Annotated in this window: 766 protein-coding genes, 12 tRNA genes, 3 other RNA genes, 15 pseudogenes, 1 riboswitch and 1 other annotated feature (2 of these 798 only partly in view); of the genes and pseudogenes, 343 read left to right on the forward strand and 453 right to left on the reverse strand. The window is 53.4% G+C overall.

All coding sequences use genetic code 11. From position 1 onward, the window contains the following. A protein-coding gene (locus tag ACN28R_RS12885) for a carbon starvation CstA family protein (protein ID WP_095834610.1) crosses the window boundary here: on the reverse strand, positions 1–466 show its 5' end (the start). Its footprint begins 1688 nt before the window's first position; the window shows 466 of its 2154 coding nt (coding positions 1–466); it begins with the start codon at positions 464–466; its stop codon lies beyond the left edge, outside the window. Positions 467–855: 389 nt separating this feature from the next. Next, positions 856–1770 (reverse strand): LysR family transcriptional regulator, encoded by a 915-nt coding sequence (locus tag ACN28R_RS12890; RefSeq protein ID WP_095834611.1) that lies wholly within the window; start codon positions 1768–1770, stop codon positions 856–858. Between the two features lie 127 nt (positions 1771–1897). Here ACN28R_RS12890 and ACN28R_RS12895 point away from each other — a divergent pair, with 127 nt between their 5' ends. The 6 genes from ACN28R_RS12895 to ACN28R_RS12920 all read left to right on the forward strand — a co-directional run bounded on the left by ACN28R_RS12895 (position 1898) and on the right by ACN28R_RS12920 (position 7696). After that, positions 1898–2683, forward strand: coding sequence for a 5-oxoprolinase subunit PxpA (locus ACN28R_RS12895; RefSeq protein ID WP_095834612.1), 786 nt, complete (start codon positions 1898–1900; stop codon positions 2681–2683). Between the two features lie 21 nt (positions 2684–2704). After that, complete coding sequence (locus ACN28R_RS12900) at positions 2705–2953, forward strand: acetyl-CoA carboxylase (protein WP_048635770.1); 249 nt, start codon at positions 2705–2707, stop codon at positions 2951–2953. Positions 2954–2976: 23 nt separating this feature from the next. After that, entirely contained in the window at positions 2977–4365 is a 1389-nt protein-coding gene (locus tag ACN28R_RS12905) for an acetyl-CoA carboxylase biotin carboxylase subunit (RefSeq protein ID WP_048635771.1), read from the forward strand. Between the two features lies 1 nt (position 4366). Next, positions 4367–5248, forward strand: a complete 882-nt coding sequence (locus ACN28R_RS12910; protein ID WP_095834613.1) for a 5-oxoprolinase subunit B family protein — start codon at positions 4367–4369, stop codon at positions 5246–5248. Next, a complete protein-coding gene (locus tag ACN28R_RS12915; protein ID WP_095834614.1) occupies positions 5238–6215 on the forward strand; it encodes a 5-oxoprolinase subunit C family protein in 978 nt (325 codons plus the stop codon). Before ACN28R_RS12910 ends, ACN28R_RS12915 begins: the two co-directional genes overlap by 11 nt. A 155-nt stretch (positions 6216–6370) precedes the next feature. Then, positions 6371–7696 (forward strand): purine-cytosine permease family protein, encoded by a 1326-nt coding sequence (locus ACN28R_RS12920; protein WP_095834615.1) that lies wholly within the window; start codon positions 6371–6373, stop codon positions 7694–7696. A 138-nt stretch (positions 7697–7834) separates the two neighbouring features. On the opposite strand, the gene ACN28R_RS12925 is transcribed toward ACN28R_RS12920, so the two are convergent. Next, positions 7835–9766, reverse strand: coding sequence for a choice-of-anchor I family protein (locus ACN28R_RS12925; protein WP_095834616.1), 1932 nt, complete (start codon positions 9764–9766; stop codon positions 7835–7837). A gap of 265 nt (positions 9767–10031) precedes the next feature. Continuing rightward, a complete protein-coding gene (ushA, locus tag ACN28R_RS12930; protein WP_048635777.1) occupies positions 10032–11684 on the reverse strand; it encodes a bifunctional UDP-sugar hydrolase/5'-nucleotidase UshA in 1653 nt (550 codons plus the stop codon). Between the two features lie 699 nt (positions 11685–12383). Here ushA and ybaL point away from each other — a divergent pair. Beyond that, entirely contained in the window at positions 12384–14069 is a 1686-nt protein-coding gene (ybaL, locus tag ACN28R_RS12935; protein ID WP_048635779.1) for a YbaL family putative K(+) efflux transporter, read from the forward strand. Positions 14070–14244: 175 nt separating this feature from the next. On the opposite strand, the gene ACN28R_RS12940 is transcribed toward ybaL, so the two are convergent. From ACN28R_RS12940 to ACN28R_RS13010, 15 genes are all read right to left on the reverse strand, one after another. After that, entirely contained in the window at positions 14245–15252 is a 1008-nt protein-coding gene (locus ACN28R_RS12940; protein WP_095834617.1) for a family 8 glycosyl hydrolase, read from the reverse strand. A gap of 18 nt (positions 15253–15270) precedes the next feature. Continuing rightward, positions 15271–15765, reverse strand: coding sequence for a cellulose biosynthesis protein BcsD (gene bcsD / locus ACN28R_RS12945; protein ID WP_095834618.1), 495 nt, complete (start codon positions 15763–15765; stop codon positions 15271–15273). A gap of 2 nt (positions 15766–15767) precedes the next feature. Beyond that, positions 15768–19751 carry a cellulose biosynthesis protein BcsC gene (locus ACN28R_RS12950; protein WP_095835799.1) on the reverse strand — a complete coding sequence of 1328 codons (3984 nt, stop codon included), beginning with the start codon at positions 19749–19751 and terminating at the stop codon, positions 15768–15770. A gap of 45 nt (positions 19752–19796) precedes the next feature. Continuing rightward, complete coding sequence (bcsB, locus tag ACN28R_RS12955) at positions 19797–22217, reverse strand: cellulose biosynthesis cyclic di-GMP-binding regulatory protein BcsB (protein WP_095834619.1); 2421 nt, start codon at positions 22215–22217, stop codon at positions 19797–19799. Next, positions 22214–24325, reverse strand: a complete 2112-nt coding sequence (gene bcsA / locus ACN28R_RS12960) for a UDP-forming cellulose synthase catalytic subunit (protein WP_053085498.1) — start codon at positions 24323–24325, stop codon at positions 22214–22216. The genes bcsB and bcsA overlap by 4 nt, the downstream gene beginning before the upstream one ends. 24 nt (positions 24326–24349) lie before the next feature. Beyond that, positions 24350–25153 (reverse strand): cellulose biosynthesis protein BcsQ, encoded by an 804-nt coding sequence (bcsQ, locus tag ACN28R_RS12965; protein ID WP_048635782.1) that lies wholly within the window; start codon positions 25151–25153, stop codon positions 24350–24352. Continuing rightward, positions 25144–25656 carry a cellulose biosynthesis protein BcsO gene (locus tag ACN28R_RS12970; RefSeq protein ID WP_183096756.1) on the reverse strand — a complete coding sequence of 171 codons (513 nt, stop codon included), beginning with the start codon at positions 25654–25656 and terminating at the stop codon, positions 25144–25146. Before ACN28R_RS12970 ends, bcsQ begins: the two co-directional genes overlap by 10 nt. 397 nt (positions 25657–26053) lie before the next feature. Continuing rightward, positions 26054–27016, reverse strand: a complete 963-nt coding sequence (gene hemH, locus ACN28R_RS12975; RefSeq protein ID WP_048635784.1) for a ferrochelatase — start codon at positions 27014–27016, stop codon at positions 26054–26056. A 285-nt stretch (positions 27017–27301) separates the two neighbouring features. Further along, on the reverse strand, positions 27302–27946 hold the full coding sequence (gene adk, locus ACN28R_RS12980) for an adenylate kinase (RefSeq protein WP_048635785.1): 645 nt from the start codon (positions 27944–27946) through the stop codon (positions 27302–27304). Positions 27947–28276: 330 nt separating this feature from the next. Then, complete coding sequence (gene htpG / locus ACN28R_RS12985; protein WP_183096757.1) at positions 28277–30160, reverse strand: molecular chaperone HtpG; 1884 nt, start codon at positions 30158–30160, stop codon at positions 28277–28279. A 175-nt stretch (positions 30161–30335) separates the two neighbouring features. Continuing rightward, positions 30336–30941 (reverse strand): recombination mediator RecR, encoded by a 606-nt coding sequence (gene recR / locus ACN28R_RS12990; protein ID WP_048635787.1) that lies wholly within the window; start codon positions 30939–30941, stop codon positions 30336–30338. Further along, the gene (locus tag ACN28R_RS12995; RefSeq protein ID WP_048635788.1) at positions 30941–31270 is read right to left on the reverse strand and encodes a YbaB/EbfC family nucleoid-associated protein; all 330 of its coding nucleotides are present in this window, start codon (positions 31268–31270) and stop codon (positions 30941–30943) included. The genes recR and ACN28R_RS12995 overlap by 1 nt, the downstream gene beginning before the upstream one ends. 40 nt (positions 31271–31310) lie before the next feature. After that, complete coding sequence (gene dnaX, locus ACN28R_RS13000) at positions 31311–33365, reverse strand: DNA polymerase III subunit gamma/tau (protein WP_095834622.1); 2055 nt, start codon at positions 33363–33365, stop codon at positions 31311–31313. Next, positions 31920–31984, reverse strand: a sequence feature (DnaX frameshifting element). It overlaps the preceding gene by 65 nt. A gap of 74 nt (positions 33366–33439) precedes the next feature. Further along, a complete protein-coding gene (apt, locus tag ACN28R_RS13005; RefSeq protein WP_095835800.1) occupies positions 33440–33991 on the reverse strand; it encodes an adenine phosphoribosyltransferase in 552 nt (183 codons plus the stop codon). Between the two features lie 264 nt (positions 33992–34255). Next, entirely contained in the window at positions 34256–34645 is a 390-nt protein-coding gene (locus ACN28R_RS13010; RefSeq protein WP_048635790.1) for a DUF454 family protein, read from the reverse strand. A 244-nt stretch (positions 34646–34889) separates the two neighbouring features. On the opposite strand from ACN28R_RS13010, the gene priC reads away from it, so the two are divergent. Both priC and rsmS read left to right on the forward strand, forming a co-directional pair. Continuing rightward, positions 34890–35426, forward strand: a complete 537-nt coding sequence (gene priC, locus ACN28R_RS13015; RefSeq protein ID WP_095834623.1) for a primosomal replication protein PriC — start codon at positions 34890–34892, stop codon at positions 35424–35426. A gap of 70 nt (positions 35427–35496) precedes the next feature. Continuing rightward, on the forward strand, positions 35497–35664 hold the full coding sequence (gene rsmS, locus ACN28R_RS13020) for a pleiotropic regulatory protein RsmS (protein ID WP_072065795.1): 168 nt from the start codon (positions 35497–35499) through the stop codon (positions 35662–35664). A gap of 122 nt (positions 35665–35786) precedes the next feature. Here the strand turns inward: rsmS and acrR are convergent, their stop codons facing one another. Continuing rightward, positions 35787–36425, reverse strand: a complete 639-nt coding sequence (gene acrR / locus ACN28R_RS13025; protein ID WP_048635792.1) for a multidrug efflux transporter transcriptional repressor AcrR — start codon at positions 36423–36425, stop codon at positions 35787–35789. 142 nt (positions 36426–36567) lie between these two features. Here acrR and ACN28R_RS13030 point away from each other — a divergent pair, with 142 nt between their 5' ends. The 6 genes from ACN28R_RS13030 to ACN28R_RS13055 all read left to right on the forward strand — a co-directional run bounded on the left by ACN28R_RS13030 (position 36568) and on the right by ACN28R_RS13055 (position 42907). Continuing rightward, a complete protein-coding gene (locus ACN28R_RS13030; RefSeq protein WP_048639618.1) occupies positions 36568–37755 on the forward strand; it encodes an efflux RND transporter periplasmic adaptor subunit in 1188 nt (395 codons plus the stop codon). 16 nt (positions 37756–37771) lie between these two features. After that, positions 37772–40906 carry an efflux RND transporter permease subunit gene (locus ACN28R_RS13035; protein ID WP_048635793.1) on the forward strand — a complete coding sequence of 1045 codons (3135 nt, stop codon included), beginning with the start codon at positions 37772–37774 and terminating at the stop codon, positions 40904–40906. A gap of 194 nt (positions 40907–41100) precedes the next feature. Continuing rightward, positions 41101–41349 carry a type B 50S ribosomal protein L31 gene (locus ACN28R_RS13040; protein ID WP_048635794.1) on the forward strand — a complete coding sequence of 83 codons (249 nt, stop codon included), beginning with the start codon at positions 41101–41103 and terminating at the stop codon, positions 41347–41349. Between the two features lie 200 nt (positions 41350–41549). Then, on the forward strand, positions 41550–41693 hold the full coding sequence (ykgO, locus tag ACN28R_RS13045) for a type B 50S ribosomal protein L36 (protein WP_072065916.1): 144 nt from the start codon (positions 41550–41552) through the stop codon (positions 41691–41693). A 585-nt stretch (positions 41694–42278) separates the two neighbouring features. Next, a complete protein-coding gene (gene tomB, locus ACN28R_RS13050) occupies positions 42279–42647 on the forward strand; it encodes an Hha toxicity modulator TomB (protein WP_048635795.1) in 369 nt (122 codons plus the stop codon). Positions 42648–42703: 56 nt separating this feature from the next. Beyond that, a complete protein-coding gene (locus ACN28R_RS13055) occupies positions 42704–42907 on the forward strand; it encodes an HHA domain-containing protein (protein ID WP_009114000.1) in 204 nt (67 codons plus the stop codon). Between the two features lie 524 nt (positions 42908–43431). Here ACN28R_RS13055 and ffs read toward each other — a convergent pair. Then, positions 43432–43528, reverse strand: an RNA gene (gene ffs, locus ACN28R_RS13060) — signal recognition particle sRNA small type. 168 nt (positions 43529–43696) lie between these two features. Here ffs and ACN28R_RS13065 point away from each other — a divergent pair. Then, entirely contained in the window at positions 43697–44017 is a 321-nt protein-coding gene (locus ACN28R_RS13065; protein WP_048635796.1) for an MGMT family protein, read from the forward strand. 29 nt (positions 44018–44046) lie between these two features. Here ACN28R_RS13065 and ACN28R_RS13070 read toward each other — a convergent pair whose 3' ends face one another. After that, the gene (locus ACN28R_RS13070; RefSeq protein WP_048635797.1) at positions 44047–44622 is read right to left on the reverse strand and encodes a YbaY family lipoprotein; all 576 of its coding nucleotides are present in this window, start codon (positions 44620–44622) and stop codon (positions 44047–44049) included. A gap of 255 nt (positions 44623–44877) precedes the next feature. Here ACN28R_RS13070 and tesB point away from each other — a divergent pair, with 255 nt between their 5' ends. Continuing rightward, positions 44878–45741, forward strand: a complete 864-nt coding sequence (gene tesB / locus ACN28R_RS13075; RefSeq protein ID WP_048635798.1) for an acyl-CoA thioesterase II — start codon at positions 44878–44880, stop codon at positions 45739–45741. Between the two features lie 91 nt (positions 45742–45832). Here tesB and amtB read toward each other — a convergent pair whose 3' ends face one another. The 5 genes from amtB to ACN28R_RS13100 form a co-directional block, all read right to left on the reverse strand. Next, on the reverse strand, positions 45833–47119 hold the full coding sequence (gene amtB / locus ACN28R_RS13080; RefSeq protein ID WP_048635799.1) for an ammonium transporter AmtB: 1287 nt from the start codon (positions 47117–47119) through the stop codon (positions 45833–45835). 36 nt (positions 47120–47155) lie between these two features. Next, the gene (glnK, locus tag ACN28R_RS13085) at positions 47156–47494 is read right to left on the reverse strand and encodes a P-II family nitrogen regulator (RefSeq protein WP_002208627.1); all 339 of its coding nucleotides are present in this window, start codon (positions 47492–47494) and stop codon (positions 47156–47158) included. A gap of 340 nt (positions 47495–47834) precedes the next feature. Then, a complete protein-coding gene (locus ACN28R_RS13090) occupies positions 47835–49616 on the reverse strand; it encodes a SmdB family multidrug efflux ABC transporter permease/ATP-binding protein (RefSeq protein ID WP_095834625.1) in 1782 nt (593 codons plus the stop codon). Then, positions 49609–51378 (reverse strand): SmdA family multidrug ABC transporter permease/ATP-binding protein, encoded by a 1770-nt coding sequence (locus ACN28R_RS13095; RefSeq protein ID WP_095834626.1) that lies wholly within the window; start codon positions 51376–51378, stop codon positions 49609–49611. The genes ACN28R_RS13090 and ACN28R_RS13095 overlap by 8 nt, the downstream gene beginning before the upstream one ends. 78 nt (positions 51379–51456) lie before the next feature. Continuing rightward, entirely contained in the window at positions 51457–51918 is a 462-nt protein-coding gene (locus ACN28R_RS13100; protein WP_048635802.1) for an Lrp/AsnC family transcriptional regulator, read from the reverse strand. A gap of 256 nt (positions 51919–52174) precedes the next feature. Here ACN28R_RS13100 and queC point away from each other — a divergent pair, with 256 nt between their 5' ends. Continuing rightward, entirely contained in the window at positions 52175–52873 is a 699-nt protein-coding gene (gene queC / locus ACN28R_RS13105; RefSeq protein ID WP_048635803.1) for a 7-cyano-7-deazaguanine synthase QueC, read from the forward strand. Between the two features lie 153 nt (positions 52874–53026). On the opposite strand, the gene ACN28R_RS13110 is transcribed toward queC, so the two are convergent. From ACN28R_RS13110 to bolA, 8 genes are all read right to left on the reverse strand, one after another. Beyond that, the gene (locus tag ACN28R_RS13110; RefSeq protein ID WP_048635804.1) at positions 53027–53389 is read right to left on the reverse strand and encodes a ComEA family DNA-binding protein; all 363 of its coding nucleotides are present in this window, start codon (positions 53387–53389) and stop codon (positions 53027–53029) included. A gap of 138 nt (positions 53390–53527) precedes the next feature. Then, positions 53528–55408, reverse strand: a complete 1881-nt coding sequence (gene ppiD, locus ACN28R_RS13115; RefSeq protein WP_095834627.1) for a peptidylprolyl isomerase — start codon at positions 55406–55408, stop codon at positions 53528–53530. Between the two features lie 394 nt (positions 55409–55802). Then, complete coding sequence (hupB, locus tag ACN28R_RS13120; protein WP_048635806.1) at positions 55803–56075, reverse strand: nucleoid-associated protein HU-beta; 273 nt, start codon at positions 56073–56075, stop codon at positions 55803–55805. Between the two features lie 196 nt (positions 56076–56271). Beyond that, positions 56272–58638, reverse strand: coding sequence for an endopeptidase La (gene lon, locus ACN28R_RS13125; protein WP_048635807.1), 2367 nt, complete (start codon positions 58636–58638; stop codon positions 56272–56274). A 190-nt stretch (positions 58639–58828) separates the two neighbouring features. Continuing rightward, the gene (gene clpX / locus ACN28R_RS13130; protein WP_048635808.1) at positions 58829–60103 is read right to left on the reverse strand and encodes an ATP-dependent protease ATP-binding subunit ClpX; all 1275 of its coding nucleotides are present in this window, start codon (positions 60101–60103) and stop codon (positions 58829–58831) included. Between the two features lie 162 nt (positions 60104–60265). Next, complete coding sequence (clpP, locus tag ACN28R_RS13135; RefSeq protein WP_048635809.1) at positions 60266–60889, reverse strand: ATP-dependent Clp endopeptidase proteolytic subunit ClpP; 624 nt, start codon at positions 60887–60889, stop codon at positions 60266–60268. A 403-nt stretch (positions 60890–61292) separates the two neighbouring features. Then, the gene (gene tig / locus ACN28R_RS13140; protein ID WP_048635810.1) at positions 61293–62597 is read right to left on the reverse strand and encodes a trigger factor; all 1305 of its coding nucleotides are present in this window, start codon (positions 62595–62597) and stop codon (positions 61293–61295) included. Positions 62598–62902: 305 nt separating this feature from the next. Further along, positions 62903–63217, reverse strand: coding sequence for a transcriptional regulator BolA (gene bolA / locus ACN28R_RS13145; protein WP_048635811.1), 315 nt, complete (start codon positions 63215–63217; stop codon positions 62903–62905). Positions 63218–63544: 327 nt separating this feature from the next. Here bolA and ACN28R_RS13150 point away from each other — a divergent pair, with 327 nt between their 5' ends. From ACN28R_RS13150 to ACN28R_RS13185, 8 genes are all read left to right on the forward strand, one after another. Next, on the forward strand, positions 63545–64123 hold the full coding sequence (locus tag ACN28R_RS13150; RefSeq protein WP_048635812.1) for a lipoprotein: 579 nt from the start codon (positions 63545–63547) through the stop codon (positions 64121–64123). A gap of 62 nt (positions 64124–64185) precedes the next feature. Then, on the forward strand, positions 64186–65670 hold the full coding sequence (ampG, locus tag ACN28R_RS13155; protein WP_095834628.1) for a muropeptide MFS transporter AmpG: 1485 nt from the start codon (positions 64186–64188) through the stop codon (positions 65668–65670). 413 nt (positions 65671–66083) lie between these two features. Continuing rightward, positions 66084–67046, forward strand: coding sequence for a cytochrome o ubiquinol oxidase subunit II (cyoA, locus tag ACN28R_RS13160; RefSeq protein WP_048635814.1), 963 nt, complete (start codon positions 66084–66086; stop codon positions 67044–67046). A 4-nt stretch (positions 67047–67050) separates the two neighbouring features. Continuing rightward, positions 67051–69042 carry a cytochrome o ubiquinol oxidase subunit I gene (gene cyoB / locus ACN28R_RS13165; protein WP_095834629.1) on the forward strand — a complete coding sequence of 664 codons (1992 nt, stop codon included), beginning with the start codon at positions 67051–67053 and terminating at the stop codon, positions 69040–69042. Continuing rightward, positions 69032–69643: a cytochrome o ubiquinol oxidase subunit III gene (locus tag ACN28R_RS13170; RefSeq protein WP_048635816.1), complete on the forward strand. Its 612-nt coding sequence runs from the start codon at positions 69032–69034 to the stop codon at positions 69641–69643. Before cyoB ends, ACN28R_RS13170 begins: the two co-directional genes overlap by 11 nt. Then, positions 69643–69975 (forward strand): cytochrome o ubiquinol oxidase subunit IV, encoded by a 333-nt coding sequence (locus ACN28R_RS13175; RefSeq protein WP_048635817.1) that lies wholly within the window; start codon positions 69643–69645, stop codon positions 69973–69975. The genes ACN28R_RS13170 and ACN28R_RS13175 overlap by 1 nt, the downstream gene beginning before the upstream one ends. A 14-nt stretch (positions 69976–69989) precedes the next feature. Beyond that, positions 69990–70877 carry a heme o synthase gene (gene cyoE, locus ACN28R_RS13180; protein ID WP_095834630.1) on the forward strand — a complete coding sequence of 296 codons (888 nt, stop codon included), beginning with the start codon at positions 69990–69992 and terminating at the stop codon, positions 70875–70877. Positions 70878–71034: 157 nt separating this feature from the next. Further along, a complete protein-coding gene (locus tag ACN28R_RS13185; RefSeq protein WP_095834631.1) occupies positions 71035–72399 on the forward strand; it encodes an MFS transporter in 1365 nt (454 codons plus the stop codon). A 144-nt stretch (positions 72400–72543) separates the two neighbouring features. On the opposite strand, the gene ACN28R_RS13190 is transcribed toward ACN28R_RS13185, so the two are convergent. Next, positions 72544–73035 carry a YajQ family cyclic di-GMP-binding protein gene (locus ACN28R_RS13190; protein ID WP_048635820.1) on the reverse strand — a complete coding sequence of 164 codons (492 nt, stop codon included), beginning with the start codon at positions 73033–73035 and terminating at the stop codon, positions 72544–72546. A gap of 239 nt (positions 73036–73274) precedes the next feature. Here ACN28R_RS13190 and panE point away from each other — a divergent pair, with 239 nt between their 5' ends. Together panE and yajL are read left to right on the forward strand one after the other, a co-directional pair. After that, positions 73275–74183, forward strand: a complete 909-nt coding sequence (panE, locus tag ACN28R_RS13195; RefSeq protein WP_048635821.1) for a 2-dehydropantoate 2-reductase — start codon at positions 73275–73277, stop codon at positions 74181–74183. Next, positions 74146–74736 carry a protein deglycase YajL gene (gene yajL / locus ACN28R_RS13200; protein ID WP_048635822.1) on the forward strand — a complete coding sequence of 197 codons (591 nt, stop codon included), beginning with the start codon at positions 74146–74148 and terminating at the stop codon, positions 74734–74736. Before panE ends, yajL begins: the two co-directional genes overlap by 38 nt. A 31-nt stretch (positions 74737–74767) precedes the next feature. On the opposite strand, the gene thiI is transcribed toward yajL, so the two are convergent. Then, a complete protein-coding gene (gene thiI / locus ACN28R_RS13205) occupies positions 74768–76216 on the reverse strand; it encodes a tRNA uracil 4-sulfurtransferase ThiI (RefSeq protein WP_048639619.1) in 1449 nt (482 codons plus the stop codon). 312 nt (positions 76217–76528) lie between these two features. Between thiI and xseB the strand changes: the two genes are divergently transcribed. The 6 genes from xseB (at position 76529) to ACN28R_RS13235 (ending at position 82238) form a co-directional block, all read left to right on the forward strand. Further along, positions 76529–76777: an exodeoxyribonuclease VII small subunit gene (gene xseB / locus ACN28R_RS13210; protein WP_048635823.1), complete on the forward strand. Its 249-nt coding sequence runs from the start codon at positions 76529–76531 to the stop codon at positions 76775–76777. Further along, positions 76774–77685 carry a (2E,6E)-farnesyl diphosphate synthase gene (gene ispA / locus ACN28R_RS13215; protein ID WP_095834632.1) on the forward strand — a complete coding sequence of 304 codons (912 nt, stop codon included), beginning with the start codon at positions 76774–76776 and terminating at the stop codon, positions 77683–77685. The genes xseB and ispA overlap by 4 nt, the downstream gene beginning before the upstream one ends. A 20-nt stretch (positions 77686–77705) precedes the next feature. Beyond that, the gene (dxs, locus tag ACN28R_RS13220; protein WP_095834633.1) at positions 77706–79568 is read left to right on the forward strand and encodes a 1-deoxy-D-xylulose-5-phosphate synthase; all 1863 of its coding nucleotides are present in this window, start codon (positions 77706–77708) and stop codon (positions 79566–79568) included. 120 nt (positions 79569–79688) lie between these two features. Then, positions 79689–80123, forward strand: coding sequence for a CesT family type III secretion system chaperone (locus ACN28R_RS13225; protein ID WP_183096754.1), 435 nt, complete (start codon positions 79689–79691; stop codon positions 80121–80123). A 147-nt stretch (positions 80124–80270) separates the two neighbouring features. Further along, positions 80271–81182: a hypothetical protein gene (locus ACN28R_RS13230; RefSeq protein WP_048635827.1), complete on the forward strand. Its 912-nt coding sequence runs from the start codon at positions 80271–80273 to the stop codon at positions 81180–81182. 153 nt (positions 81183–81335) lie between these two features. Continuing rightward, positions 81336–82238 (forward strand): type III effector, encoded by a 903-nt coding sequence (locus ACN28R_RS13235; protein ID WP_095834635.1) that lies wholly within the window; start codon positions 81336–81338, stop codon positions 82236–82238. A gap of 55 nt (positions 82239–82293) precedes the next feature. On the opposite strand, the gene pgpA is transcribed toward ACN28R_RS13235, so the two are convergent. The 6 genes from pgpA to nrdR form a co-directional block, all read right to left on the reverse strand. Next, a complete protein-coding gene (gene pgpA, locus ACN28R_RS13240; protein WP_048635829.1) occupies positions 82294–82806 on the reverse strand; it encodes a phosphatidylglycerophosphatase A in 513 nt (170 codons plus the stop codon). Next, the gene (gene thiL / locus ACN28R_RS13245; RefSeq protein WP_095835801.1) at positions 82787–83761 is read right to left on the reverse strand and encodes a thiamine-phosphate kinase; all 975 of its coding nucleotides are present in this window, start codon (positions 83759–83761) and stop codon (positions 82787–82789) included. The genes pgpA and thiL overlap by 20 nt, the downstream gene beginning before the upstream one ends. Before the next feature lie 60 nt (positions 83762–83821). Beyond that, positions 83822–84241, reverse strand: a complete 420-nt coding sequence (gene nusB, locus ACN28R_RS13250; RefSeq protein ID WP_048635830.1) for a transcription antitermination factor NusB — start codon at positions 84239–84241, stop codon at positions 83822–83824. 24 nt (positions 84242–84265) lie between these two features. Beyond that, positions 84266–84742, reverse strand: a complete 477-nt coding sequence (gene ribH, locus ACN28R_RS13255; RefSeq protein WP_095834636.1) for a 6,7-dimethyl-8-ribityllumazine synthase — start codon at positions 84740–84742, stop codon at positions 84266–84268. Between the two features lie 61 nt (positions 84743–84803). Beyond that, on the reverse strand, positions 84804–85940 hold the full coding sequence (gene ribD, locus ACN28R_RS13260; protein WP_095834637.1) for a bifunctional diaminohydroxyphosphoribosylaminopyrimidine deaminase/5-amino-6-(5-phosphoribosylamino)uracil reductase RibD: 1137 nt from the start codon (positions 85938–85940) through the stop codon (positions 84804–84806). Positions 85941–85977: 37 nt separating this feature from the next. Continuing rightward, positions 85978–86433: a transcriptional regulator NrdR gene (gene nrdR, locus ACN28R_RS13265; protein WP_048635833.1), complete on the reverse strand. Its 456-nt coding sequence runs from the start codon at positions 86431–86433 to the stop codon at positions 85978–85980. A 246-nt stretch (positions 86434–86679) separates the two neighbouring features. On the opposite strand from nrdR, the gene ACN28R_RS13270 reads away from it, so the two are divergent. Beyond that, positions 86680–87252, forward strand: a complete 573-nt coding sequence (locus ACN28R_RS13270) for a SadB/YajI family lipoprotein (RefSeq protein ID WP_095834638.1) — start codon at positions 86680–86682, stop codon at positions 87250–87252. A gap of 298 nt (positions 87253–87550) precedes the next feature. Here ACN28R_RS13270 and secF read toward each other — a convergent pair whose 3' ends face one another. The 5 genes from secF to queA all read right to left on the reverse strand — a co-directional run bounded on the left by secF (position 87551) and on the right by queA (position 93140). Further along, a complete protein-coding gene (secF, locus tag ACN28R_RS13275; RefSeq protein WP_095834639.1) occupies positions 87551–88519 on the reverse strand; it encodes a protein translocase subunit SecF in 969 nt (322 codons plus the stop codon). 10 nt (positions 88520–88529) lie between these two features. Next, positions 88530–90377, reverse strand: coding sequence for a protein translocase subunit SecD (gene secD / locus ACN28R_RS13280; RefSeq protein WP_095834640.1), 1848 nt, complete (start codon positions 90375–90377; stop codon positions 88530–88532). A gap of 27 nt (positions 90378–90404) precedes the next feature. After that, a complete protein-coding gene (gene yajC, locus ACN28R_RS13285; protein ID WP_048635837.1) occupies positions 90405–90737 on the reverse strand; it encodes a preprotein translocase subunit YajC in 333 nt (110 codons plus the stop codon). A gap of 83 nt (positions 90738–90820) precedes the next feature. Continuing rightward, entirely contained in the window at positions 90821–91966 is a 1146-nt protein-coding gene (tgt, locus tag ACN28R_RS13290) for a tRNA guanosine(34) transglycosylase Tgt (protein WP_095834641.1), read from the reverse strand. Positions 91967–92072: 106 nt separating this feature from the next. After that, positions 92073–93140 (reverse strand): tRNA preQ1(34) S-adenosylmethionine ribosyltransferase-isomerase QueA, encoded by a 1068-nt coding sequence (gene queA, locus ACN28R_RS13295; RefSeq protein ID WP_095834642.1) that lies wholly within the window; start codon positions 93138–93140, stop codon positions 92073–92075. Positions 93141–93253: 113 nt separating this feature from the next. Between queA and ACN28R_RS13300 the strand changes: the two genes are divergently transcribed. The 3 genes from ACN28R_RS13300 (at position 93254) to ACN28R_RS13310 (ending at position 96106) form a co-directional block, all read left to right on the forward strand. Beyond that, positions 93254–93835, forward strand: a complete 582-nt coding sequence (locus ACN28R_RS13300) for an acyl carrier protein phosphodiesterase (RefSeq protein WP_048635840.1) — start codon at positions 93254–93256, stop codon at positions 93833–93835. 171 nt (positions 93836–94006) lie between these two features. Beyond that, positions 94007–94609 (forward strand): peroxiredoxin C, encoded by a 603-nt coding sequence (locus ACN28R_RS13305; RefSeq protein ID WP_048635841.1) that lies wholly within the window; start codon positions 94007–94009, stop codon positions 94607–94609. A gap of 231 nt (positions 94610–94840) precedes the next feature. Further along, entirely contained in the window at positions 94841–96106 is a 1266-nt protein-coding gene (locus tag ACN28R_RS13310) for a mechanosensitive ion channel family protein (protein ID WP_095834643.1), read from the forward strand. Between the two features lie 67 nt (positions 96107–96173). Here the strand turns inward: ACN28R_RS13310 and proY are convergent, their stop codons facing one another. The 5 genes from proY to phoB form a co-directional block, all read right to left on the reverse strand. Further along, positions 96174–97535 (reverse strand): proline-specific permease ProY, encoded by a 1362-nt coding sequence (gene proY, locus ACN28R_RS13315; protein ID WP_095834644.1) that lies wholly within the window; start codon positions 97533–97535, stop codon positions 96174–96176. Between the two features lie 70 nt (positions 97536–97605). After that, the gene (gene brnQ, locus ACN28R_RS13320; protein WP_095834645.1) at positions 97606–98925 is read right to left on the reverse strand and encodes a branched-chain amino acid transport system II carrier protein; all 1320 of its coding nucleotides are present in this window, start codon (positions 98923–98925) and stop codon (positions 97606–97608) included. A 465-nt stretch (positions 98926–99390) separates the two neighbouring features. After that, positions 99391–100353 (reverse strand): PstS family phosphate ABC transporter substrate-binding protein, encoded by a 963-nt coding sequence (locus ACN28R_RS13325; RefSeq protein WP_095834646.1) that lies wholly within the window; start codon positions 100351–100353, stop codon positions 99391–99393. 20 nt (positions 100354–100373) lie between these two features. Further along, positions 100374–101690: a phosphate regulon sensor histidine kinase PhoR gene (gene phoR / locus ACN28R_RS13330; protein ID WP_048635846.1), complete on the reverse strand. Its 1317-nt coding sequence runs from the start codon at positions 101688–101690 to the stop codon at positions 100374–100376. A 27-nt stretch (positions 101691–101717) separates the two neighbouring features. After that, positions 101718–102407 carry a phosphate response regulator transcription factor PhoB gene (phoB, locus tag ACN28R_RS13335; protein WP_009114067.1) on the reverse strand — a complete coding sequence of 230 codons (690 nt, stop codon included), beginning with the start codon at positions 102405–102407 and terminating at the stop codon, positions 101718–101720. A gap of 245 nt (positions 102408–102652) precedes the next feature. On the opposite strand from phoB, the gene sbcD reads away from it, so the two are divergent. The 3 genes from sbcD (at position 102653) to rdgC (ending at position 108593) form a co-directional block, all read left to right on the forward strand. Then, positions 102653–103879 (forward strand): exonuclease subunit SbcD, encoded by a 1227-nt coding sequence (gene sbcD, locus ACN28R_RS13340; protein WP_095834647.1) that lies wholly within the window; start codon positions 102653–102655, stop codon positions 103877–103879. Further along, on the forward strand, positions 103876–107559 hold the full coding sequence (locus ACN28R_RS13345) for an AAA family ATPase (protein ID WP_095834648.1): 3684 nt from the start codon (positions 103876–103878) through the stop codon (positions 107557–107559). Before sbcD ends, ACN28R_RS13345 begins: the two co-directional genes overlap by 4 nt. A gap of 122 nt (positions 107560–107681) precedes the next feature. After that, positions 107682–108593 carry a recombination-associated protein RdgC gene (gene rdgC, locus ACN28R_RS13350; protein ID WP_095834649.1) on the forward strand — a complete coding sequence of 304 codons (912 nt, stop codon included), beginning with the start codon at positions 107682–107684 and terminating at the stop codon, positions 108591–108593. A 64-nt stretch (positions 108594–108657) separates the two neighbouring features. On the opposite strand, the gene ACN28R_RS13355 is transcribed toward rdgC, so the two are convergent. From ACN28R_RS13355 to uxuA, 5 genes are all read right to left on the reverse strand, one after another. Next, positions 108658–110448 (reverse strand): methyl-accepting chemotaxis protein, encoded by a 1791-nt coding sequence (locus ACN28R_RS13355; protein ID WP_095834650.1) that lies wholly within the window; start codon positions 110446–110448, stop codon positions 108658–108660. 446 nt (positions 110449–110894) lie between these two features. Then, positions 110895–111179, reverse strand: a complete 285-nt coding sequence (gene ppnP, locus ACN28R_RS13360; RefSeq protein ID WP_095834651.1) for a pyrimidine/purine nucleoside phosphorylase — start codon at positions 111177–111179, stop codon at positions 110895–110897. 135 nt (positions 111180–111314) lie between these two features. Next, entirely contained in the window at positions 111315–111836 is a 522-nt protein-coding gene (gene aroL / locus ACN28R_RS13365; protein ID WP_095834652.1) for a shikimate kinase AroL, read from the reverse strand. Positions 111837–112114: 278 nt separating this feature from the next. Next, the gene (locus ACN28R_RS13370; protein WP_048635853.1) at positions 112115–113164 is read right to left on the reverse strand and encodes a type II asparaginase; all 1050 of its coding nucleotides are present in this window, start codon (positions 113162–113164) and stop codon (positions 112115–112117) included. Positions 113165–113580: 416 nt separating this feature from the next. Then, positions 113581–114777, reverse strand: a complete 1197-nt coding sequence (uxuA, locus tag ACN28R_RS13375; RefSeq protein WP_095834653.1) for a mannonate dehydratase — start codon at positions 114775–114777, stop codon at positions 113581–113583. Positions 114778–115097: 320 nt separating this feature from the next. On the opposite strand from uxuA, the gene ACN28R_RS13380 reads away from it, so the two are divergent. Further along, positions 115098–116618, forward strand: a complete 1521-nt coding sequence (locus ACN28R_RS13380) for a mannitol dehydrogenase family protein (RefSeq protein ID WP_095834654.1) — start codon at positions 115098–115100, stop codon at positions 116616–116618. A gap of 192 nt (positions 116619–116810) precedes the next feature. Here the strand turns inward: ACN28R_RS13380 and ACN28R_RS13385 are convergent, their stop codons facing one another. Next, positions 116811–117545 carry an FCD domain-containing protein gene (locus ACN28R_RS13385; RefSeq protein ID WP_048635856.1) on the reverse strand — a complete coding sequence of 245 codons (735 nt, stop codon included), beginning with the start codon at positions 117543–117545 and terminating at the stop codon, positions 116811–116813. Positions 117546–117931: 386 nt separating this feature from the next. Here ACN28R_RS13385 and ACN28R_RS13390 point away from each other — a divergent pair, with 386 nt between their 5' ends. The 5 genes from ACN28R_RS13390 (at position 117932) to ACN28R_RS13410 (ending at position 122146) form a co-directional block, all read left to right on the forward strand. Then, complete coding sequence (locus ACN28R_RS13390; protein ID WP_220701747.1) at positions 117932–119086, forward strand: alpha/beta hydrolase; 1155 nt, start codon at positions 117932–117934, stop codon at positions 119084–119086. Positions 119087–119188: 102 nt separating this feature from the next. Next, positions 119189–120433 (forward strand): SpoIIE family protein phosphatase, encoded by a 1245-nt coding sequence (locus ACN28R_RS13395; RefSeq protein ID WP_048635858.1) that lies wholly within the window; start codon positions 119189–119191, stop codon positions 120431–120433. Between the two features lie 14 nt (positions 120434–120447). Continuing rightward, positions 120448–121002 (forward strand): SiaB family protein kinase, encoded by a 555-nt coding sequence (locus ACN28R_RS13400; protein WP_053085499.1) that lies wholly within the window; start codon positions 120448–120450, stop codon positions 121000–121002. A gap of 1 nt (position 121003) precedes the next feature. Continuing rightward, the gene (locus ACN28R_RS13405; protein ID WP_095834656.1) at positions 121004–121432 is read left to right on the forward strand and encodes a DUF1987 domain-containing protein; all 429 of its coding nucleotides are present in this window, start codon (positions 121004–121006) and stop codon (positions 121430–121432) included. 6 nt (positions 121433–121438) lie between these two features. Continuing rightward, positions 121439–122146 (forward strand): GGDEF domain-containing protein, encoded by a 708-nt coding sequence (locus ACN28R_RS13410; protein ID WP_048635860.1) that lies wholly within the window; start codon positions 121439–121441, stop codon positions 122144–122146. Here the strand turns inward: ACN28R_RS13410 and mltB are convergent. The 19 genes from mltB to ACN28R_RS13505 form a co-directional block, all read right to left on the reverse strand. Continuing rightward, positions 122140–123231 (reverse strand): lytic murein transglycosylase B, encoded by a 1092-nt coding sequence (mltB, locus tag ACN28R_RS13415; RefSeq protein ID WP_095834657.1) that lies wholly within the window; start codon positions 123229–123231, stop codon positions 122140–122142. The two genes, ACN28R_RS13410 and mltB, sit on opposite strands and share 7 nt — an antisense overlap. A 116-nt stretch (positions 123232–123347) precedes the next feature. Beyond that, positions 123348–123689, reverse strand: a complete 342-nt coding sequence (locus ACN28R_RS13420; RefSeq protein ID WP_048635862.1) for a zinc ribbon domain-containing protein YjdM — start codon at positions 123687–123689, stop codon at positions 123348–123350. A gap of 127 nt (positions 123690–123816) precedes the next feature. Then, a complete protein-coding gene (locus ACN28R_RS13425; protein ID WP_048635863.1) occupies positions 123817–124467 on the reverse strand; it encodes a DUF421 domain-containing protein in 651 nt (216 codons plus the stop codon). Positions 124468–124753: 286 nt separating this feature from the next. Then, entirely contained in the window at positions 124754–130258 is a 5505-nt protein-coding gene (locus tag ACN28R_RS13430; RefSeq protein WP_095834658.1) for an AvrE-family type 3 secretion system effector, read from the reverse strand. A 208-nt stretch (positions 130259–130466) separates the two neighbouring features. Then, positions 130467–130889: a type III secretion system chaperone gene (locus tag ACN28R_RS13435; protein ID WP_048635865.1), complete on the reverse strand. Its 423-nt coding sequence runs from the start codon at positions 130887–130889 to the stop codon at positions 130467–130469. Positions 130890–130918: 29 nt separating this feature from the next. Then, positions 130919–136612, reverse strand: coding sequence for an AvrE-family type 3 secretion system effector (locus tag ACN28R_RS13440; RefSeq protein ID WP_183096755.1), 5694 nt, complete (start codon positions 136610–136612; stop codon positions 130919–130921). 132 nt (positions 136613–136744) lie between these two features. Further along, positions 136745–138055, reverse strand: a complete 1311-nt coding sequence (locus tag ACN28R_RS13445; protein WP_095834660.1) for an MmgE/PrpD family protein — start codon at positions 138053–138055, stop codon at positions 136745–136747. A 100-nt stretch (positions 138056–138155) separates the two neighbouring features. Beyond that, on the reverse strand, positions 138156–138917 hold the full coding sequence (locus ACN28R_RS13450; protein WP_095834661.1) for an ABC transporter ATP-binding protein: 762 nt from the start codon (positions 138915–138917) through the stop codon (positions 138156–138158). After that, on the reverse strand, positions 138914–139780 hold the full coding sequence (locus ACN28R_RS13455) for an ABC transporter ATP-binding protein (protein WP_048635869.1): 867 nt from the start codon (positions 139778–139780) through the stop codon (positions 138914–138916). The genes ACN28R_RS13450 and ACN28R_RS13455 overlap by 4 nt, the downstream gene beginning before the upstream one ends. Beyond that, positions 139773–140708 (reverse strand): ABC transporter permease, encoded by a 936-nt coding sequence (locus tag ACN28R_RS13460; protein WP_048635870.1) that lies wholly within the window; start codon positions 140706–140708, stop codon positions 139773–139775. Before ACN28R_RS13460 ends, ACN28R_RS13455 begins: the two co-directional genes overlap by 8 nt. Next, entirely contained in the window at positions 140705–141751 is a 1047-nt protein-coding gene (locus ACN28R_RS13465) for an ABC transporter permease (protein ID WP_048639622.1), read from the reverse strand. The genes ACN28R_RS13460 and ACN28R_RS13465 overlap by 4 nt, the downstream gene beginning before the upstream one ends. A gap of 39 nt (positions 141752–141790) precedes the next feature. Further along, complete coding sequence (locus ACN28R_RS13470) at positions 141791–143386, reverse strand: ABC transporter substrate-binding protein (protein WP_095834662.1); 1596 nt, start codon at positions 143384–143386, stop codon at positions 141791–141793. A gap of 33 nt (positions 143387–143419) precedes the next feature. Next, positions 143420–144847, reverse strand: a complete 1428-nt coding sequence (locus tag ACN28R_RS13475; protein WP_095834663.1) for a M20 family metallopeptidase — start codon at positions 144845–144847, stop codon at positions 143420–143422. A gap of 321 nt (positions 144848–145168) precedes the next feature. After that, positions 145169–146089, reverse strand: a complete 921-nt coding sequence (locus ACN28R_RS13480) for a LysR family transcriptional regulator (RefSeq protein WP_095834664.1) — start codon at positions 146087–146089, stop codon at positions 145169–145171. Positions 146090–146513: 424 nt separating this feature from the next. Further along, positions 146514–146846, reverse strand: coding sequence for a hypothetical protein (locus ACN28R_RS13485; protein ID WP_095834665.1), 333 nt, complete (start codon positions 146844–146846; stop codon positions 146514–146516). A 38-nt stretch (positions 146847–146884) separates the two neighbouring features. Continuing rightward, a protein-coding gene (locus ACN28R_RS13490; protein ID WP_375153882.1) for an IS3 family transposase occupies positions 146885–148416 on the reverse strand; the annotation gives its coding sequence in 2 pieces (ribosomal slippage) (positions 146885–147966 and positions 147966–148416; 1533 coding nt in all). 29 nt (positions 148417–148445) lie between these two features. Then, positions 148446–148916, reverse strand: a complete 471-nt coding sequence (locus ACN28R_RS13495) for a hypothetical protein (RefSeq protein ID WP_095834666.1) — start codon at positions 148914–148916, stop codon at positions 148446–148448. A 1033-nt stretch (positions 148917–149949) separates the two neighbouring features. Continuing rightward, positions 149950–150897: a DUF4435 domain-containing protein gene (locus tag ACN28R_RS13500; RefSeq protein ID WP_095834667.1), complete on the reverse strand. Its 948-nt coding sequence runs from the start codon at positions 150895–150897 to the stop codon at positions 149950–149952. Continuing rightward, the gene (locus ACN28R_RS13505) at positions 150894–152318 is read right to left on the reverse strand and encodes an AAA family ATPase (RefSeq protein ID WP_095834668.1); all 1425 of its coding nucleotides are present in this window, start codon (positions 152316–152318) and stop codon (positions 150894–150896) included. The genes ACN28R_RS13500 and ACN28R_RS13505 overlap by 4 nt, the downstream gene beginning before the upstream one ends. Before the next feature lie 388 nt (positions 152319–152706). On the opposite strand from ACN28R_RS13505, the gene ACN28R_RS13510 reads away from it, so the two are divergent. The 5 genes from ACN28R_RS13510 to ACN28R_RS13530 all read left to right on the forward strand — a co-directional run bounded on the left by ACN28R_RS13510 (position 152707) and on the right by ACN28R_RS13530 (position 157506). Continuing rightward, positions 152707–153465: an ABC-three component system protein gene (locus ACN28R_RS13510; protein WP_095834669.1), complete on the forward strand. Its 759-nt coding sequence runs from the start codon at positions 152707–152709 to the stop codon at positions 153463–153465. After that, positions 153462–153683, forward strand: coding sequence for an ABC-three component system middle component 7 (locus ACN28R_RS13515; RefSeq protein WP_000632589.1), 222 nt, complete (start codon positions 153462–153464; stop codon positions 153681–153683). Before ACN28R_RS13510 ends, ACN28R_RS13515 begins: the two co-directional genes overlap by 4 nt. Further along, positions 153677–155293 carry a DUF2326 domain-containing protein gene (locus ACN28R_RS13520; protein WP_095834670.1) on the forward strand — a complete coding sequence of 539 codons (1617 nt, stop codon included), beginning with the start codon at positions 153677–153679 and terminating at the stop codon, positions 155291–155293. Before ACN28R_RS13515 ends, ACN28R_RS13520 begins: the two co-directional genes overlap by 7 nt. 151 nt (positions 155294–155444) lie before the next feature. Next, entirely contained in the window at positions 155445–155810 is a 366-nt protein-coding gene (locus tag ACN28R_RS13525) for a hypothetical protein (protein ID WP_095834671.1), read from the forward strand. A 164-nt stretch (positions 155811–155974) separates the two neighbouring features. Continuing rightward, positions 155975–157506 (forward strand): IS3 family transposase gene (locus ACN28R_RS13530; protein ID WP_095833363.1). Its coding sequence is split into 2 segments (ribosomal slippage): positions 155975–156416 and positions 156416–157506, totalling 1533 coding nucleotides; the frame shifts between segments, so codons are not numbered across the junction. A 271-nt stretch (positions 157507–157777) separates the two neighbouring features. Here ACN28R_RS13530 and ACN28R_RS13535 read toward each other — a convergent pair. From ACN28R_RS13535 to ACN28R_RS13550, 4 genes are all read right to left on the reverse strand, one after another. Continuing rightward, positions 157778–158218 (reverse strand): hypothetical protein, encoded by a 441-nt coding sequence (locus ACN28R_RS13535; RefSeq protein WP_095834672.1) that lies wholly within the window; start codon positions 158216–158218, stop codon positions 157778–157780. A gap of 113 nt (positions 158219–158331) precedes the next feature. Further along, positions 158332–159294 (reverse strand): hypothetical protein, encoded by a 963-nt coding sequence (locus ACN28R_RS13540; RefSeq protein ID WP_095834673.1) that lies wholly within the window; start codon positions 159292–159294, stop codon positions 158332–158334. Positions 159295–159356: 62 nt separating this feature from the next. Then, entirely contained in the window at positions 159357–159956 is a 600-nt protein-coding gene (locus ACN28R_RS13545) for a hypothetical protein (RefSeq protein WP_095834674.1), read from the reverse strand. Between the two features lie 15 nt (positions 159957–159971). After that, complete coding sequence (locus tag ACN28R_RS13550) at positions 159972–161420, reverse strand: tyrosine-type recombinase/integrase (RefSeq protein ID WP_095834675.1); 1449 nt, start codon at positions 161418–161420, stop codon at positions 159972–159974. A gap of 159 nt (positions 161421–161579) precedes the next feature. On the opposite strand from ACN28R_RS13550, the gene mutS reads away from it, so the two are divergent. Further along, a complete protein-coding gene (gene mutS / locus ACN28R_RS13555) occupies positions 161580–164144 on the forward strand; it encodes a DNA mismatch repair protein MutS (protein ID WP_095834676.1) in 2565 nt (854 codons plus the stop codon). A 69-nt stretch (positions 164145–164213) separates the two neighbouring features. Here the strand turns inward: mutS and nlpE are convergent, their stop codons facing one another. Together nlpE and ACN28R_RS13565 are read right to left on the reverse strand one after the other, a co-directional pair. Next, a complete protein-coding gene (gene nlpE, locus ACN28R_RS13560) occupies positions 164214–164906 on the reverse strand; it encodes an envelope stress response activation lipoprotein NlpE (RefSeq protein ID WP_375153874.1) in 693 nt (230 codons plus the stop codon). A gap of 92 nt (positions 164907–164998) precedes the next feature. After that, positions 164999–165547, reverse strand: coding sequence for a YaeQ family protein (locus ACN28R_RS13565; protein ID WP_095834678.1), 549 nt, complete (start codon positions 165545–165547; stop codon positions 164999–165001). A 230-nt stretch (positions 165548–165777) separates the two neighbouring features. Between ACN28R_RS13565 and ACN28R_RS13570 the strand changes: the two genes are divergently transcribed. Continuing rightward, complete coding sequence (locus ACN28R_RS13570; protein WP_048635885.1) at positions 165778–165978, forward strand: YaeP family protein; 201 nt, start codon at positions 165778–165780, stop codon at positions 165976–165978. Continuing rightward, complete coding sequence (gene rof / locus ACN28R_RS13575) at positions 165965–166225, forward strand: Rho-binding antiterminator (protein WP_048635886.1); 261 nt, start codon at positions 165965–165967, stop codon at positions 166223–166225. Before ACN28R_RS13570 ends, rof begins: the two co-directional genes overlap by 14 nt. A 48-nt stretch (positions 166226–166273) precedes the next feature. On the opposite strand, the gene tilS is transcribed toward rof, so the two are convergent. The 19 genes from tilS to rpsB all read right to left on the reverse strand — a co-directional run bounded on the left by tilS (position 166274) and on the right by rpsB (position 188215). Beyond that, positions 166274–167620 carry a tRNA lysidine(34) synthetase TilS gene (gene tilS / locus ACN28R_RS13580; RefSeq protein ID WP_095834679.1) on the reverse strand — a complete coding sequence of 449 codons (1347 nt, stop codon included), beginning with the start codon at positions 167618–167620 and terminating at the stop codon, positions 166274–166276. Continuing rightward, positions 167610–167999 (reverse strand): VOC family protein, encoded by a 390-nt coding sequence (locus ACN28R_RS13585; protein WP_048635888.1) that lies wholly within the window; start codon positions 167997–167999, stop codon positions 167610–167612. The genes tilS and ACN28R_RS13585 overlap by 11 nt, the downstream gene beginning before the upstream one ends. 166 nt (positions 168000–168165) lie before the next feature. Next, the gene (gene accA, locus ACN28R_RS13590) at positions 168166–169125 is read right to left on the reverse strand and encodes an acetyl-CoA carboxylase carboxyl transferase subunit alpha (protein ID WP_048635889.1); all 960 of its coding nucleotides are present in this window, start codon (positions 169123–169125) and stop codon (positions 168166–168168) included. Between the two features lie 12 nt (positions 169126–169137). After that, positions 169138–172620: a DNA polymerase III subunit alpha gene (gene dnaE, locus ACN28R_RS13595; protein ID WP_095834680.1), complete on the reverse strand. Its 3483-nt coding sequence runs from the start codon at positions 172618–172620 to the stop codon at positions 169138–169140. A 332-nt stretch (positions 172621–172952) separates the two neighbouring features. Further along, entirely contained in the window at positions 172953–173552 is a 600-nt protein-coding gene (gene rnhB, locus ACN28R_RS13600; protein ID WP_095834681.1) for a ribonuclease HII, read from the reverse strand. After that, positions 173549–174697, reverse strand: coding sequence for a lipid-A-disaccharide synthase (gene lpxB / locus ACN28R_RS13605; protein ID WP_095834682.1), 1149 nt, complete (start codon positions 174695–174697; stop codon positions 173549–173551). Before lpxB ends, rnhB begins: the two co-directional genes overlap by 4 nt. A gap of 3 nt (positions 174698–174700) precedes the next feature. After that, entirely contained in the window at positions 174701–175489 is a 789-nt protein-coding gene (gene lpxA / locus ACN28R_RS13610; RefSeq protein WP_095834683.1) for an acyl-ACP--UDP-N-acetylglucosamine O-acyltransferase, read from the reverse strand. Positions 175490–175493: 4 nt separating this feature from the next. Beyond that, on the reverse strand, positions 175494–175967 hold the full coding sequence (gene fabZ / locus ACN28R_RS13615; RefSeq protein WP_183092042.1) for a 3-hydroxyacyl-ACP dehydratase FabZ: 474 nt from the start codon (positions 175965–175967) through the stop codon (positions 175494–175496). Positions 175968–176199: 232 nt separating this feature from the next. After that, on the reverse strand, positions 176200–177222 hold the full coding sequence (gene lpxD, locus ACN28R_RS13620) for a UDP-3-O-(3-hydroxymyristoyl)glucosamine N-acyltransferase (RefSeq protein WP_048635895.1): 1023 nt from the start codon (positions 177220–177222) through the stop codon (positions 176200–176202). 3 nt (positions 177223–177225) lie between these two features. Next, positions 177226–177723 (reverse strand): molecular chaperone Skp, encoded by a 498-nt coding sequence (skp, locus tag ACN28R_RS13625; RefSeq protein ID WP_048635896.1) that lies wholly within the window; start codon positions 177721–177723, stop codon positions 177226–177228. A gap of 138 nt (positions 177724–177861) precedes the next feature. Continuing rightward, complete coding sequence (gene bamA / locus ACN28R_RS13630) at positions 177862–180285, reverse strand: outer membrane protein assembly factor BamA (RefSeq protein WP_048635897.1); 2424 nt, start codon at positions 180283–180285, stop codon at positions 177862–177864. Positions 180286–180320: 35 nt separating this feature from the next. Further along, positions 180321–181676, reverse strand: coding sequence for a sigma E protease regulator RseP (gene rseP / locus ACN28R_RS13635; protein ID WP_048635898.1), 1356 nt, complete (start codon positions 181674–181676; stop codon positions 180321–180323). A gap of 22 nt (positions 181677–181698) precedes the next feature. Next, positions 181699–182556, reverse strand: a complete 858-nt coding sequence (gene cdsA / locus ACN28R_RS13640) for a phosphatidate cytidylyltransferase (protein ID WP_048635899.1) — start codon at positions 182554–182556, stop codon at positions 181699–181701. Between the two features lie 9 nt (positions 182557–182565). Continuing rightward, a complete protein-coding gene (ispU, locus tag ACN28R_RS13645) occupies positions 182566–183327 on the reverse strand; it encodes a (2E,6E)-farnesyl-diphosphate-specific ditrans,polycis-undecaprenyl-diphosphate synthase (protein ID WP_048635900.1) in 762 nt (253 codons plus the stop codon). Between the two features lie 199 nt (positions 183328–183526). Further along, entirely contained in the window at positions 183527–184723 is a 1197-nt protein-coding gene (ispC, locus tag ACN28R_RS13650) for a 1-deoxy-D-xylulose-5-phosphate reductoisomerase (RefSeq protein WP_095834684.1), read from the reverse strand. A gap of 218 nt (positions 184724–184941) precedes the next feature. Next, complete coding sequence (frr, locus tag ACN28R_RS13655; protein WP_048635902.1) at positions 184942–185499, reverse strand: ribosome recycling factor; 558 nt, start codon at positions 185497–185499, stop codon at positions 184942–184944. 137 nt (positions 185500–185636) lie between these two features. After that, positions 185637–186368, reverse strand: a complete 732-nt coding sequence (pyrH, locus tag ACN28R_RS13660; protein WP_048635903.1) for a UMP kinase — start codon at positions 186366–186368, stop codon at positions 185637–185639. Between the two features lie 148 nt (positions 186369–186516). Beyond that, on the reverse strand, positions 186517–187374 hold the full coding sequence (gene tsf, locus ACN28R_RS13665; RefSeq protein ID WP_095834685.1) for a translation elongation factor Ts: 858 nt from the start codon (positions 187372–187374) through the stop codon (positions 186517–186519). Between the two features lie 115 nt (positions 187375–187489). Continuing rightward, positions 187490–188215, reverse strand: coding sequence for a 30S ribosomal protein S2 (gene rpsB, locus ACN28R_RS13670; protein ID WP_048635905.1), 726 nt, complete (start codon positions 188213–188215; stop codon positions 187490–187492). Positions 188216–188557: 342 nt separating this feature from the next. Between rpsB and map the strand changes: the two genes are divergently transcribed. From map to ACN28R_RS13690, 4 genes are all read left to right on the forward strand, one after another. Next, on the forward strand, positions 188558–189352 hold the full coding sequence (gene map / locus ACN28R_RS13675; RefSeq protein WP_095834686.1) for a type I methionyl aminopeptidase: 795 nt from the start codon (positions 188558–188560) through the stop codon (positions 189350–189352). Positions 189353–189533: 181 nt separating this feature from the next. Beyond that, on the forward strand, positions 189534–192218 hold the full coding sequence (gene glnD / locus ACN28R_RS13680; RefSeq protein WP_048635907.1) for a bifunctional uridylyltransferase/uridylyl-removing protein GlnD: 2685 nt from the start codon (positions 189534–189536) through the stop codon (positions 192216–192218). 28 nt (positions 192219–192246) lie between these two features. Next, positions 192247–193074 carry a 2,3,4,5-tetrahydropyridine-2,6-dicarboxylate N-succinyltransferase gene (gene dapD, locus ACN28R_RS13685; RefSeq protein ID WP_048635908.1) on the forward strand — a complete coding sequence of 276 codons (828 nt, stop codon included), beginning with the start codon at positions 192247–192249 and terminating at the stop codon, positions 193072–193074. A 228-nt stretch (positions 193075–193302) separates the two neighbouring features. Continuing rightward, positions 193303–193692, forward strand: a complete 390-nt coding sequence (locus tag ACN28R_RS13690; RefSeq protein WP_048635909.1) for a DUF3461 family protein — start codon at positions 193303–193305, stop codon at positions 193690–193692. Positions 193693–193743: 51 nt separating this feature from the next. On the opposite strand, the gene ACN28R_RS13695 is transcribed toward ACN28R_RS13690, so the two are convergent. From ACN28R_RS13695 to syd, 4 genes are all read right to left on the reverse strand, one after another. Continuing rightward, entirely contained in the window at positions 193744–194202 is a 459-nt protein-coding gene (locus ACN28R_RS13695) for a flavodoxin (protein ID WP_048635910.1), read from the reverse strand. Positions 194203–194242: 40 nt separating this feature from the next. Further along, positions 194243–195016 carry a tRNA pseudouridine(65) synthase TruC gene (gene truC / locus ACN28R_RS13700; protein ID WP_095834687.1) on the reverse strand — a complete coding sequence of 258 codons (774 nt, stop codon included), beginning with the start codon at positions 195014–195016 and terminating at the stop codon, positions 194243–194245. Next, positions 195009–195362, reverse strand: a complete 354-nt coding sequence (locus tag ACN28R_RS13705; RefSeq protein WP_048635912.1) for a YqcC family protein — start codon at positions 195360–195362, stop codon at positions 195009–195011. Before ACN28R_RS13705 ends, truC begins: the two co-directional genes overlap by 8 nt. A 638-nt stretch (positions 195363–196000) precedes the next feature. Continuing rightward, positions 196001–196549 carry a SecY-interacting protein gene (syd, locus tag ACN28R_RS13710; RefSeq protein WP_048635913.1) on the reverse strand — a complete coding sequence of 183 codons (549 nt, stop codon included), beginning with the start codon at positions 196547–196549 and terminating at the stop codon, positions 196001–196003. Positions 196550–196620: 71 nt separating this feature from the next. Here syd and queF point away from each other — a divergent pair, with 71 nt between their 5' ends. The 3 genes from queF to xni all read left to right on the forward strand — a co-directional run bounded on the left by queF (position 196621) and on the right by xni (position 199893). Continuing rightward, complete coding sequence (gene queF, locus ACN28R_RS13715; protein ID WP_048635914.1) at positions 196621–197469, forward strand: NADPH-dependent 7-cyano-7-deazaguanine reductase QueF; 849 nt, start codon at positions 196621–196623, stop codon at positions 197467–197469. Positions 197470–197645: 176 nt separating this feature from the next. Beyond that, entirely contained in the window at positions 197646–199010 is a 1365-nt protein-coding gene (ppnN, locus tag ACN28R_RS13720; RefSeq protein WP_048639625.1) for a nucleotide 5'-monophosphate nucleosidase PpnN, read from the forward strand. A gap of 103 nt (positions 199011–199113) precedes the next feature. After that, positions 199114–199893: a flap endonuclease Xni gene (gene xni, locus ACN28R_RS13725; RefSeq protein ID WP_095834688.1), complete on the forward strand. Its 780-nt coding sequence runs from the start codon at positions 199114–199116 to the stop codon at positions 199891–199893. Between the two features lie 130 nt (positions 199894–200023). Here xni and rlmM read toward each other — a convergent pair whose 3' ends face one another. The 4 genes from rlmM to ACN28R_RS13745 form a co-directional block, all read right to left on the reverse strand. After that, positions 200024–201124 carry a 23S rRNA (cytidine(2498)-2'-O)-methyltransferase RlmM gene (gene rlmM / locus ACN28R_RS13730; protein WP_048635916.1) on the reverse strand — a complete coding sequence of 367 codons (1101 nt, stop codon included), beginning with the start codon at positions 201122–201124 and terminating at the stop codon, positions 200024–200026. Further along, on the reverse strand, positions 201117–201512 hold the full coding sequence (locus ACN28R_RS13735; protein WP_048635917.1) for a DUF423 domain-containing protein: 396 nt from the start codon (positions 201510–201512) through the stop codon (positions 201117–201119). Before ACN28R_RS13735 ends, rlmM begins: the two co-directional genes overlap by 8 nt. A 104-nt stretch (positions 201513–201616) precedes the next feature. Beyond that, complete coding sequence (locus tag ACN28R_RS13740) at positions 201617–202540, reverse strand: transcriptional regulator GcvA (protein ID WP_095834689.1); 924 nt, start codon at positions 202538–202540, stop codon at positions 201617–201619. Positions 202541–202880: 340 nt separating this feature from the next. Further along, positions 202881–203102: a YgdI/YgdR family lipoprotein gene (locus ACN28R_RS13745; RefSeq protein ID WP_048635920.1), complete on the reverse strand. Its 222-nt coding sequence runs from the start codon at positions 203100–203102 to the stop codon at positions 202881–202883. 184 nt (positions 203103–203286) lie between these two features. On the opposite strand from ACN28R_RS13745, the gene csdA reads away from it, so the two are divergent. Then, entirely contained in the window at positions 203287–204492 is a 1206-nt protein-coding gene (gene csdA, locus ACN28R_RS13750) for a cysteine desulfurase CsdA (protein WP_095835802.1), read from the forward strand. Between the two features lie 11 nt (positions 204493–204503). Further along, complete coding sequence (gene csdE, locus ACN28R_RS13755; RefSeq protein ID WP_095834690.1) at positions 204504–204950, forward strand: cysteine desulfurase sulfur acceptor subunit CsdE; 447 nt, start codon at positions 204504–204506, stop codon at positions 204948–204950. A 44-nt stretch (positions 204951–204994) separates the two neighbouring features. Here csdE and tcdA read toward each other — a convergent pair whose 3' ends face one another. From tcdA to mltA, 3 genes are all read right to left on the reverse strand, one after another. After that, the gene (gene tcdA / locus ACN28R_RS13760) at positions 204995–205816 is read right to left on the reverse strand and encodes a tRNA cyclic N6-threonylcarbamoyladenosine(37) synthase TcdA (RefSeq protein ID WP_095834691.1); all 822 of its coding nucleotides are present in this window, start codon (positions 205814–205816) and stop codon (positions 204995–204997) included. A 245-nt stretch (positions 205817–206061) separates the two neighbouring features. Then, complete coding sequence (locus tag ACN28R_RS13765) at positions 206062–208320, reverse strand: molybdopterin-dependent oxidoreductase (protein WP_095834692.1); 2259 nt, start codon at positions 208318–208320, stop codon at positions 206062–206064. 426 nt (positions 208321–208746) lie between these two features. Further along, positions 208747–209919: a murein transglycosylase A gene (gene mltA / locus ACN28R_RS13770; protein WP_048639627.1), complete on the reverse strand. Its 1173-nt coding sequence runs from the start codon at positions 209917–209919 to the stop codon at positions 208747–208749. A gap of 307 nt (positions 209920–210226) precedes the next feature. Here mltA and ACN28R_RS13775 point away from each other — a divergent pair. Together ACN28R_RS13775 and ACN28R_RS13780 are read left to right on the forward strand one after the other, a co-directional pair. Then, a tRNA-Met gene (locus ACN28R_RS13775) sits at positions 210227–210303 on the forward strand. 48 nt (positions 210304–210351) lie between these two features. Continuing rightward, positions 210352–210428 (forward strand) — tRNA-Met (locus ACN28R_RS13780). A gap of 150 nt (positions 210429–210578) precedes the next feature. On the opposite strand, the gene amiC is transcribed toward ACN28R_RS13780, so the two are convergent. Next, the gene (gene amiC, locus ACN28R_RS13785; RefSeq protein WP_095834693.1) at positions 210579–211820 is read right to left on the reverse strand and encodes an N-acetylmuramoyl-L-alanine amidase AmiC; all 1242 of its coding nucleotides are present in this window, start codon (positions 211818–211820) and stop codon (positions 210579–210581) included. A 237-nt stretch (positions 211821–212057) separates the two neighbouring features. On the opposite strand from amiC, the gene argA reads away from it, so the two are divergent. Continuing rightward, a complete protein-coding gene (gene argA, locus ACN28R_RS13790; RefSeq protein WP_095834694.1) occupies positions 212058–213383 on the forward strand; it encodes an amino-acid N-acetyltransferase in 1326 nt (441 codons plus the stop codon). 77 nt (positions 213384–213460) lie between these two features. Here the strand turns inward: argA and recD are convergent, their stop codons facing one another. From recD to rppH, 12 genes are all read right to left on the reverse strand, one after another. Then, a complete protein-coding gene (gene recD / locus ACN28R_RS13795) occupies positions 213461–215335 on the reverse strand; it encodes an exodeoxyribonuclease V subunit alpha (RefSeq protein ID WP_095834695.1) in 1875 nt (624 codons plus the stop codon). After that, entirely contained in the window at positions 215328–218876 is a 3549-nt protein-coding gene (recB, locus tag ACN28R_RS13800) for an exodeoxyribonuclease V subunit beta (RefSeq protein WP_095834696.1), read from the reverse strand. The genes recD and recB overlap by 8 nt, the downstream gene beginning before the upstream one ends. Beyond that, entirely contained in the window at positions 218873–221821 is a 2949-nt protein-coding gene (gene ptrA, locus ACN28R_RS13805; protein ID WP_095834697.1) for a pitrilysin, read from the reverse strand. Before ptrA ends, recB begins: the two co-directional genes overlap by 4 nt. A 101-nt stretch (positions 221822–221922) precedes the next feature. Continuing rightward, positions 221923–225315 carry an exodeoxyribonuclease V subunit gamma gene (gene recC, locus ACN28R_RS13810; RefSeq protein ID WP_095834698.1) on the reverse strand — a complete coding sequence of 1131 codons (3393 nt, stop codon included), beginning with the start codon at positions 225313–225315 and terminating at the stop codon, positions 221923–221925. Between the two features lie 97 nt (positions 225316–225412). Then, complete coding sequence (locus ACN28R_RS13815; protein ID WP_095834699.1) at positions 225413–225814, reverse strand: prepilin-type N-terminal cleavage/methylation domain-containing protein; 402 nt, start codon at positions 225812–225814, stop codon at positions 225413–225415. Next, positions 225786–226241 carry a YgdB family protein gene (locus tag ACN28R_RS13820; protein WP_236840137.1) on the reverse strand — a complete coding sequence of 152 codons (456 nt, stop codon included), beginning with the start codon at positions 226239–226241 and terminating at the stop codon, positions 225786–225788. Before ACN28R_RS13820 ends, ACN28R_RS13815 begins: the two co-directional genes overlap by 29 nt. Continuing rightward, positions 226238–226825: a prepilin peptidase-dependent protein gene (locus ACN28R_RS13825; RefSeq protein ID WP_095834700.1), complete on the reverse strand. Its 588-nt coding sequence runs from the start codon at positions 226823–226825 to the stop codon at positions 226238–226240. The genes ACN28R_RS13820 and ACN28R_RS13825 overlap by 4 nt, the downstream gene beginning before the upstream one ends. Further along, the gene (locus tag ACN28R_RS13830) at positions 226819–227331 is read right to left on the reverse strand and encodes a prepilin peptidase-dependent protein (RefSeq protein ID WP_095834701.1); all 513 of its coding nucleotides are present in this window, start codon (positions 227329–227331) and stop codon (positions 226819–226821) included. Before ACN28R_RS13830 ends, ACN28R_RS13825 begins: the two co-directional genes overlap by 7 nt. A gap of 255 nt (positions 227332–227586) precedes the next feature. Next, positions 227587–228381 (reverse strand): thymidylate synthase, encoded by a 795-nt coding sequence (thyA, locus tag ACN28R_RS13835; protein ID WP_048635933.1) that lies wholly within the window; start codon positions 228379–228381, stop codon positions 227587–227589. A gap of 36 nt (positions 228382–228417) precedes the next feature. Beyond that, positions 228418–229284: a prolipoprotein diacylglyceryl transferase gene (gene lgt, locus ACN28R_RS13840; protein WP_048635934.1), complete on the reverse strand. Its 867-nt coding sequence runs from the start codon at positions 229282–229284 to the stop codon at positions 228418–228420. A 166-nt stretch (positions 229285–229450) separates the two neighbouring features. Further along, entirely contained in the window at positions 229451–231697 is a 2247-nt protein-coding gene (ptsP, locus tag ACN28R_RS13845; RefSeq protein ID WP_095834702.1) for a phosphoenolpyruvate--protein phosphotransferase, read from the reverse strand. 12 nt (positions 231698–231709) lie between these two features. Then, positions 231710–232243 carry an RNA pyrophosphohydrolase gene (rppH, locus tag ACN28R_RS13850; protein ID WP_048635936.1) on the reverse strand — a complete coding sequence of 178 codons (534 nt, stop codon included), beginning with the start codon at positions 232241–232243 and terminating at the stop codon, positions 231710–231712. Between the two features lie 325 nt (positions 232244–232568). Between rppH and ACN28R_RS13855 the strand changes: the two genes are divergently transcribed. The 5 genes from ACN28R_RS13855 (at position 232569) to ACN28R_RS13875 (ending at position 236115) form a co-directional block, all read left to right on the forward strand. Next, complete coding sequence (locus ACN28R_RS13855) at positions 232569–232751, forward strand: hypothetical protein (RefSeq protein ID WP_156186710.1); 183 nt, start codon at positions 232569–232571, stop codon at positions 232749–232751. A 189-nt stretch (positions 232752–232940) separates the two neighbouring features. After that, positions 232941–233627 carry a DNA mismatch repair endonuclease MutH gene (mutH, locus tag ACN28R_RS13860; RefSeq protein ID WP_048635937.1) on the forward strand — a complete coding sequence of 229 codons (687 nt, stop codon included), beginning with the start codon at positions 232941–232943 and terminating at the stop codon, positions 233625–233627. Between the two features lie 81 nt (positions 233628–233708). Then, a complete protein-coding gene (locus ACN28R_RS13865) occupies positions 233709–234425 on the forward strand; it encodes a TerC family protein (protein WP_048635938.1) in 717 nt (238 codons plus the stop codon). 233 nt (positions 234426–234658) lie between these two features. Then, positions 234659–234865, forward strand: coding sequence for a YgdI/YgdR family lipoprotein (locus ACN28R_RS13870; RefSeq protein WP_082153110.1), 207 nt, complete (start codon positions 234659–234661; stop codon positions 234863–234865). A gap of 209 nt (positions 234866–235074) precedes the next feature. Continuing rightward, positions 235075–236115: an NADP(H)-dependent aldo-keto reductase gene (locus ACN28R_RS13875; RefSeq protein ID WP_048635940.1), complete on the forward strand. Its 1041-nt coding sequence runs from the start codon at positions 235075–235077 to the stop codon at positions 236113–236115. 146 nt (positions 236116–236261) lie between these two features. Here ACN28R_RS13875 and ACN28R_RS13880 read toward each other — a convergent pair whose 3' ends face one another. The 4 genes from ACN28R_RS13880 to galB form a co-directional block, all read right to left on the reverse strand. Further along, complete coding sequence (locus ACN28R_RS13880) at positions 236262–237689, reverse strand: anion permease (RefSeq protein ID WP_048635941.1); 1428 nt, start codon at positions 237687–237689, stop codon at positions 236262–236264. A 165-nt stretch (positions 237690–237854) separates the two neighbouring features. Beyond that, positions 237855–238946 carry a 4-oxalomesaconate tautomerase gene (locus ACN28R_RS13885; RefSeq protein ID WP_048635942.1) on the reverse strand — a complete coding sequence of 364 codons (1092 nt, stop codon included), beginning with the start codon at positions 238944–238946 and terminating at the stop codon, positions 237855–237857. 5 nt (positions 238947–238951) lie between these two features. Further along, the gene (locus tag ACN28R_RS13890; protein ID WP_095834703.1) at positions 238952–239665 is read right to left on the reverse strand and encodes a 4-carboxy-4-hydroxy-2-oxoadipate aldolase/oxaloacetate decarboxylase; all 714 of its coding nucleotides are present in this window, start codon (positions 239663–239665) and stop codon (positions 238952–238954) included. Continuing rightward, positions 239662–240399, reverse strand: a complete 738-nt coding sequence (galB, locus tag ACN28R_RS13895) for a 4-oxalmesaconate hydratase (RefSeq protein WP_048635944.1) — start codon at positions 240397–240399, stop codon at positions 239662–239664. The genes ACN28R_RS13890 and galB overlap by 4 nt, the downstream gene beginning before the upstream one ends. A 139-nt stretch (positions 240400–240538) precedes the next feature. On the opposite strand from galB, the gene ACN28R_RS13900 reads away from it, so the two are divergent. Then, a complete protein-coding gene (locus tag ACN28R_RS13900; RefSeq protein WP_095834704.1) occupies positions 240539–241780 on the forward strand; it encodes a LysR family transcriptional regulator in 1242 nt (413 codons plus the stop codon). Between the two features lie 53 nt (positions 241781–241833). Here ACN28R_RS13900 and ACN28R_RS13905 read toward each other — a convergent pair whose 3' ends face one another. From ACN28R_RS13905 to trmB, 3 genes are all read right to left on the reverse strand, one after another. Beyond that, positions 241834–242547, reverse strand: coding sequence for a YggN family protein (locus ACN28R_RS13905; protein WP_048635946.1), 714 nt, complete (start codon positions 242545–242547; stop codon positions 241834–241836). A 101-nt stretch (positions 242548–242648) separates the two neighbouring features. Continuing rightward, entirely contained in the window at positions 242649–242993 is a 345-nt protein-coding gene (locus tag ACN28R_RS13910; RefSeq protein ID WP_095834705.1) for a YggL family protein, read from the reverse strand. Next, positions 242994–243713 (reverse strand): tRNA (guanosine(46)-N7)-methyltransferase TrmB, encoded by a 720-nt coding sequence (gene trmB / locus ACN28R_RS13915; protein ID WP_048635948.1) that lies wholly within the window; start codon positions 243711–243713, stop codon positions 242994–242996. Between the two features lie 164 nt (positions 243714–243877). Here trmB and mutY point away from each other — a divergent pair, with 164 nt between their 5' ends. From mutY to ACN28R_RS13935, 4 genes are all read left to right on the forward strand, one after another. After that, positions 243878–244984 (forward strand): A/G-specific adenine glycosylase, encoded by a 1107-nt coding sequence (gene mutY / locus ACN28R_RS13920; RefSeq protein WP_095834706.1) that lies wholly within the window; start codon positions 243878–243880, stop codon positions 244982–244984. Then, the gene (locus ACN28R_RS13925) at positions 244981–245253 is read left to right on the forward strand and encodes an oxidative damage protection protein (protein ID WP_048635950.1); all 273 of its coding nucleotides are present in this window, start codon (positions 244981–244983) and stop codon (positions 245251–245253) included. Before mutY ends, ACN28R_RS13925 begins: the two co-directional genes overlap by 4 nt. A 51-nt stretch (positions 245254–245304) precedes the next feature. Then, positions 245305–246378, forward strand: a complete 1074-nt coding sequence (gene mltC / locus ACN28R_RS13930) for a membrane-bound lytic murein transglycosylase MltC (protein ID WP_095834707.1) — start codon at positions 245305–245307, stop codon at positions 246376–246378. Between the two features lie 100 nt (positions 246379–246478). Beyond that, positions 246479–247540 carry a helix-turn-helix domain-containing protein gene (locus ACN28R_RS13935; protein WP_183096786.1) on the forward strand — a complete coding sequence of 354 codons (1062 nt, stop codon included), beginning with the start codon at positions 246479–246481 and terminating at the stop codon, positions 247538–247540. On the opposite strand, the gene ACN28R_RS13940 is transcribed toward ACN28R_RS13935, so the two are convergent. From ACN28R_RS13940 to ACN28R_RS13950, 3 genes are all read right to left on the reverse strand, one after another. Continuing rightward, the gene (locus ACN28R_RS13940) at positions 247503–248543 is read right to left on the reverse strand and encodes an alpha/beta hydrolase family protein (protein ID WP_095834709.1); all 1041 of its coding nucleotides are present in this window, start codon (positions 248541–248543) and stop codon (positions 247503–247505) included. The genes ACN28R_RS13935 and ACN28R_RS13940 overlap by 38 nt on opposite strands. Positions 248544–248915: 372 nt before the next feature. Beyond that, entirely contained in the window at positions 248916–249746 is an 831-nt protein-coding gene (locus ACN28R_RS13945; RefSeq protein ID WP_095834710.1) for a phosphoenolpyruvate hydrolase family protein, read from the reverse strand. A gap of 12 nt (positions 249747–249758) precedes the next feature. After that, the gene (locus tag ACN28R_RS13950; protein ID WP_095834711.1) at positions 249759–250970 is read right to left on the reverse strand and encodes a Tm-1-like ATP-binding domain-containing protein; all 1212 of its coding nucleotides are present in this window, start codon (positions 250968–250970) and stop codon (positions 249759–249761) included. A gap of 291 nt (positions 250971–251261) precedes the next feature. Here ACN28R_RS13950 and ACN28R_RS13955 point away from each other — a divergent pair, with 291 nt between their 5' ends. The 5 genes from ACN28R_RS13955 to ansP all read left to right on the forward strand — a co-directional run bounded on the left by ACN28R_RS13955 (position 251262) and on the right by ansP (position 256733). Beyond that, positions 251262–251882 carry a TetR/AcrR family transcriptional regulator gene (locus ACN28R_RS13955; protein WP_048635955.1) on the forward strand — a complete coding sequence of 207 codons (621 nt, stop codon included), beginning with the start codon at positions 251262–251264 and terminating at the stop codon, positions 251880–251882. A 184-nt stretch (positions 251883–252066) separates the two neighbouring features. Beyond that, positions 252067–252681: a TetR/AcrR family transcriptional regulator gene (locus ACN28R_RS13960; protein ID WP_095834712.1), complete on the forward strand. Its 615-nt coding sequence runs from the start codon at positions 252067–252069 to the stop codon at positions 252679–252681. A gap of 49 nt (positions 252682–252730) precedes the next feature. Continuing rightward, positions 252731–253408, forward strand: a complete 678-nt coding sequence (locus ACN28R_RS13965) for a type 1 glutamine amidotransferase domain-containing protein (RefSeq protein ID WP_095834713.1) — start codon at positions 252731–252733, stop codon at positions 253406–253408. Positions 253409–253446: 38 nt separating this feature from the next. Beyond that, on the forward strand, positions 253447–254865 hold the full coding sequence (locus ACN28R_RS13970; RefSeq protein WP_095834714.1) for a coniferyl aldehyde dehydrogenase: 1419 nt from the start codon (positions 253447–253449) through the stop codon (positions 254863–254865). Between the two features lie 401 nt (positions 254866–255266). Then, positions 255267–256733: an L-asparagine permease gene (ansP, locus tag ACN28R_RS13975; protein ID WP_095834715.1), complete on the forward strand. Its 1467-nt coding sequence runs from the start codon at positions 255267–255269 to the stop codon at positions 256731–256733. Between the two features lie 44 nt (positions 256734–256777). Here ansP and ACN28R_RS13980 read toward each other — a convergent pair whose 3' ends face one another. Then, the gene (locus ACN28R_RS13980; RefSeq protein WP_095834716.1) at positions 256778–258931 is read right to left on the reverse strand and encodes an ornithine decarboxylase; all 2154 of its coding nucleotides are present in this window, start codon (positions 258929–258931) and stop codon (positions 256778–256780) included. A gap of 658 nt (positions 258932–259589) precedes the next feature. Here ACN28R_RS13980 and ACN28R_RS13985 point away from each other — a divergent pair. The 4 genes and pseudogenes from ACN28R_RS13985 (at position 259590) to ccdB (ending at position 261055) form a co-directional block, all read left to right on the forward strand. Continuing rightward, positions 259590–259665, forward strand: a tRNA-Phe gene (locus ACN28R_RS13985). A gap of 331 nt (positions 259666–259996) precedes the next feature. Then, positions 259997–260449: pseudogene (locus ACN28R_RS13990) on the forward strand (tyrosine-type recombinase/integrase); the annotation flags it as partial. Between the two features lie 79 nt (positions 260450–260528). Further along, positions 260529–260747: a type II toxin-antitoxin system antitoxin CcdA gene (gene ccdA / locus ACN28R_RS13995; protein WP_015855076.1), complete on the forward strand. Its 219-nt coding sequence runs from the start codon at positions 260529–260531 to the stop codon at positions 260745–260747. 2 nt (positions 260748–260749) lie between these two features. Further along, positions 260750–261055 (forward strand): type II toxin-antitoxin system toxin CcdB, encoded by a 306-nt coding sequence (ccdB, locus tag ACN28R_RS14000; protein ID WP_095834717.1) that lies wholly within the window; start codon positions 260750–260752, stop codon positions 261053–261055. Positions 261056–261193: 138 nt separating this feature from the next. Here ccdB and ACN28R_RS14005 read toward each other — a convergent pair whose 3' ends face one another. The 9 genes from ACN28R_RS14005 to ACN28R_RS14045 form a co-directional block, all read right to left on the reverse strand. Beyond that, a complete protein-coding gene (locus ACN28R_RS14005) occupies positions 261194–262237 on the reverse strand; it encodes a methyltransferase (protein WP_095834718.1) in 1044 nt (347 codons plus the stop codon). 51 nt (positions 262238–262288) lie between these two features. Continuing rightward, positions 262289–263344 carry an HlyD family secretion protein gene (locus ACN28R_RS14010; RefSeq protein WP_236840138.1) on the reverse strand — a complete coding sequence of 352 codons (1056 nt, stop codon included), beginning with the start codon at positions 263342–263344 and terminating at the stop codon, positions 262289–262291. A 45-nt stretch (positions 263345–263389) separates the two neighbouring features. Further along, complete coding sequence (locus tag ACN28R_RS14015) at positions 263390–264409, reverse strand: NADP-dependent oxidoreductase (RefSeq protein ID WP_048635980.1); 1020 nt, start codon at positions 264407–264409, stop codon at positions 263390–263392. Positions 264410–264479: 70 nt separating this feature from the next. Further along, positions 264480–265103: a hypothetical protein gene (locus ACN28R_RS14020; RefSeq protein ID WP_095834720.1), complete on the reverse strand. Its 624-nt coding sequence runs from the start codon at positions 265101–265103 to the stop codon at positions 264480–264482. Then, positions 265100–266695 carry an MDR family MFS transporter gene (locus ACN28R_RS14025; RefSeq protein WP_095834721.1) on the reverse strand — a complete coding sequence of 532 codons (1596 nt, stop codon included), beginning with the start codon at positions 266693–266695 and terminating at the stop codon, positions 265100–265102. The genes ACN28R_RS14020 and ACN28R_RS14025 overlap by 4 nt, the downstream gene beginning before the upstream one ends. After that, entirely contained in the window at positions 266692–270762 is a 4071-nt protein-coding gene (locus ACN28R_RS14030; protein ID WP_095834722.1) for a non-ribosomal peptide synthetase, read from the reverse strand. Before ACN28R_RS14030 ends, ACN28R_RS14025 begins: the two co-directional genes overlap by 4 nt. An 83-nt stretch (positions 270763–270845) precedes the next feature. After that, positions 270846–276335, reverse strand: a complete 5490-nt coding sequence (locus tag ACN28R_RS14035; protein ID WP_095834723.1) for a type I polyketide synthase — start codon at positions 276333–276335, stop codon at positions 270846–270848. Between the two features lie 35 nt (positions 276336–276370). After that, on the reverse strand, positions 276371–278170 hold the full coding sequence (locus tag ACN28R_RS14040; RefSeq protein ID WP_048635985.1) for a non-ribosomal peptide synthetase: 1800 nt from the start codon (positions 278168–278170) through the stop codon (positions 276371–276373). A gap of 188 nt (positions 278171–278358) precedes the next feature. Continuing rightward, on the reverse strand, positions 278359–281460 hold the full coding sequence (locus tag ACN28R_RS14045) for an AMP-binding protein (RefSeq protein ID WP_236840139.1): 3102 nt from the start codon (positions 281458–281460) through the stop codon (positions 278359–278361). A 450-nt stretch (positions 281461–281910) separates the two neighbouring features. Here ACN28R_RS14045 and ACN28R_RS14050 point away from each other — a divergent pair. Continuing rightward, positions 281911–282057 (forward strand): annotated as a pseudogene (locus ACN28R_RS14050) (nucleotidyl transferase AbiEii/AbiGii toxin family protein); the annotation flags it as partial. A 707-nt stretch (positions 282058–282764) separates the two neighbouring features. Here the strand turns inward: ACN28R_RS14050 and ACN28R_RS14055 are convergent. The 12 genes and pseudogenes from ACN28R_RS14055 to ACN28R_RS14110 form a co-directional block, all read right to left on the reverse strand. Next, positions 282765–282860: pseudogene (locus ACN28R_RS14055) on the reverse strand (GNAT family N-acetyltransferase); the annotation flags it as partial. A gap of 44 nt (positions 282861–282904) precedes the next feature. Then, entirely contained in the window at positions 282905–284071 is a 1167-nt protein-coding gene (locus ACN28R_RS14060) for a nucleotide sugar dehydrogenase (protein WP_095834725.1), read from the reverse strand. A gap of 81 nt (positions 284072–284152) precedes the next feature. Continuing rightward, positions 284153–284533 carry a 4-amino-4-deoxy-L-arabinose-phosphoundecaprenol flippase subunit ArnF gene (arnF, locus tag ACN28R_RS14065; protein WP_095834726.1) on the reverse strand — a complete coding sequence of 127 codons (381 nt, stop codon included), beginning with the start codon at positions 284531–284533 and terminating at the stop codon, positions 284153–284155. Next, positions 284530–284856, reverse strand: a complete 327-nt coding sequence (arnE, locus tag ACN28R_RS14070) for a 4-amino-4-deoxy-L-arabinose-phosphoundecaprenol flippase subunit ArnE (protein WP_095835805.1) — start codon at positions 284854–284856, stop codon at positions 284530–284532. Before arnE ends, arnF begins: the two co-directional genes overlap by 4 nt. A gap of 2 nt (positions 284857–284858) precedes the next feature. After that, the gene (gene arnT / locus ACN28R_RS14075; RefSeq protein WP_095834727.1) at positions 284859–286517 is read right to left on the reverse strand and encodes a lipid IV(A) 4-amino-4-deoxy-L-arabinosyltransferase; all 1659 of its coding nucleotides are present in this window, start codon (positions 286515–286517) and stop codon (positions 284859–284861) included. Then, positions 286514–287416, reverse strand: coding sequence for a 4-deoxy-4-formamido-L-arabinose-phosphoundecaprenol deformylase (arnD, locus tag ACN28R_RS14080; protein WP_095834728.1), 903 nt, complete (start codon positions 287414–287416; stop codon positions 286514–286516). Before arnD ends, arnT begins: the two co-directional genes overlap by 4 nt. Continuing rightward, positions 287416–289395 carry a bifunctional UDP-4-amino-4-deoxy-L-arabinose formyltransferase/UDP-glucuronic acid oxidase ArnA gene (gene arnA, locus ACN28R_RS14085; RefSeq protein WP_095834729.1) on the reverse strand — a complete coding sequence of 660 codons (1980 nt, stop codon included), beginning with the start codon at positions 289393–289395 and terminating at the stop codon, positions 287416–287418. The genes arnD and arnA overlap by 1 nt, the downstream gene beginning before the upstream one ends. Then, complete coding sequence (gene arnC, locus ACN28R_RS14090) at positions 289392–290375, reverse strand: undecaprenyl-phosphate 4-deoxy-4-formamido-L-arabinose transferase (protein WP_048636000.1); 984 nt, start codon at positions 290373–290375, stop codon at positions 289392–289394. Before arnC ends, arnA begins: the two co-directional genes overlap by 4 nt. Next, positions 290376–291512: a UDP-4-amino-4-deoxy-L-arabinose aminotransferase gene (arnB, locus tag ACN28R_RS14095; protein WP_095834730.1), complete on the reverse strand. Its 1137-nt coding sequence runs from the start codon at positions 291510–291512 to the stop codon at positions 290376–290378. Between the two features lie 47 nt (positions 291513–291559). Then, positions 291560–292387: a MipA/OmpV family protein gene (locus tag ACN28R_RS14100; RefSeq protein WP_095834731.1), complete on the reverse strand. Its 828-nt coding sequence runs from the start codon at positions 292385–292387 to the stop codon at positions 291560–291562. A gap of 255 nt (positions 292388–292642) precedes the next feature. After that, positions 292643–293833, reverse strand: coding sequence for a sensor histidine kinase (locus tag ACN28R_RS14105; RefSeq protein ID WP_095834733.1), 1191 nt, complete (start codon positions 293831–293833; stop codon positions 292643–292645). 12 nt (positions 293834–293845) lie between these two features. After that, on the reverse strand, positions 293846–294544 hold the full coding sequence (locus tag ACN28R_RS14110; RefSeq protein ID WP_048636003.1) for a response regulator: 699 nt from the start codon (positions 294542–294544) through the stop codon (positions 293846–293848). Positions 294545–294842: 298 nt separating this feature from the next. On the opposite strand from ACN28R_RS14110, the gene ACN28R_RS14115 reads away from it, so the two are divergent. The 3 genes from ACN28R_RS14115 (at position 294843) to ACN28R_RS14125 (ending at position 300349) form a co-directional block, all read left to right on the forward strand. Beyond that, a complete protein-coding gene (locus ACN28R_RS14115; RefSeq protein WP_048636004.1) occupies positions 294843–296021 on the forward strand; it encodes a sensor histidine kinase in 1179 nt (392 codons plus the stop codon). Between the two features lie 99 nt (positions 296022–296120). Further along, positions 296121–297263 (forward strand): efflux RND transporter periplasmic adaptor subunit, encoded by a 1143-nt coding sequence (locus ACN28R_RS14120; protein WP_095834734.1) that lies wholly within the window; start codon positions 296121–296123, stop codon positions 297261–297263. Beyond that, positions 297260–300349: an efflux RND transporter permease subunit gene (locus ACN28R_RS14125; protein WP_095834735.1), complete on the forward strand. Its 3090-nt coding sequence runs from the start codon at positions 297260–297262 to the stop codon at positions 300347–300349. Before ACN28R_RS14120 ends, ACN28R_RS14125 begins: the two co-directional genes overlap by 4 nt. 116 nt (positions 300350–300465) lie before the next feature. Here the strand turns inward: ACN28R_RS14125 and ACN28R_RS14130 are convergent, their stop codons facing one another. Then, entirely contained in the window at positions 300466–300684 is a 219-nt protein-coding gene (locus ACN28R_RS14130) for a hypothetical protein (protein ID WP_095834736.1), read from the reverse strand. A gap of 459 nt (positions 300685–301143) precedes the next feature. Here ACN28R_RS14130 and ACN28R_RS14135 point away from each other — a divergent pair, with 459 nt between their 5' ends. Both ACN28R_RS14135 and ACN28R_RS14140 read left to right on the forward strand, forming a co-directional pair. Beyond that, the gene (locus tag ACN28R_RS14135) at positions 301144–302520 is read left to right on the forward strand and encodes a PTS transporter subunit EIIC (protein ID WP_048636008.1); all 1377 of its coding nucleotides are present in this window, start codon (positions 301144–301146) and stop codon (positions 302518–302520) included. Further along, the gene (locus ACN28R_RS14140) at positions 302517–303947 is read left to right on the forward strand and encodes a glycoside hydrolase family 32 protein (protein WP_095834737.1); all 1431 of its coding nucleotides are present in this window, start codon (positions 302517–302519) and stop codon (positions 303945–303947) included. The genes ACN28R_RS14135 and ACN28R_RS14140 overlap by 4 nt, the downstream gene beginning before the upstream one ends. A gap of 265 nt (positions 303948–304212) precedes the next feature. On the opposite strand, the gene gss is transcribed toward ACN28R_RS14140, so the two are convergent. Then, complete coding sequence (gene gss / locus ACN28R_RS14145) at positions 304213–306084, reverse strand: bifunctional glutathionylspermidine amidase/synthase (protein ID WP_095834738.1); 1872 nt, start codon at positions 306082–306084, stop codon at positions 304213–304215. Positions 306085–306373: 289 nt separating this feature from the next. Here gss and yghU point away from each other — a divergent pair, with 289 nt between their 5' ends. Further along, positions 306374–307240, forward strand: a complete 867-nt coding sequence (yghU, locus tag ACN28R_RS14150; protein WP_095834739.1) for a glutathione-dependent disulfide-bond oxidoreductase — start codon at positions 306374–306376, stop codon at positions 307238–307240. Between the two features lie 853 nt (positions 307241–308093). Here yghU and ACN28R_RS14155 read toward each other — a convergent pair. Genes ACN28R_RS14155 through ACN28R_RS14170 form a run of 4 tightly spaced genes read right to left on the reverse strand, consistent with a single transcriptional unit; the run spans position 308094 to position 317013 of the window. Beyond that, a complete protein-coding gene (locus ACN28R_RS14155) occupies positions 308094–309512 on the reverse strand; it encodes an efflux transporter outer membrane subunit (RefSeq protein WP_183096781.1) in 1419 nt (472 codons plus the stop codon). A gap of 5 nt (positions 309513–309517) precedes the next feature. Further along, positions 309518–312610 carry an efflux RND transporter permease subunit gene (locus tag ACN28R_RS14160; protein WP_095834740.1) on the reverse strand — a complete coding sequence of 1031 codons (3093 nt, stop codon included), beginning with the start codon at positions 312608–312610 and terminating at the stop codon, positions 309518–309520. Between the two features lie 3 nt (positions 312611–312613). Further along, positions 312614–315802: a multidrug efflux RND transporter permease subunit gene (locus ACN28R_RS14165; RefSeq protein ID WP_095834741.1), complete on the reverse strand. Its 3189-nt coding sequence runs from the start codon at positions 315800–315802 to the stop codon at positions 312614–312616. Then, complete coding sequence (locus tag ACN28R_RS14170) at positions 315799–317013, reverse strand: MdtA/MuxA family multidrug efflux RND transporter periplasmic adaptor subunit (protein WP_095834742.1); 1215 nt, start codon at positions 317011–317013, stop codon at positions 315799–315801. Before ACN28R_RS14170 ends, ACN28R_RS14165 begins: the two co-directional genes overlap by 4 nt. 478 nt (positions 317014–317491) lie before the next feature. Between ACN28R_RS14170 and ACN28R_RS14175 the strand changes: the two genes are divergently transcribed. After that, complete coding sequence (locus ACN28R_RS14175) at positions 317492–317974, forward strand: hypothetical protein (protein ID WP_220701759.1); 483 nt, start codon at positions 317492–317494, stop codon at positions 317972–317974. 42 nt (positions 317975–318016) lie between these two features. On the opposite strand, the gene ACN28R_RS14180 is transcribed toward ACN28R_RS14175, so the two are convergent. Beyond that, positions 318017–318451, reverse strand: a complete 435-nt coding sequence (locus ACN28R_RS14180) for a GNAT family N-acetyltransferase (protein WP_236840140.1) — start codon at positions 318449–318451, stop codon at positions 318017–318019. An 88-nt stretch (positions 318452–318539) separates the two neighbouring features. Here ACN28R_RS14180 and ACN28R_RS14185 point away from each other — a divergent pair, with 88 nt between their 5' ends. Beyond that, the gene (locus ACN28R_RS14185) at positions 318540–319178 is read left to right on the forward strand and encodes a glutathione S-transferase family protein (protein ID WP_095834744.1); all 639 of its coding nucleotides are present in this window, start codon (positions 318540–318542) and stop codon (positions 319176–319178) included. Positions 319179–319268: 90 nt separating this feature from the next. Here the strand turns inward: ACN28R_RS14185 and ACN28R_RS14190 are convergent, their stop codons facing one another. From ACN28R_RS14190 to ACN28R_RS14215, 6 genes are all read right to left on the reverse strand, one after another. Beyond that, complete coding sequence (locus tag ACN28R_RS14190) at positions 319269–320531, reverse strand: MFS transporter (RefSeq protein WP_095834745.1); 1263 nt, start codon at positions 320529–320531, stop codon at positions 319269–319271. 72 nt (positions 320532–320603) lie between these two features. Beyond that, the gene (locus ACN28R_RS14195; RefSeq protein WP_095835808.1) at positions 320604–323699 is read right to left on the reverse strand and encodes a beta-galactosidase; all 3096 of its coding nucleotides are present in this window, start codon (positions 323697–323699) and stop codon (positions 320604–320606) included. A gap of 429 nt (positions 323700–324128) precedes the next feature. After that, positions 324129–325217 carry a LacI family DNA-binding transcriptional regulator gene (locus tag ACN28R_RS14200; protein ID WP_095834746.1) on the reverse strand — a complete coding sequence of 363 codons (1089 nt, stop codon included), beginning with the start codon at positions 325215–325217 and terminating at the stop codon, positions 324129–324131. A 279-nt stretch (positions 325218–325496) separates the two neighbouring features. Then, entirely contained in the window at positions 325497–326297 is an 801-nt protein-coding gene (locus tag ACN28R_RS14205; protein WP_095834747.1) for a pyrroline-5-carboxylate reductase family protein, read from the reverse strand. Positions 326298–326315: 18 nt separating this feature from the next. Then, positions 326316–327218, reverse strand: coding sequence for a VOC family protein (locus ACN28R_RS14210; RefSeq protein WP_095834748.1), 903 nt, complete (start codon positions 327216–327218; stop codon positions 326316–326318). A gap of 197 nt (positions 327219–327415) precedes the next feature. Then, complete coding sequence (locus tag ACN28R_RS14215; RefSeq protein WP_231604052.1) at positions 327416–328117, reverse strand: GntR family transcriptional regulator; 702 nt, start codon at positions 328115–328117, stop codon at positions 327416–327418. 639 nt (positions 328118–328756) lie between these two features. Between ACN28R_RS14215 and ACN28R_RS14220 the strand changes: the two genes are divergently transcribed. Genes ACN28R_RS14220 through ACN28R_RS14240 form a run of 5 tightly spaced genes read left to right on the forward strand, consistent with a single transcriptional unit; the run spans position 328757 to position 333191 of the window. Beyond that, positions 328757–329869 carry an ABC transporter substrate-binding protein gene (locus ACN28R_RS14220; protein ID WP_095834749.1) on the forward strand — a complete coding sequence of 371 codons (1113 nt, stop codon included), beginning with the start codon at positions 328757–328759 and terminating at the stop codon, positions 329867–329869. Positions 329870–329919: 50 nt separating this feature from the next. Then, positions 329920–330813: a branched-chain amino acid ABC transporter permease gene (locus ACN28R_RS14225; protein WP_095834750.1), complete on the forward strand. Its 894-nt coding sequence runs from the start codon at positions 329920–329922 to the stop codon at positions 330811–330813. Further along, entirely contained in the window at positions 330806–331696 is an 891-nt protein-coding gene (locus ACN28R_RS14230) for a branched-chain amino acid ABC transporter permease (RefSeq protein WP_095834751.1), read from the forward strand. The genes ACN28R_RS14225 and ACN28R_RS14230 overlap by 8 nt, the downstream gene beginning before the upstream one ends. Continuing rightward, on the forward strand, positions 331693–332475 hold the full coding sequence (locus ACN28R_RS14235; RefSeq protein WP_095834752.1) for an ABC transporter ATP-binding protein: 783 nt from the start codon (positions 331693–331695) through the stop codon (positions 332473–332475). Before ACN28R_RS14230 ends, ACN28R_RS14235 begins: the two co-directional genes overlap by 4 nt. Next, entirely contained in the window at positions 332472–333191 is a 720-nt protein-coding gene (locus ACN28R_RS14240; RefSeq protein ID WP_048636025.1) for an ABC transporter ATP-binding protein, read from the forward strand. The genes ACN28R_RS14235 and ACN28R_RS14240 overlap by 4 nt, the downstream gene beginning before the upstream one ends. A 96-nt stretch (positions 333192–333287) precedes the next feature. Here the strand turns inward: ACN28R_RS14240 and azuC are convergent, their stop codons facing one another. Further along, entirely contained in the window at positions 333288–333365 is a 78-nt protein-coding gene (azuC, locus tag ACN28R_RS14245) for a stress response protein AzuC (RefSeq protein WP_121514203.1), read from the reverse strand. Positions 333366–333742: 377 nt separating this feature from the next. On the opposite strand from azuC, the gene ACN28R_RS14250 reads away from it, so the two are divergent. The 3 genes from ACN28R_RS14250 (at position 333743) to ydfZ (ending at position 337018) form a co-directional block, all read left to right on the forward strand. Continuing rightward, entirely contained in the window at positions 333743–334936 is a 1194-nt protein-coding gene (locus tag ACN28R_RS14250) for a multidrug efflux MFS transporter (RefSeq protein ID WP_095834753.1), read from the forward strand. Positions 334937–335283: 347 nt separating this feature from the next. Next, positions 335284–336645 (forward strand): esterase-like activity of phytase family protein, encoded by a 1362-nt coding sequence (locus ACN28R_RS14255; RefSeq protein WP_048636027.1) that lies wholly within the window; start codon positions 335284–335286, stop codon positions 336643–336645. Positions 336646–336811: 166 nt separating this feature from the next. Beyond that, complete coding sequence (gene ydfZ, locus ACN28R_RS14260; RefSeq protein WP_095835809.1) at positions 336812–337018, forward strand: putative selenium delivery protein YdfZ; 207 nt, start codon at positions 336812–336814, stop codon at positions 337016–337018. 132 nt (positions 337019–337150) lie between these two features. On the opposite strand, the gene ACN28R_RS14265 is transcribed toward ydfZ, so the two are convergent. The 5 genes from ACN28R_RS14265 to manD all read right to left on the reverse strand — a co-directional run bounded on the left by ACN28R_RS14265 (position 337151) and on the right by manD (position 343424). Then, positions 337151–337837 (reverse strand): GntR family transcriptional regulator, encoded by a 687-nt coding sequence (locus ACN28R_RS14265; RefSeq protein WP_048636029.1) that lies wholly within the window; start codon positions 337835–337837, stop codon positions 337151–337153. 182 nt (positions 337838–338019) lie between these two features. Continuing rightward, a complete protein-coding gene (locus ACN28R_RS14270) occupies positions 338020–339504 on the reverse strand; it encodes a mannitol dehydrogenase family protein (protein ID WP_095834754.1) in 1485 nt (494 codons plus the stop codon). Positions 339505–339600: 96 nt separating this feature from the next. Continuing rightward, on the reverse strand, positions 339601–340962 hold the full coding sequence (locus tag ACN28R_RS14275; protein WP_048636031.1) for an MFS transporter: 1362 nt from the start codon (positions 340960–340962) through the stop codon (positions 339601–339603). A 214-nt stretch (positions 340963–341176) separates the two neighbouring features. Beyond that, on the reverse strand, positions 341177–342196 hold the full coding sequence (locus tag ACN28R_RS14280) for a Zn-dependent oxidoreductase (RefSeq protein ID WP_095834755.1): 1020 nt from the start codon (positions 342194–342196) through the stop codon (positions 341177–341179). Positions 342197–342209: 13 nt separating this feature from the next. Beyond that, positions 342210–343424 (reverse strand): D-mannonate dehydratase ManD, encoded by a 1215-nt coding sequence (gene manD, locus ACN28R_RS14285; RefSeq protein ID WP_048636033.1) that lies wholly within the window; start codon positions 343422–343424, stop codon positions 342210–342212. Between the two features lie 1144 nt (positions 343425–344568). On the opposite strand from manD, the gene ACN28R_RS14290 reads away from it, so the two are divergent. Genes ACN28R_RS14290 through ACN28R_RS14300 form a run of 3 tightly spaced genes read left to right on the forward strand, consistent with a single transcriptional unit; the run spans position 344569 to position 347609 of the window. Beyond that, positions 344569–345273, forward strand: coding sequence for a 4Fe-4S dicluster domain-containing protein (locus ACN28R_RS14290; protein WP_048636034.1), 705 nt, complete (start codon positions 344569–344571; stop codon positions 345271–345273). Then, on the forward strand, positions 345266–346228 hold the full coding sequence (gene nrfD, locus ACN28R_RS14295) for a cytochrome c nitrite reductase subunit NrfD (protein WP_048636035.1): 963 nt from the start codon (positions 345266–345268) through the stop codon (positions 346226–346228). The genes ACN28R_RS14290 and nrfD overlap by 8 nt, the downstream gene beginning before the upstream one ends. Before the next feature lie 4 nt (positions 346229–346232). After that, on the forward strand, positions 346233–347609 hold the full coding sequence (locus ACN28R_RS14300) for an MFS transporter (protein ID WP_048636036.1): 1377 nt from the start codon (positions 346233–346235) through the stop codon (positions 347607–347609). Position 347610: 1 nt separating this feature from the next. Here ACN28R_RS14300 and alkB read toward each other — a convergent pair whose 3' ends face one another. Both alkB and ada read right to left on the reverse strand, forming a co-directional pair. Further along, positions 347611–348270: a DNA oxidative demethylase AlkB gene (alkB, locus tag ACN28R_RS14305; RefSeq protein WP_048636037.1), complete on the reverse strand. Its 660-nt coding sequence runs from the start codon at positions 348268–348270 to the stop codon at positions 347611–347613. Further along, positions 348260–349342 (reverse strand): bifunctional DNA-binding transcriptional regulator/O6-methylguanine-DNA methyltransferase Ada, encoded by a 1083-nt coding sequence (gene ada / locus ACN28R_RS14310; RefSeq protein WP_095834756.1) that lies wholly within the window; start codon positions 349340–349342, stop codon positions 348260–348262. Before ada ends, alkB begins: the two co-directional genes overlap by 11 nt. A 180-nt stretch (positions 349343–349522) precedes the next feature. On the opposite strand from ada, the gene ACN28R_RS14315 reads away from it, so the two are divergent. After that, positions 349523–350203 carry a DNA-3-methyladenine glycosylase family protein gene (locus tag ACN28R_RS14315; RefSeq protein WP_095834757.1) on the forward strand — a complete coding sequence of 227 codons (681 nt, stop codon included), beginning with the start codon at positions 349523–349525 and terminating at the stop codon, positions 350201–350203. Between the two features lie 20 nt (positions 350204–350223). Here the strand turns inward: ACN28R_RS14315 and ACN28R_RS14320 are convergent, their stop codons facing one another. Beyond that, positions 350224–350688 (reverse strand): multidrug/biocide efflux PACE transporter, encoded by a 465-nt coding sequence (locus tag ACN28R_RS14320; RefSeq protein ID WP_121514202.1) that lies wholly within the window; start codon positions 350686–350688, stop codon positions 350224–350226. Positions 350689–350828: 140 nt separating this feature from the next. Between ACN28R_RS14320 and ACN28R_RS14325 the strand changes: the two genes are divergently transcribed. The 3 genes from ACN28R_RS14325 (at position 350829) to tehB (ending at position 355706) form a co-directional block, all read left to right on the forward strand. Further along, entirely contained in the window at positions 350829–351734 is a 906-nt protein-coding gene (locus ACN28R_RS14325; RefSeq protein ID WP_048636041.1) for a LysR family transcriptional regulator, read from the forward strand. A 722-nt stretch (positions 351735–352456) separates the two neighbouring features. Next, a complete protein-coding gene (fumA, locus tag ACN28R_RS14330) occupies positions 352457–354100 on the forward strand; it encodes a class I fumarate hydratase FumA (RefSeq protein WP_095834759.1) in 1644 nt (547 codons plus the stop codon). A 745-nt stretch (positions 354101–354845) separates the two neighbouring features. Next, on the forward strand, positions 354846–355706 hold the full coding sequence (gene tehB, locus ACN28R_RS14335; RefSeq protein ID WP_095834760.1) for an SAM-dependent methyltransferase TehB: 861 nt from the start codon (positions 354846–354848) through the stop codon (positions 355704–355706). A gap of 41 nt (positions 355707–355747) precedes the next feature. Here tehB and ACN28R_RS14340 read toward each other — a convergent pair whose 3' ends face one another. After that, positions 355748–356518 (reverse strand): GntR family transcriptional regulator, encoded by a 771-nt coding sequence (locus tag ACN28R_RS14340; RefSeq protein WP_048636044.1) that lies wholly within the window; start codon positions 356516–356518, stop codon positions 355748–355750. A gap of 216 nt (positions 356519–356734) precedes the next feature. Here ACN28R_RS14340 and ACN28R_RS14345 point away from each other — a divergent pair, with 216 nt between their 5' ends. From ACN28R_RS14345 to ACN28R_RS14375, 7 genes are read left to right on the forward strand one after another with little or no spacing between them, the layout of a single operon-like run. Continuing rightward, a complete protein-coding gene (locus ACN28R_RS14345) occupies positions 356735–357964 on the forward strand; it encodes a M20 family metallopeptidase (RefSeq protein WP_082153111.1) in 1230 nt (409 codons plus the stop codon). Next, positions 357961–359562: an ABC transporter substrate-binding protein gene (locus ACN28R_RS14350; protein WP_048636045.1), complete on the forward strand. Its 1602-nt coding sequence runs from the start codon at positions 357961–357963 to the stop codon at positions 359560–359562. The genes ACN28R_RS14345 and ACN28R_RS14350 overlap by 4 nt, the downstream gene beginning before the upstream one ends. Positions 359563–359574: 12 nt before the next feature. Then, entirely contained in the window at positions 359575–360522 is a 948-nt protein-coding gene (locus ACN28R_RS14355; RefSeq protein WP_095834761.1) for an ABC transporter permease, read from the forward strand. Next, complete coding sequence (locus ACN28R_RS14360; RefSeq protein WP_095834762.1) at positions 360515–361348, forward strand: ABC transporter permease; 834 nt, start codon at positions 360515–360517, stop codon at positions 361346–361348. Before ACN28R_RS14355 ends, ACN28R_RS14360 begins: the two co-directional genes overlap by 8 nt. Beyond that, positions 361345–362991: a nickel ABC transporter ATP-binding protein NikE gene (nikE, locus tag ACN28R_RS14365; protein ID WP_095834763.1), complete on the forward strand. Its 1647-nt coding sequence runs from the start codon at positions 361345–361347 to the stop codon at positions 362989–362991. Before ACN28R_RS14360 ends, nikE begins: the two co-directional genes overlap by 4 nt. Before the next feature lie 27 nt (positions 362992–363018). Next, complete coding sequence (locus tag ACN28R_RS14370) at positions 363019–364242, forward strand: M20 family metallopeptidase (RefSeq protein WP_048636049.1); 1224 nt, start codon at positions 363019–363021, stop codon at positions 364240–364242. Next, positions 364242–365360, forward strand: coding sequence for a M24 family metallopeptidase (locus tag ACN28R_RS14375; protein ID WP_183096782.1), 1119 nt, complete (start codon positions 364242–364244; stop codon positions 365358–365360). Before ACN28R_RS14370 ends, ACN28R_RS14375 begins: the two co-directional genes overlap by 1 nt. A gap of 30 nt (positions 365361–365390) precedes the next feature. Here the strand turns inward: ACN28R_RS14375 and ribB are convergent, their stop codons facing one another. After that, a complete protein-coding gene (gene ribB / locus ACN28R_RS14380) occupies positions 365391–366044 on the reverse strand; it encodes a 3,4-dihydroxy-2-butanone-4-phosphate synthase (RefSeq protein WP_048636051.1) in 654 nt (217 codons plus the stop codon). Positions 366045–366186: 142 nt separating this feature from the next. Continuing rightward, positions 366187–366381, reverse strand: a riboswitch (FMN riboswitch). Positions 366382–366595: 214 nt separating this feature from the next. On the opposite strand from ribB, the gene ubiK reads away from it, so the two are divergent. Beyond that, positions 366596–366883, forward strand: coding sequence for a ubiquinone biosynthesis accessory factor UbiK (gene ubiK, locus ACN28R_RS14385; RefSeq protein ID WP_048636052.1), 288 nt, complete (start codon positions 366596–366598; stop codon positions 366881–366883). 46 nt (positions 366884–366929) lie between these two features. Here the strand turns inward: ubiK and yjeH are convergent, their stop codons facing one another. Together yjeH and zipA are read right to left on the reverse strand one after the other, a co-directional pair. After that, positions 366930–368183, reverse strand: a complete 1254-nt coding sequence (gene yjeH / locus ACN28R_RS14390; protein ID WP_095834764.1) for an L-methionine/branched-chain amino acid transporter — start codon at positions 368181–368183, stop codon at positions 366930–366932. Positions 368184–368290: 107 nt separating this feature from the next. Beyond that, positions 368291–369253: a cell division protein ZipA gene (gene zipA / locus ACN28R_RS14395; protein ID WP_183096783.1), complete on the reverse strand. Its 963-nt coding sequence runs from the start codon at positions 369251–369253 to the stop codon at positions 368291–368293. A 224-nt stretch (positions 369254–369477) separates the two neighbouring features. Here zipA and cysZ point away from each other — a divergent pair, with 224 nt between their 5' ends. From cysZ to crr, 5 genes are all read left to right on the forward strand, one after another. Further along, positions 369478–370248, forward strand: coding sequence for a sulfate transporter CysZ (gene cysZ / locus ACN28R_RS14400; protein WP_048636054.1), 771 nt, complete (start codon positions 369478–369480; stop codon positions 370246–370248). A 154-nt stretch (positions 370249–370402) separates the two neighbouring features. Continuing rightward, on the forward strand, positions 370403–371371 hold the full coding sequence (cysK, locus tag ACN28R_RS14405) for a cysteine synthase A (protein ID WP_048636055.1): 969 nt from the start codon (positions 370403–370405) through the stop codon (positions 371369–371371). A 443-nt stretch (positions 371372–371814) separates the two neighbouring features. Next, positions 371815–372072: a phosphocarrier protein Hpr gene (ptsH, locus tag ACN28R_RS14410; RefSeq protein ID WP_005971891.1), complete on the forward strand. Its 258-nt coding sequence runs from the start codon at positions 371815–371817 to the stop codon at positions 372070–372072. A 59-nt stretch (positions 372073–372131) separates the two neighbouring features. Then, positions 372132–373859: a phosphoenolpyruvate-protein phosphotransferase PtsI gene (ptsI, locus tag ACN28R_RS14415; protein WP_095834765.1), complete on the forward strand. Its 1728-nt coding sequence runs from the start codon at positions 372132–372134 to the stop codon at positions 373857–373859. Positions 373860–373906: 47 nt separating this feature from the next. Further along, complete coding sequence (gene crr / locus ACN28R_RS14420) at positions 373907–374416, forward strand: PTS glucose transporter subunit IIA (protein ID WP_048636057.1); 510 nt, start codon at positions 373907–373909, stop codon at positions 374414–374416. Between the two features lie 162 nt (positions 374417–374578). Here crr and ACN28R_RS14425 read toward each other — a convergent pair whose 3' ends face one another. The 5 genes from ACN28R_RS14425 to ACN28R_RS14445 all read right to left on the reverse strand — a co-directional run bounded on the left by ACN28R_RS14425 (position 374579) and on the right by ACN28R_RS14445 (position 379973). Continuing rightward, entirely contained in the window at positions 374579–375967 is a 1389-nt protein-coding gene (locus ACN28R_RS14425; RefSeq protein WP_095834766.1) for an ATP-binding protein, read from the reverse strand. Beyond that, the gene (locus tag ACN28R_RS14430) at positions 375967–376647 is read right to left on the reverse strand and encodes a response regulator transcription factor (RefSeq protein ID WP_048636059.1); all 681 of its coding nucleotides are present in this window, start codon (positions 376645–376647) and stop codon (positions 375967–375969) included. The genes ACN28R_RS14425 and ACN28R_RS14430 overlap by 1 nt, the downstream gene beginning before the upstream one ends. Positions 376648–377135: 488 nt before the next feature. Continuing rightward, positions 377136–377852, reverse strand: a complete 717-nt coding sequence (locus tag ACN28R_RS14435) for a DUF554 domain-containing protein (RefSeq protein ID WP_048636060.1) — start codon at positions 377850–377852, stop codon at positions 377136–377138. Between the two features lie 37 nt (positions 377853–377889). After that, positions 377890–378474 carry a UbiX family flavin prenyltransferase gene (locus ACN28R_RS14440; RefSeq protein WP_095834767.1) on the reverse strand — a complete coding sequence of 195 codons (585 nt, stop codon included), beginning with the start codon at positions 378472–378474 and terminating at the stop codon, positions 377890–377892. Positions 378475–378485: 11 nt separating this feature from the next. Next, on the reverse strand, positions 378486–379973 hold the full coding sequence (locus tag ACN28R_RS14445; RefSeq protein WP_095834768.1) for a UbiD family decarboxylase: 1488 nt from the start codon (positions 379971–379973) through the stop codon (positions 378486–378488). Positions 379974–380394: 421 nt separating this feature from the next. Between ACN28R_RS14445 and ACN28R_RS14450 the strand changes: the two genes are divergently transcribed. After that, entirely contained in the window at positions 380395–381279 is an 885-nt protein-coding gene (locus ACN28R_RS14450) for a LysR family transcriptional regulator (protein ID WP_095835811.1), read from the forward strand. A 187-nt stretch (positions 381280–381466) separates the two neighbouring features. Here the strand turns inward: ACN28R_RS14450 and ACN28R_RS14455 are convergent, their stop codons facing one another. Beyond that, entirely contained in the window at positions 381467–382375 is a 909-nt protein-coding gene (locus ACN28R_RS14455; RefSeq protein WP_048636063.1) for a LysR family transcriptional regulator, read from the reverse strand. Positions 382376–382523: 148 nt separating this feature from the next. Between ACN28R_RS14455 and ACN28R_RS14460 the strand changes: the two genes are divergently transcribed. The 6 genes from ACN28R_RS14460 (at position 382524) to ACN28R_RS14485 (ending at position 387993) form a co-directional block, all read left to right on the forward strand. Further along, positions 382524–383195, forward strand: a complete 672-nt coding sequence (locus ACN28R_RS14460) for an RraA family protein (RefSeq protein ID WP_095834769.1) — start codon at positions 382524–382526, stop codon at positions 383193–383195. Beyond that, positions 383189–384400 (forward strand): aminotransferase class I/II-fold pyridoxal phosphate-dependent enzyme, encoded by a 1212-nt coding sequence (locus ACN28R_RS14465; protein WP_095834770.1) that lies wholly within the window; start codon positions 383189–383191, stop codon positions 384398–384400. Before ACN28R_RS14460 ends, ACN28R_RS14465 begins: the two co-directional genes overlap by 7 nt. 506 nt (positions 384401–384906) lie before the next feature. Next, positions 384907–385728, forward strand: coding sequence for an ABC transporter substrate-binding protein (locus ACN28R_RS14470; RefSeq protein ID WP_048636066.1), 822 nt, complete (start codon positions 384907–384909; stop codon positions 385726–385728). A gap of 30 nt (positions 385729–385758) precedes the next feature. Next, positions 385759–386457 (forward strand): amino acid ABC transporter permease, encoded by a 699-nt coding sequence (locus ACN28R_RS14475; protein WP_095834771.1) that lies wholly within the window; start codon positions 385759–385761, stop codon positions 386455–386457. A gap of 2 nt (positions 386458–386459) precedes the next feature. Beyond that, positions 386460–387200, forward strand: coding sequence for an amino acid ABC transporter permease (locus ACN28R_RS14480; RefSeq protein WP_048636068.1), 741 nt, complete (start codon positions 386460–386462; stop codon positions 387198–387200). 34 nt (positions 387201–387234) lie between these two features. Beyond that, positions 387235–387993 (forward strand): amino acid ABC transporter ATP-binding protein, encoded by a 759-nt coding sequence (locus ACN28R_RS14485; RefSeq protein WP_269430050.1) that lies wholly within the window; start codon positions 387235–387237, stop codon positions 387991–387993. Between the two features lie 220 nt (positions 387994–388213). Here the strand turns inward: ACN28R_RS14485 and ACN28R_RS14490 are convergent, their stop codons facing one another. From ACN28R_RS14490 to ACN28R_RS14505, 4 genes are all read right to left on the reverse strand, one after another. Further along, complete coding sequence (locus tag ACN28R_RS14490) at positions 388214–389506, reverse strand: TRAP transporter large permease subunit (protein ID WP_095834772.1); 1293 nt, start codon at positions 389504–389506, stop codon at positions 388214–388216. A gap of 57 nt (positions 389507–389563) precedes the next feature. Further along, positions 389564–390100, reverse strand: a complete 537-nt coding sequence (locus ACN28R_RS14495) for a TRAP transporter small permease (protein ID WP_095834773.1) — start codon at positions 390098–390100, stop codon at positions 389564–389566. A gap of 109 nt (positions 390101–390209) precedes the next feature. Further along, positions 390210–391247, reverse strand: a complete 1038-nt coding sequence (locus ACN28R_RS14500) for a DctP family TRAP transporter solute-binding subunit (protein WP_236840141.1) — start codon at positions 391245–391247, stop codon at positions 390210–390212. Between the two features lie 100 nt (positions 391248–391347). Further along, a complete protein-coding gene (locus tag ACN28R_RS14505) occupies positions 391348–392115 on the reverse strand; it encodes an SDR family oxidoreductase (RefSeq protein ID WP_048636071.1) in 768 nt (255 codons plus the stop codon). 400 nt (positions 392116–392515) lie between these two features. Between ACN28R_RS14505 and ACN28R_RS14510 the strand changes: the two genes are divergently transcribed. Then, the gene (locus ACN28R_RS14510; protein WP_048636072.1) at positions 392516–393769 is read left to right on the forward strand and encodes an enolase C-terminal domain-like protein; all 1254 of its coding nucleotides are present in this window, start codon (positions 392516–392518) and stop codon (positions 393767–393769) included. Positions 393770–393809: 40 nt separating this feature from the next. Here ACN28R_RS14510 and ACN28R_RS14515 read toward each other — a convergent pair whose 3' ends face one another. From ACN28R_RS14515 to ACN28R_RS14560, 10 genes are all read right to left on the reverse strand, one after another. Further along, the gene (locus ACN28R_RS14515; RefSeq protein WP_048636073.1) at positions 393810–394529 is read right to left on the reverse strand and encodes a FadR/GntR family transcriptional regulator; all 720 of its coding nucleotides are present in this window, start codon (positions 394527–394529) and stop codon (positions 393810–393812) included. 171 nt (positions 394530–394700) lie between these two features. Beyond that, on the reverse strand, positions 394701–395588 hold the full coding sequence (cysM, locus tag ACN28R_RS14520; RefSeq protein WP_048639646.1) for a cysteine synthase CysM: 888 nt from the start codon (positions 395586–395588) through the stop codon (positions 394701–394703). 198 nt (positions 395589–395786) lie between these two features. Further along, positions 395787–396686 (reverse strand): Dyp-type peroxidase, encoded by a 900-nt coding sequence (locus ACN28R_RS14525; protein WP_048636074.1) that lies wholly within the window; start codon positions 396684–396686, stop codon positions 395787–395789. 189 nt (positions 396687–396875) lie between these two features. Next, the gene (locus ACN28R_RS14530; RefSeq protein ID WP_048636075.1) at positions 396876–397391 is read right to left on the reverse strand and encodes a hypothetical protein; all 516 of its coding nucleotides are present in this window, start codon (positions 397389–397391) and stop codon (positions 396876–396878) included. A gap of 46 nt (positions 397392–397437) precedes the next feature. Continuing rightward, positions 397438–398025, reverse strand: coding sequence for an RpoE-regulated lipoprotein (locus ACN28R_RS14535; protein ID WP_048636076.1), 588 nt, complete (start codon positions 398023–398025; stop codon positions 397438–397440). A 196-nt stretch (positions 398026–398221) separates the two neighbouring features. Then, positions 398222–399889 carry an ABC transporter ATP-binding protein/permease gene (locus ACN28R_RS14540; protein ID WP_048636077.1) on the reverse strand — a complete coding sequence of 556 codons (1668 nt, stop codon included), beginning with the start codon at positions 399887–399889 and terminating at the stop codon, positions 398222–398224. After that, positions 399886–402657, reverse strand: coding sequence for a M16 family metallopeptidase (locus ACN28R_RS14545; RefSeq protein ID WP_095834774.1), 2772 nt, complete (start codon positions 402655–402657; stop codon positions 399886–399888). The genes ACN28R_RS14540 and ACN28R_RS14545 overlap by 4 nt, the downstream gene beginning before the upstream one ends. A 101-nt stretch (positions 402658–402758) precedes the next feature. Then, on the reverse strand, positions 402759–405371 hold the full coding sequence (locus tag ACN28R_RS14550) for a TonB-dependent receptor plug domain-containing protein (RefSeq protein ID WP_095834775.1): 2613 nt from the start codon (positions 405369–405371) through the stop codon (positions 402759–402761). Positions 405372–405441: 70 nt separating this feature from the next. After that, positions 405442–406383 carry a TonB family protein gene (locus ACN28R_RS14555; RefSeq protein ID WP_236840142.1) on the reverse strand — a complete coding sequence of 314 codons (942 nt, stop codon included), beginning with the start codon at positions 406381–406383 and terminating at the stop codon, positions 405442–405444. A gap of 376 nt (positions 406384–406759) precedes the next feature. Beyond that, complete coding sequence (locus tag ACN28R_RS14560) at positions 406760–407185, reverse strand: GNAT family acetyltransferase (protein ID WP_095834777.1); 426 nt, start codon at positions 407183–407185, stop codon at positions 406760–406762. Between the two features lie 188 nt (positions 407186–407373). On the opposite strand from ACN28R_RS14560, the gene hemF reads away from it, so the two are divergent. Together hemF and ACN28R_RS14570 are read left to right on the forward strand one after the other, a co-directional pair. After that, complete coding sequence (gene hemF, locus ACN28R_RS14565; protein WP_095834778.1) at positions 407374–408318, forward strand: oxygen-dependent coproporphyrinogen oxidase; 945 nt, start codon at positions 407374–407376, stop codon at positions 408316–408318. Next, positions 408318–408764 (forward strand): YaiI/YqxD family protein, encoded by a 447-nt coding sequence (locus tag ACN28R_RS14570; protein WP_048636083.1) that lies wholly within the window; start codon positions 408318–408320, stop codon positions 408762–408764. Before hemF ends, ACN28R_RS14570 begins: the two co-directional genes overlap by 1 nt. 194 nt (positions 408765–408958) lie before the next feature. Here ACN28R_RS14570 and maeB read toward each other — a convergent pair whose 3' ends face one another. The 3 genes from maeB to ACN28R_RS14585 all read right to left on the reverse strand — a co-directional run bounded on the left by maeB (position 408959) and on the right by ACN28R_RS14585 (position 412994). Beyond that, the gene (maeB, locus tag ACN28R_RS14575) at positions 408959–411238 is read right to left on the reverse strand and encodes an NADP-dependent oxaloacetate-decarboxylating malate dehydrogenase (RefSeq protein ID WP_048636084.1); all 2280 of its coding nucleotides are present in this window, start codon (positions 411236–411238) and stop codon (positions 408959–408961) included. Between the two features lie 267 nt (positions 411239–411505). Continuing rightward, positions 411506–412081 carry a GDP-mannose pyrophosphatase NudK gene (nudK, locus tag ACN28R_RS14580; protein ID WP_048636085.1) on the reverse strand — a complete coding sequence of 192 codons (576 nt, stop codon included), beginning with the start codon at positions 412079–412081 and terminating at the stop codon, positions 411506–411508. Positions 412082–412124: 43 nt separating this feature from the next. Further along, a complete protein-coding gene (locus ACN28R_RS14585; protein WP_095834779.1) occupies positions 412125–412994 on the reverse strand; it encodes a LysR substrate-binding domain-containing protein in 870 nt (289 codons plus the stop codon). A 492-nt stretch (positions 412995–413486) separates the two neighbouring features. Between ACN28R_RS14585 and ACN28R_RS14590 the strand changes: the two genes are divergently transcribed. Beyond that, positions 413487–415352 carry an FAD/NAD(P)-binding protein gene (locus tag ACN28R_RS14590; RefSeq protein ID WP_095834781.1) on the forward strand — a complete coding sequence of 622 codons (1866 nt, stop codon included), beginning with the start codon at positions 413487–413489 and terminating at the stop codon, positions 415350–415352. 112 nt (positions 415353–415464) lie between these two features. After that, positions 415465–415668 carry a 2-hydroxymuconate tautomerase family protein gene (locus tag ACN28R_RS14595; protein ID WP_048636089.1) on the forward strand — a complete coding sequence of 68 codons (204 nt, stop codon included), beginning with the start codon at positions 415465–415467 and terminating at the stop codon, positions 415666–415668. A gap of 42 nt (positions 415669–415710) precedes the next feature. Here ACN28R_RS14595 and ACN28R_RS14600 read toward each other — a convergent pair whose 3' ends face one another. Further along, the gene (locus ACN28R_RS14600; protein WP_048636090.1) at positions 415711–416949 is read right to left on the reverse strand and encodes an Nramp family divalent metal transporter; all 1239 of its coding nucleotides are present in this window, start codon (positions 416947–416949) and stop codon (positions 415711–415713) included. Positions 416950–417430: 481 nt separating this feature from the next. Continuing rightward, positions 417431–418012 carry a nucleotide exchange factor GrpE gene (gene grpE / locus ACN28R_RS14605; RefSeq protein ID WP_095834782.1) on the reverse strand — a complete coding sequence of 194 codons (582 nt, stop codon included), beginning with the start codon at positions 418010–418012 and terminating at the stop codon, positions 417431–417433. Positions 418013–418144: 132 nt separating this feature from the next. On the opposite strand from grpE, the gene nadK reads away from it, so the two are divergent. The 3 genes from nadK (at position 418145) to bamE (ending at position 421440) form a co-directional block, all read left to right on the forward strand. Further along, on the forward strand, positions 418145–419023 hold the full coding sequence (nadK, locus tag ACN28R_RS14610; protein WP_048636092.1) for an NAD(+) kinase: 879 nt from the start codon (positions 418145–418147) through the stop codon (positions 419021–419023). Between the two features lie 85 nt (positions 419024–419108). Then, positions 419109–420770, forward strand: a complete 1662-nt coding sequence (gene recN, locus ACN28R_RS14615; protein WP_095834783.1) for a DNA repair protein RecN — start codon at positions 419109–419111, stop codon at positions 420768–420770. A 334-nt stretch (positions 420771–421104) separates the two neighbouring features. After that, positions 421105–421440 (forward strand): outer membrane protein assembly factor BamE, encoded by a 336-nt coding sequence (gene bamE, locus ACN28R_RS14620; protein WP_095834784.1) that lies wholly within the window; start codon positions 421105–421107, stop codon positions 421438–421440. A gap of 113 nt (positions 421441–421553) precedes the next feature. Here the strand turns inward: bamE and ACN28R_RS14625 are convergent, their stop codons facing one another. Beyond that, complete coding sequence (locus tag ACN28R_RS14625) at positions 421554–421838, reverse strand: RnfH family protein (protein ID WP_048636095.1); 285 nt, start codon at positions 421836–421838, stop codon at positions 421554–421556. Beyond that, positions 421831–422265, reverse strand: a complete 435-nt coding sequence (locus ACN28R_RS14630) for a type II toxin-antitoxin system RatA family toxin (protein WP_048636096.1) — start codon at positions 422263–422265, stop codon at positions 421831–421833. The genes ACN28R_RS14625 and ACN28R_RS14630 overlap by 8 nt, the downstream gene beginning before the upstream one ends. A 155-nt stretch (positions 422266–422420) precedes the next feature. Here ACN28R_RS14630 and smpB point away from each other — a divergent pair, with 155 nt between their 5' ends. From smpB to ACN28R_RS14680, 10 genes and pseudogenes are all read left to right on the forward strand, one after another. Further along, positions 422421–422903, forward strand: coding sequence for an SsrA-binding protein SmpB (gene smpB / locus ACN28R_RS14635; RefSeq protein WP_048639647.1), 483 nt, complete (start codon positions 422421–422423; stop codon positions 422901–422903). A gap of 174 nt (positions 422904–423077) precedes the next feature. Then, positions 423078–423441: a transfer-messenger RNA gene (ssrA, locus tag ACN28R_RS14640) on the forward strand. Positions 423442–423621: 180 nt separating this feature from the next. After that, positions 423622–424863 carry an integrase domain-containing protein gene (locus tag ACN28R_RS14645; RefSeq protein WP_095834785.1) on the forward strand — a complete coding sequence of 414 codons (1242 nt, stop codon included), beginning with the start codon at positions 423622–423624 and terminating at the stop codon, positions 424861–424863. A 235-nt stretch (positions 424864–425098) separates the two neighbouring features. Beyond that, positions 425099–425344: a helix-turn-helix domain-containing protein gene (locus tag ACN28R_RS14650; RefSeq protein ID WP_095834786.1), complete on the forward strand. Its 246-nt coding sequence runs from the start codon at positions 425099–425101 to the stop codon at positions 425342–425344. A 791-nt stretch (positions 425345–426135) separates the two neighbouring features. Then, on the forward strand, positions 426136–427011 hold the full coding sequence (locus ACN28R_RS14655; RefSeq protein ID WP_095834787.1) for an integrase domain-containing protein: 876 nt from the start codon (positions 426136–426138) through the stop codon (positions 427009–427011). Between the two features lie 294 nt (positions 427012–427305). Then, positions 427306–428910, forward strand: coding sequence for an AAA family ATPase (locus ACN28R_RS14660; protein WP_095834788.1), 1605 nt, complete (start codon positions 427306–427308; stop codon positions 428908–428910). A gap of 441 nt (positions 428911–429351) precedes the next feature. Further along, positions 429352–429666: a winged helix-turn-helix domain-containing protein gene (locus ACN28R_RS14665; protein WP_375153886.1), complete on the forward strand. Its 315-nt coding sequence runs from the start codon at positions 429352–429354 to the stop codon at positions 429664–429666. A 250-nt stretch (positions 429667–429916) separates the two neighbouring features. Then, positions 429917–430168, forward strand: coding sequence for a type II toxin-antitoxin system Phd/YefM family antitoxin (locus ACN28R_RS14670; protein WP_005973616.1), 252 nt, complete (start codon positions 429917–429919; stop codon positions 430166–430168). Further along, on the forward strand, positions 430158–430442 hold the full coding sequence (locus ACN28R_RS14675) for a type II toxin-antitoxin system RelE family toxin (protein ID WP_048636106.1): 285 nt from the start codon (positions 430158–430160) through the stop codon (positions 430440–430442). The genes ACN28R_RS14670 and ACN28R_RS14675 overlap by 11 nt, the downstream gene beginning before the upstream one ends. Before the next feature lie 443 nt (positions 430443–430885). Next, positions 430886–431065: pseudogene (locus ACN28R_RS14680) on the forward strand (integrase); the annotation flags it as partial. Positions 431066–431089: 24 nt separating this feature from the next. Here ACN28R_RS14680 and ACN28R_RS14685 read toward each other — a convergent pair. Further along, positions 431090–432355 carry an alpha-hydroxy-acid oxidizing protein gene (locus tag ACN28R_RS14685; protein ID WP_095834789.1) on the reverse strand — a complete coding sequence of 422 codons (1266 nt, stop codon included), beginning with the start codon at positions 432353–432355 and terminating at the stop codon, positions 431090–431092. A 410-nt stretch (positions 432356–432765) separates the two neighbouring features. Here ACN28R_RS14685 and ACN28R_RS14690 point away from each other — a divergent pair, with 410 nt between their 5' ends. Then, complete coding sequence (locus ACN28R_RS14690; protein WP_048636108.1) at positions 432766–434730, forward strand: ATP-binding protein; 1965 nt, start codon at positions 432766–432768, stop codon at positions 434728–434730. After that, complete coding sequence (locus tag ACN28R_RS14695; protein ID WP_095834790.1) at positions 434720–436108, forward strand: sigma-54-dependent transcriptional regulator; 1389 nt, start codon at positions 434720–434722, stop codon at positions 436106–436108. Before ACN28R_RS14690 ends, ACN28R_RS14695 begins: the two co-directional genes overlap by 11 nt. 169 nt (positions 436109–436277) lie before the next feature. On the opposite strand, the gene ACN28R_RS14700 is transcribed toward ACN28R_RS14695, so the two are convergent. Together ACN28R_RS14700 and ACN28R_RS14705 are read right to left on the reverse strand one after the other, a co-directional pair. Further along, positions 436278–436757: a GNAT family N-acetyltransferase gene (locus tag ACN28R_RS14700; protein ID WP_095834791.1), complete on the reverse strand. Its 480-nt coding sequence runs from the start codon at positions 436755–436757 to the stop codon at positions 436278–436280. Beyond that, positions 436748–437020 carry a type II toxin-antitoxin system TacA family antitoxin gene (locus tag ACN28R_RS14705; RefSeq protein ID WP_095834792.1) on the reverse strand — a complete coding sequence of 91 codons (273 nt, stop codon included), beginning with the start codon at positions 437018–437020 and terminating at the stop codon, positions 436748–436750. The genes ACN28R_RS14700 and ACN28R_RS14705 overlap by 10 nt, the downstream gene beginning before the upstream one ends. A 578-nt stretch (positions 437021–437598) precedes the next feature. Here ACN28R_RS14705 and ACN28R_RS14710 point away from each other — a divergent pair. The 9 genes and pseudogenes from ACN28R_RS14710 to ACN28R_RS14750 all read left to right on the forward strand — a co-directional run. Continuing rightward, positions 437599–437726, forward strand: a pseudogene (locus tag ACN28R_RS14710) (transposase); the annotation flags it as partial. 275 nt (positions 437727–438001) lie between these two features. Then, the gene (locus ACN28R_RS14715) at positions 438002–438847 is read left to right on the forward strand and encodes a class I SAM-dependent methyltransferase (protein WP_095834793.1); all 846 of its coding nucleotides are present in this window, start codon (positions 438002–438004) and stop codon (positions 438845–438847) included. Positions 438848–439227: 380 nt separating this feature from the next. Then, a pseudogene (locus ACN28R_RS14720) lies at positions 439228–439515 on the forward strand (SDR family NAD(P)-dependent oxidoreductase); the annotation flags it as partial. A 15-nt stretch (positions 439516–439530) separates the two neighbouring features. Next, positions 439531–439927, forward strand: a pseudogene (locus ACN28R_RS14725) (VOC family protein). Positions 439928–439930: 3 nt separating this feature from the next. Continuing rightward, positions 439931–440299 (forward strand): saccharopine dehydrogenase NADP-binding domain-containing protein, encoded by a 369-nt coding sequence (locus ACN28R_RS14730; RefSeq protein WP_095834794.1) that lies wholly within the window; start codon positions 439931–439933, stop codon positions 440297–440299. Positions 440300–440759: 460 nt separating this feature from the next. Next, a complete protein-coding gene (codB, locus tag ACN28R_RS14735) occupies positions 440760–442025 on the forward strand; it encodes a cytosine permease (protein ID WP_095834796.1) in 1266 nt (421 codons plus the stop codon). 27 nt (positions 442026–442052) lie between these two features. Next, positions 442053–443258, forward strand: a complete 1206-nt coding sequence (locus ACN28R_RS14740) for a PucR family transcriptional regulator (RefSeq protein WP_048636125.1) — start codon at positions 442053–442055, stop codon at positions 443256–443258. Between the two features lie 46 nt (positions 443259–443304). After that, the gene (gene codA, locus ACN28R_RS14745; protein ID WP_095834797.1) at positions 443305–444558 is read left to right on the forward strand and encodes a cytosine deaminase; all 1254 of its coding nucleotides are present in this window, start codon (positions 443305–443307) and stop codon (positions 444556–444558) included. An 87-nt stretch (positions 444559–444645) separates the two neighbouring features. After that, on the forward strand, positions 444646–445272 hold the full coding sequence (locus ACN28R_RS14750) for a LysE family translocator (RefSeq protein WP_095834798.1): 627 nt from the start codon (positions 444646–444648) through the stop codon (positions 445270–445272). A gap of 134 nt (positions 445273–445406) precedes the next feature. On the opposite strand, the gene ACN28R_RS14755 is transcribed toward ACN28R_RS14750, so the two are convergent. Next, positions 445407–445889, reverse strand: a complete 483-nt coding sequence (locus ACN28R_RS14755; protein WP_095834799.1) for a GNAT family N-acetyltransferase — start codon at positions 445887–445889, stop codon at positions 445407–445409. Positions 445890–445977: 88 nt separating this feature from the next. On the opposite strand from ACN28R_RS14755, the gene ACN28R_RS14760 reads away from it, so the two are divergent. After that, positions 445978–446898, forward strand: coding sequence for a LysR family transcriptional regulator (locus tag ACN28R_RS14760; RefSeq protein ID WP_048636129.1), 921 nt, complete (start codon positions 445978–445980; stop codon positions 446896–446898). Positions 446899–446910: 12 nt separating this feature from the next. Here ACN28R_RS14760 and ACN28R_RS14765 read toward each other — a convergent pair whose 3' ends face one another. Next, a complete protein-coding gene (locus ACN28R_RS14765) occupies positions 446911–447555 on the reverse strand; it encodes a metallophosphoesterase (RefSeq protein WP_095834800.1) in 645 nt (214 codons plus the stop codon). Positions 447556–447733: 178 nt separating this feature from the next. Further along, complete coding sequence (locus ACN28R_RS14770; protein ID WP_053085503.1) at positions 447734–448048, reverse strand: hypothetical protein; 315 nt, start codon at positions 448046–448048, stop codon at positions 447734–447736. 342 nt (positions 448049–448390) lie between these two features. Between ACN28R_RS14770 and ACN28R_RS14775 the strand changes: the two genes are divergently transcribed. The 7 genes from ACN28R_RS14775 (at position 448391) to ACN28R_RS14805 (ending at position 459067) form a co-directional block, all read left to right on the forward strand. Further along, the gene (locus tag ACN28R_RS14775; protein ID WP_095834801.1) at positions 448391–449935 is read left to right on the forward strand and encodes an FAD-dependent oxidoreductase; all 1545 of its coding nucleotides are present in this window, start codon (positions 448391–448393) and stop codon (positions 449933–449935) included. A gap of 63 nt (positions 449936–449998) precedes the next feature. Continuing rightward, positions 449999–450964: a SphA family protein gene (locus ACN28R_RS14780; protein ID WP_183096823.1), complete on the forward strand. Its 966-nt coding sequence runs from the start codon at positions 449999–450001 to the stop codon at positions 450962–450964. Positions 450965–451156: 192 nt separating this feature from the next. Then, the gene (locus ACN28R_RS14785) at positions 451157–452110 is read left to right on the forward strand and encodes a LysR family transcriptional regulator (RefSeq protein WP_095834803.1); all 954 of its coding nucleotides are present in this window, start codon (positions 451157–451159) and stop codon (positions 452108–452110) included. 190 nt (positions 452111–452300) lie between these two features. Further along, entirely contained in the window at positions 452301–455834 is a 3534-nt protein-coding gene (nifJ, locus tag ACN28R_RS14790; protein ID WP_095834804.1) for a pyruvate:ferredoxin (flavodoxin) oxidoreductase, read from the forward strand. Between the two features lie 331 nt (positions 455835–456165). Beyond that, the gene (locus ACN28R_RS14795; protein ID WP_095834805.1) at positions 456166–456351 is read left to right on the forward strand and encodes a hypothetical protein; all 186 of its coding nucleotides are present in this window, start codon (positions 456166–456168) and stop codon (positions 456349–456351) included. After that, complete coding sequence (locus tag ACN28R_RS14800; protein WP_095834806.1) at positions 456351–457961, forward strand: esterase/lipase family protein; 1611 nt, start codon at positions 456351–456353, stop codon at positions 457959–457961. The genes ACN28R_RS14795 and ACN28R_RS14800 overlap by 1 nt, the downstream gene beginning before the upstream one ends. Continuing rightward, on the forward strand, positions 457958–459067 hold the full coding sequence (locus ACN28R_RS14805; RefSeq protein WP_095834807.1) for a T6SS immunity protein Tli4 family protein: 1110 nt from the start codon (positions 457958–457960) through the stop codon (positions 459065–459067). Before ACN28R_RS14800 ends, ACN28R_RS14805 begins: the two co-directional genes overlap by 4 nt. Positions 459068–459336: 269 nt before the next feature. Here the strand turns inward: ACN28R_RS14805 and ACN28R_RS14810 are convergent, their stop codons facing one another. Next, positions 459337–460668 (reverse strand): aminotransferase class I/II-fold pyridoxal phosphate-dependent enzyme, encoded by a 1332-nt coding sequence (locus ACN28R_RS14810; RefSeq protein WP_095834808.1) that lies wholly within the window; start codon positions 460666–460668, stop codon positions 459337–459339. A gap of 144 nt (positions 460669–460812) precedes the next feature. On the opposite strand from ACN28R_RS14810, the gene ACN28R_RS14815 reads away from it, so the two are divergent. From ACN28R_RS14815 to ACN28R_RS14835, 5 genes are all read left to right on the forward strand, one after another. After that, the gene (locus ACN28R_RS14815) at positions 460813–461793 is read left to right on the forward strand and encodes a substrate-binding domain-containing protein (protein WP_095834809.1); all 981 of its coding nucleotides are present in this window, start codon (positions 460813–460815) and stop codon (positions 461791–461793) included. Position 461794: 1 nt separating this feature from the next. Continuing rightward, positions 461795–462592 carry a deaminated glutathione amidase gene (locus ACN28R_RS14820; RefSeq protein ID WP_095834810.1) on the forward strand — a complete coding sequence of 266 codons (798 nt, stop codon included), beginning with the start codon at positions 461795–461797 and terminating at the stop codon, positions 462590–462592. A 66-nt stretch (positions 462593–462658) separates the two neighbouring features. Further along, entirely contained in the window at positions 462659–463549 is an 891-nt protein-coding gene (locus ACN28R_RS14825; protein ID WP_183092064.1) for an ABC transporter substrate-binding protein, read from the forward strand. 320 nt (positions 463550–463869) lie between these two features. Beyond that, positions 463870–464829, forward strand: a complete 960-nt coding sequence (locus ACN28R_RS14830; protein ID WP_048639652.1) for an amino acid ABC transporter permease — start codon at positions 463870–463872, stop codon at positions 464827–464829. Further along, on the forward strand, positions 464822–465631 hold the full coding sequence (locus ACN28R_RS14835) for an amino acid ABC transporter ATP-binding protein (protein ID WP_269467065.1): 810 nt from the start codon (positions 464822–464824) through the stop codon (positions 465629–465631). Before ACN28R_RS14830 ends, ACN28R_RS14835 begins: the two co-directional genes overlap by 8 nt. A gap of 32 nt (positions 465632–465663) precedes the next feature. On the opposite strand, the gene qhpR is transcribed toward ACN28R_RS14835, so the two are convergent. From qhpR to ACN28R_RS14865, 6 genes are all read right to left on the reverse strand, one after another. Then, entirely contained in the window at positions 465664–466704 is a 1041-nt protein-coding gene (gene qhpR, locus ACN28R_RS14840; protein WP_095834811.1) for an AraC-like transcriptional regulator QhpR, read from the reverse strand. Between the two features lie 42 nt (positions 466705–466746). After that, the gene (locus ACN28R_RS14845; protein ID WP_095834812.1) at positions 466747–468144 is read right to left on the reverse strand and encodes an MmgE/PrpD family protein; all 1398 of its coding nucleotides are present in this window, start codon (positions 468142–468144) and stop codon (positions 466747–466749) included. Between the two features lie 12 nt (positions 468145–468156). Beyond that, entirely contained in the window at positions 468157–468885 is a 729-nt protein-coding gene (locus ACN28R_RS14850) for an amino acid ABC transporter permease (RefSeq protein WP_095834813.1), read from the reverse strand. A 3-nt stretch (positions 468886–468888) separates the two neighbouring features. After that, on the reverse strand, positions 468889–469563 hold the full coding sequence (locus tag ACN28R_RS14855) for an amino acid ABC transporter permease (protein ID WP_048636144.1): 675 nt from the start codon (positions 469561–469563) through the stop codon (positions 468889–468891). Positions 469564–469643: 80 nt separating this feature from the next. Next, positions 469644–470516, reverse strand: coding sequence for a transporter substrate-binding domain-containing protein (locus ACN28R_RS14860; RefSeq protein WP_095834814.1), 873 nt, complete (start codon positions 470514–470516; stop codon positions 469644–469646). Positions 470517–470633: 117 nt separating this feature from the next. Then, positions 470634–471392, reverse strand: coding sequence for an amino acid ABC transporter ATP-binding protein (locus ACN28R_RS14865; RefSeq protein WP_048636146.1), 759 nt, complete (start codon positions 471390–471392; stop codon positions 470634–470636). 607 nt (positions 471393–471999) lie between these two features. Between ACN28R_RS14865 and ACN28R_RS14870 the strand changes: the two genes are divergently transcribed. Genes ACN28R_RS14870 through ACN28R_RS14880 form a run of 3 tightly spaced genes read left to right on the forward strand, consistent with a single transcriptional unit; the run spans position 472000 to position 475146 of the window. Next, the gene (locus tag ACN28R_RS14870; RefSeq protein ID WP_048636147.1) at positions 472000–472992 is read left to right on the forward strand and encodes a phosphotransferase enzyme family protein; all 993 of its coding nucleotides are present in this window, start codon (positions 472000–472002) and stop codon (positions 472990–472992) included. 5 nt (positions 472993–472997) lie between these two features. Further along, positions 472998–474341 (forward strand): aspartate aminotransferase family protein, encoded by a 1344-nt coding sequence (locus ACN28R_RS14875; RefSeq protein ID WP_183096841.1) that lies wholly within the window; start codon positions 472998–473000, stop codon positions 474339–474341. A 40-nt stretch (positions 474342–474381) separates the two neighbouring features. After that, positions 474382–475146, forward strand: a complete 765-nt coding sequence (locus ACN28R_RS14880; protein ID WP_048636148.1) for a DeoR/GlpR family DNA-binding transcription regulator — start codon at positions 474382–474384, stop codon at positions 475144–475146. Between the two features lie 119 nt (positions 475147–475265). Here the strand turns inward: ACN28R_RS14880 and argH are convergent, their stop codons facing one another. Next, positions 475266–476771: an argininosuccinate lyase gene (argH, locus tag ACN28R_RS14885; protein WP_095834816.1), complete on the reverse strand. Its 1506-nt coding sequence runs from the start codon at positions 476769–476771 to the stop codon at positions 475266–475268. 683 nt (positions 476772–477454) lie between these two features. Between argH and ACN28R_RS14890 the strand changes: the two genes are divergently transcribed. The 5 genes from ACN28R_RS14890 to ACN28R_RS14910 all read left to right on the forward strand — a co-directional run bounded on the left by ACN28R_RS14890 (position 477455) and on the right by ACN28R_RS14910 (position 483816). Continuing rightward, on the forward strand, positions 477455–479110 hold the full coding sequence (locus tag ACN28R_RS14890; RefSeq protein WP_095834817.1) for a methyl-accepting chemotaxis protein: 1656 nt from the start codon (positions 477455–477457) through the stop codon (positions 479108–479110). 279 nt (positions 479111–479389) lie between these two features. Beyond that, on the forward strand, positions 479390–480532 hold the full coding sequence (locus ACN28R_RS14895; protein WP_236840143.1) for a L,D-transpeptidase family protein: 1143 nt from the start codon (positions 479390–479392) through the stop codon (positions 480530–480532). Between the two features lie 203 nt (positions 480533–480735). Then, complete coding sequence (locus tag ACN28R_RS14900; protein ID WP_231604056.1) at positions 480736–481134, forward strand: MarR family winged helix-turn-helix transcriptional regulator; 399 nt, start codon at positions 480736–480738, stop codon at positions 481132–481134. Beyond that, the gene (locus ACN28R_RS14905) at positions 481131–482246 is read left to right on the forward strand and encodes an HlyD family secretion protein (RefSeq protein WP_095834818.1); all 1116 of its coding nucleotides are present in this window, start codon (positions 481131–481133) and stop codon (positions 482244–482246) included. Before ACN28R_RS14900 ends, ACN28R_RS14905 begins: the two co-directional genes overlap by 4 nt. Beyond that, entirely contained in the window at positions 482233–483816 is a 1584-nt protein-coding gene (locus ACN28R_RS14910) for a DHA2 family efflux MFS transporter permease subunit (protein ID WP_095834819.1), read from the forward strand. The genes ACN28R_RS14905 and ACN28R_RS14910 overlap by 14 nt, the downstream gene beginning before the upstream one ends. A gap of 37 nt (positions 483817–483853) precedes the next feature. On the opposite strand, the gene ACN28R_RS14915 is transcribed toward ACN28R_RS14910, so the two are convergent. Both ACN28R_RS14915 and ACN28R_RS14920 read right to left on the reverse strand, forming a co-directional pair. Continuing rightward, positions 483854–484864 carry an AI-2E family transporter gene (locus tag ACN28R_RS14915; protein WP_048636156.1) on the reverse strand — a complete coding sequence of 337 codons (1011 nt, stop codon included), beginning with the start codon at positions 484862–484864 and terminating at the stop codon, positions 483854–483856. Between the two features lie 1172 nt (positions 484865–486036). Continuing rightward, a complete protein-coding gene (locus ACN28R_RS14920) occupies positions 486037–486429 on the reverse strand; it encodes a hypothetical protein (protein WP_048636157.1) in 393 nt (130 codons plus the stop codon). 715 nt (positions 486430–487144) lie between these two features. On the opposite strand from ACN28R_RS14920, the gene acs reads away from it, so the two are divergent. The 4 genes from acs to ACN28R_RS14940 all read left to right on the forward strand — a co-directional run bounded on the left by acs (position 487145) and on the right by ACN28R_RS14940 (position 492266). Next, positions 487145–489106, forward strand: a complete 1962-nt coding sequence (gene acs, locus ACN28R_RS14925; protein WP_095834820.1) for an acetate--CoA ligase — start codon at positions 487145–487147, stop codon at positions 489104–489106. 109 nt (positions 489107–489215) lie between these two features. Further along, positions 489216–489527 carry a DUF485 domain-containing protein gene (locus ACN28R_RS14930; RefSeq protein ID WP_048636160.1) on the forward strand — a complete coding sequence of 104 codons (312 nt, stop codon included), beginning with the start codon at positions 489216–489218 and terminating at the stop codon, positions 489525–489527. Beyond that, on the forward strand, positions 489524–491182 hold the full coding sequence (actP, locus tag ACN28R_RS14935) for a cation/acetate symporter ActP (protein ID WP_048636161.1): 1659 nt from the start codon (positions 489524–489526) through the stop codon (positions 491180–491182). The genes ACN28R_RS14930 and actP overlap by 4 nt, the downstream gene beginning before the upstream one ends. Positions 491183–491369: 187 nt before the next feature. Next, a complete protein-coding gene (locus ACN28R_RS14940) occupies positions 491370–492266 on the forward strand; it encodes an Rpn family recombination-promoting nuclease/putative transposase (RefSeq protein WP_095834821.1) in 897 nt (298 codons plus the stop codon). A 105-nt stretch (positions 492267–492371) separates the two neighbouring features. On the opposite strand, the pseudogene ACN28R_RS14945 reads toward ACN28R_RS14940, so the two are convergent. The 23 genes and pseudogenes from ACN28R_RS14945 to ACN28R_RS15055 form a co-directional block, all read right to left on the reverse strand. Further along, a pseudogene (locus ACN28R_RS14945) lies at positions 492372–492554 on the reverse strand (helix-turn-helix domain-containing protein); the annotation flags it as partial. A gap of 11 nt (positions 492555–492565) precedes the next feature. After that, positions 492566–494713 carry an HlyD family efflux transporter periplasmic adaptor subunit gene (locus ACN28R_RS14950; RefSeq protein WP_095835816.1) on the reverse strand — a complete coding sequence of 716 codons (2148 nt, stop codon included), beginning with the start codon at positions 494711–494713 and terminating at the stop codon, positions 492566–492568. A 5-nt stretch (positions 494714–494718) separates the two neighbouring features. Next, positions 494719–496059: an efflux RND transporter periplasmic adaptor subunit gene (locus tag ACN28R_RS14955; RefSeq protein WP_095834822.1), complete on the reverse strand. Its 1341-nt coding sequence runs from the start codon at positions 496057–496059 to the stop codon at positions 494719–494721. 28 nt (positions 496060–496087) lie between these two features. Further along, entirely contained in the window at positions 496088–496834 is a 747-nt protein-coding gene (locus tag ACN28R_RS14960; RefSeq protein WP_095834823.1) for an efflux RND transporter periplasmic adaptor subunit, read from the reverse strand. Next, complete coding sequence (locus ACN28R_RS14965; protein ID WP_095834824.1) at positions 496834–498546, reverse strand: TolC family protein; 1713 nt, start codon at positions 498544–498546, stop codon at positions 496834–496836. The genes ACN28R_RS14960 and ACN28R_RS14965 overlap by 1 nt, the downstream gene beginning before the upstream one ends. Positions 498547–498715: 169 nt before the next feature. Next, on the reverse strand, positions 498716–507472 hold the full coding sequence (locus tag ACN28R_RS14970) for a putative Ig domain-containing protein (protein ID WP_095834825.1): 8757 nt from the start codon (positions 507470–507472) through the stop codon (positions 498716–498718). A 59-nt stretch (positions 507473–507531) separates the two neighbouring features. Beyond that, entirely contained in the window at positions 507532–509070 is a 1539-nt protein-coding gene (locus ACN28R_RS14975; RefSeq protein ID WP_375153857.1) for a Tad domain-containing protein, read from the reverse strand. A 354-nt stretch (positions 509071–509424) separates the two neighbouring features. Then, positions 509425–510048, reverse strand: coding sequence for a hypothetical protein (locus tag ACN28R_RS14980; protein WP_048636166.1), 624 nt, complete (start codon positions 510046–510048; stop codon positions 509425–509427). Next, on the reverse strand, positions 510014–510514 hold the full coding sequence (locus ACN28R_RS14985; RefSeq protein ID WP_095835817.1) for a TadE/TadG family type IV pilus assembly protein: 501 nt from the start codon (positions 510512–510514) through the stop codon (positions 510014–510016). Before ACN28R_RS14985 ends, ACN28R_RS14980 begins: the two co-directional genes overlap by 35 nt. A gap of 5 nt (positions 510515–510519) precedes the next feature. Continuing rightward, entirely contained in the window at positions 510520–511365 is an 846-nt protein-coding gene (locus tag ACN28R_RS14990) for a tetratricopeptide repeat protein (RefSeq protein ID WP_095835818.1), read from the reverse strand. Positions 511366–511514: 149 nt separating this feature from the next. Beyond that, on the reverse strand, positions 511515–512474 hold the full coding sequence (locus tag ACN28R_RS14995) for a type II secretion system F family protein (protein WP_095834827.1): 960 nt from the start codon (positions 512472–512474) through the stop codon (positions 511515–511517). 19 nt (positions 512475–512493) lie between these two features. Next, on the reverse strand, positions 512494–513474 hold the full coding sequence (locus tag ACN28R_RS15000) for a type II secretion system F family protein (protein ID WP_048636170.1): 981 nt from the start codon (positions 513472–513474) through the stop codon (positions 512494–512496). An 18-nt stretch (positions 513475–513492) separates the two neighbouring features. Then, complete coding sequence (locus ACN28R_RS15005; RefSeq protein WP_048636171.1) at positions 513493–514896, reverse strand: CpaF family protein; 1404 nt, start codon at positions 514894–514896, stop codon at positions 513493–513495. 43 nt (positions 514897–514939) lie between these two features. Next, positions 514940–516139, reverse strand: a complete 1200-nt coding sequence (locus ACN28R_RS15010) for a CpaE/TadZ family protein (protein ID WP_095834828.1) — start codon at positions 516137–516139, stop codon at positions 514940–514942. A 14-nt stretch (positions 516140–516153) separates the two neighbouring features. Further along, on the reverse strand, positions 516154–516834 hold the full coding sequence (locus ACN28R_RS15015; RefSeq protein ID WP_095834829.1) for a CpaD family pilus assembly lipoprotein: 681 nt from the start codon (positions 516832–516834) through the stop codon (positions 516154–516156). A gap of 24 nt (positions 516835–516858) precedes the next feature. Then, the gene (locus tag ACN28R_RS15020) at positions 516859–518379 is read right to left on the reverse strand and encodes a type II and III secretion system protein family protein (RefSeq protein WP_048636173.1); all 1521 of its coding nucleotides are present in this window, start codon (positions 518377–518379) and stop codon (positions 516859–516861) included. An 82-nt stretch (positions 518380–518461) separates the two neighbouring features. Beyond that, complete coding sequence (gene cpaB / locus ACN28R_RS15025) at positions 518462–519409, reverse strand: Flp pilus assembly protein CpaB (RefSeq protein ID WP_095834830.1); 948 nt, start codon at positions 519407–519409, stop codon at positions 518462–518464. Between the two features lie 46 nt (positions 519410–519455). Further along, complete coding sequence (locus ACN28R_RS15030; protein ID WP_095835819.1) at positions 519456–520007, reverse strand: A24 family peptidase; 552 nt, start codon at positions 520005–520007, stop codon at positions 519456–519458. An 8-nt stretch (positions 520008–520015) separates the two neighbouring features. Then, positions 520016–520240, reverse strand: a complete 225-nt coding sequence (locus ACN28R_RS15035; RefSeq protein ID WP_082152972.1) for a Flp family type IVb pilin — start codon at positions 520238–520240, stop codon at positions 520016–520018. A 231-nt stretch (positions 520241–520471) separates the two neighbouring features. Continuing rightward, a complete protein-coding gene (locus ACN28R_RS15040; RefSeq protein WP_095834831.1) occupies positions 520472–521935 on the reverse strand; it encodes a sensor histidine kinase in 1464 nt (487 codons plus the stop codon). Further along, a complete protein-coding gene (locus tag ACN28R_RS15045; protein ID WP_048636177.1) occupies positions 521913–522623 on the reverse strand; it encodes a response regulator transcription factor in 711 nt (236 codons plus the stop codon). Before ACN28R_RS15045 ends, ACN28R_RS15040 begins: the two co-directional genes overlap by 23 nt. Positions 522624–523092: 469 nt before the next feature. Continuing rightward, complete coding sequence (locus ACN28R_RS15050) at positions 523093–524739, reverse strand: Na+/H+ antiporter (RefSeq protein ID WP_048636178.1); 1647 nt, start codon at positions 524737–524739, stop codon at positions 523093–523095. Between the two features lie 349 nt (positions 524740–525088). After that, positions 525089–526456 (reverse strand): NCS2 family permease, encoded by a 1368-nt coding sequence (locus ACN28R_RS15055; RefSeq protein ID WP_048636179.1) that lies wholly within the window; start codon positions 526454–526456, stop codon positions 525089–525091. On the opposite strand from ACN28R_RS15055, the gene ACN28R_RS15060 reads away from it, so the two are divergent. Then, positions 526455–526847 (forward strand): hypothetical protein, encoded by a 393-nt coding sequence (locus ACN28R_RS15060; protein ID WP_236840146.1) that lies wholly within the window; start codon positions 526455–526457, stop codon positions 526845–526847. The genes ACN28R_RS15055 and ACN28R_RS15060 overlap by 2 nt on opposite strands. A 424-nt stretch (positions 526848–527271) precedes the next feature. Here the strand turns inward: ACN28R_RS15060 and lpxP are convergent, their stop codons facing one another. Next, complete coding sequence (gene lpxP, locus ACN28R_RS15065) at positions 527272–528195, reverse strand: kdo(2)-lipid IV(A) palmitoleoyltransferase (protein WP_048636180.1); 924 nt, start codon at positions 528193–528195, stop codon at positions 527272–527274. A 372-nt stretch (positions 528196–528567) separates the two neighbouring features. Beyond that, a complete protein-coding gene (gene cspA / locus ACN28R_RS15070) occupies positions 528568–528786 on the reverse strand; it encodes an RNA chaperone/antiterminator CspA (protein ID WP_009114380.1) in 219 nt (72 codons plus the stop codon). A 448-nt stretch (positions 528787–529234) separates the two neighbouring features. On the opposite strand from cspA, the gene ACN28R_RS15075 reads away from it, so the two are divergent. Next, positions 529235–529465, forward strand: coding sequence for a hypothetical protein (locus ACN28R_RS15075; RefSeq protein ID WP_048636181.1), 231 nt, complete (start codon positions 529235–529237; stop codon positions 529463–529465). A gap of 119 nt (positions 529466–529584) precedes the next feature. Here the strand turns inward: ACN28R_RS15075 and ACN28R_RS15080 are convergent, their stop codons facing one another. Further along, positions 529585–530013 (reverse strand): TOBE domain-containing protein, encoded by a 429-nt coding sequence (locus ACN28R_RS15080; RefSeq protein WP_095834832.1) that lies wholly within the window; start codon positions 530011–530013, stop codon positions 529585–529587. Positions 530014–530644: 631 nt separating this feature from the next. Here ACN28R_RS15080 and ACN28R_RS15085 point away from each other — a divergent pair. The 3 genes from ACN28R_RS15085 to pfkB all read left to right on the forward strand — a co-directional run bounded on the left by ACN28R_RS15085 (position 530645) and on the right by pfkB (position 534148). Further along, positions 530645–531340 carry an EAL domain-containing protein gene (locus ACN28R_RS15085; RefSeq protein ID WP_095834833.1) on the forward strand — a complete coding sequence of 232 codons (696 nt, stop codon included), beginning with the start codon at positions 530645–530647 and terminating at the stop codon, positions 531338–531340. Positions 531341–532118: 778 nt separating this feature from the next. Further along, entirely contained in the window at positions 532119–532826 is a 708-nt protein-coding gene (locus ACN28R_RS15090) for an EAL domain-containing protein (RefSeq protein ID WP_231604062.1), read from the forward strand. A 374-nt stretch (positions 532827–533200) separates the two neighbouring features. Then, positions 533201–534148 carry a 6-phosphofructokinase II gene (gene pfkB / locus ACN28R_RS15095; RefSeq protein ID WP_095834834.1) on the forward strand — a complete coding sequence of 316 codons (948 nt, stop codon included), beginning with the start codon at positions 533201–533203 and terminating at the stop codon, positions 534146–534148. A 111-nt stretch (positions 534149–534259) separates the two neighbouring features. Here pfkB and ACN28R_RS15100 read toward each other — a convergent pair whose 3' ends face one another. The 3 genes from ACN28R_RS15100 to ACN28R_RS15110 all read right to left on the reverse strand — a co-directional run bounded on the left by ACN28R_RS15100 (position 534260) and on the right by ACN28R_RS15110 (position 536410). Beyond that, positions 534260–534565 (reverse strand): chaperone modulator CbpM, encoded by a 306-nt coding sequence (locus ACN28R_RS15100; protein WP_095834835.1) that lies wholly within the window; start codon positions 534563–534565, stop codon positions 534260–534262. After that, the gene (cbpA, locus tag ACN28R_RS15105) at positions 534562–535518 is read right to left on the reverse strand and encodes a curved DNA-binding protein (protein WP_095834836.1); all 957 of its coding nucleotides are present in this window, start codon (positions 535516–535518) and stop codon (positions 534562–534564) included. Before cbpA ends, ACN28R_RS15100 begins: the two co-directional genes overlap by 4 nt. Positions 535519–535678: 160 nt before the next feature. Continuing rightward, positions 535679–536410, reverse strand: a complete 732-nt coding sequence (locus tag ACN28R_RS15110) for a UTRA domain-containing protein (protein ID WP_048636187.1) — start codon at positions 536408–536410, stop codon at positions 535679–535681. A 216-nt stretch (positions 536411–536626) separates the two neighbouring features. On the opposite strand from ACN28R_RS15110, the gene ACN28R_RS15115 reads away from it, so the two are divergent. From ACN28R_RS15115 to yghX, 6 genes are all read left to right on the forward strand, one after another. Continuing rightward, positions 536627–537688, forward strand: a complete 1062-nt coding sequence (locus ACN28R_RS15115) for an ABC transporter substrate-binding protein (protein ID WP_095834837.1) — start codon at positions 536627–536629, stop codon at positions 537686–537688. A 19-nt stretch (positions 537689–537707) separates the two neighbouring features. Further along, positions 537708–538532 carry an alkaline phosphatase family protein gene (locus ACN28R_RS15120; RefSeq protein ID WP_095834838.1) on the forward strand — a complete coding sequence of 275 codons (825 nt, stop codon included), beginning with the start codon at positions 537708–537710 and terminating at the stop codon, positions 538530–538532. Next, on the forward strand, positions 538529–539371 hold the full coding sequence (locus ACN28R_RS15125) for an ABC transporter permease (protein ID WP_095834839.1): 843 nt from the start codon (positions 538529–538531) through the stop codon (positions 539369–539371). Before ACN28R_RS15120 ends, ACN28R_RS15125 begins: the two co-directional genes overlap by 4 nt. Before the next feature lie 77 nt (positions 539372–539448). Then, the gene (locus ACN28R_RS15130; RefSeq protein WP_095834840.1) at positions 539449–540234 is read left to right on the forward strand and encodes an ABC transporter permease; all 786 of its coding nucleotides are present in this window, start codon (positions 539449–539451) and stop codon (positions 540232–540234) included. 2 nt (positions 540235–540236) lie between these two features. Beyond that, positions 540237–541229, forward strand: a complete 993-nt coding sequence (locus tag ACN28R_RS15135) for an ABC transporter ATP-binding protein (protein ID WP_095834841.1) — start codon at positions 540237–540239, stop codon at positions 541227–541229. Positions 541230–541593: 364 nt separating this feature from the next. Next, positions 541594–542481 carry a YghX family hydrolase gene (gene yghX / locus ACN28R_RS15140; RefSeq protein ID WP_095834842.1) on the forward strand — a complete coding sequence of 296 codons (888 nt, stop codon included), beginning with the start codon at positions 541594–541596 and terminating at the stop codon, positions 542479–542481. Between the two features lie 84 nt (positions 542482–542565). Here the strand turns inward: yghX and ACN28R_RS15145 are convergent, their stop codons facing one another. The 6 genes from ACN28R_RS15145 to ACN28R_RS15170 all read right to left on the reverse strand — a co-directional run bounded on the left by ACN28R_RS15145 (position 542566) and on the right by ACN28R_RS15170 (position 549342). Continuing rightward, the gene (locus ACN28R_RS15145) at positions 542566–544746 is read right to left on the reverse strand and encodes a TonB-dependent siderophore receptor (protein ID WP_095834843.1); all 2181 of its coding nucleotides are present in this window, start codon (positions 544744–544746) and stop codon (positions 542566–542568) included. A 305-nt stretch (positions 544747–545051) separates the two neighbouring features. Further along, on the reverse strand, positions 545052–546005 hold the full coding sequence (locus ACN28R_RS15150; RefSeq protein ID WP_095834844.1) for a DMT family transporter: 954 nt from the start codon (positions 546003–546005) through the stop codon (positions 545052–545054). A gap of 193 nt (positions 546006–546198) precedes the next feature. Then, entirely contained in the window at positions 546199–546522 is a 324-nt protein-coding gene (locus ACN28R_RS15155) for a Dabb family protein (RefSeq protein WP_095834845.1), read from the reverse strand. A gap of 257 nt (positions 546523–546779) precedes the next feature. Next, positions 546780–547964, reverse strand: a complete 1185-nt coding sequence (locus ACN28R_RS15160) for a winged helix-turn-helix domain-containing protein (RefSeq protein WP_095834846.1) — start codon at positions 547962–547964, stop codon at positions 546780–546782. After that, the gene (locus tag ACN28R_RS15165; protein WP_186364034.1) at positions 547961–548122 is read right to left on the reverse strand and encodes a hypothetical protein; all 162 of its coding nucleotides are present in this window, start codon (positions 548120–548122) and stop codon (positions 547961–547963) included. Before ACN28R_RS15165 ends, ACN28R_RS15160 begins: the two co-directional genes overlap by 4 nt. Positions 548123–548358: 236 nt before the next feature. Beyond that, on the reverse strand, positions 548359–549342 hold the full coding sequence (locus tag ACN28R_RS15170) for a helix-turn-helix transcriptional regulator (protein ID WP_048636198.1): 984 nt from the start codon (positions 549340–549342) through the stop codon (positions 548359–548361). A gap of 207 nt (positions 549343–549549) precedes the next feature. Between ACN28R_RS15170 and ACN28R_RS15175 the strand changes: the two genes are divergently transcribed. Both ACN28R_RS15175 and ACN28R_RS15180 read left to right on the forward strand, forming a co-directional pair. Then, the gene (locus ACN28R_RS15175) at positions 549550–551838 is read left to right on the forward strand and encodes a TonB-dependent siderophore receptor (RefSeq protein ID WP_145957998.1); all 2289 of its coding nucleotides are present in this window, start codon (positions 549550–549552) and stop codon (positions 551836–551838) included. Positions 551839–551989: 151 nt separating this feature from the next. Next, on the forward strand, positions 551990–552844 hold the full coding sequence (locus tag ACN28R_RS15180; RefSeq protein ID WP_095834848.1) for an alpha/beta hydrolase: 855 nt from the start codon (positions 551990–551992) through the stop codon (positions 552842–552844). Between the two features lie 116 nt (positions 552845–552960). Here the strand turns inward: ACN28R_RS15180 and ACN28R_RS15185 are convergent, their stop codons facing one another. The 15 genes from ACN28R_RS15185 to ACN28R_RS15255 form a co-directional block, all read right to left on the reverse strand. After that, the gene (locus ACN28R_RS15185) at positions 552961–553344 is read right to left on the reverse strand and encodes a RidA family protein (protein WP_048636200.1); all 384 of its coding nucleotides are present in this window, start codon (positions 553342–553344) and stop codon (positions 552961–552963) included. 17 nt (positions 553345–553361) lie between these two features. After that, entirely contained in the window at positions 553362–554579 is a 1218-nt protein-coding gene (locus ACN28R_RS15190) for a pyridoxal phosphate-dependent aminotransferase (protein WP_095834849.1), read from the reverse strand. A gap of 48 nt (positions 554580–554627) precedes the next feature. Continuing rightward, positions 554628–556016, reverse strand: a complete 1389-nt coding sequence (gene accC, locus ACN28R_RS15195; RefSeq protein WP_095834850.1) for an acetyl-CoA carboxylase biotin carboxylase subunit — start codon at positions 556014–556016, stop codon at positions 554628–554630. A 3-nt stretch (positions 556017–556019) separates the two neighbouring features. Beyond that, on the reverse strand, positions 556020–556436 hold the full coding sequence (locus tag ACN28R_RS15200) for an acetyl-CoA carboxylase biotin carboxyl carrier protein (RefSeq protein WP_053085504.1): 417 nt from the start codon (positions 556434–556436) through the stop codon (positions 556020–556022). A 2-nt stretch (positions 556437–556438) separates the two neighbouring features. Further along, positions 556439–557626 carry an N-formylglutamate deformylase gene (gene hutG / locus ACN28R_RS15205; RefSeq protein WP_095834851.1) on the reverse strand — a complete coding sequence of 396 codons (1188 nt, stop codon included), beginning with the start codon at positions 557624–557626 and terminating at the stop codon, positions 556439–556441. A gap of 4 nt (positions 557627–557630) precedes the next feature. Continuing rightward, the gene (locus ACN28R_RS15210; protein WP_048636203.1) at positions 557631–558623 is read right to left on the reverse strand and encodes a hydroxyacid dehydrogenase; all 993 of its coding nucleotides are present in this window, start codon (positions 558621–558623) and stop codon (positions 557631–557633) included. Further along, complete coding sequence (locus ACN28R_RS15215) at positions 558623–559924, reverse strand: Zn-dependent hydrolase (RefSeq protein WP_220701103.1); 1302 nt, start codon at positions 559922–559924, stop codon at positions 558623–558625. The genes ACN28R_RS15210 and ACN28R_RS15215 overlap by 1 nt, the downstream gene beginning before the upstream one ends. Positions 559925–559926: 2 nt before the next feature. Continuing rightward, entirely contained in the window at positions 559927–561594 is a 1668-nt protein-coding gene (locus ACN28R_RS15220) for an ABC transporter ATP-binding protein (RefSeq protein WP_095834852.1), read from the reverse strand. 15 nt (positions 561595–561609) lie between these two features. Further along, complete coding sequence (locus ACN28R_RS15225; RefSeq protein ID WP_048636205.1) at positions 561610–562449, reverse strand: ABC transporter permease; 840 nt, start codon at positions 562447–562449, stop codon at positions 561610–561612. A 10-nt stretch (positions 562450–562459) separates the two neighbouring features. Beyond that, positions 562460–563440, reverse strand: a complete 981-nt coding sequence (locus ACN28R_RS15230; protein ID WP_048636206.1) for an ABC transporter permease — start codon at positions 563438–563440, stop codon at positions 562460–562462. Positions 563441–563536: 96 nt separating this feature from the next. Beyond that, positions 563537–565135: an ABC transporter substrate-binding protein gene (locus ACN28R_RS15235; protein ID WP_053085505.1), complete on the reverse strand. Its 1599-nt coding sequence runs from the start codon at positions 565133–565135 to the stop codon at positions 563537–563539. Between the two features lie 63 nt (positions 565136–565198). Beyond that, positions 565199–565951 (reverse strand): LamB/YcsF family protein, encoded by a 753-nt coding sequence (locus ACN28R_RS15240; RefSeq protein WP_095834853.1) that lies wholly within the window; start codon positions 565949–565951, stop codon positions 565199–565201. Between the two features lie 83 nt (positions 565952–566034). Continuing rightward, on the reverse strand, positions 566035–567027 hold the full coding sequence (locus ACN28R_RS15245; RefSeq protein ID WP_048636208.1) for a 5-oxoprolinase subunit C family protein: 993 nt from the start codon (positions 567025–567027) through the stop codon (positions 566035–566037). Then, on the reverse strand, positions 567024–567746 hold the full coding sequence (gene pxpB / locus ACN28R_RS15250; protein ID WP_048636209.1) for a 5-oxoprolinase subunit PxpB: 723 nt from the start codon (positions 567744–567746) through the stop codon (positions 567024–567026). Before pxpB ends, ACN28R_RS15245 begins: the two co-directional genes overlap by 4 nt. Positions 567747–567755: 9 nt before the next feature. Further along, positions 567756–568991: a pyridoxal phosphate-dependent aminotransferase gene (locus tag ACN28R_RS15255; protein ID WP_236840147.1), complete on the reverse strand. Its 1236-nt coding sequence runs from the start codon at positions 568989–568991 to the stop codon at positions 567756–567758. Between the two features lie 134 nt (positions 568992–569125). Here ACN28R_RS15255 and ACN28R_RS15260 point away from each other — a divergent pair, with 134 nt between their 5' ends. Beyond that, positions 569126–569815 carry a GntR family transcriptional regulator gene (locus ACN28R_RS15260; protein ID WP_095834854.1) on the forward strand — a complete coding sequence of 230 codons (690 nt, stop codon included), beginning with the start codon at positions 569126–569128 and terminating at the stop codon, positions 569813–569815. 472 nt (positions 569816–570287) lie between these two features. On the opposite strand, the gene ACN28R_RS15265 is transcribed toward ACN28R_RS15260, so the two are convergent. Next, positions 570288–570361: transfer RNA gene (locus ACN28R_RS15265), tRNA-Gly, on the reverse strand. Between the two features lie 311 nt (positions 570362–570672). On the opposite strand from ACN28R_RS15265, the gene ACN28R_RS15270 reads away from it, so the two are divergent. Next, positions 570673–571686: a Ppx/GppA phosphatase family protein gene (locus ACN28R_RS15270; protein ID WP_048636212.1), complete on the forward strand. Its 1014-nt coding sequence runs from the start codon at positions 570673–570675 to the stop codon at positions 571684–571686. A 95-nt stretch (positions 571687–571781) separates the two neighbouring features. Here ACN28R_RS15270 and lysS read toward each other — a convergent pair whose 3' ends face one another. The 5 genes from lysS to xerD form a co-directional block, all read right to left on the reverse strand. Continuing rightward, positions 571782–573299 (reverse strand): lysine--tRNA ligase, encoded by a 1518-nt coding sequence (lysS, locus tag ACN28R_RS15275; RefSeq protein ID WP_095834855.1) that lies wholly within the window; start codon positions 573297–573299, stop codon positions 571782–571784. Between the two features lie 9 nt (positions 573300–573308). After that, positions 573309–574407 (reverse strand): peptide chain release factor 2 gene (prfB, locus tag ACN28R_RS15280; RefSeq protein ID WP_121514186.1). Its coding sequence is split into 2 segments (ribosomal slippage): positions 573309–574331 and positions 574333–574407, totalling 1098 coding nucleotides; the frame shifts between segments, so codons are not numbered across the junction. A gap of 101 nt (positions 574408–574508) precedes the next feature. After that, complete coding sequence (recJ, locus tag ACN28R_RS15285) at positions 574509–576242, reverse strand: single-stranded-DNA-specific exonuclease RecJ (protein ID WP_095835822.1); 1734 nt, start codon at positions 576240–576242, stop codon at positions 574509–574511. Between the two features lie 7 nt (positions 576243–576249). Further along, a complete protein-coding gene (dsbC, locus tag ACN28R_RS15290; protein WP_095834856.1) occupies positions 576250–576966 on the reverse strand; it encodes a bifunctional protein-disulfide isomerase/oxidoreductase DsbC in 717 nt (238 codons plus the stop codon). 83 nt (positions 576967–577049) lie between these two features. Continuing rightward, positions 577050–577949, reverse strand: coding sequence for a site-specific tyrosine recombinase XerD (gene xerD / locus ACN28R_RS15295; RefSeq protein ID WP_095834857.1), 900 nt, complete (start codon positions 577947–577949; stop codon positions 577050–577052). 381 nt (positions 577950–578330) lie between these two features. On the opposite strand from xerD, the gene ACN28R_RS15300 reads away from it, so the two are divergent. Next, positions 578331–579656 carry an MFS transporter gene (locus ACN28R_RS15300; protein WP_048636216.1) on the forward strand — a complete coding sequence of 442 codons (1326 nt, stop codon included), beginning with the start codon at positions 578331–578333 and terminating at the stop codon, positions 579654–579656. Positions 579657–579843: 187 nt separating this feature from the next. Continuing rightward, positions 579844–580362 carry a flavodoxin FldB gene (gene fldB / locus ACN28R_RS15305; RefSeq protein WP_048636217.1) on the forward strand — a complete coding sequence of 173 codons (519 nt, stop codon included), beginning with the start codon at positions 579844–579846 and terminating at the stop codon, positions 580360–580362. 94 nt (positions 580363–580456) lie between these two features. Here fldB and rlmF read toward each other — a convergent pair whose 3' ends face one another. The 3 genes from rlmF to sdhE all read right to left on the reverse strand — a co-directional run bounded on the left by rlmF (position 580457) and on the right by sdhE (position 582297). Next, entirely contained in the window at positions 580457–581410 is a 954-nt protein-coding gene (gene rlmF, locus ACN28R_RS15310) for a 23S rRNA (adenine(1618)-N(6))-methyltransferase RlmF (RefSeq protein WP_095834858.1), read from the reverse strand. 226 nt (positions 581411–581636) lie between these two features. Next, positions 581637–582050, reverse strand: coding sequence for a protein YgfX (locus ACN28R_RS15315; protein WP_048636219.1), 414 nt, complete (start codon positions 582048–582050; stop codon positions 581637–581639). Continuing rightward, positions 582031–582297 carry an FAD assembly factor SdhE gene (gene sdhE, locus ACN28R_RS15320; protein WP_048639667.1) on the reverse strand — a complete coding sequence of 89 codons (267 nt, stop codon included), beginning with the start codon at positions 582295–582297 and terminating at the stop codon, positions 582031–582033. Before sdhE ends, ACN28R_RS15315 begins: the two co-directional genes overlap by 20 nt. Positions 582298–582517: 220 nt before the next feature. Between sdhE and ygfZ the strand changes: the two genes are divergently transcribed. Further along, positions 582518–583504, forward strand: a complete 987-nt coding sequence (gene ygfZ, locus ACN28R_RS15325) for a tRNA-modifying protein YgfZ (RefSeq protein ID WP_095834859.1) — start codon at positions 582518–582520, stop codon at positions 583502–583504. 45 nt (positions 583505–583549) lie between these two features. Here ygfZ and trhA read toward each other — a convergent pair whose 3' ends face one another. Continuing rightward, a complete protein-coding gene (gene trhA, locus ACN28R_RS15330) occupies positions 583550–584197 on the reverse strand; it encodes a PAQR family membrane homeostasis protein TrhA (protein ID WP_048636221.1) in 648 nt (215 codons plus the stop codon). Between the two features lie 693 nt (positions 584198–584890). Here trhA and ACN28R_RS15335 point away from each other — a divergent pair. After that, positions 584891–585499, forward strand: coding sequence for an HD domain-containing protein (locus tag ACN28R_RS15335; protein WP_095834860.1), 609 nt, complete (start codon positions 584891–584893; stop codon positions 585497–585499). Positions 585500–585560: 61 nt separating this feature from the next. Here ACN28R_RS15335 and ACN28R_RS15340 read toward each other — a convergent pair whose 3' ends face one another. The 11 genes from ACN28R_RS15340 to budA all read right to left on the reverse strand — a co-directional run bounded on the left by ACN28R_RS15340 (position 585561) and on the right by budA (position 600036). Next, positions 585561–586868, reverse strand: a complete 1308-nt coding sequence (locus ACN28R_RS15340) for an ABC transporter substrate-binding protein (protein WP_095834861.1) — start codon at positions 586866–586868, stop codon at positions 585561–585563. Continuing rightward, positions 586861–587949, reverse strand: coding sequence for an ABC transporter ATP-binding protein (locus ACN28R_RS15345; RefSeq protein WP_095834862.1), 1089 nt, complete (start codon positions 587947–587949; stop codon positions 586861–586863). Before ACN28R_RS15345 ends, ACN28R_RS15340 begins: the two co-directional genes overlap by 8 nt. Continuing rightward, positions 587940–588773, reverse strand: a complete 834-nt coding sequence (locus tag ACN28R_RS15350; RefSeq protein WP_095834863.1) for a phosphodiesterase — start codon at positions 588771–588773, stop codon at positions 587940–587942. The genes ACN28R_RS15345 and ACN28R_RS15350 overlap by 10 nt, the downstream gene beginning before the upstream one ends. 11 nt (positions 588774–588784) lie before the next feature. Next, positions 588785–589630: a carbohydrate ABC transporter permease gene (locus ACN28R_RS15355; RefSeq protein ID WP_048636226.1), complete on the reverse strand. Its 846-nt coding sequence runs from the start codon at positions 589628–589630 to the stop codon at positions 588785–588787. Further along, a complete protein-coding gene (locus ACN28R_RS15360; protein WP_048636227.1) occupies positions 589620–590492 on the reverse strand; it encodes a carbohydrate ABC transporter permease in 873 nt (290 codons plus the stop codon). The genes ACN28R_RS15355 and ACN28R_RS15360 overlap by 11 nt, the downstream gene beginning before the upstream one ends. Before the next feature lie 268 nt (positions 590493–590760). After that, the gene (gcvP, locus tag ACN28R_RS15365; RefSeq protein ID WP_095834864.1) at positions 590761–593634 is read right to left on the reverse strand and encodes an aminomethyl-transferring glycine dehydrogenase; all 2874 of its coding nucleotides are present in this window, start codon (positions 593632–593634) and stop codon (positions 590761–590763) included. Between the two features lie 109 nt (positions 593635–593743). Beyond that, positions 593744–594136 carry a glycine cleavage system protein GcvH gene (gene gcvH, locus ACN28R_RS15370; protein WP_048636229.1) on the reverse strand — a complete coding sequence of 131 codons (393 nt, stop codon included), beginning with the start codon at positions 594134–594136 and terminating at the stop codon, positions 593744–593746. 101 nt (positions 594137–594237) lie between these two features. After that, positions 594238–595338 (reverse strand): glycine cleavage system aminomethyltransferase GcvT, encoded by a 1101-nt coding sequence (gcvT, locus tag ACN28R_RS15375; protein ID WP_048636230.1) that lies wholly within the window; start codon positions 595336–595338, stop codon positions 594238–594240. A 410-nt stretch (positions 595339–595748) separates the two neighbouring features. After that, positions 595749–597215, reverse strand: a complete 1467-nt coding sequence (locus ACN28R_RS15380; protein ID WP_183096760.1) for an alpha/beta hydrolase — start codon at positions 597213–597215, stop codon at positions 595749–595751. A gap of 319 nt (positions 597216–597534) precedes the next feature. After that, complete coding sequence (gene alsS, locus ACN28R_RS15385; RefSeq protein ID WP_095834865.1) at positions 597535–599214, reverse strand: acetolactate synthase AlsS; 1680 nt, start codon at positions 599212–599214, stop codon at positions 597535–597537. 39 nt (positions 599215–599253) lie between these two features. Continuing rightward, positions 599254–600036 (reverse strand): acetolactate decarboxylase, encoded by a 783-nt coding sequence (budA, locus tag ACN28R_RS15390; RefSeq protein ID WP_048636233.1) that lies wholly within the window; start codon positions 600034–600036, stop codon positions 599254–599256. Positions 600037–600166: 130 nt separating this feature from the next. Here budA and ACN28R_RS15395 point away from each other — a divergent pair, with 130 nt between their 5' ends. Then, entirely contained in the window at positions 600167–601051 is an 885-nt protein-coding gene (locus ACN28R_RS15395; protein WP_048636234.1) for a LysR family transcriptional regulator, read from the forward strand. Between the two features lie 117 nt (positions 601052–601168). Then, a complete protein-coding gene (locus ACN28R_RS15400; protein ID WP_048639668.1) occupies positions 601169–601459 on the forward strand; it encodes a DUF1435 domain-containing protein in 291 nt (96 codons plus the stop codon). Between the two features lie 46 nt (positions 601460–601505). Here the strand turns inward: ACN28R_RS15400 and ACN28R_RS15405 are convergent. The 4 genes from ACN28R_RS15405 to ACN28R_RS15420 all read right to left on the reverse strand — a co-directional run bounded on the left by ACN28R_RS15405 (position 601506) and on the right by ACN28R_RS15420 (position 602884). Further along, positions 601506–601592, reverse strand: a tRNA-Leu gene (locus tag ACN28R_RS15405). Between the two features lie 46 nt (positions 601593–601638). Next, positions 601639–601725: transfer RNA gene (locus ACN28R_RS15410), tRNA-Leu, on the reverse strand. Positions 601726–601777: 52 nt separating this feature from the next. Beyond that, positions 601778–601864: transfer RNA gene (locus ACN28R_RS15415), tRNA-Leu, on the reverse strand. Between the two features lie 111 nt (positions 601865–601975). Further along, positions 601976–602884, reverse strand: coding sequence for a LysR family transcriptional regulator (locus ACN28R_RS15420; RefSeq protein WP_095834866.1), 909 nt, complete (start codon positions 602882–602884; stop codon positions 601976–601978). Positions 602885–602998: 114 nt separating this feature from the next. On the opposite strand from ACN28R_RS15420, the gene ACN28R_RS15425 reads away from it, so the two are divergent. After that, a complete protein-coding gene (locus ACN28R_RS15425; RefSeq protein WP_048636236.1) occupies positions 602999–603991 on the forward strand; it encodes an aldo/keto reductase in 993 nt (330 codons plus the stop codon). Between the two features lie 94 nt (positions 603992–604085). Here ACN28R_RS15425 and rsmC read toward each other — a convergent pair whose 3' ends face one another. Beyond that, positions 604086–605132 carry a 16S rRNA (guanine(1207)-N(2))-methyltransferase RsmC gene (rsmC, locus tag ACN28R_RS15430; RefSeq protein ID WP_095834867.1) on the reverse strand — a complete coding sequence of 349 codons (1047 nt, stop codon included), beginning with the start codon at positions 605130–605132 and terminating at the stop codon, positions 604086–604088. A gap of 110 nt (positions 605133–605242) precedes the next feature. Between rsmC and ACN28R_RS15435 the strand changes: the two genes are divergently transcribed. The 6 genes from ACN28R_RS15435 to ACN28R_RS15460 all read left to right on the forward strand — a co-directional run bounded on the left by ACN28R_RS15435 (position 605243) and on the right by ACN28R_RS15460 (position 612561). Further along, positions 605243–605680 carry a DNA polymerase III subunit psi gene (locus tag ACN28R_RS15435; RefSeq protein WP_095834868.1) on the forward strand — a complete coding sequence of 146 codons (438 nt, stop codon included), beginning with the start codon at positions 605243–605245 and terminating at the stop codon, positions 605678–605680. Next, positions 605625–606068: a ribosomal protein S18-alanine N-acetyltransferase gene (rimI, locus tag ACN28R_RS15440; RefSeq protein ID WP_048636239.1), complete on the forward strand. Its 444-nt coding sequence runs from the start codon at positions 605625–605627 to the stop codon at positions 606066–606068. The genes ACN28R_RS15435 and rimI overlap by 56 nt, the downstream gene beginning before the upstream one ends. A 118-nt stretch (positions 606069–606186) precedes the next feature. Continuing rightward, positions 606187–606741, forward strand: a complete 555-nt coding sequence (locus ACN28R_RS15445) for a sigma-70 family RNA polymerase sigma factor (RefSeq protein WP_095834869.1) — start codon at positions 606187–606189, stop codon at positions 606739–606741. Next, positions 606734–607696 (forward strand): FecR domain-containing protein, encoded by a 963-nt coding sequence (locus tag ACN28R_RS15450; RefSeq protein ID WP_095835824.1) that lies wholly within the window; start codon positions 606734–606736, stop codon positions 607694–607696. Before ACN28R_RS15445 ends, ACN28R_RS15450 begins: the two co-directional genes overlap by 8 nt. A 606-nt stretch (positions 607697–608302) precedes the next feature. After that, entirely contained in the window at positions 608303–610798 is a 2496-nt protein-coding gene (locus ACN28R_RS15455; protein ID WP_095834870.1) for a TonB-dependent siderophore receptor, read from the forward strand. Positions 610799–610863: 65 nt separating this feature from the next. Next, positions 610864–612561, forward strand: coding sequence for an ABC transporter ATP-binding protein/permease (locus ACN28R_RS15460; protein ID WP_095834871.1), 1698 nt, complete (start codon positions 610864–610866; stop codon positions 612559–612561). Between the two features lie 228 nt (positions 612562–612789). Here the strand turns inward: ACN28R_RS15460 and deoD are convergent, their stop codons facing one another. From deoD to ACN28R_RS15490, 6 genes are all read right to left on the reverse strand, one after another. Then, positions 612790–613509 (reverse strand): purine-nucleoside phosphorylase, encoded by a 720-nt coding sequence (gene deoD / locus ACN28R_RS15465; protein ID WP_048636244.1) that lies wholly within the window; start codon positions 613507–613509, stop codon positions 612790–612792. 59 nt (positions 613510–613568) lie between these two features. After that, complete coding sequence (deoB, locus tag ACN28R_RS15470; protein ID WP_048636245.1) at positions 613569–614792, reverse strand: phosphopentomutase; 1224 nt, start codon at positions 614790–614792, stop codon at positions 613569–613571. A 57-nt stretch (positions 614793–614849) separates the two neighbouring features. Continuing rightward, positions 614850–616178 (reverse strand): thymidine phosphorylase, encoded by a 1329-nt coding sequence (deoA, locus tag ACN28R_RS15475; protein WP_095834872.1) that lies wholly within the window; start codon positions 616176–616178, stop codon positions 614850–614852. A gap of 88 nt (positions 616179–616266) precedes the next feature. After that, positions 616267–617046, reverse strand: a complete 780-nt coding sequence (deoC, locus tag ACN28R_RS15480; protein WP_095834873.1) for a deoxyribose-phosphate aldolase — start codon at positions 617044–617046, stop codon at positions 616267–616269. A gap of 448 nt (positions 617047–617494) precedes the next feature. Further along, a complete protein-coding gene (dmeF, locus tag ACN28R_RS15485; protein ID WP_048636248.1) occupies positions 617495–618457 on the reverse strand; it encodes a CDF family Co(II)/Ni(II) efflux transporter DmeF in 963 nt (320 codons plus the stop codon). Positions 618458–618617: 160 nt separating this feature from the next. After that, positions 618618–618893 carry a metal/formaldehyde-sensitive transcriptional repressor gene (locus ACN28R_RS15490; protein ID WP_048636249.1) on the reverse strand — a complete coding sequence of 92 codons (276 nt, stop codon included), beginning with the start codon at positions 618891–618893 and terminating at the stop codon, positions 618618–618620. Positions 618894–619076: 183 nt separating this feature from the next. On the opposite strand from ACN28R_RS15490, the gene ACN28R_RS15495 reads away from it, so the two are divergent. Beyond that, complete coding sequence (locus tag ACN28R_RS15495) at positions 619077–619379, forward strand: GIY-YIG nuclease family protein (RefSeq protein WP_048639669.1); 303 nt, start codon at positions 619077–619079, stop codon at positions 619377–619379. Here ACN28R_RS15495 and ACN28R_RS15500 read toward each other — a convergent pair. Further along, positions 619366–619869 carry a GNAT family N-acetyltransferase gene (locus ACN28R_RS15500; protein WP_095834874.1) on the reverse strand — a complete coding sequence of 168 codons (504 nt, stop codon included), beginning with the start codon at positions 619867–619869 and terminating at the stop codon, positions 619366–619368. The genes ACN28R_RS15495 and ACN28R_RS15500 overlap by 14 nt on opposite strands. Next, a complete protein-coding gene (gene ubiT, locus ACN28R_RS15505) occupies positions 619863–620390 on the reverse strand; it encodes a ubiquinone anaerobic biosynthesis accessory factor UbiT (protein WP_048636251.1) in 528 nt (175 codons plus the stop codon). Before ubiT ends, ACN28R_RS15500 begins: the two co-directional genes overlap by 7 nt. A 494-nt stretch (positions 620391–620884) precedes the next feature. Here ubiT and ubiU point away from each other — a divergent pair, with 494 nt between their 5' ends. Beyond that, a complete protein-coding gene (gene ubiU / locus ACN28R_RS15510) occupies positions 620885–621880 on the forward strand; it encodes a ubiquinone anaerobic biosynthesis protein UbiU (RefSeq protein WP_095834875.1) in 996 nt (331 codons plus the stop codon). Between the two features lie 11 nt (positions 621881–621891). Further along, positions 621892–622770, forward strand: a complete 879-nt coding sequence (locus tag ACN28R_RS15515; RefSeq protein WP_095834876.1) for a U32 family peptidase — start codon at positions 621892–621894, stop codon at positions 622768–622770. A 93-nt stretch (positions 622771–622863) separates the two neighbouring features. On the opposite strand, the gene ACN28R_RS15520 is transcribed toward ACN28R_RS15515, so the two are convergent. Genes ACN28R_RS15520 through ACN28R_RS15530 form a run of 3 tightly spaced genes read right to left on the reverse strand, consistent with a single transcriptional unit; the run spans position 622864 to position 626116 of the window. Next, positions 622864–624012 (reverse strand): ABC transporter permease, encoded by a 1149-nt coding sequence (locus tag ACN28R_RS15520; protein WP_095834877.1) that lies wholly within the window; start codon positions 624010–624012, stop codon positions 622864–622866. Next, complete coding sequence (locus ACN28R_RS15525) at positions 624009–625163, reverse strand: ABC transporter permease (protein WP_095834878.1); 1155 nt, start codon at positions 625161–625163, stop codon at positions 624009–624011. Before ACN28R_RS15525 ends, ACN28R_RS15520 begins: the two co-directional genes overlap by 4 nt. Continuing rightward, positions 625145–626116 carry an HlyD family secretion protein gene (locus ACN28R_RS15530; protein ID WP_095834879.1) on the reverse strand — a complete coding sequence of 324 codons (972 nt, stop codon included), beginning with the start codon at positions 626114–626116 and terminating at the stop codon, positions 625145–625147. The genes ACN28R_RS15525 and ACN28R_RS15530 overlap by 19 nt, the downstream gene beginning before the upstream one ends. A 330-nt stretch (positions 626117–626446) precedes the next feature. Here ACN28R_RS15530 and ACN28R_RS15535 point away from each other — a divergent pair, with 330 nt between their 5' ends. Further along, a complete protein-coding gene (locus ACN28R_RS15535) occupies positions 626447–627463 on the forward strand; it encodes a luciferase-like monooxygenase (RefSeq protein ID WP_095834880.1) in 1017 nt (338 codons plus the stop codon). 199 nt (positions 627464–627662) lie between these two features. On the opposite strand, the gene ACN28R_RS15540 is transcribed toward ACN28R_RS15535, so the two are convergent. Continuing rightward, complete coding sequence (locus ACN28R_RS15540) at positions 627663–628688, reverse strand: LacI family DNA-binding transcriptional regulator (RefSeq protein ID WP_048636258.1); 1026 nt, start codon at positions 628686–628688, stop codon at positions 627663–627665. A 170-nt stretch (positions 628689–628858) separates the two neighbouring features. On the opposite strand from ACN28R_RS15540, the gene ACN28R_RS15545 reads away from it, so the two are divergent. Genes ACN28R_RS15545 through ACN28R_RS15565 form a run of 5 tightly spaced genes read left to right on the forward strand, consistent with a single transcriptional unit; the run spans position 628859 to position 633243 of the window. Continuing rightward, positions 628859–629479 carry a PTS sugar transporter subunit IIB gene (locus tag ACN28R_RS15545; protein ID WP_220701796.1) on the forward strand — a complete coding sequence of 207 codons (621 nt, stop codon included), beginning with the start codon at positions 628859–628861 and terminating at the stop codon, positions 629477–629479. Positions 629480–629489: 10 nt separating this feature from the next. Next, positions 629490–630293, forward strand: coding sequence for a PTS mannose/fructose/sorbose/N-acetylgalactosamine transporter subunit IIC (locus ACN28R_RS15550; RefSeq protein WP_048636260.1), 804 nt, complete (start codon positions 629490–629492; stop codon positions 630291–630293). Beyond that, the gene (locus ACN28R_RS15555) at positions 630286–631128 is read left to right on the forward strand and encodes a PTS system mannose/fructose/sorbose family transporter subunit IID (RefSeq protein ID WP_095834882.1); all 843 of its coding nucleotides are present in this window, start codon (positions 630286–630288) and stop codon (positions 631126–631128) included. Before ACN28R_RS15550 ends, ACN28R_RS15555 begins: the two co-directional genes overlap by 8 nt. Before the next feature lie 10 nt (positions 631129–631138). Beyond that, positions 631139–631564, forward strand: coding sequence for a PTS sugar transporter subunit IIA (locus tag ACN28R_RS15560; protein ID WP_095834883.1), 426 nt, complete (start codon positions 631139–631141; stop codon positions 631562–631564). Beyond that, positions 631564–633243: an alpha-glucosidase gene (locus tag ACN28R_RS15565; protein ID WP_095834884.1), complete on the forward strand. Its 1680-nt coding sequence runs from the start codon at positions 631564–631566 to the stop codon at positions 633241–633243. The genes ACN28R_RS15560 and ACN28R_RS15565 overlap by 1 nt, the downstream gene beginning before the upstream one ends. Positions 633244–633308: 65 nt before the next feature. Here ACN28R_RS15565 and cptA read toward each other — a convergent pair whose 3' ends face one another. The 17 genes from cptA to ACN28R_RS15650 form a co-directional block, all read right to left on the reverse strand. Continuing rightward, on the reverse strand, positions 633309–635024 hold the full coding sequence (gene cptA / locus ACN28R_RS15570) for a phosphoethanolamine transferase CptA (RefSeq protein WP_095834885.1): 1716 nt from the start codon (positions 635022–635024) through the stop codon (positions 633309–633311). 294 nt (positions 635025–635318) lie between these two features. Next, positions 635319–637178 carry a DEAD/DEAH family ATP-dependent RNA helicase gene (locus ACN28R_RS15575; protein ID WP_095834886.1) on the reverse strand — a complete coding sequence of 620 codons (1860 nt, stop codon included), beginning with the start codon at positions 637176–637178 and terminating at the stop codon, positions 635319–635321. Further along, entirely contained in the window at positions 637168–637245 is a 78-nt protein-coding gene (yrbN, locus tag ACN28R_RS15580; RefSeq protein ID WP_121514196.1) for a protein YrbN, read from the reverse strand. Before yrbN ends, ACN28R_RS15575 begins: the two co-directional genes overlap by 11 nt. A 103-nt stretch (positions 637246–637348) precedes the next feature. Beyond that, a complete protein-coding gene (gene nlpI, locus ACN28R_RS15585) occupies positions 637349–638233 on the reverse strand; it encodes a lipoprotein NlpI (RefSeq protein WP_048636266.1) in 885 nt (294 codons plus the stop codon). 126 nt (positions 638234–638359) lie between these two features. Then, complete coding sequence (gene pnp, locus ACN28R_RS15590) at positions 638360–640483, reverse strand: polyribonucleotide nucleotidyltransferase (RefSeq protein WP_095834887.1); 2124 nt, start codon at positions 640481–640483, stop codon at positions 638360–638362. Between the two features lie 255 nt (positions 640484–640738). After that, complete coding sequence (gene rpsO / locus ACN28R_RS15595) at positions 640739–641008, reverse strand: 30S ribosomal protein S15 (RefSeq protein WP_048636268.1); 270 nt, start codon at positions 641006–641008, stop codon at positions 640739–640741. 123 nt (positions 641009–641131) lie between these two features. Continuing rightward, positions 641132–642076, reverse strand: a complete 945-nt coding sequence (gene truB, locus ACN28R_RS15600) for a tRNA pseudouridine(55) synthase TruB (protein ID WP_048636269.1) — start codon at positions 642074–642076, stop codon at positions 641132–641134. Next, the gene (gene rbfA, locus ACN28R_RS15605) at positions 642076–642477 is read right to left on the reverse strand and encodes a 30S ribosome-binding factor RbfA (protein WP_048636270.1); all 402 of its coding nucleotides are present in this window, start codon (positions 642475–642477) and stop codon (positions 642076–642078) included. The genes truB and rbfA overlap by 1 nt, the downstream gene beginning before the upstream one ends. Positions 642478–642550: 73 nt before the next feature. Further along, a complete protein-coding gene (gene infB / locus ACN28R_RS15610) occupies positions 642551–645259 on the reverse strand; it encodes a translation initiation factor IF-2 (protein ID WP_048636271.1) in 2709 nt (902 codons plus the stop codon). A 25-nt stretch (positions 645260–645284) separates the two neighbouring features. Beyond that, on the reverse strand, positions 645285–646796 hold the full coding sequence (nusA, locus tag ACN28R_RS15615; RefSeq protein WP_048636272.1) for a transcription termination factor NusA: 1512 nt from the start codon (positions 646794–646796) through the stop codon (positions 645285–645287). 21 nt (positions 646797–646817) lie between these two features. Continuing rightward, on the reverse strand, positions 646818–647270 hold the full coding sequence (rimP, locus tag ACN28R_RS15620; RefSeq protein WP_048636273.1) for a ribosome maturation factor RimP: 453 nt from the start codon (positions 647268–647270) through the stop codon (positions 646818–646820). A gap of 218 nt (positions 647271–647488) precedes the next feature. Further along, positions 647489–647565: transfer RNA gene (locus tag ACN28R_RS15625), tRNA-Met, on the reverse strand. Between the two features lie 432 nt (positions 647566–647997). Next, entirely contained in the window at positions 647998–648783 is a 786-nt protein-coding gene (locus ACN28R_RS15630) for an energy transducer TonB (protein WP_095834888.1), read from the reverse strand. Continuing rightward, positions 648780–649229 carry a protein TolR gene (gene tolR, locus ACN28R_RS15635; RefSeq protein ID WP_095834889.1) on the reverse strand — a complete coding sequence of 150 codons (450 nt, stop codon included), beginning with the start codon at positions 649227–649229 and terminating at the stop codon, positions 648780–648782. The genes ACN28R_RS15630 and tolR overlap by 4 nt, the downstream gene beginning before the upstream one ends. Before the next feature lie 14 nt (positions 649230–649243). Then, complete coding sequence (gene tolQ / locus ACN28R_RS15640; RefSeq protein WP_095834890.1) at positions 649244–649954, reverse strand: protein TolQ; 711 nt, start codon at positions 649952–649954, stop codon at positions 649244–649246. A gap of 63 nt (positions 649955–650017) precedes the next feature. Then, the gene (locus ACN28R_RS15645) at positions 650018–651958 is read right to left on the reverse strand and encodes a phytase (RefSeq protein WP_095834891.1); all 1941 of its coding nucleotides are present in this window, start codon (positions 651956–651958) and stop codon (positions 650018–650020) included. A 13-nt stretch (positions 651959–651971) separates the two neighbouring features. Further along, the gene (locus tag ACN28R_RS15650; RefSeq protein WP_220701752.1) at positions 651972–654485 is read right to left on the reverse strand and encodes a TonB-dependent receptor; all 2514 of its coding nucleotides are present in this window, start codon (positions 654483–654485) and stop codon (positions 651972–651974) included. Positions 654486–654832: 347 nt separating this feature from the next. Between ACN28R_RS15650 and ACN28R_RS15655 the strand changes: the two genes are divergently transcribed. Continuing rightward, a complete protein-coding gene (locus tag ACN28R_RS15655) occupies positions 654833–655759 on the forward strand; it encodes a GGDEF domain-containing protein (RefSeq protein WP_095834892.1) in 927 nt (308 codons plus the stop codon). Beyond that, the gene (locus ACN28R_RS15660) at positions 655756–656793 is read left to right on the forward strand and encodes an AraC family transcriptional regulator ligand-binding domain-containing protein (RefSeq protein WP_095834893.1); all 1038 of its coding nucleotides are present in this window, start codon (positions 655756–655758) and stop codon (positions 656791–656793) included. Before ACN28R_RS15655 ends, ACN28R_RS15660 begins: the two co-directional genes overlap by 4 nt. Positions 656794–656965: 172 nt before the next feature. On the opposite strand, the gene ACN28R_RS15665 is transcribed toward ACN28R_RS15660, so the two are convergent. From ACN28R_RS15665 to rlmE, 6 genes are all read right to left on the reverse strand, one after another. Then, positions 656966–657052: transfer RNA gene (locus ACN28R_RS15665), tRNA-Leu, on the reverse strand. A gap of 63 nt (positions 657053–657115) precedes the next feature. Beyond that, a complete protein-coding gene (gene secG, locus ACN28R_RS15670) occupies positions 657116–657451 on the reverse strand; it encodes a preprotein translocase subunit SecG (RefSeq protein ID WP_095834894.1) in 336 nt (111 codons plus the stop codon). A 330-nt stretch (positions 657452–657781) separates the two neighbouring features. After that, positions 657782–659116, reverse strand: coding sequence for a phosphoglucosamine mutase (gene glmM / locus ACN28R_RS15675; RefSeq protein WP_048636281.1), 1335 nt, complete (start codon positions 659114–659116; stop codon positions 657782–657784). An 8-nt stretch (positions 659117–659124) separates the two neighbouring features. Continuing rightward, positions 659125–659958 (reverse strand): dihydropteroate synthase, encoded by an 834-nt coding sequence (gene folP / locus ACN28R_RS15680; RefSeq protein ID WP_048636282.1) that lies wholly within the window; start codon positions 659956–659958, stop codon positions 659125–659127. A gap of 119 nt (positions 659959–660077) precedes the next feature. Next, entirely contained in the window at positions 660078–662021 is a 1944-nt protein-coding gene (gene ftsH, locus ACN28R_RS15685; RefSeq protein ID WP_048636283.1) for an ATP-dependent zinc metalloprotease FtsH, read from the reverse strand. A 47-nt stretch (positions 662022–662068) separates the two neighbouring features. Beyond that, positions 662069–662698, reverse strand: a complete 630-nt coding sequence (gene rlmE / locus ACN28R_RS15690; protein ID WP_048636284.1) for a 23S rRNA (uridine(2552)-2'-O)-methyltransferase RlmE — start codon at positions 662696–662698, stop codon at positions 662069–662071. A gap of 247 nt (positions 662699–662945) precedes the next feature. Between rlmE and yhbY the strand changes: the two genes are divergently transcribed. Then, a complete protein-coding gene (yhbY, locus tag ACN28R_RS15695) occupies positions 662946–663239 on the forward strand; it encodes a ribosome assembly RNA-binding protein YhbY (RefSeq protein ID WP_048636285.1) in 294 nt (97 codons plus the stop codon). A gap of 128 nt (positions 663240–663367) precedes the next feature. On the opposite strand, the gene greA is transcribed toward yhbY, so the two are convergent. Next, a complete protein-coding gene (greA, locus tag ACN28R_RS15700; RefSeq protein WP_048636286.1) occupies positions 663368–663844 on the reverse strand; it encodes a transcription elongation factor GreA in 477 nt (158 codons plus the stop codon). Between the two features lie 269 nt (positions 663845–664113). On the opposite strand from greA, the gene dacB reads away from it, so the two are divergent. Beyond that, complete coding sequence (gene dacB, locus ACN28R_RS15705; protein ID WP_095834896.1) at positions 664114–665547, forward strand: serine-type D-Ala-D-Ala carboxypeptidase; 1434 nt, start codon at positions 664114–664116, stop codon at positions 665545–665547. A gap of 177 nt (positions 665548–665724) precedes the next feature. Here dacB and cgtA read toward each other — a convergent pair whose 3' ends face one another. From cgtA to rplU, 4 genes are all read right to left on the reverse strand, one after another. After that, the gene (gene cgtA, locus ACN28R_RS15710) at positions 665725–666897 is read right to left on the reverse strand and encodes an Obg family GTPase CgtA (RefSeq protein WP_048636288.1); all 1173 of its coding nucleotides are present in this window, start codon (positions 666895–666897) and stop codon (positions 665725–665727) included. A gap of 470 nt (positions 666898–667367) precedes the next feature. Then, positions 667368–668327, reverse strand: coding sequence for a DMT family transporter (locus ACN28R_RS15715; RefSeq protein WP_048636289.1), 960 nt, complete (start codon positions 668325–668327; stop codon positions 667368–667370). Positions 668328–668415: 88 nt separating this feature from the next. Next, a complete protein-coding gene (gene rpmA, locus ACN28R_RS15720) occupies positions 668416–668673 on the reverse strand; it encodes a 50S ribosomal protein L27 (RefSeq protein WP_048636290.1) in 258 nt (85 codons plus the stop codon). A 19-nt stretch (positions 668674–668692) separates the two neighbouring features. After that, positions 668693–669004 (reverse strand): 50S ribosomal protein L21, encoded by a 312-nt coding sequence (gene rplU / locus ACN28R_RS15725; protein WP_048636291.1) that lies wholly within the window; start codon positions 669002–669004, stop codon positions 668693–668695. Positions 669005–669264: 260 nt separating this feature from the next. Between rplU and ispB the strand changes: the two genes are divergently transcribed. Next, complete coding sequence (gene ispB, locus ACN28R_RS15730; RefSeq protein WP_095834897.1) at positions 669265–670236, forward strand: octaprenyl diphosphate synthase; 972 nt, start codon at positions 669265–669267, stop codon at positions 670234–670236. A gap of 26 nt (positions 670237–670262) precedes the next feature. Here the strand turns inward: ispB and ACN28R_RS15735 are convergent, their stop codons facing one another. Further along, positions 670263–670637 carry a DNA-binding protein gene (locus ACN28R_RS15735; RefSeq protein ID WP_095834898.1) on the reverse strand — a complete coding sequence of 125 codons (375 nt, stop codon included), beginning with the start codon at positions 670635–670637 and terminating at the stop codon, positions 670263–670265. Between the two features lie 263 nt (positions 670638–670900). Beyond that, entirely contained in the window at positions 670901–671287 is a 387-nt protein-coding gene (locus tag ACN28R_RS15740) for a DNA-binding protein (RefSeq protein ID WP_095834899.1), read from the reverse strand. Positions 671288–671473: 186 nt separating this feature from the next. Here ACN28R_RS15740 and ACN28R_RS15745 point away from each other — a divergent pair, with 186 nt between their 5' ends. After that, positions 671474–671737 (forward strand): helix-turn-helix domain-containing protein, encoded by a 264-nt coding sequence (locus ACN28R_RS15745; RefSeq protein WP_072065806.1) that lies wholly within the window; start codon positions 671474–671476, stop codon positions 671735–671737. A 56-nt stretch (positions 671738–671793) separates the two neighbouring features. Here the strand turns inward: ACN28R_RS15745 and mdh are convergent, their stop codons facing one another. After that, positions 671794–672735, reverse strand: coding sequence for a malate dehydrogenase (gene mdh, locus ACN28R_RS15750; protein WP_048636295.1), 942 nt, complete (start codon positions 672733–672735; stop codon positions 671794–671796). Positions 672736–673195: 460 nt separating this feature from the next. Between mdh and argR the strand changes: the two genes are divergently transcribed. Next, positions 673196–673666: a transcriptional regulator ArgR gene (gene argR, locus ACN28R_RS15755; RefSeq protein WP_048636296.1), complete on the forward strand. Its 471-nt coding sequence runs from the start codon at positions 673196–673198 to the stop codon at positions 673664–673666. Between the two features lie 93 nt (positions 673667–673759). Here the strand turns inward: argR and tsaD are convergent, their stop codons facing one another. After that, positions 673760–674773: a tRNA (adenosine(37)-N6)-threonylcarbamoyltransferase complex transferase subunit TsaD gene (gene tsaD / locus ACN28R_RS15760; RefSeq protein WP_095834900.1), complete on the reverse strand. Its 1014-nt coding sequence runs from the start codon at positions 674771–674773 to the stop codon at positions 673760–673762. A gap of 226 nt (positions 674774–674999) precedes the next feature. On the opposite strand from tsaD, the gene rpsU reads away from it, so the two are divergent. The 3 genes from rpsU (at position 675000) to rpoD (ending at position 679106) form a co-directional block, all read left to right on the forward strand. Continuing rightward, positions 675000–675215, forward strand: coding sequence for a 30S ribosomal protein S21 (gene rpsU / locus ACN28R_RS15765; protein WP_001144069.1), 216 nt, complete (start codon positions 675000–675002; stop codon positions 675213–675215). Positions 675216–675351: 136 nt separating this feature from the next. Beyond that, positions 675352–677106 carry a DNA primase gene (dnaG, locus tag ACN28R_RS15770; protein WP_048636299.1) on the forward strand — a complete coding sequence of 585 codons (1755 nt, stop codon included), beginning with the start codon at positions 675352–675354 and terminating at the stop codon, positions 677104–677106. Between the two features lie 161 nt (positions 677107–677267). Next, positions 677268–679106 carry an RNA polymerase sigma factor RpoD gene (gene rpoD, locus ACN28R_RS15775; RefSeq protein ID WP_048636300.1) on the forward strand — a complete coding sequence of 613 codons (1839 nt, stop codon included), beginning with the start codon at positions 677268–677270 and terminating at the stop codon, positions 679104–679106. 80 nt (positions 679107–679186) lie between these two features. Here the strand turns inward: rpoD and mug are convergent, their stop codons facing one another. After that, positions 679187–679690, reverse strand: coding sequence for a G/U mismatch-specific DNA glycosylase (gene mug / locus ACN28R_RS15780; protein WP_095834901.1), 504 nt, complete (start codon positions 679688–679690; stop codon positions 679187–679189). Between the two features lie 143 nt (positions 679691–679833). Between mug and ACN28R_RS15785 the strand changes: the two genes are divergently transcribed. Then, positions 679834–679909: transfer RNA gene (locus ACN28R_RS15785), tRNA-Ile, on the forward strand. A gap of 143 nt (positions 679910–680052) precedes the next feature. Here ACN28R_RS15785 and ACN28R_RS15790 read toward each other — a convergent pair. Then, entirely contained in the window at positions 680053–681012 is a 960-nt protein-coding gene (locus ACN28R_RS15790; RefSeq protein WP_095834902.1) for a YopT-type cysteine protease domain-containing protein, read from the reverse strand. 547 nt (positions 681013–681559) lie between these two features. On the opposite strand from ACN28R_RS15790, the gene ACN28R_RS15795 reads away from it, so the two are divergent. Continuing rightward, complete coding sequence (locus ACN28R_RS15795; protein ID WP_095834903.1) at positions 681560–682948, forward strand: glycoside hydrolase family 1 protein; 1389 nt, start codon at positions 681560–681562, stop codon at positions 682946–682948. Positions 682949–683063: 115 nt separating this feature from the next. Here the strand turns inward: ACN28R_RS15795 and ACN28R_RS15800 are convergent, their stop codons facing one another. From ACN28R_RS15800 to rlmG, 7 genes are all read right to left on the reverse strand, one after another. Then, positions 683064–684527, reverse strand: coding sequence for a DUF1593 domain-containing protein (locus ACN28R_RS15800; protein WP_048636304.1), 1464 nt, complete (start codon positions 684525–684527; stop codon positions 683064–683066). Between the two features lie 12 nt (positions 684528–684539). Next, on the reverse strand, positions 684540–686090 hold the full coding sequence (locus ACN28R_RS15805; protein WP_236840148.1) for a carbohydrate porin: 1551 nt from the start codon (positions 686088–686090) through the stop codon (positions 684540–684542). Positions 686091–686542: 452 nt separating this feature from the next. Further along, positions 686543–688468 carry a beta-glucoside-specific PTS transporter subunit IIABC gene (locus tag ACN28R_RS15810; protein ID WP_095835826.1) on the reverse strand — a complete coding sequence of 642 codons (1926 nt, stop codon included), beginning with the start codon at positions 688466–688468 and terminating at the stop codon, positions 686543–686545. Positions 688469–688879: 411 nt separating this feature from the next. After that, positions 688880–689239, reverse strand: coding sequence for a CopM family metallochaperone (gene copM, locus ACN28R_RS15815; RefSeq protein ID WP_048636306.1), 360 nt, complete (start codon positions 689237–689239; stop codon positions 688880–688882). A 174-nt stretch (positions 689240–689413) separates the two neighbouring features. Then, the gene (gene spy / locus ACN28R_RS15820) at positions 689414–689896 is read right to left on the reverse strand and encodes an ATP-independent periplasmic protein-refolding chaperone Spy (RefSeq protein ID WP_048636307.1); all 483 of its coding nucleotides are present in this window, start codon (positions 689894–689896) and stop codon (positions 689414–689416) included. Between the two features lie 225 nt (positions 689897–690121). Continuing rightward, on the reverse strand, positions 690122–690418 hold the full coding sequence (locus ACN28R_RS15825) for an MbeD/MobD family mobilization/exclusion family protein (protein ID WP_095834905.1): 297 nt from the start codon (positions 690416–690418) through the stop codon (positions 690122–690124). Between the two features lie 150 nt (positions 690419–690568). After that, positions 690569–691708, reverse strand: a complete 1140-nt coding sequence (rlmG, locus tag ACN28R_RS15830; RefSeq protein ID WP_095834906.1) for a 23S rRNA (guanine(1835)-N(2))-methyltransferase RlmG — start codon at positions 691706–691708, stop codon at positions 690569–690571. 181 nt (positions 691709–691889) lie between these two features. Here rlmG and ACN28R_RS15835 point away from each other — a divergent pair, with 181 nt between their 5' ends. The 3 genes from ACN28R_RS15835 to sstT all read left to right on the forward strand — a co-directional run bounded on the left by ACN28R_RS15835 (position 691890) and on the right by sstT (position 695654). Beyond that, on the forward strand, positions 691890–692888 hold the full coding sequence (locus ACN28R_RS15835) for a Gfo/Idh/MocA family protein (RefSeq protein ID WP_095834907.1): 999 nt from the start codon (positions 691890–691892) through the stop codon (positions 692886–692888). 330 nt (positions 692889–693218) lie between these two features. Then, positions 693219–694172: a TerC family protein gene (locus tag ACN28R_RS15840; RefSeq protein ID WP_048636311.1), complete on the forward strand. Its 954-nt coding sequence runs from the start codon at positions 693219–693221 to the stop codon at positions 694170–694172. Between the two features lie 234 nt (positions 694173–694406). Next, positions 694407–695654, forward strand: coding sequence for a serine/threonine transporter SstT (sstT, locus tag ACN28R_RS15845; RefSeq protein WP_095834908.1), 1248 nt, complete (start codon positions 694407–694409; stop codon positions 695652–695654). Between the two features lie 106 nt (positions 695655–695760). Here the strand turns inward: sstT and ACN28R_RS15850 are convergent, their stop codons facing one another. From ACN28R_RS15850 to uxaC, 4 genes are all read right to left on the reverse strand, one after another. Beyond that, the gene (locus ACN28R_RS15850) at positions 695761–696303 is read right to left on the reverse strand and encodes a YgjV family protein (protein ID WP_048636313.1); all 543 of its coding nucleotides are present in this window, start codon (positions 696301–696303) and stop codon (positions 695761–695763) included. An 89-nt stretch (positions 696304–696392) separates the two neighbouring features. Then, positions 696393–697883 carry a UxaA family hydrolase gene (locus ACN28R_RS15855; protein ID WP_095834909.1) on the reverse strand — a complete coding sequence of 497 codons (1491 nt, stop codon included), beginning with the start codon at positions 697881–697883 and terminating at the stop codon, positions 696393–696395. A 17-nt stretch (positions 697884–697900) separates the two neighbouring features. Then, positions 697901–699352: a tagaturonate reductase gene (locus tag ACN28R_RS15860; protein WP_095834910.1), complete on the reverse strand. Its 1452-nt coding sequence runs from the start codon at positions 699350–699352 to the stop codon at positions 697901–697903. A 121-nt stretch (positions 699353–699473) separates the two neighbouring features. Further along, on the reverse strand, positions 699474–700883 hold the full coding sequence (uxaC, locus tag ACN28R_RS15865; protein ID WP_095834911.1) for a glucuronate isomerase: 1410 nt from the start codon (positions 700881–700883) through the stop codon (positions 699474–699476). Between the two features lie 404 nt (positions 700884–701287). Here uxaC and ACN28R_RS15870 point away from each other — a divergent pair, with 404 nt between their 5' ends. From ACN28R_RS15870 to ACN28R_RS15915, 10 genes are all read left to right on the forward strand, one after another. Next, positions 701288–702589: an MFS transporter gene (locus ACN28R_RS15870; protein ID WP_048636317.1), complete on the forward strand. Its 1302-nt coding sequence runs from the start codon at positions 701288–701290 to the stop codon at positions 702587–702589. A gap of 209 nt (positions 702590–702798) precedes the next feature. Next, positions 702799–703575, forward strand: coding sequence for a transcriptional regulator ExuR (exuR, locus tag ACN28R_RS15875; protein WP_048636318.1), 777 nt, complete (start codon positions 702799–702801; stop codon positions 703573–703575). Between the two features lie 455 nt (positions 703576–704030). Beyond that, positions 704031–704705, forward strand: a complete 675-nt coding sequence (locus ACN28R_RS15880; protein ID WP_048636319.1) for a DedA family protein — start codon at positions 704031–704033, stop codon at positions 704703–704705. Positions 704706–704707: 2 nt separating this feature from the next. Then, the gene (gene mzrA / locus ACN28R_RS15885) at positions 704708–705088 is read left to right on the forward strand and encodes an EnvZ/OmpR regulon moderator MzrA (RefSeq protein WP_048636320.1); all 381 of its coding nucleotides are present in this window, start codon (positions 704708–704710) and stop codon (positions 705086–705088) included. 4 nt (positions 705089–705092) lie between these two features. After that, entirely contained in the window at positions 705093–705470 is a 378-nt protein-coding gene (locus ACN28R_RS15890) for a DUF1090 domain-containing protein (RefSeq protein WP_095834912.1), read from the forward strand. A gap of 136 nt (positions 705471–705606) precedes the next feature. Beyond that, a complete protein-coding gene (locus ACN28R_RS15895) occupies positions 705607–705912 on the forward strand; it encodes an ElaB/YgaM/YqjD family protein (protein WP_048636322.1) in 306 nt (101 codons plus the stop codon). A gap of 15 nt (positions 705913–705927) precedes the next feature. Beyond that, a complete protein-coding gene (locus ACN28R_RS15900) occupies positions 705928–706323 on the forward strand; it encodes a phage holin family protein (protein ID WP_095834913.1) in 396 nt (131 codons plus the stop codon). Next, positions 706320–706604 carry a YqjK-like family protein gene (locus tag ACN28R_RS15905; RefSeq protein WP_048636324.1) on the forward strand — a complete coding sequence of 95 codons (285 nt, stop codon included), beginning with the start codon at positions 706320–706322 and terminating at the stop codon, positions 706602–706604. Before ACN28R_RS15900 ends, ACN28R_RS15905 begins: the two co-directional genes overlap by 4 nt. A 261-nt stretch (positions 706605–706865) precedes the next feature. After that, positions 706866–707261 (forward strand): DoxX family protein, encoded by a 396-nt coding sequence (locus ACN28R_RS15910; RefSeq protein ID WP_048636325.1) that lies wholly within the window; start codon positions 706866–706868, stop codon positions 707259–707261. Positions 707262–707359: 98 nt separating this feature from the next. Beyond that, positions 707360–708352: a glutathione S-transferase family protein gene (locus tag ACN28R_RS15915; RefSeq protein WP_095834914.1), complete on the forward strand. Its 993-nt coding sequence runs from the start codon at positions 707360–707362 to the stop codon at positions 708350–708352. Positions 708353–708411: 59 nt separating this feature from the next. Here ACN28R_RS15915 and ACN28R_RS15920 read toward each other — a convergent pair whose 3' ends face one another. Beyond that, positions 708412–709308, reverse strand: a complete 897-nt coding sequence (locus ACN28R_RS15920) for a LysR family transcriptional regulator (RefSeq protein ID WP_048636327.1) — start codon at positions 709306–709308, stop codon at positions 708412–708414. Between the two features lie 122 nt (positions 709309–709430). Here ACN28R_RS15920 and ACN28R_RS15925 point away from each other — a divergent pair, with 122 nt between their 5' ends. Next, positions 709431–710147, forward strand: a complete 717-nt coding sequence (locus tag ACN28R_RS15925; RefSeq protein WP_095834915.1) for a pirin family protein — start codon at positions 709431–709433, stop codon at positions 710145–710147. A gap of 102 nt (positions 710148–710249) precedes the next feature. After that, complete coding sequence (gene zur / locus ACN28R_RS15930) at positions 710250–710759, forward strand: zinc uptake transcriptional repressor Zur (protein WP_048636329.1); 510 nt, start codon at positions 710250–710252, stop codon at positions 710757–710759. An 844-nt stretch (positions 710760–711603) separates the two neighbouring features. Here the strand turns inward: zur and lexA are convergent. Beyond that, positions 711604–712212 carry a transcriptional repressor LexA gene (lexA, locus tag ACN28R_RS15935; RefSeq protein WP_048636330.1) on the reverse strand — a complete coding sequence of 203 codons (609 nt, stop codon included), beginning with the start codon at positions 712210–712212 and terminating at the stop codon, positions 711604–711606. A 108-nt stretch (positions 712213–712320) separates the two neighbouring features. Continuing rightward, on the reverse strand, positions 712321–712686 hold the full coding sequence (locus ACN28R_RS15940; RefSeq protein ID WP_095834916.1) for a diacylglycerol kinase: 366 nt from the start codon (positions 712684–712686) through the stop codon (positions 712321–712323). A 127-nt stretch (positions 712687–712813) separates the two neighbouring features. Here ACN28R_RS15940 and plsB point away from each other — a divergent pair, with 127 nt between their 5' ends. Beyond that, on the forward strand, positions 712814–715282 hold the full coding sequence (plsB, locus tag ACN28R_RS15945; protein WP_095834917.1) for a glycerol-3-phosphate 1-O-acyltransferase PlsB: 2469 nt from the start codon (positions 712814–712816) through the stop codon (positions 715280–715282). Between the two features lie 203 nt (positions 715283–715485). Here plsB and ubiA read toward each other — a convergent pair whose 3' ends face one another. From ubiA to ACN28R_RS15970, 5 genes are all read right to left on the reverse strand, one after another. Beyond that, positions 715486–716358, reverse strand: a complete 873-nt coding sequence (gene ubiA, locus ACN28R_RS15950; RefSeq protein ID WP_372490527.1) for a 4-hydroxybenzoate octaprenyltransferase — start codon at positions 716356–716358, stop codon at positions 715486–715488. A gap of 15 nt (positions 716359–716373) precedes the next feature. Then, entirely contained in the window at positions 716374–716895 is a 522-nt protein-coding gene (gene ubiC / locus ACN28R_RS15955; RefSeq protein WP_095834918.1) for a chorismate lyase, read from the reverse strand. 334 nt (positions 716896–717229) lie between these two features. Further along, complete coding sequence (gene groL, locus ACN28R_RS15960; protein WP_048636334.1) at positions 717230–718882, reverse strand: chaperonin GroEL; 1653 nt, start codon at positions 718880–718882, stop codon at positions 717230–717232. Positions 718883–718928: 46 nt separating this feature from the next. After that, complete coding sequence (locus ACN28R_RS15965; protein WP_048636335.1) at positions 718929–719222, reverse strand: co-chaperone GroES; 294 nt, start codon at positions 719220–719222, stop codon at positions 718929–718931. A gap of 219 nt (positions 719223–719441) precedes the next feature. Continuing rightward, entirely contained in the window at positions 719442–719912 is a 471-nt protein-coding gene (locus ACN28R_RS15970) for an FxsA family protein (RefSeq protein ID WP_048636336.1), read from the reverse strand. Positions 719913–720295: 383 nt separating this feature from the next. Here ACN28R_RS15970 and aspA (ACN28R_RS15975) point away from each other — a divergent pair, with 383 nt between their 5' ends. The 6 genes from aspA (ACN28R_RS15975) (at position 720296) to ACN28R_RS16000 (ending at position 726211) form a co-directional block, all read left to right on the forward strand. Continuing rightward, positions 720296–721735 (forward strand): aspartate ammonia-lyase, encoded by a 1440-nt coding sequence (gene aspA, locus ACN28R_RS15975; RefSeq protein WP_048636337.1) that lies wholly within the window; start codon positions 720296–720298, stop codon positions 721733–721735. A 183-nt stretch (positions 721736–721918) separates the two neighbouring features. Next, entirely contained in the window at positions 721919–722251 is a 333-nt protein-coding gene (gene cutA / locus ACN28R_RS15980; protein WP_048636338.1) for a divalent cation tolerance protein CutA, read from the forward strand. Next, complete coding sequence (locus ACN28R_RS15985) at positions 722227–723948, forward strand: protein-disulfide reductase DsbD (RefSeq protein ID WP_048636339.1); 1722 nt, start codon at positions 722227–722229, stop codon at positions 723946–723948. Before cutA ends, ACN28R_RS15985 begins: the two co-directional genes overlap by 25 nt. A 44-nt stretch (positions 723949–723992) precedes the next feature. Next, positions 723993–724568, forward strand: coding sequence for a transcriptional regulator (locus tag ACN28R_RS15990; protein ID WP_095834919.1), 576 nt, complete (start codon positions 723993–723995; stop codon positions 724566–724568). 128 nt (positions 724569–724696) lie between these two features. After that, positions 724697–724772 (forward strand) — tRNA-Phe (locus ACN28R_RS15995). 179 nt (positions 724773–724951) lie between these two features. Next, a complete protein-coding gene (locus tag ACN28R_RS16000; RefSeq protein WP_095834920.1) occupies positions 724952–726211 on the forward strand; it encodes a tyrosine-type recombinase/integrase in 1260 nt (419 codons plus the stop codon). A 31-nt stretch (positions 726212–726242) separates the two neighbouring features. On the opposite strand, the gene ACN28R_RS16005 is transcribed toward ACN28R_RS16000, so the two are convergent. From ACN28R_RS16005 to ACN28R_RS16020, 4 genes are all read right to left on the reverse strand, one after another. Beyond that, positions 726243–727187: a restriction endonuclease subunit S gene (locus tag ACN28R_RS16005; protein WP_095834921.1), complete on the reverse strand. Its 945-nt coding sequence runs from the start codon at positions 727185–727187 to the stop codon at positions 726243–726245. Continuing rightward, positions 727177–728682 (reverse strand): HsdM family class I SAM-dependent methyltransferase, encoded by a 1506-nt coding sequence (locus ACN28R_RS16010; protein ID WP_222103759.1) that lies wholly within the window; start codon positions 728680–728682, stop codon positions 727177–727179. The genes ACN28R_RS16005 and ACN28R_RS16010 overlap by 11 nt, the downstream gene beginning before the upstream one ends. After that, entirely contained in the window at positions 728603–729094 is a 492-nt protein-coding gene (locus ACN28R_RS16015; RefSeq protein ID WP_121514241.1) for a hypothetical protein, read from the reverse strand. The genes ACN28R_RS16010 and ACN28R_RS16015 overlap by 80 nt, the downstream gene beginning before the upstream one ends. Before the next feature lie 234 nt (positions 729095–729328). Next, complete coding sequence (locus tag ACN28R_RS16020) at positions 729329–729640, reverse strand: conjugal transfer protein TraD (RefSeq protein ID WP_095834922.1); 312 nt, start codon at positions 729638–729640, stop codon at positions 729329–729331. 817 nt (positions 729641–730457) lie between these two features. Between ACN28R_RS16020 and mobQ the strand changes: the two are divergent. Further along, positions 730458–731944 (forward strand): annotated as a pseudogene (gene mobQ, locus ACN28R_RS16025) (MobQ family relaxase). A gap of 149 nt (positions 731945–732093) precedes the next feature. Further along, positions 732094–733571, forward strand: a pseudogene (locus tag ACN28R_RS16030) (IS1182 family transposase). A 190-nt stretch (positions 733572–733761) separates the two neighbouring features. Here ACN28R_RS16030 and ACN28R_RS16035 read toward each other — a convergent pair. Further along, a complete protein-coding gene (locus ACN28R_RS16035) occupies positions 733762–734223 on the reverse strand; it encodes a hypothetical protein (protein WP_095834924.1) in 462 nt (153 codons plus the stop codon). A 515-nt stretch (positions 734224–734738) separates the two neighbouring features. Here ACN28R_RS16035 and ACN28R_RS16040 point away from each other — a divergent pair. The 4 genes and pseudogenes from ACN28R_RS16040 to ACN28R_RS16055 form a co-directional block, all read left to right on the forward strand. Further along, positions 734739–735671 carry a COG2958 family protein gene (locus tag ACN28R_RS16040; RefSeq protein WP_095834926.1) on the forward strand — a complete coding sequence of 311 codons (933 nt, stop codon included), beginning with the start codon at positions 734739–734741 and terminating at the stop codon, positions 735669–735671. A gap of 342 nt (positions 735672–736013) precedes the next feature. Then, positions 736014–736796, forward strand: a complete 783-nt coding sequence (locus ACN28R_RS16045; RefSeq protein WP_095834927.1) for a type IV toxin-antitoxin system AbiEi family antitoxin domain-containing protein — start codon at positions 736014–736016, stop codon at positions 736794–736796. Further along, positions 736783–737712 (forward strand): nucleotidyl transferase AbiEii/AbiGii toxin family protein, encoded by a 930-nt coding sequence (locus ACN28R_RS16050; protein WP_095834928.1) that lies wholly within the window; start codon positions 736783–736785, stop codon positions 737710–737712. The genes ACN28R_RS16045 and ACN28R_RS16050 overlap by 14 nt, the downstream gene beginning before the upstream one ends. Positions 737713–738256: 544 nt before the next feature. Continuing rightward, positions 738257–738472: pseudogene (locus ACN28R_RS16055) on the forward strand (Arm DNA-binding domain-containing protein); the annotation flags it as partial. Positions 738473–738627: 155 nt separating this feature from the next. On the opposite strand, the gene ACN28R_RS16060 reads toward ACN28R_RS16055, so the two are convergent. The 3 genes from ACN28R_RS16060 to ACN28R_RS16070 all read right to left on the reverse strand — a co-directional run bounded on the left by ACN28R_RS16060 (position 738628) and on the right by ACN28R_RS16070 (position 740330). After that, positions 738628–738813, reverse strand: a complete 186-nt coding sequence (locus ACN28R_RS16060) for a hypothetical protein (RefSeq protein WP_183096835.1) — start codon at positions 738811–738813, stop codon at positions 738628–738630. Positions 738814–738906: 93 nt separating this feature from the next. Continuing rightward, a complete protein-coding gene (locus ACN28R_RS16065) occupies positions 738907–739707 on the reverse strand; it encodes a hypothetical protein (RefSeq protein WP_231604067.1) in 801 nt (266 codons plus the stop codon). Positions 739708–740192: 485 nt separating this feature from the next. Beyond that, positions 740193–740330: an IS3 family transposase gene (locus tag ACN28R_RS16070; protein ID WP_082152978.1), complete on the reverse strand. Its 138-nt coding sequence runs from the start codon at positions 740328–740330 to the stop codon at positions 740193–740195. A 419-nt stretch (positions 740331–740749) separates the two neighbouring features. Here ACN28R_RS16070 and ACN28R_RS16075 point away from each other — a divergent pair. After that, positions 740750–740947, forward strand: a pseudogene (locus tag ACN28R_RS16075) (CcdB family protein); the annotation flags it as partial. Between the two features lie 244 nt (positions 740948–741191). Next, the gene (locus ACN28R_RS16080) at positions 741192–742814 is read left to right on the forward strand and encodes a carboxylesterase/lipase family protein (protein ID WP_145957976.1); all 1623 of its coding nucleotides are present in this window, start codon (positions 741192–741194) and stop codon (positions 742812–742814) included. A 309-nt stretch (positions 742815–743123) separates the two neighbouring features. On the opposite strand, the pseudogene ACN28R_RS16085 reads toward ACN28R_RS16080, so the two are convergent. Beyond that, positions 743124–743261, reverse strand: a pseudogene (locus tag ACN28R_RS16085) (thiolase family protein); the annotation flags it as partial. A 197-nt stretch (positions 743262–743458) separates the two neighbouring features. On the opposite strand from ACN28R_RS16085, the gene ACN28R_RS16090 reads away from it, so the two are divergent. Genes ACN28R_RS16090 through emrB form a run of 3 tightly spaced genes read left to right on the forward strand, consistent with a single transcriptional unit; the run spans position 743459 to position 747661 of the window. Then, positions 743459–744913 carry an efflux transporter outer membrane subunit gene (locus ACN28R_RS16090; RefSeq protein ID WP_095834932.1) on the forward strand — a complete coding sequence of 485 codons (1455 nt, stop codon included), beginning with the start codon at positions 743459–743461 and terminating at the stop codon, positions 744911–744913. A 25-nt stretch (positions 744914–744938) separates the two neighbouring features. Next, positions 744939–746114 carry a multidrug efflux MFS transporter periplasmic adaptor subunit EmrA gene (gene emrA / locus ACN28R_RS16095; RefSeq protein ID WP_095834933.1) on the forward strand — a complete coding sequence of 392 codons (1176 nt, stop codon included), beginning with the start codon at positions 744939–744941 and terminating at the stop codon, positions 746112–746114. A gap of 17 nt (positions 746115–746131) precedes the next feature. Then, on the forward strand, positions 746132–747661 hold the full coding sequence (emrB, locus tag ACN28R_RS16100; RefSeq protein ID WP_072065809.1) for a multidrug efflux MFS transporter permease subunit EmrB: 1530 nt from the start codon (positions 746132–746134) through the stop codon (positions 747659–747661). A 77-nt stretch (positions 747662–747738) separates the two neighbouring features. Here the strand turns inward: emrB and ACN28R_RS16105 are convergent, their stop codons facing one another. The 4 genes and pseudogenes from ACN28R_RS16105 to ACN28R_RS16120 form a co-directional block, all read right to left on the reverse strand. Continuing rightward, the gene (locus tag ACN28R_RS16105; protein ID WP_183096833.1) at positions 747739–747900 is read right to left on the reverse strand and encodes a hypothetical protein; all 162 of its coding nucleotides are present in this window, start codon (positions 747898–747900) and stop codon (positions 747739–747741) included. Further along, complete coding sequence (locus ACN28R_RS16110; RefSeq protein WP_048636354.1) at positions 747890–748165, reverse strand: hypothetical protein; 276 nt, start codon at positions 748163–748165, stop codon at positions 747890–747892. The genes ACN28R_RS16105 and ACN28R_RS16110 overlap by 11 nt, the downstream gene beginning before the upstream one ends. Before the next feature lie 28 nt (positions 748166–748193). Beyond that, the gene (locus ACN28R_RS16115; protein WP_048636355.1) at positions 748194–748475 is read right to left on the reverse strand and encodes a DUF4282 domain-containing protein; all 282 of its coding nucleotides are present in this window, start codon (positions 748473–748475) and stop codon (positions 748194–748196) included. A 282-nt stretch (positions 748476–748757) separates the two neighbouring features. Then, positions 748758–748906 (reverse strand): annotated as a pseudogene (locus tag ACN28R_RS16120) (IS3 family transposase); the annotation flags it as partial. A 131-nt stretch (positions 748907–749037) separates the two neighbouring features. Between ACN28R_RS16120 and ACN28R_RS16125 the strand changes: the two are divergent. The 6 genes from ACN28R_RS16125 to ACN28R_RS16150 all read left to right on the forward strand — a co-directional run bounded on the left by ACN28R_RS16125 (position 749038) and on the right by ACN28R_RS16150 (position 758144). Beyond that, the gene (locus tag ACN28R_RS16125; RefSeq protein WP_197088961.1) at positions 749038–749823 is read left to right on the forward strand and encodes a response regulator transcription factor; all 786 of its coding nucleotides are present in this window, start codon (positions 749038–749040) and stop codon (positions 749821–749823) included. 13 nt (positions 749824–749836) lie between these two features. Beyond that, complete coding sequence (locus tag ACN28R_RS16130; RefSeq protein WP_048636356.1) at positions 749837–751222, forward strand: HAMP domain-containing sensor histidine kinase; 1386 nt, start codon at positions 749837–749839, stop codon at positions 751220–751222. Positions 751223–751570: 348 nt separating this feature from the next. Further along, positions 751571–752302 carry a transferrin-binding protein-like solute binding protein gene (locus ACN28R_RS16135; protein ID WP_095834935.1) on the forward strand — a complete coding sequence of 244 codons (732 nt, stop codon included), beginning with the start codon at positions 751571–751573 and terminating at the stop codon, positions 752300–752302. 194 nt (positions 752303–752496) lie between these two features. Continuing rightward, positions 752497–754260, forward strand: a complete 1764-nt coding sequence (locus ACN28R_RS16140; protein ID WP_183096826.1) for a transferrin-binding protein-like solute binding protein — start codon at positions 752497–752499, stop codon at positions 754258–754260. A gap of 121 nt (positions 754261–754381) precedes the next feature. After that, complete coding sequence (locus ACN28R_RS16145; protein WP_186364035.1) at positions 754382–755830, forward strand: surface lipoprotein assembly modifier; 1449 nt, start codon at positions 754382–754384, stop codon at positions 755828–755830. Between the two features lie 130 nt (positions 755831–755960). After that, positions 755961–758144: a FepA family TonB-dependent siderophore receptor gene (locus tag ACN28R_RS16150; protein WP_048636360.1), complete on the forward strand. Its 2184-nt coding sequence runs from the start codon at positions 755961–755963 to the stop codon at positions 758142–758144. A gap of 121 nt (positions 758145–758265) precedes the next feature. Here ACN28R_RS16150 and ACN28R_RS16155 read toward each other — a convergent pair whose 3' ends face one another. The 3 genes from ACN28R_RS16155 to ACN28R_RS16165 all read right to left on the reverse strand — a co-directional run bounded on the left by ACN28R_RS16155 (position 758266) and on the right by ACN28R_RS16165 (position 762020). Further along, positions 758266–759921 (reverse strand): ABC transporter permease, encoded by a 1656-nt coding sequence (locus tag ACN28R_RS16155; protein ID WP_095834938.1) that lies wholly within the window; start codon positions 759919–759921, stop codon positions 758266–758268. Between the two features lie 407 nt (positions 759922–760328). Further along, positions 760329–761309 (reverse strand): ABC transporter substrate-binding protein, encoded by a 981-nt coding sequence (locus tag ACN28R_RS16160; RefSeq protein ID WP_095834939.1) that lies wholly within the window; start codon positions 761307–761309, stop codon positions 760329–760331. An 18-nt stretch (positions 761310–761327) separates the two neighbouring features. Further along, complete coding sequence (locus tag ACN28R_RS16165) at positions 761328–762020, reverse strand: ABC transporter ATP-binding protein (RefSeq protein ID WP_048636363.1); 693 nt, start codon at positions 762018–762020, stop codon at positions 761328–761330. 450 nt (positions 762021–762470) lie between these two features. On the opposite strand from ACN28R_RS16165, the gene ACN28R_RS16170 reads away from it, so the two are divergent. Both ACN28R_RS16170 and ACN28R_RS16175 read left to right on the forward strand, forming a co-directional pair. Continuing rightward, entirely contained in the window at positions 762471–762767 is a 297-nt protein-coding gene (locus ACN28R_RS16170) for a polymorphic toxin type 44 domain-containing protein (protein WP_236840149.1), read from the forward strand. 73 nt (positions 762768–762840) lie between these two features. Further along, positions 762841–763284: a hypothetical protein gene (locus ACN28R_RS16175; RefSeq protein WP_048636364.1), complete on the forward strand. Its 444-nt coding sequence runs from the start codon at positions 762841–762843 to the stop codon at positions 763282–763284. 93 nt (positions 763285–763377) lie between these two features. Here the strand turns inward: ACN28R_RS16175 and ACN28R_RS16180 are convergent, their stop codons facing one another. From ACN28R_RS16180 to ACN28R_RS16200, 5 genes are read right to left on the reverse strand one after another with little or no spacing between them, the layout of a single operon-like run. Beyond that, a complete protein-coding gene (locus tag ACN28R_RS16180) occupies positions 763378–763935 on the reverse strand; it encodes a histidine phosphatase family protein (protein WP_095834940.1) in 558 nt (185 codons plus the stop codon). After that, positions 763935–764990, reverse strand: a complete 1056-nt coding sequence (locus ACN28R_RS16185) for an MBL fold metallo-hydrolase (RefSeq protein WP_095834941.1) — start codon at positions 764988–764990, stop codon at positions 763935–763937. Before ACN28R_RS16185 ends, ACN28R_RS16180 begins: the two co-directional genes overlap by 1 nt. Next, positions 764987–766018, reverse strand: a complete 1032-nt coding sequence (locus tag ACN28R_RS16190; protein ID WP_095834942.1) for an ABC transporter ATP-binding protein — start codon at positions 766016–766018, stop codon at positions 764987–764989. Before ACN28R_RS16190 ends, ACN28R_RS16185 begins: the two co-directional genes overlap by 4 nt. Continuing rightward, complete coding sequence (locus tag ACN28R_RS16195; RefSeq protein WP_095834943.1) at positions 766006–767718, reverse strand: ABC transporter permease; 1713 nt, start codon at positions 767716–767718, stop codon at positions 766006–766008. Before ACN28R_RS16195 ends, ACN28R_RS16190 begins: the two co-directional genes overlap by 13 nt. A gap of 3 nt (positions 767719–767721) precedes the next feature. Next, positions 767722–768699, reverse strand: coding sequence for an ABC transporter substrate-binding protein (locus ACN28R_RS16200; RefSeq protein WP_095834944.1), 978 nt, complete (start codon positions 768697–768699; stop codon positions 767722–767724). Positions 768700–768834: 135 nt separating this feature from the next. Here ACN28R_RS16200 and ACN28R_RS16205 point away from each other — a divergent pair, with 135 nt between their 5' ends. Further along, entirely contained in the window at positions 768835–769605 is a 771-nt protein-coding gene (locus ACN28R_RS16205) for a DeoR/GlpR family DNA-binding transcription regulator (protein ID WP_095834945.1), read from the forward strand. A 21-nt stretch (positions 769606–769626) separates the two neighbouring features. Here the strand turns inward: ACN28R_RS16205 and ACN28R_RS16210 are convergent, their stop codons facing one another. Genes ACN28R_RS16210 through ACN28R_RS16225 form a run of 4 tightly spaced genes read right to left on the reverse strand, consistent with a single transcriptional unit; the run spans position 769627 to position 773666 of the window. Continuing rightward, positions 769627–770700 carry an ABC transporter ATP-binding protein gene (locus ACN28R_RS16210; RefSeq protein ID WP_095834946.1) on the reverse strand — a complete coding sequence of 358 codons (1074 nt, stop codon included), beginning with the start codon at positions 770698–770700 and terminating at the stop codon, positions 769627–769629. A gap of 2 nt (positions 770701–770702) precedes the next feature. Continuing rightward, the gene (locus ACN28R_RS16215; protein WP_095834947.1) at positions 770703–771590 is read right to left on the reverse strand and encodes a carbohydrate ABC transporter permease; all 888 of its coding nucleotides are present in this window, start codon (positions 771588–771590) and stop codon (positions 770703–770705) included. Continuing rightward, positions 771590–772471, reverse strand: coding sequence for a carbohydrate ABC transporter permease (locus tag ACN28R_RS16220; protein WP_048636372.1), 882 nt, complete (start codon positions 772469–772471; stop codon positions 771590–771592). The genes ACN28R_RS16215 and ACN28R_RS16220 overlap by 1 nt, the downstream gene beginning before the upstream one ends. Position 772472: 1 nt before the next feature. After that, positions 772473–773666: an ABC transporter substrate-binding protein gene (locus ACN28R_RS16225; protein WP_183096827.1), complete on the reverse strand. Its 1194-nt coding sequence runs from the start codon at positions 773664–773666 to the stop codon at positions 772473–772475. 462 nt (positions 773667–774128) lie between these two features. On the opposite strand from ACN28R_RS16225, the gene ACN28R_RS16230 reads away from it, so the two are divergent. Then, positions 774129–776330 carry a glycoside hydrolase family 3 C-terminal domain-containing protein gene (locus tag ACN28R_RS16230; protein WP_095834948.1) on the forward strand — a complete coding sequence of 734 codons (2202 nt, stop codon included), beginning with the start codon at positions 774129–774131 and terminating at the stop codon, positions 776328–776330. A 54-nt stretch (positions 776331–776384) separates the two neighbouring features. On the opposite strand, the gene ACN28R_RS16235 is transcribed toward ACN28R_RS16230, so the two are convergent. The 3 genes from ACN28R_RS16235 to ACN28R_RS16245 all read right to left on the reverse strand — a co-directional run bounded on the left by ACN28R_RS16235 (position 776385) and on the right by ACN28R_RS16245 (position 779275). Beyond that, entirely contained in the window at positions 776385–777701 is a 1317-nt protein-coding gene (locus ACN28R_RS16235) for a glycoside hydrolase family 68 protein (protein WP_236840150.1), read from the reverse strand. A gap of 282 nt (positions 777702–777983) precedes the next feature. Beyond that, positions 777984–778322, reverse strand: a complete 339-nt coding sequence (locus ACN28R_RS16240) for a phage holin, lambda family (protein ID WP_048636375.1) — start codon at positions 778320–778322, stop codon at positions 777984–777986. A gap of 254 nt (positions 778323–778576) precedes the next feature. Then, entirely contained in the window at positions 778577–779275 is a 699-nt protein-coding gene (locus ACN28R_RS16245; RefSeq protein ID WP_048636376.1) for an antitermination protein Q, read from the reverse strand. A 422-nt stretch (positions 779276–779697) separates the two neighbouring features. Here ACN28R_RS16245 and ACN28R_RS16250 point away from each other — a divergent pair, with 422 nt between their 5' ends. Then, positions 779698–780396, forward strand: a complete 699-nt coding sequence (locus ACN28R_RS16250) for a LexA family transcriptional regulator (RefSeq protein ID WP_072065928.1) — start codon at positions 779698–779700, stop codon at positions 780394–780396. 213 nt (positions 780397–780609) lie between these two features. Here ACN28R_RS16250 and ACN28R_RS16255 read toward each other — a convergent pair whose 3' ends face one another. The 7 genes from ACN28R_RS16255 to prfC form a co-directional block, all read right to left on the reverse strand. Further along, entirely contained in the window at positions 780610–781329 is a 720-nt protein-coding gene (locus tag ACN28R_RS16255) for a 4'-phosphopantetheinyl transferase family protein (RefSeq protein WP_048636378.1), read from the reverse strand. 97 nt (positions 781330–781426) lie between these two features. Then, positions 781427–782704 (reverse strand): NupC/NupG family nucleoside CNT transporter, encoded by a 1278-nt coding sequence (locus ACN28R_RS16260; RefSeq protein WP_048636379.1) that lies wholly within the window; start codon positions 782702–782704, stop codon positions 781427–781429. 301 nt (positions 782705–783005) lie between these two features. Beyond that, positions 783006–783842 carry a TatD family hydrolase gene (locus ACN28R_RS16265; protein WP_095835829.1) on the reverse strand — a complete coding sequence of 279 codons (837 nt, stop codon included), beginning with the start codon at positions 783840–783842 and terminating at the stop codon, positions 783006–783008. A 79-nt stretch (positions 783843–783921) separates the two neighbouring features. Continuing rightward, positions 783922–784110 (reverse strand): CsbD family protein, encoded by a 189-nt coding sequence (locus ACN28R_RS16270; RefSeq protein ID WP_048636380.1) that lies wholly within the window; start codon positions 784108–784110, stop codon positions 783922–783924. A gap of 245 nt (positions 784111–784355) precedes the next feature. After that, positions 784356–784517, reverse strand: a complete 162-nt coding sequence (locus ACN28R_RS16275) for a DUF1328 domain-containing protein (RefSeq protein ID WP_072065811.1) — start codon at positions 784515–784517, stop codon at positions 784356–784358. Between the two features lie 148 nt (positions 784518–784665). After that, positions 784666–785280: a molecular chaperone OsmY gene (gene osmY, locus ACN28R_RS16280; protein ID WP_048636381.1), complete on the reverse strand. Its 615-nt coding sequence runs from the start codon at positions 785278–785280 to the stop codon at positions 784666–784668. 908 nt (positions 785281–786188) lie between these two features. After that, positions 786189–787778, reverse strand: coding sequence for a peptide chain release factor 3 (gene prfC, locus ACN28R_RS16285; protein ID WP_095834949.1), 1590 nt, complete (start codon positions 787776–787778; stop codon positions 786189–786191). A 239-nt stretch (positions 787779–788017) separates the two neighbouring features. Here prfC and tam point away from each other — a divergent pair, with 239 nt between their 5' ends. After that, on the forward strand, positions 788018–788794 hold the full coding sequence (gene tam / locus ACN28R_RS16290; RefSeq protein WP_095835830.1) for a trans-aconitate 2-methyltransferase: 777 nt from the start codon (positions 788018–788020) through the stop codon (positions 788792–788794). Positions 788795–788815: 21 nt separating this feature from the next. On the opposite strand, the gene ACN28R_RS16295 is transcribed toward tam, so the two are convergent. Then, positions 788816–789502, reverse strand: a complete 687-nt coding sequence (locus tag ACN28R_RS16295) for a YtjB family periplasmic protein (protein ID WP_095834950.1) — start codon at positions 789500–789502, stop codon at positions 788816–788818. Positions 789503–789661: 159 nt separating this feature from the next. Here ACN28R_RS16295 and serB point away from each other — a divergent pair, with 159 nt between their 5' ends. The 3 genes from serB (at position 789662) to nadR (ending at position 793477) form a co-directional block, all read left to right on the forward strand. Beyond that, positions 789662–790639, forward strand: coding sequence for a phosphoserine phosphatase (serB, locus tag ACN28R_RS16300; protein WP_048636384.1), 978 nt, complete (start codon positions 789662–789664; stop codon positions 790637–790639). Positions 790640–790656: 17 nt separating this feature from the next. Next, complete coding sequence (gene radA, locus ACN28R_RS16305) at positions 790657–792042, forward strand: DNA repair protein RadA (RefSeq protein WP_048636385.1); 1386 nt, start codon at positions 790657–790659, stop codon at positions 792040–792042. A 202-nt stretch (positions 792043–792244) separates the two neighbouring features. Next, positions 792245–793477, forward strand: a complete 1233-nt coding sequence (gene nadR / locus ACN28R_RS16310; protein WP_048636386.1) for a multifunctional transcriptional regulator/nicotinamide-nucleotide adenylyltransferase/ribosylnicotinamide kinase NadR — start codon at positions 792245–792247, stop codon at positions 793475–793477. Between the two features lie 128 nt (positions 793478–793605). Here the strand turns inward: nadR and ACN28R_RS16315 are convergent, their stop codons facing one another. From ACN28R_RS16315 to zapA, 3 genes are all read right to left on the reverse strand, one after another. Then, positions 793606–794220 carry a 5-formyltetrahydrofolate cyclo-ligase gene (locus tag ACN28R_RS16315; RefSeq protein WP_095834951.1) on the reverse strand — a complete coding sequence of 205 codons (615 nt, stop codon included), beginning with the start codon at positions 794218–794220 and terminating at the stop codon, positions 793606–793608. A gap of 45 nt (positions 794221–794265) precedes the next feature. Then, a non-coding RNA gene (gene ssrS / locus ACN28R_RS16320) (6S RNA) lies at positions 794266–794449 on the reverse strand. Positions 794450–794523: 74 nt separating this feature from the next. Then, positions 794524–794853 carry a cell division protein ZapA gene (gene zapA / locus ACN28R_RS16325; RefSeq protein WP_048639681.1) on the reverse strand — a complete coding sequence of 110 codons (330 nt, stop codon included), beginning with the start codon at positions 794851–794853 and terminating at the stop codon, positions 794524–794526. A 313-nt stretch (positions 794854–795166) separates the two neighbouring features. Between zapA and ACN28R_RS16330 the strand changes: the two genes are divergently transcribed. From ACN28R_RS16330 to ACN28R_RS16355, 6 genes are all read left to right on the forward strand, one after another. Continuing rightward, complete coding sequence (locus tag ACN28R_RS16330; RefSeq protein ID WP_048639682.1) at positions 795167–795751, forward strand: YecA/YgfB family protein; 585 nt, start codon at positions 795167–795169, stop codon at positions 795749–795751. 23 nt (positions 795752–795774) lie between these two features. Continuing rightward, entirely contained in the window at positions 795775–797091 is a 1317-nt protein-coding gene (gene pepP, locus ACN28R_RS16335; RefSeq protein WP_095834952.1) for a Xaa-Pro aminopeptidase, read from the forward strand. A 47-nt stretch (positions 797092–797138) separates the two neighbouring features. After that, positions 797139–798317 (forward strand): 2-octaprenyl-6-methoxyphenyl hydroxylase, encoded by a 1179-nt coding sequence (gene ubiH / locus ACN28R_RS16340; protein ID WP_095834953.1) that lies wholly within the window; start codon positions 797139–797141, stop codon positions 798315–798317. Between the two features lie 16 nt (positions 798318–798333). Continuing rightward, a complete protein-coding gene (gene ubiI, locus ACN28R_RS16345; protein WP_095834954.1) occupies positions 798334–799545 on the forward strand; it encodes an FAD-dependent 2-octaprenylphenol hydroxylase in 1212 nt (403 codons plus the stop codon). 264 nt (positions 799546–799809) lie between these two features. Beyond that, positions 799810–800118, forward strand: coding sequence for an isochorismate lyase (locus ACN28R_RS16350; RefSeq protein WP_048636391.1), 309 nt, complete (start codon positions 799810–799812; stop codon positions 800116–800118). A gap of 135 nt (positions 800119–800253) precedes the next feature. Beyond that, positions 800254–801381, forward strand: a complete 1128-nt coding sequence (locus ACN28R_RS16355; protein ID WP_095834955.1) for an isochorismate synthase — start codon at positions 800254–800256, stop codon at positions 801379–801381. 107 nt (positions 801382–801488) lie between these two features. Here ACN28R_RS16355 and ACN28R_RS16360 read toward each other — a convergent pair whose 3' ends face one another. After that, positions 801489–802526: an NADP-dependent oxidoreductase gene (locus ACN28R_RS16360; protein ID WP_095834956.1), complete on the reverse strand. Its 1038-nt coding sequence runs from the start codon at positions 802524–802526 to the stop codon at positions 801489–801491. Between the two features lie 557 nt (positions 802527–803083). Here ACN28R_RS16360 and ACN28R_RS16365 point away from each other — a divergent pair. From ACN28R_RS16365 to ACN28R_RS16390, 6 genes are all read left to right on the forward strand, one after another. Continuing rightward, positions 803084–804409: an APC family permease gene (locus ACN28R_RS16365; protein WP_095834957.1), complete on the forward strand. Its 1326-nt coding sequence runs from the start codon at positions 803084–803086 to the stop codon at positions 804407–804409. Positions 804410–805286: 877 nt separating this feature from the next. Beyond that, positions 805287–805829 (forward strand): YagU family protein, encoded by a 543-nt coding sequence (locus ACN28R_RS16370; RefSeq protein ID WP_048636395.1) that lies wholly within the window; start codon positions 805287–805289, stop codon positions 805827–805829. 219 nt (positions 805830–806048) lie between these two features. Beyond that, positions 806049–807677 (forward strand): ABC transporter substrate-binding protein, encoded by a 1629-nt coding sequence (locus ACN28R_RS16375; protein WP_183092089.1) that lies wholly within the window; start codon positions 806049–806051, stop codon positions 807675–807677. Next, positions 807658–808617 (forward strand): ABC transporter permease, encoded by a 960-nt coding sequence (locus tag ACN28R_RS16380; RefSeq protein WP_048636396.1) that lies wholly within the window; start codon positions 807658–807660, stop codon positions 808615–808617. Before ACN28R_RS16375 ends, ACN28R_RS16380 begins: the two co-directional genes overlap by 20 nt. Next, complete coding sequence (locus ACN28R_RS16385; protein WP_095834958.1) at positions 808607–809473, forward strand: ABC transporter permease; 867 nt, start codon at positions 808607–808609, stop codon at positions 809471–809473. The genes ACN28R_RS16380 and ACN28R_RS16385 overlap by 11 nt, the downstream gene beginning before the upstream one ends. After that, complete coding sequence (locus tag ACN28R_RS16390) at positions 809470–811164, forward strand: dipeptide ABC transporter ATP-binding protein (RefSeq protein ID WP_095834959.1); 1695 nt, start codon at positions 809470–809472, stop codon at positions 811162–811164. Before ACN28R_RS16385 ends, ACN28R_RS16390 begins: the two co-directional genes overlap by 4 nt. A 63-nt stretch (positions 811165–811227) precedes the next feature. On the opposite strand, the gene ACN28R_RS16395 is transcribed toward ACN28R_RS16390, so the two are convergent. The 6 genes from ACN28R_RS16395 to ACN28R_RS16420 form a co-directional block, all read right to left on the reverse strand. Continuing rightward, complete coding sequence (locus tag ACN28R_RS16395) at positions 811228–812007, reverse strand: ABC transporter ATP-binding protein (protein WP_095834960.1); 780 nt, start codon at positions 812005–812007, stop codon at positions 811228–811230. Continuing rightward, positions 811991–812851 (reverse strand): ABC transporter ATP-binding protein, encoded by an 861-nt coding sequence (locus ACN28R_RS16400; protein ID WP_095834961.1) that lies wholly within the window; start codon positions 812849–812851, stop codon positions 811991–811993. The genes ACN28R_RS16395 and ACN28R_RS16400 overlap by 17 nt, the downstream gene beginning before the upstream one ends. Then, on the reverse strand, positions 812851–813678 hold the full coding sequence (opp1C, locus tag ACN28R_RS16405; protein ID WP_048636401.1) for a nickel/cobalt ABC transporter permease: 828 nt from the start codon (positions 813676–813678) through the stop codon (positions 812851–812853). The genes ACN28R_RS16400 and opp1C overlap by 1 nt, the downstream gene beginning before the upstream one ends. Before the next feature lies 1 nt (position 813679). Beyond that, entirely contained in the window at positions 813680–814612 is a 933-nt protein-coding gene (gene opp1B, locus ACN28R_RS16410; protein WP_048636402.1) for a nickel/cobalt ABC transporter permease, read from the reverse strand. Between the two features lie 253 nt (positions 814613–814865). Continuing rightward, the gene (gene nikA / locus ACN28R_RS16415; RefSeq protein WP_053085508.1) at positions 814866–816467 is read right to left on the reverse strand and encodes a nickel ABC transporter substrate-binding protein; all 1602 of its coding nucleotides are present in this window, start codon (positions 816465–816467) and stop codon (positions 814866–814868) included. A 268-nt stretch (positions 816468–816735) separates the two neighbouring features. Next, positions 816736–817083 carry a hypothetical protein gene (locus ACN28R_RS16420; protein ID WP_095834962.1) on the reverse strand — a complete coding sequence of 116 codons (348 nt, stop codon included), beginning with the start codon at positions 817081–817083 and terminating at the stop codon, positions 816736–816738. 197 nt (positions 817084–817280) lie between these two features. Here ACN28R_RS16420 and mgtA point away from each other — a divergent pair, with 197 nt between their 5' ends. Further along, entirely contained in the window at positions 817281–819989 is a 2709-nt protein-coding gene (mgtA, locus tag ACN28R_RS16425) for a magnesium-translocating P-type ATPase (protein ID WP_048639685.1), read from the forward strand. Positions 819990–820102: 113 nt separating this feature from the next. Here mgtA and ACN28R_RS16430 read toward each other — a convergent pair whose 3' ends face one another. The 9 genes from ACN28R_RS16430 to ACN28R_RS16470 form a co-directional block, all read right to left on the reverse strand. Then, on the reverse strand, positions 820103–820915 hold the full coding sequence (locus ACN28R_RS16430; protein WP_095834963.1) for a hypothetical protein: 813 nt from the start codon (positions 820913–820915) through the stop codon (positions 820103–820105). Between the two features lie 336 nt (positions 820916–821251). Continuing rightward, complete coding sequence (locus tag ACN28R_RS16435) at positions 821252–821731, reverse strand: hypothetical protein (protein ID WP_145957977.1); 480 nt, start codon at positions 821729–821731, stop codon at positions 821252–821254. A gap of 320 nt (positions 821732–822051) precedes the next feature. Then, complete coding sequence (locus tag ACN28R_RS16440; RefSeq protein ID WP_145957978.1) at positions 822052–822282, reverse strand: hypothetical protein; 231 nt, start codon at positions 822280–822282, stop codon at positions 822052–822054. Between the two features lie 402 nt (positions 822283–822684). Then, a complete protein-coding gene (locus ACN28R_RS16445; protein WP_095834966.1) occupies positions 822685–822939 on the reverse strand; it encodes a DUF3021 family protein in 255 nt (84 codons plus the stop codon). Continuing rightward, positions 822936–831731 (reverse strand): hemagglutinin repeat-containing protein, encoded by an 8796-nt coding sequence (locus ACN28R_RS16450; protein ID WP_095834967.1) that lies wholly within the window; start codon positions 831729–831731, stop codon positions 822936–822938. Before ACN28R_RS16450 ends, ACN28R_RS16445 begins: the two co-directional genes overlap by 4 nt. Beyond that, positions 831728–832276 carry a toxin-activating lysine-acyltransferase gene (locus ACN28R_RS16455; protein ID WP_095834968.1) on the reverse strand — a complete coding sequence of 183 codons (549 nt, stop codon included), beginning with the start codon at positions 832274–832276 and terminating at the stop codon, positions 831728–831730. The genes ACN28R_RS16450 and ACN28R_RS16455 overlap by 4 nt, the downstream gene beginning before the upstream one ends. After that, positions 832276–833931 (reverse strand): ShlB/FhaC/HecB family hemolysin secretion/activation protein, encoded by a 1656-nt coding sequence (locus ACN28R_RS16460; RefSeq protein WP_095835832.1) that lies wholly within the window; start codon positions 833929–833931, stop codon positions 832276–832278. Before ACN28R_RS16460 ends, ACN28R_RS16455 begins: the two co-directional genes overlap by 1 nt. A gap of 373 nt (positions 833932–834304) precedes the next feature. Next, a complete protein-coding gene (locus ACN28R_RS16465; RefSeq protein WP_095834969.1) occupies positions 834305–835918 on the reverse strand; it encodes a methyl-accepting chemotaxis protein in 1614 nt (537 codons plus the stop codon). Between the two features lie 171 nt (positions 835919–836089). Continuing rightward, complete coding sequence (locus tag ACN28R_RS16470) at positions 836090–837157, reverse strand: alpha/beta fold hydrolase (RefSeq protein WP_048636405.1); 1068 nt, start codon at positions 837155–837157, stop codon at positions 836090–836092. A 417-nt stretch (positions 837158–837574) separates the two neighbouring features. Here ACN28R_RS16470 and ACN28R_RS16475 point away from each other — a divergent pair, with 417 nt between their 5' ends. Beyond that, positions 837575–838078: a GNAT family N-acetyltransferase gene (locus tag ACN28R_RS16475; RefSeq protein ID WP_048636406.1), complete on the forward strand. Its 504-nt coding sequence runs from the start codon at positions 837575–837577 to the stop codon at positions 838076–838078. A gap of 143 nt (positions 838079–838221) precedes the next feature. On the opposite strand, the gene rraB is transcribed toward ACN28R_RS16475, so the two are convergent. Further along, positions 838222–838647 carry a ribonuclease E inhibitor RraB gene (gene rraB / locus ACN28R_RS16480; protein ID WP_048636407.1) on the reverse strand — a complete coding sequence of 142 codons (426 nt, stop codon included), beginning with the start codon at positions 838645–838647 and terminating at the stop codon, positions 838222–838224. Positions 838648–838809: 162 nt separating this feature from the next. Here rraB and argF point away from each other — a divergent pair, with 162 nt between their 5' ends. Continuing rightward, complete coding sequence (gene argF, locus ACN28R_RS16485; RefSeq protein WP_095834970.1) at positions 838810–839817, forward strand: ornithine carbamoyltransferase; 1008 nt, start codon at positions 838810–838812, stop codon at positions 839815–839817. A 161-nt stretch (positions 839818–839978) separates the two neighbouring features. Here the strand turns inward: argF and ACN28R_RS16490 are convergent, their stop codons facing one another. Then, positions 839979–840446, reverse strand: coding sequence for a NanQ anomerase/TabA/YiaL family protein (locus ACN28R_RS16490; RefSeq protein WP_095834971.1), 468 nt, complete (start codon positions 840444–840446; stop codon positions 839979–839981). A gap of 518 nt (positions 840447–840964) precedes the next feature. Between ACN28R_RS16490 and pyrB the strand changes: the two genes are divergently transcribed. From pyrB to ACN28R_RS16525, 7 genes are all read left to right on the forward strand, one after another. Next, positions 840965–841900, forward strand: a complete 936-nt coding sequence (pyrB, locus tag ACN28R_RS16495) for an aspartate carbamoyltransferase (protein ID WP_048636410.1) — start codon at positions 840965–840967, stop codon at positions 841898–841900. A gap of 16 nt (positions 841901–841916) precedes the next feature. Further along, complete coding sequence (gene pyrI / locus ACN28R_RS16500; protein ID WP_095834972.1) at positions 841917–842381, forward strand: aspartate carbamoyltransferase regulatory subunit; 465 nt, start codon at positions 841917–841919, stop codon at positions 842379–842381. Positions 842382–842510: 129 nt separating this feature from the next. Next, on the forward strand, positions 842511–842897 hold the full coding sequence (gene ridA, locus ACN28R_RS16505; RefSeq protein WP_048636412.1) for a 2-iminobutanoate/2-iminopropanoate deaminase: 387 nt from the start codon (positions 842511–842513) through the stop codon (positions 842895–842897). 310 nt (positions 842898–843207) lie between these two features. After that, a complete protein-coding gene (locus ACN28R_RS16510) occupies positions 843208–844641 on the forward strand; it encodes a circularly permuted type 2 ATP-grasp protein (RefSeq protein WP_048636413.1) in 1434 nt (477 codons plus the stop codon). Then, complete coding sequence (locus tag ACN28R_RS16515; RefSeq protein WP_048636414.1) at positions 844641–845570, forward strand: alpha-E domain-containing protein; 930 nt, start codon at positions 844641–844643, stop codon at positions 845568–845570. Before ACN28R_RS16510 ends, ACN28R_RS16515 begins: the two co-directional genes overlap by 1 nt. Beyond that, on the forward strand, positions 845567–846391 hold the full coding sequence (locus ACN28R_RS16520) for a transglutaminase family protein (protein ID WP_095834973.1): 825 nt from the start codon (positions 845567–845569) through the stop codon (positions 846389–846391). The genes ACN28R_RS16515 and ACN28R_RS16520 overlap by 4 nt, the downstream gene beginning before the upstream one ends. A 21-nt stretch (positions 846392–846412) precedes the next feature. Then, positions 846413–847138, forward strand: coding sequence for a proteasome-type protease (locus ACN28R_RS16525; protein WP_048636416.1), 726 nt, complete (start codon positions 846413–846415; stop codon positions 847136–847138). Positions 847139–847160: 22 nt separating this feature from the next. On the opposite strand, the gene ACN28R_RS16530 is transcribed toward ACN28R_RS16525, so the two are convergent. From ACN28R_RS16530 to ACN28R_RS16545, 4 genes are all read right to left on the reverse strand, one after another. Next, complete coding sequence (locus tag ACN28R_RS16530) at positions 847161–848744, reverse strand: ABC transporter ATP-binding protein (RefSeq protein WP_095834974.1); 1584 nt, start codon at positions 848742–848744, stop codon at positions 847161–847163. Further along, positions 848737–849558, reverse strand: coding sequence for an ABC transporter permease (locus ACN28R_RS16535; RefSeq protein WP_048636418.1), 822 nt, complete (start codon positions 849556–849558; stop codon positions 848737–848739). The genes ACN28R_RS16530 and ACN28R_RS16535 overlap by 8 nt, the downstream gene beginning before the upstream one ends. A gap of 67 nt (positions 849559–849625) precedes the next feature. Beyond that, a complete protein-coding gene (locus tag ACN28R_RS16540; RefSeq protein ID WP_048636419.1) occupies positions 849626–850564 on the reverse strand; it encodes an ABC transporter permease in 939 nt (312 codons plus the stop codon). Positions 850565–850644: 80 nt separating this feature from the next. Continuing rightward, a complete protein-coding gene (locus tag ACN28R_RS16545; RefSeq protein WP_095834975.1) occupies positions 850645–852186 on the reverse strand; it encodes an ABC transporter substrate-binding protein in 1542 nt (513 codons plus the stop codon). 547 nt (positions 852187–852733) lie between these two features. Here ACN28R_RS16545 and nrdD point away from each other — a divergent pair. Together nrdD and nrdG are read left to right on the forward strand one after the other, a co-directional pair. Then, positions 852734–854872: an anaerobic ribonucleoside-triphosphate reductase gene (gene nrdD, locus ACN28R_RS16550; RefSeq protein WP_048636421.1), complete on the forward strand. Its 2139-nt coding sequence runs from the start codon at positions 852734–852736 to the stop codon at positions 854870–854872. Positions 854873–854982: 110 nt separating this feature from the next. Continuing rightward, the gene (nrdG, locus tag ACN28R_RS16555; RefSeq protein WP_095835833.1) at positions 854983–855447 is read left to right on the forward strand and encodes an anaerobic ribonucleoside-triphosphate reductase-activating protein; all 465 of its coding nucleotides are present in this window, start codon (positions 854983–854985) and stop codon (positions 855445–855447) included. A gap of 33 nt (positions 855448–855480) precedes the next feature. On the opposite strand, the gene ACN28R_RS16560 is transcribed toward nrdG, so the two are convergent. The 4 genes from ACN28R_RS16560 to ACN28R_RS16575 form a co-directional block, all read right to left on the reverse strand. Next, entirely contained in the window at positions 855481–856119 is a 639-nt protein-coding gene (locus ACN28R_RS16560; protein ID WP_095834976.1) for an NAD(P)H-binding protein, read from the reverse strand. A 23-nt stretch (positions 856120–856142) separates the two neighbouring features. Then, positions 856143–856574, reverse strand: coding sequence for a YhbP family protein (locus tag ACN28R_RS16565; protein ID WP_048636424.1), 432 nt, complete (start codon positions 856572–856574; stop codon positions 856143–856145). Between the two features lie 96 nt (positions 856575–856670). Next, a complete protein-coding gene (locus tag ACN28R_RS16570) occupies positions 856671–858956 on the reverse strand; it encodes a YgiQ family radical SAM protein (protein WP_095834977.1) in 2286 nt (761 codons plus the stop codon). A gap of 210 nt (positions 858957–859166) precedes the next feature. Next, on the reverse strand, positions 859167–859862 hold the full coding sequence (locus tag ACN28R_RS16575) for a bactofilin family protein (protein ID WP_231604075.1): 696 nt from the start codon (positions 859860–859862) through the stop codon (positions 859167–859169). A 405-nt stretch (positions 859863–860267) separates the two neighbouring features. Here ACN28R_RS16575 and ACN28R_RS16580 point away from each other — a divergent pair, with 405 nt between their 5' ends. The 5 genes from ACN28R_RS16580 (at position 860268) to ACN28R_RS16600 (ending at position 866875) form a co-directional block, all read left to right on the forward strand. Next, complete coding sequence (locus tag ACN28R_RS16580) at positions 860268–861203, forward strand: aminoimidazole riboside kinase (protein ID WP_048636426.1); 936 nt, start codon at positions 860268–860270, stop codon at positions 861201–861203. Between the two features lie 191 nt (positions 861204–861394). Then, positions 861395–862954, forward strand: a complete 1560-nt coding sequence (locus ACN28R_RS16585; protein ID WP_095834978.1) for a carbohydrate porin — start codon at positions 861395–861397, stop codon at positions 862952–862954. Between the two features lie 87 nt (positions 862955–863041). Then, complete coding sequence (locus ACN28R_RS16590; protein WP_095834979.1) at positions 863042–864412, forward strand: sucrose-specific PTS transporter subunit IIBC; 1371 nt, start codon at positions 863042–863044, stop codon at positions 864410–864412. Beyond that, positions 864412–865821, forward strand: coding sequence for a glycoside hydrolase family 32 protein (locus ACN28R_RS16595; RefSeq protein WP_095834980.1), 1410 nt, complete (start codon positions 864412–864414; stop codon positions 865819–865821). Before ACN28R_RS16590 ends, ACN28R_RS16595 begins: the two co-directional genes overlap by 1 nt. A 34-nt stretch (positions 865822–865855) precedes the next feature. Beyond that, positions 865856–866875, forward strand: coding sequence for a substrate-binding domain-containing protein (locus tag ACN28R_RS16600; RefSeq protein ID WP_095834981.1), 1020 nt, complete (start codon positions 865856–865858; stop codon positions 866873–866875). A gap of 139 nt (positions 866876–867014) precedes the next feature. Here the strand turns inward: ACN28R_RS16600 and exbD are convergent, their stop codons facing one another. Both exbD and exbB read right to left on the reverse strand, forming a co-directional pair. Further along, on the reverse strand, positions 867015–867437 hold the full coding sequence (exbD, locus tag ACN28R_RS16605; RefSeq protein WP_048636431.1) for a TonB system transport protein ExbD: 423 nt from the start codon (positions 867435–867437) through the stop codon (positions 867015–867017). A gap of 3 nt (positions 867438–867440) precedes the next feature. Continuing rightward, positions 867441–868502: a tol-pal system-associated acyl-CoA thioesterase gene (gene exbB, locus ACN28R_RS16610; RefSeq protein WP_095834982.1), complete on the reverse strand. Its 1062-nt coding sequence runs from the start codon at positions 868500–868502 to the stop codon at positions 867441–867443. 833 nt (positions 868503–869335) lie between these two features. Between exbB and ACN28R_RS16615 the strand changes: the two genes are divergently transcribed. The 3 genes from ACN28R_RS16615 to ACN28R_RS16625 all read left to right on the forward strand — a co-directional run bounded on the left by ACN28R_RS16615 (position 869336) and on the right by ACN28R_RS16625 (position 872198). Continuing rightward, complete coding sequence (locus ACN28R_RS16615) at positions 869336–870316, forward strand: TRAP transporter substrate-binding protein (protein ID WP_095834983.1); 981 nt, start codon at positions 869336–869338, stop codon at positions 870314–870316. A 69-nt stretch (positions 870317–870385) separates the two neighbouring features. Next, on the forward strand, positions 870386–870892 hold the full coding sequence (locus ACN28R_RS16620) for a TRAP transporter small permease (protein WP_095834984.1): 507 nt from the start codon (positions 870386–870388) through the stop codon (positions 870890–870892). Between the two features lie 13 nt (positions 870893–870905). Further along, positions 870906–872198: a TRAP transporter large permease gene (locus tag ACN28R_RS16625; protein WP_048636435.1), complete on the forward strand. Its 1293-nt coding sequence runs from the start codon at positions 870906–870908 to the stop codon at positions 872196–872198. Positions 872199–872340: 142 nt separating this feature from the next. On the opposite strand, the gene ACN28R_RS16630 is transcribed toward ACN28R_RS16625, so the two are convergent. From ACN28R_RS16630 to pepA, 3 genes are all read right to left on the reverse strand, one after another. Beyond that, entirely contained in the window at positions 872341–875196 is a 2856-nt protein-coding gene (locus ACN28R_RS16630; protein ID WP_095834985.1) for a valine--tRNA ligase, read from the reverse strand. A 12-nt stretch (positions 875197–875208) separates the two neighbouring features. Next, positions 875209–875658 carry a DNA polymerase III subunit chi gene (locus ACN28R_RS16635; protein ID WP_048636437.1) on the reverse strand — a complete coding sequence of 150 codons (450 nt, stop codon included), beginning with the start codon at positions 875656–875658 and terminating at the stop codon, positions 875209–875211. A gap of 76 nt (positions 875659–875734) precedes the next feature. After that, complete coding sequence (pepA, locus tag ACN28R_RS16640) at positions 875735–877246, reverse strand: leucyl aminopeptidase (protein ID WP_048636438.1); 1512 nt, start codon at positions 877244–877246, stop codon at positions 875735–875737. Positions 877247–877528: 282 nt separating this feature from the next. Here pepA and lptF point away from each other — a divergent pair, with 282 nt between their 5' ends. From lptF to ACN28R_RS16675, 7 genes are all read left to right on the forward strand, one after another. Next, positions 877529–878629, forward strand: coding sequence for an LPS export ABC transporter permease LptF (gene lptF / locus ACN28R_RS16645; protein ID WP_095834986.1), 1101 nt, complete (start codon positions 877529–877531; stop codon positions 878627–878629). Beyond that, complete coding sequence (gene lptG / locus ACN28R_RS16650) at positions 878629–879699, forward strand: LPS export ABC transporter permease LptG (RefSeq protein WP_048636440.1); 1071 nt, start codon at positions 878629–878631, stop codon at positions 879697–879699. The genes lptF and lptG overlap by 1 nt, the downstream gene beginning before the upstream one ends. Before the next feature lie 211 nt (positions 879700–879910). Further along, positions 879911–879995 (forward strand) — tRNA-Leu (locus ACN28R_RS16655). Between the two features lie 220 nt (positions 879996–880215). Beyond that, a complete protein-coding gene (locus tag ACN28R_RS16660; RefSeq protein ID WP_095834988.1) occupies positions 880216–881472 on the forward strand; it encodes a tyrosine-type recombinase/integrase in 1257 nt (418 codons plus the stop codon). 18 nt (positions 881473–881490) lie between these two features. Then, on the forward strand, positions 881491–881652 hold the full coding sequence (locus ACN28R_RS16665; RefSeq protein WP_095834989.1) for a CopG family transcriptional regulator: 162 nt from the start codon (positions 881491–881493) through the stop codon (positions 881650–881652). Between the two features lie 308 nt (positions 881653–881960). Next, a complete protein-coding gene (locus ACN28R_RS16670; protein WP_095834990.1) occupies positions 881961–882266 on the forward strand; it encodes a helix-turn-helix transcriptional regulator in 306 nt (101 codons plus the stop codon). A 4-nt stretch (positions 882267–882270) separates the two neighbouring features. Then, the gene (locus tag ACN28R_RS16675) at positions 882271–883605 is read left to right on the forward strand and encodes a type II toxin-antitoxin system HipA family toxin (protein ID WP_095834991.1); all 1335 of its coding nucleotides are present in this window, start codon (positions 882271–882273) and stop codon (positions 883603–883605) included. An 83-nt stretch (positions 883606–883688) separates the two neighbouring features. Here the strand turns inward: ACN28R_RS16675 and ACN28R_RS16680 are convergent. Continuing rightward, a pseudogene (locus tag ACN28R_RS16680) lies at positions 883689–884561 on the reverse strand (IS3 family transposase); the annotation flags it as partial. 143 nt (positions 884562–884704) lie between these two features. After that, the gene (locus ACN28R_RS16685) at positions 884705–884830 is read right to left on the reverse strand and encodes a transposase (protein ID WP_095834993.1); all 126 of its coding nucleotides are present in this window, start codon (positions 884828–884830) and stop codon (positions 884705–884707) included. A 192-nt stretch (positions 884831–885022) separates the two neighbouring features. Here ACN28R_RS16685 and ACN28R_RS16690 point away from each other — a divergent pair, with 192 nt between their 5' ends. From ACN28R_RS16690 to ACN28R_RS16720, 7 genes are all read left to right on the forward strand, one after another. Continuing rightward, on the forward strand, positions 885023–885382 hold the full coding sequence (locus tag ACN28R_RS16690) for a type II toxin-antitoxin system RelE/ParE family toxin (RefSeq protein ID WP_095834994.1): 360 nt from the start codon (positions 885023–885025) through the stop codon (positions 885380–885382). Beyond that, the gene (locus ACN28R_RS16695) at positions 885366–885689 is read left to right on the forward strand and encodes a helix-turn-helix domain-containing protein (protein ID WP_095834995.1); all 324 of its coding nucleotides are present in this window, start codon (positions 885366–885368) and stop codon (positions 885687–885689) included. Before ACN28R_RS16690 ends, ACN28R_RS16695 begins: the two co-directional genes overlap by 17 nt. Positions 885690–885808: 119 nt before the next feature. Further along, the gene (locus ACN28R_RS16700; RefSeq protein WP_145957979.1) at positions 885809–887230 is read left to right on the forward strand and encodes a ParB N-terminal domain-containing protein; all 1422 of its coding nucleotides are present in this window, start codon (positions 885809–885811) and stop codon (positions 887228–887230) included. A gap of 65 nt (positions 887231–887295) precedes the next feature. Beyond that, positions 887296–888165 carry a DNA adenine methylase gene (locus ACN28R_RS16705; RefSeq protein WP_095834997.1) on the forward strand — a complete coding sequence of 290 codons (870 nt, stop codon included), beginning with the start codon at positions 887296–887298 and terminating at the stop codon, positions 888163–888165. An 834-nt stretch (positions 888166–888999) separates the two neighbouring features. Then, positions 889000–889458, forward strand: a complete 459-nt coding sequence (locus ACN28R_RS16710) for an STM2901 family protein (RefSeq protein WP_095834998.1) — start codon at positions 889000–889002, stop codon at positions 889456–889458. Continuing rightward, the gene (locus ACN28R_RS16715) at positions 889452–889772 is read left to right on the forward strand and encodes a DUF1493 family protein (RefSeq protein WP_095834999.1); all 321 of its coding nucleotides are present in this window, start codon (positions 889452–889454) and stop codon (positions 889770–889772) included. Before ACN28R_RS16710 ends, ACN28R_RS16715 begins: the two co-directional genes overlap by 7 nt. A gap of 130 nt (positions 889773–889902) precedes the next feature. Then, on the forward strand, positions 889903–890157 hold the full coding sequence (locus ACN28R_RS16720) for a DNA N-6-adenine-methyltransferase (RefSeq protein WP_390225046.1): 255 nt from the start codon (positions 889903–889905) through the stop codon (positions 890155–890157). Between the two features lie 111 nt (positions 890158–890268). On the opposite strand, the gene ACN28R_RS16725 is transcribed toward ACN28R_RS16720, so the two are convergent. From ACN28R_RS16725 to ACN28R_RS16735, 3 genes are read right to left on the reverse strand one after another with little or no spacing between them, the layout of a single operon-like run. After that, complete coding sequence (locus tag ACN28R_RS16725; RefSeq protein WP_095835834.1) at positions 890269–891015, reverse strand: SAM-dependent methyltransferase; 747 nt, start codon at positions 891013–891015, stop codon at positions 890269–890271. Between the two features lie 55 nt (positions 891016–891070). Beyond that, the gene (locus tag ACN28R_RS16730; protein WP_095835001.1) at positions 891071–891910 is read right to left on the reverse strand and encodes a class I SAM-dependent methyltransferase; all 840 of its coding nucleotides are present in this window, start codon (positions 891908–891910) and stop codon (positions 891071–891073) included. Positions 891911–891920: 10 nt separating this feature from the next. Next, a complete protein-coding gene (locus ACN28R_RS16735; protein ID WP_095835002.1) occupies positions 891921–892178 on the reverse strand; it encodes a YjhX family toxin in 258 nt (85 codons plus the stop codon). A gap of 676 nt (positions 892179–892854) precedes the next feature. Between ACN28R_RS16735 and ACN28R_RS16740 the strand changes: the two genes are divergently transcribed. From ACN28R_RS16740 to ACN28R_RS16750, 3 genes are read left to right on the forward strand one after another with little or no spacing between them, the layout of a single operon-like run. Next, on the forward strand, positions 892855–893268 hold the full coding sequence (locus ACN28R_RS16740; protein ID WP_048636453.1) for a CidA/LrgA family protein: 414 nt from the start codon (positions 892855–892857) through the stop codon (positions 893266–893268). Then, on the forward strand, positions 893261–893953 hold the full coding sequence (locus ACN28R_RS16745; RefSeq protein ID WP_048636454.1) for a CidB/LrgB family autolysis modulator: 693 nt from the start codon (positions 893261–893263) through the stop codon (positions 893951–893953). The genes ACN28R_RS16740 and ACN28R_RS16745 overlap by 8 nt, the downstream gene beginning before the upstream one ends. Positions 893954–893996: 43 nt before the next feature. Continuing rightward, on the forward strand, positions 893997–894356 hold the full coding sequence (locus ACN28R_RS16750) for a hypothetical protein (RefSeq protein ID WP_095835003.1): 360 nt from the start codon (positions 893997–893999) through the stop codon (positions 894354–894356). A gap of 42 nt (positions 894357–894398) precedes the next feature. Here ACN28R_RS16750 and ACN28R_RS16755 read toward each other — a convergent pair whose 3' ends face one another. Further along, the gene (locus ACN28R_RS16755; protein ID WP_048636456.1) at positions 894399–895163 is read right to left on the reverse strand and encodes a helix-turn-helix domain-containing protein; all 765 of its coding nucleotides are present in this window, start codon (positions 895161–895163) and stop codon (positions 894399–894401) included. A 156-nt stretch (positions 895164–895319) separates the two neighbouring features. On the opposite strand from ACN28R_RS16755, the gene cfa reads away from it, so the two are divergent. Next, complete coding sequence (gene cfa, locus ACN28R_RS16760; protein ID WP_095835004.1) at positions 895320–896468, forward strand: cyclopropane fatty acyl phospholipid synthase; 1149 nt, start codon at positions 895320–895322, stop codon at positions 896466–896468. A 26-nt stretch (positions 896469–896494) separates the two neighbouring features. On the opposite strand, the gene ACN28R_RS16765 is transcribed toward cfa, so the two are convergent. Further along, positions 896495–897595, reverse strand: coding sequence for a DUF1615 domain-containing protein (locus ACN28R_RS16765; protein WP_095835005.1), 1101 nt, complete (start codon positions 897593–897595; stop codon positions 896495–896497). A gap of 859 nt (positions 897596–898454) precedes the next feature. Between ACN28R_RS16765 and ACN28R_RS16770 the strand changes: the two genes are divergently transcribed. Beyond that, positions 898455–898790, forward strand: coding sequence for a hypothetical protein (locus ACN28R_RS16770; protein ID WP_095835007.1), 336 nt, complete (start codon positions 898455–898457; stop codon positions 898788–898790). A 240-nt stretch (positions 898791–899030) separates the two neighbouring features. Here the strand turns inward: ACN28R_RS16770 and fos are convergent, their stop codons facing one another. Then, on the reverse strand, positions 899031–899453 hold the full coding sequence (gene fos, locus ACN28R_RS16775) for a fosfomycin resistance glutathione transferase (RefSeq protein WP_095835008.1): 423 nt from the start codon (positions 899451–899453) through the stop codon (positions 899031–899033). A 190-nt stretch (positions 899454–899643) separates the two neighbouring features. Here fos and ACN28R_RS16780 point away from each other — a divergent pair, with 190 nt between their 5' ends. The 7 genes from ACN28R_RS16780 (at position 899644) to dkgA (ending at position 908779) form a co-directional block, all read left to right on the forward strand. Then, the gene (locus tag ACN28R_RS16780; RefSeq protein ID WP_095835009.1) at positions 899644–900894 is read left to right on the forward strand and encodes a hypothetical protein; all 1251 of its coding nucleotides are present in this window, start codon (positions 899644–899646) and stop codon (positions 900892–900894) included. 242 nt (positions 900895–901136) lie between these two features. Next, a complete protein-coding gene (locus tag ACN28R_RS16785) occupies positions 901137–902132 on the forward strand; it encodes a LysR family transcriptional regulator (RefSeq protein WP_048636464.1) in 996 nt (331 codons plus the stop codon). Positions 902133–902356: 224 nt separating this feature from the next. Next, the gene (gene aspA, locus ACN28R_RS16790; RefSeq protein WP_095835010.1) at positions 902357–903796 is read left to right on the forward strand and encodes an aspartate ammonia-lyase; all 1440 of its coding nucleotides are present in this window, start codon (positions 902357–902359) and stop codon (positions 903794–903796) included. 226 nt (positions 903797–904022) lie between these two features. Next, positions 904023–905324 (forward strand): anaerobic C4-dicarboxylate transporter, encoded by a 1302-nt coding sequence (locus ACN28R_RS16795; RefSeq protein WP_048636466.1) that lies wholly within the window; start codon positions 904023–904025, stop codon positions 905322–905324. A gap of 342 nt (positions 905325–905666) precedes the next feature. After that, on the forward strand, positions 905667–906860 hold the full coding sequence (gene metC / locus ACN28R_RS16800; protein WP_048636467.1) for a cystathionine beta-lyase: 1194 nt from the start codon (positions 905667–905669) through the stop codon (positions 906858–906860). A gap of 241 nt (positions 906861–907101) precedes the next feature. Then, complete coding sequence (locus tag ACN28R_RS16805; protein WP_048636468.1) at positions 907102–907761, forward strand: DedA family protein; 660 nt, start codon at positions 907102–907104, stop codon at positions 907759–907761. A 190-nt stretch (positions 907762–907951) separates the two neighbouring features. Next, positions 907952–908779 carry a 2,5-didehydrogluconate reductase DkgA gene (gene dkgA / locus ACN28R_RS16810; RefSeq protein WP_048636469.1) on the forward strand — a complete coding sequence of 276 codons (828 nt, stop codon included), beginning with the start codon at positions 907952–907954 and terminating at the stop codon, positions 908777–908779. A 45-nt stretch (positions 908780–908824) separates the two neighbouring features. Here the strand turns inward: dkgA and ACN28R_RS16815 are convergent, their stop codons facing one another. Next, entirely contained in the window at positions 908825–909562 is a 738-nt protein-coding gene (locus tag ACN28R_RS16815) for a GntR family transcriptional regulator (protein WP_095835011.1), read from the reverse strand. A gap of 712 nt (positions 909563–910274) precedes the next feature. Between ACN28R_RS16815 and ACN28R_RS16820 the strand changes: the two genes are divergently transcribed. Beyond that, a complete protein-coding gene (locus ACN28R_RS16820; protein WP_095835835.1) occupies positions 910275–911705 on the forward strand; it encodes a purine-cytosine permease family protein in 1431 nt (476 codons plus the stop codon). Further along, positions 911702–912637: a PfkB family carbohydrate kinase gene (locus ACN28R_RS16825; RefSeq protein ID WP_095835012.1), complete on the forward strand. Its 936-nt coding sequence runs from the start codon at positions 911702–911704 to the stop codon at positions 912635–912637. Before ACN28R_RS16820 ends, ACN28R_RS16825 begins: the two co-directional genes overlap by 4 nt. Before the next feature lie 36 nt (positions 912638–912673). Here the strand turns inward: ACN28R_RS16825 and ftsP are convergent, their stop codons facing one another. The 3 genes from ftsP to parC form a co-directional block, all read right to left on the reverse strand. Then, complete coding sequence (gene ftsP, locus ACN28R_RS16830; RefSeq protein ID WP_095835013.1) at positions 912674–914092, reverse strand: cell division protein FtsP; 1419 nt, start codon at positions 914090–914092, stop codon at positions 912674–912676. A 312-nt stretch (positions 914093–914404) separates the two neighbouring features. Next, positions 914405–915142, reverse strand: a complete 738-nt coding sequence (locus ACN28R_RS16835; protein WP_048636473.1) for a 1-acylglycerol-3-phosphate O-acyltransferase — start codon at positions 915140–915142, stop codon at positions 914405–914407. Between the two features lie 207 nt (positions 915143–915349). Further along, positions 915350–917623 (reverse strand): DNA topoisomerase IV subunit A, encoded by a 2274-nt coding sequence (gene parC, locus ACN28R_RS16840; protein WP_048636474.1) that lies wholly within the window; start codon positions 917621–917623, stop codon positions 915350–915352. A gap of 474 nt (positions 917624–918097) precedes the next feature. Between parC and ACN28R_RS16845 the strand changes: the two genes are divergently transcribed. Further along, positions 918098–920467 carry a TonB-dependent hemoglobin/transferrin/lactoferrin family receptor gene (locus ACN28R_RS16845; RefSeq protein WP_095835014.1) on the forward strand — a complete coding sequence of 790 codons (2370 nt, stop codon included), beginning with the start codon at positions 918098–918100 and terminating at the stop codon, positions 920465–920467. A 266-nt stretch (positions 920468–920733) separates the two neighbouring features. Beyond that, a complete protein-coding gene (locus ACN28R_RS16850; RefSeq protein WP_048636476.1) occupies positions 920734–921315 on the forward strand; it encodes an NAD(P)H-dependent oxidoreductase in 582 nt (193 codons plus the stop codon). A gap of 37 nt (positions 921316–921352) precedes the next feature. On the opposite strand, the gene ACN28R_RS16855 is transcribed toward ACN28R_RS16850, so the two are convergent. Next, positions 921353–922249, reverse strand: coding sequence for a LysR family transcriptional regulator (locus ACN28R_RS16855; protein WP_095835015.1), 897 nt, complete (start codon positions 922247–922249; stop codon positions 921353–921355). A gap of 102 nt (positions 922250–922351) precedes the next feature. Further along, positions 922352–922746, reverse strand: partial view of a DNA topoisomerase IV subunit B gene (parE, locus tag ACN28R_RS16860; protein ID WP_048636478.1) — the final stretch only. It continues 1501 nt past the right edge of the window; only the last 395 of its 1896 coding nucleotides appear in the window; its start codon lies beyond the right edge, outside the window — the gene reads right to left on this strand; it ends in the stop codon at positions 922352–922354.

A 922746-nucleotide genomic window follows, 5' to 3' on the forward strand; every position in this document is an offset into this window, starting at 1 on the left:
CTTTCTTGACGATTTCACCCAGCGAGGCGCCGTTGCGGCGCGTGGAGAGGAACAGCACCATGAAGTCCTGCACCGCACCGGCCAGCACGACGCCGCCCAACAGCCACAGCGTGCCCGGCAGGTAACCGATCTGCGCGGCCAGCACCGGTCCGACCAGCGGCCCCGCACCGGCGATGGCGGCAAAATGGTGACCGAAAAGCACATTGCGATTGGTTGGAACATAGTTCAACCCATCATTATTCACCACGGCCGGCGTCGCCCTGGTAGGGTCCAGCTTCATGACCTTCTGCGCGATATACAAACTGTAGTATCGATAGGCCACCAGATATACGGCGACAGAGGCGACAATAATCCATAAGGCGCTGACATGCTCGCCGCGGCGTAGTGCGACCACGCCCAGACAAGCAGCCCCGATGATCCCCAGGATCATCCAGGGGATGTGTTTAAGAATGGTACTGCTCTTCATAAGACATCCTTCATAAAAGTCATAATTATTTGATTTTGATGTTTATTAAATAAATCAACGTGATGACTATATTCATCACGCAGTGGGTCTGGATAAAAGGGAACGAGGTGGATGCAGCAATGGAGGCAGTACGGAGAACGACAACAGGCCGGCTTGGCGCGCCAACCGGTCTACCGGATTGAAAACAGGATTACGGATAAGTGAAAATACCAATGAAGTCGTCATCATGTTCCGCCGAAACACTGCTGGTGGCAGGACATTACGTCAGCGCCGACAGACGAACTATCGCTATTTTGCTAGCCGGTAGTATAGCGAGCTAAGCGGTTAGAATCGTCGGGTGAACGGTTGACGGGAGAATGCCGCTTACCGCTCCGTCACGATAAGCGGCGTCAACGCCGGGAAAAATTAAGCTGCGGCGTCAGAAAGGCGTGACGGAAATATTGGCGGATAGCCTGCATCGCCGGGGTAAACTTGGCGTCGCGATGCCAGGCCAATCCGACGCTCATCGGATGAACGGTATCTTTCAAAGAACGGGTTTCAATGCGCCGCCCTTCCAGCGACCAGGGCCGATAAACCAGATCGGATAAAATCGCCACGCCTGACCCATTGGCCACCATACTGCGCACCGCTTCCACCGAGCTGGTGCGCAGCATGATGCGCGGGCGATATCCGCTCTGGTCCCAATAGCGCATGGCGCTGTGATCCGCTTCATCAACCGTCAGCATGATGAACGGTTCTTTCGCCACATCGGCCAGACTCACTTCCGGCTTATCGCACAGCGGATGACGGCTAGGCAACCATAAACGCCGCTCGGAGTTGAATAACTTTTCCGAGGTGATTTCCGGGTGAGTAAGATTCGCGGTCAACACCAGCGAAATATCAAAAGAGCGATTGATCAGCCCCTGCTCAATGTCGCTACGCTCCCGTTCATTCAGGTTGATGGTGATATGCGGGAAACCGTAGGCCAGGCGTTGCAGATGAAACGGCAGAAAGTACCCCATTACCGTATAGCTGGCCGCCATATTCAGCGCGCCCTGAGTGCGATTATCCGTAAGCGGCACCATCATCGCGTCATCGACGCTGCGCAGAATGGAATAGGCGTGATTAAGAAAATAACTGCCGTTTTCAGTCAGCGTCATCCCATGAACCGAACGCAGAAACAGCTGTTTCCCCAGCATGCTTTCCAGCTCTTGAATCGCCGTGGTCACGGCCGACTGTGAAATATTTAAATGAATAGCGGCTTGAGATATTTGCCCTATCTCAGCGGTCGCGACGAAATAACGGATTTGGCGAAGTGTGATCATACTTTTCTCTTATTGTTGAAGCGTTCTGTTTTTCAGATATCAAGTTATCTAAAAATACGTCTTCCCGAATGGAAAAAATTCACTCTATATTATTTTTAAACAAAGCCATCACAAATAAGAAATAATTATGAAATATGAAATCGATCTGAATTCCGATATGGGTGAAAACTTCGGTCCATGGGCCATCGGCGATAACGTCGATAAAGAAATTATGCCTTATATAAGTTCCGCCAATATTGCCGCCGGATTTCATGCCGGCGATCCCAATACGATTAACCAGACAATTGAATTAGCGAAATATTATGACATTGCTATTGGCGCGCATCCTGGCTTTCGCGACCTGGTGGGTTTCGGACGGCGGAATATTAATATGCCGCCACAGGAATTAACCAATGACATTATCTATCAATTAGGCGCATTACGCGAATTTGCTACGCTACATCGATTACCGTTACAACATATAAAACCGCACGGCGCACTGTATATGCATTTATCGCGGGATCAGGCCGCCGCGCAATTTTTTGTGGAAACGCTGCACAGGTTGGCGCCCGATTTATTGTTGTACTGCATGCATAACTCGGCGGTATGGCAGGCGGCCAAAAAACTACAACACCCTGTTATTTGTGAATTTTATGCCGACAGGGATTATGACCGCAGCGGGTCGATCGTGTTCACCAGACGGGTGGGTCGACTCGATCCTGAGCAAGTGGCGCAGAAAGTATTACGCGCCTGCCGGGAAGGAAAAGTCCGCACCATTGAAGGAGACGACATCCCGGTCGTATTCGATTCGGTCTGTATTCACAGCGATACGCCGGGCGCGCTGGCATTAATAAAAGCCATCCGCGAACAGCTTCATGCCGCTGATATTAATGTTAAATCGCCAGCCAGAATAATTTCTTATCCAACAGAGTAAAAATTTTAAGGGAATCCAGAGATGAAAGAATATGAAGTACGTTCCCCTTTACCCGGTATTTTTTACCGTCGTCCCGCGCCGGATGCCGCCGTTTTTATTGCAGAAGAAGATGTTGTTAATGAAAACACCGTCATTGGTTTAATTGAGGTCATGAAACAATTCAGCGAAGTTTATGCGGAACAGGCCGGTCAATTAATCTCGTTTAACATCAATAACGGCGACGCTGTCGAACCAGGGCAGGTAATAGCCATCATAAAAACGAATAGATAAAGTCAGCAATACAGGAGACGGAGATGGAAACACCAATAAAAAAACTACTTATCGCCAATCGTGGCGAAATAGCCGTCAGAATTATCCACGCGGCCAAAAGCCTGGGCATCCCCACGGTGGCGGCATGCAGTGACGCGGATGCCGATGCTCTGCCGGCCCGTCTTGCCGATGAAGTCTATATTCTTGGTCCGGCGCGCGCCGATCAAAGTTATCTGAATGTGGATGCGCTGCTTCAGGGCGCCCGTCTCTGCGGCGCAGACGCCATTCATCCGGGGTATGGTTTTCTGTCTGAAAACGCCGACTTTGCTCAAGCGGTGGAACAAGCCGGATTGCGGTTTATCGGCCCTACCCCGCAAACCATCCGCATGATGGGAGACAAAGCCGTCGCCCGGCGCACCGCGCAGGAGGCCGGCGTGCCAGTGGTGCCCGGCTCCACCGCCGCATTGGGCAATATTGACGCAGCGCTGCAATGCGCCGAAGAGATTGGTTATCCGCTGCTGATTAAAGCGGCGGCCGGCGGCGGCGGCCGCGGCATTCGCGTTGTCGCCAACGCGGCGGAACTGGCTCGTGATTTTCCCATCGCTCAGAACGAATCCAACGCCGCATTCGGCTGTGGCGATGTCTATCTGGAACGCTTTATCCAGCATGCCCGGCACATTGAGGTGCAAATACTCGGTGACGGAGAACGGGTCATCCATCTCTATGAGCGGGAGTGTTCATTGCAACGGCGGCGGCAGAAGATATTTGAAGAAGCCCCGTCGCCGGCGCTTTCCCCGGTTCAGCGCGAAGCCATTTGCCATAGCGCGCTGCAACTGGCGCAACAGTTGCGTTACCGAGGGGCGGGAACGTTGGAATACCTGTTCGATGAAGATAGCGGTGAATTCTATTTTATTGAAATGAACACCCGCATTCAGGTGGAACACCCGGTGACGGAGATGGTTACCGGCGTCGATCTGGTGCAATGGATGCTGCGTATCGCCCAGGGCGAAAAACTCAGCCTGCGTCAGCAGGATATCGCCCTCAGCGGCAACGCCTGCGAAATGCGAATTAATGCCGAAGACCCGGACCGCAACTTTTTCCCCTGCCCCGGCGTGGTGGAAAAGCTGCTATGGCCGCAGGGAGACGGCATCCGTATTGATAGCCATCTGTTCAGCGGTTACCGTATCCCGCCCTATTACGATTCCCTGTTGGCCAAACTGGTGGTGCATGGCCCCGATCGTCGGCAAATGCTGGCGCGCGCGGAGCTGGCGCTGCGCCAATTGCGCCTGACGGGGATCGTCACCACACAATCTCTCCATCAATGGCTGATAGCCGATCCGCGCCTGCGCGCCGGGCAATTTGATACCACCGCGCTGGAAGAGTGGCTGAAAGCGCGCGCGCAGGCCAAGACGCCGATTTCCCGGGGGGCTTGATATGGAAAATACCGCAATCCGTTACAGCTTTGGCGGCGATGAACATCTTTTCGCCGAAATTGATGAAGCGATGTCGCTATCCGCCTTCTTTCGCGGTCTGGCGATCACCCGTACCGTCGAACAATGGGCGATCCCCGGCGTTCTGGATATTTGTCTGGCGAATGCCTCTTTTCAGATTCGCTTCAACCCGGATATTGTCGCTCCCCAGGCGCTGCTGGATACCGTCCAAAAGGCGGAAAACCAGGCGCAGACGGTGAATAGGCTTGAGACGCGTATCATTGAAATCCCGGTGCTGTACAACGATCCCTGGACGCGCGAAACGCTGATGCGCTTTCGCGATCGCCATCAGGATCCCGGCGTCACCGATCTGGAGTACGCCGCCAGTATCAATGGTTATCAGGATATCAATGCTTTTATCGACGCCCACAGCGGAACGCCGTGGTTTGTGTCGATGGTCGGATTCGTCGCCGGTCTGCCGTTTATGTTCCAGATGGTCGAGCAGGAAAAACAGATTCAGGTGCCCAAATATCTGCGTCCCCGTACCGATACGCCGCGCCTGTCGCTGGGACACGGCGGATGTTTCGGTTGTATCTATTCGGTGCGCGGCGCCGGTGGTTATCAGCTATTTGGCGTCACCCCCGCCCCCATTTATGATCCGCAGCAAAGTTTGGACTATTTCCGCGAATCGCTGGTGTTTTTCCGCGCCGGGGACATCGTGCAGTTCAAGCCTATCGACCCGCAACGCTATGACGAGGCGATACAGGCGGTTGAGGCCGGAACCTTTAATCTGCGTATCCGGCCCGTAACCTTCGAGCTGGATAAATTTGTCGCCGATCCCGCTGGCTATAAACACTATCTCCAGGAGGTGCTGCATGCAGATTAATGTCCTCAAACCCGGACTGGCGACCTCGGTACAGGATACGGGGCGTGAAGGCTATTACCATCTCGGTATCCCGCCTTCCGGCGCTCTGGATCAGTATTCTCTGCGCATGGCGAACCTGCTGGTGGGAAACCCGGTATCGGCCGCCGTACTCGAAATCACGTTGCTGGGGCCGGAGCTGGAGTTTACCGGTGAAGGATTATTGGCCCTGTGCGGGGCGAGTATGAAACCGCAATTGGACGGCGTGGAAATGCCTATGCATACCGTCTTTAGCGTCAAGGCCGGGCAGGTTCTGCGCTTTGGCTACGCCGCCACGGGTTGCCGCAGCTATCTGGCCGTGGCGGGCGGAATTGACGTACCAGACGCCTTGGGAAGCCGTTCGACTTATACATTGGGCGCGTTGGGCGGGCATCAGGGGCGCCGTCTGGCGGCGAACGATGTGCTTCCCGTCGGCGCGCCGGCGACAAAAGCCAAACCGGGAACCACCGTACCTGAAGATTGTCTGCCGGCGTTCAGCAAGGATGTCCTGCTGCGCATGGTGCCCGGTCTGTATATCCACCGCCTCACCCCGGAAGCGACGGAGCAGTTTTTTGCCGATAGCTGGTCGGTATCGACCGAGGCGGACCGTATCGGCTATCGCCTGAAAGGCGGCAGCCCGCTGGCCTTCCAGCCGCGCACGCCGCCGTTTGGCGCCGGATCCGACCCATCCAATATCGTCGATGCCTGTTATCCGATTGGCTCGGTGCAGGTGCCCGGCGGATTGGAACCGATTGTTCTATTACGTGATGCGGTATCCGGCGGCGGTTATATGACGCTGGGAACGGTGATCGGCGCCGATCTGGATATTATCGGCCAATTACAGCCCAATTATCGCGCGCGTTTTGTACCGATCTCGCTAGAAGAAGCAATGGAGGCGCGACGGCAATATCGTCAGCGTCTGGATCGGCTTGAGCATCTATTGGTGAACTAGAGCTACACACGCCGGGCGTCTCTCTCATTGGTTTTGGTCTGCGCCAAAACGGTATGCGCCAAAACCAAGGGTTTGCTCGTCCCTGATACCGACAATCCCAGTCAGGCTTACCCTTGCCATCCGGCAAGGTACGGCCTGATTTCTGGAGGTGTACAATGGCTGATTTATCTCAAATTGAAGGTACGCATACCGCCACATCCGCCGAGACGGTCACCGATACGGAGCGAATGGGGAAACTGTCCCTGACGATGGCCTGGTGGGCCGTATGCAGCGCCATTTTTTATATCGTGGTCGGGGCGTCGCTGGCGCAGAGCTATGGCGCCAAAAACGCCATTATCGGCATGGTGCTGTCGGTGATTAGCTATGGTTTGGTGAATGCGGCGATTAGCCGTTTCGCCATTCGCAGCGGTTTATCGGTTGCGCTGTTTTCCAATCTGCTGTTCGGCCGCCTCGGCTCGGCGCTGGCCACGCTGATTTTCTTTTCTACCGCCATCTACTACGCGGTGTTTGAAGGGGCGGTGATCGCCTATGCCATCAATCATCTCTTCCCCCAAATCTCCTACTACTGGACCGCGCTGGTCGTGGTGTTATACAGCGTGCCGCTGATTTTCGGCAGCGTACAGCACTGGCTGGATAAATTTAACGGCTTTTTGCTGCCCTTTTACTTGATTGGCCTGCTGCTCACCGTATTGGTCGCCATTAATCACTATGGCTATCAGCCGCAATGGCTGAACTTTGGGCCGGAATCGCCACCGGCTTACGGCTGGTGGAACTGCTTCACCTACTATATGGGGGTGTGGATCCTGATGATGTATACCTTCGATTACGCCCGCTTCGGTAAACAGAAAGACAGCGACTATCATGCGCAGTTTAACTTCGGCATGCCATTCTACCTGATCACGTTTCTACTCAACGGCGTGGCCGGTATTTATCTGGTCAGCAACTTTGAGCAGCAAGGCGGCGTGAGCGAGGTCGCCGTGGTGGTGGCGATATTGAATTTACTGGGATTATGGGGATTGCTGTTTGTTTGGATCACGCAGACCCGCATAAACACCGCTAATTATTATCTGGCGACGGTGAATATGCAGGTATTTTTCGACCGATTGTTGCGTATCCGTTGTCGTAAGATCGTCTGGGCCTGTATTGTCGGCGCAGTGGTGTATGTATTGATGCTGGCGGATATTTTCGCCTATATCCTGCAAGCATTGGCTTATCAGGGCGTGTTTGTCGTGGCATGGGTCGGCGTGGCGCTGGGACATATTTTTTCCGGCGCACAGACGTCGCTTCAGCATAGCGAACGGACATTCAGCGTGCCTGGGCTTAGCGCCTGGTTTTGCAGCGTGGCGGTAGGTATCGCGCTGATGCATGGCGACGCCGTACTGCAATCATTTTCCGCGCCGGCCACATTCGCGATCGCCCTGTTGCTGTACAGCTTCTGGCCGCGTCAGAAAGACATGACGGAAATTGGCGACACACGGTAATGCTAAGGGTTACTCCCAACCTGCCGCGGACTGCGCAAACGAACGACAGTCCGCGGACAGCGGAATCGACGAACCCCCAGCGACCCGCCGCGGCAAAAACAAGCAACGGGCGCAGGGGAAAAGGCATGGTTGAGCGCATCAATAATTCAGCTTCAGGCGATATACCGCCGTTGTGCCGCTGACCTCATATCCCACCAGCAGCAACGGTTCGCCATTGGGCGACTGTTCGGCCGGCACGAACGCCAAACCTTCCGGCCCCAAATCACCCACAGCCGCGCCCTGCGTCTTCCAGTCGAGCGATTTTAGTTCCTTCGTAGTCCAGTCGGTGCGGGTATTGATGTAATCCTCAAGCACGGGCGCCCGCGGATTGGTCACGTCATAGACCAACACGCCGCCGAAACGCTCCAAACCGACAAAAGCATAGGTCTTCCCGCCGATGCTGCCGAGAACCACGCCCTCCGGTTCCGGTCCTTTATCATCGCTGCGGTTGTCCAGACTGGCGCCTGCCTCATGATTGGCGTTAAAAAATGCTTTGCATGGCACGCTGTTGCCGGCGGAACTGAGTGCGCACGCCTTGCCGCTGCGCGTGTTGATCTGGTTGGCGAAGAATTTTTCGAAATCGGCCCCTGAATCCCAGACCAATATACCGTTAGCGTCCCGAATCGACACCGAACGTCCGCCATACGTGTACAGCGCGTCATACATCAGGCGATCGCCGTGCGCATCCTGTTCCCCGCGCGTATTGAACAACACCGGTTTCCCCTGGGCATCCCGGCGGTAACCTTCCGTCCAGGTGACTTTCAGGCGTCCCAGTTTGTCATCCGCGCGGCAATCGCCGGCATCCCCGGCTTTGGCGCCGCAATAGCCGAATATTTGCGGATTGAGCAGCGCGCCGGCGGCAAACTGACGCAATTGCGGCGGCAAGTCGTCACCCGCGCGGCGGTCGAATCCTTTCTGATGCACCAGATGCTTGACGCGAAACTCCTCCACGAACCCCTTGCTGGCGTCGCCCGCCCAGTAGGCATCGTTATCTTCGCCCCACGCCCGCGCATCGCCTTCATTGGCGGTCACCAAATACGTGTTGCCGTCCGCCGGGGCGGTATAGGCGGCAATGCTATCCGGCAGGTATAAACCGCGCAGGCCGGGCCAGGTGCGGATATCCACGCCGACCAGCTTGGGATCGCCATCGCCGTCGGAAACATCGATTTCATTGCCGGTCTTGCCATGATCTTTGAATCCCAGCGGCAGAATATCTATGACGCTAGCCTTGGCGATATCGATTTTCGCCAAGGCGTTGTTTTCCTGCAACGTCGCCCAGGCGGTTTTCCCATCGTCCGCCACCGCGATATATTCCGGCTCCAGATCCTGCGCTACGCTGGCATTGGGGCCGTAGATACGTACGCCTTTACCGCGCAGTTCGTCGGCGCGATCGTTGAACGCGCCGAAAGCCGCCGTGCGCACTTCCGGACTGGCGGGATTGGCGACATTGATAATGCTGACGGAACCCTCGGGATCCTTGCTGTAATCATCATTCGGCTCGCCTTCGTTGGCGACCAGCAGCGTTTTGCCATCCGGGGTAAACACCAGGTTATCCGGCAGCGCGCCGACTGCCACATGGCCGATCAGTTGCAGATCGGCAGCGTTATAAAGCGCCACCCGCCCCGGCTCGGTCTTGTCGCCGGCTTCGATGGCCAGCGCCACCAGCCCGTTTCGCACGGCCACGCTGTTAACCTCGGAACCGGGCAGGATATTTTCGGTTTTCAGCGTCTGCAGCAGTTTGGGGTGGGCCGGATCGGACAGGTCGAGAACGTCCAGCGCTCCCGCCAGCGCGTTGACGACGAAAGCGCGTTGGGAACCGGCATCGTAATTGACGATTTCAGCCGCACTCTTTCCGAAGACGCCCGCCGCGTAGCCGCCGATTTTTTCCAGCGCGATACCGGTTGGCGACGCCTCTGATGCGGGTTTGCCGACGGCGGTTTCGGCATGGGCGGAGGCCGCCATGACAGCGGCCAGGATGGCGCCTAGCGCCGAGAGCCTGAAACGGCGCGGTGGTGTAGGTAAGTCATTCATGAGTGCGTTTCCCTAGAGTGTATTAATTTATTTAAGCTATCAATTATCGGAGCAAGACTCGTTTTTAACCGGGAAAGGCTACAGTTTTATGACACTCATACATTGAATAGATAACGACCGATATAACGATGGCGGAGGCAATGCGCGGATAACCGTGGCTGATTGATTGGACGATTTTCGCACGGTTTTGCAAAAGCGTTTCAGCAGGTAAAAAAACGGCGACCGTCATCTTCATGATGAAGACAAAAACCGCCGTATGTGTCATTTATTTATAAACAATCTCGCCCTTTGGTTGATAGGCGGCCGCATCCAGCGGCGAGTTTTTCTCGATATATTGTTTCAGCACATCCGCATCGATAAATCCGGTATTCACATAACCAGGGAGATTATCAATGCGTGGATACGCATCCCCGCCCATAGCGTTAAAGTTCAGCGTGGACATCCGGTAGACTTTATCCGCCTGCAATGGCTCGCCTTTAATTTTCACATCCTGTACGCCTTTACCGTCCGCCGTCAGACTGACGTTAAGGAACTGCGCATAGGCGCCGGAATCCACAACCTTATTCGCCACCACGGCCAGATACTTCTCAACATCACTGCCCTTCATATCCACATAGACCAGCGTGTTGGCGAACGGCTGCACTTTCAGCACATCTTTATAGGCAATATCACCGGACTCAATGGAATCACGTATGCCGCCGCCGCTCATTACGGCAAAATCGGCATTGGCGCGTTCAAGCTGAGCGGTCAACACTACCCGGGCCAAATTCGTTTGGTGAAAACGAACCTGATTGCGATCGCCTTCCAGTTTGCCTTTGACGCTTCCCACTTTAACGCCAAGCTGCTCGTGGCCTTTTTCCTGGAACGGCGTCAACATTTTCAGCATTGACGAATCCTGCTGAATTTCATGCGTATAGAAAACCCGTTCGCTTTTGCCGTCTGCCGTTTCGACGTTTTTCTTCAGGTTGACCGGGATCAGCTGATAGTGTTCCAGCTTCAGTTCGCCATTACGGAAGGTGAAATCCGCACGGCCGACATATTTGCCCCACTCGTGAGCCTGAACGATCCAGACGCCATTCTGCCGGTCAGGCGCACAAGGCGTACCCGGCACATAATCCACCTGTTTTTTATTCTCGCTGGCCATACAGACCGGATCCTGCGAATGGCCGCCGACAATCATATCCAGATAGCCCGCGGGTATGCTGCGGGCCATTTCGACATCGCCAGGCGCATTGGAACCGTGATTACCGTCGTCATAGTGGCCCATGTGCGTCGCGGCGATGATAACGTCGGGTTTCTCGTTTTGACGCAACGCTTCGACGACCTGCTTCACTTCCACGGCGGGCTTACGAAATTCCATGTCGGTAAAATATTCAGGATTGCCTAATTTGGCCGTGTCGTCGGTAGTCAGGCCGATAACCGCGATTTTAACCCCTTGCTTGTCAAATAAGGCATACGGCTTAAATAACCGTTGATTGGTGCTTTTTTGATAAATATTGGCGGAAAGCAGCGGGAAAGTCGCCCATTTCTCCTGCTGTCGCAGGACAGAAAGCGGATTATCAAACTCATGGTTGCCCAGCGCCATGGCATCGTAACCGACCATACTCATGCCGCGAAAATCGGGTTCGGCGTCCTGTAAGTCCGATTCTGGAACGCCCGTATTGATATCCCCGCCGGAAAGCAACAGTACGCTGCCGCCTTTACTGGCGACCTCCTGACGAATCTGGTCCACCAGTGTTTTTTGCGCCGCCAACCCGTATTCGCCATAATCGTTGTGCCAAAAATGCCCGTGGTGATCGTTGGTATGAAGAATGGTGATGGAATAACTTTTATCTTTTTCCCAAGCCATTGCGCCATACGGCGCCAACACCAGGGATATCGCCAAAGCGCATCCCAGTGTTTTTATTGAAAAACGCATTAAAATCTCCGTGTCTTAAAAATACCCATGTAGAAAAACTTTACCTGAGCAAACGCGCAAAGCGCAATGACGAGTCATGGGCGGAATCGCCATCGTTCGGGCGCTAACAACTCATCATAGACGCAGATTATAAAGAACACATCGCGGGCTGTTCTCCGCCTGTCTTCAGGTTGTCACGAATTTTTCATAATATAGATTGTTCGTCCAAATAATTGGTCGTCAGGCCTTTTATTCCCTATTTTCTATGGTTCCCGATTGGCTGATAGCATTTTTTTATTGAACGGCCGGATAAATCGTAAGGTATCCTCATTAAGAAGCAAGCTTCCTATTGATAATTACGCATGTTTATCAATGCTTATCTGAGGAAACTATGTTTAAATCTGTGTTATCATGAGAATATGCTGATAAGCTAACATTTTTAGCAAAATACCAGTTTTTCCCAAGCAACATTTCTCCATATACAATAGAATTTATGTGTACCCAATAGATTTCAAAGTGTGGAAAGGCGGCAACAGAGCGACAAATTGGTCGGGAACGAATTTGCCGGTGAGAGACAGGATGTCTTTCATTAATCCCGATGAACTTACACCCGTAAGCGCGTTGAGGAAGTAAAAGAAAGCCAACATACCTACAGTTTGAAAGTTGAAAGGGATAAGAAGTCCGCTCATTCACGTTTCATACATGGTAAAAGGAGTCGGGATGCATGCTGCAACACCTCTAATTTCAACGATTGCCGGAGGGCTTGTTCTTGCCTTCCTTCTCGGTATTCTGGCGAACCGCCTGCGCATCTCCCCTCTTGTCGGCTATCTTGCCGCCGGTGTGCTCGTCGGTCCCTTTACCCCAGGATTTGTCGCTGATACCTCACTGGCGCCGGAGCTGGCCGAACTCGGCGTCATCTTGTTGATGTTTGGTGTTGGTTTGCACTTTTCTCTGAAAGATCTTATGGCGGTAAAATCGATCGCCATTCCCGGCGCGATTGCCCAGATCGCGGTAGCGACGCTGCTTGGGATTGGGCTTTCCTCCCTGCTGGGCTGGAGCCTGCCGAACGGCCTGGTATTCGGTCTCTGTCTTTCCACCGCCAGTACCGTTGTCCTATTGCGCGCGCTGGAAGAACGTCAGCTTATTGATAGCCAACGCGGTCAAATCGCCATCGGCTGGCTGATTGTAGAAGATCTGGCGATGGTTCTGACGCTGGTTCTGCTGCCCGCCTTCGGCGACATGATCAGCTCGGAACATGCCGATACCAGTAAGCTACTGCGCGATCTGGCGTGGACCATCGGTAAAGTTATCGCTTTCATCACATTGATGATTGTCGTGGGCCGCCGCCTGGTTCCCTGGGTGCTGGCCAAAAGCGCCAGTACCGGTTCCCGCGAACTATTCACGCTGGCGGTGCTGGCTATGGCGCTGGGGATCGCCTTCGGCGCGGTAAAACTGTTTGACGTCTCCTTCGCCCTGGGCGCGTTCTTCGCTGGCGTCGTGTTGAATGAGTCGGAACTCAGCCAACGAGCGGCGCACGATACGCTGCCGCTGCGCGATGCCTTTGCGGTACTGTTCTTTGTTTCCGTCGGAATGCTGTTCGACCCGATGATTCTGATTAACGAGCCGGTGGGAGTACTGATTACGCTGGCTATCATCATCTTTGGTAAATCAGCCGCCGCCTTTATGTTGGTCCGACTCTTCGGTCACTCCAAGCGGACGGCATTAACCATCTCGGCCAGCCTGGCGCAAATTGGCGAGTTCGCCTTTATTCTTGCCGGGCTGGGCATTGCGCTGGGGTTGCTGTCCGAAGAGGGGCGCAGCCTGGTATTAGCCGGCGCGATCCTCTCCATCATGATCAACCCGGTCCTCTTTACCCTGCTCGAACGTTATCTGGCTAAAAATGAAACCATCGAAGAACAGATAGTGGAAGAAGCCATTGAGGAAGAAAAACAGATCCCTGTCGATTTGTGTAATCACGCCCTGTTGGTCGGTTACGGACGGGTTGGCAGTCTGATCGGCGCCAGACTTCATCAGGAAGGTATTCCGGTCGTGGTAATAGAAAATTCACGCGCGCGCGTCGACGCACTGCGTGAACAAGGCATCAAGGCGGTGCTCGGTAATGCGGCCAAGCCGGAGATTATGGAAATCGCCCGGCTGGATTGCGCGCGGTGGTTGCTGCTGACGATTCCAAACGGCTATGAGGCCGGGGAAATCGTCGCGGCCGCGCGTGAAAAACGCAGCGATTTAGAAATTATCGCCCGCGCCCATTATGATGATGAAGTCAGCTACATTACAGAACACGGCGCCAACCAGGTGGTAATGGGCGAGCGGGAAATTGCCAATAGCATGATTACGCTGCTCAAGCTCGAAGACGTACCGGCAACGCCGCAGGAATGCCCCATCTGAGGTTAGACAGGCGGGTGGGAACCCCGCCTATCTATATACCAATAGATTTCGAGTCGCAGACAAAGCGTTGTCGTTTTGAACAATGCGAAGCGTTGCCCCTTTACCGGCGAGGCCCAGGAAAGGGCCAAGTAATTAGGCAGCCAACGCACCTGTAACTTGAAAGATGAAGGGCATACTAGCGGATTGCCCACCACGCCAGCAGATGCAGGCTGGCCGAATAATAATCCTCTTCCACCAGCAGCCGATCGCTGACCAGCTTATCCTGCCCCAATGTGATATCGCGAATCGCCATCATTCCGCCGGTGAGCGGGTATTCCGCCTGTTCGCCGGTGGTAACATTGACCCATGCCGGCGTCTTTTCGCGCATAAAGCGCTGCCAATAAAGACGAAACGGCGCCATTGCGCGCCCGTCTATCCGCGCCCAACGCAGATAGAGCGGAATGCGCACCGCATCGAAACTAAAACGGGGCGGCCAGCCGTCGGCCGGCGTCATCTTTCCATCGGTGTTCAGCGTCACCCAGTCGGCAGGCAACGGCGGCTGACCGAAATTCATCCGGCTCAGCAGGCGCAATGCGTCCTGCTGCAGGTCAGACCACACTTTCAGGCGGCTGTCGCGATAGAAAGCCTGCCAGGCCGGAAACAGGAAATAGGACGGATTGAGGTTGACAGAGTCGGTGTGATTAAAGCCGTTCATGCCGGGCAGCATGACCTGGTAGCCGGCAAAAGCGACTACCGTATGCTTGATCAGCGCCGCCTGGATCTGACGCGATTCGACGCGATATTCCGGCGTCTGCCATTTATCCGCGGCCAGCAGCAACGCCCACGCAATAAGCGTATCGCCGTCGGAGGCGTTGTTTTTATCGGTGACTTTCTCCTTTGCGGCCGGATCGTAACGCCAGCAGAACAAACCGCTTTCCGGCTGATACAGCGTGTTTTTGGTCCAGCGCCACAGGCGGTCGAAGGTGGTCCGGTCATCATTGAACACCGCCAGCAGCAGCGTGAACCCCTGCCCTTCAGTATGACTAATATTGTTATTGCCGGTATCCACTACCCGGCCTTCCGGCAAAACATAGCGCTGCTTAAACTGGCTCCAGCCGTTGTCCTGCTCCTGAGCCAGCGCCATCCCGGACAGCACCCCCCATAGCAGCAATAACGAAATGCCTTTCATCCATCGTATGGGCATGTCAGTCGCTCCCTGGCCTTACAAGCCGCCTTTATAGAGGAAAATTAGCGTGCGCTCTGAAACGTTAGCCGATTGCCCGCGCACGGCGACATGCGGATGACCGCCCTGGGCCTGCAGCCATTCGCTGTAGACGCCTTCCAGCACGCAGGAGAAAGCCCGACGCCAGCTCCGCTCTTCGTTATGCGGTGCTTCGGACGACAGCAGCATCGGCCACGCCTGATGCAGTAGGGTCAATGCCTGCTCCGCCGGTTCGAGCCTGACGAATCCCCAGTCGAATTCGGCCAGCCGCTGGTTGATGCGATCTTCCAATTCGCCCAGCGTCAAACTGGCGGCCAGGGGATAGCGACGGGCAAAATGTTTACCGGCCAGCCGCAGAAAGGCGCTGGCGTCGGCTTCATCCGCATCGGAAAAAATGCCGGCGAACAGAACCTGTAACAGATCCTGCCAGCCTGGCTTTTGCTGTTTGTACTGATAATACTCAAGCTGCTGCGCCACGGGGTCATACGCTTGCATAGTTATTTCCCATCCAGTAAATACCTGAAATAGACCAATGCCGTGCTCTCGGAATAATCACCGAAGGTATCGTAGCCGGCCTGTCCGCCTATTATCATGTTTTTATTGAGTTTATAGCTTCCCTCGGCTTTCAGATTATAGCCAATGCCGCTCTGACTCTGGCCGGAATACCAGGCTTCCGTGCCATAGCCGGCGGCCACCAGCCCTTCCAGTTCAGACTGCAGCGCCGGATCATTCGGGAAATACGCACTCTCTTTCTGAGAGTATGATTGATAACCGACGGCTCCGCTGAGTTTATAGTTCCAGTTGTCGTATTGCTGGCTGTATTCCACCGGGAACGACACGCTGACGTAATCCTGCGGGCTGAAGTAGCCGCCCTGGCCGTAGCTGAAATAGCTCAGATTTTTGGAGAAATTCATATAGCTGACGTTGACGCCCAGTTTCAGTTCCCGATCGTCATAGCGGTAAGGGCGAATATACATGCCCGATGAAGTGGTCAGCCCCTTATTGCTGGCGACGTTATCGCCGAGGTAGCTGTAATAGCCCAGGCCGGTATAGAAACCAGCGTCGCCGTTGTCATAGCCAAGATTGACGCTGCCGCCGTTGCGCGTGACGGCGCCCCATTTTTTCCCGCTGAACCTGTCGCGCACGCCGACATACGACAGCAGGCTATCGGTCACCGGCCGCCGCTCGGCGTTCAGGGTCAGCGTGGTGTAGTCGCTCAGTTTCGGCGACCACTGCGCCCCCCCCACCAGCGTGTTCGTATCCTGGCCCAGCGGCGTGGTGCCGATATCCGTTTTATAGCTGTCGCCGGCCAGCGCCAGATTTAGCTCAACGCCGTTGGCCTTTTGCGCGCCGGGCGAGGCGGCGTTGAAATCGTTGGGGCCGAATGTTTGCGCCGTGGTGACGTTACTGTCGGCCAGCTGTTTAGCTATATAGGCTTCGCTCGCCGCGCTTGTCGCCGCCAGACATTCCGAGGAGGTGGAACTGACCGCGCAAGTCGTATCCTGGTTGCTCTTTAGCGTCTGGTAGTTGGTATCCGCGGCTACGGCGGCCTGAGCGGACTCCGTCGCCGCCTGCGCAGAGGCGGCGGTTGACGCTTGCGCCAGCTGTGCTTGCTGCAACGCGCCGGTGCCGAAACGGTTGCTGGTGGTGCCGGTCGGCGTGCCGGCATTCAGCGTTAACGGCGTGACGGTAAAACTCAGGCGCGAGGTATCGAACGGCACGCCGGACAGGCTAAGCGGCGCTTTGGCCTCGGTCAGCTTGCTCAGGCCGTTTTCCCCGTCGCGCCCGCGCACGCTGACGTTGCCCTGCGCCCAACTGGCCTCTCGTCCCTGCACTTCGTCCAGCAGGCGATCCACCTCGCGCAGCGTCGCATTCTCCGTATTGGCCGCTGCGGTCTGCGTCGCGCCGCTGGTCAGATCGTAGCGGTTTTCCGCCTGACGCGGCGACAGCTGCCAGGGTAGAATCTGACCGTAAGCCGACGAACTGCGGCTGGTGCGGGTCTGCTGGTTGATAAACGGGTTGTCGGTTATCGGCAAACCGGCGATGGTTGCGTTGCTGTCGGCGCCCTGCAGGCCAATCATCTGCCCTTTGGCCGAACGCAGCAACGCCAGCGCCTGTTGACGATCGCCTTCCGCCTGCGCCACCCGCGCCGCCAGCAGCAGGCGTTCCGGCGTGCGCGGTCCGCTCATACCGGCCATCAGCGTTTTCGCCCGCGCCACGTCGCCATTGGCCAGCGCGACGTTCACCGCGCCTTCGCGCGCCTGCTGATTTTGCCCATCGCGCCGCAACAGGTAGTCGTAGACCTGACCGGCTTCCCGATTCATTTTGCCGGACTGATACAGACGGCCCATCGCCAGCATCAGATCATCGTTCTGGGGATCCTGCTGCAGGGCGACAATCAGTTTGTCGTATGCCGAGGCGTATTGCCCCTGCTCGCGCAGTCTGTCCGCCTCGTTGATGATCGAGCCGGTGCGCAACCGGCTGATATCCACCGGCGAACTGCGGCTCTGGATGGCGGGATTATTCAGCCAGGCGTCGGCCTCTTCCGTCAGACCAGCCTGATTCAGTACGTTAAGCTGAGCGGCATAATCGCCGGCGTTGCCCTGCACGCCGCTCTGCATATTTTGCCGCACCAGGCGCACCGCGTTTGCGTTGTCGCCGGCCTGCTGCAACGCCAGCGCCAGGTTGCCGAGATCCGCCGGCGCGCCGGGCGGCGTTCTGGTCAGTTCATGCAGAAGCGCGGCCGCCGCCGGCTGATTGCCCTGCTGTAAGTAAAGGCGAGCCTGCGCCATCCGCTGATTGAATTCCACCCTCCGGGCCAACGCCGCCATTTCTCTGGAGCGCCGGCTCGGCGCGATGCGCGCCATCAGCGCGCTGGCCTCCGCCCAGCGTTCATTATCAGCGGCGAACAGGGCGGCCACGTACAGGCTTTCACCGGAGACGCCCGGCTGCGCGAGCGGCGCCACCATCGACTGAGCCTGCGCGTCGTTGCCCTGCTGTTGCAGAATGCGGGCGATATCCAGCCGCACCCAGGGATTGGCCGGTTGCCTTTGCTGCGCCTGTCGCAGTAGCGTCAACGCGCGTTCGGCGTTGCCGGCCTGCAGCGCCAGCGCGGCATCGCGGCGCAAAGGCTCGACGCTGGCGACGCCTGAAGAACTCTGCGGCCGCAAACTGACGGGCAGACTTTGCAGCACCTGCTGCGCTTCCGCCGTTTTCTGCTGCTGTTGCAGGCTGTAGTACAGACCGAGGCGCGCATCATTGTTCTCCGATGCGCCGGCAAGAATGTTGCGGTAAGCCTGTTCGGCCGCCGCCGCATCGCCTTTTCGCCGCAGCAGGTCGGCCCGAAACAGTTGGGCGGCGATGCCGCGTTCGCCGCTTTGCTGGCTGAGCGGCGCGCTGAGGGCCAGCGCTTCATCCAACGCGCCGCTGGCCGCGGTCTGTTTCGCCTTGTTGAGCTCGCCATAAAAACGTGCGTCCTGCGCCAGCGCCACCCAGCGCTCGCGGTTCGGCCCGCCGATGTTTATCGCCTGGTTAAGGTAATTCTCCGCGCCGACGAAATCTTCATTGCGCAGCGCGATAAAACCCAGCCCGGCCAGCGCATCGGCATCCTGCGGCTTCTGCGCCAGCAGCGCCTCGAACTGGCTCTTCGCCGTGCTCAGATCGCCGCTTTGCAGCGCGGCGTACCCCTGACCAAGACCGATACCCGCCAGATTGCGTTCATAGTGCGCCAGGACGTCCCGATCCCCAGGGTTACGCTGCTGGTAGTCACGATAGAGCGATTCATCACCGGCCTGCGGCGTCATCCACAGCAGAGCCTGCTTCAGAGCGGGATCGGCCCCGTCGACGTTCTGCGCCGCCAGCGCGGCCAAACGGTTGACCCCGTCGCGCCGGGTCGTTTCGTCGTAGGTCAGAATACGCGCCAGCGCGAGCTGGGCCGTACTGTCGTCAGGGTGCGCGGCCAACCAGCGCTGCAGACCGCTGATAGCCTCCGGCCGCGAAGCGGGGAGACCGGCCATCGTCTGATAATATTCGACCGCCAGACTATCCAGCGGCTGCGCCCCTTTAAACAGGGCGCGATAGCTTTCAATGGCGCGAGCAAAATCGCCCTGGGCCGCTAACTGACGGGCTCTGGCCAGTTGCGCGGGAGGTATCGACGTCAGGGCGCGCGCGTTATCCAACCTATCCAGCCTGCTGTCGCCCGGCGACAAGGCGGCGAGTTTCTGGCGCCAGGACTGCGCCGCCGCGTTGTCGCCGTTTTGCTGAGCGTACAGCGCCAGCAGGTACAGCGCATCGACGTTATTCGGTTCTACTTCCAGAATCTTATTTAAGGACTCATTGGCCAGATCGCTATGCGCCCTTTCGTGCCAGTACGCCGCCTGATCCAGCAACGCCTTAATCGCCGGACTGTTCTGTGCGGCCACCGCCATGACTGGCAGCATCAGCATGCTCACCATCGTCAGATAGCGCGTTTTCCGCCTCATTTTTTGTTTCGCTTTTATCATTACTGGTACCTGCGCTTAGGCTGATTAAACAGGCCCGTCGGGCGTATTGCTTCGATTCGTCCGGGCTAAGCGCTGTTGCGCATGGCGGCTCAGCAGCCGGTACAGCGGAATGCCGATCAACACGGAGATCAGTACGGCGAGGAACGACAGCACCGCCACATGCTGATTGGCGTACCAGATAACCATCAGATACCAGGGCATTTGCCCGTCAGGATACTGCGGGCTAACGTTGAAACTCCTTACGCTGCCATCGGGCGTGATCACCGCCATATCGCCGCGGATGCCGGCGTTAATCTTCGTCGAACTCAGATCGCCATCGATCTGCTCAATCTGTCCATCGTTGCTGCCGGTGGCGACCACCACCAGGCGATTCGCCGCCCAGGGCGACGGAAAGCTGAGAAAACCGCGCCAGGCGCCGATCGAGGAGAGATAACGGTCAGCGGCCAGATATTGCTGCGACCACTGGCCGGATAAATAACGCCTGAGTTTGTCCCAGATAGACGGCGTTTTCAGGGAGAGTCGCGCGTTATCAATATCATAGGGGGAATTGTGCAACAGCTGGCGCATCAGCGCCGTCTGGGTGAGAGAGGCGACAATCAGCACATCGCTGTCGGCCAGCGCGGCGACATTGGACAGCCCCAGTCTTATCTTCACATGGCCGATCGCCACGCCGGTCGCCTTGCCCGCGCGCGCGGCGAGATTGAGCAGCGTACCGATTTCCGCCGCGTCGGGCTTCTCGGCCAGCACGATCCAGGTGTGGGAAAAGTCGGCCATTTTGCTGAACGGGAAAGCCGCCCCGACGTAGTAAGACAGATTGGGCAGCATGGAAAAGTGGTGGGAGCCGCTCAGATCTATCGAAGAGTTGCCGTCTATGGTGCTTTTAATGTTGTCGCTGAGCAGCATTTCGCATGGCGTGCCGGGTCTTGGCTTGATGTTATGGTACAGATCCATCTGGTTGTCGCCATAAATCAGGTATGGCGCCAGCTCCAGCCGATAACTTTCCTGACGGGTATCACCGCCCAGCCGACGCCAGGCCGACTCCAACAAACCGATTTTATTAACCGGCAGATTGCGTAAAAAGGTGCCGTTCAGCGAAACGTTCAGTAGCGAGGCGTCTTCGTCGATCCAGCTTCCGGTCGGGAAGCGGTAATTGATGCGCACCGGAATATTTTGCCCATCCCACATAAACAGATCGGGCGCGGCGCGGAAATTGATGTGGATACTGTCATGGTATACCCCCTCGGCGATCAGGTCATCAGGTTGGCTGACCAGTTCGCGAAAGGTAACCGGCCGCTCGGTATTGATCCAGCGCGGCGCGTCGTAGGGCTGGCGCAGCGGGATGGGCTGACTCGGCACCAGCAGGCGATCCTGCCCGGCGGGGAGCGGCGCGCTGGCCAGCCGGTAAGCCGCCTGCCGCAGCTCGTCCTCGTTGCGTCCGGTGACCAGCAGGAGCTTATAAAGCGGATTGATCGGGTTATCGATTATCTGGATCGCCGGGCCATCGTTGTCCGGGATGCTCAGACCGGCGATATTTTCCCCCGGCATGGCGAAGATGATGGCGTTATTTTCCGGCAACGTATTCTGATAAACCGGGAACTCAATATCGCGATAGTTGGCGTGCAGGCCGAGAATCGACGCCACGATCGTGGCGGCGGTAATGCTCTGCGAGGAAGGGGTGCTGCCGAACACCATCGGAATAGCGCTTTTGCCCATCACCATCGGGTCAAAGAAGGGGCGCGGGAAATAACCCAGATCTTTATCGATATTCAGCAGTTGGTTAGCCATCTCGATGCGGGTTTCCGGCAGGATGCTGACCTGGTGGCGATTATCGTCGCTGGTTTCACATAGCAAACTGTTCTGATTATGAATGCTGAAGCTGAGATTGTTATTGCTGACCACCAGCGCCGCCGGAATATCCAGTTCATAGGTATTCGGCGCGGACGAAGATTCGGCCAGCGGGATGTCGCCCAGCGGCTGGCCGTTGAGCATCAGGGACAGCTGATTGCCCTCCTCCGCCAGCGTGGAGGTGGTTCTGAACACCAGATAGAGTTTCGCCTGGGTCACCACCTGGCCGTGAGGCAAAGTGAAACGAATCCCGGACTGCATCTGCCCGCCGCTCAGGGTGAGTCCATCTCGCTGTCCCATATCGGCAACGCTAATCGTATAGCTATCTATCTGGCTTAGCCGCTGCACGCCTGCGCCGTCGTTGCCCGGCGATGCCGCCGGGGCCGGCAGGGTCAGCGGCGCGGCCGGATCGGCATTCTGCGGCTGAGCCGGCGTTTGCGGGCTGGTCGGGGAGCTATTAAACGGCGGCAACGGTGGAAAATCAGGCGGCAGAGTGGGCGCTGCCGCCGACGTCAACACCGGCAACAGCGCAGTGGCGAGCAGCGCGCGGCGCAGCAGTCGCCGGTGAAGTACGGTGAACGGCAGCCGATACCCCGTCATACCGCATCACCCTGTACGTCGTTTTTCTCCGCCTGACCAGCCACCGTCCTGGGGTGTTTGTTGCCGCGGATAGCGTACCAAAACAGCTCCAGCACGCAGCGAATGATCCCCAACAGCGCGTTAAGCGGTTTATCCTGCGGATAAGGAGGATTAATCCAGGCATCGGCACGGGTCAGCACCACGCGTACCAGTTCCCGCCGTTTCGACAGCGGCATATCCTCAAACTCCAGCCGCAGGATTTCATCAGTGGCGTCGATAACCTGCACAGGAATACAGACGGCGCCGGACTGCAGCAGCAGTTCAACCTCTTCGATGACGTCGTTCTTATAGCGTTCGTCTGGCGTAACCAACTGCACGCCGCCCATGGAAAGGTTCAGCGTGCGCGTGCGCAGCGAGATGCCGCTGGCGAAATGAATAATGGCCGGGATTTCGACATCGATGCGGATAGTCTGCCGCACCTGACGGGTTTCGCGCGCAACGGCGATAGCGGCCAGCAGGATCAGGATATTGAAGCTAGCCCAGAATACGTTGAGAAAAATAACCTGCGGATTCATACCAATATAGTGATCCATCAGGGTACGCGTACTCCCCCAGATAATCCCCAGAATCAACAAGACGGTGACAATAATGTGCGGTCGCACGATATTGAAGTCGAAGTAGCCCTCTTCCAGCAGCCGGCCTTTATCGGTAACGTTGAATTTGCCGCGTTTGGGGGAAAATAGCGTGACCAGCGTCGGGATAATGATATGGAACATGATCACCGTGTCGTAGATTTCACCCCAGAACGAGTAGCGGTGGCGCCCGTTGATGCGCGAGTTGGCATAGATCGACAGCACCAGATGCGGCAGAACATAGGCGAAAATCATCGACGCGGATGAGGCGATAATATTCTGGTTAAACAGCAGGTAGGCCAGCGGGGCGGTGACGAACACCAGGCGCGGCAAACCGTACTGGAAATAGAGCATGGAGTTGAGGTAACAGATACGCTGCTGCCACTTCAGCCCGCGGCCCAGCAACGGATTATCTATCCGGAAGATCTGCGTCATGCCGCGCGCCCAGCGGGTGCGCTGAATGATATGCAGCGCCAGGCGCTCCGTCGCCAGCCCGGCGGCGAGCGGAATGGCCAGGAACGCGGCGTGCCAGCCGCGCCGCTGCAGCTTGAGCGAGGTATGGGCGTCTTCGGTAACCGTTTCGACCGCGAACCCGCCGATCTCCTCCAGCGCACTGCGGCGAATGACCGCGCACGAGCCGCTGAATGAGGTGGCGTCCCAATTATCGTTGCCCTGCTGAATCGGACCGTAGAACAGGTCGTTTTCGCCGGGGATGTGGCGGGCGACGGACAGATTGCGCTCAAACGGATCCAGAGAGTAGAAGTAGTGCGGCGTCTGAATCAGCGCCAGCTTCGGATCGGTCAGAAAGCCGCCCACCGTGGCCTGTAGAAACGCGCGCGTGGCAACGTGGTCGCAGTCGAAAATGCAGATCAGCTCGCCCTGAGTCAGCGTCATGGCGTGATTCAGGTTCCCCGCCTTGGCGTGTTTATTATCGTTACGAGTAATGTAGCCAACGCCCGCGTCGGCGGCGAACACGGCGAACTCGCTGCGTTTGCCGTCGTCCAGCAGATAGACCTTGATTTTATCCCTTGGATAATCAATACATTGTGCGGCAAGCACCGTATCGCGCACCACGCTCAGGCTTTCGTTATAGGTGGGAATATAGACGTCGACCGTCGGCCACTGGCTGGTGTCCGCCGGCAGCGGCTGGATGCCGCGCTGCAGGGGCCAGCTGGTTTGCACATAGCTGAAGATCATCATGGTCCAGGCGTACAGTTCGGCAAGAAATAACCCAATGCCCAGCACCGTTTCGATCACCGAATTAAAATGAAGCGTTTCGGTCGCGCGCCAGTAAATATAGCGCGAGGACATTAAAAAACACATCACCATGATAATGATATTGGTTTTTCGGCTGCGCGCGCGACCGAGCAAAAAAACGGTAACGATTGACACCAATCCGAAAAAAAGCTGCTTATCGCTATCCATCGGCGTGATGATGATAACCAGGATAAGCGGCGACAGCAGCAGTATCAGCAATGAAAAAAGGAATTTATTCATTTTTTTGCTTGCCAGATAAAATAATTAGTAAGGGCTATGTTTCGGCGCAGAATAAAATTCCCCACCCCCGACATTAACTTCCAAAATGGCCGCGACCTTTTTGCTAATCAAATCGATATCAAAGGCGGCGGCGGACACCGGGCTAAATTGGTGAATGGATTGTTGCGACGCATTGGCTTCCGGAACGCACTCATCACGGTGAATGGTGCCGAGCAGCTTGTCGCCCAGCCGTTGTTCGAAAAACAGAGTGACGTCGCGATTGAGCGGGCGACGCATGTCGCTCTGATTCACAACGTAATATTCCCGCTTTTTGCTATTGAGGGGCGAGCCGAGGAACCTGTTGTTCTCCATCTGCGGCAGCAACGAGAGCGAGGCGGTATCCGCCAGCATGACGACGATGTGCATATCGGCAAGTTGGCGGGTCGCTCTCAGCGCCGGCGCCGGGCCGGGAGGGAAATCGGCGATCACCACCATATCGGGATAGCTTAGTACGCTGTTTAACCCGCGCTGGATAAAATGTTCGTCGCTGACGATCGCCTGCTCAAAGGCCGTCCTCTGCTCTTGCGTGGTTTCGCCGTAGGGCAGAACAAATAAATTGGAGTGCGCTTTAAGGATAAACTGCCCCCAGTCGGAAGCGGCGGTAGCCTGCGCCACGTATCCGCGCCCATCCGACATCGGCACGCCGAAATGTAAACGCAAGGCGTTCTGTACGTCGAAATCGACAGCCAGCACTTTAAGCCCGCTGCTGGCCAGCGTCCATGCCAGATTGGCTGCGACTGTGGTTTTCCCTACGCCCCCTTTGGGAGAGCACACACACACTAACGGCATAAGGCAATGGTCTCTAACAGTGGTTTCAGCGGCGTATTGCGGCGTTTGTCATTTTCATCGACTGAAGCGTTTTTTTGCCTGAACAGGCTCTGGAAACGCGGCTTGTCATCGGCGCGACCGGGGGCATCGTCGCCGGTTCTCGCCGATGTTGATACCGGCTCGGGCTGCGGCGAAGCAGCCGGAACCGTTGCTCGTTCGATGGAAACGGCGGGCTGGTCGGCTACGGCTGAATCCCGGCTGGCTGGTAGCTGCTGACTGACCGCCTGTAGCAGAGACGCCGAACCAAACTCTTCTTTACTCGCCAGAATCGGGCTCGCCGGCAGCCCGCCGATTCTCTGCAGCGCCGCATGATCATCGGCGCCGCCGTTGGCAACGGCGACCTGCCTTAGAATCGCCCACTCTTGCGATGGCATATGCACATCGTTTTCCGATGTATCTTTATAGTCAATATGTTCCAGATTCAGCTTTTCTTTGAACTGCTTAATATCGTCATATTTATTCATACACCATCCAGATAAGCATACGTAGATTATCATTAATGCCATATATAAGGAGGGGATATGCCGGGCCTTTATATTTACCTAAAGTTTTATTTTCTCAATCCTTACAGAAAGACATAATTTTATATAAATCAAAAGGCCGCCCGTCATCCATCCGCGTCTGAAACCCAACGAGTATAAGCATAGTCAATCGTCCGTTATTTTGATCATCAAAATTGATTTTTACTTAATACCGATCAATGAAATGAAAAGAAGGGAAACAGGATACCAGACTTCCCGGTGATGACATCATCACCGAGCTTCCCCGCATAAAACGCCGCCGGTGACGACCTTCAGGTCGCCCCAGAATAGAGAGAATAAATTTAGGTTTGAGTAAATAGGATAATTCTTTTCTTTCCGCTTATTTCGCTTTCGCGACTAATTGTTCCAGCAAATTAATATGCAACGGATCATCATTTAACGCCGGAATATAGGTATATCGTTCTCCTCCCGCGTGCAGAAAAATCTCTCTATTTTGCTCCTGAATTTCCTCCAGCGTTTCCAAGCAGTCTGCGGCAAAACCAGGGCACATAATCTGAATATGCTTCACGCCCTGCTCCGGCAAGTCTTTCAACGTTTCATCCGTATAGGGCGTCAGCCAGGGTTCACGGCCAAAACGCGACTGGAAAGTCACCAATACTTTCTCTTTCGGTAACCCCAATGCGGCAACCAGCGCTCTTGCCGTCGCCATACAGCGCAGCGGGTAGTCATCCCCTTCGCTGGCATAGCGAACCGGGATGCCGTGAAACGAGAGCACCAGACGGTCCGGCTCGCCATGTTCGGCAAATGACTGTTCAACCTGGGATTGCAACGCCGCGATATAAGCCGGATGCTCAGCATAATCACGGATAAAGCGAATTTCAGGTAACCGGCGGTAATGGCCCAAGGCCTTGGCCAGCCCATCCCAGACGGATGCGGTAGTCGAGCAGGAATACTGCGGATACATCGGCAACACGACTAACGTGGTCACCCCCTGAGCCAGCAGCTTATCCAGGGCTGAAGCCAGACTGGGCGAACCGTAGCTCATTCCCAACTCAACCGGAATGCCCGACAGGCGATCCGCCAGCGCCTGTTGCTGCCGGCGGCTAATCACCAACAACGGTGAACCGCCGTCCATCCAGATAGACTGATAAAGTTTCGCCACTCGCGGCGCACGACGAGGCAGAATCACGCCCCGCAACAGCGGCCACCATAGCAAGCGAGAGGTATCAACCACACGCCGGTCGCTCAGAAACTCAGCCAGATAGCGTTTCACCGCTCGCGGGGTCGGTGCGTCGGGCGTACCTAAATTCACCATCAGCACACCATACTTCTCTTGCGTCATCACAGCGTTCCTTTTATGGACGGGTCGGTTATCCCGAGCCTGTCTGTACAGTTAGGCTATCTATTGTAGCGAAAAACACCGGATAAAAATTGAAAGATAACAACGTTGAAATCGATGTTATTGATAGGGGAAAGCACCGGCTATGACAAACAGAGCGTGAGGGATAATAGACGTTGACTGATTGAGGGGGTATGGATAGCGACTGTCTCTGCGTTACGCGATCGTCATCAGCGAGTGTCGCCGCGCAAGGCGCAGACAACACTCGCGATCACGCACAGCGGGAGATTACCCCAGAATCGATTCCAGTTCGGCACGAACTTCCGCGACTTTGCGCGTCCCTTCTACTTTAAAGTAGCGGGTATTGCCAGCATCGGCTTCCTTCTGATAATAGGATACCAGCGGCGCTGTCTGCTGATGGTATTCCACCAGGCGTTTGCGAACGGTCTCTTCCTGATCGTCCTTACGGGTTACCAGGTCTTCACCGGTCACATCGTCTTTGCCTTCTACCTGCGGCGGATTAAATTTCACATGGTAGACGCGGCCAGACGCCGGATGCACGCGGCGTCCAACGATGCGATCGACGATCAGCTCATCAGGAACCGCAAACTCGATAACATAATCCACACTGATGCCAGCCTCTTTCATCGCATCAGCCTGGGGAATCGTACGCGGAAAGCCATCCAGCAGGAAACCGTTACGGCAATCTTCCTGGGCGATACGTTCTTTTACCAGGGCAATAACCAGTTCATCCGTGACCAGTTTTCCTGCATCCATAATTTCTTTAGCCTTTTTTCCCAATTCGGAGCCGGCTTTTACCGCTGCACGCAGCATGTCGCCCGTAGAAATCTGCGGGATACCGTATTTTTCCATGATGAATTGAGCTTGAGTCCCCTTGCCTGCGCCCGGAGCGCCCAGCAGAATAATACGCATTGCGTAAATCCCCTTGCTTATGTATATAACCCGTCATTTTTCGAGCCGCGGAATCTGTTGGTCGCTTTTCCGCATTCCGAAATCTATTGGGTGGAGTATTTATAAAATAAATTTGAAAGCGCTAAACCATACCATTCCAGGCGGTTATCCTCAAGAAACGGGCTCGTTTCAGCTTGCCGACAATAGATGAAAAAGTGGTTTACGGGCGTGATGCAGCGGCACGAACGTTCAATATAGACGAATAATTGAGCATCGGGGTGATGGGGAGAAGGAAAGCGCAAAGGGAAAATCCGCCCCGGCAACACGCCGGGGCGGCACATCAGATCAGGCTCAGGCGCTCAGCAACTGATTCATGCGACGGATAAACTGGTTGGGATCGTCCAGCGTACCGCGTTCGGCCAGTAAGGCCTGATCCAGCAGCAGCTCAACCCACTCGGCAAACTGCGCATCGTCACTCACGTCAGACGCACGTTTAACCAACGCATGTTCCGGGTTCAGTTCGAAAATATATTTCACCTCCGGCGCCTGTTGCCCGGCCGCGGCAAACAATTTCGCCATCTGGGTGCTCATTTCGTTGGTGTCGGTGGTCACGATCGCCGGCGTATCGGTCAAACGGTGGGTCAAACGAACTTCCTTCACCCGATCGCCCAGCAGGGTTTTGACGCGCTCAACAAAAGGCTCCAGCGCTTTTTCCGCTTCTTTCTGAGCGTCGTTTTCTTCATCAACCAGCTTGTCCAGCGATTCATCCGCTTTGCTGACGGACTGGAATGACTTACCGTCAAACTCGGTCAGGTAGCTCATCATCCATTCGTCAATGCGATCGGACAGCAGCAGCACTTCAATACCTTTCTTGCGGAACAGCTCCAGGTGCGGGCTGCTCTTCGCGGCGGCATAGCTGTCGGCGGTGATATAATAGATTTTCTCCTGCCCTTCCACCATTCGGCTGACATAGTCCTCCAGCGATACGGTCTGTGCGGAGCTGTCATTGTGGGTACTGGCAAAACGCAGCAGCTTGGCGATCGCTTCACGGTTAGCGCCATCCTCGGCCGGGCCTTCTTTCAGCACCAAACCGAACTGCTGCCAGAATGTCTGATATTTTTCCGTGTCGTCTTTCGCCAGTTTTTCCAGCATCTGCAATACGCGTTTGGTCAGCGCGTTACGCAGATTCTGAGTGACGCGGCTGTCTTGCAGAATTTCACGGGAGACGTTCAGCGGAAGATCGTTGGAATCGATCAGGCCGCGGACAAAGCGCAGATAGTTCGGCATAAACTGTTCCGCGTCATCCATGATGAACACACGCTGAACATATAGCTTCAGGCCATGTTTATGGTCGCGGTTCCACATATCCCACGGCGCCTGGGAAGGAATGTACAGCAGGCTGGTGTATTCCTGTTTCCCTTCAACCCGGTTGTGGCTCCAGCACAGAGGATCGGTAAAGTCATGGGCGATGTGCTTGTAGAACTCGGTATATTCTTCATCGCTGATGTCGGATTTACTGCGCGTCCAGAGCGCCTGGGCCTTATTGATTTTCTCCCAGCTTACCGTGGCTTCGCCGCCTTCCTCTTCGCTTTCATGCCGCGTTTCGATCTCTACCGGCAAGGCAATATGATCGGAGTATTTGCTGATGATGGAGCGAACCCGCCAGTCATCAAGGAATTCATCTTCGCCTTCACGCAGGTGCAGAGTGATTTCAGTGCCGCGATCTTCTTTGGTGATATCCGCAATGGTGTAATCGCCTTCACCGGCAGACTCCCAGAATACTCCTTGATCGGGTTCCGCTCCCGCAGCACGGGTACGTACGGTGACTTTATCGGCAACGATAAACGCCGAGTAGAACCCGACGCCGAACTGACCGATCAGTTGGCTGTCTTTTACCTGATCGGAACCCATTGACTCCAGAAAGGCTTTCGTCCCGGACTTGGCGATAGTACCGAGGTTATCGATCACCTCATCGCGGGTCATACCGATACCGTTGTCGGAAATTGTCAGAGTCCGTTTTTCTTTATCGGTGGATACCCGCACGCGCAGTTCGCCATCTCCGGCATACAGTTCGGGAGCGGACAGCGCGCGAAAACGTAATTTATCTGCCGCATCGGAAGCATTGGAGATCAGTTCACGCAGGAAGATTTCTTTATTGGAATACAGTGAATGGATCATCAAATGCAGCAGTTGCTTTACTTCAGACTGGAATCCGCGGGTTTCTTGGCCTTTCATACTCATTGTTGCTTACCTCAATCCTAATATTATTCAGGCTGATTAAACTGACGATGAGCTTGAAGTGGGGATAGACAACAATGATTTCAAGGGGGAAAAAATTCTGACCGGAGAAAAGGCGCAAAGAAATGAATCGATAAACCGCTGTCGGGCGCGAAGCCCGACAGCGGGGTGATTAATATTTGAAAGGCTGACGCCCCGCCAGCGAATGAGACAAGGTGGTGCCGTCAACCATTTCCAGTTCGCCGCCGACAGGCACGCCGTGAGCGATTCGGCTGGCCATGACGCCGTACTGGGCGCACAGCTCGGCAATGTAGTTGGCCGTTGCCTCCCCCTCTACCGTCGGATTGGTAGCCAGAATGACTTCGCTGATAGACTCGCTTTCCAGGCGCTCTTCCAGCCGCCCCAGGCCGATATCATCCGGACCGATGCCATCCAACGGCGACAGATGCCCCATCAGCACAAAATAGCGCCCGGCAAACTGCCCGGTTTGCTCTATGGCATGAATATCCGCGGGGCTTTCCACCACGCAGATTTGGCCGTTTTGCTGACGCCTGGGATTCGCACAAATCGAACACACGTCCTGTTCGGTAAAGGTGCGGCAGTCCGCGCAGTGGCCGATTTCAGACATCGCGCGGGTCAACGCCTGCGCCAGACGCATTCCCCCGCTGCGATCGCGCTGCAATAGATGGAACGCCATGCGCTGGGCCGACTTCGGCCCGACACCGGGTAAACAGCGCAGGGTCTCCATCAGCGATTCAAGAAGCGGACTGGTTTGCATCAGAACGGCATCTTAAAGCCCGGCGGTAACTGCATACCGCTGGAAACCGACGCCATTTTTTCTTTCTGCGTTTCAGCAATACGACGGGCGGCATCGTTGAATGCGGCGGCAATCAGATCTTCCAGCATTTCTTTGTCGTCTTCCAACAGGCTGGGATCGATCTCCACCCGGCGGCAGTTATGCGCGCCATTAATGGTGATTTTGACCAGCCCCGCGCCCGATTCTCCAGTGACTTCCAGATTTGCAATCTCTTCCTGCATCTGCTGCATTTTTTCCTGCATCTGCTGGGCTTGTTTCATCAGATTGCCAATTCCACCTTTACCAAACATAGTTTTCTCTCTATCGCGTCGGGCTGCGCACTCGCAGCGGTTAAACAGGGCGGATACTTTCTTCGTCCAGTTCCGCATCAAAGAAACGCCGCAGCGTTTGAATAGTATTATCGGTCATAATCGACTGGCGTGCCTGCGCCAGCTTTTCTTCATAAATAGCCTGACGCCACTCCAGCGGGGTCAGCACCGCCGGATTGTCGTCTTCGGTCACCAGCAGTTCGACAGGATGACCATAGTGGGCCGCTAACGCATCAGCCAGCGTTTTCTGCGCCGCCGGCGAATTGAGGTGGCGCTGGGAAGAACGCAGGTGCAAATGTATTTTGCCGGGCTCCGGACACGCCTTGAATGCATTTAACGCCAGCTGTTGTACCAGTTTTGGTAACGACAGGCGATTAATTTCCGCCGCCCACTCATCGCGCGCCAACGACTCTTCCGCTAAGCGGGCCGCCAGTTCGGGGGTTTTTTCATGTTCCAACGCCGAACGCAGCGCCTTTGGCGTGGCGACATCAGCTTTGACCTCCTCCACCGTATTCTGCGCCCGCCAGCGATAGGCTTCCGGTTTCTTTTTGGCCGCCGCCGAAGCGCCGTCTTGCGCGTTCCTCCGTTGCAAACTGCGCTCAGTCACCGAGGCTAACCGTTCAAGTGCTGAGTTTGCCGGCCGCGCGCTATTCGACGCTGCCGGTTCAGCTTTTTTTGGCGGGGTTGCCCCCTGCTTTCGCAATAGCTGACTACGCGCCTGTAAAAGCTGCGACGTGGTATCAGAAAGCCCCCCCTCTTCCGCCGTCTGCTCTGAAGATTCGGGTTCAATAACTGGAGCGCCGTCTGATGGGGCCGGCTGCTCGTTCGGGTAAGAGGATTCTCCCACGCTTTCTTGCCGTATTGCCGGCGATGACGGCGCGGTGTTTGACGGAGGCATCGCTCTTGACGGCGACGGCGCGGATTGCGGCGCGCTATCAGCCGGGGCCTGAGACAGGCCGGATACGGGCGACACCGGCGCTTCAATAATCTGTTTCGGATGGAAGGCCAGCGCGCGCAGCAGCGTCATTTCGACCCCCATCCGGCGATCCGGCGCGTAAGACAGCTCTTTACGGCCAATCAGCAATGTCTGATAGTAAAGCTGCACATCCGCAGGCGGCAACACCCGAGCCAGATCCCGTAAACGGGCTTCCACTGCCGCATAGTCATTACTCAGCGCCGTGGGCAATAGCTGAACCATCGCAATGCGGTGCAATAACGTCAGGGTTTCCACCAGCAGAGATTCCCAGTCAACGCCACGCGCCGCCGCTTGATCGAGCAAGGACATGACTCGCGCGCCGTCGGCTTTCACCAATGCTTCAATGATCGCCAGCGGTTGTTCGTCATCCAGCGTTCCCAGCATCTGACTGACCGACTCCGTCGTCACCTGCCCTTGCCCCATGGCAATCGCCTGATCAGCGAGGCTTAGCGCATCTCGCAGGCTGCCGTCGGCGGCGCGGGCCAGCAGTTGCAGCGCTCTTGGCTCACTCGCCAGATGTTCCGCCTGCAACACCTTCTCTAAGTGCGCCCGGATCTGCTCGACGTCCAGCGCCTTGAGATGGAATTGCAGGCAGCGTGACAGAATCGTCACCGGCAATTTTTGCGGATCGGTGGTTGCCAGCAGGAATTTTACGTGCGGCGGCGGCTCTTCCAACGTTTTCAGCAGGGCATTGAAACTGTGGCGCGACAGCATATGTACCTCATCGATCAGGTACACCTTAAAACGCCCGCGCGCCGGAGCGTACTGAACGTTATCCAGCAGGTCGCGGGTATCCTCGACCTTGGTACGCGAAGCCGCATCAATTTCGATCAAGTCAACAAAACGGCCCTGCTCAATTTCACGACAGTTATCACACTGTCCGCAAGGCGTTGCCGTCACGCCCTGTTCGCAGTTGAGTCCTTTTGCCAACAAACGGGCAATGGTGGTTTTCCCGACGCCGCGCGTACCGGAAAACAAATAGGCATGATGGATCCTGCCTAGGGAAAGGCCATTGGCTAATGCGGTCAGGACATGCTCCTGACCGACGACATCAGCAAAGGTTTGGGGACGCCACTTACGGGCAAGAACCTGATAGCTCATCAATACCGCAACAGTCGAGTTATTGAGGAGGTCATGCTAACACAGCCGCGCGGGTATCCGCGAGACTGTTATGATCAATGTCCGGGGAAGTCGACCAGGCTATAGCAGGTCACGCCCATGGCTTCCAGACGCTGAGCGCCGCCCAGATCGAACAGATTGATCACAAATGCGGCATCGGTTACCGTTCCGCCTAAACGACGAATCAGTTTTACCGTGGCTTCAACCGTTCCGCCGGTCGCCAGCAGATCGTCAATCACCAGAACGTTATCATCCGCGCCGATCGCATCCGCGTGAATTTCCAGAGAATCCGTGCCATATTCCAGTTCATAGCTTTCACTGATGGTCGGACGCGGCAATTTCCCCGGCTTACGCACCGGCACAAATCCAACGCCCAACGCCAAAGCAACCGGCGCGCCGAACAGAAAACCACGAGCTTCAGTCCCTACGACCTTGTTAATACCGCGATTACGATAACGGTTTGCCAGCATCTCAATGCTGGCGGCATAAGCTGTCGGGTTTTCCAGCAGGCTTGTTACGTCACGGAACAGTATGCCCGGCTTCGGATAGTCGGGAATGCTTTTGATACTGTTTTTAATCAATTCTGACTGCTGCGCAGTTGAGGTCATCATATCTGTGCCTGATAAAACGTTCTGATAATACCAATGCTGGCCGCTACCGCCCTGCTATCCAACATTACCTTGATGAAATGCTGACTTTTGATACAGGAAAGCGGCGGTCCGCGCACGAAAACGCTCAAATCTAGTCAAACTGGGCAATAAATGCAACAGTCCCCGCGATCTCAGCGTGTTTTTTGCCGTGGACTCGCCATATACGCCTAATAGGCCAACGCGATGCGTTGAAACAGCGGGCCGCACGGAGGCGATGCGTCATCAATTTCTTTTGGAAATCTTTTGCTGCTCCGAATCAACGACCGGCAGACGAAGCATAAAGGTCAGTAAAATCGCCATAATCACCAACAAGAGAACCCTTACCCAACCAATCTTAACCAGCCAAAGAGAAAGCGTAAACGTCAGCAAAATAACGACAACCGCTTTCCATTTCGCGCCCGGAGGCAAAGCCCGATGTTGCTGCCAGTGGCGTAAATATCCCCCGAACCAGGAACGATATAACAACCAGTAATGAAAACGCGGCGACGAACGGGCGAAACACCAGGCCGCCAACAATAAAAACGGCGTGGTCGGCAACAAAGGCAACACAACACCTAACGTTGCCAAAACGACAGCCACCCACCCCATGACAATCAGCAACGCGCGATACATATTCACCTTTATTCAATCCAGCGTTAATGGGTAAGTAAAGCGCAACCCGGCGCAGATACTTTATCATCAACATTGAACGCTTGTTAATGGTAGTCATCATTACATTATGGAAATCAATATTTCCGTAAGCAGGCCGTATCAGATGCTATATTCGCAAGTGGGAAGACAGAGAATAATGTTTTGACATGAAGAGCGTTTCAGCCCCAAAGATAAATCTGCTGCATTCATCGGTATAAGGAACAGTGTGAATACTCACAAATTGCTGCTCGCGCTTGAACAACAAATTGATTCGCTGGCAAAAGAGATCGAACCGTTGGCGGATAAATCCGTTCCGCAATCGCGTTTCGATCGGCAACTGTTTAGCAGCTATGGCACGCGGCTAAAAGATTATTTCCATGAAGTGACTCTGAATTTCCAGTCCATCAGGCAGCTAGTTACCGAGCAACGCACTGAGCGTGTGGCGTTCATGGCTGAAAGACTGGTGAGGCAAATTACGGCGCTGCAGCGTGAGTTAGCGACCCAATCTTTACGGCGCCAGGAACAAACGGCCCAAAAGCAGCCCCAGGATCTTTATCATAAACTGGCCGAGCACCAGGATTATGAAAGGCGCCTGCTGTCGATGATCCATGACAGAGAAAGCCTGCTGGACACGCAAACTCAATTCAGCGAGCAGCAACGCCTGCAAAAAGAATTGGCGGCCCTTGAAGGACGATTGACCCGCTGCCGTCAGGCGCTAACGAGACTGGAACGATTGATCGAACGCAGGGAACAGGGTCTGTAAATTCTGGAGACACGCCTGGATTTTCTGCTATATGTGAAAAATCTATGACAGATGAAAAAGGTAAAGAGAAATGTCACTGGAAAATGCGGCGCCTGAAATCAAACTGGCGATCGATCTCATTATGTTGCTGGAAGATAACCAGATAGAACCGCAGGTTGCGTTGGCCGCGCTGGAAATTGTACGCCGGGATTTGCAGAAAAAAGCGCGGGAAGAAAACCACGCCGAAGAGACGAAGTAACATCCGCCAGTCTAAAAAGATGGATAGCGCAAGGCGCATCCGCGACCTGAGACCTGCGCTGTTGAAGAGATAAACGAGGTCATTCGTTATCAGGGCGGCGCATGGCCCCTGAATTTCCGGCATCAGTCCGGCTGGCGTAACGTGTTGCTAAAACGCAGCATATCAATGAAGGAGTCAACCAGTTCTGGAGCATCCCGATTAAGATCGAAACTTTCCGGCATAAACAGCCAGTTCTCCATCAGGCCGGAGAAATACGCGCGCAGCGCAATGGCGGCCCGACGGGGCTGAATATCTTCCGGCAGCAATCCCATATGAATACAGCGTATTAAATAGCCTTCAATATCAGAGTAACAATCGAGGTAACACGCTTTACGGGCATTAAGCGATGGCAACATTTCACCCACAAACTCACATTTATGAAAGATGATTTCCATCATCGATCGCCACTGACAGTCACTCACCGTTAAACGAAGCATATAAATCAATATTTCCCGCATAACATAGAGTGGATTATCAGGAAATTTTGTCTGATACTCTATTTCAAACTGATTGAGCTTTAACTCAGCCTGAATCCATATTTCGTTAAACAGTTCAGCTTTGTTTTTAAAATGCCAGTAAATAGCGCCACGGGTCACACCTGCGGTCATGGCAATATCAGCCAGCGATGTTGCAGACACGCCATGCTCTGAGAAGACTCTCAATGCTGCATCCAGTATCTGTTGTCGGGTTTCTTGAGCTTGTTGTTTGGTTTTTCGTGCCATATCGCTGTATTTGAAAGAAAGTATGATTTACATACATTCGAGTATGTATGTAACATAGCACGTACATAAAATTATCGCAGCAATGGGTTTTAAAGCGCGTGATCCATTGGTCAATTTCAAATCGGATACTTGGGGTTTATCTATGAACAAAAACAGAGGGCTAACGCCTCTGGCGGCAGTTCTGATGCTTTCTGGCGGCTTAATTCTCACGGGATGTGATAATACACAACAGGCTGGAGCACAGCAATCAGCACCTGAAGTCGGCATTGTAACGTTGAAAACCCAGGAGCTTAATGTAACGACAGACTTGCCAGGCCGCACCAATGCCTATCGCATTGCGGAAGTCCGTCCTCAGGTCGGCGGGATTATCCTGAAGCGCAACTTTGTTGAAGGCAGCGATATTCAGGCTGGTTCATCGCTGTATCAAATTGATCCCGCGCCCTATCAGGCTGCCTACAATAGCGCTAAAGGTTCACTGGCCCAAGCCGAGGCAAGCGCTGAAATCGCCCGTCTGACGGTTAACCGCTACAAACCATTGTTGGGCACCAACTACATCAGCAAACAGGATTACGATCAGGCGGTCTCGACATCCCGTCAGGCTGACGCCAGTGTACAGGCCGCCAAGGCCTCGGTAGATAATGCCCAAATCAACCTTGCTTACACCAAAGTCATTGCGCCGATATCAGGACGGGTGGGTAAATCAACGGTGACGGAAGGCGCGCTGGTTTCCTCCGGTCAAACCGTTGCATTAACCACCGTACAACAGCTCGATCCGATGTATGTCGATGTCACGCAATCAAGTAATGATTTTCTGCGACTGAAAAAAGATCTGGAAAACGGCACGCTGAAACAAAGCGAAGGCAAAGCGAATGTCCGCCTGCTGCTGGAAAATGGTACTGAGTATTCACATCCCGGCACGCTGGAGTTTTCTGACGTGACCGTAGATGAAACCACCGGTTCCATCACCCTACGGGCCATTTTCCCTAACCCGGATCACGACCTTTTACCTGGAATGTTCGTTCGCGCACGTCTGGATGCCGGTGTACAAAACAACGCGGTGCTGGTTCCCCAGATGGGCATTACCCGTACCCCCAGAGGTGAAGCGACAGCCATGGTCGTGGGAGAAGGTGACAAAGTTGAAATCCGCAGCGTGACCACATCCAAGGCGATTGGCAATAAATGGCTGGTTACCGACGGTTTAAAAGAGGGTGATCGCGTCATTTTGACAGGCCTGCAAAAAATCCAACCCGGCATACAGGTGACAGTAAAAGAAGTCGCTCAAGAGAACGAACAGCCGCAGCAGTCGCCGGCTGAATCCGCGAAGTCTTAACAGGAGCCGGTAATTCATGGCTAAGTTTTTTATAGATCGACCCATTTTTGCATGGGTAATCGCCATCGTTGTGATGTTGGCTGGGGCGCTGGCGATCGTGAGGTTGCCTATCGCGCAATACCCGACGATTGCGCCCCCGGCAATTGAGATTACAGCGACCTATCCGGGAGCGGATGCCTCAACGCTGCAAGACTCCGTAACGCAGGTTATCGAACAGAATATGAACGGTATCGATAACCTGATGTATATGGCCTCCAGCAGCGACTCATCAGGTACGGTGCAGATTACGCTGACCTTTGATGCGAGCACCGACCCTGACATCGCGCAGGTTCAGGTACAGAACAAACTTCAGTTGGCAATGCCTTTGCTGCCGCAAGAGGTTCAGCAACAAGGGGTTAGCGTTCAGAAATCAAGCAGCAGCTTCCTGATGGTCGCCGCTTTCATCAGCAATGACGGCAAAATGACGCAGCAGGATATCGCTGACTACGTGGCCGCCAATGTGCAGGATCCCATCAGTCGTACCAACGGCGTCGGTGATGTGCAGTTGTTCGGCTCGCAGTATGCCATGCGTATCTGGCTTGATCCGAATAAGCTGAATAACTATCAGCTGACGACCGGCGACGTTACGGCGGCCATTACGGTGCAAAATAACCAGATCGCCGCGGGTCAGCTTGGTGGGACGCCGCCGGTGGCAGGCCAAGAGTTGAATGCCTCGATCATCGCGCAAACGCGGCTGAAATCGCCCGAAGAATTTTCCAACATTTTACTGAAGGTTAATACAGACGGCTCACAAGTACGCCTGAAAGACGTGGCGCGTGTTGAGCTCGGCGCGGAAGGTTATGACATCATCGCCCGCTACAACGGCCAGCCCGCCGCCGGTATCGGGATTAAACTCGCCACCGGCGCCAACGCATTGGATACGGCTTCTTCGGTAAAAAACGAATTATCCCGACTGCAAGAGTTCTTCCCGACCGGGTTAAACGTGGTTTATCCGTACGACACGACACCGTTCGTTAAGATTTCCATTAACGAAGTGGTGAAAACGCTGGTGGAAGCCATCGTGTTGGTATTCCTGGTGATGTATCTGTTTTTGCAGAACTTCCGTGCGACATTGATCCCAACCATCGCCGTACCCGTTGTACTGTTGGGCACATTCGCCATTATTTCGGCGTTCGGCTACTCCATCAACACCCTCACCATGTTTGGGATGGTGCTCGCCATCGGCTTGCTGGTGGATGATGCCATCGTGGTAGTGGAAAACGTTGAACGCGTGATGGCGGAAGAAGGATTGCCGCCGAAAGAGGCCACCAAAAAATCGATGGAGCAGATACAAGGCGCCCTGGTCGGGATAGCGCTGGTGCTCTCTGCGGTATTTGTTCCGATGGCCTTTACCGGCGGATCAACCGGCGCCATCTACCGCCAGTTTTCCATCACGATTGTTTCCGCGATGGTGCTCTCTGTTCTTGTCGCATTGATTTTAACTCCGGCACTCTGCGCCACGTTGTTAAAACCCATCGCTAAAGGCGACCACGGCGAGAAAACAGGTTTCTTCGGCTGGTTTAACAGACTGTTCGAAAAAAGTACGCACCACTACACCGACAGCATTGCCAATATTCTGCGCAGCACGGGTCGATATCTGGTGGTTTATCTGCTGATTGTCGTGGGTCTGGCGCTTTTATTCTTGCGCTTGCCAAGCTCTTTCCTGCCCGAAGAAGATCAGGGGGTGCTGCTGAACATCGTGCAACTTCCGGCCGGGGCGACACAGGAAAACACCCAAAAAGTGATGGACCGGTTGGCCAATTACTATCTGGAGAACGAGAAAGATACCGTAAGATCGGTCTTTACGGTCAGCGGTTTCGGTTTCTCAGGCCGCGGTCAGAACGCGGGTCTGGCATTTGCCAGCCTGAAAGACTGGAGCGAGCGTGACGGCGCGGAGCATAAGGTTGCGGCTATCGCCGCCCGGGCCAACGCCGCATTCAGCCAAATCAAAGAAGGGATTGTGATCGCGACCAACGTTCCCGCGATCGTCGAACTGGGAACGGCGACCGGGTTTGACTTCCAGTTGATCGATCAGGCCAACCTGGGGCATGAACAGCTCACGCAGGCACGTAACCAGCTGTTAGGTATGGCCGCGCAACGACCGGATATGCTGGTTCAGGTTCGTCCGAATGGCATGGAGGATACACCGCAGTTCCGGCTTGATGTCGATCATGAGAAAGCTCAGGCGCTGGGCGTTGCTCTGTCGGATGTCAACGCTACGCTGGCGACGGCGTTGGGCGGAAGTTATGTGAATGACTTTATCGACCGCGGCCGGGTGAAGAAAGTGTATGTGCAGGGCGACGCGCCTTTCCGTATGCTGCCGGATGATATTAAAAACTGGTATGTACGCGGCAGTAATGGCCAGATGGTCCCCTTCTCCGCTTTCTCGCAAAGCCATTGGGAATATGGTTCTCCACGTCTGGAGCGCTATAACGGTCAGCCTTCCATGCAAATACAGGGTGAAGCGGCGCCAGGTAAAAGTACCGGTGAAGCAATGGCTCTGATGGAAGAGTTCGTCACCAAGCTGCCAAACGGCGTGGGATACGAATGGACGGGCATGTCCTATCAGGAACTCTTGTCCGGCAGTCAGGCGCCGGCGCTGTATACCATATCCCTGATAGTGGTCTTCCTGTGTCTGGCGGCCCTGTACGAAAGTTGGTCGATTCCATTCTCGGTTATGCTGGTAGTGCCTCTGGGTATTCTGGGAGCTGTGATAGCCGCATCCATGCGCGGTCTTGAAAACGACGTCTACTTTAAGGTGGGCCTGCTGACAACCATTGGGCTATCGGCGAAAAACGCCATCCTGATCGTCGAATTTGCTAAGGATCTGATGGAAAAAGAAGGTAAAGGTTTGATTGAGGCAACGCTGGATGCGGTACGTATGCGTTTACGCCCGATCCTGATGACCTCCCTCGCCTTTATCCTCGGGGTTGTACCGCTGGTTATCAGCTCTGGCGCAGGTTCCGGCGCTCAGAACGCCGTAGGGACGGGTGTAATGGGCGGGATGATTACCGCAACCGTATTGGCTATCTTCTTCGTTCCAGTGTTCTTTGTGGTGGTCCGCCGCCGCTTTAGTAAGAAAAATGAAGAGATAGAGTCCCAACATCGGTAATTAGAACGCCAACGTTCCCATTCTGCAAAGGCCGCGATTCGCGGCCTTTTTTATTCCCCCTTTTCACTTTTTCACCACGGGATACGTCGCGCATTCCCTACATGACCACCATAACCTTACAAACACCATGGTTGAACCGCGCAATGAAAAAGCGCAATATATAGTTATGTTATAACATAACAATGAGAGGAATGATGAAGAAAGGCATCCATCCAGACTATCGGACCGTGGTATTTCATGATACCAGCGCCGATATGTATTACAGAATCGGTTCAACCATTAAAACTGAACGCACCATCGAGTTGGATGGCGACAGCTACCCTTACGTCACCATTGATGTTTCCTCCGCCTCCCATCCTTACTATACCGGGAAGCAGAAAGAATATGCCAAAGAAGGCAGCACAGCTCGATTCCAACAGCGCTTCGGCAACTTTTTCAAATAATTCGTTCAGGTCAATCAGGCAGAAACCGCCAAAGTCAGTGCGCTTAACTAACTCCGTGAAGGATACATTTTCCTGAGGCCGATTCTAACGTTACAGGAATCATCCTAAAAATGGTGAAATCCCAAGGAAAGCGTTGAGTCATTTAGGAAAGCCATACGGTCATAGCCTGAAAGATGGTGGGGATAAAGAGGAATATTCAAATGCAGGTGCTTAGCTCTCTACATTCGGCGAAAAAACGTCATAAAGACTGCATAGTAGTACGCCGTCGCGGGCGTATCTATGTGATATGTAAAACCAACCCTCGCTTTAAAGCCGTGCAGGGCAGAAAGAAGAAGAAAAGCTGATTCTATTTCCGTAACAACTCTCTACAGCTCTGTTATCAATGTAACAGGGCTTTTTTATGCAATAAATAAAAACAATAAAAACAACAGGATAAAAAACAGCTTATTGATACATATCTTTACACTAAGCGAACAGCGGTTATCTTCCGTCTGTTATGGCATCGTGCTCGATACACAAATTAAATTAATAGTCTGATATTATGGTTATTCACAAACTATTCCATCATTGGAAAGTTCTGTGATTTAATCCTGATAAATAGCATTAAAAACCTTATCTAATGCCCGCGAATCTTACTGACTCTTTTGCTATAGTTATATACAGAACGACCCGATATGTATCAAAATGGCGCAGCGTGAGCGTCTCTTGTTTTCATTAAAATGAAAAGATACTCTGTCGGTATCGGGAGGTGTAAAACCATTGTGGGCTAAATTGTGGTTGTCTAAATCCCAGACGTTGAACTCTTGCACGTAGGCATCATGATTGTAGAAACATGGTTAAGGCTATTCTCTTATGAGTTTTGTCAGTCTGCCTGTTTACCAGGTGTTAACTGAAGTAACACTGAATAACGGCTTAACGGAGGGATTGATATGGATGAGTACACACCCAAAAATTATGATATTGCCCAACTCAGATTCTTATGTGAGAATCTATGCGACGAAAGCATTGCTACGTTAGGCGATAGCAGCCACGGCTGGGTCAATGACCCGACATCTGCGATCAATCTCCAATTAAATGAACTTATTGAGCATATCGCTACATTTATTCTCACATTTAAAATAAAATATCCTGACGAAAACGAGCTTTCTCAGCGGGTTGAAAAGTATTTGGATGACACTTATGTCCTGTTTAGCAACTATGGCATCAATGATGCTGAATTGCGCGGATGGAAGAAATCTAAAGAAAGATTATTCGGAATGTTCTCAGAAGGGGACATCTGTACGCCTGCTAAAACTTAAGCAATAATTTATCTTATATTTATTAACCACCAGGTACTGTTAGCATAAAGGCCAACATGAAAAAAATCGATTATTTGATGCGTTTACGTAAATGCACAACCATAGACACATTGGAACGTGTTATTGAGAAAAACAAGTATGAGCTCTCCAACGATGAACTGGAGATGTTCTATTCTGCGGCGGATCATCGTCTGGCAGAACTGACGATGAACAAGCTATACGACAAAGTTCCCACCGCGGTATGGAAATATGTCCGTTAATTCCCCCGACGCAAAAGTATACTGACACCGTGATAAATTAATGCATTGCGCCGATGTCATTATCGGCCTTTGTTTTCTATTGTTTTTTTACATCTAGATAGAATCTGGAGTTGTAACAAAGTGTATTTTATATAGCAAAAATAATTAGAATACTGAGTTTTATAGCGATGCTCGGGCCACGATAACCGATACTTTCCTCACAATACAATTGATAAACTCATTACAATAATTCTGATTATTCTATATCAGTCTCAACAGGTATATTGCGCCCAATAAATCGTCATCAAACGTTTGCCTACAAGCTATGCGCGAAGGTGAAACGCCTGTACCCGAATTCATTGGAATCCGGTAATGAAAAAAACCAAATAGCGGAATAAGTCAGAGGGGCAACAATGGCCGCATACGTATAAAGATTAAACCCATACAGGCAATCAGCGATAGCATATAAACCGGTTAACAAAATTAACTTAAGATTCTTTAAGTTTTTTACAAGAGAATGGATACAAAGAGGAAATTGGTGGAGGCCCTGCCAGCTACATCCCGGCACACACGTCTCCTGCTGCGGCTGCTTCCTTCCGGACCTGACCGAGTCCACAGGTTGGTGTTGCGGGAGAACCGACAGGGCCTCCATTGACAGCTCTAACTAAATATTCATTACTATAGAGCGGTGGGCATTATGGGTGATGGGCAGTTCAATTGCAAGCTGACGCATGCCAATCGTTGTTTTCTTACCCAAAGTGCTACGCCACGCTATGTCCTTTTACCGATTGAAAAAGCAAGGTTCTGTTGATGGCAGAAGAAATGGATACGTTCCAGCAACGTGTTTTTCAAATTGTGGCCGCGATCCCATACGGGAAAATAGCCACCTATGGCGATGTCGCCCTGATGGCCGGTTCGCCGCGAGCCTCCAGGCAAGTTGGCGGCGTACTGAAGCGCTTACCCAAAGACAGTAAACTCCCCTGGCACCGAGTGATAAACCGAAAAGGCGAGATATCGCTTATCGGCGACGATCGCCAACGCCAAAAATTAGCGTTACAGGCCGAGGGAGTTATCTTTAACCGGCAGGGAAAAATCGATCTCGCTACGTTCCGTTGGCTATGCGCGCCATAACCTCATGGCACGCACGGATTTAGCTATCGTTACCAAACAGATTGAACGGGTTGAGATGATGGCAGCATTTTTGCTGGCGCTGGCGGCGTCAACGGTTCAGTGCTTTGTCCTTGACCTTGTCCTTGCACCGGCAAAGGCACTGACGTGACAGGAACCATAACCAGATCGGCGCTATTTACGCCATTGGTGATAACCGGTACGACATTTTCCGTCACCATCACCACCCTGTGGTTTATCGCGATGGCCGAGCTGAGTAAAATACGGGCATTAGGTTGAATATCAGCCGGATTATACGGTAACGCGAAGGTGAAAGGAGCCTGTTTCCCCTCAGTGCGGCTCACACGCTGGCTGATCACTTTTGAAGGCGCATCTGGCACGGAGGCATCAGATACCGTAACCGTCAATACCGCATCAGCCGGTAAGGCAATACGCTGACGAATATTCACCGTCCCGGTGACAGCAGGCATTGATAGTGTTTGATGTTGAGCTGAAGCGGCGCTCACAGGCGCCCCAGTTTCAGGAGAAGTGCCATAATCACTTCTGTCAGCGCAGGCGGTTAAAACCATCGATAACGTGATACTGCCAAAGATATGCCATAATTTCATTTCGGTCAGTCTCCTTTATTATTGTCAGACTGCCGGCATTAGAAAAACCGGCGTTCATTTATCACGATAGATTCTAAAGAGCGGAAAACCAATGCCAGCAACTTTAAAGTTGAAGGATATAAGTAGTATGGTTCACCAAATAGAATAATTGATAGTGCAAAATTCTGATATTTCCCTGATAAATAATTTAAATTACTAAATTCAACCCGTTAGCCCTCTTAATCTAAATAACCTTCGACCAATGAGGCCAACACCATGAGCCAGGCACTACAAAACCTTCTCGATCTTCTCAATTTGGAAAAAATCGAGGAAGGATTATTTCGGGGAAACAGTGATGATTTAGGGTTGCGCCGGGTGTTTGGCGGCCAAGTAGTGGGTCAGGCTATGTCGGCAGCCAAGCAGACCGTGCCAACAGACCGTAAAATCCATTCGCTCCACAGCTACTTCCTGCTACCCGGAGATAGTCAGAAACCCATTATTTATGATGTGGAAAACCTGCGTGATGGCAATAGCTTCAGCGCTCGCCGGGTCAACGCCATTCAGAATGGTAAACCGATATTTTATATGATGGCATCGTTTCAAAGCCACGAGGCTGGATTTGAACATCAGAATGTAATGCCCGCCGTTACGCCCCCGGAAGCGCTCAAGTCAGAGCAGGAGATCGCGCAAAGTTTCGCGCATTTACTGCCGCTACAATTCCGTGAAAAATTTACCAGACCCAGGCCCATTGAATTTCGCCCGGTAAAGTTTCACAACCCATTAAAAGGAAAAGTGGAAGCGCCGGTACGACATGTCTGGTGTCGTGCTAACGGCCCACTGCCCGATGATGAAAGGATTCATCAGTATCTGCTTGGCTACACATCCGACTGCAATTTTCTGTTAACCGCATTACAACCGCACGGCATTGGCTTTCTGGAACCAGGTATGCAAGTCGCCACCATCGATCATTCGATGTGGTTCCATCGTGATTTCCGTTTGGATGACTGGTTGTTATATTCCGTGGAAAGCACCTCTGCCTCAGGTGCCAGAGGGTTTGTGCGCGGACAATTTTATACCAGAGAAGGCGTACTGGTCGCATCCAGCGCACAAGAGGGCGTTATACGCTACCACCAGCATTAAAAATACGATTGGGATAGTCCCCTGAGCAGAATAAAAAAAAAGGGCGTGGAGATTATCCGACGCCCTGCTTATTAATGGCTGTTCACATTACTTACTGGTTGTAAGCATTCTCGCCATGGCTGTTGACGTCCAGACCTTCGCGTTCCTGTTCTTCAGGTACACGCAGGCCAACGACCATATCGGCCACTTTGAAAGCGATAAAGGAAACAACGCCAGTCCATACGAAGCAGACAATAACACTGAACAACTGAACCCAAACCTGATGAGCCATGGTTACGCCTTCGGCATAACCTACCCCGCCCAGAGAAGCGGAGGTGAATACGCCTGTCAGGATACAACCGACGATGCCACAGACGCCATGAACGCCGAACACATCACACGGGTCATCAACGCGCAGCCATCTTTTCAGTACGGTTACGCCCCACAGACCGGCGATACCCGCGGCGACGCCAATAATCAGGCCGCCACCGACGCCAACGGTACCCGCTGCTGGAGTAATCGCCACCAGACCGGCGATACAACCCGAACATGCGCCCAGCAAAGAAGGCTTACCGCGAGCCATCCACTCACCGATAACCCATGCCAGGATTGCTGCGGCAGTAGCAACCACCGTATTGAGGAACGCCAGACCGGCAATTTCGTTAGCAGCCCCGGCGGAACCGGCGTTAAAGCCAAACCAGCCGATATACAGAACCGCCGTACCAATAAACACCATCGGCAAATTGTGCGGTTTAAGCGCTTCTTTACCGAAGCCGGCACGTTTGCCCAACAGATAAGCGCCGACCAAACCAGCAACGGCAGCGTTAATATGCACCACCGTACCACCGGCGAAATCCAGAGCGCCGTCAGCAGCCAGGTAACCACCGCCCCAGACCATGTGAGTCATTGGCAGGTAAGAGAACGTCAGCCATATTGCGACGAAAATCAGCACGGCAGAAAAACGAACACGTTCAGCAATGGCGCCCACAATCAGCCCCACGGTGATGCAAGCGAATGAGGCTTGATAAGCGATGTGGATGTACTGGTAGAACGTACCGGTAATCGAATCAATGGAGATGCCCTTCAGCATAAAGTTGGAAAAACCGCCGAAGAACGCGTTGCCTTCACTGAAGGCCAGGCTGTAGCCATACACAACCCATAAAATACAAACCAGCGCAAAAGAAACAATAACCTGTGACAGCATGGAAAGTACGTTCTTAGAACGAATCAAGCCACCATAAAACAATGCAATCCCAGGTATGGTCATAAAAAGTACCAAAGCGGTACAAATCATAATAAAGGCATTATCTGCTTTATCGATCGTTGGTGCCGCGGCCATAGCCCAGGACGGGAGCAAAGCAGCCACACCAAGACCCAATGAGGAGACAAGTTTTTTCATTTTCATCCATCCCTATTAACAAATCTAAGTCAGGCGTTAGAGTGCGGCTTCGTCAGTTTCGCCAGTACGAATACGAATAACCCTTTGTAATTCAGCGACAAAAATCTTGCCGTCACCAATTTTTCCGGTATAGGCCGCTTTACTAATTACATCAATAACTTCATCCAGCTGATCATCAGCTATTGCGATGTCAATTTTCACTTTTGGCAAAAAGTTAACGCTGTACTCTGCACCGCGATACAGTTCAGCGTGTCCTTTCTGGCGCCCGAATCCTTTCACTTCAGTGACCGTTAGTCCCTGAATGCCAACGGAAGATAATGCTTCACGCACATCTTCCAGCTTGAATGGTTTTATCACCACAGTAACCAGTTTCATTCATCATCCCCCTAACCGTTAAGTTCAGACTTGCGCCCGCTGCTATCTCGGATTTCCATCATTTCGAATTATCTTCACGCAATGATAAAGCAAAGGATGTGCCATAAATGATTTATCTGGCAGATATCAGCCAGGAGAACGCGGTTAAGGTCTGTTAACGGTAGAAAACATACCGCCGGAAAAAGAAAACGCCAATAAAGCGGAGCATGCAATGCACCATGTCAGTGCATTGCGGGTAATTTTAGTGCATTGAGGCTAAAAACAGAATGAATATGCTTAGTGATGGTGCGAAGCAAACAATAGCCATCCTCTAGCGGCTGTATTTGGAAGTGCAGCCAATTTACGACACGGTAGCGGACTCATGAGTCACGGTAGCCGCCAGTTCTTCTCCTGCCAGCTGCAACTGATACATCTGATAATAGCGTCCCTGCTGGCGCAGCAACTGCTCATGCGTTCCCTGTTCGACGGCTTGTCCATGATGGAGCACCATAATTGAGTCGGCATCAACAATTGTCGATAAGCGGTGGGCAATCACAATCAGCGTTGTCTGAGCCCGGATAATATTCAGCGCCTTTTGCACCGCCTGCTCGGTGCCGGAATCAATGTTCGCCGTCGCTTCATCCAATATCAGGATTTTGGGTGTTTGCACCAATACCCGGGCGATCGCCAACAGCTGTTTCTGCCCTGTCGATAGGTTGTTCCCCTGTTCCCCAATCAGGGTATGTATTCCATCAGGGAACGAGCGCACCAACTCGGATAGCTGCACAATCTCAAGCACGCGCCATACTTCGTTTTCGCTGATATCACGCCCCAGCGTAATGTTCATATACATAGATTCAGCCAGCACCACGGGATCCTGCTGCACCATTGCCACATTATGGCGTAATACCTGATGCGATAACGTTTGTAGCGGACGGCCATCCAAACGGATCTCGCCTTCATCGGGAAGATAATACCCCATCAACAGATTAGCCAATGTACTCTTACCGCTGCCGGTATGGCCTACCAGCGCCACAAATCCCCGCTCAGGAATAGTCAGAGAGATATGTTGCAAAACCTTTTTGCCCGAGCCATAAGAGAAGGAAACATCATCGATCTCGACACGTCCGTGGGAAAGCGCCCGCGCATCGTCGCCATAGCCTTGCTTCGCGCCGTCCATCAGCTCGAAGATTCGTTCACCGGCAACCACGGCCTGCTGCAACATCGACTGCTGAGTCGTCAGTTCAATCAGCGGCTCATTCAGGCGTCCAAGATAATTAATAAACGCGTACAGAACACCAACGCCGACCGAGCCGACGGCGCTGAAACCAAACTGCATCAACAACCCGCACAATACCATTGCGGAAAACAGGCTAAGCAACGGGCGCAGCAGGAAGCCATCAAGGCGCAACGTCTGCATGCGCGCTTTATAATGCTCCCAACTGTAATCGCTCAGCCGCGCCCCAAACCGGGCCTGCTGGCGGAATTGCTGAATAACGCCCATGCCGTTGATAATTTCATTAAAGCCATCGTTAATATCCGCCAGATAACTGCGTACCCGACGCACAATCGGCGTACTGTAACGCTGATAAATCAGCATGACGGTTAATACGGCCGGGAAGATGGTCAACGCCACCAGCGCCATTCGCCAATTCAGGCTGAACATCGCCACCAGCATAGTGCCAATCAGCGCGGCACTGCGTAGTGCGGTTGACACCACCATCACATACAGATCCTTTACAACCTCCGTGTCATTCGTTACACGGGATATCAGCTGTCCTACCGGCTGGGTATCAAAAGTGCTAAGAGGCTGACGCAGCGCCGCATCCATAACATCAATACGCAATTGCTGCACCACCCCGACCGCTATCCGATTAAATAGCAGCGCCTGGAAATATTGCAGCGTCGCGGCCAAAATCTGCAACAAAAGATAAGCGCTGGCCAATCCGGCGGCCAATGCGAGCGGAAACTCGCCTTTAGCAACCAGATTATCAATGAAATAGCTCACCAGAACCGGCCCGGAAACCTCGGCGGCGGCGGCCACCCATAGCATCAGTATCGCCAGCGCCAATGGCCTGCGCCACGGCGAACCATAAGCCAGCAGCCGCTTTAAGGTGGGCCAAAGCTGTTTAGGGCTATTCATTGGCATCCCCTTCCACCAGCGGCACATCATCCAACGCGGCTTCCAATTGTTGATAGCGATACATATCCCGATACCAGCCGGATTGAGCAACAAGCTGGCGATGGCTACCCCGTTGGACCGCCTGCCCATGCTGCAATACCAGAATTTCATTTGCTTCCGTCAAAGCAGAAAGACGGTGGGCGCTGATAATCAATGTCCGCTGCTCGCCCCATTGTTTGAGATTCTGTAAGATCTGATGTTCCGTTCGCCCGTCAACGGCGGATAATGCATCATCCAGAATCAGAATTTCAGCTTCCAGCAATAAGGCGCGTGCAATGGCAATCCGTTGTTTCTGACCGCCGGACAGCATCACGCCACGTTCCCCTACTTCGGTATCATATCCCTGAGGAAGCCGCATAATGTCATCATGTACGCTCGCCAGGAGAGCCGCTCGCTCAATCTGCTGCGCGGTTGCATCCGGCCGTCCCAGAGAGATATTGTTCGCAACCGTGTCAGAAAACAGAAAGGGCATTTGCCCCACAACGGCAAAACGATGCCGCAATTCATCCAGACGGATGTCTGATAAAGAAAGGTTGTGGTAGCGAATATCGCCCGACTGAATATCAAAATGGTGTAGGATAAGCGCCAACAGCGTGCTTTTACCCGCTCCCGTCGGGCCGCATAACCCCAGCGCCTGACCTGGCTTCAGCGTAAAGCCGATCTTATTCAGCACACAACGAGAGCTGTGCGGATAGTGAAACTCATGAATATTCACATCCAGCGTGCCGCGCCCATCGGGCAGGGATTGCGTACCGTCCGTAACGACAGGCTCTTCCGACAGGAGTTGGCGAATCCGACTATATGCCGCACTTCCGCGCTCAACGATATTGAACATCCATGCCAATGCCAGCATCGGCCATATCATCAGACCGAGATACATGACAAAGCTGGTCAATAGGCCCAACGTCAGCGACCCTTGAACCACCATCCAACTGCCGCCGCCGATGGCCAGCAGATGCGATAACCCAATAGCGATATAAATGGTGGGATTAAACCGCGCATCGACCCGCGCCACATACATGTTTTTGGCGCCGGCATCCGCGGCAACCTGAGCAAAGCGCGCGGACTGATAGTCTTCCAACCCAAACGATTTAATCATTCGAATGCTGGTCAAACTTTCCTGGGCCTGATCGTTAAGTGAGGAAAACGCCGCCTGCGCCGATTTAAAACGATGATGTAATTGCGAACCGTAATGTTTGATAATCAGCGCCATGATCGGCATCGGCAGCAGCGCCAGCAGCGTCAGTTGCCAGCTAATCTGGGTACACATAATAAACAGGACCGCGCATCCCATTACCATGGAATCAACCAGCGTCAGTACCCCTTCGCCGGCGGCGAAGACCACGCGGTCAACATCATTGGTGGCAAGCGCCATCAAATCACCGGTACGGTGGCGTAAATAAAAAGCGGGATGCTGCCGACTGAGTTGACGGTAAAAATCCTCACGCAGCTCAACCGCCAGCTGATAAGACGCCCCAAACAGCAACACACGCCAGACACACCGCAACAGATAAACCATCACGGCAGTAATCAGCATGAGGCCGATCCACCGCATGACCTCGATAGTCGTCATATTGTGTTGCGTAACGCCATCAACCACCACCCCAACCAGCTTGGGAGGCAATAATTGCAGGATGGCGATAACGATCAACAATACCACCGCGCCTACATAGCGCCGCCATTCTCGGCGAAAGTACCAACTTAGTTGAGCAAACAGTCCCACGCAGTTTTGATTCCAATATCCAGAGGAGCGGGCATCAACCCGGTAAAATAATTATACAGAAAGCTTATGACCGGTGAATTATAGCGATAACGGCAAGGCCGTTGTGTACTTGATGCGCTCCATGGCGAAGCTGGATGTCACGTCAACCAGCCCGGGAATGCCATTCACCAATCGCTTATAAAAATCATCATAGCTTTTCATATCAGCGACCTGTACCTGCATCAGATAATCATACTCTCCGGCCATCCGATAGAAAGACAATACTTCAGGCATTTCCGATACAACGCGGGTAAACGTTTGGTACCAGACGCTATTGTGTTGCTGGGTTTTCAGCAACACAAACGCCGTCAGCCCAAGGCCCAACCGTTCATTATCCAGCAACGCGACCCGCGCCCGGATATAACCGTCTTCCTCCAAGCGCTTCAGCCTTTTCCAACAGGGCGTCGACGTCAGATTCACCGACTCAGCCAGCGTTTGTAGTGAAAGCGTGCAGTCCTGTTGCAGCAAGCTTAACAAAGTACGATCTGTTTTATCTAACATGGTGCTATTCCGTAGGAAAATTTTCTTCAATCTCGCCATTCAAAGATAAAAAATCAACTTTTTCCTAAAAAATTCACGCCGAGGCTATCATTACAGCCTGAACGGGCTGCGTAATTGAAGCAAGCCCGATACCTCTGCGGCTAACAAGATAACGGGCGCCGCTGAACGACGGCTATTTTTCAGGTAACATACCGGTTTTATGCCTCGACGCGTGCTGTCTGCGTTGAGGCCCCACTTGCAGCAAGGTGAATGAAAAATGAAGCGCGCGGTTGTCGTTTTTAGCGGTGGACAAGATTCCACGACCTGCCTGATTCAGGCTCTAAAACACTATGATGAAGTTCACTGTATCACCTTCGATTACGGCCAACGTCACCGGGCGGAAATCGATATAGCCAGAGAACTCGCTCTGCAACTCGGGGCTACTGCGCATAAAGTTCTGGATGTCGGCTTACTGAATGAACTCGCCATCAGCAGCCTGACGCGAGAAAACATTCCCGTTCCTGACTATGATGATGGTGAGACACAAGGACTTCCCAGTACCTTTGTCCCGGGCCGGAATATCCTTTTCCTGACGCTGGCGTCCATCTATGCCTATCAGGTTGGCGCTGAAACCGTTATCACCGGCGTATGCGAAACTGATTTTTCCGGTTATCCCGATTGTCGCGATGAGTTCGTCAAAGCGTTGAATCAAGCCATCGTACTGGGCATGGCGCGCGACATTCGCTTTGTCACGCCGCTCATGTGGCTCAATAAAGCGGAAACCTGGGCGCTGGCGGACTACTATCAGCAGTTGGATACCGTCCGCTATCACACGTTAACCTGCTATAACGGCATTAAAGGCGATGGATGCGGTCATTGTGCCGCCTGTCATCTGCGGGCTAACGGATTGCAGGAGTATCAGCGCGACCCGGCCGCGGTGATGGCGACATTGAAGCAAAAAACCGGCCTGCAATAACGGCCGGTAATAAAAACCAGGCAAGAGACAATACCCGCCACATCCTTGCCTGTCATACGGTTTAATTACTCACGCCGCTCCTGTCGCTTTCCCTGGTTGGCCGCCATGGGACGGTTCGCAACCGGCAATCAATCCTGCCGGTTGCGAAACCCATCACAGTTTTAAACGCGACAGATTGCGCTCAACCAACGCAGCGCCGATCCCCGGAACTTCCTGCAATTGTTCTATCTGCGTAAAAGGGCCATTTTGCTCACGATAATTAACGATCGCCTCTGCCTTTTTAAGGCCGACGCCACTCATTATCTGTGCCAGATCTTCCGCTGTTCCGGTGTTAATGCTTACTTCATCTTCATCGGCGGCGGGAAGCAATACCTTTTCCGTCTTTTGAGCGGCGGGGTCAGACTTCATCGCGCTTCCGGCGCTTTCAGTCTTCGGCGCCGCCTGAACCAATAATGGCAACCCAGACAAACTCATTCCAACAATCAGACAAAGAGCCTTTATTCCTGACTTTTTCATGCTGTTTCCTCCATGTGTTTGACAGCATGGCTACCTTGCCGCAGCGCCCATTGCATCGCAAATAGCTTTGCCTGAATGTGGAAAAGGCCGCGAAAGCGGCCTTTTGTTATTGCAACAGTTTGCAAATTTATGCGGGGCTTATTGCTGCTCCTGAGCCGCTGCGCCCAGTTTAATTTTGGCTTCGCTACGCAAGCTGATCAGCAAGGCATCGAATAGCGATCCCATCGTGCTTTGCTGTATCTGACCGGCGAACTGCTCTTTCTGCTGGTCGTTCAATTGATGCGGGGTCACGCTATCAAGCGCCACCAACACCACATTACCGGACTGATCCTGCGTAATGCCATAAGACGGCTTATCGTTGGCTGGATGCGGTAGAGCGAAAATAGCTTCGGCCATGACATCCCCTTGCGAAAGGGAAGACAGGGTTTTTGGCTTGCCAAAGCTCAGATTCGCCGCTTTTAGCGCTTCATCCTTACCCTGTTTCAACTCAGCCAGAATTTTTTCAGCATCTACCCGAGCTTGTTGGTCGGCTTTCTGACGCTTAACTGTCTGGGCCACCTGTTCACGCACCTGATCCAACGGGCGCGTACTTTCCGCTTTGTGTTCGGTGATGCGTATGACGAAAGCGCGATCGCCATCAACATTAATGACATCGGAATTACTTCCCTGACTACCGTTCTCACCAAGCAATGCGCCATCAAAAATCGCCTGAGTAACAGGCTGGAAATTCAAGGCGGCGGGAACCTGCTCACGGGTAAACCAGTCGGTTTGCGTTGCTTTCACCCCGGCCGCTTCTTCAGCGGAGGCTAAAGACTCGTTATCGTTACTGGCGGCCTCGCTGACTTTCTGCTGCAAAGCAAAATACTCATCAAGCGCTTTTTCGTGCTTAACTTTGGCCGCAATCTCATCGCGAACTTCGCTCAGCGGTTTAACCTGCGGCGGCTGGATATCATCAAGACGGGCAATCAAATACCCTACGGAGGATTTGATTGCCGAAGAGACCTGCCCTTTTTCCGTCAGATTAGCCTGCTTAAGTTCATCGACGGTAGAGTTATCATCCATCCACCCCAAATCGCCGCCATTGCGGCGAGAGATTAAATCTGTCGATTTTTCTTTCGCCAGCGCGGCAAAATCGGCCCCTTGTTTGAGGGCATCAAGCACAGACTGCGCATCAGCGTCGGTTTTTACCTGGATAACGCTGAATTTCTTGCGCTCAGGTTGTGTATAGTCATTCTTATTTTTTTCATAGAAATCGGCGATAGCTGCGTCGTCGACCACGATTTTATCCATCAGACTCACGGCATCCAGCGTGATATAGCTGACTTTGAACGCCTCTGGCGCAATGAAATGGCTTTTATTCTGATCGTAATAGCTTTGGATTTCTTCATCAGAAGCGGTTTGAGTCTTTGCGATGGCATCAATATCAATGGTCGCCGAACGGATAATCCGATCCTGAGCGGCAAACTTAACCAGATTGTCGATTTCCTGCGGCAGAATAAACGCCGTATCGCCAAGCCCGCGAATGAGCTGCTGAGAGGTCAATTGCTTACGCAGCAGTTCGGCGTACCTATCAGGCGTTAAGCCGAGACGGCGAACCTGAGCCAGGTATTTATCATTATCAAAGCGATTGTTGGTCTGAAACGCCGGAACCTCAAAGATCGCCTGTTTTATTTGTTCATCACTGATGTTCAATCCCAACTTATCGGCATATTGGTCCAGCAGAACTTCATCAATCAGCTGAGAGAGAGCCTGCCTGCGCAGCTGCTGCATATAGCCCTCATTACCCGCCAGAAGGGAGAAGTTTTCACCCAATGCGCTCTGCTGACGGTTACGTTCGTTCTGTACGGCCTGCTCAAGTTGAGCACTGGAAATCTCCTGCCCATTCACCTTCGCGGCGTAGTTCCCAGAACCACCGATAAGATAATCGCCGACACCGGTTAAAACGAACGATGCAATGATCAAGGCAAGAATAATTTTGAGCACGACGTTATTAGCGGCCGCGCGTAAATTGTCCATCATAATGTGACAACACTCCGCTGTAGAATGAATAACACGCCCGGCTCTGGCAAAACCATCCATCATCCGCCAACAAGTCCAGGACGCGTGTAATCTTTGTCTGACAATAGTAACCTGAATTACCCGTTAAAAAACATCAGGAATGTTCTTTAACGTTGCACAGTAATGGTCCGTAAGGCCGAACGGGCAAAGATAGCCCGACATAAAAAACCGCCGGGAGCGATTTTCAACGCCGCTTGCGACGTCCAAATGGGCAACGGGCAAAAACGCTCATCAAAGCCATAATAAAAGGCACATCATAAAAATGATGCGCCTCGCATTTTACCCTACCAATATCTCTGCGTCAGGTAATGTTTGGCAACACAACGTATTGCATGCCAAACCTGTGACGCAATAATCAGTTAACGGCGTCTTTCAAGGATTTACCGGCACGGAAGCCAGGCACTCTTGCTGCGGGAATACTGATTTCTTTACCTGTTTGCGGGTTACGGCCGGTACGAGCTGCGCGTTCACGCACAGAGAAAGTACCAAAACCAACCAGAGCAACATCATCCCCGTCTTTCAGAGACTCGGTTACGGAACCAATAATCGCATCTAACGCACGCCCTGCCGCTGCTTTGGAAATGTCAGCATCTGCAGCAATTTTATCGATCAATTGTGACTTGTTCACTCTCTCATCCCCTTTGGAATTCTATGGTCGCGCTGAAATTCCCAAAACACGACACCAAATTTATATCAATCCTGTCAGACCTTAGCAAGTTACAGCTAAAACCAACAGTGCTCTAACTTAGCGGCACAAAAAAAAGCTGGCAAGCACGATTTCACTTACCAGCTCTGATTTTCTCAAGGGTTTTTGCGATATGTCACTATTTAGCCTTGGCCGTAGAGGTAACAACCTGCATACCGTAAGGCGCATTCTGCAATGCCAGCGACAATACTTCCTCGATTCGCTTCACCGGATGGATATCCAGGTCGGCAATCACGTTTTGTGGAATGTCTTCAAGATCACGCTTGTTATCATCCGGGATCAATACCGTTTTGATGCCGCCACGGTGAGCGGCCAGCAGTTTCTCTTTCAGGCCGCCGATCGGCAGCACCAAACCACGCAAGGTGATTTCTCCCGTCATCGCAACGTCGGCACGAACAGGATTCCCCGTCAGACAGGACACCAGCGCGGTGCACATCGCGATCCCGGCGCTTGGCCCATCTTTGGGCGTCGCACCTTCGGGGACGTGCACGTGGATATCGCGTTTTTCATAGAAATCCGCATTAATACCCAGTTTCTCGGCTCTGGCCCGCACGACGGTAAGCGCGGCCTGGATCGACTCCTGCATGACCTCGCCCAATGACCCGGTGTAAGTCAGCTTGCCTTTGCCAGGGACACAGGCGGTTTCAATGGTCAGCAGATCGCCGCCCACTTCCGTCCACGCCAGCCCAGTTACCTGGCCGACACGGTTTTCATCATCCGCCCGGCCATAGTCGAAGCGCTGTACGCCAAGGAAATCCTTGAGGTTATCGCCCGTGATCTGAATATGCTTGACCGATTTGTCCATCAACAGCGTCTTCACCGCCTTCCGGCATAGCTTGGAAATTTCACGTTCCAGACTACGCACCCCGGCTTCTCGCGTGTAGTAGCGGATAATGCCGACAATCGCGCTATCCTCAACCGAGAGTTCACCTTTTTTCAACGCATTGCGTTCAATCTGCTTCGGCAGAAGGTGCTGTTTGGCAATGTTTAGCTTCTCGTCTTCGGTATAGCCGGAAAGACGGATCACTTCCATACGATCGAGCAACGGCGCGGGGATGTTCATTGAGTTAGACGTAGCAACAAACATCACATCCGACAGATCGTAATCCACTTCCAGATAGTGGTCGTTAAACGCCACGTTCTGTTCCGGATCCAGCACTTCCAGCAATGCAGAGGCGGGATCGCCACGCATGTCGGAAGACATTTTGTCGATCTCATCCAACAGGAACAGCGGGTTTTTCACCCCGACTTTCGCCATCTTCTGGATCAGTTTACCCGGCATGGAACCGATATAGGTGCGGCGGTGACCGCGAATTTCCGCTTCATCACGCACCCCGCCCAACGCCATACGAACATACTGACGCCCGGTTGCCTTGGCGATAGACTGCCCCAGAGAGGTTTTACCCACCCCCGGAGGCCCGACCAGGCACAGGATCGGTCCTTTGATCTTGCTGACGCGACTCTGAACCGCCAGGTATTCCAGAATGCGCTCTTTGACGCGTTCAAGGCCATAATGGTCGGTATCCAGCATTTCCTGCGCCTTGCGCAAATCTTTCTTCACTTTGCTGCGGGCATTCCAGGGAACCTGCACCATCCAGTCGATGTAGCCGCGTACGACAGTCGCTTCAGCAGACATCGGAGACATCATCTTCAGCTTCTGCAGTTCAGCTTCGGTTTTCTCGCGCGCTTCTTTCGGCATCTTCGCCGCTTCAATCTTGCGCTTCAGCGCTTCATGTTCGTCCGGCGCATCATCCATTTCACCGAGCTCTTTCTGAATGGCCTTCATTTGCTCGTTCAGATAATACTCGCGCTGGCTCTTCTCCATCTGTTTTTTAACGCGACTGCGAATCCGCTTTTCAACCTGCAACAGGTCGATTTCGGACTCCATCATCGCCATCAGATACTCCAAACGTTCCGTGATATCGGACATTTCAAGTACCGACTGCTTATCCGCCAATTTCAGCGGCATATGCGCAGCGATGGTGTCGGCCAGACGTGCGGCATCATCAATACTGTTCAGTGATGTCAGCACTTCCGGCGGGATCTTTTTATTCAGCTTGATATATCCCTCAAACTGATTGATCGCCGTGCGCATCAACACTTCCTGCTCACGCTCATCAATCGCCGGGGAATCAAGATATTCTGCCTGCGCGGTGAAATGTTCACCGCTGTCAGACAGCGTCGTAATGCGCGCACGCTGCAACCCTTCAACCAGCACTTTAACCGTGCCGTCCGGCAGTTTCAGCATTTGAAGAATTGAGGCTACCGTCCCTACCGAGAAAAGATCGTTAATACTTGGCTCATCCGTTGAAGCCTCTTTCTGTGCCACCAGCATGATCTTTTTATCGTGATCCATTGCAGCTTCAAGGCACCGAATTGACTTTTCCCGACCAACAAACAACGGAATCACCATGTGCGGATAAACCACCACATCGCGCAACGGCAATACGGGGATTTCTATGCGTTCGGAACGCTCAGGGTTCATAGAGCTCTCTCTTAGTTTCGTTTCCGCCAGGTTAAGGGAATCTCGTGAAACACGATCTTCACGGGTTTCACCAAATAGGTAATTGAGTATATGGGGATAAATATCTTACATTCAACGGTCAGAATGCGCGTAAAAGCGAATGGGGGATAAAATCCCCCATTTTTGTCTTTCACTGCGTTTTTTTGGTTAACTATTCGCCAGATGCCTGCTGAGCTTCGTGTTTACCATAGATCAGCAAAGGTTCAGACTGGCCAGCGATAACGGACTCATCAATCACCACCTTATCAACACTTTCCAGTGATGGCAGATCGTACATCGTGTCCAACAACGCCGCTTCTACAATCGAGCGTAAACCACGGGCGCCGGTCTTGCGAGCCATCGCTTTCTTGGCGATCGCCGTCAGCGCTTCATCACGGAATTCCAGTTCAACGCCTTCCAGATTGAACAACGCCTGATACTGTTTGGTCAGCGCGTTTTTCGGTTCACGCAGAATCTGAATCAGCGCATCTTCGCTCAGTTCCTTCAACGTGGCGACCACCGGCAAACGACCGATAAACTCAGGAATCAAACCGAACTTGATTAAATCACCCGGTTCAACCTGACCTAACAGCTCGCCTTCCGTCGATTTTTCCTTCGTGCCTTTTACCGTCGCGCCAAAACCGATACCGCGGCCGGTGTCGGTACGCTGTTCGATAACCTTATCCAGGCCGGCGAAAGCGCCGCCGCAAATAAAGAGAATTTTAGAGGTATCCACCTGTAAAAACTCTTGCTGAGGATGCTTGCGCCCGCCCTGCGGCGGAACGGCGGCGATAGTCCCTTCGATCAGCTTCAGCAGCGCCTGCTGAACCCCTTCGCCGGACACGTCGCGCGTAATTGACGGATTGTCCGATTTACGTGAAATTTTGTCGATTTCATCAATATAGACAATGCCGCGCTGCGCTTTCTGCACATCGTAGTCGCATTTTTGCAGCAGCTTCTGGATGATGTTCTCCACGTCTTCGCCCACGTAACCCGCTTCGGTCAATGTGGTTGCATCAGCCATGGTGAACGGCACATCAAGAAAACGCGCCAGGGTTTCAGCCAGCAGCGTTTTACCGCTGCCGGTCGGACCGATCAGCAAAATATTACTTTTGCCCAGCTCGATACCGTTATTACTGTCGCCGTTGCGTAACCGCTTATAGTGGTTATATACCGCGACAGCCAGCACCTTCTTGGCCTGTTCCTGACCGATAACGTAGTCGTCAAGATGGCGGCGAATTTCATGCGGAGTCGGTAGCGCACTGCGCTCACGATGCGGAGACACTTCTTTAATTTCTTCGCGAATAATGTCGTTACACAAGTCAACACATTCATCGCAGATATACACTGACGGCCCGGCAATCAGCTTGCGTACTTCATGCTGGCTTTTGCCGCAGAAAGAGCAGTACAGCAACTTTCCTGAACCGTCTTTGCGCTTATCTGTCATCAGTAAACCTCTTCTTAGTCTTTTGCCCGCAGGCCAACCACAGCGATATCGCTACAGCGAACGCCGACATTTACAGCCAATACGCGCGAGCATACACCGCACTACAGACCATCGGTCGAACACTGACTTTCAGCCACTATAAACTGCTTACTTCGCAGAATATTATTGACGATTAGTGAATACAGAATCTACCAGACCGTAGTCTACTGCCTCACTGGCTGAGAGGAAACGGTCACGTTCAGTGTCTCTCTCTATCACTTCAAGAGGCTGACCCGTATGTTTAGCCATCAGTTCATTCATTCTGGCTTTTACTTTCAATATTTCTTTGGCGTGGATTTCGATATCCGTCGCCTGCCCCTGGAATCCGCCCAGCGGCTGGTGAATCATGACCCGTGAATTAGGCAGGCAGATACGTTTGCCTTTTGCGCCTGCGGCCAACAGGAAGGATCCCATGGAACAAGCCTGCCCCATACAGATCGTACTGACGTCCGGCTTGATGAACTGCATGGTATCGTAGATAGACATACCCGCGGTAATAACGCCCCCAGGGGAGTTAATATACAGGAAGATATCCTTTTCCGGATTTTCAGCTTCCAGAAACAGCATCTGGGCGACAATCAGGTTCGCCATATGATCTTCAACCTGACCGGTCAGGAAGATGATCCTTTCTTTAAGCAGACGGGAATAGATATCGTAAGAGCGTTCCCCACGAGAGGTTTGCTCAACCACCATTGGCACTAAAGCCATATGAGGTGCTTGTCTTTCTTGTTCGCCACTGTATGACATTCACGTCTCCTAGATAAAATACGTCCGGCACCATTATTGCCCGATTCTACTTTAGATAAATGGTGATGACCATGCCGATGCATGCGGTTCACTCATCCTGGGGGCAACTCTCAATTAGCCGGAGATCCCTAACGGTGCCCTCTTCCCTTTCGAATATTTGGGGTATCCACACCGCTTTTCAAGCTTACACCACCAATTGTTTTACATTAAAGCGTTATCGGTAATAACTTCCCAATCTGCCAGCACGATATCTTCTTTATATAGTAGTGCAATTTAGCGCATCTCGTTTAAGAACAAACCGATAATTAGCGCGATCATTTAAATAGAAAAAAACCCGCGCCAGAAGGCTACGGGCTTTTTTGACAGGGGGAAAACCGCCCTGACGCAGCAACAGAAATGATGCTTACGCAGCCGTGGTTTGATTCATCAGCTCGTTAAAGCTAACGGCTTTTTCAACCACTTTAGCCTTGGCAAGCAGCGTTTCAACCGCTTGTTCTTCCAGAGCAACATTACGCATGTTGTTCATCAGTTCTTTGTTTTTGCTGTAGAACTCAACCACTTCCTGCGGATCTTCATAGGCAGAAGCCATTTCGTCGATCAGCGCTTTAACACGATCTTCGTCTGCCTTCAGCTCATTGGCGCTGATGACTTCACCCAGCAGCAGACCAACGACTACGCGGCGTTTAGCTTGCTCTTCGAACAGTTCGCGCGGCAGTTCCAGCGCCTGTTTTTCGTTTCCGCCAAAGCGCTGTGCGGCCTGACGACGCAGAACGTCGATTTCGCCGTCAATCAACGCTGCGGGAACTTCAATTTCGTTCGCCTTAATCAGACCATCCAGAACCTGAGTTTTCACACGGTTGCGTACCGCGCCTTTCAACTCACGTTCCATGTTTTTGCGAACTTCAGCACGCAGACCTTCCTGAGAACCCTCTTCCACGCCGAAACGTTTGATGAATTCTTCAGTCAATTCAGGCAATTCGCGCTCTTCAACTTTCTTCAGAACGATAGCGAATTTAGCGGCTTTACCTTTCAGGTTTTCCGCGTGGTAATCTTCCGGGAAGTTCACATCAATAGTGAATTCCTCGCCGGCTTTGTGACCGACAACGCCATCTTCAAAACCTGGGATCATGCGGCCTTGACCCATAGCCAGTACGAAATCGGAAGCTTTGCCGCCTTCAAATTCTTCACCATCGATAGAACCGTTGAAATCGATAGTAACGCGATCTTCGGCAGTCGCCGCGCCATCGGTTTCTTTCCAGGTTGCCTGCTGTTTACGCAGCGTTTCCAGCATCGTATCGATGTCGGCGTCAGTCACTTCAACGACCGGTTTTTCGACTTCGATTGATTCCAGATCTTTCAATTCCACTTCTGGATACACTTCGAACTCAACGGAGTAAGTGAAGTCGCCACCCACTTGATATTCGCCCGGAACATAGTTCGGCGCGCCAACCGGGTTAATCTTTTCTTTGATGATGGCATCGACGAAATTACGCTGCATCAAATCGCCCAGCACGTCCTGACGCACGGATGCACCATAACGCTGAGCAACAATATTCATCGGCACTTTGCCTTTGCGAAAGCCGTCAATACGTACTTTTTTGGCCACGTTGACCAGCTCGCTCTTAACTGCACTCTCAATGCTGTCAGCAGCAACGGTAATCGTTACACGGCGCCCAAGGCCTTGAGTGGTTTCAACAGAAACTTGCATCTTGTTACCTCAAAAAATCACAGTGCTCGGTCAACCCCAAAACTATTCTCACAACAGCAAAGCATAATTTCGAGCAAGCGCCAGCAGGCGCTTAACAGAAAAAAGCCTTACAGAACCGGGACGGCCACCATGTTGTTACCAGACCCTGTTCCCTGTAGTCAGAAGCGTCCCGAATACATTCCGGAAAAATAGACGCGGCATTATAGCGATATAGATAGGATGAGTCGAGGACGGCGGACAGACTATTCGACAGGAGGGGCATGCTTTTATCAATAACCCGTCCGGAAACGGGTTATCCGCGGGATCTACGACATGATGCCCGCGCCGCCGCAGGGCGGCGATGACGGAACGGCGTTTTGCAGGCTATCCCACTCTTTGAGAGTATAAGTGTGCAGCGCCAATGCATGCACCGAACCCGCCAATTCCTCCGCCAGCACCGCATAAACAGCCCGATGGCGTCCTAATACGCGTTCCCCCGCAAAACGATCGCTGACTATCACGACTTTAAAATGACTTTCAGATCCGGCTGGTACGTTATGACGATAGCTTTCATCAATTACTTCCAGGTGCAGCGGCTCGAATTCCACACGCAATTTTTCTTCTATTGCTTTACGCATCATACGGCTACCCCTTCGACTTTGGAAAAGTTCGGTATCAGCTCGGCACTTCCGTCATAGACAGACTGCCCGTTCACTTCAATCTTAGCTGTTTTTCAAGCCGTTATGATCTTTGCAACCTCTCTGCGGACAGAGAATGAATAGCAACTTAATGGCGTATCTTCATCAGCATTGATGTGATAAAAACGATTCTGCCTGGATGAGGGGGAAGAAAAAGATAAATTTCAGAAAATTTTCCCCGTACTCTGCTCTTTCCCCCATCAGCTGCGATGATATGATACCAATAATTTTTGTCAGCTAACCACTCTAATCATTACCGAGAAAATACGAATGTTAAAAAAATTATTTTTCCCGCTTTTGGCTGTACTGATGCTTGCCGGCTGTGCAAGCAAAAGCAACACGCTCAACGTCATGCCTAAAATCAGTCTGCCTTCGCAGGATCCGACGCTGATGGGCGTTACGATCAGTATCAACGGCGCCGATCAACGATCCGATCAGGCGCTGGCAAAAGTAAACCGCGACGGGCAATTGATCACCCTGACGCCATCCCGCGATCTGCGTTTCCTGTTGCAGGAAGCGCTGGAGAAACAGATGGCGGCTCGCGGTTATATGATCGGCACCGGTGGTCCGGTGGCGTTGCAGATTGTGGTTAATAATCTGTATGCCGATGTTTCCGAAGGCAACCTTCGCTACAACATCACCACGAAAGCCGATATTTCCATCCTCTCCCAGGCCGCCAACGGCAACAAACAGGTTAAGAACTATCGTTCAACCTATAATGTGCAGGGCGCATTCACGGCAACCAACGATAAAATTACCAATGCGGTCAATACGGTGTTGGGCGATGTCATCAACGACATGGCGCAAGACACCAGCGTTAGTACCTTTATTAAAGAAAACGCCCGTTAATCTTTTCATTCCGCTTCCTTTGCTCTGCAACTTCCCCTGCGGAGCAAGGGAAAGGACTTTTCATGCTTAGTCGTATCATCAATCTCTTAAGCCAGCGTAATTCGCTTTTCCTGCTGTTATTGGGTTTTGCCTCCGGTTTACCCCTGGCTTTAACGTCCGGCACGCTGCAGGCCTGGATGACCGTAGAAAATGTTGATTTGAAAACCATCGGTTTTTTTTCTTTGGTCGGTCAGGCGTATGTATTTAAGTTTCTGTGGTCTCCCCTGATGGATCGCTACACCCCGCCGTTTCTTGGTCGGCGTCGGGGCTGGTTACTGCTCAGTCAGCTTTTATTGGTTGCCGCGATTGTCTGTATGGGGTTCATGAACCCGGCCCGCGACCTCTGGTGGCTGGCCGCTCTGGCCGTATTGGTCGCGTTTTGCTCGGCCTCGCAGGATATCGTTTTCGACGCCTACAAAACGGATTTGCTCAAGCCGGAAGAACGCGGAACCGGAGCGGCAATATCGGTATTAGGCTATCGCTTGGCCATGCTGGTTTCCGGCGGACTGGCGCTATGGATTGCCGACCGGTTGCTGGGCTGGCAGGCGACTTACTGGCTGATGGCCGGTTTAATGCTTATCGGCGTACTCTCCACCCTGCTGGCGCCCGAGCCGAATAACAGTCAACCCGCGCCGCGGACAATAGAGCAGGCCATCGTTCTCCCATTGCGTGATTTTTTCGGACGGAACAATGCCTGGCTGATTTTGCTGTTAATCGTGCTTTACAAATTGGGCGATGCCTTCGCTATCAGCCTGACCACCACGTTTCTTATTCGCGGCGTCGGCTTCAATGCCGGTGATGTCGGCCTGATAAACAAAACGCTGGGGCTATTTGCCACCATTGTCGGCGCGGTCTACGGCGGACTGCTGATGCAGCGGCTCACCCTGTTCAGGGCGCTGATGCTATTTGGCATCCTGCAGGCGGTTTCCAACGCCGGTTACTGGCTGTTAGCCGTCACCGATAAAAACATCATTACCATGGCCGGCGCCGTTTTTCTGGAGAACCTGTGCGGCGGTATGGGCACCTCCGCGTTTGTTGCGTTATTGATGACGCTGTGCCACAAGTCGTTCTCCGCTACGCAGTTTGCCCTGCTTTCAGCGCTTTCGGCCGTGGGCCGAGTCTATGTCGGCCCCATCGCCGGCTGGTTTGTCGAAGCGCATGGCTGGGCGTGGTTTTACCTGTTTTCGATCGCGGCGGCCTTGCCGGGGCTGTTTCTTTTGTTGGCATGCCGCAGCACATTGGAATATACGCAGAAAACCGGCGATTTCCTGCCGCGTAACACCTTTCCTCGCTATTACGCCGGGGCATTGCACGCGCTCATGACCGGTTCCTGCCTGCTGGGGTTATGGTTAATATTGCTGATAACCGATGTGCTAGGGTGGAGCGCCCATCACGAACTGGCCGATTACTTACTGATGGCCGGCGCTGGACTGGCGTTGCTGGGTATTGCGCTAGGTAGCGCGCTGGATTATTTGTCACTGCGCGCGTCAGTGAATCATTCCAGCTAAGCAAGGTTGAGGGGAGAAAAACGCGTTATTCTACGGTTTTCTCCCTTTATTTAATTATTTTTCTCAATTATTTTGCCAAGGGAAAAATTTATTCCGCAGGGGTACCATTTGGTCTGAACTAATTTCGTTTTCTGACGATAAACATCTGTGAATCCAAAATATCCGCCAGCTTAAAAATAAAAGTCACTATTAGTTGTATTTTTGTATTATCAATCCATACTTTTGGCTAGGTGGCGTGTTAATTGCCTGTTTTTAAAAATCATTTTTTTGATCGCTGTCTTTGTGACAATCCGTGCAAAAAGCAGCAACAATTGGATGACATAACCTTAATCATGTTTACAGTAAAGTAACCTTCCCGTAAAATGCCCGCTCGCGTAAAATGACAATAGAGCCCTTGTAATTGAGGTCGCTAGATGAGACTCAGGAAATACAATAAAATTTTTGGGATGTTGTCTTTATTTGCAGCCACAGCAGTGCTCAGCGGCTGCGATATGGCGCTGATGAATCCCAAAGGACAGGTCGGGTTAGAACAAAGATCGCTAATACTGACGGCCATCGGGCTGATGTTGATCGTTGTTGTTCCCGTCATCATTATGGCAATCGCCTTTGCCTGGAAGTTCAGAGCATCCAATGAAAAGGCAAAGTACACGCCAAACTGGTCGCACTCCAACAAGATTGAGGCCGTTGTCTGGACCGTGCCAATTATCATTGTCGCTATCCTTGCCACCATCACCTGGAAAACGACCCACTCGCTTGATCCTTATAAGCCTTTGGAATCAGATGTTAAGCCAATTAACGTCGAAGTGGTTTCCCTTGACTGGAAATGGCTGTTTGTTTATCCGGATCTGGGCATTGCCAGCGTTAATGAGTTGGCGTTCCCGGCAAATGTACCCGTCGCATTCAAAATCACCTCTGACTCTGTAATGAACTCGTTCTTCATTCCGCATCTCGGAGGTCAAATCTATGCCATGGCCGGTATGCAAACCCAGCTCCATCTGATAGCCAATGAGCCGGGCAAATATGACGGTATTTCTGGCGCTTACAGCGGAAAGGGGTTCTCCGGCATGAAGTTCACGGCCATCGCTACCCCCACGCAGCAGGAATTTGATCAATGGGTTGCCAACGTTCGCGCGTCTTCCAAGACGCTCAACAGCATGGACGAGTTCAATAAGCTGGCCCAGCCAAGTGAATATCATCCGGTGGAATACTTTTCCAGCGTTCAACCGGATTTGTTCAGGAATATTATTCTCAAATTCACAGGCAACGACATGAACATGCAACATCATGGTGAAGGCATGAAACACGATGAAAACATGCAGCACGATGAGGGTATGAACATGGGCGAGCATGCCTCGCACCAAGGAGCCGAGGGATAACAAGATGTTCGGAAAACTTACACTCGATGCAATTCCGTATCATGAACCCATTATCATGGTCACCGTGGCGGGGATCATCGTCGGCGGTCTGGCGCTGCTGGCGGCAATAACCTATTTCGGCAAGTGGAAATGGTTATGGACGGAATGGTTCACCTCCGTCGACCATAAAAAGATCGGTATCATGTACGTCATCGTCGCGCTGGTGATGATGTTGCGTGGTTTTGCCGATGCCATCATGATGCGTGGTCAACAGGTACTGGCCTCCGCCGGTGAAGCGGGTTTCCTTAATCCGCACCACTACGATCAAATCTTCACCGCTCACGGCGTTATCATGATTTTCTTCGTAGCGACGCCCTTTGTCGTGGGTTTGATGAACCTGGCGGTGCCGTTGCAAATCGGCGCTCGCGACGTGGCCTTCCCTTTCCTGAACTCGCTGAGTTTCTGGATGTTCGTGGCCGGGGTGATTCTGGTCAACATCTCTCTCGGCGTTGGCGAGTTTGCCCAGACGGGCTGGGTGGCCTATCCGCCGCTATCCGGTAAGGAGTACAGTCCCGGCGTCGGGGTCGATTACTGGATATGGAGTCTACAGATATCCGGCTTAGGCACCACGCTGACCGGCGTTAACTTCTTTGCCACCATTATGAAGATGCGCGCGCCGGGCATGTCGCTGATGAAAATGCCGGTATTTACCTGGACGGCGCTGTGCACCAACGTCCTGATTATCGCCGCATTCCCGATACTGACCGTCACTATCGCGCTGTTGACGCTGGACCGTTACCTCGGCACCCATTTCTTCACCAATGATATGGGTGGCAACATGATGATGTACATCAACCTGATTTGGGCATGGGGTCATCCTGAGGTTTACATTCTGGTTCTGCCGGTATTCGGCATCTACTCCGAAGTGGTGGCCACGTTCTGTAAAAAACGGCTGTTTGGCTATACCTCGCTGGTGTGGGCGACCATCGCGATAACCATATTGTCGTTCATCGTCTGGCTGCACCACTTCTTCACCATGGGGTCTGGCGCCAACGTCAACGCCTTCTTCGGTATCGCCACGATGATTATTTCGATTCCGACCGGGGTGAAAATATTCAACTGGCTGTTCACCATGTACCAGGGCCGCATTCAGTCTCACTCCGCCATGCTGTGGACGATCGGCTTCATCATCACCTTCTCCATCGGCGGGATGACGGGCGTACTGCTGGCGGTTCCCGGCGCCAACTTCGTGCTGCATAACAGCCTGTTCCTGATCGCTCACTTCCACAACGTGATCATCGGCGGCGTGGTGTTCGGTTGCTTTGCCGGTATTACTTACTGGTTCCCGAAAGCATTTGGCTTCACCCTGAACGAAACCTGGGGCAAACGCGCCTTCTGGTTCTGGATCATCGGTTTCTTCGTTGCCTTCATGCCGCTGTACGCGCTGGGCTTTATGGGGATGACCCGTCGGTTAAGTCAGCAAATCAACCCGGAATTTCACCCGCTGCTGGTCGTGGCTTCCCTCGGCGTGGTGCTGATCGGTCTCGGCGTGCTGTGCCAGGTGATGCAGTTCTACGTCAGTATCCGCGATCGTCACCAGAATCGCGACCTGACAGGCGACCCATGGGATGGCCGTACGCTGGAATGGTCGACCTCTTCTCCGGCGCCCTTCTATAACTTTGCCACCGTACCGCACGTTCACGATCGCGACGCCTTCTGGGACGCCAAAGAAAAAGGCGAAGCCTACAAGAAACCTGCTGGTTATGAAGCGATTCATATGCCGAAAAATACCGGGGCGGGCGTTATCATTTCAGCGTTCAGTCTGGTGTTCGGTTTTGCCATGATCTGGCATATCTGGTGGCTGGCGATTATCGGCTTTGCCGGAATGATCGTGACCTGGATCGTGCATAGCTTTAACCAGGATGTGGACTATTACGTTCCGGTTAAAGAAATCGAGCAGATTGAGAATCAGAATTTTGAGCAAATCAGCAAAGCAGGTCTGAAACATGTCAACTGAAACTCTGACTAACCATACAGCCCATGCCGAGCATGGGCACCATGATGCAGGAGCCACCAAAGTATTCGGCTTCTGGATCTACCTGATGAGCGACTGCATTCTGTTTGCGTCCCTGTTCGCAACCTATGCGGTACTGGTTAACGGCACCGCCGGCGGTCCGACGGGGAAGGACATTTTCGAACTGCCCTTCGTTCTGGTAGAGACCTTCGCCCTGCTGTTCAGCAGTATTACCTACGGCATGGCGATGATCGCCATGAACAAAGGCAATAAATCACAGGTTAACGTCTGGCTGGGATTGACGTTCCTGTTCGGCCTGGCGTTTATCGCGATGGAAATCTATGAATTCCATCACCTGATTGCGGAAGGTTTTGGCCCGGATCGCAGCGCTTTTCTGTCGGCATTCTTTGCGCTGGTCGGCACCCACGGTATTCACGTGACCTCCGGCCTGATCTGGATCATCATCATGATGGTGCTGGTTTCCAGCCGCGGTCTGACCGCCGTCAATAAAACGCGGCTGATGTGCCTAAGCCTGTTCTGGCACTTCCTTGACGTAGTCTGGATTTGTGTCTTCACCGTTGTTTATCTGATGGGGGCGATGTAATGAGTCATTCAACAACCGATCATGCAGGCGCCAGCCACGGCAGCGTCAAATCCTATCTGATTGGCTTTGTACTGTCCGTTATCCTGACCGTCATTCCTTTTGCGATGGTCATGTCCGGTTCAGCCTCACAGCACGCCATCATTCTGACCGTAGTGGGATGCGCCGTTGTCCAGATTCTGGTTCATCTGATCTATTTCTTGCATCTGAGTTCAGCCTCGGAAGAGCGCTGGAACGTGGTGGCCCTTGCGTTTACCGTCCTGATTATCGCTATTGTCGTTGCCGGTTCCATATGGATTATGTGGAATACGCACGCCAACATGATGATTCAGTAACCGAGCCGTAAAAGATGATTAAATACCTGCAAGTCACTAAACCAGGCATTATTTTCGGTAATCTGATTTCCGTTATCGGCGGATTTCTTCTTGCCGCTCAAGGCAGCATCGATTATGCCCTGTTTCTTTCCACCCTGTTTGGCGTATCGCTGGTCGTGGCATCAGGCTGCGTGTTTAACAACGTTATCGACCGCGATATCGATAAAAAAATGGAGAGAACCAAAAATCGGGTTTTGGTAAAAGGCCTGATATCACTGAAGGTAACCCTGGTTTACGCTTCTCTGTTGGGTATTGCCGGTTTTGCATTGCTATATCTCGCCGCCAATCCGCTGGCCATGTGGCTGGCGGTGATGGGCTTCGTGGTTTATGTCGGTGTTTACAGCCTGTATATGAAGCGCCATTCGGTTTACGGCACGCTGATTGGCAGCCTGTCCGGCGCCGCGCCGCCGGTAATCGGTTATTGCGCCGTCAGCAACCAGTTCGATGCCGGCGCGCTGATTTTACTGCTGATTTTCAGCCTGTGGCAGATGCCGCACTCCTATGCGATCGCCATCTTTCGTTTTAAAGATTACCAGGCCGCCAATATTCCGGTATTGCCGGTGGTGAAAGGCATTTCCGTCGCCAAAAACCACATCACGCTCTATATCCTGGCGTTTATGATCGCCACGCTGATGCTGTCGCTGGGCGGCTATGCGGGTTACAAATATCTGGTGGTGGCCGCCGCCGTCAGCATATGGTGGCTGGGCATGGCGCTGTCAGGCTATAAAAACGCCAATGACGATCGGCTATGGGCCAAAAAACTATTCATATTCTCGATTGTCGCCATCACATCGCTGAGCGTGATGATGTCCGTTGATTCCATCGCACCCGCGCAGGAAGCGTTGTTAACCTATTTGCGTTAATCACCAGCGCACCGATGCATCAAACAGGCGGCGCATCCGCCTGTTTTCCTTTTCTCTTCGCCCTCTGCCCTGCCCCGCCAAATCACGTAACAAAGCTATCGTTTACGCGCTGACAGATAACGAACTAGAATAGCGCCGACTGACTTCAGAGGTACGAATGAACGACAATAAAATGACCCCGGGCGAGCTACGCGCAACCTGGGGCTTAGGGACGGTATTTTCGCTGCGCATGCTTGGCATGTTTATGGTACTCCCCGTTCTCACCACCTACGGCATGGCGCTACAGGGCGCCAGCGAATCGCTTATCGGCATTGCCATCGGTATTTACGGCCTGATGCAGGCGGTTTTTCAGATCCCCTTCGGGCTGATGTCAGACCGTGTCGGCCGCAAGCCGTTGATCGTCGGCGGCCTGCTGATCTTCACCTTAGGCAGCGTGATTGCCGCCCTCAGCGACTCTATCTGGGGAATTATTCTTGGCCGGGCGCTACAGGGTTCCGGCGCGATTTCCGCCGCCGTGATGGCGCTGCTGTCCGATCTTACCCGCGAACAGAATCGTACCAAAGCGATGGCGTTTATTGGCGTCAGCTTCGGCGTCACCTTCGCCATCGCCATGGTAGTCGGCCCCATTGTTACCCATGCTTTTGGCCTGCAGGCTTTATTCTGGGGCATCGCCGCTCTGGCGCTGGTGGGCATCGTGATTACCTTAACCATGATTCCGGCGGCGCCGTCTCATGTATTGAACCGGGAGTCGGCGATTGTGCGCGGCGGCTTTCGCAAGGTTTTAGCCAATAGCCGCCTGTTGAAGCTAAACTTCGGCATCATGAGTTTGCATATTCTGTTGATGTCGAGCTTCGTGGCGTTGCCAAGAGTCATGGAACAGGCCGGGCTGGCGCCGCAGGACCACTGGAAAGTCTATCTGGTCACCATGCTGGTTTCATTCGCCGGCGTGGTTCCGTTCATTATTTATGCTGAATTGAAACGACGGATGATCCGGGTATTCATCGCCTGTATCCTGATCCTGATCGTCGCAGAACTGGTGTTGTGGTCGGCCGAAAACCAACTCTGGCGCATTATCTTCGGCATTCAGCTGTTCTTTCTCGCCTTTAATGTGATGGAAGCGCTTTTGCCGTCGTTAATCAGTAAAGAGTCTCCCGCCGGATACAAAGGAACCGCCATGGGCGTTTATTCCACGACGCAGTTTCTCGGTGTCGCTATCGGCGGCAGTCTGGGCGGCGGCCTGTTCGATCTGTACGGTACGGCGGCGGTCTTCGCCGTTGGCGCGGGAATCGCCGCGCTGTGGCTGCTTGTCGGCTTCACGATGCAGGAACCGCCATACCTCAGCAGCCTGAGAATCACGCTTTCCGATTTAGCCTTAAAGAACGGCGATCTCGAACAAAAGATGCGTGCCCAGCCGGGCGTTGCCGAAGTCATCATCGTGCCGGATGAGTACAGCGCCTACGTCAAGATCGATAACCAGCAAATCAGCCGGCAGCAGTTAGAATTGTTGGTCAGTCAGGCATAAAAGCGACAACGCCGGCCTCAGACTGTTAACGACGTCGCCTTCGTAAGACCGAATCCAAATCCGTCATTCCTGCCTACGCAGGAATGACGATGGAAGCGGAAGATTTGTCGTAATCACAGGGCGGCAGCGCCGGTCTGTGAAATCTTAATCGCGAAAATTGGTGAACTGGAACGGTTGCCCCAGGTCTGCGCCGCGCACTAACGCCATAACGCTTTGCAAATCGTCGCGCGATTTCCCGGTCACCCGCACCTGCTCGCCCTGAATCTGAGCCTGCACCTTCAGCTTGCTGTCTTTAATCAGCTTAACGATTTTTTTCGCCAGCGCGCTCTCTATGCCCTGCTTCAGCTTGGCGTCAACGCTATAGGTTTTACCGCTGTGCTCCATCTCTTCCGGAACATCCAGCGCGCCGCCTTCAATACCACGCTTCATCAGTTTTTCACGCAAAATATCCACCAGTTGCTGAACCTGAAAATCAGACTCGCTGGCGGCTTTAATACTTTGTGATTTTTCATTCAGTTCAAAGCTGGCCGGCACATTGCGAAAATCCCAACGCGTGCTCAGCTCTCGCGTGGCATTATCCACCGCATTGCGGACTTCCTGCATATCAATTTCCGAAACAATATCGAAAGATGGCATAATCAATCTCCTGACAATTTTGACCGGCGAGCATAATAACCGCTCATTTTCTATATACCCAATAGATTTCATGATGCAAGACGGCGTCACATGAACGACTCCCGCATGCAAAGCATTTAGGGAGCAATGCCCATCTGTAATTTGAATGATAATGGGTATAAACGAATAGTGATGCGAATAGTAACCTATGATTGGTCTATTAAGAACGACTGTTCCCGCGTCAATAAAGGGAGAATCAAATGAAAATAACCGTTCTTGGTTGTGGTGCGATCGGACAGCTATGGCTAGCGGCCCTGCATCGCCAGGGTCACGATGTTCAAGGATGGCTGCGGATTCCACAACCTTTTTGCCCGGTTAATGTCGTTCAGCTCAATGGACAACACTGTAATCTGAATCTGACCGCAAACGATCCCGACCATCTGGCGCATAGCGAATTGCTATTGGTCACGTTAAAGGCCTGGCAGGTTTCTGATGCCGTTATCGCTTTACTGCCGCAGCTAAACCCGCATTGCACTATTTTGTTATTACACAATGGAATGGGCACATACGAGGAGTTGCCGCCGCTCAGTCAACCGCTGATTTTGGGGGTGACGACGCATGCCGCTCGCCGTGATGCCACCACCGTGGTTCATGTCGCCGCCGGCACAACACACATCGGTTCAATCAATAATGCAGATACGCAAAGTCATTTTGCAGAGATTCTGCACCAGGCTTTACCCGATGTTGCCTGGCATAACAATATTACCGTGACCTGCTGGTTAAAACTGGCGGCCAACTGCGTCATCAACCCGTTAACGGCCGCATATCAATGTCAAAACGGGGATTTGCGGGATCATCCGCAACAGTTGGAATCGCTGTGCCAGGAAATCGCGACGGTAATGGATCGGGAAGGCTTTCATACCTCAGCGGAGAGCCTGCTAATCTACATTAACCAAATTATTCAGAACACAGCGGCTAATATCTCTTCCATGCGGCAAGACATCATGGCGCAACGGCATACCGAGATCGACTATATCACCGGTTACCTGCTGCGGCGGGCGCGTATCCACGGCCTGACGCTGCCCGAGAATAGCCGGCTGTTTGAAACCATCAAACGTAAGGAGAATGAATATGAACGCATCGGTACTGGTGTGTCTGGCTCCTGGTAGTGAAGAAACCGAAGCGGTCACAACAATAGATCTGCTGGTCAGAGCGGGTATCCAGGTCACGATCGCCAGCGTCGCCAGCGATGGCGACCTTGAAATAACCTGTTCCCGGGGCGTAAAACTTTTGGCCGACGCGCCACTGGTCGCGGTTGCCGATCGGCACTTTGATGCGCTGATTTTACCCGGCGGGCTGCAAGGCGCCGAATGTTTTCGCGATAGCCCGCTGCTGGTGGAGTGTATTCGCCAGACTCATCAGGAAGGGAAAATCGTCGCGGCGATGTGCGCCTCGCCGGCCGTGGTGCTGGAACACCATCAGTTATTCCCCGTCGGAAATATGACCGGTTACCCGGCGTTAAAAGACAAAATCGCGCCGGAGAAATGGATGGAAAAGCGGGTAGTTTACGATCCTCGCGTCAATTTACTGACAACCCAAGGTCCGGGCACCAGCATGGATTTCGCGCTGAAGCTGATTGACCTGCTGCTGGGTAAAGCCAAAGCGGCTGAGGTGGCGGCTCAGTTGATTCTGCCGCCCGGGATTTATAACTATGCGGATTAACCATAAGGGCGCAGTCCGGCGCCCTTATGGCTTACGGACGGTAGACCTTCACGTTGCTGAACCCTTGTTCGCGCAGATAAAGCGCCTGTAAACGGCTCATCACTCCACGTTCGCAATAGAGTAAATAGCTTTTACTCTGGTCCAGATCGCCAAATTGGGTGCTCAACTTATAGAACGGCAACAATTTAATCTCGGCGCCGTCCAGCACCAGCGGTTTATCTTCCTGCTCGTCCGGCGCGCGGATATCCAGTAAAACATCCGTCGGCGAAAACGCCGCCACGGTTTCCACTTCAACCACTTCCTGAGTAGTTTGCTCGGCGATATCACGGATATCAATGTTACGCGCTTCGCTGACCACACGATCCAGAATCGAAAAATCGAACAGGCTTTCCTCATGTTCAATTTTAGATTTTACCGCTTTTACCGTCGGGCTCTTGGAAATCACCCCACAGTATTCCGGCATCGTTTTGGCAAAATCCTCGGTTCCCAGCTCACGCGCCTGTTTGATGATGTGCTCTTTGTCATGAGAGATCAGCGGGCGTAAAATCAAGGTGTCGGAGGCATTATCAATCAGGCGCAGGTTTGTCAGCGTCTGACTGGAAACCTGTCCTAACGCTTCGCCCGTCACCAGCGCCTGCACGCCATAGCGTTCCGCCATGCGGGAAGCCGCGCGCACCATCATGCGCTTGAGCACCACGCCCATTTGACCGTCATCGATTTTTTCAAGGATCTCGCCGACGACCGGCTCAAAATCAATGGCGATGAAACGCACCCGATGTGAACTGCCAAAACGGCTCCACAGATAATGCGCGACCTGCTTGACGCCGATCTCATGCGCCGCGCCGCCCAGATTAAAGAAACAGTAATGTACCCGGCAGCCGCGACGCATCAGCATATAGCTGGACACGCCGGAATCGAAACCGCCGGATATCAGTGACAAAACGTCTTCCTGCGTGCCGATGGGGAAACCGCCAATCCCTTCATAGCGGCCATTAATCAGTAGCAGCCGCTCCTGATCGATTTCCAGATGGACGGTAACCTGCGGCGAGGTGAGGTTTACCTTGGCGGTTTCAATGTGCTGATTCAGACCGCCGCCGACATAGCGTTCTACGTCCTGAGAGCTAAACTCATGCTTACCCCGGCGTTTAACGCGCACGCAGAATGTTTTCCCTTCCAGTTGCGCGCGGTACAGCGCCAGCGTTTGTTCAAAGATGTCATGAACACTGGTATAGGTACTCTCTTCGACATCAAGAATGTGGTGAATGCCGGGAATACGCGTCAGCGCATCGCGAATAGCCTCGTGCTGGCTTTCGTCTTTTGCGCGCACTTCGATATGATCCCAGTGACGGACAACCGCCAGCGTCTCATCATAATTTTTTAATACGTTGCGAATGTTCCCAGTCAGAATCTTGATAAAGCGCAACCGCACAGATTGGCTCTTGATGGTGATTTCCGGGAACAATTTAATGATAAACTTCATGGTGGCTGTCGTTACTTGATCAGATGAGGTGTAAATAAATTTACCCTGAGCGCTTAAAATCACGTTATCGGTAAAATCAGCCTGACAGCGATGATTTTACCGATAGCATCCAGGGCGCGGAGTATATCATTATCTATACCCAAAGTAATTGGCGTTGCAGCCAATCGCAGCGCGGCGTCAAATAATCGGCGTATAGCGCTTAGCCTAATGCTTTAGCCGTATAATTGCATCGGCATTGGTTGATGTTCGCATGTAAAATAGCGCTATGCAGTAATCACGCAACAGCGTATAAACCAGGATTCTGAAAATACTATGCCCAAGAAAACCGAGCAGCCAGTAAGTTTTGAAAACGCGCTGAACGAGCTGGAAAAAATCGTGACCCGTCTTGAATCTGGCGAATTGCCATTGGAAGAGGCTCTGAATGAATTTGAGCATGGAATACAGCTTGCGCGTCAAGGGCAGCAAAAGCTGCAACAGGCGGAGCAGCGGGTACAGATTCTACTGAGTGATGAGCCGGATGCGGCATTGTCGCCTTTTACCCCTGACAGTGAGCCGCTATGACAGACTTCTCTGAACAATTGAATGCTCACTGCCAGCGGACTAACCGTATTCTGAGTCATTTTATCTCCGAGTTGCCCTTTCAGAGTAGTCCACTGGTTAACGCCATGGGTTATGGTTCATTGTTAGGCGGTAAGCGGCTGCGGCCATTTCTGGTTTATACTACTGGTGAACTGTTTGGCATGCCGCTGGAAAGTCTGGATGCGCCCGCCGCGGCGGTAGAATGCATTCATGCTTATTCATTAATCCATGACGATCTCCCGGCAATGGACAATGATGATCTGCGTCGTGGTCAGCCGACCTGTCATATCAAGTTTGGCGAAGCCAGCGCCGTATTGGCCGGAGATGCCCTGCAAACGTTAGCATTCTCAATTTTAGCCGATGCCCCGATGCCGCAAGTTACGGTGGAAAATCGCCTGGCGATGCTGTCCGAGCTGGCGCAGGCCAGCGGCGTTGCCGGCATGTGCGGCGGCCAGGCGCTGGATTTGGCGGCGGAAGGACATCAGGTGGATTTGGCGGCGCTGGAGCAGATCCATCGGCATAAAACAGGCGCGCTAATCCGCGCCGCGGTAAGACTGGGCGCGCTGGCGGCCGGTAAGCCGGGCCGGGCGGCATTGCCTTACCTCGATCGTTATGCCAACGCTATCGGTCTGGCCTTTCAAGTACAGGACGATATTTTAGATGTGGTCGGAGATAGCGCCACGACGGGTAAACGCCAGGGCGCCGATCAACAGCTGGGTAAGAGTACCTACCCCGGCCTGCTGGGTTTGCAAGGCGCGCGGGAAAAAGCCCGGGAGCTTTATCGGGAATCACTGGCCTCGCTGGATGATCTGGCCGCGTCCAGCCAAGAACCATTGAATATTGAGCCATTACAAGCGCTGGCGAATTTCATCGTTGAGCGTAATAAATAAAATCTCTAAACGAGTCTCTAATGAGTTTTGATATAGCGAAATACCCTACATTATCGTTAGTGGAAACACCCGATGAGCTACGTCTGCTACCGAAAGAGAGCCTGCCGAAGCTGTGTGATGAACTTCGCCAATATTTATTGGACAGCGTCAGCCGTTCAAGCGGTCATTTCGCCTCAGGATTAGGGACAGTCGAACTTACGGTTGCGCTGCATTACGTCTACAACACCCCTTTCGATCACCTGGTCTGGGATGTCGGACATCAGGCTTATCCGCACAAAATTCTGACGGGCCGCCGCGACCGCATTGCCACCATTCGCCAAAAAGGCGGTTTACATCCTTTCCCGTGGCGTGAGGAAAGTGAATACGACGTAATAAGCGTCGGTCACTCGTCAACCTCAATCAGCGCCGGACTGGGTATGGCCGTGGCCGCGGAGCGGGAAGGAAAAGGCCGCCGTACCGTTTGCGTGATTGGCGATGGCGCCATTACCGCGGGAATGGCCTTTGAAGCCATGAACCACGCCGGCGACATTAACGCCGATCTGCTGGTGGTGCTGAACGACAACGAGATGTCGATTTCAGAAAACGTCGGCGCCCTGAACAACCACCTGGCACAGTTGCTGTCCGGCAAGCTCTACGCCAGTTTGCGTGAAGGCGGCAAAAAAGTGTTATCCGGACTGCCGCCGATCAAGGAACTGGTCAAGCGGACGGAAGAACACCTTAAAGGCATGGTGGTTCCGGGCACTATGTTTGAAGAACTGGGTTTTAACTATATCGGTCCGGTGGACGGTCACGACGTGCAGGCGCTGGCGCAAACACTGAAAAATATGCGTAGCCTGAAAGGCCCGCAGCTGCTGCACATTATGACCAAAAAAGGTAAGGGCTATGCCCCGGCAGAACAGGATCCCATTAGCTGGCACGCGGTGCCCAGGTTCGATCCCGCCAGCGGCATGCTGCCGAAAAGCAAAGACGACCTGCCGACCTACTCAAAAATCTTCGGTCAGTGGCTGCTGGATACCGCGGCTAAAGACAGCAAGCTGATGGCCATCACGCCCGCCATGCGCGAAGGTTCCGGTATGGTGCCGTTTTCACGGGAATATCCGCAGCAATATTTTGATGTCGCGATTGCCGAACAGCACGCGGTTACCTTTGCCGCCGGCCTGGCGATTGGAGGATACAACCCGGTAGTGGCGATTTACTCCACCTTTTTGCAACGCGCCTACGACCAGGTTATCCATGACGTCGCCATTCAAAATCTACCGGTGCTGTTCGCCATCGATCGCGGCGGTATCGTCGGAGCCGATGGTCAGACTCATCAGGGCGCTTTCGATCTGTCGTTTTTGCGCTGTATCCCGAACATGGTCATTATGACGCCAAGCGACGAAAACGAATGCCGTCAGATGCTGCACACCGGTTATCACTATAAGAAAGGGCCGACGGCGGTGCGCTATCCCCGAGGAAGCGGCACCGGCGCGGATTTAGCGCCGCTGGCTGAATTACCGATTGGCAAAGGCGTCGTCCGGCGTCAGGGCGAAGGGATCGCAATTCTCAACTTCGGCACGCTATTGCCGGAAGCGCAAAAAGTCGCGGACAAACTGAACGCCACGCTGGTTGATATGCGTTTCGTTAAACCGTTGGATGACGCGCTGATTATGGAAATGGCAAACACCCATCACACGCTGGTGACGCTGGAAGAAAATGCCATTATGGGCGGTGCGGGCAGCGGCGTGAACGAACTGCTGATGGCAAAACGCGTGGTGCTGCCGGTACTGAATATCGGCCTGCCGGACGCTTTCGTTCCTCAAGGCTCGCAGGAAGAAATCCGCGCCGATCTCGGCCTGGATGCCGCAGGCATTGCGCGCCGCATTGAGGCCTGGCTAGCCTAACATTTCCCTATGCGGAATACCGCTTTCACCGGCGTGATTCCGCCCTTCGTTATTTTTTCATTTCATATGGAACCTAAGCCGCTCTCCAGCCACTCAGAAAAATCGAAAAGGAGAAATGGCATGAGCGGCACGCGAGGTTTCCACATCGTTATGTCCAAGCTGATGAAACGGTATCAGGTTGATGCGCAGAAAGCGGCGGAAAGCGGACACGATGTCTATATCATCACGCTGGAAGACGAAATGCAGATCCTACTGCTGGGGAACCAGCGGGATTACCTGAACATCATGAGCCCGGTTACCTCACTGGCGCCGCATGTCGGTGCGCGCGCCGACGTCCTGTTATCATTGCTTTCCATGAATATGTGGAACACCAAACATCCGGTTTTCAACATCGGTCTTGATGTTCGCAACATGCAAGTCGTGCTTTCATGCCGGCAAGCGCTGGCCGAGTTGGATGAAACGGAAACCTATAAATTGGTCGGTTCGTTTATTGACACGGCGTCAAAGTTAAAAGCCTGGATAAACAAGCTGGTGGATTCTTCCGCCGGGAAATAGTTCGTCCTCGTCTGCCTGCCATCCCCTTTTCATCAATCAGTGATGACCACGGTACATGCATTACGCCTGCGCCGGACTAAAGCGAACATTTATCCTACGCCGGCACATCACGCTCAATACGTTAAAAAGGTTAAGGACAGGAAAACCATGCTAAACGCCACGCACAACAGATATTTCCCCGGCGGGGTTACGGTAAACCCGCTGGAAAATTTCAGCCGCGAGCACACGGTCAAACTCCATAACGCGGTCAGCGCGCAAGAGTTGGGCATAGGCGATTATGAAGGGAAACGCGTCAGCGTCAGCGCGTCCACGATGGAACACTTACAACTGGCGCAGGAAACGCTGCGCAAAGTGAAGATGCTGCTGCCCTACGGGGCGGGCAACCAAAAAGTGGAAATGGTTTACACCAACGGAGAAAGTTCGGCGCGCTCGCTAATGCACAGGGAGAGGTCTTCCGCTAACGCGCCTATCCCTAACGCCAGTCAGGCTGCCCGCTACCAGGCGGGTAACTGCGAAGAACACGCAGATATAGCTTATGCGCTACTGGCGCAGAATCGTATTAACGCACCGGTATTGCATGTGGGTGACAGTGATTGGGAACATAAATATATACTCATTGGCGATCCGCGCGATCAAACCTGGGGAGAGAAAAATACCGTGGTCGTAGACCCTTGGGTCAGGTATCCCGCGGCGGTCACATTGGAACAAGCCAGCCGGCGTAATCCTTATCCGGAGCCGGAATATCAGAGAGCCCGCAATGCGTCCCCTCTGACCGGCGCCCAGGCATTAAACAGCATACGCCACGTGACCACCGGCGAAGTAAGCCACTATCTCGCCGAGATTGAACTCCCTTCCCTCGGTGACGATTTTCTGGAATGGTTTTCCCAAAGCGAAGTGGCATCTGAAACATTTGATGAGAAAACCGCCGCCAAAGATCCCAGCACGCGTTATTCAAGCAACCTCTTTAACGCCAGATCAATGGACGATATCGCACAGGCTACGGTATCCCGGCAACGCGCGGCGCAGCAGGCCTGGAATAATTCGCCATATCGATGGTAATGCTCTCCCCGGACCATGGATTGCTTATTTACCCGCAGGGAATGCTTCACGCTATTGAGGATGACTGCGGTATATGCATTACGCCATTGCCGTACTACAGCGAAAATGGCTCATCACGCTCAATACGTTAAAAAGGGTAAGGACGAAAAAACCATGCTAAACGCCACGCACAACAGATATTTCCCCGGAAGAGTTACGGTAAACCCGCTGGAAAATTTCAGCCGCGAACCCACGGTCAAACTCCATGACGCGGCCAGTACGCAAGAGCTGGGCATCGGCGTTTATGAAGGGAAACGCGTCAGCGTCAGCGCATCCACGATGGAACACTTGCAACTGGCGCAGGAAACGCTGCGCAAGGTGAAGATGCTGCTGCCCTACGGCGCGGGCAATCAAACGGCAGAGGTTTTATATACCGGTGGCGAGAGCATGGCTCGTACCAATATGGTAAGAAGAACGCCGTTCTGCTCTCCGATCCAGGCGGCGTGGGACGCCGCGCGCCACCAGTCCGGTAATTGTCAGGAATTCGCCAGCGTAAGCTATACGCTATTGGCGCAACAATCGATTAATGCCCCGGTATCCTTCGTGAAGGACCAGAACTGGTGTCATGCCTATGTTTTGATCGGCGATCCGCGCGATCAAACCTGGGGAGAGAAAAATACTGTCGTGGTCGATCCCTGGGTCAGATACCCTTCCGCCGCCACATTACAGGAGTCGCAAAATCGCACCCCGGCCCTGGCGGCCCTTTATCAACGCTCCCGTAATGCGGCGCCGATTCCAGCAGCGCTAACGCTCAATCATATAAAACACGTTACCAGCGGCGAAGTGGCAAGCTACCTGCGGCAGAACCAATATCCGCCGATCGGCCGAGGATATATCCAGTTGAATGATTACTACGGCATACTCAGTAGTACGTTGGATGAGCGGCTTGTCGCCAAAGATCCCAGCACACGCTATTTCAGCGACGGTTTAAGCGCCAGGTCAATGGACGACATCGCCCAGGCCACGGTGTCCCGGCAACGCGCGGCGCAACAAGTCTGGGATGATTCGCCCTACTAGGCGGGTCAACACGCCTTCCAAAAGCATCTGTGGATATAGGCAAACACATTTAACATTACGGCCAGTAGACGCCAATCCCGTAAATCACGCCGGCGGCGATCACCCCGGCGATAATGTCGTCGATCATAATGCCCATTCCGCCGTGCACATTGCGATCAAACCAGCGGATGGGCCAAGGTTTCCAGATATCCAGGCAACGAAACGCCACAAAGCCCGCCGCGACCCACTGCCAGTCATTTACCGGAATGGCCATCAGGGTAATCCACATACCGACAAACTCGTCCCAGACGATGCAACCGTGATCGTGAACCCCCATATCTTTTGCCGTCCGATGACACAGATAAACGCCGATGCAGATGCTGAACATCACCACCAGCGAATAAAGTTCAGTGGGAAGAAACGACATCACATACCACAGCGGGATCGCCGCCAACGATCCGAACGTGCCAGGCATCCAGGGCGCCAAACCGCTACCGAATCCCGTAGCCAGCAAGTGCCACGGGTTGCTTAAATGCAGTCGGCTTTTCGCCGTTTGCGACCCTTTGGTGTTACCGGCTAAAATGGTCATATCCCTTCCAGTTCAATTCAATTTCTTTCTCACCCCGGAAGAAACGCAACCCTTCGGATGAAGGCGATATTTGCCCGATACAGGTATAGTCGGCGCCCAGATGGTCTAAAGCCATGTCCAGTGCGCCACGGTTAATTTCAGGCACGGTGAAGCACAGTTCATAATCTTCGCCGCCTGACAGCGCCCAGTTCAGAGCCTGTTCGGCCTCAACGTGATCGCGCAGCCAATGCGAGTAGGGAATGGCGTCCAGGTTAATCCGCGCCCCACATTCACTGCATTTCAGCACGTGCCGTAAATCGGAAATCAGGCCGTCGGAAATATCAATAGCCGAACTGGCCAAATCACGCAGCGCCTGCCCTTGCAATATTCTGGGCTGCGGACGCAGATGGCGCTGAATCAGCGCCTGACGGGCATGATCATCAGCGACAGACAGTTTATCCTGCAGGATTGCCAGCCCGGCGGCGCTATCCCCCAACGAGCCCGTAACATAAACCCAGTCGCCTATCCGGGCGCCTTTGCGGGTCAATGCGCGTCCCGTGGGAACTAAACCATAAATCGTCAGCGTCAGACTCAGAGGGCCTCGGGTGGTATCGCCGCCGATTAATTGCATGCCGTAATAGTCGAGGAGCTCAAACAGACTATCGCTATATCTTGACAGCCAGTCGCTGTTTATTTCAGGCAGGGTAATCGCCAGTGACAACCAAGCGGGATCGGCGCCCATGGCTGCCAAATCGCTTAAATTGACCGCCAATGATTTGTAACCCAAATCGGCAGGATCGATATCGGGTAAAAAATGAATCCCGGATACCAATGTATCGGTACTCACCGCCAGCAATTGTTTCTCGGCAATCGACAGTAACGCGCAATCGTCACCGATACCCAACGCGACATCTCGGCGTGAACTGCCAACCCGATTGAAATAGCGGGCAATAAGGTCAAACTCACCTTCAACCATAACCTTTCCAACCAGCATTTAATTCAAAAGACCAGGGCCGGATATCCGGCCCTGACTCATTTATTTTTTGCCTTTCCGTACGGAAGGCGCAGCCTTATCGAGCACGCCATTCACAAACTTATGACTGTCCTCGGCGCCAAACACCTTGGCTAGTTCTATGGCTTCATTGATCGCCACTTTGTAAGGAACATCGTCACGCTTGCTGAGTTCAAACATGGCCAAACGCAGAATGGCTCTTTCAACCTGCCCCAGTTCATCAAGCTGACGAGACAGGAAAGGCGCCATCAGTTGATCCAATTTTTCGGCCTGAGTGGCAACACCCGCCAGCAGCTCTCGGAAATAGGTGATGTCGACATCTTTGACATCCTGCTCGCTCAGGAATTGTAGTTCAATATCAGCAATATCGTTTTTAGACAATTGCCAGGAATAAAGCGCTTGAACCGCACATTCACGGGCGCGGCGACGAGCAGCAGGTTTCACGGAATTCCCCTTACTTAATCAGGCTTACTTAATAGCTTTCAATACATTAATCATTTCTAGCGCGGTCAGGGCAGCTTCTGCGCCTTTGTTACCCGCCTTTGTGCCAGCACGCTCAATGGCCTGCTCAATGTTTTCTGTGGTCAGTACCCCGAAGGCAACCGGGACATCGCTGGTCATAGCGACTTGAGACAAACCAGAGCTGCATTCGCCAGCAACAAATTCAAAATGGGCTGTTCCACCACGGATAACCGTTCCCAGCGCAACCACCGCATCGAATCCACCGTTTTGAGTGCTTTTGGTCAGCGCGCGAACGGCTAACGGCAGCTCATAGGCTCCAGGAACCCAAACAACGGTGATATTCTCGTCTTTAACCTGACCGATGCGCTTTAACGCATCGATCGCGCCTTCCAACAGGCTGTCATTAATAAAATGGTTAAAACGCGCAATCGCAATCGCCACGCGGGCATCAGGAGTAGCAACAACACCTTCAATAACGTTCATAGCTTTCCTTTATCTGGTCTTTATACCCCGCAGGGGGGCGGATTCTATCATATTCTTCCGGTCACGTATTCGGTTTTAACCGCAGCCGCAAATCTGGCCCTATCTGGCGAACATCGCTTATCTCAAACTCAGGCGCCTGCGACAGTTGGCTTAATCCGGGCAGAACGCAAAGTCCACGAGCATTATCCCCCAAAAGCTTCGGCGCCAGGTAAACAATAAGCTCATCCACCACGCCAGCTTTCAACAAGGCTCCCGCCAGATTTGCGCCGGCTTCTACCCATACAGAATTAATCTGCCGCTTACCCAGCACCATCATCAGCGCAACCAGATCGATACCGCCATTGTGCTGCGGTAATCTGAGTTGCTCAACGTTTTCAGGCCACGCCTGTTCATCCGTCTGCACACGCGCCAGCCAGGTTTGTCCCGGCTGCGAAATGATGCGATGTTGCGGGACAACACGGCGCCGGCTATCAACAATGACCCGCACGGGCTGGCGTACATTCTCGACCGGGTAAATCCGCTGCGTTTCGGCATCCAGTTCCGACCAACGCACCGTTAACGACGGGTCATCCGCCAATACTGTCGCACTGCTGCTCAGAATAGCCGCGCTTTCTGCCCGAAAACGCTGCACATCCTGCCGGGCCTGCGGTGAGGTGATCCACTGGCTTTCTCCAGAAGACATGGCGGTGCGGCCATCCAGCGAGGCGGCCATTTTAAGTTGAACATAGGGAAAACCGGTACGCATGCGCTTTAGAAAGCCCAGATTGACCTTCTCTGCTTCAGACAGCATCAAACCATGACTGACATCGACGCCGGCCTGTTGCAAACGGTGCAACCCACGCCCCGCCACCTGGGGATTGGGATCCTGCATGGCGGCGACAACACGGGCGATACCGGCCGCGATCAACGCGTCGGCGCAAGGCGGAGTGCGGCCATGATGGCTGCACGGCTCCAGCGTGACGTAGGCTGTCGCGCCGCGAGCCTGCTCCCCGGCCATCCGTAACGCATGGACTTCCGCGTGAGGTTCGCCGGCACGTAAGTGATATCCTTCCCCGACAATCTCGCCGTCTTTTACTATCACGCAACCGACATTAGGATTAGGCGCGGTAGTAAAGCGCCCACGGCGCGCCAGCTCCAGCGCCCGCGCCATATACCGTTCATCCTGCGGTAGTACTAATTCGTCCTGTGGACTAACCATCCTCTGCGCCTCTTTTCTCTGGCTGGCCTCCCCCCCATCATGCCTTATCTTGCAGACGGGCGATCTCTTCACCGAACTCGCGGATATCCTCAAAGCTGCGATACACCGATGCAAACCGGACATAGGCAACCTTATCCAGTTTCTTCAGCGCATCCATCACCAGGTTGCCGATCATCTTGGCCGTGACTTCACGTTCGCCGGTGGCACGCAACTGGGATTTAATATGGTTAATCGCCATTTCAACATCATCAGAACTGACCGGCCTTTTCTCCAAGGCCTTGAGCATGCCGCTGCGCAATTTGTCTTCATTGAATGGTTCGCGCACATCGTTGCTTTTTATAACCCGCGGCAACACCAACTCCGCCACTTCAAATGTGGTAAAGCGTTCATTGCAAACCAGGCACTGCCGACGACGACGAACCTGAGAACCTTCGCCAACCAGGCGGGAATCGATAACTTTGGTATCCACAGCGGAACAAAATGGACAATGCATAATGCTTCCTGACCAGTAATCCTTAACATAGAGACAGTTTACCCTGAATTAACAGACTAACCAAAGTTCCCGAATATTGTTGCGAACAGGCTCGCATGCCACGGAAATCACATAAGAATATCGAGGTGATGAGGGAAATCGCTACCGCGGCAATCAGGGTATGTGACTTACCCGCAATCGCGTCTACACTGTCATCAAAGAGAGCTGAAGGATTTGTAAATAAAATTACGCAGGGGAAAAGTAGAAATGACAACCCGATATCGCATGCTGGCTATTTTACCGGCTTTGGTTTTACTGGCGGGCTGTGCGCAACAACGCCAGGTGCCGCAGTTGCAAAATCAATTGAGCCAGTTGAACCACCAGTTAAAAACGCTGACCGACCAGGCGACTGCGCTAGAACAACAAAATGCGCTGAATGAGCGCTCAAACTCCGGCGTTTATTTATTACCGGCGGCGCAAAGCAACGCGATATTGCAAAGCGATATCGGTCAACTTCGCGTATTGCTCAGTCATATCGAACCCGAAGCTAACGGCACCCGTGCGTTGCTGACTATTCGAACGCTTGATACGGCCCGGTTGCCCGCGTTCAGCGCGCATGTAGACTGGGGACAAATCGACCCGGTGAGTGGAAAACCGTTAATCACCGATACGCAGACGCAGTCCTTCAGGTTCTTGCCTCCGCTGTTACCAAAAACCGAGGCCATGATTGAACTGAGACTCAGCGGGCTATCCCCGGAGCAACTGGGGTTTGTTCGGTTGTACCACATCATAGGCGAAGAACAGACGCCGCCGCCCGTTGCCAGCACGGATGCGCCTTAACCGGCATCCGCGACCTGACGGCCCGCAGGATGGCGGACAGGGATAATCAGGCATAAAAAACTGCGCCTGACTCAGTTGGATCTCCAACTTTTAGGGCGCAGTTAACAATGGGTTTCAGACTAATGACCAAGCTGCCTTCGTAATACCGAACCCAAATCCGTCATTGCCGCATAGGTAGGAGTTTGCATGATAGCAACGCACCGCCTGAAAGCAGATCCCCGCCTGCGCGGGGATGACGAAAAGGGATTGACAGGAATTACACCCCCCGAAAATGTTTTTTCCGGGGCGCACTGCAAACTTACGGCAGCAGAGAGGGTTGATCGGCCCCTTCTTTCTCTACCTTCTGAACCAGTAAATGCTCGCGTTTCATCCCCAGCTTCAAAGCCAGCGCGGAAGCGACATAGATAGAAGACACCGTACCAATCGATACGCCGATCAACATTGCCAGCGAAAAACCTTCCAGCATCGCGCCGCCGAAAATGTACAACATCAGCACCACCACCAGCGTAGTGGCCGACGTCATGATGGTACGGCTCAGCGTTTGCGTCAGAGAGACGTTCATTATCTCATAAGGCGTACCGCGGCGAATTTTGCGGAAATTCTCACGGATACGGTCGGAGACCACGATACTGTCGTTCAGCGAGTAACCGATGACCGACATCAACGACGCGACGATAGTCAGATCGACCTCTATCCGGAAAAGGGAGAGCACACCCATGGTAATAATCACATCATGCGCCAGCGCGATAACCGCCCCCAATGCCAGCCGCCATTCGAAACGGAAACCGACGTAAATCAGGATACAGATCAACGCGCTCAGCAAGGCCATCCCCCCCGCCTGAGCCAAATCGCTCCCGACGCTGGGGCCGACAAACTCAATGCGTTTTACCGTCGCATGCTGTTCAGTGCCCTGATTAATCACGCTCACTACGCGATTACCCAATTCCTGACCGGATGTCCCAACGCTCGGCGGCATACGCACCATCACGTCGCGGCTGCTGCCAAAGTTCTGGATCAGCGGATCGTGGAATCCGGCCTGCTGCAATGAATCACGGATCAGATCCAGATCGGCAGGTTTTTCGAGATTGATTTCAATCACCGTACCGCCGGTGAAATCCAATCCCCAGTTAAAACCCCGTACGCCCATAACGATCAGCGAGAGAATCAGCAACGTTCCTGAAATCAAAAACGCGACGTTATCCCAACGCATAAAGTCATAGACCCGGCGTCCATAGTTCAGTTGTTCAACAGTATAATCCTGTGCCACAACGCACTCCTCAGATAGACAGCTTGTTAATGCGTTTGCCGCCGTAAAGCAGGTTAACGATGGCACGAGTACCGACGATCGCCGTAAACATCGAGGTTGCCACCCCGATAGCCGTGGTGATGGCAAAGCCTTTAATCGAACCAGTACCGACAGCGTAAAGGATAATGGCGGTAATCAGAGTGGTCAGGTTGGCATCCACGATACTGGAGAATGCGCCTTTATACCCTTCATGAATCGCCTGCTGGACGCTACGCCCATTTTTAAGCTCTTCCTTAATACGCTCGTTAATCAACACGTTGGCATCGACAGCCACCGCCAGCGTCAACACGATACCGGCAATACCCGGCATGGTTAGCGTGGCGCCCGGCAACAATGACATCACGCCGACGATCAGCACCAGGTTAGCCACCAACGCCGTTGTGGCAATCACGCCGAACTTACGATAGTAAACCACCATAAAGACGATTGACGCGACCAACCCCCACAGACAGGCTTCCAGCCCTTGGGTGATGTTCTGCATACCCAATGTCGGCCCGATGGTACGCTCTTCCACAATCTGGATCGGCGCGATCAGCGCGCCGGCGCGCAGCAGCAGGGAAAGCTGGCGGGCCTCGTTCGGGTTATCAATACCGGTGATGCGGAAGCTGTTACCCAACCGCGACTGGATCGTCGCCACGTTGATCACTTCTTCCTGTTTCTCCAGGATCGCACGGCCGTTGGCGTCTTTCTTGCCGCTGTCTTTATATTCGACAAACAGCGTCGCCATCAGTTTGCCGATGCTGTCCTTGGTGAAATTGGACATGGTGTTACCACCAGCGCTATCCAGCGATATATTCACCTGCGGACGGTTGTATTCATCATTGCTCGACGTAGAGTCAGTAATGTGATCGCCGGTTAAAATAACGCGTTTAAACAGCACTACCGGCGCGCCGTCACGCATATTCTTCACTTCGGAGTCGCCCGGCACGCGGCCATTGGCGGCGGCGGTAGCGTCGGCATCGCTATTGACCAGACGGAATTCCAGCGTGGCGGTCGCGCCCAGAATTTCCTTGGCTCGCGCGGTATCCTGAATACCCGGCAGCTCAACCACGATTCTGTCGGCGCCCTGACGTTGAACCAACGGTTCGGCGACGCCAAGCTGGTTAACACGGTTACGCAGGATATTGATGTTTTGCTGCACCGCATATTCACGCGCCTCACGCAGGCGTTCATCGCTCATGACCGCACGCAGCAGGTTGCTGCCGCTGGCGCTGATGACCAGATCGCGGTGACGGGAGGTCAAATAGCTCACTCCGCCGTCACGCGTTTGCGCATCGCGGAAACGGATTTCAACACCGTAGTTGTCGATTTTACGCACCGCAGCATAAGGAATGTTTTTCTCACGCAAATCGCTGCGCAGAGAATCCATTGACTGTTCTTGCAACTTGCCCAGCGCGGTATCCATATCCACTTCCATCAGGAAGTGAACGCCGCCGCGCAGATCAAGCCCCAGTTTCATCGGCTCGGCACCCAGGACGCGTAACCACGTCGGCGTTGCGGGGGCGAGGTTAAGCGCCACAACAAATTTGTCGCCCAGCTCATTCAGAAGGGCTTCACGGGCACGGATTTGTATATCCGGGTTGGAGAAGCGAGCCAGAATCGCACCATTTTCCAATGCAATCGACTTACTGGTGATATTTTGCTCTTTTAATACATTTTGGACTTGGATCAGCGTCGTTTCGCTGGCGGCGGTTCCCCGCGCGCCAGTAACTTGTACCGCCGGATCCTCACCATACAGGTTAGGAAGCGCATAGACCAGACCGATGACCAAAGCCACGATCAGCATCAGGTACTTCCACAAAGGATAACGGTTTAACACGGCAATTCCCTTCGGGAAAATCGAAAATTACAGGGCCTTGATTGTGCCCTTCGGCAGCACGGCAGCCACGAAATCACGTTTGATAACAACTTCATTGGTGTCATTCAACGCAATGGCGATATAGCCGGTTTCAGACACTTTAGTCACACGCCCGACCAGACCGCCGGTGGTTAAGACTTCATCACCCTTGCTGATGGAATCCATTAGCTTTTTATGTTCCTTGGCGCGTTTTTGCTGTGGGCGCAGGATCATAAAGTAGAAAATCAGACCAAAAACGGCCAGCATAATAACCAGAGAGTACGGGCTTCCCTGAGCCGGAGCGCCAGTCGCTGCTACAGCATCGGAGATAAAAAGACTCATTTAAATTTCCTCTTTGTTATCAAAAATATAAGTTATCAGTGTGACAAAAGTGAATAAGATGAAAATCACAATAACGCCGGCTGTCAGTTGCTGTCAGCAACGTTTTTTTCAGCAAGCGGCGGAACCGGTTTGCCCATCCGTTGGTAAAAATCCACCACAAAGTGATCTAATTTACCCTCTTCAATGGCCTGACGTAAACCCGCCATCAAACGTTGATAATAACGCAAATTGTGGATGGTATTGAGTCGCGCCCCGAGTATTTCGTTGCAACGGTCAAGATGATGCAAGTATGCGCGGCTATAATTGCGACACGTATAGCAATCACAGTGCTCGTCAAGCGGGCGGACATCATCCCTATGCTTCGCATTGCGGATTTTAACCACGCCATCCGTAACAAATAGATGACCGTTACGCGCATTACGCGTCGGCATAACGCAGTCAAACATATCAATACCGCGACGTACGCCTTCCACCAAATCTTCCGGCTTGCCGACCCCCATCAGATAGCGGGGTTTATCCGCCGGGATCTGAGGACAGACATGCTCCAGAATACGGTGCATATCCTCTTTAGGCTCGCCGACCGCCAAACCGCCCACAGCGTACCCATCAAAGCCAATGTCTACCAGTTCTTTTACCGATACATCACGTAAATCTTCGTAAACACTTCCTTGAATAATACCGAACAACGCGTTCTTGTTATTCAGCTCGTCAAAGCGCTGGCGGCAGCGTTTCGCCCAGCGCAGGGACATTTCCATTGAGCGTTTAGCGTAGTCCCATTCAGCCGGATATGGAGTGCATTCATCAAAAATCATGACCACATCGGATCCCAGGTCGTACTGAATCTCCATCGATTTTTCCGGGCTAAGGAAGATGGCGTCGCCGTTGATGGGGTTGCGGAAATGAACGCCTTCTTCGGTGATCTTGCGGATATCGCCAAGGCTGAAGACCTGAAAACCGCCTGAATCGGTCAGGATCGGACCGTGCCACTGCATGAAATCATGTAAATCGCCATGCAATTTCATAATTTCCTGACCGGGGCGCAGCCACAGGTGAAAGGTGTTTCCCAACAGGATCTGCGCGCCGGTGTCTTTTACTTCTTCCGGCGTCATGCCCTTCACCGTGCCGTAGGTGCCGACGGGCATAAACGCCGGGGTCTCCACCACGCCGCGTTCAAAAATCAATCTGCCGCGCCGGGCGCGGCCATCGGTTTTTTGTAATTCGTACTTCACTTAGCCTCCAGCATCAGAAAAACAGTCTGATGTTGATATTGATAATGCCAGATAAACGCCCGACAGAGCCTGGCCTGCGGCGTACATAAAAGGTTCAGACGGATAACTACCCGATCTGCTCCTGCTCGGCCAGCGGATTGCGCGTGATAAACATGGCGTCTCCGTAGCTGAAAAAACGATACTGTTCAGCGACCGCCTGCCGATAGGCCGACATGGTATGTTGGTAGCCGGCGAAGGCCGACACCAGCATGATCAGCGTTGACTCCGGCAGATGAAAGTTGGTCACCAGCGCATCGATAATCCGATAGTGATAACCCGGATAAATAAAGATACGGGTATCGCCGAAAAACGGCGCGATCAACGCCTCCTTGCTGGCTTGCGCCGCGCTTTCCAGCGAGCGGACGGAGGTGGTGCCGACCGCCACGACCTTATTGCCGCGCGCTTTACAGGCCAGCACCGCGTCGACCACCTCCTGCGGCACTTCGGCATATTCGGCGTGCATCACATGATCTTCGATGGTTTCTACGCGTACCGGCTGAAATGTCCCCGCCCCGACGTGCAGGGTGACAAACGCCATCTCCACGCCCTTCTCGCGTAACGCCGCCAGCATCGGCTCATCAAAGTGCAACCCCGCCGTCGGCGCTGCCACCGCGCCCGGACGCCGGCTGTAGACCGTCTGATAGAGTTCGCGGTCGGATTCTTCGTCCGGCCGATCGATATAAGGCGGCAGCGGGATATGGCCGATATCGTTCAGAATCGACAACACGTCGCGGGAATCATCAAAATGCAGTTCAAACAACGCGTCATGGCGGGCGACCATCGTTGCCCTGACGCTGTCATCATCGCCAAGCAACAGTTCCGCGCCGGGTTTTGGCGCTTTTGACGCGCGCACATGCGCAATCACGCGCCGCTCATCCAGCACCCGTTCCACCAGCACTTCCAATTTGCCGCCGCTGGCCTTGCGCCCGAACAGACGCGCCGGAATAACGCGCGTATTGTTAAACACCAGCAGATCGCCGGCATCCAGCTTATTCAGCAAATCGGTAAACACGCCGTGCGTCAGATTTCCCGTCGGCCCATCCAGCGACAGCAGACGACACCCGCTACGCTGAGCCTGCGGATAATGGGCGATCAATGATTCAGGGAGTTCAAACGAAAAATCGGCAACACGCATGACAATTCACTTAGCTATTTAATACATTAAAAAATGGGCGGCCTAGTCTAGAGCCGCAAGCGCATGGCTGCAAGAAATAAGCACGCGCAAACGGAATGCATTATACTGCCGCCATGAATTTTCTTGCTCACCTCCATCTGGCCACACTGGCCGACAGTTCGCTGTTAGGCAATCTGATGGCTGATTTCGTCCGCGGCAATCCTCAGGAAAACTACTCTGAGGATATCGTCGCGGGTATCCGTTTACATCGCCGGGTCGATTCGCTGACCGACAGCCTGCCGGAGGTGAAGCAGGCGCGCCAGTATTTCAGCGCCGATTACCGTCGTGTCGCGCCCATTACGCTGGATGTGCTGTGGGATCACTTTCTGGCCCGCCACTGGCTACAGCTGGAGCCGCAAATATCGCTGCCTGCGTTTGTCGGTCTGGCGCAAGCGCAAATCACGCCGCATCTGGCGCAAACGCCCGATCGTTTTCAAAACTTGAATCGCTACCTATGGCCGGAACGCTGGCTGGAACGCTACGCTGAATTGCCGTTCATTGCCGATGTGCTGCATAGAATGTCGATTCGTCGTCCCAAGCTGGCGGCGCTTTCCGGCTCATTCAGCGATATTGAACAGAACTATCCTCAATTTGAAACACTCTTCTGGCAGTTTTACCCAAGGATGATGAACCTGGCGAAAATGCGGCGGCTATGAATTCGGGTACGCTTAACACAAGGCCATGATATAAATCATCTATTAGATCGATAGATGAAAGCTATCTCATCGATTGGTCTCTTTGCCTGTCTTCCCTCCGGCAAAGTCCATATACTTATTAATGTTTTTCACATTAATCCATTCATTAATAATAAATTACAGGAGTAATTAATGGTCCTGGTAACTCGTCAAGCCCCTGACTTCACCGCGGCTGCCGTTCTCGGCAGTGGCGAAATCGTTGAAAATTTCAACTTTAAAAAACACATCAGCGGTAAACCGGCCGTGATTTTCTTCTGGCCAATGGACTTTACCTTCGTTTGCCCGTCGGAACTGATCGCGTTCGATCACCGCTATGAAGAGTTCCAACAGCGTGGCGTTGAAGTGGTCGGCGTTTCTTTCGACTCTGAGTTCGTGCATAACGCATGGCGTCAAACCCCTGTCGACAAAGGCGGTATCGGCGAAGTGAAATATGCCATGGTTGCCGACGTTAAGCGTGAGATTCAGAAAGCCTACGGTATCGAACACCCGGACGCCGGCGTGGCGTTGCGCGGCTCCTTCCTGATCGACAAAGAAGGCATCGTGCGCCATCAGGTGGTCAACGATCTGCCTTTGGGCCGCAACATTGATGAAATGCTGCGTATGGTCGACGCGCTGCAGTTCCATGAAGAGCACGGCGAAGTTTGTCCCGCCCAGTGGGAAAAAGGGAAATCCGGTATGGGCGCCTCTCCAGACGGCGTCGCGAAATACCTGTCTGAAAACGCCGACAAACTGTAATCGCCCCGCACGTCATTCCGCCGAAGCCAGTTGCCCGCAGCAGCTGGCTTCTTTGCTTTCCGACAACGTTCTTACCGCCCCGTTAAGTCAGCCCGCAGCGCAAACCCGGCTATTTCCGTCTTGACCCGCGTCGTCAAAACAAAAAGTTGACTGAGTGCGCCAAATCCTTAGCCTTAAACGAGATCTATCGTTAATACCTGGCCGGTTTGCTGGCATATCAAAGAGGGACGCATGCAACAAAATCTTGCTCTGTGGCTGGAAAACGCGGGAATGCAACACACTGGCATCATTGCGCTACTGATTGTTCTGGGGCTGATATTGCTGATTTCAGCCGTTATTCATCTGATTCTCCATCAGGTGGTGCTAAAAAGGATGGTATTGCGTTCGTCAAACCAAACGAACAGTGCCGACGTCCCTGGTTGGAAACAGGCTTTAACGCAGCATAACCTGTTTAATCGCCTGGCCTTTCTGTTCCAGGGCATCATTCTCAATATTCAGGTGGTACTGTGGCTGCCGTCCCAAAGTGAAACCCGTGAAGCGCTGGTGATCTGTTCTCAGGTCTGGATCATGATTTTCGCTTTGCTGGTGCTGTTTTCGCTGCTTGATATCCTGCTGACCGTTTCCGCGCGTTCAAAAGTCGCCACCCAGTTGCCGCTACGGGGGATCTTTCAAAGCCTGAAGCTGATCGCCACCATCGTGATCGGCATTATGGTGGTGTCGCTGCTGATTGGAAAATCGCCGTTGATTCTGATCAGCGGTCTGGGGGCGATGACCGCCGTCCTGATGCTGGTGTTTAAAGATCCGATTATGGGGCTGGTGGCGGGAATTCAGCTCTCGGCCAACAATATGCTGTTGCTGGGAGACTGGCTGGAAATGCCGAAATACGGCGCGGATGGCGCGGTAATCGATATCGGCTTGACCACGGTTAAGGTCAAAAACTGGGACAATACCATCACCACCATCCCCACTTACGCCCTGATATCGGACTCATTCAAAAACTGGCGCGCCATGTCGGAATCGGGCGGCCGCCGCATCAAGCGCAGCGTCAATATCGATACCACCAGCGTGCATTTTATGACCGAAGACGAACAGCAGCGGCTGCTACGCAGCAGACTGCTCTCGCCGTATATCGCCCACAAGACCAGTGAATTGCAACAACATAATGCGCAGGCCGACCTCTCCTCGCCGCTCAACGGACGCCGGCTGACCAATCTGGGGACGTTCCGCGCCTATCTTCAGGCTTATCTGCACGCGCATCCGGGAATTCATAACGGCATGACGTTGATGGTGCGCCAGTTGGCGCCGACGCCGGAAGGCTTACCGCTGGAAATTTACGCCTTCACCAATACCACTGCCTGGGTGGAATATGAAAGCATACAGGCGGACATCTTCGACCATATCTTCGCCGTGATGCCGGAGTTCGATTTGCGCGTGCATCAGACGCCGACCGGTTATGATATGCAGGCGCTGGCTCGGCAGGTGGTTGCAACCCGTTAACTCACGCCCGCACAAAGTAAAACGGGGATGAAACCTTCATCCCCGTATGCTCGCCCGCTTGTTCAGCCTAGCGCCGCTGATATCTCTGCTTGATCGCATAACCCGCCAGCAGCAATACAATCCAGACAATGCCGACATAAAGCGACACGCGGGTATCGGGGAAATAACCAATCAAGCCGATGATAAAAAACAGGAAGATAATGGCGAACATCGACATCGCCACGCCGCCCCGTAACGGGAACGCCAGCGCTTTCACCTGCTCGCGGCTTAAGCCGCGGCGAAAAGCGATCTGCGAACATAGGATCATGATCCACACCCAAACGGTGGCAAAGGTTGCCAGCGAGGCGATAACCAGGAAGACCTTACCCGGCATAATATAGTTCAGATATACCGCAATCAGCAGAGCCAGCATCATCACCACGACAGTGACCCACGGTATGCCGCGTTTAGAAATCTGGGTAAAGACTTTTGGCGCATGGCCCTGTTCAGCCATACCGTGCAACATACGCCCGACGCCAAACACATCGCTGTTAATGGCCGAGAGCGAGGCGGTAATCACCACAAAGTTCAGGATGCCGGCAGCGGCGGTGATCCCCAGATGCTGGAATGTCAGAACAAACGGACTCCCATTGGTGCCAACCTGATTCCATGGGTAAATCGACATGATGACAAACAACGTGCCCACATAGAACACCAGAATACGCCAGGGAACGGAGTTGATGGCGCGCGGGATCGATTTTTTCGGATCCTGAGCTTCGCCGGCGGTAATACCGATAATTTCCACCCCGCCATAAGCAAACATCACCAATTGCAACGAGAGGATCATCCCCATCACGCCATTACTGAAGAATCCGCCGTTGGTCCACAGATTATGAATGCCGGTAGGTTCACCGCCGTTGCCGATGCCCCAGACAATAATGCCGATCCCGGCCACGATCATGATGATAATGGTGGCGACCTTAAAGAAAGACAGCCAGAATTCCAACTCGCCGAAGACTTTTACATTCATCAGGTTAATCGCCCCGATGATCAGTACGACGCTAAGCACCCACACCCAGTGAGGTACGGCCGGAAACCAGACTCCCATGTAAATACCAAACGCGGTTACATCGGCAATGGCGACAATCAGCATCTCAAAACAGTAGGTCCAGCCGGTAATATAACCGGCCAGCGGCCCGAGGTAATCTTGTGCATAGCGGGAAAAGGAGCTGGCCTGCGGGTTATTCACTGACATTTCGCCCAGCGCCCGCATGATAATATAAGCGACAATGCCGCCAAGCAGGTAAGCCAGCAGGACGCTAGGCCCCGCCATCTGGATGGCGCTGGCCGATCCATAAAACAGCCCGGTACCGATCGCCGAACCCAAGGCGATAAAACGGATATGCCGCGTACTTAACCCACGCTTGAGCTTAGTGGATTGTTGTTCCATAAATAAGCAACCCTGTTACAAAAGAAAAACCACAGACAATGCCTGTGGTATATAAATCAAATTCATCGCGCTATTGATGAACCACGACTTTATGACGGCCGCACAGCCGATCGTAGATAGCCGCCGCCAGTAAAACCAACAATGATGGCGGCAACCAGGCAAGATCCTGTTCGCTTAACGGCAGATGCAGACTCCACTCAGGCAACAGCGATCTAAAGTTCGATGATTTTATCCCATCAATAACGCCGAACAACAGGCTGATTAACATGACAGGAGCCACAATACGCGAACTGTTATTCCACCAGAGGCGCGTAAAACTCAGTAAAACCAGAACGATACAAGGCGGATAGATCGCCGTCAGTACCGGGATCGACAGTTGAATCAGATGGCTTAACCCAAGGTTTGACACCACCATGGAGAAACAGCCCAGCACAAACACCAGCGTGCGATATGAGAACGGCAGATACTGGGAGAAAAATTCCGCACACGCGCAGGTCAGGCCAACCGCCGTTACCATACAGGCAATAAAAATCAGCAATGCCAAAAAGCTGCTGCCCATGTTGCCAAAAGTATGTTGAACGTAAGCATGCAGAATTTCGGCGCCATTCAGAGCCTCCGGCGCCAACATGCCGCTGACGGAACCCAGTTGGAATAAACTCAGGTAGACCAGCATCAGGCCGACGCCGGCAATAAGACCGGCCCAGATGGTGTAACGCGTCAACAGCTTTGCGTTGTCAACGCCGCGCGAACGGGCTGCATTCACGATAACGATGCCGAACACCATCGCGCCCAACGTATCCATGGTGAGATAACCATTCACAAAACCGCTGGAGAACGGCACATGCTGATAGGATTCAATCGCCGGGATAGGCGAACCGGCGGGCAACAGCACCGCGGCGATACCCAGCACCGCCAAGGCGGCGATTTTCAGCGGCGCCAGAACGTGTCCTACGGTATCCAGCAAGCGCCCCGGATACAGCGAAATGCCGATGACAATCGCAAAGTAGATCAGGCTATAAATCAATAACGGGGAAGCGCCGTTCCCTACCAGCGGCGCAAGCCCGACTTCAAACGATACCGTGGCGGTACGCGGCGTGGCGAATAGCGGGCCGACCGCCAGATAACAAACCGTCGCCAATACCACACCCGCTTTTTTACCGATTGGAGAGCTTAATGCATCGATACCGCCACCGGCGCGCGCCAGCGCGATAACGGTGAGTACCGGCAAGCCCACGGCAGTCAGTAAAAAACCGGCCGCGGCCATCCAGACGTGTTCCCCCGCCTGTAAACCTACCATGGGTGGGAAAATAATATTGCCCGCGCCGACGAACAGGGCAAAGGTCATAAAACCTAACGCCATGATATCTTTGGAAGTTAAACGATGACTCATAATTATGTCGTATTGCCTGTATAAACCGAGAATTAAGAGGAGAAAACTGTGCTGCCAATCGCCGTCCATCGATTACGACATGAGCGGCCGGCAGATTTATAAGAATTATATTCTGCCGCACAGCCATATTGCGGGCTAAGTAAACCGTTTATAGCGATAAAAGACAACCCTTAGGCTAAAAAGCAGAGTTTTTAACTGAATTAATGAATATATCCGGCAGATACAATTAATAATGCAGAATTAGCCAATACATGATTTGTGCATTCATAGGCGTTACATTGCAATAAAACTAACAAAAAACGCCTAAATCGCGCAAATTATAACCATTCAATTATCTTATGGCAAAAAATAAGGCGCCATCACACGGCTCTCCGGTTCAATTGGCTCAATTTGCAGACAATGGCGATCGGATAACTGAGTGATGGCGAGAGGATAACGTAGCGTAATAAAAATCGCCCGGTCGGCCTAATGCTGAAAAGAGGGGGCCGTCGCGGTCAAGCCTAGCTGAAGACGCGCCGACCGGCGCACCTCTTCCGGCAACGGTAAATAACCATCCTGACCAACCAATGCCTGACCGGCGTCCGATAATGCCAATTCCAAAAATGCGGAAGTCAGCGCTTCCAGCGGCTGGTGCGGATCTTTATTAACATAGATATAAAGATAGCGAGTGTAAGGATAAAGCCCGTCACGGATATTCTTGGTGGAAGGATAAACGTAATCCGTACCCTGGGCCGCCAACGGCACCATTCTTACCCCGCTGGTAAGAAATCCGACGCTGGCATAGCCAATCGCCTCGGTCGAGGCCGAGATAGCCTGAACGACAGACGCGGAACCGGGTAATTCACTAACCTGCGGCAGAAAATCACCGCCGCACAGCGCCCGCTGCTTAAAAAAACCGTAAGTTCCCGAGGCGGAATTACGGCCGTAACGTACCAACGAGCGCTTTTCCCAACTGCCGCTCAGCCCGAGATCGCGCCAGTTTTTTACCGGTTGATGATCGCCACAAAGACGGGTGATGGAAAAAATCGCATCCAACTGCGATAAATTCAGTCCCGGCAAGGGATTATCCTGATTAACCATCACCGCCAGCGCATCCATTGCGACCGGTACGGCCAGCGGCGGATAGCCATAACGTTGAACAAAGGCATCGATCTCGCTGGCTTTCATGGCCCGGCTCATGGGCCCTAGCTGTACGGAGCCCGACGCCAGCGCAGTGGGGGCGGAAGAAGAGCCTGCCGCCTGAATCTGTATATTCACGCCGGGGTGATGCCTGCTGAAATCCGCCGCCCAACGCGACATCAGATTAGCCAAGGTATCCGATCCCGCGCTGGAGAGATTGCCGGCCAGCATTTGATGGGGTTGCGCCACGCAGAAAAAACCGACCAGCAATAAAGCGGCGCCCGCGATGATATTAACGGCGGATTTCATGAATACATTTTCCGTCAGGCTCAGAGTTTCGCCGTATTCTCGGCCAGAGAGGCGGGTACAATCAACCGATTCGGCAGAGTAAACAGAAAACGGGAGCCTAAGCCAAATTCGCTCACCACTTCCAAACGGGAATCATGGTGACTCAGGGCATGTTTGACGATCGCCAGACCTAACCCGCTGCCGCCGGTCTGCCGCGAGCGCGCTTTATCAACACGATAAAATCGCTCCGTCAAACGCGGCAAGTGCTCCGCCGCGATCCCCGGTCCGTTATCGCTAACCTGAAATTGCGCGCCATGGGGCGTTTTCTGCCAGCAAACCTCAATACGAGTGCCGGCCGGCGTATGGTTAATGGCATTGTAGACCAGATTGGATACGGCGCTGCGCAGCTGTTCTTCGTTGCCGAAAACCTGAAGATCTTCATTCACCCGGAACACGATCTCATGGCGATCCTGGCTTAGCGTCTGAGCCTCGCGCTGTAATACGCGCAACATCATAGGCATATCGACTTTTTCGCTTAGATCGATAGTGGCGGCGGCTTCAATACGCGACAGGGTTAACAGCTGTTTGACCAATCCATCCATCCGCCGCGTCTGTTCCTGCATGGTATTCAGAGCCTTACTGCGCAGAGAGTCATCCAGCGCATTATCCTGCATCATCTCCAAATATCCCTGCAACACGGTTAAAGGGGTGCGCAGTTCATGACTTACATTGGCAAAGAAGTTACGTCTGGCCCCTTCCAATTGATGCATCTGGGTAATGTCGCGCACCATCATCAGCAACTGCCCCTCGGAATAAGGCATAATACGGAATTCAACGTGATGCGAGTTGTTCAGTTGCAACGTTAGCGGACGGCTGAAATCCTGCCCTTTCATATAGCTGGCGAATTCAGGATAACGCAGCAGGTTGAGGATATTCTGCCCGCTGTCTTCCGGCCAACGGAAATTGAGCAGGTGCTGGGCCAAGCGATTACACCAGAAAATAGTGCCATCTTCGGTGGTGATCACCACCGCATCCGGTAACGATTCGGCGCCGCTACGAAAACGCTTAATCAATAGCGCCAATTCGCGCCGCCGCCGCCGGTTGCGCAATTGCATTTGATAAAGGCCGTAGAACAGCGGTTCCCAGCTCCAGCGGCCCGGCGGCGGCGTCATACTGCGATCGACCCACAGCCAGTAGGAGAGTTTAAGCTGATTGTAAAAATGCCAGCAAAGCACAATTAAAACAGCAGCTAAAAGGAACCAGGGCAGATAACCGAATACCAGCCCCAGCAAAAGCGCGGGCAGACAAAAAAAAGCCAGCTCCAGCGCCAGCCTCTTCCATGATAGACGTTCTAGCACGTTGATGTTTCTCCGGTACGACAACCTTCAATAACGCGTTGAAAAACGGTATCCCGTTCCCCGAACGGTTTGCACCATTTTATCATGCCCGCTGGTTTCCAGCGCCTTACGCAGTCGGCGGATATGAACATCAACAGTGCGATCTTCAACATAAACGTTAGTGCCCCAAACATGATTGAGCAACTGTTCACGACTGTAAACCCGTTCAGGATGGGTCATAAAGAAGTGCAACAACTTAAACTCCGTTGGCCCCATGTCCAGTGCCAGTTCTTCCGTCGTTACCCGGTGCGAGGAAGGATCCAGACTCAACCCGCGCATTTCAATCACTTCTTCAACGGCCATCGGCGAAATACGGCGCATCACTGCTTTGATACGCGCCACCAACTCTTTAGGGGAAAAAGGTTTGGTAATGTAATCATCCGCGCCGACTTCAAGCCCGCGCACCCGATCTTCTTCTTCGCCCCGGGCGGTTAGCATCATGACGGGTATGTCGCGGGTCAGCGCTTCACGTTTCATATGCTTGATGAATTGCAACCCCGAGCCGCCTGGCAGCATCCAGTCCAGTAACACCAGTTCAGGAAAAGGTTCTGACAGTTGTGTTACCGCACTGTCATAATCTTCAGCTTCAACAGGCTGATAACCATTCTGCTCCAGAACAAAACATACCATTTCACGAATCGGTGCTTCATCTTCCACGACCAATATGCGTCTTGCCATTGTTAATCCTGCCGTTAATCATCGTCGCTGTTAGCATGCGCTGTGCATTATGCGTCAGTTTTGTGACAGATTTATGAAAAAAACGCCGGGGCATTTTTCAACCTCGATGCCCAGCCGATCGGCATTCCCCTTGTTACATCGTTTTTTTCGCGCCGCTTTCCAAACTTATGTTTTCGCAACGACAGCTCGCGCACAGGCTGTTTATAATCAGAGACATTGCGATTACACACCGCTCAGGGAGTTCCATGCGTATTATTCACACCGCCGACTGGCATCTGGGGCAGTATTTTTATACCAAGAGCCGTGCGGCCGAACATCAAGCCTTCCTGCACTGGCTTATTGCTCAGGTCGAACAGCATCAGGTGGATGCTGTAATAGTAGCAGGAGATATCTTTGATAACGGTTCGCCGCCAAGCTATGCGCGGGAAATGTATTACCGTTTTGTTGTCGATCTACAGCGTAAAGGCTGCCAGTTAGTCATATTGGCGGGCAACCATGACTCCGTCGCCACGCTGAACGAATCGCGGGATCTGCTGGCCTTTATGAATACGCGGGTGATCGCCAGCGTCGATGGCGATGTCGAAAAACAGGTGATCGTACTGGAAAACCGTCAGGGGCGGCCCGGCGCCGTACTGTGCGCAATCCCCTTTTTGCGTCCGCGCGATCTGATAACCAGCCAGGCCGGACAATCCGGCGATGAAAAGCAGCAGGCATTGCAGGATGCCATCACCGAGCATTACCAGCGGTGTTACCAGTTGGCCTGTCAGAAACGTGAAATACTGGGGCTGCCGCTGCCCATCATCGCCACCGGCCATCTGACGACCGTCGGCGTTACCGCTTCCGACTCCGTGCGCGATATCTACATCGGTACGCTAGATGCCTTCCCGGCGCAGGCGTTTCCGCCGGCGGACTACATCGCGCTCGGACACATTCACCGCCCGCAGCGCGTGACGAAAAGCGAACATATTCGTTACAGCGGCTCCCCTATTCCGCTGAGTTTTGATGAGCTAGGCAGTGAAAAGTCCGTCTGTCTGGTCAGCTTCGAACCGGATGCCCCGCCAACGATAGAGACGCTGCCTATCCCGATGGCGCAACCGATGCGGCTCATCAAAGGCGACCTGGCCGATATCGAGCGCCAACTATCCCTCTTTAATGATTATCAGGGGGAAAAAACGGTGTGGCTGGATATCGAAATCACCACCCAGGATTATCTGAACGATATGCAAAAACGCATTCAGGCGCTGACCGACGGGTTGCCCGTCGAAGTGCTGCTATTGCGCCGCGCCCGCGAACAGCGCCTGCAGGCGATTGTGCGGCAGGAAAAGGAAACGCTGAATGAGCTGACGGTACATGATGTTTTTGAACGGCGGCTGGCGGCGGCCGGAGACCTGGAGGAAAATCGGCAACAGCGCGTGCGCACGCTGTTCGATCGGGTTATTGAAGAATTGGAACAGGATGAGCGCGCCGAATGAAAATACTCAGTTTGCGGTTAAAAAACCTTAACGCCCTGAAAGGCGAATGGAAAATCGACTTCACCCAGGAACCCTTTTCCAGCAACGGACTATTTGCCATTACCGGTCCGACCGGCGCGGGGAAAACCACGCTGCTCGATGCGATTTGCCTGGCGCTGTATCACGAAACGCCAAGACTAAAAAATATCACCGCCAGCCAGAACGAACTGATGACCCGCAACACCGCCGAATGCCTTGCCGAAGTGGAATTTGAAGTCAAAGGCATCGGTTATCGCGCATTCTGGAGCCAGCGCCGGGCCCGGAACGCGCCCGACGGCAATCTGCAAACGCCGAAAGCGGAGCTGGCGCGCATTGATGACGGCAGGATACTGTGTGAAAAACTCAGCGAAAAGCTGAGCATGACCGCCGAGATTACCGGGCTGGACTTCAATCGCTTCACCCGGTCGATGATGCTGTCGCAAGGGCAGTTCGCCGCCTTTCTGAATGCGGATGCCAACGAACGCGCCGAACTGCTGGAGGAACTGACCGGCACCGATATTTACGGGCTGATTTCCGAACGCGTATTCGATCGGCATAAACAGGCCAGAATGGCGTTAGAGACGTTACAGGCGCGAGCGTCAGGAATTGAGTTACTGAATGACGAACAGCGCCAGTCGCTGGAAACACAGCTGTCATTATTAACTCAACAGGAGCAGGCGCTGATTGCCGAGCGAGAGCAAGCACTAACTTATCAGCGCTGGTTTGAACAACAGGAGCGGTATCGGCATTCGCTGGCTGCCAGCGAAACCCAGCGCGACGCAGCGCAAACCGCTATTCAGCAGGCGCAGCCGCGGCTTGAGCGTCTGGCGCAAAACGAACCGGCGGAAAAACTCAGGCCTTTCCAGCAGGACAGAGATCGTTACCAACAGGAGTCCGCTTCGCTGGCACAGCGCATCGCTAGCCTGACGGAGCAGCAAAAAACGCAGCAGTCCGCCGTGGGCGCGTTACGCCAGCAGGAGGAAAAAGCGCTGCAGGACTGGCGTCAGCACGTTGATTACCGCCAGCAACAAGAGGTGCTGATCCGTGAACGCGTTATACCGCTGGATCACCAGATAGACAGCCTGCAACAGCAGAGCCAAAAACAGCGGCAAGAACTGGATCAGACGCAAAAACGTCAACAGGATGATCAACTCCGGCTAGCGAAAACCACGCAGCAGCATCAGCTTGCCGAACAACGGATCGAGCGGCTTCGTACCTATCGCCAGCAGTACCCGCATCATCAACACTGGGGGGAAAACCTTTCTCTGTGGCGGACTCAGTTTCAGCGCCAACAACAGTTTGAACTCGAACTGGCGAATTTGCGGCAAAAGCAGGAAAACTATACGCAGCAGTCGGCACAACTGCGCCATCAGGCAACCCGGTTAGCCGAGCAGCGCGCCAAACAGCAGCATGAAGTCGATCGGGCGCAGCAGCAGTTCGCTCAACATCAGCAAAAGTTGCAAGAACAGGAAGCGCGGCAGCCAATCACGGCCCTGCATCAGCAGCTTAGCCAATCCATTGCGCAACGCCCCAATCGTCAACAGCTGGCTACGCTCGGCGCCTTATTTCAGCGGCTGGGCGACAACCGCCGACGACTGGAAACCCAACAGGGCCAGCTACAGACGCAAATCGGCCAGTTGGAAGAACGGCGTAAGCAACAAAGCAACGAATATGCCCAGCGCCATCAGCATTTAACCGATCTGGATAACCGCCACCAGTTGGAAAAACGCATCGTCCAGTTGGAAGAGGAGAGGAAACGGCTACAGCCTGGCGATGAGTGTCCGCTATGCGGCTCAACGCACCATCCGGCCATTGACCGCTATCAGGCATTGCAACCATCAGAAACGGAACAACGCTTGCAGCGGTTACGTCAGGAAGTCAGCGAACTGGAAAGCGCGCTGGCGCATACCGAAGCGCAGCTGGTTTCACGGCAACAGCAGATTCAGCAGCAACAGCTTGAACTCACGCGTATGGATGAAGAGCACCGGCGTTTGCTGCAACAGTGGCAGGACGTCAGTAAGCGCTTACAAGGGGATTTGGCTCCCGATCAATCCGCAGCAATAACCGCGTGGCTGGAACAGAGCGAAACGCGGGAACAGCACATTCAACAGCAAATCTCGCACAGTGAGCAGATACAACGGCAATGGCAGGAAAGTAAGGATTCACTGACCCATGCCGCTGCCCTACTGCAACAGACCTTGCAGCAGATAGAACTGAATAGCCAGCAGCAGCAAACGCTGCACAATGCCCAGACCGAACTGGAACAATCTCTGCAACAAACTCAGGATCAGCAGACGCAGCATCGGTTGGCGCTGGAACAAACGCTGACCCGCTTTGGTCTGAGCGTGCCGGAGACGGCGGAGCAATCCGTCTGGCTGACGCAACGCGCTGAAGAATGGCAAAGATGGAAAGACGTTGAGCAGGAACAGCAACAGCTGTCGAACCAGTTGACGGCGCTGGAAACCGAGCGCCGGCACCTGACGAAATCGCTTGAGGAGCTTGGGCAGCATCTGCTGGTATTACAGCAACAGCAGGCGTCGCATATAACAACGCTGGAAGCCGCGCAGCAGCAGAGGCGACAGCTTTTCGGCGAGCAACAGACCGCAGATGTCAGCAACCAGCTTCGTCTGAGCAGCCAGCAATATGAGCAAGCCAGCCGACAGGCGCAGGAACAGCGCCAACAGGCGGAATCATCGCTGAACCGATTAACCGGAGAACTGACCGGTTTTCAACAGCAACAAACCCGCGTTAGCGCTTTATACCAACAGGCCGCGCAAGCGTTCAGGCAGGCGTTACAGCACAGTATTTTCGCTGACGAAGACGCATTTCAACGCGCATTGCTTAATGAGCAGGAACGCAACGAACTGCGCGATTGGAAAGAAAAACTGTACCAGCAGTTGCAGCAGGCCAGCGCGCTGCATCAGCAGGCAGAACAGTTGCTGGCCGCGCACCAGCAGCAACGCCCGGCGACATTGGCGGCTGAAGCCACCCCGGCATCGGTACAACAAGCGCTGTCCGAATTTGGTGAGATGCTGAAAACCCATCTGCAACAGCAAGGGGAAATCAATCAGCAGTTGGCGACCGATCGGCGTTACCGTCAGAATCAACAGAAACTGTTGGCCGAAATCGCACAAAGTCAGCAGCACTACGACGACTGGAGCTGCCTGAACGAACTTATTGGTTCGCAAAAAGGCGATAAATTCCGCAAGTTTGCCCAGGGACTGACGCTCGATCATCTGGTGTATCTGGCTAACCTGCAGCTTGCCCGTCTGCATGGGCGTTATCTGTTGCAACGTCAGGCCGATGACGAATTAAAGCTGCAGATTGTGGATACCTGGCAGGCCGACGCCGTCAGAGATACCCGCACGCTTTCGGGGGGAGAAAGTTTTCTGGTTAGTCTGGCGCTAGCGCTGGCGCTTTCCGATCTGGTGAGTAATAAAACCAGTATTGATTCGCTGTTTCTGGACGAGGGCTTCGGCACGCTGGACGCCGAAACGCTGGACGCCGCGCTGGACGCCCTTGACAACCTCAATGCTTCCGGCAAAACCATTGGCGTCATCAGTCACGTTGAAGCCATGAAGGAACGCATCCCGGTACAGATCAAGGTCGCCAGAATTAATGGACTAGGCATCAGCCGCCTGGCGCCGGAGTTCGCGGTCTAGGTTTAGGTTGGGTCGATGAATAATCTTATTTTTATGCAACATAAGCCGGCCGAATTCGCTATCATGCCCGCTGCATTAATGAACCTGCACGCAAATTTGCGCGCTCAGTCTGAGATAACACCATGCTGTGGTTTAAAAATTTAATGATTTACCGCTTAAGCCGGGAAAGCGCTTTTTCTGCGGATGAGATGGAAAAACAGTTAAGTACTTTTGCTTTCACGCCATGCGGCAGTCAGGACATGATGAAAACGGGTTGGGTGTCGCCAATGGGCTCCCACAGCGATGCGTTGACGCATGTCGTTAACGGTCAGATCATCATCTGTGCGCGTAAAGAAGAAAAGATCCTGCCCTCGCCGGTCATCAAGCAAACGCTGCTGGCCAAAATCGAACGGCTGGAAGCGGAACAACACCGCAAGCTGAAAAAAACCGAAAAAGACGCGCTGAAAGACGAAGTGCTGCACAGTCTGCTGCCGCGCGCCTTCAGCCGCTTCAGCCAAACCTGGCTATGGCTCGATACCGTTAATGGCCTGATCATGGTCGACGCCGCCAGCGCCAAGAAAGCGGAAGATACGCTGGCGCTATTGCGTAAAACGCTGGGATCGCTGCCGGTGGTTCCGCTGACGATGGAAAACCCGATAGAACTGACGCTGACCGAATGGGTGCGATCCGGCGATACGCCGGCGGGGTTCGCCTTACAGGATGAAGCCGAACTGAAAGCGATTCTGGAAGATGGCGGCGTCATCCGCTGCAAGAAGCAGAATCTGGTTTGTGATGAAATCGCCGTCCATATCGAAGCCGGCAAACTGGTCACCAAACTGGCGCTGGACTGGCAGGAGCGGGTACAGTTGGTGCTATCGGATGACGGTTCGCTGAAACGATTGAAGTTTTCCGATACCTTGCGTGAACAAAATGATGATATCGATCGGGATGATTTCGCTCAGCGTTTCGATGCCGATTTTATTCTGATGACCAGCGAACTGGCCGCGCTAATCAGCAACCTGATTGACGCATTGGGCGGAGAAGCGCAACGCTAACCTCGCCGTTGACTGTTCTGTGCTTAAAAGATGCCCGCCGCCACGCTAACGGCGGGCATGATACTTACACCTTGAAGTGTCCGATAGCCGCCGTCAGATCGTCGGCCTGAGACTGCAACGCCGCGGATGCCGCCGCAGACTCCTGAACCAACGCCGCATTCTGTTGCACCATTGAATCCAACTGCGTCACCGCCTGATTGATTTCATGGATACCGCGCATCTGTTCATCCGCCGCATGGGTAATCTCGGACATCACCGTCGTTACCGTCGATACCCCGCCAACAATGCCGTTCATGGTATTACTGGCCTGGCGCACCTGCGACGAACCGGATGATACGCTGGACACGGTCGACTCAATCAGCTCTTTGATCTCTTTTGCCGCCTGCGCACTGCGCTGCGCCAGACTACGAACCTCGCCCGCGACCACCGCGAATCCACGGCCCTGCTCGCCGGCTCGCGCCGCCTCCACCGCGGCATTCAGCGCCAGAATATTGGTCTGGAAGGCAATACCGTCAATCACGCCGATAATATCGCCGATTTTGCCGGACGCGGCCACGATCTCTTCCATCGTCACAATCACATCAGACACCACTTTCCCGCCGACCTCCGCGTCTTTCGCCAGCGCCAGCGCTTTCTCATTCACCTGCCGGGCGGAACCGGCGGACTGGGTGACCGTGGCGGAAATTTGCTCTAATGCCGCCGCCGTCTGCTGAATACTGGAAGCCGCAGACTCCGTACGCGAAGATAGATCGTTATTCCCGGAAGAGATTTCATCTGCGGCGGCCTGCAGCAAGGCGCTGATATCACGGATCTGAATCATCACCAGGCTGAGCTTATCGATAAAGGTATTGAAGGAGCGCGCGATCTGCGCCACTTCATCATGCCCGTCGTCAGGCAAACGCTGCGTCAGATCGTTGTTGCCGTGGCTGATATCGTCCATCGCATCGCGAATCAACAGCAGACGCTTCAACGTGGACGCGATCATGACCCCGACGACCAGCGAACCGAGCAACGCAATAATCAGCAGCGTACCGATCGAGGTCACCAGCAAAAAGCGCATACCCTCCGTCGCTTCCGTCTTGTCCAGAGCCACCAGCATCTGCCAGTTGGTGCCGCGAATCGGCTGAGCAAGAACCAGCTTGGTTACGCCATCAAAATCAACGGCGAGCGGATGCGTGGCCGTCATCAACGCATTCAGATCGATGCCAGGCGCAATATCGGCGATATTCTTCAGCGTGAGCTTCTCATCAGGGTGCGCGATAATCGTGCCATCCTGGGCAATTAGCACGCCAAAACTGGAAGGCGTCGGGTTAATCGACTTCACGTTTTCAATCACGCTGCCCATCGTTACGTCGCTGCCCAGCACTCCCTGAACCGCACTCTCCTCCATTACCGGAACGGCGAAAGAAACAATCAGCGCTTTGGTTGATACATCGACATAAGGCGCGGTGACGACCGGTTTTCCTTCCCTTACGGCCTGCTGATACCAGGGCCGGATAGTGGGATCGTAGTCGGCGGGGATCCCGTTGGCATCGGAAAATTTCGCCGTTTTGTCCTCATACCCCATGTACACATTCAGAAAACCGCCGGCAGCGGCGATCTGCTGGAACATCGGCACCGGATTCGCATCAATCAGCACGCGGTCGTGGAGCGACGTCATCATCAACGTTTTAGACGCGACCCAATCGCCGATCGCCATGCTATGACTGGCGGCGACTGAATTCAGCATATTGTCGATGGATTCCTCATTGGCATTATTGGCGATGGTGTAATTGAGAAACGTATTAACGGTGAGCGAGAGTACGACAATCATCGTACAAGCCGCCAAAATTCGGGCTCGTGTCGTTTTTAGCATAGGACGTTCTTCACATAGAAAGGTGATAAAAATCTTAACGGCACAATTAAATAAAACTTGAGATACCCCAAATAACAGCCGATTGATTTATAAAGGAAATTAACAGGGAGGGCGTGATACGTTATCACGTATTTATAACCCAAAGGAGTTATTAAATACATCCAGGAGTAAAAACTTGGTTTAATTTACCAAAAAAATAAACATTATCAGTAGATAAAAACTATTTATTACATAAAAGATAACCTGCGGTGAGAAAGCAGGTTAACGCTGTATTTTCGTACAGATTCACCGCACAAAAATGTTCTTGCCATAACAATTAATTATTACTGATAGGTTTTTAGGATTCTGATTTATATAAATAATAAAAAGTAATAAATAAAAAGGCCGCTTTGCGTTAATTACGGCAAGCAGCCCTGTATTAATAGATTAAAACCAGACTGGGCGGACTACAAATACTTACACAAATAAGAAGAGGTTTCCGCCACCTCTAAATTGAATTCGCTTTGCCCTGGAACAGAGAACGAGTCACCCGGCGTAAATACCCGCCACTCAATCTCACCCGGCAATAATACCTTCAGCGCGCCGCTAATCACCGTCATTTCTTCAGGCTGCCCCGTTCCAAACGTATATTCTCCGGCTTCCATGACCCCGACACTGGCACGGCCAATGCTGTCGCTTTCAAAGCCGATAGACTTCACTTTCCCGGTAAAATACTCATTTACATTCAGCATAGCTGCGGCACCTGTCATCGAAAAAAATCAAGAAAATTCATCATAAAAGGAGAATAGCGCCGCTGTCACTATCTATTCGGAGAAAAATAGCCAACCGACGATGGCACAGCGATTATTTTATTAGCGCAAGAAACGCTAGGCCGCCGATAAACGCAGAATCCGCATGACATTGGCGACAATGGCGAGCGGCTCCTGCGTCGCATCAATAATATGATGGGCCGCACCGCGATAAAATGCCTCACGAGAAGCCAATACATCGGCCATCTCTTCCGCGATAGGCCGTCCGGTCAGCGTTGGCCGCTGATGCGCCTGCGGGCTGTTTTCCAAGCGTCGGGCCAGCAATTCCGCGGGCGCCCGGAGATAAATAACCGTGCCGTTGTCATACATAAACCGCCGGTTTGACTCCGACAGCACCATGCCGCCTCCGGTGGCAATCACGCGATGATGCGTCGTCACCTCCAGCAATGCCTGACTTTCCCGCCGGCGGAAGCCGTGCCATCCTTCCTGCTCGACCACCTCAGCAACCGTCATATTACTGCTTTGCTGCATAAAAAGATCGGTATCGACAAAGTCATACCCTAACGCCTGTGCCAGTTGTCCTCCCACCGTGGTTTTACCACAGCCTCTGGCACCAACCATAAAAATGGGTTGTGTCATCTAATGATGTATCCTTATTTTCTCACCAGGCTCGTACTGAACATCATAGTTCTGCTATCGGGTCGTCTATTATACCCTAAATAATGCGAATTGCGGGAAGGCGGCAAGTGAAGGCATACCGATAGCCCCCAACAATATAAACGCCGCCTTTTTAAAGAAGAAAGCCCCGCCAATGGATAACGGGGCCGTCATCTTTTTACTACCGATTTTTTATGACGGGCGTCCTGCCCGTCCCCCTTCGGGCCGTCGCAAGCGACGATTTTTTATCTGAGCGAATATCAGTAGGTATGGAAATATTCCTGAATTATCGCCGGATTCGTGGTTTTCGTCAGCGCCAGCATCAGCAGAATGCGGGCTTTGGCCGGGTTCAGCGAATCGGAGACCAATCCGGGCTGAGAAGCATCCGGCGGCACAATACCGCTGCCGGTACGGCTGGCGCGAACCACCACAATGCCTTTGCTTTCAGCTTTACGAATACCGGCATCACTGCGTTTGGAGACGCTGCCTGCGCCCATACCGGCATAAACGATACCTTTCACGCCATGTGCAATGGCCGCGTCATACATATATTCCGGATCGTCCTGATAGCCATAAATAATATCGACTGCCGGCAATTTTTCCAGTTTGGCGATATCGAATACGGAACGCGTGGTATGAATTTTATCCAAACGATTCTGGAAATAGACTTTGCCGCCGATAATTACGCCCAGATAACCCTCTTCCGGCGCCTTGAAGGTGTCCAGCGTAGAAGCGTTGGTCTTGGTGATAAAACGGGCGGAGCCGATACGGTCGTTCAGCACCACCATCACGCCACGGCCGCGCGCATTTTTATCCGCCGCCACTTTAACCGCATCGTATAGGTTCATCGGACCGTCGGCGCTGATCGATGTCGCCGGACGCATGGCCGCCGCGAAAACAACCGGCTTGTCGCTTTTCACCGTCAGGTTCAGGAAATAAGGGGATTCGTCCAGCGTATCCGTACCGTGCGTGATAACGACGCCGTCCACATCGCTGCGCGCCAGTAGCTCATTGACTCTTTTGCTCAATTTCAGCAAAACGTCGCTGGTCATATTCTCGCTGCCGATATTGGCGATCTGCTCGCCGGAAATATTCGCTAGCGTTTTCAACTCCGGCACAGCCTGGATCAGCGTATCCACGCCTAATGCGCCGGCTTTATAACCCGTGGTTTGCGTGTTGGCCGCCGCGGAGCCCGCGATTGTTCCTCCGGTCGCCAGAATGACCACGTTAGGCAGATTTTCCGCCGCGCCCGCCACGGAGGAAAAACAAATAAAAACCACTAAAAACAGAGAATTAAATATCCTTTTCATATCTGTACCAACCAATATGTTTAAACGCGAAGGGCTTTCTGAAAGCGAGTTATCGCATCAGAACGCCGCCTGTGAGTGATATACCCAATGAACGTCAAAATACGGGTATATACCCGTCATACTGCAACCCGAATTATTTCGGGTCTAGATTCCTATCCGCCAGCCACATAGCCGACGTCGGCGTTTATGATGCCCCAGCGCCGGTTGACTGTATAGCTTTTGCTGCAAAATCACCGGCATAGCTCATCAGAACATCAGAGCATCATTTAAGCAAACAGGCGTAGTCATCCGTGCAGATTAGTGATCCACGCAGATTAAGAAAGCGATATTCCAGGAGGAAGGATGGGGGAATTTACGGAAAGGGATTGGCGGCGCTTGCCGAGGGTACTGGGCCTCATCCATAAGGCCCATTGACGTTATCCCTGTTTCAGTTCAGGAAAAAGTAAACGTTTTAACGCCAGTTCAACGCCGCGCACTTCGGCCAGTCCTTTCAGACGGCCAATCGCCGAATAACCGGGGTTGGTTTTCTTTTTCAGATCGTCCAGCATTTGGTGACCGTGATCCGGCCGCATCGGCAGCGGACGCAGATCGCCGGCTTTCTGACGACGCAGCTCTTCCGTCAGGATCGCTTTCACTACGGCGACCATGTCCACATCGCCATGCAGGTGAGCGCCTTCGTGGAAGCTTTTCGGGTTCCGCTCGCGGCACGTGGCGCGCAAATGGACAAAATGAATGCGATCGCCGAAGGTCTCGATCATCTTAACCAGATCGTTATCCGCCCGCACGCCGTAAGAACCGGTACACATGGTAAAGCCGTTATTGATGCTATCGACGGTCTGTTTCAGCCAGTGCATATCATCAATGGTCGACACTACCCGCGGCAGGCCAAGAATCGGACGCGGCGGATCGTCCGGATGAATAGCCAGGCGAATCCCCACCTCTTCCGCAACCGGCACAATCTGCTGTAAAAAATAACCCAGATGGGTACGCAGCCTGGCATGATCGATGCCGTCATATTCCGCCAGGCGCGCGCGGAACTGATCCAGCGTGTAGCCTTCTTCCGCCCCCGGCAGCCCGGCAATGATATTCCCCGTCAGACGGGCGATATCTTCCTCGCTCATGGCCTTGAAATATTCAGCGGCCTGCGCCTGTTCTTCCGCCGTGTAATCCCGATCCGCGCCGGCGCGTTTCAGAATATGCAGTTCAAACGCGGCAAAGGCTATCTGATCGAAACGCAGCGCTTTGGCGCCGTTCGGCAGTTGATACTCCAGATCGGTTCTGGTCCAGTCCAGAACGGGCATAAAGTTATAGCAAACGGTATCAATACCGCACTGCGCCAGATTGCGCAGCGACTGCTGATAATTCGCGATATGCTGTTGATAATCGCCGGTTTGTGTTTTGATCTCTTCGTGTACCGGGATACTTTCCACCACCGACCACACCAACCCTTTGGCTTTTAATTCCGCCTTACGCTTTTCAATTTCTTCAATCGACCAGATTTCCCCATTGGGAATGTGATGCAGCGCCGTCACCACGCCTGTGGCCCCGGCTTGCCGGATATCATCAAGTGATACCGGATCTTTCGGGCCGAACCAACGCCAGGTTTGTTCCATACAGAGTTACCTTCTCGCTATAGCCATTATTTACATCAGACCAGGTTTATGTCAGACCAATTACCATAAAAATATAACCAAAGCCTACATCAACAGGTTTTGGTGTCAAATGAAAAGCCAAATTGGTTGATCCATTACACAAAAACAACCTAATTTGGACAAACAAATTTTATTTTAAGCCGTTAAGTCTTACATTATTGCTAGCAACACGGCACTATAATGTCTGTTTTTTGTCCAAACAAACATTTTGGTCTGACAAGTTACCCGTTTTCCGTCTGTAAAAAACGCTTATGGCAAGGGAAAGAACTCAGAGAACCCGTATGAAAACGACTATCGCTGGAAAAAACACATCGAATGAATCATCGGCTGATGTTGAGAACAACATCGCCAATACCCCTTTACCCGCTGAAGTTCAACAACCGCACTACGATCGGATGGCCCTGAAAAGCCGCATCGTACATATTGGCTTCGGCGCGTTCCACCGTGCTCATCAGGCACTATTGACCGACCGCGTGCTCAATCATCAGGGGGGCGATTGGGGAATTTGCGAAGTCAGCCTGTTCGGTAATGAAAACCTGTTTAAAAGCCTTCGTCAGCAGGCTCATCGCTATAGCGTGTTGGAAAAAGGCGCCAATGCCAATCGGGCCATTATTGTCGGCTCGGTCAATGAATCGCTGCACGCCCGTCTGGAAGGCATCACCGCCATAATAGAAAAACTGGCCGAACCGCAGGTCGCCATCGTTTCGATAACCATTACGGAAAAGGGCTACTGCATTGATCGAAGTACAGGCAAGTTGGATCGCGAAAACGCGCTAATCAAAATGGATCTGGAAATGCCGGACGCGCCGGCTTCCGCGCCGGGCGTGCTGGTGGAAGCGCTACGCGTGCGGCGGGAACGCGGCCTCGCCCCTTTTACCGTGCTTTCCTGCGACAACATGCCGGAAAACGGGGATGTGGTGAAAAGCGCCGTGCTGGAGCTGGCGGCCCTCAGAGACCAGGAATTGGCGCAGTGGATTGAAACCCACAGCGCGTTCCCGAACACCATGGTCGACCGCATCGTGCCGGCGGCGACGCCGGAAACCTTGCAGCAGATTGCCGACACGCTGGGCGTCTACGATCCCTGCGGGATAGCCTGCGAACCCTTTATTCAGTGGGTGGTGGAAGACAAATTCGTCGCCGGCCGCCCCGACTGGGATATCGCCGGCGTACAGTTGGTCGACGATGTATTGCCGTTTGAAGAGATGAAGCTGCGTATGCTCAATGGCAGCCATTCGTTCCTTGCCTATCTGGGCTATCTGGCTGGCTATCAGCATATCAATGACTGCATGACCGACAACCACTACCGGCGTGCGGCCCATCATCTGATGCTCAAGGAACAAGCGCCGACGCTGCGGGTTACCGGCGTCGATCTGGCGGACTATGCCAGCCAGTTGATTACCCGCTACGAAAACCCGTCGCTGAAACATCGCACCTGGCAAATTGCGATGGATGGTACGCAAAAGTTGCCGCAACGTATGCTGGACTCCATTCGCTGGCACATCAGCCACGGCAGTGACTATCGTTGCCTGCTGCTGGGCATCGCGGGCTGGATGCGTTACATCGGCGGCGTAGACGATGCCGGACAGGCGATTGACGTTCGCGATCCCATGGCCGAGCAACTTCAGCAGATCGTAAACGCCACGGCGGACGGCGAACCCCGCGTGCGGGCGTTGTTAGCCCTAACGGCGGTGTTCGGTGAGGAACTGCCGCAAAACGAGGCGTTCGTTAACCAACTGATTAAGGCCTACGCGTCACTGCAACAGCACGGCGCAAAGGCCGCGGTTGCGGCGTTGTTATCATAAATTGTTGTCATAAATTGTTGTAACAGCGGACTCGCAGTACCGCGCGCACTCAAGCGTATTGAAGGGAAAACAAGGGTAGGCTTCCGCAGGAATGCCTTTCCCCTTGCTTCCCGCGGCTGGCTCGATCGGCATGGCGACCGCGTCAGGCTGACGCGTAACAGAAAATAGGGTGAAACCGGGAAAGAAAACCGCTCAATATTCCAAACGGGAAGGAACGGATTCGAACAGATAACCGTCAAATGCCGGATCGTCCATGTTCGAGATCTCCAGCAGCTTGTTTTTCACGTTTTCCAAATGCAGCCACATTTCCTGGCGCGCCATTTTCGAATCTCGCCGCGACACGGCCCGCAGGATTTTCTGGTGGTCGTCCAGCCACTGCCGTTGATAGCTGAAATCATCGGTATGGGAATGAATCCCCTGCCACATCGGGCTTCGCTTACGGGCCTGCCACACTTCATACACCATATTGGCCAGCACGCTGTTTTGGGTAGATTGCGCCAACAGGCAATGAAATTGCTCGTCCGCGCTTTCATCTACGCTGCCGTTCTCCAGAGAGAGCGTCTCCTGCTCAATGGCCTGGCGCATTTTAATGATGTCGCTCTTGGTTGCCTGCATCGCCGCAAACGCCGCCACCTCGCTTTCCAGTAGTTGGCGCGCCTGCAGCAGTTCAAACGGGCCATAGCCGCTGTCCGCGGCCTCCCCTTTTTCCGGGCCTTCAGGGATCTGAATCACATAAACGCCGGAGCCTTTGCGCACTTCGATCAGCTTTTCCAGCTCTAGCATAATCAGCGCTTCGCGCACCACGCTACGGCTAACGCCATAGGCATCGGCGATATCACGCTCAGGAGAAAGGCGATCGCCGATCTGATATTTTCCATTCAGAATTTCTGCGCGGATGTTACCGCCTATTTGCTGATATAACCGCATATCACCCAGTTCCTTCATCCATTTAACTGCCGCGCCCACAATTGGCAGGACCAATAACGCGACAAGTCACCCAATTTGTCCGAAGTATAACACGAAGCCCGAAGACGTTTTCTATCGGAAGTACCTATATAACCCCAAAAACATTGGCATTACAGAGGGGCAGATCCCAGGAATGTTCAGGCGTAACCCAAAACGGCCGGACCGCAGACGCCGAACGAAGGTAAATTGCCGCGCAAATAGGGTTTATATACTATAGGTGAAGGGTTTCTCTGCTGTTTTCTATCAGAAACTTTTTACTGCGCGGTTGATGCAGACAAATATTATCGGATGCGGCAAGGATCATATAAATGGGAAAGCGCGTCTTTTTGCCAGCCATTGCAGCGACGATGGCGAAAAGGATAGTCTGCGCAACTGTCGCCGTCTGCCTGCTTGTTATTGCGGGCTGTGGCGGCAAACCGCGCAATGTTACGCCGCTTGGGCAAACGTCGTTTGTTCAATATCAGCGGGACACCACGCAATGGGTAGAGCGGCATCGCGCTTTCCAGAGTACCGATAAGCGTGTCGAACTGCTCTGGAATACACCGCGGGAAATGCGTCCGGCCGCTAAGCCGACCAAAGGGATATTACTGGTTCACGGTCTGGGCGATTCCCCAGGTTCATTTAACGACATTATGCCGCGTTTGGCGCAACAGGGCTTTCTGGTCAGAACCGTACTGCTGCCGGGACACGGCACCCGCCCGGCGGACATGCTGCCTGTCACCGTCGATGACTGGCGCAGAGTCGTCAATGAACAGACCGAAATTCTTCGCCATGACGTAAACGAGGTTTATCTGGGCGGTTTTTCCACCGGCGCTAATCTGGTTTTGGAATATGCGCTGAATCACCCGGAAATCAAAGGATTGTTGCTGTTTTCACCGGCGATCAAGTCTAACGAACGATACGATTTCCTGACGCCGCTGCTGGCCGTTTTTACCGACTGGATACTGAAGCCCCGCCCTGGTTATCCGCAGCAGTTGGCAACGCGTTACATGGTGGTGCCGACCAACGGTTTCGCCCAGTTTTACCACTCCAGCCGCGCGGTGCGATCGCGGCTGGCCAAAACGACTTACGACAAACCCGTGTTAATGGTGCTTACCGAGCATGACTCGGTGCTGGATACGCCCTATCTGCTTGCACGCTTCGATCGGAAATTTACCCACCCACGCAGCAGGCTGATTTGGTACGGCAGTCAACCGGCGGAACCGCACTCCTCGCGCGTGCTGGTTCGCAGCGACTACTTGCCCGAACGGCGGATAAGCCAGTTCTCCCATATGTCGATGCTGTTTTCGCCGGATAATAAAGAGTACGGCGAGACGGGCGCCACCATTATTTGCGCTAACGGACAATCCCATGTCAGTCAATCTCAATGCCAGGACAGAAGCAAACTGTGGTATTCCGACTGGGGCTATCAGGAAGCGGGAAAAACGCATGTTCGCTTAACGTTCAACCCCTATTTCAATTGGCAAACCCAGGTGATGAATGAAGTTCTGAAAAACGAATGACTTATCGGTCAAATTCCCCTGGCGAGAGGGCGTATTGTCATTATTCGTTCATAAACATCGGCTATGTTAGCCCCAAGGATGATCAGCTTGTAAAAAAGGGCCATGACTTCTCTCTCTGTTTCACGCGATCAACAATATCTTTGGGGGCCAGCCACGGCGCTGGATCTCTGTATTCCCGCCCCGCACGTGTCTCCCGATACCGATAACGCCACCGTGTTACAGCTTTTTAGTAAAAACAAGGAGTTGGTCAGTTTGCCGGTGGTAGAAGACGGCCGACCTTTCGGGCTAATTAGCCGCCACATCTTTATGTCGCAAATGTCCCGCCCTTTTTATCATGAGCTGTACGATAAAAAGAGCTGCATCGCTTTTATGGACAAAAACCCGCTGATTATTGACGCCGCCTCTCCGCTAAGCGACGTGGCGGACCAAACGGTAATCACCGGGGATAAATCGCTGACGGATGGCTTCATCATTATGGAAAACGAGCGGTATATCGGGATCGGGCTCGGCATCGATCTGATCAAAGCGGTTTCCGAGATGCATTCGCAACAGCATCAGCAGATCATGCAAAGCATCGAATATGCCAGAGTACTTCAGGAGGCCATGCTGACCACCTCGCGGCAGTCGATGTCCGGCTCGCTGACGGACTGGTGCATGGTATGGGAGCCAAGAGACTGCGTCGGCGGCGACTGTTATTACTTCAAAGCGTATAAAAATGGCTGGCTCGCCGTTGTCGCGGACTGCACCGGACATGGCGTTCCCGGCGCCTTTATGACCCTGATTTTCGCCTCCGCATTGGAACAGGCGCTAACGCAACATGGGCCGGAAATGCCCGATCTATTGCTACAGGCGATCAACCGTCATATCAAGAATACCCTCGGTCAACGTAGCGAGAGACGTCAACAACCCTCTTCCAACGATGGCTGCGATGCCATTCTGATCTTTTGCGATACCACAAAAAATACGCTCGTCTGGGCCAGCGCCCACATGTGCGCATTTCTGGTCAAACAACAAGCGGCACAGGTGGAGATTCTCGCCGCTGACCGCATGGGCGTCGGCTATACCGACACGCCTTACGATTACTGCTGGCCCTGTCATCAGTTAACGCTGGACAGCAACGATCTCTTTTTTACCACCACCGACGGGCTGACCGATCAAATCGGCGGCGAGCGGAAAACGATGTTCGGCAAACGTCGGCTACAGAAGATTCTTCTGCATTATCAGGATCAGCCAATGCCGGCATTCGCCAATCACTTACTAAAAAAACATATGGATTATCAAGGCGATCAGGTAAGAAGGGATGACCTGACTTTTTGGGGTTTTCGACATTGTTCGACATTGACTTAATCAGGTGAATCGGGATTATGCCAGATACTAAATACACCGAACTTTTCGACTCGACGCATCAAAGGGATATTACGTTGTATTACGTCGGGTATTTCTCACAGAACATCATCAGTTCTCTGGCTGAGACGGTACGGTTACAACTCGAAAAAAAGCAGGTTCCCGCCGGAATACGCCGGAAGCTATTTTCCGCTTTCGTCGAAATGGTACAGAACATCACCCGCTATTCGGCTACCCACCTGACCGAACTCGACCAGCTTAATGAGGTTCGTCACGGATCGGTATGTGTCGGTCTTGAAAACGGGAAATATTTTTTACTTTGCGCAAACCAGGTCCGCCCTGACGACATTGAAAAATTGCGCATTCGTCTTGAGCCCTTGCGTTATATGACGCTTGATGAAATCAAGCTCGCCTATAAAGCCTCCCTGCGCGATGAAACGCCGCCCTGGAGCAAGGGGGCGGACATGGGATTACTGACCGTCGCCCGCGATGCCAGCGAGCCGCTGCAGTTCACCTTTCGAGCGGATACTTCAACGGGGCTGTCTATGTTTTATCTAAAGGCGATCATCTGAAATGGCGAATATTATCAATATGGAAAATCTTCACATCACAGGGACGCCCTGTACACCAGCCGTAGATTTTGACTTTGATACTCATCGGCTTTCTCTAGCCGGCGAGTCTTATCCTGAAAATGCGGCGGCGTTTTATCGCCCGCTGATTGAGCAGGTTCAGGACTATCTCAGCGAGCTCACCACAGAAGGCGATGCCAGAGAAGCGCCGCCGCCGGCCATCGAATTCCACGTATCGCTGGTTTACTTCAACAGTTCCAGCACCAAAATGCTGTTCAGCCTGTTCAACATACTGAATCAGGCGGCGGAACAGACACTGCCCATTACTTTGCATTGGTATTACGACCAAGATGATGATATTGCGGAAGAGTTCGGTGAAGAATTACACATCGATTTTCCAGCACTCGACTTCTACAGCCATATTCTGGAGTAACCAACAATGAGTACTTTTGAGCTGTTCACGCCGGAATACGATATTCTCATCGCCGCACGCAATGTCGCCAACCAACAGGATATGCCCGCGGAGGTCTACCGGGACACGCTGCTGGCATTGACCGAACACTACCAGCGTCTGGTTCGGGAATCGCATCGCCTGATTTCCCGTAGCGATCGTGCAGAAAAAGAGTTGAATCGCCTGAATGGTCAACTGCACAAGTTGGCGATTCAACTGGAATACAAAGCCAGTCACGATCCGCTGACCAACGTTTATAACCGCGGCGCGATCATTGAGCGCATAAATCAAACGCTGGAACGTAACCAGGCCGCGCTTATTGTATTGGATATCGACCATTTCAAACGGGTAAACGACGCCTACGGCCACCCCACCGGGGATGCCGTAATATGCGCGCTGATGTCGCGGGTACGGGAAGTGCTTAAGGGAGAAGGCAGCATCGGCCGGGTGGGCGGCGAGGAGTTCACCATCCTGCTGGATAACTTTACCCTTGAGCTGGCCGTAGAAATCGCCGGGCGTATCCATTTCAGCCTGAATGACATGCCGCTGCCCGTGTTACCCCAGCAAGCGGTAACAGCCAGCTTCGGCGTGAGCTGGGCGCCGTCCGACACCTGCTTTGATACGCTCTACGGTTCGGCGGATGCCGCGCTCTATAAAGCCAAGCAGCGGGGCAGGAACTGCGTTGAGTATCAGTAGGCGCCGCCAAGGCGGGCGCGGCCAACCGCTTCCCCTAGCTGCCATACCGCCATCGCATAATGGGTGCTGTGGTTATAACGGGTAATGGTGTAAAAATTGGGCAGACCGTACCAATATTGATAGCCGCTGCCGATATCGAGACGCAACAAACTGGCCTCTTCATTGCCGCCCAACGTGCTCAACGGTTTTAGCCCCGCCGCCTGCAATGTGGCGATAGAGTAGCGCGTATTGAAACCATTTTTCAGCGACGAAGCCTGACCCAGCGCGGGAACAGCCACCAAACCATCCTTGACCCAACCGTGAGCCTTAAAGTAATTGGCGACGCTGCCGATGGCATCCACCGGATCCCACAGATTGACATGACCATTGCCGTCAAAATCGATGGCATATTGCTTGAACGACGACGGCATAAATTGGCCGTAGCCCATAGCGCCGGCGTAGGATCCGCGTAGGCTGAGGGGATCGTTGCCTTCATTACGGGCCATCAGCAGAAACGTTTCCAATTCGCCGGTAAAATATTCGGCACGACGCGGGTAATCGAAAGCCAGCGTCGCCAGCGCATCAATGATTCGGGTCTTGCCCATCACCCGGCCCCAGCGGGTTTCAACGCCGATAATGCCGACAATAATCTCCGGAGGAACGCCGTATAATTTCCAGGCGCGTTGCAGCGCATCCTGATACTGATTCCAGAAAGCCACGCCGTTTTGTACGTTATCCGGCGTAATAAATTGGTTACGGTAACGGAGCCAGGCGCCATTGGGAACAGACGGCCCCGTAGCCGCGGGCGTGGGAGCCTGCTTGTCCATCAGCCGCAGCACCCAGTCCAACCGCTGCGCCTGGGCCAGAACATCATGCAACTGCTGACGGTCGAACCCGTGTTCATTGACCATTTTATCGACAAAACGGGTCGTCGCCGGATTGAAAGCAAAATCGCCGCTCAGCAGATGGCCGCTATGCGCGGGCTCCAGCAAAAAGCCGCCGCCTTTAAAAGGATTGCCTTTAGGCGCTTCGGGAGGCGGTGTCGGCTTACTGCTACAAGCGGAGAGAAACACAATCAGTGGAAGAAAAGTGGCCAAATGACGCATCAGATTTCCGTGTAACCGAGTCAGGGGAAAGTAACCGCAATGGTAAATCATTGCCCGATACGAAAAAACTGAAATATGCGCGCCGAACCGCTTAAGACCCGGCGCGCAGTAGATTGTCAGTTTTTCTTAACAAACTCAGATTTCAGCTTCATTGCGCCAAAACCATCGATTTTGCAATCAATGTTATGATCGCCTTCGACAAGGCGAATGCCTTTAACGCGCGTACCGATTTTCAGAGTTGATGAACTTCCTTTAACTTTCAAATCCTTAACTACCGTTACGGAGTCACCGTCCGCCAGCAGATTACCATTGGCGTCTCTGACGACCAGCCCTTCTTCTTCGGCGGCCGCATCACCGTTCATTGCCCAGACATGCCCACACTCCGGGCAGTTCAATAATTCATTATCCTGCCAGGTATATTCAGAATTGCATTTAGGACAATTAGGTAGCTGTTGCATGATAAAATTCCTGAAAATTTAAAAAATGATATAAAAAGCCAATAAAATCAAAGATAGTGTTACCAGCTACGGATATTTTAACTTTTTATTCGCCCGGAGAGTAGCCATCTCTTTGGCAGGCGCGGAATCACTTCACAATTTTGCCGTCCTGTAGGATGAACATGACTTTCCCATCCCAAAACTCGGCGATAAAGATATCCTCTTCCTCAAGGGCATGCTTCTCCAGCTCACCTTTCAGCCAATCTTCATCCTTTTCTATTTGCTCCAGCTCGTCATGTCTGATCTTGCCGTCCTTCATAATAATGACCGAGGGCATCTTGGCATCATCGCAAACCACGGTGAGTTGACCGCTGGGCTCTATTTGAGCGTAAGTTACCTGCTGAAAAGAGTTGATCCCCTGGGAATGAAGTTGAGAGGCGACGTTCAAGATATCGATCTTATTTTTCTTGCGTAGAATATTATCCATCAGAAATCTTCCTTTCTTAACGATAGGAAGCGGATTACCGATAGCGATAGAACGAAAAAGACTAATGTGCTTGGTGATGGCATTCAGCAACGAGATCAACCCGACGCCGATAAATAGCACGATAATATATTGTTGCAGAGGAATACTGTCGCTATAGATTACCCCGCCGATGATGCCGCCAAGAACAAAGTTGCCAATAAAATCAACCGGCGTCATTTGAGACAGCTGCGTTTTTCCTGACAAATTGAGATGCATTATCACAATACAGAACCCAATGATGAATTTTATTAGTACAAAACTGTAATATTCCATATATTTTCTAACCTGCGTATTACGCTATTTCAAATAAATTACCGCTTCTAAAGCAAAAGCAAACCGCCACAAAAATGAACAAGCCGCGAAAAAGACCGTTACTTATTGTGTATGTGCGTTAACCCATTACTTATCAGTGTGTCACAACACTAATTTATATAGATGAAAATCGGCGTCCATGCCGATTTTTTGCATAAAATAGGCGGAATTAATTAAATCGTGGCTAAACATACCTGTATTTCCAAGCCAATTCGTCACTGCGCGGATTCATTGTTAAACAAATGTATTAACTTTTCATTTCCATACCTTCGCTTTTCAACTGCTGCATCGCGTCGGCCACGCCGGCGTCGGCTTTGGCAATATCGCCCTCCAATACAAATCCGATTGGCGTATCCTGATCTCTGCCATATTTCAGGCCGATGGTACCGGTGTTTTTGGTCATGGATACGGTGGCGCTGCTGTTCCCGCCTAAGATCAACGCCGGCGTATTCAATCCCTCTTTTTTACTCAGCGTCTGGTAAAACATAATGCTGCCCAGCCGCAGAGTAGTTCTATCGCTGAACAGCCGGACGATATCCTGCTGATCCAGCTTTTTATCATGTAGCCCATCAAGGACTTGCTGTTTAACATCCTCTTTTAATTCCAGCTTAACTATCATCAGTATGGGCGCATCTTTCCTCAGTTTATCCAGAACCGATTTCACTTCCGGCGTAGAGTCCATCAGCGTTTTTATGCGTTGGGCATTATCCGGCGCCAAGGCGGAATCCAACTGCCGATGCAGATAGTGAGATACCCCCTCGTGCTTCAAGCTCGGCACCCAGTTGTAATACGACCTTAATCTTGCATTCGACAATATTTTTTCGCCCTGAAGCGCGGCGTGGTGCTCAAACAACGAGGCTTTGATTTTATTGACCGCTTCATAGCGTTCGTCGCTGTTAATCTCCTGCCCGCTGAAATGCTTATGCAAAATAGTCAGTTTCTCCCCAATATCCGACACATCCTTCAGCGCGGCTAAAACCTGGCGGCTGGTACCGTCTTTAAAATGTTTGCCCAGCGATTTGACCAGATCGTCGACGTTATCCTCAGTCAGCGGCTCGGCGTTTTTCATGGTGACATCCACACGTTTATGGGCGTTTTTGTCCACGCTGGCGCTGGCGGATGCGGAAACCGCGCTAAAGAACGGCAGCGTTCCCGGCGGATTCTCGCTGGCGGCGCGCATGACGCCAGCGCTGGCGGAAACATGCGCATCCACGTTGGCCTGGTTGAAAAAGCGTACCTTGCTGTCTCTATGACTGATGGTGGTCAATGCGCTCCCCTCTTCGGAGGCGCGCTCGCGGTTAACCGACACCAGCTTTGCCCCGCCGCCCACGCCCACGGCCAAACGCGCCACGGCGGATGTCGGCGCCGCGCCGGTATCGGTGATATTGACGCCGGCGCGCGCCTCCAGCGCGCCATTGACATCCAGGCTGAAACCAAGTTTATTCCCTTCCATCACCCGATGCCGAACCCCTTTGGTCATCACATCCACCGGGTTCAACGTTCCCTGGGTTAATCCTTTGATAAAATCCGGTAATTCGTCATTCGTTAAGTAAAAATAGAGGCCGCTTTTCGGCCCGCCGGTCACGGTTCCGCTCACGGTTCCGCTGGCCCGCAGATCCGGTAAGAGATCGTGTTCTTTAGTCATCGCGACGGCGCGCGCTTTTTCCTTGAGGTTATCCGGCAGCAGTTCCGGTATCAAATTAAAGCCGGTGGCGACGGATAAGCTGCCGTTAGTGTTGCCCTTTTTGTCGAATTCGACCAAGAAATCGTTGCCGACACGCGTCAGGCTGAGTGCGTAAGTTCGGTTAAACCCCACGCTCGCGCCCGGTATTAGCGGAATCGGCAGCGATTTCGGCGACAAGATATAGGATGAAGTGGCCGCCGCGCCGTAATGACGCTCAAAAGTAAGAAATTCCTCTTCTTCCAGCGACTGTAATGTATCGACAAGTTTTGACTCCAGTTGCGTCTGGCTTTCCGCCTCCAGCACGGTGCGCGATGTCATATTGATCCCGTGGTGCTCTTTACGGAACGCGTTCAAAAACGCTTTAACGGTGTCATAATCGGCTTCCAGCGCCCGGTCGCTGACAAATCCCATATCCGTAAATTGCTTGACCGGATTATCGCCGTACTGGTGATTTCGCAACTGTGAAAGCGCATGTTGCAGTTGCGTTATCTGCTCCTCATCGGGCGATTTTCCCGACAGCAGTTCCGCCTTATTCACCAATTGATGCAGATCTTTCAGCGTCAAGGTATCCAGAATCAAACGGGATTTAAGCAGCGACCCGCGATCGTTGGGATCGCGCTGGCGCGCCATATCCGTTTTCTGGTGGCTGATATCGGCCTGCTTGTCGACAAAACCGGCCAGCAGTTTTTCCACTTTGCTTTCCCTGGCTATCGGAACGGTGCGCCAGGCGTCCAGCAGCGTGCGGATAAGATCTTGCCCGGAGCGATGCGGATTCAGGGATTGCGCTGCCGGTTTCAGTATGGAAGGTTTGAATTTGTCGTTCAGTTCGCCATTCAGCGTGACGACCCCTTGTTGCCGCCCCAGACGGATAGCGCTATGCAGCGCGCTATCCTCCAGCTCATGACGGAAATGTTGTAGCTGTGCGACCACGCTTTTTCCCTGTTCGCCCAGATCCAATTTTTCCAACCGCAGGTGCAAATCCGCCACGCTATTCCCCCCATCGGGCGATACGGCGGTAGCGGACTTATGGATGTTTCCGGCTTCCAACTGTTTAAATAAAGCGCTTTGCATCTGGTACAACGGCTTGAGTCCATCACGCCCTTGCCACTGGTGCTGAACGGCATAAGCCAGATTTTTAAGCGGTCTGGGCGTTGTCATCGTAGGGGAGAACAGATGGGCGCTGAGACGCTCGGAAAACTTGCTCTTTATCTTTTTACTTTCTTCGCCGGTGAAGCCGCCAAGATTCACCGCGCGCTGTACCGTAACGCCGGTTTTAGGTATGCGGTGACGCTTCATCGCCTTCCCTAACCGCTCATATACGGTTTGTTTCAACATCTCTTCCGACGCCGACGTTTTCGCCGGCTCGGTGTTGTTCAATGGCCGCCAGCTATCGCCATCGCGCCGGTAGCTGTCCGAATCCCGCGTAACGACAAAATTTCCGGCGGCGTCATTCTGAATATAGCTAATATGACCGGCGCTTTCGCCTGGTAACGATAACGCCTGCCAGACGGCGTGGGCCTGAACGCCGGAGGGCTGCTGCCACTGCGCTTTCTTCAGGATAAAGACCTCGCCCTGGTTCGTTAAGGCGTACAAATTCTGACGGTGGTCGAGCGCGATGTCCTTAACCTCGCCGCGGAGGCCGGTTTTCGGCAACGTTTGCGCCGGATGCAGCGACTGTCTGGAGTCCGGCTTGGCCTGGTGAAAGCGAATGTCGCCTTTGTCCGACACGACCAGAAACTTATAAGGATTAATAACCGCCATTGCCGTGGCCTTATCGGACTTGGCGTCCGGCAACAGTCCGCCGCCGGAAGACGGTTTATTGCGCACTTGCGCAAGTGAGAAAACGTTATCTTCTCCCTGCCTGAAACCGCCGCTGTTCACGCTGACGCTGATTTTTCTGACTTCGCCGTCTTTCAGCACGTAAGCCTGACCGTCCAGGCCCTTCTTTAGCTGGTCGCACCCGCCTTCCGCTTTGGCCCAGGATTGGGTCAGTTTATCGAGATAATATAGCGCCCCCTCTTGCTGCGTCAGCTTGCCCAGATGTTTTAAATCAACGGTTTCCAACTCGGTGGGATAAACGTGCGTCAGACCCAACTGGTTATCGAGCACCAGCGTATCGCTCAGATTCCAGCCGGGCCGGAAGCGGCCCTCTTCGCCCAGCGGGCAAATATGCATTTGCTTGAGCGGGTCTTTGATCAACGCGTTCAACCTACCATGCTCATCGCTGGCGAAGCCTTCGATCTGATAATCTGTTGAAAAAGCCCGCTCCAGTTCCGGTTGCGGCGCCGGCTTCAGCGCAGCTTCCCGTTGACCGGGACGCGGATAGTCCCCGACAAACAGTTTGCCGTCGCTATCGGTAACATAGAATTGGTCATCCGCTACGCCGAGGGTTTGCGCTTCAAGATGTTCGCTGCCGCGCTCAAGCGCCAATGCCGAATTAGCCAGCGTCAGCGTCACCGGCTCACGCGGGCCCGCCGCTTCCAGCGACGGCATAAAATGCACCCTGGCGTTTTCACCGTTATCCGTCAGTACCGCCGCCTGGCCGCGCTGATTCACCGCAAAGGCGGCGATGTCATCGTCGAACGATGCGCAATGTACGTTGTCGGTCAGGTTGGTCAGCGTGCGTTTATCCTGCACCGCATAGAGTTTATTATCCGCCTGCGCCGACAGCTTGCTGAAAGAGGTGTCGCTTTTCTTTTGCCACACCTCCAGCGTTTCGTTTAACGCATAGAGTTTTCCGTCGTGCAGGCGAATCTGCTCTCCCAACTGATTCGCCGCCGTGGCTGGCTGGCTGTAGATACCGGTCAGCAACGACTCATGCAGTTGCCCCGGCAATGGCAGCGGCGATGGCGCTACGCCGCCGGTATGCTGTTTATCACTCGTCCGCACGCTGACGCCGTCGCCATCCGCCGCCACGTGCAGGCTATAGGCGGTCTTCCCTTTCGCCGCCTGTTCCAGCATTTTTTTCTCCGCGCCTGACTCGCTGGAGTGCAGGGCGATGCTGGCGTGTTGCGAACTTTTCAACGCGAACAGTTTGCCCTCGCCGCCCAGCAGCAGATGGCGCCGTTCGCCGCCGTCTGTCTCATAGGTCGTGTGGGCGAGAAACCGCTGGTTGTCTTTTCCCAACGTTTCGTTCAGCAGCGTCCGCAGCGCGGGGGAAACCGTTTCATCCACCTTAAGACGGCCTTTGCCGTCCAGCTTCAAACTCAGCCCCGGCGATGAGGCTCCCTCGCCTGACGATCGCTGCGCCGCACCGTGCTGACTGAACGGCTCCGCCTGCGTGGCGTCGTCATTAAACCGCGCGCCGTCAAGCTCTGGCATCGACGTCGCGGCGGGATCCGACGCCATGCCATAAAACTCCACCGGATCAAAGACTTTCCCCGGCTTGCCTGCCTGACGTTCCATCATTTCACGATACAGGCGATCCACCCCGCCATCATCGTCAAACGACGCATCGTCGGCCGTTTCCGGCGGCGGCAAATCGAACGTTTCGGCGGACAGATAGCCAGACGACGACGGCGACAACAGCGGCGTATGGTAGTGGGAGGAAACGGAATCCGCATTGCTGCTTTCCGCCGCGTAGGCGTGCGATGCGATCTTGTTGAGAATATTTTGTCGCACCTGATTGAAGTTTTGCTGATAGTGCCGCGCTTCTTCTCTGGTCGGGCGCTCGGCATACTCCCGCAGTAAATCCGATGGCCGTTCGGCCATCATTTTATCCAGTAATCTATTGCCGCCCGGCTTCTGCGCGCTGTCCGCCCTGACGGTCTGCTCCGGCGCGGCAGTTTTTTTCCTAAAGAGCGGCAAACTATGCAGCAGACCGTCCAGCTTGCCGCTGCGGCCTCGCTGACGCGCCGGCATGCCGTCCTGCGCGGAAGCGCCGGCCTGACGAACATCGGTTCGGCCGGCGTGACGTTTTCCCTCTTCAATCAGAGAACCCGCCGCAGCCTTCGCGAGATGCTGCGTTGCCTTTTGCCGTAGCCTTGCCTTACCTGCACGCTCCATGCCTACTGCGTTTTGCGCAATAGTTTGCGGCGCAGAAGTAATCCGCCCTCTGTTGTTGAGCATCGCCCCTCCCTATTTTCATTTTTGCAATAACGACTTATTTTTTAAGGAATAAATATTGTTTTTTATAAAATAGAGTCGGCGCTGTTCCTGTGGCGAAAACATGGATCGTTATCGTCATGTCGGCGCCGCCAGCCGCTGGAATCGCGGTTAGCGCCCAATCACTATCCGTCTATCCGTCAGCCGCGTCTGGCGTAATCGGTTGGCGGCCTCACGCGGCGGCTATCCGCGTGAGCGCATCGCGTAAAAACGCGCCCACCTCGTCAACCTGTTGTATAAAGCCCTCAACCAGCGCAGTAAATGTCTGCTCATTCAACGTATTGACGGTATGTTGCGTACACAGGCGTAGCGTCTGGTACTCATCCATCGCCAACCAGCAGCCGCGCATGGCGTTCATTTCGAAATTCAATTGCAGACAAAACCGCGAAATGCCTTCGGTAATCTCTTCCGGCAGTACCGGTAACTGGCAATGCAGCAGCAAGCTGTCGCTTTGCGCCGGGACTTCAATAATCGCCGCTTCCCCGCCTTTCTCGTCGCATAGCGCGCACACGCCGTCCCGCAGCGTCAAAGCAATCCGATAGCGTTGAGCAAGATGTTGCAACCAACGTTCAACCTGCTGTTGATACTGAGTCATGTTCTCTCTTCCTTATTTCTGCCCGTGGATTAACTCTTCATTTCCATGCCTTCGTTTTTCAACTGATACATGGCGTTAGCGAGGGTCGGGTTCGCCTTGGCGATATCGCCGTCCAGCGTGAACCCGCGCGGTACGTTCTGATCCTGCCCATATTTGAACGCGATCATGCCGATGTTCTTCGACATGGAGACACTGGCGCTGCTGCTCCCGCCAAAGACCAGCGTCGGGGTATCAAACCCCTCTCTCTTTTTGGCGGTTTGATAAAAGGCGATGTAACTCAACCGCAAGTTATTACGATCGTTAAACAGGTTCGCAATATCCTGATGTTCAACCTTCTTCTGTTGAATACCTTCGATGAGCTTTTGTTTCAGCGGTTCTTTTAATTCCAATCCCACCGTTGCGTTCGTGCCGGGCAACTGTTTTATGCTCTCAATGGCCCCGCTTAGCTCAGGCGTGGAGTCCATGAGCGCTTTAAGGCGATCCGAGTTGGTGGGCGGCAACGACGCGTCCAGGAATTTATGCACGGCATGGATGATGCCGTTGTTATCCAGCCGCGACAGATTGTTATAAGTGGTGTTGAGCGTGATCCACGCCGCCATCATGCCGCCATCCTGCGCGATCTGGTGCTGAAAAAAGGTGGATTTAACATTATTCAGCGCCTCATAACGTTCGTCGCTGTTGATTTCCTGGCCGCTGAAATGATTATTCAGAATGCGCAATTTTTCCCCGACATCCTTCACGTCAGGCAGCGCCGCAAGTACCTGACGGCTGGCGCTGTCTTTAAAATGTTTACTCAGTTGAACGGTCAATTCAGTAACGTCATCATCAATAACCGGCTCGGCCCGCTTCATCATCATATCCACCATTTTGTTGACCGAACTGTCTATGGTGAGATTCGCCGACGCCCCGGTGCCGACGAATATCGGCACGATGTCATTCGGATTGTCGGCATTGCCGTCTTCAAGAGGGATAACCGCCCCCGCGTTGATACCGGCATGCGCATCCATGTCCACCCGGTTAAAGAAGCGCGCCCGGTTGTCGGTGTACGTTCTGTTCATGGCGGTTTCGCCTTCGGCCAACGTCCGTTCGCGGGTGGCGGACAGCACATTTAATCCGGCGCCGACGCCCAATGCCGCGCGCGTCAAGGTTTCCGGGAACGGCGCTCTTGATTGCGACGTCGCCGGATCGACAATATTCGCCCCCAGGTTCACCGCGGCGCGCGCTTCCAGCGAGCTGCTGATATCCAAGCTAAAGCTGATTTTTTCGCCGCTCCTCACCAGATGCTGGACGCCTTTTTGCATCAACTCCGCCGGGTTCAGCGTTCCCTGGGTCAGGCCTTTAACAAAATCAGGCAACTCATCATCCGTCAGCGTGAAGGCCAGCCCTTTTTGACTGCCTTTGGTTAACGCGCCGGCCATTGAACCGTTGATGCGCAAATCCGGCATCAGGTTGTAATGGTCGTTGATGCTTATCGCGCTCACTTTTTCTTTAATCGATTTAGGCAGTAAGTCCGGCAAGAGGTTAAAGCCGGTTGCCATGGAAACATTGCCGACGGTGTCTCCCCGCCGATTAAATTCGACATATAAACTGTTATCAAGGCGCGTCATGGTGAGCCCGTACATGCGGTTAAACGTCATACCGCCGCCCGGTACGACGGGAAGCGGCGAGTTCTTCAGCAAGAAGACATAAGCCGCGCTGGCGCCGCCGCCGTAGCTACGCTCAAAGTTGATGACGTCGCCTTCGCCCAGGGATTTCAGCGTATCGACCAGTTTCGACTCCAGCTCAGCCTGATGCGATGCATCCAATACCGTTTTCGCCGTGACGTTTAAGCCGTGATTTTCCTTACGGAAAGCATTAAGAAACGCTTTTACCGCGTCATAGTCCGCCTCCAGCATGCTGTCGCCGGAAAATCCCATATCGGTAAATTGTTTAATCGGGTTCTGACCATATTGACGGTCGCGCAGCTGCGTCACTTCCCGTTGCAGTTGGCCAATCTGTTGCTCATCCGGCGATTTACCGGACAACAGTTCCGCCTTGCCGACCAGTTGGTGGAGATCTTTGAGCGTCAGCGTATCCAGAATCAGACGGGATTTGAGCAATGAATTTTGATCGTTGGGATCGCGCTGGCGGCCCAGCGCGATATCCGCCTTCTGGTGACTGATGTTGACCTTTTTATCCACGAATGCGGACAACAGCGTTTCCACCTTACTGTCTTTCGCCGCGGGCGCCGAACGCCAGGCATCCAGCAAGGACTTGCTGAGATCGCGGCCGGAACGGTTGGGATTCAGCGACTGCGCGACGTTTTTCAGCGACGACGGCTTGAACCGTTCGTTCAGTTCGCCGCTGTCTTTCACAATGCCTTTATGCTGCCCCAGCCGGGTCACCGACAGCGTCGCGCTCTCTTCCAGTTCGGAACGAAAACGCTGCAACATCGTGGTTAATTCTTTCCCATTTTCCCCTAAATCAAGGCGATCCAAGCGGGTGCGCAAATCCCCCTCGGGGGCCGAATGAGGAGTAACCGGGGTAATCGCCGCCGACTTGCGACTGTTTTCCCCTTCCAACTGTTTGAGCAAGGCGCTCTGCATCTGATAGAGGGATTTTAAGCCTTCACGTCCCTGCCACTGGTGTTGAACGGCGTAGGCCAGATTCTTAACCGGCCTCGGCACCGACAGGGTCGGCGAAAAGACGTGCGCGCTGAGACGCTCGCTGAACTTGCTTTTCACCGCGCCGCCTTCCGTACCGGTAAAACCGCCTTTCATGATCGTCCCCTGCGCCGTTAACCCGGAACCCGGCAGGCGTGCGCGCTTGTTCACGTTATTCAGACGGTTATAGACGGTTTCCGACGAACGTGACTCTATCGGCGGCGGCTCCGCGTGGCGCACCGTATCCACTGACTGCCAGCCGTTCTCGGTTAACCGGTGATGAATGTCATCCTGAGAAACAACCAGATTGCCCGCATCGTCATTCTGGATATGGCTAATCTCACCGGCGCCGCCGTTCGGCGGCGATACGGCTTCCCAGGCTGTCTGTCTCTGTTCGCCTGCCGGTTGCCGCCACTGAGATGGCGGTAAAGTGAATACGTCCCCCTGTCGGGTCAACGCGTACAGATTTTGATGACGATCCAGCGAAATGTCCTTTATGTCGCCGTTAATGCCGGTTTTAGGCACGGCCTGCGCCGGATGCAGCGACTGCTTGGTGCCGGGTTTTACCTGATGGAAATGGATATCGCCCTGTTCCGACACCACCAGAAACTGCTGCGAGTTGAGCACCGCCATGGCGGTCGCCTTGTCGTTCTTCGCTTCGGGCAACAGCGCTTTACCTAATTCGGGCTTGTTGCGCACATGCGGCAGCGAAAAAATATTGTCCGTTCCCTGCCGTAGCGTACTGCTCCGGTGGTTTATGCTGAGTTTTTTGACCTCGCCGTCTTTCAGAATATAGGCTTGATCGTCACTCCCTTTTTTCAATTGCGCGCAGCCGTCCTCCGCTTTTGTCCAGGCGTGCGTCAGGCTGTCGTGGTAATACAGCGCCCCTTCCTGCAACGTCAGCTTGCCCTGATATTTAAGGCCGACGGTTTCCAATTCCGTGGGCTGAATATGCGTCAGGCCCAGTTGATTATCGAGCACCAGCGCATCGGTCAGGTTCCAGCCGGGCGTAAACTGATTATCTTTGCCTAACGGACAGGCGTGCGTTTGTTTAAGGTTGTCTTTAACCAGCGCGTTCAACTGGCCGTATTCATCGCTGGCAAAGCCTTCGATGTGATAATTCTTTGAAAAAGCCTGTTCCAGCTTCGGCTGCGGGGCCGGCTTAAGCGTAAGTTCATTCTGTCCGAGCCGCGGATAGTCGCCGACGAACAGCTTGCCTTCACTGTCGGAGACATAGAACTGGTTGTCCGCCATGCCAATGGTTTGCGCTTCGATATGTTCGCTGCCGCGCACCAGCGCCAATGCCGGATCGGCCAGCTTGAGGATAACCGGTACGCGGTGTTCCGGCGCGGCGTCCAGCGACGGCATAAAACACACTCTGGCGCGATCGTCCGTATCCACCAGCACCGCCGCCTGACCGCGTTTATTGACCGCAAACGCGGCAATGTCATTCACGAATTTCTCAGAATGCGTGCCATCCGTTAAATTGCTCAGCGTATGCTTATTCTGTACCGCATAAAGTTTGTTATCCGCCTGAGCAGACAACTTATCGAAAGCGATATCGCTGTTCTTTTGCCAAACGTCCAGCGCCTCGTTCAGTTCATACAGTTTTCCCCCATGCAGACGCACTTGCGCCCCTTGCGCATCGGTTGCCGTTGAGGGATGACGATAAATACCGGTCAACAGCGACTCATGCAGACGGCCGGGCAAAGGAAGAGACGATGGCGGACTGCCGCCGGACCGGTATTTACTCTCGGCGCGCAGGGTCACCGTGCCGTTATCCGCGTCCGCATGCAGGGTGTAACTTGCTTTACCTTTCCCCGCCAGTTCCAGCGTTTTCTTCTCCGCGCCGGGTTCGCTGGAATGAATGGCGGTATACGCGTTGGATGAACGATTCAGGGCAAACAGCTTGCCCTCTTTGCTCAACAGCAGATGTTGCTGATCGCCCTCGTCCGAGACACGCGTCATATGCGACAAAAAGCGCTGATCATCTTTCCCCAACGTTTGCTGCAACAGACTTTGGATCGCCGGTGACGCCGTTTCATGCACCGCAAGGCGCCCTTTGCCGTCCAGGCTCAAATTCAGCGGCTGCGTGGCCGGCCCCGCCCCCAGTTGCTGTCCCGGCACCTCGCGCTGACGGGACAGCGCCTCTTCGCCGCCCTCATACGGTTTCTCTTTTATTGGGGATAACGACGGCTGAAACGGCTCGCGTTTGGGCGAGGAAATCGTCGGTTCGAACACCTTCGGCGGCTTGCCCGCCTGGCGCTCCGTCATCTGGCGATGCAACCGCTCCTGCATACCGTCATCGTCAAACTGCGCGTCGTCAGCCGCCTCCGTGGATGTTGATGCCTCCGGTTGCGGGGCCAGGCCATAAAACGCCACCGGATCAAATACCTTGGGCGCCTGGCCCGCCTGCCTATCCAGCATGTCGCGGTACAGCTGGTCCACCGTGCCGTCATCGTCAAACATGTCGGCGGGCAAAGAATCCACAGACTCAGAGGAGAGATAACCGGAAGAGGTCATCGACGAAGGCGGGGTGTAATAGTGGGACGAACCGCTGACAAAACCGCCGTCCGCGGAAGTTTGCCCAATCTTTTTCAGGATATTCTGCCTGACCTGGCTGAAATTATGCTGATAATGCCGCACCTCATCCGCGGGCGGTTTCTCATCGGCAGCAATCGTCTGGCCCTGAGTCAACGACGATGACCGCTCCTCCGCCATTTTCGCCAACAACGAGTTGGGCGGGTACGCCGCGGTCGATTTTTGCGCTTCGGGTTTGGCCGGTTGCCCCTCCGCATTCTTTTTCTTAAAAGGCGAAAACCCATGCAGAAAGTTGCCGAGTTTGGAACCGCGTCCGCGTTGACGCGCGGGCATTTCATCTTGGGCGGCGGGCGGCGCCTGGCGAAGATTCGGCCGGGAGGGGAGATTTCGCCTTTCGTTAATCAAGGATCCCGCCGCAGATGTCGACGCGTGCGACTTCGTCGCCTGATGCAGCTTTTTATTTCCCGCGTTTTCCGCACCCGCTGACTTGCTCGCGTTGACCCATTGTGTCGACGAAACATTGACTTTGCCGATGGCCATGCTGTTGCTCCTGCCCATAATTATTTCGATTTTCCTTGAGTGGAAAAAAATATGAGGCAGTTCCCGCCGACAACATCAATACGCGGCATTTTCTACATGAATTCGCTCATTTTTTCATGCGGTCACATCAGCTTACGCCAGCAACATCACGCGTAAAAACGCCAACGAACTTTCCTGCTCAAGCCGGGTTAAACGCTGATACAGCGCGTCGGCATCCGCCAGCCCGGCGCAGCAGTCGGCAAATTTGCGCTGACGATCGGTATCGCTGAAGGGATCGCTGATGTCGCCTTTCGCATTTAACCGCTGGGCGTTCAGCTTACGGCCATCTTTTAGCGTAATCGCCACGGCGTGCGGCAGATTGTCATTCTCTTCTTCTTCCGTTTCACTCCAGCTTGTCATACTGACCCGGTTCAGTTTGTCCGCCGCCGACTGCCTGGCGACCTGTTGCGGCGTAAAGTCCGCGACGCTTAACCTCCCCTTTTCCAGCATGACGCTGACGCAATAGGGCATCGAGAAACGCGCCTGCATTTCATTTTCCGGTTGCGGATAGGCCAGATTACGCCGGTTGGCGATCCCGACTTTGGTGTCAACCTTTACCACATCGTCTGCGCTGAATGCATGCAGCGCCTGTAAATCGCTGATGGCGTCCAGAATTCGGTGCGTCGAACCGCAACAGGGATGTTTTTTCGGCAGGACGCCAACGCTTTCGATCACGTGCCGCGACGGGGTTAGCCAGCACTCGATATCCGCGGGCTGAAAGTGCTTGCCGGCAAATAACTGATAAAAGCCCTGCTCGCCTTCGATAATATCCAGACGGCCGGTCATGCCGGTGGCGGCGAGTTCCGCCGCATCCACCGCGTTGCGCGCCGCCATACCGGCGTGAAACGGCTTCAGCGGCGTACCAAACTGGCCTTTGACGCCGCCGGCAAGGCTGACGGCGATACTCAGCGTCCGGGCGATGCCCTGTTCGTCCAGTCCTTTCAGCCAGGCGACGCCGGCGGCGGTGCCGATACAGCCGACGGTAGAGGTGCCGTGCCATCCCGCGGTGTAATGTGATGCACCGACCACCGAGCCGACAAACGCCTGCGCCTGCAATCCTATCAGGTAGGCATCGATAAGATCGCCGCCGTCGCGTTTTTCCGCCAGCGCCACCGCCAGCAATGCCGGCACCAGCACCGCCGATGCGTGGCTCATTCCCGGCGCAAAGTTATCGTCATAATCGATGGCGTGCGCCGCGGTGCCGTTAATCAACGCGCATATGGCCGGCGGCGGCGGCTGGTACGCCGCCCACGCCTGCCGCACCGCCCGGCTGGAAAAGTCATGCCGCCCGGCATACAAACATGCCAGCGTATCGATAATGGCTTCACGCGCGCCCTGTCTGGCTGCCTGGCTGAACGGCGCTTTACGCACGCACCAGGCGGCAATCGTCTCAACCACCGTCATTGTGTTCTCCTTGGGAAAGTTCATTAAGCACTAGCTGCCGCAGGTTACCGATTTGAAAGCGATTCACTCGGCCTCCCGTCCGTCGCCTGATGCTGCCTTTTCATGCCTCGCTGGCGGCGAGAAAATGCCGGGTATACGCTTCGCGGGCGTCTCCCCGCCGCAGAGCGTCCGCGCTCAGTTCTTCCAAGAGTTTGCCCTGATGCATAATCGCCACGCGCTGGCACAGGTGAGTCACCACCGCCAAATCGTGCGTCACCATCAGGTAGGTCAATTTGCGCTGCCGGCGCATGCCGGCAAGCAGATTAAGAATTTCCGCCTGCACCGACACATCCAGCGCGGAAGTGGGTTCGTCCAGCAACAGAACGGAGGGTTCCATAATCAGCGCCCTGGCAATAGCCACGCGCTGACGCTGGCCGCCGGATAACTGGTGCGGGTAGCGGTAGCGGAAAGCATCCGACAAACCGACGGCGTTCAACGCCTCGCTGATCCGCCCCTCGTGGCGATCCAGCCCATGCAATTGCAGCGGTTCGCGCAGCGTGCTGTACACCATCTTGCGCGGATGGAGCGAGGCATAGGGATCCTGAAACACCATCTGTACCTGACGATAAAAGGCTTTATCGCGTACCGGATGCTGCTCGCGATTAGCAAACAGAATCGCCCCTTGATAATCGCTGTTCAGACCGGCAAGGGCGCGCAGAATGGTCGATTTGCCGCAGCCGGATTCGCCAATCAGCCCGTAGCTTTCGCCTTCCGCCAGCGTGAAACTGACGTCGCTGACCACCTGGCGCCGCATGATGCCCTCGCCAAAAGCGATATTGAGATCGATGACTTCCACGCTGCGTTGCGAGGCAGGAATGATCATAGGGCGACTCCATTGCGGTAGCTGGGGCCATTCAGCCAGTCGGGATCGCGCGTCGGCACGCTGAGCGTGTCCACCGGATGATGTAAGCGCGGCTGGCTGGACAGCAGGGCTTGAGTATAAGGGTGGCGGGCCTGGTGCAGGCGGCTGGCGGCGATCTCTTCGACGACGCGTCCGGCGTACATCACCAGCACCCGATCGCAAAAGCGCGACACCAGATTCAGATCGTGGGTGATAAACAATAAGCCGGTATTACGCCGCGCCAGCTGTTCGTCGAGGATCGACAGCACCTGCTGACGCACGGTGACATCCAGCGCGGAAGTCGGCTCATCGGCGATGATCAGATCGGGTTCCGGGATCAGCATCATGGCGATCATCACGCGCTGCCCCATGCCGCCGGAGATCTCATGAGGATAGCGCGCAAACACATTTTCGCAGTCGCGGATATGCACCGACTCCAGCATCGCCAGCGCTTTTTCGCGGGCAATTTTCTGGCTGACGCGCGTGTGCAGACGATACGCTTCGGTAATCTGGTAGCCGATGCGCATCAGCGGATTCAGCGAGAATTTAGGATCCTGTAAAATCATCGAAATGCGGTTGCCGCGGATGGTGCGCATCTGTTTTTCGCTGGCGTTCAGCAGATCGAACTCGCCAAAGCGGATCGCTTTGGCGCTGATGCGGCCGATTTTCGGCGTCAGCTTGAGCAGCGCGCGGCAGGTCTGCGATTTGCCGGATCCCGACTCGCCGACTATCGCCACTTTCTCCCGTCCCACCTGAAAGGAAACATCCCGCACCGCGTGGTTGTCCTCGTGGGCGCCTTTAAACACAATATTCAGATCCTGTACATCAAGCAGAATGTCACTCATGGCGAAGATCCATTACGTCGCGCAGGCCGTCGCCGAGCAGGTTAAAGGCCAGACTGGTGAAAAGGATGGCTAAACCGGGGATAGCGGCGATCCAACCGTTATTGAGCATAAACTCGCGCCCGGACGCCAGCATCGCCCCCCACTCCGGGCTGGGCGCCTGCGCGCCCAAACCGAGGAAACCAAGGCCTGCGGCGGTGAGGATGATGGCCGCCATATTCAGCGTCACCCGCACCACCACCGACGGCAGGCACATGGGAATAACGTGGAACAGGATGATGTGCCAGGATGACGCCCCTTGCAGGCGTACCGCCGCGATATAATCCATCTTGCGGATCGACAGCGTCTCCGCCCGCGCCAGACGCGCGATAGGCGGCCACGACGACAGGGAAATGGCGATGATCGCGTTCTCTATGCCGGGGCCGAGCGCGGCGACGAACGCCAGCGCCAGAATCAGGCTGGGGAAAGCCAGAAAGATATCCACCAGGCGCATCAGCACCGTATCCACCCAGCCGCCGAGATAGCCTGCCGTAGTGCCGATCACCAACCCAAGCGGCGTAATGATAATGGCGGTCAATCCGGCGATATACAGCGTGATGCGCGCGCCATACAGCAGCCGGCTGTAGATATCCCGCCCCAGTTCATCGGTGCCCAGCCAGTTTTCCAGGCTCGGCGTTTGCAGGCGGTTGGCCAGATCCTGCGCATAGATATCGTGACTGGCCAGCCACGGGGCAAACAGCGCCGCGAAAACAATCACCAGCAACACAATCAGGCCGAATAGCGCCGAATGATTGGCGCAAAAACGATGCCACTGAATCCACATCTGCTGCATCCGCGCCTGCAACGGCGTGGTCGGCACCGGCGCATTCAGCCAGTTGCGCAGAGATGAACGCGAGCGGGCGCCAGAGGATTTGTTGGTCAAATCGGTCATTTATCCTCCTGACGGGTTCGGGGATCAAACAGGCGATAGAGCAAATCGCAAATCAGATTGAGCACGACGAATATCGCGCCGGTCAGCAGCGCGCAGCCGACCACCGCATTCATGTCGCCCGCCAGCAGCGCGTTGGTAAGATAGCGGCCAAAGCCCGGCCAGGCGAAGACGGTTTCGGTCAGCACCGCCCCTTCCAACAGCCAGGCCCAGGAGAGCGCCACCACCGTCAGCGTGGGAACGGCAATGTTGCGCAGCGCATGCACCCAGACGCAGCGCGCCCAGGACAAGCCTTTCACCCGCGCGGTGATGATGTATTCCTGCGAGAGCTGTTCGATCATAAAGCTGCGGGTCATGCGGCTGATGTAGGCCAGCGAACTTAAGCCCAGAATCGATGCCGGCAGAACAATATGGCTGAAGACGTTTTTGAATACCGCCCAGTTGTTGGCCAGCGCGCTGTCGATCAACCAGAACCCGGTGACCGGCTGCAGATCGAATTCGTAGATAAAATCGATACGGCCGGGGCCGCCGATCCAGCCCAGCGAGGCGTAGAACAACAACAGCCCCATCAGACCGAGCCAGAAATGCGGCGTCGAATAGCTCAGCAGGCCGATAAAACGGATCAGATGATCGAACCAGGAGTTTCGGTACATGGCCGACAGCACCCCGGCGGGGATCCCCAGCCCGGTGCCGATAATCGCCGCCAGCGTCGCCAGTTCCAATGTGGCGGGAAAAACGCGGGCGATATCCTGCGCGACCGGGTGACTGGTCGTCAGGGCGATGCCGAAATCAAGGTGCGCCAACTGCCAGATATAATCGGCAAACTGTTTCCACAGCGGCTGATCGAGCCCTAGCTGACGATACATAGTGTCATAGGCCTCCTGACTGGCATTATCGCCAATCACGGCGACGACCGGATCGATCGGCAGCAGCCGGCCAATGAAGAAGGTCAAGGCCGCCAGCCCCAACAGCGTGCAGAAAATGGAGATCGCGCCTTTTATCAGCCTCATCAGACGGCGATAACGCAGCGACCATGCCAGATTCATGGGGTGTTGCGAGAATACCTGCGACATTGGCGCCCCCGGTTATTTGCTTGCGGTGTCGTACCAGACGCGGAAACCATTCCAGGTCCAGTTCTTAATCACCGGACTGATGCCCGCGGTGTTATACATCTGGAACATAATCGCCATCGGCCCTTGCTCCATCACTTCGCGCTGCAGCTCGGCATACTTTTCAATTCGCTTGGCTTCATCCGCTTCCAGCAGCGCCGCCTCAACCTGCTTATTCAGATCCTCGTTATAAAACGCGGCCCGCCAGCTCGGATATTGCGTGGCGCGGGCTTCCTTACGGTTATCGGGGTTGAAGACCAGACGGGAGGCGTTGCCATGGGCGTCCGGCACCGAGGTCTGCCAGGCCATCATGGCGCTGGAGAACTCACGCCCGCGCGCGCGGCTGAACAGTTGCGCGTTCGCCATGCGTTCCAGTTTCAGCGTGACGCCAATCTTGGCGGCGTTCTGCTGAATGCTTTGCGCGATGGGCGCGGAGTGCGGCAAAGTGCCGAAAATGACGCTGGAGGAGAAGCCGTTGGGATAACCCGCTTCGCTCAGCAACTGCTTGGCTTTTTCCAGATCCAGTTTGAAGGGCTGTCCCTGCGTTTCATCCAGCGCGCCGAACGCGCCGATCTGGGCAAAGCTGGCGCGGGGAACGCCCAGGTACGGCATCACATTTTTCGCCAGACCGTCGTAGTCGATCAGATAGCGCATCGCCAGCCGGACTTTCTCATTTTGGAAAATCGGATCTTCGCTATTAAAGGTCCAGAAGAAGAGCTGAGGCTTCAGCACTTTTTCCACTCTCACCTTACCGCCTTCATCAAGCGTTTTCAGATCGTCGGCGGAAAGGTCGCGCGCCACGTCCACATCGCCCTGCGTCAACAGCAGACGCTGGGTGCCGGTTTCCGCCACGTGACGAATCAACACGCGTTTCAGCGCCGGCGGCGTCGACCAGTAGTGATCCGTCGCCTGCAACACCACGCCTTCGCCGGCATTCCAGCGCACCAGTTGATAAGGGCCGACGCAGGCGGTGCGGGTGGAAAGATATTTATGGCCGAAGTCGCCGTTTACCGCTTCTTTCTCCAGCAGTTTGCGATTCTGCAGTGTGGACACCACATTTGCGGCGATGGCCTGTAACACCAGATTGGTGGGGTAAGGTTTATCCAGCTTCATCACCAGCGTTTTATCGTCCGGCGCGGTGATCGTCTGGTCGACGTTTTCCTTATTGAATCCATAATCGGTGATGGCGGCGGCGTTGCCGTATCCCAATTTAACGATACGCTGCATCGACCAGGCGAGATCGCCCGCCGTGGCAGGCGATCCGTCGGGGAATTTCAGGTTATCCTGCAAATGAAAGGTGATCTGCTGATGATCCGGCGACACATCCCAGCTTTTCGCCAGATTGGGCACGACCGCTTTTTCGTCTTTGGCGTCAAAATTAACCAGCGAATCGCAGGTATTCAGCACAATCTCATTAGTCACCACTTCGCCAATCTGCGCCGGATCCCAGGTGCTGATGGCATCAATATTCCATGCCATCACCAGCGAGTCAGGCGGCGTGGCGGCATGGGCGGTCGCGCCGATCGCGCCAGAAAAAACGAGTGCTGCCGTAATCGTATTGAGTTTTATCATTGAACGGACTCCAGCATATTGAAAAAGAAAGGATTAAAGGTTCTCCGGGCGCGGCTGAATCGGCGGTTTGACCTCGGCCGGGATGGGACAGCGATAAGGCGTTTCCTGAATCTGTTCGGCGTGCGCTTTCTTCACCTGCGCCAGCAGCGCGTCATCGGTCAGCGCGTCGATCGCCGTGGCCGCCATGATTTTGGCGACATGGGCCAGTCCTTTATGCGCGGCCGGCATTTTGCCCTGCGCGGTAAGCTGCCATGAGTGGCCGGGCGTACCGATAGCCATGGTGGGAACATGCGCCTGGACGGTGGGGATCACCCAACTGACGTCGCCGACGTCGGTGGAGCCGATCATGATTTCGCCATGAACATCCAGCGGAATGATGTAATCACTGAGCGGTTTTAATTCGGCGGGTTTCATGCCGACGCGGCGATAATCGCTGGCGATCTCTTCCGGGCTTAATGTGGCCTGAATTTCCGCGGCGAAGGTCATATCCGCGCCGTCGAAAGACACCGGCCCCAGCGCCGCGAAATTACGCTGCATCGCCTCTTCCAGCGGACGGTTGCCCAGCAGATTGGAAACGGCGCTCATAATGCTGATCTCCACCTGGGTATCCGTCATCATGGCGGCGCCGTTGGCCACGCGTTTTACCCGCTCGTTGAGATCAAACATGGTATGCACATCGCGCGCGCGAATGGCATAACGGACGGCGGCCTTGGCCTGCACCACATTGGGCGCGATACCGCCGGAATCGAGCATCGCATAGTGAATACGGCAGTCCTGCGGCACATGTTCGCGCAGGAACTGAACGCCGACGTTCATCAGTTCGACCGCATCCAGCGCGCTGCGGCCCAGATGGGGAGAGGCGGCGGCATGCGAAGAGCGGCCGGTAAAGCGGAAATCCATGCGGGTGTTGGCAAGAGAGAGCGGTTTCGCCACTTCATGGTGCGGACTGGGATGCCAGGTAATGGCGACATCCACCCCGTCAAACGCGCCGGCGCGCACCATAAATGATTTGGCCGCCCCGCCCTCTTCGGCCGGACAGCCGTAATAACGCACCCGCCCCGGCAGACCGGTTTTCTCCAGCCACGCTTTTATCGCCGTCGCGGCCAGCATCGCCGCCGATCCCAACAGATTATGCCCGCAGCCGTGGCCGTTGCCGTTGCCCGGCAGCGGACACGGCCTGGCGACGCCGGATGCCTGGCTGAGTCCCGGCAAGGCGTCATATTCGCCCAGAATGGCGATGATCGGGCCGCCTTCTCCGGCTTCCCCCATCACCGCCGTCGGAATATCGGCCACGTTTTCGGTTACGCGAAAACCTTGCTTTTTCAGCATCGCCGTATGCTCGGCCACGGAACGATACTCGGTGTAACAAATTTCCGGCATGCCCCAGACGCGATCGCTCAAATCACAAAATTCAGCCTTGCTTTCATCCACCAAGTTCCAGACTAACTCTTTATTTTGCATGACAATCCCCAGAATTTACCGTTGGATGGGACGACGGGCGTATCAGGCCCCGGAGATGTTCAGAATGCGACAAAAATAAGCGGCAATGCCAATGAGCAATTCACACCACCTATTCCAAAAATTCATAGTTTGGCGTCAGAATTTTTATGGCGGGCGTCGCTTGCCCGCAGGCTCCCGCTTGCGCAAGGAGGGCTATCAAGCAAGACCAAGCGCCGGGTTACTCGCCGGCCGATGGAAGACGTGAGAGAGAAAAAGCAAGCCGCGGAGACGCGCTCGCCGCGAAGCGGAGACAAGATAGACGGCGGGAGCAAAGTAGAGGCATTAACACACCGCCAGTTCCGGCAGGACGGAAGCCGCCGCCAGTTGCCAAAACTCTTCACCCTGACGGTTGCGCAGCGTGGGTTGCCGGTACAGGCGGATATCCAACGGCACATCCCAGTGGCTATCGCCCGCGCGAGCCAATTCACCGCTGGCAAGCTCATCTTTCACCAGACTCTCCGGCAGCCAGGCAACCCCGCTGCCGGACAGCGCCATCGCTTTCAGGTTTATCGACATGCTGTTTTCATAAATCGGCTCCAAAGGCAGCGGTTTGACGCTCAGCATCTGCGCCAGCGCATGGGCAAAAAACGAATGCTTGCCATAACTCAACCAGGGAACCGCATCGCGTGAAAAACCGATGGGATAAAGCGGGCGTCCTTGGCTATCCGGACGACACACCGCAATCGCGCGTTCGGCGCCCAGCGTCAGCATGGGGTAAGCGGAAAGCTGCTTGATTAACGATACCGAATCATGCGCATACGTCAGCAGGAAATCCGTCTCGCCGCTGTGCAACAAAGAAATATGTTCAACAAAAGTCGGCTTTTGATCGCACAGACGAATGTAACCCATGCGCTGCTGGCTATTAACATGCTTGAACCACTCAGGGAAAAAGGTCAGCGACAAGGTATTCAACATGGCGAAGCGCAGAACGGCGGTGCGTTTCTCATAGCGCTGATGCATATTGCTGCGCAAATGCGCCATGGCAAACACGGTTTCATTCGCGGTAGCGAGAAACTCCTGGCCTTCCGGCGTTAAGGTGACGGGATAGGTTTTACGATCGAATAACGGCACGCCAAGCCACTCTTCCAACTGGCGGATGCGGCGACTGAGGGCTGATTGTGTGATATGGCGCTCATTGGCAGCACGAGTGAAGCTATAGCAACGTGAGACACTGAGGAAATCTTCAAACCATTTCAATTCCATTGCAGGAAACCTCTGTCTGGACGAAAGGGAACAAAGTATTTTCAACTAGTGATTAATTTATAAGCAAGAAACGCGCCACATTTCAAGACGTATTAAATCAGCGCGTTATCATTATTTTTAACAGAAACCACGACATTGATAGAACAAAAAATCAACGTTGATGCACAATAAAAGTGCGGCCCGGCAGTGTGCAGGTACAAGATGCACGGGCGACATCATCATTCCCCCGTTCTCGCCGAACAGAATATGCGCTTCACCGGCTTTCATTTCAAAATCGCCCAGTCAATACGCGCACGCCGGGATTTCGTTTTTGAATAGCTAGCGCCTGTAGCGGCATAACCTTCTCCAGGATTCCTGCGCAAAAACGGCCGACATCGCGGCGTACGTCCGGCGAATAAGCACAATCTACTTTTATATCAGCCGATTAGCGATGAATTTCCAGATAGTAGTCGTCCGACAGCAATTCATAGCTCGACGAACGAGGCACGGGCGCGTAGTTTTTCCAATCGTAGATATACTCATTGTCTCCGTTTCTTTCAAACACAACCGAGTGGGCTTCACTGACTTCACCTTGCACCGACACAATAGCCAAATCAGGCAGGTCACTCCAGTCGACATCCTGATCGTGCCTGGTGGCTTCAACCCCCATGGATTCAAGAATGTCCTTCGCCTCGATAAAGGTTAATCCTCTTTCACCGTCGAAATCCGCCACCGACGCCGCCTGATCACGCGCTTCCTTATAAGGTACGCCCGCCACCGGTAGCTGTCAACGAAGTTGTCACCCTTAATGCGTTTTCAGGCTGCTTTTTCTGATGCGTTTTGTGGCTTATCCGGATTCAACATCACCACGCCTTCTCGCTGCCATTGACGACATTGCCTTGACCATCGACCCGGTCTGGCTTTCCTCGCCGCTTCATACACCGCTTTCCTGTTTGCCAGCAGACTTATATCTTGCCCCTGGTGGCGCTGTTCCGGTGTGACATAACCGATGCCACTATGTCGATGCGCTTCGTTATACCAGCGGCTAAAGCGTTCAACCCATCGTCTGGCTTCATCAAGTCCCGTGAAGCCCGCTGACGGCCAGCCCGGCACATATTTTAACGTTCTGAACAATGACTCCACGAACGGATTGTCGTTACTGACCCGAGGCCGACTGTGCGAACCCGTGATATTCAGCTCTTCCAGTTTTGCCTTTAACGTTTGGGACTTCATCGGCCCACCGTTGTCGGCATGCAGCACCAGCGGTTGCCGGTAGCATCGTTCTCGCAGCACGGCACGGTGCAGCAACGCGGCAGCGTGCTCACCGCTCTCCTCTTCATGAACCTCATAACCAACGATTTTCCGGCTAAAAATATCTTCTATCAGGTACAGATAAAAATAACGGCCTCGTACCCGTGACGCGCACCACGTCACATCCCAGGTCCAGACCTGACGGGGCGCAGTGGCATGGTAGCTGGTCGGCTTACTGAGGGTTACCGGCGCCCGGCTACGACCGCGATGATGAACCTGACCATGGCGCCGGAGTATCCGGTAAAACGTTGATTCGCTTGCCAGATAGATGCCATTGTCCGCCAGACGCGGTACGATCTGCGCAGGGGGCAGGCTGGCGTATTCCGGCTGGTTACACACGGCCAGTACCTGCTGTTCCTCCGCCAGCGTCAGTTTATTGCCCGGGGTCGGACGTACTGCGATGGGACGCCGATCTTCGGCCTGCCTGTGCCATCTCTTCCAGGTTCTCAGGCTGATATTCACTTCCCGGCAGGCCGGAACCAGACGGGCCCCCTGGTTCATCGCCTCCCGTATCCACTGGATAAATTGCACGCGTTCAAGGACGGGCGTCAGTCGTCCTCGTCTTCCATCCCGTAGTAACGGTTGAGCTTTTTTCGCAGTACCAGCAAGGCGGCAGCCTCCGCCAGCGCTTTTTCTTTTCGCGCCAGTTCACGTTTAAGTTGTTTGTTTTCTTTAGCCTGTTGCTTTAACTGCGCTTTATCCGCAGGGCTATCGTTATTCTGTTCGATAAAAGCCTGCTTCCACTGTGCTATTTGCTGTGGGTAGAGTCCTTTGCGACGACAGTATTCCCCTAATTCCGCCTCACTGAGCGTGGCGGTTTCAACAATGACGGCAAAACGGGCTTCGCTCGACCATTGCTCAGTAGTTTTATTGGCTCCGGGCACCGGTTTCCCCTCCAGTCTGGCCTGATTACGCCAATTATACAGGGTTGCGTCAGAAATCCCCTCCTGCTGAGCCAGCAAGGAGACGGTCATGTTGTAAGGCGGCAATAATTTTGCCAATACCGCGGCTTTACGTTCCGGTGAATAACGTTTCATATCAGGCTCCATTGTCCCCATTTAGATTTTCAACAGGGGGTGACAACTATCCTGACAGAGGGGGCCACCATCGCAATACAGGCCACCACGCATCCCGGCTCACTCCATCCTTCTGCGCGATCAAAACGTAATGTCGGCCCATGTGATGAAGCGCTGCTGGTCGGATAAGAGACCTCATGCGACGGCATCAGTGCCGAATAGCCTTGAGCAAGATGACTTAAATTGCCATAGCCGGGCATGGCGGCAAAACCGGCGGGGAAATACGGCGCTTCCGGCGGCGCATACTGGTAACTATTGGCATTATGATAAGCGTCAGCGTTGTCATACCCATGGTTTACGGCATGCGTATGGACGTATCGGGAACTATCGGCATTATGATAAGCATTGGAAGACTCACCGCTTGCAGACTGCGTATCGTCTGAAACCGCAGTATTGTTAACCGCGTCTCTCAATCGCTGATATGCATCTATGTCATAAAAACAGGGATTTATATTAAACATTTGATTCCTCCTGAAAAATGGTTTTCCTAAACAGCCACAATGTTTGAACGTGTCATTGATAACGACCGCACAAAAATCTCAGCTTGTTAAGTGGTTCAAACCGCGTTTAGTTCCATCTGATATGACATCGTCATGTGCAAAGCAGTACGTGTCGCCGTCGTGCGCCGGAAGGTTGATGAAATAACGTTGATGAAATGAAGTCTGTTGACGCGGCTGTAGCGTGAAAGCATGTTGCCGCAAGGCCGCTATATCTGGTCCGGCATTCCTGATTTGCCTCTGCCCCTGCAACGCCATCCGCGTTATTACCCTCAAAGTTTGCGAAGCGTTTTCAGTTTTTACCGGTGTCAGTTTATAGGCCGCTGGGCTAGTATAGCGGTAGAAAAAAGCCTTAATATCTAACGCGTCGCGAACGACGAACCGGCTGTCGGCTTATCGACAATCATTTGATTTATTTGCACTGATTTTCATTTTCAGCAGAAGCGTGTAGGTTATTTGCACCAAAAACATCCGTGCATTATAACCGGTGCCTTAAAACACCCAGTCAGTGAGACACTGTGATACCCGATGAAAACAATAAAAATCACAATTAACTTTAAATTCAATGGACTAAAAAACATAATCGCATGAAAACCACCGATAACATCGATAACCACACGCCAATGATGCAGCAGTATCATTTGACATGACATAACAAACTAATAAATAACAGTTTATTATCTATCACCATGTCTTTGATATACTGATGGGCTACATTTCATAAAAGAAAGGGACTATTTGATTCGTTTCTGTAGGCAGAAGAAATATTATGAGTAAAACCACTTAACGCATTCAAAACTCAAGGGCTTTCTTCAATCTTACTTTGAATATCCTTTTCGCTCATTCAATCATTCAAATCCATTAAGAATATTTTATTCTAATAAGTTATACACGATCACCATTCGCTATAAAAACGACTGTTTCAAATACCATTTTGAAAGGCATCATAGACTTCGCCAGATACTATTGCCGTTGTTACAATGCCTATTTGAAAAACCTAATTATTTTTAATAAAATCTGCTGCATTATTAGTTATGAAATCATTTATACTTGCAGGTATGGTTATCCTCGGACCGGAAAAAAGGAATATACTCTCATCATTTATTTGAAATTTTTGCTTATACGGTAATATATCACCTACTGCCTTTTGAAGTGATAGCAAAAAAGCACAAAACATTTCCAAATGATATTTACCTCTGATATAGAAACGTTCATCAATAGTGTTAATCATTGATTCAATTTCATCATATTGATGCAAATATGCAGATATATCACATTTTGTTTTATCCATAAAATATTCTACCAAATTTTGATAATTACCTTTTAATTCAAAATGGATATTACATTTATCATCAAAATAAAATAAATCGCTGAATTTCATATTATTTAACACTGGCCTACTAATATTCCTCCTGGCTATAAAGGCAAAAATCATAATATCCTTTACAACTTGGTAAAATGTTTTCTCCGCCTCCTTATATGACTCTAATAACTTCATATAAAGCTCATTATTACTGTTCTCTAAATTTGTCATATCGAAACACTCACGACAAATTGAAATGAGGACTTGTTCACAGGAAACATAGTTTTCTATTGAATAATATAAAGACTGATGCATATCCTCTGTAAGAACATAACTATGATCATCAAAAAAATCATCAATATCTTTGTCAACAAAAAATATTATCCTATTTTTGTCATTGCCCCTTTCAATTAGTTCATTTCTAAAACTAAATACTTTTTTCTTGTTTCCACAGACAACGGTCCTTATGTTAACTGAATCTGCTACCAATCGCCTAATCATTCCATAATACAATTTATTGTCGCATTTCCCTTCATAATAAACATGCAATGTGTTGATTGTATTATTCATTTTAGTTAATAACATATGTAAAGCTGTTTGAGGAGACTCTAAGGCACTATCCATTAAATCTAAAAAACTCATAACTCCTCCATCAATGTGCCAATACCTTTTGCATATTTTTTGAGGCTGTTATGATAAATGAATGGTGAATGTGTTACTGCAAATATTCCTTCACATAACCCCGTGTTTTTAACATCTTCAAGGAAAGTACTTTGCCATTCTAAAGAGAGAGACAACTCAGGTTCATCTATTATCATTATAAAATCCTTCCCATCACCCAAATATAACTTTGAGAAAAGTGAAATTATTTGTTTCTCTCCTGATGATAGAGTCTCCCACTTTATAGTTTTTGTTTTATCATCATTGTTTTTTGTAGGTGTAATACTTATTGCAAATTTTACTCGATCAAAATACAATTCTTTATTGACCAGATACTTATTGCAAACACCTATAAATTTAATAAGATTACCCTCATTTTCTGACTGTAATCTATGCAACTCAAGAAGTTTACCTATGAAATAGAAAATAACTTTATCTGGTTTTTTCTCCCCTTTGCCCCTTCCGTAGTGCCTAGTATTTTTCCTGATTTCTTCTTTGACCTGTGATGACAATGTTTCACTATCTACACGAGCCAATATTTCTTCAAATTCCTTTTCTGAAACAGAAGATAAATGTTCATTCGGAACAAAATCCTCATAACGATTACCTAAAATATCTTGAAGGGATTGGGCGATAAGTTCACGTAATTTGTTTCTAAAATCAGAACTAAGTTTATGCATAGCATGATTTAATAAGCTCTCAACATCCTTCATACCAAACTGGACGATACCATCAGCATCGACATTCTCCTCAAGGTAGCTCGGCAGTTTGGTGGAATTAGGGAATATCATTTCAAGGTCTTGTTCTATTCTACGATATGTAGGCAAATACATAAGAGAACAGTTGACTTTTTCATTAATAAATGAAATGGCCTTCATTAAACTTGAAAGCTCCATATCTGTCTCATCGTCAAAAATCACATTACTATCTAACCAATAATCATTTATATAGTCTGCGATGAGTTCTATAGGGGGTATTGGATTACCCATGCTTTTAAAATCATTTCGTATTTTATACATTACATCCTTATCATGAGCTTTACTTATATCATTTCCTAATGTGTTTTTTATAAAGTCATGAACATACATTTTAAGTTTGTAGGAAAGACCACTTTTAGTTTTACTTACATTCCTATTTCTTCTGCTACTTTTTTTATCCAAATATTCAATAATAGATATTTTAGGAAATGAACATCTTTCACCATCTATAGTGATTGTGATATTCTCATAATCATATTCAGAGAGCTTTACCCAATCAGCTTTTAACAAGTAGTATGTCATTGACAGGATTGTGCTTTTACCTGTACCATTCTCGCCAACAATAATGAAGCTATTATCCTCGATATCTATCGAGTAATTGTTTTCTCCATTTAATTTACTTATTTGTATACTATCAATATTCATTTTTACCGCACCTTATTTATACTAAATTAGTTAACTCTAAACATTATAACTCTTACATAATAAAAAAACCATACGTTCAATAATAGGTTATAGGAGCAAGGGCTAACTTATCGAAGCTACGCTTCTCAAGTTGACCTTGCTTTTCTTCCCTTCGGTTGAAAAGGAAAACAAATTCGTTCTTTAGATGTTCACATAGCTACTTCCCAGCTTCACATCTTGAAAACGAAGACTGAAGAACACTGACTTCCAGAAGGAAGTTGGCCACAGGTTGTAAACCCCACCATAAATGTGATATCCATCACACTTTCAATAATTAAAGCTAAATCCTATTGATGTTATAATAATAAAATGCACATAGAAAGTCATTTCCCTTCGCAAGGAGTCATTAGTGGGTGAAGAACGCAAGAACATCAATCATAATACGCATATAGTTTTATATGATGAGGTAAGTGGTCTTTGCCCAAAATGCTTTAAACCTTTAATGGTTCAGAATGGCAAACGAAAAATAAAGCTCTATGAAGTAGCACACATATATCCTTTTTCCCCACGTGAAGAGGAAAAGGATTTACTTAAAGATGAGCAACTTCTTTGCGATGATGTTGATAGCGAAGATAATTTAATTGCCTTGTGCAGAGACTGTCATAAGTTGTTCGACAACCCAAGAACGATTGCGGGTTATCGGGAAATGTACGCTATCAAAAAGCAGTTGAGACAAGCAGCACAAATCAAAAACAGCCAATTTAATTTTAAGATTGAAGAAGAGATCAAAGAGATAATTGATATACTATCAACTCTTGAACCAAGTGAGGGTTCTCAATTATCGTACAAAGCTATGAGAGTTGATGATAAAATTCTTCCCGACTCTGGCCCTGCATTCAAGATAAAGGTCAAAGCTCAAGTTGCTTATTTTTACACTGAAATAAAAAAATTATTCCAACAACTCGACCAACGAGTTCCAAACACATCAGAGATAATATTCAACGAAGTTAAAACATACTATTTGATTTTAAAAAGAGAGAATTTATCTCAATCCGAAATATATAACCATTTGATTAATTGGATAAAAACAAACACAAAGGAAACTAATAGTGTAGCCGCCGAAGTTTTGGTGTGTTTTTTCATCCAAAATTGCGAGGTTTACTCATGATTACACCAAGTAAATCTATCTCAATCCAAGATTCAATATTATACAAGATGACAATCATCTTAGAAACTGAGTTTAACGAAATTAAGATTACTGATTTATACGAAAAAACATCAAGCAACTTTTCATCTCTGGACGAATTTGTTTACTCACTCGATTTTTTGTTTATTTTAGAGAAAATCATACTAAACCCAGCTAATGGGACGGTAATAAAATGCTAAAGAACATATACTGTGAAAAATTAATTAGAAAAGAACTGATTTTCAAAAATGGTTTGAATGCCATATTGGGACCTAAAAATGGTGCCAACTCTATCGGTAAATCATCAGTTCTAATGTTAATTGATTATGTTTTTGGTGGTGATGATTTTATCACCCTATGCAAAGACGTTATTTCTCAAGTTGGTCATCTAAACATCGAATTTACTTTTGAATTTGATGGAAAATCCTATCACTTTATAAGAAATACCGAAACCAATAATAGTGTGTTTTTTAGAAAAAACGAAGAAAAATTCGAGTGGTCAATTGAAGATTTTAGAATCTTCTTAGCTCATAAATATGGTTTTTCATCAAACGATCCTTCATTAAGAAATTTAGTTTCCAGATTCACGAGAATTTGGGGAAAAGATAATTACAATCCAAATAAACCTCTTCTACGTTATACCGGTGAAGGATATGCATCTATCAAAGAATTTCTCATTAAGTCCTTCGGCTATTATAACTTAATTGAAGAAATTGAAAAAAAGAAAGCCGAAAACGAAGTAAACAGAAAGAATATTGATATAGCGTTCAAGCAGGGTTTTGTCAAAAAAGTAAATTTAAAAGAATATAGGCAAGCAAAACAAGATTTAAATGTTATCGAAAATAAAATTGACACTATAAAAAAAGATCTAGACCTTTTTGCAGCCAACATAAAAGCTATCCTTGATGAAAAAAGCCTAAGTTTAGCCATCGAAAAAGATAAATATCTCAAACAAAAATACTCTCTCGAAAGTAAGTTATTTAGAATTGAAGAAAATATTTCTGATACAAAGCCTATTCCAAAAAGATATTTCAGCAAAGTTGTCGATTTTTTCCCAACTGTTAACATTGATAAACTAAATGAAGTCGAGGGTTTCCATTTATCAATTTCAAAAATCTTGAGTGATGAGTTAAAAAAAGAAAAAGAACGTCTTATATTCCAATTAAATGAGATTGATGCTGAAATTTGTATAATTGATCTCAAAATCAAAGAAATAGCTGCATCAGTCGATAGACCAGACGAGATTATTGATGAAGTTTTGTCATTATCTATAAAGAAAAAAGAAGTTGAAGATACGGTTAATTACAGAGAGCGCCAAGATGCTCTTAAACAAGCATCAAGCACTATAAAGGTAGAATTAAAAGAAAAGACAGAAGAAATTCTGTCAAAAATATCTAAACTATTAAACGAGAAACTCAAATTATACAACACAAAATTCTATGGTTCCGACAGAATACCACCACAGATCATTTTCAGTGATACAAATTATATTTTCGAACATCACTCTGACTCTGGGACAGGTAAATCTTATGCGAATATGCTGGCTTTGGATGTGAGCTTTTTACATACAACAAAATTACCCATAGCAATTGAAGATTCAATTGTTTTCAAAAACGTTGAAGTCGCAGCTATAGAAAAAATAGTTAATACATTAAACACTATTGATAAACAAGTTTTTATATCACTCGATCAATTAAATATTTATAGTGAAAAAACAAGATCAACTTTGAGAAAGGCAAGCTTTATGCGTATAAGCAGAAAATACCCTGCATTCAAAGTTTCATGGAACATTCAATCCAACAACAAATAATTATTTATAATGGCTTCCATGTACTAATGTGGTGGCCATTATTATATTGTTTATTACAAAATAACACCTTCACATTGACATCCCTCTCGAATTAAATATAAATAAGAACATAAGGAATATTTTTCTGATAGAAAAAACGAAAGGAATTCGTATGGGAAATAGTTTTAATAAAATATATGATAAAGAATCACCTGAAAGCTTGTTAAGAACACATTGCATCAGTGTTAGGTTGAACCATGAAGAACTACAACTTCTCAATGCAAGGCGTGGCGACAAAAGTAAAGGTGAATGGTTTCGCTTGGCTTTTCTCGATAAACTTCCAGTAGCTGTGCCGCCTATCAACATAGAAGCCTGGAAATCCCTCAGCGAAATTTCACAAAAGCTGAACAAGCTACTTATCCATCTCGAAAGTAAAAGCACTGGTGGTGAGCTTACCAAGACAGAAATCTTCGCAGTCAAGCGCCAAATTTCTGAGCTTCGCTCATGCCTTACAGCTACAAGCACATCTGTTAGGTAGCTTGAATGAAAGGAATGCAAAAAATCAAAAGAGGGAAAATCTTCAACGGATTAATTTCTTATTTATTAAAACCTGCTTCGCACCATAAGTCAGAACCGTACCCCCTCTGTCAGGATAGTTGTCACCCCCTGTTGAAAATCTAAATGGGGACAATGGAGCCTGATATGAAACGTTATTCACCGGAACGTAAAGCCGCGGTATTGGCAAAATTATTGCCGCCTTACAACATGACCGTCTCCTTGCTGGCTCAGCAGGAGGGGATTTCTGACGCAACCCTGTATAATTGGCGTAATCAGGCCAGACTGGAGGGGAAACCGGTGCCCGGAGCCAATAAAACTACTGAGCAATGGTCGAGCGAAGCCCGTTTTGCCGTCATTGTTGAAACCGCCACGCTCAGTGAGGCGGAATTAGGGGAATACTGTCGTCGCAAAGGACTCTACCCACAGCAAATAGCACAGTGGAAGCAGGCTTTTATCGAACAGAATAACGATAGCCCTGCGGATAAAGCGCAGTTAAAGCAACAGGCTAAAGAAAACAAACAACTTAAACGTGAACTGGCGCGAAAAGAAAAAGCGCTGGCGGAGGCTGCCGCCTTGCTGGTACTGCGAAAAAAGCTCAACCGTTACTACGGGATGGAAGACGAGGACGACTGACGCCCGTCCTTGAACGCGTGCAATTTATCCAGTGGATACGGGAGGCGATGAACCAGGGGGCCCGTCTGGTTCCGGCCTGCCGGGAAGTGAATATCAGCCTGAGAACCTGGAAGAGATGGCACAGGCAGGCCGAAGATCGGCGTCCCATCGCAGTACGTCCGACCCCGGGCAATAAACTGACGCTGGCGGAGGAACAGCAGGTACTGGCCGTGTGTAACCAGCCGGAATACGCCAGCCTGCCCCCTGCGCAGATCGTACCGCGTCTGGCGGACAATGGCATCTATCTGGCAAGCGAATCAACGTTTTACCGGATACTCCGGCGCCATGGTCAGGTTCATCATCGCGGTCGTAGCCGGGCGCCGGTAACCCTCAGTAAGCCGACCAGCTACCATGCCACTGCGCCCCGTCAGGTCTGGACCTGGGATGTGACGTGGTGCGCGTCACGGGTACGAGGCCGTTATTTTTATCTGTACCTGATAGAAGATATTTTTAGCCGGAAAATCGTTGGTTATGAGGTTCATGAAGAGGAGAGCGGTGAGCACGCTGCCGCGTTGCTGCACCGTGCCGTGCTGCGAGAACGATGCTACCGGCAACCGCTGGTGCTGCATGCCGACAACGGTGGGCCGATGAAGTCCCAAACGTTAAAGGCAAAACTGGAAGAGCTGAATATCACGGGTTCGCACAGTCGGCCTCGGGTCAGTAACGACAATCCGTTCGTGGAGTCATTGTTCAGAACGTTAAAATATGTGCCGGGCTGGCCGTCAGCGGGCTTCACGGGACTTGATGAAGCCAGACGATGGGTTGAACGCTTTAGCCGCTGGTATAACGAAGCGCATCGACATAGTGGCATCGGTTATGTCACACCGGAACAGCGCCACCAGGGGCAAGATATAAGTCTGCTGGCAAACAGGAAAGCGGTGTATGAAGCGGCGAGGAAAGCCAGACCGGGTCGATGGTCAAGGCAATGTCGTCAATGGCAGCGAGAAGGCGTGGTGATGTTGAATCCGGATAAGCCACAAAACGCATCAGAAAAAGCAGCCTGAAAACGCATTAAGGGTGACAACTTCGTTGACAGCTACCGCAAGATAGAAAAAAGAATCAAGTACGCGACAGATGGAACAATCATCTCAACGGTATGGGATATCTACTATGAAGACGGGAAGATTGCTCGTACAGGGCTGGATACAGAAGAAATGGCACAAGAGATTATGGAATATCTTGAAATGACAGATAAATTCGAAGCAAAGCAGCATCACCGGAATGAGCCAAATTAATAGATGATTACTTGAATAGCAAGGACGCTACCTAACTTAACTAATTCCATACACCATATAAAGGGAGTTCACGCCCATTATCTTTCACCAAATATCGGTCGAATTGGTATAATCCAGATATGGCACATCGTAGCCTTCGGATGTATTCATCATAATCAGAATTCCCATTATCGACCAAAGACTGACATATAGACCATATTATATCCTGTCTTTCCTGGAACGGAAAAGGTATATCATTGTCTTGATACATTTCGTAAAGACATACGATAGCGAAAGCAAAATCATCAAGATTAAATCTTGAAACAATATCACTGTATGTCTTTAGTTTATTAGCGTTTATCTTATCTTCAACAAAAGCCAGAGCTGACAATGCTGCTATATGTTTGTAATCTAAATAAGAAAGCTCTTTCTCAAAAAAGCTATCCACTGATACTTCATTGTTAAATACTTTTTTCAGATCAAGGTAGAACTTATTACTCATCTCATCTGTTCCTTTTTATTCTCCTATCCGATGTAGATAACATATCAGTGATAAATGTCAAAAGGATTCAATGAAGAAGTATTTCATACATATTTCCCTTCCCTATCTACCTTTCAAGCAATTCTATCTGGATGTTCAATGGCCAATGGTTCTTTATCAAGCTTAACGCCAAATAATGTGAAATCATGCTCAGTAAAAGGAAGATCCCTAATCAAATTAAAATAGTAAAAAAACAATATTCGGTTTGTATTCATTGATAGTTTGAATATTGCGCCAGAATGTACCCCACCCAGAGTCTTCTCTGTAATACTTGTTCTGTAGGCTTTTCTTTTTTCATTTTTTCTATCCCACCCATGCTTTACAGACCAATTATTCATAACAGAGATCAACTTTTTGCGTTCTTTTTTTGAGTGCATAAGGCTATGACCACAATAGACATTCCTAATCTCCGTGATAACATCAATTTCTTGCTCAATATATTTTAACCATCTTTTTACTTCTTCACCATGCTTCTTGCTTTTCTTTAACCTCATAAATCTTGCATTGATAAGCTTCTTATATGGATTACTACCTAATGTTTTATAATTAGAGCGGTCATTCCAATATGCATTAGAGAGTCCTTCTATTGAATTAGCAAAGTATCCAACCGTAATGGGCATATCATCAATAGATATTCTAACCCCCATGCAATATATCGCTAGAGATTTCCTTAAAAGTTCATTCCTCCATTGTGGATATGATGAAAAAGGAAATTTAGAGACCTTAGCCATAAATTTTAAAAAGACTTTTCCATCAAAAACCTGATAACCTCGTTCAAAAAAATAAGTGTTATTTCGAACAGCATAAGGATCATCAGCACTTTCTCCGAAATACAAAGTGAGCCATTGTAATAAACTCCATTCCACGACATTTCCATCTATGCTTTTTAGACAATAACCATAACCTTTTTCAATTCTGCCATCTTCAAAGTTAATGAGATACTCCCTATCTTTGAAAACAAAATTAATAGTGCTAATGCCGTTAGTTTTAATTCTACTTGTTTTAAAGTGAGATAAATGTTCATTTCGCAGTAGCATACTTATTCCATTAAAAATTACTTATATTAGATATCTAAGTTTGAGAAAATCCCAACCATGAATTAAGTATTCAAAGCATCATTCAGCATATTTTTTTCCTCTTCAGCATTCGTTGAAAGAATAATGTTTTTTAACGCCGAAGAAAATACTAAGTGCCAGATAGTTCGTCCATTTTTACTATCCCATTCCATAAAGAGAGCTTTCTCAACAGAGATCCAGACAACTTCGGCATTAGGCTCTAAAAGAAGTTGTCTGAAATCATCATCAGGGATAGTAAGCGCATGGGATATGATTTTACTTTCAGAACCACTATCGCTGGTGATTCGCCAGAATGGTTGAGGTTCAATGAAATCTGAAAGGCAGGTAAAAGCTAATCCCCGGACTTGTGCAGCGTGCATAGTGCTGCTTACTCTGTGGTTATCTCGCCAGGAACGAAGATCTCTTAAGAGATAATTTACCCGTTGATTCCGGGCTTTGCTATCCTCAGTTTGGTATTGAATATATTGAGGGCCGCCACCGTTCTGTCGATATCTCGCTAACGTTTTGACACTTATGCCAAGGTAAAGAGCTGCCAAATCTACGCTCAAAGTAGCGTCATCAGGTATTTCGCTGAACAGTTTCCAAACTTCGGACAGTTCTCTCAATGTTTCAATAACACTCATCCATTACTCCTTGTTTTAAGACAATGGCGGGTATTTGGAAGAAGCCAGTAGTGCATTGTATAACGTAGGCGCAGTCATCAACATATGCAATTCAATACGTTGTAGAGCCTCGTAAACCCTATCTTCGTCAGGAACAGCATAACGCTCTGTTGGATCTGTCGTGTTGCGGTGGTTAAGCAATCTTTTGACCACCGCATACGATGTTAGCTCCTCTGCAACGCGGCCAAAGGTCCTACGGAGGTCATGCATACCAAGTTTGGCAATATCTGCATCCTGACAAAGATATTCTCGCAAACTTTTACTGTCCGAATAGTGTCCTACTTTGCTCTTTGGCGAACGTGCGGGAAAAACCCATTTTCGCCTATCTAGACGAGTTTCGGAATCAAACACAATATCCCGTCTGTCTTCTAGAATACGCTTTGATGCATCACAGATCGGAAGCTCATGATCATTACGGTTTTTAGTGTCGTAAAAGCGAATGATTCTGTTATCAAGATCAACATAGCTCGTCGTTTTAGCTTCTTCCTTTGTAAGAGACTCTCGCCAGCACAGAGAAGCTGTTTCTTCTTTCCTGGCACCTATGAGAACCGTCAACAGCAGGTAATCACAGCCTAAACGATTGAAACTTCTTTTGTTATGTAATGCTGTTAAAAATCGTCCAAGAGTATCTTTTGGCGAAAGCGGATTTCTGACACCTTTTGCTTTGTAGCTGTCTTCCAGTTCTGATCGAGTCCTGAACTTCTTCTGAACTTTCAAGATAGAGAATGGATTGTAGGACAAAGAGGGTTGTCGTTGCTGGGTCTGAGCATTCCCTGCTTCAATCTCGATTGCGTGTTTTACAGCAACGTTAGCCCAGCGGAATGTTTGCTCTGCGGCCGTCCTTGCTCTACTTGCGATTTCATCAAACTTGCGAAGAATTTCATTGCCTGTTAAATCCTTCACTCGAAGCCCTGACCATTCAGAAAGCCTGTTTTCTGCTTTGCTCAGCACATTAAGTGTGTTGGGTTTCGCTGGTTTAGATCTACCCATCAAATGATTTCTGTATTGAGCAAAGACTTCGCTGATAGTGAGTTCAGAAGCCTCTGTTTCTCGCTTGATTCTATTGGGATTCCTCTTTGTTGCGATCATGGTCTGAACCAACTGTCGGGCTACTTCACGAGCTTGATCGATATTCGGAAAATCAGAAACATTGCCAACTTTTACTTTGAGCACAGAACTAGGTTTCTTACCTTCACTCACACTACGATCACCGGAAGACACTCTTCTCTGGATTACATACGTTTTTTTCGTCAAACTTACCTTCACACCAAAACCTACTGGCGAATCACGGTGATCGTCAAAAACGATGTATGGCTTCTGTTGTAGGTTAACTTCGAAAACGACTTTTCCAGAGCTACTGAGTGCAGGCTTAACATTGATACTTAACTTGTTGATAATGAAAGACTGGCTGAGAGTTGTTTTCAAAGTATCACCACTGTTTGTAGCCCAAGAATGATTAGAAGGTAACCTATCACGTTTTAGGCTACAAGTGAGCTACAAATTTATGGGTTTATGTGCGTTTAAAAGGGTTTTACCTGGGGCCACATGAGCACTTGAAAGACTTAAAAAACGAGTAAAATCAATATGAATGAGTCTATTGACAAGGATCTATCAGACCACACCCCAATGATGCAGCAGTACTTCAAGCTGAAGGCGCAGCATCCGGAAATTCTGCTGTTTTACCGTATGGGCGACTTTTATGAGTTGTTCTATGACGATGCCAAGCGGGCATCGCAGCTTTTGGATATCTCGCTGACCAAGCGAGGCGCCTCTGCCGGTGAGCCCATACCGATGGCCGGCGTTCCCCACCATTCCGTCGAGAACTATCTGGCAAAGCTGGTGCAGTTAGGCGAATCGGTCGCTATCTGCGAACAGATCGGCGACCCCGCCACCAGTAAAGGACCGGTCGAGCGCAAGGTGGTGCGCATCGTCACGCCAGGCACCATCAGCGATGAAGCCTTGTTGCAAGAAAAGCAGGACAATCTGTTAGCCGCCATCTGGCAGGATGGCCGTGGATTTGGCTATGCCACGCTGGATATCAGCTCCGGCCGTTTCCGCGTGACCGAACCTGCCGATCGGGAAACGATGGTGGCGGAGCTGCAACGAACCAATCCGGCGGAATTGCTTTACCCTGAATCATTTGAATCCATGTCGTTGATTGAACATCGCCATGGGTTACGCCGTCGTCCGCTGTGGGAATTCGAACTGGATACCGCCCGTCAGCAGTTAAATCTGCAGTTCGGCACGCGCGACCTCATCGGGTTCGGCGTGGAACAGGCCAAACTCGCGCTGCGGGCCGCCGGCTGCCTGCTGCAATACGCCAAGGATACGCAGCGCACTTCGCTGCCCCATATTCGCGGCATTACCATGGAGCGCCAGCAGGACGGCATCATTATGGACGCCGCCACGCGACGGAATCTGGAACTGACGCAAAATCTCTCCGGCGGTACGGAGAATACGCTGGCCGCGGTGCTGGACTGCACGGTAACGCCGATGGGCAGCCGGATGCTAAAACGCTGGCTGCATATGCCCAGCCGGGACATCGATATTCTGACCAACCGCCAACAGGCTATCAGCGCACTGCAGGATCTCGGCGCCGAATTACAGCCCTATCTGCGGCAGGTCGGTGATTTAGAACGTATTCTGGCGCGTCTGGCGCTCCGCTCCGCCCGCCCGCGCGATTTAGCGCGCATGCGTCATGCTTTCCAGCAACTTCCCGACATTCGGGCGCTGCTGGCGCCAGTGGAAACCGCGTATGTCCATACGCTGGTCAGCCAGATTGGGCAGTTTGACGAACTGCGCGACCTGCTTGAACGCGCAGTAGTGGAGGCGCCGCCGGTGCTGGTGCGCGACGGCGGCGTGATCGCGACCGGCTACAACGTTGAACTGGATGAGTGGCGAGCGCTGGCGGATGGCGCCAGCGATTATCTGGACCGGCTTGAGATCCGCGAACGTGAAAAACTGGGGATTGATACGCTCAAGGTCGGCTTCAATGGCGTACATGGTTATTACATCCAGGTCAGCCGCGGTCAAAGCCATCTGGTGCCGATACACTATGTTCGCCGGCAAACGCTGAAAAACGCCGAGCGCTATATCATCCCGGAGTTAAAAGAATACGAAGACAAAGTCCTGACTTCCAAAGGCAAGGCGCTGGCGCTGGAAAAAGCCCTTTATGACGAATTGTTCGATCTGTTGCTGCCGCATCTGGCGGAACTGCAACAGAGCGCGGCGGCATTAGCCGAACTGGATGTGCTGGCGAATCTGGCTGAGCGCGCCTATACGTTAAACTATGTATGCCCGACGCTCAGCGATAAGCCCGGCATCAAAATCCTTGGCGGCCGCCATCCGGTGGTGGAGCAGGTTCTCAGCGAACCCTTTATCTCAAACCCGCTGTCGCTTTCGCCCCAGCGTCGTATGCTGATTATCACCGGCCCCAACATGGGGGGGAAAAGCACCTATATGCGTCAGGCGGCGTTGATCGTACTGATGGCGCACATTGGCTGTTTCGTTCCGGCGGATCAGGCGGTTATCGGCCCGGTGGACCGTATTTTCACGCGCGTCGGCGCGGCTGACGATCTGGCCTCCGGCCGTTCTACTTTCATGGTGGAGATGACCGAGACCGCCAATATCCTGCATAACGCGACAGAAAACAGCCTGGTGTTGATGGATGAAATTGGCCGCGGCACCTCGACCTATGACGGCTTGTCCCTGGCCTGGGCCTGTGCGGAAAATCTGGCTAACCAAATCAAAGCCATGACGCTGTTCGCCACCCACTATTTTGAACTGACCAATTTGCCGGAAAAAATGGAAGGCGTGGCGAACGTTCATCTGGATGCGCTGGAGCATGGCGATACCATTGCGTTCATGCACAGCGTGCAGGACGGCGCGGCCAGCAAAAGCTATGGACTAGCCGTAGCCGCGCTGGCGGGCGTACCGAAAGATGTGATTAAGCGGGCGCGGAAAAAGCTCAAAGAGTTGGAAACCTTGTCCAACAACGCATCGGCAAGCCATATTGACGGCGCGCAGCTTACGTTGCTAGATAGCGAAGAGCCGTCGCCGGCGGTGGAAGCCCTGGAATCGATCGATCCAGACACCTTGACGCCCCGCCAGGCGCTGGATTGGCTATACCGTCTGAAAAATATGCTGTAATAACCGGCGATATTGCTTACCGAAACAAGAAAGGCGCTGATCGCTCAGCGCCTTTTTTATCACTCAGCGTTATTCCGTCACGGGATCGCAATGCCGCCGCGCATCCATCCGAGCGCTACTATCGTCGTCCGCCACTAACGCCTTCGTCGTTCTTCCCTCTTCCATTGAAGGCCGCTTGGCGAAATGCGCCGAAAATTCCATAAATACCGGCGCGCCCTCAGAACTGATCTTCAGGTAATTCCGTTCCAACATGACATTCTCCGCCACCACAAAGGTTTTCCCGGTGACGCAATCGGCGAACGTCGCGGCATCCGCCATATAGCGATACATCCCTGTCATTGCCATTGGCGTGTCCGGCAGGGTCAAATCTGTTGCCTTCAGGCGATAGGAATAGGATGAATTGATAGGCACACCCTGTTGATCAAGCATTTCCAAATCATTATCCGACGGGCGGAAATAGCGTTTTTCACCACGGCTATTGGTTAACACCAGTTTATCCGCCGTGCGCCGCCATTGACCATACTCGGCAAAGGTGTTCGTTCCCTCACGCGTCGTCTGATAATGCTCCCGCAGAATAAACGTACCGTCCTTTTCCAAAAATAGTGACGTATCAATACCTTCACAATCAGCACAGGGCAATATTCCACGATAGCTCTGCGCCATCGGTTTTAATGGTTCCTCTTGCGCCTGTGAACGTGTATGGCACCCAATCAGTACAGATATGACTGCAACCAACAGCGCGCCAATCGCCAGTTTTTTCACCATTATTCTCCTACTGGGGTCGGCCTGTTATTATAACCGGCTATTTTACCGATGATTTCTTCTACTGTTTATCAACCAGCGCATAATAATCCTTATTGCCGCGCGGTTTGCCAGTCGGCAAATGTGATTTCCAGACTATTCTCACTGTCGGACAGCCAGATAGTTCCTTCCTGTAAGGTAGCCTGCAGCGTCATATTTCTCTTTGCCAAAGCGGCGAGTTGCGCCAGTTGACGATCGTCGAGAAAATAGATTGCCAGGTTGCTATAACCCGATACTTTACCTGCAATATTTTGCCGCCACACCTGCGCGGCACGTTCGCCATAGGCGTACAGTACGACCGAACGAGACAGGCTACAGGCTTTTTTCAGCCGCTTTTCATCCGGCAACCCCAATTCGATCCATTTTTCCAGTTCCAGCGTATCATTCCGCAACCAGATTTCCGGCTCGTCGTCGGCGCTCAGGCCTTTGGTAAAGCGTAAATTCTCATCCGCATGGCAGATCCAGGCCAGCAAACGCAACATCATCCGCTGTTCCGTTTCTGAAGGATGCTGGGCGATTGTCAGGTTAGCATCATGGAAAAAATGGCGATCCATGTCCGCAATATTAATCGCTGCCTTATACACCGTTGCTTTTAATGCCATCTGTTACCTCATCTTTATCCGCAGACAGTGTACTTGAGTTGGGACTATCCTCACAGTAAAGGTGATTGCTGTTATGAAACAGACAGATTGGAATACTGATATCCTAATACAGCCTATGCTATAGTCGATTTGATAAATAGAGTTTATCTTCGTAGGCTTACAACATCCGCCGCAGTGAGCACGAGGATGCATTGAATGCCTACCGGGTTAGGCTTTCAGGGGAGGATATAGTGCAAGAATACTGTGAATTAGTACGCCGCGTGTACGCGGAGATCGCCAGCGGCGATCTGGGCTATATACCCGACTCGCTGGGTTGTGTATTGAAGACCCTGGATGACATTGCTGCCAACAGCGAATTGCCATCCTCTGTCAGGGAACAGGCGGCTTATGCCGCCGCCAACTTATTGGTGAGCGATTATGTCAATGAGTAACGAATATCAACCCATCAACTGTGATGATTACGACAATCTGGAGGCCACCTGCCAGCAGAATTTGATATTGACGCTGGAACTGCGTAGTGGTGAAACCGTTATCGGTAAAGCCAGCGACATGATCTCACGTAAACATGTTGAATATTTAGTGATCGAAGAGTCTGGTTCGACGCGCGAACTTCGTCTCGATCACATCGTCAGCTTTAGCCACCCGGAAATAGGGAAAGTGGTGGTCAGCGAATCCTGAGCCGTATCGGCTCTTCCAAACGGACAACCAACGTTGTCCGTTTTTATTTCAGCGGTTGTCCTTCAGCCAGCCAATACGCCAACACGGATTGCCTTCTTTCGCCTGGCCTTCCAGGGTCACAAACCAACCGAGCGCGGCGATCAACTGGTCATTATAGAAAACCAAGGGCGTACGATCGCGCAACCACGGCGGCACGCCCAGTTCCTGCCACAGTTTTTTCATCGATCGCCCGCCTGCCCGTCCCGCCATATGCACCCGCCCGCCGGCACAGAAACGGATACTGACCTGTTCTTCCGCATTCGGCCGGCGTACCCGCATGCCATCATCCGTCAATGACAGCACGCCTGCGCCATCGGGCAGCGTGAGCGGCGCGAACGGCGGCGTCCATGTCAATACACAGGCTTTCAGCGATTGCATCAGCGGCAGCACATAAAGATGCTGCCGGAAGCGTCGAATCTGCCGCTGATTAAGCCGTAGCACCGGATCGGCATCCTGACGGCTAACGGCGACCTCATGCCATAACCGTTGCAGTTGATCGCGAGCAGGCATCTGCGCCCCCCGTTCCGCCAGCCAACGGCGCAGCAATGCAAATCGCCGCACCGGGTTGAACGGCAGTAAACCTTCTATGCTCAAAGAACCATCCGGCTGACACAGATCCTGCAATGAGTCGGCCAAAAGCTCATCAAGCAATTGTTCCTGCTCGGCGCAGAGCTGCGCGCTGCGCGCAACCGCCGTAGGGAAATGCGGCCAGCGTTCGGTTAACTGGGGAAGTATCTTCCGGCGCAGAAAGTTACGATCGAAGCGTTCATCCTGATTGCTGTCATCCTCGATCCAACTCAGCCGGTGGCATCGCGCATACTTATCCAACTGTTGGCGAGAAAAGCCTAATAAGGGGCGCAGCAGCGTATGGTTGCCCAGTGTCGTTCTGGCGGCCATCGCTGAAAGCCCGGCGGGACCACTGCCCCGCTTGAGCGCCAGTAAAAACGTTTCACTCTGATCGTCAAGATGCTGCGCCGTCAGCAGAATCTCATCGTCCAGTAAATGAGTATTCAGCGCCCGGTAGCGCGCCTCCCTTGCCGCCGCCTCAACCCCGCCGTTTTGCGCATCGACAGTCACGGTAAGCTCGGCAAACGGCACCTGCCATTGGCGACACTGCCGACGACAGTGCTCCGCCCAGCTATCCGCCAGCGGGCTTAATCCGTGATGAACGTAAGCCGCGCGCAGCTCAATATTGTCGCGTTGACGTAACGTCACCATCAAATGCAACAACACGCTGGAATCCAACCCGCCGCTGTAAGCCACCAGCATCTGCCGATATTCAGCCGTCTGCGCGCTAAGGGAAGCCAGCAAAAGGTCGTCGAGCGGAGTACCGTTATTCACCGGGTCAAATCTCATACAGTTCTAAAGGCAATCCATCCGGATCGCTAAAGAAGGTAAAGCGTCGCTGCGTGTCAGGATCGATGCGCACCGGCTCACAAACCACGCCCGCCTGAGCGAGCGCGGCGCTAGCCTGTTCCACGCTCTCCACTGAGAAAGCCAGATGGCGCAGACCGCAGGCTTCTGGCCGGCTAACGCGAGCCGGCGGTTTCGGGAATGAAAACAGCTCAATGGTGTAGCGCCCATTGAGCGCCAGATCCCCTTTCCAGGAATCCCGCGCGGCGCGATACACCTCGCTCATCAGCGTAAAACCCAGCACGTCGCAATAGAAAGCCTTACTGCGCTCATAGTCAGAGGAAATAATTGCAATATGATGCATATCAATGAGTTTTAGCATAGCTTCCCACGTTGATTGACGATGTTCGGGTCAGGTTATCTGAAACAGCTTGATGGGTATCTCAGTGGATTATTATTTTTCAAACCGTACCGGAAGAGAAGAATAATAGCAAAAGGTCCGCTCTCATTACTGACAGCGGACCTTTGGATAATTACCCGATGAATAATCAGCAGTAGCCGTAATTCATCAGACGCTGATAGCGACGGTTAAGCAGCTCTTCTTCATCCAGCGCATCGAGATCCTGAAGATCGGTCAGCAGCTGAGTTTTCAGCGATTCAGCCATGGTCGCCACGTCGCGATGCGCGGATCCCAGCGGTTCAGGGATGACGCTATCAATCAACTTCAGCTCTTTCAAACGCGGCGCCGTAATGCCCATGGCCTCTGCCGCCAGCGGCGCTTTATCCGCGCTCTTCCACAAAATGGATGCGCAGCCCTCCGGTGAAATCACCGAGTAGGTGCTGTATTGCAGCATGTTGACCTTATCGCCCACGCCAATAGCCAGCGCGCCGCCGGATCCGCCTTCGCCGATAACGGTGCAGACAATCGGCACGCGCAGGCAGGACATTTCCCGCAGGTTGCGCGCAATGGCTTCCGACTGACCGCGCTCTTCCGCGCCTACGCCGGGATAAGCCCCCGGGGTGTCGATAAACGTAATGATTGGCAATTTAAAGCGTTCCGCCATTTCCATCAAACGCAGAGCCTTGCGATAGCCTTCCGGCGCAGGCATACCAAAATTACGCCGAATTTTTTCTTTGGTTTCACGTCCTTTCTGATGACCGATAATCATCACCGGACGCCCGTCCAAACGCGCAATACCGCCGACAATCGCTTTGTCATCCGCATAGGCGCGATCGCCCGCCAGCTCATCAAAATCGGTAAAGATATGCTTGATGTAATCCAGCGTATAAGGACGCATTGGATGACGCGCCAATTGGGCGATTTGCCAGGACCCCAGATCGGAGAATATTTTACGTGTCAGTTCAACACTCTTCTCACGCAGGCGCTGGACTTCTTCATCCAGATTAATATCTAATTTTTCGTCTTGACGGCTGACTGCGGTCAGCGAGTCAATTTTCGCTTCCAACTCTGCAATCGGCTGCTCAAAATCAAGAAAATTCAGACTCATAGTATTCCTATATTAGTCAAATTCCAGTTCCACCTGCTCATTACCCACTAATGTGCGCAGATCGTTCAGCAGCGCATCGGTCGGCGTTATCCGCCATGCTGCCCCGAAGCGTAACCGGGCGCGCGCATCTTCCCGCTGATAATAGAGATGCACTGGGATCGTCCCCGATCGATGAGGTTCCAACGATGCGCGGAGACGGTTTAATAGCTGGTCATCAATTTGCCTGTCAGTCAGAGAGATAGCAAGCCCGCGCGCATATTTTTCCCGCGCTTCGCTGATATCCATTAACTCGCGGACGGTCATTTTAAGCCCGCCGCTAAAGTCATCAAAGCTGACCTGTCCAGTGGCGATCAGAATACGGTCTTTTTCCAATAAATGCTGATATTTTTCCAACGCATCGGTAAACAGCATTATCTCAAGACGACCGGAACGATCGTCCAGCGTACAAATGCCGATACGGTTTCCGCGCTTGGTCACCATGACCCGGGCAGCCAGCACCAGGCCGACGGCCGTGGTCATTTTGCCCCGTTCCGTCGGGTGCATATCTTTTAAACGTACACCGCCGGCATAACGTTCTATTTCCTTAATATATTGGGTGATCGGGTGGCCGGTCAGATACAGCCCCAGCGTTTCCCGTTCACCATCCAACACCACCTGTTCCGGCCATGGCGGAACCGTGCTGTAGGACTGTTCAACCTGCTCAGGCGCGTCCGCCAGTACGCCAAACATATCCACCTGGCCGATGGCCTCTGCCTTGGCATGCTGATCGGCCGCCTTGAGCGCATCCCCCAGCGAATTCATCAGCGCGGCGCGATGCGGCCCCAGACGATCGAACGCCCCGGACATGATTAGCTTTTCCAGCACCCGGCGGTTCAGTTTCTTGATATCGGTACGGGCGCAGAGATCGAACAGTTCTTTAAAGTAACCGTCCTGATTACGCGCTTCGATGATCGCTTCAATCGGCCCTTCGCCCACGCCTTTAATCGCCCCGATACCGTAAACGATCTCGCCGTCGTCATTGACGTGGAAATGATAAAGCCCGCTGTTGATATCCGGCGGCAGAATTTTCAGCCCCATGCGCCAGCATTCGTCCACCAGCCCCACCACTTTATCGGTGTTGTCCATATCGGCGGTCATCACCGCCGCCATGAATTCCGCCGGATAATGCGCTTTTAACCACAAGGTCTGATAAGACACCAGCGCGTAGGCCGCCGAGTGGGATTTGTTAAACCCGTAACCGGCGAATTTTTCCACCAGGTCAAAGATTTTCATCGACAGTTCACCGTCGACGCCGATCCTTTCCGAGCCCTCTTTAAACACCGAGCGCTGCTTCGCCATCTCTTCCGGCTTTTTCTTACCCATGGCGCGGCGCAACATATCCGCGCCGCCCAGCGTATATCCCGCCAGAACCTGGGCAATCTGCATCACCTGTTCCTGATACAGGATAATACCATAGGTCGGTTCCAGCACCGGTTTCAGCGACTCATGCTGCCACTCGATATCGGGATAGGAAATCGCCTCCCGGCCGTGCTTACGGTCGATAAAGTTATCCACCATGCCGGACTGCAGCGGGCCGGGACGGAACAGGGCCACTAACGCTATCATATCTTCAAAGCAGTCGGGCTTCAGGCGCTTGATCAAATCCTTCATGCCGCGCGATTCAAGCTGGAATACCGCCGTGGTTTCCGAGCGTTGCAGCATGTCGAAGCTCTTTTTATCATCCAGCGGAATGGCGGCGATGTCGATCGGCTCAAGCCCTTGTTTGGCGCGCCGCGCGTTAATCATCTCCAGCGCCCAGTCGATGATGGTCAGCGTACGCAGGCCGAGGAAGTCGAATTTCACCAGCCCGGCGTATTCAACGTCGCTCTTATCGAACTGGGTAACCGGATGGTTGCCTTCCGCATCGCAGTACAAAGGCGCGAAATCCGTGATTTTGGTCGGGGAGATAACCACCCCGCCGGCATGTTTCCCCGCATTACGCGTAACGCCTTCCAGCTTACGCGCCATGTCGATGAGCGCTTTGACTTCCTCATCGGCTTCATAAATTTCGGGTAACTGCGGTTCAGCGGCGAACGCTTTTTCCAACGTCATTCCCGGATCGGGCGGCACCAGCTTGGAAATACGGTCGACAAAACCGTAGGGATGTCCCAGCACCCGCCCCACGTCGCGGATTACCGCTTTGGCCGCCATGGTGCCGAAGGTGATGATCTGCGATACCGCGTCACGACCGTACATATCGGCAACGTGGTCGATCACGCGGTCGCGTTTTTCCATACAGAAGTCGACGTCGAAGTCGGGCATGGAAACACGTTCGGGGTTCAGGAAACGTTCGAACAGCAGGTCAAATTCCAGCGGATCCAGATCGGTAATTTTCAACGAGTAGGCCACCAGCGAGCCGGCCCCCGACCCCCGCCCCGGGCCAACCGGAACATCGTTGTCTTTAGACCACTGGATAAACTCCATCACGATCAGGAAGTAACCGGGGAAGCCCATCTGGTTGATAACCTGCAGTTCCGTCTCCAGACGCTCGTCATATTCAGGGCGCTTAGCCGCCCGATCCTCCGGATCGGGGAACAGAAACTCCAGGCGCTCTTCCAGCCCTTCCCTGGCCCGCTTGACCAGATAATCCTCCGTGGACATATCCCCGGTCGGAAACTGCGGCAGGAAATATTCGCCCAACCGAATGGTCACGTTACAACGCTTGGCTATTTCGACGCTGTTAGCCAACGCTTCGGGAATATCGGCAAACAGTGCGCACATCTCATCTTCGGTGCGCATGTATTGCTGCGGGCTATAATTTCGTGGCCGTTTGGGATCGTCTAACGTATAGCCGTCATGGATTGCGACGCGGATCTCATGCGCGTCGAAATCATCTGCGCTGATAAAACGAACGTCATTGGTCGCGACAACCGGCAGTTCGTGTTTAATGGCCAGTTCCACCGCCGCGTGCAAATAGCTTTCTTCATCCTGACGCCCGGTGCGGATCAGTTCCAGATAATAACGATTAGGGAAATGCTGCCGATAGAAGGCCAGACATTGTTCAACCTGAACCTGATTTCCGCGCAGCAGAAATTTGCCGGTATCGCCGTGACGGGCGCCGGATAACAACAGTAATCCTGTGTTGTATTCAATCAGCCAATCGCGATCGATGGTCGGACCTTCAGCCCCGTAACCGCGTTGATAGGCGTGGGATATCAGTAGCGTTAAGTTCTGGTAGCCTTCATTATCCATCGCCAGTATCGTGAGCTGCGCGAGTTCATCGCCCAGTTCTTCACTCGCGACATAAAAGTCCGCGCCGATAATAGGCTTGATACCGGCGCCGTGCGCACCGCCATAAAACTTTACCAGCCCGCATAAGTTAGTGAAGTCGGTAATCGCCAGCGCCGGCATACCCAGCGCCGCCGCTTTTTTTACCAACGGGCCGACTTTTGCTAGTCCATCGATCATGGAATAGTCACTGTGAACACGCAGGTGAACAAAACGTGGTTCGGCCATCTCCAGATCCCAGAATTTATCGATTCGTCAGCGCTGCAATAGTGATATCACAGCATTGAAAGTTAATAGTCGTTTACCGACAAGCCATCACGTTAGCGTTATCTCAACAACGCCAAGCCGTAAGAAGGAGCGGACCGGATACGGTGTTACATATCCGCTATCAAGACGCTCACCCCCGACATTCCCGCCCTGGAGGGAATCTCTCACCGAACCGCCAGCAGGAGCAGCCCCTTATTTACGCGGGGATGAAATGTCCGTCGGCATATAACGGCGTTGAAAACGGCAATATATTGACTTGCTTGTCAGCAACCTGAGTTAATGATGAATGTATTTTACGCCAATCCTAACGCTCGTTTAACCGGAGCAAAGCTCCGGCGATGAAACGCGGTCGCGCCCAGTGCCGCCAGTTTCTCCAGGTGGAAAGCGGTCGGATAGCCTTTGTGCTGCGCAAAACCATAATCCGGAAACAGCTTATCCAGTTCGACCATCTCACGATCGCGCGTCACCTTCGCCATAATCGACGCCGCGCTAATCTCTTTAACAAGGCTGTCGCCTTTCACCACGGCCTGCGACGGCATTGGCAAGGCCGGACAGCGATTACCATCAATCAGCACAAAATCCGGCGTCAGCGACAGCCCGGCTACCGCTCGTTGCATCGCCAGCATGGTGGCATGCAAAATATTCAACCGGTCAATCTCTTCCGGTTCAGCGCGTCCCAGGCTCCAGGAGAGCGCTTTCTCGTTAATTTCATCATACAGAGCCAGCCGGCGTTTTTCGCTTAACTGTTTCGAGTCCGCCAGCCCGACGATCGGCCGGGAAGGATCGAGAATAACGGCGGCGGTGACGACCGCGCCTACCAACGGCCCGCGCCCGACTTCATCAACCCCCGCGATACAGCAATATGCCTGCGGGTAGATAAACGCATCACTCATGATTTTACTAATTCCAATACGGCTTGCGCCGCCTGTTCATCGGCATTACAGCGAATCTGCTGGTGTAAATCCAGAAACGTTGCCCGCAAGGCGGCGATTTTATGTTCATCCGCCAGCCAGGGCATCAGTGCCGCCGCCAGTTTATCCGGCGTGCAGTCCGTTTGCAGCAGTTCGGTCACCAGTTCGCGACCGGCCAGCAAATTGGGCAGGGAAACCCAGGGCGTTTTTACCAGTTTCTGCGCCAACCAGAAGGTGAAGGGCTTCATACGATACCCCACCACCATCGGACATTTCGCCAGCATGCACTCCAGCGCGGCGGTGCCCGAAGCCAGCAGGGCCGCATCACTGGCGACCATCGCTTCGCGCGCCTGCCCATCCAACAGATGAACCGGTAAATCAGGCGCAACGCTGGCCTTTATCCGCTCAAACTGCTCACGGCGCTTGCTGTTAACCAGCGGCACCACAATTTCCAGTTCGGGAAAACGCTGACGCAGCAGTTTCGCGGTATTCAGAAAGACTTCGCCAAGCATCTCGACTTCGGCGCCCCGGCTGCCGGGCAACAGCGCCAAACAACGCGCATCGGCGGGAAGCCCTAACGTCGCTCTGGCGCTCTGTTTATCCGGGTGCAGCGGCATGGCGTCAGCCATTGTATGACCGATAAAGCGACAGGGAACGTTAAAACGATCGTAAAACGCTTTTTCAAAAGGAAGAAACGCCAAAACCAGGTTAGTCGATTTACCTATTTTGAAAACACGTTTTTGACGCCAGGCCCAAACGGACGGGCTGACATAATGAATGGTGTTGATACCCCGCCGTTTCAGGTTGCCTTCCAGCGTAATATTAAAATCCGGAGCATCGATACCGACGAAAACATCGGGCTTCAGTTCGGTAAAACGCCGAGTCAAATCCCGGCGAATTTTCAGCAATCGCGGCAACCGCTCAAGCACTTCAACGATGCCCATAACGGCCAGCTCTTCCATCTCGTACCAGGCTTCGCAACCTTCAGCCTGCATACGCGGCCCGGCGACGCCAACGAAACGGGCATCGGGAACCTTCTCTTTAAGCGCGCGGATCAATCCCGCGCCAAGAATATCGCCGGAGGTTTCTCCGGCAACCAATCCGATAACCAAAGGACGCGGCGACATAAGTTAACGGATGATACCGCGGGTAGAACGCGCGAAGAAATCGACGAATGTCTGCACCGCCGGATGTTGCTGCGCCAGCGCTTCAATTTCCGGCTTCACCTCGTCCAGCGTTTTACCGCTGCGGTAAATCAGCTTGTAAACATTGCGGATTGCATGCTGGGTATCTTTTTCAAAACCGCGACGCTTCAATCCTTCAATATTCAGGCCAAACGGCGTGGCATGATTGCCCTGCGCAATAACGTAAGGAGGGACATCCTGCGCCACGCCGGAACATCCGCCGACCATGACGTGAGCGCCGATGATGCAGAACTGGTGCACCGCCGTCATACCGCCGATGATAGCGAAATCATCTACGGACACGTGTCCGCCCAGCGTCGCATTATTGGCAAAGATACAGCGATTGCCAACCACACAATCGTGTGCGATATGCGTGTTGATCATCAGCAGATTATCGCTGCCGACTTTGGTCAACCCACCACCTTGTTCCGTGCCACGGTGTACGGTGACACTTTCCCGGATACGGTTACGATCGCCGATCTCGACGCGAGTCGGCTCTCCTGCATACTTCAGATCCTGATTCACTTCGCCGATTGAGGCGAACTGATAGATTTCGTTATCGCGGCCAATCTTGGTTATACCATTAACCACAACGTGCGACTTCAACACAGTACCTGCACCGATCTCAACCTGAGAGCCGATATAGCAGAATGGGCCAATATGTACGCCGGCACCAACGATAGCGCCGTCTTCAACAATGGAACTGGGATGAACAAAGGCGGTTTGATCAATCACGATATCAGGCCTCCCGACGACGAGCACACATCATTGACGCTTCACAGGCGATCTCACCATCAACTTTAGCAACGCCTTTAAAACGTGCAACGCCGCGACGCTCTTTAATGAATTCAACCTCAAGGATCATCTGATCCCCTGGTTCTACTGGGCGTTTAAAACGCGCTTCATCAATTGCCGCAAAATAATAAAGTTCACCTGGCTCAAGTTTGCCGACGCTTTTAAACGCCAGAATACCCGTTGCCTGAGCCATCGCTTCCAGAATCAACACGCCAGGGAAGATAGGTTTACCCGGAAAGTGGCCCTGAAAGAAAGGTTCGTTAAAAGAGACGTTTTTCACCGCCCGCAAAAATTTTCCTTCTTCAAAATCCAGTACACGGTCAACCAGTAAAAACGGGAAGCGGTGCGGTAATAATTCTAAAATCTCTTCAATATGCAGAGTATGAGTGTCAGTAGTCAAAATACTCTTCCTGTCCATAAAACTGATGCCATCAACAACACGGCCTGCTCAGACCCTAATCGGGGATCTTCAGGCAGGCCGCAAATAAGGATTGGTACACAAGTGGAGGAATTCTGTGACTCACACCCGGTCCTTTCGTTTACATCCAGACTATGCGTTTATACCCTTCCGTCTTTCAAGTTGCAGGTATGTTGGCTGTATTACTCGGCTCCGCTGCAAGCAGCGTTCAAATCAGACAAAATGCCGGTAACTAACTGTTATCAACTTTTCGCTCAACGGCTTTTAACCGCTTGCTCATGTCATCAATATTCATCACCAACGCGGCGGTCTTACGCCAAACTTTATTGGGTTGCAAAGGGATGCCTGAAGAGTATACCCCAGGTTCGGTGATTGGCCTCATCACCATGCCCATTCCCGTTACCGTTACCTTATCGCAGATTTCCATGTGCCCATTAATCACGCTGGCTCCGCCAATCATGCAATAGCGGCCGATTTTCAGGCTTCCGGCCATAATGACGCCGCCTGCGACCGCTGTATTGTCACCAATCACAACGTTGTGCGCAATCTGACATTGGTTATCAATGATCACGCCGTTACCAATAATCGTATCGTCCAGTGCGCCGCGATCGATCGTCGTGCTGGCGCCGATTTCAACCCGATCGCCAATTCTGACCGAACCTAACTGCGGGATCTTTATCCAGTTACCCCGATCGTTAGCATAACCAAAACCATCGGAACCGATAATCGCCCCCGACTGAATCAGGCACTGTTCACCCATTTCGACGCTGTGGTAAATCGTTACGTTTGCCCACAACCGGGTTCCGGCGCCAATACGTGCATTTTTACCGATAAAGCAACCCGGGCCGATACAAACGTTGTCACCCAGCCGTACGCCCGACTCAATAACGGCGTTCGCCCCAATCGAGACGTTCTGCCCTAACGTTGCATCCGCTGCGATGACCGCGCTGGGAGCAATGTCCGTAGCCGGCGCAGGCGTGGTATCCATCAATTGCGCCATACGCGCATATGTCAGGTAAGGGTTTTTAACCACCAACGCCGCAACCTGACAGTAAGGTAAATCCGCTTCAGTCAGCACAACCGCAGAGGCCTTGGACTCTGCCAATTGTCCACGATAGCGACTGTCAGATAAAAAGGTAATCTGTCCAGGCTTTGCTGAATGCGTAGAAGCAATGCCGGTGATGACAAGACTGCCATCACCGTGTAATTGCGCATCCAACTGTTGTGCCAAAGCATCCAGTCGAATTGAATACATGAATTATTTAACCTGTTTCAGCACATCGGCAGTAATGTCTTTTGCATTAGCCGCGTAAGCGACGGCATTGGCATCAATCACAACATCATAGCCTTCTTTACTCGCAACGGTTTTTACCGCGTCCTGAATACGGCTCAGAATCTTGTTACGTTCTTCCATCTGACGACGACGATTGTCCTGATCAAAGGCCTGCGCTTTGGTGGAGAATTGCTCGCGCTGAGCCATCACGTCTTTCTCCATTTTGTTACGATCGCTGGCTTTCATGGTAGAACCATCGCGCTGCAACCTTTGCATCTTGGTTTGCAGATCTTTTTCCATGGACTGCAATTCAGTTGCACGGCCTTTGAATTCATTTTCCAACTGACGGGCTACCGTTTCACGCTGCGGCAACTGTTGGAAAATGCTGGATACATTCACAACGGCAATTTTGTCGGCAGCCTGAACGCCGGCTGAAGCCGCCAATGCCAGGCCGAGACCTGCAGCACACAACCACTTTTTCACTATAAACTCCTTAACCTAACCTGTTTGTGCCTAAACACATATTGATGTGCATGGCGTAATCACGCTGGCAAAACCATCAGCCTCTAAACATGACGTACGTCGATGCAATCTGCTTATATACGATCTGCCGACGTTACATTACCAGGTTTTGCCAATATTAAACTGGAACTGTTCCGACTTGTCTCCATCGTACTTTTTAACCGGCTGAGCATAGGAAAAGACCAATGGCCCAAGCGGAGACATCCATTGCAAGGCAATCCCGCTTGAAACGCGGAAATTACCCGGCTTGCTGTAATCGGGAATACCCGCGGCAGCGGTTGCCGCGGTATTTTCCCAGTTGGTATCCCAGACCGTACCACCATCAATAAACAGCGAGGTACGCACTGAACTGGAATATTTTTCACTGATAAACGGCGTCGGCACAATCAGCTCGCCGCTCAGCACCGCCATCGCGTTACCCCCCACGGCGTCATCCGATTTTTCAACCGGACAAGATGAATAGGCGCTCTCACTGCCGTTACATCTGTAATATGCCGCCTTCGGCCCGATGGTATTCGATTGGAAGCCGCGAACCGAACTTGAGCCGCCCGCATAGAAGTTATCGTAGAACGGCACTTCCTTACTGCCCAAACCATCGGCGTAGCCTGCGCGGGCGCGTCCCAGCAATACCCAATTCCGACTGTCGCTCAGCGGGTAGTACGACGCTGAATCAAACGTCAGTTTGTAGTATTCGTTATCCGATCCCGGGATTGCCACTTTCGCATTCAACGACGCTCGCGTCCCTTCGGTCGGGAAGTAACCGCGGTCCAGCTTGTTGTAGACCCAGCCGGTATTCAGGAAGAAATCATTCGCCTTATAACTGGCCTTGGAATGCGCATTCGTGCTAACGATCTCCGGACTGACGCCGACTTTATCCAGATAGCGCCACATGGCGACCTGCGGCGACATATCGGAGACATCGTTATGAACGTAGTCCACCCCCAGACGCAACGAGTTATTCTCGTTTATCGGGAACCCGAGCGTGCTGCCGATACCATAACTGGAGTTGGTATAATCAGACAGATCGGCATCATAGGCTTCAAATTTGTTATAGAAGACACGCCCGCCGAGGCTGACGCCATCCACCGTGAAATACGGATCGGTTAAAGAGAGTTCGACATAGGTTTGATAGTCGTTTTTCGTCCCGCTGATACCGACGGAGTTCCCGGTGCCCAGCCAGTTGTCCTGCTGAACGCCGGCCTGGAAACTCACGCCGCTTTCCGTACCGAAGCCCACGCCGAAGTTGAATGTCCCGGTGTTACGCTCCTTGACCTTATAAGTCACATCAACCTGATCGGCCGTACCGGGAACGCGCTGGGTTTCAACATCAACGCTTTCAAAGTAACCCAATCGGTTCAGGCGTTCTTTACCCTGTTCGACTAAATCATTACCTAACCAGCCGCCTTCCATTTGACGCATTTCACGGCGCAGAACAGAGTCTTTGGAGGTGTCGTTACCTTCAAAACGGATACGGCGGACGGAGAAACGGTTACCGGCATCGACATTGATATTCAGCTTAACCGTCTTATCGGCATCATTGATTTCAGGCTGAGTCACCACGCGCGGATAGGCGTAACCATAACGGCCTAACAGCTTCTTGATATCCTCTTCCATGCGGGTGACTTTGGTGCCGTTGTACAGCTCGCCCGGCTCAATTTTCGTCAGGTCTTCAATTTCAGCCGAGTGGCCGGCCAGATTACCGTTAACGGCGACGCCGGAAAGTTTGTACTGATCGCCTTCCGTCAGGTTAATCGTAATATAGATGCCTTTTTTATCGGGCGTCAGGCTGACCTGCGTGGAATCGATATTAAACCGGGCATAACCGCGATCCAGATAAAAACTGCGCAGCGTTTCGAGGTCGCCGGAAAGTTTCTGTTTCTGATAATTACGATCGCCGACCACGTTCCACCAAGGCACTTCATCGCGCAATTGGAAATGGGAAATCAGCTCATCGGTGCCGAACGCTTTGTTCCCAACGATGTTGATCTGCTGAATCTTGGCCGAGACCCCTTCCGTAAACACCAGTTTTAAATCCACACGGTTGCGGGGCAACGGCGTGACAACGGCTTTTACCGAAGCGCTATATTTACCCACGCTGTAATAGAAATCTTCCAGCCCTTTTTCGATAGTGGAAAGCGCCGTGCGGTCCAGTGCTTCACCAACCCGCACACCCGTCGCATCCAGATTCTGCTTCAGCATATCGTCTTTTACCGACTTGTTGCCGGAAAACGTCAGGCTGGCAATTGTCGGACGTTCCTTAACCTGCACAATCAGCGTTTCGCCGTCGCGCAAGACACGAACATCTTCAAAATTTCCGGTAGCGAACAAAGCACGGATGGTATTACCGATATCATCATCGCTGACGGTATCGCCAACGCGGACTGGCATACTGAGTAATGCCGCTCCGACGGCAACCCGTTGCAGGCCCTCGAAATGAATGTCTTTCACTACGAACCCGTCTGCACCGTATACGGTGGCGCTGCTAAACAGCAGCGACGCTATGAGCAACTTTTTCATCGCCATCGTTGTTATGCGTTTTTCCTAACCTAATCCCACGCCTAAAGGCGAGAGAAATCATTGAAAAGTGCGAGTCCCATTAACAACATCAGCAACACAGTACCAATGCGGTAACTAAAGTCCTGCACACGCTCAGAAACCGGCCTGCCCTTCAATTTTTCAACTGCGAGAAAGAGCAGGTGTCCACCATCCAATACCGGCAACGGAAACAGGTTGATGACCCCCAGATTGACGCTGATTAAGGCCAAAAACATCAGGTAATAAATCAGCCCGTAATCTGCTGACATTCCTGCGCCCTGAGCAATCGAAATCGGACCGCTCAAGTTGTTCAGCTTAACATCGCCCGTAACCAGTTTCCCCAACATACTGACGGTCAACTTCATCAATTGCCAGGTTTTATCTGTTGCCTGATAGATAGCGCTAAACGGCCCATACTGGCGAACCGTTCGATATTCCTCGGGAAGCGGCGTTACGCTCGGCATCACGCCGGCGAACCCTTCCACTTTGCCATTACCGATTGACTTGCTATCGGGCGTCAACGTTAACGGCAATGTTATTCCACCGCGTTCTACGTCCAACGCGATAAGTTGACCGGGGTTATCGCGAACCGCGTTCACGAACGATTGCCAGTCCGTTAAAACCTGCCCGCCGACTTTAACGATCCTATCCCCCACTTGTAAACCCGCTTTTTCTGCCGCGGACCCCGGCTGCACCTGGGTTAACACAGCTTCAATCTGCGGCCCTTTGGGAACCATCCCCAATGAGGTGGCGGGGTCTTGCTTATCTGGCTCAAACTGCCAATTACGCAGATCCAACGTTTTCAACACGACCTGATTCGAGCCTAAAGGCGCCGTACCGATCACAACATCGTTGTCGCCGATTTTACCGATCAATGCCAAACGCGCCGTATCCCAATCAGGCGTTTCGATACCGTCAACCGACTTTAGTTCAATTCCGGCGGACATTTCCGCCTGCGAAGCGACGGAGTTGGGTAATATTTCACCAACCACGGGGCGAACGCCGGGAACCCCGATAATAAACACCAGCCAATACGCCACGACGGCAAAAATGAAATTGGCGATAGGCCCCGCGCTGACTATCGCCGCCCGTTGCCACACCGTTTTATGGTTGAAGGATTGATGGCGGAATTCCGGCGCTACGGTGTCAACACGCTCATCAAGCATTTTGACATAGCCGCCCAACGGAATCAGCGCGATAACATACTCGGTGCCAAGCCGATCGCGGCGGCGCCATAAAGCGCGGCCGAACCCAACGGAAAAACGTTCTACTTTGACGCCGCAACGACGAGCTACCCAGAAGTGACCAAACTCATGCACGGTGATCAACACACCCAGTGCAATGATAAATGCGGCCAAACTCCAGAGGAAATTCATCATAAATAATCTCTAATGTCTCATCTTAAACAGCTTTAAACATCAACAGCATCAGGCAGGAAAATACCGGTACGGCAGCGGTTAGGCTATCAATACGATCGAGTACGCCGCCATGACCCGGAATCAAATGGCTACTGTCTTTTATGCCCGCCTCACGCTTGAACATACTTTCAGTCAAGTCGCCCAATACAGAAGCCAATGCCGCAACAATGGAACAGATCAACAGCGTTGACTGAGAAACAACCAAAGGCGCATAGCGGCTGAACAGCAACGAGATCACGGCTGAAGTGATCAGCCCGCCGATAAGACCTTCCCAGGTTTTTCCCGGCGAAACTTTCGGCGCCAGCTTTCGTTTGCCAAACAACCGGCCAAACATATAAGCGCCGCTGTCCGCTCCCCATACCAACAGCATGACATACAGTAGCCACCACGCGCCACTAAAGGGATTCACATCATAGTTGTACTGGCGAAGCGCGACCATCCCCCAGAAAAAAGGCACGATAGTCACCACCCCGAACACCAATCGCAGGATACGAGAATGGCGCCATAACGATGCGGAAGCAGGATAGAACAGGACCAGGAACAGAGCAACAACCCACCAGACAAGCGAGATCCAGAGTGCTGCGCTGATTTGCGGTACATGTATCGAATAGTGATACGCCGGAAGCGTCAGCAGCATCAGCGCCAACAGAAAACCGCACAGAATCGCCAGCCACAGCCGTTGACCATATGAGGCAAACCCTGAAAGCTGTCCCCATTCCCAGGCGGCCAACATGCAAACGGCCAGCGTCACCAGGGTAAAACCCAAAGGGGGCAATAAAAATAGTGCTGCAATAACGATCGGAATTAAAATTAAAGCAGTAATCAGGCGATACTTCAGCAAAAGTTCCCCCTAGGATGCATCCGCATCGATAGGTGTTGTTCTCCCGAAGCGGCGCTCGCGTTGTGCAAATGCATTCAGCGCACCTTCAAAAACTTGTTCATCAAAATCAGGCCAGAGAACATCGGTGAAATAAAGCTCGGCATAAGCAATTTGCCATAGCAAAAAATTACTTATGCGATGCTCTCCGCCGGTTCGGATCACTAAATCAACCGGGGCCAGGTCATTCAGGCAAACATATTGGCATAATGAATCTTCACTGATACTGTCGGGACGCAAAGTTCCTTCCTGTACCTGTTCTGCTAGTTGCCGCACTCCCTGAATGATATCCCAACGGCCGCCATAATTCGCAGCAATATTCAGCGTCAGGCCCGGATTATTTTTTGTCAATTCTTCAGAGCGGCGAATACGCTCTTGTAAACGCAGGCTAAAACGGCTGATATCGCCGATGATACGTAAACGGACTTTATGCTTATGCAGGCTTTTCACTTCACTGTCCAGCGCCCGGACGAACAGCTCCATCAAGGCGGTCACTTCCTGCGCGGGGCGGTTCCAGTTTTCACTGCTGAATGCATAAAGCGTCAGCGCTTCAAGCCCATGGCTGGCGGCAAAGCTCACTGCCCTGCGTACGGATTTAACACCAGCCTGGTGGCCAAAAATCCGCAATTTCCCCCGGCTCTTAGCCCAGCGGCCATTTCCATCCATAATGATGGCAACATGCCGCGGTACGGCGAATGGCAGATTATTAGCGCTTTTTTGATTATCGGACGGCATAACGAGTACTTATATCCTCAAGCAAGAAATAAAACAGTCATTCCATAACATCAGACCCTGTCAGCGCAAAAAAGCCGTGAACGATCACGGCTTAACTTCACCGCCGGCATGAGAACGTCGCTTAGCCAGCTGTCGAGTGGCGCAGACTATACCACCTCAATCACACATGAACAAATTGTGCTATGTGAAATAAACATGCCTAATGCTCATAATGCGTCAGTATCTGCGTCGCGGCTTGCCTGGCCCAGCGATCGATGAAAAGAACGTCATCGACACTGGCAGGCTCTGACAATGTGAGTTGCTCAACAACTCGCTGATTAACAACAGCAATGTCTGTGAAACGAATACGTGACTGTAAAAATGCGGCAACCGCGATTTCATTGGCTGCGTTTAAAGCCGTGGTCGCCGCCTGACCATGATTACAAGCATCAATAGCCAATCGTAAACAAGGGTACCGCTCATAGTCTGGCGCTGAAAACGTCAAGGCGCCCAACCGACAGAAATCCAGCGCTTTCACTCCCGATCTCACACGATCGGGATAGGCCATGGCATGAGCAATCGGCGTACACATATCCGGCGATCCCAACTGAGCCAGCACGCTGCCATCAACATAGCGCACCATCGAATGGATCACTGATTGAGGATGGATAATCACTTCCATCTGCTCAGCGGATGCATTAAACAGCCAGCGGGCTTCAATGTATTCCAATCCCTTATTCATCATAGTCGCGGAATCCACTGAAATCTTGCGTCCCATCGACCAGTTCGGATGAGCGCAAGCCTGATCGGGCGTCATATCGGCGAGCGTTCCGATCGGCGATTCGCGAAACGGCCCGCCGGAGCCGGTGAGAATAATGCGCTCAACGCCATACTGCTCTAAAGAAGAGTAACCTAACTGCCGTTGAATTGGCTCAGGCAAACTCTGAAAAATCGCATTATGTTCGCTGTCGATGGGCAATAGCTGAGCGCTGCTCTGGACGACCGCATCCATAAACAGACGCCCGCAGGTCACTAATGACTCTTTATTCGCCAGCAATACCTGTTTACCCGCGCGAATAGCGCTCAGCGTCGGCAGCAAACCGGCCACACCGACGATTGCCGCTATCACCAGGTCGACATCATCCAGCGCCGCCAATTCACCGGCGGCATGCTCGCCGGATAACACTTCGGTTCGACATCCGTGTTGTGATAAGCGCTGACGTAATAGTTTGGCGGCGGTTTCATCCGCCATGGATGCGTAATCCGGACGAAAAGCCAAGCACTGCTCCAGCATCTTTTCGACATTTCGGCCTGCCGATAACGCTTTCACTGCAAATTTATCTGGGTTTTTATTAATGACCGCCAGCGAGCTGATGCCGACAGAACCAGTCGAGCCAAGAATTGTCAGTTGCTTCATTTGCTTCATTAAAATGCTCTGAATAACTGGATTTGATTACAGGAAGGTTTAAGTCTGAGACGATTACCATGAAGTGTCCATGCTATTTATCGCAAAACCCATAGCAAATGACACACCGTCCGAAGAGGCTGGCCTGAATCAAAAAACAAAGCGCCGCCAGCAAGGTTGATGCAACACGCACCATCACTTTCCCGCGGCGCCATATCAAAATGAATGGATTAAAACTCCATCAGCTCGCTTTCTTTCTCCGCCAGGGCGGTATCTACTTTTTTGATGTAGAGATCGGTCAGTTTCTGCACTTCTTCCTGCGCACGACGCTCTTCATCTTCGCTGATCGCTTTATCTTTCAATTGCGCTTTCAGCTTATCGTTGGCATCACGACGCACGTTACGTACGGATACGCGGCCCTGCTCCGCTTCACCACGCACGACCTTAATCAGATCCTTACGGCGTTCTTCAGTCAGCGGAGGCAGCGGGACACGGATAACCGAACTGGCGGAAGACGGATTCAACCCGAGATCGGAAGACATGATGGCTTTTTCAACCGCCGGGCCGAGCGTACGGTCGAATACCGTGATCGCCAGCGTGCGGGAATCTTCCACCACGATGTTGGCCAATTGGCGCAGCGGAGTCGCGCTGCCGTAATATTCGACCTGAATACCGTCAAGAATGCTGGGTGATGCGCGGCCAGTACGAATTTTGCTGATTTGGTTTTTGAAAACCTCTACGCATTTTTCCATGCGTGTTTCAGCATCTTTTCTGATTTCATTAATCACGTTGTGAACCCTTGAAAACTGGTTGCCTGGCAGGCCATGTCATCACATGACCCGGTGAATAATTAATACCAGCATTAGCTGGCGGTATATGGCAATATCTTTGGTTACCAGAACCGGATATTACCCTATTTTTAGGGTTATCCGTTATTACTGATCAACGTACCTTCCTTCTCTCCCATGACGACGCGACGCAGCGCGCCGGGCTTGTTCATGTTGAAAACGCGGATAGGCAGATTGTGATCGCGCGCCAGCGTGAAGGCGGCCAGGTCCATCACTTTTAATTCACGCTCCAGCACGTCCTGATAACTCAGTGTTTCATGCAATATCGCGGTGGGATCCTGTACCGGATCGGCGGAATAGACGCCATCCACTTTCGTCGCTTTCAGAACAACATCAGCTTCAATTTCGATACCACGCAGGCAGGCGGCCGAATCAGTGGTAAAGAAGGGATTGCCGGTGCCCGCAGAGAAAATCACCACGCGGTTATTGCGCAACAGGCTGATGGCTTCCGCCCAACTGTAGTTGTCGCACACGCCGTTTAGCGGGATAGCGGACATCAGCCGGGCGTTGACATAGGCGCGATGCAACGCATCACGCATCGCCAGCCCATTCATTACCGTCGCCAGCATCCCCATGTGGTCGCCCACAACGCGGTTCATACCTGCTTTCGCCAGACCTGCGCCACGGAACAGGTTACCGCCGCCGATGACCACGCCGACCTGAATGCCCAACTCAACCAGTTCTTTCACTTCCTGAGCCATGCGATCCAGAATGCTCGCATCGATACCAAAACCTTCGGTTCCCTGCAGAGCTTCGCCGCTGAGCTTAAGCAGGATTCGTTGATATACGGGTTTTGCATTGGTTGCCATGGTGTTTTGTCCTACAGGCTGTCATCGTATTGGGAGTTATTACTGTCACACTTACCGCTGTTTACCAGAATGTAAACCTCAAATAAATGCACTGAAATTATTTTGGCTGGATAAAAAGGAACCGCCAACCGGCGGCCCTTTTTTATTATTAAGACTGCTTACTCATTGCTGCGACTTCAGCCGCGAAATCAACTTCGGCCTTCTCAATACCTTCACCCACTTCAAAACGAATGAAGCTGATTACGTCAGCTTTATGCTCTTTCAGCAGATCGCCAACGGTTTTGCTCGGTTCCATAACGAAATGCTGGCCGGCCAGAGAAATTTCGCCGGTGAATTTACGCATACGGCCTTCAACCATTTTTTCCGCGATTTCACGCGGCTTGCCGGATTGCATGGCGATATCCAGCTGGATCTGGTGCTCGCGGGCGACAACGTCGGCCGGAACATCTTCAGCTTTAACATATTCCGGTTTGCTGGCGGCGATGTGCATGGCAATGTGCTTGATCAGTTCTTCATCAGCGCCCGTTGCCGCAACCAGAACGCCAATGCGCGCGCCGTGCAGGTATGAACCCAGAATATCGCCTTCCAGAACAGCAATGCGACGGATATTGATGTTTTCACCGATTTTCGCAACCAGAGCGGTACGTTGTTCTTCGAATTTTGCTTTCAGCGCTTCAACATCAGAGATGCGATCGTTCAGAGCAGCCGCGGCGACTTCTTCACCAAACGCCTTGAAGCCGGAGTCTTTGGCCACGAAGTCGGTTTCACAGTTCAGCTCAACGATGACGCCGTATTTTCCGTCAGCGGAAATTTTGGTCAGAATGATACCTTCAGCAGCAACGCGGCCTGCTTTCTTGGCAGCTTTAGCCTGGCCAGATTTACGCATGTTGTCGATAGCCAGCTCGATGTCGCCATTCGCTTCAACCAGCGCTTTCTTACATTCCATCATGCCTGCGCCAGTACGCTCACGCAGTTCTTTTACCAGGGCAGCGGTAATTTCAGCCATTATCTTTTCCTCGGTTATCTCGTGGGGGAGATAAGTAAAAAAGGGGGCCTTAGCAGGCCCCCTAACCAACATATGTCAATACCTGGTTAATAAGGGCTCGTTGGAGCCAGTCTTATTATTCAGCTTCAACTAAGCCTTCTTCCGCTTGCTCGGCCAGATCTTGAGAACGGCCTTCGCGAACGGCGGTAGCAACAGTGCTCAGGTACAGGCTAACTGCACGAATAGCGTCATCGTTACCAGGGATAATGAAGTCAACGCCATCAGGATCGGAGTTGGTATCAACAATAGCGAATACCGGGATACCCAGGTTGTTGGCTTCTTTAATTGCAATGTGTTCGTGATCGGCATCAACAACGAACAACGCATCCGGCAAACCGCCCATATCCTTGATACCGCCCAGGCTGTTTTCCAGCTTGTCCAGTTCACGGGTGCGCATCAGCGCTTCTTTCTTGGTCAGTTTGTCGAAAGTACCGTCCTGGGACTGAGTTTCCAGATCTTTCAAACGTTTGATGGACTGACGAACGGTTTTCCAGTTAGTCAGCATGCCGCCCAACCAGCGATGGTTCACGAAGAACTGATCGCAGCTGTTGGCAGCTTCTTTTACCGCTTCGCTTGCTGCACGTTTAGTACCAACGAACAGGATTTTACCCTTGCGAGAAGCAATTTTGCTCAGCTCAGCCAGAGCATCGTTGAACATCGGTACGGTTTTCTCAAGGTTGATGATGTGCACTTTATTACGAGCGCCGAAGATGAACGGCTTCATTTTCGGGTTCCAGTAACGGGTCTGGTGACCAAAGTGTGCGCCAGCCTTGAGCATATCGCGCATGGAAACAGTTGCCATGATTACCTCTATTAATTAAGTATGGGGTTATGCCTCCACGTGTCCCATTGCGCCGACCCCGCAGGTAAAAACCGTTGGAGCACCCCGGCGAATGTGCCGACACGTGTGTGTTATATACACAAAGTGAGTTTAGCTGATTCAGCCGAATAGTATTCAAAATACGCCAGCCGGATCACCGGCGCGCTTTATACCATAATTCCCATCGGGACACCAACTTTTGTTGCCTGCCATTGACTTGTCAAATGATAATTTGGCAAGTCAATGGCAGGGCTGATAACATACGTTATTAATTACCGACCTTAATTCCTCGTCGTTTAATTCGACACCTGCGGACAATATTTAATGGCAATATCAATCAAAACCCCTGAAGACATCGAAAAAATGCGCGTAGTCGGCCGCCTGGCGGCTGAAGTATTGGAAATCATCGAACCCTATGTCGTGCCTGGCGTCAGTACCGCTGAACTGGATAGGATCTGCCACGATCACATCACCAATAAACAACATGCGGTTTCAGCCTGCCTGGGATATCACGGCTTCCCGAAATCGGTATGTATTTCCGCCAATGAAGTGGTTTGTCACGGCATCCCCTGTGAAGAAAAAATTCTGAAAGACGGCGACATCATTAATATTGACGTCACCGTTATTAAAGATGGCTTTCATGGCGATACCTCCAAAATGTTCATCGTTGGCAAACCGACGATCCTCGGCGAACGCCTGTGCCGTATTACGCAAGAAAGCCTGTATCTGGCGTTAAAGATGGTGAAACCCGGTATTCGTCTGCGTTCGCTGGGCAAAGCAATCCAGAAGTTCGTTGAAGCCAACGACTTTTCCGTCGTTCGTGAATACTGTGGTCACGGTATCGGCAGAGGGTTCCATGAAGAGCCGCAGGTATTGCACTATGATGCCGATGACGGCGGCGTCGTTTTGCAGACGGGCATGGCGTTAACCATTGAACCGATGGTCAACGCCGGCGACTTCCGCATCCGGACCATGAAAGACGGCTGGACGGTAAAAACCAAAGATCGTAGCCTGTCGGCGCAGTACGAGCATACTATTGTGGTAACCGAGAACGGCTGTGAAATAATGACATTGCGGAAAGACGACACCATTCCCAATATCATCACGCATCAAGCATAATGAATATTGAGCCTGTTGAGGCTACTGACAAAAACTGATTATCCCGTCGTCCCTGCGGCAATATGCAGGGACCAGCTTCTGATGGCGACTCGACGTACAAGAGATTTCCGCTATGCGGGAAAGGCGTTTTTGTCGGTTCGGGCGTTGTCATCACTCACAGCGATTTTTATGGGCTGCGCATATGATCGACAAACATCTTTCGCAAGATATTTCTGCTCAATCCCCTGCCGTTTCACAGCTCCCTGAATCGCCGCTGGAGTACGGTGACGACATGCTGAACTGCCAGACGCTGAAACAGCGGTTGGAACAATTCCAGATCTGGCAGGGAACCGAGTTTAAAGCGGGCGTCAGTGCGGAAACGCTGATCGACGCCAGAACACAGTTTATCGATCAACTGTTGCAACGGCTGTGGCTCTTCTACGGTTTTGAAAACATTGCCCAAACGGCGTTATTGGCCGTCGGCGGCTACGGGCGCGGCGAACTGCATCCGCTGTCCGATATCGATGTTCTGGTACTCAGTCAGGAAAAACTCAGCGAACAACACTCACAGCGCGCCGGTCAGCTTATTACTCTGCTATGGGATCTCAAGCTTGAAGTCGGTCACAGCGTCAGAACGCTGGAAGAGTGCTTACAAGAAGGCCGAGCGGATATTTCCATTGCCACCAACCTGATTGAATCGCGCATGATATGTGGTGATGTCGCGCTGTTTCTCAATCTGCAAAAGCAGGTATTCAGCGATGAATTTTGGCCCTCGTCGAAATTTTTTCCGGCAAAAATCGCCGAGCAGAACGAACGCCATCGGCATTATCACAGCACCAGCTACAATCTTGAGCCCGATATCAAAAGCAGCCCCGGTGGATTACGGGACATTCACACCCTGCTGTGGGTCGCCCACCGCCATTTTGGCGCCACCTCGCTCGATGAAATGGTCGGTTTTGGTTTTCTGACGGAAGCGGAGCGGAAAGAGCTGAATGATTGCCAGAGTTTTCTGTGGCGCATCCGATTTGCACTGCATCTGATACTGACGCGCTACGACAACCGCCTGCTATTCGACCGTCAGCTTAACGTTGCGCAACTTCTGCAATACCAGGGGGAAGGCAATGCCCCGGTCGAGCGCATGATGAAAGACTTCTACCGCGTAACAGGCCGCGTCAGCGAACTGAATCAAATGCTGCTGCAACTGTTTGATGAAGCGATCCTCGCGCTGGAAGCCAATGAAAAGCCCCGGGCGATCGATGACGAATTTCAATTGCGCGGCAATCTGATCGATCTGCGTGATGAAACGCTTTTCGAGCGCAAACCTGAATCTATCATGCGCATGTTTTACCAGATGGTGCGCAATCCGGAAATTACGGGGATCTATTCCACCACGCTGCGCCACCTACGCCATGCGCGCCGGCACCTGGCCAGCCCGCTGTGCACCATCCCGGAAGCCCGGCATCTATTCATGAACATACTGCGCCATCCGCATGCGGTAAAACGCGCCCTGCTTCCGATGCATCGCCACAGCGTGCTATGGGCCTATATGCCGCAATGGGGCAACATCGTCGGGCAAATGCAGTTTGATTTATTTCATGCCTATACCGTTGATGAACATACGCTTCGGGTATTGCTGAAGCTGGAAAGTTTCGCTGATGAGAGAAACCGCACGCGCCATCCGCTGTGTGTGGAACTCTATCCGCGCATCCCCCAGCCGGAACTGCTGCTGCTGGCCGCGTTGTTTCACGATATCGCCAAAGGCCGCGGCGGCGATCACTCCGAGCTCGGCGCACAAGACGCGCTGGAGTTCGCGACGCTGCATGGTCTGAATTCACGAGAAGCGCAGTTGGTTTCCTGGCTGGTGCGGCGCCATTTGCTGATGTCCGTCACCGCGCAGCGCCGCGACATTCAGGATCCGACGGTTATTCAGCAATTCGCCATAGAAATGCAGAGCGAAACTCGTCTGCGCTACCTGGTTTGTCTGACCGTCGCGGATATCTGCGCCACCAACGAAACGCTATGGAACAGTTGGAAACAGAGCCTGTTGCGCGAACTCTATTTCGCGACAGAAAAACAACTTCGCCGGGGAATGCAAAATACCCCGGATTTACGCGAACACGTGCGCCATCATCGTTTACAGGCGTTGGCGCTGCTGCGTATGGATAATGTCGATGAAGACGCGTTGCGTGACATCTGGAGCCGCTGCCGCGCCGACTATTTCCTACGTCATTCGCCGAGCCAGTTAGCCTGGCATGCGCGCCATTTGCTGGAGCACGACATCAGTAAGCCGCTGGTGTTAATCAGCCATCAGGCCAGCCGGGGCGGTACGGAAATCTTTATCTGCAGTCCGGACCGGCCTTATCTGTTTGCCGCGGTGGCGGGTGAGCTGGATCGCCGTAATCTCAGCGTCCACGATGCGCAAATCTTCACCAGCCGTGACGGTATGGCGATGGATACCTTTATCGTGCTGGAGCCGGATGGCAGTCCGCTGGCGCAGGATCGCCATGAAATGACGCGCTATGCGCTCGAACAAGCGCTGACGCAGCGTCACTATCAGCCCCCGCACGTGCGCCGATCTTCACCGAAATTACGCCACTTCAGCGTACCGACCGAGGTCAGTTTCCTGCCGACCCACACGGACAGGCGCAGCTATATGGAGCTCATCGCCCTCGACCAGCCGGGATTACTGGCTCGCGTCGGCGAAATCTTCGCCGACCTTAATCTATCGTTGCATGGCGCCAGAATTTCCACCATTGGCGAACGGGTGGAGGATTTATTCATTCTGGCCGATAGCGACAGACGCGCCCTGAAACCGGAATTACGCGCTAAACTGCGAGAACGGTTGACAGAGGCCCTAAACCCAAACGATAAAGTACCATTGAGTTAACTTTCACAATCAGGAAAGAGAAAACAGGATGCATCAACAACTACAAAACGTTATCGAAAGCGCTTTCGAGCGCCGAGCTGAAATTACGCCGGCAAACGTAGACGCCGCCACCCGTGAGGCGATTAATCAGGTTATCAGCCTGCTGGACAGCGGCGCGCTGCGTGTCGCAGAAAAAATCAACGGCCAGTGGGTCACGCACCAATGGCTGAAAAAAGCCGTGCTGCTCTCTTTCCGCATCAACGATAACCAGGTAATGGAAGGTGCGGAAACGCGCTATTACGATAAAGTGCCGATGAAATTCGCTGATTATGATGCGGAACGTTTCCAACGCGAAGGTTTCCGCGTGGTGCCGCCGGCCAGCGTACGTCAGGGGGCGTTTATTGCTCGCAACACCGTTCTGATGCCTTCCTATGTCAACATCGGCGCTTATGTCGACGAAGGCTCCATGGTTGATACCTGGGCTACGGTGGGTTCCTGCGCGCAGATCGGTAAAAACGTCCACCTGTCAGGCGGCGTCGGCATCGGCGGCGTTCTGGAGCCATTACAGGCAAACCCGACCATCATCGAAGACAACTGCTTTATCGGCGCGCGTTCCGAAGTCGTTGAAGGGGTGATCGTCGAGGAAGGTTCCGTTATTTCCATGGGCGTCTTCATCGGCCAGAGCACCAAGATTTACGATCGCGAAACCGGTGAAGTTCATTATGGCCGCGTGCCGGCGGGTTCCGTCGTTGTTTCCGGCAACCTGCCGTCCAAAGATGGCAGCTACAGCCTATATTGTGCCGTTATCGTTAAGAAAGTGGATGCGAAGACCCGCGGTAAAGTGGGCATCAATGAGTTGTTGCGCACCATCGACTAAACTGAATCGGCGGGTTGTGACTAACCCGCCATTTTTATATCCGGCCGCCGCAGGTGACGTTCGAAATCGCTTCTGGCGTATTTATCGGGTGTGGGCTATCCCTGCCCCCAATGGACGTCATGGCGGCTATTTTGGATGCGACCCTGAAAAATCGTGGGCTATCACAGATGAACCCGGCCGTTTACCCGTATGCTAATTGAGCTATTTTAAAATCAAAAAGGTCGCACTATGTATGACAATCTGAAAAGCCTCGGTATTACCAATCCAGATGATATTGATCGCTATAGCCTGCGTCAGGAAGCCAGTAATGACATCCTGAAGATTTATTTTCACAAGGATAAGGGCGAGTTCTTCGCCAAGAGTGTGAAATTCAAATATCCGCGTCAGCGTAAGACCATCATGGCGGACAATTCGGGCCAGGGTTATAAAGAGATTAATGAAATCAGCCCTAATTTACGTTATGTCATCGATGAACTTGATCAAATTTGTCAGACTGAGCAGTCAGAAGTTGATCTGAAACGTAAAATTCTTGATGATCTGCGCCATCTGGATAGCGTGGTATCGAATAAGATCGCCGAGATCGAAGCCGATCTGGAAAAGCTGACTAAAAATCGCTAATAGCAGCTGAAAAAATTATGACAACGGGAGCATCCCGCTCCCGTTTCGCATTCAGGCGTCGTGACGCGCTTCGACTAACGCCAGCCACTGTTCCACCCACGGACAGGAAACGACCTCCGGCTCCGGGTGTTCGACCGCATCAATCTCCAGCATATCGCCGATGCGTTTGGCGCCGATTTCCTGCAACAGCGCGTCGAACCGACGGCCGCCGCCGCAGAAATTCTCATAGCTGCTGTCGCCAAGGGCAATCAATCCATAGTGCAGTTCCGGCTGATAGCCGCCCTGCTCACGTAGAGCGGCGTACAACGGCGCGATAGAATCGGGGAGATCGCCCTGCCCCGTCGTTGATGTCACGACCAACACATCGCGATAGTTGAGCAATGACTCCAGCGACGCATCCTCATAAACCTTGACCTCGTGCCCGCGCTCTCTAAGGATATTTTCCGCTTCTTCGGCCACCAGCAGCGCGTTCCCGTAGACCGTGCCAACAAAAATACCAATCTGCGCCATGATTCCCGACTCCCTTTTTTATTTAATACCTAATGAAATGCTAGCCGATATCCTGACCCGGCGCGGCCGGAAACTCAACCCTTTCGAAATCAGGGAGAATGCCCTGCCAGCCAAAGCGCGCCATTACCCCTTGCCATGGAGAATCCCAACGCGCCTGCAACGAGAGTTCCTTACCGTTCACCGGATGCGTCAGGCATAGCCGGCTCGCGTGCAGCATCAGCCTGCTGCAGGAGAAGTGCGTTCCCATGCCTCGATTCTGCCGCAGATCGCCATGCGCGCTATCGCCGATAATTGGATGGCGAATATGTGACATATGACGGCGTAGCTGATGTTTACGCCCGGTTTGCGGCGCCAATTCCAGCAGGCTATAACGCGATGTCGGGTAGCGGCCGATGGCTACCGGCATCTCAGCCTGGGCCAGCGTTCGGTAATGACTCACGGCGGGCTGCGGGGCTTTATCCGGACTGGAATATTTATCGGCGATTTTATCCAGCTCTTCCGTCAGCGCGTAATCAATCACACCATCATCCATCACATAGCCGCGGACGACCGCGTGGTAGGTTTTCTGCATCTGATGCTGCTCAAACTGCTGCGACAATGAACGCGCCACATCACGGGATAAGGCTAACAACAGTACGCCGGATGTCGGCCTATCCAGACGGTGAACGGTGTAAACGCGCTGACCGATCTGATCGCGTACCGTCTGCATCACCACCACTTTTTCTTTGCGGTCCAGCCAACTGCGATGGACCAGCCAACCGGCAGGTTTATTTACCGCGACCAAATGTTGATCCTGATAGATGATCTCAAGCATCGTTGTCGTCGTCAGCGGCGTTCGGGTTATTGCCAAATAGCGCATCCAGTTGGCCAATCCGCATCAACAGCGGTTCGATATCGGACGGAGCCCCTTCCAACGCTTCTTCAAAATAAGGCAATAGCGAAAATTCCGCCGGTAACGGCGCGCCGCTGTCGAGCAATGCATGCATACGCGGCAGCAAAACCCACTGCAACCATTGCTCGGCACGCATGGTGTCAATGCAGAAAGGCTCATTGCTGGTGAAAGCCGCAGCTTCCGGCGGCGACTGCTGCCAGAAAGGGCCGTCTCTTAACACGCGTTCGACGTCAAACAAAGACTGCCGGACCTGATCCTCTAAACTCATGCGTTTTCTCACCATTAAAGCCTGTTGCCATAGGCGGCAGAGCATAGCATTGATAGTAGTCTCGTCCAAAATTCACATTCTGGTGAACTTTCGCGGCAAAAAAATGGGGGTACTGATTGCTCAGTACCCCCGATTCGTTTCATAGCCATCCCGCTACACCTTTGCGTCCCTGCTCATCCTTGAAAACTTTTCCTTAATGGCCTTCCTGACCGACAATCCTTGCTGGCGTCCAACTTTCGTCCTGACTTATCCATCCTGTATCATCCATGACTCATTCCCTTTAGGCTCCTGCCCCACCAAGACTCTCCGCTCGGTTCTCAATCTCCTTCCTGGAGGTGTCCCTGATTTCATCCTGAAAACGTTTTATTCCTTAAAACGAAATCTGGTAACCGGCTTTAAACCTCACGCAACCGTTTACCAACTTAAGTAATAAGATGTATTAATTGTTTGGATTCAGCAAGAGGCAAGTAACAATGTTTATCGGCTGTCTTTGGCAAAAAAAGATAAAATAATCTTAATTGACTAATTAATAATGAAAAAATAATGGCGGCATCTGACATAGGCATGAAAGACGAGAGATGTCTCACAGCAAATGTAAGAGATCTCTCACAACACCGAAAGTGAAACGCGATTAATGATTAAATGAATACCGGGCTGAGCTGAGAAAGAAAATCCGCCAACGTCGCTGCCAGCACCCGATGTTTCTTCGTGCCGAACTCCTCCAGAAGCACTTGGCCGGAAACGTTGCATAGCGAAATCATCGTCATTTCGGAGTCGGTTGTCGCCAGAAACAGCGTCGGAGGCAACTTTAAACGTTTTTGCGTCAGCAGATGGCCGATCAGGTTCTCCTGCATGCGGGAAAAATCGTCTTCGCTCCAAGTCTGTAATAGCACGCACGAAACCGATTCAAATTGAGCGGCCATATCACCAGCATACTGCGTTGTATAAAACGCATGAATATCCGGATGCAGGCTGATATCCAGCGCACGTTCGACCCCGTCCAGCGCGGCGGCAGGCAAAAACGGCTGCGGCAACCAGAAAACCTCACCGGACTGACTTTGCGTAATACACGGGGATGGAACGCCGTATAACGCCTCGCTGGCGGGCGGATGCCCCGTTTCCCGCCGCCATAATTCAACATAACGCTGGGTGAAGGCCGCTAATGCCTGAGGAACCTCATAAGCCATAATTTTTCTCATCATTCTGTTAGTCGGGTTACACTACGCACCATCAGTTCTTCTTACATCAAGGTAATCGTATGTCCGCTTACGACAAACATCAGTCCCTTAGCGAACTGACGCTGGGAAAACCAACAGCTTATCATGATCGCTACGATGCCGGCTTATTACAACCTGTTCCCCGTAGTCTTAATCGTGAACCGCTCGGCATCTTCCCGCAGGCTCTGCCGTTTCACGGCGAAGATATCTGGACGCTTTATGAACTGTCCTGGCTGAATAAAAACGGCGTTCCCCAGGTTGCGGTGGGCGAAATGCATCTGGATGCCGCCAGCCAGAATCTGGTCGAATCCAAGAGTTTCAAACTTTACCTAAATAGCTTCAACCAGACCGTGTTTGATAGCTGGGACAGCGTACGCGCCACGTTAATAAACGATCTGAGCCGATGCGCGCAGGGCCGGGTCGACATGACGTTATTTAAACTCGGTGAGTTGGAAGGCCAGCCCATTGCCGCTTTCCATGGCGAGTGCATCGACGATCAGGATATTCACATCGACAATTATGCGTTCAACGCGGACTATCTGGCATCAAGCGCTGATAACGATATCCACGTGGAAGAAACCCTGGTCAGCCATCTGCTAAAGTCCAACTGCCTGATTACCCATCAGCCCGACTGGGGGTCGGTCCAGATTCATTACCGGGGGAAACGCATTAACCGGGAATCGCTGCTGCGTTACATCGTGTCATTCCGCCACCACAATGAGTTTCACGAACAGTGCGTCGAACGGATTTTCAACGATCTGATGCGTTACTGCCAGCCGGAACAGCTTAGCGTTTACGCCCGCTATACCCGCCGCGGCGGATTGGATATCAATCCGTGGCGCAGTAACGTTCCTTTTACCGCGCCCGTAGGACGTCTGCCGCGTCAATAAATGCGTAACGTTACGCAACTACTGTTGCCAGCGGCCATCATTATTGGAAAAAATGATGGCCGCACGCTAAGGTGAAGCCCGGAGAAAGAATTAGGGTCCGCTATTGCCGAATGACGCCGATGCCGCCCAATAGGCACCTGGAAGATGACGGGTATACTGCATTTAAAGGAGCAAAATTGATTACACATATCAGCCCGCTGGGATCGATGGATTTACTCTCGCAGTTGGAAGTGGACATGCTGAAAAGTACCGCCAGCAGCGACCTCTACCGACTGTTTCGTAACTGTTCCCTGGCCGTATTGAATTCCGGCAGTCAGACGGACAACAGCAAAGAGCTGCTTTCCCGTTACGAAGACTTTGACATTAACGTGTTGCGCCGTGAGCGCGGCGTTAAGCTGGAGCTGGTTAATCCGCCGGAAGACGCCTTTGTCGACGGCCATATTATCCGCTCGCTTCAGGCCAATCTGTTTGCCGTACTGCGCGACATTCTGTTCGTTAACGGGCAGATAGTCCACGCCGGCCGTTACCATAACCTGAATCTGGAAAACTCCACGCATATCACCAATCTGGTTTTCTCTATTTTGCGTAACGCCAAAGCGCTGCACGTTGGCGAAGAGCCCAACATGGTAGTGTGCTGGGGGGGCCATTCCATTAATGAAACCGAATATCTCTATGCCCGCAAAGTGGGCAGCCAGCTTGGCTTGCGCGAACTGAATATCTGCACGGGCTGCGGCCCCGGCGCCATGGAAGCGCCAATGAAGGGCGCTGCCGTTGGACACGCGCAGCAACGCTACAGAGACGGACGTTTTATCGGTATGACCGAACCGTCCATTATCGCCGCCGAACCGCCTAACCCGCTGGTGAATGAGCTGATCATCATGCCGGACATTGAAAAGCGCCTGGAATCATTTGTCCGTATCGGCCATGGCATCATTATCTTCCCGGGCGGCGTGGGTACGGCGGAAGAGTTTCTGTACCTGCTGGGCATTATGATGAACCCGGAAAACAGCGAGCAGGTATTGCCGATCGTGCTTACCGGTCCGGAAGAAAGCGCCGATTACTTTCGCGTGCTGGACGAGTTTATTGTCGGTACATTGGGTCGCCAGGCTCGCCGTCACTACTCCATCATCATTAATGACGCCGCGGAAGTCGCCCGTCAGATAAAAAAATCGATGCCGTTGGTGCAGGAAAGCCGCCGGCATACGGGTGATGCCTATAGCTTTAACTGGTCGTTGCGTATCGCTCCCGACCTGCAGATGCCGTTCGAGCCCAGCCATGAAAATATGGCCAACCTCAATCTGCATTTCGATCAACCCGCGGAAGAGCTGGCTGCCGCCCTGCGTCGCGCATTCTCCGGGATTGTCGCCGGTAATGTGAAAGAAATGGGAATTCAGGCCATCGAGCAGCTGGGGCCTTATAAGCTCCATGGCGATCCGCAGATCATGAAAAGCATGGACCGGTTGCTGCAGGGTTTCGTTGCCCAACAGCGGATGAAACTCCCCGGTAGCGCCTATATTCCCTGCTACGAGATCTGCGCTTAACGCCAAGGGAGCGCTTTGCCGGTATACGCCGATCGGCAAAACACTAACGTGGGGAAGTCAATCTTCCCCACACGACACGGATGACACCTTCAGGAACCCGCTTATGCCTGTACATTTGCTGATTGTCGATGCGCTGAACTTAATACGTCGGATTCATGCGGTACAAGGTTCCCCTTGCATCACGGCCTGCCAGCATGCGCTAAACCAGTTGCTGCAGCACAGTCAACCCACTCATGCCGTCGCGGTATTTGATGATGAAGATCGCAGCGCCAGTTGGCGTCATCAGATTTTACCGGACTACAAGGCCGGGCGTTCCCCGATGCCGGATAACCTTAAACAGGAGCTCGCGCAGATTAAAGCCGCATTTGCGGCGATGGGAGTAACGAGCTGGCACTCCCCCGGTAATGAAGCGGATGATTTGGCGGCGACGCTGGCGACCAAAGTGGCGGATTCGGGGCATCAGGCAACCATCGTTTCCACCGACAAAGGCTATTGCCAACTGCTGGCGCCGACGATCCAAATCAGGGATTACTTTCAAAAGCGCTGGCTGGATCTGCCTTTTGTACAACGGGAGTTCGGCGTATTGCCGCAACAGCTCCCCGACTATTGGGGGTTGGCGGGGATCGGCAGCAGTAAAATTCCGGGCGTCAGCGGCATCGGTCCCAAAAGCGCGCTGCAGTTGCTGCAACAGGCCGGCAGCCTGGATGGGCTTTACCAACGGTTGGACGATGTGCCGGAGAAATGGCGTACCAAGCTGGAACAGCAGAAGGAAATAGCATTTATCAGCCGCCGAGTCGCGACGCTCAACAAGGCGCTGACGCTGCATGGCAACCTGCAGCAGTTAAGGTTGCCGCCGGCGCCAAGAACCCAATCTGATGGCTAAATTGTGCCGCTTCGCGGTCCGTGCGGCGCTCGTTGCCCTATCCATACCGCTCATTTGGCGGCAACGTTCACCGCAGCACAATGTTTTACGCCGTAAGGCAGCCCCATGAGAGATGCCAGCCCATCATATTTTATCGCTCATCGCGCCGGCCCGGCACCGCAGCCCAGAAACGGCGAACATGGACGGTGACCTCTTCGCGGTCATGGTAAAGCTGTTTGGCATGCACTTCCGCATTAATGCCATTTTCCTCCAGCCGCTCGCGGAGTAACGCCAGGTTCTGCGAAACTTCCTCATAGCGTTTCTTCATCGGCAGTTTGAGGTTAAAGATCGCCTCTCTGCACCAGCCTTTTACCAGCCAATCGGCAATCAGACTGGTGACTTTGGCCGGTTTTTCCACCATGTCGCACACCAGCCAATACACGTTATTACGCGGTGGTTCGAAACGAAAACCATCGGCCTGATGATGTATAACCTGCCCGGTATCCATCAAGCTGGACGCCATCGGGCCGTTATCCACGGCATGAACCATCATGCTGCGTTTTACCAGTTGATAAGTCCAACCGCCGGGACAGGCGCCCAGATCGACGGCGTACATACCGCTGGCAAGGCGCTCATCCCATTCATCGGCCGGAACGAAAACGTGAAAAGCCTCTTCGAGCTTTAACGTCGAACGGCTGGGCGCCTCCGAGGGGAACTTCAGGCGGGGAATCCCCATATAAAACGGCGAATTGTTGTTGCTGTAGGAGTACCCCACGTAACAACAGCCCGGCGCGATAAACAGCACATGCAGCACCGGCCGATCGGCTTTCTCATAGCCCAGCAGAATTTTATTTTCACGCAGGGCGGCGCGTAAAGGCACGGTAAACTTGCGGCAGAACTTCATCAGTTCCTTGCTTTCGTTGGTATCAGGGACTTCGACCCGTAGGTCGCCCGCCCGCTCAACCGCGCCCGTCAGCATGCCGACAATGGGAGTGATGCGATCTTCCGGCGGCAGGTCGCGCAACAGTTCGCCGCCGACGAACATCTGCCGGGCAAAAATCAACTCATGAAACGGCAGATCTTTGAGCAGCCGATCGGCGTCTTCATGCTGGTAGCACTCGAAGATCACATAACCGCTGTTATCCTTCACCCGGACAAAACCATAGACGTTATGCTGCGCGGTCTTCTCGGTTATTTCCGCCGCGCACTCTTTTTCAAATCCCGGACGGCAGTACAAAATAACTTTATTCATGGCGTTCCGCCTTTCTTTTCAGACGCAATGCGCCAACCAACATCAACAACCACCCAATCAGAAAACAGAATCCACCAATCGGCGTGACATAAACCCAGAGCTTCAAATGAGAAAGCGCCAGACAATACAGGCTGCCGCTGAACAGCACCGTGCCTAATGCCAGAAAAACGCTGCTCCAGTAGAACCACAGATTGGTGCGCTGATTCATGGAAACAGACAGCGCCAGGATAGCCAGCGTGTGAAATGCCTGATATTCCAGCCCGATACGCAACCAGGAGAGTTCTTCCGGTCCCATAGTTTTACTTAACACATGGGAAGCGAACGCCCCCAAAGCAACAAAAACAAAACCGCTGATGGCGGAAAAAATCAGCATGAAACGACTATTCATTGTTGATACCCAATTTAGTGCCTACTCCGCAGGCGTCATTGTCGTCGGACAGCGCACAGAATCATACTCCCCGTTCGTGAAGCGCTTTCGCTATCCATATTCCTCTAGCGCGTGCTGTTATCGTAACGGAAGCGGAACTTTTCTTGTTCGCTGGCTGCCCGGGCCAGAATCCAGTGCCGAAAGGCGGCTATTTTACCCAGTTCTGCCTGGCTGTCATGACATACCAGATAAAAAGCATTTTTACTGACCAAAACATCATTAAACGGACAGACCAATCTGCCCGCTTCCAGTTCGCTCTGCGCTATCACGTTATTCGCCAGCGCCACCCCCTGCCCGTGAATTGCCGCCTGCAGGACCATCGCGCTGTGGCTGAAGATCGGCCCTTGCTGCACGTTTATCTGTACGCCGAGCTGGCGTGTATAAGCGAGCCAGTCACGGCGCGAAGCATCATGCAACAGCGTATGCGCAACCAGATCGGCCGGGGTTTTCAGAGGGTGAGCCCCAGTTAACAACGCCGGCGCGCAAACCGGCAAGAGATACTCGGCATACAGTTTTTCTACCCGCAGCCCCGGCCAATTGCCCCGGCCATAAAAAATGGCGACGTCTACATCATCCGACATGCGATCTTCATCGCGATCCACCGCCTGAATTCGTACATCAATGCCCGGATATTCCGTATTAAAACTTGATAAGCGGGGAACCAGCCAGTGAATGGCAAAGCTGGGCAACAGGCTAACGGTCAATGCGCCTTTGGCGCTGCGGGACTGCAACTTACGGGTAGCTTCATTCAGCGAAGAGAAAATTTCTTTTATATCAAGATAATAACTCTGCCCTTCTTCCGTCAGCAGCAGGGAACGATTACGACGACGAAACAATTTCAGCCCCAGGAAATCCTCCAGAGACTTAATCTGATGACTGACCGCTGCCTGCGTAACGAATAACTCTTCCGCCGCTTTGGTAAAGCTCAGATGGCGGGCCGCCGCATCAAATACACGCAAGGAGTTCAGTGGGGGGAGACGTTTTGACATGAATGAAATTCTTTTATTTCCCGATAAATAACATACACATCATGTTCATTTATCTATTAGTTTTTATAATGCGAAACATTATAAATTGTCCATTGAGGATGTACCAGCAAATACCTATATTAGCGCGACTTCCCAGGCCGGAACGAAAAGTGCGGAGGAGCGATCTGAAGGGCTTTTGGCTTGTGGTTGTGATGTTGTGTTTGCTATTTGTTTTTCTGCCTTTGCAGATAAGGTAGCCAGACTACCTTTTCATTACATTTACCTTGTCTGTCCTGATTTAATATAGCACCGCCAACGCGGTGCTTTTTTTATCTCATGGCCGAAAATTATTCACAGAAGATTACTTCGCTTCCGTCATTCCCTGCACAAGATCGCGGCTGATCTGCTGATTCTGGCCGTACGCATCGGTATAGCTAATCATACCGGTTTCAGTGTCGACCTGGGGTTTACCATCGGCAATGATAGTGCGCCCATCATTGGTATGAATGACATAATTGCTGGAACACGCTGCCAGAGAGAACGCCATCACAATAGCGGCGAAAATGGAAATTTTATTCTTCATAGTTAACTCCCGTTGAATAAAAACACTTTACAAGTGACTTTATACGCCAATAAATTCTAAAAATTTAACAATATAAAGTGTAGTATGAATTATCCGCTTTTCCAGAAAATAGCGTTAAGCATCCTCCTAAACTTGTGTCCCCGATGAAAATGGGACAGGATCTGACTCCCAAAAGAGGATGATCATGACACCATTTAACGCCACATCTTTCCGTCGGCAGTTTCCTGCGCTTACGCACCCAGGGGTATACCTTGATAGTGCGGCCACGGCACTAAAACCCCAGACCGTCGTCGATGCCGTTCAGCAGTTTTACAGCCAGGAGAATGGTACGGTTCATCGTAGCCAACATCGTGCGGCGCAGCGGCTGACGCAGCGTTTTGAACAGACGCGGGAACAGATCGCGGCGCTGATACATGCCAACGATCCGCGATCCATTATCTGGACCAAAGGCACGACGGAAGCCATTAATCTGGTGGCGCAGAGCTATGCCAGACCGCGCCTGCGTCCGAACGATGAGATCGTGGTCAGTGAAGCGGAACACCACGCCAACCTGATCCCCTGGCTAATGGTGGCGGAGCAAACCGGCGCGCGCGTGATAAAACTGCCCATCGGCGCTGATTTATTGCCTGATATCAAGCAGCTTCCTCATTTGCTGAATAGCAGAACGCGTATGCTGGCACTGGGACACATGTCTAACGTTACCGGCGGCATACCCGATCTGGCGGCGGCTATTCAGCTCGCGCATCATTATGGCGCGCGGGTGATGATCGACGGCGCTCAAGGCATGGTGCATTGTCCGCCGGATGTGCAGGCGCTGGATATCGATTTCTACGCATTCTCCGGGCACAAACTGTATGCGCCGACCGGCCTCGGCGTGCTATATGGCAAAACGGCGTTACTGGAAAGCATGGCGCCATGGCAGGGCGGCGGCAAGATGATGACCCAGGTCTCTTTTGACGGTTTTACGCCTCAGGCGATCCCTCACCGGTTTGAAGCGGGTACGCCCCATATCGCCGGCGTTATCGGCCTGTCCGCGGCGGTGGATTGGCTATCCCGGCAGGACTGGCGGGCAGCGGAGCTATACAGTCAAGCGCTGGCCGGCCAAGCGGAAACCCGCCTGGCGCGGTTGCCCGGCTTTCGCAGTTTCCGCTGCGCGGATTCCAGCGTACTGTCTTTCGAATTTGCCGGTATTCACCATAGCGACCTGATCACGCTCCTGACCGAAAGCGGTATTGCGCTGCGCGCCGGGCATCATTGCGCGCAACCGTTAATGACCGCGCTCGGAATCAACGGCACGCTGCGCGTCTCATTTGCCCCCTATAATAATGAGCAGGACGTTGACTCGCTGATTACCGCCGTTGGCGCGGCGCTTGAACTACTTACCGACTAACGAAGATAACCATGACAGACATGACACATACGGCCCACCCGTTCGGCCGCCAGATTAGCGCTATTGACCTGAAAACGCGTTTCGACGCCTGCCATTCCTGGGAAGAACGCTACCGGCAGCTTATTTTATTAGCCAAGCAACTCCCTTCCCTGCCGGAAACATTAAAAAGCGAGGCGATCGCGCTGTCCGGCTGTGAAAATCGGGTCTGGCTGGGTTATCAGCGGCAGGAAAACGGGACGCTGCACTTTTATGGCGACAGTGACGGACGCATCGTGCGTGGGTTGCTGGCGGTGCTGTTAACCGCGGTAGAAGGGCAAACGGCGGACACATTACTGCGGGAAGATCCGCTGGCGCTGTTTGATACGCTGGGGCTGCGCGCGCAGCTTAGCGCATCGCGTTCGAGCGGCCTGGCCGCGCTGGCCGCCCGAATCCAGGCCATTGCGGCGGAATGCGCCTGACAATTATCGGCGCTGGAGCCGCGTCGTTAATGCGCTTGGGCTATTTAATCGCCTGATTCAGCCGACTGGCGCGCGGCTTTCGCCATCATTTTCTTCAGCGCATGGGAAACGGCGACAAAACCGAACGTTGCCGTTACCATCGTGGCGGCGCCAAAGCCGGATGCGCAATCCATCCGTTTGACGCCCTCGGCGGTGCTGCGTGAAGCACACACCGAACCATCAGGTTGCGGATAAACCAGCGGTTCGCTGGAAAACACGCAATCGATCCCCAGCTTTCCTTTACTGTTTTTCACCACGTTGAAATCATGTTTCAACCGTTCACGCAGTTTGGCCGCCAGCGGATCCTGAATGGTTTTCGCCAGATCGGCCACTTCAATGCGCGTCGGATCGATTTGCCCGCCCGCGCCGCCGATGGTCACCACCGGTATTTTGTAACGCCGGCAGTAAGAGAGCAGCGCCGCTTTGGGGCGCACGCTGTCTATCGCATCAATGACGTAATTGAAATTGCGATCGAGTAACTCAGCGACATTCTCGGCACTGATGAAATCATCCACACAGGTCACGTTGCATTCCGGGTTAATCGCCAGAATGCGTTCAGCCATGACTTCCGTTTTCGCCTGCCCGGTATGCTGACGCAGCGCATGAATCTGCCGGTTGGTATTACTGACGCACACATCATCCATATCAATCAGGGTGATCGCGCCAATGCCGGTACGGGCCAGCGCCTCTGCCGCCCATGATCCCACGCCGCCAATGCCGATCACGCAGACGTGAGCGTCGGAAAACAGCTTCAGCGCCTGCTGACCATATAAACGTGCGGTACCGCCGAAGCGCTGCAGATAGGCTTCGGATAATTGCGTACTCATTACAACCAACCTTTACATAAGGAAAACAAGGGAATTAACGGTGATATTTGAAATCAGCAATACGTGAGCTACCCCACCCCAGCCCTCCCCTTCACAGGGGAGGGAGTTTGGCGCCTCCCCCTGACAAGGAGTGCAGTATGAGCCCTGCGACCAAAAAACCGAGCCAATCATAAAGGATTGGCTCGGTTGATGACAAACCTATATCTCAATACGCGTTCTACCACAGAGCGAAATATCCCCGCGACCTAAACCGGCACCACCTCCACCAGGCAGCTCATGGCGTTCGGGCCTTGCGTCAATGGCGAAGTGCCGATATCCAACGTCAATACGTTGGCGTTCCCCGATTGCTCAACCGGGTGCCACTCTTTGCGCCCGAAACCGGGTTCAAACCAGGCGCCGGTAGACATGATCACCACTCCCGGCATAACGCCGTCGGTGATCTGAACGCCGGCGAAGATGCGCCCGCGCGCATTCCTGACCTCAACCTGGGAGCGATCGCGGATATCACGCGCCGCCGCATCCTGCGGATGCATATAGAGCGTTTCCTTGCCGGCGGTTTTATTCGCCTCGACCTGCGGCGTCGTCGCCAGCTGGCTGTGCAGCCGATCGGCGGGCTGAATGGAAATAAAGTGCAGCGGCCAGGTTTTCGTGGCGGGCGCCCCCAGCCATTCGACCGGCGGTCGCCATTGCGGATGCGGAGCAAAATCGGGATAGCCGTAATCCGCAATGGTCGAACTAAACAGCTCGATTTTACCGCTTGGCGTTTGCAGCGCATGCTGCTGCGGGTCGCGACGAAAATCCTCAAAGAAGACAAACGGCTTGTCATCCATCGGGATCTCAACGTGGCCTTGCTGCCAGAACGCCTCAAACGACGGCCAGGATAGCCCGGCTTCCCGCTGTCTTGCGCGGCAGTCATCATAAAGCGTGGTCAGCCACTCCCGCTCACTGCGGTTCTGGGTGAACTCGCCCCAATAACCGAGCCGCTCCGCCAGCTCGCTGAAGATATCAAAATCATGCCGCGCCTGATGCTGCGGCGCAATCGCCTGATGCATGGCGAAAATAAAACGATCGCGTGAAGAGCCGCCGATATCGTTGCGCTCCAGCGTGGTGGTGACCGGCAGCACGATATCCGCCATCTGCGCCGCGGGCGTCCAGACGATATCCTGCACAATCACCGTATCCGGCCTGCGCCACCCTTCCGCCAGCCGGTTCAACTGCTGGTGATGATGGAAAGGATTGCCCCCGGCCCAGTGGATCAAATGAATATCGGGATAGGAATGCGTCTCTCCCTGAAAGGTGTACGGCTGACCGGGGTTAAGCAACATGTCGGCGATACGCGCCACAGGAATGGCTTGCCCGGCATTGGCGCTGGAGGGGGAAGCCGGCGCGGGCGTTGCAATACGCTCATTGCCGACGCTGTTCATGGAGCCATGACCGAACGAGAAGCCGCCGCCCGGCAACCCGACTTGCCCCAGCATCGACGACAAGGCAATCATCATCCAGTAAGGCTGTTCGCCGCGGTGCGCCCGCTGAACGGAATAAGAACAGGTGATAAAGCTGCGCACGCCGATTAATTGTTTCGCCAGGCGTTCGATGCGCCCAGCCGGAATACCAGTGATATCGCTGGCCCAGGCCGGCGTTTTCGCCACCCCATCGCTACGGCCGAGGAGGTAATCCGTTAATTGCTCATAGCCGACGCAGTAACGTTGCAGGAAATCCTTGTCGTCGGCCCCCAGACGCTGAATTTCGTATCCTAATGCCAGCATCAGGGCGACATCGGTATTCGGGCGGATAGGGACCCATTCCGCATTGACGAATTCCGGGCAATCGTCGCGCATCGGGCTGATATTAATCACCGGAATGCCTTTCGCCACCAGCATTTCCAGTGCGGGCTTGAGCGTATGATGCCCCGCGCCGCCGGAAGCCACTTGCGCATTTTTCAGCGCCAGACCGCCAAAGGCGAGGAAGATGTCACAATGCTCGGCCACGCTGCGCCACTCCGTCACCTTACCGGTCAACGGATGAAAGGTGCCGATCACATACGGCAGGAAGAACTGCGCCGCCCCCCAGCTGTAGTTGCCCTGCTGATCCACCGCCCCGCCGCCGGAAAAATAGAAACGGCGCACCTGAGAACGGGCATGATGAAAACGCCCGGCGGAAGACCAGCCATAAGATCCGGCGAATATTCCGTCAGCGCCATAGCGATCGCGGATACGGCGGTTCTCTTCGGCGACCAGATGCAGCGCGACATCCCAATCGACTTCAACAAAATCCTCTTTACCGCGCAGCGAGCCGTCGCTGTTTTCACGTTTTTGCAGCCAGGAACGGCGCACGGCGGGCCGCCGGATGCGGCGTTCCGAATAGACCAACGGAACAATAGAGTCGAGCATGGCGGAAGGCGCGGGATCGTCCGCAAATGGCTCGCAACGAATCAGTTTCCCGTCTTCAACAACGGCGGTAAACGCGCCCCAGTGAGCAAGATGTGGATAACGCTTAATCGTCATGACGACCTCATGGCAAGTAGTTAGCAGGGTATAGAATATACCTGAACTCACACCTTACCCAACCGCCGAAACAGTAAATAGCCTTATATAAATAGCAATAAATCAGATAACAAAAGTTAATTAGCGATAATCAATCGCTTGCCGACACAAATAACCATAAGGAAATTGATGATATAAGGCGAGTCAATAACATCGCCCGGATATATAAAATTCAGCGCTTCACAAGGCAAAGCTATCCCTCTATAAATAAAAGGTTATTTTTAACGTTATATAAAATATAGGAATATTGGAACGATCCCATTCCGGCCGCCAAAATAAACGGCTACGGCGGATAGTCTATTTCAGACCCGGGATAAAAGAAAAAGGCGTAAATAAAGTATTACCCGCAGCGCCATCGGCCTGCTGCGGGTAAGCGATCAAAACGTGTTAATTCTGCGGATTGCTGACCAGTAGCGATCCCGAACTATTGCTATTCATTGACGGAGCGCTTTGCGAAGCGCTGAACAAGGTTCCGTTACTCTGCGTATTTTTCAATACCCATACCCGGCCATAGTGGTTATAGAAACCCGCCGCATGGCCTGCCTCATGCCCGATCCCCTGATAAATATCGAAGTGTTGGCCTTTAATTGCCCCACCGACATCCAGCGCCACCATCAAACGCATTTCATATTTACCGGTAAACTTCCCTTCATTATTCAATAAGGGAACCTCCGCCAGCAGCGCCGTTCCGGCCGGAATCAAAGAACGGTCGGACGCCACCGAGGCTTTCGCCACCAGCGGCACCGCGCTCGCGCCCTTGACCGGCGACGTCATCATCGGTTTAAAGAACACAAAGGAGGGATTCTGCTCCAACAGTTCGCGGACCTCATACTCCGAGTGCTGTTCGGCCCATTTGCGGATAGCCTGCATGGACATATCTTCGCGCGCCACTTCACCGCGGTCGATCAGTACCTTGCCGATGCTGCGGTAGGCATGGCCGTTTTTGCCGGCATAGCCGAAGAACGTCAGCGGACGGCCATCGCCAAAATCAATATAGGCGCTGCCCTGCACCTCCATCATAAAGTTATCCACCAGCGAATTGGTCCAGGCCAGGGCCAAACGATCGTCTAAAGCGCCGGAGTAAATTGATGCTCTATCCGGCAGTCGGCGATTTTTCTTGCCCCGAGCAGGCATGGCGTAAAGCGGATAGCGGAATTCGCCCTGACGGGTATAACGGGCCTGCAGAACCGGCGTGTAGTAGCCGGTAAACTGAACGTTGCCGAAGTTGTCCACGCCCTCCATCTGCCAGGCGCTGAGGCCGAATTTGCTCAGTTCGCGGGTATCGGCTCCCGACATCATCCAGTTTTCTATCGCCTGGAAGGTACTATTATTGCTGGTATACAGGTTCGGCGATGCATTCCTGATTTCAACGACCTGATCGACAAAGTCTCTGGCATTCACGGGTTTGCCGGCGGCATTCGGCTCATTAACCAGTTCCAAAGGCTGATTGAGGTGTCCATCCTTATATTGCTGCCCTCGATCGGTGGGTTTGGATTGACACCCTGCCAGAATGGCAATCACCACGCCGGCCAGCAAATATTTTCCCCAACATCCTCTCATCTTCTTTGCGCTCTCTTTTGACATTGACGGATTCACCGCCGAACGATAACAAACACCTATAGAGAAAGAAACGACGTCCGATAAAAAATCGCCGGGAGCGATTTTTAACGTCGCACCGCGACGGACCGCAGTGCGAGTCATCAAGCCATATTGTAGATACAAATAGCCAGCGATATAAAACCGGCGTCGTAACGTTTAAAAAGTAGCCCATTAGGTTGCAAATTCAGCACCCGTGCGGGCTATCAGGCATTTTTTGCAGAAATAGGTTGCATAGAAACTCATGGGGAGTATATTGCGCATCCACGGACGCGGGGTGGAGCAGCCTGGTAGCTCGTCGGGCTCATAACCCGAAGGTCGTCGGTTCAAATCCGGCCCCCGCAACCAATTGATGTGAATAGACCATCAAAAGTAAAAAGACAGTATCAAGACGGACGCGGGGTGGAGCAGCCTGGTAGCTCGTCGGGCTCATAACCCGAAGGTCGTCGGTTCAAATCCGGCCCCCGCAACCAATTGATTACTCATAGAAAAGCACCCTTAACGGGTGTTTTTTGCTTTCTGGCATCCCCATTCTTGCAAACACGTCATTTATACCGCGCAACAGCTGAACCAACCGCAACTCGGCAGCGTTAATGCGCCACCGAGCGTTTGCCGGTATGGCGCTAGCGCCCGGCCTGGCTGGCGAAATAGGCTTTAATCCCAGCAAGGATCGATTGGGCTATCTGCTGTTGAAACTGGCTGGTGCGCAATTTGCGTTCTTCTTCAATATTACTGATGAATGCGGTTTCAACCAGCACGGAAGGAATATCCGGCGCTTTCAGCACCGCAAACCCGGCCTGATCGACGCTGTTTTTATGCAGACGGTTGACCTTACTCAAACGGGTTAGTATTTCCTTACCGAACTTCAGGCTGTCATTAATCGTTACGGTCTGCACCAGGTCAAGCATGGTGTGATCCAGATAGCGGTCGCCGCTCATGCTAACCCCGCCGATTAAATCCGCTTCGTTCTGCGTCTGCGCCAAAAAGCTCGCGGCGGTGCTGGTCGCCCCCTTCTTGGACAGCGCAAATACCGACGAACCCCTTGCCGCGCGGTTGGTGAATGCATCCGCATGAATCGAAATAAACAGATCGGCCCGCTGCTTACGCGCTTTGGCAACCCGCACGCGCAATGGAATAAATACGTCCTCATTGCGCGTCATATAGGCTTTCATATTGGACTCGCGATCGATCAGCGCGCGAAGACGGCGGGCGATTTGCAGCACGACATCTTTTTCGCGGGTTTTATTTTTACCAATCGCCCCCGGATCTTCACCGCCGTGGCCGGGATCCAGCATGATAACCAGAGGGCGGTCGCGCCCGGCCTTCCCTGCCTGCGGCGCCTCCGCCGGTAATGTCCGCTCCAGATCGCCCTTGTTGTAATCCTCCAACAGCGCCAGCAGCGGATCCTCTTCGTTATCATAACGGCCAACCTGCGGGTAAAGATCCATCACCAGGCGATGCTTGAATTCGGCGACCGGATTGAGCGTAAAGAGCTTGGCATCAACCCCTTGTTTTAGCTCAAGAACCAACCGTACCGTATTCTTGTCGAACTGGCCGATTCTGGCATTTTTAATCAACGGATCGTTTTGATGAAACTGACTGGGAATATTCTTCAGGACGCTGTTGAGATGAATATTTTCAATATCCACCACCAGGCGATCCGGATTGCCGAGGATGAACTGCTTATATTTAAGCGAAAGATTCGACTCCAGCGTTACCCGGGTATAGGAAGAAGAAGGCCATACGCGTACGGCGATGACCTGCGCCGCGGCGGCCAAGCCAACGCCGCTTACACTTAACAGCCAGGTTGCCGCAGCGCTTTGCAGCAGACGCCGCCGAGTCGGATTGTGATTCGAGTAAGACATGCAACTCCGGTCTGATTACAGTGCCACTGCCAACTACGGGAAGCAGAAATCGCAAAATTGTCAAAAACTTTAACTAATCTCTACTCCGGTGTCATGCAAAAATCATTCTTACGCTTTTTCTTCCCGCTTCTTGCAAATTGCGGCGGCATTGACTTTGCTTATTACATACCCCTTGCCTTTTACCTCGCAAAGAATAAAAATACAAAAATTACGAATAAAAATTCAAAAGGAGTCGCAGTGAAGGAGCGTAGTACAGAACTGGTGGAGGGCTTTCGCCACACCGTTCCCTATATCAATGCCCACCGTGGCAAAACTTTTGTCATCATGCTGGGTGGAGAAGCCATCGAGCATGAAAACTTCGCCAACATCGTCAATGATATCGGGCTACTGCATAGCCTGGGCATTAAGCTGGTGGTGGTTTATGGCGCCCGTCCGCAGATCGATAGCAATCTGACCACGCATCATTACGAGCCGGTTTACCATAAAAACATCCGTATCACAGACAGCACGACGCTGGAGCTGGTTAAGCAGGCCGCCGGGATGCTGCAGTTGGATATTACCGCCCGTCTGTCCATGAGCCTGAATAATACGCCGCTGCAGGGCGCGCACATCAACGTCGTCAGCGGGAACTTTATTATCGCCCAGCCCCTCGGCGTGGATGACGGCGTTGACTACTGCCACAGCGGCCGTATTCGCCGCATTGACGAAGATGCCCTGCACCGTCAGCTAGACAGCGGCGCGATTGTGCTGCTGGGCCCCGTAGCGGTTTCCGTCACCGGAGAGAGTTTTAATCTGACGTCCGAAGAGGTCGCCACCCAATTGGCGATCAAACTCCGGGCGGAAAAAATGATTGGCTTCTGTTCTTCACAGGGTGTGACGGATGAAAACGGCAAAATCATTTCCGAACTATTTCCGGATGAGGCCCAAAAACGGATTGAAGCGTTGGAACAGGAAGGCGATTACCAGTCCGGTACGGTCAGATTCCTGCGCGGCGCGGTTAAAGCCTGCCGCAGCGGCGTGCGCCGCAGCCACCTGATGAGTTATCAGGTCGATGGCGCCTTGCTGCAGGAACTGTTTTCCCGTGACGGCATCGGTACGCAGATCGTTATGGAAAGCGCCGAACAGGTTCGCCGCGCGACGATTAACGATATCGGCGGCATTCTGGAACTGATTCGCCCACTGGAACAACAAGGCATTCTGGTCAGACGTTCCCGCGAGCAATTGGAAATGGAGATCGATAAATTCACCGTCATCGTACGCGATAACCTGACCATAGCCTGCGCCGCACTTTACCCGTTTACGGAAGAGAGCATCGGTGAAATGGCGTGTGTGGCGGTGCACCCGGACTATCGCAGCTCGTCACGCGGCGACATGTTGCTGCAAAGGATCGCCGCGCAGGCCCGCCTGCAGGGGCTGAAAAAGCTTTTTGTCCTGACCACTCACAGCATCCACTGGTTTCAGGAACGCGGATTCCTGCTCGCTGAAGTGGAAATGCTGCCGAGGAAAAAACAGGAGCTGTATAACTACCAGCGCCGTTCCAAAATTCTGGTGCTGGATCTCTGATCCCGCCGGTTCTCCCCCCGCGGCAACGCTACGGGGGGAGGATAAATCACGCATCCTTTCCAGCGACAAAGCGGTATTCAGACATTCCCGTCATTTTCCGCCGACATTAGCGCCATGATTCGCTCAACCAGCCCGCTATGACGCTGGGTCGGCGTTTTCACCGCCCGACACAAAATGTTTATGTCCGCGTACAGCGACAAGCGCTGACGCGCGCGGGTAATGGCGGTATAAACCAGTTCGCGTGTTAATACCGGCAGATAATGATTCGGCAATATCAGCGAGGTATGTTCGAATTCCGACCCCTGCGATTTATGCACCGTCATCGCATAGGCCGTATCGTGCGGCGGTAAACGGCTCGGGGCCACGGCCTTGGTTTTGCCGCTGGGCAGTTGGAAATAGACCCGCGGTTCCCCCTTTTCACCCGGCATGGTAATACCGATATCGCCATTAAAGAGCCCCAGCACCGCATCATTACGCTCGATCATCACCGGACGGCCGATATACCAGCGATTAAGCGGATTACGGCTGCGTTGGATCAGCCCGGCCTGATGTAATGCCTGCTCAATCCGCTGGTTAAGCCCCGCCACGCCAAACGGCCCTTCACGCAGAGCACACAGTTGGCGATAGCGTTGAAAAGCCAGCAAAACCGCCTCCGGCCCCGCATCGGCGGCAATAAGCCGTAAATAATCCCGGTAACCTTCAATGCACTGCGCCAGCATCTGCTGGTAATCTTCCGTCGTATCCAGCGGACGACAGGCGATATCCGTAAACGCACCGTTCAACACCGCCGTCACTCGCCTGTCATCGCCATTATTCACCGCCAGGGCCAATTGCCCGATGCCGGAATGCCGATCAAAACGATAGCTTTTGCGCAACAGACAAATGCTATCCCCCACGGTTACCCGGTTTTCGGCCCCGTCATCATCAAGCCGACAGCCGGTCAAGCGCTGTAGCTGCTGCGCCCTTGTCCGGCTGTAGCCCGCCTCGGCAAAGCGGCAGATATCCCCCAGCACCGCGCCCGCCTCCACCGAGGCCAGCTGATCGCGATCGCCCAGAAAGATGACTTTTGCCTGTTCGGGCAACGCGGCAATCAGATTCGCCATCATCGGCAGATCAACCATTGAGGCTTCGTCCACCACCAGGACATCAAGGTGTAACGGATTCCCGCGATGATGGCGCAAACGTTGACTATCAGGCACCGCGCCCAATAAACGGTGCAGCGTCGTCGCCTCCTGCGGAAAGCGGTCGCGATGGGCCTGGCTTAGCGATAGGTTATTCAACGCCGCGCCCAGCGACTCGGTTAACCGAGCCGCTGCTTTCCCCGTCGGCGCCGCCAGTTGAATACGCAACGCCGCTCCCGCATTAAGCTGAATCAACGCGGCCAATAGTTTGGCGACCGTGGTGGTCTTACCGGTGCCGGGTCCACCGGAAATCACGGTGATGCGCCGGGTCAACGCCACGGCGGCGGCGATTTTCTGCCAGTCGGTTTCACCGCCGGCCGGCGGGAACAGGCTATCAAGCACCGTGCGGATATGCGGTTCATCGACCGAAGGCGCGTGATATTCACCGGCAATAAACCGCGCGACCTGCCCTTCGCTCTGCCAGCTGCGCTGCAAATAGAGATTTTGTTGCTGCAATACCAGCGGCGTCGGGCTATTGCCGTCACTGACCGCCGGGGAAGCCGACAAGCACTGCCGCCAGCCGGCGGCGTCCATCTGACCGGCCGCCTCCCATACCGACTGCGCCAATTCACGATCGCGGCCATCAAACAGCAGCTCGGGCTGTAATACCGGCAACGGCAGGCAAACGTGCCCGGCGCCGGACTGCGCGCTCAAACAGGCGGCGGCCAGCAGTAATTGAGGGTTGTCATCATCCGCCAGCATTCTGGCAAACTGGATATCCAGCGGACGCAGAAGCCGACGCTGCAATGCCGTTTCGAGTAACTCAATCATGACGGGCATCCTCTATCAGCGTTCCGGCGAAGAGCCGATCCAACCCGGTGATAAAGGCTTGCGGCGGACGAAAATAAAACACGCCGTTACCGGGAGCGTTTTCATCAACGCCGCGCAAAAACAGGTAAAACACGCCGCCAAAGTGACGGTCATAGTCATAACCGGCAATGCGGTGGCGTAAATAGCGGTGCAGCGCCAGACTATAAAGCTGATATTGCAAATCATAACGATGTTCCGCCATGGCCTGCCTCATGGCTGACTGCGTGTAAGCGCTCGCATCCGCGCCCAGCCAGTTGGATTTATAATCCAGCAGGTAATAGCGCCCTTGCCAGCGGAACACCAGATCGATAAACCCTTTCAGCATCCCCTTAACCTGTTGAAACGACAGAGGCGGGCACTGAGCGGATAAGGGATCATATTGCTTTGCCAGGCGATCGAACCGCGCCGCCTGCATCGGCGCCTGAATCGGCAGATAAAACTGGAGCTCCGCCTGCTTATGCCGGGGATCGAGCGCAGACAGCGTGATCCCCTCGTCATTCAGGGGCGTGGTCAACACCCGGTCTATCCACTGTTGCAATACGGGCAGCCAGACCTCCTCCAACCCTTGCAACTGCAGTTGTTCTGCCAGCCAGCCTTCATCAACCGGCTGCGTGAAATCCAGCGTCTCAAACAAACTATGTAAAAACGTGCCGGGGCTCGCGCCGCGCGGGAAGGTGTGCGGCGTAAACTGCGTTTCCGGCTCTTGCTGCCGCTCGCCCATCGCTTCAATATCCAGACGCGGTATCAGCTCCTGAACGGCGGAAGAACCGTGCTGCTGCAAGCCGGTATAACTGGTCACCCGCCAGCCATCACTTAGCGTCCGTTCGCTGCGGCGCGCCAGCAATTCAGGTTTGTCCGGCTCGCTCGGCCGCCAGGGGCGTTCATCGTCGGTCTGTACCGGCGTCAATACCACGCCGTCGCCCACCATCCCTTCAAGTTCGGCGATCAACGCGGCTACATCCGCTTCTTCTCCGCGCTGGAGCAGATATCCCAGCGCGCTGTGGTGCATATCGCTGCCCGCCGTTTTCTTACGTGAACGCTGCAGCGGGGCGACGCCAACGCTACAGTGATAAATGGAGCGGGTCAGCGCCACATACAGCAGGCGCAAATCTTCCGCCAGGCGCTCCTCTTCCGCCAGCGCCCGGCTTTCTTCGCTGTTGTCCAGATCCAATAACGCCTGATAGGTATTTCTGTCGTGATAAATCCCTTGCGACTGCTCGCGGAAATTACTGATAAACGGCAGCCAGACCAGCGGATATTCCAATCCTTTGGATTTATGAATCGTCACGATCTGCACCAGATGGCGATCGCTTTCCAGACGAAGCTGCTGATTATCCGCCTGTGGATTCGGCTGGATGATCTGTTGCGACAGCCAGCGCACTAACGCGTGCTCGCTGTCCAATGCCGATGAGGCGTCCTGCAATAATTCGCCGATATGCAGAATATCCGTCAACCGGCGTTCGCCATCGGCGCTGGCCAGCAGATTTTCCGCCAACTGGTGACGGCTGATCAACGCGCGCAGCATCGGCAATACCCCTCGCTGCTGCCAAAGCGTGCGATAACCGGCGAATTCATCAACCAGGGCATCCCACACGACTTCGCTGCGGCTTAACGTATCCACCGCCTGCGCGTCCAGGCCCATTAGGGATGTGGCCATAGCGCTGCGTAATGTTCTCTCCTGCTCCGGCGTCAGCACGGCTTGCAGCAGCCACAAAATGTCGCGGGCTTCCGGCGTAGTAAAAACGCTGTCGCGATTGGAAAGATAAACCGACGGAATCGACAGTCTGCTGAGCGCGTCTCGCACCAGCGCGGCTTCATGGCGGCTGCGCACCAGAACGCTCATATCCGAAGCCTGAACCGGACGCCGCGTTTTAACGCTCTCTAACCAGGCTTCATTGCGCTGGCTGGCCGCCAGCCAGTCTCTGATTTGCGCGGCGCATTGCCGGGCCATCAGTTGCTGATAGTCACCCACGCCGATAGACTCGCTTCCCGTCAGCCATAGCTGAAGCGCCGGTTGAGCTTTTCCGCCCAGGTTGAAAACCAGATCGCGTTTCGGTTCCGCGGGGGAAACGGCAAGAAAAGGAATATCTTTAAAGATAAAGGGATGCTCAAGACGCTGAAATAAATGGTTAACGCCGCGCACCATCTGGTGTGATGAACGCCAGTTGGTATCCAGCGTGTAATGCGCGCTCACTTCAGAGCGGGCGCGCATGTAGGTGAAAATATCCGCGCCGCGGAATGCATAGATCGCCTGTTTCGGATCGCCGATCAACAGCAGACCGCACTGCGGCTGCCCGATATACAGTGTACGGAAAATACGGTATTGCTGGGGGTCGGTATCCTGAAACTCGTCGATCATCGCCACCGGATAACGCTCCCGAATCGAGCCAGCGAGTTGTTCTCCGCCCGGCTGCTGCAACGCCTCATCCAACCGGCTCAGCAAATCATCGAATCCCAGTTCCGCCCGCTGGCGTTTTTCCTCCCGCACGGAACGGCGGATTTCACTCAGCGCCCGCACAATCACCAAATCACGCAGAGAAAGCGAAGTAGCCAGCAACGTATCCGTCGCCGCAAACACTGCGTGTACCGGCGGCTCCCCTTTTTTGGTTTTTTCTATCAGCGCCTGCTGACTAAACCTGTCCAGCTCTTTCGGTAACTGATAATCCTGCGTTGGTTGTTCCGCCCACAGGGTCACTTTCTGTACCCAGTTGGGCAAATGCTTGCTGCTGTAACTGCGTTTGTCCACGCCGGAAGCGCTAATCAGCGATTCCAGATCCGCCGAGGCGGCCAGCCATTGCTGCTTAAAGGCATCAATCGCCGCAACGATTTTCTGATGGCGGCTCAGCAGCGTTTCATCATCCTGCGGCGAACTGCGCAAAACCGGCGTTTCGCCATGCAGATAGGGCATCAGATCGGCCAATAAACTCTCGGGCCCGTTCCACTCCTGCCCCACGACGCGCGCCACATCTACCGGTAAAGGATAGCAATAGCGGCGCCAGAAATCGGCGCAGGCCTGACGGCGCAGCGGCTGCTCATCTTCAATCAATTCCTGTTCAAACAGCACGCCGGATTCAAAGGCGTTGGTGCTCAACATCCGCTGACAAAAACCATGAATGGTATGGATAGCGGCCTCATCCATTTGCCGTTCAGCGGCAAGCAAGACATCCGCCGCATCGACAGGATCCGGGATCTCGGCCAGCAGCATGGACAGCAGCGGATCCCGGCTTTCCCCACGAATACAGGCTATCCGCAGGGCGTGGATCTTCTCGCGGATACGTTCACGCAGCTCTTCCGTGGCGGCCTCGGTGAAGGTCACCACCAGAATTTCCTCTACCAGCAACGGCCGTGGATAAGCCGACTGCCCGCCCAATCCCAACAGCAGGCGTAAATAAAGCGCGGCAAGCGTGTACGTTTTCCCTGTCCCGGCCGACGCCTCAATCAGCCGCTCCCCAAGGAGCGGCAACGTCAGGACGTTTAATGATTGCGGCGCGGCGGGCTTCATTTTTGCCCGCCCGCGTTCGTGGCTTCCACCGCGGCTTCACGCTTCTCAGCCGCGCTCTCCTGTGACGGCGCTTGTTGCAACGGCAGCGTTTTTTGCAGCGAAGACATATTCGGATAGGTATGCCATCCCTGTGGCGCGGCATATTCCGCCTTGCCATGATGGCTGCCGGAGATTTGCGATAATACCGCCAGCCCTTCCGGCTGCAGCGCCCGCTGGAAGAAATCGGCCAGTTGATCCACCGTGAGCGGTTTTATTTCCGCGATGATCTTCTCACGGGTATCAAAGGCGAAGTTTTCCCGGTTCAGATCGTTACGCAGGCGGCTTATCTCTTCGTCCAGCGTCTGCGGACGCTGGCTCAGCTCGTTGATGATGCCTTGCTTGTACTGGGCGAAATCTTCCGCACTCATCGCACGCAGCCGTTTTTCCGCTTTCTGATAGAAGTCCTGATAACGTTGGTACAGATAGGCCGGCTGTTTGCTGTTGCTTTGCAGCAGGAAACCAATCCCCCACTGCCGCCCAACCGATATCGGGAAAGCAAACACCGCATAGCCGAGCTGCTCTTCCGTTCTCAACTGGCTGTAGAACCAGGGCTGAATAATCTGTCCCAGCGTAGAGCTATAGGCCATGCTTTGCGTTTCGCTATATCCGGTCGGGATATAGACCGCCGCCAAAGCCGAATCGGTGCTGCTCCCCGCTTTTTGCAAATTAGCCCGCTGCGGTTTACTGATGTTAACCTCGTCGCTGCGCTGCAGGTTTTCCCCGCGGCTCTTTATATGAGCTTTCAAGGTCTGCGCCAATTCAACCACTTTCTCCGGCAGTAAATTCCCCACCACCAGCATTTCCGGCGTGGCTTTTTGCAATAACGCGTTCCGGTAATCAACAATCTCCTGCAGACGAATAGTCTTTAACAGTTCGCGCCGCTCGGCGCGTTCGGTATACGGCACCTGCGACAGCAGTTGTATTGGCTGAATGGCCTGTTCGAACGCTTTCGCCTTTTCCGCCGCGTCCAACTGTTCCATATACCAGGATTTCGCCTGCTGCAGTTGTTCCTCGGTTGGAATGAAAGAGGCGTAGCCATCCACCAGCGCCAGCAGCAACTGAGGCAATCGTTGGGTGTAGCCGTTGGCGTTGATCGCCAGGCCGTCATTGTTTGTGGTGGAGAAGCTGATACCGCCGATTGACGCCTGATAACTCAACTCATCCAGCGCCAGGCCGGCCAGATAATCATTCAGCGCGAACAGTACCTGATTGCGCGCCGTACTTCTGGCTTCGTTGTTGCGCAAAAGCAAGGTGATCTGCGCCTTGGGTTCATCGGCAAAATAGCGGCTGGGCATATACAACACGCGCAAGCCCGGCTGTTGCAGCAGCATTTGCGGATGCGTGATGCTGGTATCCGCTTTGATCAGGGAGAAATCATCCGGGATATAGGGATTGATGGCGGGTAAGGTCAATGAAATATTCTGTCCCAACTGCCGCCACTTGGCAAACGTCGCGTCAGGAATGCTATCGACCTCATAAGGCGCATCAACAAAATACGCGACTTTGTTATGGGGCTCGTTCGGGCTGATCAACCAGATACGCGCGTTCTGCGGGGTCATATAATCCAACCGCTCGGCAATCGCCTTGGGATCGTATTGGTCGGCCAGATACATGGCGTCCAGCGTATGCTCCACCGGCACCCGCAACATGGTATCCACCAGCCACTCGATATAATCCATATCGCGGCTGATGGAGGGATAGCGGAAATCCAGATCCAGCACCCGGGCTATCTCATCAAAATAGCGCTGTTGGATCCCTTCCCGGCGCACCTGCTGCAGGTAATTGAATATTGCCGCGATAACCTCATCGCGCTGTGCCAGGCCTTTATCCGTTAAAGAGACCGAAATGGCGAAAACACCGCCATTGCGATCGATAACCGGATCGGAACCTGCGCCGATCGATTCAATCAACCCTTCCTTCTGCAGCCAGTCTGACAGCGTATTCTGGCTGCGGTTGCCGATCAGATAGCTGATATAGGTATCCGTTTTACTGCGAAACGCCTGGCTGTTGTTATCCACCCGGAACTCAATGCGCAACTGCTTGCGTGGCTGAGCCGGAACATAGTGGATCATGATGCCGCGCTGCTTCTCCGTGGCCGCCGGTACGGTGATTGGCGGCACGACGGCATTGTGATTGGCAATACGGCCAAAGGTTTCCGTCGCCAGTTTTGCCAGAGACGGTAAAGGCTGATTACTGTAAATCACCCCTTTCATCAGGTTGGCTGAATAATAACGCTGGTAAAACTTCACCAGTTCGTCATGCAATTTGCTGCCGGGCTTATCGCTCAGGGTTTCAAGATTACCGCCGGAGAAGCGTGAACTGGGGTGTGCCGGATTTAACGTCTCCGACCCTACCTGCGCCATACGATGACCGTCACGGGAACGCGCCATGGTCAATTCCGCATTAACCGCATGACGTTCGCGATCGGCGTTGACCGGATCGAGCAAAGGTTCGGCAATGGCGTCAGCCAGGCGATCGACCGCCGGTTGCAACGCATCGTTTTCAACTTCCAGATAAAACGCCGTCCGATAAGATGCCGTGCTGGCATTGTGGCTGCCGCCGTGTTTCTTTAGGAATTCGGCAAGGGCTTCCGGTTGGGGATAGCGTTTGGATCCCATCAGAACCATATGTTCAAGATAGTGGGCCAGGCCGAGCTGACTATCCGGATCCTCCAGCGATCCTACCGGTAACGCCAAGGATGCCAGAGACTTCGTGGCCTGCGGATCGGAAACCAACAGCACGGTCATGCCGTTATCCAGTTTTATCGCCTGATACTGACGCGGGTCTTTTTCACTTTTTCGGATGGTTTGAGCCAGAGGTTGCCAACCGGTCTCAGCCCAACTCAACGGAAGCCAGAAAGTAAATAAAAAAAACAATCCGGTAATCCAGACAAACTGCTTACGCATGCATCTCTCCAATAGCCTTCACGTCAATCACTCGATATCCCCTCAATCTTTCAAACCGCGGAAGCGTCGGCTCCCGCCTCCTGAAATATATCAGGTATAAATCAAACCAGATTAGAACGGATTGGCGGCAGTAACCAGGTTTGCGCCGCTTCAATAATTTCTTCCATACGCTTTTCATCCAACTCACGGACGATCCGCTGCAGGTAGTAATCTTCGCCCTCGCCCGGCATGCCCATATTGCCTTGCCAAGCCTGTAAAAACTTGGCGCGTGCCTTACTTTGTGTTTCTTCATCCCATTGAATACTATCACTTTCACGGTCATAGCATTGAGCCAGCCAGGCGCTGCCCGACTTGTTCAGCAGCAATAACGGTTTGTTCATCCCTTGCTGGTAGCCCGCCAGCATCAGCTGCAGATATTCCCGCGCCTGTTCGGCGGACATGGGGGCAAAACGCCAGGCGGTGTTATCACGCCCGAACATCCGGCTTTCTCCCTGCCCGCCGGCCAGACAGTAGGCCAGATGCTCCAGCCAGAGGGTAATGCCGTCCGTCATCGACAATTTTCCCGGCCGCCAGCGCAATAGACCATCATGCTGCACCTGAGACAGCCAGCCGCTGACGCGCACGTCATCAAGCTGGATATCGACTTCCAGGCTCTCCGCCGTTTTGCCCGACGCCAGCTCTTCGCGTATTCGTTCCGCCAGCGCCGACATTTCCTGCTGCTGAGTCTGCCAGTATAGTTCGCCAAATGCGCCGTACGGCAACCCGCCCGCCGCACGGATTCGCCGGTATAACCGCTCGGGATCGCCTTGCTCTATCAGGGTGTTAAGCAACTCGGTATTCAGTTGATAGCGGCTCAAGTTATCCACGATAAACGGCTCTTCATCAAGCAGTTCATCATTTTGCAGCATGAAGTTCACGCCGAGCCGAAGTTGGAAGAAAGCCCGAACCGGATGACGATAAAAACGTCTCAGATCGTCCAGACTGACATCGGTATAGCGTTCCAATGGCAATTCCCGATCGAATTCAGGCTGCGACTGCCCCTGCCGGTTCGCCGCTGCCAGCCACTCCGCCGCAAAGCTCTGCGGCACGGGAGGAAGAAAGTTTTTCTCATCAAACGGCATACGGCTATGTTCTTGACACAAATGTTGTGCGACACGTTCCGCGCTGGTATCAATATCCCACTCCCGGTCTTGCGGCAGGCAGTGGCTTTGCGCAATATACTCAACCAGCTCGCTAACCAATACGGAAGGATAACGGCGGGTATTATCCTGTATCGAGCGGCCGATATAGCTGATATAGAGCTTGCGCTGCGCCGAAAGCAGCGCTTCCAGAAACAGGTAGCGATCGTCATCGCGCCGGCTGCGATCGCCGCGCTGAATTTTGCGACCCATCAGATCAAACCCCTGCGGAGGCAACGTCCGTGGGTATACGCCGTCATTCATTCCCAGCAGGCAGACGACTTTGAATGGAATGGAACGCATGGGCATCAGGGTACAAAAGTTGATGGATCCCGCCAGAAAACGCTGGCTGAGCCGTTCCTGATCGAGCCGGCGGGAAAGTTCATCCCGCAGTAGCGAAACGGGAACCAGCTGCGGATAACGGGCCGCGGTTCCCGTGCCGATGATATGCTGCCACTGCTTTTCGATCAGCGCCAACGCCGCTTCGGTGTCGCTGTCCGCATCAAAAAAGGTATCAATCAACTGACGGCATAGAGGCAGCCATTCGGTCAGGGTGCGGGATTGCCGCAAACGATGACGCCATTGGCTAAGCTGCATCAGCAACTCCGCCAGTTGGCCGGCAAGCTCGGCGACCAGACCGCTGGATTCGTCATAGGGCAGCACGCCTTGCCAATCACCGGCATTGCTGTCCATGGCGTAGCCCAACAGCATTCTCGTCAAGCCAAAACGCCAGGTATGCTGCCCGGTGGCCGGCAGCATTAACTCGCGCACATTGTCGTCATCCAGTCCCCAGCGGATACCGGACTCCACCACCCACAGGCGCAAACGCCGCAGCCCCTCTTCCTGAATGCCGAAACGGGCGGCCAGCGCCGGCACTTCCAGCAGGGCCAGAACCTGTTCGGCGGTAAATCGGCTATTGGGTAAATCAAGCAGGCTAATCACCGCCTGTAACGCAGGATGGGCATGGCGTGCCCGCTGATCGGAAATGGCGAAAGGCAGATAGCGCTCTTCAGCCGCGTTGCCAAACACCGCCTGAATAAAGGGCGTATAGCTGTCGATATCCGCCATCATCACGATAATATCGCGGGGGGTAAGCTCTTCGTCGTCGGCCATCATGGCCAGCAATTGGTCGTGCAGCACTTCAACTTCGCGCTGCGGGCTGTGACAGGCGTGCAAATCAATAGAGCGATCGTCCGGCGTCAGCGGACGTTTCCGGCGGCTGGTTTCCAAAGCGGCTTTACTGAGCGCCACCACGCTGTGATCTTCCAACTCCAGGATATCGCGCTGTACCGTTTGCAGCAGGTTGCCGCTATCCACATCGACAAACGCATCCACCTCCTGCACATCGTCAAGCTCGGCAAGCAGATAAAGGTGATCGCGGCCTAACTTACCCCAGGATGCCAATAGCGGGTTATTGACCTGCTGCAGACCTTCCGTATCAAACAGTGAATCAGCCTGCTGCGGATCGCGGAATAGCGGACGATAATCCTCCGCGGGTATGTTGTCCCAGCGATGCAGCCGACGTTGGCGGGATTTCAGCTTGGCCAGAAACTTATAATCCTGAATATCGCTCCAGTAATCGCGGCAGGGATTGGTAAACAGCAGATGAACGTCAATATGTCGAGCCAGCGCGCGCAAGGCCTGCAAATAGACGGGCGGCAAGGCGGAAATACCGCAGATAAATACGCGTGGCGGCAATCCCGGCGGACAAGCGGCCGCCTGATCCAGCCTTTTAATAAAGCGCTGGTACAAATTGGCGTGGTTCCACTCCGGCTGCCCCAGCTCACGGGTATAATTCAACAGCGCGCGCCAGGATGCCGACTGCCACTGTTGGTTGGCCCCCAAATCGTCAATCTGCCATCCCTGTTGCCACTGTTCGATCCACGTTGGACGATAGATCAGATATTGATCGAAGAGATCGGCGATGCGCCCGGCAAGCTGGTGCAGCTTACGCCGATCGTCATCATCCTGTAGATAGTGATGCAAAGAAGCGAAATCCGGTTGCGCCAATTGCTCAGGCAGCAGGTGCATCAATTTCCAGGTCATGGAATCTTTGCTGAAAGCGCTTTCTTTGGGGATATCAGGCAAAACATGGCGACACATTTCCCACAGAAAAACGCCGGGCAGCGGAAAATGGATGTTGGCGGCGATGCCGAAATGTTCAGCCAGCTCAATCTGCAACCACTGCGCCATACCAGGACTTTGCACCAGGACAACTTCCTGCTGAAAGGGGTCTTCCAGCGGCTGACGTTTAATCAACTCGACCATCAGCCGTTTTAAAATATCCAGCTGATTTGAATGATAAACCGTAAACATTCAGGCTCCTGTCCTGCTGATTTTTGATCCCCTTCATCTTTCAGCGCGCAACGCCGTCGGCGGCGGTCTGAAATTGATGGGACTGATTGCTCATCCGCTACGGACGAGGCGGCATAGCTGAAGGCTGACAGAACCAACGGGTGAGCCGCGCCTGATACTGCCGTGGCGTAATCGCCGTTGCCGTCACCCTGCGGCACTCGGCGTTTTGCGGCTGCTCTGCCAGAGTGAAACGCCATCCGTCTCCCGGCATCGTCGCGATTGCATCGAATGTCATACCCGCTTCATAGGCTTCCAACTGCTGAGAAGCCAGACGCCATGCCTGCCGTTGTTGCCACTGATGCAAGAACGACTGTTGCAAAACGCCATGGTATTGCAACAGTCCGAGCAGCGATACCGCAAACAGCAGTGCCGCCGCCAACGTTTCCGGCAGACTAAAACCGCGTTGCGGAAACGCGCGCGTCCGGCCTGTTTCATTCAGCGTCAGCACAGAGCGCGTCATCCTTATCCGGGCAAAAATCCAGCCAGCCATGCGGCACGGGTTGCAGCGTAACATGCTGCGATACCGGCGTTAAGGAGACGACTCGCCGATACAACACCAGCGGACGCGGCGAGGACGGCAGTCGCCCTTCGCCGCGCAATAACCATTGCGCGCCGTCGGAAGCCTTTCTTAGACAGGCTTTCAGCTCTTCGGTTGCAAGCGTCTGGCATTGCCAACGGGGTTCCGCATCGCGCCAGCGCAGGCTCATCGCCCAATTCAGGGATGATAGCGCCTGGTTAAAGGCCCGCAGATAGTGACGTTCATCATTCCCCATATGTATTGCGGCATCAAGCTGACGTTGCAGACCGGACATTAACAGTAACCCGACTATTGATATCAGCATAACCATCGCCAGCGTACTGCCGCCAGACTGGGAGCATTTTTTCACTGGTTGCGCCCCATAATCAAACGGGAGATCTTCTGCCGAATAAGCGGCCGTTTAGTCCAGTACCCCGCTAACTGTAGCTGATACAACATGGCGCCGGGGCGCGCATGCAAACGTTGCAAACGAAATTGCGTGAGCGTCACCTCCTGCGGATCAAAAAGCTTTTCCCAGCGATCCCCCTGCCCCTGGCAGCTGTGCTCTCCGCTTTGGATCTCTAACGCGCCGGCCCGCAGGCGATAACCAAAAGATTCGCCCTCCTGTTGCCCGCCGCCATCCCATCTGCCGTTGCAATTCAGATCATACGATACATTGAGGCAGCTTTGCGCCATTTCCCCCGCATAGTTGCCGATGCTGATGGCTTTCCCCTGACACTCGCCGGCGCAAAATCCCGCCCGGCGAAGATCCTTCTCAATGCCAAAGGCAACCTGGCTGAACAACTGCTCCAGCCTGAAATATTGGGCGCTGTTCTGACTTTGCGTGCGCAGTAGCGGATAGAGTTGTGCCGCAGACAGCATAATCAGACTTCCCAGACTGAGCGCCAGCAGAATTTCCGGCAAGGTAAATCCCCGCTGTTTTATGGTTAACATAGCGGAATAGCCAGAATCTGCGGCGCTTCGCTGCACAAACGCATACGCCCGCGTACCGAGATGACCAGGCGCACCCTCCCCGCCGCATTGGTCAGCGTAATATGTCCGGCCCGCGCCGCATTGCGCAGGCCGTAGAAGGTGAAGGCATCGCCGGTGGACTGCGTTACGGCAAGATCTTTGGCCGCGCGCGTAAATTGTTGCCCATGATCGTCACAGCACCCGGAGCAACCGCTCACATGACGTTCACCCTCCGTATCGCTATCCATGCACCAATACTCCCCTTGTTGTATAAGCCGAACCGTATGGGTTTCATTGCGCCAGTACGCCCTGGCCTGAACCCGGTTTAAAAAATCCAGCAGTTGCCGCGCGCCCTGCTCCAGACGCAACGCCTGTTGATAACCGACCCAGGCATGCAGGCCGCCGCCGGCCAGTAGCGCCACAATGCTCATGACCACTAATAATTCCAGCAAGGTAAATCCCCGCGATTGTCGTCTGATGATTTTCATGCCGTCAGTGTGGATTTTTTAGCGAATAAAAACAGGGCGTTAATCTTTTTATACGTAGCGATACGCAATATTTTATTGCAACGATGCAACGGCAGGGAAAAGATGCGGGAAGGCCGGGTTCGACTTTCAGCTAGTGCGTTGATATCAGGAAGATTCCTGCCTGCGCAGGAATAACGGATTGGGATTCGCCAGCGCCGAGGCTATTTTCGTCGACAGTCTAAAGACCGCGCAAGCGGCCTTTCAAACTTAACCACATCAAATCGCCACCGGCGCTTTAATCGCCGGATACGGATCGTAGCCTTCGATTTCAAAATCTTCAAAGCGGTAATCAAACAGCGTATCGGGACGGCGTTTAATCACCAGCTTCGGCAAGGCGCGCGGTTCGCGGCTCAGTTGCAGATGGGTTTGTTCCATATGGTTGTTGTAAAGATGGGTATCGCCGCCCGTCCAGACAAAATCCCCGACTTCCAGATCGCACTGCTGCGCGACCATATGCACCAGTAACGCATAGCTGGCGATATTGAAAGGCAGACCCAGGAAGACATCGCACGAACGCTGGTAAAGCTGGCAGGACAATTTACCGTCGGCAACGTAGAACTGGAAAAACGCATGGCACGGCGCCAGCGCCATCTTGTCCAACTCGCCGACATTCCAGGCTGAAACAATAATACGGCGGGAATCGGGATCCTGTTTTAGCTGAGTCAGCACGTTTTTCAACTGATCGATCTGACGTCCGTCGGCCGCGCCCCAGGCGCGCCACTGTTTGCCGTAAACCGGCCCGAGATCGCCGTTCTCATCCGCCCATTCGTCCCAAATACTCACTTTGTTATCATGCAGATAGGCGACATTGGTATCGCCATTCAGGAACCACAGCAGTTCGTGAATAATGGAACGTAAATGGCAACGCTTGGTCGTTACCAGCGGAAAACCTTCCTGTAAATTGAAACGCATCTGATGACCGAAAATCGATACGGTTCCGGTGCCCGTACGATCGGCTTTCGGCGTTCCTTCCTCAAGCACTTTTTTCATCAGATCCAGATACTGTTTCATACTACCTCACCACGAATATTGAAAAATTACGGTCGACTATTGCTGCGCAGGCTGGCGGCGATAGGCCCAGACCATCATCAGGATACCTACTATTACCATAGGCAACGACAGGAGCTGCCCCATACTGAGGATATTGCTGAACAGCCCCAGTTGGGCATCCGGCTCACGGAAGAACTCCACAATGATGCGGAAAATGCCATAGCCAATCAGGAATAGCCCCGAAACGCTCCCCATTGGGCGGGGTTTGCGGATAAACAGGTTCAGGATGATGAACAGAACGACCCCTTCAAGCAGCATTTCATAAAGCTGAGAGGGGTGACGCGGCAGAAGACCGTACTGGTTAAAAATCGCCTGCCACTGAGGATTGCTGGCCGCCAACGCCAAATCTTCGCTGCGGGAACCAGGAAAGAGCATGGCCCACGGCGTATCGGTGGTCACGCGTCCCCACAGTTCGCCATTGATAAAGTTGCCCATTCGCCCGGCGCCCAGACCGAATGGGATAAGCGGCGCGATGAAATCGGCCACCTGGAAAAAGTGCCGTTTGGTCCGGTGGGCAAACCACAGCATGACGCCGATCACGCCGAGCAAACCGCCATGGAACGACATACCGCCGTCCCAGACTTTGAATAAATAGAGCGGATTATCCAGAAATGACGGAAGCGCATAGAACAGGACATAGCCCAGACGGCCACCGACAAACACCCCAAGGAATCCGATGTACAGCAGGTTTTCAACTTCGTCTTTAGTCCAGCCGCTACCCGGTTTGTTGGCACGGCGCGTAGCCAGCCACATGGCAAACACAAACCCAACCAAATACATCAGTCCATACCAGTGCAGCGCCACCGGTCCAATCGAAAAAATCACTGGATCAAACTGGGGAAACGCCAGATAGCTCGTCGTCATCGTTCACCACATATTTTATTGTGTTACCCCGGTTACGGGGCCATCGATATAAAGCCGGATCATTATCCTTCCCGCAAGTCGCGGTTGCGCATCATAGCATAGCGCACCCGCTCCATTGGTTATTCAGATAGGGAAAGTTCTGTAAAACATTTTCAGTATCTATAAATCAGCGGCCGCCCCGGATCAGTCCGCCCAACCCACGCTCTTCGATGAAAAGGGATGCCCATTGACGTACTTCGCCGGCGCTTTCGGCTTTCAGCAATTGTTGCGCCAGCGTCTGCACCTCGGTTGAATCAATCTGGCGCAGCAGGTATTTAATGCGCGCCACGCTGCGCCCATTCATGCTGAGAGAGCGATACCCCAGCCCCATCAGCATTAATGCGCCCAGGGGTTCTCCCGCCATCTCGCCGCACACGGAAACGGGGATATCGTAACGCCGGCACTCGGTTGCAACGATATTCAGCACCTGTAGCATCGATGGATGCAGACTGTCGTACAAAGAAGCGACGTGGGTGTTATTACGATCCACCGCCAGTAAATACTGGGTAAGATCGTTGGAGCCAACGGAAACGAAGTCGACGCGTGAAGCCAGATGCGACAACAGAAAAATCATGGATGGCACTTCGATCATAATGCCGATACGGGGTTTAGGCAGAGGGAACCCCATCAGATCTTCAACCTCGCCCGCCGCCTGGTCGATCAAACGGCGCGCCTCGTCAATCTCATCCAGACTGCTTACCATCGGCAGCAGAATGTTCAGATTGCCCGTACGCGCATTGGCGCGCAGCATGGCCCGAATCTGAATTAAAAATATTTCCGGCTGATCGAGGGTAATACGGATGCCGCGCCAGCCAAGACACGGATTCTCTTCACTGATGGGCAGGTAAGGCAATGGCTTGTCGGCGCCGATATCCAACGTGCGCAATATCACCGGCCGTGAAGGATAGAGTTCCAGCATGCTTTGATATTGGGCCATCTGCTCATCTTCAGACGGGAAGCCGCTCTGAAGCATAAAGGGGATTTCGGTGCGATAGAGCCCTACGCCATCAACCTGATTAATAAAAAATTTCTCATGTTCCGCGCTTAGCCCGGCATTCAGCATCACCTGAATACGCTCGCCGCTTTTCAATACGGCGGGGCGATCCATGTCGTCTTCCGCTAAACGGGTAAGCTCATGTTCTTCAAGTAACAGCCGTTGATATTCCTGCTCCAGCACCGGTTCAGGATCCACCAACAGTTCGCCACGATAGCCATCGATAATCAGCTGCCGCCGATCGAGCAGTTCAGGCTCGATATCCGCGCCGATCAGGGTTGGGATCCCCATGGCCCGCACCAGAATAGCGGCATGCGAATTCGCTGCGCCATCGAGCACCACCACGCCCGCCAGGCGTTCCTGCGGCAATTCCGCCAGCAGCGTGGCCGTCAGTTCATCGGCAACCAGAATGAAGCGTTCAGGCCACTGCCCGATGCTTTGCGCATTATCGTCAAGATGAAACAGCAGCCGTTGGCCCAAGGCGCGCAAATCGCCGGCCCGCTCGCGCAGATAAGTATCCTGCAAGTTGGAAAACTGTGCGGCAAAGCGTTCTATCACCAGCTTGACGGCCCATTCCGCCGCATTACCGGCATCCACCTCCTGAAACAGTTCGCGCTTCAGGCGAGCATCATTCAGCAGGTGGGAATACAAATCGAATATGGCGGCGCTCTCTTTTTGCGCGCCGGCGCTGAAACGCTTACTAAAACGCCGAAACTCAGCGGTGGCGTCTTCCAAAGCCTGCGTCAGCCTGGCGCGTTCCCGCTTGCTGTCCAGGCTTGACGCCGGGAAAACCATATCCAGCGAAGGCTGGGAGCTATCGCGCCAGCCAGGCGCAATCGCTACGCCGGGCGATGCCGCCAGCGCCTTGATGCGCGACAGACGATATTGGCCAAACAACGTTTTAATCTGCGACTGGGAAAGAATGGCGGCCATCTGCGTCGCCAGCGTGACCATAAACGACTCTTCGTTTTTATCAAACTGCCGATGTTCACGCTGCTGCACCACCAACACGCCCAGCAACTGGCGGCGATGGATGACCGGCACCCCCAGAAAAGAGCGGAAATGCTGTTCTTGTACGGCGGGAATATATTTGAAACTGGGATGGGTGCGGGCATCCGCCAGGTTAATCGGCTCGGCGCGCTGCCCCACCAGACCGACCACGCCTTGCCCAAACGCCAGCGTAACGGCGCGTCCGCGTGGCTTTTTCAAGCCGCGCGTCGCCATCAGGTAGTAACATTGATGATCGTGATCGGCCAGATAAATTGAACAGACCTCCGTGTCCATTGCCTGGCAGGTTTCGTTAACCAGAATTTCCAGCGCATCATGAAGGCGGGCCGCCGCCGCTACTTTTTCGACAATTTCTCGCAAGCGCGTGAGCATGATGTGCCTGTATTACCCTCTTTTTCGCCGGAAGCCAGACGACTGAGCCGTCCGAGCCGCGGTATTCTCCTGGAGTTGTATCACCGAGCTGATGAACTCTTTCATTACCCGGCGATAAACATCGCGTTTGAAAGAAACGACCTGACGCACCGGGTACCAGTAACTGACCCAGCGCCAACCATCAAACTCAGGCGTACCACTGCTTTGCATATTGATATCAGACTCATTACACATCAACTGTAGCAGAAACCATTTTTGCTTTTGGCCAATACATACCGGTTTTGTATCCCAACGCACCAAACGCTTCGGTAATTTATAACGTAACCAGCTGCGGGTAGATGCCAGAATACGAACATCTTTTTTCCTTAACCCCACTTCTTCATACAGTTCACGGTACATCGCCTGTTCTGCGCTTTCTCCGGGGTTAATCCCCCCTTGGGGAAACTGCCAGGAGTGCTGACCGTAACGACGGGCCCATAAGACCTGTCCCTGCCGATTACAAATTACAATACCAACATTCGGGCGGTAGCCATCATCATCGATCACCGGACTACCTCGATAGACTTTAATGCAAAGATGACCTGATTGTTTCACACTCCCGGCAGACGGTAAACCACTGCTTGGCACAGTTATCCTTCTAATAAGATTTAGATAACCCACAGACATAACCAAAGTTATAAACATGTAAAGTCCGACATTGCCGTCTTATTCACTATTTCTGTGGACATCTTTGTGCAGAACCCATGAAAAAGTGAGTAAAACTTATTTCTCAGTTGGAAAGCGCGCCGCAGAAAACAAAAAAATAGTTATTATTTTTCATAAAATTAGGCATATTCTTAACAGCTAAATCACTGTGGGAACCGCTGATTGAATGGCTATCGCCGAAACAGTGGCGAAAGATCGCACTATGTCGATTTTATCCACAGATACAGTTACCTCATTAGGTAAAAAACAGGCGAAAACAGCAAAATCACCGTGCGTCAAGGCTGTAAATCAAACCAGTAATCCCTCTTTATGCGGGTTATCCAAGAAATCTGTGGATAAGATGGTGTAAGATCCTGTTTATTGTCGGTGTCTACAGGTGCACAGTTTATGAAAACAGATTCAAAGGGCATGGTCACACTGAAAAAAAACACTATGAATCATGCTATTATTAACTTTTTCCCTCAGCTAACCGTCTGTGCATGAATGCGCTGTAAACGCTGTGTTTTTTTTGAACAGAAAAAATCAGGTTATAGACTTTATGAACTCACCTTCCGTGTCCACTACGCCGCCGCAGAATGAGCAGGATCTATTGCAGCGAGCCCGATCGCTTGCGGGTTACAACCTGGCTGAACTGGCGGACATCGCGCGGTTGCCGCTGCCGGCGAATCTGAAACGGGATAAAGGATGGATTGGCATACTGCTGGAACTTTTCCTGGGCGCCAGCGCCGGCAGTAAACCGGAGCAGGACTTCCCCGACATCGGTATTGAACTGAAGACCATTCCCATCGACGAGCAGGGCCGGCCGCTGGAAACCACCTTCGTATGCGTTGCGCCGTTAACCGGCAATAGCGGCGTTACCTGGGAAAGCAGCCACGTTCGGCATAAACTGGCGCGGGTATTATGGATCCCGGTCGAAGGCTCCCGGCGCATTCCTCTGGGCGAACGCCGGATTGGCTCGCCGCTTATCTGGAGCCCCAGTCAGGAAGAGGAAGAGCAGTTGCGCCGCGATTGGGAGGAGTTGATGGACCTGATCGTACTTGGCCGGGTGGAAAGTATCACCGCCCGCCACGGCGAAATGCTACAATTACGCCCCAAGGCGGCAAATAGCCACGTTTTAACAGAAGCGATTGGTGAGTTTGGACAACCGATTCTGACCTTACCCCGTGGATTCTACTTAAAGAAAACGTTCACCGCTCCCTTGTTGGCGCGCCATTTTCTGCTGTAACCCGCGATATTTTAGCTTGCCTGCTCACCAAGTTAGCAGAGTATAATATCGTTTACATTTCGTTTAAGGTACTTTGATATAATGTTCGATTGGATTGTTGATCCGAATGCCTGGTTAGCACTGGGTACGCTAACTATTCTGGAAATCGTTCTTGGCATCGACAACATTATTTTTCTGTCGTTAGTTGTCGCCAAACTTCCCAAAGCTCAACAAAATAAAGCACGTCGTTTAGGGCTTATGGGCGCCATGCTCATGCGTCTGGGATTACTGGCGTCTATCGCCTGGGTTATCCGTCTGACAAACCCTTTGTTCACCATATTAGACAATGATATTTCCATTCGCGACCTGATCCTGTTTTTCGGCGGATTATTCCTGATTTGGAAGTCGAGCAAGGAAATTCACGAAATGGTGGAGGGAAGCTCGGAAGATCATGCCTCCCAGGTGCATTCATTTTGGGGCGCGATCATACAGATCATGCTGCTGGATATCATCTTCAGCCTGGATTCGGTTATCACCGCGGTCGGCCTTTCCGACCATCTGTTTATCATGATGGCGGCGGTGGTCATTGCGGTCGGCGTGATGATGTTCTCCGCCCGGGTCATCGGCGAATTTGTGGATCGTCATCCGTCGGTCAAAATGCTGGCGCTGGCATTCCTGATTCTGGTGGGCTTCACCTTGATTCTGGAAAGTCTTGATATCCATGTACCGAAAGGCTACATCTATTTCGCCATGTTCTTCTCTATGGCGGTGGAAGCGCTGAATCTGCTGCGCGGCAAAAAAACCAAAGCAACGGATTGAATAATCACCAGCGGGTTAGCGTCCGTCGGTGAACGTTGACTATCAACGTCCCGGCGGGCGTGTTTCCTCCCGCTGACACCGGGCAACAGTTCCCCAACTGCCTGAAAGCCCGGCATTAACCGTCTTATCAATTTTTCCCATTATTCTTACTCAACCTTAATAATCTATTTGTTAGACTCGCCCCATAACCTCCTATTTACTGTCGATAACAGGTAATGAAGATGAAAATCCGGATGAAAATAGCGGTAACTCTCGCATTATTATTCACCCTATGTAGCTGCTCCAGTAACTACGTGATCGCCACGAAAGAGGGGCAGATGCTGCTGACGCACAGCAAGCCGGTCCTGGATAAAAACACCGGTTTGCTCAGCTACATCGATGAAGAAGGAAACGAGAAACAAATTAACGGGGATCGGGTTTCCCAGATCATTGAACGTTGACGGTCGAATTTATGCCGCCGGCAGAGTCGTTACCCGATTTTAAACCATAAAGATACTTCCCCACATGGCACGGCTTCGTTATAGTCAAACTCAGGTGTTTTTATACTCGATAGGTTTCAAGGTTCGGGGTTCCAATCCCCGGCAACTTGAAAATGAGGGGTATATATAGGTACGCACCTGCCGTTCTCAGATATCAAAGGAAGCTGGCAATGCTATATCACCGTATTCCCCATAGTGCTTTAGAAGTGAGTGTGCTGAGCCTTGGCACAATGACATTTGGCGAACAAAACAGTGAAGCCGAAGCTCATGCCCAATTGGATCACGCCATCGCCGCCGGCGTTAACCTGATTGACACCGCAGAAATGTATCCGGTGCCTCCACGTGCGGAAACACAGGGATTAACCGAAAGTTATATTGGTTCCTGGCTGAAATCCCGGGGCGGGCGTGAAAAACTGATTCTGGCAAGCAAAGTGGCCGGCCCGGTGCGCGGTAATGATAGCGGTATCCGTCCGCAACAGGCGCTGGATCGTAAAAACATCCGCGACGCGCTGGACGCAAGCCTGACGCGTCTGAACACCGATTACCTCGACTTATACCAATTGCACTGGCCGCAGCGGCAAACCAACTGCTTCGGTAAGCTGAACTACCAATATACTGACGAAAAGCCGGCGGTAACATTGTTGGAAACGCTGGAAGCGCTGAATGAGCAGGTTCGCGCAGGTAAAATCCGCTACATCGGCGTTTCCAACGAAACGCCTTGGGGCGTGATGCGTTATCTGCATCTGGCGGAGAAACACGATCTGCCGCGCATCGTGTCGATTCAGAACCCTTACAGTCTGCTGAATCGCAGTTTTGAAGTGGGGTTGGCGGAAATCAGCCAGCATGAGGGCGTTGAACTACTGGCCTATTCCGCTCTGGCATTTGGCACGCTGACCGGTAAATATCTCAACGGCGCGAAGCCCGCCGGCGCGCGAAATACGCTATTCAGCCGCTTTGTCCGTTACAGCGCCCCGCATACCGAACAGGCTATCGCCGAGTATGTGGCGTTGGCGCAGAGACACGGGTTGGATCCGGCGCAAATGGCTTTGGCTTTCGTGCGCCAGCAGCCGTTTGTCGCCACCACCCTGCTGGGGGCGACGTCGGTCGGGCAACTTCAAACCAATCTTGCCAGTCTGGATCTCACGTTGGATAGAGAAATACTGGACGAACTGGAAGCTATCCACCGTCGTTTTACCATTCCTGCGCCATAGATAGCCGAGGATTCCGGCTACATTGAACCGGAAGCCTTGGGCGATCGTGACTGTACCCGGAAACCGCGCATAACAGACTAATCAACGGGAGCAGGTCAAATGCGACCGGCTCCCTGGCCCGATTCCTTACGCCCCTGGCATTGTCATTATTCCACCAGGCCTAATAACTGCCACCACCCGTAACCAACCGTCATCGTCACGATAAAGCAGACAAACGCGACTACGGCGCCAGAACTCCACCACGTTTTTACATCGCTATAGCCGGCACCAAAGATGATGGGAGCCGCACCGCCGCCATAGTGAGTCAATGCACCGCCGTAAGAATTGGTGGCAGCCAATACGAGCGCCAGCGCCATAGGGTCGGCGCCGGCCACTTTACCGACGGTAAGCAACACCGGAAGCATCGCGACCGCATACGAACTGGCCGAAGCAAAAAAATAACGCACGATGATACTGATAAACCCAATGATAGATAACGTGATATAGGGGTTATTGCCGAAGTCGACATTGTTTTGTATGGTCTCAGCCAACCAGTCGAACAGTTTTGCCTTATTCAGAGCAGTCGCCAGGCCGATGATTCCACCGAACCAAAGCAATGTATTCCAGGCGCCTTTATTGTTGAGAAGGTCATCCCATTTGATGATACCGCACAGTAAACACATGACCGTAGCAACCATGGCGACAGCAGTGGCATCGATTTTGAGCGTTATGCCAAATATCTGTCCAAGGATGGAAGGCAGCGCCCAGCCAAGCAAAGCGAAGATGAATATCACCACTAAGCCTTTTTCACTCCTCGTCATAGGGCCGAGTTCAGCCAGCCCCTCTTCCGCAATCTTTTTGTTATCAATTATCGTCAGTTCGGGCCTGTCCATGTAATAACCGACGGCGGGTACAATCAGCAGCAGCAATAGACCAGGGACGATCATCCCCAACGCCCAAATGCCCCAGTCGAGATGTACACCCAAAATTTTATCGGCGAAATCCGCGGTAAGAAGATTCGGAGCCATCGCCGTAATGAAGATGAAGCTACTGACCTTCATGACAAAGTAAATGTTAGACATCAAATAGGAACCCGCTTTCTTGGATGTTTCACCGGGTTCCGAGCCCAGGGCTTTCACCACCGAAAGAATAATCGGGAACACTATCCCCCCGCTCCGCGCCGTGTTGGACGGCGTGACAGGAGAAATGATGAATTCTAAAAATGCGGTAATATATCCAAGCCGAAGCGTCGTGCCGCCAAAAACCCTGATCATAATAAAAGCAATGCGCCGCCCCAACCCTGTTCTGACAAAAGCGACGCTTATACCGAACGCGGCAAACACCAGCCATACGGTTGATGTCGCATACCCGACGAGAATTTGACTGGTGTTATTAAGGAAAAGGCCCGCAAAGCCTACGGCGCCCAGCAAAACCACGGCTTCCGGCAACGGTTTCAAAATAAGGCCGAAAATAGCCGCCAGATAGAACCCAAATAGACGCCATGAGTCCACAGTCAGTCCGGTTGGCGGCGGGATAAACCATATCGCAAGCGGTATACCCGCCAGGATACACAACTTCCAGATTCTATTTTTCATGTTGTAGATTCTCTTTTTAATATGTAGGGATATCAGAACCTGCTAGTAATCGGTAAATGTCAGTATTGTTGTCCCCCGTTGGTTTAAACCGACCGTTTTCCCATTCCGGATGGTTACGTGCGCCGCCTAAGGTAACCATCCGCATTCATCAATTTCTGGGCATTCTCAGCACAGCGTTTTCCCTGCCCAAATCGAACCTGGAACAGCGACATGGCCGTCGAACAGCAGACGCGCGGTACGTATCAATCCGCTGCTATCCACTTCACCTGCCGGATTACGGCTCAGCAAAACGCTGAATTCTCCGCTGGGATGTTCTACGGAAATATGCTGCCGCCGCGCGTCACCCACGACGGCTACGCCTTCCGCAACGCTACCGGGGAGCAGGCAGGCCGTCGCTACGCTTACCGCGCCAAGCACGCCAATCGAGGCATGACAGCGATGGGGAATGAAAGTACGGGTGGCAATGGCCCCCCCTTCTCTGGGAGGGGCAATCAGCGTCATTTTTGGTACTGTCCGCTGACTGACGTCGCCCAGACACATCATTTCACCGGCTCGCAAACGAATAGCTTCCAGTTGCGCCTTCAACGTCGAGTCCTGATCTAACTGCTCACGACTTTCGTAGCCAGTACGCTGGAGGTCGGCGGCGCGCATTACCACCACCGGCATACCGTTGTCGATACAGGTCACATCGATACCGTTAATGCGGTCTAGCACCCGGCCGGTGGGCAGTAATGCGCCGCAGCTGGAGCCCGCGATATCGCGAAAATTGAGCACCAGCTCAGCGCCGCGGCCGGGTACGCCATCAATGCGCACATTGCCTTCATATTCCACGCCGCCTTCCGGCGTCTGCACGACCGCTTCGGCGATCTGGCCGGTATTTTCCATATAGATACGTACGAGGGTTTGCGCGCCCGAAACCGCCACCAGTCCCTTTTCAATGGCGAACGGACCCACAGCGGCCAGAATATTGCCGCAGTTCTGGCCGTAATCCACCAACGCCTTATCTACGCCGACCTGGGCAAAGAGGTAGTCAACATCCGCGTCGTCACGCCCGGAAGGCTTGATGATCGCGACTTTACTGGTTAGCGGTTCTGCACCGCCAAGTCCGTCGATTTGTCGGGGATCGGGCGATCCCATTACCGCCAGCAGAACGAGGTCCCGTAATGCCGGTTCAGCGGGCAGATCGGCAGCCAGAAAGCAGGCGGCTTTTGAGGTTCCGCCACGCATCAGTACGCAAGGAATATATGTCTGTTTCATGATGGTTATGACTTCAGATCGTCAATAGAATCGACATAGCGCAACCCTTTTGCCGCCAGTTGCGCCCGCATTTGGTAGATATCCAGACCCAGCTCGCCCTCCGCCAGACGCTGACGCTTACCTATTTCAAGGTCCACACGCTTCTGGGCCGCATCAGCAACCTCGGCGGCCTGCCGCCGCGGCACGATCGCCACGCCGTCGTCGTCCGCGACCACGATATCGCCCGGCGTCACCAACTGACCGGCGCAGATCAGCGGAACATTGACCGAACCGATCGTCTCTTTCACGGTGCCCTGCGCCCATACCGTACGCGACCAGACCGGGAACCCCATCTCACGCAGCGTCTGGCTGTCGCGGATACCGATGTCTCCCACCAGCGCCACCACACCGCGCGCCTGCAACGAGGTGGCCAATAGATCACCGAAAAAACCGTCGTGACACTCAGAGGTCGACGCCACCAGCAGCACATCCCCTGGCTGACACTGCTCAACTGCCACATGAAACATCCAGTTATCACCGGGCGTCACCAGCACCGTTACCGCATTACCGGCAATACTGCGCCCTTGCTGGATCGGCCGGATACGCTCGTCCAGAAGTCCCTGACGTCGCTGCGCCTCATGCACTGTCGCCACGCCGTATTCGGCGAAACGCGGCAGCAGAGCAGGTTCCACTCGTTCGATGTGCCGCACCACAACCCCTTTCATACCGACGATGCTCATGACAGGTTCTCCGTTACACGAGGGAAGATACTTTGATAGCCTTCGCCATGGATGATCACGCGGGAACTGGCGATACCGACATTACGTTTCGCCTGTACTCCTCGCTGCAGCGCTACACGCGTGTAGTATTCCCATAGGTGCTCCTGCCCCGCCATGCATTGGATGGCGGCATATTTTTTCTCCCACACCGGCGTGATATCCAGCAGCACGTCAGGTTTCCAACCGCACTGCTCCGGCTGATGCGGCTCAAAGCAGTAGACCGGCGGCGCGCCAATAATGCTTTCACCGGGACGATACCCTTCCGCTTGGGCGATGATGCGCGCCTCTTGCGTCAGGCTGGCGGCCAGCGGATGGTCGTAGTTGTAGGGATCGGCCAGAGAATGCGTGAGCACGAAGTGAGGTTGTACCTGACGAAATACATCAGCCAGACGGAATAACGTCTCTTGGTCCGCGCGCAACGGGTAGTCGCCCATGTCAAAAAATTCAATGCTGGCGCCGAGAAGACTCGCCGCGGCTTCCGCTTCTTCACGGCGTTTTTGTTTGACGATGGTTTCGGTCATATTGCCTTTGCGCCACAATTTGGCGGATTCACCGCGCTCACCGTAGGAGAGGCAGACAACATGCACCTGATAACCCTGTTCGACATGCAGTGCGATAGCGCCGCCAGCGCGCCAGACGAAATCTGCCGAGTGGGCGCTAACCACCAAGGCGCTTTTTTGCCGGGTATTTGCCATGTTCGTTTCCTGTTTTTGCTGTTGTTGACTGTCTGGCATTCTGGCATGGCGTAATCGGCGGGAAGTAGTGCGTTTCATTGCGTCAGCTATGAATTTTATTTATGTTGTCAAAAAATAACCAACGAGAACTTGGTGAGAAATGAAAAAGAAAAATAAAAATAACATGATAAAAATCATGCAAATAAGATCTTTTTGTATGATTGTGGAACAGGGTTCGGCGTCCAAAGCGTCGCACAATTTATTTCGGACTCAATCCGCCATTACCCGTTCAATCCGTGATCTTGAACACACTTTAGCCACACCGTTGTTTGAACGTCATACCGGTGGCATGTTATTGACAGATATAGGGAAAAGCATACTACCACGCGCTCAACGCGCTATTGCCGAACTAAAAGGGATCCCGAGGCTACTCGGCAGACTGAAACAACGCGACAGTGAAAGACGCGAAGAAGCCGAGCCTATCTGGCTATTCAACGTACGCCGGTTGCAAATTTTTCTTGCTCTTTACCGTCTTCATCACACCCAGAGCGTGGCTAAAGAACTTGATATCACCCAACCGGCCGTGAGCGCAGCGCTAAAAGTACTGGAGAAAGGCGCCGGGATGGCGCTGTTCCAGCGTACGCCGAAAGGAATGATGCCGACCCCCGCGGGCCGTGAGATAGCGCCGGGAATCAGCCGTGCGCTAAATGAACTCCGCCATATTCCGGAGGATATCGCCGCCCGTCAGGGAGCGCTGATTGGCGCTATCCATGTCGGCGCCCTGCCGCTGAGCCGCGCACGCCTGTTGCCCCAGGCGATAATCAGACTCGTTTCCCGCCATCCCGGCATCAAAGTCGTCACCTACGAGAGCATGTTCGCCACGCTAATCACCGAACTGCGCGCTGGCGATATCGATTTCATCATTGGCGCATTACGCAAGGAAGAAACCGTGCCAGAAATCCATAATGAGGTGTTGTTTGAAGAGGAGTTGATTCTGCTGGCGCGCCCTCGTCATCCGCTGGCCGGTCGGGCGCTGAAAAAATCGGATCTGCGCGGCATCCAGTGGGTTCTGCCGCGCGATCACGCACCGTCGCGCTACCTTCTGGAACACGCATTCCATTGCATGGGCATCGCGCCTCCGCAGCCAGTGGTGGAAAGCGGCGATCCAGCGGTGGTACGCGCGCTGCTACTGGGCTCAGACATGGTGGCGGCGGTTTCCTCACACCAGTTGGATTACGAAGTTTCAGAAGGGATACTCACGCCGCTGCGCATTAGTCTTGCGGACACCCGCCGGAAAATCGGCCTGACGTTTCGCCAGGGCGTCCTACACTCCCCCGCCGCCGATGCGCTGATCCGCTGCATACGTGAAGAGATACACGGGAACAGGACGACGATGAAGTGAATAGACGGCGGATACGCCGTCATCGAAATGCGGAAATGAAACCAACGTCAAAATTAGTTCAGCGTTTGCAGTAGGCCTTTACGCTGATTTTCCAGTGAGGTGACCCGATCGCACACGTCACGGCCGAAACGTTGAAATTCCTGTTCCTGGTTGCTCCACTCGGTCTGAATGGCTTTCTGCAAGCCGCCGAGGTTCCCCATCATCGCCTGTAGCGGGTTACCGCCGTTCGACATCTGCTTCACGCCCATTTCGTTCAGGCTGTCCTGCAACACGCCGCCCATGCTTTGCTCGACGATTTGCCGGCCATCCTGCTCAACCTGCTTGACCGCCTGATGATGGAAGGTCAGGCCATCGCTGCGGTGTTCAATAATGCGGTTCATCTGCTGTTTAAGCTGACCATTCAGCGTCGTCAGCCGGTTACGCACATTACTGCCGCTGCCCAGCTCCTGAACAATTACGTTGTCCAGCGCCACGCGCGCTTTTTCCAGATGCTGATACGCGCCCTGATCGATCCACGGAAGCTGCTGACGTAAATCCGCCTGGTACGCTTTAGCCTGTTGACGCTGCCCGGCGTTGAGCGTCAGCGGCGTACCGTTTCGGACGATATCACCCTGCGGAGAGATCCGAAGATCCCCGCTGGCGCCGATTACCTGCACCTGTTGCGGGCTGATGACGATATCATCCTGAGGGTTAACGCTACACTGGTATGCAGCCTGAGCCTGCCAGGACAACAACATGAGTAAACCCAGAGTCATTTTACGCAGCATATTTTCTCCTGAGGGAAACCGCGGGGAGTGGTGAACCGCCCACCCGTTGGCCGGGTGGGAAACGGCTGAATAACGCCCTTGTTACCCAGCCGGAGCAAAACTTAAAGCAAATCCTCTGGTAAATCCCACCAGATATCGAACAGTTCACTGACATTAACATCCACCAGGCTCTGTCCTTCCAGCCAATGACCGATTAACAGACGGTGTTCATCCGTGCAGTGACCGATCTTCTGCAGGCAGACAAGCCCCTGCCATTGCAGATAGCCGCTGCCTTCAAACGCCAGACCGTTAGGTTCAATCACATCATCAACGAACTTATCCAGCGTCCGATCGATATCTTCAACGCTGGTCCCTTCAGAGAAACGCCAGCTAACGGAAAAGCCCAGTTCCTGAAACTCATCAATGTGTAGTTTTTTACGTAAACGACGGCTACGAGCTTGTGCCATTTATCTCATCCTCTCAAACATCAGATCCCAAACACCATGCCCTAAACGCTGGCCGCGAGCTTCAAATTTTGTCAGCGGACGTGATTCCGGCCGCGCAACGTAGTCATTATTATCGGAAAGATTGCGATATCCTGCGACAGCGTTCATCACTTCGAGCATATGCTGCGCATAAGGTTCCCAATCCGTCGCCATATGGAATACCCCGCCGGTCTTTAGTTTGCTCAGCACCAGTTCGACAAAAGGCGCCTGCACAATACGGCGTTTATTATGCCGGGCTTTGTGCCACGGGTCAGGGAAGAAAAGCTGCACCATTGACAGAGAACCGTCGGGGATCATGGTTTCCAGCACTTCCACCGCGTCATGGCACATTACGCGCAGGTTGCCGACGCCGGCCTCGTGCGCCGAAGAAAGGCAGGCGCCGACGCCCGGCAGATGGACCTCGATCCCCAGAAAATTCTGTTCCGGGTGCTGGGCCGCCATGGTAACCAATGAAGCGCCCATTCCGAAGCCGATTTCCAGCACCACCGGCGCCTCTCGGCCGAATAGCGGCGTAAACGCCAGCGGCTCAGACTGAAACTCCACGCCCATCACCGGCCAATAGTTATCCAGCGCCAGCTGTTGTCCTTTGGTCAAACGCCCCTGACGGCGAACAAAACTGCGAATGCGACGCAGCGGGCGTCCGTTTTCATCAAATTCCGGTGAGATGACGTTGTTAATCATAAAAAGTGCTTACTGTCAGTCCGATTTCATAAAGGAAACGCGCATTATGCAAGGATACTGTGGTTTAGCAAGAGCGCCGCCTCGGAAAGTTCCGGTTTACAGCACATTCACTCTGTGCTGGAATCGCTGTCAGACTTTTTACCTGCCGGATAGTGATCCCTTTTATGATGCAAGCGCAACAGTTCGCGCAACAGGTGCTGAACTGGTACCAACGCTATGGCCGAAAAACCCTGCCGTGGCAGCTTGAGAAAACGCCTTATAAAGTATGGCTGTCCGAAGTGATGTTGCAACAAACGCAGGTCGCCACGGTCATTCCCTATTTTCAACGTTTTATCGCGCGTTTTCCTGAGGTGAAAGCGCTGGCCGCCGCGCCGCTGGACGAAGTGCTGCACCTGTGGACCGGGCTGGGTTATTACGCCCGCGCCCGTAATCTGCATAAAGCCGCGCAGGCTATCGTTGACCGGCACGGCGGCGAATTTCCGCTTACCTTTGACGAAGTGGCCGATTTGCCGGGCGTCGGGCGTTCGACCGCCGGCGCCATACTCTCGCTGTCGCTGGGGCAGCACTATCCCATTCTCGACGGCAACGTAAAGCGGGTGCTGGCGCGCTGCTATGCGGTCGGCGGCTGGCCGGGCAAAAAAGAGGTGGAAAAGAAGCTGTGGACCTTAAGCGAAGCGGTAACGCCGGCCGAAGGCGTCAGCCAGTTTAACCAGGCGATGATGGATCTGGGGGCCATGGTTTGCACCCGCAGCCGCCCCAAGTGCGAGCTTTGCCCGTTGAATACCGGCTGCGTGGCCTACGCCGACCACAGTTGGCCGCAGTATCCCGGCAAGAAACCCAAACAGACGCTGCCGGAAAAAACCGGCTGGTTCCTGCTGCTGCAACAGGGGTCGAAAATATGGTTACAGCAGCGCCCCGCCGTTGGGCTATGGGGCGGATTGTTTTGCTTTCCCCAGTTCAACGAACGCAGCGAATTGGAACTCTGGCTGCAACAACGTGGTCTGAACGCTGACGGATTGCAACAGCTCGTTGCTTTCCGCCATACGTTCAGCCATTTCCATTTGGATATCGTGCCGTTATGGCTGACGCTTTCATCGCAGGATATCTCACAACAAGGGGCTTGCATGGATGATGGCCCGGGTCTCTGGTATAACTTAGCGCAGCCGCCGTCCGTCGGATTGGCGGCGCCGGTTGAACGTCTGCTGCGCGAGCTAGCCCAGCCGCAGCCAACGTTATTGAATTCCTGCGCAATTGATGAGGAAGAAGCATGAGCAGAACTATTTTTTGTACTTTTCTACAACGTGAAGCCGAAGGGCAGGACTTTCAGCTCTATCCGGGCGATTTAGGCAAACGCATCTATAACGAGATATCAAAAGAAGCCTGGGCGCAGTGGCAAACCAAGCAAACCATGCTGATCAACGAAAAGAAACTGAGCATGATGAACGTTGAGGATCGCAAACTGCTGGAACAGGAGATGATCAAGTTTCTGTTTGAAGGTAAGGATGTGCATATCGAAGGTTACACGCCTCCTAGTCATTGATATTGCGGGGCCGGTGGCCCTTTTGCGTCCTATTCCGACACGGCTTTTTATATGAAGAAAATTTTAGCTTTGCTGGTTATCGCACCATTGCTGGTTTCCTGTTCGGGAAATAAAAGTGGCACAGACAATGAACAATTCATCAAGGATACTAATGCGTTCGATATTTTGATGGGGCAGTTCGCCCATAACATCGAGAATATCTGGGGCATAAATGAAGTGCTGATTGCCGGGCCGAAAGACTACGTAAAATATACCGATCAATATCAAACCCGCAGCCACATCAACTTTGATGCCGGTACCATCACTATTGAGACGATTTCGGCGACCGATTCCATCGCCAGCCTGCGTCAGGCCATCATCACCACCCTGCTGATGGGCGACGACGCCAGCAACACCGACCTGTATTCGGACGCCAACGACATTCAGATCAGCCGCGAGCCCATGCTGTACGGTCAGGTGCTGGATAACACCGGCCAGCCGGTCCGCTGGGAAGGGCGCGCCGCCAACTTTGCCGACTATCTGCTTCAGAACCGATTGCAAAAACGGACCTCGGGTCTGCATGTCATCTGGTCGATCACCATCCAGTTGGTGCCTAACCATCTGGATAAGCGCGCGCACAAATACCTGCCGCTAGTGCGTAAAGCCGCCGAACGCTATGGCATTGAGGAATCGCTGATCCTCGCCATCATGCAGACGGAGTCCAGCTTCAACCCTTATGCCGTCAGCCATGCGGACGCGCTGGGATTGATGCAGGTTGTCCAGCACAGCGCGGGGCGCGACGTATTCAAGCTGAAAGGGAAATGGGGACAGCCGAGCCGCAGTTACCTGTTCGATCCGGAAAACAACATCGACGCGGGTACCGCCTATCTGTCGATCCTAAAGAACAGCTATCTGGCCGGCATCCAGAACCCGACTTCGCGGCGCTACGCCGTTATCACCGCCTATAACGGCGGCGCGGGCAGCGTGCTGCGGGTATTCTCCAGCGACAGAGATCGCGCGGTGAGTATCATCAACAACATGTCGCCGGGCGAGGTGTATGACACGCTGACCACCAAACACCCGTCCTCGGAGTCGCGGCGTTATCTGTACAAGGTCAATACCGCGCAGAAGAATTATCGCCGATAATTATTATTTCAATGATATGGACTGAGCCTCTGGTATGGATGACCAGAGGTTCAGTATCATAAGCCCCCCTTTCCCCACCCGACCGCATAAAGGAACTGGCATGCCTGCGATACCGCTACCTTTTATCACCGCGTTCCTGCTGGTCGTCCTTTTCCTGCGAATTCGGCACGTTAAGGGGAAAAATCGTACGACGAAAACAGAAACGGCGTTTATTGCCGCCAGTTGTCTCGCTATCACCTTGTGCGGTTTGCACTGGGGAACATCGCTTCCGCTAGCCGCCTTTTTTCAGCCGATTGTCGCCGCCGCCGTGCCGCCGCTGTTTTGGCTTTGCGCCAAACCAGGCAACAACGGCGGTAAACCGCGCCGCGTACGCTACTTTTGGCATCTGTTTCCCATGGTCATTGTGACCCTCTTGGCGGCGCTGAAAACCGATATCAGCTTGCCGCTACTCGATTTTTCCTTGCTGATGATTTACGCCGGCTACGGCATCGCGCTAGTTCACTCGGCGCGCGATAGGCCATCTGAACTCGCCAACGGTTCCCCTTGGTGGAAAAACATGTCCTTTCTGGCCGGCGTTTATTTCATTTTCTCAGGCATGGCTGATATCGCCATCGCGCTGGATCTGGGCATTTTTGGCGGCAAGCGGGCGCCGGGCATGATTGCCGTCGCCCACATCGCCACGCTGATTGTTCTAACGTTTCTTATTGTGACGAAGCACGCTTCACCCGCGGCAACAACGGAAAAAAATAAGGGCGCAGCCGAAATACAGCCCGCCAGCCCTGAAGATCAGGAACTGGCGGATAAATTGGATCAGTTGATGCGTAAAGATAATCTCTATACCGATCCCAATATGACGATCCAACGCCTTGCCCGGCGGCTGGGCATTCCCACGCGGCAACTCTCGGAAGCCATTAATCGCGTTTACGGACGCAATATCTCGCAGATCGTAAATGGCTATCGCATTGACGAAGCCCGCCGGTTACTCAGCCAGACGGATTCGCGTATCACCGAGATCATGTTGGCTTGCGGTTTCCAGACCAAATCAAACTTCAATCGCGAATTTTTAAAATCCACGGGGATGAGTCCCAGCCACTGGCGGCGCGCCAATGCCTCATCGGAATCCGCTACTTCCGTCGCCATGTCTGCGTCAGAAAACCGCTGATCTTCTCGAACAGCGCAGTATGAATCGCCTCGCGGGAACCCGTTGCGCCATCCATGCAGATAATGCCTTCACCCGGCTCCGACGCATTGATGAGATCTACCGCTCCCGGCTTGCAAAGCTGCATAAAACTAAAGTGCGTAGCATTGGCGATTTCCCAATATTGGGACGTTTTTCCCGGCAGAAACTTCATCAGATACTGTGACTCAAGCGAAGCCGGAAGCGCGGGATCGGGAACGCCGGCGGCGACAACCAGTACGGGTATCGTCACGGCGGCAAGGCTCTCGGGGGTGAATCCTCTAGCCAGCCCGAGATCGAGCGAGACGACCGCGCTGACCCGCTCGTCCCGCGCCGATTGATTAAGCCGCGCCCGCGATGCATCATCTTTGCCGGCGCCAATCGCCTGATAAGTCTTACAGGATGCGAGTTGCTTTTGCGTCAGGCAATCCGTTTCAAACCGATCGACATCAAAACGCGCGCCGGCAATAGCCAGGGCCGTCCACCCGCCCAGCGAGTGCCCGATAACCGCAATCCGATCGGATGCGGTATTCCCCGCGATCGCCGAATCCGCCTGTAAGGCGGTAATCACCCGGCTGACGTCGTCGGGCCGCAGCCAAAGTTTCGCCGCTGTCGCCGGTTGCATATCGTTGGAGGTGGTGCCGGGATGATTAGGGGCGGCAACCACATACCCTTTTTGCGCCAGCTCGTATGCCAACCAGAGTTGATTACGCCAGTTTCCGCCATAGCCGTGGGAAAGAATCACCAAAGGATGTACGCCGTCCTGTGGTCGAGCCTGCTTAATTACCGGCACGCCGAAGAAAGCGGGATTCTCGCCAAGGGATGCGGTTTCTCCCGCTGCCGGAGTCGGATATAACACCGCGACGCTGAGCGGCCGCCCGTTTTTTTCGTCGGCCACATCCAGATGCCGGTATCCCACGGACGAAAAAGCCAGCAGCGGGAAACAGACCAGGCAGCCCCACATAAAAATGCCGAATGCAGATTTCATTACCAGACGCTCCATATTGATTAAACGTAAACAAGCAGCGTCCTTGTACTGAGAATCCGCGCCGCGCGCGACCTAAAACGCTATTCAGTACCTTTTAATCTGAGAATAAGCGCCGCCTTGCCCAACGAGAAGCCGGTTATCAGTAATCGCTAATCGGTCACACTGTTTGGATGAGGATAAAAACCGGACATGATCGCAACGCGGGGAATGCCGATGGAGCTCTCGCCGTCGAATCTTCCGTCGACCCCGGAATAACGTTGACCTCACGCAGGAGGTTCAACCACAGACAGGAATATATGCCTGACAAAAATAGACGGCCAGCGAGTCCGCCGGCCGTGTTTCCCTGGTATTGACGCCAATAGATAACAAAAGTTAACGCTTAATATTTTTGAATTGCTTAGTCGTTGCGGTTAATGCAATTTCCGTTGGCAACCGTTCCATTGAGCTAGCGCCATAAAAACCATCGCAGTGCGGACAGTTATCCATAATGTACTGGGCATCTTCCGGAGTTGAAATCGGGCCGCCATGACACAATACAATCGCATCGCGACGAACTTTCTTCGCGGCTTCCGCCCATTGATTGATTAACGGTACGCAATCGGCCAGTTCAAGCGCGGTTTCCGCACCGATGTTGCCGCCGGTGGTCAGCCCCATATGGGGAACGATGATATCCGCGCCGGCCTGGGTCATCGCTATCGCGTCTTCGACGCTGAATACGTAAGGCGTGGTTAGCATATCTTTCTCATGCGCCAGGCGGATCATATCGACTTCCAGCGCGTAGCCCATGCCCGTTTCTTCCAGATTGGCGCGGAAATTACCATCAATCAATCCGACGGTCGGGAAGTTCTGTACGCCGGAAAATCCTAACGCTTTCAGATCGTCTAGAAATTTATCGAACTGACAGAATGGATCCGTACCGTTAACCCCGGCAAGAACCGGCGTATGCCTTACCACCGGCAACACCTCTTTCGCCATATCGACCACAATCTCGTTGGCATTGCCGTAAGCCAGCAGTCCCGCCAGCGAACCTCTCCCTGCCATGCGATACCGGCCCGAGTTGTAAATCACGATTAAATCAATCCCGCCGGCTTCTTCACACTTTGCGGAAAGTCCGGTTCCAGCCCCGCCGCCGATAATGGGTTCCCGGCGGGCGATCATATTGCGAAATTTCACTAACAACTGCTGACGACTAATAGCTGACATAATTTTCCCCTTTTATTTAAAAATCGCCTTGAACGCATCAACGGCGGCACAAGCGAATAAAGGATCGTTGATATGGCATGGCAAACGGATAATCCGTCGTTTTTCAGTCTGCCGAACCACACTTTCCAGCGTCTGAATAAAGGCCTCTCGCGCCTGTGGGTGCCAGAAAGGTTGGCCCGGCGCATCCAGCGCAGAAAATCCTTGTTCGGGAATGAGAAATCGCACCTCGCCTTCGCAGCGATTGAACTTTTCACCGATCCACTGCGCCATCGCCACATTTTCTTCAATCGTCGTACGCATCAGCGTGACCTGCGCGTTATGGTTATAGAACAGACGGTCGGCATACTTTTCCGGCACGCTGGCCGGCGCGCCAAAATTCACCATATCCAGCGCCCCGCAGGAAACCACGCAGGGAATCCGCGTTTTGGCTATCACGTCGAAACGCTCGGGAGCACAGGCCAATACGCCATCAAATAACAGATCGCACACTTCGGTGGTGGTCAGATCGAGGACGCCGGCAAGCAAACCGCTGTCCACCAACTTTTCCATGGCTTTACCGCCGCTGCCCGTGGCATGAAATACCAGACAGTCGAACGCATTCTCCAGCGCGTTACTGACCGACTGAATACAAGGCGTGGTAACGCCAAACATGGTCAAGCCAATTGTCGGCTTATCATCATGCTGATTTTCCCGGATCTTGAATTTCACCGCCCCGGCAATCTGATGCGCCGCATTGCCCAACACCTGTCGGGAAATAGGGTTCAGGCCGGCGACATCGGTAACGGAATACATCATATTGATATCGCTGGCGCCGATGTAACCGGAAATATCGCCCGATGCCATAGTGGAAACCATCAGCTTCGGTAAGCCGATCGGCAGCGCCTGCATCGCGGGCGTAACTAGCGCCGTTCCGCCGGATCCCCCCAGTCCTAGCAGGGCGGCAACGTCATTACGCGATAACATAAAGCGCTTAAACGCCTCGGACATCGCATTCATCGCCTGCCCTCTGTCGCCGCAAAATACCGCCTTGGCCCCCAGCGGATGATAAGCCGCAACGGCTTCGGCGCGGATATCCGCCGTGCTTGCCGCCGTCGGTTTGGTTGACAGATCCACGGTGACGGTTTTCAAACCGGTTGCCGCGATCAGATCGCGGACATAAGTTTGTTCATTTCCCTTGGTGTCTGATGTTGTTGCAATATAAATGCTGCCGACTTCCATTCCCATAAGGTATACCCCTCACTATTAATAGAGACGACTAACTAATTGATATAAAAATAAATTATTAAAATAAGGCGTGAATGTAGATTAATTTGCAATCATATTGAGACTGCAGTATCAATAATGCAATCCACCCGATCGAAATATGAGACTGGAGTCTCATAATGAGGCCAACCGCACTATTCGCAATCGAAGAAACGTGGCGTAACACATGAACCGTCCATTTTGTTATAGTGCGAGCAACGGTAATGAGGTCTGGAACGTTTCAGCTCGAAAATGCAATAAAATGAGGTCTATGTGATTGAAAGGAATAATCAACTGACATCGACGCGGGCACGAACCCGTCGCCTGCTGCTCGATACTGCCGTGAGGATGTTTAACCAGGGCATATTTCCCTCAATTACCGACGTCGCCACCACGGCACAGGTTTCACGCGCCACAGCCTATCGCTATTTCCCGACGCAAAGCGCCCTGGTTTCCGCGGTTATCGACGAGAGCCTTGGCCCGGTTCTCGCCTGGAATCCAACGCAGCCAGATGCCAAACAACGGGTTGCCGAACTATTGCAATTCGCCTATCCGCGAATGCTGGAACATGAAGGCGCTTTACGTGCGGCGCTATTGCTTTCTCTCCAGCAATGGGCAGATCGTCGATCCAATCGCCCTCACAACGAAAAGCTGGAACGCGGTAATCGTAAACGCCTGCTAAAAATAGCCACTGAACCATTGGAAGGGAAAATCCCGGCGGAATCCCGCCAGCGTGTTATTCATGCTCTGTCTCTGGTTTATGGTTCGGAAGTTTTTCTGGTTTTAAAAGATATCTGGGATCTGGATGACGATGCCATCCAGGACGTAACCCAATGGGTCGCCAAAGCCATTCTGCGTCAGGCGGAAGAAGAGGCGTCAATAAGCGGAAATTAACGCCCCAAAGAGAAACAAGCAGCGTCCTTAATAGTAGGAACCCGCGCGACCTGAAACGCCATTCAGTACCTTTTATTTTCAACAATCGCCGCTCTGCTGCACACCGGTGGCCAAGATACGTCGTGTAACAAACCGCTCTCGCAATTTTGTAGACGACCGGTCTATTATTATATATGATGCGCACATGAACAAAACACATAAAGCGGAACTCACCCGCCAGCACATCCTCGATACCGGTAGGAACCTGGTGCTGAGCAAGGGTTTTATCGGCGTGGGTCTGAAGGAAATACTCGACACCTGCGAGGTGCCCAAAGGCTCCTTCTATCACTATTTCTCGTCTAAGGAGCAGTTCGGCTGCGTGCTGCTGGAGCAGTATGTCAGCGATTACCAACGGCGGCTGGATGTCCTGTTCGCGCCCGGCGCCGGCAGCGGGCGCGAACGCCTGATGCGCTACTGGACGGCGTGGATCGACGATCCGGAACTGGGCGGCTGGGCCGAACAGTGCCTGGTCGTCAAGCTGGCGGCCGAAATCGCCGATCTGTCCGAGGACATGCGCCAAATCCTGTGCGATGGCGTAACGCGACTGGTATCGCGCATTGGCGAAACGGTGGCGGACGGCCAGCGCGACGGCTCGCTACGCCTGGCGCTGACGTCGGAAGCCACGGCGCAAACGTTGTACCAGCTGTGGTTGGGCGCGGCTCTGCTGTCTAAGCTGAATAAAGACAAGGCGCCGCTGCGACAAGCATTAGCGACGACCGAATTGCTGCTCGTTCCGACAGGAAATAGCGCCGGCATTTGATGGCGCCGGTACGTGCAGCTCACTGAAACTAAATTTAGGAATCCTTGATATGAACATATTGATCGTTCTCACCTCACATGACCGCCTTGGCGACACCGGCAAGAAAACCGGTTTCTGGCTGGAAGAATTTGCCGCGCCTTATTACGTATTCAAAGACGCCGGCGCAAAACTGACGCTGGTTTCGCCGTTGGGCGGTCAGCCGCCGTTGGATCCCAAGAGCGACGAACCGGAAGCGCAAACGGCCGCAACCGAACGTTTCCGTAACGATCCGCAGGCGCAAGCGGCGCTAGCCAACACCGGCAAGCTGTCCGATGTGCGCGAGTCTGATTTTGACGCCGTGTTCTATCCCGGCGGTCACGGCCCGCTGTGGGATCTGGCCGAAAACGCCGCGTCGATCGCGCTGATTGAAGCCTTCGATCGCGCCGGTAAACCATTTGGACTGGTCTGCCATGCGCCGGGCGCACTGCGCCGCGTTCGCGCCGCCGACGGTCAACCTTTGGTCAAAGGACGCAAGGTCACCGGCTTCTCCAACAGTGAGGAAGAGGCGGTGCAGTTAAGCAAGGTGGTTCCGTTCCTGATTGAAGACGAATTCAAGCGTCAGGGCGGTCTGTATGAGAAAGGCGCCGACTGGCAGCCGCACATCGTCACCGACGGTCATTTGATTACCGGGCAGAATCCCGCCAGCTCTGCAGCGGTGGCCGAAGCCATCATCAAGCAGCTGTCTTGAGCGATTATTTCCCCTTTCAACGCTTTTCGGAGTCGATGATGAATTCCCCCGTTACCGCCGCAACACTGGCCGCCACCGTGGCCGCGATGAAACAGGCCCACATTCAGGATGGCCCGGCCAGTGTCGAACTGCGCCGCGACCGCCTGAACCGCGCCGTAAAACTGCTCACCCGCCACCACAAGGAACTGGTGGCGGCGATCGATGCCGACTATGGTCATCGCAGCCCTTATCAGACCCTGTTGGCCGACGTGCTGTCTTCCGTCGCGACGTTGCAGAACGCGGCGGAAAATCTGGAGCAATGGATGCAGGCTGAAGAACAGCCGGCGCCGGGCCCCGGTATGCAGGCTCGCATTCAGTACCAGCCGCTGGGCGTGGTCGGCATCATCAGCCCGTGGAACTTCCCGCTCAACCTGGCCTTCAGCCCGCTGGCGGGCGTATTTGCCGCCGGCAACCGCGCGTTGCTCAAACCGTCCGAGCTGACCCCGCGCACCGCTGAGTTGCTGGCCGACCTGATCGCCCGCTATTTCGATCCGCTGGAACTGACCACGGTGCTGGGCGATGCCGACGTCGGCGCCGCCTTCAGCGCGCAGGCGTTCGACCACCTGGTATTCACCGGCAGCACCGGCGTCGGCCGTCATGTGATGCGCGCCGCCGCTGAGAACCTGGTGCCGGTGACGCTGGAACTGGGAGGCAAGTCGCCGGTGGTTCTCGATACCGATGCCGATGTGCGGGTGGCCGCCGAGCGCGTGCTGACGATCAAAACCTTCAACGCCGGTCAGATTTGCATTTCCCCCGACTATGTCATGCTGCCTGCAAGCGCCCGTGACGCCTTCGTCGAACACGCCCGGCATTTCATCGCCCGGACGTTCCCGACGCTACAGGATAACCCTGACTATACCGCTATCGTCAGCGATCGCCATTTCCAGCGCCTGCAGGGTCTGCTGGACGATGCGCGCGCCAAAGGCGCCACGGTCATCGGGCTGGAGCCGGAAAACGAAACGCATGCCGATGCGGCGACCCGCAAATTAGCGCCGACGCTGGTGCTTGACGCCACCGACGAGATGCTGGTGATGCAAGAGGAGATCTTCGGGCCGATCCTGCCGCTCAAAACTTATCGTAACGTTGACGAGGCGCTGGCTTACATAAACGCCCATCCGCGTCCGCTGGCCGCCTACTATTTCAGTCAGGATCCGCAGCGTCAGCAGCGGTTTAGCGTGCAGACCACTTCCGGCGCGCTGGTGATCAACGATGTGATGACCCACGCCACGGTCGAGAGCGTACCATTCGGCGGTGTGGGCGCCTCGGGAATCGGCGCTTATCACGGCATCCATGGTTTCCGCCGTTTCAGCCATGCCAAAGCGGTCGTGGTACAGAGTCCGGGGGGTGAATACAATCTGCGCATGCGCGCGCCCTATGCCGACGGCCTGGCGGAAATCGAAAAACTGCTGGCGAACTAAATCAGGATCGACGGGCTGTGGTGCGTCACAGCCTACAAAATGCCCCGTGGCAACGTCGAAGCACATTTGCATGCGACGATTGCCCGGCGCAATCCATTCCCGCCGAATTTCCCGCTTCCCTATCAGGTTATAAACGCATTTTTTGCTACCTTTGCCAATAAAAGGTAGCATCACCGCCGTTCTTTAACGCTATGTAGACACATTTATAAGAAACCACGGATGCGGTATAGCCTATTCGGGTGCAAAAATACTCATTGCTATACCCTTCATTTTTCAAGCTGCATCGATAGTTGGCTTCTTTTATTACCCGGCTCATCCCTGAGCCTTGATGCAACGCGAAATCTATTGGGTAGATACGTCATTCATCGCAAATGAATGATTGACAGGAATACAGGTAAGTAATGACTCAGAGCAAAAAAACCGGCAGTGGAAATGATATAAACCAAAGACGTTGGCTGGACTCGCATGAAACAGGCTATCACAAGGGATTAGGCAATCGTCACGTGCAGATGATCGCCATTGGCGGCTCTATTGGTACCGGTCTTTTCCTTGGCGCAGGCGCGCGGTTACAGATGGCGGGGCCGGCGCTGGCGCTGGTCTATCTGACCTGCGGCATCTTCGCTTTTTTCATACTGCGCGCGTTGGGCGAACTGATCGTCCATCGCCCGACCAGCGGCAGCTTCGTCTCTTACGCCCGTGAATTTTTCGGCGAAAAAGCCTCTTATGTGGCGGGCTGGATGTACTTTCTCAACTGGGCGATGGCCGGTATCGTCGATATCACCGCGGTGGCGCTTTATATGCATTACTGGGGCACCTTCGCCGATGTGCCGCAGTGGGTATTTGCCTTGAGTGCTTTATCGCTCGTCACCTTGATGAACCTGATCGGCGTAAAGTGGTTTGCCGAAATGGAATTCTGGTTCGCGCTGATCAAGGTCGCCGCCATTTCGCTGTTTCTCATCGTCGGGACGGTCTATCTCGGCATCGGCGCGCCGCTGGACGGCAACCAGACCGGTATGCATCTGATTACCGATAACGGCGGAATTTTTCCGCACGGTCTTCTGCCGGCGCTGGTGCTGATTCAGGGCGTGATCTTCGCCTTCGCCGGCGTTGAAATGATCGGCATCACCGCCGGGGAGTGTAAGAATCCGGAGACCGTGTTGCCTAAAGCCGTCAATAGCGTTATCTGGCGTATCGGTCTGTTTTACGTCGGTTCGATTATTCTGTTGGTATGCCTGCTGCCGTGGAACGCCTATCAGGCCGGACAGAGCCCTTTCGTCACCTTTTTCAGCAAGCTGGGCATACCTTATATCGGTACGATAATGAACATCGTCGTGCTGTCCGCCGCCCTTTCCAGCCTGAATTCCGGCCTGTACTCCACCGGACGGATTCTGCGCTCTCTCTCGCTAGGCGGCTCCGCGCCCGCGTTTTTGTCGAAAATGAGCTCGCAGGCAGTGCCTTACGCCGGAATATTGATGACCGTAAGCATCCATATTGTCGGGGTGTTCCTCAACTACATCGTGCCGTCGCAGGTATTTGAGATCATGTTGAACGTTTCCTCGCTGGGCATTCTCTCCTCCTGGGGATTTATCATCGTCTGCCAGATGAAATTGCGCAAAGCGATCCGCCAGGGCAAGGCCGCTCCCGTGACCTTTAAAATGCCCGGCGCGCCGGTCACCTCCTGGCTGACGCTGGCCTTTCTGCTGGGGGTGCTGGTGCTGATGGCGTTCGATTACCCGAACGGCACCTGGACTATCGCCGCCACGCCCATTTTGGGGTTGATGCTGGTCGCGGGGTGGCTGAGACTGAGGAAGCAGAAGGCGACACCTCGTCCAGCCGAAGCGCGGGAACAGGAATCGGCCGCCATCTGACGGCCTATTTGATATAAACAGGCCCGCAACCGGGCCTGATGTTTTTAACGCTCAATCACGTAGCCATAAAGACGTTTACTGCCGTCTTCCTCAGCCACGCTGTAAACGCCCTGAAGCTCAGGCGAAAATCCCGGCAGCAGATTGATCCCGGCTTCCAGCGCCAGAAAATAGCGCTGCACCGCCCCGCCCCATACTTCACCCGGCACCACGCACAGCACGCCCGGCGGGTAAGGCAACGCGCCTTCCGCCGCGATACGCCCTGCGATTTGCGCTATCGGCGCCAGCTCAATGTTGCCGCGCACAAACTCACGGTTGGCATCTTGCGGCAACATCACCGCCGCAGGGAAATCCGCTTTGCGGAACATCGCTTTTTGCAGATCCTTCACGTTATGGCCGGCATAAAAATCATGCATTTCCTGACACAGACGACGCAGCGTGTAACCGCGATAACGCTGCACATATTTCTGATACAGGCTGGGCAACACGTCACTCAACGGCGCATCCCTGGCGACCAGCCGTTCAAAATGGACGATAGCCTCCACCAGGCGCTGCATCTTGACGCTGTCTTCCGCCGGCGTCAGCAGGAACAGAATCGAGTTCAGGTCGCACTTTTCAGGAATAATGCCATGTTCGCGCAGGTAATTGGCCAGGATGGTCGCCGGAATGCCGAAATCGGTGTATTCACCGCTGACGGCGTCAATTCCCGGCGTGGTTAACAATAGTTTGCAGGGATCGATAAAATATTGGTCCTGCGCGTAACCGTCGAACGAGTGCCATTTTTCGCCCGGCTCAAAATTGAAGAATCGCACATCATGGGCAATGATGTCCGTGTCGTGATCCTGCCACGGGATCCCCGCCACCGTCGGCGGCACGAACGGCTGAATCAAATCACAACGCGCCAGCAGCTGTTTACGCGCTTCGATGCCGGTTTTCACACACTCCAGCCACAGCCGGCGCCCGCTGGTGCCCTCATGCATTTTGGCATTCACATCCAGCGCGGCGAACAGCGGATAAAACGGGCTGGTAGACGCATGCAACATAAAGGCGTTGTTAAAGCGCTTATGATTACAGAAACGCCGCTGCCCCTTGATGTGGGTATCTTTTTTATGTATCTGCGACGTCTGGGAGAAGCCCGCCTGCTGCTTATGCACCGATTGCGTGACAAAAATCCCCGGATCGTTTTCGTTCAGATCCAGCAACAGCGGCGAGCATTGCTCCATCATCGGGATAAACTGTTCATATCCCACCCAGGCGGAATCAAACAGAATGTAATCGCACAGATGGCCGATACTGTCGACCACCTGACGCGCGTTATAAATCGTCCCGTCGTAGGTGCCAAGCTGGATCACCGCCAAACGGAACGGACGCGGTTCATCGGCCCGTTCCGGCGCGACTTCGCTCACCAGATTACGCAGATAGGCTTCATCAAAACAGTGCGCGTCTACCCCGCCGATAAAGCCAAATGGATTGCGCACGGTTTCCATATAGACCGGCGTCGCCCCGGCCTGGATCAACGCGCCATGATGGTTGGACTTATGATTGTTGCGGTCAAACAGCACCAAATCGCCGCGCGTCAGCAGGGCGTTGGTCACTACCTTATTGGCTGCCGACGTGCCATTCAGCACAAAATAGGTTTTATCCGCATTAAACACGCGCGCGGCGAATTTCTGCGCTTTCTTGGCGGCGCCCTCATGAATCAGCAGATCGCCCAGCTTCACATCGGCATTGCAAATATCCGAACGGAAAATATTTTCGCCGTAAAAATCAAAAAACTGTCTTCCAGCCGGATGCTTGCGAAAAAACTGACCGCCCTGATGCCCCGGACAGGCAAAAGTGGTGTTTTCCATTTCGACATACTTGACCAGCGTATCGAAAAATGGCGGCAACAACGTGTCTTGATAACGCCGCGCCGCGCGTTCCAACACCTCGGCATGGTCGCCTTCGTCGTCCAGCAGCAACCAGTCGCTGCCTGTCGGCAACATTTCGGATAGTGAATCGGTATTATCCTGAGCCACAAAAGCCGGAATGGTAAAACCGGTATGGTGTAATATCGACAAGATCCCGCTGCGCGCCTCCTCAAGGGAGACCACGACCGCAGCCACATCGGTAAAATCAGTCTGACTGAGCGCAACAATTTCACGTGCAGTGATTAAACGGGCGGCAACCGCAGAATTAGCCGCAATTTTTAACTGTTTCATTTAACCAAACCCAAACGGTTAAGGATGAGTGTACGTGCCCGGAAGACACAGCGCAGGGATAACAATCCCGACCAATCACAATGCCAATCAGCAACGGCAAGCGCATGATCCCTACAGTTACTACTGTAGGTTAAGAATGGATAAACTGGGGTCAGCACCATCCGATAGACATCAGTAAAATCAGAGCGACACTCTATTTTTAATCATGCCTAACAGCGAGCGTACGAACGCCTCACCGCATGGTGGCGAAGGATAATCGAAGAGACGGCAAAAGGCGGCTGGAACGAGAAACGTGCGACGCCATCATCAAAGATCCGGCGCAGTCATTTTGCACCAAGAACCATGAATCCGACATATCAGCAGCCCTCTTTAGCCACGGGTGAATAGGGAGTTCAAGCGAACAGGAAGTTAAAAACCGCGCAATATTGGCATTATTTTCCACCGAATTCAAGAAATGGACGGCCTTCATTTTGTCTCCAATCGTGACATTTCGGCGCAAGACAGCGCTACGGAGAGAAACTAGCGCAGGCTGATTGCCCAACTGCGTAATAGAACCCGGCATACAGCACGGCGATTGCCTGAAAATAGAGCAAGCACGCGCGTTTGTGACAGAAACACGTTGACGACACGCGGCCAATACGGTTTAATGCGCCCCGTTGCCCGGATAGCTCAGTCGGTAGAGCAGAGGATTGAAAATCCTCGTGTCCTTGGTTCGATTCCGAGTCCGGGCACCACTTATTTAAAGAAACCAGTCTGGCGGCTGGTTTTTTGCTTTCTGGAATGCGGACTCGTCGTCGAACTGCGTTCGATTACTCGCCTCATCCATGAGGCTCGCCCCGTTGGGGCTGGCGCTTACGCGCCATGCAAAAACGCTCCCGGCGTTTTTGTCCGAGTCCGGGCACCACTTCTTCTTTTTTATGCCTTCCTATGAATTCCTATGTTGTTGCAATTCAACAGGTTGGGGTAGAAAGTCTTTCTGATACATTTTGATTTATCCCTTCGTATCCGGAAAATTTGGGGTCAGATTGCGGGTCGTTCAGTTCGATGAACGAAGGAGACCCTCACATGGCCCTGAATGACAGTAAAATCCGCTCAGCCAAATCCCGCGCAAAATCCTACAAACTTTCCGATTCGCAAGGTCTGTACCTGACGGTATCCGCCAGCGGCGCTAAGCTATGGTATTTCCGCTATCGCCTCGGCGGTAAAGAAAGCCGTCTGGCCTTTGGCCCCTACCCTCAAACTTCACTGGCGGAAGCCCGCGAAAAGCGCGATGCGGCTCGGAAGCTTCTGGCGTCCGGTACCAGCCCTTCTCAGCTTCGCAAGACGGATAACACCGCCGTTGATGAATCCCGCACCTTTCAGTATGTCACTCTGGCATGGCACACCAGCAGCCTTAAGCTCTGGTCGGACGCGCACGCCGAGAAAATCCTCATCTGCCTGAAACGCTACGTTTTCCCCGCGATCGGCGCGATGGATATCGCTCTGATTGAGACCCGGCATCTGGCGCAGTTGGTTAGGTTGGAGTTCAATCTTGGCTAATTGCTGAACAACCATGCTGAGTATATACTCAGAGTATACATAGAAGAGGAGCACTATCATGAAACACCGCGTCAGCGTTACCGTGGACAAAGACAATTATCAGGTTCTGAGTGCTGCCGGAGTCAATATTTCCGGTCTGGTGAACGATGCCATTGGCAAAGAAGCCCGCCGTATCAAGGCTGAAGAGTGGAAGAAGGAAAACCGTGAAGGAATGGAGGAAGTCGCCCGATTTATCGCGCAGAATGGCTCCTTTGCGGATGAAAACAGGAACTGGTGATCATGCAATTCATTGTTTATAAATACAAAAGAGCCAGTCACTACAAAATGTTTGTCGATGTGCAAAGTGATATTATTGAGACGCCTGGGCGGCGAATGGTCATTCCGTTCATAGAGTCACATCACCTGTCTGAGAAAGTGAATAAAGCGCTGTTCCCCCCGATCCGCATCAACGGCGAAAATTATCGGCTGATGACCACTGAATTATCGAGCGTTCCCGTTGAGGTCATTGGTGAAACTATCGCGGACCTCAGCAACTGCGCGGATGAGATCAAAAATGCGATTAACCTTATGCTTTGGGGGATTTGAAAGGTATTCAGTGTATTCGAGTCGAGCCTTATATAGCCGTCTCCCTCAGGTGGACACATCCGTATGTCGAAATAGCGCTAAAGGCTAGCGGCTCGTTTTACCGGGATACTGACAAACTCACCGACAGTGAGTTGCCGTTTATTGATGGTTCGGCAGAACCAGCTCAACGACCGTATGGTTAGTGGCTATTTTCCTAAAGCCGGCCATATGTAAACCACTCATAGCCGCCAACTCATTTATTTTTTCTAAAGTTCTATGCCTGGTGCCATCCTGGCAAATAACTGACTGGAAAAGCGCATTAAAAAGCAATTTTGGCGACAATTCATTTTCATCAAGCAAGGGTTCAATGACTAAAACAGTGGATTTATTTTCGCTTTCACTAATGGCTCGCTTGACTTCTTTTAAAATAGAAAGACAAGATTCATCATTCCAGTTATGAAGAATATTTTTAATCAAATAAACATCATAACCAGCAGGAATATCATCAAAAAAACTACCTGCGGTAACTTTTAATCTACTTTTAACGTCAGTAGGCAAACTCTTCCAGCTATTTTCACTTCTTGTACAAACATCTTCCCGATCAAACAAGCACCCGATCACATGACTATTTCTTTTGATTATTTCCGTAAGGATAATTCCGCTCCCACCACCGATATCAATAACTTTATTCACTGTGTTAAATAACCCCTCATACTCCTTTGCTAACAGAGCGCCTACGGGACGCGATAAATCGCGCATAGCAAGATCATAGACCTCAGAGCGTTGATTAGATTTACTCAGATAGCTATATAGATTTTCACCAAATACATGAAGAAATCCAGAGTCTCCGGTCATACAAGTATGCATTAATCCATCGAACCCCCGATAATACTCATTGCCAAACAGTCGACAGTAATTACGCATGGATTGTTCTTGGTCAGAAAGCAGTAGCTGTGACATCTCGGTATTCATGATTGCCCCATTACTTTCAATTTTGAAAAAACCAAAAATCGTAAGCACTTTAATCAGGTCAAACAGGTTTTTTTCATTACAATCACACTGCTTAGCCAGGCTGGATATATCCGTTCCCGATGGCGAGATTTTATCAGCAATTCCTATTTCCGCTGCCACATATAAGGCTTTCGCTGCCAGCGGCATTATCATAATCTCCATCACTTTTTTAATTCCAGAATTATTAACCATCATTACTCTCTATGAATATCAGTCTAATTAAGAGGTTTGTATACATATACATTATCCTCGCGTATCTACAGTTACGGTGGCGGACAGGCCGCTATCTATCTGCTCCGGGTGATCAAAAATAATTTTTACCGGAACTCGCTGAACAACCTTGGTGAAATTCCCGGTGGCATTATCTGGCGGCAATAAAGCAAAAGTTGCCCCTGTGGCTGGTGAAAAGCTGTCGATCCTCCCGTGAAAGGTTTTCCCTGGGTATGCGTCAATCGTCACCTCCACAGGTAATCCTTTTCGCATCAGCGCTTTCTGAGTTTCCTTGAAATTGGCGCTGATCCACGGGGCATTGCCGGAAACAATGCTGGCGATAGACTGTCCCGCCTGCACCATCATCCCCACTTGCAGGCTACGATTGCTAATGACGCCGTCGATCGGTGCGGTAATTCGGGTATAGCTTAAGATTAACTTTGCCTGTTCAAAATTTGCCTGCGCTTGCTCCACGTTGGCTTTATTCTGTTCTATCTCGCTTTGCTGAACCTTAAGCTTATCGCTTTGGGTTTTCAGACTGGCTTGCGCCTGGTTATATTTCGCCTCGGCAACTTTGTAACCAGACAGCGCATTATCCATATCACCCTGTGAAACATAATTTTTTTTCTGCAAAATTTGGAAGCGAAGATATTGTTGACGCGCATACTGCAAGCTGGCGGCAGCGGAAGCTACGTCGCTGCGAAACTCATCGATGGTGCTTATCTGCATTTGATAAGTCGCCTGAGCATTGGTTAATGCCGCACGGCTTTGTGCCAGCGTCGCCGCCGCTTTTTGCAACGCGACGACAAATTCCCTGTCATCCAATTGCGCCAGCAGATCTCCTTTTTGAACCGGGTGATTATCCTGGATCATGGAATTGACCACCACCGCGCTGACGCGAGCGCTAATATTCGTAATATCGGCCTGTACATAGGCATTATCTGTGCTTTGAAAATAACGCCAATAAAATAGCCAATATAAAAACCCAGCCAAAATTAGTATCAGGACCAGTAAAAGAACTATTTTCCTTGTGTGCTTCATCGCTAATTCCAATGGTCTGAATGACAACATGGCAAGACGTAAAACCATTCAGACTAAAAACAGTTTATATTATGTGCAACAGTGGATGACTGGTTAGCACATCCGTATTAATTGTTTGCCTAAATGTTTTCCGTCTAATAAATCAATAAATGACTGTGGTGCATTTTCCAGTCCATCAGTTATCGTTTCCCGATATTTCAACACCCCCTTCTCTACCAAATCCAATAGGAACGCATCCGATTCGGCATAATCCTTGAACCATTCGGTTACCAGGAAAAAACGATTTAATGGGGCATCGGGCAGAGAAGAAAAAAAGTTCGCAGGACCGGAGGTATCAACGTCAGTACCTTTATTGTAATTGGCGGCATTACCACAAATTGGCACTCTGGCCCCTTCATTCAGCAATTTGGCGACAAAAAGTGAAACGCGCCCGCCAACGTTCTCAAAATAGATATCGATCCCGTGTGGACATGCATCGCGCAGATCCTGGTTAAGATCGGCAGTCTTATAGTTAAGGCAAGCATCAAAACCTAACTCCTCGACAACATATCGGCATTTCTCATCACTGCCGGCCAATCCCACGACGTGACAACCAGCCAGTTTTCCGAGTTGCCCAACCACTGAACCGACCGATCCAGAAGCGGCGGAGACTACCAAGGTTTCCCCCGCTTTAGGTTTTGCGATTTTGTTTAAACCGAAATAGGCCGAACGTCCCGGCGTGCCGACCACACCAAGAAAAATGGAGGGCGGCAATGACGTAACCGGCAAACGATTAACGATGAAATTTTGCTTATCACCGACATAATATTTTTGCCAACCGGAGATAGTGAAGACAAGATCGCCGACATTAAAGAGGGGATTTTGCGATTCAACAATTTCACCAATGGTCTCTGCCGGGATCACTTCCCCGAGTTTGATCGAGCTCACATACATCGTGCTTTTATTGAGCCGCGGACGAATATAAGGATCTATGGATAACCATCTGTTTTTGACAAGAAACTCCCCGGGACGCAATGGTTTTAATACGCTGGACTCCAGCCTGAAGTTTTCCAGCGTTGCAGCACCATCCGGGTGGCTGTTCAATACGATTGATGCATTCTCTAACTGACTCATGTCGTTCCCCATTTTAACCGCGTATGAAAGTATTTCCTGTGCTGGCGACCGTTAGACCAGCTAGCCTGGCTCAACGGCCATTTTTGCGTAAATGCGACGTCCAGCGATATTTCGGCCAGTAAAAGCTAAACAGCACCATCAGCAAGGTCAGCGGCCAACCACCCATAAAAATCATCGAATCAACAGATAAATCTTTTCGCGTTGATAGTGCATATACCCCTATGGCTTTCAGAAGGAAAACCAGGATCCACGTCACAGACACTTCATGCCAAACCCTGACGTACTGCGCAGTGCCGTAGACAGGGATGTTTTTCAACCCCGGCATCGCCTGCTCTGCCAGTGTTCGGATCAAGGGTCTCCCCGCCAGGGAGTAGCAGCTGAAGACCACAACCACGGAAAGCGCGCCGCTCACCGAAAGAAACACATTTTCTTTTTTGATGGCGAACGGGGCGTAGCCATGTAAATACAGGTAGTGGCAAAATCCTGATACCAGAATCAATGCGATCACCGACAACGAACCACTGCCTTTATTCATCACCTCGGCCGCAGCGGAATAAAGAACAGTGGCCAATAACGCAAGGCCGGCCCCGTTTCGCCAGAAAACAATGTTATAAAGCAGGATCGGAACAATGATGGTGATGAACGCATCGCGCGATAACAGGTAGTGCCAGATGGTCATAGGACGTTGATTCATAGCTTTTCTTCTTTTTTTTCCAGCAAACGAAAGTCGCGAGAAGAAAACATAACAAGCAACGCTGTTGCCAACATCATTCCGCCCATAATCAGAAATAGATCGTTAAATGCCATGATCTCCGACTGGCGAGTGATCTTCTTGGCTAGCAGCGCGAAAGCCGTGCTTTTGACGCTCATGCTATCAGCAGCCAAGCCGGCCCCGATAAGCAGCGCCTTGATATCACTGAGATATGCAGTAAAAGCATTGCTGCCGGAAACCAGCGAGGTCTTGATGATATCGACATGCGTATAAATTCGTGTGATGAAGAACGTACTCAGGATCGCGGTGCCGCAAGAACCGCCCAGACAGCGAAAAATATTGATCAGCACCGCCGAGGAAGCGCTGTCCTGTTGTTGGACATTGCGAGTGGCCAGCAAGGAGAGCGGCACCATGATAAATGGCTGCCCTAAGGCACGGATCAGCATGGACCAGGCCATTTGCGGGCCGGCAAAATTACTGTCCATCGCGCAATCCATAAAAGCGCTGACGGCTAACCCAATAAACCCGATGAAGATCAGGTACTTTGGGTTATAGCGCTGAATAAGAAACGGAATAAACGGCAGAATGACCAGTTGAGGAAACCCCATCCAGATCACCACCGTACCGATTTCAGAGGCGTTGTAATCATGCACCACCGCCAAGTAATACGGCACCAGAAATAACGTGCCGTAGATAGCGACGCCCAACATGGCGAAAATCACGATAGCACACGAAAAATTGTAATCGCGGAAAAGCCGGAGATTGATAAGCGGCTGAGGATGCGTCAATTGGGCATACATAAATATGATGAAGCTAATGGTCGAAATGACCGCCAACACACATATCATGTTTGATTCCAGCCAGTGTTCTTCCCCGCCTTTTTCCAGAATAACTTCAAGTGTGCCCAAACACAGCATGACGGAAAAAATGCCGACAAAATCCCCGCGACGAATGATGTCCCAATTGATGGCTGGGTATTTTAAGGCATAGTGAATCGCGCCCCAGGACAGCACAGCGGGAATAGCGTTGATATAAAATATGGCGTGCCAAGAGAAATTATCGGTCAACCAGCCCCCCAACGCCGGGCCTACCGCAGGGGCGAAAGTGCCGATAATGCTAAACAGCGACATGCCCAGAGGCCGTTTTTCCAATGGCAGAATTTCGATAATCAGACGAAATGAAATGGGAATTAACGCTCCCCCGCTAAACCCCTGCAACGACCGAAACACAATCATGGAGCTCAAATTCCATGCGACAGAACAGAGCAGCGATGCCCCCAGGAATCCGGCGATACACCATAATGCATAGCGGCCCGTTCCCAGGGCTTGGCAAAGCCAACCGCAAAGCGGAATCGCCACGATCTCAGCAGTGAAATAAGAGGTCATCAGCCACGAACTATCATTCATCGTCGCCGAAAGCGCGCCCTGGATTACTTTCATCGATGAATTGGCGATCTGGATATCCAGAATCGCCATAAAACCGCCGATCAATCCTCCAATGATGGCGCACCATTGACGACCGGAGACCTCGGTTTTGACGATAGACTCGGCAGTCGTCGTCAGAACGGTACTCATAGGAGTACCTTACGTAACTGACTGGCTGTATGGCTGATCAGCGGCATACTCATCATCGAAATGTGATTGCCGGGCGTTGGTATTACCGTCAGCGACCCGCCAGCTAAACGCGCCCAGCCGAGTGCGGGAGCATCTGGCCGGATACGATCCGGCAGAATTTCCTCCGCTTCCACAACCACGATATTGCCGGCGTATTCTTTTCCCTGATAGCGATCGGTAGCAGAAATATGCGCCTGCAGAATCGTCAGAAAATGTTGAAAATGTGCGATATCGATATTGTCCGGAACCAGTTTCGCCCGTTTGAACTCCTGTAGGAACAGCGCTGAGCGCTGTGCTGGGGTCATCTCGGCCAGCGCCGGAGCGGCAATGGCGAATGACGTTCCGGTAAAGCGTTCCACCTTACGCGCGAAATAGGCCAGCCGCTGGTATTCATCCATCTCAGCCGCGTGGTCAACTTGTACCAGAGGCGCCGGTTGATCCAATATCAATACCGTCGGCGCTCTCCCGCCGGCCCGTTGTAGCTGTTGGGCCATTTCGAACGCGATGGTGGCGCCCAAAGACCAGCCGCCCAGCACCAGATTCTGCCGTTGTGCGATCTCCGGTACCTGCCGCAGATAAAATGCGGCCAACGTTTCGATATGGTGGTTGTAGTCCTGATCTTCACTGAAATTTGCCACCTGAAGACCGTAAACCGGATATTCAGCGCCCAGCTCATTCGTCAGCGGGTAATAACACAAGATGTTGCCACCTGCCGGATGAATCATCAGCAAAGTCGGCTTGCTCTGCGCCAAACCGGGATTAAGCATCACCAGCGACAATGATTTTTGCGGTTCTGCCTGAGCCAATACCGTCGCCAACTGACTAACGCTGCTGTGCTCAAACAGTTGACCTATTGACAACGACGTGCCGAATTGTTGGTTTATCTCAATAACCAACTTCAACGCGGTGATTGAATTTCCCCCCAGATTGAAAAAGTCATCCCGCGTATCCACCTGCTCGCGTTGCAGTACACGGCAATAAATATCATGTAAGCGTCGTTCCATGTCGCCTTCCGGCTGCTGAATCGCTTGAAGCGTGGTGTCGTCAGTGAACGGCAAAGCGGCATAGTCAACTTTACCACTGGCCGTCAGCGGCAAAGACGCCAGCCAGACCCATTGATCCGGCTGCATGTAGTGCGGAAGTTTGCTTTTCAGGAACGCTTGCACTTCCCCTTCGCACGCCTTTTCCTGGCCGCAACAATAAGCCACCAGCCGGTTTTCGCCCTCACCGAGCTGCCATTGCTTTACAGCCGCTTGCACGATCGCCGGCTGCTGCTGCAATACGTTTTCTATCTCAGCCAGTTCCACACGGTAGCCGCGCACTTTCACCTGGCGATCCAGCCGCCCCAGAAACTCAAGATTTCCATCCGGCAACCAGCGCCCCTTGTCCCCGGTGCGATAAATTCGCTCGCCGGCCAAATAAGGATGGGGGATAAAATGGGCGCGGTTCTGTTCCGCCAAACCAATATAGCCTGCAGCCAGATGCCCCCCGCCCAGACAGATTTCACCAGGCTGGCCAATCGGGACTAATTGCTGGTACGCATCCAAAATCAGAACGTGGCTGTCCGCCAGCGGCTTGCCTACAGGTAAATAATCGCTCGCATCGATTAGGCTATCGGGCACCGTATAGGTCGCAACGCCGACGGTACATTCCGTCGGGCCATAGTGATTAACCACCCGGCAAGTGGCCCCTAATTGGCGTATGCGTTTAATCAACGATACCGGCGCTCGCTCGCCCCCCAGCACCAGAAGATTGCGCGGCAATAATGCGCCGGCCTGTGGCGAAATCAGCAGTGCGGCCAGATGCGTCGGCGTTATTTTCATACAATCCAACGGATTATCCTCCAGATAGGAGAATAATGTCTGAGGGTCATTAAGTTGCTGAGTGCTTATCACTTCCAGTTGCCCCCGGTTAATCAACGCCGGGAACAGCATGGTGTGCGCCAGATCGGTGGTAAAGGCAGAAAACATGCCGTATCGCGCGCCAGCCGGCTGATCGAGCACGGGTGCGATCGCCTGACAATAGCGGCTTAGCTGCTCATGGTTTACCCTGACGCCTTTCGGCCTGCCGGTGCTGCCGGAGGTGTAAATAATGTAGGCGGGCGCGTCCGCGGCCATTGTCGATAATTGCGGATCATCGCCAGACAGCGAACCGTCGAGTTGATCGACCGAAATAGTGGTTCTCGAAATTTCGGGCGAGTCAGAATCGACCAGGACAAGACGTACCGCGGCATCCTGCAAAATAAAATCGACCTGTTCCGCTGGCAGCGCGATATCAATAGGGACATAGCATCCCCCGGCTTTCAGTACGGCCAGCAATGCAACAACGCAGAGTTCGCTTTTGGCCATGTAGAGAGCGACGGACTGTCCCGGCAACAAGCCATTTTCCAGCAAACGGTTCGCTAAACAATTAGCCTGTTCGTTAAGTTGCTGATAGCTCAGAGCGCGTCCAGCGCAACGCACCGCCAGCGCCCCTGGAGCCGACGCCTCAACCTGACGTTCAAATTGTCGGTGCACCGCCATGGGTGCGGTGTCGGGCGTCCGCCGGCATCCGTTCAATAATTGAAGACGCTCGGCGCGACTCACCAAAGAGAAGTCCCGTACCGCTAACTGCGGCTGTTCGACGAACGCGTCCAGCGCCGAACAAAAATCACTCAGCATTCGCGTTATCGTGCTGCGGTTAAACAAGTCGGAGTTATAGTTCATCGTCAACATCAGGCCGCTGTCGGTTTCCTCTACCCACAGGTTCAGATCCAGTTTCGATACGCCATAGTCGACTTTCAGCAGCTGATAAGTGAACAGCCTGTTGTTATGAAAATGTGGAAACACCTGATAGGTCAGCGCCGCCTGAAAAAGCGGATTGATTTGCGGATTGCGGATATAGGTAATTTTTTCGAGAATATCATTGAGTGGAATAGCCTGATAATGCTGAGCCTGTTCGCTCTCCTCACGGGCGCTATCGACAATTTCCCGCAACGTCGCTTGCGGGCTGACCTCAAATCTCAGGGGCAAGGTATTCATAAACAACCCCATGAGATTCTGTGTCTCGGGCTGATTACGATTAGCGAAAGGCGCGCCAATAATAATCTGCTGTTGGCCGCTGTATTTATGTAATAAAAGCGTATAGGCCGCCATTATCATATGGAACGGCGTGGCGCCCAGCTGTGCGGCGCCCATTTGCAAGCGTTGGGTGAGATTATGGTCGTAATGCCGGCTGACCATGCCGCCCCGGGTGCTCATTTTAGGCGGCCGCGGACGATCGGTCTCGATCTCAAGCACGCCTTGCACGCCATCGAGTTTTTTAGCCCAATGCGCCAACCCTTGCTGATATTCGTCTGTGGCGTACCACTGCTCCTGCGCTAACGCATAATCGGAGAATTGCAGGAAACCCTCGGTCTGCAGCGTCTCGCCGTGAAGCAGACGGAAATACGTCTCCATAAATTCTTTAAAGAATAAGCTGACCGTCCAGCCATCAGAAATAATGTGATGGAATGTCAGTAGCAACACGTATTCATGGTGATGGGTTTTAATCATCCGCCAATAGAACAGCGGCCCACGGGTCAAATCGAAATGACGAAGCCCCTCCTCACGCGCCACCGTTTCTACCCATTCGTCCCGTTCATCTTCCGGCAGAGACGACATGTCGTCATATTGGAAATTGAACAGCGGTTCATCGCTCACGCATTGGCATACCTCGCCCTCCACCACGTTGAATGAAGTACGGAGAATGCTATGTTTTTTGGTCAGATGGCGTAGCGTTTTTTTGACCACCTCCGTGTCGATATCATTTTCAAAGCGGCAGGTGATGGCATAAGGATTGTTGTACGCTTTACCATCATCAAGGTACTGATCAAGCACCCAAATGCTTTTTTGGGAACCGGTCACCGGGAAATTTCTCCTGGCGGACTCGGCGCTTTGTTTTATGATCGCTCCGGGAGCGGCAACCGTTGGCTTTTTTTTCTCCCTGGCAATTTTTTTCAACTCAGCCAGGCTCAATGATTTAAGCTCGGCGCTATTGGTTTTAGTCATCATCCAATCCCTTTCATGTTTTGATTAAACATGTTTGCCCTTGATGGTTTCCCTCAGGCATATGCCTGAGGGTTGCGGGGCGATTAGTCCTGAAGCAATACTTCAAGCTCAGCGAGGATCAGCGTCGACAAACCCTTAACGGTTTGATCCTGATAAAACAGATCGACGCGAATATCGATTTCGAAAATACTCGATACCGTCGACACCACCTGCACCGCCAGCAGCGAGTTACCGCCAAGCTCGGTGAAGTTGTCGTTTACGCCAATGCCTGAAATGCCGAGAGTCGATTGCCACACCTTGACGATTTCTTTCTCAATATCATTTTCCGGCGCCACATATTCCACAGACAGTGCCGGCCGAATGTGGCCATCAGCGGCTTGTTCATCGATGTTGTCCAGAACGGCGATATCTTGATCCGGGATTGCCTCATAGATCAGCTGGCTAAGATCGCTGGTCACTATCACCAATTGTTCAAATTCCAGATGCGAGAGTTGACGTTTCAAAGCATCAAGCCCCTCATTGAACAAGATATCCTTGTCGGACAGATCGACCTTCACCGCGGCGGCGGCCGCATTGAAGGTCTGTTTGGCCACTTGGTTATCCTCGGTCATTTTGATCAACGTGTAATTTTCGAGGGTCAATAGCGGCATGCCAGTGGACGAGAAGAAGACAATATCCATCGTAATGGCGTTGTCCTGCGGCTGGTAAGGACGTTTCAGTTTGATGTGGGCATAGCAATCCGCGCTCAGCGGCGCATGGTAGGTTATCTTGCCATAGCTGATCGGCAGGAAGTTTTCCTTGGATATATCGTTAAGACAACTGATCGACGTGGCGTCGACAAGCGCTGGATGAAATGGATAACGCGCGAAATCATCAAGATAGGCATTATCCATCACCTTATGCAGCAGCCATTCATTTTTTCCTTTGAGAATGGATTGGCTATTATTCCAGCGAGAACTCAATGATAAGAAAACCTCTCCCGTAATCGCGTTGATAAAATCACGATCCAGAGATTCGCATGCTAAATCCACCGTACAGCGTTGGCGAATGGCATTTATCTCAATCGGTGTGCCGGCCAGGGTATTCTCTGCTTGTCCAACAGTACCCAGCGCATGCTCATCCCAACCTAAATCCAAAACCCCTCGACTTCTTAAGCTGAATTTATAACCGTTGCTCTCCGAAGTAACACGCAATTGCAGCATCCGCGGCCAGCCATTTCGGTAAATAACAGGTTTAGACAGCAAAAGGTTTTTTATCTGAAGATGTTCCTGCGATTTGAAAGTACTCAACCATTCATACAAGATTGATAAAATCGTTGTCCCCACTAGCGTAGGTTGTTGCGACAAGCGGTGTTCATCAATAACCCAGTCTTTCCGCACCGCCAGATTGACCTGATAAATTTCTTGCATTCCCTCCTGACTGACCAGTGTTAACATATCGTCGGCAACGTCTTTAAATGCCGAAGATTTCTTATTATTCTTCTCTTCTAATTGTTTTGCCCAGCGAACAGCCATACCGATGTCGCCCCATTTACCCCAGTTGAGGGAAACCGTGCGGCCTGAGCGGCGCTGGTTACGATAATGGGCGAAAGCGTCCATAAACGCATTGCCTGAACAGTAATCAATGCGCGCCTCATCGCCGACGATTGAAGTAATTGAAGAGAAAAGGATAAAGAAATCCGGCTGCTTATCTTGAAGCAGCTCATCCAATATCAAGCTACCGATAATTTTCGGATCCATTACTGCGGCGCAATCAGCATCATTTTTCAGCGGGATAATGCCGCCACCGGCAATCCCCGCGGTATGGAAGACGCCATCAATGCGAGCGAATCCAGACAGAACATCGCGCATGCCGTCATAGTCGCAGACATCAACCTGAGCAAGGTGTACGGTGTTGCCGCGCTCTTCCAGCCGCAAAATCCCGGCAATTTTTTCGCTGACCGGATCGTCCACCGGATGCTGTTGCCCCCAGGTGAGCCACTCGTCGCGCGGCGGCAGTGCAGAACGATAGGTCAGGATCAGCGTCGCGTTGCTGACCTCTGACAAATGGCCCGCCACCAGCATGCCCAGCCCACCTAAACCGCCGGTAATCAGATAGACGCCGTCATCCTTAAACTCCGCCGCCAGACCCGTATCGTCTTGTTTCAGGTGAACAGACTGATAATCTTCCTCCCAACGGTTATGCCCGCGATAGGCCACCAGATTGCCATGTGTATCAATATGGCTTTCGGCAATCAGCTGTTGGGCGATATCATGAGGCTCGGCGTGAGCGAATAAATCCACATCCACCACATGACACTGCACTTCATGGTACTCGTGATAAAAGACGCGCGCAGGCCCAATCACCAGCGCTTTCTGCGGCGAATACAGCTGTTCCTCCGTTACGCTGAAAATATTGTTTGTCACAAACAAGAGGCGCAGGCCTTCCAACAGATTCTCGCTCACCAATGCCTGCTGTAAATAAAGCGGGCTGTAAAAGGCATCGATCTGCAACACGCGGCGATCGTCGGTAAACTGTGGTTCCGTTTTGTCGGCAGACAGGTTCCACAGATTGATAATGCGGGTTGGGCGCAATTCTCTATTTTTTATGTCTTTCAACAAGCGGAGATGGTCTTCACGACTGGCGGGATCGATCACATAACTGCCGCCGGCCAAATCTTCCTGATAGTGAGTGCCGCGCCGAACCGTCAAAACCTGCTGTCCAGTTGCTACCAACTGCCTTTGAATATGCTCGGAGATAGCCATGTCATCGACGAACAGCAGCCAGCATTCAGAATTGGGATCGACACGCCCACCCACCATAAACCGGGCCGGAATGGTGCACTTCCAGGCGGGCATGTAAAACCAATCGCCGATATCCGCTTTTTTACGTTTGCGGGCGCTGAGGGATTTAGCGTCTTGCCCTTCGCCGCTCTGCTGTAGAGCCGGCAATTTAAACTCTTTGCGTTCGAAGGGATAACCAGGCAACGGTAACCGGCGGCGATGTTCACCGCTGTAAAAATGCGTCCACGAGACTTCAACGCCATTCGCCCACAGACAGCCTAACGAGGTCAGCAAATATTCCGCCGTGTGCTCCACATCTTTCGCGCCGGGCAACGAGGAGTAAATCAACGCGTTCTCGCCCGCCTTGAAATGCTGCTTGGCGGAGGACTCCAGAGAGCGCCCTGGCCCGACTTCCAGGAAGATATAATTCTGGCGCGCTTCGGACATTAATGTTTTGAACGCATGAGAGAACAGCACTGGATTGCGTACATGTTTCACCCAATAATCGCTGCTCATGGCCAGATCATCGGTGATCCAATCCCCACTCACCGTTGACACGAATGGGATCTGCGGAGCATGCAATTCAATGCCTTCAATGACCTTTTCGAAAGCCGGCAGAACAGGCTCCATCATGTATGAATGGAACCCATGAGACGTATCCAGGTGCTTGCAGAAAATATTGTTATCTTCCAACTCCCGCTGGAATACCTCAACTTCAGCCAAATCGCCGGCCACTACGCACAGCCCCGGATAATTCACCGTGGCGATTTCCAGTTTCCCGCCCTGCAATTTATGGCGCAGCGATTCCTCGTCCATCAGTACCGCCAGCATGGCTCCGGCCGGCAACGCTTGCACCAGTTTTCCGCGCAAGGCCACCGCCCGCAGCGCGTCCTCCAGGGAGAATACGCCGGCAATGCAGGCCGCGACATATTCGCCGACGCTGTGCCCAATCATCGCATCAGGTTTAATGCCCCACGACATCCATAACTGAGCCAGACTGTATTCCACAACAAATAACGCGGGTTGCGTAAATTGCGTTTCATTAATAAGGGCGGTTGTTGAGCTATCATCATCCTGAAAAATAATCGTCAGCAAATCCACGCCCAGGATCGGCTCCAGATAACGACAGCAGCGATCCATCGTTTCGCGAAACACCCGATAGTCGGCGTACAGCTCACGGGACATATTGATGTATTGGTTGCCCTGACCCGGGAACATGAACACCACGCTCTTACGGTCTTTGCCGGTGGTTGAAATAACGGCGGATGGCTGTTCCAGTTTTTCCAGTAAGGTTTCCCGATCTTTCCCCACGACTACCGTACTGTGAGAAAACTGCTGACGGCCGACCTGTAGCGTGTAGGCGACATCGGCCAGGTTGGCGTCCCCATTCTTCAGCAGAAAGTCATGCATGCGTTGCTTCATGGCATCCAGCGCGGTTCGGCTCTTGGCAGAAAACGGCAGCATAATCGGGCCATTGTGCGCATCGCCAGGCTGCGTTTTCGGCGGTTCTTCAAGAATAACGCAGGCGTTAGTGCCGCCTACGCCAAACGAGTTCACCAATGCACGATGTGGTTGGTCTGAAGCCTCAAGCTTGCACAATGTGGTATTCATAACAAACGGGCTGGTTTCAAACTCGATATGAGGATTTGGCGAAATATAATTCAGCGAAGCAGGAAGCATCCCTGTCTCCAGAGCCAACGATGCCTTGATGAAGCTAGCCATGCCGGAAGCGGCATCCGTGTGCCCAATATTGGTCTTTACCGAGCCGAGGCGGCAATATTGCTTTTTGTCGGTAAATTTTTTGAACGTTTGGTCCAGCGAAGTGAACTCAATAGGATCTCCCAGCGCGGTAGCAGTACCGTGCGCTTCGACAAAACTGATGGTTTCCGGGCTGACTTTCGCGTTGTCGAATACCTCGGTGGCTACCGCAATCTGTCCTTCAACACCCGGCGCGGTATAGCCCGCTTTCAGGCTGCCGTCATTATTAATCGCCGAGCCTTTCACGACGGCGTAGATATGGTCACCATCGCGCAACGCGTCGTTCAAACGTTTCAATATCACGACGCCCGCACCGCGACTGAATATCGTGCCATTGGCTCGGGAATCAAAAGCGTAGCAATGCCCGTCGGCAGACTCCATCCCACCTTGCATGTACTGATACCCGCGACGTTCCGGCGTATCGACCGAGACGCCCCCGGCAACAATGAGATCGCTTTCACCGCTCAACAAACTATTGATGCCTAACACAACAGCGACCGTAGCGGTGGAACAAGCGCTTTGCACATTAACGCTGGGCCCTTTTAAGTTCAGCTTGTAGGAAACCCGCGTAGTGACATAGTCCTTATCGTTGTTAGTCACCACAGAAGTGCCGCTGACGTATTTGTGTACTTCCGGATGTGAGTTGACTTTGCTGAGATGCCACGCGGTGCCGGTACCGCCGAATACGCCGACTTTTCCTGGATAGGTGGCTGGCACATAGCCGGCATCCTCAAAGGCATGCCAACTGCACTCCAGGAAAACCCGGTGCTGCGGATCCATGATCTCCGCATCGCGCGGCGTGATGTCAAAGAAGTTGGCATCAAAATATTGCGCGTTGCCCAAAATTCCCCGCCGGGGAATATAGTTTGGCGAGGAGATCATTTCCTCTTCAATACCGCTGGCTCGCAGTTCTTCTTCAGTAAACGTGCTGATCGTTTCCACGCCATCCAGCAGGTTTTTCCAGAACATTGCTTTGTCTTCTGCACCAGGGAAACGAGCAGATATCCCCACAACGGCGATATCCCTATCATTGAATGTTGCTTGATCTTTCATCTATACCTCACCATATGTAATACAATTAAAATGAATTATTTCTTTTTACCTGAGATCTCAGCGTGTTTTTCAACAATACGTTGACTCAGCATCTGTACCGTCGGGTATTGGAATAAATCCATAATTGATACAGGTGTAGAAAACTTGTTTTTTATTTCCCTATGTACCTTTGCCATCAACAGTGAATTACCGCCGGCATCAAAGAAATTATCCTTCGTAGATAGCTCTTTATTATTTAATACGGACTTCCAGACTGAAATTATTTTCTCTTCGACGTCTGCATTAATGTTGTTTTTTATTTCCTCCAAGACTCGCTCCTTTTTATTTTCGTATGAATGAAGGTTAGATTTATCTATCTTGCCATTAGGATGAACAGGCATTTTATCCAGTCGAATAAACCGGGTCGGCAGCATATAAAAGGGTAAGGACTTCGCCAGAGAGGTCTTAATTTCTTGGACATTCACAGACGACGGATGACGAGCGACATAAAATGCCGATAACGTCGGCATTTTATTTTGCGGATGCAGCTCCACAATAACCGCAGCATGCGATATCTGTGGTAATGCCTGTAAATGCGTTTCAATTTCCGCCAATTCAATTCGGTGACCGCGCACTTTTACCTGATCGTCAACCCGACCGATAAAAACCAGCACATCGTCATCAAGCCGCTTAACCAAATCACCCGTTCGGTACATTTTATCGCCGTTCCCATGGGAGAAGGGATCATGGACAAAACGCTCATTAGTCATCACCTCGGCATGCAAATATCCTTTGGCCAAAATATCCCCGCCCAGATAAAGCTCACCACAGGCGCCTGCCGGAACGGGTTCAAGCGCTTCATTCAATACATAGGCGCGGGCGTGTGGGATCGGTCGACCGATGGGAACAATCCCTTCCCCTTGCCCGGCTAGACACGGCCAGTAACAGGCAAAAATCGTCGCTTCGGTTGGCCCGTAAAGGTTATGAATCTTTCCGGAAAACTGCCGGCTCAGATCGTCCACCAGGGTCTGCGGCAACGCTTCACCGCCGGAGAAAAGATGCCTTAAAGTCCGGCAATCTCCCACAACGTTCGCATCGGCGATGACACGTAACGCCGTGGGAACGAACTGCGCCACAGTGACCTGGTGGCGGCGGATAAAGTTTGCCATTAACTGGGGATCGTATTTCATTTCTTCATCGCTGAGCGCGCAGCTTGCGCCCACCACCAACGGCCAAAATATTTCCCAGACCGAGACGTCAAAACTGAAGCTGGATTGGCTCAGGACTACGTCGTGCTGACGCAGATTGAATGCGGTCTGCATCCATTCCAGGTACAGGACAACGGTGCGATGACTAACCATTACCCCTTTCGGCTTGCCGGTAGACCCAGAGGTATACATGACGTAGCAAAGGCGATTGTCACTAACTTGCGGCAATTTCGGCGCGACGGGCTGAGTGAGATCCAGCCGCGTAATATCCAACCACTCGCAATCGGGCGATGCCGCATTCAACGTCTGTTCCGGTACGCTGTCCGTAATAACCCATTTCGCGCCGGCATGGCTTATCATGTACGCAAGGCGTTTCACCGGATAATAAGGATCCAATGGTAAATAGCAGGCGCCAGCCTTTAATATCCCCAATAGGCTAATAACAAGATCTACACCTTTATTAAGGTAGACGCCAACAATATCCCCAGGACTGACCCCACGACTAATTAACTCCCCTGCTAATGCATCAGTATATTGATCTAGCTGTTTATAGGTCAGTACATTTTTTTCACACCTTAACGCGACCAAATTTGGCGTGCTATTACTTTGCTGCTTAAATTTAGCATGAAGAATTTTTTCAGATGCCACGATCTGGCCCTCTAATTTACATTAAAAGATGTATTTACGATTTTTATTAAATACTCTAGATAATTCGAATTTGCAGAAAGGCCGCGAGCAAGAGAATCCCGACGAACTTACACAGGTAAGTAATTAGGATGAGTGAGCGCGCCAACGCATTAGCAACTTGAAGTATGACGAGTATAAATTAATTATTTTTACTGAGTCATTTTAGTAATTAACATAATATACTCGTCAGAAAGGCATTTAATTTCTTCTGCGCTAAATGCTTTTTTATGATAATTGAAGCAGATTTTCAGACTATCTCCCTCATTGACAGATAATGTCAAATCCACTTTGGCTAGAGAAGACTCAATCGGGTTAACTTGAATCTCAATCTCATCAATCTTAACCATTGCAGGCATCGCGGCTAAATAATTAAAACAGACCGGCGCGTAAAGTATTTCGTCCCAGCCATAAGTACGAATATCGCTATGCAGAACGTCATAAGGAAGCGTCTGATTATCCAAAATTCCGTACATTCTGTTTCGACAATGCGCAAGCAAAGTATCAATATCATCGTCAGGATCGATCTTGTCGTAATACGTCACGCGATTAACAAAACAACCCAGCAACGCCGTTTCTTCGTAAAGCATGCGATTGGATACTGGAATACCAATAGGTACATGTCGATAGCGCGTGCAAGTATTCAGCAACAGATTAAATGCCGTCAGCATGCAAACAAACACCGTGGTTTGATGATTTTTAGCAAAGACCCTGAGCGAGTGCGTCAATTCTTCTGGCACGGCGCACCACAGATTTTCACCTTCCTGATCGTCCCGGAGAGCAAACAGAGCAGCATCGGCGCCGTTATGCACGTATTCTGCTAAAGTGTGCAGCCAAAACTGTCTTTCCTGCGGGTAGCGCACCGGCTCAATGAATTGCTGCTGCCAGTGGCGATACTGCTGATAGCTTTTTCCTTGACCGAGCTTAAAATGACGATCGCCCGCGCGATAGGCTCGTACGTAATGAATAAACTGCTGGAAAAATAACTCGATAGAGTCATGATCGAACACGGTATGATGCACCTGCACCAATAGAATATGCTGATGATCCGTTGGGGAAAATAACCTGATAAAAATTAATGGATTGCGTTCCACATCCATCTCTGGCGACCCGGCCGTTTCCAGTAGCGTCTCATCGTTCACCTCGCCAGAGACGAACACGTTGGCATGACATTGCTGACGTATAATGTTTAAAGCAGAAGTGGGATATGCACCCTCACGGCAACTGATGCTATCAAGATCAAATCGGCTACGCAGCACCGGATTATTTTCCAAAATTTGCTGAATACACCATTCCAACTCCGCAATATGTAACGGCCCACGCAGCGTTAAACGAAATGCAATCTGATAGGTTCTTGGATCAGGGCTGATTTGATCCAAGGTCAAAAAATAACGTTGTTCACTCGAAAGGGACGCCGTTTCTGTGCCGTCATCAGAGAAAGCCGGCGCTTCATCGTTGGCGTAGTAAGGCACGATAAATGATAAGAGATGAGGTGTGGCATTATGGAAAAACAAAGAATAATCGATATCACTGAACAACCTGCGCCGAATTATCTGCCTGGCCTGAATAACCTGCAACGAACTACCACCGAGATCAAAGAAATTATCATCGGCGCCTAAATCGCGAAATCCCAGTACATCCTGAAATATATCAATCAATTCCTGCTCAAGTTCATTAGCTGGCTGACGAGGAGCATAACTCAGCGCCGGCCGCACAGGACAAGGTAAGGGCAGGCGCTTAAGATCCAATTTTCCATTGGGCAGCTTTGGTAATGTTTCAATGAAGATAAAGTGCGAAGGGATCATCGTCGCAGGTAGCTGCGGCTGCAAAAAATTCCTGATTTCATTGGCTGAAATAAATGAATCCGAGGAGACCAGGTAAGCACTCAATCGTGTAGAGCCGGTATCTTCATTAATCGGCCGAACCAAGGCCTGACTAATTCTGGCGTCCTCACGCAAGGCGATTTCAATCTCTTCTGGATTAATACGCACCCCATTTATCTTGATCTGGCGATCAAGACGCCCCTGATAGACAATCTCACCGCATGAATTGAATTTTCCCAGATCGCCCGTACGGTGGCCGCGATAGCATACATTTTCGCTTTCATATGTGAAAAAACGTTGCTGAGTCAAAACATCACGATTGATGTAACCTCGAGCGACCCCCTCCCCTACAATGCAGATTTCCCCGCTTTGTCCAGCGCTGACCGGTATCAAATTCTCATCAACAATGAGTATTTTGCTGCCTCGCAAAGCTTTCCCCAAGGTAACCGCTTTCTGTTTTTCCATGCGGGCAAAAGAACCGTTAGCCGTCGCTTCTGTAGGACCGTAAAGGTTATACACCTTCGCATCCGGGCATTGTTCAAAAGTCCGTTCCTTGAGATCAAAAGGGACAGGCTCACCGGAAAGAAATACGGTTCCAGGCAGGCGTAAGGCGCCGCCGCTCTCACGATGATAACGCAGCAATTCATCCCATACGGTCGGAACACAATAGAGCGCTCCCGACGGATGTTTCCCATACCACGCCAGTAATTTCTCAGGTTCATGCAAACTGTTAGCCGGCAAAATATGTAACGTATCGCCACGCAGCAGAGGAGCATAAAGCTGTGTAACCGCCGCGGCAAAACTCAAGGTGGAAGTCAACGGCAATACGGCCTGGGTTTCTGGCCAAAGATCTTGATTGAACCAATCCAGGTAATAACTCAGATTGCGGTGTTCTATAGCAACCCCTTTCGGCGTCCCGGTTGAACCCGAAGTGTACAAAACATAAGCAAGATCGCTTGCTTGCACCGCGGGCAGAGTGACGGTTGGCGCCTCATCCGGATAATGGATGTCTTCCAAAGCCAACGTAGAGGGAAATAGTTTTTCGATCCCCGTCTTGTTGATGACAGAATGCGTGGTGAGCAGTAAAAAGGCGGCAGCATCATCAAGGATTTTGGCTATCCTCTCATTCGGCATAAAGTGAGATAAGGGGATGTAGGTGTAGCCCGCCTTGAGAATGGCCAGCAGCACGACAGGCATCATCAGGCCAGGCTCCAGATAGACGGCTACTTTTCCTCGAGAATATTCAGGATAGGAAGCTAACAGATAGCCCGCCAATAGGTTAGATTGATGCTCTAATTGACCATAACTCAACGTTTGTCCACAAAAAATAGCGGCGGTTTTATCCGGTTGTTGAATTGACCATGCTGAAATAATCTCAAAAATAGGTTCTCGATAGTTGTTACTATTAGCAATCATATCTATATTTTTCATCCATGTTTTTCATCCATATTTTCATCAGTCCTCTGTCGTTATAAAAACCGCAGAAAACCAAGAAAACAAAACAGAAAACACATTTATTAGAAATAATAATCACAGCTAAAACTCAGTTCACAAAATAGCCGCTTAATAAATTAATTTTGATTATAAAAATAATGAGAGGCTAATAACAAAAGAGCAAAAATCAAAATGATTCCAAATGTAAATCATAGATAATTCTCTAAAAAAACCTTGTCCAAAAAAAACACAAAATAAAAAATAACCAAATGATTTATTTACAGAAAAATCAAAAAAATCACCAATACAAAATCCGTTACAAATAATCATTTAATATGATCATTTAAAGGGGAGTGAATTGTAAAATAAAAAGGACTTACTACAGGATTTAAATAACTATTATGAAGAGATAATTATGAGCCAGATCATAGTCGGTAAGTTTCAATATTGCAGGATTTCCCTCGCCTATCGGTAGATATCGATCTGGTTTATAAGACCTTCATGGACCGTGATACCGATCTCGCTGCCATCGACGATGCATTGATGCGTATTACTGAATCGCTGAACAGCAGACCGGGGATCACCGCTATCCGGGACATGTAGACTGGAGGTTCCGCTGGCAGTCGGAATGGCAAAGGCAGCGCCCACTCTCTGACGGTATTTCTCAGCGAACTCTTTCACCACGGCTTCCGGAGATTGCTGTACCGAAATCATCATCTGGAATAGATCTTCCTTCGTGATGTTCGGAAAAATAGTTTTGCGATTAGCTTGGGGAATGACTGGCGATGATCCATCCACTGCCAATTTATGGTTAACTACGCTACCATCTGGCATAGCCAACGGTGTCATGATGAAGTCTGTCTTCATTTATTTAACCCCATGTTAATAAGCGCCATTTTGATGCATGCGCCAACAAGTGGACTTAAGCGGAAGTTAAACTGCAATCTGGGTTGAATTTCTCTCTCTGTTTCTTGTTGAGTCCACATAGTGCGTAAGTCAAAAGCACCGAATATTTATAATCGCTCAGCCTTTTTGTAAACAGTCTCATTATTAGTCAATAACACCGCACAAGGACCAAACCCCATAGCGGTGAAATCTACCAGCGTTACAATCTCATCATTACGAGCGACAGTTTTCAGGTCGGCCAAATTTTCCCAACGAGTATTGTGTAATAAAAAACTGATAGGGCAATCATCCGTCCCCAATGCTGACGAGACAATTCGCCAAGCACCGATGCGGAACTGAACCGTAACGTATGGTTATTCCGGGTGGTATTCAGTGGTCTTCGTCAGACACTCCCATCAAATCTCCAACGTCACCATCAACATCAACGGCTCCATCGGCGAAGGCTCGCCTCCCACCCGCAGATAAAATTCCCGCGCCGCATCAGACAGCGCTCACGCCAACATTCCGCGTACCGACCGTTATGCCAAAAACAAGATCAATCGGCGCCAAACAGATCGCGGGTATAGACTCTGTCGGCCACATCGGACAATTCTTCCGCCATGCGGTTAGAGATAATCATGTCCGCCACTTGCTTAAATTCCGCCAGATCATTGATCACTCGCGAACGGAAAAAGCGATCTTCCTGCAGCACCGGCTCATAAACGACAACTTCGACGCCTTTCTCTTTGATCCGTTTCATTACCCCCTGAATCGCTGAAGCCCTGAAATTATCCGAGCCGCTTTTCATTACCAGACGATAAACGCCGACAACTTTAGGGTTACGTTTGAGAACAGATTCGGCGATAAAATCTTTCCTTGTGCGATTGGCATCAACAATAGCGCTGATTAATTTATTGGGAACATTGGTATAATTGGCCAGCAACTGTTTCGTGTCTTTAGGCAGGCAATAACCGCCATAGCCAAACGATGGGTTATTGTAATGTTTACCGATGCGCGGATCTAATCCAACGCCTTCGATAATCTGTTTGCTATTCAGGCAATGAATCTGCGCATAACTATCCAGCTCATTAAAATAGGCCACACGCATCGCCAAATAGGTATTGGCAAATAATTTAATGGCCTCGGCCTCCGTTGAGTGGGTAAAGAGCACCGGCACCTCTTTTTTTATCGCGCCCTGCAATAATAATGAAGCAAATTGAGATGCGCGGGCGGAGCATTCCCCGATAACGATACGCGACGGATAAAGATTATCGTATAAGGCTTTTCCTTCACGTAAAAATTCAGGAGAGAAAATAATATTGCTGAAATGATACTTATCACGCAACTGGTTAGTATAACCAACCGGTACGGTTGATTTTATCACGATTACCGCATCTGGATTAATCTTCATGATATCCTGGATAACCGACTCGACCGACTGCGTATTAAAATAATTCGTTTGGGGATCGTAGTCGGTCGGCGTAGCGACAATAATAAATTTTGCATCGCTATAAGCGAACGCTTTATCTGTCGTGGCCTGAAAGTTTAGCTTTTTATTTAATAAAAAATCCTCAATCTCCTTATCAACGATAGGCGATAATTTATCGTTGAGAAGATGCACTTTTTTTTCATCGATATCCAAAGCCACGACATCGTTATGTTGCGCCAGTAAAACGGCATTGGACAGACCAACGTATCCCGTTCCTGCAATTGCTATTTTCATTTTTTAACCATCAAGATTGTATTTTAGCGCTGAGTCAGACGTCCGCCGCTAGCGGGTAACATCGCGTTTTACCGCGTGCCGTCACGAATCAGGTTTACCTGGCCGAACGCACATGCACAGCAGGCCCAGCAAGATCAGCACGACGCCGGCCAGCGCCCCCGGATGAAAGGGTTCGGCAAATGCGGGCAACAGAATGGCCAGCATCCACACCAGCACATAACTCAGGCTGAGCACCGGGTAGGCGCGGCTAAGCGGCAGCCGCCGTAAAGCGAGCAGCCAGCACAGCATGGAAAGCCCGTAGGCGATTAATCCCCCGCACAGAACCAGAGCAGGCCGCAGCGAAATGCTCCGCCACTCGGCGATGGCATCCACGCCCGGCAGTTGCACCATGGCCCAGCGCAGCATCAATTGGGCCGCCGTAACCAACATGACGCTGCACAGCGCCTGCCCATATCCCTTCATGCGTAACTCCCGATCACCGCCACGCCCGCCACAATCAGCAATGTGCCAAGCCACTGCAGACGAGACATTTTTTCACGCCAGAAGAGTCTGGCCGCCAGGGCCACCAGAATAAAGTTGATGCTCAGCATCGGATACGCCAGGCTTACCGGCAGACGCTGCAGCACCAGCAGCCATGTCGCCATGCCGCAGCCCAGAAAAGCCAGGCTGACCAGCAGCCAGCCGGTCAACGACGCGCGCTTCGCCTGGCGCGCCGCCTGTTTCTGGCACATCTGACCGGCGCAGCTCAACAGGCTGGTTAGCAGCAGCACAAGGAGCAGACTCAGCTTCATGGCGCGGCCCGGTATTGCAGAAACAGCATCTGATCGGCGCGATAAATAATATCGGCAAGAGGCAGATCGGCAGGCGCCGGCTCGCCGCGATCCAGTCGCAACACCAGCGAAACCGCGCCCTGTTTACGATGAGCGGCCAGCCAGCGGCGAAAATCGGCGTTAGTAATGTAACGTGACTGCGCATCGGGGTAACTCAGCCCGTACTGAAGCTCGCCCTGCTTATCGTAGAAAATAATATCGCCGCGCTGGAGCGTCCATGCGATCGCCGACGCAACGCCGGAATTGTCGCTCAGGATGTAGCGGCTGTCGGCGAGCGGGTCGGCGATGCTGCGAACAAAGGTCTGAGGCTGTTTGCTGTTTCGCACGCTTTGCGGTATCGCCGCGCCGACGCACAGCGCCAGCGCCAGCGGGCAAAGCGCGGCGGCCAACCAACGTCCCCTTTGCGGCTTCAGGCTTAGCGCGCCGGCTAACGCCCAGCCGGCGAATGACGCGACCGCCAACGCCAGCGGGATCATCTCATGCTGCCGGTAAAGAGCATGACCACCGACGCCCCAGGGCGCCAGCACCAGCAGCAGGGCCGCCATGCCTGCGCAGCCGAACAGGACATTAATCCAGGCGTTCAGTTTCAGGGTATTACCGGCCTGCCCGGCGAGCATGCGCCCATGCCGGGCCATCAGAATCGCCAGGGGCGCAAAGCACGGCAGGATATAGGTCGGCAGTTTGCCCTTGGCGATGCTGAAGAACAGAAACGCAACGATCGCCCAGCAGAGCAAATACCGCCCGCCGGGCGCGTCGGCGCGTTGCCGCCAGCCCTGATAAAGCGCGCCCGGCAGCAGCGCCAGCCAGGGAAGCGCCCCGACCAGCAGCACCGGCAGGTAATACCAGAACGGCGCTTTGTGCTGGGCGTCTGACTCCGCGAAGCGCTGGATGTGTTCAACCCAAAAAAAGTAGCGCCAGAAATCCGGCTGTTGCTGATGAACGGCCAGCGCCCAGGGAGCGCTCAGCAGCGCGGCGCTTAACACGGCAAGCGGGCCGTAAACCAGCAGTTCCCAGAAACGGCGCTGCCAGATGGCCCAGGGGACAATAGCCAGCACCGGTACCGCCAGCGCCAAAAATCCTTTGGTCATAAACCCCATGCCACAGGCCAAACCCAGCAGCAAATAGCCAGCCACGCGCTGTTTTACGCCAACGGCCCCGGCCGCCAACCAGTAGCTGCACATCGCGGCGACCAGCCACAGCGACAGCATGGGATCGAGCACCGAGTAAGTCCCCACGCCGTAAACCAGCAGCGCGGTCAGAAAGATGACGCTGGCGGTCAGCGCAAGCGCGCGATCGGCATAGATGCGCCGTCCCAGCCAGTACACCAGCAGCGCGCTCAGCAGCGTTGAAAATACAGAACCGATGCGCACCGCAAAATTATTGTGACCAAACAGCCACTGGCCGACAGTGTTGAACCAGTAACCCGCCGCCGGCTTCTCGAAATAACGCAGGCCGAAGAAATGCGGCGTCACCCAATTGCCGTTTTGCAACATTTCCCGGCTGATTTCCGCATAGCGCGTTTCATCGGGTTGCCAGAGATCTCTGAACTCAAGCGGAACCAGGTAATACAAAATCAACAGCGCAAACAGGAGAAAACCTTTACCAGCGGCCGTCATTCCATTTTCTCCATCAGTTTTTCACAACCCAGCCACCCTTCACGGCCCGGAATATGTCGGCGTACCACCGTTCCCGTCGGCAGTTGAGTCAAATCCTGCGGCAGCAGATCGCCGAGAGGACAAAACTGTAGCCCCTGCGCTTTGCCGCGCTGAAGCAAGTCGTCGAATGCGCTGAACTGACTGATGCCTTCCACTTCGGCGTGAATGGTGTATACCGGCGTACCGCTATCCGCCTGCATACGCGCGAGGATGAAGTCGTTATAACCATCGGCGCCGACGGCCTGGCCCACCGCTTCGTCCCACGTCGGTAACGTGACCGGAACCTGTACGGCGCCTAACTGACCACCGCTGAGGAGCGGCCGGAAAGGCGCGGTTCCGCGGCAGTCGCTGTTATAACGAAAGCCAAACGCTTGTTTGACCTCCGTGACCCGGCCGTCGGCGCGCCAGCCGGCTACCGCGGAGCAGGTCACCGGTTGTTCAACGATCTTTTCCAGCGCCGCTAAACCGTAGGCAATCTGCTGCCAGAGTTGCTCTTTTGACCAGCCGCCGGCCCAGGTTTGCCAGGCAAAATGGTCCCAGGCGTGTAACCCTACTTCATGGCGATCGGCCGCGGCGCGGATCACGTCCCCCAGCCCATCGCCGATGACTCTGCCCGGCCAGGCCGTGCCTGCCAGCAGAATATCCCAGCCATACAGCGAGGCCGCGCGTGAGCGCAGCATTTTCCATAAAAACCGGGGTTTCATCAGGCGCCACAGGTGACGCCCCATGTTATCCGGGCCGACGCTGAAGAAAAACGTCGCCCGGATATCATGCCTGTCGAACAGCGCCAGCAGCGCCGGAACGCCCAGTTGCGTACCGCGCCAGGTATCGACGTCGACCCGCAAACCGACCTTCTTCATCAAGGCTCCTCCGGCAGATCAACGGTGCGCAGGAAGAAATCAAGCGTGTTTTCAATGGTGGTGTTCATCTCAACCGTCGGGGTCCATTCCAGCAGGCGGCGGGCGTTGCGAATGGAAGGCTTACGGTGTTCGACATCCTGATAGCCTTTTCCGTAGTAGCTGCCGCTTTCCACCTCCTGGATGCCGGCAAACGGCGGGAAACTTGCGCGCAGCGGATGACGCTCAAAGCTGGCAAGCAGCCGCTCCGCCAGCTCCTTGATGCTGGCTTCGTTATCCGGATTGCCGATATTGATGATCTGTCCGTCGCAGTTCCGATGCTTGTTTTCGATGATGCGGAACAGCGCTTCGATGCCGTCGCTGATATCGGTGAAGCAGCGTTTCTGCCTGCCGCCGTCAACCAGCTTGATGGGCGAACCTTCCACCAGATTCAGAATTAACTGGGTAATCACGCGCGAACTGCCGATGCGGGCGGCGTTCAGGCTATCAAGACGCGGCCCCATCCAGTTGAATGGGCGGAACAGGGTAAAACGCAGTCCTTCTTTCTCGCCGTAAGCCCAGATGATGCGGTCCAGCAGCTGTTTGGATACCGAGTAAATCCAGCGCGGCTTGTTAATGGGGCCGACCACCAATTTTGAATGGTCCTCATCAAAACTGTCGTCGGTACACATGCCGTACACTTCCGAGGTGGACGGAAAGATGATGCGCTTACCGTATTTCACACAGCCGCGGATGATCTTCAGGTTTTCTTCAAAGTCGAGCTCAAACACGCGCAACGTATTACGGGTGTATTCGATCGGCGTGGCGATCGCCACCAGCGGCAGGATGACGTCACATTTTTTAATGTGGTATTCGATCCATTCGGAATGAATGCTGACATCCCCCTCAACAAACTGAAAGCGCGGGTGGCCCACAAAACGGCTGATGGCGTCAGAGCTAATGTCCAGACCAAAGACCTCGAAGTTTTCCTCTTTGAGTAAGCGCTCGGTCAGGTGGTTGCCGATAAAGCCGTTCACCCCCAGGATCAGTACGCGCGTGCGGCGTTTAACGGCGGCCGCGGGCTGGGAACATAGCCGCGCGCCGGGCACCACGCCCAGGCTTTGCGCCAATTGGCAACCATTCATGCAGACGCCGTTGTCCGTCTGACCGGTCAGCACTTCCAGCGCGCCGTCTTTGCAGGCGATGACGAAGGGATCGGCGGACAGCACGGTGCCGGGATTGGCCTGAGTATGGTCCGATAAGATCCGGCTTTTCCAGATGACGAATTTTGACGATCCCGCCCAGGTAAAGGCGCCCGGCCAGGGATCGGTGACCGCACGCACCAGATTATGAATGTCCCGGGCGGGCAGCGACCAGTTGATACGCCCGTCCTCCGGCGTGCGGCGGCGGACGACCGTCGCCTCGACCTCGTTCTGGCTGCGCCCCTCAAGCCGTCCCTGTTTGATGGCCGGCAGGCTGTCCGCCAGTAAATGACGCGCGCACCGCACCAGTTTATGGTGCAGCGTCAGCGCATCGTCCTCATCGGCAATATTCACGGCCTGCTGCGCGATAATGTCGCCGGCATCGGCGCGCATGATCATACGATGCAGCGTTATGCCAGTCTCGCGCTCTCCGTTGGCGATAGCCCAGTTGAGGGGCGCCCGGCCGCGGTATTTCGGCAACAGGGAGCCGTGTAAGTTAAAAGCGCCGATCTTTGCGCAGTTTAAAATGCTGTCGCTCAGCAGCACGCGGTAATAAAACGAGAACAGAATGTCCGGCTCCATCGCGTTAATGCGCTCGATCCACAATGGGTGGTTAACGTCGTCAGGGGCATAGACCGGAATGCCTTTCTCGGCGGCGATGCGCGCCACCGAGCCAAAAAAGTGATTTTCAGCGGCCGAATCGGCATGGGTAAAAATGGCGCGGATGGTATAGCCTGCCTCAAGCAGCGCGTTGATGCCCGCACAGCCCATATCGTGGTAAGCGAAGACGATGGTTTTCATTGTTCGGTTTCCTGTACTGAAGCGTCTTTCTGATGATGGATAACGCGTTGGATAAAATAGCGGGGCCGCGCCCGTACATCGTTGTAGATACGGCCGATATATTCGCCAAGCAGGCCCATACCGATGAACTGGGCGCCGACGAACATAAACAACACCGCGAAAAGCATGAATACGCCGTCCCCTGCCCACTCCGCGCCCAGAAACAGACGCAGCGCGACCAGCAGGACGGAGAACGCGAATCCGGCCAGGGCGATCAGGCTGCCCAGCACGCTTAACATGCGCAGCGGCGTGGTGGTCAGGCAGGTCACCAGGTCATACATCAGGTTGATGAGCCGCATAAAGCTATACTTGGAATTGCCGAATTCACGTTCGGCATGCGTCACCGGCAGCTCCGTTGCGCGGCGCGCGAAGGTGTTGGCGAGAATAGGAATAAAGGTGCTGCGTTCATGGCAGTTCAGCATGGCGTCAACGATGTGACGACGGTAGGCGCGCAGCATACAGCCGTAATCCCCCATCGCTTTGCCGGTTACGCGTTGAATCAGGTGGTTGATGGCGCGTGACGCACGGCGGCGGAACCAACTGTCCTGCCGGTTCTGCCGCACCGTTCCCACCACGTCATAGCCTTCCTGGGCCGCCGCCGCCAGCCGGGGGATCTCTTCGGGCGGGTTCTGCAAATCGGCATCCAGCGTAATGATAAGGTCGCCGCTGACGTAGCTGAATCCGGCCATGATGGCTGAATGCTGCCCATAGTTGCGGTTAAGCAGGATCGCCACGATATGGCTGCCGGGCCGGTCGGCCGCCGCGGAAATCATGTCGGCGGAAAGATCCTGACTGCCGTCGTCAACCAGTAAAATTTCATATTCCAGGCCCAGACCGCGACAGGCGCCGTCCGTACGTCGAATCAGTTCCGGTAAACTTTCCTGTTCGTTAAACACAGGAATGACCACCGACACTTTATTAATCGTTTTTTCTTCAGTCATTTAAACCCCGGCTAGCCTGCGAAGCGCGCTAATGACGCGCTCGACGTCACCGTCCGTCATAGCGGGAAAAAGGGGGATGGAGCAGATACGTTGGCTGTTCCACTCCGTTGCCGGCAGCGACACGTCGGGGTAGCGTTCGCGATAATATTTATGCGTATGCGCGGCGCGAAAATGCAGTCCGGTGCCAATGCCCTGCTCTTTGAGCGACTGCATCAGGGCATCGCGCGTGATGCCGCAGGTTGCTTCATCAACGCGGATGATAAACAGGTGCCAGGCATGCCGGTGCGGCCAGGCCGGCGCCTCGAGCGGGGAAAAAGGCGTCTCTTTTAACGCTTGAAGATAACGCTGCGCGATGGCCGTTCTTCGCGCATTGATGTGCGGCAGCCTTTCAAGCTGAACCAGCGCGATGGCCGCGCTGATATCCGGCAGATTGTATTTAAAGCCGGGCGTGATGACTTCCGCCTGCGGCTGACGGCCATGCGTCTGGCGATCGAACGCGTCCACGCCCAGCCCATGAAATTTCAGCATGCGGATACGCTCGGCCAGATCGGCGTCGTCGGTGACAACCAGTCCGCCTTCCGCGCATGACATGTTTTTGATGGCGTGGAAAGAGAAAATCGCCGTACCGCGATCGCCCACGTGATGCCCTTTATAAAAGGCGCCCGCCGCATGCGCGGCATCTTCGATAACGGCAATACCGTAGCGTTCGCCCACCGCTCGGATGGCATCCAGATCGGCCGGGGCGCCCGCGTAATGCACCGGAACGATCGCCCGGGTACGCGGGGTGATGGCGGCCTCAATGGCTTCGGGCGTCACCATCAGCGTGTCGCGGTCGACATCGATCATTACCGGCGTGGCGCCAAGTAACGAGATGATATTGATGGTGGACACCCAGGTCAGCGAGGGGGTGATCACCTCCTCGCCGGGTTGCAGGCCGAGAGCCGTCAGGGTAACGTGCATACCGGCCGTGGCGGAGCTCACGGCGATGGCATGTTGATTTCCCGTGAGCCGGCAAAATGCGCGTTCAAGTTCGGCGCATTTCGGTCCTGTGGTAATCCAACCGGATTCAAACACCGCCTTTACCGCCGCCAACTCCCGCTCACCCAGCGAAGGTCGGGAAAAAGGAAGGAATGCCATGGAGTAAATTCCTTAAAGTCTATTGCCTACTACCGCCGTCCGTGGTCTCAGAACGTGTAATTCACCATCGCGAAGCCCGTCACGCCGGTATTGCCTTCCACCAGCGGGCTATGGTGCGCCCGGTCGCTGAATTCCATCAGGTTCACCCCCATGAACAGCGTCCAGTTCCGATCGAAATCGTGCTGCCAGTCGATCGACGCCGAATAGGCATAAACCCCGGATCGCGCGTTGAAACGGGAAAAACGCGAATTGCGTTGCTGCTGCTCGCTCACGCCGAAGTAAGTACGGTTGTAGCGGCCGTCGCCCGCATGCATATTGACGCCCAGGGTGACGGTATCGCCGCCGTCGCGCAGGACGGTGCCTTCCAGCCCCAGCCGATAACGATTCCCGCGCTCGTAGCCCGCCACGCGAAACTCGGCTTCGCCATTGATCGCCAGCCAGGAGGTGATTCGCTGCGATACCAGCAAGTCGGCGGTGGTCGCCCCTTTGACTTCCCCCATGCCGCGCAGTCGTTTGGAACCCGGCCGCCAGGTACTCTCTTTCTCTTTACGTCCGGGGTCGTAAGACAGCGCGCCGCTGACATAAAACCCGCTGTCGGTGAGATACTCCGCGCCGATGCCGCGCAGCGTATCGGCAAAAAAGATGCCGCGCGAAATGCTTAACTCCAGTTCGGGAGACACCCGCGTCTGACGCGCGCCCAGGTAACGCGGGCTGAAAGTCGCGCCGAGTCCCAAATTGACGTCAGTTTCATCGCCGAATAGGCTGGCAGGCGCCTGCGGTTCGGTTTGTTGCGCCTGCCCCACCAGCGGCAAGACCGCCAGAGCGCAGGCCAGACAGAGATATCGACGCATCGGGAAACTGTTTGCATTGCTCATTCGTACTCATCCTCAAGCTGAATAGAAACCGCAAGCAGTACACCAGCGTTCAGACAAGTTCCGACCGAGAAATGGTGAAGATTCTATGAAGAGAGGGAAAAAATTCCCTTAGCGCCTATCCCAGTAGGCGTTATTGGCGCAGCCAGTTTGGACACGGACAGCGCGCAGAACCCGGAGCGTACACGTAGTACGTGAGGATTTCGAGCACTGCCCAGGGCCAAAATGGCAAGTGAAATAGCCCTAATGGGTAGGCTCTTAGTCAGGCAGGTAAATAGTGACGCGCGCGCCGCCGCCGTCGCGGTTATGCACGGAAAGCAGGCCGTCGTGCGCCTGACAGATCGCCACGGCGACCGCTAATCCCAATCCGCTGCCGCCGGCGTGACGCGAACGAGAGCTTTCGGCGCGCCAGAAACGATCGCAGACGTGATCAAGGTGTTCCGGCGCGAAACCGGGGCCGTCGTCTTCCACCTCTATGTGCACGCCCTCGCCCTGCCGCCGGGCGCTCAGCCCGATCCAACTCCCTGACGCGGCATAGCGGATGGCGTTGTCGAGCAGGATCGACAGCACCTGTCCCACGCGATCGCGATCCGCCCGCACGCGCAGTTCCTGCGCCGCGTCCAGAGTAGCCCGCATCCGTAATGCCTGCAGACGCGGCGCGGCCCAGGCAATACGCTCTTCCAGCAGGGGACGCAGCGCAAATTCAGCGGGCGACAGCGCCAGTTGTCCGGCGGAGACCAGCGACAGCAGGTACAAGTCATCGATCAATCGGTTCAATTGATCCAGTTGGCCCATAATGAGTTGGAAATTCTGCGGCGTCGGTTCAAACACGCCGTCAAGCAGCGCTTGCAGACGCCCTTTGGCCGCCGTTAACGGCGTGCGCAACTCATGTGCGGTGGCCGCGCTGGACGCCTGCAATTCCCGCTCACGGCGCTCCAGCCGCTCGGCCATGCGGTTAAAATCGCTCGTCAGGCTACGGAGCGCCTCTGGCGTATGAGCCACCAGCGCCGCGCGCGCAGTAAAATCGCCTTGCGCGATTTGGTCCGCGGAGATCGCCACGGCGCTGAGCTGGCGCGACAAATGCAACGATACCCATACGCCGCCGCCCACGATCAGCGGAATCGACATCAGCACGAACACGCCGAAAAACAGCATGTCTTCGTGCTCGGCTTCATTGGTGAAGTATTCGCCGTACATATACTCGCCATAGATCTGCAGCAGGCGCTGCCGGTGCTCGGCCGGCTGGGCCTCCAACAGTTGCAGTTCCTGGCGTACCGGTTCGGGGATCGCCGCGCGCAGATGCGCCTCCCACCAGGAAAAACGCAGCCACATGCCGCCGCCCACCACCAGAATAGCCGCCATCGCCAAACCGATCATGCGCAGACTTATCCAGCGCCACAGCGGTTCAGCGGCGCGGCGTTCACTTTTATCTATGGCGCTTTTGTTCATAACACAATTTGTTCATAACGCATTGCTGAAACGATAGCCCAACCCGCGCACCGTCAGCAGAACATCGCGAATGCCGACCCGTTCCAGTTTGCGGCGCAAATTATAGATGTGCGCGTCGACCACGCGCTCCAGCGCATCGCTTTCCGGCAGACAGCCGGCAAGCAATTCCGCGCGTGAAAACATGCGCGTCGGACAGGCCATCAGCATCGCCAGCAGATTGAACTCGGTGCGCGTCAGATCGAGCGGTTGCCGAACGCCGTCGACGTCGACCGACGCCTGCACCGCATCGACATCCACAATTAAGTTGCCGTGATGCAGGCTGCGGGAGCGCGCCTGGGCGTTGTTGCCCCAGCGCCGCAGCACGGCATGGACGCGGGCGACCACTTCGCCGGGATTATAGGGTTTGACCACATAATCGTCGGCGCCATACAGCAATGAATTGATGCGATTGGATTCGCTGCCGACCGCCGTCACCATAATCACCGGCGTGGAAGCATGCTGGCGAATCGCCGCCAGCACATCGTTGCCGCTTAACCCCGGCAGCATGATATCCAGCAACACCAAGTCCGGCCGCCATTGCGCATGTTGTTCCAACGCCAGACGGCCATCGGCGACATGACGAGTCTGAAATCCCTCCCGGCTCAGGTAAGCGCTCAATACTTCAGCGCCGTCGAAATCATCTTCAACGATCAACACTCTTCGCTGGCTCATAGATTCTGTCCCTTCATGAAATCTTGATAATTCATTCAGCATCACTTGATTTTGTAATGCGAAGATCGATCTGCTGGCATCTATCAAAACGGCGGCGAACAATTATAGAAAATCATGCGGTTATTTCAATTTCAATTATTTTTACGGGTGGTTAGTGAAAAACCTAGCATAACCCCGAGATCATACCGGGTAAATGCAGCGACATATTATGGATCATTTTCTTTGTGAAGATCGCCGGCATCACCAACACCCATGCTCCGCGCAATGTGCGAGGCGTCGGTTATAGGCTCCGTCATCCATGAAAAATACTGAATATCATTCCCTCTGGCGCTGGATATGCGTCCGTATACTGGCGTTGGCTATCGGCACGGTGATTGTCATCGCGCTGTGTATGTGGCTGCGCTTCGCCATCCAGAATATCTGGGTGCTGCATCACATGCCGCCGGCGCTGCGGGAAGAATTCGAGGTGCTGCGCCAGCACCCTGAAACGAACCTGGCCCGCTTTCACCAGATTGTCGATACCTGGTGGGGAGTGAGCTATTCCGAACCGTCCATCGTCTCCGCGGACTGGCTGATGGTGGGCGTGCTGGTGGTGGTCATGATCCCATTTATCGTCGTTATGGGGTTAAAGAGCGCGCGCCCGCTTTCGGTCCAGTTCAGCCGCCTGGCCGCGGCCTCCGAAGCCGTCACCCGGGGGAAATTCGGCACGCAAGCCGAGCTGGTTGAAAAGGCGCCGACGGAGATGGCCCGCTTCGCCCGCGATTTCAACGCCATGACGCATCAGCTTGCCCGTTATGAGCATGAAATGCGGGCGTCGCATGTGGCGCTGGCGCATGAACTGCGTTCGCCGCTAACGGCGGCAATCGGGCGGCTTCAGGGCGTGATTGACGGGGTATTCCGCGCCGACGGGCAACAGTTGGGGATGGTGATGAAGCAACTCCAGCATCTGAATCGCCTTATTGACGAACTTCACCTGCTTTCTCTGGCCGAAGCGGGCAGACTCGAACTCGATCGCCGCATACTGAATCTGGCGGAACTGCTGCGGGAACGCGCCGCCTGGCTCAAGCCCCAGTTAGAAAAAGCCGGTATGTCGATCCGTGTCATTGCCGACATGCCTTGTACCTACGTGGGAGACGCGTTTCGCCTGGGGCAGGCCTTTACCGTTCTGATGGAAAACGCGCTGCGCTATGCCAGCGAAGGCAAGCGGCTGACCATCAAAGTGCGGCCTGCCGGTAAGGGCTGCCAGATCGCCTTTCGCGACTATGGCCCCGGCGTGGATGCGGAATTTTTATCCGGCATGTTCGAACGCTTTACCCGCGCGGACTCATCCAGAGCCCGCCACTCCGGCGGCAGCGGCCTTGGCCTGTCGATAGCCCGCGCCATCTGCGCGGCGCACGGCGGCAGTATTCACGCCGCGCTGCCGGCGGACAAGGGGTTGCTCATCACCATCCATCTGCCGGAAACCGGCGACATATAACGACAAACTCATCCCCCTTGATGAATCCTTGATGAAACATAAACGGAATTTCGGCACAGGGTTGATTGAATGGCGCCATCTTGATTCAGGGGAAGCATCATGTCAAAACACCTTGCCACTTATGCACGCTATGCGCTGCACAGGATTATCACCCCTATCCGCCGCCTGCGGCTACCGTCGGCCCGGCCTCTGCTCTATCTGGCGCCGCTGCTGATTGTCGGTTGCGGGGACCCTGATACGCCTAAAAACGTAGCGCCCCGCCCGGTGCGCTACATCGCCGCGCCGCAGCCCTCTAGCTCGACGCCGCTTAACCGCACCAGCGAGATCCGCGCCCACGATGAAATCTCCTTGAGTTTCCGGCTTGACGGACGGCTCCTCACCCGCGTGGCCGACGTAGGCGACCGCGTAGACAAAGGCCAACTGTTGGCCACGCTGGAGAGCGATACCGGCCGCAATCAACTCAGCAGCGCACAGGCCGAACTGGACAGCGCGCGCGCCGCCGAGCGCGTGGCGGCGGCGAACCTGCATCGCTTGCAGTCGCTGATGCCGTCCGGCGCCATTGCTCGGGCGCAGTTGGACACGGCGACATCGGACTGGCAGGCGGCGGTATCCCGCCGTCAGAGCGATGAAGCGGCGCTGAAAAACGCGCAGGACAATCTGGCGTGGACCCGGCTGACCGCTCCGCAGGCAGGGGTGATTACCAGCGTCAGCGCCTCCGCCGGTCAGGTGGTCAGCGCCGGGCAGGCTATTTTCACCTTTGCCGCCGGCAACGGACGCGATGCCGTATTAGACGTTGCCGATCCGCAGGCGATCGCCCGCGTCAAAGACGGCGCGTTCACCGTCTCTCTGCTGACGGATCCCAGCGTCAATACCACCGGCCGCCTGCGCGATATCAGTCCGCAGGCCGATCCCCAGACCCGAACCTGGCGCGTGCGGATTGCGCTGGATAATCCGCCGGACGCCATGGCGATGGGCGCCAGCGCGCAGGTGCAAATGCCGCTATCCGGACCGGGAATGATTGCCCTCCCCGCGTCGGCGCTGACCCGCACCGGCGACAAACCGGCGGTATTCGTCGTGGATGATGCCATGCGGCTTCATCTGCGTCCGATTGCGCCGGCAAGCTACAGCGCCGCATCGGTATTCATCGCCAGCGGCATTCAGCCGGGCGAAAAAGTGGTCACGGCGGGCGTCAGCAAGCTATGGGACGGTGAAACGGTCAGCCTTGGAGAGGAAATGCAATGAATGCCGCTGATTTGAAAAAATCATTTAACCTCTCGGCCTGGGCGCTGAAAAATCAGCAGTTGGTGAGCTTTTTTATGCTGCTGATCATGGTCGCCGGCATCATCAGCTACGACCAACTGCCGCGTAATGAGGATCCGGCCTTCACGATTAAAGCCGCCGTGGTCACCACGCTGTGGCCGGGCGCCACCATTGCGGACACCACCAATCTGGTGACGGACACGTTGGAAAAGAAGCTGCAGGAAACGCCTTATCTCGATTATGTGGAAAGCGAAACCCGGGCCGGTCAGTCGGTCATCTTTGTGAACCTGCGCGACGATACGCCGCCGGCCAAGGTGTCGGATATCTGGCATCAGGTGCGCAATAAAATGCAGGATATCGCCCCCTCGCTGCCGCAGGGCGTGCAGGGGCCCGCGGTGAACGACGAGTTCGACAATACCTTCGGCACGATTTACGGTTTTACCGCCGAGGGCTTTACATCGCGCGAGCTGCGTGACCGGGTAGAAGACGTCCGGCGCAGTCTGATGTCGGTGCCGGACATCGGCAAAATCAGTCTGGTGGGCGAGCAGGAAGAGCAAATCGTTATTGCATTTTCTCCGCGCAAACTGGCCGGTATGGGGCTGGATCTGCAACAGGTGACCGACGCGCTGAAGGCGCAGAACGAGGTCGTGCCGACCGGCGAACTGCGAACGGCAAAAGAGAATATCGCGCTGCGGGTCAGCGGCGCGCTGAGTTCGGAGGAGAGCCTGCGCGCCGTCACCCTGCGTATCGACGGACGTTACCTTCCCCTGACGGATATCGCCGCCATCAGCCGCCAGCCGGTGGAACCGCCGGCGCCGGCGTTCCAGGTCAACGGCAAGCCCGCCATCGGCCTGGCCATTTCGATGGCGTCGACCGGCAACATGCTGCGTTTTGGGCAGGCGATCAACGAACGGATGGCGGATATACAGGCGCAGTTGCCTCACGGCATCGAGATGACCACCGTTGCCGATCAGTCGACCGTGGTGAAACAGGCGGTCAGCGGCTTCGTCAGAGTGCTGATCGAAGCGGTGGTGATTGTGCTGGCCGTCTCATTCGTCTCGCTGGGACTGCGGGCCGGGCTGGTGGTGGCCGCCGCCATTCCGCTGGTGCTGGCCATGACCTTCGCCGTTATGATGCTGTGCGGTATCGGGCTACAGCGTATCTCGCTGGGGGCGCTGATTATCGCGCTTGGGTTGCTGGTGGACGACGCCATGATAACCGTCGAAACCATGGTGGCCTGCCTGGAAAAGGGCGATGACCGCTGGCGCGCCGCCACCTACGCGTTTGAAACTACGGCATTTCCGATGCTCACCGGTACGCTGGTGATGATCGCCGGTTTTATTCCGGTCGGTTTTGCCGCCTCCAGCGCCGGCGAATACTGCTTTTCCCTGTTCGCCGTCGTGCTGATCGCCCTGCTTTGCTCATGGATCGTCGCCATCCTCTTCTCGCCGCTGACCGGGGTCTGGATTTTACCGCGTACCCTCAACGGTCAGGCGGGGGAAAAAGCGCGCCGGCCAGGGCGCCTGATGCGTTTTTACAGCGGCCTGCTGGCGCGGGTGCTGCGCCATCGCGTGGCGACGCTGGCTATCGCGCTGGCCGTTTTCGCGCTCTCGGTATTCGGCACCGCCTTCATGGAGGGGGAATTCTTCCCGGCCTCCGATCGGCCCGAATTGCTGGTCAGCCTTTCCCTGCCGGCCAACGCCTCGCAGACGGAAACGACGCGGCAGGTAACCCGGCTCGAACGGCTGCTGGAGGGGAACGACGATATCGACCACTACTCGACCTATATCGGCACCGGCGCGATACGTTTTTATCTGCCGATGGACGTACTGCTGGATAATGAAAATACCTCTCAGTTGGTGATCGTCGCCAACAGTCTGGAAGCGCGCGATCGCCTAAGCCGGCAGTTGAACAAGATACTGGCCGAGCAGTTCGACAATATCACCACGCGCGTTTCGCCGCTGGAGCTGGGGCCGCCGGTCGGCTGGCCGGTAAAATACCGCATCAGCGGCCCGGATTACGCCAGAGTGCACGATTTCGCCCAGCAACTGGCGGGCATCATCGGACAGAATCCCGCCGCGCGCGAGGTAAACCTGACGGCGGGAGAGCCGGAACGGGTCATCACGCTCAAAGTGAATCAGACGGAAGCGCGGGCGGCGGGCGTTTCGTCCAGCAGCGTGGCTGAAACGCTGCATACCGTGTGGGCCGGCAGCGCGATCACCACCGTGCGCGATCGCAACCGGCTGATCGACGTAGTGCTGCGCGGCGACGATGCCGAACGGCTGGATACCGGCAGTCTCCAATCCCTGATGATTACCGCCTCGACAGGGCAGAAAGTGCCGCTGAGCCGGGTCGCCACACCAGTATGGGGCGTGGAGGATCCGGTGATATGGCGACGCCAGCGGCTGCCGTTTATCACCGTTCAGACCGATCTGGCGCCGGGGATGAATGCCGTCGCGGTCTCTCAGGCGCTGCTGCCCGACGTCAATGCGCTGCGCGACGCCCTGCCGTCAGGCTATAGCATTGAGGAAGGCGGCACGGTAGCCGAATCCGATAAAGGCAACAGTTCGGTCTATGCCGTATTGCCGGTCACGCTGTTCGCCATGCTGGTGCTGCTGATGATCCAACTGCAGAAATTTACCCGCATGCTGCTGGCCGTGCTGATGGCGCCGTTCGGCTTACCTGGGATCGTCGCGGCGATGCTGCCCACGGGTACGCCGATGGGCTTTGTCGCCTTGCTTGGCATCATCGCTCTGGCCGGCATGATCATTCGTAACGCCGTCATTCTGATCAGCGAAGTGGACAGCAATACGAGTCAGGGGCTGGACCGGGAAGAGGCGATTATCAAAGCATCAAAACACCGCGCGCGTCCGATACTGTTAACCGCCTGCGCCGCCGTGCTGGGGATGATCCCGATTTCGCATCAGGTCTTCTGGGGGCCGATGGCCTATGCCATCATCGGCGGGTTGCTGGTCGCCACGCTGGTTACGCTGACCGTGTTGCCGGCATCGCTCAGCCTGGTCATGCAGGCCGAAGAAAAAAGCGCCCGCGCGCCGCAAGGAGAATAAATGGCGCACCGGCTTCCGGCAGTTCCTTTTTCGCGGGGCTGCCGGGCCATGTCGCCCGGTTGCATATATTCCCGATAAACATCCCGCCGCATCGTCGTGTGACCGCGTACTCACCGCTAGTTCACAATTTCAATACGAATCAACCGGCTGTCGGCGCGTCCGCGATCGTCCACCGCGCGGATGCGATACTGCCCGTTATCGATCGGCCGCCAGTCGATATGCCCGACGATCGGTTTAATGACGCGGCCAAACAAGCCGAGAACCAAACCGAGCGCGCGAAAAAGGCCTTTTATCAGGGTAAAAGGTAGACGAAGTAAGAATTTGAGTAAATCCATTTGTCGCTTACACCTAGTCTCTGTGCTCCATGAGCGGAAATTGTATTTTTATTGAATACAAAATATTGCGCGAGATATCCGCCGGTAAAAACCGGCATGATTGCGTAAAAGTGTAATAACCATCTGACTAAAAAACCATTGTGCGCTACGAACAATCGTCTGTTTTTACATAACGGCATGGCTATTTTTCGCGGGCTGAAAAACCTGCCTGAGCGCCGGATTAAGCCGCCCATCATCCACGGCAAACCGTCGGTATCGCGAACTTCAGATGCGACGGACGATCACCGTTTCTTCCTTTCGATAACGCCGTCAAAGCGGCGAATCCGCGCCTTACCAAACTGTACCGGAAAGCGATTATGTGTTTACATACATTAGTTTAAGATGTTATTTGTGACCTATTTCACTATTTTACAAATTTAAAGTTCACTTTTTTTAAAGCTAAAGTTTCCGAGGGAGTTCATGGATTATAAGCAGGTAGCCCGGCAGCTCGTTCCGTTGATGGGCGGCAAGGATAACATTGCTTCGGCCATCCACTGCGCCACACGACTTAGGGTAGTACTGGAAGACGAATCAAAACTGGATCTTAACGCGATTGATGCGATAAAGGGAGTAAAGGCAAGTTTTCGTAAGGCGGGGCAAGTACAGGTTGTATTCGACAGCAGTGTGATTAACGATGTTTACGACGCATTCGCTCACGCAGCCATGATCGATGACTCGACGCAAAAAGAAGAAGCCTCGCAAAATGCCGTAAAAAATCTCAGCTACTTTCAACGCATAGCCAGCACCTTGTCCAACGTTTTCATCCCCATTATTCCTGCGATTATCGCCTCCGGCCTGTTGATGGGACTGATGAGCCTGATTAGAACCTACGGCTGGCTGGATTCGAAAAACGCCATTTACGTTTTGCTGGAAATGTTCAGTTCCTCCGCCTTTATCATCCTGCCGGTGCTGATTGGATTTACCGCCGCCCGCGTATTCGGCGGAAACCCGTTTCTCGGCGCCACCATCGGCGGGATCCTGACGCACCCGACGCTGGCGAACGTCTGGGGCGGATTAGGCAGTTACCATACGTTGGACTTCTACGGGCTGCAAATCGCCATGATCGGCTATCAGGGAACGGTGTTTCCGGTGCTGCTGACCGTCTGGTTTATGAGTTTTATCGAGAAGCGCCTGCGCCGTATCGTTCCCGATCTCGTCGAGATCGTTTTCGTGCCATTCCTCACGTTGATCATTTCCGGTTTTGTCGCGCTGCTGATTATCGGCCCGGCGGGCCGCATGCTCGGCGACGGCATCGCCTATGTGCTGACCACGCTGATTGCCCAGACCGGCTGGATTGCCGGGGTGATTTTCGGCGGCCTCTATTCGGTGGTGGCGATGACCGGCATCCAGAACAGCTTCCACGCCATTGAAGCCGGGCTGCTGATTAATCCGAATATCGGCGTCAACTACCTGCTGCCGATTTGGTCAATGTCCAATGTCGCCCAGGGCGGCGCCTGTCTGGCCGTCTGGTTCCGCACCCGCGACAGCAAAATACGCAAGATCGCCATTCCGGCCGCCTTCTCGGCAATCATTGGTTCAGTTGAGGCTGCGGTATTCGGCGTCAATCTGCGTTTTGTGAAACCGTTTATCGCCGCCATGGCCGGCGGCGCGATCGGCGGCGCCTGGGTGGTCTACAACAAGGTTTACGCCACCGGCGTGGGTCTGACCGGCCTGCCGGGGCTGGCTATTATTCAGGCCAGTTCGTTAGTCAATCACTTGATTGGTCTGGCCATGGCTTTCGGCCTGCCATTTTTTATTACTTTACTGTTCAGCTATAACGAAAAGGGCGACCAATGAGAGAAAAACACCTCCTCAAGCAAACGCTGCTCGCGGTGATGAAAGGTCATCAGCGTACCCCATCCGACCACCACCGCCCGCTGTGGCACCTGTCCCCGGTGGTGGGATTAATGAACGACCCGAACGGCTTTATTCAGTTCCAGCAACGTTACCATCTGTTCTATCAATGGAATCCGCTGGCCTGCAACCATAACACTAAATTCTGGGGCCACTGGAGCTCTGCCGATCTGGTTAACTGGCAACATGAGCCGGTCGCCCTCCTGCCGAGCGAAGAGTTCGATATCGACGGCTGTTTCTCCGGCTCCGCGGTGGATGACAACGGGCAACTGGTGCTGATCTATACCGGCAACGTGATGCTTGCCGACGACGACCGTACCGCCTGGCAGTGCATCGCCCGGCAGAATGCGCAGGGTGAGTTCGAGAAGCAGCCGGTGCTGGGTCAGCCGGAGGGCTACACCGGCCACGTGCGCGATCCGAAAGTCTGGCGTCATAACGACAGCTGGTACATGGTGCTGGCGGCGCAGGATCCGCAGTTGCAGGGTAAGGTGCTGCTGCTGAAATCGCCCGATCTGGTGAAATGGACGTTGATGGGCGAGATTGCCGGCAGCAAGGTGCGCGACAACGGCGAATTCGGCTATATGTGGGAGTGCCCGGATCTGTTCCACCTTGATGGTCACGACGTGCTGATTACTTGCCCGCAGGGCGTCGCAGCTGAAGAGCGGCGTTACCTGAACCAGTACCAGTGCGGCTATCTGCTCGGCAAGCTGGATTACGCCACGGGCGACTATCCGCACGGGCCGTTTCACGAACTGGACAGCGGTCACGAATTTTATGCGCCGCAAACCACCCTTACCGACGACGGCCGCCGTCTGCTGATAGGCTGGATGGGCGTGCCTGACCAGGATGAGTTTGAGCAGCCCACCCTGCAACACGGCTGGGTGCATATGATGACCTGTCCGCGCGAGCTGAGCGTGCGCGCAGGCCGCCTCTGCCAGAAACCGGCGCGCGAACTGCAGGCGCTGCGCGCTGCGCACCGGCAGGCCGGCGGACGCGCCGACTCGCTGCCGACCCTTGACGCCCATAGCGCCGAGATAGCCTTACAGGTCAGCGGCAACTTTCAGGCGAACTTTGGCGCTACGATGTGGCTGACCTGCGATGAACAGGGCATTACGTTGAGCCGTCAGGGACTGCGTAACGGCGAGGAAGAGAAGCGTTACTGGCAAGGCAAGGTGGAGAAACTACAAATCCTCTGCGACAGCTCCAGCCTGGAGATCTTTATTAATGACGGGGTCGGCGTTATGTCCTCACGCTATTTCCCAACCGCGCGCGCCGAGGTGACGTTTAGCGGCAGCGCCGAGATCGCTCTCAACCACTGGCAATTAAAGGAAAGCCAGACGGGCGCCCCGCTGGCCGACCTTGACCGGTAAAACCGCCTGCCCGTAACGGGCCGAAGACTAACGGCCTAATCAACCCGGTGATGGTGGGAGCCATCCCACCATCACCGGCGTCTCAGACTGTTGACAAACCTATCTGCGGAACCAGAACGGTGAGAATGGGATAGAAGAGTAAAGCGTCCGCGCCAGGGATGGCGCGGCCCGAGCTTACAGGGACGTATTTGCGGCGTCTTTACGATCTCCCCATTCTCACTGCTCGACGCACTTTGTCATCAACCTCTGACGCCGTTCGGCGTCTCTACTGCGGGTTGTCTTTCAGCACAATCAGCGGCTCAATATCGCTCTCTTTTTTGATCACCAGCGAATCATCGCCGCGCAGGCAGGTTCCGCCATAATTGCCGCCGACGGTAAAGGTACATACCTGAATGTATTTCCCGGCGACATTGGGCAGGCACCACAGCTGCTGGTAGATATTTTTCCGATCGACGAACTTGCCGGACGTCTTATCGAGCACTTCATCATGGTGGCTGACCAGGTCAATGTTGCTGCCGCAGCGCCCGGAAATCGGCTTGACCGCATACCCGGTTTTCGCCAGTTCTTCATTCACCTCAAAATCGGTATCCAGCAGATAGCGATGATGCGGGAACAACGACCAAAGCACCGGCAGAATCGCTTTATTGCCGGGGATCACCGTCCACAGCGGCTCAAAAACCATCACTTCAGGACGCATCAGCACGTCAATCAGGCGAACCTCGTTATCCGGTCCGCCGGTACGGATCGGCACCGCCGCAAATTCGGTTTCGCTGACCTCGCGCACCTGTTCAATGACGGTTTCCCAGGCCCATGTTTTCCAGACGCAGTTCACCAGCCGGCCGTCGCCATCAATAAGCCGCCCGGCGGCATCCCAGCGCAGCTCATCAAGCCCGTAAAGGATTTTGCTCTCGAAACCGGCCTGCGTCAGCGCGCGTTGCATAAACCCGGCGTGGTAATTCTCCTCCAGATCCTTGTCCTGCATGATGTGGACGAAGGGTCTCGCCAGGCTGTGTTTCCACGCGCCGGTCAGTTCGCCGAGCAACTCTTCCGCCGGATTATGTCCTTTGCCGGGGTATCCCTGACGAACCCACTGTTCGAGGATCAGCCCGCCTTCGGTATGGCAGGAAGCGGAATCCGCATTGTATTCATAGACTTTCAGGCCGCGCTCGTCCATGCAGAAATCCATGCGGCCGGTAATCATATCGTGCCGGCGCTGCTGCCAGGAGAGGCGTAAACGCGGCCAGAGAATTTTGGGAATATCAAACAGCGCCAGCAAATTGTCGTCTTTCATCACCTTATCGGTCGCGTGCAGGTACATCAGATGCAGCTCATTGGTCGCCTTGATCAGCTCCTGCTCGGCGTATTCGGTGATAGTGAAATATTGATAGGGATCCTTGTTGATAATGTGGCCGCCATTCGCCTGCACATAGGCCATCTGCAAGGGATCCTGCTCGTTCAGCCACTTGCCGGCGAACTGGCCCCGCTTATCCAGCCGCGCGCCGTGAATGGCTAACGCCGCTCCGGAGATAGTCGGCTGCGGCTGGCTGTGCGCCGTATCGTCGGTCTGAATCATCCAGCCGAGGATGGTGGTGTCATCAAAGGTGTCGTGAATGGTGTAATGGCCGTCGCGCACTTCCAGCGTCAGTTCGCGGGTCCACTGCTGCCCCTGCGGCAGCAGCGTGTGGGTCACGTTCTGCTCGGCGATGCGAACTTTATTGCCCACGAGCTGGGTAATCACCGCCACGTGGCCGGTCTCGTAAAACTCGCCGCCTTTGTGCCAGATAAGCAGCGAACCGGCTACCGGCGAACGGAGAGAACCATTGGCAAAGGCCTGTAAAGGCAGGATATTGTCATTAACAACCTGGCGCAAAAAGCGCAGAGAGAAGATTTCATACGCCATGCCGACGTCGGTAAAAACCACGCCGTAGTTCAAAAACAGAAAACGGCGGGCGAACTCGACGCATTGCCACTTATGCCCCATATATTCGTTGTCGATATAGCTGCGAAACGAGGCGTCGCCCGGCATGCTTTTCGGATCAAGGCTTCTGTAATTTGATGAATAAATCGCTACGCCGCCTGGCGCGTACCCCAACAGCGTTCCAAACGGGGCGTCACTACCTGTTGTTCCTTTGCTCATTGCCTGACCTCAAATTAATGCAGCCCGGACAGTTGACTGTGAAACCCTCTATTATCCCGTCCAGGCAATATCCGACAGAGGTGGATTTATGATAGCACTCATTCAATCTGATAATGACGCGAGGCCGGAAATTTCGCTTCTGGCGCCAGGCTCGCCCCGCCAGCCCGTAATGCTTAACACCTCTCATTATGCTTTGCGATGTTAAAGATTATGCTTTGTATTGTTAAACGCATTCGCCAGCGCCTGCTAAACTGCCTGAATACATCAACAACCAACAAGGCAGGGCATCATGTCAGAGAGCAGCTATCAACCGCCGAAAGTATGGGAGTGGAAGCAAAATAACGAAGGCGCGTTCGCCAACATCAACCGCCCGATTTCAGGCCCGACGCATGAGAAAGCGCTTCCTGTCGGTACGCACCCGCTCCAGCTCTACTCGCTGGGCACGCCCAACGGCCAGAAAGTGACGATAATGCTCGAAGAGTTGCTGGCGCTTGGCATCACCGGCGCGGAGTACGATGCCTGGCTGATTCGCATTGGCGAAGGCGATCAGTTCTCCAGCGGTTTTGTCGACGTTAACCCTAATTCAAAAATTCCGGCGCTGCGCGACCACTCCAGCACGCCGCCGATCCGCGTGTTTGAATCCGGCAATATCCTGCTCTATCTGGCGGAGAAGTTCGGCCGCTTCCTGCCGAAAGATCCCGCCGGGCGCACCGAAACGCTGAACTGGCTGTTCTGGTTGCAGGGTTCCGCACCGTACCTTGGCGGCGGTTTCGGCCATTTTTATAACTACGCGCCGGTAAAAATCGAGTACGCCATCAACCGCTTCGCCATGGAGGCCAAACGCCAACTGGATGTGCTGGATAAACAACTGGCGCGCGGCAGATACGTGGCGGGCGACGAGTACACCATTGCGGATATGGCTATCTGGCCGTGGTACGGCAACCTGGTTTTGGGCAACGCCTACAACGCGGCGGAATTCCTTGATGCCGGCAGCTATAAAAACGTGCTGCGCTGGGCGAACGAGATCGGCAGCCGTCCGGCGGTCAAACGCGGACGCATCGTTAATCGCACCCATGGCCCGCTCAATGAGCAATTACATGAGCGCCACGCCGCCAGCGACTTCGATACCAACACCGAAGATAAACGTCAGGCGTGAGCGCCGTCAGCAAAGCAACCCCCACCCGCCTCCCCCTTGTCAGGGGAAGGAGATACCGCCGGATTTGCCCCCTCCCCTGAGACTGTCTCTTAGTCACAAATGTAGGGGCTATGACGGGGTTTGCCGTTATCCGGCGTAAGAAATTATGCTGAGGATATAGCAGGCTTAGGATGAGCCGCACGGACGCGGCGAAAGCTTGCGCCACGTATGGAACGTGTCCAAGCGGTCCGTTAAGCCTGATACCGACGAAGGCATCGCGCAGCGACATAATTTAGCCGCAAGCCGGGGTTCATAGGGGGCTGGCGTTTGAGCCCCCTATGTCGGGCGCGTGCTACGACATGGCATAGAAATGGCAGCATTGTGGCGCACGAAACGGTCTCTGCGCCCGCATAAAAATGTGACTAAGAGACAGCCCTTGACAAGGGGGAGCCGGGGTGGGGTTAGAACCAGAAGATTTATCAACAGCCTAAACCGGGCGCTTATCGCTTGGTTCGCTCATTTCCAAACGGATCCGTGAAAGACCCAACGCGCGACGGCGGCGGAAGCGGATCCCCGCCTACTGCCGCAGATAGGGTGATAATCATTTGCAGTCAAGACGCTTTTATCCACCCGGTTATCCACTGTCATGCCCGCGCAGGCGGGCATCAATCAATGGCTATTCACGGTTTCAGCGGCAGATTCCCGCCTACTACCGCGGGAATGACGGGGTGGAGACCACAGGGAATGACAAGGGTTGGGGCCGCAGGGAATGACAGGGTTGGGGCCACAGGGAATGGCAGGAAGGGAGTGATGCCCGCAGGCGGGAGAGTGCCGGCGAGCCGCCGGCAGTCGTCGTCGCTACTCGGAAAAACCGCTACGGCGCCAGCGTGTCGGCGTCCCAGCCGCCGCCCAGCGCGGCGATCAGTTCGACGCTGGCCACCCACTGCGTGCTTTGCAGCGACAGCAGGCTTTGCTGCTGGCTCAGGCTGGCGTTTTCAGTGGTGGCGACATCAAGGTAGTCGATCATCCCCGCTTCATACTGGTTGCGCGTCACGCGGGCCGAATCCTGCGCGGCGGCGGCGGCGCGCTGCTGCGCGGCCAGCTCATCCTGCAGGGTATTCAGTTGAACCAGATAGTTTTCCACCTCGGTAAAGCCCTGCAGCACCGCCTGACGATAGCTGGCGACGCTGGCGTCATAGGCGGCGCGCGCCTGCTCCACCTGCGCCGAGGTGGCGCCGAAATCCAGCAGCGTGCCGCTCAGTTCCGGGCCGAGCGACCAGACGCGATTCGGCAGCGAAATAAGATTATGCAGCGCGGAACTGGTGAAGCCGCCGCTGGCGCTCAGCGTCAGATCGGGATAGTAACCGGCGATCGCCACCCCCACCGCCGCATTCGCCGCCGCCACATTGCGTTCGGCATAGGCGATATCCGGCCGGCGCTGTAGTAGTTCGGAAGGCAGCGCGTTTGGGATCGCCGGCATAGTTGCGGCCAGCGGCGCGGCGGCCAAACTGAACTCCGCCGGCGTTTTGCCGAGCAGCAGCGCAATCGCGTGTTCCAGTTGCGCGCGCTGCCAGACATAATCCAACGCCGAGGCTCTGGCGCTCTCCAACTGCAGTTGCGCCTGCGCCAGCGTGCTGCGCGACTCCGCCCCCGCCTGATATTTGTTGTCGATCACCTGCAGATAACGTTCATAAGCCTGCACGCTCTGCTGATACAGGGCGATCTGCTGATCCATGATGCGCAGTTGGAAATAGTCTTGCGCCAGCTCCGACTGAGCGCTCAGCGTGATGTTCGCCAGTTCCGCCTGGCTGGCCTGCGCGTTGGCTTTGTTCTCTTCCAGCGTACGGCGCAACTTGCCCCACAGATCCAACTCCCAACTGGCGCTGGCCTGCGCCGAGAAACTGTTGCCGACGGTGCGCTGGCTGGCGCCGCTGCTGCTATTGCTGCCGCTGCGGGTGCCGGAACCGGTGGCGCCGACCGTCGGGAACAGATCAGAACGCGATTCCGCCGCCAGCGCTTTGGCCTGACGGTATTGCGCTTCATACTGCGCCACGTTTTGGTTCGAGATACTGACCTGGCTGAGCAGCGACGACAGCGTGTCGTCATGGTAAACCGCCCACCATTCGCCTTTTCCGGCTTGATCCTGCGGCGCGGCCTGCCGCCAACCGCTCGCTTCCTTATACTGCAACGGCACGCTGGTCGGGGCCGGGCGCTGATAGTCTGGCCCTACGGCGCAGCCGCAGAGCAACAGTGCGAGGAAAAGCGGACTCAATGCGATAGTTTTCAGTTTCATAGGGATCATTCAACATGGCGCAAACGCTGCCACTGACGACGAGTGGCGCGGCTGGCGCGATCAAGATAGAGGTACACCACCGGCGTGGTGAACAGCGTAAGCAGCTGGCTAAGCGCCAAGCCGCCGGCAATCGCCAGGCCGAGCGGGCTGCGCAGGTCGGCATCGCCGCCGCTGCCTAATGCCAACGGCAACGCGCCGAAAAAGGCCGCCAGCGTGGTCATCATAATCGGGCGAAAGCGCATCAGACAGGCTTGCGTGATCGCCTGCTGCGGCGACATGCCCTGCTGGCGTTCGGCCATCAGCGCAAAGTCGATCATCATAATGGCGTTCTTTTTCACGATGCCGATCAGCAGCAGGATGCCAATCAGCGCGATCACCGTCAGTTGCGTGTTGGTCAGCAGCAGCAACAGCAGCGCCCCGACGCCGGCCGACGGCAACGTCGACAAAATGGTCAACGGATGGATATAGCTTTCATACAGCATCCCCAGCACGATGTAGACCGCCGCCAGCGCCGCCAGAATCAGCCACGGCATGGAGGCGGTCAGTTCGCCGAATTCGCGGGCGGTGCCGCTGTATCCGCCCTGCACGTCGGTCGGCAGGCCGATCTGCGCCATGGCGTTTTTAATCAGCGCCTGCGCCTGCTCCAGCGAAACGCCGTCCTGTAGATTGAAGGCGACGGTGCTGGCGGCGGACTGCCCCTGATGCGCCACCGACAGCGGCGCGGTGTCGCTGCTGAAGGTGACGAAGGCGGAGAGCGGCACTTGCTCGCCGTCGTCGTTGACCACCAACAGATCTTTGAGCGTGTCCGGGTTGCTGGTAAAGCTGTCGTCCAGCGACATCACCACATGATACTGGTTGAGCGTGTGGTACAGGGTGGCTATCTTGCGCTGGCTGAACGCGTTGTTCAACAGGGTATCAAGCATATTGACGTTCACCCCCATCCGCGTGGCCTTGTCGCGGTCGATATTGATCATCACTTCCTGCCCGCCGCTCTGCGCGTCGGAATCCACGCTGGTCAACTGCGGGATCTGCGCCAGCGCCGCCTGCACCTTCGGCGTCCAGATGCGCAGGGTATCGAGATCGTCCGCCTGCAGGGTGTACTGGTAGCTGGCGTTGGCGCTGCGTCCGCCGACGCGCAAATCCTGCGCCGCCATCAGGAACAGCTGCATGCCGGCGAGGCGTTGCGCCTTGGCGGTCAGGCGGTTGGCGATTTCGCTCGCCGTCGCGCTGCGCTCATTAAAGTCTTTCAGTTGCACGAAAAAGTTGGCGCTGTTGCGCGAGCCGAACGCGCCGCTGCCCATCGACGCCATCACCCCGGCCACGTCCGGATCCGCGGAGATCAGTTTGGCGGCCTGCTCCATCTTGGGCTTCATCGCCTGGAATGAGATGTTCTGGTCGGCGCGCACCATGCCCATCAGCAGCCCGGTATCCTGCGTGGGGAAGAACCCCTTCTGCACCACGGTATAAAGGAAGATGTTGAGCGCCACGGTGAGCAGCAGGCTGAACAGCGTCAGGCGCTGATGCTGCATCACCCACGCCAGCCCGCGGGCGTAGGCCGCCAGCAGTGCGCTGAGCTGATTTTCGATCCACTGGTAAAACGGATGCGGACGCCGCGTCACCGCCGGTTTGCGTTTCAGCAGCCGCGAACAGAGCATCGGCGTCAGGGTCAGCGACACCAGCATCGAGATCAGAAGCGACACCGTCAGCGTCACCGCAAATTCGCGGAACAACCGCCCCACCACGCTGCCCATCAGCAGGATCGGGATAAATACCGCCACCAGCGACAAGGTCATGGACAGCACGGTGGAACTGACCTCGCGCGCCCCTTTCAGCGACGCCCGCACCGGGCTAAGCCCCGCTTCGATATAGCGGGTGATGTTTTCCAGCACCACGATGGCGTCATCCACCACGAAACCGGTGGCGATGATCAGCGCCATCAGCGACAGGTTGTCGAGGCTATAGTCCAGCAGGTACATCACCGCGCAGGTACCGATCAGCGATACCGGCAGCGCCAACGCCGGAATAATCACCGCCTGCACGTTGCGCAGGAACACAAACACCACGGCGATCACCAACAGCACGGCGATCAGCAGCGTCTCTTCGGTATCGTACAGCGAGGCGCGTACGGTAGTGGAGCGGTCCACCACCAGCTTCAACTGCGTATCCGCCGGCAGATCCTTCTGCAGTTCCGGCAGCAGCGCCTTGACCGCATCAATGGTCTGCAGCATGTTGGCGCCCGCCTGGCGCGTCACGCCAATCATCACCGCCGGCACCTGGTTGTAGTAACCGGCCTTGTATTTGTCTTCGATCGCGTCGTACACCGTCGCCACGTCGCTCAAGCGAATCGCGCGCCCGTCCTGATAGCTGACGATCAGATTGCGGTACTGCGCCGCCTTGCCCAACTGGCCGTTGCCGTCCACCATCCACGACTGGCTGACGCCGTTCAGGATGCCTTTCGGCAGATTGGTGGTGTTATCGGCGATGGCCGCGCGCACCGTATCCAGCGATATGCCGAAATGGGTCAGCTTTTGCGGCTGGAGATCGATACGCACCGCCGGCAGCGCGCTGCCCATAAGCGACACTTCCCCGACTCCCTGCACCTGGGCGATCTTCTGGTCGATCTTGCTGTCCGCCAGGTCATAGAGTTCGCCGGGCGGACGCGTCGCGGAGGTGAGCGCCAGCATAACGATCGGCGCGTCGGAAGGGTTGGCCTTGCGGTAGGTGGGCAGCGTCGTCATGCTGCTGGGCAGCATGCTGCGGGCGGCATTGATCGCCGCCTGAACGTCGCGCGCCGCGCCGTTGATATCGCGGTTCAATTCAAACTGTAAAATGATGTTGGTGCTGCCGGACGAACTGCTGGAGGTCATTTCGGTAATACCGGCGATCTGCCCCAGCGCCCGCTCCAGCGGCGTCGCCACCGTGGCAGCCATGGTTTCCGGGCTGGCGCCGGCCAGCGAGCCGGTCACCATAATGGTGGGGAAATCCACCTGCGGCAGCGGCGCCACCGGCAGTAAACGATACCCCAGCATGCCAAGCAGCAGGATCGACAGCGTCAGCAGCAGTGTGGCGACCGGACGGAAGATAAACAGCCGTACCATGGCTTATTCTCCGCCCCGGGACTGCTGCCGGGCGTTATGCATGTAGCGTTTGCCGCGCTGCGCCAGACCGTCGAACCACAGGTAAATCACCGGCGTGGAGAACAGCGTCAGCACCTGGCTGACAATCAGGCCGCCGACGATCACCAGCCCGAGCGGCTGGCGCAGTTCCGCGCCGGAGCCGGACGCCAGCATCAGCGGCAACGCGCCGAGCAGCGCCGCCATGGTGGTCATCAGGATCGGCCTGAAACGCAGCAAACAGGCCTGATGGATCGATTCGCGCGGGCTAAGATGTTGCCGGTTCTCGGCCTCAAGCGCAAAGTCGATCATCATAATGGCGTTCTTCTTGACGATGCCGATCAGCAGAATCACCCCAATCAGCGCAATCAGGCTGAATTCAGTGCCCGCCAGCAGCAGAATCAACAGCGCGCCTACCGCCGCCGACGGCAACGTCGACAGGATGGTGACCGGATGAATAAAACTTTCGTACAGGATGCCGAGCACCACATACATGGTGAGCAGCGCCGCCAGAATCAGCCACAGCGTATTGCTGTTGGCGCTCTGGAACGCCGATGCTTCCCCCTGGTAACGCAGCGTAATGCTCGACGGCAGCGCCAGTTGCTGACTGACGTCGGCGATCGCCTGCTGCGCGTCTTCCAGCGAATAGCCGTCATTCAGGTTGAACGACACCGTTACCGCCGGGAACTGGTTCAGCCGCATATGCATCAGCGAGCCGGTGCGCTGATGAATGGTGGCGATTGACGTCAGTTTCACCATGCCGGCCGTCGCGGCGGTCGAAGACGATGAGGATGACGATGAAGATGAAGATGACGCCGATGACGAAGAAGTGCCGCTGTCGGACGATGTGGTGCTGGTCAGCCAGACATCATCGAACGACGCCGGCGATTGCTGATAACTCGGCGCCACTTCCAGCACCACGCGATATTGGTTCGACTGGGTGAAAATGGTCGACACCAGGCGTTGGCCGAAGGCGTTGTACAGCGCGGTATCGATATCTGACGCGGTGATGCCGTAGCGCGCGGCCTTGTCGCGATCCATCTCCACATAGGAGACCTGCCCCTGATCCTGCAGGTTACTGACCACTTCGCTGAATTCAGGCCGTTTTGCCAACGCCGATACCAGGGCCGGCGACCACTTCACCAGATTTTCGCTGTCGGAGTCATCCAGCGTGAACTGATACTGGCTTGGCGTAACCTGATCGTTCACCGTCAGATCCTGCGCGGACTGCATATAAAGCTCAATGCCCGGCACGCTGCGCACCGCCTGTTTCAGTTCGGCGATCACGGCGTCGGCGCGCACGTCTCGCTCATCGAAGGATTTGAGATTAATTTGCAGACGGCCGCTGTTCAGGCTGGTGTTGTTGCCATCGATGCCGATGGTGGAGGAAACGCTCTCTACCGCCGGGTTCTGCAAAATCACGTCCGCCAGCGCCTGCTGCCGCTTGGCCATTTCACCAAAAGAGACATCCTGCGACGCCACGCTGATGCCCTGGATCAAGCCGGTATCCTGGGTGGGGAAAAAGCCTTTGGGGATTACCAGATAGAGCAGCGCCGTCAGCACGAATGTCCCCAACGCCACCAGCAGCGTCAATTTCTGATGGTTAAGCACCACCGTCAGCAGGCGATCGTAGCCATGAACCAGCTTGTCGAAAAACTCGCCGCCCTTGCGCGCAAAGCGCGACTGCTTTTCCACCGGTATGTGGCGCAGCAGATAGGCGCACAGCATCGGCGTCAGGGTTAGCGACACCAGCATCGACACCAAAATCGCCACCGCCAGCGTAATGGCGAATTCACGGAACAACCGGCCGACCACATCGCCCATAAACAACAGCGGGATCAGCACGGCGATCAGCGAGAAGGTCAGCGAGATGATGGTGAAACCGATCTGCTGCGAACCTTTCAGCGCCGCCTGCATCGGCGTTTCGCCCTCTTCCAGCCGCCGGGAAATATTCTCCACCACCACGATGGCGTCATCGATAACAAAGCCGGTGGCGATGGTCAGCGCCATCAGCGATAGGTTGTTGAGGCTGAAATCGGCCAGATACATCACGCCGAAGGTGCCCACCAGCGACAGGGGGACGGCGACGCTTGGGATCAGCGTGGCGGCGATATTGCGCAGGAACAGGAAGGTGACCATTATCACCAGCGCAATCGACAGCATCAGTTCGAACTGTACATCGCTGATTGAGGCGCGGATGGTCTGCGTGCGATCGGACAATATCTCCATTTTCACGCCTTCCGGCAGCGCCGCCTGCAACGTCGGCAGTTGGGCCTTGATGTTGTCAACCACCGAGATAACGTTGGCGCCGGGCTGACGCTGCACGCTGATGACAATCGCCGGACTGCGGTTGGCCCAGGCCGACTGATAGCTGTTTTCCGACGCCTCTTCGATATGGGCGATATCATGCAAACGCAGCGCCGCGCCGTTCTGATAGGTCAGAATCAGATTGCCGTACTCCTGCGCGGTGCGCAGCTGATCGTTGGCATCAATGGTGACCGAATGGTATTTGCCGTCAAAACCGCCCTTCGAGCCATTAACGTTGCTGTTGCTAATCAACGTATTGACATCTTCCAACGTCAATCCCCGCGCCGCCAGCGCTTTCGGATCCACCTGCACGCGGATCGCCGGCTGATGACCGCCCGCCAACGTGACCATGCCGACGCCGGAAATCTGCGACAGCTTGAGCGCGATACGGGTATTCACCAAATCCTGCACTTTGATCAGCGGCAGCGTATCCGAACTGGCGGCCAGGGTGATCACCGCGCTATCCGCCGGATTGACCTTCTTATAGGTCGGTGGATTGGGCAAATCGCTGGGCAGCAGGCTGTCGGCGGCATTGATCGCCGCCTGAACTTCCTGCTCCGCCACGTCGAGCGACAGATCGAGCGAAAATTTGAGGGTAATCAGCGACGAACCGCTGGAACTGTTGGAGGTCATCTGGCTTAGCCCCGCCATCTGACCGAGCTGCCGCTCCAGCGGCCCGGTCACGGATGACGCCATCACGTCCGGGCTGGCGCCGGGATACAGAGTGGTGACCTGAATGGTGGGATAATCGACCTGCGGCAGCGCCGAGGTCGAAAGCGCGCGATAGGCGAAGATCCCGGAGATCAGCACCCCCACCATCAGTAAGATGGTGGCGACCGGGCGCTCAATAAAGATTCGTGACGGATTCATTGAGCCTGCGCGCTCCCACCGGCGGCGGCGGTCTGCGCCGGCTCCGCCGTCACGATGCTGATTTTACTGCCGTTGGTCAGGCGATCGATGCCTTCCGTCACCACGCGATCCCCCGGTTCTACGCCGGAAAGAATAGACTGCCGATCGTCGCCGAAGCTCGGTCCGGTTTTCACCACTTTGCGCGTCACGGTATCGTCTTTATTAATCACGAAAACAAAGCTGCCGTCGCTGCTAAGCTGCAACGCCTGAGACGGGATCACCGTCGCCTGGGACAACGTGCCGATTTGCAGACGAACGTTGACGAACTGATTGGCATACAGCGCCTCATCCTCATTATCGAACAGGGCTTTTAACTGCACGGTGCCGGTGCTGGTATCAATGCTGTTGCTGATGAATTGCGCTTTGCCTTCCGCCAACACCGTTTTGTTATCCTGATCAAAGGCGGTTACCGGCATGCTCTGCCCGTTATGCAGCGCTTTCAGCAATACCGGGATATTGCTTTGCGGCACGCTGAAGGTCACCGCAACGGGTTGGGTCTGCGTGATGGTGACGATGCCGGTGGTATCGCTGCTGGTCACCATATTGCCCGCATCCACCAGCCGCAGGCCGACGCGGCCGCTAATCGGCGCGGTGATGCGCGCATATTCGATATTCAGCTTCGCGGCGGCGATCTGCGCCTCATCGGCTTTGATCGCTCCGCTGTACTGCCCGACGGTGGCGATCTGCGTATCCAGATCCTGGCGGGAGAGCGAATCCTGGGCGAAGAGTTTTTTATAACGATCCAGGGTCAGCTGCGCGCTTTTCAGCAGCGCCTGATTTTCACTGAGTTCAGCCTGATACTGCGCCAGCGTCGCCTGATAGCTGCGCGGATCGATCTGCGCCAGCAACTGGCCGGCTTCGACCTTCTGCCCTTCGGTGAAATAGACTTTCATTAACTGGCCATCGACACGACTGGTCACCGTTACCGTGGCGTTCGGCGTCACCGTACCCAGCGCGTTGAGATAGACCGGCACATCAGCCTGGGTGGCGCTTCCGGCGTGAACCAGCGTGCTTGCGCCGCCCATCATCATCCCCGGACGGCCTGGTCCGCCCGCCCGCCCCATCTCGCTCTGTCCGTGCGGCCACAGGCGCCAGACCACACCGGCGATAATCAACACTAATACGACAAGTAACAGGAGTTTCAACACTCGGGAACGCGATGGCTTTGTCATGAAAATCTTAATTGTAGTTAAAGGCGGATGCCTCTCCCGCAAGGCGGGAAAGAAAAGTGACTGGAGCTATTATCGTCAACTATGTTGGCGACTTCCATGTTTTAACCGTAATAGTTTCGTTAAGATTGTTCAGGATTTTAAGCTGCGGGAACCTTTAAAAAGGGAACTTACTCCACTTGGCTCTTACTTACTGCATACATAACAGAGACGTATATTATGGAAAAAATTTAATATGGATAAGATACCCGGCTATTCAGCAAACGCCTCATGGGCGTATTCCTATGGAAATTCCCCATCCGCCACCGGTTCATCTTCGAATATACGAGCAACGGCCTCCGGTTCTCAATGTTTGGGGTTATCCGAGCAAATCAGTGAACTAACACAGCAAATAGCTAATAGAACCCGGTTATCGACCACCGGCTACCAAACTGCGATGGATCGAATAAACCATGCCCACCGACTGGATGCCAACACTCTGATGACAATGCGCAGAGCCGAGCAATATACACAGGCGGCCAAGCGGGCTTACCCGACAGAAACGCTAAAACAACTGGCGACGTTGCAACAACAATATATCTACCGCACCGCCAGCGATGAACTGCGCGGCGCAATTGAAATGTCGCCGGAACAGCTCACGGATTGTCTGCAAAAATGCCGCGAACAGGGATTTTCCAATTGTGATATGCAGGCTCTCGAAGTCGGGCTGCACTTACGATATGGTTTAGGTTTGACTGATTTCAGCATCGTCAGCAACCATAAACTCAGTCATAACTATGTGGTTTTCCCCGCAAACGATACTTTCCCCAAAGGGGCGATCGTCGATTCCTGGACCGGACAAGGCGTTGTGGAATTAAATATGAAAAATAAACTGAAGTTTATGCATCATGAGGGAAACTATCATGTTAATGAAAATATGCATAACTGGATAGAAAATGACGGCTCCCTATATGTGCTTTCGTAATGAATTTCGTTTAATAACGGTATTTTTAGTCAGTTTGCCAGCTTAATCGGCAAGATAGCCAACGCCTCTGAGCCGTTCTATTTCCTGCGGGTTGGCATAGACCATGCCGGTCGCCAGAATATGATAGCCATACTTTTTATAGAAGCCGATTTTATCCGGCACCGAATAGATAAAGGTTTTCCCATATTGGGATAACGTCGCCATAATCTCGTTCATTAATAGATTGCCATACCCCCGGCCCTGATATTCGGGCGATATCGCCACGTCCGCCAGGTAGGATGCGTAGGTAAAATCGCTGATGGCGCGCGCCGTGGCGATTATTTGGTTATCGGCATAGCCAAGCCAATAAAATTGGCTGTTTTGATACGCCTGTTTTAATTTAACCGCGTCTCTGTCACCCAACCTGGCGCGGCGTAACAGGGCAGCCAGCGCCTGCCAGTCAATGTCGGGCGCATCACTTTTTTTAACGATTAGCATACTCATGTTCCACGTTATCCCCGATTATATTATCTTTAATTAGAATACAATCATCGTGTTAATACCAACACATTCACTGGAGGGCGGTATGTTAACGGTTTGGGGAAGACGTTCTTCGTCAAATGTTCAGGCACTAATGTGGTGTATCGGCGAGCTAGGTCTGCCCTATCATCGTCATGATGCCGGTCATATTTACGGCGGCACCAATACGCCGGAGTTTCTGGCGATGAATCCGAATGGTACGATCCCGGTACTGAAAGATGGGGACGAAGAAGCGCTATGGGAAACCGGCGCGATTCTCCGCTACCTGGCAAATCGTTATGGACCAGAGGCATTCTGGCCAAAGGATTTGTCTGCACGCACTAACGTCGACAAATGGGCCGAGTGGTCCAAGCTCAATATCGCGTTGATGTTTACCGCGCCGATTTTCTGGCGTGTCGTGCGTACGCCGGAAAACGAACGCGATGATGATGCGATCGAAAAAGCGCTGGCGGCATTCTGCACCAAACTTAAAATCGCAGAAGAGAGACTGTCGATGCATGACTATCTGGCCGGCCCGGATTTCACTCTGGCGGATATCCAGTTCGGCCACGTCCTCTACCGTTATTACGATATGGCTATTCAACGCCCCGCGTTTCCAGCCGTCAGAAGCTACTACCAACGGCTGACGAAGCGCCCCGCATTCAAAGAGCATGTGATGGTTTCCTATGACGAGCTGCGGGCCTGATCAATGCCGGCGGTAAAACCCAACGCGCGCTGATGGCTATAACAGCGCGCGTTTTTTTCAGTATCGGAATACGGTTATTACATTTCGCAATCAGGCGATTTTTGCTTTTCCTTTGCCAAACGAACGCCAGGCGGCAATCGGCCCCATACCGCTCAGCGTGAAAGCGGAAAGCAGCGTAAAGCCGAGCGCCACCAGCCCCAGCACCAGATAGGCGCCGTGGAAACCGATGCCGTCGTACATGTATCCGGCGAATACCGACATAAACATCATCGCCAACTGTTTGAAGAAGCAGAAACAAACCAGATAAATGGTGGCGGAAAAGCGCACCTCGAACTGGGTGGTAATGTATTTGAAGCAGCCGACAATCAGGAACGGCACTTCAAACATATGCAGGGTTTTCAGGATGATCACTTCCACATAGGAACTGGCGAAAGACGAGCCGATGATGCGTATGGACATGATCGCCCCGGCCAGCAGCAGCGCGTTTTTACCGCCGATGCGGTTAACGATTAGCGGCGCGAAGAACATAATGCAGGCATTCAGCAACTCCCCCAAGGTGGTGACGTAGCCAAATACGCGCGTGCCCTGATCGTTCGAGCTGAAAAACGAAGTAAAGAAGTTGGCGAACTGCTGGTCAAACACGTCATAGGTACAGGAAACCCCGACCACATAAAGCGACAGGAACCACAGCTTGGGATTTTTGAACAGCTCCATCGCCAGACGGAAGCTGAATGCGTGCTGATTCGCGCCGAGCGAGTTCGCCACTTCCGCCGAAGATGACGTCTGCGGTTTAGCGATGAACAGCAGGATCGCGAGGATCACCGCGCAGCCCGAACCCAGCCAGAAGACAAATTCGTTGTTGATGGTAAACATGATGCCGACAATCGAGGCGCATAGCGCCCAGCCGATACAGCCGAACAGCCGCGCGCGGCCAAACTCAAACTGGCTGCGGCGACTGACTTTTTCGATATAGGCCTCTATCGCCGGCGCGCCGCCGTTATAGATAAAACCGAGATAGATGCCGCCGACAATCGACCCCAGCAGAATATTGGTTTTCAGCAATGGGCCGAACACATAGATAAAGAACGGCGCAAACAGCACCAGCATGCCGGTGATGATCCACAGCAGATGTTTTTTTAGTCCCAGCTTATCGGACAGCAGGCCGAATATCGGTTGAAACAACAGAGAAAAGAATGAGATACAGGCAAATATGATACCGGTGTCGCTTTTACTGATTTGGTTGATATCGTGCAGCCAGATGGGAAAGAACGGGAAATAGGCCCCCATGATGAAAAAGTAGAAGAAAAAGAACAGCCCGAACATCCAGAAATTGGTATTTTTTAAATAATACATATTCTTATCCTTAGGCTAGCCGTTGGGCAGACGGTTCGGTCTGCCCGCTGGGAAACGCTTATCCGATCCGGGTTAACAACGATGCCAGCGCACGGCATAGTGATAATGACTGTCCTGCAACAGATATTCCGGCGCTACGCTGGGGCTCCAGGAATCATCGCCGCCGATCCCCATATGAAAACCATCCAGATTCACCCAGGTGCCTTCTTCCGGCGTTAACAGATGGCGGTGCGAGGTTTCACGCAGTTGCCGCTGACTGTAACGACTGATATTGAAATGGAAATGACCATCCCAGCGGTTGGCGCCATATTCCAACCGTTGCGTATCGCAGCGCAGACCGTTTTCCGTTGGGAAGACATAAGGTGTGTAGAGTTCGTCGAGCGGACGCCGCCACCGGTCGTAACAGGCGGCCTGTTTACGGTCCGGGTAGTTCTCATGCGGGCCAAGACCCAGCCAGGCCACATGGTCGTTCACCTCCGCCAACTGGCAGGTCAGGCCAATGCGCGCCGGGGCCGGCGCGCCCGAGGCGATCTCCACATCCACGCCGATATGCAGCTCGCCCAAGCTATCGACGCGGTAGGTTTTGCGGCTGATAAACAGCGTTTTGCCCTGATACGTCCAGCGATGAACGGTGTGCAGCGCTACCGACTGCGTTAACGCCTCGGCTTCGCAGCGCACCACTTCGGGCGCCAGTTGGTAATATCCGGCCGCTTTCCAGCGTTCCACCCAGGCATTGGGATCAATGCGTGTGGCTTCGCTGACGCCGATATCATTGTCCAGCGGCGCGCGGGTAAACTGATCTTGCAGCGGACGCAGCAGCGTCGGCTGCCCATCCTGCCACCACTGCGTCAGCAGGCCGCTTTGACGGCTGAACTGCCAGCGCTGCGCGCCAAGGCTGATGTCATAGTATTGTTCGCTCACCGCCAGCTGCGGCGCCGCGCCCTTAACCGGATCCGGGTCGGCGGCCAGAACATCCGCCAAACGCCACTGCTGCCAGGCGCAAACGTGTCCGGCGTCGCTCCAGTCCGTGGCGTTGATCTGTAGCGCTTTGACCGTCAGCCACACCTGTCCGGGCGCGGCGATGTCCGGCAAATCGTTAAAGACTATCGACTGCCGGCCCTGCGGGGCGATATTCAGCGTCACCTCGCCGCTTGCCAGCGTTTTGCCTTCCTGCGCCAGCGTCCAGATCAGGCATTCGTTGTCGCTGCGGCGGAACAGGTATTCGCTGGAAACCTCCAGCCGCAGCGGACTTTCACGATGCAAGGTAAACTGGAAAAACTGCTGTGCGTGCTGCGCTTCGTATAGCGACGGGTGCGGCGTGCGATCGGCAAAAACCAGACCGTTCATACAGAACTGGCGATCGTTCGGCTTATCGCCGAAGTCGCCGCCGTAGGCCTGATGAGGCACGCCGTTGCCATCGTATTGCGTCAGCGACTGATCCACCCAATCCCACACAAAACCGCCCTGTAATCTCGGGTACTGACGGAACGCGGCCCAGTACTTGTGGAAACCGCCCAGGCTATTGCCCATGGCGTGCGCATATTCACACAGGATCAGCGGGCGCTGCTCGTCCGGCATGCCGATCCATTTCTTAATCGACCACTTCGGCACCTGCGGGAACGGCTGATCCTGATCGACGCGGGCGTACATCGGGCACAGAATATCGGTCGCCGGACTATTGGCCCCGCCGCCTTCGTACTGCACCGGGCGCGTGGGATCGCTGGCTTTGATCCAGTGATAAAGCGCGTCGTGGTTGCAGCCATGTCCGGATTCGTTACCCAGCGACCAGATAATGATCGACGGATGGTTACGATCGCGCTGCACCATGCGCGTCACGCGTTCGCTCATGGCCGGTAACCACGCCGGATCGTCGGTCAACCGGTTCATCGGCTCCATACCGTGGGTTTCAATATTGGCTTCGTCCACCACATACAGGCCATAACGGTCGCACAGGCGATACCAGAGGGGATGGTTAGGATAGTGGGAGCAACGCACCGCGTTAAAATTATGCTGTTTCATCAATAGGATATCTTTACGCATGGTAGCGATATCCATCACCTGGCCGTGTTCCGGATGATGCTCGTGCCGGTTTGTGCCGCGGATAAGCAGCGGCTTGCCGTTCAGTTTCAACAGGCCGTTGCTAATCTCGACTTTACGGAAACCCGCATCACAGGCTTCCGCTTCAATAAACGCGCCGTTGTTATCCTGCAGTATCACCACCACCCGATAGAGATGCGGGATCTCGGCGCTCCACAGCGCCGGCCGGCTAACCGGCAGGCGCACCGTGGCGCGGTCGCGATAGATGCCGCGTTCATCAATGATGTCGCTTCCGACAGGCTGCCGGCGCTCGCCGACCAGTTGGTCGCCGTCCCATAATTGCAGCGTGATTTGCGCGCTCTCACGTTGCGGACCGCTGACCACCGCCAGGACTTGCAGCTCGGCATGGCTGAAATCGTCGTTCAGATGGGTCTGGATACGCAGATCGCTGAGATGGGTTTGCGGCTTATGCAACAGGGAGACATCGCGGAAAATGCCGCTCATGCGCCACATATCCTGATCTTCCAGATAGCTGCCGTCGCTCCAGCGCAGCACCATCACCGCCAGCCGGTTTTCCCCCGCCTGCAACAGCGCGCTCAAGTCGAACTCCGAAGGCAAACGGCTGTCCTGCGCATAGCCGACCCAACGTCCGTTACACCAGAGATGAAACGCCGAGTTCACGCCGTCGAAGATAATGCGCGTCTGGCCGGATGCGAGCCAGTCGTCGTCCACGTCAAATGTGAGCGAGTAACATCCAGTCGGATTTTCCGCGGGAACAAACGGCGGATTGACCGGAATGGGATAGGTCACGTTGGTGTAGATCGGCGCATCATAGCCCAGCATCTGCCAGTTAGATGGAACCGCGATTTCATCGGCGCAGGGATCATCCTGATACAGCCAGCTTTCCGGCACCGCCTCAGGACGACTAAAATAGCTGAATTTCCAAATGCCGTTCAAACTACGGATACTGGGCGATCGCGCATCCTCTTTGGCCTCTGACGGCGAGCGCCAACTGGCGAAAACGGGATGCGCGGCGAGCTGATTCAGTTGCGTAACCGCCGGGTTTTCCCAGTCGCGGTGTGCAAGTACCGCAGCGAGAGTGGCGGCGACTGCGCCTGTTTGAAGAGTCATCATATCGGGTCCTTTATCTAATTGTGATTCGCTCACAATTTAAAGGAAATATCCGTTCTGCCTCTCAGGATGTAAAGCGCCTGGATAGTATTCGGTGACAGGCTTCACAAATAAATTAACGGCGAAGAACAAAAAGAGAGACGAGGTTGATGACGCATCCCGGCCCGCCCCACGGAGAGCGCGAGCCACCAGACAGCATGAAAATGACGGCATCGCGGCGCACGAAACGGTCTCGGCGTCTGCATAAAAAGGTGACTAAGAGCCTGCCCCAGTAGGCGTTATTGGCGCAGACAGTTTGGACACGGACAGCGCGCAGAAACCGGAGCGTACACGTAGTACGTGAGGATTTCGAGCACTGCCCAGGGCCAAAATGGCAAGTGAAATAGCCCTAATGGGATAGGCTCTAAGAGACAACTACGGTAGACGAGTTTAGCGCGTTTCCAGCCGGGCGACCTGGTGCGCCAGCGCGCTCAGCGCATCGGCCAATGCCTGTGGGGAAGCGTAGCTTTCTCCCGGCGCGGCGGTGGTTTTGCGTTTAACCAGGGTTATCGGCAATAGCTGCGGCGATAGGGCGGCGTCCGGCGTGTGGATCAGTTCAACCAGACGATGGACGCTGGTTTCACCCAACACTTTGAAATCCTGCTTGATGGTTGTCAGCGGCGGAATAAAACAGGCGCTGTCTTCCGTGTCGTCGTAGCCGACAACCGAAACCTGCCCCGGAACCGGAAGCCCGGACTCAGACAGCGCGCGCAACGCGCCAAGGGCCATCTGGTCATTGGCCACCAGCAGCGCGGTGGGAAGCGCCCCCTCCGCCAGCATCCGCACCGTTTGCTCATAGCCGGATAGCGAACTCCAGTCGCCATGCAGCACCGCGATCGGTTGCAACCGGTGCTGCGCCAGCGTCTGCCGCCAGCCCTCAAAACGTAAGCGCGCGGAGACCGAAGTCAACGGTCCGGTCAGCAACGCAATGCGCTGATGCCCCAAACTCACCAGATGTTCCACCCCCAGCCGCGCCCCTTCATGGGGATCGAAGAGAACGGTATTGGCCACCAGAGAGGGGGAAACGTCCAGAAACAGCACCGGAACCTTACCGCAGGCGCGGAGCACCAACTGCGCATCGTCATTTTCCAGCGGAATATTGACGATCAGCCCGTCCACCCGCTGGGAAAGCAGGCTGTTTATCGCCGCCTTGCACGCCGCCACCCCCGGTTGTTCAATCATGGAGATCACCACGTTGAACTGCATTTTTCCGGCTTTGGATTTGATTGCGGCAACAATTTGCGAGGGCGCATGCAGGGATAAGTTGGTGGTGGCAAGGCCTATGGTATGGCTAAGTTTTCCCGCCAGCTGCTGCGCTACGCGGTTCGGCACGTAATTTAGCGCCGCCATCGCGCTTTCCACTTTCAGACGGGTTTTTTCTGAAACGTGGCTGGCCTGATTAATCACTCGCGACACGGTCTGATAGGAGACACCGGCATGTTCAGCCACGTCATAAAGCGTAATCGATTTGGGTTTCATGCCGGTTATCCTTTATCGCTCAACTTATCCGCCCGTTATTCTACACATAAATTCACCGCAAACAGGCGACGCTGACGATATTTCCGAGCTGCGGCAGGTCAGAACCGCCACCAGACCGCCGGTCCGTCACGTCCACTCAAAACCGGCGTATTGATGATAGGCGGTAGCGGCAACGCACTTTCAACTCAATTTGCAAACACGTCCGGGCCTTTTGCCGCAAGGGTGTTGAGGATACGCAGCGCCGGGCAAAGACGCAGCATTATTATCCGGCTGAAATTTTTATTTACCCGCCAGCTCGGTGGTTCGTTTCACCGCCGCCAGCACGCTGCGCTGCAGACCGGCGGCAAAATCGCTGTTGTTCAACGCATACAGCCCGTTCATGCCCACCCCGGCGGGCGAGTTGTTGATATCCATCAACTGACGCGGATGCTTGCCGCTGATATTGAGCATCGCCACCGCGCCCACCAGATTTTCATAGGCGATCTGAGTCGCCTGCGGACGGGGCATCCCGGCCAGCACGCCGGCGTCAATCAGCGATTCGAGGAAGTAGTACACGTAATTCGGGCCGGCCACGCCGTAACCGGTGAAAATATCCAGCAGCCGCTCTTCCACCAGCATCACTTTCCCGAAGCTTTCCAGAAACGCCCGCAGCGGCGCTTCCTCAACATAGGCGTTCAACGCCGCGCCGCTGTAGCCATAGCCGGTATCGGTCAGCGTATTCGGGATCACCCGGGCGATAGGGCGCGTGTCGCCCAGTTGTTCGGTCAACGTGGCGATCGTCACGCCGGCGATAATGGAAATCACCGTCGCCTGAGGCGACGCATGCTGGCGAATGCGGGCGGACACCGACGCGATATCGTCCTGCGGCCGCACGCCCATTACAATGTAATCGGCCGCCGCCAGCGCCTCCTCGCCGCGCTGGCGGGACGTCAGCTGGTAACGCTCTTCCAGCGTGGCGATCCTGGCGGCATCAATATCATCCAGGGTAACGGCGTCACGCGATAGTTTACCGCTGTTCAGCGCCGCCCGAATAATGGCTTCCGCCATCTGCCCCGCCCCAATAAAGTGAATCTGACTCATGATCTGGCCTCCGGATACTCAGCGTTCGACGTCAACAAATTCAAGGATAATGTTACCTGCCGTTTCTGGCGCCACGCGCACTCGTCCGGCGGCATCATAATGGCTGACCTGATTGGTCGTCAGGATATCGCGCAGCGCGCGGCCGTCCCGCGTACCCAGCGTCAGGGCGATGGCATGGGGTTTGGTGTTAACCGAAACCGGCAGCGCCACGCCGGCGAAACGTTCCGCGGCCTGCGCCGGCGTCATCGCCCGCAGCAGACCGGAGCCGGTATCCGCAGTCAGCACGCCGTCCCGCCACGTCGCCCGCTCGCCGTAAGCGTTGCGCCAGCGTGATTCCAGCACGTTCATTTCACCTTCCTGCGCCATGTAGGTCACCGCTTCAATGCCGGTCGCGCCATTCGGGTGATGACGCCACGCGTCCACCCAGATCAGGTCGGGACGGAACTGTTGGCAGATAAAGCTGGACGCTTCCGGATAGCGGGGATCGATCAGTAAGCCGATAGAAACCACCACCTCATCCAACTGGCCGTTATCCATGATGATTTCACGGCGAAAATCGATCACGCCCTGATGCTGTTCAAAGCGTTTAATCAACTCCGCGTAATCCCCGCGCGCATCTTTGCTGTGCAGCGCAATCAGGGAGATACCATCCTCGCCGCGCTCCAGAAATGACCCCATCTGGCGGCCGAAGCAGAAGCCGTTAACCGCATTGGCGCCGAATTTACTGGCGTCATTCACCCCGATGAGCTCGATGAAATTATCTTCAAACATCATAAAGCTGGTGACGGTTCCCCACGGATGATAGCTAATGGGCGATGGCGAAAATCCCATCCGGCGGTAATTCTCAAAGGACTGCTCATAATGATTGACCGTCACCAATACATGATCGAGACTTAACGTCGCTTTCTGATTAATATTCATTTTCGTATTCCTTTTCCTGAAAAGAAGTCAGGGAATAAAACCTGAAAAAATGCATACCCGGAATAATGCGAGCCGCAGAGAAACGGCCACGAAAAATTATCGGATATAAATAAGACAATACGATAAAATAGCCGAGTAACGGCAACCATCCCGGCGGCGATATTATTTACGGCGCTGATGATTACCGGTTATTTCGCTCAAGTTAATTTACCGAAATAAATACGCGCCAGGCCTTCTTTCGTCACCGCTACCGCATGCTCCGCGCTCAGCGAAACATGCTTTTCCATTAATAAAACCCCTCTTTCCACGTCACGCTGGCGCAATGCCTCAATAATACCGATATGTTCGTCATAGGCATTGTTACGACGGCTGGGCGTTTCCAAATCGATGCGGCGGAAAAAACGGATAAGGGAATTCAGGCTGCCTAGCGTGTCATACAGGCGTCCATTACGGGCGATACGGGCGATCGACATATGAAAGGCCTCATCATCCTCCGCGACTTTGGTCCAGTCCGTGATGGTCTCCGGATCGGGCAAATCGCGGCAGCTCTGCTCCCAGATTTCCGCCGTCTGATTGATATCTTCATCGCTGGCGCGCAGACAGGCAAAGCGGAATGCCGCTTGTTCAATCACCGCCCGCATTTCATAAAGCTCATGCACGCCTTCAGGCGTGATATCTCTGGAGTAAAAACCGCGGTTGGGGACAAAATTCATGAAGCCATCCTGAGCCAGACGATTCAGCGCCTCGCGAACCGGCGTGCGAGATACCCCCAGCCGGCTGGCCAGTTCAACCTCGTTAATGCGCTCGCCGGGTCTGAAGTGATAATCTACCGCCAGCGATTTCACCACTTCATAAACCTTTTCCACGCTATCCGCGCTGCGCACTGTTTTCTGACTCACCGGCACGTTATTTCCTCTTGATGGCTGAAATCGTTTAACAACCGGAGTTTTCCCCGGAAAACACGTTAATTAAATTCATAGCATGCCTGCATGCATAACACAATCACGATGTGCATACACTTCGATCTACACTTTATTTTCACGGTAATCAAATAATAAATCAGCCCTGCTGCGCCAGCTGAATATATTATTTAATTATATTTTTATAATAAAAAATTATTGCACTGAAATAACACTTTCTCTGCACCAAACAAAAGCAACTCACCCCTGAAATTTTATAATTTATTCCATCCATTCATTAGATATGCCTTTTCCGTATAAACCGTCACCCCATGTTTTATCAATCGCTCATTTTTATGTGACTCGTTGTTATTTATAGAGATATCACCCCTCGGTGAAATAACGGCCCCGGTATTTTCGTGCATTCGCATCACTTTTTCCCCTGGCTGGCATAGCAATTGCTGAATACTTTCGGCAAAGTGTATTCACTTAAGCATTCACTATGTTATTCACTTGTAGATAAACAAGGACAGCAAGACTTAACGTCCTGCCGGTCACAAACCATTACGCAGCAATGCCGTCGGGGAAAATAGGTTCACCGCCGCTCCGCCCGCATTTACTCTGACCAGGAGACACAGTATGACTTTACGTATTCGTCATGTTTTATTTGCTTCGGCGTTGTTTGGCGGCACGCTTTTGGGCGCCTCCCAGCCGGTAAAAGCGGATGTCACGGTAGGTGCGATTCTGCCGTTGACCGGCGTCAGCGCCACCATCGGCGAAGACATGCGCCGGGGAATGGAATTGGCCGTGGAACAGGTCAACGCGCACGGCGGCGTGAACGGCCAGAAGCTGGCGGTAACGATCGAAGACTCCGCGGGCAGCCCGGTCATCGCCCTGGACGCGGTGCGTAAACTCACCCAGGTTAACCGCGTACCGCTGGTCATCGGCGAGTTTTCATCCAGCGTCACCATTCCCGTCGGACAATATCTGGTGAAAAACCAACTGGTGCACATCAACATTACCTCTTCCAGCACCGATATGCGTAAAGTCGGCAAATACTCCTACAGCGTAATCGGGCTGGCCGATCTGGCGACCAAGTTCTCCGCTCAGGATGTCTATGACATGGGATACCGCAAGGTTGCCTTTATCGCGCCGAACGGCGCCTACGGCCAGAGCATGCTGGATCAGTTCAGTAAAGATTTTCAGAGCCTGGGCGGTAAAGTCGTCGCCAAAATGCTGTACACCGGCGGTCAGCCCTCTTACCGCCGCGAACTGGGCCAACTCGCGCGCATCAAGCCCGATGCCTATGTCTACACCACCTACGGCCAGGATGCGGTGGTACTCAACCGCGAATCCTATGAAATGGGTCTGAATCAAACCCCCTGGTACGGTATGTACCTGACCATGTGTACGGCCAATACCCCGGCGCAGTACATCGAGGGAAGAATGGGCATGGAAGTGGCTAGCACGGGCGATGAAGGCCAGGGCTACATCGACATGTTCCACAAACGCTATGGCGCCGCTCCGCAATCCGCTTACAGCAGCTATGCCTATGACAGCATCACGCTGGCCGCCGCGGCGATCAATAAAGCCGGATCGGCCGATCCCGCCGCGCTGCAGGCGGCGATGCAAAGCGTCGCGCCGCACTTCGACGGCGTAACCGGCCCGCTGAATCTGGATGCCGACAACCTGCGTCAGACCCAGCCTTATAAAAAGGTCAAAGTGGTCAACGGCGCGCAGGAACTTCGCTAAGCGCCGAATGATTCGCCCACAAGAAATTCGTTTCCTTGCAGGAAGGCATTATGTTTCAGTTCATCCTTGATACGTTACTGCGCACCGCCGATCTGTCGCTGATCGCCGTGGGGCTTAGCCTGGTTTATGGGCTGGTGCGGTTCGCCAACGTCGCGCATGTGCAGTACGCCATGGTGGGGTCGTTTATGACATTCGCCCTGCTACAGCTCGGATTTCCGTTTCTGTTGGCGATTCTGGCGGCCAGCGTGCTATGCGGCATCATGGCGACCTTATTGCATCACTGGATTTTCCGCCGGCTGGCCCAGGCCGGCCCGGCGAACGCCATGATCGGATCGCTGGCGCTGTCGATGATCCTGATCGCGCTGATTCTCGGCGTCGTCGGATCGTCGCCGCAGGGCTATAACCTGCCGCTCAGCCCGATGCTGTCGCTGGCCGGCAGCCACGTTTCACGCAATCAGCTATGGTCCGTCGCGGTGACGTTTCTACTGCTGATCGGTTTTTGCGCCCTGCTGTTCTACTCCTCGCTGGGGCGCTCGATTCGGGCGCTGGCCAGCAATCGCGATTTGGCCGCCGCCTCCGGGCTGAATGCCGATGCGCTGGTGCACATCGTCAATTTCATCGCCGGTACGCTGGCCGGATTGGGCGGCTCCATGCTGGCGATGAATGCCAGCGCTTATTTCAATCAGGGGAACGATTTACTGCTGCCGGTGCTGGCCGCCGCCATTCTGGGCGGATTGGGCAACCCAATGGGCGCGGTGCTGGGGGCTTTACTGATCGCCGCCACCGAAACGCTGGTCACCAACCTCGATTTCGGCTGGCTGTTCGGCAGCGAACTGGTCTTTATTCCGGTGACCTATATTAACGCCGCCTCGTTCCTGATCCTGCTACTGGCGCTGCTGCTGCGCCCTTACGGCCTGTTTAACCGGGAGGTGCGCCGTGTCTGATTTTCTGCTCCATCTCATCTGCATCACCGGTATCTATGCCCTGATCGCGCTGGCGTTGAATATTCAGGCCGGCTATGCCGGGCTGCTGAACTTCGGCCATATCGCCTTTGTCGGTATCGGCGCTTACTCCGCCGGCATCGGCGCCCAGTTAGGGCTCTCTTTTATCGAAGCCTCCGCGATCGGTATGGCGCTGTCGATGCTGATCGGCGCGGGCATGGCGACGCTTGGCCGCCAACTGGCGGCCGACTATTGGGGGATCGCCACGCTGGCGGTGGCCGAAATCATCCGCACGATAGCGATCAATGAAGACCAATTGACCGGCGGCGCCCAGGGACTCGGCAACATTGTTCCGGCCTGGACGACCGACTCCCAGCAGCAGGACGGCGTTATTTTCGCCATCGTGATCCTACTGGCCGTGGCCTTAATCACCCTGGCCTCGCTGCAACTGGGCAAAAGCCGCTTCGGCCGGGCGCTGCGGCTGATGCGGGAACAGCCCCAACTGGCCACCTGCATGGGCTACCACCTGCAATGGCTCAAATGCCGCACATTAATGTGCAGCGCCGCGATCGCCACCGGCGCGGGCATCATGCTGGCGTATTACACCAGCTACGTTAGCCCCGACTACCTGCTGTCTTCGGAAACCTTTCTGATCTGGAGTATGGTGATGATCGGCGGCATCGGCAACGTGGCCGGCGTATTGCTGGGCGTGCTGCTGGTGGAGTGCCTCTACACCTTTATTCCCTTCGCCAAAGACATTTTCAATATCAGTTCCGATATTACCGGCGCGCTGCGTCTGGGCGCCGTGGGCGTCATTCTGCTGGCCTGCCTGCTGGGCCGCGCCGGCGGTCTGTTGCCTGAACGACTAAGGAGAATACCGTCATGACACCACTGATGCAGGCCGACGCCGTCAGCAAGGCTTTCGGCGGCAACCGGGTACTGGAAGGCGTGACCTTCACTCTGCAGCGGGGGGAGATCCTCGGTTTGCTGGGGCCCAACGGATCGGGTAAAAGCACGTTGCTCAACGCGATCTCCGGTTTTACCCCCATCGACGGCGGCGCCATCCGGGTGGATGGACGGCGCATCGACCGGCTTCCCACCTACCGCATTATCAACGCCGGCGTAGCCAGAACCTTTCAACTTCCGGCGATGCCGGAAAAAATGACCGTCATGGAAGTGGTGATGGCCGCCGGAACCCGGCACCATGGCTTCTGGAGCAGTCTGCTGTCTCTGCCCGCCGCCCGGCGGGCCGAACGGGAAGACAAACAGAAAGCCCGGGCGCTGCTTGACGAACTGTTGCTGACCAAGGTTCGCGATCTGCCCGCCGCCGCGCTGTCGGGCGGACAAAAGAAACTGTTGGGCATCGCCTGCGCGCTGATGGGCGAACCGCAGATCCTGATGCTGGATGAGCCGATGGCGGGCGTGCATCCCAATCTGCGGCGCGACATTGTGGAAACGCTGCTGCGGCTGCAACGGGACGGGCTATCGCTGATGATTATCGAGCACGATATGCATTTCATTCGCGAACTCTGCCAACGCTGCATCGTATTGGACCGGGGCAAGATTGTCGCCGACTGCCGCCCCAATGAGCTGGCCGATAACCAACAGGTGCTGGATGCCTATCTTGGCCGCAGCACGCCGCTTTCATTACAGGAGGCCGTATGATCAGACTGCATGAGGTGTTCGCCGGCTACACGCCCGGCATCGATATCCTGCAAGGGATTTCCCTGCGGGTTGATAATGCGGAAATCGTCACGTTGCTGGGTCCGAACGGCTGCGGCAAATCCACCCTGCTTAAATGCATCGCCGGTTATCTGCGCCCGCGCAGCGGACAGATCGTGCTGGACGATCGGGACGTCGGCCAGATCCCCATTCACCGGAAGGTGCGTGAGTGCTCGCTGGGGTTTGTGCCGCAAACCGATAACGTCTTTAACAACTTGACCATCAAGGAAAATCTGCAGATCGGCGGGCAATTTTTGCCGGACGGTCAACGCCGCCAGCGCATGGAAGAGCTGTGTGAGCGTTACCCGCTATTGCGCAAAAAGTGGCGCGCCATGGCCTCGGCGCTCTCCGGCGGGGAACGGCAGATACTGGCGCTGACCCGCGCCCTGATGCCGAAACCGTCGACGCTGCTGCTGGACGAGCCTTCCGCCGGGCTGTCGCCGAAAATGCTCTCAGACGTGTTCGCGGCGATCCAGGATATCCGGCGACAGGAGAAGGTGGCGATCCTGATGGTGGAACAGAACGCCATGGAAGCGCTGCACATTTCAGACCGCGCTTACGTGCTAGCGCTGGGCAAGGTGGCGCTTACCGGCAACGCCGGCGAGCTGCTGGACGATCCGCGCATGCGCGAACTGTACCTGGGCGGCCGGGCGGCCTGACAATCGCCGATAATGGCCCCCCTCAAGTCCCTATATTTGTGTATAAGAGACAACCCCTGTGAAGGGGAAGATCGGGGCGGGGTCAGAATCAAAAAATTAGTGGATTGCTCCCGGCGGGACATCTTTATATGCATTGACGTAGGCATTAAAGATTTTCTTCAATAGATTACGCATTCTGTTCACCTTGACTCATTACGTTGTAAGATTGTTACTCCAAGGTGAATAATTGTACGATTTGCCATCATCGCACGCAAGTTTTTTGTGACGCGCATCACAAAAAATACAGATTTTACGACAAGGCGCCATCCCACATGCCAATAGCGGCAAACCGGTATCCTCACGCCATTGATTGTTGAATGTTTTTGTTGCGAATAGTTACCGGAGTGTTGAACAACAAATTAGCACACTATGTTATGCTCGTAGCACGAGATGAATTACCCGTAATCTTACGGTGTTTGTTGATATTCATACGCGATGAATTTCATCAAATTACTTTCTGACGCTTAATTTCACCATTGGCAACCCGCTTACAAAGGCTCGCCCCGCACACCATGGAAACCTGGAAACTTAATCTATTCTCGGCCTGGCTGGGATGTTTTTTTACCGGCTTGGCCATGAGTCAGATATTGCCCTTTCTGCCGCTGTACATCGAGCAACTTGGCGTACATTCACATGAGTCATTAAGTCTCTGGTCTGGCGTTATCTTCAGTTCCTCATTTCTGGTTTCTGCGATTGTCGCACCGTTATGGGGAAGTCTGGCCGACCGAAAAGGGCGCAAACTGATGCTGCTGCGCGCGGCGCTTGGCATGTCCATCGTCATGGCGCTGCAAGGCTTTGCCACCAACGTATGGCAGCTATTTTTTCTACGTTCCATGATGGGGCTGACGTCAGGTTTTATCCCTAACGCCATGGCGCTGATCGCCTCGCAGGTACCGCGCGAAAAGAGCGGCTGGGCGCTGGGAACCTTGTCTACCGGACAGATTTCCGGGGTGATTCTCGGCCCGCTGTTGGGCGGATTTATGGCCGACTATATCGGCCTGCGCATCGTCTTTTTCGTGACGGCCGGCATGTTGTTCACCAGCTTTTTGATTACGCTTTTTGCGATAAAAGAAAGCGTCGTCAAAGTCAGTAAAGCGGATCGCCTGAGCGGTAAAGCGGTGTTTACCACCCTGCCCTACCCGATGTTGATCGTGGGGCTGTTTATCACCACCATGATGATCCAACTGGCAAACGGCTCCATCAACCCGATTCTGACGCTGTTCATCCGCGACCTTGCACCCGACAGTAATAATATCGCCTTTATCAGCGGCGTTATCGCCTCCGTTCCCGGCGTATCGGCCCTGTTGGCCGCCCCTCGCCTCGGCCGACTGGGCGATCGCATCGGCGCGCACCGCATACTGATCGCCGCCCTGGCGTTCAGCGTGGTGTTATTCTGTTTGATGTCGGTAATCCAAACGCCAACCCAGCTTGGCATACTGCGCTTTATGCTGGGATTTGCCGATGGCGCGCTGATGCCCGCGGTACAGTCGCTGCTGGTAAAATACAGCAGCCAACAGGTAACCGGCCGCATCTTTGGCTATAATCAGTCATTCATGTATTTGGGCAACGTCGCCGGTCCGTTAATCGGCTCAAGCGTTTCAGCCATGGCGGGCTTCCGCTGGGTCTTTCTGACAACCGCGTTTCTGGTGTTGTGCAACGCCATACAAATCGCATTAAATTTCCGTCAGATCGCCAAAAAACCTTGAACAGACCCGTCATACCGCTCGCTTAAGCCCGGTATGACTCATCTCTTCGCGTCGCGCCCCGGCCAACCATCACCGGCGCTTAAAACGTTTGCGCATTTATTGGGGAAACGCGCTGATGAGCTGCCCCCTCATCCTGTCCGCCCCTCGCCTCCCGCCCTTGAAACAGGCGGCGGCATTATCAAAAACGCTGGAATTTCATAAAGATCGGGCTGAATCCCCGTACTGTGGCGGCCTAGCGATCGTCACGTAAATGACACACCCGTTATTTAAGCTCCAGTGATTTTCATAATCAAAAGCGCCCGCGCCCAATAGATGCTGGACGACGGGTACACACAAGAGTGAATAAGATGAAACATAATGTATTACCGCTATTGCTAGCCGGACTGGTTCCGTTAAACGCCCTGGCCGATGGTGAAAAAGTCACCCGCTATGTCGTTACTTTTCCCTCTGGAGAGCGTGTCGTTTATCAGGGGAAATTTGCCGGTAATTTTCCCAACGGTTTACCGATAGGGATTGGTTCCGGTCTCCATTTTGCGGGTAAACAGGGCGACGACCTGCTGTTTACCACGCTGACCGATCGCGGCCCCAACACCGATGCGCCGCTGGTGGGAAATAAAGAAGCCAAGATCTTCGCCAACCCGGATTTCACCCCGTTGGTGATGGATATCAAAGTCAGCGCCACGCAAGCGCAGGCTATCAATCCGCGCCCGTTGCATGACGAACATGGGCCGGTGAATGGTCTGCCGTTACCGGGCGATTTAATCGGTACAACCAACGAAGTGGCGTTAAATGACGCGCTGCTTCCCCTTAACACCAGTAAACGCGGTCTGGATACCGAAGGGATCACGCCGGATGGCAAAGGCGGTTTCTGGCTGTGCGATGAATACGGTCCGTTCCTGATCCATATTGATGCGCAAGGGAAAATTCTGAAAAAATTCGGCCCGACGCCGGCTGGCGGCGAACAGTCCGTCGCCACCGGTCTGCCCAATATCATCAAATGGCGTCAGCCCAACCGTGGCTTTGAGGGATTGACCCGGCTACCGAACGGCACTCTGGTTATGGCGCTGCAAAGCACGCTGGATATTAATGAAAAAAGTAAGAACAAAGCACGCTTCACCCGTCTGGTGATGTTCAACCCGGAAACCGGCGCCAGCCGCATGGTGGGCTACCCCATCAATTTCGACAGTTATAAGAAAGCCAAAGATGCCAAAATCGGCGATATTGTCGCGCTAGATAATCAACGCATCCTGTTGGTCGAACAGGGCGAAGATAAAGACCAGCAAATACAAAACCGCATTTATCTGGTGGATTTAAGCCACGCCACCGATCTGACGCCGTTTGACGCGGACGGCAAATCGCCGGAATTCGACGATCGCGAACGGTTGGAAAAACGCGGCATTCGCCTGGCGCAAAAACAGGAACTGGTCGATCTGCGCAAACTGGGTTGGCGGCAGGAAAAGGTTGAAGGTTTGGCTATTGTCGATGGACAAACGCTGGCCATCATCAACGATAACGATTTCGGCCTGCACGCCGTGCTGAAATCTCCGCTGAAAGCAAAAGACAAAGCCGACGATTATCAGGTCAGCAAGGACGGCAAACTCACTAGGGATGGCAAAGCCACCGACGCCACGCTGGAGATCGTTCCGTTGCAAAAGCCGGCGTCTGACAATGAACTGTGGCTGATTAAACTGGATCGTCCTTTGCCGTAACAGAATGACAACAGGTGCTGCCACAAGCAGCGATTTTTATGCCCCTCACTAATAACCTGATGGTTTATATACAAATGTTGTATAAAAACCTCAATCCGCTGGTGATGACCTTACGGCAGCAGTAGGATCAATGCGATTTTTCTATCGTCAAACGAAGGAGGTTAAGGTGTACAAGGCGTATGACAGATACAGGAATCCACTCGATGCCGGTTACCGCGTGATGCAAAGCGATTCTCGACTGGTGGGAACCATTGCGGCTATTCATACAGAAAATCTGAAACGTGAAGAAGTCCGCCGTTCAAAATGTGTCGAGTTGAAAGGGGTTAAAGGGTATTTCGCCCCGCAAGAACTGATGTGTCTTAGCCGAGCCTGATTCTTAGGATGCGTGGTTTTGTAACGCGCGGTTTTATGATGCAGTGTTTTTGTATATTCGGGCGTCGTCTTGTCGCCCGATATTGTGTTTCTGACCTGGCCTTTCTTATGCCGCCCCAGCCAATCTCTTCATTCAGGTGCGTTCAAACCAATCGCTGTTCTGTTCCGCAATCGGCGTAATCGAGTAAATCATCTCCTGCAGATGCTCGCGCATGGCTTTTTCAGCCGCATCGGGATCGCGGTTTTTCAATCCGTCAAAAATAAGATAATGCTGCTGAATCAGATTCTGTGGCGGGGAAACCTGACCCAGGCTGAGGAAACGCACCCTGTCCATTGTCGCCTTAATTGACTCGATGGTTTCCCAGGCCAGCGAACACTTTGCAATCTGGGTCAAAAACTGATGAAAACTGTCATCAAGACTCAGAAACTCGCGTATCTGTTCATTCTGTGCGGCCAGCTCCTGACGGCGCAGATTATGTTCCAGCGACAGCAGTTGCTCATCGGTGACCTGCTTGGCGGCGCGGCGCACAATCGCACACTCCAGCGCCTGACGGATGAAGCGCGCATCCGCCACCCGCTGTTCGGAAATTTTCATCACAAAGGTGCCGCGCTGCGGCAATATCTGCACCAGTCCGGACTCAGCCAGCTTGATAAACGCCTCCCTGACCGGCTGGCGGGACACCTCGAAACGCGTTGATATTTCTTTTTCAGACAGCAGCTTACCCGGAGGAATATTGCATTCCACGATGTCTTTACGCAGTACGCGATAAATTTGCTGATTTACAGGCTCATTGTTGTTGATTTGAAAAGAGTTATCCATTCAGCCGTTTTCTACCCGAGATATTTGCCGATTATGATACATGTTTCACGCTTATCGCCCTAGGTGTAATTGTTGCAAAAATACGGATGTCCAGATACATCCGACGGATAAAAATAGGATAGAAACAGGATAAAAAGCACGGTCAGTTAATAACTCGTGCTTTTCCAGAATTGCGGTGTGGATTAGCGAGGTATCGCATTTAACGTCGCGCGAGTTCCCTTTTCCACCAAGGCCAGATAAAACGGCGTAACGGTTTGAATAAAAGTCTGATTATTAGGCAGATCCTGACCAAAAATCGCAGACAAAGAGAGCAATGCCGTCACGCGGTCTTCCCCTTCATTGCTTCGTTGCACCGTTTCGGCTATCAACGCCTGCAACGGATCGCTGATTTCAATCGGTTGCCCTTGTTCATCAACCCCGCCGACATAGCGCATCCAACCCGCCACGCCTAACGCCAGCATGTCAAAGCGGCTGTCATGAGCCAGATGCCAGCGAATGGAATCCAGCATACGCTGCGGCAATTTCTGCGAACCGTCCATCGCTATCTGCCAGGTACGGTGTTTTAAGGCCCGATTACGGTAACGCGCCAGTAAGGCATCCGCATAAGCGGCAAGATCAACGCCCTGAACACGCAGCGTAGGCGCCTGCTCCTGTAGCATTAAGCGATGCGCCGCCGCCACCAGGTCATCATCCTGCATACACTCACTGATGTATTGATAGCCGGACAGATAACCCAGATAGGCCAGAAATGAGTGGCTGCCATTGAGCATTCTCAGCTTCATCTCTTCAAACGGCAGCACATCCTGTACCAGTTCGGCCCCGGCTTTTTCCCACTCAGGACGGCCATTCACAAAGTTATCTTCAATAACCCATTGAAAAAACGGTTCACAGGCAACGCCGGCCGGGTCGACGACACCCAGTTGATTATGAATAGTCTCCAGCGTCTCTGGCGTGATAGCCGGAACGATCCGATCAACCATCGTCGACGGGAAAGTGATGTTCTGTTCAATCCAGCGCGCTAACTCGATATCCTGCTGCTCAGCCAATTGCACAATCACGTTGCGGGTAACGTGACCATTTTCCGGCATGTTGTCGCAGGACATCACGCTGAACGGACGCAACTGATGTTCCCGCCTGCGTTTAATGGCAGCCAGAATCACGCCGGGCAGGGAACGCGGCTGGTCAGGAGACGATAAGTCATGGCTAATCAGCGGATGTTCGGTATTTAACTGCCCGCTTGCAGGATGATGGCAATAGCCCTTTTCAGTCACGGTAATTGACACGATGGCAATATCTGGCGCGCTCAAGGCTTCCAGCACCGCATCAATGCCGTCGACTTCAGCATGCAGCGCGGATGTCGCCACTCCCACAATCCGGCTCTGCCATCCGCTATCGGCCATTTCCGATACCGACCAGAGAAGATCTTGCTGGCGAATATCGTTGATTTGCTGCTCGCCGCCGACCAGATTGATCTCGCAATAGCCCCAGTCGCTATTATATTCCGACGCCAGCTTATCGGCGCAAACCGCCTGATGCGCCCGGTGAAACGCGCCGAAACCAATATGGGCGATACGTGTTTTCAAAGCGCCGCGGTTATATTTTGGGCCGCGGTTATATTTTGGAATGATAACCTGTGGTTTCAGCAGGCTAAATTCAGTAATGTTCATTTTTCCGACCTTGATTTTAAAGATATTGAGGTAGTGACCCTCTATCAAATAAATTCAGAGAGATAGCTGTCCGTTCTCTCTCTCTCTGAATATTTATTATGCGGCATCCTCCAGATCGCCCAAATCGCGATCTTTTACTTCCGGCATGCAAATGGCTGCGAATAAACCGACCAGTGAATAGACGATTAACATAACCGCGATTGGCCACCAGGATCCTGTCATATTACAGAAGATACCGGCCAATACCGGACCGAATCCGACGGCAACCAAGCCGCCGGCTTCTTTGGCGATGGCCATTTGCGTGAAACGATCCCGTGCGCCGAAAATTTCCGCCATGGTAATATTTTCGAGCGCAAACAAACCTAATACGGCAACGTTGTGAATAACAATAATGCAGAGGATTATCGTGCTGACCGCGACATTTTTATCCACAATGATCGACAGCATTGGGTAAGCCAGAATTATCGCGGAAATGTTGATAATAATATAAGGAATCCGCCGCCCAACCTTATCAGAGAGCCACCCCAGTAACGGTATGGTAATAAAACCGATGACGGAACTGATCATTAGCGCATCCGTCGGAATCGCTTTTTCAAACAATAACGTCTGGACTAAATAACCGGCCAGGAATGTTTGAATAAGACCTGAATTGCCGGCTTGACCAAACCGTAGCCCGGTAGCCAGCCAGAAAGACTTACCCTTGAACATGCTTAATATTGATTTACTGGCAATAACAGGCGCTTGAGTCGACGACGCGTCATCACCGGTTTCATTAACTTCTTCAAAGACAGGGCTTTCTTTAAGGTTCATCCTTAACCATATGGCAAAGAACATGACGACCACGCTACACAGGAAAGGCACGCGCCAGCCCCATGCGAGTAATTGTTCTTTGTCGAGCAGGAAAAACATAATCGCCCAGATCGCCGTCGCACTAAGCGTTCCGCAATTGGTGCCCATGGCAACCAGAGAGGAAATAATCCCGCGTTTTCCTTTCGGCGAATATTCCGCCAGCATGGTGCCCGCGCCGGATATTTCAGCCCCTGCGCCCAATCCCTGAACGATGCGTAACGTCACCAACAAGATGGGGGCAAAAATGCCAATCTGGGCATAAGTGGGTAAAACGCCGATTAGCGTCGTACAAATCCCCATCATCGTAATAGTAATAAAGAGGACTTTCTTCCTTCCTACTTTGTCCCCCATTCTGCCGAAAATAAATGCGCCGACAATACGCGCGATATATCCCGCGCCATAGGTTCCCATTGCCAGAATCAAGGCCATGGCCGCGGATTGTTCCGGGAAAAATATTTCATGAAAAACTAATGCTGCTCCTAGCGAGTACAACTGAAAGTCCATAAATTCCAAAGCGGTTCCTAACCATCCGGATACAGCCGCTTTTACTAAATCAGTGGTGCTCCGCTCAGGTTTATTCGGCCTGGACTCTACTTGTTTATTGTTCATATTTATACTCTCTACGATTTGTAGTTAGCGTATAGCACCGTACCAGATAACGGTTTATAAGTGTGCTATACCTTTATCCAGGTCTTAAAAATAAGACCTGGATAAATACAGAAGAAGATAGTTGTTATAAAAACACCCGGTGTTGTTTAAATTAGTCGGCATCCCCCTTTAAATAAATCGCATCAACATGATAAACCGCTATTTATTAAAAAATTCACTCATCAAATTCCAGTAACACCTTACAACAGCTTTTTTGATCCTTTTCGAATACCTCAATTGCGCTAACGACCTGCTCATAATCAAATTGATGAGTGATTAATTTTGCCGGATCGATCTTTTTCTGTTGCAGCCATTCAATAACCATCGGAAATTTATTTGCATTGAGCCTTGAAGAGAAAATAGAAAGTTCTTTACTGGTAATACCCTGTTGGCTTATATGGCAAGGCTCGTTGGAAAACCCCATAATCGCGATGCGGGCCGCTGGCGAGGCGATGGTGATCGCTTCTTGTAAGATTGCCGGATGACAGGCTGCGTCAATAATCAGCGTGGGCTTAATATTCAGCTTGTCTAATTCATCCTTCAATGACAGAGACGCGTTATTAATCACCTTGGTTGCGCCACAATGCTGCGCCATCGTTAAACGTTCGGGAATGCGGTCAACGACAATCACCTCTTTAACCTGATATACCCCTTTCAGCACCTGAACGGATGTCAATCCCATCGGTCCGGCGCCATAAATCAGGGCAACATCTTGTTCAGTTGGTTTGATTTGGGCCGTCACATTTGCTGAGATAGTAAAAGGCTCCACCATCACCGCAAATTCATCAGGGATCTCATCCGGAATCAGATAGGCGTTTTTAGCCGGCACCGCGGCATAATCGCTAAATCCGCCATCACGATGCACGCCTAATACGACCAGAGAGCTACATACGTTCGGTCTGCCAATAGAACAGGGATAGCAGTGCCCGCAACTGACAACCGGATCAACCGACACCCTTTCACCGATACGTGAACCATCAACGCCCTCGCCGACGGCATCAATAATGCCGAAGAATTCGTGACCAATGACGCGAGGGTATCTGGCAAAAGGATTATGCCCCCGATAAATATGGCTATCCGACCCGCAAATTCCGGCTAATTTCACCTTGACTCTGACTTCGCCGCTGGCTGGCTGAGGAATATCTCGATCCTCAATCACTAAATCATTCGGCTGTTTTATCACAATGCTTTTCATATTTTTACCTCTGTCACCAATTCCACAGCGTGCCGTCTTCCAGACGCGCCACCGGCAAATAGGCGGGTTCATAGGGATATTTGGCCGCCAGCTTTTCATCAAACTCAATGCCCAGTCCGGGCTTATCGCCGGGATGCATATAGCCGTCGTCAAACACCCAGTTATGCGGGAACACTTCCAGCATTTGTTCGGAATAGCCCATATATTCCTGTACGCCGAAGTTAGGCACCCAGAGATCGAAGTGCAGCGCCGCCGCCATACAGATGGGCGACAAATCGGAAGGACCGTGAGAACCGGTGCGAACCTGGTATAACGATGCAAAATCGGCAATTCGCCGCATCCCGGTGATGCCGCCGGTATGAGTGATGGTGGTACGGATATAGTCGATCAACTGCTCTTCGATTAGCTGCTTGCAATCCCAGATGCTGTTGAATACCTCGCCGACGGCAATCGGCGTTACGGTGTGTTGGCGGATTAAGCGGAAACATTCCTGATTCTCGGCCGGCGTGGGATCTTCCATCCAGAACAAACGGTAATCCTCAATACTCTTGCCAAAACGGGCGGCCTCTATCGGCGTCAACCGGTGATGCATGTCGTGCAGCAGATGTTCCGAGAAACCGAACTTTTCGCGTACGGCTTCGAACAATTTCGGCGTGAAGTCGAGATACTTTTCCGTTGACCACAGTTGCTCTTCGGGCCAGTCGCCCTTGGTTGCCGGCTCATAAGCCAGTCCTTTGCCTTTCGCCATCCCATAGGTGGTTTTCATGCCGGGTACGCCGCACTGCACGCGAATGGCTTTGAAGCCCATATCGCGATGTTTGGCGTAATCATCCAGCACTTCATCGATAGTATGGCCGGTGGTGTGGCAATAGACCATTACGCCGGTGCGCGATGCGCCGCCCAGTAATTGATAGAGCGGCAGGTTGGCGACTTTGCCCTTGATATCCCACAGCGCCATATCCACGGCTGAAATGGCCGACATCGTCACCGGGCCGCGACGCCAATAGGCGCCTTTATAAAAAAACTGCCAAATATCTTCAATCCGCTGAGCATCGCGGCCAATCAGTTGCGGGCAAAGATGATCTTTGAGGTAAGAGGCAACCGACAGTTCACGGCCGTTGAGCGTCGCATCACCAATTCCGGTCACTCCGCTGTCCGTGGTGATTTTCAGGGTGACGAAATTACGCCCCGGACAGGTAACAAACACTTCTGCGCTGACAATTTTCACTTTGCTTATCCTTCTCGACTTATCGCTGTTACGCTTTCTATGCTGACTACCATACAAGTATATTCACAGAGAGAACATGAATCACCTCACATTTATGCATTTACGATTTCACAAGTGCAGGCAGATATGCGGATAAACTAATAGCGGCATCTTCAGGTAAAGCCCGCCGGAACGGCGGTCTCTTAGTCACAAATGTAGGGGCTAGGGGTTGGCCGTTACCCGGCGTAAAAAATTATGCTGAGGAGATAGCAGGCTTAGGATGAGCCGCAAGGACGCGGCGAAAGCTTGCGCCACGTCGGGAACGTGTCGCAAGCGGTCCGTTAAAAGCCTGATACCGACGAAGGCACCGCGCAGCGGCATAATTTAGCCGCAAGCCTGGGGTCACGGGGCGGCGGCGATTGAGCCGTCCCGTGTCGGGCGCCTGCTACGAGGTAGCATGAAAATAGCGGCCTCCTGGCGCACGAAACCGTCTTCAAGTCCGCATAAAAATGTGATTAAGGGAGAGTTTCATGATGAACAATTGGCATCGTGCCATTATTTCTCATTATCAAATGATAATGATGGAATCGCATACGTAGCCAAAAAACATTAAGTTCATTGCATTATTACCGCCGGAGAATAGTTTTTGAAAAAAAACAATTGTCGATCACAAATCTACTATTTCTATTACAACCGAATTAACAATATGCAAATAAAAGCGCCGATGAAAATGTAAATTATTTGCAAAGCGGCAATTCGTTATGCCGCAGATTATTTATCGCCTATCGAATTGAATAATTGAGGGACTTATCTAAATAACAGACAGTTATGATAGGTTAAGATTGGTTTCATATGGATATACAAAGAAATAAATGTGACTGAGAGCACAACCATCATTTCGTCGCTATGGTCAAATAAAAACGAATAAAAAGAATATGGATTATGGGTAAGTTAGCCGTCTGATCCGGAATGTTTTAAATCATAAAAATTACCTCTGATGCCAGATTGGTACCATTTTCCCGCTTAGGTTTTTTGTTGCATCGCGCAACGGATTGTTTCGTTGATCGTCAGGATGGCTGCATTCAACAAAACCCCTATCACGATGATCTGCTGATATCGGTACCACTTTTCAGCGTGGCTGTAGTTTCAATGTGAAGGTTATGTTATGGAAGAATTCTCTCGTCGTCGTTTTATCGCTTACCTGGGAAGCGCTATTGTTGTTACCGGGAATTCCAGCCTCGCGCTTGCGCAGACTGAAGAAGAACCCTCGAAAACCACCAAACCCAAGGGCGTCAAATACGGTCTGTTGCACAATGAGCAACGCTGCATTGGCTGCAACGCCTGTATCGGCGCCTGCAAAACCACAAACAATGTTCCTGATGGCGTGACTCGGCTGGAAATACTGAAAACGGTCGATATTCCCGCCGAAGGGAAAACGCGGGCTTTCAAGCAATATTTCCGCAAATCCTGCCAGCACTGCGAGAATCCGCCTTGTGTTTCGGTATGTCCGACCGGCGCGTCATTTAAGGATGCGTTAACCGGCATTGTCGACGTCAACGATAAACGCTGTGTCGGTTGCCGCTACTGCATCGCCGCCTGCCCGTACCATGTCCGTTTCATTAATCCGGTCAGCAAAACGGCGGATAAATGCAACTTTTGCCGGGAAACCAATCTGGCGGCAGGCAAACAGCCCGCCTGTGTTGAAATATGCCCGACCAAGGCGCTGGTCTTCGGCGATCTGAACGATCCCGAAAGCGAGATTTCAAAAATGATTCAAGGCAATACGACCTATCGGTCGAAAGTTTATCTTGGCACCGAACCGCAGGTTTATCGCGTGCCTGGCAGACGGGGAGAAATAGACAATGCTTGATGCCTTCCACTTTGACTCCCTTGTATGGGACTGGCCCATCGCCATTTATCTGTTGCTGGTGGGGATTTCCGCGGGCATGGTGTCGCTGTCAATCTTGATTAAATACTATGTGCCGGCCGAGTATCACGGCGGCAATAATATTATTAAATCGACCGCCATCATCGCGCCGCTGGCGGTTATCGTCGGGCTGGTGATCCTTATTTTCCACCTGACCCGGCCGATGACATTCTGGTATCTGATGGTGTTCTATAGCCCCACATCCATCATGTCGCTTGGGGTGATGTTATTTCAGGTCTATTTCGTGGTGATCGCCTTATGGATCATCAATCTCTACCGTGAAGGATTACTCCACCTGATAGAAACCAGAATCCATCGTCCGCGGCTGACCGCGCTGGCGCAAAAGATCACCGCCGTCATCGCCAATCAAGCCGGCGTGATTGAAAAAGTGTTGCTGGTATTAGCCATTCTGCTTGGCTGCTACACCGGTTTCCTGCTGTCTGCGCTGAAATCGTTCCCGCTATTGAACAACCCCGTATTGCCGGTGTTGTTCCTGGCGTCCGGCACCACTTCCGGGATTGCGGTCGCGATGCTGGCCAATGCCATGAGCCGTAATCGTTCCGGCAATAGCGCGACTATCCACTTTATTCATAAAATAGAGAACCCGGTCGTCTACGCCGAACTGTTCCTGCTGTTCGCCTTCTTTGTCGGCCTTCTGCTCGGCGGCGGACAAAAAACGGTGGCGGCGCATACCGCGCTCAGCGGCTTCTGGGGCGGCGTATTCTGGATCGGTATTATCGGCATTGGCATCACCGTACCGTTAATCGCCAGTTTTATCCGCGATAAACATCATCAACCCAGCCGGGGCAACCTCGCCTTCATGGCAGTATTAAGCCTGTTCGGGGTGTTCCTATTACGGCTGTTTGTGCTTTATGCCGGGCAAATGACGGTGGCCTAACCCGATGAATACCTCATGGGTCTTATTCTGGATTGCATCAATCACATTTTTCATGCAATCCCTGGATACCACCATGTTGTATATCGCCATTCCAGCCATTGCCGATTCGCTGCATCAACCGGTGTTGCATATGGAAATGATCGTCATTTCCTATGTCATCACCGTGGTGGCGTTTACTCCCGTCAATGGCTGGCTGGCCGAACGTTTCGGCGAAAAGAAAACCTATCTGCTGGCAATCGGCATATTTATGCTGGGTTCGCTGTTATGCATCACGGCGAACTCGGTTATCAGTCTGAGCGCTTTCCGTTTTATTCAGGGGATTGGCGGCGCGCTGATGTTGCCTATCATCAGAACCGTGATATTACGCACCACGCCGCAGGCCATGAAGTTGATATTCCTCAACCGGATTACCCTGCTCGGTTTACTGGGAACGATGGTCGGCCCGCTGCTGGGCAGCGTTCTGGTCAACCTGTTTTCATGGCGGATTATCTTTATCGCCAATATTCCGCTGTCGCTGGTCTGTCTGCTGCTGGCGGCGAAACATATTCCCAACGAAACCCTTAGCATCGAGCGGCGGGCCGACCCTTACGGGCTGGTCTTGATGGTATTAATGCTGTTTATGACCGCCTTCACGCTCACCGCAATGCCCAAAAACATCATTTCCACGCCGGTCGCTTTACTGCTTTGTTTATCCGGGACAGGTTTGGCGTTTCTGTACTTCAAACGGGATATCACCCGAAGAGAGGCGCTATTCCCCGCCGAACTGTTTGAAATAAAGACCTTCTCCATCGGTATTCTCGGCGGCATTCTAACTCGGGTGCTGCTGTCGTCCACGCCCGTCGTGCTGTCATTAATGTTGCAAACGACGTTGGACTGCAAACCCGTTGAAACCAGTATTATCCTGCTGCTTTTCTCCACCGGCGCGCTGCTGTCGAAAGTGATTTTTGAACCGATGATTAAGCGCGCGGGCTACCGTAAGCTATTAATGGTTACGACCGGATTTACGTCGCTGTTTATTCTTGCCATGAGTTTCGCCGTGCAGGAAAAATCCATGATGCAGATCGGTATTATCGCCGCCATCCTCGGAATATTGATCTCAACGCTGCACTCGGCGGAAAGTACGCTGGCGTTCAGCAACCTGAGCAATTCCACGTACAATAGCGGCAATAATGTGCTGACCATAACGCAGTTAATCTCCGTTATGGTTAGCATGGCGCTGACCTTTCCGGTGCTGCGATTCCTGTCACACTATGAAGTCGTCTTTAAGCTAAACAGCTTCAGCCTGCTGTTTCTGTTGCTGGGTATTGGATTACCGATTTGCTGCCTGGTGTTCAAGCATTTAAATGAAGAGGACGGCCACCATTTCATTCACGGGCGTTAATTCAGGTTCCCGCTTTACGGAACGTCAGGTTAAAGCGGTACATTTCCGGCAGATACGCCGGCACCGACCCCGGCTTCAACGGCAACACGCCATGATAACGCAACCGGGATGCGCCGCCCCAAACGACCACATCGCCGTGCGCCAGCGGCAAACGCTGCGCCCGCTCGCTGCGCGTCATACCGCCAAAGAGGAACACCGCGTTTAAGCCCAGAGAAAAAGAGACGATCGGCTGCCGAAGATCATGTTCATCTTTATCCTGATGCAAAGATAAGCGGGCGCCGACATCGTAACGGTTAATCAGGCAGGCATCCGGGGTGAAATCGGCAAAACCGGCCTCGCGGGCGGCATCTTTCGCCAGTTTCTCAAAGAGCGCCGGCATCGCCGGCCAGCGCTGTCCGCTGAGCGGATCAAACGGAGAATAACGATAGCCCGTTTCATCCGTTACCCAACCCAGCGGGCCACAGTTGCTCATGGCTACCGACATGGTATAGCCGCCCGGCGTTACCATGTGGCGAAACGGCGCCCGCGCGGCGACCGCATTAATCGCCGACATCAATGCCGGCGCCCGATCATAAGCAAACCCGCGCAGAATGACCGCGCCTGGAGCCAGTTGTTCCGTGCGGCGTTGCGGTTCGTCCTGCTCAAACAGATCAAGATTCATGGTGTTGCGATCCCCCCGCTTCTTTTGCCAATAGCGTTCTCTTGCGTTCCACGCCCCAGCGATAACCCGACAACGTTCCATCCTGACGCACCACCCGATGGCAGGGGATGGCCACCGCCAGCCGATTGGCCGCGCAGGCGCCCGCCACCGCACGAACCGCGGCAGGAGAACCAATTCTGGCGGCAATGTCGCTATAGCTGGCCGTCTCTCCGGTTGGGATATCCCGCAACGCCTGCCATACCCGCTGCTGAAAAAGCGTGCCGCGGATATCCAGCGGCAGCGCCAGCCCGATTTCCGGCGCATCGACAAACCCCACCACCTGCGCCATCCGTTGTTCAAAGCCGGTATCGCCGCCCACCAGTTGGGCATTGGCGAACATATCCTGCAACTCTTTCACCAGTTGCCCAGGGTCGTCACCCAATAGAATAGCGCAGATCCCCCGCTCGCTTTCCGCCACCAGAATATCCCCCAACGAACAGACGCCGACGGCAAAATAGATCGTCATCCCTTTCCCTTTATGTTGAAACGTTTTCGGCGTCATCCCCAATTGCGCATTGGATTGCGCATAAAAGCGCCCGTTGGCGCTGTAACCGGCATCCAGTATCACGTCGGTAACCGGGCTGTTTTTCAGCAGTTGCTTACGAAGCTGCTGCTGGCGATGGGCTTTGGCATACTGTTTGGGCGTAACGCCGGTGATGGCTTTAAATAAACGGTGGAAGTGGAAGGGGCTTAATCCCACGCCTTTCGCCAATGCCTTCAATTCAGGCGCTTTTTCCGCCTGTTCGATAATCCGGCAGGCCTGAGCAATTTGCCTGGCATGCTGTTCTTCGCGCGATATCCGCCCCTGGCGGCAACGCTTGCAAGGCCGAAATCCGGCGGCCTGCGCCTCTTCCGCCGAGGCAAAGAACAGCACATTTTCGCGTTTTGGCTGGCGTGATGCGCAGGAAGGCGAGCAATATATTCCCGTCGTTTTTACCGCATAAATAAAACTGCCGTCCGCCGCTTTATCACGCGTGCGCACCGCCAGCCAGCGCGGGTCGTCATTCTGATGGGTGTTATCGACAGGTTTCATGCTCTTCTCCCACATGATAGATTGCGTCATTCTTACCCAAACCATAAGATGCCTACGTCCCCCGAACACGCCCAACTCTTGCTTTTTAATTCCGTGGTCACTGCACGAGACACAGCGGATCAATTTATACTCAGACTCCCGACGCATCATGTTATCACCCCGGCCCATGGAAAAACCTTTATGACATTCGATAGCCAACTGGATTTTAACCGCCAAGCCAAAGAACATCTCTGCGCGCTTAACGATCGTTGGGCTCATCTGATAGCGCATATTGGCGACTGCCGTCATCAAACGGCGCCGCACAGGGAACCCTACGAAGCCTTAATCCGCGCCGTGTCTCACCAGCAGCTTACCGCTCGCGCGGGCGATGCGATGGTGGCTAAACTGCAGCGGCTTCATGACGAGACGGGAAAAACCTTTCCCAGCGCAGAACAAATCGCGGCCTGCTCCAGCGAGACGCTGAGGCAGTGCGGCTTCTCCGCACGCAAAGCCGAAACGCTGCTCGCCATTGCGCAAGGCGCGCTCAGCGGGCTGGTTCCCTCCCTCGAACAAGCGGCGACCATGGACGATGAAACGTTGATCGAACAACTCAGCTCGTTAAAAGGCATTGGGCGCTGGACGGTGGAAATATTTCTGATTTACTCGCTTGAGCGAACGGACATTATGCCGCTGGACGATTTCGGTATTAAGCAGGGGCTACGCTATGTTTACGATCTACAGGCGACGCCGACCCGCCATACGCTGCGCGAACTGAGCCGCGCCTGCCAGCCTTACCGCACCATCGCCTCCTGGTATTTGTGGCGGGCGCCGTCATTACCCGCATACCAGAAATTCAAAGGGACGCTGCGGCAACCCTGCTGACGCTTACCCCTAAAGGCCTATCAGCGCGGACGGGAATTCGCAGACATGCCTCGCGTATCCTTATCCCGCCGGTGAAGAACACGCCCCCGCAGGCTATCGTAGAGCCAGTTGTATGCCACGGTATAAGGCAGGAAAAACAGGAAAAAGCCGATCTCAACCGTCAACGCCTGCCACAGCGTCATATTCAGCATCCACGCCGCCAGCGGCAGGCCGATTAACATGAATCCGCCTTCAAATCCCAATGCGTGGCTTATGCGCACCGGCAAACGCCGTTTAAACCGCTCGGCGGGCCAGAGCCGGTCAAATACCGCGTTATAAATAATGTTCCAGATCATCGCTATGCTGGATAACATGATCGCCAGCGCCCCCATATCAAATAGGGGTTTATCCAGTATCCAGGCTCCCGCCGGCGCACAAATTAACAGCGCGATAAGTTCAAAACCCAGCGCATGGATAATACGTTCGCCTACTGTTTTCTTTTGCATAGCACATTCACTTTTTATCTCGATCATTTGTGACAACTACCTTATTGCGGCGGCTGTTGTTAGCCGCGCCAACCTTATTTTCATCGTAATAACTGATAGAATAAAATTAGAAACCATCGAAAAAAGCGATAAGGTGAGCTATGCGTTATTCCCCGGAATCCTTACTGGCGTTCATCGCGACCGTCAACACCGGATCATTTTCGGCCGCCGCCCGGCATTTGCGTAAAAGCCAGTCCACCATCAGCAGCGCTATCGCCAATCTGGAAGCGGATTTAGGGTTGAGACTGTTCGATCGCGCCGGACATCAACCGATTTTGACGCCGGCAGGCAAAAAGATACTGGCTCATGTGCAAGCTATCCTTTCCGCCAGCGAGGCCCTCGATGAACTGGCGATCCGGCTGGCCGACAATATTGAGCCTCGGTTGACGTTCGTGCTGTCTGATACCTGGAAAACCATGCATTACGAACCGGTGCTGCAACGCTTCGCACAGCGTTTTCCTGATATTGAGTTTGAATGTTTGATTGCAGAAGACGACGATGTCATTGATTTGCTGCAATCTCAGCGCGCCCATGTCGGGCTGGTGCGGGCACAATCCACTTACCCGCCGGATATCGCGGTCGCCCGATCGCAGATAAAAACAGAAATGGCGGTATTCGTTGCGGCGACTCACCCGCTAGCCACCGAAAAAAAGGTGACCCGCAGCCGGCTAGCCACCGTGCGCCAGCTTTATCTGAACACTTATAAACGCAACAATAGGTTGCAGGCCGAAGGCGTGGTCTGGTCTGCGCCATCCTACCTTATGCTGCTGGAGATGGCGGAACAGGGTTTCGGATGGAGCATCCTGCCTCGCTGGCTGGTATCACAATTCGGCCACCAAAACCTGGTAGAACTGGCCGTCGCAGGCTGGCCGCAACTCATTGATGTGGATATCGCCTGGTCTAAGCGCTATCCTCCCGGCCCGGCGGGTTTATGGATGATTGATAATCTGTTGGCTCAACAGGAAAACGGCGCGGCGTCACCGGCAAAACCGGGATCCATGCAATAGCGGGCGGCTAAAACGCTTCGTTTATATATACCCGTCATACTTCAAGTTGCCTGTGCGTTGGCTTTGTTACTCGGCCCATTCATAGACCTCGCCCCGTTGGGGCCGCCGCTCGCGGCGTTCAAAACGACAACGTTTTGTCCTGCAACTCGCATTATTTCGGGTATATTATTTAGTCCTTAACGTAATAAATTTAAAAAATAAGGACGCTAATAAAATTATTATTACTTGCAATCACTCTGATTATTTTAATTAAATAATTTAATTAACTGATTTAATATGCCTGATATTAATAATTCATTCTCTTTGATTACAACTATTTTACTTTCTCCCCTGGCTGAAAATAAAAGATATTTACGGAATTTTTTACCAATTATGTGATGTGGCAAAGTAGTTCGGCACGGTATAAAACCCTACTATTATAGGGATTATTACTTTTGTATTCGTGCCTAATGAGTATGCAGCAATGATATACCCGACCTTTCAAGTTGCCGGTGCGTCGGTTTCCCTGAATGACTCGGCCGCCGCCCTCCCGCATCTTGGAAAAATCGCCGGGAGCGTTTTTTAACCACGCGGAGCATTGGCCCACCGGAGGCGGGCAAGAGAGCCCGCCAGAAATCGATTGGGTATAACGCCTGATACAAAGGTCATTGTCATTAATAATGAAACTTGAATCATATCGGATGCAAGCCTACTAATATAATGCGAACGCAAGTGAGAAAAAAATGTCGACTAAACCCTTTTATTACCAAGATCCTTTTCCGCTAAGTAAGGATGACACCGAATATCGCCTTCTCAGCAGCGACTTTGTTTCTGTTACTCAGTTTGAAGGCCAGGACATCCTGAAAATCGAACCGGAAGCGCTTACCCTCCTCGCCCAGCAAGCCTTCCATGACGCCGCCTTCTTTCTTCGCCCTTCTCATCAGCAGCAGGTCGCCAGCATTCTTCACGACCCGGAAGCCAGCGAAAACGATAAATATGTCGCACTGCAATTTCTGCGCAACTCTGAAATCGCCGCCAAAGGTATTCTGCCGACCTGTCAGGATACGGGCACCGCGATTATTGTCGGCAAGAAAGGCCAGCGGGTCTGGACCGGCATCAATGACGCCGAAGCGCTGTCCCGCGGTGTTTACAACACCTTCACCGAAGATAACCTGCGCTACTCGCAGAACGCCCCGCTGGATATGTATAAAGAGGTGAATACCGGCACCAACCTGCCGGCGCAGATCGACCTCTACAGCACCGAAGGCGAAGAGTATAAATTCCTGTTTGTCAGCAAAGGCGGCGGCTCCGCCAACAAAACCTATCTGTATCAGGAAACCAAAGCGCTGTTGACCCCGGAGAAACTGAAAAACTTCCTGCTGGACAAAATGCGCTCGCTGGGCACGGCCGCCTGCCCGCCGTACCATATCGCCTTTGTCGTCGGCGGCACCTCCGCCGAAACCACGCTCAAAACCGTGAAGCTGGCCTCCACCAAATATTATGATGAACTGCCGACCGAGGGTAACGAACACGGCCAGGCTTTCCGGGATCTCGCGCTTGAACAGGAATTGCTGCAAGCGGCGCGCGATCTGGGGCTGGGCGCGCAGTTCGGCGGTAAATATTTCGCCCACGACGTGCGCGTTATCCGTCTGCCGCGCCACGGCGCTTCATGCCCGGTCGGCATGGGCGTATCCTGCTCGGCTGACCGTAATATCAAGGGGAAAATCAACAGCAAAGGGGTCTGGCTGGAACAGCTGGAACACAATCCGGGCAAATATATCCCCGAAGAGTTACGTCAGGCGGGCGAAGGCGAAGCGGTCAAGATTAACCTTAACCGCCCGATGCCGGAAATCCTGAAAGAACTGTCGCAATACCCGGTTTCCACCCGCCTTTCCCTGACCGGCACCATCATCGTAGGCCGTGACATCGCGCACGCCAAAATGAAAGAACGGCTGGACAACGGCGAAGGTCTGCCGCAATACATTAAAGATCACCCGATCTACTACGCCGGCCCGGCGAAAACCCCCGCAGGCTATGCTTCCGGTTCATTAGGCCCGACAACCGCCGGACGCATGGACTCGTACGTGGATTTACTGCAGGCCAACGGCGGCAGCATGATCATGCTGGCGAAAGGCAACCGCAGCCAGCAGGTGACCGATGCCTGTCACAAACACGGCGGTTTCTACCTCGGCAGCATCGGCGGACCGGCGGCCATTCTGGCGCAGAACAGTATCAAGAGCCTGACCTGCGTGGAATACCCGGAACTGGGCATGGAAGCGGTGTGGAAAATTGAAGTGGAAGACTTCCCGGCCTTTATTCTGGTTGATGATAAAGGCAATGACTTCTACCAGATGATCCAGAGCGCCAAATGCACGAAATGCGCTTAAGCGCTCATCGCTGATACGCAATAGTTAGCATGTTAATACCCCGGCATTCATTGCCGGGGTATTAGATTGCTGACAACCTGCGAAACAGTGCCATTGATTACCCCCACCCAGCCGCCCCCTTGCCAGGGGGTGGCGCTAATCCATTAAAAAACCGGATTTTCCCCCGCCCCTGGGACTGTCTCTTAGTCACATTTTTATGCGGACTTGGAGATAGTTTCGTGCGCCACAATGCCGCTATTTTCATGCTGCCTCGCAGCACGCGCCCGACATAGGGGGCTCAAACGCCAGCCCCCTATGAACCCCGGCTTCCGGCTAAATTATGTCGCTGCGCGATGCCTTCGTCGGTATCAGGCTTAACGGACCGCTTGCGACACGTTCCATACGTGGCGCAAGCTTTCGCCGCGTCCGTGCGGCTCATCCTAAGCCTGCTATCTCCTCAGCATAATTTCTTACGCCGGATAACGGCAAACCCCTCATAGCCCCTATATTTGTGTATAAGAAACAGCCCTTGGGAAGGGGAGGAGCGGGGTGAGGTTAGAACCAAATGGTTGGTCATCCAACTCGGTATTTTTACCTTATGCCCTTCATTAACCAGGCTAAAACCAACCCGTCGACTGCCGTCATGAGAACGATTTTCCTTTATTCCCGGTCGCCCACGTAAATAATGTATTTTAAATACCTATTTCTGGTCAGCCTGTTCGCCGGTTTGTAGAATACGGCAATCAGTTGATACCAAGGGGTGAAGATGCAAGATCTCATTTGTTATAAAAAAATGCCGCCGTGGAACAGTGCTACCCTCCCCGCCGCCTTTCAGGAAAAACACCAGACCAAAGAAGGAACCTGGGCTAAGCTCGTCATCCTGCAGGGAGAAATGACCTTTTCTCTGTTACACGAAAACGGGGAAGCCAAAGAGACATTTCACTTCTCGCAACACAATCAGCCGCCATTTATCGAACCGCAAGCATGGCACCGCATCGTTTCCTTTTCTGACGATCTGGAATGCCAGTTGAGCTTTTTCTGCACGCCGGAAGATTTCTACCCGAAGAAATACGAACTCTCCCGCACGCATTCCGAGGTCATCAACGCCATGCAATTCATCCAGCCCGGCAAAGCGCTGGATTTAGGCTGCGGCGGCGGACGTAACGCGCTGTATTTAAATCTGCGCGGTTTTGATGTCACCGCCTGTGACAAAAACGCTCACAGCATTGAGGCGCTAAATGAGATCGTCAAAAACGAAGCGTTAGAGCACATTCAGGCCCACGTATACAATATCAACCTAGCGGAAATCAAAACGCGGTACGATTTTATTCTCTCGACCGTGGTCTTTATGTTCCTGGAACGCGACCGCATTCCGTACATTATTCGCAATATGCAGGCGCAGACGACGCAGGGCGGATATAACCTGATCGTCGCCGCCATGTCGACCGATGACTACCCTTGTCCTATCCCGTTTTCCTTCACGTTTAAAGCGGGCGAACTAAAGAACTATTATGCCGATTGGCAGATCGTCAAATACAACGAAGACCCCGGCGAGCTGCACAAAACCGACGAGAACGGCAACCGGATAAAGCTGCGCTTCGCCACGCTGCTGGCGAAAAAACCTTAAGCACCGCAATCCGCTTGCCCAAAGGCGAAATTTTACCCGCCTCACCGCATCTCATTGAGATAAATAAAATGGTCGGTGCTGAAACGGTGATGCGCCAGGATCACCGGCACCGCGCTCTGATCGAAAGAGATTTCGTCAATCACCATAATGGCATGGGGTTCGGAGAGTTCAAGCAGCGTCAGATCCTCCGGCGTCGCCAGCGCGGCCGTTAACTGTTCCCGCACCGCGGCCACCCGCACCCCGTAATGCTCCAGCAGAAAGCGATACAGTAATTCCGGCACCTGATCCGCCGCCGGGAAGTCAGGGAAGTGCAACGCCGGCAGCACCATGACTTCATGCATGGCGGCAATGCCCTGCACCCGCCGCAAACGCTTCAGGCGGATAACCTGCTCCGACGGTGAAATTTGCAGCCTGGCGGCTTCCTCCGCGCTGGCGGTAGCCACCTGATAATCCAGCAATCGGGTTTCCGAATGAACCAAAGCGCCGTCTTTGCCATGCAGGCGAAAATATTGAAAGAAATGGCTGAGATTGTGCAGCGGCGCCCAGCCGGTCACCACCGTTCCGGTCTTACGCCGGCGCATCAGCATGCCTTCGTCGGTCAACGCCGCCAGCGCCTTGCGCACCGTTCCCACCGAAACGCCGAAATCCGCCGCCAGCGCCTGTTCTCCCGGCAACACCGAGCCCGGCGCCAGCTGCCCCATCAGGATGGCTTCACTGATATGACGTTTCACCACTTCATATAAACGCGCGCCTTCATATTCATTTAATCGGCTAAAGCGGCTGACTTCCTGTTCATGTTTTTGCTGCACCATTACTGATTACCTCTTGACCAAAGGCACTAACTGAATTATCTATAAACTATATAGAAATAAAAAATCGAGTCTAGCATGTCGTATAAGAAAAAAATATCGACGTTGTCCAACGCGACGCGACAGCCATCCGCACAAGCCGCCGACGATAAAAAACTGGACGCGGCCCTGGCGTCATTGCCGCAGGACGAACAAGCCATACTACACGATCTCCAGCGCATGCTGGCGGTCGATACCTGCTTTCCCCCCGGGCAGGGTTACCCGGCCTTTGCCGATTTGATGGAAGAAATACTCGCCCCTCTGGGGTTCGCCTGCTCCCGCGTCGACGTTCCTGAAGCGCTATGGCAAGTTCCCGACGGCAGTGCACAGGGCGCACGAACCAACCTGATAGCCGCGTTGCCGTCAAATGCGGCGGAAAATTGCAATCTCTACTTTCATGTCGATACCGTTCCCCCCGGCGACGGCTGGCATTTTCCGCCTCTGGCCTTAACGCAACAGGATGGCAAGTTATTTGGCCGCGGCAGCGCGGATATGAAAGGCACCATCGTCGCCACCTTAGCCGCCCTGCGCGCCGCACAGCGCTTCGATCTGCCTTTACATTTCAACCCGGTATTGCTGCTGTGCACCGATGAAGAAGGGGGGCTGTATCCCGGCATCCGCTATCTGGCGGAACAACGGCTTTTCCACGGTCACATGCTGAGCTTCAACGGCGGCGCGGTGCCCCGGATCTGGGCCGGATGCTTCGGCAGTTTCGATCTTGCCATTCAGGTGACGGGGCGCGCGGCCCATTCCGGCGATCCGCTCGGCGGCATTAACGCCATCGAAGAGAGTCTGCCGTTATTGAACGCGCTGTATGCATTGAAACAGAAGGTAGAGCAAAGAACCTCGGCCATGCCTGCGCCGCCGCACTATCAGGGCGCGCCGCTCACCTCCCGCCTCACGATCGCGCTCGCCAAAGGAGGAAGCAAAGGCTCCACCATTCCGGCGCGCTTCGAACTGTTGATCAACCGTCGCTACTCGCCGGAAGAGACCTTCGACCAGGCGCTGGCAGAGATCGTCGACTGCATCGAACAGGCGATGTCCGGTTCACGGGCGCTCGCGGTTGAGCATCACCTCATCGGCCATCTTGCCCCGGTCGACGACCCGACCGGCCCGCATTGGCCGCGCTGGTTGTCCGCGCTGAGCGTGGGATTTGGTTTCCATGCCGATGAGTTCCGCGCCTGGGGATCGTCCACCAGTTCCGATATGGGATGGGTACAACAGGCTGGCGTGCAGGAAATCCTATTGGGCGGGCTGGCGCGCCCGGATAACCACATCCATGCCGCCGATGAATATACCACCATGCCGGATCTTATCGCCCTGTCACGCGCGATCCTGGCTTATCTGGCCCGCGACTTCGAGCCAAACCCGACCTTTGATATCTCCCCACCAGAGAGGAAAACACCATGACCACCGGGAAAACCACTTTCAACCGTCGTCAGTTCATCATCGGTTCATCATGTTTAGCCAGCGCGGCCATGTTGCCATGGTCGATGTCGGCGGCGGCGGCCGATGCGGTCAGTTCCACGCCGGCCAATGGCACGCCGCGCCGGGGCGGCGTACTGCGGTTCAGCGTCGATCAGGGCGCCAACGTCATCCATCCTCACCGGGTACGGGTAAACCCGGAATATCTGCTGGCGGAACTGTTATATAGCGGGCTGACCCGCCTGACGCAAAATATGCAGGCGGAAGGCGATCTGGCCGAATCCTGGCAATCCAACCCGGAACTGACGCAGTGGACTTTCAAGCTGCGCGACAACCTCAAATTTCATGACGGTTCCGCCTGCACCGCACAGGACGTGGTGGCGAGTTTCAACGCCATTCTTAATCCCGATAACGCCTCGCCCGCGCTGCATAATGTCGGCCCCATCGATAGCGTGACCGCCAGCGACGACCATACCGTCATTATCACCACCACGGGCGCGTATGCCGATTTACCCGTCGCGCTGGCCTATCCCGACGCCAAAATTATCCCGGCGGCCATCGCGCAGGGCGATCTTGAACGTCTCAGCAAGGAAGCGATCGGTACCGGTCCATTTAAGCTGCTCTCTTTCGAACCTGCCCGCCTGATCGTCGTGGAGCGCAACCCCGATTATTACGATCCCGCCCGTCCCTATCTGGATCGGATAGAAATCGTGGTCTATCCGGATCCGATTGCGGAAAGCTCCGCCCTGCGCTCAGGTGATATCGACCTGATGATGGCGGCCCAGACAACCGAATTTACCCGGCTGTCCCGCACGCCGGGCATCATTCCGCTGCGCATCGCCTCCGGCCAGTTTTTGAACGTCAACATGGGATGCGATCAAAAGCCTTTCAATGACGTACGCGTCCGTCAGGCGCTGGCCCTGTGCGTCGATCGTCAGGCGATGGTCGATTTTGTCGCCGAAGGATACGGCGCGCCCGGTAATGACAATCCCTTAAGCCCGGCCTATCCATTTTATAAAGCGATCCCGCTTAAGCAGGCCGACTATGCCAAAGCCAAAGCGCTGCTGACCGAAGCCGGTTATCCCAACGGTTTGGATCTCACGCTGATTGCCTCCGACAGGCCCGCTACCCGTACCCAGTTGGGGATCGCTTTGCGCGAGATGTGCAAACCGGCGGGGATCCGTATCGAGGTCAAAACCATGGCCAACAGCACCTATCTTGATCAGGTCTGGAAGAAAAATAATTTCTATGTCGGTTTCTATAATATGCAACCCACGCCCGACGCGGTGTTTTCCCTGCTTTACACCTCGGAGGCGGCCTGGAATGAAACCCGCTGGAACAACCAGGAGTTCGACCAGCAGATCAGGCAGGCCAGAGAAACCGCCGATCCCGCGCAACGCGGCGCGTTCTATGCCAGGGCGCAGGAGTTGATGAATGAGCAGGTTCCCTCATTGATTCCGACCTTCTTCGATCTGCTGTCCGCCAGCCGCGACTACGTCGCGGGCTATCAGTTGAATCCGCGCGGCGCGGTGTTCCGCCTTGATCACGTCTGGCTGACCGCCAACGCGCCGGCGCGTCGGTAACGGGGAGGCAGTGTGACCGCAAGCTATCTGCTAAAACGATTTTTACTGGTGATCTATACCTTGCTGGTGGTTTCACTGCTGGTGTTCGGCATTACCCAACTGCTTCCCGCCGATGCCGCCGTCACCCTGCTGGGGCAAAACGCCACGCCGCAGGCATTGGCGGCGGTGCGGGAACGGCTAGGGCTGGACGCACCGGCCTGGTGGCAATATTGGCAATGGCTCAAAGGTATCGTCCAGGGCGACTGGGGCATTTCCATGCGCAGCGGACTGCCCGTCGCGCCGACTCTGCTTACCGCCCTCTCCCGTTCGCTGCTGCTGGCGGCCTGTGCGCTGACGCTGATGCTGATTATCGCTATTCCACTTGGGATCTGGGCGGCAATACGACAGGGGAAAATGGCGGATATGCTGGTCGGCGTGCTGTCGTATGTCGGGGTGTCTTTTCCCGAGTTCGTGACCGCCACCCTGCTCCTGCTGCTCTTTGCCGATATCTGGCAGTGGTTGCCCGCCACCGGTTATGTCCCCCTGACGGAAGATCTGCTCGGCGGCATTCGCCATCTGATCCTGCCTTCGGTCACCGTGGCGCTGATTCTGGTTGCTCACGTTTCGCGCATGGTGCGCTCCGAAATGGTCGACGTGCTGCAAACCGACTATATCCGGGCCGCCTATCTGAAGGGATTATCGCGCCGCCGCATCCTATGGCGTCATGCGCTGCGTAACGGACTGATGCCCACGATCACCATCGTCGCGCTGGATGTCGGCTATCTGCTGGGCGGTATCGTCGTAGTGGAAGAGATCTTCGCGATCCCCGGTATCGGCAGAGAATTGATCGTCGCCGTGCAATCACGGGATCTGCCGACCATTCAGGCTGGCGTCATGATTCTGGCGGCCACCTATTCCATCGTTAATTTCCTGGCCGACCTGGCATATATCACTCTGGATAAACGGATCCACTATGCCTGATCTCATTAAACAGCTGCTTCGATCTCCGCAGGGCGCCACCGGCAGCCTGATTCTGTTGCTGGCGCTGGTGATGGTATGCGGCGGCAAACACCTTGCCCCCTACGACCCGGAAAGCCTGTCGCTGCTGGCGCGCTATCAGGCGCCCAGCCTGCAACACTGGTTCGGCACCGATCAGCTTGGGCGCGATATTTTCAGCCGCGTCATGTCCGGCGCCAGAGCCACTATCCTGCTCTCTTTGCTGGCGACGTCGCTAGCCATGCTTATCGGCTCCGCCATCGGCACCACCAGCGCCTATCTGGGCGGGCGCATTGATGAAGCCATCATGCGCACCATGGACGCCATTATGTCCATTCCCAGTTTGCTGTTCGCCCTGCTGATCGTCAGTACGCTCGGTCAGAGTAGCCTGAATGCCGTACTGGCTATCACCATCGCCTTTATTCCCGGCATGGTGCGCATCGCCCGCAGCGTCTCCCTCTCCGTGCGCCAGCAGGATTACATCAACGCCGCCATCGCCAGAGGCGAAAATACCGGCTACATCATTGTGCGGGAAATGCTGCCCAATATCATCGCCCCCATCATCGTCGAGGCCACCATCCGCGTCGCCTTCGCCATTATGCTGTTCGCTACGCTGAGCTTCCTCGGCCTTGGCGCGCAGCCGCCGGAGCCGGAATGGGGGCTGATGGTGTCCGAAGCCCGCGCCTATTTCTTCAACGCCCCGTGGATGATGCTAATCCCCGGACTCGCCATCGCCATCGTCGCCATCGGTTTCAACCTGCTGGGCGACGGCCTGCGCGACGTACTCAATCCAAGGAGCCGCCGATCATGACGCCGGATATCGACCACGCGGCAAATACGCCGGTTCTGTCAGTGGAAAACTACAGCCTCGACTACCTGCTGCCCCGGGGGGATGTGCTGCATGTGTTGGATAATATCAATCTGTACGTTCGGCATGGCGAAGTCGTCGGGTTGGTTGGGGAATCAGGCTCGGGGAAAACCACGCTGGGCTGGTCCATCATGCGCTATCTGGCCGCCAACGCCAGAGAGCAAAGCGGCGCGATCCGCCTGCTTGGCGACGATCTGCGGCAAATGCCGCAAACGCAAATTGAATCGCTGCGCGGCGGCCGGCTGGGAATGATTTTCCAGGATCCCAGCGCCGCGCTGAACCCAACGCTGTCATTGGGCGAACAGATCACCGAAGTGTTAATTCGCCACCGCCGGTTGGATCAGCGTCAGGCTAACGAGCTGGCGATCCAGCTAATGCAAGACGTTGAGCTCAAGCAACCGCGGGAAATGATGAAGCGCTATCCGCATCAGGTTTCCGGGGGGGAAAAGCAGCGCATTCTGATCGCCGCCGCGTTTGCCTGCCGGCCGGCGTGTCTCATCTTTGATGAACCGACCACCGCGCTTGATGCGATCAGCGCGTCGCAAATCCTCCAGCTATTTGAACGCCTGCGCGAAGAAACCGGCGTCGCGGCGCTGTATATTTCTCACGATCTGGCGCTGGTGTCGAAAGTCGCCGACCAGGTCTGCGTGCTGGAAAAGGGCCGCATTATCGAACAGGCGCCGGCCCGGCAACTCTTCCGCCATCCCCAGCATGACTACACGAGGAGTCTGGTGCGCGCGGCGCCCGATCCCCATTGCCGTCTGCTGACGCATGAGGACATGGCAACCAAGCGCGAACCGCTGTTGAGTCTGGAGAAACTGACCATTTCCTATGGCCGCCACGGCCTGCTGGACAAGCTATTGCAGCGTTCATCCGGGCAGACCAAAGCCGCGGACGATATCAACCTGACCATTCACCGTGGAGAGATCGTCGGCGTCGTCGGCGAGTCCGGTTCGGGAAAATCATCGTTGGCTAAGGCGCTCACCGGGCTGGTGCCGTTCAACGGCAAGCTGGATTTTCGCGGGTATAACCTGTTCGGCGCGGCCGAAATGGATAAAGATTATCGCCGTCGGGTACAGATGATTTTTCAGCATCCCGATGCCTCGCTTAACCCGCGCCAGCGCATTGGCGAAATCATCGCCCGCCCGCTGCGGCTATACGGCCTTCCCAAAGGGGAAACCGAGCCGCAGGCGGTTGCCCGGCTGCTGGCAGAGGTCCGTTTGCCTGCCGATGTGGCGCAGCGTTTTCCCCATGAGTTGTCCGGCGGGCAGAAACAGCGGGTCGCCATCGCCAGAGCCTTTGCCTATCCGCCGGAGCTGGTGATCTGTGATGAGATTACGGCCGCGCTGGATGTCTCGGTACAGGCCACCATTATTGAACTGTTGCTTAACCTGCGCCGCCGCTACGGTACGGCCTACCTATTTATTACCCATGACCTCAACCTGATCCGCCAGATTGCCCATCGGGTTGCCGTGATGTATCGCAGCGAGTTGCTGGAGATCCTGCCCGGAGAGGACATGGCCGACAGCGCCAAACACCCCTATACGCAAGCATTACTGGCCGCCGTTCATGTGCCGGAACATTGATAACCTCATGATAAATAAGAGTACATTATGACATCAGAACAACTATTGACATCCATCGACACACAATATTGCCTGAATTTTTTGGCTAGCATGGTGCAACATAAAAGCTATAGCGCCACCGAGGGAGAACGCAGGCTGGCCGACTATATGGTGGAACAAATGCGGGCTCTGGGATTAAGCGCAGAGCTGCAACCCGTTCCCGGCGAGCGTTACAATGCCATCGGTACGCTGCACGGCGCCGGCGGCGGCAACAGCCTGCTATTCAACGGCCACCTGGACACCAACCCCGTCACCGAAGGCTGGACCGTCGACCCTTGGGGCGGCAAGATTGACGATACCTTTATTTATGGTATCGGCGTCTCCAATATGAAGGCCGGCGACGCCGCCTATTTCTGTGCGCTGAAAACCCTGATTGACGCCGGCGTCAAACTGAAAGGCGATGTTGTCCTGACCTACGTGGTGGGCGAGCTTCAGGGAGGCATCGGCACGATTGCCGCCATCGAACAGGGGATCAAGGCGGATTACTTTATTAATGCCGAACCGACCGATTTGCAGGCGCTGTCCATGCACGCGGGCTCGCTGATGTTTACCATCGAACTGGTGGGAGATACCCGCCATCTGTCCAAACGGGAAGAGGCGGTTGACGCCATCATGGCGGCGGTCGAGCTGATTCCGCAGATCAATACCATGACCTTTTCCGGCGCGAAAAGCCCCGAACATCTGAAAATCAACCGTGCCCATATCGGTACGGTGCATGGCGCGCTGGGGCGCGATCTGGAAGAGTGGCGTCCGCCCCAGGTGGCCGATTTTGTTCGTATGAAAGGCTCCGCCCGTTTTGCGCCCGGCCAAACCGTGGCAAGCGTGCTGGACGATCTGCAAAGCAAGCTGGATCGGCTGACCGAGAAGTACCCTGGTTTACAGGCGACGCTATTCGATGACGGCAAGCGGGATCGCCCCACCATGCTGCCGTTTGAAGTCTCGCCCTCTTCACGCATCGTGCAGGCGGTCAATCGGGCCTATCAAACCATTCGCGCAGAAAAACAGCCCACCGGCGCAATTACGCCGCCGGCCTTCTACGGTACCGACGCCGCCCACTTTTACCAGATGTTGGGCATGGAAGGCATCGTTTGCGGACCGGGAGGAAAATTCAATACCATGCCGGACGAGCGGGTGCATATCACGGATTTCCTCGACATGATTCGCATCTATATGTTGGCGATCCTGGATATCTGCCAACCCGTGGAGGCCTGATGAGCGACGTAAATCATGCCGCCCTGGCCCGCATTCGGGCGGCGATGAACTCGGCGCAAGCCGAGCTCCTGATCGTCGACCAGGGGGAACTCCTGGCCTGGCTGACCGGCTATAGCGTATCTGAAACCCTGTACCGCGCCTGCCTGGTTCCGCTGCAAGGCGAACCCTGGATGGTGCTGCGCCAGTTGGATGAAGCGCCCTGCCGCCAAAGCAGCTGGCTGCGGGAGATCGTGACCTTCGACGACCACCAGTCTCCCTGGCAATGCGTGGCGGACAGCATAGAGGCAAAAGGATACGGACGCGGCAGGCTCGCCGCAGACTTCAACTCTTACGGTATGACCGTACACAACTGGCGGCAGTTGCAGAAGTCTCTGCCCGCTGCGCACTGGGTTGATATGACCGGCGTCAGCGACCAATTACGACAGGTCAAATTTCCGCAGGAATTGGCCTGCCTGCAGCAGGCGGCCGATATCGCCGATCGCGCCATGTCGGCGCTGACCGAACAGGTCAGAAGCGGCTGGCGGGTACGGGATGCGGCGGCGCTGGCTGCCGCCTGCTTCTTGCGGGACGGCGCGGACACCGGCGAAACCGGGCCTATCGTCTGCGCGTGCAGCGACAACGGCTTTCTGCATAACAGCAATCACGATCATCGTCTGGCGGCCGGCGACATTCTGCATGTCGAACTGATCCCGAAAGTCAGCCATTACAGCGCCCGCATCATGCGGCCGATATTTATCGGCCAGCCAACGGCGCGGCAGCAGCAGGTGGCGCATCAGCTGATTGAACTGCAGGATCGGCAGCTAGCGATGATGACCCCGGACACGCCGGCCAATGAAGTGGATGCGTTACTGCGCGAGGGCGTTCTGGCCGCGGGCTTACGCCGCGCCTACGGCAACGTCACCGGCTATGCGTTAGGATTGTATACCCGCACGCCCAGACCCAGCGATTTTTCATACTGCTTTACGCCGGCGGCAAACTGGCGGCTGGAAGAGAATATGGTTTTCCATATGTATGCGTCGGCTCAGGGGATCGCCTTTAGCGAAACGGTACAGGTGACGTCTCAGGGAGGAAAACGCCTGAGCCGATTGCCCAGGCAGGCGTTTATTGCGCCATATTGATATATGGCGCGTTATCTTGAAGCAAGAAAATTAGCTGGCTTTGCGTTCCGTGGCCTGGCGATAAGCCATGATGTCTTCAATCGTCAATACCGGCATATTATGCTGTTTGGCAAAGGCGATCACTTCCGGCGCGCGCGCCATCGAGCCGTCATCGTTAGTCAGCTCACACAGTACGCCAGCCGGTTTCAGCCCCGCCAGCGTAGCCAAATCGACCGACGCTTCCGTGTGTCCGCCACGGGTTAATACGCCGCCCGGCTGAGCGCGCAACGGGAAAACATGCCCGGGATGACTCAAGTCGCTCGGTTTGGCATCGTCGGCAATCGCCGCACGGATGGTAGTGATACGGTCTGCGGCGGAAACCCCGGTGGTGACTCCATTTGCCGCTTCAATCGTGATGGTGAATGCGGTTTGATAGTGGCTGGAGTTATGCTCCACCATCATCGGCAATTCCAGTTGCTGGCGGCGTTCTTCCGTCAGGCACAGGCAAACAATGCCGCTGCCGTGGCGGATCGTCAGCGCCATCTGTTCCACAGTCATGTTTTCAGCCGCAAAAACCATGTCACCTTCGTTTTCACGATTTTCATCGTCCAGCACCAACACACCACGGCCTTGACGCAGGGCATCAAGCGCACGTTCTACACGTTCAAGCGGATTGCCGAATTCAGAAAGTAATGTCTGATTCATGGTAAAAAACCTCAATGTTAATATGGATTACCAGAACCAGGGCGAGATTAAGGAGTCGCCATCGCAACAAATTGCGTTGCAATGACTAAAAAATAACGCGAGTGGATATAATTATATAAAAATATAACTACCCGACAGGTACCGTTACTCTCTCCCGTCCGGACTCTAACCGTCGGCTCCGGAATTACACCGGATCTGCTGACCTCACGCTGGGAAACCAAACTATTCGCCGGTAAACCAAACGGTGAGCGCTCGCGGGCTTCCAACGCGTATATAACAATATACATACGGCTGGTTTACCGCCGGTGGGGAATTACACCCCGCCCTGAGAATAAGCGCAATAACTATAACGCTAATGAAGTAGCAGGGCAATTGATTAGCAACAAGAAATGTGACGCGACGCCACGGAATAATCGCCAGGCGCATCCAGCCAGTATCAGGCGGAAACGTGAAAGATGGCGGGGATAAATGTGAGTTTTAGTTTATCCGGCAACCAACTAGCATTACACTGAACATATGATCATCCGACATAGCATAATCAGGAAAGCGCCATGATTGACACGAAAAAGATTGAACAGATCGCCCGTCAGGTGCATGAGTCCATGCCGAAAGGTATCCGGGAGTTGGGCGACGACGTAGAAAAGAAAATTCGTCAGGTATTACAGGCGCAGTTTAGCCGGCTTGATTTAGTCAATCGCGAAGAGTTTGACGTCCAGACTCAGGTACTGCTGCGCACCCGCGAGAAAATCGCCCGGCTGGAGCAGCGTCTGACCGAGTTGGAAGCAAAGCTCTCCGCCGAAGAGAAACCGGCGCCCGCCGCGACGCCAGACGACGAATAATCTCGTCGTCATTAACGCCTCCGCCCGCCTGGCCGGAGGCGTCGTCTTAATGGAGAGCGAGCTCTCTTTGTTTATGCGGTAGGAAAATCCAAAGTAACGCCAGCACAATAAGCGCATAGAGCGATTTCCAACCGATCATCAATAACAGCGCGCAGCAAAGCAGGCTGCCGATCATCGCCATGACTCTGGCCCGCCCTTTCAGCAATCGCCATCCAGACAGCATGCACAGCAGATAGATCAAAACAAAAATCCCATTCGCATACACGATAAGCTGATCCAGCGGCAATTTCAGCCAGTAAATCAATAAACAACTTATCACACAGCACGACACCACCGCAGACAGCGCATTGGCTGGCGTCTGTCCGGCGGAGAGTTTAGCCAACGAACTGCCCGCCGGCGCCTGCGACCATACCAGGCGGGCAAAGCCTTGCGTATAGATATTCACACCGGCAAAGCAGGCCAGATAGCCGACGATACAGGCAAACCATAGCGCCTGCTCACCAAACAACTGCACGACAATCCGCGGCAATGACGAGGTCGCCACCCATCCTGCGCCATAAGCATGAAAGTGCAACACGGCGACGGTGCATCCCCAGTAAACCGCGCCGGCCACCAACATGCCGATCAGCAACGCCCGGGGAAAATCGCGTTCCGGCACGCGGAACTCCGTCGCCATATGGGCAAAAGCCTCCATGCCGACAAAACACCAAAACATCACAGCCAACGCATCAAAAGTATTCGGCCAGGAAAACTTACTGACTGTCGGCCAATGGATATGGGCCGGCGTAATATTTCCCTGCCACCAGATGGCTACCACCAATCCGACGACCAACAGCGCGATAATGACCTGAATATTGCCGCTCGATCTGGCACTACGCCTCCCCAGCAGCCATATTCCGCCAAGCGTCAGCAACTGCACCAGCAGCAACTCATTCGTGCTCCAGCCAAATGCGGCTTGCCAGAAACCGGCGGCAATTTGTAACGCGGCCGGCAAACCAAGCGGAATAACCGACAAAAATAGCCAGCCGCTAACCCGCGCCAGACGCGGGCCAAAAGCCATGGTGACAAAATGGGCTGTTCCTCCGGCATTGGGAAAATGCTGACCCAGCGCCGCGAATCCAATTGCAATCGGAAAAACAAAAAGAATCAGCAGCGGCCAGGCCCACAGGCTATCCTGCTGGGCAATCTGCGCGACCAGCGCCGGCACCGCGAAAACGCCCGTCCCCAGCAGAGAAGTGGAAAGCAGTCCGACGCCTTGCATCATGCTCAGATCCTGTTTTAATCCTGTTGTTTCACTCACAGCCACTCACCTTATTTTTTCATTGTTTTTCCAAGCCACGCGCCATCAATCCATGCCAATAAAAAAGCCCCCAAAACGGAGGCTTCGTCACGACTCATTGTCTCGCGTCAGGTATTGGCTTTCAATACATCCCGAATTCGCGCTTTGTAAGATTCGACTTTTTGCGGCGTCATCATTCTGCGCTCGTCATCAAGAACCACGCCGCCGACATCATCAGCAATACGCTGCGCCGACTGGAGCATCAGCTTAAAGTTCTGACCGGCATCGCCATAAGAAGGCACCATCATAAACATGGATACGCCGGGAGTGGAAAACTCGGACATTTCATCCGGATTGAATGAACCGGGTTTCACCATGTTAGCCAGACTGAATAATACGGGTCCGCCGCCGGCCGGGTTGACATGACGATGGAAAATATTCATTTCCCCGAACTGGAATCCTGACTGCAACACGCTTTGCAGCAACAGTTCGCCACCGATAACGCCCCCCTGATGCGCGGCGACATGCAGGACCAAAACGGCTTCTTTCGGTTGTTCATCCTGGACGGGTTCGGCGGAATGCAACGGAGAGTGAACCGCCGCGGACTCTTTTTCCTCTTGCTCATGCGTATCGTCCGCAGACAAGGGATCTTCTGAGAATACGGACGGCTCGTGCGACGGCATATCCAGTTTAGGCTCGACGCCCTTGGCGCGGCCATCGCTATGAACCTGCTGCGCGCGCGCGGGATCGACAGGCGTGGTTTCACCTAGCAGCGGATCGTATGACGACTCTGATTGAACAGGCGTCTTGCCAAACGCTGATTTGGCGGCGGGACGCGTGTCCTCATCCGCATGATAACTACCCAGCGAAGGCTCATTCTGCGGCCGCCCGCTCTTCACGCGAACCTCGCCGACGCCCTCATCAAGTTCCTCAAGCGGGGTTTCATCACGCTCATTTTTCAAGCGTTTAACTGGGCGGTCGCGGAAAAGGGACGAGCGCTCTTTACGGCTGGTCCACAAGCCGTGCAGCAACAGCGCTATTATCGCGATCGCGCCAACGACGATTAATATCAGACGCAAGTCCTGCATCATTGCTATCCCAATTGTTTCAATACATTGCCACCGCGGCAAAGACTTATATACCACTAACTCTATTTGCCTGCGTACACAAGTGCAAGTCTGCACGGTACATTATGACAATAAAGATAGATACAACGCATTTTTTTGCTGTTTTTTCATCCAAGTGCCGTCTGGTCAGTATAAAATCATCCCATTATGATGCAGCCATATATAGACAAACAGAGAGCAATGACGCTATGCCTTATTTAAAACCGGTTGATAAACCACGCAGCGGTATCCACTATTTTGTTGAAGGGTGGCGCTTGATTTCGCTGCCCGGTATCCGCCGCTTCGTCATTCTGCCTTTATTAGTGAATATTCTGCTGATGGGCGGCGCGTTTTGGTGGCTCTTCACCCGCCTTGGCGATTGGATCCCGCAGGTCATGAACCACATTCCGACGTGGCTCCAGTGGCTGAGCTACCTCATCTGGCCGATTGCCGTGCTATCCATTTTGTTGGTGTTCGGCTATCTGTTCAGCACGATCGCCAATTTCATCGCGGCTCCGTTCAATGGCCTGCTGGCCGAACAACTGGAAGCGCGCCTAACCGGCCAGCCGCTGCCTGACAGCGGCATTCTGGGGATAGCCAAAGATGTTCCGCGCATTATGAAACGGGAAGTGCAGAAACTGGCTTATTACCTGCCGCGCGCCGTCGTTCTGCTTTTACTCTATTTCATTCCCGGAGTCGGGCAAACCGTCGCTCCCGTGTTGTGGTTCCTGTTCAGCGCCTGGATGCTGGCCATCCAGTATTGTGACTACCCGTTCGATAACCACAAAGTCAGCTTTCCCACCATGCGTCAGGCATTGCGCCGGCATAAGGTCACCAATATGCAGTTTGGGGCGCTGATCAGCCTGTTTACGCTGATTCCTTTTTTAAATTTGGTCATTATGCCGGTGGCGGTTTGCGGCGCGACGGTGCTGTGGGCCGAGTGCTACCGTAGCCTTTCCGCCGTACAGTCAAAACCGTAATGAGAGACGGCGCAACTTGGCTGATGTTTCATGTTGTAATGAAAACATATTTCCTAAGAACATAACGATATAGCAATTCTTTACTTCACTGACGGGTACGAACGAGTATTCTCTCTATGTTCGCAAAAATTTCATACAGTTATAAGGACGGGCTATGAGCAAGATCTACGAAGACAATTCTTTTACAATCGGCCATACGCCGCTGGTTCGCCTGAACCGTATCGGCAACGGACGCATTCTGGCTAAGGTTGAGTCGCGCAATCCCAGTTTCAGCGTTAAATGCCGTATCGGTTCCAATCTGATCTGGGATGCGGAAAAACGCGGAGTGCTGAAAAAAGGCATCGAACTGGTTGAGCCTACCAGCGGTAATACCGGTATCGCGTTAGCCTATGTGGCCGCCGCTCGTGGTTATAAGCTGACGCTGACCATGCCGGAAACCATGAGTATCGAACGACGTAAACTGCTTAAGGCGCTGGGCGCGAAGCTGGTGCTTACCGAAGGCGCAAAAGGCATGAAAGGCGCCATCGCCAAAGCAGAAGAGATTGTCGCCAGCGATCCTGACCGTTTCATATTACTGCAGCAGTTCAGCAACCCCGCCAACCCGGAAATTCACGAAAAGACCACCGGGCCGGAAATCTGGGAAGATACCGACGGCGCAGTTGACGTATTTATCGCCGGTGTCGGTACTGGCGGCACCCTGACCGGGGTAAGCCGTTACATCAAGAATACCAAAGGCAAGGCAATCACCAGCGTGGCGGTGGAGCCGTCTGACTCTCCGGTCATCAGTCAGGCGTTGGCGGGTGAAGAGATAAAACCAGGCCCACACAAGATCCAGGGGATCGGCGCAGGCTTCATTCCGGATAACCTCGACCTCAAATTGGTTGATCGGGTGGAAAAAATCACTAACGAAGAAGCGATCAGCACCGCTCGTCGTTTAATGGAAGAAGAAGGCATTCTGGCGGGTATCTCTTCAGGCGCCGCGGTCGCTGCCGCGTTGAACCTGCTCAAAGAGAAAGAGTTTGAAGATAAAACCATCGTGGTGATCCTGCCGTCTTCCGGTGAGCGCTACCTGAGCACAGCGCTCTTCGCAGACCTGTTTACCGAACAAGAATTGCAGCAATAAATTCACTGAATGTCTCACAACGGCAAGTAAATGAAATGTTAAAAAAGCACCTGCACAGGTGCTTTTTTTAGTGCATTTTTGTGGCGCAGTTCAAACTTTCCATCATATGTGGATTGCTTTTCTGACTTAGGTCTAGTATTTAACCGAACAATTATTTCGATGCGTAAAATTAATATCACTCCAAAAATCACTATTCGCTGAATCGATTTAACTGAGGCAGAGATGGTTGTATCATCGCTCTACATGCCCGGTTCAAACAATGATTCAAGAATCTGGTGGTGTTTGGTGGTATTTTATTCAGGAAATACTTTTACGTTTCCTTGCCGCATCCCGGCCTGCCCCTGTAACATAATCAGGTGCTAACCACACAGGCTAAAGTTCGGCGCATGCGCTAAACTTTAGCTCCACAACATCAATCTAATCCATAAGTTGGGGAATACAGAATGTTCCAGCAAGAAGTGACTATTACAGCACCGAACGGCCTGCACACTCGTCCTGCTGCTCAGTTTGTCAAAGAAGCCAAAGGCTTTACTTCAGAAATCACCGTAACATCCAACGGTAAAAGCGCCAGTGCCAAAAGCCTATTCAAGTTACAAACGCTTGGTTTAACCCAGGGTACTGTGGTTACCATTGCGGCAGAAGGTGAAGACGAACAGAAAGCTGTGGAACATCTGGTTAAGCTAATGGCTGAGCTTGAGTAATAGACAAGCCTTACAGACAAGCCTTTTTAGTGAACATCAGAATCGAGTAAGGTAGGGTTATGATTTCAGGCATATTAGTATCACCGGGTATCGCTTTTGGTAAGGCTCTCTTGCTGAAAGAAGATGAAATAGTCATCAACCGGAAAAAAATCTCTGCGGATCAAGTAGAGCAAGAAGTTGAACGTTTTCTGACTGGCAGGGCCAAGGCCGCTAAACAGCTGGAAGCCATCAAGATTAAAGCGGGCGAAACGCTTGGCGCAGAGAAGGAAGCCATCTTCGAAGGCCACATCATGTTGCTGGAAGATGAAGAGTTCGAGCAGGAAATCATAGCCCTGATTAAAGAAGAGCATGCTTCTGCCGACGCGGCCGCGTTTTCTGTAATTGAAAACCAGGCGAAAGCGCTCGAAGAACTTGACGATGAATATTTGAAAGAACGTGCGGCGGACATGCGTGACATCGGCAAACGTCTGCTGAAAAACATTCTTGGCATGACGATTATCGATCTGGGCGATATCGAAAACGAAGTTATTCTGGTCGCCACCGACCTGACGCCGTCAGAAACCGCACAGCTTAATCTGGATAAAGTACTTGGCTTCATTACCGACTTGGGCGGCCGTACTTCCCACACCTCCATCATGGCCCGCTCGCTGGAATTACCGGCGATTGTCGGCACCACCGATGCGACCAAACAGGTTAAAAACGGCGACTTCCTGATTTTGGATGCGGTTAACAACAAAATTTATCAGAATCCGTCACCCGAAGTGATTGAAGAATTAAAAGCCGTTCAACAGCAGTACAACACCGAAAAGTATGAACTCGCCAAACTGAAAGATCTGCCCGCGGTCACGCTGGACGGCCATCAGGTTGAAGTGTGCGCCAATATCGGCACCGTGCGCGATGTTGCCGGCGCTGAACGTAATGGCGCGGAAGGCGTAGGCCTGTATCGTACCGAATTCCTGTTTATGGATCGCGACGCCCTGCCGACCGAAGAAGAACAGTTCCAGGCTTATAAAGCCGTCGCGGAAGCCGTTGGCGCTCAGGCCGTTATCGTTCGTACCATGGACATCGGCGGCGACAAAGATCTCCCGTATATGAACCTGCCGAAGGAAGAGAACCCGTTCCTTGGCTGGCGTGCCATTCGTATCTGCCTGGACCGCAAAGAAATTCTGCATGCCCAGCTACGCGCCATCCTGCGCGCCTCCGTATTTGGCAAGCTGCGCATCATGTTCCCGATGATCATCTCTGTTGAAGAAGTACAAACGCTTAAGGCGGAACTGGAGATGTTGAAGGGGCAGTTGAGAGAAGAAGGTAAGGCATTCGACGAATCCATTGAAGTGGGTGTGATGGTTGAAACGCCGGCGGCGGCGACCATCGCCCATCATTTAGCGAAGGAAGTTGACTTCTTTAGTATTGGGACAAACGACTTAACCCAGTATACTCTGGCAGTTGATCGGGGTAATGAGCTGATTTCTCATCTCTATAACCCGATGTCTCCAGCAGTATTGACCCTGATTAAGCAGGTGATTGACGCATCCCATGCCGAAGGTAAGTGGACAGGAATGTGTGGTGAGCTCGCTGGCGACGAACGTGCTACACTACTGTTATTGGGAATGGGTCTGGACGAATTCAGCATGAGTGCAATCTCTATCCCACGCATCAAGAAAATTATCCGTAATGCGAATTACGAAGATGCGAAGGCGCTGGCGGAACAGGCGCTGTCTCAACCGACAGCACAAGAGTTGAGCAACCTGGTGAGCCGCTTCATTAAGGAAAAAACGCTCTGCTGAGTCCGCTATACTGACGCTGACCCAATATTAACGCTTAGGAGAAGATCATGGGTTTGTTCGATAAATTAAAATCTCTGGTTTCTGACGATAAGAAAGACACCGGCAGCATTGAAATCATTGCTCCGCTGTCTGGCGAAATCGTCAATATTGAAGATGTTCCTGATGTCGTGTTTGCTGAAAAGATCGTGGGTGACGGTATCGCCATTAAACCTACGGGTAACAAAATCGTCGCTCCGGTAGATGGCACTATCGGCAAAATTTTTGAAACTAACCATGCTTTTTCTATCGAGTCTGATAGCGGTATTGAGTTGTTCGTTCACTTCGGTATCGATACTGTCGAACTGAAAGGTGAAGGTTTCAAGCGTATTGCTGAAGAAGGCCAGCGAGTGAAGAAAGGCGACGTCGTCATTGAGTTTGACCTGCCTTTGTTGGAAGAAAAAGCCAAGTCGACTCTGACCCCTGTGGTTATCTCCAATATGGATGAAATCAAGGAATTGATTAAGCTGAGCGGTACCGTTGTTGTGGGTGAAACGCCGGTTATCCGTATTAAGAAATAAATCACATCGTTATCGACGATCGAAAAGCGGCACCTTCCAGGTGCCGTTTTTTATGGCGTGCTCCCACTCTCCGGGCCGTCGCCAGCGGCGATTTTTATTTCCCGCCGTCAGAGAGAATCATCTGGCATCCAACGCGGCTGCCGCGCGTGAGACAACGACCATTTACTGCCAACGGGGAATGCACAGGCAGATAACCAACCCGCCCTGTTCGCCATTCTCGGCCTCGATGTGTCCGCCATGCGCCAACACCACTTTACGGGCAATAGCCAATCCCAGGCCGTACCCTTTACCAGAAAGCGGCGATTCAATACGGATAAAGGGATCAAAGATGCTGGACAGCTTACTTTTCTCTACGCCGGGTCCCTGATCGGCCACTCGTATCGTCCATTCACGCTCATCGCCCTTCAGCGAGACATCCACTTTCTGCGCCCGTGAAGAAAAACGCAGCGCGTTACGCACGATATTATCAATCGCCCTGCGCATCAGTTCCGCATTTCCCTTAACCGTATGATCCAGGTTCTCATCCGCCTCAAAAAGGATGTCAACGCCGGGAATCTGCGCCTCGTAACGCGCATCATTGACTACCGCTTTTACCAATCCCAGCAAATCAAAATACTCTTCGTCAACACCGGAACTTTGGGTACGTGACAGCGCCAGCAACTCGCCAATCATCTTATCCATACGGGCGGCTTCACGCTCGATTCTCTGCAGTGAGCTTTCCGTATTTTCGGTATTCTGATGAGCCAGCCCGATCGCCAGTTGTAAACGGGCCAAAGGAGAACGCAATTCGTGGGAAACATCATGCAGCAGTTGTTCTCGGGTACTGACGAGTATATCCAGCCTTTCGACCATGGAATCAAAGTCTCGCGCTACCTCACTGATTTCATCATGTCGCTTGCGCATCAGCGGCAGCAGACGCACGGCGAGATCGCCTTGCGCGACCCGCCCCAAACCCGCGCGCAGCTGATCGAGCGGCCGGGCCAGATTCCATGCCAATAACCAACTGAAAAGTAATCCGCAAAAACCGCCGATCAAGAACAAAGGCGTGGGGATATTGAGAATTTCCCGCGGTCGGGTACGCGGACGAAACTCTTCACGCAGTTGCGTGGTATCGAAGCGCACCTGATACCATTCGCCTTGCGGCCCCTGAACCTGCCTTAACGTATTGACCGTAGCAAACTCATTAAACCCGGGGGCGGGCCTGGGTGGACGATCGGCATCCGGCTCTGGTTGCGCGCCTGGAACGGGTTCGCCCCCGATTTCCTGCTCGGGCAACGGCTGCGGCGATGTGGTTACCGAGATATAATTCCACTCCTTTTCAGGCCAATGGTCCGTCACGGAATGCCATTCAGCTATCCCCCCATGCTGCAACACGGCTAAAGCGATGTTTGACTGCATGGTGACGATACGCGTGACCGCCGTCTCCTCCATTGAGGATCTATGCGGTTCGCCATATAAAGAAAACGCGAGCCATAAAAGCTGCGAGATGATGATAAACGTCAGCCAGAATCCCAGTAATATTTTCCAAAAAAGCCGTCCGCGTATCATCATCAACGAATCCGGTATCCCACGCTGCGCACGGTTTCAATAGTCATCGTATTGCCTTCCAGCGCGCTGAGTTTCTGACGGATATTGCTGATGTGCACATCAACGCTGCGATCGTATGCCTCACGCCGCCGCCCCAGGCATTTTTCCGATAGCTCATCTTTTGAAACCACCCGTTCCGGAGCCCGCAACAGCAATTCCAGCAAATTAAATTCGGATGCGGTGAGATCAAAAGCCTGTCCCCGCCACTCGCTGCTGCGCGTCGCCGGATTGAGCACCAGCTCGCCATACGAAGCGACGCTGTCATCTTGTTTTTTACTCGGCTGATCGTCATAGCGACGCAGAACCGCCCTGAGCCGCGCAACCAGTTCCCGCGGATAACAAGGCTTCGGCATGTAGTCATCGGCGCCCATTTCCAGGCCGATCACGCGATCGATATTGTCGCCTTTCGCCGTCAGCATAATCACCGGCAACTGCTGATTCTTTCTGATCTGACGCAACACATCGATACCGCTCATGTCGGGGAGCATGATATCCAGGATAATCGCGGTGTATTCCCCTGACATCGCCCCTTCAATTCCTTCTTTGCCGGTCAATACCCTTGATGTAGCAAATCCCTCGGCATTCAGGTATTCGCAAAGCATATTCCCCAGTTCTACGTCATCATCGACCAGTAAAATTTTCATATCCTGTCTCCATTTGCGGATGTATCGTGCATTCTCAGGCCTGACATCAATCTTAGCAGCCAGATTTACAGAATTCTTACCCTTCATTAACTAAAGATTACCGATGCTTTTCTATAACAAAGAGTAAATTAACCCTTTAGCCCCCCTTTTCTATCGCTTAAATAATTCGAATTGCAGAAAGGCGCACAGGTAATGTGAAGTATGACGGGTATATATGAACATATCCGCAATGATAATAAGCATGACGACGCTCATATAATTGGCAGCAGGCCGCCCCGACACGAAGCGCCCCGCTTAAGCATCGTTTGATAACTGCAATTTCGTGAAATCATATAGCTCCGCGGTTTTTTCTTGTCTTTATTCTTGAACCTGTCGGAAAATAAGGCCAGTCGGCCCTGCGCGTCGCAAGGAAAGCGGAGTGATGATAGCGGGTTTGTCATTATCCTCATCAATAAGCCCGGCACGACGAACCGGGCGCCTTAATGGAGTTATCCTACCAGCATTGCCCAGAGGTACGAAAAAGGCATCACCAGTATCAGCCCAGGCAACATGTTCGCTACCGGGAACAGCTTGATATTACAGATTCGCAACCCCGTAGCCACCATGATCAACCCGCCGGCGCAGGAAAAATCGGCCATCATATCGGGCGTGGTCATCGGTAAAATGAAAACCGCCAGCATGGCCAATCCCAACTGAATAAGCAGCAAGGGAAGACCAATCGTCATCACCGAGTAGCCCAGCATCGTGGCGAAAATCGCCGAGGTAAAAAGATCCAATACGGTTTTGATATAAAGTATAGAGGGATCGCCGGTCATGCCCTCGTGCATCGCACCGAATATCCCAGTCCCGCTTGCGCAGAACAACACGAGAATAGCGACGAATTTTTCGGTGAATTCGTCGTGGGTGATACCTTGAACGGGCGGAAGAAACTTATTGACCACGCCGCGCGTGGAGCCTGCCGCTTTCCCGATTCCCTTCTCAACATAGAACAATTCGCCAATAACCGCCCCCAGTACCATAGCTAACACAACGGCGGGCATAAATTTTACTTTAATGACCAAATTGATGCCAAGGCCTACCGAGCACAAGCCAAAGGTCAACGGTAATGCGGATTTAACGCGATCGGGGATTTTGCTGCCGGCGAGAGCCCCCAGCAGACCGCCGACAACAACGGCCAATCCATTAACATAAGGACCGATTAACATCTTTTTTTCCTTAATGACTTCATTTAGATCGTCTCGATCACGCGGTATAAACGAGCTTACCTTCGCCCCAACGGGGCATGTTATCGACCTCTAAACCAAAGAGATCGAGCGCGCGGATAACGCTGTGGGAGACGATCTCATCCAATGATTGTGGACGCTGGTATAGCGCGGGAACCGGAGGAAAAATAATGCCGCCCATTTCCGTCACCGCCTGCATGTTACGGATATGACCCAGGTTCAGCGGCGTCTCTCGCGCCAGGAGCACCAGCTTGCGGCGCTCCTTAAGCACGACATCCGCCGCGCGGGTCAGCAGATTATCCGTCAGACAATACGCGATGGCCGCCAGCGTACGCATGGAACAGGGCGCAACTAGCATGCCCAAAGTTTTGAATGAACCACTGGATAGCGATGCGCCAAGGTTTCCGATGGGATGCACCACATCCGCCATCGCCATCACCTCGTCCAGCCGGTAGTTGGTTTCCAGTTGACAGGTTTTCTCCGCGCCTTTGGATACCACAAGATGCACTTCCAATCCTTTACCCTGTAAAAGCTCAAGGGCTTTCACGCCATACTGAAACCCGGACGCTCCGCTGATACCGATGATGATACGTTGTGTGGTCATTCTGCTAATCCTTATTCGAAGTCCGGCAGAAAGCGCTTCACGTCCACCTCTTTGAATTTCGAACGTTCAAAATGGCTCTTCAGATGGAAAGGCACGGTGCAATCAAAGAGGGTCTTGCACGACATACCTTGCTGCGAAATGCTCGGACTGTATGCCGGAACCTGGGAAGGATCCAACGGATGACAGCGCACGCCGGGGATAAACACGGTGTCGACATCCCCCTGATAGCGGGTTTGCATCGCCCACATCACGTCGTCGCTGTCGAATATATCCACATCTTCATCCACCAGGATGACGTGCTTCAGTTCCGAGAAGGCCGAGAACGCCAGCAGCGCGGCCTGACGCTGGCGCCCTTCATCCACGGGGGACGATTTTTTGAATTGCATGACGGCCAGCAATTTGCCGCCGCCGGCGGTATGGGCAAAAACGTTGAGCAGTTTGCCCGGCATCGCGCGTTCGACCATATCCAAAATGCTGGCTTCCGTCGGAATGCCCGCCATGTTCACATGTTCTTCGCCGGGGCCGACCGTCGTACGCCAAATCGGATTGCGGCGATGGGTAACCGCTTTAACCTTGATGACGGGGAGCGCTTCTTTCGCTTCGCCGGTATAACCGGGGAACTCCGGCATGGCCTTGCCGGTATTGGTATTCTGATCTTCGCGCACGCGGACATTGGGCAGCAATTCGCCTTCAATCACGATCTCCGCATGAGCGATGGCCTTCTCATTGATCGTGATGCATTTCGTCATTTCAACGGCATAACCGCGCAGCGCGCCGGCAATACTCAGTTCATCAAATCCTAGTGGCGTCGTCGGTGGTTCGAAGCAAGCGGCGACTTCAATGGCGGGATCGACGCCGATGCTGATAGAAATAGGCAGCGGTTTGCCTTTCGCTTCCGCTTTCATGCGGAAAGCATCGATATGACGTCCCGGCGTCAACCACATAGAGAGTTCGTCCCGGCTCTGGATACACAGACGATGGATCGTGATATCGGACTCATGCGTCTCCGGATCGGAGGCATAGCACAGCCCCATGGTGATATAAGGGCCGGCGTCTTCTTCCGTATTGGTTGGCGCAGGTAATAATTTTCGCAGATCGAAATCCGCATCGGTCGCCAGATGCACCACTTCCCGGCAGGTCGCTTTATCCGGTTCAACCACAACCGGCGGGATCGCATTTTTCACAGAATCCTTCAACAGGTGCCCCAGTCTTTCGGGAGGGCAATTCAGAAATTCGCCGACACGCTTACGGGAACCGTTCAGGCCGATAGCCACGCTGATGTCGTTAAAATTTTTGATTTTATTAAAGACCATTACCGGGCCGTTTTTACGGGTTGGCCGTTGGCATGTTCCGCCGGCGCCCACATAACGATAAATGCCGGACAACTCCGCGTGCGGATCCACTTCCACATCGGTTTCAACGTACTCGCCCGGCAGGGTTTTCAATAACTCCAGCGCAGAGCGTAAATCATAAACGTTATTTTTCGCTGTCTTGATCATGTTATTTCTTCCTCAGATATCCCGCCTTGACACCATGCAATCAAAGTGAATTCACATGGCTGAAAAATAAAGGGATTCTTCAGTATTTTCCGTTAATTAAAGAGCGCATTGTCGCTGAGTAGAAAATATATTCTTCAGCAGGGAGCGGCAAATACCGTTTAGGTTATAAAGAACAGATCAATAAAGTGTAATGAGAAACGAGGTGAGATCAGAGAAGGCGATGGCGGCCAATGGATTTAAATTCCTAGACGCTCGTTTTCACAAAATAGCAACAAATCCCCGATACGGAAAGCATAATTAAACATGCAGCACCCGCCGTTATCAGTTAGAGACTTGCTGCCGCCGTATGAGAGAATAAGATAACGATCCATATACCCTGATGATTGTCATCAGCGTGGGATGGTTGGGTGGAAAAATCTTTATGGATTTGAAAAGGCTAAGATATTTTTGCAAAGTAGTAGAACAGAGCTCTTTCAGCAAAGCGGCCCAGTTGCTGAATATGGCGCAACCGCCGTTGAGTAAACGTATTCAAGAATTGGAAGAGGAACTCAATGTCTCACTATTTATGCGCAAGGGGAATCGGATTGAGACAACGGATGCCGGTTATTTCCTTTATCGTAAAGCATGTAAACTATTAAGGGAGGTTGAAGATACGGCAAGGGAAACGATCCAGATTGCCAATAGTGAACGTTACATATTGCGCATTGGTTTAACGCACTTATTTCAGTCTTATTTCAAGCCACTATTTTTAGAATTGCATCGGCGCTGTCCTCATGCGGAAATTAACGTGATGGTTTCTGATTCCAGTAATCTTGAATCCAGCCTGAATGATAAGTTAATTGACGTCGCATTGATTCAAAGACCTTATCATAATGAGGGTTATGACTCGATGACATTTAACCCGGTACCGCTGGTTGCCGTGGTGAGTAAAAAAATCATGCCGATCCCGCCGGACAACCCCTTCCCTTACCTCGAACTTGGTCAACTCCCGCTGATATTGCTGCATCGCTCCCGTGATTCCGGTGTTTATGAAATCTTGCTCGACCTTTTCCGCAAAGGCGGCGTTAACCCCAATGTGCTGATGCATATCACGCAGCCCGGCGTTATCCTCGATTGGCTGGAGTCAGGGCTTGAGGCCGCTACGTTGCTCCCCAGTTCGGAAGTCGATAGCAGCAAACTGCAACATTGCCATGTACTGAATGTTTTCCCATCGCCACTGGTCTTTTTCCCGGCATTGGTGAAAACGCCGGCTACGCCGTATATGACCGAACTGCTGGAGATTGTAGAACGGGGATATCCGTTTTGAGCGTGACCAGGCCGCGATGGCGCCGGAATAGAGCCGCGCAGGGAACGCAGGCGCAGCAACGTAAAACGCGCGAAAATGCCTGTCATAAAAAAATCGCCCCGCCGACGAACATGGCGGGGCGATAACATCCTCCCGCTAACGGCCGCATAATAAGGAAGAGGCCGACACGATGTCCGCCGCCATCGGTTTAAGCATCGTTTGATAACTGCAATTTCGTGAAATCACATAGCTCCGCGGCTTTTTCCGCGATAGCCGGAACAACGCCAAAGGTTCGGTCGGTGCGGTACATAACGGCATAACGTACCAGAGGCGGCGCGGGCTTTAGCTTTATTACCCCCAGCTTTTGTTGATCCACCAGAAATTTCAGACATTTCACTGGAAGGTAGGTGATGCCGATCCCTGAAATCGCCAATCCAATCTGCGCCAGCAAATTGTTGCTGATAATATTTTTGTTGAACGTAATACCCCGGCTCGAAAAGTAACGTTCGTAAATCAGGCCGGTGCCGGACTGCGCGCCTTGTAATAAAAACGAATAGTCGGGGATATCCAGTAAATCCAGCTCCGTACCCTGGGGAATAAGTTTAGGCGAACACATCCACGCGTTTTCAACGCTTTTTAACGGTACTGATATTAACCGGACGTCATTGAAAATATCGGGAACGATAATTAAATCCAGCAAGTCATTGGTAATATTTTCATATAAAACCGAACTCAGCTCGATTGACGGCTCAATTCGCACCCGGGGATATACCGATCGGATCGACTCGATCAGGCTCGGCAGCCACGTCATCGCCGTCAATTCAGTCACCCCCAGGCGTAACCGGCTGACCAGCACCTGTTTATCACTGATTCTCTCCAGCAGTTGATCGCGCCGGTGAATAATATCGGTACAGTAATCCAGCAGCTCCCGGCCCTTCTCCGTCAGTTGGGCGCTGCGGCTCCTTCTGTCGAAAATTTCAATATTGAAGGATTCCTCAAGTTCATGGATCCGCTTCGAAATAGCGGACTGCGACATATTGAGCTTACTGGCGGCCGCTTCAAAACTCCCTGACGTGACGATCCAATAAAGCGCATCAATTTGCTTGAAGGTGATCATAGCGCTATCTCATGAACAAAAGTGATGAATTTAATTCATAAAATATCGCTAAAACTCTCCAAATACTATGGGTAGTATCACAATTGCTGTTGTGTACATCCAACCACCGATCAAAAGCAGATGTAATACTATGATTCAGAGGGGAAAAATGAACTTACCCGGAAGCGTGATTAACCCTGCGCCACAGCCTGTCAGCCAGAAAGTACGCGACGCCTTCATCCATGTCGTCACCCCGCATATCAGCGACAATCTGTCACGCAGCATCGGTATTAACGGACTCACCCGTTATAACCAGTCTGGAAAACTCATCGGCACTGCGCTCACCGTGAGATCCCGCGGTGGAGACAACCTTGCCGTCTATCAGGCCATGACCATGCTCAAGCCCGGCCACGTGCTGGTTATCGATGCCGAAGGCAATCTGAATAATGCGGTAATCGGCGAGCTGATCAAACTGGAGTCGGTAAGACGCGGCTGTGTGGGCTTCATCGTGGATGGCGCCATACGGGATATCGCCAGTTTCGCCGATACGCCTTGCTATGCCAGAGGCGTGACCCATCGCGGCCCCTACAAAGACGGCCCGGGCGAAGTCAACATTCCGGTCTGCGTTGGCGGGCAGATCGTCAATCCTGGCGACATCGTGGTCGGCGATGAGAATGGCGTTGTCTGCTTCGCCCCCCAATTCGCCGACGAGCTACTGGCGTTAGCCGCTGAACACGCGGCCAAAGAAGAAATCATCAAACAACAGATCGCCTCCGGCGCTGAAGACCAAACCTGGTTCACTCACATACTCAGACAAAAAGGATTACTTAAATCATGGTGAATAAAAAACAAACATCCGGGCGTCTGAACCGCATCAAGCCATCGCCCAGTATCGCCGCCAACGATCTGGTCAATAAACTGCGCGCCGAAGGCAAGGATATTATTAATTTCACCATTGGCGAGCCGGACTTTGATACGCCGGAGCACATCATCGCCGCCGCGGTCGCCGCCATGGAAAACGGGGAAACCCACTACACGCCGGCCAGTGGAACCCTGACGCTGAGAAAAGCGGTCAGCGAAAAATTAAGCCGGGATAATCAACTGGATTATTCCCCGGATGAGATTGTCTGCGGCTGCGGCGGAAAACACATTATTTTTCATGCTTTCGCGTCTACCTTGAATGAACAGGATGAAGTGATCATCCATGCGCCCTACTGGGTATCCTATCCGGACCTGGCGATCCTGAACGAAGCCTTCCCTATCGTTATTGAAGGCCGCGAAGAAGATAACTTCAAGCTAATGCCGCAAGATCTGGAAAAAACGCTAACGCCCAACACCAAGTGGCTGGTACTGAATTACCCGAATAATCCAAGCGGCGTGATCTATACGGAGAAGGAACTTCTCGCGCTTGCCGAGGTGTTAAGAAAATATCCCAACGTGCTCATCATGCTGGATGAAATCTATGAATATTTTGTCTATCCAGGTAATCAACATATCTCCATGGCTAAGGTCGCCCCGGATTTGAAAGATCGTATGTTGATCATTAACGGCGTTTCTAAAGGCTACGCCATGACCGGGTGGCGCCTCGGCTATGGCGCCGGGCCGCAGTGGCTGATTGCCGCGATCGGCAAACTGATCTCCCAAACAACAACCTGCCCCAGCTCTGTCAGTCAGGCCGCCGCCGCCGCCGCGCTTTCCGGCGACCAGGCGCCGGTCCGCCGCATGCTGGAAATTTACCAGCAGCGTCGCAACCGGATATCGGAACTATTGAGCGATGTGCCCGGACTACATTTTACGCCGCCGTCCGGTGCGTTTTATTTATTTCCCAACGTCTCCGGATTGCTGGGGAAAATCACGCCGGCAGGCGAGAAAATAAGTTCCGATGACGATGTGGTGCAGTATTTACTGCGGGAAGGCGGCGTGGCGACCGTCGGCGGCCGAGCTTACGGCCTGTCGCCCTACATCAGGATCTCCTTTGCCAGCTCGCTGGAAATTATTGAAGAAGGATGCCGCCGCATCAAGAACGCGCTCGCTAAATTAAAGTGATGCGTTAATATTCAAACGCCGCATTATATTCCCCGTTATTATTCTTCGCATGATGGCTCAATTTAATTGAGTCATCATCTATTTCACCCATGGCATATTAAAATCCTATATCTCCCGCCACGGCGCAAAATAAAATGACTTATCCCCTCTCAGGCGGAATATTCGCCATTTCCGTTATCTCCGCGCTGAATCATGAAGAAAAGTAATTTTAAACCAACATAAAAAATCACTTTTTTTGCCACGATAAATGGTCTATTACTAATATTCATCGTGATTTGCTTCTGTTGAGCCTTTCACAACCTATTGATGAGCACATTAATTTTATGTTCTGTAAGCGGACGCCAATATCTCTGGGCCCCCTGACGCCCCAACGGAACGACATGAATAGTGACGACCAACATACATATTTTTATTTCGACAGGCACACAGTAAGGTGAGACGTATTGCCTCCACCTTATTACTTCCAGCAATTTTATATAGAACGTTTGTAAACAAGGGGAACGACAATGCGTAAAACATTACTAGCCACATTGGGCGCTGTTGTGATGTCTTTTCTGGCAGGAACATCGGCCCACGCCGACCAGCTTTCCGATATCAAAACTAAAGGAACGCTGGTATGCGGCACTTTGGGTACCGCCGAGCCATTTAGCTTTCCTAATCCTCAAACCCGGGAAATCCAGGGATATGACGTGGATTTTTGCAACGCCATCGCCAAGAGTCTGGGTGTTAAACCAGAGCTCAAACTGATTTCCGTCGCCGCGCGCATTCCCGAATTGCAGCAGGGCCGCGTCGACCTGCTGGTAGCCAATCTCGGCTGGACGCCGGAACGTGCGCAACAAATCGTCTATAGCGATAGTTATTATGCCAGCCTGCAGAAAGTCGCGGCCAAGGCCAGCCAGGGATTCAAAACGCTGGACGATCTTGAAGGTAAACGCGTGAGCGCGCCCAAAGGCTCAACCTCCGAAGCCGCGGTGAAAAGCCGTTTACCCAGCGCCAGAGTCATCACCTTCCAGGATCCTCCCGCCGCGTTTCTCGCCATGCAGCAGGGTAAAGTAGAAGGTTTCGCCGTCTCGGAAATTATGCTGATGAAATTCAAAAAACAGGTCGAAAGCAGTTCGCCGATCGCCATCCTCGAACCGGCTTTAATGACCGAAGCATGGGGCGTCGGCATGAAGAAAGGCGAAACCGCATTGATCGATCAGGTCAACAGCACCTTGCAAGCGATGGAAAAATCGGGTGAAGCGCAGCAGATCTTCGATAAATGGCTGGGAGAGGAAACCTCTTACGGTCTGCAGCGCGGCTTCACTATCGCTCCGATAAAAGGTTGATAGGAAAGAGAAAACATATCAGGAGATTCAATGGGAACCCAATTAGATTTCTCAGTATTGACACAAGGCGAGTATCCGCACTGGATACTCCAGGGCGTCATTACAACCGTTGAACTGACCGCATTGGCATGGGTAATTTCTCTGGTGGTGGGGACATTGCTCGCCCTGATCCGCATGAGCAATAGCCGTGTGGGGAAAATGCTGGTGGCCTGCTATGTTGAGTTTCATCAGAACGTCCCTATGCTGGTGCAGATTTTCCTTTGGTATTTCGGCATTCCCACGTTATTTCCTGAAGAGGTGCAAGCCTGGACGAATACGCATAACAGCGAATTCCTGTTTGCGTTTATTGCCGTCGGGCTCTGCATGGGCGCTTACATATCGGAGGATCTTCGCGCAGGGATTCGGACCATACCCCGGTCACAGATTGAAGCCTCTCGGGCGTTGGGGCTGGGGTATGTACAAGCGTTCCGCCTGGTTGTCTTTCCACAAGCGGTACGAGTCGCTCTACCGACATTAATCAACCATACCGTACTGCTGTTCAAGAATACCAGCCTGGCAATGACCGTTGGCGTTGCGGAACTGACCTATGTAGCGAGAGAAATTGAGAGCCAGACATTTCATACCGCCGAAATTTACGCGGTGGTGACCGCTCTGTACTTGCTTGCCTCTTTGCTCATCATGTTCACCGGGTCCGTGCTCGAACAGCGTTATCGGATTAAAGCGAGGTAGGAATGAGCGATATCCTATTAATTTTTAAAGATAACTGGCTGTTGCTGCTGGTGGGCCAATATCCTCATGGCCCGCTTGGCGGACTGGCGATTACCTTTTTGCTTTCCATCTTCGGTCTGCTGCTCGCGTTCCCATTAAGCGTAGCGATTGCCCTGGCTCGCGTCAGCCCGTTTCGCTGGCTGCGCGTACCGGCTACCGTACTGGTTTACGCCGTTCGCGGTATCCCATTGGTTATGCTGATTTTTTGGGTTTACTTTTTCGTTCCGCTGTTAATCGGCCAGACGGTGAATGGTTTCACCACCATGCTGGTGACGCTGGTGATTTATCAGGCAGCCTATCTTGCGGAGATCATTCGCGCCGGGATCGCCGGGCTGCCCAAGGGGCAGACTGAAGCCGCGCGCGCGGTAGGACTGAGCTATATGCAGACCACCGTAAAAGTGATCCTGCCGCAGGCGCTCTACAACATGATGCCAGCCATGATTAGCCAGTTTGTTTCGACCATAAAAGAGACCTCTCTGGGCTATGTCATCAGCGTGAATGAACTGACGTTCGCCGCTAACCAAATTAACAGTACGCTTCTGACCAAACCGTTCGAAGTGTTCCTGATTCTGACCGTTATTTATTTTTTACTTTGTTTTTCATTAACACAATTAGCTCGTTACGTAGAAAGGCGCATCAATAAAAAACGCGCCGGCGAGAAAAATACAATAATTACTGAATTATCCACTTCGGCCTCAAGCTGAATGGACAATGAATTCCACACCAGGGAATCTTATTATGACCAATAACACAACACGCAAAGTACCGATGATTGTCTTTAAGTCAGTCAATAAATGGTATGGGGATTATCATGCGCTGAACGATGTAACGGCACACATATCCAAAGGCGAGGTGGTGGTTGTTTGCGGCCCTTCGGGGTCGGGAAAATCGACGCTGATCCGGACGGTAAATCGTCTGGAGGATATACAGCAAGGGTCGATACAATTTGACGGGCAAGACATTCATTCGCCGGCATTGGATCTGAACAAGTTCCGCAGCCATGTCGGATTTGTGTTCCAGAGCTTTAATCTTTTTCCCCATCTGTCGGTGGCGGAGAATATTATGCTGGCGCCGATCAACGTACTGAAGAAAAAGAAAAGCGAAGCGCGGGAACGGGCGAAAGCGTTACTCGACCGAGTGGGGCTGGCGGCCAAAATTGACGCTTATCCGGGCCAGCTCTCCGGAGGGCAACAGCAGCGGGTGGCGATCGCTCGCGCTTTGGCGATGGATCCGCCCGCCATGCTGTTCGACGAACCGACCAGCGCACTGGACCCGGAAATGGTCGGCGAAGTGTTACAGGTAATGAAAAGCCTGGCCAGGGAGGGAATGACCATGATGTGCGTCACGCACGAAATGAATTTCGCCCGTGAAGTGGCCGATCGCGTCTTATTTATGGATAACGGATGCCTGGTCGAAACCTCGACCCCGGATGAATTTTTCTCCAATCCGCAGAGCGACCGGGCGCGGAAATTCCTTACGGAGCTGCGCGCCCATTAGCGCTACGCCACACCCCATCCGTAGGGATCTCCCTGATGGGCCAACGCCGGTGCTGTTCAAAAACGAACCAGACTCATTTTTCCTGGCACGAACTGATCATCCGGCGTTTGAAACCATCATCAACTTACTAAAAAATAAACCCTGGTGTTAGCAATAATCAAATAATAAATACCACTGAATAATTTTATTAATTTATCGTAAAACGGCCATTCTATTATTATCAGTTTGTTAACCATGCCAGCGGCACCATAACCAACTGCGGGAAAAGCACCAGTAGAAATAATACGACGAACTGAGCCAGAACAAACGGCCACACCCCCACCAGAGCCTGATTCATAGAAAGTCCGGCAATTCCCCTGACCACATTTAGTACATTCCCGGCTGGCGGTGTTAATAATCCAATCGCGTTATTCATAATAAACAATACGCCGAAATAGACAGGATCAATACCAGCCTGTACCACAACTGGCAATAATACTGGGGTGAGAATCAGAATGGTTGGCGTGAAATCCATAAACATTCCGATGATGATGATAATCACCATCATGATCAGCAGCATCACCATCGGCTTATCACTAAAAGGACGTAGCATATCGGCGAATTCCGCCGGAATATTGGCAACGGTGATCATATAAGCGGATAGCATTGCGGCAGCAACCATCAGCATAATCACCGCGGTTAATTTTGCGGCATTCAGACACAATTCAAAAATATGACGTAACTTTATTTCCCGGTAAATCACGACGCCGACAAAAAGCGAATAAATGGCGGCAACAACCGCAGCTTCTGTCGGTGTAAATAGCCCCATTCTCAAACCGACAATAATAATCACTGGCAGCATTAGCGCCCAGACACTGCGACGTGTTTCATGCCAACGTTCACGTAAACTGACTTTCGGAAAAACCTTCAACTGACCTATTTTATCAGTACGCCCCATCAAGATATACCAGGTCACTACCAGAGAAAGAGCCATTAATAAACCGGGCACAATACCGGCCATAAATAACTTCGTAATAGAAACGTTGCCAATAATTCCAAATAAAATTAACCCGACTGACGGCGGCAACACCGGGGCAATAACACCGCCAGCGCCCAGCAAACCAGCAGAACGCCCCAGATCATAACCCCCCGCCCGCATCATCGGTAATAGCATGGCAGCCAGCGCGGCAGTGTCGGCCACTGCCGACCCGGACAGGCTAGCCATGATCAGTGCGGCGAAAATGACCACATAACCAAGCCCGCCGGGAACATGGCCGACCCAAGCCACCGCCAGATTGACAATACGCTTTGACAATCCGCCCGCCAGCATAAACTCACCGGCCAGCAGGAAAAAAGGGATCGCCAGCAATGCAAAATTATCAGCGCCAGGAATAATGGTTTGAATAATAATTTGTGGATCAAACATCCCTTGGGACACCATTAACACCACACCACTGAGCAACAGTGCGAATGCCACTGGAACGCCTAATGCCAGAGAACCTAACAGGATGATAATAAATAGGGTTATAATCATATTTTATCCTAAATAACTGACAGTCTAATATGGTGGCATATGGCGAATCACACCGAATTATTCTATTTCAGCATCTATCTCTTCGGATTTCTTTTTCCCACCGGGCGCCATTGAGTACTCATCCTCACTGACTTTATTCATAAATAATCGAAAAATATTATAAATATATATTAACGCCATACTTCCTGATGAAATATAAATCACCCCATAGACTAACAGTAGCGGAATACCGCTGACCGGAGCAGGATCGTCGACAAATAATTCATGTTGTAACCAGAAACCATAAAACATCAGTACACAGCAAACCATAACCAGTAGTTGCGTTATCCCCCAGCATATTTTCCGAGATAATCGGGGTAATAGCTGCTGTACGGTATCCACACTTAAATGACGCTGATCGCGCGATGTACTAATAACACCTAAAAAAATCACCCAGAAAAAGCAGAACCGAGATAGTTCGTCAGACACAGGAAAACCGGAATGAAAACCATACCGCATAACCACATTGCCAAAAACCATCACCACCATACTGATGATGCATATCACCAAGATAATATCCACTAATCTGAATAATTTATTTATGATATAAGCCATATATTCCTCGTTACCAGCACGGCTATCAGTACAGAAATATTTATCTTCTATGTATTAAGGTCCGGCACACCGCCGCCGGACCACAGTAAAAAATTTTTAGCCACTCACTTTATTGTACTGTCTGCTGGCGAACTCTCTCTATCTCATCAATAAATTTTTTGACAAAATCAGCGCCGATAATATCGGTATGTTTTTCGATAACCGGCTTAACAACGGTACGAATTTTATCCAGTTCTTCTGGCGGAAGAACGCTTATTTGCATACCAGCCTGTTCCAGTTGATTAACTGCATCGTCAGCCTGGCGTATTTCTTCAGCTCGTTGAAATACCTGAGTTTCCTGAGCAACTTTATGAATAATATCCTTCTGCTGAGGAGTAAGCGCATCAAACCATTTCTCCGCCACTACCAGCACTACCGGGGTGTAGACATGACGAGTAACGGTAAAATATTTTTCGACCTCATATACTTTGTTCTGGTACATATCAACTACCGGATGCTCATGCCCATCCAGTACCCCTGTTTCCAACGCCGTAAAAACTTCGGTATAAGAAAGAGGAACCGGATTCATACCGATAATCTGGAAACTGTCGATCGCCACTTTCGTCGGCATCACGCGAATCTTCAGCCCTTTCATATCGGCCATGGTATTCACCGCATGTTTATTGTTAGCCAGGTCACGAAATGCACCGCCGCTCCACGTTAATCCATACAGCCTGAGTTTCGACAGATTCTTCAGCATCTCCTGTCCAACGGGACCATCCAGGACGTTGGCGACTTCGTCATGATTTTGGAATAAGAAAGGAAAGTCGAAAATCTGCAACGTTTTTTGTCGGCCGGCCAACGGCGAAACGGATCCCAGATAAAATTGTTGTACGTTGCTCTGGGTAGCCTGCAACATCTGTTGCTCCGATCCCAGCGAAGCAGAACCGAAAACATCAATTTTAATTTCGCCATTGGTGGCTTTATTGACTTCATCGGCAAATTTCTGCATGGCAATGCCACGCGGATGATGATCGGTAAAGCTGTGTCCCAACCGGGCTGTTTTTACGGTCTGAGCACTACCCATCTGAGCAAAGGTCACGCAACAGAAAGTAATCGCAGCGATCAATCCGGTTTTCTTTAATCCGACAAACGGTTGAAATGGCATAGTAGACTCCGTATTTATTATCGGTCAGAGGTATTTGTTATCGTTATTGGTGCCGCCGGTGCGGGGACAGGAAATCGCGCCCTCGTTACCAGAGGCAAAATTACAATACGGCCAGCCACCCACCATCAACATAGACGATCTGTCCATTCACATAGTCCGAAGCGGATGAGGACAGATAAATCGCCGTACCGATCAACTCTTCCGGATGACCCCATCGTTTAGAGGGGTTGCTGGCTTTCACCCAGGCGTCAAACTCCTGATTTTCAATCAGCGCCGTGTTCATGTCGGTAAGGATGTAACCAGGGCCAATCGCGTTGGTCTGAATATTAAACTCCGCCCATTCCGCGGCCATGGAGCAGGTGAGCAATTTAATCCCTCCTTTTGCTGCGGTATAAGGCGCGACAGTAGGACGGGCAGCCTGACTGGTTAGTGAACCAATATTGATGATTTTCCCGCCCTTTCCCCGAGCAATCATACGTTTTGCCGCAGCTCGTGAAACAATAAATGTGCTGGTCAGGTTGGTATCAATCACACGTTGCCATTGTTCCAGCTCCAGATCGACCATCGGTTTGCGATATTGAATACCGGCGTTATTGATCAGAATGTCTACTTGCAGACCTTGCTGCTCCAGCGCGACAAACGCACTTTCTACTGCATCTTCGCTGGTGACATCAAAGGCTATGCTATGAGCCTGATACCCTTTCTCGCGCAGTTTTTGTACTGATTCATCCAGTAACGTTTCACGTATGTCGTTTAAGATCACACGGGCGCCGGCAGTGGCTAGCCCTTCAGCATAGGCCAAACCCAGACCACGAGCGGATCCCGTGACCAGTGCCGTTTTTCCAGTCAAATCGAACAGAGCAGACATAGAAAATCCTCATTTTTATCATTAAGAGAGATGAACGCCATTTACTTGTATGACATCACTCATATTTAACTTGTTCTACGATTACTTTTAAATCAACAGACATCGGTTAATTTTGCAGAACCGATCACAAAACTAACTTACACTTCTTTGTCTGCATTAAAAATATTAAATTAATATTTTGATTTTAATAAGTTATTTTTCATTTCAAATGAAAAGACATAATACTTAAAAGCTTCTTCAACAATTGATTGAACAATGATATAACTAAATCCAACTTGTAGGACGACTGCTAACATTACAACAAAAATAGCGAGACGTTGGTTGTTGGTGGAAAGCCGGACATACAACTGCGCACTGGACAATGAAATATAATATTTAACTTTAAAAATAAGGAGTTACTGTGAGTAATATAAAGATTACCGCGGTGAAGACCATCCTGACAGCGCCAGGCGGTATTGACCTGGCGGTAGTGAAGGTTGAAACCAGCCAACCGGGTCTTTATGGGCTGGGCTGCGCGACCTTTACCCAGCGCATTCATGCGGTTAAAACGGCTATTGATGAATATATGACGCCTTTCCTGATCGGTAAGGATCCAACGCGTATTGAGGATATCTGGCAGTCTGCCTGCGTAAGTGGTTACTGGCGCAGCGGCCCGATTATGAATAATGCGCTATCGGGCGTGGACATGGCGCTGTGGGACATCAAAGGCAAACTGGCCGGGATGCCGGTCTATGAGCTGCTTGGCGGCAAATGTCGTGATGGCATTCCATTGTATGTTCATACCGATGGTGGCGACGAGTTTGAAGTCGAAGACAATGTCCGTGCCCGCATGGAAGAGGGATATCAGTATGTCCGTTGCCAGATGGGTATGTATGGCGGGGCGGGTACCGACGATCTGAAACTGATAGCCACCCAGTTGGCACGGGCGAAAAACATCCTGCCTAAGCGTTCTCCGCGCAGCAGCACGCCGGGTATCTATTTCGATCCGGAAGCCTATGTGAAGAGCGTTCCGCGTTTATTCGAACATCTGCGCAACAAACTCGGCTTTGGAATCGAGTTCATCCATGATGTCCATGAGCGTGTGACGCCGATTGCCGCTATCCAATTGGCAAAAACATTGGAACAATATCAATTATTTTACCTCGAAGACCCGGTAGCGCCTGAAAATATCGACTGGTTGAAGATGCTGCGCCAACAGTCCTCCACACCGATTTCGATGGGAGAGCTATTTACTAATATCAATGACTGGAAACCGCTGATCGCCAATAATCTGATTGACTATATTCGCTGCCACGTCAGCACAATAGGCGGTATTACGCCAGCGAAGAAACTGGCAACGTTCAGTGAAATTCATGGCGTGCGAACAGCCTGGCACGGCCCCGGAGATATCTCACCGGTAGGTGTTTGCGCCAACCTGCATCTGGATTTGAGCGTAACCAATTTTGGCATTCAGGAATACACGCCGATGAACGAGGCGTTGCGTGAGGTCTTTCCCGGTTGCCCAGAGATAGAGCAAGGCTATGCCTATCTGAGTGAACGTCCTGGATTGGGAATCGATATCGATGAGAATAAGGCTGCGCAATATCCTTGTATTGGCGGTATTCCGTCCTGGACAAATGCCCGCACCCCGGATGGTACGGCGTCTCGTCCTTAAGCGGTCAAGCAATGGTTGCTAAGCAGCCATTTTCAAACACTCATTCGGCGGCATCTGATTCCTGCTGCTTCAGCTTTTCAATTGCTGTCACATTCTCTGACATCGCCTCATCAAGCACCGCGACAGCCGTTGAAGAGTCGCGGTTCTTAATCGCCATAAATACCTTGATGTGAGCCTCGACGCTCTCAAGTGAGATACCGAGCGCGCGATTCAATTCTTCCAAATAATAGTAGTAAATATCCTTAATGGAATTCATCACATTATAAAAAACTTTATTCTGAGAAGCTTTCGCGATAGCCAAGTGAAAATCGAAATCGGCCTGGGAATATTTTTTATAATCGTCTTTGTTTATCAGCATACGATTCAATGCCTGTTCCAGCGCCGCAATATCCTCTGCGGTGGCATTCTGAACCGCTAACTCCATGCATTTGAATTCAACGGTTTGACGAAATACCATCATGTCATGAAACTCTTCTCTGCTGAGATGCATGATCGGCTGCTGTTCATTGAACAAACTATGGTAATTGAGATTTTTGGTAACGAAACTGCCTTTCCCCTGTTGGGTAATCACAATACCCAGATCGCGTAATCGCTGTACTGCGCTGCGGATGCTGACACGGCTAACGTTGAATGAGGCCGTAAGTTCAGACTCAGAGGGGAGTTTACAGCCCGGCGGCCAACTGCCATCCAGCAGTTTTTCCTTAATCTGCTCATAAACGGCATTGACCACATTGTGTTTCTGGATTGATTTAATGCTCATGAAGCCTATCGCATATAAGTTGTCCTACAACATATTATTGATATAACATGCGGGGTGCGGCATGTGAAGTCTTCGCTGCTGTTTGTGTTCTAAATCTAACTGAAAATTGACCCCACTCACTCTTCTCTGAGTTGCCACTGTATACGACATGACTCCATCCTTGTTGTGCTTTCAGTATCGATTGAACACGCCGGTCGATAAATAACGATCGCCACGGTCGCAGGCTATCGCCACAATAACGCTGCCGGGGTTTTCCACCGCGATACGCAACGCGGCGAACACCGCGCCGCCGGAGCTGACGCCGCAGAAAATGCCTTCCCGCTGAGCCAACTGACGCAGCGTGTTTTCCGCATCGCGCTGGGAAATATCCAGAATACAATCGACAAGCTCGGCGTTGAATATGCTCGGCATATAATCCGGAGACCAACGCCGGATACCGGGAATATGGCTGCCCTCTTCAGGCTGCAACCCCACGGTGACGATCCCGCTGCGCTGCGCTTTCAGATAGCGACTAACGCCGGAGATGGTGCCGGTGGTTCCCATACTGGAGACAAAATGGGTTAATTTACCCGCGGTTTGTCGCCAGATTTCCGGGCCGGTGGTCAAAAAATGGGCGAGCGCGTTGTCGGGGTTATTGAACTGATCAAGGACTTTCCCCTCGCCAGAGAGCGCCATCTGCCGGGCTAAATCACGCGCGCCTTCCATTCCCAGGTGCTGACTGACCAAAATCAACTCGGCGCCATAAGCGCGCATCGCCGCCTGTCGCTCGTGGCTCATATTCTCCGGCATCAACAGACGCAAACGGTAGCCTTTAACCGCCGCGATCATCGCCAGCGCAATACCGGTATTGCCGCTGGTCGCTTCAATCAATCTGTCGCCCGGCGCGATATCGCCACGCTTTTCCGCCTGCTGAACCATGGATAACGCGGCGCGATCTTTTACCGATCCCGCCGGGTTGTTTCCCTCAAGCTTCAGCCAGACCTCGCTGTTCATCCCTTGCGTCAAACGCTGTAATTTCACCAGCGGGGTATTACCAATGCAATGCTCAAGTGTTGTCAAAAACCTGTCCCCGTAAATATCATGTTCGACACTTATCAGATGGTTATCGCCCCCTGAATGCCTGCTTATCATACTCCGTTATTCATCATTTGGACTATTTCTGACTGATCGGCACGGCGGCAAGAGAGGAAGGCATCGCTAGCTAAGCCGCCGCGCCACGGCAATGACCATGACGGAGCGGCGGCGAAAACGGAGTGATTACAGCGACAGCAGGCGATCCAGGGAAGGGGCAAAGAAATAGCTGCCGCTCACCGCTCGGGTAAAGCGCAGCATATCGTCGCGTTTGCCATCCAGATCGCCAAACATACTCAGCAACTGCTGTTCGATATTGCGCAGCCGGGCGCAATAGGCGATGAAATAAAGCCCATGCTTACCGCTCGCCGTACCATAAGGCAGGCTTTGACGCACAATCTTCAGCCCTTTGCCGTCTTCCTTTAAATCAACGCGGCTGACGTGTGACGTAACAGGACGCTGTTCAGGCGGAAGCTCTTCGCTATCCGGCTTGGTACGGCCAATCATCTGTTCCTGCTGATCAACGCTGAAGCGTTGCCACTGTTTCAGATTATGTTCCCAACGCTGGGTAAGGACATAGCTGCCGCCGGCGTCCGGCTGACCGTCCGGAATGATCGCCACATCGTAGCGGGCATCGCCCTGCGGGTTTTCCGTGCCATCGACAAAACCGCTCAAATCGCGCTCTTCCACCCAGCGGAAACCATGTATTTCTTCTTCCACATGAATAGCGCCGCCAAAAGCGGCCAGCGCCGCCTGCGCCAGACTAAAATTCACGTCATGGCGTAATGAATGAATATGAATCAGCAGGTCGCGTTGGGTCGCCGGCGCCAGTCCCTTGCCTAACGGCGTAAAAGGCTTCAGTTCCTGCGCGGAGTGTTGGCAATCCAGATCGCGCCACACATCACAGCCAAAGGCGAGCACCGCGCCCAGGCCGGCGTCGGGAAACTGCTGTTGCAGCTCGGACAATACCTGGCAAAACTTTTTACACCCCTGACGAATGGCATCAAATTCCCCCTGGATCATGGCTTCCATATAAATGGCAAAATGGCGGTGTTCCAGCAAAATACCGCTCTGAATTTGTGTCATCTCTGCTCCCTCAATCTAAGCATGCTTCTTTTATTGTTGTCAGCGCGTCAAAATACGCAGCCGCCTATCATACCGGAAGAAATAAGGTTTTTACTTTGCTTAAACGCAAAATCACCATGAACGCCGGGTTTCTTCCCTATAGGTATCAGAAAATATTTGAATCTCAATAAGAAGGAAAATGCAGATTTGTTATGAAACAGGGTTTTCCCGCCGCTTGACGCGGGTAAGACGCAAAGTCAGCACCTTGGCTATTTCAGAAAATAACAGCAGTCCGAGGTTCAACAGCGCGTGGTGAAAACCGATGACGCCGACCAGCCAGGGAATAAACGACAGAGAAGGCGCCGCCGTTAATAATCGAATTGGCGTCTGGAGGTACGCCAGCGTGACGGCAAACCGGCGCTGGCGTAAAAAATTTTCGGGAGAAATGTTAAACGGCGCTGGCGACGGCTGGAAGGTGGCGCCATGGATGGCAGTCCATAAAAAAAGCACGGCGGATACCGGGATGGAAAGCAGTAAACCCAGCGACAGAGCAAAAAGAATATCAACGTAATCGCCATGAAAAGGGCGTAGTTGCCAAAAGGTAAGGATCTCATCGTAGATTGGTATGCGGTTATGCGAAAAACTCAGCCATAGGTAACGCGCGACATAAAAGAGATCCATCATCCCCCAGAAATAAAAAACCGACGTCGCGTTTATCCGCCCCATGACTGAATCCTTTCCTGCCTGCAAAATAAAGAGCCAGACCGCCCAATTAATCGCGCGCCTGGGCATGCCAGACGATCTTGCTGACCCGCCAGCCTTTGAGAATATCGTCCGGCGGGATCAACCCTTCCGGCCCGCTCCACTCGCCGGAGAACAGGTAGCTGACGTGTTTGCTCTGCGGCGCCACGCACTCAACGCTTTGCGCATCATCCCCTTGTCCCGGCTGGCAGGCGCCAAATGCCTTACTGTAAGCCGAGCCGAACGTATCGCCGATCTTTACGCCCCATTCGCTATCAATTGCCGCATCCATCACTTCAATTTTCCGCACATGGCTTTTTGGCTCGCCGCTGATAACCAGCTTAACGTCATTACCATCCAGAGCCTGATAGAAGGCGACCAGTTGACCGTTGTTCGATCCCATGCCGCTACGCAGGCGATAGTTATTATCCAACGCCTGACGCAAAACGGATTCAGATAACGGCGTACCGGCATTAATCGCGCCGACGCCGGTATCCGTTACCTGAAGCGAACCGCCGAACCAGTTAAACGGCGACAGGCTGGACCAGGAAAAGTTGGACAGGGTGCCGCACCCGCTCAATACCAGCGGTAAACCCAGTAATAGTGGGCGAAATCTCATTACATTTACTCCTCAATATTTAACAGCCCAACAATTGGCCGTCATCACCCGATTCGAGTTTGAGTATAGAGTTGACGGAAAGTGCCGTAAAAAACAGGATAATCCTGGTTAGGATTATAGGGACAATGCGACGAGAAACCCACTCGTCCGCCGGTTTCCCGGCTATCAGGGAAACCGGCGGACAAAATGAACGCGATCAGGCGTGTTGAAACGCCGTCAGGTCATAATGATGAGGGAATAGATCGTCCAGCTCATTCTGATGCGCGATCGCCACCACCGTACACATCGGCAATTCCTGTTTGATCAGCAACAGCAGCTTCCTCGCCGACGCATGGTCAAGGTTGCTGGTGGCCTCATCCAGATACAGCGTGTCCGGTTTGGCGATCAGCGCGCGGGCGAACGCCAGCCGCTGCCGCTCGCCGCCGGAAAAAATCCGATCCCAGTTCCGTTGCTCGTTTAGCTTATCGCGCCAAACGCTCAATCCGACTTTATCCAGTACCTGACTCAGATATTCGCTATCAGCCAACGCGGGCTGCGGGTAGCACAGAATTTCCGCCAGCGAGCCATGGCCCAGATAGCTTTGCTGAGGCAACAGTAAACTGCGTCCTTCAAGCGCCTGCCACTGACCGTCGTAATAAGGCCAGAGTCCGTTCAGGGTACGCAGCAACGTCGATTTTCCTAATCCGCTATGCCCGGAAAGTTTGCTCCAGCTCCCCGCTTCACAGCTAAACATCACATTTTGCAGCAACGGGGTTCCCTGCGGGGTCGCAAAAGAGAGTTTGTCCACCTGTAGCCGTTCACCGACCGGGACGTCCCCTGCTTCGGACTGACAACGCCGAATCTCCTGTTTGAACTGGCTGAGACGCTCCATACTGGCGGATAGCGTCACCATCTCAAGATACATGCGGATAAACCAGCTCAGCGCAATATGCACCTGATTAAACGCGCCGCGGATCTGCATCAACCCGCCCAGCGTCACCGTTTTACTGAGAAACGCCGGCAGCGCGGCGAACACCGGTACAATCTGGCTGACGCGCATATAGCCGGTCGTGAAAAACCCCAGATTACGCTCGGCGTTCATAAAGCGCCGCCAGTTGGACACGATAAAGGAGAAATGGCGTTTGAGGTACATTTTCTCCTGTTGCTCGCCGCCATACAGCGCGATTTGTTCGGCGTTATCATGCTTGCGCAGCAGCGCGGCGCGGAAATCCGCTTCGGCACGCTGCTTTTCATAATTAATGCCGTGCAGTTTCTTACCAATAACATGGGTCATCACGCTGCCAAACAGCGTGTAAAGCAGCACCACCCAGACCAGATACCCTTTGATCACCCATTCCTGCCCGAACAGGGTAAAACGCTGAACGCCCGAGAGTTCCCACAGGATAAACAGGAAAGAGAAAAGCTGCGCCGACACGATCAAAAATGAGACCGATAGGCTGACCACCTTGTCCACGAACAGATTGATATCCTCGGCGATACGCTGGTCCGGGTTATCGATTTTGCCGTTCAGCGACATGCGATAGAACGCCCGTTTCGCCATCCAGCTATCGACCAGCTCGGCGGTTAATACGCTGCGCCAGCGGATAATCAGCAGCTTGGTGAACCATTCCTGATGGACGAACACTACGATATAAATCAGGATGTAAATGCCATAATCTTTCATCAGAGAAAACAGCAGGCCGCTGTTGAATGCCCCCAGCGCATCGTAAAACGCTTTGCTCCATTCATTAATGAGCACATTGAGATAGACGATCATCCCGCCCATCGATACCGCCACCAGCAGTAACAGCCATGCTTTCCAGCTTCCCGCGCCCCACCAGAAAGAACGGCAGAGATCGCCAAGCTGCGCCATAATCTTTTTCATTCCTGCGCCTCGCGTGGCAATGAGATATACAGAACGCTATTCTGCGGGTTGAACAACCGTACCGACATGGCGCGTACGCCTTCCAGCGTAATGCTGTCCGCCAGTTGGGCGGCATCGGTCAAATAACGGGGATCGTCATAGTGACGATAGCTCAGGATCAGACGGCGCTGTATGGTCGGAAGATCGTGCCGGCGCCCTTGTTCAGCGCGGATAAACTGCTGCTTTTGCTCATCCACATCCTGCCGGGTAATCTTCGCCGGCAATTCCGCGAACCCCCGCTCCGCCAGTTGCCACAGTTCCTGCGCCCGTTCAGGCGCGCTGGTGAAACTGACTTCGGTTTCAATGCGCTGCCGAGTGTCCTCCAGCCCGCTGTCCAGTCGCATGCGATAAATGCCGAGCGCATCGTCACGCAGGCTGGCTTTGAGATATTTATCCGCCAGATTACGGGCGATACTCACCTGAACCGCCGCTTGCGGCGTCCAGGTATAAGGAGTGAAGCTCCAGGTACGAATATCGGCGCGGGGCTCAATGCTGATTGCTGACGAGGCTTCGTGTCTGCCTTCCCGTGCCAAATGAGATCGGATCTCTCCGATCGGACGGCGCGGAATCGACGCCAGATAACGTTCAACCTGCGGTAACAGCTGTTCGCCGTCCATATCGGCCAGCAGATAATAAGTTACGGGTGCGGCTGAAGCCTGATGCCACTGCGCCAGCAGCGTGGAGGCCGTGAGCTGCTTTAACTGCGCAATTTCCGGCTCCTGCCAGGCGGGATGACCAAAACGCAGCGTGGCTATCTCGCGCGAACGCATATCCATCACCGATTGTTCGCTGTTTATCCGCTGGCGCACCAGCCGCATCATGCTCTCTTTCATCACATCAGGATCAATTCCCGGGGAAACATTCAACGCACGATAGAAGCCCAGCAGATCGGCCAACTGCTCGACCGATGCCTGACCGCTCATCGTTAACCGATCCGCGTCCTGATTGATACTCAGCGACAGTGATTTTTCCTGTTTCCAGTTTCTCAGATCTTCCGCACGCCAGTCAGCCGGGCCACTCTGGGAAACCAGTTGGCTTGCCAACTGTGATTGCCATGGATTCAGCGAACAGGCCAGGTATCCCGCCTGACTCATCGCGGTCAGATAGATCTTTTTGTCAGCCTCTGGCGTACGCAGCCATACCACGCGGTCGCCGTTACTGAGCTGCCACTGCGTCACGTTTTGTTCAGCAAAGATTTTTACCGCCGTACGTTTCCCACTTTGCGTGACGAAAGGCAGTTCAGGGATAACTTTCGCCTCCGGAACGCGCGGCGGCGCCAGCGCCGCCATCGTCCACTGTTGTTGCTGCGCGCGGATAGCATCGGGCTGAGGCAATGTGAAAGGGGTAACGCCAGGCACGCTGAACTGGACCAGCGTATCGGTTGCAGACAACCAGTTTTGCAGGTGTTTATTGACGTCCTGCGGCGTAATGGAGGCCAAAATACCCATCGCTTCCTGAGCACGCTGCCGGCTCCCGACATACTGGCGTCCTTGCAGCCAGACCGTCGCCAGTTGCTGCACCCAATCGGCAAAATAGCGCGCCTCAGGTTGGTTAACCATCTGCTGAGCGGCCTCACGTATCTCAGATTTGATATCAATAATGTCGCGCTCGCGCAGCGGATAACGTTTTACTCTTTCCAGCTCTTTCAACAACACGGACAGCGCGACATCATGCCCTCCCGGCATGACATCCGCGAAAAGTCCCAGCGCCACCGTGGTCTTGCCAATATCCGATTTACGCACCACCAGACTACCGACTTCCGGCGGCAGATCCGCTTTCTGGCGGCGCACCTGGCGACTCAAGGCAGAAAGGGTAATCTGATTAAGCAGACGATGACGAAGGTTTGACCGGCCGTTAGCGCCGTTATCCTCAAAGCGATAGACAAACGACACCTGACTGCTGCCGCTCTGGCTATCCTGCAACCGCATCACGTTCAACTGTGGTTGTAAACGCGGTTCATAATAGTCCCGCTGCGGGACGGCAACGTTCGGCAAAGCCGAAAAAACGCGCTTAATCTCGCGCTCCGCTTCTTCTATCCGCACATCGCCAATCAGCAACAGACGCATATTCGCCGGGCGATACCAGCGTTGATAAAACGTTTGCAACACGCTGGCCGGCGTTTCTTTAATCGATTGTTCCGAGCCCATCACCGGGCGGGAAGGGTAACGAGAGCCATGGCGAATAGCCTGTACACGCTGCTGGTTCATCCGTTCCGCCACGCCCAGTTTGCCACGCCACTCTTCGAGAATGATTTTACGCTCATCGTCCAGATCGCGCGGTAGCAGGCTGGCGTGGCCGACCATTTGGTTCAGCGCCTGCAACGTGAACGCGAGATCGCGACCGCCCGCCGGCGGACTCATCATGTACGTCGTCCGCTCGTAGTTGGTCATGGCATTATAGTGCTGCGCCCTCACCCACCCCTGCTGAAGCAGGGCGGTGCTCACGCCCTGCGGGAAAGCCTCGCTGGCGCGGAAAACCATATGTTCCACCATATGCGCCACGCCGGACTCATTATCCTGCTCATCAACCGAACCCACTTCGACGCTCAGACGGATATCTACCCGTTTTTTCTGCCCTTCCAGCGGCACCAGGGTGTAGTTAAATCCATTCGCCAATACGCCTTCTTTTATTACCGGCAGCGGACTCTTTATTGCTTCAGCCTGGCTGATAGCGCTGGCGATTAACAGACTGACGGTTATCGCCAGCCGATAAAATGTCTTCCAATTCATAACGACCTTTCATTTTTGTTATTTTCACGCTGAGGCTGTCCGCGCATGCCGAAAAGCCTTATCCCGCTACGCCGGACAATCGGCGTAGCGGGTATCGGGTGTTACCAGGTGTAGGCGACGCCCAGCCAGAACTGGCGGCCGGGTTTGTAGGAGATAACACTGGTATTGGAATTTGCAAAGGTCTGAGAGGTTTCCACTACGTTATCAAGCACGTTCAGCACATCCAACGTGATATCCAGAGTCTGATCCTTGTAGACCGGCTGCGAGTAGGCGAAACGCCAGTCATAAGAGAAGAAATCGCTGTACTTCACTCCGGTATATACGGTCGGCCTGATGGCCTCACCAGAATAATCACCGCACAAGGCATCGGCCCCAGGGCAAGTGATATAGCCTGAGTTGAGATATCCTTTATAGCCGGAGGTGTAACTCAGCCGCTGCCCCCAGGTCAGACGCGCGGCGGGGAAATAGGTATCCACATTCAGGAACGCCTTCCACGGCGTGTTGAAGTTCAGAGGATCCATATCGCGTCTCTGCATCAGCTTTTCGTTAAAGATGACCCAGACATCATCCTGATTACTTTTGTCGTCATAAATCATCTGAGAACTGGATTTGTTCTTCATGATATTGGCGCCCAGCGCCCACTTCACTTCCACCCACTGGAACTTATACGGACTGATCGGCTCAACCGTCAGAGAGAAGGTATTGCCCTCGGTGCTGGCGCTGTTGCTCAGGTAATAGTGCCATTTATTATTGGCATCACGATAACTTTCCTGGCCGAACTGCTCACGGCCTTTACGATGCACCCATTTTACCGTCCAGATGGTATCCATCACACGCTGTGACAGCCCCAGATTCAGTTCATCGCTGAACGGCGTATTGAGACCTGAAACATCATAAGTCGCCACGTTGGGCGTAACTGGCGCATTCCAATCACCACTTGTGGTGCGCGATTGGGTATAGCGTTCGTTGATCCCGGAACGCAACTTATAAGCCAGCATATTCTGCGCGTAATAGCGGTTGGCGCCGCCGAACACGCGGGTGGAACGATCGCCAAACACATCATAAGAGGCGGCCAGACGCGGCGCGATATTCAGATTTTCCAGATAATCGTCATAAGACAGGCGCACGCCCGGTGTCACCTCCAGACGTCCAAACGTGATGCTGTCCTGAAGATATGCGGCATAGTTGGTATAATCGCCTTTAATAGAACGAGACGGATATACCGTGCGGAAGTAAGCGAACTGTTCGCCATCAATACACATGGCATCACCCGCCTGACAAACCACACCGGCGTTGACATACCTTGCATTGGCGGACACCTGACCGACATAAACATCGCTGAAGCGGCGATATTGCGCGTTATAAAAATCCATCTGCCAGCCGAAGTCCAGCTGATGCTGCGTGCCCCATAGGGCCAGCGGATTCAGTTCGTAATCCTGTTTCAGCGTGGTGGTGTTTTTTTCCGTGGCATAGGTGCCGTACCCGCCAATCTGGGAAGAGTTAGCCGTCGTTTGCCAGTCAAGCGAGTCAGAAGTAAAACCGAGTGTCGGGCTGTAGTAAACCCAGCTAATGAACTCATTGGATTCATGTTCGATCTTGTTCTGCTCATGCTGATATCCCGCCAGACTGGTCATTTTCCCCCAGTTGGCGTTATGCTCCCATTCAATATTGAAGCGATAACCGCCCCCGTTATTGGTATAGGAACCGTCTTTCACATTTTGCTTGTAATATTTGGACTCATGCGGCGCGTACATGCCGGTCAGGCGCACGGTATCGCCGTTGTCGGTCAGGTAAGTGCCTTTCAACAGGTAGGTTTCGGCAATTCTTTCCTGATCCGTCCACTGATCCAGCCAGGTGTGATAGTACGGGATATCTGACTGCTGGCGGTTATAGGCAAAAATAAAGCCCGCCTTATCGCTCAACGGTTGGTTAAAGGTGGCGGTGTAAAACTGCTTCTTGAACTGCGGTTGGTAATAAAGCTGGGTTGCTGATTCAAAATTTTCCAGATTGTCCACGTCAACATGATAACGCGTCCAGCTATCGCGCGTGGTGCGATAGGAAACTTTACCCGATACCTTACTCAGATCCGGATCTTTCAGCTTGGCGTCCACCACCCCGCCGGTGAAATCGCCGTATTTGGCAGAAACATTACTGTCAAATACCTCCAGTTGCTCAATCAGTTCGGAATTAATCCAAAAGGATTGCGCACCGCCAGCCGGTAAATCCCACGGGTTATAACCATCGGGATTTTTAGGCAATCCCGTCTCCTCATAACTCCCGCCGCTGGCGCCGGGATTCAGATTATTATTGTTCGACAGACCATCGATCATGTAGTTGTTCTGGTAAAACTTCTCGCCGTGAAACGAGACATTCTCCGGTGCGATTTCCCCCGGCGTATTGCTATTTTCCGCCACTTTGGAAAACTGCACGTTGGGATTGTTTTTCAGCAATTCCGTCATCGATCCATTGCCGGTCGGCAACTTTTTAATCTGCTCCGCGCTCAGGATCTGCGTCCCCATCGACTGACTGGTCGGCGTGGAACGGACTAAAATTGTGTCTTCACCCTCATCATCGGATGCGTCATCCAGAGAATCATCCTCTGTTTCAACATCCGTTTTCTGCTGATTGTTATTGGTTGACGTATCATTCTGCTGTGCGAGCGCCGGCCCGGTTAATAATGCCAACAGCATCACTAAATAGACGTTTTTTTCCATTTATTCAAAATCCCCAGTGAACTTTATTATTTGAAAAATAAACTTATTGTTTTAATTAACGCGTTTAATGCTAATTATCGAACTGAATACGACCATCCAGTTTGAAAACAATGGAAACGACCTGATTTTCAACAGACATCTGCGTTTGATAACGCCAACGCGCCATGTCTTTCATCACGTCATCGCCAAAGACACCATCAGGGTTTTCCGACAGAACCCGGATATTGGTCACCGTACCGCTGCCGGTGATATCGAATTTGACGCGAACTTTGCCCTCAACGCCCATGGATTTCGCCCGGGCGGGGTAGTTCACGCGGCGATGCAGCGCCTTCAACCTTTGGGTATTCGCGCTGCCCGCGCCCTGTTTCGCCTGGCCGCTGTCACTTTCTCCCGTCTTCGCGGTCACAGCGCCAGAGGACATAGAGGAAGTCGCTGACGAATTAAGCGAAGGGGTATCGCTGACCTCACGCGCGGCAGTTTGAGAAGGGGGTTGTTTTTCTACCGGTTTTACCTGCGATTGTTGGGAAACGCGCGTTTCCTGACGTGTCTTTTCAGGCGGTTTTTTCTCGCGCGCCAACGGCTTTTTTTCGACCGCGACAGTGACAGGCTTAGGTTCGGCGACAGGCAGTTTAATGACAGCGGTTGGCTGGCTGGGTAAGGTCACTGAGGGTTCGGGTATGCTGGTCTGTACGACGGGGATGGGTTGTTCTGAAAGCTCGGCAGACGTCTCCGGCAAAGCGATAGCGGATGGCACCATCATGACTTGCATGCTTCCACCTTCGCTACCCGCCATTTTCTCCACGTTTTCCTCCGGTGCGGAATAGCGCCAGAGAAATAGCATCGCCAACACCGCGTGAGCAAGCAGCGATAAGGTAAAAAACTTCATGGAACGCCAGGTAGACAGAGACCCCAACGGTTCTGTAGCCGGATATGGATGCGTAAAGGAGGCGGTTTTAGTCTCCGATACCTGAAGATTGTCACTACGCACTAGCCAACTCCATCTCTTTAACATCAACTTCCTGGGGTCACAGCGTTGTTACAATCTTCCAGGCGATAAAAATGCTTAGGTTGTTCCGGCTAACAGGGTTCCGGCTAACAGAGAATTGCTTGTTACATACGGCGTGTAACAAGATAAATACTGAGTAAATAATATTTACGAATAATAATATAAATGATAATTATTTTACAAATAAAAATGATTATCAAATCAAAAAAAATTTATAAGCGAGCACGAAAACAGAAAGTAACGATATGAATTAGTTATAAAAAGAGACGCGCTACCGGCGGCGCATCCCATTTTACTTTAAGAGGAGGAAATCTGAGGAAAGCGTGGACGATGAATATGCGGTTATCTAGGCGGTGTCCCGCAAATACTTGTGGAACACAGCCTAGTACTCCTGATCCTCAATCAGCCGTTTTCCCAACGTGACGCTGTCAACCATCTCATAGTCCAGCTTTTCATACATGCCGATTACCGCGTCGTTATCTTCACGCACCATCAGATGAATTTTGGGGCAACCACGGGCGATGAGTTTTTTCTCCAGGCGGCTGATCAACGCATTGGCGATGCCCCTGCCACGGAAATCCGGATGAACGCCGAGATAATAAGCCGAGCCGCGGTGGCCGTCGTAGCCCCCCATAACGGAGCCCACCACTTCACCGCTGACCTCCGCGACCAGAAACAGATCGGGGTCGTGATTCAGCTTACGCTCAATATCCATTTCAGGATCGTTCCACGGGCGCAGCAAATCGCAGCGTTCCCAAAGCGTGATCACTTCTTCAAAATCATCTTGCCGAAATATGCGGATTTCCATCACATTTACCACGTTGCAATTAGGTAAGTTCTGATTATCGCGTGATTTGTGTCAGACGCAATATCAAATTGCAGCCAGTCGGAGGAAATAGGACAAACAAGCGCGAGAACGGGGATATTATTTATTATCGGCAATAATCATTATACTGTTCGGCCTTATTAAGACGCGAAAAAAGGGAACCCGTGCGTATGCCTCACATCAGTGCCGTAAAAACTTTTTTGAGAACGTTGCAGGATGATATCTGCCGACAGTTGGCCGCCGCAGATGGCGCCGCCGGTTTTGCCGAAGATATCTGGCAGCGCGCGGAAGGCGGAGGAGGATGCAGCCGGGTCTTGTCCGGCGGCAGCGTATTCGAACGTGCCGGCGTCAACTTTTCCCATGTCACCGGCGGCGTATTGCCGCCATCCGCCAGCGCGCATCGTCCAGAACTGGCCGGACGGAGCTACCAGGCGATGGGCGTCTCACTGGTTATTCATCCGCATAACCCCTATGTTCCCACCAGCCACGCCAACGTACGCTTTTTCATTGCCGAAAAACCGGGGGAGGAAGCGGTATGGTGGTTCGGCGGCGGCTTTGATCTGACGCCATTTTATGGCTTCAAAGAAGACGCGATTCACTGGCATCGCACCGCGCGCGATCTGTGCCGCCCTTTTGGCGCGGACGTTTATCCCCGGTATAAAAAATGGTGCGATGACTATTTTTTCCTGAAACATCGCAACGAGGCGCGCGGCATCGGCGGGTTGTTTTTTGACGATCTGAATACGCCTGATTTTGCTACCTGCTTTGATTTTACCCGCGCGGTTGGCGAAGGTTTTCTGACCGCCTATCTGCCGATCGTCGAGAAACGCAAGGCGTTGCCGTGGGGCGAGCGCGAGCGCGAATTTCAGCTTTACCGCCGCGGCCGCTATGTGGAATTTAACCTGGTCTGGGATCGCGGTACGCTGTTCGGACTGCAAAGCGGCGGGCGCACCGAATCCATTTTAATGTCGATGCCGCCGCTGGCCCGCTGGGAGTACCAGTATCAACCCGAGCCAGACAGCCCGGAAGCCGCGCTGTACCGGGATTTTTTACCCGTCAGAGACTGGCTGAACGATGACAGCCACGGAGTCACCCCAACAGGAGTAATCAAGTAATGCAGATTTGGGTCGATGCCGACGCCTGTCCTAACGTCATTAAAGAAGTTTTGTTTCGTGCGGCGGAGCGCACGGCGACCCTGACCACGCTGGTGGCCAATCAGTCATTAAAAGTGCCGCCGTCACGCTTTATCCGTACCCTGCGCGTTGCCGCCGGGTTTGATGTCGCGGACAACGAGATTGTGCGCCGGGTTGAAAGCGGCGATCTGGTGGTCACCAGCGATATTCCGCTGGCCGCCGAAGTGATTGAAAAAGGCGCGGTGGCGCTTAACCCGCGAGGCGAGCGCTATACGCCGGATACCATCCGCGAACGACTGAATATGCGCGACTTTATGGATACCATGCGCGCCAGCGGCATCCAGACCGGCGGCCCGGCGACGTTGAGCCAGCGCGACCGGCAACAGTTTGCCGGCGAACTGGATAAGTGGCTACGGCAATCAATGTAGCGCCATCGGATATAAAAAAGAAAAGCCTGCGTCAGCAGGCTAAGTTTGATGACAAAGTATAAATTCTTACTCTCATTTCAAAATTCGTCATTCCTGCGAAGGCAGGAATCTTCCTGATATCAACGAGTACTTAAAGGCAGATCCCCGCCTGCGCGGGGATGACGGAGGTGACAATATTGTTTGCCAACCCGCCTTTACAGCGGCTGGGTTTGCGCCTCAACCACGGCCAGCGCCACCATATTAACGATACGACGCACCGAGGCGATTGGCGTTAGGATATGCACCGGTTTGGCAATCCCCATCAGTACCGGCCCGACGGTGACCCCTTCCGAGGAAGAAACTCGCAGCAGGTTATAGCTGATACGCGCCGCTTCCATATTCGGCATGATCAGAATATTGGCCGAACCTTTCAGCGGACTGTCCGGCATCTGCTCGCGGCGGATCGCTTCCACCAGCGCGGCATCGCCGTGCATTTCACCATCCACTTCCAACTCCGGCGCCAGTTTGTTAATCAGCGCCAGCGCGGCGCGCATTTTCTGCGCGGTCGGCGAATCCGACGTGCCGAAGCTCGAATGCGACAACAGGGCGACTTTCGGTTCAATACCGAAACGGCGCACGGTGTTCGCCGCCATCAGGGCAATCTCAGCCAGTTGCTCCGGCGTGGGATCGGCGTTGACATAGGTATCGGCGATGAACGTATTCCCGCTGGGCAGCAGCAGCGCATTCATGGCGCCGGCCACATGTACGCCGTCACGGTAGCCGAAAACCCGCTCCACTACGTCAAAGTGCTCTTCATAAGTTCCGATGGTGCCGCAAATCAGGGCATCGGCCTCACCGCGCAGCACCATGATGGAACCAATCAGCGTCGGATTGCCGATCACCTCGCGCTGGGCCTTTTCCTGCGATACGCCGCGACGCTTCATGATGTCGAAATACTCGCCCCAGTACTCTTTAAAGCGCGGGTCAGACTCGTTGTTGACCACCTCAAAGTCTTTTCCGATGGTCAATTGCAAGCCCAGTTTTTGCAGACGCATTTCGATAACGTTCGGGCGGCCGATCAATATCGGAAAAGCCAGCCCTAACGTCACCAGCTCCTGGGTCGCATGCAGCACGCGGGGATCTTCCCCTTCGGCCAGCACCACGCGACGGGGCTGCTTACGCGCCTGAGAGAACACCGGCTTCATAAACAGGTTGGTTTTATAAACGAACTGGGTCAGTTTCTCGATATAGACATCGAAATCTTCGATCGGCCGTGTCGCCACGCCGGAGTCCATCGCCGCTTTCGCCACCGCGGGAGCGATTTTGATAATCAGCCGCGGATCGAACGGTTTTGGAATCAAATAATCCGGCCCGAACGACAGATCCTGATCGCCATAGGCGGAAGCCACTACCTCACTCTGCTCCGCCAGCGCCAGATTGGCGATGGCATGAACGCACGCCAACTTCATCTCTTCATTGATGGTGGTGGCGCCGACGTCCAGCGCGCCGCGGAAGATAAACGGGAAGCACAGTACGTTGTTCACTTGATTGGGGTAGTCGGAACGGCCGGTACAGATAATGGCGTCGGGACGCACTTCTTTAGCCAGCGGCGGCAGAATTTCCGGTTCAGGATTCGCCAGCGCCAGGATCAGCGGATTCGGCGCCATGGTTTTCACCATCTCCTGCGTCAATACGCCGGGACCGGAGCAACCGAGGAAAATATCGGCATCGGGAATAACATCCGCCAGCTTGCGCGTACCGTTATCATCGATAGCGTAAGCGGCTTTGGTTTCCGCCATATTCTCTTCACGCCCTTTGTAAATCACGCCGCGCGAGTCGCACACCACGATGTTTTCGGGTTTCATACCCAGCGCCACCAGCAGGTTCAGGCAGGCGATGGAGGCCGCGCCGGCACCGGAAACCACCAAGCGCACGTCAGCGATCTTTTTCTCCACCACTCGCAGCCCGTTCAGTACCGCCGCGGTACAGATAATGGCCGTACCGTGCTGATCGTCGTGGAATACCGGGATCTTCATCCGTTCGCGCAGTTTCTTCTCGATGTAGAAACATTCCGGCGCTTTGATATCTTCCAGATTGATACCGCCAAACGTCGGTTCCAGCGCAGCAACCACATCGATCAATTTGTCCGGATCCAGTTCATCGACTTCGATATCGAATACATCAATACCGGAGAATTTTTTAAACAAGACCCCTTTCCCTTCCATGACAGGTTTACCCGCCAGCGCGCCGATGTTGCCAAGCCCAAGCACGGCCGTTCCGTTGGAGATCACCGCCACCAGATTGCCTCGCGCGGTGTACTTGTAGGCGGCCAGCGGATCTTCGGCGATCTCCAGACAAGGGGCCGCGACACCGGGAGAGTACGCCAGGGCGAGATCGCGCTGGGTCGCCAGCGGTTTCGTCGGTGATACCTGAATTTTCCCCGGAACTGGGAACTGATGGAAATCCAATGCGCTCTGTTTCAGTTGTTCGTCCATTGTTACATCCTTTATCTGTTTTCGTTATGGAGCGGGAGGGAAGTGGCAGAAGGACAGTATAATGTGTGTGGTTTGTTAAACTTTGAAGGGCTGCAAAAACCGAGATCTAATTTCTCTTAATATAGTTACTATAATTAATTTACCAGCGGATTGTGATGGCTGAACGACAGCATAGTGAGTTTTTCGCTCCCACTATGCATGCAAGAGGACTTTCCGCGCTTGTTTTTCGCGCTCTGCAAAAGCCATGCTGCAGAGCGGAGGAAACCGTTACGCAAACCATCCCCGAATATAGGCATGCTGCAGCAGCATGATGGTTTTCGCATCTTTAATGCGCCCGTCGCTCACCATTGCCATAGCCTGGGTGAAGGGCAACTCCAGCACCTCGATGTCTTCATCCTCGACGCCGCCGCCCAAATTGTCATGATCGGACTCATCATACTCAGCGGCGAAAAAATACACGCGCTCCGTCACCCCGCCGGGCGACATATAGGCATCAAATAGCCTTTCTACCTGACCGACCGCATAGCCGGTCTCTTCTATCGCCTCGTTACGGGCGCAGATTTCCGGCGAATGCTTATCCAGCATGCCGGCGCAGGCCTCAAGCAACATGCCGCTTTCGTTGCCATTCAGGTAGGTAGGAATGCGGAATTGCCGTGTCAGGATAACGGTTCCCTTGCGCCGGTTATACAGCAGGATTGTCGCGCCATCGCCTCGATCGTAAACCTCACGGATCTGACGCACGACCCCACCGTTCTTTCTTTTTAAATCAAAAACATATTTATGCAGGATAAACCAACGATCGGACAAAAGTTTCTTTTCGATGATATTGATTGGCGACGACATGAATAACCCCTGATAAAAATGGCAAACAGGCTTTAGTATGCGTTCAGACATGCTCATTCACAAAATCACGAAAACTCGCGACTAACATGCTTGTCTCACGGCTCTTCAGCCAGATCAACAGCGTATCGACCTCGCTGATGGCCGGATCGATGGGGTGACTGCGAATCGCAAAGCTCTGCTCATATTGCCGTACAACATTCTCTGGCAGCATGGCAATCCCCATTCCGGACGCTACACACCCCAGAATCGCCTGAAAAGAGCCGAACTCCTGTAACACCGCGCCTGCCACCCCCTGCTGGCTGAGCCACTGCTCAAAACGGTAGCGGTAGTTACAACCGTTGCGAAACGACAGCGGTTTGATCACTTTCAGATCGGCCGCCGATTTCACCACGGGATGCGACCTGGCGGTGACCAATAGCAGCGTTTCCCGACACAGCACCGCAGAACTAAGTTTTTCATGCGGCAACAGCGCATTGTCCGCCACAAATGCCACGTCCAGCTCGCAGTTCAACACCTGCTCGATAAGCAGCTCTGTCGGCAAGGTTTTCAGGCTCAATTCTACGCGCGGCATCTGACCGCTAAAGGCCGCCAGCAATGGCGGAAGCCGCGTCGCCGCGGTTGTCTCCATCGAACCAATACGCAGCAGCCCGGCTGCATGCTTTTCTTTCAGCGTGGCTTTCGCCTCATCCATCAGAGCCAGAATGCGATTGGTGTAGTTCAGAAGATATTCACCTTCCGAAGTGATATACAACCGGTTCTTTTCACGAATAAAAAGCGATACACCCAGGCTGGCCTCAAGTTTCTTAAGACGCGTGGTAACGTTGGACGAAACACAGTGAAGTCGGTTGGCCGCTTCCGCAACGGAACCGGTTTCCGCCACCGCCTTAAACATCCTTAGGGAAGAGCTATTCATGTTGAAGCCTTCTCTTTTAATGAAGGAACGCATAAATAATATTCACTGTTATTTATTACGCAAAAGGGCAGGATAACCATTAACAGGAAATGCTACTCACGCACATGAGTGATAAAAAATGGAAAAGGGAAATAGCGTCCGCGGTCTGAATCATCATCAGACAACCCTGTCTGGAATAATTATTCTGACGCTGAGGATGGGTATCGAACGATCCTTCGATACGCGGATAACACCCGATAAACAGAGGGTTGATGCATACAACATTATCTCTCGCAAAAGAATCAAACTGACCAACCGTACCGATCAATCCCTCCATTCTCCGCCGACCAGCTTATTACAATTCATCCTAAATGCCGTCACACCCATAACCGCTAAAGGGGGACATTTGTCATTGCGACCGGCTTCTGCCAACGCAAACGCTGTAAAAAAACCGTAGTAAATATTTAAGCATGCTAATGGATTAAGGTTTAAATGATGTTAAGGAGACACAAAATGCCTCGAACCACGATCGCAATTCTGGGAATGGGCCCCCGAGGATTGAGTATTCTAGAACGCCTTATCACCCTCTATCATCACTATCCACAATCAGGCAAGATCGATATTTTGCTCGTCGACCCTAACGAGATGGGAACAGGCGCGCATAGTCCGCAACAGCCCGATCATCTATTGGTCAACACCGTAGCCTGCCAGATCACCCTGTTTGGCGATACCACCGTCAAGGATGCCGGTCCGACTCGCAGCGGTCCCTGCTTTTATCAGTGGGCCACCGAGCAGGGCTACCGTCATATCGACGGACATATTGTACGTGCCACAGAAGGTGGCCGGGCTATTCAACCGAATGACTATCTACCGCGCCGCCTGCTGGGGGAATATCTTTCCTGGGCCTACCGCGAGCTCATCCGCGAACTGCCGCCCGGTCTAAATGTCCGGCAGTTGCCTCTGCGCGCCGTTAACCTGTACCTGCGCGACGACGGCAAGACCGACATCTTGCTGGAGGAAGGCGTTCAATTTAGCGCCGACTTTATCTATATAACCACCGGTCACGGCAAGAACATGCCTTCTCTGGATGATCACTGCCTGCAACAATTCGTCTCGGCCAACCAGTCGAATAACCCCCGGTTACAGTATTACGCCACGCCCTATCCGATGTCCGCGTTGGACGCCATCTCCCCCGATACACGGGTTCTAGTGCAGGGAATAGGACTGACCGCCTATGACGTGCTATCACAGCTCACTTATGGCCGAGGCGGCGTCTTTACTGAAAAAGAGGGTCGTCTGAGCTATACGCCCAGCGGCCGCGAGCCAAAGATTGCTCTTTTTTCACGTCAGGCGCTCCCTTTCAGTAGCCGAGGCACCAACCAGAAAGGCGTGGGCGGGCAATATACGCCGTCGTTTCTGACCATTGAGGCCATCCGGCAGCTACGCGCACAAAACAGTATCGCCTCCGGCTCGCCTCAACTGGATTTTGAAAAACAGATCCTGCCGCTGCTGCTAAAAGAAATGAGCTATGTCTACCGCTGCACTTTACAAGGCAATAGGCTGGAACCGGCAAGCTATCAAGTGAGTGCTGAGGAGAGTCAAGCGATTCAGACGCTGCTGTATCCGCATCAGGACAAGACATTTTCGTCATTATGCGAGTATTCGCGCTTCTTCGCCGCACACTTGGAAGATGACCTCGCTGCCGCCGAGGCGGGAAATGTCGAAGGCGCGGTGAAAGCCGCCACCGACGTGATCCGCGATGTGCGGGATATTCTACGCGCCGCGATCGATTTCGGCGGGCTAACGGCCGCCTCGCACCGTCGTTTTCTCGAACACTTCGGCCCCCTTTTCAACCGCATTGCCGTAGGACCGCCCAAACAGCGGAATCAGGAACTACAAGCGCTGATGAACGCGGGTATCGTGACGCTGGCGGGCGGGCCATCGACTACGCTGGTACTCAACGCACGTTCAGGCTGTTTTGAAACCCATTCGACTTTTACCGGCGAAGTTCGTCTGGTTGAGAGCGACGTGTTGATTAAAGCCAAAATCGACAGTTTCTCGCCTTTATACGACGACTCTTCGTTCATTCGCAATCTCACCGCGCAAGGCATTTTCCGGCCATACATCAATCAGGGATTTCATCCTGGCGGCATTGATATTGACCGCCATCAACATCCGATAAACAGTAAGGGCCGGGGGTTAACCACGCTGTGGGCGCTGGGCAATCTGGCCGAAGGACCAAACTTTTATACGTACGTTTTACCACGTCCCCTGGTCAACTCACGAGCGATACGGGATGCCGGACAATGCGTTATCAATATGTATCAGCAGCTACTGAGCCGCCGTTCCGTCAATGGCTTGCCGGTCTACGAATGCTGAACGCATAGCCACTTCCCGTTGGCAGGCAATACCGGTGTTACGTTTTGATCTTTAACGTCTTAGCGCTCATTTCTCTGAGCGCTAAGGCTCTTCAGTAACTCATGGAGATCTTATGCCTTACGTAAACATTAAAATCACGAAGGAAGGCGTTACCGCCGAACAGAAACGGCAGTTAATGGAAGGCGCAACGCAGCTTTTGGTGGATGTGTTGAACAAAAATCCCAAGACCACTATCGTGGTCATAGAGGAAGTTGACACAGACAATTGGGGAATTGGCGGCATCCCGGTCACCGAGTTGAGAAAGGCTAGCAGTTAGCCCGACTAGCGGCGCAGCAGACGTGGCGCCGTTCATCCTGTTCTATTTGCCCAGCGCGCTGCCGATTAGCAGGTAAAGGTTCAGCGAAATCACCAGCACCACAATCACTTTCCCGGCATTTTGCACCAACCGGCTGTTTACCAAGTTCCCCATTAATTCCCGATTGCCGGTAAATGCCAGCAAAGGAATCAACGCCAGCGCGATGCCGAAACTCAGGATAACCTGGCTAACCACCAATACCCGAGTCGGATCCATTCCCGACAGAATGACGATAAATGATGGCAACATGGTGACGGTTCGGCGCACCCACAGCGGAATATGAAAACGAACGAAACCTTGCATGACAACCTGCCCGGCCAAGGTACCGACAACGGTCGAAGAAAGCCCGGCCACCACCAGGCTCAGGCCGAAAATAGTCGCCGCCGCTTTTCCCAGCAGAGGTTCAAGCGTCAAATAAGCGCGATCCAGATCGACAATATTTTGATTACCGCTGTAATGAAAAGCCGCGGCGGCGGTCGCCATCATCGCCAGGTTTACAAACCCGGCGATAGTCATGGCGATAGCGACATCGACTTTCGTCGCGGAATAACGTTCGGCGCGCGAGTGCCCGCCCTCATGTTGCGTAAGGGATGAATGCAGGTAAATCACATGCGGCATAATGGTGGCCCCCAGCACGCCCGCCGCCAGAAAAACCGCCTCGGAAGTCGGCAGACTGGGAATAACGATCCCTTTGGTCAGGGCGGCCAGTTCAGGCCGTGAGAACACCAGTTCGACAATGTAAGCCGCGGCGACAAACAGCAATAACCCGCCAATCACCATTTCCAACGGCTTCTGTCCGCGCCGTTGCAGCATCAAAATCAGAAAGGTGGCGATACCGGTGAGAATGGCGCCTTCCAGCAAAGATACGCCTAACAGCAGTTTGAAACCGATGGCGGCGCCGATGAATTCAGCCAGATCGGTCGCCATCGCGATGATCTCGGCCTGCACCCAATAGGCCCAGACGGCGGGCCGCGGAAAACGATCGCGGATCAGTTCAGCCAGGTTTTTACCGGTGGCGATGCCCAACTTGGCCGACAGCAGCTGTATCAACATCGCCATGATATTGGCCCACACCACGACCCACAGCAGGGTATAGCCATAGGCGGCGCCAGACTGAATATTGGTCGCGAAGTTGCCTGGATCGATGTAACCGATCGCCGCAATAAACGCAGGCCCCATCAAAGAAAGTTTAATTTTTCTTGATGTTCGGCTTGCTGACTCGGCGACGCGACTACTCGGCATAGTATGACCCTTCTAACTCTGTTGTTTTATCACTCTCACAGAATTGATAATGATTATCAAGTGCATTTAGAATGGCGACACCAATTCTTTTGATAGGTAATGGTGATGATGATCGATAAAAACAATAAAAAACACTCTTTTAATAAAAAAATATTAACAAAATATAAACAAAAAACCCATGCCGAAGCATGGGTTCAGACTGCCGACAAAGGGCTCTCAAACAATAGCGGATCGTAGGAAAGAGCGGCTCTCCTGCACCGAGCCGCCAGCAGATCCCCGCCTGCTGCCGCAGATACCGTGTTGAACATCGGTCGTCAAGCCGCTTTCTTCCGGCGGACTCTCACTCTCGTCGTTCCCGCGCAGGCGGGAATCAGCCGATGAATGTTTACGGTTCAGTGGCGGATCCCCGCCTACTACTGCGGGGATGACGGAGGGCAACGATCACGGGGACGACGTATATGATGCGCCGTCTACCCGCTCATCAGGCCTTCGCTTTAGATACCGCCACCATCGCCGGGCGCAGTAGACGTCCATTAAGCGTGTAGCCTTTCTGCATCACCATCATGACGTGATTTGGCTGATGGTCGTCGGACTCCAGCATGGTCATTGCCTGATGGACTTCGGGATTAAAGGGAACATTCACATCCTCAATCACCTCAATGCCGAACTTATGTACGGCATCCAGCAACGATTTCAGCGTCAGCTCAATACCTTCAACCATGGGAGCCAGCGCTTCGTTGGATTTGTCAGCCAAATCCAGAGCGCGTTCCAGGTTGTCGATGACCGGTAACATTTCGCTGGCGAATTTTTCCACCGCGAATTTATGCGCCTTCTCAACATCCATTTCCGCACGACGGCGGATATTATCGGCTTCGGCCCGGGCACGCAGGACGTTATCACGCTCACGCTGTTGCAATTCGCTCAATTGAGCCTCCAGCTCGGCAATCCGCTCGTCTCGTGGATCGGCGGCGTCCGCCGTCGCGCTTTCCTGTGGTTGCCCTTTTGCAGTATCCATTTGATCCAAGACTTGCTCGTCAGGCGTGTTCTGTTCTTTACTACTCATGAAATTCTCCGCGTTTTAGCATTAATCTCGCTAATTGCTTATTATGGGGATCAATACCGGGGATTCAAGGGAACCAGTCAGATATTGATTTTCCACGATACCGGGCACATCTCGTCGAGGATAACGACCGCAATGAATAAACCGTTTAATTGCATTGGCATAGTCGGTCACCCGCGCCACCCCACTGCGCTGGCGACCCATGAAATGCTCTATCATTGGCTGACCGGCAAAGGTTATTCAGTGTTTGTTGAACAGCAGATCGCCCTCGATCTTAACCTGAAGGACGCGCAAACCGGCAGCCTGGCCGATATCGGACAAAAAGCCGATCTCGCCGTCGTGGTCGGCGGCGACGGCAATATGCTGGGCGCGGCCCGGGTATTATCACGCTATGACATCCAGGTTATCGGCGTTAACCGCGGCAATCTCGGATTTTTGACCGACCTGGACCCCGATCACGCGCAGCAGCAACTTTCCGATGTGTTAAACGGCCAGTATCTGAGCGAACGCCGCTTTATGCTGGAAGCGCGTATCTGCCGCGCCGATCAACCCAGCAGCAGCAGCACCGCCATTAATGAAGTGGTGCTTCACCCCGGCAAAGTGGCGCACATGATTGAATTCGAAGTCTATATTGACGATAACTTCGCTTTCTCTCAACGCTCGGACGGCCTGATCATCTCCACGCCAACCGGCTCGACCGCCTACTCCTTATCCGGCGGCGGCCCGATCCTGACGCCCTCGCTGGATGCCATCACACTCGTGCCGATGTTTCCCCATACGCTCTCGGCCCGGCCGTTGGTCATTAACGGCAGCAGCAGCATCCGGTTAAAGTTTTCCCACATCACCAGCGATTTGGAAATCAGCTGCGATAGCCAGATTTCACTCCCCATACAGGAAAAGGAAGAGGTGCTTATTCGCCGCAGCGAATATTCCCTCAACCTGATACACCCAAAAAATTACAACTATTTCAATACGTTAAGCACAAAACTCGGCTGGTCTAAAAAATTATTCTAAAATCGACGCTCACCACTTTACTGTATATAAAACCAGTTTATACTGTATGTATTCACACCTTGTTATTACATACAGGAAAACTATCATGCTGGCGCAACTCACTATCAGTAACTTCGCCATCGTGCGTGAGTTAGAAATCGATTTTCAGGCAGGAATGAGCGTGATCACCGGGGAAACCGGTGCCGGTAAATCCATTGCTATTGACGCCCTCGGCCTGTGCCTGGGCAATCGTTCTGACGCCAGCATGGTAAGACCAGGCGCGTCCCGCGCGGATATCTGCGCCCGCTTCTCGCTGGCGGATACGCCCAGCGCACGCCATTGGCTGGAACAAAACCAACTGGATGACAGCAATGAGTGCCTGCTGCGCCGGGTGATTGGCGCAGACGGCCGTTCCCGCGGTTTTATCAACGGTACGGCGGTGCCGCTCTCGCAGCTGCGCGAACTCGGTCAACTCCTGATTCAGCTTCACGGCCAGCACGCGCATCAACTCCTACTCAAACCCGATCACCAAAAGCACCTGCTGGATGCCTACGCCGATGAAACGCAATTGCTGGAAGCCATGCAGCAAGTCTGGCAGCAGTGGCACCAGAGCTGCCGTTCGCTGGCGCAACTGCAGCAGGCCGCCATCGAGCGGGAAGCCCGCCGCGAGTTATTGCAGTATCAGTTGAAAGAGCTGAATGAGTTTGCGCCGCAGCCCGGCGAATATGAACAGATCGATGTCGAGTACAAACGATTGGCGAACAGCGGGCAACTGCTGGCATTGAGCCAGCAGACATTACAACTGCTCTGCGAAGATGAAGAGCAAAATATGCTCGGCATGTTACACAGTGTGAAACACCAGCTCGGCGAACTGGTCGGCATGGATGAAAAACTGTCCGGCGTGCTGTCCATGCTGGAGGACGCCGGGATCCAAATCAGCGAGGCCAGCGACGAACTGCGCCATTACAGCGAACAGATGGATCTCGATCCGATCCGGCTCTATGAGCTTGAACAGCGGCTATCCCGTCAGTTGGCATTGGCGCGTAAACATCATGTTCAGCCAGAAGCATTGCCTGCATTCCATCAACAGCTACTGGAAGAACAACAGTTGCTGGAGCAGCAGGTAAGCGACCATGAATCCCTGAGTCTCGCCGTTAGTGAGTATCATCAGCAGGCGCTGCACGTCGCCGAGCAGTTGCACGTTCGCCGTCAACACCACGCCAAAGAGCTGGCGCAGTTGATCACCGGAAATATGCATGATCTGGCGATGCCGCACGGGCACTTCACTATCGACGTGAAATATACGCCTGAATACCTGACGGCCAGCGGCGCGGACAGCATTGAGTTTCGCGTCACCACCAACCCCGGTCAACCACATCAACCTCTGGCGAAAGTGGCCTCAGGCGGGGAACTATCACGCATCGCGCTGATTATTCAGGTGATCACCGCACGTAAAATGGATACGCCGGCACTGATTTTTGACGAAGTCGATGTCGGGATCAGCGGCCCGACGGCGGCGATTGTCGGCAAAATGTTGCGTCAACTTGGCGAGTCCACGCAGGTGATGTGCGTCACCCACCTGCCCCAGGTCGCCGGTTGTGGCCATCATCACTTTTTTGTCAGCAAGCAGACGGACGGCGAGGAAACGGAAACATTGATGCAGCCGCTTGATAAACGCGCCCGGCTACAGGAATTGGCGCGTCTGCTGGGCGGCAGCGCCGTCACGAAAAATACGCTGGCGAACGCCAAAGAGCTGCTGGCCGCGTAAGGCTGAGCCCCAGGGACGGGGCCAGTCATCGAATACCGGGCGTATTCAATGCGGCGCGGCGTAGACCGACCATAAAAAAACGCCTGGAGCGTTTTTCAACGCCGCTTGCAGCGGCCCGAAAGGTGGCGGGTAGGGACAGCCCGCCATAAAAAAACGCCTGGAGCGTTTTTCAACGCCGCTTGCGGCGGCCCGAAGGGTGGCGGGCAGGGACAGCCCGCTATAAAAAATCCCAACTTTTTTGACTTCCTGAGGTCATACAGGGGTCTTGCAGGTTTTCAATTCAGGCAAGGTCTATTATCATCGGCAACCTATGCCCTTAAGGAATGTAATCACTATGCGCTGTAAAACGCTGACTGTCGTCGCCGCGGTGGTTGTTATGCTAACTGCCGGTTGTTCCACGTTAGAGAAAGTGGTTTATCGGCCGGACATCAATCAGGGAAACTATCTGGCACCGGGTGACGTTGCGAAAATTCATACCGGAATGACCAAACAACAGGTTGCTTACGTCCTGGGAACGCCAATGATGCAGGATCCTTTCGGCAGCGATACCTGGTTTTATGTATTCCGCCAACAACCGGGTCATGAATCCGTAAAACAGCAGACCCTGACGCTAACCTTTAGCGCTGAAGGCGTGTTAACCAACATCGATAATAAACCGACGCTGAATTAATCCGGCGATAACTCGTTGGATAGATAGGCAATTCTACACGGCGAAAACCCGTTTGTTATCAGGATAAGGTTTTCGCCGTGTAGATGAATAGCAAGAATAAGACAGCAGACGCCCTATTTTTTTGCGCGCTCGGCGCGTTGGCGGCGCAACTCTTTCGGGTCGGCAATCAGCGGACGGTAGATCTCAACGCGATCGCCACCATTGAGAATATCGGTCAGTTTCGCCGCTTTGCTGTAAATACCGACCTTATTGGTCTTCAAATCGATGTCGCTTCGCAGTTCCAGCAGGCCTGATGCAACGATGGCCTGCTCGACGGTACTCCCTTCCGCCAACGTTACCGTACGCAGGTATTGACGCTCTGGTAATGCATAGATCACCTCAACGCGAATATCAGGCACTGTAAACCTCTTTGGCGCGTTGCGTGAACGCCTGCACCATATTCCCCGCCAGCTCCTTGAAAACTTTACCAAAAGCGAGTTCAATCAAGGCATTGGTAAATTCAAAATCAAGGTGTAGCTCGACTTTACAGGCATCATTGCTTAACGGCGTGAAATGCCAGTCGCCGCTTAGCTGGCGAAAAGGACCATCAACCAATTGCATGTTAATATTCTGGTTATTGGTCAGCGTGTTGCGCGTGGTAAATGTCTTGCGAATTCCCGCCTTGGCAACATCGACGGCGGCGGTCATTTCGTCTGGTGTAGCAGAAAGCACCCGGCTACCGGTACAGCCCGGTAAAAAAGCAGGATAAGAAGAGACATCATTCACCAATTGATACATTTGCTCTGCACTGAATGGCACCAGAGCAGAACGACTTATTTTTGGCATATCATTTTCCGTGATTCATAAAACGCGCAAAATAATAGCACTGATAAGCCGACAGATGAAAATTCTGCGCGCATTACCGCACAATATCATCAACAATGGCGCAGACACTCGGCAGGGATTTCATTCCCTTTTACATCCAGTATAATGACGGCACTATGACAAAGAAAAAAGCGTACAAACCCGGTTCCGCTACCATTGCGCAAAACAAGCGTGCCCGCCACGAATACTTCATTGAAGAGGAATTTGAGGCCGGTCTTTCGTTGCAAGGTTGGGAAGTAAAATCACTGCGTGCAGGCAAAGCCAATATCAGCGACAGCTATGTGACATTCCGTGACGGCGAAGCGTATTTATTCGGCGCCACCATCACACCACTTAACGTTGCCTCTTCACATGTTGTTTGTGATCCGACGCGCACGCGCAAGCTGTTGCTCAACAAACGGGAACTCGATTCCCTGCTGGGCCGTACCAGCCGTGAAGGCTATACGGTGGTCGCCTTATCCATGTACTGGAAAAATGCCTGGAGCAAAGTCAAAATCGGCGTAGCTAAAGGTAAGAAAGACCACGACAAACGTGACGATATTAAAGAGCGTGAATGGAAATTAGACAAAGCGCGTATCATGAAGAACGCAAACCGCTAAGCCGATTCCCAATAGATTTCAAGGTGCGGGAAGGCGGCAAGCAAACGAATCCCGATGAGCTTACACCAGTAAGTGATTCGGGTGAGTGAACGTAGCCAACGCACCCGCAACTTGAAAGATGAAGGGAATATGGCTTAAGTAGGGTAAGTTCTGATATACTAACGAAAGTTTCTTGGGGCTGATTCTGGATTCGACGGGATTTGCAAAGCCCTAGGTGCATGCCGAGGGGCGGTTGGCCTCGTAAAAAGCCGCAAAAAAATAGTCGCAAACGACGAAAACTACGCCCTAGCAGCTTAATAACCTGCTAAGAGCCCTCTCTCCCTAGCCTCCGCTCTTAGGACGGGGATCAAGAGAGGTCAAACCCAAAAGAGATCGCGTGGATGTCCTGCCTGGGGCTGAAGCGTTAAATCCAATCAGGCTAGTTTGTTAGTGGCGTGTCTATCCGCAGCTGGCAGGCGAATGTAAAGATTAGACTAAGCATGTAGTACCAACGGTAGAGTAATTCCGGACGGGGGTTCAAATCCCCCCAGCTCCACCAACTTTTGTTCTATAGAACGCCAAAGAAGTCCACTAAGCCCGCATGGTACAAGCCCTGCGGGCTTTTTTACGTCTGCTGGGCGCTGTGGCGATCTTGTGGCTTCCACAACTTTTAGGTACCTTCTTAGGTACCCGAAAGGCAGGTACCCATCCAGCGGGTACCTAAATGATGGAGGTACCTATGGCACGGTTAACAAAACCCCTCACCGATACGGAGATCAAAGCCGCCAAACCACAGGAGGCGGATTACACACTGCATGACGGCGACGGTCTGCAACTGCTAATCAAAAGCAGCGGCAGGAAAGTTTGGCAGATGCGCTACTACCGGCCTTTAACCAAAAAGCGCGCAAAACTGACTTTTGGGCCTTATCCTGAAGTCACTCTGGCCGACGCACGGCAACGCCGGACAGCGGCTCGCGCCCTGCTGGTAAAAGATATTGACCCTTATGAACACCAGCTTTCATTGCGCAAGCAAGCGCTGGAAACCCAATCCAACACCTTTAAGGTCGTTGCCGAACGCTGGCTACAGTTAAAAAAGAGCAGCGTCACCGCCGACTATGCCTCCGATATCCAGCGCTCCCTCGAAAAGGACATCTTCCCCGCCATCGGCGATATCAGCATTACGGACATTAAAGCACGCACGCTGGTGCAGGCTATCCAGCCGGTGCAGGCCAGAGGCGCGCTGGAAACGGTAAGGCGGTTATGCCAGCGGATTAACGAAGTGATGATCTATGCCATGAACGTTGGTCTGATCGATGCGGCTCCCAGCGTCAATATCAGCAAGGCATTCGAGAAACCGCAGAAAAGGCACATGCCCAGCATCCGCCCGGACCAACTACCGCAACTGATGCAAACGATGCGGCTGGCAAATATCGAGTTACCGACCCGCTGTCTGTTTATGTGGCAGCTTCTCACCCTCACCCGCCCTGTCGAAGCCGCTGAGACGCGCTGGCAAGAGATCGATCTGGAGGCTAAAGAATGGCGCATTCCGGCCGAACGCATGAAAATGAAGCGGGTACATATCGTTCCGCTGTCAGAACAGGCACTGGCTATTCTGGAACTTATGCGGCCTTTAAGCAGCCATCGGGAATATGTTTTCCCCAGCCGCATTAAGCCGTTACAGCCAATGAATAGCCAGACGGTCAACGCCGCGCTGAAACGCGCCGGATTAGGCGGCATTCTGGTATCACACGGCATGCGCTCCATCGCCAGCACCGCGCTTAATGAACAAGGCTTTCCACCCGATGTCATCGAAGCCGCCCTCGCCCACGTAGATAAAAATGAAGTACGCCGGGCCTATAACCGCAGCGATTATCTGGAACAACGTCGCCCCATGATGCAATGGTGGGCCGACTTTGTGAAAGCAGCGGACAACGGCAGCGTGCTGGAAGGTGGAGTCCGGGGACTTAAGGCGATTGGGTGATTGTATGAAGCCGTGTTTTCTCTCCCGCCTCACACCATAAGCAAGTGATGGTGTGAGACGGGAGACGCGTTATTTTTCGCTCATCGTCAATGGACAAATCCTCAACCCCACGTCTTTAGTAACTCTTAAGATAAAGTCACTTAACGGATGCTAAAAAGGAAGAAATTAAAAATATGCCTTAGTCAGAACAAACAATTTCATCGCCTCTGACGGGCATCAACCTAGGTGACTTCGTATGATTGAACAAGACTGGCATCCGGCAGATATCATCGCTGGTTTAAAAAAGAAAGGCACAACGCTGGCTGCGGTTTCCAGAGACGCGGGACTCGCCTCTTCCACTTTGGCAAATACACTGACGCGCCATTGGCCTAAAGGAGAACGCTTAATCGCCGAAGCCTTGCATAAACGCCCTGAAGAGATCTGGCCTTCGCGTTATAACAGCGGACAGCACCAACAGTACATAGATAGAACTTCGGATTAGCCACTAAAAATTTACAAATTTTTTTTCATACCGCTAGTGGATTTAGACGCTCCTTACTGGATTTCTATGGAATAGAAATCCAGTAAGGAGCCAACAAGCGCAGCGCGTTAGCCGCTTGATATACGGATTTTGGCGCAGTAAATTGTCAGTGCTATACCGCTGCTGCAAGCAGCACTCCCATGTTGCCACGACCTTCAAGGCAACGCGCAGGACCAACCTGTGTGGTCGACTCCCAACCCGCCCCGCTACCGGTTTGCGGGTGATCGCTGCGGCGATGGTAGCTAACTTATCCCAACGCCTTAGGGCTGCATTCCGTTTGTTCTTCGTGAAGCAATGGCTTTTTGCATACGCACTGATGCGTACAACAACCTTTATAGCTGGCGCAACCGTCTGCGGCCTTTTGCTGCCTCAGCGAATGCATCCATGAGGCAGCGGCGTCACTTCATACGGCACAAAGCCGTTGCAAGTGACGCCGCGAACAATCTCTGCGCCAGCCCTTACGCCACAGCGCTTTCCGGCGCGACCTGTCATCTGACGCACATTTTCTGCGTCAATTCTCATCAACCCACTTATCAGAGGAGGACTGAACCGATATCTGAGGCAGGCTTTCAGCCTGAGGGGATTACCCTGCTGATGCAGGCGGCTGCACCGAGTGCATAACCGATATCCCCGTCATACCTCAACCGCTGCCGCTCCGGCGCGCAGATATTGTTCAGTGTGGCACGGGAAATCCGTGTCGTGAATCGCCGTGCGCCGGAGAACAGAGGTTATTGAGGATGGGGGGATAGCATATGTCACGATTAAGTCGGGAGATGCAGACGCTGGCCCGACAGGCCGGCGGCAGCCATAAGACGGTACATGACCGACTAAAAATTGCAGAGTGGCTTGCCAGCAACCTGCTGTCTTTGAATATTCAGATCCGCACGGTGCAGCATCTGAAAGCAAAACATATCGAATGCTATATCGCCGAACGGTTAGAACAGGGAATTACCCTGCGCACGCTGCATAATGAAATGGCGGCAGTGCGTGTCATTCTACGGGCTGCCGAGCGGAGCAAGCTAGCGGATGCGGAGCGGCTGAGCAACAAGGCGTTAGGGCTGAGCGGCGCCAGCCGGGACGGTACGCGAAAGGCGATTACGCCGGAGCGCTATCAGGCAGCGCTGGCAATCCTGCAACAGAAAGATGCAGGGTTAGCACTCACGCTGCAACTGGCTCGAATGATGGGGTTGCGCTCGCAGGAAGCGGTGCAGTGTTCGCAGTCGCTCAAGACATGGGCCACGGCGCTGGAGCGAGGCGACGAGCAATTAACGGTGGTATTCGGCACCAAAGGCGGACGGCCCCGGCAAACGCGAGTTCTAGATCGGGAAGCGTTAATACAGACAGTGAATCAGGCGCTGTCGGTAGCTGCTACCCATAACGGTCGGCTAATTGATAAACCGGATCTGAAAAGCGCCATCAACCGCTGGCGCTCGCAAACCGCTATGGCCGGACTAAAGGGGCAATATTCCCCGCACAGCCTGCGTTACGCATGGGCGCAAGATGCGATGCATTATTACCGGCAACAAGGTTTCAGCAACCGGGAAGCAAGTGCGCTGGTTTCGATGGATTTAGGGCATGGGGGTGGACGTGGGAGGTATGTGGAGCAGGTTTATGGGAAAGTGCTGTAGAGCGTCGTTGAATAAATCGGCGTGTACTGACCCATGCTCGATCTGGCTCTTTTGCTGATCTGAGCGCAATCTAATCCGGCAGGCGGCTATGTGCCAGAAGCGGAAGTAACCTGCGCAATGTTGCGTTAATACGCAGGAGTCAGATCTCTAACACTGTGCAGGCATTAACAGTTTTTTTATGATGAAGATCATGTAGGCCTGATAAAAATGACGATTTTGTAACCTCACTTACCGATAATTTAACATGTAGCGCTTCTCTAATAAAATCTGACTTTGTAATGGATGAACTAAACTATGCAGATAAAAAAATTAAGATTGTTCAATGGATACAAGCGTTTTCATGACTTGACCATTGATTTAGGCGAAAATCCCGCCAGAATTATCGCATTGGTAGGACCCAATGGGTGCGGAAAAAGCAGTGTTTTAGATGGTATTCTTTTTCACCATAGTGCGTTCGGCGCATTGGGTAACAAAGGAAATAAAGACCACCTTTATCACTCTATGCATAATGACCCCTCGTTTGATTATCAAAGCATCTCGATTGAATTTACTAGCGGTACTTATTACGATGCAAGACAAAGTAGAAAGGGTAAAGAAAATACTTTGTTTTCCTTCCGGAGTCCTTACAGATACAATTCTAATTTGAACGTAACGGAAAGCAGAGCAGTTGGTGAGATATATTTAAATAATTATGGTGCATCTTCTGCTTCAGATATTGACGATAAGATGGAGGAAAACTATCGTAGGCTAAATATCAGGCTTAATAAATATATGCATTCTGAGGATTGTAAACCAAGTGAGGCCAAGGAGAAAATCATAGGGGATTTGAATGAGTCAATAAAAAACTGCTTAAACCTCGAAATTGATAACCTCGGGAATATAGAAAGCTCTCAAGGAACGATTTATTTCAAAAAACCTGATCACCCCAAACCATTTTCATTTAATGTATTGTCATCAGGAGAAAAAGAAGTCGTAGATATTTTACTTGACTTATATTTAAGGCAAGATGAATATTGCGATACCGTTTATCTTTTAGATGAACCAGAGTTGCATATCAATACATCTATTCAGAAAAAACTTCTTGTTGAAATAAATAGGCTCATTGGCGAACAATGTCAAATATGGTTAACAACTCATAGCATCGGTTTTATGCGAGCTCTACAAGATGAACTCAACGAAAAATGCCAAATAATATATTTTGATGAAAATTATAATCTCGCTGCTGAGACTAAAATTTTAACACCTACTACGAAGAGTTCTGGTATGTGGCGCAAAATTTTCGGTATTGCCTTGGACGATCTCACTCATCTACTCAGTCCTAAACGAATAGTGTACTGCGAAGGTCGTGATAGCCCAGGCACTGCTGGGAGGGAGCGCGGCTTAGATGCTCAAGCTTATAATACTATTTTTAATGAGAGATACCCTGACACATTATTTGTTTCAAGTGGTGGGAACACTGAGCTAGATAAAAGAAGTGATATTGCTATAGCCATTTTATCTAAAGCTCTACCTAATTTAGAAGTGTTGGTTTTGAAAGATAGAGATTCCGGATCAGGCCGTTGCGTATCTTCGAATGAAAGAGAATTATACCTTGATACAAATCCTGAAAATCATCGTATGTTGATCCGTTGGGAAATAGAAAACTATCTTTTCAGCAAAGATGCGCTAATTAGTTATTGTAAAAAAAATGGACTTTCTTTCGATGAAGCTCAGTATGATGAAACTGTTACGGATATTAAAAATCAAAGTGTAAAGGAGCTAAACAACCACATTAGAAATATTTGTGGGATAAAAACGAACATAAATTCTGAAGTTTTTAAGTTGAGGCTGGCCGAAAGCTTGCCTGCTGATTCCGATACATACAAAGAGCTTGAGAAGTCAATTTTTTACACTAAATGACTTAATATCTTAAGCGTGGTTTTTCCCCGCTCCTAAGATAGGACTATAGTGTATCTTACAGCTAAGATATCATTCCCCCCAAAGCATCATCAATATTTAAGTATTGATGATACTTCATCCTAAATTAAATGGAATCATTAAAAATAGACGATTTTATCACTATTTTTATAACATTTTACTATGTTTGAAATGTCCGCTCTTCGCTCATAGCCGCCAGATGGAACTCTTGCGGGCAACTGAGTGCCAGAAGTAGGTATTACAAACACTACCGTATGTTAATCAATGGGGAGCAGGTCACTAGTCACTATAGCTATAAAACACACAATTCGATTCCTCGGCTGAAAATATTTTTGCTACTCATGTCACAAATAAGTCCCACAGCCTCCATTTTAACCAAGCTAACAAAATTTTTAGGCCCAAACTTAGGCCCATAGAACAAAAGTGGAATCAGGAATAAGCCAACTAATCAAAATAATAGGCAACCTATTCAACTCCCCCCAGCCCGGGCTGTACGCCAACATCACGCCGCGTAACCCGCGTAAATATCTATACCACGCCTACCTGTCATTTATGGAGTCGTACGGCCATCAAAAGCCCATTAGCCTGACGGCTTTTAGCAAGGTGCTGCCTAATATGATGTCGGAATACGGGCAGGTGTACCTCAAGGGCAGAACCAAACAGGGCATACAGACTAACCTTGAGCTGAAAGATGAATCGGACACCGACTGGCTGCCCAAGTGTGAGATGGCGAGGTAGACGTCAGCAACGATACAACGGTTTTTTTACGTCGGAACACCTTAAAAGGTGATGAGTCACTCGTCACCTGTTCACCAACTTATCACCCATTAATACATTGATTATTAAATATAAAACTGTCTATTGAAGAGAGTGAACAGTTTTTTATAAAATCTTTTTATTTAGCCTCATGCTCATACTGTGATGTTGCTGCTTTTTTGATTAAGTGCTAAATTCAGTATCAAATATCATACTTAAAAAGAGGCGAACTATGTCTGTACAACCTATCCTTGCTAATGCTGCCGTGAGTATCAGCGACTTTAAAAAATCGCCTAATGCCGCGCTTAAAGAAGCTAACGGCGAACCTGTAGCCGTGTTAACTAATGGCCGTATCTCTGGCTATTATGTTTCCCCCGAAACATGGGAAGCTCTGGCCGACTATCAGGAAGATATTGAACTCGCCAAAATTGCCCGTTCACGGATGAAGGGGAAACGTGTGAAGGTCGATCTGGATGAGTTATAAGCTGGAGTTTGAAGAGCGCGCGCTGAAAGAATTTAAGAAGCTGGGCGCACCCGTGCGGGAGCAGTTCACCAAAAAACTGAAAGAGGTTTTACAAAATCCCCACGTTCCCGCCAATCGTCTTCATGGAATGGCTGACTGCTACAAAATCAAACTTCGTTCCGCTGGCTATCGGTTAGTTTATCAAGTGATTGAGCATGAGATCGTGGTGCTGGTTTTAGCTGTGAGCAAACGGGAACGCTCAGAAGTTTATAAAGCAGCGAAAGACCGACTATAAACGCGGATGTTTTAAACTCGCGGCTTTCTTGTTGTGCAACATACCTATCATCAAGGTGATGAGTCACTCACCACCCGTTCATCTACTCATTACCCATTAATGTATTGATTATTAAAAAAATAAAATCTTCTGGCAAAGAGGGGGAACTGTTTTTTATAAAATCTTTTTATTTCATTATTCCAAATTAAGCGAACAATAAATATACACATAGGGCATGGCTCGGGGACTTGCTGACAAAATGATCGATTACCATCATGTAACAGCGTTGCTCTTATTCGTAGGCTCACGTTTAGGCCTATAAACAAGTCTGAATTCAAAATTATATATTATTTATCATAATGTTATGATACCCCGGCGCAGTGGCAATCTTGTGACAACCACAACTTTGAGGTACCTAAAAGGCAGGCACCCATCCAGCGGGTGCCTAAATGATGGAGGTACCTCTGGCACGATTAACAAAACCCCTCACCGATACGGAGATAAAAGCCGCCAAACCACAGGATGCGGATTACCCACGGCATGACGGCGATGATCTACAACTGTTAATCAAAAGCAGCGGCAGGAAAGTCCGGCAGATGCGCTACTACTGGCCTTTAACCAAAAAGCGCGTAAAACTGCCTTTTAGACCTATGCTGCAGTGATATTAATCAAACCTCCCGGATGAGAATCGATGGGTCGACATTATTCACATCGGCGGTGCCGGTCAGCACCATGCTTGACTCAAGCTCACCTTGGAAGCGTTTAAACTGCATCTCAACCCCTTTAACACCACCGCCGAGGCTGGCACGTAGCATTGGACGGCCGACTAATACGGCTTGAGCGCCACTAGCCAGTGCCTTGAGCACATCGCCGCCATCACGCACGCCGCCATCCACCAGAATCGGCATCTTGTAACCGCGATCACGTACGGCTTTTACAATCGCGGGTAACACATGCATAGTGGCTATGGTCGAGCTCAGTACGCGACCGCCGTGGTTAGACACCACAATCGCACCGCAACCGGCTTCAGCGCACATCAGGGCTTCTTCAACCGTCATCACCCCCTTCGCCATAAAGGGGATTTTGGCGTATTTAACGATTTCCTTAAGCTTTTTCAGATCCTTAGGCTCAACCGTGCTGCCGGGTAGCGCACGAGCGGCGCGGCCAGCCGAATCGATGTCAATCGCAAAGAAAGGCGCGCCGGCATTCTGTACGAGATCGATACGATCAAAGATTTCCTGTTGAGTACGAGGCTTGATTTGCGCAATCGCGCGGCCTTTAAATTCTTTGACGACTTCTAAACGACGTTGGTAGGTATCGAGTGGATCTTCAATGCCATCCGCCGCCCAACCTAAACAGCCTACGTTCGCCGCCCCTTCGATAATGCCGCGGGCGTATTTATCTTCGGTCATCACTTGGCCATCGAACGCTAATTTGTTGGCCGCGCCCATGTTGTAGGTTAGGCCGCCGGTGACACCGGTCAGGATGGGCATAGCTAATTTAACGCCGAGTAACTCAGTTTCCATTTTCGGCTTAGTCACATTGTGCAGACTGCGCATATTGAGGCTCATGCCTTCAAAGGCTTCAATGTTGCGCACAAAGCTTTGGCGCATACCGCCCATACCGGGAACCCCCTCTCCGCAGGGGCCTTTACCGTTACAATGGCCTGCGCCGGCTACATCACAAGCAGCGCAAGTACTCATAATTCTACGAGCATTGTTGAGCACATCTTTTAAGTTTTTAGGCTCTTTGATGTAACCCGTGATGGCTTTTGGCACCTCCGCAGCGTCAGTGGTTGCCGCTGCTGCGACAGCCGATGCGCCTGCGGCATTGACCGCAGATGAGGCCGACATGGCAAGCGTTCCCGCCGCAGCGGCGAGCACGGCTCCCTTGGTTAAAAATTCACGGCGATTTTGATCTAATCGATTATCCATCTTAGTGTCCCCTATGTTATTCAATTTTTTTTCAGGAGTTATTGACGCATTTTGCTCACGATCGCAATTTACGTCGCGCGACTTCCTAGGGGGTAACACTCGAAGATAAAATTTGGCGATAGATCGCTTAACTCAAAAAACTTTGACCCTTGCATACCCAATTATGCATTTTTGCATAACAACGAAAACTCAGCCGTTAAAAATCAATTAATTATATTTATTTTCAATCAAATATAACCTAACTGCAGAATTAGCCGAGCAAATTAAATGTGAAATCACTAGCAGAAAATAAGCAACAGGCTGCCATTGTGGACTGACTGCGCTTATGGTTAAACCCAATCCCAAAAGGCCCGGATCTCTGATTTAGCCTGGCACCGATTTTGGGAAGATATTAAGAAGGTGTGTATTCAGTGAGCTATTGGCAGTATTTACGGGGAATGATATTGGCGCTGAGTCTGATCTCGACTCAAGGATTGGCGCAGCAGGATCTAACGTTCAATGTCCATAGCAATACCCCGCCCTTTGAGTGGCAAAATGAGGCCGGTGAAGAGACAGGCTTCAATATTGAATTAGCCCGTCAAATTGCCCAAAAATTGCAATACGATTTAATCATCAACCGGCAAACCCTAGAGCAAACCCTGTATTCCGTGACCCAAAAGACGCGCCAATTAGCCGTGATTGATTTGCCTGCGGGAGAGACGTTCGCTCTCAGTACCGCGCTACCGTTGCTGCCGTTATTGCCCACCTATATCAGCGCCTATAATCGGCGCACCGAAGGCCAGGCGGACTCTTGGGCGGCGCTGCGTAAAAAGCGCGTGGCCATTAAACAAGCCTCCTCGGTGGATATGTATCTTAAGGCCAATCCGCAGGATTTTATCCTCGTGCCCGTGGTCACCAATGAGCAGGGATTTGAGCTATTATCAGCCGGTGAAGTGGACTTTGTGCTGGCCGAATTCTACTGTGCCCGCCGCCTGTTGCAACTGTTCCCGATGACCAAAACGGCGAGTAATCCATTATTTTTTAGTCAGTTTTATTTGGTTATGTCCGATAAGGATCCTGCTTTTTCCAAAGCCGTGAGTGACGTTCTGGAGCAGAATTACCACGGCGGTTATTTCGATGACCTGATTGATAAATGGGTCGGATTCGGCAAGGAAAAAATCGAACTGGGACAAGTGCGTAACAATTTGTTTCAAGGCGCGTTATTAGCCGCCATCGTCTCCAGCATTGGCATGTTGATCACCCTCTATATCAGCCTGGTGCTCAGGCAAAAAACCAAATCGCTTAAACGGGAACTCAGCCAACGGCAAAAAGCCGAGGCGGAAATTAGCCGAGTATCGGCCCAATTCCACTCGGTATTAGATGGCCTGCCCTGCGGCGTTATCCTCCTGGATCAACACCAGCAGATAATTTGGCAAAACGGTAAATATCAACGGATGTTAGAGCCAGAGAGGCTCAAACAGGCGTATCCAAAGGTGGCGCTAACGCAGCTTATCCAGTCAGGATTTAACGGTGAAGATTCGCAATTAATAGAGTTTTCCCTCGACAATAAACGCTGGAAACTTAACTTGTATCTGATCTCAAGTAATATGCTCGCCTTATTTATCGAAGACTACACCGAACCATTTGAATTAAAACAGGCGAGCGAGTTGTCCAGCCGCCTCGCTTCCCTTGGGGAGTTGACCACCGGCATAGCCCATGAAATTAATAATCCCGTAGGACTTATCAATCAATCTATGAGTCTGATGCAGGATATTATCGACGATCTGCAACGTGCGCTGCCGTTGGCGGACACGCAACCGCGGGCGCTGCAACAGGGGTTTGAGGAGCTTAATTATACCAGCCAATCGGTGCAGGAATCGGCCGAGCGCATCGGCTGTATTATTCACGATCTCAAGCACTTCTCCCGCTACGGCCTCAACAATGTTAAGCCTGTCGAGCTAAACCACATTGTTGAAACCGCGCTGCGATTAACCCATAACAGTGTCAAACGTTTGCAGTTGCAGCTCTCACTCCATCCTAAACTTCCCGCTATTAAGGGGGACGAACTGCAACTCCAGCTGGTGCTTATCAATCTGATCCAAAATGCCTGTCTGGCGATGGACAAAACCAATCCGCTGCTGACGATTGAAACCGGGGTCGAAGAGGGCCAGGTATACCTTAAGGTCATCGATAATGGTTGCGGTATGCAGCCTCACATACAGGCACGTATTCGCGAACCCTTCTTCACCACCCGCCGCGAGCAAGGCGGCACCGGACTTGGGCTCTCGACCACCAATAAAATTCTTGTTGAACACGGAGCCCAATGGCTTATCCATTCGCAGCCCAATATCGGCACCGAAATGAAGATCCTGTTAGGAATGAGCAATGAAACTTAGCCGCAATATTCTCGTCGTCGATGATGAAACCCGCTGGCTACGCACCATCGATATGTTGCTCAATCGGCATATTCCAGAGGCCAAGACCTACACCTGCGAAAACAGCCGTCAGGCTCTGCAGTTGATCAACGACTTGGATATCGCGCTAGTGTTACTCGATCTCAACATGCCAGCCCTCGACGGTCGGCAATTGCTTGGGGATATTCGCGAGCACGCCCCCTATGTTCGAGTGATCATATTGACGGGACTCGATGAAACCGCAATCGCGGTAGAGTGTATGAAGCAAGGCGCCTACGATTTTATTACCAAAACCAGTTCGACCGACCACTTGCTGCTATGTGTCCGACGCGCCATGGAGATGATCGGGCTAGAACGGCGTTACCATCAAATTAAAGAGGGTTTCTTTAACCGCATGAACCTGAGAGCATTCGATCAAATCCTTACCACAGACATCAAAATGCACGACTGCTTCAACTTCGCCGCCACTCTGCACGATAGCCGCGAGCCCATTTTAATCGAAGGGGAAATCGGCACGGGTAAGCACCTGTTTGCTGAGGCGCTGCAACAACTGGTTTGCCCGGAATTGCCATTGTTAGCGCTGTCACTGGCCGATGTATCCCCGCAGATATTGGAGCAAAAACTGTTTGGGATTGCCAATCAAGCGGGCTTACTCGATATGGCGGGCTCAGGCTTTTTGCTGCTCGATAATTTAGCGTTGTCGGGCGCGGAAACCCAAAGAATGCTCACTCAACTGTGCCAGCGCAAACGCTATTTTCCACAGGGTTCATTGCGGGAAACCGCCCTTAAGTGCCGATTACTGTTTAGCTCGACGGTGCCGCTGGAACAACTCGAACAAAAGGCTTTTTCCCACGGATTGCTCTACTGCTTGCAACCACAACGGATCAAACTGCCGCCGCTTAGGGAACGAGCCGCCGATATCGGCCTGTTATTACAACATTTTAATGAGATGGCCTGCCAAGAGCTGGGCCGGGATTACCTCGCCCTGCCCCATGATCTAGCAAGCCGATTAGAGGGGTACGCCTTCCCCGGGAATATTGCCGAATTAAAGTCGTTAACCTTTACCGCAGTTGGGATCAGTAACGGCCAAGAACTGGCCCTCGCGCCTTTTTTTAAGGTGCTGGAACAGACCCAACAGATGCCCCAAAGTGAACGGATTGCCTTTCCGGCGAGCTTGCCCACCATTAGAGAAATCACGCAGCAACTGATCCATGAGGCGCTCATTCGCACCAATAACAACCAGAGCGCCGCCGCCAAACTGCTCGGGATCACCCAAAGCGCCCTGAGTCGTCGTTTAGGCAACACTCACATCAGCGGAAAAACAGCCGCCCCAAAACAAAAAGCCAGTGATAACACGTAATACCGATCGGTTTAGATACTTGACCGTTGTAGAGTAGTCTATCTAACTGAGCTTCTAATGATGTTTCACGTGATGCTGTGACCTGCCCCCACGAAGTGTGAGTCGGCGAAGTAGACGCCAGCAACGATACAACCGGCTCCGGTCAGTTTTTTACTATTGAAACATAGAGTTACCAGAGCGGTAGAAGCAACGTGCTAGGCTGGATTTCCGAGGGCGTAAAGCCCCAGTGCAGATAAAAAGCCTTTGCCTCCTCAGACAGCGCATGAACTAATAGCGCTTTCGTTCCCACCTGTTCAGCAACCAGCTGAGAACGTAAGACCGCATCTTTCAACAGCCGCGCACCAATCCCCCGACGGTGATAGCGTTCATCCACCGCCAGACGCCCCAATACTAATACGGGAAGCGGATCAGGCATGTTACGCCGTAAAGCACCCGATACAGATTGACGCTGTACGCTTCCCGTTGCCAGCGCGTAAAAGCCAACAACCTGATTTCCACCCGATTCACACACAACAAAGATTCGTGATGCACTAATGGTTTGATTCTTGAATGCTTTACGCTTCAGCCATTCGTCCAGTGTTGGCTCTGAACTTCGGAAATCAACAACGGCATGCTGAGGTAATAATAATTCAGGTGCCGTTATTCCCACGGTGATTTCCTGTCTAATAACGCCTGTAACCGCTCATTCGTTGCGACGGGTTTTTCTAATGCAGTAATAAACGCATCAAATTGTGATTTATCAACCAGAAACAAGCGTTGATCCAATAGCACCTTTTCCGCCTCACGACATGCCGCTTCAAGGATAAAATCAGTACATGATTTTGAAAGCAGCTTCGCGGCAACATCTATCAGTTCCCGCTGTGATGATTTCGCCCGAATGTTGATTGGTGTCTCTTTCGCTTCTGTTCTCATAACAGCCCCCTGTATAGCGAATAGCTATACATACCCTAAATCTCGCTATAGGGTGATGATTAACTTACCACCCATTAATATATTGATTATTAAAATAAAACCGTCTGGTGAAGAGGGTGAACAGTTTTTCATAAAATCTTTTTATTGCATCATTCCAAATTAAGCGAACAATAAATATACACAAAGGGCATGGCTCGGGGACTTGCTGACAAAATGATCGATTACCATCATATAACAGCGTTGCTCTTATTCGTAGGCTCACGTTTAGGCCTACAAATAAAGTCTGAATTCGAAATTATAAATTATTTATCATAAGGTTATGATGAAAATTCAGACTCCCCCAGCGCATGGCACAAGCCCCGCGGGCTTTTTTACGTCTGCTGGATGCTGTGCAATATTGTGATTTCTCCTTTAGCGCGTCGAACTATATGCTCTGGTTTTCTCAGGCAGGGAAAGGACTTGTCATGTTTGCCGTTGCAGTGGCGGTTTATGAAGTAATGAATGTGTAGTCTCCCCTGAATTTAATCTTACCGCTTAATGGTGTTCTCTGGTTAAAACACAACCAAACGAGGTTCATCATGAAGAAAGCGAGTTTCACTGAAACTCAGATCCTGCGGGTTCTAAAGAAGTTGAAGGTGGTCGACATGTAAAGGATGTGTGCCGAGAAAACGGTGTGTCGGAATCCAGCTATTACAACTGGAAAACGGCCGCAGATCCTTATTGATGGTGGCACTTAAGACCGGAGGGTCTACAATTACAATAAAGGGTTCAATGTTGCTGCATCCGGCCTTGCGGCCTTTTTCATTTCTCTGCCTGATGCGCCATTATCGACAGTAGCCTGTCGTCATCGGTGATGGTGGATACCCACGGTTAACTCAAATAGTAGAGAAAGAAATAATTACATCAGTGACGACTTAATAATAGGCAAAATACTTTAATTTGAAATGTAATTTTGGAATTCATTAATAGGACGTAGTTTTTATGAAACTTGATATTGAATGTAACCAAACCAGCTACAAAGTGATGATTCAACGAGCTGTCCATGAAATTATTGACAAGCCGGTCGTCATGAATGACAAATATACTATGAAATTATTGGAATGTATTAACGATGGAGTAGCCTCGTTGAAGGAAGCCACGGAAAATGATGACATAATGTCAAGAATATTGCGAGGAAGTTTAATCTCAAGAAGCATGTATTCTATGAATTTAATTAAAAAAAACAGGGATAGAGTAAGGCAAATCATTTTCCTTGGGGGAGGATTAGACACTATTTCATTTTCCTTGAGCGATGAACACAAAGACCTGACTTTCTTTGAAGTTGATTGTGGTGAGGATGCATTAAAAAAGAAATTAATTTTAGACAAAGAAAATAAAAAGCCTATAAAAATAATTAATCACGACATAGAGAGCAATGATCTATTTAATCATTTAGAAATGGCTGGTGTTGATTTTTCTGAGCCGGTTGGCATCATTATGCTTGGCGTTTCAATATATTTACAAGAAAATAATTTTTATACGCTTTTGAAGAAAATAAAAAAAATCGCTGCCAACGGCAGCTATATGGCGTTTGATTATTATATTCCAATAGATAGGATACCCGCTAAATATAGAGAAATCCTCACCTCTAGATTTGAATTATTAAATAACCTAGGTGAGCCTATTGTTTTTACAGCTGATACGATTGACATGGTTGAAAGAATAAAAGAACTAGGATTTTCTAAAATAGAAAACGTCAGTGCTGACGAATTAAACAGCACATATCTGTTAAATCACAGTAATATAAAAGTCGAGGGATACTTTAATATCATTAGCTTTTCAATTTAGACCCCATTCCATGAGAGCCTGCTGGGACATTTATAGATTAGCTGGACCAGATCCGCCACGCCGAGATCATCCTGCAACGTCAGCCCGCAGAGGTGGTTACCCGGCCGGCGATCTTCTCTGAATAAGAGAAAAATACGGCCGATCGTCGCAACGCATCATCGCGTTGGACAAGCTCATTATCTATCCGAATATACGCCGATTGATATCTGCAACCCATACCGTGATTTTGAACCTCAGGAGCACCCATGAGTTTTAGTCTTTGGCTCGCTTATACCGGTATTATCAGCGCATGAATCGCGATACCGGGCCCGTCGGCTTTGCTTTGCATGTTCCACGGACTGCGCTACGGGCATACCCGCGCCACCGCGACCGTGCTGGGCGGCACCATTGCGACCTTCAAGGGCGGGCTTGAAGTATTGACTCGCTATATGGCGAAAGAGTTCGGGGAGCGAGGTATCCGAGTCAACGCCGTGTCGCCAGGCCCGATTCGCACTGAACTTGGCGGCGGTTTAAATGCCGAATTCGAAAATTTGCTCGCTTCGCAGACGGCTCTTGGACGGGTCGGCGAACCCGAAGAAGTCGCTGGTGTCATTGCTTCACTGCTCACCGCCGACGGCGGCTGGATTAATGCCCAGACAATTGAAGTTTCGGGCGGCTACATCATCTGAAATCAGGAGAGAACCATGCTGGATCATCTATTTCTTTCGGTAAGCAATACTGACCGCTCCATCCGCCTTTTATGAAAGAGTACTCCCCATTCTTGGGATCACCAGCCGCCATGACTATGACGGCAAAGACGGTCCTGCGGGCCATCCCGATCTGAAAGGCTTTGGCGCGAACGGTCGGATATTCTTCTGGCTCAGGCAAGGAACGGTTTCAGCCGATGCCGTGCACGTAGGTTTCGTTGCCGAATCGGAAGAGAGGGTTAACCAGGCCCATGCCGAAGCCCTGGCGGCTGGCGCGACAGAAATTCATCCACCAGGCGCGCAATTTCATTATGACCCACGCTACTACGCGGCGCAGGTCAGGGATCCCGACGGCTATAGCCTGGAATTTGTCTACAAGAGCTGGCAGCACTGAACCATGAAAAAATTAATGATTTATGGCGCGACTGGCTATACCGGTCGCATGATCGTCACCCAGGCGATGATCTTAGGAGTGCCGCTGATACTCGCCGGGCGCAACGATGCAAAACTGGCCGCACTGGCCTCAGAGCTGAATCTGCCTTACCGTTCCTTTTCTCTGAGTGAGTCAGCCAGTATTGATGAGGCGCTTGCCGATGTGGCGATACTTCTAAACTGCGTGGGCCCTTTTATGCGCACAGCCGATACGCTGATGAAGGTAGCGATCCGGAAAAAAATACATTATCTCGACATCGCCGCTGAACTTGACAGCTACAGGCTGGCTGAAAGCCTCGACAGAGACGCCCGCGCTGCTGGCGTGATGCTGTAGGCTCTTACTTAGAATCTAGCGATGAAGGCTGAATTGATATGCATTTTATCATGCGGTTATGTTTGATATGTCGGCATTCTCTGCATATCAAAAACGCGCGCCTTAATGATTTTCGGCGGAACCGCGCATCATCATAGTGCACAGCGCCGGGTAGTCTGCCCTGCGGGCGACAATCCGCCGTCGTTGCCGGGAAAACGGCGCAGACAGGCAGATCATATCCGCGCCCGAAATATGTGCATATTGCACAATCCCACCCCGTTCAATCGGCGGCGCTACGCACAATAATGCAGAATACTTCCGCAAACGGCGGCCCAACGCGGCTGTCTGGTACGCCGTTTGCTTTCTCTGGCCAGGCTGCCCGATCCGTACCGGCGTTAATGGGGGGATCGCGTTCGCCGATAACGGCCGGTCCGGCGCAACCGCAGGCGGCCCTAAGACACCGTTTCCACAGGAGATCCCCATGCGCAATGAAGTTCCAACGGACTACCCGCTTTCGGCGGTTCCCCTTTCCGCACGCAAAGGGCTGCTGTCCACCTCGCTGGTGCTGGTCAGTTTTACCCTGTTTACCGCCACGATGTTCGCCGGAGGAAAGCTGGCCAGCGGTTTTACCTTCCGTGAATTGCTCTGGGTGGTGCTGATCGGCAACCTGTTGCTCGGCGCCTACTCCGCCATCCTGGCCTATATCGCCTACCGCAGCGGTCTTAACACTCTGCTGATGGGGCGCTTCTGTTTCGGCGAATGGGGCTGCAAACTGGCGGACTCGCTCCTCGGGTTCACCCAGATCGGCTGGTATTCCTGGGGCGTGGCCACCATCGCCATCGTGCTGATCAAAATCCTCGGTCTGCCGCCGAGTTGGGAAATTCCGCTGATGATGGTGTTCGGCTTCGCCTTCTGCGTCACCGCCTATATCGGCTACCACGGCCTTGAATGGTTATCGCGCTTCGCCGTGCCGGCCATGTTGATCTTCATTGTCATCAGCTTTATCAAGAGCGGTGAGGATATGGGGTCATGGAGCCAATTGGCATCAATGACGCCCAGCGACCCAATGTCTCTGGCGACCGGCATCACCGTGGTGTTCGGCACCTTCGTCAGCGGCGGCACCCAGTCCACCAACTGGAGCCGATTCGCCAAATCCGGGCCGGTTGCGATATGGTCCACGCTGCTGGCGTTCTTTATCGGCAACGGTCTGATGGTCTTCACCGGCGCCTTCGGCGCGCTGGTCTACCAGCAGGCCGATATCGTCGATGTGATGCTGGCCCAGGGTCTGGTTACCCTGGCGGTGCTAATGCTGATCGTCAATATCTGGACCACCCAGGACAACACCATCTACAACTTCGCCGTGGCGGGATGCAACCTGCTACGCACGCCCAATCGCAAATGGATGACCCTGGCGGGCGCCGCCATCGGAACGCTGCTTGCCATCGGCGGCATGTATGACATGCTGATCCCTTATCTGATCCTGCTCGGCACCTTTATTCCGCCCATCGGCGGCGTGATCATGGCGGATTTCTGGCTACGCTATAAAGGTCAGTACCCGAGCCTGGAAACCACCGCCCTACCCGCGTTCAACGTTCGGGGGCTGGCAGCCTACGCCATCGCCTCGGCAGTGGCCTATGTTTCGCCCTGGATTGCCCCGCTGGTCGGCATTCTGGTCGCCGTGGCGGTCTATGGCGTGCTGATTCGTCTGACCACGGGCGCCGCCGTTTCTACCGAAACCTCATCCTAAGCCGCGTTAGTCTGACAAGGATCCTCCATGCCGATCACCTGTGCCGACATCCCCCACCTGCCCGGACTGGAAAGCATCCGTTTCCGGGCGGGTTTTCAGGGCGCCAACCGGGTAGTTCGCTGGCCCTATGTCGCGGAGAACGACACCATCCGCCCCTGGGTGGAAGGCGGCGAGCTGGTGTTTATCACCGGTATCAACCACCAGCGCGATAGCGCCAACCTCTGCCAACTGATTGAGGAAGGCCGTTCCCGCCAGGTGGCAGGCATGGTGATCCTGACCGGGCAACCCTATATTCGCCGTATCCCGGAAGCCGTGATAAGGCTGGCCAACCAGTATGGCTTCGCGCTGCTGGAACAGCCCTACGATTTGAAGATGGTCAGCGTCACCGAAATCATCAGTAACGCCATCGTGCAGGATAATCTGCTCGGCCACTCTCGCCGCCTGTTTCTTGGGCGGATCATCGCCGGCATTGCCGAAGCGCCGGAGTTGATCCATCTGCGCGCCAGAGAGTTGAATATTGAACCCGAACAACCGCTGACCGGCGTCGTGATCCGCCTGACTCAAGGGGGCGATCGCCAGCAATGCGAAAACTGGCAGACGCATCTGGATAGCTATCTGGCCGAACGCCTGTCGCTGCGCGGCAATCCGTTTCCGGTGTTGCGTCAGTTGGATGACTGGCAGTTAATCTGGAGCGCCGCGCCCGATAACGAGGATATCGCCCAATTGTTGTCGCCCCTGCGTCAGGCGCTCCCCGATTTGCCGTTGACGGTCGGCATCGGCGGCGAGTGCAAGGGCCTCAGCAGGCTGGCGGATAGCGTACAACAGGCGCGGGAAGCGGCCACCTTCGCTGAAATCCACCAGCAGTTATTCGAACCGGTGTATTATCGGGAACTGGGCGTCGCCCGCCTGTTCGCCGCCGTCCAGGACAAACGTCTGCTGCGCGATTTTTGCAGTCAGACCCTGGGGCCGCTGTGTTTCAACCGCAGCCGCGAAGCCCAGGATCTCAAGGCGACGCTGGCGAGCTATCTCAACAGCCACGGCCGCCATGTTGAAGCCGCCCGCGCGCTGGGTATTCACCGCAATACCCTTCGATACCGGCTGGCGGCGCTGGAGAAAATGACGGGCCGCGCGCTGCTGGATCCGCTGCACCGGCTCAACCTGCACAACGCCCTGTTGATCGAGCGCATACTGTTGCACACCCATCAGCTCGATCCTCACGAGTCCGATGGCTGACGGCCTTCCGACCCGCAATCTTTCCGTCACGACAAGGAGAATACTAATGAGAATCGTCAACGCCCGCCTGCGCCATCGTCCGGAACTGTTCACGCTGGAAATCCGCGACGGAATATTCACCGCGATCGTGCCGCAAACCGCCATACAGCATGCCGCGGCGGATGAGATCGACGTACAGGGCAACCTCGCCTGCGCGCCTTTCGTCGAACCTCATATTCATCTCGATGCGGCGCTTACGGCCGGGGAGCCCAACTGGAACCAGAGCGGCACCCTGTTCGAAGGCATTGAGCGCTGGGCCGAACGCAAGCCGCTGCTCACGCCCGACGATATTCGCACCCGCGCCCGGAAAACCATTCAACTGCTGATGGAGAACGGCGTGCAGGCGATCCGCACCCATGTCGATACCACCGATCCAACGCTGACGGCAACCAAGGTGCTGTGCGAGCTGCGCGAGGAGTTGAAAGGTCAGGTGGAACTCCAGGTGGTGGCCTTTCCCCAGGAGGGACTTCTCTCTTATCCCAACGGCCTGCGGCTGATGGAAGAAGCGCTGGAAATCGGCGTCGACGTGGTGGGCGGCATCCCGCATTTCGAGTACACCCGGGAGTTGGGCGAGGCTTCCATGAAGCAGGTTATCGCTCTGGCGAAAAAATACGATCGCCTGGTGGATGTGCACTGCGATGAAATCGATGATCCCAATTCGCGTTTTCTGGAAGTGCTGGCGGCCGAGGCGCTATTCAACGACATGGGACACCGCGTCACCGCCAGCCACACCACCGCCATGCACTCCTACGACAACGCCTACTGCTCCAAGCTATTCCGTCTGCTGAAAAAGTCCGGCATCAGCTTCGTCTCCTGCCCTACGGAGAGCATCCACCTGCAAGGACGTTTCGATACCTTCCCCAAACGCCGCGGCGTGACGCGGGTGAAGGAACTGCTGGCGGCTGGGATGAATGTCTGTCTGGCACAGGATTCGATATTCGATCCCTGGTATTCCCTCGGCAATGGTAAGCTGCTGCGGGTGTTGGATGCGGGGCTGCATATCTGCCAGATGATGGGCTATCAGGACATTTCCACGGCGCTGAGCCTGATCACCGACAACAGCGCCAAAGCGCTGGGTATTGATGCGCGTTACGGCATTGAGGTCGGCAAGCCCGCCAATCTGATCGTATTGTCCGGCGAAAACGATTATGAAGCGATCCGCCGTCAAGAGGACGTGCTCTGGTCGATCCGCCACGGCGAGATTATCCTGCAACGCCAGCCCGCAGAGGTGGTTACCCGGCCGGCAATATTTCCTGGGTAAGAAAAGAACACGGACAATAACCACGGTGCAGCATCGCGTTATCTATGCGAATATACGCCGATTGATATCTACACCTCAGGAGCAACCATGAGTTTTAGTCTTTGGCTCGCTTATACCGGTATTATCAGCGCCTTAATCGCGATTCCTGGCCCTTCGGCTTTACTTTGTATGTCCCACGGACTGCGCTACGGGCATACCCGCGCCACCGCGACCGTGCTGGGCGGCGCCATTGCGGCGCTAACGCTGATGGCCTGCTCGGCGCTGGGATTGGGCGCAATTCTGGCGGCCTCGACCACCGCGTTTATCGCTTTAAAAATCGTTGGCGCGATCTACTTAATCTGGCTGGGCATTACATCGTGGCGTTCATCGGCGATGAATCAGACGGAGCAAGGCGCTCAGGATGCGCCGTCGACGGGCTGGTTGTCTCTGTTCCGTAAAGGCTATCTGGTGGGGATCAGCAATCCGAAAGATTTATTATTCTTCGCCGCGCTGTTCCCGCACTTTATTGATACCGCCGCCCCGCACCTTTTGCAGTTCGTGATACTGGCCGCGACCTGGCTGGTGATTGATTGCAGCATGATGTTTATCTATGCCTGCACCGGCCGCCGGCTGTCCGCGCTGTTTGCAAATCCGCGCCGCATAAAACTGTTTAACCGTTCAACCGGCGGCATTTTTATCCTGGCGGGCACAACGCTGGCGGCCTCAACCAAATAATAGCGGCGTAGCTGATAAACCTTCTGGATCCAACCCCACCCCAACCCTCCCCTTCGCAAGGGAGGGAGAAAACCCTATATTTTTAATGCGTTAGCTCCTCACCCTGACAAGGGGGAGGCCGGGTGGGAACGTGATTATTTTGCTGATGCCAGCTGTTTGATGCCGTTTTCATCCAGCCGATAGCGGATCCACTCGTCCTGCGGCAATGCCCCAATGCTTTTATAGAAATCGATCGCCGGCTGATTCCAGTCAAGTACGCTCCATTCCAGGCGGCCGCATTTTCTTTGCCGGGCGATTTCGGCAAGATGTGCGAGCAGCGCTTTACCGGCGCCGCAGTGACGGAATTTCTGCCCGATGTACAAATCTTCCAGATAAATACCGTTTTTCCCCAGCCAGGTGGAATAGCTCGTAAAGAAAACGGCATAACCGGCCGGCTGACCGTCGATACTGCAAATAAGCGCCTCCGCGCCGGCATCCTCGCCAAATAACGATTGTTCAATATCCTGAAGAGAAGCCACCACTTCGTGCCTGGCTTTTTCATAGTCCGCCAGTTCAATAATCAGATCTAAAATAACGCCGGCATCAGGCTTCTGAGCGGGATAAATATCTATTTTCATTTCTTTTCCATGGGTTGTGATGAAGAGGAATGCTTGCCATGCTACTTTATTGTAAATACTGTATGAACTGCATTGTACTCAGGGCTTGATGAATAACATGCATCTTGACTTACGCCGCATCGATCTGAATTTACTGGTTATATTTAACAGTATCTATCAGCACCGCTCCGTTACCGAATCGGCAAAAGCGCTGGCAATGAGCGCCTCGGCCGTCAGCCACGCATTGATTCGGCTACGCAGCACTTTCTCAGATGAGCTATTTTTTCGTGTAGGCAATACGATGCAGCCCACCGTGCTGGCAGATGAAATAGCTGCGCCTATCGCCGGCAGTTTGACGCTGCTGACTCATGGTCTGGCGCGACGTCCTCGTTTTAATCCCGCCAGAAGTACGGAAAGCTTTACGTTTTCCATCACCGATTACACGGCTTTCTCGGTTTTTCCTTCCCTCATGGCGCAGATGGAAAAGCTTGCGCCGAATATTAAATTCAATCTGATCTATTCACCGCAGAAAGTGGCAATTAACGATTTATTAGCGGGCAAAATAGACTTTGCGCTGGGATTCAGCGAAACAACGCCGTTGGAAAATAAGGAAATCGAGGAAATCGACTGGATAGAAGACCACTATGTCGTGATATCTCCGTCTGATTATCTGCCCAACGGCGCCTTAACCCTCAACGATTATCTGCAAGCGCGTCATCTTGTGGTCACGCCCTGGAATGAAGCACGCGGCGTAGTGGATTATTCGCTGGATAAGATCAATAAAAAACGCCACATTGTGCTGAAAACCCCGTCAATGATGAGCGCGCCGTTTATCATCGCCCAATCATCCATGTTGATGACCCTGCCTTATCACGTGGCTATGCTTTTCAGCAAAACCCTTCCGTTGCGTCTCTCTCCGCTTCCTTTTGACGTTCCGTCCTATCGGGTGAAAATTTACAGCCACCGTAGAAACAGCCGTTCGGAAGCCCAACAGTGGATTCAGTCATTACTGCAACGCCTGGCCGCCTGATATTACCGTGGGTCAGCGCAGTTGAATCAGCGTTAGCCGGCCGCCGAACACGGCTCCCGTATCAATGTAGAGTTGGTTGAAAAATATCAGGGGTTTGTAAAGCGGCGTGTGGCCGAAGATAAACAGATAAGCCCCGGAGATGCGGTTTCCCTCACCCGCCATCGCCCGCGTGATACGGTTGCGCCCCCAGACCAGCTCATCCTCATCGACGGCTTGGCCGAAGGCATAGTCGTCGGCGGGGTAGTCGGCATGGGCAATCACATAGCGGCGGCCGCCGATATTCGCCTCAATAACCAGCGGCAGGTCTGCCGTTTGGGCTATGCGGCGGCTCGCCAGCCGTTTATCGGCATCAGCCAGTTTGGCATACCAGGTTCCGCCGTTGCGCGCCCAAAGCCAGCCGTTATCTTCATTCAGCGCTTCCCGCGCCATCTGTTCATGATTGCCGCACACGGCGGTAAACCAGGGCTGATCCAACAGCGACAGGCAGGCCGGGCTATCGGGGCCACGGTCAATCAGATCGCCGACCGAGATCAACAGGTCGGTTTGACGATTGAATTTCCGGGCGGCCAGCACATCCAGCAATGACTGATAGCAACCGTGAATATCGCCGACCACAAATATTTTTTGATAATCCTCTGCGCTGATTCTGCGATACATGGATACCTCGTCTGAAGCGCACTACCGTATTTGGGTTTAACGCTGACGCTGTTTTCAGCATCAATTCCGGCAATCAGGGTATGAGTGGTAACCAATGAATAGCGGCGAAGAGCGGGCTTATAACGTCATTCGCTCGCTTGAAGGGGAAAATCGGCCGACTTCAGGATAGGCGTCATCATCAGGCTCCCCCGGCCCCGCCGCCCGCGCGGGCAAGCTCAGGGAAAAGCCCGCGCAGCGTACCGGCGATGGCCTGCCGATCGTAACCCATCTGTTGCAAGATCAGGGCGATTTGCCGGGCTGAGATATTGTCCTGATACACCGAATGAAGCACATCGGCAATCAAACAGGGTGTGATCACGGTAATGTGGGAAATCTCCGTCGCCGACCCGCCCCATGCCTGCAGGATATGTTCGAAAGCCTGTTCCGGGGTCATGCCCTGTTCCTTTAGCGATGCCAACACGGAAACCAGCTTATCTTTTATTTCATTCGCCATTATTTGGCTCCTGGATTAACGGCGCCTTTCCCGCTGCCGCCAACCGACCATTTACAAAAACCGGACTGCCTGCCCAGCCCCGGCACGCCACAACCCCAGGTTGTGGCAACCACAAATAAAGAGTGTTTTTCCAATATATCTCAGATGCTTATAGTAAAACCAACCGTTGTTGCCACCCGACGGCCGTACCGATGCAAGAGGACGGTATAACAGCCTGAAAACCTCCAGGCTATTTATCAGACCGCGTCAGGATTCATTCTGATCATACAACAGGCAGACGATATAACCAGGAAACAGCACGGGGATTAAGTATCCACCCTACAATAACAGGAAGACAACACCATGAGCAGATTAAGAAAAAATAGCGCTATCGGTTGCTTTCTTTTCATCTTTAGCCTCTCCCTTAGCTACGCACAAAACGCTGCCGCGCAAGAGCGCAAAATAGAAACCGACGTCGTTGTCGTCGGATTCGGCGGCGCGGGCGTATCCGCCGCGGTGTCGGCGGCGGAATCCGGATTGAAAGTCATTGCGCTGGAAAAACAGGCGTTCGCCGGCGGCAGTTCCAACTTTGCCGAAGGGCTGTTCGGCGTCCAGACCGATCAAACCCGTAAAAACTCAATAACCATGACCCCGGAAGAGGCTTACCGGACCTCCATGGAGTTTAATCAGTCTTACCGGGTTAATCCCGCGCTGGTGAGGCTGTATCTGAAGGAATCCAACGCCACGATCCGCTGGCTGGAAAAGCACGGGGTCAGTTTCTACGTGACCCAGATATCCCCGCATGAACCGCGGGTGTGGCATATCGTGGAAGATTACGGCAACGCCCATCATGGCGCGGCGCTCATCAAACGTATGGTGGAGCGGGCCAACGAGCTGGGCGTGACGGTTATGTATAAAACACCAGGGAAAAAACTGATCTATCAGGATGGCGCCATCAAGGGCGTGGAAGCGCAAGATGCCGATGGCAACAAAATCACCATCACGGCGAAAGCGGTCATTCTGGCGACGGGGGGATTCCAGGACAGCAAAGAAAAAGTCAAAGCCTGGACTCCCTTCGATCCGGAAAAAGTCCAACCCTTCGCCTTCCTGAACAAAACCGGCGACGGTATTGATATGGCGATGAGCGTCGGCGCGGATACCACCGACTTCGGGCTGATGATGCACCCCGCGCTGACGGATAAAGGCATTCCGCTGGTGGGCGATCTGCAAGGGATGGCCTGGGAACCCAATCTGTGGGTCAACAAATATGGCGATCGCTTTATTGATGAAACGGTCGTGCAAAGTTTTGTTATTGCCGGTAATGCGATTGAAGCGCAGCGTGACAGCTTCGTCTGGTCCATTTTTGACGACAATACGGTGAAATATGTCGAAGAACAGGGAGCCAGAACCGGAATGGGGGTCATTATTCCGGTCATGAAGAAACTCACCAACGTAAAAAAAGAGATCAACGATGCCATCAGCGCAGGCAGCGACAAAGTGGTCATGGCCGGCTCGCTGAATGAACTGGCTAAAAAGATCGCCGTCGATCCCAAACGGCTGGCAGCCTCCGTCACCCGCTATAACCAGATCAAAGAAAAGAATGTGGATGAGAATTTTGTCAGAGATCCGGCCACCATCATACCGGTTACCGGCCCGACCTATTACGCCCTGAAAGTCCAACCTCACTATTTTGCCACTATCGGCGGGGTTCGCATCACGCCGGCGATGGAGGTAACGGATAAGCAGGATAACGTTATCAAAGGACTCTACGCCACCGGTCTTGATGCGGGCGGGCTCTATGGCAGAACCTACACGCTGTGGGCGTCGGGATCCGCTTACTCTTTCTCGGTCACCTCAGGCCGGTTGTCCGGCGCCAACGCCGCCGCCTATATCCGCGCGCTGAAATAACTCCCGCACGCTGTGATGGGGAGTCAGGGCTCCCCATCGTGCATCACATGCACTGGGGGAATAATGAATAATATCAATCAATGGATTAGCGTCACGCTGCTGACGGCAGCCGTAATGGCGGCGCCCGCGGTTTATGGCGTGGAAAACGTCACGCCGTTGCAACCGGGCGCCACCACCGGAAACGCGGCCGGTATGCTGCCGCCGGACGGGCTCTATTTTTCGTTTGCCAGCTCTTATGAAACCGGCTACCTGCGGGATGAAAACGGCGATAAGGCCCAAACGCCCGGCGGCAGCGTCAAGCTCAAGGTTAACAGCTCTGCGGCCTCGCTGCTGTGGGTGCCGGGTTGGGAAGTGATGGGCGCCCGTTACGGGCTCAGCATCACCCAGCCATATCGCTCGATTCGCGTCAAAACCGATAACGGTATGTCGACAAGCACGGATAACTATGATGGGTTACTCAACACCACGCTCACGCCGCTGATGTTGTCGTGGGATCTGGGCGGCGGCCTGTTCATGGGGTTTGGCGCGGGGATCAGCCTGAAAAACGGCAAGTTTGAATATCAATACAGCGAAACCGCCGACAGGAACGTCATGCTGGGCAACTCCACCGCCAATAATTTTTATATTTTTCAGCCCAATCTCGCCTTCACCTACCTGCGGGATGACTGGGCGTTCACGCTGAATAACATCTTCAATATTAATACCCGCAACAAAACCACCGAGTATCAAACCGGACACCTCTATTATCTGGATGCGACCGTCGCCAAAACGATGGATAACTGGACGCTGGGCGTGATTGGCAACTATACCCGGCAAATCAGCAATGATCAGATAAAAGGACAGAAAGTCGCCGGTATTCCGGGGCTCCACACCCAGGGGAAACGTACCGAATATGCCGCGCTCGGCCCGCTGGTCGGCTACAACTTCGGCTCGTTTTCCGTTTCCGGCCGCCTGCAAGTCTCGCTGTTCGCCAAAAATGATGTGGATATGTCGATATTGCAGTTGGGCGTCACCATCCCGCTGCAATAACGTCAGGCCGCCGTCGTCATAACCTGGCGATCCTCGTTGTCGTCCCCTTGCGCACAGCAAAACTGTGCGCAATATCCCTTTTATCAATACGTGTTTTTTATTCCTATGATAGCTGTCATGTTCTGGCGTAAAAGGGCTGGTTACACTGTGCGCCAATCCTTGTACGATCTTTGATGATGGAAGCGACGGCGCATGGATATCGGCACACTGAAATATTTTGTTCAGGTGTATGAGGATCGTTGCCTGACCCGTTCCGCACAAAAATTATTTATTACCCAGCAGGCGCTGAGCAGGCAAATCCTCAATCTGGAAACCGAACTGGGCGTCACCTTGTTTCGGCGTAATTCCCGTGGCATGTCTCCGACAGCGATGGGCGATGTTCTCTATGCCAAAGCCCTGGCCGCCATCAACAGTATCGCCGAACTGGAAAATGATATGCGCGCCAGACAACAACGCGAGCATCCGCGCTACCGTCTGGGCTATTCTCCCGGCACGTTACAGAGTCTGGGGGTGCAACGGGTGATGGAGTTTCTGGCTTCCTATGAAGATGCGGACTGTGAATTGTCCGAACACGCCGATATCGAGTGCGAAGCGCGCGTGGATAACGGCACGCTGGATATGGCGATCACCGTCAGGCCGCCCGGCAATAACCCGCGCCTGCGCTACACCAGTATCAAGCAAGAGCGGCTGGTGCTGGTCAGCAATGAGGAACACCATCTGGCGCGACAGGCCAAAACGCGCCCCATCCGCCTGACCGACATGGTCGACGTCTCCCTGATTATGTTGGATGAGACCTTCCGGCTACAGGAGACGTTCATGCAGCACCTGCACCGGGCCGGCATCTCCCCAAACATTCATGCCCGCATTAGCCACGATCTGCACGTCGCCTATGATTTGGTGACGTTGAACAAAGGCGTGTTTGTCTTCGTCGAGGGGCTGGCCCGCCCGCTGCTGCGTGACGGCATGATATGCATTCCCTTGTCGGGTACCGGTATGAGATGGGATATCGGGTTGATCATCGGCCATGAATCCGCGGCGCATTCACCGGTACTGCGCAATTTTGTTAACAACTTTCGCCATGAGATGCGTCAGAACCCGCAAGCCGCACGCCAGATAATCGACAGCGGATGTCCGTCGTTTAGCTGAAACCGCTCCCTGCCATCAATGAAAATCTCAGGTAGCGGCATTTATGCCATAGAAGGAGTATAATAAATGGGATTATTAAAAATAGTTTGAAACAACTCCGCATAAATAGAGCCATCGTCTTCAATCTTCGAAATGCGATAATCCCCCCGGATAACATCGAGTTTCATTCAGTGAGCAAAAAGGCTAAGTCATGATCACCACCGACGCTAACAACGCAGTCGCCTCTGTCGCCTGGCGGACCAATGAGGTCATCGCCATTTATCCTATAACGCCAAGTTCGACCATGGCGGAGCAGGCCGCGGCCTGGTCGAGCGACGGCGACAAAAATATTTGGGGCGATACGCCGCGCGTGGTTGAAATGCAGTCTGAAGGCGGCGCGATAGCCACCGTTCATGGCGCGCTGCAAACCGGCTCTCTGGCGACGAGCTTTACCTCGTCGCAGGGGCTGCTGTTGATGATCCCCACCTTGTATAAACTGGCCGGCGAGCTGACGCCTTTCGTCCTGCACGTGGCGGCGCGTACCGTGGCGACGCATTCGTTGTCCATTTTCTGCGATCACTCCGACGTTATGGCCGTGCGTCAGACCGGCTGCGCCATGCTGTGCGCCAGCAACGTCCAGGAAGCGCAGGATTTCGCGCTGATCGCGCAGATAGCCAGCCTGAACAGCCGGCTGCCGTTTATCCATTTCTTCGACGGCTTTCGCACCTCGCATGAAATCAACAAGATTGAACCGCTGAGCGACGATACCCTGCGTCAGCTGCTGCCTCAACAGGCCATTGACGCTCACCGTGAGCGAGCGCTTACCCCCGAACGTCCGGTGATCCGCGGCACCGCCTCTAACCCGGATACCTTCTTCCAGGCGCGGGAAGCGACCAACCCCTGGTATAACGCCGCCTGTCAGCATGTTGAACAGGCGATGGATAAGTTTGCCGGCGTCACTGGCCGTCAGTACCGTCCGTTTGAGTATTATGGTCATCCCGAAGCCACCCGCGTTATCGTCCTGATGGGTTCCGGCGTCGGCACCTGTGAAGAAGTGATCGACACCCTGCTGACGCGCGGTGAAAAAGTCGGCGTGGTTAAAGTGCGCCTGTATCGCCCGTTCTCCGCCAAACATCTGCTGTCGGCGGTGCCGCAAACGGCGAAAAGCATCGCCGTGCTGGATCGCACCAAAGAGCCGGGCGCGGTTGCCGAGCCGCTGTGTCTGGATGTGATGACCTCGCTGGCCGAGGCGTTCTCCGCGGGGGAACGTGCGTCCATGCCGCGGATTATCGGCGGACGTTACGGCCTGTCATCCAAAGAATTCACGCCGCAGTGCGTGCAGGCCATCTTTAATGAGTTAGCGCTTGCCAACCCGCGCCCGCGCTTTACGGTCGGCATCTATGATGACGTAACCAATCTATCGCTGCCGCTGCCCGCCGAACATCTGCCGACCGGCGCGTCTCTGCAAGCCCTGTTCTATGGACTGGGCAGCGACGGCACGGTCTCGGCCGCCAAAAACTCGATTAAAATCGTCGGTAATACCACCCCGATGTTTGTGCAGGGTTATTTCGTCTACGACTCTAAAAAGGCCGGCAGCCTGACCGTCTCCCATATGCGCGTCGGCCCTCACCCCATCCACTCGGCTTATCTGATCGATCAGGCGGATTTTGTCGCCTGTCACCAGTGGCAGTTTATCGATAAGTACAGCATGGTGGAGCGCCTGAAACCCGGCGGCGTATTTCTGATTAACTCGCCTTATGCCAGCGACGATTTATGGCATCGGCTGCCGCAGGAAGTTCAGGCCGGCCTGAACCAGCGTCAGGCCAAGGTGTACTGCATTAACGCCGCGAAAATCGCCCGCGAATGTCAGTTGGGCGCGCGCATCAATACCGTGATGCAGATGGCGTTTTTCCATCTGTCGCAGATCCTGCCGGGCGATGTCGCGGTGGAAAAACTGCGTTCGGCGATCGCCACCAGCTACGGCAGTAAAGGCCAGGAGCTGGTTGAACGCAACTGGCGCGCCTTGAGCGCCACGCTGGAAGCCCTGGAAGCCGTACCGCTGGAAGCGGTCAATCCAGACAGCCCGCTGCGTCCGCCGGTGGTTTCCGACGCCGCGCCCGACTTCGTCAAAACCGTTACCGCCGCCATGCTGGCCGGGTTGGGCGATACGCTGCCGGTTTCGGCGCTGCCGCCCGACGGCACCTGGCCGACCGGCACCACCAAGTGGGAAAAACGCAATATCGCCGAGGCGATCCCGCTGTGGCAGCCGCAACTGTGCACCCAGTGCAACCACTGCGTCGCCGCCTGTCCGCACTCGGCTATCCGCGCTAAAGTGGTACCGGCCGAGTCAATGGAAAGCGCGCCGTCATCGTTGCAATCGCTGGACGTAAAAGCCCGCGATATGCGCGGCCAGAAGTATGTCTTGCAGGTGGCGCCGGAAGACTGCACCGGCTGTAACCTGTGCGTGGAAGTCTGCCCGGCGAAAGATCGCCAGAATCCGCAAATCAAAGCCATCAATATGGAATCCCGGCTGGATAATCTGGAAGTTGAAAAAGAGAACTTCGACTTCTTTATGGCGCTGCCGGAAATGGATCGCGCCAAGCTGGAACGCATCGATATCCGCACCTCGCAGCTAATTACCCCGCTGTTCGAATACTCCGGCGCCTGCTCCGGCTGCGGCGAAACCCCGTACATCAAACTGCTGACGCAGCTGTACGGCGATCGGCTGCTGGTCGCCAACGCCACCGGTTGTTCGTCCATTTACGGCGGCAACCTGCCCACCACGCCGTGGACCACCGATGCCAACGGCCGCGGACCGGCCTGGGCGAACTCCCTGTTCGAAGATAACGCCGAGTTCGGTCTGGGCTTCCGCCTGAGCGTCGACCAGCACCGCCAGCGCGCCGTGCGTTTGCTGCATGAGCTTGCGCCGCAGCTGCCGGATGATTTAGTCGCGGCGTTGCAGGAAGAGTCAATCGCTCCGGAACTGCGCCGTCAACAGATTGAGCAACTGCGGATGATCCTGGCCGACCTCAACAACGAGCAGGCCAAAGCCTTATCCGCCGAAGCCGATCATCTGGTGGATAAATCCATCTGGCTGATTGGCGGCGACGGCTGGGCTTACGATATCGGCTACGGCGGCCTGGATCATGTCATGAGCCTGAGTGAAAACGTCAACGTGCTGGTATTGGATACCCAGTGTTATTCCAACACCGGCGGCCAACAATCCAAAGCGACGCCGCTGGGCGCCGTGACCAAGTTTGGCGAAAAGGGCAAGCGTAAAGCGCGTAAGGATCTCGGCATTAACGTCATGATGTACGGCCACGTTTATGTGGCGCAGATATCGCTGGGCGCGCAGTTGAACCAAACGGTGAAGGCCATTCAGGAAGCGGAAGCCTGGCCGGGCCCGTCGCTGATCATCGCCTATAGCCCGTGTGAAGAGCACGGCTACGATCTGGCCTTCAGCCACGATCAGATGCGTCAGCTGACCGCCACCGGTTTCTGGCCGCTCTATCGTTTCGATCCGCGTCGTACCGAGGAAGGCAAACCGGCGCTGATGACGGATTCCCGTCCGCCGTCAAGCAGCCTGAGCGAAACCCTGCTGCACGAGCAGCGTTTCCGCCGCCTGAACAGTCAGATGCCGGAAGAGACCGCGCTGCTCTACGAAGAGGCCGAAATCGATCTGCGCCGCCGTTATGATTTCCTGACCATGTTGGCGGGCAAAGCAGAGAAGACCCCGCAGGAGTAATGCGCGGGAAAGGCTAGTCAGGTCTACGTCATTCCCGCGCAGGCGGGAAAGGCTAGTTAGATCTACGTCATTCCCGCGCAGGCGGGAATCAGCCGATGACTGCGCACGGTTTCAGTGGGAGATTCCCGCCTACTTCCGCGGGAATGACAGGAATGATTCCATCAAAATCCTCATCCGATCATAATAATGATGATCATCGTTTTATTTTATAATCGTTTGATTTTAAATTTATATTTTTTGATTCTCTGCCAAAAAATCCTTGCCGATATGTCGTTTTTTTCGGCATAATCCGCCCCGGAAGTTTCTCAATGGATATGAAATAGGAAACCGCATGGAAAGCATGACTTCTACACGCCCGTATATTACTGCCTCCGATCTCTTCCGCTATCCGTTGTTAACCGTAACCGCCAATACCGCGCCGCTGTCGGCGCCGCACTTCAGCGCCGTCGAGGGGCTGAGGCCGACCCGCACGGCGCACCAGGCGGTGAAAGCCATATTGAAAAGGGATTTGCAATAATGTCAGACCCGACAAAAATCATAAAAATTTATCCGACGTTTGATAAAAGCGGCAACGCCATTTATGAGCTGTACAGCTATCCGAAGGGAAGCAATATCGAGCTGCAATGCCAGGTTTATCCGACGCGGGTAATCCCGGTGTTCTTTATTCCCGGCGTGATGGGCAGCAATTTAAAGGCGAAGGAGAAAATGGGAGATCGCGTATGGCGATTGGATAGCTTGGGAGGGATCGCGCTAACGTGGTTTGGCGCCAGCGCGGAAGAACGAAAAAGGCTGTTAAATCCCACGGAAACAGAAGTGGATGATGGCGGGAAGGTCGATGAATCCGATAATGAGGCGCCCTTGTTGCAAACCCGGCGTCAGCGCGGCTGGGGCAGCGTGGCCTATACCAGCTATGCGCCGTTTCTGGCCTGGCTGCAGGAGGCGCTGAATGATTTTTCCGCCTATGGCCGGGGTGAACGCCATAAGCTGGTAGGCCAGGATCTGGCGGCGGAAATCGGGGAGTTGGCGCTGCAAGAAGAGGAAGTGAAGCTGAGCTACAACTATCTGTTTCCCGTTTTTGCCGTCGGCTACAACTGGCTGGAATCCAATGCCGAGTCGGCCAGGCATATCGGTGAAAAAATCACCGAAACCATCAATTTTTATAAGCGCAAAGGTCGGCAGTGCGAAAAAGCGATCCTGGTCACTCACTCAATGGGCGGGCTGGTGGCGCGCCACTATAGCGAATGCCTGGGCGGCAGAGACAATGTGCTGGGGGTGGTACATGGGGTGATGCCCGCCACTGGCGCGGCGGCCACCTACCGGCGGATGAAAACGGGCACGGAATATCCGGAGGGAGACTATGTGTCATGGATAGCGGCGCAGGTGTTGGGCGGCGATGGGGGAAAAATGACGGCGGTGCTGTCGCAGGCGCCGGGGCCGATGCAATTGCTCCCCGGACGGGACTACGGCACGCGCTGGCTGAAAATTTTGGACGGTGAAAATGTCAATTTTTACCCGAAAGAAGATCCCTACGCTGAAATTTATCTGGTGAGAGATAAATGGTGGGGGTTATGCGATGAGCGGCTGATTAGCCCGGGGAGTCGCCGTACTCAGTGGGAATTAAATAACGATTGGTTAACGTATACAAAAATGCTGAATAACAAGGTGAAAGCCTTCATCGAGAACCTGTCAGGTAAATATCACCCCAATACCCATGTGTTTTACAGCGCCGCCAGTGCGCATCCGGCATATGGCGACGTATGCTGGTGCGCGGAAACACCGGCGATAGAAGGCAGGATGAACCAGGGCCGGGTGCGTCACGCGGCCGATGCACAAGTTGTATGGGAGGGCCAAACAGGCGTGACTCGCAAGGTCGCCACCCCGCTGGGCGGAGAAGGCTGGGCCAGCGGCATTCGGCAAACTTATCGGCTGCTGCCGCCCACCGAGGCCGGCGACGGTACGGTGCCGTTGCGTTCGGGGCGGATACCGTCCGGCTATTTGCGTTCACGCTTTCAGGTGGCGGTCGAGCATGAGCCCGCCTATCAGGACGCGAAAGCGCGGCTCTTTACGCTGCGGGCGATCGTCAAGATCGCTCAGGCAGTCAAACACACGACACAGGGTGACGGATGAAACGCACAACGGTTGTTGGGGCGCTGCTGGCGCTGGCGGCGGGCTATGGGATTTATCAATGGATAACGCCCTATCCGCCAAAACAGGATTTAACGCAACAGGAGGAAACGGTGGTGGAGACATTTTTAACGGCGATGCAAACGCGCTGCGTGGGGCGTTATCTGATTGATATCCCAGCGGTGTTTGCGGTGGAAAGCAGCCATCGAGCGAAAGACGACAATATGACCGCATTTATCAACGACCACCCGATAAGAACTCAACACATATATCACCCGGCGTTTGAGCAAAAAATCCGCCGCCGTGAAGCGCAGCTAAACGGCGAAAAAACCGTCGACCCGCTGGATATGCCGTTTTTAAAACGGACGCTCCCGCTGCCTGCGGGCATGGACGGGGTGATTTTTGAACGCAATGAAGATAATTCGGTGCCGGATGCCGCGCGAATACTGGAAGCGCATCTATATACCAACGGGGTGGCGGTTGAAGTGGAGGTGGAGGCCGAAAATGGTACCGCATCCCGTTACGATAAAGACCGGCAGCAACTTCCCGAGGTTTATCGAAATTCGGTTCCTCAGAAAATGGCCGAGCTGGTGGAATTACTAAAACGGGTTAAAGGGCGTAATGAAACGGATATCCCCGACCGGCCGGGTTTTTGTCTGCGCGATGCGTTTATTGCCGATGGGGATTATTACCAGCAAGAAAAGGTAAGGTTACATTATACCGCGCCGGAGTATCCCAACATCGTTCTCAGTTTTGCTACCGATAATTTTATTCGGGAAAAAGATTCTCTGCTGGAGCGCGGTGCGGAAATAAATCTGCAAATCGCGGCGTCGGAAGGAAACACGCTGCAAAAAGGCGCACGCCATATCAACGGACTGTATGGCGAGGAGTGGCTGGTGGAAGGCAACGGAGTTAATTACCCGATACAGCGCGTTCATCGTTTTGTATTAAACGTCAATGAAAAAAACGGCGGCGAAAAGACGCCAAAACTGAGTATTTTATTCAGACAGGAGCCCCTGTCGGATGAGCAATTGCCGCCTAAAGAGGCTATCGCGGCGTGGGAGCGAATAACCTCGACGCTACGGCTGCGGCCGGGTGCGTTTAAGTAAGCGGCCGGTATGCACAACAGGGAAGGGGAAACGCAAAATAGCCGTTTGGCTGTTGCTGCTGGCGAGCAAAGCGGAGAAAACCCCGCAGGAGTAATGCGCGGGAAAGGCTAGTCAGGTCTACGTCATTCCCGCGCAGGCGGGAATCAGCCGATGACTGCGCACGGTTTCAGTGGGAGATTCCCGCCTACTTCCGCGGGAATGACGGGAATGTCATGCGGGGAATGGCTGGAGTTGTTGGCGGGGATCTGGGGGCCGGCGCGAGCCCCCCATTAGCGATAGATATGACTTATCGCCTCCGCTATCGTCTCGATCAATGATTCCTGCAACTGGGAAGTACTGATGCGCACATAATGTCCGTTTTTCATGCCGAAACGTTCTCCCGGCTGCACGGCGACGCCATGGGCGGCCAGCGTGATCAACGCATAGCGCTCCGACGGCACCGGCAGCCAAATGCACAGACTGTCATTTTCCGGCACGTAGATCCCTCGCCTCGCCAGCGCGTCCGCCAGCCATTGACGCCGCTGATGATAAGCCTGGCGGGCATGTTCAATCCCCTGCTGCGTTTTCCTATCGGCCAGCAAAAAGCTCAGCGCGCCTTGCAATATCCGGCTGCTCCACCCGGCGCCGAAATTACGAAAGGACTGGATCTTGCCGATAACGTCCGCCGAACCGGATAGCACGGCCATGCGTAAATCGGGGCCGTAGGCTTTGGAATAGGAACGGACATAAATGGTCTGCGCCGGGTAATACGCCCCCATGCTCAACGCGGGATAGGAAGAGATCTCGCCGACGCCGTCATCTTCGATAATTATCGTCATCGGGTTATCCGCCAGCAGCTCGGCCATCGCCGTCATACGCGACGGGCTGACCGAATGACCGGTGATCGAATGGGTTCTGGGCTGATAGATAAACGCGGCGGGTTTATGCTGCAACGCCTGTTTCAGCGCATCGACGACCGGGCCGTATTCATCACATTCGACCTGAATGAGGTTGATGCCGATATGGTCCAGCAAATCCAGCAGCCGCGCGGCCGTCGGTCTTTCAATCACCACCGTGGAGCCGGGCAAAATCAACGTTTGCAAGGCAAGATTAACACCGTCAAAACCGCCGTCAGACGTCATAAACGCCTGCGCCGCATAAGGCCAGTTTTTATGCAGTTGCTCTTCAAGTTCAGGAATGATCGATGTGCGCTGATAGCTATTTAAATTTTTAACCCGGGCGCCATATAAAAGCGCCTCATCGAGATCCGGCAACAGATCGGAATCGGGGGCCGATAAGGTAAGATCGGCGACGATCGCCGCGCCAAAGTTGCCGATCTTCTCGAAACGCTCCGGGCGCGGGGAAACCTGCTGACCGGATACCCACATGCCCGTTCTGCCGCGCCCCGCAATCACTTTCTGCCGCCGCAGTTGAGACCAGGCCGCCGAAATCGTCGCCGGACTCACGCCCAAGGCCTCGGCCAACTCTCTCACTGGCGGCAGTTGCCTGCCGATTTCAATTGTCCCTGCCCGGATCAGCGCCGACATGTCCATCGCGATGCCGCGGATACTGTGATTATGCAGCTGTTCCGCCAGCCAGTTGGTATCGATCGATTTGGTCATAAAATTATATTTTGTACAATAACAAAAATATTATTGTACACATATAAACAACGATCTAGTATCAAAAAAACGCACAAATATGTGCAAATGTCAGACACCTTTTTTATATGCGAGTTATCGCGCCTTCACCGGGAATTACCAAAGTTGACTATAACAATTAGACTGGCAGTGCGGGATTGGGATTACATCACCCCGCTTGCCTTGGGCGATATCAAACCAGAAGGGTTTGAACTAAAAATAGATCGGGTCGGTACGCTGCCAGACGATCTGGCGACCAGCAGTCAATATGATGCGGGCGAAGTCTCATTCAGCCGCTATGCGCAAAGTCGCGCCCGCGGCGATGAGAGTTTGGTCGCTCTGCCCCACTTTCTTATGCGGGGTTTTCGTCAGCGCTGTATTCTGACCACGCAGGACAGCCCGCTGACCGAGCTATCGCAGCTGGCGGGCAAGCGTATCGGTTTGACGGGTTGGCAGGATTCCGGCAACACCTGGACGCGCGCGCTATTGCGTCGTGAAGGCATCGGCAATGACGATGCCTACTGGTATGTCGGCCGCCTGACGGATGCGCATCCGATTGTCGATCGCCTGGCGGGATTTGGCCGGCCGGGGCGCATAGAGGCCGCGCCGGGCGAGCAACCGCTGATCACGCTGCTGAAGAACGGTGGTCTGGATGCCATTTTCACGCCTTTCATGCCGGAAGGATTTTTTAACGGCGATTCAGGCTTAAGGCAGTTACAACCCGATTTTCGCCAGGCGGAAATCGACTATTTTCATCAGGTTGGCTATGTGCCCGGCATGCATGTCCTGGCAATCAAGCCTGCGCTGGCGGCTGAACATCCCTGGTTGCCCCAGGCTCTTAGCCGCGTGATCGACCAGTCATATAAGACGTGGATGGGCAAACGCATCAAATATGCCGATACCACCCCGTGGCTGTTGGATGATCTGCGCAGAACCGCGCAGGATTTACCGGTTCACTGGAACGACAATGGCTTTGAAATTAATAAAACGATGATCGCCGACTTTGCCAGTGAATTACATTTACAGGGGATCACGGCGAACTGTCTGACCCCGGAAGCGCTATTCCCGTGGGCGTCCTCTTTTTCGTCTACAGACAAGAAGGATTGATATGAAAGTCGCACTGGGTCAATTTGCCGTCGATCGTGAATGGCAAAACAACGTTGTCATCGCGCTGAAGCTGATGGCGGATGCGCACCAAGCGGGCGCCGATCTTCTGGTGCTGCCGGAAGGCATTCTGGCGCGCGATATCACCAATCCCAAACTGGTGTTAACCGCCGCTCAGCCGCTGGACGGCCCTTTCGTCAGCCAACTGCTTGCCGCCAGCAAAGGCAATCAGATGACCACGATGATGAGTATCCATGTGCCGAACGGCAAAGAAAAAGTGTGGAACGTGCTGATTGCCATTCGTAACGGCGAAATTATCGCCCAGTACAAGAAACTGCATCTGTACGACGCGTTTTCCATGCAGGAATCAGAAAACGTCACTCCCGGCGATGAAGTGCCGCCGTTGATCGAGGTTGCGGGTTTGAACATCGGCCTAATGACCTGTTATGACGTACGTTTCCCCGAACTGGCGCGCCGTCTGGTGCTGGACGGCGCACAGGTGCTGGTGCTGCCCGCCGCCTGGGTCAAAGGGCCGCTGAAAGAGTCCCATTGGGAACTGTTGGTTCGCGCGCGCGCGCTGGAGAATACCGCTTATGTCGTCGCGGTTGGCGAATGCGGCGTGAGAAATATCGGCAACAGTATGGTTGTCGATCCGCTGGGCGTGGTGGTGGTTCAGGCTCCGGAAGTCCCGGCGCTGGTCTACGCCGATATCGATCCCGAACGGCTTTCCTATGCGCGGGAGGTCTTGCCCTCACTGGCCAACCGCTGCTTTACCGCACCGCGCCTGCCGAACGAACAATAGAAGTTTTATAAACATTATCAACACGACACGCAGCCTGCTTTTCATGAGGGCGAAGGAGATTGAGCAATGAAAATGAAACGTTTAGGGCAGACAGCACTGCTAACCGGGTTACTCTTTTCCGCCGGCGCGTTTGCCGCCGAAACGCCTGAGATTGCCCCTCAGCAGGTAAATGAAAATCTGCATGCCCGTTTACCGGACGCCATCAAAACCTCCGGCGTGCTTAAGGCCGTGAACAATGGTTCATTTCCTCCGTACGAAATTGTCAGCGGTACGCACTCGCTGGAAGGCGCCAGCGCCGATCTGGCGAAAGCATTGGGCGAAGTGCTGGGCGTCAAAATCGAACACGCCTCCGTTAGCGGCCTATCCAGCCTGCTGAGCGGCATTCAGTCCGGCCGCTATCAGTTTGCCATGGGGCCGATTGGCGATTTCCCGGCGCGTCAGGAAAAGAACGATTTCGTCGATTTCGTGCGTGAATTTGTGGTGTTCGCCGTTCGCTCCGGCAATCCGGAAAAAATCAATACGCTGGACGACACCTGCGGCAAACGCGTTGCCGTCATGTCCGGCGGATCCGCCGAGCAGGTGATTGTGAATCAGTCGAAAGCCTGTACCGAGGCGGGAAAACCGGCGGTGGCTATCCAGTCTTACACCGATCAGCCGACGTCTATTCTGTCAGTCCGTTCAGGGCGGGCCGATGCGTTCTTCTCTTCACAAGCGCCGCTCACCTACTTTGTTGAGCAGACCAACGGCCAGTTGGAACTGTCCGGCACCGGCCAACACAACGGCTTTAACGACCTGTATCAAGGTTCTGTTTTCGCCAAAGGCTCTCCGCTGGCGCCGGTCGTTCAGGAAGCCTATCAAGTGTTGTTCGATAACGGCACCTACGCCGCCATTATGAAAAAATGGCACCTGGAAGGAAACATGCTGCCGGCGCCTGGCATTAACCTGGCGGGAAAATAGTCACGCCGTCGTTTCGGAAATATAGCCTTTCTGACTGACGGTGATGCGGCTGGCGAAGCGTCAATCCGGCGTTGGGTTACGTCACCGTTATTCCTATAGGATCCTGCTCGTTTGGGGAAGGATCCAGCCAATATCAACATGTTACTTGCAGATTGCGTCCCGCCTGCGCGGCGATGGATATAGCGGCGGTCACTGAACGCCATCGCACGCGGACGACCTTTCTGCAAGACGCGGCCGTTTTAAAAGACCGTCTTCGCGGAAATACCGCTATTCTGAAAAGTAACCGGTTTAGCGAACCATCGATTTGGAAACGCATCGTTATGAACCATAACGTCAACGACAAGGAGTATTCTTCTACTGTGGATGCGCTGAGAAATGTTGCCAGAGCCCAGGCTCCCAGCCGCTTCAAACAGCGGCTGTCATGGGGGTTCACGCTGATCATTGCGGCTTATGTCATCTGGTCGGTCGGCACCAACAAAAATTTTGAGTGGCCGGTGGTCTACCAGTGGTTTACGGAAAAAACCATCATGGAAGGGCTAAGCGTCACCCTGGGATTGACGGTGGTATCCATGGCGATCGGCGTGGCGCTCGGCCTGCTGCTGGCGATAGCCCGCTTGTCCAATAATGTGCTGCTGCGCGGACTGTCCGGCCTTTATATCTGGTTTTTCCGCGGCACGCCGCTGCTGGTGCAGCTTATTTTCTGGTATAACCTGTCCACCCTGTTTCCCCATGTCTCTCTGGGCATCCCGTTTGGCCCGGAGTGGGTGAGCTGGAATACCAACGATCTGATCACGCCGCTGACGGCGGCGATTGCCGGTCTCGCCCTGAACGAAGCCGCCTATATGGCGGAAATCATCCGCGGCGGGTTGTTGTCCGTGGATAACGGTCAGGTGGAAACCACCCAGGCCTTTGGCATGAGCCGCAGCCGCGCGCTGCGCCGCATCATCATTCCCCAGGCGATGCGCGCCATCGTGCCGCCGACCGGCAACCAGCTAATCAGCATGATTAAGGCTACGTCGCTGGTCAGCGTGATTGCCATGGGCGATCTGCTCTACTCCGTACAGGCCATCTATAACCGTACGTTTGAAGTGATCCCGATGCTGATGGTTGCGGTTATCTGGTATTTATTTATCACCTCGCTGCTGAATATCGGCCAATCCGCCATTGAACGTTACTATTCCCGCGGCGTCCGCCGCCCGGCGTCGGAAACCCGCCGTACTACGCCGGCAAAAGCGAACCTGTTGAACGCGGCGATCGGTAAGGACCAGCCTCATGACTAAACTTGATCATCTATCCGCCGAGGAAACCGTGGTGGCCGAGGATCGGCCGCTGGTCAGAGCGTGCAATGTCCACAAGCACTTTGGCGATAACCACGTGTTGCGCGGGATTGATTTAGACGTTCACTCCGGTGAAGTGGTGGTGATTTTAGGGCCGTCAGGGTCAGGGAAATCGACATTCCTGCGTTGCATCAACCATCTGGAAGAGATGGACGAAGGCTATATCATGATGGGTGACGAACAAATCGGTTATCAACTACGGGGAGAGAAGCTCTATCCGCTGTCATCGCGCGAGATTGCCCGTCAACGCAGCGAAATCGGTATGGTTTTTCAGCAATTTAACCTTTACCCCCACATGACCGTGCTGCAAAACATCATTGAAGCGCCGATTGGCGTCCATAAGCAAAACCGTCAGCAGGCGCGGGCCTATGCGCTGGAACTGCTTGAGCGTGTCGGGCTAAGCCATAAGGCGGATGCCTATCCCCGCCATCTGTCCGGCGGACAACAGCAGCGCGTCGCCATCGCGCGGGCGCTGGCTATCCGCCCCAAACTGATGCTGTTTGATGAACCCACTTCCGCGCTGGATCCGGAACTGGTGGGTGAAGTGTTATCCACCATGAAAGATCTGGCGCTGCAGGGGTTAACCATGATTGTGGTGACGCACGAAATCGGTTTTGCCAAGGAAGCCGCGGATCGAGTGGTGTTTATGGATCAGGGCGTGGTGGTGGAGCACGGTCGGCCGGAAGATATCCTGGTCAATCCGCAGCATCCGCGTACCCAGGCGTTTCTCAGCCGCTTTATTTAGCCGCCTGCCGCACGCGCCGCGGCGTGTGCGGATCAACCGGCGATGGATGAACGCCATTTTTTCGGCGACGCGCCATACCAGCGATGGAAGGCGCGCGACAACACGCTGACCTCCGCATACCCCAGCAGGGCGGAAAGTTCGGAAATACTCACCTGCCGCTGCTCTAAATAGTAAACCGCCAGCTCGCGCCGGGTGCTTTCGATCATATCCTTAAAGCTCACCCCGTACTCGGCCAGCCGGCGTTGCAGCGTCCAGCTCGGCATTTTCAGCCTTTGGGCGATGATGTCCAGACGAGGATTCCCGGTCGCCAGCAAGGTGATGAGTTCGCTTTTTACCTCGCTCACCAGATTGACCGTGGATTGATTTTGTTCCCCGACGATTTCCAGACTGTGCCTGACAACGTTAAACAGGCTGTCATTCCTCTCAGGCATCGGCCGCTCCAGCACCTCGCGGGAGAAAAAAATGGCGTTTTGCGGTTTTTGAAAGTACACCGCGCTGCCGAAAAGCTGCAAATGCGCCCGTTTGGCGCGCGGCGCCGGATGCGCGAAATGGACTTTGGCGGGCGCCCAATCGGTTCCCAATACGTGACGCATAATATTGAGAAATATCATCATGGACAGCTCCGCGTTCTGCCGGCGGTCAATGACGACAGCGTCATCAACGCGGTATTCCAGACGGCAGCCGCCCGGATGTTGGCACAATCGGAGTTCGCTATGTTGCTGATGCAACGGGAAATAACGCGTAAGATGCGTTAACGCCTGACCAAGCGTCCGGGACGATAAACACAGATATCCCAATAGCCCCAGTTGCTGCGGTAAAAACTGATAGCCAAATAACAAACCAAAATTATCATTGCCCGTCTGTTTGGCCGCCTCGTTGATCGCCTGACAATAGCGGCCAAAAGCGATCGGCTGATTGGGCTGCTTAAGCAATTCGCTGTTCAGACCGGCCCGCGCCAGCACGCTGGCCGCATTACCGCCCTGTTGTTCAATAAAGCGCGCCAATCCTTCCATCATCGTCGCTAACACCGTCGCTTCAACAGCGCCGGTCGGCTGTCTGGCACAGGATCGCATCGGAGATCTCCTTAGCTGTTTGCTTCATGTGAATAGTGAGTCTTATGCAAGGGGATTCCCTGAACACAGGCGGTCAATCAGCAATTGAACGTTTTCAATCCGTTCAAATTGCAATAATTCGGCGAATAGTTCAGGCAACGCGGCTGACGGCAAACCGCAGCGGGCGCAGGCGCAAAACTTGCTCTCCAGTTGCCGGCGGCTCAGACGCCAGGTTCTGCTGCCCGGCTCGACATCGGTCGCGCGGCGATAGCTCTCGCCGCTCGTCGTGGTCACCTGTAGGCGGCAGCCTAATGCCACGCCGGCAATCCCCCGGGGTAAATCATCGTCCGGCAGGGTCCGAACCTTTGCAGCCAGCGCCCGCACATCCTGACGCTGGACGTTTGCATCAGAAAAATCGTCCAGATCCAGGTGGCCGACCAGCGCGGCGATAGCCAGACTGTACGGCAGACTGAATTTGGCTTCCAGACCGGTGGCCGCCCGCTCGTGGATCAGGATATTGGGCGCGGCGGGATCCAGATAAACATCAATCGCCGCGATGTGCGCGACGGCCGGTTTTTCCGTCGCCAGTACATCCTGCAACAGCGCAACGGCGGCATGGCTACAGGTGCAGCACGGGTAGCGCTTAATGGTGATGCCCGGCTCCAACAGCGCATAAGGACGGCCGAATGTCATTGCGGCCGCCTTCTTCACGTCGAATCGTTCGGCGAATACATCCGCCCAGCCCATCGGTCCCAGCAGGCTTCCCGGCGTCGATGTCATGCCGGATGCGGCCAGACGCGCCGCCATCACCCCATGACTGGCGGCAAGCGCCGTTTGCAGCGGCTTCGCATCGCTGCCGAAATTGCTGCGCAGTCCGGCGGCCATGGATGCGGCGAAACCGATGGCATGGCGCAGCTGCGATAGCGTCAGATCCATCATCAGCCCGCTGGCGGCGGCGGCGCCGACGACGCCCAGCGTACAGGTGGCATGCCACCCTTTCATATAGTGATAAGGGTGAACCAATACCCCTAGCTGCGCAATCGTCTCCACCCCGGCGATATAGGCGTTCACCAGTGACTTTCCGCTGAGGTTATGCGCTTCGCCCAGCGCCAGACAGGCCGCGCCGACCGTCACGGTCGGGTGACTCAGCGACATCAGCGTATCGTCATCGTCATAATCATGGATATGGCCGGCGAAGGCGTTGAACAACGCCGCGTCCTGCACGCCCAGACAATCGCCCCGGCCGATCGCCCGCGCGGTCAGCCCCGGCGCGTGGCTGCATTTCGCCAGGTTGCTCAATAAATTAAGCGACGCAGGATGCTGAGCGCCGGCCAGCATCACGCCAATCAGATCCGTTAAATGTTCACCGGCGATACGCAGCAGTTCAGCTGGTTTGTCCGCGGCAAAGCAGGCCTGTAGACCGGCCGCAATCTCCAACTCCAGAGACAAATAAGATTTCATCACGATCCCGCTTTACACATGAGGGTCAAGCGACGATGCGCCATCCGCCGGGGCGCGCTGCCCTCTATCGTTATTGCGGCGAATATGGCGCGACAGGCGTTTTTCCAGCATCAGTCCCGCTTTGGACACCGTATAGCAGATCAGATAGTAGACAATCAGCATGCCGCCATAGATCGCCAGACTGGGCGTACCGTCAATCTGCAAGGCGGATCGCTCGATAACGATTTGCCCGGTGCGTAAAAACTCGACCACCCCGACCACCGAACCCAGGGTCGTCGCCTGTATTAAGGTGGTGGCCAGCCCGCAGTAGGGAGGCAAAATGATGCGCACCACCTGGGGAACGATCACCAGCACAAAAAACAGGATGGGATGAAAACCCAGGGCATTCCCCGCTTCTTTCTGACCGTGATCGATCGACGACAGACCGCCGCGAATGATTTCCGCGCCATTGGCGCCGCCCCATAACGACAGGCTAATGACGGTAGAGGTAAAGGGATCGAGAGACATCGCCACCATCGGCACGACGAAATAGACCGCCAGCACCAGCACGAAAATGGGGATCGCGCGGATAAACTCCACGATAAAGATGAACAACCACCGAATCGCCCTGATCCGCGCGGTGACGCCGATCGCCAGCAGGATCGCCAGCACGGTCGACAGCAGCAGCGTACACAGCGACAGCCACAGCGTTACGCCGATGCTGTGCAGAAAAAGCGGCAAATAGCTGATTAATAATGTCATCGCTTACCTCCTGACGAACGGGCGGTTCATACGGTTTTCCATCAACCGCATCACCATGGAAAGCGCGAAGACAGTGACCACATAAATGATCGTGATGGCACTAAACATTTCTATGGATTTGAACTCCAGGGAGACCTTATCCACGGCGACGAAAGTCAGCTCGGCCAGCCCGATAACCTGCATATAAGAGGAGTTTTTTAACACGCCGATGGAGGTGTACAACAAAGAAGGCAACGCGATGCGCAACGCCAGCGGCCATGCCACCAACAAAAAATAGTGCAGCGTGGAAAACCCCAATGCCTGGCTTGATTCTTTTAAACCGTGCGGCACCGACGCCAGACCGGCTCTGAAATTCTCGATATTAAAAGCGACGGCCCAGAGCGACAGCGCGAGGATCCCGGAACCGATCGCCGACAGCTTGATGCCGATTTCCGGCAGCCCGAAATAGATGAAGAAAATTTGCAGCAATAAGGGCGTATTACGAATAAAGGAAACGTAGCCCGCAATAATTCTGGCGATAAGGCGGCTTGAGGTTGAAACCAGCGCCGACGCCAGAACTGCGCCTGAAATCAGGGAAATAACGATGCTGATCATGCTCAACCACAGCGTCATTAACCAGCCGTGATATAACGCGGGAGCATTTTCAACGATATATTGCCAATCGAAAGAAGAACCCATTGCCGCCTCTGTCGTCTTGATGACCCCGTGACGGCCGATGGCCCGGCACGGGGTTATTGCTACATCAGGTAAATTACGGGTTATTTCTGCGGCGGATCGGTCTCATAGGTGGCCACCATCAAATCTCTCACCACCGGCTCTTTGACATATTTGTCCACTACCGGGCCGTAGAAATGCTGAGATTTCATATCCTGCAAAATAACGTCAAGGTAGGCTTTCCATTCCTGCTCGCCTTTACGGATCCCGCCGCCGCCCCATTGCACGTCGTACTGCTCTTTCAGCGGCAACATGCGCAGATCGGGATTCGACGGCAGTAAGTTGATCAGCGAAGCGACATCGCCGGTATAGGCTTCCCCGCGTCCCTGACGCAGGCTTTGCAACGCATCCGAGTTGGTATTCATGCGGATCAGCTCCGCTTTAGGCGCATTCTGGGTCAACCAGGTAATCTGGCTGCCGCCTTTCAGCGCAATGATTTTTTTATCAAGCACTTCGGCATTGGTATGATAAGGACTATCTTTGGCGACCAGGAACGTGCTGGAACCCCAGAAATAAGGAACGGTAAAGTCGATCACCTTTTGCCGGGCGGGGAAAATACCCAGCGTCGCCAGCAGCAGATCCACTTTCTTCGCCATCAGCGTCGGAATGCGGTTCTCCGAGGTCACGCATTGCAGGTCGACCTTATCCGGGCTGCCGAACGCGATCTGGGCGATATGGCGCGCCATATCGATTTCCACGCCGGTCGGCTTGCCGTCGCTGCCGAGAAAACCCGCCGGCGGATAATCGCACTTCACGCCGACCCGCAGTTTCCCCTGATCCGCAATGTACTTGGGAAGCGGCGGCAGCGTGTCGGCGCTGGCGGCCTGGATACCGCCGAGCAGCCCCGCGACGGCGCCTAGCCAAAGTAATTTCTTCGAAGACACCGAACTGCCTTTGAATGGGTTAAATCGTTTCATCAAATAAACCCTCGCCTGGTGAAAATTGCTGTTAATAAAATAGGGCTATCCTGCGCTGCGCCATGCAGAAAAGCTGACGTTCGGTTGTTAACACCGATATGGTTAAAACATGGATTTTTAGTGAAGAAGTTGCTCAAAAAACGCTTGAGTACGCGGCATGGCCGGACGAGTGAATATCTCTTGCGCCGTATTCACTTCAACAATCTCGCCCTGATCCATAAATACCACCCGATCCGCCACGCGTTTGGCGAAGCCCATCTCATGGGTCACGCACAGCATGGTCATCCCCGTTCCCGCCAGCAACAGCATTATCTCCAGCACTTCATTGACCATTTCCGGATCCAGCGCCGAGGTAGGTTCGTCGAACAACATGATTCTGGGTTGCATGCACAGCGCCCTGGCGATGGCGACGCGCTGCTGTTGCCCGCCCGATAGCTGGCTGGGATATTTGTCGGCGTGGCTGGCGATATGCACGCGTTCCAGCTGCATCATGGCCATGTCGCGCGCCTCTTTGGCTTTCATTTTCTTTATCCACACCAGCGCCAGGGTGCAATTTTGCAAAACGGTCAGGTGGGGAAATAAATTGAACTGCTGGAAGACCATGCCCACTTTCCGCCTGACTTCGTGCGCCGATTTGGCATTATCCGAAATCTCCATCCCATCGATGAATATCCGCCCCTGCTGGTATGGCTCAAGCAAATTAATCGTTCGCGTCATGGTTGATTTCCCGGAGCCGGATGGGCCACAGATCACGATTTTTTCGCCAGTATGAATATCGAGATTAATATTTTTCAGCACCTGGGTTTTACCAAACCATTTGCTGATACTTTCCAATCGTATGATCAGCGGCGACTTATTTTTCGGATATAACGACATACCACCTCTCTACATCAAAATAGCCGGCTCGATTAACGCGTTGCCGCGGCTTAACTCATGCCCGTTCATGGCCGTCAAATTAGGAATGCGTGATATTCGAAATCCGGCCAGACCTGTATAAGTCGATGTGGCAAGAAAACCATAATAATGTTGTACATTCAACATATTTTTTCAGATGAAATCGTTCTGTTTTTATGCACGGTTTTGGTGCTCGATTATTGTGCAGTCCTCGGAAAAACACATTTTAATTATTTGTTTTAATTAATATAAAGTTATAGAGAAATCGTCTTGGTTTTATTCATCGGCGGTATTCGACGCGTTTACTATCCCACATTAATATTGGTTTATTTGCCACATTTTAGTGCATAGCCACGCGCCCCTGGAGAGGCGTTCGCAGAACGGGTCATCGGAATCAGATCGATATATTACCTATATTTTTCATACAGTTAATACAAATAACCCTCAAATATCTGATAATCGCCGTGTTAAATCCAACACGACAAACGCACATATGAAGTACTTATGACATAAACCATCATTTTTAGTTGAAACTTAAACATTAAAATGTTGTACTCGGCAACATGTCATCTCATAGAGAGCCGCGAGCATGGTCTATCAAGAGGAATTTCTGCAACGATTGCAGTACCTACTCGGCAAAGCGCTGCCACGCTGGGGGCTGAGCGCCGATTCCGAGCTGAAGCTGCTGACTATTTCAGAAAATGCGACTTATCTGGTCACCGATCCCGACCGTCAACGCCATCTGGTGATGCGCGTTCACCGTCCCGATTACACCACGCATGCGGAAATACGCTCGGAATTGGCATGGATAAAAGCACTACGCCAGTCGGGCGCCGTACAGACCGCCGCCCCCGTGCCGATGGCGGACGGCGAACTGGTTGGCGTTATCCAGGACGGCGCACACATTCGCCATGTCGTTGCTTTTGAATTCGTGCCGGGCAGAGAGCCTGAAGCCGCCGACAATCTGGAAGATTGGTATCAGGAGCTGGGTACGATCACCGGGCGCCTGCACAGCCACAGCAAATCATGGCGAAAACCCGCCGGGTTCACCCGCAAGATCTGGGATTACGCCACGATATTGGGTGAACGAGCCTATTGGGGGAACTGGCGTCATGCGCAAGGGCTGACGCCGGACGGCTTGGCCATCCTCGAACGAACCGCGGCATTGCTCAAAAAACAGACCGATAACTTTGGCTCGGATCCGCAGCGCTTCGGCTTAATACACTGCGATATGCGTCTGGCCAACCTGCTGGTGAACGAAGAGAAAATGACCGTCATCGATTTCGATGACTGCGGCATTTGCTGGTACGCCTATGACTTCGCCGCCTCGGTAAGTTTTATGGAACATGACCCGCGTATCGATTCCTTTCTGCACGCCTGGCTTACCGGTTACCGTAGCGTCGCCCCTTTTTCCGAGGAAGAGGAAAAAGCCATCCCGATGTTTTTGATGTTGCGACGCATGCAGTTAACCGCCTGGGTCGCCAGCCACGCCGAAACACCAACCGCGCAAAGTATGGGGACGGATTACACCCTGGGTACATTAGCGCTTGCCGAAAACTATCTGAGCCGACACAAGAAGTGAATATGATGAAAGGAACAAAACCGATCCTTGAATTAAACCGATTTGCCGTCAATGAGACACAGCCGCTGAATAGCCGTTTGGCCGGGCTAATCGACCACCGCCACCAGACACAGGGAAAATCCTCGGTTCTGTTTTACCAGCAACCTTTAGAGATGGTGCGCGCCAGCGGCGCGTGGATGTATGACGCCGCCGGGAAAGCCTATCTGGATATGTATAACAACGTGCCTTCCGTCGGCCATTGTCATCCGCGGGTGGTCAGCGCGATGAGTCAGCAGGCGGCCTTGCTCAATACCAACAGCCGCTACCTCTATCCGATTTTGGATCAGTATGCCGAAGCGTTGCTCGCCACCTTCCCTCCCCGGCTGTCGAACGCGGTATTTACCTGCACCGGTAGCGAAAGCAACGACATTGCGCTGCGTATTGCCAAAACCAACACCGGCAAAAGCGGTTTTATCGTGACCGAAGGCGCCTATCATGGCAATACCTCCGCGGTAATGGAGGTATCGCCATCCGCTTATCGCCACCATCGGGTGCCCGCCCATGTCCGCACCGTACCCGCGCCGGATGCCTTTCATCTTGCGCCGGGCCAGCGGGTCGCCGATGTGTTTGCCGCCCATGTGGAAGCCGCCATACGGGATCTCAATGAACACGGGATCGGTTTTGCCGGTCTGTTGGTGGACACCATTTTCTCCAGCGACGGCGTCTTTGCCGAACCCGCGGGTTTCTTGCGCAAAACGGTCGATCTGGTGCATAACGCCGGCGGGCTGTTTATCGCCGATGAAGTTCAGCCGGGGTTCGGCCGGACAGGATCAGGCTTTTGGTGTTTTGCCCGCCACCATATCGAGCCGGATATCGTGACGCTGGGAAAACCGATGGGTAACGGCTTCCCGATGTCCGCGGTCATCACCCGCCCCGAACTACTGGAAAACTTTTGCCGGGAAACAGACTATTTCAACACCTTCGGCGGCAATCCGGTGGCGGCCGCAACCGGCATGGCGGTATTGCAGGTGATTGAAGAAGAGCAACTGATTGAAAATGCCGATCGAAGCGGCGCTTACCTGCGCGCGGGATTAAACGATCTGGCTGAGCGGTATCCCATTATTGGCGATATCCGCGGCGCGGGCCTATTCAATGCGGTAGAGTTTATTCATCCTGACAGCCGCGATGCCAATACCGCGGCCGCGACCTATGTGATTAATGCGCTGAAAGAAGAGTGCATATTGATCGGCGCGGCCGGGATATTCGGCAACAGTCTAAAAATCAGACCGCCGCTGTGTTTCAGTCAACAAAATGCGGATTATTTCCTGGATAAACTGGGAAAAGTCCTTAGCGATCGCGCACAGAAATAATATATTTTCCAGCTTCTCCTTTTTTCCGAGTAGTCATCATATGTCGAAAGCCAAGCAACTACGCCAGGCTAAAATACTGGCCGAAATCAATGAATCCCCCAGCCTGCGTATCGCTGAACTGGCCAAGCGCCATAAAGTATCGACGGAAACGATTCGTCGGGATCTTGATGAACTGACTAACAGCGGCCACCTAAACCGCACCTATGGCGGCGCGGTTCGGGCCGAAAGCAGCGAACCCTCGGTGACCGAGCGCCACCGCCTGTTTGTCGCCGAACGGGAACGGATCGCCAAAGAAACCATGAGTCATATCAAAACCGGCCGGATTTTTATGATTGGCTCCGGCGCCACTACGCTGCACGTTGCGCGCAGAATGGCTATCGATATGAAGAATATTACCGTTATCACCCACTCCTTCGGCGTGGCGACCGTCTTATCCATTAATCCGTCAATCCGGGTTATCGTCATTCCCGGCGAGTATGAACCGACGGAAGGTTCCGTTATCGGCGCGCTGGCGGTGAGTTTTCTCAATCAATATTTCGTGGATTACGCCATTCTGGGCGCCAGCGGCATTTCCGCCGAAGGGCCAAGCGACGCACTAATTGATTTTGGCGCGGTGTATAGCGCAATGGCGAACCGGGCGAGCGAGACGCTGATCGTCGCGGATCATTCCAAATTCGGCATGACCTATCCCGCACGCTATACGTCGTGGCGCCAGGTCAACAAACTGATTACCGACCAACAACCTCTCGATTCGCTGCGCGATGCCTTGCAGAAAAGCCACGTGGACGTGTACATCACGACTTAAACGGCACCCGGTCTTTTCCCCTTCATTCCGGCGCCGCCGGAGAGTTAGGGTCTTACCCGCTTGCGGCTTCACCGCCAGACGCAACCCGCCCAGAGCATAACCGCCAGGGCGGTCCGTGGTTAAGCCGCTAACGCACGCAATACCGATTCAAGTTCCGCCCTGGCGCGTTCGCGTCCGGACGCCAGCCCGGCCCATTGCCGACGATCATCGGCTAGCTGCCGTTGGGCCATGCCGAGAGAGACGCGCAGGCTATCCGGCGCGGTGCCGCCGAACGAAACCTTACCTAACACCGACTGAGTGGGATCCAACGCCCGGGCGACGAAAGCGTCATCAACATCCAGCGTATGCCCCAAAATAGACAACGTCGCCTGGTTAAGCAGCGCGGCATCGATTTCACTGGCGTTTTTACCCGCATCCAGCGCTAAACGGACCACCAGACCAACCACATGGTGGGCCTCACGGAATGAAAGCCCCTGATGCTTAACCAGTTCATCCGCCAGCTCCGTTGCCGTACTGAAATTACTGTAACAGCGCCGCAGCATCAGTTCCGGCCGAGGCTCCACCGTGGCGATCACCTGCTTAAACAGTTGCAGATCCTGGGCGACCCTGACCAGCGTCGGCCACACATCCGTTAGTCCTTCGCGGATCGCATCCAGAGAAACCGTAAAGTTCGTGGAGCGCACGGCGCTCAGCGCCCCGGTCAACGCGCCGAGGATGCGCGCGGATTCAGCGCGCAAAAACTCCAGCGCAAAGGGGTTTTTCTTCTGCGGCATAATGCTGGATGTGCCGGCAACGCTGTCGGGGAAACCGATAATGGAAAATTCATCGCTGGTAAACGTATGAAAATCCTGAGCGACCCGATTCCAGGTCACCGCCAGTTGGGTGGCCGCATATAACAGTTCGGTCGCAAAATCCCGCGACGCCACGGTATCAAGGCCGTTGCGGGTGACATCGTCAAAACCCAGCAGCGCCGCGCTACGGTTGCGATCGATGGCAAAGCTGCTGCCCGCCAGCGCGGCCACCCCAAGACTCCCCTGGACGATACGCGGATAACATTCGGCCAGCCGCCGATAGTCCCGGCTGAGTGATTCGGCGTAACCGGCGAGCAGATAACCGAAAGTAATCGGCTGAGCGGGCTGGAGATGGGTATAGCCCGGCATGACGACATCGGCGTAACGTTCGGCCTGCGCCAGGCAGACGTCGCGCGCATCATTCAGCGCCGACATAATCGTCAGCGCATAGCGGGCCGCGCGTAAACGATCCAGCGTGGCGCCTATATCATTGCGGCTGCGCGCGACATGAAGAAAACCAGCCTCATGCACGCCGACGGCTCGCCCCAGACGGAGTTCAAAAGCGAAATAGGCATCTTCCGTGCGGGAATCGATCGTTGCCGGATCTTCCACGCCTTCCGCCGCCATGTTGATCAATGCGCCAGCCAGCAATTTCGCCCGCTCGTCGGTCATCAGGCCATTTTCTTGCAACATCACCAGATGCGCCGCGTTTACCGCCAGCATGTCATGGAAATCTGCCGGATCGGTATTGTTCAGCAATGGCCGGTAGATAAATTGCTGAATTTCCTGAATAGGATCCTGCGCTAAACGTGCGCCTATTTTTTCTGTGGACATGACGAAGATTTCCTTTTAATAACCGTTGATTACCCCGCGCAACGCGGTAAAAAACACAGCGCCTGGGCAAATGCGTTACTGCCTGTTGCAGGTTGTTAACGTGATTATGTTGTCGGCCCGGCACTTTTGTCTTGACCCATACCTACGATTTTTTGACTTATAAAGACACTCGGCGGGGAAAGGGTTTATCGCGGAGCCAAACACCGGCTTCATATCCCCTTTCTTAGGGCGTGATAGCGGCACATGACGCAAATTATTGAGGGTCTACATGCGGAATTATTTTTCTGTCGTTGATTAATAAAACCGCGGCAATGCGTGAAATAAGACAATATATTCCCGTTTATTCTTCTGTTCCTCAAAAAAAATAAAATTTCGAACATAAAAAACACCAGGTTAACAACACGCTATCAAATACATTCAAATATTAAATTACATTCAACAAATAAAAAAACAATAAAGTTCGGCAACGACATTCCGATAAACCATCACGCAATTCATTTAAATATGCATGATAAGTCGCCATAATCCAAAAACAGGACATGCATAAAATTGCTTATATATTTGTTTTTTAATTTTAAAAAAAGGAATGTAACTAAATAAACAGGCGGTTGTAATAAAAATATAACTTTATATTTCAGTTCTTTTTAAGAAAAAATTAGTTAATTTAATTCATGGAGATACATATGAAACTGGCAGATTGGCGGATAGGATATCGCTTGGGATTGGGATTTTCTTTTCTTATATTTATGGTGTTAGCCATCGGCGCTATCGCTGTAATCAACCTTTCCGATTTTAATAAAAAGATCGATTCCATTGTCTCGGATACTTACCCCGTTACGGTAGAAGGCAATACGCTGATCAGTACGATTAACGATGCGTTATTGATCTATGAACAACTGTTTATTTTTAATACGCCAGAAGAACTAGATGCCGGTTTTACCGCTATCCAGGGATATATTTCGAAAATAGGTCCATTATTAAAAGGCCTGCAAGAAGTCGCGAACGATAGCGAATCGCAGCGCATCATAGAAGACATCACCAAGGTTCGGGGGGAATTTCTGACCACCAGCCAAAAATTTATAAAAATGATTAAGGCGAACGATCGCGACGGCGCCATCAACGAATATCTAACGGTCACCCGCTATGTACAGGCGCGCTATAAAAGCAAAGTCGCCGAGTTTGTGGACTATCAGAACAGCAAGATGATCAAAGCCAGAGATTCCGTCACGCAGAGCTATAACAACGTGCTGATTTTCCTGGCATCGTCCATTTTGCTAAGCATTATTCTGGGCGCCGCCATCGCGTGGCTAATCACCCGTAGCGTGACCCGCCCGCTGAAAGAAGCGCTAGACGTGGCGGAAAATGTGGCCCAGGGCGATTTGACTACGCAGGTCAGGACGTTTCATCGGGACGAAACCGGCCAACTGCTGGCCTCTCTGCACAAGATGAACACCAATCTTAAGCAAATCGTCACTCAGGTGCGTGGCGGCGCGGAAGCCATCACCACCGCGGCCACCCAGATCGCCGCAGGCAACCAGGATCTCTCCTCGCGCACCGAAGAACAGGCCAGTTCACTGGAAGAAACCGCCGCTTCGATGGAACAGCTTACGTCGACCATCAGAAATACCACCGATAATACGTTCCAGGCGACGGAATTATCCGCCGGCGCCTCCCTTACGGTGGAGAAAAGCGGAGAGATGATGACCGCCGTCAAGCGGGAAATGCGCGAAATCAGCGACTCGTCGCAACGCATGTCGGACATCATCAACGTGATCGACAGCATCGCCTTCCAAACCAATATCCTGGCGCTGAACGCGGCGGTGGAAGCGGCGCGCGCCGGAGAACAAGGGCGCGGTTTCGCCGTTGTGGCCAGCGAAGTACGCTCTCTGGCGCAGCGCAGCGCGACATCGGCAAAAGAGATCAAAGAGTTGATTGCCGCCGCCGCCCAGAAAATCCAAAACGGCATGACGCTGGTGGAAAGTACCAGCACCACCATGACGTCTCTGGTTTCGGATGTACAAAGCGTCAACAATATTATCGGCGAAATCGCCCAGGCCAGCCGGGAACAGAGCGACGGCGTCAATCAGATCAATATCGCCGTCGGGCAGATCGACACCACAACCCAGCAGAACGCGGCGCTGGTGGAACAATCCGCCACGGCCGCGCGCTCGATGCAGGATCAGGCTTACTCGCTGATGCAGATGGTCAGCGTATTCAAGCTTGACGCCACGACAACCTGGCGGGATAACGCGACCAAAGCGCTGCCGCCGGCGGGAAACGACGCCGATACCCACAAACAAAAAACCGGAGAGATGCAGGAAGGGTGGGCGTCATTTTAAATAACGGCGCCAACCGACCGGTTTACCGCAGGCTGCGGACGCGCCTTGGCTGACGTCCGCCGTCCTTGGTTAAAGGCGATCGCACAAACGATCGCCTTTATCCGGCTCTCCCGCCGCGGATCGCCCGGCCCTGTCTAATTGTCAAAAAAAAGTGTGATTAGTTACACATGTTAATTCCCTCTAAGACCGTTCTGAACATATAATGCGCATCCGGTCCATTGACCCAGGACAAACCAGAATTCATTTTTTCTGGTATGGCATTTACCTCTCAATAAAGATATGAACATGAGTATTCGCGCGATCCTAACTCTGGTTGTGGCTGCTGCGGCGTTCAGCCAGGCCGCCTTTGCCGTTGTTTACCCCCTGCCGGCGGCCAATAGCCGACTGGTAGGCGAAAATCTGGAAATCACGGTTCCTTCGGACAGCACGCTGCCGTTGGAACATTTTGCCGCCCAGTTCCAGATGGGGCTGAGCAATATGATGGAAGCCAACCCAGGCATTGATGCTTATCTGCCTACGCCGGGCAGCACCATGCTCATCCCTCATCAGCTGATTTTGCCGGACGCGCCGCGCGAAGGCATTGTGATCAACAGCGCGGAAATGCGTCTGTATTACTATCCGAAAGGCAGCAAAACCGTGGTGGTGTTGCCTATCGGTATTGGTGAGTTAGGTAAGGATACGCCGATTAACTGGGTCACTTCGGTGCAGCGTAAGAAGGCCGGCCCGACCTGGACGCCGACCGCCGCCATGCATGCCGAATACGCCGCCCGCGGCGAGACATTGCTCAAAGTATTCCCGGCAGGGCCGGATAACCCGATGGGGCTTTACGCCTTGTATATCGGCCGCCTGTACGCCATTCACGGCACCAACGCCAATTTTGGCATCGGTTTGCGCGTCAGCCACGGCTGCGTGCGCTTGCGGGCGGACGATATTAAATATCTGTTCGATCACGTGCCGGTGGGAACGCGCGTACAGTTTATCAACGAGCCGATAAAAGCGACGGTGGAACCAGACGGTTCCCGTTATGTGGAAGTACATCACCCGCTGTCGCGTACCGTAGAGGAGTTTAACTCCGATGCGCCGGCGCCGCTTACCATTAGCGCCAGCGTCAGCAAAGTGATCGCCGATGCCAGCATTAATCAAAGCGAGCTCGATAAAGCGCTTCAGGCCCGTTCCGGTATCCCAGCCAAAATTAACGGTCTGAACGAAGAGCAAGCCCCTCTGGCGGCGCCGGTTGAATCCGCCGATGCGCCCGCGGTTACGCCGGAAGCACAGCAGCAGGAAGATGCAGCCCCGCATAGCCCGGAGCAAGACAACGCGCTTCAGAATGACCAGGATAACCCGAACCCGGCGCAAGAAAGCGCTGAGCCGGAAATGGATATGGATAACGCCGAGCCGGAATCCAACGCCAACCACTCTTAATCCGCCATATCGGCAGGAAACGGGCTATGCCCGTTTTCTTTCGCGCGGGGATGGCTATTAAAGCATTTTGCCGACAAAATTAGTTGACACGTCATTAATTGCATTGATAATTAATGACACATCAACTAGTTGGTCATTTATCCCCTATGTCTATACCAGAATCCTCCCCCCACCGCCGCTTTGGGCTCCTGATGGGGCACACCATGCGCCTGTGGCGCCGTGTTATCGATAGAGAATTACAGCCTTACGGACTGACGCAAGCCACCTGGCTGCCGTTGTTGTATATCTCCCGTTCGACAACGCCCATGAATCAAAAGGAACTGGCGGAATCCATCGGTTTTGAAGCCTCTGCGGTTGTCCGTCTGCTGGATAGCCTGCAAAAGCAAGGACTGATCGAACGCCGTGAAGGAACCGACCGCCGCATCAAGGAGATCCACCTCACCGCCCAGGGCGTTGAACAGGTCAAAGACGTTGAAAATATCGCTAATCAAGTGCGAATCAAAGCATTAAACGGCCTCAGCGACGAGCAGGTTGCACAGGTAAATCAGGCCGTGGAACAGGTTATCGCCAACTTATCCGCTATTGAACGGAGCGATGCATGAGCAGCGGGTTTTTCCGTTCATTTCATCATTTGAACCGTCGCCACAAGATCATGCTGCTATCCGGCGTATTGATCCTGATACTGATGTTGATCTGGGCCTCTCTCTGGCTGCGCCAGCGTATGACGCATATTAACGAGAGCGATGCGCGCATCGTTGGCGAAGTGATCTCCCTTGCCAGCCGGGAAAGCGGCTGGTTGACCGCACGCCCGGTGATCGATGGCGACGAGATCAAAAAAGATCAGATCCTGGCGCAGATCGACGACCGGGACGCCAGGCTGCGCTTGGCGGAGCTGGAGGCCAGCCTTGCCGCCGCGGATGCACAGGTCAACTACAGTCAGGCGCAGCGGCAAACAACGGATCTGACCACCAAAGCGGAGCTGGAAGAGGCGCGGGCGCAGCTTGCATCGGCCGAATCCGCGCTATCCAATGCGGGGTATCAGCTCACGCTGGCGCAGAACAACTTCAAGCGCGACGACCAACTGGTCAAAACCGGCCTGACGCCGAAAAAGACCTGGGATGAATCTCACGCGCTGTTGCTGCAGCGCCAAAGCGAGCAGAAGGAAGCGGAAGCTCAGCGGGTATCCCAGCAGGCGGCGCTCGCCAACGCCCAGGCGCAGCGCAATAACCTGACGGTACTGGATCGGCAAATCGAGATGCAACATCAGCAGCAGGTTGCGTTGCAGGCGCAGGTGGATCAGTTGAAGCAGGAAATCGCCGATAGAGCGCTACGTTCCCCGGTGAATGGCGTGGTGGACCGGACGATCGGTAACGTCGGCGATTACATTCAGGAAGGACAGTGGGTCATGATGGTGCACGATCCCCGTAATCTGTGGGTTGAAGCCAATATCAAAGAGACCGCCATCGAACATGTGCAAGTGGGGCAAAAAGTCGATATTACGGTGGATGCCTATCCGGGCGTGACGTTTCTCGGGCACATCATGCGCGTCGGCAATGCCGCGACCAATCAGTTCGCCCTGCTGCCCAGCCCCAACCCGTCCGGCAATTTCACCAAAATCACCCAGCGGGTGCCGGTGCGTATCGCCCTCGATCGGCCGGATACGCGTCTAAAACCCGGTTTAATGGCGGAAGTGAATATCAATGTCGCCAATTGAAGCTCAGGCGGCGCGCTTCGGCGATGCGTACCGCTGGATGGCGACGGCCACCATTATGCTGGGTACGATCGCCACGACCGCCACCGCCACCATCGTGAATGTCGCCATGCACGACATCATGGGCGCGTTTGGCATGGGACAGGATCAGGTGCAGTGGCTTTCCACCGCGTTTCTGGCCTCAATGACCGCCACCATGCTGGCGACGGCCTGGGCGTTGGAGCGTTTTGGCTACCGTCATACTTTTGTCGGTTCGCTGGTGATCTTTGTGATTGGCAGCGTGCTGGGCGCCGTTAGCCAGAACGGCGCCGAAGTCATTCTGGCCCGCATTCTGCAGGGCGGCGCGTCCGGCATTATTCAACCCTTGGCGATGGTGGTGATCTCCCAGGTATTTCCGCCATCGCAGCGCGGCAAGGCGATGGGGATTTACGGCGTCGGCATTGTGCTGGCGCCCGCGCTCGGCCCAGCGGCAGGCGGCATGATGGTTGACCAACTGGACTGGCGCGCCGTCTTTATGGTGGTGGTGCCCTTCTGCCTGGCGGGTATCGCCGCCGCGATGTTTATCCTACCCGGCAAACAGCGGCAAACGGACGCCCCGAAGCATCAGTTTGACGGTATCGGCTTCACGCTGCTGGTGATCGCGTTGGTTACGTTACTCAGCGGGCTATCCAACGGCCAGCGGGAAGGCTGGGATTCGTTCCTAATTATCGGCTTGTTAGCCTGTTCGCTGCTTACCGGCATCGCCTTTATTTTCCACCAGCTTATCACCCCGCACCCGTTACTGAGCCTGCGGGTATTTTCGAACCGGGCGTTTAGCGCGGGCTGTATTGTGGCGTTCGCGCTCGGCGCCGGCATTTATGCCTCGACCTACATCATCCCCTTATTTGTACAGACGATTCAGGGATATACCCCAACGCGTTCAGGATTGCTGTTGATGCCGGCCGGTCTGGCGCTGGGGTTGGTATTTCCGATTGCCGGCAATATCAGCGACCGCATGGTGCCGTACATTCCCATTATCATCGGATTGGCGCTATTCGGCCTGTCCTGCTGGCTTTCCAGCGCGGCCGATACCGACACCCCTTTCTGGACAATGGCCTGGTGGATCGTGCTGGGGCGTATCGGGCTCGGCCTGATGCTGCCGGCGCTGAACGCCGGCGCGTTACGCGCCCTGCCCCCGGAAACGCTGGCGCAGGGCGCCGGCAGTCTGAACTTTATCCGTCAGTTGGGCGGCGCGTTAGGGGTGAACCTGCTTTCGATCTTTATTGAGCGTCGCGGCACATTTCATGGCGAGATACTGGCGCAATCGCTGACCAGAGATAATGCCGTCAGTACGGATATCATCCGTCAGCTCAGTGGATTTTACACCCATTGGGGCAACCCCTTTGGCGAACCGCTCAGTTCCAGCGTCAATCCCGGCGTGATGGCGTTTATCGAGCGCGTTCTGACGCCCAAGGCGCAAATGTTCGCCTATCAGGATGGCTTTTATATGGTGGCGATGTGCTTTTTCGCCGCTATCATCCCGGCGCTATTTATTCGCCGCCGCGTGTCAACGCTGAAAAGTTATCCCCGATAGATGCCAGGTTGCCGGCTCCCTCCGCAACCCCGGTACGTTAAATCAGCCCCGCCTCTTTCAACTCGCTCTTCAGGTAAGCGTAATAAATCGGCGCGGCGATCACGCCGGACAGGCCAAACGCCGCTTCAAACACCAGCATCGCCAACAGAATTTCCCAGGCATGAGCTTTGATTCTGGTGCCGACAATCTGCGCATTCAGGAAATATTCCAGTTTATGAATCAGCATCAGGTACACCAGCGCAACGATCGCGGTCGGCAAGGAGATCGATAAGGCGGAGATAAAGACGATGGAGTTGGAAATCAAATTGCCAATCACCGGCAATAAACCGAAAACGAACGTCAGCACTACCAGCGTTTTGGAGAATGGCAGATGGATGCCGAAACAGGGAAATGCGCCGAGGATAAAAATGGCGGACAGCACGGTATTCACTACAGAAATTTTCACCTGGGCGAACACAATATTGCGAAATGATGCGGACAACAGCGCAACCCGGCGCAGTAACTCGGCCTTCAGCATCGGTTTTTCACTGTCATTTTCCACATTGTATAAAGAGACGATCGCGCCCAGCACCATCCCGATCAGCATGGTGACGAAACCGTGCAGAAAACTTTTCCCCATGTTCTGCAGGATAACAATATGCTGCTGCACCCACTGTAAAAACTCATGTTGCAGCTCTTCCACGCTGACCGGCAGATATCCCGGCAAATACACCATCAGTTCCTGCTGGATTTCGTTGAGGATGTAAGCAATCCGGGCATTGAATGCCGCCGTGTCTTTCATTTCCTGCATCAGCAGCCCCACCAGGCTGCCGAAAAGCAGGCTCAGCAAACTCACCACCAACGTACTGATAATCGCGACCACGATCCAGCGAGCTCGTTTGCCGCTAATCACTTTTTGAAAATAAGGCGTCAGCAGATTAACGATTTCATAAACAAGAAAACCGGCAATAAAACAGGCTAACAGACGCAAGGGCAGCAACAGCAACAAGCCCCCCATAATAAAGAAAAAGCTCAAAAAACGGGCTTGTTTCAGATTCAGTAACTGCATGATGACGTCCTGTATACGTAAAACTGATGCTAAATGTAAAATACAAAGATACCCAATAGATTTCAGGATGAAGGGTATAAACAAATGGCGCGGTTCTGGCGGCGAACCGACGTTATGAACGTTATTCTTAGCGTTTTATCACGGAAACACCAGCGGGTTTTCTCGCCGGCGGATATCGTCCCGTCAGAAGCGACGGAATCCCCCGGCAACCTGCTACGGTTTTACCCATCGCACGGTGAAGATGGACTTGCCGCCAGGAGTCGAAAATAGACGCGCTAATCGGTTGGCGCTGACAGAGACCGTACTGCCATCATATTAGAATCAATTATCATTTTTAGGCGAGAGCCCGGCGATGATGGGGGAATGGCATAAATCACACACGTTAAAAATCATGATTTTCAGCCCGTCATGTTCAATATCGGAAAAACATTCATAGTTAATAAAATGTTTTCATTTTGTTTTTTTTATGATGAGCAAAGGAAATGTAACAAAGAACGACGAACAAGCGATATCGCTGCGTTTTTTTAGCAAGGGCATAAATTAACAATTAAGAAACCAAAAGTGTAAAATTCGCTCAAATCATTGAATATTGTCACGCCAATCAGAGATAGCGCATAAGCGATGCGGCGTCATCGGGACTGAGAAATCACCGATAGTACGACATATTTATCAAAAAATGCTTTTTGTTAAAACGCCCCGCTATCGACGGGCGAAAAAAGAATAGGTTTGCCGATTTTAAGTAAATTAACCAATAAAAAAATAAATAAAAAATACTTAATCATTAACGACAAAATAGGTTGTCAACCGATGTATGCCAAATCGCTTCATTATTTTTTATAAAGCAACGCCATCAATAATAATTCGTATTTCTTATGTATCTACCTTGATAAGGATAAAACAGAGGGGAGACACGTTCTCGATGTTTTGGTGAAAAGAGAGCGGATTAATAAGGCCGGATTATACATTCCAGACCGAAAGACCTTTCCCTAGAAAAATAAGTAACCATTACATCACAAAGTGATATCAATACTATCGAACTTATTGATATCACGCTCTAATGCAACCGTTAGATTACTTCGGCGTCGCTTTCATCATCACGCTTACCGGAAAAGCGGTTTTCACTAAATCCGGCTATCGCCAGCGACAGGCGCAGAGAAAGAAAAGCCCTAGGCTCAGGAAGCCAGGTTCGTGGGAGACTCCGACGGCTCCTGATTCAGGATCAATAGAGAAAGCACCCGGTTTTCAACATTTAATTTAGAAAACGATAACGTCCCGAGCCGCTTTTTCGTAAAACCATCAGACAGCAAATCAGATACGACGTGGGTACTTAATACATTGGAATCAGTCATAAAATCCTGATAGGCGAATCTCACGCTAATCGGCAGTACATCATCAATAGAGATCGGCGTATTCATTTCTGAACGCAGTCCGAAATGCGCATTAAAAGCAGAGTTGGCGCAGACAACTTTGCACGTTTCATCAATGACTGCGGCAGCCCGCCGTTCATTCTGAACAGGTTGACTCAACATGCCTATGATCTCGTTCCGGCCAAATATCAGACTCATTATTTCCCTCTGCTTCATGCTATGTAAAAGATATCGGTAAGCGCTGACGACGAAACTTAATCCACAACCACCTAACGATAAGCACTCAACCCACCGGTTCCCTCGGGACGTCCGGCATAATGTAGTTATCTAAATTTCTTAGTTTTTGGAAACCGGGATCCTGCTGAACAAAAAAATAACAATTGGAATTGTCGGTCTGGTTTACAAACCGTTCACTTCTATTTCTGATCGTTCTAATCGACAATCTGACGGCGTTAAAGACGATGCCGTTATGTATACCGATTATCCATGTGTTTTCTCTATTGATAATCAGATAAATCTAAATAACGGTGCCGGGTAAAATATACCTTAAACAATATTGTCACTATCGGCGGAATAAGAGAGATCTTTATGCGTTTTGATCGTAAAGGACGATCAAACTACTGATAACAATAGATAAAGACTATGAATAACGACGATTTGATCGTTGTAGTCGTCATGAAGAAGTGAATAATTCTTATAATTTTTTATAGTATGGCATATACCACTTGCCGTGCTAGCCCTCTCTCACGAAAATTTACTTATATCCCTAGGAATTCAAACAATTCTTTAAGTAGCGCCTTATTGCTTTTCCTATATTACGTGATCTGCCGCTCAAAAAAGAAACAAACCTGCCGAGCCAAACAATGTTAACCATTTATTGACATATCCTTAACATGCTTAAGGGGAGGCTCACATGACTCAATATCATAAACACGCAATACCGGCCGCCATCGCGGAAAATACCCTGATAAACGCCGACCAATATAAAAGGATGTATCAGCAATCGGTTGATGATACTACATCTTTTTGGCGTGAGCAGGGGGGAATTCTTGATTGGATCAAACCCTATCAGCAAGTGAAAAATACATCATTTGATCCTGGTCATATCCGCATTCGCTGGTTCGAAGACGGGACGCTAAACGTGGCGGCCAACTGTCTGGACCGCCATCTTGCGGAACGCGGCGATCAAACCGCGATAATCTGGGAAGGCGACGATGCCGAAGAAAGTAAAACCGTCACCTACCGCGAGTTGTACCATGCCGTCTGCCGTTTCGCCAATGCCTTGAAATCGCAGGGAATACAGAAAGGCGATGTGGTCGCCATCTATATGCCGATGGTGCCGGAAGCGGCCATTGCCATGCTGGCTTGCGCCCGCATCGGCGCGATTCATTCAGTGATCTTCGCCGGCTTTTCCCCGGAAGCCATCGCCGGGCGCATCATCGATTCCAGCGCCAAACTGGTGATTACCGCCGACGAAGGCATCCGCGCCGGACGCATCATCCCGCTGAAGAAAAACATCGATGAAGCGTTAAAAAATCCCGCAGTAACAAGCATCGCCAATGTGATTGTTTACCAACGAACCGGCAAACAAGGGGAATGGGTAACCGGCCGCGATCTCTGGTGGCACGATCTGATCGAACAATCTGACGATCGGTGTCCGCCGGAAGAGATGAATGCCGAAGATCCGCTGTTTATCCTTTATACCTCGGGATCCACCGGCAAACCCAAAGGCGTGTTGCACACCACCGGCGGTTACCTGGTTTACGCGGCGATAACCTTTAAGTATGTCTTTGACTACCACCCCGGTGATATTTACTGGTGCACCGCGGATGTCGGCTGGATCACCGGCCATAGCTATCTATTATATGGGCCGCTGGCCTGCGGCGCCGTTACGCTGATGTTCGAAGGCGTCCCCAACTGGCCGGATGCCCGGCGCATGGCGCAGATTGTCGATAAACATCGGGTCAATATTCTCTACACCGCGCCCACGGCAATCCGCGCTTTAATGGCCGAGGGCGATAAGTCCATTGAAGGAACCTCACGGGATTCACTGAAAATCATGGGTTCCGTCGGGGAACCGATCAATCCGGAAGCCTGGGAGTGGTACTTCAACAAAATCGGCAATGGCAAGTGCCCGATCGTCGATACCTGGTGGCAAACCGAAACCGGCGGCCTCATGATTACTCCGCTGCCCGGCGCGATTGAGACCAAACCCGGTTCGGCGACTTACCCTTTCTTTGGCGTGCAGCCGGCGCTGGTGGATAACCTGGGTAATCCGCAGGACGGCGTCTGCGAAGGCAATTTGGTGATAACCGACTCCTGGCCGGGTCAGGCCCGCACCCTGTTTGGCGATCATGAGCGCTTTGAACAAACCTACTTTTCCACCTTCAAAGGCATGTATTTCAGCGGCGACGGCGCTCGCCGTGATGAAGACGGCTATTACTGGATCACCGGGCGCGTGGATGACGTGTTGAACGTTTCCGGCCACCGATTGGGCACGGCGGAAATAGAATCCGCGCTGGTTGCGCATCCTAAAATCGCCGAAGCGGCGGTGGTAGGCATTCCGCACAGCCTGAAAGGCCAGGCTATTTATGCCTATATCACGCTGAACCACGGTGAAGAGCCTTCCAGCGAACTGTATACGGAAGTTCGCAACTGGGTACGTAAAGAAATCGGCGCGATCGCCACGCCGGACATCCTCCACTGGACCGACTCGCTGCCGAAAACGCGCTCCGGTAAAATCATGCGCCGTATTTTGCGCAAAATCGCAGCGGGCGACACCAGTAACCTGGGGGATACCTCAACCTTGGCCGATCCCGGCGTGGTGGAAAAACTGCTGGAAGAAAAACAGGCGATGCACGCCGCGCCCCAATGACCCTCTGACTCAATCTGCGCCGCCTCCCGCTGCGCCTCACATCAGAATTTAGCGGGAGGCGTCAATCTGCAACCACGCTGTCCGGCCTACAGATTACTGGAGACTTACGATGAATGACGCCATTTATCAACGGATTGAAAGTAACCCCCTGTTCAGGGAATTGGTAAATAAACGACAGCGCTTCGCCACGCTCCTTTCCCTGATCATGCTGGCGCTTTACGTCGGTTTTATTTTGTTGATCGCCTTTGCGCCCGGCTGGCTGGGAACGCCGATTTCCCCCGATTCGGCCATAACCCGGGGCATTCCCGTCGGCGTTGGATTGATCGCGATCTCCTTCATTCTGACGGGGATCTACGTCTACCGCGCCAACGGCGAATTCGATCGCCTGACTAAACAGTTACTGGATGAGGTAGGGCAATGAAAACACGCTTCATGCTACTGTCCGTATTGATCGCCTTACCTTCGCTGACCCTGGCGGCGGACGCGTTGACCGGCGATGTTCAGCGTCAGCCGCTGAATATTCAGGCCATCGTGATGTTCCTGCTGTTTGTCAGCGCCACGCTGTATATCACCTACTGGGCCTCCAAACGAACCCGATCCCGCAGCGACTATTATACCGCCGGCGGCAGCATTACCGGCTTCCAGAACGGGTTGGCAATCGCCGGTGACTATATGTCGGCGGCATCCTTTCTGGGGATCTCGGCGCTGGTTTACACCTCCGGCTATGACGGTCTGATCTATTCGCTCGGCTTTCTGGTCGGCTGGCCCATCATCCTGTTTCTGATTGCGGAGCGTCTGCGTAATCTGGGACGTTACACCTTCGCCGACGTGGCCTCTTACCGCCTCAATCAGCGCGCGATCCGCAGTCTGTCGGCCTGTGGTTCGCTGGTGGTGGTGGCGCTGTATCTTATTGCCCAAATGGTGGGCGCGGGCAAACTGATCGAATTGCTGTTCGGCCTGAACTACCACATCGCCGTCATTCTGGTCGGTATTCTGATGGTGATGTATGTCATGTTCGGCGGCATGCTGGCCACCACCTGGGTACAGATCATCAAAGCGGTGCTGCTGCTGTTCGGCGCCACCTTCATGGCCGTGATGGTGATGAAATCCGTCAACTTCAGCTTCGACACGCTGTTTCAACAGGCGATGGCCGTCCACCCGAAAGGCGCCGACATCATGCGCCCCGGCGGATTGGTATCCGACCCGGTATCCGCGCTCTCTCTCGGCCTGGGATTGATGTTCGGCACGGCGGGTCTGCCGCATATCCTGATGCGCTTCTTCACCGTCAGCGATGCCAAAGAGGCGCGGAAAAGCGTATTTTTCGCCACCGGATTTATGGGGTACTTCTACTTCCTGACGTTTATTATCGGCTTTGGCGCTATCCTGCTGGTCAGCGCGAATCCTGACTTTAAAGATGCCTCCGGCGCGCTTATCGGCGGCAACAACATGGCGGCGGTTCACCTGGCGGATGCGGTGGGCGGCAACTTCTTCCTCGGTTTTATCTCCGCCGTCGCCTTTGCGACCATTCTGGCGGTGGTGGCCGGATTAACGCTGGCGGGGGCTTCGGCGGTTTCCCATGACCTCTACTCCAATGTGATCAAGAAAGGAAAAGCCACCGAACGCGATGAGCTCAAAGTCTCGAAAATAACCGTACTGGTGCTGGGTCTGGTCGCCATCGCGCTCGGCATTCTGTTTGAGAACCAGAATATCGCCTTTATGGTGGGTCTGGCCTTTTCCATCGCCGCCAGTTGCAACTTCCCCATCATTATCCTTTCCATGTACTGGTCAAAGCTTACCACGCGCGGAGCAACGGCGGGCGGCTGGGCCGGGCTGCTGACGGCCGTCATTCTGATGATCCTGGGACCGACGGTATGGGTAACCATCCTCGGCCATGAGACGCCGGTTTATCCCTATGAGTATCCGGCGTTGTTCTCCATGCTGGTGGCCTTTATCGGTATCTGGCTGTTCTCGATAACGGACGGCTCCGAGGCTGGGCAGCAGGAGCGCGCGCGCTTCCATTCCCAGTTCGTCCGCTCGCAAACCGGGGTTGGCGCATCGCGCAGCGGCGCGCATTAGGCGTGGACAAATAACTTGCCCGCGCCGGACGCGGGCGAGTTTGTACGGCGCTCGTCACTGAGTGACGTTAAAAAACGCTCCCGGCGATTTTTGCGGGACAGCTTCCTGATTTTTCTTTCCCCGCTTTGTGTTGGCGATTTATCCGTTATGGTTGCCGTGTGCCAACAACCATAAAGATCGGACGCCAATGCATTCTCATGATGCAATCTTTAAACAGTTCCTGAGTGATATTGATGTCGCACGGGATTTTTTATCAGTACACCTGCCGCCATCTATTAGGGAACGCTGCGATTTCACCACTTTACAACTAGAATCCTCGTCCTTTATTGACGACGAGTTACGCTCTCGGGTATCTGATATGCTGTATTCTCTCCATACCGAGGCTGGCAAAGGTTATATCTATTGTGTAATAGAGCATCAAAGCCGACCTGAAAAACTGATGGCATTCCGCCTATTACGTTACTGTCTGGCCGCTATGCAACAGCATCTGGCACAAGGCCATCAAGCATTGCCGCTGGTGGTTCCGCTACTATTTTATCATGGGAAACGCAGCCCATATCCCTATAGTCTGCGTTGGCTGGACAGCTTCGATAACCCTCAATTGGCAGAACAAATTTACTACCACACATTTCCTCTGATAGACCTCTCTGTCATTCCAGATGAGGAGATCAAGACTCATCGACGGGCGGCGTTGCTGTCTCTAGTGCAGAAACACATCCGCACGCGGGATATGCTGGAACTGGCCCAGGATATCGGGTTATTATTTGAGCGTTGGCAAGTGCCGCTGACACAGAAAAGAGCGTTACTGCTTTATATTGTGAAAAGCGGCAACACATCCAGACCAGCAGATTTTATTAAAACAGTGGCGGAGCCGCTGTCAGCGGATCGGGAGGAACTTATGACCATCGCTCAGCAACTGAAGCAGATCGGATTTGAAGAAGGCATTGAACAAGGTATGAAAACCAGTGCGCGGAATATCGCTCGCGAACTACTGCAAAGCGGAATGGAAAGCGATCGTGTTCAGCGAATCACCAAACTTTCCGCCGACGAGATGCGGCAATTAATATCATCCGACGGCGAATAATCAGGTTTCCGTATTGAGATAGAGCACTGCGCCACTGGGCGAATGCCTGAGTACAACCGATAGTAAAATGTTATCTCGCAATCCGTTGGCCTGGTCATTACAGGGTTAACGACCAGCGGCCAGAGCCGATATAACGTGTTCAGGATCCCGCTCAATAGCACGCAGCAAGGCTTTTGCCGGCCCGGTAGGATCTCTACGACCCTGTTCCCAGTTCTGGAGCGTTGCAACGTTAACATCGATCAGATTGGCAAACTTGGTTCGAGAAAGTCCCGTTGCGTGGCGCATAGCCGAAGTGATAACTAAAACGACATTTCCCTGATCAGTACCGCCGATACCAGTTTCCAGCCGCGAACCAGCAGGCTTTGCGCTTCGCCGTCCATGGCTACCGTTCCGCGCAGCATCTGTTGCTGGCTCGGGCTGTCGGCAGGCAGGCTTAACACCACCCGGTAAACCACCTGCTCGGGATGCAGCTTACGCTGTGCGTCGCTCAGCGTCGCGATATCGCCGCCGTACGTTGAGGCCAGTTCCGGAACGGCGCTTAAATCACGCGTGGCGGTGTGATCGATATCCACGATCGTCACCGGCAAGGCCGGACTGCCGACGTCCAACGGGTAAAAATGCCCCTGTCCGCCCACGCTCAGCCGTTGCCAGTCTTTTTCCGAAACAAACGCCTCCACCAGGCCGCCGGACGGCTTGGTTATCACCGCCAGCCATTCGCCCTGCGCCAGCCACTCGCCCTGCGCCAGCGGCGTGGCGACGTCGGCCACCACGCCGCTCATCGGCGCGCGCACCGTCAACTGCGCCGACTGTCGTTGCAGCACCGCCAGTTTTTGCTGCGCCGCTTCACGTTCCTGATTCACCCGCAGGTGTTCCCCCGCAGTCTCTTTATTAAAGACCTGAAACGCCCCCTGCCAACTGAGCGTGGCAATCTGCCGTTCCAACTGCTGTTGTTCATGCAATAGCGCGTCGGAGGAGAGCGAAAACAACACCTGTCCGGCCTGCACCGGTTGACCGACCTCAATATCAATACGGTCAATCATCGCGGGCAGCGGCATATACAGGCTGCCTTGCTGCTCGGCGCGCAACAGCGCCGGCGCATAAACGGTGCGCTGCCAGGGGATCGCCAACAGCAGCAATAACACGCAGCCTGAGGCCAATGTCACCATCATATTACGGTTCATACGGTAATCCTTGCGGCGTTTACTCCACTCGCGTAGTTCATTCACCACCGGCATTATCACGAAATAACCGATTTCCACCGCGAACAGCAGCATGCCCAGCAGTTTGAACGCCATGTGGTAAACCAAAATGGCGATGCCGGTAAACAGAAAGAAGCGATACACCCACACGCAGAAGGCGTAGCCAACCAATGTGCGTTGCAGCCAGCGGGGAAACGGCTCCGGCGGGGCATCCCCCAGGCCGAACAACCACTCGCGCATCCGCCAGCGGCCGATGGCAAAGCCCCGCTGTTGCAGATTCGGGATCTGAAGCCAGTCCGACAGCAGAAAATAGCCGTCAAAGCGCATCAGCGGGCTGAGGTTGATCGCCAGCGTCATGATCCAGGTGGTGGTCGCCAGCATAAAGGCCGCGCTACGCAGCATGCCGTCCGGCAGGAAACTCCAGGCCAGCGTCGCCCAGGCGGCCAGCGTCAGCTCGGTAAGCATACCGGCGGCGCCAATCGCCATGCGCTGCCGGTGGCGGGTCAGTTTCCATGCCCCTGAGGTATCGGTATACAGCACCGGCATCATCACCAGAAAGGCGACGCCCATGGTGGCGACCCGCGCGCCAAAACGCTTGCAGGTATAGGCATGCCCCAGTTCATGCAGCACTTTGGTGAAACACAGCGTGATCCCCGCCAGCGCGGCCCCTTCCAGAGTGAAGAAGTGCAGAAAGGTGTGCTTGAAGGTTTCCCATTGGCGACCGGCCAGAAACAGCCCCAGCAGTGCCGCCATCAGCGTCAGTTTAAAAAACCAACGGCTGAAAAAGGGTTCCACCTTCGGTAACGTGGCGGTCAGAAAACGGTCGGGATGCCACAATGGAATGCGGAAAAACAGATAGTTCTTCAGCAGCTTACGCCACACGGAAGTCTGCGTTCCTGCCAGTTGCCGCCCAAACTGCGCCAGCGCTTCATCGCCCGATGCCCGCGTCAGGCTATTGGCCTGCAAAAAACGGCTGAAATACTGCACATCGCGCTCTTCGACAGTCAGCGGCAGCGTCTGGTTGATCTCCGCGACAATTTTCGCCGCCTCCCCCAGCGACCAGCGCGACAGCATCGCCATTTCCGCCCAGCCGATACGGAAAAACAGACCGCGCAGCGGATCTTCCAGCGTCCAACTGGGCGATCCGTCACGGTTGGCGGGACCGGCATGCAGGATCAGCTCATCCCGTAGCGGACTAAGCCGGGGAACCGGGCTATCGCTCGCCGTGGGCGCGGACAATCCCGGCATCACCGTCACACGCCCAACCAGACGCGCAGCGTAGTCAAAGGCTTACGCAACAGATAGACGAACAGCAGCGTGCGCTGACCATACAATTTCGCCGTGCCTTTCAATCCCACGCGCAACAGCGGATCGTCCTGGGTGAACCTGGCTCTCAGCCGATAGGCCATCACGTTGTCCGGCGTGGGCGCCGAACGATAGCCGATCTGCTCAAGGCGCGCCGACTGCGCCGAGTTTGGCGCAACGTTAAGGAATAAGCGCACATCGGCCCCTTTCTCCAGCGCAATGGCATCGGCGGCGGGTAACTGGATCTCCAGTTCGACATCGTGCGGATCGGCGATCATCATGATGCGTTCGCCAATCGCTACCGAACGCCCGATCCAGTCGCTGGCGTCATCAAAAATCGCCACCCCGTCGCGCGGAGAAACCAACTGCATACGCGCCAGCTGCCGTTGCAGAAAATCCATTTCGCTTTGCGCCTGTTCCCGCCGGCTTTGCAGCACCGCCAGACTGGCCTTGCTGTTGGCGTCAAACAGCGCCTGTTGCTGCGCCTGCCGGTACTGGGCATCGGCGGTGGCAAACGCCTGCCGCGCGGACTCCAGCCGGTTTTCCAGCTCGCGCGCATCCAACTGAACCAGAGGCTGATTGGCGTCAATCAGTTGATTAGGCCGCACCAGGATATCGTCAACCACCCCGGCCACCGGCGCACGCACCATCACCGGGCGATGCGCTACGATCTCCGCCGGCGCCAGTACCGATTGCCTGACCGGGATCAGCATAATCAGCAACAGCGCGATCGCCCCGGCCAGTATCAGGCGGCGTCGATGCGGACGGACAACGGCGTTGCCGCGCCGATTGTTGCCTAACCCCAACCAGGCATGGGAATAGGCATCGGCCAGCTTTTCCAATAGCATCAGTTCGGCGGGTTGCCACGCCCGGTCACGCGCCAGGATCAGCACCAGCGGCTGTTCGCCCTGCGGGCGCCGCAAAGGCAGCCACAGTAAAAACTCCGGCAGGTGTTCCTGCCATAGCAACCGGTCGCTGGCCGGCAGATCCAGCCAGCGCAGGGCTTGGGTCTGCCGCGCTTCCTGCTGCCACTGACGGCACAGGCGGCTGAATTCGCTGCAAAAGGGCGCGTTGGGATCGATGGACGCCAAACCGGACGCCGCACGCAGTCGCTGGTGTTCGCAATCCCACAGCAATGCCTGGCGGTACTTCACCAGATTGTGCGTTTCATTGACGATGAAAAACGCCAGTTCATCCCGCGTTTCCCGCGCTCTGGCGCGGCTTTGCAACTGCAGCAGCTCGGCCAGCAGCGCCAGGCGGCTATCCTGTTCGTTCGTTGTTTCGGTCATCGCGCGGGGGTGCTCATACGGTTATCAATCATGGCGCGCTACCGGCCGCCGTTGGCGGCGTCATCAGCGCCACCCCGCTCATCCCCGGCAACAGCCCGGCGGTGGATTGCGTGATGCGTCCAAATACCTTGACCGACTGGCTGACCGGCTCCACCGCCGAAGAGATGCGGCTGATTTCCGCCGGATAGCTCAGCCCGGTTTCATCCAGCGTGACCTGAAAGGTATTCCCCTGCTTCAGCCACACCAGCCAGCGAGACGGCACGATCATTTCCAGCTCAAACGCGCTGTCATCGTAAATCGATAGCAGTTCCTTGCCTTCCGGCACCGACTCCCAGCGTTTCACTTTGGTCTCCGTTACCCGGCCGGAGAACGGCGCTTTGATGGCGCAGCGTTGCAGCATGGCGCGGTTCACGCCGTTTTCCGCCTGCGCCATGGAAACCGCCGAACGGGCCTGATCCACGTCAGACAGGCTGATCGAATTGAGCTTATCCAGCCGGTTGGCGATCGCCAGTTTCTTACGGGCGGCGTTTTCAGCGGCGGCGGAATAGTTCTGTTTTTCCTTCAAAACCGTACAGTCGAAGGTCAGCAGCGTATCGCCCTGTTTAAAATGCTCGCCCTCTTTCACCGCGATATCCGTCACCTTGGCCGAAATTTCGCTGGAAAGCGTGGTGTAGCGCAACGCGCTGAGCTGCACGCGGATATCGCCGTTAGCGGCCGCCTGCGCCCATAAGGGGGCCAGCAACGCCCCCGCCAGCAGAAACGGCAGCGCCTTCATCACTGCGATCCCCCGGACTGCAGCGATTGCAGGTTATCCCACATATCCGTATTTACCGTGCGGTAGGGCTTGCCGGAAATGGCGGCCGGCGCGGCGGCGACAGCAACGGGTTGAGTGACGGTCGGCGCCGTCGCGGCGGCTATCGCGGTCGGCGAAGCCAGGGAGAGACGCGGCACCGGCACGCTGCCGGTTTCAATATTGCCGGTGGTGCGGGCGATGGTATTGCTCAATGCGGCCAGACTGGTATCGCCGACGTTATCAGGCAGCACATCCAGACCGGCGGCCTGATACACCGCGCCCAGTGCGTTTTGCACATCCGCAAAGCTGCGGTCGCGCGCGCGGGTGGTCAGGATGGTTTCCGTGCTGACGCGCACCTGTTCCATCTGCGTCGCCGCCCGATTGCGCACGGTCAGCTCGGTCTGACTGAGAATGCCGCGCTGAATGCGGGCCAGTTCCTGATAACGGCTGAACATGCGCGTGCTTTGCTGATACTCCTGCCAGGCTACGTTCACCTGCGTCAGTACCGCCATACGCAGCGCCTGACGGCGCACTTCCGCCAGTTCTTCGTTCGCCTCGCCGGCGCGTTTCACCGGCGACCAGGAGAGCACATTCAGCAGGTTGCCGCTGACCTGTAATCCGGCGCTGGCCCATTGGTGGTTCACCAAATAGCTGTTGCTGTCGCCGTTGATACCGGCAAACAACGACACGCCCGGCAACAGGCGCAACAGCGATTTGCGGGTTTCCAGCACCGAATTGCGCGCCAGATAGCTCTCTTCACGCACTTCAGGCCGTTTCACCATCGAGAAGTTTTCCAGATCGTCGAGGGTATAGGCCAGTTTCGGCGCCGTCAGACTGCTTTCACCGGGCACGACCACATCAAATTTACTGGCGGGCGGCAGGTTCATCAACGCGGCCAGGCGGGACTTGGCCATCACCAGATCGCTATCGACAATCTCAAGCTGGCGCACCATTTCCAGCATATTTTTCTGGAAACGCAGCGCGTCTACCGGCGCCAACAGGCGCTGTTGCTCGGTCTGGCGGGCATATTCCAGTGACTGCCGCGCCTCGACCAGCGCCGCCGTCACCTCCGGCTGTAAACGCTGGGCGGTGGCCGCCTCCCAATAGGCGGTGCGCACCTGACGGGTAATATCCGCCACCACGCGGCGGCGGCGCTCTTCGGCCGCCAGCGATTTATTCGCCTGCATTTTGGCGTTGAAATAGCTGATGCCGAAATCCAGCACGTTCCAGCTCAATGACAAATCCGCCGTGCGCAGGGTTTTATCCTGGCTGGTGGAGGCTTCCAGCGACTGCTCGCCGGTGGTCACCGATTCACTGCTGGATCCGGCCACGTTGTCGCGGGTTTGCAGCCCCGCCCGCGCGGCCAGCTTAGGCAACATATCCAGACTGGAAACGCCGATCAGGTTATCCTCCATCGCCTGTTCCATCAGCGCCACCCGCTGTTGCAGATTGTATTTCAGCGCGCGGGCAATCGCCTCGTCCAGCGTGATAGTGCCGCGTACCGGCTCCTGATTGGCGAACATCTGCGTCCGATCGCTTAATGCCTGCTGCACCTGCTGTTCCGTCGTCACCGGTTCAGGCTTTACCGCGCACCCGGCCAGCCCCAGACAGGCCAGGCTTATCGCCAATTTAAGAGCCAGGGAACCGCCAGAGTGTTGCTTGTTTTCCCAGAGTTTCGCTATGTGCTGATTCACCAGGGTTCTCCCCATCAAATGTAGTGTGTTTATGTTGTTATGTGTGCTGCGTAAAATTCACGTCATTCCGCGGGCGCCGTCTGCTGCCTACCCCCTCCCGGCCTCCCCCTTGCCAGGGGGAGGAGCTAAACTCCCTCCCCTGCGAAGGGGAGGGCTGGGGTGGGGTAAATCATTCCACGGGCAGCGCGTTGTTATCCGTTAGCTGATTCAGCGCGGCCAGTAATTCGTCAAACTCGCCCGGCGCCTGTTGCAACTGCGCGGAGAAGGCGGCCTTGCCGTTCGCGGCGTCAGTCAGCGGCATACGTGGCCCGGTCTGACCGTCTTCGCGCGTCGTCGCCCGTACAGGCGAAAAGTCCACCTCTTCTAGCGGAAACATCAGCGTCTCCATAATGGGATCCAGCTGCCAGGGCGTTTCGGCGTAATCCATTTCTCCGTTCACCAACGGATAGTTATCCCGCGACAGTTCATTGCCGAACGATGGCGCAGCCCCTGCCGCCACGCGGGTTGCCGCCAACGGCGCGCCCCCACGGGGCGCGGGGCGCATCACCTCGCCCTGCCGTTCCAGCTCGTCCTGGCGCGCATCCAGCCACGCCGCCATCATACCGCTCGGCATATCAGGCATAGTGGAGACCACCGGCATGACCGGCTGTTTGTTGATCTCCAGCGTCAGGGAGCGGGAGGCCGTGCCGCCCTGGCCGTCATTTACCGTCAGCGTCAGATCGAAACTGCCGACGGCCAGCGTTTTGCCGCTGATGGTCAACGTTGCGCCATCAAAGCTCAGGCCGTCCGGCAATCCCGCGATGCTCCAGGTCAGAGGGTCGCCATTGACGTCGCTGAACAAATCGGACGACAGCGTGGCGCGGTATGCCGCCGACTGAGTGGCCTGCGGCAGCGCCGCTTCGCTATCCGTGGCATAAGGCGCGCTGTTGGCGATGCTGACCACCGCCGCAACGTTCGGCGCGCCGGTATCCGTGCCGTCATTGGCGCTGCCGCCGTCGTCCCGGATGGCGACCAGGGTGACGGCGCGTTCGCCGCTGGTGACGGTAGCGCTGGTATTGGCATAGGCCAGACCGTCGACCAGCGTAGCGGCGGTTGCGGCATCAATGCCCCCGCTGCTGCCGATAGTCAGCGTGGCGGTGCCGTTATCGAGCGCGACCGTGACGTTCAGGCCGCTGGCGGTCGTGAAGGCGGCGCCATCGGTCAGCATAACGGTCGTGCCGTCGACGATCAGGCTCTCAGCGCTATCGACGACGCCGGAGACGGTAACGGTCAGCGCGACAATCGATTGACCGCTCTCTATCGTGGAAACGCTGGCGTCGTCGAATAGCGATACCGCATCGTCACCCGCCGTGTAGCTTGGATCGGCCGGCGTCGCGGTCAGCGCCGGCGCGTTGTTGACCGCGGCGACATCGACCGTGGCGGCGATATCCAACGTGGTTGCGTCGCTGCCGCCGTTAGCGTTACCGCCGTTGTCCTGAATCGCGCGCAGCGTGACGGTGCGCGTGCCGGTCGTCGGATCGTCGCTGGCATTGGCGTAAGCGATAGCGTTAACGAGGCCGGACGCATCGGCGGCGGAGATACCCGCGGCGCTGGAAATCACCACGCTGGCGACGCCGTCGCTGACGGAAATGCTATAGGCGTAGCCGCTGGCCGTGGTGCCCGAGCCGGCAACCAGCGCAATACTGACGCCATCAATAATCAGGGTTTCATTTTCCCCGTCGCTCAGACCGGATATGTTCAGCGTTATAGCGCTGACCGACTGCGCCGCCTCCACGGTGGAGATCGCGGTATCGCTAAACAGAGCAGTAGCGGCAGCACCCTCAACATAATGGGTATTGGCCGGCGTCGCCGTCAGCACCGGGGCATCGTTAACTTCCGTGACGTTCAGCGCCAGCGTCGCGCTGGTACTGGCGGCATAGGCATCGGTGACGGTGACCGTCAGCCGGATAGCCGCGCCGGGATCGCTGCCGGCGTTGGTGTAGGCGATCTGTTGCAGCACCCGATTGGCGGTGGCGGTGGTGACGTCCGCCGTAAAGGTTACCGTCAGCGAACCGCCGTCGTTGGCGAAGGTGGCGATAGCCGCGCCGTCCAGATAGAGCGTACCGTCTGACAGCGTCAGACCATTGCCGTCGGCAAAGCCATAGCTATCATCGCCGTTGGTTCCGCCTTCACGCGCCAAGGTGATGATGGCGCCGTTGTAATTGCCCGCGCCGTCGGCCAGCGCGTCATAGTCGGCGTCGCTGAGCGTCATGGCGTCGGCAAGCAGCACCGTTCCCTGTTCGGTGTAGTCCAGAGTCATTTCCGTCAACGCGTCTTTGAGGCTAACCAGACCGCCGCTGCCGATGACCACCACCGCGCCATGGGCGCCGGTCGCCACACGCTGGGCGCCGGCCAACGCCGTCGTCGACTCGCTGGAGAGCGTATCGATAAGCGTCAACGCGCCGTCGTCGGATTTATAGCGGCTGAGATTGCCGTCCGAACTGGTGACATACAGCGTGTCATTGTCGCTGGACAAGGCGATGGCGGTAACATTGGACAGACCGGCAACCACGCCGACGTAGGTCAGCGTCCCGTCGTCGTCGGCCAGGCTGAACACCGCGACGCCATCCTCGCTGGCGACGTAAATCGTGCCGCCATCGCTGGAAACGGCGATATCCACCGGGCCGGATATATCGACGGTGCTTTCACCGTCGGCCGTGCCGTCACGCAGATAGGCGACGGCGTTGAGCGTACCGTCCGCCGCGCGTTGATAGACAATCAGGGTATTGGCGAGCGTATCGGCGGCCGGGTCGGTGACCACATACACATAATCGCCCGCCACTTCCACGCCAATGGCGGTGAACAGGTAAGGTTCGCTGCCGGTGGCCGCCGCGATGGACTGACTTAACGCATACTGGCCGCTGTCCGCGTCCAGGGTATAGACCAGCAGGCCGGAATAGTTGCCATCAACCACATAGAGCGCGCTGCCGTCAGCGGATATCGCCAAATCGACAACGTTTTCCGTCATCAACGTCTGCACCGGCGTCAGACTGCCGTCGGTGAGGCCGCGGCTGAAGAGGGTAACGCTATTGCCATCCGCGCCCAGCATATAAAGGGTGCCGCCATCGCCGCTGACTTCGATGAGCGAAACGGATGACACGCCGCTGTCCAGCGTTTGCAGCAGCACCAATTCGCCGTTGGCGGTGTTGCGACTGAAAATGGCGATACCGCCATCGCTGCTGGCCGCATAGAGATAATCGCCGGCCGGCGTCAAGGCCGTGGCCGTAATATCGCTAAGACCGCTGATGGCCGCCAGGCTAGTCGCCGCCTCCAGGCTGGTGTAATCGGCGCCGGCGCTTAGCTCAGGCGCGGAGTTATTCACCACGTCAATAGCGGCGACGGCTTCCAATGAGGCGGTATCGCTGCCGCCGTTGTCCTGACCGCCGCTGTCCTGCACACTGAGGCTAATCGTGCGGACGCCGGCGGTCTGAGTATTGCTGAGATTGGCGTAGCGGGTCTGTTCGATCAGCGCGACGCCGGCGTCGACGGCGATACCTTCATCGCTGGCGATAGTCACGGTGGCCGCATCGCCATCAAGCGTAACGGTGTAAGCGTAACCGTTGTCGAGCGTACCGCTGCCGTCAACCAGCGCGATACGGGCGCCGCCAATGGTCAGCGTCTCGCTGCCGCCGTCGCGCAGTCCGGAAACGGTAAAGGTGATGGACGAGATAGTCTGGCCGCTTTCCACCGTCGAGATAGCCACGTCGCTAAACAGGCCGGCGCTGCTGCCGGCCACGGCGTAGAAGGTATCGGCGGCCGTGGCGGTGACCACCGGCGCATCGTTGACCGCGGCCACCGTCACGCTCGCCGCGATGGCGGGTGAAACGGTATCGACGCCGCCGTTGGCCGTGCCGCCGCCGTCCTGAAGGGTTGTCAGCGTGATGGTACGCGTGCCCGTCGTCGGATCGTCGCTCAGGTTGGCATAGGTTAGCCCGCTAATCAGCCCGGCGGCATCGCTCACGCTCATCCCATCGCCGCTATAGAGATAGACGGTGGCGGTATCGCCTTCAAGGGCGATGTAGTAGCTATAGCCGTTGGCCGTTTCTCCGTAAGCATTGGCCGTCAGGGAGACCTCGGCGCCATCGATCATCAGAACTTCGTTTGCTCCATCCTTCAGACCGGAGACCGTCAATTCGATATTGGTGACCGTTTGTCCCGGCTCGCCGGTAGAAATCGCGACATCATTGAACAACGCGGCCGCTTCACCATTCTCGATATAGCTGTTCGACGCGCCGGTGGCGGTGACCGAGGGCGCGCTATTGGTCAGGCTGACGCTGACCGTGGCGCTAATTGAAAGCGCGCTGGCGTCAACGCCATCGTTGCCGGTTCCCCCGTTATCCTGAATGGCGGTAAGGGTGACGGTACGATCGCCGGTGGCGGGATCCTCGGAATAGTCGGATGAGGTGTTGATATAGGCGATGTTTTCGATCAGCGTGGCGGCTAGTTCGGTTGACAGTCCGTCGCCGCTGTTGACCGTAACGGTAGCGACGCCGTCCGTCACGCTGACCGAAATGGTCACGAAGTAGCTGTAAGTGCTAATGCTGCCATCGCTCTCCACGACGTCTTGGGAAACCGAGCCGCTGACATTCATGCCGTCGGCCAACGTCACGTAAGAGCCGCCGATGATCAACACTTCTTTGCCGTCGTCTTGCAGATCGGAAACGGTCAGGGTGAGGCTACTGATGGCCTGATCGGCCTCTCCGGCCGAGACGGAGACGTCATCGAACAGCTTCACCGCGCCGCCGCCGCTGATATAGGTGACGGCCTGTCCGCTGGCTTCCAACGATGGCGCATTGTTGATCACCGCGACCTCAAGCAACAGGTTGAAGCTGCTTGAGGCGTACCGATCGGCGACGGCCAGCGTGAGACCGATGCTGCTGCCCGGATCGCTGCTGGTGTTGGTATAACCGATCTGGTGCAGCACCCGATTGGCGGTGGCGGTGGTGACATCGGCGGTAAAGGTCACGGTCAGCGTGCCATCTTCGCTGACCAGGGTGGCGATGGCCGCGCCGTCGAGGTAGAGCACGCCATCGGCCAGCGTCAGGCCATTGCCGTCGCTAAAGCCGTAGCTATCGGCGCTATCGGCGCCGCCCTCGCGCGTCAACGTGATGGTCGCGCCGTTGTAGTTGCCAGCGCCGCCGTTCAGCGCGTCGTAATCAGTGTCGGACAAGGTCAGGCTGGCCGCCGGATTAATGGTGGCGCCTTCGCTGTAGGAAACCGCGACGGTGTTTTCAACACGGGTGGAGCTCAGACCGGTATTGTAATAGCGGGCGCCGCTGTAGATGACGCCGCCGTCGGCGGAGACTTCAAGGGTAGTGATGGGCCGCCCGACCGACAGGGAACGAACCTGGGTCAGGCTGCTGTCGTCGTTGATACTGTAGACGTACAGCGTTCCACTCTGACTGCCGACGTAAAGTGCGCTGCCGTCCGCAGAAACCGCCACCGCCCAGGCGCCGCTGACGCTGTACGACGCGATCTTTTCGATGCTGTTGCCGCCGCTGTCGTAGTGCAGAACGGTCACGCCCCCATTGGTGCCCCCCACCACGTAGGCATAACCGTCATCCGCCGCGGCTATAGAAGCGAAATTGTTGCTTGAGATGACCCCATCAAGCTGGGCGGCGTAGTTCAAGACGCCGTCCGAACCGGCGGCATAGACGGTGACGGCGCCGCTGCTGCTCAACACATAGACCGTGTTGTCGCCGCTCACCGCCAGGGCGATCGCGCCGCTGAAATTATCCGTAAAACGGCTCTGCGCCGTCAGGCTGCCGTCGTCGCCGACCGTATAGCCATAGAGTCCGCTGCCGGTCATTACATAGAGGTTTTCGCCGTCGGCGGACAGTTCGACCTTGACGGCCTTGGCGTCGATGGTTTCGGTACTGGTCAGCGCATAAACGCCGCTGTCATAGCTGAAGGACTGCACCACGTAGCCGCCGTCGCTGGTGGAACCGGCGACGTAGATCGTCTGTCCGTCGGCGGAGGTGGAGACCGCCGTGCTGCCGGACAGGCCGTCGACCTCGACGGCGGCGGTATCAGCGTTATCCTCTGTGCCCTGGGTGAAGGTCTGGAGCAGGGTCAGTTCGCCGGTTGTGGTATCGCGCGAATAGATGCTGACGTAGGCGGTGCCGCCGTAGTTGGCGCCGGTGCTGCCGAGAACGACGACGGTCGCGCCGTCATCGGACATGGAAATGCCGCCGACATAGTAGTCGTAGCCGCTGAGCGTGCCTTCGGCGGTATACACCAGCGAGCTGTCATCAGCCCCGAGGGCTGGCGCGCTGTTGTCGGCTTCCGCCTGGGTCATCACCCGCAGCGTCGCCTCGGTCGAGGCGCTGGCTCCCGACTGGTCGGTGACCGTCACGGTGATACTGTAGTCGCCCGCCGCGCCGGCGGTGCCGGAAACGGTCAGCGTCGCGGCGTCGAACGTGAGTCCGTCGGGTAAACCGCTAACGCTCCAGGTCAGACTATCGCCGTAGGCGCTATCGAGATCGTTAAACAGGGATGCGTCCAACGTCGCGCTATAGCTGCTGCTCTCAGTGGCCGGCGCCAACGCGGCGGAGACGTCTTCGTTGACCTGCGGCGCGCGATTGGCGATCTGTTCAACCACCAGATCCAGATCCAAAGAAGCGCTGGCTCCCGACGCATCGGCGACGGTTACCGTCACGGTGAAGGCGCCCGCTTCCGTGGATACGCCGGAGATCGTTCGCGTCGCGGCGTCGAAGGTCAGCCCGTCGGGCAGGCCGCTGACGCTCCAGGCGAGCGCGTCGCCGTCCTGGTCGCCGAACAGACCGGAGAACAGCGTGAAGCTATAGGCGGTTTCGCTGGTCGCCGTACTCAGCGAATAGCCGGTGGCGGCGTCTCCGTTGACCTGCGGCGTCGAGTTGACGCGCAGGGTAAGCGTCACCGCATTACTTGCCAGCGCGGCATCGCTGCCGGTGACGTTAAGCTGAATAAAGCTGCCGGCGGCCGCGATGGCGTTGGTATAGGTGAGCTGCTGCAATAGCTGGTTGGCCACCGCCGTGGTGGCGTCGGCGGTAAAGGTTACGGTCAGCGTGCCGCCGCTGGCGCTGAAAGTGGCGATAGCGCCGCCATCAAGGGAGATCACGCCGTTTTCAAAGGTCAGCCCGTTGCCGTCGGTAAAGCCAAAGCTGCCGGTATCGACGCTGGCGCTGACGGCGATGCTGGCGCCGTTGTAGTTGCCTGCGCCATCATTCAGCCCATCATAGTTGCCGTCCGCCAGCGTCAGGCCGTCGGCGAAGACCAGCGCGGCGCCCAAATCGAGAGTCTGCGCGACGGTGTAACGGGTCACGCTCTCGCTGCCGGAAACCAGCAGCGACAGGCCATCGCTCGATACCGCGATATCACTGGCGCCGTCGGCGACCGTGATGCTGCTGGCCAGAGCCAGATTGCCGGTGCCGGAAGTCGAATAGACATTGAGCGTGCCGTTGCCGGCGACGGCGTAAAGCACGCTGCCGTCGTTATTCAACGCCAGACCGGTCAGGTTGTCGACGCTGAGCGTTTCCATCAGTGTCAACGCGCTGCCGTCAAAAGCGTAGACCTGCAACGTGCCTTGCGAGCTGTTGCCCAGATACAGGAGGGACGCATCCTCGTTAACCGCCATTGAGAAGCTGGTGCTGTCGAAAGCAACGGCGTTGACTTGTACCGTGTCGATCACGCTCAGCGTACCGTCATCGTTGATTTTCAGCACGGTCAGGCTGTCATAGCTGACGAAAGAGGTCGGATCGCCGACCACGTAAACATAACCGCCGGCGCTGATAACGCTTTCCGTCCGGTTCAAGCCCAGGCTGCCTTCGTCGAGGGTCTGGATCTGGGTCAGCGTGCCGGTGCCGGCGTCACGCGCGAAGACCACCATACCGTTGTACTGCACCGTGACATAGACGTAAGCGCCATCGTCGGAGATCGCGATATTTCTCGTCGTGTCGCTGGCGGAAACGGCCGAGACGTAACTGAGAGAACCGTCGTCGGCGACGCTGAAGGCGTAAACGTTACTGCTGCTGCCGTCAACGAGGTAAAGCGAGCCGCCGTCCGCGCTGATCGTCATATCAGCAATATTGTCCACGCCGTCGACGGCGAGGGTATCGGCCAGCGTCAGGCGGCCGGCGTCATCAACAGAAAACACCGAGACGGCGCCGTTTCCAGCGGCGTAGGCGTATTGGCCGTCGCTGGAATAAATCACCGCCGTATTGTCGCCAAGATCGCCGAGGGTAATGGACTCGACGATTTCGAGAGCATTATCGTGAGATAACACCGGCGCGACGTTAATGTCGTTGTGGATATCAACGGTGGCGCTAATGCCTAGTTCCGCCGTGTCGCCGCCGTCGCTCAGGGTGGACAGGGTAACGGTGACCGTCCCGCTCTCTACCGTATTGTCCAGCGTGCGGTAGGCGATGCCGTCGATCAGGCTGGCTACGTCCGAAGCGCTATAGGCTTCGGAAGAGGCGATACTGACGGTAACCGTTGTGACGTCGCCGCTCACCGCCACCGAATAATAATAGTTGTTGTCGGCGGTGGTTCCGGAACCGGTCGTCAGCGAGATGGTGCTGCCGTCAATGAGCAGCGCTTGATTGTCGCCGCTGCTGTCCACGGTGATCGCCAGGCTGTTCAGTTCCTCGCCGCCGGCGTCGGTCGATACGCTGACGTTGCTGAACAGGTCCACTGCCGGGAAGCTGTCGGTGCCGTCCGTAATAGTGACGGCGGCCTCAACGGGCGTCGCCTCGACGCCGGGCGCGCTTTCGGTGGGCGCCACCTGTACGGCGACGTCGGCCGCCGTTGCGACGGCGGCGGCGTCGAACATCATTCGGGGTTCCAGCACCCATGCCTGGCGTAAAATGCCCCGCGGCGCTGAACCGGCTTTTGAGCGAGAAGAAGTCATCGTGTCATGTCCTGTTAATCAAAGGTGCAAATCGCGTCATTCCAGGCAATATCGGGCCGTCATTCAATCAGCCGGACATAACCCCCTTCGGTTTCAATCCTGCTGGCGATGCGTTCCAGCCGATCGGTGAGCCGATCCTCAACGCCTTCCGCGCTAAATCCGGAACCATCAATAAAGCTCATGCGTTTGGTGCCTTCGGTGCATACCATCAATCCCGGCGTCGCGACGGTATCAAACAGATTGCGGCCGAAATCCGCCGGATCGCCCGGACGGATGCCGACGAAATAGAATTTAAGATCGCGGGAGCGGAAGCTCTGGCACAGATCGTTGAACCGTTGCATGGCAAATTCGCGTGAAGCCTCGCTGCCAAGCTGGCCGCTGAACTGGTTGCGGTAGGTGTTATAAGAATCGGTGTCAAACCAGTCTCCGACGGTATTCGCCAGCATGACGATGACTTTTTGTCCGTCGCCGCTGCCGTCTTCATTAAAATCCAGCGGCAATTCGCTGTCGCCCCAGCCGTCGCTGCCACGCATGGCGGGCGACAACGCCGCGCCCGCCCACGACATGGCGATGGCGTAATTCACATTGAAGCGGGCGGTAAACTGGGCGATGCGCTGCGCCAGTTTGGAGGCATCATTGGTCAGCGGCAGCAGCGCCGCATTCGGGCAGCCTTTATCGGCGACCATCCAGCGCGTGTCATTTACCCCGGTGGCCTGGCCGAAGTCGGGATTGGGGCCGATCCAGGAGATCGGCTCCGCGCCGGGGCTGCCGTTTTGCGGCAAATCATGGCGGTAATACACGCCGAACTGCGACACCGGCGCCGTATCCCAGAAGAAGTTCTCCCCCTCTCCCAGTCCACGATACATACACAGCAGATTGGCGGCCCGATCGGGGATACGGCGATCGGCAAGCCCGCTGTAGCCGGTGCGAAACAGCGACGTCAGCTCTACCGGATTGAGCGCCCCCGGCGCCGCCCAACGGCGGATCCGGTTGGCGTCTTGCGCATCATAGACGCTCACGCTCTGGCTATACGGCACCAGCGAGATCCACAGGTTGTCCCGCCTTGCGTCCGCGCCGCTCAACATGCGCTCGACGAAATTATTGGATAACCGCTTCAGCGCGTTGATATCGCCGTCGCTCATATCGCCGGTTACCGGCACCACCAGCGCGATCTCCGTCGGACGGTTGATAACCTCAACGGTGGAGTAAATCGCCTGCTCGGTTGCGCCCAGATTAAGCAGGTTGGGTTGAGTGGAGAACGCCGCCGTCACGGTGTAGGTTTTGCGCGTGTCGCTGTTACGCCCTTCCGTGACCTGGATATCTTCAACCGTAAGCGCGTCTTGCAGAGACTTGTTCATGCCGAGATTGTTTTTTACATATTCAAAAGCCAGTTGAGTTATCTGCTCCTGACTGTAGTCATCATCGCTGTTGATGGTGGACTGATGCCCCACCGCCAGCGCGGCGGCATCCGTCGCCCGTTTGATCTGCGCGGCGTCCCCGGTGGCGGTCATGCCGTCCACAATAAAAGCCCCGCTGACCAATAGCGCCATCATGCCCAGCGCATAAAACGCCGTGCCTGCGCCACGCTCCTGGCGCATAAAAGTCCGCAGGCTGTTTCGCCAGCGAGTCCGTTTTTCAAGGCTGTGTCGTGGGGGCTTTATCATTTTCCTATTACCCTGTTTACCTTATTCAGCGCGACGCATCCCGCCCGCATAGTTCGCTGCGTTACCGCTATAACCCTCTCCCGGCGACAAACTCCCTCCCGACCTCATCCTTGCCAGGGGGCGGCGTAAACTCCCTCCCCTGCGAAGGGGAGGGTTGGGGTAGGGTATATTCACCGCTCAGACGTCGCCTACCCCCTCCCAACCTCCCCCTTGTCAGGGGGAGGAGCGAAACTCCCTCCCGGCCGCATCCTTGTCAGGGGGCGGCGCTAACCCTTCCCTGGCCGGTAGTTATTCTTCATCTTCATCGCTCAATCCCGCTTCTTTGCTCAGGGTTTCATCAAGCTCGATGACCCCGACGGCGACGCGGTTTACCGTTGAGATATGCAACAGATTGTCTAACGACAGGCCGCCTAGCAGGGTAAGGTCTTTTCCCTGACGGCATATTTCCACCACCAGCATGGAGGTGTTGCGATCGCCCTCTTCCACATCTCGCTCCGGCAGGTCCGGGGTATACTCGCTATTCGGCGCCGTTACGCTCTCACCGCACAGTTCACCCGCCGTTCCCCGATTAAGCTGCCAGTAAAGTTCCCCGGTCTGGCGCACGTTGCTGATAAGCAGTTGGTAATTACCCAATCCTTCCTGCGGCAGCACCGCATCCAATAGTCCCTGCACCCCTTCCGCCGTCAGTTCCTGCTGCATACCCAGAACGGATACGATGGCGCCGGCCCGCTGCTCCAGTCTGTCGCGCTCCAGCCCCACGGTATAGATATCCGCGCACAGCATGCCCGCCGCCAGCACGATGGGGAACGCCAGCGCCGTTTCAACCGCGGCGGATGCCCGGCTGGCGGCCGCAAAGCGGCGCAGCGGCGACAGAAAGTTACTCTTCACTGCGCCGCTCCGTACCGAACACATGCTTGTACTGATAGCGAAAGGTGTCGCCCAGCGTCAGCACTTGCGGCAACGGGGTCAGAAACGCTTTTTTTATCTGTACCGTGACCGACCAGACGGGCAGCGTATTCGCCGCGCCGCTGTCATCCTCATCGCTGGCGATCTCCAGCCCGCCGAGCTGGCTCAGGCTATCGAAATGCAACACGCTGACGGTTAAATCATCCTCTTGCAGATAGCCATAAGACGCGCCGATCATCCGTTCCTTGAGATTCGTCTCCATCACCGAGGCGCCATTAGCGTCGAGATCGTCGAGACGAAATGTCTGCACCGCCTTATCCAGCGCCGCGCTGCCCACGGCGATCACCAAACCGATGCGCGCCAGTTCGAACAGCATCATCACGCCGACCAATACCACCGGCACCAGAAACGCCACTTCCACGGCGATGACGCCGCGCGTGCTGCGCCAATCCAGATCGTTGCGCCGGAGCATCTTCATCACTCGGGGTTGCTAAGCTGCAAACGTTGACGGCTGGATAACAGCAGCATTTCGCCACGGCTTTTCTCCTGCCTCATCTGCGCTAAACGCTGGTTCAGCGTTTCCATCAATTCGTCGATCCGCTGTGGTTGCGCAATCGCCGCCAGCGTAGCGCGCGCCTCTTCCTGACGATCGTCGTAGAGATAGGCCAGCGCCAGGTTCAGCTTGCCGCTCGGATTGCCGTTATCCACCGAACGCAGCAGGCCAATGGCTTTATCCGCATCGCCGCTCACCAGCCAGGAAAGCGCCAGATTGTTCATGGCCGCCACATCCGCCGGGTTAACCTGTAACGCTTTTTCGAACAGTTGGCGCGCTTCGTCGTGTCTGCCGGCCGCATCCATCACCACGCCCATGCCATTAAGCGCCCCGGCGTTGTCCGGCTGCGCTTTCAGCGCGCAGGCGAAATCTTTCTGCGCCATCGCATTGCGCCCCATCGCCAGTTGAGCGCGGCCCATGCCTAAACAAATCGCCAGCGCCTCCTGCGGTTTCAGCTTGTCGCTATCGCCGCCCAGCGATTGGCGGGCGCGGCCATACAGCTCCAGCGCCTGCTGCGGCGCACGTACCGACGACGCGACGCTGGCATACTCCAACAGTTCGTCGCCTTTCAGTTCCCCACGGCTATCGATACGGGCATAGACTTCCGTCGCCGCTTCAATCCGCCCCTGATCGCGCAGTAAACGAGCCAGACGCAACCCCTCATCTTTGGTGCCCTTAATCTTCATTGCGCTGCTGCCGCACCCTGCCAGCAGCGTAGCCAACAGCAGCACCAGAAACAGACGGCAGTATCCCCGGCATCCGCTTGCCATTTTTTTCGCCAGACCAAACATGTTCGCAACTCCTCGGTAGCTTCTTTTTTTTCTGCCTGAGATCCCCGCCTGCGCGGGGATGACGAATGTAGACGCGCTTTTAGCCGCCATTCCCGCGTAGATATATTCCCGTCATTCCCGCGGCGCTTTTACTGCGTCAGCAGACGAATCACCCGCACCAGCGCGGGCGAGGCCATAATGGCGACAATCGGCGGCAGGATCAGCGCCATCAGCGGCACGCTGAGCTGCGCCGGCAATTTGCCCGCCTTCTCTTCCAGGCCCAGAATCAACGTTTTGCGGCTTTCGTCCGCAATGGTGCGTAACGCCTGAGAAAGCGGCGTGCCGTAACGTTCGGCCTGGATCAGCGTGGCGACCATACTTTCGATTTCCGCAACGCGGGTTCTTTCCGCCAGATGCATCATGGCCAGCGTACGATCGGAGAGGATCTGCAATTCGGCGGCGGTGTAGTGCAGCTCATCGGCCATTTCCGGCGACGACAGCCCCAGCTCTTTCGATACCACCAGCAAAACGCGTCCGATCGGCAGCCCGGCCTCGGCGCACACCACCATCAAATCCAGCGCATCCGGTACGGCGCGCGCCAGCTTTTCGCCCCGGCTGGCGGCCCGCCATTTCAGCCACCATTCCGGCAGGATGGCACCGACAAAAAAGCCGATCAGTCCGGCGGCGATGCCGGTCATGCCCAGGCGATCGGCGGGCGGCAGCCAGCCCCACACCAGCAATACGGCGCAGAGGAAACCCGCGGAACATTTGCCCATCACCAGCCAGCCCACGGCTTCGTGACGGCGAAACCCGGCCAGGTCCAGCAGGCGGCGTAAGTTAAGACGATCCCGTTCGGATCCGGAAAGGCGATTGCCCTGCTGCGCTATCGGCGCCAGAATCTTTTCCAGCCAGGGCGTGATAGCCGTTCCCTGGCCTCTCAGGATGGTATCCTGAGAGGCCTCTCCTATAGGAGAGACGGGCAAATGCGCCTGCATCCGCTGCGCTAACTGTTTATGCTGCCGGCGCCGATGGCGAAAAACGGCCAGGTACAGTCCGGCGCCAATCAGCCCCAGCGCCAGCAGTAATAAGGGATCGAACAGTCCGGTCATCTTGGCTTCTCTCCCGTTTTTAATTTATCCGCTTGACCATGAAGTGCGTCACCAGCATGCCGAGCGTGACGCTGCACAGGGCGTAAATCAGTACCGTGGTGCCCACCGGGTCGGAAAACAGAAAGCTGAAATCGTCGGGGGATCGCAGATACAGATAGGCCAGACAGCAGGGAAACAGCGCCGCCACAATCTTGGCGGACGCCCGCGCTTCCGAGGTTTTCGACTGCACCTTAAGCTGCAGCTCGCGGCGCGCGCGCAGGGTGGCGGATAGCCGTTCCAGCGTTTCGCCCAACCGTCCGCCCGCTTCCTGGTTGATAATCAGGATCACCACGAAGAAACGGTATTCCGCCATCGGCACTCTGCCCGCCGAGGTCTGGATAACCTGACGCAGCGGGATCCCCAGCCGCAGCCAGTGGTCGATGGTTTTAAATTCGTTCGCCAAGGGGCCGGTTAAATGCTCCGCCACCATCGCAAAGGTATTCGCCACCGGCACCCCCGCCCGGCAGCTGCGGGTAATGGCGTCAATCGCTTCCGGCAGGCTTTCACGCAGCGCTTTCAGGTGTTTTTGCAGCGCGGAGCGAAACAGCAAGGTGCCGATACCGGTAAACAGCAGAAGAGAGAAAACCAGCCCCAAGGTCAGCGGCAGCAGAGTGCGTTGCCCCAGGATCATGCCAAGCAGCAGGCTCAGCGCCGCCAGAATCAGCGCCCGCTGGCGCAGGTTTTTTTTCCAGCCGATAAACGCCAGTTGCGACCAGATCCCGGCCAGCCAGCGTCCCGCCAGCGGTACGTTCATCAACGGCGTTTTTATCTCATCGCGCAGAATGGAATCGGACAACGGCTGCGCCGACTGCGGTTCCACTTCAGATAAAATCTGCCGCCAGCGTTGCTCGCGTCGGGTACGGCGCTGGCGCGCCTTTTGCCACTGATAGAGAGCCAGACAGAGCAGCAGCACACAGCCAAACACCAGCAGCGTGATCAGATTCAGGCGTAAAGGGGTCATCGGCGTCTCCTCAGCTCGTCACGGCGCATCAAACAGATGCGCTTTGTCGCTGTAGAACTGCGGGCGCTGAATATGCTGAACATATTCGCCGGTCAGCATGCCCTGCGCATCTTTCCCCTTGATCTGGAAGGTGAACAGATCCTGAAGCTGAATCACTTCATTTTCCATGCCGCAGACCTCGGTAATGGATACCACGCGGCGGATACCGTCACGCATACGTTCGATCTGTACGATCAGGTGCACGGCGCTGGCGATCTGACGACGGATCGCCATCAGCGGTAGCTGCATGTTGGCCATCATCACCATGTTTTCCAGGCGCTGGATCGAATCACGCGAGGTATTGGCGTGAACGGTACACAGCGAGCCGTCGTGACCGGTGTTCATCGCCTGCAGCATGTCAAAACTTTCGCCGCCGCGGACTTCGCCGAGGATAATGCGATCGGGGCGCATACGCAGGGCGTTACGCACCAAATCGCGCTGATCGACCCGGCCGGTGCCTTCGGCGCTGATCGGGCGGGTTTCCAGTCTGATCACATGCTCTTGCTGGAGTTGCAGTTCGGCGGCGTCTTCAATGGTGATAATGCGTTCGTCGCTGCCGATCTTTTGCGACAGGGCGTTCAGCAGCGTGGTCTTCCCGGCCCCGGTGCCGCCGGAGACAATCACGTTAATCTTCGCCTGCATCGCCTTATTCAGCACATCGGCCATGGCGTATGACATACAGCGGCTTTCCGCCAGCGCTTCCAGCGACAGGTTACGGCGCATAAATTTACGAATAGAGATGGTGGTGCCGTCGATCGCCAGCGGATAGGTGATCACGTTAACGCGGCTGCCGTCCGGCAGACGGGCATCCACCATCGGGCTGGCTTCGTCAATGCGGCGCCCCACCGCGGCCGCGATACGCTGCGCGGTGTTGAAGACATGCTCTTCATCGATAAAAGTGATGGGAGAGAGTTCCAGTTTGCCAAAGCGTTCGACAAACACCTGATTGGCGCCGTTCACCAGAATGTCGTTGACCGTATCATCGGCCAGCAGCGGCTGAATCGGACCGATACCGGTCATCTCATCCAGCATTTCCGCGGCTATCGTCTCTTCTTCCTGGCGGGAAAGCTGCAAACGCTGTTCGTCGCAAATACGGCGGATCACCGTTTCGATCTGCACCAGCAGCTTATCGCGCCCCATCATGGCGGCTTTGCCGGCGTCGATCTGATCGTAGAGTTGCGCGCGGATCAAACGCCGCTGGCTGGTGCGGTTATCCGTCTGCCGCGTTGCCGCCGTTGATGCCGCTGGCGTATTCACCGCGGGCTGCGCGCGGCTTTCCGCCGCCGGCCGCGTTTTCAGCTCGGTAACGTTAGCCGCGGCCACCGGCGGCGACGCATTCTTATGCGCCTCGCCTTTTTGCTGGTTATTTCTACGAATCAGCATAATCTGTTAACCCTTTGATAGAACTGGGCGATCCCGACGATCTTCACGCCCGCTTCAGCCAGCGTGAAAACCAGCGTTTTTCCACCGGCCTGGCGCGCACACCGCACGCCAGATCGGCAAGCTGGCGCAGCCCTTGTTGGAAGGCCGGCGCCGCGGCCGGGTTCAGCGCGCCCAGCGTCAAACTTTGCGCCAGCGCGTGGCCGGCGTTAGGCAGCACCGCGTCGATTCTCCGGCCGGTAAACTGTTCGAATTGCTCACGACTCAGCGGCGATGCGCCGGCAAAGCGGCTCTGGTTATGCACCAGCAGCAGGCGTTGCCCTTCACTTTCGTCGCCGATCTCATGCAGCACGCGCCGAATATTGCGCGCATCCTGCAGCGTCAGTTCGGTCACGATGATGCGCAGATCCGCGTAGGTCAGCACATCCAGCGCGCCTGTCGGGTAGCTGCTGGGCAAATCCCAGAGAACCTGGTTAAACATGCGGCACAACGCGCCGCCGAGGTTCAATACGTTATCCACTTCCACCGGACTCAATTCGCCCAGTTCGGGTTTCTGCGCCAGCAGATGCAGACGGGAATCGACGCGCAGCATGGAACGTTGCAGCAGCCGGGTATCCAGCTCCTGCGTTTCCAACACCGCGGCCAGCCCGGCATCGGCGCTTTGTCCCTGTAGCAATAGCTGATCGCCGTTGCGACGGTCGAAGTCCACCAGCGCCACCGGTAAATGGCGTTCGCCGGACAGCAACCGACTCAGCCCCATGGCGACCGTGCTGGCGCCGCAGCCGCCGCTGGCGCCGACCACCGCGATAGTGCGCCCCATGCGGGCATATTCCGGCCCGGCCTGCTGGCCCTCGCATTTCGCCAAGGTCGAGGCCAGCAGATCCAACGTGAACGGTTTTAGCAGGTAGTCCACCACGCCCAGTTGCAACAGGGCGCGATACAGGCCGACATCCTGCTCTTTGCCCGTGGCGATCACTTGCGTCGTCGGGCCGCTGATGCTGAGCAACGTTTCCAGTTCAGGCAACGGCCAGTGGACGCCTTCCAGATCCACCAGCAGAATGCGCGGCGGAACATTCTGTTCACACCACTTGCGCGCCGCGGCAATACCGCCCGCCATCACCGGCACATCCTGCTGTTTCAGCCGCGTAAGCTGGTCGCAGAGATCGGCGACGTCAGCCCCGGCATGCACAAACGCCACCAGCGGCGCGCTCGGTTCATCGTTGTCGACCAGGGTAATTTCACTCATTGGACGCCGCTCCCTTAGTCTTCATTAAAATCAATATCGATGAGTTCTTTCACCTCATCGGATTGATAACGTTCGATGCTGTTGACCGCCACTACGCCGTCCGCCTCATCCAGGGTTTTCGCCTGAATCAGATCCCGAGGCTCCGCCACCATCATCGCCAGATTGTTCTGTGTCGCGCAGCCCAGATATCCCATGCCTTCAAACGGTTTCACCATCAGCAAATCCGCATCGTTCACCTGACAGCGCGTGGTTTTTACCGCCAGCGCCTGAGAAATCACCTCCAGGTCGCCGGACTGACCGCCGCCGGAGATCCCCATCAGTTTGACTTTCTGCGCATCGGCGCCGGCGTTCTTCAGCACGCTCGCCAGCCGGCCGGCCATCTGCTCGCCGCGCACGGTGCGCGGGATCAGCGTCAGCGTCTGTTTAGCCAGCCGCCCCTGATCTTTCAGCATCACATTGAGCTGTTTAAGCGACTCCGGCGTAAAACCACGTCCGTTGGCCGCCACCTGCAACGTGACCGCCAGTGAAGAAGGCCGGACGTCAATCGGCGCCAGCGCGGGCTGCTGATAACGCTGCAGGCGCTGGCTGTTAACGGCGCTATCGCCACAGGCAACCAGCAGCAGGCAGACGGCGCAGGCCGCCAGGCGAAATATCGGATGGGCGGACGACCCCAGGGTATTGTTTTGCTTATTCATTTCTTCACCGTTTCCTCATCAGGCTCAGTAGAGATAGCCCACAGCGCCATAGCTTGGCATCACGGAATCCAGCGTTTTAACGCCCTGCCCCGGCGTCTGGAGATCCCCCGCATTCACCGGTTCCACCACGTATGCCGTGGCAATAATCACCAGTTCGGTTTCCTCATGACTTGCCGATTCATTTTCAAATACGCGGCCGAGCACCGGAATGCTGCTTAACCCCGGCACGCCGGTTACCGTCTGACTGTTGGAACTGCGCAGCATGCCCGCCAGCGCGAAGCTCTGCCCGCTGGCCAACTCCACCGTGGTATCGGCGCGGCGCACGGTCAGCGCCGGAATGGTCGAACCGCCCTCCAGCGTCACCGATCCCACCGACGTTAATTCACTGACTTCCGGCGCGATATGCAGGCTGATGCGGTTGGCGGACAGCAGCGTCGGCGTCATACGCAGGATCACGCCGTACGATTTGTAATCGATGCTGACGGTGTTGTTGGTCACCAGCACGATAGGCACTTCGCCGCCGGCGGCGAATGCGGCGGTTTCACCCGACATGGCGGTCAGGTTCGGCTCCGCCAGCACGGAAGCCATGCCCTGCTTGTTCATGGCGGAGAGCAATCCGCTGAGCGATCCTTCGCTGCCGCCGACATTGGCGCCAAAGAAGCTGCTGCCGTCGGCGCCGGTAAACGCCCCGGTGCTGGAGTCAAAGAAACCGCTTAGCGTACCGGTGCCCAGGCCGAAGTTGGCGCTGCCCCGGTTAAGCGAGGCTTCCCAGTTGAAACCCAGTTCGTGCGTCAGGTTGCGTGACACTTCCACCACCCGTACGCGGATATTGATTTGCGACGGCGTTTTGATCTTGAGCTGATTGATGACCTTGCCGGACGATTCGCTGCTGCCGGGCAGCCCTTCGCCGCTGCCCCCACCGCCACCGCCGCCAGCGGCAGACGAGGTGGATGCGACGATGTAGGCCTGTACGCTGTCGATCACCCGCTTGGCGTCCTGCGGGGTATCGACGCTGCCGCGGACAATCACGCCGCTGGGGATCCCCGCTTCTAGTTGAATATCCGCGTTGGGGAATTCCCGCTTCAACCGTTCGCTCAGCGCTTTCAGATCGTGTTCGGAAACGATGCGGATGGCGTTGATGACATTGCCGTTCTCATCCATGGCATAAAGCGTGGTGGTGCCCACATTCTTGGCATAGATAAACAGATTTCCCGGTGAAGGCAGTTCGAAACTGGCGATTTCCGGATCGGCCACCAGCACGCTGTCCGGCAGGGCATCCAGTTGCAATAAACGGCCCTGATGCACCGTCATATGCACCACATTCGTTTCCGCCACTTCAGAAATCCCCGCGGCGCAAGCCGCGGCGGGCAGCAGCATCATTGCCAGCCCGGTTGAGATGAAGGCGCGGGCGGACGGGCGAGCCGTGTTTCCGTTAATAGACTGTGTCTGCAAAGGCATGACGGCCGGTGCGGAAATAACAGCGCCAAACCGTTTACCGATCATCCGCAGAAAATTCGTTTTCAAAAACAAGGAAAACATCGTCATTTACTTAATTTCCGTAATGGGCTTCATTTTTTCCATGAGCAGCCTGCGGATTCCTCACCGGCTGCCGGACTGGCGGTTCGAGCTATCGGGATGGGAATGTCACTACGTCCTTCTTTTCGCCCCGGAATACCTTAACCTGATGACCGCTATCAGCGAGGCCGTTATAGATGCTGGTGCTTTGCGATAGCGTCGTTACCCGCCGCAGCGCATCCTGGCGGAGATCGTCCTGTTCGTCCGGCGTTGCGCTGCGTAAAGCCAGATGCAGCATGCCGACCTCTTTCGCCACCGCCAGAACCTCGGCCTGCTGCGGCGTGACCTCGACCGTTACCGTCTGGTAACTGACGGTGCGAGAGCGGTTTGCGGTGGCGGACGTGCGGCTTCGGGCCGACGCGTCCATCCCGCCATCATCTTCCAGCGCCACATCCTGACGGGGGCGCACATCGGTGTCGGTTTGGTTGTTCAGCGCCAGTACGCGTAAATCGCGTACGATGGTTTGCGAGGCCAGCAGAGGCAGGGCGACCGTTTGGGCGCTGCCTGTCAGCGCCTCCGGCTGTTCATCTTTTTTCAGGCTCAGAATGATGTCGACACGATCGCCCGCCGCCACCAGACCCGCATTGCTGGCGACCGCATTGGTCGGAATAGAAATGGCGCGCATCCCTTTACGCAACACGGCGGCCACAAAGCCCGGCTCATTGGGTTTCACCAACACATTGCTGGTTAACGGCGTTCCCTCGGTCACCGTCTCGCGCAGCGTGGCGCCCAGCAGCAGCGTTTGGCTATCTTTGCCGCGAATAAAATTGAAGGTACGGGATACCGGCTCTTCCGTGGTCTGCCAGCGCAGCGAGGATGAATCAAGAAAATCGCCGGGATGAAGATCTTTCGCCGCCACCAGCACGGCTACCTGTTCCGGCGCTTTTACCACCACCTGCGGCGCCGGCGGCGGAGACGACAAATGACTGCGTACCAACAGCGCCGCAATCCCTGCCAGAATCAACGCGCCCGATAGTACGTACGTAGAGTTAACTTTCATTCAACTTGCCTACCTAAGCCGTGCTTGCCTTAAAACAGAGGCAGAATTAAAACAAGGGAAAAACCAGGACGGACATCGCGCCGAAGGCTATCGCGATACCGTAAGGAATTCCCTGCGAAAGGTCGGCCGGCAACGCCGGCGGCATGGGTAACCGGCTTTTAAACATCCGGTTGATCATTTGAATCCCCATGGCGACCGCCGCCGGTACGGTATTGAGTAAAGGCAACCCCAGCGCCAGTACCCCACCCGCCAGTGCGGTGATCATGACAAAAACGATCTGGTGTCCATGCCCCACCCACAGGCATAAAACGCTCATCAGCTTGACATCCCCGGCGCCGAGCCTGCCGGTGAGAAAAAGCAAAAAACCGACAATCAGCACCACCGCCGCGCCCGGCAGCGACCATAGCGTCTGCCGTAATTTTTCCCCATCAAACGCGCCGGATTGCAGAACGTCTGTCAGGCTGAAAACCAGCCATCCCGCCAATAAGAGCAACACCGCCTGATTTGGGATCTTGCGTACCAACAGGTCGGTACCGACGCACCACAGCAGGCATCCCGCCAGTAATATCGTTTGCAGCCAGTGCGTGTAATACGCGATCACTGCTGTTATTTCGCCGTCCCTGTCGTGCCGCTTCCGCTGGTGCCTGATCCGGTGATTTGATCGGCGATTTCCCGGAATTTTTCATTCAGCGCCTGAACAAAAATACCGTCGCTGCCAAAAATAGCGCCGATCGCCGCCGCCATCGCCGCCGCCAGAATGCCGTATTCGATTGCCGTGACACCGCTTTCATCACGCAGGAAAGAATGTAATTTTTTTTTCATATTATTCATGGGGAAAGTCTCTTAATCCGCAGCCAAGGGGATCATGGCGAATCACGGGGGCCATGATGTTAACGGAACCAATAATGAGACTTATTATCAAGAACGACAAGAAGCAGAACATTAATATTTGTTAATCTTTCCATACAAAAAATTATCATTAAAAATCAAAGGATAATACAATCCCACACCAAGAATAATGGTGATGATTCGCCGGTTTTTTGTAGGGGAATTCGCGCAGGTTTAACAACGTTTAAGGCATAAATAAACATTCAATCCCGGATTGGCGGACTCAAGACAGAGCCTGCCGCCGTGCAGATCGGTAATCGCTTTCACCAATGATAAGCCCAGTCCATAACCAGACTGCTGCGGCCCGCTATCGCTATCCAGCCGCTGAAAGCGCTGCAGCGCCTTCTGGTGCTGCGCCGTCGGGATGCCCGGCCCGCGGTCGGCAACGCTCAGCGCGATCCAGCCCTGGTGTAACTTCACGCCCAGCGTGATATCTTTGCCCTGCGCGGCATACTTCAGCGCATTTTCCACCAGATTGGCCAATGCCTGAAATAACAGCGCCCGATCGCCAAACAGCTGGATACCGGCCTTAATCTCTATCAGCAAATGGCAGCCGCGCTCCTCCGCCAATGGCTGGTAATATTCGATAACTTCTTCCAGCAGCCGTCGTGCTTCAATCTGTTCAAACTGATGAATACAGCGTCCGCTCTCAATTTCGCCAATGCGCATTACCGTACGGAACAGCCCGAGAATTTTATGGACTTCCCCCACCGCCAGATTCAACTCTTCCCGGATATCGTCATCCAGACCGGTACGCTCGGTCAGGTTAAACAACCGGTTTTGCAGATGGGTTAACGGCGTACGCAGTTCGTGGGCGATATGGCTGGAGGTGCTGCGCACCTGCTCCATCAGCCGTTCGATGCGTTCCAGATTCTGGTTGATATCCGCACTCAGGCTGTCAAAGTCGTCGCCATAGGGCGACAACGGCATCCTTACCTGCTGCTCGCCGGTGCTGTAGCGGTGCAGCGCCGTACGGATCTGCTCGACGCTGCGTAAACTGAGCAGGCTGAAATGACGGCTGATAAGCAGGCAGAACAACAGTACGACAAACAGTCCGGCCCCGGCCACCAGAGGAATGGTCCTAACCCGCTCAAGCATGGGGCGAATGTTGTAAGCCGTAAAAAATACGCCGCCATCACGCAGCATGACCGACAGGCCGATCAGATTAGGATCGTTTTTGCTGGAGAGGATATCTTTCAGGCATGCCACATCCATCTGGCAATGGGTGCGTTGCGAATTTTTCAGCGGATGGTTGTGATACAGAATGTCGCCGCTTTTATTCATCACCAGAAATAGCGGTAATTCATCATTCTTGGCCAGGTTATCCTGACGAAGTTGTGCAATCAGGCTATCGCTATTGGTTAAACGCGACTGCATGGAGTAATCATAAATATTACCCAGAATAACTTCGCGGACATGCGTTCTGATTAATGTTTCACTTAATAAGCTGAAGCCGACAATACTCATCAGCATCATTAATAAAAATAAAAAAACAATGGTGATCGCCTGCCTGAAATTAGCCGTACAGGCAAAACCGGGATATTGGCTTGCCCCTACTAACTGCCAGTGTTTTATTTTTATCTGACAGCGGCGCCCCAGTTTCTTTATTTTTATCTTATTCAGTGTAGCTGCCGACATCCGTTCTATCCTTATCAACAGAACCCAATGCATAGCCCATTGCCCTGAGGGTTTTAATTAACGGGCGCGGAAAACCCTTATCAATTTTTGCCCGGAGTTTCGACATATGAACATCAATTAAATTGGTTTGCGGATCAAAATGATAGCCCCATACCCGCTCCAGCAGCATGGTGCGGGTAATTGCCTGACCGGGGTTTTCCATCAGGATAATCAATAGCTTGATTTCTTTATCCGTTAGCTCAATACGCTGACCGCCGCGCCAGGCGACCCGCTGCAGCCGGTCAAGCTGCAAATCTTCAAACGTCAGAATAGAGGAATTATCCGCATGGCGTTTACCGCGCCGCGCCATAATATCCAGACGCAGCCTTAATTCATTAAAATTAAAGGGTTTACCAAGATAATCTTCCGCGCCGAGTTCCAGCCCCATGACCCGATCGACATCCCGATCCAATGCGGAAAGCAACATAATCGGCGGGTGACGCGATCCCTGTAATTCACGCAATACGCTGAAGCCATCCATAATCGGCAGCATTCTATCCAGCAGCACAACATCATAGACTTCATCTTTTATTGCTTTTAATGCATGTGCGCCATCGTGAACCATACGACATGAATGACCGTGCGAATGTAATTTAGATCCCAACCAATGACACAGTACAGAATCGTCATCAACCACCAGTACGCGCATAATTTTCCCCTGCAAAATGTCACTATTCACATATTTAATTTATGGCTAATACCCATTTGAGTTTGATGACAAAGTTCGAGACGTTGCCATTAATGCCCCCTCCCAGCCGCCCCCTTGTCGGGGAGAGGAGCCAACCGGTATATCTCCCCATTCCTTGCTAGGGAGAGGGTCGAGTCAGGGTTAGAACCAGAAAGTTTGCCATCCGTCTAAATGGATACACCTATTTATTATTTCAGGCAGCCGTAGCCATTTCTCCGATTACGCCGCAAGCGACATGAGCGGAAATGATTACCCGAGCGCCAATTCCTCGGATAATAACAATCATTATCATTTAGTGACAAGCCATTTACAATCAAGCTAATGGTTTTAGAACGTAAGGATTTAGAAAAGATCCCCACCGCCTGAGCGATGGGGAGTCACGGGGGAAAGGAAAAATCAATAAAATTCCGGGGTTAAGGTTGCATCCGCCTTACTCGCCTTCGCTCAGTACGGCCTCCAGCAGATCCAGCTCTCGCAGCATTTTCTGCAATGTCTCGTTGCTGATTTGCTGCGTGGCGCGCAGATGATAAAGCTCGGCGCGTTCCGAATTCAGCGCCGTCAAACGGAAACGCCGCTCCAGGTTTTCAATCATCAGGCTATGGTCCAGATCGCTCTGCCCGGCCACCTGCCGGCGCAGGTTGCCTATTACCCGCGCACTCACCTCTTTCAGCACCTGCTCGTCAATATTTTCTTCACGATCGGCCGCCAGCCGCTCTTCCATTTTATGCAGGCTGTTAATCGCTACTTCCGCCATGGTGCTTCGCGCCATCCGCTCTTCTTTGGCATAAGTCACTTTATCGGCCACCACAACCCCCCTCAGCAACAGCGGCAGCGTCAATACGCCGCACAGCAGGGAAAACAGGATGACGCCCGTGGCAATAAACACCAGTTGATAACGAGACGGGAAAGCCGTGCCATCGGTCAGCAGCAGGGGGATGGAAAGCACGCCGGCCAGCGTGATGGCGCCGCGTACGCCGGCAAACGAAGAAATCCACAGTTCACGCGTCGTGAATTCGGCGAACACCATCGGCTTCTTTTTCTGGATATGCAGGCTGTATCTTTTCATCACCCACAGCCAGCCGAAACGCAGCAGCAGCAGCGCGGCGTAAATGACCGCAATGTCGGTGAACAACATCCAGGTTTCAACCGTAGGATCCAGCTCCGCCTGGGTAATCGACGTTTCCAGAATAGACGGCAATTGCAGCCCCAGCATAATGAACACCATGCCGTTAAATACGAATTCCAGCATCGACCAGACGCCGTTCGCTCGTAGCCGCATGTTCAGCGGGGCATTACGGATAATGCCGGATTGGCCGATCGTCATCCCGGAAGCGACCGCCGCCAGGATCCCCGACACCCCGATATGTTCGGCAATCAGGTAAGCCGCGAAAGGCAACAGCAGCAGTAAAACAATTTGGGTAGCGGCGTCATTGCCGCTCCAGCGGCTGATAAGGCGCAAGGATTTACTATAAATCCAGGTAACCGCCACACCGGCCAGCAATCCGCCCAGTGCGACTTTGATAAACGCCAGCGTCGCGCCGGAAACGCTGAACACCATAGTCCCCATGGCAACGGCGACGGCGAATTTCAGCGATACCAGACCGGAAGCATCGTTCATCAATGCTTCCCCCTGCAGGATACCCATCAGTTTTTTCGGGATACGGCCTTCCCCCACGATGCCGGAAAGCGCGACGGCATCAGTTGGAGAAAGCACCGCGGCCAGAGCGAACGCGGCAATCAGCGGCATTCCGGGCACCATCCAATAGATGAAGTAACCGACCCCCACCACGGTGATCAATACCAGAACCAACGCCAGCCCGATAATTTCTCGCCCGTAATGCAGAAATTCACGCGTCGGCGTCTTCCAACCGTCGGCAAACAGCAGCGGCGGAATAAACAGCACCATAAACAGCTCAGGATTGAAATCAACGTGCAAACCGAACTGAGGCCAGGCAAGTACCGCACCAACGGCGATCTGCATCAATGGAAGAGGTATTTGAAAAGGTAGAATTCGTGTAACCACCCCTGATAAAGAAACCACCAAGGTCAAAATGAGAATAGTAAAAAAGATTTCCATGCTTTCCTTAGACTCTCTCCTGCAGCATTAAAAATGGGTTAAATACCCGTCAATCCCACGAAGTACCATATCAATATTTAACGTATCTATTCTGTCATTAAAATGAATGTCTGAGCGGAAAAATTTATATTTTTCGCATTTTCACACACCGAACTTCAACTGATAACAAATGAGGAGGCAGAGAGAAACAGAAAGATCACAGATAGGAAAAAAAAGCGAGTTCGATCAGAGAGTAAGGCACAGACAGAAGACTGCGGTATCGGTGACAGGCGGAAATTCACGACGATAACCGGCGAGAGGAAACATCTCGCCGAGCGAGGGGGCAGCGCCCCCTCGAATGCAAAGCGGCTTAGAGCGCCCAGCCACCGGCGTAGAACACCACCAGCGCAATGGCGATAAGCACCGTGCCGATATTCAACTTGCGCCATTCGCCAGAGAAAATGCGCCCCAGCACCAGCGAGCCGAAGCCCAGCATAATGCCGGTCACAATGTTGCAGGTCAGCACGATAAATACCGCACAGACCAGACCCGACATGGCATCGACGAAGTCGTCGAAGTTCAGTTTGGTCACATTGCCCAACATCAGTAAACCAACATACATCAGCGCCGGCGCGGTCGCATAGCCGGGCACCAGATAAGAGAGCGGAGACAGGAACAGGATCAGCAGGAACAACACGCCGACGACGGTTGCGGTCAGACCGGTTTTCCCGCCGGCGGCCGTACCGGCGGCAGATTCAATATAAACCGCCGCTGGAGATGTCCCAACCAGGCTGGAAAGAATGCTGCTAACGGAGTCAGACGTCAGCGCTTTACCGCCATTGACGATTTGTCCGTCTTTATCCAGCAGATTCGCCTGACCGGCAACCGCACGGATGGTGCCGGTCGCATCAAATACCGCCGTCATCACCAACGCCAGAACGCTGGGCAACACCACCGGCTGCAACGCGCCCATGATATCCAGGCTGAAAATCAGGGAAGAACCATCCTCGCCGATCAGAGTCGGCCAGGCAAACCAACCCTGATATTTCACATTCGGATCGAAGATCAAACCGATAATGGAGATGGCGATGATCACCAACAAAATGCCGCCCGGAACGCGGCGTTTTTCCAACCCGATGGTAGCGGCCAACCCTATCAATGCCATGATAACCGGGAAAGACGTGAAATCGCCCAAAGCGACGGGCAGACCGTCAATCGGGTTTTTAATCACCAGCCCGATGCCGTTGGCGGCAATAATCAACAGGAACAGACCGATACCGATACCGGTTCCGTGCGCGACGCCAAGCGGAAGATTGCGCAGGATCCAGGTGCGGATCCCGGTAGCGGAAATGAGGGTGAACAGAACCCCCATCAGGAAAATCGCCCCCAGCGCAACCGGAATGCTAATCTGCTGACCTAATACCAGACTAAATGCCGTAAAGGCGGTCAGAGAGATCGCGCAACCAATGGCCATCGGCAGATTGGCCCACAGCCCCATCAGCAATGAGCCAAATCCGGCAACCAGACAGGTTGCAACAAATACCGCGGCCGGCGGGAAACCTGCTTTACCCAACATGCCCGGCACAACGATAACCGAGTAAACCATAGCCAAAAACGTGGTTAACCCTGCCAACACTTCCTGGCGCACATTGCTGCCGCGCTGCGTTATTTTAAAAAAGGCATCAAGCGCGCCATGCGGACGCGCCGCACTATCGGCCTGACGAGTGGTCTTTGACATGGTGGTATCCCCTGAAATGTCATTATTATTTAAGGTAAATCGTAGGCGGTTCCCCAGCCCTGCACTGGGTATGCATCAGTATAACCAACGCATCCGAACCTTGAGGTCATGCACGCAAACGATTACTTCGCTCGCGGCAAAACCACGAAATTTTGCCAGGTTATTTGAAGCGAGAGATTATCCTGCTTCCCCGATGTTCATTTCAACTGCTAATCAAGACTATTTACCTATACCCGCTGACATCGCGGGCAGCGGCCATTTGACGCGGCAGGAAAAAAGCCTGCGGGAAGGATATGCCCATCGGGAGAAAACAAAATCAAAATGCAGGTTTACTTTAAACAAACCCAAAATTCATATTTTTGTGATTGGCATCACAAAAAAGTTGACCTAACGTATCAGCGCGGGTATTGTAAAAAACGTGAGCAGTATCACAGAAACAATTGAACGGTTAAGGAGCTTGGAAAATGAAACTGTTGAATAAAATCATCGCTATGTTTGAAAACATTAACGTGAGTTTCGGTACTTTCAATCATTGATTTCGAAGAAAGTGAGGGGAATTAAGATGAGAATTGTCCGTAGAATCAATCAATTATTAAAAGCGTTGGGCAAAACCTACCATTGTGTTTAATCCCCGCGCAATTTTCGTTAATCATAGAATGGCTGCCTGTCGGCAGCCATTCAGACCGTTGACAAAGCCCCCAATATACCCCTGTCATCCTTCACGGCTCTAGCGCTGTCATTCCCGCAGTAGTAGGCGGGAATGACGGGTTTGGGAAGGTTTGTCATCAACCTCAATGGCTGCCTGCCGGCTTCACTCAGACATATAAAGAGACTTCGCCAGCAGGGCGGGTTTTGAAACGGCGATGCAGCCACAGATACTGTTCCGGCGCCCGCATAATTTCTTTTTCTATCACTTTATTCATGTAACAGGCGGCGGCATGCTCGTCGTGATATGGGTAATCCTGCAGTTCAGGCTGAATCACCAGCTTATACCCGGAAGCCTCCGGCTTGCGGATCAAAACGATGGTAATCATTGACGGCTTTGCCAAGCGACCAATAGTAAAAGTGCCGTTGGTGGTTGCGGCGTTCTTTACGGCAAAGAACGGGGCAAATACGCTGCCCTTCGGGCCGTAATCCTGATCCGGGGCAAACCATACGGTCTCGCCGCTTTTTAGGGCATGAACCATACCGCGCAGGTCTTTACGATCGATCATCGCCTTGTTCGAACGGGAACGTCCCCAGGTTTGCACCAGTTCCATCACTTTATTGTTATGAGGGCGATACATTGCCATCATCGGTTGGCACAGTCCCATCGCCCGCCCGCCCAACTCCAGCGACATAAAGTGAATGCCAATCGCCATCACCCCATGTTTTTTTGCGCAGGCCTGCTGCAAATTTTCCAGCCCCGAGACATCAAACCAGTGACGAACACGGCGATCCGACCAGAACCAGGCCATGCCGGTTTCCACCAGCGCCATCCCCAGGGAAGAAAAATTATTGACGATCATCGCTTCACGCTTTCCAGCGGGAATATCGGGAAAACACAGCTCAAGGTTACGCCGGGCAATAGCCACCCGGCGTTTTAGAAAATGTCGGGAAAAACGCCCGGCGCTACTGCCGATTTTCATCAGTAGCGGGTAAGGCAATTGAACCAGCAGGAATAGAATGCCCAGACTAAACCATGTGAGCCAGTAGCGCGGATGAAGTAATGTCCTGGTAAATTTTTGTTTAATTTTCATCAAATTAGTCTTTAAGTGGCCATAGTGCGTATCGCATAAGGAATCGCTTCGTCGCGCTACAAGTACTGTGACACTACTTATTGTATATAGTTTCTATACAGTATGAAATTCAAGCGAACTGTCTACATCCCCACGCTTAAAACAGGGGTGGAAGGCAGGTTATGGAGGGGATCATCAGAGTGAACGAGTCCAACCGGCCGTCGGCAGCGTTGGGACATCATACTCGATTCGGTGCAAGGAGAGGAGTAATAACAATAGAAATAATTAAGCCCCTCAGAATATCTGCGGGGCTTATGCGTAATCAGGTATTTTCAGCGATGATATTTAAGCGAAGGCGGTAAACCCTGGTCAATTATCTTCCGCCGAAGACCGTTAGATTACACTAACGTTCACTGCTGATGGGCCTTTCTGGCCGCTTTCAACACTGAACTCGACCTTCTGGCCTTCGTCCAAGCTTTTGTAATCGTTACCCTGGCCTTGAATGGCAGAGAAGTGAACGAATACGTCTTTGCTGCCGTCAGTCGGGGTAATGAAACCAAAACCTTTGCCAGCGTCAAACCATTTTACCAATCCAGTCATTTTATTAGACATAGATAATTTCCTTTATATATTTAGATAGCCACTATAGGGCGGAGTAAGGTCTGTTACAGTGATTACTTATGGGCACTTATAAAAAGGAAATTCGTCGGATAAGGGACTGGATGCATCACTTGAACTAGGAACTACTTAATTACAATGTCTTACATAAATAGGTCTGTATTCCAAACCGATGAGTCATTAACGCACGAACCCATTTTTATAGCAAGCCTTTTATTTCAAAAAGCCACAGAGGGCAGATAATGGGATATAAGCCTGTTTTCGGCTGGAATCATTGCAAAACCGGAATAAAAAAGAGCAATTTCTTACTCATGCTGATGATAAATATCACTTTATATCCAGATAAATCCATTTATTCTCATTGTTTGGCGTTGGCATTATTTCCCGTTATTTACGGCAAAAGATGCTATGATGTAGTATGAAAAAAGGCCGGAGATAATTAATGAATATCCATAACTTAACCTGGTATCCGGCGCAACGCTCGCGTGTTGAAACCATTATTGGTCAAGCGGTTATATCGGTTTGCGATCAAGGTAGGCCAGTAAATGTGCGAACGTTACTTGATCTCATGTATGTGCAATTAAGTAATATGGGAAAAAGAGAAGACATAGAAGGCATGATGACGGCCATTTCAATTTTGGAAAACAATCAGGACGCCCACGCCAAAGAATAGCGATAGCGCAGCCAACCGCCAATTGAATACTCCGGTCACTCAGCCGACAAGGCAACCGGAGTTAGAGAGAGAAAAGCCAATATATTTGCAACCTGGCGTGAAAAAGAAAAGGACAAATATTATTTTTTGGTGGCCAGAATAACGTTGGAAGCCTTAATCAACGCAATCACCTCGCTTCCATCAGCAATCGCCATTTCGTCGAGACTTTCATTAGTAATACTCGATGTCAGAGTTAAGCCATTGCTGGTTTCAATATGCACCATCGAATTAACCGCGCCTTTCACCACCTTTTTCACTTTACCCGCTAGCTGATTACGCGCGGAAAAATTCAGGTCACTGTCCGCGGAAGCAATAATCACCCAGGGCGCTTTCACCAGCGCAATAGCCGTTTTACCTGGCGCCAACCCCAGAGACGAACTGCTTGCCTTGGTAATCACGGTTGTCAGCAAATCGCCGCTGTCCAGTTTCAGGACAACTTCATTGTTAACGGCCCCTTCCACAATGGTAGCTACAGTACCAACTAGTTGATTTCTCGCAGAAACTGACATATTCACCTCTTTGATATACAGGTTAATTGGGATATTTCTGGTTTGAACAACTGTACGACCGCTCACGCATTTTTTACGACTTTAGAGCTCACAGCGGCTTTAATATTGGGCTATTAACCAAATAATGACAATACCAAATACCCACTTAAAAAACAGGGTCAAAGATCATCAATATAAACGGCATAGCTCAAACTTATGATTAATACACACTCACTGCGTTTTCATATGTAAATAGATAATTAGCAGATCATATTTTGTCTATGAATAGGCATAACCGCATAAGAAATAACCTAAAATACCACTCTTAGTGGGTAATTAAGCTTGCAAATAATCGAATGTTCCTGAATATGGATAGCCAGCGATAAAACACGGCCGCCCTGTGCTAAGGCTCGTCGATGAGCGGCCAAACCCGCCCAAACAGCATAACCATATAATTATCTTATTCAAATAATTAGTTCCTTTCATAAGCCTTCTCAAGTTCTTTTTTTTTCGAGGGTGATCAAAGGATTGGCCTATCAAAGAGCTGAGATCGATCGACTAATCAATCACTTTTACCGGTTAATATATTTATATTGATCAGTTTTATAGATCGATCAATAATGCTTAAAACGCGGCCAAACAGGGAATCACGATGACTGTCGATTCAATCTCATGCGCGCAGAGGCACTATGTTATAGAGCCCATCTATAACTGTCAGAATCGCTTATTCGCGATGGAATTGCTTACCCGATTTAATGATGAAGGCCCATGTTCGGAAAAACGCATTCAGCAGATGAGTCGCACTGAGAAGCACGAGTTATTGATAGACCAGCTGGAATCTGTCACCCAGAAACAGCGGTACTTTATAGACAACAATATACGCCTATCGATAAACATCGACTTTACTATGGCGATGTTTTTATTCCAGGATGGGGATACCAGGAAATTAATGGATAAACTCCCCTTTATTTGCCTGGAGATAAGCGAAAATTTTCCAAATCTTAACGATGGACAACGTAATCCACTGCTTGCAGCATTATATGAGCGTTATCCTCTTTGGTTAGATGGTTTTGGCAGCGGAGGTTCAAATATTTACGCTGTCAGCCAATCGACATTTTACTACGTTAAGTTAGATAAGATTTTCTACTGGGAAATGATAAAGGATAAAAAAGTCTACAAATTATCTGTCCTGGTAGAAAATATTAAAAAATATTGTCATGGCATCATTATTGAAGGCGTGCAAACTCATTCAGAATATTACCTTTTAAAAAACTGTGGGGTAGACGGTATTCAAGGATACATCTACCCAACCTATACATTAGATACATTGCCGATATTAAAGACATGAACGAATTAATCATACTATCAGTGTTGGTGTTAATCGTTGTCTATGCATTCATAAGGCACTACGTTAATAGTGCCCAAAACAAATTGATTACCAAAAGGAAAATAAAAAAAGCCAAGAAAGAGATGATATAGTAGAAGATAATAATGACTTTTTTATTTCAACAACGGCCCCAAAACTCTTGGCAGGTCACCGATCTCCGCTGTTGCAAACAGACCGCCGCAGACCACAAAACAGCTTGATAGACTGCCTCCCAGACAGTCTATGAGCACAGCCTTAACAACGATAAGAACGTCCCAACGTGGATGATCATACCTTGTTTGAATACTCCCTTGTCACTTTACTCGCGACGTCCGGCGGATTTGACCGCCCGGCGGAGACTGAACCGTCATCGTCAAGCTAATCATTATTCATGTATGCTGGTTATTGCGTTATCTGGGATCTGCGTTGCGCCGACGACAAACTTAGCAAACGAATTATTTATAATCACAGTTATATTAGTATAATAATCATAAAGTGTCGTGGTAAACCGCTCGCTATGACAGTATACTGATGGAAGTCGCAATTTTGTTAATTATATATTGATTAATAATATCTTCTTGCAAATGGCCCATGTTCTTCTATCATTCTCAACTCACCTTCTTTCCATCCCCCTACGGGCAGACCTATCAAACTGGCTTAATCGATCGGTAAATTAATAATTTTAATCAATTAATACTGATATATTGATCAGTTTTACTGATCGATCAATAATGTGTTAATAATTTTTAATCTGGAAACTATGCCGATGGTAGATTCAATACTAGATATAGACGATAGAAGGTACTATGTTGCGAAACCTATCTATGATTTCCAGCAAAAAATTTTCGCGGTGGAACTACTAGCACGGTATAAAAATAAAGGCCTCAGCATCACAAAACATCCCCTACGGATGAACCCATCAGAAAAACAAGACTTACTGATAGAGCAATTGGAATGTATTTGCGCAAAACGGTCATATTTCATTGAGAACAATGTTCTGGTCACGGTGAACATCGATTTCGTGATGGCCGTATTCCTATTTCAGAATCAGTATGCCAGTGATTTGCTAGACAGGCTCCCGTTCACTCAGTTGAAAATAAACGAGCAATTCCCAAATCTCAATGACGGGAAACGCAATCCGCTACTTGCCAGACTGCATGAACGTTATCCACTCTGGCTGGACGACCTGGGCAAAGGCGATGCGAATCTCTATGCCGTAAGCCAATCTATTTTCAGCTATATCAAGTTGGACAAGAACTTCTATCACTCGTTGATGAAAAACAAAGAAGATGACTACATCTTCCTGTCGTTAATCAAGAATATAAAAAAATTCTGCAATGGCATCATCATTGAAGGCATTCAGGATTACCCGGAATATGAATATTTAAAACGCTGCGGGGTAGATGGCGCGCAGGGGCACCTTTATCCGACATACCAGCTTGATAATTTACCCACATTATCTGAATAGATATATTCAACATCAGTCTGATATTTATTTACGCTCGAATTAATTACATGACATCATGAAACATCCGCTTAACACCGAACGCGTAATTAATCTCCTACACGCCCTTTAGGATTGGCGTTATCCCCTCCTCGTCCGCCTGAAACATAGCGGCTATATCACGCCGACAGATAATAAAACCATCTATATTTCAAATGGTTTTATACAACCCGCAGGAAATTTACCCATTCTTCCTACATAATTAAACAATCATCAGAACGCCCACTGCGGTCGGCGTCAGTCAACGCCACCCAATAGGACAAAGCGCATCATCTGATAAAAATATCTATTAAAATCAGTTAAATATTCATGCATAAAGTCCGAATGGAGGATACATAATGCCCCAGATTTTTACGCTCACCCTTGCCCCATCCCTGGATTGCGCCACAACCACCCCCAAGATCTACCCCGAAGGGAAACTACGCTGTACCGCGCCGGTATTTGAACCCGGCGGAGGGGGAATTAATGTCGCCCGCGCCATTGTGCATCTGGGGGGCGAAGCCTGCGCCATTTTCCCCATCGGCGGACCCACGGGCGATCATCTGGCTGAATTGCTCGAACAGGAAGGCGTTAAAACCCAAACGCTGCACACGCAAGACTGGACGCGGCAGAACCTGCATGTCCATGCGGATAACAGCGGTGAACAGTTCCGTTTTGTTATGCCCGGAGCCAGGCTGACTGATGGCGAACTCGATCAATTGGTTGACCGTATACTGAAAATCCCCGCAGGTTCGCTGTTGGTGATCAGCGGCAGCCTGCCGCCGGGATGTGATGTTGAAAAACTGACCTATCTGGTGAAGCAGGCGCAGAACGGCAAATTAAGCTGTGTTGTCGACAGTTCCGGCGCAGCCCTGGAAGCCTGCCTGAAACAGGGCGATCTGGCGCTGGTGAAACCTAACCATAATGAACTCTCCGCCCTGACAGGACGCCCGCTGGAAAGCCCCGATGATGTCTATAACGCCGCGTCCGAACTGATACGCACGGGCTCGACCGAGCGGGTCGTGGTGTCACTGGGGCCGCAGGGCGCACTGGCTATCGATAGCAAAGATTGTATACAGGCCGTCCCGCCGCCGGTGAAAAAACTGAGCACCGTCGGCGCTGGGGACAGTATGGTGGGCGCGATGACGTTAAAACTGGCCGCCAACGCCGGACTGGGCGAGATGGTGCGCTACGGCGTCGCCGCCGGGACAGCGGCGACGCTGAACCACGGAACCCGTCTCTGTTCAAAAGCAGATACACAGCGCCTGTATGATTACATCTGCCAGAGTAAGGCGTTAACCGCGTAAATCTATTTGATACGGAGTTCGTCGTCCCGCAAGCTGCAGCCACACCGCCGCAGCTTGCAGCCGTGACGATACCGGAGCGGAAAGACCGACGCCTTCCCGCCCCGCCGATTTTTATGACGTCATCAAAAAGCGGCTCAGTTGCCTGCGCAACTGCAGATTCTCTTTCTTTAACTCGTCAATCTTATCCAGCAGCGTCAACGTCATCGCAATTCCCGACCAGTCTAAATCCAGCTCAGTCTGCAACCGCCGGGCGCGCCGCAGGCAGCTCAGCGCATAGGAATCAAAGACCCAACTAGGCTTATCTGGATCCAACGGGACAATGACGCCTAGCTCTACCACTTCAATAAGCTCGTCCTGAGAAATATTTACTGACTGACACAGTTCCACCATCGTAAATGTCATTTCTTCAGTCATCATATTGACTCCCATCCATCCCGAGGATTAAACGCGGCCTGTTCGGCTAACTGTTTCCACAGGGCGCTGGCTTTTTCATCCGGTTTCGGGGGCATCACCACTTTCAGGATGGCATACATATCGCCGACCCCTTTCTTCTTACTGACCAATCCCTTACCTTTAATCCGCAACCGCTTGCCGCTCTGGCTGCCGGGGGGGATCGTCAGGGCGATTTTGCCAGTTAAGGTCGGCACCTCAATCGTAGCCCCCAACGCCGCTTCCCAAGGCGCCAGCGGCACCACGATATGCAGATCGTGGCCGTCAATATCAAACAACGGATGCGGAGCAAGACGGATAACCAGGAATAAATCGCCGTTCGGTCCGCCATTGAATCCTGCGCTCCCCTGACCTTTCAGGCGAATGCGTTCGCCATCGCCAACGCCTGCCGGAATTTTGACATTCAGCGTTTTGGTGATTTCTTTCGTCTGCCGGCCAAACTCATCAAAAACTGGTAAATGATAAGAAATAGGCCGGGTTTGCTCGGTTAAGGTTTCCTCTAAAAACAGCGGCACTTCCATCTCGAAATCCTGACCACGAGCATGGTGAGGCGTTTCAGCGGACGCGTGCTGTCCCCCTGCGGCATGACGGCCAAAAATGGATTCAAAGAAATCAGAAAAATCACGGGGATTACCTTGCGTACTATGCCAGGTCTGCTCGTGGCCGCCATAGTTCGGCGGTGGTTCGGAAAAACGGGGATCGTTACGGTGCAGTCTTAACTCATCATATTCGGCGCGGCGTTCGCTGTCTTTTAGCACCTCATACGCTTCGGCGACGTCCTTAAACTTGCTTTCTGCGTCCTTCTCAGAGCTGACATCGGGGTGATATTTACGCGCCAGCCTGCGGTAGGCCGTTTTGATCGTTTTCAGATCGGCGGATGGGTCTACTTCCAACGCAGCATAGTAATCTTTAAACTCCATGCGTTAATACCTTAAATTCAATAGGTTATGCGATAGAAATCATTTATGTCACTTGTTGTATTCGGTATCTTTTATCGATCATACACCTTTGATAAAGCGGCGACATCTCCTAAAGGGTAGACGATTAACCCGCGTTTCGAGAAATGGGCGCAGAGGAATATCACCTGGCTGGGGAGTCCAGCCCTTTTGCTTCAATATCAATATATAGCGCGTCGTAACGCCAATACTCACAGTCGCAATCGATAATACGATCGTGCTGATCGCGATTGATCCGGGTAATAAACAGCGCCGGGCTGCCGGGTGCAATTTTCAACGTAGGCGCGGCGAATTGCGGCATCGGCGTGGGCAACATGGTGAAACGAACGCGCCCATAGCGAATACCGTAGCGTTCGCGGTAAAGATCGGTCAGCGACTGGGTTAAATCAAAATCGAGCAAGTCGGGAAAATAGTGCGGATTGAGATAGTGCTCCACATAAAGCACCGCTCTGCCGTCAATACGCCGCAGGCGGCGAATGCGGTAAACCTCTTCGCCTTCGCGCATCGCCAAATGCTGCGCCAACGCCGCGTTAACTTTTACCCGTTGCGCATCCAGCACTTCGGTTTGCGCGGCGCGCCCCTGCAATTTGGCCATCGCATGAAAATGGCTACGATGCAGTGGATTATAGATAAAACGAGGCGGCGCAATAAACCATCCCCGCCGCAGTTCGCGGTAGATCATTCCCTGAGATTCCAACTGTCCCAACGCTTCACGTAATGTGATGCGCGTCGTCGAAAACTGATCGCTCAGCGCACGTTCCGAAGGCAAACGCCCTTGTTCGGCAAAATCCCCTCTCCGAATACGCTCGCTCAACGACTGACAAATCACGTCAACGGTTTTCGCTATCACTTTCATTGACCACTTAAGCCTCATTTTAGGGCGCTACTGCACCATCCTCGAACGGCGGCGCATGCCCATGCTTCACCCTATGCCATGCCGCGCCGGCAACAAGACGCCGTATTTACAAGGCTGTCATCTCACCTTCATACCATGATGTTAACTTGGCTCGTTTCTTGCTGGAATCTGGTCTAGTCCAGCGCCGTCATCACTCTATCATCAGGAGCATCAGCTATGAAATCTTTGTTTGCATCTGTGTTAGCCAGCGCCATTGTCCTCTCTCTGCCCACCGCCTGGGCCGCCGATACCGATATTGCCGCACTGGAACAAGCCGCCCGCGGCGAAGGTCAGGTAAATAGCGTCGGTATGCCCGATAGCTGGGCCAACTGGAAAGATACCTGGGACGATCTCAGCAGCAAATACGGTTTAAAGCACAGCGATACCGATATGTCATCGGCACAGGAAATCGCCAAATTTGATGCGGAGAAAAATAACGCCAGCGCCGATATCGGTGATGTCGGCGCGTCATTCGGCCCGATTGCCGTACAGAAAGGCGTCACCCAACCCTATAAACCCAGCACCTGGGATCAGATCCCTGACTGGGCGAAAGATAAAGATGGCCATTGGGCGTTAGCCTACACCGGCACCATTGCCTTTATCATCAATAAACAACAGGTTAAAGATGCGCCGCGCAGTTGGGCCGATCTGAAAAACGGTAAGTATGTCGTCACCATCGGCGATGTCAGCACGGCGGCGCAAGCGGTAAACGGCGTGCTGGCCGCCAGCTATGCGTTAGGCGGAGATGAGAAAAATATAAAACCGGCGCTGGACTTCTTTGGCGAGCTGGCCAAAGCCGGACGATTGGGCGTGACCAATCCGGTGATTGCAAATCTTGAGAAAGGCGAAATTCAGGTAGCGGTAATGTGGGACTTCAACGCGCTGAATTACCGCGATCAAATTGATAAATCCCGTTTTGATGTCGTGATCCCTTCCGATGGTTCGGTGACTTCCGGCTATACCACCATCATCAACAAATATGCCAAGCACCCGAACGCAGCCAAACTGGCGCGCGAATACATTTTCTCCGACGCGGGGCAGCTGAATCTGGCGAAGGGATATGCCCGGCCAATCCGTGCCGAGTTCCTGACGGTACCGGCGGATATCCAGGAAAAACTGCTGCCGGCCGAACAATACAAGAATGCCCGTCCTATCGCCGATCAGGAAGCCTGGGAAAAAACCTCGAAACTGTTGCCGCGTCAGTGGCAGGAGAACGTGATTATCAATATGCATCAGTAAGCGGTAACGGAGTGTTGCGATGAAAAGTATTCTGGTGATACTGGACGGCCTTAATTTCCCGGTCGCCCGTGACGCCATGGGCTATTTACAGGCCGAATGCGCGATGGGGCGCGGTCGGCTTTATCAGATGACCTGCGAATTACCTTCCTTATCGCGTCCGTTATACGAGTGCATTCTTACCGGTGTGACGCCGGTAAGAAGCGGCATTATTCATAACGGCGTCAGCAGGCTGAGCAAGGAACGCAGCCTGTTTCACTATGCGCGTGATGCCGGTCTCACGACCGCGGCGGCGGCATATCATTGGGTTAGCGAGCTTTATAACCGAACGCCGTTTGAACCTGCCCTCGATCGTCATACGGAAGCGCCGTCGCTCCCCATTCAGTACGGCCATTTTTATCATGACGACAGCTATCCGGATTCGCACCTTTTTGAAGACGCGGAAAGCCTGCGTCTGCGTTACCAACCGGATTTTCTGTTGATTCATCCGATGAATATTGATGACAGCGGGCACCGGCACGGGTTTTCTTCGTCGCAGTATCGCAACCGCGCCAGAATGGCGGACGGTTATCTTTCACGCTGGATGCCAGGCTGGCTGGAGGAAGGCTATCAGATCATCGTCACCGCCGATCACGGCATGAATGACGATCGCAGCCACGGCGGGATTCTTCCTGAAGAAACGCAGGTGCCGCTGTTTGTCTTTGGCGACGCCTTCTCGCTGCGGGCGGACGCCAGACCGCAACAAACCGAATTATGCGGCACCTTGTGTGAAATTCTGGCCGTCGCGCATGATAAACCAGCTTGTCATTCACTCCTTAACATCGCAAAAAACCAGGAGAATATATGAAGAGAGGCAAATGGATAGCGCTACTGTTTCTGCTGCCTTTCGCGCTGTTCTACATCGCCTTTCAGATAGCGCCGCTGGTATGGATCGCGATTAACAGCTTTTACAGCGAGATGAACCAAACCTGGGGATGGGATAACTATATCGATATCCTGACCTCGCCTTTTTATCAGCAGGCGATCCGCCTGTCGCTGAATATTTCTTTCTGGTCTAGTTGTTACGGTTTAATTATCGCATTGCTTGGCGGTTACTCATTACATCAGCTTGGCGAAGGCCGACTGCATCGCTTCTTTATGTCCTTCACCAACATGACCAGCAATTTTGCCGGCGTCCCCCTGGCGTTTGCCTTCGTCATCCTGCTTGGCTTGAACGGTTGTTTGACGCTGCTGTTGAAAAAATATCAGCTGCTGGAAGGCTTTAATCTCTATTCGACCAACGGTCTGATCATCGTTTACACCTGGTTCCAGATCCCGCTGGGTCTGCTGTTGCTGTATCCGGCTTTTGACGGACTCAAGCGTGAATGGCAGGAATCCGCCGCGCTGTTAGGCGCCAGCCGCTTACGTTACTGGTTGCATATTGGTTTGCCGATTCTGGCGCCGGCCCTCATCGGCACTTTTGTCATTTTATTAGCCAACGCGCTCGGCGCCTACGCCACCATCTATGCGCTGACGACCGGGAACTTCAACGTCATCCCGGTGCGGATCGCCGCGCTGGTGGCCGGCGATATTTTCCTTGATCCCAATATGGGCGCCGCGCTGGCGATGCTACTGGTGGTGTTGATGTCCATCATCACCGTGATTCACCAATGGCTGGTGCGGCGGGGCTACCAACATGTCAGATAACGGCCGCGGAATGGAAAACGATGGCGTAACGCAAGCAATCCCTGTTCGGGGAGTCACCTCTATCGCGGGAGAAAACGATGTCACGCAATGAACGCATCTACCATCGCGTAATGGTCTGGCTGGTTTTCCTTATTCTGGCGCTGCCGTTGCTGGCGACGCTGCTGTATGCGTTAGCCACCGAGTGGGGAACGACCTTGCTCCCCAGCGGCTTTACCCTGAAGTGGATGAAAGCATTATGGAGCGATCCCCGTTTTCTGGCGGCGCTGGGGCACTCTATGCTGATCTGCTTTGGCGCGCTGGTGTTTTCCCTGCTGCTGGTGCTGCCGGCGATGTTTGTAATCGCTTACTATTTCCCACGGCTTGATGCGGTAATGAATATTCTGATCCTACTGCCGTTCGCCATACCGCCGGTAGTCTCTTCCGTTGGCCTGCTGCAACTCTATTCGTCGCATCCGTTTATGATTACCGGTACGCCGTGGATCCTGATTGGCTGTTACTTCACTATCGCTCTGCCGTTCATCTACCGCGCCATTGTCAATAATATTCAGGCGATTAACCTCAGAGAGCTGATTGATGCCGCACATCTGCTGGGCGCCAGCACCTGGCAGGCGGCGCTGCTGGTGGTGCTGCCCAATTTACGCAAGGGAGCCAGCATTGCGGTACTGCTGTCCTTCTCATTTCTGATAGGTGAGTTTGTATTTGCTAACCTGTTAGTCGGCACCAGCTATGAAACTTTACAGGTTTATCTCTATAACTTGCGCAACGGCAGCGGCCATTTTAGCAGCGCGTTGGTGATCTCCTACTTCTTCGTGGTTCTCATCGTCACCTGGCTGGCCAATATCCTTAACCGAGGGAGGGACTGAGCATGTCTTACCTGAACGTCAAACAACTCAATAAAAGCTATGGCGCAACATCGATCTTCCAACAGATCGATTTCACCGCGGACGAAGGCGAACTGGTTACTTTGTTGGGGCCAAGCGGCTGCGGTAAATCGACGCTGCTGCGTTGTCTGGCCGGACTGACGTCGGTGGACAGCGGGCAGATTGTGCTGCAAGGACAGGATATTGTGCCGCTGACGCCGCAAAAGCGCGCCATTGGCATGGTGTTCCAGAGTTATGCGCTATTCCCGAACATGACGGTTGAAGGCAATGTCGCGTTTGGCCTCAAAATGCAGAAACTCCCGGCGCAAGAGGTTCGTCGGCGTGTGGGCGACGTGCTGGCTCTGGTCGAACTCAACGACTACAGCAAACGCTACCCGCACCAGCTTTCCGGCGGTCAGTGCCAGCGCGTCGCCCTGGCCCGTTCTCTGGTAACGCAACCGCGCCTGCTGCTGCTGGATGAACCCCTTTCCGCATTGGATGCGCGCATTCGTCGGCACTTGCGCGATCAGATCCGGCGCATTCAGCAGGAACTGAATCTTACCACCATTTTCGTTACCCACGATCAGGAAGAAGCGCTAACGATGTCCGATCGTATCGTGTTGATGAACAAGGGTAAAATCGTACAAAGCGGCAATGCCGTATCGCTGTATACGCAACCGGCGGATCTGTTTGCGGCGGGTTTTATCGGCAACTACAACCTGCTGACGGCCGAAGAAGCCACCCGGTTGACGGGCCGGCACTGCCGCAGTCAGGTCGCCATCCGCCCGGAATCCATCGTTTTCTGCCCGCCGGAACAGGGCGTGGCCGCAACAATCCTCAGCCACAGCCTGTTGGGAAACGTCATTCGCTATCGCGTCAGCGTGCAGGAGATTGAACTTTTTGTGGATGTCTTAAACCGTTCCGTAGACGACCTTTACTCCGCCGGTCGCACGATTGGCCTACAGTTAGATAAGATGACCCTGCGCGAAGTGGCCTGAGCATTACCGCAAACAGAATAAAACAAGCCGGTTCGCGCGGGGATGCGGATGCTATTAAATCGGCAGCAGGCGGGTATGGGGCGCCACCTCTATTGGGCGAGATAAAAGCATCAACGCACTGTTTTGCCCGGTAGCTTATAGCGTACTGGAATAACTCAACGACGAACGGGAAGAGGAATAACGGCAACCTTTTCCGCCCGCTGAAATACGCGAATGTAATTCATTGTAAAATCATGCCGATCGTGGAGAACCTAAGCCGCCCTTCTCTAGCCGATACCAATAACCCGTGCTATCTTTCTAAGCTGCATCACTTATATATTACCTATCATTAACCTCTTATTAACTCAAGTATGGAGGGTCGGTTATGACACGAATGACCGCGAAAGATTTTTCGCCAGAATTGCTTGAGCTGTACGATTACTATGCACACGGCAAGATCACCAAACGCGAATTTGTCTCCATGGCGGCGAAGTTTGCCATCGGCGGAATGACCGGCATGACGCTGCTAAGTTTGATGAGCCCTAATTACGCGCTGGCGCAACAGGTTGAATTCACCGATCCCTCCATCATCCCCGAATATATCAATTATCCCTCGCCTTCCGGTCACGGCGAAGTACGTGGATATTTTGTGCGTCCGGCCGGGGTAACCGGCAAGATTCCAGCGGTTGTGGTGGTGCATGAGAATCGCGGATTGAATCCCTATATAGAAGACGTGGCTCGCCGGGTGGCGAAAGCCGGCTTCATTGCCCTGGCGCCCGATGGGTTGAGTTCGGTAGGCGGTTATCCCGGTAATGATGATAAAGGACGCGAGCTGCAACAGCAGGTCGATCCCACCAAGCTGATGAATGACTTTTTCGCCGCGATCGACTTCCTGATGCATCACCCGGCTACCACCGGCAAAGTGGGCATCACCGGCTTCTGTTATGGCGGCGGCGTATCAAATGCGGCGGCGGTCGCGTTTCCCGAACTGGCGGCGGCAGTGCCTTTCTATGGACGCCAGGCTAATGCGGAAGACGTACCCAAAATCAAAGCCCCGCTGCTGATCCACTACGCAGAATTGGATACCCGTATCAATGAAGGCTGGCCGGCCTATGAAGAAGCGCTGAAAGCGGCAGGCAAAACTTATGAAGCCCACATTTATCCGGGTGTGAATCACGGTTTCCATAATGATTCGACGCCACGCTATGATAAAGCCGCCGCCGATCTGGCTTGGGCTCGTACCATCACCTGGTTCAATCGCTATCTGGCGTGATTTTCAATAAGAGCCGTTTCTGGACTCGTTGAGATGATCGACTATGCCCGGATAACTCCGGGCATAGGGATTACAACAAAAAGATTAGAAGTTGTAGGTTACGCCGGCATAATAAGCTCTTCCTGGCTCGTTATAGGTCGATGCCCCTTCATTTTCGCGATAGACGCGCTTGTCGAGCAGGTTGCTGATGCCTGCATTGATGCGCACGTTTTTAATCACGTCATAGTTCAGCCCAACGCCTACCACGGAATAAGCGCCGATTACATTGGTAGACAGGCTACCGTTCTCATTACGAATGTCTGGATATTCGCGCGGTTTCTGACGACCGTACATGGTCCAGGCCACATTGGTGGACAGTTTTTCAGTAACCTGCCAATCCAGCATGGTATTGATGGTGTATTTGGGAATCACGGACAGCGGATTACCCGTATCCTTAAACTCGGAGGTGATCATATAAGTGGCATTGGTGCGCCAGTCCAGCGTATCACGCACCAGCGGCACCGTCAGATTGGCTTCCAGCCCTTCCACCAGCGCTTTTCCGCCGTTTTCCCATTGCAGAATGTTAGCGTTATTATCACTGCTCACCGTGCCGATAATTTCCGTACCGGCAACAATTTTATTCTTGTAATCATTACGGAAATAGGTAATGCCGGCATCGTAGCCGTTGTTGCTGAATGACAGACCGATTTCCTTATTGACGCTGACTTCCGGATCTAGATCGTCGTTGCCAAGCAGATAGCAGGCGCCGTTTAAAATATTCGAAGGGCAGCCGTTACCATTGGTACGCAGCAGATATCCCATGCTGGATTGATACAGGTTAGGCGCTTTGAACACCCGGGCGATGCCCGCTTTCAGCTTGAAATATTCGCCCAGTTCCTGAGAGGCATTCAGGCTGGGACTCCAGTTGGCGCCGAATTTGCTGTGATAATCGAAACGAAGTCCTGGAATGATATTGGTGCCGGGAGCAGCCTCGATATTATCCTCAAAATAGAGCGCGCTGAGTTCCGCGCTGTTTTTCGTGCTGCGTTTGGACGGATCGCCCGACACATCACCAACGTCAACGGTGGGCACACTGGTCGCGGTCATTGACGCCGGGTCATTCAACTGCTCACGGTTCCATTCCGCGCCCAGAGTGGCGGTCTGCTCCACGCCCAAGTGGAACGGTATATTCAGCTCGCCGTTGGCCTTATAGTTTTCCAGCCGGCTGGTGGCGTACTCGTTACTGTTGATCATCCCCTCAACGCGTCCGGTAGAACCTTCTTTCAAACGCGTATTATTGGTTTTCTCATAGTATAACCCCAGACGCGACTGACCCCAGTCCCAGATGCCGTTATGAGTAATGCCGTAGTTCTGGCGATACATACGGTTGGTTTCCGCACCATACAGCGTCGGCACCAGCGTGCTGAGATTAGCGTTGCTGTACTGCGTATCCCCAGAGTAGATATTGCCCTGGCGGCTGTAGCCATATTCGAAATCCAACATCTGCTGCGGATTAATTTTCCACGACAGCAACGTATTGATATCTTTATTGCGCACCCCTTCGCGCCCGGCGGCATAAGAGCCGTTCTCCTGGGTGTTGATATCAAAGGCGTCGGCGTCGGTTTTGTTGATATTGCCGTACAGACGCATGGTCAGCACGTCGTCGATCAGTGGGCCATTGAGGCTGAAGTTGGCCCGTTTGGTGGCGCCTTCTTTATCGTCTTCCGGCTGGTTGGTATAGAGAGAGAATGAGCCGTGCCAGTCGTTGGTGGGGCGTTTGGTAATAATATTCACCACGCCGCCCGCGGCGCCGGAGCCATAGCGAGCAGCGGCCGGACCGCGCAGCACTTCAATGCGCTCGACCATTTCCACCGGCACCCAGTTGGTATCGCCGCGGGTATCCCTTTCCCCTCGCCAGCTATAACGCACGGCGTTGCGCGAAGTGACCGGCTTGCCGTCGATCAGAATCAAGGTATTCTCCGGCCCCATACCGCGGATATCGATCTGGCGGTTATTGCCCCGGCTGCCGGAGGCGCTGTTGCCGGTCAGGTTGACGCCGGGCATCTTGCGGATAATATCCGACAGGTCGTTAACCGGTGGCTCTTTTTCAATATCTTCTTTGGTGATGATGGAAACGCCGGGCTGCTGTTTTAACGCTTCTTCGGCCGTCGCCTGAACAACCATAACGTCTTCTTGCGTCTCTTCCGCCGCGTAAGCATGGCTGCCCAAAATCCCTGCTAAAAGTACGGCCAATGGTCGTTTGATGTAAGCACTTGTTACACTCATTAAGTTTATCCCCATCTATGCACATGATTGCAAGAAAAATTATGATAATAAGAATGATTATCATTGTATATACGCCGCAAAAAACCTCACATTTTCTCCACAATGTAAGAATTTCGTTAGGGCGGGATATACGGGGGAATGACGACGAATTAGCGACAATATTATAAAAAATATTTTATAAACAAATAGTTATATACAATAAGAATCAGTGGGCACCGGCAGACATCACAGACAACAACGTGGAGGGCCATCGTCAGGGATACCGTTGAGATATCCCCGCAGCCATATACAACGTGGTTAAATTGTTACTTTTTCGATTGAACTTTTACCTTTGAAGGGAAATCGCTTTTCTCTTGATTACTCTTCATATTCGAGCAAATCAGACCCGCAACGATAGCGGTAATACCGGCGGCATGATAGGCATGTAGCCGTTCCCCAAGGAACAATGCCGCCAACACCACGCCAAAAACCGGAATAAGGTGAATGGTCAAGCCCGCCCGCGCCGGTCCAAAGCGACTAATAGCCTGGGTATAAAGCAGATAGGCGATGACCGAAGGAAATATCCCGACATACAGCAATGCGGAAAACGACATGATGCCCCAGGTTGCCCGCAGGCCGGAACGATATTCAGCGACATAAAACGGCAGCAGCATAACCAGCGCCAGCACGATCTGTACGCCCATCAATCCTATCCGGTCAAGATCGCCCGGCAATTGACGCAACCATAGCGTATAAAGTGCCCAGCAAACCATGGCCGATAACACGATGGCGTCGCCGGGAACGAAAACCAGCGTCTGCCACTGCGACCAGTTTCCATGCATAACCAAAGTCAGCACACCGGCAAATGACAGGATTAAGCCTATGTACTGACTCATCCTCAACCGTTGGTGATAGAAGCAGGCTCCCAGCATGACGATCAACAGCGGGATCAGCGAATTGAGCAACAACGCATTGTTGGCCGTGGTGGTACGCAGCCCCACATAGATCAGAGTGTTGAACGCAGCCACCCCGACCACCGACACTCTCAGCACCTGCCAACGGAGTTCCCAATAGCGCCGCCAGTCACGCCGCATCGCCCAAAATGCAAACGGCAACAGACAGATCAGCGCGATCACCCAACGCCAGAAAGAGAGCGTCATCGGCGTCAGATCGTGGCGCACCGCTCGGCCGACAACAAAATTGCCGGCCCAAAACAGAGGCGGCAATATCAGCGTTAGCCAGGAAAATAAGGGAAATGACCAAGCGGAAGAACGCGCCATCGTAACAATGTCTCCGATAGGGTGAATCAAGATAACTATTGTCCGGCCTCAATATCAGAGGAACAATAGCCGCACTGGCTATCTGGCAAGCGCCATAAGTATTTCGAATAAAAGATTAATAAACCAACTATATGCAAAAACAGGAAATGAGTAAGCCTCTTTTCAGCGCCGACACTTGTCCCCTGCCAAACTACTACCCTTGCACGCGACTATTATCCGACAGTACCGGGTAATCCAGCACAATGATATCGCTTAGCACCGGCCGGAAAATGGCTTTCAGTTCATCGTGCTTTGGATGCGGTAAATAGCGCTGGCGCGCCTGTTCGTCGCGAAATGTCATCATCACGCAGTGGGTAAAACCGGCATTTTTTCCTTCCGGACTATCGTTATATCCCCACTCAACCGCCTGCACGCCCTCAATATTTTCAGGCATTTGCAGAAATGCCGTTTTCACCTGCTCGATTTCTGCGGCGGAGGCTTGCGCGGTAAAAGTTATCAATAAAATGTGGCGTATCATTCAGAACTCCAATAGCTATTTTTTCTGTTTCAGCAGCAATATGGATTGCTTAATAGACAAAGATACGTAACTTGCATCAGTAGCGAAACCCCATTACCCTCATTTTAGTCCCATAAAACAACATCCATTAAATCTCATCCCTGCATTACGGCATCGGTTTGCGGCAATCGCGCATCATGCGAATTAATTATCTCCTCGTCTTATTTTGGCGTTGGACTTTACCGATCTTCTTACCTATGTAAGCCCGCCACGCCCCCTTATGAAGGGATGACCATGGTCTCGATCGGCGCAATCGCCAGGTTCGGCAACCCGAGCCATGACGCCATCAGGCGCAGTTCCTCCTGCAGCCGTTCGAGCGTGCATGACGGCGCGCCCGGTTCGACGTGCGCATTCTGGACGATCAGCACGCCCGCTTTGCGATCCGCCTTTAAATCCACCCGCGCGACAAGCGCGCCATCCAGCAGAAAAGGCAGAACGTAGTAACCATGCTCGCGCTTGTGGGCGGGCGTGTAGATTTCGAGCCGGTAGCGAAATCCGAATAATCTTTCCGTTCGCGGACGATGCCAGATGAGCGGATCAAACGGCGACAGCAGCGCCGCGCCTTCGAGCTTACGCCCGGCGCGCGCGTCCTTATGTAAATAAGCCTGCTGCCGCCAGCCGCGCACGCGTACGGGGATAATGGCGCCCTCCTCCACCAAATGTTCGATCGGCAGTCGCGCGTCCGCGGCGGGAATGCGGTAATAGTCGCGCAGATCGTCCGCTGTCGCGATCCCCAACGCCTGAGCCGAACGCGCAAGAAGCCTCCGCCGCGCGTCGATGCCGGAGGGCGTGGGCAGATCCAGGATCGCCCGAGGCAGCACGCGTTCGGGCAGATTATACACCCGCTCAAAGTTACCCTTACGGTGTGTCGCGACAACCAGCCCCGACCAAAACAACCATTCAAGCGCGTGCTTCGCGTCGCTCCATACCCACATTCCTTTCGATGCGCGGCGGCCCGCCACGTCAGAGGCGGCCAGCGGTCCCTCGGCCCTGATGCGATCGAGCAAGGCATCAGCCTCGGGCCGCTTCTCACCGGCATAAGCTGCGAGCGGGCGCCAAACGTCCTTACCGCGCCGCGCGCGCGCCATACGCCAACGCAGAAGAGGTTGACAGTCGATAGGCAGCAGCGACGCTTCGTGTCCCCAATATTCGAAAAAGCGCTTAGGCCTAGTCGCAACCAGCGCATCGAGGGCGGCTGGTTCGTATGACCCCAGACGCGAGAAAAGCGGGAGATATTGAGCGCGAACAAGGACATTCACGCTGTCGATTTGCAGCAGGCCAAGCCGGTCGATCGACTTGCGCAATTGCGCGGCGCTGATATTCCCTTCGCGTGATAAGGCGTTAAAACCCTGGGCGGTAAGCGCGATGCGACGAGCTTCGGACACGGAGAGTTCCAGCTTCATGGCTTCAATCCCGATACTGTGACGATCAATCCCGCGACGTCAGCCAACGCCATCTCCGGTTGATCCAGACGCTTGCCGCGATAGATCCCGCTCGCGATAGCCGTTTGCCAATCTCCGTTCTGCGGCATGGAACGGAATTGCCCGAATAGCCGAATCATCTGCCCGCGCATAAGTTATTTTTTTCTCCCTAGCTGCTATTTATCGGCGCCGTTCGCACTCTCTGACGTCGCCTTACGCAAGGGTATACGTTCGATACCCCTTTGGGTAGTTTGTCAAAATAGCAAATATTTATCCTCTACGAACGAATATTCCTGGCGCGGCCAACGTCGTGTATCGACCGCGCGTTCAGCGCAATTGGGAAGGCGGAGCAATTAATCTGATGCGGCAATCGCGATTAGAAGCGAGACTTCAACTGTCTAGGGGTAACCCCGAAGACGCGGCGCAGCGCCGTGGAAAAATTCGCCGGGCTGTTATAACCCGCCATGCTTGCCGCCTGGGCAATGCCGATGCCTTCTTTTTGCAGCGCCAGCATGGCGCGCTGTAACCGGCAGTTACGCAGATATTCAAACACCGTGAGGTTAAATGCCTGACGAAAATGCCGTTGCAACGTACTTTCGCTCATGTTGACGCTTTTCGCGATCTCGCCTATCGAAAGCTGGTCGGCGGCACCGCTTTCCAGCATGTCCCGTACCTGCTGGATGCGGTGATATCCGCGCAGCGTGACGCCACGGGTCTTTTCCTGTTCGCTACTGGCGGTTAACGAACTGAAAGCCTCAATAATCAGGATCATACACTGCGTTTCGAGATACAGGCGTTGCAGCGGCGTATGGCAGGTTCCCGTATTCAATATCTGCCAGGCAATGGCCAGCGCCTGCCGCGAAGGCGTCCATAAGTGCGTGGCGAGATGGGTTTGCGTAAAGTCATAAATAGCCTGCCAGTCGCTGACGCTATCCAACAGGTTGCCATACAGCCATTCACGGCTGAAGGTCAGTATGATGGCTCGTTCATATTCATCTTGTTTGCCGATATGGGTAGATAGCGTGGGTTCCGTCAGAGAAACCAGAAAGGAGGGTTGACGCTCTCCCAGATGCATTTGCCGTTCGCCATAGGCGACATGCGCCGCGCCTTTCACCACGATGGCCAACTTGATCACATCGTTCGGTATGGCCTGCGTTTTCATATTGTGCAGGTTGATCACATCGACCATGTGCAGATTCAGATGCGGGTTCAACTGAACGACGCTGAAACTACCGAACAGCGCGGGCGTATCGTCAATCCCCCTTGGGCCGAAAAAACGATAGTTATTTGATATCAGCCCGGACTGCTGAACGATGTGATTCTTATAGATGAATTTTGACAGCGGATCATGGTTTCGCATGATTTCCCCCGATAATTGTCTGGTTATCCCTCGCCATTTTGATGTTTGTACAAAGCAAGTTGCGGTTTGCACAAACCCGACACCTGCAAACAAATGTAACAATGACCAAATCAAATCGATAATGCAAATGCTTCTCAATAACACTTTTTTTGTTGATGGTCACAACCGCCATCTTCCAGAACATTCGTATGCGGGGCGATTTTAATGATGAGACTACCACCACGACACTACCCGGCGACGCTTATCGGGTTAGGCTGTCTGACAACCGCTTTTCTGGCATATGCCGCCACCGAGCAAAGCTCACAGGATACCACCGACGATTCCGCCGATACGATAGTAGTGACCGCCGCGGAGCAGACTCGCCAGGCGCCGGGAGTATCCGTGATTACCCAGGAAGCTATCAGCAAGCGGCCGCCGGCCAACGATCTGTCCGAGCTGATCCGCACCATGCCGGGGGTAAACCTGACAGGCAACTCCACCAGCGGACAGCGCGGCAATAACCGCCAGATCGATATCCGCGGCATGGGACCGGAGAACACCCTGATTCTGGTGGACGGCAAGCCGGTCACTTCGCGCAACGCCGTTCGTTATGGCTGGCGCGGCGAGCGCGATACCCGCGGCGACACCAACTGGGTGCCGGCCGATATGGTGGAGCGTATCGAAGTGCTGCGCGGTCCGGCGGCGGCGCGCTACGGCAACGGGGCGGCCGGCGGAGTGGTGAATATCATCACTAAGCAGCCGTCGCAGGAGTGGCACGGCAGTTGGAATGCCTATTTCAATGTTCCGGTACATAAGTCGGAAGGGGCCACCAAGCGTACCGATTTCAGCCTGTCGGGCGGCCTGACCGATAGCCTGAGCCTGCGCCTGTACGGCAATCTCAATAAGACGCAGGCGGATGCCGCCGACATCAATAAGGCGTACATGTCGGAGCGGCAGGCAGGCTATGCCGGTTCCGTGCCGGCCGGCCGCGAAGGCGTGCGCAACAAGGATCTTAATGCGTTGCTGCGCTGGGATATCACCAGACAGCAATCGCTGGAGTTTGAGGCCGGCGTCAGCCGCCAGGGCAATATCTACGCCGGCGACGTGCAGAACGCCGGTTACTACACCGACAGCGTTTACGCCGGCTATGTCACCAGCAACTACGGCAAGGAAACCAACCGCATATACCGGCAGAACTTTGCCGTGACGCATCGCGGCTACTGGGACAGCGGCGTTAGCGCCATGTCATATCTGCAATATGAACGTACCCATAATACCCGCATTACGGAAGGACTGGCCGGCGGCACCGAAGGGCTTTTCTCCTCCGCAGGCTCCTTCGCCACCATCAAGCTGGATACCCTGATCGGCCATAGCGAGGTCACGCTCCCGTTCAAGGCGTATTTCAACCAGACCGCCACTCTCGGCATAGAGGCATCGGATCAGCGCATGAAGGATCCGATCTCCACCTCCTATGACATTTCGTCCGTTGGCGCGATTGAGGGCTATGACAGCAGTAACCGCGACAGCAATATCGACGCGCATACCTTCTCACTGTTCGCCGAGGACAACATCGAACTGACCCCCAGTACCATGCTGACGCCGGCGCTACGCTTCGATTACCACTCGATGGCGGCCGGTAACTGGAGTCCGGGGATCAACCTGTCGCAGGGATTGGGCGACGACTTCACGCTGAAAATGGGCATCGCCGCCGCATACAAAGCGCCCAACCTCTACCAGCTCAACCCCAACTATCTGCTCGCCAGCAATGGAGGGGGTTGCTATCTGGTTAACGGCTACAGCACCCCATGCTATTTGCTGGGTAACGAGGATCTGAAGGCGGAGAACAGCATCAATAAGGAGATCGGCGTCGAATTTAGGCGCAACGGCTACCAGGCCGGCATCACCTACTTCCGCAACGACTACCGCAACAAGATCGAGGCCGGTACGACGCCGGTGGGCAGCACCAGCAGCGGACACTATATCTACCGCTGGGAAAATATTCCGCGGGCGGTGGTGGAAGGGCTGGAAGGCACGGTGAATATTCCGCTGTCGGAAACCGTTCAGTGGAACAACAACCTCACCTGGATGCTGCGTTCGAAAAACAAGACCACCGGGGATTACCTATCCATTACCCCGCAATTTACGCTGAACTCGTCGCTGAGCTGGCAGGCGACCGAGGATCTGTCTTTCCTGGCCGACCTAACCTGGTTCGGCCGGCAGAAACCGAAGAAGTATAACTATCACGGTATCGCGTCCTCGGGTGACGAACTGAACGAACTCAGCCCGTACTCCCTCGTCGGCCTGAGCTCCACCTATCGGTTCAACAAGTATCTCAGCGTGACCGGCGGGGTGGATAACCTGTTCGACAAACGACAGTTCCGTCGCGGCAACGCCTCGGCCGGGTGCAGAGTAGCCGGCGATGGCAGTTGCAGCGCCATTCTCATCGGCGCCGGCGGCGCCGCCACCTATAACGAACCGGGCAGAACGTTCTTTATGTCGGTGAATACCCACTTCTAATCGGGGATAATCAGCCGGTGCGTCGGCTCGACGCGTAGCCGCAAGGTTAACCGTTTCCGGTGCGGGTATTTTACCCCCACCGGATTTTTACCGATTTCGAACAGGCGTTAAATCAACAGAATAAAAAATAACGCGCGGCGCAGGAGGCAATGTGTATCAGTTGCGTAATACCCGTGATGAGCTATTTGATTCGACAGCGTGCGGACGTTACCGCATTCTGACATTTTGCCCGGATGGGACGGCGCCGGCGCCGGGCTGGCCGCTTATCTACCTGCTAGACGGCGAACGCTATTTCCCGACGGCGGTGGCAGTGATGAGGGCGTTGGCCATCCCGCGCTGCGGCATGGCGCCGGGGATCATCGTGGCGATTGACTACGACGGCCCAACCCGCCGCGAACGCGACTATCGTCCCGCGGTTGCTGATCAGACACAGGAAATCAATCCCCTGGGCGGTTACTATCCTGCTGGGATGGCGGGCAACGCCGCCGGATTTCGCCATTTTCTTCAGACCGAACTGAAGCCGTTCATTGCCGCGTCCTATCCGGTCGATCATCGGCGCGAGTCGCTGTTCGGCCATTCCTACGGCGGCCTGTTCGCCGTCGATACCCTGTTCGATCAGCCCGAAACCTTCCAGCATTTTTATGCTTCCAGCCCGTCGGTGTGGTGGAATGACCGCTATATCGTCCGCCAGGCCGAGGCGTTCGTTTCACGCCTGGCGACGCAGAAACTGACGACACCGGCGCGGCTCGCTCTGTCGGTGGGCGAATATGAACAGTCTCTTGACCGCTGGGAACTGGGCTTGCCTGACGAACAGCGTGTCGCACTGCGTCGGCATCGTAACCAGCGCCGAATGGTGGACACCATCCGCGAGCTGGCGTGGACGCTGCAGGCGCGCTCGCCGAATTTACTTGTCACTCTGACGGTCTATCCCGGACAGTCGCACCCGTCGGTACCGCTGCTCGCGTTGCAACATGCGCTGCGAACTCATTTTGCCGCACCCGATTGATACCCCGCAGTGAAAAACGAAAAAACGCCTAACAGTTCTAATGCCAGTCAACAGCTTCACTGACCGGCATTATCCCATCACAGGGGTGTTTTCGCTTTCACCTCCACACCACCCGCTCACTCAGCCGGGCGGTATAGGATGGCGTCAATCTCAATGTCGAAGCCAACCAGATTGGATTGCGTCAGCGTGCGGGCCGGCGGGGGAGTGCCGACGTATTCCGCGTAGATGCCGTCGAATTCTTTGGCGTCGGCGGGATTGCGGAGGAACACGCTGACCTTGACGGCGTTCTTTAACGAGAGGCCAGCGGCGTTGGCGGCGGCCTCTAGATTGTCCAGCGTCATGCGGACCTGGAAGGCGAAGGGCTTGTCGCCATGGCGCACGTTGGCGCGGTCGCGCGGCGTCTGTCCGGCGAGGAAGACGAGTTCACCGGCCTGCAGCGCGATGCTGTAAGTGCCTGCGGGCAACGGCGCGCGGTCGCTGCTGAATGCCTTGATACTCATTGCGTATCTCCTGATGCTCAGGCGCGGTAGCGCCCTATGAGTTCGGCCAGCCGCTCCACTGCTTGCACGGCGGCGACATGGTTCTGTGAAAAGTTCAGACGGATGCTATCGATGCGGTGCGGGCTGAATTCAGTACCCGGGGTAACGGTGACGGCGGCCTGGGCGCGCAGGTGGCGTACGAAATCATGCAGCGGCACGGCCAGCCGGGGCAGCCTTGGGAAGAGGTAGCTGCCCGCTTTCGGCGTGCGCACCGTCAAGCCCGGCACGGCGCGGAAGACGTCTAGTAGATCGTCGCGGATAGCCTGATGCAGTCGGATGCGCTGATCCATCCAGCCTTCCGGCTCGGCGAACCAGGTGCTGAGCACCGCTTGGGAATAGCCCGGTGCGCGCAGCGAAACGATGGCCTGCAACTTTTCCATGCGCTCTATTAGGTGCGCAGCGCCGAAGGCCACGCCGAGACGGTAGCCGGAAAGCGATTCGGTCTTCGAGGGACCCATGATAGTCACCACGTTGTCCGCATCGATATCAGCGGCACGCAGATGCGTATAGCTTACGCCCGAATACAGCAGGCGCGAATAGAGTTGATCGACGATCACGGTGGCGCCATAGCGGTTAGCCAGCGCGGCGATCTGGGCGATTTCGGCGGCGGAGTAAATCACGCCGGTGGGGTTGTTAGGGTTGGAGAACAGGAAAGTCTTCGCGCCGGCCTTGAAGGCATCTTCCAGCTCATCAAGGCGGATGCCCGCGCCATCCCTGACGTTGAGGTAATCCATCTCCACCGGCACGATCTCGGCACCGAGGAATTCAACCAGCTTGCGGTTGGCGAAATAGTCCGGACGCATAATCGCCACCTTGTCGCCGGCCATCGCGCATGAGGCAATCGCCAGAAACAGCGCGCCCTGCGTGCCTGGGGTGAGGATCAGCTCGCGTGCGCCATCCAACGCTTTGCCGGTGAAAGCCGCCAGCCGCTCGGCCAGCACACCGCGCAATGCGCCGTCGCCGCGATATTCCGTATAAGCCTGACTGCCGCCACGGGCCTCACCGGCCACGAAGGCCTCGATGGCGCCCGGCGTGGGGGCAAAGGCGGTAGGGTTCACATCACCATGCGAAAAGTCCACCGCCGTGCCTTCTAGCTTGTCGCCTATGCCACCAACATCGCCGGCGGCCTGTCGAACCTCCTGCCCTGGGGCGTTATCGGTTCCCAACTTGGCAAATTTCTCTACTAACGGATTCATAATACGTTTTTCCTTCAATTCAAATGTTGTCTGGCTTCCCGCATGGCGTCAGGCGGGGGGCAATGTCCCGGATCCCGGGAGGATAAGGGCGGCGGCGGCGGAAGCCAGCCATCCCTCTAGATAGTGGATGTCGGGACCACCGGCGCAGAACGCCGGGTCCACCAGGAGTTGCCGGTGCAGCGGGATATTCGTCTCAATCCCCTCCACCAGCGTTTCAGCGAGCGCCACGCGCATGCGCGCCAATGCCTCCTTCCGGCTCGCGCCATGGGCGATGATCTTGCCGATCATAGCGTCGTAACATGAAGGCACGGTGTAGCCCGCAAACACATGGGAGTCGACACGAATACCCGGCCCGCCCGGCGCCACCCAATGCGTCAGGGTGCCCGGCGAAGGCATAAAGCTCAGCGGATGTTCGGCGTTGATGCGGCATTCAATGGCATGCCCGCTGCAGCGGATATCCGACTGCAGCCATGGCAGCGGCTCGCCAGCGGCCACACGGATCTGCGCCAGCACGATGTCGACATCGGCGGTCAGTTCGGTGACCGGATGCTCCACCTGCACGCGCGTGTTCATCTCAATGAAGTAGAAATCTCCCTCCTCATACAGGAACTCGAAGGTACCTGCGCCGCGATAGCCCAGCATGCGGCAAGCCTGCACGCAGCGTTCGCCGATCGCCGCGATGACGGCTGGCTCGATACCGGGCGGCGGCGATTCCTCGATAACCTTCTGATTGCGCCGCTGCATCGAACAGTCGCGCGCCCCCAGCCATACCGCATTGCCGTGATGATCGGCGAGCACTTGGATCTCCACATGTCGAGGATGCGCCAGATAGCGTTCCATGAACACCGCCGCATTGCCGAAGGCCGCGCCGGCCTCGGCTCGCGTCACATCCACCGCCGCCAGCACTCCGGCTTCGTCATCCACACGGCGCATACCGCGCCCGCCCCCGCCAGCGGCGGCCTTGATAAGCAGCGGGAAACCGATACGCCGCGCCTCGGCAAGGATCGCCTCGGCCGTACCGGCAATTACCCCCTCGCCGCCCGGCACGCAAGGCACGCCTGCTTGCCGCATGGCCTGCTTGGCGAGCACCTTGTCGCCCATGGTGCGGATGGTGGCTGAAGCGGGGCCGATGAAGACCAACCCCGCCGCCTCCGCCTGCGCGGCGAAATCGGCATTCTCGCTGAGGAAGCCGTAACCGGGATGGATCGCTTGCGCGCCGGTGAGGCGCGCCGCCGCAATCAACACATCGCCTTTCAGATAGCTCTGGCGCGGTGCCGCCGGTCCGATGCAGATTGCATCATCGGCCTGGCGCACGTAGAGCGCGTCGCGGTCGGCCTCGGAAAACACCGCCACCGTCTCGATGCCCAGACTGTGGCAGGCGCGCTGGATGCGCTGCGCGATCTCGCCCCGGTTGGCAATCAGGATCCTCGTGAACATGCTCTATCCTCGCGTAATGATGAAAAGCGGTTGACCTTGGCGCACCATCTCACCATCGGCTGCGAGCACCTCGGCCACACAGCCCTCACCATCGGCCATGATCTGGTTCATGATCTTCATCGCTTCGATGATGCCCAGCGGCGCACCATGCGTCACGCGTCCGCCCACCTCGCACAGCGGCGTACCGCCGGCGCTGGCGGCACGATAGAAAACACCATCAACCGGCGCGCACACCTGCTGGACGTCCGTCGCCGCAACGCCCAGGTCCGACGGTGCCGTATCCAACGGCATGGCGGTCGGCTCGGCGGCCTGCCGCTGGATACGGATGAAGAACTGCGTGGTTTCAAGTTCGAGCGTCTCAATGCCTTCCTCGGCCACCAATTGCAACAGGGATTCAACCCGACTGTATTCCACCGGCATTTTCAGTCTTCCTCCGGCAATAAGGTGAATAAAGCCATGCCGTAATCGACACGGGCGCCCGGCGCGACCAGCACTTCGGCGATGCGCCCGGCAAGCGGCGCAGGCACCGCTACGCGGCGATCATCAAGCAGAACATGCGCCAGCACCTGACCGGCCGCCACGCGATCCCCCGCGCGCACCGGCGCCTCTCCCGCTTCCAGCACGCCGAGCGTGCTGGCGCGCAGCGTGAAGCCGTGCGCAACGGCGGCTGCCGGTGCGGAAGACTGAGCCATGCCCATACAGATCTTCAGCCGCTCACCCTGGGAGCCGATCTCCACCTGCCCAATGCCTAGGCGACGTTGCTCGCGCGCCAACCGGCGGATCATTCCGAGATCGCGCAACCCTTCCCCGCTTCGTTCCGGCAGCGCCGCCAGCGCCGCGTCCATCATGCGCCGCAGCATTTTGCGAGTACGTTCAGCCGGCTCATCGCGCCAGTTCCAAGGTTCGCTCTCGTCCATATAGGCGCAGCGCCCCATTTCCAGCTGTAGCAGATGCACGCCATGCGCCGGATCGGCATAGTGGCGCGTAATGTAGCCGCCCTTGAAGCGCCCATTGGCCGACCACGTCAGGCCGCTGCCGCGCGCCACCGCTTCGGTGGCTGCGAGGATCTCCGGCACGCAGGACAGCCCGCCGTTGTTCCCCAGGTTGAGCGTGGGTAACACCCCCTCGAAGAGCATGGGCAACTCGCTCTCAATGGAATGCGCCTCCCATACCAGCACCCGTCCATGCTGCGCCACCAGGCGTGCGATCTCTTCCTGTAGCGCCGTGTGATAAGGCTTCCAGTACTGTTCGATGCGCGTGGCGATCTCAACCTCGTCCGGTTCATCGGCCGGGTCGGCATAAATCGGTTCGTCGTGGAAGGTAAAAGTCGGGCATAGCGTAGTGGTGTGCTGCCCCGGGTACAGGTTGCTGCCGTCGCAGGAGCGGTTCAGATCAATCACATAGCGCGAGTAATTGGCCTGCAGCACCGATGCGCCCAGCCCGGCGGCCAGTTCGTAGAGACGCGGCAAGTGCCAGTCGGTATCGGGCACGCGGCGGGCCTGCGGACTCAGGCGCGCGGCCAGCTCGGGCGGCAGATATTCCCCACAGTGAGGGATGGAGATGAGCAGCGGCGCATGCCCCTGTCTAAGGGTGAAGATGGAGGGAGTCATATTCTTATCCTTGTGTCATGGATTTGGATTGGCGCCGCCGCGCCCAGATGCCGGCATCCACCAAATTGGCCGGCTGGCGTCCGTGCAACGCATCGATCACCTGCTGCGCGCACTGGCTCGCGGTGGCGATCAGCGCCTCACGCGAAGAGCCGGCCACATGCGGCGTAAGCAACACATTGGGTAGCCCGCACAGCGGCGATTCGGTGGGCAGCGGTTCGTGCTCGAACACATCCAGGCCCGCGCCGAAGAGCCGCCCGCGACTTAGGGCCGCGACCAGCGCCGCCTCGTCAATGAGGCCGCCGCGCGAGGTGTTGATCACGATGGCATCCGGTTTCATGTAGGCCAGCGCGGCCGCATCCAGGGTTCGTGCCGTATCGGCGCGCAGCGGGCGGTGCAACGAGACGACATCGGCCTCGCGCAGCAGCGCCTCAAGGCTTTCCATACGCTGTACGCCGAACGCCGCGAATTCGTCGTCACCCGCGCGCGGCGACCACGCCAACACGCGCATGCCCAGCGCCTGCGCAGCCATCCGCGCGAGTAAACGCCCGGTGCGCCCCCAGCCGACAATGCCGAGCGTCTTGTCGTAGAGCGAAAGCATCTCCACGTCGTACTTGAAACGCCAGTTCCCGCTGCGCGTGGCCGCATCGGCTGCTGCCGCGCGGCGTGCCGTGGCGAGCATCAGCATCAACGCATGCTCAGCCACGGCACGCACATTGGCGTCCGGCGTGTACGCCACCGGAATGCCTGCGGCATGAGCATACGCGACGTCGATCTTGTCGGTGCCGGTGCCATGGTTGGCGATCACTCTCAAGTTCGGCGCCGCGTCGATCAACTGCGCCGGAAAATGGTCGCGCACGATTACCGCATCAGCCGTACCGATCACGTCGGCCAACGCGGCCAGGCCCGGCTCCCGGGGGTACACCACGTTCACGCCCGCCGCCTTGAGTCGTTCGCCGCCGACCGGATGGATCGGCTGGGCGATTACACAGATACTCATCACATAATCTCCTTTACCATGCCCACACTGGCGCCGGATCGCTGCGCCAACACCCGGCCGAGAGCATCAGCGGCATCGCGGAAATCGTTCATGTCCAGGGCTTCTTCCGGATTGTGACTGCCATGCGCGTTGCGCACGAACAGCATCGCCGTCGGGATTCCCCGGTTAGCGAAGATCGCCGCATCGTGGCCGGCGCCGCTGGGCATGACCCGGTAGGGTGCCTTCAGTGCCATCGCCGCATCGCTCAGCGTCGCCTGCAGAGCGGCATCCATCACCGCCGGCTGACTGCCCGACTGCGGGCCAAGCACGAAGCTCACGCCGTATTCGCTCTCCAGTTCCTTGACCACGGCATGGATCTTGCGGTCCATGTGCTGCAGCGTTTCCGGGTGGCGTGAGCGGATGTCGATACAGAAGCGTACCTGTCCGCAAACCTTGCTGAAGTCAGCCTGCACCGCATCGGTGTTGACCTTGCCCAGGGTCAGCGTCAACTCATGGCCCTGCGCCTCCATCTCCGCCCAGCGCTGCTGCAGACGCGTCACCAGCCCGGAGAAGGCCACCACCGCATCCTGACGGAACAGGCGTGGGGTGGCGCCGGAATGCGCATAACGTCCTAGCACCTGCGCTTCGCGGTAGCGTAGGCTGCCGCAAATACCGCTGACCACGCCGAGCGGAATTTCGCCGCCCAACAGTACCGGGCCTTGTTCGATGTGCAGTTCGATGAAACTGTCGATCTGCGCCGGCTGCAGATATCCCTGTCCGGCCGCCACCTTTTGCGGTGCGCCGCCCAGGCGCTCCAAATGCTCGGCCAGCGTCACGCCCGTATCCACTCGGCGGCTCTGCAGCGCGGAAGGCTCCAGGATGCCGAAGGCCGCCTTGCTGCCCACGTACGACACTGGAAACCACGCGCTTTCCTCGGCGCGGATACCTATCACGCACACTCTGTGTCGGGGCCGCACCCCGGCGCTCACCCATGCCGAGAGGATCGCCATACCGGCCACCACACCGGCGGCGCCATCGAAGTTGCCGCCGCACGGTACCGAATCCAGATGCGAGCCGGTCATCACCACCGGCGCTTCCGGATCGCTGCCCGGATAGGTGATATAGAGGTTCAGCGCCGCATCGCGCTGCACCGTCAGCCCCAGGCGTTGCGCCTCGGCAGCCATCAATTCGTGCGCGCGCTGCTCGCCGGCGCCATAGGGATCGCGAGTGATGCCGCGCCCGTCGAAACCGCAGTCTCGCAGCGCAGTAAAAAGTTTTTCAGCCAGTTCCATGTCTGGCGCTAAATTGAGATTGGTCAACACGATCACTCCAAGGCTACAGCGGCGGGATCCCAGTGTCGCCCCGGCACCGCGGCGATAAGCTGCTGCGTATAAGGAGCCACCGGGGCATTGAAGATTTGCGTCGGCACGCCCTGCTCGACGATGCGTCCACGGTGCATAACAAGCAAGCGGTCGCAGATGTGAGCAGCCACGCGCAGATCGTGTGTCACGAAGATCAACGCCAGATTCATTTTGCGCTGTACATCACGCAGCAGGCGCAGCACCTGGGCCTGCACCGATACATCAAGGGCCGATACCGATTCGTCGGCCACAATGAGCTGCGGCTCCAGCGCCAAGGCACGGGCGATGCCGATGCGCTGGCGCTGCCCACCGGAAAATTCATTGGGATAGCGCGAGAAGGCGGAAGCCTCCAGCTCCACCAGTTCCAGCAGTTCGCGCGCCCGGGCTTCCGCATGATGGCGCGGCACGCCGTTGGCCACCGGGCCGTCGCAGAGGATCTTGCCCACCGTCTGGCGCGGATTAAGCGAGGCGAACGGATCCTGGAAAATCATCTGGATCGAAGAGCGTAGCGGGCGGAACTGCGATTCCGAGAGCTTGGCGATATCCTGACCGTGGAACAACATCTGCCCGCTATCGATATCGGTGAGCTTGAGCAAACAGCGGCCGATGGTCGATTTGCCGGAGCCTGATTCGCCGACGATGCCCACCGTCTCGCCATGCATCACCTTGAACGACACCCCGTCGACGGCGTGCACCACGCGCCGGGGTTTGAACCAGCCGCCGCCGCCGCGATAGGTCTTACGCAGCTCGCGCACCTCCAGCACCACATGATTCTGTCCCGACGGCATTTCGTGCGGCGCAGCGCGACCGTGCGGCACCGAGCCGATCAAACGGCGCGTGTAAGGGTGCTGCGGGCGATTAAGCACGTCGTCCGCCGGTCCCTGCTCCACAAGCAGGCCCTTTTCCATGACCGCGACATGATCGGCGATCTCCGCCACTACGCCAAAATCGTGCGTTACGAACATCACCGCCATGCCTTTTTCGCGCTGGATGCGCGCGATCAGTTCGAGGATCTGCGCCTGCGTGGTGACGTCCAGCGCAGTGGTCGGTTCATCGGCGATCAGCAGCTTCGGCTCCAACGCCAGCGCCATCGCGATCACCACGCGCTGACGTTGCCCGCCGGAGAGACGGAAAGGCCAGCTGTGGCGGATCTGCTCAGGCTCCGGAAGGCCGACGAATTCAAGCAGTTCGAGCACGCGGCGCTCCGCCTCGGCTCCCGGATAGGATTTGTGCACGCGCATCACCTCGGCGATCTGATCGCCTACCGTCATCAGCGGGTTGAGCGCCGAGAGCGGCTCCTGGAAAATCATCGCCATATCCTTGCCGCGCATGGCGCGCAGCTTTTCCTCTGGCTGACGCAGCAGATCCAGGCCGGCCAGGAGGATCTCGCCGCTCTCCGGCGTGAGATAGGATGGCAGCAGGCCCATGATGGCATTCGCGCTCATGGATTTGCCCGAGCCGGATTCGCCGACCACGCAGAGGATCTCACCGGGATGGATGTCGTAATTAAGACCCTGCACAGCATACGGTCGATCGCCGCCGCGCGGCAGCGCGATGGAAAGATTGCGGATGGAAAGCAATGGCTCCTGGCCGGCGGCGCGTTGCGGCGCCGCAATGTTGTTATCACTCATGATTTAACGCTCCGCTCAGGCGCCGCGCTTACGCAGTTGGGGGTTGAGGGCATCGTTGAGACCTTCGCCGATGAGATTGATCGCCAGCACCGTGAGCATGATGAACAGACCCGGCCACAGGCTCATCCAGGGCGCTTCACGCAACATCGTGCGGGCGGCCCCGATCATGAAGCCCCAGCTCATGTAGTTGCGATCGCCCAGTCCGAGAAAGGACAACGAGGATTCCACCAAGATCGCCGTGGCCGTCATCAACGAGGCGGTGACGATGATCGGCGAAGCGGCGTTAGGCAGGATCTGCGTGAAGATGATACGCCCCGGCACCTGCCCGATGACGATGGCGGCCTGCACGAACTCGCGCTGCTTTAGACTCATGAACTCGCTGCGCACCAGCCGCGCCACCGGCGGCCAGGAGACTACCGCGATGGAGGCGACGATGGAAAGCGTGGAAGGCTTGAAAATCGCCACCAGAACCAGGGCCATAGCCAGATGCGGGATGGTCTGGAAGAACTCGGTGAAGCGCATCAGCACGTCGTCGAGCCAGCGGCCATAGTAGCCGGCGATGGCGCCGATGAAGATGCCCACCACCACCGCCACGGCGGTCGAGACAATGCCGATGAGCAGCGATACGCGCGCCCCATAGGCCAACCCTGCGGCCAAATCGCGGCCAAGCATGTCGGTGCCCAGCGGGTAATCCAGATTGGTGAAGGGCGGGATCAGCGGCTCGGCCACCATCATCCAGGGCGAATCGGTATAGAAGAACGAGGCGAAGATCGCCATAAGGATCACCAGCAGCAGGATCACCAGCCCGACGGCGGCCCCACGGTTGGATAGGAAATGGATAAAAAACTTTTTCATAGAATCAGCCTTACTGGATCCGAGGATCGATGAAGCGATAGATGAGATCGGTGATAAGGTTGAAGATCACCACCATAGTTGAGGTCATCAGGAACACCCCAAGGAGGAGTTGATAATCACGCTGGATCAACGAATCGAACATCAGGCGGCCGATGCCGGGCCAGCCGAACACCGTCTCGGTGAGCACCGCGCCGCCTGCCATCTGGCCGAGCTGGATGCCGGCGAAAGTCACCACCGGCAGCAGCGCATTGCGTAGCGCGTGGCGGCCGATGATCTCGCCCACCGGTACGCCCTTGGCGCGCGCCGTCTTGATGAAATCCTGGCCGAGCACCTCAAGCATCGAGGCCCGCACCAGCCGGGCGTACACCGACATGAAGAAGCAGCCCAGCGAAAGCGTCGGCAGGATCAAGTGCAGACCCACATCCTTGATCCGCGCCCAGCCATGCAAGCCGCCGGCCACGGTTTCCATGCCGAAAGCGGGCAACCAGCCAAGCTGCAATGAAAAGAAGATGATGGCCAGCAGCGCCAGCCAGAATTGCGGGGTAGCGTATACCACCAGCGCCAACGTCATGATCACGCTGTCTAGCCATTGATATTTGCCGCGGTATCGCGCCCGCGAGGCGATCACGCCGGCGAGCACGCCGAAGATCACCGAAAACAGAAAGGCGCAGACCATCAGCAGAAGCGTGGCCGGAAGGCGATCGAGGATCAGGTCCAGCACGGGAAGGCGTTCTCGATAGGAAAAACCCAGATCGAAATGAGCCATTCCCTTCAGATAGGTGCCGAGCTGGACGTACACCGGCTGATCCAGCCCGAACTGATGGCGCAACTGTTCGACATAGGCCGGATCGGAGGAGCCGGACTCACCGGCCAGCACAGCGGCGGGATCCCCTGGCGCCAATCGGATCAACATGAAATTGATGATCACCACGCCAAGCACAACCAGGATCGCCTTTCCCATGCGAGCAACCAGGAAGGACAATGTATTCATACAATTAGATCCTAAAAACAGTGATTCATGGCCCCGCAACGCCATGCGCTTCCGCGCCGCGGGGTTCAACACAGGAACTACGCATACCGTCTCGGCTTACTTGTCCATCCATACATCGGCAAAGTTGTCGTTCACACCGGTGGCGCTGGTGATCATGTTATGCACCTTTTGGCTGTACAGCGTGGGGATCACCAGCTCGAACAGATAGCCATTGGCCACATCATCAACCAGTTGCTTCTGGATGGCGGAGTAAAGCCTCTGGCGTTCGTTTTCCGAGGTGGAGGAGGCTGCCTCATCCCACATTTTGTCGAGCGTCGGATTGCGGTAGCCCTGGTTGTTGACGAAGGCCGATCCCTTGACGATGTTGCGCGTCAGGTACAGGCGGGCCACGCCGAGCGCCGGGTCGCCGTACTGCGAGGTGTAGCTGAAGGTTAGGTCGAAGTCGAAGTTCGAAACGCGATTGGCCCAGGTGCCGGCATCCGCCGATTCTATCTCCACTTGAAAGCCAAGCTGCTGGAGGCATTGGCGGGTGTATTCGGTGAGGCGATCCCACGCGGCGCCATACGGATAGGCCAGGATCTTGATCGGCGTCTTGGAGACATCGACACCGGATTCTTTGATCAGCTCACGCGCCTGCTTGATATCGAATGGATACTTGCGGACGTTCGGCTCGTAGAATGGTGTGGCCGAGGAGATGGGGCCGGTGGCGACCTTACCCAGACCGAAGAAGATGTTCTTGACCACGAAATCGCGGTTGATCGCCATCATCACTGCCTGGCGTACCTTGATGTTGTCAAAGGGTTTGCGATCGAAGTTCATCTGGATGTAGGCCTGTTTGGCGAACATCTCCCAGCCCTCGGTGGAATACTTCACGCCAGGCAGCTTGCTCAGACGGCCGACATCGACGCCGTCGATGTCGTTGGCGCTAACCATCTGCACGTCGCCGCGTTCAAAGGCCAGGGCGCGCGAGGCGGCATCCGGGATCACGTTGAAGACAACGCTGTCCAGATAAGGCTTGCCCTTCTCCCAGTAGTTCGGGTTGCGCTCAAGGATCACGTAGGAGCCCTTTTTCCACTCCTTAAACATGAAGGGGCCTGTGCCGATCGGGTGCTGGTTGGCGGGGTTACTCTTGTAATCCGTGCCGTCATAGATGTGTTTGGGCACCATCGGCATGTTGTCGCTGACAAAAGATTTGAGGAACGGGGCGAATGGCTCTTTGAGACGGATCTCCACCTCGGTCGGCGAGAGCGCCTTCACTGAATCAACGAATTGATCGATAATCACACGCGCCCGCGGGTGTTCGGAACGCAGGAATTTATCGATGGAAAACACCACGTCATCCGCCGTGAAGGGCTCGCCGTCCTGCCATTTGACGTCGCTCTGCAGCTCGAAGGTGTACACTTTGCCATCCTCCGAGATGGTCCAGGACTTAGCGAGACAGGGAATCGGCTTGAGATCCGGCGTCCAGCGCAGGAGGCTTTCGTAAATCTTGCCAGCCACAAGCTGCGTCGGGGATTGCTGGTTGAGTCCCAGCATCAACGTGGGCGGCTCTGGTGTCACGATGGTGCGCAACACCCCGCCGTGCAACGGTTCGCTGGCCTCACTTGTAGTGCTCAAACCGACACAGAGCGCCAGCGCGCCGGCCAATCCTTTCAGAAGGCCGACTTTGCGACCCGGATGATGAATGCTAGACATAATTGGGCTTTCTCATTCAAAGGTTAAGGAAGGGGAAAAAACTCATCGGCATCCGCACCGCCATTACGGCGTTCGGACCTCGATTCCTTCGGCCAGCAGGGCCGAGCGAATGTGGGCGGCAAAGTTCGCCGCGCCGGCTTGGTCGCCATGGATGCACAGGGTGTCGGCGTCAATCGGCACACGTTTGCCGGAGAGTGCCGTGACTGTGCCGGTATGCACCATCTGGAGAACCTGCGCAATGGCTTGATCGACATCCTCGATCATCGCGTTGGGCAGGTTGCGTGGCGTAAGCGTGCCATCGTCCTGATAGCTACGGTCGGCATACACTTCGTAGACCACCGGCAGGCCACGTTCGCGCACGGCCTGCGCCATGTTCGCATTGGCGACGTACACCGGCAGAGTGGCGTCAATGTCATACACCGCCTGCGCCACTGCGCGGGCCATCTCGGGTTGGCGCGCCGTCATGCCGTAGAGCGCGCCATGCGTCTTCACGTGATGCAGGCTGCCGCCCTGGGCGCGGGCCACGCCATACAGCGCGCCCACCTGATAGGCTACAAGGGCGTACACCTGGCTCGGCGCCAGCGCCATCTCGCGGCGCCCAAAACCCTGCAGGTCAGGCAGACCGGGATGCGCGCCGATAGCCACGTTGCAGGCCAGCGCGCGGCGCACCGTTTCCAGCATGACATCGGGGTCGCCCGCGTGAAATCCACAGGCGATGTTGGCCGAGCTTATGTATTGCATGAGCAGTGCGTCGTCGCCCATGTTCCAGGCACCGAAACTCTCGCCCATGTCGCAATTGATATCGATTGATGCCACTGTCGCCTCTCCTACGTATTGCATTCCTGCCTATTGCCTTGCCGCCTGTTGCGTTGCCAACAAGTGCGTCACCCCAATCTTGCTCAGCGCCGCAGCGCTTCCGCCGCCCTGTCCGCCAGCGCCGCCAGTTTTCGGCAACGCGCTAACCACAGCGTTTCCGCCGCATCCTGCCCGATCTGCGTAAAGCGCAGCGCCTCGCCAGGCACGCGCTGCGCCAGCGCCGGCAGATCCACACCGGCCACCGTGGCAATCTTCGGATAGCCCCCGGCGCTCTGGCGATCCGCCATCAGGACAATGGGATTACCATCCGGCGGCACCTGCACGGTGCCGAACACCGTCGCCTCGGAAACCACTTCCAGCGGTGCGCGCAAGCCCAAGGGCGGCCCCTGCAGGCGAAGCCCTTGCCGATCCGAGTCCGCCTGCATGACAAAATCATTTGCCGTCAGCGCCGCCTGTGCCGCCGCATCGAAGGCCGCCCAATGCGCTCCGCACACCATGCGTAACGGCATCTCCTCACGCGGCGCGGTATCGGCATCGATTTCCGGCGCCAGCAGCACCGGCAACGAGCTGTTCACCATACGTATCTCGATCGGCAGCCTGTCGCCGACGGACGCAAACCCCACCGCATCGCCGGCGGCCAGCGCTCGCCCCTCAACGCCGCCGAAGCGAGCGCGCAGATTGGTGCTGCGGCTGCCTAACACCGGCGCCATGCTTGGTGCGCCGCGTACCGCTAGATATAGGCGAGCGCCGCGCTGGCGCGGCCCTACTTCCAGCAGCGTGCCGCGCCGCAGTAGAATGGCGCGGTCATACGGCAGCGCTACGCCAGCGGCGCTCACCTGCATGCGCGCACCGCACAGAGCGATCACGGTGTTTTCCGTAAAGCGCAGGCACGGCCCAGTGAGCGTGCATTCAAGCACGGCGGCATCCGGCGCATTGCCCACCAACGCATTGGCTACCGAGTGGGCCCACTCATCCATCGGCCCCCCGACCGGTACGCCATATTTCTGGAAACCGCGCCGCCCGCTATCCTGAAAAGTAGTCAGAAACCCCGGACGCTCGATGTGCATGACATTCATGGGCGCGGCTCCAGTAGCGTGACGAATTCCTCGGCAGATACCGGACGGAAGCGAATGCGATCGCCCAGGCGCAGGCGCACCGGCGGATCGTTGGTCAGATCGAACATGTTCCATGGCGTCCGCGCGATCACCTGCCAGCCGCCTGGCGAAGCGTTTTGATAGATCGAGGTGAGACCGTTGGCAATCGCCACCGAGCCGGCCTCCACGCATGTGCGCGGGGTGGCCCGGCGGCCAATGCCGAGGCAAGCATCCATCGGCCCTGAAAACGAATTACCGGGCGAGAAGAAGAAGGCATACACCGTCATCTCGCGGCTGCTGTGCAGCGCCACCACTTCCTTGGCGGAAATACCGGCAAACCGCGCCACCGCTTCCAGATCCGGCCCAAACTCTCCGCCATAGCAGGCCGGGATCTCAATCTGTCGCGCAGTCATTTGCATCGTCGTCAATTCCTCCCGGAGTAGCCCACGCAGCAGCGTCATAAGTTGCGCAGAAGGCAAACCCTGCGCACCGTCAAACACCTCCGGCCGGTACTGCACAGCCACTGTAGTGAAGGCCGGCACCACCTCTTCCACGCCGGGCAGTGCCGCAGCCGCCACCCGCGCCGTAATGGCGTGAACCCATGCGATGACCTCTTCATCGAGCCGCTCGCCGATGCGGATCAGCACGCAACGCTCACCCACCGGCTCCAGCACACAGTCTTCGGCACTGAATGTATTCATGACCGCTCCTCAGTCCCGCACCAGCGCGGTACAAGCCTCGACGATGAGTTCGCAGGCACGTTCGAGCCGATCATCGGCCAGCGCATAACTCACGCGTAAATACGGCGCCAGCCCGAAGGCCGTACCCGGCACCACGGCCACGCCAACGCGCTCAAGCAAATAACGCGTCATATCTTCATCATTAGCGATAATCTCGCCGGCCGGCGTTTTCATACCAATGGCGCCGGCGCAATTCACATACAGGTAGAAGGCCCCTTGCGGTGCTTCCGGCACACGCAGCACCGGGGCCGCCCGCCGCAGGATGCGCAGAGCCAGATCGCGGCGCACGCGCAAGCGCGCACGCCAGTCATCAAGAAAATCCTGCGGGCCATCCAGCGCGGCCTGCGCCGCCACCTGGCTAATCGAAGAGGGATTGCTGGTGCTCTGCGACTGCAGTAGCGCCATCGCCTTGATTAGCCATTCGGGTCCGCCCGCGTAACCCAGGCGCCAACCCGTCATCGCATAAGTCTTGGAGACGCCGTTAATCGTCAGCGTACGATCGCGCATATCTGGCGCGGCCTGCGCAAAGGAGACGAACTCGCCCTCGAATACGATCTCCTCATAAATATCGTCGGCCATCACCATCATCGCCGGATGCCGGCACACCACATCAGCCAGGGCGCGCAGCTCGTCGGCGGTATACAGTGCCCCTGAGGGATTGCATGGCGCATTCAGGATCAGCCAGCGCGAAGAGGGCGTCACGGCAGCGGCCAGCAACGAAGGCGTGAGCTTGAATTGAGTCGCCTCTTCCGGCGTCACCTGCACCGGCACGCCGCCGGCGATCTTCACCATCTCGGAGTACGACACCCAGTACGGCGCCACCACGATTACTTCATCGCCGGGATTGAGCGTGGCGAGCAACGCATTGAAGAGGATCTGTTTGGCACCGGTAGCCGCGATGATTTCCGCCGGCTTGTATCCCAGCGCATTGTCGCGGGTGAATTTGCGCGCAATCGCCGCCTTCAGCGAAGGCGTACCACCCACATTCGTATAGCGTGTGTGGCCTTCGTTCATGCCGCGGATCGCCGCATGCTGGATGTGCGCCGGGGTATCGAAATCCAACTCGCCGACACTCAGGCTGATGATCGTCCGGCCCTCGGCCGCCAGTCGGCGGGCCACCTCGGTGATCGCCACCGTGGCCGAGGGACTCGCATTCTTGACGCGGTCAGACAGGATCGCACAAAATTTTTTCTCTGCTCTGGACACGGCTCGTTGCTCTTGAAATGAACTATCGAAAAGTGATATCCAAACTGGACACCAGTGGTATACCACTTGTAAGCAACTTGCATGCCAGATTGAGATGAGGTAATCTTTGCCCATCAACATCAAAAGAACAGATCATGGAACACAAGGAAATTCCCGAGGAAGTAGACGTCGACGCAGGCGAGAATAACGCCACGAAGGGCTTGGGCAACCAGGTCTACGACGAGCTAGTGGCCCTGATCCTGTCGCGCAAACTGCGCCAGGGCGAACAAATCCAGGAACGCGCGCTGGCACTGCGCCTGAACGTTTCTCGCACGCCGCTGCGCGAGGCCATGCACCGCCTCGAAGGCGAACGCGTGCTTGAGCGCAACTCCAGCAACCGCCTGTTTGTGCGGCTGGTTTCCATCCAGGAAATCATGGAGATCCTGCACGTACGCCGGATGCTCGAAGCCGATGCAGCCACCCGCGCCACCGGACACATTCCGCAAACGCGTCTGCTTGCCCTGCGCGAGCGCATCGAAGCCCTCACCGCCGCGGCCGACCCCACTCCCGCAGACTTCTACGAGGTGGATACCTCGCTGCACGAGCTCATCCTCGAATATTGCGAAAACACCCTGCTCGCCAGCATCATCGCGGATCTGCGCCTGAAAACCCGCATGTTCTCCCCCAAACATCTGGAAAAGGCGCGCGGCCCTGCCGTCTGCGAGGAGCATCTGGCTATCGTCGACGCCCTTATCCGGAGCGACTCAGCCGCCGCGGCAGCGGAAACTATTCGTCACATCAATAACATACGGCAGTCCATCATCGACAAGCTGTCTGCCGTGTAAACCAGATCGGCGTCCCCCGCCCCGGGCCGCCGCCGCACTCACCGATACAGTCTCCGGACAAAAAACTGCCTTTTTCCACCCGCCGCCCATCGTGGAAAACCACCTCTATGCGCCAGCTTGGTTCAGGGGTGTCATATCGTGGTGCATCTTTTGCACCCGGAGGAGGAAATACCCGCCTCAGACAATGTGACTTTTTATCCCTCTAGACGATAAACCGGAGCAAGCCCAGCTTGGTTTTTTCCCGATCCGGTATGCTCTACGCTGTCTTTCGACGTAAAACGCCGTAGCTCAAGGTCGGTGAGGGGCACTGTGTATAGATCCGAAGAAGAATTGATATCCGATACACATCACCATGCACATTAATGTATAGATTTGGGTAGAACGTAGTAGACGTTGAGATAATCAGGATTTGAGGAACGGCTTGTAATTACTGGGTTTAGTTGACTTTACTAGACTTGGGGATAAGTGTGTTTGGAGCGAGTGAAGGGAATCGAACCCTCGTATAGAGCTTGGGAAGCTCTCGTTCTACCATTGAACTACACTCGCGGGGAAAGCGCGCTTGGCATTATAGCGCTATCCTGTTGCCGGGCAAGCAAAAATCCTGACAAGACGTTCAGCTTTTAACCAATCGCAGAGACACGGACTTAAAAAGCGTCTTTGGGTTTATTGCCGCTATATCGGCGTTATCGCCCGTACCCGGCGAAAGCGGCAGGCATATAGGATCTTCTTTACGCAAAATCCGCGTTAGGCTGCGCGCTAGTCCCTTTTTTATTATCCTTGGATAGTTGAAAAACGGATGAGAAAACAGGTAATTGTAACTGACTGGATTTTCTTACTTTATTTTATGGCAGGATGAAATGAAAAAACGCTTAATCGGTATCGTCGGGCTGGTGTTGCTCACCAGCGCTTTTTCGGCAGCAGCCAGCAATTGTATTGAAACGCGAGCCGGCATTGATATGGGCTCGGGCAGCACCAAGATCCAGGTGGCTCAGGTGGATATTTGCCGGCAGATTCTGGGAAAAATGTTGTATGAAGATCAACGGCCGATTGCCTTTAACGCCGATCTGTCCAAATCTGCCGATAACCAACTCAGCACAGCGATCCAGCAACAAGGGCTTGCGGCGCTGAATGAGCTGGTGACGAAGGCAAGGACGTTCCATCCACAGCGCATCAGCGGCGTGGCGACGGCGGTATTCCGTTCTGCCGCCAACGGCCAACAGGTCATTGATTACTTTAACCAGCAAGCGAATATAACGCTTAAAATCATTTCGCAGCAACAGGAAGCCGAACTGGGTTTTCTGTCGGCGAAAGCGGCGCTGCGTGATGAGTCCCTCAACAATAACGACCTGTTGGTTTGGGATATTGGCGGCGGTTCAATGCAAATGACCGCCTTACGTCAGCAAAACGGACAAACGGTTACCGATACCTATCAGGGTAAACTGGCTTCGGTCACGCTAAAAGATTTCATCACCGGCGTACTGCAAAATAAAGATTACACCGCAGACAGCACGCCCAATCCCATCGGCTCGCTGCGCAACACCGTACTGCGCTACGTGAGTTTTTATGCGCGTACCCATGTTAGCCCGCAGATCAAAGAAGATGTGAAAACCCGCCGCGTAATTGGTATTGGCGGCGTGCATGGTTTTTCCATCAAGGCGCAGATAAAACCGGCGGCCAACACCTATACGCTGGCCGAGCTGGATCGCATATCAAAAAATCAGGTCTGGAAAGGAGATTCGGAACTGGTCGGGGATTACCGCAATACCGACGTCAGCAACCTGTTGCTGGTGGAAGGATTCATGCAGGCGCTGGGGATCTCTCAGGTGACTATCGTCAAGGCCAATCTCATCCAGGGCATATTGCTGCAATAATCAGGCGGATTCATTCACCGCTCTGCAATTTACTGACTAAAACGGCGCCGTCATTCGGCGCCGTTTTTTACTACATCAGTTCGCCGTCGGCGAGATTATTTCTGCGGGCGCATCGCCGGGAACAGAATAACGTCGCGGATGGTATGGCTGTTGGTAAACAGCATAATCATACGGTCGATACCGATGCCCAGACCGGCGGTTGGCGGTAAACCGTGTTCCAGCGCGGTCACGTAGTCTTCATCGTAGAACATCGCTTCATCATCGCCCGCGTCTTTGGCGCTCACCTGCTGCGCGAAACGCTCGGCCTGATCTTCCGCGTCATTCAGCTCGGAGAAGCCGTTGCCGATTTCACGGCCGCCGATGAAGAATTCAAAGCGATCGGTGATTTCCGGATTCAGATCGTTGCGGCGCGCCAGCGGCGAGACTTCCGCCGGGTATTCGGTAATGAAGGTCGGCTGAATCAGATTGCTTTCCGCCGTTTCTTCAAAGATCTCGGTAACGATGCGGCCCAGGCCCCAGCTTTTCTCGATCTTGATGCCCAGAGACTGCGCAATGGCGGTGGCTTTATCCAGATCGTCCAAATCGGCGACGTCGGTTTCCGGACGATATTTGCAGATCGCTTCGCGCATGGTCAGCTTCTCAAACGGCTTGCCGAAGTCGAAAGTCTGATCGCCATATTCGATCGTCGTGGTGCCCAATACATCCTGAGTCAGCGTACGGAACAGGTTTTCCGTCAGTACAATCAGGTCTTTATAATCGGCATACGCCATATAAAGTTCCATCATGGTGAATTCGGGGTTATGACGCGGGGAGATGCCCTCATTGCGGAAGTTGCGGTTAATTTCGAATACGCGTTCGAAGCCGCCCACCACCAGACGTTTCAGATACAGTTCCGGTGCGATACGCAGATACATATCGATATCCAGCGCATTGTGATGGGTGACGAACGGACGCGCCGCCGCGCCGCCGGGGATCACCTGCATCATCGGCGTTTCCACTTCCATAAAACCGTGATCGACCATAAAGCGGCGGATCGCCGCCATCACCTGGGAACGGATACGGAAAGTATGGCGGGATTCCTCATTGGCGATCAGGTCCAGATAGCGCTGACGATAGCGGGTTTCCTGATCGGCCAGGCCGTGGAATTTATCCGGCAGCGGACGCAGCGCCTTGGTCAACAAACGCAGTTCGGTACAGTGTACGGAAAGCTCGCCGGTTTTGGTTTTGAATAGCTTGCCGCGCGCGCCGAGAATGTCGCCCAAATCCCACTTTTTGAACTGCTCGTTGTAAATGCCTTCCGCCAAATCATCGCGGGATACGTACAGTTGAATGCGTCCGCCAACGTCCTGCAACGTGACGAAAGAGGCTTTACCCATGATACGGCGCGTCATCATGCGGCCGGCGACGGTGACTTCGATATCCAGCGCTTCCAGCTCTTCATTCTCTTTGCCGTCGTATTCGGCATGCAGAACATCGGACGTACTGTTACGGCGGAAATCATTCGGAAACGCGATGCCATGTTCACGCAGCGCAGCCAGCTTCTCACGACGCGATTTCAGTTCGTTATTAAGTTCCTGCGCCTGATCGGCACCCTGTGATTGTGATTCAGCCATGAGAATTCCTTATAACCCCGCTTTTAAACTTGCTTCAATAAATTTATCCAGATCGCCATCCAGCACCGACTGGGTATTGCGCGTTTCGACTCCGGTACGTAAATCTTTGATGCGTGAATCATCCAGTACGTAGGAGCGAATCTGGCTTCCCCAGCCGATATCCGACTTGGTGTCTTCCATCGCCTGTTTCTCAGCATTTTTCTTTTGCATCTCAAACTCGTACAGCTTGGCTTTCAACTGTTTCATCGCCTGATCTTTGTTTTTATGCTGAGAACGGTCATTCTGACACTGCGTCACAATGTTGGTCGGAATGTGGGTGATACGCACCGCCGATTCCGTACGGTTAACGTGCTGACCGCCGGCGCCGGAGGCGCGGTAAACATCAATACGCAGGTCGGCGGGATTGATTTCGATATCAATGTCGTCATCCACTTCGGGATAGACGAAAGCGGAGCTGAATGAGGTGTGACGGCGGCCGCCCGAGTCAAACGGACTTTTACGCACCAGGCGATGAACGCCGGTTTCGGTACGCAGCCAGCCAAACGCGTAGTCGCCCATGATTTTGATGGTGGCGGATTTGATGCCGGCGACTTCGCCGTCGGATTCTTCAATCACTTCGGTTTTAAAGCCTTTGGCTTCCGCCCAGCGCAGGTACATACGCAACAGCATGCTGGCCCAGTCCTGCGCTTCCGTACCGCCGGACCCCGCCTGGATATCAAGATAACAGTCAGCGCTATCGTATTCGCCGGAGAACATGCGGCGAAATTCAAGCAGCTCAAGTTTCTTTTCCAGCGTGTCCAGTTCGGCGCTGGTTTCATTAAAGGTGTCTTCGTCGTCTTCTTCCACCGCCAGCTCAAGCAGGCCGGCGACATCTTCCAGTCCTTGCGTCATTTGATCGATGGTATCGACGATGGCTTCCAGCGAGGAACGTTCTTTACCCAGCGTCTGCGCCCGCTCCGGATCGTTCCAGACATCGGGCTGCTCCAGCTCGGCGTTTACTTCTTCGAGGCGTTCTTTCTTGGCATCATAGTCAAAGATACCCCCTAAGGACGGCCGTACGTTCAGACAGGTCCTGAATGCGGTTTTTTACCGGATTGATTTCAAACATGATTTTTATGATCTTACGTTAAGTCGTAGATGATGGAATAGATTCAAACCGCCTATTCTAACGGATTAAGCGCCGGGTTTATATACCCCGCATCCATTCCCCTATAGCGGCCATAAATGCTGGATCAGGAGTTGCACCGAACGCCTGCCGCGATACTCATTCACATCCAGCTTGTACGCCAGCTCCGCCTCCCGCACGCTGCTGTCGGGCCACAGCAGCGTATCCACATTAAACGCGATGCCATCCAGCAGCGGGCCGCCGTTTACTGGTTCCACCATCACTTTCAGGTGGCGCTCTCCCACCAGTTTCTGTTGCAGAATACGGAAACGTCCGTCAAATGTCGGCTCAGGAAAAGACTGCCCCCACGGCCCCGCATCGCGCAGCATTTCCGCCGTGGACAGGCACAAATCGGGTAGCGCCAGTTCGCCGTCCGACCAGATAATCCCTTCCAGTTGGGACGCGTCCAGCCACTCGCCCACCAGTTCGCCAAAACGCAAGCGAAACTCATCAAACTGACTCTCCACCAGTGAAAGGCCCGCCGCCATGGCATGCCCGCCGAATTTCAGCATCAACCCCGGATACAGCGTATCCAGCCGCTCCAGCGCGTCGCGCAGATGCAATCCGGCAATCGACCGCCCGGATCCTTTCAGGATACCGTCGCCCGCAGGGGCAAAAGCGATCACCGGACGATGAAACCGCTCCTTAATCCGCGACGCCAGAATGCCCACCACGCCCTGATGCCATTCCGGGTGGTACATCGCCAGCCCATAGGGCAATTCAGCACGGCTGTGCTCCAACGATTCGCACAGACGCAGCGCTTCAACCTGCATTCCCTGCTCAATTTCACGGCGCGTTTGGTTCAGGGCATCCAGATCGTTCGCCAGCATACGCGCCTGCGTAATGTCGTCACTCAGCAGCAACGCCACGCCAATCGACATATCGTCAAGCCGTCCGGCGGCGTTCAGTCGCGGCCCAAGCGCGAAACCGAGATCGCTGGCGACCAGTTGGCCCGCATCGCGATTAGCCACTTCCAGCAGCGCGCGGATGCCGGGACGACACTTTCCGGCCCGAATACGGTTCAGCCCCTGCGCCACCAGAATGCGATTATTGGCGTCCAGCGGCACCACATCCGCCACCGTGCCCAACGCCACCAGATCCAGCAATTCGGCCAGATTGGGTTCGGTCAGCATATTTTGACTAAACCAGCCGCTTTCACGCAGCCGCGCCCGCAGCGCCATCATCAGGTAAAAGGCCACGCCAACTCCCGCCAGCGCTTTCGACGGGAAAGCGCAGTCGCGCAGGTTGGGATTAATCATGGCATCGGCGACGGGCAGCGTTTCTCCCGGCAGATGGTGGTCGGTAACCAGTACGGCAATACCGCGCCGGTGCGCTTCGTCCACGCCATCGAGAGAGGAAATACCGTTATCCACCGTGATGATGACCTCCGCCCCTAGCGCAGCCGCCTGCGCCACGACCTCCGGACTTAGCCCGTAGCCGTCATCAAAGCGGTTCGGCACCAAATACTTGACGTTGACGCCGCCCATACTGCGCAGCGCCAGCACCGTCAGCGCGGTACTGGTTGCGCCATCGGCGTCAAAATCGCCGACAATAACGATACGCCGCCGGTCCGCCAGCGCCTGTTGCAGAAAATCAACCGCTCGCTCAATACCATTCAGCAGCCGATAATCCAGTAAGCCGCGCAGGCTACGCTCCAGTTCCCGAGCGCCTTTAATGCCGCGTTGCGCATACAGACGACGCAACAGCGGCGGCATGGTCATCGGTAAATCAATATCTTCCGCCAGAGGACGCCGGCGGAGTTGAGTTATCAATTCCACGGCGTTATCAACCACCCGTCTTCATCGACGCCTTATGCGCATTCAACATCGCCAACATCTCTTTCGGCTCCTGATAGCCAGGCACCACCATGCCATCTTCCAACACAATCGCCGGAGTTCCTTTAACGCCGAACTGAATGCCAAGCTGGTAATGCGCATCAATGTTGGTTTTGCAGGTTGCCGGTGATATTTCATCCCCTTTCATGGCGTCATCAAACGCCTTGTTACGGTTGGCGACGCACCAGATGGACTGCATATCCTTCTCGGTCCGAGAATTCGTGCCCTGACGCGGGAATGCCAGATAGCGCACGGTAATGCCCAACGCGTTGTAATCTTTCATCTGCTCATGCAGCTTCTGGCAATAACCGCAGGTGATATCGGTAAACACGGTTATCACGTATTTTTCCTGCGCGGCTTTATAGACGATCATCTGATCCTGCAACGCGTCCATTTTTCCTTTCAGGATCTGATTCGTCACGTTCACCGGCACGTTGCCGCTAATGTCGTATAACGGCCCCTGGATAAGATGCTTGCCGTCCTCGCTGATATAAAATACGCCGCTATCCGTCAGCACGGTTTTCATACCGGCCAGCGGCGCGGGTTGAACCTCGGCATCCTGCATTCCCAGGCGGGCCATCGTTTGTTTGATCGCCGCATCATCGGCATGGGCAAAACCTGCCGCCGTTGCCGCCAATAGAGAAAGCAGTAGTAACCCTTTTTTCATTTCATCAATCCTGTTTCGATAAATACGCCGTGATAATCCGCGATGACCGGCGACTTGCCGTCTGCCGTTTATCAATCAATTCGTTACGCCCGTGGGTGATGACGCTGATGGAGCTGTTTCAGCCGTTCTGTCGCCACATGGGTGTAAATCTGCGTGGTGGAAAGATCGCTGTGCCCCAGTAACATCTGCACGACGCGTAAGTCCGCGCCGTGATTCAATAAATGAGTGGCAAATGCGTGACGCAGCACGTGCGGAGACAATTTTTCGCTATCGATCGACGCCAGAATCGCATAGTGCTTGATGCGATGCCAGAAAGTCTGACGCGTCATCTGTTGCGCCCGGCTGCTGGGGAACAATACATCCAGCGTTTGCCCATTGAGCAACCACGGCCGTCCGTATTCCAGATACTGTTCGATCCAATACACGGCTTCTTCGCCCAGCGGCACCAGACGTTCCTTATTTCCTTTCCCGATCACCCGCACCACGCCCTGCCGCAGGCTGACGTCGCTAAGCGTCAGCCCCACCAGTTCAGAGACGCGCAGCCCGGTGGCATACAATACCTCAAGCATGGCTTTATCGCGCAATTCCAGCGGTTGATCAACGCTGGGCGCGTTAAGCAACGCATCGACCTGGGCTTCGCTCAAATCTTTCGGTAAACGCTGCGGCAACTTCGGGGACGACAATATGGCGCTGGGATCGTCGCTGCGGATCTTTTCCCGGTAAAGATACTGGAACAAGCGGCGCATGGCACTCAGTAAACGCGCCGAGCTGGTCGCCTTGTAACCGCCCTCAATGCGCTCAGCCAGAAAAGATTGCAGCTCGACGGCCTGCGCCCGCAGCAGATCGCCATCGTGGTGCGCCAGCCACTCGGCCAGAGTACGTAAATCCAGCCGGTAAGAGGCCAGCGTATTTTCCGCCAGATTGCGCTCCAGCCACAGTGCATCCAGAAACTGCTCGATAAATGCCTGATCCTGCGCGTGCATCGCGGTATCCCCTTTCACATGAGCTCCTATTATGCCTGAGCGACTCGTTAACCGGCTAATGGTCATTACATCCGCCGTCTTGCAAATGACAGGGGTATTGAATATCAATTTGCTGCCATATTGCTGCAAATTGAAAGATGATGGGGATAATAATCGCAGAAATTGTCAGATCTCACATATTCCGTCATTCTTCACCTCGTCATAACATTCTCCGGTATAAACATCATACGATAAGATTATATTTTACATATGCCGTATATGCCGGAATAGCCTCCAGACGCGGGTTTTCTCCGTGTCATCCCCCCTACGGAATCTCCGTTGAAAAGCACTTTTCTCTATGCATAGAATAGTCGTTCGTGTTGTTAAAAAAGTTGAATCACCATGCAAGCTACCATCACTCCCACTATCGACGTAGAGGCGGACTCGCCACCGGTAAATTCCAGAAGTAAAGTTATTATTGCCTCTCTAGTGGGAACCGCTATTGAATTTTTTGATTTTTATATTTATGCCACTGCCGCCGTGCTGGTATTTCCCCACATTTTCTTCCCGCAGGGCGATCCGGCGGCGGCGACGCTACAGTCGTTAGCCACCTTTGCCATCGCCTTCATCGCGCGCCCAATCGGTTCAGCGCTATTCGGACATTTCGGCGACCGCGTCGGCCGTAAAGTTACGCTGGTGGCATCCTTGCTGACCATGGGTATTTCCACGGTGGTAATCGGCCTATTGCCCAGCTATGAGACCATTGGCATCTTCGCGCCGATGCTGCTGGCGCTGGCTCGTTTCGGTCAAGGTTTGGGATTGGGCGGCGAATGGGGCGGCGCGGCGCTGTTGGCCACTGAAAACGCGCCGGCACACAAACGCGCGTTGTACGGTTCATTCCCTCAGCTTGGCGCGCCGATCGGCTTCTTCTTTGCCAACGGCACCTTTCTGCTGCTCTCCTGGTTGCTGACCGACGAGCAATTCATGCAGTGGGGCTGGCGCGTACCGTTCATTTTCTCCGCCGTACTGGTGTTAATCGGCCTGTATGTGCGCGTATCCCTGCACGAAACCCCGGTATTCGCCAAGGCGGCCAAAGCCGGCAAGCAGGTACGCGTGCCAATCGGCACCCTGTTCAGCAAACATATGAAAGTCACCATTTTGGGGACCTTCATCATGCTGGCGACCTATACGCTGTTCTACATCATGACCGTCTACTCGATGACGTACGGCACCACGCCCGCGCCGAGAGGGCTGGGCTTCTCCCGCAATACGTTCCTGTGGATGCTGATGATCGCCGTTATTGCTTTCGCCATTATTATCCCGCTGGCGGGCTATCTGGCTGATATCTTCGGACGGCGCAGAACCATGATTGTCGTCACCTGCCTGATGCTGGTATTCGCCATGGTGTTCCCGTCCATGCTCGGTTCCGGCAACCCGGCCATCGTAATGGCCTTCCTGATTTGCGGCATGGGCATGATGGGACTGACCTTCGGCCCGATGGGCGCGCTGCTGCCGGAACTGTTCCCGACGGAAGTCCGTTATACCGGGGCATCGTTCTCTTATAACGTGTCATCCATTCTGGGGGCATCGGTCGCGCCGTACATCGCCACCTGGCTGACGGTGACTTACGGTCTGTTCTATGTGGGAATCTATCTGGCGGCCATGGCGTCGCTGACGCTCATCGCATTGTTGTTGAGTAAAGAAACCCGTCATCAGTCTCTTGGCTAAGTCAGTACCGTGCAGTGAAGGCTTCGGCCTTCACTGCCGTTTTCCTTCCTCTGCCTGCTATTTCCAATATACTGGCGTAACAGATTCGGTTAGGCTAACCCTCTGCGTTCAAAGCCGTCACACCCGGTGTGATATCAGCTTACGACACCATCACTTACATTGATCTAACGCGACTTCTCTATTGCATATGAAAATAGGTCTATTTTACGGTTCAAGCACCTGCTACACCGAAATGGCGGCAGAAAAAATCCGCGATATTCTGGGTGAAGATCTGGTCGATCTGCACAACGTCAAGGATGTCGATCCACAACGGATGGAAGAGTACGAAATACTGATTTTGGGTATTCCAACCTGGGATTTCGGCGAAATTCAGGAAGACTGGGAGAGCATCTGGCAACAACTGCCCACCTTGGATCTGAAAGGCAAAATTGTGGCGCTGTATGGCATGGGCGATCAGTTGGGATACGGCGAGTGGTTCCTTGATGCGCTGGGGATGCTGCACGACCAACTGCTGCCGCTGGGCGTGAAATTTATCGGCTATTGGCCGACCGAAGGCTACGAGTTTACCAGCCCGAAACCGCTGGCGGCCGACGGCAAACACTTTGTCGGGCTGGCGCTGGATGAGGTCAATCAGTACGATCTTAGCGACGACCGTATTGAACAGTGGTGCGGACAGATTTTGCAGGAAATGCAAGCGCTGCTGTAAGCGCCCGCCCATGGCGCATACGCCATCATATTTCCGCGCCAACACCCCGGGCCGCCGGATAAGCGGCCCTCGCCGGTACAAACGGCGGGAAGACTCAGCGCTTCTTCTGTAGCCACCATCTTGCGCGAGCCGGCGTATCAAAAAAGCTCCAGGCGACAAAACGGCTCTGTTTCTGCCCCTGCGCCATATTGATGGTGCGAACTTTCACCGCCCCGACGTTTTCCAGCGCCCGATAGATATCCGGCAGATTCTCTTTCCGCGACACCAATGACGTAAACCACAAACATTGGCGGGCAAAATTGGCGCTCTCGCTAATCATCTGGCTAATAAATGCTTTTTCGCCGCCGTCGCACCACAGCTCATCCTGCTGGCCGCCGAAGTTCAGCGGAGAATTTTTATCCAGGCCAAGATTATGCAGCTTACGCTGCGAGCCCTGACGCGCCTCGGCGGCGGAAGCATGGAACGGCGGGTTGCAGAGCACCGCATCAAAGATTTCATTCTTGTGGATGATACCGGTAAGGATGACTTTCCCGTTTTTCTGACGGCGTAAACGAATGGCCCGATTCAAACCGGGGTTCGCCTCGATCGTGGCGTTGGCCGCCTGCATCGCCTGCGGATTGATTTCACTGCCGGTAAAACGCCAGCCATATTCACGATGACCAATCAGCGGATAAATACAGTTGGCGCCGCAGCCGACATCCAGCATCGAGGCATCACGAGGCACCACGGATTGATTGTCCTCCGCCAGCAGATCGGCCAGATGATGAACGTAATCCGCCCGGCCGGGCACCGGCGGACAGAGGAAACCGTCTGGAATCACCCAGTGCTCAATCTGGTAAAAATGGTGCAGCAGCGCCTGATTCAGTACCTTAACGGCCAGCGGATCGGCAAAATCAACCGATTCGTCGCCGTAGGCATTCACCTTCACAAAAGGAATCAGGTCCGGGTGGATTTGCTTTAGCGCGGTAAAATCATATCGACCACGATGGCGATTACGCGGGTGCAGCACGTTTTTTTGCACAGCATGTTTATCAGCGGGCGTTGTCATCAGCTTCTCTCTTGTTGAACGACGCGTAAGATACCTGCTGCGCCAGCCTTCGTAAATCATTGCGGCTATTTTTATGTAGCGCCAGCGGCGTAAAGCGCGGCGTTCGGCAAAAGGCAGGTCAAACGGATTAACGGCAGGGAGTGAAAAGGACGTTAATAGATTAACGCGTTACGGGAGGAAGAGCCGTCCGCCTCAGAGCCAAAGGCGCATTGCCAGCCTTTCTTCATCACCTGGCCCAGCTTTTATGCTGCAACAGCAGTTGGCGCAAATGACGCCATTCGTCATCCCCCATGCTGTCCGACGCCAGCCACAGGCGCTGTCGACCTTTGCCATCCATCGCTGTCAGCGATAGCAAAACGCCATTCTTCAACATCCAGGGACGTTTGACGATCAGCCATTCCTGTTTCTGCCAGCGCAGCTGTGTTGCGCTATGTAATAAAATTTCGCCCTGTCGGGATTTGATGTTTCGCTGACTACGGATAAAACCGAACACCACCAGCGTCACCAGCCCCAGCCACAACACGGTATAACTGTCCGGCCAGGGAGCCAGCAGTATCAATAACACCAATAACCCGTGCACAACCAGCGAAAAAAGCTGCATGCGCCAGGAAACGCGCAGATCACATTGCCACTGGGCCACGGTCTTTATTTCGCGTCTGGATGAGGGAGATCATACGTTTCAGATCCTGGTCTTGCGGTTGCCCGTGATTCATCAACCAGTTAAACAAGTCTGGATCGTCGCACTGCAACAGACGGACAAACACGCGTTTATCATCATCGCTTAACGCATCATAGTCATGCTCAAAAAAGGGCATGATAGAAATATCCAGTTCACGCATACCGCGCCGGCATGCCCAATGAATCCGTGATTTATTATCGATTTCCATACTTAAAACCACCTTATTATCGATCATACTTATTCAGTGTAACCCGATTCCCGTTGCGAATGTTCAACCAATAGTAACATTTTGACATATTTTACTGATGTATTGACGACGATTGTATCAAGGGCTTAATCCCCCTCCAGCACAATAACCGCTTGCAAACCCCTACCGCTCTTTTACCATTAGGTCATTCGCTTACAGCATAGCAGCGTAGGATCGTATTATGGCTAATCAACCCTCTTTTGCTTCACAACCACTGTTTGCCTCAGCCGACTTACCCACCACACTGATCTCGCTTGATGACTGGGCGCTGGTTACATTAACCGGCCCCGACACCGTCAAATATCTTCAGGGGCAAGTCACTATCGATGTCGCCGCCCTCCCTGCCGATCAACATGTACTCTGCGCGCACTGCGACGCCAAGGGAAAAATGTGGAGCGACCTGCGTTTATTCCAGCGCGGAGAAGGATTCGCTTTCATCGAACGCCGAAGCATCCGTGACATCCAACTCAACGAGCTGAAAAAATACGCGGTGTTCTCTAAAACGACGATCGCGGCAGATGATGATGCCGTTCTGCTGGGCGCCGCCGGCGCACATGTTCGCGAACAACTTCAATCTGTTTTCAGCCGCCTGCCCACTGCCGAACATCCGGTTATCCAGGACGAGGACGCCACCCTGCTGCACTTTTCACACCCCGCGGAGCGTTTCCTGTTGGTGTTGCCCCCGCAGCGGTGCGCCATGTTGCTGGAACAGCTTGCCGGCAAAAGCGAGCTAAATGATAGCCGCCAATGGCTGGCTCTGAATATTGAATCCGGCCTGCCAATCATTGACAGCGGAAACAGTGCGCAGTTCATACCGCAAGCAGCTAATTTGCAGGCATTAAATGGGATCTGCTTCAATAAAGGGTGCTACGCCGGTCAGGAGATGGTGGCCCGCGCCAAGTACCGGGGAGCCAATAAACGAGCGCTCTACTGGCTAGCCGGTCAGACGGGCCGGGTTCCCGAAGCGGGGGACGATCTGGAATTGCGGCTGGGCGATAACTGGCGCCGCACCGGCACCGTGCTGGCGGCCTGCCGATTGCATGATCAAAGCGTCTGGGTACAGGCGGTGCTGAACAACGATCTAGAGGGTGACAGTACCCTGCGCGTACGGGAGGATGCCGACGGCAACCTGGCGATCCAGCCGCTGCCTTATGCAATAACCGATTAAGCGCCGCTAATGATGCCTGCGCTTGCAGGCATCTTTACTCCCACGCTATACGTAAAGATAAATAGCCAGAAAATGGCAGACGCTGCCCCCCAGCACAAAACCATGCCAGATGGCGTGGTTGTATGGGATGCGGTTACAAGCATAGAAGATCACGCCCAACGTATAAATGGCGCCGCCGACCGCCAACAGCGTAACGCCGCCGATAGACAACGTCATCGCCAGCTGATAAATCACCACTAACGATAGCCAGCCCATCGCCAGATAGGTAATGAGCGACAGCACTTCAAAGCGGTGGGCAAACGCCAGTTTAAAGATAACGCCCACCAGCGCCATACTCCAGATAACCACCATCAGCCCGTTAGCCAGCGGTGAGTTCAGACCGACGAGCAGAAAAGGCGTATAAGTCCCGGCGATCAACACATAAATCGCGCAGTGATCGAACTTCTTCAGCCAGGGCTTGGCCCGCGGCGAAGGAATCGCGTGGTACAACGTTGAAGCCAGAAACAAGAGGATAATGCTGCCGCCGTAAAGGCTGTAGCTGGTGATAGCCACTCCATCGGCCCCTTGGTTAACCGCCTGCACCAACAGTAAAACCAGACCGACAATACCGAAAACCAGGCCGATGCCATGGCTAATGCTGTTGGCGATCTCTTCCGCCAGCGAATAACCCGATTCCCATAAATTTTTCGCCATCGTTTACCTCATTAGCTCCTATTCCACCGGCACAATCGCCGTCCCTGTCAAGCGCGGCGGACGTGTCGTCATCTATCCGGGGAACAATCTTTGGACAGCTTAACTGAGAATAGTTTCAGTATACACGTGTAAGCTAAAAATAATTTTCCCCTGTTATTTCAGGATTGACAAAAACCATCAGACTATTGAAAAAGAAACCTTCCAAGGCGCCCTGCCTGCGCAGGCGGGAATCTCTTATCATGGACTCCGCGCCGCCAGCACAAGCAGATCCCCGCCTACGGACGCGGGGATGACGGGCGTGCAGCTGCGCAGGATATAACAGGGTAGTATTCGCAGATACTGTGCTAAGCATCAGCGGTCAAGACGCTTTTATTCACCGTGCTATACCCTGCGTCATTCCCGCGCAGGCGGGAATCAGCCAATGACCGCCTGCGGTTTTAGCAGGAGCGCCCCGCTACTACCGCAGATAAGGTGTTGAACAACTATGACTTTGTCATCAAACGCAATCATGCGTATAAATCTGCCGCGACATCCCCTACAATTATCGGCTTTTAAAGTGCGCTCATATTGAAGTGCTTTCCGGTATTGCCAAGAGGTTATCAGGCTTCGATTACGCGGCCATTTGCAACGTCGCATACGCAGGCTCTGCGCGTTTAACCACTTTTCCGGCGTCAATTGAAAGAGGTTGTTCCAATGTCGTTAGCTCCATCCGCTCTTGATTTCGGTTCGCTGACCGACGTAGTCGGTTTTCTGATGGAAATTGATAAATTAAAAAGCGTTCAGCGCCGCTCAAAAATTATCGGCAGCCCCCGCCACGAAGACTCCGCCGAACATAGCTGGCATTTTGCCGTCGCCGCCATGAGTCTGGCGCCTTACGCCGGGAAAGACGTCGATATCAACCGCGTGATTCAAATGGCGCTGGTGCACGATATCGTGGAAATCGATGCCGGGGATGTCATTGTTTACGACCTGCCCGCCCGCGCCGCCGTCCACGCCCAGGAAGTGGCCGCCGCCGCCCGCCTGTTTGGCTTATTACCTGAGCCGCAGCGTCAACATTTTCATCAGCTGTGGCTGGAATACGAAGCGGGCGAAACCGCCACCGCCCAATTCGCCCTGATGATCGACCGCATCATGCCGGTACTCATGAATTTGCATAATCAGGGCCAAAGCTGGGTGGAAAACGGCATCCGGCTGGATCAGGTCTTAGGCCGCGCCGAATTTATCGCCGGCATCAACCCCGAACTGTGGCGACACCTGAAACAGCATCTGGAAGAAGCCCAAGCCAAGGGGTGGTTGCGGTAAGAGAATCGTTCGGTAAACCCGCACGACGCCGGAATAAATAATCACTGCTACGTGAGAGCCTTTACTTCGGTAAACTCAGCGCCGTCCGCTCCACATAGGGCTTCATAATGCCGTCCGCTTCCTGTTGGGCGGCGATTACCGCTTTATCCACGCTCATCGCGGGATCGTTCAACAACGCCGCCAGCTGATTTTCCATCGCCTTACGCACCGCCACGGTTTCGTAGGTTGCATACCACGGATGTGCGTATTGCAACTGCGAGAGCGCAATCTCGGCCCGCGGATCTTTCGCCAGATAATCTTTCATTTCCGGCAGATCGTAAGCGGCCATTCGCGGGGCGAAATAACCGGTGAAACGGCTCCAGCTTCCACTCACTTCAGGGCTGACCAGATAATTCATAAACTGCCAGGCGGCCTTTTTCTGATCCTCTGAAATCCCTTTAAAACTCACCAGACTGGCGCCGCCGATCGTTACGCCGCGGCGCACTTTTTCCGGCATCATCGCCACGCCCAGCGTGAAATCTTTGGTGTTTTCACGCATAAAGCCCAATGCTCCCGTGCTCAGCATCGCCATGCCCAGCTTACCGGAAAAGAAAGCGGCGCTGATCTGTTTGGAATTAAGCACGCCGGCCGGCATGACTTTGTCGCGATACACCAGATCGCGCCAAAACTGCAACGTCCCTTTGGTTGATGCGGTGTTGTAATACACTTCGCCCGGATAGTCCGCATTATAATAAGCGCCGCCGTTGGCGCGCGTCAGAGCAGACAGCATCCAGCCGCCGTAGTCGTCGTTGGTCGACGGGATCATAATTCCCCATTGTCCTTTCGCCGGATCGGTCAGTTTCTTCGCCACGCTGACCACCTCGGCCCAGGTTTTCGGCGGTTCATTGATCCCGGCCTGCTTCAGCATATCCTCGTTGTAATACAGGATCGGCGTGGAGTTATGGAACGGGATGGCGTAGGTCACCCCCATCACCTGAGCGTTCTGGTGCAGCGCGGGCCAGAAGTTTTTCATCAGGAATGGCGTCGCCTTCTCATCGCCATATTTAAACAGTTCATCCATTGGCAGGATCTGATCCTTAATCACCAGATCGGCGGTAAAGTTAGCCGACATGATCACCAGCGCCGGCGGATCCCCCGCTTTCGCGGCCGCCTCAGCCTTTACCTTGGTGGTGTCATAGTTGCCGGTAAAAATGCCGCGCACCGCGACCTGATCCTGCGAGGCGTTGTAATCGTTGATGATCCGCTTCATTTCCATCGTCAGCTTACCGTCCACCGGCGCGGGAAACATGAAGTCGATATTCTGTTTGGCTAACGCCTGACCCGCGCTCAAGAGCGCGACAGCCAAAGCGGCGACGTGGTATTTACGCATTTATTTTCTCCTGGGATAAATTATGAGTGGTTCGCCCGGAAAACCAATGGCAATCCAGTGGTGAAAAACTTAGCGTCAACGCCGCGCCAATCTCCGGCACCCCTTCCCGGTTAGCTCGCCGATAACGGAGAACGCCTAGCGGGGTATCCACCTGAATCAGGTATTCGGCGCCAAACAACTCCCGTTGCATTACCCTTGCCGGCAGCGCAAGACGATCGCCGCTGACGGGGTGTTCGGTAATATGCTCTGGCCTAATACCCAATATCACGTCCGTTAACGCATGGGTTTCCTCGTTTTCCGGCAGTGTGACAGGCTGCCCCGACAGGTCGACCTGGCCCGACGCGCAAGGCAGCGAGATCATGTTCATCGACGGCGTGCCGATAAACCCCGCCACAAACACATTGGCCGGATGGGCGTAGAGCTGTTCGGGCGTGCCTATCTGCTGTAGCTCGCCGTGATCCAGCACCGCGATCCGATCGGCCATGGTCATGGCTTCAATTTGATCGTGCGTGACATACACCGTGGTGGTTTTCAACTGCCGATGCAGCGCCATAATCCCGTCCCGCACTTCGCTGCGCAGCCTGGCGTCCAGATTCGACAACGGCTCATCCATCAGAAACAGACGGGGATTACGGACAATGGCGCGCGCCATCGCCACCCGCTGGCGCTGGCCGCCGGAGAGCTTGCCCGGCTTACGCGACAGCAGCGGTTCAAGCTGCAGCAGGCTGGCAACCCGCTGCACGCGCTGTGGGTATTCCGCTTTCGGTTCGCCGCGCATTCGCATACCGAAAGTAATGTTCTGCTCCACCGTCAGGTGCGGGAATAGCGCGTAGTTCTGGAAAATCATCGCAAAATTACGCTGCTTCGGACTCCATGTCGTAATCTCTTCCTTATCGAGCAGAATTTGCCCCTCGCTGACGTCCTCCAGTCCGGCCAACATGCGCAACAAGGTACTTTTGCCGCAGCCCGACGGGCCGACCAGCACCAGAAACTCGCCGGCGGCAATCTCCAGCGACAGCGATTTCAGCGCCTGGGTTTGCTCAAATTGCTTACTGATATTGCGTAACTGAATTACAGACATGACTTATCCACCGGACTGCTGGCACTGGTATCGTAGAGGTAAGGGCCGGCAAACGGCGCCAGCGACTGACAGTAGCTGACTAACCCGGTAACCGGCACATAGCGGTGCATCACCACGGCAGCCGGCTCAAGATTGTAATAAGGCGTACCGTCGATATAGGAATAGGGAACCTGGTGTACCGTACCCGGCACGGTGGCGATAATGGCCTGACGGTATTGCGTGACGATCAGACGATGGTTATGACCGCAGAAAACGCGGGTCAGTTGAGGATGGCGGTCAATCAGCCGCAACAACTCCTGCCCGTTTTCACAGGCGATGGGATCCATCTGCGCCGATCCCAGCAGCAAAGGCGGGTGATGCATGAAGACGGCCGTTTCGCGGGCCGGATGGTCGATAAGCTGTTGTTCCAGCCAGGCGATCGTCGCCGGCGTCAGCCAGCCTTTTGACTCGCCAGTCAGGCTGGTATCGATGAACAGCAACCGTATCGGGAAATCATCCACCGCATAACGCATGTTTTCCGCATCATCGCCCAGCAACGGACACAGCGGACGCATAGCCTGCAGGAATTTCCGTTTATCGTCATGATTGCCGGGGATGATATACATCGGGTAGTTCAGCATCTGCAAAACATTGCGCGCTACCTGATACTCCTGTTCACGCCCGCCGTCGACGATATCGCCGCTTATCACCACGGCATCCGGCCGTTCCGCCAGCGTGTTAAGTTTATTGATAACCTCGGCGTTCCGACTATTAACATCAACGAATTCATACAACTTACGACCGTCACGGTGAAAGTGCAGATCGGAAATCTGTGCCAGCAGCATAGCTGTCTCTCCTACTTGATACCTGAAAAACCAAAACTGCTCAGAAACTGCTTTTGAAACAGGACAAACGCCACCATCAGCGGCAAGCACACCAGCAGCGTTCCGGCGCAAATCAATCCCCACTGGCCGCCGGACTCCGCCCCCATGGCAAACGACACCAGACCGATGGTCAGCACCTGTTTGTCAGGGTCGTTGAGCACCATCAGCGGCCAGAGATACTCATTCCAGTGGTAGGTGATACTGACGGTGGCAAAAGCCAGAATGGACGGCCAGGTCATGGGGATCAGCACGTGGAACACCACCTGCCACCAGCGGCAGCCTTCCATCAGCGCGGCCTCTTCAATTTCTTTGGAGATATTGAGGAACGCCTGACGCATCAGAAACACGCCGAACGCCGAGGCGCAATACGGCATCATTACCCCGGTCAGGGTATTGAGCAGCCCCAGCTGTTTCAGCGTCATCATGTTCGGCACCATCATGACCACCGGCATGATCATCAGTTGGATCAGCAGCAGGTAGAACAGCAGGCTTTTGCCGCGAAACTGGTGGTAGGCGAAGATGTAGCCCGCCGTGGTGATGGTGACCAACTGAACCAGAAAGGTGCCCAGCGAAAAAACCAGCGTATTACGATAAAGCAACGGCCAGTCGGCGCTGCTCCACGCCTCGCGAAAGTTATCCAGCGTCAGCGGCAGGCGGGGAAATATCGACGCCATGTCGACGCCGAAACTGCTGCTGCTGACGGAGGCCGACAGCATCCACAAAAATGGACTAATCCATAACAGCGCGGCGCAAATCAGCAATAGCGGCAGCGTCAGGCGGGTGGTCACACGCAGCGGATTCAGGCGTTCAACGCTCATAATGCGCTCCCTTTTCCAACACTTTCAGATTCAGGATCGAGAACGCAAACAGCAGCAACAGCGTAATAAAGGTGGCGGCGGAGGCCTTGCCAAGATCGTGGGTGTCGTTCGCCAGATCCTGAATGTAATAAAGCAGAACCGTAGTCGCATTGTTTGGGCCGCCGCGAGTCATCACGGCGACGTGGTCGATTTGGGTGATGGCGTAAATGAAGGCGATAGTCACCACGAAAGCGAGGGTCGGGCGTAGTAACGGCAGGGTGACATGAAAAAAAACCTGACGCTTCGACGCCCCTTCCATAATGGCGGCTTCACGCGCCGACGTTGAAATAGACTGCAAACCGGCCAGGAAAAACAGCATGTAGTAACCGGCAAATTTCCAGACGCCGATAATGCTGACCGCAATCAGCGCCGTATCGCTCATACCAAGATAGTTGTTGTTCATCGGGCCGAGCATTTTCGCCAGATAGTAGTCCAGCAATCCCAACCCCGGCATAAAAATAAACAGCCACAGCGTCGCCGCGCTGACCAGCGGCACAATCATCGGAAAGAAAAAGGCGGTACGCAGCCAACGGTTAATCCGCGTGTTTTCCCATAGCAGCACCGCCAGCGCCAAAGCCAGCAATACGCCGGGAACGACCGTCATCAGGATATACAGCACGTTATTCCACAACGCCCGCCAGAACACCTGATCCTGAAACAAACGCATAATGTTGCCCAGTCCAACGAACTGCGGCTGTTCGGCATTCATCCGGGTGTCATAGAGGCTGTCGATAACCGATCGAATCAGCGGGAAATAGGTAAAGGCAAACAGAAAAATCAGCGTTGGCAACAGCACCAGATAAGGAAAATATTTTGCACGCATAACGCATCAGTCACGGAGGTTAAACACAAAGGAATAACCATAAAGGCGCTTTATGTCAGGGACGCGGCAGTTAAGTGACAGTTTATTTTCAATGAAATATTTGCAATGCAAATAATTAGTTACATAACCAATTTGCCGTGGTATTGAAAAAGGACACAACCCTTTATTGCAATCAGGTGGGAAAAGAAGAGAGGAAAAGGCCTTACAGCGGTAATTATCAGCCCGCCCGACAATCGGCGGGCTGATTGCTCAGCGATAACGGATCGGCTTACTCGTAATCCGCCATCGGCACGCAGGAACAGAACAGATTGCGGTCGCCGTAGACATCATCCAGACGTTTTACCGTAGGCCAGTATTTGTTTTCACTGCCGGCCGGGAATACCGCCAGATCGCGACTGTAGGGATGCGGCCAGTCTGCGGTCAGTTCAGTCTGAATATGAGGCGCATTCACCAACGGGTTATCTTCCAGCGGCCATTCGCCGTTAACCACGCGGTCAATCTCCATACGGATCGCCAGCATCGCATCAATAAAGCGGTCCAGCTCAACCTGACTTTCCGATTCCGTTGGTTCGACCATCAACGTGCCGGCAACCGGGAATGACATGGTCGGCGCATGGAAACCGTAGTCAATCAAACGTTTGGCGATATCCATTTCGCTGATACCGCTGCTTTCTTTCAGCGGACGGAGATCCAGAATACATTCATGCGCTACGCGTCCGTCCCGTCCGGTATACAGCACCGGATAAGACGACTGCAGCCGCGTAGCGATGTAGTTGGCGTTGAGGATCGCCATCTGGCTCGCCTGCTTCAGCCCTTCGGCGCCCATCATGCGGATATACATCCAACTGATCGGCAGAATAGAGGCGCTGCCGAACGGCGCGGCGGACACCGCCCCTTGTTCGGTCAACACGCCATCCATTTTCACCACTTTGTGCCCCGGGACAAACGGCGCCAGATGCGCTTTCACGCCGATCGGCCCCATGCCCGGACCGCCGCCGCCGTGAGGGATACAGAAGGTTTTATGCAGGTTGAGGTGCGAAACGTCCGCGCCGATATAGCCCGGCGACGTAATGCCGACCTGCGCATTCATATTGGCGCCGTCCAGGTACACCTGACCGCCAAACTGATGCACGATCTGACACACTTCACGGATGGTTTCTTCATACACCCCGTGGGTGGAGGGATAGGTCACCATGATGCAGGCCAGTTTCTCGCCCGCTGACTGCGCCTTGTCACGCAGATCGTTAAGATCGATATTGCCCTGCTTATCGCAGGCCACCACCACCACGTTCATCCCGGCCATATGCGCCGACGCCGGATTGGTGCCGTGCGCTGAACTGGGGATCAGGCAGATATCACGGGCGGATTCGTTACGGCTCTGATGGTAACGGCGGATCGCCAACAGCCCGGCGTATTCGCCCTGCGCGCCGGAGTTAGGCTGCATGCACACCGCGTCATATCCCGTCAGTTGCACCAGCCACCCCGCCAACTGTTCGATCATCTTGCGATAGCCGAGCGCCTGCTCCGGCGGACAAAACGGATGCAGTTCCGCGAATTCCGGCCAGGTAATCGGCAGCATCTCGGCAACGGCATTGAGCTTCATGGTACAGGAGCCCAGCGGGATCATCGCCTGGTTCAGCGCCAGATCCTTACACTCCAGACGGTGCAGGTAGCGCATCATCTCGGTTTCGCTGTGATAGCGATTAAACACCGGATGGGACAGGATGGCGTCATCACGCAGTAAAGCCGCGGGAATCGATGTTTCCTGCCGGCTGACCGCTTCATCCAGCGTGTCGATATCCAGACCGTGCGAGTAGCCCAGCAATATGGCGAATAGCGTCGATACGTCTTCCCGCGTCGTGGCTTCATCCAGCGTAATGCCGACTGCGCCGTCAAGATCGCAGCGCAGGTTGACGCCGAAGCTCAGCGCCCGGCTCACGACGGCGGCTTTGTCATCCACCTCGACGGTCAACGTATCAAACCAGGTCTGATGGCGCAGCGTCAGCCCGCTCTGGCGCAGTCCAAGCGCCAGAATGTCCGTAAGGCGATGGATACGCCCGGCAATGCGCTTCAATCCTTCAGGGCCATGAAAGACCGCATACATGCCGGCGATATTGGCCAACAGCACCTGGGAAGTACAGATGTTTGAATTCGCTTTTTCACGGCGGATGTGCTGCTCGCGAGTCTGCATCGCCATGCGTAACGCGGTGTTGCCCGCGGCATCGACGGAAACGCCGATAATCCGCCCCGGCATGGCGCGTTTGTATTCATCGCTGCAGGCGAAAAATGCCGCGTGCGGGCCGCCGTATCCCATCGGCACGCCAAAGCGCTGAGCGGACCCGAAGACGATATCCGCCCCTTGTTTACCGGGGGCGGTCAACAGCACCAGCGCCATGATATCGGCGCTGACGCAGCTGACAACCTTGCGTTTTTTCAGTTCCGCCATCAGGCTGCCGTAATCGTGCAATTCACCGGTCGTGCCGGCCTGTTGCAGCAATACGCCGAACACGGCGCCGTCAGTCAGCGCCGCTTCCGCTTTACCGACCACCACCTCAAACCCCAAGGTTTCGGCGCGGGTACGCACCACATCCAGCGTTTGCGGGTGGACATCCTCTGCAACAAAGAAACGGTTGGCCTGTTTGAGTTTGCTGATGCGTTTCGCCATCGCCATCGCTTCCGCGGCCGCCGTCGCTTCATCCAGCAACGAGGCGGAAGCCAGCTCCAGACCGGTCAGATCCTGAGTCACCTGTTGAAAATTCAGCAATGCCTCCAGACGCCCCTGTGAAACTTCCGGCTGATATGGCGTATAGGCGGTGTACCATCCCGGATTTTCCAGCACGTTGCGTAAAATCACCGGCGGCATCAGCACGGCGCTATAGCCCATGCCGATATAACTTTTATAGCGCTGATTCTGGCCGGCAATCGCTTTCAGCTCAGCCAGCGCCTGATGTTCCGTCGCCGCATCGCCGACCGCGGGCGGGCTGGGTAACTGGATATCGGCAGGTACAATCTGCCGGATTAACGCATCGAGCGAATCCGCGCCGACCGCAGCCAGCATCTGCTGTTGCTGGCTGGCGGAAGAACCAATATGGCGTTCAACAAAAGCGCTGTTATGTTCAAGTTGACTGAGAGTCTGGGTCATTACGAAAATTTCCTGCATCAAACATTCTCTGCGTCACACCCGGCGGGATAACCCAGAGCGAGGGAACAAAATAAAACGCCCCGGCTCAGTAGAGTCCGGGGCGCGGTCACTATTCGTCTTCTTCCAGAGCGGCCTGATATCCCTCGGCATCAAGCAGTTCGTTTAAGTCGGACTCGTCGGACGATCTGATACGGAACAGCCAGCCATCGCTATAGGGCCCGCTGTTAACCAATTCCGGCGAGTTTTCCAACTCTTCGTTGACTTCGATGATTTCGCCGCTGATGGGCGCATAAATATCAGACGCGGCCTTGACCGACTCGGCCACGGCGCAGTCATCACCGGCGGAAACGACAGTGCCGACTTCCGGCAAATCGATAAACACCATATCGCCCAATAACTCCTGCGCGTGTTCGGTAATACCGACGAGATAGACGCCTTCCCCTTCAGATAGCACCCACTCGTGCGAAGCGGTATATTTTAATTCTGCTGGTACATCGCTCATTGCCACCCTCTCCTTCCTTCACAAAACGGTTAAAACTGGACTGCATATCCTTGAATTTGCAAGTCGCAGCACGACTGGCTGCGGTTGAAATCCGAATAGCGTTAATATTGAACAATAGGTTTTCCGGCACGGACAAAACCCGGCTTGGTGACATGCACCGGGAGTTCGCGATTACGGATCTGGACAATCGCCTGTTCGCCGATCCCGGCCGGGACGCGCGCCAGCGCAACGCTCACGCCAAGCGTGGGCGAGAAAGATCCGCTGGTAATTACGCCTTCCCGCATCACCCCGTCACTATCAGTAAAGCGCACGGGTAAATCATTACGCAACACGCCTTTTTCGGTCATCACCAAACCGACTAACTGCTCGGTGCCTTTTTCACGCTGACGCTCCAGCGCTTCACGACCGATAAACTGGCGATCTTCTGGTTGCCAGGCTATCGTCCAGCCCATATTGGCGGCCAACGGCGAAATGCCTTCATCCATATCCTGCCCGTAGAGATTCATTCCGGCTTCCAGCCGCAGCGTGTCGCGCGCGCCTAATCCGCACGGCTTGACCCCGACAGACAGAAGCTGTTGCCACAGTGAAACGACCTGCTCCTTCGGCAGCGCGATCTCATAGCCGGCTTCGCCAGTATAACCCGTGGTCGCGATGAAAAAATCGTCGGCCTGAACGCCGAAAAACGGCTTCATACCCGCAATTTTCGCCCGCTGGGAATCATTGAGCAGGCGCTGTACCTTCTCCTGCGCCTGCGGCCCCTGAACGGCGACTAACGCCAGATCGTCACGCTCACGGACATCGACCATAAAAGGCTCGGCATGCTGGGTGATCCAGGCTAAATCCTTTTCACGGGTCGCCGAGTTCACCACCAGGCGGAAGTAGTCTTCCGTCATGAAATACACGATCAGATCGTCGATAACGCCGCCGGACGCGTTCAGCATGCCGGTATAGAGCGCCTTGCCGGGCTGAGTGAGCTTGGCGACGTCGTTCGCCAGCAGATAGCGCAGGAACTCACGGGTTCTGGCGCCGTGTAAATCCACGATGGTCATATGAGACACATCAAACATACCGGCATCACGACGTACGATGTGATGCTCATCAAGCTGTGAGCCGTAATGCAGCGGCATCATCCAGCCGTGAAAATCAACCATTTTGGCACCGTCGGTCAGGTGCTGTTGATACAACGGAGTCTGCTTAGCCATCTTTTCCCTCTGTTCGGAGCACTGCGCTCGGGCGAATAGCAACCACCACGCAAACGATATCTTGATAATGAACTTACCACCGAAACGCCGGTTAAACTATCCCCACAGGCATAAGATAAACTATATGGAAAAGGCCTCGACACCTGCACGATAAAATCATTGCAAATAGACAGATAATCTATTAAATAAAAAATTATCAGTACAAAACGCATGTATTTTGGGTAAACAATGAAATTATTGATATGAAAAATGGATTTATGAGTTATTGACCGTAAATGAAACTCGACATATTCATTAGTTAAAGTAATGCGAAAAATGCAGCAAAATTAGATTATTTCAACCAAACCCCCACCAACGGCGGGGTGAGGGCTGGCCGATTGACAAATTTATTGACGATGAAATAACGCTGGCTATTGCGGGATCTTTCCTTCAATACGTTGTATCAAATAGGGAAAAAACGGATTGGAGGACAATCGCAGTAAGGTATCCAGATCCACGACCAGCACCGAACGTTCTCCCCGCGCCGCGATTGTGCCCAGCGGCAAACCAAACTCGCCGGGATTCTGCGAAAAACGGCCATACAGGGAATCGCTATCCGGGAAAGGCAAGGCGATGTGCGATAGCGAGTAAACATCGCGCGGATAATCAATTCCCAACGCGCGGGCGCTGCCCTGCGTTTCTCCTGCTTTTACATCGAAAGCGACGGCACGCGCGCTGTCCGGCGCCGCATTGGTAATCACCGTCGTGTCATAGTGGCGCGGCGCGGGCGGCAGCAGTTGGCTGACGGCACGATCCGCCGAATTCCGCAGCAAGGGGCCAAAATTGATGGTGCGATTCACGTCAAACAACACCAGTTGGCTACCGTTTGCCGGTAAGAGATTATAAAACGATGAAATCACCGCCTGAGTGCTCACCGTGAAATCCATCACGGACTGAAAAGTCAGCACCGGCGGCAATGATTCCAGCGCATGATGCTGCGCTTTACGGGTAAGCTGCCTCTGCAGTTCGTGGGTTAATAACCAGGACTGCCGGGCCCCGTTAACCGGAAACGAGTTATATTTGAACGGATTAAACTCCGGCAAGATGCCCAGCCATGCCGATTTGGCAAACGCCGGGAATACCGCCGGCAGCCCGGCCAATCCGGCAAAGCGGGCGTAGCTGGTAATGCCGATCATCGGAGATATCAGGATCAGCTGCTCCGGCCGCGCCAGAGATGGATCGTCCAGCGCATCCAGCGCATATTTCAGCGCCAGCGCGCCGCCGTTGGAAAAGCCCACAATATGCAGCGGTAACGGCCCGCCTGACGTTTGCGCCAGCTGATGCTCCGCTTCGCGCACCGCCAGACGGCTGGCCGCCAGCCAATCCCGCCAGTGGGTATCCGTCAGCGCGCCGGGCACCGTACCGTGAGCGGGCAGGCGAATGCCGACCACCACAAAACCGCGCTGGCGATAACGTTCGGCAATATGCCGCAGGCTGTAGGGCGAATCCGTCAGTCCGTGCAGCAGCACGACCGCGCCTTTTGGCGCCCCTTCCGGCATCAGTTCGTAAGAACGATTCCAGTCATGCTGAAACTTGCCCGGATACACCGGGCTGCCGGAAAAATAACGGTTGATGGGCCGCTGCTCATCGTCATCCAGTTCCTGGGTCACATGCTGATTGACCTGCTGGAAAATCGTCTCCTCGGCGCGCAGGTAGGCCGGCCAGTCGGCGCGATCCAGCTCGTCCGCCGACAGTTCATCCGGTACAAACGTATGCCAGGGCGCCAGAGCCGGGCCGCGTTGCGTGTCATAAATACGAATAACCAGTAATGTCGCCGCCACCACGATAAAAATAACCGCACAGCGTTTAATCATCCGCCTGGTAGACCTCATCAGCATGGTGATATCCCTTCCTATTTACCGTGTTACCGACTGTTTTCAATTCAGTTTATAGTAAACCTTTATTCAACATTCAGCGTACCAGCCCGGCAACGCATACGGTAGCGCGGAAAACACCGCTGAGATAGGGAGTAACCGCTTTCGTCAACGCCGGACAAAAGCGGTTACCTCCCTCTTTTCATCGTCATCCCCGCGCAGGCGGGGATCGACTTTCAGGTAGTGGATTGATAGCAGGAAGATGCCTGCCTACGCGGGAGTGAAGGATTTGGGGTCGGTATTACCCAGTCTGCTTTGTCGACAGTCTGGAAAGCGGCATATTTTATATCAGCTGACTGATATTCAGATCTTCCATCAGACGCTGATTGTCTGAATAGTCCACCGGAATGGCGATGACTGCCGGCCCCTGCGTATCCATGGCCTGTCGTAGTTTGCTGACCAATTCATCCTCCGCTTCGACCGCGAACCCTTTTGCCCCGAACGCTTCGGCATACACTTTAAAATCGATCGGACCAAATTTAACGCCGGAAGAGCGGTGATACTTTTTCTGCTCCTGAATCTCAACCATGTTATAGGCATTATCCACCCAGATAATATGCAACAGATTGCTGTTCAGGCGCACGGCGGTTTCAAGTTCCATGCTGGACTGCATAAAGCCGCCGTCCCCTGAAACCGAAATCACTTTCTGACCGGGGTGAATCAGCGACGAGGCGATGGCCCAGGGCAAAGCGACGCCCATCGTCTGCTGACCATTGGTCATCAGTATCTGCCGCGCACGGAAGCTGTACAGGTAGCGCGCCAGCCAGATATGGAAACTGCCCATATCCACGCACAGCGTCACATCATGATTGACAATATCCTGCATGGCTCTGACCAGACGTAGCGGATGAATAGCGAAACCGCGCATATCCATACCGCGCGTCGCCAGGTCGTGACGTTGCCGGCAGCGATCGCTCAGAATAATCTGCGACTGCGACGACAGCGGCAAAGGTGCGGAGATGCATTGAGCCAGAGAGTCGATGGTGGCCGCGATATCCCCCACCAGTTCCATATCGGGCAGATAGGCGCTGTCAATATTGGCCTGTAGCACGTCGATATGCACCAGCGCCGCTTTACCCGTATTCCACAGCGCCGGATCGTATTCCACCGAGCTGTAACCGACGGTGATGATCAGATCGGCCTGCTGCAGCAATTTATCGCCGGTCTGATTATTAAACAGACCGACGCGCCCGGCGAAATGATCGAAATGCTGCTGGTCTACCACGCCGGCCGCCTGATAGGTACTGGTGACGGGAAGCTGGCTTTTATGCAGCAAATGCCGTATCGCTTCGGCGTTGTTAGGCTGACTCGCCATTAATCCCAGCAGTAGAACGGGGTTTTTAGCATGCTGGATCATCCGGGCGACTTTCTCGATATCAGCATGGGGCGCGGCATTCAACATCGGCAGATCCGGGCGCACCAGCACCGCGCTGGTAACGGGATCGTTGACGATATCCTGCGGCAAGCTGATGAAAGAGGCGCCCGGATGGCCCGTTTCGGCAACGCGGAACGCATTCGCCAGCACTTCGGAAATCGCCGACGACGCTTTAACTTCAGCGCTGAACTTGGTGACCGGCTGAAACAGGCTAACCGTATCCAGACTCTGGTGCGTCAGCTTATGACTTTCCGAACGTTTAACCGCGCCGCCAATCGCCACCATGGGATCGCCTTCCGTCGTCGCCGTCGCCATCCCGGTAACCAGGTTACAGCAGCCCGGACCGGAGGTTACCAGCGTCACCCCGGCCTTGCCGGTTAAACGCCCGATAGCGGCCGCCATAAAGGCGCCGTTGGCTTCGTGTCGTACTGGTATCATTTGTATCGGCGAATCTTCCAGTGCGTCGAATACGCGGTCGATTTTTGCGCCCGGAATACCAAATACGTATTTAACCCCCTGCTGCTCCAGATGTTTTACCACCAGGGCCGCACCACAGTTCCAGCTCTGCTGAGCCGTTGAATTTTCCATTGTCTCACTCCTCCAAGATGACTCAAGGCTTGTTGTGACTTAGCCTTCCACTGACTGAATCGCGCTATCGAGATTTTCCGGTGACAGATTGGCGCTGAGAAAATCCCGATCCTGAGGCAAATCAATAATCAGTTTAGAAATCACCCCAAACGTCAGAACACCACTTTTCATTTGATAATCAAGTATATGACCACCACCTTCTCGACTTTCCGTAATAAAATGTTCGTGATAACCAGCAACATTGATACCCTGCGTATAGGCAGGACTACGGAAACCGATAATGCTTCCCTGACAGTGTTCAAAGTGGAACGTCGGCTGCTGGGCAATGGCCTCCAGCATCGGTTTATAAGGACGTTCCTGACGAGGTACGGTACGCGTCTCAACGTAATCGAATTGACCGTCGATTCTTAGCGCGCAGAACAGGTTGTCTGTGCCGATGAGCGTATCGATTTTTTGATGGAGCGAGTGCCGATCTATTTTGCTGCTGCAATGGATCTCTTCCGTCGGCTTAAAAAATGTCATTACCGCAAATGGCGTTTTCTGATCTGGCCTGGCGGCGCGTGCGCTGCCGTCAGAGCGAAGTTGGAAAATATTGCTGTTGAAGGCGACCAATTCACCATCCAGATTGTTAAACGTTCCTAATCCAAAATCGCCATGTTCCAGCAACTCCGCCATCGTCCGGCTACCTTCATACACGCCATTAATTAGCCCACTCATTAGTGAGGTTTGATAAATAACGCAATCAGAATGGTGCTTCTGATGATCGAGAGCATAGGCCGCAATCTCTTCAGCACAATGGCAGACGCCAGTATCTTCTTTCATATTCCGTCTCTTTCAACTGTGTATTACTTAAATTTTTCTAATTCTTGCGTATAGATTGGCGCTAATGTTGATAAACTTCCAATATACAAATATCGTCATTTCAAGATCGGAAAGATATGGAGCCGCGCTAATGGAGTTTCGTTACCTGCGCTATTTCGTTGCAGTCGCCACCGCAAAACATTTCACGCGGGCGGCAGACAAGCTGGGCATCTCGCAACCGCCCCTAAGCCAACAAATCAAAAAACTGGAACATGAGATAGGAACGCCGTTATTCAAAAGACTCACGCGCGGGGTTGAAATGACGGAAGCAGGGAAGGTGTTGTATGAAGATGCAAACCAGATCCTGAAGCTCACGGATGCGGCCGTTGACAGGGCAAGAAGCGTCGCCAGGGGCGAAGAAGGCTATTTCAACGTCGGTTTTTCCGCTTCATCATCCTTTCACCCCGCGGTACTGCGGCTACTGCATGCCTATCGCCAGCGCTATCCGAACGTGGTGTTAACCCCTCGACAAGAAAATACCCCGAATCTGGTCACCGGGCTTCGTAACCGGAATATTGACGTCGCGTTTCTCCGCCTGCCGAGCGATGTCAACAGCGAATTAAACAGTGAGGTGCTGGTCGAAGAGCCGATGAAATTAGCGTTGCCCGACGATCATCCCTTGCATTACAAGCGGCATATTCATCTGAGCGAACTGCAACACGATCCGTTGATTATGTTTCCCCGGGAGGTGTGCCCCGGCTTGCACGATATGATCCTCCATGCCTGTTATTTATCCGGATACGAGCCCAAATTGGGCCAGCAGGCGTCGCAGCTAACAGCGACTATCGGCATGGTATCGGCCGGCTTTGGCATTACCATCATCCCTAAGTCTCTGTCCTGCATCAAGATGAATCGCGTGTCGTACCACACGATAGACGACGCCCGCCTGAATACTCGGATAACCATGGTCTGGCGCCAGCACGAAAACTCGCCTATCATCATGAATATGATACAAATGTTGCGAAATAAGCGTTAAGAAAACCAACCGGACCATACGCTTTCCTCCCCGAAACGCAGCCATTGCCAAAAACGGGCAATTAGCATAAGTTCTTATATGGTATTAATTATCATTATCATATCTGGTGAGAACAAAATGCTGACAGCGATGGTTGCCGCGTGTGGTCTGTGGGGGTTGAGTTGGTGTATGGGAAAACATCTGTCGAGCGCCTGGGGGATCTTATTGCCCGGCGCCATCATGCCGATACTGGCCGCGCTGGATATCAACCTGATGCATTTGAAGGTGATTATCGCTATCGCGCTGCTGGCGACATTGGTGATGTTATTCCACCATCGCCTGCGCCATTATCTGCTTTTGCCGTCATGCATCGCATTAGCCGGCGGACTGGCGGCACTGTCCGTCATGTTCAATTTAACGCTGGGGTAACACAATAAAGGAGTAATAAAGGAAAGGAAAAGCAAGGGAGAAAGATTGGTGCGAAGAGAGGGACTTGAACCCTCACGCCCGTTAAGGCACTAACACCTGAAGCTAGCGCGTCTACCAATTCCGCCACCTTCGCACAGATAAAACCGAATACTTACCGCTAATCAACCTGTATCGCCGCATGGTGCGAAGAGAGGGACTTGAACCCTCACGTCCGTTAAGACACTAACACCTGAAGCTAGCGCGTCTACCAATTCCGCCACCTTCGCAGTAATGCCGTGCGATACAAATGGTTATCGTGCAACACGATCGTGGTGATGTTGGTGCGAAGAGAGGGACTTGAACCCTCACGCCCGTTAAGGCACTAACACCTGAAGCTAGCGCGTCTACCAATTCCGCCACCTTCGCAATCCAGCAACATTACCTGACGCAATGCCACCACGGGGGCGAATTCTAGAGGTTTTAGCGTCAAGGTCAATGATTATTTCCTCTGGAATACGGGGTTTGCTGCAAAAATCATCACCGCAGAGCGGATGGCGGCCGGGTAAAGAGTTCATTCAGCCATTCAATGAATACCCGGATCCTCGGCGCCAGGAAACGACCGGGCGGATACATCACATAAAACTGCATGTCCGGCGGCGGCATATCTTTTATGATTTCAACCAGTTCGCCGCTATCCAGCCAGCGCTGCAACCCCGCTCGCGTGGCCTGAATCAGCCCTAAATCGGCGCGACAGGCGGCAATGTACGCATCGACGCCGCTCACGTCCAGCTTGCTGGGCAGCGTATGGATAGTGCGCTCGCCGTTATGCATAAATTCCAGCGGATAGCGCTGCCCGCTACGCAACGAAAAATAGCCGACCATTTGGTGCGAAGAGAGATCGTCCAACGATGCAGGGATACCAAACTCGGCGAGATAACGAGCTGAAGCGCACGTAATTTGCGGCAATGCCGGTAAATGCAGAGTCGCCAGCGAATCATCCGTCACCTGCCAGGCCCGAAGTACGCAATCCACGCCCTCGCGCACAACATTAATCGCCGAATCATTGGCGCTCAGCGATAGCGTAATATGCGGATAACGCTGGTAAAACTCGCCCAATGCGGGGATCACCACCTCACGCGCCAGCGAGTGGGGCATATCAACCCGCACATTGCCCACCGGCTGCCGTCGATGCTGCGTAAAAAGCGCATCCGTTTCCTCAATCTCCGCCAACAGTTGGGTACAGCGCTGATAATAAATCTGGCCTTCATCGGTGATCTGCACCTGTCGGGTGGTTCTCTGCAATAGCCGCGCGCCCAAACGAGATTCCAGCTGTTTAATGGTATGGCTGACCGTCGCGCGCGGCAGCGACAGCATTTCCGCCGCACGGCTGAAGCTGCCCAGTTCTGCAATTCGCACAAAAATACGCATCGCCTGAATCTGATCCATCACGCCTCCATTGTTGGTGATTTTTGAATAGTGTTGCATGAAATGCGTTATTTATCTTTATCCGATAAACAACCACACTCTTCTGGCACGCAATATCAACATGAGGACGAGACAATGCAACAACGTCAACTAGGTCTTAATGGCCCATCGGTTTCCGCCATTGGGCTGGGCTGCATGGGAATGAGTGATTTTTATTTTACCGCGCAGGATGAAAAGGAATCTATCGCCACCCTGCACCGGGCGCTGGAACTGGGCGTCACCCTGCTTGATACCGCCGATATGTACGGCCCCCACACCAATGAGTTACTGGTTGGCAAAGCCATTAAAGGCAAGCGCCAACAGGTGTTCCTCGCCACCAAGTTCGGTATCGTACGTAACCCGGACAATCACGTTGAACGCGGCGTTTGCGGGAAACCGGAATATATTCGCAACGCCATTGAAGGCAGCCTGCAACGGCTGGGCGTAGAAGAGATCGACCTCTACTATCAACATCGCGTCGACCCGACGGTGCCGATTGAAGAAACCGTCGGCACGCTGGCTGATCTGGTCAAGGAAGGGAAAATTCGCTATATCGGCTTAAGCGAAGCCTCCGCCGAGACGCTGGAGCGCGCCTGCCGGGTTCATCCCATCACCGCTTTGCAAAGCGAGTACTCGCTGTGGACGCGGGATGTGGAAGCGGAGATTCTGCCCGCCTGTGAGCGTCTTGGCGTGGGTTTCGTGCCATACAGCCCGTTAGGCCGCGGTTTTCTGACCGGCGCCATCCGCAGTCCCGGCGATCTGGCGGCCGATGATTTCCGCCGTCACAATCCGCGCTTTAGCGGCGATAATTTCGCTAAAAATCTGCAATTAGTGGAGAAAGTCAATCAGTTGGCGGAACAAAAAGGCGCTGCGCCGTCACAGCTGGCGCTGGCCTGGGTGCTGGCGCAGGGCGAACATATCGTGCCGATTCCGGGAACCAAACGTCGCCGTTATCTGGAAGAGAACGTCGGCGCGCTGGACGTCACGCTGACGGCGGACGATCTGGCCGCCATTGAAGCCATCTTTCCCTTCAATGCCGCGGCAGGCGACCGCTACAGCGAAGAAGGCATGGCGACAATCAACCGCTAACAATCAACCGCTAAGTTGGCGGCCAATCCATCGCGACAGGATTGCGCTATCCGAACCTGCCGCAAGGATAGACCGTCGGGGCGAGCCGTCGATCTTAACGGCGGCCTCTGCCGGCCGGCCGCGGCGGACGGCCTACGGTAGCCTGATAGACTTTAAAGCGTCCCGTCTGCGCCAGCACCTCATGACTGCCAAACGCCGCATCCAGCAGCGCCGGATAAGGCAGGAACGCATTGGCGACAATGCGTAGCTGTCCGCCGATCGGCAGATGGGAAACCGCGCCGCGAATCAGCATTTCCGCCGCCTGTAAGCTGGTTTGCAAACCATCATGAAACGGCGGGTTGGAGACGATCAGGTCAAAGCGGCCGCTAATATCGGAGTAAACGTTACTGGCGATAACCTCGCCTTCCAGCTGGTTGGCGGCCAGCGTCGCCCGGCTTGAAGCCAGCGCGCCGGCGCTGACGTCGCTGAGCGTCAGACGGATCTTAGGCGACTGTTTCGCCAGCACGGCGGCCAATACGCCGGCGCCGCAGGCGATATCCAGCACTTTGCCTTTCATATGCGGTTCAAAGGTCGAAAGCAATAACTCGCTGCCCGGATCCAGTCCGTCACGGCTGAACACGCCGGGCAGCGCCTTCACCGTCACGCCCTCAATGAGATACTCATCCCACCAGTCGTCAAGGTTAAAGGCGCTCTGTTTTTCGATTCGCCCGTGGTAAAGCCCGCAGCGCCGGGCGCTGTCGATTTTCGTCAAGGCGGCGAAATCCGCCAGGATGTTTTCCGCGCTGCGTACGCCGCTACGGTTTTCACCCACCACAAAGATTTCACAACCAACCGGCAGCAGCGACAGCAGATTACGCAGTTGGAATTCCGCTTCCTGTTTACTCTTCGGCCAGTAATAGATCAGCGTATCGCAATCCGCCGCCAGTTCGGCATCCGCCACCAGACCATACCGAACGTTATTCTCCAGCGCGCCTTTCAGCTGTTGCCAATGGTGAAACTGCGTGGCGTGGACGCGAACATCAGCCGCCTCAAACCGCGCGGGCAAGGTGTCTTGCAGATCGCCGGCAAACAAAACCCGGCGTAAGATAAATTCGTCGCTATGGCGCAGTATGACTTCGCTGGCTGGAGTTAATGCGGACATCAGATTGGAGCTCCTCAATAATCGAGCGGCGATTATAGTGCTTTGTTGGCGCATGTTCGATGAGTTTGCTAGCATAGCGCGACATAAACCTGGGCCAAACGAGACAACGCATGACATCAAGACGTGACTGGCTGCTGCAGCAACTGGATATTACGCAGTGGACGCTAAAGCGCCCGGCCGTGTTGCAGGGCGAAATCGCCGTCAGTCTGCCCGCCCAGGTTCGCCTGGTTATTGTGTCGAACGAACCGCCGGCCAACGATGAACCGCTGCTGGCCGATGTCCTGCGCAGCCTGGCGCTCACGCCCGATCAAGCCTATAGCCTAACGCCGCAACAGGTCGAGATGCTCCCCGCCAAAACCCGCTGTCATAGCTGGCGGCTAGGCATTGATGAACCGCTTGCGCTGGAAGGCGTCCAACTCACCAGCCCGGCACTGACCGAGCTTTACCACAACGCCGACGCCAAACGGGCGCTCTGGCAGCAGATATGTGACCATGAACGTGATATCACCCCTGACGCCGGCCGATCTGGCGCAAGCCTTGCAGATTGAACAAGCCAGCCACGCGTTTCCCTGGAGCGAAAAAACCTTTGCCGGCAATCAGGGCGAGCGTTACTTCAACCTTAAACTCAGCCGCGACGGACAGATGGTGGCTTACGCCATCACACAAACGGTGCTGGATGAAGCCACGCTGTTCAATCTTGCCGTACATCCGTCTCATCAACGTCGCGGTATCGGACGCGAGCTGCTGGAGCATCTGATTCAGCAACTGGAAAAACGCGACATTCTCACGCTGTGGCTGGAGGTGCGCGCGTCGAACGCCGGCGCCATCGCGCTGTATGAATGCCTGGGTTTTAACGAGGTCTCGCTGCGGCGCGACTATTACCCTACCGCCGCCGGTCGCGAAGATGCCATCATCATGGCGCTGCCTTTAGGATAATAAAACAGCGATTATCTGCTCTTATTTCACACAATCGGTTGAAACAAAAATCATTCTCAAATAAAATTTGTGACATAGATCTTACTTTCCCTTGCTGTTTTGCTTTCAGGTTATTGACATGTCATCAGTCCCTATTGATACCGCAGCGGATATCAATCAGCTTTATCACCAACATCACGGCTGGTTACAGGGGCTGTTGCGTAAACGGCTGGGTGACTTTTGCGATGCCGCCGATCTGGCGCAGGATGTCTTTTTGCGTTTGCTAATCAAGCCGCGTCAATTCGATAGCCATGCGGGGGCGCGAGCCTACCTGAGCGTGATGGCGCAGGGAATGTGTGTGGACCTGTGGCGCAGGCGGGAAATTGAGCGCGCCTGGCTGAATTCGCTGGCTAGCCAGCCGGAAACCGTCGTCTTATCGGCGGAGCACAGTAACATCATCCTCGAAACGCTGTATCAGGTCGACGCCATGCTGCGCACGCTGCCGGAAAAGGTGCGCGCCGCCTTTGTGATGGCGCAGATCCAGGGGCTGACCTACCGGGAAATCGCGTCTGAATTACACGTCTGCGAGCGGATGGTGAAAAAATACATGGCGCAGGCTATGTTACATTGCGTGTTGTTGGAAGCCGAACAGGAATCCATGACGCCGTCCGCCAATGCAGGAAACGATGAGTAAACCCAGCTTTAGCGCATTACAGCAGGCATCGCAATGGTATGCGCAGCTGCGCGATCTTGAACCAGACCATGAACACTACCAACACTGGCGCCGCTGGATAGCAGAGAACGAGGAAAACCGTCACGCCTGGGACTATGTGCAAAAGGTCAGTCAGCGCTTTCAGCCTTTACGCGGCGACGGCCAGCAACCCGCCATCAACGCCCTGCTGCATCCGCCCGCCGAAGTAAACCGTCGCGGCGCGCTCAAACTGGCGGTCCTGCTGAGCGCCGGCTCGCTTTTATCCTGGGCGACCTATCGCTATACGCCGCTGCGCGAAAAAGCGCTGGTTATGACGGCGGACCACCATAGCGCCACCGGCGAAATCAAACACCTTCGCTTACAGGACGGCACGCGGGTCTGGCTGAATACCGCCAGCGCCATCAACGTAAACTACGGCAATCAACAACGGCGGATCGCGCTGCTGTCTGGCGACGTATTGATTGAGACCGCCCACGATCCCCGTCCGTTCTTTGTCTCAAGCGCACAAGGACAAATGCAGGCGCTGGGCACCCGCTTCAGCGTGGAGCAACATAATGACGCCACGCGCCTTACCGTCTATGAGGGTGCCGTTGAAGTCACCGCCGGCCAGGCGCAAACGCCGCGTCGGGTGAATGCCGGCCAGCGGTTGGATTTCGATCTTCAGGGTCAGGGCTCATTGCAGCCCAACCAACAAACCGACGCCGGTTGGTCAAAAGGCTTGCTGCTGGCGGATAACATGCCGCTGGGCGAGGTTATCGCGCAGCTTGCGCGTTACCGGCACGGCTATCTGGCCTGCCAGCCGGAGATCGCGGCGCTGAGGGTTATGGGAGCCTTTCCGCTGACCGACACGGATAAAGCGTTGACGATGCTGGCACAAGCGTTCCCGGTGCGGATCAACCGCCGCTTCTCCTGGTGGGTAACGGTAGAGAAGAAATAAAAAATCGCCGGGAGAAATTTGAGTTTGATGACTAACCTTATGGTTCTAACCCCACACCGCCCCTCCCCTTCCCCTGTCTCTTAGTCACATTTTTATGCGGACTTGGAGATAGTTTCGTGCGCCACAATGCCGCTATTTTCATGCTGCCTCGCAGCTCGCGCCCGACATAGGGGGCTCAGACGCCAGCCCCCTATGAACCCCGGCTTGCGGCTAAATTATGTCGCTGCGCGATGCCTTCGTCGGTATCAGGCTTAACGGACCGCTTGCGACACGTTCCATACGTGGCGCAAGCTTTCGCCGCGTCCGTGCGGCTCATCCTAAGCCTGCTATCTCCTCAGCATAATTTCTTACGCCGGATAACGGCAAACCCCGTCATAGCCCCTACATTTGTGTATAAGAGACAGCTGATAGGGGGGAGGCCGGGAGGGGGTAATTAATGGAAATATATCGAATATTATCAGCAAGCTGAAATCGCCGGAACGATTTTAAACGTCGCTTGCGATACTGGAAATAAAAAAAGTTATCATTTTGGTTCCCCTTTTGGCCTCGTCCTTCGATTCACAATAAAAGCACTCTTTTTACTCTGGGTCAGAAGGCAAGATCACCATGTCAATCACACCATTTTTCTCTGAGCGCGGCGCAGACCGCGCGCCCAAAATCGTCGCCCTCGCCGTTCGGCTGCTGCTGTGCGGCGCGCCCTTGCTTATGTCGCCCGTCATTGCGCAGGCGGAAGCTCAAGCGCCGCGAGCCTACGCTATCCCGGCAGGACCATTAAGCAATCAGTTAAACCAGTTTTCCGCCCAGTCCGGCGTATATCTGGTCGGCGATGCCGGTTTGGCAAGCGGCAAGACCGGGGCGGCGTTACAGGGAAACTACAGTGTGGACGAGGGATTTCGCGCCTTACTTGCCGGCAGCGGCCTACAGGCGGTCAATCAGTCTGCCGACACCTATATGTTGCAGCCGGCGCCCAAGAGCGATGAAATAGTGGTGGTGGCCAACGTCAACCGTAACGGTATGACCGAAGGCACCCATTCCTACACCACCCGCAGCATGAACACCGCCACCCAGCTGAATCTGTCGCCGCGCGAAACGCCGCAGTCGGTCAGCGTAGTGACCCGTCAGCAGATGGACGATCAGAACATGACCACGCTGGACGAGGCGATGAGCCAGACCACCGGCGTCAATGTGGTAAATCAGAATAGTTTTCAGGTGAAATACGAATCGCGCGCGTTCGCCATGGATAACATCAAGGAAGACGGGGTTAGTCTGTCGTCGCAAAACAGCGTGATGAATGCCTCCCAGTCGAGCAGTGAATCCCCCGATCTGGCGATTTACGATCGCGTCGAAGTGCTGCGCGGCGCCTCCGGCCTGACCCAGGGCAGCGGCGAGCCGGGCGGCACCGTCAATCTGGTGCGTAAGAAACCCACCTACGATTTTCAAGCCTCGGGCAGCGTCAGCGCCGGCAGTTGGGATAACTACCGCAGCGAAGCCGATATCTCCGGCCCGCTCAATGACGATACCAGCGTGCGCGGCCGTTTTGTCGGCGTGTATCAGGATAGACAAAGTTTCACGGATTACGTCGGCAGCGAAAGAACGGTGTTATTCGGCACACTGGCCTGGGATATGACGCCGGATACCACCCTCACCACCGGTATTAACTGGCAGAAAACCGATGTGACGCCCGATCTTTACGGCGTGCCGTTCGGCACCGATAAAAGCGATTTGCACCTTCCCCGTTCGACTTTCCTGGGCGCCAGCTGGAACCGGATTAATTTTGAAAGAATTAATCCGTTTGCCGAATTCGAACACCACTTTGACAACGATTGGACATTCAAGAGCGCGCTTAACTACACCCGGGCGACGTCTAAAGAGCGCTATATCGGTATTATGAATGGCACCGCCGGCGTCGATCCCGCGACCGGCGCCAGCCGGTTAAACAATGCGCTGCACTATGACAACAAAAGCGATCAATGGGGTTACAACCTCAGTCTGAGCGGTCCGTTTGAACTGTTGGGACGCAATCATGAATTGGTATTCGGCGGCGATTATCAAAAGGAAAACTTTGACAGTACATTTGGCCGAATCGGCAACCTTAAAGAGGTCAATATCTATAGCTGGAATCCGAACTCGGTTGCCGAGCCGGACTGGTCAGATATGAGCCTCTACAATAGCCGCTACATAGAAAAATATAATATTTATCAGCGCGGTCTATTCGCCACTACCCGGTTGGAACTGGCCGATGACTGGAAACTGATCCTCGGCGGCCGCTACAGCGCCTACAGCTACGACTATTATTACGATAACCTGCGCAACGACAGCGACAAAGACCACAGCCGGCTGCACGTCCGCGATCAGTTTGTCCCTTACGGCGGGCTGTTATGGGATTTCGCCGATAATTACACCTGGTATGCGAGCTACGCTGAGATCTATCAGCCGCAGAGCGCCAAAGACAAAAACAATAATCTACTGCCCGCCATTACCGGCACCAACTACGAAACCGGCGTTAAAGGCGAATTCTTTGACGGCGATCTGAATGCATCGCTGGCGCTGTTCCGTATTATTCAGGCCAACCGGGCGCTCGCTGAAGCGGACAGCTCCGTTTGTCAGAACCCTGACAATGGTTGCTCCCGCGCCGAAGGCAAGGTGCGCAGCCAGGGGGTTGAAATGGAGATTTCCGGCAAACTGGCCGAGGGCTGGCAGTTGAGCGCCGGTTACACGCTGACCAACAGTAAATACCTGGAAGCGTCTGATAGCGAAAAAGCGGCGCAGTTCAGTCCCCGCACGCCGAAGCATATGTTTAAACTGTACAGCAGCTATAACCTGCCGGGCGAGCTCAATCAGTGGACCATCGGCGCGGGATTGACCGCCCAGACCGGCACCTCGACCTACCCAGGCCGGGCCTTCGGCTTGAGCCAGGGCGGCTATACGCTGGTTAACGCCAATATTACCTATCAATACAGTAAAAACCTGAGCTTTAATCTGGTGGGCAATAATCTGACCGATAAGGTCTATTACAAGAACCTGAATAACCGTCACCGCGGTGGTTACAACTATTACGGCGATCCGCGCAACTTTATGCTGACGGCGAAATATACCTTCTGATTATCTGACTCCGACTAACCGACAGAACGTGGCCTGCCCTGGCAGACCACGGGTTTACCAACCTGATGCCGACATTAAAACGTTTTTACCAGTTAATCGCCCCGTTCTGGTTTACCCGCCGCGCCGCCCTTAGCTGGCTGCTGCTGCTGATCGTTATTACGCTGAGACTGTCCGTCGTGTGGGTCAGCGTGCTGTATAACAACTGGAGCAAAGACTTTTTCGATGCGCTGGCAGACTATTTTCAACACGCTTCCATCCTGTCGCTCGCCGCGCGCTATGGCAGTTACACCGCCCTGTTTGTGCTGGTTATCGTCTGCAACAACTGGCTGAAAAAAAAGCTGATTATCCGTTGCCGCATTGAAATGACGCGCAAGTTCGAGCAGGCGTGGCTGGCCCGCAGCGCCCACTACCGCCTTAGCCTGCGCGGCGAACCGGACAACCCCGATCAGCGTATCGCCGAAGATATCCGCCTGCTGATTGAGCAGAGTCTGGAACTGCTGCTTTCTCTGCTGCAAAACATCACCTACTTTTTTTCCTTTATCGTCATCCTATGGCGGCTATCCGGCGTACAGACCTTCAGCATCGGCGGCCACAGCGTGACCATTTATGGTTATCTGGTGTGGATCGCGCTGGGTTATGCGCTCGTCAGCAGCATTTTTGCGCATATTTTCGGCCACCGACTGCACGCTCTGAACGTGAAAAAGCAGCGCGCCGAGGCCGATTACCGCACCACGCTGCTGCGGGTGCGCGAAAATACCGAGCAAATCGCCCTCTATCAGGGGGAAAACGCCGAGCAAACGCGGATGCAGCAGCGCTTTCAGTCAATAGTACACAACTGGCGCAGGCTGATGAGCCAGGAGTTCCGCCTGGAAACCTTTACCACCAGCTATTTTCGTCTCGGCCTGATGATCCCGGTGTTCGCCGTTTTGCCGGTCTACCTGACGCACCAGATCTCGCTGGGGGCGATCATGCAGGCCAGAGCCGCCTTTGGCTATGTGCTGGACGCTTTCGGCTGGTTTGTCGATTCCTATCGCCAGTTGGTGGCCTGGTCCGCCACCATCGAGCGGCTGTGGACCTTTCAGCAAAATCTGCATCAGTTGCCGACGCCGAATAGACCGCCCCGGCAAGGCAGCGAGCTATCTATTTCAGGGCTCAGCGTGCGGCATCCGAACGGACGGCCGCTATTCGCGCCGTTGAGCGCTAACCTGAAAGCCGGAGAATGGGGGGTGCTGGCTGCGGCCAGCGGCAGCGGGAAAACCACGCTGCTGCGCGCCCTGGCTGGATTTTGGCCCATCGCGCAGGGTGAATACCGACTCCCGGCGGGCAAGGCGCTGTTTCTGCCGCAAAAACCTTATCTACCGGAAGATACGCTGCGCCGGGTGCTTTGCTATCCGCAGACAGAGATACCGGATACGGATTCGCTGCGTCGGGCGTTGAAACAGGTTGGCTTACCGGCGCTGACCGCCCGGCTGGATGAATGTTCCAACTGGAGCCGGGAGCTGTCCGGCGGCGAACAGCAGCGCCTGTCGCTGGCGCGGGCATTGCTGCTGCGTCCTGCGCTGTTGTGTATGGATGAGGCCACCAGCCAGTTGGACGACGCCGCCGCTATTCAACTGCTCGCGCAGTTAAGAAAAACGCTGCCGGATACCATTGTGCTGGCGGTCAGCCACCAGCCGGCGGTCTGCGCCCTGTTTGAGCGATCGTTACCCATGACGCCCGGCCGCGATCGGTCAAATCACGCGGTGGCGGGGATCTGCGACTGAAACCGTGAACATTCCTCGGCTGATTCCCGCCTGCGCGGGAATGACTAAGCAGAGCACCCCGTCATCCCCGCGGCAGTAGGCGGGGATCTGCTACTGAAACCGTAAACACCCTCGGCCGATTCCCGCCTGCGCGGGAATGACGGAAGAGAGGCGGGAATGACGTTTTTTCAGCGAAGATTGGACCGCAAACGCAGATGGGGCAAAACGCCCCATCCAAGGTGAAGGATCTTACTCGCTATCGCCCAGCAGAACGGACTGCAGCGCAATTTCGATCATATCGTTAAACGTAGTCTGACGCTCATCGGAAGTGGTTTCCTCATGAGTACGGATATGGTCGGACACGGTACAGATAGCCAGGGCTTTGGCGCCGAACTCGGCCGCAACGCCGTAAATACCGGCCGCTTCCATCTCCACGCCCAGAATGCCGTACTTTTCCATCACGTCGAACATCTGCGGGTCCGGCGTATAGAACAGGTCGGCGGAGAAAAGGTTGCCGACGCGCACGTTGACGCCGTGGGCTTTGGCGGCGTCAACCGCGTTGCGCACCATGTCAAAATCCGCAATGGCGGCATAGTCGTGGTCTTTGAAACGCATGCGGTTCACTTTGGAGTCCGTACACGCGCCCATACCAATCACCACGTCGCGCAGTTTTACGTCGGTACGCACCGCGCCGCATGAGCCCACGCGGATGATTTTTTTCACGCCGAACTCGGTGATCAGCTCTTTCGCATAGATAGAGCAGGAGGGGATCCCCATCCCGTGCCCCATCACCGAAATCTTGCGCCCTTTATAAGTGCCGGTAAAACCCAGCATGCCACGAACATTGTTCACTTCACGGGCATTTTCCAGAAAGGTTTCGGCAATATACTTTGCTCGCAGTGGGTCGCCCGGCATCAGTACGACATCCGCAAAATCACCCATTTCCGCATTAATATGTGGCGTAGCCATGCTCTTATTCCTTATCAATCAGCATAAAACAAATCGCGCTCAGGCGAATAACGTGGACGTTACAGAATCGGCTTACCGTAGTCCATCGCCGATAGCCCAAAATAGTTCGCCACCGTCTGACCGATATCCGCAAACGTCTCACGGTGTCCATATGAGCCGGGTTTCACTCTCGGCCCATAGATCAGTACCGGTACATTTTCGCGGGTATGATCGGTGCCATGCCAGGTAGGATCGCAGCCGTGGTCGGCGGTCAGAATCAGGATATCATCCCCCGTCACGCGCGAGAGCATCTCCGGCAGACGACGATCGAACAATTCCAGCGCCGCGGCATAACCGGCGACATCCCGGCGGTGGCCGTACGAGGAGTCAAAATCGACAAAATTGGTAAACACGATGGTGTTATCACCCGCGTCGTCCATTTCTTTTAACGTGGCGTCAAACAGCGCGTCAATACCGGTGGCTTTCACTTTGCGGGTGATGCCCACCTGGGCATAAATATCCGCGATCTTGCCGACCGACACCACTTCGCCGCTTTTTTCTTCCACCATCTTTTTCAAAATCGTCGGCGCAGGCGGTTCAACGGCCAGATCGTGCCGATTACCGGTACGCTGGAAATGCCCCGGTTGGTCGCCGACAAACGGGCGAGCGATCACTCGCCCGATGTTATAACCCCCGTTGGTCAGTTCCTCACGAGCGATTTCACACAGTTCATACAGTTTGTCCAGACCAAAGGTCTCTTCGTGGCAGGCGATCTGGAAAACGGAGTCAGCGGAGGTGTAGAAAATCGGCTTGCCGGTTTTCATATGTTCTTCGCCCAGCTTATCCAGGATCACGGTGCCGGAAGAGTGGCAATTCCCCAGATAACCCGGCAGATTGGCGCGCTTCACCAGGGTATCCAGCAGTTCCTGCGGAAAACTGTTCTCTTCATCTTTGAAATAGCCCCAGTCAAACAGCACCGGCACGCCGGCGATTTCCCAGTGGCCCGACGGCGTATCCTTACCAGACGAGATTTCGCTGGCATAAGCATAGGCGCCGATAATATCGGCCTGGGGATCCAACCCGGCGGGAAAAGTACCGGTTGATTCCTCGGCCGCTTTTCCCAGTCCTAAACGACTCAGATTCGGCAAATGCAGCGCTCCTTTACGTCCCCGATCGGCCTCTCCCGCCGCACAGGCCTGAGCGATATGGCCCAGCGTATCCGAACCGGCGTCACCAAAACGTTGCGCATCGGCACTACAACCGATACCGAAGGAATCGAGCACCATAATATAGGCACGTTTCATTGTTCATCTCCTGCGTTGTTACTCGCGGCAGGCATAGCCTGCCTGCGTTGGAATCATTCAATCATCGGCGCTCATGCGGCGATAAATAACCGGCGTTTCTTCCACGGCTTCGTCGCTTAGCGTAATCGCGGCCCGGACATCGTTTGCCGCCTGCTGCCATTGCGCCTCGGTATTGGCGTGGATCACCGCCAGCGGACGCTGACCATCAACGCGATCGCCCAGGCAAGCCATCTCATTGATTCCCACGCTGTAATCAATCTTATCGCTGGCCTGACGGCGTCCGCCGCCTAACGACACAACCGCCATGCCTAACGCACGGGTATCCATGGCGGCGACAATCCCTGCGCGCTCGGCAAAAACCGGCTTGCTTAACGTGGCGACCGGCAAATAGCGCTCGTAATGCTCGACGAAATCAGCCGGACCGCGCTGCGCCGCCACCATCCGGCCGAACACTTCGGCCGCCTTGCCGTTATCCAGCGCCGCTTGCAGGCGGTTGCGCGCTTCCGCGGCGGAGTCCGTCAGGCCGCCGGACAACAGCATTTCTTCGCATAGCGCCATCGTCACCTCATACAAGCGCGGATTACGCGGCTCCCCGGTCAGAAAACGTACCGCCTCCCGCACCTCCAGCGCATTGCCCGCGCTGGAAGCCAGCACCTGATTCATATCGGTCAGCAACGCGCTGGTGCGGCATCCGGCGTTATTGGCGACATCGACGATCGCCTGCGCCAATTGCTCGGAAAGCGCATAAGTCGGCATAAAAGCGCCGGATCCTACCTTAACATCCATCACCAGCGCATCCAGCCCTTCGGCCAGTTTCTTCGCCAGAATGGACGCGGTGATCAGCGGTATTGAATCCACCGTCGCGGTAATATCCCGCGTCGCGTAAAAACGTTTATCCGCCGGCGCCAAAGAGTTGGTCTGGCCGATAATCGCCACGCCGACGCGCTGAATAATTCGGCGGAATTCACTGTTGTCAGGGAAAATATTCAGCCCGGGGATCGACTCCAGCTTATCCAGCGTACCGCCGGTGTGCCCCAGCCCCCGGCCGGAAATCATCGGCACATAGCCCCCGCAGGCGGCAACCATCGGCCCCAGCATCAGCGAGGTTACATCGCCTACGCCGCCGGTAGAGTGTTTATCCACCAGCGGACCATTCAAGTTTAGACTCTTCCAGTCAAGCACCGTGCCGGAATCGCGCATCGCCAGCGTCAGGGAGACGCGCTCCGCCATCGACATATCGTGGAAGTAGATGGTCATCGCCAGCGCGGCGATTTGCCCTTCGGATACCGTATTATCGCGCACGCCGTTAATAAAGAAGCGAATCTCTTCATCGCTCAATGGCTCTCCGTCACGCTTCTTACGAATAATTTCCTGAATCAGAAACAAAGCACGCTCTCCTGATAAGTGGGTAAAAAGAATGGACCGGAACCTGAGCCGTTATCGCGTTTTCTGCCCGGGCGGGAAGGTGGCGGAATCAATAACCGCTATGCCGCGCTGTCGACTGATGACCTAACACCGACAGCAGGCTGGCTAATAAACTCGATGCGCCAAAACGGAAATGCCGGGCGTTAACCCATTCCGGGCCCATAATGTCATCAGCCAGTTGCAAATAAATCGCCGCCTCTTCAGCGCTACGCACGCCGCCCGCCGCCTTGAATCCGACACGTTCCCCCACGCCTTTATCACGAATGACTTGCAGCATGATTTCCGCACTCCGCGGCGTGGCGTTAACCGGCACCTTGCCCGTAGAGGTTTTAATAAAATCAGCGCCGGCATCAATGGCGATCTCGCTGGCCTGACGGATCAGCGCGTCCTGCTTTAGCTCGCCCGTTTCAATAATCACTTTCAGCAACACATTGGCCGCCTGACAAACCGCTTTACACGACTGCACCAGCGCAAACCCGGTTCGCGTGTTCCCCGTAATCAGCGAACGGTAAGGGAACACGACATCCACTTCATCCGCGCCATAGGCAATAGCCGCGTTGGTTTCCGCCAGCGCGATGCCAATATCATCATTGCCATGCGGGAAGTTCGTCACGGTCGCAATACGCATCTCCGGCGTTCCCTGTTCGCGCAGCGCCTTACGCGCCAGAGGAATAAAGCGTGGATAGATACAGATAGCCGCAGTGTTGCCTGCCGGGCTGTTAGCCTGATGGCAAAGCGTGACGATCTTCTCATCCGTATCGTCATCATTAAGCGAGGTTAAATCCATCAGCGCCAGCGCGCGTTGCGCGACAGCCGTTAACGTTGTCATACCATTACTCCAACTCGTCAGCCGGTCTGACCGGCGGGAATATAAACTGGGTCAATGCAATACCAGAACATGGCGGCGAGCGGACCGGGTTCCCTGAAGATAGCGCCCGGGAGGGATAATAACCTGGGCGACAACCGAAACCCCTCTCACCGCAGAGAGCCTTCATCTACGCTATCCTGTGACGTGATTTATATTCAAATGCTGAGTAGTCGTAGAACATTTGAACATGTCATGCCGGGCTATTTTGCGCCGTCGTTCACACTTAATGTAAAAGCGATGTAATCGCACGGGATTATATGTGATTTATATCACATAATTGTCACCCTAAATAATCCGCGTGCGGCAAGGCGGCGGCACAGCGACAAATTCCATAGGTTAATCATAGCGGCTGACTCGGCCGATACCGCAGAAATAAATCGCTTAAAACGAAGCCCCCATTGAAGGGGGGTTAAGGCGTGACGGCGTTGATTTCCACCGTGATATGAACCAACTCTTCATGTATGGATAACCGTTGCTTGTAATAATCGGGGCTGACGTCCCGGTCGGTAGTTAAGCTCAGGATACAGGCATATTTTTCCGTCCCTACCCGCCAGACATGTAAATCCGTCAGTTCGGCAGGCATCGGGCTGGCGGCGATGACCTCCTTGATTTCCTCCACCACCGGCGCATCCATTTCCGCATCCAGTAAAACTTTGCCGGACTGACGCATCAGGCCATACGCCCAGATGCCGACCAGGATGGAGCCGACGATCCCCATGACCGGATCCAGCCAGTCGGCGCCCCACAATTTACCGCAGATCAAGGCGACTATCGCCAGAACGGAAGTCGCGGCATCGGCAATCACATGTATATAAGCCGAGCGCAGATTCAGATCCTGATGACCGACATGCGTATGAGAATCCGCCGTGTGATGACTGTCGTGGGAATGATGCGTAGGGTGATGGGAATGATCGTGAGCATGATGGTCGCGCAGCAGCCAGGCGCAAATAAGGTTAACCAACAGCCCGACCACGGCAATCGCTATCGCCTGGTCGTAATGGATCACCGACGGATGGAGTAAGCGTTCGACCGATTCATACATCATGACAAAGGCGACCATCCCCAGCAGAATAGCGCTGGTGAATCCCCCCAGAATTTCAATCTTCCAGGTGCCAAAGGCAAAGCGGGTATCCGTTGCCAGACGCCTGGCCGCCGCATAGGCCATTGCCGACAGCCCCAGCGCCAGCGCGTGGGAGCTCATATGCCAGCCGTCGGCCAGCAGCGCCATCGAATTGAAATACCATCCGCCCAGGATCTCCACCACCATCATTACTGCCGTCAGCAAAGTGGCATAACGGGTATTCCTTTCCGCCAGCGGATTCCCTTCATCAAAAATATGCGTGTGGGTACCGTTTATTTGTTGTAGTGACATCGTTAGCCCGCCCTGTTTATACTCCCCCCCAGTATAATACCCGGTGATAAAAAAATACGACCGCGACGATGAGAATAATCAGGAATAAAACCCGGCGGGATAAAAGCGAAAATGCATAGCGGAACCACCGGCCTGCAGAGCCGGCAGTGATGCGGGATCGCTACTTCAGATAAGAACGAACCACTGAGACGATCTCTTCCAGATCGCCGTTGCGCTCCTGTGATGAATGGCTCTCATCCATCAAATGCTCGCGGATATGCCCTTCCAGCACTTCGACCATCAGCCCGTTAACGGCGCCGCGAACGGCCGCGATTTGCTGCAGGATATTCAAACAGGGAGTTTCATTTTCCAGCGATTTTTCAATCGCTTCCGTCTGCCCTTTGATCCGCCTGATGCGCGCCAACAGCTTTTTTTTGCCTTTAATGGTATGCGACATGATCCTCTCCGAAATCCCCAACAGATACTGGGGCCGAGTATAGCTCATCCGCCGGCCATCAGGCATCTGCGGCGATAATGGCAACCACGGGCAAGATCGGCGCGGCGAAGCAATCAGGTAAATTTCACTCCGAACATGATGTGCCGTAAAATGAGCCGAATGTTAACGAACGCATCGACCACCATGAACGAAGCTCTCATCGCGCCCTGCTGGTATCTGTATATCCTGCGCACGGCCAGCGGCATGCTATACACCGGGATTACCACGGACGTGGCTCGCCGTCTGGTGCAACATCAGTCAGGAAAAGGGGCGAAAGCGCTGCGGGGAAAAGGCGAATTAGCCTTGGTGTTCCAATGTCGGGCGGGCAGCCGCTCAAGCGCATTAAAGCTGGAGTATCGCATCAAGCAGTTGAGCAAAAACCAAAAAGAAAGGCTGGTGCAAGACCAGCCCACGTCATTATTAGATACGCTTGTCAGGAGCGGTTAAAAGGATCGGCGTATTCGACCAGACCGCTAGCCCCCACAAAATGATTATCCGCCAGCGGATAAACCTGGAAGGTGACTGCACTTTGCGGCCAGCGGCAATACAACTGATATTCAGACGCGGGCACGAAACCAAAGCGGGAGTAATAAGCGGGTTCCCCCAATACCACGACCGCGGTATAGCCGAACTCATTCAGCGCGTCCAGACCTTCGTAAACCAGCTGCTGACCGATGCCTTGCCGGCGCAGGCTTTCTTCCACGGCGAGCGGAGCCAACCCTACCCACTGGCGGTCTTCCCCTTCAATCAGCACCGGACTAAAAGCCGCGTATCCCACAACGCCGCCTTCATCATCCGTTGCAACGATCCCTAACGTCAACTGACCGTCCTCACGCAGCTGATGGACTAAATCGGCTTCGGCATCCGTTGGAAATACCCGGCGCAGCAGGCTGTCAATCCCGGCGGCGTCCACCGGTATTTCAACACGCACTAACATGATGCGGGCGCGTGATCGTCGGTAGATTGCACCACGCCCTCTTGTAGCCCCGCGTCGACAAAATCAGCCAATTGCTGTAAACCGATACGTAACGGCGCCGGCATGGCTTCCAGTTCAATCGCGTCCATCAGGTTTTTTACGTATAACCCGAGTTCCGTATCACCCTCGATCCGCAGGCGACGCTGGAAAAACAGCGTATCGGGATCTTCTTTACGCGCCGCGATCAGAATAAGATCGTTGGCATCAGCGCTAAAGCTGACGTCCGCATTTTCCTGATGACTCACGACCAGACGATTATCGCGCAGCGTCACAAACCACTGCAATCCAACGTCCCGTACTTCAATCTTTAACCAGCGGTCTTCCAGAAACTCCAGCTCCCCCTCTTCCAGGGACTGACGAAACTGCCAGCTCAGCATGTGTTCCAGAACCTGACGCTGTAAAGCAAAAGGAGTGAACTTTAATGGCTTGCCCAATAAGCCCGGCCCTTGACGCACAATCTGCGCCCGAAGTTTTCCCAACACTGGCGTACTCCTCTTAAAACAGTCTGATGGTTCAGACAACCTACAAGTATTGTGCCACATCACACAAAAGCAATAGAGGTCTATGTCAATAATTTATCCTGTTCTTCCCTTGCTCAATCGATTTCACGTTGCGCCGGGCCCGGACAGACGGAGTTGAGCGCTAGCAGCATTTATTCTCAGCTTAATGATCACCTGACATGCTTGGTCACATGAATTCTCACATGGAGAGTGAGAATTCAAATAATTAGCTAAAAGCGCGACGAGCCCGCCGACAACGTGAAAAATCACGGCGATAAATCACCATATGCATGCCCCCTCCCTTTTCATTCCACCGTTAACTGTTTTAAATCAAACCACGGCCATATGTGGTTAATTAAAATTATCTATCGTTAAAAACATTCATTGACTGATAACAAATCTCATTAGTCCACCAACATCATTGATCGTAGCGGATGGCTGGTCTCATCCCGATTTTGATTAATGAAGGAAATAGTATGGAATTGCTTTGCCCCGCCGGTAATCTTCCGGCATTAAAAGCGGCTATCGATAATGGCGCCGACGCGGTCTATATCGGCCTGAAAGATGACACCAACGCACGCCACTTCGCCGGACTTAACTTCACCGACAAAAAACTGCAGGAAGCACGCGATTATGTGCACCGCCACCGGCGCAAACTTCATATCGCCATCAATACGTTCGCCCACCCCGATGGTTATCAACGCTGGGAGCGCGCCGTCGACATGGCGGCGCAAATCGGCGCGGACGTACTGATCCTGGCCGACCTGGCCATGCTGGAATATGCCGCGGAACGCTACCCGCACATCGAGCGCCACGTCTCGGTGCAGGCCTCCGCCACCAATAGCGAAGCGATTAACTTTTACCAACGCCATTTTGACGTATCCCGCATCGTTCTGCCCCGAGTGCTTTCTATACATCAGGTAAAACAACTGGCCCGCACCAGTTCGGTTCCGCTGGAAGTGTTCGCTTTCGGCAGCCTGTGCATCATGGCGGAAGGCCGCTGCTACCTCTCCTCCTACCTGACCGGCGAATCGCCGAATACCGTGGGAGCCTGTTCGCCCGCGCGTTTCGTCCGCTGGCAGCAGACGGAACAGGGGATGGAGTCCCGCCTGAATAACGTGTTGATTGACCGCTATCAGGATGATGAGAATGCCGGTTATCCGACGTTGTGCAAAGGCCGTTATCTGGTCGACGGGCAGCGTTACCACGCGCTTGAAGAACCCACCAGTCTTAATACATTGGCGTTACTGCCGGAACTGCTGGCGGCGAATATCGCCTCGGTGAAAATTGAAGGACGCCAGCGCAGCCCGGCTTATGTCAGCCAGATCACCCGCGTCTGGCGGGAAGCCATCGATCGGTGCATCTCCAATCCGTCCACATTCAGCCCGACGCAGGAATGGATGGATACGCTTGGCGCCGTGGCGGAAGGTACGCAAACCACGCTGGGCGCCTATCACCGTAAATGGCAGTAGCAGGAGACAACATGAAATACGCATTGGGCGCCATTCTCTACTACTGGCCTAGAAACACGATTGAAACATTCTACCAATCAGCCATGAACAGCGGCGCGGATATTATTTATCTGGGCGAAACGGTATGCAGCAAGCGCCGTTCAATGAAAGTCGCCGACTGGCTTGATCTCGCCCGGCAGATCGCCGGCCATGGCAAACAGGTGGTCATCTCCACCCTGGCGCTGCTGCAGGCGCCTTCGGAGCTGAATGAGCTAAAGCGCTACGTCGAAAACGGTGACTTCCTACTGGAAGCCAACGATCTCGGCACCGTCAATATGGCCGCCGACCGCCATCTGCCGTTTGTCGCCGGGCCTGCCCTCAACTGCTATAACGCTTACACCCTGCGTTTACTGCGCAAACAGGGCATGGTGCGCTGGTGTATGCCGGTAGAGCTGTCCCGCGACTGGCTGCAAAATCTGCTGAATCAGTGTGATGAACTCGGATTCCGCAACCAGTTTGAGGTCGAAGTATTGAGCTACGGCCACCTGCCGCTGGCTTATTCCGCGCGTTGCTTTACCGCGCGTTCGGAAAACCGCGCCAAAGACGAATGCGAAACCTGCTGCATCAACTATCCGCAGGGGCGCAAAGTTCTGTCGCAGGAAAATCAGCAGGTTTTCGTGCTCAACGGCATCCAGACCCAGAGCGGCTATTGTTATAACCTGGGCAACGAGCTGACCAATATGGCCGGTTTGGTGGATATCGTCCGTCTGTCGCCGCTGGGCATGGAAACGCTGGCGATGGTGGATGCTTTCCGCGCCAACGAGAACGGCCAGGCGCCGCTGACGCTAGAGAAAAACGCCGACTGTAACGGCTACTGGAAACGGGTGGCGGGCCTGGAGCTGGTGCAGTAGCGCACTGCGCAAACCGGGCTAATTCTTCCTGCGCGCTTACCGGCGGGCCGTACGGCCCGCCAACGCGTTGCCACCTGCGAATAACGGCGGAAGCTATCCCCGCGGCCTGACACGGCGGCGCAACAAACGGCGCAGTTGACCGGTGTTATGCAACAACCCCACCCCAATGCCCAGCAGGGTATAAACGACGCCCAGCACCAGCAGCATGACCACATCGCGCCCCACTTCGCTCAGCGGCAGATTCATCTGGTTCACGCCGGCAATAGCCTTGGTCGCCCAGGTTGAAGGCAGCATTGATGAGATCGCCCGTACCCAGCCCGGCATCGACTGTACCGGCCATATCGTGCCGGAAAGATAAAAAACCGGCATGGTAATAAACGACAGCGTCAGGTAAATCATTTCCACGCGCCGCAGGCACTCGGTTACCAGTTTTCCCAGCCCCAGCACCGCCAGCAAAAAGGGAAACGTCAGCAGGAGAATTTCCGGGATATTGGCCGTTTGCCGATAACCCAGCACCCAGGGCCACAAGACAAACAGTACAATCGACAAAAAGAGCCAGATCGGCAGCAGGGCCGACAGGCCGCCCAGATAAACCGGGATGGTCGGTTTGCCCTGCGGGGAACTCTTCAGCGCGATACTGACCCGAACGCAGGCGATCAACAGCGAATGCTGTAATAACATCACCAGCAGACCGGGGAAAATGATCGCCGCAAAGCTGACGCCGGGATTAAACAATCCCACGGTTTGCCCGACCACCGGCGTCAGAATCACCTGCGCCTGCACATCGGTAAAGCCGCTGCGCAACAGCAGATCGCGATTATAATCGGCTAATAGCTGCTGCCAGGCCGCCATCACGTCCTGCTGAATCTGCCCGTTTGCCAGACGGTTTGTCGCATCGCCATAGGCGGGGATGGTAATCGTCTCGCCGGAGAGGATCTTTTTTTCCAAATCCAGCGGCAAGATGATCACGGCAAACAATTTACGCAACACAAGATCGCGCTGCGCCTCCGGTAAATTATCATATGTTTTGACGGCAATTTTCGGTGTGGCGTCCAGATCGCGCATTAGCTGACGGCTGGCGTTGCTGTGATCCTGGTCGATCACCGCCACCGGCAAATCCCACACCGAGTGATTGGCGTACACCAGACTCATCACGCAGAGCGAGGCCAGCAGCATCAGCCACATAGGACGTTCCAGCATGCTGATCAACACCCGGCTGAATGTCTGCCAGTAACTTTTCACGGTTTATTCTCCGGCTGGCTTAAACGCTGATAAAGCCGGTTACGCACCAGCAGACCGGTCACCAGCGGATAAGCCAGCAACAACGCGCAAACGCTGAGCACCGAAGAGAGCGAAACCTGACGCAGGAAGATATCGAACATCGCGTATAGCGCATGCGTTAACGGCTCGATTTGCGCAATGATCTGCGCCGGCAACGGCATGGAGAGCTCCGGCACCGCCAGACCGGAAAACGTCAGCGCGATACTGACGATAATCCCCATCATGGTATAGGCCGTCAGCGCCGTACGGGTAAAGGTAAACAGCAGAACGCCGATGCTCTGCGCCGCCATAACGTAAAAGAAACCCACCAGCAGCATATACAGCGGATTGCCGCTTACGTGCGCGTCGGACGCCCACACCAGAATAGCGATCTCGACAATCAGCAACGCGGTATAACACAGCGTATAAGGCGCCAGTTTGCCAAGCATCGCCAGCACAAAGGGCCGGCGGTTGACAATATCTTTGCTGCGCTCCAGGACATAAATCATGCAGGTGACGGCGAAAAGCTGTAGCAAGTGGATGGTGGCGGCAAACTGCTGATAATAGACATAGCTGCCGCTGGCGTTGAACAGACTGCCGTACGCCAGGGTGACGTTAGCCAGCGCCGGCAGCGTGTGGCCGGACTCGGCGGCGATAACGCTGCGATACTGACTGTTGACTTCCGTCATCAGCGTGCTGAAATCCTGGGTGGAATAAAAGCCGGCGCCATAAAACAGGGCATTGTAATAAAACAGGACGCTGGGCTGACGACCGGCCAACGCATCAGCCTCAAAATTCACCGGAATATAGAGCAGGCCATAGTCCTGGGCGCTGCGTAAGCGCTGCATGGACTCGGCCAGCCCTCCCGCCCACGGCTCAATACGGGCATGGGATCCGGCGTCCAGCTTGCGGATCAGATCGCGCGACAGCGGGCTGTGATCGTTATCAATCGCCGACACCGGCAGATCCTGCATCGTACCGACGGAAAAAATGCTGCCCAGCAAAATAAACAGCAGCAGAGGAAAGCCCCAGCCAAGCCAGTGCACCACCGGGCTGCGCAGCGCCGTGTTAACCTCCTGGCGGAATGACGCCGTGAAACTACGCCAGGCGGCGTTTACTCTTGCCACTGCCATAGCGCGCTCATTCCCGGCCTCAATCCTTCCTGCGACTGCGTCGGATACAGCCGGACTTCGAAGGTTTTCAGATCGAAGTCGCCGGTTGCCCGCGTGGCGCGTTTGGTGGCGTAATCGCCCAGCGGCGCGATATAGCGCACCTCAGCCTCAATCATACGGTTATTCAGCGCCGGAACGCGCAGCGTGATCCGATCCCCCTTGCGTACCCCGGCCAGAATATCCTCCCGCAGGTTAAAGACGAACCAGGCCTGAGGAACGCGCACCAGCGTGATAAGCGGACTGGAAGCGCTGAGCAGCACCCCCACTTCGGCCGGGATAGGCCCGACCTCGCCGTCGACCGGCGCCCTGACCTGAAGCTCGTCCGACTGGGCCTTAATTTCCAGCAGTTGCTGTTCGGCCTGGCGCAAGGCGGCGGCATAGTTTTCTCTTTGCTCCGGCCGATCGCCGTGCAACCCCTCATCCAGGTTGGCCTGCGCCGCCTTAACTTGCTGCAGGGCGCTGTCGCGGGCCTCACGCGCGCTGTCCAGCGCCGAAGCCGAGGCAAATCCCTTGGCCGCGATACCGGCCTGACGATTATATTCATGCAGGGCATTCTGATACGCCGCCTGCGCCTGGGCCAGCGTGGCGCGCAGATTGCGAATACTCTCTTCCCGCGTACCGTGTTCAGACTGATCCAACAGCGATTTAGCCTGATCGCGGGCGGCTTCCGCCGCGCGCAACTGGGCGACTAATTCAGCGTTTTCCAGCGTAATCAGCAGTTGGCCTGCTTTAACGTCATCCCCGCGTTGCACATGGCGTTCCATTACCCGTCCCGAGGCCTTAGAGGCGACAATCACTTCCTGGGCGTCAACCTCGCCCTGCAGTAGAATATCCTTATTATTTGCCCGAAACAGAACAGCCAGAGCAATAACCACCACCACCAGCAGTAACGTAAACCGCGTCTTTTTATTCATTTATTATACTCCGGACCTGCTTTGCGCAGACACCATGTCGCACTGTGCGACGCGTTTCACTACACTAAACATAAACAATTCACCAACAATAAAAACAAATCCGTTACATTGTAGCGCGTTAGCGCCATCATGTTTAAGCATAAAGAAGCATAGCACGCCGTCCTAAGCGGCCTGATAACGGCCATCCAGGCCGGTTAAGATTTGCATACGGCCCACGACGACATCAAAGAATGGGGTAGCTGAATGAAGTTAGCGCATCGACGGGATATAAAATTTCACTAAACAGCGCAATACTCAGCGTATCCGAAACCGATAAAGCGAGCACCGACTATGTCTGCAAACACACAGATCGTCCCTTTTTCCATTCTGGATTTGGCGCCGATTCCGGTCGGCCATAACGCCCGGGATGCTTTCAGCCACTCGCTGGATCTGGCGCAACATGCGGAAAAGTGGGGCTACCAGCGCTACTGGCTGGCCGAACACCACAATATGACCGGGATCGCCAGCGCGGCCACCTCAGTGCTGATTGGCTATCTTGCCGCCGGCACGCAGCGTATCCGGCTCGGCTCCGGCGGCGTTATGCTGCCCAACCATGCCCCGCTGGTGATTGCCGAACAGTTCGGTACGCTGGAGTCACTCTATCCGGGGCGCATCGATCTTGGGCTGGGCCGTGCGCCAGGCACCGATCAGCGCACGATGATGGCCCTGCGGCGTCATCTGAACGCCGATATTGACGATTTCCCGCGGGACGTACAGGAACTCCGGCGCTATTTTTCCGATGCGCAGCCCGGCCAGGCAGTTCAGGCCGTACCCGGTCAGGGCTTGCAGGTTCCCATCTGGCTGTTGGGCTCCAGTTTATACAGCGCGCAGCTGGCCGCCTCATTAGGATTACCCTTTGCCTTTGCCGCCCACTTTGCCCCCGATATGCTGCTGCAAGCGCTCAGGGTTTATCGAGAAACCTTCAAACCGTCAGCCGCGCATGCCAAGCCTTATTCGATGGTTTGCGTCAACGTCGTTGCCGCAGACAGCGATCGCGATGCCCGTTTCCTGTTTACCTCCATGCAGCAGCAATTCATCAACCTGCGCCGCGGCGCTCCTGGCCCGCTACCGGCGCCGGTGGAAGATATGGATGCCATCTGGTCGCCGGCTGAGCAATTTGGCGTTGAACAAACGTTACGTTTATCGATCGTCGGCGATCGGACGAAAGTCAGGCACGGCTTGCAGAGTTTGTTACGTGAAACCCAGGTGGATGAAGTGATGGTCAACGGACAGATTTTTGACCATCAGGCTCGGCTGCGATCGTTTGAGATCGCGATGGACGTGCAGCAATCGCTACAGGAAGAATAAGAAACAGGATGCCTCTCATTAATCCCCAGGAGCTTAGATAACTAAGCGACTGGGGTGGCAAATCTGCCTGGAGCAGATTTGAACGCCGCTTGCGGCGGTCCCAACGGGGCAAGGCCCAGGGAAGGACCGAGTAATTAAGCAGCCAACGCACCTGCAATTTGAAAGATGAAGGGTATAAAATCGGGCTCTGAATTTATAATTAACTCGCTTTATTATCAGATAGCGTTATGACAGATTCGTTCTCAATGATTTTATGAGGAACGACGAATTTTACGCCGTGAGACTTTCTGCCGTTTACCTGCTCAATAACATATTTCAAACTGTACTTAGCTAGCAAATCAATATTAATATCAATGTTTGTTATGTATGGATGAGCTAAAGTGGAAAATATTGTGTTATTAAAACTAATAACTGAAATATTTTGAGGAACAGCGTATCCAAGAGCACTAATATGCTGGATAACTTTAAATGCCAATAAGTCTTCAATAATTACCGCAGCGGTTATCTTCGATTTTTTTAACACTGATTCAAGATAAAAAAAATCTTCTGCACTCTCAATATTTATTGCATCGAATGGTTTGAGATTTGCCATGAGCATTGCTTTTTGATAACCAAAAAAACGTTCGAAATGAACATTTTCCTTTATCCTATTGGTTATAAATATAATTTTTTCATGCTTGTTTTTTATAAGATAATCAGTCGCATCCTTACCTAATAATTGATTATCGTTGTCAACATAGGTAATCTTATTCTCGTTTTCACAAGGCAGGCCAACCAGACTAAACTTTAATTTATTTTTATATAAATAGTCTATTATTGGATCCTCTACGTTAGAATATAATAAAATAAAACCATCTACTTGTTTTTGCGCATGCATTCTTTTTACATTAGACAATAGATCATCGAAGTTTTTTGATATAGCCAACGCAATAGAAAGGCCGAAAATTTGCGCTTCTTGATTGATAGATTCAATGATTTCTAAAAAAAAAGGAATGCTCATTTCTTCTCTTGACTTTAAAGGTGGAAGAATTACAGCGATTGAGTTTGCTTTTCCTTTCCCCAGGTTTCTTGCTGTAGAATTAGGCGTATAACCCAGATCTCGCATAACCTTGTTAACTTTTTCTTTAGTTTTTTCTGAAATACTGGCGCTATTATTAATTACCCTGGATACAGTTGATGTGGCTACGCCTGACTTTTCCGCTACATCTTTGATCGTTATCCCCATGTAAAAGTTTCTCCCAGAGTAAATATTTCACTTTCAGAATTCATCTAACACATAAGCCAAACTTAAACCATGTTGTCAGCAAGGTAAAGCCATTAAATAAATGATTAAAAATCAATACATTATGTGAGCGTATGATGCCTATGGCAAAACCTGACAGTTAGATTAAATATGTGATAGGTCTCACATTAATCAAAGCTACTGCTTTACCAAAAGTAGCGCAAGGATTAACACTTAATGCAAGCGGTTGCACAATAATTGCGTTTGTTGCACAGAAACAATTTTTAAATCAATTCGTTATCACTAGGAGAAAAAACATGGGCGTCGTGTTAGCAAGAATTGACCAGCGTTTGATACATGGTATCGTCGTTACACAGTGGGCGGGTTTTACCAAAGCAAAAAGGTTAATGGTTGTAGATGATGAAATAAGCCATGACGAAACGCAAAAAGAAGTCATGAGAATGAGTAAGCCGGTAGGTACCAATATGTCAATTATCGATACAGCTACGGCAATTACTAATTTCAATAATGGAAAATATGATGACCATAACGTTCTTTTAATCGTCAACAGCCCGGAAACATTGTTAAGGCTGGTTAATGGCGGCGTCAAAATCCCAAAAGTAAACATAGGTATCATCTTTGATGGCGAAGACAAAACCACGCTCAAAAAAATGGTTTCAGTAAATAAAAAAGAAACAGATGACTTAAAAGAATTATCGTCAAAAGGTATACCGGTTACTTTCCATTTTGTGCCTAATGATGTTGAAGAGCCATTAGAAACTTATATTAAATAAGGTAAAGAAAATGGAAGTCATTCAGGCAATATTGATAATAGCGCTCGCCTTTTGGATTGTTATCGATCAACAAGGATTATGTATCAGCACCTGGTTTCCAATAATGGTTGCGTTCTTTACCGGACTCATCATGGGAGATATGACGACCGCAATGATGATTGGCGGCACCTTTCAGCTAATGGCACTGGGGGTGGCGAATATAGGCGGTTCATCCATTCCCAATTGGGGTTTAGCGACTTTAGTGGGCATCTATATCGCCATTAAATCGACAAATAATATTGAAGAGGCGAAGGCAATAGCATTAGCCGTTGGTGTCCCGGTTGGTATGCTAGGTATTCAGCTAGATGTATTAGCGAAAATTTTGAATACATACATTGCGAATGCAGCACAGAAAGCGGCAAATAGAAAACAATATAAGAAGATGAACTTGATATTCTGGGGCGGACCGTTAATTTTTGGATTATCCACTGCCATCCCAACCACATTATGCGTAATTTTCGGAGACAAAATTGTCAAACTGATTCTGTCCGTCGTTCCTCAGTGGTTTACTGATGGGCTATCGATAGCAGGAAATATGTTACCCGCCGTGGGTATAGCATTGCTGTTACACGTCATGCCGGTGAAAAAATATTTAACGATGCTATTAATTGGCTTCGTTGTCTCGGCTTATTTGAAAATTCCTATTTTGGGGATTTCAATATTAGGTTTCGCTTTCGCATATTATTATTTCATCAACAAAATGGCAGAACCTAATCATAAACTGGCTAATGCCGAGAGCGCTCAACAGATTGAAGGGGATGACTTTGATGAATGATTTATCAGATTCCAATTTGGAAAACTCAGGAAAAAAAGAAATAGTTTTAACTAAAGGAGACATAAACAAAGCTGCTCTTCGATATATGTTTATGGCTTGTAATACATTCAATTATCAAACACAGCAAGGCCCAGCTGTGGTTTACGGATTGCATAAATCATTAAGGAAAATTTATAAAAATGACGATGACTACAATGCATCGCTAAATAATCATTTTAAATATTTCAACACGACAACCTGGATGGCCAACTTGTTATTGGGCGCAAGCCTGGCGATGGAAGAAAAGGATGGCAAATCCTCTTTAAACGCGGTGCAAGCCTTCAAGACAGGGATGATGGGGCCATTAGCAGGTATCGGCGATACTCTGGTTTGGGTTTTGTATCCTACGATTATGGGCTCTATCGCTGCTTATATGGGATTGGAGGGCAGCCCAGTTGGGGCGATTATCTGGCTCTGCCTTAACCTATTGTTTTTGTTTTTTCGCTTTAAGTTATTCCATATTGGATATGACTCTGGTTTGAAGCTCGTTACGGCGTTGGGCAACAAACTGACCATTTTTACTGAAGCGGCATCAATAATGGGGCTGACCGTCGTTGGGGCGTTAATCCCTGCCGTTGTGAAAGTTAATGTTGGATTAAGCTTTGCTTCAGGGGAAATATCATTACCTATCCAGTCAGAAATATTAGATAAAATCATGCCTTCCTTGCTTCCCGCTGGATTGACACTAATTATTTATAAAATGATATCATCTAAAAAAATAAGCATCATAAATATAATATTTTTGGTTATAGGTGTTTCTTTAATATTATCCTATTTTGGTGTTTTGAAAATTTAGAGGAAAAAACATGAGAAAGATTATTATAGCGACTCACCATCGTTTAGCAGAAGGGATGAAAGATACTGTAAAGTATATACTGCCGGACGTAGGTGAGATTATTGCTATTTCAGCATATTTAACAAACACACCGATTGAAGAAGAAATTTCGTCTGTATTAGATGGTATCAACTACCAAGAAGATGAAGTCATTGTTTTTACCGATATGTTGGGAGGCTCGGTTAATCAGGGATTTTCTAAATATCTAAAAAACAAAAACCTTCATATCGTGACAGGCGTTAATTTACCCGTCGTCATGGCAATTTTATGTGAGCTTGAAGAGAGTTTCATTAGCCCGGATACCATCAGAGAAGCGGTAAATTACTCCAGAGAGCAGTTGATTTATGTGAATGATTTTATGGCTGAGCAATCTACTCATGATGAAGGGGACGAGTGATGAGTAAGGATTGGTGGAAAAAAAGTGTCGTATACCAAGTATACCCTCAAAGTTTTAAAGACTCGAATGGAGATGGCATTGGCGATTTAGCGGGTTTAAATGAAAAATTACCCTATATAAATAAATTAGGCGCCGATGTCATATGGTTAAACCCCATATATGAGTCTCCCCTTATTGATAATGGCTATGACATTTCTGATTATTATAAGATCAATCCAGTCTTTGGAACATTGGATGACTTTAAATCATTATTGAAATCCGCGCACGATTTAAATATAAAAATCATTATGGATTTGGTTGTAAATCACACCAGCGACCAGCATCATTGGTTTCAGGAGTCAATGAAAAGTAAGACCAATCCCTATGCTGATTTTTATATCTGGAAAGATCCACAGGAAGATGGCTCTCCGCCGACAAATTGGGGAGCAACTTTCGGCGGCTCTGCCTGGGAGTATGTTGCCAGCCGTAACCAATATTATTTACATCTGTTTGCTAAAGAACAGCCGGACCTAAACTGGGAAAACCCTGTGGTAAGGCATGAAGTTTATAAGATCATGAAATATTGGCTGGATATAGGTGTAGACGGCTTCAGGATGGATGTAATTAGCTTAATTAGTAAAGATCAACGCTATCCAAATGCTCACGACAATGCGGTTTATAGTAAGTCTTACTACATCGGCGCTTCGAATGGTCCGCGGGTGCATGAGTTTTTACAAGAAATGAATCGTGAGGTTTTAAGTAAATATGATTGCATGACCGTGGGTGAAACCCCGAACACAAATAGCACACAGGCTCTATTATATACTCAATCAGATCGTAAAGAGCTTAATATGATTTTTCAATTTGACCATATGCATTTAGATTATGGTAAATATGGGAAATTTTCTGATATCCGATTTAAGATGAGCGATCTCAGAGCCACAATGACGGAATGGCAACAGAAGCTGGATACGGGCTGGAATTCATTATACTGGAGTAACCATGACCAGCCCAGAGCGGTATCCAGATTCGGTAATGATAATCGCTACAGGATAGAATCAGCAAAAATGCTGGGGACGTTATTGCACATGATGAAAGGTACGCCTTATATCTATCAGGGAGAAGAATTGGCAATGCGCAATGTTAATTTCTCCTCAATGGATAATTATAAAGATATTGAAACCTTATCTGTGTTTAATAGTTTTAAACGCGAAAACCTTAATGACGATTATATAAAGAAGGCCATATATTTAAAATCCAGAGATAATGCCCGTGTGCCGATGCCATGGGATGCGACTGAAAAATCCGGTTTTACCGACGGTACGCCATGGCTTGATTTTTCACCTGATAATAAATTCATCAATGTCCAAAACACATTGAATGATCAGGATTCTGTTTTTTATCACTACCAAAAATTAATCCAAATACGGAAAAATTATCCTGTCGTTATTGAGGGAAAATATGAATTGATTAATGACACGGATTCTGATGTTTATGGATACATAAGAGTCCTGGATAACCAAAAGTTGATTGTGATTTGTTCTTTCTCTGAGAACAAAGTCAATTATGCGTTGCCTGAATATTTATCATGCAGCAAAGCGACTCTGTTATTATCTAATTATTCAGACTCACCTGACGTCATTACCTCAAACGTTGAATTACGGCCTTATGAGGCTTTAATTTATTACAGTAAAATGTAAATAACGACAAGTATTGAGATGCTTGAGGACACAGGGATGCAAATGCATCCCTGTGATCGTCGAGATTATTTCGCGCCTTCCGCCGTTGCGGGCAGATCGTCGAACGAGCGCAACGTTTTTTTATCATCGGGATTGCCGATCCAACGTTCGCTCGGTTTAAACGCCGGATTGACCAGACTCTTTGACGGTTCATAGAAGTCGTAACTTAATCCCGCCAGGTCAGACCAGGTATGAATCAAATGGGCGCTGCTGTACTTGCGTTCAACATAGGGGGCATAGTCGACACGATGGTTTTCCCGCCATTCCGGCGACATCCAGACCATAAAAGGAATGGTGTACATCGCTCGCGTGGGGGCCGCTTCATTGCGCCCCAGAATATTATGCGGCGGCGTTTCATAAACATCTTCGCCATGGTCGGAGAAGTAAAGCAAAAAGCCATTGGGTTTATGTTGCGCAAACAGGTTAATCAAGCTGTCGACAATGTAGTCATTGTATAATTCCGCGTTGTCATAGTGATTGTAAACGTCTTTATCACTCACTTCGGCAGACACGCTGGCGAGGTCATTAAACTGGTCAAAATTTTCCGGATAGCGGTATTTATAGTTCATATGCGTTCCCAATAAATGAACGACAATGAATTTTTTCTGCGCCGGATCGGACATCACTTCCTCGAACGGCGACAGCACGACGTCATCGTACTGCCGGGCGCTCTGGGTCCGCTGGTTGTTCAGATAAAACTGCTTATCCGTCTGCTGTGAAAAAACCGTCAGCATGGTATTACGTTTGGTTATCGTTTGCTGGTTGGTGATCCAGAACGTTTTATACCCTGCCTGTTTCATCAAATTCATCAGCGAGGGTTTACTCAGATAGAGGTCCGGGTTCAGTTCGTCAGCAAAAGTTAGCGCCTGCTGCAGAATTTCAATGGTGTAAGGGCGTGATGTCACCACATCTTTAAATACCACCAGATTGGGGTCAGACTTGCTCAAGGCGTCCAGACGCGGCGTTGTCGCCCGGTTATAACCATATAAGCTCATGCGGCTGCGGGTGGTTGACTCGCCGATAACCAACACCAGCGTACGCGGCGTATCGCCATTGGCATCTTTAAGATTCGCCAGCGGCGGCAACGCCGCGTTTTGCTGCAGCATCGCTTCCATACAGCCCAGCTGTTGATGATATTCCAGATAACTGCTCAGAAATTGCCAGGGCGCCGTTGTTCCCATCCTCTCGGCCAGATATTCAATGGTATCCTCCAGAGAGTTCTCCTTAACGCTCATCTTGTTATAAACCGGGATACCAAAAAGGGCGATAATGATTAATAAAGAGATTACCATTCTATAGCTGACAGACAAATAGATCGGCCGCACCTTCGTCCATAAAAGAAACGCCACTGCGGTATAAACCAACAATATTCCAACCACTTTCAAGCTGAAATACTGGCTCATATACTCGCCGGCCTCTGTCGCGTTCGACTCAAACATCACAAATAAAACGCTTTGCGAAAACTCTTGCTTATAAATTAAATAATAACCGAGCGCAATGACCGAAGATGCCCAAAGCACAATAGCTAATACCGCGGTAATAATTCGAGTATGACGTGGAAAAAGCAATACCGGCACCAGCCAGAACAGACTATAAAGCAGCGAATCTCTTAATCCATTAAAACCGCTGTGGCCACTCAATAAAATTGATAATTGCAGCACACAGGAGAAATACCAAAAAAATAGCAAAAGCCATTCCAACGCTCTCCAGCTGAAGCGCTTTTTTAACGAAAAATCAGACATTTACTCTATTCCAAATAAAAAATGCATAAAAAAAACGCAAAAGTACAGATGTATGAATCTTTCAGAAAGTATTTTTTTACTACCCATTCTTATAAGAGTACGACGGCATTCCTCGCCTGGTTATTAATAACCGATACCGCGCAGCGAAAACCTTAATTTGGGAAAATATACGCTTTACCGATAACCCTCTCGGCAAAAAAAAACGACCCTAGTAGGGCCGTTCGTTTTTATATCAAAAAATATTAGATTGTTAAATATCCACAGACGGATATTGTATTTCCTGATGTGACTCGATTACGCATCAGCAGGACGGCGACGCGGCGCACGCGACGCGGCATCACGGTTGAAGGTGCGTCCACGATGCTCACCGCCGTTCCCTTCACGGCGTTCGCCGTTACTGTAGGAACGACGCGGCGCACCCTCACGACGATCGCCGCCAGGACGACCGCCACGGCGCTCGCCGTTTCCACGGTCATGGGGTTGAGCATCGCCCAGCAACTGCATGTTCATCGGCTTATTCAGAATGCGGGTACGGGTAAAGTGAGACAATAAATCACCCGGCATTCCCTTCGGCAGCTCAATCGTTGAGTGAGAAGCAAACAGTTTGATGTTACCGATATAGCGGCTGCTGATATCGCCTTCGTTGGCAATCGCACCCACAATATGGCGAACTTCCACACCGTCGTCACGACCCACTTCAATGCGATACAGCTCCATATCGCCCACATCACGGCGTTCACGACGCGGCGGACGATCGCCATCACGACGACGGTCGCCGCGGGCATCGTCACGATCGCGTAATTCACGACGCGGACGACGATCGAATACCGGATCCGGCGGCAGAATCAGCGGACGTTCGCCCTGCGCCATTTTCAGCAGTGCGGCGGCCAGCGTTTCGATATCCAGCTCTTCCAGAGGCTGTAACTTAGGCAAAAGTGCGCGGTACATATCCAGATCGCTGCTTTCCAGCTGCTGTTGCACCTTAGCGGCGAACTTCGCCAGACGACGTTGACCCAGCAGTTCAGCGTTCGGCAGCTCAACTTCAGGGATGGTCAGCTTCATGGTGCGTTCAACGTTGCGCAGCAAACGACGCTCACGGTTTTCGACAAACAGCAGCGCACGACCGGCACGACCGGCACGGCCGGTACGACCGATACGGTGCACGTAAGACTCGGCATCCATTGGGATATCGTAGTTGACCACCAGGCTGATGCGATCAACGTCCAGGCCGCGGGCGGCGACGTCGGTGGCGATCAGAATATCCAGACGACCGTCTTTCAGGCGCTCCAGCGTTTGTTCACGCAGAGCCTGGTTCATATCGCCGTTCAACGCGGCGCTGTTATAACCGCTGCGTTCCAGCGCTTCGGCCACTTCCAGCGTCGCATTTTTGGTGCGAACGAAAATAATCGCCGCATCAAAATCTTCCGCTTCCAGGAAGCGAACCAGCGCTTCGTTCTTACGCAGGCCATGAACCGTCCAGTAGCTCTGACTGATATCAGGGCGAGTGGTAATGCTGGACTGAATACGCACTTCCTGCGGATCTTTCATGAAACGGCGCGTAATGCGGCGAATCGCTTCCGGCATGGTGGCGGAGAACAGCGCAGTCTGATGCTCAGCCGGGATCTGGGCCATGATGTTTTCCACATCTTCAATAAAGCCCATACGCAGCATTTCATCGGCTTCATCCAGCACCAGACCGCTCAGGTTGGACAGATCCAACGTACCGCGTTTCAGGTGATCCAGCAGACGCCCCGGCGTACCGACGACGATCTGCGCGCCGCCGCGTAAAGCACGCAGCTGTACGTCATAACGTTGACCGCCGTATAAGGCAACCACGCTCACGCCATGCATATGTTTAGCAAAGTCATTACAGGCTTCGGCAACCTGTACGGCCAATTCGCGGGTAGGAGCCAGCACCAGCATCTGCGGCGCTTTTAATTCGGGTTTGAGATTATTCAGTAATGGCAGCGCAAATGCCGCGGTTTTACCACTACCGGTCTGTGCCATCCCCAGCACATCACGACCACTCAGTAAATGAGGAATACATTCCGCCTGGATCGGCGATGGTTTTTCGTAGCCCAGATCGGTCAGGGCATTAATAATTGGAGCACTCAGCCCCAAATCAGCAAACGAGGTTTCAAGCTCAGTAGTCATGTACACGTGCCTCATAAATGGCGGCCAGTCTACATAACTCGTCGAGAAAATTTTCAGTCATTTTCATTGAAAAGTGTGAACCGGCTCAAATTGGATTAAAAAGCGAACAAAAAAGCCCTCACCCGCGAAGGTGATAACCGTAGTTTTAGGGCTGATATAGTGTTCGTCAGCTATTGCTGGTCCGATCCTGATAGGTCGTCTTGCTCTTGGCCTAATAGCGCCAATTCCAACAATGCATAGCGGTGCTCAACAAAATTATGAACATTGTTAGCAACCGTCAGCTTGAACAGCGCCAAAGCGGTGTTCTTGTCCCCCAGACTTAGGTAGTGCTTACCTAAATAGAAGTCAGTTTCACTGAGATGCTCAGCGAGCGAAGTGTTATCCGTAGCTTCTTCCTGCAAACGGGTCATCAGCACTTTTTCGCTGATACCGTCCAGGTAGAATTCGACAATATTCCATCCCCACGTCCCTTTCTGCGCCCCGTCATAGCGTTTCTGCAACGCTACTTTGGCCGTTTCCGGATTGATTTCTCGCTCCGCAAGGTACAGCCACAACGAACGGAAAGGATCATTTGGATCGTCTCGATAAAACGCCAGCAGATCATCCTGCGCTAACAGGTAACGACCGCCATAATACAAAGCGATGCCCCGGTTTAAACGCGCGTAATTGTAAGTTGGATCAAGCTCTAGTACAGAATCAAACGCTTCATAGGCAGCATCAAAATTGCCTGCCTGCGTTAAGTAAATACCCAGATAGTTAAAAACCTCTGGCATATCAGGGCGGATCGTCAGCGCTTGTGAAAAATCATTTCGCGCTAATGCCCGTAACCCGAGACTATCATACAGCACTCCGCGCTCATATAATAGCTGTGCTCGCTCATCATCGGTTAATGCCCGGCTGGCAAGAATTTGTTCCATGCGCGCCAGGATGACTTCCTGCTGCAAAGTAGGCTGTAATGGAATCGCCAATACTGCGTCTTTGCGCCAATCCATGTTGCTGCATCCCGCCAGCATAAGAGCTGTCGCAACATAACACCCGCGCAAAAAAGGCTTCATTTCCCACTCCCGAAGACAAACATTGGATGAACATCCTGTCCCGGTTTGCTCAACATAAGGACGTCCGCTCCTTACGATCACAGCTCCTTACATAGTTAGTAAGGAGCTGTATACTGTTTTTAACAGTTATTCCCCCTCAGAAGGCGCTACCGCCGCTTCCTGAGGTTGAGCATTTGCTTCTTTAATGCTTAAACGTACGCGCCCTTGACGGTCAACTTCCAGTACTTTGACCGGAACTTCCTGACCCATCTGCAGGTAGTCGGTCACTTTCTCAACACGCTTGTCAGCAATCTGAGAAATATGCACCAGACCTTCTTTACCGCCGCCGATAGCGACGAAAGCGCCAAAGTCTACGATACGCGTTACTTTACCCTGATAGATACGGCCGACTTCGATTTCAGCCGTAATCTCTTCGATACGGCGAATCGCGTTTTTGGCTTTCTCACCATCGGTAGAAGCAATCTTCACCGTACCGTCATCTTCGATCTCAATAGTCGTACCGGTTTCTTCGGTCAGCGCACGAATCACCGAACCGCCTTTACCGATGACGTCTTTGATCTTATCAGTGCTGATCTTGATGGTATGAATACGCGGCGCAAATTCAGAAATATCGCCACGCGGCGTGCTGATAGCCTGTTCCATAACACCCAGAATGTGCAGACGGGCGCCTTTAGCCTGATTCAAGGCAACCTGCATGATTTCGCGGGTAATACCTTCAATTTTGATATCCATCTGCAACGCGGTAATGCCTTCACGGCTACCGGCGACTTTAAAGTCCATATCGCCCAGATGATCTTCATCACCCAGAATATCGGACAGGACGACAAAGTTTTCGCCTTCTTTCACCAGTCCCATCGCAATACCCGCAACGGCGGCCTTAATCGGCACACCGGCATCCATCAGCGCCAGAGAAGCGCCGCAGACGGACGCCATGGACGAAGAACCGTTGGATTCGGTAATTTCGGAAACCACACGCACGGTGTACGGGAACTCGTTGGCTTTCGGCATAACGGCCAGAACGCCACGTTTCGCCAAACGGCCATGGCCGATTTCACGACGCTTCGGCGAGCCGACCATCCCGGTTTCCCCGACAGAGTACGGAGGGAAGTTATAGTGCAGCAGGAAGCGATCGGTACGTTCGCCAGTCAGTTCGTCAATGGTCTGAGCATCACGTTCGGTACCCAGCGTGGCGGTAACCAGCGCCTGAGTCTCGCCACGGGTGAACAGCGCGGAACCGTGGGTACGCGGCAGTACGCCGGTACGCACATCCAGACCACGGATCATGTCTTTTTCACGACCGTCGATACGCGGCTCGCCGCGCAGTACGCGGCTACGCACCACGTTTTTCTCAATGCCGCCCAGAATTTCCTGAATTTCAGCCGCGTCCAGCGTTTCATCTTCAGCTAATAAAGCGGCTTCGACATCGGCTTTAATCGCATCAACCTGCGCGTAACGCTCCTGCTTTTCAGTGATGCGATACGCATCGCCCAGACGCGCTTCGGACAGATCCTTAACACGCTGCTGCAAAGAGACGTTGATTTCCGGCGCCTGCCAATCCCATTTGGGCTTGCCGGCTTCGGCGACCAGCGAATTGATGTTTTCAATGACGACCTGCTGTTGTTCATGGCCGAATACCACGGCGCCCAGCATCTGATCTTCACTTAACAAATCCGCTTCAGATTCCACCATCAGCACCGCGCCTTCAGTACCGGCGACCACCAGATCCAGACGGCTCTCTTTGAGCTCATCAGTCGTCGGGTTCAGCACATACTGATCGTTCAGATAACCCACGCGCGCAGCGCCGATCGGGCCGCCGAACGGAATACCGGACAGGCTCAGCGCGGCGGAAGCGCCAATCATCGCCACGATATCGGGGTTTACCTGCGGGTTAACGGAAACGACGGTCGCGATAACCTGTACTTCATTCAGGAAGCCATCAGGAAACAGCGGACGAATCGGACGGTCAATCAGGCGGGAAATCAGCGTTTCGCCTTCGCTTGGACGGCCTTCACGACGGAAGAAACCGCCAGGAATACGACCGGCAGCGTAGGTACGCTCCTGATAGTTAACCGTCAACGGGAAAAATCCCTGACCGGGTTTAGCCTGTTTCGCACCAACAACGGTGACGAATACGGCGGTATCATCCATGCTTACCATAACAGCGGCGGTAGCCTGGCGGGCCATCATACCGGTTTCCAGGGTGACGGTATGTTGCCCGTATTGAAATTTACGAACGATCGGATTCAGCAAAATAATATCCTTAACTGGGGCGCGTCACACCTGTTCAAGATAGACGCGCCAGTGGAACTTCCTGATCTTTGCATTACATCCTCGCGACTAATGACAACCTTTATCCTGCCCATGCAGGTAAAGCCTCTCATTAGCCGCGCGAACCTCTGCAATGAAAGATCATAATTAAAACAACAATACACTACTCTGTTTTTCTGACGCTTCCTAGAAGAAAGGGGCCTGCAAAAGGCCCCTTCCTACCGAAACTCAGAAGACTTAGCGACGCAGACCCAGACGCTCAATCAGACTGGTATAACGCGCTACATCTTTACGCTTCAGGTAGTCCAGCAGCTTACGACGCTGAGACACCATACGCAGCAGACCACGACGGCTGTGGTGATCTTTTTTGTGCTCGGCAAAGTGTCCTTGCAGGTGGTTGATCTGCGCAGTCAGCAAAGCAACCTGAACTTCGGTAGAACCGCTGTCGTTAGCGCCACGACCGAATTCCGCAACGATTTTAGCTTTCGCTTCAACACTTAGAGACATAGTAATACTCCAAAACATTATAGATAAAAAAACAGGCGCCGATCTCTAATTCAGCCACCCAATAGTTAAGCCGCGCTATTCTACTCTTAGCCTCATCCGATAGCAAGGCGGCAACAGCGGGACTTATTCCTGAAACTCAACCACTAAACGGCGGGGAGCCACGCGTCCGTCATCGTCAATCTCACCCATGCCAATAAATTTATGCTCATCGCCTTCGGTAATTCGGACCATTCCGTCCAGCGGCGCGCCTGCGGCCTGAACCGCTTGCCCCAGTTTCAGGTATCCGGCGGTGACCGGCATTAAATTCACTTCGGGGAAATGCATAGCCGGACTTTCCATCGGCATTAACAGCGGATCAAGGCTCAATGCCGGCGAACGCTCCTCAGCCTGCGCCTGTTCCAGCAAGGCAGACAAGGCATCCAACGTCACCATCCGATCTACGGGATAAGTTGCAACCTGCAAACGGCGCAGATAAATCACATGCGCGCCACAGCCGAGTTTCTCCCCCAAATCGTCAATGATGGTGCGAATATAGGTGCCTTTCGAGCAGTGAATTTCCAGCTCAAGCTCATCCCCCTCGCAGCGGATAAACAGCAGCTCATAAACGGTAATATCACGAGCCTCGCGCGGAACAACCTGTCCCTGACGCGCATATTCATAGAGCGGACGTCCCTGATACTTCAACGCCGAATACATTGAAGGAACCTGCTGCGTGGTGCCGCGAAAACTTTCCAGCGCGGCGTCCAATTCCGCAGGAGAAAAAGCAATCGGACGCGTTTCAATCACATTGCCGTCGGCGTCCGATGTATCCGTGCGCTGTCCGAGACGGGCAATCACGCGATACCGTTTATCAGAATCCAGCAGGTAGCGCGAAAACTTCGTCGCTTCGCCTAAACAGATTGGCAGCATGCCGGTCGCCAGCGGGTCCAACGCCCCCGTATGACCGGCCTTATTGGCGTTAAAAATCCGTTTTACTTTTTGCAAAGCATCATTGGACGACAACCCCTGCGGTTTATCCAACAACAAGACGCCGTGTACATCACGGCCGCGGCGGCGGGGACGACTCATTAATCCTCCTGATCTTCGCCCGTTGCCGCCGAACGACGTTCGGCATCATGTCTGACGACATTAGTGACCAGATTGGACATTCTCATCCCTTCAACCAGGGAATTGTCGTAGGAGAACGTCAGTTCAGGCACCACGCGCAGACGCATCGCTTTACCCAGCAACATGCGGATAAAACCCGAGGCGTCCTGCAGGGCTTTAATCGCCGTTTTTACCTGTTCCGGTTCGTTATCGTTCAGAAACGTCACAAAAACCTTGGCGTAAGCCAAATCGCGTGAAACTTCAACGCCGGATACGGTAGCCATACCAATCCGCGGATCTTTCACTTCTCGTTGAATAATAATGGCGATTTCTTTTTGCATCTCCTGCGCTACGCGCTGGGTGCGGCTGAATTCTTTTGCCATGTTGAATCCTCAAGTAAAAATAGGGGGGCACAAAGCCCCCCATGAATAACCTATCGCAATGCCCAACGCCGATTTAATCAATCGTGCGTTTGATCTCGATCGTTTCGAAAACTTCGATCACGTCGCCGGCACGGACATCATTGTAGTTCTTAACGCCGATACCACATTCCATACCGCTACGGACTTCGTTGACGTCATCCTTGAAGCGGCGCAGAGATTCAAGCTCGCCTTCATAGATAACCACGTTGTCACGCAGTACGCGAATCTTGTTATGACGTTTAACCACGCCTTCCGTCACCATACAACCGGCGATAGCGCCGAATTTCGGTGATTTGAAGACATCGCGGACTTCCGCCAGACCGATGATCTCTTGTTTATATTCCGGCGCCAGCATACCGCTCATGGCCTGCTTAACTTCATCAATCAGGTCATAGATAACTGAATAATAGCGCAGATCCAGACTTTCGGACTCAACGACACGGCGGGCGGAAGCATCGGCACGGACGTTAAAGCCAAGGATAATCGCATTCGACGCGGCGGCCAGCGTGGCATCCGTTTCTGTGATACCGCCCACGCCGGAACCGACAATTTTAACTTTCACTTCGTCGGTGGACAATTTTTCCAGCGCATCGGAAATCGCTTCGCAAGAGCCCTGAACGTCAGACTTAAGCACGATATTCAGTTCAGAAACTTCACCTTCCGTCATGTTGGCAAACATGTTTTCCAGTTTGGATTTCTGCTGACGAGCCAGCTTAACTTCACGGAATTTACCCTGACGATACAGCGCCACTTCGCGCGCTTTCTTCTCGTCACGAACGACGGTAGCTTCATCACCGGCCGCCGGTACGCCGGACAGGCCAAGAATTTCCACCGGAATCGACGGGCCCGCTTCTGCAACTTCGCGCCCCAGTTCATCACGCATGGCGCGAACACGGCCATATTCAAAACCGCATAGCACGATATCGCCTTTGTTCAGCGTACCTTCGCGCACCAGAACGGTTGCCACCGGACCGCGACCTTTATCCAGGAAGGATTCGATCACTACGCCGCTAGCCATACCGCTACGGATGGCTTTCAGTTCCAGAACTTCCGCCTGCAACAAAATCGCATCCAGCAGTTCATCTATCCCCGTACCCGCTTTAGCTGATACGTGTACAAACTGAGATTCGCCGCCCCACTCTTCCGGCATGATGCCGTACTGCGACAGCTCGGTTTTAACACGGTCAGGATCGGCTTCCGGTTTATCAATCTTATTCACCGCGACAACAACCGGCACCTTAGCCGCTTTCGCATGCTGGATAGCTTCAATTGTCTGCGGCATCACGCCGTCATCCGCGGCGACAACCAGCACTACGATATCCGTCGCCTGGGCACCGCGGGCACGCATGGCGGTAAACGCGGCGTGTCCGGGCGTATCCAGGAAAGTGATCATACCGTTGTCGGTTTCGACGTGGTAAGCACCGATATGCTGGGTAATCCCACCGGCTTCGCCGGCGGCGACTTTGGTTGAACGGATATAGTCCAGCAATGAGGTTTTACCATGGTCAACGTGGCCCATGATGGTAACGACCGGCGCACGAGATTCAGCCGCGGCACCGGTATCACGGTCGCTCATTACCGCTTCTTCAAGCTCATTCTCACGACGCAGAATGACTTTATGACCCATTTCTTCGGCAACCAGCTGCGCGGTTTCCTGGTCGATGACCTGGTTAATCGTCGCCATGGCGCCCAGCTTCATCATCGTCTTGATGACCTGAGAGCCTTTCACCGCCATTTTATTGGCTAATTCGGCAACGGTAACCGTTTCGCCGATGACGACATCGCGGTTAACCGCCTGAGCTGGCTTGTTGAAGCCCTGCTGCAGCGTACTTGGCTTGCGCTTGCCTTTACCGCCACGGGTAACGGCGCGGGCCTCTTCGCGATCGGCTTTAGACTCGGACAGTCGGTTGCCTTTCTTCTGTTTTGTTACTTTGCTGCGACCACTACGGCTGCGACGCTCGCCTTCAACCTGACGATCGCTTTCATCCTCCGCTTCGCGGGCATGATGCGACGTGGTCACATGATAATCGGCGGCCTCTTCGGGCTTGGCGCTTTCCGCTTCCCAACGTCCGGCATTTTCTTCCGCCATGCGGCGAGCTTCTTCAGCAATGCGTCGAGCTTCTTCTTCAACCTTAAGACGAGCAGCTTCTTCTGCTTTGCGCTTAAGTTCGGCGGCTTCAGCTTCGCGCCTGGCTTTTTCAGCCTGAACAGGCTTGGTTATATTATCGTTTTGTTGATTAATCACTTTTTCTTTTTCCGCTACATCACGCTTAGCTTTTTCAGCGGCCTCACGTTTGGCTTGCTCTTCGGCAGCACGTTTAGCTTTCTCAGCAGCTTCACGTTTGGCTTTTTCTTCCGCCTCGCGTTTGGCCTGCTCTTCAGCAGCGCGTTGTGCCTGTTCTTCCGCTTCACGCCGTGCCTGCTCTTCCTCTTCCGCCTTTTGAGCATCCAAAGGATCGCGTTTTACATAAGTGCGTTTCTTGCGGACTTCAATCTGCACTGATTTACTCTTTCCGCCAGTGCTCGGAATATTTAACGTGCTACGCGTTTTACGCTGCAGTGTCAATTTTCCCGGCGCAATTCCACGATCTCGGTTCAGGTGCGCCAGTAATGTTTCTTTTTCATGCTGGGTCACAGAATCCGATGCAGACTTGGTGATGCCCGCATCAGCAAACTGCTGTATCAGGCGGTCAACCGAAGTCTGAATCTCTGTGGCCAGCGATTTTACGGTTACATCTGTCATGCTGTTCCTTTCCTGCTACAGTTCGTTATTCGTTTTCGTCGCCAAACCAACAGATATTACGGGCGGCCATAATCAGCTCGCCGGCTTTCTCATCGTTAAGCTCTTCAATATCCGTCAGGTCGTCGACACCCTGCTCAGCAAGATCTTCCAGCGTGCAAATACCGCGTGCCGCCAGCTTGAATGCCAATTCACGCGACAGGCCAGGTAAACTGAGCAAATCGTCTGCGGGTTGGCCGTCGCCGCGACTTTCCTCATCCGCCAACGCCAGCGTGGTTAACGCGGCCTTAGCTCGTTCACGCAATACTTCAATGGTCTCTTCATCAAGGCCTTCGATTGCCAGCAGCTCTTTGATCGGCACGTAGGCCAGCTCTTCAAGCGAGGAGAAACCTTCTTCAACCAGCACGGTGGCGAACTCTTCGTCGATATCCAGGTGCTTGGTAAAGACATCTATTGCAGCATGTGCTTCGGCCTGATGTTTGGCCTGAAGATCTTCCACGGTCATAACGTTCAGTTCCCAACGGTCATCTGAACGATGCTGTTTTAACAGTTGGGAAGCCAAACGCACATTCTGGCCGTTACGACCAATCGCCTGAGCCAGATTGCTGGACTCAACGGCGATATCCATCGTGCAGGTATCTTCGTCAACCACGATGGAAACCACGTCAGCCGGGGCCATGGCATTGATAACAAACTGAGCGGGATTATCATCCCACAGGATAATATCAATACGCTCGCCGCCAAGTTCACTGGATACGGCCTGTACTCGCGCACCGCGCATCCCTACGCAAGCACCGACCGGATCAATGCGTTTGTCATTGGTTTTTACCGCAATTTTCGCACGTGAACCCGGATCGCGGGCAGCAGCCTTGATCTCAATAACTTCTTCACCGATTTCCGGTACTTCAATACGGAAGAGTTCGACCAGCATTTCCGGACGGGAACGGCTAACAAACAGTTGGGCGCCGCGGGCTTCGGGGCGAACGGCATAAAGCACGCCGCGAATACGATCGCCAGGGCGGAAATTCTCACGAGGCAACATGTCTTCACGGCCGATAACCGCTTCGGCGTTGTTACCCAAATCCAGAGAGATATTATCACGGTTAACTTTCTTCACCACACCGGTGACAATCTCGCCTTCCTGTTCGCGGAACTGATCGACAACCATGGCGCGTTCAGCTTCGCGCACCTTCTGTACAATAACCTGTTTTGCGGTTTGCGTGGTAATACGGTCAAAGGTGACAGACTCAATCTGATCTTCGACGTAATCGCCAACATCAAGGGCAGGGTTTTCAAACTGCGCCGCATCCAGCGTAATCTCGCGCGTTGGCTGGGTGACTTCGTTGACCACCAACCAGCGGCGAAAAGTATCGAAATCGCCGGTTTTGCGATCGATACTGACGCGAACATCAATTTCCTGCTCGTATTTTTTCTTGGTTGCTGTTGCCAGTGCGGTTTCCAACGCTTCAAAAATCTTTTCACGCGGAACGGCTTTTTCGTTGGAAACTGCTTCAACAACAGCCAGAATCTCTTTATTCATCCTAGTTGCCTCATCCAAACTTTAAAAGTGGGGTACCAGGTTCGCTTTCTGGATGTTGCTCAGCGCGAACACTTCGTCTTTGCCTTCCACTGTTATGGTGATCATTTCGCCTTCAACGGCTTTAATAATCCCCGACCATTTACGGCGATTCTGGACCGCCATGCGCAGCACCACCGTCGCCTCTTCACCGATGAAACGTGCATAGTGCGCTACCGTGAACAAAGGGCGCTCAAGTCCCGGAGAGGACACCTCCAGGTTGTAGGCGACAGAGATCGGATCTTCAACATCCAACACTGCACTGACCTGGTGGCTGACATCAGCACAATCATCAACAGTGATGCCATCTTCACTATCAATATAGATACGCAGCGTCGATTGGCGACCCCGGATGAACTCAATGCCAACCAACTCATAGCCTAATGCTTCGACTGGTGCTGAAATCATCTCTGTTAACTTTTGTTCTAATGTGGACAAGCCCACCCCCAAGACATAAAAAAAGGGCTTAATAGCCCAGTAATTCTGTTACCAAATAACAAAAAACCCCGATATATCGGGGCTTTATGCAACTGGACCCTATTACCGCCAAACAACGCGGCATAACTTTCGGTTAAGGATTTTTTTCAAAACGACTGTGAAAGCGATGGAAATTGATTGAACAGCCTATTGAAAAAAACACTACCCGGAAAGTTAACTGGTTGCGGGGGCCGGATTTGAACCGACGACCTTCGGGTTATGAGCCCGACGAGCTACCATGCTGCTCCACCCCGCGTCCGAAAACGTGGCAAATACTACGCTGACGACTGCCAAAATGCAAGTTATCAATAGGATTGATACAGGGCGGGAACGTGAAGAGTTAACCTATTGCATTGATAAACAAAGGCTCCGGTCTACGCCGTGAGAATGACCCCTGACCAAACTACTGCCCGCTGACCAGCGTATTTCATCTCATCTATTATCTGCAAATAGCGTGATAACCAACCGGTAATCCAAGATCTGAAACGTGCGCATGCATGATACCCATGATACATGGGGAAAGCAAAGCCTTATCGCCCGTCAATGATGTCTCAGTGCCTCTTCACGCCTTTAACGAAACGATCGCGTTAGACTTTCGGAGATATTATCCGCCGCACCGCATCCTCAGAGCCGCTGCGGACGCTCATTGCGGCGAGCGCCTTGCCGCGGCAGGCTGCCCGCTGAACGATTACTTAATGCGGTAGTGAAAGGTGTTTTTAACCTGCGGCACATCGACCGGCTGACCGTTGATAATACGCGGCTGATAGCGAAAAGTTCTGGCGGCGCTGAGGGACGGGCGTACAAACAGCGGATTACAGTCGCTTTCCGCCCGGGGATCCTCCACCTCGCCCCGACGGTTCACCCGGTAAACCACGGTACAGTTCCCCTCAATCTTTCTGCTTAGCGCTTTCTCCGGATAGTCCGGCGCCTGTTTGCTGATGGGCAGATACTGACGCCCCGACATATCCGCCTTCTGCCGGGCGATTTCCGCCGCCGCGCGTTCGTCGGCCTGATGTTGTTGCGCCAACTGCCGGCGCCGCTCGTCCTCGGCTTTCTGCTGAGCCAAGCGCTGTTGCTGGCGGCGTTGCTTCTCCTGCGCCTGACGCCGCGCCTGTTCCGCCTTACGCGTCCGCTCCTGTTGCTGACGCGCCAGCAACCCCCTATCCGGCATAGAAGGCGCCGCAACCGGCGCAGGTGGCGCGACCGTCGGCGTTTGAACCGGCGTAAACTCCGGCTCCGGCGTTGGCGGCGGAGCCACAGGCGGCGCTTCGCTCGGTTGCGACGTCGGCAGCGTGACCAGCGTGGTGTGCAGATGACGGATAACCGGCGCCGGCGGCGTCCTCATCTGCCAATGCTGCAACAAAAACGACCCTAAAATCAGGTGAACCGCCAATGCAATCGCGGCGGCGGCAAGGCGCGGCGGCCAGATATGCGGTTTGCTCAAGGCGTCATCGAAATAGTCACTGGCGCTCATTGCGGCGCCTCGGTAATCAGGCCGATGTTTTCAATTCCGCTTTTTTGCAGCGCGGCCATACAGGCGACCACGCTGCCGTAATTGGCGGCCTGATCCGCGCGAATATAAACCTGGGTATCGCCCTTATCGGCGACGATCGCCGCGACCCGGCTGCTCATCTCTTCCAGCGTAACCGCCAGCGTCGAGTCGTCGCGCTGTTCGGTCTGAACGTCGCTGGCCAGATTCCAGTAATAGGTGGCGTCGGCTTTTACCGACAGCGTCAGGATTTGCCTTTGGCTGTCGGCGGGCAGCGGTTCGCTGGCTACCTTGGGTAATTCGAGTTTCACGCCCTGCATCAACATCGGCGCGGTAACCATAAAAATCACCAGAAGCACCAGCATGACGTCAATATAAGGAACAACGTTCATTTCGGCTTTCGGACTATAGCGTAACGGTGGTCTGCGCATAAAACGGCTCCTGATCAGGCGGTCCGGGCAACGGAAGCGTGGGCGGAAAGATGCAGACGACGATGCAGATATCCCTGTAGTTCATTGGCGAAACTGTAATAGCGATTCACCAGCGTCTGCGTACGGGCGGTAAAGCGGTTGTAGAAAATGACCGCGGGGATGGCGGCAAACAGACCGATGGCGGTGGCGATCAGCGCTTCCGCGATCCCCGGCGCCACCGTGTTCAGCGTCGCCTGCTGGACGTGCGCCAAACCGATAAAGGCATTCATAATGCCCCACACGGTGCCGAGCAGGCCGATATAAGGGCTGACCGAACCAATCGTCGCCAGCATCGTCAAACCGTTGGCTAGGCGTTCTTCCTGCTCGGCGATGGCGACATGCAGACTGTGTTCAACGCCGGAGGTGACGGCCTCGGGCGAAACGCCGGGCACCTGGGTCAGTTGCTGATACTCATGCCAGGCGGCGGAAAAAATGTGCCGTGCGCCGGCATCGCGGGCAATATTGTGCTGAATGTCGCGCTGGAGCGATGTCAGATCCCTGTTCTGGCGAAAACGCCGGCGGAACGTAACGATATCTTTCTCACTGCTGCGCAGCACGCGCCCGTGCGCCACAATCAGATACCACGAGGTCAGCGAACCCAGCAGCAGGATCGCCATCACACACTGCACCAGCAGACTGGCGTTGCCAATCAGGCCGCCGAGCGTCATTGAATTATCAAGAGCCATCTTATTTTCCTTGCAATTACCCGCCTGCCGCACCGGAAGGCAGACGGACGGGGTGAATTAACATCAGTCGTCCAGATGCAATGCTTCAGCAATCGCCGACCAAGGCAGATATTTATAGTTTTGCGCCTGTTCCGGCATACGGTTGCGGCCATCCTGCACCACCAGCATGCCCTGCCGCCATGGGCCGCCCAGATTGGCGGCGGTGACATCCAGACCGTCGGTTTCAGAGGCGCCGTCAATGCCCGCCTCGGCGTTCAGCCCGATACGGAACGCGCCGCGCAGGGCGTAAGGAGGCCGCGCGTCAAGCACCAGATAACTGCTGTTGCCCTGGCTCGATATCACCAGGTAGCTATGCTGACGGCCCTGATACAGCGCCATCCCCTCAATGTCGGGCTGTAGCGCGTCGCCCGCGGCGATAACCTGCCGCAACTGGGCGGGTTCGGTCGGACGGGCATCCAACGCGTGAACGGCGACATCTTCCTCGCCAATGAACAGATGCTGCTGGCGGTCATCCGCCACGCAGCCTTCCGGCTGGCTCGGCAGGCTGAATTCGCGCACCACGTCGCCGCGTACGCCGCCGTTATCGCCCTGCAAACGGTACTGCAGAAAACGGCCGCCCTTATCGTTGACGATGGCGTAGATCGCGCCCTGCCGATCCTTAAACATGCATAATCCGTAAATCTCCGGCAGCGGCGTGGCGATCTCTCCCAGTTCGGCGACCTCCCCGCTTTCGGGCGAAATAGAGAACAGATGCAGCGAGTTGTTATCCCGATTGCTGGCGACGGCCAGATCGATGGTTTTGTCGCCAAGCGCCAAGCCTTTGCGGAGATCCACATTGTTCAAACGTCCGACCGGCAGATCCTGCAACTTACGCCCCTGCAGGTCATACACCAGCAGCCCGCGCTGTTTATCCGTCGCCAGAATGCGGCTGGCGGCGCCGTCATCCGGGTTAACCCAAATAGCCGGATCGTCGGCGGCGTCACCCAGACTGCTCACCGGCTCGGTTTCAAGCCCGGCGGGCAATACCGGCATTATCGGCAGCGGCGCGGCGACCGGCGGCGTCCAGTCCAGGCTGCCCTGATGCAGCCCCTGTTTGTCGGCGACAACCATCTCGACCCCCGGCCCCTGCGCACGAACCGTCAGCGTCTGGGGTTTCTTCAACCCCGGCAGCGGCAGCGCGGGATCGGCCTGCCAGCCATCCTCGACGTAACGATAGCGATGCAGGCGCAGGTTTTTCGGATCCAGCGCCATGACGGCATCCGGTAAAACAGCCATACCCGCCGTCTCACTGCCGATCGAACCGAACGGCTGGCGCAGATCGACCGGCCGACGCAGCAGCGGCGCTTCGGCCTGTGCGTCATAGGCCCATAAGCCGACCGATTCTTCGTTGACATACAGTAGCGCCCGGCGGTCATCCACCTGGCAGTACTCGCTTTTCGGCGGCATACTCAGGTCGCGGACTTTGCGCGGCGTGGTCAGCGGGCGGGTTCCCTGCGCCACCAGCCACTGTTCGCCCATGCCTTTATCACCAATCAAAAACATAAAGCTGTTGTCCGCCTCATCGCGGAACAGACAGCTGCCCTCAACCTTAAACGGCGGCGCAGGCAGCCGGCGAACGCTTTCCCACTGGCGTTTGGCCGCGTCCAACCGCACCAGCATCGGTTGCTGATGCGACTTATCTATGGCCGCCACCAACATCCCCGCGCTATCGGTACGCAGATCGAGCGATTCATAGCTGCCGGGAAGGCCGATCAGCGTCGCGCCGTGACGATCCTGTAGCAGCAGCCCTTGCTTACCGCTCAGCATCAACCTGTCCGCGCCCGGCCAGAAACGATTGTCCGTCAGCAGACGAACCTCGTCATTGTTGACGCTGCCCGCGATCGCGGTAAGCCGAGGCGCCTCTGCCGTCAGCGCGGCGGCCTGACTATCGTTGCCGATGTTCAGTACCGTACTCATCACAACTAAAGCGAGCGCCGCAGGCCTTGGCGAAAATCTGAAAAACATGCGCTAAATTCCTTTAGAAATTGGTGTACGTCACACCCAGTTTGAAAGTCGGGCCATATTGTTCGTACTGCGAGTTGAAGCCGTGGCTGCCGGTGTAGACGTAGTAGCGTTCATTGGTCAGGTTTTGCGCTTCGAACGAGAACTGCAGCTGTTTGGTCAGGAAGTAACGCACGCTGAGATCGACAAACACCTGGTCGTCGACATAGCTGTCGTGCGAACGGTCATTGACGGCGGCCACGCTGCTGAGATAGTCGGATTTATAGTTGGCCGACAAGCGCACGCTCACATCATCGTTTTCCCAGCCGACCATCAGGTTGCCCACCGTGTCGGACTGATTCGGCAGCGGGATCTTGCGCGACATGCCGCTGCCCTCAATGTTGGCGCTGGAGTGGCTCAAGGTCAGGTTGGCGCCGGCCAGCAGGCCGTTCCACGGCGACGGCAGCCAGTCGAATTTTTGTGAATAAGCGAATTCCGCGCCGTACAGCCGCGCTTTCCCGCCGTTAGCCCAGGTTTTGGCCTGGCTGAAATCAGCCCACGCGCCGCTGCCCGCCAGATCGGTTTCATAGGCAAAGTTGCGGATGTCTTTATAGAACAGATAACCGGAGAGCGTCCCGGCGCGTTCCATGTAGTGTTCAATACCCAGATCGAAGTTCTTCGATTTCAACGGAGCGAGCTCCGGATTGCCGAACTCCGCTTCATCGCCGTCGATGGTATAACCGGGAGCCAGTTGGTCGAACGCCGGGCGCACCACCGAGTTAGTCCATGCGGCGCGGATCTGCGTGTTGTTATCCAGGCGATAGCGGGCGTGCAAACCCGGCAGCCAGTCATGGTAGCTGGATTGGTGGCTGGAGGACTGATACTCGCCGTCGCGCAGTCCGGTGCCATCGGCCTTGAAGCGGGTGCCCTCATAGCGCATCCCGGCGATAAAGCGCCAGTTGTCCACATCCATGGTATTCATCAGGTAAGCGGCGTCGATATCCTCACTCATCCGATAGTCGTCGATCGTCGATCCTTCCCGATCGTAAAAACCGTCTTTGCCCAGCGCGTTAATCAGGTTGTTGACGCGGCCGGTATCGATCGCCGGACCGTCCTGACCAAACGCATAACCGGCGTTACCGGCGTAAAACTGGCTCAGACTGAGCTGTTCGTCGGACAGGCCGTAATCGCCGAGTTTTTTATATTTCCACAGTTCCTGGTCGTTCTTTTTATCGCGTCGGCTGAGTTTGCCGCCGAATTTGACCTGGTTGTCGGTATCAAGCCAGCTGTAGTCGCGCGCCAGATCGAGGCGAATATTTTTCTCGCTGTCGCTGGTTTTCTGCGTCTCCCACTTCATGGAGTCCAACTGGTAATTACCGGCATCGGAATAGCCGCCGCCGATCTGACTGGACGGCTTAACCGTGTTGGAAAAACCGCTGTCCGCGAACGAATCCAGGCTGGAGAAGGTGGCATAGGTGCTGCCAGGCAAGGTTTCGCTGGAACGGCTATAAGCCACCTGACCGTTCAGCGTCCATGGACCAAGCAAGTGTTCTCCGCCCAGCACGACGCTCTTGACATCCTGAGTCTCTTCCCGGTTTTTCAGCCCGCGCTCAACGTCGGCATCGCCGCGCATCCCTTCGGCCAGCGGCTCGCTGAATTCGACCGCCGACGACTGGCGGTTTTCCTTATCATTGAATCGGCTGTACAGCGTGCGCAGGTAGTAATTGGAGAGATCGTCCGGTTTATAGTCGAAGTTGAGGCCAAACCCGGTTCGTTCGCGCTCAATTTCATAACGCCGCTGTTCAAAACCGTTCAGGCGCGCGCCGTCGCTGAAGTCCCAGTCGCCACCGCTTTCCACGTTATCCGAGGCGAAACGGCGCTTTTGCCAGCTTAGCGCCGCCGCTACGCCAAAGTTATTTTCACCGCCGCCGACGCTGAAAATATTGCTGAAGGCGCCGGAAAATTTCGGGCTGCTCTTGTTGCTGTTGCTATCGTAGCTGCCTTCCGCGCCCAGGGTGTAAAACAGACCGTCGTGATCGAACGCCGACAGGCTGTTGACTTCAATGGTGCCGCCCAGGGAGTTCGCATCCATATCCGGCGTCAGCGTTTTGACTACCGACAGCGACTGCACCAGTTCGGACGGCAGGACATCCAACGCCACCGCCCGTCGGCCGCTCTCCGGCGACGGCATCGATGTGCCGTTGATCTGTACGCTGTTCAGGTCCGGCCCCAGCCCGCGCACGCTAACGTAGCGGCCCTCGCCCTGATCGCGTTCGACGGAAACGCCCGGCAGGCGCTGCAACGCTTCCGCCGCGTTGTCGTCCGGCAACTGCGCCACGCCGTCGGCATGGACGACGCTACTGATGCTGTCGGAAGTTCGCTGCTCATTCAGCGCCTGAGTCATACTGGCGGCTTGGCCGATAACGGTCACGTGTTCCGTGGCATCTTCCGCCAGAGATAACGTTGGCGCCACAAGACTCGCGATGGCGATCGCCAGAGTGCTAAGCCTGAGTTTTGCAGCAGAGATGGTATTTTTTCGCTGTGGTTTCACGCGCTTTCCCCCCAGAGTAACGACTGTTTACCGTCGGTTGACGGCTTATTGGGGAGTGGATGCTAGAAATCACAGGTGTCAGTTATATGACACGCAAACACGATCGGGGTCCTTTCACCGCCAAATCGTGACGATAGCCGCCGGTTTTGAGCTTAAATGACTGCCTCCAGCTAGCCTGTGCCGCCGCAATACGGAGAAACAGCCCCGCCGACCGGCGGCAACGGTCGTCATGGCGTTAAAAAATACGCATTTGGGGTGAGCTGAATTGACCCCCCGCCTGTCATGATGGCGTCATCTGCGCCTGTATGCTTAGGTCATCTTCCTTGATTCCATTAAGAGCCTCGTTCATGTATCGCTTTTTCAGACAATACGGCGGCAAACTCCTGCTGCTGGCCTTTCTCGCCAATCTCGGCCTGCTGGCGGAGCTGATTATCGGCGTGGTAAAGCCCTGGGCGGAGATCGATTGGATGGACGTGCTGGCCGAAGGCGGATCGGCGCTGCTGGCGCTGAGCTGGCTGATTATGCTATTGGTCAGCCGCCCCGCCGGTCGCGTAACCACGCTGCTGGCGCTGGGGTTGGCCTGTATCTTTTTTTCCTGGTGGATGGACTGCCTGGATGAATTTATCAAGCTGCCGCACGAAGGGAACATCGGGAAATGGCTGGAAAATGTGCCGATGCCAATCGGGCTTATGCTGATTACGCTGGGGATCTACCACTGGCATCAGGAACAACTGGCGATTAGCGCACAGTTAAACAAGCGCGAACGTCTATTCCGCGAACACCTGCTATTCGACAAACTCACCCCGCTGGGCGGTGCCGACTACCTGCGTAAACAGCTATCGCTGTCGCTCAGGCAGGCCGCCGCCGAGCAGCAACCGCTGTCGCTGATCGTCATCGATCTGAATGACTTCGACGCGATTAACCGGCGCTTCGGCACGGCTGAGGGCGATTATGTGCTACAGGCGCTGTGTCAGCTTTTGCTGCTCAATCTGCGCCGGCAGGATCTGCTGTGCCGGCTGGCGGGCGATCGTTTTGTCGCTCTGCTGCCCAATACCGGCGAACAGCAGGCGAACGGCATTGCACAGGATCTGTATGCGGCGATCGCTCACCTGGCGCATCACACGCAGCAACATGGCGAACGCGTCAGACTACAGGCCAGCGTCGCCGCCGTGATGGCGCTTGACGAAGATCGGGACACGCTGCTTCAGCGACTAAATCAGGCGCTGAGTCAGGTGAAAGCCATGCCTGCCGCTCAGAGCAGGGTAGCGGGATGACAGCGCACGACGGCTGGTACGAGTGCGACGATCGTTTCATCGTCGGCCACCACCAGCCGGGTATTTTGATCGACCTGGCGCTATCGCGGGATATCGATGGCCACCGCCTGCTACGCGGCACCGGCGTCTTCCTGGAAGATATTGCCGCCGGAGCGGTGCATTTCAGCCAGCAACAGTTCGGTCAATTGATTGACAACAGCATACGCCTGCTGAATGCCGACGATACCAGTTTCCTGTTCGGCCAGCGTTCGCTGCCCGGCTGTTACGGCAACTTCAGCCATGTGCTGCAACAGGCGGACAATCTTCATCAGGCGCTGGACGATTTCATCCGCTTTTGCAGCCTGTTCAGCCCGCTGCTGGCGCCGCGTATGTATTTGGACGATCGCTACCTCTGCCTGTACTGGCCGCAAAGCGATACGGATGGCGGGCGTCAACGCTTCCTGCTGGAAGCCAGCATGACCTCCATTGCCTCGCTTGGCCGCTGGCTCTGCCCGCAACAGCCCCTGCCCTGGCGCTTCCTGTTTAACTATCGCCAGCCGCGCTATATCGAACAGTACTGGGTGCACCTGGGCGATGGACTGAGTTTCGATCAACCCCTCAATATGATGCTGCTGCCGGCCGAATACGTCTGGATGACGTCGCCCCATGCCAACAGCACCGTCTGCGCCGTCGTTCGCCAGCAGTGCCTGCAACAGTTGGAAACGCAGGGATTTCACCGCAGCTTTATCGATTATTTTTACGACCATCTGCGCGATAATTTGCGCGACCCCTTGAACCTCGAACGCGTTGCCGCGTCGCTGAACATGAGTCCCGCCACGCTGAAACGCAAACTGCGCAAACACGACAGCAGCTTTCAGGAACAGTGGGATCGGGTACGCAAACACACCGCCCTGTTTCTCTACTGGTTTCAGGGATTAACTAACGAAGAGGTCGCACAGTACCTGCATATCAGCGATATCAACAACTTTCGCCGTTCCTTCCGCCGATGGACCGGCATCGCGCCCAGCGTCCTTTCACCGCTTCCCGCCTGCTAGGGCGGTGAAGGTTGAGCATACTTTTTTCAGACAGAATATCTCTTACCAACGTATCCCTATAAACCATGTTGGAGACGGTCGGGTTGAATAGGTTAAAACCAAGGGAAAGTCAGTAAATCCGTGGGGTTGAGATAAAAAAATAGACGTCCATCGACGTCTATTGATTCTGTATTGGTACCGAGGACGGGACTTGAACCCGTAAGCCCAATCGGGCACTACCACCTCAAGGTAGCGTGTCTACCAATTCCACCACCTCGGCATCACAATTACTGCTGTGCAACAACAATGACAGGCACTGTTGTTAAATCACTTGTTACAACGATTACTGCGGAATATCGCTTGCTGGCGCTGAAGGTGCGGCAGGCGCAGTCGTCTGCTCTGCTTTTTCAGATTGGCTCAGGTTATCCCATTCTCCACCCGTCTTGCTATGCTGCGAGCTCATGTTGCCCAGCACCAGACTGATAATGAAGAACAAAGTCGCCAACGCCGCAGTCATGCGAGTCATGAAATTTCCGGAGCCGCTCGAACCGAACAAAGTGGCAGAAGCACCTGCTCCGAACGAGGCTCCCATATCAGCGCCTTTACCTTGCTGCAGCATAATCAAGGCAACTAGCCCGATTGCTACCAACAGGAAAATGACCAAAAGAGCTTCGTACATAGTTGTACCTGTAACCGTTTTCCCCATCATTTATGGAGATTTTAAATTCTTGCGGTAGAGAATGAGAACCGCGTCTAATTCGCCAAAGCGGATGATAACCTTCATCCCCTATTAAGCGGGTCTGAATACTAACCAAAGGCTGCTGCGTACGCAAGGGTAATTTAGCCGCCGTTTGCTGATTGAAGAAAAAAGCATCGGCTTTCGCGACACAAACCTCACGGCATACTTTATCTACTTGATTGCTAAGGTAGCCAATCCAATCAGTAATCATTAAAAACATGACATTGCCAGAATAACGGTTGTTCCGTTTTCTGGCTAATGCCGCCTGATTTACACCGCTTTTACCGCATCGGCGATCCGATTGGCCAACGCAACGACCGTTGCTTCATCTTCGCCTTCGACCATAACGCGAATCAGCGGCTCCGTGCCTGATTTTCTGAGCAATACCCGACCCCGGCCGGTCAACTCTTTCTCAACATCCTGTGTGACTTGCTGAACCGTCTTGTCCTCAAGCGGATCCCCCTCTCCCGAGAAACGGACATTCACCAGAATTTGGGGAAACAGCTTCATACCGCTACACAGGTCATGCAGGCTCATGTGGTTTCTGACCATCGCAGTAAGCACTTGCAAACCAGCGATGACTCCATCACCCGTCGTCGTTTTATCCAGAAGAATGACATGACCAGAGTTTTCGGCGCCGATACGCCAGCCTTTGGCCTGCATCATTTCCAGTACATAGCGATCGCCGACTTTGGCTCGGGCAAACGGAATGCCCAGCTGTTTTAATGCCAGCTCCAATCCCATATTACTCATCAGGGTTCCCACCGCGCCGCCGCGCAGCTGCCCCTGGCGCAAACCTTCGCGCGCGATGATATACAGGATCTGATCGCCATCGACTTTGTTACCCAGGTGGTCAACCATAATCAAGCGGTCGCCATCGCCGTCAAATGCCAGCCCCACATCAGCTTTTTCCGCCACGACACGCGCCTGTAGCTGCCTGACATCCGTTGCGCCGCATTCTTCATTGATGTTCATGCCATCTGGCTCGCAGCCAATGGAAATAACCGTGGCTCCCAGTTCGCGCAATACGCTGGGGGCGATGTGATACGTAGCGCCATTCGCACAATCAACCACGATTTTCAGGCCGTTCAGATTCAGCTCGCCGGGGAATGTTCCCTTGCAGAATTCGATATAACGTCCGGCGGCGTCAACGATGCGATTTGCCTTACCCAGCTCCGCCGATTCAACGCAGGTCAGCGGTTTCTCTAATTCAGCTTCTATCGCTTCTTCCACTTCATCAGGCAGCTTAGTGCCGTCAATAGAGAAAAATTTAATGCCGTTGTCATAGTAAGGGTTGTGAGAGGCGGAAATGACAATACCGGCTTCCGCTCTGAAAGTCCGCGTCAGATAAGCCACCGCCGGCGTCGGCATCGGGCCGGTAAAAGAGGCGGATAAGCCAGCCGCGGCCAGCCCGGCTTCCAACGCAGACTCCAGCATATAACCGGAAATCCGGGTGTCTTTACCGATAATAATCTTACGAGAACCATGTCGGGACAGTACTTTCCCTGCGGCCCAGCCCAGCTTCAACACAAAGTCGGGGGTAATGGGACTATCGCCCACTTTGCCCCGAACGCCGTCAGTCCCAAAATATTTACGGTTACTCATGATAATTTTTATTCCTTTGCTGAAAGAGTCGCCTCAACAATGCGCATAGCATCTACCGTTTCTTTTACGTCATGAACACGAATAATTTGCGCACCCTGCATCGCCGCAATCACCGCGCACGCCACACTGCCCTGCACCCGTTTTATCGGCGGAACCTTGAGTAATTGCCCAATCATGGATTTTCTGGACATCCCAACCAGCAGAGGCAATCCGAAACGGTGTAATTCACCCAAGCGAGCCAGGAGCTGGTAATTATGAGCCAGATTTTTACCGAATCCGAATCCGGGATCCAGCAATAGCTTACTTTTCGGGATATTGCCGTTCACGCAGCGATCAATCTGCTGTTGTAAAAAATCCCCGATTTCGCTCATCAGATCATCATAGTGGGGATTATTCTGCATTGTTTTTGGTAATCCCTGCATATGCATCAGGCAAACCGGCAAACCTGTGGCGGCCGCGGCCTCTAAAGCCCCCGGCTCCTGCAGTGAACGAATGTCGTTAATCAAGTGAGCGCCCGCTTGCGCCGCGGCCGTAATCACCTCCGGCTTTGACGTATCGACGGAAATCCATGTATCAAAACGCTGAACCAACGCTTCAACGACAGGAATCACGCGATCCAGTTCTTCCTGCGTGCTGACTTCATCCGCCCCTGGACGAGTTGACTCGCCGCCAATATCAATCAGCGTCGCGCCGGCGGTAATCATCTCCTGAGCATGAAACAGCGCCGTATCCAGCGTATTGTGTTTGCCGCCATCGGAGAATGAATCGGGAGTGACGTTAAGAATACCCATAACGTTGGGTCGAGAAAGATCCAGGGTTGATCCTCTGGCGATCAATTGCATGATTTTCCCTCAAATCGTTGGCTTAAAATTTATCCGACAGGCAGCTTAGTAAAAAACCCCGGACAAGTCCGGGGTTTTTAGCAGCAACCGTGTCTGGTGCAATAAGCACACGGGTTAAATTATTTCTCGCCTAACTGCCCGGATATGGTGTTGCCCGGATTAGGTGTATGGGGTTCATCAACCGGCGTTGGCGCCTTAGGTGAACCGCCGCTACCAGAATTACTATCCGATTTCTGATCTTCCCAACCGGCAGGCGGACGAACATCTTTACGTGCCATCAGGTCGTCAATCTGCGGGGCATCAATGGTTTCATACTTCATCAATGCATCTTTCATTGAATGAAGGATATCCATATTCGCCATCAGTAACTCACGAGCACGCTGGTAGTTACGCTCAATCAGGGACTTAACTTCCTGGTCGATGATTCTGGCCGTTTCATCAGACATGTGCTTGGCTTTAGCAACGGAACGGCCCAGGAATACCTCGCCGTCTTCTTCCGCGTACAGCAACGGACCGAGTTTTTCAGAGAAGCCCCACTGCGTCACCATGTTGCGGGCAATAGACGTCGCGACCTTGATGTCGTTTGACGCGCCGGTGGAGACTTTCTCCACGCCATAGATGATTTCTTCGGCCAAACGGCCGCCGTACAGGGTAGAAATCTGGCTCTCCAGCTTCTGACGGCTGGCGCTGATTGCATCCCCTTCCGGCAGGAAGAACGTCACGCCCAACGCGCGACCACGCGGAATGATCGTCACTTTATGCACCGGGTCGTGTTCCGGCACCAGACGGCCAATAATCGCATGACCGGCTTCATGATAAGCGGTGGACTCTTTCTGCTGTTCCGTCATCACCATGGAGCGGCGTTCCGCCCCCATCATGATCTTGTCTTTGGCTTTCTCAAACTCGACCATGGACACCACCCGCTTATTACCGCGGGCGGCGAACAGCGCAGCTTCGTTGACCAGGTTAGCCAGATCGGCGCCGGAGAATCCGGGCGTGCCGCGGGCAATAACGGACGCATCAATATCCGGGGCTAAAGGCACGCGGCGCATATGCACTTTCAGAATCTGCTCACGGCCGCGGACATCCGGCAAGCCGACCACTACCTGACGGTCAAAACGACCTGGACGCAGCAGCGCCGGGTCAAGCACATCAGGACGGTTGGTCGCAGCGATGACGATGATGCCTTCGTTGCCTTCAAACCCATCCATTTCGACCAGCATCTGGTTCAGCGTCTGTTCACGTTCATCGTGACCGCCGCCCAGACCGGCGCCACGTTGGCGGCCTACCGCATCAATTTCATCGATAAAGATGATACAAGGCGCGGCTTTTTTTGCCTGCTCAAACATGTCGCGCACACGGGATGCGCCCACGCCGACGAACATTTCAACAAAGTCTGAACCGGAGATGGTAAAGAAAGGCACTTTCGCTTCACCGGCAATCGCTTTTGCCAGCAGGGTCTTACCTGTCCCCGGCGGCCCCACCATCAGAATGCCTTTCGGTATTTTGCCGCCCAATTTCTGGAAACGGCTTGGTTCACGCAGATATTCAACCAGTTCACTGACTTCTTCTTTTGCTTCGTCACAGCCAGCGACATCGGCAAAAGTCGTTTTGATCTGATCTTCAGTCAGCATACGAGCCTTGCTCTTGCCAAAGGACATGGCGCCTTTACCGCCGCCGCCTTGCATTTGACGCATGAAGAAGATCCAGACACCGATCAGCAACAGCATCGGGAACCAGGAAATAAAGATCGAAGCCAGTAAACTCGGCTCTTCCGGCGGCTCACCAACGACTTTCACATTCTTCGTTAGCAGGTTATCCAGTAGCTTGGGGTCGTTGACAGGAATATAAGTCGTGTATCTGTTGCTATCTTTTTTGATAACATTGATCTCACGCCCGTTAATACGCGCTTCGCGGACCTGATCCTGATTCACTTCAGTTAAAAAGGTTGAATAATCCACCCTACGGCCATTCGACTCGCTGGGCCCAAAGCTCTGAAAGACAGACATCAGCACGACTGCGATGACTAGCCAGAGAATCAGGTTTTTCGCCATGTCACTCAAGGGATTAACCTCATATTACAACTGTGTTAAAAAACAGCGTTAGGGTACTACAGTTTGCGCCCTGTCGCTACGATATACACTTCACGAGATCTGGCACGCGAAGCGTCTGGTTTACGAATTTTAACCTTCGTAAACAGGGAGCGAATTTCCCGCAGGTATTCATCAAAACCTTCTCCCTGAAACACTTTTACCAGGAAACTTCCGCCTGGCGCTAAAACATCCCGACACATACCAAGTGCTAATTCAACCAGATACATCGCTTTCGGAATATCAACTGCCGGTGTACCACTCATGTTCGGGGCCATGTCGGACATCACCACCTGAACTTTGCTCTCCCCGACTCTTTCAAGCAGAGCTTTAAGGACTAATTCATCACGAAAATCCCCTTGAAGGAAATCGACACCAACAATAGGATCCATCGGCAGAATATCACATGCAATGATGCGCCCCTTACCGCCGATCTGCGTCACGACATACTGTGACCAACCGCCAGGCGCCGCACCTAAATCCACAACCGTCATTCCGGGTTTAAACAGTTTGTCGCTCTGTTGTATTTCATCAAGTTTAAACCAAGCTCGTGAGCGGAGCCCCTTTTTCTGCGCCTGTTGCACATATTTATCGCTAAAATGTTCCTGCAACCAGCGACTGGAACTTGCAGAACGCTTTTTAGTGGCCATCTATTTTCCAACTATTCTCAGTAAGGCGCTATGCCCTTTATCTTTCAAGCCGCATCTGCATTGGCTGGTCAAATTCGTTCCCGACGAATGTGTCATGCGGCCGCCGCCTTGATGCAACTCGAAATCTGTTGGGCGTATTGGTAAGTAGAAACACTTCACAGCCCCCTATCCGTATAACCAATTTGGTTATAATCATGAGATGGCGGTAGAATGAGCCGTTTTCAATCCCAACCTAAGCAAAAAGACAATGAATCTAAGTAATAAACAAAAACAACACCTGAAAGGTCTGGCACATCCGTTAAAACCGGTTGTCATGCTGGGCAATAACGGCCTCACCGAAGGTGTTCTGGCTGAGATCGAACAAGCATTAGAACATCACGAACTGATCAAGGTTAAAGTCGCGGCTGAAGAGCGGGAAACCAAAACGTTGATCATTGAAGCTATCGTTCGCGAAACCGGGGCCAGCAACGTTCAGGTTATCGGTCACACGCTGGTACTCTATCGTCCTGCGAAAGAGCGTAAAATAGTGTTACCACGATAACATTTTTTATTTCAGGATACTCAGTTTTAACGGAAAGGTGCCACGCTTGTCTGTTAGAGAAAAGGCCGCAAGCGGCCTTTTTCTTTTCTTTACAAACTTTGTTGTTTTTATCACCAAGGCAATGAAATTTACAGGTATTCAACACTGACGATTTCGTATTCGACATCGCCACCCGGCGTGCGGATCACGACGATATCGTCCTGTTCTTTACCAATAAGACCGCGGGCGATAGGCGAGTTCACAGAAATCAGGTTCTGTTTAAAATCGGCTTCGTCATCGCCAACGATGCGATAAGTCTGTTTTTCTTCGGTATCCAGGTTAATTACCGTTACGGTCGAACCAAAAATAACGCGCCCGGCGGCCGACATTTTCGTCACGTCGATAACTTGCGCATTGGACAGTTTGGCTTCGATATCCCGGATACGGCCTTCACAAAAACCCTGTTGCTCACGCGCGGCATGGTATTCCGCATTTTCTTTCAAGTCGCCATGCTCGCGAGCTTCAGCAATCGCGGCAATGATTTCAGGCCGGCGAACACTCTTTAAAAAATCCAGCTCTTCGCGTAATTTTTCGGCACCACGTAACGTCATCGGAAATTGTTTCATAATTGTCTATACCTCTAGAAAATCCGTACGCCTCAAATAATCGTCATCCTGACACGTTAAAAATCAAATACGACGGAGTATCTACTTACATGCCAGTGCTTTCTGGCAATTAAACAAAAGTAACCAGCCCCGGAAGAAAATTTCCAGGCCGGAAGCGGTTTTGCATTTTGATACGTATTTTAACTCAGAGTTCCATAGGGATCATCGTTTACTTTAGACCTTATTGCGCCGTAGTATGACCGCACGTTACCCCGTTGTTAGCTGAGATTATGCGTTTTTCATCGATCATTCCCGGACTCGCCTGCGCTTTTGTTCTGCATGCGAATGCAGCAACTGTCGAAGATCATATCCAGTATCTGCCCGACGGCGCCAATCTGGCCCTGATAGTACAAAAGATTGGCGCGACGACCCCTACGCTGGCCTTTAACAGTCAACAAATGGCGCTTCCCGCCAGTACCCAAAAGGTGTTAACCGCGCTGGCCGCACTCTTACAGTTAGGTCCAGATTATCGTTTTGTCACCACGATGGAAAGTCATGGTCCGCTCACTAACGGCCAATTACGCGGTAATCTGATCGTTCGTTTCAGCGGCGACCCCACGTTGAAGCGCCAGCAGATACGCAACATGGTACAGGAGTTGAAAAAACGCGGGATGCGGGAAATCGAGGGCGACGTCATGATCGATACCTCCGTCTTTGCCAGCCACGATAAAGCCCCCGGCTGGCCCTGGAACGATATGACGCAGTGCTTCAGCGCGCCGCCCGCGGCGGCCATCGTCGATCGCAACTGTTTCTCCGTTTCGCTCTATAGCGCCCCTAAAGCGGGCGACAACGCGTTCATCCGCGTGGCGTCTTATTACCCCGTGCAAATGTTCAGCGAGGTTCGCACGCTGGCCAAGGGTTCCCCTGACGCGCAATACTGTGAATTGGATGTGGTTCCCGGGGAACTGAACCGATTTACGCTCACAGGCTGTCTGACGCAGCGAGAAGAGCCGCTCCCGCTGGCCTTCGCTATTCAGGATGGCGCCAGCTATGCCGGCGCGATTGTCAAAGATGAACTGCTGCAGGCGGATATCAGAATAAAAGGCAGTTTACGCCGTCAAACGCTGCCAGGCCCCGCCGGCAGCGTACTGGCGCAAACCCAGTCGTCGCCATTACACGACCTGCTGACCGTTATGCTGAAAAAATCCGACAACATGATTGCCGATACCGTTTTTCGCACCATCGGTCATGAACGATTCAATGTTCCCGGTACATGGCGTGCCGGCGCTGACGCGGTTCGTCAGGTTTTACGTCAAAAAGCCGGGGTTGATTTGGGTAACAGCATCCTGGTTGACGGTTCGGGGTTGTCGCGTCATAACCTGATCTCACCGGCCACCATGATGCAAGCGTTGCAGTATATCGCTCAGCATGATAACGAGCTGAATTATATTGAGATGCTGCCGCTTGCCGGCTATGACGGCACACTGCGATATCGCGGCGGCCTACACGAAGCGGGCGTGGATGGCAAAGTCTCGGCGAAAACCGGTGCGTTGCAAGGCGTTTATAATCTGGCGGGATTCATCACTACGGCCAGCGGGCAGCGAATGGCCTTTGTCCAATATCTTTCCGGCTATGCGGTGCCGCCGGAAGATCAGCGCTCGCGCCGCGTCCCTTTGGTGCGCTTTGAAAGTCGCTTGTACAAAGATATCTATCAGAATAACTAAATGATACGGCGCATGATTCCGCGCGGTATCACAAGGATCTGAGAAGGGGAGAAAACGAGAAAAATCGGGAATTTATCGCCAAAGATCCAATAAATTCCCGATATAACAGAAAGGAGTCGACAGCATGATCAGATGGAAAATCTATCGTTTTCCATCAAAACCATACCTGGCGCATCATCAGTGCTGATAAATGGTTTCGACGCCCTCTTCGTCTTCGTCGTCCCAATCATCATCCCAGTCATCCTCGGCTTCGCTTTCCGCTTTCGCCAACTCTTCACGATGATAGTCGTCCCACATGAACTCGACTTTTTCCGGCGAACTTTCCTCAATAGCCATGGCTTTAGGTTGTACCTTCAGGAAGTTCATCACATCCCAGCACAACGCATTAACCCCTTCGCGATTAGCCGCTGAAATCAGGTAATATTTCTCTTCCCAACCTAATGCCGCCGCAATCGCTTTAGCCCGTTTTTCCGCTTCGGCTTTATCAAGCAAATCGACTTTATTGAATACCAGCCAACGTGGTTTTTCAGACAGCGCCGCGCTGTACTGCTGTAATTCATTCACAATCACTTTGGCGTTTTCTACCGGATCGGACTCATCGATCGGCGCCAGATCAACAAGATGCAGCAATACGCGACAACGTTCCAAATGCTTCAGGAAGCGAATGCCCAGGCCCGCACCGTCAGAGGCGCCTTCAATCAGCCCCGGAATATCGGCAACGACAAAGCTCTGCTCGCTGTCCATACGAACAACGCCGAGGCTTGGAACCAACGTAGTAAAGGGATAGTCAGCCACTTTAGGCTTGGCCGCCGAAACCGCTCGGATGAATGTCGATTTACCGGCGTTGGGCAGCCCCAGCATCCCGACGTCCGCCAGCAGCAGCAGTTCCAACATCAACTCACGCTCTTCGCCCGGCGTACCGTCCGTTTTCTGGCGCGGCGCGCGGTTGACGGAAGACTTGAACCGGGAGTTGCCCAGCCCGTGCCAGCCGCCCTTGGCAACCATTAGGATCTGCTGATGACGGGTCATATCACCCAGCACTTCGCCGGTTCCTTTATCCAGCACCCGGGTACCGACAGGGACCTTGATCGTAATGTCTTTGCCGCGTTTGCCCGTACAGTCGCGGCTCTGGCCGTTTTGCCCGCGTTCAGCCCGAAATGACTTCTCAAAACGGTAGTCAATCAGCGTATTCAGGTTTTCATCGGCCAGCAAATAGACATCGCCGCCATCGCCGCCATCGCCGCCGTCAGGGCCGCCGTTTGGAATATATTTTTCACGGCGGAAGCTAACGCAGCCATTACCGCCATCACCCGCCACAACCAGAATTGTGGCCTCATCTACAAACTTCATTTATTCTCTCCGCAAAAAACCAATAGAAAACATCTACTTGTTTTAGGCTATTCATTGGTTCTTTTTGGCGTAACTTTTTGATTTTAAGGTAGATAAGTATTACTACCATCAACCATTAAAAACGGACGCACCAGAACCTATTTCCGGCAAAGGGGCGGATTGTACCCGCTTCCTTCAACATTTTCATCTGTATTAAAAATAAACAGCACAGACGCTAAATCATTCGGAGAGACAAAAGGTCTCTCATTACTCCCGATGAACTTACTCAGGTAAGTGATTCGGGTAACTGACAAATCCGCCGGGAGCAGATTTGAACGCTGCTGGCAATGGCCCCATCGGGGCGAGTAAAAAAGCCAACGCGCATGCAACTTGAAGTATGACGAGTATAGAGGGAATATCAAAACGGCACTACCACATTACCTCTACAGGCCGGTATCGCTCTGTTTTCATCTCTCGTTCGGCTGTCCGCCCTATTTGGGCGCCACGATGGAAACGGGCTCTTTTTTCCCTGGGAAAAAACGATGCCCAACCGCAGAGAACATCGCCCCCGCCACAACCACCAGAGCGCCGATGTACCCTAGCAGGTTAAGCGCTGTAATCTCAAAATACGCAGGCCAAAGCAGCGCCAATACATCGGAGAAAAGCAGCGAAAATAACGGCGTGAGCGTAATAACCGCACTCACCTGAGCTGACTGCCAACGCGCCATGGCTTCCGCCAGCGCCCCATAGCCAATCAGCGTATTCGCCCCGCAAAACAGCAGACAGGCGAACTGCAGGCTATTGAGCCGCAGAATCACCTCCGGGTGGGCGAACGGCGTAATCAGCAGGACGCAAAGCACATAAAGCAGGAACAGAATCTGCTGTGACGTCAAACGACGCAGCAATACCTTCTGCGCAACGCCATACGTTACCCACACGGCAGCGGCGCAAACGCCCAACAGCACGCCCAGCGTGTAATCGGTAAGTCGGGTGAAAATTTCAATCAGGCTGGCGTTAAAGAATAAAATCAGTCCGCAAACCAACGTCACCGCGCCAATGACCTGCGTGATCCGCATCTTTTCTTTCAAGATGAGTACGCTGGCGAACATCATGCCGACGGGGGAAAGTTGACCAATAACCTGAGAAGCGGTAGGGCTGAGATATTGCAAAGATGAGCTGAAAAAAACAAAATTCCCCAGCAGTCCACAGGTTGCCAGCACTAATACAATCAACCAGCGACGGCGCCGGAAAATCCGCATCGGAGGCAATTGTTTGCGTGAGAACAACACAAGCCCCAGACCGATCGACGCAATGAAAAACCGATACCAAACAATCGTATAAGGTTCCATCACGGCCAGAACCTGTTTCATGGCGATCGGTAAAGCGCCCCAGCATATTGCCGTAGTCAGCGCCAGACAAAGACCGATACCAGTCTGCTGTTTAGTGTTCATGTTTGTCTCAGGTGATCGCTCGGGTTCAGAATGTAAAAAGCCCCGCAACGAATTGCGGGGCTTAAATCTGTAGACCTAACGCGAGAAATTATTCAGCAACGATACTGATATATTTACGGTTTTTAGGGCCTTTTATTTCGAACTGAACCTTACCGTCAGACAAAGCGAACAGAGTATGGTCCTTACCGCAGCCTACGTTGCTGCCAGCGTGGAATTTAGTTCCGCGCTGACGAACGATGATGCTGCCCGCCAATACTGCTTCGCCGCCGAAACGTTTTACGCCCAGGCGTTTGCTTTCTGAGTCACGACCGTTACGAGTCGAACCGCCAGCTTTCTTGTGTGCCATTTATCCGCTCTCCTAAATCTTAAGCGCTGATGCCGGTGATTTTCACGTCAGTGAACCACTGACGATGGCCTGCTTGCTTACGGTAGTGTTTACGACGACGAAACTTAACAATCTTAACTTTCTCGCCGCGACCGTGAGCAACAACTTCAGCTTTAATTTTACCGCCATCGACGAAAGGAACGCCGATTTTGATCTCTTCACCATTGGCAATCATCAGAACCTGATCAAACTCAATAGCTTCACCAGTTGCGATGTCCAGCTTTTCCAAGCGAACGGTTTGACCTTCGCTTACTCGGTGTTGTTTACCACCACTTTGGAAAACTGCGTACATAAAAAACTCCGCTTTCCGCGCACTCAACGTATGATTATCCAGAGCGCACTATAAATATTCATAATAGGGCGCGAATTCTACGCAAAAAAGCAGACGATGACAAGTGCAGAATCAACGGATATGCAGAAAAAGAATACAACATATTAACTGCCGTTTATCTCTCTCATTTTTCCAGTACAATCAACTCAACAAATTCCATCATATGCCGATATGAAACAGAAATCTTACGGCGATGTTGAAGAAATCAGCTGGCATAAACCATGAATCTAGAACAAATCACAGCGTTAACCGCCCAGGACATGGCGGCCGTTAATAAGGTCATAATTGAACAACTGAACTCTGATGTCGTTCTCATTAATCAACTCGGCCACTATATTATCAGCGGAGGCGGCAAACGCATCAGGCCGATGATCGCGGTGCTTGCGGCCAGGGCGCTGTCCTATGAGGGCCACAAACACGTTACCGTCGCCGCGCTGATCGAATTTATTCATACCGCCACATTGTTACACGATGATGTCGTGGACGAGTCCGATATGCGCCGTGGCAAGGCCACCGCCAATGCGGCCTTTGGCAATGCCGCCAGCGTACTGGTAGGCGATTTTATCTATACCCGCGCATTCCAGATGATGACTAGCCTAGAGTCATTGCGCGTGTTGGCATTAATGTCCGAAGCTGTGAATGTGATAGCTGAAGGGGAAGTATTGCAGTTGATGAACTGTAACGATCCCAACATCACCGAAGAAAGCTACATGCGGGTGATTTACAGTAAAACCGCACGATTATTTGAAGCTGCCGCCCAATCATCGGCGATCCTGGCTGGCGCGACGCCTGAGCAGGAAAAAGCCTTGCAGGATTATGGCCGCTATCTGGGAACCGCTTTTCAGCTGATTGATGATTTACTGGATTACAACGCCGACGGCAAAACGCTGGGTAAAAATACCGGCGACGATCTTAATGAAGGTAAACCGACGCTCCCCTTACTCCATGCGATGCATAACGGCAATGCAGAGCAGAGCGCAATGATTCGTAAGGCAATAGAAGAAGGCAACGGCCGTCACCTGCTTGACCCGGTGCTTGCCGCCATGCAGCAATGCGGTTCGCTCGATTACACCCGTAAACGTGCGGAAGAAGAGGCTGACAAAGCGATTGCCGCGCTACAGCCCTTACAGGAAACACCATTCCGCACGGCGCTTGAAGGTCTCGCTCATTTAGCGGTACAACGTGATTTCTAACGGCCTTGCTTTATCGTGATGATCCGTCACGCCGTCCGATCATCTTCGCCGTTATCATCCAGACGAGACAGCATAGCCACAATCCCCTCACGCAGGATGAAGTTTATCAGCCTGGATTGCTCGCTTTCCGAAAGTTGATGAAAAATATGGATCCAGGAAGTCAGTAAGGCCGGCTCTTTTTTCACCAGATATCCAGGCGCCGCCCCTTCTTTCATCGAGAGCTGACTTTTCACTTCATCCGGCAAACTGTGAAGAGAGTATTCGACGCCGCGTCCTTGAACGCCTTTGCGTTTCCGCCTCTCCCAGCCGTCATCACGGGCTCGTTTGTTCAGTCCTTGCGGTGATTTAGGCAACCCGCCAATCCCCGTCAGCTCATTAGTGGCAAACCATTCTTTATCCATAACCCACTCCCTTGTTTACTTTGCAAAGACAACTTCGACTTTCGTCCGAAAGTTTCCATATAGTAGCCTTTTATTACCCAAACATTTAACACCTACGCGTTATTAATACCACTAAAAAACACAAAATTCATCGCCATCACGACGAGGTGCCTATAAATTTCAAAACGAAGGGTATGGATGCAGTATGAAAAATCGGGAAAATAGTGAAGGAATGAAGGGAGTATTGCCATCTCCCTGACGCACAGGAGATGGCAAACTGACGCTTATTCGGCGGTTACGCCTGGATCGATTCTCTCATCTGAAGAGGCAATACCCAGTTGGTTGAGCGTGGCCGATACGCCAACCCTCAGGATATGAGCGATCAGTTTATCTCTTTCCGTTTCAGAGAGTTGATCATATATCTGCATCCATACAGCCAATGTGGCGGACTGTTTTTCCGCATATGCCGGGGAATCACTTTCAAGTAATAACAATTTTTTTACCGTATCGGGCAGGCTATGAATCGAATATTCCACGCCTCGCCCCTGAACTCCCCGGCGACGACGTCTTTCCCATCCGTCTTCCCGGGCGCGCTTGTTTAATCCTTGTCTTGATCTAGGAAGTCCGCCAACGCCGACCAGTTCATTGGTAGCAAACCACTCTTTTTTCATAGCCTTTCATCCTGATAGTGCCATTCCTAACAAAAACGGGTCTATTTGGAATATATTTGAGAAATTTATAGAAATTTAATGCTATATTATTTCCAAATAATCATGTCATGTTAGTTTGGCATATAACTAACATCCGTTATTTATACCACTAATACACTGTCGTCTTATAGCAATAAGGGAAGGATTATGACTTCAAGGAAACATGACTGGCATCCTGCTGATATCATTGCTGCTTTGCGCAAAAAAGGCACAACGCTGGCTGCGGTATCCCGCGCTGCCGGACTAAGCTCATCAACACTGGCTAATGCGCTTTCACGCCCATGGCCTAAAGGGGAATGGTTGATAGCCGATGCGCTTGGCGTCCATCCATCCGAGATTTGGCCAAGCCGATATTATGATCCGGAAACCAACGAACTTATTGACAGAAAAAAACTTATTCGTCCCCAATAAAAAACAGAGCCGGAGATAAAATAAAATCTCCGGCTCTGGATTCGAAACAGGAACGTTTATTGGCCTTTAACGAAAGACTCGCCTAATTCAATATCCTGATTAAGCGTATCCAACATGTTTTTAAGCGCTTCCTGTTCAAACGCGCTTAAAACGCCGATGTCTTTACGTTCAACAATGCCATTTTTACCTAACAGTACCGGCTGCGCAAAGAAACGGGCATATTGGCCATCGCTTTCGACATAGGAACATTCAACAACGCCGCTGTCACCCAGCATGGCGCGCGTTAATGACAGGCAGAACTGTGCCGCCGCCTGCCCCATCGACAAGGTTGCCGATCCGCCTCCGGCTTTTGCCTCCACGACTTCCGTGCCTGCATTCTGAATACGCTTTGTTAAGTCGATGACTTCCTGGTCGCTGAAGCTGATACCCGGAACCTGCGACAATAGAGGAAGGATGGTCACGCCAGAGTGCCCGCCGATAACCGGGACGTTGATATCTTCTGGCAGCTTGCCCTTGAGTTCGGCAACAAAGGTATTGGAACGGATAACATCCAGCGTGGTTACGCCGAACAGTTTGTTTTTATCGTAAACGCCGGCCTTCTTAAGGACTTCGGCCGCAATGGCGACAGTCGTATTGACCGGATTAGTGATAATACCGATGCAGGCTTTCGGACAGGTATTCGCGATTTGCTCAACCAGATTACGAACGATACCCGCATTAACATTGAACAAATCTGAACGATCCATCCCCGGTTTACGAGCCACGCCGGCAGATATCAACACAATGTCCGCGCCGACCAGAGCTGGAGTTGCATCAGGACCACAGTAACCTTTGATTTTTACCGCGGTAGGAATATGGCTCAGATCGACAGCAACACCCGGTGTTACCGGCGCGATATCGTATAGGGATAATTCTGAACCTGAAGGAAGCTGGGTTTTGAGGAGGAGAGCAAGGGCCTGACCAATGCCGCCTGCTGCGCCAAGAACTACAACTTTCATCCTAAACTCCTTATTATCGTAAAGTACAAGAGTGCAGTGAATTCATTTAATAAAAGAAAAAGAAAAATAGAGCGTATTCATTTGCCGTCTATGGATAATACTTAAAGACTGAGAATACTCTATGTCCATAATAATAAACCATAAACAGCTATTAATTAGAAAGGTAAGTAAAGTTAGTAGGCTTCAGGCCAGTAACGTAGCACTCATTTATGGCCGATGAATAGGAGAGCTACAGTATATCAAGCATAAACATCTCAATAACATCATTCTGATAACATTTAATTCACTTTTATGTGACTTGCAACGCATTTTTCAGACTCAATGATTCACAAACTTTTTTTAAGTGTTTTCTCACATAACCAACAAACCATCATTGGCGAGAATATACGCATTACGGTTGCATAAAAATTCATTTATCTGCATAATCACGGATTAATCAACCCTATAAATCCGGTGCAGAATGCGTAATTCGACAAAACAAGAAGACTTAGTTAAAGCGTTCAAAGCGCTGCTGAAAGAGGAAAAATTCAGCTCTCAAAGTGAGATTGTTCAAGCGTTGCAAGACGATGGATTTGAAAACATCAATCAGTCCAAAGTCTCGCGCATGCTGACCAAGTTTGGCGCCGTGCGTACGCGCAACGCTAAAATGGAAATGGTTTACTGCCTGCCGGCGGAACTGGGCGTGCCCACCACCACCAGTCCGCTCAAAAACCTGGTGCGCGATGTCGACTTCAATGACGCCGTTGTGGTTATTCACACCAGCCCAGGCGCGGCTCAGCTGATTGCCCGCTTGCTCGACTCGCTGGGCAAGTCGGAAGGCATACTGGGCACCATCGCCGGCGATGACACTATCTTTACCACGCCCGCCAGAGGATTCAGCGTTAAACAACTCTATGAAGCTATTCTGGTGCTGTTTGAACAAGAGCTCTAGCTTTGAGTCATCAATAACAAACGCTCGGCGTCATCCTGATATGGACAAACGCCGAGAAATCACCTGTAACGAGGATTAGCGGTGATTAGCGGCTCAGATGGCCGGTAATTCAGCCAACGGCCAGCGCGGGCGCACCGTCACGCCAAGATCCCGAGTTTCCCCTTGTTGCAGGCGAATCGCCCCCGCATAGGCAATCATGGCGCCGTTGTCGGTGCAAAATTCGGGACGGGCATAAAATACCGTGCCTCCTCGTTTTGTCATCATCTCTCCCAAACGTTGACGCAGCGTACGATTGGCGCTTACTCCCCCCGCCATAACCAACCTTTTGAAGCCGGTTTCATCCAGCGCGCGGCGACATTTAATCGCCAGCGTATCCACAACGGCGTCTTCGAAAGCGCGCGCAATATCCGCGCGCGTTTGTTCATCGCCGCCGCTGTTGCGGATCGTATTGGCGGCAAACGTTTTCAGACCGGAGAAACTGAAATCCAGCCCGGGGCGATCGGTCATGGGGCGCGGGAACGTAAACCGCGCGGCATTCCCGGCCTGAGCCATTTTTGACAGCATCGGACCACCCGGGTAATCCAGCCCCAGTAATTTGGCCGTTTTATCGAACGCTTCGCCGGCGGCATCATCAATGGATTCCCCAAGCAACCGATACTCGCCAATACCGGTTACGCTGATTAGCTGAGTGTGACCACCGGAAACCAGCAGTGCGACGAAAGGAAATTCGGGAGGATTATCTTCCAGCATGGGCGCCAACAGATGCCCTTCCATGTGATGCACCGCGACGGCCGGGACATTCCAGGCAAACGCCAACGCCCGGCCGACGGTTGCTCCGACCAATAGCGCCCCCACCAGGCCCGGGCCGGATGTATAGGCGACACCGTCGATGTCTCCGGCTTTTAAATCCGCTTCACGCAGCGCGGCCTGAATCAACGGCACGGTTTTACGAACGTGATCGCGGGAAGCCAGTTCAGGAACAACACCGCCATAATCGGCATGGAGTTTTATCTGACTGTACAATTGATTGGCGACTAAACCGGCCTGAGTGTCATAAATGGCAATTCCGGTTTCATCACAGGATGTTTCAATACCCAATACGCGCATTGCTGTTCCTACTTTTATTACGGTACAAGCTCGGGTTGAATGCAGCTTGCTTCATGCGGCAGATAGTCTACCATAAGCCTCCCGGTTTCTGCGCTGGCGGAGGTTGGGCGTTTTATGATCGCCAAGCCCTTTACAAGGGGCCCCTGTTTGCAGTAGAATTCCGCACCATTTTGAAAAGGCTGGCACAAGGCCAGCGGCAAACCGAATTTATTGAGGTGAGAGGCACATGCCGGTAATTAAAGTACGTGAAAACGAGCCGTTCGACGTCGCTCTGCGTCGCTTCAAGCGTTCCTGCGAAAAAGCGGGCGTTCTGGCTGAAGTTCGTCGTCGTGAGTTTTATGAAAAACCGACTACCGAACGTAAGCGCGCTAAAGCGTCTGCAGTAAAACGTCACGCTAAGAAATTGGCTCGAGAAAACGCACGCCGCACTCGTCTGTATTAATTTTAGGAGGTTTTCCTCCACCGCGTGATTAATCCGCAGACTTAGTAGTTGCATACGAAGGCCGTGCTTTCCGAAAGGAATGCGCGGCTTGCTGTCGTTTATAAGCTGTCGTTCATAAGTTAAGAAACAGGGGCTTATGGCTGGACGAATTCCACGCGTATTTATCAATGATCTGCTGGCTCGCACCGACATCGTCGATCTCATAGATGCGCGCGTCAAACTGAAAAAGCAGGGCAAGAATTATCATGCGTGCTGTCCGTTCCATCACGAAAAAACCCCCTCATTTACCGTAAACGGTGACAAACAGTTCTATCACTGTTTTGGTTGTGGCGCTCATGGCAACGCCATCGACTTTCTAATGAATTACGATCGTCTTGAATTCGTTGAAAGCATTGAAGAATTGGCTGCCATCTATGGTCTTGAAGTCCCGTATGAAACCGGCACCGGACCAACCCAGCTTGAGCGTCATCAACGACAAAGCCTGTATGAATTGATGGGGCAGTTGAGCAAGTTCTATCAACAGGCGCTAAGCCAGTCCGGCAGCGCGCCGGCATTACAATACTTGCAACAGCGAGGACTGAGCGCTGAGGTAATTAGCCATTTTGCCATTGGCTTCGCGCCAGCCGGGTGGGATAACGTTTTAAAGCGTTTCGGGCGTAATAATGACGACCGCACCACATTGAACGATGCCGGCATGTTGGTGACTAATGAACAGGGCCGTACCTATGACCGTTTTCGGGAACGAGTCATGTTCCCCATCCGGGATAAGCGGGGACGGGTGATTGCTTTTGGCGGACGGGTATTAGGCGATGGCGTGCCGAAATATCTGAACTCGCCGGAAACCGAAATTTTTCATAAGGGCCGTCAGCTCTATGGCCTGTATGAAGCGCAGCAGAATCATCCGGAACTGAAGCGGTTGCTGGTGGTTGAGGGGTATATGGATGTGGTCGCCCTGGCGCAGTTTGGTATTGATTATGCGGTTGCGTCGCTGGGAACATCTACGACGGCCGACCACATTCAGTTGCTGTTCCGCGCCACCGATCAGGTTGTCTGCTGCTATGACGGCGACCGCGCCGGCCGGGAAGCGGCATGGCGCGCGCTGGAAACTGCGCTACCTTATTTAAACGACGGTCGGCAGTTACGCTTTATGTTTTTACCGGAAGGAGAAGACCCCGACACGCTGGTTCGTAAAGAAGGCAAGGAACGCTTTGAGCAGCGAATGGAACAGGCTCTACCGCTGTCACAGTTTCTGTTTGAAACGCTGCAACAGCAGGTGGATATGAGTTCGCCCGATGGGCGCACCAAGCTCAGCACGCTGGTCCTGCCCTTGATTGGTCAGGTTCCTGGCGAGACGTTGCGCTTATATTTACGTCAGCAGTTGGGTAACAAACTTGGGATTCTGGATGACAGCCAGTTGGACCGGCTGTTGCCAAAAGTGGCCGAACATGCTCAACCTTACCAGCCGCCCCAGCTAAAAGTCACAACTATGCGTATACTTATAGGGCTATTAGTTCAAAACCCAAGGCTTTCGGCGGAAGTACCGGAGCTGACGCTGGAAGGAATAGAAGAGAGCAAAGTGGCTGGCCTGAGCCTGTTCAAGGATCTGGTAAAGACCTGTAATGCCAGCCCGGGAATGAATATGGGTTTGCTGCTTGAGAAATATCGAGACAGTAAATACCGGAAGCAGCTTGAAACCATGGCTTCCTGGAACCATATGATCGAAGAAGACGAACTGGACGACAAGTTTAGAATAAGCCTGGCGGAGCTCTACGATCAACTATTGAGGCAACGACAGGAAACATTGATTGCCCGTGAGCGAACGCATGGGCTGAATGCCAAAGAAAAAAAAGAACTTTGGTCATTGCAACTGGCTTTAACCAGAAAAAACTGATTACCGAGGCTTAATTGCCGATAAATAGCAAGGTAGAGCCTTGCCAAGAGCCGCTACAGGGTCCGCGGCGATTAGAAAAAAAGCCCTAATGTTATTGTTGGCGAATGCGAATGACGCCGACCAACACCAACCCAAATACTCTGAAGTGTGGATACCGTCTTATGGAGCAAAACCCGCAGTCACAGCTAAAGCTACTTGTCACCCGTGGTAAGGAGCAAGGCTACCTGACCTATGCCGAGGTCAATGACCATCTGCCGGAAGATATCATCGACTCCGACCAGATCGAAGACATCATCCAGATGATTAATGACATGGGCATCCAGGTGATGGAAGAAGCGCCTGATGCAGATGATCTGTTGCTGGCAGAAAATACCAATGACGCAGATGAAGACGCGGCAGAGGCTGCTGCTCAGGTGTTATCCAGCGTTGAATCGGAAATTGGCCGTACGACCGATCCGGTTCGTATGTACATGCGTGAAATGGGTACCGTTGAATTGCTGACGCGCGAAGGCGAGATCGATATTGCCAAGCGAATCGAAGACGGTATCAATCAGGTTCAGTGTTCCGTTGCTGAATATCCGGAAGCGATTACCTATCTGCTGGAACAGTACGACCGTGTTGAAGCGGGCGAAAGCCGCTTATCCGATCTGATCACCGGATTCGTCGATCCTAACGCGGAAGAAGATATCGCACCGACCGCCACCCATGTCGGCTCCGAGCTTTCCGGCGAAGATCTTGATGACGATGATGAAGAAGAGGATGACGAAGACGACGCTGATGACGACAACAGCATCGATCCTGAACTGGCTCGTCAGAAATTTTCTGAATTGCGTGAACAATACGAAACGACGCGTCAGGTCATCAAGGCCAATGGACGCAGTCACGCCAAGTCAGCGCAGGAAATTCTGAATCTATCGGAAGTCTTCAAACAGTTCCGCTTAGTGCCTAAACAATTCGACTTCCTGGTTAGCAGCATGCGTACCATGATGGATCGCGTGCGTACTCAGGAACGACTGATCATGAAGCTGTGCGTTGAACAGTGCAAAATGCCGAAGAAAAACTTCGTCACCTTGTTCTCCGGTAATGAAACCAACGACTCCTGGTTTGCCGCGGCAATAGCGATGGCCAAGCCGTGGTCTGAAAAACTGACCGTCGTGGAAGAAGACGTTAAACGCAGCTTGCAGAAATTGCATCAGATTGAAGAAGAAACCGGTTTAACCATTGAACAGGTTAAAGACATCAACCGTCGTATGTCGATCGGTGAAGCGAAAGCCCGCCGTGCGAAGAAAGAGATGGTTGAAGCAAACTTGCGTCTGGTTATTTCTATCGCCAAGAAATACACCAACCGCGGCTTGCAGTTCCTTGATCTGATTCAGGAAGGGAACATCGGTCTGATGAAAGCGGTGGACAAGTTTGAATATCGCCGCGGCTATAAGTTCTCGACCTATGCAACCTGGTGGATCCGTCAGGCCATTACCCGTTCCATCGCCGACCAGGCGCGCACCATCCGAATTCCGGTGCATATGATTGAGACCATCAACAAACTCAATCGTATTTCCCGTCAGATGCTGCAGGAAATGGGGCGTGAACCAACGCCGGAAGAACTGGCCGAACGCATGCTGATGCCGGAAGACAAAATCCGCAAAGTGTTGAAGATCGCCAAAGAGCCGATTTCGATGGAAACGCCGATTGGCGATGATGAAGATTCGCATTTGGGCGACTTTATCGAAGACACCACGCTGGAACTACCGCTCGATTCCGCAACGTCGGAAAGCCTGCGTTCAGCGACGCACGACGTATTGGCCGGGCTGACCGCGCGTGAAGCCAAAGTGCTGCGTATGCGTTTTGGTATCGATATGAATACCGACCATACGCTGGAAGAAGTCGGCAAACAGTTCGACGTTACCCGTGAGCGTATTCGTCAGATCGAGGCGAAAGCGTTGCGTAAACTGCGTCACCCAAGCCGTTCTGAAGTGTTGCGCAGCTTCCTGGATGACTAATCGATAGCGGTATGATGTCTCTGAAATAACCCCGGATTGCCGGGGTTATTTTTTATCGACCTTACCAACCAGACGATTTTTTACCTACTTTCATGTAGCACCCGGTACAACGCCTGATAAGACTCGACCAGCGACGCCAGCGTCGCGCGATTCAATCCGCTGGGATTCGGCAGCACCCAAACCTGGGTTTTCCCGATCGTCAACGTCTGACGTCCCCATGCCACTTTCTTAATGCCAAAAGCCTGACTGAACGCCTGCTTGCCCAGCACGGCAAGGGCCTGAGGCTGATAACGCTGCATTTTTTCAATAATGGCTTCACCGCCCAGTAACAGTTCATTCCTTTTCAATTCGCTCGCTTCTACCGTTGGCCGCTCCACCAGCATGGTGATGCCGCATCCGGTATCCAACAGATGCCGCTCCTCTTCAGGCTTGAGCAACCGTTCGGTAAATCCTGCCTGATGGATCACTTTCCAGAATCGGTTATTCGGGTTGGCGAAATGATAACCGTGATGCGCTGTCGATAATCCCGGGTTGATACCGCAGAAAACGACCTGAAGGTTGGTTGCCAGAATATCCATGAACATGACGTCCCCTTTACGGCGTACTTTCCGCTGTTATCGCAAAATCTGACAATAATAACAACAAGCTATCCTGCATAGAAAACAGACATCCGGCCGAACAGCTATAGACCTCCCCCGGTACATTACCGTATAATCGTCGCCCGTCCGGCCCCTTAGCTCAGTGGTTAGAGCAGTCGACTCATAATCGATTGGTCGTTGGTTCAAACCCAACAGGGGCCACCAGAATTTCAAGGAGTTACGTTAATAGCGTGGCTCCTTTGTTTTTTCGGGGATATTTTCAAACGGAATTGATGGCGATTTATCCCTTAAGCGTTCACCCTGTTCACTATGCGTTGAAACCACGCCAGCATTGGCCTTAATTGCAATTAGCGCACGATGACGGGCAGCACTTCCACCGTCGGTACGGGAAACGATTGTGAATTCGTTGCGATGATAGCGCGCATGACGGTGGGGATATCGCTTCTTTTCATCCGAAACTCGCCAAGATTAGGATCAAACAGCTTTACCCGGCTGCCATCCGAATGCGCCGCAATGACATGGCCGCTGGCGGAATGAGACATATCCCGCCCAAACAGGATCAGCTTTGATCCTCGGTCAAACAGACTTTCAGACAACCGCTGCATGGCCTCTCCTTCATCCGTAATGACATCCACCGAATCCGCAGATGCCGCGTTGGGAATAATACCTAATCTGCGTACCGTCTCATGCATAGGGTCTTCCGCCTCATTAGCATGGAACCGGTTTTCGTAGTCACGTTGCAAATCGATGACCTCCGGCGTCCGATCCGCAAGGCGATGCATGCGATTACCGGCGCTGCCGTCACGGCTGTTCACATCGTTTAACCACAGCGCGCTATAGATGACGCAGGCGCCTGGATGATCGGGCTCATGCTCTTCAAGCTCGCCGATCTGGTCGAAATCGGCCACCCTGAGCGCCGACCATCCCGTGCCCACGCCACCGGATATCTGTTCTTCACGGTTGGAGGACGAGGCGCACAACCCATGCATTAACACGCTTTGCCAATTCTTTAGGCCGCTATATAGCTGCTGGGGCGGCAAACGTCCGGGCGTCATGGTTTTTGGGGCTGACGAATGCTGAGTGAAGGCTTGCTCCAGCAATTTGCGGCTTGAACTGTCCAGACGATCATGGAGCGTGTCCATATGGGATCTGAATTGATCGCGATTGCTGAAGCGCTGCGACGCCAGCCAAGTTCTGGCTTCATCAAATGTGGTGAACCGCAGGGCGTCTTTTGATGCCCGCGTATCTTGCCCGGGCTGTAGCGACTGGGGACTCATGCCAATCGCCCGAATGCTGTTCGTTTCCATCAATATTTTATCCTTTCTATGCTGAGAAATTTCGAATTGCAGATGCGGGAAGGCGAAGTGTGGGTAAATCAGGGAGACCAACGCGCCTGGAACTTGAAAGATGGCGGATATGCAAATGGCGCGCAATGCCACGCGCAAACCCTGTAGTAACCGTAACTACCGCCATGTTCGCATAACTGCGATACGGAAGTGACCATGACTGAGTGGCAGTGCCGATAAAAAGGTTCCCTCGCTAACGTCTGCAAGCGCGGGCGTTTTTCCCTTCAGCGATTCAAAACCTGACGTCGAATGAGCTAATTGTCGTGACAAAAATCACATAACCAGAGGATGGCATTGCCGCAGATGGCTGGGATCGTATAGTGTTCCCCTATGACGTTACCGCGGTACGCGGGCGAGACTTGGGCAGAGGCGAGTGAAACACACTCTCTTTTGCCCAAGTTTTTTTTTGCCTGCGATCCGGCATCGATACGCAGTATCTCAATAATGCGTAGGGGCAGTCCTCCCGCGTTATAGGGTTAAACAACATTGAGTAAAGAGGAGAAACAAAATGAAGGCATTCCCCGCGGGGTTCTTATGGGGCGGTTCTATGGCGGCCAATCAGGTTGAGGGCGCATGGAATGAGGATGGTAAGGGCGTGTCTACCTCTGACCTCCAGTTTCAGGGTATACATGGTCCGATAACAGAGCGTACTGAAGGCGTAAGCTGCATCAAAGACACCGCCATCGATTTTTATCATCAGTATCCGCAGGACATCCGGCTGTTCGCCGAAATGGGGTTTAAGGTATTGCGCACGTCCATCGCCTGGACGCGCATTTACCCCGAAGGGGATGAAGCGCAACCCAATGAAGCGGGATTGGCGTTCTATGACCGCTTGTTTGACGAGATGGCAAAATACCGGATCCAGCCATTAATTACGTTATCCCATTATGAAATGCCTTATGGTCTGGTTAAAAAGCTGGGAGGATGGGGCAACCGCGCAACCATTGACCATTTTGAAAAATATGCCCGCACCGTCTTCACCCGCTATAAGGATAAGGTGAAGTATTGGTTAACCTTTAATGAAATCAATATGGCGATACACTCCCCCTTCACCGGCGTCGGGCTGAGCGGCGAGCCATCACAACAGGATATTTATCAGGCTATCCATAATCAGCTCGTGGCCAGCGCCCGCGCGGTGAAAGCCTGCCACGACATCATTCCCGATGCGAAAATCGGCAATATGCTGCTGGGCGCCGTGCGCTACCCAATGACCTGCCATCCGAAAGATGTGCTGGAAGCGCAGAAGAAAAACCGGGAGTGGCTGTTTTTCGGCGATGTTCAGGCCCGCGGCGCTTATCCAGTCTGGATGAAGCGTTACTTTAAGGAAAATAACATCGCACTGGATATTACCGAGCAGGACAGGAACGATTTACGCCACACGGTGGACTTTGTCTCGTTCAGTTACTACATGAGCGGCTGCGCCACCTTTGAACCAGAGAAATATCAGGCCTCGCGCGGCAATATCGTGCGCTTAATCCCCAATCCTCATCTCAAAGCGTCAGAATGGGGCTGGCAGATCGACCCGGAGGGATTACGCTTTTTGCTTAACGAGCTTTATGACCGGTATCAGAAACCGTTGTTTATTGTCGAAAACGGGCTGGGCGCGCGGGATGAGGTCGATGCTGACGGCAGTATTAACGACAGCTACCGCATCGACTATTTGCGCCGGCATCTGATTCAGGCGCGTGAAGCCATCGCCGATGGGGTGGAACTGCTGGGCTATACCAGTTGGGGGCCGATCGATCTGGTGAGCGCAGGCACGGCGCAGATGTCAAAACGTTATGGCTTTATCTATGTCGATCGCGACGACGCGGGACAGGGAACGCTAACCCGCCGGCGTAAAAACAGTTTCTACTGGTACAAAGAGGTGATTGAAAGCAACGGCGAATCGCTCTAATCATCGGCCGGATAACACACGAGCGCCGCGTTTCCGCCGCGCTCGTCAATGGTAAGAAGCCAATCAGCGCACAGGTTATACTCCGCCGTGCGCTTTTAGCGCGCTATCTCCGTATTCACTGTGCCTCAGGCAACACCGTAACAATCGCCCGCCGGTAAGACGTTAATGCCGGAGAGCCATTGTCCTGGCCTTCCAGAATAATGTGGAACGGCGTCGCGACCTTGACGGCTGGCGCGGTAAAACTGGTTTCCCCGCCTTCGCTATGAGACAGCTCAATCCCCGGCCCAAAGTGAAGGCCCAGCGCCGTTGCCGTCGGTTCTTTATATTGCCACCAGCGATACGTTACCCGATCGCCATCAATATCGCCGGAACCCTGGGCCGATAGTTTCACCAACTCGCCGGATTTTACCTGCCAGGACACAATCTGGGTGCCAGGTTTGCCATTAAGCTGCAGATTCGGATTATGGTTCGCCTTTTTCACCTCTCCGGTCAGCGTCCAGTCCATTCGGGCGGCGAAGTCGTTCTGGAAAGCATCGCGCCACCGCCAGATCGTCGCCGGCGCCGTGCGGTATTTTTTCCCGTCGACGCCGATAACTTCATCCGATGTACTGACGCGCAGCCCGTCCTCGTCATCCGGCGCGATAGCGCCATAGCGTCCGCCCCAACCGCCATATTCCGGATGTTCGGGATCGCCAAGCCCGGTACGCAGCAGATACAGGAACGAGGGCGAATCGCCTTCCATCGAATACTCCACCGCCGGATATACCGCACCCAGCGGACCTTTACGCCGGATGTTCTCCGCCAGCCAGTCGTTATTCACCTTGCTCATGTCGCCGCCAACCGCACGTGCCGACGACATACCGATCCAAGTGGACAAGAAATATTCATTCCAGGCGTGAATACTGGTGATGTAACGCAACTGCGGGAAATTTCTACGGATCCAAGCGCCGGTATTATCCTGATCGGAAATAGCATAAACCCGAATTTTATTAATGAAAGCGTCGACTTCTGCCGGCGTCCGGCGGGCGGTCACATCATGCAGCGCCTGCGCCAGATCGACCCCGCCGCCCCACAGGGTAATCCACAAAGGGCGCGCGTCCTGTTTATCGACGGCCTGAATGATCAGTTCCGATGCCTCTGTCGATTTGCCATCGCCGACATGCGCCATGCCGAATCCCGCTCGCCCGCTGCGAACAACATTCCGTAACGCCTGAGCGGAAGGATATCCTGGCGCATGTTTTTGCAGATTGGGCAATACACGCTCATAGGCATCAATCCGTTCAAGGATCATCGGCGTATTAACCTTGTCGCGCAGCCAGGTTGAGGTTGTCGCCACAATGCCTTCTACATCAAACTCATTGCTGTATAACAAAAACCGCACCAGAGATTGGGAATCATCCGGCTCATTACCAATATCGCTCAGAATTAAGATACGCGTTTTTTCCGCGTTCGCCGCAACCGGCGCGGCGTCCTTCTCTGTTACCGCAGCGGTTTGCGCAACGGAAAATGCGGGAGCATACGCCGCCATCAGACAGGCGCTCAATGAAATTGATTTAATATATTTGGCTGATAAAAACATATTTTCCCCTTATCAGAAAACCACTTCAGCCTGTACGCCAAAGCTGATTTGATAATCTTTTTTATCGTTAAAACTGTGGTTATCAATTTCATTTTCCAGCGCTTTAAGATAACTGGTGTAGAAACGGATTTCCGGACGAGATCGCAAAAGACTGGTATCTACTTTAAACGTATGCGCCAGCGTCACTTTATAACCAGATTCATCATAGTTACTATTATTGGCGCTATTTTCCTGGATAAAGTAACCAAGCTCCAGCGCCGTTTGATTTGTTTTATCCCAAATATAAGAAGGACGAATCACCGCCCGAATGGTTTCAAAATCGGTGTGCGCCCCGGTATTGACTGAATAAAGATCGCTGCCGCGGCCATATACCAACGAATGCGCCATAATAACATCATCACGCAGGAATATTTCCCCTTGATTAACCAATCGCCAGCCGATACCGCCGCTGTGAATACCATAATAAGAACTGTTATAGTCAAAATCAGGGTTAGCCCCCGAAATATTCATAAATTGACTGGCCAAAGAGTTATTGGCGACTTGCGCGGTCAGTTCATTAAATCCGCCCAACAAAGGATGACGTAAAATAGCCTGGCTCATCCACGACGATTTTACTTTATAGTCATCACCGGAGGCCTGCGCGGCTTTTTGCTCATCGGTCTGGTTAGCGAATGCGTATTTTGCGCCGACTTCCAGTGAAAGATCTTTGCTCAGCGGAATATCTTTATATCTAACCTCGGCAATATTGACATTAACCTGGGTCGTATCGCTACATATCGACGTACCACAAACCGTGCTGTAATTATCGATATCATTACGCGTCAACGCCATACTTAATGAACCAACGGGAAGCTGCCAGTTTTCAATACCCAGGCCCGTACCGGAAAGTGTCCGGTCGCTTTTCCAGTCCAGCATCTGAATTTCATATTGCGGCAGGGTATGTTTACCGATCCAGAATTTCGCTTCCGGCGCAAACGGCAGAAAACCGGTCGTTTCAACAAACAGTTTGCTGAGTTTCCCCATGCCGCCGCCGGCCATTCCTTTGTCAAACGTTTCATTACTTTGAGATAATCCTAAATCCCCTTCAAACTGTACGTTCGCCCAAATCGATTTATTACCTTCCTGCCAGGCGCGTTTTTTTAATGACAGGTTATACCATCCGTCATATTCATTACCGAAGCGCCCGAGCGATCCCACCGCCCAGGATTTAGGACCGCCATTGGTTGTCGAAGCATATCCGGTGCGGAAATAACCCGAATATTTAAAACCGGTATCATCCTGAACATATTGGCTGATCTTTTTCAGCGTCGATTCCGAAAGCTCCGGCTCACTTTGATTCGCGGTTGGTTTTACTAACGCCGAGGTAGCCGATAAATGTCCATCCGCCGCCGCGATCTCTTGTGATTTCACCGCTGACAGCTGCCTGGTTTTTTCCTTTTCCTCATAGGCATGTAATTTTTCCTGAGTAGCCCGCAACTGCTCTTCCAGCAGCGTCATCCTCTGTTCAAGCGTTAATGTCTGAGCGATAACATCCGGAGCGACGCCATAACAGGATAACAGCATTAAAACGATCGCTTTCTTTCGGAATGTCCGATGTTTTTTCTTCACTATTTTATTCCCCATTAATATTGACGACCTTATCCTGATCGTACTTTTTGGTGATATATCCCTGGTGTGGCTAAAAATCATAATGATGTGTTCATATTCCTGTTATCCAGATAAAAAAAACCTGCCTTGCCAGCTGGATAAAAATCCAGCCCGGCAAGACAGGTTTCGCCTGAATTAAATCAGTTACGTCCTAAGTCTTATTTAAATCACTATATTTATACTTGATTATTAATTCAACTTTTACAATTTCTAAACGTGAGCAACATCACCTTAAAATATTTTATAAACGACCCATTATTTATTAAAATTCAGCCGATTGATAGCGCCGATAATCAATAGCGCTTTCACCATATTTAATATTTAGGTCATATTTTGCAATCGTCAAAATATCCCTAATGTATGTGATATTATGCCAGTGCAATAATAGTATCGCCGACTTTTTGATAACGTTCGGTACTGAGACTGAATATCCGGTAATCATCCGCGTTAGTGACAACAATAGGCGTCACGGTGTCATAACCGGCTTTCGTTATCTCATCGAGGTCAAATTCAAGCAGCAGTTGCCCTTTCTTCACCTCATCGCCTTCCGCCACCCGCATGTGGTAATACCGGCCTTCCAACTGCACCGTATCGATACCGACATGGATCAGGATTTCCGCCCCCGCGAATGAGCGGATGCCAATCGCATGGCCGCTGGCGAACGTGCTGACGATTTGCCCGTCGACTGGCGAATAGATGCGCCCTTCCTGCGGCTGGATAGCCACGCCCGGGCCGACGACGCCGGAGGAAAACACTTTATCGTTAACGTCCTCCAGCGGGATCAGTTCGCCTTCCGTCGGGGAACCAATACGTTCGCCGGATGCGGGCACATCCTTCAGATTCACTACGTTGCTCCGCGCGCCGTCGGATGTGGCGCGTGATGCCGAAGCGGCGGAAGATGAAGATGCGGCAGACGGCGCCGGCGTTTGCGCGGCGGCTGGCGCGGTCGGTTCATCAAATCCGACAACCATGGTTAAAATCAAGCTGGCGACAAAAGCGATGACGCAACCGATGATAAAGCCCAGGAAGCCCTCGCCGTAGAAAATAGGCAGCGTCAACAAACCGGGCATCCCCATGGAGATCGCCGAACTCTTCGCATAGCCCGCCACCGCGCCGCCCATGGCCGCCGCGATCACCGCGCAGACAAACGGTTTTTTCAGCTTCAAGGTGACGCCGTACACGCCGGGCTCGGTGATGCCGAACAGCGAGGCGATAAAAGTACTGCCCGCCAGCGCCTTGAGTTTTTTGTCCCTGGTGCGCAGCATAACGCCCAACAATGCCCCGGACTGAGCAAAGACCGATGGGCTGGACGCGGCTTTGAGATAGCTCTGCCCCATGACGGAAATATCATTGATGAAGACGGTGACAAATCCCCAATGCACGCCGAAAATCACCAAAATCTGCCACGCGGCGGCAATCAACGCACCGGCGAGAATCGGGTTGAAGCTATAAATTTTCACAAACAGCGATGCGATGACTTCGCTGGCCGAAATGCCGATCGGCCCGATGGTCATCAGCGTTAACGGCACCATCAGCGCCAACAGGAAGAATGGCGTCAGAATATTGCGCACGCTCTCATGAATATGACGATTCAGGAAACGTTCGATATACGACATCAACCATACGCTGAAAATAATCGGGATCACCGATGACGTATATTTCATCATCACCACGGGCAAACCAAAGAAAGTGACGGGTTCGCCGGCATCGAACAACCCCTGAATCGTGGGGTAGACCAACGCGCCGGCAATGGATACCGCCACAAAGATATTGGTTTCAAACTTGCGTGCGGAGGTAATGGCCAACAACATTGGCAGGAAGTAGAACAGACTGTCGGAAGCCGCGTGCAAAATAACGTAGGTGCTCTCCTTGTTGTTCAACCACCCAAACGCGATAGCGATAGCCAGCACGCCTTTCAGTACCCCGGCTGCCGCCATCGCGCCCAGCAAAGGGGTAAAAATCCCCGCCACCAAATCAATCAGCCGCCCCATGAACGAAACGCCTTTTTCCGATTCAGCCGCCGGACGTTGATTACCGCCGTCTTCAAGCAATCCTGAAATCGGACCAAAGGCGCGATAGACTTCCGGCACCCGGTTACCAATGACCACCTGCAACTGCCCCGACCCATTGACCACCGTAATAACGCCTTCCAATGCTTCCAACGCGGCCAAATCTACCTTTGCGTTATCCACGATCTTAAAGCGCAAGCGCGTTGCACAATGGACCAGAGTAGAAACGTTCGCTTCTCCCCCGACCAACCTCAAAATATTTTCTGCTAGCACGTTGCTATTCATAATGACACTTTCCCGTTTCGTAAATGGCTGCAATTGCCTTATACAATCCACATCACCTTGCTTGCGTCCGCTGGCCAGCAGAAAAAAAAGCAAAAAAAAACCTGGATAAATCAGTGTGTGGCACACTGTTTTATCCAGGTCTCGCCCAGAAAACTCTGGTGGCGTCCTTTGCGCTATTTCTAGCAAGTCAACGCTGAGAAAGCTACTGTTACGTTTTATTCTGTGAAAAGCATCACTAAATTTTTGCTAACGAGCCGACCGTCAGCCAGAATGACGGCGCGTTTCCCTCGCCCGATCGGGGCAATGGCAATCTGGTCGCGCCGAGATAATGAAAGAACCACGATTATCCTCTCCAGGCGCCAATCCGCCGGGACGTTTTATGCGGCGGCGATGCCCGTAAGCGACGTATGATTATGGTTGCTCATGCTTTTTCAGCCATGCCTGCATCTGGTCGATCTCCGGCTGCTGAGCGCTGATAATCTCTTCCGCCAGTTTCCGCAATTCCGGATCCTTGCCGTACTGCAATTCCGTTTTAGCCATATCAATCGCGCCTTGATGATGGGCTATCATCCCTTTGGCGAAGGCGACGTCGGGATCGCTGGACTGCATTCCTTCCTGCATCCGGGCGTGCATCTGATCCATACCCTGCATATAAGCTTGCTGCGACTCGCTTGGATCCGCAACATGGTGGCCGCTGTGCGCGCCGTCAGCGGCAAAAACGGATACGGAGGCCAACAGGCTGCCGACCATCAGTAAATATCTTTTCTTCATCATTACCTCCTCTCAATCCCGTTATACCATCCGCTTCAAGGTAAACGTTCCCCTTGGGGCAAGGTCAAGCGTACCGGCGCAAAAAGTATCCATAGAAAAACCGCCGGACCTATCCACCACGATGATAAACATCGGCGATGGATAAATCCGGCGGTCTTAAAGACGCGTTATTGCTTATTCAGCCGCTGCCGGTTTGTTGTCGGATTTTGGCGATTGCGTCAAACGTTTTTCAAAATTGTCGTTGTACTGTTTTTTCTGCTCAGCCGTCAGGATGTTATAAATCTTGTTCTGCGTTTCCAAACTATTCAGCCGCATGGTTTTATGAGCAGCATCGGCTTTCTCCAGTTGCGCCTGGGCTTTTGCCGTATCGAAAGCGTCGGATATCACCAGATTATGCATTTCGCGACGTTCGTCTTGCATTACTTTGCGCATATTGTCGTGAGATGCCTTCACAATCTCTTTAACCTGCTGTTTCTGCGCATCGGTCAGATTCAGACCTTTCAACATCATTTCATGATGCATGCCGCGAGGCGCGCGTTGCCCCTCTTTTGCCATTCTCATTTCATGCTGGCCTTTTGGCGCATCATTAGCGTGAGCGATACCCGCCGTCCCCAACGCCAATGAAGAGGCGATCAGAAGTGTGGTTAATTTACGCATAATTTATCCTTATATTGGGTTAACTCATGGACGACCATTGTCGTGCTATCGGGAAGGAGTATAGGCCTGACAGTTTCAGTTAATTAGAGTAAGGGTAAATATCTGCAAGTAATTCATTCACATTTCCGCTGAATATGAAGAATGAGGAGAGAGTATGTAAGAAATCGACAGGATTACGTTAAATCGTACGTAACCCATCGGTCCGAACGGATCGAGACGATCAAATCAAGGCAGTGAGCGGAGAAAATCTGACGCATCTTTCGCCAGCGCATCAAGATGGGCGCTGATGATTTTGACTTTATGAAGCAGCGGATTTCGTTCCGGCGAACTGTCCATCGCGTTCAGCCGATCAACAAGCTGTTTAATCTGTTCGCAAAGCTGCGCATCCCGCTGTTTGGCCTGCACCAACTGCTGCTGTAGATGTTGATAATCTCGCTGCCAGATCTGCTGCTGTTGCTGAATGCTTCGCTCCAGATCCTGAAACGCCTCATCCAGCCGTGTCTCCAATTCTTCAATCCACATAGAGATTCCTTCGCCTGATTATCCAGCGAATTATAATGGCACTCTTCCCCAACAACAAACAATCTGGCCGCGCATTACCCTGCGTACGCCTTTGGCGCGCCGCTTAACGGCGATGACCATAACCGGAAACGCGCCGTCCGGCATGCTGGATCAACGGCTCGCCGCCGTTTTCACCGCCCGCAGCACGACAAATTTCGGGTTGCTGGCGATGACTTCACAGTTACCAAACAGACGTTTCAGTTTGTGGAAGTAATCCAGATGACGATTGCCCACAATTCGCAACGCTCCCCCGACCTCAAGGCAATGGCGGGAATCGAGGAACATTTGCCAGGCAATATTGTCGGTAACGGCCTGCTGCTGATGGAACGGCGGATTACATAATACGGCTTGTAAACTGTCACGCCCCACGCCAGACAGGCCATGATTAACGGCAAACCGACAGCGTTCCTCATCCTGGGGACAGTTAAGCGCAACATTCATCCGGCTGGAGGCTACCGCCATATACGATTCATCAAAGAAACCGACGGAAGCATCCGGATTAACCGCCAGCGCCGCCAGTCCAATCACCCCGTTGCCACAGCCCAAATCGACGATTTTACCGTCGATATCCCGCGGCAGATGCTGCATAAAGAAACGGGCGCCGATATCCAATCCGCCGCGCGAAAAAACATTGGCGTAATTATGGATACGATAGCCATATTCTTCCAGTTCCCATACGGTGGTTGGTGACTGCTCACCTACCTTTAAATCCGCGACTTCACAATGGATCAGGCGCGCCTTTTTCCAGGCGAGCGATGTTTTGGTCGGCCCCAGGATGCGTTCGAACAACTGTAACGTCGACGTATGAATATCACGCGCCTTGGCGCCGGCGATAATACGCGTTTGCGGCGTGACCACCGTTCTCAACTGACGCAGCTGATACTCCAACAGCGCCATGGTTTTGGGGATTTTGATAACCACTAACGACGGCGACTCGGGTAAGTCGGCCAGACTGTCCAACAGTTCGACGGCATCGACATTAAAGCCGTTCAATGCCAGGTTATGGCGTGTGGCCAACTGGCTCATGTAAGAATCGCTGATGCTGATCGGTGACTGGGCCTGCAGCCCACAGGCCAACGCCCCGAAGGCATCATTAAAAATCAGGCGCGGCCCAGGCGCAATCTCCATGGATGAAAGCTCTCGCAGCAGGAACTCATCCGCCGCTTCCCACGCCTGTAACGCCGTGTTATCCGCTACCTGCGGATAACGCACCAGCGTCAGATTACGCGTTTCCAGTTCGAGTTGGCTCATTAGCCCCTCCTGAATCACAAAATTTGCGCTGTTTATCCCTTAAAATGACGCATCAGTAAATGCTTTTCTCGGACAAACGGGCAAAAGGCATCTTTAATTGTACTTTAACAATGATGTTACCTTGCCATTTCACCATGATAATCTGACGCTTCTCGTCATTGTCAGCAGGATACCAAACGCCATGATTCGCTTCGCTACTGTAGGAACAAGTTGGATCACTCGTCAGTTTGTCGATGCCGCCCACGAAACCGGAAAAATGAAGCTGACGGCCATTTACTCGCGCACGCCGGAAAAAGCCCGGCAATACCAGCTTGATTATATGGTCGATACGCAATTTGATTCGCTTGAGGAGATGGCGCAATCCGAGTTGATCGAGGCCGTTTATATCGCCAGCCCGAATTCACTGCACTGCGAGCAGACCTTGCTGTTTCTGAGCCATGGCAAACACGTTATCTGTGAGAAGCCATTGGCTTCCACGCAATATGAGGCCGAGCAGATGATCGCCTGCGCCAAAGCGCATCAGGTCGTCCTGTTCGAGGCCTTTAAAACCGCCAGCCTGCCTAACTTCAATGTCGTGCGCCAGGCGCTGCCCAAAATCGGTAAATTGCGCAAGGTTTTGCTGAACTACTGTCAGTATTCCTCCCGCTATCCGCGCTACCTGGCCGGCGAAAATCCCAACACGTTTAATCCGGCGTTTTCGAACGGTTCGGTGATGGATATCGGCTACTATTGCATCGCCTTCGCGGTGGCGATATGGGGCGCGCCCGCCAAACTGCAGGCCTGCGCGACGCTGCTGGACAGCGGCGTCGATGCCCACGGCGGCATTCTTATGCAGTATGCCGATTTTGACATCACCATCCTTCACTCCAAAGTCAGCGACTCCGCCATCGCCAGTGAAATTCAGGGAGAAGAGGGATCGCTGATCGTTGAAAAGCTGTCTGAATGCCAGAAAGTGACATTTGTGCCGCGTAACGGCAAATCGGTGGATCTTAGCCTGCCGCAACATATCAACAGCATGCTGTACGAAGCGGAAACCTTTGCCGATCTGGTGGCGAATAAGACGCTGCAACATACGGAGTTGGCCCGTTCACATACCGTGGCCGGCTTGCTAACGGAAATCCGCCGCCAAACCGGCGTTACCTTTCCCGCGGATGCCAGGACGCCGGGCCATTCGGGCTAAACAGAATTCGCCGTTGTGATGACGATATTTATTTGACCCGGATCATATTTTCACCTATCTTCTGACCAGCAAAGGGGAGTAACTTTTCCGCCGGTTAATCGTCATTACGATGCGATACCCAATCATTTCAACAGGCAGCCAATACGTCTGCGCTTTGAAAGACAAAGGGTAAAAAAATGCATCCGGTTACCGGGCAACCTTAATCAGATTACTGCATTAATGTTGTAAGTGAGACCTTGCCGGAAGGCGAGGTGCACTTGCAGCTATAATGATAAGCGGCCAGCGTCTTCCGATGTTGGCCGTTTTTCTTTTCGTTTAAGGATATTTGCTATGCACACCATTGGCACGCCGTGGTTATGGGGCAGCTTTGCCGTCATTGTTATCGTTATGCTGGCCATCGACCTGCTCTATCAAGGGCGCAAAGGTTCGACGGTAATGACATTCAAGCAGGCCGCCATCTGGTCGATTGTCTGGGTAACGCTTTCTTTACTGTTTAACGCAGGTTTCTGGTGGTATCTGGACGGCACGCTGGGGCGGGAAGTCGCCAATGCTCAGTCGCTGGCGTTCCTGACCGGCTATCTGATTGAAAAAGCGCTCGCCGTCGATAACGTATTCGTCTGGTTGATGCTGTTCGGCTATTTTTCCGTTCCGCCGCAATACCAACGCCGGGTTCTGATTTACGGCGTGCTAGGCGCCATCGTTCTGAGAACGCTCATGGTATTTGGCGGCAGTTGGCTGGTCACACAGTTCCAATGGCTGCTGTACGTTTTCGGCGCATTCCTGCTGTTTACCGGTATCAAAATGGCGCTGGCTAAAGAAGACGGCGGCGACATTGGCAACAAACCGCTGGTGCGCTGGCTGCGCGGACATCTGCGTATGACCGACAGCATTGAAAACGACAAATTTTTTGTCCGTCGCAGCGGGCTATTGTATGCCACGCCGCTGTTTTTGGTGCTGATACTGGTCGAAATCAGCGATGTGATATTCGCCGTCGACAGTATCCCGGCCATTTTCGCCGTAACGACCGATCCCTTTATCGTATTAACCTCCAACCTGTTCGCCATTTTGGGGCTGCGCGCCATGTACTTCCTGTTGGCCGGCGTGGCGGAACGTTTCTCCCTGCTGAAATACGGACTGGCCGTCATCCTGATTTTCATCGGCACCAAGATGATGCTGATCGACCTCTTCCATATTCCCATCGCGATTTCGCTGGGGGTGGTTGCCGGCATTCTGGTCATCACCATGTTGATTAATGTGTGGGTCAACCGCCGTATGACGCAATAACCTTTTCATTTCCTGCACTTGCCGTACAGTCCTCGCTGTACGGCAATGACCAAAATCCGGCACAAAGCAGAAAAAACGCCGCCGCCTCTTCTCCTCGTATCATTTTTTCATATACTGACACGCGCAAACATATTTAGTTACGGTATAGAAAGAGATCCGGCGCTACGATCGTCAAAGATTTCACCTCCGTAAAAACACAACCACCCAAACGGAAACGGCTTTGCCGTCAATACTATGGAAAATCAACAGTCACGCTTTTTGCAGTACATTACGCGCGGTAGTCTGGTGCAACAGATACTATTCGGACTGGCCGCCGGGATTATTCTGGCTTCTGTTTCAACCCAAGCCGCCATTGCCGCCGGTTTATTAGGCACGCTGTTCGTCGGCGCACTGAAAGCCGTTGCGCCATTATTGGTATTAGTGCTGGTCACGGCGTCCATAGCCAACCATCAGCAGGGGCAGAAAACCAATATCCGCCCGGTACTGGTGCTCTATCTGATCGGAACCTTCTCGGCGGCGCTGATCGCCGTGGTACTGAGCACCCTATTCCCCTCAACCCTGGCGCTCAGCGCGCAAGCTGAAGACATCACGCCGCCATCCGGTATCGTGGAAGTGCTGGAAGGTCTGTTGATGAGTATCATCGCCAATCCCATCCACGCGCTGCTGAACGCAAACTACATCGGTATTCTGGCGTGGGCGGTAGGATTGGGCATCGCGTTTCGCCATGGCGCGCAGAGCACAAAAACCCTGCTCACCGATGCCTCTAACGCGGTCACCGCTATCGTTCGCGTCGTTATTCGTTTCGCACCGCTGGGGATCTTCGGTCTGGTGGCGTCGACGCTGGCGGAAACCGGTTTTGGCGTCTTGTGGAGCTACGCGCATCTGCTCATGGTGTTAATCGGCGGGATGTTGCTGGTGGCGCTGGGGGTTAATCCGCTGATCGTATACTGGAAAACCCGCAGCAATCCTTATCCATTGGTATTCCGTTGCCTGCGCGAAAGCGGCGTCACCGCCTTTTTCACCCGCAGCTCCGCCGCCAATATCCCGGTGAATATGGAGCTATGCCGTAAGCTGAATCTGGATGAAGACACCTATTCCGTCGCCATCCCGCTGGGCGCCACCATCAACATGGCGGGAGCCGCCATCACCATCACGGTGCTGACGCTGGCGGCGGTCCACACGCTGGGCATTCAGGTCGATCTGCCCACCGCGCTATTGCTCAGCGTCGTCGCATCAATTTGCGCCTGCGGCGCGTCTGGCGTCGCCGGAGGATCGCTGCTGCTGATCCCGCTGGCTTGCAACATGTTCGGTATTTCAAATGATATCGCCATGCAGGTCGTCGCCGTTGGCTTCATTATCGGCGTCTTGCAGGACTCGGCGGAAACCGCGGTCAACTCGTCAACGGATGTGATCTTTATTGCCGCCGTATGCCAGGCGGAAGAAGCAAAACAGGCGAAGCAGGAACGGCTGAGCACGCTGTAACTGATGCAGGGGATAGCCGTTGTCGGCGGCGGCTATCCCGCATTTTATGCCTAAACGCGGCGCAGACGCTTACCGTCTGCGGCAAACGCGGAAGAAACGTTTTTCGCTAGACCTTACCGGTCTCTTTCCCCTCCACCATAAACGGATCGATCCCGCGTTTCTGCATCCGCCAGAAGCGAACGATATTAAATCCATTCATCAGCAGAAAACTGCCTTCAATCATCGAGCCGCCAATCGAGCCCAGCCAGACGTTATGTACGACCCAACATGCCGTCGAGCACCATATCACGCAGCGCGTGGTTAAACCGGTTGTACGAAACAGCGCCCAGGTACTGGCGACCGTACCCGCTATCGGCAGGAGTTCCATCGCGTGGCGCATGCCGCTCAGGCCGAAAGCCAGCGTCAGTGCAATAAATACGAACATCACCGCGATATTGTGCGTTTTTAGCGATATCACGGTACGAATGGCGTTGAGCGCCGCGCTGACCCCCGCCGCATTCGCTCCCATCAGAAAAAAGTGACAGCTGATAACCGCGCTGTAGACCGAAAGCTGTATTTTAAATTTCTGGTCATTACGGTTAAAAAATAGGGTAATACCGACCAGAAAGGCCAATATCCCCACCGACTGGGCAAACCAATAATGTGTCATGATCCCTGCCTATAAAAGACAACTGCGGAAAAGCAAAACGGCGTCACACGAATGAAACGCCGTTTTATTTTAACCATAGTACCAAAGGTTTACAACGTCACGCCACTTTTAAAAATGGCTAACTCACGGAAGTCATTAATTTCATTTTTAGCCAACTTGCCGTTGGCGATCTCGACGATAAGATCGACAAACTGCATCAGCAACGCATCCATTGTCATTCCGAGAATCAGGCGACCGGCGTCAAAATCGATCCAGTGCGGTTTTTTCTTCGCCAGTTCGCTGTTGGTCGCCAGTTTCACCGTCGGAACAAAACCGCCATAGGGCGTTCCCCGCCCGGTGCTGAACAGCACCATATGACACCCGGCCCCCGCCAGCGCGCTGGTTGCCACCGCATCGTTACCCGGCGCGCTGAGAAGATTGAGACCCGGAGTATGTAAGCGCTCACCATACTTCAGCACATCGACCACTTTACTCTGACCCGCTTTCTGAGTGCAACCGAGTGATTTCTCTTCCAGTGTGGTAATGCCGCCAGCCTTATTGCCCGGCGATGGGTTCTCATAAATCGGCTGTTCGTGGGCGATAAAATACCGTTTGAAGTCATTAACCATATGCACTGTTTTGGCAAACGTGGCTTCATCACGGCAGCGGCTCATCAGGATGCGCTCTGCGCCAAACATTTCCGGCACCTCCGTCAGCACCGTGGTGCCGCCATTGGCGATCAGATAATCCGAGAAACGCCCCAGCAGCGGGTTAGCCGTAATCCCCGACAGCCCGTCGGATCCCCCGCATTCCAGACCAAATTTGAGTTCACTGAGCTTGCCGGATTCACGCTTGTCATGACGCATAACCTGATAAAGCGCGTGCAAACGCTCCAGCCCGGCTTCCACTTCGTCATCCTGCTGCTGGCAGATCATAAAATCGACCCGCTGCGCATCATATTCCCCCAACGTGGCGCGGAAGGCATCAACCTGATTATTCTCACATCCCAGACCAATCACCAATACCGCTCCCGCATTCGGGTGGCGCACCATGTTTTGCAGCATGGTGCGGGTATTTTCATGATCCTGCCCCAGTTGAGAGCAGCCAAACGGATGGCTAAACAGATAAACGCCGTCAATACCTTCCGCGTTCTGCGTTTCTTTGAGAAAACGCTGTTGGATCTGACGGGCAATACCGTTAACGCAACCTACCGTCGGCAGTATCCATAATTCGTTACGGATACCGACATCCCCGTTCTTGCGGCGATAAATCCGCACCTCCCGATCTTTCATCTGAAGCGGCAGGTCGATGAATGCCGGCTGATATTGATATTCATCCAGATCGCTCAGGTTGGTCTTGGCATTCTGGGAGTGAATATGTTCGCCGGGCGCAATCGCAGCCAGGGCGTGACCTATCGGCAAGCCGTATTTGATGATCATCCCTCCGGGCGCGATGACCTCCAGCGCAAACTTATGCCCGCGCGCCACATTTTGCCGCAGCGTCACCGTCTGATTACCCACGGACACCGTTTCACCTTGTTCCAAATCGCGCAGTGCAACAGCCACATTGTCCAGTGAATGAATTTTTATCGTGCTTTGCATGGATAAACCTTTTGCCGTTAGCAATAACTTGCCACCGCAGAGCGCATGCCGCTCTCAACGATAGTCTGCAACTGTTGCGTTACCTGTGCCGCCAGCCCCGGAACCTGCGTCAAATCTTCTCCCCAGTGTTCAGCATCGCCGAGTACAGCGTTTACCAAATCGGTCAGGCTGACGGTGTTCTGCGTAACGCCAGTCCATAAAGCGGAATAACGTTCCAACCAGCAGGCGTCGTCTTGTAGCGGATAGCGCTCGCCGCTGCGTTCGCCGCGGTAAAAGGCGATGAGCGCCGCCAGAGCGAACGTCAGACGGGCCGGAAGCTCACCCTGACGCTCACGGTACGCCAGCAGCTGCGGCAAAATTCGGGTACGGAATTTAGTCATGCCATTCAAAGCGATAGACAACAATTGGTGTTGTATGAAAGGGTTGCGGAAACGGCTTAATACGGCCTGAGCGAATGACATCAGTTCATCGTGAGGCAAATCAAGAACCGGTACGATCTCTTCGGCGATGGTTTTTTCCACAAACTTACCGATCTGGGCATCGCTCATCGCTTCCCCGACGGTATTCAATCCGGCCAGCCAGGCGACCGGCACCAGCGCCGTATGCGCGCCATTTAGAATGGCGACCTTGCGTTCTTTATAGGGTTTGATGTCATCAACGATGCGCACATTGAGAGCCAACTGATCCAAACGTAATTCTTGCGCCAGCCATTGCGGCCCCTGAATCACGAATAGATAAAAATATTCGGCGGTGTCCAGAAACGTATCGGTATAGCCTAACGCTTGTTGCAGGCTGTCAACTTCAGCACGCGGATAACCGGTGACGATTCTGTCCACCAGCGTGGAGCAGAACGTATTGTGTTCGTCGAGCCATTCAACAAAGGCCGGCGTCAGTTCCCACTGTTTCGCATAGCGCAGCACCAGCTCCTTCAGCGCCACGCCGTTGTAATCAATCAGCTCGCAAGGCAGCAATACCCAGCCTTTATCTACGGCGCCGTCAAAATAGCAAAAACGTTCATACAGCAGACGGGTGAGCTTGGCCGGAAAACTGACAGGCGGCGCATCGGTCAGGCAATCGTCCGCGTGATAGCTGATACCCGCCTCGGTGGTATTGGAAAAGACAAAACGGATATTCGGGTCATGAGCCAGCGACAGATAGTCATCAAACTGGCGGTAGATATTGATCTCACGATTAACGGAACGGATCAGACGCGTTTCACGTACGGCCTCGCCCTGCTCATTCAAACCACGAACGATCGTGGTGTATAACCCATCTTGGGTATCCAGCGCCGGCGGAAAGTCCGTATCTATCGGACGAACCACAACGATCCCCGCATCCAAATCGGTATATTCATTGAGTAGATCCAGCTGCCAGTCAATAAAGGCGCGCAGGAAATTACCTTCACCAAACTGAATAACGCGATCTGGATGCTGACGGCCGGGGAAATTACCACGATTTAACGTTTGCATTAATTAAGTTACCTCAAGACAGGACTCACATGCAGGGCACCGGCTGATTCAACACCACGATCATCCTTGCCCTAGATTACAATGGCGGGCGGAACGCCGTACCGCTCCCGCCCGCAGCGGTTTACAGTTCAATGGCGAAGTAATTTTTAGCGTTATCAAAGCAGATGTTTTTCACCATTTCGCCCAGCAGTGGCAGATCGGCCGGCGCTTCCCCGTCTTCAACCCAGCGCCCGATCATCTGGCACAGAATGCGGCGGAAATACTCATGACGGGTATAGGAAAGGAAGCTGCGGCTATCGGTCAACATCCCCACGAAACGGCTCAGCAGGCCAAGCTGCGCAAGCTGGGTCATCTGACGCTGCATACCGTCTTTCTGATCGTTAAACCACCAGCCGGAACCAAACTGCATCTTGCCCGGCGTACCTTCACCCTGGAAGTTACCCACCATGGTGCCAATCACTTCGTTATCGCGCGGATTCAGGCAATAGAGGATGGTTTTCGGCAGGTTGTTGTCTTTTGCCTGGGCGTCCAGCAGACGGGAAAGCGGCTGGGCCAGAGGCCGATCGTCAATCGAGTCGAAACCGGTGTCCGGCCCGATAAGTTTCAGTTGGCGGCTATTATTATTGCGCAATGCGCCGATGTGGTACTGCTGTACCCATTCGCGGCGGTGATATTCACTGCCGAGGAATAATAGAACGGCGGTTTTAAACTGCGCCGCTTCTTCCGGCGTTGTTTTTTCACCGCTCAGGCGGCGGGACAGGATCGCATCCAGCGTTGCATCATCCGCTTCGCCATAAACCACCACATCCAGCGCATGGTCGGAAACTTTACAGCCGTGCGCGGCAAAGTGGTCCATACGTTTTTTCAGCGCATCGCGCAGATCGCTGAAGCGGGTAATTGAGGTATCGGATGCCGCTTCCAACCGGTGCATATAATCAACAAAACCTTCAGCTTCAATATTGAACGCTTTGTCCGGCCGCCAGCTCGGCAGCACTTTAATCGAGAAACTGCCGTCCTGCGCGATGGCTTTATGATGACGCAAGTCGTCTATCGGATCGTCGGTGGTGCCCACCATTTTCACGTTCATTTGCTGCATAATGCCGCGGGCCGTGAATTCATCGCGTTCCAGCAGGGTATTGCCGCGCTGCCAGATCTCTTTTGCCGTTGACGGTGATAACAGCGTGCCGGTTATGCCAAACGGACGGCGCAACTCCAAATGCGTCCAGTGATACAGCGGGTTACCGATAGTATGGGGAACGGTAGCCGCCCAGGCTTCGAATTTCTCCCAATCGCCGGCATCGCCGGTACAAAGACGCTCAGGCACGCCATTGGCCCGCATTGCGCGCCACTTGTAATGGTCGCCTTTTAACCAGATGTCATACAGATTTTTAAATCGGTAGTTTTCTGCTATCTGCTCCGGCGGTAAATGGCAGTGATAGTCAAAGATAGGCTGGCTGACGGCATAGTCATAATACAATCGACGGGCAAATGCGTTATCCAACAAAAAATCTTCACTGAGGAACTGAGGCATAGTTTTCTTCCTTACCGTGCGTCTTGTGCACCAAATGGGCTGTTCGTTTAAAGATATCACACCAATTATGTTCGATATTGCATATCAATTGTGAGGTCATGATCGCAAAAACCTAACAAACGGTGCAATATCGCAGCACATCTATCATATCTCCGCGTCAAATACCTCTTTCAAGGCCAATTTTCTTATTCCATGTGAATTTTACGGTTTTGTGATGTCACTCAACCTTTAAAGTTGTATGACAAATTATTGTAGCGCTGCCATAAGCAGGGATTCAATCTCTATCGCATCAAGAGCATGTCTTTCCTGACAAGTACAAAAAATAGGCGTGTTTTACCTGCACCGTACATGACGCCATTTGGCGCGGCATCGCAGTGTTTTTATCGACTCGGAGAGAAATTGAAATGCGTAAAATCAAAGGATTACGCTGGTATATGATCGGCCTGGTGACCATAGGTACCGTGCTGGGATATCTGACGCGTAATGCAATCGCGGTCGCTGCACCAACCTTACAAGACCAATTACATATCACGACACAACAATACTCTTACATTATTGCTGCTTATTCAGCGTGTTACACCATTATGCAGCCGATTGCCGGCTATGTCCTGGACCTGCTCGGCACCAAAATCGGCTATGCCGTGTTTGCCATCATGTGGGCCATATTTTGTATGGGAACCGCATTAGCCCACAGTTGGGGAGGCCTGGCAATCGCGCGCGGCGCGGTTGGGATGGCGGAAGCCGCCATGATCCCCGCAGGTTTGAAGGCCAGCAGCGAATGGTTTCCCGCCAAAGAACGCTCCGTCGCCGTCGGTTACTTTAACGTGGGCTCATCTATCGGCGCGATGGTCGCCCCGCCGCTGGTGGTCTGGGCCATTATGCTGCATAGCTGGGAGCTGGCGTTCATTATTACCGGCGCGCTGAGCCTGATTTGGGCAATCTGCTGGCTGCTTTTCTACAAGCACCCGAAAGATCAGAAAAAACTCAGCGATGAAGAACGCGATTACATCCTCAGCGGACAGGAAGCCCACCATCAAACCAATAACGCGAAGAAGATGTCCGCCTGGCAGATCTTGCGCAACCGTCAGTTCTGGGGGATTGCGTTGCCGCGCTTTCTGGCTGAACCGGCATGGGGAACGTTCAATGCCTGGATCCCGCTGTTTATGTTTAAAGCCTATGGCTTCAACCTGAAAGAAATCGCCATGTTCGCCTGGATGCCGATGCTGTTTGCCGATTTGGGCTGTGTCCTCGGCGGCTATCTGCCGATGCTGTTCCAGAAATACTTTAAAGTTAACCTGATCGTTTCCCGCAAACTGGTGGTTACCATGGGGGCGGTGCTGATGATTGGCCCCGGCATGATCGGCCTGTTTACCAGTCCGTACGCCGCCATTGCCTTGCTGTGTGTTGGCGGGTTTGCCCATCAGGCGCTGTCCGGCGCGCTGATTACCCTCTCTTCCGATGTCTTCGGGCGCAACGAAGTCGCAACGGCTAATGGCTTAACCGGCATGGCGGCCTGGATGGCGAGCACCCTGTTTGCGCTGGTGGTCGGGGCATTGGCCGATACGCTGGGTTTCAGCCCGCTGTTTGCCGCCCTGGCCGTATTCGACCTGTTAGGCGCGCTGGTTATCTGGACGGTATTGCAAAACCGGCCGGCCATCGAAATACCCACAGCGCCGGAAGCATTAAAAGAAGCCCGGCAACACTGATTATTTCCTGCTTTAGCCACTCGACCCGGTGCCGTCCGCTACCGGGTCGACGTCCTCTGCGCAAAATCTATCGTTGCGAATAACTGTGACCCCGACATTAGTTGCTGTTACCATTAAGTGGTATAACAAATCATCATCTGAACATTTACGAGATAGGAATTTAGTCCCTGACGTAGCACATGGACCGTCACTATCTAAGAGCAGGCATCATGGAACTCACAGAACCCCGACGTCTATACCGGCAACTGGCCGCGGAATTAAAGCAGCGGATTGAAAGCGGCGTTTATCAGGTTGGCGAAAAATTGCCCGCCGAACGCTATATTTCTGAAGAAATGAACGTTAGCCGCACCGTGGTGCGTGAAGCGATCATTATGCTGGAAGTGGAAGGATATGTTGAAGTCCGTAAAGGCTCCGGCATTCATGTCATTTCCAACCAACAGAAAAACCTGTTAATCAGTAACGGAGATGTCGAATTCGTTACCGCCGGTCCGTTTGAACTCCTTCAGGCGCGTCAACTAATTGAAAGCAATATTGCCGAATTTGCCGCGACACAGGTTACCCGGCAGGATATCGTGCAACTGATGGAAATTCAGGAACACGCCCGCCAGGAGGATCGCTCCCGCGATTCGCCGTGGGATCTGAAATTCCATGTCCAGGTTGCCTTATCCACGCAAAATTCAGCGATGGCCACCATCGTCGAGAAAATGTGGAGTCAGCGCATACACAATCCATACTGGCGTAAATTGCACGAACATATCGATGATAAATCCATCGAAAGCTGGTATGAGGAACACGATGAGATCCTCAAGGCGCTGATTCGTAAAGATCCCTATGCGGCCAAACTCGCCATGTGGCAGCATCTGGAGAACACAAAACAAATGCTGTTCCGCGCCACTACCGACGATTTTGAATTTAATGTCGATCGCTATATGTTTGCGGAAAACCCCGTCGTCCACTTAGATCAAATTAGCAGCAACAAACCTTGACGCCACGTCATGCCACTTTTGCCCCCGCGCGCGAAGTCGGGGGCAAAAAGTCAAAAAGCGTCGACTTCTGTCAGCGAGTGTAAAATATGGCGGAAACATCGATATTCCATCTATAACATGCCTTAAATCAACCCAATTGTTGTGATATTTTCCTGTCTCAACAACACCTGTTTTGTTACAGTTAGAAGGTCTTTTTTACGTTTAATTCGTGGTTTTGGGGATAAAACGCGTCAATGGCCGATTTGAATATCAACCTAATATTCAGATGACGTGAGTATAAAATGAGAATCCGTCCAGATCCCCGTATTATCATCGGCACGTTCCACCGAATAAATCTTAAAGAAATCGCGTTGGAGCCGTGCCATTTAATAGATCGTGTTTACCCTATATATCATGACCGAGCGCGTTCACATCGCCACGGGTTAAATGTTATGCAGCAGTATTAGGAATACCGGATGGATATTATTAAAGAACTGTTAAATGCGCTTTGGCTTCAAGATTTCGATGTTTTAGCCGACCCTAAACTGGTGTGGACCATCTATATTTTACTGTTTTTAATTCTTTTTTTAGAAAATGGCTTACTCCCGGCCGCATTCTTGCCCGGCGACAGCTTACTCATCCTGGTCGGCGTTCTGGTCGCCAAGGGCACCATGAATTTCCCCTTTACCATTGTTTTGCTGACAACGGCAGCCAGTCTGGGATGCTGGGTCAGCTATATTCAGGGGAAATGGCTGGGTAATACCCGTGTGGTGCAAGGCTGGTTGTCGCATTTGCCTGCGCACTATCACCAGCGGGCGCATCAGCTTTTCCATCGCCATGGTCTTTCTGCGCTATTAATCGGCCGCTTTCTGGCATTTATACGCACGTTGTTGCCCACAATTGCAGGGTTGTCGGGCTTAAATAATGCCCGTTTTCAATTCTTTAACTGGATGAGCGCGCTATTATGGGTACTGATTCTGGTGTCGCTCGGTTTTGCATTAGGGAAAACCCCCGTCTTTCGGAAATACGAAGATGAGTTGATGTTTTTCCTGATGATGCTGCCGCTGGCGCTGCTGTTTATCGGTTTGTTTGGATCGCTATTTTTACTTTGGCGTAAAAAGCGTACCGCTAATGCGGAAAAAGGAAATTAACGGTGTTAATCCGCTGGATTTACCCCCAAAAATTATGGCGAATCTTGCTGTTAGTCGCACTGCCGATCCTGGCATTGATGCTGTCGTCCCCTCATTCGCAGGATGAGGCCATGTTACACATCCAGCCACTCTATCAAGGGGCGACGCTGCCTGACGGCTTCTATATTTATCAACGCTTGAATGAACGCGGCATCGAGATAAAAAGCATTACCCCGGCCAAGGACAGCCTGATCGTACGTCTGGTGTCGCCGGCGCAGAGCGTCGAAGCCAGAGACGTCTTACGCCTTTCCTTGCCGAAAGCGAGCGTCACGACGCAACAAACCGCCAAACCCACTCCTTTCTGGCAACAAAAGTTAACGCAAAAACAGTCAAAATTAGGATAATAAATTGAAAATACATCATTTAATGGCCGCTATCGTATTGGTATTCTCCGGCAATACTCTGGCGCAGGCCGCCAATGTGCAAGGGAGTTGTTTACAAAAAGAGCAGGAGATTCAACGCCAGATCGAACACGCCCGCCAAAACGGCAACCAGCATCGTGTTGCTGGATTGGAAAAAGCGCTGGACGGGGTCAAATCACATTGCACCGACGAAAAGCTGGCGGCCGAACATCAGGATAAGATTGCCGATCAACAAGCGGAAATCGCCGAACGCCAACGCGAGCTGAGTGAAAGCAAGCGTGAAGGAGATCCGCAAAAAATTCTTAAAAGAGAGAAAAAGCTGGCTGAAGCCGAGCAGGAATTACAAGCCTTGCAAAAAAAGTAATACGCCGAAAGCCGCCTGGCGCAACAACCGAAAACATACAATAAGTTATAAGAATTATCCGCCTCAGATAACAAGCAAAAATCGAAAATTAGTCTATAGTTGATACTCTAGGCTTATAACATAAAGGTTATCTAATATGGCTAAAGATCAGAGTTCTGAAGTTCTACGCGCGGAATTAAAATCACTGGCGGATACATTGGAAGAGGTCATCAGCGGTTCCAGCGATAAATCCAAAGCGGAATTGGATAAACTGCGCAGTAAAGCAGAAACAGCCTTGAAAGAAACACGCTCTCGTCTGAGTGAAACCGGTGAACGCATCGCGACCCATACCCGTGAAGCGGTGGGATGCGCAGACGATTATGTTCGTGAAAATCCGTGGACTGGCGTAGGTATCGGCGCGGCAATTGGCGTTGTGATTGGCGTCCTGCTTTCCCGCCGTTAATTACTCTGACCAATTATGACTGATAAACAACGACAAGGCCCCGCTAGCGGGGCCATAGCCTCTGCGCAGCGTATCATCACCATTCTTGTCAGTATGGTTGAAACGCGTGTCCGTCTGGCGGTTATCGAGCTGGAAGAAGAAAAAGCCAATCTGATTCAGTTGATTATCATGGCTGGATTAACGCTGCTCTTCGCCACCTTTGGTTTAATGAGCCTGATTGCATTGATTATTTGGGGAGTCGATCCCCAATATCGTTTGTTTGCGCTGGGATGCATTACCGCCACCTTACTTGGTTTATCCATCATTCTCGGCATATGGACCTTACTGAAGGTTCGACGCCCAACGTTACTCAAATCAACCCGTAAAGAGCTGGAAACCGATCGCGCACTGCTGGAGGATGAATCAAAATGAGTCATCAGCAGCGTGATAAAGAAAAAATCCAGCTTCTGCGTAAAATCCAGCAGCAGAGGCTGGATTTATCAGCGAATAAAAAAAGCCTGCTGGAATCAACCGCCCCTTACGATCGCTACTGGCACAATCTGCTGCAATGGCGAAAATATTGGGTCGTTGGCTCCGGCCTTATCGCCATTTATGGCTTACGCCATCCAAGCAAGCTGATCCTCTGGGGTCGTCGCGCGGTTGGTCTGTGGGGAACGTTTCGTTTTTTTCGCAAGACTCTCTCCCGCCGCTAACCCTTCCCGCCGTCATACCTTTCGGCGCCCTATGGCTGCCTTCATCGTCCGCAGCCAGCGTCGCTTATGCGCATGGCATTGATACAAACAAAACATCAATTTTTCTGAAATAAACCGACAATTATACTCGCTGTTACCTTACGCCATCTCTCTATAGTATCGGCTCCATAACCTGACGGCAGGGCATATTTTTCAGCAAATACCTGCGACTAACACATTGACGGCGATTAACGCCTTTGAAGAAATAATATTGGAGAGATGATGAAAAATTTAGAAAGTATTGCCCTGTTGGTTGCGCGTATTTTAATGCCCATTCTGTTTATCGTTGCGGGTTATGGCAAGCTGGGCGATGCCTACGCAGGAACCCAGCAATACATGCAGTCGATGGGCGTTCCGGCGTTCCTGTTGCCGCTGACGATCCTCTTGGAACTGGGGGGTGGCCTGGCAATCCTGTTTGGTCTGTTAACGCGTACCGTGGCGCTGTTCATTGCCGGCTTCACCATATTGACGGCCCTGATTTTCCACACCAACTTTGCGGACGGCGTCAATCAGGTCATGTTTATGAAAAACCTGACTATCGCGGGCGGTTATCTATTATTAGCAGTAACCGGTCCCGGCGCATTCAGCCTTGATCGTATACTGAATAAAAAGTGGTAAGGAAAATCCTTTCCCTGCCAGCCCAATAAACAGAGCGGCGACAAGCGTCCCCCTACGATCTTGTCGTCGCGCCGCATGGTTTAACCACGGGAGGATCTATGGGACAACTGGTTGATGGCGTATGGCACGATACCTGGTATGAGACCAAATCGACCGGCGGTCGTTTTAAGCGTTCGGCATCACATTTTCGTCACTGGATTACGCCAGATGGCGAGCCCGGCATTAGCGGTGACGGCGGATTTCCGGCGGAAGCCGGACGCTATCATCTGTATGTTTCCCTCGCCTGCCCCTGGGCACACCGCACATTGCTGATGCGCCAGTTGAAAGGACTGGAAACGCACATTGCTGTTTCCGTGGTGCATCCGTTGATGCTGGACCACGGCTGGACATTTGCGACCGATTTTCAGGGCGCCACCGGCGATTCGCTATATCAGCATGAATTTCTCTATCAGCTTTATCTGCACGCCAATCCCAACTACAGCGGACGAGTTACCGTGCCGGTACTGTGGGACACCGTAAAACATACGATAGTCAGCAACGAATCGGCCGATATCATCCGGATGTTTAACAGCGCCTTCGACGCTATCGGGGCGAAACCCGGCGATTACTACCCACAGGATCTGCGGGGGCAAATTGATGAACTGAACGGCTGGATCTATGACAAGCTGAACAACGGCGTCTACAAAGCCGGTTTTGCCACCAGTCAGGCGGCTTATGATGAAGCAGCGACGGACGTATTTGCCGCCCTGTCCAGATTGGAATCGATTCTCGGGCAACATCGTTACCTGACGGGCGATCGTCTGACGGAAGCGGATATCCGGCTGTGGACGACGCTGATACGCTTTGATCCGGTCTATCATACCCATTTCAAGTGCGATAAATACCGCTTAAGCGATTACCCGAATCTGTATGGCTTTTTACGTGATATCTACCAGATGCCCGGCGTAGCCGACACCGTCAATATGGCGCATATCCGACACCACTATTACCGGAGTCACAGCACCATCAATCCGCATGGCGTGATCTCGTTGGGGCCGGAGCAGGATCTGAACAGCCCTCACGGGCGGGATAAGAAATTTATCGGCAAATAAAGCGGGAGGAAAGGCATGGCGCATCGTGCCTTTCCCCATCTCGATGCGCGGAGAAAAGCTCAGGCATGGTTCAACAACTTAGGTATTTCCCGTAAAAACCAGGATTTAGCCTCCCCCATGCTGTCACGCCGCCAGGCCATGATAATCTCGCTGTCCATAGAATACTCCGGGCTGACCACCCGTAACCGGCCTTCGCTAATATCCTGAGCGACCATGGGATAAGGCATTGTCGCTACGCCCAGTCCGGCCAGCAGCGCACGCCGTTTATCATCCATAGAGCTGACGGTTAGCCGCTGCTGTTTATCCAACAGCTGTACGGTGAGCACCGGGCGTTCACGCGCGGTATCCGCAATGGCAATCCCGCGGTATTTCACACGGGTGACCTCGGAAAGCGGTTCCGGCTCTTGATGTATCGGGTGATCGGGACTGGCGACATAAATATTCTTCAACGTATAAAGTTTGCGGGTGTTCACCTCGGAAGAGGCGCGAAAATGCATATCCGGCGCAATGACAATATCAGCCCGCCCCTGTTCCAAACGCTCCCACGCTCCCGCCAGCACTTCCGTCAGGATCGAAACCTGCGTATTGGCTTTCTGTGATAATTTATCCAATAAAGGGAAGAGAGTTTGGGTGGGAATAAGCGCTTCAGCCACGATGGTCAGATGTGTTTCCCATCCGCGGGCCAGCGCCTCGGCATCCGTAGTGAGCTTATCGGCCGCTTCCAGCAATACCCGTCCACGATCCAACAGCATACGACCGACATTGGTGAATTTAGTGCGGTGTCCGGAACGATCAAATAACACCACATCCAGCTCTTCTTCCAGCTTTTGCATGGTATAGCTCAGCGCCGAAGGTACGCGGCCCAATTCATCAGCTGCCGCGGCAAAACTTCCCCGGCGATCAATCGCGTCCATGACTCTTAAAGCTTCCAGCGTCAATGCTCGTTCTTTTGACATTTTCTACTCATTCAGGATTTTTGAATATACTCACCAGATTAACTAGCTAACAATCCACCGTCCACACAATTACTATGTGTTTCATACCATTTGTTTAAGAAATATTTTCCGAGTCTTATACCATGATCATAAAAAGAGCAGCAGAGCAATGCGGCCAAGCTGACTATGGCTGGTTGCAGGCGCGTTATACTTTCTCCTTTGGCCATTACTTCGATCCGCAATTACTGGGTTATGCCTCACTGCGCGTGCTGAATCAGGAAGTTCTGACGCCGGGGGCGTCGTTCCAACCCCGAACCTACCCTCGCGTCGATATTTTAAATATCATCCTGCAAGGCGAGGCGGAATACCGCGACAGCCATGGCCGCCATGTCCATGCCAAAGCGGGCGACGTATTGCTGCTGGCTACCCAGCCCAATGTCAGCTACAGCGAACACAATACCAGCGCCAGTAAGCCGCTGACGCGGATGCAGCTATGGCTCGATGCCTGCCCGACGCGGGAAAACAGTCCGTTGCAACGATTGACGCTGAACAACCTCGACGGTCATAACACGGGGCACCGGTTATTGGCCTCTCCCGAAGGGGAGAGCGGCAGTTTGCAACTCCGTCAGCAGGTGTGGATCCACCACCTGGAGCTGCAGGACAATGAGCAGCAGAGTATTAAACTGAACGGCAATCGGGCCTATCTCCAGTCAATTCATGGTTCGGCCACCATCAGTTGCCGCCAGTCTTGCGACAATACGCTGCACTGTGGCGATGGCGCCTTTATCCAGCAGGAAAGCGAATTAACCATCCAGGCTGAAACGCCGCTACGCGCGTTGCTGATTGATCTGCTCGTTTAGTTCCTATATCCGGCAGACTGCACGCCGCGTCACTGATTCTATGTTTTTCCTCAGCCGTGATAAGATGTCCTTCTTGTTCTTTATGCGTCGAGGTATATGACAATGGATTCAACCAATCAGGACAAACTACTTGCCCAGGCTGAACAGATTTGTCAGCACCGTGGCGTACGCCTGACAACGCAACGTCAGGAAGTACTGCGGCTGATGGCGCAACAGACCGGCGCGATTAGCGCATACGATCTGCTCGATCTCTTACGGGTATCAGAACCCCAGGCGAAACCGCCAACGGTGTACCGTGCATTGGACTTTCTGCTGGATCAGGGATTTATCCATCGGGTGGAATCAACCAACAGTTATGTTCTTTGCCATCACATTGAGGATCACAGCCATACTTCGGCGCTGTTTATCTGCGATCGCTGCGGTCAGGTCACCGAACGCCAAACAGAAGGCGTAGAAGAGACGCTACGCCAGTTAGCACAGCAGGCAGGATTCACCTTACGCCATAGCGTTATTGAAGCTCACGGATTATGCGAGGGCTGCCAGGAAGTGGCGTCCTGTAAACATCCCGGCCATTGCGATCATGACCATACCATTCCCATTAAAAAACGCTGACGCCATTAATAATAAGGATGGGAAGGGAACATCCGCTGTCCCCGTTAATAGCGCTCAAACCGGATTTTTGCAGTCAGAAAGAAAATAAACCTGCCGTCTCTTTCCAATCCTACATTACTGCCGCCACCCCAAGTACGGTAAATGGTTAACACCTCGACACAGGATGCCATTATTCGAACTTGCGCGTGTCAACATTACCGGTTAGCAGTCGCGATTATATTGCCTTCCCATACCTTTAACTTGTTTTTCAGCCGATTATTTTGGCGACCGTAACCGTATCAGAGGTTAGTCGCCATTTGATCATGCGTATCTGTAACTCGTCATACTGCAAGTTGCATGTGCGTTGGCTTTGTTACCCGCCCCATACCTGTGGCTCGTCCCTACGGGGCCGCAGCAAGCGGCGTTCAAATCGGTTCCCGTGGTCGCTACCTTCCTGCAACTCGAATTATTTAAAGTATAGTTTATTCTTTAAGTATTATCTTGTACGCTGACTCGCTCTTTATTCATAGCAAATATTGCCATATAAAGTGAATTTTCGCACTATCGGCAAAAGCCAGTAATGGAATAAAAAAATATCAAAGCGAGAAAAAAACGCACCTAAATATTAACTATAGACGATAGTTTCACTTTATTATTTAAATAGGGTTTCAAAGAGCATCATTAATAATCTAATTAAGAAAACGATCGGTAATGTCGCAACAAATCAAATAGGCGAAATGCAACAGAATGTAGCGGTAATATTGAATACGCATGAAAGAAGGAAACAACATCGCCCCAAAATATGAGGCGAGTATCAAACGAAAATGGCAGGTCGGATGGATGACCGGCAGTCAACGCGCCGGCATCAGCTCCAGTCGCCGTTGCGAATAACACCGACGGCCAGCCCCTCAATAGAGAAACTTTGTTGACGCAGGTCGACAACGATAGGAGAAAACTCTTCGTTTTCAGCCAGGAGATGAACGGTGTTGCCCTGCTTTTTCAAGCGCTTGACGGTGACTTCGTCTTCAATGCGCGCCACAACAACCTGTCCGTTATGGACATCCTGCGTTTTATGCACAGCCAGTAAATCACCATCCATAATGCCAATGTCTTTCATCGACATCCCGCTGACGCGTAACAGAAAATCGGCGCTGGGTTTGAACATTGACGGATCGACCTGATAATGACATTCAATATGCTGCTGGGCTAAAAGCGGTTCACCCGCGGCTACGCGGCCAATCAGCGGAATGCCAGCCTCTTCCTCCATCAGCAGACGAATACCGCGTGATGCGCCGGACACAATTTCAATTACGCCTTTACGCGCCAATGCCTTCAGATGCTCTTCTGCGGCATTCGGTGAACGAAATCCCAGCTGCTGGGCTATTTCCGCTCGCGTTGGCGGCATACCGGTCTGCGCTAGATGATCGCGGATCAGGTCATAAACCTGCTGCTGTCTGGCTGTTAATGCTTTCATTCCGCCCCCTGGTTGTTTATACAGTTTTGCTGTGAGTATATACAGCTAATTGCCAATTGGGAACCGGGATGTGAGTAAACCTCGGTTTTTATTAATTTCTGGAAGCCTTCACGCAAAATGCCGCCAGAGAATACAGCCCCAGACGACAGCCGCCAGCAAAATGGCGACAAACACCGCTGCCGAACCAATGTCCTTTGCGCGGCCCGATAATTCATGGCGTTCAAGACCAACGCGATCGACCACCGCTTCGATCGCACTGTTAACCAGTTCAAATAACATGATCAACACCACGGCTCCGATAAGCAGCAGTTTTTCCACCAAGGTTATTGATAACAGACAGGCGATGATCGCTCCAACAATAGCCAGCAGCGTTTCCTGGCGAAATGCCGCTTCATGCCGCCATACCTGCTTCAATCCCTGAAGGGAATAGCCGGTTGCTTTGATTATCCGGGTCAGCCCCGACGCTTTATTCATCTATCCTCCATTATTTATCAACGCTCGCTCACGTTTTAACGCTTTCCCGTTGTCTTATCACAACAGATCTCCAGCGCAGTTTCTGGTATCCTTGCGACGCATTGCTAACAAGAGGCTTCAAGTTGTTATGTCAGGTTGGCGTAAAATTTATTATAACCTATTGAATTTTCCACTCAAACTGTTAGTGAAGAGTAAGGTAATTCCCATAGACCCCGTGGCCGAACTGGGGTTGGATCCCTCGCGCCCGATCCTCTATGTGCTGCCTTATAATTCGCAGGCGGATTTACTCACGCTAAGGGCGAAGTGCCAGGCGTTAGGTCTCCCGGATCCGCTTCAGCCGGTCGATATCGGCGGCGTGCAGTTACCCAGTCATGTCTTCATTAATGACGGTCCACGCGTTTTCCGCTACTACGTTCCCAAGCAGGAATCGATCAAGCTGTTCCACGACTACCTGGATTTGCATCAAAACAATCCTGAACTGGACGTGCAGATGGTGCCGGTATCCGTCATGTTTGGCCGTTCTCCGGGCCGCGAAGGGCAAAATCAAACGCCGCATCTGCGCCTGCTCAACGGTATAGAGAAATTTTTTGCCGTATTGTGGCTGGGCAGAGACAGTTTTGTCCGTTTTTCCAGTCCGGTGTCATTACGCTATATGGCGACCGAGCACGGCACGGATAAAACCATCGCTCACAAGCTCGCCCGCGTCGCCCGCATGCATTTCGCACGCCAGCGTTTGGCTGCGGTCGGCCCGCGTCTTCCGGTGCGTCAGGAGTTGTTCAACAAACTGCTTAACTCCAAAGCGATCAAAAAAGCCGTTGATGATGAAGCGCGCAGCAAAAAGCTCTCTCATGAGCGAGCGCAGCAAAACGCCATTGCCCTGATGGAAGAGATTGCCGCCGATTTCTCTTATGAAGCCATTCGCTTATCCGATCGGGTATTAGGCTGGACCTGGAACCGTCTCTATCAGGGGATCAACGTTCACAACGCCGAACGCGTACGCCAACTGGCGCAAGACGGACATGAAATTGTCTATGTGCCCTGCCACCGCAGCCACATGGACTACCTGCTGCTGTCCTACGTACTCTATCATCAGGGGCTGGTGCCTCCGCACATTGCCGCCGGGATCAACCTGAACTTCTGGCCGGCCGGGCCGATCTTCCGCCGGCTGGGGGCATTCTTCATCCGCCGCACGTTTAAAGGCAACAAGCTGTATTCCACTATTTTCCGTGAGTATCTGGGCGAACTCTTTACCCGCGGCTACTCCGTCGAATATTTTATGGAAGGCGGACGCTCACGCACCGGGCGGTTACTGGAACCGAAAACCGGCACGCTGGCCATGACGATTCAGGCCATGTTGCGTGGCGGTACGCGCCCTATCACCCTGGTGCCGATCTATGTGGGTTATGAACACGTGATGGAAGTCGGCACCTATGCGAAAGAGCTGCGCGGCGCGACGAAAGAGAAAGAAGGCTTTATGCAGATGGTGCACGGCTTGCGCAAACTGCGCAACCTGGGACAAGGCTATGTGAATTTCGGCGAGCCTTTGCCGTTAACCGCCTATCTGAACCAGCATGTGCCGCAATGGCGCGATGCCATTGATCCCATTGAAGCGCAGCGGCCAAGCTGGCTAACGCCCACGGTACAGAATGTCGCGATGGATATCATGACGCGCATCAACAACGCCGCCGCGGCGAATGCCATGAATCTCTGTTCCACGGCATTACTGGCTTCACGTCAGCGTTCCCTGACCAGAGAGCAAATGCATGAACAGTTGGATTGCTACCTGCAACTCCTGCGCAATGTGCCTTACCATAAAGACATCACGGCGCCTGAAAAAACGCCCGCTGAATTGCTGGAACATGCGTTGAGCATGGATAAATTCGAGGTCGAGAAAGACAGTATCGGCGATATCATCATCCTGCCGCGGGAGCAGGCGGTGCTGATGACCTATTACCGTAATAATATCCAACATCTGCTGATCCTGCCGTCGCTGATCGCCAGTATGGCGATCCATCACCGCCATATAACCATGACCGAATTGATCCGCCAGATTACGCTGATCTATCCCCTGCTCCAGGCGGAACTGTTCCTGCATTACAGCAAAGAGGAACTGCCGGCGGTGCTATCCGCACTGACGGAGGAGCTGGCGCGGCAACAGTTGCTGTCTGTCAAAGAAGAGGCGTTGTTTATCAACCCGGCGCGTATCCGTACGCTGCAGCTATTAGCGGCGGGAGTGCGTGAAACACTGCAGCGCTACGCCATCACGCTGTCGTTGCTGGGGGCGACCCCAGGCATCAATCGCGGAACGCTGGAAAAAGAGAGCCGGAATATGGCGCAACGGCTGTCGGTCCTGCACGGCATTAATGCACCGGAGTTTTTCGACAAAGCGGTATTCTCCACGCTGGTCGCCACCTTGCGCAGCGAAGGTTACATCACTGACAGCAGCGAGGCGCCTCAGAGCGATATCCTGGAGATATACAATACGCTGGGCAATTTGATCACTCCGGAGGTGCGACTGACGATTGAAAGCGCCAGTTCAGCCGCTGAAGCGGAAAACGTGAAAACCCAAACCGAGGAAGCGCCTCCTCAGGCGTAATACCTGGCAAAAGAGAAAGGCGGCGAAGATATCGCCGCTTCAGACTGCTGAAAAGCCTCTTATTAGGAGAAACACGGGGGGAGGTTCCCGCAGGGACGCCTCACCCCCGTGGTCGCTCCGGGTATCTCGATCTCATCACAATGGGTTTGTCATCAAACTCAGGCGGCGAAGATATCGCCGCCTTTTTTGCATCAGTGACCCGCCTACAGACCGAACAAAACGCCAATAAACAGCGCCATGCCAACGTAGTTATTATTCTTGAACGCCCGGAAGCACGCGTTCCGTTCCCGCCCGGCAATCAGTTTCTGCTGGTAAACAAATAGCCCGGCCGCAATCAGCAGCGCCACGTAAAATAGCGGCCCCAGCGCTATCATATAGCCAAGAGACGCCAGCAGCAGCAACACGGCCAATTGCAGCAAACCAATAATCAAAGTATCAAAACGGCCGAATAAGATAGCGGTGGATTTGATGCCGATCTTGAGGTCGTCATCCCGATCGACCATGGCGTACTGGGTATCGTATGCTACCGTCCAACAGACATAAGCCAGAAACATCATCCAGCAGGTAACGGGCAGCGATTCGCTAACCGCCGCATAGGCCATCGGTATCGACCAGCCAAACGCCGCACCCAGCACAAACTGCGGCAGGTGGCTGACGCGCTTCATAAACGGATATATCCACGCCAGCGCCAGCCCGGCGACCGAAAGCCAGATGGTCATCCTATTCAGCGTCAGAACCAGGAAAAATGCCAGCATAACCAACACCACAAACAGGATTTTCGCAGACAGCTCGCTGACCAGGCCGCTGGGCAGCGGACGTGAAGCCGTACGCTTCACATGTCCGTCAAAATGGCGATCGGCATAATCGTTAATCACGCAGCCGGCCGCCCGCATCAAAAAGACGCCGGCAACAAAAACCAGTAATGTCCACGGCTCAGGCGCGCCTCGTCCAGCCAGCCATAATGCCCACAAAGTCGGCCACAGCAGCAACAGAGAACCTATCGGCTTATCAATACGCATCAACCGACAATAAGCCAGCCATTTCCCCGCTGTTACACTTCTTTCCAACGGACTCATCTCCTCAATTACCGGTTAGCCTTCGCGGCTATCCATCAAATAAAGCGGTGCCTCTGATAAAAACAACTCGGTCAACAACAACGGATGACCGGAAAGGCACAAACGGGAACGCCGCGCCCACAACCCATCACAGAGTCCGGTATGTATGTAATCACGCGTCAGGGCGTCATGCTGAAAAAGATAACGCCCCAGCGGCACATCGCCGATTTTCGTCAGGTCGATACCGGCATCCTCCAGCGTTTGCCGGGGAATCAGGGTTCGGCCGAATAACCAGGGGCGCTCGTCACCATAAAGCACAACCTCACGCAGCCAATAGCGGTCGCTGACGGGCAGGTGCGCAAGCTCATCATTCAATTCCCCCGGCGCAATAAAGCGTTCATTAGCGACGGATACCGTCAGCCGCTCGCAATAGCCGTCAAGACGCTGCGTCATTGAAGCCGTTTCCATCAGCCAGTCTTTGATATGCCCAGAAATGATTGCAGGTGGATCGACAAACCATTCAATCGTGTGCAGGGAAAATTGCGCCCCATCAGACATTATCCCTACTCCGCTCAGGGGTGATTGGTAAATAAAGTAAGCGTTTCATATTGTAGCGCAGAATAGCGCCTTGATAACACGTTCTAACCCTATGGATACCTGATACGGCAACATTTTCGCAATTCGGCCCGGGTAGTAGAAAGTCAAAAAAAAGGATGAAAATCAAGGAAAAAACAAAGCGGAAAACAGAAGCCGACGACTAACGGGCGATAAAATAAAAGGCGCTGACTCGTGTTATCCACCAGACAGCGCCTTTTGTACAGCATCGAAAAAACAGATGTAAAGCCGGTCAAGCCGCCATTAAGGCATTAGCCCGCATGACGGCGACGCCGCATTACATCATTCCACCCATACCGCCCATGCCGCCCATACCACCGGCAGCACCTAAATCTACTTTTTCTTCTTTCGGCAGATCGGTAACCATACATTCGGTGGTGATCATCAGGCCGGCAACAGAAGCGGCGTATTGCAGAGCGGAACGGGTAACCTTGGTTGGATCCAGGATACCGAATTCCAGCATGTTGCCGTATTCTTCAGTCGCCGCGTTGTAGCCGTAGTCGCCTTTGCCCGCTTTAACATTGTTAGCGATAACTGAAGCTTCTTCGCCGGCGTTGACCACGATCTGACGCAGAGGTGATTCCATCGCGCGCAGCGCAACTTTGATACCCACGTTCTGATCTTCGTTGTCGCCTTTCAGACCAGACGCAGAGACAGAGGAAGCGGCACGAATCAGCGCTACGCCGCCACCGGCAACCACGCCTTCTTCCACCGCGGCGCGGGTAGCGTGCAGGGCATCTTCAACGCGCGCTTTCTTCTCTTTCATTTCAACTTCAGTTGCGGCGCCGACTTTGATAACGGCTACGCCGCCAGCCAGTTTAGCCACACGTTCCTGCAGTTTTTCTTTGTCGTAGTCTGAAGTCGCATCTTCAATCTGCTGACGGATCTGAGCAACACGGCCTTCGATAGTCGCTTGGTCGCCCACGCCATCGATGATGATGGTGGTATCTTTGTTGATAACAACGCGTTTGGCCTGACCCAGATCTTCCAGCGTGGTTTTTTCCAGCTCCAGACCGATCTCTTCAGAGATCACCGTACCGGCGGTCAGGGTAGCGATATCTTGCAGCATGGCTTTACGACGGTCGCCGAAACCAGGCGCCTTAACAGCGGCCACTTTCACAATACCGCGCATGGTGTTAACCACCAATGTCGCCAGCGCTTCGCCTTCAACATCTTCCGCGATGATCAGCAGCGGTTTGCCCGCTTTGGCAACGGCTTCCAGAACCGGCAGCATTTCACGGATGTTGGAGATTTTTTTATCGGCCAGCAGGATGAACGGGCTTTCCAACTCAATAGAACCGGTTTCCGGTTTGTTGATGAAGTAAGGGGACAGATAGCCGCGATCGAACTGCATACCTTCAACAACGTCCAGTTCGTCTTGCAGGCCGGTGCCTTCTTCAACGGTGATAACGCCTTCTTTACCGACTTTTTCCATCGCTTCTGCAATCAGTTTACCCACGGTTTCGTCGGAGTTTGCAGAGATGGTGCCAACCTGTGCGATAGCTTTGAAATCAGAGCAAGGAACAGATTGTTTTTTCAATTCTTCAACCGCGGCGATCACGGCTTTATCGATACCGCGTTTTAAATCCATCGGGTTCATGCCCGCAGCAACGGCTTTCAGACCTTCTGTGATGATGGACTGAGCCAGTACGGTTGCGGTGGTGGTGCCGTCGCCTGCCGCGTCGTTCGCTTTAGAGGCAACTTCTTTCACCATCTGAGCGCCCATGTTTTCGAACTTGTCTTCCAGCTCGATTTCACGCGCTACAGAAACGCCGTCTTTAGTGATGTTCGGTGCGCCGAAAGATTTATCCAGGACAACGTTACGGCCTTTAGGGCCCAGGGTAACTTTCACTGCATCAGCCAGTACATTCACGCCGCGCAGCATTTTTACGCGAGCGTCATTACCGAATTTTACGTCTTTAGCTGCCATTGGTGTATTTCCCTTAAATTCGTTCAGTTCAGGTGATTACGCGTAATTACGCTTCAACAATTGCCAGAATGTCGCTTTCAGACATGATCAAGACTTCTTCGTTATCGATCTTCTCTGCCTTCACGCCATAGCCATCATTGAAAATGACAATATCGCCGACTTTCACATCCAGCGGTTTAACTTCACCGTTTTCCAGGATGCGCCCATGGCCGATGGCCAGTACTTCACCACGGGTAGATTTACCTGCAGCGGAGCCGGTCAGAACGATACCGCCAGCAGATTTGGACTCAACTTCTTTGCGCTTGACGATCACGCGGTCATGCAATGGACGAATTTTCATTGATAGCTCTCCTTTGAGAAAGTCCATATCAGTTTAGGATAAACGCCAGCTATGCCTTCATATCTGGCCTTGTGGTGATTTAAGTGGGGGCAATTCTTTTTCCTTCAAGGGGGGAAATTTATTTTTTTTGCATCTAATGATGTTTTTTGTCACCCACAAAACAAAAAACAAGGATTATCAACCAGATAATCCTTGTTCATTATGTAACTTATCTAACACTCAGCGATCGTCGTTTTCATCCCGATGGTCAATATTTCTACGCCCATCATCCTTACGCTGATACTCGCCTTCAAACGTATTGCCGCCAGACGCCGACGCGCCGGGGCCGGAACGCCAAATATGCAAGTGCGGCATCAGTTTGAGGGTCAAACGCTTTTGTACCGGCGGCAACAATAACAACAGCCCCAGAAAATCGGTGAAGAATCCGGGAACCAATAACAGAAAACCCGCCAGCACCAGCGATACGCTTTTTACCATCTCCGCTGCCGGACTTTCACCCTGCTCCATTTTCTGTTGCATTTGCACAATCGTTTTCATCCCCTGGTTACGCACCAGTGAAACGCCGATACAGGAAGTGAAAACCACTAACAACAGGGTTATCGCTACGCCAAGTACCTCCGCCACCTGAATGAACAGCGATATCTCTATGTAAGCGAAAAGAAAAATTAATAACAACGGTAACCAGCGCACCTGATTCTCCTGTTTGTGAAAACGCCTGTTGTTAAGAACAAACGCGATTGTTGTAAACAAATTATGTTATTGAAAACAAATATGACCAGGCATCACTGCTCTGCACATTATAATCTACTGAGATGGTAGCGCGATCAGCTATTTTCAAGCTATGACATAGACATTTGTTATCTGAAAGTGGTCAGTCGCGACGGCTATCACAGTTCATTTATCTGAGTGTAATGGAAAGATCAGATAGTGATCTAGGCTACTATTTTTTTGGGATATACAGCATATAATCACGCAGGTTAATGCGAATTAAGTCAAATACTCTGCAATTCCTGCCCGTGATCGTGCAATTAGTTCAAACAATTTTTAGTCAGCAGAATATAGAGAAGGCTCTCATGTCAGATAACATTCGTATTGAAGAAGACCTGTTAGGTACCAAAGAAGTTCCCGCAGATGCCTATTATGGTGTTCATACCTTACGGGCGGTCGAAAACTTTTACATCAGTAACAGTAAAATAAGCGACATCCCGGAATTTGTACGCGGTATGGTCATGGTTAAAAAAGCCGCGGCACTGGCGAACAAGGAACTGCAAACTATCCCCCGCAAAATTGCCGATGTCATCATCCAGGCCTGCGATGAAGTGCTGAATAACGGCAAATGCATGGATCAATTTCCGATTGATGTCTATCAGGGCGGCGCGGGCACCTCGGTAAACATGAACACCAACGAAGTATTAGCCAATATCGGTTTGGAACTGATGGGACACCGAAAAGGCGAATACCAATATCTCAATCCAAACGATCATCTGAACAAGTGTCAATCGACCAATGACGTCTACCCCACCGGATTCCGCATCGCGGTTTACGCCTCTATTCTGAAACTGGTTGACGCGCTGACACAGCTTGGCGACGGTTTCGAACGCAAAGCCAAAGAATTCGCAAACATATTGAAAATGGGGCGAACCCAGCTGCAAGACGCGGTTCCGATGACTTTAGGCCAGGAATTTCATGCCTTCAATGTGTTACTGAAAGAAGAAAATAAAAACCTGCTGCGTACCGCGGAACTGTTGTTGGAAGTGAACCTGGGGGCGACGGCGATCGGCACCAAGCTGAACACGCCGGATGGCTATCAGCAACTGGCGGTAAAACGATTGGCGGAAGTCAGCGGCCTGCCCTGTGTTCCGGCGGAAGACCTGATTGAAGCGACCTCCGACTGCGGCGCATACGTTATGGTGCACAGCTCGCTTAAACGCCTGGCCGTAAAGCTGTCGAAAATCTGTAACGACCTGCGCTTACTCTCCTCCGGGCCGCGGACCGGTCTGAACGAGATTAACCTGCCGCAGTTGCAGGCGGGCTCTTCCATCATGCCGGCCAAAGTCAACCCGGTGGTGCCGGAGGTCGTCAACCAGGTATGCTTTAAAGTGATCGGCAACGACACCTGCGTCACCATGGCTTCCGAAGCGGGACAATTGCAGTTAAACGTCATGGAGCCCGTTATCGGCCAGGCCATGTTTGAGTCAACGCACATTCTGACCAATGCCTGTTACAACCTGTTGGAAAAATGCGTGAATGGCATTACGGCTAACAAGGATGTCTGCGAGGCATACGTCTTCAACTCGATCGGCATCGTCACTTACCTCAACCCGTTTATCGGCCACCACAACGGCGATATCGTCGGTAGGCTCTGTGCGGAAACCGGTAAAAGCGTACGGGAAGTCGTATTGGAACGCGGTCTGCTGACGGAAGCGGAACTGGATGACATTTTCTCCATCCAGAACCTGATGCACCCGGCATATAAAGCCAAACGTTACACCGACGAGAACGATGTGTCTTAACACCTGACATCATCTTTTTTAAGGCGCGTTTGCTCGCCAAGAGCGACGCGCCTTTACTTTATGCTTAAGAGATTTTAGCCCGGCTATCCCGCATAAGCGGCCAACGATAAGGCGCCGCATCATTCCCCTGATTATACAAAGCAAGGTATAGTGTTCCCATGTTCACCTTAAACGGAGGCCACGATGTCAAACCGCCCTGCTTGCGATGCCGTCGTCATACTCTGTACCGCGCCTGACGAACCTTGCGCGCAACAGCTTGCCGCATCATTACTGGAAGCGAAACTTGCCGCCTGCGTAACGCTACTGCCCGGCGCCCGTTCGCTTTATTACTGGGAAGGCAAACTTGAACAGCAGTCGGAAGTACAAATGCTGATCAAAAGCGATACCGCACACCAGCAGGTTTTGCTGAACCATCTGAAACAACACCATCCTTACCAGACGCCGGAACTGCTGGTGTTGCCGGTATTGAGTGGCGATAACGATTATCTGACATGGCTCAACGCATCTTTACGCTGATCGTCCTGTTGTGGGCCTCACTCGGCGCAACGGCCATGGCGGCCTCGCCCTTTGGTCAAAATAGTATCGGCGGCAGCCAGAGTTCGCCTTTTTTGCCTGTCGATCAGGCCTTTGCTTTTGACTTTCAGCAGCGGAATGACCGGTTGACCGTTCGCTGGGCAATACAGCCGGGCTATTATCTCTATCGCCAGCAGATAAAACTGGAAGGCAGCGACGCGGTGCTTGGCGATATCAATTTGCCGCCGGGCGCTAGCCATCAGGATGACTATTTCGGTCAGACTTTCATCTTTCGGCAACAGCTGGCGGTCACCATCCCGCTACTGCAAGCAAATGACCGCGCAACGGTAAAAGTCACCTATCAGGGCTGCGCGGATGCGGGCTTTTGTTACCCGCCGGAGACGCGCATCATCCCGCTAAGCCGGGTTGTCCAGACCGCAGGCGGAGGCTCCGCGCCGCCCGGACCATCGCCCCTTGAAACGCCGCCGCCCTTCTCCCCCTGGTGGGCGCTATTGATTGGCATCGGCGTCGCTTTCACGCCCTGCGTGCTGCCCATGTACCCGTTGATATCCAGTTTGGTGCTCGGCAGGAAAACCCGATTAACGCCCCTGCGAACCTTTTGCTTATCGATGAGTTATGTACAGGGGATGGCGCTGACCTACACGCTGCTGGGACTGATCGTCGCCGCCGCAGGACTGCGCTTTCAGGCCGCGCTGCAACATCCGTATGTTCTGATAAGCCTCTCTGTGCTGTTCATCGCGCTGGCGCTTTCCATGTTCGGTCTGTACACCCTGCAACTGCCCTCCGCCATGCAAACCCGCCTGACGGAGTGGAGCAATCGTCAGCAAGGCGGTTCTCTGGTTGGCGTGTTCAGCATGGGCGCTTTAGCGGGATTAATCTGCTCCCCTTGCACCACGGCGCCGCTTAGCGCCATTCTGCTTTATATTGCGCAAAGCGGTAACCTATTGGCGGGAGGCGGCTCGCTCTATTTATATGCTTTAGGCATGGGTCTGCCGCTGATTCTGGTCACGTTGTTCGGTAATCGGCTGTTGCCGCGTAGCGGCCCGTGGATGCAATACGTCAAAGAAGCGTTCGGCTTTGTCATTCTGGCGCTGCCCGTTTTTCTCCTTGAGCGCATACTGGGCGAAAGTTGGGGGATCAGATTGTGGAGTCTGTTGGGTGTGGCCTTTTTCGGCTGGGCGTTCACGCTGAGCTTACGCAGCCATAAAGGCTGGATGCGCGGCGTTCAGCTACTGCTGCTGGCGAGTGCTCTAGTCGCAGCGCGACCGCTACAGAACTGGATATTTCCACCGGCGGAATCTGAACGGCGACATGCCTCTTCCGCCCTCAATTTTACACCGGTGACCAACGTCGTCAGTTTGAATAATGCGCTGGCGGGACGTCATCAACCCGTGATGCTCGATCTGTACGCTGATTGGTGCGTCGCCTGTAAAGAGTTTGAAAAATACACCTTCAGCGATAGCAATGTGCAGCGCCTTTTATCACGCATGACGTTATTACAAGCTGATGTGACCGAAAATCGAACGGAACAGAACAGGTTGCTGAAACAACTACAGGTTCTGGGGCTACCCACCATCCTGTTTTTTGATGCGCAGGGTAAAGAGATACCCGGCTCACGCGTCACCGGATTTATGGACGCGGAAAAATTTCAGGCACATTTGCAGAAGTTCAGTCCGTAAACGACACTATTTATTCTGGCAATCGCTTTTCTGGAGGAGAGCCAATGCAACGGGAAGACGTTCTTGAACATGCACTCACGCTGTTGGAACAACACGGTTTCGCCATGACCACTCTGGACATGTTGGCTGAAAAACTGGACGTTTCCATGGCAGAGCTACTGCCGTTTTGGCCCGATCGCGAAGCCCTGCTTTATGACAGCCTGCGCTATCACAGCCAACAGGTCGATGTCTGGCGGCGACAGCTTCTGTTGGATGACACGAAAAACACTGAGCAAAAACTGCTGGCGCGTTATCAGGTGCTGCATGATGCGGTAAAACAACAGCGTTATCCCGGCTGCCTGTTTGTGGCCGCCTGCAGCTTCTTTCCTGATATTAACCACCCGATCCATCAGATTGCCGAGCAGCAGAAACAGGCATCCTACCGCTATACCCGCGACCTGCTGGAAGAGTTGGAAACCGACGATCCGGAAATGGTGGCTCAGCAGATGGAACTGATTTTGGAAGGATGTTTAAGCAATCTGTTGGTAAAACATCAGGCATCGAGCATTGCAACGGCACGACGGCTGGCCGAAGATGTTCTCCGCTTTTCATTATGCCGTAAAAACGGGGCATTGACCTGACAGCAAAAGCAATGAGAAACGCGAACTCCGCGTGTTGGCTGAAAAGTCGGCAATCAGTAGGGTTTTCCGCTTGTTAACTCATAAACCCGTTGACGGCAAGCAGTCAATACGGTTTAATGCGCCCCGTTGCCCGGATAGCTCAGTCGGTAGAGCAGAGGATTGAAAATCCTCGTGTCCTTGGTTCGATTCCGAGTCCGGGCACCACTTATTCATACACGGACGTCCACTGACGTCCGTTTTTCTTTTTAAAGTCAACAAACTATATACTTTATCCCCCTCACTGACGTTCACTAACATTCATCAACATCCACATTGCCTTGATGGTATATCTGTTGGTATTGTTAGTTCGATACGTTTTGTACCATCACAGGGAGGGGTAAACGATGGCTCTCACTGATGTCAAAGTAAGAAATGCCAAGCCCGCTGACAAGCCAGTAAAACTCACTGACGGCAACGGTATGCATCTTCTTATTCATCCTAATGGCTCCAAATACTGGCGTCTACAATACCGCTTTGCAGGAAAACAAAAGCTACTGGCTCTAGGGGTCTACCCTGCAGTCTCTCTTGCTGATGCCCGTAGCCATAGAGATGATGCCAGAAAATTAATTGCTGCTGGTATTGACCCCTCCGAAAAGAAAAAATCTGAAAAGGTAGAGCTAAGCGGCGCTCTTGCTTTTGAGTCCGTTGCCAGAGACTGGCATGCAAGCAACATCAACTGGTCAGAAACTCACGCTGAAAGAGTGCTGAACAGTCTTACTAACCATGTGTTCCCTGTTATTGGTAAACGAAACATTACCGACCTCAAAACCCGTGACCTACTTCAACCAATTAAGGCGGCTGAAAAATCCGGGCATCTTGAGATTGCTGCTCGTCTCCAGCAACGCATCACCGCTATCATGCGATATGCTGTCCATAACAGTATTATCGATAGTAATCCTGCTCAGGACTTAGCTGGAGCCATTGCAACAGCAAAACGAGTCCATCGCCCGGCTCTTCCATTCGAACGCATTACAGAGCTTCTAAGCCGCATTGAGAGCTACAGAGGAAGACAGCTAACCCGCCTTGCTGTTCGACTCACTTTACTAACTTTTGTTCGTTCAAGTGAGATGCGTTTTGCCCGCTGGTCTGAAATTGACTTCAAAAATGCGCTCTGGACGATACCTGCAGAACGTGACGAACTTCAAGGGGTGAAACACTCCAGCCGTGGCTCAAAGATGAAAACCCCTCACCTCGTCCCATTAAGCAAGCAGGCTTTAGCCACCCTGAGAGAAATTCGGAAGCTCAGTGGAGATCAGAAAATCATCTTCATTGGAGATCACTATGCCTATAAGCCAATGAGTGAAAACACCATTAATAACGCGCTACGTAAAATGGGCTATGACACAAAAACAGAAGTTTGTGGTCATGGTTTCCGCTCAATGGCCTGTAGTGCCTTGATCGAATCCGGCTTATGGTCAAAAGATGCTGTAGAACGTCAGATGAGCCATCAGGAGCGTAATAACGTTCGTGCTGCTTACATCCATCTTGCTGAACATCTCGATGAGCGTCGGCTAATGCTACAGTGGTGGGCTGATTATCTTAATGCCAATCGAGAAAGAATGGTCAGGCCGTTTGAATTCAATAAATCATCAGTAATGAAATAAAGGGGAAAACCCTTTATTTCACTATAAGATTTCATTGTATTCTATCACTGTAAGGTAGGCTACTAATATATGATTCCATATAATCCCAGTCGGGATTATTATTATTATCAACAGGTAGCATTATGAGTGTGTCTTTCATTTTATCTAAAGTCCATTTCCTACCGTATCCAAATTTTAATTTATTTGCCCTTATAATTGTGCATAAAAAAAGGCCCAACAGAATGTTAAGCTCTTTGTTTTTGAGTGTTAAAACATTAACATCATCAGATGCCCAGAAATCGTTCTTCTGATAGAACGCTTCACCAACGGAACCATTGTAATTAACTGTGATACAATTCCCACGATGAGTTGGTTTATTTTCAATCAACTGCCGCACGCCATTGTTATCAGATATAGCTCCAATGAAATTTAAATTACCTTCAACCATATCTTCCTTTGTTAAACGTTTACCTTTAGAAAATTCAAATATATCTTTCATAGGAAATTCTTTCCATAATGATATATTAATAGGCAAATCATTTTTAACGACCGAAGTTTTAATTTCATTGGAAAATTGGTCCAACTCAACATTATCAACCCAATCAGGGATTGATTCTGGTAATAAAATATCGCCCAGAGTTTTGTTGGCTTGACGACCATAGCTATATTTATATTTGTTCTCACTTATAAGATGAGCATAATATAGCTTCCTAACAAAGCTCATCTCTTTAATTGATGAAAGAACATACAAGTCCCTACCGCTATAATAAGGTTCCTGCTGTACAAAAGTCGATAATACAGACCCACCACCTGCACAGCTAATAGTTCCTGCAGGATTGGGTTTTACATCAGGTAGTGGTTTTACCTTAGCGACAACACCGTTATTTTGAGATGTCCTCGCTACAAAGTTTATGCCAGAACTATGATCAGTTATATCCAGCTTATTCAACTCAAGGTTAACACCATATTTAATGTGGAATAAGTCTTTAACCTTCATGAATTTTACCTTCTTTTACCAGATAAGAAAAATAGTCTCGTACACTTTTTTCAAAATCATCTTGAGTCAATTTTGTATAATCAGTTTTCATATATGCTTCTGCGAGCCATTCGTCTTTATGAGTGACTGTTTTTTTTGCAGAAAGGCCATCAACTTCTTCAGAGTTTTTATACAAAGAAAGCCACTGACTCTTTATTTTATCCCATTGATTATAAACATCTACGCGCCCTAATTTTTTTCTTTTTATGAAACCATCGTCCTTGCAATAACCAAAGAAAGTTTTAACTTTTTCATCATGTGCTTTATGCGCCTCCCAAACCATAACGCATACATTTGTTCCTGTTGGATAGAAAATATCATCAGGCATTGAAAAAACAGCCTTTAAGGTATGCTTTTCAAATAACCGTTTTCGTACATCTTTAAATTTCGTCCCTATAGCACATGACATTGGAACAACTACCGCTGCTTTAGAATTCTTTACAAGGATGTTAAGAAGTTGTTCTACAAACTCTAACTCAACAAGATCTTTTTGTGAGTAAGGAGGGTTTAGAAGACCAGCCGTTAAGCCGACATTATCTTCGACAACATTGCCGTTCTCATCTATTCTAAATTTAGCTGCATCTTGTAATTTTTTGATAGTTTTAGAATTAAAGCAATCTCCGTGTATAATATTGGATTTACCATCTCTACGAATGATCATATTCGCTATGGCTAATACATACAAATCAGGATCTAACTCAATTCCATGCAGTTGGTGCTTTCTAATATTTTCATATTTTTTAGGGTCTGATGTTTTGTGAAACATCTTATTCATAGCTGATACTAAAAAAGAAGCGCTACCACAGCATATATCAGCGACATAGCTATCTTCATTTATCTCAGCTAAATCGCACATGAACTCAGTTAAATGTTGCGGAGTCAGAACGATACCAAGGCCACTGCCATCACCACCGCTATATTTTACGAACTCATGGTAAAAAACACCTAATGCATCTAAAGATGAGTCAGCATTATTCATCATAGGCTTGATTTTCATCTCTAGCTGCTCAATATACCATGAAATAGAATAATCGCATCCAATAGGGATTTGACTAAGCTTTTCATTTTGGCCGATAGACCTAAAAGAAGCTTTAATATTATCTCTCTTGTTTCTCGATATATCACTATCATCAAGGACATTATCAATAGCATTTGTTAATGAAAGTATAATATTAGAAAAACTAGTTAGATTAATATAATCACGAGAGAAGTCTTTATCTTCTAAGGCAATTAGTATACCAGCAATAAATATTGGCTTTTGTTTTTCAGTTACTTTAATGCTGCGAAGTCTATCGTGAAAATCAATTGCCGTATCTCGAATTTCGTCCAAAGAATAACTTTTAGATATTTTCTCTCCGTTGATTGCTTTCCAATAGTTATCGGGAGAAAGAAAAATGTTGTGTAGTTTCTTTTGGAGTGAAAGGGGCATCCTGATTTTTGGGCCAATAATATACATCTACTGATGACTTGTCTTTTTCTGAACCACTAACTCCTACAGCAATGACATTATAATGCTGCTTAAGGAATTTGGCGTAATAAAGCGCACCATCAACTGCAAAAGCGTTTGGCTTATTTAAAAGGGGACTGACATGTTTTCTTGTTTGGCTCTTGCATTCAATAACTAAAATAGTTGAAGGATCATTTTCAAAAGTTATTATGAATTCGGGCTTAGAATTCCCCTTCCCTCCAAGACTATAATTATTTAAGGCACACTCTATAGGCTTCCCTCCTGCTTTAGACAAGGATTCCCTTATTTTCTCAACGTTAGGAACACTGCCTTGGGGATAAACATAGCCAAAGCTATTTGCACCTAATGTAAAGCACATTTCTGTCATTGTTAATTGTTCAGTATAACTTTCTATTTTCATTGATAGTAACCATGAATTATTTTTTCTATTATAACATGAAGTAACAAACAGTCCAACATGCTTTCAAAGCATAAAAAAAACATTAGTTAAATAAACTTTGAAAGTAATCATCAGCCAAGTTATTTTATATCTAAACAACAAATTCTTAATAATGAAGATAATAACTTGACGCCAAGAATGTTTTACATTTGATGTTAAACACTCTAGATATTGCAATATTAGTAGCGATTATAATTATGCTTGTTTGCCAACCATATCCTCAAGAAATCTTTTTCCTCGTAATTTAATTTTTGCTTTAACCTCCGCATTATTACTCGAAGCTTGTAATAACACCCCCAATACATACTCCTTATCGACATCCTCTACTTTACAGCCCAAAGCTTTAGCTACTTCTGCCCCAAGGATGATCTTCAGGCGTGTCTCAGAACTCTTAGTCTGGGATTTTTCCTTACTCTTTAGGCGATTAAGACGCATCTGTGCTGAAGCTATTTTTTGCTTGATGGTTTTTTCTGTTCTTGGCTGTCTGTTTTTATCATCCGTATTCATAATTACTTTTCCTTTTAGTTGTCAAAAACATGAAATACAATTTAAAAAGGAAAAAGTCAAGCCATATGAAGAGGGTTGAATACTTTGCATTCCAGATTAAATTACGCAGCGCGAGATGATTGTTGTAAACAATCAGTAGCTGAACAGGCTTGCCCTGTCAATGATGGGATTCATCCCGAAAAAATGGTGTTTTGGTTTTAAACATGAGATGCCAGTAAGCTCAAAATAAAATTATGCAACACAAACGAGCGCAATCACTAACATTGAATGCCTGACACTCTCCGCGTTACTTATTTTATCAAATCAAGGGAAATAATTTCACCTGTTATTTTTACACTCTGATTTCCGAACCTAACCTGTGAATTGTGCAACATGTAAAAGCGTTTGTTATTTTCACTGTTTTGTCTAATTTTCACTTTCCCGCCTTACGGCGGGAGACTAATTTAACTACTTTTGCCCTTACGGGCGCATTCTAAACACCAAAATCTAATATTATGATCCTACCTCAACCGTTTATCCGATTCTGCCTCAGTTAATTTCACAGACATTAAAACTAGCGTTATTATTTAACTATAGAAAAACTTTATACATTGTCGTTATTTTTAGCTCCTTTAGGAGATATAAAAATAAAGCAATGCCCACCTATACACTGCTACGCAGTGTGTGGGGTCTACCGACGGTTGCCTGCCGCAGGCTAAAAGCAAGGTCAACGTCAACACCAGAGTTTTTCTTGCGAAAAACTAAAACCAGCTGAGTCGCATTGGAGATTTATATTTTAGTTTGATATTTAAATTTATATTGAGGTTGTTTTTATTGTATGGCTATTTTTCATCTTGATTTTAAAATTGTGAAACGAAGTGAGGGGAGATCTTCCGTTGCGAAAGCTGCCTATCATGCTCGTACACGTATAACAGATGAAAGAACAGGTGATACCTATGATTATAGCCGCCGTACTGATTTATACGGACATTTCATATTAGCACCTGTTAATGCTCCAGAACATATCGTAAAAGACTCTACAGCATTGTGGAATGAAGTTGAAAGGGTTGAGCGCCAGAACAATGGACAAACAGCCCGTTATTTCGATGTTGCTATTCCAGCCGAGTTAAATAATGACGAGAAGAAAAAACTTGTTCTTGAATATTGTCAGAAAAATTTCGTTGATAAAGGCATGATTGCCGATATCGCTTTCCACGATCTCGATAGTGATAATCCTCATGCACACGTTATGTTGACATTAAAAACCATAGGCCCGGAGGGTTTTGGTAAAAAAGAAAGAAGCTGGAATGACCGAAAAATGTCTGTCCTTTGGCGTGAATCATGGGCATCAATGGCTAACAGCTATCTTGCTACTGCTGGTTCATCAGAACGTATTGATCATCGTTCTCTTCAGGCCCAGCATGAGAAAGCGTTAGAAAAAGCAGCAGTAGCTTTAGATAATGAAGAAAAAGCGTTATGGCTTGCTAAGGCCGCTGAAACAAATCGTCCTGCAATGAAACGTATCCACAGCGCTAAATGGCGTAGTAAGGCTGCTCAGGAGCAAAGAGCCGCAGAACAGACAGTTCGTGATGCAGCGAAGCAGGAAGCGGTTGAAGTCTATAAAACATTCAGTGAACTTGATCTTGAAATCGTCGTTGATGTCAGAAGCTTCACCGTGGCTGTTCTTGCTGAACCAGAAGAGATCATAATACCTGAAACACGTTCAAGTAGTTCCAATGCTGATGAGCAAAAACCTGTATTGGTTGCTCCTGCACCTCATACTTGTCAGCGTGGTGTTAAATCTTACCGTGATAAAACAAAAGTCAGTAAAGTTGTTGCTGGTATTCAGCCATCAATCAGTGTTTCTGATTCTGGTACAAATACTATTCTGAAAACATCCTCCTCTCAAAACCCAAACAGGGCATCCAGAAGCGCCCCTGAACGAGTTAAGAGGACACAGGCTATTCCACTCAGGATAATATTTTTAAACGCCTCACAACTCTTGTCATAGATTTTTTCAAGCAGAAGTTTGTATGGGCTAAAGCAAACAAAGCTCAAATTGAGCTAATCAGTGAAGAACATGATAAACGTATTGCTGAAAACTACGTCTTTGACGAGGTATTAGGCCGTCATATCTCTCGCACTGAATATGAGAAAAAAGCCAAGTTTAACCAAGATGACTATAAACCAACACCGGATGAGATCAGCCGTTTCCCAAGCCGCCCTAAGAACGAACAGCCGGAAAGCGATCATCGCATGGATCTCATACCACATGCCAGCAAAGATAAAGCCCCACGTATGAGGCCACCGGGATATAGAAAATAAAAGGCCAAATTTAGATAAGATAATGCCAATGAATTTCAATAAGAAACTTCAAAGCCGATTTCCATCGGCTTCAGACTGATGACAAAGTCCTGGCCTGCCGGCCAGGACTTTGATCTAATAAGGTCAGTGCAAAAAACGGACTGACCGCCATGCTCAGAGAACCCGCCCCACAGCAATACCAGTTTGAAATGGTTACCCTCGAAGAACTGGTGCCTGAAGACCACCTGGTGCGCAAAATTGATGCCGCCATCGACTTTGAATTTATCCGCGACACCGTTGCCCACCTCTATTGCCCCAATAATGGTCGTCCCGCCATCGACCCGGTGCGCCTGATTAAAATGATGCTGCTCGGCTACCTCTTCGGTATCCCTTCCGAGCGCCGTCTGGTGAAAGAAATCCAGGTCAATAACGCCTACCGCTGGTTCCTGCGCATGGGCCTGACCGAGAAAGTACCTGACGCCTCCACCCTCAGCCAGAACCGCCTCCGCCGCTTTAACGACAGCGAGGTCTTCCAGCAGATTTTTGACCATATCGTCGAGCAGGCGCTGGCAAACGGAATGGCCAACGGTCGGGTACTGTATACCGACAGTACGCACCTGAAAGCCGACGCCAACCCGCGCAAGGCGGTGAACGAACGGCGCCCGGAAGGGGTGAGCGAGTATCTGGAACAGCTTAACGCTGCAGTGGAGGCCGACCGGAAGCAACACGAAAAAAAGCCGCTGCCCGCCGTAAAAAGCAAGCCAGAAAGCGAAGCCGCCGTTAAGAACACCAAGGTCAGCACCACCGACCCGGAAAGCGGCTTCATGCACCGGGACAACAAGCCACGGGGCTTCTTCTATCTGGACCACCGCACGGTGGACGGGAAACACGGCATCATCATGGATACCCATGTCACGCCGGGCAACGTGCATGACAGCCAACCGTATATCGGCCGACTTGAGCGGCAGATACAACGCTTCGGGCTGGAGCCGGTGGCGGCGGGGGTGGACGCGGGGTACTTTACGGCGGCGGTGTGTCATCTGACACAGGAGATGGGCGTGGCGCTGGTGCCGGGTTACCGCAGGCCGAACAAGGGAAAGAATGCCTATCAGAAAAAACACTTTACCTATGACCCGGAGCGGGATGTGTATATCTGTCCGGCGGAAAGGTTACTGACGTACGGTACGACAGACCGTAACGGCTACCGGCACTACCGTTCGGATGCCCGCTTCTGTGTCGAATGCCCGTTACGAGATAACTGTACGAAAAACAAAAAGGGAGAGAAAACCCTTACCCGACATGTGTGGGAAGAGGCAAAGGAGAAAGCGAATGCGCTGCGGCTGACGAATGGGGACAAAAAGATATATGCGCGGCGAAAGGAAACGGTGGAGCGTAGCTTCGCGGATGCGAAATAACATCATGGTCATCGCTATGCGCGGTTCCGCGGTCTGATGAAAGTGCAGATGCAATGCCTGCTGGCGGCCACGGCGCAAAATATGAAGAAGATGGCGCTGCTGGCGCTGTTTTGTCTGCTGTTACTGGCTGAATGCAGCCTGATAAGGCGCAATAAGAAGCGGATGATGACACTAAACGCGGTGATGGGCTGAAGGCAAAAAATATCGCGCTCGCGACCTACGGTCGCTTATAAAACAAGAACCCCACGGAAAATGTGGGGTTCGTCAGCAATCTGAAACCAGCCTGACGGCTGGTTTTTTGCTTTCTGGAATGCGGACTTTCTATTGAACTGTGCGCTCAGAAACTGCATGTTTCCCTTTCATCGGCGATTCCCTTGTCGTCGCTCTAAAGAGCGCCTATAGCAGGATGCCAGTCCTGTTGATTCATGCCGCCTCCTCATTAATACATTTCACACCGTCGGCGGTACGTATCCAGCGCGGGGCTTTCAGTTCAGCGGCAAAGTACCAGACCAGTTCAGCCAGCAATCCGGTTAGCGTCCGTTCCGCTTCCGGCGGCAGCGCCCGCCCTACCAAAAACTGCGCCAACGTAAGGCAATAGTCACAAAGCAGTTCAGAATCGGGATCAAAATAGGGAGAGACGGCGGGAAGAGTATCAACGGTGAGACTTTCGAGAAGATGGCGCGGAACGGGCTCGTTCAACGTAGGCCTCAGCAGCGCAAGACCGGCGGCAAGCCGTCCGCAGAGCGCCAGCCTCAGCGCCGGATCGTCGCTTTCAATCAGGGTTTCGGCGAAGTTTTCGCAGTGGTCGGCCAGTACAGTGAAATCCGTGGCGGCGCTGAAAGGAACGGTAAGTAACGGGTGAGTTTGAGTGGGGATCGTAGCCATAGTGGCAGCCTCCAGTAAGTGATTGTTTGAACCACCACCGAAGAGACCAATCTTGCGGGTGGTGGAACCGGACGGAGTTGGTCTTACCGGCCTTACTGGACACCGGCGCGTCTTGCGACGCCTCCGTCCGGCCCACCATTGAGATGCAGCCGGATGAACGACATAAAAAAGACGCAAAGCGCGCCATATGTCGCCAGTAAGGAATATACTCAGGAGACCAATCCCGGCGCCTGATTTTGCAGGTGCGGGTAAAAGATACCGCGACAGGGAATGAACGGCAAGGGGGTTATCGTGTTTTTCGTAATATCATGTAGAGTGTTGTTAACTAGTTGAAGTTATTGCGATCGTTCTCGCAATGATAAGTGAGATTCAACCATCATTTCAGAAATGTTATGCAAGATGACACCGATCTTGGTTCTTCTACCCTGTAACGGTAAACTGTGTGCCTTTACAGGAGTTATTAACCAAAGACATCAACGCGACAAGCGTTGGGTATGGATTTCACAGGTAAGCCTATGACCAGTCGTCCCCAAATGATTATCAACGTGTTACAGGCGAATCCTGATGAGCAATTTACTGCTCGTCAATTGGCGCAAAAAATCATCGAAACCTATGCGGATGAGTTGGCTGAAAAACGTAAGAATCCGCGTTTTGCCAGCGATGACGCTTTTTTGAGCCAGATAACGGCAGAGGTAGGCGGTAGCCGCACCGTTAAGGCAAAAGCCATGTGCCCGTTAGTGATGACGCGTGATAAGCCCCGACCGAGGCTGTTTTATTGGGGAGGCGAGCCTGCGGACGGCGCTCAGGTGCAATTGCCTTCTGATATCACCCCGGTACCTTCGGCGGAAACGGTGAGTTTATCTGAACATGCGCTTTATCCGTTGCTGATTGAGTATCTCTCTGAAGAAGAGGATATACTCTGCCGCCGTATCGATGAGAAGCGCTCAAGCAACAACAAAGGCTTAGGGGCCAACCACTGGCTTTATCCCGATATTGTTGCGTTGCAGCCTCTTGATAAGGGCTGGGATACGGTGGTGCAAAACTGTGTCCGCCATAGTGAAGGGCGTTTAACCCGCCTGTGGTCATTTGAAGTAAAACGACAGCTTAACCGTAGCAACGTGCGCGAATGTTTCTTTCAGGCAGTGAGCAATTCAAGCTGGGCGCACTTTGGCTATCTGGTCGCCACCGAGATTAACGAAGATAAGCAGCGCGGCGTTGAGCGAGAGCTTCAGATGCTGTGCGCGCTGCACGGCATTGGGGTGATCCTGCTTAACCCACAGGATCCGGGCAATAGCCAGACGCTGATCCCGGCGCGCGAGCGGACCAGCATCGACTGGCAATCTGTTAACCGGCTGGTGGAAGAGAATAGAGACTTTAAAGAGTTTATCGATCTGGTGGCTGAGTATCACCAGACCGGAAAAGTACATAAGGCGTTGTGGAATAAGTAGCGCATCACTCCCCCTTTGCTCTATACATCAGTGATGGATCATTATTCAAGTTCAGGAAGTATTTATGCATAATGATCAGCACTACAGACAAGTAACGGTGGTTGTTCCTGCTTGGTCTGAAGAGATAGACGCCACACTGCCAGTTAACCGTGTCAAACTGGCAATATGATATTTCATTAATCGGGTATCCTCCTGCCACATAGAACATTCGTTTATATTTTATCTTTAATGTCGCTCTTTAATCGACTTTTACGAAAATAATTAAACCAAACATTGTCCTGTACACAGTCACGTAATATATTGGTTTAATCATTTGTTTTTTTGTCGATCAAGAGGCGACATTTGGCAAACTATCTAAACTGGTTGATGCAAAACACCTTACCCGGTCAGGTGCTTCTCCAGTCATGGCTTACCTGCAACGGCATAGACCGTAAGCTCTCTTACCGCTATGTACAGAACGACTGGCTCAGGCGGATCGCGCATGGCGTTTACTGTCGGACGGGCCGTGAACCAGACTGGGTCGATGCGGTTTCTTGCCTGCAAACGCAGTGGGAAAAACCGGTGCGGGTGGCAGGGCTGACCAGTCTTGCGCTACAGGGCCATGCTCACTATACCGAACCGGGCAGGCCGCAGGTCTGGCTCACGCTCCCGGCTTACGTCAAGCTACCGGGATGGTTCGCCACCTTTAAACAATCCGCCACCTTTGTCACGCTATATACGTCGGGCCTGTCCGCTGATGTAACACCATTCACTACAGAACTGAAAATCGGCGATCGGAGATTAATGGGCAGTTGCCCGGAACTTGCCGCGTATGAAATCGCCAGCGGCGTTCCCGCACAGATCTCGTTTGAACATGCCGACACTCTGTTTCAAGGGCTGAACCTTCTCAGCCCTCGTAAATTACAGGCGCTGCTCTGCGCCAGTCATTCGATTAAAACCAATCGGGTGGTGCTCTATCTCGCGCAACGCAACGGACATCCTTATTTTCAGTATCTCGATCAACACCGCATAGAAACAGGTGCAGGAAAGCGGCAAATCGTCTCTGGCGGCTGGCTGGAACCGGATTATCAGATCACTGTCCCCAAGGAATTTAAACCAGAAGGAGTCGAAGATGGATCAGCGTGATATTTACGCCCGACAGGTCAAGCTGTTGATGACGGCTCTGCCGCATGTAGCGAGAGAGTCCTGTTTCGCGCTGAAAGGCGGTACGGCAATTAATTTATTTGTGCAGAATTTCCCTCGTCTATCGGTAGATATCGATCTGGTTTATAAAACCTTCATGGACCGCGATACCGATCTGTCGGCCATCAATGACGCCTTAATGCGTATTACGGAATCGCTGAACGGCAGAGCGGGGATCACAGCTATTCGGCAGGAGAATAAAGCCGATGAAAAGCGCATCATCGTTAATACCATTGATGCGCAGATAAAGATTGAAGTCAGCCCGGTCTGGCGTGGATTGCTGTTGCCACCAACAGAGATGCCAGTATGCGAGCAGGTGGAAATGGAATACGGTTTTACCACCATGAATGTCGTCTCACTGGCGGATCTTTACGGCGGAAAAATCTGCGCCGCACTCGATCGTCAGCATCCGCGCGATCTGTTTGACGTACTAAATATGCTGGAGAAACCGGGCCTGACACGCGAGATCTTTGACGGTTTTCTTTGTTATCTGGCAGGGCATCCTCGCCCCATAGCCGAACTGCTGGCCCCAAACTGGGACACGGCGCGGATCGCCACGCTGTACCAGCAGGAATTTTCAGGAATGACGCAGCAAGAGACTTCTCTGGAATCGCTTTTATCAGTAACGACTCTACTGCCGCAGGCGTTGAAATCTCATTTTACCGCTCGGGATCGTCAGTTCTTACTCAGTTATAAACAGAATCACCCTGACTGGTCGCTGTATCGTTATCCTGATATTCAGCATCTCCCGGCCATTCGCTGGAAACAGCGTAACTTAGCGGCGCTGAACGCTAAAAATGCGGCTAAATTTACAGCGGCGGTGAACAAGCTTGAGAGGATTCTAGAACAGTGCTTTTGATCAGGGTTCAGAGGGACTAGATTGAGCCATGATGTTTAATTATCTCAACCGAACTCTGCCGACATCTCAAAAAAAACAATAAAATTACAAGTTAAATCAATAAATTAAATATATCCATTTCAATGAATTATCTCAAAAACACCTAATTCACATGTCGTCCCTTCGTTTAGCACCACGATATGTGGACTTAAGGCCGTTATGTGTGGACCTAACTCCGCACATAACGAAACGGTTCACCGCCAACACACCGATTCATCGTGATAACCATCACAAAAACAAAGCGATTTTTTATGGGGGCTTTAGTGGGGGCTCTGTTTCAATAATTTCGCAATTAAACCAATAATAAACAGGATGTTAATCGTGAATATGTTCCCGAGTCCGCACCTTTCCTTTTTTATGCTTCCTTATAAATCACTATATGTATTTAATTCAATCAGTTGGCGTGAAAATCTTTTCCGATGCGTTTTGATTTATCCCTTCGTATCCGGAAAAATTGGGGTCAGATTGCGGGTCGTTCAGTTCGATGAACGAAGGAGACCCTCACATGGCCCTGAATGACAGTAAAATCCGCGCAGCCAAACCTCTCGCAAAATCCTACAAACTTACCGATTCGCAAGGTCTGTACCTGACGGTATCCGCCAGCGGCGCTAAGTTATGGTATTTCCGCTATCGCCTCGGCGGTAAGGAAAACCGTCTGGCCTTTGGTCCTTACCCTCAGACTACGCTGTCGGAAGCCCGCGAAAAGGGCGACGCGGCGCGTAATAAGCGTCCCGCGTTCGGTGATCGGCGTCAGTCGTCCACGTCCGTTTCCCCGTAGTAATCCCGCAACCGCTTTCGCAGCACCAGTATCGCTGCCGCCTCCGCCTGCGATTTTTCCTTACGGACCAGCTCACGTTTAAGTTGCTTGATCTCTTTCTAGCTTTGTTTCAACGCAACCCGGTCATCCACTGAAGGCACCTGAAGAAAAGTCTGTTTCCACTGGGTGATTTGCTCTGGATATAGACCTTTTTCACGGCAGTACGCCACAATATCGGCCTCACTGAGTGTGTCGGTCTCGATAATCACGGCCAGGCGGCCACTGTTCGCTGTTTTTGTCTGCACCCGGCACTGGTTTCCCCTCTACTTTTGCCTGACTACGCCAGTTATGCATCAGCCATCAGTTATACATCAGCCATAGATATGGTGGATGAATATTCATCTTTTCACTTTAATAATATGATTTAAATCATCATTAAGCTCATCAAGCTTCATTTGTATCCTTATACTTTCAGCCTTACTTAAAATATAGATCATTTTATAATAAGGATATGAGTCCAAGCATGACAAGCGATATGAACTTATATTGTAGCCATCAAAAATAAATGCCCTGTAATCCTCATCCGAGACTTTAATAAACCTTGCATCTTTGTCACTGCCAAATGTTTTATATCCGCCACCGCAATAGAACCCCTCTGAAGAATCAAATTCTATAGATTGCCTAATGACATAGGTATCAACAACTACATGATATTTAAAATAACAAGCGCCAATAGTGATAATCAATAAGACTAAAGGAATAGCAACAGGTATTGAATCGTATTTTATACATAGCTTAACGGTTTTCTTACCACCGGTTACATTAAATTCCTTCTCAATCACTTTATTTTCAAATAAAGTTATAAAAATATAAATAAAACCAGAAAAAAGAAAGGACACAATAATCATTAAAATAATAAAATAAGCATATATTATAGTTCGAGACGAAGCGTCACTATAAGTCAAATCCATATAATTCATTGTGTTATTTCTCGCCCAAGAAAGTATACAATAGGCGATAAAAACTGAGATAAGTCGAGCCACCCAAATGATTCTTCCCTTATCTTTTTCGAAATACCCATTCGAGTTAGATATATAAAAGTAAGCTGAAAGAAACATTACAGAAATTGAAAAAACAAGAAATGAAATTGCAATATCATAACAACCTACCACTTCCATGAGAAATAAGAAGGACAGCATTAACACTCCGGATATATACATCGAAACAAGAGATTTATGATATCTACTCAATTTTCTCGTTCTTTTTCTTCTACTCGTACCAGCCCCAGATACATTGCTTATTATCCAGAACCGAGGGAACATAAACATTGAAATAATTATCAGTGTAATTATTAAGATAAATAATGGTAGAATTTTAGAGTCGGGAGGGCACAATAAAGACAAGGTCAAAAAAACAAACAATACATAATGACTATAAATTGATTTAGGCGGTTTTATCTTCTTATCTATGTTGTACATATTATAATCACCATCAAAGATTAGATTGTTCAGCTAAAATGAAATTTTTAGCTTTATTGCTGTAGCAATGTGCCCTTAAAATGTATGAATATCGAGTAGTACGATGCTTGTCCATTCCAAAAAGTCATTCAATATTAATAACATTGCCCAGGGATAAATACGACGACCAATGCTTTTGATCTGTCCCTGAAATTATTCCCACCTAATTACGCCGCCATTTCATAATCCACCGGCGTTTGATAACCCAACGTTGAGTGCCTGCGACGGCGATTGTAAAATACCTCAATATAATCAAACAGGGCGTTCATCGCCTGCTCTCTGCTGCTAAATGCTTTACCCTGCATAGTTCCGTTTTCAACGTGTGGTAGAAGCTTTCCATTACTGCATTATCATAACAGCAGCCTTTCCCGCTCATTGAGCAGAGTAAGCTATCGTTTTTCAATACCTCCTGATACCGATGGCTGGCGTACTGGCTCCTTCTGTCCGAATGCACAATAACCTTCCCTGTCAGTCCGCGCTGTTTTATCTCCATCTCCAGTGCATCAATCACCGTCGCCAGATAGAGCCAGCCTTCTTCCGTGCGAATCCGAAGCCCACGCGATATTCGTCGCTGACAGGTTAAACGCCCGGTTCAGCAAATTGGGCACGACCGGATAATCATGCCGGCTATTGATCGTCACTTTATAACCAACCTGATTCGCCGCTTTCGAGCAGCGATGCAACGGCTCTGCACTTGAACTCCGGGGTATATTGTTGTCTTGACATAGAAGCGCATCACCTGTCTGAGAAAGTGAATAAAACGCTGTTCCCTCAGATCCGTATCAATGGCGAAAATTATCGGCTGATGACCACGGAACTATCGAGCGTTCCCGTTGAAGTCATTGGCGAAATGATCGCAGATCTAAGCGACTCAGCCAATGAGATCAAGGATGCTATTAATCTTATGTTTTGGAAGATTTGAAAGAGATTTAATGCTTTCATATCAAGCCTAATGCATAGCGTCCCTTATGCTTAAATATAAGTAGTAGGCAACAAGAGCTCCAAAAGTGAATGGTCCTGTTTGCCGGGATACTTACAGTTCAAACCTACCCCCCGCCACAAATACAGCACGGTAGAACTTTCTCCAGCAAATCGGCCTTCAGGACGCACCGGCAACATACTTAATACAGAACGGCAAAGTGTGGATCAGATCACGGATATTTATTTTGACAAGTGAAATAAATACTGGGTGTTTATTAACAGTGCTGATGATCATGAAAAAAACGTATCAAGGGTTATTACTTACTTTTTCTTTATATTCAATTGGCGCCGTAGGCGCTATCCAGGGACCAATTAACGTAACCGGCGGCATGATAGAAGGTAAGCTATCCGCTGATAAGCAGCTGTCTATATTTCAGGGCATTCCTTATGCGGCGCCGCCCGTAGGTGAATTAAGGTGGAAAAAACCACAACCTGTAAACAAATGGAGCGGTGTTAAAAAGACGGACACTTTTGCCGCAGGCTGTATGCAAAAAGTGGTGACAGGCGACAAACTTCCCTGGACATCTGAATTTTTACATCAGGGTCCGATGAGTGAAGATTGTCTATACCTCAATATTTGGAGTCCAGCTCAATCCGATAAAGATAAACTGCCCGTTATCGTATTCATTCACGGCGGCGGATTTGTTGAAGGTTCGGGCAGTGTGCCAATCTATGACGGTGAGAATCTTGCGCGAAAAAATGTGATTTTTGTGAACATTAATTATCGGTTAGGCGTCTTCGGTTTCCTTACTCTTGAAGAACTGACGAAAGAATCAGGCAGCTCCGGTAACTACGCGCTTTATGATCAAATAGCGGCGCTTCATTGGATAAAAGACAATATCGATAAATTCGGCGGCGATAGTAATAATATTACGATTATGGGGCAATCCGCGGGGGCTAATTCGATTGTTGTTTTAAATGCATCGCCTTTAGCTCGCGGTTTGTATAATAAGGCCATCATGGAAAGCGCCCCTGGCAGCACCATCTCTAACTATGGCATCCGCCCGGCTGAGAGCCTGGGCATTCCTTTAGCCGATGCGGAAAGAAAGGTTTCTCAATGGGCTAAATCCAACGGCTATTCATCCTTAAGCGATCTGAGGAACGCGCCGGCTAATCAGTTGGTTGAAAAATTCGCGATCAATACGCCAATAAAGGGCGCAGTCATTGATGGCGCATTATTGCCGATGCAAATAGCCGAAATTTACAAAAAAAACAGACAGAATGATGTCCCTGTCCTGGCTGGCATGAATAAAGATGAGAGAGGAAGTGAGTCAGATTATGGCAAATGGAATGTAAACGATCTCGATTCTTATGCTAAAAAATACTATGGCGAACACCTGAATACATTTCATGCCTTATACAAGGCGGATGATAGCCATGATGTTGCTGTCGTCCAAAAAGATATTCTGCGGGATGAACGTCTTTACGCAATGAAATGGATGGCTCACCTTAGGATCCATTATGGCAATCAGCCAAATTATTTATACTTTTTTGGCAAAGCGATTCCCTGGCAGGAACATCCAAACTTTGGCGTATTCCATTCAAGCGAATTACCTTATGTTTTGAACAATCAGTCGAAACTCAATCGAAAATGGGATGCTACCGATAAAGCTCTGGGAAACGTGATGTCCTCCTATTGGGTCAATTTTGCAACCAGCGGCAACCCCAATGGTCACGGTTTACCCGTATGGAAGAGTTACAGCCAGAATGAAAAATCCGTTATCTGCCTGGATAAAGACATCAATATGTGTAATTTACTAAATAAAGACAAAGAAGATTTAATAGCCGGAAAAAAAGAAAGTCTATAATAGATTGTAGAAATCATCGACACATTAAATTAATGTTCAATAGCCATCGTTTTATTATCGATGGCTATTTTTCGTTCTCTCACCTGTTCCATCCGGGTATTCATGCAAGCCCAGCGCATCAGTTGCTTTTTTTATTGGCGACGTTTAATTTTCACAATGCCAGAAAGGGTTTATAGCTGACCGATTCCCCTGATTCCTCATTCTAGGCACACGATGAACTTACCGTGAGGTGTGCATGTTTTTCTCATCTTCAGCGTCGCTCCTGCTTGTTTGTCTGGTTGGCGCTTCAACGTTGTATCAGTACCACTCAGGCATCAGGTCAGGAGCCAGACTCATGTTCTCTTGACCACCGGCAATGCCAAGATCCGCATCCCGGTTTTTGATGGACTGCATCGCTAAATGAATAGCTTTCAGGCCGGATCCGCACACTTTATTTATGGTCATTGCAGGAAAAGGTAGTTGTCATTTATTGAAAACAGCATTAAATTAAACTCCAACGTTGTAGTTGTTTTTGATGATGAAGGAATTGAGATATGAAGATCAGCATTGTCATTTGCGGATACGGTCGGTCATTTCAGAGGCCATGACGCGATAGGACCCCGCGGCATCACGTAAATTCTTTAATCTTCTTTCAGGTAACCCCTATGCCACTCCAAACTTGCTGGAGGCTTACGCCGCTGTTTGCCGTTTTAATTTTGGCCGGCTGCGCCTCCAATAATCATATTGCGCCTCAATCGTCGCTGCTTGATACGCGACAGCTTCATCTGCAGCAGGCAAAAGCCCGTTCTCTGACCCTCGGTCCACAGTGGTGGCGCACTCTTAATGACCCGCAGCTCGACAATCTGATGACCACCACGTTGCAAAACTCGCCATCGTTACGCCAGGCAGCAGCCCGCGTGCGTGAAGCGCAGAGCGTGATGGGAGAGGCCGATGCGGCCAACGGCCCTTATCTGGATTTGAACGGTTCAATGCGACGTGAACGTGTGGCGAAAAACACGATCCCGCCGTTCCTGACCCGCTATCCCGAAGCGCCGATTTACGACAACAGCAACAGCCTCGGGCTGAATCTGAGCTATGAATTTGACTGGTGGGGTAAATACCGCAATCAGGTGAATGCCGCGCAAGCACGGGTGGATTCCACCCGTGCCGAACAGGCGGAAGCCGCGCTGACGCTAACTTGTTCGATGGCGTCAGCCTATTATCAGTTGCAGGCTAATCTGGCTTTGCAGGACGTCCTGCAACAGGAAGTGGATAACCATCAGCGCCTGGTGGATTTGCGTAAAGCGCAGTATCAAGCCGGTGTGTACGGTATTGAAATCCCACAACAAACGCGGGCTCAGGCCGACAGCGCCAAACAGCAGATCATCGTGCTGTCGTCACAGACCGAACAACTGAGACATCAGCTTTCCGCACTGGCCGGACGCGGCCCGGATGCGATGAGCGGGCTGCACGCCGTTACGCTGCCCTCGCCCGACGCGCTGTCACCGCAAGGCGAATTGACGCTGGATTTACTGGGCAAACGTCCTGACATTACCGCACAGCGCGATCTGGTGGAATCCTATTCCCAGCGTGTCAGCGCAGCGAAAAAAGCGTTTTATCCAAGCCTTTCTATCAGCGCCTTTGGTGGTCTGACGACCACCCACTACGGAGGCGTCAGCCCGAATCTTCTGGAAGCCGCCAGTAAAGCCTGGAACATCACGCCGGCCATTTCGCTGCCGATTTTCCACGCGGGAGCTTTGCGCGCCAAACTGGGCGAAGAGTCCGCGTTATTTGACCAGGCCGTCGAGTCGTATAACCAGACCATCCTGAACGCCATCCGGCAAACCGCGGATGCCATCACCCTGTCGAAAAGCGGTGCCGAACAATTGCAGCAGGCGTCTTCTGCCGCGAAATCGCTTGAAGCGGTGTATCGCGTTGCGGATGCAAGATACCGCGCCGGCATCATCGGAAGGGATGAGCTCTTAAGCAGCCAGTCAGCGTTTCAGCAACAACAACTGGCGCAACTTCGCGCCGGCAGTCAGTTGATGCAGGCAAAAATCCGTCTCATCCGTGCGCTTGGGGGCGGCTATCAGGCCCCCACAGCGGAGCAAAAATCATAATAAATAGACACATGTGGAGAAGATCATGAGCGCAAATGCCGACACTCAGGCAACACAGCAAACTCAGAAGAATAAAAAGAAAACGCGGAAAATCGCGATGCTCTTGTTAACCGGGATTTTCATTATTATCGCCATCGCCTATCTATTTTACTGGCTGCTGGTTTTACGTCATTTCGAGTCTACTGATGATGCGTATGTCGCCGGTAATCAGATTCAAATTATGGCTCAGGTGTCGGGCAGCGTGACCGACGTCAACTTCGACAGCACCGACTTGGTGAAAAAAGGCGATGTGCTGGTGTCTATCGATCCGACCGATGCGGAACAGGCTTTTGAGCGCGCTAAAACGGCGCTGGCAAACAGCGTGCGTCAAACGCATCAGTTGATCATTACCGGCAAACAGTATCAGGCGAATATCGCGCTGCGTCAGACGCAATGGCAACAGGCGCAAACCGACCTGAAACGCCGCGTTACGCTGGGGAATGTCGATGCGATTGGCCGTGAAGAGTTGCAACACGCCCGTGATGCCGTGGAAACGGCTAAAGCGCAATACGATGTCGCCGTTCAGCAATACAACGCCAATCAGGCGATGGTGCTGAATACGCCAGTGGCTCAGCAGCCGCAGGTTTTGCAGGCCGCCGCTCAGGTTCGTGATGCATGGCTCGCCCTGCAACGTACCAAAATCCGCAGTCCGATTGATGGCTTTGTGTCGCGCCGCGCCGTACAGATTGGGCAGCGGATCACGCCGTCCACCTCTTTGATAGCCGTTGTACCGGCCCATCACATTTGGGTTGATGCCAACTTTAAAGAAACGCAGTTGGAAAATATACGCATTGGTCAGGGGGTCACCGTCGTCAGCGATATGTACGGCGATAACGTAAAATATTCCGGCAAAGTGGTCGGTATGGACATGGGCACCGGCAGTGCGTTCTCACTGTTACCTGCTCAGAACGCCACCGGTAACTGGATCAAAGTGGTTCAGCGTCTGCCGGTACGTATTGAGTTAAACGATCGGGACGTAGCGCAACATCCGCTGCGCATCGGTTTATCCGCGCTGGTCACAGTCGACACCCAGAATCGGGATGGTCTGGTGCTGGCGAATACCGTCCGTACAGAACCGCTGTATCAGACATCCGCTCTGACGCTGGACCTGGCGCCGGTCAATGCCATCATTGCCGACGTTATTCATGCCAATGCAGGCTAAAATCTCTGGAGGCCTCTGTGGCAAATAAACCGCTGGTAGGTGCCCCGCTGGCTTGGATGACGGTGGCGTTGTCTATGGCCACCTTTATGCAGGTTCTGGACTCGACGATCGCCAACGTGGCGATCCCAACCATTGCCGGGAATCTCGGCGCCTCGAACTCTCAGGGCACCTGGGTCATCACGTCATTCGGGGTGGCAAACGCCATCTCGATCCCGATCACCGGTTGGCTGGCAAAACGCATCGGTGAGGTCAAACTATTCCTGTGGTCGACCGGGCTGTTTGCCGTCGCCTCCTGGCTGTGTGGTATGTCCAGCAGCCTGGGAATGCTGATTTTCTTCCGTGTGGTACAGGGGGTGGTGGCGGGTCCGCTGATCCCGCTGTCGCAAAGTCTGTTGCTGAATAACTATCCGCCGGCCAAGCGAAGTACCGCGCTTGCGCTCTGGTCGATGACGGTGATCGTCGCCCCGATTTGCGGGCCGATCCTCGGCGGATACATCAGTGATAACTATCACTGGGGCTGGATCTTCTTTATCAACGTGCCGATCGGCATTGCGGTGGTATTCCTGACGCTGAAAACGTTGAAGGGCCGCGAAACCGCGACGCAGATCCGCCCGATCGACTGTGTCGGCTTAATGCTTCTCGTTCTGGGCATCGGCGCATTGCAGGTGATGCTCGATCAGGGTAAGGAGCTCGACTGGTTTAACTCGACCGAAATTATCGTGTTGGCAATCGTGGCGGTGGTCGCGCTTTGCTTCCTTGTGGTCTGGGAACTGACGGACGACCACCCGATAGTCGATCTATCGTTGTTTAAATCGCGAAATTTTACCATCGGCGTGCTATGTATCAGCCTGGCCTTCATGCTCTATGTCAGCTCTCTTGTATTGCTGCCGCAGCTATTGCAGGTGGTCTATGGTTATACCGCTACTTGGGCGGGGCTGGCATCGGCGCCGGTCGGGATATTGCCGATTCTGATATCACCGGTTATCGGCCGCTTTTCGCACCGTCTGGATATGCGCAAGCTGGTGACGTTCAGCTTTATTATGTACGCCTACTGTTTCTTCTGGCGTGCGTATACGTTCGAACCGGAGATGGATTTTGGCGCTTCCGCATGGCCGCAGTTTATTCAGGGGTTCGCCGTGGGTTGCTTCTTCATGCCGCTGACCACCATTATTTTTTCCGGGTTAGCGCCGGAACGTATGGCGGGGGCATCCAGTTTGTCGAACTTTATCCGTATTCTGATGGGGTCAATCGGTACGTCGATTACCACGACGATGTGGTCAAACCGAGAGTCGCTGCATCATGCACAGCTAACGGAAAACATCACGCCGTTTAATCCGGCGGCGACACAAATCTATCAGCAACTCGAAGGCAGGGGCATGAGTCACCAGCAGGCATCCGGCTGGATAGCGCGAGAGATCACCAATCAGGGGCTGATTATTTCGGCCAACGAGATCTTCTGGTTATCCGGAGGGGCGTTCCTGGTACTGCTGATATTAATCTGGTTCGCCCGTCCGCCGTTCAGCAGCGGAGGCGGCGGCGCGCACTGATGCCTGCTGCCTGAAAGCCAAAACGGACGCTCAATGCGTCCGTCATCGGCATTCCGACTTTTGAAAGATTTCAGGCGTCACTTCCCGAATAAGCGCTCATGAATCCAGCCTTTATTCGTCAGCAGAAATACATCTGTTCTTTTCACCGGCTGACTTTCTGAAGCCAGATCTTGCTTTAACTGTTTGTTAATTTCCAGCAGTTCTGGTGTTTTCGCCCAGTCAGGAACATCAGTAACCATATATGGAAAGGAGACCTTTCTCTGCCATTACATGAAGCATTCCTGGAAGGTTATCAAAATAAAACCCATCCGTTTTCATTGGAAAGTTTGCTTTGCTGTAACAATTAGCATACTTCGTATCAAGATATTGTTGTGCTGCAACCTTGAATTTATCTTCATTTGCCTTCTTCGGATCGTTACATCCTGTCAATGCAATTAAGAGACTCGAAACCAAGACCGTTATTTTTAACTTAAAAAACATATCATTAACCGCCTTGTTAACCATCAAATCCTATTTGGCAATGACTTACTTATCAATCTTTATCGATTAAATCAGCTCCGTCTTTGGCCGGAATGTTATCGGCAATCTTTTTAACCTGCCGATAAATATTAAACATCAGGATAATCATCTCACAACCTACGCGTAAACCGATGACACTGAAGATAAAACCAATTATTCCAATAATAGGATTAGAAATCACCCCGATAATGCCGCCAATAACCGTAAAGGCAAGTAATAACCAGTAGACAACTTTGATGATCCTAGGCGTAATCATTTCATCAAAGTCCAACCACATCTTTATTACGTTTCCCATATAACTCTCCTTTGTTAAAAACAATAATTTTATCTAAAGCTGTATTTAAAGCTGTTATTTTTACTATAGTGTCAGAAAAATAACATACTGAATGCAAGAACATGCCGATTATGCCAGATATAACTGGCGTCATTCAATCATTTAAATAATAGCTTTACCATTACAATAACATGAAATAAATTCATACCATTACATTAATGAGCAATAAAATAATATTAATTATTAATGAATGGAAAATAATTTTCCCGTCATTCTTCACGAAAATCGAAAAGCCGCCGGGGTCAACCACCGGACGACCCGCTGCACCGGGATGTTCAGGTCGATTTCCATCGTCAGTGCCGCCCCCGGTTAAAATCTGCCACCGCACTAAACGAGCGAAAACATCTGACACATCCCCGCGCATCATGCATAAAACCCGTAGACCAGCTCTCAATACTTGCACTTGAGAATGAGTATCAATTGTAATAATGTGTCATGATGATTTCCAGGATGGCAGCGTTCTGCAGGAAGTCGGCCAGGGGCACGCCATTTACCCGAATGATAGACGGTATGAGGCAGTGAAATGTTTCAAGAGGATTCCCGCGTGGGTTTTCCAGCGTCAAGGACAGGCAAGCCGGTGCCGGATGGCGCCGCGGGTCGGTGTGATGAAATGCCCCGGAATCAGCGTATTCTGGTCATTGAGGACGATCCCATCTTTGCCGGCGTATTGCAGAACCATCTTAGTCGCGTCGGGTTTGACGTCACGCTCAGCGCCGACGGGCGGGAAGTCCTCCCTCTGTTGTGCCGCAGACAATTTGATCTCCTGCTGATGGACATTCTTCTGCCTGGCGGCAACGGCCTGGAAATCCTGTCCCTGCTGCGCGCCACTCACAAAACTCCCGTCATTCTGATGTCGGCGCTGGGTTCCGAGCACGATCGGATCGCCGGCTTCCTCCAGGGCGCGGATGATTATCTGCCCAAGCCGTTCAGCATGGCGGAACTGGAGGTGCGCATCGCCGCGGTACTGCGCCGGGTCGCGTATGAACGGGACGCGGCGCAACATCCGCCGCATGGCGATGCGCACCTGCATTGCGACGAGCGCAGACAGGATGTCCGGTGTGGAGAACGATGGGCGGAACTAACGCCGACCGAATACCGGTTGCTGGCGATTCTGCTGCGCAGCAAAGAAGAAGTGCTGAGCAAGGCGTTCCTCTATCAACAGGTGCTGCACCGCCCGTACACGCAATATGATCGCGTGCTCGATATGCACGTCAGCCACCTGCGCCGCAAATTGCAGGCGATCGGCTATGTGGATCGCAGTATCGACGCCGTCTGGGGCAAGGGTTATGTGCTGAAAAAAGCAAGATGAGACAAGCCGCAAAATGAATATTCCCGATAGACACTCCCTGCTCTGGAAACTGGTGGGGATCATTACGTTGTTCTGTTTCCTGCTTATCGGCCTTTATACGCAGCAAAGAGAACTTCTATTACAGCGCACGGCATTCATTGCGGACCGCGACAAGGTAACGCTGCGCGCCTACGCGCACGAGGCGGAAGAAATCTGGCGGCAGGAAGGCGCAGTTGGGGTGGCGAGTTTCCTCGCCAGGCTGCGCGATCGGGAAAACGTATGGGCGGACGTGCTTGACGAAGGCTCGCGCTCCGTGACCGGGCAGCCTTTACGGGGACGTGCGCGCGTGCGCGTCAATTTTATGCGCGAGCTGGACTGGAGCGTGGGGCGGCCGTTCGACAACGATTCCGCGACCATATTCATCCCCTTCGCGGACGGGCGGCACCGCCTGGTTATGGAGTTGCCGTGGCATATGAATCCGCGCCGTCATTTCGCCATGTTGACCAATCTGCTGCATCTGCTGCCGATAGTGCTGTCGATGCTGCTGGGAGTGCTGCTGTACCGCATCTTCATTCCGCCGCTTTTTCGCCTCAGCGCAAAGGCGCGCTGCTTTGGCGCCGGCAATTTTGCGGCGCGGATCGGCTCGCCGATGATCCAACGCCAGGATGAGATGGGTACGCTCGCCAATGCTTTCGACCACATGGCGGATCGGCTGGAAAACACCATCGAATTCCAACGCACCTTGCTGCACAACCTATCCCATGAGTTGCGCACGCCGCTCAGCCGCCTACGCGGTCTCAACGAAAAGACGCAGGACAGCGAGATATTGCGCCAGCGCCTCGGCTATGAAATCGACGCTATGGAGCGCCTTATCGGCAACACGCTGCAATTCATTCGCTTGAACACCGAAACGCCCGACCTTCCGCGCGAGGAAGTGGATGTCGCCATGCTGTGGGACATCATCAAAGCCGACGCCTGCCTGGAAAGCGGTTGGGACGCGTCGCGCATCCGCCGTTCGCTGGAGCCGGAGGAGTGCCTGGTGCAGGCCAATCTCAGCGGCCTGGGGCAGACGTTGGAAAATGTCCTGCGCAATGCCATTCGCCATTCGCCGCCCGACGGGACCGTTTCCCTGTCCGCCCGGCGCGAAGGCGACGTCTGGCGCATCGAGGTGCGGGATCAAGGGCCGGGCGTGGCCGAGGACAAACTGCAATACATCTTGCTGCCCTTTGCCCGCCTCGGCCAGGCCCGCGTGGGCGACGGCGGCTTCGGCCTGGGCCTGTCCATCGCACGCAGCATGATCGCCCTGCAGGGCGGAACCCTGTGGGCCGAAAACGCCCATCCCGGCCTGCGCATTTGCATGACCCTGCCCGCTTATCCTCCAGTTTCTGCCCCGCGGAATATGCCCGCTGCGGCCGATTGACTCCCGTTCGCGGCACCGCCGCATAATTATGCTTCCCCCTATGCCTCCCCGTCAGCGTGAAAACCACTAGTCCGCGGCCAATGCGGGCGCCCCGAGCAAGAGCAATGACACCGTCGCGGACAGACAAAGACACATCCAGACATATATAAACGTATATTTTGTAAATTTATTTACACTGCCTTAATGCAAATGCATATCATTTGGAAAATTATTCGCCGGGGCCGGTTAGCGCAAAAGGTTTGCTAACGGGGTTCAACCGGTCCGGCGCGCTGGAAATGGTGTTCTAGGTAACCTGTTCTATGTAAACAATTATTTCAACTCTCACACACTCTCTCTAGAGGTATTGTCATGAAAAAGTTGTTATGCATTACCGCAGTCATATCACTCTCACTGAGCGCCGGGCTTCAGGCGCAAACGTATAGCGGATTCGCGACCACCATCGCGGGTGGCGCCGACGGCACCCGCCAGGCTCAGGGGATCGTCGATATCAGCTCCGATGACCTGAATACGGTGGTGGTCAATGGCGTCACGATCGATGCTACCGTCCCGGAGATTGGCGCTTGGCCCGCCATCGATGACACTGATGCCGTATTCATCTACGGCATCAACGTGGCGCAGAAGAAGTTCCTGTATGCGAGCAAGGATGAGGCATTTAACTACCTGAAGATCGGCAGCTATATCAGTCGCATCACCAACGCGGGCCAGATCGACACCGTGTTCGTGCAGGGCGAGGCCACGCCGGCATCGGCGGTGCCGCAGACCGGCACCGCATCCTATGAGGGCGGAGCGGTGGTCGGCCAGATCGTGGGCAGCGGCAGCAGCGGCGCCAGGGTGACGACCGGCGCGTCGTTCGATGTCGACTTCGGCAACAAATCGCTGGCAGCTACCATCGCAGCCGACGGCACCGTGCTGACCAACGACCTGACCTTTAACGCGGCTATCGCCGGCAACGGCTTCTCCGGCACCAACGGCGACTTCTCAACCCAGGGCCAATTCTACGGCCCGGCCGCGCAGGAGCTGGGCGGCGTATTCCAGGATAACAGCGCCAATATCGTCGGCGCCTACGCCGGCAAACAGTGATCCGCGCCAGGTAGCATCCGCCCGGAATCACGGGCGGGCAGAGTTGTCGGGGGCTATGGCCCCCGTTTTTTTCCAAAGAATTTTGCTGCGCGTATTCCGGCCAGGCTGATGGAATTTGCCGATGCGGCCGGGGACGTCAATCGCCGATCCGATAAACACAACGGTGGCCAATAACAATGAACAAGCATTTAACAGTGAGAAAATTTTTTCTGACCGCTATCGCGCTGGCGGCGCATCTGGCGCTGAGCGCATGCAGCACCAGTGATGAGGTGGTCTTCAATACGGGCTCGCCCACGACCGGCGGGGGCGGCGACAATAACGACGACGGCCTGGTCTATAAGAAAGATAGCATTCCCGCCGACGCCCTTACGGTGTCCGGCAACTATGTGGAAAGGAATGGCGAGGGGGGCGATATCGGCGCCATCACCGATACCACCCACGCCATCGCCGGCAGTCGGGCCACTCTCACCGACACCTACTCTATCGTGCAGGCCGACGGCACGACCTACAATCCCATATACAGCTACCAATCCAAACTGTTGGAAGAAGCGGTTGCCGCCGGCGACGACTTCTACGTTCTTGACCGCCTGGGCTACTACGGCCTGATTAAATACTTCGGCGTCAATCTGGGCTCGGCGCTGTGGGGTCTGTCGTACGCCACGTCGAGCAGCGTGGGGGGAAACGGCTATCTTGAAATGGCTTTCGCTCAGGGCTTCGCCACCGATACCGATGTTATGTCGGCGCTGACCGGCACCGCCACCTACGCGGGTCGCGCCATCATCAGCGGCGCCGGCTTCGATATCGCGAACGGCACGTCCGTAGAAGCCGATTCCGCCTTCAGCGTCGACTTCGGCAGCAAGACCCTTACCGGCACCCTCTCTCCCTCGTCGAATAGTACCACCAGCTTTGACGATATCAGCCTGGCCGCCGCCATCACGGGCAATTCGTTCAGCGGCGAAAAAGACGGCACCACCACCGCGGGCCAGTTCTACGGCGCCAACGGCAATGAACTGGCCGGCACATTCTCGAACAGCGAAAAGGATTTCCTCGGCGCCTATGGCGCGATCAAGGGCGTGACGGGCGACGGCAGCGGGGACGACGGCTCGGATGAGTCCGGCTCGGTCTACGTTTCCGGCGGATATAGGACGGTCAGAACAGGCCTGTACCCCACCGGCGGAGCGGGCATCGATGAAATCACCCAAAGCGAAAAGAGCCTTAACGAGCTGACCGATCCGGCGACGGTGGCGTACGGGAAGTTTACCGTTACCTACGCCGACGACAATGGATGGGTGTCCTACTATGATAATGACACCAAAGATCTGGTCGCCACCATCGGGCAGGACGACCCGATACCCGAGGCCTGCCAGGTAAATACGTGCATCGTTAGCATCGGTCGATCTAGCGCCTTACTGTATGATTTCTACACGCTGCTGAGGTATACCCAAAATGCATACAAGCTGACACTGTACGATGCCGGATACCTGTATTTCCCCGGCAGAAATGCATCCGGCAGCACGCCGATTGGGAGCAGCGTCGTTGGATTTAACCTGAAATACGCGCAGTGGTTTGCTGGCAGCAGCGACAACAGGGTATTTGGCGATATGACCCCGGAAAATTCCATGCCCATTTCAGGCTCGGTCACCTATAGCGGGCTGGCGGGGACGTCCACCACTTATTCCACACTGGCCAACAAATCGAGCGTCGTCATTCCCTCCACCGCGCTATTCAGCGTGGATTTTACCAACAAGTCGTTCGCCGGCACCATCGCCGCCATGGACAAGTCGATCGATGACATCGAACTAGGCGGCAGAGTCACCGGCAACTCTTTCGTCGGAACCAAAGACGGCTTCACCACGCAAGGTTATTTCTACGGTCCGAATGCAGCGGAAATGGCCGGCGTATACCAGAACGCCGAAACCATGGTGCAAGGCGCATTCGGCGCCCAGGCGACGCCGTAGCGCGCCGCCGGGTCGGCACGCATAACGTCCCGGCCCGCGGTTTTCGTCTTCGTCCTCGCCTGATTGACCCAGCGTGCAGTCGGAACGCTGCCGCTATTTTCGCAACGCTTTGGAAATCAACATGATAAAAGGGTATTTGTGGATTTTCGCACCGCTGCTGGCGGTGGTTCCGGGCGCCACGGCGGCGGCGGACGCGCCCGCCGTTCCCCGGCCCCCCGTTCCCGAGCAGAACCGCAACTTCAACCTGACCGACGATCCGCTGAACCGGCGCGAATCGCCGTCGTGGCTTGAACCGCAGACGCACCAGCAGAAAAAAGTCATCAATCTGAGCGAACAGGATTTGCTGGCCAGGCCCGAGCTATTGAGCCGCATGATGATGGTATCGCTGCTCAAGCAGGACATCCGCGCCATCCGCGTGCTGTATCCGATCTATATCCGGCTGCCGGGCCACGATCCGCTGATGGCTCGCTACGCCGAGGGCGAAATAGCGCGCGACGACGGCGATTTCGGCACGGCGATCGAAAAATACCGCGCCATCCTGGATCAGGACGAAACGCTATCGATGGTGCGTTTCAGCATGGCGATCGCGCTGTACGTCGATAACCAACTGGGCCCGGCGCGCCGGGAGTTCGCCACGCTGGCGCAAGATAGTCAAACCCCCGAGGGCTTTCGCCAGACGATCGCGATGTTCCAGGCGGGCATCGACCGACAGACCGGCTGGAAGATGGACGCCAGCGTCAGCTATGTCTCGGATCCGAACGTCAACAACGCGCCGGACCAGCGCTACATCGATACCGCCTATGGCCGCTGGACCCTGCCCGCGCGTCAGTCCGCGCATGGCGTCAAATACTATGCCGGGCTGCGTAGGGATACGCCGATCGACGGCCACTTCTACTGGCGCAATCAGGCCTATGTGTTCGGCAAATCCTACTGGGACAACCACGATTACGACGACGTCTACGGCCGCCTGACCAGCGGCATCGCCTGGCGCAGCGCGCGGCACGACCTCTCGCTGATGCCGTTCTTCGCCCACCGCTGGTTCGGCACCGAGCCCTATTCGCAGACGGTGGGCGCCAGGGCGCAGGAGAACTATTTCATCAACCGCGACTGGCAGATCATCTCCGCGCTCGAATACGGCCGCCTAACCTACGACTCGCGCACCTACCTGGACGGCTACAGCCTGTCAGCATCGTTTTCCGTCGTGCATCGTCTTTCCGATCGCCAGTATCTGGTGCTGGGCGCCGACGCGGGCAAACAGACCGCCAGAGACCGCAGCGACGCCTACGACTACTACGGCGCACGGCTGGCGCACGTTTTCGTCTGGCCGCTGAACATCACGTCGCAGACCGAGATCGGCGTGGTGCGGCGCGAATATCAGGCGCTGAATTTCTTCAACGTCGTGCAATCGGATCAGGATTACACCGCTTCCCTGACCTTGTGGAAAAACGACTGGAGCTGGCAGGGCTTCACGCCCAGGCTCACGTTTGATTACCGGAAAGTGAACAGCAATTACGTGATGGCCGAGTATTCGAAAAAACAGATCGGCATCGAAATCAAAAAGGAATTCTGACGCGCCGGGGCCGTTTTTTCCCAGGGAATGGGCGAACAGAGCCGGAATGGCGGCGATCTCCCTGTTCATGGCTCCGGCATCAACGCGATGAAAACCAAATAAAAAGCGCAACCGGAATTTGGAGAACAACATGAAATTTAAAAGGGCCATTATCTCATCACAGATCGCGCTGTTGTTTTCTCCCTTGTGCGCAACTATGGCATACGGGCAGGACGAGAGCGACGAGGCCGGGCAGGACGTCATGATCGTCACCGCCGAGGAACAGCTCAAGCAAAGCCTCGGCGTCTCGACGATCGGCAGCGAGGATATCGACAAGAGCGGCGTCACCAACGATCTGTCGGAGATCATCCGCAAACAGCCGGGCGTGAACCTGACCGGCAACTCGACCAGCGGCCAGCGCGGTAACAACCGGCAGATCGAGATCCGCGGCATGGGGCCGGAAAATACGCTGATTCTGATCGACGGCAAGCCGGTGCGCAGCCGCAACTCGGTGCGTTTCAGCCGCCGCAACGAGCGCGATACGCGCGGGGATTCAAACTGGGTGCCGGCTGAAATGGTGCAGTCCATCGAGGTATTCAGAGGCCCGGCCGCCGCTCACTATGGCGACGGCGCCGCCGGCGGCGTGGTGAACATCATCACCAAGAAGAACTTCGACACCTTTTCCGGCAGCGTCAACACCTACTATTCCAGACCCTACCATGAGGAGGAAGGCGACACCCGGCGCGCCAACTTCAACCTGATGGCGCCGCTGGGCGACCGGCTAGGGCTGCGCGTGTACGGCGGCTACAACAAGACCGACGCCGACGCCTGGTATATCAACCTGCTGCATAACCGGCCGGAAGACGGCAGCCTGCCCTCCTCCATTACCGCCGGCCGTGAGGGCGTGAAGAACCGCGACGGAAACGTGCTGCTGCGCTGGTCGCCGCTGGACGCGCATACGGTGGATTTCGAGTATTCCAACAGCCAGCAGAGGAACATCTACGCGGGCGACACGCAGTTGAGCAACGGCTCGGTGGCCGGGCTGCCGGGCAGCAGCTCCGCGACCAGCCTGGCCGGGTTAATCGGCGGCAACACCAACACCATGACGCGCGACGTCTATTCCGTCACATACAACGGACGCTGGGACAACGTCAGCAATGCCAGCTACCTGCAGTACGAAAAAACCAAAAACGATCGCTACGACGAAGGGTTGAGCGGGTACGGCGAGGGGATCATCGCCAACGGCCGCAGCCGCATCACCTCCAAACTCAAAAATCTCGATCTCAAGAGCGAAACCACGATCAATTTCCAGCAACCGTTCACCCACAGCCTGACGTTCGGCCTGGGCTATACTCAGGCCAAGCTGCACGATATGAACATCGTCAAACAACAGGCGCTGGATCCGGAGGATATCGGCGATCGCAGCCCCGATTACAAAACCCGGTTGTTCAGCGCAACGCTGGAAGACAACCTCTTTCTCGAAAACGGGCTGACCATCACGCCGGGGCTGTTCTTCGAACACCACGATATCATCGGCCACAGCGTCAATCCGTCGCTGAACGTCGGGTACGCGCTGTCCGACAGCCTGATGGTGAAGGCGGGCATCGCGCGCGCCTACAAGTCGCCCAACATCTACCAGCTCGACCCCGACTACCGGATGTATAGCCAGGGCTTCGGCTGCTGGGGCGGCAGCGGGCCATGCTATATCCGGGGCAACGACCAGCTCAAGGCCGAGAAAAGCCTCAACTCGGAGATCGGCCTGGAATATGACAACGGCACGATCCTGACCAACGCCACGTTCTTCAACAACGATTACCGCAACAAGGTCGAGCCAGGCATTCAGCCGCTCGCTCAGGTCGGCTCCCTGTATGAATATCAGTACTACAACGTTCCCAAGGCCATCGTCCGGGGCATCGAAAGCACCTTCAACATCCACCTGACCGAGAGCATCAGTTGGAACAACAACCTGACTTATATGATCGAATCGAAGAACAAAGCGACGGGCGAAGCGTTGTCGACGATCCCCAAATTCACCTTGAATTCCACGCTCAGTTGGGACATCACCGAAAAGCTCAACGCCAATGTCATGGCGACGCTGTACGGCAAACAAGAGTCAAGAAGCCTCGACTCGCAGGGAAACCCGTACGACGGGAAAGATCGCGGCGCCTACGCGCTGTGGTCCGTCAGCGGCAACTACCAGTTTAACAAGCAGATCAAGCTGCGCGCCGGCGTCAACAACGTCTTTGATAAACAGCTATACCGCACCGGCAACGGCGCCGAAACCTACAACGAACCTGGGCGGGCGTTCTGGGCCGGCGTGAATGTTGCGTTCTGAACGGCGGCCGGGGGATCGGCGTCCATCCGGTGCCCGGCCGCGTAATGATTTATCCACCGCCGGACATCCCACCGCCGTCTGTTTTCATTGGCTCGGCGTCTGATTATCCGAATGCAGACTATTATTGCATTCTCCGCTGAGATAACTTCAAGGCCAGTAACATCACCGTCAGGCTGATGATAACGGCAACGCTGGCCATCGCCATGCCAGCGCCGACCGAGCCTTGCTCAAACTGCCGCCAGACAAAAATAGAGACCGTTTGCACCCCCGCCGGCGATAGCAAAAGAGAGGTGACCAGTTCACGAGACGCAACGGCAAACACCAGCATCATTGCCGCCAGCAGGCTGGGGAACACCAACGGCAGAACGATCAGCCGCAATGCCGCCATCACGCTGGCGCCGTGCACGCGGGCGGCGGACTCCAGATTAGCGCCAATCTGCGCCAGCGCGGCGTTACTGTAACGGACAGGATAAGGCAGCAACAGGCAACTGTAGGCCAGCAGCAAAATCCCCCAGGTATTGTAAGGCGTCACCGGCCAAAAACTCTGGTTCCAGGCCAGAATCAACCCGACGCCGATCACGATCCCCGGCACCGCGGCGGGCAACAACGACAAACCATCAATCAGCGCCGCGCCGCGAATACGTTTCGCCACCACCAGCCATGACGACATAAAGCCGATGCCTCCCGTCAGTAGCGCGCTGCCCAATGCCAGCGACAGACTGGTCGTCAACGCAGACAAGGCTTCGTTCTGCGTATCAAACAGCATCGCGAAATGCCGCCAGGTTAAATTCTGCCAGGATATGCTGCTGGAGATGGTGGCGGAAAACGCGGTGACCAACATTGATGCGATCGGGATCCCGACCGCCAATAGTCCGACGCAGCTAAACAGCGCCAGCACCGGCCAACGCCAGATCCCCAAAGGGCAGGCGACGATCGCGGCCGGTTTGCCCGTCGTAGTTTCCACGTTACGCCCCGCAACAATGGCGCGCTGCAGGGTAAACGCGCAAAGCGCGATCGCGACCAACAACAAAGACAACACGGCGGAGCCGGGCAAGTCGATAGGCCAGTCCGCTAAACGCTGCTCGATATTGGTGGTCAATACCTGAATACCCGCCCGCAACCCCAGCGCTTGCGGGATTCCGTACTCTTCTATCGCCAGGGTAAAGGCCAACAGCAGGCTAGCCGCCGTAGCGGGCAGCGCCAACGGCAACGTCACCCGGACAAACGCCTGCCAGCCGTTGGCGCCATGAACGCGCGCCACATCCGCCAAACGGCTGCCGCTGGCGGCCATGCTGCGGGAAACCGCAAAATAGACCACCGGGAAAATATTCAGCGTCATCACGCCGATCATGCCGGGCAATGAAAATAGCGCATCGCCCGGTTGTAGCGGCAATAGCTGTTCGGCGTAACCCCGGGGCTGCAGGGCCAGCATCCATGACAACCCGGCGATATACGGCGGAACCAGGAACGGCACCAAAAACAGCAGATCCCAAAATCTCGCCAGCGGTAAGGCAAATAATCCGCGCAAGGCGCCGAGAGGAATGGCGATTAACGCACAACACAAGGCGACCCCGAGTCCAAGCCACAGCGTATTCTTCAACAGCGCGAACAGGCGCGCCTGCGCCAGAATCTCGGCGAAGGCGGTAAAAGGCGCCGAAAACGAACCGGCTCCCAGATGCGGAAAAATCGCCTGTAGCACAACGAACAATACGGGGATGCCGACCAGAATAAAGAGTACCGCCATCACGAACGACGGCAGTAAAGCAAACTTGTTCATCGAATACTCCTCAAGCTGATGACAAAGTTCGAAATATTGCCATTAAGACCCCCACCCAGCCTCCCCCTTGTCAGCTGTCTCTTAGTCACAATTATTTCCCGATAACGGTATATGTGGGTTCAGTGCTATTTCGTGCGCGAAAAGAGCGTTTTTTCATGCCGCGTCGTAGCACGCGCCCGACGCAGGGGGCTCATCCTAAGCCTGCAATCTCCTCAGCATAATTTCTTACGCCGGGTAACGGCAAAACCCTCCATGCCCCCCCGCATTTGTGTATAAGAGACCGCCCTGTCAGAGGGAGGCGCTAACCCATTAAAAAACAGCGGGTTTTCTCCCTCCCCTGCGAAGGGGAGGGTTGGGGTGGGGTTAGGTTTGTCATCAAACTCATTATCTATAATGAATAAACAGGCTTAGCGCTGACCGAATAAATCGGCAAAGCGACTCAGGACAGCGGCGCGGGAAGTCGAGGCGCTATCCCCTTCCGGCAACAATTTCAGCTGTTTAAACAAAGGACGCTTGGCATCGATATCCTCACGCGCCGGCATCAGCCAGGATTCGGACACCGCTTTCTGCCCTTCGGGAGAGAGCATATAGTTGATGAAATCTTTTGCCTGTTGCTGATTTTTGCTGCTTTTCAAAATCATCATGGGCCGCGGCGCGATCACCGTGCCGCTGGCGGGGAAGATCACTTTGATTGATTCGCCCGCGTCCATGCTGCCATATGAAACATAGTCAACCGCCCCGAAAACCGCGGCTTTGGCGCCCTGTAATACCGGCGTTAACGCCTGCGCGTTAGGACCGGCGATAATCATGCCGTTGGCTTTTAAGCGATCGAACATCGCCCAGGCCTGCTCCTGTTGAGCATTCTGCAAGCCGATAAGCAGGTCGAGCGATGCGCCCGAAAGGGCGGGATCGGGCGTGGTCACTTTATCTTTAAATTCAGGCTTGGTCAGATCGTTCCAGTCTTTCGGCTCCGGCGTACCGCTCTTGCTATTCCAGACGATACCCAACGCGGAAATGCCCTGCGCCACATAGTAAGGCGTTTTGAACTGTGCCGGCACCGTGGCCGCATTCGGGCTATCGAACTCCAGCAGCCAACCGCGCTGCTGTAGATCCGTCGCCGTATCCCAGGAAGCGGAGATCAGCACGTCCGCGCGCGGATTCGCCTGTTCGGCCTCCAGCCTGGCCATCACTTTACCGGTAGTCGCCTGAAAGACATCGACTTTCACGCCGGTCTGTTTTTCATAGCCTGCCGCCAGTTTTTTCGCCAGCGCTCCCGGCCCGGCGGTATAGAGCGTCAGCGCCTGCGCACTGCCAGCTACCGCTGCTAATGAGAGAGCAATACCCATAATTACGCCTCGTTGAGTCATCTTGAACAGTGTGTTTTTCATTGTGTTTATTCCCCGGTGTTAGAGCATGGTGATATCGGTAATCTGGCCTTGTGACATGTAGGCGACACGATGAGCCAGAGCATTTGCTTCGCCGCGATCGTGCGTGACATACACGGCGGTGGTGCCCAATTGGCGTAAAAGCGACGCCATTTCCTGACAAAGCGATTCGCGCAGATCCCGATCTAGATTGGATAACGGTTCGTCGAACAACAGGATATGCGGCTCCGCGACAATCGCGCGGGCCAACCCGACGCGCTGTTGCTGACCGCCGGATAAATCGGCGGACTTGCGATCGGCAAAACCAGCCAGGCCGACACGCGCCAGCACCTCGTCAACCCGCTGACGACATTCGGCGCGCGGCACCTTACGCATCCGCAAAGGGAAGCCGACGTTTTGCGCCACGGTCATGTGCGGCCACAGCGCATAGTCTTGAAACACCATGCCAAGATTGCGTTGTTCCGGCGGCAGAGATTGCCGATGGTCGGCGACCAGACGATCGCCGAAATGGATGGTGCCGGCGTCCGGCTGCAACAAACCGGCCAATAACTTTAATAAGGTGCTTTTACCGCAGCCGGATGGCCCCAGCAGCGCCAGGGTCGTTCCTTGCGGAACGTGCAGGCAAATTGAGTTAAGCACCGTCTGACCGGCAAAGGATTTTGATAAGCCTTCAAGCGTAATGGCCGCGGGAGAAGAGGATTCGAGAGTCGTCATCGTCCCCCCTTGTTCGGCAACAACGGACGATGCGTACTCTGATATCGATCAATATCATGGTCTGGCGGAGCGCCTGGCGTATGGTTTGAAAAATGGCATAAGCCGGCACCCCGCTTATCAAGCAGGGAAAAAAACATGGGGTATCCTCTTTGGGACTCTATATCGGAGCGGAAATTTTAGGCAGTAAATAAGTCGGTTTAATGACAGGCGGGAAATCCCGGCAGGTAACATGCGGCATTTAACGCAGCGGCCAGCTTTTGTAGGTAATGGCGGATGGCAAGAGCGTCAGTGGAAAACCGGAAAATCAGTATTCGTCTTGTCTGTCAGATATTTTCAGTCAGTAATAAAGTGAGAATGTTCTTAATATCCATTTTTCATCTGGTTTATTCCTTTTTCTTTGCTAAAAATGTTCGACGCACAAGGAATGCTTAGCCCTAAATGGAGAAAATAATGGCAGTTATTCCCCTTATGCCTTCAGGCGGTTTCCCTCTTCTGCATCAAAACATGAGAGAAGCCCGCAGAAATGGAATGCCGCGTGGTATGGCAACACCGCAAACGTATTACTGGTTTTACCAGCGAGTTCGCAACGGCGGACCATGGGATTACAAACAGCAAGATCGCGCGTGGGCCAACTTTGGCAATTTTAATTACGGCGCTAGCGGAACTGCCGCAGGGATTCCGCCCAATATATTGTTTATGGGAGCAGGCTGGGCGCAAAGTCGGGCAGGAACGTCACAGCCGGCGTGAGGACTCTGGTATCAAAAGCCGCCTTATGGAGATGATCCCCGCGATCAATTTTGGATTCAACAAGGGATAGACTATGCAAATAAGCACGGCTATTAAATGGGGACACCGGTTACTCACCGCCGCGCTATTGGCTACCGTCGTCGTATTCTGCATTAGTCAGTATATGTCGTCAGGTTCTTATAATGATCGGCTTTACAGTAAAAAGTCGCTTAGCGACAACATCTGGCTTTATGTCACCCAATACCAGGACGCCGGTGCGACGGATTCTGATGTATATCGCTATTATCTCTATCACCGTATTGACGGTGACCCAATGAAAGCCCTGGGCAATGCGGCGCCATTTCTGACGGCGGATCGCGGCGATGCTTCTGTATCCGGCATGGGAAACCGTATTACGGTCAGGCTGACAGGCAAAATCTATTCATTCAGCAATTCAGCGTCTTTCTATGATGGGAAAATAGCGGTAATGCCGACGATTGATATTGATGCAAAAGGGATAAACGCCTGGAGAGAATAGTGACCTGCCGGCCAGAAGTATGAGTATGGCTGGCGCCGCAGAATCCCAACACCCGACGCCAACTCTCCATCACGGTAAACGTTAAATAACGCCTTAATTACCATCCCGTTGATCCAACGGAATGATCGTCCAGTCGCCGGGAGAATGGCCGGGCATGATCCACATCGGCACCGCGTTGCCGATACGCGGCCCGTAAGGCGAGCCGGTGGCTAGCGTATTCAGTACGCGAAACACGCCGGAATGGGCGACGACCAACGGGGTGTCGTATTGTTGCAGCAGTTGATTAAGCGCGCCGGTAATGCGCGCGCAGAAGTCGTCCCAGGATTCGCCGCCGGGCGGCGTCTGTTCATAAGGCGGCTGTTCCGCGTAGGGCCGGAGCTCCAGATCGCCCCAATCCCGTTCGCGCAGATCGGGAACGATCAGTTTGGGTAATCCGGGAAGCGCCAGCGCCGCCGTTTGCCGGGCGCGCAGCTTATCGCTGACGGCGATGCAGCTCCAGGTATGATTCGCCAAGTGAGGCGCCGCGTTCCGCGCCTGCTGTTCGCCGTTTTCCGTCAGCGGCACATCGGTGCGTCCGCCGATGAGCCGATCGCGGTTAAGCGGCGTTTCGCCGTGGCGCAGGAAAACAAAAGGTTTGCAGATCAAATTCATCATCCCATCCTGATAGCGGGGCTATCCATAATGTCGCAAGCCAACGCCCGCCGCCAATCCGCCGTGGCGCCAATCGGCGTAAACAACGGCGCCAGACGGCGGCATTCCAGCATCGCGGCCAGCTGTTGCAGACAGTGCCGCGTGGGGTGGACGTTCCAGCGGCAGAAATCGATCTCGCCCGCCTGCCGCTGCCGTTGGGCATGCTGATTGAGGTGTCCGGTGAACAGCACGCGGTGGCCGAAACCGGGCCGGGCGCGCAGCGCGCCGGCGGCGCCGCTCTGTCCATCCGGATCGCCCGCCAGCAGTACAGGTATTGCCGATGAGAAAGGCGGCAATGTCTGAGCCAGCCGTTTTAGCTCATCCTGTACGCCGGGTTGCAAACTCCCGTCGTCAAACTCCGCCATCCGTTCCAGCATCGCCCGGCAGGGATCATCCAGCGTAAAGCCGTCGGCATTCCGGCGCGCCAGCAGCAAAGCCATCTCCACCGCGCGGCCGGAAGGCGGCACCGGACACAGCGTAGGCCGAACCAGCTGCGCCAGTATCGTTTCCCGCTGCTGATGCTGGGCGGCGTCATACAGGCCATAGGAAGCATCCACCAGCGCGGTCTGCGCCGCGGGTGGGCGATCAAAACGGAACAGCGCCGACTCCAGACTGACGTCGCCGCTGTAAAACAGTCCGCCGGGCAGATCCAGATGAAACCAGACGCCGCCGTAGGCATGGCCGCAACTGCCGGTGGTGACGGTCAATGCGCCAAGACGGAACTGCCCGCGCACCGGGATCCGATGCACATTCATCCCTACGGGCAGCGACTGAGCCGTGATATCGGTGCAATAGATTGGCGTCTGCAGCGGCAAGCGCATCAGGCCGCCGATGTGATCCTCATGATCGTGACTCAGTAACACCGCATCAAGATCGTCGGGTATCGGCCAGGGTTCGGTGCCGGGCTCCAGTTCGCCGCCCGCGTCAAGCAAAATGCGCTGCGACGGCGTGGTCACCAGTATGGCCGCCGGCGCCTTGCCGTGCAGACCGCTGAGAATATTGATATCGACGCTCATGCCGCCTCCAGCCGCCAGCCTTGATGCAGGCGTACCGCGACCGATTGCCGCTCATTCACCGGGGAATGATGATAGGCGGTGAGCGGCTGGCCGTCGCTCAGCCGCAGTTGCAGCAGATAGCGTTCCCCCTGATAGATGCAGCTCTCTACCAATGCGGCGACGCCGCTGGCGGCAATTTCCACATGTTCGGGACGAATCAGGATCGGCCGGTGTGGATAGGTCGCCGCCGGCTGTTCCAACCCATGATGCAGTTGAACGCCGTCCAATCGAGCCGCATTATCGGCCACCGGCAGCGTTAATATGCTGCCCTTGCCGATAAAGCGCGCGACCCAGGCATTCTGCGGATATTGATACAACTGCTGAGGAGACCCCCACTGCATCAGTTCCCCCTGATGCATCACCGCGATATGGCTGGCCAGCGCCATCGCCTCCGCCTGATCGTGGGTGACGTAGACAAAGGTCGCGCCGGTGCGCCGATGAAAATCGCGGAAGGTCTGTTCCATGGTGGCGCGCAGATGCCGGTCCAGATTGGCTAAGGGTTCATCCAGCAGCATCACCTGCGGTTCAGACACCAGACAGCGGGCCAGCGCGACGCGCTGACGCTGCCCGCCGCTGAGATCTTGCGGGGAGCGGTCGGCGCAGGCGGCGAGTTCAACCGCGTCCAGCGCTTCCATAATGCGTTTTTGCCGGGCGGCGCCATTCACCTTCTTCAGCTTCAGCGGATAACCCACATTCTCCGCCACCGTCATATGCGGCCACAGCGCATAGGATTGGAACACCATCCCCATATTGCGCTCTTCGGGGGGAAGATGGCGCTGCCGATCGGCCAGGATCTTATCGCCCAACGACAGCCGTCCCTGGCTCAGTTGTTCCAGCCCGGCCATCATGCGCAAGGTCGTGGTTTTACCGCAGCCGCTGGGCCCCAGCAACGCGGTGAAAGCGCCCTCGGGAATGGTTAAGCTCAGATCGCGCACCACGGCCTGCTCGCCGAACCATTTACTCACCTGTTCCAGTTTCAGCTCTGCCATGGGATAACTCCTTTGGGAAGATAGCGGCCCAAACCGCTTAGCAGTAACATGACCAACGCGACCAGCACCACCACCATCACTGAAACCGCGGAGGCCAGCACCTTGTTGCCGCTTTCGTCCAGATTGAAAATGACCACGCCGAGCGTTTCACTGCCGGCGCTCCACAGCAGAGCCGAGACGGTCAATTCGTTGACCGCGGTCAGAAAAACCAGTAATGCGCCGGCAAAGGCCGCCGGCGCCAGCAACGGCAGGACGATATGGCGCAGCCGTTGCGAAAAGTCGGCCCCGGCCAGGCTGGCCGCCTCTTCCATCGCCGGATCCAACTGCAACATGCCGCTATGAACCGGCTTGAGGCACACCGTGAGAAAGCGCGCCAGATACGCCAGAAAAATGATCGCCAGCGTGCCGTACAGCGTGATATCCACGATGGGAAGCGGCCGCGCGAACAGCAGAATAAACGCAATCGCCAGCACCACGCCGGGCAAGGTGTAAGGAATATCGATCGCGTTATGCAACCAGCGCAGCGGGCGGCTGGGGTAACGCACCAGCAGATAGGCGAGCGGCAGGCTCAGAATCATCAAAACAACGGCGGCTGAAACGGATAACAGCATACTGTTGGTCAGGGCGCGCCAGGTGGCGCTCTGCTCTTCCAGCATGGTGCCATAGGCGGCGAAAGTCAGCGTCTCTGCGTTCAGCGGCACGCCCAACGTCGGCACCAGCGAGGTGGCGATTAACGCCAACAGGGGCGCCGCCAGGATCATAAACAGCACGCTGCCCAGTATCAGCTCCGTCGGCCAACGCCAGGCGCCAAGCCGGAAAGCCAGCGCGCGGCCGGCCATACCGATAAGCGGCAACGCATGACGCTGCTGTAATCGCCCCTGTAATATCACGATCCCTACCGCCAGTATGCCCATCAGTACCGACAGCGCCGCAACCTGATTGATCATGGAAGGGCCGAAGCCGGCCATCGTCTGGTAAATCTGCGTTGGCAGCACAAAGTAGGAAATGGGAATGCCCAGCATGGCGGGAATACCGAAGTTGCCCAACGCCGAGACGAAAGCGATGGCCCCGCCCGCCCACAGCGCGGTACGGCACAGCGGCAGGACGATATCGCAGAACACCCGCCACAGGGACGCGCCGTTGAGGCGCGCGGCTTCGATTTGCTCCTTGGGCAGGCAGAGCAACTGGGTGCGCAGCGCCAGAAACACCAGCGGCGCATGCTGGATGCCCAGCAACAGAGCGATGCCTTCGGCGGAATAAAGCGGATTGGGGCTGCCAAACGTCGGCGCCATGCCCAGACTGTTCAGCAGAATGCTGCTGGGGCCAAGCAGTTGCAGCCAGCTTAGCGCCGTGACCTGCGGCGGGATCATCATCGGCAGCATAAACAAAAATATCCAGAGCTTTTTAGCGCGAATATCGGTCAGCGCCAGGCAGAAAGCAAACAGGCTGCCCAGCAGCACAGAGAGTAAGGTTCCCATGCCGCTGGTATATAAACTGTTGTACAGCGCAACCCAGGTGGACTGGCTGGACAGCACCCGCCACAGGCTGCTGTTCCCCCCCAGATGCCAGTCGAACAGCGCCGAGATTAACAAGCGCAGGCTAGGCAGCAGGCTAAGTAGCGTAACCAGCCCCAGTAACAACCAAAGCAACCCTCTGGGAGGGTTGCCGCTGGAAGGATAGCGCATCGTAAGACTACTCATGACTTAGTGGCTTCCGAACAGTTGGCTAAAGCGTTGTTTGTTCTGCTCGGCTTCGGCCAACGCTTTGCCGGCATCGAATGCCATCAGTTTGATCTGGTCGCGCGGAGGGAAACCTTCCGGTACGGGCAGATCGGCGCGTGCCGGCAGATAGCCCTGTTTCAGCACCAGTTGCTGCCCCTGCTCCGACAGTACGAAGTCGATAAAGGCTTTGGCGGCTTCGGAGTTTTTGGCTTTCTTCATCATCGCGACCGGTTCGGTCACAATGCTTACGCCCTCCTGCGGGAACAGAAACTCAATCGGCGCGCCTTTGGCTTTTTCACGGATCGCCATGAAATCCACCAGTACGCCGTAGGCTTTGCTGCCGGATGAGATAGCGCTCAGCACCGCGCCATTACCGCCCTGGGGCATGGCGCCATTCTCTTTCAGCTTCTGGTAATAGTCCCAGCCAAGCTGCGGATCATTCGTCAGCGTCGCCAGATGAATAAGCGCGGCGCCGGAATACAGCGGGCTGGGCATGGTAGTCATGTTTTTCAGCTCAGGTTTGAGCAGATCCTGCCATGAAGCGGGCTTGACCGGCGCCTGACGATGATAGGCGATTCCGGTGGTGATGAGCTTGGTGCCGTAGTAATAGCCCTCGGCATCATAGAGCGAGGGATCGTAGCGGGTCGCTTCCGGCGATTTGTACGGCGCCAGCAGATCCTGCTGCCTGAGCGACTCCATCGTCACGCTGTCGGAGATCAGCAGCACATCCGGGGCAGCGCCGCCGGCGGCCAGTTCGGCCTGCAGGCGCGCGGTGAGTTTGGTGGTTCCGTCGCGGATCCAGTTCACTTTGATATCCCGATGCGCCTGCTCAAAGGCGTTGACGGTCATCTGGGCATCTTCATTGGGTTGGCTGGTGTAAAGCATCAGTGTGGTTTTCGCAACTGCGGAAGCGCTAAGCATCGCCAGCATCAACGCGGCAAACGTCATTTTCTTATACATGTCGGCTATCCCCTGGTTTTCGTTGTGATGATTAAAACAGGGATATCTGACAAAAATATGACCAGCCAATTTCGTAGTAATAACTTAATACTTTCGATGTAGTATTCCGCAGGGTATCAGTACAGGGAGAGAAAAATGACACCGGAAGCACGCCGCCGCGCGATTACCATGATGGTAACCGAACAGGGAGCGCAAAGTATTGAGCAGTTGGCCGAACATTTCGGCGTATCGCTACAGACCGTGCGCAGCGATGTGCGGGAACTGACCGAACGGGGTCTGCTGCTGCGTCGGCACGGTCTGGTGGCGCCTTTCGCCCGGGAGAATATCGGCTATCAGCAGCGGGAAATCGTCAATGTCGCGGGTAAACGCTGGATTGGGGAACAGGTCGCCGCGCTGCTTGGCGAATATCAAAGCTGTTTTCTGGGAACGGGCACCACCGTTGAGATGGCGGCTCGCGCCCTGCCTGCCGATATCCGGTTGACCGTGTTCACCAATAACCTGCATGCGGCGGCAACGCTCAGCCAGTTGCCCGACTGCGACTTGACCGTGGCCGGCGGACAGGTGCGTAAACGGGATCTGGATATCATCGGCGGCGATGCGTTGGCGTTTTTCAGCCGCTATCGGGTGGCGATAGGCGTGGTGTCGGTGGGGGGAATGGGAGAAGCGGGAGAGCTTTACGACTTCAATGATGACGAGGTCATGGCGCGCCATGCGTTGCTGGCCGGCGCCGCGATAAAGGTGCTGGTGGTAGACGGCACCAAATTTGGCCGCTCAGCCCTTTGCCAAAACGGCGGTATTGCCGATTTTCACTACGTGGTCAGCGATCGGCCGCCCTCCAGACAGCAGCGTGATGTTTTGCAGAACACATCAACGCGCTGGCTGTGCCGGGAAAAAGTTGAAGTATGACGGGGTATCGCGGGTAAAAACCTATAGGCGATGCCCGCTTTGCCGATCGAAAACGGCGACGCTCCGTGATTCAAACCATAAGGTAATCACGTCATCCGGCTGCGCCTCATGGCTGCGGAATGCCAGCGTGAAATCCTTGCCCCGGCACCACGCCAGCGTGTCTGCGCCCATGGGTTCAATCAGTTCGACGGTCAAATTGGGCAAACAGCCGTCCGTACCCGGCTTGGACAAAAGCATCTCCGGGCGGATCCCTAGTATCAACGGCTGATTTTCTTGCGGCATCTGCTGGAATGCATAATTTTCGAGTGAAATAAGCCGGGAGCCGCAGGCGAAAGCGGCATGGCCGCCGCTTTGGGTAAAGCGGCCTGATAGGAAATTCATCTTCGGCGATCCGACGAATCCGGCGACAAACAGATTAGCCGGGCGGTGATATATTTCAGCCGGCGTGCCGATTTGTTGAATAACCTGATCTTTCATTACCGCGATGCGATCGGCGAGCGTCAGCGCTTCTATCTGGTCATGGGTGACATAAATCATCGTCGTCCCCAGCTGTTTATGCAGCCGTTTGATCTCCAGCCGCAGCTCATTACGAAGTTGGGCATCAAGGTTGGAGAGCGGCTCGTCGAACAGGTATACATTGGCATGGCGGACCAGCGCCCGGCCGATCGCCACGCGCTGGCGTTGCCCGCCGGAAAGTTGTTCCGGCCGGCGATCGAGCAGATCGGTAATTTGCAATGTCGCGGCGGCTTCGGCTACCCGCGCCACGATCTCTTTACGCGCCACCTTCGCCAGTTCCAGACCGAGCGACATGTTCTGCCTGACGGTCATGCGCGGATAGAGCGCGTAAGACTGAAATACCATGGCGATGTTGCGATCGCGAGGCTCTTCCCAGGTGACATTGCGATCGCCAATCCAGACTTCGCCGGACTTAACATCGGTCAGGCCGGCGGTGGCATTAAGCAACGTGGATTTGCCGCATCCCGAAGGACCGAGCAGCACCAGGAATTCGCCGTCGTTAATCTCCAGGCTCAGATCGCGGATGATATCCTGTGAACCATAGGTAATCGTCAGATTTTTGAAAGAGAGCGATGCCATGTTTATCCTTTTACCGAGCCGGAAGCGATGCCGCGAACCAACCAACGGCCGCAAACCAGATAGAGAAGCAACGGCACCAGCGCGGTTAATAACGTGGCCGCCATATTCACGTTGTACGCCTGCCCGCCTTCCGCGCTATTGACGATGTTATTAAGCTGCACGGTCATGGGGTAGTTGTCTCGCCCGGCGAATGTTAAGCCAAACAAAAAGTCATTCCAGATCCCGGTCGCCTGCAGCAGCGTAGCCACCACCAGCATGGGCGTCGACATGGGTAGAATAATCCGCCGGTAAATGGTCACGATCCCGCCGCCGTCGACCCGCGCGGCATTGAATAGCTCCACCGGCAGTGAAGCATAAAAATTACGGAATAGAAGCGTGACGATAGGTAAGCCAAAGATGATATGCACGATCACGACGCTGGCGATCGAGTTATAAATGCCGCTGTAGGAAAAGACCCTGACCAGGGGATATAAAAATACCTGATACGGGATAAAGGCGCCGGCAAGCAGTATCGCGAAAAAAAGCTCCGACCAGCGATAACGCCAGAAGGTCAGCGTATAGCCGATCCAGGAGCCGGCCAGCACCGAGAAAAACACCGATGGCACCAGTATTTTTATCGAATTGATAAAACCGCCCTGTATGCCGTTGCAGGTCAAACCGGTACATGCGCTCGACCAGGCGGCATGCCAGGCGTCGAAAGAGGGCCGCAGCGGCGGCGCCAGCAGGCTGCCCGGCCTGATTTCATCCAGCGGTTTCAACGAGGTGTTGATCATCACCAACACCGGCAACAGAAAAAACAGCGCCGAAATACCTAAAAACAGATAGATGCCAAGGCGCGCCGTTGAACGCTTTCTCGGCCGGCCGGCGTAAATAGGGAAACGGGTAGTCATTATCGTTTTCTTTTGAAGGTGCGCAGATAGATCCATGGCGAGAGAACCACGATCGCCATAAGCAGCAGCATGGTCGCGGCCGCCATCGCCCTGCCGACATTGGCGCGCTCGAACAGGTTATCCATAATAAAGGTCGCCGGCACGTCGGTGGCGCCGCCGGGCCCGCCGTGGGTCATGGTTACCACCAGGTCATACAATTTAAACGTGGCCACCACCAGTAAAACCAGCGCGGTCGCCACCATCGGCTGAATCAGCGGCAGCACGATCCGGGTGTAGTAACGCCATTTGGGAATACCGTCGACCCGCGCCGCTTTCCACAGATCTTCATTGATTCCGCGGATGCCCGCCAGGAGTATCACCATCACCAATCCGGCGGATTGCCATACGCCGGCAAGGGCGATGGCATAGATGGCTCTGTCGGACTGCACCAGCCAGTCAAAGCGAAAATCGCCAAACCCCAGGTCACGGACTATTTGCTGAATACCGAAGTCCGGGTTAAACAGCCACTGCCATATCACGCCGGTCACCACGAACGACAAGGCGTGCGGTAATAGAAAAATGGCGCGCAGCGTACTCTCCGCGCGTACCTGTTGGTCGATAAAGACCGCAAGTAAAAATCCCAGCACCAGACAGCCGATAATGTATACGGCGCCAAACATCGCCAGATGGATAACCGATTGATAAAAATGGTCGTTGGCGAACAGACGCCGGTATTGCAGCAGGCCGACGAAATCATCCGTCGGCAGCAGCCGTGAATTGGTCATCGACAGGCGTACGGTCCAGAGTATCGAGCCGATATAAGCGACAAGCACCACGATGAGCATCGGCGATAACGCCAGCGCCAGGGAAAACTGTTTCCGCCATGTCCGCCGCCGATCCATATTATTCTTCCTGCGCGATGATATCGGCAAACTGGGAGATAAAACGTTCGGCATCAATATTTCGATTCCAGAAACGGCTCACGTTGTCTTGCAGATCACCCAGCGTTTGCGGCGACAATAATACCGGTACGCCGCCCAGCAGATTTTCCGGGTTTTGCAGCACGGCATGCGCCTTCTGCGCGCAGATATCCAGCGATGACACATCAGCATCGGCGCGCGGCGGCAATGAGCCTTTTTGCGCGGCAAACGCGACCTGATTAGCCGGATCGAAAGCCACATTGATCAAACGCTGCTGGGCCGCCTGTTGCGCTTTATCGGCAGTGCGCGGAAAGATAAAAACATCGCCGCTGAAAATGAATTCCGAACCAAGCAGATTGCATTCAAAATCTTTACCCACCTGTTTACCGGCGGCGAAGAATTCGCCTTTGGCGAAGTCGGCCATAATCTCCATGGCGGCCTTTTTATGGATAATCAGGGCTGTGGTATCGCTCCAACTGCGGCCGGGACTGCCGGCGTCCACCAATTCATGCAGGGAGTCAAATAACGCTACGACGCGGGCGAATGCTTCACCTTTAATGGCGTCAATATCATGTTCTATATATATTTTCCGATAAAGATCGGCGCCGCCATAACTCGACAACACCGCATTAAATAAATTCTGCTCATATATTGGCACGCCTGCGACAGCCAAAGGGATAACGCCGCGTTTTTTAAATTCCCGGCCGACTTCAACTAATTCAGACCAATTTTTTGGTATGCTTAATCCTGCTTCCTGAAATAACTCATTATTTGTCCACAGCCAATTTTGGCCGTGAAGTCCAACGGGAACGGCATAAATTTTATCATCACGACTAATTGACTGATAAACCGGTTTATAAAGGACTTTCTTCCAATATTCCTTGTCCACAACGCTCTGCAAATCCGTCAGGAGATCGGCGTCGATTAAATCATCAAATCGGCGCCCGATAGAAAATTGCATCGCCATCGGCGGATTGCCGCCCACGATGCGATTGATCCCAAGCGTCCTGGCGTTGCTGCCGCCGGCAATGGCGGTATCGACCCAATGCCCTCCGGCTTGATTATACGCTTCCGCATAGACCCGCACCGCGGCTGATTCGCTCGATGAAGTCCAACCGTGAATGACTTCCTCGTTCGATTGCGCGCAAACACCGCGCGCGACCAATAAAAGGGACACGGCCAATACCGTTAAAACGGTTTTATTTATTTCGCTTATCATTATATTAAGTTTCTATGAACGACGTTAATCCTCTGGAATTGCAATCCTAGCATAGCGAATAGAAATCAAAATTCATATTTAGCATTAGGTTATATAATATAAGCAATAAGAGACTCGATATGATGGATAAAAAACAATGATATATTAAAAATTGTAGCGTTTGTTTCAATTCAAGAAATAACGTCAAAAAGTTAAGATCCAAGCGTTAAGTTTCATACTCTAAATAATTCGAGTCGCAGGACAAAACGCATGGCGTTTTGAACAGCGCTTGCGCTGGCCCCGAAGGGGCGACGCCACAGGCTGGGTCACGCGGCAAGGGAAGGACCGAGTCATGCAGCCAACACACATGCGACTTGAAGTATGACGAGTATATTTAATTTCGAATATATATCATCGACTGATGACAATTAGGAAACAGGCATGACCCACCCCACCCCGTTCAGCGCAATAAATAACGATCCTCCGTCACCGCTTCCAGCATATAAGAATCCTGCCTTGCCGGCGGAACAGCGAGTACAGGATCTGCTGGCCCGGATGACGCCGGAGGAAAAAGCGACCCTGCTCAGCGGCAGCGGCTGGATGGAAAGCGCCGCCATCCAACGTCTGGGCATTCCCGCCATCAAGATGGTTGACGGGCCGGTGGGAGTACGAGCCTGGACGGGCAGCTCGGCGGAAACCAATCGTCCCGACGCCGATGCCGTGAAAATATTATCGACCGCCTTTCCGGTCGGAATAGCATTGGCCGCAACCTGGAATACCGCCCTGGCTGAACGTCAGGGACAGGCCATCGCCCGACAGGTAAAAACGCTGGGGCGTAACATGCTGCTGGCGCCGACGGTCAATATCAGCCGTCTGCCCTTGTGGGGGCGTAACTTTGAAGGCTATGGCGAAGACCCCTATTTGGCCGGCCGGATGGGGGTGGGCTATATTCGCGGCGTTCAGGGTGAAGGCGTGATCGCGTCGGTCAAACATCTGGCAGTCAATAATCAGGAGTTTCAGCGCCGCCGCGTCAATGTCACGGTGGATGAACGCGCGCTGCATGAGATCTATCTGCCCGCCTTCAAAGCCGCCGTTCAGGAGGCCGGCGTCTGGAGCGTGATGTCGGCCTATAACAAGGTCAATGGCGCGCATGCTTCCGAAAATAAACCCTTGCTGCATGATATTTTACGCCGCCAGTGGGGATTTCGCGGGTTTGTCATTTCCGACTGGGGAAGCACGTACTCCACCCTGGCGCCGCTGAACGCGGGCCTTGATTTGGAAATGCCCGGTGGCGCCGCCCGGCAACGGTTTCTTGATAGTCCGCGGGCCGAAGCCGAATATGCCAGAGGCGGCTGGCTCACCGCCGAGCGGGTGCTGGCGGAGATTAAGGCGGGAAGACTATCTCAGGATCAGGTGGACGATCATGCCGGCAACATTTTAAGAGCGATATTTTTAAGCGGATTATTTGATCATCAGCCTGCCGGCGGCGGCGAGTTGGATACGCCGGTTCAACAGGCGCTGGCGCGTCAAATCGCGACCGAAAGCATGGTATTGCTGAAAAATGAGCGAGGAATATTGCCGCTGGATCCCGATCGCATCAAAACGATTGCCGTCATTGGGCCCAACGCCGGCGTAGCCCGTACCGGAGGCGGCGGCAGTTCGCTGGTGAAGCCGAAAACGGCGATCGCGCCGTTTGATGCCATCCGGCAACGCGCCGGCGCCGACGTCAACGTGCGCTATGCGCTGGGCGTGTCCATGGCTGGCGAGGATCCGCGTGAAGATAATACGCTGGCTCGGGCGCGGCAGTTGAAGAACGCGACAGACCTGGCCGCGAATGCTGATGTGGCGATAGTGGTGGTTGGCCGCTATCCCAAACTGGAGGGAGAGGGTTTTGATATAAGCGCGATGGATTTGCCCCCGGGTCAGGACACGCTGATTCAGGCGGTCGCCGGCGTCAATCCGAATACTATTGTGGTGTTGAATACCGGCAGTCCGGTGACGGTAAGCCGATGGTTACCGGACATATCCGGCCTGGTGAACATGTGGTACGGCGGACAGGCGGGCGGCGAGGCATTGGCTTCGATTCTGTTCGGCGATGCCAATCCATCGGGAAAGCTACCGCTGACCTTTCCGGTAAGTTGGGAAGACTCGCCGGCCTATGGCAATTATCCCGGAGAGAACTTGCAGGTGAACTATGCGGAAGGGATCTATGTCGGCTACCGCTATTTCGATAAAAATAACCTGCAACCGCAATTCCCCTTCGGCTTCGGCCTTTCCTATACCACTTTCGAGTACAGTGAATTAGCCGTTGCAACCGTCAATAAAGGAAAGCAGATCGCCAACGTCACGTTGCAGGTCCGCAATACCGGTTCCCGCGCCGGGGCGGAAGTTGTCCAACTCTATGTGCATGATAGTCATTCCCGCATCGAACGGCCGCTGCGCGAATTAAAAGGGTTCAGTCGTGTTGAGTTACAGCCAGGAGAAGCGAAAACGGTCAGTTTTTGGCTTGAATTGAGCGCGCTTGCCTATTACAGCACCGAGCAAGCGGATTGGGTGGCGGAACCAGGGCAATTTAGTCTACAGATAGGTTCCTCGTCGCGGGATATCAGGCTTGAGGCTGCGCTGGAACTGAAATCGTCATAGGTGGGATTGAGATATAGATAGGAAAAGGAGCCACCGCAGTGGCTCCGGGAAAGGTTATTGCACCTCAACGTCAATCATTGGGGGAATATAACCATAGTCAAACTCTTCAACCACGAAAGTCTGCGCGCCTTTCAGCTTGATCTGTACCGTCGGGGCTTCGGTGCCGCCGATACGGTAGCTATCATCATCGTCATCATCACCCGTTGGTACGGAATCGATGAAGGATGTCACCAGCCCGTTAGGCATAACGTAGTGTGAGTAGGTCTGGAAAGGCTGGTAAGAGGGGTTGCCCAGCACCAAACCAGAACCATTCAGCGGCACATAAGGCCCGAACAGATCTTCACTGACAAAACCGTACACGCCGTCAGGCCCGGTCAGACCGTCGCCATAGGTGTATTTGTGGCTGATGGTGAACAGGTAGTATTTTCCATCCTGGAAAACAAAGTGCGGACGCTCCGTCTGATCGTTAACGCCGACGGCGGTAATCAGCGGCGGCAGCATTTCCCAATCATCGCCATCTTCATCCCGACATACCGCGATACCGACGCAACCGGTCTGGTAACGGGAATTGCCGACATCTTCATAGCCCGGAGGCACATCCCCAATCTCATCAGGGCCGACCACATGGGAACCGCGTTCACCGGCAACGTTGCCTTCAAACAGCATATACAGCTTGTGGCTTTTCGGATCGCGGAACGGGCAAGGATCGCGGAAGCCCCAGTAAGGGTTCTGGCTTTCGGTCTGATACATTTTCCCATCCGCTTCAAACAGGCTTTTAACCTTATTGAAGCCGACCATTTCCACCGCATTTTCCGTGGTCACCACGCGACCGCGCACTTTTACGATCGTTGCGCCGGGCGTCACCGCGGTGTAATACAGATCGATTTCACCGCTGTCGTTCAGCAGAATCGGCGTACCCGCCCATTCACGCGTCGTCGGCGATACGCCGTCGGCCATCACGCGGCCGCCCATAATCCAGTCCTTACCGGTGCGCGAGTACCAGAAGTACATTTTCGCCCGACCGTGACGGTCGTTCCAGTCGCTGGCGATATCGTAATTCCCGTTTTCATCCTGGTACTGCGGATCGGTTGGGTTGCGGGAAGCCGTCAACGTGAAGATAACCGACCAGCCGTTAACCGAGGCGATGTTGCCATCAAGATCGCGCAGCGGCATGGTATCCCAGATGAACACTTCATCGCTCATTACCGGGAAATCGCCGCTGACCAGCGGTTGGGTGGTGGTCGGATCGTCTTCCGTGACTTTCAGCGCATCGGCCCGCGACCAAATAGAGGGTTTATACGGCTTCGTGCTTTTCAGGGAAGACTTTTTATTTTTATTAAACGCATTTTTATTTTGATTAAATGTATTCATAATATTTCTCTCTTTATAAAAAAATAAAAGCAGCCCAGAACATTAAACTTAATCTCCTGGTCACTGCTTGCTTTATAACGGATGGTTTTTACATAATGACAGGCGCAGAAACGCCTTTCCGTTAATATAACGGAAAAGATTCATTATGGAATTCAACAAAAAAACGACTCTATTTCATACAGGTTTCATCAGATAAACAATTTCTTACACCTCCTTTATAAAAACAGATAAAACATCGCAATAAGAAAATAACTCATCAAGTAGCACCATTACCTGATGAGTTTATTTCTTGTTTTTTTTCTCGTTTTCAAAACGGTCATTTAGAAATCTCAATATCCCGCGACGAATATGCTCAACGCCGATGAAGCCAATCATCCCACCCAGCGCCGGCGTTAACGTTTTAGGCAGTGAGAAATACTCCAGCGACGAAACCGCCGTCAGCGTCAACGCCCCGCACAGCGCGCCTTCCAGCAGCATGCGCTGCCAGCCGCCGCCGGTATAGGCAACACGGAGTATCGCGATAAAAATAGATAGCAGCACCCCTCCGGTAGGGACATCGCCGCGCCACCAGGCATGTATTAATTCATAAATACCCGCCCAACTGAAGATATTGATTTGCATATTTACCCTTCTGAAAAATTGATCAAGCCGATAAGAATTTTCTTATAAAAGCCGCCAGTCAAAAATAAGACATAAAAAAGCCCCGGTTTTATCCGGGGCTAAAATAAAAAAAGCCTGCTGAATGCAGGCTTTATAATTCGTTTTGTTTTGCGATGGGTTAATCAGTACATCTCCATCATGGGAATTAATTTAGCCAATTTTGGACAAGAGTGCAAGCCTTAATTAAAAAAAAGTGGATTTTATTTTTCGGGACTTTATTGTTGCGGTGATGTAACCATGGAAAATAATTTTTCTGCGGCCGCAGATTCTTGATAACACTGGGCAATAAGAGAATCATAAAATACTTTCCAATTCCGTGACCATGTGCGCTGCGTTAAATCAGGCACCACGGTTTTAATCACTTTATATACGCTAGCCGACTTGATGGGTTTCATTCCGGATCCGCCGCAGCGGGGACACACCTTCTCTACCGTTTTACCCGCGGCGCGGGAAGCATCCAGATCGGTCACTCTCCCCCGGCCTTTGCACCGGCAACGGTTCTGCGGATCGTCCGCTGTCCGGCTGTACTCTTCCACCGCCATTTTCGCCATCAATACGATGCAATGCGCCATCTGCCGGCCTGCGGCCTTCCCCACCAGCTTTGGCGCCTGTTTCATGGCAAGACGGGCAATCCCCTCTATCGCTTTGCTTCTTTCATCAGGATCTTTGTTGTGTTTGGTCAGAATGAGGCTAAGCCCCAGCGCTTCATGCGATTGAACAACCCCCAGAGCCAACAAAATCTCGCCATAGCTGTCCCGCGAACCACGTGCAGACGTGCTGCCTTTTTTAACCTGGCCGCTCGGTCTGTTGCTGCTTTGCGGCCGATAAACATACGAAGGTGAAACATCCCGACACGCAAACATGGACGAGGCTGATTTGGGGCCGCATAGGCTAAGCGCGTGTTCAATCTTCATCGTAAAACCTCCGCATAACAAGCTGAAACGCCATACTGTTCAAGCGCTCTGTACCGTGTTGATACACTGGGACCAGATGCCCGCAGCACTAAGGCATTCAGACGATGCCTATTCTCTTCCCGCCATAGCGGCCAAAGGGGGAATATGTCTGTTTGTGGCCGGCTCGGATAGCCGGGCCTCACTCGCAACGGACGTATTGTCGGCTTACGTTCCATAGAGTCTTTCCTTTAAATCTAACGGTTAAATCATGTCGAACAGCCGCGCTGAACGGCCATCCTGCCCAGGTGCGCCGCTGCGCGCCCGGGCGATAATCCAGTCATTTTTTTGTTGATTTTATCATCCTTAAGGCAGACTATAGACAACGTAGATCAACAATACAATGAATAAAATCCACACCATGTTTATTTCTTAAGTTGGTGCAAATGACAGAGCTAACCGAACGCCTGCGCTATCTGATGCGCGAAGAGGGAATGAAACAAAAGGATTTAGCTGAAATTGTGGGCACATCACCTCAAACCGTGAACAACTGGTTGAAACGCGGCACGCTGAGTCGTGAATCCGCCCAGGCCATCAATGAGAAAACCGGTTATTCACTGGACTGGTTACTCAATGGCATGGGTCACCCGAAGCCGGAAAGCAGTAATTTCAAGGCATCCCGCCTGCATGTCACCGAGTGGGAAAGTCTCGATAAGGATGATGACGAATTTGTGGAGGTTCCATTGTTAGGCGTCAGGCTATCAGCCGGAGGGGGAGCATATGATATCGATGAAGATGAAGTGTATGCGCTCCCCTTCCGTACACATACGTTAAGACGGCTTGGTATCCGGGTAGAGGATACCCGCGTGGTTACCGTAATGGGCGATAGTATGGAGCCCAAGCTATCGGACGGCGACAAGGTCGCCGTCAACCTGTCCGACAGGCAGATCCGCGACGGCAAAATGTATGCCATTCGCATGGGGGAGTTGCAACGCGTAAAGGCGCTGATCAAGCGCCCTGACGGCAGTATCATCGTGCGCTCTTATAACCCGCTATACGAAGACGAAATCGTAACTAAAGAGCAGATCATCAACGGTGAGCTGGCCGTCATCGGGCGCGTGTGGTGGGTTTCCGCGCTGGTGTAACAGGGGCCTGGACCACACCGATCGTTAACAACCATTTCCGATCGGCGATAGCCTTGGTAAAGCGATGGCCGCCTTATCGCCAAAAAACAGCGCCGAGTTTACTGCCAGCAGCCATCGCCGCTTAACCGGCTCTCCGCCATTCCCGACGACGGCGGGGAGTGGTTGGTCTGGTAAGCGCGGCGGCGCGTGCGGGTCGCCATTAACCGGCCCAACTCAGCAACAGAGGAAGGTTGTAATATCGTCGGCTCTTTTCAGATAACTGCCTTGGAAACGGCGCCCGGCGCAAAACTCCGGCGTCAAATTACTCAGCAACTCCAGCTCAAAGCACTGCTTGGCGCTATCCAACGTAACCATCCTTGCATCAAGGAAATCGAAATAGCGTTTAATCCGGGGATACAGCGCCTTGAACAGGCTTTCTTTGGCGGAAAAATTTAACGTCAGTAAACAACGAAACTCATCATTCTGAGCGTGAAGCCAGTGGTATTCCTCTTCGTCTACCAGGCCGGGCCAGAGAGATTCAGCGCGTTTGGCAGACATAAAATCCTCAATGTCTACGCCTACGCAGGCCGGCGCGTTGTTATTGTGGATATGTGCGGCGCACAATACGCTATTGGCGCTATGGCTCAGGGAACCGGACACATTTTCAGGCCATCGCGGAGAGCGATCCTCCGCGCAGTTGAGGACGAAGCCCTCATACCCAAGCCGGCTCAACACCTGTTTGGCCAGACAGCGGCCAGCCAAAAACTCAGCCCGACGCTTCGGCACGGAGCGCTCAAGCGAATCATTGAATGGAATCTCGGCCTCGGTAAACAACCTGTCAGAATAGGCGGCCAAATGGAAATGGCTGCGGGCGCTAAAACCAGGATAAATGACGCCATCCTTAGTCTGTGGAAACGTTATCCATTCAACTTCATCAATAAAAGCAGCAAGCATGTCACTTTACTCTTGAAGGATTAATATAAGGCAATCCAGCTCCTCAACCTTCAATGAATAATGGGCGTCTCCCGCCCATTACCACTCTTGAGAACCATTACAGCGCCAAAAAGAAGCCGGCGATGCTGGCGCTCATCAGGTTGGACAGGGTTCCCGCCGTTACCGCTTTCAAACCGAACCTGGCTATATCCTGACGCCGATTCGGCGCCATACTACCCAGTCCTCCAATAAGAATAGCTATCGATGACAGGTTGGCAAATCCACAGAGTGCGAATGAAACGATCGCTTTGGTATGATCGGACAATATCGGTAAACCCGCAGAGGCGACCACATCGTCGGCTTTCAGATATTCGCTAAAATTCATATAGGCGACAAACTCATTGACAATCAGCTTTTGACCAATAAACGATCCGGCAATCGTCGCCTCATCCCAAGGAACGCCAATCAAAAACGCCACGGGTGAGAAGAGCCAGCCTAAAATCAACTCCATCGACAGTTGCGGATAGTTGAACCAACCGCCCACGCCGCCGAGGATACCGTTAAGCAGTGCAATCAGCGCGATAAATGCCAGCAGCATCGCCCCCACGTTCAGCGCCAGTTGCATCCCGGAAGCGGCACCGCTCGCCGCCGCATCAATAACATTGGCAGGCCGATCGTTTTCATCGACAAATCCGGCTATTTCCTGACGATCGTGGGTCTGTTCCGTTTCGGGAATCATCAGCTTGGCAAACAGCAGCCCGCCAGGCGCCGCCATAAAGGAAGCCGCGATCAGGTATTCCAGCGGTACGCCCATCTGCGAATAACCGGCCATGACGGAACCGGCGATGGAAGCCAGACCGCCGCACATCACGGCAAACAGCTCCGACTGCGTCATGTTGGCGATATAGGGCCGAACCACCAGCGGCGCTTCCGTCTGCCCCACGAAAATATTCGCCGTAGCGGACAACGATTCCGTGCGCGACGTCCCTAATATCTTTTGCAAGCCGCCGCCCAGCAAACGAATCACCCATTGCATAACGCCCATGTAATAGAGCACGGCGATCAGTGATGAGAAGAACACGATAATCGGCAGTACGCGAAGCGCGAAAACAAAGCCTCCGCCGCCAAATACTTCAAACATTTTGTCGGAAACCAGGCCGCCGAACATAAAAGAGACGCCTTGATTACCATAGGAAATGACGTTAGCCACCCCTTCCGTCATTCCCCCCAACACCCTGCGACCTAACGGAACATATAACACCAGTGCGCCGATGCCGATCTGGATGAGAAAAGCGCCCAGTACCGTACGCAGCTTGATGGCTTTACGGTTGCTGGAAAGCAGGACGGCAAACAAGACGAGTGCAGCCATGCCGATGAGACTCATGATGAGTTGCATGTGACGTTCCCTCTAGCACGAGATAATTAGCAATGAAATCATTTTCATAACAACTCATTGTTATAAAAACAGGGGCCAATCCCCCCGGAAAAAAGTCAGAGGCCGGTGAGATCGAGCGAGCCGATTATAAAGGCAGTTTCTCGGCAGGAGCCAACTTATGTCACAAATATATACAACGTCAAACAACTGAAAACACGCAACAGTGACATATATCACATTTTTACCATCGCGATTTTATATGTCTGTGGCCGTTTACATACGCCAAAACGGCCAAGAAAACCGCATATGCGCGCTCAATAAGTTATGGAAATGTTTCACTCGACGGCGACAATTCGAACAGGCGCAGAGTATTGCGATATAACGCATCAGCGATATCGGCGGCAGATTCAGATCGCAACTGGCAAAGAGACTGAAAAACCAGCGCTATCCGCTCAGGACGGTTAGGTTCCCCCTGATAGCCGCAGACCGGCATATCTGGCGCATCCGTTTCCAGCAGCAGATGGTCGAGAGGTAAGCGGGCGATCGCCTGGCGCGTCTTATTCGCCCGAGGATAGGTAATGGTACCGCCAACGCCAATGTAATAACCCAGCCGAATAAAAGCCTGTGCCTGTTCCAGGCTTCCGGCGAATCCGTGGATCACGCCCGTGCGCGGCACATCGGCTCGGCGCAATAGCTGCGCAAGTCGATCATGGCTACGGCGTGAATGCAGAATGACAGGAAGATCGTGCTGCTTGGCCAGCTTAAGCTGCGCTTCAAGCAGTGCGCATTGCCGCGCTAACTGCGGCGTTTGCATGTAGAAATCCAGCCCGATTTCTCCCACGGCCACCAGCTTTGCCGAGTGTTGACACAGGCTAGCTTGCAGCAGTTCCAGGTCGGCGTCGCGATGGCGGGAAATATAGAGCGGATGTAGCCCAAGGGCGGCATAAAGGGAAGGATGGTTATGCGCTAACGCGAGCACGCGATCAAAGTAGCGGGATTCAACCGCCGGAACAACAATACGTTCAACTCCAGCCGTTGCAGCCAAGTGCAGACTTCCCGATACGTTCTCGCTGAGCGGCGGGAAATCAAAATGGCAGTGCGTATCAATAAATGTATGCCGGGTAACAATGCCCCCGGTCAGCCCGTTTTCAGTGGACATCATCTTGACCGGTAAAAGAAACCTACTCCGCTGATGCCCGCAAACAGGCAGCAGAAACGCACATTGTCAATTTTTAGTCTCAGTGTAAGACCGTTTTCTCTGAAGAGGACTTTTCGTACTCTTTGCCGTAGTCTTCCTGCAACACGCCGGACAAATAGCCATTGTTCCCTTCCAGCCATGCGCAGTCACTGTCAAACCATTCGGCCCACATTGCCCAGAAATTCCCTTTCCACTGTTTCCATTTGCCGACAACGATATCGCTATTCATCACACACCTCCCGCTCCCGATATACCCAATAGATTTCAAGGTGCAGCCAATCAGCAACTAAACTCATCCCCCGACGCTAGTCCGCAAAGCGACCGGCGCGAGACCGGGGGGAAGAGCCAAATCCTTAATAAGCCAACAACGCTGCAACTTGAAAGATGAAAGGTATAATTACAGTGTGCTGGTTAAATATGACAGCCAAATGGCATCGCTGTCCATCATTCCTTATCTTTGATTTATAAGTTTATCTAAAGCCGTTTACGACCGGCAAACAAACTCACCAGGAACAGAATGACACCCACGACAAAAACGATTTTAGCCGCCCCTGTCGCTGCGCCGGCCAAGCCGCCAAAACCCAGTACAGCGGCGATTAGCGCGATGACTAAGAAGATGATTCCCCAACGAAACATATGCTCTCCTACCAGAATTTAAAAATCGTGATGGTTTCCTGATGCCGGGAAAATACATCCAACTGCGTATTCCGGTGCAGATAGCGCATTTTTCAGGCGTGGGGGTTGGGTTGTTCACCCAAGGGAACAACCCTGTGATTACTTCATGTTATGACTTGATTGTCAGATCGTTTTTAACGCTTTTCACACCGCTAACTTTTTTGGCGACGCTTTCAGCACGCGCGGACTGCGCCTGATTATCGACTTCACCGCTCAGTTGTACGATCCCCTCATGTGTTTCTACTTTCACCTTACGTGAAGGGACGATGTCATCCGCCAGCAATTTCGCCTTAATCGAGCTGGTCACCATGGTGTCATCGGCATAAGAGCCGACTGACTGCGTGGTAGTGCCTTTGACCTGCAGTTTGTCGCTGACTGAGGTCACACCTTCGGCTTTACTCGCTACCTGCACCGCGTGAGTTGCCACGTCCTGACTAGCGACGAACCCGCTCAGGGTCACAACCCCGCTCGTGGTGACGACTGAGATATCGCCGCTCTCAATGGATTTATCTTCCAACAGCGCGCTTTTCACCCTTGCCGTGGTCGCGCTATCGCTCATGTAGCCTGAGGCGGTATTAACGGAGCTATCGACTTTCTCACCCGTGGTATCTGCGATGCGTTGTGCTTTTTGCCCCAGCGTATCTTCGGCCAGAGCGTTACCGCCAGCCAGAACGGAACCCAGGACAACCGCGATCAGAGATTGAGTCAGTTTGGTCTTTGTCATCGATTTCTTCCTTTTCTATTTTTATATGCCCGGCGAATAACTCATGCCGGGCGAATTAACGCAGGTGATTACGAATCAAATGCCGGTGATTATCGCTAACATCGCCGCATTTTTACTCAATGTATTCGTTCGTTAACATCATATAAATCAGTTAACTATCTTTAAAATCAGCAAAACAACAATACAATGAACTACCCGTAATTGCGTTAACAGTTAAACAAACTAAAATAATTAACACGTTGTTAACTATAGACCACTGAGTCGAAAATCATAGGAAGATAAAAAGAAAAGAGAGGCAACTGGTGGTAATTCAGATTTGTCTGTGATCTGTGCTGCAGGTAGAACATATTTTCAAATCAGTAATAACAACCTGATAAATAAAAACAAATAAAGATAAACACCCGGCAAAGCCACGGTTTTCTCATGACTGCGCCGGGTGTTTATCTTTTCTATAAAAAAATGAGACTGTCGACAAAGTTCGAAACATCGCCATTAATGCCCCTCCCGGCCGCCCCTAGTCAGGACTATCTCTAGTGACATTTTTATGCGGACACAGAGGCAGTTTCGTGCGCCACAATGTCGCCATTTTCATGCTGTCTCGCAGCACGCGCCCGACACAGGGGGCCCAAACGCCAGCCCCCTGTGAACCCCGGCTTGCGGCTAAATTATGTCGCTGCGCGATACCTTCGTCGGTATCAGGCTTTTAACGGACCGCTTGCGACACGTTCCATACGTGGCGCAAGCTTTCGCCGCGTCCATGCGGCTCATCCTAAGCCTGCTATCTCCTCAGCATAATTTTTTACGCCGGATAACGGCAACCCCCCTCATAGCCCCTACATTTGTGACTAAGAGACAGCCCCTGCGAAGGGTCGGGGTGGGGTTATCATCAAACTCAAAAATAGGATTAATTAATGTTCGCGTGTTTGATGAAACGCGACGTCCGGGTAACGTTCCCGCGTCAGATTCAAATTGACCATCGTCGGGGCGATATAGGCCAGGTTATCGCCGCCATCCAACGCCAGATGCTGTTCGTTCTTGCGTTTGAAGTCCTCGAATTTTTTCACGTCGTTGCCTTCAACCCAGCGGGCGGTGGAGACATTGACGGATTCATAGACGGCTTCCACGTTGTATTCGGTCTTCAGACGGGCGACCACCACATCAAACTGCAACACCCCCACGGCGCCGACGATCAGATCGTTATTGGTCAACGGGCGGAATACCTGTACCGCGCCCTCTTCAGATAGCTGCACCAACCCTTTAAGCAATTGTTTCTGCTTCAACGGGTCGCGCAGGCGGATGCGGCGGAACAGTTCCGGCGCAAAGTTAGGAATGCCGGTGAATTTCATCTCTTCACCCTGGGTAAAGGTATCCCCGATCTGAATGGTTCCGTGGTTATGCAAGCCGATGATATCGCCGGGATAGGCCTCTTCGACATGGGAACGGTCGCCCGCCATGAACGTCAGGGCATCGGAAATCACCACGTCTTTGCCGGTACGCACCTGACGCAGTTTCATCCCTTTCTCATATTTACCGGACACCACGCGCATAAAAGCCACGCGGTCACGGTGTTTCGGATCCATGTTGGCCTGAATTTTAAACACAAAACCGGTGAATTTTTCTTCAGCCGCCGCCACCTCGCGGGTATCGGTTTTACGCGGCATCGGCGTTGGCGCCCAGGCAACCAGACCGTCCAGCATATGGTCGACGCCAAAGTTACCCAGCGCCGTACCAAAAAAGACCGGCGTCAGATCGCCCGACAGAAAGGCTTCCAGCTCAAACTCATGCGACGCCCCTTGCACCAGTTCCAGCTCTTCACGTAACTGCATCGCCAGCTCTTCGCCAATCGCGGCATCCAGATCCGGATTATTCAGCCCTTTTACGATACGCACTTCCTGGATCGTATGGCCCTTCCCCGTCTGGTAAAGATAGGTTTCATCCTTATAAAGGTGATAAACGCCTTTGAACAACTTGCCGCAGCCAATTGGCCAGGTGATCGGCGCACAGGCGATGTTCAGTTCGTTTTCCACTTCATCCAGCAACTCCATCGGATCGCGGATGTCACGGTCAAGTTTGTTCATGAAAGTCAGGATCGGCGTATCGCGCAGGCGGGTAACGTCCATCAGCTTGCGGGTACGATCTTCGACCCCCTTCGCCGCATCAATCACCATCAGACAGCAATCCACGGCGGTCAGCGTGCGGTAAGTATCCTCAGAGAAGTCTTCGTGCCCCGGGGTGTCCAGCAGGTTTATCAGACAATCATGATAGGGAAACTGCATCACGGACGTGGTGATGGAGATGCCACGCTGTTTTTCCATCTCCATCCAGTCGGATTTTGCATGTTGATTCGACCCGCGGCCTTTTACCGTACCGGCTGTCTGGATCGCCTGCCCGAACAGTAATACTTTTTCAGTAATGGTTGTTTTACCGGCATCGGGGTGGGAAATAATGGCGAAAGTTCTTCTTTTCGAGACTTCGCGGGCGTATTCACTAGGAGACATGATTTTCAGGTTTCTTCTGTTAGCCACCCGGCGCCGACATCAAATCACTGTGATGTCAGCGTCAGGCAAAGCGCAAATAGTAGCGAGTAAACCGTAATACCGATCGGCATCACGAATAATGGCGGCTATTTTCCCTGATTTAACGGCTATACACAATCGATGACTGAGAAGTGGTGGAAAAGCGCGCGCAACCCTCTATGCTGAAAGCCTCCCGCCGATCCGTTGCCATGGAGAAAGAGATGAACGACTGGAATCCCCCACTCTATCTGCGTTTCGAAAATGAACGAACCCGCCCCGCCCTTGAGCTGATATCCCGTATTGCGCACCCTCGGGCGGACAAGATCAGCGATCTCGGCTGTGGGCCCGGCAACAGCACCGCGTTGTTGCGTCAGGCCTGGCCGCAGGCGCAGATTACCGGTATCGATACCTCGGAGGCCATGCTGGCAAAAGCGCGGGAACATTTACCCGGCTGCCATTTCCAACGGGCGGATATCGCCGCCTGGAGAGCGGAAGCGCGGCAGGACATCATCTACGCCAATGCTTCTCTGCAGTGGGTTCGGGATCATGAGCGGCTAATTCCCCACCTGGTACGGCAGTTGGCGCCCGATGGCGTACTGGCGATCCAGATGCCCGATAACCTCGACCAGCCAAGCCATCGTTTAATGCGTGAGGTCGCCAATGCGCAAAGTTGGCGCGACAAACTGGGGGATACAGACCAGGTCCGGCAGAGGCTGCTCACGACCGAGCAGTATTACGACCTGCTGACGGCGCAAGGTTGCGACGTCGATATATGGCGCACCACCTATTACCACGTTATGCCGGATGCCCAGGCGATTGTCGACTGGTTACGAGCAACCGGGCTACGGCCGTTCCTTGCGCCGTTAAATGAAGAAGAGCAATCATCATTCTTGCAGGCTTATCTGTCGCAGTTGCAGCTCGCGTACCCGGCACGTCGGGACGGACGGTGTTTGCTGGCGTTTCCACGCCTGTTTATGATTGCCGCAAAACAGGGATAACAAAAGTCGTACTCTCTTGGCCTAGCTTTTCTCTTGCTCTTTCGCATCGCTATCAACGGCGGCGTCGTTTCCCGTCTCATCGCCGTCATCTTCTTTTAGCGGGGTGCTGGCGGTCAGCAGGTAAGGAGATTGTTGCCAGCGAGTGCGCCGGTTCTGCAACAGCGTACGCGTCAGAATGATGCCGATGGCCAGCGACAGCAGGATCATTAAACGCAGAATATTGGTGGTGTTATCCACCTGTTTGGCTTCTGTCGCCAGCACATGCGTATCAAGCGTGACGCGCAGGAAGCCTATCGGCCCGTCTTTCCCCTCAATCGATTGCACCAATTGTTGGTTAAAATAGCTGCCGACCCGATTACCGTCCAACGCCAGCCGATCGCGGAGCTGAACCTGCTCGCCGGCGCGCGCCACCAGCGAACCATCCTGCTGATAAATACCGGCATCCAAAATACGGCTGTGTTCGGTGAGCTGCTTGAGGATATTATTGATTTTCTGGCTGTTATCATCAGCGCTTTCCATCAGCGGAGAGAGACTGAACGCAACCTGCCTGGTCAGCGTACGCGCGATATCTTCAACCTGTTCAGAACGCGCCATCTGGTGACTCAGACTGAAATAGGAAGCGCCCTGCATCAAAATTACCAGCAGAGCTAAGCAAATCAGCACAATGGCTGTGCGATGTAGGCGGAATTTTACCCGGGCCCGAACCATGATTATCCTTACGCAATTTGGATACTTTATGTTGCCAGAAGCGCCGACGATAGGATAGCTTGTTGCCCTGTTTTCCGACCGATATGTTTGCGGCGACGAACGCACGCGCCGAACGTGCCGTGCCCAACCATGTTATTACCGCCAGTAGAGGAACTGCCCATGTCGAATAGTCTGACCTATCGTGATCTCCCGGATGAGATTAACTGTTGGCCCGGACTGCCGCTATCATTGAGCGGTAATGAAGTTATGCCGCTCGATTACCGCGCCGGCGACACCGGCTGGGTGTTGTACGGCAACGTACTCGATAAGAATTTGCTTTCCCGTTACCAGCGTCGCCTGGGCGTGGCGATGGTCATTGTCAGCGCGTGGAATGTGGGCGACTATCAGGTAGTGCGGCTGGCGGGCACATTGACGCCGAAAGCGACAAAGCTGGCGCATGAGATGGACATGGATGTTGCGCCCATGAGCAACACCCCCACGCTGCGCTCGCCAGGTTTGCTGGTGATGGATATGGACTCCACGGCGATTCAGATTGAATGTATTGATGAAATCGCCAAACTGGCAGGTACCGGCGATCTGGTGGCCGAGGTGACCGAACGCGCAATGCGCGGCGAGCTGGATTTTTCCGCCAGTCTGCGTCAGCGGGTGGGAACCTTAAAAGGCGCGGATGCGAATATCTTGCGTAAAGTACGCAAAAACCTGCCGCTGATGCCGGGGCTGACCAATATGGTCGCACAGCTTCAGGAAGCCGGCTGGCATGTGGCCATCGCATCCGGCGGATTCACCTATTTTGCCGATCACCTGAAAGATAAACTGGGGCTGGTTGCCGCCGTCGCCAACGAAATGGGCATGCGGGATGGTAAACTGACCGGCGAAGTCGTCGGCCCGATCGTCGATGCGAAATACAAAGTTGCCACGCTGCGTAAGCTGGCGGAAAAACTGGACATCCCCATGGAGCAGACCGTCGCTATCGGCGATGGCGCTAACGATCTGCTGATGATCAAAAGTTCTGGCTTAGGCATTGCCTATCATGCCAAGCCCAAAGTCAACGAACAGTCGGCCGTGACGATTCGCCATGCCGACCTGAACGGTGTGCTGTGCATCCTTAGCGGCAGCATGAGACACGAGAAACGCTAATCTAACCGAGGTAATCCGTGGCAAAAGCAGTCAAACGCGCCTTTGTATGTAATGAATGCGGAGCAGACTACCCGCGCTGGCAGGGACAGTGCAGCGCCTGTCATGCCTGGAACACCATTACCGAAGTTCGGCTGGCCGCGGCATCCTCATCCTCCCGATCCGACCGCCTGACCGGCTATGCCGGCGAGAGCGCCGGCGTCAGCCGGGTACAAAAACTGTCGGAGATCAGTCTGGAGGCATTACCGCGCTTTTCCACCGGTTTCCAGGAATTTGACCGGGTGCTTGGCGGCGGCGTGGTTCCGGGCAGCGCCATTCTGATCGGCGGCAACCCTGGCGCCGGTAAAAGCACCCTGCTGCTGCAAACGCTGTGCAAACTCGCCGCACAGATGAAAACCCTGTACGTCACCGGGGAAGAATCGTTACAACAGGTCGCGATGCGGGCGCACCGTCTCGGTTTACCCGCCCACGATCTGAATATGCTGTCCGAAACCAGCATTGAGCAGATTTGCCTGATCGCCGAGCAGGAACAGCCGAAGCTGATGGTGATTGACTCTATTCAGGTCATGCACCTTGCCGATATCCAGTCATCTCCCGGCAGCGTCGCGCAGGTGCGTGAAACCGCCGCCTACCTCACCCGTTTTGCCAAGACGCGCGGCGTCGCCATTATTATGGTCGGTCACGTCACCAAAGATGGTTCGTTGGCTGGCCCGAAAGTGCTGGAACACTGTATCGACTGCTCCGTGCTTTTGGACGGCGACGCCGATTCCCGTTTCCGCACCCTGCGCAGCCATAAAAACCGCTTCGGCGCCGTCAACGAACTGGGCGTATTCGCCATGACCGAACAGGGTCTGCGTGAAATCAGCAATCCTTCCGCCATTTTTCTCAGCCGCGGCGATGAAATCACCTCCGGCAGTTCAGTGATGGTGGTATGGGAAGGCACGCGTCCGCTGCTGGTGGAAATTCAGGCGCTGGTGGATCAGTCAATGATGGCGAATCCGCGCCGGGTGGCGGTAGGACTGGAACAGAACCGCCTGGCGATCCTGCTGGCCGTGCTGCATCGCCACGGCGGCTTGCAGATGTCCGATCAGGATGTGTTCGTCAACGTGGTCGGGGGCGTCAAGGTGACGGAGACCAGCGCCGACCTGGCGCTGTTGCTGTCTCTGGTGTCCAGCCTGCGCGATCGCCCGTTGCCGCAGGATCTGGTGGTCTTCGGCGAAGTGGGGCTGGCAGGCGAGATCCGCCCGGTGCCCAGCGGGCAGGAACGCATTGCGGAAGCCGCCAAGCATGGTTTTAAACGCGCCATCGTACCTCATGCCAACATGCCGAAAAAACCGCCGCTCAACATGCAGGTTTTCGGCGTTAAAAAACTGGCCGACGCGCTGGATATTCTCGACGATCTATAAAAAATCGTCAGGAACGATTTTTAACGTCGCACCGCGACGGCCCGCAGGGCGAGTCTCATGGATGAGACGAGTAAAAAATCGTCAGGAGCGATTTTCAACGTCGCAACGCGACGGCCCGTCCAGCCCCCAATTCCGAACTTTTCCAGCAGCCCGAGATGCTCTGTGGTATTTTGTTTAGTACGCTAAACAGGAGTGTCGGGATATGTCACCATTCGATTATCTGAAATCCGCCATCCGGAAAAAAGGATGTACCCTGCAACAGGTCGCTGATGCGACGGATATGACCAAGGGTTACCTCAGCCAGTTACTTAACGCCAAAATAAAAAGCCCCAGCGCGCAGAAACTTGAAGCGTTGCACCGTTTCCTCGGCCTTGAGTTTCCCCGCTATGAAAAAAAGATTGGCGTGGTATTCGGCAAGTTCTATCCGCTGCACACCGGGCATATCTATCTGATCCAACGCGCCTGTAGCCAGGTTGACGAACTGCACGTGATTTTGGGCTACGACGAACCCCGCGATCGCCTGTTGTTTGAGAACAGTTCGATGTCGCAGCAGCCAACCGTCAGCGATCGCCTGCGCTGGCTATTACAAACCTTTAAGTATCAGAAAAATATTCGCATCCACGCTTTTAACGAACAGGGAATGGAGCCTTACCCGCACGGCTGGGACGTATGGAGCAGAGGTATTCAGGCCTTTATGCAGGAGAAAGGCATCCAGCCCAATTTTGTCTATACCAGTGAAGAGCAGGATGCGCCGCAGTACCGCGAACATCTGGGTATTGAAACGGTACTGGTCGATCCTAAGCGCTCATTTATGAGCATCAGCGGCGCGCAGATCCGCCACGATCCCTTCCGTTACTGGGAGTATATCCCAACCGAAGTCAAACCCTTCTTTGTGCGCACCGTCGCCATCCTCGGCGGCGAATCCAGCGGTAAATCCACGCTGGTCAACAAGCTGGCAAACATCTTCAACACCACCAGCGCCTGGGAATACGGCCGTGATTATGTGTTTTCCCACCTGGGCGGCGATGAGATGGCCCTACAATATTCCGACTATGACAAAATCGCGCTTGGACAGGCACAATACATTGATTTTGCAGTAAAATATGCCAATAAGGTGGCGTTCATCGATACCGATTTCGTCACTACGCAGGCATTCTGCAAAAAGTATGAAGGGCGCGAGCACCCATTTGTTCAGGCACTGATTGACGAGTATCGTTTCGATCTGGTTATTCTGCTGGAAAACAACACCCCGTGGGTCGCAGACGGATTGCGCAGCCTGGGCAGCGCCTCTGCGCGGTCGGAATTTCAGAATCTGTTGAAAAGCATGCTGGCCGAGAATGATATCCCGTATGTCCATGTTGAAGAGTCGGACTACGACTCGCGTTTTCTGCGCTGCGTTGAACTGGTGCAGCAAATGCTAGGGCACGTGCGGTAGAGACTTGTTACGCCTGTCCGCATACAAGAAATAAGCCGGACGGGCGTTGCCGATGCCGATGCCGCCAGCGTCGGGAACGTCTCGGGGTTCTTTTCACCCCTTCGCCTACCGGCGGCGGACTAATCAATTCACCAACGCCAGCAGCGGGAGGGGGTAATGATTTCCGGCAGCGGGATATCCCAGCTTTCGACCGGCAAGGCATCAACCTGCTGACAATCGTGCGCCAGACCGATGGGATAGGGTCCGCGCTGCGACCAATGCTGCAGAGTGCGGTCGTAGAAACCGCCGCCCATTCCCAGTCGCTGCCCCTGACTGTCAAAAGCCACCAGCGGCGTCAGCAGCACATCCAACTGCTGCACGGGCAAAACCTGTTGCACATTGAGGCGAGGCTCTAAAATCTTCAGCCGGTTCACCACCAGTTCGGTATCCGGCTCGTAGCGCAGGAACAGCAGATTTCCGGCGCTGAACGGGTGTAAAACCGGCAGATACACCTGTTTACCCTGTTGCCAGAACCGCTGAATCAGCGGCTGGGTATCCAGCTCGCCATCAAACGATAAAAACACCGCGATAGTTTTAGCCTGTTCTATTTTTCGATGCGCCGACACTTGCGCCAGAGCCTGCCGCGCAAACAATGCCTGCTGTTCCGCGCTGAGCTGACGCCGCCGTTGCCGCACGTCCTGACGGATTTGCTGCCGAAGCTGGGCTGAAGAAAGCGATGATGGGGATGATGAAATCGGCTGCATACGAAATAAAGGTAATCGCCGTGATGGATCACAAATGAAAGAAAGGGAATCTCCGAGATGCCGCCGCAGGCTGTAACCCTTGAACCCTTGGTTCAAGGTGAACATAACGTCGCGGTCTTAAGGCTTCTCGGACTAGCCGAGCATGCTCACCAACTGCGGAGCGTTACATTCTATTGGTTTGAAATATCGGCTCAGGGGACTGGCCCGCTGACAAACATCTCAGAGAAATTTTATTCGTTACTCGCTATAAACCTTATCACGTCTTATCACGTAAGAACACTGCGCTTTTATTAAAACTCGACGTTACTCAAACTGGGCGCCCTGACGATCGGTGATGCGGCCTTGTTCCAACAGCGCCTGTTCGATGGTCTGTTGCAGCATACGGATACGCTGTTCCATATTGGCGGCATAGTCACGCGTTTTCCCGCGTTCCTGCGCCAATTCATGGCACACATTCAGCGCGGCGATAAACACCAGTTGCTCAGTGTTGGTGACTCTGGTTCGAACTTTAAGATCTTGCAACCGCTGGTTAAGGTCTTCTGCTGCCTGATTCAACGCTTCCTGTTGTTCCGGCGGACAATTGACTCTTAACGAACGGCCAAAAATCTGAATATCTACTGGTTGTGCAGACATACCACCTTCCTGCCTTATCTTAATTTTCGCGCCCGCATAGGATAAATCCTGCGCTGCCTGGCAGCGGTCGGTTAAAGCGGGCGTCACTATATATATCCCAAATATAAGATACAAGCCCTTTCTGGTATACCCAAAGTAATTGGAGTTGCGGCCAGACAGCAAACGAAGCATCCCGATGCGCCTACTCTGGTAAGTGATTCGGGTAAGAGAGAGCCGCTAACAACGCTGCGACTTCAAGTTAAGAAGGGTATATAGCAGCGGAGCTTGGTGGTAGCATAACATGAACTAATCCTGCCAACGATGACGAATGCGCATGTCTATAGAGAATACGTTTCCAGGCTATGAAGCCATTGACCATTTGCTGCACCAGCAGCAGATCGCCCTAACCGCCGCAGAGATGCACGGACTGATCAGCGGTATGCTGTGTGGCGGCAACCATGACGACAGTTGGAAAACGCTGGTGCTTGAGCTGACGAACGACGGAATGGCTTTTCCACAGATGCTGTCTCAGCCCCTTCAACACCTGTATCAGGCCACGCGTGAGACGCTGGAAGATGATGGTTTCATGTTTCAGCTTTTCCTGCCGGATGATAACAACAAATCCGTCACGGTTTTCGACCGGGCGGATGCGCTGGCCGGTTGGGTAAACCACTTTTTGCTGGGTTTAGGCGTGGTTCAGCCCCGGCTGAACAAAGTTCAGGGTGAGTTGAAAGAAGCGATTCATGATTTACGCAACATCGCTCAACTTGGCTATGACGAAGATGAAGATCAGGAAGAGCTGGCGCAATCTCTCGAAGAAGTTATCGAATACGTGCGCGTTTCCGCCATTCTGTGTCATAACGAATTCACACATCCACAGGTTATAGCGCCAGAACAGAAGAAACCGACGCTGCATTAACAGAATATTTTCAGGAGCAGGTGATGAATCAACAAGAATTCCTTCGCCGTCGTCAGACACTGCTGGAGAAAATGGCTCCTGCCAGTGCCGCGATTTTTTTTGCGGCCCCCGAAGCCGCGCGCAACGCCGACAGCGATTATCCCTATCGGCAAAACAGCGATTTCTGGTATTTCACCGGGTTTAACGAGCCTGAAGCCGTACTGCTGTTGATTAAAAGCGATGAAAAACATCATCATAGCGTAATATTCAACCGGGTTCGCGACCTGACGGCCGAAATCTGGTTTGGCCGGCGTCTTGGTCAGGAAGCCGCGCCCGCCGCGTTGGGCGTCGATCGCGCGCTGCCTTTCGACGACATCAACTCCCAGTTATCTGTCCTGCTGAACGGCCTGGATGTGGTCTATCACGCGCAAGGGCAATACGTCTATGCCGATAAGCTGGTGTTCTCTGCGCTGGAAACGCTGCGTATGGGAACACGTCAGGGTTTCATCGCCCCGCCGACGCTGACGGACTGGCGCCCGTGGGTGCATGAAATGCGCTTATTCAAATCGCCGGTGGAAATCGATATCATGCGCCGCGCCGGCGAGATCACTGCGTTGGCGCACACACGGGCGATGCAGACCTGCCGTCCCGGCATGTTCGAATATCAGCTCGAAGGGGAAATTCATCACGAGTTCACCCGTCACGGCGCGCGTTACCCCTCTTACAACACCATCGTCGGCAGCGGTGAAAACGGCTGTATTCTGCACTACACCGAAAATGAAACCCAAATGCGCGACGGCGATTTGGTGCTGATCGACGCGGGCTGCGAATATCAGGGGTATGCCGGCGATATCACCCGGACTTTCCCGGTCAACGGCAAATTCACCGCCCCGCAGCGCGCAATCTATGACATCGTACTGAGCTCCCAGCTCCGGGCATTGGAGATGTTTGCGCCAGGCGTCAGCATCCGTGAAGTCAATGAGGAAGTGGTGCGCATTATGGTCGCCGGACTGATTAAGCTGGGGATCATGAAAGGTGAAGTGGAGCCGTTGATCGCGGAACAGGCGCATCGTCAGTTCTTTATGCATGGCCTGGGCCACTGGCTTGGGCTGGACGTACACGACGTCGGCGACTATGGCTCAACCGATCGCGGCCGCCCGCTCGAACCGGGCATGGTGGTCACGGTAGAACCCGGTTTGTATATTGCTCCCGACGCCAACGTCCCTCAACAATATCGCGGGATCGGCATTCGTATTGAAGATGACATTCTGATCACGGAAAACGGCAACGAAAATCTGACGGCGGGCGTAGTAAAAGACGCCGACGCCATTGAAGCCTTGATGGCGCAAACTGCCGGATAACTCAGGGCAACCGCTTGAAAGATGACGGATATTCGGGACAATAAAACATGACGATAATGATTGTCGGCGGCGGCATGGCCGGCGCGACGCTGGCGCTGGCGATAGCAACGCTTTCACAAGGGAAAGTGCCGGTCGAGCTGATTGAAGCAAAATCGCCGCGCGATCGTCGGCATCCGGGATTTGATGCGCGGGCGATCGCCTTGTCGGAAGGAACCAGCCAGCAGTTGGAAAACATTGGTATCTGGCAGGCGCTGGCAGGCTGCGCAACCCCGATAACCCATATCCATGTCAGCGACCGCGGTCACGCCGGTTTTGTTAATCTTCGCGCATCGGACTATTGCGTGCCGGCGCTGGGTCATGTGGTTGAACTGCATGAAGCCGGGCAACGGCTATTCTCGTTGCTGCAAAAAGCGCCCGGCATTCGTCTGCACTGCCCGGCTAAAGTGGTCTCCGTTACCCGAACACAGAACGACGCCACGCTGACGCTGGATAGCGGCGCGAAACTGACGGGGCAGTTGCTGGTGGCCGCCGACGGTTCTCTTTCCAGCCTGGCGCAATCCTGCGGTATCCGCTGGCAGCAGCAGGATTACGATCAGATCGCCGTTATCGCCAACGTCACCACATCGCAGCCGCATCAGGGCCGGGCGTTCGAGCGCTTTACGCCGCACGGGCCGCTGGCGCTGCTGCCGATGAGCAAGGGGCGAAACGCGCTGGTCTGGTGTCATGCGCAAGATCAACAGGATCGCGTCGATAGCTGGAGCGAGGCCGAATTCCGCCGGCAGCTACAGCTGGCGTTCGGCTGGCGTCTGGGCGCCTTTACCCATATTGGCGAGCGCCGCAGTTATCCCTTGCGCTTACTGACGGCCGATCGGCACATCCATCACCGGCTGGCGCTGGTGGGAAATGCGGCCCAGACGCTGCATCCGATTGCCGGACAAGGCTTCAATCTGGGGCTGCGCGATGTGATGTCGCTGGCGGAAACCATCGTCAATGCGGCGAACAGCCAGCAGGATCCGGGCAGCTATGCGATACTCAGCCGTTACCAACAGCGCCGTCAGCCCGATCAGCAGGCTACCGTGGCGATCACCGACGGCCTGGTCAGGTTGTTCGCCAACCGCTATACCGCATTAGAGATTGGCCGCAATCTGGGCTTGATGACCATGAATAATCTGCCGCTGATGCGCGATACGTTTGCCCGCCGCACGTTAGGCTGGGTGGAACGTTAATAAGGGAAAGACCTATATGCAATCATTCGATGTGGTTATTGCCGGCGGCGGTATGGTCGGTTTGGCGTTGGCCTGCGGCTTACAGGGCAGCGGCCTGCGTATCGCCGTATTGGAACAGCGGCCGACGGAATCCCGCCCGCCTGACGCCGAATATGCCCTGCGGGTATCGGCCATCAACGCCGCCAGCGAATGTCTGCTCCGCCATCTGGGCGTATGGGAAAGCCTGACGGCGCAGCGCGTCAGTCCTTACAATGAGATGCAGGTCTGGGATAAAGACAGCTTCGGCAAAATCAGCTTTAGCGGTGAAGAGTTCGGTTTCGCCCATCTGGGCCACATTATTGAAAACCCGGTAATACAACAGGCTCTGTGGCAACGGGCCTCGCAACTGAGCGATATTACCCTGCTGGCGCCTGCCGCGTTAAAGCAGGTCGCCTGGGGGGAAAACGAAGCCTTTATCACCCTGCAGGATGGCGGCATGTTAACCGCACGGCTGGTCGTCGGGGCGGACGGCGCGCACTCCTGGCTGCGCCAGCATGCCGATATCCCCCTCACCTTCTGGGATTACGGTCATCATGCGCTGGTCGCCACCATTCGAACGGAATCGCCGCATCAGTCGGTTGCGCGCCAGGTCTTTCACGGCGACGGCATTCTCGCTTTTCTGCCGCTCGGCGATCCGCACCTCTGTTCGATCGTCTGGTCGCTGCCGCCTAATCAGGCGCAGGCCATGCTGACATTGCCCGCCGGTGAATTTAACCGGCGGTTGGCCGTCGCGTTCGATACCCGGCTGGGGCGGTGTGAACTGGAAAGCGAACGGCAACTTTTCCCATTGATGGGCCGTTATGCCCGCAGCTTTGCCGGCCATCGTCTGGTGCTGATCGGCGATGCCGCCCATACCATCCACCCGCTGGCGGGTCAGGGCGTCAATCTTGGTTTTATGGATGTGGCGGAATTGATTGCCGAGTTGAAACGCCTGCAGTCGCAGGGCAAGGATATCGGTCAGCATCTCTACCTGCGGCGTTATGAGCGTAAGCGTAAACACAGCGCCGCCGTTATGCTCGCCAGTATGCAAGGATTCCGTGAACTGTTCGACGGCAATAATCCGGCCAAAAAGCTCTTGCGCGATGTGGGTCTGCTGCTGGCGGACAACCTCCCCGGCGTCAAACCGACGCTGGTGCGTCAGGCCATGGGGTTAAACGATCTCCCCGAATGGCTGGATGAACATCACTAACGCCGATACAAGCCGGGCGCCCACGCCCGGCGTTGACCAAGGGTAAAGGCTTATAGAAAAGCGGCCAAAATACGCTAAAAAATAAAATGGGCTATTATAAAAAGATGAGGAAGAATCCACTCAAATTTATTAGCAGGTTATAAAAAAGAGAGCGGATTTATTAATAAAATTAAGCAAATTAATTTATTAAATAGTTATCTAAATTCATTTTATATCAATATATTTATTTCATAGTAACAATCGCCACTAAAAAGGAGCATTATCATGCTGAGCCCTAATGAATGCCGCAACCTGCAAGACGTAAGGGAAGGTATTGATACGATAGACAAACAGATCTTCTCGCTTTTTCTCCAACGTCTGGAGTATGTTTATGCCGCCAGCCAATTCAAACCCGACGAAGCCAGTATCGCGGCGCCGGACCGCGTGACGGCGATGCTTGATGAGCGCAGGCGCTGGGCGAGAAAACAGCAGGCTAATGAAGACTTCATTACCTCACTGTATGAACATATTATTTATACCTATATTAAGGAGCAAACTGAATTTTGGCGCAAGAAAAACAATAAAACGGCATAGATAATATTTAATTATACACAAAAAAACATTAGCTATTTTATGTAGTAAGCATTCCCGGGGATTAAATGGTTCGGGTATAGACGACACCGAAATAACAAACTTTATTTCAGTTGTTTACCAAGAAAGGAATGCCATATGGAAAGATCCTTTAAACATGATAGCTTTTTATTCTCCTCGGTGTTTCACAGCCTTTATACCGAAGGTATATTTAAAACCATTACCCAATCCGCGACCAGCCCGGCCGAGCTCTGTCGTATATTAACTCACGAGTTCGAACAGGCGCGCCTTGCCGGTATCACGCAACCGATTGTGGTAGGGGCAATCCCTTTTGATACGCGCCACCCTTCTTCATTATATATTCCGCGCGCCAGCCATTTTTTATCACGAGAGGCATTCCGGCAAAAACTGCGCAAGATACAAAGGACTCCGCTGTTGATCACCGAACGTCAGCCCTTACCGGATAAGGATCATTTTCTCGCTATGGTGGAAAAGGCGGTAAAGGAGATTCGTCAGGGAACGTTGCAAAAAATCGTCTTGTCACGTACGCAGTCAATACGGACCGAACATCCGATCGAAACCATCGCGCTGCTGTCCACGCTGGCCGAGCAAAACCCAGACGGCTATCATTTCCGTTTGCCGCTGGCGGAAAATCGTTATCTGTTCGGCGCCAGTCCTGAACTGTTGCTGCGGCAGGAAAAACGCACAATCGCCACCACCCCGCTGGCGGGCACGATCAAACGCGATGCGGATGCACAGCAAGATAGGGATAATCGCGATCGGTTGCTCGCCTCTGACAAGGATCGGCACGAACATCGTCTGGTTATCGAAGATATTCGCCAGAGACTGTCGGGCTACTGCGCCAAACTCGATATTCCGCAAACGCCCACGTTGCTGCCGACGCCCCAGGTTTGGCATCTGGCTAGTCCGATTACCGGCCAGCTAAAAGCGGACAACGCCCATCCTCTGTTTCTTGCCTGTCTGTTGCACCCCACGCCGGCGCTATGCGGCGTACCAATGGAAAAGGCCCGCGGCCTGATTAGTGAATTGGAGCCATTTGAACGAGGCGTATTTGGCGGCATCGTCGGCTGGAGCGACGCGGAAGGAAACGGGGAATGGGTTGTCGCCATTCGCTGCGGCGTCAGCCAGCATAACGCCGTGCGATTGTACGCCGGGGCCGGGATCGTCGCTGATTCTGAACCCGCGGCCGAATGGCGGGAAACGGAAGCCAAAATGCGCACGATGCTGGCTGCGCTGGGCCAGTAATCTAATCACACCTGACGCCTGAAAGCGTAAAGCTCTCTAACACGGCACAACGTCGGCCCGACCGTGCCCCCCGTTATTCGCCTGGCGAAAACGGGGGGATTAAAGCTTTATGCATCCGGCCCGACGCGCACCACCAGTTTGCCGAAATTGTGCCCCTGCAGCAGCCCGATAAACGCCTCTACGGCGTTTTCCAACCCTTCGACCACATCTTCCCGGTATTTTATTTTGCCTTCGGCCAGCCATGGGTTGATGGCTTTACTGAACTCATCGAAGCGGTGCCCGTAGTCATCGAAAATAATGAAGCCCTGCATGCGGATACGCTTTTTCAGGATAGTTCCCATCAGCAGCGGCAGACGATCCGGCCCATCCGGCAGCGCGGTGGCATTGTAGTTGGCTATCAGTCCGCAGAGCGGAATTCGGGCCGACGTATTGAGCAACGGCAGCACCGCATCGAACACCTTACCCCCTACGTTTTCGTAGTAGATATCGATCCCATCGGGGCAGGCGGCCTTAAGCCGGTCGGCAAAATCCGCCGCGCGGTGATCGAGACAGACATCGAAACCCAGCTCGTCAACCGCATAGCGGCATTTCTCCGCCCCTCCGGCGACCCCCACCACACGGCAGCCTTTCAGTTTGGCGATCTGACCGACCGTCGCGCCGACCGGCCCTGTCGCCGCCGCGACGACCAGCGTTTCCCCGGCCTTGGGTTGGCCGATATCCATCAGCCCCATATAGGCGGTAAAACCCGGCATGCCTAGCACGCCAAGCGCATAAGAGGGTTTCGCGGGCGATGTCCCCAGATGGGTTAACCCGCTGCCATCGGAAACCGCGTAATCCTGCCATCCGCTGTAGGACAGCACCCAGTCCCCTACGTGATAATCCGCATGTTTCGAGGCGACGACCCTGCAGACGGTTGACCCGACCATCACCGCATCGATCTCGACCGGTTTGGCGTAGGATGGCGTATCGCTCATACGACCACGCATGTAGGGATCGAGCGAAAGGAAGACCGTGCGCAACAGCACCTCGCCCTCTTTTACCTCGGGGATAGGCTGTTGCTCCAGGCGGAAATCATCATGCGTGGGAGCACCATGCGGACGTTGCGCCAACACAATACGGCGATTGTTCTGATCTGTTTGCGACATGATTCTTCTCCTTGATGAACGAAGTGGATAAACGGGCGGCGTCCCGGCATCAGGGCAACCTTTCGCACGCCTCGACAGCGGTATCCCGCGCTAACACTTTCCATCATAGCTCACCGCCTTTCGCTCCCCATGACAATGCGAATGTTTTTTAACACGGATGTTTTTGCCGATTCGTACAGCAAAACGGCGGGAACTCGCGGAGATCAGGCAAATTTAATCAGCGTCATTCCCGCCAGCAGCAACAAAATGCCAAACCAGACTGCATCGGCTGCCAGCGCTGCGCAGCCGATATTGGGGAATATCACGCGTTAAACGCCCTCATTTATCTGTCTCGACGTCCTTTTTTGGTGCACCAAAACCTCAAATTGCCATATATGTGTGCAATCCGCCGTCACTCGGCGCTATTCGGCGCGTCTCGCCGCTAAAACGATTTTTTATTCCTAATAATCCGTTATTACAACCACTTAGCGTCATCCCGTCATTTTAGAAAGATCATCTGGCATGGCCTTTGCTCAGACTATTTAAGTACGGTCTTAACCATGACATAAGGATGATATATGGTGATGAGAACAGTCAGTAGCTCAAAACTCTCCCTCTGGCAGGTCGTTATCATCGGAATTGCGTATATGACCCCCATGACGGTGTTCGATACATTCGGCATCGTTTCCGGCATTACCGAAGGCAGAGTCCCACTGGCGTACCTGATTGCACTGATTGCCATACTGCTCACCGCGCTCAGCTACGGAAGAATGGTGCGGGCATTTCCCGAAGCCGGTTCCGCTTACACCTACACCCGCAAAACCTGCGGCAATAGCGCCGGTTTTATGGTCGGCTGGTCTTCGCTGCTGGACTACATGCTCCTGCCGATGATTAATTCATTGCTGGCCGGCATCTACCTCAGATCGCTATTTCCCGCGTGTCCCCCCTGGATATGGATCGTCGGTTTTACCGCGCTGGTTACTTTTATCAACTGCCGTAATATCAAATTGCTGGCGAACCTGAATTTCCTATTCGTCGGCGCGCCCGTAGTTCTGATGGGCGTGTTCATCTTTCTGGTTATCCAGGGCGTCAGCCATCAATCAGGCAGCGACGCCGTCTGGACGCTGAAACCACTGATGAATGGCGATAGCAGCGTTATTCCCCTTATCAGCGGCGCCGCCGTTCTGTGCTTCTCTTTCCTCGGTTTTGACGCCGTCACCACCTTATCCAATGACAGCCACGAACCGCGCAAAACGATCCCGCGCGCCGTTTTCCTGACCGCCTTGCTGGGGGGAGTGATATTTTTTACCGCCGCCTGGTTTATCCAGCTCTATTTTCCGACCAACGCACAGTTTAAAAACCCATCCGAGGCGATGCCGGAAATTGTGCTTTACGTCGGCGGCGCTTTTTTCCAGTCTATTTTTCTGGTCGCCATTTTGATTAACACGCTGGCTTCCGCACTGGCGTCACACGCCAGCGCCGCACGTCTGCTGCACATCATGGGCCGCGACGGCATTTTCCCCGGCTCCTTTTTCAGCTATCTGCACCCGCGCTTCGGCAGTCCGGTATATTGCGTACTGTTTGTTGGCGGCCTATCGATGAGCGCCGTCTTTTTCGGCCTGGACACGGCAGTATCGCTGATAAGTTTCGGCGCGTTGGTGGCGTTTACCGCGGTGAATTTCTCCGTGATCGCCCTGTATGCCATCAGAGAGAAAAAATTGACCACCGGGAAAGATAAATTATTCAACCTGGTTCTGCCGTTGATGGGGATGGGAACGATCGGTTTCATGTGGATCAATCTGGACAAAGACTCCATGATCCTTGGCCTGATCTGGGCCATTCTCGGCATAGGTTGGCTAACCTGGTCCCGGCTCACCAAAAGGGAAGTGGTCTTTTCATCATGACGGGGCCGTACTGCGGAGCCGCTAACGAATTAGCCGGTTTTAATCAGAAAGGCTAAATATGCGAACCGCAGCACGGTTATGTCTTCTTTTGATCAAATAATATATTGCGTACGGAAAACGTCCCGCCCGCTTGCTGGTGTATTAGTTTTTTCTATTAACGGCGAGAAATCGACAACAAATAGTGCATAGATCTATTCAATTTACATAGCAGGGTTATTATCTTAAACAGTTATAACGTTAATAAAACCCGCTATTTTACCCCTTTAATGAAAAAATAATTTACAAAAATATACATTCAGAAATAATATATTTTCGTGATTTTTATTTATAGCTTAATTATCACCCGATTACCCCCACAGACCTTGTTAATATAAAATCGATCATAATTACCGATAGGTGTAATATCCCGGCTGAATAAGCTGTTATCCCGCCAGATTTCGAGAGGCGTTATTTTCAAAATGCTGGTTAATGCAAAATCGGCACCCTCAGGAAAACTGGCTCAGGCAAGTATTTATACTCTAAATAATTCGAGTTGCAGGAAGGCGGCGACGCAGCGAATCCCCAGGAACTTACACCAGTAAGTGACTGGGGTGAGTGACAAATCGGTCGGGAACCGATTTGAACGCCGCTTGCAGCGGCCCCGCAGGGGCGAGGCCCAGGGATGGGCCGAGTAACAAAGCCAACGCACATGCAACTTGAAGTATGACGAGTATACGTATTCGGGGTAAACCGGCATTACCCTGTACACAAGGGCCGGCGCTTATTCATTTCAGATATTGTTCTATTAGCTCATCAGTGTGATGTTTAGATCTGACTTAATTCCGAACAGGATTTGTACGGAATTAACCTGTTACCAGGTTATTTAGGAGAGAATAAAATGCAGTTACGCACCACTAAAGAAAAAATCCTGATGGCGATACTTATCGGGATAATTGCGGGCCTGGTTTGCGCCCTGGCTAAATTCGGCTGGGAGATACCGTTTCCACCAAGAACGCCCGCGCGTGATTTGACTAATCCGCCGCAGGAATTATTACAGCAGCTTGGTATGTCTTTTGAAATGTCTCACATTACCTACCTGTTTAACGGTAATGCAAGACCAATCATGAGCTTTATCATGCACTTTGGTTTCTCTATCAGCTTTTCCGTGCTTTATTGCATCATCGCCGAATTTAATCCGAAAATTAAACTCTGGCAGGGCGCTTTTTACGGTCTGGTTCTGCACATTGTCTTCCACATTTTCCTGCTGCCGCTGTTTGGCACCGTGCCGGCACCGTGGGATCAACCGTTTGCCGAACACTTCTCCGAACTCTTCGGCCACATGTTCTGCTTCTGGCTGGTGGAAATCGTCCGCCGCGATCTGCGTAACCGCATCACTCATGCGCCGGATCCTGAAGTTACCGCAGCTGAAGCCACCCGTTAATTTGCCCGCACCGCATCATCAGGCCACCTCCACAGGTGGCTTTTTTCCCCGCACGGCATCCATTTCCATTTCTTCCTTATAACCACCGGTAACGCTTCCCGTCGTTATATACTTTTTTGGCATTAAAAAGTATTTTTTGTACTTTTACACCCTTACGCCAACTCTCCTACAGTTACAGCAATATTAAGTTGGGCTAATGTAAATTCAAGGAATTAGGGAATGGAAAAAAAATCATCGGCCATGTGGTTTCCGTCGGCCAAACTCCTCTCCGTCGGCGCTTTATCACTGCTTTTCACCCTAACCCCCAGCGCATGGAGCGCAGAGAATAACGAACAACCGGTTCAGGGCGGCATACTCAATGTCGGGCTGGGCAGCGATACGCCAATCATCGATCCGCACATCACCGCCTATGGCGTAACGGCGCTGATCGCCCGCAACGTGGTGGATTCGCTGGTCGGCCAGGCGGAGGACAACAGCTTTACCCCCTGGCTGGCCGAGCGCTGGGAAATCAACGACGACAATACGTCCTACACCTTCTATCTGCGCAAAGACGTCACCTTCAGCGACGGCACCAAGCTGGATGCCGAAGCGGTAAAATACAACTTAGAGCGCATTCTCGATCCGAAAACCACCTCCAGCTACGCTAAATCGCTGTTAGGGCCGATCGACAACATCACCACGTCCGACGCCAACACGATCGTGATTCATTACTCTGCGCCGTTCGCGCCGCTGTTGCAGGGGCTGAGTCTGCCGTATCTGGGCATCCAGTCGCCGACTTATCTGAAGAAAACGCCGAATACCAGCAATACCGTCGTCGGCTCCGGCCCCTTTATTCTCGACTCCTTCGTCAAAGGCAGCGGCAGCAAGCTGAGTAAACGCGCGGATTACCACTGGGGGCCGGGTTACGCGAAACATACCGGTCCGGCGTATCTGGACGGCCTCACTTTTAAATATCTGCCGGAAGCCTCCGTCAGATTGGGCGCGTTGACCAGCGGCCAGATTCAGGCCATTGACGCCGTTCCGCCCGCGAATTTTCCCTCGGTGAAAAAGAATCCGCGTCTGGACGTGGTCACCTATGAAAACCCGGGCGTCAACCGCGTGCTCTACCTGAATACGACGAAAGGGCCGTTCCAGGATGTCAACGTTCGCAAGGCATTCCAGAGCGCGGCGGATACCGCGACGGCGGTGAAAGTGGCCTATTTCGGCACGCTGAAAGCGGCGGATAACGTTGTCGGTCCGGCAACGCTCTATTACGACCCGACGGTAAAATCGCGCTGGGGATTCGATCTGCAAAAGGCCAACCAATTGCTGGATAACGCGGGCTGGAACAGCAAAGACAGCGAGGGCTATCGTCAGAAAGACGGCAAACGCCTGACGGTCACTTTCGTCTACGCCACGACCAACGTCGAAGCCGCCGACGTCACGCTGTTCCAGGCGATTCAGTATCAGGTCAAACAGGCCGGATTCGATCTGAAGCTCGCTCCGCTGGATGTGGGCGAGTTCTCCACCCGAACCAATGCCAATGACTATGATATCGCCTCCAATTTCTTCGTCCGCGCCGAGCCAGATATTCTGCGCACGGTGTTTGATTCCGCCTACGCGCCGCCCAACGGCAACAACTTCGCGCGGATCGGCTCGCTGGACGAGAAACTGAGAAGAGCGGTGGGCGCCGGCGACGCCGAACGTAAACAGCTCTATACCGACATTCAGCGTGAAATCATCGATCAGGCCTATGTTCTCCCGGTCTATATTCCGGCTTACCAACTCGGTCTGTCGAAACAGGTACAAGGAGTAAGCTGGGCGACCAATGCAAAACCGAATTTCTACGATGTCTGGATTAAACGCTAATCTGGCGGGATACGCTAAACGTCTGCTCACCATTCTGGCCGTGCTCTGGGGCGCGGCCACATTGACGTTTATTGCCGTCAAACTCATTCCCGGCGATCCCATCGCCATTCTCAGCGGCGGCGACAATGTGGTGGATGACGCATACCGCGCCGAACTGACCCGCCAATTCGGTCTCGATCGGCCGCTGTGGATACAGTATCTGCGTTATTGCGCCCAGGCGTTGCAGGGCGATTTCGGCATTAGCTACCAGTATCGGCAGCCGGTGCTGCCGGTCATCGCCGACGCCATGCGCGAAACGCTGCCGCTGGCGCTCGGCGGAATAACGCTGGCGCTGATATTGGCCGTTGTCAGCGCGCTGGTCACCGCGGGGCGCTATCACGGACTGCGGCGCGCGGTTTCCTGGCTGGAGCTGACGCTGCTCAGCACGCCGGTGTACTGGATTGGCATCGTGCTGCTGAGTATCTTCAGCTTTCATTTGCAATGGTTTCCGGTAACCGGCAATGACGGGTTGATATCGCTGGCGCTGCCGGTGATCACGCTTAGCCTGCCGCTGGCGGCCATCCTGAGTCAGGTGCTGCGGGACGGGCTGGAAGAGGCGTTGTCCCAGCCGTTCGCCCTTACCGTACGGACCCGTGGCGTGAGCGAAACCTGGCTGCGCATTCGCCACGCGCTGCGCCATGCGGCGCTGGCGGCGTCAACGCTGACTGGTACGCTATTGGCCGGAGTGCTTGCCGGTTCGGTATTAACCGAAACGGTTTTCGGACGCGCCGGTATCGGGCAGATTACGCTGCAGGCGATTGAAACGCGCGATATGCCGCTGGTGCTGGGCATCGTGATGCTGTCCGCCTTGCTGTTTGTGGTGATCAACCTGTTGGTGGACGCCCTGTATCTGATTATCGATCCCCGTTTGCGCAAAAAGGCGAACGCCCATGAGCAGTGAACCCATGATACTTCCCCGAACGCCGTCGCGCGTCACCTACCGCAACCCGTGGCTGGCGCTCCCGACGTTGCTGCCGGCGGCGATTGTTGTGCTGTTGGTGCTGGCGGTGTTTTTCCCCGCGCTGTTCACCAGCCGCACCGCTGATGAAATGGATATGGCGTCCATACTTCAACCCCCGAGCTGGGATCACTGGTTTGGCACCGATCCATTAGGGCGCGACGTATTTTCCCGGGTGATCCACGGCACCTCGCTGTCGCTGAGCATCGGCGTCGGCGCCATGTTGATCGCCTGCTTTGGCGGCGTGCTGTTCGGTACGCTGTCGGTACTGTCTCCGGCGCCGATCCGTGCGATTCTGGTACGCCTGTTGGATATTATGCTGGCCTTCCCCGATCTGCTGCTGGCGCTGCTGGTGATCGCGGTACTGGGGCGCGGGCCGGAAAACACGCTGCTGGCGGTGGGGCTGGCGGGCATCGCCGGCTATGCGCGGCTGGTAAGGTCGCAGGTGCTTCAGGTTCGGCTTTCCGGCTACGTGGAACACGCTATTGCGTTGGGCGAACGCCCGTTGTATATCGTCGGGCGGCATATCATCCCCAATACCCTGCGCCCGCTGCTGATCGTGGCGACCATCGGTGTCGGCCATGCGATCCTGTCCGCTTCCGCGCTCAGTTTCCTGGGATTGGGCGTGGTTCCGCCCACGGCCGAATGGGGCGCGCTGCTGGCCGACGGCCGCAACTTTCTGGATATCGCGCCCTGGGTCAGCCTGTTCCCGGCCACCGTGGTGGCGATTTCCGTCATTGCCATCACCCTGCTGGGGCGACGTTTACAAACTATTTTGGCAAAAGGCGGCGCGTCATGAATCATCACCACGCGAGTCACCCCGACACAAGCTCCGCCGTTCAACCGCTGCTCAACGTACAGGGGCTGAGCGTCACTTTCCCCGGCGGCGAACAGGGGCCGGTGGAGTCGGTAAAAAATCTCACGTTTCAGGTTAACCCCGGAGAAATTCTGGCGCTGGTCGGCGAATCGGGTTCGGGAAAATCGGTTACCGCACGCTCGCTGGTCGGGCTGGCCGGCGAACACGCCGATGTTCGCGCCGGCGCCATCGATCTGCGGCGTCACGACGGCAGCCGCTGCGATCTGCGCTACCTGACCGATCGTGACTGGCGGCATATCCGCGGCCGCGAGATTGGCTTTATTTTGCAGGATGCGCTGGTATCTCTCGATCCGCTGCGCAAGATCGGCCAGGAGATCGCCGAACCGATCCTCACTCACAGTCTGCTGCCGCGCGCGGAAGTTGCCGGCCGGGTCGCCGAGCTATTGGCGCAGGCGGGCATTCCCGATCCGGTCAACCGCGCGGCCCAGTACCCGCACGAACTTTCCGGCGGTTTACGCCAGCGGGCGCTGATCGCCTCCGCGCTGGCCGGCGGCCCCCAGTTGCTGATCGCAGACGAACCGACCACCGCGCTGGACGCCACCGTGCAGCAGCAGGTACTGAAGGTCTTCACTGCGCTGGCGCAGGCTGGTCACGGCGTGCTGCTGATCACCCACGATCTGGCGGTCGTTTCCCAGGTGGCGGATCGCGTGATCGTGATGCAGAAAGGCGCACTGGTGGAGAGTGGAACGGTCAGTCAGGTGCTTGCGGCGCCCGAACATCCCTATACCCGCCGGTTGCTGGCCGCGATCCCGACCGCCGCAACGCGCGGGAAGTGGCTGGCGGGCGAAAATCCGCTACGCGATATTCCGGCCGGTATTTTGTCATCGGTGCTCTCCGGCGATAGAACGCTATCGGACGTCGCCCTGAAAGCGGAGGGGGTGTCCGTTGCCTTCACCCGCCCCGACGGCAGCAGAATGGATGCGGTAAAACAGGTTTCGTTGCAGGTAGGACGCGGAGAAACCCTGGGCATTGTCGGCGAATCCGGTTCGGGAAAAACCACGCTGGGGAAAATTATTCTGGCCTTGCAGAAGCCGGATCGCGGCGAGGTATTGCTGTCGGATCGTCCCTGGAGCGCATTGTCGGAACGTGAGCGCCGGCCGTTGCGCGCGCGGATTCAGACCATCACGCAGGATCCGCTCAGCTCGTTCGATCCCCAGTTCACCGTGGAGAAGATCCTGCGCCAGCCGCTGCGCCTACGCCCCGATCTCAGCCCGGCGGACCAACAGCAGCGGATCCTGACCCTGCTAACGCTGGTCGGGTTGACGCCGGACCTGCTGTCCCGGCGGCCGACCGCGCTTTCCGGCGGTCAGCGCCAGCGCGTGTCGATCGCCCAGGCGCTGGCCTCCGAACCAGATATTCTGATTTGTGATGAACCGGTGTCGGCGCTGGACGTCACCACGCAGGCCCAGGTATTGGATCTGCTGGTGGCGCTACAGCGCCAGTTGCGGCTTTCCATGCTGTTTATCTCGCACGATCTCGGCGTGGTACAGCACATGAGCCACCGTATTGCGGTGATGAAAGACGGTGAAATCGTTGAAACCGGCGATGTCGAGCAGATATTCAGCCAGCCGCGACATCCGTATACGCGGCTATTACTGTCGACCGTACACTAACCCGGACACGCCTGAACGAAGACCTGTCCGGCGCAGGAAAACGCCGGACATTGCCGACGCCGATTAAAACGCCATTACCGCCTGTAAAAGATTGCGGGCATAGGGATGCTGAACCCGCCCCAGCGTCGTGATGTCATCAACCCGCTCAATGATACTGCCCTGCTGGAGAAAAACGACCCGCTGACACAAATAGGTAATCGCCGTCAGATCGTGGCTGATAAACAGATAGGTCAGCCCCAGTTGCTGGCGCAGGTCGGCCAGCAAATCCAGGATCTGAACCTGTACGGTGACGTCCAGCGCGCTGACCGCCTCATCCAGCACCATGAAATCAGGCTTGCTGGCGATGGCTCTGGCGATACAGACCCGCTGCATCTGCCCGCCGCTGAGCTGATGGGGAAAACGCTCGCACACATCGCCCGTCAGCCCGACCTGTTCCAGCAGCGCGATAACCTGCCGCCGCACGTCATCGCGCCGGGTCACGCCCTGTACCCATAGCGGTTCAGACACAATGGCCAACACGTTCATAAAGGGATTGGCGGACGAGGTATAGTCCTGAAAAACCGCGCTGACGCGCGCAGGTTTTTTACGCCGCGACTGCCAGAAGCGCAGCGGCGCGTACAGCGGCTGACCGGCTAACCTGACCTGCCCGCTTTTCGGCGCTTCCAGCCCCAGCAGAATACGCCCCAGAGTACTTTTGCCGCTGCCGCTCTCGCCGATAATGCCCAGGCATTCGCCCGCCCGAACGCTGAACGACACGCCATTCAATACGGGTATCCATTTACCGCCGTCATCCTGAGAACGGTAGCTGTGATGGATATCGCTCACTTCAACCAACGCGTTCACTGATTATCTCCCGGCATTGTACTTCCCGATCGTTTTGCGACATGTTGACCAACGTCTGATAGCGCCGCTGCAACGCCTGACGCGACGCCACCAGATAGCGGGTATGCCGGTGCTGAGGCTGGCGCAGCACCTGCTGCACGTCACCCTGTTCCACCGCCCGCCCCTGGTGCATCACCAGTACCCGATCGGCAATATGATTCACCACGCCGAAATCGTGTGAGATAAAAATCAAGGTGGTGCCCAGGCGCTCACGGATCGCGCGAAATTCCTGCATGATGTCGTACTGCGTGACCGAATCGAGCGCGGTGGTCGGCTCGTCGGCAATCAGCAACTGCGGCTCCAGCGCCAAGGCGATGGCGATCATCACCCGTTGCAGCATGCCGCCGCTAATCTGGCTGGGATATTTATCAAATAGCCGCGCGGCGTCACGCAGCCGGACCAATCGCATCATCTCCAACGCCAACTCGCGCGCGGCACGTTTGTCCAACGCCAGATGCACGCGAAATGTCTCCACCATCTGGCCGCCGAGCGTCTGCAAGGGATCGAATGCGCTCATCGGATGCTGCAGGATGATGCCGATGGTTTTACCCCGCAGACGGCGCATCGCATCCGGCGTCTGCGTCAATAGATCCGTGCCATTCAGCCAGGCCTGTCCCGACTGGGTAAACTGTCCGCCCAGCAGCCCCATAAGGGCGCGGCAGGTCAGACTTTTACCGCTGCCGCTTTCGCCGACGATCCCGAGGCAGGCATGGCGAGGCAGCGAAAAAGAGATATCATGCAGCAGGCGTTTGCCGCCGGATGCCAGCCCGACCTGCAAATTCTCTACCCGTAATAGATCGCTCATCAGTGAGACTCCCTAGGGTCCAGCGCATCGCGCAAACAGTCGCCCAATAGATTAAATGCCGCCACCACAATCAGGATCGCCAGCCCCGGCGGCAGCATTTGCGTCGGATGGTTCATCATCACTTTCTGCGCTTCGCTTAACATGGTGCCCCACTCCGCCGTCGGCGCCTGCACGCCAAGCCCGAGGAATGACAGCGCGGAGATATTCAGGATCACCCAGCCGGTATCCAGCGTCGCCAGCACCACGATTTCCGATAGCGTATTCGGCAACAGGTGACGCCGCAGGATAAACCACAGCGGCGTACCGCTGGCGCGTGAGAACAGGATATAGCTTTTTTGACTATGTTTGATAACGATCCCGCGGATCATGCGGGTATACCACGCCCATTTCACCAGAATATTGGCCAGGATCACGTTAAAGATCCCGACGCCAAGGATCCCGACAATCGCCAGGATCATAATCTGGCTGGGAAACGACAGCATGATGTCGCAACAGCGCATCATGACTTCATCCAGCCGGCCGCGAAAATAACCGGATAAGAAACCAAAAAGGCTGCCGATCATAATCGTGACGGCCATCGTCAGCAGCGCCAGAAAAAGCGTGGTCTGAACGCCGAACATCAGGCGAGACAGCACGCAGCGCCCCAAATGGTCGGAACCCAGGGGAAAGCGGGCGCTAAAGTCGGCGTATTTGCGCGCGATATTGATTTTATTCGGATCGTTGGGCGCCAGCCATGGCGCAAAAATACCGATCAGAACCACCGTCACGATAACCAATAAGCACAGCAGCGCGACTTTATCGCGCAACAGTTTTTGATAAAACAGCATATTATCCCTCTTGCCGTAGAGCAGGATCCATCCAGCGCTGAATGATATCGACCAATAGATTGCAGATCACAAACAGCACGCCCATCATCAGAATGTAAGCCTGAATCACCGGATAATCGCGGCTGAAAATCGCCGAAATACATAAGCGCCCCACCCCCGGCCAGGCAAAGATGTTTTCTATAATCACCGCCCCGGCCAGCAGTTGCGGAATGCTCATTCCCAGCGCGGTAATACTGCTATGCAGCGAGTTTTTCAGCACATGGCGCAGGATGATGCTTTTCTCAGCCAGCCCGCGCGCACGCGCATAATAGACGTAATACTGCTGCATATTTTCCAGCATATTGTTGCGAATCAGCCGGATATAGATGGCGATGTAAACCATGGACAGCGTGACCGCCGGCAGAATGATATGTGAAAACGTGCCGCTGCCGCTGGTCGGCAGCAGATCCCATGACAGGGAGAACCACCAAATGAACAATAATCCGAGCCAGTAGCTGGGCATCGCCGTTCCGAGAAACACCAGCGTGCGGATCAGGCGATCGAAAACGCTGTTTTTATAGACCGCGCTCAATACCCCCAGCGGCACGCTGACGCACAGGATAATAACCAGCGACAATGCGGCAAGCGCCAGCGTCGCCGGCAGACAGCGGGCAAGCTCATCCAGCACCAGACGGTTATTAATGTAGGAATAGCCGAAATCCAGCCGAATGGCATCAAACAGCCAATAGACATAGCGGACCAGAAAAGGACGATCCAGCCCCAGTTGCTGACGCATCTCGGCGATGGACTCCGGGGTCGGGATGATCTCATTGACCCGTAGAGCGACTTCCGCCGGATCGGCCGGCACCAGATTCAATAATAAAAAAGACAGAAATGAGATACCCAGCAAAATCGGTAACGTCAGCAAGAGACGGCGACAGATATATCTTTTCACAAAAAGACCTATAATTTCGCAGATTCATCAATGAGATATATCCCTCCTCTTTCATGTTCCCGCCAAATGGGAGACGGAAAAATTCGGGATATAAACCGCAGACCGACAAGCCGGCCTGACGCAGCCTTCAGCCCGGCAAACCTGTCTGTGAAGCCGAGATACTCGGGGCGAGTAATAATTGGCTTTGTCATCAGTCTGGGCTTTTGCTTACGGACAACGGCGATATCAGGCGCCCCTGTCAACCGGCCGTTCGTTAATCGCGATACATGCGATCAAACGGGATCTCAAATTGTGATGGATTGAAATCTACGCCTTTCAGATCGTTCACATAAACGGCCCGATTACGCTCATAGGTCAAAGGAATATAAACGGCCTCATCATGCAACGTCGTCAGCACATAGCGGTATAACTCCCGCCGTTCCTTTTCATCGGTGGTAATCAGGGCATGGCTGATACTGCTATCAATCTGCTGTTTCTGCGCCAGCCCCTGCTGAGCCGCATAGTCGCCGTAAACCGGCAATTTCATGCCGGATAAGAATGACTGCGGATCGTACGGCGTTCCCCAGGAGATATTAAACACGATGTCGAATTTACCGGCTTTCTGACGGTCACGATAAGCCTGCTCTTCTTCGCCATGCAGTTTCAGCTCAATTCCCAGCGCCGAGAATTCATTTTGCAGGTACTCGGCAATCACTTTTTGCGAGGCGGTGTTGCTGTCGTAGTAGATAGTGATCGAGAGCGGCTTACCGTCCTTCTGCCGCCAGGACTGTCCGCTTTTCTGCACCCAGCCCGCCGCATCCAGCAGCTTTTTAGACTGCTCCAGATCGTAGTCATACGGTTTCAGTTCGATATTGCTGTACGGCACGTTTTTCGCCAGCAGCGTATCGGCGGGAACTTCACTGCCGTTAAAAATTCCTTCTGCAATATCGACTTTATTTACCGCGTGCTGCAACGCCTGACGTACCCGCACATCTTTCAAATTTTCCGACTGCGTATTAATCAGCAGCATGCGGGTCGAAACCGGCTCAGACAAACGGGTGGTGAACTTTTTGTCTTTGCTCAGTCGCGCAAAGGCATCGGCATCAATCATGTTTTTGCCGTAAATCAGCTCAATCTCTCCTTTCTGTAACGCCAGCAACCGGGTTTGATTGTCGGGGATGACTTTCATCACCACTTTTTCCAGCTTCGGCTTTTCACCCCAGTAGTGTGGATTAAGCGTAAACACCGAATATTCATCGGTTTTATGTTCGCTCAGAACATAGGGCCCGGTGCCGATGTAGGCGTTAACGCCGTGCTTGGTTCCGCCATCTTTCATCGCCGCCGGGGAAATAAAACGCATCGGACGCGTCACCGCCAGTTCGACCAGAAACGGATAGTAGGGCTCTTTCAGCGTAACGCGCAGTTGGCGTTCATCCAGGGCTTCAACCTTGTCAATGATGCGCACCATTTCCAGCCAGCCATGGCGTTCCCGGTTATCCAGCACCGCATCAATATTCTGCTTCGCGCTCTGCGCATTGAATGCGGCCCCATCGCTGAACTTCACATCGGAGCGCAGCGTAAAGGTATACACCTTGCCATCGGCGGATGTTTCCCACTTTTCGGCCAGCCAGGGCTGGATCCCTTGTGGAGTCACTTTCACCAGTGATTCATACAACATGTTCTGTGCCCAGATCTCGCCGGAGTAGATATGCGGGTTGAGATCGCGGGTATCGCGGAAATTAGCAAAAGTCAGAGACTGGGAGTCTTGCGCGTTAACCGGACTGGCAAACAAAGGGGAGAGACAGAACAACAGGGAGAGAATGAACCGAGGGGATTTGCTTTTTCCATTATGCATAGCCGATTTTAATTCAAACATAGTAATGATCCATTTACCAAATAAGCGCCGCAGCGCGGAAACAATGTATGTAAACCGTCCATATCCGGACAGAGAAAAATGATACTTATTATCATTTTAAAAACCATGATTTTGCGCAGAGAAATTGAACAGAAATCGTGCTGAGCGCGTATCCGGCACCTGACCCGCCACCGGTCTTATTACCATCTGATCTCGCAACCCGCTATCCCCTGGCGATCCCGCTATAAAGCCTTTGTGAAACGTTGAAGATTGGTTTAGAAAACCGGGTTTACAAAATAATTTTACATGGATATAGTTTTGCCACTTTTTTAGCGGAGAACCCTCTTGGACATACCAGGTTTTCGAACCCAACGTCGTTTGCAAAATCAATCGGATTTGCAAACCCAATAACGGGCAAGCTAACACCTCTCTTCTGATTTGTTGCTTGCCAAAAACCGGCGGGCGGCATCACTCCTTTTTTTCGGGCTGTTGCATCCCCTGAATAACGCGGCGCCATTGTGGCGTAACAGCGGTCGCTGATATTGCGTCCGATGTTTTCCGTCAAAAAAATACTGGCTCTCTCACTGAGCCGGCCGTTAAACACGCGCTCACCCTGGCGGTGATAAGGAGACAACATGGACGAGCACCCCAGATTATCCGATAAATCGCGTCGGTCGGAATAACAGGCACCGTCTTTTCTAAACCCTCTGCTGTTCGCCTCTTTTCCGTCCGCTACGCCTCATCATTTTCAATCCGCCTTTACGTCCCTTTATCCGGGGATGCGCGCCCGTGCGCGGCGGACAGGCAAAAAATCAGCATGACAGAGATGATCAAATGACTGAAATGATCAACCAAACGGCAAACCGCCGTCATCAACCGAAAGCGACGGCCGCATTCGCCATCGCCCGCGAAGCGCAAAACAGCCTCGATCAAACGCTGGCCAATATGAATACCCATCTTCATGGCCTGACTAACGACGACGTCGTCGATCGCCAACAGACCTACGGCGAAAACCGGGTAGCGCATGAAAAAGCGCCGCATGCGCTGGTGCAGCTGTTGTCCGCGTTCAATAACCCATTCATCTATGTGCTGATGGCGCTGGCCGTCATCAGCTTTGTTACCGATTATTGGCTGCCCAGGCAGCAGGGTGAAGAGACGGAACTGACCGGCGTCATCATCATCCTGGTGATGGTCAGCCTGAGCGGTCTGCTGCGTTTCTGGCAAGAGTTCCGCACCAACAAAGCGGCGGAAGCCCTGAAGTCAATGGTGCGAACCACCGCAACCGTACTGCGCCGGAAGACGGAAAACGCCTCGCCGGAACGCCTGGAAATTCCGCTCCAGCAACTGGTGCCGGGCGATATTCTGTTTCTTTCGGCGGGCGATATGGTCCCGGCCGACGTGCGCCTGATCGAATCACGCGATCTGTTCGTCAGTCAGGCGGTACTGACCGGGGAATCGCTGCCGATTGAAAAATATGACGTTTTCAGCGATATCCACGCCAAATCCAGTCAGCCGGAAAGCGGCGGCGAACATGACCTACTGTCGCTATCCAACATCTGTCTGATGGGCACCAATGTCTCCAGCGGCACCGCAACCGCCGTGGTGGTCGCCACCGGCAACCAAACCTATTTTGGTTCGTTGGCAAAATCCATTGTCGGCACCCGTTCCCAGACCGCGTTCGACCGCGGCGTAAACAGCGTCAGCTGGCTGCTGATCCGCTTTATGGTGGTGATGGTGCCGGTGGTGCTGTTGATTAACGGCTTTACCAAAGGCGACTGGATGGAAGCCAGCCTGTTCGCATTGGCCGTCGCCGTGGGATTAACTCCGGAAATGCTGCCGATGATAGTTTCATCCAACCTGGCAAAGGGCGCCATCGCCATGGCGCGGCGTAAGGTGGTGGTTAAACGCCTGAACGCTATCCAGAACTTCGGCGCGATGGATGTGCTTTGCACCGATAAAACCGGCACCTTGACGCAGGATCGCATCATTCTTGAGCATCACCTCAACATCCACGGTCACAACGACGAAGAGGTGTTGCAGCTCGCCTGGCTCAACAGCGCGTACCAAAGCGGTATGAAAAACCTGATGGATAACGCAGTTATCTATTTCGGGCGCGATAAACCGGCGCTCGCCGCACTGGGGCGCTATCGCAAAATCGACGAACTGCCATTTGATTTTATCCGCCGCCGCCTGTCCATCGTGGTGGCGGATGAAAACAACCGTCAGCGTCTGATCTGTAAAGGCGCGGTGGAAGAGATGCTGGCCATTGCCACGCATGTGTCTGAAAACGGGCAGCGATTTGAGCTGGATGAGCCCCGCCGCGCAGCCTTGCAGGCACTGGCGGAAAATTACAACCAGCAGGGCTTCCGCGTGCTGATGATTGGGGTACGTGAGTTCGGCGTCGTTGGCGGCACGTTGCCGCTAAGCGCCGACGATGAGCGCGATCTGGTGATCCACGGTCTGTTGACCTTCCTCGATCCGCCGAAGGAAAGCGCCGCTGGCGCGATCCGCGCGCTGCACGAAAACGGCGTAGCCGTTAAGGTGCTGACCGGCGACAACCCGATTATCACCAGTAAAATCTGCCGCGACGTTGGCCTGGAACCCGGCGAACCGCTGACGGGGGCGGAGATCGAAACGCTGAGCGACCAACAGTTATCCGTACTGGTGGAGCAACGCACGGTGTTTTCCCGACTGACGCCGCTGCAAAAATCGCGCGTGCTGAAAGCCTTGCAGGGCAACGATCACACCGTAGGTTTTCTCGGCGACGGCATTAACGACGCGCCGGCGCTGCGCGATGCCGATATCGGTATTTCTGTGGATACCGGTACCGATATCGCCAAAGAATCGGCCGACATCATCCTGTTGGAGAAGAACCTGATGGTGCTGGAGGAAGGCGTTATCAAAGGGCGCGAAACCTTCGGCAATATCATCAAATATCTGAACATGACCGCCAGCTCTAATTTCGGCAACGTATTTTCGGTGTTGGTCGCCAGCGCGTTTATCCCGTTCCTGCCGATGCTGGCGATTCATCTGCTGATTCAAAACCTGATGTACGATATCTCCCAGCTGTCGCTGCCGTGGGACAAAATGGACAAAGAGTTTTTGCGTAAACCGCGTAAGTGGGATGCCAAAAACATCGGCCGCTTCATGTTATGGATCGGACCGACATCGTCTATTTTCGACATCACCACCTATGCGCTGATGTGGTTCGTGTTCGCAGCCAATAGCGTGGAGCATCAGGCGCTGTTCCAGTCCGGCTGGTTTATTGAAGGGTTGCTGTCGCAAACGCTGGTGGTGCATATGTTGCGCACCCAGAAAATTCCCTTTATCCAGAGTACGGCGGCGCTTCCGGTAATGCTGATGACCGGCCTGGTGATGGCGCTGGGAATCTATATCCCGTTCTCGCCGTTGGGTACGCTGGTCGGGCTACAGCCATTACCGTGGGAATATTTCCCCTGGCTGGCGGCGACGCTGATTGGCTACTGCACCGTCGCGCAACTGGTGAAACGCGCCTATATCCGCCGCTTCGGCCAGTGGTTCTAACCACATACACTGGCGGGCACATTTTGCCCGCTGCTGATAATAAGGTGGCATAAACGTAAAAATCCCGGCAACGGTGAACAGAGCCGGGATTTTTTTAAAGAAATTATGCTGCGTTAACTGGAAAGAACCATTCTTAGCACCGCCGCCGACTGCTTTTGAGGTAAAGATAAAATCGACTTATAAAAATGCCGCATTATTTCGCACGCCTTTTTACGATCGACATTCTCAGCCTCCGGTTTAACGACCATCTGCAGATCATCGCCATATTGTAATTGCATCTGTTGTAAAATCGGTTGTAACGCCTGTTTGGCCGCTTCTATTTCCTGTGCTTTATTCACTGTTCTGGGCGTAATATAAGAAGCTGCGATTAAGTCATTATCAGCCTGCATACGCTGCTGCATAATTTCTTCGGGTAGTATTCTAATAGGATTAATGCCACCACTTACCGCCGGGAAAAGGAATTTGAAACAGAAATCGCCCCCATACGCTTGAATTTTTTCTATCTGTATAAGCATGTTATTCATCTGAGCAACGACCTTATCATCAGGAGCGTAATACAAACGTGATATCAAAAACGATGATATATCCATCTGTATAATATCGATCAGTTCTTGTTCACTTTTCCCTTCACGCTTTAGTCTGACCATTTTCCCTTGTAGTTGATTATAAAAAACCGGATCAGACTCTTTTATTGTTCGATAAACAGGAAGTTTACTCATGGCCGTTTCGGCCTGTCGTAATTCTTCAGAGAAGGTTTTACCCGGGAGTAAATAATTTACTCCCCAGAAATTCCACACTGCAATTATCGCAATAAATATAGCGACACCTGATATCTTGCCAATCCACTGCTTTCGCCTCATGGCGGTAATAAGAACCACAGCGATAACGCCTACAAACCCAGAAATAATGACATGTTGCCAGTTCATTTATCTTCCTTATAACAAAATATTTTATATATTCTAACCAATTGGCGTTACAGAACAAAATATTAGCCCTTATACGGGCGAAGCTCATTAATGATCCTCGTAACACGGCAAGTGAGGCAATTAACGGATCTTTAATTCAGCAGCTTCACGCCAGCATACGCACCGGCAATGCCCGCTGCTTCCGTAAATTTGAAGCAGAATCATTGCATTACCGCCCCACCCTTGTCCCTCGTACAGACCTACCCCATTCGGCATAGTCCCCGTCAGCAGCCAATGCATCCCATATTGCCGCTCTTCTTCCGTTACCGGGTTCAGCACATTTCCTGCACCATCGTGTTACAAGTATTCTTTTTTACCCAACATCGTTCTGTTGTAATGACACTCTTTAATGCTTACAGAAGGTGCTTCCTGGTTTTCCGAGATGTCATAAATAACAACGTCATTACCTTTAGTTTGAATTTCATAAGTATGCCCATCTTCTGCTGTAAATGAATTTTCAAATGTTCTCCCCAAATCTATGCCATACATACTTTTCTCATCGAAGCGCCACCATATTTTATACACTTGCCCGCTCTGAATAGTATATTCCAGATAACCCCGATTTAAAAAATCCTTAGAAGGAGGTTCTATCCCATTGACTCTTTTTGAATAACTGGTTTTTATACCCATTACGGCTACTTTTGATGTGAGTCCATATACCCCGTCTGATTTCATGCACCCTTCGGCAGGTAGCATTTTCTCCAGCCGAAAAGGTGTTGGCTGAAAAGAATTATCAACTCGAATGAAAGCCTTATCACTTCCTTGATAATCAGACATAGAACTACTCATATCCACAGAGCATCCAGAGATAAAAAATATAAATATCAAAATAAATGAATTACATTTCATACAACGTCTCCATATTAAAAATAAATTAAACACAAAATTATTTATTACCGATTTAGCGTCGAAATTTCTAACAGATATTTGAGTTAATGGATATCCAGGAAACCAATTCCCAGGGAATGTTTTTTTCCTTAGCCACTGAATTGGTCACTATGGCCTTACTGACCATGACGTCGGATCGTTAACATCGGCCATGACACGATCCCGACGGTTATATAGCCTTTCAAGAACTTGAGATCCTTACATCCCGGTTATCCAACGAACCGTATAGACAATCCGCCTTTAACATTCCATTTAGTTTCACCACTCAGAACAACCGGAGGGTCTGTCGCCAACATCTGTTGCAACTCTTCACGGTTTTCCTTATTCAACGCGTCGTACTTACGAATAACCGCATTACAGTCGTCACCAGAAGCTTTGCAAGCCGTCATGTCTTTATCACAAGCCCGAGCCTCATCAAAGCTCAGGAAATTATTCTCCATAATAACGCTTGCCGTTGAGAAACCGGCCATCGAATATTATTTTTATTTTATTATTCATTAAGTTAAATATAAATTTCGTCGGTACATTTCGATGCCCGCACAATCCCCTCCGACACGCTACCGCCCCGCCGTGGCCTCCCTGCCTGCAACGGCTACATCATAGCAGCATCGATTACCGCTGCCATTAGTCGTTTTAGTACTCAACCCTATCCGCTGACGTAGCTAAAAAAACACATTGCGAACGGCAGAGCACTATCCGTTACGTCCTCAACGGCGGTAAAAAGCCGCCCCGCCCGTTATCGCGTTGAGCGGGGTAAACTGGTGATCCGCATTGTGACTGAATGACAGATAAAAAAATCCCCGGCCTGTTTTAGGAGTCGGGATTCATATATTAATTTGAGTTTATGGATCAGTATGCTCTGATTTACGGGCTTTGCGTTCATCTATCTTGGCAAAGATCCATGAACCACTACCAGTAGCGACTCCCGCTATTCCACTCATAATTAAAGTCTTAAATATCGCGTCCATACCAATATAAAAATTACCCGCATACACATAAGTAATAACTAATCTCAAAACTATTCCCAACAAGAAAAAGCATATAGTCCCATATAAAATGCTTAAGATAAGAAGCGTGAAGGTTGGTTTTTTACTCATTTCTTATCTCCCTTCTGGTTAATGGCATCTGAAGTTGCATCTCCCACGACTTCAGATGTAAAGGTACTACCTATCTCAGCCCAAAAACCAGACGAGGAGCCTAATGCAGGTCTAAGTAAATCAGGTGCATATTTACCCACTAATCCCCCACTCCACGCTCCCACGCCTGCACCAATAATTGCCCCCTTATCCGCCCCATCCGTAAATACCGCGCCTCCCATCGCTATACCGACGTTCGGCAAAATATTACGCCCCGGAGCTAACCCGCCAGTAACTAACGCCGCCGTGGTACTCCAATAATCATAGGTCTTGTTTTCATTACCCGGCTGGCTCAGGTCATACCATTGATACGCGGCATTCGCGCCGCCACTCAGCGCGGAACTTACCGCCACTTTGCCTATTGACGCCGCCGGCCCCAGATACCACGCACCGGCTATCAGTACGCCGTTCGTATAGCCGTCCACTATCGCTTTGGAAATGTCCTGCCCTTCCGGCATCGTCCCCGTCAGCAGTTTATGCATCGCATACTGCCGCTCTTCTTCCGTTACCGGGTTCAGCACATTTCCTTCCTCGTCCGTCAGGTTGGTATTGGTATACAGCGATGACACCGACTGACCGTAATCCTGCAATCCTTGCGGCATACTATCCGGGCTAAAGAAATTATTGTCGATCGTCGTCTTCCCTGACTGGGCGCCGGCCAGGGCGGATGCGGAGCTGTCTCCCACCAGTCCGCCTGCCAACCCTGAGGCCAGCGTCGCCAGCGCCGATATCGTCTGTTTCTCTTCCTCGCTCAGTTCACCGACCTTTTTACCATACGCTTCGGTCGCTATCATCCCCATCAGCTCGCCGGTCGCCGCGCCTGCCGCCGCTGTCGCGCCATCCTTGCCCTGCATCGCCGCCAGCGCCGCGTTCACTGTCGCGTGCGCCAGTACCCGCCCGGCCATATTATCTTCCGGTATTGTCTGAGCGATGACATTGGCCACATAAGGCGCCACGCCACCGGCAATTGCCGCCTGCATATCTCCCCCGGCCAGCCCCTGCACCGCCGCCGTCGCCGCCTGTATCGCCCGCTGGACCGCGCTGCCGGTGCCATATTTCTGCATTTCGGTTTTGTAGGTATCCGTTTCTCGCAGTTGCTCGGCGGTATAATTCGGGTGTTGCGCTTTCGCTTTGTTTGTCGCCTGAATTTGCCCTTCCGTGCGCGCGATATCCGCCACCTGATTGCCGATTTCGCCTATCAGTTGCGCCTGTTGCAGCCGGTTTTGCTCTTTCTCCTTGTCGAATATCGGCGATAGCGTCTGGTTGGCGTGCTCCACATCACGGCTCAGATCCGCCACATCCTGCGTCTGCCTGTTCGGGTCGCGAAGGGTTATCGTGCCTGCGGATACCGCCGCACGGGTGGTGCCGCTGTCATGACCTTCACTATCCGACCCCACCAGCAGACCATTCGCCATATTGCCCGCGAACTGACTGCCGATGCTGCCGCCGGTGCTTATGCCGATGCTCTGATGCTCTACCTTATAGTCCGCCTGATTATGGATATCGCCAAAGCCCAGCGTACCGGTATCGAGCCGGTTTTTGTCCGGCGTGGCGGTCGAACCGATGACCGCGCCGTTGAGCTGGGTATGTTCGCCCACCGTCACGTCAAAGCCGCCCTTACCGGCGAAAATGCCCGTTTGCTCAACCACCGAATCGTAGTTGCTGTGCATCTTGTCCCTGCTCAGGTTGACGCTCGCCGAGCCGCTCATCGAGCCAAAGGTGAAGCTGCCGCCGGCGCTGGCGTTCTGCTGTTTCGCGTCGTAGCGGTCGCTGTCCTGCTCCGAGGTCATCGTCAGGTTGCGCCCCACCTCCGCTTTCACCGTCTCGCCGCTGACCTGCGCGCCGGTGAGCGTGGTATCGCGCCCGCTGAGTATCGTGACCTGGCGTCCCGCATCCACCGTGGTTTCGGTATGGGTGGTGCCGTTGCCGCTCTCGCTGCCTTTGCCCTTGTTGACGCTGGCGGAGACGCTGATGCCCCAGCCGCCGGAACCGACGCCAATGCCCACGCCGACGCTGCCGCCGCTGCTTTCGTTTTTGCCCTCAAGCTGTTGGGTGTTCTCCGCCGAAAGCAGGTTGAGGTCGCGATTGGCGGCAAGCAGCACGTTGTTCCCCGCCTTAAGCTGGCTGCCTTGTAGCGTCAGGTCGCCGTCCTGGCCTTGCGCGCCGGAACCGGTCGCGCTAATGCTGAGATCGTTGCCCGCCGTCAGGCTGCTGCCCTGCGCGGTGTTCTGCTCGCTGCGCTGCGTTGATTTCGATGACTGGCTGCCGTAAGAGAGGCTGACGCCCACGGTATTATTGTTTGCCGCATCCCCGCCTTGCGCCGCGTCCAAACGCGCCGCCTGTGCCGCCTGCACGCCGCTCAGCGTCGCCTTCACTCCTTGCAGCGCTTTCAGGCGGTCATTATCGGTGTCTCTGGCGCTCTGCGCCGTCGACACGGCGGTATTCAACGCGCTGCCCGCCATACCGGAGAGCGCCAGCGTCAGGCCCGACGTTTTCTGCTCCACTTCGTGCGTCTGGCGGCTCTGATTCTGCGCCGCTTCGATGTTGACGTTCTTACCGCTGAGCGTCATATCATTGCCCGCCACCAGCTCCGAGCCGGTCACGGCGAGGTTGTTGCCCGCTCCCAGCGTCAGATCGCCGTTTACGCTGCCGACCGTGCTGCCCAACTGCGTCACGTCCTGGCCGGTATCGGTCACTTTCAGGCTTTGCGTGCCGATGCTGAAACCAATGCCGCCGGAGCTCATCAGACCGGATTTTTTCTCCTGTTTCTCATGCTGTTCGTTATTACGTTCGCTCATACCGCCGACGGTCAGATCGTTGCCCGCCAGCAGAGACACGTCGCCGCTGCCCGCCACGCTGCTGCCCAGCACGGCAAGGTCGTTGCCCGCTTTGATGTCAACCTTATCGCCGCTGAGCTCGCTGCCCTGTACCGTCTGGCGGGAGACGACGTCATGCGTACGGGTGGTGGTCTTCGACAGCCAGCCGCTGCTGCCCGTTACCTTATGGCGTTCATCCAGATCGAGCGTATTCTCCGCGCCTTTAATGTTCACGTCATGCCCGGCGCTCAGTTGCAGCGCATTCTCCGATGAGAGCAACGCCGCCTGCGCGTTAATGTCGTTACCCGCCGCCAGCGTAACATCGCCTTTACCGACCACTTCGCTGCCCACGCTGTCGCGCCGGCTTTGCTTCAGGGTGTTCTCGCTGTCCCAGACCAGGTCGTCGCTGCTGGCGGTGGTGACGGTATCGAGGTTCAGATCGCGCTGGGCGATAAGCCGCGTCTGACCATTTTCGCCGCTGTTCACTACCTGGGCTGCCGTCAGGTTCAGATCGCGCCCGGCCTGGAGGGTCAACTTGCCGTCCTCGCCCTGAACGTAAATGCCGGAAACGCTGTCGATGGTGGTTCTGGCGAAACGGTTCTGATCCGTGGCGCTTTCCGCGCTGCGTACGGTGGCGGCGGCGTTAATATCGCGTCCGGCGCTTGCCAGCAGGCTGTCGTTGCCTTGAATAATGCCGCCGATATTGTTGATATCCGTCCGGGCGTTCAGGCCGACATCGGCCCCCTGAATAGTGCCGGTCTGGTTGGTAATATTATCGGCATTCAACTGCAACACGCGGCGTCCGGCGATGGTGCCGCGGTTAAACAGATCGCCATCGAGTTTCATCACGACATTGTTACCGGCAATCAGCGCCCCGGAGCCGTCTATATCGTCAGGTTTCACTTTGGCGTAGACCTGCGGCACCAGCACCGTCTGCATGGAGCCATCCGGCATGTTCACCTCGCTATTCACCAGCCAGACGATATCGCCGGTCAGCAGCGCCATCTGCTCCGGCGTCAGCGCCACGCCAAGTTTCAACGCGTACTGTTTGCCGAACGTAATCCCTTGATCCATTAATGCTTTGAATTGTTCTTCGTCGCTGGCGTAGCCGTCCAGATAGCGCTGGCCGGTCAGTTCAATCACCTGCTCGCGGACCAGACGCTGCTCATAGTAGCCGTCGCCAAGGCGCTTGGCCGTGTTATCGCCGCTCTGATTGAAGGCGTTCTGCATATAATCGCTGCCGAGCCACTGTTTCTCATTGGTGAAGCGCGGATCGGTCTCCACCAGGTAGGGCACGTCCGTCGACGGGTTAACGGTGAACAGACTGTTATCCGGCAGTTTAGTGTCCGGGCCGACGATGCGGATGGTTCCTTCCGGAGGATTGACCTCAAACTGCTGACCCGGCGGCGGGGTAACCGGCTCGCCGGCGGACACCGACTGTAATTGCGGCGCGCGGGAGTCGCCATTCACCTGCGCCGTGACCGCTCCCGCCTGGCCGATGGTTAGATCGATACCCTGCGGCGTCAGCGCATTAAGGTTGAGCGAACTGCCCTGAACCTCGCCATTACTGACAAGCTGGCCCGGCTTAAGCGCAATGGTCTGAATCACCGTTGGCGGGGTGTAGGCGGTGCGATCGGCGCCTTGTTCATCCGTACCTTTATGGCGGATACGGTAGTAGTGCGTCACCCAGCCCGCATCGCTGGTATGGCGCTCGCCGGACACGTCGTCGTTTTTAACCTCTCTCATGCCGCTGGTTTCCAGCGTACCGCCCGCGACAATCCGGCTTTTATCGTTGAAGAGCGCATCGCCGGCCAACGTTATGTTGCCGCCAGCAAGGATTTGCGCCGGATCGGACGTTTTAATCCGCGCCTCCTGCACCGTACGGTTGTAGTCGTACTGGCTGAAGCTATCGTTATTCGAACCCGTATCTTCCGGCGTGTTCAGGTTGCGCAGGCCGTCTGACGAGTTGCCGTCGACAAAGACGCCCTCCTCGTCGGCGTTCCAGCGATTCGGCGAGCCGGCATGCTGATATTCGGTCACCGGTCCGCTGGAAACGGTGACGAGTTCGGTGGCGAAGTTGTCGTTGATGTTATTGATCTGCCCGGCGGCGATCGCCATGTTTCCGGCAGACTCAATGGTAGCGCTATGGTTGTTGATCGTGGTCGCCAGCCCCGTCGCCGCGCCATTTTCAGCCAGCGCGCCGCCCATCGCCATATCGCCCGCGCTATAGATCAGGCCGTGCCCGCTGTTGTTGAGTGTTTGAACGCCGATATCCACGCGTTCGCGGCCGGCAAGGGTAGCCGCCGCGCCGTTTTCGGCCTGATTGTTGAACGTCGCCGCGTTCACGCCGATGGCGTCGCCATAAATACGCCCGCTACCGGTATTGGTGAGCGTACCGGCGTTGAGGCGCGTATACCCGCCGTCAATCAGCCCGTAATTAAGTAGCGTGCCGTCAACATTCAGCCAATTCTGTCCGGCATTGATTTCGCCGGCCGCCGTATTCGTCAGGTTGCCGCCGCGCAGATCGAGTTTACTCCCCGCCAGCAGCCGGCCGCTGTTGGTGATGCTTCCCGGCGTGATGAGCGTGAAATTGCCGTTGGCGATCGCCGTGCCGCTATTGGCAAACGACTGATGGCTTTGCAGCGTCATATCGCCAAGCGAGAGCAATTGCCCGCTTCCGTCGACGTTATCCGCCTGGATATCCAGCTGCGTACCCGCTTGCACCACACCGTCGCGGTTGATGAGATTAAGTCCTGAGCCGCTCACCTTCAACGCACCGGAAGAGGCCAGCGCGCCTGCACTGTTGTTCAACTCGCCGTTATTGCTAATCGTCAGCGCGTTATCGGCAAGGATACTGCCGCTCTGGTTGTTGAGTCCGCCGGTGTTGAGATTGACGGTCTGGCCTTCCAGCCCCTGATTCGCGCCCTGGGTGTTCTGATTAACCACATTAAGCGCATTGAGGGTAAGGTTCGCGCCGCTGCGGATAAGCCCGGAGACGTTATCGATCGCGCCTTTGGCGTTATCAAGCAGCACATCGCCCACCGCCTGAATCTGCCCGCCGCCGTTTTGCAGGTTGCCGGTATGCAAACTGGCGTTTGATTCACCGATGACGCGCCCTCCATCGCGGTTATCCAGATCCGCGGCGATAAGGTCGAGCCCGCCTTTCGCCGCCAGCGTGCCGCCCTGGTTGTTCAGCTCGCCGCTACTCAGGGTTAACGTACCGAGGCTATTGAGCGTTCCCGACTGGTTGTTAAAGGTCTGTCCCTGGGTAGCGAGCGCGACGCTTCCGCCCTGTATCAGGCCGGATTGGTTTGTCAGCCCTTCGCTTAACGAGAGCGTCAGCGCGTCGGCGGAAACCAACTGTCCGGCAGTGTTGTCAAGCTGGCCGCCGGTCAACGAAAACGCGTTGCCGGCAAGGATAAGACCGTGGTTATTGGTGAGCGCATCGGCCGCCAGCGTCATTGCGCCCTGGCCGATCAGGCCGCCTTTTTCGCCGCTGTTGCGGTTAGTCAGCTCGCCGGCGTCGACAGCCAAGCTATCGCCGCTCTGAATAAGCCCGCCGTCATCATTGTTGATGCGTTCGCCGCGAAGAGTGAGCGCTTTTTGCGCCGCCAGTTGTCCAGCGCGATTGTCCAGAGTATCGGCGTTAATCTCTGCCGCATCGCCGCTGACCAGCGTACCTTGTCGGTTACGCAGTTCGCCGGCGTCAAGCGAGAGCGCATTGCCCGCGCCGATAACGCCGGCGCTGTTATCCAGCCACTGGGAAGCGTTAAGGGTCATCCCGCTGCCGGATTTAATAGAACCGTCCAGATTGAGGAAGGTAGTGAAGTCGGCCGCCAGCGCCTGTTCGGAGCCGAACACCCCGTTGCTGTTGTCCACCGCCAGACCTTTGTAGGCCAGCGTTCCGTGGCTGATGACCGATCCGTTCTGGTTATTCAGCGCGCCGCTATTGATCCCCAACGCGCCATAAGAGAGCAGGATGCCGGACTGGTTATTGAGCGTACCGTCGTTCAGCGCCAGATCGAGCCCCTCGGCCAGCACCACGCCCTGCTGGTTTCCCATCCCGCCGGATTCGATACGTTGTGATTTGGCCGCCTCAATACGCCCGTTACGGTTATTGATGGCCTGTTGGCTGCGAATCTCGCCCTTGCCGGCCGAGGCGGATACCAGGCCTTCTTCATTATCGAGTTCGGAAGCGTCTACGGTGGTATTCCCGGCCGCGGCAAGCGTTCCTTTCCGGTTATCCAGCTTGCCTTTAACCTGGGCGTTCAGGTTGCCGTTCTGTGCCGCCAGCACGTTGCCGCTCTGGTTGTTAAGCGTCTGCGCACTCAGGTTAACATTACCGTTGGCGGCAATTTTCCCCTGCTGGTTATTAATCTCGCCCGGCAGGTTTAACGCCAGATCGCCGTTGCCGGTCTGGACGATTTCTCCCTGCCGGTTCGACAGACTCTGCGCTGAAAGGGCCACGGCGTCGGCGCCGAGCGTACCGCCATCATTATTCAGTTGCTTGTCGGTACGCGCCGTCAGTTGCTGCGCGTAAACCTGTGCATTTTGTGTGTTGAGATTGCCTTTCCCGGCGTCCAGTTCAACTTGCGTTCCCTGAGTCTGGCTATCGCTGAGATCCATCCCCTGACTGCTGACGCTGAGATTGCCGCCCGCCAACGTTTTGCCATGCGCGTTCAACTGGCCGCTGGCGCTCAGTCGCAAATCGCCTTTTTGCGCCAGTTGCCCGTTATCTTTCACGCCTGCCGCCAGCACGCTTCCTTTGCTGCTGGTCAGCGTGGCCGACTGGAGCTGCGCATTGTTGCCCGCAATGACGGAGCCGCTGTTGTTGATCGCGCCTTGACTCTGGATGCCGGCGTTATTCCCGGCGCGAACCGTACCGCTGTTGGTTATGCCCGCGTTAGACGCCAGTTGCGTATCGTCGCTGGCGCCGATAGCGCCGCTGTTTTCAATACGTCCGTCAGCGGTGATCACCACGCTGCCCGCCTGCGCGCCGATGGCGCCCGCGTTACGCACGCCCACGCCGCTTTCCGTGCCGACCATGCGGATTTTGCCCGCGTACATGCCGCCGAGGGAGGCGGTATCCAGCGCCAGTTGCGGGGACGTGGCGGGATCGCCGGCGCTTTTTTCTATACGGTCATGCTCGGCATCGACCTTGTTGCGCCCGGTCGTGACTTTCAAATCATTGGCCCACAGACCGGCGTTGATTTTTACCGAACGGGCGATGATATCGGTGTAATCCGCACCGGAGGTATCCATACCCGCTCCATCCACCACCACCTCGCCCCGTTCAACGTTATAGCCGGTTATGTCGCCGTTGTTCATCTGCACCTGGCCGGTGGTGAGCGTAGCGCGATTCGCGTTGATAAAGCCGCAGCCGCTACAGGTAATGCCGGCCGGGTTGGCGATCACCACCTGCGCTTTTTTACCCGCCACTTCAATGAAGCCATTCAGACGGCTCGGATCGCGCGAGTTGACCTCATTGAGAATGATTTTGGCCTCCCCCTTGGCAAGCCACGGGTTGCCCGTCACCATGCCCCCCAACTGCGTCTGCGCATTTTGGCGGGAGTTATTGAGAATGGCGCCCTTCTGATCAACATCGAACTGGCTGAAGCTATTGCGCGAGACGCCGCCGGCGGAAGGCGTCTGAATATTGACCTGCGGCGTACCGTTGGCGCTATTGAGAATGGTCGGCTGCTGGTTTTTCGGCGCGCCTCTGTCAGCCACAATATTCGCCTGAACGGGCTGCACCACCCCCATCGCCAGCCAGAGGCCGAAGCCGATCGCGCTGACTTTGCCGATAAGGCGGCCGTGCGTATGCCCAATGCCGGAAGAGGGTGAAGAACCGGCGCGGCCGGAGCGGGCGATATCCGCCACGACCATCAGCATGCCGCGCGCTTTGTTAAAAACGATACGATACAGGTTCTTGTTCATCTCAGTGTCCTTCCTGTTAAAACTTCCGGCAGATCAACGGCCAGGGGATGTGCTTTACACCAATTTTTTGCCGCCTCGCGGCTGACTCGCGCGCCGTGGAACATCATTACGCGTTTACCGCGTTCCTGTCCGCGGTGGTACAACGCGCGGGCGCTGTGGTCGGGGAAAATGTCATCGCGCATCAGTTTGTTCATCGCGGCGGTGTGTCCAAAAGGCGCGATCCAGTCGCACAGCCACATCCGATCGCCGCTGTCCCAGTCTTCTTCCTTCATGTGGATAGCGGGGCGAGTGAGATAGCGCGCCTCCGATTCCAGGTTGAGCCACGCCCAGCTCAGAAAGAAAATGGGGCGCTCCCGCTCGGCGACCAAAACGTACTGCCGGCGTTTGATGATGGGCAACAGCAGCGTCGGTAACGCGTGTAACGGCGCATCGCGATGCAGCGGCGAATGCATCCACAACCACACGGAGGCGCCAAGCGCTTCCGCTTCGTTCGCTTCGCCGCCCAGGAGCAGCGGCGCTTTGATGTCATAATTTCCGACGCGCATTACCAGCTCCAGTTGAGGTTGAACCCGAAAGTCGCGGAGTCGGTTTCAAAGCCGTCCGGTTTCGAGAAGGGAACGCCGGCGAACAGGTCATAGCTGGTGTTGAGTACGTAGCCGCGCAGGCCGACGACGCCGCCCGCCAGATGATTGCCGACCAGGGTTTCCGTGCCTGCGCCGCCCACCTCGCCGTAGTCGGCGCCAAGATACAGTTCCTGATTCGGCAGCGGCGTGCGCCAGGCCAGATCGTTGCGCACATACCAGCCGCGGCTGGCGTTAAGGGTGCGTTCGCCATCAAAACCGCGCACCGTCCAACGGTTGCCGATGGCGAACTGATCCTGGGGCGTAAGCGGCGTGTTGCTCATCTGGCGCAGGTACTGCACGTTGTAGCGGAACGACTGCGAACCGATGTCAAAGGGCACGTCGAGCCCGGCGTTAAACTGCAAAATTTTGCCGAGCGCCGTCGCATAGCCGCCAAACTCTTCCGGCGCAGGACGCGCGCCGAACCAGCGGGTGCCGCGCTGGTAGCTGACGCCGGCGTCAAACGTGGCCTGGCCGATATAGTGGCGGTGTTGCAGCCCCAGCCGCCATGCGGCAGTCTGGCGGCGCTGCACCTCCACCTCGGTGTCGTTGATAAAGTTGCGGGTTTCGCGCGCCAGCACATCATAGGTCAACGTGGTTTTCTGGCTGCTGCTGCGGTGCAGTACGCGGCTTAACTGCACATTGAGATTTTTACTTCTGCCGCTGTAACGGTAATCCTCATTTAGACCGGCCACCGTCTGGTGATAGTCATAATCGCTGCCGGTGATCCCCAGCATCCAGTACCCAAAAGGAACCGAGTAGTGCGCCGTATAGTTGCGGCTCCCCTTTCCACCCTTATCATGCAAATCGCGGCTGGCGGAGACGTAGAGGAGATCGCTGAGTGAAAAAGGATTATCAAGCGAGAGCGTGGCGCCCCCCTGATAGCGGCCGGTGCTTTTGGTTCCGGAGTCATCCAGCGACAGACCAAGACGCCACATTTTTTCCTGCTTGCGGGTAATGACGATATCGCTCTCGCCCGGTTGTTCGCCGGGGATAATCTCCATACTTGCCTGCACGGTGGGAAGGCGCTGCAAATTTTCCAGCCCTTGCTCGATATCGCGCAGGTCGAGCAGGTTCCCCTCATGAGCCGGAAAAGCGCTGTAGAGCTGAATATAGTCATCGCTGTCCGCCGTCAGTTTCACCGAGCGGACATAGCCCGGCACGATAGCGAGCGTCAGCGTACCGCTTTTCAGATCCTGCGCCGGTGCCAGAACGCGCGCGGTGACATAGCCGTGATCGATCAACCGGTTTTGCAAGGCGCTCATCAGCAAATTGATCCCTTTCGCCCCCAGGCAGCGATCCACCGCCTGATCGGCCAGTCGCTGCAATGGCAGCCAGCCAGGGAAGTCCTGGGTACCGTGCAGATCGACCTTTTTGATTGGGAAGCATGGGGTCATTTCCACGGGGAAATGCAAACGGGTCAGGAAAGATCCGGGAGGCTGCAGGCGGACATCCGGCGCCTGCGGCGTCAGTTGACGTTCCTGCGCCCGTTGCCGTTCCTGCTGGTTGATTTGCTGCTGGTTGATCTGCCGGTTATCGATCTGAGACGGATCAATGGGCTCAGCCGCATTCACTGCCATTGCAAAGAAAGGTAAAGGAACCGTTAATAGAAAATAACGTAAAAAATCGGTCCCCAAATGGGGTTTTTTATTTAACAGATTGATTTTATTTAATAAACAACCAAAGGAAACAATCCTTGTCATTATTGTTACACCATAAAATTAAATTATTAGTTACATTTTCACACCGAAAATAGCCGTTCAGAAATAAGAAGAATCTTATTCGCTCATATATCAGATTAAAGGCAAATACATTAATAAAATTAATATGTTGCCGCTGAAAACGGGCCGCAAGGCGACGTACGCCATGGGTAACGGCAATCTGAAATGTATCGCCTGTTTTCGCTACCGGGATGACCCTATCGAAAACAGGCAATAAAGGAGATTTAAAGACTTAGCGGGCGTCCGCCAACGCGAGATTCTGGCGCAGCTCCGATAACGGAATATCCATCCTTTCTCTCTCAATCTGGAAACGAGTCACGGACTGTTGCAGGTTGGCCACCTGTTCCTGCAAAGAACCGGCGGACGTCGCGACTTCCGACACCAGCGTCGCATTCTGCTGGGTCGCCGTATCCATTTGATTGATGGCGATATTAATCTGCGAAATGCCCCGGCTTTGCTCACCGGAAGCCAGCATGATCTCATCCATGATATCCACCACTTTTTTCACGTCGATCAGGACTTCATCCATGGTATTACCGGCTACCTCAACCAACCCGGCGCCTTTCTCAATCCGGCTGAGAGAAGCATCAATCATCGTGCCGATCTCTTTCGCCGCCGTCGCGCTGCGTTGGGCTAGCGTTCTCACTTCGGACGCCACCACGGCAAACCCTTTACCGTACTGGCCGGCCCGGGCGGACTCCACCGCCGCATTCAGCGCCAGCAGGTTAGTCTGGAAAGCAATACCGTCAATCACGCCGACAATATCGGAAATCTTGGCGGAGCTCTGTTTGATCGAGCGCATGGTATCAACCACTTCCGACACGACATTACCGCCGCGGGACGCGGAATCAGAGGCTTTCTGCGCCAGGTCATTGGCTTTACGGGTGTTGTCCTCGTTGTTTTTCACCGTCGCCATGATCTGTTCCATGCTCGATGCGGTTTCATCCAATGAAGCGGCCTGTTGCTCCGTACGGCTGGAGAGATCGATGTTTCCCGATGCGATCTCTTCCACTCCGATACCGATCGCGTCCGTCCCGTTGCGCACCACCAGCACCATGTTTTCCAGCCCATCGCGCATGCGCTGAACCGCCGAAAACAGCTGGGCGATTTCATTTTTCCCGCGGATATCGATTTTGGCCCGCAGATCGCCTTCGGCAATACGGTCAAAAACCGCAATCGCCTGATTCAGCGGCTTCACCACCAAGTTAGTCATAATGGACCAGGCCAGCGCCGCCAGCAGCACGGCGCACGCAATGGCGCCATACAAAATGACCGTCATGCTTTTAACGCGATCGTTAGAGTCATCGTAGGCGGTATCAATGCTCTGCAGTTTGTAGCTCACCAGCGCTTTGGACGATTTATCGAATGCGGCGTAAAGCACCGTGGACTTGCCCGCGCGTTGGCGATACTCATCCAGGTTTCCGGCCTCAAGCGCAGCGACGCCGGGCTCGATAAAGTCTTTCATCAGGCTGTCGCGATTCGCGGCCATCTCTGACGAAATCACTTTTTCCTGCTCGGATTGCGGATACGTCAGGTATTGCTGCCATTTTCCATTGGCGCCGTTAATTTTGTCTTTCGCTCGTCCCAGCGCCACCTTGGCCGCATCGGTGTTACCGCTTCCCATCAGCGATTCATACAGACGCAAATCCAGCCGGGCGCGCAACAATAATTCAGAACTTTCGTTCAGCGCGACCAACCCAGGCAGAACTTCTTTATCGACCTGACCAAATGATTTATTTCCCGACTGCAGAGCGACTAATCCTAAGACACCGACAAAAAGCAATAACGCGGCCAATGAAAAAACCATGATACTGAGTGCGGTACGGATCTTTATCTTACGAAACATAAATTATCCCTATTGCCTGATAAACGAGAAAGTATGGGCCCTGGCGCCTCACCGGAGCCATTAAGCTATTCACACATGGAACCGCAATAAAAATAAAAGAATGACAACATTTAAAAGAATTACGACCGGTAGAAATAACTTTTCGTACCGGTCAATGATAATTATTTATTGTTATTTATGAGTGGGATGACTTTCTAAAAAATCTTTCAACTTATCTTTATAAAACTTCGCTGACATCATTGTGCCATGTCCGCTGGTTTCTTTACTGGCAGGAATCATAAATACATCGGCCTGCTTTATTTTTTTCAGCTCATTATCCAGTATTCCTGTTTCAACAGGATTACGTTCATCATCTTCAGAATTAATAACCAAAACGGGAGCCTTGATTTTACCCAATGCCGGCTCGGCATTATAATTTGCGGACGAACCCCAAATATAAATAAAGTCATTCGCATCGCTGGTTAACGGGGCTGCCAGGCGTTCTTCCACCAGCTTATCGGCTTGGGCGCGGGTCGGCGCTTTACTCTGGTAAGCCAGCGTCCCGCCGGTGGTGGCGATACTGAACATAATGCTGGCCGTCTTCAGCGCCGGCGGCTGCTGCGTGTAATTACCATTATTCCATGCCGGATCGCTCTTGATGGATTCAATTAATATACGCCGCATCATCCAGTTACGACCGGATAATTCATTCGGCAATGATGCCATCGGCACCAGCGCCTCCATCATGTCAGGGTGTTTTTCACCCCATATCCAGGTTTGCATGCCGCCCATGGAATAACCCATTACCAGGCGCAAATGTTTAATTCCCATTCCCTCTTTTAACAAACGATATTGCGCTTCCACCATATCGTTATAATCATATTGAGGAAATTTCATCCGTAATCCATCAGAGGGTTTAGATGATTTTCCGGATCCAATGCTTTCCGGCATAATAATAAAGTATTTACTACTATCCAACGCCTGACCGGGACCAAACAACTCCCCGCCGAAACCATTCGCTAATAACGCTTTAATCGGTTGATTGGTTCCGTGCAGTAATAAAACGGCGGGCTTGTTCCGATCGCCGATAGTGTAATAGTGAATGCGAAGATCCTTCAGCTTCTCTCCACTATTGAACGTGAACTCGGGAACAATCCAATCGGCCTCTTGGGGAGACGGGAAATTAGCTTGTGCGTGCGTTAAAGGTGACAGCATTAACAGAAAAGCGCCCACTAGCCCTGATACTATGCGGTTATCCATAAAACAACTCTTTGGCAATCATGGAAGATGAGAACACCGATGTTAATGTTTATTAGGAAAAATCCCAATAAACTAAGCAAGCTAATAATGAAAAAAATATTATTATCCGATAGTTTTATTTATGGCAAAATATTATACAGATAGTTTTTAATATGATGATATATCAGGCATTCATGCCTGACCTCCTTGCCCGGACATCCGCGCCGGCAGCCTGATATACCGCGCGCCATTTCATGCAATCCACAGCGGCGAACACGTTACCGATCTGCGCCGGCTCACCAACGCATCAGCAACCATCCATTATGGTTAATCCGCCCCCAACAGCAATCGGGCATTGCATCAATTTGGGATTAAATGGTATTACAATCCGCCTGTAGCCGTTCGATTCCCAATACCGTAAAAATAAGAGCGAATATCATGACAACCGCCATTCCCGCCAACTATTTGATTCGTCCTATTACGGCACCAGACAATGCTGCTATCGCCCGTGTTATCCGCTGCGTTTCCGCCGAGTTCAATTTGACGGCGGACAAAGGCTACACCGTATCCGATCCTAATCTGGACAGCCTGTTTGAGCTTTACAGCCAGCCGGATAGCGCCTATTGGGTGCTGGAATATGAAGGTGAAGTGGTTGGCGGCGGCGGCATCGCGCCGCTGGTGGACGGCGATGAAGATGTGTGTGAACTACAAAAGATGTATTTTTTACCGGTTCTGCGCGGCAAGGGGTTGGCCAGACAGTTAGCCTTACAGGCGCTGGACTTTGCCCGTCAGCACGGTTTTCGCCGTTGCTATCTGGAAACCACCAGCCATTTAACCAGCGCTATCCGCCTGTACCAGTCATTAGGGTTTGAACATATTCCCTATTCCATGGGCAATACCCGTCACACCGATTGTGAAGTGACCATGCTGAAAATGCTGTAGCCCGTTTATCTTCCCCTTGGAGGCGCTCAGGATCTTTGCGGGATCAACGGCAGAATCGGCAAGGTGGAATAAAAGGCGGGGAGTGAGGCGGGTCATCAGCCGTGGCGTTTTCACGGCCACGGCTTTGATGCGGAGCTTAATAATTAATGACGCTTACCATCATCATCTTCGTCATAGAAGTCTTCGTCGTTCGCTTCTTCGCCTTCCTCACCATCGGGATCTTCAAAGTAGGTGCCCCAACCGTCGTAGTTCACGCCATAGCGTTCGGCCAGCGTCAAAAGTTGTTCCACCTGAGCGTCGATCACTTCCGCATTCAATGACACTTCACTGATGGCATCACAGCACATCAACAAAATGCCGTCTTCCACTTCAAGCTCTTCCGCATCCGTCACTTCATAACCCAGTTTGAACGCTTCCACGGCGACTTTTTCCAGCACGTCGAACTGCTCGGCTGAGAAATGGTGCTCAATGGTATAAAGCGCATCCGGATCGCTGCCGTCATCCAGCAGTTCTTCGATGATCAGCCGTGTCTCTTCACGTTGTTCTTCCAGCAATTCGCGGTTTGCCATACCTCATTCCTCATTAACCGACGTAATATTCCGCCATTCTCCCACAGCCCTGCGGCCGTCTCCACCATAAAGTTTGATCCTGACACTTGAATTTGAATAATTACACATATAAAGTGAATTTTAATTCAATCATTGCGGCTGAGCCGCATGGAGATATGCGCCATGACATCATTTTATAAACGCCATTTTTTAAGATTAATGGATTTTACGCCCGTAGAAATTGCCACTCTTTTAGCCCTGTCGACGAAACTAAAAGCCGATAAAAAAAGCGGAAAAGAGATCCGCCATCTGCAAGGCAAGAACATCGCACTCATCTTCGAAAAAGATTCAACACGTACGCGTTGCTCTTTCGAAGTTGCTGCATACGATCAAGGGGCGCAGGTAACCTACCTGGCGCCGAGCGGAAGCCAAATCGGGCACAAAGAGTCCATCAAGGATACGGCGCGCGTTTTGGGAAAAATGTACGACGGCATCCAGTACCGCGGCTACGGCCAGCAGATCGTTGAAACGCTGGCGCAGTACGCCGGCGTCCCTGTCTGGAACGGTCTGACGGATGAATTTCATCCGACGCAGCTGCTGGCGGATCTGCTGACGATGCAGGAGCATTTACCGGCCAAGTCGCTGTCGGACATGAAGATGGCCTACGTGGGCGACGCCCGTAACAATATGGGCAATACCATGCTGGAAGCCGCCGCCTTAACCGGGCTGGATTTGCGTCTGGTCGCGCCCAAAGCCTGCTGGCCGGAAGAGGGACTGGTGGCGGAGTGCCAGGCCGCGGCCCAACAAACCGGCGGCAGCATCACCCTGACGGAAGATATTGCCGAGGGCGTGGCCGGCGTCGACTACATCTATACCGACGTGTGGGTCTCCATGGGCGAACCCAAAGAGGCCTGGCAGGAGCGCATTACTCTGCTGAAGCCTTATCAGGTCAACATGGCGATGATTGCCGCTACCGGTAATCCGCAGGTGAAATTCCTGCACTGCCTGCCGGCGTTTCATGACGACCAAACCACACTCGGCAAACAGATGGCCGAACAGTACGGCCTGCATGGCGGGATGGAAGTCACGGATGAAGTGTTTGAATCCGCGCACAGCATTGTGTTCGATCAGGCGGAAAACCGGATGCACACCATTAAAGCGGTGATGGTGGCGACGCTGAGTCAGGATTAATCAAGCGGTTGATCGCCATCTTCCCGTCATTCCCGCGCAGGCGGGAATCAGCCAATGGCTGTTTACGGTTTCAGCAGGAGTTCCCCGCCTACTGACACGGGAATGACGGGGATAGCTGGCGGGGATGACGGGGATAGTGGGTAGAGATGCTGAAAACGGCGCTACCGTACCAATGCCGCGTCAATCTTCACCACGGCTTTACGCACGCGCGCCGGTTCTCCGACCGCGCACAGCGGCTTGTGAACTTCGCCGGGGAAAAAGACCACAAAATCGCCTTCCTGCATCACCATCTGCTTTTCCTGTCCGCCTGAAGGTAAAAAAGCGATATCTTTATCCGCCAACCAGTCAACGTCGGGCTCGCCCGCCGGCAGATTGCTGAACGTCATGCCTTCCACGCCCGACAATACAATCTGAACATCCAGATATTTTGCGTGATACTCGGCGCGGCGCTTTTCCAGCGCTTCGGTGCTGTCGTTGGAAATCAGAACGAACGCGTTATCGCCATCGATATCATACTTACCCAACGGCGTATCCGCCGTTATGTTCTGCTTAACGTATTCAATCGCTTCACGCAATTTCGCGGGCAGATAAGGAACCAGCGCAAGATGATGGATATTGCCAGTGATCATGATTACCTCGGATTAAAATGAAATGCCGTTTTAACTGACTTTATACGCTTCAATCCGCACGCTCGCCAGCCTGTTATTCTGAAAAGATGACTTACGTCGCCCCCTTATATTGGCAATCATTCGCTAGCCTCTCCTGCCGCAAGTGATATTCATCCCGCAATCGATTGCGATGGGTAAAAAATCAAGTTTTCCGCTTGAATTAGCGTCATCGGCGCGTATAATTTCCGACAATTTGCCGGGAGGGGTCATGCACTGCTGCATAAAAAAATCCGCTGCTTATGGTTGCCAACCACAACTGCCGTCCGGCAGCCGGCAAGCGTTTTCCTTTCCGTTGCTTAATCGATCGTTGATAAAAAAGCCCCTCATTGAGGGGCTTTTTTTTTGTGACCAGCCATCCCTGGCGGTCACCCTTCGGGCCGTCGCTATGCGACGTCAAAAACGTCTTCTGGAACTTTTTTACCTGTCATTTTCTGCGAATATCTGTTTACCGGGCCTAACCGTTGGGAGAAAACATAAAAATGGTCAATCCGCTTTATCAAAAAAATGTCATTTCAATTAACGACCTCAGCCGAGAGGATTTGGAACTGGCATTGCAGGTTGCCGCCAGTCTGAAAGCGAATCCCCAACCCGAGCTGTTGAAGCACAAAGTCATCGCCAGCTGTTTTTTCGAAGCGTCAACGCGCACGCGTTTATCCTTTGAAACGGCGATGCATCGTTTGGGCGCCTCCGTCGTTGGCTTTGCCGACAGCAGTAATACTTCGCTGGGCAAAAAAGGCGAAACGCTGGCCGACACCATTTCGGTCATCAGCCAGTATGTGGATGCGATCGTCATGCGTCATCCGCAGGAAGGCGCGTCCCGCCTGGCGACCGAATTTTCCGGCGGTATACCGGTACTCAACGCCGGCGACGGCGCCAACCAGCATCCGACGCAAACATTGCTCGATCTGTTTACCATTCAGGAAACGCAGGGCCGTCTGAGCAATATCAATATCGCCATGGTTGGCGACCTGAAATACGGGCGTACCGTTCATTCGCTCACACAGGCGCTGGCGAAATTCGAGGGCAACCGTTTCTACTATATCGCCCCGGATGCGCTGGCGATGCCCGATTACATTCTGAAAATGCTGGAAGAAAAAAATATTCCCTACAGCCTGCACAGCAGTATTGAAGAAGTGGTCGCCGATCTGGATATCCTGTACATGACCCGGGTACAGAAAGAGCGTTTAGATCCATCCGAATACATTAATATCAAGTCTCAGTTCATTCTGCGGGCCGCCGATCTGGACGGCGCGCGCGCGAATCTGAAGGTTCTGCACCCGCTGCCGCGCATCGATGAAATCACCACTGATGTTGATAAAACGCCATACGCTTACTACTTCCAGCAGGCGGGAAATGGTATTTACGCCCGTCAGGCGCTGCTGGCGATGGTACTGAATCGCGAACTGGTTCTGTGAGAGAAGAGGAATAGTCATGACTCACGATAATAAATTACAGGTAGAAGCCATCAAACGTGGCACGGTTATCGACCACATTCCCGCACAGGTGGGCTTTAAGCTGCTGACCTTATTCAAGCTGACCGCAACAGACCAACGCATCACCATCGGCCTCAATCTGCCTTCCAACCAGCTTGGCCGCAAGGATCTGATCAAGATCGAGAATGTGTTCCTGACCGAACAACAGGCAAACCAGCTGGCGATTTATGCGCCGCAGGCCACGGTGAATCAGATCGACGACTACGATGTCGTGCGTAAACTGTCGCCGACGCTGCCCGACCATATCGACGATGTATTAACTTGCCCGAACAGCAACTGCATCAGTCGCATAGAGCCGGTCTCATCATCATTCAGCGTCAAACTGCGTGATGAAGAGGTCCAGCTGAAGTGCAAGTACTGCGAAAAAGAGTTTGAGCGTCAGGCGGTATTGCAGGATCGTTAACGCCCTTCTTTAACCATTCTCAGGCGCGCCAGCGTTTTTCTTCGGCGCGTCTTGCTCTCCGCCTTGCCTGATACGGTGCTTTTTTGAATAATGGCACATTCGCGTTTTTGATAAACAATGGGAGATTCTATGTCACGCACCATCAGCACCGAACACGCTCCGGCAGCCATTGGCCCTTATGTACAGGGCGTCGATCTTGGCAGCATGATCCTCACTTCCGGCCAGATTCCGGTCAACCCGAAAACCGGCCTGGTTGAGGACGACATTACGGCACAGGCGCGCCAGTCTTTGGATAACGTTAAGGCCATTGTGGAAGCCGCTGGTCTGAAAGTTTCCGATATCGTTAAAACGACGGTTTTCGTTAAAGATCTGAACGATTTCACCACCGTTAACGCCGCCTATGAAGCGTTCTTCACCGAACACAACGCGTCGTTCCCAGCGCGTTCCTGCGTCGAAGTCGCCCGTTTGCCCAAAGACGTAAAAATCGAAATTGAAGCGATCGCGGTACGCCGCTAAGCCCCATTATTGGGCGTAATGCCAAAAGACGCACCGTTTGGTGGCGTCTTTTCTTCTGGCGGGTCACTATTGTCCGCCACGCCGCCAGCCGGCTCATGGCGCTGCTGAGAACCATTCTCAGCGTCTTTCTCCTGCTGTTGCTACCCTGTTCTCCCCCCGCCACCGCCCAACATTGTGCATCCACACGAAATTGCGCACCATTTAAGAGCAAAAAAAGCGCAAAACCATAACATTCCCGGCGTTTTCTCACTATGGCGCACTTTATGCATCACCTGATTATCACTTTTCAGCGTGATGCCAGAGGATGACAATGATAAAAATGACGCTTCCAACACCGTCTTACTATGACGAGATGCTTTCCGCAGAAGGCGAACAACGCCAACACTACAACTCCTATTGGCAATGGCTGCAACAGACCGATCAACAGGCTATCAGGCAGAAAAAGGAGCAGGCCGAACTGCTGTTTCACCGTGTAGGGATCACCTTCAACGTCTATGGCGAAGAGGGCGGCACCGAACGGTTAATTCCCTTCGACAGCGTGCCGCGCATTATTCCCGCGCATGAATGGCGCCAGCTCGATCGCGGTATCCGCCAGCGCGTTCAGGCGTTGAACGCCTTTCTGTACGATATCTACCATCAACAACATATTCTTAAGGCCGGCATTATTCCCAGCGAACAGGTGCTGGCGAACGAGCAATATCAGCCCTGCATGCAGGGAGTGAATTTACACAACGATATTTATGCCCATATCACCGGTATCGATATGGTGCGCAACAGCGACGGCCACTATTACGTGCTGGAAGATAATTTGCGCACGCCTTCCGGGGTTTCCTACATGTTGGAAAACCGCAAAATGATGATGCGGCTGTATCCGGATCTCTTCGCCAGCCAGCATATCGCCCCCGTCGAACGCTACCCCAGCTATCTGCTGCAAACGCTGCGTGAAAGCACGCTGGTTGACGATCCGACCGTTGTCGTGATGACGCCGGGACGCTTCAACAGCGCCTATTTCGAGCACAGCTTTCTGGCTCAGCAGATGGGCGTCGAACTGGTGGAAAGCGCCGATCTGTTTGTTAAAGAGGGCGCGGTCTTCATGCGCACTACCGAAGGCCCGTGTCGGGTGGACGTAATTTATCGCCGGGTGGACGACGACTTCCTCGATCCGCTGGCATTCCGCGCTGACTCTATGCTCGGCGTTCCGGGGCTGTTGTCGGTATACCGCGCCGGCGGCGTGGTACTGGCCAATGCCATCGGCACCGGCGTCGCGGATGATAAATCCATCTATCCTTACGTCCCGGATATGATCCGCTTTTACCTGTCTGAAGATCCCATTTTGGGCAATATTCCGACCTGGCAGTGCCGCGATCCCAAAGCGCTAAGCCATGTGCTCAGCAATCTGAATACCATGGTGGTGAAAGAAGTCCACGGCGCCGGAGGATACGGCATGCTGGTTGGCCCGCGAGCGACCCGTCAGGAGATCGACGATTTCCGCCAGCGCCTGTTGACGAATCCGCACAATTACATCGCCCAGGAAACGCTGGCGTTGTCCACCTGCCCGACCTTCGTGGAAGACGGACTGGCTCCCCGCCATATCGATCTGCGCCCGTTCGCGCTGTCAGGAGAAGAGATCCGCCTGATACCCGGCGGTTTAACCCGCGTCGCATTAACGGAAGGTTCATTGGTGGTCAACTCATCGCAAGGCGGTGGCACCAAAGATACCTGGGTCATGGAGGAGGATGAATAATGTTAAGCCGCACAGCCAGTGAATTGTATTGGATGGCCCGCTATCTGGAGCGGGCGGAAAGCCTCGCCCGCGTTCTGGACGTGACTTACAAACTGTCCATGATGCCGCGCCACAGCCAACAGTTGCGCGATTTGGCGTTGCCGTTGAACCTGACCTATACGCATGAGTTGTTCCAGGAGCGTTACGCCCGCTTCTCCATGAACAACCTGCTGAACTTCTTTGCGCTGGACAGCCAGAACCCCAGCAGTATCTATAACTGCATCGAGATGGCCTGGAACAACGCCCACGCGGTGCGCGGCAGCCTCTCTTCAGAAGTCTGGGAATGCATTAACACCACCCGTATTGATATCCGTAACCTGCGCGGTCAGGGCGTGGATAAAATCGGTATCGATGCTTTTTTCGATTGGGTCAAAGAGCGCGCCCACCTGTTCCGGGGGGCGATGTTCGGCACCCTGCTGCGCGGCGATGCGCAAAGTTTTATTCGCCTTGGCACGCTGATCGAACGCGCCGACGCCACCGCGCAGTTACTCAACCTGAAAACGCAGCAGTTGAATAGCGATCCGGATCCGGTGCGCGAATATTACCGGCTGGATACGCTGCTGCGGGCGGTCAGCGCCAGAGAAGCCTACCATAGTATCTATCGCCAGCCGATCAGCCGGGAAACCGTGACGGAACTGCTGGTGCTGCGCGCGGATGTCCCCCGTTCGCTGCACGCCTGTATGGACGATCTGGTGCAACAGTTGGAGGCGATTGGCAGTCAGCGGGCCAAGGTTCCCCAACGGCTGGCCCATCTTCTGCACGTGGAGCTACGATTCAGCACGCTTGACGACATCATGGAGGAAGGGCTTGATACCTATCTGAATCACTTCCTAAGTAAAATCAATGAGCTGGCTGACAGTATCCGTCACACCTATCTGGAGGCGCTATGAAACTTACCATTAATCACCTGACGCATTATCGCTATGATGAGGAAGTGAAATTCAGCACCCAGTATCTGCGTTTGACGCCGCAAAGTTCAGCCCGCCAGCAGATTCACGAATGGAAACTGACGCTGCCCGCCTCGGCCGTCGCCACCAGCGATGCTTACGGCAATGTCCTGCACGTGCTGACGCTTGATGTTCCACACCGCGACATCACTATTCACGCTCAAGGCGTGGTGGAAATCGCCGATAACGCAGAGGAGCCTTACTACGGCGGCGAAACGAACACGCTGTCGCCGCTGGTATTCCTGCGCACCACGCCGCTGACAGAAGCCGATGGCAATATCCGCGCGTTTGCAAAGCATTATTACCGGCCTCAGGCGACCGAAGAAAGCCTGGTCGATCTGATGACGGAATTACGGTTGAAAATGCCGTATACTCCCGGCGCCACGCAGGTGCAGGACACCGCGGCGGAAGCGTTTTCCATGCAAAAAGGGGTTTGTCAGGATCATACCCACGTTTTTCTAGCCTGCTGCCGTAGCCTGAATATCCCGGCCCGCTATGCCAGCGGCTATGTCTACAGCGAGGATACGCAGCATGTGGCCATGCACGCCTGGGCGGAAGCCTGGTTGGACGATCGCTGGCAAGGCTTTGATATTACGAATAATACTTGTCAGCTCAATCAGCATTTGCTGTTAGCGGTCGGTATGGATTATCTTGATGCCTGCCCGGTGCGCGGCACGCGGCTTGGCGGCGGGTGCGAAGAGATGTTTTCGGAGGCTGAAGTCCGCCTGTTTGAAAAGCAGCAGCAGGTACAACAGCAACAGTGAATTTTTAACAAGAAGGTACTTATGACGTACTGTGTGGCCATGCGTCTGTCTGACGGTTTAGTGTTTGCTTCGGATTCCCGCACCAATGCGGGCGTTGATCATATCTCGACGTTCAAAAAACTTCATGTTTTCCATGATGATCAACATGTTCTGGTGATCCAGTCCGCCGGCAATCTGGCCACAACGCAAAGTATCATCAGCCTGCTTAGCGCCCGTATCGAGGCGCAGGAAACGCCAAACTTATTGCAGACGGGCTCAATGTACGATGCCGCCATGCTGTTGGGGGAAACGATACGTGAAGTCATCTACCGCGACAGCCAGTCCCAGCAGAGCGGCAGCAACACCAATTTCGGCTGCAATATGATCCTTGGCGGCCAAATCAACGGTGAAGCCCCTCGGCTGTTCCATATTTATCCCGAAGGCAACTTCATCGAAGCCACCAGCGACACCCCCTATTTCCAAATCGGCGAAAGCAAGTACGGTAAACCGATTATCGATCGGGTGCTGAGCATGGACACGCCGCTCGAACAGGCCATGTGCTGCGCGCTGATCTCCATTGATTCCACCCTGCGCAGCAACCTGTCCGTCGGGCTGCCGCTGGACGTAATGATTTACCGCGCCGGCAGCTTTGACGTCAGTGAACAACGGCGCATCACCGAAAGAGACGACTACTTCATCAACATCCGCAGAGCATGGTCGGAAGGACTGCTGAATACCTTTCGCCAGTTGCCGCCTTTTCCCGGCTGACGAACCCGCCTTCTTTCCGCGGTTATGCGCCGGTTGCCATCGCTTCTTGCAGCCAGCCGCGGCGCATTTCCGGCACCGCGTCCAGAAGCCGCTGCGTATAGTCATCCAGCGGCGGCGTCAGCGTTTGCGTCACTGCGCCCTGACGGATAATGCGCCCATGCCGCAACACCGCCACGCTATCCGCTACCTCGCGCACGACGTGTAAATCGTGGGTGATAAACAGATAGGATACGCCAGTTTTCTGCTGGATGGCGCGCAGCAGAGCCAGTACCTCGCGGGCGACCAGGGGATCGAGCGCCGAGGTCGGTTCATCGCAGACAATAAGCTCAGGCTCAGCGGCCAGCGCGCGCGCAATACACACTCTCTGCTTCTGTCCGCCGGAAAGCGATGTCGGGTAACGTTCAGCCACCGGGGTCGGCAGCCCCACCTGATGCAACAATTCCCGCACCCGCGCTTTACGCTGCGCTGCCGGTAAATCCGTCAGGCATACGATAGTGCGCTCAATTTGCACGCCCACGGTTAACCGCGGGTTGAGGGCCATATCAGGATGTTGATGGATCATCTGCACCGACTGCAACTGACGGCGGGCACGCTTTGCCAGATGCGGCGGCAGGCATTCGCCTTTCAGCCAAATCTCACCGGTGTAGGACGGTAACAGCCCGCAGACCGCACGCCCCAGCGTTGATTTTCCCGATCCGGATTCGCCAATTATCGCCAGCGTCCGGCCACGGGGCAGTTGCAGGCCGATATCCAGCAACACAGGCTGACGCTGAAAACATACGCTCAGCGCCCGGATATCCAGCAGAATGTCGGTCTGCGGCGGTAAAGGCGTTTTCTGCCGTCCCCGCGACTGCAACAGTTGAGCGGTATACGCCTGCGCAGGCTGCGACAATATCTGCTCCGTCGATCCTGTTTCCACCTGACGCCCGTTGCGCAACACCATTATCCTATCGCTGAGCTGAGCGACAACGGCCAGATCGTGACTGATATACAGCGCCGCGACGCCGGTCAGCCGGATAACGTCGTCGATCGCCTTCAATACCTCCAACTGAGTGGTAACATCCAGCGCCGTCGTCGGCTCATCAAAAATGATCAGATCGGGTTCGGCGCAGATCGCCATCGCGATCATCGCCCGCTGGAGCTGTCCTCCCGATACCTGATGGGGATAACGATGAAAGAATGTTGCCGGTTCCGGCAAAGCGAGCTGGTTAAACAGCGTCAACGCCCGTTCGGTCGCCTGCTGGCGTGACAGCGCCCGGTGGCGCACCGCGGCCTCGATGACCTGATCGCCGATGCAGAGAGCCGGATTAAACGCGGCGCTGGCGGATTGAGCGACATAGGCAATGCGCCGGCCGCGTATCTTGCGTAGCTGCCTTTCAGACATGGCGGCCAAATCCGCCCCTTGAAACCAGATTTGTCCCTGCCGGATATGCATTCCATGACGGCAGTGACCGAGAATAGCCTGCCCGATGGTGGATTTTCCCGCCCCCGACTCGCCGATCAGCCCCAGAACCTCACCTTTATGCAGGCTGAAAGAGATATCGTCCACCAAGGTCCGATCGCCCGCCTCCACCCGGAGTCGCTCAACATGCAGTAACTCAGCCACGTTTGCCTCCGGCCCAGCCACGCTCGTTACGACTCAGTATCCAGTCCGCCACTACGTTCAGCGATAGCGCCAGCAAGGCGATAGCCACCCCGGGAACCAGCGCGGCCCAGACACCGAACAGGATCCCGTCTTTATTATCCCGCGCCAGACCGCCCCAGTCCGCCGTCGGCGGCTGGATCCCCATGCCAAGAAACGACAGCGAGGAGAGAAACAGCAGAATAAAGATAAAACGCATGGCGAACTCCGCCACCAGCGTGATCGCTGCGTTGGGCAGGATTTCACGCCACAGGATCCAGCGCATTGACTCCCCGCGCATTCTCGCCGCTTCAATAAACTCCTGGGTGGCGATATCCACCGCCAGCGACCGAGCGACGCGCAACACGCGCGTCGCTTCGAGTACGCCCAATACCAGGATAATGATCGGCGTATTTTTCGGCAGCAGCGCCAATACCACCAGCGCGAAAATCAACGTGGGGATGGCCATCAATACATCGTTTATGCGGGAAATCAGTTGATCCACCCAGCCGCCGCAAACGCCGGCCAGAAATCCCAGGCCGGTTCCCAGCACAAACGCCAGCAGCGCCGCCAGCGCCGTGACCGCCAGCGAGGTACGGGTGCCCCAAATCAGGCGGGAAAACAGATCCCGTCCCAGATTATCAGTGCCTAGCCACAGGTTATCCGTCGGTCCCAGCCAGGCTCCGCCAACCACCTGATCAGCCGGATAAGGCGCCAGCCAGGGAGCCAGAAGAGCGACTAAAATAAACAGGCTCAGTCCCAACAGGCCGAGCACAACGGAAGGTTTTAACGCAGGCATTCAGTGTGATTCCCTTTCTGTAGGCATGCCGTCTCTCATTATTTTCATCGGTTTATTGTTGCCGGCATCAGCGGGCATGGCGCAGACGCGGATTCGCCATCAGCGCAATCACGTCCGCCAGCAGGTTAAGCAGGATATAAATTGCCGCCAGCACCAGCGCGCAGCCCTGAATCACCGGCATATCCCGCTTGCTGATGCTATCAACCATATATTGCCCCAGCCCCGGATAGACAAACACGTTTTCCACAATCACGACGCCCACCATCAGGTAAGCCAGATTCAGCACAATCACGTTAATGATGGGTCCCCAGGCATTCGGCAGGACATGGCGCAGTAAAATAGCGGAGGGCGAGATACCTTTCAGCAACGCCGTGTCCACATAAGCCGCGCGCTGGGCATTGATGAGCGCGGCGCGGGTCATGTTGCTCATGTGGCCCAGCACGGCCAGCAACAGCGTCATGACGGGCAGCGCCACCGCCGTCAGCCGTGACGCCAGCGGCATGCCGTCACTGACGCTGCTATTGCTGGGTAGCCAGAACAGGGTGATGGAGAAAATCAGGATAAGAAGATAGCCAGAAAAAAACTCCGGTAGCGCCACCGCCGTGCGGGTAAACATATTCAGCAGTTGATCCAGCCAGCTCCCCTGATAGCGCACGGAAATGAAACCAATCAGCAGCGCCAGCGGCACCGCAATCGCCGCCGTACATCCCGCCAGAAACAGCGTATTTTCCAGCCGGTAAGCCAGCACCGGCGCAATACTCTGACGGCTGGTAAAGCTCTGTCCGAAATCGCCGCGCAGCACGCCGCCCAACCAGGAGAGATAACGCGACATTGCCGGCTGATCCAACCCTAACTGTAGATTCAGCGCCTTCACGGCTTCCGGCGTCGCGGACTGTCCTAAAATTGCCGTGGCCGGGTTGCCCGGCAACAGTTGAATGCCGGAAAAAATCAGCACCGAAACCACGGCCAGCATCACTACTCCCGCCAGCAGACGATGGGACACCATCAACAACAGCGGAGAACGGGCAATCCTCCCGTTACGGGAGATAACCCTGTCGCGTAAACTCACGTTACCATTACCTGTGATTAGCTAAGCCATACCTTTTCAGCGGCGCGATTGCCGCTAAGCGGGAAACCCGGGATAGCATGAAAACCTTTGACCTTATTGTTGCATGCATCCAGCGTATCCGCATACAGCGGAATGATCTCGCTGCCTTTATCCACCAGCATCAGCTGAATATCATGATAAATCTGGCGGCGCCGATCTTCATTCGGCTCGCCCCGGGCCGCCTGCACCAACTGGTCGAATGCCGATTCATGCCAGAGCGACTCGTTCCACGGCGCCTGGCTGGTAAAGACCAGAGACAGCAACGCATCCGCCGTCGGCCGCATCGACCAGTTGGAAGACACAAAGGGTTTCTTCATCCACACGTTATCCCAGAAGGCGTCATCCGGCACGCGCTCCACCGTCAGCGGAATGCCGGCCCGCTGAGCGGATGCCTGATAAAGCTGGCCGGCGTCCACCGCGCCGGGGAAACCGGCATCCGCGACCGACAAAACCAGCGGACCGCTGAAACCGGCTTTTTGCCAATGCCATTTGGCCTTGTCCGGATCGTAAGGGCGTTGCGGAATATCTTTGGCGAAATAACGATTTGACGGGAAGATCGGGTTATCGTTGGCGATACTGCCATAACCACCCAGCACGGTATCGACGATCTGCTGGCGGTCGATGGCGTATTTCAACGCCAGGCGGCCATCAAGCGAATTGAACGGCGCCACATTGCCCAGGCCGGGGAAGGTAAAAATAAAACCGTCGCGCGAACGCAAGAGTTGCAGGTTCGGCATCGTTTCAATCCGGCTGACAATGCGCGGATTGACGCGGTTGATGATATGCGCCGAACCGCTCACCAGCGCGGCAACGCGGGCGGTAGCGTCGTTCATCGCCAGCGTTTCCACGGAATCCACATGACCGCGCGCGCTGTTCCAGTGATTCGGATTGCGTTTCACCAGCGTACGTACGCCCGGCTGGAAGTTCTCCAGAATAAACGCTCCGGTGCCGATGCCTTTATCGAAGGATTCATTTTCCGGCGTAATGGCGAAGTGGACGTCGCTCAGCAGCGAGATAAACTCCACATTGGGTTCGCTCAGGCGGATCGTGACTTCATGGGTATCGGTCGCTTCCAACGACGTCACCGGCTCCAGATAGCCTTTCACCGATGAGCTCGAACTTTCGCCACGATGATGATTCAGCGAGTAGACCACATCCTTGGCCGTCAGGGTACGTCCATCGTGGAACTCCACGCCGGAGCGGAGAGTGATCACCCAGGTGCGGCCGCCCTCGGCGCTGGACCAGGACTCCGCCAACGACGGGATCAGATCGCCTTGTTCGTCCAGCTCAACCAGGTTATTAAACAGTTGGGAACCGACGAAGTACATATAGGTTTCAAACCAGAAAGCCGGATCCAGCCGATCGGTGCTGGAAGCGTTATCCACCCCGATGATCAAATGTCCGCCTTTCTTCGGCGTCTCATCGCTCTGTGCGCCCCAGGCTTGTCCCAACGGCCAGCCCGCAGTCGCGGCTGCGACGGAAACCGCGCAGGCTCCCTTGATAAAATGGCGGCGATTCATAATGGTATTTTCCCCTCGTTATCCCTCTTGGGCGATAAAAGTTCTTGTTGTTATCCTAAACAGCCTGCGTGTTTACAATGGATTTATGTTTAAGACCGGCACGGCGGCAATTACCGCCAGCCGGACAATATGTTCAGGTCAATACCACATCAGCCGCCATTCAAAATCAGCGCGTTCGCCCCCATGGCGATTACCTGCGGAATAACCCCAAAGTGCTGTCACATTACTGAAAACCATTTTGGATGTCTAGATATCTTGATAGCCAAATAATCGAAATGTATTGCCATATCGGATCCAATAAATTCCCGCCGTATCCTGTCCCATTTGATGGTGAAATTTTGTTCAAGTATGAATTATCTCCGACATTCGATTTTCTTTGTTCTACATCAAAAAAATGGCGATACCTTGGCACCAAATTCAATATATAGTGTCTATCATATAAACATGAACTATATGTAGTGCTTATCCACAATCTCATCCACAGCCCCCCGCAGCCCTTATCCGCTGCGGTATTTGCCTGTGGATAACGTCAACAGAGGAACAGATCGTGAAACCAGTAGTGATTAAACGGGATGGCTGCCAGGTACCTTTTGATGAAGTACGCATCAAAGAGGCCGTAGAGCGAGCGGCACAAGCCGCTGGTATCGACGATTCTGATTACTGCGCTACGGTTGCCGCGGCGGTCGCGCAACAAATGCAGGATAAACGGCGCGTCGATATTCGTGATATCCAGGATGCGGTCGAAAATCTGTTGATGTCCGGTAAATACAAACAGCTGGCGCGTACCTATATAGAGTATCGCCACGATCGGGATATCGCGCGTGAGCGCCACGGCCGTCTGAATCAGGAAATCCGCGGGCTGGTGGAACAGAGCAACATGGCTTTGCTGAACGAAAACGCCAACAAAGACAGTAAAGTCATTCCTACCCAGCGCGATCTGTTAGCCGGTATCGTCGCTAAGCACTATGCCAAACAGTACATTTTACCGCGCGATGTCGTGCTCGCCCATGAACGTGGCGAGATCCATTATCACGACCTTGACTACTCCCCTTTCTTCCCGATGTTTAACTGCATGCTGATTGACCTCGGCGGTATGCTGACCAAGGGATTCAAAATGGGTAACGCGGAAATCGAACCGCCAAAATCGATTTCCACCGCCACTGCCGTTACCGCGCAGATCATTGCCCAGGTCGCCAGCCATATTTACGGCGGCACGACGATTAATCGCATCGATGAAATTCTGGCCCCGTTTGTCGCCGCCAGCCATAAAAAACATCAGGCCGTGGCGGAAGAATGGAATATTCCTCAAGCCGAAGAGTACGCCCGCACCCGGACGGTAAAAGAGTGTTACGACGCCTTCCAGTCGTTGGAATACGAGGTAAACACGCTGCATACCGCCAACGGCCAGACCCCCTTCGTCACCTTCGGCTTTGGATTAGGCACCAGTTGGGAATCCCGGCTGATCCAGGAATCCATTCTGCGCAACCGCATCGCCGGACTGGGTAAAAATCACAAAACGGCGGTTTTCCCCAAACTGGTGTTTGCCATTCGCGACGGGCTGAACCGCAAACCCGGCGATCCGAATTACAGCATCAAACAGTTGGCGCTGGAATGCGCCAGCAAGCGTATGTATCCCGATATCCTGAATTACGATCGGGTGGTTGAAGTCACCGGCTCCTTCAAAACGCCGATGGGCTGCCGCAGCTTCCTTGGCGTTTATGAAGAAGACGGCAAACAAATCCACGATGGCCGCAACAACCTGGGCGTAATCAGTTTGAATCTGCCGCGCATCGCGTTGGAAGCCAACGGGGATGAAACCCGATTCTGGGCGTTGCTCGACCAGCGTTTAGCGTTGGCGAAAAAGGCGCTGATGACGCGTATTGCCCGACTGGAAAATGTGAAAGCCCGCGTCGCTCCTATTTTATATATGGAAGGCGCCTGCGGCGTGCGTTTAAAAGCCGACGACAGCGTGGCGGAGATCTTCAAAAACGGACGTGCTTCCATTTCACTGGGCTATATCGGGATTCATGAAACCATCAATGCGCTGTTCGGCAATGAAGTGCATGTATTCGACAATGAAACGCTGCGCGAAAAAGCCGTGGCTATCGTCGCCCACCTGAAAAAAGCCACCGATCGCTGGAAAGAAGAAACCGGCTACGGTTTCAGCCTGTACAGCACGCCGAGCGAAAACCTGTGCGACCGCTTCTGCCGCTTAGACACCGCTGAATTCGGCGTAGTCAAGGGCGTAACGGACAAGGGTTACTACACCAATAGCTTCCACCTGGACGTTGAGAAAAAAGTAAACCCGTACGAAAAAATCGACTTTGAAGCACCTTATCCTCATTTGGCTAACGGCGGCTTCATTTGCTACGGCGAATATCCGAATCTGCAACATAACCTGAAGGCGCTGGAAGACGTTTGGGATTACAGCTACAACCACGTCCCCTATTACGGCACCAACACGCCGATCGACGAATGCTACGAATGCGGCTTCACCGGTGAATTCGAGTGTACCAGCAAGGGATTCACCTGCCCGAAATGCGGTAATCACGACTCGACCCGCGTATCCGTCACCCGTCGGGTTTGCGGCTACCTCGGCAGCCCGGATGCACGTCCGTTCAACGCCGGTAAGCAGGAAGAAGTCAAACGCCGGATCAAACACCTGGGCAACGGGCAATTAGGTTGATTAACGCCGTCTTCGCGCGCACGGCGATATATGCCGTGCGCGCGGGCGGAAATCAGCGAGCATAACGAATTGCGATATTGCTACAAGCCCATTACGACAGTAAAAACGCCATGAATTACCACCAGTATTACCCGGTAGATGTTGTCAACGGCCCTGGAACACGCTGCACGCTGTTCGTGTCCGGATGCGTACATCAATGCCCCGGTTGCTATAACAAAAGCACCTGGCGGCTAAACTCCGGACAACTGTTTACGCAGGAACTGCAGGACAGAATCATCGCCGATCTTCAGGACACCAATATTCCCCGGCAGGGTATTACGCTATCTGGCGGCGATCCGCTTCACCCGCAGAATGTTCCCGATATTCTACAGTTGGTGAAGCGGATACGCGCGGAGTGTCCGGGTAAAGATATTTGGCTCTGGACTGGCTATGTGCTGGCCGAATTGACCGAAGAACAACAACAGGTTGTATCCCTGATTAACGTGCTGGTCGATGGCAAATTCGTGCAGGATCTTAAAGATCCCTCGCTAATCTGGCGAGGCAGCAGTAATCAGGTCATCCACTACCTGCGTTAGTCTTCCCTCGTTCGTTATCTACAGGAATGCGTTCTACCTGCCCAGCGCACGTAACTGCCTCGACTCCAAAACCGTCACTCTTGCTTTGGGCTCGGGAGAAAAGGCCTGATTCAATAATCCCTGAGCCACCGTCTTCCCTTCGATAGCCTGCCATCTTGCCGGGAAAATACGAAATAACGGCGCCGTCAGGCTTTCCAGGGGACGGCGGATCTCCCTTTTTCCCAATAATATTGACGGCCGGGCCAGCGTCAGATGTTGCCATCCCTGCTCGCGTAAAGCCTTCTCGGTTTCACCCTTCACCCGTGAGTAAAAGAAAAACGAATCCGTATCGGCGCCGAGAGCGCTAACCGCCAGAAAATGTTTCGCGCCCAATGTTAAAGCCGCTTTTGCCCCCTCCACCACCAGCGTGTAGTCCACGTGCCGGAACGCCTGTTTACTGCCGGCAGCCTTGATGGTCGAGCCCAGACAGCAAAATGCGATATCAATCGGATCCGTAATCTGAGACAGCGCCGCCGAAAAATCGGAATCATGCGGGTTAACCACCTTTTCTGACGGAGCCAGAGGTTTACGGGTCGGCGCATAAATCGTTTCCACCCGGTTGTTAGCCTTTAATAGCCTTAACAATTCACTCCCTATCAGCCCCGTCGCTCCCAATAGCAATATCCGGCTCATACCTCTCCCCCTGTTACTGTCTCTTAACGCTGCCAGTGATGCTTTTTGCCAAATCCCAGCGTATTGTCCGTCATCTTCAATTCCGTCAGTTGTAAGCGCCAGATCGGTGCATGTGCCGCTTTGGCGATCGGGAAACGCCGGTGGTAAAGCGCCCGCGCCCGTTGCTCGTCTTCTCCTTCCAATTGTTCCGCCCGCGCACGAAACTGTACGCCCCTGATCAGCATGACGCTCTTTGGCTGACCGCTTACCGTACCGGCGACCAACGGCTGTCGGGACATCAGCTCGCCGTGACGGGTATGCAATTCCGTCATCAGATAAAAAGCGACCTGTTGTTCGTCATAAGTGTAGAAGCAACTCGCACACCATAAATCCGAATTTTCGCCCGCGCATAACGTCAGCACATGCAGTTTCTTCAAATAACGGGAGATGGTCTGAAGCGTATTCCCTGTATCCACATATCCTCCGCCCCTGTTTAGGCTCTGAGACAACGTGCCGAACAGACATATTCTGTCACCATTCAGCGTGATATTAAGCCGGTTTTTTATCGCGGACTATCCCTGCCCGCCCCCTCCGGACCGTCGCGGGCCGGCGTTAAAAAACGCGCCCGACGTTTTTTTATTCCGATTAACCGATTTAGACCGGCCTGAATGGTTGCCGGACTTGGTGTTTTTAGCCATAGGAGAATGTCCCGACGTCTGTTTTTTTTCGGATTTATCGGATGCCTGATGCGCGACGACCGGCGCGGTAAAACGGGTCAATGCCGGACGGCTGGATGCGCGTCCGCGTGAGGCGGCGCGTTCCCCCGGCGCTTCCGCCGGGATCAGGCAGCCGGGCCGATTTCCAATCAGGCGTTTCATTCCCATCGCGGTCAACGCTTCACGCAGCAGCGGCCAGTTCGCCGGATCGTGATAGCGAAGCAGCGCCTTATGCAGGCGGCGTTGCCGTTCTCCCTTCGGCACCACCACATCCTCGCTTTTGTAGTCCACTTTGCTGAGCGGATTCTTGCCGCTGTAATACATGGTGGTCGCATTCGCCAGCGGGGAAGGATAAAAGTTTTGCACCTGATCCAAGCGGAAACGGTTCTCTTTCAGCCATAACGCCAGATTGACCATATCTTCATCCCGGGTTCCCGGATGCGCTGAAATAAAATAGGGGATCAAATACTGCTGTTTTCCCGCCTGTGCCGAATAGCTGTCAAAAAGCTGCTTAAAGCAGTGATAACTTCCCATTCCGGGCTTCATCATTTTTGACAGCGGGCCGGTTTCAGTATGCTCCGGCGCGATCTTGAGATAGCCGCCCACGTGATGCTCAGCCAGCTCTTTGATATAACGCGGATCTTTGACGGCCAGATCGTAACGGACGCCGGAAGCAATGAGGATTTTCTTGATGCCTTTCAGCGCGCGGGCGCGCCGATAAAGTTTGATCGTCGGCTCGTGGTTGGTATCCATATGCGAACAGATTTCAGGATAAACGCAGGACGCGCGACGACAGGTCTGTTCGGCGCGCGGCGACTGACAGCGCAGCATGTACATATTCGCCGTCGGCCCGCCCAGATCGGAGATAACACCGGTGAATCCCGGCACATGGTCACGAATCTCTTCTATCTCCTTAACGATCGACGTTTCTGAGCGGCTCTGAATGATCCGTCCCTCATGTTCGGTGATCGAACAGAAGGAACAGCCGCCATAACATCCGCGCATGATGTTGATCGAAAATCGGATCATATCGTAGGCCGGAATGACCGCCTTACCGTAGGAAGGGTGTGGAACGCGCTGAAACGGCAGCGCAAATACGGCGTCCATTTCCTCGGTAGAAAGCGGAATAGCCGGAGGATTGATCCACACGTAACGATCGCCATGTTTTTGCATCAATGCTCTGGCGCAGCCGGGGTTGGTTTCATGATGCAATATCCGCGACGCATGGGCGTACATCACCTTATCCGCTTTCACTTTTTCAAATGAGGGTAAAAGCACATAGGTCTTTTCCCACGGTTTGGGTTTCGGCGCCCACACGGTGATGGGTTGGGCCGCATCCGGCGCCGGGATCTCCCCCTCCGAGCAAGGTAAATCGTCGCCGTAAGGGTTCATGATCGGCTCGATGCGGCCGGGCTTGTCGAGCCGGGTTGAGTCAACGCCCGTCCAGCCGGGCAGCGCCGTTTTACGCATCACCGCGGTATTGCGCACATCCTGAATATCGCTAATCGCTTCACCGGCCGCCAACCGGTGCGTCACCTCCGCCAGCGGACGTTCGCCATTGCCGTAGACCAGCATATCCGCCTTGGCGTCCACCAATACCGAGCGCCGCACGGTGTCGGACCAGTAGTCATAGTGCGCGATACGCCGCAGGCTGGCTTCGATGCCTCCCAGAATCACCGGTACGTCGTTATACGCCTCTTTGCAACGCTGGCTATACGCCAGCGTTGCGCGATCCGGCCTTTTCCCCGCGATATTGCCAGGCGTATAGGCGTCGTCGTGGCGTAATTTTCGATCCGCCGTGTAACGGTTTATCATCGAATCCATATTTCCCGCCGTGACGCCAAAATACAGATTAGGCTTGCCAAGGCGCATAAAATCGTCTTTCGACGTCCAGTCAGGCTGAGAGATGATGCCGACGCGAAATCCTTGCGCCTCCAGCATGCGTCCGACAATCGCCATGCCAAAACTCGGATGATCGACATACGCATCGCCGGTGACGATGATCACATCACAGCTGTCCCAACCCAGTTCATCCATCTCCCCTCGCGACATAGGGAAAAAGGGGGCGGTACCGTAACACTCGGCCCAATAGCGCGGGTATGAGAATAGTGTACGTTCGGGCTGGATCAGGCTGGTCGGCATAGAAAATTCTTCGTTGTAAGAACACGGGTTTTACATAACCCCGACTAATACTTGATAATTTATTAACCAGGGAACAGAGGTCGGGATTATACGTGGACAAAAATAAAACTGCTGATCAGAGTCACGCGGATATGCGGCGGATCAAGACTTTCATCCCATAACCGCCCTTAATATGCGAGAACGTGCATTACTTCAGTGATGTTCCCCGTTTTACTTTGACGACAGCGGAATGTCGCCCGCCATCGTCACAATGTCTTCCTGCTCAGTCTTATCCACGTAAACCAGTTTTTCCTGACTTTGCGGCTCTCGTCGCAACGTATTCGACTGGCCGATGAAAACGCCGCCTTTCTCAATAGAGAGCTCATCAGAAAAAATATCGCCGACCACTTTTCCCTGCGCCAGTATAGAGACCGCGCCGGCTTCAATACGCCCTTCAACCTGACCGTTAATAATAATCTGCTGCGATTTCATTTCGCCTTGGACGCTGCCGGCATGCTCCACTTTAATGGCGTTTTCGCAGAATAAATCGCCGATGACATGGCCTTCAACGGTTATATTGCCCTCAGCTTCCACCTTGCCGGTTATCTGCGCGTCCTGAGAAATAAAGGTGTCTTTTTTTACTCGTACAGGGCTGACTGAATTAATCAATTCAGCCGGATTGTTTATTTCACCGACCTTTTGCTGTTTTTCTATCGTTTTCTTATTTTTATCAAATGAAAACATAATGTTATTCCTTTTAACTTTATAAAACATCGCCACCAGCACCGGCAGCCCTATTCCCAGCACGGCAACCAGCGCCCTCCCATAAAACAGGACGGGTAAATCCAGGTAAATATCAACCAGCCAGACCGTCACCAGCAAAGCCCATACCGCCCACAGTCCCCATAGCAGGTTGTAATTACGCATGGTTATCGCACCACTCTGGTTGCTGGCAGCGGTAATGATGTCTATTTCGCGTGGTGCGTACTACGGTGAGGGTATATGGCTTAGGATCGGCGATAACACAGACATCGAGGCGAATTCGGCAAGATGCGCAACGGTTCATATTCCTTCTCCTTTTCGCCATAAATCCGGATTTCTGACGCGATATCGGCCTGGCCGCGCCTTTATCTGGTATCGGACGGAATCTGTTTTTGTTTAACGAATACGGCGCGCTGACGGGGATAAATCGCCTTCCTGAGTGGCAAAATTATGCGGCCGCCATCACTTTTTTGTGTCCTCCATTCAACATATTTCGTTAATAAGTTGCGTAGCTAAACCGATTCTTCTATTTTAGCAAGCAATTTTAATATCCCTGATAAGAGTAATTTTATGGCACACAAAATTTGGGTGATGGGCGACGCCGTGGTCGATCTCATTCCGGAAGATGCGGAGCGTTATCTCAAATGTCCGGGAGGCGCGCCTGCAAATGTAGCGGTGGGTATTGCCAGATTAGGAGGCCGGAGCGCCTTTATCGGCCGGGTAGGCGATGACGTCTTCGGTCATTTTCTGCGCGACGTGCTGGATCGAGAACAGGTTAATACGCATTACATGGTCGGGGACGGCGAGCATCGGACCTCTACCGTGGTGGTCAGCCTGGACCAACAGGGCGAACGTTCGTTTACCTTCATGGTTCGCCCCAGCGCCGATCTGTTTATACAACCGAGCGATCTGCCCCTGTTCAAACAGGGCGAATGGCTGCATCTCTGTTCTATTGCCCTATCCCAGGAGCCCTCGCGCAGCACGGCTTTTGAAGCCATGCAACGTATAAAGGCCGCAAACGGATGGGTGAGCTTCGACCCTAATATCCGTGAGGATCTCTGGACCGACGAGCAGGCGTTGAAAGAGTGTCTCGACCAGGCTCTGGAGCTGGCGGATGTGGTTAAATTATCACGCGAAGAGCTGGCTTTTCTCAGTGCCGCTACCGATGTGGAGCAAGGAATTGAGCAACTGATGCAACGCTACCCGATTAAACTGCTGTTAGTCACCATGGGCAGCGAGGGCGTTTGGTTGCACGACCGTCAGCAACGGCTGCACTTCCCGGCGCCTTATGTCACGCCGGTGGATACCACTGGCGCCGGTGATGCCTTTGTTGCCGGGCTATTGCAGGGGCTGGCCGAATATGATGATTTATCGCAGCCGACGTCATGGGACAATGTGATCGAACAGGCGCAATTGTGCGGCGCGCTGGCGACGACGGCGAAAGGCGCCATGACCGCCCTGCCCCATGCGCAACAGCTTCACTCCACTTCTCTGGCCAGAGCCTAGCCACAACCGTTATATCCGCTTATCGATCCTGTTTTGTAGCCAGGATCACAGTTACTGAAACAGGTTGGTAAAGTTCCTTGCCAACCTGCCACCTTCCCCATTATTTTTCCTCGGGAAAACCGGTTTAGCATTTTAGCAAAAACGGATTTTTAGCACACAAAAGCTCCCCTCAAGAATAAGAGAGAATAAAAATGAAACCAAACCGACTCGCTATAGCAATTGGATTGCTACTCTCAGGCCCTTTCTATGCTTCTGCTGCCAGCTCCGACAGTATTGAAGCGCGTCTGAATGCGCTGGAACAAAGGCTGCAACAGGCCGAACAGCGTGCGCAGATAGCCGAAGCCAGGGCAGAAGCCGCTGAAAAACAGACGCAACAACTGGAGGCTCGCACCGCCCAAACCGAACAGAAAACCCAACAGGTTGAACAACGCACCACCGAACTGGTCAGTCAGAAATCGTTTGCCGACGGTTTCGAATTTCATGGCTATGCCCGTTCCGGGTTATCCATCAATGATTCGGCTACCAGCTCCAAAACCGATATCGGCCCAGGGATGTCGCCAGCGGGTAGCACAGGCGGGCATATCGGCCGCTTAGGCAACGAAGATGACACCTATGTTGAGCTGAAACTGGAGCACAAACAGAAGCTGGACAACGGCGCGACCACCCGCTTCAAGGTGATGATGGCCGACGGCCAGCGCAGTTATAACGACTGGACCGCCGCCAGCAGCGACCTTAACGTACGTGAAGCCTTTGTCGAACTGGGCTCGCTGCCGACCTTCACCGGCGCGTTGAAAGACACCACGCTGTGGGCCGGTAAACGTTTTGACCGCGACAACTTTGATATTCACTGGTTGGATAGCGACGTGATCTTCCTGGCCGGTACCGGCGGCGGTATCTACGATGTAAAATGGGCGGATGGCTTCAAGAGTAACTTTTCCGTCTATGGTCGCAGCCTGGGCGAAATTACCGCGCTGGATAACGACATCAAAAACTATATCTTCACCGCCAATAACTTTGTAGGACCGTTCCAGTTTATGCTGAGCGGGTTAAAAGCAAAAAACAACGATGTTGATGAGGCGAGAGCCAGTGACATAGCAAGAGCGGGAACCGATAACAGTTATTCCACCTGGATCAGTAACCCCTATGCTGGCGATAAAGGCTATCACGCCATGATCGCTTACCACGGCGACAGCTTCTACGGGTTACGTGAAGGTACCGCCAAAACGGCGATCCTCTACGGTCACGGCCTGGGCGCGGAAGTTAAAAACGTCGGTTCCGACGGCAACCTGAGCAATGACGCCAATACCTGGCGCCTGGCGACCTACGGCACCACGCCACTGAGCCAAAACTGGAGTTTTGCGCCATCCATTCTGGCTCAGAGCAGCAAGGATCGTTACGTTAACGGCGACAGCTATGAATGGGTCACGTTTAACGCGCGTCTGATTCAGGAAATCACCGAAAACTTTGCCTTGGCCTATGAAGGCAGCTACCAATATATGGATCTCGATCCACGCGGTTATAGCGATCTTAATAAAGTCAGCGGCGGATTTTATAAGCTGACCTTTGCGCCTACGTTTAAAACCGGCGATATCGCTAACTTCTTCAGCCGTCCCGAGCTGCGCCTATTCGCCAGCTACCTGAACTGGGACAAACGACTGGATAACTACTCAAGCAGCGACACCTTTGGCTCCACCGGCTTTACCGCTGGCGGAGAATGGAACTTTGGCGTCCAGATGGAAACCTGGTTCTAAGAACTATACAGCAATAAGCGCCGGTGACCGGGCTCTCTGGAAACCGGCGATGAGGATACCTCATAACCAATAATAAAGAGGAATAAAATGGACATTAACGCCACAGCGAAAGCACTTATCCCCCTGTTGGGCGGAAAAGGAAATATCGCCAGTGCCGCCCACTGCGCCACCCGTTTGCGTCTGGTGCTTAACGACGATAGCCTGGCCGATAAAAAAGCAATTGAAAATGTCGAAGGGGTCAAAGGCTGCTTTCACAATGCAGGACAGATTCAGATCATTTTCGGCACCGGGTTGGTCAACAAGGTTTACGCCGAATTCATCAAAGTCGTCGGTATCAGTGAGTCCAGTAAGTCTGAAGCCGCCACGCTGGCCGCACAGAAACTAAACCCGCTGCAACGCCTGGCCCGGCTGCTGTCGAATATCTTCGTTCCCATCATTCCGGCGATTGTGGCGTCCGGTCTGTTGATGGGAGTGCTCGGGTTAATTAAAACCAATGGCTGGGCTGACGCCAATAGCGCAATCTTCATTATGCTGGACATGTTCAGCTCCGCCGCCTTTATCATTCTGCCTATTCTTATCGGTTTCACCGCCGCGCGGGAATTTGGCGGTAATCCCTACCTTGGCGCGACGCTGGGCGGCATTCTCACCCACCCTGCGCTCACCAACGCCTGGGGGGTGGCCGGCGGCTTCCAGACCATGAGTCTGTTCGGTCTGGACATTGCCATGATCGGCTATCAGGGCACGGTATTTCCGGTGCTGCTGGCGGTCTGGTTTATGAGCATGGTGGAGAAACACCTGCGCAAAGTGGTGCCCGATGCGTTGGATATCATCATCACCCCATTCCTGACCGTGGTCATTTCCGGCTTTATCGCCTTCCTGATCATCGGCCCGGCCGGCCGTATGCTGGGCGACGGCATCTCTTTCGTACTGAGCACATTGATTACGCACGCAGGATGGCTGGCCGGGCTGCTGTTCGGCGGACTCTATTCCGCGATTGTCATCACCGGCGTTCACCATAGCTTTCACGCCATTGAGGCCGGACTATTGGGTAACCCGAACATCGGCGTCAACTTCCTGCTGCCCATATGGGCAATGGCCAACGTCGCTCAGGGCGGCGCCTGTCTGGCGGTTTATTTCAAAACCAAAGACGCGAAGATTAAAGCCATCGTCATCCCATCATCATTCTCTGCTCTGCTGGGGATCACCGAAGCGGCCATCTTTGGTATCAACCTGCGTTTTGTAAAACCTTTCCTGGCGGCGCTGACGGGCGGGGCTTTTGGCGGCGCATGGGTGGTATTCAACCATGTCAATATGACCGCAGTCGGGTTGACCGGTATACCGGGGCTGGCGATCGTTCAGTCCGGCTCGATGCTTAGTTATCTGATTGGTATGGTCATCGCCTTTGGCGCGGCATTTACCCTTTCATTACTGATGAAATATAAAACGGATAGCGAATAATGAAGGAAATCCACTTATTAAAACGTATGGCCCGCGCCCTGATGTCTAACCAGACGCGTATCGGTGACGATCCTTATCGCCCGCATTGGCACCTTTCACCGAACGTGGGGCTACTCAACGATCCGAACGGGTTTATTCATCATAACGGGCGTTACCATCTGTTTTATCAGTGGAATCCTTTAGCCTGTGCCCACGGAGCAAAATTCTGGGGGCACTGGAGTTCGACAAATCTGGTGCACTGGCGGCATGAGCCCGTCGCGCTGGCGCCCAGTGAAAGCTACGAAACACATGGATGTTACTCCGGTTCCGCCGTGGTTGATAACGGCGCGATCACCCTGATTTATACCGGTAATGTGAAATATAGCGACGGCTCGCGTACGGCATTCCAGTGCCTGGCCAGAGAAAACGCCGACGGCGAGTATGACAAGCTGGGGCCGGTGCTGGATCTGCCCGACGGTTATACCGGGCATGTCCGCGATCCCAAAGTATGGAAACATGGGGCGCACTGGTACATGGTTCTGGGCGCACAGGACAAGCAGAAACAGGGTAAAGTCCTGTTGTATCGTTCTGGCGATCTCCTCCACTGGGATAAAATCTCTGAGATTGCCGGTTCCCGACTGGGCGGGCTGGATGACTTTGGTTACATGTGGGAGTGTCCGGATTTATTCAGGCTGAACGAACAGGATATTTTGATTTGCTGCCCGCAGGGTATCCCTGCGCAAGAGGAGCGCTATCTAAACACCTTTCAGGCGGGCTATTTCATTGGCCAGTTGGATTATCAAAACGGCGTTTACCAGCATCATGGATTCAGCGAACTGGATCTTGGCTTTGAATTTTATGCTCCGCAAACCACAAACAGCGAGGACGGACGGCGTTTGATGTTTGGCTGGATGGCCATTCCTGATGAGAATGAGTTTTTTGAACCCACGATCGCCCATGGGTGGATCCATACCATGACCTGCCCGCGGGAACTGACGTTGCGCGAAGGCAAACTCTACCAACACCCCGCTCGAGAATTGCAACAATTGCGCACGCAACATTATGCATGGCAGGGCGTCGCCAGCTATGCGCCGCAATTACCCGTCAGTAGCGCCGAGGTCGCCTTAACTTCTCAGGGAGAGTTCCAGCTTGATATCTCTTCCGTTCTGGTGCTTTGCTGGGATGGCGAACGTCTGATCCTGAGCCGACGTAACCGGCGCACCGGCGAACCGGAACATCGCTACTGGCGCGGAGAATTACGCCAACTGCACATCTTGTTCGATCGGTCGAGCGTCGAGATTTTTATCAATGATGGCGCGGCAGTGATGTCCGCCAGCTGTTTTCATGACGGCGAGGCAACGCTCTCATTCAGCGGTCCGGGGCGATTAACATTGCAGCACTGGCTGTTAGCGCCATGCATGATAGAATGACATCCCTTTTCTCTAACGGCAGAAAGCTCAAGCGGTGAAACAAACTAAACGCGTAACAATCAGCGATATCGCCATGCTCGCAGGCGTCTCAAAATCCACGGCCAGCGTGGTGCTTAACGGTCGCAGTAAAGAATTTCGCGTTTCCGATGTCACCCGCGATCGCATTCTGTCCATCGCCCACGAACAGCGCTATCAGCCCAGTATTCACGCGCGTTCACTACGTTCGTCCCGCAGTAATACGCTGGGCCTGGTCGTACCTGAAATGACCAACTATGGTTTTGCCGTTATCTCGCGCGATCTGGAAATGCTGTGCCGTGAAGCGGGGTTGCAGCTTCTTATCGCCTGTACGGATGAGAATCCCGGTCAGGAGATGATGGCGGTCAACAGTTTGGTGCAGCGTCAGGTTGACGGGATCATTGTCGCGTCCAGCATGCTCAACGACATCGAATATCAGAAAATCAATCAGCAATTGCCCGTCGTGCAATTTGACCGGGTGATCGGTGAATCTGAATTACCGCTGGTAATAACCGAATCGGTCGAATCGACCGCCGAACTGGTCGAACGCGTCGCTCGCCGGCACAGTGACGAATTCTATTTTATTGGCGGCCAATCGCGTATTTCCCCTACCCGCGATCGTCTGGCCGGTTTCCAGTTAGGATTACAGCGAGCGGGTATCGAGTGTCGTCCTGAATGGATCATTCATGGTAATTATCATCCCAGCTCAGGCTATGAAATGTTCGCTCAGCTCTGCGCCGAGTTAGGGCGTCCGCCCAAAGCGCTCTTTACCGCTGCCTGCGGTCTGTTGGAAGGGGTGTTACGCTATTTGAGCCAGCACAACCTGATGGAGAGCGATATCCATCTGTGCAGCTTTGACGATCACTACCTGTTTGATTGTTTACCGTTGAAGATTGACACCATCGCACAGGATAGTGAACGTCTGGCGGGGAACAGTTTTGACATGATTACGACGTTGATCGAAGAGCGCCCGCTGGAGCAGGATAAGCGTTATCTCCCGCCGGTACACATCCACTGGCGGCACCCTGAATCACGCTAATGGCGGAAGTCGCTCGGGCTTCCTATGCGTTGCGAGCGACGTTCAGATCTACGTATTGCCGACCAAACCCTAACAAACGAAGCCGTTATTCCCGCCAAAGGGGAATAACGGCCAAAGAGCACATCATCATTGAGTCTGTTTATTTAGCCGCTGACTCGGCGCCAACCAGACCGACTTTGAGATATCCGGCTTTGCGCAGCGCATCCATCACTCTCATCATGGTTTCATAGTCCACGCTTTTATCCGCCTGGAAGAAGATGGTGGTTTCTTTATCGCCGCTGGTTGTCGCATCCAATGCCTGGGCCAGCGACTGCTCACTCACCACATCATCGCCGACATACAGTTGTTTATCGGCTTTTACCGTCAGATAGACCGGCTTTTCAGGGCGTGGCTGGGGAGCAGCGGATGAGGCCGGCAGATCAACACGGATATCAACCGTGGCCAGCGGCGCGGCGACCATAAAAATGATCAACAACACCAACATGACGTCAATAAACGGCGTCACGTTAATGTCGTGCATTTCGCCATCTTCACCAACATCATCATTCAAATGCATAGCCATAACTTATCCCACCCGCAATTTCTGCGCCGATGACGTATTTCTTTCATTGTTGCTGGCGGCGACATCCAGGTCGCGGCTCAACAGCAGCAATATCTGCGCGGCGACATCGCCAACCAGAGCTTTATATCCGGCAATCCAGCGGGCAAATACGTTATAAATCACCACGGCGGGGATTGCCGCGACCAGACCAATCGCGGTCGCCAGCAATGCTTCGGCAATGCCTGGCGCGACAACGGCCAGATTAGTGGTCTGCGTTTGCGCGATGCCGATAAAGCTATTCATGATGCCCCATACGGTACCGAATAAGCCGATGAACGGCGCAACCGCCCCTACCGTCGCCAGATACCCATTACCGCGTCCCATTAAGCGGCTGGTCGCGGCGACGCGGCGTTCCAGACGAAACGCCGTACGCTCTTTAATTCCGTCATCATTATCTGAAAGGGCGGACAGCGATAATTCATTCTGTGCATCAGCCAACAGCTGTTGCGCCACGCTGCCCGTCTTAAATGTGCTGGCCGAATCCGCGGCGTCATCCAGATTTTTTGCCTGTTCCAGCAACTGATATTCACGGCGCAGACGGCGCTTGGCGCCCGACAACTCGACGCTTTTACTAAAGAAAATCGCCCAAGTGATAATCGAAGCCAACAGCAGGCCGATCATGACGGCTTTCACCACGATATCCGCGTGCTGGTACATGCCCCAGAAAGAGAGATCCGTTCTCATCAGATTATCCATACCTGGCGCCGCATTGGGTGGTAAAGAAAGCGACGATCCAGGAGCCAATACATCCTGCGCGACCGGCATTGGCGCGGCGGTAGCAGAATCAGCATTAGGGGCTGGGGAATCAGGAGCAGTCGATGTTGCAGGAGCAGAGGAATTAGGGGCCGCCGATGTCGGCGTTGCGGCATCACTGGTATTTTCACTGGATAAAGGCGTTGTTGCGGGCGCAGCCAGCGCATTTCCACTTAGACCCGCCGTCACAAGCAGGATAACCAGCACCCTACGGGAAAATACGCTAAATGCGCCACATTTTTTTTGGGTAATGTTACTGACAGCCGTCTTCACGCTGTGCCTCCACCGTTAAACCATCACAATGACACAATAAATCAGCCTGAAATGATACCAAACCCTGAATTAATTGATAGTCGTTCTCATTATTATTTATGCTCGCCGGGCCTTTCCCTGCGGTATCGCATGATCTGCAACAACATTTGTATCAGAACGCAATTAACAAAAGGTATAAGAGGCCGTCAGATAGAGGACATGAAGGAATAAAAGCTTATATTTCACCAGGCAATAACCCCATTATTCATAGGTTTATACACTAAATAATTCGAGTTGCAGAAAGGCGGCGACGCAGCGACACATTCGTCGGGAACGCATCTGACCCGCTAACGGTTGGCCCATAAATGGGCCGAGTAACAAAGCCAATGCATATGCCGCTCGAAGTATGACGAATCGCCGTATTCCGCTAGCGATGCCGTCAAGAGAGTATTCCCACTACAGTTTTCCGTTATGTGATCAACATTAAGTTATCACACCATTTCCAGAAATATTCGCTAAAGTGATCTGACAGCATCAGAAAGGCGATGATAGATTAAGATAAATAAAAACAAACTCTTATAATTTATTTTCCCCTTACAGTTTGAAATTAGATAAATAAAACAGCATTTCACATCATGTATGGCTTTTGTGATATGAGTCATTTTTAAAAGTTGTATAATAGGTTAGCTTATCCCTGAGAATTAAGAGGGACTTCAGCAAAGGATAATAGCCGATAACGGCAATCCCTCTCGTCTTTCGCTATTAGCTACTCGTCTTTCCGGTTCTAATTTTAATAAAAATAATTAGTTACACCATTAAATACCACTCTACCCATCACTTCTGGAGATAACTCAATGAAGCTGTCAAAAATATTGATCAGCCTTTTTCTGGGTTCTGCCTCACTATTATTTACGAGCCAGACAATACAAGCTCAACAGATAAAAGCCTCAGACGTTCACCCTGAAGGTTACCCCAATGTCGTTGCCGTACAAAAAATGGGGGAAAAACTGAAAGCCGCCACGAATGGAAGACTGGAAATAAAAACGTTTCCCGGCGGAGTGCTCGGCGATGAGAAACAGATGATAGAGCAGGCGCAGCTGGGCGCCATTGATATGATCCGTGTCTCTATGACCCCGGTTGCGGCAATATTGCCAGAGATAGAGGTATTCACACTGCCCTATATTTTCCGCGATGAAGATCATATGCACAAGGTGCTTGACGGCCAAATCGGCGAGGAGATCGGGCACAAAATTACCAATAACAGTAAGTCGAGATTAGTTTTCCTGGGGTGGATGGATGCAGGCACCCGTAACCTGATTACCAAAGAGCCAGTAGTAAAACCGGAAGATCTCAAAGGAATGAAAATCCGCGTACAAGCCAGCCAGGTTGCTCTGGCAACATTAAAAGCCATGGGCGCCAACGCCATCGCCATGGGAACCAGTGAAGTCTTCAGCGGAATGCAAACCGGCGTAATTGACGGTACGGAGAACAACCCGCCGACCTATATTGCGCATAACTATATGCCGGTCGCCAAAAACTTTACCTGGAGCCGCCACTTTATCATTCCGGAGCTGTTTCTTTATTCAAAAACCAAATGGGATAAACTTTCTAAAGAAGATCAAAATATTATTTTAACACTGGCTAAAGAAGCGCAGCGGGAACAGCGCATACTGTGGCAGGAGTATACTCAACAATCCCTGGATAAAATGAAAGCCGGCGGCGTTCAGTTCCATGAAATAGACAATGACTATTATTTCAAAGCAACGCAATCTGTACGCAATCAGTTCGGAGCCAAATATCAGGATCTGATTCAATCCATTGCCGACGTTAAATAACACGGTGATTACGCAGGTAAATAATAAGAATTATTTACCCGTTATTACCGATGGTAAACAGGTGAAAATATGGCCCGCAAGTATATCTCCATCATGGATATTCTCTATCTTATTGCCATGTGGGTTTCTGGCCTGGCGTTATTATTAATGACGCTGCTTATTCCCGTAGGCATTTTCGCACGTTATGTGCTTAATGCCGCGTTATCCTGGCCTGAACCAATATCTATTATTTGCATGGTGACATTCACTTTCGTCGGCGCTGCCGTCAGTTACCGCTCCTGTTCACACATTGCCGTCAGCATGCTTACCGACCGCCTGTCTGAATCAGGAAAGAGAGTCTGTCTACATTTGGCGAATATGCTGATGCTGTTAATCAGCGTATTCATTCTTTACTACAGCACCCTGTTATGCATAAAGCTATGGGAACAGCCGGTAGCGGAGTTTCCTTTACTTTCCGCCGGCGAAAGTTATTTACCTTTGCCCATCGGCTCGCTGATCACCCTCCTCTTTATTATTGAAAGAGTTTGCTTTGGTCCCCAGGATAAACGCCCTGTGGTGATGCTCGGCAGTTCTTAATTCGGAGCCCATAATGGATGCATTTATATTAGTGGCGACGCTGGCGGTATTGTTGGCCGTCGGCGTTCCGGTTGCCTATGCCGTAGGGCTAAGCGCCATCGTCGGCGCTTTCTGGATCGACCTGCCACTCGAAGCGGTGATGATCCAGATTACCAACGGCGTGAATAAATTCTCTCTGCTGGCTATCCCCTTTTTTATTCTGGCGGGAGCCATTATGGCTGAAGGCGGCATCGCCCGCCGTTTGGTCAGCTTCGCCTATATCTTCGTCGGATTTATCCGCGGCGGCTTATCGCTGGTCAACATCGTCGCCTCAACATTTTTCGGCGCAATATCAGGCTCTTCAGTGGCGGATACCGCCTCAATCGGCTCCGTCATGATCCCGGAAATGGAGAAAAAAGGCTATCCGCGCGACTTCTCCGCCGCGGTAACCGCCAGCGGTTCCGTTCAGGCGATTCTGACGCCACCCAGCCATAACTCCGTTATCTATTCGCTGGCAACCGGCGGAACGGTGTCCATCGCCTCGCTGTTTATTGCCGGGATCATGCCCGGCTTGTTGCTGAGTATGACGATGATGGTCATGTGCGTGGGTTTTGCCCATAAGCGCGGTTATCCCAAGGGCGAACGCGTTCCTTTTCGTCAGGCGCTGAAAATATTTGTGGACACGTTATGGGGGCTGATGACGGTCGTCATCATTATGGGGGGGATCCTTTCCGGCATTTTCACCGCAACCGAGTCTGCCGCCATCGCCTGCCTGTGGTCCTTCTTCGTTACCATGTTTATCTATCGCGATTACAAGTGGTCCGAGCTTCCCAAGCTGATGTATCGCACTGTGAAAACGGTCACTATCGTAATGATCCTCATTGGCTTCGCGGCGGCATTCGGCGCCATCATGACCTATATGCAGCTCCCAAGCCGTATCACCGACTTTTTCACCTCCATTTCTGATAATAAATACGTCATCCTGATGTGGATTAACATCATGCTGCTGCTGATTGGCACGCTGATGGATATGGCGCCGCTGATTTTGATCCTGACGCCCGTCCTGCTGCCCGTGGCGCTCTCCCTGGGGATCGATCCCGTCCACTTCGGCATGATCATGCTGGTTAATCTCGGGATTGGCTTGATTACCCCGCCGGTGGGTTCGGTGTTATTCGTCGCCAGCGCGGTCAGTAAACAGAAAATCGAACAGGTGGTTAAGGCAATGCTGCCGTTTTATTGCGGGCTGTTCATGGTGTTGATGCTGGTGACCTATATTCCCGCCATTTCGCTATGGCTGCCGAAATTGTTTGGCGTATATACAGGGTGATTGCCGGAAGAGACGGTCTGTTGGAAGCGACGCCCGATGAAGATACATCGGGCGTGTTGACTGATTCCGTGAGAAAAAGAGCAACCGATATCAGCGTTGCCCAATACAAACTTTAATCAAGACAAACTTTAATCAATACAAACTACAGCGCGGCGATAGTCGCCTGTTGCTCCAGCAATTTCGCTTTTGCAACGGCATAACCATCAAGTTTCGCACGCTCTTTCGCCACTACCGCTTCCGGCGCGCGAGCCACAAAACCTTCATTGGCCAGTTTGCTTGCGATGCGGCCGATTTCCGCTTCAATTTTGGCCACTTCTTTCGCCAGTCGCTCCAGCTCCGCAGCCTTGTCAATCAGACCCGCCATCGGGATCAGCAGTTCCGCGCCGTCCACCAGCTTGGCAACGGAAACCGGGCCTTTATCCCCCGCCGGCAGCAGCGTAATGCTCTCCAGACGAGCCAGCGTCTGAATAAAGCTACGGTTTTCCTCTACCCGACGCGTTGCTTCGGGGCTGGCGTCACGCAACAACAGTTCCAGCGGTTTGCCCGGCGCAATATTCATTTCCGCACGGATATTACGCACGGCGATAATCGCCTGCTTGATCCATTCCAGATCGTTCAGCGCCTGCGTATCTTCCAGCGCGGCATGGTACTCAGGGAAAGGCTGCAACATGATGGTGTCGGCAGTGATGCCTTTCAGCGCTTTCACCCGTTGCCAGATGGTTTCAGTAATAAACGGAATGATCGGGTGCGCAAGACGCAGCAGCGCTTCCAGCACGTCCACCAGCGTATGGCGGGTGCCGCGCAGCTCGGCCTCTGTTCCGCCGTTCATCACCGGCTTAGCCAGTTCCAGATACCAGTCGCAGAACTGATTCCAGGTGAATTCGTACAGAATATTGGCGGCGATATCGAAACGATAGCCGTCCAACGCTTCACGATACGCTTTCACCGTGCGGTTGAATTCCGCCAGGATCCAGCGATCGGCCAGCGACAGCACTTTATCTCCGCCGTTGAAGCCGCAATCCTGATCTTCGGTATTCATCAGCACAAAACGACTGGCGTTCCACAGCTTGTTGCAGAAATTGCGGTAACCTTCCAGGCGTTTCATATCCCAGTTGATATCGCGCCCGGTGGAAGCCAGCGCCGCCAGCGTAAAGCGCAGCGCGTCCGTACCGTGCGGTTCAATACCGTTCGGGAACTGTTTCTCGGTACGCTTGCGGATTTTTTCCGCCAGCTGAGGCTGCATCATGTTGCCGGTACGTTTTTCCAGCAGCGCTTCGAGCGAAATGCCATCCACCATATCCAACGGGTCAATCACGTTCCCTTTGGATTTCGACATCTTCTGGCCTTCTTCATCACGGATCAGGCCCGTCATATAAACGGTATGGAACGGCACCTGCGGTTTGCCATCTTCATCTTTGATGAAGTGCATGGTCAGCATGATCATGCGGGCAATCCAGAAGAAGATAATATCGAAGCCGCTGACCATCACGCTGCTGGGATGAAACGCTTTCAGCTCCGGCGTCTGTTCCGGCCAGCCCAGCGTGGAGAAGGTCCACAGACCGGAAGAGAACCAGGTGTCCAGCACGTCTTCATCCTGATTCAATGCTACGTCGTCAGACAGGTTATTTTCGCGGCGCACTTCCGCTTCATCATGGCCGACGTAAACTTTGCCCTGTTGGTCATACCAGGCCGGAATACGGTGCCCCCACCACAGTTGGCGAGAGATACACCAGTCCTGAATATCGCGCATCCAACTGAAGTACATATTTTCGTACTGCTTCGGTACGAACTGAATTTCACCCTGCTCCACCGCCTCAATCGCCACTTTCGCCAGCGGCGCGGTACGCACATACCATTGGTCGGTGAGCATCGGTTCAATCACCACGCCGCCGCGATCGCCGTAGGGAACGGTCAAATCATGCGCTTTGATCTCTTCCAGCAGCCCCAGTTCATCAAACGCCGCGACCACCGCTTTACGAGCGGCGAAACGCTCAAGGCCGCGGAACTGGGTGGGGATATCGCCGCTGTAGGCGGTACTGGCTTCGCCATTGGTATCAAAGACTTCGGCTTCCTGACGGATATCGCCGTCGAAGGTCAGAATGTTGATCATCGGCAACTGATGACGCTTGCCGACTTCGTAGTCGTTGAAATCATGCGCCGGCGTGATCTTCACGCAGCCGGTGCCTTTTTCCATATCGGCATGTTCGTCGCCGACGATCTTGATGCGGCGGTTAACCAACGGCAGGATCACGTCTTTGCCAATCAAATCTTTATAGCGCGGGTCTTCCGGGTTTACCGCTACGCCGGTATCGCCCAGCACGGTTTCAGGACGGGTGGTGGCGACCACCAGATAATCTTTGCCGTCAGCGGTTTTAACGCCGTCGGCCAACGGATAGCGCAGGTGCCACATGGAGCCTTTGGATTCGCGATTTTCCACTTCCAGATCGGAAATGGCGGTGCGCAGTTTCGGATCCCAGTTAACCAGGCGCTTGCCGCGGTAAATCAGGTCTTCTTTATACAGGCGGACAAAGACTTCCTTCACCGCGTTGGACAGCCCTTCGTCCATGGTAAAGCGCTCGCGCTCCCAGTCCACGGAGTTGCCCAGTCGGCGCATCTGACGGGTAATGGTGCCGCCGGATTCGGCTTTCCACTGCCAGATTTTATTGATAAACCCTTCGCGGCCGTAGTCGTGGCGGGTCTTGCCTTCCTCCGCCGCGATTTTACGCTCCACCACCATCTGGGTGGCGATACCGGCGTGGTCGGTGCCCGCCTGCCATAGGGTGTTTTTCCCCTGCATGCGCTGATAGCGAATCAGCGTATCCATAATGGTTTGCTGGAAAGCATGGCCCATATGCAAGCTGCCGGTGACGTTGGGCGGCGGGATCATGATGCTGAAGCTTTCTTTGCTCGCATCGCCGTTCGGCTTGAAATAGCCTTGCTCTTCCCAGTGCTCGTAAAGAGGCTGCTCGATATCTTGCGGGTTATATTTCGTTTCCATTATGCTCAAAATTCAGTGAGTTGGCGGCTTAGCCGTAGTCAAATGAAAGCCGACGCTGCGATAGGCTTTATAGCGGTCGCGCGCCAACTGTTTCAGGGATTCTTCGTAAGGGACAAAGTCTATCACTTCATGGAAAGCGGTGGCAAAGTCTGCGAAGTACGGCAACAGGCTGATAAGCAGTTCCCGGGGGGCGTTTCCCCGCCGCTCCGGCCATGCCAGTTCGACCGGCGCGCCCTGACGCGGCCCCTCGCCGGCCAGATTGTGCGGAACGAACGAATGCGGATCGCGTTGCCACAGCGCTTCATCCAGCCGTATGGCCTGCTGTTCATTCTCACAGGCGATCAATACCCGCTTTCCCGCGCGCCAACGTTCTGCTGCCAGATCGCATGCCAGCGCCTCAAAGGCGCTGAGCTCATCGCTTTTTCTGTCATGTTCGAGAAGATAGAACGTTGCGTTTTTCATTGTTTACACTATTGATAAGGGCCGGAAACACCGGCCCGTTTATTCAGGTAAATTCGGCGCTCCTGACGGATTACCATCATTCTACGTCATTCAGCCCGGCGCGATTAAGCAGGAACTGTGACAGCAGCGCCACCGGACGCCCCGTCGCGCCTTTGGCTTTTCCTGAGCGCCAGGCCGTACCGGCGATATCCAGGTGCGCCCAGCTATATTTGCGCGTAAAGCGAGACAGGAAGCAACCCGCCGTAATCGCGCCGCCGGGGCGGCCGCCAATATTCGCCATATCGGCGAAGTTGGATTCCAACTGCTCTTGAAATTCATCCGTTAACGGCAGACGCCACGCCCGATCGCCGGACTGCTCGGAAGCGCCCAGCAGTTCATGAGCCAACGGATTGTGATTCGCCATCAGCCCGGTAATATGGTGGCCCAGCGCGATCACGCAGGCGCCGGTCAGCGTGGCGATATCAATCACCACCTCGGGGTCATAGCGCTCCACATAGGTCAGCGCATCACACAGCACCAGACGGCCTTCCGCGTCGGTGTTCAGCACTTCCACCGTCAGGCCCGACATGGTGGTCAGCACATCGCCCGGACGATAAGAACGCCCGTCGACCATATTTTCGCAGCCGGCCAGTACGCCGATAATATTCAGCGGCAGCGCCAGCTCCGCCGCCATGCGCATCACGCCGTAGACCGTGGCGGCGCCGCACATATCGTATTTCATTTCATCCATGCTGTCGGCCGGCTTGATCGACACGCCGCCGGAATCAAACGTCAGCCCTTTCCCGACCAGCACAATCGGCCGGGCATCCGGCGACGGATCGCCTTTATATTCGATAACCGACATCAAGGATTCATTCTGAGACCCCTGACCGACCGCCAGATAGGCATTCATGCCCAGCTCTTTCATCTGCTGTTCGCCAATCACGCGAGTAATGATGTTCTGACTGTAGGTATCGGCCAGTTGGCGCGCCTGAGAGGCCAGATAGGCGGCATTACAGATATTGGGCGGCATGTTGCCCAGATCTTTCGCCGCTTTGATACCGGCGGCAATCGCCAGACCGTGCTGAATAGCGCGTTCTCCGCTGGTCAGCTCGCGGCGCGTCGGCACATTAAACACCATTTTACGCAGCGGACGACGTAACTCGACTTTATTGCTTTTCAGCTGATCAAAGGTATAGAGCGACTCTTTCGCCGTTTCGACCGCCTGACGCACTTTCCAGTAAGTATTACGCCCTTTAACGTGCAATTCGGTCAGAAAACAGACCGCTTCCATCGACCCCGTTTCATTTAACGAGTTGATGGTTTTCTGAATGACCTGCTTATATTGACGTTCGTCCAGTTCACGCTCTTTGCCGCAGCCAATCAGTAAAATACGTTCCGAAAGGATGTTGGGTACATGATGCAATAGCAATGACTGCCCCACTTTGCCTTCCAGTTCACCGCGGCGAAGCAAGGCGCTGATATAGCCGTCGCTGATTTTATCAAGCTGTTCGGCAATCGGGGACAAGCGACGCGGTTCAAACACGCCGACGACAATGCATGCACTGCGTTGTTTTTCCGGGCTACCGCTTTTTACGCTGAACTCCATGTACTCTCCTGAATCTTAAAGACAAAGACGGGATCAACGGCTAGAATGTGACACTCCGTAATACTTTCCCGCCGTTGCGTTAACATAACCTGTGTTAATCTTAACGACGTAATGAGCCTGCTTCGATCAGTATAAGCAGGTTCTGATAAAACAACCCAAACACAGTATGTTGTAATACAGTTTTAGCTACGAAGGTTGCCACAAATGAGTATAAATGGCGAGTTAGCGAAGAAACTATCGACTTTCCTGCAAAAAGACAAGTTTTCACAGGCGTAATTAAGCGTGATCATCACTCGATATCTGGTACGGGAAACATTTAAAAGCCAACTGGCCATCCTTTTCATTCTGTTACTGATTTTCTTTTGTCAGAAATTGGTGCGAATACTGGGCGCCGCCGTTGATGGCGATATCCCGACCAATCTGGTTATTTCCCTGCTGGGGTTGGGCGTGCCTGAAATGGCGCAGCTTATTCTACCGTTAAGTTTATTTCTCGGATTACTCATGACATTTGGCCGCCTGTATGCGGAAAGCGAGATCACGGTGATGCATGCCTGCGGTCTCGGCAAAAGCGTACTGCTTAAGGCGGCGCTGGCGCTCGGGTTGCTGACGGCGGCGGCGGCTACCGTCAATGCGCTGTGGCTTGGCCCCTGGTCTTCACGCCATCAGGAAGTGGTGATGGCCGAAGCCAAAGCCAACCCCGGCATGGCCACGCTGGTGGAAGGCCAGTTCCAGTCCGCTCAGGGCGGCAATGCCGTATTGTTTGTCGGCAACGTCAAAGGATCGGAATTTGAACATGTGTTTCTGGCTCAGCTACGGCCCAGAGGCAACGCGCGGCCTTCGGTCGTCGTCGCCGATCACGGTCATGTCGCACAGAACGACGATGGAACACAGATCGTGACGCTGGACAACGGCGCCCGCTATGAAGGCACCGCGCTGCTGCGTGATTTCCGCATCACGGACTTCACCAACTATCAGGCGGTGATTGGCCATCAGTCGGTCACGCTCGATAGCAGCGACGTGGAACAGATGGATATGACCACGCTGTGGCGTTCAGATAGCCATGACGCCCGAGCCGAGTTTCACTGGCGTCTGACGCTCATCGTCTCCGTGTTGATCATGGCGTTGATGGTCGTGCCGCTGAGCGTCGTCAATCCGCGCCAGGGCAGAGTGCTGAGCATGCTGCCCGCGATGCTGCTCTATCTGATTTTCTTCCTGCTGCAAAGCTCGCTGCGCTCCAACGCCAGCAAAGGGAAATTGGATCCCATGATATGGATATGGATGACGAATCTGCTGTATCTCGGCATTGCCGTGCTGTTGAATCTCTGGGATACCGTGCCTATGCGCAAAATTCGGTCCCGTCTGACGCTGAGGGAGGCGGTCTGATGTTTGGCGTACTAGACCGTTATATCGGTAAAACGATTTTTACCACCATCATGGCGACGCTGTTCATGCTGGTATCGCTTTCCGGCATCATCAAATTTGTCGATCAGCTGCGCAAAGTCGGCCAAGGAAGCTATTCGGCGCTTGGGGCCGGACTTTATACGCTGCTCAGCGTGCCGAAAGATATTGAAACCTTCTTCCCGATGGCTGCGCTGCTTGGCGCGCTGCTGGGTCTGGGGACGCTGGCAACCCGCAGTGAACTGGTGGTGATGCAGGCCGCGGGATTTACCCGCTTACAAATCGCGGCCGCCGTGATGAAAACCGCTATCCCGCTGGTACTGCTCACCATGGCGATTGGCGAGTGGGTATCGCCAAGAGGGGAACAGATGGCGCGCAACTACCGTTCGCAAATGATCTCCGGCGGCTCCATGATCTCCACGCAAAATGGTCTGTGGGCCAAAGATGGCAATGATTTCATCTTTATCGAGCGGGTGGTGAACAACAAAGAACTATCCGGGGTCAACATCTACCACTTCGATAATCAAAACAAACTGCTGTCGGTCCGCTATGCCGCATCCGCGTTGTTTGAGGATAACCAGTGGAGGCTTTCCCAGGTTGATGAATCCGACCTCCGCGACGGAAAACAGATTGGCGGCAGCCAGACGCTGAGCGGCGAATGGAAAACCAACCTAACCCCCGACAAACTCGGGGTGGCGGCGCTTGAACCGACCGCCCTTTCCATCAGCGGACTCTACGACTACGCCAACTACCTCAAGCTGAGCGGACAGGAACCCAGCCGCTACGTGCTGAGCATGTGGAGCAAGATATTTGCGCCGCTATCCGTCGCCGTCATGATGCTGATGGCGCTCTCCTTCATCTTTGGCCCGCTGCGCAGCGTTCCCGCCGGACTGCGTATCGTCATTGGCATCAGCTTTGGTTTCCTGTTCTACCTGCTCAATGAAATCTTCCGGCCATTGAGTTTGGTATACGGCATTCCCCCGATATTGGGCGCTATTTTGCCAAGTATGGTGTTCCTGATAATCAGCGTGGCATTGCTGTTGAAACGCCGTTAGGCAAAATAGAAAACGGAATAAAAGTAAAGGCGCTGACCGGGAAATCGCTCAGCGCCTTTTTCTATCCGACATAAACGCGCCCAGCCCTGAAAACGCGATAACGCCTTGCCAAAGATGATTTTTTCAGCACTTAACCCAATGCAGGGCGGAATAGAGTTGCGCACCAGTCGGCAAACGGTATAATGCACCCGTTTTCCGCATACCTCTTCGTGCCGAAGTGGCGAAATCGGTAGACGCAGTTGATTCAAAATCAACCGTAGAAATACGTGCCGGTTCGAGTCCGGCCTTCGGCACCATAGTATGAAAATTAAGTCACCTTAGGGTGGCTTTTTTTATGTCCATAATCGTCCACTGAATTCCATATCTATCTGTAAAATAACAATTTTAATTTCATTCCCCTCTCTGCGTTTTTGTCTATTTTATCCACACTGGTCTTTTTTCGTCCATTGACATCCAGATAATTTGGGGGTCAAGATGAGGGTCAATTCACTTCGATTATGAGTTGACCCCCAAATTATGGCACTGACCGACGTTGTTGCCCGTACCGCCAAGCCGCGCGAGAAAGCCTATAAACTCGCGGACGCGCACGGCCTGTATCTTTTGGTGAGTCCTAACGGCTCTAAGCGCTGGTATCTCAAGTACCGCTTTGCAGGCAAGGAGAGCCGGATTGCTTTCGGCGCCTATCCGCTGATCTCGCTGGCAAAGGCCAGAGAGAAACGTGACGAGGTGCGATTGCTGCTGTTGGAGGGCATCCACCCCACGGAAAAGCGTGAAGAAGAAAAAGAGCAGGCGCAAGAAGCGTTGAATACTTTTGCGAAGGTCGCGCAGGACTGGCACCGAAACATTAGCCAAAACCGGTGGTCAGAAACGCATGCAGGACGGGTATGGCGCGATATGGAACGTAATATTCTGCCTGCTATTGGGCATCGCCATATCGCCGATCTGAAAACTAAAGACCTGCTGGAGCCGCTTAAAGTCGTCGAACAGAACGGCCATCTTGATTTGGCGTCACGGCTGCGCCAGCGCGTTACCGATATCATGCGCTACGCGGTGCAGAACGATCTGATAGAGCGTAACCCAGCGCAAAACCTCTCCGGGGCGATAGCCGCGCCAAAAGCCACCCATCGGCCAGCGTTGAAGCTGAACAAGCTGCCGGATTTTCTGGCAAGGATTGAACGCCACAAAGGGCGGGCGTTAACCAGACTGGCGTTAAAACTCACGCTGTGCGTTTTTATTCGTTCCAGCGAGCTACGTTTTGCCCGCTGGCTGGAAATCGATTTCAAATACGCCATGTGGACGATACCGGCTGAACGCGAGGCCATCCCCGGCGTGAAGCACTCACAGCGTGGCGCAAAGATGCGGTCTGAACATCTGGTGCCGTTATCCCGACAGGCTTTGGCGCTGCTGGAAGAGATCAAGGCCATCAGTGGCGGACACGAACTGATTTTCCCCGGCGATCGTCGGCCAACCAAACCGATGAGTGAAAACACCGTCAACAACGCATTACGAACAATGGGCTACGACACCACCACCGAAGTGTGCGGACACGGCCTCCGCACGATGGCCTGTAGCGCACTGGTGGAGTCCGGCCAGTGGTCACGGGATGCGGTAGAGCGGCAAATGAGTCATCAGGAACGTAATGGCGTCCGTGCCGCCTATATCCACAAAGCGGAACATCTGGATGAGCGCAGGCTGATGCTGCAATGGTGGGCGGATTATCTGGATGCGAATCGGGATGAGTATGTGGTGCCGTATGAGTTTAGAAATATTTGATTCATTAATGAGTTAGCGATGAAAAAAACGAAAAAACCAACGGTGTCGGTTACTTCACTGATTGAAGAGGCAGAACAGCGTCATCAGAGGATCTTACAGGGACTTGCCGATGTTGATGCAGGGCGTGTTGTAAATCGCTCTGATATGCGGGCGTTTATCACCAGACTGAAGAAAGCCTAATCAATAGAAATACAGGGACGTATCCTGTATCGAAAGCCTATGCATTAAGCTCCGCGCCAGCCCCTTTTTGGGGGGGGGGCTGGCGCTCATTTTTCTTATGTAGATGATTTTCCCTGCGACTCATAATACCCAAGTATCATTTCTGCCAGATCGTTTTCCACCATTATAAGTTTACCTTTTTACAGCATATAAGCTGTTTTGTTATTTTACAGCTTATTTGATGTATTTTGTTTTTACAGCTTATAGGGTGTATTATGTAAAAACAGCCTATAGTATGTATAAGTATCTAAAATAAGGGTAAGTGCCTTATGAATACAGTCTATCCGTTGAAAACCTTGAATCAGTTGCGCCCATTGCTGATTGGCTTTCGCAAAGCTAAGGGACTGACGCAAAAAGACGTGTCTGAAAGGTTAGGTGTAACACAGCAAACCTATGCCCGTTTGGAAGCAAACCCCGGAAGTGCCAGTATTGAGCGCTTGTTTAAAGTGCTCACCGTTCTGGGGGTTGAGGTGGTGCTGTCTTCTGAACCAAGAGTACATTTTTCTATGTCATCCTCAACAATGGAAGAGCCAGAAAAGCCAATAGACTCACCCGCCAGACGGGAAAAATGGTGACACTATGCCTCGAACACAACAGCGTTTAGCAATATGGATGAATGGAATTCAAGTGGGATTCTGGGAAAAGACCCGAGGCGAAGATAGGTTGCAATATCTTCCCGAATGGATCGCTGATGAACAGGGAAGACCTTTATCGCTTTCTTTGCTTTTCACCCCCGGTAATCAGCTTTGGCGCGGCAATGTGGTACGCGACTATTTTGATAATTTATTGCCTGACAGCGAAGGTATACGCAGGCGTTTAGCAACGCGTTACCATGCTGATAGCCTTGAGCCTTTTGATCTGTTGGCTGAGCTGGGAAGAGACTGTGTTGGCGCAATACAGTTACTGAATGGTAATGAGGAGCCCACAGATCTATTTTCCGTAAATTATCGCCCACTTTGTGAAGCTGAGATCGCCGCTATATTGCGTAATACAACAGCGGCATTGTTGCCAGGTCGGCAGGATGATACTGACGATTTACGTTTATCGATTGCCGGTGCGCAGGAAAAAACGGCTTTACTCTGGCATGAAGGACAATGGTGCTTGCCAGAAGGTAGTACCCCTACGACGCATATTTTCAAGTTACCACTCGGGCTGGTGGGTAATATGCAAGCGGATATGAGTACGTCGGTTGAAAATGAATGGCTATGTTCTTTGATCCTTAAGGAATATGGAATTCCTGTCGCAAAAACACAGATTGCGCAGTTTGAAGATCAGAAGGTATTGGTTGTTGAGCGTTTTGACAGAAGATGGTCAAGTGATCGGCAATGGATCATTCGCTTGCCACAAGAGGATATGTGTCAGGCTATGGGGGTTTCCCCGCTACGAAAATACCAGTCTGATGGTGGGCCGGGGATTTCCGATATTATGGAAATACTGAGTCATTCGGAGCAGGCTGAGCAGGACAAAGCGCAGTTTTTCAGAGCGCAAATTATTTTCTGGCTGATAGCGGCTACTGATGGGCACGCCAAAAATTTCAGTATCGCTATTGAGCCACAAGGTCGTTATCACCTTACACCGCTTTATGATGTTTTATCGGCATGGCCGGTCATTGGTCCGCGTAATAACCAGATTTCCTGGCAGAAGTGCAAGCTGGCAATGGCTGTTCGGGGTAGCAGTAATTATTACCATCTGTACAGAATTCAACGGCGACATTGGATCAAGCAGGGTGAGTTAACCGGTCTGAGCAGACGACAGGTTGAATCCATGATGGATGATATTATCTCCAGAACACCTGAAGTTATTGAACGTGTATCTGCGTTGCTGCCTGAGTCATTCCCACCAGAGCTTGCGGAATATGTTTTTAAGGGTATACGGCAACAGTGTGGTCGGTTACAAGAATTGAACCTTAAATAAGATATTAAAGAACGTCTTGAGACCATTGATCTTTTATGCAGGGGTAGCCATAGTGATCTGTCCCTGAAATCATTCCCACCTAATTATGCTGCCATTTCATAATCCACCGGCGTTTGATAACCCAGTGTCGAATGTTTGCGACGGCGATTGTAAAACACCTCGATATAATCGAATATGGCGTTCATCGCCTGTTCTCTGCTGACAAACCCTTTTCCCCGCATCAGCTCCGTTTTCAGCGTGTGATAGAAGCTTTCCATTACCGCATTGTCGTAACAGCAACCTTTTCCGCTCATTGAGCAGCGCAAATCGTTATCTTTCAGTACATCCCGATATCGATGGCTCGCATATTGACTCCCTCTGTCCGAATGCGCTATTACCTGCCTTGTCGGCTTTCGCTGTTTTATCGCCATTTCCAGTGCGTCAATCACAACCTGAGTTTTCAGTCTGTTACTCAGGCTCCAGCCGATTATTCGTCTGGAATACAGGTCTATGACTGTCGCCAGATACAGCCAGCCTTCTTCCGTGCGGATATACGTTATATCCGTAGCCCACGCCACATCCGCTTCTGCCGGGCTAAATTCCCGGTTTAGCAGATTGGGCGCTATCGGATAATCGTGCCGGCTGTTCGTCGTCACTTTATAGCGCGTCTGATTCGCGGCTTTCAGACCGGACTGTTTCATCAGACGGCTGATGCGGCTTTTACCATGAAAACGCTGTTCATCCTGTAAATCACTTTGCAGACGCCGGATACCGTAATTTCCCCGGCTGTCGTGATGCAACTGAATCAGCCGTTGGCTCAGGATGTCGTCAGCCAACTGTCGCTGGCTGGGAGGGCGGTTGCGCCATGACCGGTAACCCCGCCTGCTGACATTGAGCAACAGGCAAACTCGTTTCACCGCATGGAAAGCCGATAACTGAGTGACCATGGCGTATCTTAGCGGCTTTCCCGCGCAAAGAACGCCGCCGCTTTTTTCAGGATGAGCTTATCCTCTTCCAGTTCAGCGATTTTGGCTTTAAGGCGTCGAATTTCCAGTTCCTGTTCGGAAAGCTGCGGCGTGTTGGAGAAAGCAGCCCCCGCCTTATCCTGATAGAGTTTTTTTCAGTTGTAGAGCGTGTTCTCTTTGATATCAAGCTCCTGAGCCATACGGGCAACAGACTTGCCGCTTTCGAGCAGTAACGCTACGGCCCTGCGCTTGAACTCTGGGGTATATTGTTGTCTCGTCATAGTGACCTCGCTTTCGTTGATTGATTTGAAAACAAGGTGGGCACTAAATCAAGGACAGATCAGTCATCGACAGCAGGGTTTCGTGGTCAAAAATACGACAAAGTTTTGCAGGTTTCAAGTGCTTTGACTCTGCGAGAAAAAAGAGTAATGTAGCACTGAGTGCTATAGTTAAGGTTACAGGATGTCGGCCTGATGCGTGTATTCAAAACCAAATGGTTTACTAAGGCGGCTAAATCCCACGCCATCAAGGATAGCGAGTTATGTCAGGCTATTGAGGCGGTGATGCAAGGGAAAGCTGACGATCTCGGCGGCGGCGTTTATAAGAAGCGGCTGAACCAGAATCGCGATCGCGCCATCATACTGGCGAAAGGCGGACAGCATTGGTTTTACACGTTCCTGTATGCCAAGCAGGATATGGCGAATATCGATAATCGTGAACTGGCCGGATTCCGTGAGTTGGCGAAGCACTACGCAACCCTTGCCGATGAAAAAATTACGGCACTGCTTAAGAGTAAAGAACTGGTGGAGATTTGCCATGACCGCAAAAAGTAAATTCAAGAGTCCTGCATTTGAGGCTATCCACAGCGCGGCTTCTGGATTATTCAGCGTTGATGCTATTCCACAGGAAACCATGCGCAACTTTGACAAAGCGTGTCTCAACAGCGTGGACGATCTTCAACCCCTTGAGATTAAGGCGCTACGTGAGAAGCTAAACGTCAGCCAGCCGGTTTTCGCTCGCTACCTGAACACCAGTGTTTCAACCGTGCAGAAATGGGAAAGCGGCGTAAAACGCCCTAGTGGGCTATCGCTGAAACTGCTTACCATAGTGCAGAAGCATGGGTTGAAGGTACTGGTTTGATGTTTATTAATTATCCTGCCATGCTGACTTTTTAGCTATATACAGCTTTGGTAGTATCATATTGGTGTCAAAAATGAATTGTACTGATCTTGCTAATTATAAACAAAATAGGGAGTTTTATGAGTAGAATAGATTATAGCTCTTGGCCACGATTGTCGTTATCTGTATCAAATTTACGACTTGACAAAGAAAATCCAAGAATTCCAAGTTACATTACAATTAGAACAACAAAAGATATACTAAATTATTTATTCCAAAACGAACGAATTGAAAGGCTTGCACATAAAATTGTAGAAAAGGGGTTTATATCACACGATCCTATATATGTAGTTAAAGAGGGTGAAAACTACGTAGTGGTAGAAGGAAACCGCCGAGTATCTGCGCTGAAATGTCTGATTGATCCAGAATTAGTTCCTTCACCAGCTAAACGACGAAAAATCGAATTATATAAAAATCGCCTAGGCTCCGATTTGATAGAAAAAATAGATGTATTTGTTGCTCCATCAAGAAGAGCCGTTGAAAATGTTCTTTTTGAATTACATGCAGAAGGAAAGCTTCAGTGGAGTAGACAGCAAAAAAATAAATTTATTGCTAGTATTGGTATTGACAGTGGTGAGTCAATTCAGGATATTGCAGAAAGATTTAATGTTAAAGTTACAGAAATACAAGATTCAGTCCAAGAGTACCTTTTAGAGAGATATTTTACAGAGCTAGAGTTACCTACTGATATTGAAGATAAAGCGTTAATGTCAAAATTTAATATTAGTACTATATCTAGGTTGGTGAATTCAAAAATATTTAAAGAAAAAACAGGTTTTAGAATCGAAGAAAATAGACTAAAAACAGATTCTTCTAAATCGTATTTCAACACATTGCTGAGACAGTTTGTAATTGATATTGTTACAAAGAAAATTGATTCTCGTAAGTTAAATACAAGTAAGCAAATAGATGCTTATATTGAAAGCGAGATGGAGAAGATACCTGTAGGAATACATGATGGAAGTGTAGATTTTACTCCAGATAATAGTAATACGAAGGTCTCATCTGATGATGTTGAGATTAATAAGCCTCGAAGAAAACCTAAGGAAACCTTAATTCCCAAGGGAGTGAATTATATTACTGGAAGCGATAAGTTAGATATATTGATTCAAGAAGCACAGGGCATGCTTATTGATACGTATAAAAATGCGGCTGCTTTATTGTTACGTTCAATTGTCGAAATATCAGTAGTAAGAATTTTTGAAATTCATGGGAAAAAAGATCAGTGTCTGAACGGGAATGGAAGAGTTAAAAATCTTTCTGATAACATTAATGCTCTCGTGAAGAGAGATGTATGGTTTACTAATAAAGCTTATCTGGCCGACTTAACAAGATTTATATCTAAAGATAGTGCTAACTGGAATTCTTTAGACTCATTGAATCGTTATGCGCATGGTGAATATACCCTACCAGATAGGGATATGCTAAAATCAGTTTGGTTAATTGCAAAACCATTAGTTACAATTTGTGTTGAACATCAATCTAAACCAAAGAATATATAAATAGTGGTTTTTATTACGAATAATATTGTATAATACAAAAAGTACATGTTATTTTTAGGTGAGCTATGCCAGTAACTTATTCCCCTCTTCGCTACCCTGGAGGTAAAACAGCCATCTATCCGATGGTTTCAAATATAATCCAGAATAATTCACTAAATAAATGTAAATATGCCGAGCCATATGCTGGTGGTGGTGGGCTTGCGCTAGCTCTTCTTTTTGGTGGGTTTGCTGAAGAGATTCATTTGAATGATCTAGATCGTTCAATTTGGGCTATCTGGCATTCTATTATTAATGATACAGAAGCGTTTATAGATAGAATAGAAAATACCGAGATAACTATTGATGAATGGTATAAACAAAGAAATATTCAAAATAATAAAAATAGCGCTAATGTACTAGATTTAGGATTCTCATCATTTTTCCTCAACAGGACGAATAGATCTGGAATTATTTTAAAAGCTGGTGTCATTGGTGGGCTAAAACAAGAAGGTGATTACAAGCTGAACTGTAGATTTAATAAAGATGATTTAATAAAAAAAATAGTAAAAATAAAAAAGCATAAAGATTCTATAAAAATTTATAATGAGGATGCAGTAGATTTTATAAAAAAAATAGATGACCTCAGCGAAAATGATTTTTTCATGTATATAGATCCTCCATATTTTGAGAAGGGAGCTAGTTTATATACGAATTTTTACAATGAAAATGATCATGCCGCTTTATCTAAAGTTATCTCTTCTATTAGCGTTCCTTGGATATTAACTTATGATAACGCATTAAAAATAAAAGAAATTTATAAAATCAATAATATGTATGAATTCTATTTAAATTATAGTGCCGCAAAGAAGCGTATCGGTACTGAGTTGTTAATTGTTTGCAATGATATCAATATCCCTGAGAATCTCATAGGTGATAAACTTATCAAGTTATCTTAGTGATTTTTTAATTATAGCTAAATGGTTTTTATTTTATAGACAATGTTAAATAATTAAATGGCAGTGTTATTCAAGTATTTTATGTGGAAAAATAGCTCATTTATGATTTCTATCATTAGTATGGTTTTAAAACCCTTATTGTATAAAAGGGGTCAATATGGTGGTCATTGAAGTCATTTATTTATTTTAAATAACTATTAATCAATGCATTAAATTGAGTTGCGAGTCCGGCCTTCGCACCATACATGATTTTTTAAATTAAAACAGCCAGTTAATAGGTAATTCTCTGCTACCTGTCACCAAAAACTGTATAAATCCCCATTACAAGAAAATGCTGCTGTGGTTAGTAGTGGCAAGGGGGGATATTGTCTCACAGTAGCGTGTAGTTTCCAGGCTCAAACACGTACAAAGCGTGAACAGTCAGCACTGCCAGCATAATTTTATGCCGCTGGGCTACCAGTTCGGCTAACAACTTGAAACCAATGACGCCGTCAGCGTCTCTAATCCCTCCCAAAACAGCGGCGCTTGCAACGACCTTAGCGCGGGATAAACAGGCGATATGATGGGAATCCTAACCAGTCCGGGAAAGCGGCTGGCTCTGCCCCGCTTAATGTATACGATAATGCACACCTGACTTACTGTTGCTACCGCTGTGAAAATCTGATGATACTCCTGCGGCGCTGATCGATGGATGTACCCATCACGGCGCTTTATGGCTTTTATTGTCTGCATGCTGACCACTTGAGGAACGAAGTAGGGCAGCAGACAACTCCTATTTTGAGATTGGGAAGACGGCGTTATGATTAGATAATCTTAACTTTAGGATAAGCATGTATGGATACAGTAGAGCAGTTAAACGGCACGTACTTTTACGGCGGGCTGACCAATCTTTCAGCGGGTGAGTTGTTCTTTTGGATCATGGTGGATGTGACAGCCGAGCACTTCACCGGGGCAAAAGACGTTATAGCGGCGGCCGCTGTTTATAGTGGGCAGAACACCATCACGGTGCGGGGAAAATTTGCCAATGCAACGCCGGGAACCAGTTATGCATCTAAATATTCGCGAAAACTGCTAAACAGGTACATGCTGCCGTTCCAACTCCCAACATGGATACAATCACCCGTAAACCCGTTCAAGGTGAAGCGTATCATGACTGCCAAACTTGGCACCTTTGTAGGGCGAAGCATTCCTGTCATTGGTTGGCTGGTCTTGGCTGTAGACGTTGCGCAAATCAGCTATGAGTCAATGGTTCGCTATAACCGGATTGTTAAGCCTGAGGATAGGGTATGGTAAACAAGGATATGATAGGCAAACACGCAGAGATAGAGCGGGCTGTATGGGAATTAGTCGGAGAGTATAACGGGCGACGGCTCTTCACGTTCAAACCGTACCCGCTCAAGCTTGATACTGATCTAAATGAAGACTTCCGAATGGATCCGCTTGATGCTTACGAGCTAATGGAGCGGTACGTAGAAAGGTTCAACATTGAGCCGTCAGATATCGATTTTGGAAAATACTTTCCCGAAGATTTCAGCAAAAATCACCCATCGCTAACCGTGGGTATGCTGATTGAATCCGCCAAGGCTGGGCGCTGGCTTTATGATTGACGCTCTCATCGGTACGGTGAGATTGACCGGGTAATTACCTGATGGATACCATGGGGGATTGTTCCCCCCTTCTTTTTTTTCGTATGTCCAGTGACGACAGCGCGACGGCCTGAAACCTCATATTTACCGAATCAGCCAATCATCGAATTCGTGGAGGACGCCAGACAGGGTTTTTAACAACCTCTACCGGGAATTTGCCTTTACCGTGGATGCAGCGGCCAGTGCCACCAACGCCAAACCGCCCCGGTTCTGGTCACATCATGATAATGCCCTGCGCCAAGACTGGCGAGGTGAGCGCATCTTTTGCAACCCGCCGCACTCAGATATCCCCCAACCAGGACTTCGACGTTATAACTGGCGCGGATACGATGGAAAGCGCCATTGATGCCGTCGTAGCTGAAGCAACACCGGAAGAACGTAACGATTTACGTAAAGAGACTTCACCTGATTACGCTAAGACTTTCCTGACGTATTTCCTTAGTTGAACGGCCTCATATTACCTCGCCATTAGCGCAAACACGCCCCATCCCAGGTGCTCACGCGTGTAGGTAACATGGCGTTTGGGCGATATCGTCAACTGCGCCCGGACTTCTTGCGCGAAGTCGTCATCTGGGTTCGCCTCTAGCCATCGGCGCATAGTCAGCCACTTCGCGGCTTCGTATCTGTCCCAGCCTTCCTGGTCTGCCAGCACCATTTCCACAACGTCGTAACCGAGCTTATCGAAAGAGGCCACAAGTTCAGGAAGGGTGAGAAAGTCGGCAAGAGAAGTTGCGCCACACTCTCTGGCGACCTCTTCCGTCGGCGGTAGCTGACGCCAGTAAGGTTCACCGATAAGGAGGATACCGCTCGGCTTGAGACTCCTGGTCAGCAGCCCAATGGTCCCGACGACGACGCCGCCAATCCATGTGGCGCCGACACAGGCCGCCACGTCGCATTTTTCGTCGGCTACGTAGCCAGAGGCATCGTTATGGATGAAATTGACGCGACTTGTAACACCAAGCTCTTCTGCGCGTCGTTTTGCTTGCGCGCTGAATAGCTGGCTCATGTCTATGCCAACGCCGGTGATGCCGTAATCGCGTGCCCAGGTACAGAGCATCTCACCTGAGCCGCTGCCGAGGTCAAGTACACGGGTACCCGGTTCCATGCGTAATACCGCGCCAAGCGTGGCGAACTTCTCCGCCGTGAACGGGTTATGAATGCGATGAGCGCTTTCGCTGATATTGAAAATACGTGGGATGTCCAATGCAGAATGCCTTTTATTGCGTTGCGTCATAAGGGTATCTCCTCCGAGGTTGTGGTCATTTCTTTTCCGCCAGCAGCGCAAAAAGTTTACCTTCGAACGTCTCGCTGACCGGCCATGCTGTGCTATCCGGGCGATGAATCACGGTGAAGCGGCAATCACTGAGAAGGCTGGCGTACTCTTCATCCTGCCAGGCCGTCATCTGGCTGCCGAAACGCGTGGCGTTGCCGTTCTCATCTATGGTCCAGAACAGCGTCGAACTGGTCTGCGCCTCTTGCTCCCAGACGTGTTCCGTCAACAGCAAGTGAGGGCGGTCAAGAAACACCCCTTGTTGGCAGCGCTGCCAGCTCGGTTCTGCCATACCCTGACGCTTTACTTCATCGAAGGTGTGCACTTCTGTGAGTAATTTTCCGCCCGATACCAGCCACTGCGCGCAGCGGTTGATGAGCGTGCGGGCATCAACCGCATTGAAGACATTCAATTCGCCAAAGGTCATCATGATGAAATCGAACGTATTCTTCGGGGAGTACGCCCGTATATCCTGCAGCAGGTACTCAATGTTCAGCCCTGCAACCTGTGCCTGCTGGCGGGCCCAGGCGATGGAGGCCGGTGAGAAATCCACGCCGGTGCAGCAATATCCGCGCTCTGCCAAACGTTGGGTGTAGAAACCAGGGCCGCAACCGAGATCGAGGATGCGAGCGCCAACCGGGAGTTGACTGGCAATCCACTCTACTTGCTGTTCAATTACCGCCAGCCTGCGGCTGGCCCAGTCGTGTTCCTGCGACAGGTGGTTCTCCAGCATACGCTGGCTAAACGCCGGCTCGTCCCATGGGATTTTGCTTTCATCTGGTGACAGCTTCATAGGATGGGAGCCAGAAATAATCGTGCTGATATCCATGACGGTTTCCTTAGCGATTGTCCGGCTGGGCGCGAACGTAACTCAGCCCGGTACTGTTGATGCGGTACGGCTGACCATTGATGGACTTGATCAGCTTTTTGGTTTTGAGTTTTTTGAAGACGGCAAGCGTACAGTCGCTGAGCAACACCCCTTCACGGCTGTAGCATTCAACGGCGGTAATGCGGCCGGAAGCATCGCGGACGTGCGCAATACGTCCGCCTTTGGCGAGAACGTGTAAGGTACGTTGTTCCTGACGGGATAAATTCATACTGGAAAACCTGTTAATCATCATGTGCAAAACGTGCAAACACAGGCGTGTCCGCATCCGATTTCAGCGCATTGATAACCAGTCCGGCCTGAAAAGGTCGGGAAGCTGATTATCTGATGATTACATTCTCCAGCATCAAAGCCTCGGTATGAGTTGCAGGATATTCACAGGACGTGATGGTAACACGTGATTTTTATGTGGGAATAAGCAAGCCTGAAAAGTGTGATCCGAGAAGAAGAGAAGAAATGGCGGCCGGCTTTTACCATCCACTAAGAGCTGGTACGCATCGACTGCAAAAGTTTTAACTGGCAGGAGCAAACATCATTGCAGCGATAATCAAACGATAAGCCATCCTTTCCCACCGCGGGCAAATATCCTGCACGCATCACCGGTCTTCGATTTTTTAATAACGCTTTTCTATCGCCGCCCTTCTCCCCCGCCATCAACTTGTCCTTAAATAGATAAAAATTGTCTCCATTTAATAAAAAGTGCCATATCAATTGGTTGATAATGAGTTCTGGTTCAAGAGCAGAGATGTTCGCGCGGCGTGATTTAAAACCGATTGCACCGATCTGAAAACCTATCCGAGGCGGTTGCAGGGAGATCGCCGGGAGTTATTCCTGGGATTGCCGACAATTCGCCCCATTAACACATTATCTTTTGGTAGAAAAACGCCATGCATCCTTTCATCACCGGTATCTGGCATCAGGCCCGGGCCTTTTTGTTGATTTACGCCTGTTTATATCTCGGAATCGGTATTGCGGCGCTACTGCCGATAACGCTACCGGGCAGTATTGTCGGCATGCTAATCCTGTTTACGCTGTTGTCTTTACAAATCATTCCCCCGGTATGGGTAAAACCGGGGTGCCATTTATTGATCCGATATATGGCTTTGCTGTTTGTGCCAATTGGCGTCGGCGTGATGCAATATTTTGATTTATTGCGGGCGCAATTCGCTCCGGTGGTCATTTCATGCGCCGCCAGCACCCTCATTGTGCTTATCACAGTAAGTTGGTGTTCACACGCGATACACAGAGAGAAAACAGCGCTTAATCACGCGGAAGAAAAGAAAGGAATAAAGCATGCTTAATGATATTTGGTGGTCGCTGCCGGCAACGCTGATCGTCTTTTTTCTGGTGCGTTGGGCGGCGATACGGTTGAACAATCCGTTATTCAATCCATTACTGATTTCGATGGTCGTACTGATTGTTTTATTGAGTCTTACCAAGATGCCGTATGAACGTTATTTCCAGGGGAGCGAGGTACTCAATAGTCTGCTGCAACCCGCCGTGGTGGCGTTGGCCTATCCCCTGTACGAACAGTTGCATCAGATTAGAATGCGCTGGAAGTCAATTATCAGCATCTGCTTTCTCGGTAGTCTGGTGGCGATGATCTCCGGCACGTTGATTGCATTGCAGTTGGGCGCCACGCCCGCTATCGCGGCGTCCATTATGCCGAAATCCGTCACCACGCCGATCGCCATGGCCGTCGGCGGCAGCATCGGCGGCATTCCCGCGGTCAGCGCCGTTTGCGTGATCTTTGTCGGGATTCTGGGGGCGGTCTTCGGGCATATCATCCTGAATGCGATGCATATCCATACCAAAGCATCACGCGGTCTGGCGATGGGCTCGGCTTCCCACGCACTGGGAACCGCCCGCTGCGCCGAGTTGGATTACGAAGAAGGGGCGTTCAGCTCTCTTGCGTTGGTCATTTGCGGGATCATCACCTCGTTGATTACGCCTTTCCTATTCCCGTTACTGATGGCGATGCGTTGAGATAGATGAGTATGACAGTGTAGAAATTGAGGATGATAAAACGATGTCTTACCCAGTAAAAACATTAATCGCCCAGGCCGCAACCCTGACCGACACAGGACTTCACCGACGGGCTATCCGCCTGTGGCGCAATATCGCCATCCACCCAGACGCCACTGAAATACAACGGGAGCAGGCCTGGCTGCGGGTGGAAGAAATTCAGGGGACGTTTGTCGAAATCCAGAAAATAGCGGCGCAGAAAAAACATGAAGAGGCGGAAATAAAAAAAGAGCGGCTGGAAAAAGACCGTTTGCGCATTCTGGACCTATTTTCACAGGGTTACACGCCGGTGCAAGTACGGACGATGACCGGACGATCTCGTTCGTTTGTGTCCGAGTGCCGCAAGAAAGTCTGTCGTACCTGACTCTCGCCTCCCCCGCCCGCCATCATAACGGCGGGCCGCTGTTTAATAACGGGTCGGCGGCACGCCGAACATCTTCCTGAACGCATAAGAGAAAGACGAGGTGCCGGCGTAACCAAGATCCAAAGCCACCTGGGTTACGCTGCGGTTATTCTTCAGCATGATGACGGATTCCAGCAGCCGCATGCGTTTTTTCCATTCATTGAAGGCCAGTCCCGTCTCTTTTTTAAAGTGGCGTGAAAAGGTGCGTACCGACATCCCGGTTTTGGTCGCCCATTTATCAATACTGTGATCCTCATCCGGCGTTTCCTGAAATTCCCGGCATACCCGCATCAAGGTTGGGGAAGTCGGCCACGGCACCGAAAAACCCGCATCCGGCAATTTCTGGATCTGCGCGATCAGGACATTCACCAGCATGCCGTCATCCCCGCTGCTGTCGTACTGCTCGGGCACATTTTCTGTCGCATAATGGATGAATTCCCTGATAAAACGACTCACCAGCACCACTCTACAACTGCTGTGATTGATCGCCACGGAATCCTGTTCGATGTACAGACTCTCCAACAATACGTCACTGGTGGTCAAAATACGGTGCGGCATGTTTTCCGGGATCCATATGCCGTAAAACGCCGGTACAATCAGCGTCTTCCCCTCAATCTCCACCCACATCCCGCCTTCGTACGCATACAGAAACTCGACAAACGGGTGCTGATGTTGATTGACAAGAACGCCCTTTTCCAGCAAGCAGGTGCGGAAATAGACGGAGCGGGGCAACGCCTGTCGTTCAGGTACCGAAACAAGCTGGCTCACCGCGTCCTCATTGAGGGTTAATCGGGACATGCGTGACATAGTGTGGCCGTTAATCAACAGAAATTGTCCTTTTATGATAACAGCGGTCGGTCCGATTTGCCTGATAATAACTCACCATACGTGGGGTCCTAAAAAGAACAGGGATTGGAAGAGATTATGAGTAATATATGTGCGGCCGATGGCTGCAGCGATAAGAGCGAATGGCTGCGTATTGCAGATGATATGCTCACTCAGGCCGGCATCACCATTAATGGTTCTGAACCCTGGGATATTCAGGTTAAAAACCCGCTGTTTTTCAAACGAGTATTACAACAGGGGTCGATTGGGTTGGGAGAAAGCTACATGGACGGCTGGTGGGATTGCGACCGGCTGGATATGTTCTTTGACCGTATACTCCGCGCCCATCTCGATGAGAAAATGCCTTCCCGTTTTAATGACATCCTGCGTGTCGCCATCGCTCGGCTAACCAACCTCCAGTCAAGAAAACGCGCCTGGATTGTGGGGAAGGAACACTATGATTTAGGCAACGATCTGTTCTGCCGCATGCTCGATCCTTACATGCAATATTCCTGCGGCTATTGGAAGCAGGCCGATAACCTGCACGATGCCCAGCGGAATAAACTCGACATGATTTGTAAAAAGCTGCAGCTCAAACCAGGTATGACGCTGTTGGATATCGGCTGCGGTTGGGGCGGACTGGCGGCCTACGCGACGCAACACTACGGCGTGACCGTTTATGGCGTGACCATTTCCGCCGAGCAGAAAGCCTTCGCGGAAGCTCGCCACAAAGACCTGGACATCCATATTCTGCTACAGGATTACCGCGACCTGCGCCAGCAGTTCGACCGCATCGTATCCGTCGGCATGTTTGAACACGTCGGCCCGAAAAATTACGCCGCTTATTTTGACGTTGTCGATCGCTGCCTGAAGCCGGACGGTATTTTTCTGCTTCATACCATCGGCTCCAATAAAACGGCGCACAATGTTGACCCGTGGATTAATAGATATATTTTCCCTAACGGCTGCCTTCCCTCGATAAAACAGATTGCCGACACGAGTGAAAACCATTTTGTCATGGAAGACTGGCATAACTTCGGTTCATATTACGATAAAACGTTAATGGCCTGGAACGATCGTTTCCTCGCGGCGTGGCCTGAAATAAAAGATAATTATTCCGAACGCTTCAAAAGAATGTTTGTTTATTATCTTAATGCCTGTGCTGGCGCATTCCGCGCCAGAAACATTCAGCTGTGGCAAATCGTCTTTACCCGCGGGATCCAGAACGGATTACAGGTGCCGCATTAATCAGTAGCAGTGGCGCGCTGTCTGATTTATCGCGCTCTGGTCAGGCAGCGCTGGCGACGCTCATCGACCCGTTTGGCGAACCATGCCGTCGTCAGCTTACGGGTGATTTTGGGGCTTTCCAACGTGATGCCCGGCAGGATTTCCCGCGGCGCCTTTCCTCCTGCGGCGCGATCCGCCAACGCGTAGACGCGTTCATATAATCCGGTGTTTTCAAAGTCCAGGGTATCGCCCTTCTCCAACGCCCAGCGGATCGCGCTGTCGCTCATATCCAGTCGTTTCCCCAGCGAACGCACCGCCAGTTCGGTCGCGCCCGGTTTATCCGTTCCGTAATGGATTAAATCGCCATCCAGCGCCAGCGAAATACCGCTTAAACGGCTCACCGCCCGCTGAAATGCCGCATTGCGGCTGGCATACCAACCGGCGTTAAAATCGGCAAAGCGGTAGATCGACTGCGGATAATTGGCCGGATAGCCCAGCAAATGCATAATGCCGAAGTACATCCCGCCGCGACGGCTGAATACCTCCCGGCGAATGCTGCCGTCTATCGTATACGGATACCTTTTAGCGTTGGCTTCGGCAAAGGCGATGCTCACCTGCATCGGCCCGCCGGTATGCACCGGATTCAAACGCCCGAACAGTTTTTGCCCCATCGGCACCATCTCGATGAAATCATCAAAGATCGCACTCAGCTCTTTTTCACTGCGCACCTTGTCCAGCCGCTCGCTGTAACTCTTGCCGTCAGGGGATTTGATCAACAGTGCGGTACGCACCAGAAAAACCGGGATATGCAGTTGCCCGGCCCGACGCTCGATCTCCTGCCAAGCGATTTTCGATAATCCCGGCACCTGCGGATCGGCCTTAAACGTCGATTCCTGTTCGGTAACCGCCAGTACCGAGCACAGGTTTTCATTGCTGGGATCAATGCTTTGCGCGGAAAACGCCGCGGCGATATCCGTCGCCCAGCCCTGACGATCGCTGACGTTGGCAGGCAACAGCGTCAGCAACTGCGCGCGGATATCCGCCGGGCGCGGCTCCGGCGTTTGCGAGGTTTTGCTGGCGCAGCCGGCCAGCACCAATAAAGCAATCAAACACAGCGGACGAAACAGGGAAGCACAGTGGTTAGGCATGTTATCTCGGTTTGGTGGCATATGGCTGCCGAAACGTTAACGCACCCAGAGCGGATGATCCAGTCTGACGATTGGCTTATCCTCGCCAACCTCTCTTTTGAAATCTGTCTCTTGGTCACAATTATTCCCCGATAACGGTATATGTAGATTCAGTGCTATTTCGTGCGCGAAAAGAGCAGTATTTTCATGCCACGTCGTAGCACGCGCCCGACGCAGGGCGCTCAAGCGCCGCCGCCCTGCGAACCCAGGCTTGCGGCTAAATTATGCCGCTGCGCGGTGCCTTCGGAATCGGAACGCTCTTACCGAACCGCCAGTGACGCGTTCCCTACGCGGCACTGGCTTGAACCGCATCCCTGCGGTTCATTCGGGAGATTTCCGCTTCCTCAGCATAATTTTTTACGCCGAATAACGGCCAAACCCGCCAGAGACCCTGCCTTGTGTATAAGAGACTGCTTTTGTGTCTCCCCCCTGTGATCGCCCCGCATATCCCGGTCTGTCAGCCATTTGCCGACGACGCTTACCCCGCCCCACCCCCCCATTTTTGCGAACCGCATTCCAAAAAACGTTACAACTGTGCTGTAAATCCATCCAGCCTCTTTCGCGGTTTACGCCGCACGAATAAAGTGAATGCGCTGCGGCAACATCCGCTGCCGGGCTTGGAACCCCGAACATCTCAAGACTGAAAAACGCTTTGTTTTTTCAGGGGCTGCGTGCACACTCTTTATGGTGACGCAGGCAGGGCAACCGCAAGGTTGACCGGTTTTCTTGAGAGCCGGGGTTCCAAACCTGTCTGTGTCACCACCCAAGTTTGGAACCTTGTGTGGTGATGTACTTAATACTATCTCAAGGAAATCTGACCATGACGGACACCCACGCTACGCCCGCTGACAGCACCATTACGATTTTCCGCGATCTCATCGCCGCCCTGCCCTTCGCGCAATTGGATGAAATCCAGCTCTGCGACCTCGGCGCTATCGCCGCCGAATCCATCGACGGCCTGTGTCACGGCCTGCACTACCTCGGCGACACGCTGCAAAACGCTAACGAAATCCCGCCGGAAAGCCTCAACCAGCTTGGCGCCTGCCTCAACGCCAGCGCACATTTGATTCCGGCGTTATTGGCGGTGTGTGAACAGACGGAACACCATATTCGCACGGCATATTCGATGGGCGATTCGCCTCTCGCGGCTAAATAGAAATAGCGGCTTACGCCGTTCAGACTGTTGACAAACCTATCTACGGAACCAGAACGGTGAGAATGGGATAGAAGAGTAAAGCGTCCGCGCCAGGGATGGCGCGGCCCGAGCTTACAGGGACGTACTTGCAGCGTCTTTACGATCTCCCCATTCTCACCGCTCGACGCACTTTGTCATCAACCTCAGCGGCTTACGCCGTTTCGTTTCAACAACAGAAAGCGGGATAACCGTTGATCACGGTTATGACGGCGGATAAAACACCATACCCTGATAAGGCTTCTTCCGGCAGGCGGCCAGCCGCTGCCGGATATCCCCTATATGAATTTCCAGCTTATGACCGTCGGGATCCAGAAAATAAAATGAATCCCCTTCGCTGCGGTTCACTTTCCATACGGTGACATTCACAGCGTCAAGGCGGGCGCAAAACACGGCAAAATCCCGCTGTTCGAGACTAAATGCATAGTGCGTGTAGTCACTGCAATCCGCCGACAAACGCTGGCGCCTTTCATCGTAGGAAAGGCATAGCCATAGGTCGCCGCACGTCAGATACGCGCCGCTATCCCAGCGCGCATGCAGCGTCATCTGCAATACGTTTTGATAGAAATCCACACTGACCGCTAAATCGGTTACGGCTAACGTCAGATGATTCAGGCCTTTAAGCATGGGGCACCTTACGAAGATTCGACACGGGTTATTAGCTTACCAAGTTCTTCATCGCAGGATATTACGACTATTCCTTCCGGCTAAAAAACGCCAAAATACCATACGGTTATCCAAACCATCGGCATAGCAAAAAGCATAATTTATCTATTACACTGAACAGGTTGTCTCATCTTTAACAAGGAGGTACGGTATGACAATTGAAATTGAAGAAAAAAACGCCGAGCTTGTCACCACGGCGAAAAAACTTTTACCCCTGGTATTCAAGTCTTCATTATCCATAACGGTGTGTTCTGTTTTCGTTATCTGGTTTTATCTTTCTACATTAGGCCGGCTGGATGTGTTCGTAGAGGCCATTGGATTTGCTACGTTATTAGGTATCGTGTTCGGCTTTACTATCGTGGCGTTTGCTGTGATCTGCATCTTGATATTTATATCATCGCTTATGCTCGTGAGCATTGTTACCGGATACGAAAACACAATATGTAATTATTCATTTTTGAAACATAGTCTTATCAGAATTTGTCTGTTAAACGGCTGTCTATTCGGTCCAATAGTTATCGGTTTCTTTTACCTGTATGATTTAACGGGAAAAAGTGGGGTTTATTTTTTCTTGGCTGGCTCTGCCCTGATAATTATAGTTTCTTATTTAGCAACCTATTTTCTTTTTTATCGGTCTCAATATAATCGCAACAACCACACCAACCTCAATAGCGCCCCTCTATTGAATATTCTGATGCCGCTGTCCCTTATCATTCCCGCACTGACACAAATCATTCCACTTTCTCTCTTACTCGCAAAAATAAGTTTTCAAGCACAGGATGGCGATCTTGAACAAGGGATTTCGACTGCGATTATCTCTCTTATTTTCGCGATAATTTCATTTTTACCCGGCATACTTTTCATTAGCGGATTTAAGAAAGGCAATTTGCTGAGAAGCACAATATTAGCCTTCATGATCATTCCCTTCTGCATTGTATTATTAGCTTCTTTCATTCCCATCCTACCGTTGATGATCGCCAATATGGCGATGAATCTGGCGGGAATTGCCGACTGGCGCACACATCAGTACACAATGAGAAACGAAGTTTATCCACACAGTATGTTTCCCGGCCAACAGTGGAACACGCGCTATTACGCTGACATCCCCGACCGCTTTTTTATCACTGGTATTGCGATGTTTTCCTTTGGCGATATCAAGCTGATCTGCCCGACATCAATCCGGCAGGCGCAATTAGACAATATGACGTTCAATTTCAACAACCAACAGGAAAACCGGAAAAAGAGCGAAGCCTTCAAATCCGCCGCCATGCCATGTTTCCCCATTGATAAAAAAGATATTAAACAGTGGGATATCCCGTTGAGCTCACCGATCTATTATGAAAAGGTACGCTTAACCACGCCGCACTTACCAACCGATATCTTTCAATATCTAAAAAGATAACCGTTCGCCTTGTCGTCAGGGGCGCAGCGTAGCCCGCGCGCCCCGTTCCCCGGCTAATTTCAGCTTAGCTAAAGCTAGTTATAAGAAAACATTAATCAGTGATACACCCTATGTTTTTTCCGAGATTGACTCACTAAGCTGGCACCAGTTAACGCGACTACCGGCAAGGCATTATGGGTTAAACTGTTTGCTTACCTGAAGGCTTCAACAACCCAGAGTCTTTGCAACGTAGGCAACACCACATGGTTAAACGAACAATGTCAGCCAATAAATCGATCGACATGTACGCCGTCCACGTTTTTGTAACGATGGCCGAGGCTGGGAGCATGACCGCCGCCGCCGCGCGGCTGGGTCTGACGCCGTCGGCGGTTTCACAGACGCTCAGATTATTGGAGGAGGATTTTGGCGTCATGTTGGTCAACCGGGCCAGGCGTCCCTTTGTATTGACGCCTTATGGCATTGCGTTAAAAAACCGGGGAGAAGTGCTTACCGAAGAGATCGCGAACCTGAAGGCGCAGGTGCTGGAAGCGGGACAAGGCATAAAACCCGACCTGCGCATAGGACTGGTTGACTCATTCGCCATCACCTGTGGTTCCGTGTTCACCAAACGTCTGCTAAAGAGCTCTTCACAGTTGCTGATTCGTACCGGCTTAAGCCCACAGCAGGGCGAAGCGCTGATGCGGCGTGAACTGGACCTTATCGTCACCAGCGATCCGCTGATCGATACGGATGGCGTGGTGCGTTACCGCCTGTTTTCCGAAGGATATTTCGTTATTACGCCGCCGGAATACCGCAAACGCATCAAGACGATTGAGGATATGCGCGAGCTGTCCGCCGCCATGCCGCTGGTCAGGTTCAATCGAAACTCGCAGATTGGCATGCAGATTGAACGCTATCTGCGCAGAATAGATATTCGCGTGCCAAATATGCTCGAATTTGATAACGCGGATACGTTAACGTCGATGGTGGCGGCGGGAATCGGCTGGGCCGTTACCAGCCCTATCAGCTTTCTCCAATCGGAAACCTATTCCCGGCAGGTTTTGACGCATATGCCGGAACAGCTGAACATAAAACGTTCGCTTTATATTGTCGGGCACCGTGATGAATACAGCGCGTTCTTTGACGAAGCCTGTGAAGTGACGCATGAAATAATCAAGACCGTATTTATTCCAAAACTGGAGAACCTTAATCGCGGAATAGAAAAACTGGTTTCTATTAACTCAGATATGACGGAATAAAATAACCTGTAAATTTTCAACAATTGGGAATATTAGCGTCAATGTAAATAAGACAGAGCCATGAAATAAAAACGTTACGGCGTGTTTATCGGGATTCGTCATCCTAAAAAAATAATTACCCCATCATGATTCAGTAAAAAATCGTGATAGGCAAATATCGTCTCATTAATAAGCCGGCCGTATTTTTAAATTATGCCACCGCGCAAGAGAAAGGAATAATGGTTATGTCAAATAACATCCGTATAGAAGAAGATCTGTTAGGTACTCGTGAAGTTCCCGCTAATGCGTATTACGGTATTCATACGCTGCGGGCCATCGAAAATTTTTGTATTAGCAATAATACGATCGGCGATATTCCGGAATTCGTACGCGCCATGGTCATGGTGAAAAAAGCGGCGGCCCTGGCTAACCGGGAATTGCAAACCATCCCGCGCAAAATTGCCGACACCATTATTCAGGCCTGTGATGACGTGCTGAATAACGGCAAATGTCTGGATCAGTTTCCCGTGGACGTCTATCAAGGGGGCGCCGGCACGTCGGTCAATATGAACACCAACGAAGTGTTGGCGAATATCGGCCTGGAGCTGATGGGGCATCAAAAAGGCGAATATCAATACCTTAGCCCGAACGACCACCTGAACAAATGCCAGTCCACCAACGACGCCTACCCGACCGGTTTCCGCCTGGCGGTGTACAGTTCCATCCTGAAACTGGTGGAGGCGATCGCCCAGTTGGGCCAGGGGTTTGAACGTAAAGCGAAAGAGTTTGAAAATATTCTGAAAATGGGCCGCACCCAATTGCAGGATGCGGTGCCGATGACCCTCGGCCAGGAGTTCCATGCGTTCAACATTCTGCTGAAAGAAGAAAACAGGAATCTGCTGCATACCGCAGAACTGTTGCTGGAAGTGAATCTGGGCGCCACCGCGATCGGCACGCGCCTGAATACCCCGGATGAATATCAGCATCTGGCCGTACGGTATCTGGCGCAAGTCAGCGGTCTGCCGTGCGTGCCGGCCGAGGATCTGATCGAAGCCACCTCCGACTGCGGCGCTTATGTGATGGTACACAGCGCCCTTAAGCGGGTCGCGGTCAAACTTTCGAAGATTTGCAACGATCTGCGTCTGCTCTCTTCCGGACCGCGCGCCGGTTTGAACGAAATTAATCTGCCGGAATTGCAGGCCGGTTCTTCCATTATGCCGGCGAAGGTTAACCCGGTAGTGCCGGAAGTGGTGAATCAGGTCTGCTTTAAGGTGATCGGCAACGACACCTGCGTGACGATGGCCGCCGAAGCCGGTCAGCTACAGTTAAACGTCATGGAACCGGTCATCGGGCAAGCCATGTTCGAGTCCATCCAGATTCTGTCCAACGCCTGTTACAACCTGCTGGAGAAATGCGTCAATGGCATTACCGCTAATAAAGAGGTATGCGAAGCGTATGTATTCAACTCCATCGGCATCGTGACCTATCTGAACCCGTTCATCGGTCACCACAATGGCGATATCGTCGGGAAAATCTGCGCCGAAACCGGCAAGAGCGTGCGTGAAGTCGTACTGGAGCGCGGCTTGCTCACCGAAGAACAGCTGGACGACATCTTTTCTACCCAGAATCTGATGCACCCGGCCTATAAGGCCAAACGCTACACCGACGAAAAAACATCTGTTTAGTCATCGTATCTCGATCACAACGGCCTGGCACATGGCTATTCATACCATGTGCCGTTATTCCATCAGTCAAACACCATAAAAATCAAAATAATATCTATACCAACTGATTTCGGGAGACGGGAAGGCGGCCACAAAAGGACAACGTACTGAAAGGAAGAGAATAAGCCAGCCAACGTCTCTGCACATGAAAACCGGGGGTATATCAAATTGTTTTAAGGAGCATTGTATGCTGGTCCTGGAACTCATCATCGTGCTGTTAGCCATCTATCTGGGGGCACGGCTCGGCGGTATCGGTATTGGCTTTGCCGGCGGTCTGGGCGTGTTGATTCTCACCCTGGGCTTTAATATCGCGCCGGGCGCGATCCCCTTTGACGTTATCGAAATCATCATGGCGGTCATCGCCGCTATCGCCGCCATGCAAGTGGCGGGCGGCATGGATTATCTCGTCAGTCTGGCGGAAAAACTTCTGCGCCGTCATCCTAAATACGTCACCTTTCTGGCCCCGCTCGTGACCTATATCATGACGCTACTGGCCGGTACGGGGCACACCGCCTTCTCTACGCTGCCGGTTATCGCGGAAGTGGCCAAAGAACAAGGCATCCGGCCTTCGCGCCCGCTGTCGATTGCCGTCGTGGCCTCACAGGTGGCGATTACCGCATCGCCGATTTCCGCCGCCGTCGTGTTTGTCGCCAGTATTCTGGAACCTTACGGCGTCAGCTATCTGATGCTGTTGGGTATTTGTATTCCCACCACGCTGGCCGCCGTATTGCTGACCGCCATCATCACCAATTTTCTGGGAAAGGAACTGAAAGATGATGAAATTTATCAAGAGCGTTTGAAAAAAGGCGAAGTTGATTTACGCAGTGCGAATACGATCGCAATCAAACCCGGCGCAAAACTTTCCGTCCTGCTGTTCCTGCTCGGCATTATCGCCGTCGTGTTTTACGCCACCGCCATCAGCGATACCGTGCAATTGATTGCCGACCCGGTTTTGCCGCGCAATGAAGCGATCGTGGTATTTATGCTGACTATCGCCACGCTGATCTGCCTCGCCTGTAAAATCGACACGGGCAAAGTGCTTACGGCCAGTACCTTCAAATCCGGCATGAGCGCCTGTGTCTGCGTAATGGGGGTCGCCTGGTTGGGCGATACCTTCGTCAAAGCGCATATCACCGATATCCAGGACACGGCGGGAACGCTGCTGCAAAGCTACCCGTGGATGCTGGCCGTCGTGCTGTTTTTTGCCGCCATGCTGCTCTATTCACAGGCCGCGACCGCCAAGGCGCTGATGCCCGCGGCATTGCTGCTCGGGGTTTCGCCCGTCACGGCGGTGGCGTCGTTCGCCGCGGTATCCGCGCTGTTCGTGCTGCCGACCTACCCAACCCTGCTGGCCGCAGTGGAAATGGATGACACCGGTTCAACCCGCATCGGGAAATATGTGTTTAACCACTCGTTCCTGATACCGGGCGTTCTGACCATTACGCTATCGGTGATATTCGGCTTTATTTTCAGCAACATCCTGCTGTAACCCGCTGACTCGATAAGCGCGGGTGTCATTGTCTGCATGCCGTCCTCACCCCGAAATGGGTGAGGACTGCGCTGATCCCGCCGCTCTTGCTTCCCTACCGGCATCTGCCCTCTCCAACAGAAAGTCCTTCTCCCACGGTGAAAACCGTTACCATTTTTCGCCTCTGGCGGAAAAGCCCGTCCACAGGCCACTTAAGCCGTGGTAACGTAGAACATGTCGGATTATTGACGTGCCAAAGAATGGAATGCATTAAGCAGCAGAATAAATTGAATGGGTAAGCAGGTTAGCCCGGCGTATTGAACAGCCTGGTACGACAAAAAAAGAGAAAAGGTGATATCGGTTATGACGAGTAAGAAAACAGCAACAGCACTGGTCGCCGCAGGGCGCGGCAAAAAATTTACGCACGGCTCGGTAAACCCCGTTATCCAACGGGCGTCTTCCCTGGTGTTCGACACCGTTCAGGACAAAAAAAACGCGACCATTAACCGGGCCAATGGCGCCTTGTTCTATGGACGCCGCGGCACATTAACCCATTTCTCTTTGCAGGAAGCGATGGTCGAACTGGAGGGCGGCGCAGGCTGCGCTCTGTACCCGTGTGGCGCGGCGGCGATTACCAATGCCATCTTTTCTTTCGTTTCGGCGGGCGATCACATCCTGGTCACCGGTTCAACCTATGAACCGACCCAAAGTTTTTGTAACACCGTTCTCAGTAAACTGAATATCGGCACCACCTATTTCGATCCGCTGATCGGCGCAGGCATCAGCGAGCTAATCCAGGAAAACACCAAAGTCGTGTTTCTTGAATCCCCCGGCTCCATCACCATGGAAGTTCACGACGTACCGGCAATCGTGCAGGCGGTTCGCCGCATCAATCCGGAAATCGTGATCATCATGGATAACACCTGGGCGGCGGGTATCCTGTTTAAAGCGCTGGATTTCGGTATCGATATCTCGGTGCAGTCCGGCACGAAATACATGGTCGGCCACTCTGACGCCATGCTGGGCACGGCCGTGGCGAACGAACGTTGCTGGGAGCAGTTGCGTGAACACTCCTACCTGATGGGGCAAATGGTCGATGCCGACACCGCCTATGTCGCCAGCCGCGGTCTGCGAACGCTGGGAGTCCGCCTCAAACAGCATCAGGAAAGCAGTATCCGCATCGCGAAATGGCTGTCTGAACGCCCGGAAGTGGCTGTCGTCAATCACCCCGCGCTGCCGGAATGCAAAGGCCATGAATTCTATGCCCGTGATTTTAAAGGATGCAGCGGACTCTTTTCCTTTGTACTGAAAGATAAGTTGAGCAATGCGCAGTTGGCCCGCTATCTGGATAACTTTGAACACTTCAGCATGGCGTATTCATGGGGCGGCTTTGAATCGCTGATTCTGGCCAATCAGCCGGAATCCCTGGCATCGATTCGTCCGGTTGCCGGCGTCGACTTTACCGGCACACTCATTCGCTTACATATTGGACTTGAAGATAGCGACGATCTGATTGAGGATCTGGCACGCGGTTTCGGCAGAATTCAGGAAGTGTGACGCAACAGGCCCATATCCCTGGATTTAGCTGCATCGAAGTAGGTAAAGCGTGTATCATAAGCAGGATAATCTTAACTAAAACCGCTTTACCTTAACCCAACGCTTATCCTAATCAGCATTAATCTTAACAGAATAAGCGCTTAGCCCTGCGCTGGCTTTAGCGTATTTAAGTACAACATGGTCGGGCCGTTTCGCCCCGTTTTATTTTTTTAGGGCTTCAGTTACCTGACAGGAAGTAATAATGAGTGTGGTTCATGAAATTATTCAGGCGCTATGGCATCAGGATTTTAGCGCACTGGCAGACCCCCACGTCATCTGGGTGGTTTACGGCATTTTGTTTACAACCCTGTTTCTGGAGAATGGCCTGCTGCCAGCCTCTTTTCTTCCTGGCGATAGCCTGCTGCTGTTGGCCGGCGCCATGATCGCCAAAGGCGTCATGAGTTTTATTCCCACCATGATTCTGCTGACCATAGCCGCCAGCCTCGGATGTTGGTTCAGCTACCTTCAAGGGCGCTGGCTGGGAGATACCCGCTTGGTGAAAGGTTGGCTGCTGCAACTCCCCGCCCACTACCACCAGCGCGCTCACCACCTGTTTTACCGCCACGGGCTGGTGGCGTTGCTGATTGGCCGTTTCCTGGCGTTTGTCCGTACGCTGTTGCCGACAATCGCCGGTATTTCCGGACTCAATAACGTTCGTTTTCAGATATTTAACTGGCTCAGCGGTTTTCTTTGGGTTGGCGGCATTGTGACGCTCGGCTACGCCATGAGCCACATTCCACTGGTAAAACGCTATGAAGATCAGGTCATGACCGCGCTGATCCTTCTGCCCGTCATTCTGCTGATTGGTGGGTTAATCGGCATCGTCATTATGGTATGGCGCAGGAAACACGCCACGGCCTAAGCGCGTTAACCCGTCTCTTAAAGCGTTAAAACACGACTTCACGCCGGATTAAATAGCAGCCTTATTTTCTACTATAATTAATTGATATGCCTACAGGGTCAAAGCCTAGCGGCTACGACGCCTGCGGGTTGTCATTCCCGTTATTCACTGATTATCCCATTGATTAATAATAGAAAAAAAGGAGAGTGACATGACGCAACCTAAACTCAAACTGGCTGACGGCAATATCATGCCTCAGTTGGGCCTTGGCGTCTGGCAGGCAAGTAACGAAGACGCCGCGAGCGCCGTAGCCGAAGCATTAAAAACGGGTTATCGCGCCATTGATACCGCCGCCATTTACAAAAATGAAGAAGGCGTCGGCCAGGCGCTGCAATCCACCGATGTCCCGCGTGAAGAATTATTTATCACCACCAAGCTCTGGAACAACGACCAGAAAGAACCGCAGAAAGCGCTGGAAAAAAGCCTGAGTAAACTGCAATTGAGCTATGTGGATCTTTATCTGATTCACTGGCCGCTACCGCAACAGAACACCTACGTGGATGCCTGGCGCGGGCTGATTAAATTACAGGAACAGGGGCTGGTAAAAAGTATCGGCGTCAGTAACTTCCATACTCGTCACCTACAGCGGCTAAATGATGAAACCGGCGTCTTTCCCGTCATCAATCAGATTGAGCTGCATCCGCTGTTTCAGCAGCGTCAGCTTCACGCCTGGAACGCCACCCATCGTATTCAGACCGAATCCTGGAGCCCGTTGGCGCGAGGCGGCGCAGGGGTATTCGATCAACCGATTATCCGTAAACTGGCGACGAAGTATAATAAAACTCCGGCGCAAATCGTGATCCGTTGGCATCTGGACAACGGATTGGTGGTTATTCCGAAATCCGTTACCCCTTCCCGCATCAGAGAAAATTTCAACGTATTTGATTTCCGTCTGGATAAAGATGAGCTGGGCGAAATCGCCAAACTGGACAGCGGCAAACGCCTCGGCCCCGACCCGGACACCATGGAAAACGCCTGACGCCACGCCTCTCGCCGGCAAGACGGTTTTCTGTCGGCAAGTGGGTTAATCCGTTACCTGAAACTCATACACATCGCTACGGCAATAGATTTCACAGTATTCCAGCAGAGCGCCCTGAGCGTCATAGGTATGCTGACGGCTCAACAATAATGGCGATCCCAGCGGCACATTGAGATAGTCGGCCACGTCCGCCGGCGACGCCACCGCTTTCAGGCGATAGCGTTTTTTATCCGGATAAATATGGCGTTCCGCCCAATATTGGTACAGAGAATGCTCCAGCTGTCGCGGTTCCGGTAATAACGCCAGCGGGATCCATACGGCTTCCAGCGATGCCGGTTCGCCATTAATTAACCGCACGCGCCGTAAATGCGTGACCCATTCGCCTTCGGGCAAAGACATTTCTTCGGCAATTGACGCAGAAAGTTTTATTCTGCTCCTTTCCAGCCAGAGATTGCCCGCCACGCCACCGCTCCGCAACACCAGCGAGGTGAAACCGGACTCGTCTTCGTCCAGCGAATAGCTCAAATGCTGGCTGACTCTGGTGCCGATACCCTGCTGACGAACGATTAGACCGCTCTCTTCCAGTAGCGCCAAAGAGCGGGAAACGGTTACGCGAGATAAGCCTGTTTGTTGCGCAATGGCCCTTTCCGCAGGCAGAAATTGGCCGGACAGCTCTTTTCGCCGCTTAATTTCCGCTTTCAGGAGCGCGGCAAGCTGCATATAACGAGGCGCGGCAGACGGTTCGGCCAGTTTATCTCTAACCAGAAGTAGTAATTCCTGCATATTGCAGCCTTTTTATTGTTTTACGCTGCGTTCAGCATACGCGATAGTTAAACAAAAATGTTGAATCGATTAAGTTGTAAAGCAAAATTTATCGGACTGGTATTGGCATATTATAGGTATTAAATTGGACTTGCACCTATGGATTGATTTTCGTAAACTCGTGCCCTCAATGCCAACACCAGGGGCATTAATTGACCACGCCAGATCCCCGTCACATCGCGTTTGAAAGCCCTATGGGAAACGATGAGTGGCGCACCAGGGACTTCATTAGAAAATATACGCAGGAGCGGGTTCCAGCATGTTCCGGCTGGCTCCAATAACAATAGCGCCGCGGTTGCATTGACCGCAGGCGACTAGATTGATAGCCCCATCCAGTTACCGGCTTAATGGATGGATACCGATAACGCGGTCAAGCCAGAGGTTTTGTTCCGTTCTGGACTGACCGCATCGGCGCTTCTGATAACAACGCCGTCGCGCCTTCCCATGCCCAACGCCCCTGAATTTCCGGCGTTATACCCTATTATCTGCTACGCTTGACGGCGGTACGGATACTGTGGCGCCATCATCACCGTATAGATGGCACATGAAATGGCATTCGTGCCTTCCCAGCGACATGGCTTACCCCGTTCAATCAAACCATTTGATTGATTCTTCTTCGTTTTCCGCCATTCGTTATTCGTTATACGCCAAGGCTAAAAAGGAGCAAGCCGACATGGGTGAGGTACGACAAAATCAAACCAGCGCCGCGCAACCACAGAACAAAACCTGGAAAGTGGAAAATGCCGGTATCGATCGAATCCCGGAAGCGGAACGCACCGGTAAGCCACTGGAATTATTTTGGATCTGGTGTGCGGCGAATATCGGCATTCTCGGCATTGTCTACGGCGCCATTATCGTGTCGTTCGGCCTTTCTTTTATTCAATCCATCCTTGCCGCGATTCTCGGGGTGGCCAGCTTCGCGCTGGTCGGTTTTACCTCGTTTGCCGGTCAAATCGGGCGCACCGCCACCCTGACGCTCTCGCGTGTCATTTTCGGCCTGAAAGGCAATATCGCGCCGACCGCCTTCAGTTGGTTCACATTGATGGGATGGGAAGCCGTCAACCTTATCACCGGCACACTGACGCTATCCGCCCTGTTCGAGGCCGTGGGACTCAGCGGCGGCGCCATACTGACCGCGGTTTGTTTGCTGCTTTTCGGCGGTCTGACTATTGCCGTCAGTATTCTGGGGCAGAACACGCTGATCCTGCTGCAAAGCTGGATCACGCGAATCTTCGGCACCATGACGCTGGTGGTGGTGATCTATATTCTGTTCAACACGCCGTGGCACAAGGTGCTGTCGCTGCCATCCGGCGACTGGCTGAGCGGATTCCTTCCCGCGGTGTCGGTCATTGCCGCCGGTACCGGCGTGGGCTGGACGATCGCCGGCGCGGATTACAGCCGTTATCAGCGTCCGTCAACCCGCCGAGGCAGCGTCTTCGCCGCAGTCGTGGGCGGCGCCGCCCTGCCGTTGATACTGCTGATGCTGGCCGGTATTCTGCTGTCATCCCAATTGCCCGAGCTCTCCAGTTCGGCTAACCCGATCGCGCTGATTGGTACGGTGCTACCGACCTGGATGTCCGTTCCCTATTTATTGACCGCCACGGCCGGTATTATCACGATTGCGGTATTGAGCCTCTATTCCGCCAGCCTCAACCTACTGACCATCGGCGTAAAGGTACGCCAGTCGATAGCGGTAGCCTTTGACGCCGTGCTGGTTGTGGGCGTCGCCATCTATGTGCTGTTTATCTCCGGCGATTTTCTGACGCCCTTTATCTCCTTCCTGATCTTCTGCGGCCTGTTTCTCGGCCCCTGGTCTGCGGTGTTCATCCTCGATTATTTCCTGGTTCGCCGCCGTCACGGTTACAACGACGAACTGCTCTTTGGCTTAAACGGCAAGAACCTCGGCGTACGCTGGGTACCGCTATGTTGCTGGCTGCTGGGCGCCATTGGCGGTCTGATGGTGACCAAAACCGGTTTTATCGACGGGCCGCTGGCGATAGGTATTTTCGCCAATTCCAGCTTAGGCCTGTTTATCTCGTTCGCTATCAGTCTGGCGACCTACTGGCTTTATCTATTGGTTAAACCACAAGAGACGCTGATATGAGGACATTTACGCCTGACCGCCCGGTGGTGGTGGTTGGCGGCGCCTGTGGCGATATGCTGCTGGCGCTGCCGCGTCTGCCGGTCAGCGGCGAAGATATCGAGGGCCAGGATCTCGGCCAGCAGATTGGCGGTTGCGCATTCAACGTGGCGCGCGTGTTGCATCGTCTCAACGTGCCGATCGTCAACGGGATGCCGGTCGGTAATGGACCGTGGGGGAAAGCCGTCGAAGCCGCCATGACGGAAATGAATCTGCCGGTCTTATTGCGCAATACGGAAATGGATAACGGCTGGTGCCTGGCAATGACGGAGCCTGACGGCGAGCGGACCTTCATCGGCATCACCGGATGCGAGGCCCACTGTAGCCGGGAAATGCTGCAACAACTGGCGATGCCGGACCACGCGCTGCTGTACGTTAACGGTTATGAACTGTTCGGCGAAGGCGGACGGGCTTTGCGCCAATGGACGCTGGCGCAGACGCAACAGAAGCTGATCGATTTCGGCCCGCGTTTACCCTTTATTCCCGCCGAGTTTATCCAGGCGCTGGCCGGCAGCAACGCCATCCTGACGCTAAACCGCGATGAAACGCGGCTGCTATGCGGCGAAGGCGAGAGTGTTTCACAAGCCATGCTTTACGCGCGGCGCAACGGGTTAACGCTGATTTGCCGCCTGGATAAGGAAGGCGCCTGGATTTGCCCGCCGGACGGCGAACCCACCGCCGTTGCGGCCTATCCGGTGCAGGTTGTCGATACCATCGGCGCCGGCGACGCGCACAGCGGCGGTCTGCTGGCGGGCCTATCCGCCAACTGGCCGCTACGCGACGCCGTTGACCTGGCGAATCAGGTGGCGGCCTGCGTCGTCGCCGGTCAGGGGGCGGCAGGCGCGCCGGACTGGAACACGCTGCGCCGCTATTTTCCGCATTCCGGCCTGGCGTAAAAAGACGTTTCAGCCCTGATTAGGCCGGGCAAATCATCAGGCCGAAGGCTGAACCACCAGTTGCCCGGTTGAACCGTGATCGGCCATCTCTAGCGTCTGGCTGTAATACAGGAAAGGGAAAGCCTGCGATGACAGCTGGGAAAAATAGACCAGCAGTTCGACATCGTTATCCACCCACACCGTGTCCTTCCAGCCGCTATCTTCTACCGGCACCGCTCCCCCGTTGACGCTGCGCACCAAAAACTTCACCCCTTGAATATGGAAGGGCTGCGGGGTATCGGCATGAATAATCCAGCGTTCACAGCGGCCCTGCTGGGTCTGAACATCGATGCGGGTCATATCCCACATGGCGCCGTTGATACTCGGCAAACTGTCGCCCAGACGGAACTCTCGCGTGCGGCTGATGCTGCCTTCGATAATATTATCCGCCAGCAGACGCATCGGCAGATTATTCGTCACCAGCGGCAGTAATCCGGTCGGCTTAAGCGTTAATACCTGCGTGGAAATCAAAATGCTGGACGGCTCAAACAGCCCGCGCAGACGATCTAGAATCCCGGCCGATTCGCCCGCCGTCAGCGTAACCTCATCGCCCTGCGACATATCAATCAGGATCTCCCGCCGCTCGCCGGGCGCCAGGGAGATCTGATTAATCGCCATCGGCGCTGGCAGCAGCCCCTGATCGCTGGCAATCACGTGCATCGGCCGGCCGTCGCTCATCCGCATCACATAGCGGCGGGAATTTGACGCGTTCAGTAGCCGTAGCCGCACCCAGCCGCGGGACACCTCGACATAGGGGTTCCGGGCGCCGTTAACCAGCAGCGTATCGCCGACAAAACCGTCGCTGCCCGCCGGGTTATAAATCGGCACGCCAAAGCTATCCAGGCGTTTATCCTGAATAATCAGCGGAAAATCATCCACGCCATAATGATTGGGAATAGGTAAGGTTTTAGCGGTGCTGTCTTCCACCAGCCAGAGCCCCACCAACCCGTTGTACACGTGCGGCGCCATGCGGTTTGGCGTGTTGGCATGATACCAACAGGTGGCGGACGGCTGACGGATCGGCAATACCGGCGACCAGTCCATCCCCGGCGATATCATGCGCGCCGCGCCGCCCATTAGCGAACCGGAAACCTGTAATCCGCTGATGGTCATGGATACCGGCTCATTGAGCCGATTATTGTAAATCAGTTTCACGTCATCGCCGTCGAATACCCGTACCGTCGGTCCCAGATAACGGCCGTTAATGCCCCAGACCGACGTTTTACGGTCATCGGTGAAAGCCCAGTGGGCCCGTAGCATCGTCAGAAACAGAGGCTGTCCCCTACGCGACTCCAGCAATGGGGGGATCGGTAAGGCGGTTGGTATTCCGCCGGTCGCCGCCAACAATGGCTTACTCCCCGCACAACATAATGCAAAACCCGATGCCTGAATAAACTGACGCCGGCTGAGTGACATAGCGACTCCGTAAATCGATTAAACCGTATAAAAGATTTAACTTCCGATTGGTCATCTGGAAGAAAACAAATATTCAGACTGCGAACCCACGTTTTCAGATCCCATCGGCTCTCATCCAAATTGCCTTCGTCGTTTCTGCAAGAACACCGGCCGCGTTTTTAAACAGACCCGGATAACAGGATCCAGGGATCGGCTCCTCATCTGGCGACAGGAACGACATATTTCTATTAATCTGTGTTTGTTATCAAGCTCACATATTAAGCCTGAAAAGATTACCCTCTGCCAAGAAGCAGAGGGGGCTGGCATTTTGAATTATTTTTTTTCTGCTGCGTCGCGTTCTGCGACTTCCGCATCCAACTGCGCCAGTTTGGCGGCCATCAGCTCATGACAGTGTGTAGCCAGCTCGCGAACCTGATCTTTACCGTAGGCGCGGGTATCGATCGGCGGCAACATTTCTATGATGACATGACCATTATTCCAGCGGTTCAGTTTTATTTTATTGCTGGTCGTGGAAACGCAAATCGGGACAATGGGCACTTCCGCGCTGATGGCGGCGTGAAAGGCTCCCGTTTTAAACGGCAATAGCCCGCGTCCCCGGCTGCGCGTGCCCTCAGGGAACATCCAGATAGAAATATTTTTCTCTTTGATATGTTTGACTACCTGAGCGATGGTGCCATGCGCTTTGGCCCGGTTGTCACGGTCGATCAGCAGGTTTCCCGTCAGCCAATACAGCGGACCGAAGAAAGGGATCCACAGCAGGCTTTTTTTACCCACGGTAACCGTGCGCGGCTGTACCACATTCGAGGCGGTGACCATATCGTAATTATTCTGGTGATTCGCAATATAAATGCAGTTGCCGTAATGCGCGGCTTCTTCCGGGATCCGCACCTCTACTTTTAGACCAAAAACCACCGACAGGCGACCAAAAAGGTGGCCGAATGTCGAAACGTGACGTGGATTTTTCGGGCTGAAAAGACAGTAAATGGATCCAAAAACACAAACCAAAATCGAAAAAACAATCACCACAATAAAACGAAGAATGAATAACATAACAACCTCATTAGCCAACTGCCGCCGCTAGTATAGCTATTCTGCTACAAAACACACGGTGATTCCTTTTACAGAATGGCCGGTTTTCCGCTGCCGTTAGGCAGCGGATCGGCGATCGCTCGGGCAGGATAAAATCCGAAGGGTGCAAGCCCATCGGGGAAAGCGCAGCCTTATATTGCTCATCGCGCTTTCCCCGCGGCTGGGTGTTTACTCTTCGCTGCCGCCGTCGCCGATGCGTTTCGGCGCATCGACATCAATATGATCGATACGTTGCAGGCCGCGTAACAGAGTTCCCTTTCGTCCGCGTTCGGACTGGTATTTCTGTAAGTCGTTCGGGCGCAGAGTCAGTTTACGTTTACCGAAGTATAGCGTTACCGATGCCTGCGGAGGCAACAGCAGCAGCCAACTCAGACGATCCTTGCCGCTGGCGAAATCCGCTGACGAAATAGACACAATCTTATTACCCTTGCCTTTCGACAACTGCGGCAAGTCAGAAACCGGGAACAGCAGCATCCGCCCTGCGGCCGTGATCGCCAGCAAGGTATCGTCGTCACCGTGGATCTCAAGCGGAGCCAGCGCCTTGGCATTGTCCGGCAGGGTGATGATGGCTTTGCCCGCGCGGTTACGCGCCACCAGATCGTTAAAGGTGCAGACAAAACCGTAGCCGGCGTCAGAGGCCATCAACAACGGCTGATCGTCCGTCGCCGCCATCAGCACATGCTCAATGGTCGCCCCTGGCGGCGGCGTCAGCTTGCCGGTCAACGGTTCGCCCTGACCGCGCGCGGAAGGTAAGGTCAACGGATCCAGCGCGTAACTGCGGCCGGTCGAGTCGATGAATATCACTGGCTGATTGGTTTTGCCACGCGCGGCGGAACGGAAGCTGTCGCCCGCTTTGTAACTTAACCCGGATGGATCGATGTCATGCCCTTTGGCGCTGCGCACCCAGCCCATTTCCGACAGCACGATGGTGACCGGCTCTGAAGGCACAAAGTCATGCTCGCTCATCGCTTTCGCTTCAGCGCGTTCCTTCAGCGGCGAACGGCGATCGTCGCCGTAAGCCTGGGCATCCGCCTGGATTTCTTTTTTCAGCAGGTTGCTCAGCTTACGTTCGGATGCCAGCAACGCCTGCAAATGGTCGCGCTCTTTCGCCAAATCATCCTGTTCGCCGCGGATTTTCATCTCTTCCAGCTTGGCCAAATGACGTAATTTCAGTTCCAGGATCGCTTCGGCCTGCGTTTCGCTCAGGCTGAACTGGCGCATCAATACCGGTTTGGGCTCATCTTCGGTACGGATGATGTGGATCACTTCATCAATATTCAGGAATGCAATCAGCAACCCTTCCAGAATATGCAGACGTTTAAGCACCTTCTCCAGACGGTAATTCAACCGGCGGCGCACGGTATCGCGGCGGAATGCCAGCCATTCGGTCAGGATCTCGACCAACCCTTTAACACCGGGGCGGCCATCCAGACCGATCATATTCATATTGATACGGTAGCTTTTTTCCAGATCGGTGGTGGCGAACAGATGGTTCATCACCTGATCCAGATCGATACGGTTGGAACGCGGCACCAGCACTAGACGCGTGGGGTTTTCGTGGTCCGATTCATCGCGCAGATCTTCAATCATCGGCAGCTTTTTAGCGCGCATCTGGCTGGCTATCTGCTCCAGCACCTTGGCGCCCGAAACCTGATGCGGCAGCGCGGTAATCACCACTTCGCCATCTTCTTTTTTCCAGATGGCGCGCATACGCACCGAACCGCGCCCGTTCTGGTAAATTTTGCGCACTTCATTACGCGGGGTAATGATTTCCGCTTCCGTCGGGAAATCCGGCCCCTGAACGTGCTGCAATAAATCTTCCAGCGAAGCGCCGGGTTTATCAATCAGCGCGACGGCCGCCGCAGCGACCTCGCGGATATTGTGCGGCGGGATGTCCGTCGCCATACCTACGGCGATCCCGGTGGTGCCGTTAAGCAGAATGTTCGGCAGACGGGCAGGCAGCATTTTCGGCTCCTGCATCGTTCCGTCAAAGTTCGGCACAGTGTCAACCGTGCCCTGTCCCAGTTCGCCGAGCAGGGTTTCCGCGTATTTGGACAAGCGGGATTCGGTATAACGCATGGCGGCGAATGACTTCGGATCGTCCGGCGCCCCCCAGTTCCCCTGACCATCCACCAGCGGATAGCGATAGGAGAAGGGCTGGGCCATTAATACCATCGCCTCGTAACAGGCGCTGTCGCCATGCGGATGATATTTACCCAATACGTCGCCGACGGTACGGGCGGATTTTTTGAATTTGGCGCTGGCGTTCAGGCCCAGCTCCGACATGGCGTAAATGATACGCCGCTGTACCGGCTTCAGGCCATCGCCGATAAACGGCAATGCCCGATCCATGATGACGTACATGGAATAATTCAGGTACGCATTTTCAGTAAACGTGTGCAGCGCCAGGCTTTCTGCGCCGTCATGCGTCATCTCACTCATTTATCTCGTTTCCTCACATCGCAGCGCGATTAGAACGCTTTCCGACACGCTTGTTTGGCGGGAATAGTACCTTATCCGGCGGGCTTCTGTCACAGAGAACAAGGGCTGGCGACCTTAACGGCCGCCGGCGATGCGGCACCGCCGCCCGAGATTCATGTCGGTAAGCCGTTTTCAGGGCATCGGCCTGTGTTTGCGCGGCGGTCAAAGCGATCTCTCATGCCTCTCGCCCTTTTCCTTCTCCAAATAGTTGACCATTCCGCCTAACGACAAATAATGACATCCAGAAGACACTTTTATTAAGAGTTTTTAATAAAACCACAATTGAAAAGACGAATGATAACTCTTAATGTTTGTTAATAATTCTCATTACGGTATTTCTGTGTTGTTACCAAACCCTGGCTTCATTTCTGCCGAAGTCTATTGCCCGCGTTACCATGCCTGGTCGCTGGAGTCGTCTATCAATAGAGTATCACTATGTTAATCAATAAGAATCTCAGAAAAATCATGCTCACCGGGATGTTGGCCGGCACGGCATTCAACAGCGCTGCCGCCGATAGCCAAACATCCACGCAAACCAATGCGGCCAGCGAATCTGAACACTCTGGCGATGTGATGACGGTTTATTCTCCCAAAGTTGAGAAAGAAGCCGGCACCAAAGTCACCATTACCGCCGACGACATGCAGAAAAATGGCGTCAACGATTTCAGCAATGTGATGCGCTATCAGCCGCTGATCAGCGCCAACGGCTCCGCCGGCGGCACCAGTTCCGGCAAAAGCGCCTATGACCGTGGCGGTTCCACCGGTTACAATATTCGCGGTCTGGACGCTAACCGAGTTTCCATTGATATTGACGGCGTTGAACTGCCCGCAGCCACCGACCGCGCCATCTCACAGACCAGCGGTCGCAGCCAACTGGGTACCTACGGCATCGGTCGCGGCGACTATCTCGACCCGTACATGTACGGCTCGGTGGATATCGAATCCGGCGCCACCGCTGTATCCAATCCCAATAGCGCGCTGGGCGGTTCGGTTTCCTTTACGCCGAAATCCGCCAACGATTATCTGAACGCCGACAAAAATACCTATTTCGGCTACCAGAGCGACTATGATTCCTCCAACCGTAGCTGGCACAACGGCATTACCGCCGCCGCCGGCGACGACTATCTGCGCGGCGTAATCGTAGTCAGCCGCCGCGACGGCAATGAAACCGAAAACCACAGCGACGCCACCGTTGACAGTAACCCGGCCAACTGGCATTCCGATGCGATACTGGCATCCGGTATCTGGCAGGCTACAGAAAACCATCAGTTGACCGGCACGCTAGACTACTATCACAAAACCAACCATACTCACTTCCCTACCTGGACTCAGGTTGGTCAATCAAGCTATGTTCGCGGCGGTACTTCGTACCAGCATAGCGAAACCCGACGCTATGGAGCCAGCCTGACGGATCGCTGGACGCCGGACAACAACACGCTGGCCGACGAGTTGAATACCAAAGTCTTCTACACCAAGACCCAGGCGCACGACTATACCTACGAAACAACACCGACTTATACCTGGACTAACTACGACACCGATACTTTCGGCCTGGAAACCAGCGCCATCAAGGATTGGGGCCGCCACAGCTTCAACTACGGCCTGAGCGCCCGTACCACCAAAGCGGAACGTCCGCTGACTCAGGCGGGAACAACTGCCGCCACGCTTGGTAAACCGCAGGCAGACAGCAATTTCACCAACCTGGGCGCATTCGTTCAGGACACAATCTCTTGGGATCTAGACGGGCACGACTTTGCGGTGGTGCCGGGGGTACGCTGGGCCTACCAATATGCCAAGCCGAAAAACCTATCTGACCTGATGACCAACAATGGCCTCATATCCTCATCTGAAGTCGATAACATGTACGGCACTATGATCGACAGCAAGGTGTTGCCGTCGCTGAGCCTCCTGTACAAAATCAAGCCGGACCTGACCACTTACCTGCAATACAAACGCGCAGCCCAGTTCCCCACCGCCAACCAACTATACGGCGCCTGGAGTCTTGGCTATGGCGGTACCGGTAGTTCCTACGCCACTCTGGGCAGCCCGGATCTGCAAACCGAAACCAGCGACAACTACGAGCTGGGGCTGAAAGGCCAACTGGTGGAAGGGGTTACCATTCATGCTGCGGCGTTCTACAACGACTACAAGAACTTTATCGGCATAACCCGTTATGCCTGCCCAAGCAGCCAATGTACAGGTTATCCAAGCAGCATCTCTACGGTTTATCAGTATGAAAACCGCGATAAAGCCTATATCTACGGCGGCGAACTGAGCGCCAAATTCAATCTGGGCACCTGGTTCGATCAGGTTGACGGATTGAGTGCTCGTCTGGCGTATGGTTATAGTAAAGGCGCGTCTAAATCTGATCTCGCTGGCGACGGCTATGTCGATCTGGAAAGCGTGGCACCGATGAAAGCCATCGTTGGCGTGGCTTACGACGATCCGAGCCAGATCTACGGCGCCGCGCTGACCGCAACTTTTAACAAGGGCAAGCAGGCTTCCGATACCTCTGGTCGTAAGGCCAACACGAACGGCGCCGTCGCTTCAAGCTCCACCGAGTATATGCGCGTACCCGGCTACGGCGTCGTTGACCTGACCGCGTATTACCGCATTTCTAAAAACGTGAAGCTGAGCGGCGGCGTCTATAACGTTACCGATCGTAAATACTGGGACTATCTGAGCAGCCGCAATATTGAAGCGCCTACCAGCACCGACGCCAGCACCGATAAGAACTACTACGATCAGCAGTTGGCTATCGCGCCCGGCCGCTCTTTCCAACTGGGCGTCAACGTCGATTTCTGATTAATGACCTACGGTGGAGCCGGTCTGGTTCCACCTGTCGCCGCAGGGATAAGAGCATGCACAACGCGCTTATCCCTTTTCTTTGTCACGCGGAACAGGCTTTCACGAATGCTCTCACTCACTGTCGGCTGGGAATGGGATTATTGCGCCACAGTCAACAGTGTTGTGACATATCCCCTATATTTCCGCCGATGAAAATCTGACAAACTTATCTGCTGTAAATCAGAACCCAATCCAGGCAAGACAAATCCATAAGCGAGTCTACGATGCATAACATATTGATTATTCATGCCGGTAAAGCATTTGGTCATTCCGGCGGCAAACTCAACAAAACCCTTACCGAAGTTGCGATTAGTGAATTACAGGATAAAGGCCTCGATGTGCGGGTGACCTGGGTCGATCAAGGCTATGACATCGAACAGGAAGTCCAGAATTATCTGTGGGCCGACGCCATCATTTATCAGATGCCCGGCTGGTGGATGGATGTTCCCTGGATACTGAAAAAATACGTCGATGAAGTTTTCACCGCCGGTCACGGCTCGCTGTATGCCAGCGACGGCCGCACCCGTTCCGACAGCAGTAAAAAGTATGGTTCCGGGGGCTTGTTGCAAGGTAAGAAGTATATGCTTTCCTTGACCTGGAACGCACCGCTGGAAGCCTTTACCGATCCGCAGCAGTTTTTCCATGGCGTCGGGGTGGACGGCGTGTATTTACCGTTTCATAAAGCCAATCAGTTTATCGGCCTGTCGCCGTTGCCGACGTTCATCTGTAATGATGTGATCAAATCCCCTGATGTAGAAAACAATATCGCCCGCTATCGTCAACATCTGGCAAAGGTTTTTGCCTGACGGAAATCACCCTCAACGACGGCGCAACGCCCGCCAATCAAAGCGGGTGTTGCGCTATTTTCTCACTGAGGAAGTCCAGAAAACAGCTAATCCGCGCCGCCAGCGGCGTATGTCGGTAATACACCGCATTAACCGGTATGCGCACATCCATCGTCTCCTCCGCCAGGATCTGCACCAGGCGCCCGCTGGCCATATCCTCATGCGTCATAAAATCCGACAGGCGGACAATCCCTTCGCCATGCAGCGCCAGCTGGCGCAGCATCTCGCCATTTGAGGCGGATATCGCCGGCAAGATGGGATAACAGTCCCGGTTACCGTCCTGCAGCGGCCAGTGATTCAGCCATTCCAACTGCGTAAATCCCAGACAGCTATGCTGCGACAGTTCCTCCACGCTCATCGGCGTACCGTGGCGGCGCAAATAGTCCGGGCTGGCCAGCACGCGTAAGCGGCTGCTTCCTAAAAAGCGGGCATGAATACTGGAGTCTTTTAAGATACCGATACGAATAGCGACGTCCGTATGCTGTTCCAGTAAATCGATAATGAAATCATCACTGTTCAGTTCCAGCATGATCTGTGGATAACGGCGGCGGAATTCGGGGATGAGGGGGATGATGACATGCTGCATAAAGGGGAAAGCCGCATTAATCCGTAACCGGCCGCAGGGTTGTTCATGGCGCAAGGCGACCTGTTCTTCGGCGTGCTCGACGGCGCGGATCACATCGCGCGCATGCTGAAGAAACATAATGCCTTCTTCCGTCAATGCCAGCCGCCGAGTGGTGCGCTGCAGCAGCGTAGTGCCCAACTTGCCTTCAAGACGACGCAACGCCCGGCTGATGCCGGACGTCGTCTGACCGAGCTGTTCCGCCGCCGCGGTGATCGATCCGGTATCGACCACCACGACAAAAGCCTGCAATTCCTCAAGCGTCACTTTCATTAACGTTTACCCTGCTATGACAGCGGCCACAAGCACACACGGTTTCCGCCCGGCGACAGGGACGGGAAGATATCGACAATCACTCCCCGACCGGCATCGGCGTCAGACTTCAATTTCCGCCTTGTCGCCTTTTTCCTGCAGCCAATTGCGGCGGTCTTCGGCGCGTTTCTTCGCCAGCAGCATATCCATGATAGCCATCGTCTGATCGATGTCGTCGTCGTTAATCGTCAACTGCACCAGGCGACGGGTGTTCGGATCCAGCGTGGTTTCACGCAGTTGCAGCGGGTTCATTTCACCCAGCCCTTTAAAGCGCTGCACGTTGGGCTTGCCTTTTTTACGCTTGAGCTGTTCCAGTACGCCCGCTTTTTCTTCTTCATCCAGGGCGTAATAGACTTCTTTGCCAAGGTCGATACGGTACAACGGCGGCATGGCCACATATACATGCCCGCCCTTCACCACCGAGCGGAAATGGCGTACGAACAGGGCGCACAGCAGCG

It is taken from the genome of Brenneria goodwinii (assembly GCF_002291445.1).
Classification (GTDB): Bacteria; Pseudomonadota; Gammaproteobacteria; order Enterobacterales; family Enterobacteriaceae; genus Brenneria; species Brenneria goodwinii.

Bases quoted from the DNA above. Each gene is read 5' to 3' on its own strand.
- ACN28R_RS12890 (WP_095834611.1), bottom strand. From the start codon at position 1,770: ATGATCACACTTCGCCAAATCCGTTATTTCGTCGCGACCGCTGAGATA.
- ACN28R_RS12895 (WP_095834612.1), top strand. From the start codon at position 1,898: ATGAAATATGAAATCGATCTGAATTCCGATATGGGTGAAAACTTCGGT.
- ACN28R_RS12900 (WP_048635770.1), top strand. From the start codon at position 2,705: ATGAAAGAATATGAAGTACGTTCCCCTTTACCCGGTATTTTTTACCGT.
- ACN28R_RS12905 (WP_048635771.1), top strand. From the start codon at position 2,977: ATGGAAACACCAATAAAAAAACTACTTATCGCCAATCGTGGCGAAATA.
- ACN28R_RS12910 (WP_095834613.1), top strand. From the start codon at position 4,367: ATGGAAAATACCGCAATCCGTTACAGCTTTGGCGGCGATGAACATCTT.
- ACN28R_RS12915 (WP_095834614.1), top strand. From the start codon at position 5,238: ATGCAGATTAATGTCCTCAAACCCGGACTGGCGACCTCGGTACAGGAT.
- ACN28R_RS12920 (WP_095834615.1), top strand. From the start codon at position 6,371: ATGGCTGATTTATCTCAAATTGAAGGTACGCATACCGCCACATCCGCC.
- ACN28R_RS12925 (WP_095834616.1), bottom strand. From the start codon at position 9,766: ATGAATGACTTACCTACACCACCGCGCCGTTTCAGGCTCTCGGCGCTA.
- ushA (WP_048635777.1), bottom strand. From the start codon at position 11,684: ATGCGTTTTTCAATAAAAACACTGGGATGCGCTTTGGCGATATCCCTG.
- ybaL (WP_048635779.1), top strand. From the start codon at position 12,384: ATGCATGCTGCAACACCTCTAATTTCAACGATTGCCGGAGGGCTTGTT.
- ACN28R_RS12940 (WP_095834617.1), bottom strand. From the start codon at position 15,252: ATGCCCATACGATGGATGAAAGGCATTTCGTTATTGCTGCTATGGGGG.
- bcsD (WP_095834618.1), bottom strand. From the start codon at position 15,765: ATGCAAGCGTATGACCCCGTGGCGCAGCAGCTTGAGTATTATCAGTAC.
- ACN28R_RS12950 (WP_095835799.1), bottom strand. From the start codon at position 19,751: ATGAGGCGGAAAACGCGCTATCTGACGATGGTGAGCATGCTGATGCTG.
- bcsB (WP_095834619.1), bottom strand. From the start codon at position 22,217: ATGACGGGGTATCGGCTGCCGTTCACCGTACTTCACCGGCGACTGCTG.
- bcsA (WP_053085498.1), bottom strand. From the start codon at position 24,325: ATGAATAAATTCCTTTTTTCATTGCTGATACTGCTGCTGTCGCCGCTT.
- bcsQ (WP_048635782.1), bottom strand. From the start codon at position 25,153: ATGCCGTTAGTGTGTGTGTGCTCTCCCAAAGGGGGCGTAGGGAAAACC.
- ACN28R_RS12970 (WP_183096756.1), bottom strand. From the start codon at position 25,656: ATGAATAAATATGACGATATTAAGCAGTTCAAAGAAAAGCTGAATCTG.
- hemH (WP_048635784.1), bottom strand. From the start codon at position 27,016: ATGACGCAAGAGAAGTATGGTGTGCTGATGGTGAATTTAGGTACGCCC.
- adk (WP_048635785.1), bottom strand. From the start codon at position 27,946: ATGCGTATTATTCTGCTGGGCGCTCCGGGCGCAGGCAAGGGGACTCAA.
- htpG (WP_183096757.1), bottom strand. From the start codon at position 30,160: ATGAAAGGCCAAGAAACCCGCGGATTCCAGTCTGAAGTAAAGCAACTG.
- recR (WP_048635787.1), bottom strand. From the start codon at position 30,941: ATGCAAACCAGTCCGCTTCTTGAATCGCTGATGGAGACCCTGCGCTGT.
- ACN28R_RS12995 (WP_048635788.1), bottom strand. From the start codon at position 31,270: ATGTTTGGTAAAGGTGGAATTGGCAATCTGATGAAACAAGCCCAGCAG.
- dnaX (WP_095834622.1), bottom strand. From the start codon at position 33,365: ATGAGCTATCAGGTTCTTGCCCGTAAGTGGCGTCCCCAAACCTTTGCT.
- apt (WP_095835800.1), bottom strand. From the start codon at position 33,991: ATGACCTCAACTGCGCAGCAGTCAGAATTGATTAAAAACAGTATCAAA.
- ACN28R_RS13010 (WP_048635790.1), bottom strand. From the start codon at position 34,645: ATGTATCGCGCGTTGCTGATTGTCATGGGGTGGGTGGCTGTCGTTTTG.
- rsmS (WP_072065795.1), top strand. From the start codon at position 35,497: ATGTCACTGGAAAATGCGGCGCCTGAAATCAAACTGGCGATCGATCTC.
- acrR (WP_048635792.1), bottom strand. From the start codon at position 36,425: ATGGCACGAAAAACCAAACAACAAGCTCAAGAAACCCGACAACAGATA.
- ACN28R_RS13030 (WP_048639618.1), top strand. From the start codon at position 36,568: ATGAACAAAAACAGAGGGCTAACGCCTCTGGCGGCAGTTCTGATGCTT.
- ACN28R_RS13035 (WP_048635793.1), top strand. From the start codon at position 37,772: ATGGCTAAGTTTTTTATAGATCGACCCATTTTTGCATGGGTAATCGCC.
- ACN28R_RS13040 (WP_048635794.1), top strand. From the start codon at position 41,101: ATGAAGAAAGGCATCCATCCAGACTATCGGACCGTGGTATTTCATGAT.
- ykgO (WP_072065916.1), top strand. From the start codon at position 41,550: ATGCAGGTGCTTAGCTCTCTACATTCGGCGAAAAAACGTCATAAAGAC.
- tomB (WP_048635795.1), top strand. From the start codon at position 42,279: ATGGATGAGTACACACCCAAAAATTATGATATTGCCCAACTCAGATTC.
- ACN28R_RS13055 (WP_009114000.1), top strand. From the start codon at position 42,704: ATGAAAAAAATCGATTATTTGATGCGTTTACGTAAATGCACAACCATA.
- ACN28R_RS13065 (WP_048635796.1), top strand. From the start codon at position 43,697: ATGGCAGAAGAAATGGATACGTTCCAGCAACGTGTTTTTCAAATTGTG.
- ACN28R_RS13070 (WP_048635797.1), bottom strand. From the start codon at position 44,622: ATGAAATTATGGCATATCTTTGGCAGTATCACGTTATCGATGGTTTTA.
- tesB (WP_048635798.1), top strand. From the start codon at position 44,878: ATGAGCCAGGCACTACAAAACCTTCTCGATCTTCTCAATTTGGAAAAA.
- amtB (WP_048635799.1), bottom strand. From the start codon at position 47,119: ATGAAAAAACTTGTCTCCTCATTGGGTCTTGGTGTGGCTGCTTTGCTC.
- glnK (WP_002208627.1), bottom strand. From the start codon at position 47,494: ATGAAACTGGTTACTGTGGTGATAAAACCATTCAAGCTGGAAGATGTG.
- ACN28R_RS13090 (WP_095834625.1), bottom strand. From the start codon at position 49,616: ATGAATAGCCCTAAACAGCTTTGGCCCACCTTAAAGCGGCTGCTGGCT.
- ACN28R_RS13100 (WP_048635802.1), bottom strand. From the start codon at position 51,918: ATGTTAGATAAAACAGATCGTACTTTGTTAAGCTTGCTGCAACAGGAC.
- queC (WP_048635803.1), top strand. From the start codon at position 52,175: ATGAAGCGCGCGGTTGTCGTTTTTAGCGGTGGACAAGATTCCACGACC.
- ACN28R_RS13110 (WP_048635804.1), bottom strand. From the start codon at position 53,389: ATGAAAAAGTCAGGAATAAAGGCTCTTTGTCTGATTGTTGGAATGAGT.
- ppiD (WP_095834627.1), bottom strand. From the start codon at position 55,408: ATGATGGACAATTTACGCGCGGCCGCTAATAACGTCGTGCTCAAAATT.
- lon (WP_048635807.1), bottom strand. From the start codon at position 58,638: ATGAACCCTGAGCGTTCCGAACGCATAGAAATCCCCGTATTGCCGTTG.
- clpX (WP_048635808.1), bottom strand. From the start codon at position 60,103: ATGACAGATAAGCGCAAAGACGGTTCAGGAAAGTTGCTGTACTGCTCT.
- clpP (WP_048635809.1), bottom strand. From the start codon at position 60,889: ATGTCATACAGTGGCGAACAAGAAAGACAAGCACCTCATATGGCTTTA.
- tig (WP_048635810.1), bottom strand. From the start codon at position 62,597: ATGCAAGTTTCTGTTGAAACCACTCAAGGCCTTGGGCGCCGTGTAACG.
- bolA (WP_048635811.1), bottom strand. From the start codon at position 63,217: ATGATGCGTAAAGCAATAGAAGAAAAATTGCGTGTGGAATTCGAGCCG.
- ACN28R_RS13150 (WP_048635812.1), top strand. From the start codon at position 63,545: ATGTTAAAAAAATTATTTTTCCCGCTTTTGGCTGTACTGATGCTTGCC.
- ampG (WP_095834628.1), top strand. From the start codon at position 64,186: ATGCTTAGTCGTATCATCAATCTCTTAAGCCAGCGTAATTCGCTTTTC.
- cyoA (WP_048635814.1), top strand. From the start codon at position 66,084: ATGAGACTCAGGAAATACAATAAAATTTTTGGGATGTTGTCTTTATTT.
- cyoB (WP_095834629.1), top strand. From the start codon at position 67,051: ATGTTCGGAAAACTTACACTCGATGCAATTCCGTATCATGAACCCATT.
- ACN28R_RS13170 (WP_048635816.1), top strand. From the start codon at position 69,032: ATGTCAACTGAAACTCTGACTAACCATACAGCCCATGCCGAGCATGGG.
- ACN28R_RS13175 (WP_048635817.1), top strand. From the start codon at position 69,643: ATGAGTCATTCAACAACCGATCATGCAGGCGCCAGCCACGGCAGCGTC.
- cyoE (WP_095834630.1), top strand. From the start codon at position 69,990: ATGATTAAATACCTGCAAGTCACTAAACCAGGCATTATTTTCGGTAAT.
- ACN28R_RS13185 (WP_095834631.1), top strand. From the start codon at position 71,035: ATGAACGACAATAAAATGACCCCGGGCGAGCTACGCGCAACCTGGGGC.
- ACN28R_RS13190 (WP_048635820.1), bottom strand. From the start codon at position 73,035: ATGCCATCTTTCGATATTGTTTCGGAAATTGATATGCAGGAAGTCCGC.
- panE (WP_048635821.1), top strand. From the start codon at position 73,275: ATGAAAATAACCGTTCTTGGTTGTGGTGCGATCGGACAGCTATGGCTA.
- yajL (WP_048635822.1), top strand. From the start codon at position 74,146: ATGAACGCATCGGTACTGGTGTGTCTGGCTCCTGGTAGTGAAGAAACC.
- thiI (WP_048639619.1), bottom strand. From the start codon at position 76,216: ATGAAGTTTATCATTAAATTGTTCCCGGAAATCACCATCAAGAGCCAA.
- xseB (WP_048635823.1), top strand. From the start codon at position 76,529: ATGCCCAAGAAAACCGAGCAGCCAGTAAGTTTTGAAAACGCGCTGAAC.
- ispA (WP_095834632.1), top strand. From the start codon at position 76,774: ATGACAGACTTCTCTGAACAATTGAATGCTCACTGCCAGCGGACTAAC.
- dxs (WP_095834633.1), top strand. From the start codon at position 77,706: ATGAGTTTTGATATAGCGAAATACCCTACATTATCGTTAGTGGAAACA.
- ACN28R_RS13225 (WP_183096754.1), top strand. From the start codon at position 79,689: ATGAGCGGCACGCGAGGTTTCCACATCGTTATGTCCAAGCTGATGAAA.
- ACN28R_RS13230 (WP_048635827.1), top strand. From the start codon at position 80,271: ATGCTAAACGCCACGCACAACAGATATTTCCCCGGCGGGGTTACGGTA.
- ACN28R_RS13235 (WP_095834635.1), top strand. From the start codon at position 81,336: ATGCTAAACGCCACGCACAACAGATATTTCCCCGGAAGAGTTACGGTA.
- pgpA (WP_048635829.1), bottom strand. From the start codon at position 82,806: ATGACCATTTTAGCCGGTAACACCAAAGGGTCGCAAACGGCGAAAAGC.
- thiL (WP_095835801.1), bottom strand. From the start codon at position 83,761: ATGGTTGAAGGTGAGTTTGACCTTATTGCCCGCTATTTCAATCGGGTT.
- ribH (WP_095834636.1), bottom strand. From the start codon at position 84,742: ATGAACGTTATTGAAGGTGTTGTTGCTACTCCTGATGCCCGCGTGGCG.
- ribD (WP_095834637.1), bottom strand. From the start codon at position 85,940: ATGGTTAGTCCACAGGACGAATTAGTACTACCGCAGGATGAACGGTAT.
- nrdR (WP_048635833.1), bottom strand. From the start codon at position 86,433: ATGCATTGTCCATTTTGTTCCGCTGTGGATACCAAAGTTATCGATTCC.
- ACN28R_RS13270 (WP_095834638.1), top strand. From the start codon at position 86,680: ATGACAACCCGATATCGCATGCTGGCTATTTTACCGGCTTTGGTTTTA.
- yajC (WP_048635837.1), bottom strand. From the start codon at position 90,737: ATGAGTCTTTTTATCTCCGATGCTGTAGCAGCGACTGGCGCTCCGGCT.
- queA (WP_095834642.1), bottom strand. From the start codon at position 93,140: ATGCGTGTTGCCGATTTTTCGTTTGAACTCCCTGAATCATTGATCGCC.
- ACN28R_RS13300 (WP_048635840.1), top strand. From the start codon at position 93,254: ATGAATTTTCTTGCTCACCTCCATCTGGCCACACTGGCCGACAGTTCG.
- ACN28R_RS13305 (WP_048635841.1), top strand. From the start codon at position 94,007: ATGGTCCTGGTAACTCGTCAAGCCCCTGACTTCACCGCGGCTGCCGTT.
- ACN28R_RS13310 (WP_095834643.1), top strand. From the start codon at position 94,841: ATGCAACAAAATCTTGCTCTGTGGCTGGAAAACGCGGGAATGCAACAC.
- proY (WP_095834644.1), bottom strand. From the start codon at position 97,535: ATGGAACAACAATCCACTAAGCTCAAGCGTGGGTTAAGTACGCGGCAT.
- brnQ (WP_095834645.1), bottom strand. From the start codon at position 98,925: ATGAGTCATCGTTTAACTTCCAAAGATATCATGGCGTTAGGTTTTATG.
- ACN28R_RS13325 (WP_095834646.1), bottom strand. From the start codon at position 100,353: ATGAAATCCGCCGTTAATATCATCGCGGGCGCCGCTTTATTGCTGGTC.
- phoB (WP_009114067.1), bottom strand. From the start codon at position 102,407: ATGGCAAGACGCATATTGGTCGTGGAAGATGAAGCACCGATTCGTGAA.
- sbcD (WP_095834647.1), top strand. From the start codon at position 102,653: ATGCGTATTATTCACACCGCCGACTGGCATCTGGGGCAGTATTTTTAT.
- ACN28R_RS13345 (WP_095834648.1), top strand. From the start codon at position 103,876: ATGAAAATACTCAGTTTGCGGTTAAAAAACCTTAACGCCCTGAAAGGC.
- rdgC (WP_095834649.1), top strand. From the start codon at position 107,682: ATGCTGTGGTTTAAAAATTTAATGATTTACCGCTTAAGCCGGGAAAGC.
- ACN28R_RS13355 (WP_095834650.1), bottom strand. From the start codon at position 110,448: ATGCTAAAAACGACACGAGCCCGAATTTTGGCGGCTTGTACGATGATT.
- ppnP (WP_095834651.1), bottom strand. From the start codon at position 111,179: ATGCTGAATGTAAATGAGTATTTTACCGGGAAAGTGAAGTCTATCGGC.
- aroL (WP_095834652.1), bottom strand. From the start codon at position 111,836: ATGACACAACCCATTTTTATGGTTGGTGCCAGAGGCTGTGGTAAAACC.
- ACN28R_RS13370 (WP_048635853.1), bottom strand. From the start codon at position 113,164: ATGAAAAGGATATTTAATTCTCTGTTTTTAGTGGTTTTTATTTGTTTT.
- uxuA (WP_095834653.1), bottom strand. From the start codon at position 114,777: ATGGAACAAACCTGGCGTTGGTTCGGCCCGAAAGATCCGGTATCACTT.
- ACN28R_RS13380 (WP_095834654.1), top strand. From the start codon at position 115,098: ATGAAAACGACTATCGCTGGAAAAAACACATCGAATGAATCATCGGCT.
- ACN28R_RS13385 (WP_048635856.1), bottom strand. From the start codon at position 117,545: ATGCGGTTATATCAGCAAATAGGCGGTAACATCCGCGCAGAAATTCTG.
- ACN28R_RS13390 (WP_220701747.1), top strand. From the start codon at position 117,932: ATGGCGAAAAGGATAGTCTGCGCAACTGTCGCCGTCTGCCTGCTTGTT.
- ACN28R_RS13395 (WP_048635858.1), top strand. From the start codon at position 119,189: ATGACTTCTCTCTCTGTTTCACGCGATCAACAATATCTTTGGGGGCCA.
- ACN28R_RS13405 (WP_095834656.1), top strand. From the start codon at position 121,004: ATGGCGAATATTATCAATATGGAAAATCTTCACATCACAGGGACGCCC.
- ACN28R_RS13410 (WP_048635860.1), top strand. From the start codon at position 121,439: ATGAGTACTTTTGAGCTGTTCACGCCGGAATACGATATTCTCATCGCC.
- mltB (WP_095834657.1), bottom strand. From the start codon at position 123,231: ATGCGTCATTTGGCCACTTTTCTTCCACTGATTGTGTTTCTCTCCGCT.
- ACN28R_RS13420 (WP_048635862.1), bottom strand. From the start codon at position 123,689: ATGCAACAGCTACCTAATTGTCCTAAATGCAATTCTGAATATACCTGG.
- ACN28R_RS13425 (WP_048635863.1), bottom strand. From the start codon at position 124,467: ATGGAATATTACAGTTTTGTACTAATAAAATTCATCATTGGGTTCTGT.
- ACN28R_RS13430 (WP_095834658.1), bottom strand. From the start codon at position 130,258: ATGCTCAACAACAGAGGGCGGATTACTTCTGCGCCGCAAACTATTGCG.
- ACN28R_RS13435 (WP_048635865.1), bottom strand. From the start codon at position 130,889: ATGACTCAGTATCAACAGCAGGTTGAACGTTGGTTGCAACATCTTGCT.
- ACN28R_RS13440 (WP_183096755.1), bottom strand. From the start codon at position 136,612: ATGGCCATCGGCAAAGTCAATGTTTCGTCGACACAATGGGTCAACGCG.
- ACN28R_RS13445 (WP_095834660.1), bottom strand. From the start codon at position 138,055: ATGACGGTGGTTGAGACGATTGCCGCCTGGTGCGTGCGTAAAGCGCCG.
- ACN28R_RS13450 (WP_095834661.1), bottom strand. From the start codon at position 138,917: ATGATCATTCCTGCCTCGCAACGCAGCGTGGAAGTCATCGATCTCAAT.
- ACN28R_RS13455 (WP_048635869.1), bottom strand. From the start codon at position 139,780: ATGAGTGACATTCTGCTTGATGTACAGGATCTGAATATTGTGTTTAAA.
- ACN28R_RS13460 (WP_048635870.1), bottom strand. From the start codon at position 140,708: ATGACCGATTTGACCAACAAATCCTCTGGCGCCCGCTCGCGTTCATCT.
- ACN28R_RS13465 (WP_048639622.1), bottom strand. From the start codon at position 141,751: ATGAATCTGGCATGGTCGCTGCGTTATCGCCGTCTGATGAGGCTGATA.
- ACN28R_RS13470 (WP_095834662.1), bottom strand. From the start codon at position 143,386: ATGATAAAACTCAATACGATTACGGCAGCACTCGTTTTTTCTGGCGCG.
- ACN28R_RS13475 (WP_095834663.1), bottom strand. From the start codon at position 144,847: ATGCAAAATAAAGAGTTAGTCTGGAACTTGGTGGATGAAAGCAAGGCT.
- ACN28R_RS13480 (WP_095834664.1), bottom strand. From the start codon at position 146,089: ATGGAATTGAAATGGTTTGAAGATTTCCTCAGTGTCTCACGTTGCTAT.
- ACN28R_RS13495 (WP_095834666.1), bottom strand. From the start codon at position 148,916: ATGTTTAATATAAATCCCTGTTTTTATGACATAGATGCATATCAGCGA.
- ACN28R_RS13500 (WP_095834667.1), bottom strand. From the start codon at position 150,897: ATGAGTTTTTTAGATTTAATGGATAGTGCCTTAGAGTCTCCTCAAACA.
- ACN28R_RS13505 (WP_095834668.1), bottom strand. From the start codon at position 152,318: ATGAATATTGATAGTATACAAATAAGTAAATTAAATGGAGAAAACAAT.
- ACN28R_RS13515 (WP_000632589.1), top strand. From the start codon at position 153,462: ATGATTACACCAAGTAAATCTATCTCAATCCAAGATTCAATATTATAC.
- ACN28R_RS13520 (WP_095834670.1), top strand. From the start codon at position 153,677: ATGCTAAAGAACATATACTGTGAAAAATTAATTAGAAAAGAACTGATT.
- ACN28R_RS13525 (WP_095834671.1), top strand. From the start codon at position 155,445: ATGGGAAATAGTTTTAATAAAATATATGATAAAGAATCACCTGAAAGC.
- ACN28R_RS13535 (WP_095834672.1), bottom strand. From the start codon at position 158,218: ATGAGTAATAAGTTCTACCTTGATCTGAAAAAAGTATTTAACAATGAA.
- ACN28R_RS13540 (WP_095834673.1), bottom strand. From the start codon at position 159,294: ATGCTACTGCGAAATGAACATTTATCTCACTTTAAAACAAGTAGAATT.
- ACN28R_RS13545 (WP_095834674.1), bottom strand. From the start codon at position 159,956: ATGAGTGTTATTGAAACATTGAGAGAACTGTCCGAAGTTTGGAAACTG.
- mutS (WP_095834676.1), top strand. From the start codon at position 161,580: ATGAATGAGTCTATTGACAAGGATCTATCAGACCACACCCCAATGATG.
- ACN28R_RS13565 (WP_095834678.1), bottom strand. From the start codon at position 165,547: ATGGCATTAAAAGCAACGGTGTATAAGGCAGCGATTAATATTGCGGAC.
- rof (WP_048635886.1), top strand. From the start codon at position 165,965: ATGTCAATGAGTAACGAATATCAACCCATCAACTGTGATGATTACGAC.
- tilS (WP_095834679.1), bottom strand. From the start codon at position 167,620: ATGAGATTTGACCCGGTGAATAACGGTACTCCGCTCGACGACCTTTTG.
- ACN28R_RS13585 (WP_048635888.1), bottom strand. From the start codon at position 167,999: ATGCTAAAACTCATTGATATGCATCATATTGCAATTATTTCCTCTGAC.
- accA (WP_048635889.1), bottom strand. From the start codon at position 169,125: ATGAGTCTGAATTTTCTTGATTTTGAGCAGCCGATTGCAGAGTTGGAA.
- dnaE (WP_095834680.1), bottom strand. From the start codon at position 172,620: ATGGCCGAACCACGTTTTGTTCACCTGCGTGTTCACAGTGACTATTCC.
- rnhB (WP_095834681.1), bottom strand. From the start codon at position 173,552: ATGAGTGATGCGTTTATCTACCCGCAGGCATATTGCTGTATCGCGGGG.
- lpxB (WP_095834682.1), bottom strand. From the start codon at position 174,697: ATGTCGCCGCGTCCTTTGGTTATCGGATTGGTTGCCGGAGAAACCTCC.
- fabZ (WP_183092042.1), bottom strand. From the start codon at position 175,967: ATGGACAGGAAGAGTATTTTGACTACTGACACTCATACTCTGCATATT.
- lpxD (WP_048635895.1), bottom strand. From the start codon at position 177,222: ATGTATTCAATTCGACTGGATGCTTTGGCACAACAGTTGGATGCGCAA.
- bamA (WP_048635897.1), bottom strand. From the start codon at position 180,285: ATGGCGATGAAAAAGTTGCTCATAGCGTCGCTGCTGTTTAGCAGCGCC.
- rseP (WP_048635898.1), bottom strand. From the start codon at position 181,676: ATGATGAATTTCCTCTGGAGTTTGGCCGCATTTATCATTGCACTGGGT.
- ispU (WP_048635900.1), bottom strand. From the start codon at position 183,327: ATGCCGTCCGATAATCAAAAAAGCGCTAATAATCTGCCATTCGCCGTA.
- ispC (WP_095834684.1), bottom strand. From the start codon at position 184,723: ATGAAGCAACTGACAATTCTTGGCTCGACTGGTTCTGTCGGCATCAGC.
- pyrH (WP_048635903.1), bottom strand. From the start codon at position 186,368: ATGGCAACCAATGCAAAACCCGTATATCAACGAATCCTGCTTAAGCTC.
- tsf (WP_095834685.1), bottom strand. From the start codon at position 187,374: ATGGCTGAAATTACCGCTGCCCTGGTAAAAGAACTGCGTGAGCGTACT.
- rpsB (WP_048635905.1), bottom strand. From the start codon at position 188,215: ATGGCAACTGTTTCCATGCGCGATATGCTCAAGGCTGGCGCACACTTT.
- map (WP_095834686.1), top strand. From the start codon at position 188,558: ATGGCAATATCAATCAAAACCCCTGAAGACATCGAAAAAATGCGCGTA.
- glnD (WP_048635907.1), top strand. From the start codon at position 189,534: ATGATCGACAAACATCTTTCGCAAGATATTTCTGCTCAATCCCCTGCC.
- dapD (WP_048635908.1), top strand. From the start codon at position 192,247: ATGCATCAACAACTACAAAACGTTATCGAAAGCGCTTTCGAGCGCCGA.
- ACN28R_RS13690 (WP_048635909.1), top strand. From the start codon at position 193,303: ATGTATGACAATCTGAAAAGCCTCGGTATTACCAATCCAGATGATATT.
- ACN28R_RS13695 (WP_048635910.1), bottom strand. From the start codon at position 194,202: ATGGCGCAGATTGGTATTTTTGTTGGCACGGTCTACGGGAACGCGCTG.
- truC (WP_095834687.1), bottom strand. From the start codon at position 195,016: ATGCTTGAGATCATCTATCAGGATCAACATTTGGTCGCGGTAAATAAA.
- ACN28R_RS13705 (WP_048635912.1), bottom strand. From the start codon at position 195,362: ATGAGTTTAGAGGATCAGGTCCGGCAGTCTTTGTTTGACGTCGAACGC.
- syd (WP_048635913.1), bottom strand. From the start codon at position 196,549: ATGGCTTATGAGGTTCCTCAGGCATTAGCGGCCTTCACCCAGCGTTAT.
- queF (WP_048635914.1), top strand. From the start codon at position 196,621: ATGTCCGCTTACGACAAACATCAGTCCCTTAGCGAACTGACGCTGGGA.
- xni (WP_095834688.1), top strand. From the start codon at position 199,114: ATGCCTGTACATTTGCTGATTGTCGATGCGCTGAACTTAATACGTCGG.
- rlmM (WP_048635916.1), bottom strand. From the start codon at position 201,124: ATGAATAAAGTTATTTTGTACTGCCGTCCGGGATTTGAAAAAGAGTGC.
- ACN28R_RS13735 (WP_048635917.1), bottom strand. From the start codon at position 201,512: ATGAATAGTCGTTTCATGCTGATTTTTTCCGCCATCAGCGGTTTTGTT.
- ACN28R_RS13740 (WP_095834689.1), bottom strand. From the start codon at position 202,540: ATGTCAAAACGTCTCCCCCCACTGAACTCCTTGCGTGTATTTGATGCG.
- ACN28R_RS13745 (WP_048635920.1), bottom strand. From the start codon at position 203,102: ATGAAGAATAAAATTTCCATTTTCGCCGCTATTGTGATGGCGTTCTCT.
- csdA (WP_095835802.1), top strand. From the start codon at position 203,287: ATGACACCATTTAACGCCACATCTTTCCGTCGGCAGTTTCCTGCGCTT.
- csdE (WP_095834690.1), top strand. From the start codon at position 204,504: ATGACAGACATGACACATACGGCCCACCCGTTCGGCCGCCAGATTAGC.
- tcdA (WP_095834691.1), bottom strand. From the start codon at position 205,816: ATGAGTACGCAATTATCCGAAGCCTATCTGCAGCGCTTCGGCGGTACC.
- ACN28R_RS13765 (WP_095834692.1), bottom strand. From the start codon at position 208,320: ATGACGATTAAGCGTTATCCACATCTTGCTCACTGGGGCGCGTTTACC.
- mltA (WP_048639627.1), bottom strand. From the start codon at position 209,919: ATGAGAGGATGTTGGGGAAAATATTTGCTGGCCGGCGTGGTGATTGCC.
- amiC (WP_095834693.1), bottom strand. From the start codon at position 211,820: ATGTCTTACTCGAATCACAATCCGACTCGGCGGCGTCTGCTGCAAAGC.
- recD (WP_095834695.1), bottom strand. From the start codon at position 215,335: ATGATTGAGTTACTCGAAACGGCATTGCAGCGTCGGCTTCTGCGTCCG.
- recB (WP_095834696.1), bottom strand. From the start codon at position 218,876: ATGAAGCCCGCCGCGCCGCAATCATTAAACGTCCTGACGTTGCCGCTC.
- ptrA (WP_095834697.1), bottom strand. From the start codon at position 221,821: ATGCGTAAGCAGTTTGTCTGGATTACCGGATTGTTTTTTTTATTTACT.
- recC (WP_095834698.1), bottom strand. From the start codon at position 225,315: ATGTTTACGGTTTATCATTCAAATCAGCTGGATATTTTAAAACGGCTG.
- ACN28R_RS13815 (WP_095834699.1), bottom strand. From the start codon at position 225,814: ATGACGCGCTCTGTGCTGACGCTGAATGAAACAGGCCGGACGCGCGCG.
- ACN28R_RS13825 (WP_095834700.1), bottom strand. From the start codon at position 226,825: ATGTTAACCATAAAACAGCGGGGATTTACCTTGCCGGAAATTCTGCTG.
- ACN28R_RS13830 (WP_095834701.1), bottom strand. From the start codon at position 227,331: ATGAAAATCATCAGACGACAATCGCGGGGATTTACCTTGCTGGAATTA.
- thyA (WP_048635933.1), bottom strand. From the start codon at position 228,381: ATGAAACAGTATCTGGATCTGATGAAAAAAGTGCTTGAGGAAGGAACG.
- lgt (WP_048635934.1), bottom strand. From the start codon at position 229,284: ATGACGACGAGCTATCTGGCGTTTCCCCAGTTTGATCCAGTGATTTTT.
- ptsP (WP_095834702.1), bottom strand. From the start codon at position 231,697: ATGCTCACGCGCTTGCGAGAAATTGTCGAAAAAGTAGCGGCGGCGGCC.
- ACN28R_RS13855 (WP_156186710.1), top strand. From the start codon at position 232,569: ATGGCTATCGCCGAAACAGTGGCGAAAGATCGCACTATGTCGATTTTA.
- mutH (WP_048635937.1), top strand. From the start codon at position 232,941: ATGAACTCACCTTCCGTGTCCACTACGCCGCCGCAGAATGAGCAGGAT.
- ACN28R_RS13865 (WP_048635938.1), top strand. From the start codon at position 233,709: ATGTTCGATTGGATTGTTGATCCGAATGCCTGGTTAGCACTGGGTACG.
- ACN28R_RS13870 (WP_082153110.1), top strand. From the start codon at position 234,659: ATGAAAATAGCGGTAACTCTCGCATTATTATTCACCCTATGTAGCTGC.
- ACN28R_RS13875 (WP_048635940.1), top strand. From the start codon at position 235,075: ATGCTATATCACCGTATTCCCCATAGTGCTTTAGAAGTGAGTGTGCTG.
- ACN28R_RS13880 (WP_048635941.1), bottom strand. From the start codon at position 237,689: ATGAAAAATAGAATCTGGAAGTTGTGTATCCTGGCGGGTATACCGCTT.
- ACN28R_RS13885 (WP_048635942.1), bottom strand. From the start codon at position 238,946: ATGAAACAGACATATATTCCTTGCGTACTGATGCGTGGCGGAACCTCA.
- ACN28R_RS13890 (WP_095834703.1), bottom strand. From the start codon at position 239,665: ATGAGCATCGTCGGTATGAAAGGGGTTGTGGTGCGGCACATCGAACGA.
- galB (WP_048635944.1), bottom strand. From the start codon at position 240,399: ATGGCAAATACCCGGCAAAAAAGCGCCTTGGTGGTTAGCGCCCACTCG.
- ACN28R_RS13900 (WP_095834704.1), top strand. From the start codon at position 240,539: ATGAAAAAGAAAAATAAAAATAACATGATAAAAATCATGCAAATAAGA.
- ACN28R_RS13905 (WP_048635946.1), bottom strand. From the start codon at position 242,547: ATGCTGCGTAAAATGACTCTGGGTTTACTCATGTTGTTGTCCTGGCAG.
- ACN28R_RS13910 (WP_095834705.1), bottom strand. From the start codon at position 242,993: ATGGCACAAGCTCGTAGCCGTCGTTTACGTAAAAAACTACACATTGAT.
- trmB (WP_048635948.1), bottom strand. From the start codon at position 243,713: ATGATTAACAACGTCATCTCACCGGAATTTGATGAAAACGGACGCCCG.
- mutY (WP_095834706.1), top strand. From the start codon at position 243,878: ATGATGCAAGCGCAACAGTTCGCGCAACAGGTGCTGAACTGGTACCAA.
- ACN28R_RS13925 (WP_048635950.1), top strand. From the start codon at position 244,981: ATGAGCAGAACTATTTTTTGTACTTTTCTACAACGTGAAGCCGAAGGG.
- mltC (WP_095834707.1), top strand. From the start codon at position 245,305: ATGAAGAAAATTTTAGCTTTGCTGGTTATCGCACCATTGCTGGTTTCC.
- ACN28R_RS13935 (WP_183096786.1), top strand. From the start codon at position 246,479: ATGCCTGCGATACCGCTACCTTTTATCACCGCGTTCCTGCTGGTCGTC.
- ACN28R_RS13940 (WP_095834709.1), bottom strand. From the start codon at position 248,543: ATGAAATCTGCATTCGGCATTTTTATGTGGGGCTGCCTGGTCTGTTTC.
- ACN28R_RS13945 (WP_095834710.1), bottom strand. From the start codon at position 249,746: ATGTCAGCTATTAGTCGTCAGCAGTTGTTAGTGAAATTTCGCAATATG.
- ACN28R_RS13950 (WP_095834711.1), bottom strand. From the start codon at position 250,970: ATGGGAATGGAAGTCGGCAGCATTTATATTGCAACAACATCAGACACC.
- ACN28R_RS13960 (WP_095834712.1), top strand. From the start codon at position 252,067: ATGAACAAAACACATAAAGCGGAACTCACCCGCCAGCACATCCTCGAT.
- ACN28R_RS13965 (WP_095834713.1), top strand. From the start codon at position 252,731: ATGAACATATTGATCGTTCTCACCTCACATGACCGCCTTGGCGACACC.
- ACN28R_RS13970 (WP_095834714.1), top strand. From the start codon at position 253,447: ATGAATTCCCCCGTTACCGCCGCAACACTGGCCGCCACCGTGGCCGCG.
- ansP (WP_095834715.1), top strand. From the start codon at position 255,267: ATGACTCAGAGCAAAAAAACCGGCAGTGGAAATGATATAAACCAAAGA.
- ACN28R_RS13980 (WP_095834716.1), bottom strand. From the start codon at position 258,931: ATGAAACAGTTAAAAATTGCGGCTAATTCTGCGGTTGCCGCCCGTTTA.
- ccdA (WP_015855076.1), top strand. From the start codon at position 260,529: ATGAAACACCGCGTCAGCGTTACCGTGGACAAAGACAATTATCAGGTT.
- ccdB (WP_095834717.1), top strand. From the start codon at position 260,750: ATGCAATTCATTGTTTATAAATACAAAAGAGCCAGTCACTACAAAATG.
- ACN28R_RS14005 (WP_095834718.1), bottom strand. From the start codon at position 262,237: ATGGTTAATAATTCTGGAATTAAAAAAGTGATGGAGATTATGATAATG.
- ACN28R_RS14010 (WP_236840138.1), bottom strand. From the start codon at position 263,344: ATGGTTTTACGTCTTGCCATGTTGTCATTCAGACCATTGGAATTAGCG.
- ACN28R_RS14015 (WP_048635980.1), bottom strand. From the start codon at position 264,409: ATGAGTCAGTTAGAGAATGCATCAATCGTATTGAACAGCCACCCGGAT.
- ACN28R_RS14020 (WP_095834720.1), bottom strand. From the start codon at position 265,103: ATGAATCAACGTCCTATGACCATCTGGCACTACCTGTTATCGCGCGAT.
- ACN28R_RS14025 (WP_095834721.1), bottom strand. From the start codon at position 266,695: ATGAGTACCGTTCTGACGACGACTGCCGAGTCTATCGTCAAAACCGAG.
- ACN28R_RS14030 (WP_095834722.1), bottom strand. From the start codon at position 270,762: ATGACTAAAACCAATAGCGCCGAGCTTAAATCATTGAGCCTGGCTGAG.
- ACN28R_RS14035 (WP_095834723.1), bottom strand. From the start codon at position 276,335: ATGAAAGATCAAGCAACATTCAATGATAGGGATATCGCCGTTGTGGGG.
- ACN28R_RS14045 (WP_236840139.1), bottom strand. From the start codon at position 281,460: ATGAAAAATATAGATATGATTGCTAATAGTAACAACTATCGAGAACCT.
- ACN28R_RS14060 (WP_095834725.1), bottom strand. From the start codon at position 284,071: ATGAAAATAGCAATTGCAGGAACGGGATACGTTGGTCTGTCCAATGCC.
- arnF (WP_095834726.1), bottom strand. From the start codon at position 284,533: ATGAAGGGATATGGGCAGGCGCTGTGCAGCGTCATGTTGGTTACGGCG.
- arnT (WP_095834727.1), bottom strand. From the start codon at position 286,517: ATGACGGCCGCTGGTAAAGGTTTTCTCCTGTTTGCGCTGTTGATTTTG.
- arnD (WP_095834728.1), bottom strand. From the start codon at position 287,416: ATGAAGAAGGTCGGTTTGCGGGTCGACGTCGATACCTGGCGCGGTACG.
- arnA (WP_095834729.1), bottom strand. From the start codon at position 289,395: ATGAAAACCATCGTCTTCGCTTACCACGATATGGGCTGTGCGGGCATC.
- arnC (WP_048636000.1), bottom strand. From the start codon at position 290,375: ATGACTGAAGAAAAAACGATTAATAAAGTGTCGGTGGTCATTCCTGTG.
- arnB (WP_095834730.1), bottom strand. From the start codon at position 291,512: ATGGCATTCCTTCCTTTTTCCCGACCTTCGCTGGGTGAGCGGGAGTTG.
- ACN28R_RS14100 (WP_095834731.1), bottom strand. From the start codon at position 292,387: ATGAGCAATGCAAACAGTTTCCCGATGCGTCGATATCTCTGTCTGGCC.
- ACN28R_RS14105 (WP_095834733.1), bottom strand. From the start codon at position 293,833: ATGAACAAAAGCGCCATAGATAAAAGTGAACGCCGCGCCGCTGAACCG.
- ACN28R_RS14110 (WP_048636003.1), bottom strand. From the start codon at position 294,544: ATGAGCCAGCGAAGAGTGTTGATCGTTGAAGATGATTTCGACGGCGCT.
- ACN28R_RS14115 (WP_048636004.1), top strand. From the start codon at position 294,843: ATGAAAAATACTGAATATCATTCCCTCTGGCGCTGGATATGCGTCCGT.
- ACN28R_RS14120 (WP_095834734.1), top strand. From the start codon at position 296,121: ATGTCAAAACACCTTGCCACTTATGCACGCTATGCGCTGCACAGGATT.
- ACN28R_RS14125 (WP_095834735.1), top strand. From the start codon at position 297,260: ATGAATGCCGCTGATTTGAAAAAATCATTTAACCTCTCGGCCTGGGCG.
- ACN28R_RS14130 (WP_095834736.1), bottom strand. From the start codon at position 300,684: ATGGATTTACTCAAATTCTTACTTCGTCTACCTTTTACCCTGATAAAA.
- ACN28R_RS14135 (WP_048636008.1), top strand. From the start codon at position 301,144: ATGGATTATAAGCAGGTAGCCCGGCAGCTCGTTCCGTTGATGGGCGGC.
- ACN28R_RS14140 (WP_095834737.1), top strand. From the start codon at position 302,517: ATGAGAGAAAAACACCTCCTCAAGCAAACGCTGCTCGCGGTGATGAAA.
- gss (WP_095834738.1), bottom strand. From the start codon at position 306,084: ATGAGCAAAGGAACAACAGGTAGTGACGCCCCGTTTGGAACGCTGTTG.
- yghU (WP_095834739.1), top strand. From the start codon at position 306,374: ATGTCAGAGAGCAGCTATCAACCGCCGAAAGTATGGGAGTGGAAGCAA.
- ACN28R_RS14155 (WP_183096781.1), bottom strand. From the start codon at position 309,512: ATGAAACTGAAAACTATCGCATTGAGTCCGCTTTTCCTCGCACTGTTG.
- ACN28R_RS14160 (WP_095834740.1), bottom strand. From the start codon at position 312,610: ATGGTACGGCTGTTTATCTTCCGTCCGGTCGCCACACTGCTGCTGACG.
- ACN28R_RS14165 (WP_095834741.1), bottom strand. From the start codon at position 315,802: ATGAATCCGTCACGAATCTTTATTGAGCGCCCGGTCGCCACCATCTTA.
- ACN28R_RS14170 (WP_095834742.1), bottom strand. From the start codon at position 317,013: ATGACAAAGCCATCGCGTTCCCGAGTGTTGAAACTCCTGTTACTTGTC.
- ACN28R_RS14175 (WP_220701759.1), top strand. From the start codon at position 317,492: ATGACAATGCGCAGAGCCGAGCAATATACACAGGCGGCCAAGCGGGCT.
- ACN28R_RS14180 (WP_236840140.1), bottom strand. From the start codon at position 318,451: ATGCTAATCGTTAAAAAAAGTGATGCGCCCGACATTGACTGGCAGGCG.
- ACN28R_RS14185 (WP_095834744.1), top strand. From the start codon at position 318,540: ATGTTAACGGTTTGGGGAAGACGTTCTTCGTCAAATGTTCAGGCACTA.
- ACN28R_RS14190 (WP_095834745.1), bottom strand. From the start codon at position 320,531: ATGTATTATTTAAAAAATACCAATTTCTGGATGTTCGGGCTGTTCTTT.
- ACN28R_RS14195 (WP_095835808.1), bottom strand. From the start codon at position 323,699: ATGACTCTTCAAACAGGCGCAGTCGCCGCCACTCTCGCTGCGGTACTT.
- ACN28R_RS14200 (WP_095834746.1), bottom strand. From the start codon at position 325,217: ATGAAACCCAAATCGATTACGCTTTATGACGTGGCTGAACATGCCGGT.
- ACN28R_RS14205 (WP_095834747.1), bottom strand. From the start codon at position 326,297: ATGAGTCAGATTCACTTTATTGGGGCGGGGCAGATGGCGGAAGCCATT.
- ACN28R_RS14210 (WP_095834748.1), bottom strand. From the start codon at position 327,218: ATGAATATTAATCAGAAAGCGACGTTAAGTCTCGATCATGTATTGGTG.
- ACN28R_RS14220 (WP_095834749.1), top strand. From the start codon at position 328,757: ATGACTTTACGTATTCGTCATGTTTTATTTGCTTCGGCGTTGTTTGGC.
- ACN28R_RS14225 (WP_095834750.1), top strand. From the start codon at position 329,920: ATGTTTCAGTTCATCCTTGATACGTTACTGCGCACCGCCGATCTGTCG.
- ACN28R_RS14235 (WP_095834752.1), top strand. From the start codon at position 331,693: ATGACACCACTGATGCAGGCCGACGCCGTCAGCAAGGCTTTCGGCGGC.
- ACN28R_RS14240 (WP_048636025.1), top strand. From the start codon at position 332,472: ATGATCAGACTGCATGAGGTGTTCGCCGGCTACACGCCCGGCATCGAT.
- azuC (WP_121514203.1), bottom strand. From the start codon at position 333,365: ATGCGTAATCTATTGAAGAAAATCTTTAATGCCTACGTCAATGCATAT.
- ACN28R_RS14250 (WP_095834753.1), top strand. From the start codon at position 333,743: ATGGAAACCTGGAAACTTAATCTATTCTCGGCCTGGCTGGGATGTTTT.
- ACN28R_RS14255 (WP_048636027.1), top strand. From the start codon at position 335,284: ATGAAACATAATGTATTACCGCTATTGCTAGCCGGACTGGTTCCGTTA.
- ACN28R_RS14265 (WP_048636029.1), bottom strand. From the start codon at position 337,837: ATGGATAACTCTTTTCAAATCAACAACAATGAGCCTGTAAATCAGCAA.
- ACN28R_RS14270 (WP_095834754.1), bottom strand. From the start codon at position 339,504: ATGAACATTACTGAATTTAGCCTGCTGAAACCACAGGTTATCATTCCA.
- ACN28R_RS14275 (WP_048636031.1), bottom strand. From the start codon at position 340,962: ATGAACAATAAACAAGTAGAGTCCAGGCCGAATAAACCTGAGCGGAGC.
- ACN28R_RS14280 (WP_095834755.1), bottom strand. From the start codon at position 342,196: ATGAAAAGCATTGTGATAAAACAGCCGAATGATTTAGTGATTGAGGAT.
- ACN28R_RS14290 (WP_048636034.1), top strand. From the start codon at position 344,569: ATGGAAGAATTCTCTCGTCGTCGTTTTATCGCTTACCTGGGAAGCGCT.
- nrfD (WP_048636035.1), top strand. From the start codon at position 345,266: ATGCTTGATGCCTTCCACTTTGACTCCCTTGTATGGGACTGGCCCATC.
- ACN28R_RS14300 (WP_048636036.1), top strand. From the start codon at position 346,233: ATGAATACCTCATGGGTCTTATTCTGGATTGCATCAATCACATTTTTC.
- alkB (WP_048636037.1), bottom strand. From the start codon at position 348,270: ATGAATCTTGATCTGTTTGAGCAGGACGAACCGCAACGCCGCACGGAA.
- ada (WP_095834756.1), bottom strand. From the start codon at position 349,342: ATGAAACCTGTCGATAACACCCATCAGAATGACGACCCGCGCTGGCTG.
- ACN28R_RS14315 (WP_095834757.1), top strand. From the start codon at position 349,523: ATGACATTCGATAGCCAACTGGATTTTAACCGCCAAGCCAAAGAACAT.
- ACN28R_RS14320 (WP_121514202.1), bottom strand. From the start codon at position 350,688: ATGCAAAAGAAAACAGTAGGCGAACGTATTATCCATGCGCTGGGTTTT.
- ACN28R_RS14325 (WP_048636041.1), top strand. From the start codon at position 350,829: ATGCGTTATTCCCCGGAATCCTTACTGGCGTTCATCGCGACCGTCAAC.
- fumA (WP_095834759.1), top strand. From the start codon at position 352,457: ATGTCGACTAAACCCTTTTATTACCAAGATCCTTTTCCGCTAAGTAAG.
- tehB (WP_095834760.1), top strand. From the start codon at position 354,846: ATGCAAGATCTCATTTGTTATAAAAAAATGCCGCCGTGGAACAGTGCT.
- ACN28R_RS14340 (WP_048636044.1), bottom strand. From the start codon at position 356,518: ATGGTGCAGCAAAAACATGAACAGGAAGTCAGCCGCTTTAGCCGATTA.
- ACN28R_RS14345 (WP_082153111.1), top strand. From the start codon at position 356,735: ATGCTGGCGGTCGATACCTGCTTTCCCCCCGGGCAGGGTTACCCGGCC.
- ACN28R_RS14350 (WP_048636045.1), top strand. From the start codon at position 357,961: ATGACCACCGGGAAAACCACTTTCAACCGTCGTCAGTTCATCATCGGT.
- ACN28R_RS14360 (WP_095834762.1), top strand. From the start codon at position 360,515: ATGCCTGATCTCATTAAACAGCTGCTTCGATCTCCGCAGGGCGCCACC.
- nikE (WP_095834763.1), top strand. From the start codon at position 361,345: ATGACGCCGGATATCGACCACGCGGCAAATACGCCGGTTCTGTCAGTG.
- ACN28R_RS14370 (WP_048636049.1), top strand. From the start codon at position 363,019: ATGACATCAGAACAACTATTGACATCCATCGACACACAATATTGCCTG.
- ACN28R_RS14375 (WP_183096782.1), top strand. From the start codon at position 364,242: ATGAGCGACGTAAATCATGCCGCCCTGGCCCGCATTCGGGCGGCGATG.
- ribB (WP_048636051.1), bottom strand. From the start codon at position 366,044: ATGAATCAGACATTACTTTCTGAATTCGGCAATCCGCTTGAACGTGTA.
- ubiK (WP_048636052.1), top strand. From the start codon at position 366,596: ATGATTGACACGAAAAAGATTGAACAGATCGCCCGTCAGGTGCATGAG.
- zipA (WP_183096783.1), bottom strand. From the start codon at position 369,253: ATGATGCAGGACTTGCGTCTGATATTAATCGTCGTTGGCGCGATCGCG.
- cysZ (WP_048636054.1), top strand. From the start codon at position 369,478: ATGCCTTATTTAAAACCGGTTGATAAACCACGCAGCGGTATCCACTAT.
- cysK (WP_048636055.1), top strand. From the start codon at position 370,403: ATGAGCAAGATCTACGAAGACAATTCTTTTACAATCGGCCATACGCCG.
- ptsH (WP_005971891.1), top strand. From the start codon at position 371,815: ATGTTCCAGCAAGAAGTGACTATTACAGCACCGAACGGCCTGCACACT.
- ptsI (WP_095834765.1), top strand. From the start codon at position 372,132: ATGATTTCAGGCATATTAGTATCACCGGGTATCGCTTTTGGTAAGGCT.
- crr (WP_048636057.1), top strand. From the start codon at position 373,907: ATGGGTTTGTTCGATAAATTAAAATCTCTGGTTTCTGACGATAAGAAA.
- ACN28R_RS14425 (WP_095834766.1), bottom strand. From the start codon at position 375,967: ATGATGATACGCGGACGGCTTTTTTGGAAAATATTACTGGGATTCTGG.
- ACN28R_RS14430 (WP_048636059.1), bottom strand. From the start codon at position 376,647: ATGAAAATTTTACTGGTCGATGATGACGTAGAACTGGGGAATATGCTT.
- ACN28R_RS14435 (WP_048636060.1), bottom strand. From the start codon at position 377,852: ATGTTAATCGGTCCTTATGTTAATGGATTGGCCGTTGTTGTCGGCGGT.
- ACN28R_RS14440 (WP_095834767.1), bottom strand. From the start codon at position 378,474: ATGACCACACAACGTATCATCATCGGTATCAGCGGAGCGTCCGGGTTT.
- ACN28R_RS14445 (WP_095834768.1), bottom strand. From the start codon at position 379,973: ATGATCAAGACAGCGAAAAATAACGTTTATGATTTACGCTCTGCGCTG.
- ACN28R_RS14450 (WP_095835811.1), top strand. From the start codon at position 380,395: ATGGATTTGAAAAGGCTAAGATATTTTTGCAAAGTAGTAGAACAGAGC.
- ACN28R_RS14455 (WP_048636063.1), bottom strand. From the start codon at position 382,375: ATGATCACCTTCAAGCAAATTGATGCGCTTTATTGGATCGTCACGTCA.
- ACN28R_RS14460 (WP_095834769.1), top strand. From the start codon at position 382,524: ATGAACTTACCCGGAAGCGTGATTAACCCTGCGCCACAGCCTGTCAGC.
- ACN28R_RS14465 (WP_095834770.1), top strand. From the start codon at position 383,189: ATGGTGAATAAAAAACAAACATCCGGGCGTCTGAACCGCATCAAGCCA.
- ACN28R_RS14470 (WP_048636066.1), top strand. From the start codon at position 384,907: ATGCGTAAAACATTACTAGCCACATTGGGCGCTGTTGTGATGTCTTTT.
- ACN28R_RS14475 (WP_095834771.1), top strand. From the start codon at position 385,759: ATGGGAACCCAATTAGATTTCTCAGTATTGACACAAGGCGAGTATCCG.
- ACN28R_RS14480 (WP_048636068.1), top strand. From the start codon at position 386,460: ATGAGCGATATCCTATTAATTTTTAAAGATAACTGGCTGTTGCTGCTG.
- ACN28R_RS14485 (WP_269430050.1), top strand. From the start codon at position 387,235: ATGACCAATAACACAACACGCAAAGTACCGATGATTGTCTTTAAGTCA.
- ACN28R_RS14490 (WP_095834772.1), bottom strand. From the start codon at position 389,506: ATGATTATAACCCTATTTATTATCATCCTGTTAGGTTCTCTGGCATTA.
- ACN28R_RS14495 (WP_095834773.1), bottom strand. From the start codon at position 390,100: ATGGCTTATATCATAAATAAATTATTCAGATTAGTGGATATTATCTTG.
- ACN28R_RS14500 (WP_236840141.1), bottom strand. From the start codon at position 391,247: ATGCCATTTCAACCGTTTGTCGGATTAAAGAAAACCGGATTGATCGCT.
- ACN28R_RS14505 (WP_048636071.1), bottom strand. From the start codon at position 392,115: ATGTCTGCTCTGTTCGATTTGACTGGAAAAACGGCACTGGTCACGGGA.
- ACN28R_RS14515 (WP_048636073.1), bottom strand. From the start codon at position 394,529: ATGAGCATTAAATCAATCCAGAAACACAATGTGGTCAATGCCGTTTAT.
- ACN28R_RS14525 (WP_048636074.1), bottom strand. From the start codon at position 396,686: ATGACACAAATTCAGAGCGGTATTTTGCTGGAACACCGCCATTTTGCC.
- ACN28R_RS14530 (WP_048636075.1), bottom strand. From the start codon at position 397,391: ATGGGGCGGATAAACGCGACGTCGGTTTTTTATTTCTGGGGGATGATG.
- ACN28R_RS14535 (WP_048636076.1), bottom strand. From the start codon at position 398,025: ATGAGATTTCGCCCACTATTACTGGGTTTACCGCTGGTATTGAGCGGG.
- ACN28R_RS14540 (WP_048636077.1), bottom strand. From the start codon at position 399,889: ATGAAAAAGATTATGGCGCAGCTTGGCGATCTCTGCCGTTCTTTCTGG.
- ACN28R_RS14545 (WP_095834774.1), bottom strand. From the start codon at position 402,657: ATGAATTGGAAGACATTTTATCGGCTGGCGATAACCGTCAGTCTGTTA.
- ACN28R_RS14550 (WP_095834775.1), bottom strand. From the start codon at position 405,371: ATGGAAAAAAACGTCTATTTAGTGATGCTGTTGGCATTATTAACCGGG.
- ACN28R_RS14555 (WP_236840142.1), bottom strand. From the start codon at position 406,383: ATGTTAAAGAGATGGAGTTGGCTAGTGCGTAGTGACAATCTTCAGGTA.
- ACN28R_RS14560 (WP_095834777.1), bottom strand. From the start codon at position 407,185: ATGGAAATCCGCATATTTCGGCAAGATGATTTTGAAGAAGTGATCACG.
- hemF (WP_095834778.1), top strand. From the start codon at position 407,374: ATGCCTCACATCAGTGCCGTAAAAACTTTTTTGAGAACGTTGCAGGAT.
- ACN28R_RS14570 (WP_048636083.1), top strand. From the start codon at position 408,318: ATGCAGATTTGGGTCGATGCCGACGCCTGTCCTAACGTCATTAAAGAA.
- maeB (WP_048636084.1), bottom strand. From the start codon at position 411,238: ATGGACGAACAACTGAAACAGAGCGCATTGGATTTCCATCAGTTCCCA.
- nudK (WP_048636085.1), bottom strand. From the start codon at position 412,081: ATGTCGTCGCCAATCAATATCATCGAAAAGAAACTTTTGTCCGATCGT.
- ACN28R_RS14585 (WP_095834779.1), bottom strand. From the start codon at position 412,994: ATGAATAGCTCTTCCCTAAGGATGTTTAAGGCGGTGGCGGAAACCGGT.
- ACN28R_RS14590 (WP_095834781.1), top strand. From the start codon at position 413,487: ATGCCTCGAACCACGATCGCAATTCTGGGAATGGGCCCCCGAGGATTG.
- ACN28R_RS14595 (WP_048636089.1), top strand. From the start codon at position 415,465: ATGCCTTACGTAAACATTAAAATCACGAAGGAAGGCGTTACCGCCGAA.
- ACN28R_RS14600 (WP_048636090.1), bottom strand. From the start codon at position 416,949: ATGCCGAGTAGTCGCGTCGCCGAGTCAGCAAGCCGAACATCAAGAAAA.
- grpE (WP_095834782.1), bottom strand. From the start codon at position 418,012: ATGAGTAGTAAAGAACAGAACACGCCTGACGAGCAAGTCTTGGATCAA.
- nadK (WP_048636092.1), top strand. From the start codon at position 418,145: ATGAATAAACCGTTTAATTGCATTGGCATAGTCGGTCACCCGCGCCAC.
- recN (WP_095834783.1), top strand. From the start codon at position 419,109: ATGCTGGCGCAACTCACTATCAGTAACTTCGCCATCGTGCGTGAGTTA.
- bamE (WP_095834784.1), top strand. From the start codon at position 421,105: ATGCGCTGTAAAACGCTGACTGTCGTCGCCGCGGTGGTTGTTATGCTA.
- ACN28R_RS14630 (WP_048636096.1), bottom strand. From the start codon at position 422,265: ATGCCAAAAATAAGTCGTTCTGCTCTGGTGCCATTCAGTGCAGAGCAA.
- smpB (WP_048639647.1), top strand. From the start codon at position 422,421: ATGACAAAGAAAAAAGCGTACAAACCCGGTTCCGCTACCATTGCGCAA.
- ACN28R_RS14645 (WP_095834785.1), top strand. From the start codon at position 423,622: ATGGCACGGTTAACAAAACCCCTCACCGATACGGAGATCAAAGCCGCC.
- ACN28R_RS14650 (WP_095834786.1), top strand. From the start codon at position 425,099: ATGATTGAACAAGACTGGCATCCGGCAGATATCATCGCTGGTTTAAAA.
- ACN28R_RS14655 (WP_095834787.1), top strand. From the start codon at position 426,136: ATGTCACGATTAAGTCGGGAGATGCAGACGCTGGCCCGACAGGCCGGC.
- ACN28R_RS14660 (WP_095834788.1), top strand. From the start codon at position 427,306: ATGCAGATAAAAAAATTAAGATTGTTCAATGGATACAAGCGTTTTCAT.
- ACN28R_RS14670 (WP_005973616.1), top strand. From the start codon at position 429,917: ATGTCTGTACAACCTATCCTTGCTAATGCTGCCGTGAGTATCAGCGAC.
- ACN28R_RS14675 (WP_048636106.1), top strand. From the start codon at position 430,158: ATGAGTTATAAGCTGGAGTTTGAAGAGCGCGCGCTGAAAGAATTTAAG.
- ACN28R_RS14685 (WP_095834789.1), bottom strand. From the start codon at position 432,355: ATGGATAATCGATTAGATCAAAATCGCCGTGAATTTTTAACCAAGGGA.
- ACN28R_RS14695 (WP_095834790.1), top strand. From the start codon at position 434,720: ATGAAACTTAGCCGCAATATTCTCGTCGTCGATGATGAAACCCGCTGG.
- ACN28R_RS14705 (WP_095834792.1), bottom strand. From the start codon at position 437,020: ATGAGAACAGAAGCGAAAGAGACACCAATCAACATTCGGGCGAAATCA.
- ACN28R_RS14715 (WP_095834793.1), top strand. From the start codon at position 438,002: ATGAAACTTGATATTGAATGTAACCAAACCAGCTACAAAGTGATGATT.
- ACN28R_RS14730 (WP_095834794.1), top strand. From the start codon at position 439,931: ATGAAAAAATTAATGATTTATGGCGCGACTGGCTATACCGGTCGCATG.
- codB (WP_095834796.1), top strand. From the start codon at position 440,760: ATGCGCAATGAAGTTCCAACGGACTACCCGCTTTCGGCGGTTCCCCTT.
- ACN28R_RS14740 (WP_048636125.1), top strand. From the start codon at position 442,053: ATGCCGATCACCTGTGCCGACATCCCCCACCTGCCCGGACTGGAAAGC.
- codA (WP_095834797.1), top strand. From the start codon at position 443,305: ATGAGAATCGTCAACGCCCGCCTGCGCCATCGTCCGGAACTGTTCACG.
- ACN28R_RS14750 (WP_095834798.1), top strand. From the start codon at position 444,646: ATGAGTTTTAGTCTTTGGCTCGCTTATACCGGTATTATCAGCGCCTTA.
- ACN28R_RS14755 (WP_095834799.1), bottom strand. From the start codon at position 445,889: ATGAAAATAGATATTTATCCCGCTCAGAAGCCTGATGCCGGCGTTATT.
- ACN28R_RS14760 (WP_048636129.1), top strand. From the start codon at position 445,978: ATGAATAACATGCATCTTGACTTACGCCGCATCGATCTGAATTTACTG.
- ACN28R_RS14765 (WP_095834800.1), bottom strand. From the start codon at position 447,555: ATGTATCGCAGAATCAGCGCAGAGGATTATCAAAAAATATTTGTGGTC.
- ACN28R_RS14770 (WP_053085503.1), bottom strand. From the start codon at position 448,048: ATGGCGAATGAAATAAAAGATAAGCTGGTTTCCGTGTTGGCATCGCTA.
- ACN28R_RS14775 (WP_095834801.1), top strand. From the start codon at position 448,391: ATGAGCAGATTAAGAAAAAATAGCGCTATCGGTTGCTTTCTTTTCATC.
- ACN28R_RS14780 (WP_183096823.1), top strand. From the start codon at position 449,999: ATGAATAATATCAATCAATGGATTAGCGTCACGCTGCTGACGGCAGCC.
- ACN28R_RS14785 (WP_095834803.1), top strand. From the start codon at position 451,157: ATGGATATCGGCACACTGAAATATTTTGTTCAGGTGTATGAGGATCGT.
- nifJ (WP_095834804.1), top strand. From the start codon at position 452,301: ATGATCACCACCGACGCTAACAACGCAGTCGCCTCTGTCGCCTGGCGG.
- ACN28R_RS14795 (WP_095834805.1), top strand. From the start codon at position 456,166: ATGGAAAGCATGACTTCTACACGCCCGTATATTACTGCCTCCGATCTC.
- ACN28R_RS14800 (WP_095834806.1), top strand. From the start codon at position 456,351: ATGTCAGACCCGACAAAAATCATAAAAATTTATCCGACGTTTGATAAA.
- ACN28R_RS14805 (WP_095834807.1), top strand. From the start codon at position 457,958: ATGAAACGCACAACGGTTGTTGGGGCGCTGCTGGCGCTGGCGGCGGGC.
- ACN28R_RS14810 (WP_095834808.1), bottom strand. From the start codon at position 460,668: ATGACCAAATCGATCGATACCAACTGGCTGGCGGAACAGCTGCATAAT.
- ACN28R_RS14820 (WP_095834810.1), top strand. From the start codon at position 461,795: ATGAAAGTCGCACTGGGTCAATTTGCCGTCGATCGTGAATGGCAAAAC.
- ACN28R_RS14825 (WP_183092064.1), top strand. From the start codon at position 462,659: ATGAAAATGAAACGTTTAGGGCAGACAGCACTGCTAACCGGGTTACTC.
- ACN28R_RS14830 (WP_048639652.1), top strand. From the start codon at position 463,870: ATGAACCATAACGTCAACGACAAGGAGTATTCTTCTACTGTGGATGCG.
- ACN28R_RS14835 (WP_269467065.1), top strand. From the start codon at position 464,822: ATGACTAAACTTGATCATCTATCCGCCGAGGAAACCGTGGTGGCCGAG.
- qhpR (WP_095834811.1), bottom strand. From the start codon at position 466,704: ATGCGATCCTGTGCCAGACAGCCGACCGGCGCTGTTGAAGCGACGGTG.
- ACN28R_RS14845 (WP_095834812.1), bottom strand. From the start codon at position 468,144: ATGAAATCTTATTTGTCTCTGGAGTTGGAGATTGCGGCCGGTCTACAG.
- ACN28R_RS14850 (WP_095834813.1), bottom strand. From the start codon at position 468,885: ATGACATTATTAATCAGCTATTTGCCGCTTTTTCTGCACAGCATCGGC.
- ACN28R_RS14855 (WP_048636144.1), bottom strand. From the start codon at position 469,563: ATGGGTTCTTCTTTCGATTGGCAATATATCGTTGAAAATGCTCCCGCG.
- ACN28R_RS14860 (WP_095834814.1), bottom strand. From the start codon at position 470,516: ATGAAACGATTTAACCCATTCAAAGGCAGTTCGGTGTCTTCGAAGAAA.
- ACN28R_RS14865 (WP_048636146.1), bottom strand. From the start codon at position 471,392: ATGTCGTTATATCCGAAAAATAAGTCGCCGCTGATCATACGATTGGAA.
- ACN28R_RS14870 (WP_048636147.1), top strand. From the start codon at position 472,000: ATGGTCTATCAAGAGGAATTTCTGCAACGATTGCAGTACCTACTCGGC.
- ACN28R_RS14875 (WP_183096841.1), top strand. From the start codon at position 472,998: ATGAAAGGAACAAAACCGATCCTTGAATTAAACCGATTTGCCGTCAAT.
- ACN28R_RS14880 (WP_048636148.1), top strand. From the start codon at position 474,382: ATGTCGAAAGCCAAGCAACTACGCCAGGCTAAAATACTGGCCGAAATC.
- argH (WP_095834816.1), bottom strand. From the start codon at position 476,771: ATGTCCACAGAAAAAATAGGCGCACGTTTAGCGCAGGATCCTATTCAG.
- ACN28R_RS14890 (WP_095834817.1), top strand. From the start codon at position 477,455: ATGAAACTGGCAGATTGGCGGATAGGATATCGCTTGGGATTGGGATTT.
- ACN28R_RS14895 (WP_236840143.1), top strand. From the start codon at position 479,390: ATGAACATGAGTATTCGCGCGATCCTAACTCTGGTTGTGGCTGCTGCG.
- ACN28R_RS14900 (WP_231604056.1), top strand. From the start codon at position 480,736: ATGCGCCTGTGGCGCCGTGTTATCGATAGAGAATTACAGCCTTACGGA.
- ACN28R_RS14905 (WP_095834818.1), top strand. From the start codon at position 481,131: ATGAGCAGCGGGTTTTTCCGTTCATTTCATCATTTGAACCGTCGCCAC.
- ACN28R_RS14910 (WP_095834819.1), top strand. From the start codon at position 482,233: ATGTCGCCAATTGAAGCTCAGGCGGCGCGCTTCGGCGATGCGTACCGC.
- ACN28R_RS14915 (WP_048636156.1), bottom strand. From the start codon at position 484,864: ATGCAGTTACTGAATCTGAAACAAGCCCGTTTTTTGAGCTTTTTCTTT.
- ACN28R_RS14920 (WP_048636157.1), bottom strand. From the start codon at position 486,429: ATGAGTCTGATATTTGGCCGGAACGAGATCATAGGCATGTTGAGTCAA.
- acs (WP_095834820.1), top strand. From the start codon at position 487,145: ATGACTCAATATCATAAACACGCAATACCGGCCGCCATCGCGGAAAAT.
- ACN28R_RS14930 (WP_048636160.1), top strand. From the start codon at position 489,216: ATGAATGACGCCATTTATCAACGGATTGAAAGTAACCCCCTGTTCAGG.
- actP (WP_048636161.1), top strand. From the start codon at position 489,524: ATGAAAACACGCTTCATGCTACTGTCCGTATTGATCGCCTTACCTTCG.
- ACN28R_RS14940 (WP_095834821.1), top strand. From the start codon at position 491,370: ATGCATTCTCATGATGCAATCTTTAAACAGTTCCTGAGTGATATTGAT.
- ACN28R_RS14950 (WP_095835816.1), bottom strand. From the start codon at position 494,713: ATGCCGGGATTGTCCGCGCCCACGGCGAGCGATAGCCCGGTTCCCCGG.
- ACN28R_RS14955 (WP_095834822.1), bottom strand. From the start codon at position 496,059: ATGACCGAAACAACGAACGAACAGGATAGCCGCCTGGCGCTGCTGGCC.
- ACN28R_RS14960 (WP_095834823.1), bottom strand. From the start codon at position 496,834: ATGAAGGCGCTGCCGTTTCTGCTGGCGGGGGCGTTGCTGGCCCCCTTA.
- ACN28R_RS14970 (WP_095834825.1), bottom strand. From the start codon at position 507,472: ATGACTTCTTCTCGCTCAAAAGCCGGTTCAGCGCCGCGGGGCATTTTA.
- ACN28R_RS14975 (WP_375153857.1), bottom strand. From the start codon at position 509,070: ATGCGCCAGGAGCGTGGCGCAGGCACGGCGTTTTATGCGCTGGGCATG.
- ACN28R_RS14980 (WP_048636166.1), bottom strand. From the start codon at position 510,048: ATGTGTTCGGTACGGAGCGGCGCAGTGAAGAGTAACTTTCTGTCGCCG.
- ACN28R_RS14985 (WP_095835817.1), bottom strand. From the start codon at position 510,514: ATGCTCCGGCGCAACGATCTGGATTGGCGCAGCACGCGCGGCGTCATC.
- ACN28R_RS14990 (WP_095835818.1), bottom strand. From the start codon at position 511,365: ATGGCAAGCGGATGCCGGGGATACTGCCGTCTGTTTCTGGTGCTGCTG.
- ACN28R_RS14995 (WP_095834827.1), bottom strand. From the start codon at position 512,474: ATGACCGGACTGTTCGATCCCTTATTACTGCTGGCGCTGGGGCTGATT.
- ACN28R_RS15000 (WP_048636170.1), bottom strand. From the start codon at position 513,474: ATGACCCCTTTACGCCTGAATCTGATCACGCTGCTGGTGTTTGGCTGT.
- ACN28R_RS15005 (WP_048636171.1), bottom strand. From the start codon at position 514,896: ATGCTGATTCGTAGAAATAACCAGCAAAAAGGCGAGGCGCATAAGAAT.
- ACN28R_RS15010 (WP_095834828.1), bottom strand. From the start codon at position 516,139: ATGAGTGAAATTACCCTGGTCGACAACGATGAACCGAGCGCGCCGCTG.
- ACN28R_RS15015 (WP_095834829.1), bottom strand. From the start codon at position 516,834: ATGAATAAGCAAAACAATACCCTGGGGTCGTCCGCCCATCCGATATTT.
- ACN28R_RS15020 (WP_048636173.1), bottom strand. From the start codon at position 518,379: ATGACGATGTTTTCCTTGTTTTTGAAAACGAATTTTCTGCGGATGATC.
- cpaB (WP_095834830.1), bottom strand. From the start codon at position 519,409: ATGAAAGTTAACTCTACGTACGTACTATCGGGCGCGTTGATTCTGGCA.
- ACN28R_RS15035 (WP_082152972.1), bottom strand. From the start codon at position 520,240: ATGAATAATATGAAAAAAAAATTACATTCTTTCCTGCGTGATGAAAGC.
- ACN28R_RS15040 (WP_095834831.1), bottom strand. From the start codon at position 521,935: ATGTCGGCAGCTACACTGAATAAGATAAAAATAAAGAAACTGGGGCGC.
- ACN28R_RS15045 (WP_048636177.1), bottom strand. From the start codon at position 522,623: ATGCGCGTACTGGTGGTTGATGACGATTCTGTACTGTGTCATTGGTTG.
- ACN28R_RS15050 (WP_048636178.1), bottom strand. From the start codon at position 524,739: ATGGAAATCTTTTTTACTATTCTCATTTTGACCTTGGTGGTTTCTTTA.
- ACN28R_RS15060 (WP_236840146.1), top strand. From the start codon at position 526,455: ATGGTGGTATCCCCTGAAATGTCATTATTATTTAAGGTAAATCGTAGG.
- ACN28R_RS15055 (WP_048636179.1), bottom strand. From the start codon at position 526,456: ATGTCAAAGACCACTCGTCAGGCCGATAGTGCGGCGCGTCCGCATGGC.
- lpxP (WP_048636180.1), bottom strand. From the start codon at position 528,195: ATGAAAATTAAACAAAAATTTACCAGGACATTACTTCATCCGCGCTAC.
- cspA (WP_009114380.1), bottom strand. From the start codon at position 528,786: ATGTCTAATAAAATGACTGGATTGGTAAAATGGTTTGACGCTGGCAAA.
- ACN28R_RS15075 (WP_048636181.1), top strand. From the start codon at position 529,235: ATGAATATCCATAACTTAACCTGGTATCCGGCGCAACGCTCGCGTGTT.
- ACN28R_RS15080 (WP_095834832.1), bottom strand. From the start codon at position 530,013: ATGTCAGTTTCTGCGAGAAATCAACTAGTTGGTACTGTAGCTACCATT.
- ACN28R_RS15085 (WP_095834833.1), top strand. From the start codon at position 530,645: ATGACTGTCGATTCAATCTCATGCGCGCAGAGGCACTATGTTATAGAG.
- ACN28R_RS15090 (WP_231604062.1), top strand. From the start codon at position 532,119: ATGCCGATGGTAGATTCAATACTAGATATAGACGATAGAAGGTACTAT.
- pfkB (WP_095834834.1), top strand. From the start codon at position 533,201: ATGCCCCAGATTTTTACGCTCACCCTTGCCCCATCCCTGGATTGCGCC.
- ACN28R_RS15100 (WP_095834835.1), bottom strand. From the start codon at position 534,565: ATGATGACTGAAGAAATGACATTTACGATGGTGGAACTGTGTCAGTCA.
- cbpA (WP_095834836.1), bottom strand. From the start codon at position 535,518: ATGGAGTTTAAAGATTACTATGCTGCGTTGGAAGTAGACCCATCCGCC.
- ACN28R_RS15110 (WP_048636187.1), bottom strand. From the start codon at position 536,410: ATGAAAGTGATAGCGAAAACCGTTGACGTGATTTGTCAGTCGTTGAGC.
- ACN28R_RS15115 (WP_095834837.1), top strand. From the start codon at position 536,627: ATGAAATCTTTGTTTGCATCTGTGTTAGCCAGCGCCATTGTCCTCTCT.
- ACN28R_RS15120 (WP_095834838.1), top strand. From the start codon at position 537,708: ATGAAAAGTATTCTGGTGATACTGGACGGCCTTAATTTCCCGGTCGCC.
- ACN28R_RS15125 (WP_095834839.1), top strand. From the start codon at position 538,529: ATGAAGAGAGGCAAATGGATAGCGCTACTGTTTCTGCTGCCTTTCGCG.
- ACN28R_RS15130 (WP_095834840.1), top strand. From the start codon at position 539,449: ATGTCACGCAATGAACGCATCTACCATCGCGTAATGGTCTGGCTGGTT.
- ACN28R_RS15135 (WP_095834841.1), top strand. From the start codon at position 540,237: ATGTCTTACCTGAACGTCAAACAACTCAATAAAAGCTATGGCGCAACA.
- yghX (WP_095834842.1), top strand. From the start codon at position 541,594: ATGACACGAATGACCGCGAAAGATTTTTCGCCAGAATTGCTTGAGCTG.
- ACN28R_RS15145 (WP_095834843.1), bottom strand. From the start codon at position 544,746: ATGAGTGTAACAAGTGCTTACATCAAACGACCATTGGCCGTACTTTTA.
- ACN28R_RS15150 (WP_095834844.1), bottom strand. From the start codon at position 546,005: ATGGCGCGTTCTTCCGCTTGGTCATTTCCCTTATTTTCCTGGCTAACG.
- ACN28R_RS15155 (WP_095834845.1), bottom strand. From the start codon at position 546,522: ATGATACGCCACATTTTATTGATAACTTTTACCGCGCAAGCCTCCGCC.
- ACN28R_RS15160 (WP_095834846.1), bottom strand. From the start codon at position 547,964: ATGAAGCTGGAACTCTCCGTGTCCGAAGCTCGTCGCATCGCGCTTACC.
- ACN28R_RS15165 (WP_186364034.1), bottom strand. From the start codon at position 548,122: ATGATTCGGCTATTCGGGCAATTCCGTTCCATGCCGCAGAACGGAGAT.
- ACN28R_RS15170 (WP_048636198.1), bottom strand. From the start codon at position 549,342: ATGCGAAACCATGATCCGCTGTCAAAATTCATCTATAAGAATCACATC.
- ACN28R_RS15175 (WP_145957998.1), top strand. From the start codon at position 549,550: ATGAGACTACCACCACGACACTACCCGGCGACGCTTATCGGGTTAGGC.
- ACN28R_RS15185 (WP_048636200.1), bottom strand. From the start codon at position 553,344: ATGAGTATCAAGGCATTCAGCAGCGACCGCGCGCCGTTGCCCGCAGGC.
- ACN28R_RS15190 (WP_095834849.1), bottom strand. From the start codon at position 554,579: ATGAATCCGTTAGTAGAGAAATTTGCCAAGTTGGGAACCGATAACGCC.
- accC (WP_095834850.1), bottom strand. From the start codon at position 556,016: ATGTTCACGAGGATCCTGATTGCCAACCGGGGCGAGATCGCGCAGCGC.
- ACN28R_RS15200 (WP_053085504.1), bottom strand. From the start codon at position 556,436: ATGCCGGTGGAATACAGTCGGGTTGAATCCCTGTTGCAATTGGTGGCC.
- hutG (WP_095834851.1), bottom strand. From the start codon at position 557,626: ATGACTCCCTCCATCTTCACCCTTAGACAGGGGCATGCGCCGCTGCTC.
- ACN28R_RS15210 (WP_048636203.1), bottom strand. From the start codon at position 558,623: ATGAGTATCTGTGTAATCGCCCAGCCGATCCATCCGGTCGGCGGCGAA.
- ACN28R_RS15220 (WP_095834852.1), bottom strand. From the start codon at position 561,594: ATGAGTGATAACAACATTGCGGCGCCGCAACGCGCCGCCGGCCAGGAG.
- ACN28R_RS15225 (WP_048636205.1), bottom strand. From the start codon at position 562,449: ATGAAAAAGTTTTTTATCCATTTCCTATCCAACCGTGGGGCCGCCGTC.
- ACN28R_RS15230 (WP_048636206.1), bottom strand. From the start codon at position 563,440: ATGAATACATTGTCCTTCCTGGTTGCTCGCATGGGAAAGGCGATCCTG.
- ACN28R_RS15235 (WP_053085505.1), bottom strand. From the start codon at position 565,135: ATGTCTAGCATTCATCATCCGGGTCGCAAAGTCGGCCTTCTGAAAGGA.
- ACN28R_RS15245 (WP_048636208.1), bottom strand. From the start codon at position 567,027: ATGAATGTCATGCACATCGAGCGTCCGGGGTTTCTGACTACTTTTCAG.
- pxpB (WP_048636209.1), bottom strand. From the start codon at position 567,746: ATGAATACATTCAGTGCCGAAGACTGTGTGCTGGAGCCGGTGGGTGAG.
- ACN28R_RS15260 (WP_095834854.1), top strand. From the start codon at position 569,126: ATGGAACACAAGGAAATTCCCGAGGAAGTAGACGTCGACGCAGGCGAG.
- ACN28R_RS15270 (WP_048636212.1), top strand. From the start codon at position 570,673: ATGAAAAAACGCTTAATCGGTATCGTCGGGCTGGTGTTGCTCACCAGC.
- lysS (WP_095834855.1), bottom strand. From the start codon at position 573,299: ATGGCTGAATCACAATCACAGGGTGCCGATCAGGCGCAGGAACTTAAT.
- dsbC (WP_095834856.1), bottom strand. From the start codon at position 576,966: ATGAAAAAAGGGTTACTACTGCTTTCTCTATTGGCGGCAACGGCGGCA.
- xerD (WP_095834857.1), bottom strand. From the start codon at position 577,949: ATGCACGCGCAGGATCAGGCATTTATCGAGCAGTTTCTGGATGCACTG.
- ACN28R_RS15300 (WP_048636216.1), top strand. From the start codon at position 578,331: ATGCAAGCTACCATCACTCCCACTATCGACGTAGAGGCGGACTCGCCA.
- fldB (WP_048636217.1), top strand. From the start codon at position 579,844: ATGAAAATAGGTCTATTTTACGGTTCAAGCACCTGCTACACCGAAATG.
- rlmF (WP_095834858.1), bottom strand. From the start codon at position 581,410: ATGACAACGCCCGCTGATAAACATGCTGTGCAAAAAAACGTGCTGCAC.
- sdhE (WP_048639667.1), bottom strand. From the start codon at position 582,297: ATGGAAATCGATAATAAATCACGGATTCATTGGGCATGCCGGCGCGGT.
- ygfZ (WP_095834859.1), top strand. From the start codon at position 582,518: ATGGCTAATCAACCCTCTTTTGCTTCACAACCACTGTTTGCCTCAGCC.
- trhA (WP_048636221.1), bottom strand. From the start codon at position 584,197: ATGGCGAAAAATTTATGGGAATCGGGTTATTCGCTGGCGGAAGAGATC.
- ACN28R_RS15335 (WP_095834860.1), top strand. From the start codon at position 584,891: ATGTCGTTAGCTCCATCCGCTCTTGATTTCGGTTCGCTGACCGACGTA.
- ACN28R_RS15340 (WP_095834861.1), bottom strand. From the start codon at position 586,868: ATGCGTAAATACCACGTCGCCGCTTTGGCTGTCGCGCTCTTGAGCGCG.
- ACN28R_RS15345 (WP_095834862.1), bottom strand. From the start codon at position 587,949: ATGTCTGTAATTCAGTTACGCAATATCAGTAAGCAATTTGAGCAAACC.
- ACN28R_RS15350 (WP_095834863.1), bottom strand. From the start codon at position 588,773: ATGCTGCTGGCACAGATTTCCGATCTGCACTTTCACCGTGACGGTCGT.
- ACN28R_RS15355 (WP_048636226.1), bottom strand. From the start codon at position 589,630: ATGAGCGTTGAACGCCTGAATCCGCTGCGTGTGACCACCCGCCTGACG.
- ACN28R_RS15360 (WP_048636227.1), bottom strand. From the start codon at position 590,492: ATGCGTGCAAAATATTTTCCTTATCTGGTGCTGTTGCCAACGCTGATT.
- gcvP (WP_095834864.1), bottom strand. From the start codon at position 593,634: ATGACCCAGACTCTCAGTCAACTTGAACATAACAGCGCTTTTGTTGAA.
- gcvH (WP_048636229.1), bottom strand. From the start codon at position 594,136: ATGAGCGATGTACCAGCAGAATTAAAATATACCGCTTCGCACGAGTGG.
- gcvT (WP_048636230.1), bottom strand. From the start codon at position 595,338: ATGGCTAAGCAGACTCCGTTGTATCAACAGCACCTGACCGACGGTGCC.
- ACN28R_RS15380 (WP_183096760.1), bottom strand. From the start codon at position 597,215: ATGCTGATGAGGTCTACCAGGCGGATGATTAAACGCTGTGCGGTTATT.
- alsS (WP_095834865.1), bottom strand. From the start codon at position 599,214: ATGGAAAATTCAACGGCTCAGCAGAGCTGGAACTGTGGTGCGGCCCTG.
- budA (WP_048636233.1), bottom strand. From the start codon at position 600,036: ATGAAAGAAGATACTGGCGTCTGCCATTGTGCTGAAGAGATTGCGGCC.
- ACN28R_RS15395 (WP_048636234.1), top strand. From the start codon at position 600,167: ATGGAGTTTCGTTACCTGCGCTATTTCGTTGCAGTCGCCACCGCAAAA.
- ACN28R_RS15400 (WP_048639668.1), top strand. From the start codon at position 601,169: ATGCTGACAGCGATGGTTGCCGCGTGTGGTCTGTGGGGGTTGAGTTGG.
- ACN28R_RS15420 (WP_095834866.1), bottom strand. From the start codon at position 602,884: ATGGATCAGATTCAGGCGATGCGTATTTTTGTGCGAATTGCAGAACTG.
- ACN28R_RS15425 (WP_048636236.1), top strand. From the start codon at position 602,999: ATGCAACAACGTCAACTAGGTCTTAATGGCCCATCGGTTTCCGCCATT.
- rsmC (WP_095834867.1), bottom strand. From the start codon at position 605,132: ATGTCCGCATTAACTCCAGCCAGCGAAGTCATACTGCGCCATAGCGAC.
- ACN28R_RS15435 (WP_095834868.1), top strand. From the start codon at position 605,243: ATGACATCAAGACGTGACTGGCTGCTGCAGCAACTGGATATTACGCAG.
- rimI (WP_048636239.1), top strand. From the start codon at position 605,625: ATGAACGTGATATCACCCCTGACGCCGGCCGATCTGGCGCAAGCCTTG.
- ACN28R_RS15445 (WP_095834869.1), top strand. From the start codon at position 606,187: ATGTCATCAGTCCCTATTGATACCGCAGCGGATATCAATCAGCTTTAT.
- ACN28R_RS15450 (WP_095835824.1), top strand. From the start codon at position 606,734: ATGAGTAAACCCAGCTTTAGCGCATTACAGCAGGCATCGCAATGGTAT.
- ACN28R_RS15455 (WP_095834870.1), top strand. From the start codon at position 608,303: ATGTCAATCACACCATTTTTCTCTGAGCGCGGCGCAGACCGCGCGCCC.
- ACN28R_RS15460 (WP_095834871.1), top strand. From the start codon at position 610,864: ATGCCGACATTAAAACGTTTTTACCAGTTAATCGCCCCGTTCTGGTTT.
- deoD (WP_048636244.1), bottom strand. From the start codon at position 613,509: ATGGCTACGCCACATATTAATGCGGAAATGGGTGATTTTGCGGATGTC.
- deoB (WP_048636245.1), bottom strand. From the start codon at position 614,792: ATGAAACGTGCCTATATTATGGTGCTCGATTCCTTCGGTATCGGTTGT.
- deoC (WP_095834873.1), bottom strand. From the start codon at position 617,046: ATGACAACGTTAACGGCTGTCGCGCAACGCGCGCTGGCGCTGATGGAT.
- dmeF (WP_048636248.1), bottom strand. From the start codon at position 618,457: ATGTCACTACAACAAATAAACGGTACCCACACGCATATTTTTGATGAA.
- ACN28R_RS15490 (WP_048636249.1), bottom strand. From the start codon at position 618,893: ATGTCGCATACCATTAAAGGCAAAAAAAAGCTGTTGGCGCGCATCAGG.
- ACN28R_RS15495 (WP_048639669.1), top strand. From the start codon at position 619,077: ATGAACGAAGCTCTCATCGCGCCCTGCTGGTATCTGTATATCCTGCGC.
- ACN28R_RS15500 (WP_095834874.1), bottom strand. From the start codon at position 619,869: ATGTTAGTGCGTGTTGAAATACCGGTGGACGCCGCCGGGATTGACAGC.
- ubiU (WP_095834875.1), top strand. From the start codon at position 620,885: ATGGAATTGCTTTGCCCCGCCGGTAATCTTCCGGCATTAAAAGCGGCT.
- ACN28R_RS15515 (WP_095834876.1), top strand. From the start codon at position 621,892: ATGAAATACGCATTGGGCGCCATTCTCTACTACTGGCCTAGAAACACG.
- ACN28R_RS15525 (WP_095834878.1), bottom strand. From the start codon at position 625,163: ATGGCAGTGGCAAGAGTAAACGCCGCCTGGCGTAGTTTCACGGCGTCA.
- ACN28R_RS15530 (WP_095834879.1), bottom strand. From the start codon at position 626,116: ATGAATAAAAAGACGCGGTTTACGTTACTGCTGGTGGTGGTGGTTATT.
- ACN28R_RS15535 (WP_095834880.1), top strand. From the start codon at position 626,447: ATGTCTGCAAACACACAGATCGTCCCTTTTTCCATTCTGGATTTGGCG.
- ACN28R_RS15540 (WP_048636258.1), bottom strand. From the start codon at position 628,688: ATGGGGATAACGATCAAAGATGTAGCGGAAAAGTCAGGCGTAGCCACA.
- ACN28R_RS15550 (WP_048636260.1), top strand. From the start codon at position 629,490: ATGGAAGTCATTCAGGCAATATTGATAATAGCGCTCGCCTTTTGGATT.
- ACN28R_RS15555 (WP_095834882.1), top strand. From the start codon at position 630,286: ATGAATGATTTATCAGATTCCAATTTGGAAAACTCAGGAAAAAAAGAA.
- ACN28R_RS15560 (WP_095834883.1), top strand. From the start codon at position 631,139: ATGAGAAAGATTATTATAGCGACTCACCATCGTTTAGCAGAAGGGATG.
- ACN28R_RS15565 (WP_095834884.1), top strand. From the start codon at position 631,564: ATGAGTAAGGATTGGTGGAAAAAAAGTGTCGTATACCAAGTATACCCT.
- cptA (WP_095834885.1), bottom strand. From the start codon at position 635,024: ATGTCTGATTTTTCGTTAAAAAAGCGCTTCAGCTGGAGAGCGTTGGAA.
- ACN28R_RS15575 (WP_095834886.1), bottom strand. From the start codon at position 637,178: ATGACTACTGAGCTTGAAACCTCGTTTGCTGATTTGGGGCTGAGTGCT.
- yrbN (WP_121514196.1), bottom strand. From the start codon at position 637,245: ATGAAAATGACTGAAAATTTTCTCGACGAGTTATGTAGACTGGCCGCC.
- nlpI (WP_048636266.1), bottom strand. From the start codon at position 638,233: ATGAAGCCTTTTTTGCGCGGGTGTTATGTTGCGACAGCTCTTATGCTG.
- rpsO (WP_048636268.1), bottom strand. From the start codon at position 641,008: ATGTCTCTAAGTGTTGAAGCGAAAGCTAAAATCGTTGCGGAATTCGGT.
- truB (WP_048636269.1), bottom strand. From the start codon at position 642,076: ATGAGTCGTCCCCGCCGCCGCGGCCGTGATGTACACGGCGTCTTGTTG.
- rbfA (WP_048636270.1), bottom strand. From the start codon at position 642,477: ATGGCAAAAGAATTCAGCCGCACCCAGCGCGTAGCGCAGGAGATGCAA.
- infB (WP_048636271.1), bottom strand. From the start codon at position 645,259: ATGACAGATGTAACCGTAAAATCGCTGGCCACAGAGATTCAGACTTCG.
- nusA (WP_048636272.1), bottom strand. From the start codon at position 646,796: ATGAATAAAGAGATTCTGGCTGTTGTTGAAGCAGTTTCCAACGAAAAA.
- ACN28R_RS15630 (WP_095834888.1), bottom strand. From the start codon at position 648,783: ATGAGCGCCAGTGACTATTTCGATGACGCCTTGAGCAAACCGCATATC.
- tolR (WP_095834889.1), bottom strand. From the start codon at position 649,229: ATGCGCAGACCACCGTTACGCTATAGTCCGAAAGCCGAAATGAACGTT.
- tolQ (WP_095834890.1), bottom strand. From the start codon at position 649,954: ATGGCTCTTGATAATTCAATGACGCTCGGCGGCCTGATTGGCAACGCC.
- ACN28R_RS15645 (WP_095834891.1), bottom strand. From the start codon at position 651,958: ATGTTTTTCAGATTTTCGCCAAGGCCTGCGGCGCTCGCTTTAGTTGTG.
- ACN28R_RS15655 (WP_095834892.1), top strand. From the start codon at position 654,833: ATGTATCGCTTTTTCAGACAATACGGCGGCAAACTCCTGCTGCTGGCC.
- ACN28R_RS15660 (WP_095834893.1), top strand. From the start codon at position 655,756: ATGACAGCGCACGACGGCTGGTACGAGTGCGACGATCGTTTCATCGTC.
- secG (WP_095834894.1), bottom strand. From the start codon at position 657,451: ATGTACGAAGCTCTTTTGGTCATTTTCCTGTTGGTAGCAATCGGGCTA.
- glmM (WP_048636281.1), bottom strand. From the start codon at position 659,116: ATGAGTAACCGTAAATATTTTGGGACTGACGGCGTTCGGGGCAAAGTG.
- folP (WP_048636282.1), bottom strand. From the start codon at position 659,958: ATGCAATTGATCGCCAGAGGATCAACCCTGGATCTTTCTCGACCCAAC.
- rlmE (WP_048636284.1), bottom strand. From the start codon at position 662,698: ATGGCCACTAAAAAGCGTTCTGCAAGTTCCAGTCGCTGGTTGCAGGAA.
- yhbY (WP_048636285.1), top strand. From the start codon at position 662,946: ATGAATCTAAGTAATAAACAAAAACAACACCTGAAAGGTCTGGCACAT.
- greA (WP_048636286.1), bottom strand. From the start codon at position 663,844: ATGAAACAATTTCCGATGACGTTACGTGGTGCCGAAAAATTACGCGAA.
- dacB (WP_095834896.1), top strand. From the start codon at position 664,114: ATGCGTTTTTCATCGATCATTCCCGGACTCGCCTGCGCTTTTGTTCTG.
- cgtA (WP_048636288.1), bottom strand. From the start codon at position 666,897: ATGAAGTTTGTAGATGAGGCCACAATTCTGGTTGTGGCGGGTGATGGC.
- ACN28R_RS15715 (WP_048636289.1), bottom strand. From the start codon at position 668,327: ATGAACACTAAACAGCAGACTGGTATCGGTCTTTGTCTGGCGCTGACT.
- rpmA (WP_048636290.1), bottom strand. From the start codon at position 668,673: ATGGCACACAAGAAAGCTGGCGGTTCGACTCGTAACGGTCGTGACTCA.
- rplU (WP_048636291.1), bottom strand. From the start codon at position 669,004: ATGTACGCAGTTTTCCAAAGTGGTGGTAAACAACACCGAGTAAGCGAA.
- ispB (WP_095834897.1), top strand. From the start codon at position 669,265: ATGAATCTAGAACAAATCACAGCGTTAACCGCCCAGGACATGGCGGCC.
- ACN28R_RS15735 (WP_095834898.1), bottom strand. From the start codon at position 670,637: ATGGATAAAGAATGGTTTGCCACTAATGAGCTGACGGGGATTGGCGGG.
- ACN28R_RS15740 (WP_095834899.1), bottom strand. From the start codon at position 671,287: ATGAAAAAAGAGTGGTTTGCTACCAATGAACTGGTCGGCGTTGGCGGA.
- ACN28R_RS15745 (WP_072065806.1), top strand. From the start codon at position 671,474: ATGACTTCAAGGAAACATGACTGGCATCCTGCTGATATCATTGCTGCT.
- mdh (WP_048636295.1), bottom strand. From the start codon at position 672,735: ATGAAAGTTGTAGTTCTTGGCGCAGCAGGCGGCATTGGTCAGGCCCTT.
- argR (WP_048636296.1), top strand. From the start codon at position 673,196: ATGCGTAATTCGACAAAACAAGAAGACTTAGTTAAAGCGTTCAAAGCG.
- tsaD (WP_095834900.1), bottom strand. From the start codon at position 674,773: ATGCGCGTATTGGGTATTGAAACATCCTGTGATGAAACCGGAATTGCC.
- rpsU (WP_001144069.1), top strand. From the start codon at position 675,000: ATGCCGGTAATTAAAGTACGTGAAAACGAGCCGTTCGACGTCGCTCTG.
- dnaG (WP_048636299.1), top strand. From the start codon at position 675,352: ATGGCTGGACGAATTCCACGCGTATTTATCAATGATCTGCTGGCTCGC.
- rpoD (WP_048636300.1), top strand. From the start codon at position 677,268: ATGGAGCAAAACCCGCAGTCACAGCTAAAGCTACTTGTCACCCGTGGT.
- mug (WP_095834901.1), bottom strand. From the start codon at position 679,690: ATGTTCATGGATATTCTGGCAACCAACCTTCAGGTCGTTTTCTGCGGT.
- ACN28R_RS15790 (WP_095834902.1), bottom strand. From the start codon at position 681,012: ATGGAAACGAACAGCATTCGGGCGATTGGCATGAGTCCCCAGTCGCTA.
- ACN28R_RS15795 (WP_095834903.1), top strand. From the start codon at position 681,560: ATGAAGGCATTCCCCGCGGGGTTCTTATGGGGCGGTTCTATGGCGGCC.
- ACN28R_RS15800 (WP_048636304.1), bottom strand. From the start codon at position 684,527: ATGTTTTTATCAGCCAAATATATTAAATCAATTTCATTGAGCGCCTGT.
- ACN28R_RS15805 (WP_236840148.1), bottom strand. From the start codon at position 686,090: ATGCTGTTATCCTGTTATGGCGTCGCTCCGGATGTTATCGCTCAGACA.
- ACN28R_RS15810 (WP_095835826.1), bottom strand. From the start codon at position 688,468: ATGAATAGCAACGTGCTAGCAGAAAATATTTTGAGGTTGGTCGGGGGA.
- copM (WP_048636306.1), bottom strand. From the start codon at position 689,239: ATGAAGAAAAGATATTTACTGATGGTCGGCAGCCTGTTGGCCTCCGTA.
- spy (WP_048636307.1), bottom strand. From the start codon at position 689,896: ATGCGTAAATTAACCACACTTCTGATCGCCTCTTCATTGGCGTTGGGG.
- ACN28R_RS15825 (WP_095834905.1), bottom strand. From the start codon at position 690,418: ATGTGGATTGAAGAATTGGAGACACGGCTGGATGAGGCGTTTCAGGAT.
- rlmG (WP_095834906.1), bottom strand. From the start codon at position 691,708: ATGAGCCAACTCGAACTGGAAACGCGTAATCTGACGCTGGTGCGTTAT.
- ACN28R_RS15835 (WP_095834907.1), top strand. From the start codon at position 691,890: ATGATTCGCTTCGCTACTGTAGGAACAAGTTGGATCACTCGTCAGTTT.
- ACN28R_RS15840 (WP_048636311.1), top strand. From the start codon at position 693,219: ATGCACACCATTGGCACGCCGTGGTTATGGGGCAGCTTTGCCGTCATT.
- sstT (WP_095834908.1), top strand. From the start codon at position 694,407: ATGGAAAATCAACAGTCACGCTTTTTGCAGTACATTACGCGCGGTAGT.
- ACN28R_RS15850 (WP_048636313.1), bottom strand. From the start codon at position 696,303: ATGACACATTATTGGTTTGCCCAGTCGGTGGGGATATTGGCCTTTCTG.
- ACN28R_RS15855 (WP_095834909.1), bottom strand. From the start codon at position 697,883: ATGCAAAGCACGATAAAAATTCATTCACTGGACAATGTGGCTGTTGCA.
- ACN28R_RS15860 (WP_095834910.1), bottom strand. From the start codon at position 699,352: ATGCAAACGTTAAATCGTGGTAATTTCCCCGGCCGTCAGCATCCAGAT.
- uxaC (WP_095834911.1), bottom strand. From the start codon at position 700,883: ATGCCTCAGTTCCTCAGTGAAGATTTTTTGTTGGATAACGCATTTGCC.
- ACN28R_RS15870 (WP_048636317.1), top strand. From the start codon at position 701,288: ATGCGTAAAATCAAAGGATTACGCTGGTATATGATCGGCCTGGTGACC.
- exuR (WP_048636318.1), top strand. From the start codon at position 702,799: ATGGAACTCACAGAACCCCGACGTCTATACCGGCAACTGGCCGCGGAA.
- ACN28R_RS15880 (WP_048636319.1), top strand. From the start codon at position 704,031: ATGGATATTATTAAAGAACTGTTAAATGCGCTTTGGCTTCAAGATTTC.
- ACN28R_RS15895 (WP_048636322.1), top strand. From the start codon at position 705,607: ATGGCTAAAGATCAGAGTTCTGAAGTTCTACGCGCGGAATTAAAATCA.
- ACN28R_RS15900 (WP_095834913.1), top strand. From the start codon at position 705,928: ATGACTGATAAACAACGACAAGGCCCCGCTAGCGGGGCCATAGCCTCT.
- ACN28R_RS15905 (WP_048636324.1), top strand. From the start codon at position 706,320: ATGAGTCATCAGCAGCGTGATAAAGAAAAAATCCAGCTTCTGCGTAAA.
- ACN28R_RS15910 (WP_048636325.1), top strand. From the start codon at position 706,866: ATGAAAAATTTAGAAAGTATTGCCCTGTTGGTTGCGCGTATTTTAATG.
- ACN28R_RS15915 (WP_095834914.1), top strand. From the start codon at position 707,360: ATGGGACAACTGGTTGATGGCGTATGGCACGATACCTGGTATGAGACC.
- ACN28R_RS15920 (WP_048636327.1), bottom strand. From the start codon at position 709,308: ATGTCAAAAGAACGAGCATTGACGCTGGAAGCTTTAAGAGTCATGGAC.
- ACN28R_RS15925 (WP_095834915.1), top strand. From the start codon at position 709,431: ATGATCATAAAAAGAGCAGCAGAGCAATGCGGCCAAGCTGACTATGGC.
- zur (WP_048636329.1), top strand. From the start codon at position 710,250: ATGGATTCAACCAATCAGGACAAACTACTTGCCCAGGCTGAACAGATT.
- lexA (WP_048636330.1), bottom strand. From the start codon at position 712,212: ATGAAAGCATTAACAGCCAGACAGCAGCAGGTTTATGACCTGATCCGC.
- ACN28R_RS15940 (WP_095834916.1), bottom strand. From the start codon at position 712,686: ATGAATAAAGCGTCGGGGCTGACCCGGATAATCAAAGCAACCGGCTAT.
- plsB (WP_095834917.1), top strand. From the start codon at position 712,814: ATGTCAGGTTGGCGTAAAATTTATTATAACCTATTGAATTTTCCACTC.
- ubiA (WP_372490527.1), bottom strand. From the start codon at position 716,358: ATGAGTCCGTTGGAAAGAAGTGTAACAGCGGGGAAATGGCTGGCTTAT.
- ubiC (WP_095834918.1), bottom strand. From the start codon at position 716,895: ATGTCTGATGGGGCGCAATTTTCCCTGCACACGATTGAATGGTTTGTC.
- groL (WP_048636334.1), bottom strand. From the start codon at position 718,882: ATGGCAGCTAAAGACGTAAAATTCGGTAATGACGCTCGCGTAAAAATG.
- ACN28R_RS15965 (WP_048636335.1), bottom strand. From the start codon at position 719,222: ATGAAAATTCGTCCATTGCATGACCGCGTGATCGTCAAGCGCAAAGAA.
- aspA (WP_048636337.1), top strand. From the start codon at position 720,296: ATGTCAGATAACATTCGTATTGAAGAAGACCTGTTAGGTACCAAAGAA.
- cutA (WP_048636338.1), top strand. From the start codon at position 721,919: ATGTCAAACCGCCCTGCTTGCGATGCCGTCGTCATACTCTGTACCGCG.
- ACN28R_RS15985 (WP_048636339.1), top strand. From the start codon at position 722,227: ATGGCTCAACGCATCTTTACGCTGATCGTCCTGTTGTGGGCCTCACTC.
- ACN28R_RS15990 (WP_095834919.1), top strand. From the start codon at position 723,993: ATGCAACGGGAAGACGTTCTTGAACATGCACTCACGCTGTTGGAACAA.
- ACN28R_RS16000 (WP_095834920.1), top strand. From the start codon at position 724,952: ATGGCTCTCACTGATGTCAAAGTAAGAAATGCCAAGCCCGCTGACAAG.
- ACN28R_RS16005 (WP_095834921.1), bottom strand. From the start codon at position 727,187: ATGAAGGTTAAAGACTTATTCCACATTAAATATGGTGTTAACCTTGAG.
- ACN28R_RS16010 (WP_222103759.1), bottom strand. From the start codon at position 728,682: ATGTATATTATTGGCCCAAAAATCAGGATGCCCCTTTCACTCCAAAAG.
- ACN28R_RS16015 (WP_121514241.1), bottom strand. From the start codon at position 729,094: ATGAAAATAGAAAGTTATACTGAACAATTAACAATGACAGAAATGTGC.
- ACN28R_RS16020 (WP_095834922.1), bottom strand. From the start codon at position 729,640: ATGAATACGGATGATAAAAACAGACAGCCAAGAACAGAAAAAACCATC.
- ACN28R_RS16035 (WP_095834924.1), bottom strand. From the start codon at position 734,223: ATGGCTACGATCCCCACTCAAACTCACCCGTTACTTACCGTTCCTTTC.
- ACN28R_RS16040 (WP_095834926.1), top strand. From the start codon at position 734,739: ATGACCAGTCGTCCCCAAATGATTATCAACGTGTTACAGGCGAATCCT.
- ACN28R_RS16050 (WP_095834928.1), top strand. From the start codon at position 736,783: ATGGATCAGCGTGATATTTACGCCCGACAGGTCAAGCTGTTGATGACG.
- ACN28R_RS16065 (WP_231604067.1), bottom strand. From the start codon at position 739,707: ATGCTGTCCTTCTTATTTCTCATGGAAGTGGTAGGTTGTTATGATATT.
- ACN28R_RS16070 (WP_082152978.1), bottom strand. From the start codon at position 740,330: ATGCAGGGTAAAGCATTTAGCAGCAGAGAGCAGGCGATGAACGCCCTG.
- ACN28R_RS16090 (WP_095834932.1), top strand. From the start codon at position 743,459: ATGCCACTCCAAACTTGCTGGAGGCTTACGCCGCTGTTTGCCGTTTTA.
- emrA (WP_095834933.1), top strand. From the start codon at position 744,939: ATGAGCGCAAATGCCGACACTCAGGCAACACAGCAAACTCAGAAGAAT.
- ACN28R_RS16105 (WP_183096833.1), bottom strand. From the start codon at position 747,900: ATGGTTACTGATGTTCCTGACTGGGCGAAAACACCAGAACTGCTGGAA.
- ACN28R_RS16110 (WP_048636354.1), bottom strand. From the start codon at position 748,165: ATGGTTAACAAGGCGGTTAATGATATGTTTTTTAAGTTAAAAATAACG.
- ACN28R_RS16115 (WP_048636355.1), bottom strand. From the start codon at position 748,475: ATGGGAAACGTAATAAAGATGTGGTTGGACTTTGATGAAATGATTACG.
- ACN28R_RS16125 (WP_197088961.1), top strand. From the start codon at position 749,038: ATGTTTCAAGAGGATTCCCGCGTGGGTTTTCCAGCGTCAAGGACAGGC.
- ACN28R_RS16130 (WP_048636356.1), top strand. From the start codon at position 749,837: ATGAATATTCCCGATAGACACTCCCTGCTCTGGAAACTGGTGGGGATC.
- ACN28R_RS16135 (WP_095834935.1), top strand. From the start codon at position 751,571: ATGAAAAAGTTGTTATGCATTACCGCAGTCATATCACTCTCACTGAGC.
- ACN28R_RS16145 (WP_186364035.1), top strand. From the start codon at position 754,382: ATGATAAAAGGGTATTTGTGGATTTTCGCACCGCTGCTGGCGGTGGTT.
- ACN28R_RS16150 (WP_048636360.1), top strand. From the start codon at position 755,961: ATGAAATTTAAAAGGGCCATTATCTCATCACAGATCGCGCTGTTGTTT.
- ACN28R_RS16155 (WP_095834938.1), bottom strand. From the start codon at position 759,921: ATGAACAAGTTTGCTTTACTGCCGTCGTTCGTGATGGCGGTACTCTTT.
- ACN28R_RS16160 (WP_095834939.1), bottom strand. From the start codon at position 761,309: ATGAAAAACACACTGTTCAAGATGACTCAACGAGGCGTAATTATGGGT.
- ACN28R_RS16165 (WP_048636363.1), bottom strand. From the start codon at position 762,020: ATGACGACTCTCGAATCCTCTTCTCCCGCGGCCATTACGCTTGAAGGC.
- ACN28R_RS16170 (WP_236840149.1), top strand. From the start codon at position 762,471: ATGGCAGTTATTCCCCTTATGCCTTCAGGCGGTTTCCCTCTTCTGCAT.
- ACN28R_RS16175 (WP_048636364.1), top strand. From the start codon at position 762,841: ATGCAAATAAGCACGGCTATTAAATGGGGACACCGGTTACTCACCGCC.
- ACN28R_RS16180 (WP_095834940.1), bottom strand. From the start codon at position 763,935: ATGAATTTGATCTGCAAACCTTTTGTTTTCCTGCGCCACGGCGAAACG.
- ACN28R_RS16185 (WP_095834941.1), bottom strand. From the start codon at position 764,990: ATGAGCGTCGATATCAATATTCTCAGCGGTCTGCACGGCAAGGCGCCG.
- ACN28R_RS16190 (WP_095834942.1), bottom strand. From the start codon at position 766,018: ATGGCAGAGCTGAAACTGGAACAGGTGAGTAAATGGTTCGGCGAGCAG.
- ACN28R_RS16195 (WP_095834943.1), bottom strand. From the start codon at position 767,718: ATGAGTAGTCTTACGATGCGCTATCCTTCCAGCGGCAACCCTCCCAGA.
- ACN28R_RS16200 (WP_095834944.1), bottom strand. From the start codon at position 768,699: ATGTATAAGAAAATGACGTTTGCCGCGTTGATGCTGGCGATGCTTAGC.
- ACN28R_RS16205 (WP_095834945.1), top strand. From the start codon at position 768,835: ATGACACCGGAAGCACGCCGCCGCGCGATTACCATGATGGTAACCGAA.
- ACN28R_RS16210 (WP_095834946.1), bottom strand. From the start codon at position 770,700: ATGGCATCGCTCTCTTTCAAAAATCTGACGATTACCTATGGTTCACAG.
- ACN28R_RS16215 (WP_095834947.1), bottom strand. From the start codon at position 771,590: ATGACTACCCGTTTCCCTATTTACGCCGGCCGGCCGAGAAAGCGTTCA.
- ACN28R_RS16220 (WP_048636372.1), bottom strand. From the start codon at position 772,471: ATGGATCGGCGGCGGACATGGCGGAAACAGTTTTCCCTGGCGCTGGCG.
- ACN28R_RS16230 (WP_095834948.1), top strand. From the start codon at position 774,129: ATGACCCACCCCACCCCGTTCAGCGCAATAAATAACGATCCTCCGTCA.
- ACN28R_RS16235 (WP_236840150.1), bottom strand. From the start codon at position 777,701: ATGAATACATTTAATCAAAATAAAAATGCGTTTAATAAAAATAAAAAG.
- ACN28R_RS16240 (WP_048636375.1), bottom strand. From the start codon at position 778,322: ATGCAAATCAATATCTTCAGTTGGGCGGGTATTTATGAATTAATACAT.
- ACN28R_RS16245 (WP_048636376.1), bottom strand. From the start codon at position 779,275: ATGAAGATTGAACACGCGCTTAGCCTATGCGGCCCCAAATCAGCCTCG.
- ACN28R_RS16250 (WP_072065928.1), top strand. From the start codon at position 779,698: ATGACAGAGCTAACCGAACGCCTGCGCTATCTGATGCGCGAAGAGGGA.
- ACN28R_RS16255 (WP_048636378.1), bottom strand. From the start codon at position 781,329: ATGCTTGCTGCTTTTATTGATGAAGTTGAATGGATAACGTTTCCACAG.
- ACN28R_RS16260 (WP_048636379.1), bottom strand. From the start codon at position 782,704: ATGCAACTCATCATGAGTCTCATCGGCATGGCTGCACTCGTCTTGTTT.
- ACN28R_RS16265 (WP_095835829.1), bottom strand. From the start codon at position 783,842: ATGTCCACTGAAAACGGGCTGACCGGGGGCATTGTTACCCGGCATACA.
- ACN28R_RS16270 (WP_048636380.1), bottom strand. From the start codon at position 784,110: ATGAATAGCGATATCGTTGTCGGCAAATGGAAACAGTGGAAAGGGAAT.
- ACN28R_RS16275 (WP_072065811.1), bottom strand. From the start codon at position 784,517: ATGTTTCGTTGGGGAATCATCTTCTTAGTCATCGCGCTAATCGCCGCT.
- osmY (WP_048636381.1), bottom strand. From the start codon at position 785,280: ATGACAAAGACCAAACTGACTCAATCTCTGATCGCGGTTGTCCTGGGT.
- prfC (WP_095834949.1), bottom strand. From the start codon at position 787,778: ATGTCTCCTAGTGAATACGCCCGCGAAGTCTCGAAAAGAAGAACTTTC.
- tam (WP_095835830.1), top strand. From the start codon at position 788,018: ATGAACGACTGGAATCCCCCACTCTATCTGCGTTTCGAAAATGAACGA.
- ACN28R_RS16295 (WP_095834950.1), bottom strand. From the start codon at position 789,502: ATGGTTCGGGCCCGGGTAAAATTCCGCCTACATCGCACAGCCATTGTG.
- serB (WP_048636384.1), top strand. From the start codon at position 789,662: ATGTCGAATAGTCTGACCTATCGTGATCTCCCGGATGAGATTAACTGT.
- nadR (WP_048636386.1), top strand. From the start codon at position 792,245: ATGTCACCATTCGATTATCTGAAATCCGCCATCCGGAAAAAAGGATGT.
- ACN28R_RS16315 (WP_095834951.1), bottom strand. From the start codon at position 794,220: ATGCAGCCGATTTCATCATCCCCATCATCGCTTTCTTCAGCCCAGCTT.
- zapA (WP_048639681.1), bottom strand. From the start codon at position 794,853: ATGTCTGCACAACCAGTAGATATTCAGATTTTTGGCCGTTCGTTAAGA.
- ACN28R_RS16330 (WP_048639682.1), top strand. From the start codon at position 795,167: ATGTCTATAGAGAATACGTTTCCAGGCTATGAAGCCATTGACCATTTG.
- pepP (WP_095834952.1), top strand. From the start codon at position 795,775: ATGAATCAACAAGAATTCCTTCGCCGTCGTCAGACACTGCTGGAGAAA.
- ubiH (WP_095834953.1), top strand. From the start codon at position 797,139: ATGACGATAATGATTGTCGGCGGCGGCATGGCCGGCGCGACGCTGGCG.
- ubiI (WP_095834954.1), top strand. From the start codon at position 798,334: ATGCAATCATTCGATGTGGTTATTGCCGGCGGCGGTATGGTCGGTTTG.
- ACN28R_RS16350 (WP_048636391.1), top strand. From the start codon at position 799,810: ATGCTGAGCCCTAATGAATGCCGCAACCTGCAAGACGTAAGGGAAGGT.
- ACN28R_RS16355 (WP_095834955.1), top strand. From the start codon at position 800,254: ATGGAAAGATCCTTTAAACATGATAGCTTTTTATTCTCCTCGGTGTTT.
- ACN28R_RS16360 (WP_095834956.1), bottom strand. From the start codon at position 802,526: ATGTCGCAAACAGATCAGAACAATCGCCGTATTGTGTTGGCGCAACGT.
- ACN28R_RS16365 (WP_095834957.1), top strand. From the start codon at position 803,084: ATGGTGATGAGAACAGTCAGTAGCTCAAAACTCTCCCTCTGGCAGGTC.
- ACN28R_RS16370 (WP_048636395.1), top strand. From the start codon at position 805,287: ATGCAGTTACGCACCACTAAAGAAAAAATCCTGATGGCGATACTTATC.
- ACN28R_RS16375 (WP_183092089.1), top strand. From the start codon at position 806,049: ATGGAAAAAAAATCATCGGCCATGTGGTTTCCGTCGGCCAAACTCCTC.
- ACN28R_RS16380 (WP_048636396.1), top strand. From the start codon at position 807,658: ATGTCTGGATTAAACGCTAATCTGGCGGGATACGCTAAACGTCTGCTC.
- ACN28R_RS16385 (WP_095834958.1), top strand. From the start codon at position 808,607: ATGAGCAGTGAACCCATGATACTTCCCCGAACGCCGTCGCGCGTCACC.
- ACN28R_RS16390 (WP_095834959.1), top strand. From the start codon at position 809,470: ATGAATCATCACCACGCGAGTCACCCCGACACAAGCTCCGCCGTTCAA.
- ACN28R_RS16400 (WP_095834961.1), bottom strand. From the start codon at position 812,851: ATGAGCGATCTATTACGGGTAGAGAATTTGCAGGTCGGGCTGGCATCC.
- opp1C (WP_048636401.1), bottom strand. From the start codon at position 813,678: ATGCTGTTTTATCAAAAACTGTTGCGCGATAAAGTCGCGCTGCTGTGC.
- nikA (WP_053085508.1), bottom strand. From the start codon at position 816,467: ATGTTTGAATTAAAATCGGCTATGCATAATGGAAAAAGCAAATCCCCT.
- ACN28R_RS16420 (WP_095834962.1), bottom strand. From the start codon at position 817,083: ATGTTGTCTCCTTATCACCGCCAGGGTGAGCGCGTGTTTAACGGCCGG.
- mgtA (WP_048639685.1), top strand. From the start codon at position 817,281: ATGACTGAAATGATCAACCAAACGGCAAACCGCCGTCATCAACCGAAA.
- ACN28R_RS16430 (WP_095834963.1), bottom strand. From the start codon at position 820,915: ATGAACTGGCAACATGTCATTATTTCTGGGTTTGTAGGCGTTATCGCT.
- ACN28R_RS16435 (WP_145957977.1), bottom strand. From the start codon at position 821,731: ATGTCTGATTATCAAGGAAGTGATAAGGCTTTCATTCGAGTTGATAAT.
- ACN28R_RS16440 (WP_145957978.1), bottom strand. From the start codon at position 822,282: ATGGAGAATAATTTCCTGAGCTTTGATGAGGCTCGGGCTTGTGATAAA.
- ACN28R_RS16445 (WP_095834966.1), bottom strand. From the start codon at position 822,939: ATGAGTAAAAAACCAACCTTCACGCTTCTTATCTTAAGCATTTTATAT.
- ACN28R_RS16450 (WP_095834967.1), bottom strand. From the start codon at position 831,731: ATGAACAAGAACCTGTATCGTATCGTTTTTAACAAAGCGCGCGGCATG.
- ACN28R_RS16455 (WP_095834968.1), bottom strand. From the start codon at position 832,276: ATGCGCGTCGGAAATTATGACATCAAAGCGCCGCTGCTCCTGGGCGGC.
- ACN28R_RS16460 (WP_095835832.1), bottom strand. From the start codon at position 833,931: ATGGCAGTGAATGCGGCTGAGCCCATTGATCCGTCTCAGATCGATAAC.
- ACN28R_RS16465 (WP_095834969.1), bottom strand. From the start codon at position 835,918: ATGTTTCGTAAGATAAAGATCCGTACCGCACTCAGTATCATGGTTTTT.
- ACN28R_RS16470 (WP_048636405.1), bottom strand. From the start codon at position 837,157: ATGGATAACCGCATAGTATCAGGGCTAGTGGGCGCTTTTCTGTTAATG.
- ACN28R_RS16475 (WP_048636406.1), top strand. From the start codon at position 837,575: ATGACAACCGCCATTCCCGCCAACTATTTGATTCGTCCTATTACGGCA.
- rraB (WP_048636407.1), bottom strand. From the start codon at position 838,647: ATGGCAAACCGCGAATTGCTGGAAGAACAACGTGAAGAGACACGGCTG.
- argF (WP_095834970.1), top strand. From the start codon at position 838,810: ATGACATCATTTTATAAACGCCATTTTTTAAGATTAATGGATTTTACG.
- ACN28R_RS16490 (WP_095834971.1), bottom strand. From the start codon at position 840,446: ATGATCACTGGCAATATCCATCATCTTGCGCTGGTTCCTTATCTGCCC.
- pyrB (WP_048636410.1), top strand. From the start codon at position 840,965: ATGGTCAATCCGCTTTATCAAAAAAATGTCATTTCAATTAACGACCTC.
- pyrI (WP_095834972.1), top strand. From the start codon at position 841,917: ATGACTCACGATAATAAATTACAGGTAGAAGCCATCAAACGTGGCACG.
- ridA (WP_048636412.1), top strand. From the start codon at position 842,511: ATGTCACGCACCATCAGCACCGAACACGCTCCGGCAGCCATTGGCCCT.
- ACN28R_RS16510 (WP_048636413.1), top strand. From the start codon at position 843,208: ATGATAAAAATGACGCTTCCAACACCGTCTTACTATGACGAGATGCTT.
- ACN28R_RS16515 (WP_048636414.1), top strand. From the start codon at position 844,641: ATGTTAAGCCGCACAGCCAGTGAATTGTATTGGATGGCCCGCTATCTG.
- ACN28R_RS16520 (WP_095834973.1), top strand. From the start codon at position 845,567: ATGAAACTTACCATTAATCACCTGACGCATTATCGCTATGATGAGGAA.
- ACN28R_RS16525 (WP_048636416.1), top strand. From the start codon at position 846,413: ATGACGTACTGTGTGGCCATGCGTCTGTCTGACGGTTTAGTGTTTGCT.
- ACN28R_RS16535 (WP_048636418.1), bottom strand. From the start codon at position 849,558: ATGCCTGCGTTAAAACCTTCCGTTGTGCTCGGCCTGTTGGGACTGAGC.
- ACN28R_RS16540 (WP_048636419.1), bottom strand. From the start codon at position 850,564: ATGGTGTCCCATCGTCTGCTGGCGGGAGTAGTGATGCTGGCCGTGGTT.
- ACN28R_RS16545 (WP_095834975.1), bottom strand. From the start codon at position 852,186: ATGAATCGCCGCCATTTTATCAAGGGAGCCTGCGCGGTTTCCGTCGCA.
- nrdG (WP_095835833.1), top strand. From the start codon at position 854,983: ATGAATTACCACCAGTATTACCCGGTAGATGTTGTCAACGGCCCTGGA.
- ACN28R_RS16560 (WP_095834976.1), bottom strand. From the start codon at position 856,119: ATGAGCCGGATATTGCTATTGGGAGCGACGGGGCTGATAGGGAGTGAA.
- ACN28R_RS16570 (WP_095834977.1), bottom strand. From the start codon at position 858,956: ATGCCGACCAGCCTGATCCAGCCCGAACGTACACTATTCTCATACCCG.
- ACN28R_RS16575 (WP_231604075.1), bottom strand. From the start codon at position 859,862: ATGCGTAATTACAACCTGCTATGGGGACTGTGGGCGGTATGGGCTTTG.
- ACN28R_RS16580 (WP_048636426.1), top strand. From the start codon at position 860,268: ATGGCACACAAAATTTGGGTGATGGGCGACGCCGTGGTCGATCTCATT.
- ACN28R_RS16585 (WP_095834978.1), top strand. From the start codon at position 861,395: ATGAAACCAAACCGACTCGCTATAGCAATTGGATTGCTACTCTCAGGC.
- ACN28R_RS16590 (WP_095834979.1), top strand. From the start codon at position 863,042: ATGGACATTAACGCCACAGCGAAAGCACTTATCCCCCTGTTGGGCGGA.
- ACN28R_RS16595 (WP_095834980.1), top strand. From the start codon at position 864,412: ATGAAGGAAATCCACTTATTAAAACGTATGGCCCGCGCCCTGATGTCT.
- exbD (WP_048636431.1), bottom strand. From the start codon at position 867,437: ATGGCTATGCATTTGAATGATGATGTTGGTGAAGATGGCGAAATGCAC.
- ACN28R_RS16615 (WP_095834983.1), top strand. From the start codon at position 869,336: ATGAAGCTGTCAAAAATATTGATCAGCCTTTTTCTGGGTTCTGCCTCA.
- ACN28R_RS16620 (WP_095834984.1), top strand. From the start codon at position 870,386: ATGGCCCGCAAGTATATCTCCATCATGGATATTCTCTATCTTATTGCC.
- ACN28R_RS16625 (WP_048636435.1), top strand. From the start codon at position 870,906: ATGGATGCATTTATATTAGTGGCGACGCTGGCGGTATTGTTGGCCGTC.
- ACN28R_RS16630 (WP_095834985.1), bottom strand. From the start codon at position 875,196: ATGGAAACGAAATATAACCCGCAAGATATCGAGCAGCCTCTTTACGAG.
- ACN28R_RS16635 (WP_048636437.1), bottom strand. From the start codon at position 875,658: ATGAAAAACGCAACGTTCTATCTTCTCGAACATGACAGAAAAAGCGAT.
- pepA (WP_048636438.1), bottom strand. From the start codon at position 877,246: ATGGAGTTCAGCGTAAAAAGCGGTAGCCCGGAAAAACAACGCAGTGCA.
- lptG (WP_048636440.1), top strand. From the start codon at position 878,629: ATGTTTGGCGTACTAGACCGTTATATCGGTAAAACGATTTTTACCACC.
- ACN28R_RS16660 (WP_095834988.1), top strand. From the start codon at position 880,216: ATGGCACTGACCGACGTTGTTGCCCGTACCGCCAAGCCGCGCGAGAAA.
- ACN28R_RS16665 (WP_095834989.1), top strand. From the start codon at position 881,491: ATGAAAAAAACGAAAAAACCAACGGTGTCGGTTACTTCACTGATTGAA.
- ACN28R_RS16670 (WP_095834990.1), top strand. From the start codon at position 881,961: ATGAATACAGTCTATCCGTTGAAAACCTTGAATCAGTTGCGCCCATTG.
- ACN28R_RS16675 (WP_095834991.1), top strand. From the start codon at position 882,271: ATGCCTCGAACACAACAGCGTTTAGCAATATGGATGAATGGAATTCAA.
- ACN28R_RS16685 (WP_095834993.1), bottom strand. From the start codon at position 884,830: ATGACGAGACAACAATATACCCCAGAGTTCAAGCGCAGGGCCGTAGCG.
- ACN28R_RS16690 (WP_095834994.1), top strand. From the start codon at position 885,023: ATGCGTGTATTCAAAACCAAATGGTTTACTAAGGCGGCTAAATCCCAC.
- ACN28R_RS16695 (WP_095834995.1), top strand. From the start codon at position 885,366: ATGACCGCAAAAAGTAAATTCAAGAGTCCTGCATTTGAGGCTATCCAC.
- ACN28R_RS16700 (WP_145957979.1), top strand. From the start codon at position 885,809: ATGAGTAGAATAGATTATAGCTCTTGGCCACGATTGTCGTTATCTGTA.
- ACN28R_RS16705 (WP_095834997.1), top strand. From the start codon at position 887,296: ATGCCAGTAACTTATTCCCCTCTTCGCTACCCTGGAGGTAAAACAGCC.
- ACN28R_RS16710 (WP_095834998.1), top strand. From the start codon at position 889,000: ATGGATACAGTAGAGCAGTTAAACGGCACGTACTTTTACGGCGGGCTG.
- ACN28R_RS16715 (WP_095834999.1), top strand. From the start codon at position 889,452: ATGGTAAACAAGGATATGATAGGCAAACACGCAGAGATAGAGCGGGCT.
- ACN28R_RS16730 (WP_095835001.1), bottom strand. From the start codon at position 891,910: ATGGATATCAGCACGATTATTTCTGGCTCCCATCCTATGAAGCTGTCA.
- ACN28R_RS16735 (WP_095835002.1), bottom strand. From the start codon at position 892,178: ATGAATTTATCCCGTCAGGAACAACGTACCTTACACGTTCTCGCCAAA.
- ACN28R_RS16740 (WP_048636453.1), top strand. From the start codon at position 892,855: ATGCATCCTTTCATCACCGGTATCTGGCATCAGGCCCGGGCCTTTTTG.
- ACN28R_RS16745 (WP_048636454.1), top strand. From the start codon at position 893,261: ATGCTTAATGATATTTGGTGGTCGCTGCCGGCAACGCTGATCGTCTTT.
- ACN28R_RS16750 (WP_095835003.1), top strand. From the start codon at position 893,997: ATGTCTTACCCAGTAAAAACATTAATCGCCCAGGCCGCAACCCTGACC.
- cfa (WP_095835004.1), top strand. From the start codon at position 895,320: ATGAGTAATATATGTGCGGCCGATGGCTGCAGCGATAAGAGCGAATGG.
- ACN28R_RS16765 (WP_095835005.1), bottom strand. From the start codon at position 897,595: ATGCCTAACCACTGTGCTTCCCTGTTTCGTCCGCTGTGTTTGATTGCT.
- ACN28R_RS16770 (WP_095835007.1), top strand. From the start codon at position 898,455: ATGACGGACACCCACGCTACGCCCGCTGACAGCACCATTACGATTTTC.
- fos (WP_095835008.1), bottom strand. From the start codon at position 899,453: ATGCTTAAAGGCCTGAATCATCTGACGTTAGCCGTAACCGATTTAGCG.
- ACN28R_RS16780 (WP_095835009.1), top strand. From the start codon at position 899,644: ATGACAATTGAAATTGAAGAAAAAAACGCCGAGCTTGTCACCACGGCG.
- ACN28R_RS16785 (WP_048636464.1), top strand. From the start codon at position 901,137: ATGGTTAAACGAACAATGTCAGCCAATAAATCGATCGACATGTACGCC.
- aspA (WP_095835010.1), top strand. From the start codon at position 902,357: ATGTCAAATAACATCCGTATAGAAGAAGATCTGTTAGGTACTCGTGAA.
- ACN28R_RS16795 (WP_048636466.1), top strand. From the start codon at position 904,023: ATGCTGGTCCTGGAACTCATCATCGTGCTGTTAGCCATCTATCTGGGG.
- metC (WP_048636467.1), top strand. From the start codon at position 905,667: ATGACGAGTAAGAAAACAGCAACAGCACTGGTCGCCGCAGGGCGCGGC.
- ACN28R_RS16805 (WP_048636468.1), top strand. From the start codon at position 907,102: ATGAGTGTGGTTCATGAAATTATTCAGGCGCTATGGCATCAGGATTTT.
- dkgA (WP_048636469.1), top strand. From the start codon at position 907,952: ATGACGCAACCTAAACTCAAACTGGCTGACGGCAATATCATGCCTCAG.
- ACN28R_RS16815 (WP_095835011.1), bottom strand. From the start codon at position 909,562: ATGCAGGAATTACTACTTCTGGTTAGAGATAAACTGGCCGAACCGTCT.
- ACN28R_RS16820 (WP_095835835.1), top strand. From the start codon at position 910,275: ATGGGTGAGGTACGACAAAATCAAACCAGCGCCGCGCAACCACAGAAC.
- ACN28R_RS16825 (WP_095835012.1), top strand. From the start codon at position 911,702: ATGAGGACATTTACGCCTGACCGCCCGGTGGTGGTGGTTGGCGGCGCC.
- ftsP (WP_095835013.1), bottom strand. From the start codon at position 914,092: ATGTCACTCAGCCGGCGTCAGTTTATTCAGGCATCGGGTTTTGCATTA.
- ACN28R_RS16835 (WP_048636473.1), bottom strand. From the start codon at position 915,142: ATGTTATTCATTCTTCGTTTTATTGTGGTGATTGTTTTTTCGATTTTG.
- parC (WP_048636474.1), bottom strand. From the start codon at position 917,623: ATGAGTGAGATGACGCATGACGGCGCAGAAAGCCTGGCGCTGCACACG.
- ACN28R_RS16845 (WP_095835014.1), top strand. From the start codon at position 918,098: ATGTTAATCAATAAGAATCTCAGAAAAATCATGCTCACCGGGATGTTG.
- ACN28R_RS16850 (WP_048636476.1), top strand. From the start codon at position 920,734: ATGCATAACATATTGATTATTCATGCCGGTAAAGCATTTGGTCATTCC.
- ACN28R_RS16855 (WP_095835015.1), bottom strand. From the start codon at position 922,249: ATGAAAGTGACGCTTGAGGAATTGCAGGCTTTTGTCGTGGTGGTCGAT.